Here is a 922746-nt window from a genome sequence, read left to right as displayed (position 1 = left end):
CGCGCTTAACGCCAGCACGCTGCCAATTAATAACCCTACCAACGGATAAGCGCGAATTGCCCAGCGACGGGTGGCAGGTGTCCATGGACAGGCAATAGGAAGCGGAATTCGGGTTAGAAACTGCAGCGCGAGTATTAGGCCGAACAGCGCATTTTTCATCGTTTCCACTCCATGGCACAACCAGCGATGACTTCAAGCACTGAGTCAGCTTCCGCCGCTAACCAGCGGTGTAAGCACTGGATAAACTCAACGTAGCGCCAGGTAGCCGGCTGATCAGGAATCAGCTCTTCGTTAAGATCGTTCGATACAATCACCAGTGTTAGCCCCCGTGCTTGTGCATCACGCAGGCAGCGAGCCAACAGCGCTAGGCCTTGCTCATCACTGAATTCTTCATTTGGCTCAGCGCCAAACAGCACTTGTCCTGCCCATAGGGTTAAACAATCGAGTAGCGCCGCGTGGTGATCAGGCACTTGGGCAATGGCTTGGTCGATCGCCAGGGGCGCCTCTAGCGTCACCCATTGGCCCTCCCGGCGTGCCTGGTGGCGCGATACCCGGTCGGCCATTTCGGCGTCGTAAACTTTGGCGGTGGCAATGTAATAGCAGTTGGCGTCACCCGCCGCGCTGAGCACACGCTGCTCCGCTACTTGGCTTTTTCCAGAGCGAGCGCCCCCACTAACAAAGACAATCATGCAACACCTTTAGCAACCGGTTATTTGCCGACTCATCACGCAGCGCCAAGCGTAACCAACTGCCCTCAAGCCCTTTAAAGCTGTGGGTATGCCTCGCCAGTAGTCCTTTATAAAGCATGCGTTCAAACAGGTCTGCGCTGGTCACGCCGCGTTCACGCTGTAAAACACCTGGCCGCACAAGGAAAAAGCAGCTGTGACTGGGCACCACCTCAAGCCCTAGCGCCTGCAACGCCTTGCCCAGGCGTGGCTGCTCTCTGGCCAGCCACTGCTGGGTGAGCCGTGCAAACTCGCTATCCGCTAACAGCGGTGCCACCAGTTCAGCAGCAAGATGGTTCACACTCCAGGGCGGTTGGTGGTGACTCATGGTGTCTACTATGTTTTTCGAAGCCAGCACGTAGCCTAGGCGCAACCCAGGCAAGGTATAAAACTTGGTCATTGAGCGTAGCAGTACTAAATGACAGTAACGCTTAAGCAGCGGCGTCAACGACTCAACGTCTATCGATAGGTCGATAAACGCTTCATCAACTACCACCTGGGTACCGGTAGCCTGCGTATGCGCTAGCAGTCTCTCTACTGCATCGATGGGTATCAGCGTGCCAGTTGGGTTATTCGGACGACACAGAAACACCACGTCGGCGTTTACTGCCTTCTCTAGCAGGTCGGCCATATCACAAGCGAAATGCGGCTCGCGCAATACATGCTCGGTCATTTCAATACGGTGGGCAGAACAGGCTCTGGCATATTCGCCAAAGCTGGGGGCCAGTAATAAGGCACGCCCACTGGCATGCAGCGCAGCGGCAAGAAAAATGGCCTCTGCCCCACCATTGGTCAGCAGCACTTGTGCTGGTTGAACACCGTTGTGCGCCGCAATGGCCTGCCGGGCTGAGGCGTAGTCCGGCGAGGGATAGCGGCTAAGCCCACCAAGCCGTGTTACCAACCAGCTTGCCAGCCACTCGGGCGGCCCAAGCGGGTTAAGGTTAGCGCTTACATCGTCAATCATATGATCGGCAGGTAGCCCAAAACGCTTCAGCAGCGCTGCGGCCTGGCCACCATGGCTTGGCCAATCAGCCGCCTCGTGAACAGTGGTTTGACAACTCATAGCCATGAAATCCCCGCGCCTGCCGAGCCCATTAATACGCCCGTTAATACACTCATCAACACGGCCATTAACAAGAAAAACAGCAGCCAAGCGCCGTGCATTAATTTAATGGTGGCGTTGATATGCGAATACCTCAGCGTTTCCAGTGGCGAGCCAAGAGTTGCTCGATGAGAAACCGCGCCCTGATAAACATTGGTGCCGCCCAATTGCACACCCAACAGGTTCGCGACCATGGCTTCTGGCCACCCCGCATTAGGGCTTGGGTGGCGAGGCGCTTCGCGGCAGGTGGCCAACATGGCCCGACGCCAATAGAGCGCCGATGATTGCCAACTGATCAGAACACCGGCGGCCCACAAACAGAGTGCGGTCAGCCTGGCGGGCAGCCAGTTAGCTATATCATCAAGCTTCGCCGAGGCATAACCAAAGTCGCTATAGCGTTCGTTTTGATAGCCCACCATGGAGTCCAGCGTGTTGATCGCTTTATAAGCCAGCGCCAGCGGCGCACCGCCGATAAACGCGAAGAATAGCGGCGAGGTGATGCCATCCACCGTATTTTCTGCAATGGTTTCCACCGCTCCTCGGGTAATTTCCGCTTCATCCAGTTGCTCGGTATCACGCCCCACCACCATAGAAAGTGCCTTTCGCGCCGATACTAAATCACCGTTAGCCAGCGGCACGGCAATGGCGCGCCCCGCTTCCGCCAAGCCTTTTATGGCCAGCGTTGTCGCCAGCAACCAAAGCTCAGCAGCTAGCCCAAGCCAAGGGTGCACCCAAGTCAGTAGCTCCAAACTCAGCCAAGCGAGACTAAACGTGCCCAGCACAATGGTGGCGGTGAGTAAGAAACCCAGGAGTCGACGGCGCTTGTCACTTCCCTGGTTCCAGCGCTGCTCAAGTGCGCTGATGACACGCCCAATGATGACCACTGGGTGCGGCAACGAACGCGGGTCACCCACGACTAAGTCTATGACAATCGCCAGTGCAACAATAACGACTCCGCCATACATGAAGTCCCCAGTCATGGCGCACTATTATCGTGAATACCCGCATCGGCAAAAGTGGCCATCTCACTGAGCATCGCGGCGGCGGCCTGCAATAACGGAAACGCCAATGCCGCGCCACTGCCTTCTCCCAGGCGCATTCCCAAGGCTAACAGCGGCGATGCATCAAGTGCCTCAAGGGCTGTGGCATGGCCGGGCTCTTCAGAGCGATGTCCAAAAATCAAATAACCACGCACCGCCGGACATAAACGGCAGGCCGTCAGAGCGGCTACTGTAGCAATAAAGCCATCCACAATGGCCGGCAGTCGGTTTGCCGCCGCAGCCAAATAAGCCCCTGTCATGGCGGCGATCTCTAACCCGCCGAGCTTGGTTAGCACCTCCATGGGGTCTTCGGCATTGGCTTGGCGTGCCTTTAGCGCCCGCTCGATCACCGCTACTTTATGGGCCTGCTGAGCGCTGTTAATACCGGTGCCAGCGCCCACCAGCTGGGCCACTGGCTTACCGGTTAGCGCCGCCAGCATGGCGCTGCTTGCCGTGGTATTAGCAATACCCATTTCACCAGCAATAATACATTTCGCGCCCGCCTGAACGGCTCGCTCAACGGCTTCGCAGCCTACCTGTAACGCAGCCAGCGCTTCGTCACGGCTCATGGCATCTTCAAGCACCATATTGGCGGTGCCCGCGCGCACTTTGGCGTCAATCACGCAAGGCATTGCCAGCGGTGCCGCAACACCAACATCCACAACCTCAATCTGGGCACCAATTTGTCTGGCAAAGACATTGATCGCCGCCCCGCCATGGGCAAAGTTAGCCACCATTTGCGCCGTCACTTCTTGTGGAAAGGCCGACACGCCCTCTTCAGCAACCCCGTGATCAGCAGCAAAGACAATGATCGCCGGTGGCGTGATGCTTGGCTGACATTCACCAGTGATCTCACTAAGCGTAACGGCCAATGCCTCTAACTGGCCGAGGCTGCCCGGCGGCTTGGTGAGCGTATCAATATAGCGAAGCGTTAATGCGCCAGTGTGGCTATCAAGTGGCGTGACTTGGTTAACGATGGGATGCATAGCAGCTCCAGGGCAGCAATCGAATTCATTTTGCGCCAGATGGTAGCAAAAGCGCGGCTGCTATACTTGCGCTTTAAGCTGCTTCAACACGCAACAGCTCCTTCCGGGGATGGATTGCCCTGTTAGCTGTAATGTTCATAAAAGCATCATCATTTACGACGATAGTTGCTATTAATCAGGGGTAATAAAACTACAAATATGGTTTTTATTGCCGTAAAGTCTCTTATATCGACACAAAAAGATGTAAAATAACTACAAACTTGACTCAACGTCTCTATCATGCAGAGGTCTCTATGCCGAGCTCAACACCCGCTACTTTAAATCCTACCGTTGCTGAGGTTACCCAACGCATTCGTGAGCGCTCTGCTGAGCGGCGTGCTCTCTATGAGCAACGCATGGCGGACCAGCATAAGCGTGGTGTGCACCGTGCAGAGCTATCCTGCGGTAACCTGGCCCACGGCTTTGCCGCGTGTAGCCCCCAAGAGAAAGACTCCCTGAAGCTAATGAACAGCGCCAACTTGGGGATCATTTCTTCTTACAACGATATGCTGTCGGCCCACCAGCCGTTTGAAACCTTTCCGGAAACCATCAAAGCCGCTGCTAGCGCCATGGGGTCAACCGCCCAGTTTGCCGGTGGTGTTCCTGCCATGTGTGATGGGGTTACCCAAGGGCAACCGGGCATGGAACTGTCGCTGTTTTCCCGCGACGTGATTGCGATGGCTGCTGCAGTTGGGCTTTCACACAACATGTTTGATGCTGCCCTTTATCTGGGCGTGTGCGACAAGATTATCCCTGGTCTGTTTATCGCAGCGGCACGCTTTGGTCACCTGCCTGCTATGTTCGTACCCGCCGGCCCAATGCCCAGCGGCCTACCGAACAAAGAGAAAGCGCGCATCCGCCAGCTATACGCAGAAGGCAAAGTGGGCCGCGAAGAGCTGCTGCAAGCGGAGTCTGACTCCTATCACAGCCCTGGTACCTGCACCTTCTACGGCACTGCCAACTCAAACCAGCTGATGATGGAAGTGATGGGTCTTCACCTGCCAGGCACCTCGTTTGTGAACCCAGGCACGGAAATGCGCGAAGCCCTGACCCGCTACGCGACCGAACAGGCTATTCGCAACACTGAACCTGGCGGCGACTACCGCCCTTTCTATAAGCAGATCGACGAACGCGCCATCGTCAACGCGGTGGTAGGTTTATTGGCATCTGGCGGTTCAACCAACCATACGATGCATTTGATTGCCATGGCCGCTGCGTCGGGCATTACGCTGAACTGGGACGACTTCACAGATCTCTCCGCCGTAACGCCTAGCCTGATGCAGGTATACCCTAACGGCCAAGCAGACATTAACCACTTCCAGGCGGCAGGCGGCATGAGTTACCTGTTCCGCGAACTGCTGGGCGCTGGCTTACTGCACGGCGATATCCCGACGGTGTTCGGCACCGACCTGACGGCCTACACACAAGAGCCCTTCCTGGAAAATGGCAAAGTGGTTTGGCGCGAAGGCCCAGAAAGCAGCTTAGATGAAAACGTTTTACGCCCAGTCGCTACCCCCTTCGCAGCGACTGGCGGCCTAACAGTAATGAAAGGCAACCTGGGACGCGGCGTGATCAAAGTATCCGCCGTTGCCGACGAACATCGTGTAGTAGAAGCACCGGTGAAAATCTTCGCCGACCAGAACGAAATGAAGGCTGCGTTTGAATCCGGCGACTTAGATCGCGATGTCATCGTTGTGGTGCGCTTCCAGGGGCCAAAAGCCAATGGCATGCCGGAACTTCACAAACTGACGCCGTTCCTGGGCGTACTGCAGGACCGTGGCTTCAAAGTGGCACTGGTGACTGATGGCCGTATGTCTGGCGCGTCGGGTAAAGTACCCGCTGCGATCCATATCAGCCCAGAAGCACTGGACGGTGGCCCGCTATCGAAACTGCGCGACGGCGACATTGTGCGCCTGGACGCCAACGCAGGTACGCTGGAAGCCAAAGTAGAGGCGGCTACCTGGGCCGATCGCGAGCGCGTAGTGGCGAATTTGGACCACTACCACGTTGGCCTAGGCCGCGAACTGTTTAGCGGCTTCCGCCACCTGGCCATGCGTGGCGAAGAAGGCGCAGGCTCGCTGGGCGGCTTTGAAGCCGATGATCTCGCTCGCCAACAGGGCCAGATTCTTCAAGAGGATGCCTAATGCGACCGGCCTTAATTGGTGATATTGGCGGTACCAATGCCCGCCTGGCGCTCGTCACGCCAGGTGAGGTGACGCCCCACGATATTATTAATCTTCCCTGCGCGGACTACCCTGGGGTTATCGACGCGATTCAGGACTACCTGGAGCGCGTGGGCGCCACGGGGGAAAATGCACCGGTGGAAGCCTGTTTGGCGTTTGCCTGCCCGGTTCACGCCGAGCGGGTCAAGATGACCAATAATCACTGGGATTTTATGAAAAGCGATGTTCAGCAGGCGCTGAACCTATCGCTGTTTAAAGTGATTAATGACTTTACCGCACAGGCTCTGGGCGTACCCCATGTAGACGCCGACAACCTGGTGGAAGTGCAAGCAGGTGTGGCTCAGTCTCACTCTACCCGCTTGGTGATTGGCCCCGGCACAGGCCTGGGCGTTGCTGGCGTTTTTCCCGGCCAACACGCCTGGATACCGCTTCCCACCGAGGGCGGCCACGTCACGTTCGCCCCCACTGACAGCATCGAGCGGGCGCTGCTGGATGTTTTTCTACAACGCTACCAACGGGTCAGCGTAGAACGTATTTTATGCGGCCAGGGCTTGCTGGAGCTGTACCAGGCCCATTGTGCTCTGAACGAGCAAACGCCTAGCTGCACGACGCCAGCCGAAGTTACCCAAGCCGCCAACCAGGGTGACTCTATCGCCACCGCCAGCCTGCTGCGCTTTTTAAAAATCCTCGGCGATGTATGCGGCGACGCGACCCTAACAATGGGAGCTAGAGGCGGCGTTTATCTATGCGGCGGGATTTTACCGCGCCTACTGGAGTGGCTACCCAAATCCGAACTGCGTGATAGCTTTGTGAACAAAGGTCGGATGAGCGCGTATAACGCCGATATTCCCGTGTGGATTGTGACTCACCCGTGGACAGGGCTGCTCGGCGCCGCCGAAGCGCTGCATAACGAAGAAGTCTTTTAACTTATTAGGAATGTCCATGCCTGCTCACACCTTCGATGTGCCTTTTGTTCTCGGCATGATGCGCCTGCATGAAGCACCAGAGATGCACCAGGCGAGCTATCTCGCCGACTGGATCGAAGCCCGTATCGAGCAGGGGTTGCACTGGTTCGACCATGCCGACATTTACGGGAACGGTGCGTGTGAGACGCTGTTTGGTCACGCGCTAAACACGCGCCCCGGACTATCAAAACGGCTTAAGGTGGTGACAAAAGCGAGCATCGCCAACGATAACCCAACCCACGGCTCTGGCAAGGTGAAACACTACAACGCCAGCCCGGATTATCTAAGCCGCGCCATTGACAATGCACTTAACCGCCTTAGCGTCGAGCGGCTAGATCACTTTTTAATTCATCGCCCTGACTTATTAATGAACGCAGAAGCAACTGGCCGTGCCCTTGATGACGCTATCGATGCAGGCAAAATTGGCGCTGCGGGCATTTCTAACCATTTGCCAAGTCAGTGGCGTAGGCTGCAAAACGCCATGCACCACCCTTTACGTGCCAACCAAATCGAACTTTCCATTAGCCATAACGCCCCCCTGTTTGATGGTAGCTTTGATGATCTATGCGCCGACGGCCATTGGCCGATGGCGTGGTCACCGCTAGCGGGCGGCACACTAATGCAAGGCGACGTCGGTAACGTTCTTAACCGCGTAGCTCGAGAGCAAAACGGCACCTCTAACGCGTTAGCGCTGGCTTGGCTGCGGTCACTGCCTGGTCGGCCGATTCCCGTTGTCGGCAGTGTGAAGCCTGAACGTATTGGTGACATGCTCGACGGGCCTGAGACGCTCTCAAGAGAGACATGGTACGAGCTGTTAGAGGCCGCGCGAGGCCACTGCGTCGCGTAACCCCTTCATCAATTAATAATATAATGACAAGGAATGACTTATGACGCCGGTGATTGCTTTCGGTGAAGCCTTGGTTGATATGTTGTCCAGCCGCTTAGGCGATGACACTGGCCAAGAAACCTTCACGCCTTACGCGGGCGGCGCGCCTGCTAACGTCGCGGTTGCCTGTGCCCGACTTAACGTACCCAGCCAGTTTTTAGGCATGGTGGGTGACGATACGTTTGGCCACTTCCTGATTCGTGAGCTAAAAAGCCATGGTGTGGATACTCAGGGTGTGGTGCTGACCAAAGAAGCACGCACTGCGCTGGCGTTTGTTTCTCGGGACAGCAGCGGCGAGCGCACGTTTGATTTTTATCGCCCACCGGCGGCCGACCTGCTTTATCGCTTAGAGCACCTGCCCCACGGCGTGTTTGAACAACCGGCGATTGTTCACTTATGCAGCAACAGTTTGACTGACCCTGAGATTGCCGATACCACCTTAGCGATTGCCGCTATGGCAAAGCGCGCGGGCTGTTTAGTCAGCGTGGATGCCAACCTCCGCCACAATCTGTGGACCGAAGGGTCAGCCGACCTCTGGCTAGTAACCGAGCTATTGGATAGCGCCGAGCTCGTTAAAGTCTCACTGGAGGAGCTTGATTATCTTCGTGGCGGGCATTCTCAGGAAGCGTGGCTATCTCAGCGGCTAGCCGCTGGGGTAAAAGTAATTTTAATCACAGACGGCCCTAACAAGGTGGTGCTGAAAGGTGTTGGCCTTGACCACACCATCACACCACCCCAGGTAACCGCGGTTGACACCACGGCTGGCGGTGATGCGTTTATTGGCGGCCTGCTGGCTGAGCTTTCACGGCACGGCATTGATGAGAACTGGTACCAGGACAGTGCCTTTCTAACCCGCGCGGTGGATATTGCCTGCCGCTGTGGTGCTCACGCAGTGACACGCCCAGGCGCCTACGCCGCACTGCCGACCCATAGTGATATTGAAGCGCTAAGAAATACGTAACGTCTGTAGCAAAAAAGGGCGTGCAACAGCACGCCCTTAACTATGTAATTACACGCTAAATCCTACTAACGCGCTACCGCACCTTTACTCGATACCACACTGCCACCGAGCAACCCTGCGCTTCCTTCCAGTACGTTGACCTCAATCGAGCCTGTTGTTTGAGTTGTAAAGCTAACCTGAGTAATCGCTCGTTGTTGCGTATCACCGTTCACCAGGATCTCCAGCGAGCCATGATCACACCACCACTCTAGCGTGATCGTTAAACCATCAACGCTGCCCGCTGCATGGTCACAGGCGAAATGGTCATCGAAAGCTGCTTGTCCGTTCACGCCGTTACGCGTGTAGCGAAGTGCAACGCCCTCTTCTCCCGCTTCAAGAGTAAGCTGTTGATGACCTCCCTGCTGAAGCGACAGCGCCACTCGGCTGCCAGCCGTTAAGGTCAGTTCAAGCACACCACGGCTTACCGGTGGCAACGAGGTTAAGACGCTATATTGCCCAACACCCAGCATCGCCTGTGGCGGGATAGTATGCGGTACGGCTGTCAGCGCCTCATGGCACTCGCTGGCGATACGTTGGCAAAGCTGAATGCCGCTCGATGTCGCACGCAGGGTTAACTCTCTGGGCAGACTCATCATTCCCCGCCAGCCAGCTTCAGGCGCATGATTGGCATACTGCCAATTATTCAGCCAAGCCACGGCTAAACGGCGCCCCGAAGTATTCGACCAGCTCTGCACGGCGTAAAAGTCACGCCCTTCATCCATCATCATGACGTCATCAGGCGAGTGGTCGTTAGTAAAACGCTGGCCGTCGAACTCGCCCACAAAATATTGCGTGAACGAGCCAAAGGCATTATCTGGCGTAGCCCCAATGCCAACGATTAATACCCAGCGGCTAGATAGCTGCCCATTGCTAGCGCCGTCCACTGGCAGCTCGAACAAATCGGGGCATTCCCAGGGGTGCTGAGTATGCGCGCCGTGGCCCTCGCCAAACGCACTGGCAAACTGCCAGTCCAATAGGTTTTCCGAGGTATAAAAATGAATTTCCTGACCACAAGCCAGCGCCATTACCCAACGCTGGGTAGCGGCATGCCACAACACTTTTGGGTCGCGAAAATCTTTAAATCCTGGCGCGGGTAGCACGGGGTTATTGGCGTATTGATGCCAAGTGCGCCCCTTGTCGCGGCTATAAGCCAAACACTGTGACTGCTCATAATCTTCAGGGTCATCGGAAAGCACTCGGTGGCAGGTATAAAACGCCAGCAGCCCCGGCTGGCCATCAAACAGACCCGTCACATCATGCTCATCCACGATGGCACTACCTGAAAAACATGCCCCTTGGGCGTCTGGCGCCAGCGCAATAGGCAAGTGCTCCCAACGGCAAAGATCGGTGCTTACCGCATGCCCCCAGTGCATGGGCCCCCATACCGTGCCGTGGGGATGGTATTGATAAAAGAGATGATACTCCCCTTCGAAATATACAAGCCCGTTGGGGTCATTCATCCAGCCAGTAGGCGGCGTAAAATGCAGCGTTGGCCTAAGAGGAGTAAATTTGACGAGATTCAATGTAAAAAACCCTAACTTAATCGATTAAGTTGAGGCTATCACGCTTTTTCCCTCTCTGCCCTACGCCGTTAGGTGGAGCGCATAAAAAAGCCCGAGCATGGCAATATGCTCGGGCAAATGACTTACCCACACGACCCGATATCAGTGAGGCAAGTAACGAGAGTGCTCGTGTCGATTTACATCGTATTCGTTAGTGGTGAAAACGCTCAGCGGCCTGACGGGCCAGCTCGCGAATACCGTCCCAATCCTCTGCTTCAACCATGGCTTTCGGCGTTAGCCAAGAACCGCCTACACACATAACATTGGGTAGTGACAGGTAGGTTTCAGCGTTATCAACCGTGATACCGCCGGTTGGGCAAAAACGTGCTTCGGGAATCGGCGCGCCAAAGGCTTTAATGGCTTTGGCACCACCACTGGACTCAGCTGGGAAAAACTTGAAGCGGCGATAGCCGTACTGCCAGCCTGTCATCAGCTCAGAGATCGTTGATACGCCGGGCAACATCGGCACCGGGCTCTCTACGCCATAGCGATAAAGCGCTTCTGTCGCGCCGGGTGTCACTACAAAATCCGCACCTACCTGTTCAGCTTGGCGGTATTGCGCGGGCGTTAACACGGTACCTACACCGATGCTGGCTCCCGGCAGCGCTTCTTTCATGCGTTTAATTGCTTCCAGCGCGCAGTCGGTACGCAAGGTAATTTCCAACACGCTTAAGCCACCTTCAACCAAGGCGCGACCTAGCGGTACCGCATCTTCAAGACGCTCAACGGTAATCACCGGAATGACCTCAGCCTTTAAGCAAATGCTGTCAAGCTCGGCAGTGCGCGTTGAGGGTAGCTGTTTATCGATTGTCATCAGTGAGTCTCCAAGCAGGTGTTACTGGCAAACGTTTATTGGCGAAAGCCCAGGCGTTACGGCGCCCAGTAGATCGCTAACGGGCAAGATAAAAACGCGCGAATAGGTAGCTTACGGACATCATCACCATTCATGGCGTTTGCCAATACGCTGCGCTTATCATCGCCAGTAATATGTAAAATATGTCGATGCGCCTGATGTAGGCGATCTGCCGAGAAGGTAATACGCGGCTGCGGCTGACTAGGCGTACGTACCGCGACAAGCGGCTCATCGGTAGAGAGCGCTAAACCTAGTTCTAGGCTGTCGGGGAACAGCGACGCTGTATGGCCATCGCCGCCCATTCCCAAGATCACAACGCTGGCGGGCCAAGGCAGAGATGCCGTGCGTTTGACAACCTCATCAATCCCTTCTTCCGGCGTCGAGGCATCTGAGGTTAGCGGTACGAAGTTGGCGTTCGCAGCCGCTCCTTGAAGCAGGTTTTCGCGCACCAGCTTGGCATTGCTATCGCTACTTTCCTCACCCACCCAGCGTTCGTCGGCCAACGTGATATCAATGCGCTCCCAAGGCAGCGGTTTGGCTGCCAGCGCTTTAAAAAATGGCACCGGCGTAGAGCCACCCGAGACGACTAGTAGCGCGCGCTCTTGGCGACTCAAGTCTTCGGCCAATGCCTGGAAGACCGCTTCAGCCAGCTGTTGTGCTAGCGCTTGACGTGCTTCGCTCATATTAATAATCCTCGTACCAACTGCGGCCATCTTGGGTAATCATGGCGATGGAGGCGACCGGCCCCCAAGAGCCTGCCGGATAACGGCGCGGCGGTGTTTCGCGGGCTTTCCAACCGTCGATGAGCTGGTCGCACCAACGCCAAGCGTGCTCAACTTCGTCGCGGCGCACGAACAGATACTGTTGGCCTTTCATGACTTCCAGTAGCAAGCGCTCATAGGCATCTGGGATACGTGATTTGGGGAACGCGCTGTTAAAGTCCAGGTGCAACGGGCCAGGGCGCAGGCGCATGCCTTTATGCAAACCGCTGTCTTTGGTGAGCACCTGAAGCGCGATCCCTTCATCCGGCTGCAGGCGAATGATCAGCTTGTTAGACGCAATCCCCCGCTGATCAGGATCAAAAATGTAGTGCGGCTGCTGGCGGAAGTGGATCACGATTTGGGACAGTTTTTCAGGCATGCGCTTACCGGTACGCAGGTAGAACGGCACACCCGCCCAGCGCCAATTTGAAACCTCGGTTTTCATTGCCACAAAGGTTTCGGTCTGGCTCTGGGTATTCGCCCCTTCTTCTTCCAGGTAGCCGGGTACCGGCTGACCATCGTTGGTGCCCGCGGTATATTGCCCACGTACTACATCACGTCCCAGAGCCTCACCGGTAAACGGCTTTAGGGCTTTCAGCACTTTTACTTTCTCATCACGAATCGCGTCGGCATCCAGGTTGGAAGGCGGGTCCATGGCAATCAAACATAGCAATTGGAGCAAGTGGTTTTGCACCATATCGCGAAGCTGCCCGGCATCATCGAAGTAGCCCCAGCGCCCTTCAATGCCGACCTTTTCTGCAACGGTAATTTCTACATGGGAAATATGGTTCTGATTCCATTGCGTCCCGAACAACGGGTTAGCAAAGCGCAGCGCAATCAGGTTCTGTACCGTTTCTTTACCTAAATAGTGGTCAATACGGTAAATACGCGACTCAGGAAAAACGGCTCCAATAGCGTCGTTAACTTCTTCTGATGACACTAGATCGTAGCCGATGGGCTTCTCAACGATGACCCGCGTTTGCTCATCCAGGCTGCCACTCGCCTCAAGGTTGCGGCAAATATCGCCGTAGATCATTGCGCCAACGGATAAATAAACCACCATGGGGCGATCAGAGCCTTCGCGCCATTCACGTATTTGCTCAAAACCCTCAGCTTTTTTGAAATCCAGCTGGCAATAGTCAAGCCGATTTAGAAAACGCTCGAGACTCTCTTTATCCTGCTCATCTTTTTTTAGCCGCTTTTGCAGCGCGCCGCTGACCAATTGGCGGAATGCAGCGGTGTCATGCGCTTGACGTGCCAGCCCCATAATCCGCGTGCTTGCGGGCATTAAGCCCTCACGGTCAAGGTGATAAAGCGCAGGAAACAGCTTGCGCATCGCAAGATCGCCCAGCGCCCCAAACAGCGCTAAATCGATAGCGTGTTTCTGATCGCCCAGCGGGGAATGTGACTGGCTCATCTCAGCTCCTATTTATAATTAGATGATCTAATGTAGTTAGATTACCTAAAATCTATCTGATATCGGGCATTATACGCAACATTACATGTAATTTTACTACAAAAAAATAGCGTTGCCTCCCCAATTACGTCTTTTAACGTTATTTACGTCTCTCTTTAAGTAGTGCCGTCTCTGAGCAGTACCGATGCCGACACCTAACGTTATACCGCTTTATTGTTACCTTTCATTCCACTCTACGCCCCTTGGATACGCCATCGCTACGCCCCTTGAGGATGAGGTGACGTTGCGCGTAATTGGCGACGCTGGCACTGACTAAAGCGCTGCTCATCAAAATATTCGCAGCACTCTACGACAACAACAATGAGGTATTTACATTATGGCAACGTCTCGCCCCATTATGATGCCACTATTAGCCGCCACGCTGGCTGCCAGTGCCGCTCTTCCCGCCGTTGCGTTTGAGGACGATCGCCTGACTATCTGGATGGGTGATAATAAAGGTCAAGAAGGCATTCGTGAGGTTGCCGAGCAGTTTCGTGAAGAAACAGGCATCGAAGTTGAGGTGGTATTTCCCGATAACCTTACCGACCGCTTTCAGCAGGCGGCAGGAAGTGGCCAGGGGCCGGACATCGTCATCTGGGCTCACGACCGCATGGGCGAGTGGGCACAAAGCGGCTTATTGAAACAAGTCGCCCCAAGTGACAGCTTCCGCGAGGCGTTTTACGACTTCACCTGGGAAGCTGCGCTGTGGAATGGTGAAACCTACGGCTACCCGATATCGGTAGAGTCACTGGGCCTCATTTACAACAAAGCCCTGGTAGAAACACCGCCAGAAAGTTTTGCCGAGCTGATGGAGCTTGACGAAACGCTCTCTCAAGACGGAAAAAAGGCCATCTTATTTGATTACAGCGAGCCGTATTACGGCTGGACCTTACTAGCGGCCAACGGCGGCTACCCTTTCAAGCAGACTGACAGCGGCTATGACGTCAGCGATATAGGCGTTAACAACGAAGGTGCCTTACAAGGGGCAGAACTGCTGGTTGAGTTGATCGAAAGCGATGTACTCCCCCGCGGCACTGATTACAACCTGATGGACACCCGCTTTAACCAGGGCGAAGTGGCTACCATGATTAGCGGCCCATGGGCTTGGCCGAACCTGGAGCGTAGCGGAATTGACTACGGCGTCGCGTTACTGCCGAAAGTGGGCAATGAGCGTGCTAAACCCATGTTTGGCGTGATGACGGCAATGATTAACTCCGCCACACCTAATGATTTTCTCGCCGTGGAGTTTTTAGAAAACTACCTGCTTAGCGAAGAGGGCATGCACACATTCAACAGCGACGGCTCACTGGGAGCGGTTGCTCATATCGATTATCAGGCTGAGCTTGCTGATAATCCTAACATTGCCGCGACGCTTGAAAATGCCGAAGTCGGTATGCCCATGCCAAATATTCCTGAAATGGGTGCTTTCTGGGCAGCCATGGAGCCCGCCCTGCAAAACATCGGCAGTGGACGCCAATCGCCCCAAGAAGCGCTGGATGCCGCTGCACGGCGTATGCGCCAGTAAGCTTTTTCTGCCCTTCTGCCCGGTAGCCAATAACACCGGGCAGCTTTCAGGATGTCACTATGTATACCACTAACGCCTCTCGTGGCCTTCCCCGCCACCGCTCTCGCCATCTCACCGAACGCTACACCCGCTGGGCACTTCGCTGCGTCATTGCCACCTTGGTAATCGCGCTGTTATGGCTGGTAGTCGCCTTTCACCTTAACGGCCAGTGGATGTTCGCGCTGCTCTTTCTAGTGCTGGGCGCCTCGCTAGGCGTGGTGTTTACCAAACGCACGTTAATGAGCCACCGGTATATTTTTCCTGCCGTGGCGGGGCTGGGCGTATTTGTTATTTTCCCGCTGCTTTACACCATCGGCATTAGCTTTAGTAATTACAGCTCAAGCAACCTGTTATCGGAAGAGCGCGTGCGCGGCCAGTTGATGAGCCAAACCTATCAACAGGAAGGCAACGCGTTTGAGCTAACGCTTTACCAAGCAGGTGAGCTTGTCCGCTTATACCTGGAAAACAGTGAGGCAGACACGCCCCAGCGTTTCGTTTCTTCACCGCTCAACTTCGCCAACCATGAAACCCGCCAAATAGGCATTCAGGCAGTAGACGCTTCGCCTGCCCAAGAGCCACTGGGAATGCGCGCTATTATCCAGGCACGTGATTCTCTGCAAGGGCTTAGGCTGCTGACACCGGATGGCGCGGAGCTGCGTATGGCAGGGTTACGCCAGTTTGCCCCTATGGTAGATCGCTATGAAGCTCGTGAAGACGGCTCGCTTTATGATCGCCGCGATGACCGCGTTCTTACCCCCGACCCCGCTAGCGGATTTTTTATCGCTGATAACGGTGAAAGCATCACGCCGGGATGGCCAGTCAATGTAGGGTTTACCAACTATACGAAGATATTCACCGACCCCGACATTCGCGGCCCGTTCATGCAAATTTTTGTGTGGACCTTTGTGTTTGCCGCACTGACGGTGGTCTTCACCCTAGCCGTTGGCTTTGTGCTGGCGTCACTGTTGCAGTGGGACCAACTCAAGGGCAAAGCCGTTTATCGCACGCTGTTAATTCTGCCTTACGCCGTGCCCGCCTTTATCTCCATCCTGATTTTTAAAGGCATGTTTAACCAACACTTCGGTGAAGTGAATATGATTCTGGACACGCTGTTTGGTGTTCGTCCAGAGTGGTTCACCGACCCGTGGCTGGCGCGCTCCATGCTGCTGATTGTTAATACGTGGTTGGGCTACCCCTATATGTTGCTGCTGTGCATGGGGCTAATCCAAGCTATCCCCCAAGATCTCTACGAAGCCTCGGCGGTAGATGGCGGCGGCCCTATTACCAACTTGTTCAAGATTACCCTGCCACTGATTATTAAACCGCTAACACCACTGTTAATTGCCGCCTTTGCATTTAACTTCAATAACTTTGTGCTAATTGCACTATTAACCGGCGGCAACCCTGACATTTTGGGCGCCAGCACCCCAGCAGGCACCACCGATCTATTGGTCAGCTACACCTACCGCATTGCCTTCCAGGATGCCGGACAGAACTTTGGGCTGGCAGCCGCCATCGCAACGCTCATTTTCCTCTTGGTCGCGGGTATGTCGTTGCTTAATTTGCGCCTTTCCAAGGTTAAGGTTTAGGAGGTTACTCATGGCCATGGTTCAACCCCGTTCTGTGGGCGCGCGCCGCTTGGGCGCTCACCTTGCACTGATCTGCTTTGTTTCGCTGATTGTCTTCCCACTACTGTTGGTGATTTCAATCTCATTCCGCGAGGGTAACTTTGCCTCTGGCAGCTTGATTCCCGAGAATTTCTCGTTGGAACACTGGTCTCTGGCACTGGGAATTCCCTGGGAGCGCCCGGATGGCAGTATTGTTCAACCGCCCTTTCCCGTGCTGTTGTGGCTGTGGAACTCGATAAAAGTGGCGGTAGTTTCTTCGGTGTTGATTCTAATGTTAGCGACGACGAGCGCTTACGCCTTCGCACGCATGCGCTTTAAAGGCAAAGAACCGCTTTTGAAAGGTATGCTGATTTTCCAGATGTTCCCAGCCGTACTGTCGCTTGTGGCGCTCTACGCCCTGTTTGATCGACTGGGACAGTTTGTTGGCTGGTTAGGCATCAACACCCACGGCGCGTTGATCGTGGCATCACTGGGCGCAGTCGCGCTGCATATCTGGACCATTAAAGGCTACTTTGAGTCGATTGATGGCTCGCTGGAAGAAGCGGCTATGGTCGATGGTGCCAGCACTTGGCAAGCGTTCCGCTACATTCTGCTGCCGCTGTCGATTCCCATTTTGATGGTGGTTTTTATTCTGGCTTTCGTGATGAGCATCATGGAATATCCCATGGCCTCAGTACTGCTGGTGGATGAGCACAAACTCACCCTGGCGGTAGGTGCCCAACAATACCTTGCCGACCACAACCAGCGCTGGGGCAACTTTGCCGCTGCTGCTGTGCTTTCCGGCCTGCCCATTACCGTTGCGTTCTTGATCTGTCAGCGCTGGATTATTGGCGGATTAACCGCTGGGGGCGTCAAAGGCTAACTTCCTGGATTTAACTACTCAGTACACCACTCCCGATTCCTCGCTTGAGCACCTTGCTCGTCACCGGCTCTATTGATAGGGCCGGTTTTTTCATCACTGAGTTCATCACTTGAGTATTTTTTTAGAGAATTTTTACGGACTTTTTGTAGTTGCCATGGTGTTATATCGCGATCAACATTAGGGCAATTTAAGAGCGGATATATGACCATCTTTCCCAGCGGGATTTACTATCGAGACGCTTACCGCAATTGGGCACAAATATTTAAAATCATGGCAGTGTTATGGTTAGTGCTTGCCATGTTTATGACACTGCCTTGGATTGTTCTGGTTATTGAAAAAGATCCTGACGCTCCCGCGTTCGGGATGTCGCTTCTCATTATTCTGAGCGCCACGCTGATCACTTGGTTGCTAACCCGCCGAGTATCGCTGGAGCTGAAGCCCTGGCAAATGTTTATATTGACGGCGGGCAGCTGGACCAGTATCAGCTGTTTTGCCAGCCTCCCGCTTATTTTAGGTGCGCCCCAACTTAGCGTCACAAATGCAGTCTTTGAGTCGGTCTCCGCGATTACCACCACCGGGTCAACCATATTATCTGGGATCGAAGATTTATCCGACGGCCTAAAGCTGTGGCGGGGCTTAATGCAGTGGATGGGTGGTATCGGCATTATCGTCATGGGCATCGCTATTCTGCCGTTTCTTAAAGTAGGCGGCATGCGGCTATTCCATACTGAATCTTCGGATTGGTCCGATAAAGTAATGCCCCGTACGGGAGGTATTGCAAAAGCGACGCTAACTATCTACGTGGGGCTGACACTACTGGCCATGCTGAGCTATTGGGTCGGTGGAATGCTGCCGTTAGATGCCGTGGTTCACGGAATGACATCACTAGCGACCGGTGGCTTTGCGAACTCTGACGCCTCGTTTGGTGCCTACTCTGAGCAGCCGTGGTTGGTATGGATGGGTAGCTTTTTTATGCTGAGTGGTGCGCTACCCTTTGTCTTATATATTCGCTTTATTCGTACCTCCCGCAGCGCACTGTGGAAAGACCAACAGGTGCGTGGTTTGTTAAAACTGCTGCTAACGGCGATTTTAATTCTTAGCGCATGGCGCGTTTTACAAGGCGATGATTGGTTTGTCTCGCTCACCCACGTCACGTTTAACGTCGTTTCGGTTGTGACCACCACTGGCTATGCATCCGACGACTATACGCTGTGGGGTTCATTACCTATCGCTGCGTTCTTCTATCTTACGTTTATGGGTGGCTGTAGCGGCTCTACTAGCGGTGGTATGAAAATTTTCCGGTTCCAAATCGCTATGCTGATGCTGCGTAACCAATTGCGCTACCTGATTCACGCTAATGGTGTTTTTACAACGCGCTATAATCAGCAGCCGGTGACCAATGATATTTCCCGCAGCGTAGTGGCCTTCTCTTTCTTCTTCTTTATTACGATTGCAGTGCTTGCCTTGAGCCTTTCAGCATTGGGATTGGACTTAGTCACTGCCCTTTCCGGTGCGGCCACTGCAGTGGCGAATGTAGGCCCGGGTCTCGGTGACACCATTGGCCCGGCAGGTAACTTTGCAACACTACCCGATGCCGCTAAATGGCTACTGTGCCTCGGCATGTTAATGGGGCGCCTGGAGATTTTAACGGTCGTGGTGCTGCTCACGCCGATGTTCTGGCGACGCTAACCTTGTTAGAGCGGCGCTACGCTCAAGGGCGCAGTGCGGCTTCTACCAATAATCGATACCCGATGCCTGCTTCTGTTTGAAGCAGGGTTGGTGTTTGTGGGTCATCCCCCAGTTTCTGCCTTAGCCGGCTGATCACGATGCGCAAATAGTGCGTATCATCAACATGCGTTGGCCCCCAAATTTCTTTTAACAACTGGGTCTGGGTAACGACTCGCCCGGCGTAGCGGCACAGGCGCGCTAACACAGCGAACTCTTTGCGCGTTAAATGCACATCGTCTTGCTGTAGTGTGACCCGCCTTAGCTCCAGATCAATCGCTAAACCCTGACTGACATAGTAACTCGATGTTTGCTCTCCCCGAACTTTCTGGGCCAAGCGCAATACCGCTCTTATACGCGCGAGTAACTCTTGAATGCCAAAGGGCTTAGTAACGTAATCGTTGGCACCGTTATCCAACGAAAAGACTTTCTCTTCTTCTCGATCACGAACAGATACCACAATGACCGGTACGGTACTGTGCTCACGTATACCCTGCAGTACTTCGTGGCCGTCCATATCAGGCAAGCCTAAATCGAGCAGCACGACGTCAGGGGCTTGGGTATACACCATGGCTAACGCCTGCTCGCCATTCTCTGCTTCCAATACTGCGTAGCCCTGAGAGGCTAAACTGATACGCAGAAATCGCCGAATCTGCTGCTCATCATCAACAATTAGAATGCGACCGCTGCCTTCACTCTTCATCACCCCTCCTAATATCTGCACCTAACAGTGGCAGCGTTATAATAATCGCGGTACCTCGCCCACTTTCGCCCGTACCGGCCATAATAGTGCCGCCATGGGCACCAATCATGCCACGACATATGGCCAAACCAAGGCCGCTGCCATGAGCACTTCTATCGCCGTCGCCACCGCTGTAAAACATATCGAATACCTGCTCGCGTAGCTCGGGGGAAATACCAGGGCCTTGATCTTCAACAGTAATCACCAACGTTGCGGGATCACCTTCAGTGAAGTGCGCCTTTATGCTCAATTCACCCCCTGGTGGTGAAAAACGTTGAGCGTTATCCAAGACATTCACCAACGCTTGTTCTACCAGCGCAGGGTGGACATAAAGTAGCGGTAACGAAGGAGGCCAGGACTTGCGGACAACGACATGCTTAAGTGACTGACCCAAGCGTTTGAGCGCTGAATTAATAACGTCGTCAAACGCTACCCAGTCTCGCTCAATTTTTAACGTGCCGTGACCTAGCCGGGTCATATCCAACAAGTTTTGTATGTATCGATTGAGGCGCTCACTTTCGGACAAAATGCCATCAAGCAGCTCACGTTGATCGCTATCGCTTAGCTGCGGTTTGAGTTCAATCAACGAACTGGCTGAGCCAATAATAGAAGAGAGTGGTGTACGTAGGTCATGAGACACCGATGAGAGTAACGCAGAGCGCAGGCGTTCGTTCTCTTCGGAGACACGGGTTGTGTTCAGCTCTGCCACTAGTCGGGTGCGCTCTAGCGCCATACTAAGCTGACGCACCAGCGTATCCATTAACGACTCACGCTCGTAGGTGAGCGCTTTTAGGCTTTCCGACAGTTTAAGCGCCAGCATCCCTACTTTTTCTCCCTGCACTGTCAGGGGTATCAAGCGCCAAGCCTGTTGACTCAGGGTGTCTGTGCCTTGACCACTGGGCTTTTGATGCTGCCAACTCCACACCGCCGCTTGCTTAGCGGCCATGTCCAAACGGACCGAATCCGGCAGCGCATGCACAACTCGAACTTCATTCGCGCTTTCGGCGCTTTCAATAAATACCGTAGGCACCGCAAAGCACTGCACCAATGTATCAACGCCAATTTTTGCTGCACTGGCGCTGTCTGTCGCGGTTGATAGCTGTTCGGCATAACGCAACAAAAGCTGGGTCTGATCGCGGCTAGCACGCAGTGCAATTAAACGCCGCCGCCCCCTACCCGCAAGCTGCCCAACCACCACGGCCACGAGCAAGAAGAACACTGCAGTCAGCAGTTGCCCACGCTCCACCATGGCAAAGGTTAGACGTGGCTCGGTAAAGAAAAAGTTAAATACTAAAAAGCTCGCGATGGCACTAAACATCGCCATGGCGGTACCCGCCCATACGGCACTAAACAGTACGGCCACTAAAAACACTAATGATAAGTTGGCCAGCTCAAGCCAGGGCTCTAGCATGACAGCCACCCCTAGGGATGCCGTCACCGCCAAGCTAGTGGCCAGTAATTGGGGAGGACGCAGTTTCCAGCCATGCCGCCATCTATTGGCGCGTTGTTTCACAGCCCCTTTAGCCACTACAACAATATCGAACGCTTCGGCATGCGCCATCAAGCGTTGGGCCAGTGGCCGTGACCATTTCCACCAGCGACGCTTCGCTTCGCGGCCTACCACAATGGTGGTCGCGTTAATTGAACGTGCATAGTTGAGAACTTCGCTTAGCTGACTATGCCCTTGTAAACGTATTGAATCGCCACCCAGCCGAGTAACCAGGCTGAAAACTTGTTCAATGGCCAGCTGCTGCTCTGGGGAGGCAATTCCTTTATCAACATAGACCGCTCGCCATACCGCCAAACGCCGCTCTGCCATCCGATGAGCCGCGCGAACCAGCGATACGTCGTCTTCACTGCCATTAATCACCACCAGCAGGTGCGGCCTTACCGGCCAGGGGCCTGCCCTACCACCAGCATCCATTGCCACTTTAACATCAGCATCCACTCGCTCGGCCATGGTTTGAATTGCCAGCTCACGCAGCGCGTTGAGATTGGATTCATTAAAGTAACCTTCCATGGCAGCACGGGCTTGTTCGGGTATATAGACTTTGCCACGCCTTAAGCGCTCAAGGAGCTCGTCAGGCGTTAAGTCAACAAGCGATACGTCTCGGGCGCGCTCTAACAGCGCATCAGGCACCGTTTCGCGCATGCGAATCCCAGTAATCCGCGCGACATCATCATTCAAACTTTCGAGATGCTGGACGTTAACGGTTGTCCACACGTCAATACCTGCATCCAGCAGCTCTTCAATATCCTGGTAACGACGCGGGTGCCGACTGCCGGGGATATTACGGTGGGCAAGTTCGTCCACCAGCAAAATAGTGGGACGCCGCGCCAGGGCGGCATCAATATCAAATTCATAGAAGGTTCGGCCATAGTGCTTTAAAGGCGCTAACGGAAGCCGTGCCACCCCATCACACAAGGCTTCGGTATCAGCGCGACCGTGTGACTCCACCACGCCAATGACAATATCTTCACCTTCCTCTGCCCGTTCACGGGCGGTGCGAAGCATGGTGTATGTTTTACCAACACCGGGTGCGGCTCCCAGAAATACACGCAAACAGCCGCGCGCCTCTCGGCGCGCGGCTTTTAGCAATGTATTGGGATCGGGTCGCTGATCCGCTGAATACATTGGTTTACTCCATGGTGTCTGAAGCCGTCGGGGTGACGGGTGCTGGGGTTAATGGCGCTGCGGTGGTTGATGATACTGGAAAACGATCATCCAAACTGACATTCAGCCGCAACACATTCACCACCGGTGAGCCCAGCCAGCCTGTGTTTTCAAGTGCTTGATCAATTAGCGCCGTCACAGTAGCTTCATCGATGCCGCGTGCTTGCGCTACTCTGGCAACCTGTAGCTCAGCCGCCTCGGGGGAGATATGCGGGTCGATACCGGAGCCGGACGCGGTAATCAGATCAACAGGGATTTGATCGACACTTACGTTTTCACGTTGAGCAATGGCATTTGCATCTGCCTGGGCACGCTCGCGCAGCGATACGTTGCTCGGCGCCAAGTTAGATCCTGAGACATCACCTGCGTCATTGCCCGCTGCTGATGGGCGGCCAATAAAATACTCATCGCTGACAAACGTTTGGGACACCAGGCTTGACCCGACCACCCGACCAGAGGCGTCTCGAACCAAACTCCCTTGCGCCTGCTCGGGGAATAACCAGCCACCCAGTGTTGTGGTAACCAACGGGTAAATCAGCCCCAGAAGAACTGCCATTACCACCATAAAGCGAAGTGCATTGCCCCAGGAAGCCTTTGCCTGCAGCACATCGTCATTCGCAGCGATCTGGCGTTTCATATCTACATTCATCACGTTTCTCCTAGATAAATAACGCAATCAGCATGTCGAGAAGCTTGATGGCGGGGAATGGCAGTAGCAGCCCACCCAGGCCATAAATCAGCAGATTTCGACGCAACAACTCCGTCGCCGATGCCGCCTTCACAGACACACCGCGCAAGGCAAAGGGAATCAATGCCGGAATGATTAACGCGTTGAATAGCACCGCTGCTAGCACCGCCGTGGTCGGCGAGTGCAAATTCATAACGTCGAGCACGCCAAGCGCAGGGAAGCTGGCGGCAAACAGCGCTGGCAAAATAACAAAGTATTTAGCCACATCATTAGCCAGCGAGAACGTCGTCAGCGCGCCACGGGTAACCAGCAACTGCTTGCCAATTTCCACCGCACTAATCAGCTTACCGGGGTCAGAGTCCAGATCCACCATATTGGCCGCTTCACGGGCTGCCTGGGTGCCTGAGTTCATTGCCAACCCTAGATCAGCTTGAGCAAGAGCGGGAGCATCGTTAGTACCGTCACCCACCATGGCAACCAAGCGACCACTGGCCTGCTCTTCGCGAATCAACGCTAGCTTGCGCTCTGGCGTGGCTTCGGCAATGTAGTCGTCCACGCCTGCCGTCGCGGCAATAGCCGACGCCGTAATCGGGTTGTCACCCGTAATCATTACGGTTTTGATACCCATGGCACGCAGTTCAGCAAACTTCTCCGCGATACCGCTTTTAATCACATCAGACAGCGCCACCACGCCCAAAATCTGACTACCTTCAGCCACCGCAATGGGGGTTGCGCCATCCCGTGAAATACGCGCAATGACCTGCTCGTAATCGCTGGGTATGTCACCGCCCTGGGCTTTTACCCATTCCGCAATCGCGTTCGGTGCTCCCTTACGCAGCTTTTTACCGCTGGTCAGATCAACGCCTGACAGGCGTGTTTCAGCACTGAACGCTTCAAAGGTTGCACCATCGGCTTCTTGTCTAAGCTGGACATCGACGCCCTGCTCAGTGGCTAGCTCCACAATTGAACGCCCTTCTGGCGTAGGGTCTTCCAGGGACGTTAAAAACGCCACGTCACGGACTCGCTGACGCGGAATTTGTTGGCAAGCAGCAAACTCCGTCGCACGGCGGTCGCCAAGCGTTATCGTGCCGGTTTTATCCAGCAGCAAGGTGTCGATGCTGCCAGCAATCTCGACGGCTTTACCTGATTTAGCCACCAGGTTAGCCCGCATAGCGCGCTCCATACCCGCAATACCGATAGCAGGCAAGAGGCCACCAATAGTGGTTGGAATTAAACAGACCAGCAATGCCACGAGCATTACCGTGGAGGTTTCAACGCCCACGAAAGCCGCCATGGGTACCAAGGTGACGACCACGATCAAAAACACCAGCGTTAGCATGGCCAAGAGTACCGATAGCGCCAGCTCGGAAGGTGTCTTCTGACGGTTGGCGCCTTCAACCAAGGCAATCATGCGATCTAACAACGATTCGCCAGGGTTAGCGCTAACTTCAATAATCAGATGATCTGACAGCACTTTGGTCCCGGCACTGACACCGCTGTTATCAGTGCCCGCTTCACGCAGTACGGGCGCAGATTCACCGGTGACAGCCGACTCATTGATCGAGGCAGCCCCTTCAACGATATCGCCATCGGCGGGAATCAGCTCCCCCGCGACAACTTTCACACGATCGCCTTTGCGGAGAGAGTCGGCCGTAACATTACTCGTCGTACCATCAGCGTTCAGCTTAACTGCCTTCAGCTCTCCCTTGGTTTTACGCAGCGCCCCAGCATGGGCTTTACCACGTGACTCTGCCAGCGACTCGGCACCCGTGGCGAACAGAACGGTGGCCAGCAACAACAACGCGATAGCCAACGCAAAACCGCCATTTTCTCCCTGGGCGAAAGCAATGGGCGTCAGCCCAAAGCACACTACGGTACCAATGGCGACCACGGCCATCACGGGGTTTCGCGCAAGTTGTTGAGGCGCAAGTCCTTTCACAGCCCCAGCGACGACCTGGCCAATGGGTAGCGGACGACGCGGCTGTTTAGCAAGCTCAGTATGTGACATCTCGTTTCTCCTAGAAGCCTTGCGTCACGGCTTCAGCAATCGGGCCAAGCACTAACGCCGGTAAGAAGCCCAGCAGGTTAACAATCACAATGACACCGGCGGTCAATCCCATAAATGCCGGGCTATCCATCGGCAAGGTGCCGCGTCCCGCGGGTGCAGTGCGCTTCGCTGCCAGCCATCCGGCCACCGCTAATGGCACCAGCATGGGAAGGAATCGACCGACCATCAGGGTGATAACACAGGCAAGGTTCCACCACGGCGTATCATCGCCAAGCCCTTCAAAACCAGAGCCGTTATTGGCAAATGCAGAGGCAAATTCGTAAAGCACTTGGGTTAGGCCGTGGAAACCAGGATTTGAGGTTCCAGCAGCGTTAGGCATCGCTACGGTAAGCGCGGAGAGGCCAAGAATGACTAACGGCTGTACCAGGATCGCTAGAGAGATCCAGCGCATTTCACGGGTTTCTAACGGTTTGCCAAACAGCTCAGGCGCTCGACCGACCATCAATGAACCAACAAAAGCCGCCAACATCAGATAGAGAAAGAAACCGATAAGCCCAACACCGATGCCGCCAAAGGTGACGTTCACAAACATATCCATCAACACCATCATGCCGCCCATGGGGTTGAAGCTGTCATGCATGGCATTAACGGAGCCGTTCGATGTTTGTGTCGTCCAACTGCCCCACAAAGCGGAAAGATCGGTACCAAAACGCAGTTCTTTGCCTTCCAGATTAGCGCCGGGCTGGGAAAGCTCGACAAGCGCAGCATTCGGCATACGTTCCGAAGAAACCACAACCGAGGTGGAAATCAGCGAAAACGTCAGCATCACAGCACCAATACCCATCATTAATCGGCGTCGGCCACTAATAAGTGCGATGGCAATCAGTAATGCGAAGGGAATGATCGTCAGCGAAGCGGTTTCAATCACGTTGGCCAACGGCGTTGGATTTTCAAGCGGAACGCTAGAGTTTGGTCCATACCAGCCACCACCATTGGTGCCTAGCTGTTTGATCGCAACCATTGACGCAACCGGCCCTAAGGGAATCGACTGCACCTCTTCCACTTGCGAATCCAGCATCTCCACCTGATGCGCCGCTTGGTAGCTAGAAGGTACTCCTTGCGAGGTCAGTAACAACGCCACCACTGCTGCCAGCGGCAACATAACGCGCACTAACGTGCGGGTCATATCATGATAGTAATTGCCAACCCCTTTTACCGTTCCCGCAGGCCGAGCCACTAGCAAAGTACGCGCTATGGCGACTAGCACAGCGAGCCCCGTAGCGGGGGTTAAAAACTGCAGCGTTACAATGGCAAAGGTTTGGCTTAGGTGGGAAAGCTGCGCCTGGCCCGAGTAGTGTTGCTGGTTAGTGTTGGTGGCAAACGATACCGCCGTATGCAGCGCTGTATCCCACTTCATACCAGGTATGCCGTCAGGATTCAGGGGCAATAAGCCCTGACACATAAACACCAGCCATGCCAGCAGTATCAAGCCTACATGCAGTTTCAGAATAGCTAGCGCATATACTTGCCACGTCATTACGCTTTGACTATTAACGCCTGCTAATCGATAGATAGGCGTTTCTATCACTCTGAATAGCGTGTCGATTCGACTGGGCTGAGTACTTAGCGCGCGGGCAATGTATATCCCTAGTGGCACACCAAGTAATGCCACGATGGCATAAATGGCGATCATGTCGTTCATAGCAATCTCCTAAAAACGCTCGGGGCAAAATAGCGCGTAAAATAAGTACGCCGCTGTGCCGGTCGCGATTATCAACAGTGCAATATTCATCGATGTGCCTCCTTTGATTGGCACCTTGAGCTTAGAGATTACCTGCGTAAAAAATCGATGGCGTTTAAGGCGTTAGCCGTCAAAAAGGTGTAAAAAAATGAGCTTTTGGCTCATTAATAGTGCTCCCTGCCACTGCTGCACTCGACAGCTTCCCTATAGATAGGTGACTATCTTCAGTGACATGTCGCCAGAGTGATCTAACCACCGATGAAGATTATTATTTTGGGTGCCGGCCAAGTCGGTGCCACCCTGGCGGAGCACCTTGCCCGCGAAGAGAATGACATCACCGTTGTCGATACCGACGGCGCGAAACTGCGCGAACTGCACACCAAACTGGATATTCGCACCGTGACGGGTGCAGCTTCGTATCCCATTGTGCTGCGTCAGGCGGGCTGCGAAGACGCCGATATGTTGATTGCGGTAACCAACACCGATGAAGTCAATATGATCGCCTGCCAAGTCGCCCATACGCTGTTTCGCACGCCTACCAAAATTGCCCGCGTACGCTCAACCGCCTACCTCACCCGTAAGGGATTGTTTGCCCACGAAGCGATTCCTATTGATGTACTGATCAGCCCTGAACAAGTGGTCACGGATCATGTTCGCCGCCTGATTGAGCACCCCGGTGCGTTGCAGGTGTTGGAGTTTGCCGGTGGTTTAGTGCAGCTGGTGGCGGTCAAGGCGTTCTACGGTGGCCCGTTGGTGGGACAGGATTTAGCCTTTTTAGCCAAGCACATGCCCAATGTGGAAACACGCGTGGCGGCCATTTACCGCCGCAATCGGCCGATTATTCCCCGTGGTGATACGGTGATTGAAGCCGACGACGAGGTGTTTTTCCTGGCCGCACGGCGCGATATTCGCGCGGTAATGAGCGAACTACGCCGCGTTGAACGGGATTTCCGACGGGTGGTGATTGCCGGTGGCGGCAATATCGGTGAACGCTTGGCCGAACACTTGGAGCACAGCCATCAGGTCAAAATTATCGAGCACAGTTTAGAGCGCTGTACTGCGCTTTCCGAGCGGCTTGACCGAACGGTGGTGCTACACGGCAGCGCCACCAGTAAGCGGCTGCTGGAAGAAGAGAACATCGAAGACTGCGATATCTTTTGCGCCCTGACAAATGACGACGAGGTCAATATTATGTCGTCGCTGCTGGCCAAACGCTTGGGCGCCAAGAAGGTACTGACGCTGATTAACAACGCAGCCTACGTGGACTTAGTTCAGGGGGGCGAAATCGATATCGCCATTTCCCCCCAGCAAGCGACCATCGGTAGCCTGCTTACCCACGTCCGCCGCGGCGATATTGTCAACGTGCACTCACTGCGCCGTGGCGCTGCGGAAGCCATCGAGGCGATCGCCCACGGTGACAAGCAGTCGTCCAAAGTGGTGGGCCGGACCATTGCTGAGATCAATCTGCCTGAAGGCACCACCATTGGTGCAATTGTGCGAGGCAAAGAGGTCATCATTGGCCATGGGGATGTGATGGTAGAGAGCGGCGACCACGTCATTCTATTCGTGATTGATAAGCGACGCATTCGTGACGTGGAGCGGCTATTCCAAGTGGGATTAACGTTCTTTTAAGCCACCCGGAACTCGCCTCACGTTAATCAGAGGCTCCTTAGCATCGTTAACAACACTATGCGTTAAATCTCCACCGCGCGGCCAATAAACTCTATCGGGCCAGTTGGTAAACCGGTGGGCGAACCGGTGTCATCTTCTAGAGTGAGCTCAAAGAGCTGATTATCCTCAAGCGGCGGTAGCTGGTCTAAACGCAGGCGCAACGGTTGCCCTGGTTCTACTAGGCCAAGTGAAACCGGCGCTTGCCAATCATCTGCTTTGGTCCAGAACTCCAGTGCTTTTCCTTCGGGCACTTCAAAAGTGCCCAACGGGATCAGTTGAATTTCCTGGCGGTTGGCGGCCTGTACGACCCACCCGGCTGATTGAGTTTGCGGCGCTAACAGCACCACCATATATTCCGGCGTTGTTGGTGCAGTAGAGACATTGGTCAATATCACGCCCATGGTCACCGCGGCAGCCAAACCAAGGCCGGTAGCGGCGCGCCAAAATGGTAGGCTGTGCACCAAGCGGCGTGGCGTTGGTGCCGCCCTAGGAACACGTGCTGATCTTTTCGATGCGGCGTGCATGCTGCGCTCTATACGCGGCCATAAATAATCTGATGGGGTAACAGGATCAACGATCGCGGTGTAGGGGAAAAACTGCTCTTCCCAGTCAGCCACGATGGTCTGTAATTCTGGATCATTGGCTAAGCGTGCCTCAAAGGCTTCTCGCTCAGCAATGGGTAACGAACCTAGCACGTACTCCCCTGCAAGCGCATAAAGGTCATCGTTTTCGTTTGAACGTGTCATGACATACACTCCCGCAGGCGAAGCAAACTTCGCTTAATCCAGGCTTTAACAGTGCCTAGCGGCGCGCCGGTGTGTGCAGAAATTTCAGCATGACTTAACCCATCCACGTAGGCATGTAGCACACAGTTGCGGCGCTCGGTTTCCAATTGCTGCAGGCACTCATCCATCTGTTGGCCAGTCTGCCAGTCAAAAGCTTCCGCAGTTGTCGATAATGACTGTTGGTAGGTGTCATCATCGGCTAGCTCGCCTGGGTCGTTGATATCCACCCTGATTTCTCGGTCGCGCTGGCGAATAGCGTTTAGTGCTAAGTGGCGGGCAATACTGAATATCCAGGTGCGGGCAGAGCCCCGTTCGGGGTCGAAACTATCGGCACGCTGCCAGATGTTCAGGCAAGCATCGTGGACAATGTCCTCAGCCATACCGCGGTCTTTCACAATGCGCATGACAACGCCAAGCAGTCTGGCACCCTCTTGACGATAAAGCTGATGTAGCGCCGCTTGCTCACCACGCGCGCAGCGGGCAAGCGCATCAGCATAATCGAAGTCGTTAGCTATCGTAGACACGCCTATCTCAGACACAGGCTAGCTCCCTGGTGATGCGCCGAGCCTGTCGCCGCATTTTCCCAGCAAGCATAGCCGCTAGACACCCGCGAAGCGAGTGTCTAGCGGCACTGCAACGTGCGTTCTTCAAATTCGTTCTTGGAATCAGTTAGCAGTCCAGAAAATATAATCTGCTTGATAGGTGACGACTGCGGTGGCACCGTCGTGGCCATCATCGCAAGCCACATCTGGTGCGACACCACCCTGAGTATTCAGGCGTTGAATATAGCTAACGCCAGTCATTGCGCCCTCACCTGCCGCAGGATTCGCTTCAACGAGCTGCAACGGGATATTGCCATCACCATTCGCGGCAGTTGCCAGCTGAGTGCCGGTAACTTTGGAGCCATCCAACGCTTCCCAAGTAGCAGGCGGGCCGTAGTAGCTGCCAACTTGAGCACCATCACTGTCGTTCAGCGCCGCGTGGGGACCTTTGAATACCCAGCCCATAGTACCGTCACCTTTAGCTTCGCACATGTAGGTAATCGCACCCACACCCACTGTTTCTAGAGCGATGGTATTGCCATCGGGCACTTGAACGTCGGCAGGCGTCATATCGGCCAGCGCAACGTGACTGAAGGATGCAATCAAGGTAGCGGCGAGTGCTGCACGCGTAAGAGGTTGGATAGTCATTTCAGTCTCCTTGGGTTTTGTATCAACCACTGCAAAGTGTGGCTGTATAGGGGATACACACGAGAAGACGTTTTGGATGCACTCTTTTTAGAAAATAATTAATAAAAAAGCGCCTAAAAAATTTGAGGCGCTTTTTATGTATATAAATCAGCTGATTAATTATTGGCTAACGCCATCTACTGCAACCTGCCGGGGGCAGGCATTGCCACTGTGATCAAACAGGTGGCAATGCTGGCCTGCAAGCCCCAAACGCACTGTTTGGCCCTCTTCTAAGTGGGTCAAACCGTCTAAACGCTGGGTAAGCGGAACGCTAATACCTGCTACCTGCCAGTGCGCCAGCGTTTCGTAACCCAGCTTTTCCGCCACCATTAAGGTCGCATCCAGCGTGGCTTCTGCCTGCTCTGCGGCGACAAAATCTTCTGCCCGCAGCCCAAGCGTTGCGCTATCCCCTGACTGAAGGTGCTTGCCATTGACCGCCACTGTCAGCGTATCACCGCTATGCAGACGCACGACTGTTTGACGCTCGCCTGGATCTACCACCGTGACGGGAAAGGTATTAATCCGCGGCGAGCCGATGAACTCGGCCACTTCAAGGGTTTTAGGGAAGTGATAGAGCGAAAGCGGCGCGCCGACCTGGGCGATACGGCCACGGGAAAGCAGCACAATACGGTCAGCCAGCGTCATCGCTTCCACTTGATCGTGGGTCACGTAGATCATGGTGGCGTTCAGGCGCTTATGCAGCGCCGCAATTTGCACCCGCATATCCACCCGCAGCGCGGCATCCAGATTAGAAAGCGGCTCATCGAACAAAAAAACCGCGGGCTCTTTTACCAAGGTACGGCCAATCGCTACCCGCTGACGCTGGCCACCTGAAAGATCTTTAGGTTTGCGTTCCAGCAGTTCAGTCAAGTGCAACATGTCAGCGGCATGCTGAACGCGACGGCGAATCTCGGCTTTATCAGTGCGCGCCAGCTTTAAGCCAAAGGCCATGTTTTCCGCCACACTCATGTGCGGGTAAAGCGCATAGGATTGGAAGACCATGCCGATATCCCGCTCCTGGGGCGGAATCTCATTGATCCGCTGACCATCAAGCTGCATATCACCTTCGGTGATATCTTCCAGGCCTGCGATCATACGCAGCAAGGTGGATTTTCCGCAGCCAGAGGGTCCAACGAAGACCACAAACTCGCCATCTTCGATCGTAAGATCGATATCCCGGGAGATTTCCACACCGTCAAAGGATTTACCAATACCGCTAAGCGTTAAACGTCCCATGGTGCATCCTCCTCGGACTGTGGGCAGCAGGCAATCGCCACGCCGTAAGGTGGTAGCCGTAGTTGCCCCTCCTGCCACTCGCCGTTTAGCCAAGCAGGCGAACCCTTCAGTGATTCAGCGCTTTTAGGCGCCACGCGAGTGACGGTTTGGTCGCTAAAATTCAGTGCAATCAGCAGACGTGAGTGTTGATAGGTACGCTCTAAACAGAGCACCTCATCATGCACGGCGTGATAGCGCACCTGGCCTTTTACTAACGCTGGCAAGGTGCGGCGAAACGCTAAAAACTCACGGTAGGCATTGAGCAACGAACCGGCATCGTTATCTTGTTGATCAACGGCGAGACTGGCGTGCGAATCGGGCACTGGCAGCCAGGGCGTGACATCGCTAAAGCCAGCGTGTCGCGCATCGGCTTGCCAAGGGTGTGGCGTTCGGCAACCATCGCGACCTTTATAGGCAGGCCAAAAGGTGATGCCCGCCGGGTCAACCAACTGCTCAAACGTCAGTTCGGCTTCTGGCAAGCCAAGTTCTTCACCTTGGTAAAGGCACACACTGCCCCGCTGGGTAAGCAAAAACACCATATAAAGCCGTAGCTTATCCAGTTGTCCTTCAGCCTGCCAGCGGGTGGCAAGGCGGGTGACATCGTGATTTCCTAGTGCCCAACAGGGCCAGCCGTCGCCAATCCGCGCCTCCATTTCGGTGAGCGTTTTATGCAAATAACCAGGGTCGGCTTTGTCAGTCAGCAGGTTAAAGGAGTAGCACATGTGCAGGCGATTGCCGCCTTGGGAGTATTCCGCCATCACGCCCAGGGCGTCGTCGTCACCAACTTCTCCTACGCTCGTCGAGCCGGGATACTCATCGAGCAGGCCGCGCAGGCGTTCTAAAAACACCACATTTTCCGGCTGGGTTTTATCGTGCTGATGCAGCTGGTAGCCATAGGGATTGTCCGGACGAACACCTAAAAAGCTTTCGGTTACTTCTACGCGCGGAGGATTATCCTTGAGCTCGCCGTGGGTGCAGAAGTTCACTGCATCAAGACGGAATCCGTCGACGCCCCGCTCCAGCCAAAAGCGCGCTTCTTCCAGAATGGCATCCACCACGGCGGGAGTACGGAAATTGAGATCCGGCTGACTGGCCAGGAAGTTATGCAGATAGTACTGGCAACGGCGCGTATCCCACTGCCAGGCGCTACCACCAAACACCGACTGCCAGTTGGTCGGTGGCGCACCATCAGGTTTGGGGTCGGCCCAGACATACCAGTCTGCTTTCGGGTTATCACGACTTTTGCGGCTCTCTTCAAACCAGGCGTGTTGGTCAGAGGTGTGCGACATTACCTGATCAATCGTCACCTTTAGCCCTCTGGCATGGGCGCCCTCTACTAGGCGATCAAAATCTTCCAAGGTGCCAAACATCGGGTCAACACCACGGTAATCGCTAATATCGTAGCCGAAGTCTTTCATGGGCGAGGTGAAAAACGGCGACAGCCAGATGGCATCGACGTTTAGCGAGGCAATGTAATCAAGCTTATCAATCAGCCCTTTTAAGTCACCAATCCCATCGCTCTGGCCGCCCTTTCCGTCGCTATCCATAAAGCTGCGCGGATAAATTTGGTAAATCACTGCGCCGCGCCACCAGTCAGCGCCTTGGCTGCCAACGTAGCGGGAAGTAGAAGATGCCTGCATCATTATATTGTCCTTATCATTACCTGTTGATTGGCATGATGCAGCGTTGATCGAAAGATAAAATCCTCCCCTAGAGGTAGCAGTGGGCGTAGGTGTTAGGAGTAGCCGCTACCGCCGCCCTTAAGCACTGTTTACTCTCCTCTTATTCTCCTTGAATATGCGCCAGTAATTGCCCCGCCAGCGCAATGGCTTCATCCCGCCGCCGAATATTCTGTTTTTGATAAAGGCTGCGGATATGCGTTTTGATGGTGGTCGGCGCCACCGATAGCTGTTCAGCGATCTGCTCATTAGAGAGCCCAGCATGAATCAGCCCCAAGATTTGCCACTCTCGGCGAGTGAGTGGCGACGTACGGATAAGTTCAGGCACATCGGGCCGTGCCACAATGTTGGCAATGACTGTCTCGTCCAGCATCAAGCGGCGAGCACTGCCAAAATCTTTTTGGCGGCCAGCTAAGGTCAACAACCGCTCCGCACGAGCCTGTTCAAGGGGGTCTAAGCTGTTACTTGCTAATAGCGTCGACAGCAGCTCCCCCAGTGGTTTGCCTATCCGTAAAAAGCTGCCTACCAATGCGGTGCGGGAAGCTAAACTGAGTGCCTGCTGTATATGGTTGCTTGCCTGGGTGGTTTGCCCCTGATGCCAAGCCACCGCCGCTAAGCACAGCTGGTTGCGATTCGCGTCAGTCACTAATCCTAGCCGCCGGGTGTGGTCTTCAAGGGCATCCAGCAGTTCTCGGGCCTCTTCGTAGCGCCCCAATAGTGTTAATGCACGGGCATGGTTACGTACGTTGCACTGGGAAAAGTGATTAGTGGCATGCTCGGTAAGTGGTTCTGGCGCTTCTTGGCGCCAACGCTCGACCGCATCCATATCGTGTGTCGATTGCCACCACGCCAACAGCGTTGCATGGGCATTGGCTACCCAATCAATGTGGTAATCCCCTTCTGAGAGAATTTTACGCAGCCTACGAATGTGGTCGGCACACTGCGCTTGGTCTCCCCGGCTCTGGGCGACTTTAGCGAGCTGAATATGGCACTGCAGCGTCCAGCGCTCGCCTTGATTGTCTAACACCGCAATACCTTTCAACGCAGCCTGCTCGGCTTCGTCTAACCGATGCCACTCCCAAAGCACCTGGCTGCGAATGCGGTACAAAAACTCCGCGACCGGTAAATGTTCAAGTTCGGCGCGCTCTAGATGAGCAAAGGCGCGCTCTTGAATATCATAGGCGGCCTGCAAGCGTCCCTGAGCCACCAGGGTTTCAGACTGATGACAGTATGACCACAGCAGCAGTTGATGATCGTTGCGCTGACGAGCTTGGCGCTCTACTTCTCTAACGCGCTGAAGCGACTCTTCCAGATAGCCCAGAACAAAGCGTGCTTCACTAAGAATAGCGGTGGCGGTTAGTGGTGTTGACGCCAGATAGCGAGCAGGCGACGCGAGCGCTTGCTCAGCCAGTGGCGCTGCGCGCTCAGCATCACCCTGGTTAATTGCCAATTGGGCACGCAATGTGGCAAATTCAGCACTCAATGCCTGCCATTCGGGCTCATCCAGCTGCGCCTCTATCCATCCGATCACTCGTGCCGTGATATCAAACTGAAATTGCCCATGGGATACCCAACCATAGAGCAGCGTATGCTCCGGACGTTTTGAAAGTCGCGGTTCGCCCAACAGTGCAAAGCCTTGCGCTAATAACGCATAAGCTCCACTGGCTAGTAATGCAGGGCCCTGCGCGGTCAATAAGCTGGCAACATCCTCTGGCTCCTCGGCTAAGATTGCCTGGCGTAGCGCCATGACCGGATCATTTAGCGCTAACCACGCCTGGCTTGCACGCTGGTGTAACCTTCGCTGAGTGGCTAAATCAAGCTCGTGTCGGCGGTGACGAAGATACTCGCCAAACAGTCGCTGAAAGCGGAACCACTGGCTATGCGGGTCGGGGCGTTCAATGAATAGCCCCGCTTGCTCAAACGCTTCCAAGCGCTGAGTTAACCGCTCTCCTTCCAAAAGGCGCGCCATTAGCTCGGGCGAAAAACGCTCTAACACCCCCAACTGAAGCATTAACTCGCGCTCTTCAGAGGGAAGCGCGGCAGCGAGCAGCTCATCAAACCAAGCGACAAAATCAGGGTGCGCACCGCTTAAGCGCTCTACCAGCGCATCAAATCCCGCGCGCGTGGTGGTTCGCTCAACCAGCCAGTTAAGCGCTACAATCCAGCCACCGCTTCTACGCAAGGCACGTTCAAGGCTTACTCGGGTGGGCGGAAAACTTAGCTGTTCGGCACACAAGGTGTGTGCTTCTTCGCTGTCAAAGGCCAAGCCATGAAGGTCGATCTCTTCAAGCTCCCCTCTCAATCGCAAACTCGCCAAACCAAGCACGGGTCGCGAGCGGCTCGCCAGTGTCAAGGTCAACCAAGGCGGCTGATGACGCAGCCAGTGAGCGACGCCCGCCAAAATATCGGGATGGGTCACGTATTCAAATTCATCGACGACGAAACGACACGGGGAACGTTGCTCGGGTAACTCTCCCAACCAGCGCTCTAGCTGCTCGATGCAGTCAGCATTGTCAGCCATGGATGAAAGCACACAGGTGCCATTGAGCAGTTTATTCAGCGCTGCCCGCCAGTAGGTTAGAAAGCGTGCTGGCTGGTTATCACGCTGATCCAACCGAAGCCAAGTGGACTCCTGCTCCAGCGCGGGTAACCGTTCGGCCAGCAGTGTCGTTTTGCCATAACCCGAGGGCGCTGCCAGCACCAGCAGGCGGGTGCGCTCGTTTAAGGCGAAATGATCATTTAGACGTGGCCGGGCCACCACACTAAGCGGCAGCGGCGGAGCCTTTAGCTTTTCTTGGAGTAACGACATCAGCGCCTCCCGATATCAGTGCTTTTACATAACAAAAAGCCCGCGACACGTCGCGGGCAATCAGCATTGGAGAAACAGTTTTCACTAGCGAGCAGCGGCTTACGCTTAGAACCTCTGCTTAGAACCTCTGCTCAGAACCATACCTCGGTTTGTACGCCAAAGGTAAATTCACCGCCAGTAAATCCATCGCTACCTAGAGAACTTGCACCGTAGCTATTAAGGCTATCGTCCCAGTCGCTGTAAGTCGTGAATAGACGGATCTCAGGACGCTTCCAGAAACCACCTACTTCCGGCTTGAAAGTCGGTGCGATAGTGAACTTCATATAGTCACCATCAACCGCGTTACGGTCACTGTAACCCTGTGGATCTAAATCCATCCACTGATAGCTAGCTTCGTACTGCATTTCAAAATTCTGATTGATTTCATTGGCCAGACGTACGTTTAGCGTAGCCCAATCATAACTGTCACCATTGGCGAAACGATCTTCACTGGTTTCAGCCAGTATAGACGGTGCAATACGCCACTTCGGTGCAATATAGGTCGTTCCGTATAACGCCAGCCGCGTTGCGGTAGCATCATCCGTCAGGTCGCCGTTGCTACCCAACCCTTTAACTTCGGCCCCTAAGCCTTGGCCGTGCAGTACAGCGGCCTTAAAGTTACCTTCGCCCATGCCGAAGAAGCTGTCGCCGTGGTAAGCCACCATGGTATGCCAGCCGGTATCAGCCGCGGTTTGGCCCACGCCAATATCACGCTCATCGTTATCAGCAGCAGACATGCCGTTGACCATGACCTGCCAGTTACCGAAGTAATTATTAGAGGTCAGCACGAGGTTATCCGTATCGCTATCTTCCCCATCTAAGCCAGGGTTTTCACGGTTGACGACCGGATAGTCGCTGAAGCTGCGGCCATAGACTGAAAGGTTACTCTTCCAGTTATCGGCTAGCTGCATGTCGTATATACCGCCACCGGTACCGGCGAGGAAGACAACATCGCTATCTAGCCAATGGATATCAAAGTTATCACGGTCAAAACGCTTACCGGCCCAAATGGAAGCGTTTTCAAACGCGCCGGTAAAGCTTGGTAAGTCACTAAATTCGGCATACACCTGGCGCACGTTTAGGTTGGTATCGTCACCTACCCAATCGTTACTGGAATTAGTACCGGCAGCCAACATCGTGGTGTAACGAGCTTTTGCACCGTTATCAAACTGCATGCGGTAGTTCAGAATGGCTTCAGAGTATGTATCCGGCTCGTTGCCCAAACGACCAACGGCACCGCCATTTCCACCCGCGGGTGTCAGATAAGGACCACCTGGTGCGCTTTTGCCATCTTCACCAATTAGCAGGCCGGAACGCGCATAGACATTAAAGGAGAATCCCTCTTCACCGCTGGATTGGCGCTCTACACGGGCAAGGCGTTCTTCAATATCAGCATTGGTAGCGGGCGCACTTGACGATGGTGCAGCATGTCCCTGCTCAGCTAACTCCGCGCGACGCTCTGCAGCCTCCGCCCGCTGTTCGGCAGCCGCAATTCTTGCTTCTAACTGAGCAAATCGCTCTTCCAATGTTGTGTCGGCGCTAGCAGTGCCACACAGCCCAAAACTGGCAGCGGCGATGGCAATGGCGAGAGGTGTTTTGAATGTCATTTTGTGCATTGTTTTAAACCCTAATTTATTAAGCCCTTGTTTTTAAAATCCATATCCTTAAAACCCATACTCTTAAAAGCGGTATTCCTAAGAGCTGCATTCCTAAGAGCTATGCTTTAAAAAAAGTGTTTTAAAAATCGCTTTAAAAACTTGGCTTTAAATCTTTTATTTTTGAGATTTTGTTGAAAATGTAAGTTTCTGATGCTTTTGCTTTAAGCCTTCCTTGCCTTCGATCCAAAGCCATCAGTCTGTCGTTTTACCGCACGGATAGCCCCGCTTATCAACACGCCCAACGACTCTCCCACTGAGTGGCGCTAAACGCTGTTCTGCGAACCGAATTCAGCAGATTATGTTGCAAAGCAACTACGTTTTATCCCGCTAGATAACGGTAGAAAGAACTTAATCGATTAAGAGGTAGTAAACCAACAAGAAATCACTAATTATCGACCAATGTCTAAACCGTTCATTAGGTTAGAAAAAAGTAATGCAACGGCATTAGACAAAAGTCGCTATTGAACTTGTCACGAGGAGACGGCTAACTGGCACCTTACTTAATCGTTTAAGTAGGCGCTAAAAGCGCTTTTAACACTCATTACCCATAACAACAAATGCCGAGGAACGCCCTATGAAAAAGACACTACTCACTTCTGCCATTGCTTTGGCTAGTCTCGCTAGCGCCACAGGTTCTGCCCAGGCGGCTGAGTTAACCATTTCTTGTGGAGCTGTTGGTGCGGAGCTTACCCTTTGCCAAGAAGGTGTGAGCGCCTGGGAAGAGAAGACCGGCCACAGTGTCGATGTGGTTTCAACGCCAAACTCATCTACTGAACGTTTGTCACTTTACCAACAAATTTTATCCGCCAACTCTAGCGACATCGATGTCATGCAGATCGATGTTGTCTGGCCCGGCCTACTCGCTAATCACCTGCTTGATTTAAGCGAAGTGCTTGGTGAAGACGCCGCGGCAGGCCACTTCGACACCATTGTCACCAACAACACTATCGATGGCCGCCTAGTTGCGATGCCCTGGTTTACCGACGCAGGTGTTCTGTATTACCGCGAAGACTTGCTGGAGAAACATGGCCATGACGTACCTACTACGTGGCAAGAACTGACCGACATCGCGCGTGATATCAAAGATGCCGAGCGCGCAGAAGGCAATGATCGGATGCAGGGTTTTGTCTTCCAGGGGCGTGCTTATGAAGGACTTACCGTCAATGCACTGGAGTGGGTATCAAGCTTCGGTGGCGGCACCGTGGTAGATCAGAATGGCGAAGTCACCATCAATAACGAAAAAGCTGCTGAAGCGCTGGATTTAGCAGCCTCATGGATTGGCGATATCTCTCCGGAAGGCGTGCTGAATTATACCGAAGAAGAAGCCCGTGGTGTTTTCCAGGGCGGCAATGCCGTATTTATGCGCAACTGGCCATACGCCTGGTCACTGGCTCAAAGCGAAGATAGCGATGTACGTGGCAGTGTCGGCGTCACCCAATTGCCCGCAGGTGGAGAAGACGGTCGAAGTGCAGCTGGCTTAGGCGGTTGGAACTTAGCAGTATCCCGCTATAGCGAACATCCCGAACTCGCCGCTGATCTGGTCGCTTTCTTAGCCGGTGAAGAAGAGCAAAAGCGTCGTGCCGTCCAAGCGTCCTACAACCCCACCATCGATGCGCTTTACCAAGATGAAGAGGTACTGGAAGCCGTGCCTTTCTTTGGCACTCTTTACGACACCTTCACCAACGCTGTTGCCCGTCCGTCAGCACCTACCGGGGATGCCTATGGCCGTGTTAGCAATGCCTTTTTCAGCACCTCACATGATGTGCTTTCGGGTACTAAAACTGGCGCTGACGCCGTCGCTGACCTCGAAGGCGATCTACTCCGCCTGAAGCGTCGCAACTGGTAACCGCGGAGATACCTATGTCGACCTCTTCTAACAACAGCGCGCCCCTGGAGGCGCGCTCAGCCGCAGCGCCAGCGCGTCGGCATCGCGGCACTAAAGTACGCCGTCAGCGGGTCAAAGCGGCTTGGCTGTTCTTGGCTCCCATGCTGATCGCATTAACGTTGGTGGCCGGCTGGCCGTTAATGCGAACATTTTTTCTAAGCTTTACCGATGCCTCACTGTCGGACCTGGGTGCGGCTAATCTAATCGGGTTTGAAAACTATCTGGTTTACGACAATGGTCGCTGGTTCGGGGTGCTTGCTGACCCAGTCTGGTGGCAATCTGTTTGGAACACCGTTTACTTTTCGGTGGTATCTGTCTCTTTAGAAGTCATTTTCGGTGTCATTGTGGCGCTGATTCTAAATGCGGAGTTTAAGGGCCGGACGATTGTTCGCGCAGCGGTGCTGATTCCGTGGGCAATCCCCACCATCGTTTCCGCGCAAATGTGGGCATGGATGCTCAACGATCAGTTCGGCATCATCAACCACCTGCTGATGACGGTTGGGATTATCGACAATCCTATCGCCTGGACGGCTAGCGCTACTTACTCAATGTGGGCAGTCATCATGGTCGATGTCTGGAAAACAATTCCGTTTGTCGCCCTGTTGGTGTTAGCCGCCCTACAGATGTTGCCAAAAGATTGCTACGAAGCAGCAGAAGTAGATGGCATTCATCCCGTGCGTGTGTTCTTCAAAGTGACCCTACCGCTAATTACGCCTGCCTTGATGGTGGCGGTGATTTTCCGCCTTCTAGATGCCCTGCGGGTGTTCGACGTGATCTACGTACTGACTTCTAACTCGACCAGCACGATGTCGATGTCAGTCTATGCGCGTCAGCAGTTGGTTGAGTTCCAGGATGTTGGTTACGGCAGTGCTGCCTCTACCCTGTTGTTCTTGATTATTGCCCTGGCCACCGTTGCTTACCTCTATTTAGGCCGTAACAAAATACAACTAGGAGGTGACTGATGAACCAACGTCAGTTAGCCAAAATTGCCAAGCGCGTCGGCTTTTGGGCCTTAATTGCGCTGATTATGGTATACGCCGTTTTCCCATTTTATTACGCGGTCATTACCTCACTTAAACCTTCTAGTGACTTATTCCAGGTTGAACTTTGGCCCTCAAATTGGAACCTGGACAATTATGCGCAGATTTTTAGCCAGTCGAGCTTTATCCGCGCGATTTTTAACTCGGTAGTCGTAGCATTTAGCGTTGTTTTCATCGCGCTGCTACTGGGTATTACCGCCTCCTACGCGCTGGGCCGAGTTCGCTTCCGTGGTCGCTCGACCGTCATGCTGGTCATTCTTGGGGTTTCCATGTTTCCTCAGGTCGCGGTGCTCTCAGGCTTGTTTGAGGTGATTCGCGCACTAAATCTCTACAACAATCCCGCTGGTCTCATTCTGAGCTACACCATTTTCACGCTGCCCTTCACCGTCTGGGTACTTACCACCTTCATGAAAGAACTGCCCATGGAGTTGGAAGAAGCCGCCATCATGGATGGCGCTACGCCCTGGATTACGATTACTAAAGTTTTCCTACCGCTAATGTGGCCCGCCATGGCCACCACTGGCCTGCTTGCCTTTATTGCTGCGTGGAATGAGTTCCTGTTCGCCTTAACCTTCACACTCACTGATGCCCAGCGCACCGTGCCTGTTGCCATTGCACTGTTGTCAGGTGGTAGCGCCTACGAGCTTCCCTGGGGGCCAATTATGGCCGCGTCGGTCGTCGTCACCGTGCCACTGGTTATCCTAGTCATCATTTTCCAACGTCGCATTGTTTCAGGCTTAACTGCAGGTGCAGTTAAAGGCTAAGCGTGGGTGTTATTTACGTTTTATTAAGGATTTATTCATGCAAGACAATCTGACCTGGTGGCGCGGCGGCGTTATCTATCAAATTTACCCGCGCAGCTTCCTAGACAGCCGTGGCGACGGCATTGGTGACTTGAAAGGTATTACCGAAAAGCTCGACTACGTGGCCTCTTTGAACGTTGATGGTGTCTGGCTTTCGCCCTTTTTCACCTCCCCCATGCTCGATTTCGGTTATGACGTCAGCGATTACCGCGACGTTGATCCGATGTTCGGCACCCTGGATGATTTCAAGGCGCTGCTCGACAAGGCCCATTCGCTAGGCCTGAAAGTAATGATTGACCAAGTCATCAGCCATACCTCTGAACAGCACGCTTGGTTTAAAGAGAGCCGCCAGAATCGTACAAACCCCAAAGCCGATTGGTTTGTATGGGCAGACCCTAAGCCCGATGGCACACCCCCTAATAACTGGCTATCTATTTTTGGCGGCCCTGCCTGGACCTTTGATTCACGCCGCCAGCAGTATTATCTACACAACTTTTTGACCAGCCAGCCGGATGTCAACTTCCACAATCCGGAAGCCCGTCAGGCGCAGCTGGATAACATGCGCTTTTGGCTGGATCTTGGCGTTGATGGTTTCCGCCTTGATACCGTCAACTTCTACTTTCACGACGCTGAGCTGCGTGACAACCCACCGGTGCCCAAAGGCGAATCCAAGACCCTGGGCGCTCCAGAGGCTAACCCCTACACGTGGCAACGTCATGTCTACGATATTAGCCGCCCTGAAAACGTAGATTTCTTAAAAGACTTACGCGCCTTGATGGACGAGTATCCCGGCACTACGACCGTGGGCGAAATCGGCGATGACAACCCACTTGAGCGCATGGCTGAGTACACCGCAGGCGGTGACAAACTGCATATGGCTTACACCTTTGACTTGCTCAATAAGCCACGCTCCGCTAGCTATATTCGTCATGTTATTGAGCGCTTTCAGCGCTTAGCGGGCGACGCTTGGCCCTGCTGGGCAACATCCAACCATGATGTTGAACGCAGCGCATCACGCTGGGGCGCTGAAGAAGATCCCATTGCTTATCCTAAAGTGATGCTCGCCATGCTGTTTTCCCTACGCGGCAGCGTCTGCCTTTATCAAGGGGAAGAGTTAGGGCTTCCGGAAGCTGACGTGCCCTTCGAGCGCATTCAAGACCCTTACGGCAAAGTGCTCTGGCCAGAGTTTAAAGGCCGAGACGGGTGCCGCACGCCGATGCCCTGGACCGATGGCACCCAGGCAGGTTTCTCGGCCATTGAGCCATGGCTCCCCGTAGAAAAACGCCACCTGCCATTGGCGGTTAGCCAACAGCAAACGAACCCAGACTCAACGCTTAACGGTGTGCGCCGGATGCTGGCTTTCCGCCAAGCGCACTCCGCGCTGTTTGACGGTGATTTACAGCTGATTGAGGTTGGCGAGGAGTTACTGGGCTTTATTCGTCAAAATGGCCAAGACAAAGTGCTGTGTGTCTTTAACCTGACGGGGAATGAGCTGCAAACAGCACTCCCCTTAGACATTATTGGTGACCTGGAAGGACACGGCTTCACTACGGCACGTCAAGATAATGTGCTGACGCTGCCCGCCTATCAAGCCGCCTTCATGCACGTTGCTTAGTCAAATCAATGGCAATAATCAATAACAACATTCAATAACGATAGTCGGCCCGATACGAGGAATGCAGCATTGAGGCCGACAAGGAGCTAACCATGGCAAGTGTTACGCTTGAAAAGATCAACAAAGTATTTGGTCGCGATCACATTATTAAAGACGTTGACCTGACCATTGGCGATGGTGAATTTGTCGTCTTTGTTGGCCCATCCGGCTGTGGCAAATCTACGCTGCTGCGCCTTATCGCGGGTCTTGAGTCAATCACCGACGGTGACTTAAACATTGGTGACACGCTGGTCAATGACCTTCCCCCACGAGAACGTGGTGTGGGCATGGTGTTTCAGTCGTATGCTCTTTACCCGCATATGACCGTTTATGACAACATGGCTTTTGGTTTGAAGCTTGCCAAAACAGACAAAGAGACGGTCCATGAACGGGTAATGAGTACCGCTAAAATTTTGCAGCTTGAAGACCTGTTACACCGCAAGCCGAAAGCACTGTCGGGCGGTCAGCGCCAGCGTGTTGCAATGGGCCGTGCGATGGCTCGGGAACCTCGCATTCTGCTTTTTGATGAGCCACTTTCTAACCTGGATGCGTCGCTGCGAGTACAAATGCGCAACGAGATCGCCAGGCTGCACAATCGCCTGGGCTCTACGATGATTTATGTGACCCACGACCAAGTCGAAGCCATGACCCTGGCAGATAAAATCGTGGTGCTAAAAGGCGGCCATATCGAGCAAGTTGGCAGCCCACATGAACTTTATCAACGCCCAGCCACCAAGTTTGTCGCCGGTTTTATCGGTTCACCGACGATGAATTTTATGCCTGCGGAGCTTGCCAGCGGTTCAAAAGATGGTTGCCGGGTGACGGCAAAAGGCTTGGGAGAGGTCGCACTTCCCCAAGCCGCTGATAGCTATCGCACGGGCAGCTCACTTACCTTAGGCATACGCCCCGAGCACCTACGCTTAGAGGCACCCAAGGGCGATAACTGCTTTGAAATTTTCAATGTCGAGTATCTAGGTAATGAGGTCTATGTCTACCTAGAACCCAAAGAGGGCGATACACTGCTTATCCACCGCAGCGAAGCCCCAAGCAAGTGGGAAGAAGGCCAAAAAGTATCCCTGGTGCCTGACATTGAGCATGTGCATCTATTTGATGAAAGTGGTGCGGCGTTGATGCTTTCTGAGACACGCTCTGCGGCTTAACGAACGCTATCAACTACGCTGTTGCTGAGCGAACAACGGCCTTTGATGCTACTACCTCTATAGCAACGGTAGTGGAAACAACGTCAAGGCCGTATTTTTGTGCGCCAGATTCAATTCATTAGCCTGCGATGTAAAATAACGCCCAAATAATTAAACAGGATAGGAAACCCGTGACTGCCCATCGTCGAATGACTCTCAAGGATCTTGCCACAGAACTCGGCGTTTCCACTGCGACAATATCAAACGCCTTCAACCGCCCTGACCAGCTTTCGCCACTTCTGCGCGATCGTATTTTAAGTGAGGCAAAACGCCTTGGGTATAACGGCCCAGATGCCAAGGCCCGCAGTCTGCGTACTGGGCGCTCCAGCATTGTTGCGGTTATTCTTGCCGAAAGCCTGACCTACAGCCTCAATGATGCTGTCGCCAGTGAATTTTTATCCGGTGTCGCTGAAGTACTCGATGCACATGGGCATACCATGCTGCTACTGCCTGGCCGGGGTCATGCCTCCCAGCCACCAGGGTCTGCAAACATTGCCGATGGCTTTATCGTTTACGGCCTGATGCCTAATAACAAGCTGCTAAGCGAGCTGCCTGCGCAGCGCCCACTGGTGTCCGTGGATTTCGACATTGATGGCAGTCCGACTGTGCATATCGATGACCAAGACGCGAGCTACCACCTTGCCCTGCACGCATTAAAAACGCGGCCACAGCGGCCTGCGGTGATTAACCTTCGTCTGACAAAAGAGCATTGCAACGGCCGAATCACCAAAGCGCACACCCTACTGCCGGGCAGCAGCACCATCAGTCGTGCACGCCTGGCCGGATTTCATGCAGCACTCACCGAACATGGCTTTGATGCTGAACAGATCCCACTATGGAATATCGAAGAGAACGTGTTTGATGTGTGCTCACCGGTGATCAAAGAAATCCTCGACCTGCCTGCCAATCAGCGCCCGGATCTGCTGCTATGCATGTCAGACCGCATTGCGCTTACCGCGCTGACGCTGGCCGAACAGCGTGGCATTCACGTACCGGGGGAGCTAAGAATTACCGGCTTTGATGGCATTGCTGAAGGGCAATATAGAGCACCGCGTTTAACGACCGTGCGCCAGGACAGCGCGGGCAAAGGCCGCGTGGCAGCAAAAATGATTCTAGGTCGGATACCAAAAACCCAGCAGCTACTCAAAACAGAGTTGCTGCTGGGCGACACTTGCCCATAAGGGTCAGTCAGGTGTTATTTGGCCGTTTTCTGCATGGCAAGGGCGGTATCTAACATACGGTTGGAGAAGCCCCACTCGTTGTCGTACCACGCCATAATTTTCACCAGGCGGCCATTCACACGGGTGTGATTAGCATCAAAAGTAGACGAGTGTGCATCATGATTGAAATCAATAGACACCAGCGGCTGTGCGTTAACCGCTAGCACAGACGAATTCGCCGCTGCTTTTTCAACAATTGCGTTGATCTCTTCTTTGCTGGTATCGCGGCTTGCCGTAAATGTTAAATCTACCAGGGAAACGTTGATCACCGGTACGCGTACGGCTAACCCATCAAACTTACCTGCCAGCTCCGGCAAGACCAAACCAACGGCCGCTGCTGCGCCTGTTTTGGTCGGAATCATCGAATGCGTCGCACTACGCGCGCGGTAAGGGTCGGAGTGATAAACATCCGATAGGTTCTGGTCGTTGGTGTAGGCATGGACCGTGGTCATCAAGCCATTTTCAATGCCTACAGCATCGTTTAACGCTTTGGCGACAGGCGCCAAGCAGTTAGTCGTGCACGACGCATTGGAGACCACCGTGTGTTCAGCCGTCAAAATATCGTCATTAACGCCATATACGATAGTAGCGTCAGCATCGGGGCTGGGTGCAGAGATCAACACACGCTTAGCACCCGCTTCTATATGCTTGGCAGCGGCTTCTCGCTTAGTGAACAAGCCTGTGCACTCCATGACAAGATCAATGTTCATGGATGCCCAAGGAAGCTGGCTAGGGTCACGCTCAGAAGAGATCGCGATGCGATCGCCATCCACACGAATACTTTCGGCATCATGCTCAACGGCAAAAGGAAAGTGGCCGTGAACCGTATCGTGACGCAGCAGGTGCGAGTTTAGGGAAGGATCACCCAAATCATTAATCGCAACCACTCGGACACGATCCCGGTAGCCATTTTCGTACAGCGCACGTAGTACGTTACGACCAATCCGTCCAAATCCGTTAATAGCAACTCTTATTGTCATGATGGCACCTCAATCAAGCAGTGGTATTCGATGGCGTATCCAGTAAAAAAATTACTAAAAATACGTATTTATTCACCTTCAAGTCAATTTTTGCCTATCCAAACTGCCCTTAAAGGCTAATAACATCCCAATATGTAGTAAAATTACTATATAAAGGCTATCGTAGTCCAATAATTAATCACCGCCAAGATGGTCAATAGGAGTAACTTTTATGACTCGCTCAACATCTCCCACTCCCCTTCGCCGCACCAAGATTGTCGCGACGCTTGGTCCAGCAAGCGATCGCCCTGGCGTGCTGGAAGCCATGCTAAAAGCGGGCGTTGATGTCGTGCGGCTAAATTTCTCCCATGGCGCCGCAGACGACCATCGCCGCCGCTTAAAAGAGGTACGCGAGATCGCCCAGCGACTAAATCGCAGCGTTGCCGCCTTGGGTGACCTGCAAGGGCCAAAAATCCGTATATCGCGCTTTGCTGAAGGTGCCGTTCACTTGGACATTGGCCAGGCCTTTGTGCTCGACATGGCGCTAGATGCCAACAGCGGCACGGCCGAGCGCGTCGGCTGTGATTACAAGTCGCTGATTGACGATGTCGCCCCTGGTGACCGGCTACTGCTGGATGACGGGCGTGTCGTGCTGGACGTCACCTCGATTATTGGTCAAGAAGTCCACACACGCGTTCACGTAGGTGGCAAGCTTTCCAATAACAAAGGCATCAACAAGCAAGGGGGTGGACTATCCGCCCCAGCGCTTACCGAAAAAGATAAAGAAGACCTAAAAACCGCGATCGATATCGGGGTGGATTACCTGGCGGTATCGTTCCCACGCAGCGCTGCTGATATGCAAGAAGCGCGCGACCTGCTCGGCGAAGCAGGCAAGGAAATAGGTTTGGTTGCCAAGCTTGAGCGCGCCGAAGCGGTTGCCGATGATGAGACACTGGATGGCATTATCGAAGCCTCTGAAGCCGTAATGGTCGCCCGAGGCGACTTAGGCGTAGAAATTGGCGATGCCGCACTGATCGGCACTCAAAAACGCATCATCAAACATGCTCGCACGCTTAACCGCGCGGTAATTACCGCCACACAAATGATGGAGTCAATGATTGAGTCGCCACTGCCCACCCGCGCGGAAGTATTCGACGTGGCTAACGCAGTGCTTGATGCCACAGACGCCGTCATGCTTTCTGCGGAAACCGCCGCGGGTGACTATCCGGTAGAAACCATTCAAGCGATGGATAGGGTATGCCTCGGCGCTGAGCGCGAACGTATTGCTCAGTCATCAGGCCACCGTATTCATGAAGGCTTCGAGCGCATTGATGAAACCATTGCCCTCTCTGCCATGTATGCCGCTAACCACCTAACGGGCGTACGCGCCATAGCCTGCATGACCTCAACAGGTTATACGCCACTGATTGCCTCACGCATTCGCTCTGGCCTGCCGATTGTTGGCCTTGCACATAGCCCGATTGCCCAACGGCGCATGGCGCTTTATCGCGGCGTCGTGTCGATTCCCTTCGACACAACTCACATGGACCCTAAAGAACTCAATCAAGAAGCCGTCAAGCTACTGCAAGCTCATGGTTTGGCACACCCTGGTGATCATGTCATTCTTACCCGCGGCGACCACATGAACGCCCACGGCGGCACCAACACCATGAAAGTGCTGGCCGTTGAAGAAGCGTAAATCTAACTGTGACCTGAAATAGCCGGAATGTTAACTGGAGAGCCATGCCATGAGCGACGCACGTCCCCCCCGCCAAGCCGTTCGTACGCTGCAACCGCGTAAACGCATTGCGCTAATTGCCCACGACGGCAAAAAAACCGAAATGCTGGAGTGGGCAACACGCTGGCAGGAAACGCTCAGCCAGCACACTCTTATTGGTACGGGGACTACCGCTGGGCGGCTCAAAAATGCGCTTGGCCTAGAGGTCGAGGGGTTGATGAGCGGGCCGCTGGGTGGTGATCAGCAAATTGGCGCGCGGATTGCCGAACAACAGCTAGACGTGCTGATTTTCTTCTGGGATCCGTTTGCCCCTCAGCCCCACGATCCTGATGTCAAAGCGCTGCTGCGTTTAGCCGCGCTATGGAACGTGCCGGTAGCATGCAATGCGGCGAGCGCCGACTTTTTACTGTCGTCGCCCTATCTCAGTGAACGCTACGATATGTCTATTCCGGATGCACAGGCCTGGGCTCAAGCCCGCACGGTATAGCTCTTAACAACTTAAGTACTGAACAACTCAAGGTCTGAACAACTCAAGCTCTGAACGAATCAATGGGGCTTATCGGGTACGCAGGTGACGCGCCACAACCTGCTGCCCGCACTGATAGTCGCCGTTCATGGCATTCAGGGCACAGCGCAGGGTGAGTTCAGCGATGCGATCATAATCTTGCAAGGCTGAATTCACCGGTTGCGGCAGAAAATCCAACAAACGGTGGTCGCCAAAGGTGGCCAACCGCATATTCTCTGGTAGCCCACCGCGCTCCAGAAACACGTCAAACACCCCTTCCATCAGCACATAAGACGCGGTGATCAACGCATCAGCGCCCCCCTTCTCATCCAGCAGTTGAGCGGCAAGACGGGCGCCTTCGCTACGCTCGTAGTGCGTACCGCTAAGTAAAACCGGCTCGATAGAGCTGTCTTGTAGTGCTGACTGAAAACCCACCCTCCGCTCGCGACTGATCGACAAGCTTGGCATCGCTTCTAACCACGCGACCCGCCGCGTGCTACCTGTAATGACCGAGCGCGTTAGCGCATATGCTGCGTTTTGATCGTTGCTGACGACACTGGCAAAACGCGTCGGCGCAAGCCCACGGTCCATTCCCACAACGCACCAACCTTCATCCACCAACTCAGAATAGAAGGTGTCCTCTTCGGCAAGGCAACTGGCGGTAATAAGCACCTCACAGCGCTGCGCGCGAAGCGCCAATGCCAAAGCGCGCTCGCTATCGGCACAGTCATCTGAGCTAGCCACCAACAGCTGATAACCCTTCTCTCTCGCGCCACGCTCTAAGCGTTTCGCGAGCCGCGCATAGCTGATATTTTCAAGGTCCGGCACGATCAATCCAATCAGCCGACTTGCCCCACGACGCAGCGCCGCTGCCTGCGGGTCAATGTGATAGCGGTGCTGCCGCACGACCGCCATTACTTTCTCAATGGTGGCATTACTAATACGCCGTTGCTCGGCCTGGCCATTAATTACATAGCTCGCCGTGGTGCGCGATACGCCCGCAAGCCGGGCAATGTCGGCAAGTGTCATGCAATTCTCCCTCTGGTTGCCGGTGTAGTTTATCAGCCGTTTCTCCCCACCCAGACTAAAGTCTAGAAAGACAACTCTTGTGTCTTTAAGTGAATCGATTCAGCATAGCCAACTAACCACAGATGACACGATTCATCCAGCGAAGCTAAACGCTCTACGACCAACGTTTAAGCATGATCACGCTGCAGACATTACCCTTGGCTGACAGCGTTTACAGGAGAACCCTATGTTAACTCTCGGCCCAGATGACATCTTGCTCGACCGCCATGCGGACGACTGGCAAGCTGCACTCGACATCGCCGCAAAGGCGCTAACGGATGCGGGCTTAGTTGAGGCCGAGTACCGTGATGGCCTCCATGCCCGTGAAGCGCAGTCGTCAACCTATCTTGGTAACGCGATTGCCATTCCACACGGCACGCCGGAAAGCCGTCAGCACGTAAAACATACCGGCGTGAGGGTGCTGCAGTTCCCCAAAGGCGTTCCGTGGCATGACGGCCAGACGGTCTATGTACTGGTGACGATAGCCGCGCAAAATGACGAACATTTAGACATCCTGCGTCAATTAACCCACGTCTTAGACCGCGAAGGCGTCGCCAACCAGCTCGCCAGCGCTAGCTCGGCTGTCGAGGTAGCGCGTTTACTTTCCAAACCAGCGCTTGAGCCACGCCTGGATGCCGATACGCTGTGCATTAACTTTCCTGCTCGCGACCCTCAAGAACTCGCCTTGGCCGCTGCCGCACGGCTGCGCCAAAGTGGCTGTGTTGATAACGCTTTTATTAGCGCCATCGCCAGTGCTTCCCCTCAATGGCTGGGCAAAGGATTTTGGTTGGCAAGCCACGCCCAAGGAGTGACACAACCCGCACTAGGCGTTGCCACGCCAGCCGATCCTAAACTTGAGCATAGCGGCCATCCCGTCCATGCGCTGTTCTGTTTAGCGGCCAGTGGCGATGCCCACCGCCCACTGCTGGAACAGCTATTAGCCATGTTGGAGAACGGCGAAAGTGACAGCTTGGTGGGCAAAAGCAGCGCACAGCTGCTGGCCACGCTGGCGGGCGAAACCGCCAGCACTCAGACTCGCCGAGTGCGCGTCTTGAACCCCCATGGCCTGCACGCCCGCCCGGCAAAACAGCTGGTACAGGTCGCCCGCGCGCAATCAATGCCGATTAACGTACGCCTTGAAGAAGGCAGTGCTTCCACGGTTTCTGCCGCCAGCCTGACCAAAGTGATTGGCTTGGGAGCACGGCGTGGTCAGTGGCTTATCCTTTCTGCCGAAGGTGACCAGGCAAGTGCTGCGCTAGGCGCAGTAGCCGCCGCCGTTGAAGACGGTCTAGGTGAGAAAGTAACGCCGTTCGACGGCGGTTTTGATACCAAGTCGGTGACTAACACGAGCAAGCCCGTTGAGCCGTTAGTCGTTGATGCGCCCCACACCGGCGTTGCCGCCTCGCCGGGCTTAGCCATTGCGCCGGTGTTTGTGATTCGCCCGATGCAGTTCGACTATGCTGAACACGCCAGCGACCCCGAACATGAAATTAGTCGCCTGGAAGTGGCACTCAAAGAAGGCGCCGCTCAACTACAGGCACTGGTGCACAACGCCCCTGGCGGCGAAGTGGCCGACATTCTCTCGATGCACGAGGAGATGCTCGACGACCCCGAGCTGCATCACGCTGCGATTGATGCGATTCGTGAAGGTCGTTCAGCAGAAGCCGGTTGGTGGAATGCTATTGAAACCGCCGCCCACGCCCAGGAAATGCTCGCCGATCGTCTATTGGCCGAGCGCGCCGCTGACCTGCGCGACGTAGGCCGCCGCGTACTGGGGGTATTGTGCGATGTCCAACTGCCCGAGCCGCCTGACCACCCGTATATTCTGGTGATGGATGACATCGGCCCTTCCGACGTTGCCCGCCTGGATACCTCACGGGTACGCGGCCTGCTTACCGTGCGCGGCGGCGCCACCGCTCACAGTGCCATTCTGGCTCGTGCGCTGGGTATTCCCGCTGTTGTCGGCGCCGGTGAAGCCGTCATGGCGTTGCATAACGGCAGCATGATGATTCTGGATGGTGAACGTGGGCGGGTTACCTCCCAGCCTTCCGAAGAGCGCCTGCAGCGCGCGGAACAACAGCTTCTCGACCAGCAACAGCGCGAAGCCGATGCCTGGAAGCTACGCTTTGAGCAAGCCCAAACCCGCGATGGGCATCGGGTAGAAGTGGCAGCCAATCTTGGTAACACCGCCCACGCCGCCGATGCGGTTGAACGCGGTGCCGAAGGCGTTGGCCTGCTGCGCACCGAATTCCTGTTTATGGCCTACTCAAGCGCACCGGACCTAGCCACCCAAATTGCCGAGTACCGCGAAGCCACCGATGCCTTGGATGGCCGTCCGCTGGTCGCGCGTACATTGGATGTGGGTGGCGACAAGCCATTGCCCTACTGGCCGGTTCCCCAGGAAGACAACCCATTTCTTGGCCTACGCGGCATTCGCCTGGCGCTGACGCAACCTGAGGTGCTGGAGACTCAAATCCGCGCGCTGCTGATGGCAGCTGTCGGCCGTCCGCTACGCATCATGCTGCCGATGGTTAAGGATGTCGCAGAATTCCGCGCCGCCAACGTCATCTATGACCGCCTACTTAGCGAAATCCCGCCACAGCAGCGCGCCACTGATGTGCAACTGGGCGTGATGATCGAAGTACCCTCCAGCGCACTGCTAGCACCTACGCTGGCGGCCGAGGTGGACTTCTTCTCCGTCGGCACTAACGATTTAACTCAGTACACGCTGGCCATCGACCGCGGCCACCCAGAGCTTTCTGCCCAGGCCGATGGCTTGCACCCCGCCGTGCTGCGTTTGATTCAAATGACCGTCGATGCCGCCCATGCCCACGGCAAATGGGTCGGCGTATGCGGCGAGCTTGCCTCGGATGCCATGGCCGTGCCAGTACTGGTAGGGCTAGGCGTTGATGAGCTTTCCGTCAGTGCGCGACAAATTCCGCTAGTCAAAGCTCGCCTGCGTGAATTTGATCTTGCCGATGCAAAAGCCACTGCCCAATTAGCACTGAGTAAAGCCACCAGCGATGAGGTGCGTGACGCCCTGGAGGCCGGCTAATGGCCCAGGTAGTGTGCATTACACTCAACCCCGCGCTGGATTTAGCATTCAACCTTGAAACGCTGACACTCGGTCATGTAAACCGCCCCCACAGCGCCCAGTTAGAAGCCGCGGGCAAAGGCGTTAACGTAGCACGCGTGCTGGCCAGCTTAGGCCATCAAGTGATTGTTAGCGGCTTTCTCGGCCAGGATAACGACGCCCCGTTCAGCTTGGCATTCCCCCACTACGGCGTGGAAGATGCCTTTGTACGAGTACCCGGAAGCACGCGCATTAACGCCAAGCTGGCGGAACAGAGTGGCCGCGTCACTGATATTAACGGCCCCGGCATGCCGATTGAGGCTGCCCATCTAGATGCCTTACGAACTACCCTAGACGATTTGTTTCAGCGCCTCGCTCCGCCCCAAGCGGTCGTCGTTGCCGGTAGCCTTCCACCGGGTATTGATCAGCCGCTGTTTGCTGAACTACTAACCATCCTAAAAAGCTATGGCGTACCACTTTGGATAGACACCAGTGGCCCGGCACTGCTAACCGCCATTGCTGCTCAGCCTGCGGCTGTAAAACCTAACGAAACGGAACTCGCTGACTGGGCTGGCAGCGCGCTAAATTCAAATCAACAGCGCCAGCTCGCCGCCGAGCGACTGCACGCCAGCGGCATCGAGCACGCGCTGATTTCCGCAGGCTCAGAGGGCGTTTTATGGGTTAGCTCACAGGGCACTTGGCAATCTACCCCACCTAGCGTAAACGCCACCAATACCGTTTGTGCGGGCGATACCTTTGTGGCTGGCATGCTCCATGGGCTGCTCAGCGACTTCGCCCCACAAGACACCCTTCGCTTCGCAACGGCACTCTCTGCCGAAGCGGTTCGCCACGTCGGCGTGGGCACCCCCCACGCCGACGACTTTGACTTACTCCAACAACAGACTTTGGTACGGCGTCTTGACGACACCATCACCGAGGGAGCCACGCGATGAACCTGATTCTAATTACCGCCTGCCCCAGCGGCATGGCGACCACCTTTCTGGCCGCCAAGCGCCTTGAACAAGCGGCCACACGGATGGGCTGGAGCGCCCATGTGGAAATGCACGGCGAGATTGCGCCGCTGCAGGCTGCCACCGCCGAGCAAATTGCTAATGCCGATTTAATTGTGGTGGCCGCCGATCACGTTCCGGCCCCAGAACGTTTTGAAGGCAAACGACTTTTCCAGGCGCCGATTGCCAGCGCCCTGCCCGACCCCAGCGCCTTTTTAACTCAAGCCAAACGTGAAGCACCGATTTACACTGCTCCTGCAACCCCTACAGCCGCCGCAACTCCGGCGAGCAACACGGGTGGCAAGAAGATTGTCGCTGTTACCGCTTGCCCCACTGGTGTTGCCCATACCTTTATGGCCGCTGAAGCGCTAGCCGAAGCAGGCAAAGCCATGGGACATGCCATTCGCGTGGAAACTCAAGGCTCAGTAGGCGCTCAAGATCATTTAAGCGAAGAAGAGATTGCCGATGCCGACGTGGTCGTACTAGCTTGCGATATCGACGTTGACCCAGCGCGGTTTGCAGGCAAGCGCATCTACCGCACCTCAACCGGCAATGCACTAAAAAAGCCACGTCCCACGCTGGAAGCCGCCCTTGTTGATGCTAGCGTAGAAAACGCCAACAGCGGTTCGGGCAACGCCAATAAGAGCGTTAAAGAGAAAGGCGTTTATAAGCACCTACTCACCGGCGTGTCGTTTATGTTGCCTATGGTGGTAGCAGGCGGCTTGCTGATTGCGCTCTCGTTTGTCTTCGGCATTGAAGCCTTTGAACAGGAAGGCACGCTGGCCGCTGCGCTTATGCAAATTGGCGGCGGCACCGCCTTCGCGCTAATGATTCCTGTGCTGGCGGGTTACATTGCCTACTCCATCGCCGACCGCCCCGGTATTGCTCCAGGTATGATTGGCGGTATGTTGGCGGCTGACATTGGCTCCGGGTTTATCGGCGGCATTTTGGCAGGCTTCCTGGCAGGCTACGTGGCCCTAGCGGTTACCCGCTACGTTAAGCTGCCCTCCAGCGTTGAATCGCTCAAGCCTATTCTGATTATCCCACTGGTGGCCAGTCTGGTCACCGGCCTGACGATGATCTATGTGATTGGCGAGCCTGTCGCTGCATTACTGAATGCGCTGACCAGCTTCCTGGCCTCGATGGGTTCTACTAACGCAGTGCTGCTGGGCATTCTATTGGGCGCCATGATGTGCTTCGATTTGGGCGGCCCCGTCAACAAAGCAGCCTATACCTTCGGCGTGGGCTTGTTGGCTTCAGAAACCTACGGCCCAATGGCAGCCATTATGGCGGCAGGCATGGTGCCAGCGATTGGCATGGGTATTGCCAGTTTCATAGCGCGCAATAAATTTTCCGAACCAGAACGGGAGGCAGGCAAAGCTTCGTTTGTACTCGGCTTTTGCTTTATTAGTGAAGGCGCCATTCCCTTCGCGGCGAAAGACCCGTTGCGGGTTATCCCCGCGTGCATGGTGGGCGGTGCGATCACCGGTGCGCTTTCCATGCTGGTAGGCGCGAAACTAATGGCACCTCACGGAGGTATCTTTGTGCTGCTGATTCCCAACGCCATCACTCCTGCACTACTCTACCTTGGCGCGATTATCATCGGCTCGCTGGTAACCGGTTTAGGCTATGCCTTTATCAAACGCGGCGCCGCTCACGTCGCCGTCACCAGCTAAACGCTTGAACCTCAGCGCTGGGCAGGCTGCCACCTGCCCAGCGCCTCTTTGGCGATGCCCCCCCTCCTCACCCCACGCCAGCAACGGTTTATTACTAATTTTTTAACCATAAATCGCTTAACAGTTGCTTAAATCGGGGTTTTATGTAGTATTTTTACCTAAATAAAGTCATAAATAGTACAAAGCACGAGCCAGCAATAGAGCGCTCGTCACTTAATAATGATCTAAAACAACAGGACCGCCTTCTATGTTTCAACTCACTCGCAGCGTTACTTGGCAGGCACTTGAACGCCTGCGCGACAAAACCGCCAACGACCGCATTCGTGATTACTTCACCAATGACCCGCAGCGCTTTGAAAAAATGAGCCTACGGGTGGGCGGCCTGTTCCTGGATTACTCCAAACATCACGTGTCTGATGAGGTACTCGCCAAACTAATTGAGTTGGCCGACCACTCTGCCCTGGTTCAACGTCGTGCACAGATGTTCTCTGGCGATATTATCAATGTCACCGAAAATCGCCCGGTACTCCACACCGCACTGCGCAATTTAAGCGATGAACCGGTACATGTAGATGGCAATGACGTGATGCCGGAAATCAACCGCACCCGGGAACAAATCAAGCAGTTCTCAGAAGCGGTGAGAAACGGTGAGTGGAAAGGCTATAACGGCCAGCGCATCAAAGACGTGGTCAATATTGGCATTGGTGGCTCAGACCTCGGCCCCAATATGGCCGTACGCGCGCTACTCAAATACCGCCACCCGGAACTGCACTTCCACTTCGTGTCCAACGTCGATGGCACCCATATTCAGAAGGTGCTTTCACGACTAGACCCGGCGACCACGCTATTTATCGTTTCCACCAAAACCTTCTCTACCCAGGAAACCCTGCTTAACGCAAAAACCGCACGGCGCTGGTTCGTGGAAAATGCCGGTGAAGATGCCGACGTAGGCGCCCACTTTATTGCCGCTTCCACTAACCGCAAAGCGGCGATGGAATTCGGCATTCGTGAAGAGAACGTGTTCGAGTTTTGGGCCTGGGTGGGCGGTCGCTACTCCATGTGGTCGTCTATCGGGCTTCCGATTGCGCTTTCAATTGGTTTTGAAGGCTTTATCGAGCTGCTGGAAGGCGCCCATGAGATGGATCGCCACTTTATAGAAGCGCCCTTCGCGCAGAATATGCCCGTTCTGATGGCCTTGATTGGTATCTGGTACATCAACTTTATTGGCGCCGAAACCCAGGCCATCGTGCCCTACGATCAAGCCTTGAACCAACTACCTTCGTTCCTGCAGCAGTTGGATATGGAGTCTAACGGCAAGTCAGTCGATATTTTCGGCCATCCGGTTAACTACAAAACCGGCCCGATTGTTTGGGGGCAAACCGGCTCTAACGGTCAGCACGCTTTCTTCCAACTACTGCACCAGGGCACCCGCTACGTGCCGATTGATTTTATTGCCTCGCTGAAACCCGAACCCGGCGTGGAAGACCATCACTTCGCCCTGCTGACCAACATGCTCGCCCAGGCCAACGCCTTTATGGAAGGCAGCCAAGGGGACAGCAAAGAGCTTAGCCAGCACGATCCCTACAGCTGCCCCGGCAACCGCCCTTCCAGCACGCTGCTACTGGATGAGCTAACGCCAAAAAATCTGGGCGCGCTGATTGCCCTCTACGAACACAAGGTGTTTGTGCAAGGCGTTATCTGGAACATCAACTCGTTTGATCAGTGGGGCGTGCAGCTTGGCAAACGCATTGCCGGTGAAATCAGCGAGCGCATCGATACCAACGCCGCCGACTTCGACACCTCAACACAAGGCTTGTTGGAGCTGGTACGCGCCCACTTTCCCGGCGACAGCAGCGCAAAGCAAAGCGCGCCAGCCAGCGCTGATAAGAAGCCTGCTAGGAAGAAGCGTTAAGCGGAGAGTTAGGTAACCGTTAGATAAACAAACGCCTTGGCTGAAAAGAGCCAAGGCGTTTTTGGTTTGATCTTTGATGCCAGTATCGACACTGGTTGAAGGCAACCAGAAATCCCAAGCCGCCTAAATTAATCTGGTGAAAATTGCTCGAAGACCTGCTGTCCGGTCATTTTCTCTGTTTGGTTGTTAAACTCGTAATAGTCGGGCTTCTCATCAATAAATATTTCGCTGGTGAGTTGGAACGTCTGATCCTGGAACAGGCCTGCTGGGAGAATATACTCATTGCTGGGTAGCAGGTGATAGAACAGATGCGTCCCGCAGGTTGCACAGAAGCCCCGCTCCGCCCAATCAGATGAGCGGTAAGCGGCAGGCTCAGCACCAAAGAACTCTACCGGGCCACCGCAATGCACGGCGAACATAGGCCCACCCGACCAACGCCGACATAGTGAGCAATGACAAACACTGACCTGCTCGTGGTTAGGCGCAGTCACTTCGATGGAACCGCAAAGACATGTGCCTTTCATCGCAAACTCCTTTACCGTTAGCCTCCATGGCAGCCGCTATCGTGATGCCTAACCAATTTTAGGCTGCTGTAGGCTCATTGAACAATATTCTGTTGGAAAACGGATCGACCACTTCAAACACCCTATCGCCCCACGGAGCTGTGGTTATTTCCGGGCGGCTAAACTTGTAACCACGGGATAGGATCTCGCGGTACAAGCCTTCAAGATCATCAGTATTCACAAACGTTTTAGCGCCGGGGGAGCAATCCCCAGAATGTTCGCTAAGGTGAAAAACCAGATCGCCTCGGGATACCTGCATATAGACAGGAAAGTCTGCTTCGAAGCGATGCTCCCAATCAAGCGACATCCCCAAAAACTCAAGATAGAACGCCTTGGCTTTAGATTCATCAAAAATTCGTATAATCGGAATGGCTTGAAAATGCACTTATGCTCTCCTGACAAACAGCGCTTTAACGAATAGCTAGCCAGCTCTGGTTAGAAAGCCTAAAGCCCCCTTTACCCTTAGGCGTTCGATTTAAACAGGCGCAGAGTTGCTCTCTACGCCATAGCCATGGCGTATATACTCAACGGCTTCAGCCATGCCACTAAGCACCGCTGTCGCTGAATGAAAGTTTTGCTGTTGAGACATTTCCGTGGGTAGTGCCAAGCAGCTTATGCCAGCTCGAAAGGCGGCTTCAAGACCATGTTGTGTATCTTCAATGGCGAGACATTCATCCGCAGCAACGCCAAGCCGTTGCAGAGCCAGGAGATAGCATTCAGGTGCGGGCTTGCTGTTTCGGACATCATCGTTAGAAACAATCGTAGAGAACTTATCTTCAAACCCATTGGCCTGCAGTGTTTTTTGAACACCATTTGCACTAGCGCCTGTCACCACTGCCAGCTTCAAACCCGCACTGTGGAAGTAAGCAATCGCCTCTCGTACGCTAGGCATTAACGGGAATGCCTGGCTAGCAAGGTAGTCCTGCGTCGCGGCGTTCTTCGCTTCTATAAGTTGATCAGGGGACGCATCAATCCCAAACCTCTGCACCATATCCAGGGCATTGGCGCGCGTTGGCAGGCCTGCATAGTGGGTTCTGTACTGCAGCTCAGACAATTCCAAGCCATATTGACTCAGAATGTGTACCCACATTTGAAAATGGATGTGTTCAGAACTGACGATTGTCCCATCGTGATCTAGCAAAATTGCGCGAAGTGCCACAAGACCTCCTAGAAATAGCGTGTTTAAAACCCAAGGCAAAGCCAACCGAAAGATCGACAGTAGAGACTTCTAGCTAGATGCCCAGCACACGCTCGATAACGCTTGGGTAGAATGGTCGAATCATAGCAGTAGGCATGGTTACGCTTTTGTTTGATCTTATACTCTACAGCGCAGTGGTTACCTATATTTAGCACTTACAAACCACTGCCTGCATACTTTATCTTCTTATATAGCTCACCGATAAAATTGACTCCCACTATCAAGCCCACACCAAGAGCAATGACGACGAGAGAACCATAGGCAATACTACCTGACCAGATCCACTGACTAATCGCTGTGCCAATATGTTGCAAAGTGAGATAAACACCTATCAGAAAACCACCTGCACGGACTAGGCCTAGTTCGTGCAGTGATAACTGAGAGTCAGCGTTATTAGCTGGATGAATTTTATTAGCCAGCGGTTCTGCCACTAGCCAAAGTATAGCGCCGACAATAAGAGGCATAACAATCATTGCTATCAGGGTGGCTAACCACTCGTCATATGATTCTGTCGAGCCTGGGCCAAACAGCATCGGCGCTAGGGCAAGTAGCGGATTAAGCGCAATATACAGCGCTAAAATGCGTAACAAGATAATAGAGATAGCTTTCATAGAATATGTTCACACTCCCTGTGATTTGCATCGATATAAACGCCACATGATGAATATCGGCGGCTGACGATATTATCCTAGTTATTTATCACCACCATTTCACTTAAAACAGTGACCTCTCTTCAAGCGCATTTAACCAAAGTGCACCTGAGACATAACAAAATACCCCTTGGCACTTTCGAGCCAAGGGGTATCGGTTACGTCAGCAACATCGCCTCGTTTTTCAGTTCGACGCGCAGGCCTACTACCCGGTCGATGGCTTACAGACTGTAAGAATGCTAGCGTTTGAACATATCGTCCAGGCGATTGGCGAACAGTACATCACGCATCCAGCCTTTCAGTTGGTCATGATCGGCTTGCACAAGTTGCGCTTCTACCCAGTCAGGCACCTCACCAAATTTGAACGTGAGCTGAGTGCGCACCACCTCGCGCGCTTCAGCCAAGCGCCCTTCTTGCCGTCCTTCTTGCCGCCCTTCCAGGCGTTCTTTCTTGACCAGGTTCTCTAAGTTCTCTGCCAACATGTCTTTATCCTCCATCAGGCTGTCGAGCCGATCCAGGTTGACCTCTGTGCCCAGCCGGTACAAATGTCGCTTGAGCCAGCGGGTGATAATCCGGTCGATGCGTTCCTTATTGGGGTCAGCCTGAATAATGGCGACGACCCTATCCACAGCGTTCTGTAGGGTTTCCCAACTTTCACCGGCATTTTCCACACCGAATACACCGCTGAGCGGTGTCTGGCGTAAGCCCAATTCTTCGTTAGTATAACGCCCTTCATCAACCAGAAAATAGCGCAGGCGCGGTTGATAGACCTGCAGAAAGCTCGGCGGTTCCGGCTGCACCATCTCGTAGATATCCAGCGGGGCTGTCCAGGGTTTGGAGCCATTGTACAGTATCACCGGAAACACCGGTGGCAGGCCTTGGCTGGGGGTGATGACCTTCTGTTTGAGTAGTTCACTGTAAAAGCAGGCGACGTAGTGCATCAGCCGAATCGGCATGCTGCGATCAACCGCTGACTGGAACTCTAGGAGGATGTACAAAAATACCTCCTGCGTCATGCCCTGCCAGGTGACTTCCACCGACCACACCACATCTTCGATCTTCTCTTCGAACAGCGGTGTGATGTAATGACCACTGTGCTTCTTGAGCGTCGAGAAGTTCATTAATCCGGCAATTTCGGCAGGCGCAAATCCTTCAATCAGTTGCTCAACGAACTCGGGGTGGCTAAATAGCTCTTTATAGCCCGTATCATGGTGATGAGTCGCCATAACGTGTCCCTGTTAATCGTAATAACGTCAGAATACCATGGAGAGCGATAGTCAACGTACCGCATGATTGATATGTAGTGATTCAATAAAATCAGAAATAAATGCGATATTTGCCGCAAAAGCTGATCAGCTTTTACAGTTTGATAGTGCCTATTGATTGACACAGCGCGTACCTGCTCACCTAAAAAATACCCCTTGGCACTTTCGAGCCAAGGGGTATCGGTTACGTCAGCAGCGCTGGCGGGCTTTAGAAGTGCCATTCCAGATTAAAGGTCATGGCATCGGTATCGACACCCGGTTGGCTGTGGTTTCCGAATTTGTTGCGCCAATACTCATAACCGACGCCCATCCATAAGGAGTTTTCCGCCCCCCATGCAACTTGCCCGACGTCTAGCATCAGCGAGGTGCGCATTAACTGCTCAGGCTCGGTCGCTTCCCCAAAGTAATCATCTCCTTTTTCGCTGTTGTAGTTATAGAACCCTTGGAATTTTAGCGGTAACGCCGCCGCTTCAAACGGCAGCCCCCAGGCCAAGTTAATTTGGTAATAGGGATCAAACGAAATGCTGTTCTGATTTTCTGGCAGCCCACAAGGTGGCAAGCCGCAGTGGTTCCATTCACGGCTATAGAAGAGACTTAGATCCACAAAGCCTCTCGGCACATCAAATTTAAACGTTGGCCCCACTACTAGCTGACGTTTACGTGGTGCAAAGCCAGTATTTTTGGTGTTTAGGTCAAACCCAAATGTCAGCGCCATGTCTTTAACGGGCCCGAAAGCGATGGGCTCATTGAATATGCCGCCCCCATGGAGTTGATGACGGTATGTCAGATAGGCTTCCGTTGCCCCTGAATCACTGTTACTGGCGGGGTCTTGGCTGCTGGACTGAAGCACGTCCAGATTTAAAAAGTTTTGGCCCAGTGAGTAACCACTAACATGGGTAAACTGGAGAATGTGCTTCTCTATGTTCTCTGGGTTATTCGGCTCAGTAAACTGCGTTCCATAGCGATACCCCACGAACGTATCGCTCCATGTCGCTGCCTGGGCACCTGCCGAGATAGTGCCAAGAGAAGCGCCTATCGCCAGATACGTTGCCACTGCTCGATTGCTCTTCAACATGCAAAACCCTTTGTTGTTTGATTTTGTTTTTAGACATCTTTCTAAGAGCCCCACTATCAAGGCCCTTCTATAAAGACCTTTCTATAAGGACCTTCCTAACGCCGTTATGCCCGCTTTTCGCGGGTGCGATAGCGATTTTTTTGCGGAAACGGCACTTCTTAGAGTACATTTAGCAATATTTATTGTATACAATAAAACAGATAAACAAATACAAATGGAGAATACAATGTCGCGTATTTTAGAAGCAGCTCGCCCCAGCCGCCTTGGCTTAGACGCCTTTCTTGAGCATTACGGGGACGTTTTTGAACATTCACCCTGGGTAGCTGAAACCGCCTGGAAACAGGGGTTTACCGACCAACACGATGACCCGGATGTACTAGCTGACTGCATGGGCAATGTGCTTAAGGGTGCTGATATTGATCAGCAAATTGCTGTCATTCGCGCTCACCCAGACCTTGCCGGGAAAGCAGCTCTCGCGGGTGAGCTAACCCAGGACTCCACTCGCGAACAGGCTGGTGCGGGGCTAGATCAGTGCTCAACCGAAGAGTTTGAACGCTTTCAACGCCTGAATCAGGCCTATCAAGATAAGTTCGGTTTCCCCTTTGTGATTGCTGTTAAAGGGCTTGATCGACACGCCATCCTTTACGCGTTCGAAAAGCGCCTTGAAAACGACGCCGCTACCGAGCGTCAAACCGCTATTGAGCAAATCATCCAGATAGCGCGCTTTCGCCTGCACATGCGTGCGGCCGAGGCAGCGTAATTCTCACGCGCTTAGCGCTTGTATTTTCCTTTCAGCCTGACCTGTGGTGCTCGGCCCTTCAGGCTGTGAGGCTTACCTTTTATCGTCATTCGGAGAGACCTCTATGAGTCTGGAGACAAGAGAAGATCTCGATCCGCTCGAAACCACGGAGTGGCTGGAATCCCTGGAATCAGTACTGGATCGTGAGGGCGAAGATCGTGCCCGCTACCTGATGACCCGCTTGGCGGATCGCCTGCGCCGGGACGGTATGAAGGTACCCTTCTCGGTGACAACCCCGCACCGGAATACGATCCCTGTGCATCGCGAAGCACCGATGCCGGGCGATCTGTTTATGGAGCGCCGCATTCGGTCGTTGATTCGTTACAACGCCATTGCCCAGGTCATCCGTAATAACCGCGCTAACCCCGGGCTGGGCGGCCACATTGCCAGCTTTATGTCGTCGGCCACGCTGTACGATGTCGGCTTTAACCACTTCTTCCGCGCCCCCAAAGGCGATTTTGAAGGCGACCTGATTTACATCCAGGGCCACGTTGCCCCGGGGATTTACGCGCGCTCCTACCTGGAAGGCCGTTTATCAGAAGAGCAGATGGACAAATTCCGTCGCGAAGTCGACGGCGATGGCCTCTCTTCCTACCCGCACCCGTGGCTGATGCCGGACTACTGGCAGTTCCCCACGGTGTCCATGGGCCTTGGCCCGATTCAGGCCATCTATCAAGCCCACGTGATGAAGTACCTGCATCACCGTGAGCTGAAAGACATGTACGACCGTAAGATCTGGTGCTTCATGGGTGACGGCGAGTGTGATGAGCCGGAGTCACTGGGCGCGATTTCCCTGGCGGGGCGTGAAAACCTCGATAACCTGATCTTCGTTATCAACTGCAACCTGCAGCGCTTGGACGGTCCGGTTCGCGGCAACTCCCGCGTCATGGATGAGTTCGAAGGCGTATTCCGCGGTGCCGGTTGGAACGTCATCAAGGTGGTCTGGGGACGTCACTGGGATCCGCTGTTCGAGAAGGACAAGAAAGGCATCCTGCAAAAGCGCATGGATGAAGCGGTCGACGGTGAGTACCAGAACTACAAGGCCAACGGCGGTTCATACACCCGCGAGCACTTCTTCGGTAAGTACCCCGAAACCGAAGCGATGGTCAACGACCTGTCTGATGAAGACATCTGGAAGCTCAACCGCGGTGGTCACGATCCGTTCAAGGTCTACGCGGCCTACCACGAAGCGGTCAACCAAACCAACGGTAAGCCCACGGTCATTCTGGCGCACACCGTCAAAGGCTACGGCATGGGCAGCGGCGATGGCGAAGCCGCCAACGAGTCCCACCAGGTCAAGAGCATGGAGTACGAGGCGTTGCGTAAATTCCGCGACCGCTTCGGTATTCCGCTCACCGACGAGCAGCTCAAAGATGTGCCCTATTACAAGCCGGAAGAAGACTCCCCCGAGCTGAAATACATGCACCTGCAGCGGGAACGCTTAAACGGCTACCTGCCGAGCCGCCGCAGTGACTTTGAGGCGCTAGAGATCCCCAGCCTGGACGACAAAACCTTTGCCTCGCAAATGGTCGGTTCCAAAGGGCGCGAAGTCTCGACCACCATGGCGTTCGTGCGCGTGCTGAACGGTCTGGTGAAGGATAAGAAGCTCGGCAAACATGTCGTCCCGATTATTCCTGACGAAGCACGTACCTTCGGCATGGAAGGCATGTTCCGTCAGCTTGGCATCTACACCTCGGAAGGTCAGAAGTATGAGCCGGTCGATAAAGGCCAGATCATGTTCTACCGCGAGGATCAGAAAGGCCAGATTCTCGAAGAAGGGATTAGTGAGGCCGGTGCCATGTCCGCATGGATTGCCGCCGCGACCTCCTACAGCAACAACAACGTCACCCTGCTGCCGTTCTACGTCTACTACTCGATGTTCGGCTTCCAGCGCATTGGTGACTTGGCCTGGGCCGCCGGTGACCTGCAAGCCCGCGGCTTTATGGTCGGCGGCACCGCCGGGCGTACCACGCTCAATGGTGAAGGTCTGCAGCACCAGGATGGCCACAGCTTGATTCAAGCCTCCACCATCCCCAACTGCCGCAGCTACGACCCGACCTACGCCCACGAAGTGGCGGTCATCCTCCAGGATGGTCTGAAGCGCATGTTCTCCGACAAAGAGAACTGCTTCTATTACCTGACGGTGATGAACGAAAACTACGAGCAGCCCGCGCTTGAGAACGTGCCTACCGACGATATCGTCAAAGGCATGTACCTGCTCAACGAAACCCAGGGCGACAAAGGCCGCGTACAACTGCTGGGCTCCGGCACCATCCTGCGCGAAGTTGAAGCCGCCGCTGAGCTGCTGGCCAACGACTGGGGCATTGGCGCGGATATCTGGAGCGTGACCAGCTTTAACGAGCTGCGCCGTGAAGCGCTGCTGCTGGAGCGTGAAGGCTTCCTAAACCCGGATGCCGAGGCCAACAAGCCCCACGTGACGAAGTGCCTGGAAGGCCGTGACGGCCCGGTGATTGCCTCCACCGACTACATGAAGCTCTACGCCGACCAGGTGCGTGCCTGGGTACCCAGCGAGTACACCGTGCTGGGCACGGACGGCTTTGGCCGTTCCGACACCCGCGAGAAGCTGCGCTACTTCTTTGAAGTAGACCGCTACTTCGTCACCGTGGCGGCGCTACGTGCGCTGGCAGACCGCGGTGAGCTTGATCGTAAGCACGTCGGCGAGGCGCTGAAGAAGTATGGCATTGACGCCAACAAGCCGAACCCGCTGACCAGCTAAACCGCTGCCCGGCGGGCAGATGCCCGCCGGCTCGATCCGATTTGGAAGGAGCGCGACCTTGAGTAGCGAAATCATCAAAGTTCCCGATATCGGTGGCGATACCGATGTCGAAATCATCGAGATTGCGGTGTCAGAAGGCGACGTCATTGAAGCGGAAGACACCCTAATCACCCTGGAATCTGACAAAGCCAGCATGGATGTTCCGGCCCCGAAAGGCGGCAAGGTCATCAAAGTGCTGGTCAAAGAAGGCGATACTGTCTCCGAAGGCGACGACATCGTTGAGCTGGAAGTAGAAGGTGGCGGCGAAGAGACGTCAGCCCCCGCATCTGACAGCCAGTCCAACGACGCGCCAGCGAAACAAGACAAACCAAAAGAACCGACTAAAGAGCAGGCCCCAGCAGCTAAAAAAGCCGGTGGCAGCAAGCAGACCGTTGACATCAAGGTGCCTGACCTGGGCGGTTCCGACAGCGTTGAAATCATCGAAGTCGCGGTTAGCGCTGGTGATGAGGTCAACGCCGAAGATACCCTGATCACCCTGGAGTCGGATAAAGCCTCCATGGACGTGCCCAGCCCGCACGGCGGTAAGATCGTTGCGCTGACCGTCAAGGAAGGCGACACCGTCTCGGAAGGCGACTTGATCGGCCAGATGGAAATCGCTGGCGAAGACGGTGATGCATCGGCTGAAGAAGCTGCATCGCAAGCGCAGGCTGCTGCTGAAGAGCCGGTAGTTGAAAAACCTGTCGCTGAAGCACCAGTAAAACAAGCGCCTTCTCTTGAAGGCACCCCGAGTCCGGAAGCACAAATCGCTGCTTACCAACCGAGGGATAGTAAGCTGGTGCATGCAGGCCCAGCAGTACGCATGCTGGCACGTGAACTAAATGTTGATCTTAGTCTTGTTAAGCCTAGTGGCCCGAAAGACCGGGTGCTGAAAGAAGATGTACAGGCCTACGTGAAACAGGCCATAGCCAACCAAGGTAAAGCACAAACAGCGACTGCCCCAGCAGCAAGTGGTGGTGCTGGCATTCCCGCGATACCGGACGTCGACTTCAGTCAGTTTGGCGACGTAGAAGAGAAGCCGATGGGGCGCCTGCTCAAGATGGGCGCGACCAATCTGCACCGCAGCTGGCTCAATGTGCCTCACGTGACGCAGTTCGACGAGGCCGACATTACCGAGCTCGAAAGCTTCCGTAAGGCCATGAAAGCCGAGGCCGAAGCCCAAGGCGCCAAGCTGACGCCGTTGCCGTTTATGGTTAAAGCCTGTGCCTTTGCACTGCGTAAGTTCCCCCAGTTCAACGTCAGCCTGAAAGGTGATGGCGAAACGCTGGTATGGAAAAACTACGTGCATATTGGGATTGCCGTGGATACACCTGATGGCCTGATGGTGCCGGTAGTGCGCAACGCCGATAAAAAATCCTTGATTGAGATTGCCAAGGAGATGGTGGAGCTCGGCAAGAAAGCGCAAACCAAGAAGCTTAAGCGCGACGAGATGACCGGTGGCTGCTTCACCATTTCGAGCCTTGGCTCTATTGGTGGAACCGCGTTCACACCGATCGTTAATGCACCGGAAGTGGCGATCCTGGGGGTATCGAAAGCGCAGATGAAACCGGTGTGGGATGGCAGTGCCTTCCAGCCGCGCTTAATGATGCCGCTATCGCTTTCCTACGATCACCGGGCGATTAACGGTGCGGATGCCGCCCGCTTTACGGCCTTCCTGGCCGATGTGCTGACGGATATACGCCGATTACTGCTGTAATCGTCTCACAGTAAGCCAAAAGCGGCGCCCAATGGGCGCCGCTTTTTTGAGACATCAGTTTGGAGCATTGAAACCTATTGTTCGCGAAAACCCAGGGTTATCGAAAACCTAGGGTTAGCGAATCACGCCCTAACAGATTTACCGCCTAGAATAGTCATCAAATCGTCGTTTTCTGGCTCTTGAGACGACAGTACCAGCAAAGACTCTAAGCTATTAAGGTGCGTGTATATCGCCTGCTTAGCCGCCTGAGCATCACCACTCGCCAAGTGCCCAAGCAAGTTCGCATGATCGCCTTCCAAGTAGCAAGAAGACAAGCCCGGACGCTTATAGAGAGCGATGACAATTGACGTTCTCAAGACGAGATCGGTCAACATCGCACCCAAGATACGATTAGGGGCATGCTGCGCAAGGAGGTGATGAATATTGAGGGAATGCTCAATGCGTGACGGTTCGTCACTGTTTTCAAACGCCTGCTTTTCAAGGGCGACCTGCTTCTCTAACGCCTTGTAAGTCGCCACATCCAGCTTACCCGCCAACAGTGAGACAATCTCACCTTCCACTAACCTACGCGCAGAAAACGTCTCTCGCGTTTCGTCAATCGAAGGTGCTCTGACGCGGGCGACCTGATTCGGTCGTTGGTCGATAACATGTTCAGCATCAAGCCGTGTTAACGCTTTACGCACCACTGAACGGCTGACGCCAAATACATCGCCTATGGTGACTTCAGGCAGTTTTGTATTTGGTGCCAGTCGCTGCATCAGTACCGCAGACCGGATGTGTTCAACAATATCTTGATCGCTAACGCGACCTTCTTTCGTTTTGGTAAAACCTTTCTTGTGCCAGCCGAGGGTCATGGCCTAACTCTCTAATGAACCTCGACGAAACTTATCATGTTTACCCCTCGGACAACCACTCAGAACCACGCAAAACAATGCCTTAACGGGTAATTGGATAGTTAAGCGGGAACAACGACAACCTTACGACGGGTTGGGTAGAATAAGAATCGCTCGGAAATCGTTAACATTGGTTCGGGTTGGCCCTGTTACCACGAGGTCATCTAAAGCATCAAAGAAACTGTACGCATCGTTACGGGCAAGGTAATCCTGGGCAGAAAGCGTTAATGCCTTAGCCCGCTGCCAGCACTCAGGCCCAATTAACGCGCCTGCATTATCTTCAGAGCCATCGATTCCATCGGTATCAATGGCAATCGCATAAATGCCATCACATCCTTTTAGCGTATCAAAAAGCCCCAGCAGGTACTCAACGTTACGCCCTCCTCGACCATTACCGCGCACGGTAACGCTCGTTTCGCCGCCTGACAGTACCAGCAGCGGACGAGTAATTTCAGACTGCAACTTGCACGCCATACGCCCTTGGGCAATGCCTAAATCTCTTGCTTCCCCCTCAAGATCATCACCTAACACTCTTACCTCTAGGCCACTCTCTTCGGCACTCAGCTGGGCGGCCTTCAATGCGTCGCGCGCGCGGGCCAGGATAGTCGATTTGTCCCGTGCAAATCCTTGGTTCCAGGTCTGAGGCGCACGATGATCGGCCATTAAATGGCGTTTCACATGCTCAGGCACCTCAATCTCATGGCGGTTTAGAATTGCCAAGGCATCTAACGACGTTGTGTTATCCGGCAGCGTCGGGCCTGAGGCAATTAATGAAGGCACATCACCAGGAACATCCGAAATAAGTAGCGTCACCACTTGCGCGGGGTGCGCAGCAGTGGCCAACCGCCCGCCTTTAATTGCAGACAAATGGCGCCTTACGGTGTTGATTTCACGGATCGGTGCACCGCAGCGAAGCAGCGCCTTATTCAGAGCCTGCTTGTCTTCTAGCGAAATGCCGTCCGCCGGCAGGGTCATTAACGCGGAGCCGCCGCCGGAGATGAGTGCGATCACTTGATCGTCTTCACCCAGGCCTTTTACTTCATCAAGCATGCGCTTAGCGGCTTGCTCACCCAGCGCATCAGGCATCGGGTGGGAGGCTTCCAGTACATCGATATAGCGACAGGCTGCCCCATGCTGATAACGGGTCACCACCACGCCTGTTAAGTCGACCTCTTCGCCTGACTCTCGAGCGCGTTTTTCCCACGCCAACTCTAATGCACGCGCCATGGCGGCAGCAGCCTTACCCGCGCCCACGACGACAGTTCGGCCTGGCGGTTTTTCAGGCAACTGGGCAGTTAATAAGCTATCGGGATGTACCGCAGCAATGGCCGTTTCGGCCAGTTGATTCAGCCACTGGCGGGTTGCCTCTTCACTGGTAAAAGGCGCCAAGCGAACAAGGGAATTCATCAAAAGACTCCTCGGGCAGGGATCAGGAAAAAGGCTCAGAAAGGAGCTTAGAAAAGAACGTAAACAAAGAGCTTGGAAAGCTTAGTAAAAAGAACTTAAAACTTAGTAAAAAGAACTTAATGGCAGGCCAACAGACGCTGGCCTGCCTGACAAAGGCGCGTTATTGGCCAACCTCATGGTCTGCCAGCTTTTCTAAAGCGCGCACAATACCTGCGTGATCCCAATCCTGGCCCCCGTTGGCAACACACGCTTGGAACAACTGCTGTGCATTGGCGGTGCCTGGCAATGACAGGTTTAACGTCCTAGCACCCTCTAACGCCAAGTTGAGATCTTTCTGGTGCAGACGAACGCGGAACCCAGGCTCAAAGGTGCGCTTGATCATGCGCTCGCCATGAACATCGAGGATTTTCGATTGAGCTAAACCGCCCATCAGTGATTCACGTACTTTAGCGACATCAGCACCGGCTTTAGAGGCAAACAGCAACCCTTCTGCCACTGCTTCAATCGTTAGCGCAACCACAATCTGGTTAGCCACTTTGCACGTCTGACCTGCACCATGGCCGCCGATGTGGGTAATCGTCTTCCCAACAACGTCCAGGTATGGCTTGGCTCGCTCAAAGCCTTCCGTTGTTGCGCCCACCATGATGGTAAGTACAGCGTTAATTGCACCACCTTCACCACCAGAAACCGGCGCATCGACAAACTCTCCGCCCGCATCGGTAATCCGCTTGGCAAATGCCTGGGTCTGCATTGGGGCAATGGAGCTCATATCAATCACCAGGGTGCCGGGCTTCAGGCCTTCAATCACGCCTTCCTCACCAAATAACACACTTTCGACATCGGGCGTGTCGGGCACCATGGTGATAATGACATCAGACGCTTCAGCCACCGCTTTGGGAGAAGCGACTTCACTCATGCCTTTTTCGGCAAGCGCAGCATCCAAAGTGCCGCGTTTAACAGTCACTAAAGAGTGACCAGCGTCGAGCAGGTGCCCCGCCATAGGACGCCCCATAATGCCTAAACCAATAAAACCAATCTTACTCATAATTGTTCTCCATTCGCATCTTTTAGAAACCAACCTATTGTTTCTAAATGATTTAGATTTCCTGAGTTAACGACTATCTACTCACTTGCCTGTTTTAAGTCATACAGGGTTAACGCGCCTTATCTAACCAACCTAAACCTTCTACCGTCGTGGTCTTGGGCTTGTACTCGCAGCCGATCCAGCCGTCATAGCCAAGCTGCTGCAGGTGGCTAAATAAGAAGGGATAATTGATCTCACCCGTTCCTGGCTCATGGCGCCCTGGGTTATCCGCCAACTGCACGTGAGCGATACGTGCAAAATGCTTTTCAATAGTGGGTGCAAGATCACCCTCCATGATTTGCATGTGGTAGATGTCATACTGCAGCTTTAAGTTATCGCTACCGACTTCGTCAAAAAGTGCCAACGCCTGCTCGGTGCGATTAAGGAAAAAGCCTGGAATGTCACGGGTATTGATAGGCTCTGCAAGCAGCAAAATGCCGGCTGCTTTGAGTTTTTCGGCAGCGTAGCGAAGGTTTTCAACCAGGGTACGGTGAGCTTCAGCATCACTAACGCCCTCAGGCTGAATACCCGCTAGGCAGTTCACCTGCTTGCACTCAAGCGTAGTGGCATAGTCGATCGCTTTATCCACACCGGCACGAAACTCTTCTACCCGGTCGGGATGGCAAGCAATGCCTCGCTCGCCTGCTCCCCAATCTCCCGCAGGTAAGTTGTGCAACACTTGGGTTAGGCCATTCGCATCCAAGCGCTGCTTGATGTCAGCTGCCGCATAGTCATAGGGAAAAAGGTACTCAACCCCTTTAAAGCCCGCCTTTGCGGCGGCCTCAAAGCGATCAAGAAAATCGACTTCAGTGAACAGCATACTGAGATTCGCGGCAAACTTAGCCATAGTGTTCTCCTAACGTTTTAGCGTCTTAATAACGACTTCAGCGACTTGCCTGAAAGCACCTCGGTGCCTTACGTCAGGCTGGCAATAGAACTCGGTGCATCGGTAAGGTTTTCAGCTAACGCTTCGAACTCATTAACCCCATCAAGGTCAGTGCCCATCGAGATATTGGTAACGCGCTCGAGAATGATTTCCACCACTACCGGCACACGGTATTGGCGCATTAGCTCACGCGCTTTCTCTAACGCAGGTGCAATCTCATCGGGTGTAGTGACACGCAGCGCTTTACAGCCAAGGCCTTCAGCAACCGACACGTGATCTACGCCGTACTCAGCGAGCGCCGCTTCTTCGTCGGTGTAGTTAATGTTCTTGAACGAGAGCTGGACACAGTAGTCCATGTCGAAGCCACGCTGGGCCTGACGAATCAAACCGAGGTAGGAGTTATTCACCAGCACGTGGATATACGGCAAGTTAAACTGTGCCCCAACCGCTAGCTCTTCTACCATGAACTGGAAGTCGTAATCGCCAGACAGCGCAACCACTTCGGCATCAGGGTCGGCACGGCAAACACCCAGTGCTGCAGGCACTGTCCAGCCTAGTGGCCCAGCTTGGCCACAGTTAATCCAGTGACGAGGCTTGTACACATGCAGGAACTGAGCGCCGGCAATCTGCGACAAACCGATCGTGCTGATATAGCGTGCATTTTTACCAAAAACCTTGTTCATCTCTTCGTAAACACGCTGCGGTTTCACCGGCACGTTATCGAAGTGCGTTTTGCGCAGTAGCGTGCGCTTACGCTCCTGACACTCTTGTGCCCAGGCACTACGGTTTTTAAGCTGTCCGCTGGCCTTCATTTCACGAGCGACGTCGATAAACAGGTCTAGGGCAAGCTTAGCGTCAGAAACGATGCCGTAGTCAGGCCCAAAAATACGGCCTATTTGCGTAGGCTCGATATCAACGTGAACAAAATTTCTATCTTTTGTATACGTTTCAACATTGCCAGTGTGTCGGTTAGCCCACCGATTACCAATCCCCATGACAAAGTCAGAGGCCAACATGGTCGCATTGCCGTATCGGTGCGACGTTTGCAGCCCTACCATGCCTGCCATTAACGGGTGGTCATCCGGGATCGTTCCCCACCCCATCAGCGTCGGGATCACCGGCACCCCGGTTAGCTCAGCAAATTCAACTAATTGCTCGGCAGCATCGGCATTGATGATGCCACCACCAGCCACGATCAGCGGCTTATCGGCTTCGTTGAGCATCGTCAATGCTTTTTCAATTTGGGCACGAGATGCTGAGGGTTTATAAGCCGGAAGTGACTCGTAGGTGTCCGGATCAAACTCGATTTCGCTCATCTGTACATCGATGGGAAGATCGATCAGTACCGGTCCAGGACGGCTAGAACGCATAAGCTGGAAGGCTTTCTGGAATGCGCGCGGTACCTGGGCAGGTTCCATCACCGTAACGGACCATTTGGTTACCGGGCCAGCAATCGTCTGAATATCGACGGCCTGGAAGTCTTCTTTATGCATCTTGGCGCGGGGAGCTTGGCCAGTGATACATAGAATCGGAATTGAATCAGCACTGGCAGAATACAGGCCCGTAATCATATCCGTGCCCGCGGGACCAGAAGTACCGATACACACACCAATGTTGCCAGCGGTTGTGCGGGTATACCCTTCCGCCATGTGTGAGGCGCCTTCCACGTGGCGTGCTAACACGTGATCTACGCCGCCCACTTTACGCATCGCAGCGTAGAAAGGATTGATAGCAGCACCTGGCACACCAAAGGCAACTTCAACACCTTCTTTTTTCAGGACGTGAATGGCGGCTTCTGCAGCTGTCATTTTAGCCATCACAACTTCTCCTCGAAGAGTGAATACATTTAGTATTCATTTTTGTATTTAATTTTGTATACGAAACAATATTCAAAGTATGCGCCATCCGAAGCACTGTCAATATTTAATGGAAAATATTTCCACTAAATTCAGCAGACGCAATAAAAATCATTTTAAATCAAATATTTAATATGGATTATATTGAGTATAAACACGTACAAGGGAGCGCAAGTGTTACTAACGAAACGCTCTGGGTATTGGTAAAAACAGGCATGCCAATCGGACCGGTGCTTTTGCATCCAGTCCATACAGGGGGAAAATGGTGTAGATTTAATCCCGCACGCAGTGCCGTCTGCAATACCTAGCCATCGCGTTTCGCAAGGGCTTGATCGTGCCCTAGCATATCGGAGATTGTTCTCGCGGCCTCTTGCACCAGCGCTTGCAGCTTGGTTCGCTCATCCTCGGCAAATTCATGCACAGGCACCATGATACTAACAACGCCCTCCACTACCCCATCATGGTTGTAGAGCGGGTAGGCAATCGATGAAATACCAAAGTGATAGTAAGAATCGGCAATGACATAACCACGCTGACGGTCTTCCTGAACTAAGTCCCATAGAACATCACGCCGGATGGGGGCACCGAGTTCTTTATTAAGTAGTTGGTCGTCAGGATAAAGCGATTCAAATTCCTCTTTTGAGAGATCTGTCAGAAGCAGTCGCCCTAGTGACGTGCAGTGCAGTGGAATTCGTGTTCCTACACTAACGCGACGAATTGTGGCGTTAGTGGCACCCACACGGGCCACATAAACGGCATCCCTTCCGTCGCGAACGGCAATATGACTTGAGCAGCCGGTCTGCTCGCATAGCGACTCAATAACAGGATGGCCTACCTGCACAACATCCAATGAGGCCACATATTCAAAGCCCAGTTTTAGCACGTTCACACCCAGCGAATACAATCCAGTGACCGGGTGATGGCGTAGAAACCCCATATGCTCCAAGGTCTGGACTGCGCGATACGACGTCGACTGGGGATAACCAACGCGTTTGACGATCTCAGCAAAACTCATTTCGCGATGATGACGATTGAGCTCCATTAAAATCGTCAGCCCGCGTTCAAGCGCGGGAATTAAATGTTTTTTTCCCTTATCACTCATGGCGGGTTAACTCACTTCGTTATTTGTATTATCGAGATAACGTAAAACCCCCAACGCCTGCGCAAATCTACCACTGACCGATTGCCATTAATGATTTAAAGCAACATTGAGCATGCGTTAAGGAACTCAGCTAATACAGCAGCTATCACCACTAGAGCGCTAGAAGGTGTTAGCTGCTGACGTCACAACGAGCGAGCTAGTTACTCAGACCACTCTCCAATCAACCCGCGCTCTTCATCTGTCATATTGGTCATGTTGCCAAGGGGCATGTATCCACTGGCCACGACTTGCTGAATGCTCTCTTTGTGATGCAAAATTTGCTCAAGGTTATCGTAGGCAAAGCCCGCAGGAGGAGCAGAAAAACCGGGCTGTGTTGGCGATTGGGCATGGCACGCAACGCAGCGCTGCTCAATAACCGCCTGCACATCAGCAATATCTGTCCCACTCTCTGCACCAGCATTAGCTTGTTGGTTAGCTGGCATCCCTATCCAAAACGCCACCATAATCAAGAGGACACCTGCCGCAGGATAACCAGGCCGTATTTTCCCAGCATGCATCAACACGAAGTACTGACGAATTAATGCACCCGCAAAAATCAGCAATGCCATGATGACCCATGCATAGGCGTGAGAGTATGCAAAGGAGTAGTGATTACTGATCATTAATAAGACAACGGGTAACGTAAAGTACGTATTGTGTACCGAGCGTTGCTTACCACGTTTGCCGTCTAACGGATTTGGCGTTTCGCCAGCTTTCATCGCCTTAACAATGCGGCGCTGCCCTGGAATGATCCAGAAGAACACGTTGGCAGACATCGCCGTTGCCATAACAGCCCCGGTCAATAGAAATGCGGCACGACCTGAGAACATTTGAGTGCTCAGGTACGCCACCACCACCATCATGATCGCAACACCAATACTTAATAGGCCATCGCGCTCCATGTTGGGGCTGATGCGCTTACACATTTCGTTGTAAACCACCCAACCCAATAACAAAAAGGTCAGCGCCAAAACGTTGGCCTGCCAGCCGGTCATATTGGCAGCCCACTCCCAACTACTATTGGGATTAACCAAATAAAAGCCAGGATTAAACATGTACAAAATAATGAATAAAGCGAAGCCAGATAACCAAGTGGTATAAGCCTTCCAGAAGGACCAGTGGAGGTCATCAGGCAGCTTTTCCGGGCTGGTGGCATATTTCTGATTGTGATAGAAGCCGCCACCGTGCACGGCCCACATCTCACCAAACACGCCTTTTTTGCGGCAGTTTTCATCTTTGGGGGATTTTAAGCCATTATCTAGCATGACAAAGTAGATAGACTCACCAATCCAGGCAATCGCGGCAATAACGTGTAGCCAGCGAAGCATAAAATTAGAAAAATCAATTAAGTAGGACAGCATGTCGGCTTCCTCGCCTCATTTGTTTGTTGTTAGTCGGCAGCATTAGGTTTTTTATCAGGGCTATTTTTATCGGGACTATTGATTAAGTCTCTTTAGCTGCCGCGATACGTAGAGTAGGCATAGGGCGATAGCAGCAATGGCACGTGATAGTGCTGTGTGGCGTCATTGACCCCGAAGCGAAGCGGTATCACGTTTAAGAAGGCAGGCCCGTTATCCGCAACTCGGCCAGCCTGACTGGCGAAGTAATCGCCTGCATGAAACGCCAACTCGTACTCCCCTTCTTGTAGCTCGTCGCCATCTAATATGGGATGGTCACAGCGGCCATCATCATTGGTGGTTACCGTTTTGAGGAAGCTGCGTTCGCCGTTAACGACACGATACAGATCAATTTTGACTCCCTCGCCTGGGCAGCCTTGCGCAGTATCCAGAACATGAGTTGTCACGTAACCCATTGGTTTCTCCAATATTTTATTAATGTAATTAGAGCTATTACCCTGTTTTTTCCCAATGCCTTACTTACAATAAGTAGCTCAACAGTGGGTAAGACACGGCATAGCCCAAAACCCAATGACTACATTTCTATATAAAAAATCGACACATTTCAAAGAATTTTTGTATACATTTTTATTAGGAAGCGTTGTTCACCCTGTCCAGCGCCAAAATTTTGACGCTACCTTAGCTACTCAGATTTTCTTTCCTAGGCGACGACCAGGCATCTATACACAAGCCCCTCCCTGGCAGAGATATTTAAAAATAAATTAAAAATCAAAAGCTTGAGCAAAAAATATGGTAGACGTAGCTGAGAAACCAGCATGCTATTTTTCGTATCAAGAAGCGCTATTAGCCAAATAGATGAGCATAAACAGGGCGAAATTATTTATTTTCAGCAGATTTTTTGTGTACAGTATTAACTTCAAAAATGAACAATAATTTCAAATCATTGAATACAACAACAATGGAGAGTCCCTCATGAGTGACGCAATTGCCTCGTCGGAAGAGCGAGCGCGAATAGATGGAAAGAGCACCTCCCTCTTTGATTTTTATGGAAAACCCAAATTCTTAAAGGTGCTGCCGCTTTCTCTTCAGCACCTACTGGCCATGATTGCTGGCGTGATAACACCGCCTATTATCGTTGCCGGAGTCGTTGGCGCGAGCGTCGAAGAAAAGCTCCTGCTTATCCAGATAGCGGTACTGGCATCAGGTGTCTGTACCGTGTTCCATCTATACGGTGTGTGGAAATTCGGTGCACGCTTACCTGCTATCTTTGGTGTCGGCTTTGCCTACGTACCGACGCTTGTGGCAGTTGGCGCTCAGTACGGGATTGAAGGAATACTCGGCGCCCAGTTGATTGGCGGTATGACCATGGTCGTGGTGGGCTACTTCATCCAATATATACGCCACCTGTTCCCCCCTGTCGTGGCAGGAACAGTGGTATTGGTAATCGGTCTGTCGCTATATGACATCGCTATTCGCTATATGGCGGGCAGTGGAAACGTTAATGCTGCCAATTTTGGTGACCCCATTAATTGGATCGTCGCTGTCGTTACGTTGCTCACTGTCTTAATTGCAGCTCAATTTGGTAAAGGGGTGATTAAGCTCTCTGCCATTATTGTGGGCATTGTGGTGGGCTATTTACTTTCCCTATCGCTAGGCTTGGTTAATTTCGACAACGTAGCCAATGCATCCTGGGTAGCCGTTCCCAAAGTAATGCCATTTGAAATGGAGTTTCACACTGCGGCCATTGCTTCGATGGTCGTCATTTGTGTTATCAACTCCGTACAAACTATTGGGGATTTATCTGCCACAACCGTTGGCGGTATGAACCGTGAGCTAAAAACAAAAGAGCTTACCGGCGGCCTACTCGGCAATGGTTTAACCACTACCGTCAGCTCTTTCTTCGGCGCCCTGCCCACCTCTACATTCAGCCAGAATGTTGGCATCGTAGCCATGACCAAGGTAATTAGCCGATACGTACTGGCGCTGGCAGGTATTTTTATGATTCTGGCGGGTCTCAGTCCGAAATTCGGCGCAATGATTACGACGATTCCTTACCCCGTTCTAGGTGGTGCAACAATTACCGTGTTTGGCATGATTACCATGACCGGCATCCAGTTGCTGGTTAAAGATGAGATGTCTGCGCGCAATATGACCATCGTCGGCCTTTCCCTAGCACTAAGCTTAGGCATCGCTGCAGAGCCATCAGCTATTGAGCAGTTTCCTGCGGTATTAAGAGACTTGATTGGCGGAGCGCCTATCGTTGTGGCCGCTATTACGGCTTTCACTCTGAACATCGTCCTACCCAAAAAATCTCTTTCAGATGAGGCTAAAGAAAGGGAAAAGATTGCTAACGAAGATAAAGACACTAAGGACGAAACCAATAACCAAGGTAATAACCTTAGCCAACGTAGCGTTCATGCCGAATAATGATGTGTTAATTAGCAACCAGACCATCATTTAAAACATGTACGACGCTTTAGAACTGCCGCTAGCCCGGCAGTTCTATTGCGTTATTGCAGAATACAATAATGATATTAATGGAGTGACACATGCACCGCTTAAACAATCTAACAATGAGAATGAGCTGGTCACTCGTTTTATTCTCTTTTCTGACATTACTGCTACTACTGAGTGGCACCGGACTCTACGCGGTCAATCATAGTCAGGAAAGCATCGAGCAATTTACCAACGTCAATGTCAATCAACAATCGACACTGAACAGAACCAATTCATCGATACAAAATGTACGTTTACAAATGGGCCGCCTGTACCAAGAGCTGAATCGCCCCAGGTTTCATAGACACCTCCAGGCCCTATACTAAAGGTATCTAGGAGGAACCATGAGCCATCCCCGCTACACTGAAGAATTCAAAATCGAAGCCGTCAAACAAGTGGTAGAGCGCGGCCATCGCGTGGCCGAGGTCGCTGAGCGGCTAGGCGTGTCAGGTCACAGCCTGTACAACTGGATTAAGCGATACGATAAGCCGGTAGAACAACGGCAAGAGGATGATGATCTCCAAGCTGAAAACCGTCGTTTGAAGGCCGAACTCAAACGCGTATTAGAAGAGCGAGACATATTAAAAAAGGCCACCGCGTACTTCGCCAGGGAGTCCGACTGAGGTACGCGTTTATTCAAAATTATTCGAGCCAATATTCGGTACGTCGCTTGTGTCAGATGATGGCAGTGCACCCCAGCGGTTACTACGCATGGTGTAAAAAAGCGCTCTCTAATCGAGCGCGGGAAGATGAGCGCTTGCTGGGATTGATCAAGCACTCCTGGCTTGAAAGCGGCGGTGTATATGGCTATCGCAAGGTCTACCAGGACTTGCGTGAAGCTGGCGAAGCTTGTGGGAAGCACCGTGTGGCGCGTCTTATGAATAGGGAAGGTTTACGCTCTCAGACGGGCTATCGACGACGCCCTGGCGGCTATGGCGATGGGAAACCGGCTGCCGTATCCCCTAACCATTTAGACCGTCAGTTTGAAGTAACAGCGCCAAATATTGCTTGGGTGACGGACATCACGTACATCCGCACTTACGAAGGCTGGCTTTACCTATCGGTAGTTATCGACCTGTTTTCCCGTCAAGTGATTGGCTGGTCGATGAAGTCTCGCATGACTACGGAGTTGGCACTGGATGCTTTGTTATCAGCAGTCTGGCGACGCAAGCCACAAGGAACGGTGATGGTGCATTCGGATCAAGGGAGCCAGTTTAGCAGTGGAGACTGGCAAAGCTTTCTGAAAGCGAATTGCTTGGTAGGCAGTATGAGCCGACGTGGTAACTGTCATGACAACGCCGTTGCTGAAAGCTTCTTTCAACTTCTCAAGCGGGAGCGAATCAAGCGACAGATTTATTCAACACGCGAAGCGGCTAGACGTGACGTGTTCAATTACATTGAAATGTTTTACAACCCAAAGCGCCGACACGGCACAAGTGATAACTTGTCACCGGTTGATTATGAAAGGCGTTACTTTAAGAGCCTAACGGGTGTCTAAAATATCCGGGGCGATTCAAACTCAACGCCAGCAGTGAAAACACCCAATCACATGCTCAGCTGACTTCGCTACCTCACCAAGCCGTACCTTGCACATAGAGCCAAACGCCATATACTGTATATATATACATATATGGCAACTCTAGTCCGTGCAGAGGTGGCAACTAATGGCTTCTTCCCCTTCCAGCGCTACCGTGTATAAAGGACGTGGTGCGACCTACGACCCGCATAACCGCTTTTCGCCAACTTGCAGCGTGGTAGAGGATGATGGCTGGTGGCATGAGGGGGCCACTACTTCGCTTGCAACGGAGATACGCGAGGAACCCAGCAAGAGCGCGCTTTCCTGGAACCGTTCACCGGATTTACCTTTTGACCGCTCACTCAACCCTTTTCGCGGCTGCGAGCATGGCTGCATTTACTGCTACGCTCGCCCTTCCCACGCCTACTGGGATTTGTCACCGGGGCTCGATTTTGAAACTAAATTAATCGCCCGCACAGGATTAGTTGAGCACTTAATAGACGAGCTTAGCCACCCCCATTATGTATGTCGTCCTATCAACCTTTCCGGTAACACTGACTGTTATCAGCCGCTGGAAGCGAAATACCAAACAACTCGTCGTTTATTAGAGCTGCTACTGGCATGTAGGCATCCGGTCACCTTGGTTACTAAAAGCACGCTAATACTGCGGGATTTAGACCTGCTAGCAGAAATGGCCGAGCATCGGTTAGTGCGGGTGTTTGTTAGCCTGACAAGCCTGGATGCCAACCTAAAACGTACCTTGGAACCCCGGGCGGCCTCGCCTCAGACGCGCTTAAAAGTGATCCGCGAGCTCAACACCGCAGGCATTCCAGTGGGTACGCTGGTCTCACCGATTATTCCTGGCCTTACTGATCACGAAATTGAACGCATTCTAGAAGCGGCCAGTCGAGCTGGCGCGCGCACAGCAACGTGGATGCTGCTGCGCCTGCCCCATGAAGTCGCACCAATGTTTGAAGCCTGGCTACAAGCCCACTACCCTGAGCGAGCCGCTAAGGTAATGAGCCTGATTCGCCAATGCCGAAGCGGCAAAAACTACGATGCACAATTTGGTAAACGCTTCCGTGGTGAAGGTGTCTTTGCCGACTTGATCGCCCAGCGCTTTAATCGCGCCAGCCGCCAGTGGAACATGCAGCCACGCACCGAACAGGGCCTGAACACCCACGACTTTCGACCACCCCGGGCGCAAGGGGATTTATTCATTTAAGCTAAGCCTTTTGATGTAGTAGCTTCCCGCAAAAGGAAACCCAATGACCTCGCTTAGCAAGACCAAATCAAGTTTTTACCGCCGCTTATATGTCGCGCATTTAATTGAGCAAGGCGTCGCAAGCGTACCAGCGTTAATTGAGGCCACCGGTATGCCTCGTCGTACCGCGCAGGATACTATCGCCTCACTTGCGGAGCTGGATATCGAGTGCGTATTCGAGAAAGGTGAAGGTGAACGCCATAATATTGGCCACTACCAGATACGTGACTGGGGGGCGATAGATCCTCACTGGGTTGCTGCTCATGCGGAACGGCTAAAGGTGGCACTTGGCTATTGCTGACGCACAAGTACTTAGCGAAAGGGTCGTGACATCAGGTCTACGGCCAACAGCGACAACGTTAGCAAAAACCAGCAACGAAACTGCACTGTCGATATACGGTTTCTAATTAAGCTCCCCAACCACATACCGGCTAATGCAGGGAGTACCGCGTACAGCGAAAGCGTCAGGTGCACGGTTTCCAAAGAGTGTTGCACCGCTAGGCTGCTGAGTAGCGCCAGGGTAGAAACCGTAAACGAGAGTCCCAATGCTTGGATCAGTTCGTTCCTTTCTATCCCAAGTGCCTGCAAATAAGGCACTGCTGGAAGTACAAACACACCCGTTGCCCCTGTAATCCATCCAGTTAAAAGACCGATAATGGATGACAACCAGGACTCATACTTGGGCAGAATATTAATCACAGGCGCCCAAAAAGAGCATATGGAATAAAGCATTAAGGCGCTTCCCAGACTAAACGCTGCCCAATCTGCGTCAAGCTGGCTCAATAGCGGCGCACCCAAAAAAGCGCCGACGGGAATACCAAGCATCATGCTAAAAAAGCGGCTTAGAACGTGCCAGTGATAACCGCCCTTCAAAAACTGCCAAATATTGGTAATTAACGAGGGCACTATCAATAATGCAGCGGCAACAACGGGTGAGTAAAGCGCCCCCAGAAGAGCCATAGCAACGGTAGGCAGCCCCATTCCGGTTACTCCTTTCACCAAGCCTGCTAGCAGGAATGTGCCCAACAACCAAATTAGCGTAGCAATATCGTTTGTCATGACGACATTGAAGCGTGACAGGAACCCCGCCACAATCAGGTATTTTCCTCTTAGGCTTCGGCTCAGCCTTAGGGTGGGATAGGAGCTTTTTATGCGTTTGGATTTATCAGATCTTCATCTTTTTCTGTGTATTGTCGAAGCAGGTAGCATCACTCAAGGAGCCATCAATGCTCACCTAGCCTTGGGTTCTGCCAGTGAACGCCTGCGCCGTATTGAGGCCGATGTTGAAGTCAAACTGCTTGAACGCCACCCCCGCGGTGTTATGCCAACAGAAGCCGGAGAAGCCCTAGCTCACCACGCTCGGCAAATGTTGCTGCAGCATAAAAAAATGCGCGGTGAACTTGAAGCGTTTGCCAAGGGGCTGTCAGGAACGCTTAGACTGCATGCAAATACTGCCGCACTTGCCTCTTTTTTGCCTCGCAAGCTTGCGCCCTGGTTACAAGCCCACCCTTCGCTGCATATGGACGTTAAGGAGCGAACCAGCCTAGCAATCATTCAGTCGATCCAAGCCGGCATTGTTGAGGGGGGAATCATCACCGATGCGGCTAACGCAGAGGGCTTAAAACGCGACGCTCTGGTGCCTGACCATTTAGTCGTTGTGGTGGCCAAGGGGCATCCACTATCTAGCCAATCATGGATTAGCTTTCACGAAGTTGTCGGACTGCCAATGGTTGGATTGAGCGAGGAAAGTGCGCTGCAAGCTCAAATCGAAGAGCAGGCTCGCCAGCTTGGGGCTTCATTAACACTACGGATACGCATGAAAGGATTTGGTGAGCTGTGCAATTTGGTAGCCCACCAAGTAGGCATCGCCATTATTCCTAAAGGCATTGCGCAACAATGGCTACAGCGTTACGACCTTAGCGTTGTGAATCTAAACGACCCGTGGGCCAAACGGCAACTGTGCTTGTGCTATCGCGATGAAGCATCACTGTCACCGGCTATGCAAAGCCTGTTTACTCATTTACGGCTTCCCTAAGCACTGAACGAGAACTACCCGCCGTTTAACTATCCGGCTCTGACCATGCTAATCGTGCGGCGTTAAGCGTCACGCTGAGCGAGCTTATTGCCATGGCGAGCACTGCGATCAACGGTGGTATAGCCATGACGACGACTACGCCAAGTGCCAGGGTGTTATAGAGTGCCGAAAAGAAAAGATTTTGCTCCATAACGCGCCGCGTACGCTTAGCGATGCTAAGCAATTTTACTATCCCACCGATCCCTGGTGTCATTAGCTGGGCGGATGCTCCCTCGCGGGCAGCTTCGCTGGCACTCAGTGGGGCAATGCCAGCGTCTGCTGCCGCCAAGCTTAGCGTATCGTTTAGGCCATCTCCCACAAACAGTGTTGGCGATGGTAACCCGCGTAATAGCCGTGCCTTGGCTTCCGGAGAGCGCTGGGCATAGCAAGCCTCGCGCACCAGACCAACACGCTCGCCTACCCAACTAACCGCGCCCTGTCGATCACCACTGATCATTGCAACCAGATAACCTGACCCTAGCAGGTGCTTCACGCTTAGCTCCGCATCGTCGACGGGTTGATCGGTCAGGTAGAACGTCGCCAGCCAGCCTGACTCATCCGCCAGCATTACTTGGGAAGCAAAAGCCAGCGCGGCCTCTTCCGCCTGGGAAGGAACATCAACCTGCTGTCGTGTCAGCCAACCGGCGCTACCTATCATCAGACATTCACCGTTTACAAGGCGAACACGGCGTCCTTGCCCGGGGAATTCATCAACGTCTTCTATGGAAGGCTGAAAGCTTTGTTGATCTTGGCCACCCGACCAGCGCGCCAATGCTTGCGCCAATGGGTGTTCGCTCCCGGCAACAGCGCTGGTGAGCTTGTGCTGCAACGTGTGTTCATCAATGCCATCCCGCGCTTGCCAGTGCAGTACCGCATGGCATCCTGTCGTTAAGGTTCCGGTTTTATCCAGCGCTACTGAACGAATACGCGCCAAGATTTCTAGCGCGGCGGGGTCACGCAGCGCAATACCTTGCTGCATAGCCTGACCGCTACCGGCAAGACTAGCCAACGGCACCGCCAGCCCAACGGCACAGGGGCATGCCACCACGAGCACTGAGAGCGCACGCACCAATGCATCCTCCCAGCCCAATCCAACGAGTAGCGCACCAAGCAGCGTCACTAGCGAGAGCACAAGTGCCAAAGGACTTAACCAGGCGGCAAAACGGTCGGCTAGTTTCTGCAGTTGCCCTTTTTGGGCCTGATAGCGGCGCATTTCATGACGCAGTCGATCCAATCGGCGTTTACCAACCCCCGCAGTGACCTGCATTATCAGTGGCGTCGTGCCTAGGTAGCGACAGCCGGCATACACTCTCTGCCCTGCACTGAAGTGACGTGGCAAGCTTTCACCGGTCAGAGAGGCGGTATCAATCCAACCAGGAGCATCAAGAATGCCATCTAGCGTCACTAACTCCCCCGGCGCTAACTTAACGTGCGTACCCGCGGCCACATCATTAATAGGAAGTAAGACCCAGGCCCCCTTTTGCCAAGCGCTTATAGCCGCATCTGGCAACGCCAGTGCATCCAGCGCTTTCAGCCCACGGTGGCGGCACAGCGTTTCTACCAGTCGCCCAACGAGCAACAGCACAATCAGCATAACCGCCGTATCGAAATACACCTCCGCCGAGCCGCGCCACAACAACCCAATCGACACACTCATTGCACCGATCGCGCCAAGACTAACCAGCACATCCATCCCTGGGCGTTTAGCAAGTAACGTGCGCCAGCCTGCTCGGTAAAACGGCAAGCCCGAATACACCACTACGGGTAGCGCAAAGGCTCCCGATATCCACGCCACCACTTGCTCTATCGATGCGCTCGGTAGCGCTCCCACATAAATAAGCAGTGATGCCAACATGGTCCACATACCGAATACGGCGCCTACTAACAACCGCAAGGTAAGGTAACGGCTCTCCTGCTCAAGACAATCATGGGCATCATCAACGGCTTCTAATTCAGTTAGCCGATAGCCCAACCGTTTGACTACCGGCGCAAGCTCCGTCAGATCGACTGCCTCTTGCGCACCTTTCACCCACACGGTTGCCGTGGGGTAGTGGACGCTAACGCCGATGACCCCAGGCAGACGTGCTAGCGCCCCCTCTACTGCCAGAGCACAGCTGGTACACCACATACCATGCAGGGTATAGAGGGGTGTGTTATGGCTAGATGTTTTATCGTCTTCTGGCATCGAGCTAACGTGGGCGTTATGACTTATAGGCAAGGCGGCACACTGATAATCGGCATACCCGCAAACACCACACCGAAAGCGGAAAACAAATATAGCCACGCCGAGACAGTGGCATGAAAGCGCTGGCGACCTTGATGCTGCTTCGCCACTTGGCAACTCCCCCAGGCAAGCGCCGCAAGCCCTACGGCAGCAATAAGACTAACACCACCTAGCGCGGCATTAAGACCTGTAAGCGCTCCCGCTTCTGGCGATGGTGGCGCTGCGGCACAGGCTACTGAAAGGCCGCTATAAACCGCCACAAACCATAGGCTCCATAGCGTTAGTCCGATAATTAAGTGGATGGGATGAGTAAAATGTAGTCGTACCATCACCATTATCCTCCTATCACCCGAGGCAGTATCGCCAACGCCCCGACTAACAACCAGAATGTGACCACGTTATAGCGCCAAAGTAGTGCCACTACGGCGGGTTCAAACGGCGCATGCGCACCCACGTAGCCATAACCAACGCGCATGCCTTGCAACACCGTTAAAATAACCGCTAGGCCACCATGAAAAAGCACGTAAACAAGCCCCACCAGCATCACCGCATCGTGGGTGGTTTGGGTTGGTGAAAGATCGGCTCGCCACAGCGCCCAGCCAGCGAGCCCCACTTGAAGCGCGCCTAACGCAGCGGCTAAATAGAGACTTGCTCTTAACCCTGCATCACGCTGCTGACGCAGCCCGCGCACCAGCTTCTCTACCACCACGCACCCAGCTAAAACCGCCCCGCCAGCTATGCCCGTTATCAGCAGAGACAGCGGCGGTGTATCTGGCATTTGCCACTCAGGCGAAACAGTCCATAGATAAAACCAGCCAAACAGGTAGGAAAGAAAGAACGAACCGTTGGCAATTAAAAACACCGCCATTGCCCAAAGCCCAGGGCCATCCATCGTGCGCGAATGGAGCGGCGGATCGCCTGGTTTTACCCCTGCATCAGGGGCTGCATTGGGGTGTGCACCGTTCTCCCACGACCAGCGCAGTAGAAACACTCCGGCAATCACTACAAAGATGCCCGCTAGCGCATAGACACGGGTTAATAAACTAATGCACACCACTGCCAGCGCCGCTGCGGCAAACAGCGGCCACCAAGAGTTACCAGGCAGGTGAATGATTTCGCGCACTTTGCCAGTAATTGGGTCGGTGCCCCACATTTCACGCCGGCCGTGGGAAGCCACCGCTAAGCCGTGCATACCCTTCGCCATGGTATGTGGCAAATTCGGGTCATCCCACAACGGATGCCGTGTTTCTACAGTAGGTAAGCTGACAAAGTTATAAGCGCTTGGGGGCATCGAGTTAGCCCATTCCAGCGTATCGGCATTCCATGGGTTCTGTTTGGCGGGTTTACCAAACCGGAAGTGCAGCGCGATATCCAGCAACACCATGGCAATACCCGCCGATAGCACAAAGCTGCTGACGGATGAGAGCAGGTTATAAATCTCCCACCCGGAGCCAGCCTCATAGGTATAAACACGCCTGGGCATACCTAAAAGGCCCGTCCAATGCATAATCAGAAACGTACCGTTAAAGCCTAAAAAGGTTAGCCAGAACCCCCAACGCCCGAGGCTTTCAGATGGCATACGCCCGGAAAATAGCGGCAACCAGTAATAAAGCCCGGCAATGAGTGGGAAGAACATGCCTCCCACCAATACATAGTGCATGTGGGCCACCACAAAGTGGGTATCGTGCACCTGCCAGTTAAATGGCACTAGCGCCAACATCACCCCGGTTAAGCCACCGCAAACGAAAATAATCAAAAAGCCCATCACCCAAAGCATGGGCAGTTTCATTTTAGGTTTACCTAGCCAAAGGGTAGCCAGCCAAACGAACACCTGAATCGCCGTTGGTACCGCCACCAGCATGCTAGCCGCCGAGAAAAATGCCTGAGCCAGCTGAGGGATTCCCACTGTAAACATGTGGTGTACCCAAAGCCCAAAACTGATAAAGCCCATAATAGCGATGGCAGCTACCACCCACTCATAACCGACAATAGGCCGCCCGGCAAAAACCGGTATTAGCGTGGAAACAATGCCCGCGGCAGGTAGAAAGATGATGTAGACCTCAGGGTGACCAAACAGCCAAAACAGATGCTGCCACAGGATAGGGTCGCCGCCTCCCGCAATCTGGAAAAATGGCATACCAACAGCGCGCTCAAGTTCCAGTAAAACGCTGCCAAGTATCAACGGTGGAAACCCCACCACGATCATCAGCGCCATGGCCAAGATATACCAAGCGAACAACGGCATTTTATGCAGCGCCATGCCCTGAGTGCGAGTACGCAATATCGACACTACCAACTCGACACCCGCAGACACTGCGGAAATTTCCACAAACGTGATGCCTAACAGCCAAAAATCCGAGCCCAGATCAGGCGCGAACTCTTTGCTACTAAGCGGGGTGTACATAAACCAGCCGCTGGAAGGCGCCATTTCAATAATCAGGCTGGAAGTAAGAATAATCCCGCCAAATAAATAGCAGAAATAGCCAAGTGATGTTAGCCGAGGGCAGACCAGGTCGCGGGCACCAATCATCTTTGGGATCAGGTAAATCGCCAGCCCTTCCAGCATAGGAATAGCGAACAGAAACATCATCACCGTGCCATGCATGGTGGTGACCTGGTTATAAATGTCTGGCGACATAAAGTTTTGGTCGGGCATCGCTAACTGGGTTCGCACCAGCATTGCTAAAATGCCGCCAATCAGGAAAAACACCATCCCCGTGACCATAAAACGCAGGCCAAGCGTGGTGTGGTTGACGATAGTTAAGGACCTTAGACCTTTGGGGTTCCCCCAAATGGTGTGCAAGTCTTCGTGCAATTGCTGCGGGTCATGCTCAATGGCTTCTTGATTGACACTCTTCATGGTGACAAGGCCTCCAGCCAAGCACCCAGGGCATCCAAGGTGTCCGTTTCAATTTCACTGTGGGTAGGCATCTTATTGCCTGGCTTTAGCGTTTGGTGATGCTGCAACCAGCGACTCACCGCCCCCTCTTCCATGGCAATCACCCCCGCGCCTAGCGTGGCGCGACCGCCCACATCTGAAAGCGTTGGCCCAATGCCCCCTTGGCTAACGCCCTCTACCTGGTGGCAGCGGGCACAATGCGCCATAAAAGCATCTCGCGCGTCGTCGTAAGTAGCATCGGCAACGGCCAGTTCGCTAAGCGTCGCCTCTTGTCTTGCAGTTAACCATGCCTCGAACTCGCTGCGTGGCAAGGCCTCCACATGCAATTGCATATGGGCATGGCCCACGCCGCAAAGTTCGGCACACTGCGCACCAAACACCGCGGGTTCATCGGCTTGTAAACGAATTTTATTTACGCGGCCCGGCAACATATCTATTTTCCCCCCCAGCCGGGGCACCCAAAACGCATGAATCACATCGGCACCACTGACATGAAAATCTACTGGCTCTCCAGCAGGCATCACCAGTTGATTAGCGGTAACAACCTCACCGCCTTCAGCATCGGGATAGCGCACTTCCCACCACCACTGATGGCCAATCACCTCGATAACTTCTGGCGGTTCGCTCATGGGTAGCGTTAGCATCCGCTGGCCGGCGGGAACGCCAAACAGTAGCAGCGCGGTAATGCTGGCCACAGGCAACATAATGCCGCCGCCAATAATCCACCGGCGAGCGATACGGCGCTCCTGGGCAGGTGTGCGTTCCACATTTCTTGGTTTAAAGGCGTAAAGCCAAAGAGCTGTCACCCCAATCAGTACAAGGGTGGCAAATCCGAGCATTACCCACCAAATTAACCGCACGTCTCGCGCAGCAGGCCCAGCAGGGTCTAAGATAGATCTATCACCTGTGCAGCCCGCTAAGCTCACCAGTAAGAAAGTCCCAAGCAAGCACGCTGTTCGACGAACCCATCGTGACGATAAATATGAAATGATGGTGGACGTTACGCCATTACGTTCCCTCATTTGCAATTTTCCTGGCATGCCGTTGGTCTGAATGACTTTTTCGCTTTGTCTAACCACAGGAAGTGACCATGACACTTACTCCCCAACGCTCGATAAAAAGCCGTGCCGCGCTGGCTGGCCATCCGCTTCACCCAGTGATGATTCACTTTCCTGTGGCCGCACTGATGGCGCTGGTCGCCAGCGACCTGGCTTACTGGTATACCCAAGACCCATTCTGGCTGCGCAGCGGTTTGTGGTTGGCGGGGGTAGGCGCGTTTGGCGGCTGGATTGCTTCGGTAGCGGGCATTATTGACCTGGTCACCGTGGCGCGGATCCGCCGCCTGATCACCGGCTGGAGCCACGCGATTGTGGCCGTTGTCATGCTTTCCCTGGCGTCGCTTAATTGGCTTCTGCGCTTTAATGAACCTGGCGCGGTACTGCCCTGGGGGCTGGCCATTTCGCTGGTCACTGCCTGCCTGATCGCGCTGGCAGGCTGGCTGGGCGGCCAGTTGGTATACGAGCATGCTGTCGGCGTCGACGTTGAGAAGTCGCCTTAACAGTGCAATGTCGGCAATAGTAGTGTTGGCACTTAAGGGAATAATCTTCATCGCGTTAACTCCAAGCCAGCGGTTTGGAGAGCACAAACCCAAGCACACCCAATATCCCCGTTAACGCGAGGATTAAGGCGCATAGACTGGCAACTTTTACGCCTTTGAAAATCCCCATTTCCAGCCGCAAAATCAGCCAGCCGAAACAGCCGTGAGCAGCCACCATTAGCACCACGGCACCTAGTTTAAGAATTAACCACCCCCCGAGAAGGCCATGCAGCAGAAACAGCAGCGTGCCCGACGCGATGGCGACCAAGGCAGCAGGTGTTGCAATGGAGTTATAGAAGAAACGTGGTATGGGAGGCGTGCCTTGCGCGAATCCAGCGTCTTTACGCAGCTGGAGCGCATGCAAAAGCAGAGCGGGTAAATAGAGAAGCGCGCCGCACCAGGTAACTAGCGCGGCGATGTGCAGCAGTTTTAGCCATGGCATTGAGGCTTCCTTGCGTTGCGTAAGGCGATAACGGGATTCACCCCAGATAACCTTAGTTAACAAAAGCGACTCTAGCTAGGCAGGATAGCGAAGATAGGCAGTTATAATCAGTTAAAAGCCCGCGTTAGGAGATATAGCGAGGGCTACTCCACAGCGATTTCGTAACCGGTGAATTTACGCAGATTAATAACCCCGGTATCAAAGATCAGGTACTGCCCTTTTACACCTTGAAGAGTACCTTCAATCAGCGGCTGCTTATCAAAATTATGGGACGTCACCTTACTTGGGAAAGTCGCCACAGGATAATGAAAGTCCAGCGGCGTTTCATCCAGCGTACGAATGGCATCCGCACCGTGCACGTCACGTAACTGCCCTAACCCATCGGCTAACAGGTTAAAAAGACGGTCACGCTCTGCGCACAAATCCAATGGTTTCACCTCGCCTTTAAGCATGGCACGCCAGTTAGTTCGGTCGGCCACCTGCTCTTTAAAGAGCATTTCGACAAAACCAGACTGTTGCCGGGTATTTACCTCAAGAATGGGCAATGCCTGAATGGCCCCTTGGTCCAGCCAGCGGGTTGGCATTTGCGTTTTGCGGGTGATACCTACCTTCAAACCGGATGAGTTCGCTAAGTAGACAATGTGTGGCTGGAAGCAGTGTTTTTCACCCCACTCGGGGTCCCGGCAGGTGCCCTGATGATAGTGGCACGTCTCGGGTTTCATAATGCATGTATCACACTGGGCTAAACGCTTAAAGCAGGGGTAACAGTAGCCTTGAGCAAAACTTTTTTTGGTTGCCCGCCCGCAGTGGGTACAAGCAATAGCGCCGCTCCAGGCAAGTCGCATCGGTGAGCCGATACGCTCATTCAGTGGTATTCGATGGTCGCCCGCGCGAAGGTGATACACCACCCGATCATCTTGGCGGCTAGGTAAGTCAGCAGCCATTTTTTGCAAACATCCTTGCACCGGGGATGCTACCGAGGCAAACAGATCATCAGTCACGCGTAGCATCCCGGGCAAGGCCTGCCATTTCAGGGGAAACACCGGCACCGGTCGCGCCAGCACCACAGGTACGCTGCTCCAGATAGCCGACACGGCTCTCTTCAGGAACGTTATTCTCCACCTCAAAACGCATCACCGCCTCCAGGCACAACTCGGTCTGTTCTGGCGTTAAATACCGGCCATCGGGCCATTTGCGCAACGCCACTGCCTGCTTAAGGCTTTCATAAATGGCGGGCGTCATTTGGTTAATCATTTTATCGAAGGTCATGTCACTCATCGTAGGCACCTTTAATGTTTGCTTCGTTTGGATGAATAATACCAGCCTGTGACCAGCCCCACGAGCAGCCCGCCCAAGTGCGCTTCATTCGCTACGTTGCCAAAGCCCACGCTACCGGCAATATCGGTCATGGTGAACACCATCCAGCCCAGCATGAAGACGACTAGCATCTGGGGGACGAAAAATCCGCTTTGCGGGGCACGATAGGACATCAGCCACACATGGGCCAGCAAGGCGTAAACCACACCCGACATACCGCCAAACAGCACTGTGCCAGTGACATATTGCGCAATGTTAGCGCCAATACCGGCAACCAGAAGCAGTAGCAGCATGGTACGACTACCCTGAAGCTGCTCGATTTGACGCCCGAAGTACCATACCCACATCAGGTTGAAGATCAAATGCATCCAGCCAAAGTGTAAAAACGCAGGCGACAGTAAGCGCCATACTTGGCCAGACGTTATTGTGTCACTAAGGTTGCCATATACGAGCTGCCCACCTGAAACGCCCACTGGCACGATGGTGAGCCCTACAATTAGTAAGTCGCCAAATACCCCTGTTAGGGCAAAAACAAATAGGCTAATACCAATCATCAGCGCTGTAACCGGCACTTGGCGCAACATCGGCACCAAACGATTCATCCCGCTTCGGTGGGTGGGTCGAACAGTCGTCGTAATCAGAGGCTCACCTCGCTCCCAGCGACTCACCAACGATCTCATTTCATCATGCTGGCGCGGGTCGGCAACCCATAGCAACTGGCCATCTGCTTCATCGGTAATGCGGTGACCAATGCGGTAGTGCCATAGCGCTTTACGCAGCTCTTTTGTGTCCGCGCCCGTGGGTAAAAGCATTACTGGATGCATGGCAGGTTCCTTTCAACCAATAAGAATCGGCGTAACGTTACGCCGCGTCACCAACGGATAGACGAAAAAAATCCGGCGGAGGGGGCCGCCGGATCAAAAAGCAAGGGATCATTCAAGGGAACACTTACTCTGATAACCGACAACACCGTTAGTTCAGCTATTTTGAAAAAAATATGTAACCGTGTGTAAAGCTGAAAAATATCGCTATTAATCAAAATCTATTTCCCACGGTTTAGGCAGTGCACGCTCCTCTTTCGGCACCTGTATCCACACAAAATGATCGGCATTGAGCCGCGCTTCTCCGCTCCAGCGATAAGCCACTAAACGGCCAAATTTCACCGCACTATAATCCAAGCAGGCAATGTTGTGTGCTGGTAAGGCGGGAATACCCTCGCACCAGTAATGGCCAATAAATAAAGGTGGCTGTTCAGGGCCGTAATAACTAAGGCGCTGACGTTCAGTATCGGTCAGCGCTCTGGTCTCTAAGTCACCAGGAAGGTTATCTGGCTGAAATACCACGTCCCCCCACTGCTGGGGGTTCGCTGACCAAAAGTGCGCACGAAAACTCTGCCTAGTAAAGCCATCGCCTGAGTGTATCGCAATGCCTTTTGGTAACGGTATATGAGGCCCACGGGTTAGGCGATCAAGTATACGAAAGGCTTGTGTAGAGGGGTCAGTGGACTCAACCAGAAAGTGGTTGTCCATGCAGGCGTTGGGCGCACGCTGTTTGAGCTGTCGAATCAACTCGTCATCCCAGCAGGCATGCACCACACGAATCCCATCCAGCTCCAGACATAGCGGAATAGTCTTAAACCACGCCAGGGTGTCTTCCCACTCGTTTGTATAATCGCGGTACTGAGCCAGCGTGTCTTCAATAATACGATTATGGCGCGGCGTATGTTCGCGCAGCCAGCGCTTGTTGCTACCAGGGGGCGCAGGGTGCGTATAGGCCAGGGCATTATATTCATGATTACCCATGACAATATATGCTTCGCCCTCTTCAACCATTCTGCGCGCGATGGTAACCGCTAGACGAATACGGGGGCCACGATCAATTAAATCACCTAAAAAGATCACTTTTCGTCGTGGGTGACGATACACCCCACCCCGTTGATGATAGCCAAGCCGCTCTAATAACGCTGCCAGTGTTGCACCACAGCCATGTACATCCCCGATTAAATCGTAGCCCTCCATATTAATCCCCTAGCCGATGGCTCCAGCCGAGTTTACTGCGCAACACTTCATAGAAGTTATGCCCAATAGGATGCACGAGCTGAACGCGCTCTGGTTTTCGTTGAATAACGAGCACATCGTCAGGTTTAGCCACGGCACGAGTTTGTCCGTCGCAGCTGATATGGGGATAGGTCTGATTGGTTTCACCAATGTGAACACGGATTTCACTGGCAGCGTCAATCACAATAGGACGACTCGACAGCGTATGGGGGAACATGGGCACCAACGTCACTACATCCAGCTTGGGGTGCATGATTGGCCCGCCGCCAGAAAGTGCATAGGCAGTTGAGCCAGTGGGCGTGGCAATAATTAAGCCGTCACTACGTTGGCTATACACAAACTGCCCATCAATAAACAGTTCGAACTCAATCATACGCACCGCTTTACCTGGATGAACCACCACTTCATTGAGCGCAGCACCGCTACCCACCGCTTTACCGTTTCGGTACAACACGGCATCTAGCAAGAAACGTTCTTCAACTTCAAACTCTCCCGCCAGCACTTCGCCAACCCGACTTTCTAGTTCATCAGGAGAAATATCCGTTAAAAAGCCTAACCGCCCCCGGTTCACGCCTAACATCAACGTACCGCTAAGACATAGCGTGCGGGCAGCCCCGAGAAGGCTACCATCCCCCCCTACAACGATGACCAAATCGCACAGCTCCCCCAGCATGCGGCGGCTGGCTTCAGGCAGTCCATGGTTCGGTAACACCGTTGCGGTCCGGTCTTCAATCAGAACTTTATAATCGTGGGCAACTAGATAGCTGACCAACCGCTTAAGCGAATCGACCACTTTGTCACTGCCTAAACGGCCGATTAAGCCGATTGTTTTAAAGGACGTCGCTTTAGAGGACGTCGCTTTTTTAAGGGGCGCTTCTTCTAAAGGCTGCGTGCGTTCGGCCTGGCTCAAGGGTGCTAAACCTGACGATGGGGTGTTAGACATGGACAACTCTCGCTGGCATCAGCCCACATTATGGAGAGTATGAGGGTGTCGAGCAAATTGCCCAGCGCAACGCGAAACCGCTGGCTACTCTGGGCAAAAACAATAGCTTGAATTAGTTAGACAGATATAGCGCGACGACGCTGCAACCACCAGTGATTTAACCACAGAGAAGCGGCCATGATAGCGGCGCCCAATAGTAGCTTGCCTATATCTGCATCCCGGTTCCAAATCACCAGATTAACCACCAAACCAGCGGGCACCAGCGCATTGTTCATTATTGCCAGCGTTCCTGCATCGACCTTAGTGGCTCCTTGGTTCCAAGCGAAATAACCCACGCCAGAAGCGACTAGCCCAAGCCATGCCAATACACTCCACTGCACCGGTGTACTGGGCAGCGCTGCCGCATTACCAAACAGCAAAAAGGCAGGGAGTGCCACTAGCATTGCGCCGATAAAGAACCAGCCAAAAACGTTATGCCACGCCAAGGTGGGCGGCAAATCGGCTGCGAGACGACGATAGCCAACCTGACCTAACGCAAAACAGAGATTAGCCCCCTGCACTACCAAAAAGCCCATCCAGAACCCACTATCAATACCATCGTAACGAATGACGCCTGCTCCGATCACCGCCAATAGTGCGGTTACTAAATAAATAGGCGTGAAGCGCTTAAACATTAGGTCATCTAGAAGTGCAATATAAACTGGCGTGAAAATCGTGAATAACAGAACCTCAGGAACCGATAGCAGTAAAAACGAGTGATAGAAGAAGGTGTACATGACACCTAACTGCACCGCACCCAGCGCCATTAACGCTAAACGCTGTTTTCCACGCAGCAAGCTGGGCCGTAAAAATGGCAGGAACACCAGCATGGCGAGCGTTACCCGTACAAGCACCGCAAAGTAGCTGTCTACTTGGCCTGCCAGATATACACCAATCAACGAGAATGAGAACGCCCACAGCGCCGTCACGCCAACAAGGTAGCCCATAGTAAACCCCACCAAAAAGAAAAGTTGACAGGGATTATACGCGCTTCACAACAACTGCCAATGGGCTAGACGAAGAATCGCTAGCTTAGTGCTTTTTTAACCATATAAACGCATGCACTACGCCAGGAAGCCAGCCCAACAACGTCAATACAACACTAAGAGCAACACGTTTTGCCCCGCCCTCTGTTAACCCAACGGCCAAAGGCGGTAGCAAAACAGCTAGCGCGCGGTAGGCAAACAGAACCGATGACGGTTGAGACGATGCTGGCGCTGCTTCAGAAGCAATGGGTGATGGGGCTTGATGCTTAAGCGCACTATCAGCCTCATTTGTTTGCGCGGTAGGCGTAAAGTGCTCTACCGCCGCTTGCGCTTGCTTAGCTTGCTGCTTCTCTTTAGCTAGTGCTTTTTGGTGAGCCTCTTTATCAATTTTCTGCTCTAACGTTTCCGCGCCGTCTGCCAAATCATCGTGATGGCGCTCCCAGTCTTCCCAATCATGTGGTGTACCGGATTTTGGTCGCTGGCTTCCTGCCCCACGAGCTCTCTCCCACGCTTTTTCTTCTAATGTGTTGGGCCGTTCAGGGTCTCTTTCTATGCCAACGCCTTTGCGATTGAGGTATTCACGTGCGTCCATACTGACTCCTTGCAGCTTCTGAAATGAAGCAAAGCGTTGAATGTATCAATAATAAGGACAACGCAGGGTGAGTTAAATCTTCTACATTAATAGAATTATAGGTCTCGTGGCTCATGGCTCTTGTGACTCATAGCTCTTGTGATTCATGGCTTTCATGCCACAAGCGGTTATTGCTCTACTCTCTTTAAGAGTGAAACTGCGCGTATTACGTCAAGGAGTGTCAAGATGAATAATAGAACCCCCGATACCGTACGCGATGTCATGTCACGGGACTGCTACCGCGTCACTGGCCAAACCTCTATCACCAACTTAGCCCAAGGTTTGGCATTGCATCGCTTACCAGGCGCTCCAGTGGTAGATGCGTCTGATCGGCTGATTGGTTTTATATCCGAACAGGATGTGATGGGTCGCGTATTGGACAGCATCTACCACGATGATGAAGCGCCGCTGGTACGTGAGTTAATGCGCCAAGACGTGCTCACCACAACGCCCAATAAAAGTATCACCGACTTAGCACAGGAAATGCTCGGAGCAAAACCAAAGGTTTATCCCGTTGTGGAGCAGCAACGCCTAGTGGGGATTGTCACGCGCCGCGACATCTTAATGGCGCTGCTAACGATTCGTCGACACTAACTATCACCGTACTACCTATCGCCGTACTACCTATCGCCGTACTATCTATTGCCGTACTACGTCAGAAAACGACCGATTGATAAGCAAAAAAAAACCGCTGCTTGATAAGCAGCGGAAGCAAGGGATCGAAAACAATAGCCAGAACAACACTATTAACGACTGCTATCGCGATGTTGCCTGTACACACTCTGACACCTTGCAGGGGAAAAGTTCGCAAAACTGCAAAATTTTCGTCTTAACGAGCAGCAGGCGTATACTGTCGTGCATTGTTAAACGAATGCTGATACTGATTTTGCAGGGAGTGTAGTATGGCGCTGTACCTATTAGTGTTTGGCGTCTGTTTGCTGGTAATAGGTGGCGTGCTGGTAATATTAATGACCGTAGGTACGCCACGCTACCGCACTGAGCCTAACGACCTGATCAATTTGTTCGACAAAGCGCTGGAAAGCAGCATCAGCGAAACGGAGTGGAATGCCATCATTGGCTACCCCATTCGCCACGATGAGTACCTGGATAATGTCCGCCGTCGTGCATCACATTTAATGGACATCCACGGGCGCCATTGGCAAATTGCTCGAAGCAAACCGTTACTTAACCAAGAGGGTTACGCGGAACTGAAAGCATTACGTGATCATTTAGCGGCACACACAGCGCTGCGCCAGCGGTAAACAGGCCAGTAGTGCCGAGGAGACCTCATGCCGAGTACTATTCGTCAAATCCCTTTAGAAAGTGCCACAAAGCATCACTCCCACGATTTTCACCAAATAGTCATTACGCTGTGCGGCTCTTCAGAATTTGAGATTGAAGGCCTAGGTGGCCGGGTAAACGCATTTTCAGGCTGCATTGTTCCCGCGAATCATGAACACTTCTATTCAGGTAACGGCTACAATCGTCAACTGATACTGGACCTGCCTGAAGATGCACCTGCCTTAACGGGCGAACACCGCGAATTAGTAGCACTGTTTGATGCGCCGCGTTTTTTTGCACTCGACAATCCATTGCGCCACTACCTTGCTTTCGTAGAAAGCGAGCTCGCCCAAGGATTTGACACGTCGGCAATGTCTTTCCAGCAAGATCGTCTTGCTGCCACGTTGTTAGGTTCATTAAAGGCTCGTCTGGGCGCATCAGAAAGCGCATCACAACGGCGGCTCAACCTTGATCAAATCGATCGATTTATTCGCCACCACTTGGCCGATGAGCTGAGAGTAGCTGATTTAGCAAAATTGGCCTGCCTCAGTGAGGCACATTTCTCTGAACGCTTTCGCGTCCAAACGGGCCTATCGCCCTGGCAGTATGTACGACGCCAACGCTTACACGCAGCCCGGCAGCTTGTATTACAAAGCCGTCTACCACTCACTGACATAGCCATTCAAACAGGCTTTGCAAATCAAAGCGCTCTTTCGCATGCTTTTCGGCGTAGTTACGGCTTGTCTCCCCGCCAGCTACGCCAAGGAGTAGGCGCAACCAATACACCGCTCGATTCGGCTACCCACTTAGCGCCGTCTTCAACATCCGGTGCAACCTCGTTAGCATCTTCCGCGCCCTCTTCAGGAGCAAGCGTTAAGACTGGCGCACTCTCATTTCGCTAGTGATGGAGCAGTTAGCTTAGGCACATGACTCGCTATTTTGCGTGTTGGCAGCCGTTTAGAGACTAAACTAAAGTCTTAAAAAGCGTTTCTTACCGAGAATTTGACACGTTTTGCCATGAAAACGACATACACCTAATGGCAGCTCGCTCTACATTCGACCGTTATCTTGGGCACAGCGCCCTACCATCGCTTTATTTCGGTTATTTGATTCAGCTTTTCGCTTTCTGTTTAGACTTATGGGGGCCTCAATGCTCAATGCCAAGAAAATGCGTGACCCTGTCATCTGGCAAACTGATCTTGATACGCTTATGGAGCGTATCAGTGATCACTATCTTGTCGATGAGGATGCCTTCGTCAGTGAGCTAATCAAGGTTCTCAACGCTGACAGTGACGATTTTGCACGAATTGAATCGAATACAGCGGCGCTGGTGCGTGATGTCCGCAAAATGGACACTGCTGTCGATACGATTGACGAACTACTGCAGCAATACAGTTTGGATACCCATGAAGGCTTAATGCTGATGTGTTTAGCCGAAGCCATGCTACGCATCCCAGATACAGCCACCGCCGATGCGCTAATTGAAGACCGACTTGGCCCTGCCGATTGGAAGTCCCACTTAGGTAAAAGCGAATCATGGATGGTAAATGCTTCAACCTGGGGCCTATTGATGACCGGGCATGTGTTAAAGCTCGATCACCCAAAAGAGGGCCAACCTGCTCACTTCATCAACCGCATGGTTAATAAAGTGGGTGAACCCGTTATTCGTCGCGCCATGATGGAAGCGATGAAAATCATGGGCAAACAGTTCGTGTTAGGGCGCGATATTAATGAAGCACTAAAACGCTCTAAACCGCTCTTCAATAAAGGCTATACCTACTCCTATGATATGTTGGGTGAGGCAGCGCGCACCCGTGCCGACGCCAAGCGCTACTATGATGACTATGCTCGCGCAATCGAGCAGGTAGGCAAAGCCTGCAAAACACTGGGTGATAAAACCCCTGCACCATCAGTATCTATTAAGTTGTCTGCTCTCCACCCCCGCTATGAGTTTGGTCGCCGCGAGCAGGTACTTACCGAACTAGTCGATACGGTTATTAAGCTAGTCACTAAGGCTCGTGAACTCGACGTAGCAGTGACAATCGATGCTGAAGAAGTGGATCGCCTAGAGCTTTCTCTCGACGTTTTCCGCGCGATATATGAAAGTGATGCAGTGAAGGGATGGGGGCACTTTGGCCTTGTCGTTCAGGCATATTCGAAACGTGCGTTGCCGGTACTTCACTTCATTAACCGTCTGGCTGAACAACAAGGCGACGAAATTCCGCTACGTTTGGTTAAAGGCGCTTATTGGGATAGCGAAATCAAGGAGTCCCAACAGCTGGGGGTAGATGGTTATCCTGTATTTACCCGTAAAGCATGTACAGACGTAGCTTACTTGGCCTGCGCACAGTTCCTGCTATCCAATGATACGCGTGGGCGTATTTTCCCTCAGTTCGCAACGCACAACGCCCACACCGTCACGACGATTCTTGAACTCGCCAATCAAGATAGCCGCCCGTTTGAATTCCAGCGCTTACATGGCATGGGCGAAGCCCTTTATGACGCAGCCCTAGCACGCGCGCCAAAAGGCACTTACTGCCGAATTTATGCCCCAGTTGGTGCCCATAAAGACCTACTGCCCTACCTGGTACGTCGCCTGCTTGAAAATGGCGCGAACTCCTCTTTCGTTCACCAAATTGTCGATCCAGAAGTCCCTGTAGAGTCATTGTGCCAACACCCAATTGAAACGCTTCGTCAGCATAAAACGTTTGCCAATAAGCGCATTCCGCTGCCGAAAGATATCTATGGGCCAAAACGCCGCAACTCTCGCGGGGTCAATCTTAATATTCGCAGCCACTTCTATCCGTTAATGGACAAGATGGGCTCGTTTATGGATAAGCAGTACCTGGCAAAACCTTTGCTGGCCTTTGATGTTGCCGACGATGCCATGAATATCCACCCAGTCACCTCGCCTTTTGACCGTCGCAAAACCGTGGGCAGCATTCAGTGGACTAGCAAGGAGCAGGCCGCCAAAGCACTCGATGCAGCCTGGCAAGCGTTCCCACGCTGGGAAACGACTCCGGTAACCGAGCGCGCTGATATTCTCCGCCGCTTAGCCGACTTGATGGAAGAGCACATGGCAGAGCTGATGACGCTCTGTTCACGAGAAGGCGGTAAGTTACTCACCGATGGTGTCGACGAGATCAAGGAAGCTGTCGATTTCTGCCGCTACTATGCCATGCGCGCTGAAGAAGCCTTTGGTCAGCCGATTGAACTGCCAGGCCCTACCGGTGAATCCAACCGCTTGATGATGAGTGGTAAGGGGGTATTCGCGGCAATCAGCCCTTGGAACTTCCCAGTAGCAATCTTCTGCGGTCAGGTTGTCGCCGCCGCCGTTGCTGGCAACACCGTACTCGCCAAGCCAGCAGAGCAAACCTCGATCGTTGCTCACCGCGTTATTGAGTTGCTTTACGAAGCGGGCATGCCGCGTGATGTGGTTCAGTTACTGCCTGGCGACGGCCCCACAGTAGGTAGCGTCTTAACCTCTGACCCACGCATTACGGGTGTTGTATTCACCGGCGGCACTGATACAGCGCAGATAATCAACCGCGCTCTTGCAGTCCGCGAAAATGCACCGCTGCCAACGCTAATTGCCGAAACGGGCGGCATGAACGCCATGATTGTCGACTCTACTGCGTTGCCTGAACAGGTCGTTGTCGATGTGATTCAATCTGCGTTCCAAAGTGCCGGTCAGCGTTGTTCCGCGCTCCGAATTCTTTACTTACAAGACGATATTGCCGACCGCGTCATTGAAATTCTAAAAGGCGCTATGAACGAGCTACGTATTGGTGATCCACGAGATTTAGGCACCGATGTGGGCCCGGTGATTGATGACGACGCACGTAAAGGTCTAATGGCGCATATAGAAAAGCTGAGGAGTGAAAATCGCTTAGTCGCGGAAACACCGATGGCGGCAGAACAAACCCAACATGGCACCTTCGTCGCGCCCACCGCCTTTGTCATCGACAGCATTGACTCGCTTACCCGGGAGCAGTTTGGCCCCATTCTGCACATTGTCCGTTATAAGTCTCGCGACATTGACCGCGTAATCAATGACATTAATGGTCGCGGATATGGCCTAACCTTTGGGGTGCACAGCCGCAATGAGTCATTTGCCGCTGAAATAGCGCAGAAAATACGAGTGGGCAACGTGTATATCAACCGCAACATTATCGGCGCGGTGGTTGGTGTTCAACCCTTTGGTGGACAGGGCCTCTCTGGCACTGGCCCCAAAGCGGGTGGCCCGCATTATCTACAACGCTTTGTGACTGAAAAAACGATCACCAACAACACCGCCGCACTGGGTGGCAACGCGTCGCTTCTGGCACTAGGCGATGAGTGAATGGGGCAAATAGCGTCTGACGAAAAGTCTCAGGTATTGATCGCTAGTGAGCCATTAAAAGTAAAAGATCTAAGTCGATACATCTACGCTATGTGTCGGCTTGCAAGGAGAGACCCATCATGAACAAAGCTAATCTTAATTTGCATAGCGACGTGAGCGATCTTCGCTCACGCATCCGCAGCAACTATGACGCCGATGAAGCAGCGGTGCTGCATGAGCTGATCGAACGCATCAAGCTATCAGAGGATGACCGACGCAAAGTTGCTGCCGCCGGTGCCAACTACGTGGAGCGTGTGCGCAAAGAAAGGTCTCCCTCGATGATGGAGGCGTTCCTCGCTGAGTACGGCCTCTCAACCACCGAGGGCGTCGGCCTGATGTGCCTGGCAGAAGCCCTGCTGCGCGTGCCTGATGCGGAAACCATCGACGACCTGATCCACGATAAAATCGAGCCGTCCGACTGGGGCGCGCACCTGGGAAAATCGTCCTCATCGATGGTTAATGCCTCGACCTGGGCGCTGTTGCTAACCGGTAAAGTACTGGAAGAGGATCCCAAGGGCCCAACCCGGGCGCTACGTGGCCTAGTACGCCGCATGGGCGAGCCGGTAGTGCGAAAGGCGGTTGGTCAGTCGATGAAGATTCTCGGCCGCCAGTTCGTACTCGGCCAGACCATCGAAGAAGGCATGAAGAATGCCCGCGAGCTTGAGAAACAGGGCTACACCTACTCTTACGACATGCTTGGCGAGGCGGCTCGCACAGATGAGGATGCCGTCCGCTATCATGAGGCTTATGCCAAGGCGATCACTGCAATCGCCAAACAAGCCAAGGGCGATGTACGTGGGAGTCCTGGTATCTCGGTGAAACTATCAGCCCTACATCCGCGTTATGAGTACACCCACCGTGACACGGTAATGGCAGAGCTCGTACCCCGTGCGTTGGAACTGGTAAAACAAGCGGCCAAAGCCAATATCGGTTTCAATATCGATGCAGAAGAACAGGATCGACTGGATCTGTCACTCGACGTGATCGAGGCACTGATGTCCGACCCCAGCCTCAATGGATGGGACGGCTTCGGGGTCGTTGTACAAGCCTACGGGCGCCGCGCCGCGCCGGTGATAGAGACACTTTACGAACTTGCCGAGCGGTTCGGCCGCAAGATCATGGTGCGTTTGGTCAAGGGCGCCTACTGGGATTCCGAAATCAAGCTCTCCCAGGAGATGGGCGTTAAAACCTTCCCGGTCTTCACCCGCAAGGTCAATACCGATGTCAGCTACATGGCCTGCGCTCAGATGCTGCTCGACCGGCGCGACCGCATCTATCCACAGTTCGCCACACACAATGCCCATACCTGCGCCGCCGTCGTGGCCATGGCAGGCGATGACAAGGACAGCTACGAATTTCAGCGCCTGCATGGCATGGGCGAATCGCTGCACCACATCGTTAAAGAGGCTGAGGGCACGCACTGCCGCATCTACGCCCCGGTCGGCGCTCACCGCGACCTGCTGGCCTACCTGGTGCGTCGCCTACTAGAGAATGGCGCTAACTCCTCGTTCGTCAACCAGGTGGTGGATAGCTCGATTCCCCCGAGCGAAGTATCAAGGGATCCAGTTGAAGGGTTTAAACAGCTTGGCGACGCCATCTCAAGCCCGTTAATCCGTCAGCCCGGCGAGCTGTTTGCGCCAGATCGCAAGAACTCCAAGGGTTATCGTATCAACGAACCCGCCTCGATCCTGCCTCTGCTTAATGCGCGGGAAACCTTTGCTGACAGGACCTGGACAGCAGGCCCCATGCTAGTGGGAAATCCTGCTCCCCAAGGCCCAGCTCGCGATGCAGTCTCTCCCGCCGACAGCTCGCGTATTATCGGCAAGGTGCATGAGGCCACCCCTGAGGAGGTAGCGGCCGCTCTCGACGCTGCAGAGGAAGGTTTTCGTGAGTGGTCAGCACGTCCTGTGGCCGAGCGTGCCGAAGTGCTCCGTCGTACCGCGGATCTCTATGAAGAACATATCGCTGAGCTGACCGTGATCACCACCCGCGAAGCCGGTAAGATGATGTTTGATGGCATCGCTGAAGTGCGCGAAGCGGTGGATTTCCTACGCTACTACGCCAATGAGGGTGAGCGGCTGGAAGCGGAAGAACCCGGTAGCGCCCGCGGTATCTTCGTCTGCATCAGCCCTTGGAACTTCCCACTGGCCATCACCACCGGGCAGATCGCCGCAGCCTTGGTGGCTGGCAACGCGGTACTTGCCAAACCCGCCGAGCAAACGCCGCTGATCGCCGCCCGCGCCGTCGAGTTGATGCGTGAGGCTGGCCTTCCAGAAGCAGCACTTCAACTGCTGCCTGGCGATGGGCCCACGGTGGGTGGCCCGCTGACTAGCGATCCACGTATCGCTGGTGTCTGCTTCACTGGCTCGACCCCCGTGGCACAGATTATCCACAAAGCCCTGGCGCAGAACGCAGGACCCGATGCGATACTGGTTGCTGAAACCGGCGGCCTCAACTCGATGATTGTGGACTCTACGGCGCTGACCGAGCAGGCAGTCCGCGATATCTTAATCTCCTCCTTCCAATCGGCTGGGCAGCGTTGTTCAGCGCTACGCATGCTGTATGTGCAGGAAGAGGCGCGCGACCGGTTGCTCAACATGCTTTATGGCGCCATGGACTCGCTCACCATCGGCGATCCTTGGAATACTGACACTGACGTCTCACCAGTGATCGACGCCGACGCCCAAGCCGAGATAAGCGACTACGTAGCAGCGCACGAGAAGACAGGTAAGGTGTTGAAGAAACTGTCCGCACCAGAAACCGGCACTTTCGTCACCCCCGCGGTCATTGAGGTTGGGGGCATTGCAGATCTCGAACGCGAGATATTCGGCCCGGTTCTACACGTGGCTACTTTCAAGGCGCGAGACATCGACAACGTGGTCGACGACATCAATGGCAAAGGCTACGGACTGACCTTCGGCCTGCATACCCGCATCGATGATCGTGTGCAGCAAATCGTCGAGCGCATCCATGTCGGCAACGTTTATGTTAATCGTAACCAAATCGGCGCCATTGTCGGCTCCCAACCATTCGGGGGCGAAGGCCTTTCGGGCACCGGGCCCAAGGCCGGTGGCCCGCTCTATGTCACTCGCTTCCGCCGCACTGCCACCGCCGAGCACCACAAGGCTCCTGAGGGGAAAACCATCTCACTCAGCGACCTTCAATCGGCTTTAGATAGGCTAGATGCGCGGAACTGGGCGGTACGACCTAATCGAATCGAGGTACTCCGCAAGGCACTCTCCGGCAAAGGCGGTGTGATCCGCAAGGCCCTTAACGAGACAGCGGCCCTCGACATGACACCGCAGACGCTTCCAGGACCCACAGGGGAAAGCAACCGCTTGGCGATGTATCCAAAAGGCGCTGTTCTGTGCCTTGGGCCAACGCTGGATATCGCCGCTGCCCAAGCAGTACAGGCGCTTGGCGCGGGCTGTACGGCAGTAGTGATCGCACCAGGCGCAGCTCAAGCCGTCCAGCCGCTGGTCGACGCTGGCGCGCCCGTGATTGGGCTCGACGGTAGCATCACAGCAGATACACTAAGCGAGGTTCAAGGGATCGCCGCCGTCGCCGCGGCTGGCAAAAGTAATTGGACGCATGAACTGCGGATAGCACTCGCTAAGCGCGACGGTGCCATCGTGCCGCTCGAGACTCAGACCATTTCACCAGATCGCTACGTGGTGGAACGTCATCTGTGCATCGATACGACCGCAGCGGGTGGCAACGCCAGCTTGCTGGCAACGGCCGAATAGGCCCGCTGGCTTTGTCGACGTCATGCTTCTCAACTAAACTTAGACGACAATAACATCGTGTTGCCGGGAGGCGGCCAGTGCAGGCGCTTCCCTAGCAAGGAATATCGAGGACCAAGCGGTAGCGCCTTGCTACACGAATAAGAAGCGGAGTTAAACATGCGTGCTACTAGCGGTTCTGCACGGCAAGCGCGCTAACCTGTCGGAGCTAGCTCCGTCCTGACAAATTGGAGAACTTTCATGGCTATCGGTGTTTGGATTAGTCTTTTTGCCTACTTTGCGCTCATGATCGCCATCGGCATTTATGCCATGCGCAAAGCGACATCTTCATCAGAAGATTACATGCTGGGGGGACGTGGCCTCAGTCCACAAGTAGCAGCTCTGTCGGCTGGCGCTTCGGACATGAGCGGCTGGCTGCTGCTTGGGTTGCCCGGCGCAATGTTTGTTTCCGGCTTGGGATCCGCCTGGATCGGCATTGGCCTTCTGGTGGGTGCGTTCTTCAATTGGACTCTGGTCGCCCCCCGACTGCGTGAACAGACGGTTCACTACGGTAATGCGATTACCATTCCAGCCTTTTTGGCAAACCGCTTTCCGACACGTGCGCTTTCACTGCGCACGGTGTCTGCTATCGTTATCGTCATCTTTTTCGCGGTTTACACGGCATCGGGCCTAGTCGCTGGGGGCAAACTGTTTGAAAGCGCGTTTGCCGGTATTTTTAACATCGGCGGCATGAGCGACTATGCTGTAGGCATCCTCATTACACTTGGTGTGGTACTTGTCTATACCGTTGTTGGCGGCTTTCTGGCCGTGAGTATGACCGACTTCGTGCAAGGCTGTATCATGATGCTGGCGCTAGTAATCATGCCTGCAGTGGTGCTATTTGGCGAAGGCGGTGGCGGGTTCTCCCAAGCATCACAGACGCTAAATGAAGTCGACCCCACCCTGCTATCCTGGACGTCAGGGCTGACCTTTATTGGCTGGCTCTCTGCGGTTACCTGGGGACTGGGATATTTCGGTCAACCACATATCATTGTGCGCTTTATGGCCATCCGGACGCTGAAAGATGTGCCTACTGCCCGTAATATCGGCATGAGCTGGATGCTTATTTCCCTGATTGGCGCGGTCTCTCTAGGTCTGTTTGGCCGGGCTTATGCAGTCCGCAACGGCATGGATATCGAGGATCCAGAAACGATCTTCATCATTCTGGCGAACCTGCTATTCCACCCGCTGGTCACCGGCTTCCTCTATGCGGCACTGCTTGCTGCGATTATGAGCACCATTTCCAGCCAATTGTTAGTATCGTCGTCTTCATTGACCGAAGACTTCTATCGCCTGTTCCTCAGAAAGGAAGCAACCGATAAAGAGTGCGTAAAGGTGGGTCGAATCTGTGTCGTACTGGTTGGTCTGGTGGCCGCTGTGATTGCGTCAAATCCAGACTCCCAAGTTCTTGGGCTAGTAAGTAACGCCTGGGCTGGCTTTGGCGCAGCATTTGGCCCGCTGATCATTCTGTCGCTAATGTGGTCTCGCACGAACGGAGCTGGCGCCATTGCAGGCATGGTAGTGGGCGCGGCTACCGTCATGATTTGGATTGCATTAGGCTGGAACGGAGAATTTATGGGTGGCCCCGGCGTGTACGAGATCATCCCAGGCTTCATCGCTGCCTTTATTGCCATCTTGGTGGTTAGTAGCATAACTGCCGATGCGGGTGAATATCAGCATATTGATCGCTAGACGAGCGTCAATTACACACTCAGCTTAATTAAACAATTAGTTGATCATTGAGGCCTTCCCATGCCACGGGAAGGCCTCTTTCACTTCTGATGGCCTCTTTTATAAGCCCATTATTTAGCGGCGGAGCTCCACTCTTTGCCCCAGGTCAATAACCTGCCCTCCTCTACCCGATACACTCTTTACATGGTTCGCGATCATGTCGAACAACGGTTCACGTTAACCACTCACTGCAAAGACTCACATTAATGGTCAGGAGCGACGCTATGCGCCATAACTCTCTTTCAACACTGCTCACCACTGGACTTGCAGCAGCCACATTGATGGCAAGCGGCCAAGTTTTAGCTTACGGCGCTGGCGATTTCTTTACTCGCGTGGGTGTTGCCAAAGTGGAGCCAAAAAGCGACAACGGTTCATTAGCCGGAGGCGCGTTCACGGTTGATGTTCAGGACAAAACCGATTTCGCATTTACCCTGGGCTACCGCTTCCACGACAAAATGGGCATCGAGTTACTGGCAGCTCTGCCGTTTGAGCACGATATTGCCCTGAACGGTGATAACCTTGCCTCTACCAAACACCTTCCGCCAACTCTAACGCTCCAGTACTACCCACTAGGTGGCACTGATGCGCGCGTACAGCCTTATGTCGGCGCAGGTATTAACTACACCTTTTTCTCTGATGAAGAGCTAGCCATTGGCGAACTGGAGCTGGACGACTCCTGGGGGGCCGCAGCTCAAGTGGGTATCGATTTACTTATCGATGAGAACTGGGCACTTAACGCAGCAGCGTGGTATATCGACATCGATACTGACGCGACCATTAACGGTGCCGCTGCAGGCACGGTAGAGATTGATCCCTTAGTGGTTATGGCAGGCTTAAGCTATCGGTTCTAACACCGCTACGGCTGTGCTAGCCGTATAATCGCATGAAAAATGCCCAGTCCCGATGCTTGCGGTGCTGGGCATTGTCTTTGCTGACACCCTCATCACACTAGGCTTCAGCTCCTCGTATTAGCGCGACCTAGCTTTCGGTAACTAGCCGATCTATCTTTTCAACGGCTCGAACAACCAGTAGCTGGTCACTGGCACGAACTTTTTCCTGCATTAGGTAAGCAGCCACTGCCGGCGCTACATCGCACTTGGCAGGCATGGTGGCCTGGGCATCAATCAGTGCATTTAATCGAGCGATAAAGACAAATCGAATCCACTGAGGCAGCGACATCGTGTCGATACAGAAGGGTTGCTGGCTATTAAATGCTGAAATATCAGGCGTTGTCATACGCCATAAGTTAGCGGCCTTCATAGTGGCTTCAAGCTCAAGAAGCGCGGTTTGAAGCTGTTGATGGACGCTCATAAGCACCTTTTCCATTTGAATCAGTAAAGCTCTATTATCCCAGCACTGTGGGTAAGTTGCCAACCGTCTGACAGAGTTTGTGTCTTATTCACAGATTCACAGAAAACCTGCAAGAGGCTGTGGATAAACTATGGAAAGATGTCGCTACTGTTACTCTCATGCGGGTTACGCCACGTTGTGCAATTTTTAACCATTTTGATAATAAAGCACGGATTAATCAGCGTTTGCGGCTGACAGTGACACATCAGCAAGGTAGAGTGCAGGCTTGAAATGCGGAAGGATGTCATGCAACCAATCCAGACACTTGATGAGTTTTTTACACGTAGCGGCGCGGACGTTTCCCTCTATCATATGGGACGACGAGTAACGGACTGCCCACGAGAAACACTGCGTGCATTCGAAAATGGCGAGATAGCCTGGCCGGAACCCTGGCAACAGCAGGCACGCCTTGGCGTAGTATTTCGCATGGGTGACATGCCTGAACCAGCCATCTGGTTTTTGGCGCTGCCGCTAGACGAACAAGGCAAGCTCTCCCCCGCCCAACGAGACGGTTTTATTAATCGCTTGCTCGAAACCCTTGGGAGAAATGCGGCGCAGCTAGAAAATAAACCGCTAGGCCAGGCAGAAACTGCTGACGTGGATCACCTAATGAAGGATAATCCGCTCGCTTTTTCGCCTGATATTACTTTTCAAGCAATGCTTAATGCTCAGGCCACTTATGCATTAGAGCTTGCCGCTAGCCAACACTTAGAGCCTGTCGAGGCCTATCTTAGTGGCCAGCAGACTATTGACTGGCAAGCACTGGGATTACAAGGCATCGCTGATTATGTGGTACGCCTCGACTTACCCACATCAGAAGCGCTAGCGCTGCGCCTTCCCCAGTTGCCCACTAGTGTCGCTCACTCGCTGTGCTATTGCCTGGAGCATAGGCCTCTTGCAGAGCCGCTGGTAAGTGCATTACGGGCGCGTGGAGAGCAAGCAGCCATTGATGGTGACGTAGAAACCCTGTGCGCCTGCGTGCGCGCCGTGGGCTGCACTCCATCAGCAGATGTCGGCCAATGGTACTCAAGCCTGTTAAATGACCCTGTTGCTTGCGGCCCAGATATTATCGCAGCCATTGCTGGCCGCGGGTGGTTATTGTTAGAAGACGCTGAACGTTTACCACTGCTTTTACAGCGTTTAGCAGAAGACAAACGCACTAACTTTAATGCAGTCGTACGTGACCTTGCACTGATTCCCAGACTTCGCCTATTGGTTATGCTGACACTACGCGACGCGCCGCCTGATTCCGCGATTCAGCTAAGGCTAAGTGCGTTGATTAACCAAGCTAGAAGCTAGCTATTTATTTATGAGACGCTAGATCGACTCATTTCTTGATGACAAACCTTCATTTGCCAGGAGTATGCCGTGAAGGAATTACCCTATCAGGCCAAAGCAGTCATCGGCCGCCGTGAAATGGTGACGTTACCTGAATTAGGGCTTCACCTTTGCTGCAAAGCCGATACTGGCGCGCGCACCTCTGCTTTGCATGCCGAAGAGATTGACACTCATGAAGATGAGGATGGGCAGCTGTGGGTAAGTTTTATTACCCATAGTGGCGGCCCGCAAACGCCTGCCCACCGCTACCAGCTCCACCTGCACGACAGGCGGCGCGTTACCAGTTCTAATGGGCACAGCGAGTGGCGTTATGTTATTCGCACCCCGATGCAATTGGGTGAACTAAATTTTCCGGTTGAACTAACCCTGACTGACCGTAGCAATATGCGCCATCCCATGCTGCTTGGGCGCCGCGCTATGCGACGCTTGCTTATAGCCCCTGGGGCTGCATTTTTGCACGGCGAGCCTTAAACTAACTTATTAGCCATACTTTTTGGCCCCGGAGCCCTGCATGCATATTGCCCTGCTTTCGCGCAATCGCAATCTATATTCTACTCGCCGCCTTATTGAGGCCGCCGAGCAGCGTGGGCACACCGCTCGCGTGGTAGACACGCTGCGCTGCTATATGAGCATCGCCTCCCACCATCCGTCGATTCATTATAAAGGCGCCGAAATCGAGCCCTTTGATGCCGTCATTCCTCGTATAGGGGCATCGGTTACCTTTTATGGCTGCGCCGTACTGCGTCAATTTGAAATGATGGGCACCTACGTAATAAACGACTCTGTTGCCATCACTCGTTCACGGGATAAGTTACGCTCGCTACAGCTTCTCTCAAGGAAGGGGCTGGGCTTGCCCATCACGGGTTTCGCCCACTCTCCTGATGACATTCCTGACCTTATTACCATGGTCAAGGGTGCTCCGCTGGTCATCAAGCTGCTGGAAGGAACGCAAGGTATCGGCGTTGTACTTGCTGAAACAAACCAAGCAGCTGAGTCGGTTATTCAAGCGTTTATGGGCATGAAAACCAACATCATGGTTCAGGAGTACATTAAAGAGGCGCGCGGCGCCGATATTCGCTGTCTGGTGATTGGCGATAAAGTGGTTGCTTCGATGAAGCGCCAGGCAGCCGAAGGCGAGTTCCGTTCAAACCTGCATCGTGGGGGCACCGCCAGCGTCATCCGCATTACCCCCGAAGAGCGCTCAACGGCCATTCGAGCGGCAAAAGCCATGGGACTGCGCGTTGCAGGTGTCGACTTACTGCGCTCTAACCATGGACCGGTGATTATGGAGGTCAACTCATCACCTGGACTACAAGGTATTGAGAATGCAACAGGTAAAGATATCGCCAGCATGATCATCGAACACATCGAAAAAAATGCCATGCCAGTGCGTAAAGCGCCACCCAAGCCTAAAGGCTAAGGCTTAATGCAAAAATAATCCGCATTAGGGGTGGCAAATTAGCGCTGCCACCCCCACAATCTGCGTCACCGAAGGAGGTAGACGCTCATGTTTCTCGACAATCGCCAAGTGGCGATGGACAGCGTGCTGGAAGCGCTGGCCGATAGCATTGATTATTTCCAGGATAATATTGAACGCCTGAGACCCACGCTGCGTGATGCACTGAAACCGCACTATACTGAGCGGTTAAATCAGATGCGTAAACTTCAGGAACTGGCCCGTGCGCACTTAAAAATGCTGCCTCGAGATGCTGACGTTGAGCGTGACGACTTTTTATGGCTATGGAGCCGTTTAAAAAGCTTTGTGGGCAACGATAGCCAGGTATTAATCAATGAGCTGTTGGAACAAGAGCGCGTACTGATGCAAGCCCTTTCAACGCTATTCACTCACCCCCTGCCCGATCCCATTGAGCCGGTAGTGGAAGAGTGTATGCAAGGTTGCCGTAAGTTAATACGCGAATTGTATAACTTACAAAAGCGCAAAACGCATCGCTAACCTATTGATCACCCCTATTGATCACCGCCGCTTGCTCATGTGACGTCTGCGCCGATCTCACAGTGTAGTGGTAAATATCAAGGCCAATAGGGAGGCGAGACACTTCGCCGACGTTGCTACTAGCGTTTAATTCGATAGGTTCTGGAGAGCCTAGAAAGTGAGGCTCTCTTCCCCAAATATATAGATCACCTAAAGTAGCGACCCGCGCCACCCATTCGCGCATTTTCAACCGCCACTCCCCAGCAGCAGATTTCTCTTCCGCCACACAGCCAGTTACATCCATTCCTAATGCGCGACCAATAAAAACTGCACGGGGAAGATGCCAGCTCTGAGTAACCAGCAACGCCTTATCTAACTGAAAGACATCTCTAGCGCGCGCAAGCGTGTCATAGGTACTGAACCCAGCAAAATCCATGGTGAGCTGGTCTGCTGGCACACCGCGACGATAAAGATCACGCCACATGGCGCGCGGCTCGTTATAGGCTTGAGTACGATTATCCCCAGAGATTAATAAATGGCTGACCCGCTGATCGGCAATCAGACGCGCAGAGGTTCGCATACGGGCTTGAAAGTGAGGGTTGCGAAAGCCGCTGCGTGTCCAATTAGAGGTACCAAACACGATCGCCACATCGGCTGGGCGACACTCCGCAAAGCTGTCATCAATATAGCGTGCCGTACTGGCAACCACCCAAAAATTACCAACTATAAACAGCAATGTCGCCAGCAGCATAAGTGCTCCTAGCGACATCAAAAAACGTTTTATGTAACGTAATAGCAGGCTGTGCATCCAGCTCCCCATCAGGGGTTAAAACATGCCGAGCTCAAGCTTGGCTTCGTCGCTCATCATGTCACGGCTCCAGGGCGGGCTGAAGACAATTTCAGTATGTACCTTGTTAATCTGAGGTGCGCCTAGGATTTTATTCCGCGCATCCGCCGCAATGACATCGCCCATTCCACAACCTGGTGCGGTCAGCGTCATACGAATAGTGACCATCCGCTCGCCACTGATCAAGCGCTCAAGACGGCAACCATAGACCAACCCTAGATCAACAATATTAACCGGTATTTCGGGATCGAAGCAGGTGCGCAGCTGCTCCCAGACAAACTGTTCAATTTCTTCATCGCTGGCACTTTCAGGCAGTGTTGGACGCGGCAGTGGCTCGAGCCCTAACGCATCCAAATTACGCCCTTCAATAAGATAAAGCCGTCCTTCAAAGCCAACACTTACCGAGCTGCCCTTCGCTTGCATCACGCTGACAACGCTGTCCTCGGCCAGTGTCTCCGTTTTGCCAAACGGAATAGCAATGGCGTCAACATCACGCTGAAGCGGCAGTTTTTGACCACGTTCAAGGCTGGCCACTTGCTCAATATCCATAACGGTCCTTAAATGACGGCCTTTAACGTACCATTCCAATCACACGCTTTAGCGCTGCAACAAACGTATCTATCTCTTGAATCGTATTATACGCTGCAAATGATGCACGACACGTGGCATCTACGCCAAAATGATGTAGCAGTGGTTGCGCACAGTGATGCCCGGTACGAATAGCGACGCCTAGCTGATCAATCAGCAGCCCAATATCCTGGGAATGGGCGCCTTCGACCACAAATGAAAGCACGCCAGCTTTATGCGGTGCGGTGCCAAGAATGCGCAGGCCCTCTATTTGGCTCACCTCTGCAGTGGCATGTTCCAGCAGTACGGCTTCCCAAGCACCAATCGCCTCCACGCCAACGCCTTCCAACCACTCAATAGCGCGCCCCAAAGCGATCACTTCCGCAATGGCGGGAGTGCCAGCTTCGAATTTATGCGGAAGTTCCGCAAAGGTGGTGCCGACGTCAAAAGAGACCGTTTTAATCATCTCGCCACCACCCTGCCAAGGCGGCATCGCTTCTAATAAGGTCTGCTTACCGTACAGCACGCCAACGCCAGTAGGGCCATAAATTTTATGCCCAGAGAACGCATAGAAATCAGCATCAATATCCTGAACATCAACCTGCTGGTGCGGTGTTGCCTGAGCACCATCGACCAGAATAAGCGCACCGTGCTGGTGGGCAAGCGTTGCCATCTCTTTCACTGGGTTAATGGTGCCCAACGCATTAGAGACATGATTAACTGCCACTAGTGTAGTGCGCTCATTGAGCAGCGCGCGGTACGCCGCCATGTCTAGCGCCCCATTAGCCTCAACGGGAATGACTTTAATGGTAAAGCCGATTTCAGCCGCTAATAGCTGCCAAGGGACAATATTGGAGTGATGCTCCAACATTGAAATTAGCACTTCATCGCCCGCAGCAAGCTGGGAGCGCCCCCAACTTTGAACCACTAGATTAATTGCTTCAGTCGTGCCCCGCGTAAAGATAATCTGGCGTGCATCTTCCGCATTGAGAAACGCCTTAACGCGATGCCGTGTGGCTTCAAACGCTGCTGTCGCCTCATCTGCCAAGGTGTGCAGCCCCCGGTGGATATTGGCGTTATAACGCGAGTAATAGTCGCTGAATACGTCAATAACCTGCTGGGGCGTTTGGCTGGTCGCGGCATTATCTAGATATACCAACGGCTTTCCGTGCACTTCCCGTTTTAGTATCGGGAAGTCGTTGCGCAACGCTTCAACATCAAACGCTGCAGGGGCGAGCACGGAGGGTTTCTCAATCACGCTATGGGGCATCGATGACTCCTTGGCTAGTCGTTGAGTGCGTTAGTCGTTGAGCGCAGCCGCTGCTTCTACCAAGCCAGCGAGATTGAAGCGTTCCGGCAGCTTGCCCGCTACCGCTAGCTCTACCCGCTCAGCAATCACATCTAGCGCAACCTGTTCAAGCACCTCGCCAGCAAATGCAAGCGTTAACAAGCCTCGCGCTGTCGCTTTGTCGATACCGCGGGTACGCAACGCGTAGATCGCGTCTTCATCCAACTGCCCCGTGGTGGTGCCATGAGAACACTTCACGTCATCAGCATAAATCTCAAGCTCAGGCTTGGCGTCGATATGCGCGCGATCGGAAAGCAATAAGTTTTGGTTACTTTGGAAACCTTCGATCTTCTGGCTATCGCGCTTAACGTACACTTTACCGTTAAAGACGCCATGGGCACGGTCATCCAAAATGCCTTTGTAGTTCTCGTTCGAGAACGTTAGCGGCGCATTGTGATTAACCTTGGTGTGGTTATCCACGTGCTGGCGACCCTGACCAAAGAACAGGCCATAGAAGTTGGTTTCTGCGCCTTGGCCGTTTAAATCACTAATAAGATCGTTACGTACCAGCGCACCGCCCAAATTCAGATTGTAGGAGCTGTAGCGGCTGTCTCGGCCCTGTTCAACATGAATACTGGCGACATGCAGGTCACCCAAGGGCGCTTCTTGCAATTTGTAGTGATTCAGAATCGCACCGCGATCAAGCATCAGCTCTGCAACCACGTTGGTGAAGTTGGCCGCATCGGCTTCACCGATATAGTGCTCAATTAACGTTGCTTCACTGCGCCCTGCTGCTTCAACCAAAATACGCGGATGGCTCATTACTGGCGTGCCCGCACGGGACAGAAACTGCAGTAGGATGGGTTTTTCCACCACGGTACCCGGCGCAATGCGCACCACAGCACCCTCTTCCATAAATGCGGTGTTCAACGCTGCGAACGGGGAGAAATCTACTCCCGTTAAGCGACCCAGCGGCCCACCCACGGCTTCATGGTTATCAGCCAGAGCCTTAGAGAGCGGCATTACCTGAACGCTACTCGGCAGTGCTTCTAAGTCCGACAATGCGGCTGAGAAAACACCATCCACGAAGGTCAGTCGGTACGCATCCAGCGGCAGCGTAAGCGCGGCTGCTTGTGCCTGGGAAAAGTCTGCAGTCTCAGCCAGCGCAAAGTTGCCCTGGGCAATCGTGCGTACGTCAGTATATTTCCACTCTTCATCGCGGCGAGTAGGAAACCCCATGGCTTCAAAGCGGGCAGCTCCCGCTTGGCGGCGAGCCGCGATCCAGGTTGGCTCAACTCCGCGCTGTTGGCTACGCGCTTTCAGCGTGTCCAAAAACGTTTGCGTATCGCTCATGCCACAGACTCCTCAATGCCTTCATAGCCGTTGGCTTCCAGCTCTTTAGCAAGCTCAGCGTCGCCGCTCTTCACAATACGACCGTCGACTAAGACGTGCACTTTATCCGGTACGATATAGTCAAGCAGACGCTGGTAGTGAGTGACCAGCAGAATGGCTCGCTCTTCAGCCCGCAGGCTGTTAACGCCATCAGCAACGACTTTCATCGCGTCGATATCGAGACCAGAGTCAATTTCATCAAGCATGGCAAGCTTTGGCTGAAGCACCAGCATCTGAAGAATTTCGTTGCGCTTTTTCTCACCGCCAGAGAAACCTTCATTGACGGCACGCTGCAGGAAACTGGCATCCATCTTCATAAAGCCCAGCTTCTCTTTGACGAGCTTCATAAACTCAGGAGCGGGCATTTCTGCTTCACCACGTGCGACACGCTGTGCATTAAGCGCAGATTTGAGCAGATAGATATTTTTTACCCCTGGAATTTCCACTGGGTATTGGAAACCTAGTAACAAGCCCGCTTGAGCGCGCTCTTCAATTTCCATTTCCAGCACATCCTGCCCCTCAAAGGTAACGCTACCCTGGGTCACTTCGTAGCCATCTTTACCGGCAATAACTGCCGACAATGTGGATTTACCCGCGCCGTTCGGGCCCATAATGGCATGCACTTCACCTGCATTGATGGTGAGCGTTAAACCTTTCAAAATTTCTTTGCCGTCGACGGTGACGTGTAAATCTTTAACTTGCAACATAGTCATAACCTTTTAAATTCTTGCGGGACGCTTGCGCGTCTCCCGTAAAATAAGTCGGGGCCGAAGTGGTTAACCCACTGCACCTTCAAGCGTCACATTTAGCAGCGCTTCTGCCTCTACCGCGAATTCCATCGGCAGCTCTTGGAAAACGTCTTTACAGAAGCCGTTCACAATCATGCTGACCGCATCTTCTTCAGAAATCCCACGGCTTTGGCAGTAGAACAGCTGATCTTCGCCGATCTTAGACGTGGTGGCTTCGTGCTCAATCGTGGCGGTACTGTTGCCAATTTCTTGATAAGGGAAGGTATGGGCACCGCACTTGTCGCCAATTAACAACGAATCACACTGAGTGAAATTACGTGCCCCTTTGGCACGAGGGCCAATTTTGACCAGGCCACGGTAAGATTGATCGCTCTTACCTGCCGAAATGCCTTTGGCAACAATATAGGAACGGGTGCCTTCGCCAATGTGAATCATTTTGGTGCCAGTATCCGCTTGCTGACGGCCGTTAGTCACCGCCACAGAGTAGAACTCGCCGATACTGTCTTTGCCACGCAAAACACAAGAAGGATATTTCCAGGTGATCGCCGAACCGGTTTCTACCTGTGTCCAACTGATGCGCGAACGCTCACCGCGGCAATCGCCACGCTTGGTAACGAAGTTGTAAATCCCGCCCTTGCCGTTCTCATCACCGGGATACCAGTTCTGAACGGTGGAATACTTAATGTAGGCATCATCCAGCGCAACGAGCTCTACCACAGCCGCATGAAGCTGGTTTTCATCACGCATTGGCGCCGTACAACCTTCCAAGTAAGACACCTGAGCCCGGCTCTCGCAGATAATCAGAGTGCGCTCGAACTGGCCAGTGTTGGCCGCGTTAATCCGGAAGTAGGTCGACAGTTCCATAGGGCAAGTCACGCCTTCAGGAACAAACACAAACGACCCATCGGTAAATACAGCCGAGTTTAGTGCGGCAAAATAGTTATCAGCCACCGGAACGACCGTACCGAGATACTGTTTGATGAGGTCTGGGTAATCGCGAATTGCTTCAGAAATCGAGCAGAAAATAACGCCCGCTTCGCCTAGCTGTTTTTTAAACGTGGTTGCCACGGAAACAGAATCGAATACGGCGTCGACGGCCACACCGGCAAGCGCCGCACGCTCATGCAAAGGAATACCAAGCTTCTCATATGTTTCGAGAAGCTTAGGATCGACTTCATCCAGGCTCTGAGGGCGATCTTCAGGGCGCTTTGGCGCACTGAAATAAGAGATCGATTGATAATCAATGGGTGGATAATCAAGATGCGCCCAGGACGGCTCTTTCATTTTCAACCACTGACGGTATGCATCTAGGCGCCACTCCAGCATCCATTCCGGCTCGCCTTTCTTATTAGAGATAAAGGCAATGGTGTTTTCATCAAGGCCAGGTGGCAGGGTGTCGCTTTCAATATCGGTTATAAAACCATCTTTGTATTCGCGACGAACCAACTGTTCCATTTCTTCGCTTGCCATGGTGATACCCTCCGGGCAGTTGGGTGGCGAGCCTAGCTCGCCGTCAATAGGGTTAGTCTATGTTGCACTGCCTAAGCAGATGCCAGGCTAATGCTTTGAATCGGTAACTGTACGGGTAGCTTGATTGGCGTCGTATCGGCCAGGTGCGCCAGCGTAACGCTTTCCAGTAACGTGCGAATCGCCAGTGAGACTCGCTGCCAGTTATCAGCGACACCGCAGGTAGCAGCCAGGTCGCACTCACCCTCAGCTTGGCTACACTCGGTCATTGCCACGGGCCCTTCAATAGCGGCAATAATATCGGCAGCAGTAATGTGTGATGCTGGTCGCGCCAGACGATAACCACCCTGGACACCGCGTTGTGACTCCAGAAGGCCAGCTTTCACCAGCATCTTTAGCGTCTTACTAACAGTGGGATGTGGTAACTGCACTGCATCTGCTAAATCAGCCGCCGCATGCGACACCTGTGGATGGCGAGCAATTTGTGCCATCACGACAGCGGCATAGTCTGTCAGCCGAGAAAGCTTGAGCATGTTGACTCCCATTCGCCGTTACAGTTGGCTTACCCGTTAATGGGTACCATTTTAGTCCTGTATAAATTTGATGTGAAGCCCTAGAGCAAAATCGTTATCAATTTGTGCAAAATAACAGCACGTTCGGCTCTGATAGCATCAAAAACAACAATCATTATCATTTGAAAAAACTATCGACGCGCTAAACGAAAAAAACCTGCGAGGATTTCGCAGGTTTTTTTAAAGAGCAGCACCTTGTGGCGAAGGCGCTATGCCTTTGAGTACTATATCTTTGAGTACTATATCTTTGAGTACTATGTCTTTAAGTACTATGTCTTTGAGTACTATGTCTTTAAGTACTATGCTTTTTTGACGAACTCTGACTTAAGCTTCATGGGCCCAATGCCGTCGACCTTACAATCAATATCGTGATCACCATCGACTAAACGGATATTTTTAACTTTAGTGCCTACCTTAACCACTAGTGAACTGCCTTTGACCTTGAGGTCTTTTATGACAGTGACGCTGTCACCATCTGCCAGCATATTGCCGTTAGCATCACGAATACCAGAGCTAGCTTCTTCAGCGCCCTCTTCTGCTACTTTTGACCATTCATTGCCGCATTCCGGGCAGACATACTGGATACCATCATCGTAGGTAAACTCAGAGGCACAGGCAGGACAATTGGGTAGATCACTCATGATAGGCTCCAACGCATCAGGCTAATACACAGGACTTAGTCATACACAGAACTTAGAAAGCGATGGAGCCTACACGGCTTGAGCACAATACTCCAGTTGGATACGTCAATTTGCGCTATCAACACAGCGCATTACTACTCACCTAACTGTGCTGAATGCTGCTGCCACCACTGACGCGCGATGCGCACATTTTCAGCATTTGCCGTCGCATCTAACACGGTGGGCAACTGTATATAGTCACCTCGAGTTTTTGCCATCAATAGCGGATCTTGGGTGGCAAGCTGAAGCGCATACAGGGCTAACATCAACTCATAGTCATCGGTTGTATTGAGGCGCGTAAACAGCAAAGGCACAGCGGGCAAGCCGATTTCTCCTAACCGCTCTGCCGCAATATACCAAGTACGGGGATTGTCTTGTCCGCCGTACTGCGAGACAAACCGCCTGTCTGCCAATCGGCTAACATAGTAGGCCGCCTTCTCTTCAGGGCTCGTTAACAGCGGCGGCACCCAGTCGGTTACTTGGCGGTTAGTTACGTAACCTGGCTGTGCTGCTCCTGAAGATACCTGAGCTACGTCAGGCGACACTTCCTGAGCAACAGCATCAGGTGCTTGAGAGGAGGTTGGCTGACCAGCGCACCCCACTAACATAGTAAACATTGCGCATGCTGGCGCTAACCATTGAAGACGCTGCTTCATGATAAATTCCCTATATCAATATCCATACTTATTCAGACCAACGCCCTTCCCGCTTTAGGCGCTTTCTCACCCAGCGATCATAATACCAGCGTAACGCTTTTTTGATCCCTGGCAGGCCAATCAGCCATGCGATTGGCACAAATAGAGGAATACGCATCATCAGCAAACGGTAGGCATCAATACCTTCGATAAGCGTGCCATCAGCTTTTTCGATATGCAGCGAGCGTAAAGCAGCTTCTGGTGTTACCCCTTTTTCACGCAATTGTTGCTGATGCTCAGTCACATCACACCAGTTAATCCAGTTACCATGCTTGCCAGCCCAACGCTCAAAAAGACGTCGATCCTTCCGACAAATAGGGCAAACAGCATCGTAGAAAACATTGATAGAGGCATTATCAGGCATATAGGCTCTCATCGTAGTCGTACTTAGCAGTGTGACACTTTGCGCTTACTACGCAAATTTCCAGCTAACAGGGGCACTACAATGAAACAGCTATTAATCGTTGCCCATGCTCCATCAGTTAATACACGCACTCTGCGTGATGCCGCCCAGCGGGGCGCGAGCCAAAAAGTTGTTGAGCAGGTTGCCTGCATAGTAAAAACGCCTTTCGAGGCTGGCCCTGATGATATTCGCGCCTGCGATGGCATCTTGCTGGGCACAACAGAAAACCTGGGCTACATGAGCGGTGCACTTAAGGATTTTTTTGATCGCAGTTACTACAGCATATTGGAAGAGAAACAAGGGCTTCCATGCGCGCTCTATATTCGCGCTGGACACGACGGCACCGGCACCCGGCGGGCAGTAGAAAGTATTGTGACAGGACTACGTTGGCGCTGGGTTCAGGAACCACTAACGTTACGTGGTCAATGGCAGGACACTTTTGCCGACCAAGTAGAAGAGCTAGGCCTTTACATGGCAGCGGGACTGGATAACGGTTTATTTTAATGCCGCTCTGAACGCAAAAACGGCACCGCATGGGTGCCGTTTTGTGGGTAAACGCTGTGTTTATTTGAGTCGTTCAAACACGGTCGCAACCCCTTGCCCCATGCCGATACACATAGTGGCAAGGCCGAGAGTAGTATCGCGCTGCTGCATAACGTTAAGCAGCGTCGTACAGATCCGCGAGCCCGAACAGCCTAGCGGGTGGCCTAGCGCAATGGCACCACCATTGAGGTTTACTTTTTCATCCATGGCATCTAGGAAGCCCAGATCTTTCAAAACGGGCAGACCTTGTGCAGCGAACGCTTCGTTAAGCTCAACCGTTTGAATATCGGCTGCCGACAAGCCAGCGGCTTTCAGCGCTTTTTTAGACGCAGGCACTGGGCCGTAACCCATGATAGAGGCATCACAGCCTGCAACACCTGTTGAAAGCACTTTTGCAATCGGCTCAAGCCCCAGCGCCTGAGCGCGCTCGTAGCTCATAACAGCCATTGCCGAAGCCCCTACCGACAATGCAGATGACGTGCCCGCAGTAACGGTACCGTTGCGAGGATCAAATACCGGCTTGAGGCTGGCCATTGACTCGATACTGGCCTCAGGACGAATCACTTCATCGTTCTTGAACAGAATTTTAAAACCGCGCTGATCGTGGCCTTCAACACCAATGATTTCGTTATCGAAGTAGCCTTTTTCCATCGCAGCCTGGGCACGCTGGTGGGAACGCACGCCAAACTTATCCTGGTCTTCACGAGAAATACCGTGCATTTTGCCCAGCAGCTCAGCGGTCAACCCCATCATCATGGCGGCTTTTGCGGCGTACTTGCTAGCAGCGGGGTTAACATCAACACCGTGAGCCATGGGCACGTGCTCCATGTGCTCAACCCCACCAATCACGTAAAAGTCGCCCATGCCTGCTTTAATGTTGGCCGCCGCAATATGTAGTGCCGTCATCGAGGAACCACACAGACGGTTAACAGTTTGCGCAGGCACCGAGCGCGGAATACCGGTCATGATTGCCGCATTACGCGCAATGTTCATGGACTGCTCAAGCGTCTGGTTAACACAGCCCCAGATAACATCATCAACTTCGGACGGGTCTAAATTCGCGTTACGATCAAACAGCGCCTGCATGACGGCTGCTGACAGGTTCTCAGCGCGCACATTGCGGAATGCACCATTTTTAGCTTTCGCCATGGCGGTACGTACACCGTCAACCACCACGATATCTCTTGGGTTCAAACTCATCTTATATCTCCTTTGCGTGGTGGTTAGGCCTGAGAGCCAGAATAAAATTGCTCGTTATTTTGAGCCATCTGACGCAGCTTCTCAGTGGGCGCGTAAAGCGGGCCTAACTCTTCCGCAAGGTTTTCGGCTAGCTTCACGAATTCGGCAACACCCATCGCGTCAATGTAGCGCAGTGCGCCACCGCGGAAGGGAGGGAAACCGATGCCGTAGATTAATGCCATATCGGCTTCAGCGGGAGTTTCCACGATGCCATCTTCAAGGCAACGAACAGTTTCCAGACAAAGCGGTACCATCATGCGAGCGATAATGTCTTCATCAGAAAACTCTTTCTGCTCTTTCACGACGTCTTTCACCAGTGCGTAGGCTTGTTCGTCGATAACTTTCTTAGGTTTGCCTTTCTTATCTTCTTCATAGGCATAGAAGCCTTTATCGTTCTTCTGGCCCAGACGCTTATTGTCGTACATCACCTGAATAGCGGTTTTGCCGTCACGCGCCATGCGATCCGGGAAGCCTTCCGCCATCACTTCGTTAGCGTGTACCGCTGTATCTAGACCCACTACGTCCAACAGGTAAGCAGGACCCATGGGCCAGCCAAATTTTTCCATCACTTTGTCAACGCGTTGGAAATCAGCGCCCTGCTCTACCAGGAAGCTAAAGCCACCGAAATATGGGAACAGTACGCGGTTGACCAAAAAGCCGGGGCAGTCATTCACAACAATCGGGGTTTTGCCCATTGCACGAGCGTAGGCAACTGTTGCAGCCACCGCTGCATCTGACGTCTTCTCGCCACGAATAACTTCCACCAGCGGCATACGATGCACAGGGTTAAAAAAGTGCATACCGCAGAAGTTTTCTGGACGCTTAAGGTTCTTGGCCAGACGGTTGATAGAAATCGTCGAGGTGTTAGAGGTAAGGATGGTGTTTTCGCTCACCATGCCTTCCACTTCGGTCAGCACGGCATCTTTGACCTTGGGATTTTCAACGACAGCTTCGACCACTAGATCAACATTGCCGAAATCACCGTAGGAAAGCGTTGGGCGAATGTTGGTCAGTTTTTCAGCCATCTGCTCAGTCGTCAGCTTTTTACGCTCTACCTGCTTAGCAAATAGCTTACGCGCCTCTTTCAGACCCAGCTCAATCGCCTCATCGTTAATATCTTTCATTATGATGGGCGTGCCTTTGCTGGCGCTCTGATAGGCGATACCACCGCCCATAATGCCAGCACCCAGCACAGCGGTCTGCTTAACGGGCTGCGACTGCTTCTCGTATTTGCTACCTTTTTTCTTCACAACTTGATCGTTAAGGAACAAGCCAACCAAGTTAAAGGCAACGCTACTGAGTGCTAGCTTGGCAAATGCTTTTGCTTCAATCGCCTGGGCGCGGGCACGGGTCTCGCCAGCGCCTTTCTGAATCACTTTAATCGACGCTACTGGCGCAGGATAGTGAGGGCCAGCCTTGCCAGCGACAAACCCTTTGGCAGTTTCAAACGCCATCATTTGCTCAATGGCATTAAGATTAAGCGGTGCTTTCTTCTCTTCACGGCGCGCCTGGTAATCTAAATCACCGGCATTGGCACGATCCAGAATGTCCAGCGCGGCCTCTTCAAGCAGCTCGTGAGTAACGACAGCATCGACTGCGCCGACTTTAAGTGCTGCGTTAGCACGATTTTCAGTGCCGCCAGCAATCCACTCAATGGCGTTATCCGCACCAATCAAGCGGGGTAAACGTACACATCCCCCCCAACCTGGCAGAATGCCTAGCTTGGTTTCAGGCAAGCCAATTTTGGCTTTCTCGCTCATTACTCGGAAATCGGTCGTCAACAGTACTTCGCAGCCGCCACCCAGTGCCAAGCCATTAATGGCCGTCACGGTTGGAAAAGGCAGGTCTTCAATCGCATTAAAGATGTCGTGAACCTTAAGGTTCATCTCAACGAGATACTCTTCGCCTTTGTCAAAAAGGCTGTGAAATTCGGTGATGTCAGCGCCGACAATAAACGCGTCTTTGCCGCTGCTAATCATCAACCCCTGTAGGCCGCTTTCAGCTTGAAGCGCTTTTACTGCCTCGCCCAACTCTGCCACAACAGCACTGGACAGCTTATTAACGGACTCATCTTTCAGATCGAAAGTGAGCTTAGCGATGTCATTGCCACCTTGGGTGTCACGACGCTCCACCGTGATGGCATTGCCTTGATAGATCATCCGCGCTCTCTCCACAAGTTCGGGCTGGCACCATTAATCGGACCGGCCACGCATTTCATACGGTCGTTTGATTGCGTAAGCTTGGTTGAGATAATGAGGAACGTCAAGCCCTGACTTTTGGCTAATGCGCTTATCTCTCAAGTGCACTTACACAAATCAACTTACAGCAGGCCCACATTTTTTGCGCTTTTTATAGACAGGATAGGGAACGCATCGACTTTACCGACGAATCCAACGATCATGCTGTTTTCATTTATGAGCCAACAACGCCATGGGTAGTTTCTTTACTCCCGCCCGTATAACGGCACTACAAGCACGGGTTGAACGTACCGTCGAACGCTTAAAACCCTGGAGCTGGCTGTGGCCTCCTATCGCGTTTGGCGCCGGGCTAGGTAGTTTTTTTCTGGTGGACCGCCAACAGTGGCTAGGAGCGGTATTAGCGCTGGGACTTCTTTTTGCCTGGCTGCTATTGCTTTCTGAGAGCCTCATCGGGCGCTGGCTTGCTAAACGCGGCCACCCCACCTTGCCACGCGGTGTTACTACCTTTATCGCCCAAATGATTCACCAGGAAACACTTTTCTTTACGTTACCGTTTATCCTGGTTACAACCGTGTGGAATAGCGGGCAGACACTATTTGCGCTGTTAGTGATCGCAATGGCAATACTGTCGATTATAGATCCGCTCTATTACAAACTCGCTGGGCGCTGGCGAAGCCTCTATTTTATCTTTCATGCCCAATGTGTCTTTTTAGTGGTACTGGTTATTCTGCCTATCATGCTGCAGCTGACGACTGGCCAAAGCTTGATCCTTGCGCTGGTGATCACCATACTTGTAGCGTTGCCCAGTTTTTGGCACTTACTTAAAAAACGCTCGTTAACGCGCTGGTGCGGGTTCTTTGCGCTCACTATCGTGTTGGCCTATGCGGCCTGGTTCGGCAAAATATGGGTCCCTCCCGCCAGCTTATGGATGACAAACAGTGCACTTTCTCCAGCGCTGGATATTCAGAGCCGCGAGCCGCAGGGAACCATGGCGCTTACGCCAGACGCAATTCGCTCTACCGGCCTTTACGTTTACACCGCCATTCGGGCGCCGCGTGGATTAAGCGAGACAATTCATCATGCATGGCACCACAACGGCGAATTGTTAGATGAAGTAGAACTTGCTATCAACGGTGGACGGGAAAGGGGCTATCGTGCGTGGAGCCATAAGCAAAATTTCCCAGAAGCGCCGTCGGGAGAGTGGCGTATCGACATTATGACAGCTAGCGGACAACGGCTGGGGCTGATCCGGTTTACTGTTTCGGAAGACTTGGAAAAAGCCACGATAGCGGATAGCAAAATCCAACCTAGCGGCTTGAGTGCGCTAAATTTGCGGCGCTTTATACCCGGAAACAACAATTCTGAAAACGATCTATCAACGGACGAATAACATAACGCCTTGCATTCAGCGGCGCAGCTTATGACAATTCGCCTACTTACATTTTTCGGTAGCTGTTTACTATGGCTTCAACAATTGGTTTTCGCATTGCACGTCTGCCCCACTTGTGGCGCTCTATTCTTGATCGAAGGCTTGCACCCTTGGGGTTAACACAAACACGCTGGGTGACGCTTTACCATTTATGGAAGTTAGGTGAAGGCAACCCACAGTGTGATTTAGCAAGGGTGATTGGCGTAGAAGCGCCCTCATTAGTTAGAACCCTTGGACAACTCGAAGCACAAGGGCTGGTTGAGCGACGGGCCTGCGATAATGATCGCCGAAGCAAACGACTCTATCTGACGCCAGCGGCAATGCCGCTACTTGAACAAATCGACAGCGTCGTCCAGGAGGCACGCAAAGAGATGCTGGCGGGCCTAAGTGAGAGTGACCTAGATCAGTTAGACAAGTGGCTAGCGCTAATAGAGTCCAATGGTATGGCGATTCAGTTAAGAGACCAAGACGGTCCCTCGGCGTAAGACGTCCATCAGTGCCCTGCTGTTTCACCAGCCCCGTTTAGCGGCTTTGCAGCAGGGCGGTCTGACAATCCGCTAAGCGCCTTTCTTAGCGTCTGAAAATCTTCTCCATAGATAGCAAAACGCTCCGCAGTTTGTGACTCCCACCACCATAGCGTTAACGCTGTCGCGTTTGACTCGACCACCAAAGCATCTTGTGGAAGGCGCTCTAGCAGGGCTTTCAAAGTAGCGCTTGCCATTTCTGGCAATGGCCGTAATGGTGCAATGCGCCAGCGCCACCCAGCATGATAAAGCTCCAGCGCTTCACTTGCGTTCGATTCACGCACTAACACAAAATCAGGCCCTGGCTGCTGTTGGGAAAAATACCACCGATAAGCGGGCATCGTGCCTCGAAAATTGTGCAACGGGGGCTTCTCCATCTTGATCACTACCCCGTGCTTCTTGGCGGCATTCAAACGCAGCGCCATATGGCGCTTCTGCCGCGGGCTGGGCTTAAGCCACATTACTGGTGCAATAACAAACAGCGATATAAAAATAATAATAAGCCACTCCATCTAGCCACTTCTCCTCGTCGCAAATACTAGCCATAAGCATTGATGTTAAAATTAGTCATACTATCGGGTTAACTTAAAAAAGCATGACATAGATCGTTGTTAAGATGGCACTTGAAGCCTAAAGTAAAGGTCATCTAACAAAGCGTTCTCTTTGTTAATTATCACGAAGGAGATAAGCCATGAGCTATCACCACATTTTAGTAGCCGTTGATTTAACTAAAGACTCCCATAAAATCTTAGAACGTGCAGTTGCGATTGCTGCTCGCAATGACGACGCCAAGATTTCGATCATGCATACCCTTGAGCCATTGGGCTTCGCTTACGGTGGTGACATCCCGATGGATCTCACCAGCATTCAAGACCAGCTGGATGACCACGCGAAGAAGCGGCTGACTGAAATTGCCGCCCCTCACGTCGAGCCCGCTGATCAACATGTCGTTGTCGGCATGCCGGACACGGAAATTCATCGTTTTGCAGAAGAGCACAACGTCGACCTGATCGTTGTTGGTTCGCATGGGCGCCATGGCTTTGCCCTGCTGCTAGGCTCCACTTCTACCGGCGTACTTCACGGCGCACAGTGCGACGTTTTGGCCGTTCGGGTCGGCAAAAAAGGTGAAGAGAGCGACGAGTAACCAATGTAGAAAGGCACCCATTGGGTGCCTTTACTCATTCGATACTGATGTCAGTCACCGCTAGCCATCGCCTCAAGCTCCATCCAACGCTCCATTGCCGTTTCAAGTGTTTGCTGTACGTTTTCTAACGCTTGCAATTTCGCTGTAACGGCACTGGCTTCTTGCTGGTAGAAAGCGGGGTCGCCAATCTCTTGCTCTAACGCCTCTACTTCATTCTCAAGGCGCTCTATCTCCGCAGGTAACGCATCTAACTCTCGCTGCACTTTGTAAGAGAGCTTAACGGTTTTCTTAACGGGCTCAGCAACCGGCTTCTCTGGCGTTTTTTCAACTGCAATGCTGGTCGGTTCAGTGTTCTGGCGGGCAGCGCCTTCCCACGGAGCAGGCGGCAGTTTACCCCCTTGGCGAATCCAATCCGTGTAGCCACCCACGTATTCACGCACATAACCCTCGCCCTCAAAGGCCAGCATGCTGGTCACGACGTTATCCATAAATGTTCGGTCGTGAGAGACCAGTAGCAGCGTGCCATCAAAGTCCAGCAGCAGCTCTTCAAGCAGCTCCAGGGTTTCCATGTCCAAGTCGTTGGTAGGCTCATCCAACACCAATACGTTGGCTGGTTGAGTAAACAGCTTGGCTAACAACAGACGGTTGGACTCACCGCCGGAAAGGGCTTTCACCGGCTGTCGAACACGGTCAGGTGTGAATAGAAAATCCTGAAGGTAGCTCATTACGTGGCGATCTTTTCCACCAACGGTTACCCGATCGCTGCCTTGTGCGACGTTGTCGTAGACGGTTTTTTCCAGCTCTAAACCTGCACGCAATTGATCGAAATAAGCGACCTTTAAATTGGTCCCCAACTGAACACTACCTTCTGTTGGAGCAAGCTCGCCGAGCAAGATTTTCAGCAGCGTTGTTTTACCTGCACCGTTGCGACCAAGAAAACCAATGCGGTCGCCGCGCATCACTTCAAGATTCACATCACGCAGAATGACATCATTACCAAAGCGCTGTGTTACGCCTTTCAGCTCGACTACCCGCTTACCAGTACGCTCGCCGCTGTCGACAGTGAGGTTGGCAGTCCCCTGACGTTCACGTCGCTGGCTACGCTCCAAACGCATCTGCTCAAGCTCACGCACACGCCCTTCGTTGCGGGTACGCCGCGCTTTGACGCCTTGACGAATCCAGACTTCTTCTTGGGCTAGTTTTTTATCGAAAAGCGCATTTTCTCGCGCTTCTACTTCAAGCTCGTGCTGCTTACGCTCTTGATACTCTGCATAGTTACCGGGATAACGGCCAAGCTTGCCTCGGTCTAGCTCAAGGATCGTGGTGGCCAGCTTAGATAAAAAGGCACGGTCGTGGGTAATCAGTAATACCGCGCCGTTGAAGGCCAGCAGTTGCTCTTCCAACCAAGCAATCGTGTCTAGATCGAGATGGTTGGTAGGCTCGTCAAGAAGCAGTAAATCCGGCTCAGAAACCAATGCTCGCGCCAACGCAACACGGCGGCGCCAGCCACCGGAAAGCGCGCTCATTTCAGCTTCAGGGGGTAACCCTAAACGGGTGAGTACAACGTCAATGCTCTGATGGAAAGACCAGCCGTCGATAGCCTCAATGCGGGTTTGCAGCTTGGCCATGCGGTTCATGTCGGGGTCTGGATCATTGATCAAATGCTGGTATTCAGAAAGCAATTCCCCCGCTTCCGGCAGCCCCTGAGCGACCATGTCAAAAATCGTCATGCCTGAGGATTCAGGCAGCTCCTGGGACAATACGCCAATCTTCAAGCCCGGTGCACGCCAAATGGAACCATCATCGGCATGAATATCGCCCGCGACTAGTTTTAATAGCGTTGATTTACCGGTGCCGTTGCGCCCGACCAGCGCCAGCCGCTCGCCTTTTTCAACCGTTAGGTCGGCGCGGTTAAGTAGTACTTGGGTGCCGTAAGCGAGTTGCAGCTGTTCGAGTCGTAACAAGGTCACGCAGTGTCCTCCTTCATCATGAGGCGCACAGTGTAACGCATGCGCTCGCGTTAAGGAGAGCCCTTATAGAGCCAAACGACACATCGTGCTAACGTCCCACCATCACGTGATAATAACAAGGTAGCGCCAAGCTACTCGTTTAGGGCTGACATCGTGACCGTTACCGTCTCAATGCACTTTGTGAACGAACTACTGTGTGGCTTACCCGCCACTGAGCATTCCCCTGTCCGCTACCTAGAGCTTGCTGGAATTTCCCCCTTTCTACTCAGCGCACCGAACGGCCGAGTCACTGTTGAGCAGTTTGCCGAGCTTTACCGCCTCCTCGCCCTTGAGCTGGATGATGAGACGCCATGCTTTTTCTCCAGGCCGCTACGCTGTGGAACACTAAAGCTGCTGTGCTTGAGCTTGCTAGATGCACCAACGCTGCATGTTGCGCTTCATCGCTATACGCAGTTTTTTCGCATTCTATTAGATGATTTCGGCTACGACTTTACTATTGAAGGCGACTTTGCTCGGATGGCGCTTGAAGAACGCGCCCCGCTTCGCGGCAGTCGAATATTGATTCATGAATTGATGTTGAAACTGTTTCACGGTATCGCCTCCTGGATGATCGCACGCAAAATTCCACCTATCTTGATGGAGTGCGGCTACGCCCAACCTGCTCACAGTGCTGACTATCTCTACTTCTATCCCGGCAAGCTAAAATTTGATCAACCGCAAACAGCTGTTTACTTTGATAAGGTGTTTCTCAACCACCCCATACGCCAAACGAAACAGCATCTTGGCGCATTTCTACAACGCGCACCGGCTGACTGGTTCTACGTCTCTTTTGAAGATCGCTTGATTACGCACCGCGTTCGCGAACATCTTAGCCGCCACTTACCCACCTCATGCACTGTTCAGCATGTGGCAGATGCGCTACATATGTCCGTGCGGACACTCTCAAGACACTTGAAACTTGAAGGTACTCATTTCCAGGCGGTTAAAGACGAATACCGTCGCGACTATGCCATTCAAGCACTCACTCGCAGCACACAACCACTGACAACCATCGCAGAAAAACTAGGATTTGAAGACCTTGCTTGTCTTAGCCGAGCGTTTAAACAGTGGACAGGAGATTCACCCGCCGCTTACCGCAAGGCACAAACGGCGGGCATAAAACGCTAGCGTTTATATCTCAGTGCGAATGCGCTTTTTATCCAGCTTACCGACACTGGTTTTAGGAATTTCATCTACGAAACGAATCAACGATGGAATACCCCAGCGATTAATGCTGCCCTGCTCGACGAACTGCTCCATAAACGCCTGTACTTCCTCTGCCGTGGGTGGGTTATTGACATCGCTAGGGACAACGAGCGCTGCTGGCCGCTCACCCCATTTATCATCTGTAACGCCAATTACCGCCACTTCCGCCACACCCGGGCATTGGCTAATATAGCTTTCCAGCTCAAGTGAGGAGAGCCACTCTCCACCGGTTTTGATGACATCTTTAATACGGTCGCTAATGGCCAAGAAACCATGCTCATCAATCGAGCCAACATCACCGGTATGCAGCCATCCATCCCGCCAAAGCTCTTCACTGCGTTTCTCTTCTTTGTAGTACGCCTGGGTTAACCAGGGTGCCTGGGCACGCACTTCACCAACACTGACGCCATCATGGGGTAGCGGTTCTCCATTGGCATCAACCACCTGTAATTTCACTAGGGGCACGGGTAAACCAGCCTTACACCGCCAGGGAAGCTGCACTTCAAAATCGGCTTCGGCAACATCCTGAGGCAAAATATCAGCGGTTAGCAGCGGACAGGTTTCTGACATGCCGTAGGCACTTCGCGTATCAATGCCGAGTGACCAAGCACGGCTAGCCAGGGCTTGAGTTAGCGCACTGCCGCCCACAAGCACCTTCCAACCGGTTAAATCAATTTTTTTCGATGCGATAGCGTCAGCGCTAACCACCATATTTAACAGCGTTGGCACGCAGTGGGAGAAATCGACCTTTTCGTTCATCAGCAGTTTGACCAACATTTCCGGCTCATAGCGGCCAGGGTATACCTGAGTCGCCCCCATCAACGTGGCAGTGTAAGGCACGCCCCAGGCATGCACATGGAACATCGGCGTGATGGGCATGTATACCTTGTCACGGTTGAGCAATTCACAACCCGGTGCTTGGAAGGTACTGGCTTCACCTAGTGTGTGCAGGACTAATTGGCGGTGGGTAAAAAACACCCCTTTCGGGTTGCCGGTGGTGCCCGTGGTGTAGAACAGCGTAGCCACTGCATTTTCATCAAAAATAGGAAACTCGTAATGAGTTGGCTGCTCACTTAACAACGCCTCAAACTCACCCACTAATGGCAGCGACGTGCTGACTGTGCTTTGTGTTTCTTGGCTCGCCGCTTCTTGGCAAAGTAGGTAACCGCGTATGTTGGGCAGTTGATCAGCAAGTGGCTCCAGTAGCGGTACGAAATCCTCATGCACCAGCACAAAGACGTCTTCAGCGTGCTCCATCGTGTAGTGAATTTGCTCAGGCGCCAAACGTACGTTGACGGTGTGTAGCACGGCACCAATCATTGGAATGGCAAAAAAGCACTCTAAATAACGATGGCTGTCCCAGTCCAGCACCGCCACCACATCACCCGCCTGAACGCCCTGTGCTGTTAGCGTATGGGCAAGCTGGTGTACCCGATCACGAAAACGTTGATAGTCATGACGGCTCTGGTCTCGATAAACAATCTGGTTATTCCCCGCCATTCGAACACCAGACTCCAGCAAGTCGCTAATTAACAGCGGCGAGCTAGTCGCAGACGGCGTAGAAGGAAGTATTTTTGGCGTTATCGTAGACATAAAACACACCTGTCGATTGTTATTGGAAAACCGTTTGTTATTCGCGCTCTATTAATAGTGCAATGCCCTGCCCACCGCCGATACATAGCGTGATCAAACCATAGCGGCCCTGACATCGCTCCAATTCGTGTAAGGTTTTTAAGATCAAGATGGCACCAGTCGCGCCTACTGGATGACCGAGCGCCACCGCACCACCATTCGGGTTGAGTTTTTCCAATGGGAAACCCAGCGTATCGGCAACCGCCATTGCTTGCGCCGCGAACGCTTCATTGGACTCAATCACATCAATATCATTGATCGTCAGCCCTGCCTGTTGGAGGCAGCGTTTCACCGCAGGGATTGGCCCTAACCCCATTACCGAAGGCTCCACACCGGCGGTGGTTGCCACGCGCAGTCGCGCCCTAACCGTTAAATTGCGCTGCTGTGCTTCATCAGCATGCGCCAGCACCAAGGTCGCTGCGCCATCGTTGATTCCAGAGGCATTGCCTGCCGTAACCACTCCCTCTTTCTTAAAGGCCGGTTTAAGCCGTGCTAAATCACTTAACTCAACGCCTTCTCGCACATGCTCATCACGGGCAAAGGAAACCGTCTGTTTTCCTTTTGTCACCTCAACAGGCACGATTTGCGCGTCAAAACGCCCTTCTGCAATGGCTTTTGCCGCCTTACGATGGCTATCCACCGCAAACTGATCGAGCTGCTCACGGCTTAAGCCATACTGCTTAGCGATATTTTCAGCGGTCATGCCCATATGTCCGCTGCCAAATGGGTCACTAAGAATACCGAGGGTAAGATCCTGGATATTGGCATCGCCTAGGCGTATGCCATTGCGTGCTTGGGGCGGCAGTAGATAAGCACCTCGCGACATGGATTCAGCCCCACCTGCCAATGCTAAGCGGCTGTCGCCCAGAGCGATTTGCTGCGCAGCGGATACCACTGCCTGCACGCCGGAACCACATAGCCGGTTAACATTAAAGGCACCGGCTTCTTTTGGCACACCCGCACTCAACGCAATATGGCGGGCAAGGTAGGCATCTTCTGGGCTAGTGGTAATAATATGGCCATACACAGAGTGGTCGATATCAGCGCCAGCAATGCCCGCACGGCGTAGTGCTTCCTGGGCAGTGATAGTGCCTAACTCATGGGGCGCGAAAGATGAGAGCGACCCACCAAACCCGCCAATAGCGGTGCGAGCACCGCTTACAATAACAACGCTATCCAGTTGCATAATCTCTCCTTAGTAATGACGCACAGCGGAAAAGGACTTAAGAAAAGCGCTTAAGCCACTTTGCCCAACAGCGAGCGTGCGACCACCTCTTTCATAATCTCAGAACTGCCGGCGTAAATAGTTTGCACACGGGCGTCTAAATAGAAGCGTGAAATCGGATATTCATGGGTGTAACCATAACCACCAAACAGCTGAAGGCACCGATCAACAGCACGACACTGCAGCTCGCTAAGCTGTAATTTGAGTATCGCGGCCTCGGTACTTGTCATCGTGCCGTGGCGGTACTTATTAACGCACTGATCGAAGTAAGCTCGCGCGACATCCAGCTGTGCCTTGATCTCAGCCAGCGTAAAGCGGGTATTTTGAAAGTCGGCCACGCGCTGACCAAACGCGTGACGCTGGGTGACGTAATCAAGCGTTAATGCCAACGCGCCCTCTACCGCGCCAAGCGCTTGCGCGCCTACGCCTAAGCGCTCCCGGGGCAGCTCTTGCATTAGGTAGCGAAACCCAGCGCCCTCTTCCCCTAATAAGGCACTGTTAGGCAGTTGCAGTTGGTCAAATGCCAGTTCTGCCGTATCGCTGGCGTGCTGGCCAATTTTCTTAATGGGCTTGCCACGGGAAAAACCAGGAAGTGACGTATCGACCAAAAACAGCGAGACCCCTTTTGCACCTGCACTGGGGTCTGTTTTTGCACAGACAATAACGAGATCGGCCACTTGGCCATTGGTTATAAACAGTTTGCTGCCGTTGAGTAGCCACCCATCGGCTGTTTTGGTGGCGCGGGTTTTCATCGCTGCCAAGTCACTGCCAGCATGCGGCTCGCTCATGGCAATCGCCCCCAACCACTCCCCGCTTGCCATGCGGGGCAGCCAGGTTTCGCGCTGTTCATCAGTGGCTAAATTTTGCAGGTAAGGCATCACGATATTGGCGTGAATATTGTAAGCGCTGGCTAGCCCACCAAACCCTTGCCGAGACATCTCCTCCAGTGCCCGTTGGGTGATGGCAATATCGGCACCTGAGCCACCATAGGTCTCATCAAGATCAATCCCCAATAGACCAGCGGCACCCAGCGCTAGCCATAAAGAGCGCGGTATTTCACCGTCCGCTTCCCACTGGTCATAGAAAGGCGCCACTTCCTGCGCTAAGCAGCGGCTGATCATGTCATGAAACAGCGCCTGTGTTTGCTCGTCCATGCTCACTCCTTTAGGTCTTTGCGCAGGTGACGTTTAAGAATTTTACCTGCGGTGCTTTTTGGCAGAGCCTCTGCAAACACCACACGCTTAGGAACTTTGTAGGGTGCAATCAAGCTTTTGACATGTTGGATGAGCTCATCCTCGCTAGCCACTTGCCCCTCTTTCACCACAACGACGGCGGTAATCGCTTCAATCCACTTTTCGTCAGGCAGCCCCACCACCGCTACTTCCGAAATAGCCGAGTGCTTAAACAGCGCCTCTTCCACCTCACGGCTGGCAACCAACACGCCCCCCGTATTGATAACGTCTTTAATCCGGTCCACGACATATAAGTAGCCTGCTTCATCGAAGTAGCCCACATCACCAGAGTGAAACCAGCCGCCTTGGAAGGACTCAGCGGTCATCTCCGGCTTATCCCAGTAGCCCATCATTAACTGCGGCGAACGATGGACAATCTCGCCATGCTCGCCCGAGTCAACATCGTTCATTTCCAAATCAACAATGCGTGTTTCCACCGTAAGTATCGGCCGCCCCGCCGACGCAGGACGCTCAGCATGCTCATCTGGACGTAATACCGTTGCCAAGGGGGCAATTTCACTCTGCCCATAGCAGTTATATAAACCAACGCTGGAGAAGCGCTGCTGTATCTCTTCCAAAACAGGCACCGGCATGATCGAGGCGCCGTAGTACGCCTTCTTGAGCGAGGTTAAATCAAACTGATCAACGTCAGCATGACGTAGCAAGCTGATCCACACCGTGGGCGGCGCAAAGAACGATACGATTTTTTGTTCGGCAATCGCCGTCAGACAGCTATCCGGAAGCGGTGCTTCAAGCAAATGAATGGGGGCGCCAAGTAGTAAAGCCGGCATCAAAAAAACATGCATTTGTGCCGAGTGGTAAAGCGGAAGAGCGGCCAACATGGCGTCACTTCCCTTGATATCCAGCTCCACCATGCAGGCCATATATTCCGCCATCAGCGCTTGGTGGGTCATCATTGCCGCTTTAGGCGCTGCCGTTGTGCCAGAGGTATAGAGCAGCTGTGCCAGACTACTTCCCTCTACGGCGACCGCTGGCTCCCTTGTTGATGGCGAGGAATGCACATAAGCCAAGACATCAAAACGACCCAACTGGATATCTTGTTGATCAGCATGCAGTGTTCCATTGACCGTTAATGCTAAACCTTGGGTTGCCTCCTGAACTTTGTCAGCTAACGAACTATCGCTTAGCACTCCTTTCGCCCCGGACTGCTCAAGGATATAGCGCAGTTCATCACTACTTAGCGCAAAGTTAATAGGCACATGTACTAAGCCCGCTTTAGTGGCAGCAAGCCAGGCAATGACATAGGCATCTGAGTTTTTACCATATACCGCCAACCGATCCCCAGGAGAAAGACCGGCCGCTAACAAACCACTAGCTACGCTGTTAGCGGCATCGTTAAGCGATTGATAGCTCCAGGTTCGCTCACCAAACGTTAGTGCGAGTTGTTGAGAATATTTGCGAGCGCTGCGGTTTAGCGCAGCGCCAATCGTATTACGATGAATTAAGTATGTCTGTTCCATGCCAAGTCCTTATTGTTATGTGTTGTTAGGGCTTCAGCGTTTTACGAATTGTTGACGAGTGGGCAAACGCTTTCAGAAAGTGGCCGGAATGCTTCCTCGGCGGGAATAGTGCGCACAATTCTGAAGAGGTCATCCTCATCTGCTGACTCTTCCGGTGTTTTCACTTCAACGAGATACATGTCATGCACCATACGGCCGTCCTCACGAATGTAGCCGTTCGTTGCAAAAATATCGTTAATGGGGGTATCGGCCATCTGCTGACGAACGGTTTGCGTGTCGTCTGTTCCCGCTGCCTCTATGGCTTCTAAATAGTGGCGGGTACTGGAATAGAGCCCTGCATGCACCATGGTCGGCATGCTGCCGGTGCGCTCACGGAAACGCTCTGCCCAGGCACGCGTTTCATCATTTAAGTCGTAATACCATGCTTTAGTGAACTGCAGTCCTTGAGCGTTCTCCAACCCAATGCTGCGTATATCAGTACTGAACAGCACCATGCCTGCTAGAATCTGCCCGGCTTGAGTAATGCCAAATTCGCCTGCCGTTTGAACGGCATTGATGGTGTCCCCACCGGCATTATTGAGCGCAATAACATCAGCGCCCGATGCCTGGGCTTGCAGCATGAAAGAAGAAAAGTCATTGTTCGGAAAGGGGTGGCGCGCGCTACCTACTATCGTTCCACCGTTTTCGGTGACCACCCGCTCGACATCCGCTTCAAGTGCATGGCCAAACGAATAGTCGGCACTGAGCAAATACCAGTTTTTATAGCCTTCCTGAGTAATTGCCTTTGCCGTGCCATTGGACATCGCCCAGGTATCGTAAACCCAGTGAATATGGTTAGGAGAGCAGTGCTCGTTAGTGACACTGGAAGAAACAGCGCCGTTCACTAAGCCAAGTTTATCCGCCTCTTCTAACAAGCCTACTGCTGCTAATGTAACCGATGAAGCCACTAGACCAGTGACCATGTCGACATTACGTTCATCAATCCATTCGCGCACCACGCTTGAGCCAACATCAGGGCTATTGCGATCATCAGCACTAAAGACGACAACTTGAGCACCGTGTACGCTGCCACCAATATCTTCAATTGCCATCTCAATGGCGTCTTGCCCTAATGGGCCTATGGGATCACGATAAACACCTGACATATCAGCTAGATAACCAATACGGATTTCATTATCTGAAATACCTTCATTGGCGGCCACGCTGGGCGCATAGCTAGCCGTAATGACCGCAGCCGATAGCACAGAAATAGCGAAATGACGTGATAAATGCATGCTTTTCACCTGTCTATTGTTGTTATTAAATGAGCCTTAAGCCCGATTTATTTCATGCTTCACCCTCATGTTAAAAGTAAAAACTGCTTTACTGTTTACCTATCGAGCCAGTTTTTTTGCAATTCGTGCCATTCGAATGAGATATCCATCCGGGATAGACCATTAGTCGTTGTTACTCTCCAGCGTTACAATGGCGTTTTACAGCTGGCTAAATAATTAACGAGAGCTGGCTGCTATCGAATATTTAACTAACACTGGGAGTGTGACGCTTGGCGACAAGTGCTGTGGATAGTTTTTTACCCGAGGCGCTGCAATTTCGTTCTGGTGCCCCCTTGGTGGATATCGGCGCTAACCTGACTCACGAGAGTTTTCAGCGTGATTTAGCTGATGTCATTGCGCGGGCGAAAGCGGCCAATGTAGCTACCTTAATAGTGACGGGTACTGATATTGAACACGCTGAGCAAGCCGTAGAGCTGGCTAAACAGACCCCAGGCATATATGCGACTGCCGGGGTTCACCCACACGATGCTAGCGGGTGGAGTAGTGATGTGGCGCACCAGTTGAAAGCGCTTCATCAAAAACCTGAAGTGGTTGCCGTGGGCGAGTGTGGGCTGGACTTTAATCGCAATTTTTCAACGCCTCACGAGCAAGAGCGAGCGTTTGAGGCTCAGTTGGCGCTCGCTGCTGAAAGTGGCTTACCGCTATTTTTGCACGAACGTGACGCGGGGCAACGAATGCGTGAAATGCTGCATAGCTGGCGAGATGATATCAGCCAAGCCGTTATTCACTGTTTCACCGCTGACCGAGATACGCTGCACGGCTATCTCGATTTAGATCTTCATATTGGATTAACCGGCTGGATTTGTGATGAGCGCAGAGGTCATCACCTTCGTTCAATAGTGAAAGATATTCCGTTAGAAAGGTTAATGGTAGAGACTGACTGTCCTTACCTGCTGCCTCGCAACCTTCCAGCCAAACTAAAAGGACGCCGTCACGAGCCAGCCTTGCTACCATGGATTGTAAGAGAGATTGCCCAGTGGCATGACGTGACTGAAACCGAGCTGGGGAACGCAACAACCCGCACTGCCCAGCATTTTTTCCGCCTTGATGCGGAAGCTTAAAAGGAGCGAAGCGTGGCTGATTACCCAGGATTTATTGCCATTGAGACGGGCGAAGATGACGGCTTGCCGCTGGCTATTGCCTGGTCTCTACCTGATGGACGCATTAAACAGACACTCATTCAGCCTGACGATAGCTGGATCAGTGAAGACACGAACGTGATGGGTTCTTATAGCATTGAAGAGCTAGAAAGCCTCGGCGTCAGCCCGTTGGATGTCATACGTGAACTAGAGACCGATCACTTCTCGGCTACGCTGTACACTAGCGATAACGGTGAGGATGAAGCAGCGCTGGCTCGGCTCTTTGACACCTACGGCTTGGATCCTTTTGTTGAATTAGCGCCTGCACAGGTGCTTTATGAAGCGATTAGTGCGAGAGATTGGCACCGCTTACGCAGCGAAATTTTTAACGACATGGGGCTCGAACCGATGCGGCCCGAGCACGAAATTGAAGTAATGCTAACGCTTCACAAGCAGCTTACCGAGAAAGACTAAGCCGACGCGACCAGCGCCACGTCAAGTTCTCGCTGCCCCTGTTTAATGGCCTGCACCAAGGTATCTTGATGCTGATAATAGCGTGTCAATGCGATAAAGAAAGCGTTGGCACGCAATGGCAGCCCCTCTTCTAAATAACGTGCTGCTCTGGCATCTACTTTGTTGGCAAACGCCTCACGATCCACCTCAACATCCCCACCCAAGTTATCTACACTAACGTGGAATATGCGTCCGCAGGCACGAGTAAACAGCTTTTCCAGCGCCTGCGGGGCAATCTCCGCTTGTTCGAAGGCGTGCTGCTGCTGGGCGTCGCGCCCATCAGGCAAGTACCAGTACCCGTAATCTTCCAACTGCCGACGCTTCTCTCCTGCGATACACCAGTGGCTAATCTCGTGCAGTGCACTAGCAAAAAAGCCGCGCGCAAAAATCACCTGATGATAAGGTGTTTCAGATGTAGCTGGGCGATATAGGGGTTCATCGCCACCTTTGATTAATCGCGTCTGATAACGTGCTAAAAACACACCATCAAACAGCGCCGTTATGTCGTGAAGCGTCCAACGCTCCTGCTCTTGAGTCACTATATACCTACGTCGTCGTTCATTTCGTAAAGTATACCCGCGCCTTGTCCCGATGATAAAGAGATGGCAAATCATTAGACAGCTACCGAGATCCTAGTAACTCCTGCTACTCTATCGGCTTTTGTTGGGTCACTTTGCTAAACAGGAAACATACCGTGGGCGGCTTCACTAGCAATATAAAATCCATCTATTGGCCAGAAACACGCACGTTGGTAGCGTTAGCACTACCCATCTGCGGCGCCCAACTCGCACAAGCGGGCATGAGCGTGGTCGACGTCATCATGACCGGCAGGCATAACGCCACCGACTTAGCTGCCGTTTCGGTTGGCTCAAGCCTGTGGATGCCACTGATGCTATTTATGACCGGTACGTTGATGGGCCTCACACCTATCGTGGCGCACCTTTTGGGCGGCAAGAGAAATGCTGAGATTCGCCCTGCGGTTCATCAGGCATTGTGGGTCGCATTAGTACTCGGGTTCACTGCCGCTGCATTGCTGTGGACAGTCGTAACGCCGATATTCGAACTTATGAAGGTTCCCCCTGCGGTTGCAAGAGAGTCTGCTGCCTACCTTTCCGCTGTTGCCTTCGGCATGCCCGGAATCGCTTTGTTTCAGGCGCTTAGAGCCTTTTCAGATGGCATGAATCACACCCGCCCCGCGTTATGGATTAGCTTGGTGGGGCTAACCGTTAATATTCCCAGTAACTATTTACTTATCTATGGCGGTGATGGCCTAGTTAATATATTTGGTGATGGATTACCCAGCGCTCTGCAACAGCTACCGGCACTAGGCGCATTCGGCTGCGGCATCGCTACAGCACTCTCGATGTGGACAATGGCCGTTGCAATGGCGCTCTATACCCGTAAAGGACGTACCTACCAAAGCGTCTCGATTTGGCAAACGCTGACGCCACCAACACTGTCCGGCATCCGCGAGCTTGTAGTAGTGGGTGTGCCCATCGGTGTGGCTATTTTCGTGGAAGTGACGTTATTCACACTGATAGCCCTGTTTATTGCCAGCTTTGGAGAGGTCACTGTAGGGGCTCACCAAATTGCTCTAAGCTTCACGTCTATTCTCTTTATGCTGCCGATGTCCTTGAGCATGGCACTTACCGTACGCGTGGGTAATACATTGGGCCAACAACGTTCTGCTATGGCGCGCACTGTTGCTTGGAACGGTATCGTGATCAGTGTCATTGTGGCCGTCATCAACAGTACATTACTTTGGTTTACAGCGGTGCCGGTGATTTCGTTGTATACCTCCAATGCCGACATCCAGGCTTTGGCGCTCACCATCATATCCCTGGCAGTAATTTTCCAGCTATCAGATTCACTTCAAGTCAACCTAGCAGGTGCATTACGAGGTTATAAAGACACCCGAATCGTGATGGTCATTACCGTACTTTCTTACTGGATTGTCGGTTTAGGCGGTGGTCACTGGCTAGGAACTCACGGTATAGGTGACATGTCTGACCCGTTGGGGGTGCATGGTTACTGGATAGGCCTGATTGCGGGGCTCAGCACAGCCGCACTATTACTTGCTTGGCGATTAAAGTGGATTAGTCAACAGGAGTAAGCAATGGCACTCTACCCTCAAGCTATATTATGGCTGACTACCAGTGCCAGCTTGGTACTAGTGGGCTGCGGAAACAATGGTGCCGAACAGCCCTGGGTAGAGTATCACCAACAGCTCACTAGCGATCTTTCAATTGCCAATATTGAGCGTCATCCGCCACCTAATATTGGTGAATTTCCTGAACGTCGAGAGCGACTATTCAATATTCCTGAAACTCGAGAGGGTATGCTGAATATCTATGCGTTACGTGAGTGCCAGATAACATCACTCATTGCAGCACGGAACAATCAGTTGGGCCGCGTTGCTCCCCCTAGCCAGCACTGGCTTTACGAACGCGCGCTATGGCAACGCCTAAGTGCCTGCTGGAACAGTGATATTCCTGACAGCTTAAGTGATGACAATAAAGCGCGATTGGCTGAACTAACTGAACTCAAGACAGAACAGCTACCAGCGGTCAGCTGGAATGCCATTTTTGATTCTGAAGAGTGGGAAAAAAGCTTTTCCCGAGCAAGTGCCCCTTTAAATAGCTCTGAACTACCTAATATTGACAATCAACTGGTTGCAGTTGATTACCTTGAGCGAATGGTCACACACCAATTTAGCCAAGCATGGCAACAGGACTCTTCAGCACTTGAAAACCACCTTAAAGCGCTGCAAGAGAGGCCTTTAACAGCAGAAATTTTACGCACACTGTTGCTCGCCCACCAACGCTTAACGGAGGCAAACCTAGTACTTGAGTCAACGCGCTTAACCACTAGTGAATGCCTGCAAGATGATTTTCCAGCAGGATTTAATCAAGTTGAGCAGATTTCTCTCAAGTGGCTTACAGCAATTAACCGACTAATTAATGCCCACCAAATAACGCCACCTGAAGCGGTTAAAAACTATCAGAACACTTGGTTATCATTGAACAACCCACAGGCGCCCTGGCAGCAACTTCAACAAGTAAAAGCACAACACCAAGCGTTGCGAGATCAATTTACTAGCTGCTCCGATAATTAAAAATCACAACCCCCCTTAACCTTCTGGGCAACCTGTGCTATTGGTGAACTAAGTGGTAGGCAGCATACGCTGTTTACCGATGTCGTGACCACGCAGCACAAGGAGGGACATTATGGGCGCATCCCTGTCACCCCGCTCTGCCCAGGTCATCGACCTGGAAACCGTGCGTCAGCGTCAGCAGGCGCAAAAATGTTTGATCCGCCTAGCCCCTGAGCTAGATGGGTTAGAGATGGTCTACCAGCTCGCTGCGAGTCCCGACACGTATTACGGCCTACCTGTTTTGGCCTGGGGGCTACAAGAGAACGGTAACGTCATTGGCCTTGTGCCATGGATGGAGAAGCTCGCTGCTTGTCATGAACTCGACAGCCATGAAAATGGCCAGTTTATTGGCTACCGCGATCCAGAAACCGAAGAAATTTTCGCCCTTCCTCCTGATCATAAATACGACGAGCTAATGGCTTCAGCCAGTTACTTCGAGTATGAAGCTTCAGGAGATATTACGCTGATTCAACAGCTTCCAGACACCCTTGGCACTCATGCTTTATGCATGAATCATCCCGATGCACCCTGGAATATGAAGCAAGTCTATGGATGGCGTCTCTATAGCGATGGAAGCGTTGAAGCAGTTCTTGCCGATGAACAGCAAGCCACGATGTCTCCCATCCTACTGGGTGACAAGTGCCTTTACGATGCCCACTCCCGCCATCGCACGGTTTACTTTTTTCAACGCCATATCGCTAGCCGCATTATGGATGAAGACCCTGCGACACTGGAAGCTTTGGCGATGATGGTTGTTCCAAATAAAGAGGGGTGATCTTAAATAAGCACTTGCGAGGCTACCCAATCAAAGCCAGAGCCTAAAACCAATATTAATGGCTAGCCTCGCATAGCTGCAGAAGCCTTACGCTAGGCGAATAAAGTACACGTAGTGGTCATCAGACTCCTCTTGCAGCAGTAGCTGGTGTCCCAAAAATTGACAAAATTTTGGCACATCACGAGTCGTTGCGGGGTCTGTTGCTATTACCTTCAACACCTGCCCTGGCGTCATATCACGCACCTTGTTATGCATTAACATGATAGGTTCAGGGCAATACAAACCCGTTGTGTCTAACGATGCATCAAAGGCACTTGGGTCATACGTATTATCAGTCATCTACAATCTCGTTTAGGAAACAGACAGCATGATCAAAGTAATCATTGAACGGCGTATTATGCCTGGCCTGGAAGAAGAATATGAACTAGCTGCCCGCGAAGCAATGCGCGTTTCACTTGGCGTACGAGGATTTGTCGGTGGAGAAACGCTCGTCGAACTTGGCCATACAGATCGCCGCCTGATGATTACCAAATGGCGCGATCTTCGCGCTTGGAAAGAGTGGCATTCAAGTGAAGCACGTGCAGCGGCCATGCAGAGCATCCTACCTCTATTAACAGAAGACGAAACTATCCGCGTGTACGAACCAGGCTGTTGACACCCTTACGCTACTCTGCCGACCTTTAAATTAGTGAGCGAGCCTTACATGAACCGTCACTTCTTCCCTATCATGGTAGAGGTGGCGACATGTAATCGTAGCGCGCACTCCCGCCGCTTCCAACGCATCTTCCAAAGTGCTAATGCAGCGATCAACCTCGTCCCAGCGTTTCTTCATGGGCAGTTTTAAATTAAAAATTGCCTCTCGACACCATTTCCGAGTTAACCATCTTTCCACCATTGCCAACACGCGCACAGGCTTATCGACGATATCACAAACTAGCCAATCCATTCGTTGCGGCGGTTCCCAAGTAAATCCATCTTCTTTAAGATGATCTATCTGTCCCGTAGCCATTAGCTGCTTGTCCATTGGCCCATTATCAATGGCATAAACATACATGCCACGCTGGACTAACTGCCAAGTCCAACCACCTGGGGCGGCCCCTAAATCCGCTGCCTGCATATGATCCGCAAGCCGTGCATCCCACTCTTCTCGGGGAATAAACTCATGCCATGCCTCTTCTAACTTCAGCGTTGATCGGCTTGGCGCACGGGATGGGAAACGTAGGCGACGTATACCATTAATCAGCTCACTTCGATTGTCAGGAAAGCTCATACCCAACTGAACACGATCACCATCCGTCCAGAAAATATGTAAACGACGTGCACCGGCTTTACCACGCAAGGCGCCCCGTTTTTTTAGCATACTCTGCAATGGCTTAGTCAGCGCTTTAATTAAGCCTGCCAATGCTTTGCCATCATTGGTATCTGGCGTTTCGTGCCAAATTTCTTCAAAACTCCAACGACTCGACTTTACCTGATCGAGAATAGCCGTAAGCCTATCATCTCGGGACAGCGTGAGCGCAGGCAGTGCAGCTAGACTTTGGCGAGCAAAAATAAGTTGCTTAAACGCCGCTTTACGATGCAAATCATTAATCGGCTCTTTATCTAAGCGCGTTAAACTCACCCAACCTTCGCCTTTCGCAGGTTCGCAACTTACCTCGTGCTGTTTGGCGTGGTGTTGCATTTCAGCCAGTGCGTCGCTTTCAAACCCTGGGCGGCAATAGACAAGCCACGATGTGGGTACTGTTTCACTCACCCTTTCACCTCGAAAGTAATTTCATGTCATAGGTGAACATCTATTCAGAATAAAATGCCCCCGCTAATCGCCGCATCATAGCATTTTCTTTCAATTGCTTTCTAAGTAGTGAGATTAGTAGCGATGATTTATCTGCTTGATGAACTTAAAACATTATCGCGATCAAAAAAAACCCCAGCTTCAGTTGAAGCTGGGGTTTTTGTTAATAATTGCCTGACGATGACGGCACCCAGCTCTCCGAGCCGCTCTCGTCATTCCCGCAGGCCCTTAGCGGGAATCCATGTTGGCTGAAGTTTCGGGCCGCTGCAGGCCAAGGTCAAGGTGGATTCCCGATAACCCCACTCGGGAATGACGGTGCAGTGACTTGGGAACGTCCCTAATTGATTTTCTTCCACGCAAACAAAAAACCCAGCTGATGGGCTGGGTTCTTTGTTAAATAAGTGCCTGACGATGATCCGGGCGGCGTTCCGCTACTCTCCAGGGGAGACCCCTAAAAAGCAAAACCCCGACCAAATGGCCGGGGTTTCTCAATAAGTGCCTGACGATGACCTACTCTCGCATGGGGAGACCCCACACTACCATCGGCGCTAAGCGGTTTCACTTCTGAGTTCGGCATGGGATCAGGTGGTTCACGCGTGCTATGGTCGTCAGGCGTAACTTTTAATGCATATCATGCTGAACATGTCACTGATGTTTTGTGTCGTCTCTCGTCTCCTGTTACTGACAGGAAGCGCGTATCCGGTTTTCATTATCACTACGACCAGACCCCTTGGGTGTTATAGGGTCAAGCCTCACGGGCCATTAGTACACGTTAGCTCAACGCCTTGCAGCGCTTCCACACCGTGCCTATCAACCAGCTGGTCTCGCTGGGCCCTTCAGGAGGCTCTAGGCCTCAGGGATGTCTCATCTTGAAGGGGGCTTCCCGCTTAGATGCTTTCAGCGGTTATCCCGTCCGCACATAGCTACCCGGCAATGCCACTGGCGTGACAACCGGAACACCAGAGGTGCGTCCACTCCGGTCCTCTCGTACTAGGAGCAGCCCTTCTCAAACATCCAACGCCCACGGCAGATAGGGACCGAACTGTCTCACGACGTTCTAAACCCAGCTCGCGTACCACTTTAAATGGCGAACAGCCATACCCTTGGGACCGACTTCAGCCCCAGGATGTGATGAGCCGACATCGAGGTGCCAAACACCGCCGTCGATGTGAACTCTTGGGCGGTATCAGCCTGTTATCCCCGGAGTACCTTTTATCCGTTGAGCGATGGCCCTTCCATACAGAACCACCGGATCACTAGAACCTGCTTTCGCACCTGCTCGACGTGTCTGTCTCGCAGTCAAGCACCCTTATGCTCTTGCACTCACTGCACGATGTCCGACCGTGCTGAGGGTACCTTCGTGCTCCTCCGTTACTCTTTGGGAGGAGACCGCCCCAGTCAAACTACCCACCACACACTGTCCTCGATCCGGATAACGGACCTGAGTGAGAACGCCAATGATGCCAGGCTGGTATTTCAAGGTTGGCTCCCCTCGAACTGGCGTCCGAGATTCAAAGCCTCCCAGCTATCCTACACAGGCAACATCAGCGTCCAGTGTGAAGCTATAGTAAAGGTTCACGGGGTCTTTCCGTCTAGCCGCGGGTACACCGCATCTTCACGGCGATTTCAATTTCACTGAGTCTCGGGTGGAGACAGCGTGGCCATCATTACGCCATTCGTGCAGGTCGGAACTTACCCGACAAGGAATTTCGCTACCTTAGGACCGTTATAGTTACGGCCGCCGTTTACCGGGGCTTCAATCAAGAGCTTCGGACGAATCCTAACACCATCATTTAACCTTCCGGCACCGGGCAGGCGTCACACCCTATACGTCCGCTTGCGCGTTAGCAGAGTGCTGTGTTTTTACTAAACAGTTGCAGCCACCTGGTATCTTCGACCGGTTCGGGCTTAGAGAGCAAGTCTCGTCACCCTACGCCGGCGTGCCTTCTCCCGAAGTTACGGCACCATTTTGCCTAGTTCCTTCACCCGAGTTCTCTCAAGCGCCTTGGGATTCTCACCCTGACCACCTGTGTCGGTTTGGGGTACGGTCGCACATGATCTGAAGCTTAGAGGCTTTTCCTGGAAGCGTGGCATCAATGACTTCCTGACCGTAGTCAGTTCGTTTCGTGTCTCGGCCTTAAGGCATCCCGGATTTACCTAAGATACCAGCCTACTCACTTTCACCAGGACAACCAACGCCTGGCTCACCTAGCCTTCTCCGTCCCCCCATCGCAATCATGTCCGGTACAGGAATATTGACCTGTTTCCCATCGACTACGCCTTTCGGCCTCGCCTTAGGGGCCGACTCACTCTGCTCCGATTAGCGTCGAACAGAAACCCTTGGTCTTCCGGCGAGGGAGTTTTTCACTCCCTTTATCGTTACTCATGTCAGCATTCGCACTCGTGATACCTCCAGCGAACTTCTCAATTCACCTTCATCGGCTTACACGACGCTCCTCTACCGCTCATCCTAAAGGATGAACCCGTAGCTTCGGTACCTGGTTTAGCCCCGTTACATCTTCCGCGCAGGCCGACTCGACTAGTGAGCTATTACGCTTTCTTTAAAGGATGGCTGCTTCTAAGCCAACCTCCTAGCTGTCTGAGCCTTCCCACATCGTTTCCCACTTAACCAGGATTTCGGGACCTTAGCTGACGGTCTGGGTTGTTTCCCTTTTCACGACGGACGTTAGCACCCGCCGTGTGTCTCCCACGCTTGCACTCACCGGTATTCGGAGTTTGCCTCGGGTTGGTAAGTCGGGATGACCCCCTAGCCGAAACAGTGCTCTACCCCCGGCGGTGATACGTGAGGCGCTACCTAAATAGCTTTCGAGGAGAACCAGCTATCTCCGAGCTTGATTAGCCTTTCACTCCGATCCACAAGTCATCCAAATCTTTTTCAACAGATCCTGGTTCGGGCCTCCAGTTGATGTTACTCAACCTTCACCCTGCTCATGGATAGATCGCTCGGTTTCGGGTCTATATCCAGCGACTGTGTCGCCCAGTTAAGACTCGGTTTCCCTACGGCTCCCCTAAACGGTTAACCTCGCCACTGAATATAAGTCGCTGACCCATTATACAAAAGGTACGCAGTCACAGAACAAGTCTGCTCCTACTGCTTGTACGCACACGGTTTCAGGATCTATTTCACTCCCCTCTCCGGGGTTCTTTTCGCCTTTCCCTCACGGTACTGGTTCACTATCGGTCAGCCAGGAGTATTTAGCCTTGGAGGATGGTCCCCCCGTCTTCAGTCAAGGTTTCTCGTGCCCCGACCTACTCGATTTCACATGATCAGATTTTCGACTACGGGGCTATCACCCACTATGGCCGCGCTTCCCAGCGCATTCGCCTAATCAGTCACATGCTTAAGGGCTGGTCCCCGTTCGCTCGCCGCTACTAGGGGAATCTCGGTTGATTTCTTTTCCTCAGGGTACTTAGATGTTTCAGTTCCCCTGGTTCGCCTCTTACGCCTATATATTCAGCGCAAGATACTCATCTTATGATGAGTGGGTTTCCCCATTCAGAGATGCCCGGGTCACAGGTTGTTTGCCACCTCGCCGAGCCTTATCGCAGGCTTCCACGTCTTTCATCGCCTCTGGCTGCCTAGGCATCCACCGTGTGCGCTTCATTGCTTGACCCTATAACCCGAAGGAGTCTGGTGTCTCGCAATGATAACGATTGCCGGATACGCTTGAGACGTATCACAAAACAATTACGTATAAACGTTTTAAAAACGTTTATGTCAGCATGATATACATTGTTAAAGAGCGACTGCTATGCGCAGTGATAAGCGAGTGCTTTTTTCACGTTAAAAGAAAAAGAAAGGTCTTTAAAGAAGAGCTTAAAAAAGCTCTTTTCTCTTCTTTCAATATGAAGAAAACGCTTATCACTGCGTATCAACAGCATTCTGATCAGGTAATTCATTGTGAGCGCTTACCGCGAGGATGATGCATCGTTTAAGGAGGTGATCCAGCCGCAGGTTCCCCTACGGCTACCTTGTTACGACTTCACCCCAGTCATGAACCACACCGTGGTGATCGCTTTCCCGAAGGTTAAGCTAACCACTTCTGGTGCAGTCCACTCCCATGGTGTGACGGGCGGTGTGTACAAGGCCCGGGAACGTATTCACCGTGACATTCTGATTCACGATTACTAGCGATTCCGACTTCACGGAGTCGAGTTGCAGACTCCGATCCGGACTGAGACCGGCTTTTCGGGATTAGCTGACTCTCGCGAGCTCGCAACCCTTTGTACCGGCCATTGTAGCACGTGTGTAGCCCTACTCGTAAGGGCCATGATGACTTGACGTCGTCCCCACCTTCCTCCGGTTTGTCACCGGCAGTCTCCTTAGAGTTCCCGGCATTACCCGCTGGCAAATAAGGACAAGGGTTGCGCTCGTTACGGGACTTAACCCAACATTTCACAACACGAGCTGACGACAGCCATGCAGCACCTGTCTCTGCGTTCCCGAAGGCACCAAGTGATCTCTCACAAGTTCGCAGGATGTCAAGAGTAGGTAAGGTTCTTCGCGTTGCATCGAATTAAACCACATGCTCCACCGCTTGTGCGGGCCCCCGTCAATTCATTTGAGTTTTAACCTTGCGGCCGTACTCCCCAGGCGGTCGACTTATCGCGTTAACTTCGCCACAAAGTGCGCTAGGCACCCAACGGCTGGTCGACATCGTTTACGGCGTGGACTACCAGGGTATCTAATCCTGTTTGCTACCCACGCTTTCGCACCTCAGTGTCAGTGTCAGTCCAGAAGGCCGCCTTCGCCACTGGTATTCCTCCCGATCTCTACGCATTTCACCGCTACACCGGGAATTCTACCTTCCTCTCCTGCACTCTAGCTTGACAGTTCCGGATGCCGTTCCCAGGTTGAGCCCGGGGCTTTCACAACCGGCTTATCAAGCCACCTACGCGCGCTTTACGCCCAGTAATTCCGATTAACGCTTGCACCCTCCGTATTACCGCGGCTGCTGGCACGGAGTTAGCCGGTGCTTCTTCTGCGAGTGATGTCTTTCCTAATGGGTATTAACCACTAGGCGTTCTTCCTCGCTGAAAGTGCTTTACAACCCGAAGGCCTTCTTCACACACGCGGCATGGCTGGATCAGGCTTTCGCCCATTGTCCAATATTCCCCACTGCTGCCTCCCGTAGGAGTTCGGGCCGTGTCTCAGTCCCGATGTGGCTGATCATCCTCTCAGACCAGCTACGGATCGTTGCCTTGGTGAGCCATTACCTCACCAACTAGCTAATCCGACATAGGCTCATCCAATAGCGGGAGCCGGAGCCCCCTTTCTCCCGTAGGACGTATGCGGTATTAGCCTGGGTTTCCCCAGGTTATCCCCCACTATCGGGCAGATTCCTATGCATTACTCACCCGTCCGCCGCTCGTCAGCGGGTAGCAAGCTACCCCTGTTACCGCTCGACTTGCATGTGTTAGGCCTGCCGCCAGCGTTCAATCTGAGCCATGATCAAACTCTTCAGTTTAAAATCATTGTGATGCTTACTCGTCACCCGAAAACGTAATGTTTACGAACAACAAAAGCGCATCAAACTTGGCTCAAGGTTCAAACGAATTCATTTCAATTTACATTGTCATGACCGCTTGCCTTGATATTTGGTGATTTATCACCCTCATCGGCAAACGCCCACATGAATTACCTGATCAAATTGTTAAAGAGCTGTTTTCGCTGCTGAACTTCCGGAGAAGTAACTGGCTAGCCGATGAACTGGCTTACCTCAGCGAGGAAGGCGTATTCTACGCATTTCCTGGTGTTTGTCAATCACTGTTTTGAGTGAGTGAAGCGAGTGAACGAAGAAAGCGAGATAACGATGCTTTCTGGCGTGGCTCGTTTCAAAAAGCGTTGGAAGGCATCGCAGTGTATTGCTGCTGAGTTCTTCTAACTCTCTGACAAACCGAAGGTTTTCACCTTCATTCACCGCTGGTAACGCTGTGCGTCCCCGGCAGCGGATGCGTACTTTACGGATTCGCTGCCGATTTGGCAAGGGCTATTGAAAAATAAATTGAAATAAAAAAGCGGCAGGTGTTGTTCTAAGAACAAGCCTGCCGCAAACCACCGATCAGTCCCCTGACCAGAGAGTGCTCAGTTAAACCTAATGCTTAAATCTCAAAGCCCAAGCCAAAATCTTCGCTCGACATCGCCATAAGGCTTCCCGCACCCGCTTGAATCATCTGAGCATGTGCTTTAGTACGCGGCAGCAGGCGCTGGTAATAGAAACGAGCAGTATTCAACTTGGCCGCATAAAACGCCTTATCGTCACCTTCTAATTCCACCAACGACTGCTTAGCTGCGCGGGCAAAAAGGTACGCCAAGGTGACATAGCCGGAGTACATGAGGTAGTCGACGCTAGCCGCCCCCACTTCTTCACGGTCTTGCATGGCTTTCATACCCACGCCCATCGTTAGCTCGCCCCACTCAGCATTTAGCTTCGCTAGCGGCTCAACAAACTCTTTTAGAGCTGGGTTATCAGCTTCCGTCTTACAGAACTTATGGATCTCTTTGGTGAATACTTTTAGCGATTCACCCTGGCTCATCAACACCTTTCGGCCAAGCAGGTCTAACGCCTGAATGCCGGTAGTACCTTCATAGAGACGGGTAATACGCGCATCACGCACCAGCTGTTCCATCCCCCACTCTTTAATGAAGCCGTGCCCACCAAAAATCTGCACGCCTTCATTGGTGCACTCAAAACCAACTTCAGTGAGAAACGCTTTCACGATAGGCGTTAATAGACCAAGTAGAGTTTCAGCCCGCTCTTTCTCTTCGCCAGGCTTACCGTGTTCAACGATATCTAGCATTTGAGCGGTGTATAGCACCAGCATGCGACCACCCTCGGCGAACGCCTTCTGGGTTAGTAGCATACGGCGCACATCCGGATGAACAATAATCGGGTCTGCTACTTTCTCAGGCGCTTGAGCACCAGAAAGGGCACGCATTTGTAACCGGTCACGAGCGTAACTAAGCGAGTTTTGGAAACTGGCTTCAATTAAGCCTAAACCTTGAATGCCCACCCCAAGACGTGCGGCATTCATCATAGTGAACATGCACGCCAAGCCTTTGTTAGGCGCTCCAACTAAATAGCCCGTCGCACCATCAAAGTTCATCACACAAGTCGCATTACCGTGGATGCCCATTTTGTGCTCGAGCGAGCCACAGGAAACGCCATTACGATCGCCGGGATTGCCTTGAGCATCTGGCATAAACTTAGGCACAACAAATAGAGAAATACCCTTCGAGCCCTCTGGAGCGCCAGGCAATTTGGCTAATACGAGGTGTACGATGTTTTCTGCCAGATTATGGTCGCCAGCAGAAATAAAGATCTTAGTACCCGTAATGGCGTAGGCACCACTTTCATTAGGCACCGCACGCGTCTTAATTAGCCCGAGGTCAGTACCACAGTGCGGCTCGGTGAGACACATTGTGCCTGTCCAAACACCCTCGACCAGTTTAGTAAGGTAGGTTTCCTTTTGTTCATCAGTGCCATGGTGCCGAAGCGCATCGGCCGCACCATGGGAAAGCCCTGGATACATACCCCACGCCAAGTTAGTTGCGCAGATCATTTCAGACAGCATCATCGCCAATGATGGCGGAAGACCTTGGCCGCCCTGTTCAGGATCTGCTGCTAGGCTTGGCCAGCCACCTTCAACATATTGCTGATACGCTTCTTTAAAACCTTGCGGCGCTTTAACTTCGCCACCTTCTAACAAGCACCCCTCTTCATCGCCACTTTGATTGAGCGGAAGTAGCACATCACGGGCAAAGCGCGCGCCCTCTTCAAGAATCGCATTCACGACGTCTGGAGACGCTTCATCACCACAGGGTAGCGCTGCATAGTGGCTGGGGTAGTCAAACATTTCGTCCATAACGAAACGCATATCACGTAAGGGGGCTTGATAGCTGGGCATGTCACTTCTCCTGAACTGGGGGCTGAAAGCGGCTTACATTTTTAGTACGGCCTGGATTTCAAAAAAAGCCGCTTTCAAACACATGTTTGAAAACTAGCGCGCAGCCGCATCATAGTCAAGCGGTCGTTTGAATATAACACTCAAAACCGCTACAACTTTGGTCGACCAACCGGTAAAAAATTGATCTATAAACAAAAAAACCTGCCAGCAAAAGTGCTGGCAGGTTATCAGCCGCTACTAATTTTCCAGCCTATTTACTGCATTCGAATGCCTCCATCCAGCCGAATCACTTCACCATTCAACATTGGGTTAGTGATAATCTGCTCGGCCAACTGAGCAAATTCATCTGGCTTACCCAACCGCTTGGGGAAAGGCACCGCAGCGGCTAAGGCTTGAGCCGCCTCGTCAGGAATCTCACTCATCATGGGCGTTTCAAAAACGCCAGGCGCAATCGCCATAACGCGAATAGCATGACGCGATAGCTCTCTAGCAGCCGGCAAACTCATTCCCACAACACCGGCTTTCGAAGCACTGTAAGCACACTGCCCCACCTGCCCATCGAATGCCGCGATAGAAGCCGTATTAATAATTACGCCCCGCTCACCGCTCTCATTGGGCGTATTTTTGGCCATGGCGGCTGCCGCCAAACGCATCACATTAAACGTACCCACTAAATTAATGTTGATCGTTTTTGCATAGCTTTCCAGGTCTGCGGGATTGCCATTACGGTCAACCAGTTTGGCCACGCTTACTACGCCGGCACAGTGAATAACACCCGAAAGGCCGCTGCCACCTCCCAGTGCAATCGCTTCGTCAATCGCCTGCTGCATTTGCTCGGCAGAGGTGATATCAGCTATGCAGGCCACTGTACGACCACCTAAGCGTTTAGCATGGTCCGACACGCTATTATTCATGTCACACAATACAACGCTCCCACCGGCAGCTATTAGGCGCTCTGCTGTTGCCGCACCTAGCCCTGAAGCAGCACCAGTAATTAAAAACGTACAATCCTTCACCTGCATTTCAACTTTCCTTTGATTATTTGTCGTTGCGTGCTTGCTCAGTCGCTTGGGCACGAAGTTTGAAGCGCTGAATCTTGCCGCTAGGCGTTTTGGGCAGCTCATCGACGAATTCGATAACCCTGGGGAACGCATGAGTAGAAAGACGCTCACGCACTTGCTGGCGGATCTCATCAGCAAGCGCCTCACTAGCCTCATACCCATCACGCAGTACGATATAAGATTTAATGACCTCGCCACGAATCTCGTCTGGCTGGCCAACCGCTGCAGATTCGGCAACCGCAGGGTGGGTCATGACACTGTTTTCAACATCCGTAGGGCCAACTCGGTAGCCTGCAGTGGTAATAATGTCGTCATCACGTCCGGCAAATTGAAACGAGCCGTCTTCATTGCGGATAACTACATCACCAGTCAGGTAGTAACCGTTCACAAAGGGATCTTTTTCTTGCCAGGTATACCCTTGGAAAAAGTGGGCGGGTGAGTTTTTGATATCAACTGCAAGCACACCCGGCTCACCGGGCGGCAGCTCGTTATACTCGGCATCCAAGATAGCCAAGCGGTAGCCCGGCATTGGCACACCCATCGCTCCAACGTGTTTGGGGTGATCAAGGGAGTGATGGTTATTACAGGTCATGCCGGTTTCTGTTTGACCATAGTGATCCATGACCGGACAACCTAACGACTTCTCCACCCAGGTCACTACTTCTGTATTCAGTGGCTCGCCTGCCGAACTCGCCGCGCGAAGCTCTAAGGTTTGGTGGGCGTCATCGAACAGTCCTGACGCTTTCATTAAGCGGTATGCCGTGGGCGCCGCGGCGAAGTTAGTAATATGGTGACGCTTCATGAACGCCAAGGCACCTTCTGCACTGAAACCCGCCTCGCAGAAGTGCGTGGTAACACCGAGCAGCAGCGGCCCAGCAATCGCGTAATAAAGCCCGTATGCCCAACCAGGGTCAGCCATATTCCAAAAGCGATCATCGTCACGAAGATCGACTGCCAGCTCCATATAGAGAGCAAACGCTGTCATACCGGAAAGCGGCACAGCCACTCCCTTTGGCTTACCTACCGTGCCTGAAGTAAACATCTGAAGAAAAGGTTTTTCAGGGGCAAGACGAGGTGGCTTTTCGCTCATTGACGTATGCGTCAACGCAGCCTGCCAATCATGATCATTAGGATGCTCGCTAGTGGCCCCGCCTACTGCCAAAACAGGCGGGCACTGGCTTAGCCCATCAAACTTAAAGCGATTAGCATGATCGGTAATAACCAGCTTGGTGTCAGCGCGCCCCAGGCGATAATCCACCGCATCAGGACCGAACGCGGTAAATAACGGCTGATAAACCGCACCAATTCGCCAAGTGGCAAGAACCGCCACTAACAGCGCTGTTGAGCGCGGCAGCATGCAGGCAATACGGTCCCCTTCACCAAGCCCTTGGGCCTTAAACCAGCCAGCAAGCTTGCCACTCTGCTCGTCTAGTTCTGCATACGTCAGCGTATGGGTTTGTCCATTGATATCTTCCTGCACGAGCGCAAGCACATCACCTCGCCCCTGGCGCACATGACGACCGCAGCATGCCTCAAAGGCATTAAGGCAACCATCCTGATGGTCATCCAGCCTGGCAATCATGGTGTCAACCGTAAAGCCTTCCAGGAAGGTGGAATATGTGGGTAGTGACGCTGATGTTGCTGTCATGATGGCTCTCTTATGTTGTTAGTCGTGAGCAGTTGTACGCAAACAGACAGGCCAGGTTTCGATCTTACACTTTATTATTGTCCGTTTACGTTAACGGAAACCTTGCAATTAAACTAACGCTAAAAGCATTTGCGCGGGAGCGCAAGCAATCAGCGTCGTAAACGGGTTAGACGTTGGTCGAGAGGGGTGTTAACGGGCCATAATCATTGCGACCAGTTCATCGGCTAGATCATCGGGGGTGCGCGGCCCACTGGGGTCGTACCAGCGTACTGTCCAATTCAGCGCACCCAATATAAACCGCGATACAAGAAAGCGGTCACCGTGAATAAGCTCTGCTGCCAGCGCATCATCGATAACCTCTACCCATAGTGCTTCGTAAGCATCCCGCAGGTGGCTTAAATGGGCACTCGCATCTGGATCTAACCGTCGCCATTCAAATAACGCGACCACATGGGCATTGCGATCAGCGAAAAGCGTCTCTAAGTGCGCTCGGGCCATAGCATGCAGACGCGCCTCAGGATCATTGTCGCACTCTTGAAGCGCTGCTTTAGCAATACTAAGAGCATTTTGGGTACCCTCTTCTATTACCGCAGCTAAGATTTCCTGCTTATCTTTGAAGTGATGGAACAAGCTGCCAGACTTGATACCCATTTCTTGCGCCAGCATACGCACCGTGGTGCGATCAAAGCCTTCTTGGACGAATAGCTGAGCCGCTAAACGTGTCAATTCCTTGCGGCGAGGGGAAGCATTCATTACATTCATGTCATTTACACTAGCGCTTGCTTGGTTACTTAGGAGAAGACCACAGCCCCGCCAACGGGTCAACGCATCACTAAGCTTACAGCAAGATAATCACAAGAAATCCGACAGGAGACGCACAAATGAGTAATGCCACCGAGGTTGTATTTTTATCTGCCACCCGCACGCCAATGGGCGGCATGATGGGTAGTCTTTCCAGCATGACGGCTCCCGAACTTGCGGCCGTTGCAATCCGCGCTGCCATAGAGCGAGCGGGTATCGAAGCATCCGTTATTGAAGAAGGCATCATGGGTTGTGTACTACCCGCCGGCGTAAAACAAGGGCCAGCCCGCCAGGCCATGCGTCAGGCTGGCATTCCCGATGCCAATGGTGCTACTACGATCAATAAACTGTGTGGTTCTGGCATGAAAGCCACCATGCTAGCCCACGACTTGATCAAAGCCGGGACGGGGGAAGTGCTTCTCGCTGGCGGCATGGAATCGATGTCTAATGCCCCACACGTACTCACTAAAGCGCGTGGCGGTTATCGTCTAGGTCATGGCGAGCTAAAGGACCACATGTTCCTTGACGGCTTAGAAGATGCCGAAACCGGCAAATTGATGGGGGTTTTCGCTCAGGATGTTGCCTCAGAGCGTGGCTACACGCGCGAGCGCCTGGATGATTTTGCCATTGCATCCTTAGAGCGCGCTATGGACGCTACCAATAACGGCCACTTAGCGGCAGAAATGGCGCCGGTAACAGTAACCACACGCCAAGGTGAAACGCTGGTCGAGCATGATGAACAGCCCTTCCAAGCGAAGCTAGATAAAATTCGCCAGTTGCGCCCGGCGTTTGCCAAAGACGGTACTATTACGGCTGCCAACGCTAGCTCAATTTCCGACGGTGCATCCGCACTTATTTTGGCCAGCCATGAAGCCGCACAGCGCCATGGTGTGAAGCCACTAGCCAAAATGCTTGGCCATACCACCCACTCTCGCCATCCAAGCGAATTCACCATTGCGCCAGTCGGTGCCATTGAAAAGCTGATGAAAAAGCTTGGCTGGGGTGTTAACGATGTTGATCTGTTTGAGATTAACGAAGCGTTCGCTGTCGTTACGTTAATGGCGATGGATGACTTGGGGCTACCCCACGAGAAAGTCAACGTGTTTGGCGGCGCTTGTGCCCAAGGGCACCCAATTGGCTCAACAGGTTCACGCGTCATTGCGACGCTTATTCACGCCCTACGCACCAAAGGCGGCAAACGTGGTATTGCCAGCCTGTGCATTGGTGGTGGCGAAGCCACCGCTGTGGCCGTTGAGCTAATCGACTAATATAATCAACCCTCCCGCGCCTTGCCATACTGATCATGCCAAGGCGCGTTTATCCTCCCTATCGCCATACTTTTCTGAAGTGGCCAATGTCTGCCAGTCCAACGACCTGGGCGCCTCTGTAACTTCACTGATATCATCATGATTATTGCTAAGCTGATCCTCAACCATGCGAAATTGACCAGCATATTCACGCATTTTCAGAGCTTCTTGAGTTAGTCCTTCAGCACTTTGTGCCGCGTGATTGACCAGCTTCAGCGTATCTTGAGTTGTCATATCAATTTGCGTGACCGCCCTGTTCACTTCCTCAATACCACGTCGCTGCTCTTCCGACGCGCTGGCTATCCTTGCCATCAACTGCTCTACCTGAGTGGCCGACTGCATAATATCGCGCGTATGCTCACCCGCTTGCTGAGATAACTCACTCCCCTCCTCAACACTCTGGCGAGATGCTTCAATACGCGACCGAATTTCATGTGCCGCATCAGCACTGCGCGTTGCTAACGCTCGTACTTCGCTGGCCACCACAGCAAAGCCACGCCCGTGCTCACCCGCACGCGCTGCCTCAACAGAAGCATTCAAAGCCAGAATATTCGTTTGGAAGGCAATGCTTTCAATCATGGAAATAATGCTTTGTATTTCTTCGGAGTGCTTGTTAATGGCCTGCATAGTCGCTATGAACTGGGCAATCACTTGATCACCTTGCTGCGCTTTATGAGCGACACCCGTCGTCGCTTGACTCACATGCGCCGCACTTTCTGCATTCTGATTTACGGTTGCGGTTAACTGCTTGAGGCTTGCCGCCATTTGCACGAGTGCGGATACTTGCGAGTCAGTTTGCCCCGCCAATTGTTGGCTTTGAGCTGCCATGACTTGGCTATCGGTGTAAACCTGTTGGCTGCTGTTGTTAAGATGGTTCACCGTCGACGTCAGCGAATGCTGCATGTTTGCCAATTCGCTAAACAACAGACCAATTTCATTCGCGGCATGGGCTTCGACTGGCGTTGATAAATCGCCCTTGGCAATGCGTTTAAAGTGCTGCGTTATTGCACGCAAAGGCTGCAAAACATTGTTACGCACGCCCCATACCACTAACGCTATGACCAGCATTGCCACAACAACAACGCCAAGCACCCCCCAAAATAGTAGCGACGATACTTTTTGAAAGCGATCAAGCAGCCCAGCGCCACGGGCGACCGAATAACCGTAGAAGGCTTCCGCAGCAGTCACAAACTGCTGACTACTCTCATCCACGCGAGACTCGCCAGATAGGAAGCCTCGAACATCGCGCTCTTCCAGCATCATCATTTGCAAACTTAAATTATTATTAACTAGTGAGTGGAAATTATTCGCCAACTGATCCACAAGCTCAAGCCGCTCATCCTCAGCAAAACTCGAGTAGAAAGCGTTAAAGCGGGCTGAAGCCGTATTCAACAAGCTCCCTGCTTCCTCTAACAAAGGTTCTGGACGCTCAAAAGAGGGAGTACGAATTAGCTCAGCAGCTCGGTTCATTTGTATACGAGCACGCAGCAGCTGGGTATAGGCCCCGTTAAGCTCACGTACCTGATTCATGTCTCGTTGCTGCAGCGACGTAAACGCCTCACGGCCAAAGTGATTGGCAAATAACCCCAACCCACCAATTGCCAATATGAGACAGGTGAAGGTCACTAACACCAGCGCCCAGCTTGCTTTAACGCTTAAACTATTCACCATACGCATAAATTCTTTCAACCACGTGGCTGATCATGAGCATGCAGGGACAGCCATAGCTGCAGACGCCGACGGATTTCTAATAGCGCTTGCTCGTATGCATCTAGTTTACTAATTAGCCTCGGATCACGAATATCCCAGAAAAGCACTTCTCTGGCGCGCCCTTGCCAGTCTCTGCAAACCTGTTGCGCCTTGTCGCAAAGTACAATGACAAAGTCGAAGTACTCGTCCTCAAACTCATCCAGTGACTTACTACGCAATCCTTCCGTATCAAGGCCCTGTTTATGCAGTGCCTCTAACGTTAGCGCATGGGGTTCATCTGGCTCGGAACCTGCGCTAAAAGCATCAAAACGATCACTTGCCATCTGGCGAAGCAGCGCTTCTCCCATCAAAGACCGTGCAGAATTGGCATTACAAAGGAACAGCACGCGACGCTTTGGCATAAATAAATGACCTCTTGATGGGTGTAATTTAAGCAATTTACGCCTTCAAGATGACGTCATTATTGCAGCCTGCTAGTTACCGGTACAAATATACGAAAAAACATATATCATAACGATCAATAACCACTTCTTCGACATAAAAGGAGCACCGCCAATGGCATTGCTTGATGATTTACCCAACGTGGACAGCCGTCTGTTTAAAGCTCCCAATCATGAAACATTGAGGCTTCCCTTGAGTGACCAGCCTGCCCCCAAAATCCTGCTGCTTTACGGTTCACTGCGGGAACGCTCATTCAGTCGATTAGCCGTTGAAGAAGCCGCTCGGCTACTCAATGCAATGGGGGCAAGTACAAAGATTTTTGATCCGCGGGGCTTACCCCTGCCGGATGCGGAAGATTCAAGTCACCCTAAAGTGGATGAGCTGCGTACACTGGCACAGTGGGCCGATGGCATGGTGTGGTGCTCACCTGAACGCCACGGTGCAATGACTGGCATTATGAAAGCACAAATTGACTGGATTCCTCTTGCCTTAGGCGGCGTTCGCCCCACCCAGGGTAAAACACTTGCAGTAATGCAGGTGTGCGGTGGCTCCCAGTCGTTTAACACGGTAAATCAATTGCGTATTTTAGGGCGCTGGATGCGCATGGTGACGATTCCAAACCAGTCATCGGTACCTAAGGCTTTTATGGAGTTTGATGACAACGGTCGCATGAAGCCCTCTCCATTTTATGACCGCATTGTTGATGTTATGGAAGAACTGGTGAAGTTTACACTGCTGGTTCGTGAGCGCAGCGATCTACTAACCGACCGCTATTCTGAACGCAAAGAGAGCGCTGAAGAAGTCTCCAAGCGCGTCAACCAACGCGCCATTTGATCAGGGAGTGGTTTTATGACAACCCAGAGCAATTCATCACCCACCAGTGCCGATATGGGGCTGTTTGAACGCTACCTTTCCGTATGGGTAGCAATTGCCATTGTTACCGGGATTGCACTTGGGCAGTTCGCCCCTGCCGTGCCAGAGGTGTTATCACGGTTTGAGTATGCCCAGGTCTCCATTCCGATTGCCGTATTAATCTGGGCGATGATTTTTCCCATGATGGCGCAGATTGATTTCAGTGCGATTGCAGGAGTGCGCCGCCAGCCAAAGGGCCTAACCATTACCACCACTGTCAATTGGCTGATTAAACCCTTCACAATGTTCGCCTTGGCCTGGCTGTTTTTCATGGTGATTTTTCAGCCATTTATTGCTGAGGAACTGGCCAGTCAATATCTAGCGGGCGCCATATTATTGGGGGCAGCTCCCTGCACCGCGATGGTATTTGTATGGAGCTACCTGACTCGAGGTGATGCGGCTTACACGCTGGTTCAAGTAGCTTTGAATGACTTGATTATGCTGTTTGCCTTTGCGCCGCTTGTGGTGCTGTTACTAGGAATCTCAAATATCCAAGTGCCCTGGGACACGGTTATTTTGTCGGTGGTGCTGTACATCGTGATTCCACTTACAGCGGGCTATTTCACCCGTAAAACACTGATCGCCAAGCGCGGCACCGAGTGGTACGACAGCGTGTTTATGAAGCGCGTTGGCCCAATCACGCCCATCGGGTTAATCATTACGCTAGTGCTTCTATTCGCCTTCCAAGGCGACGTTATTCTGAACAATCCGCTGCATATCGTATTGATCGCTATTCCTCTGATTATCCAAACGTTTTTGATCTTCTTTATCGCGTATGGCTGGGCCAAAGCGTGGCGTGTGCCGCACAACATCGCTGCTCCTGGCGCAATGATCGGCGCCAGCAACTTTTTTGAACTGGCGGTCGCGGCTGCCATTGCACTGTTTGGCTTACAGTCAGGCGCCGCGCTAGCCACAGTAGTTGGTGTTTTAGTTGAAGTGCCGCTTATGCTCGCACTGGTACGCATTGCCAACAAAACGCGTCAGCATTTTCCTGAAAACGCATAACAAAGAGATACTCGGATGGCACATTACTTAGTTTTTCTCGGTTCAACTCGAACCTCTACGCCGCCCGCCCCTGCTCGTTTAGGCGAGCGGGTATCCCAGGCGTGCAAACGCCTACTTAGCTCGCTACCCGATACAACGGCAGAGGTTATAGACCCGCTAACGTTAGACCTTAACGGCCCTTTTAAGCCACATTTTGCTTACGCAAAAACAGCGGTTCCCGATGATCTTGAAGCTCTTGCAGGCAAGATTGAACAAGCCGATGGCTACGTGATGGTCAGCCCCGAATATAACCACTCCATGAGCCCGGCGCTGAGCCATTTGCTGAATCATTTCGGTGCATCACTGTTTGCATTCAAACCCAGCGCTATCGTGACTTACTCCATGGGGCAATGGGGAGGCGTGCGTGCCGCCGTTAGCATGCGCGCATTTCTATCTGAGCTTGGCTGCCTGCCAGTGTCCGCCATGATCCATATACCTAAAGCGCAGGAAGCGCTGAACGATGACGGGGAGTTTGCCCAGGAGCAAGAACGCTGGGAAAACTATTTTGGGCGCGCGCTAGGGCAATTAACGTGGTGGGCAGAAGCGGCTAAGTCGCACAAAACCGAGCAAGACCCCACAACGCTATCACCTGCGTTTACTAAATCGCCAGCTCAGCGCAATGCACCTACAACCGATCTTTCCACCTAACCAAGAGATAACTCACCATGTCAGTCACCATCTACCACAACCCTAACTGCGGTACTTCGCGCAATACGCTGACAATGATCAAGGCATCGGGCGAAGATCCCGAGGTAATTCACTACTTGGAAACACCTCCCAGCCGAGACCACCTAGTAGCGCTACTCGCGATGATGAAGATATCACCGCGAGAACTGCTGCGCCAAAAGGGCACCCCTTATGATGAGCTCAAATTGGATGACTCTTCGCTAGACGATGATCAGCTGATTGACGCCATGATAGCGCACCCGATTCTGATCAATCGTCCTATCGTCATTAGCCAAAAAGGCGCGCGCTTATGTCGCCCATCCGAACTAGTATTGGAACTGCTTGAGCAGCCCGTTGCACACTTTACCAAAGAGGATGGCGAAACCGTCTACTATCCCGCGAGCTAATACAGGAACCAAATGCCAGAACAATAGTACGGGGTGAACAATGAACCATGTCATTGATATCGACAGCAACGCCGTCGACTTCATCAAACAACAAGGCGGCGTTGTGACCGTCCGCCTCTCCCCACGGTACGGCTGCTGCGGAGGCCTCGCCAATCTTGCGGTAGCTGAAGCGCACCATCCAGAAGATACCCAACACTATCAGCACCATATTCAAGATAGTGTTTCGATCTATATTGATCCCGACCTTGCTAACCAAGGGCTGCGCATTGGCGTTGAAGGTTGGTGGAAATTGCGCCACCTTTATGTGGATGGCGCGGCGTTATCAACAGACTAAACAATGGCCTTTAGGCAACCTGCTTTGGCAACGCCAGTGCCATCACTGAACTGGCTATCACTAAGGCCGCCGATACCCAAAGACAGGCGCTCAGCCCGTAAGCCATATACAACCAGCCTGACAGCAACGTTCCCACCAAACGCCCCATGGCGTTGGCCATATAGTAGAAGCCAACATCCATCGAGACGCCATCGGCACGGGCATAATGAACAATCAGGTAACTATGCCAGCTGGAATTAATCGCAAACAGCACACCAAACGCTAAAAGCCCGACCACCAGCCAACCTACCTGCGCCAGCGGTAGTAACGCCAACAAAATCGCTAGTACCGCTAAAGCGGCTGCCCAGCCTGCGGTTAGCGCGCGGGCATCCCCTTTAATCAATCGGGTAAGTTTAGGTGCCTGAGTTTGTACCCCACCGTAGCCAATAATCCATGCTGCCAGTAATCCCCCCACTGTCCAATGAGTCCAGCCGTGCTGGTCATATAAAAACACCGGCAACGCCACGACAAACCAGACATCCCTAGAAGCAAACAGGCAAAAGCGCGCCGCTGAAAGCACGTTGATGGCACGAGACTTGGAGAAAATCTCCGAAAACTTGGGTTTTACTTTTTGGCGCCCTAAGTCTGCTTTTAAGCGCCATAAAGAGACCAGTAATACCGCGCTAAGCATCACCGCCATGGCAATCACCGCGCCTCGGAAACCAATCAGCGTCAGTAACAACCCGCCGATAAAAAAGCCTAGGCCTTTCAATGCATTTTTAGAACCGGTCAGCATCGCTACCCAGCGGTAGAGAGAGCTATTAGCGTTGGCACTCTCTTTAGGCACCAATACTTTGACCGCACTTTTAGCACTCATTTTATTTAAGTCTTTGGCAATGCCAGACAGCGCCTGCGCCGCCATCACCCAAACAACAGTGAGCATCCCTGCGGGCACCATCAGCATGGCAAGCGCAACAATTTGTAGCCCCAACCCCACATTCATCGTGCGGTTCAAGCCTAGCCTCGCGCCAAGCCAGCCGCCGACCAAGTTGGTCACTACGCCAAACGCTTCATAGAACAGAAACAGCATGGCAATTTGCAGCGGCGAGTAACCTAGCTGGTGGAAATACATCACCACCAGCATGCGCAGCGCGCCGTCGGTAATGGTAAACGCCCAGTAGTTGCCAGTGATCAACATATATTGGCGAACTTCAAACGGCAGCGCTATGACTCGGGCGCGCATTTTGAGAAACGGCGAATTAGCCACGGTCAATCTGCTCTTTAACTGTCTTCTCACCAGCTACCATTAGCGCCAACTCGGCCGTGCGGTTGGCATAGCCCCACTCGTTGTCATACCAGGCGTAAAGCTTAAGCTGGGTGCCGTTGACCACCATGGTAGAAAGCGCATCAATAATGGAGCTGCGCGGGTCAGTGCGATAATCAATCGATACCAGCGGGCGCTCTTCATAACCCAAAATACCGGCGAGCCCTCCCTCCGCGGCCGCTTTCAGCGCTTGATTGACCTCTTCCACCGTGACCTCGCGCTCAAGCTCAAACACCATATCGGTGAGCGATGCATTGGCCAGCGGCACACGAATGGCATGACCATTCAGCTTTCCTTCCAGTTCGGGAAAGATGGCTGTAATTGCTTTTGCAGAGCCCGTTGTCGTTGGAATCAAACTCATACCACAGGCGCGAGCGCGACGTAGGTCTTTGTGCGGCGCATCTAGAATCGTCTGAGTGTTGGTAATGTCATGTACCGTCGTCATCGAACCATGGCGAATACCAAAGGTTTCCTGAATCACTTTAACTACTGGGGCTAGGCAGTTTGTGGTGCAGCTAGCGGCAGTCACGATTCGATGCTGAGCGGGGTCATAAAGATGATCGTTGACACCTACCACTACGTTCAGCACGCCCTCTTCTTTAATCGGTGCACTAACCACTACGCGCGCAACGCCTTGATCAAGATATGCCTGGAGCTTGGCGGTTTCTTTCATTTTACCCGAGCACTCGATGACCACGTCACAGGCAGACCAGTCACTATCGGCAATCGCCTTATTGGCGCTAAACGCAACAGTTTTACTATCTAAAACAATCGCATCGTCGCAAGCTGCAATCCCTTCGCCAGGAGACCAGTGGCCATGCACCGAATCAAACTCAAGCAGGTGGGCAAACGTTGCTGAATCACCGCCTGGGTCGTTAATACGCACAAGCTCTACTGCCCCAGCTTCGACTTCAGTCCATAAGCTTCGCAGTGCTAATCGACCAATACGACCAAACCCGTTAATACCGATACGTAATACCATGGGGCCTCCTATTTAGATAAACGTATACATGAACGTCTAAATAAATGAATAGGTGAACAGTGCGAAAATCGTAATTCTAATATACGAAAAAACATATATGAGAAATTAAAAAAATGCCTGCAGGCTAGCTTGGCGCTGGCCTGCAGGCAGTCTTAGTTAACCGTAACGACCGGAGATATAGTCTTCGGTCTTTTTCTGTGCCGGGGTTGAGAACATCACTTTGGTATCGTTGTACTCGATGATTTCTCCCAGGTGGAAAAATGCCGTGTAGTCGGCTACCCGTGCGGCCTGCTGCATATTATGCGTCACGGTAACAATGGTGAACTGCTCTTTCAGCTTGTCCATCAGATCTTCGATCGTTGCTGTAGAGATCGGGTCCAACGCAGAGGTAGGTTCATCCATTAAAATTACATCTGGTTGTACTGCAATCGCTCGGGCAATACACAAACGCTGCTGCTGGCCGCCAGATAATGAGGTGCCTGGCTCCTGCAGTTTATCTTTCACTTCATTCCACAGGCCTGCATCACGTAACGCTTTCTCAACAAGCTCATCCTGATCTGCCTTACGACTTACTAAGTCATGCATACGCGGTGCGTAGGCAATATTTTCGTAGATCGACTTAGGAAAAGGGTTTGGCTTCTGAAAAACCATGCCAACACGACGGCGCAAAGCTACTTCATCCATCTTAGAAGCATTGACGTCCTGCCCATCCATTTCGACCAACCCTTCGGTGTGCACACTAGGAATTAGGTCATTCATGCGGTTTAGACAGCGCAAAAAGGTCGATTTACCGCACCCCGAAGGGCCAATCAGTGCGGTCACATTCTTCTGAAACAGATCAATATTTAGCCCTTTTAACGCTTGGGTTTTGCCGTACCACAGGTTCAAATCACGAACGCGGATACTTAAATCATGGCAAGCCTTTTCATTACGCGTATAAGGCTGCCCTACGTCGGGCAGGTTCTGCTGGTTCATGACAGGTACATGGCTGTTCATAGTAATGTCCTCTATGACGTGCTGGCCTACCAGCGACGCTCAAATTTCTTACGTAGTACAACGGCAAAGGCGTTGAGTGAGATAAGTATGGTGAGCAGCACTAAAATACCGCCAGCAGTTTTTTCTACAAACGCCTGCTCTGGCTCACCTGACCAGGTAAATATTTGAGCTGGCATTACCGTTGCGGCATTAGTAAATGAAGCCCCTACATCAGGGATAAATGCCACCATTCCAACAATAATTAGCGGTGCTGTTTCCCCCATCGCCTGTGCCAAACCGATGATAGAACCGGTCATGATTCCCGGCATCGCCAAGGGGAGAACATGATCACGGACTACCTGCCAGCGTGAGCACCCTACTCCAAACGCCGCATGGCGAATGGAATCCGGCACGCTACGAAGCGCCGTACGCGTAGAGATAATAATCACCGGCAGCGTCATCAGCGCTAAGGTCATACCACCTGCCAGTGGCGAAGAACGCGGCACCCCAAAGAAGTTAATAAAAATCGCTAAGCCCAGCAAACCGAACAGAATCGAAGGTATGGCAGCTAGATTGTTGATATTAATTTCAATTGCTTGGGTAAAGCGGTTATCTGGCGCAAATTCTTCTAAATAAATCGCTGTCATTACACCAATGGGAAACGCAATCAGCAGGGTAACGATCATCGTCATCACTGTGCCAACAACCGCCGACAAAATGCCTGCATTCTCAGCAATTTTTGAATCACCAGAACCAAAAAACGTTTTATTGAAGCGTAGATCCACTTGGCCGGCTGCTACACGCTCCTCAATTTCTGCCTTTTCTTGATCGCTGAGGCGATTGCGATGCCCTTTTAGATATTGATCTACTTCACTGTTCGCTAACATCCAACGTTGCTCTGACGTACCGATTAGCTCAGGGTTGTTACGCAGTTGGAGCGGAATTACCCTCACCTCAGTGCGGCTAATCAGCGGTATCAAGTCTTCATCAAATGCTTGTCGGCCATCGCGGCTAGCTTCTTCTGAATAACGAATTTCCGTATTGATGTACGCCTGCTGGAAAGCTGGCAACCCTTTGCTCAACATATCAGCAAAGAACAGCACCAAAAACAGACCAGCCAAACCCAGCGCCCCCATGGATACCCACTTCAAGCGTGCCGACTTACGGTGACGCCGCTTAAGCTGCTGGCTGATCTCGTCAAAAGTATGGCTCATCGAATCAGTTCCTCGGCGTTACAGGTTATTTACGCGGTATTTTTCACGGAAGCGGCGAATCATTAAGACTGAGACTAGGTTGAGTGTCAGCGTCACCGCGAATAGCACCAAGCCCAAAGCAAACGCTGAAAGCGTTTCTGCGCTTTCAAACTCCTGATCGCCAGTAAGAGCCGCCACAATGCGCACCGTCACTGTCGTCATGTCCTCTAATGGATTCGCTGTTAGATTAGGTCGCATCCCCGCAGCCATTACCACAATCATTGTTTCGCCTAGCGCTCGCGACATACCAAGCAATGACGCAGAAATAATCCCAGGTAAAGCAGCAGGTATGACCACATCACGAATGGTCTCGCCTTTCGTCATCCCCAGTGCGAGCGAACCTTGGCGCATGCTGTCTGGCACAGAGTTAATGACGTCGTCGGAAAGCGATGAAATAAACGGGATAATCATAATTCCCATCACTACACCGGGTGCGACGGCATTGTTATAAGAGGCATCTAAACCAAAGAACCCTGCAATGTTTACAATAATTGGGGCAACGGTAATGGCAGCAAAGAAGCCATACACCACGGTTGGAATGCCCGCTAACACTTCAAGTACAGGCTTAGCGACAGTACGAACCCTAGCAGGCGCATATTCCGACATATAAATAGCTGAGAGCAGCCCTACCGGCACTGCCACCAACATCGCAATAGCAGTGATCATAAAGGTGCCCGCAAATAGCGGCACTGAACCAAATTCTGCACCGCTGCCGTCACCACGCCCTGCCGATGCTAAAAAGCTCGCACCTGGATTCCATGTTGTGCCGGTAATGAACTCCCAGAAGCTATGCATCTGAAAAAAGCGTAAAGCTTCTGAAATAATTGAGAATAGTATTCCGAAGGTTGTGAAAATCGAGATCAAAGCCGCGCCCGCTAAAATCCACCGGATAACGCGTTCAATGGCTTGGCGCGCGTGGAACTGAGGTTTTACCTGAGCAACACCTACGGCGAGACCAGCGGCGGCCACCACAAGACTAGCGGCAAACAAATAAAGCGGGGGTATCTCAGCGCCTAGCAGCAACAAAAGCAAAGAGCCGACTGCACCCACTAGCACTGCTGGCCCTGCGGTTGAGAGAACAGCAAACCATGCATACTGATCTGGCTGCGCATACATCGCAGCCCCTGACGCGCGTACACGGGAAGCCTTTGCGCGGCCAATAAAGTAGGCCGCTAGCCCAAGCAGCAAGAGCACAGTGCAAAAGAGTAGAAGTAGCTGGTTAGTTTGCATCGAATTTCTCTCGCATCACCTAATGAAATCGTGTTGGCGACCACTTTGGAGTAAAAACATGACAGCAATGTGACAAACACCAAGATATAGCCAACTCAAACTAAAAGGCCGGTAGCTTATGCTACCGGCCTTTTGTATCTAGCGTTCTAACTTACTTCAGGTCTTCAACAGTTAACTGAGCACGGTCAGCAACACGCTGACGAGCTTGCTCACGCTCAGCTTCGGGCAGCGGAATCAAGCCAATATCAACCAAGTAGCCATCACTGCCAATCATCAGCTCTTCCATAAACATGTTGGCATAGTCATACATTGGCGGTACTTCATCAGCGTGCTGGTTCTTGAGGTAGAACCACAGCGAGCGAGCAACTGGATATTCACCAGAACTAATTGCTTCTACTTCTGGCTCAACACCATTAATAGACGCGCCCTGGATAGTATCCGGGTTTTCAGTCAAGAAAGAGTATCCAAAGATACCGAACGCTTTAGTATCTTCAGACAAACGCTGAACGATCAAGTTATCGTTTTCGCCTGCATCGATATAAACGCCGTCTGAGCGGATTTCGGTGTAACCTTCGTCACCGTAAGCTCCCAACTCTTCTGAAGCTACTTCCATCACCAGCTCTTCAAAAGCATCGCGGGTTCCAGAGGTCGTGGGCGGCCCATAGATAGAAATCTCACGATCCGGTAGAGAATCGTCGATTTCGCTCCAGTTAGTGTAAGGGTTATCAACCAGCTCACCATCAACGGGGACCTGAGCGGCAACGGCTAGGAAAATATGTTCTAGGGTAAAGTCTGCTGCGTCGTTATTAGTTGATTGGCCAAGAACGATACCGTCAGAACCGATTTTAGCTTCAGTAATATCGGTAACGCCGTTCTCTTCACAGCGCTCAAATTCAGATGGCTTCATACGACGTGAAGCATTGGTGATATCGGGCGTGCCTTCACCTACACCATTACAGAACAAGCGCAAACCGCCACCCGAACCTGTTGACTCAATCACAGGCGTAGGGTTACCGGTAGTCGCACCGAACTCTTCAGTAACGTAGCTGGCAAACGGATAAACGGTACTGGAACCTACGATGCGGATCTGATCACGTGCCTGGGCAACACCGGCAACGCTCATTACGGCAGCCGCTATCACGGTCGTTTTTAGAATACGGTTCATGCGAAATACTCCTGTCGATGTAAGGTTTTGGCCTTCGCAAGACGTACTTTGCACCGTTTCAATGACAACTTTGTGACAGGACGTAACATCACAAAAATTTTTAATCCGAGGTACCGCATAACACTGGTACTAAATTAACAGCCCCAACGCAGCCAACGTACATAGCCCAAGCGAGACACCTTGTAGTAACCGCCTATCCAAGCGATGGGCAATCACATCTGCCAGCGCATTACCGATTAGCACTGCAGGTAGAAACGTGAGCGCTAATTTAAAATGCCAAGCGGATACCTGGCCCGCAAGCGCTAGCGTCATGAGCGTTAGAAGAGATGTCAGAATAAAGAAAGCGGCCAAATTGCCGCGCAGGCGATCAGGTGGAAAGCCATGCATTAGCAGGACGACTGGAGGACCACCGATGGCAGCCACCGTGCCAAAAACGCCTGACAGTATACCTGCCAGGAACAGCGTCACACGGTTTACCGGGGGATGAAAACGAAACAGCGTTACTATCACAGCAAACAACACGATAGCGGCGATCAGTTTTTCGAGCACCACCAACGGAGCAGTTAACAATAACCAAATGCCCAGCGCATTCCCTGGCAAGCGGCCAATCAAGGCAATGCCTATCGCGTCCAGGCGTATTTCTTGCCAGTAGTGGCGCACCATCAGCAATGAAACAGTAAACCCAAACAACACGAGCACTACCGGCACCAAACGTGGTTCTAGCATCAACAGTAGTGGTGCCCCTACCACTGCCAAACCGAAACCTGTCGCACGCTGTACGAAAGCACCCAGCATTAATACGGCAGAACAGGCTAGCCACACGCCAAGTGGCATGTCTATCCATGGCAACGAGTTATTCATTAAAATCAATCATCACACCTTTTCGCTAACATCAATCAGCAGCACAAAGCATCAGTACGAATCACCGTAAGCGGGCTTTCTTGTCAGCTTTTGGACGCCGATATTACCCAGCAACGCGGCCCCCAACATAGTGAGCACCATCGGCCATAGGTGCTCTACCTGGAACAAGCCCACCAGCACCCCAGCAATTGCGCCACAACTAAACTGGATGCCACCTAGCAGTGCAGTTGCCGTGGCACTGATATGTCCAAAATGGTCCAGTAACGCAGAAATGGCATTAGGTGTGATCAGACCAATCATACCGGTAAACAACATGACTAGAGGCACCACCACATATAGCGAAGCCAAATTAAGCGCTGTCGCGATAACAAGCCCCAGTGCCGCAATTAACTGAATCGTTAACCCTAGTCGTAAATTCTGTTGTGGCGAGCGCTTACGCAGTAAATGAATATTGACGCGATTAGACAGCGCAATCACAAGCACATTGACGCCAAACACCATTGGGTAAACGCTAGGCGATAGTGAGAAGTAGTCTAAGTATAAAAATGGAGAGGCGGTTACAAAAGCAAACAGCCCAGCGAATGAAGCTGCGACAGCGCAAATATAGCCCATCCCCTCTTTATGACATAGCACACTGGCGTAATTGCGTATAACTTGGCGGGGCGAAGCTGCGGGTAAGTTAGTATCTCGTGTTTCGGGTAAACGCGTACCTAGCAGCCAAAGCAAAAAACCTGCGTAAGCGGCCAAAAATACAAATATCAGCCACCACCCCGCAATGTGCAGCAAGATACTACCCACGGCAGGTGCCACCAACGGCGCAAGCATCATGATCATAGCCATCGTTGACATGACTTTAGCGGCTTCACGTCCGCTGAAACAGTCGCGCACAATCGCCGCTGAGTTCACCACACAAGCGCCGCCGCCCAGTGCTTGAATAAATCGCCACACCAGCAAAGAGGTCAAACTATCGACGGTGGTGATCATTAAGCTCGCGAGCATAAACACCACCAAGCCACTGAGCAAAACAGGCTTACGCCCCACCCTATCCGACAGCGGTCCAAAGCACAGCTGACCGATTGCGAAGCCAAATAAAAACATACTGATTGAGAGTTCAGTATGATGAATACTCGCATTGATGTTTTCTGCCAGTACCCCAATGGCTGGTAAGTAAGCATCAATCGCAAACGGCGCAAGCGCTGTGTTGGCCGCCACCAACAGCGCCACTCGACGAGGATTAAGTTCCATAAACATCCTTGAAGTTGGCATTATTCAGCAGAGAATGCCGCTGAATTGATAGGCCGCTAATCATAATCGATTTCAATTCATTTGTCGGTCACTGTTCGCCACGCAATGCCCTTGCTAAAGTATCCAACGACAACTATCTCAACGACGACAAGGAACGATGCATGGCCACTAGCCTACTAACTCAATTAAAAGAGATGACCACGGTTGTCGCTGACACCGGCGACCTTGAGGCTATCCGCCGCTTTCAGCCGCAAGATGCCACAACCAACCCCTCGCTTATCTTGCAAGCTGCCCAGCAAGAAGACCGACGCGCACGACTTGCCAGCATTGCCAAAGAAAGCACCGACCTTGAAGACGCGGTAGATCGCGTGGCTGTCGATATTGGTAGCGAAATCAGTGAACTGGTACCTGGCTACGTGTCGACTGAAGTCAGTGCCCGACTATCGTTTGACCGTGATGCCACCATTGCCAAGGCGCACTCATTGATTGAGCGATACGCCCAGCATGGAGTAGGCCCAGAGCGTATTTTGATCAAAATGGCGTCGACATGGGAAGGCATCCAAGCCGCTCGCCAACTTGAACGTGACGGCATTCGCACTAACTTAACCCTATTATTTGGCTTTGCCCAGGCACAGGCCTGTGCAGATGCTGGTGCAACGCTTATTTCACCGTTCGTAGGCCGTATTCTCGATTGGCATAAAGCTAAAGCCCCTGACACAGATTTTAGCGGTGCCAACGACCCAGGCGTGCAGTCTGTTAAGCGCATTTACGACTACTACAAAGGCCATGGCTACTCCACCATCGTCATGGGCGCAAGTTTCAGAAACGTGGGTGAAATTCAGGCGCTAGCTGGCTGTGATCGTTTGACGATTTCCCCTGCACTACTTAACGAACTAGACGAACTTCAAGGAGAGTTGCCGCAACAACTCATTCCCAAAGCAGCTAGCAGCGCACCGAGTGAAGCGTTAGCGCAGGCAGATTTCCGCTGGGCAATGAACGAAGATGAAATGGCGACGGACAAACTAGCAGAAGGTATTCGCAAATTTATGGCTGACCAGCGCAAGCTCGAAGAACTGCTTAGTAAGCTTCGCAGCAGCTAATTCGATTGCTGACTCCGCTGGATCGCTAACATAGATAGGCGACAAAAAAAGCCAAAAGGCCCTCTAGGATGTTTATCTTAGGGGGCCTTGTCTAGTAGACGCGTTGTTTTTGAAACCTAGTTCTTGAAACCTAGTTCTTGAAACCTAGTTCTTGAAACCTAGTTCTTGAAACCTATATATAGATAAAGTGCGTTAGTGGGCCGTTGTGTTTTGCGCTTCGAGCATTTCCACAAGCGGTTGAAACTGTTCGCGGTTGTGCTCGTTCATATGCATTAGAATTCGATGGGCCTCTAAAATACGTTCACGCAGCCCCTCTTCGTCAGCTGGCTCAGCAGGCAAGTCTTCTAGGGCCGATGTTAGTTTCGACGCTTGCTGCAATGGCGCTTCCATCAGCGTAAAAAAACGAGCAAAGCCCATCACATCCAGCATTTGTCGTACATCTGGATTATCAGCAATGATGGTGGGTGGATGCTCTAAACGTCCTTTTACCGCCATAGCAACTTTGGCAAGAAAGCCCAGCGCGGTCGAATCAACATTCGTTGCTTCGCGCAGGTCGATCATTACCGCCGTTAGCCCAGGCGTTTCAGCAAGGCGCTGAGCTTGGGTATCAAGCGTGGCGCACAGCGTTAGGCGCACGTCACCACATAATTTTAAAACAAAAACACCGGAGTCGAACGCCGCTTTAATGCGGCCTTCTTCAATCAGCATGACCAAATCCGCTCACCATCATGATTGTTAGGTCATCGGGTAAAGCATCGCGGTCCTGGTTCGCCTCATTATCCGCATCGCCTTCTATAAGAAGGGAGTTGGTGTTGGCTAGCCGATCGCGCAACTGCTCAAGCGTGACACTTTCACTTACTAATTGCTCAAGTTCCTTGAGCCGCGTGTCGAGTGTCTTACCCGGCAAGCATTCCAATACACCGTCTGAACACAGCCATAAATGAAAATCGGCCGGTAAAGCACAGCTGAGCGAAGGATACTCTACATCTGGAAAAAGACCTACTGGCATTCCCTCTCCTGCCAGACGCATTAGCTTACCACCAGACACTAGCAGTGGCATAGGAAGCTGCGCACCGAGCGAATAGTGAAGCGTTCGCTCCTGGTGGTCAATGACACCAACAAACAAGGTCGCGTGTTTGCCAATATCAGTGTCCTGCAACTCTCTGTTTAATGCCGCCAACCAGTTAGGTGCCAACTGTTCTGGCGATTGGCCATCCCACTCATTAAGCCATCGATTGCATAGATACTTGAGCAGTACGGTAACAAACGCAGAGGATGCCCCATGCCCAGACACATCGGCAAAATAGAATGCGCTGTAGCGATCGTTATAGCGCTGATAGTCAAGGAAGTCTCCCGACAAATACAGCGAAGGTGCAAACCAGTAATCGTAGTACACACCGTTGATGATTTTGGGATGAATAGGCAATAAGCGGCGCTGAATATGACCACCGCTCTGTTGATCCATACGCAGCAAGGCTAGATGCGTTTCCAGGCTTTCGTTTAATTCGGCCAGACGCTCTCGGTCTCGATCTCGCTCCTGAGCCAATGTGTGAAGCTCAATGGCTTTACGAATCATCCGGCGCAACAGTTCTGCGTGGCGTAGCGGATGAACAATATAGTCAACTAAACCAACATCAACTGCCTTAATTAGGTCCGCGTCCTGACGAGAATCACTGACAACTAAGGTAGGCAAACGATGTGTCAGTTGCGACCACTGCTGGCGCGGCACTGCCCTTGCATGAGCAACGATGAGCGCTGTGTCGGCAGGCAAATTGTCAATATTATCTGCTGCAAATACCCACAAGCCATCGCACGTAATCGCTTCTGCTAGCGCGTCACGCTCTTGCCCTGGCTCATCGATCACCGCGATCAACTGCTTGGAATGATCCATATTAAGCCTCAATCGGCGAAATCGTCGTCACCAAAATCGGTATCGTCGAATTCAAAATCGTCCATAGCAAACGGGTCATCCCCAAGCTCACCATCACTAATCTCAAACTGACGGCGCTGTAAGAAGGCATCACGAACAAAGCGATAACGATCGCCACTAATTAACGCTTCCTGATCCAGTAGCCTTGCGCGAATTTGGACAATATCCAGTGCCGTCAAACCAGCCCTAAGTGTATGGTCATCCAGATAGGTAATAGGGTGAGCAGCAATATCAAAGGGCAACCCAGCGGTATCTCGTAGCGTTCCAGGACCGAGCAATGGTAACACCAAATAGCGCGAGTCATCCCATCCCCATACCGCCAACGTTTGGCCGAAATCTTCCCTATCAGCATTGATTTCCATCAACGTGGCGTAATCCAATAGCCCGCCTATGCCAACGGTCGAGTTAATTAAAAAGCGCGACGTCGCAAGCCCTGCATTAGCGGGCTTGCCTTGGAGCAAACTGTTTAATGCGGTTCGCACGTCACGCAGGTTAGAGAAAAAATTACCTACCCCAGTTTGTACGGGGTCGGGGGTAACCGTCTGGTAACCTTTAGCTATTGGTTTTAACGTATAGCGATCTAACACGTCATTAAAAGCAAACACGCGACGGTTAAACCCTTCCCAAGGATCTTCAGGGTGGACTTGCTCGCCAACATTCCCCCCTGAACTAGCACACCCACTCATGCTTAATACGGCTAGCAGCAAGACAGGCAATCCCTTGTAGCGCCAGCTAAACGCGCTTTTGTGCTTTGCTAACAACCCAAGCATGGTAGCTCCTCTTTCAACATGTGTGGCGTGCAGTTCGTCGCATTTCACGCCTAAAAAAATTAACCCAAAGCCCTGTTATTGACGACGTATAACAACACTACCGGCACTGTAACCTGCGCCAAACGAACAAATCACACCAATATCACCACCTTCTAACTGTTCACGATGCAAGTGAAAGGCAATTATCGATCCTGCCGAACTGGTATTAGCATAGCGATCAAGAATAATGGGCGCTTGCGCTTTACTAGGTTCCACACCTAGCACTTTCCGCGCAATCAGGTCATTCATGTGCTGATTAGCCTGATGCAGCCACATGCGCTTCAAATCGCTTCCAGAAAGTTCTAGAGAAGCTAAATGGCTCGAAATCAGTTGAGCAACCATAGGGCACACTTCTCGGAACACCCGCCGCCCTTCTTGTACAAATAACTTATCCAGCGCCAGCGGGTCACTGTCGGTAACGCGATTAAGGAAACCTGCGTTATTACGAATCGCATTAGAGAACTTCGTCACTAGACGCGTACCTAATATTTCATACTGCTCATCAGACACAGCGCAATCACTGCTTTCCAGTACCATTGCTGTACAAGCATCGCCAAAAATAAAGTGGCTATCGCGATCTGTAAAGTTGAGATGTGCCGAACAGATCTCTGGGTTTACAATGAGAGCCCGCTTTACGCTACCAGATGCAATCGCATTGGCCGCTGTTTCAAGCGCAAATGTGGCTGAACTACAGGCTACATTCATATCGAAACCGTAACCGCTGGTGCCTAACGCCCGCTGAACTTCGACAGCCACAGCTGGGTAGGCACGTTCTAGGTTCGAACACGCTACGATGACAAGCTCGATGTCAGCGGCATCGACGTTAGCTGCTGCCAATGCCTGTTGTGCCGCCTGGGTAGCCATATCACACTGAATAGACGGTTCATCATTGCTACGCTGTGGCAGTTTAGGCCGCATTCGCGCTGGGTCAAGAATTCCTGAGGCATCCAACACATAACGACTTTTAATGCCAGATGCCTTTTCAATAAACTCGCTACTGGAGTGTGACAACGGCTCTCGTTCACCACGTGAGATTGCATCAGCATGCCGAGCATTTTGGCTGTCTACCCACGCGTTAAATGCTTTCACCAACGACGCGTTATCAATGGCGTGTTCCGGCGTGTAAAGTCCTGTACCGGTAATCACCACATGTGTCATGCCTTTCTCCTTTTAGCGGCTTACTGAGAGTCGCTGGCTGTCAATCGATGTTGTCATCTTGGTGCATTGGCTTAACTACGTAAGCCTATTATCGTATTACGACAAGCGTTAAACGCTAATAAGCTCTTCCCAACGCTTTTCTAGGCGCTTCACAGAAACGGGCATTTTAGTACCCAACTGCTGGGCAAACAGAGACACTCGGAGCTCCTGAATCCACCAACCAAATGCCACCAACTCTGGGTCTTCTGCGTCGCCCCTGCGTTCGCTTTTTCGGCGCGCGTCGAAACGCGTTTCTAATGCTTGGACATCGTGCATCAGCATTTGGTCGCGCCCTCGCTCGCGCGCGGCTTTTTCCAGCCGGATTAATGCAGCCTCTGTATAACGAGGATACTCCGTTAACCACTCACCTGCATCGCGAATAAAACCGGGGTAAACCAATCGCTTCATCTGCGCGCTGACATCGCTGTAAACAAGCGCCAATGCAAAATTGAGCTTCCCTTTTAAAATTTTGGTTACTGCCAAGTGCCCCTTAAGCGCCGCCTCAACATGCGTTAACAGTGTTTGGGCATGCGCTAACAAGCTTTCTTCAGAAGTTTGCAAGCGCTGCTTAAGGGCTTGCTCCGAACGTGGCAGAGGATGCGTAGCCACTACTTGAGTAAACACCGCCAGCAAAAGATCATCAACCAACTCATTTTTGTTTCCTACCTTCGCAAACAACAATGCGCATTTTTCCACGTCAGGCAAACGCTTAATAGCTTTCACCTGACCCGGCTGTTGTGAGATCGCCAAACGGGCCACACCCATTTGATGCGCTGCCGCTGCCTTGGCGGGATGGTCGAAAAGTGCCACTTTGAAGCGTGAATCTTCTGCCACCAGTGCCGGGTAAGCTTCGACACGGATCCCCGCCTGGGTCGTCACCCGAGATTCAGGGAGCGGCTCACTAGGCAGACTTTCAAGCGCCGGGGCCTGATTAGCCTGTTCTGCTAATGCCTGGGCTCCCCTACTGGCGGCTTCTTCAAAGCGCCTTTCCAGGGCACGTACGTCACGCCCCTGGCCCAGCGTTTTACCAGCGTGATCAACAACGCGCACGTTCATAATTAAATGTGGTGCTAGCAGGTCAAGCCGCCAGTCATCAGGATGTACCCGCGTACCCGTTCGCCGCCGAATAAACTCGCCAAGCGCCTCGGTCAGTGGGCGCTGATCAGGCACAAGCATTTCCAGTGCCGCATCGACCCAGTCGGGAATGGGGACCACTTGACGACGAATGCTTTTCGGCAGGGATTTAAGTAGCGCAATACACTTTTCGCGCAGCAACCCCGGTACTAACCACTCAAGGGCATGCACGGGCAACTGAGGCAGCATAGCGGCAGGTACGGTCAGCGTAACGCCATCATCTTCTGCATCAGGATCGAAGTGATAGCTAACCGGATAGGCAACCCCTGCCAACGTTAGGTGATCAGGGTACTGCGCCTGAGTCACGTCGTTGGCATCCCGCGCTTTAAGTGCCTCAATATCGAATTTTAATAAGTCAGGAGACTCACGCTCCACCTGCTTGCGCCAATGCTCAAACCCTTTGCCATTAACGATATCGTGAGGGAGTCGTTCATCATAAAAAGCAAACAACGCCTCTTCATCGACCAGAATATCGCGCCGACGCGCACGATCTTCGAGTGCCTCGACTTCTTCAATCAGCGCTCGGTTATGAGCAAAAAATGCACCCTTAGTCTGAAATTCGCCTTCCACTAACGCACGACGAATAAACAGCTCCCGGGACTCTTGGGGAGCAATAGGGCCATAATGCACACGGCGACGGGCAACGATCGGCAGACCAAACAGCGTTACTTGCTCGAACGCGACTACCTGGGCACGTTTCATTTCCCAGTGCGGCTCGCTGTAGCTGCTTTTTATCAAGTGCTGCGCTTGAGGCTCAATCCACTGGGGGTCAATTTTCGCCACTGTACGGGCAAATAGTTTAGTGGTTTCAATCAGTTCAAACGCCATTACCCACTTCGGCGTTTTTTTCGCCAGCCCTGAACCGGGGTGAATCATAAACTTACGATTACGCGCGCCCAGGTATTCACGGTTTTCCAGTAGTGTTCCCAGGTTAGAAAGCAGCCCAGATAACAGCGCTTGGTGCAGTTTTCCTGACGTTTTACGACGCGCTTGCTTGGCTTGCTCTTCGCTTTCGTCTTCATCTCTGGGCAGCGGTGCGGGCACGTCGATGTCCATATCGCGCAGCAGCTGACGCAATTGACGGAACGTGTCATGCCATTCGCGCATGCGTAGATAGTTAATATAGTGCTCGCGGCACCAGCGACGCAGTTGGTTGCCTGAGAGAGCCTCGCGGGCATTTTCGATGCCATGCCATAAGTTTAGCAACGCAACGAAATCAGAATCGGGATCATGCCAGCACTGGTGCGCTTGATCCGCCGCTTGGCGTTTGTCAGCAGGCCGATCTCTAGGGTCTTGTATCGCCAGAGCCGATACCACAATCAATACATCCCTCAGGCTGCCTCGTTCGGCACCTGCCAGCACCATGCGCGCTAGGCGTGGGTCGATGGGTAGCTTAGCGAGCTTGCGGCCCAGCGGGGTCAGGCGCTGCTGGTCGTCTACCGCCCCCAGCTCAAACAGCAAACGAAAGCCATCTTTTACGAATCGGCTATCGGGCGGGTCGACAAAGGGAAATGCCTCAATGCTGCCAAGTTTCAGCGCTAGCATGGAAAGGATGACTGATGCTAAATTGGTGCGCTGGATTTCTGGGTCGGTAAACGCTGGCCGCGATAGGAAATCCTCTTCATCATAAAGACGAATACATACCCCTTCCGCAACACGGCCACAGCGGCCTTTACGCTGATTGGCGCTGGCCTGGCTAATCGGCTCAATCGGTAGTCGCTGTATTTTCGCCCGATAGCTGTAGCGGCTGATACGCACCAAACCAGGATCAATAACGTAGCGAATTCCCGGTACCGTGAGCGAGGTTTCAGCAACGTTAGTAGCCAGCACAATTCGCCGCCCTTTGTGGGAAGCGAAGACACGATTTTGCTCTTCGTTGGAAAGCCGAGCATAGAGTGGCAATATTTCGGTGCCGGTTAAGTCGGCCCGTCGCAGCGAATCGGCTGTCTCACGAATCTCACGCTCCCCGGGTAAAAACACCAGCACGTCGCGTGGACCATGCAGCCAGCCTTTCTCACGCTCGATGGTTTCGATTTCGCGCACTGCGTGCAAAATGCCTTCTTGCAGTGTCCGGTCATCCTCATCCTCTTCGCTACGCGCCAGCGGGCGGTAATGTACATCGACGGGAAAAGTGCGGCCAGAGACTTCAACCACCGGCGCAGGCGCGTTGGCACTGCCGAAATGGGCAGCAAAACGATCTACATCAATGGTGGCTGAGGTAATAATGACTTTTAGATCAGGACGTTTCGGCAGCAGGCGCTTTAAATACCCCAGCAAAAAGTCGATGTTAAGACTGCGCTCGTGCGCCTCATCAATAATCAGCGTGTCGTAACGCAGCAGCAAAGGATCGTGCTGCGTTTCTGCCAGCAGGATACCGTCCGTCATCAGCTTTACGAGCGTATTCGGGGAGCTTTGATCATTGAAGCGCACTTGGTAGCCCACCTGCTCACCCAGCGGCACGCTCATTTCTTCCGCTAACCGCCCGGCAACGCTACGCGCTGCCAGTCGACGTGGCTGGGTATGCCCAATCACCCCTTTACGCCCACGGCCAAGCTCTAGACAAATTTTAGGCAACTGAGTGGTTTTACCCGACCCTGTCTCCCCCGCCACGACTACTACCTGATGGTCGCGGATAGCGTTTAGGATATCCTCTCGTCGTTCTACTACAGGCAACTCGGCAGGATAGTCCAGTGCCACCTTCAGTGCTTCACGGTTAGCAAGCAGCCGCTTAGCTTTTTCAAGGTCGCGCTGAACCTGCTGGACACCGTGGTCGATCGGCTTTCTGTCTCGTTGACGCCGCTTAAGGCCTGCCACACGACGCGCTAGCTGCTGTGCATCACGCAGCATAACGTGCCTTATCTCCTCATCTAATGCGGTGAGTGGATAAGCGTTCTGGGCGTCAGCATGGGAAGTTTGCGTGTCGGTGGTCACGTTAGGCTCGGTTTCCATCTCAGAATAAAATCGGCCCACTGCATGAGTGGGCCGACTATTGTAACGCCTTCGATAACAGGACGCCTAACAGCCACCTATTAGTGAACTCATTAAGCGCTTAAGCGTTGCTTGTTTCCTGATCGCGGAGCTGTCGACGCAGCACCTTACCAACGTTGGTTTTGGGAAGCTCATCACGGAACTCTACGTACTTCGGAACTTTGTAGCCAGTTAGCTCTTTTTTGCACCACTTGCGCAGCGTCTCAGCGTCTAACTCACTGTTTTTGGAAACAACGAATAGCTTGATCGCTTCTCCAGCACCTTCATCTGGCACACCCACTGCTGCAGACTCCAACACATCTGGATGCGCAGCCACTACATCTTCTATTTCATTTGGGTAGACATTAAAGCCAGATACTAAAATCATATCTTTTTTACGATCAACGATCTTGATGTAGCCATCATCTTGCAAAACAGCAATATCGCCCGTATGGAACCAGCCGTTTTCATCAATAGAATTGCGGGTTTCATCATCGCGCTGCCAGTAGCCTTTCATTACCTGAGGCCCTTGCACGCAAAGCTCACCAGGCTCCCCCATTGCAACATCATTGCCGTCAGCATCAATTACCTTCACTGAGGTACCAGCCACTGGTTTACCAATGGTGCCCAGCTGTATAGCGTTTGTGGGGTTAAAGCTAACAATGGGCGATGTTTCCGTTAGCCCATAGCCCTCTGCAATCGGGCACCCCGTTGTCTCTTCCCAACGCTGAGCCGCCGCTTTAGTCAGTGCCATACCGCCGGAAATGGTCAGTTTCAGCTTGGAAAAATCGAGCTGCTTAAAGTCATCTCGGTTACACAGCGCATTAAACAGTGTGTTCAGACCAATAAACCCGGTAAACGGCAAGCCTTTAAGCTCTTTGACAAAGCTAGGTAAGTCACGAGGATTAGTAATCAATAGTGAGTGGTTGCCTGTTTCCATCAGGAATAAACAGTTAACGGTAAACGTATAGATGTGATAGACCGGCAGTGGCGCAATTACCAGCTCTTCGCCATCGGTCAAGTGTTCACCGATAGCGGCACGCGCCTGAAGCATATTGGCCACTAGGTTCCGGTGGGTCAGCATCGCGCCTTTAGGCATACCGGTGGTGCCACCGGTGTATTGCAGTGCAGCCACATCATCCATGGTGCGTTGCACCTCGGTATGATGTAACGACGCGCCTTTTTTCAGTGCATCACGGAAGCCAACAGCGTTGGGTAGCGAGTAGGCAGGCACCATCTTTTTAACGTGCTTAACAACGGCGTTAATTAGCCAGCGCTTCGGCACATCGTGCATATCGGCAAGCTGGGTAACCAAGACGTGCTGGATATCCGTTTTACCCAGCACTTTCTCAAGCTTATCCGCCATATTGGCCAAAATCACAATGGCTTTAGCATTTGAGTCTTTGAACTGGTGCGCCATCTCCCGCTCGGTGTAAAGCGGGTTGGTATTAACGACCACGAGCCCCGCTCTTAGTGCACCAAACACCGCCACAGGAAACTGCAGCACGTTAGGCAACTGAATGGCGATCCGGTCTCCAGGAACTAAGTCGGTTTCATGCTGCAACCAAGCTGCAAAATTGGCAGACAGGCGATCAAGATCGGCAAACGTTAGGGTTTTACCCATGCAGCTAAATGCCGGCTTGTTGGCAAAACGTTTAACCGCTGAATGAAAGACATCCGTGACTGAGTTGTACTGATCCAAGCCTTCAAGCGCTGGGCCACGTAGTACGTGGGCATTGGCGTGTTCGCTCATGGGCAATCTCCGCTATCCGTGTCGATATTTGACCGACCTTGTTATTGTGCGTGACTAACTAGCAAGCCTAAAAGAGCCAACCATATACGACAGGCAGCACGCTGTAAAACGATCGATTGAAACTGGCGTTTCAACTTTAGCTTAAAGCACTGCCCTGTTGCTGTCGCTCACGCTATGTCGTCATCCTGTTTACTATGACCGTAGCTCGCTTTGATTTCTCCCTCGCGCCATACCAATAATTCGCCTGGAACCATTCGCTGCCACGCTTCATTTTGGGTAAGTGGTTCGGTGGCAATCACAGAGACAATATCGTTAGGCGTCGTATGCTCGATAAAATTAACCGTCAACTCTGCATCGGACAGCTCCGCCTCGCCAAAGGGCGCGCGTCGTGTGATATGAGCCAATTTGGTCGAGCAGTAGCTGTATAAGTAAACGCCATCAGATAACAGTAGGTTAAAAACGCCTAGTCCGCGCAACTCTTCACATAGCCCGTGCAAACGCTCCCACAATGATTCAGGAGACGCAGGCGGCGTGGGAAAACAACGACGCAGTTCGCCCATTAGCCAGCAGAAAGCGTGTTCGCTATCTGTGTTACCTACCGGGGTGTACGTACCTAATGGCAACTTTTGCCAATCGCTCAATTGGCCATTATGGGCGTAGCACCAGGGCCGCCCCCACATTTCACGGGTAAATGGGTGTGTATTTGCCAGCCGTACGCCGCCTACATTTGCTTGGCGAATATGGCTAATCACTACATTGGACTTGATAGGATATTCACAGATTAAGCGGGCTATCGGGGAATTAACCGAGGGGTGGGGGTCACGAAATTCACGGTAACCGCCCTCCTCGTAAAATGCGATGCCCCACCCATCGCGGTGAGGGCCGGTGCCCCCGCCGCGGTGTAAAAAGCCGGAAAAGCTGAAACAAATATCGGTAGGAACATTGGCGCTCATGCCTAGTAACTCACACATCGGCTAGCTCCATCATCGCGCCTTGTACTCGCATTAGTTAATCACTGGTTCCCGGCGTCGGGTTGGCTGAGGATCTTCTTCCTGGGACTGATGCTGAGACACATCATCATAAGGTTCTGGCCTACGCCACCACCACAGGGCAATGCCAACACATGCGCCTAAGGCAATGCCTAAAATCAACCACAGTAAACCACCACGTAGTGCACTGGTGCTATGCTCAAGAAAAGCAACCGCAGACACCATGGCAGCCGGTGCCCAGCCGGTATAGAACTCACCCTCTTCTATCAACGGTAACTGATATCCTGCAGGCATCCACATCGCTCCCGCCACACACCAAGTAATCATCAAACGCGGTAGGCGAGGCAAAAATGCTAGCGCAAAGTAGACAGCGACCAGCACGATCAGTGAAAGAACGTAATAACTTAACCACAGCAGTGACATTGAGTCTTCAAACAGCATAATACCCCTCATGTGGGTGGAGACACCCGACGTTGATTTCCCGTTATGGTACCTATCAATTTATGAAAGCACAGCCTGATAAGCACGAAGGCTCGCCTGTCACACATTATTATCGCGCTAATTCTCCAGAATGGCACTGGTTAGAAGAGCGTGATGCGCCTGACGTATCGCTTTTTTTAGAAGCCGCCAACCATCAGCATGATGAATGGTTTGCTCCTTTACGGCCGCTTGCTGAAACACTTTATCAAAACCACTTAGCGCGTCGTGAATTGGCAATAACCAGCCTTAAGACAGCTCTTGACCACTTTACGTTCTGGAGCAATACCGCCGCCGAGGATGATTACCCTTGCTGGTGGCGCCACCCTAACAGCCAACCCGGTGCTGACGAGTGCTTTCTTGACGTACGTGAACGTGCCGCCGATCAGCCTTTTTATGACATGGGCGACATGGCACTGTCCCCGAATGAACAGTGGCTCGCCTGGACGGAAGATACCCAGGGCGACGAGCGCTTCACACTGTGGTTAAAAGCACTCCCCAACGGCAAACCTCAGCAACTACTAAGCGATATTGGCGCTAGCGTATGCTGGGCAGAGGATGAGACAACCAACGGCGCAACGCTGCTATTTACACGCTTTGATGACACTCAGCGCCCGGACTCCATCTGGCGTGTATGGATACCGTTTTCAACGCCAGAGCGCCTTGCTGAACCAACCTTAGTAATGCGTGAGAACGATCCGGAGTTCTGGATTGGGATTGGCAAAACGCGCTCGAAAGCATGGCTTTTGATTGAAAGCGGTTCGAAAGATACAACAGAAATCCATGCCGTGCCGGCAGATCAGCCCCATGCTTCCCCGATGTGCCTACATGCCCGCCAGGCAGGGGTTGAAGTGAGCATTGATCATCGCCCTGGTACGTTTTATCGCTTACAAAATCTCGCAGGCCCGCATTTTCAGCTCGACTTCACACGCGCTGATCAACAAAGCAACCCTGCTCCCGAGTGGAAGTCGCTGATAGCTCACCGTGAAGACACTACCCTAGAAGGGATCGATGCGTTTGAATGGGGGCTAATCATCGCCGAGCGAAGCCATCGCGATGCCCAGGTTATGTTACGCCGCTTAGTGCTAGATAAAGATCACAACCTCACACTAGATAAGCATATCGAACTACCTGGAACGCCCTGCTCGCAGCTGCTAGAAGATTCGCCACACTTCGATGCAAATACCGTACATCTACGCGAAGAGTCGTTCACTCGCCCTCCCAGCTGGTACGCGCTAAACCTGGATAGCGGTGAACGTACGTTGCTAAAGCAAGTCCCCGTTTACGGCCAACTGCTGCCTGATCAACTAGTCAGCCAGCGCATATGGGCAACCAGCGCTGACGGCGAACGCGTGCCAGTATCCATTGTCATGCGCGCTGACTTAGCCGGCCAACCACTGCCCACGTTGCTGTATGGTTACGGCGCCTATGGTGAAGCGCTTGACCCCTGGTTCTCAATTGCTCGGCTCGAACTACTGGAGCGTGGCGCAGCATTTGCAGTCGCCCACGTACGCGGCGGCGGTGAGCGAGGCGAGCCATGGTATCTAAATGGCAAAATGGCTCATAAAGAGAATAGCTTTAACGACTTCTTAGCTGCCCGAGAGGCGCTAGTAAACGAGGGGCTTAGCCAGCCAGAACGGATCGTGGCTTGCGGGGCAAGCGCAGGCGGTTTGCTAGTCGGCACCTGCGTCAATCGTAAACCTGAGGCATTTTGCGCAGCGGTATTGGAGGTGCCGTTTCTGGATGTGCTCCGTACCATGCAGAACCCAGAGTTACCGCTTACCACCGCCGAATATAGTGAGTGGGGCAATCCTGAAGACCCAGAAGTCGCCGAGCGTATCGCTGGCTACTCACCTATCGACAACATACGCGCCCAGCACTACCCAGCGCTATGGATAGAGGGCAACTGGTTTGATACTCGTGTTAGTTACTGGGAGCCTGCCAAATTTTATGCCCGCGTTACCGAGGCACAGCAAGGCAATGCTCCTGTACTGCTTCACACCGACATGACCAGCGGCCACGGCGGCGCATCCGGCAGGTTCAAAGCTTGGCGAGATACGGCTCGCCAAGACGCATTTATCCTGTGGGCACTCGGGCTAGCCCCTATGGACGCGGCAAAGCAAGCGCAATAGTTGCTTATCAAGAAATAGCCGACAGCTCGAAAATAACATTCAAGCAGCGCCCAGGCGCTGCTTTTTTTGTGAAAAAACACTTTATGGAAATGTTTTCCATGAAGTGTTTTTTACGTCATACTACCTATAAGTTTTATAGACAAACGCCTAGTTCACAAAATCAGGAGCAGACCATGAGCTATCAGGAACAGTTTCCAACAATTTGGGATACCCCGCCAAAGACAACAGCGCCAACCGATCAAGCGGCGACGCGAGAAGCCACAGCGAAGCCACAGCCCTCACCGTTTAAAGAAGCGTTTTTAACCATTTGGGATAGTACAAAAAGCAAAACCGCCAGCTAACGTTATTACCGTTAGCCAGCGGTTAGTGAGCATGCCAGGGAGGGCGACTGTTAGGTTTAAGACATCGGCAATACAGCGATAATATGCTCTTCCAAAAGGCGCTCGGGCACGTCATCTTGGGAAACCGCAAAGCTTCTTACGCTGACGCCCTTCCGGTGAACGCGCTCAGCATCGTTACTCAGCAGCGGATGCCATCCTGCTAGCTTGCGCCCTTCAGCAACACGCCGATAGCCACATGTGTGCGGCAGCCAGGTAAACTCTTTGACGAGCTCAGGCGTCAGTTGTGTACAGTCGGGTACGCTATCGAAGCGATTTTCATAGTCACTGCACTGGCAACTGTGAATATCCAGCAACCGACAGGCAACGTTAAGCACCGCTAATTCTTGCGTTTCATCGTCGTGGAGCTTCAACAAGCAACACTGGCCGCAGCCATCGCATAACGCCTCCCACTCTTGGGGCGTTAATTCTTCTAGCGAGTATCTTTCCCAGAAGCGCTCACGCATGGCCGCCACCATCATTGATTCCCTTTACTTTCAACATGTCTGAATAACTCCCACTCTCCGCAGCACCACCGCTGCTGGTTAGTGTGGCACGACACTCTTGCCATAACACTGCGAAGTCGGCCGCTAAGCATGGATAGTCTTCGTAAAGCCAAGGCACTAACTCTGCTAAGCGGTTCGGCCCCGATAGCCGCTGACCAATGCCAGCTACTGCACGGCAGGTAAAGTCAAAATCAGCGTAACGGTGCAGCCAGTCATGCTTAATCATCAACGGCATCATGGTAGACAACCGTTGCGGCGCAGGCCAAGCCTGTAACAACTGATAGCAGCGCTCGATTAACTGGTGCTGCTGCTCTCCCGCCTGCTGACGAGCAAGAAAATGATCCCACACGATATCTAACGCGATACCGACATAACGCCGCTGAGCGTGCGGCGCGCGCCGCTTTGCTTCTAAAACGTTTGGGTGCCGATCAATCCAGGCATCCACGCGGCGATGATGACGTATGCCGCTAGCAACATCTGGCGACCAAGCCGTTAAGTCTTGCCCCTTCACGCCGTCAGCAATCAGATTTCCGTACAGAAACTCATCACTACCAGGATGAGCAAGCCAAGCATGGGCAAGAAAGTTCATGGCAAAACGCTCATGGCAGAACGTTCATGGTAAGAAGCTCATAACGCTCATTCGCGGTTAGCCGCCTGAGCGCGGTGAACATCCAGCAAATAGGCTTCTTTCGCAGGCGGCATTTGCAGGTAAAAGCCTTGCTCTTGGATTGCATCCATCACATCAGCAGCGTTCACTCGAGCCAGCTTTTTATCGGCAGTCAGTATCATTGTAAGCACCGGCACTGGCTTACCGAAGGTATCCATCAATGCGTCGGGCACGGATGACAACCCTTTCTGTTTGTCTATGTAGAGATACATCTCGTCTTTGCGTGAGCTTTTTAAAATCTCACAAAGCAGTTTCTCGCTCATTACGACAACTCCTCAAGCGCCTGATGAATTTCTTGAGTTAAATAGGCATCACGCCAGCCGCCAGGAGTGGTTAATGGCTGGTTAGCAAGCCGCTGCATCACAAGCGCCTCAATATCTCGCCGCCGCAGCAACATCTCGGGCGCTATTTGTAGCTCAGCAGCCTTCTCCGTCACTACTTTTTTAAGTGCTTTAAAGCGCCGCTTAAACACAGGATGCATCGGGTCTGGCCAGCGCGCCGGTAAATCACCTTCGGGGCAATGCTGAGCCTGTTTCACCAGCGACAGCAGCGTATCGCCTTCTTTTTTAACCAGGGGCGGCTTAACCCCTTCAATTTCTGCTAGCTCATAACGATTTTTAGGCATTTTTTCAGCCACCGCGAACAACAACTTATCGCTAACCAACCAATTACGCGGCAAATCCCGACGGCGGGTTTCGCCTTCCCGCCAGATGGTCATTAAGCGGTAGGCTTCAAGCTGGCGAGGATCAAGGCGCCACAACTGCCGCTGGCGCGTATACCATTGGCCATCGCTCTCTACGCTGCGACCTGCCTGCTCGATAAGACTGGCACACTCATCGTCAAGCCATTCGCGCCGCCCCAGTTGTTCAAGCTTCTCCGCTTGAAGCCCCCAAACCTTCAGCAAATAGATAACATCTAACGCCGCATATTCGCACTGGGAGGGCGTTAAGGGGCGCTCTAACCAGTTGGAACGCGTCTCCTCTTTAGGCAGCGTTTCCCCCATCCAGTGCTCTACCAATTTTTGATAGCCCATGCCGGGAGTTTCTCCCAAAAAAGCCTGAGCGACTTGCGTATCGATAAGCGGTGCTGGCAATACGCCGGCCCAGTGCTGGAACACCTCGAGGTCTTCGCTACAGGCATGCAGTAATTTGATGGCACTATTCTTCTGCAACAAATCACGAAAAGCAGCGGTGCAAGGCGTGCTCAACGGGTCCACTAAATACGCCATGTCACCGGTGGTGAACTGAATAAGCGCTGGCACCGGAAAAAACGTGTTTTCACGGAAAAATTCAGTATCTAAGGCAATCACACTGGCACCGGCAACTTGCTCGCATGCAGCATCTAAGGCGTCGGCACTATCAATCCATTGATACAACGAGGGGGCTAAAGAGGACAAAGCAAACTTCCGGGTTGGCACAATCGCAAAAGCGCTTGCGTTTTTTTATAAGGTCAATCGCTGGCGAAAGGCTGGCGACCATTAAAGGCGCGGCTTAGCGTACCACCGTCTACATACTCAAGCTCCCCTCCCATAGGAACACCATAGGCGAGTCGCGAAAAAGAGACACCGTAGTGAGCAAGTTGGGCGGCAATGAAGTGCGCTGTCGCTTCGCCTTCTACGGTGGGATTGGTGGCAAGCACTACTTCGCGAATGTTGCCTTCTGCGACGCGGCTTTCCAATAGATCCAATCCAATGGCATCTGGGCCGACGCCGTCCAGCGGAGAAAGGTGACCATGCAATACAAAGTAACGCCCTTGAAAGCCACCCGCCTCTTCAATAGCAAGCTGATCAGCAGGCGACTCGACTACACACAGCAGCGCATCATCACGACGGGGGCTTTCGCACAGCGCGCAGATATCTGCTTCGGTCAACGTACGGCAGCGCTGACAATAACCGACCTCTTCAATGGCCTGCTGAATTACCGCTGCCAACCGCTGCCCTCCTGGGCGCTCGCGTTCTAACAGGTGCATGGCCATGCGTTGGGCCGTTTTTGGCCCAACGCCCGGCAACACGCGAAAAGCGTCCATCAGTTGCTCAACAAGCGGGGAGAAGCGCATGTTTAGAACGGCATCTTAAAGCCGGGCGGCAAGTTCAAGCCTGCCGTCGCTTCTTCCATTTTCGCTTTGGAGTTTGCTTCCACTTTTCGAACAGCATCATTCACGGCAGCGGCGAGCAAATCTTCCAGCAGCTCTTTGTCTTCTTCAAGAACGCTGGGATCAATAGTGACATTGGTAACATCGTGGCGGCCGTTCATGGTGATTTTCACCATACCGGCGCCCGCTTCGCCATGGACTTCCGCTTTAGCAGCTTCTTCTTGAATCTGCTGCATCTTTTCCTGCATCTCTTGGGCTTGCTTCATTATGTTGCCCATTCCACCTTTAAACATGCGGTTATCTCCTGAAGGAATAAAAAATAAGCATCGCGAGTCAATCGTCAGCGGCTAAGAACGCTTGTCAGACGTGGGTTTAACGGTTGACTCAATGAGAGTAGCCCCAAATGCCTGCTGTAGCTTCTGTATATTGGGGTCGCGGTGTAATAGATCAACAGCCAACGAGTGGCGCTCTTTCTGCTGACGCTCTTCCTGCTGGCGGGGAGTTTCAAGATCAGGCGCTAAATCAGCCACCGTAAACTCGATTCGCCGAGGCAGCCCATAACTACTTAGCGCGCGCTCAATACGACCATTGTGAACATCGGCCTGCATAGCGGATTGCCCAGGGTCAAGCCGCAGCACCACAGTGTGGCCATCATCGCTTTCAAGCTGACAGTGCGCTGCCAAATTACGGGTAAGGCCGCCTAACCCAAGGGCACTGAAGCATGCCAGCCACCCAGCATGGTCTAGACGATCGTCAGCAGCGACCTGGCTGCTAGCAGCATTGGCAGGCACCTCACTGGAAACTGGCTCTGGCTCTGGCTCTGGCTCTGGCTCTGGCTCTGGCTCTGGCTCTGGCTCTGGCTCTGGCTCTGGCTCTGAAGAAAGCATGGCGGCACTCTCCACCTCGTCAAGCGACCAGGGTGGCGCTTGCTCTGATGAAACAGCGTCAGGCGCGCTTAACTCGTCAGTTGCACCCGGGGCAGCACTCGCCTGCACCGCGGCTGAGTCAGGCGTTTTGGCCTGATTGCTCGGCAGCGCAGGCTCAGGCTTTTTTACCGCTGGCTCATGGGCAGAGACTGGTTCAGGTGCGTAGCTATCCTCAGATGCAGCTACCTGAGCAGCAGGTTCAGGAGAGACAGGCTCATGCGACACCGCTGTTTGGGAAACAGTGTCACTGGAAGGTTCTCGGCGCAGCGGAAGCGGCGTGGCAGCAGGCTTTGGCACCCCCTGGGGGCGAAACGCCAGCATTCGCAATAGCGTCATTTCTAGCGCACTGCGCAGATCAGGTGCATGCACCATGTCGCCGCGCCCTTGAATGCCGATCTGGTAATAGAGTTGAATATCCTCGGCAGTAAAGCGGCTCGCCAGTTGTTGAATAAGCGCTCGATCACCGTGACTATTATCAACGGCATCAGGCACCATCTGCGCCACGGCCAAGCGATGCAAAACCGCACTTAATTCATCCAATACTGCTGCAAAATCAGGCCCCTGCTCCGATAACTGAGCAACCTCGGCTAGCAGTCGCTGAACATCAACATCAGCCAGCGCTTTTACCAGCGCCAACACATGGCGATGATCCAAGGTACCCAGCATGGCAGCGACATCCGCATGGCGAATCGCACCCTGGCCAAAGGCAATGGCTTGATCGGTCAGGCTCATTGCATCGCGCATAGAACCTTCCGCGGCCTTACCTAACAGCCACAGAGCGCTCTCATCATACTCGACCCCTTCCTCCCCCAGCACATAGGTTAGGTGCTCTACCACCCGTTCAGGGGGCATATGCTTAAGCGTGAACTGTAAACAGCGGGATAGGACGGTGGCGGGCAGCTTTTGCGGATCTGTGGTGGCCAGCAGAAACTTCACGTGGGGTGGCGGCTCTTCCAGCGTTTTAAGCAGCGCATTGAAACTGCTGGTCGACAGCATGTGTACCTCGTCAATCAGGTACACCTTATAGCGTCCTTGCGTTGGCGCATACTGCACGTTATCAAGCAGCTCTCGGGTATCTTCAACCTTTGTCCGCGAAGCAGCATCGACCTCGATCAAGTCAACGAATCGGCCTTCATCAATCGCGCGACAGCTGTCGCACTGACCGCAAGGCGTCGAGGTAATGCCTTCATTACCGCGGCCATTTGCGGTGCAGTTAAGGCATTTAGCCAGGATACGCGCAAGGGTGGTCTTGCCCACCCCGCGAGTACCCGTAAATAGGTAGGCATGGTGAAGACGGCCTTGGTCGAGTGCATTGACCAAGGCGCGCTGAACATGGGCCTGGCCCACGAGCTCGTGGAATGTACGCGGCCGCCATTTGCGGGCCAGAACCTGATAGCTCATTGAGCATTACTTCCTTTGGCGGGCTAACTGTCGATGCGAAAAGGACACCATTCTAGCGGCTGCGCTGCAGCCCGCCAACCGCTCAGCCCAATAGACTAGCAGTCCACTAGACCAAGCGGCATTGGGCAATAAACGTTAAGCGTTGTTGTCACTTTCAGCAGCGCCAGCACGCTGGGCAGCTTCTTTGATCAGCTTTTCGAGCTCACCACTTTGATGCATCTCGATCACGATATCGCAGCCGCCAACCAATTCGCCTTCCACCCAAAGCTGCGGGAAGGTCGGCCAGTTAGCAATTTTTGGCAGCTCAGCGCGAATATCTGGATTATCCAGCACGTTAACAAAGGCAAAACGCTCACCGCAGCCCATCAGCGCCTGCACTGTTTGTGCAGAAAAACCACACTGCGGCAGCTGGGGGGTACCTTTCATGTAGATAAGAATGGGGTTTTCACTAATTTGGCGCTGAATATTTTCGGCAGTCGTACTCATGATGTGCTCCTAAAACAAGTGATGTTATCTCGCCAGTTTACGCAATTCGTTAACTAGCTTTAACCCTTAAAGCCGAAGATTACCTTTTGTTGCCGTGCAACCTAATACTTGAGCAAACTACTCGGCCTTACCATGTGGGTCGTCATTCTACGCATGCCAAGCGCGTTGCGCATCCCCTGCCGCATCGCTAGGATAGTGTTTTTGCGCGGAGAGATATCATCATGGCGACACGCCATTTCTTAACCTTGCTGGATTTAACCCCAGATGAGCTGGCGTACCTGATTCAGCGTGCGATTAAGATCAAAACCGAGCTCAAGGCTAACGGCCCCATCTATACGCCGCTACCTAACCGCACGCTGGCGATGATTTTTGAAAAATCATCGACTCGCACCCGTGTGTCGTTTGAAACCGGCATGGCGCAGTTCGGCGGTCACGCCCTCTTCCTCTCTCCCCGCGACACCCAACTAGGGCGTGGAGAGCCGATTGAAGACACCGCCCGCGTACTGTCCGAAATGGTTGATGCGGTAATGATTCGGACCTTTTCACACGCAGGCTTAGAAGCCTATGCCAACGCTAGCAGCGTGCCTGTGATTAACGCGTTAAGTGACGATTATCATCCTTGCCAATTGCTAGCAGACGTGATGACCTGGACCGAGCTGCGTGGCAGTGTAGAAGGACGCACGGCTGTTTGGGTAGGTGATGGCAATAACATGTGCCACTCCTGGATTAATGCCGCCCGTCAGTTTGGTTTCAAACTGCGCGTTTGTTGCCCTAAAGGCTATGAACCGCGCGCTGACATTATGGAAGCCGCCGGGGACTGTGTAACGTTGCATCACACCCCCCACGAGGCTGCCAAAGACGCCGACTTGATCACGACAGATGTGTGGGCATCCATGGGGCAGGAAGAAGAACAAGCTAAGCGCGAAGCAGACTTTGCAGGCTTCCAGGTCACTGAGGCAATGCTTGATAGCGCACAACCTGATGTGCTTTTCCTACACTGCCTACCTGCCCACCGCGGTGAAGAGATCAGCACTACCTTATTGGACGATCCGCGCGCTGTCGTGTGGCAAGAAGCGGGGAATCGCCTGCATGCACAAAAGGCGTTAATCGAATTTTTGCTGCTTGGCAGAATTGCCAACGAGTAACACCTGAGGGTACGTGCTTTTTAACACAGGCTTTCAGTTACGCGAATGCCCAACAGCACGCACTCTCACACGCACTCTCACACGTACTCTCGCATGTATCCCCGCACGAACCATCAATTGAAAATGATAAGCAAAAAAAAACGCCTCGTTACTGGTAACGAGGCGTTTTTTTGGATTCTGTGGGTCTGTAAAATGGTGGAGCCTAGCGGGATCGAACCGCTGACCTCAACACTGCCAGTGTTGCGCTCTCCCAGCTGAGCTAAGGCCCCACATAGTTTTACATGCCGCTTTTTCAAACCACTCATTGAGCAGCGGCGAGATACTACGCCAGTAATTTGCTCAGCGTCAAGCTAATCATGAACAACTATCAACTAAATTCTCCTTTGGTTAGAGCTGTGGCACTCTATATCATGCAACGCGGCTTACGCCCACCACTACGATGATTTCATGCAGGAGCCTGCACCTTGATCAAAGTTTTAATCGCCGATGATCATCACCTAGTGAGAACCAGCATTGCTCATCTGCTAAACGAAGAGTGCGATATTAAAGTCGTAGGTGAGGTCGACGATGGCGAAAGCGCAGTGGCTCAATGCCGTCGCTTAAAGCCTGACATTGTCGTGATGGATATTCGCATGCCGGGCATTGGCGGACTCGAAGCTACTCGCCGCATCCATAGAACAATGGAAGACGTCAAAGTACTCATATTAACCGCTCACATTGAAGATAGTGCGTTACGGCTCATGCTGGAAGCGGGTGCGATTGGCTTCCTCAGCAAAGGGGCTGACACGTCAGAAATGACCGACGCTATCCGCCAAGTCTTTCACGGAAAGCGCTATGTCAGCCAAGAAATCGCCCAGCGGTTGGCGCTTTCCCATTTTACTGACGAAGACAATCCGTTTAGACACCTGTCGCATCGTGAGCTACAAATCGCCCTTATGATTGTAAATTGCCAGCGCGTCCAGGATATTTCAGACCGCTTGCACCTTAGCCCCAAAACAGTGAACACCTATCGCTATCGGCTATTTGACAAACTAGAGGTCGCTACTGATGTAGAGCTTACCCACCTGGCACTACGCCACGGTTTAGTTGAGGGCTTTGACGCCATGCTGGGATAGACCTACCATCGCAGCTTCCGTTGCCTAGAAGCGCCGATTTCCAGCCATGACTTTTGATGCCAAGCAATTTTTAAGCTCTGTCAGTGCCTCGCCCGGTGTTTATAGGATGCTGGACGAGCACAGCAACACTCTCTATGTCGGCAAAGCCAAGCGCCTAAAAGCTCGGCTTGCTAGCTATTTCCGTGGCCAGCTTAATACCAAAACCCAGGCGATGGTGGCACGAATTGCAGATATCCAAATTACCGTCACCCGTAGCGAAACAGAGGCCCTGCTGCTAGAGCAGACGCTCATAAAAGAACTGCGTCCGCCCTATAACATTCTGCTAAGAGACGACAAGTCTTACCCTTTCGTATTTGTGACCGATCGGCACGCTTACCCTGCGCTTGAATATAAACGTGCGCGACAGCGTCGAGGAGATGGCCGCTATTTAGGTCCTTATCCAAGTAGCGGAGCGGTGAAAGAAAGCCTAGCGCTGATGCAGAAAATTTTTCGCATACGTAATTGTGAAGACAGCGTGTTTGCCCACCGCTCTCGACCATGCCTGCAATACCAAATTCAGCGCTGTAGCGCGCCTTGCGTTGACTTCATTTCGGAAGCAGATTATCGACGCGACGTTGAGCATGCAGTAATGTGCCTTGAAGGTAAAAGCGAACACGTCACCCAACTTCTTAGCGAGGAGATGGAAACGGCCAGCCGCGCTTTGAATTTTGAAGAAGCAGCAAGATTGCGTGACCAAATACAGCAGCTACGCCAGTTACAGCAACGCCAGTTTGTCGATAACGAAAGTGGTGATGCCGACGTCTTTGCGCTGGCCCAACGCCCTGGGGCGCTAGGTATATCAATACTTAGCGTTCGCGATGGCCGCTTACTGGGCGCTCGCCATCACACGCCTAAAAACGATCTCGACCTGCCACTGGGCATGCTGCTGACGGAAGTCGTTAGCCAGTACTACTTTGGCCAACCCCACAACGTACCCAGTGAAGTAATTACCAGCCACCCACTTGAAGATAGTCCACTGATTGCCGACGCACTTTCACAACAAGCGGGTAAACGCGTTCGCGTCACTAGCCAAGTTCGGGGGCATCGCGCACAGTGGCAGCATCTGGCTATGACAAATGCCGAGCAACAGCTTGCTTCGCAGTTGGCTAACAAAACCCAGCTTACTCAGCGATTTGAAGCCCTCCAGAAAGCACTCGCATTGGACAAAATACCCCAGCGCCTTGAGTGCTTTGACATTAGCCACAGCCATGGGGAAGCAACCGTTGCTTCCTGTGTAGTATTTGACCATCAGGGCCCACGCAAGAGCGATTACCGCCACTTCCGCATCGAAGGCGTCGCCGCAGGCGATGATTATGCAGCCATGCAACAAGCACTAACACGCCGCCTTAAACGGGTAAAAAGTGGCGAGGCAGTGGCGCCTGACATTTTGATTGTCGATGGCGGTAAAGGTCAGTTGAACATGGCTCGCGGCGTGTTAAACGAGCTAGCGGTTACCGATATCATTTTGCTCGGCGTTGCTAAAGGCACCACTCGTAAAGCAGGCCTGGAAACGCTCTTTCTAGAAACCACTGACAATCCCTTACCCCTTGACCCCGCGTCGCCAGCATTACACTTAATTCAGCATATTCGCGATGAATCTCACCGCTTTGCCATTGCCGGCCACCGCGCTCAACGTGACAAAGCACGCCGCACCTCTACGCTTCAAGACATTCCCGGCATAGGCCCTAAAAGACGGCGCGAATTATTACGCTTCTTCGGCGGTTTGCAGGGCGTTCAGAAAGCTAGCCGCGATGAGTTGGCGCGCGTACCTGGCATTAATGCCTCGCTCGCTGAGACAATTTACCAATCCCTAAATGGATAAACCTACTGTTAACATGGATGCTAAGCACCAAGGGGGATAGAATATCCCCCACTACACTCCGTCTTCCATGACTCTCCGGCAAGGATCGCGCCCCGCGATGAATATACCCAACATACTTACTCTGGCAAGAATCGTTTTTATTCCACTGTTAGTAGTGCTTTTTTATCTACCTTTCAGTTGGAGTATGCCAGTTGCTGCAGGCTTATTTGCGCTAGCATCAATCACCGATTGGCTAGATGGCTACTTAGCCCGCCGCTGGAATCAATCAACGCCGTTTGGCGCGTTTCTCGACCCTGTGGCTGATAAATTGATGGTCGCGGTTGCACTGGCGCTACTCATTGAGCGCTTTGACACACTGGTATTAACACTGCCCGCATTGGTCATTATCGGCCGCGAAATCGTCATTTCGGCACTACGTGAGTGGATGGCCGAAATGGGCAAGCGAGGTATGGTTGCGGTGTCCTGGATCGGTAAGCTTAAAACAACACTGCAGATGGTTGCCTTGCTCATACTTCTGGCCTTCCCTCCAGGACATGAGTTTGCGCTAATGGGTGTGGTTGTTCTTTACGCTGCAGCCATTCTTACGCTGTGGTCCATGGCGCAGTACCTTAAAGCAGCCTGGCCTCACTTGAGTCGTTCCATGTGATCGACTCTCTAGGCGACTGAACCTCCAGACAAATTCATTAATTGACAAGCGCGTAGCGATGCGTATAATTCGCCCTCGAGTCGAGCGGGAATAGCTCAGTGGTAGAGCATCGCCTTGCCAAGGCGAGGGTCGGGAGTTCGAATCTCCTTTCCCGCTCCAACTTGGATAGCGTGGTAAAGCAAGAGAGGGTCGTGAGCTGGAACGCCAGTCCGATCGAATCTACTTTCTCGCTCCAACGACTTGTTAGGCTGGATGGCAGAGTGGTTATGCAGCGGACTGCAACTCCGTGTACGCCGGTTCGATTCCGACTCCAGCCTCCATTTTAGTGTGGCGATGAATAGCAATATTCCTGCGATGCACTGCCCGGATGGCGAAATTGGTAGACGCAAGAGACTTAAAATCTCTCGGAGGCAACTCCGTGCCGGTTCAAGTCCGGCTCCGGGCACCATATTTAATTAGCACCTCCCCTTCTTTCAGCGGTAAACGTTTCCCATATTGTTTTAAGAGCGCTAGAGAAGCGTTTTTTGTGCTTCTTACAAGGCTCTGCAATTTTTTGATTACCCCTCTTTTTTGCCCCTCCTGTTTTATCCAATCGCCAAATAGCTTACCCCCTCTTAAATATCGCATCAGAGCGTTTAGCGCTATCTATATGCGCTGAAAGCAATTTTTCACAGCCCCTCATCGCCAAGTGACAACAGTCACGCTATGATGCCTTCCTCTGCTGTCTACAGCACGCGAAGCATTTAGCACCCACTGCGTTTGAATGTAAAAAGAGGATCCGGCCCCATGAGCTCGCCAATATCCGACGTACTTGTCATCGGCGGCGGCGTCGCCGGCCTAACTTTAGCCCTTGAAGTTGCTGACCATCTTTCGGTAACCCTGGTTAGGCCTGCTCTGGATGACCAGGGAGCCAGCCGCTGGGCGCAGGGCGGAATAGCAGCCGTACTCTCACCAGACGACGACCTAGATGCCCATGTGCGAGATACGCTCATTGCTGGCGATGGCCTATGTGATGAAGAGGCTGTTCGATTTACCGTGACACACGGCCCAGATGCCATTCAGTGGCTAATCGACAACGGCGTCCCCTTTACACCGGATCCAGACCCGAGCGCCCGCTACCCTTATCACTTAACACGGGAAGGCGGCCACAACGCACGCCGCATTATTCATGCTGACGATGCAACTGGACGCGCGGTAGTCGATACGCTGTACGAAAAAGTCACTTCTCACCCCAATATTACTCAGCGCAGTGACTTAACCATCCTGCACTTAATCAGCGATGCCACAGGCCGCTGTATTGGCGCGGAAGGCGTAGATCAACAACAGCATCAACAAACACTGCTTGCCAAGCACATCGTACTAGCAACAGGCGGTGCAAGCGGCCTTTATCGGCACACCACCACCCCATCACCAAGCAGCGGGGAAGGCATGGTGATGGCCGCTGAACTGGGCGCAAAACTGATGAATCTTGAGTTTCAGCAGTTTCATCCTACCTGTCTGTTTGACCCAGAAGGACCTGCTTTTTTAATTAGCGAAGCCGTACGAGGAGAAGGCGGACACCTGCTAAATGAGGCCGGTCATCGATTTATGCCCGATATTGATTCTCGCGCTGAGCTGGCTCCCAGAGACGTCGTTGCTCGAGCAATCGATTCGCAAATCCAACAAAGCAGCCAAGGGCATGTGTGGCTAGATATCAGCCACCTTGGAGCAGCCGCTATTCGCCACCATTTCCCTACTATTTTGGCACACTGCGCCTCCCGGGGAATTGATATAACCCGCCAACCCATTCCAGTAGTGCCTGCCGCTCATTACAGCTGTGGCGGTGTTGCCACAGACCACCGCGGTGCAACTCACGTCACTAATCTCTATGCGGTTGGAGAGCTTGCTTACACAGGCCTACATGGCGCAAATCGCATGGCTAGCAACTCACTATTGGAGTGTCTGGTATACGCCAGAAGCTGCGCAAAGCACTTACGCACGCAGGAAAAACGCGCACAAACACGCCCAGTTGCACCTAAAGAGATTCTTAGCGATACCCGCGATACAATGCCGCTGCAGGGTCAGCAGTGGTCATCCACGCCCCTGGAAGCCCTGGCGACTATACGTAGCGAACTGCGGGCAACAATGAGCCAGCATGTTTCGATTGTTCGCAGCAATCAGGGGCTAAATATCGCTCACCATAAGCTGAACGAACTTGAGACGCAGCTTAACGACATTCTAAACGGCAGTCTTGACGGTGTTGCTGACAGCTCAAAGAAAGGCTCTAACAACGCTTCTGAAGGCACTGCTGGCAAGCGCAGCCACCCTGAAAGCGTGCGTTTACAGCAAGCACTGTGGCTTGCAAAGTTGACGGTATTAGCGGCACTTCAAAGACATGAATCACGAGGACTGCATTACTCTATCGACTGGCCTAAGCACCAGGAAAATACAGCGGCTTCGGAGATGTCACTTGATCAGCTAGCGCCCGGGACGATGGCATAAACGCCGCAGCGAACGCTGACTGTGTGCTGGCAAGCTATCTGGCCACAACCAAAGCCATTGCGGCCCGACATGGAGCCCGATTAACCAAGGGCCCACGTAATCAGCGTTAACAGGCTGTTCGCTTTCAAGTTCACCCTCTTCCGATAACCACTGCGCACTTAATCGATTGCCGCTTTTCGAAACTCTTAACTCCCCTATGGGTTGATAGCGATACTCACGGCCCAGCAACAGTATCGCGATTACTGCCGCAAGTAACGCTATCCATGGGCCAATAAGCCACGCCGTCACCGCACACAACCCGAATGCCAAGAATGCGTGAAAAGCGCACTGGATTTTAGAGCGTGCGATAAGCAGAGTTATCGGTATTTTCTGCATGCTCTACGATCATCTGCACGATGCGCTTTAATGATGGCTCCTCGGGCCATTCACGACGCATCAACCATCCAAAGAGATCTTGATCCTCTTCCTCAATTAAGCGCTGATAGGCCAACTGCTCATCTTCACTCAGTTCATCAAAGCGGTGTTCAAGAAACGGTATCAGCAGCAGGTCAAGCTCCCACATGCCACGGCGAGAGTGCCAATAAAGCCGTTTACGCAATATGGCTGCAGGGGAAGTATCGTCGTTCAACGTCAGCCTCTCCGGTTACAAAATGAGTCGCCAGTATACCTAAGCCACAGGGTCGCGCCAGCGCCTCACTTCGCCTATGCTGATATTCATTCTAGTACCTTGTTTTATCTGAATTGTTTTATCCTGTTATGCGCAGTATGCTGACTCTGTTGTTATCGAGGTCGCAAGCGCGTCACGGCCATTAAAGTTCGCAGGGAGCCAACCGATGACCAAATCTGAACTAATCGAACAAATTGCGATGCGTCAACCGGAGCTATCCGCCAAAGAAGTAGAAACGGCGGTGCGTATTATTTTAGACGATATGACCGACGCTCTTGCTAGCGGGGGACGGGTTGAGATCCGGGGGTTCGGCAGCTTTTCGCTTCACTACCGAGAGCCTCGTGTCGGGCGCAACCCTAAAACAGGAGACCCGGTCGACTTGGACGGCAAGTACGTGCCGCACTTCAAACCGGGCAAAGAGTTGCGCGAACAGGTAGATGCAAGCCGCGCACTTGGCTATTAATGAGCTAACCGAGGCTACACAACCTCGGCGTTGCCAATAGCAAGGCTCTTTTGATCTTGTTATCCGACTTTATGTGGGATGACGCCGCGCCACGACTCATACACAATAGAGCCATTATGAATGTCACTGACTAGGAAACTCTCATGCGTTGGATCAAAGGGCTGATTCTGGCCGTCATATTGCTGGTTGTTCTACTGGTGGGCATTTTATTTGCCGTCAACAACCAACAAACCATTGCCTTAAACCTAATTTGGGCAGAACTGCCGCCTGTGTCACTCTCTGTCTGGCTGCTTGCTACGTTAACTTTCGGCGTTATCTTAGGCATGCTTGCCATGCTAGGTGTTTACGTACGCCTTAAAGCGCAGCTAGCACGAAGTGAACGACACAATAAGCAACAGCGCAAAGAGCTAGACCGCCTACGCACTCAGGAGCTTAAGGAACTGGCTTAAATGTATGATGCCGTGCTGCTAGGCGTTCTACTGGCAGCCATTGCCATCGGCTTTGGCCTGGGTGTTCGTCACGCTTCCCGCCGCCGCCAGCGCACTCATGACTCTCGCCCATCAGGCTTATCGAGAGAGTACTTTGTCGGGCTGAATTACCTGCTCAATGAGCAGCCCGACGAAGCTATCAATACGTTTGTCAATGCACTGGATGTTAATAGCGATACTGTGGAAACCCACATAGCGCTAGGCAAGCTGTTTCGCGCACGCGGTGAAGCAGACAAAGCCGTTAGCATTCATCAAAACCTACTTGCTCGCCCTGCCCTTTCCACCAGCACTAACGAACATGTGCAGCTTGAGCTAGCACGTGACTTTATGGCGTTAGGCGTTCACGATCGAGCTCAGCGAATGCTGAGAGCGCTGCTGGATAAATCAGACAATGACACCTATCGCCAGGAAGCCAAGCGGCTACTGATCGATTTACTTGAGCGCGAAAAGGACTGGCAAGAAGCACTCGACGTGGCTCAATCACTGTTTAAGCAACAGCCCGGCATGCAACGACCTGCTGCTCACTGGCTATGTGAACTCGCCCAGGAGGAGATACATCAAGCAAGTCGCGCGATCGCCCGCAAGCACTTAAAAAAAGCGCTTCAGTTGGATGAGCGATGCGTCCGTGCGACGTTACTACTTGCTGAACTGGAGATGGATAATGGGCATTACACACGTGCCATTGAGCGCCTAAACCATATTCCCCAGCAGGATATTGCTCACATCCCCACCATGCTGCCCACCCTCCAGCATGCCTATGAGCGTAATAACGACATTCAAGGGTTTGAAACGCATCTTTATCGACTGCTGGGACAAGCACCGTACACCAGCATTATTATCGCCCTCGGAGAGCTCGTTCATCAAAGAGATGGCGTAGATAGTGCTATTGAGCAAACGGGCGAGTGGCTAAGGGAGGCACCCAGCCTGGGTGGGCTTGATTACCTAATCGACCTTTATCATGAAAGCCAACGTTTGAGTGGAAAAACTCCGCCAGACACGCGTTTGCTGTTACTTAAGCACCATACCAATGCCCTTTTAGAGGGCAAAGCCCGCCATCGCTGCCGCCGCTGCGGCTTTGCCAGCGACAGCCTGGCATGGCAGTGTCCTAGCTGCCGCCGCTGGGGCACCATTAAACCTATTACCGGGGTTGATGGCGAATAAGCGATGATTACCGTCAGTCAGCCAGCTCAGCTTCTATGGCTGCTAGCGCCATCATTGGCTCTTCCGCCTGTGTTACCGGTCGCCCAACTACTAAGTGCGTACTACCAACACGCATCGCATCACTTGGTGTCATAATACGCTGTTGGTCATTAGCCGCAGCAAAGCTAGGGCGTATTCCAGGAGTTACCTTCAAAAAGTCGTCGCCACAGAGCGCCTTGATTTGCGCCGCCTCTTGGGCTGAACAGACAACACCGCCTAATCCGCTCTGCTGAGTTAATGCGGCTAAACGCAATACATGCTCTTCCGGCGTCGCAGCTATGCCTACCTCATGCAGATCTTCACTTTGCATGCTGGTTAGCACCGTAACGGCAATAAGATGTGTACTTAGCCCATGATCATCTAAACGCTTAGCGGCCGCTTCCATCATCTTGCGCCCGCCAGAAGCATGCACGTTAACCATCCATACACCTTGCTCCGCTGCCGCCTGCACCGCGCCTGCCACCGTATTGGGAATGTCATGAAATTTTAAGTCTAGAAAAATTTCAAAACCACGACCATGTAAGGCTTCCAGTACCGCAGGGCCACTGCGCGTAAACAACTCTTTACCCACCTTTACCCGGCAGCGCTTAGGGTCAAGCTGATCTGCCATACATAAAGCCGCATCAAGAGAGGAATAATCCAACGCGATAATCAACGGGGTATCAGTAGACACTGTGCTTAACTCCATTTTTCATTTGACAGCATTATAACAGCCATCCCGACCCTGCTGTGTAAGTGATTAACCATTATCAGAGAGCAAAAATCTTACAAACACCGTCGTTAATGTCTTACAGCTCACCTCCTATAAACGTATTAGTTTAGTTAAGGCAAAAGGGTATTGAAGAAACAGTAAACCTTTTTGCATGCGCAAACCGCCACAACCTATCACTCCCAAGTACAACAACCGATGGGAAAGGCGGCTTTAAGGAAATCTATGAGGATATTAACAATGCAAACAACGCTAAAAGGACTATTGGCTGCACTGCTATTGAGCCTAAGCTTAGGGGTTTCGGGCCTTGCATTGGCACAAGACATCGCGCCTATTAATGTGAATACAGCGGATGCTGAGCTGCTTGCTGAGTTGCCTGGCATCGGCCCCAGCCGTGCAGCCGCGATTATAGAAGAGCGCGAAAATAATGGCGCATTTGCTAATGTAGATGATCTCACCCGCGTTAGCGGCATTGGCCCCGCCACTGTTGATCGTATGCGCGAGCAAGTAGCGATTGAAGAGTAAACCGCTAAAGCAAAGATAGTATAAAACTTACATCACTCTAGGTTGAAGCCGCCGTTTAGGGCATTCCCAAAACGGCGGCAAGGCGTCACCTAGTATTCACGCGCGAATAACTCTTTAAAAGCTATCTCCGGGTATGCGTACAGAACCTTCCATTAATACCCGTGCGCTACGGCTCATAACAGCTTGATCAATCTGCCAGCGCCCATCGGCCAGGCTTGCTTTTGCACCTACACGTAGCGAGCCAGAAGGATGCCCAAAGGTCACCGCTTCACGCTCCTCACCACCTGCGGCTAAATTTACTAACGTGCCTTGAATGGCTGCTGCTGCGCCGATGGCAACCGCTGCGGTGCCCATCATTGCGTGGTGCAGTTTACCCATGGAAAGCGCTCTTACCACAAGATCGATGTTTTCCGCACTCACCGCTTTACCACTGGACGCCGTATAGCTAGCCGGCGGGGCAACGAAAGCCACCTTCGGCGTGTGCTGTCGGCTGGCCGCTTCATCAACATGCTTAATCAATCCCATACGCACCGCAGCATGGGCACGAATGGTCTCGAACATGGCGAGTGCTTTGGCATCGCTGTTAATTGCTTCCTGCAGTTCACAACCGGTATAGCCTATGTCCTGGGCGTTAACAAACACGGTGGGAATACCTGCATTAATCAGCGTCGCTTTTAAAACACCAACCCCGGGCACTTCCAAGTCATCGACCAAGCTCCCGGTTGGGAAAATTGCCCCCTCACCATCCGCAGGATCCATAAAGGCCACAGGAATCTCAGCAGCAGGAAAGGTCACACCATCTAGCTCAAAATCGCCGGTCTCCTGCACCTGTCCATTAACAATAGGCACTTTAGAGACAATGGTTTTACTGATATTGACCTGCCAAATACGTACTTCAGCGACACCATTTTGCGGTATTTTGGCGGGGTCAACTAACCCATTAGCAATCGCATAAGGACCTACTGCTGCCGATAAGTTGCCGCAGTTGCCGCTCCAATCCACAAACGGCTTATCAATTGAAACCTGGCCAAACAGGTAGTCCACATCGTGATCTGACGACTCACTCTTGGAAAGAATCACCGTTTTACTGGTGCTTGAGGTTGCTCCGCCCATCCCATCGATCTGCTTTTCATAGGGGTCTGGGCTACCAATCACCCTCATCAGCAGCTTATCTCGTGCCTCTCCCGGCACTCTCGCCGCCTCGGGCAAGTTGCCCAAGGTGAAAAACACCCCCTTACTGGTGCCACCGCGCATATACGTCGCAGGAATACTAATCTGTCCAACATGAGACATAAATAACGCTCCCTAACCATTCTCAATGACGATGCCTGAACATTCTCAATGACGATTATCAATGACTATGTTCACTAATCGAATGCCGAAAAAAGAGCCCGGCGCTTAGCGACGGGCTCTTTCATTAATCGCTTTGGCGCTGCGTTACACGCCAATTTGGCTACGCCGTGGTGGACTCAAGAAAGTCCTGGGCGAAACGCTGCAAGACCCCACCGGCAGAGTAAATCGTGACCTCTTCGGCGGTATCAATACGGCAGATCACCGGCACACGTTCAGTGGTACCACTTTGACGATGAATAACCAGCGTCAGCTTGGCGCGGGGCTGAGGAGTGCCTTCTACGTCGAAGACTTCCGTACCGTCCAGCGCCAAGGTTTTACGTGTGGTGCCCTCTTCAAACTGCAGCGGCATCACGCCCATACCAATTAAATTGGTACGGTGAATACGCTCAAAGCCTTCAGCCACAATGGCTTCAACACCTGCTAGCGCAACACCTTTCGCCGCCCAGTCACGCGAGGAACCCTGACCATAATCCGCACCGGCAATAATAATCAGCGGCTGTTTACGTGCCATATACGTTTCAATGGCTTCCCACATCCGCGTCACGGTGCCTTCTGGCTCAACACGTGCCAACGACCCCTGCAGCACTTTGCCCTGCTCGTCGTGCACCATTTCATTAAACAGCTTCGGGTTCGCCAATGTCGCCCGTTGGGCAGTTAAATGATCGCCGCGGTGGGTCGCGTAGGAGTTAAAGTCCTCCTCAGGCAGGCCCATCTTGTGCAGATACTCACCTGCTGCACTGTCCAGCATAATCGCGTTAGAAGGCGACAAATGGTCGGTGGTGATATTGTCCGGCAAAATCGCCAACGGACGCATACCTTTCAAACCACGTTCGGCAGCCATATTGCCCTCCCAGTAGGGAGGTCGACGAATATAGGTGCTCTGGGGCCGCCATTCGTAAAGCGGGCTGACCTGAACGCGCGCGCTCTTGTCGAGGTCGAACATCGGGATATAGGTCTGACGGAACTGCTCCGGCTTCACGGAAGCCTTCACAATCGCATCGATTTCGCTATCGTCGGGCCAGATATCTTTTAGCGTGACTGGGTTTCCATCATGGTCGGTGCCCAATACGTCTTTCTCAATATCAAAGCGAATCGTGCCAGCAATTGCGTAGGCAACCACTAAGGGCGGCGATGCCAGAAATGCCTGCTTCGCATAGGGGTGAATGCGCCCGTCAAAGTTTCGGTTACCGGAAAGTACCGCTGTGGCGTATAGATCACGGTCGATAATTTCTTTCTGGATGACCGGATCTAACGCACCGGACATGCCGTTACAGGTTGTACAGGCGTACGCCACGACACCAAAGCCAAGTGTTTCCAGCTCATCCATCAGCTTGGCTTCTTCCAGATACATCTTGACGGTTTTCGACCCCGGCGCCAGCGACGACTTAACCCACGGTTTGCGGGTTAACCCTAAGCGGTTAGCATTGCGAGCAATTAAGCCAGCTGCCACCATATTGCGCGGGTTAGAGGTATTCGTGCAGCTGGTAATCGCGGCGATAATCACCGCACCATCTGGCATTCTACCTGCTTGCTCGTCGGCCCTTGCTTTATCCAGGTCGATCGCGATACCGCGCTGGGCCAGCTCCGAGGTGGGCAAATGAGCATGAGGGTTGGAAGGCCCTGCCAAGGTGCGATTAACGCTTGAAAGATCAAAGCGCAGTATCCGCTCATACTCAGCAGTTTTTAGACTATCGGCCCATAGCCCTGTGTGCTTGGCATAGGCTTCAACCAGAGCAACCTGCTCATCCTCACGCCCCGTGAGCTTGAGGTAATCAATGGTTTGGTTGTCGATGTAGAACATCGCCGCCGTGGCGCCGTACTCTGGCGTCATGTTGGAAATGGTCGCCCGGTCGCCTACGGTTAACGCGTCGGCACCTTCTCCGTAAAACTCCAGGTAGGCACCGACGACGCGCTCTTTACGTAGAAACTCGGTAATCGCCAACACCATATCGGTGCTGGTAATGCCTGGCTGCAGTTTGCCAGAGAGCTCTACGCCAACGATATCCGGCAGGCGCATCATCGAGGCACGGCCCAGCATCACGCTTTCGGCTTCAAGACCACCCACACCAACGGAAATAACACCCAGCGCATCAACCATCGGCGTGTGACTATCGGTGCCCACACAGGTGTCTGGATAAGCAATACGCACGCCTTGCTCATCAGGGCGGCACTGCACCACCGGCGACATTTTCTCCAGATTGATCTGGTGCATAATGCCGTTGCCCGGAGGAATAACATCAACGTTCTCAAATGCCACTTTGGTCCAGTTAATGAAATGGAAGCGGTCATCGTTACGGCGATCTTCTACCTGGCGGTTTTTTTCGAACGCGTCTTTCTCAAACCCAGCGTGCTCAACGGCCAATGAGTGATCAACAATCAGCTGTGTAGGTACCACAGGATTCACTTTAGCCGGATCACCGCCCTTCTCAGCGATGGCATCCCTTAGGCCAGCAAGGTCGACTAACGCGGTCTGTCCCAGGATGTCATGGCACACAACGCGTGCCGGGTACCAAGGAAAATCTAAATCTTGCTTGCGCTCGATGAGCTGCTTCAGTGCGTCGGTTAACAGCGTTGGATCGCAGCGGCGTACCAACTGCTCAGCCAACACTCTGGACGTGTAGGGCAGCGTCGCGTAGGCGCCGGGCTTGATATCTTCAACGGCTTGATGCGCGTCGAAGTAATCTACCGGAGCACCCTCTGCCGTCACGCCTGGCAGCGGCTTACGATAATTCGTGTTCATAATGCCTCTCATTAATCACGGCCCGTTAAGGGTTAGTCACGCGCTTCGATGGGCACCCACTCGCTCTTCTCAGGACCAGTGTAGTCGGCGCTGGGGCGAATAATGCGGTTATTGGCGCGCTGCTCAAACACATGCGCTGCCCATCCCGTTAAACGGGACATGACGAAGATTGGCGTGAACAGTTTGGTCGGAATATCCATGAAGTGGTAAGCACTGGCATGGAAGAAGTCCGCATTGCAGAAAAGCTTCTTCTCGCGCCACATAACTTCTTCACAGCGCACAGAAACGGGATAAAGCACACTATCGCCAACGTCTTCAGAAAGCTTCTTCGACCACTCTTTGATAATTTCATTACGCGGGTCAGACTCGCGATAAATTGCATGACCAAAGCCCATGATTTTCTCTTTGCGCTCAAGCATACCGAGCATTTCACGCTCGGCTTCTTCCGGCGAAGCCCAGTTCTCGATCATCGCCATGGCCGCTTCGTTAGCACCGCCATGCAGCGGGCCACGCAACGAACCAATCGCGCCGGTAACACAGGAGTGCATATCGGAAAGCGTCGAGGCACACACCCGCGCCGTAAACGTTGAAGCATTGAACTCATGCTCGGCGTATAGAATCAGCGATACGTTCATAACCCGCGCATGCAGCTCAGAAGCAGGCTCACCACGCAGCATATGCAAGAAGTGACCGCCTACCGAGGCATCGTCAGTTTCAGTATCAATACGAACGCCGTCATGGCTAAAGCGGTACCAGTAACAAATAATCGAGGGCAGTACCGCTAGCAGTCGATCAGAAACATCCTGCTGCTGGTCAAAACTCTCTTCTGTCTCCAGGTTACCCAGCATGGAGGTACCGGTGCGCATAACATCCATCGGGTGCGCATCTTTGGGAATTTGCTCCAGTACGGTTTTCAAAGCATCGGGTAAGCCACGCAGCCCCTTCAGCTTGGTAATGTAGCTATCAAGCTCGGCTTGATTGGGCAGCTTGCCTTTCAGTAATAAATACGCGACTTCTTCAAACTTCGCCTTTTCGGCCAGCTCTTTGATATCAAAACCACGGTAGGTTAATCCGGAACCCGTTTTACCCACCGTACACAGCGCTGTAGTACCGGCGCTTTGCCCACGGAGTCCTGCGCTGTTTTGCGGTTTGTCAGCCATGTCGTGTCTCCTGTTAGCTCTTTTTATATGTTTTAGTATTGATAGTATTAACGGCTATTAAGCGTCTTTTTGCTCAGCAAATAGCGCGTCGAGCTTTTGCTCGAAATCGTGATAATTTAAAAAGTCGTACAGCTCATCGCGAGTCTGCATGGTATCGACCACCTCTTTTTGATGACCGTTATCTAAAATGCTCTGATACACCTTCAATGCGGCAGCATTCATAGCGCGGAAGGCAGACAGCGGATATAGCACCATGCGACACCCCACCTCACCCAGCTCCTGCTGAGAGAACAGCGGCGTTGCGCCAAACTCAGTGATGTTGGCCAGTATTGGCGCATTCACGCGCGAACAGAACGCACGATAATCATCCAGGGTGTGCACGGCTTCGGCGAAGATTGCATCCGCACCCGCCTCCACACAGGCATTAGCACGCTCGATGGCGGCGTCTAAGCCCTCTTTCTGGAATGCATCGGTACGCGCAATCAGATAGAAATCGGGATCAAGTTTGGCATCTGCCGCGGCTTTGATGCGGTCAACCATTTCCTGCTGGGACACAATGGCTTTGTTCGGGCGGTGGCCGCAGCGCTTTTGAGCCACTTGGTCTTCCAGGTGAACGGCAGCAACGCCTGCGCGCTGCATCTCTTTAACGGTACGCGAAATATTAAAAGCACCGCCCCAGCCCGTATCGATATCTACCAGCAGCGGAAGGTCGGTCGCGCCGCAGATACGATGTGCATCTTCTACCACGTCGTTCATGCTGGTCATACCCAAGTCCGGCAAGCCAAAAGACGCGTTAGCCACGCCGCCGCCCGACAGATAAATCGCTTGGTGGCCTACTCGCTCGGCCATCATCGCGGTATACGCGTTAATCGTGCCTAGAATCGGTAAAGGGCGGTTCGCATCTAGCGCAGCACGAAAGCGAGCACCTGGCGTGAGAGTAGATAAAGTGGACATTGGCATTGCTCCTTTAAAAGGCTTGGCGGATAGGCGTAACGAACTAATCCGCTGATGACGTTGATTGTTGTTCAAGAACAGCAGCGTAACGGTCGGCGACGTTGGCTCGGGAAGCGCTAACGTGGCGGCGCATCAGCAACTCCGCCAACTCGGCATCTCCGGCTTCAATGGCATCTACAATACGATGGTGCTCGACAAAGGCGAGCTGGGGCCGCTTACCGCTGGCGCTGAACTGGGTACGGTAAAGACGCACTAAGTAGTAGAGATCATCGCAAAGCAGGTTCATCAGCATTTTGTTATGGCTGCCTTGAACAATGCGATAGTGGAAGTCGAGATCGCCTTCGCGCTGATAGTAAGCTTCGCCACGCTTGAGATCTGCCTGGCCTTCGTGAAGGGCCAACACCTCGCGCAGCCCTTTAATCTCCTCGGCAGACATATGCTCAGCGGCCAAGCGGGCTGCCATGCTCTCAAGCGCTTCGCGCACATCAAACAACTCAAGCAGCTCTTTCATTGAGAGTTTGACAACGCGAGCGCCAACGTGAGGAACACGCTCAATTAGACGGTGCGCTTCTAAACGCCGCATGGCTTCACGCAACGGACCGCGAGAGATACCGTACGTTTTAGAAAGCCCCGGCTCGGTAATTTTGCTGCCCGGCGCCAGCTCTCCACGTACAATAGCGTCTTGAAGCTGGTGAAAGACCCGCTCAGCCAGCGTTCGGACTTCTGGCGAGGTCTGATCACTGGACGAATCAGCTGTAGAACGAGAAAGAGTAGCAAGTGAGGTCATGGCTAATTGTCGACAATTATGGGGTAGGAGAACTTTAGCCCGCCACATTTGTGCCGTCAACTAGTCAAAATGGTCGATTTTATTCACCTTTCGTGTAACCCAGCCATTTATTCTTGGGTTAATGTCAACAATCATGCTCTTTCCGTTAACTGTGTTTAACCTACCGTGAGAAAGACGTCAGTGGTTAACACTGGTGTCATCAATTAACGACCTCTAGAATGCGTTGCCTTCCATCGGCCTGGCGTTTGCTTCATGACATCGGCGTTGACCATTAAAGCCCTGCCCTACTCTCCTACTCCACTGGAGATCTTTGCTCACCTGCGAAAGCGTCATGGTGCGGTATTACTTGATAGCGGCCGCCCATCAGCAAACGGGCGCTACGACATTATCAGCAGTGATCCGTTAGCTACGCTAGAAGTCATGCCTGATGGACAAACTCACTTCATTTCAACGCAGCTGGACCTTCCTTCGGCACTCGCTGGGGATATGACCGCCCAGCAGCAATGGATGCTTGAACAGCTACCCAGCACAGATTTCCCCAGCGAGCTGCCTTTTTTAGGCGGCCTGATGGGTTATTGGAGTTATGACCTAGGACGTAATAACCTCGCGATTCCCAGCCGCCACCCCAATGTTACCAATCTGCCATTGGCACGTTTGGGGCTTTACGACTGGTGCATTACCTTTGATCACGAAAAGCAGGCAACTTGGCTCATTGCAACAGCAACTCGTCAACAGCAGGTCATGAAATGGCTAGCTCAGCCACCTGCCAGTGTTGATAAAGACTTTCACTTAACCAGCCCCTTTCAGGGCGAGCTAAGCCAAGCGGATTACACCGAACGTTTTAACTCTGTTCAACACTACATTAGTGCAGGTGACTGCTATCAAATTAACCTTGCTCAGCGGTTTACAGCGAGCTATGAAGGCGATGAATGGCAGGCTTATCTACGCCTTCGTAAGGCAACGCCGACGCCCTTCTCAGGCTTTATGGCCTGGGAAAACCAGGCGGTACTCTCACTTTCCCCTGAACGCTTTATCCAGTGTAAAGACGGGCGAGTGGAAACGCGCCCAATTAAAGGCACACGACCACGCGGGAAGTCGCCGGAGGAGGATATCGCCCTAGCCGAACAGTTATTAAGCAGCACGAAAGACCGCGCGGAAAATGTCATGATTGTTGATTTGCTGCGCAATGACTTGGGAAGAGTATGCACTCCTGGGTCTATTCGTGTACCGCAGCTATGTCAGTTAGAGAGCTACCCCAACGTGCATCACCTGGTAAGCGTGGTTCAAGGTCAGCTCGCCAAACATCGCTCACCGCTATCTCTGCTGACAGCAGCGTTTCCTGGCGGCTCTATTACTGGCGCGCCTAAAATACGCGCCATGCAAATTATCGACGAGCTGGAGCCTTGCCAACGCAGTGTCTATTGCGGAAGCCTGGGGTACATCGATAAACGGGGCAGCATGGACACATCAATTGCGATACGCACCATGGTGGCAGATGCAGGCAAGCTAAATGTTTGGGGCGGCGGCGGATTAGTAGCCGACTCTAGAGCAGACGAGGAGTATACAGAAACGCTGGATAAAATCCGCCATCTAATCGGCGCTTTGGAATAAATAACAAAATTCTTAAATCAAAAAGGAATATAAAAGCCAAACCAAACGGTATTGGGGCTAAGCCCCTCCTCTTTGATAGCCTAGTGTCATACTCGAACTTATGACAGGAGGCAGCATGTCTTCAGCGCTTGACAGCATTAACCGTGATTTTGCCAATAATCCCCAAGATCTTATCAAGTGGGCGCTTAGCCAAGGCGAGCGGCCTATTTGCACGACCAATTTTCGGCCGTTTGAGGCGGTGATTCTGCATATGGTCACTCAGGCACGTCCAGACATACCCATCGTATGGATGGATAGTGGCTATAACACTGAGGCCACTTACCAATTCGCCGATGCCTTAATCCAGCGGCTGAACCTAAACATGGTCAGCTTTATTCCGCAGCGAACCCGTGCTCACCGTGAAGCGCTAGAGGGGGCAATGCCCAGCATTGACGACCCACGTCACGCAGCCTTCACTCAAGAAGTAAAGATTGAGCCGTTTGAGCGTGCCCTACGGGAAATGCAGCCGGATGTCTGGTTCACCGCACTGCGGGCAGAGGACACCCCAGAGCGGGCCAAAATGCAGCCTGCCAGCCGTAACAGCGATGGCTTATTAAAAATTGCCCCGCTGCTGCAGTGGACAGCAAAAGATATGTACTACTACCTTGAGGCACACGACCTGCCCAACAACTTCGACTACTTCGACCCCACCAAGGTAGAAGACAAGCGTGAGTGTGGCCTGCATTTACAGCACTGAGATAGAACGCCCAGCGCTGATTAATACAGAACTGTGATAGAAATGGTGAATAGCGCCCAGACACCCACGTCAAGCGCTATTCACCCACTACTCGATGCTCCTAATGCTCAGGAAGCTCTACTCCCTCAAACAAGTCATGCTCAAAACGTGGGCCAGCCAACAAGGCTTCATCTACCAAGTCTCGGGTGAGATGAGGTGCAAAGCGTACTAGGAAATCGTACATGTAGCCGCGCATAAAGGTACCACGACGAATCCCAATCTTAGTCGTAGAACTCGCAAATAAATGGCTTGCATCCAACGCGACCAAGTCTTCATCTAATACCGGATCAACCGCCATATGGGCAACGATACCAACGCCCATTCCCAGTCGCACATAGGTTTTAATCACATCAGCATCGGCGGCCGTTAACACCACATTAGGTGTAAGTCCCTGCGCTTTAAACGCATCATCTAACTGCGAGCGGCCGGTAAACCCAAACACGTAAGTCACTAATGGATGTTCGGCCAACGCTTGAAGGGACAGCGGCTTGTCTATCGATGCCAGTGGGTGGTCTTTAGGCACTAAAACGCAGCGATTCCAGCGATAGCAAGGTAACAACACTAAGTCGGTGAATAGCTCTAGCGATTCGGTGGCAATTGCAAAGTCGGCCTGACCTTCACTAACCATCTGAGCGATTTGCTTGGGTGTGCCCTGCTGCATATGTAGGGCAACATCAGGATACTTGAGAGTAAACTCGCTGATGATAGGAGGCAGTGCATAGCGCGCCTGAGTGTGAGTGGTAGCAATCGACAAACTACCCCGACGCTCGTCGCTGTGCTCTTGGGCAACTTGTTTGATGTTTTCGGTCAGCTTCAACACCTGACCTGCCAGCTCAATGATTGACAGCCCAGCAGGTGTTACGCGAGTAAGGTGCTTTCCGCTGCGTGCAAAAATCTCCACACCTAGCTCATCTTCAAGCAAGCGTATCTGCTTGGAAATACCCGGCTGCGAGGTAAATAAACTCTGCGCGGTGGCTGACACATTCAGGTTGTGTCGATTGACTTCCCAGATATAGCGAAGTTGCTGTAGCTTCATATCCTCACCTTATTATCTATGCAGGAAGCACGTTGAAGCGCATCCTCGCGCCGCTGCTGTCTTGCCTTCCCGCGAAGCACTTAGAGGTGAAGTACTTGGTGGGCGGCACGCCTCATACATACAATTTTGAATAAAAAAATATCTTATAATTCACTTATAGTATAAAAAATAGCCGTTACGAACACCCCTTAATTTTTCATAATGGCTGTCAAAACGTCATAGGAAATTTGCCAGCACCTTCTCCGCCCGCTAACATCTGCCAACTTGGCGCGGTGAAAGTGCGCTAGTAGAACGCGTAATGACCGTTGCTCCATTTGAGGCAACGAAACAGCAAGAGCAACGCAAACGGGAGAAACAGATGGCTAACAATGTTGATGTCACCAACGCCAATTTTGAGCAAGAAGTCCTCAACGCCGAACAGCCAGTCCTACTGAAGTTTTGGGCCCCCTGGTGCGGTCCCTGTAAAGTAATGGCACCTGTGGTTGATGAAGTTGCTGCCGAACGTGGTGATAATCTGAAAGTGGTTAGCGTGAACGTTGACGATGCGCCTGAAATTGCTGCAGAACAAGGTGTACGCGGCGTTCCAACAGTGATGCTATTTAAGTCCGGCACGAAAGTAGCGTCGCTGGTAGGTGCACAGTCTAAATCCCAGCTGACCCAATTTATCGATCAAAATGCCTAACTCGCGCTAACGTTACCGCTGGCACTGCCAGCGGTAACTTCCTGCACTTCCCATCTCAAACGCTTCCTTCTATTCTCGACGCTTCCAAGGTGGACGGCGTGAATCACCAATACGCGTTCGACGCTGCCCTCCCGGCCCCAGTAAATGAGCAATCCAGCGAGTCTGAGGATGACTATCCAAGGCGATTTTTAATGTCATCGTCAATACTACCGACAACAACATCCCCGCAGCACCAAAGATCCACCCCCACACAACCAACGACAGAAACGCCACAAACGTCGATAGCCCCAAGGCTTGCCCCATCACTCGTGGCTCAATCAAGTTACCCAAAACGAAATTAATCACCAAATAGGCAGATGCGAGTAAAAACGCCTGCAGTACTCCGCCATCTTGGGATACCAGCAATAGCAGCACAGGAGGAATCGCCGCCAAGGCCGAGCCGATATTAGGAATAAAGTTAAGGGCAAAAGCCAATACCCCCCACAGCAACGGAAACTCCACTCCCACTATCAAGCAGGAGAGCCAGACTAATACCCCGGTAGCCAAGCTAATGACGGTCTTCACTGCCAGGTAGCGCTTCAGCGTTAAACTAAACTCGCTAAACCGCTTTAGGCTTGGCGCTGGGTTCTCAAGTGCGCGGGACACTTTATCTCGGAAGTTAAGCGTTTCAAACAGCATGAAAATAACTAACAGCCCGATAATACTGCCTTGCATAAAGAGATTGCCGAGTTCGCCTAGCAACGCTGTCACCCACGACCCATCGTCTTCCATAGCAAGCATATTGCTGAGCTGATCAGGATTAATGGCTAGCCCACGGCTAGAGAGCGCATTCAGCAAATCCCAATAGTGCTCATACAAACGCGACTCGATATCCGGCAGCACTTGAACAAAGGTGCTAAAGCTGTTCACCACCAGCAAGCCAATTAAGGAAATAAAACCCAGCAGCACCATCAATGTTAAAAAAGCAGAGGCTCCCCTGCTGAGCCCACAGCGGTGCAGCCACTGCACAGGCGACGTACATACAACAGCAATAAATACTGACAGTAACAGAGGAACCAGAAGATCCGCCCCTGCCTTCATACCCGCAACAATAACAACGAGTGCGGCAAGCGCCAGGGTCGCATTTAAAGGGATACTACGATAATCCTCATCCGATAATTTCGACATTGCCCTTTCCTTAGCATGTTATCCACATATCATGGCTGCTCGCGCGATATTGCACAAACCATGACAACATTAAGCAATTGCTTTGCATCGACTCTTAGCCAGTGAACTTTATTGCGCTTTGCCCTTCCAAGCAGCGTCACAGTATAAATTAGTTAACATTAATCATTGGCTCGATCAGTAAGGAAGTGACCTATGAATCCAGCAACACCACATCTAAGACGCTTGCGCTACGGCGTGCTTGGCAGCGCACTTCTCGCCCTTCTGGTAACGTCTACGGCTCACGCCGCGCGCCCCACCCCGCCTAGCCTACATGTCCAAGCCCAATCATGGGTGGAAGTAGAGCCCGACAAAGCCACACTATCTGCACGGCTATGGGAAAATACCCCAGCGGTTTCCACGCTGGAAGATACTGACAGTGGCGAGCTGAGCGATGCACGCGAACGGCTTGAAAATCGTGCCAGTGAGCTAATTAAAGCCATGGAAGAGATCGGCATTGAACAACGCGCCATCAATGCAGGGTCACTTAATGTCTATCCTGAGCACGTCGCAGGGCCGCGCAACGATGATGGTGAACAAGAAACGTTAATGCGCACCCGCCTAGAGCGCCCCTTCAGTATTGAGCTTACCGATATAGGCCAATTGGGCGAGGTGTTTGACGCAATGATAAGTGCTGGCGTGAACACGCTGGACGGCGTTCAGTTTGATCTTCAAGACCGCGACGCTGCTACCGATGAAGCACTTACTAAAGCGCTAGAAAAAGCCCGCCATAAAGCGGACCTAATGGCCAGCACACTAGGCGTAAGGCTTGGCCAAGTACAGCGCATTGAAGAAGCCCAAGCCCCCATCTTCCAGCCCCGCATGATGGCCATGCGCGCTGAGAGCGATGCCATGGGCAGTGGTTCCGCTAGCGACTATCGCCCCGGCACCATTCGTATCGATGCCGAGGTCAACGTCGAGTGGGCAATTAGAGGGCAAGACGCTCAAGGCCGCCCAGGTAGGGTTGCAGAGGCGCAGGAATAGCAATAGAGCCATCCGCCTGCTGGTGGTTTTCAAGCACCGCCAGCAGGCAACGCCCCACCGCCAGACCTGAACCATTCAGCGTATGCAGCAACTGTGGCTTTTTCGCGTCCGGATGGCGGAAGCGGGCCTGCATGCGCCGCGCCTGGAAATCTTCGCAGTTAGAGACTGAAGAAATTTCCCGATACGTTTCTTGGCTAGGCAACCAAACTTCCAAATCGTAGGTCTTCGCCGCCCCAAAGCCCATATCGCCGGTACACAGCGTCACTACGCGGTAAGGCAACTCCAGCGCCTGCAGAATTGCTTCAGCATGGCCACGCATCTCTTCTAGTGCTTCATAACTCTTATCTGGCTCGACAATCTGCACCATTTCGACTTTATCGAACTGATGCTGACGAATCATGCCGCGGGTATCGCGCCCATGAGAACCTGCTTCGCTGCGGAAACAAGGCGTGTGGGCAGTCAACTTCATTGGCAACGCCGCCTGATCGACAATCTCATCACGCACAAAGTTAGTTAGTGGCACTTCCGACGTCGGAATTAGGTGGTATTCCCGCTCGTCGTTAAGTTTAAACAGATCTTCGCCAAATTTTGGCAGCTGGCCGGTGCCCATTAGCGAATCGCGATTGACCATGTACGGCACATAGCACTCTTCGTAACCATGCTGCTGAGTTTGCGTATCCAGCATAAATTGCGCCAGTGCCCGATGCAGACGCGCAATCGGCCCACGCATTACCGCAAAGCGAGCGCCAGTCAGCTTAGCCGCCAGTTCAAAATCGAGATAACCCGACTTCTTACCAAGATCCACGTGATCCAGCACCTCAAAATCAAACTCACGCGGCGTACCCCAGCGGTGAAGCTCAACATTATCGTCTTCGCTTTTGCCTTCCGGCACGCTTTCATGAGGAAGGTTGGGAATACCACTAATAGCGTCATCCCACTCTTCCTGCACCTCGGCCAGTTCTTTCTTGGCTTTATCCAGGCGCTCGCCTAAATCGCTCACTTCATCCAGCAACGGCTGAATATCTTCACCGCTAGCCTTCGCCTTACCAATCGCTTTTGAACGTATATTGCGTTCGTTTTGTAGCTGCTCGGTCTGGGTTTGCAACTCACGACGGCGCGATTCCAGCGCTTGCAGTGCCGCTTTATCAAGTTCGAAGCCCCGCCGGGCCAGTTGTTGCGCAGCCGCATCAAGATCACCGCGCAGCAGTTTCGGATCGAGCATGAGTTATCCCTTGGCCTGAAATCAGTGGAACACGGCGTACATCGCCCGTGATGAAAGAGGCCTATTGTAGGCAAAAGCACGGCGGGGAGCTATGGGGGGGAGCGCCAGCGAGTTATTACCTAATACAGCAAGTTATGAAAAGCAGGTTGGAAAACGAAAATTAGGGGTTCACACCTCCAAGAAAGATTCCTTCCGAACGTTTACTGCACAAAACTCCCGCTCCCCTGCATACGCTATTACCAATCGGCATAAAAACCTTGGCTCACTAGCCCAAAGTGATAGAGTGCCCGCCGATTTGCAGCGCGAATCACTAATAATGGATGTTAAACAGGAGAAACGTAGTGCAGGAAACAGCAAAAAAGGGAAAGTTTTCTTGGTGGAGTAGAATCGCGCTGTGGAAAAAAATTTTGGCGGGGTTGGCACTGGGGATATTAGCCGGTGCGTTACTAGGTGAAACCGCCAGTGTCTTTAAGCCGCTCGGCGATATTTTCATTAATGCCATAATGATGCTGATTGTACCGCTAGTGTTCTCGACGCTAGTGGTCGGTATTACCTCAATGCGTGACCCGCAAAAAATGGGTCGCATTGGTGCGCGTACTATTACCTTGTATTTGGTGACGACGGCCTTTGCGATCAGCATTGGTCTACTGCTTTCCACCCTGTTACAGCCAGGGGTAGGCGTCGATTTAAGCTTCGATACAGAAGTGACTGCAAACGAAGCCCCCTCACTGATTTCTATTCTGGTTAACTTGGTGCCGCGCAACCCTCTCGATGCCCTGGCTAATGGCAACATTATGCAGATCATTGTATTTGCCATTGGCTTAGGTATTTCGCTAACGCTGATTGGCGAAAAAGGCGAGCCGGTTATGAAGGTTTTCGATAGCTTTGCTGAAGCTATGTACAAGCTCACCGGCATTGTGATGGCCTTTGCGCCCTTTGGTGTATTTGGCTTAATCGCTCACGTTTCGGGCCAGTACGGCTTAGAAATCCTGCTGCCGCTGGCCAAGCTGATTGGCGTGGTATATCTCGCCTGCATTCTGCATGTGTTGGTAGTTTACTCTGGGTTTATTTCACTACTTGGCCGCTTGAACCCTGTGCGCTACCTCCAAGGCAGCTTGGATGCCATTGTGGTGGCGTTCTCCTCTGCCTCGTCTGCTGGCACGCTACCGGTGTCGATTCGCTGTGCGCAAAAAAACCTAGGGGTTTCGGAGGGCGTATCTGGCTTTGTTCTCCCCGTGGGTGCGACGATTAACATGGACGGCACGGCGCTTTACCAAGGCGTAGTCGTGCTGTTTATTGCCCAAATGACCGGCACCGATCTAACCATGATGGATTACGGCATGATTGTGGCCACCGGCACGCTAGCCTCAATTGGCACCGCAGGCGTTCCCGGCGCGGGTCTCATAATGCTGTCGATTGTAATGGCACAAATTGGCCTGCCGCTGGAAGCCATTGCAGTGGTTGCCGGTATCGATCGTATTCTGGATATGGCCCGCACCAGCGTAAACGTGGCGGGTGATTTGATGGTCACGACCCTGGTGGGTAAAAGCGAAGGCGAACTAAACGAAGAGGTTTATAACAACAACCGCGCATAGACTTCTTTATGAATGTTACTTTAGCGCTTGCTGCCTTTGTGCAGCGGGCGCTTTTTTTATGGCCTGGCGCTAACCTGCTAGCATGTCGTTAATCTTCCCTAATCATGCGAGCTCTTATGCCCTCTGCGTTTGAACAAACTCTAACGGCCATTGATGCGCTTCACGCCCAAGATCCGCGCCAAACCACCCTTGCCGATGGCACACCCCTGCCCCAGGAGCTTGCCTACGCCCAGCGTATGAGTCATTGGTTAGCGCAGTTGCAATCTGCCCCTGCCGAACTGCTGCGTTTGGCGGTGCGCGCCCAACATCTCCAGCGCTGGCTTGTGCCGCGCAGCGATTACCCTGGAGGACGCATAGGCTATTTAACCTGGCGTCGCGATCAGGGTGAGCGCGCGGGCGATACCACTGCCCAGCTGATGCGTGACGCTGGCTATAGCGCTGCAGACGCCGAACGAACCGCAACTATTATCCGTAAGAAAGGTCTTGGCCGCGACTCCGATGTGCAAGCGCTGGAAGATTGCGCCTGCCTGGTGTTCTTGGAAAATTACTTCGCGGATTTCTCCCGCAAGGTCGAGCACGACCATATGGTGCGTATTGTGCAAAAAACCTGGGGCAAGATGTCCCCCCAAGCACATGCACTTGCTCTGGCACTGCCCATGAACGCGACCAGCGTAGCGCTGGTGAAAGAGGCGCTTGGCAGCGCATAAGACGCGCCATCAAGATGCAGAGCCGCGGTAGCTGCGGTAAAGTAGCGTATCCCCTATCCGCTCCCAGCAGTGACGGCTTGATCAACTATGATTGCATCTTTGGATTCTCGTACGGCCCCGTTTAAACGCCTAAGCACTCATTACGTGCGTTTCCTCGACGCCTTGCGCGCCCGTGGCTTCGAAGGCGAGATTGCCCCTGACTATGCCAACCGCACGGTGCTGGCAACGGATAACTCGATTTACCAGCGCCTGCCCCAGGCGGCGGTGTTTCCTAAGCATGCGGAAGACCTTGAGCGCCTTGCCAAGCTGGCTGCTGAGCTGCCCCACCGCGATATCGTGCTCACGCCTCGTGGCGGCGGTACCGGCACTAACGGCCAGTCGTTGACCGACGGTATCGTGGTGGACGTTTCCCGCCATATGAACCAGATCCTCGAGATCGATGTAGAGGCACGGCGGGTACGCGTTCAGGCCGGCGTGGTGAAGGATCAACTCAACGCGGCGCTGAAGCCTCATGGGCTGTTTTTTGCCCCAGAACTCTCCACCTCTAACCGCGCCACCATCGGCGGCATGATCTCCACCGATGCCAGTGGCCAGGGCAGCTGCGAATACGGCAAAACTCGTGACCACGTGCTGGAACTGGATACGGTTCTGCTGGGAGGTCAACACCTGCATAGCCGCTCGCTTAGCGCTGACGAAGAGCAGGCTGAGTGCCAGCACGAAGGTATTTTAGGTCGCGTGCATACCACCGCGGCTGAGATTATCGACCAGCAGCGGGGGCTGATTGAGGCGAAATTTCCGCCGCTCAACCGCTGCTTAACCGGCTACGATCTGGCGCACCTACGGGAAGCAGAAGGCCAGTTGAACCTGAACAGTCTGCTGTGCGGCTCGGAAGGCTCATTAGGCTTTTTGAATGAAGCGGTACTCAATGTGCTGCCGATTCCCAAGCACGCTACCTTGGTCAATGTGCGCTATGCCAGCTTTATGGACGCGCTGCGCGATGCCAAGGCACTGATGACTTCAAGCGCGCGCCCTACCTCGATTGAAACTATTGATGACACCGTGCTGCAGCTGGCCATGGAGGACTTTGTCTGGGACAGCGTGGCCGCGTTTTTCCCCGCCACCGGCAGCACGCCGATTCGTGGTATTAACCTGATCGAGTTTAATGACGATGACCCTGAGCGCTTGTCTGAGCGTGTGCGGGCGTTCACGGAACACTTGAGCCAAGACCCCACGGTAGAGCGTTTAGGCTACACCCTGGCTGAAGGCCGTTCGCAGATTCAAAAAGTCTACGCCATGCGCAAACGCTCGGTGGGTTTGCTGGGCAATGTACAGGGCGAAAAGCGCCCGATTGCGTTTGTCGAAGATACCGCCGTACCACCGGAGCACTTGGCTGACTTTATTACTGAGTTTCGCGCCGCGCTGGATGCCCGGCAGCTCTCCTACGGCATGTTTGGCCATGTCGATGCGGGGGTGCTGCACGTGCGCCCGGCGCTGGATATGAAAGATCCCGAACAGGAAAAACTGATTCGTGAAATTTCTGATGAAGTGGCGGCCCTGACCCAGAAGTACGGCGGGCTGTTATGGGGGGAACATGGCAAAGGCGTACGTTCGGAGTACGGCCCCAAATTCTTTGGTGAGTTATACCCCAGCCTGCAGCGCGTTAAAGCTGCGTTTGACCCGCATAACCAGCTAAACCCAGGCAAAATTGCGTCGCCCGCTGAAGGCAGCGAACTAATCGCCAAAGACAGTGACCCAGAGCTATTAACGGTTGATGGCGTCACTATGCGCGGCCAGTTGGATCGCACCATTGATGAACGGGCGTGGCAGGCCTATGACGCGGCGGTGTACTGCAACGGCAATGGTGCCTGCTATAACTATGATGTTGATGACCCCATGTGCCCTTCCTGGAAGGCCACCCGTGACCGTATGCATTCGCCCAAAGGCCGTGCCAGCTTGATGCGCGAGTGGCTACGCCTGCAGTCCCAGGCAGGGATTGATGTGGTGGAGGAGTCGCGCAAAAAGAAAGCCGAAAACGGCTGGGGCTTTATCAAAAGCTTTCCGTTACGCGTCGCCAATACGCTCAGTCGCAAGCAACACCACGACTATTCTCACCAAGTTTACGATGCCATGGCGGGCTGTTTGGCGTGTAAATCCTGTGCGGGCCAGTGCCCGATTAAGGTCAACGTGCCGCAGTTCCGTTCGCAGTTTTTAGAGGTCTACCACGGCCGCTATTTACGTCCGCTGCGCGATTATCTGATCGGTGGCACCGAATTTATGCTGCCAACCCTTACCAAGGTCGCGCCGCTGTATAACGCCCTACTCAACCAGCGCTGGGTCGATAGCCTGATGCGTAAAGGGCTGGGAATGAGCGACTCCCCGCAGCTTTCCCGCGCCAGCGTAAAGAAACAGATAAGGGCTTGGGGCGTTGCCGAAGCCACGCCCACCTCGCTTGCGCTGCTGACCGAGCAGCAGCGCGCCAACAGCGTGATAATTGTCCAGGACGCGTTCACCAGCCACTTTGAAGCCAAGTTGGTGATAGACGTGGTGGAACTGCTGTCGCGGCTCAACCTGCGGGTGTTTGTGATGCCGTTTTCTGCCAACGGAAAACCGCTGCAGGTGCAGGGCTTTTTAGGCGCCTTTGAGCGCACAGCGGCAAAACAGGCCAAGCGCCTGCGGGCGTTGGCAGAGTTCGACGTGCCCATGGTGGGTATCGACCCGGCGATGACGCTGACCTATCGCCAAGAGTACGTCAAAGCCCTGGGCCGTGAACAAGTACCCAACGTGCTGATGCTGCAAGAGTGGCTGGCTACCCGTATGAACACGCTAGCGCCTCGCCAACTGAACCTAACCGATCCTGGCTTTAAGCTGCTTTCCCACTGCACCGAAAAGACCAACGCCCCAGGCAGCCCAAAAGCCTGGCAGCAGGTGTTTGCGGCATTTGGTTTAGAGCTTGAGCTGATGGCGACCGGCTGCTGCGGTATGTCCGGCACCTACGGCCATGAAACCCGTAATGTCGCAACCTCCAAAACCATTTATGCCCAATCCTGGCAGCCCCAGGTGGAAGCCGAGCAAAACACAGGCAAGCTGCTCGCCACCGGCTACTCCTGCCGCAGCCAGGTGAAACGCTACTCAGCGCAAACGTTACACCACCCGCTTCAGGCACTACTTACATGCCTCAAGCGGGAAAGTTAATAAGCGTTTAACACCATCGATTAAAAAAACAGCTGCTTGAGGGCTTGGCCAGGGTCCTCTTCACGCATAAAGGCTTCACCAACCAAGAAACCGTTCACCTCATGGTCGCGCATTAGCTCCACGTCATCGCGGGTATGGATTCCGGATTCAGTGATGACCGTGACGCCTTCAGGAATGCGCGGCAGGAGGTCTAATGTGGTGTTCAGACTGGTCTCGAAGGTATGCAAATTACGGTTGTTGATGCCCACCAGCTTTAGATCCAGCGCTAGGGCACGCTCTAACTCAACAGCGTCATGCACTTCTACCAGTACATCCATGCCTAACGCATTGGCTTGCTGATGCAGATCGCGCAGCTGGGTGTCGTCTAGGGCAGCAACAATCAGCAGGATGCAGTCTGCACCGATGGCACGCGCCTCGGTCACCTGATAGCGATGGGTAATAAAATCTTTACGAATAACGGGAAGGTCACAGGCATCGCGGGCAGCGATCAGAAAGTCTTCATGCCCCTGGAAAAAATCGGCATCCGTCAATACTGACAAGCAGGCTGCGCCGCCCTCAGCATAACGCTTAGCGATATCATCAGGATGAAAATCCTCACATATCACGCCTTTGGAAGGCGAAGCTTTTTTAACCTCAGCGATAACCGCTGCGTCACCAGCGGCAATACGCGCATTCAGTGCAGCAATAAAGCCACGGGGGGCGCTTTGCTTGTCAGCCAACGCCAGCAGATCTGCTTCAGAAACCGCCTGTCGGCGCTCGGCTACCTCTTCGTCTTTACGAGCCAAAATACGCGTTAAAATTGTTGGCGTTGCCTGATCAGTCATTAGATTTTTTACCTTTTAAAGACGCTAGTGAAGTGTGAAAGCTCTCGAAGCTTCTCTAGCGGTAACTTTGAGGCCTGCGCATCCTGGGCCACCATCACCCCTTCTTTTAAGCTGTCGGCCACACCAGAGCAGTAAAGTGCGGCACCCGCATTAAGGGCCACTATATCTGCCGCCGCACCCTCGCCACTCAATGCGGCTTTTACCAGTCGTAAGCTGTCTTCAGCGCTGGCTGCTTTAAGCGTAGCTAAGCTTTGTCGCTCAATACCCAACTCTTCTGGAGTGATGGTGTACTCAGTAATTTCGCCATCTTTTAGTTCAGCCACGCGCGTGGGTGCTGCCAAGGAAATTTCATCCAAGCCATCTTCAGAGCACACCACTAACACGTGGCGACTGCCGAGCTTGCGGAGCACTTCAGCCATCAACGGCACTAGCTCCGGCGAGTAAACCCCCAGCACCTGGTTAAGTGCACTTGCGGGGTTAGTCAACGGGCCAAGGATGTTAAACAGCGTGCGCACGCCCATCTCCCGACGCGGCCCAATAGCGTAGCGCATAGCCGGGTGATGATTGGGGGCAAACATAAAGCCCACGCCAACCTGTTCGATACAGCGTGCTACCTGTTCAGGCTTAAGATCAAGGTAAATGCCAGCGATATCAAAAAGGTCTGCACTGCCCGACGAAGAAGAGACGCTGCGGTTACCATGCTTGGCGACATGAGCGCCCCCAGCAGCCGCTACAAAGCTAGCCGCCGTAGAAACATTAAACAGGTTCGCACCATCACCACCGGTGCCGACAATATCCACTACGTTATCGGTGTGCAGTTCAACACGCTTCATGAGTTCGCGCATAACCTGTGCCGCCGCGCTAATTTCCTCGGCGCTCTCGCCTTTCATGGCAAGTCCCACTAGCAGGCCACCAATTTGCGCATCGGAGGCTTCGCCGGTCATGATCTGGCGCATTAGCGCGTGCATCGCATTGAAAGAGAGGTCTTCGCGGCGCATCACCGCGTTAATTGCATCTCGCATTTGCATGAACAGAAAAGCCCCTAAAGCGTATAAATTTGGCAATCAGCCGCGTTTTAAAAAGTTAGCCAATAACGCATGGCCTTGGCGCGTGAGTATTGACTCAGGGTGAAACTGTACCCCTTCAACATCCAGGCTGCGATGACGAAAGCCCATTATCAGCCCTGGCGTAACGTCATCGTCTGCGGTCCAGGCAGTGATTTCAAAACACTCCGGTAAGCTTGTTTTGTCTACCACGAGTGAATGATAACGGGTCACTTCTAACGGGTTTTCAAGCCCGCTAAAAACACCCTGCCCACTATGTACAACGGCAGATGTTTTACCATGCATCACCTGGGGCGCTCGCACCACTTTACCACCGTAGACTTGTCCAATCGCCTGATGCCCAAGACAAACCCCCAAAATAGGCAGTTTACCCGCAAAGTGGTCAATCGCCGCCAACGATATGCCCGCCTCATTAGGGGTACACGGCCCCGGTGAAATGACTAGATGAGTAGGCGCTAAGGCGTCAATCTGTTCAAGGGTAAGCTCATCGTTGCGATAGGTCATGACCTCGGCACCCAGCTCACCCAGGTACTGGACGATATTGAATGTGAAGCTGTCGTAGTTATCGATCATCAATACACGTTGCACTACCTGCACTTGCGCCATCGCCGCAGCTACTCCATCACATTAATCAAACCCCTTGGTAGGGATGATACCCCAACCCAAGCACCACTTGCAGGGCCTAGGGTCGGCTAAAACATTCGCACTTCTAATACTCGGGTAATTTTCAGTGAGGAACAAACACTGAGTTTATCAGTAAATTATGAAGAGCTTTTCAAGGTAATCAAAAATCCTGAAAGCGACTGGTTAGCCCTTCCTGCTAGGTTTAAACAACTTGGCAGCATGACGAAACTGGCAACAGGCCATGACTGTCTTTATCATCTGCCGACTTTTTAATGCGTTAGGAGCGTGACATGGACAATCGAGCACCCTGGATAATAACGCTCGTATTGATGACGACTGTCAGCAGCCCTCACGCGCTGGGAGACACCTCGTTTAACGTCATCGCTTCGTTTTCAGTCATTAAAGATTTAGTGAAGCGTGTCGCAGGCGACAGCATCGGCATTACAACCATTGTGCCCACAGGTGAAGATGTTCACCGCTGGGAGCTTCAACCGCCAAATGCCCTGGCTGTCGAGGAAGCTGACATTGTTTTCTACAACGGGTATGGGCTAGAGCCATGGATACGGCATATTGAAGCCATGGCAGACGATTCACTAACGCTGACAGCACTTGCAGAAAGTGCCGACTATGAGCCGCTAGCGATTCCGGTTGGCCAATATAGAGACAGCGCTGATCCGCACATGTGGATGGACCCAAAAGGGGCAGCCGCTTATGTTGATGTGATAGAAGAAACGCTTATCGAACGCTATCCCGAGCAGGCTGAGGCGTTTGCCACGCGCGCCGCTGAAACTCGTGAAGCACTGGCGCTGTTAGATCATCAACTTAGGGAGCGCTTGGAAGGCATTCCGCAAACGAATCGCATGCTCACTACCAGCGAAGCCTCCATGGCTTACTTTGCCCGTGCCTACGGTTTTGAGTACGCCGCCATTTGGGGGATTGGCAGTGAGACAATTGGTAGCGCGCAGGCGATGGAAGCAATGAGCATGCACCTTTCACAAAAACGCCCGCCTGCACTGTTCTATGAAAGCACCTCACCCTATATCCACATGGATGCGCATGCCCGAGAAACGGAGCTTTCGCTGGCAGGGCCTTTATACGTAGATACCTTGAGCGATGCCGACGGCTCCGCCTATAACTACCCTGCTATGCTGCGCCATAACGCTGAATTAATGCATGAACACCTAGGCGGCGCACGGGCAGAGAAGTAGCCCTAGCACAACAACATCGGCTGTTTTACTCCATCAACGCCAGCAATGAGCTAATGATCAAATCAGGCTGGCTATGCTCAATTGGCTCGCCGTGGTTATAGCCGTATGGTAACGCCACGGTAGTAAAGCCAGCAGCTTTGCCTGCGGCGATATCGTGGCGTGAATCGCCTACCATGACACTTGCCGAAGGAGGGATATCCAGCTGCTGAGCCACATAAAGTAGCGGCAGCGGGCTGGGTTTTTTCTCGGCAAGCGTGTCGCCGCCAATGCAATGTGTAAAGAGCGTTAGCAGATCAAAGTGGCTCAGAATTGGCGCAATAAAGCGCTCAGGCTTGTTGGTAATCAGCACCAGCGGATAGCCCGCCTTATGCAAATCATGCAGCGCTGTTCGCACGCCTGGGTAGAGCCGGGTTAGCGCATTGGGGGCAGCACCGTAATGGCGCATAAAAGCTTCATAGGCGGTGGTTTGTAATACCTGCCCCGGCGCCTCCGATAACGCCCAAGTTAGCGCCCTTTCGACAAGTACCTGTGCACCATTACCCACCCAGTCACGCACAAACTCTTCGCTGGGCGCAGGTAGCCCAACATCGCTGAGCGAGCGCTGAACCGCTATCGCTAGGTCTGGGACCGAATCAATCAAAGTGCCATCTAAATCAAATGCAATTAACCGTTTACCCTGCAAAATGGCATGCACGCTTTTTCTCCCTACTCTACGCAAAAATATTTTTCAAAAAATGGCCGTTAGTAACTGTAATCGCAGCTTATTCTTTTATCCTACCGACTTAGCACGTCGCCAACCACGCCCGAAAGCTCTATGCTGTGACCATATTAGCCGAGGAGAAAGTAATGACCATCCCCCGAATTGTGATTGTCGGCGGTGGCGCTGGCGGGCTTGCTCTAGCAACACGCTTAGGACGTACGCTAGGCAAAAAAAAGCGCGCCGAGATTGTCCTGCTAGATCGCAATGCCACCCATGTATGGAAACCGCTTTTACACGAACTCGCGACCGGAGTATTGAACTCCAGCATGGATGAAGTGGATTACCGCGGCCACTCTTCCGCGCACCATTACCGCTACCAACGCGGCTCTTTAAATGGCCTTGATCGCGAACAAAAAGTCATTCACCTAGCACCAATCAAAGATGAAGACGGCGTCGAAGTCCTTCCCTCTCGAAAACTAACTTACGATTATTTAGTAATAGCGCTCGGCAGTATTTCCAATGATTTTGGAACAGCGGGCGTTGCAGAACACTGCCACTTTATTGATTCGCCTCAGCAGGCCAAAGCGTTTCAGCGCGATATGATCAATACCTTTTTGCGTTATACCGATCCAACGCTGCGCCAAAACGCTGAACTGACCATTGGCATTGTAGGCGGTGGCGCAACGGGCGTAGAGCTTTCTGCCGAGCTTCTAGATGCTTCGCGCTTGCTTAACGCCTACGGCGTAACCGCTGTTGACCACCAAACGATTAGCGTACACCTCATCGAAGCTGCCCCCCGCCTGCTGCCCGGTTTGTCAGAGCGTATTAGCGAAACAGTGCAGCAAGAACTGGAAAGTATGGGCGTCACCGTTCACGTCGGTACCGCTATTCAAGAAGCTCAGCAGTATCAACTGGTAACAGGCGACGGCGAGGTTATCAAAACAGACCTGAACGTGTGGGCAGCAGGCATCAAAGCACCACCATTTTTGGCTGAATTAGACCTAACCACTAATAAGAAAAATCAAATTAGCGTCCACCAAACGTTGCAGAGCGTGGATGATCCTTATATTTTTGCCATCGGTGACTGCGCCGACTGCCCTCAGGGCGAAGGCAGCTCCGTGCCGCCCCGGGCACAGGCTGCTCATCAACAGGCAAAGTTACTCGCCAAAAACCTGATGCACTGCCTGGATAGCAAACCACTGCAAAGCTTTACTTATCGTGACCACGGTTCGCTGGTGTCGCTCGCCCGCTACGATGCTGTAGGAAACTTGATGCGCAGCTCCGCCTCTCGTGGGCTATTTCTAGAGGGCTGGTTAGCGCGCCAAGCCTACGCTTCACTTTATCGAATGCATCAGCTATCTATTCATGGCGCGCCCAAAACGGGACTCGCATGGCTGGTTGATAAGTTAAACCGCTACTTAAAGCCCCGCATGAAATTGCATTGAGCTTTTCGCTTAGCCGTTACTCTTTGCCAACTCGGTGCGCATTTGCTGGATAACGCTATCGTAACCGTGCGGGTCGCTTGACTGGTGAGCGTTAAAAATAGCTGAACCAGCGACGAAGGTGTCAGCACCCGCAGCGGCGATATCAGCAATGTTATCTACCTTAACGCCGCCGTCGATTTCTAAGCGGATCGGGCGACCTGAGGCATCGATACGTGCCCGGGCCTCACGCAATTTATCCAGCGTGCCAGGAATGAATGACTGACCGCCAAAGCCTGGGTTAACGCTCATCAACAGCACCATATCAATTTTGTCCATGACATAATCGAGATACGAAAGCGGTGTTGCCGGATTAAATACCAGCCCTGCTTTGCAGCCGCTATCGCGTATTAGCTGTAACGAGCGATCAACATGCTCAGAAGCTTCCGGGTGAAACGTAATGTAACTCGCCCCGGCCTCACTAAAATCGCCGATCATACGATCCACGGGTTTAACCATTAGATGGACGTCTATAGGCGCCGTCACGCCGTGCTGGCGCAGAGCTTTGCAGACCATCGGCCCAATCGTCAGGTTCGGCACATAGTGATTATCCATGACATCGAAATGGACAATATCGGCTCCGGAGGCCAACACATTGTCGACCTCTTCACCAAGACGCGCGAAATTAGCGGAAAGAATCGAAGGGGCAATCAGGAAGTCCTGCTCAGCGCTCATAGTGCATTCCTAGGTTAACAGGGGAAAAGGAAGGCCCCTATCTTACCAGAGCCACCTAAGAAGCCCCATCTCCATGCCGTTAAAGCTCAGCCAGCAATGAATGCGTATCTTTAAATACATATTCCCAAATAGAATATAAAACATAATTGTAATTCCACAATCACAGGTTTAACCTTATCCTCATTGCGATTAAATCGCCCCCAGATGTAAGGAGCCTGTAATGACGCGATCCACTTTTTTCCGTACTGGCCTGCGCCGCAGCCTGATAGCCACCGCTGTTGGCGCTACTATGGCTGCCACAGCTGTTTCAAACACGGCGATGGCGCAAGAACGCGAGTTACTGAACTCCTCTTACGATATTGCCCGTGAACTGTTTTCGGCTATCAACCCGGAATTCCAAGCGTGGTGGCAAGAAGAGCACGGTGAAGAGATTGCCATTAGCCAATCCCACGGCGGCTCTTCAGCGCAAGCGCGCGCGATTATGCAAGGTATGCGTGCGGATGTCGTCACCTTTAACCAAGTAACGGATGTTCAAGTACTTGCGGATGCAGGCCTAGTGGCCGAAGACTGGCAAGACGCATTCGACAATAATGCATCCCCTTACTACTCCACTACGGCGTTTTTGGTGCGTAAAGGCAACCCGAAAGGTATTGAGAGCTGGGATGACCTGGTGAAAGAAGACGTGCAAATGGTCTTCCCTAACCCCAAAACATCCGGCAACGGCCGCTATACCTACCTAGCCGCCTGGGGATTTGCCGAGAACGAATTTGAGGGTGATGAAGAGCAAATCCAGGACTTCATGCGTACTTTCTTGCGCAATGTTGCAGTGTTCGATACCGGCGGCCGTGGCGCCACCACTAGCTTTATCGAACGCGGCATTGGCGACGTATTGATCAGCTTTGAATCAGAAGTAAACAACATCCGTAGCGAATACGGCAGCGACGACTACGAAGTCATCGTGCCGCCGGTCAGTATTCTGGCAGAGTTCCCCGTTGCAGTGGTGGGTGAAAATGCTGAGCGCAATGGCAACAGCGACCTTGCCCAGAGCTACCTTGAGTATCTCTACCGAGAAGACACCCAGCGCTTGCTGGCAGGTTTTAACTATCGCGTTCACGACGAAACGGTTGTGGCCGAATTTGCCGATCAATTCCCTGATACCGAACTGTTTGAAGTTGAAGATGTGTTTGGCAGTTGGGAAGAAGCAATGGAAAACCACTTTGAAGGCGGCGCCCTACTTGATCAACTGCAACGTCGTTAACGGAACCCCATGAGCCAGCTAGCATTATGGCGGTCCGGCAGCGCACGCGTGCTGCCGGGCTTTGGCCTATCTATGGGGATCAGCGTCCTGTTTATTTCGCTGGTCCTTCTTCTCCCGATCACCGGGCTGTTTGGCCAGTTGGCAGGGCTTACCCTTGCCGAATACTGGGCCATTATTACCGAAGGCCGTGTGGTGGCCAGTTACATGGTCACCATAGGAGCAGCGGCTGTCGCGGCGCTGGTTAATGCGGTATTTGGCTTACTACTTGCCTGGGTACTGGTTCGCTATGAGTTTCCCGGCAAGCGTTTGCTAGATGCCTTAATGGATCTGCCCTTTGCACTCCCCACAGCGGTAGCAGGTATTACCCTCGCTACGCTATATGCGGGTAACGGCTGGATGGGCAGCTTATTAGAGCCGCTAGGATTCCAAGTAGCTTACACCTGGGTAGGTATTGCACTAGCCATGGCGTTTACCAGTATTCCGTTTGTGGTACGCACCGTACAGCCGGTGCTGGAGGATTTACCTGCAGAAGTTGATGAAGCAGCGATGTCTCTTGGCGCAACCGATGGCGTGGCGTTTCGGCGTGTGATTATGCCGCATCTGTGGCCAGCTCTCGTTACTGGCACTGGGCTAGCCTTTGTGCGCTCGTTAGGTGAGTTCGGGGCGATTATTTTTATCGCGGGCAATATGCCCTACGAAACCGAAATCACTGCTCTGATGATTTTCGTCAAACTGCAGGAGTATGACTACGCTGGTGCCTCCGCAATTGCCTCCGTCGTGCTCTTTGTGTCACTGGCACTGCTGTTGGTGATCAATATTTGGCAAGGCCGCTTTGTGCGCCGCTTGCATGGAGGAACAGGCTAATGCGCCGGATAGGTGATGCAGCCGCTGTGCGGCGTTTACTCATTGGCGCCGCTCTGTTGCTGTCAGCGCTATTTTTGCTGCTACCTTTGGTGGCAATTTTTGCCCAAGCCTTCTCCCAAGGCGTGATGGTCTTTTGGGCCAACGTTAGCAATACGTTCACCCTGCACGCGATTGGCCTGACGCTCGTCATTGCGTTTTTAACCATACCGATTTGCCTAGTATTTGGTGTCGCCTTGGCGTGGCTGGTTACCCGCTTCAGTTTCCCAGGCCGGCGTATTTTACAAACGCTGATCGATATTCCATTTGCCGTTTCCCCCGTAGTGGCTGGGCTTATCTATCTGTTGCTATATGGCCGTAACGGTTGGATTGGCAGTTGGCTAGATGCCCACGATATTCAACTGATGTTCGCTTGGCCCGGCATTTTAATGGTAACTATTTTCGTGACCTGCCCGTTTGTGGCCCGCGAACTCATTCCGCTTATGCAGGCCCAAGGTTCCCGAGAAGAAGAAGCCGCCGTGACCCTCGGCGCTGGCGGCTGGACCACCTTCCGGCGTGTCACGCTACCTAACATTCGCTGGGCACTGCTCTACGGGATCATCCTCACCAACGCGCGTGCCGTGGGTGAATTTGGTGCCGTTTCGGTGGTCGCCGGGGCTATTCGCGGAAAGACCAACACCTTACCGCTGCATCTAGAGCAGCTTTATCAGGATTACAACGCGGTGGGCGCGTTTGCTAGCGCCGCGCTGCTGGCCCTTATTGCCCTGTTAACCCTTGCGGCCAAGGCAGGCCTGGAATGGCGCGCAGCGCGCCAGGAGGCATTTTTATGAGTATTCGCCTACAGAACATCGCCAAGCACTTTGCCAATACCCAAGCGCTTGAGCCGATCAATCTGGACATTCATGAAGGCGAACTAGTCGGCCTGCTTGGCCCGTCTGGCTCAGGAAAAACCACACTTCTACGTATTATTGCCGGCTTGGAGAGCGCTGACCGCTCTCCTCAACCCGGTAAAATACTGTTCGGCGACCGCGATGTGACCAATGTTCACGTTCGCGATCGCCGCATTGGATTTGTTTTCCAGCACTACGCTCTCTTCCGCCATATGAGCGTGTACGACAATGTAGCCTTTGGGTTAACCGTGATGCCCAAAAAGCGCCGCCCATCCAACGGCGAGATTCGTGCCCGTGTCTTTAGGCTGCTGGAAATGGTTCAGCTGCAGCATCTAGCTAACCGTTTGCCTGCCCAGCTCTCTGGCGGCCAGCAGCAACGTGTTTCACTTGCACGCGCCCTGGCCGTTGAGCCTGACGTATTGCTTTTGGATGAGCCATTTGGTGCGCTGGATGCCAAGGTGCGCCAGGACCTACGACGCTGGTTACGCCGCCTGCATGAAGAACTTAACTTTACCAGTGTGTTTGTTACCCACGACCAAGAAGAAGCGCTGGAGCTTTCTGATCGTGTAGTGGTGATGAGTAACGGACGTATCGAGCAAATTGATACGCCTGAAACGCTCTATCGTTCGCCCAAAAATCGTTTTGTATTTGAATTCCTTGGCGACGTTAACCACTTAGAAGGCAAAGTACACCAAGGTGTGCTCACCTGCGGTGACGCTCATCTCACTGTTGACTTGCCTGACGGTGACGAAGAGCTATTGCTACGCCCTCATGAAGTGCGCCTTGCCCAGCAGCCTAGTGCAGAGAGTCATCTGCCGGTGACCGTTACGGCCATTTCACCGGTAGGTGCTGAAGTGCGTGTTGAGCTGGAAGCCGACTGGCTGGCTAAGCCGTGGCTTGCAACAGTGCGCCATGCTGATTTTGAGCAGCTTCAGATGCGCCGTGGGCAACGCCTCTTCGTCCATCCACGGCAATGGCACCGTTTCCCCGCAACAGAGCCAAAAGTGACGGAGCAAAGTCGCGCCGCTTAGGGCATACCAAACAACGGTACAAGCAGAGGGCAGCTTTAGTTCGCGACCGATTTAGAGCTGCCACCTCCTACCTTTCTTTCACTCGCGACAGATAAGCCATCAGCCTGTATCAACAGCTGGTTAGCGCATTTGCCTAAACGTTAGGCTCACCCGCGGCTCACTATCTTTCTTGGTTTTAGGCAGGCTATGTAGCCAGTTTTGCTGCGTGGTACCTTTCATCACCAACAGACTACCGTGCTCTAGATTAAGCGATACACTCTCCCCTGTTTTTTTATGTTTAAACGAAAATCTCCTTTCGCCACCTAGGCTCAACGCTCCAATCACACCATTCTCAACCAGGTCTTTTTCAGCATCACTGTGCCAACTCATACCTTCCGCGCCTGAACTATAGAAGTTACACAAGCACGAATTAAATACTTCACCGCAGCTACTCTCCACTACCTGCTTAATCTCTTGTAAAAAACCAGGCCATACTGACGCCATCTTCGTATATCCAGAGTAGGTATAAGAGATAGGCTCATCCGCATACCAGGCTATTTTCCTCTTAGTAACGATCTCTTTTCCATAAATAAACGCTCGATCATGCTCCCAGCTTAGTTCGCCCCGACATTTAGCTAGATATATATCGGCAGTGGCCGTCTCTAGAATTTTACCGTGATAATAGACCGCTCCATCTTGTGGAAGCAGGTTAATCAACTTCATGTCGTCGTTTTCAAACAGATCTGTGAACGTCATCGCTATGCCTATGTTGTACTCACTATGAAGACAGCAAAAAACAGCCTAACGCATTTGTTCGATATCGCTGACGGCGCTTCTCCCGACACGGCGTTGAAAGCGATGGCACAACCCACGCCACCAGAACATACCGCCAGCACACTACCCGCGTTATACTGACGTTTTAGCCATAGCGGAGGAAGACCATGCGTCGGCGCCATTTTTTACACCTCTCTGGTGCGCTGCTTACCAGCGTTTTGCTAGCAGCCTGCGCTAGCCCTCAGTACCTACAGCTAAGCCCAGAGCGCAGCGCCAGCGTGCCGCAGACAGGCTCTGGCCAGCAAGTCACAGTGATAGCTGCTGATGCCAGGGAAAGTGAAGTGATTGGAACACGCTCAGGTGGCAGTATGTCTACCGCGCAGATTACCGTGAGTAGTCATGAGCTCATTCCGCAGTTGCAAGCCGAAGCAGAACGCGCTGTACGCGATATGGGGTTCACTCCTACTCGCGATGCTGCCCAAGGCCGCCCGAGCATTACTCTTGAACTTGCAAGCCTTAACTATGCCAGAGGTAACAGCGGACAGCCGCTAGTCGGCGAAGCGCGTATTGAAGGGGTTTTTCGGGCAATCGCCCAGAATAAAGGCACGACGTATACCGGCACTTACACCTCGCGACGCACCCAAGGGTATGCCATCAAGCCCGGCGAAGATGCCAATACACGCATGCTAAACGATTTGTTAAGTGATGGTTTAAATCGTGCGTTTAGTGACCCAGAGCTGGGCCGCTTACTCGCTCGCTAAACAGTTTTATCCTGATAGCTTATTCTGAGAACATCTGCCCGCTTTACGGGCAGATTTATAGGTGCGGGCCACGACGCTCCAGAACCCAAACGCTTTCTCTGCGTCCCCGCTCATCAACCTCTCTATTCTCAACCAGTTCAACACGGAAGTTGGGCATAAACAAATGCTCAATTTCACTGTTGGGCACACTGTAAGGCGGGCCTGCATTGTCTTCATCGTGAGTTAACCCCACTAATAACCCTTTAGCACCAGGCGGCACTAATTGGGCAAGGTGGAAGGCATAGCGCTCTCGAGTAGCCGGAGGCAGTGCAATTAATGAAGCTCGGTCATAAAATGCGCCCACTTCTGCTGCCTGCTTGATATGCAAGTGAAAAAAATCACCGCACCACAATTCAACGCTACCCTGGCGTGAGACATTAAAACCTGCCTGGGTATAGCGCGATACACTCGCATTGCGCTGGGCCAGAAACTGCTCTATTGCTTCAGGAGCCAACTCGATCCCCAACACGGGGTGCCCTTCATCTGCTAGCCAACGCATATCCAGGCTTTTTCCGCATAACGGCACAAGTACTTTGGCCCCAGGCGTCACATTAAGCGTAGGCCAGTACTGGACAAGCGCCGGGTGTGTATCGGACAAATGAAAGCCAATACGTCCCTCTTGCCAACGTTGGCGCCAGGGGTTTTCCATTGCGGCCACCTCGTGCTCGAAATTTACACAAAACGTTTGTTTTTTACGTCGCTTTAAAACCAGCGGTCTCTCTTTTTACGACGACGCGGCAGATGGGGGACAATCAGACCCACTAATAACCCAGCGCCGGCAACCCCACCGCCGTACATGAAATAGCGCATCAGCAGATCTTCTTCCTGGGTGTCTAGACGCGCCTGTAAGGCACGCACCTGCTGGCGAGACTGCTCTGCTTCACTATCAAGCTCGTGGTTACGCGCTTCTAACTCGACGATCCGCTTTTCACGAATATCAAGTGTTTCCGTCATAGAAGAAACACGCTGATCCCAAGTATCGTTAATACCATCTAGTTCTTGGGTAAGCTCATCGACTTGGGCTTGTAGTACGGGTAACTGTTCACGGGCGCTCGGGTCTTGCTGTAGCTCGCTACTGAGTACCCACACCGTATCGCCGCTATTACTACGTACGCGAGTATAATCGCCGCTTGTTTCAAGCGTCTCGACCTGCTCACCCGCATTTAACGTTCCCACAATGCGATAACCATCGGTGGGGCCACTACGCACATACGTGCTTAACTCATCGCTTACCCAAGCTTGGTTATCAGACTGGGCAAATGCAGGAGCTCCTCCGATACTCAACAACACGCCAACGGCAGTGGCGTAACAACTACTACGAAGTTTATTTACTTGCATGACGTCATGTCCTGATTGTAAAAACGCGCGGGGCAGACGAAGCCGTCGCGCGTATCGCTCAAAGCGGTGCGCTTGTCTAGGCGCTTACCCTTCTCCACGAGGCGGCAATGGAAAGGGACGAGGAAACTCTGCGACGCGAGCATCGCTTTTAACTGCTTTCAAAGGGCCTTCACGTTCTACTTCATCAATACGCACAATGGCGTTAAGCGGCAGATAGCTGCGCTTAACACCTTCAAAGGTACGCTGTAGCTTTTCCGCCCCTGGATCAACAACAACCCGCGACGCATCGTCAAAGACAAACTCCTCGACTTCAATAAAGCCCCAGAGTTCGCTTTGAAAGATTTCTCTGACGTATAAATCCCATATTTCACCCTGCTGGTGAACCACCACACGGTAGATCGGCTTGGCCGCCATCTTGGCCTATTCCTCTTGCCACTTGAACATAATGTTAAGGAGCCTAGCCTAACATACTCAGGGGTTTGCTCTTTAGTATGCCACCCTCAAAAGCGCTTATTTTTGGCTACTTTCACCTTCAGAGGCTGCTAATTAGCCGACGGAAGGCCCTATCGTGTATGGTGAAGTAAGTGGTATGGCAACTTTATTCACTCACCCACAGGAGTCACCGTCATGCAAAAGGATCCCAATAAGGGCTATATCGCCCTACTAGGTTGGAGCCTCAATGCGATCGAAGCGGCTGAGAATTTTGACCGCCGCTACATCGTGGTTGCACCCGATTGGGCCGAGGAGTACTGCCAGAAACATGACATCCCCTACGTTCCCTGGAATTTTGAGCGTCTCAATGATCGCTCCATCGAAATTGCTGAAACGCTGAAAGAAAAAGGCGTCGACGTCGCTATCCCGCTCTATGAGGAAACCGTTGAGTGGGCAGGCGCTATTAATTCAGTGCTACTCGACAATCCACGTATTTACGGGCAATCGCTGTTGCTTCGCGACAAAGCATTGATGAAGCGCCGCGCCCAGCTTGGTGGCATTCGCGTGGGTATTTTCGAAGAAGCCCACGATAAAGATGACGTAGTGCGCTTTCTTAAACGCGTTAATCAGACGCTACTCAAGTTGGATGGCGACCCCAACGACCCTATCCACCTGAAGGCGTTCGATAAGGCTGGCTGTCTTGGCCACCGCGTTATTCGCACACCGGATGAAGTCGATACTATTCCGGACGAAGAATTCCCTGTGCTGATGGAGTCTCACTTAGACGGCTGGGAATTCGCCGTAGAAGCGTGGATTCACGATGGCAAAATCGCTTTCCTGAATATTTCAGAGTACGTCACACTTGGCTACTCAGTATTTGTGCCCGCGTCTCCAGAGCTTGAAAAATACCGCGAACAGATTACGGCACAAATCGAAAAGCTGATCAAAGCGTTTGATATTGAATTCGGTCTCATTCATCCCGAGTACTTTGTCACCAGCGACGGTGAAATGTACTTTGGCGAAGTCGCTTACCGCCCACCCGGCTTTAAAGTCTTCGAACTTCTCGAGCGGGTTTACGGATTTAACGCCTATCAGGCGTCTATGCTGGTATTCGATCCTAAAAGCACAAAAGAAGAAGTCGCTGCTTTCTTTCCCAAAGAAGTGGTGGATGCAGATGGGTTTGCGGGCTGCTTTGGCGTTTATCCCCGCCGCCGGGTTGTTAGCCGCCTGGAGATTCCTGAAGAAACAGAGGATCACCCCTATTTTGAATCCCACGAGCTGACATCACCGGTTGAAGAAACCGTCACTAAACGTACGGCGTTTGGTACCCACTGGGGCTTGGTCTACTTTAAAGGCGAAGACGCACACACACTGCGTGATCTGCTTAAACGCCAAGAAGACCTCGACTTCTATGTATAATCTCTGCCTCGGCTGGGATAAGGAGTCAATGTGACGATCAATCAAGAGGCATCTTCAACTGAAGATGGCAAGCTCAATGGATTGCTGAGCAAATTTGATGATGCAGTGCGCCTGCTTTCGCAGGCGCCTGCTTTTTCTAAACCGGCGAAACTGCCCCGCGTAATGGATACTGCGCGCCGAATCTTGATGCAGGAGGGCGGCTGCGCTGCCCTCGAAGCACGCGCGGCGGATTTTGAATCCGCCGGTGTGTTTGCAGGCTCAGACTGGGAAACCCCACAGTTCCTAGTACCTACCCTCACAACGTTCTCTCTGAAAAGCCCTGACGCCAATGTGGTCGTTATTGAGGCGCTGAGTGAGCTGCGACTTTTAGCAGTCGCCAAAGGTGATTACTTACATGCTCTGGTATCCCAAGAGCATGCACACCACTATTTAACCCAAGTAATGGCCATCAATCTGTGGCTGTTATTTAACGCACCTAGCGAAGCCGAACGGGAAACCCAGGGTCGATTAGCGACTATTCCCAGGCAACTGTTTCAACACCTAGCCGACCGAATTGGCTACGAACACGTTATTGATCAACTGATTGATGAAATATGGCGCATTTTAAAACAGCGCCCTATTCAGGTTGACGCCATAAAACAGATGATCACCCAAATTGCGCTGTGCCAAGTTAATCCAGCAATTGATTTGGGGGCAAGTGGTCAAGGGGCTGACAGGCTGGTTAGCTCGCTTTTCGGACCAACCCAAGCTTGTCGTGAAGACCCCGGCGTTGAGCTGTACCGTGAACGACTGGAACGTATGGATAACGCGGCTTTGCAAGCGGAATCCACTGGCTTCGCTCGTGCGATGCATGACACAGGGCTGGTATCGCCCTATCACACGATACTGATGCGCTATCTACTCGAAGAGGGCGACCACCTTCTATCAGAGGCATTAGGTCTCTCTTCGACGGGGCGCGACTGTCTACTCTGCTATCGCGAGCTGGTGCATGCACTGATTCGCGGGGGTGTTTATCCCGCCACCGCCCAAGCAGTGTATGGCTTGGCACTGCTACTTGAACGGGGCATTCTCTATCAGCCCCCGGTTGCTCCAGCGATGTGGCGGCAGCTAAATCTAAAGCTTTCAGAGTGGTCAGAAGCACGCTTGAATCTTGCCTATGGTGAAGATGCATCACCCCGCGCACGTTTAATTGAAGGTGTGCTTTGCATGTTAGGACTGCCGCTGGGTGTAGGACAGGGCAACAACCCTACCTGCCAGTCAGCGAGAGCGCTTTCTATGTGGGCTTATAACGACCCTGACTATCTACTGCAAATGGTGGCTTGGGCTGCGCGTGATGATGAAATCATTATGCATTTCGAGGGTCAGCCAATCTCTTCAATGGAGAGCGCCTCAGGCGTTGCCTCCGAGCTTCCGATGGATCTTGACCCAGCCTCGTTGATCGTTGTCCCCCATCTTGACCGTATTTACGCGGAGATGGGCAGGCGCTGCATTGGCCGCGAAGGCGACCCCCATCGCTGGGTTAACCCAGAATTTCACGGGTGGTGGTCAGGTCGGGGCTTTAGCATCAACGTTGATGTTGCCTCCGGCCAACTTCGCGGTGTGGATAGCTTTATTCGTCACTTCTACGCCAGCTATCACCCTTACTACAATGGCAACCAACCGCTAATTCATCCTCAGCCTGCTGGCATTGCCGTCACTGACAGTGCTGCCCGGTTTATTGGTTGGCATGCAATTACCATTTTGCGCGCCTCGTTAGATCCCAACGATGTGATGAGGATCTATTTTTACAACCCCAATAACGACAGCGGCCAAGATTGGGGAGACGGCGTTAAAGTTAGCACCTCAGGTAACGGAGAACGCTTTGGCGAAGCCTCGCTCCCCTTCGCACAGTTCACGTCTCGATTATATATTTACCACTTTGATCCGTTGGAGCGTGGCGAGCTGGCCACAGTAACGGAAGAAGAACTTGAATCTGTAAAAGGCTATCTGCATCGCAGCTGGGGAGCTAGCCGCTTACCCCCTACCGAACTGCAGGCAGACAAAGGGCCACATACTCCGTAGCGAGACTCGCTAGCAGCGTTTAATAACCGCCATATTGACGACGATGACTCAACTAACACGATTAGACCAATTATTGGTCAGCCAAGGGCTGGCCAGTTCACGTACACGCGCGCAGCGATTAATTCGCAACGGTCGCGTGTTTCTTCAAGATGGCACGCCACTCGTAAAACCATCTGAAAAATGGCCGCTGGATACTCCGCTTCATATTGATGAAGACCCGGAGGAGCGTTACGTTTCCCGGGCAGGATTAAAATTAGAGGGCGTTCTTAACGCTCTAAACATGCGCCTGGAAGGGTGCAACGTGTTAGACGTTGGCCAATCAACGGGAGGCTTTACCGATTGCTCACTTCAATTTGGCGCCCGACATGTTATCGGTGTTGAAGTCGGGCATACCCAGCTAGCCGAGTGCTTACGTGATGACCCGAGAGTCACGTGTCTTGAAGGCTTAAATGCTCGTCACATGGCATCATCGACAGTCCTTCAACACGCCGTGGCTAAACACCCTATCGATATAGCCGTGATGGACGTTTCGTTCATCTCGCAAACCCTGATTTTGCCTGAGATCGCCTCCCTTCTCTCCTCTGGAGGGCAACTACTCTCATTGGTAAAGCCACAGTTTGAGTTAGCACCAGGCTCACTGGATAAGCGTGGCATCGTGCGTAACGCTAGCCACTATGCAGACGTAGAACAAAAGATACGTGATGCTTGTACAGAGTGCGGCTTAGTCATTAGTCACTGGCAGGAAAGCCCGATTACCGGTGGTGACGGTAATCGGGAGTTTTTACTGTTCGCCACCAAACATGGAGAACCAAGCGTTTAAAAACCAGTACTTAAACACAAGCCCCCCCGATGCTAACCTAGTTATTAGCTTAGGTTAGCAGGAGGCAGTCGGTTAGCTGACTGCACTTTAACCGACTCGCCTCGGTCGCGGTGCAGCCACACGTCCATCTGCTCGAAGGCCACCTTAACGCCCGCTTCACGGAACAGCTCGTCGACCCGGCAGTTAACTTCGTCAGCCGCAAACAGGCGGTCAAGCAAATCGTTAACGAAAATGCGCAGCTCAAAATTCAGGCTGTGCGGCCCGTAGTTAAGGCAGAAAACCTGAGGTTCGGGGTCTTCTAACACTCGTTCATTTTCGTCGGCAGCCTGGCGCAGCAATTTATGCACTAAAGGCAGATCAGACCCATGAGCAACACCGTAGGTCAGCACCACGCGGGTCACGTTATCCGACAACGACCAGTTAATGAGCTGGTCCGTCACAAACGTTTTATTCGGTATGATAATTTCTTTTCGGTCAAAGTCGGTCACGGTAGTCGCTCGGATGCGAATCCTGCTTACCGTGCCATGAAGATTACCCAGCGTGATAGTGTCACCAATCCGAATTGGTCGCTCAAACAGAATGATCAAGCCAGAAATAAAGTTGGCGAATATTTCCTGAAGACCAAAACCTAACCCCACACTCAGCGCCGCCACCAACCACTGCAATTTATTCCAGGAAACACCCAGAGTGGCCAACGCCATCACTACGCCAGTACCAACAATGGTATAAGAAAGCAGAGAACTAATGGCATAAGCACTACCCTGCTTTAATGACAAGCGTGAAAGCACCATTACTTCCAACAAGCCAGGCAAGTTACGCGCCATAATAAACGTGATGGCAATCACAAGTAGCGAGGTAAACACATCGGAAATCGATAGTGCGTCTCCAACCAGGTTACCCTCTTGTGCATCCCATATTGAAACTTGGTCTAAATAACTCAGTACCGCCAGCAGGTCTGCCCACACCAGATACAGCAGGGCGCTGAAGCCAATCAACAAAATCAACTTTGATAAGCGTAGCGACTGAGAGTTAATTTTCTCCATATCCAAAGGTGGCTCTTCAACGACCTCCGCCCCACCTTCTGCGCCTTCTTGTACTTGAGCACGACGTCTAGCGAGCGCTCGTCGATAAGCTAGCCGCCGTGCTGCAACGGCTAAACTACGCACGACAGTGGCCTCAACGACGACCCACAAGCCCAACAGGTAAAGGGTGATTGCAAAGCGAGCAACCAGCCGCAACGCCGTATACTCATATCCCCACACCACAAGCCCAAGGAGTACTAGCGGCACTGAAGCCATTGCTAGACCTAACACCAACCGAAAGAGTCGTACACCGAAAAATGGCACATGGGCCAGGATTAATAGTGCCAACCACCAGCTCATTGCCACCAAGCCCGCGGCAAAAAGCCCTATCGCTACTGGGCGCAACGCCAGCGGTGTTTCCATTTGTCCAGAGAGCGCGGCAATAACGACCACTGGCGCTAACGCTAGTCCGAAACCACCCAGCAGCTTACGCAGCCGCGCTGTATAAGCAGGAGCCCAGGTGAAATGGCGCTCAGCAACCCCATCATGAACGAGGAGCCGACGGCCCCAGGCCACGACAACCCAACTAAGCGCCAGTTGCAGAAGCGCTGGCGAAACACTGCTTGCCAGTGCACCTTCAGCCTCACTTAGGCCTATGCCAATACCTGCCAATCCCAACGGCCCAGGCAACGCAAGAAGAGCATTTAGCAGCACCGCCTTGGTGGTATGCAACTGAGTATCACTTTTCAGTCGACCAATTTGTGAGTGAATGAGCGCAAGCTGTGCTTTAATTCGCCGGCGCAGCCCAACCAGAACCACGCCAAGCAAAATAAGCGGCGTGCCAATCAGCATTCTCCAAGAAAAACCTTTCCACTGAGAGGGCAAAACCGCCCGCCACTCGCCTTCTCGCCACTCCAGTTGAAGGCTGTGGGGAATTTGTCGTAACCAATTGAAATCTAGAGGACGACTATTAGCTACCCAGAATAGCTGTTCATCAATGGTCGCCCGTAAATCTCGCGTCGTCTCTAATAGCTGTTGTTGATTAAGTTTAAGCTCAATAGCGGCACTCAGCAGACTGCTGTAAGACTGTTCAAGCTGCTCTACCAATTCACGGCGTGACTGGTAAAGTCGCGTCAGTGAGTCCACCAATCCAGGCGTGACATCAACCCCAGCTTCCTGCAAACGCTGGGCTGCCAAGCGATCACTTTGACGCAATTGATCACGCTGCCGAATCAAATCAAACTGCTTGAGACGCAAATCGGCAATTTCATCTTGCAAATCACGCCTTGGCGCGACTAAAGGTAACGACTGGCGCTGTTCTCTAAGAATACGCGACAACAATTGGCTACCACGAATAGCATCAATTTGTTCGTTCAGGCTTCGCTGAAGTTGCCGCACATGATCCAACTGGCGCTGGGCCTCAATATTTTCACGTATAATGCCATTCGCTCTATCCGTCGTTCGCAACAGTTCAAGGCTCAGCGCTTGGTTCGTTTGCTGAGCATTGAGCACCACAGGGTGTCCTTCAGCGATCAGTGGATCATTCTTTGCTGCGTCGGCAATAGCCTGTTCGGATTGAAGCCGCCGCTGGCGATCAATGACGCCTTGCAATAAATTAAGCTGCTGCTCCTGCTGGTCTATTTGAAGCTCAATGAGTTCCCGGCGCTCCTGAGCCAACTCTCGCAGCCGACTGTTGGCGCTTAGTTCACGCTGATTCAGGTTTACTTCCTGTTCTGCAAGGGCTCGCTCAATGCGCCACTGAATTAATTGCGCATCGTGGCGTGCCGATAGCTGACGATCACCCAGCAAGGCTTCTCGCTCATCAGACTGGCGTCGTAAATTTTCAGCTCGCTGCAAAGCATCTGAAATTGCTTGCTGAGCACGCTCAGGCAGTGTTTGCGCGGCCAATAGCTGAGAGTTAGCTTCGGCTAATTGGCTTTGAAGCTGCTGGAGCTCTACCACCGCTTCTGCCTGCTGCATTTCCAGCTCATTCAGCGGCATATCACTAAGATTATCCACTGATAACTGTCGGCTTTGTTCTTCCGCCTCGTTTAGCTCACGCTCTAGGCGAAGCAATATGTCGGGCGCTTGGACAACCCGTTGCTCTAACGCCTCAATGCGCTCTTCAACCGCGCGAAGGCGTTCATAGCTTTGCAACGCAGCCGATAAAGCTTCCTTCACCTGACTTTGCTCGGTGGTTAGCTCGCTTTCCTGAGACTCAAGTTCCGCTAATCGCTCAGATAGCTGCTCCTCAGAAGGGACTTGATCAAGCAACGCAGCCTGAGCGTATACGGCACCAGGAATGGTTAACAATAGATAAATAAGGAAGAGCCATGGAAGTGCTTTCAGTGCATTTTTGACCACGTTAGATATGCCTCATCGACATGTATACTACTCCAATCAGGAAGATTGCCATTGTCAGGCGTTCTGGCTTCTTACGCAATCTAACGCGTTTGACGCACAGGGGGAGTTGACTTACGCGAGTGGCGTGTATAGAAGAGACTCTGATAACTGCCTTTTATTTATTTGCGAGCCATTTTGATGGTCATTCGAAAACTGCTGTTAACAAGTTTAATTGTTTTGCTAGGCACTGAAAGCGCCGTTGCAGAGACACGCGAGGAAATTGAAGCTCGTATCCGCGCGCTCAACACCGAACTTTATCAGTTGCGCCAACAGCTGCAACATGTTGAAGATCCGGCAGGAAACGAGCCCACAGTCCGTTCGCAGCTGCTTCCAGAAGAAATGGCGCTTGAGGATCTCAGTGAGCGACGCCAATTTGAGCATGAGTCAACTCGTAATCCGTTCGCCATTACGACTCACCGAACTAATTATCTTTTCCCGATTAGTTATAGCACCAACCAGAACGCTGAAAACTTTAGTAGCATTTCTGAAGACTCTTCACCTAACGACGTCGAAGTGAAATTTCAGTTTAGCGCCAAATTCAACCTTGCAGAGGATGTGTTTGGCGACATTGGCGATGTCTATTTCGCCTACACACAGCGAAGCTGGTGGCAAGCCTATAATACCGATGCTTCTTCCCCCTTCCGGGAAACTAACTACGAGCCTGAAATTTTTATTGATTTTGATAACGCCTGGAACGCATTAGGCTGGGTAAATACGCGCAATCGTCTCTCCTTCATTCATCAGTCTAACGGCCGCTCGGATCCACTCTCACGCAGTTGGAACAGAGTTTATTTAGAAAGCACGTTCCAACGCGGTGACTGGGCACTTTCACTCGCTCCTCACTGGCGCGTACCTGAGTCCAAAGGCGACGATGACAACCCAGACATTGAACGCTTTGTCGGGTATGGCGATATCCGCCTGGCAAAACGACTCAATGGTAACCACGAGGTCGCGGGGCAACTGCGCGGCAACCCAAGTGCGGGTAACTATGGCACTCAAATAGACTACAGCTGGCCTGCTTTTAACAATGTGCGTGCCCATCTACAGTACTACTACGGCTACGGAGAGAGCATGATTGACTACAATAATCGTGTGCATCGTCTCAGCATAGGCTTTAGCTTAAATCCCCTGTTCAGTGCTACTGGGCTGAACCGTTAGCGCTCGAGGTTGTCTTATAGTTGACGGCTGCTATGCTGGAGTTGTCACTTATTCATATTCACTCGTCAAAGGATGACATCATGGCTAAACGTAATACTGATACCTCTGCTCGTGCTGACCAGTTGAAGGAAGATCTCCGCCACCTGAGTGAAACCGTAGAAGAGTTAATGAATGCCACGTCAAAAGATGCAAGTGGCGAGATGCGTGACCTTCGTGAGCGCGCAGAAAAACGACTGAAAGACACCCGAGCGCGCTTAGAAGCTCGCGGCGAGCGACTTTACGAAGACACTCGTGAAACGCTGTCTCAGCAAGTTGATTGCTGTGATCGTTACGTGCACGAAAACCCCTGGGCTAGTATTGGTATTGGTGCCGCAGCTGGCCTAGTGGTGGGTATGCTTCTCGGTCGTCGCTAATGGCTTTAGGGCCAACACAACGCGTCTTCTCTGCCGCCAAACGTCTGCTGAAATCATTAATTGCTAATGGTGAAACTCGGCTTCGTTTGGCGGTTTTAGAACTAGAAGAGGAGCGCGCTCGTTTATTGACCCTGCTTTTGTTAGCAGGGGCTAGCCTTTTGTTGCTGTTGTTAGGCGTCGCGACACTTACCGCGCTGGTAGTCGTACTGTTTTGGGACACTTATCGGCTTACTGCGATTGGCGTGAGTGCAGGCGTTCTTATTGCCTTAAGTTTTTTACTAGCGGTTATTGCTATTCGTCAAGCCAAGCAACATACGCTGTTAAAAGAAACACTTAAGCAACTCTCCGCTGACCGAGCCTTGTTGGAGGTAAATGAGGATGACTCAACCCAACACCGTCAATAAGCCTCCCAGCCGAGCAGAACGCAAAGCCGCCTTGTTAGCGGAGCTAGAGCAACAGCGTATCGATATATTGATTGATAGCGATACACTGACAAAGGCAGCCTCACCGCTAGACAAGAACTGGCGCAGCCTTAAAATACCTTTGTATGTGATTGGTGGCGTCGCTGCTTTGCGTATTTTACGCCATCCAGGTGGCGCAATGGCGGTTGGCAGAAAAGCATTGGCTAGCTACATGTTGATACGAAAACTGAAGTTGCTAGCGAAAGTGGCTAGTTAACAAGCTACAAATGATATTTTTTTGAGAACGTCGCTGGGCCGTTTTTATAAACGCTAATCTTGAATGCTCTACGTGTTTACGGCCCAGCTCTTTACACTCATCAGCACGCCTGCCCGCAAGCGACACCACTTGCCCAAGCCCACTGAAAGTTGTACCCCCCCAATTCCCCCGTCACATCTAGCACTTCACCGATAAGCCTAAGCTGCGGTAGGTCTTTCACTGCAAATGTTTTTGATGAAATCGCTTCCGTACTTACCCCGCCCATTGTTACCTCCGCTGTTCGCCACCCTTCTGTACCTGACGGTTTTAACTGCCACTGGTTTAGCCGCTGAGCCCAATGATCAAGCGCATCATTACTGTACTCTGCCAGAGGGCTGGTAAGATTGGCGTCTGGGTACCACTCTAGCAACGCTTGGGCAAAGCGCTTTGGAAAACGCTCTCCCAGCCAAGTGGACAGCTGACGCTTAGGGGCCGCATGACGTGCATGACGTAAAACGTCAGCAGCATGTTCACTGGGTAGTAAATTAATAGTGATAGTGTCACCAGGTTGCCAAACGCTGGAAATTTGCAGCATCGATGGGCCTGACAGGCCACGATGAGTAAATAGCATTGGCTCTTTAAAGCGCCTCCCATTGCAGCTAACCTCGCATGGCACACTGACCCCAGAAAGTGCTGCTGCGCGCTCTTTCCAACTATCGCTCAAGGTAAACGGCACCAAACCTGGACGGGTAGGCAGAACATCTAAGCCAAACTGACGGGCAATATCATAACCAAATCCTGTCGCCCCCATCGTGGGTATCGAAAGCCCCCCCGTAGCAATCACTACCGTACCCGCGTCGATGCTTCCCAACGACGTGGCTAAGCGCATGCTATCCCCCATTCGCTCCAGCCTAGAAATTGACGTGCTGAGCGACACCTCGACGCCGGCCCATTCACACTCGGTGAGTAAGACGCTAACAATGTCTTTAGCGGAGCTCGCACAAAAGAGCTGGCCTGGGGCTTTCTCCACATACTCAACGCCATGCCGCTCTATCAACGACACAAAATGCTCAGGACGGTAACGCTTTAGCGCAGAAATGCAAAAATACGGATTTTCCGAGTAAAAGTTCTGAGGCGTAGTCGCAAGATTGGTAAAATTGCAGCGCCCTCCTCCAGACATCAATATTTTCTTGCCCGCTTTGTTGGCATGGTCCACCAACAGTACACGACGCCCCGCGTAACCCGCTTGAGCCGCACACATTAAACCAGCGGCTCCTGCACCAATGACGACGACGTCGTAGACCATAAAATCAGGCTCCCAGGATGAAAAAATGAGAGGCATTTTAACAGGTAAATAGCTCAAAATTACTGTACATTAAAAATATACCGTACAAATAACGTATATCTTTTTAACAGAATATCACTGTATACACTTCGCCCTCTAACACGGTGATCCCCTAAGTGGTATTACTAAGCATTTTGATAACACTGAGACGCTCATGCTTGTTTGTAAACGTATTTTGCTCTTCTGGTTGTTTACCCTGATATGGGCTAGTCCGTCGTTGGCACAGTCTCCCCCTCCGGTTATTGGGCACTACGCCGCTATAACAACTTGGTCTGATCCGCTTGAAGCGCTAGGGACACTGAGTGCAGATGAAAGCGTGACACTTTCCGCCACGGTGACCGATACGATTGCCGAGATTAACTTTGAAGATGGCGAACAAGTAGAGCGCGGAAGGCTATTAATTCGTTTAGAAGATGCTGAAGAACAGGCTCAGCTAAGGGCTGCGCAAGCCCTCAATGATGAACGTCGCAATGCGCTAGGTCGAGCCACCCAGTTGCAACAACGCAACCTCGCTCCGCGGGCTGATGTAGAAGATACCCAGGCGCGTTTACGCCAATCACAAGCTGACGCACAAGCGTTAGAGGCCAGGCTGTCAAATTATCGCTTACATGCCCCTTTTAGCGGGCGAGTTGGCTTTCGTAACGTCAGTATCGGTGCATTAGTAACGCCCGGCATGGAGCTTGTCACACTTGATAAGCTAGATGTCATGAAGCTCGACTTTACCGTACCTGAAGTATTTTTAGGGCGTTTGTCCAACGGTCTAAAGCTGAGTGCTACTACAGCGGCATTCCCAGACGAGCTCTTCAGCGGTGAGATCTCTAGCATTGGCACCCGCATAGACCCTATCACCCGCAGTGTTAACGTTCGCGCTGCCATGGTAAACCCTGGGCTGCGTCTGCGGCCTGGGATGTTAATGGAGGTCGTAGTTCAGCAACGAGTCCGCGATACGCTTGTGCTTCCTGAAGCAGCGATCGAACCCAGTGGCAACCGCCACTTTGTGATGCTGATCAACCAGCAGGACGACACCTCTCGATTAGAACGGCGAGAAGTCATTATTGGCGAACGACGAAGCGGTGAAGTAGAGGTGCTGGAGGGTATCAGTGCAGGTGACCTAATCGTGATTCACGGATTACAGCTCGCTCGAGATGGCCAGCAAGTCAGGTTGCTAGGTATCGCTGATGAAGAGACGGATATTCGCACGCTACTGGAGGCTGATCGCTAATGCGCTTATCCGACATTTCAGTTCAGCGGCCAGTGCTGGCGATGGTGATTGCCACACTGATTATCGCGTTTGGTTTACTGGCACTCAACCGGCTGCCCCTGCAAGAATACCCAACGGTTGATCCACCTATCGTTAGTATTGATACCCGCTACCCTGGCGCATCTGCAAGCGTTGTAGAGACACGCATTACCCAAGTGCTCGAAGACCGTATCGCCGGCGTGGAAGGCATTGAGTTAATTACCTCGCAAAGCGAGGATGGTCGTTCACGAATTGAAATCGAGTTCGCCATCAGCATGGATATCAATGCTGCCGCCAACGATATCCGCGATCGTATTTCAGGAGCACTGCGCAACCTTCCAGATGATGCAGATAATCCTGAGGTCACTAAAGCCGACAGTAGTGAGACTATTGTCGTGTGGCTCAGTCTCTCTGGTGCGGATTACTCCATTACCGAACTGACCGATTATGCCAATCGCTTTCTGGTGGACAGCCTTTCGGTACAACCCGGCGTGGCAAGGGTGCGCGTGGGTGGTGGACGTGATTACGCGATGCGAGTTTGGCTGGACCGCAATGCACTCGCAGCACGGGGGCTAACTGTCGGTGATATTGAGAATGCTCTACGTGCTGAAAATGTTGAGTTGCCAGCGGGTTCAATTGAATCTGAAGATCGCCAATTTATTGTTCGTTTGCCGCGCAGCTTCGCGACCGCTGATGATTTTAAGCAGATTGCTTTAATTGAAGGCAGTAACGGTTATCTAGTACGCCTGGGCGATGTAGCGCGTGTCGAGATAGGCTCGGTAGAGGACCGATCTGTGTTTCGTGCCAATGGCGTCCCGATGGTGGGACTAGGCATGATCATGCAATCAACGGCTAACGTAGTGGAGCTATCGGAAGCCGTTCGACAAGAACTTGACCGGCTTCAAGGCACCTTGCCGGAGGGGATGTCACTCAGCCTTAACTATGATGCATCAGTATTCGTTTCAGGCGCTATCGAACAAGTAGTGATGACGCTGTTTATCGCCATGGGGCTAGTCGTCGTGGTGATGTTTATGTTCTTAGGTAATCTGCGCACTACACTAGTGCCTGCAGTGACGGTGCCGATTGCTGTCATTGGGGCATTTACCGCCCTAGCCGCCATGAACTTTTCGATTAATCTACTCACGCTATTGGCGCTGGTGCTGGCGATTGGGCTGATTGTTGATGACGCGATTGTAGTGCTTGAAAATATCAATCGACGTATGCACGACTACGGAGAAACACCACTGGTCGCAGCATTTCGAGGCACACGGCAAATCGCTTTTGCGGTGATTGCTACCACGCTGGTGCTAGTGGCAGTCTTCGTTCCCCTCAGCATGCTGCAGGGGGATATTGGTCGGCTATTTTCAGAGTTCGCACTTACCATGGCGGCGGCGGTTGTTGTCTCAACTCTACTAGCCCTTACCCTCACCCCGATGATGGCTTCTAAGATTCTCAAGCCAGGTATGCATGATAGCCGACTTAGCCAAGCCGTTCAGTGGCTGCTAACGGGCACCCAACGTCGTTACCAGCGTGCATTAGAAATCGTACTTACATTAAAGTGGCTGGTCGTTGCCCTGTTTTTCTTGTTGATAGCCGCTACCGCCTGGCTGGCAACCGAGCTGCCCAATGAATACACCCCGCAAGAAGATCGAGGCAATTTCATTATCCTTGTCAACGGCCCTGAAGGCGCAACGTTTGACTATATGATGGACTATATGGATGAGATAGAGGCCAGATTAACGCCTTTTGTGGAAAATGGTGAGCTTGAACGAATTGTGGTTCGCGCACCACGCGGCTTTGGTAATATCGAAAATTTCAACAGCGGTTTTATTATCGTCAACATGGCTGACTGGGGAAGCCGTCGTAGCGCTTGGGAAATCATGGCCGAGATTCGTCAGCAGCTACGAACACTTCCAGGTGTGCAGGCCTTTCCAGTGATGAGACAAGGTTTTGGACAGCGCACTCAAAAGCCTGTGCAGTTCGTACTTGGGGGCGGCACTTACGAGGATTTAGCGCGTTGGCGGGATAGGTTGATTACTCATGTTCGTGAAAACAACCCACGTATTACCGCTATTGAAAGTAATTATGATGAGACACAGCCCCAGTTACGCGTGGATATCAATTATGAACGCGCTGCAGCGTTGGGCGTCACGGTTTCAGAGATAGGCCGGACGCTGGAAGTGCTACTCGGTGGACGCAACGTCACTCGTTATGTGGATGATGGGGAAGAGTACGATGTCATCCTTGAAGGTGACCGCAGCGGTCAAAACAGCCCTGCTGCGCTAAACAATATTCAAGTGCGCTCAGTACGCTCAGGAGAGCTGATTCCTCTAGCCAGCCTAGTAACGCTCTCTGACTTCGCGGGTGCTAGCACGTTGAACCGCTTTGATCGCGTTCGCGCCATTACGATTGAAGCCAATCTAGCCGATGGTTATCCCCTTGGTGAAGCATTGGAATATTTGCAACAAGCCTCTGACAATATATTGCCGGAAGAGGTACAAACGAACCTTGCTGGGCCTTCTCGCGATTTTCAACAGGCCAGTGGCGCTACCATGTTCTTATTAGTGCTCGGTGCCGTGGTGGTTTACTTAGTACTTGCGGCCCAGTTTGAAAGCTTAATTCACCCATTTGTTATCATGCTGACCGTCCCGCTAGCCATGATCGGCGCCCTGCTTGCCTTGCTGCTTAGCGGGCAGTCACTCAATATCTATAGCCAAGTAGGCTTAGTACTACTTATTGGCCTTGCCGCTAAAAATGGCATTCTGATTGTTGAGTTTGCCAACCAGCTACGCGATGAGGGCCAGGCGTTTCGCTCTGCCTTAATTGAAGCTTCGGTAACACGCTTACGGCCAATTCTAATGACAGCAGTCACGACGATGGCGGGTGCGATACCGCTGATACTATCAAGCGGCCCGGGTGCGGAATCACGGCTGGTTATTGGTACTGTCATTATGGCGGGTGTTGGCTCTGCGACCGTATTTACACTGTTTGTCGTCCCGGTAGCCTACGACCTGCTTGCGCGTTACTCAGGCTCGCCAGGGGCAGTTAAACGCCAATTAGAAGAAGAGATAGCCAGCGCTCCTATCGCTCATCATACGCCGCTTAATACCCCTGAGCGCTAACATGAGCCATTGCGAAACGTCATAAAGTGGCCTTCGCACTAAGCAAAAGGCGCCACACAGGCGCCTTTTGTTTTAGGTCATGAAGATGCTAACTGCCGTGTTATTCGCAGTTACCAATACGCTCGCCTTCAATCACTGTATTCATGGTCAGCTCACCCATCGGCGATTGGGTGAATATATCCACGTTACCTTCGATCTGCTCACCCATAAAACGCATTTCGCCATCGATAGTCGCTTCACCGCCATCGGCACGGCAAACCATGCTGTAGGAAAGGCCATCGGCATTCATATCCTGGCTGAGCAGCTCGCAACCCTCTTCCTCTTCAATGAAGCCAAACTCAGCGCTATCCAGCTCTTCTTGAGTGATGCACTGACGTTCGGTTTCCGTTTGATCCGGAATTTGCATGTCACCACTCATGCTAGTCACGCTGACAAACTCCCACTCGCCAGGCTTGACGTTAGGGGTTTCTGCCTGGGCGACCATCGGGAAGGCCAAAAAGGCCGCTACTGCCATGTGTCGTATCATCATCGCACTCATCTCTAGGTGGCTTTAAGGAATACGTCATTATCCTACCTGATTCATTACTTACATGTCCTACCGGACAAGGTCACTGCTACACTATTATCTTCAGACTTACTCATTTTCAGGGCTTTTCGATAAAAGGGCGCTAGCGATTACATTAAGGGGAAATAGCCATGCAGGATGACGCGCTAGTAAATCATGATTTTTACTGCCCCTACTGCGATACACCACTCACGTTTCTTATCGACACCTCTCAAGGTAGCCACGATACCTGGGAGGATTGCCACCAGTGCTGTGCGCCGATTCAATTACACATCATTGTCTCGCTAATAACCGGTGAGCTAGAAGCAGTGCTCACCGGGCGAGACGACGATGTGCTTTAACACCCTAGTCGCTAAGCACTCTCGGCTTGTCGCAATAGTGCTTTTCGTTTTGCTTCACCCCGACGCATGAAGAACCACGCCAATAGCGTCGTGAGCGATACGGCCAGAATAATCAGCGTAGCCAGCGCATTGATCTTAGGCGACACCCCCATCCGCACTGACGAAAACACCACCATTGGCAGCGTGTTGGCACCAGGGCCAGAGACAAAGCTGGCAATAACCAAGTCATCTAGTGAAAGCGTGAATGCCAGCAACCACCCCGCTGCTAATGCAGGCGAAATAACAGGCAGCGTAATAAAGAAGAAGGTCTTCACCGGTGGCGAGCCTAAATCCATGGCAGCTTCTTCAATAGAGCGATCAATTTCACGTAAGCGGGCTGCCACGACCACCGCAACATACGCACTACAAAACGTTGTGTGAGCAATCCATATAGTCGCCATGCCACGATCAGCCGGCCAGCCAATCAGTTGAGCCATCTGCACAAATAGCAATAATAGCGACAGCCCCGTAATAACTTCCGGCATTACCAGCGGCGCGGTAACCATACTCGACAGTGCCGTCTTGCCGCGAAAATGGCCATAGCGCGTCATTACAAAAGCGGCCACTGTACCCAAGCATACCGCCATGCTGGCGGCAAAAAAGGCAATTTTCAGACTTGTCCAAACCGCAGACAGGATCTGTTGATCACGAAAAAGTTCGCCATACCATTGTGTGGAGAATCCTGCCCACACTGTCACCAGCCGTGAGGCATTGAAGGAGTAGACCACCAACACCACCATGGGCAAATAAAGAAACAACAGACCCAACACTAACATCACTGTGGTAAAGCCTGGGCGTCTACGCAGTCTCATCATGATTCAAGCTCCCGTGACTGGTAGCGATGGAACCACACAATGGGAATTAACAGCAGCAATAGCATTACCATGGCTAACGCCGAGGCCACAGGCCAGTCGCGGTTTAAGAAGAACTCTTCCCATAGCACTTTACCAATCATCAGCGTATCCGGGCCCCCGAGCAGCTCAGGGATCACAAACTCACCCACGGCGGGAATAAATACCAGCATAGAGCCCGCGATGATTCCGCCCATAGAGAGCGGCAGCGTGACTTTGATAAAGGTATTAAGCTTGCGCGAACCCAAATCAGACGCCGCTTCTAGCAGCGAGTTATCCAACCGCGTTAGATGGGCATAAAGTGGTAGTACCATAAACGGCAGATAGGCATAAACAATGCCGATAATGACAGCAAACTGGGTGTTCATCATGCGTAGTGGTGAGTCGATCAGCCCCATTCCCAACAATACGTTATTGATTAACCCGCTATTACTTAAAATACCCATCCATGCATAGACGCGAATCAAAAACGACGTCCACGACGGCAGCATTACCAACAGCAGCAAAATAAGTTGCCAGCGCCCCGGAGCACGGGCCATCGCATACGCCATCGGATAGCCAATCAACAGACATACTGCTGTCGCTACAAACGCGGTTTTTATCGAGCCCCAGTAGGCCGCCACATAGAGAGAATCTGACAACAAAAACAAATAGTTGCCTAGATTCAAAAAGATATTGAGCGTTTGATCAGCATACTCAACCAGCGGCCCATAGGGGGGAATAGCAATTGCTGCTTCCGAAAGGCTAATCTTTAGGACCAGCGCGAACGGCAACAAAAAGAATAGCGTAAGCCACAAAAGCGGAAGCGCGATAACTGCGCGACGACCTAACTGCAACCGCTTTACGAAGCCTGCAATGCGAGATGGCATCACGATAGACGATCTCCTGTCAGCCACTGAGGCATTAGCGGTTCAGCACGATAGCGCTATGGTCTTCCCAATAGACATAAACACTATCCTCCCAGGTTGGGCGATCACCACGCCGCTCAGTATTGGCCATACTCACTTTGATCATTTGCCCAGAGGCAGTACGCACGTAGTAAAGCGAGTAGCCCCCCAAGTAAGCGATATCATCAACCTTACCTGCTTCCCAGTTGTACTCTGCGGATGGCTGCTCACGGGTTAGCCAGATTTTTTCAGGGCGCAGCGCAGCCCACACGCGGCGATCTACCGCCTGGGTCGTAATGCCATGATCAATATAGATCGGCCGAGATAATGCGGGTGATGCAATGCGACAGTGGTCCGCAGCGTCTTCGACGATTTCACCTTCGAACAGATTCACCGTACCGACAAATTCCGCCACCATTCGGCTGGCCGGACTTTCATAAATATCGACCGGTGAACCCACCTGCTCTATCCAGCCATCGGCCATAATCGCAACGCGGTCGGCCATGGTCATGGCTTCTTCTTGATCATGAGTCACCATGATGCAGGTCACTCCTACCTGCTCAATGATCTCGACAACCTCAAGCTGCATTTCAGTGCGCAGTTTTTTATCCAACGCCCCCATCGGCTCATCCAGCAACAGCAGCTTGGGACGTTTGGCCAGTGAACGCGCAAGCGCTACCCTCTGGCGCTGTCCGCCGGAAAGCTGATGCGGTTTACGCTTAGCAAAACGTTCCATATGCACTAGTTTGAGCATTTGTGCGACACGCGCATCGACATCTGCCTTAGCTAGCTTGTCCTGCTTGAGCCCAAAAGCGATGTTTTGCGCTACCGTCATGTGGGGAAATAACGCGTAGGATTGAAACATCATATTGATTTGACGCTTATGTGGCGGCATAGAGGTGATATCTTCGCCGCCAAGCAGAATCCGCCCTTCGCTGGGCGTCTCAAACCCTGCCAACATACGCAACAACGTCGACTTGCCTGATCCTGACCCACCTAGCAAGGCGAAAATTTCGCCGCGCTTTACCTGTAAATTAACATCATCGACCGCAAGCGCATCGTCGAAGCGCTTACTTAAGCGCTTTACCTCAAGCACAATATCTTCTGCAAACCTTGGCGTTTTTCCCTGAGCGCGCTGAGCGGCGGGAGGGGTTACCGCAGGAGAGGATGACGGCTCGTTCGACAGGGGCGTAGTGACCATTCGCCACTCCCATCAAAAGGCCCGGAAACCGGGCGTTAAAAAAGTAACAGCGAGCCCAGCATTCGCTTGGCTCGCTGTTAGGCGATGACTAAATTAACGACCTGATTTGACGCGATTCCAGATACGCGTACGTGCGCGCAGAACGTCTTGAGGTTTTTCAGCCTGCAAATAGAGGTTTTCCATCACTTCGGCTTCAGGGTAAATAGCCGGGTCATTGATAATTTCATCAGAGAGATATTCATTAGCCGCCGCATTAGGGTTGGCATAACGCACGTACTCGGTAATTTCAGCGGCGATTTCCGGATCAAGAATAAAGTTAATGAAGGCGTGGGCATTTTCAGAATTCGGCGCATCAGCAGGTACTGCCATCATATCAAACCACAGCGCGGCCCCCTCTTTAGGAATGCTGTAGCCAATAGTGAAGTCACGACCGGCTTCTTCGGCACGATCAGCCGCCTGGAAAACATCACCGGAATAGCCTGCGGCCACACAAACATCACCATTCGCCAAGTCGGAAACATAACGAGAAGAGTGGAAATAAGTCATGTCATCGCGAACACTGGCAATGAGTTCACCAGCAGCTTCCAGGTCTTCGATATTTTCGCTACGCGGATCAAACCCTAGATATGCCATGGCGGGAGACAGCATTTCATCAGCAGAATCCAGCATCGACAGCCCACAACCGGCCTCGCTCAACGCGGCGGTAATTTCAGGATCAAAGAGCAGCGCCCAGCTATTCATTGGCGCGTCATCGCCTAAAATGTCTGTCACACGATCAACATTATAACCAATGCCGTTGGTACCCCACATATAGGGCACCGAGTATTCGCTACCCGAATCGATCTCTTCCAGGCTGGCCATCAATTCAGGATTGAGGTTATCTAAATTAGGCAATAGCTCATGATTGAGGGGCTGGAAAACACCGGCCTTTACCTGGCGGGTAAAATAATAAGTAGAAGGAACCACGACATCGTAGCCAGAACGGCCAGACAAAAGCGCAGCGTCTAATATTTCATTGCTGTCATAAACATCATAGGTCACTTCAATACCGGTGCGCTCGGTAAACTTTTCTAGCGTTTCAGGGGCGATATAGTCGGACCAGTTGTAAACTCGCACTTCATTCGCTTGGGCATTAGCAGCCGCTACGGCAAAAGATAGGGCCGTAACGGCCACTGAAAGTTTGTGAATATTGCCCATCTCACTACTCCTTATTAAAACCAATATCGCTAAGAATATTTCGTTAACTGCCGAGTCATTCAAACGTCAAGCTTACGCTAAAACATTAAAAACAGCTGTGGCTACTATGCCAGATAAGCGAATTTTGCGGTGCAGCGACATCTATCGCAAGCCCATGGGGAAAATTCTTGTATTCTGCTTCATGCGACCCCACTTGTAGGGTAGCCAACTCAGAAAAACACACATTGATAGCCTAAAGCTATTGCTTAAATTCATTTTTACAATTTTAGCTATTGGTCGTAGTTGGTTACCATGAGCAATAACTTTTTTCACTGCCACTCACTTATTCTGGAGACGTTCTGAATGTCCTTGATCAATACTGAAGTAAAACCGTTTAAAGCGACTGCCTACCTGAACGGCGAATTTATCGACGTCACTGAAGCAGACTTGCAAGGTAAGTGGTCTATTTTCTTCTTTTACCCTGCTGATTTCACCTTTGTCTGCCCGACTGAGCTGGGTGACTTGGCTGACAACTACGCTGAATTTAAAAAGCTAGGTGTTGAAATCTACAGCGTGTCTACTGACACCCACTTTACTCACAAAGCTTGGCACGACAGCTCTGAAACCATCGGCAAGCTGCAGTACCCGATGATTGCTGATCCGACCCTACAGATCTCTCGCAACTTCGAGGTATTGATTGAAGAAGCAGGTCTTGCAGAGCGTGGCACCTTCGTTGTTGACCCCGACGGCAAAATTCAGATCGTCGAAATCAACGCTGGCAACATCGGCCGTAACGCTGAAGAGCTACTGCGCAAAGTGAAGGCTGCCCAGTACGTTCGCGAGAACCCAAATGAAGTATGCCCGGCTAAATGGAAAGAAGGCGAAGAGACACTTGCCCCGTCTCTGGACCTCGTAGGCAAAATCTAAACGGCCTACCGCTGCCGTTCAGGGTTGCCCCTTAAGGCAGCACGACACCCGGGCATACCCCGGGTGTCCTGTTTTTAAGTACCCGTTTTTGAGTACCCGTGTTAACGCAACCATCGTTTTCCCTATCGCTCTTACTCATGCTGCGGTCTTTCAACAGCAGCGAGCGTTTTAGGTTGAGAACTCATTACTGCTGACTGCGAGGAAGCCACTGTCATGCTGGACGCCAATTTAAAAAATCAGTTGAAAGCTTATTTAGAAAAAGTGACTCAACCGTTCGAGATCGTTGCGTCCCTCGATGACGGTGCCAAGTCACGTGAATTGCTAGGTTTGCTCGAAGACATCAGCGGCCTATGCGACAAGATTACACTACAAACTGACGGTCAAGATAATCGCACGCCGTCATTTGCCATTAACCGCCCCGGCGAAGAAACCGGCGTGGTATTTGCTGGCATCCCGATGGGGCACGAGTTCACCTCGCTGGTGCTGGCACTGCTACAAGTGGGTGGACACCCTCCAAAAACGTCCGAAGAACTGCTAAATCAAATCAAGGCGCTTGACGGCGAAATGCTGTTCGAGACTTATTACTCGCTCTCCTGCCAAAACTGCCCAGACGTTGTTCAAGCGCTCAATTTGATGGCGATTTTCAATCCGAATATTCGCCACGTAGCCATTGATGGCGCACTGTTCCAAGATGAAGTCGAAGCTCGGGAAATCATGTCGGTTCCCAGCATCTATTTAAACGGTAAACCGTTTGACCAGGGACGTATGACCTTAGAGCAGATTCTAGCCAAGGTTGATACAGGTGCTGCCGAACGAGAAGCGAAAAAACTTAGCGAAAAAGCCGCCTTTGATACGCTGGTAATTGGTGGTGGCCCTGCAGGTGCCTCAGCAGCAATCTACTCTGCCCGTAAAGGGATCAACACAGGCGTTGCTGCTGAGCGTTTCGGTGGACAGGTGGCAGACACCATGGGCATTGAAAACTTCATCTCCGTCAGCCATACCGAAGGCCCTAAACTGGTTAGCGCTCTGGAAGAGCATGTTAAAGAGTATGACGTTGACGTTATGAACCTTCAGCGCGCCACGTCGTTTAAAGCAGCTGAAAACGAAGGTGATTTGCACGAAATAACCTTCGAGTCGGGCGCTAAGCTGAAGAGTAAAACCCTCGTCCTGGCAACCGGTGCGCGTTGGCGCGAGATGAATGTGCCTGGTGAACAACAGTACCGCAACAAAGGCGTTGCTTACTGCCCCCACTGCGATGGCCCGCTATTTAAAGGCAAGCGCGTAGCAGTGATTGGCGGCGGCAACTCTGGCGTTGAGGCCGCTATCGATCTGGCCGGTATTGTAGGCCACGTCACCCTAGTCGAGTTTATGGGTGAGATGCGTGCAGACGCCGTACTACAGAAAAAGCTTAAGAGCCTGCCTAACGTCGACATTATTTTAAACGCTGAAACCACGGAAGTGACAGGCGACGGAAGCCGGGTTAACGGCTTAGCCTATAAAGATCGCAATACCGATGAGCTGAAAACCATCGCACTAGAAGGCATCTTTGTTCAAATTGGCTTAGTGCCTAATACCGAATGGCTGAAAGGCTCACCGATTGAAATGACGCCACGCGGTGAAATCATTGTCGATGCCCATGGCATGACGTCGGTTCCAGGCGTATTTGCCGCAGGCGACGTGACTACCGTGCCATACAAGCAAATTATTATCGCCATGGGTGAAGGTGCAAAAGCATCACTGGGTGCGTTTGACTATTTGATTCGCCACTAATCTGATCGACATTAGCTAGCCTGAGGGGTGGACCCCCTGCCGCCCTTTAGGCTGTTTCCTTTGACGTAAAAGACCGTGACGTCACGCCCGCTGCCCTGCGGGCGTTTTTTTGCTCGTAGGGTTAATCAGTGTGCCCACACACTGAGCAAGCAGGATCACGCGGCACCTGAAAATGACGCCACTGCCCGCTCAAACCCTCAAAAGTGGCGAGTCCTTGATGCGGTTTTCCTGCACCGCTCAACAGCTTAAAAGCTTCTATCGCTTGAAAACAGCCAATCAACCCAACCAGTGGCGCCATGACACCGCTTTCTGCACAACTCAAGGCTTCATCTTCACTATCACCAGGAGGATACAGGCACGCATAACAGGGGCATGCCGGGTTGCGAGGATCAAAGACGGCTAACTGCCCAGAAAAACGAATTGCCGCTCCTGAGACAAGTGGCACACCTGCCTGCTGAGCAGCAGCGTTAATCGCATAACGGCTTGAAAAACGATCGGTGCAATCTAGCACCACATCTGCCGACGCTACCAGTGCCTCAAGCGCCTTGCCATCTGCATGTTGCTCCAAGGCGATTACATGGCACTCAGGGTTAAGTGCCTGCATGCTCGCTTTTGCTGAACGTGCCTTGTTGGTGCCGATATTCGCCTGCTGGTGAGCAATCTGGCGCTGCAGGTTTGACAACTCTACCGTGTCAGCGTCGGCAATAGTGATTTTGCCCACGCCAGCGGCCGCTAAGTAAAGCGCCACGGGAGACCCAAGCCCACCTGCACCGACAATCAGAGCATGAGCATTTCTCAAGCGCTCCTGCCCCTCAATATCAACCTCGGGTAGCATAATTTGGCGGCTATAGCGCAGCAGCGCCTGATCATCCATCATGGGATTACTTATCCTCAAATTCCTCGAAATCGGGTATGTGTAAGTTGAAGCTCTCTTTCACTTCTTCCATTACCACATAGCTTTTGGACTCTTTTACCCCAGGCAGTGTCAGTACGACATCGCCTAGCAGTTGCCGGTAAGCGGACATCTCAGGAATTCGGCATTTTAAAATATAATCAAACTGGCCAGACACCAAGTGACACTCCTGGATTTGCGGTAGTTTCTCGACCGCCCGACGAAACTCATCAAACACAGCAGGGGATTGAGTTTCCAGGCTAATCTCCACAAAGACCAACAAATTCGCTTTCAGTGCCTGCGGATCAAGAATAGCTTGATAGCCGCGAATGATACCCGCACGCTCAAGGCGCTTAACACGCTCTAAACACGGGGTTGTGGATAAGCCGACTTCAGCGGCAAGGTCGACATAGGAAATTCGCGCATTTTCCTGCAGACAGCGCAGAATTTTAAGATCGATCCGGTCCAGCGTTCTATTTTTTGGTTTCATGGCAGGATCCAATACTGATGAATCAGGCAGTTATTAAAGGTGCCCCAGGGTAACCCGTTCATGACCTCCAACGTCTTGCACACTTTCAACGTTTTGGAAGCCAGCACGCACTAACGCAGTGCGTACGTTGGTCGCTTGCGTATAACCATGCTCTAGGGCAAGCCAGCCGCCATCGGAAAGGTAGCCACAAGCAGTGCTAATCAAATGCAGCAAATCCGCCATCCCGTCAGCATCGGCCACTAGTGCCGATAATGGCTCAAAACGCACATCACCCAGCCGCAAATGTGGGTCGTCGGCAGCTATATAGGGCGGGTTACTAACAATAATATCGAATGCAACCGCTTGAGGGGGCTGAGCGAACGCGCTAAACCAATCGCTAATTACGAACCGAGCATTATCGATCTTCAGCGCTTGTGCATTGCGCGTTGCGAGCGCCACTGCTTCTGGGCGAATATCCGCCCCTATTACTTGCCAGTTAGGTTTCTCGCTGGCAAACGCAAGTGCAATAGCGCCAGTGCCAGTGCCAAGATCCAGCAACCTCCCCGCCCTCGCCTTGGCACGCATTAGGACAGCCTCAACCAGGGTTTCGGTATCAGGGCGTGGAATCAGCGTTTCTGGCGATGTTGCCAGCCGCAGCCCCCAAAATTCTCGTTCACCGGTCAGATAGGCAATTGGCATTCCCTGGGCACGTGCCGCCACCAACGCATCAAATCGTGCTTGCTCCCAAAGGGGGCACTCACAATCTCCCCAGGTATACAGCCAAGTACGGTCATGCCCTGTTGCGTGGCTGAGCAGTACCTCGGCATCAATTCTAGGGGAAGGCGAACCTACCGTTTGCAGACGAGTCGCCGCTCGTCGTAAAAGCGCATCGAAAGTCACAACATCAAAGCTCATTAGGCGTCCTGAAGGGCCGAAAGCTGCTCTGCTTGATATTCGTGAATGAGCGGTTCAATGACATCATCAAGCTGCTCACCCGTAATGACTTCCGTTAGTTTATAGAGTGTCAGGTTAATACGGTGGTCGGTAATCCGACCCTGGGGAAAATTGTAAGTCCGGATTCGTTCACTACGATCCCCTGAACCGACCAATGAACGGCGAGCGTCTGCTTGCTCTTGGCGCTGCGAGTCAACCGCATTGCGTTTGAGCTTGGCTGCCAGCAACGACATCGCCTTTGCACGGTTTTTATGCTGACTGCGCTCTTCCTGGCACTCCACCACGACGCCTGTAGGCAAGTGAGTAATACGAATAGCGGAGTCTGTGGTGTTGACGTGCTGACCGCCCGCGCCACTGGAGCGATAGGTATCAACGCGTAAATCAGAGGGATTAATATCGATATCGCCCACGTCGTCCACTTCAGGCATGACCGCCACCGTGCAGGCGGACGTATGTATCCGGCCTTGCGATTCCGTCGCGGGCACGCGCTGTACGCGGTGCGCGCCAGATTCAAATTTCAAGCGCGCATAGACACCATCGCCTTTCACACGAGAAATAACTTCTTTGTAACCGCCCTGCTCGCCGTGACTTGCACTGACAACTTCAACGCGCCAGCCACGCTTTTCCGCATAACGTGAGTACATGCGAAACAGATCACCCGCAAAAATAGCGGCTTCATCGCCGCCCGTACCAGCACGCACTTCCAAGAAAACACCGCGACCATCATCGGGATCTTTAGGCACTAGCAGGCGTTTCAGCTCACTATCCAGGGCTTCAAGTTTCTCACGCCCCTCACTGATTTCCATTTCCGCCAGCTCGCGCATATCGGGGTCGCTGTCGCGACTTAACTGCACGGCTTCTTCGATGCTTTTTTCTACCTCGCCGTAGCGCTGCCAGGCGGCGACCAGCTCTTCTAATTCCGCGTACTCACGGGAGTAGTCGCGAAAACGCTGCTGATTATTAATCACTTCAGGGTCAGACAGCAGCATTGCCAGCTCTTCAAAACGGTCGGAAAAGCTATCTAGACGTTGGCGCAAAGTCTCTTTCATGCGGGTGTATCATCCTTCTGGCATTTTACCGCGGCCACTGGTTGCTCAAAGGCAGGCTTAGCAGGCAGTAGTATATTGGGCGCGGCATTCAGCAACTCGTTATTTTCTTGGGATGCAGCGTCGCGCAAGGCAAGCGTGGGCTGGTGCATTAACCGATTCGCCAATTGGTGAGCTAGACGTTCAATCACCTTGGCAGGATCTTCACCCTTGGCTAATCGCTCAAGAGCTTGCTCACGAGAATGATCTCGAATGGCCTCTCCGTGACGTCGATAGTCGCGAATAATTTCGCCGCCATTGCGGATTCGACGCTCATGCTGCCAACTACCCACCCCGTGCTCGATGAGTGATTCAGCCTGATCAGCGGCAACTTGACGGTGACGACGATTCTCTTCAATGACCTCTTGCAAATCATCAACGGTATAAAGGAAGACATCTGCAAGCTCACCTACTTCTGGCTCGATATCACGGGGCACAGCGATATCCACCATAAACACCGGTCGATGGCGGCGCTTTTTCAGCGCACGCTCTACCATCCCCTTCCCTAGGATCGGCAGCGGAGAAGCCGTGGAGGATATAACGATATCAGCCTGCTCTAATGCCTCCGGTATTTCTGGCAGTGTAATAGCAGAACCACCCAGAGGAGCAGACACTTGCTCAGCGCGTTCCCGGGTACGATTGGCTACCGTAAGATGCCGCACACCGGCTTCATGAAGATGGCGCGCTACCAGTTCAATGGTTTCTCCCGCCCCGATCAAAAGCGCTCTGGCACGGCTAAAATCATCAAAAATACGGCTAGCCATACTGACAGCAGCATACGCGACCGACACTGGATTTTTGCCAATGCCCGTTTCCGTGCGCACTTGTTTGGCTACCGCGAAGGTGTGTTGGAATAACCGCTCCAATTCACCCCCCAACCCATTGGCTTGGCGGGCCTGCTGATAAGCATCTTTTAACTGACCGAGTATTTGTGGTTCGCCCAGCACCATAGAGTCCAGGCCAACGGCGACACGCATCAGATGACGCGCAGCATCGTTGTCAAGATAATGATAAGCACAGCGGGAAAGCTCTTCGACGCGCAAATTATGAAAGCGCCCAAGCCAATCCAGCACGGCATGCTCACCGGCGGCATCCGTCACGCAATAAAGCTCGGTACGGTTACACGTCGAAAGCACAGCCGCTTCGCTGATTTGTGGCAGGTTACGCAGTTCCGTCAACGCGCTTTCCAGCTGCGTTGGCGTAAATGCAACCTGCTCACGTACGGCCACGCTGGCGGTACGATGATTTATTCCCAGGGCAAGAAGCGTCATGCGTTATGCGTCTTCGCTAGTGGATCGGTCGTCACGTCACTTGTCGATCTGAATGTCTGGAGCTTGCTATAGCAAGTCTAAAGAGTGGGTAGGTAGATACGATGAACTATGAGTAGATACTATGAACTATAAGTAGATACTATGAGTAGACACCATGGATTGCACCACCTCACCCCGTTTTCAAGGTGTAATATTCTATCACAGCACAGCATGTTCTGGCGCACACCACTTTGCCGCAGGCAACCAAGCCGCTATGCTGAGCACTCGGCCACCTGATCGAGAGACGCATGCCCCTTCGCGCGACACTACTGGGTCACCCCCTATCGTTACTGGGTTTACCCTTACTGCCCTTGGCCGCAACGCTACTACTGGGCGGCTGCCAGCTTTCCCCGTCTTCCTTTGATAACGGGGTTCAAAATGATGCTTACGATCCCATGCAATCAGCACCGCCGATTACTCGCGGGCTGGATGCTGAGGGTCTTCGCTCGCTGCTGACAGCAGAACTTGCTGGCCAACGGGGCGATTATCGCTACGCCAGCCAAGGCTATCTGGAAGCGTCCCGGCGCTATCGCAACCCTGCGTTAGCCGAGCGCGCCACCTTTGCAGCGCGCTTTGGCAATGATGTCGCATTAATGGAAGCCTCCGCGATACGTTGGCGTGAATTAGCCCCTCAAGCAGAGCTGCCGAACAGATTGCTGGCAACCCTCTCATTGCAACGCGGAGACTGGCTGGACAGCTTAGAGCAGCGTCTGGCGATCACTGAAGCAGGGGGCAATGGCGAAATAGCCGCTTTTTCTGAGGCAGCTGTGGCCGAAGAGGCGCCACTGAACCTATTAATCCAGCCATTGCGCGATTATCTTGCCCAGCCTGGCGCTCAGCAAAATGAATTCCACAGCGATGTTTTACTTGGCGCCGCACTGATCGAGTCAGCACTAGGGCAAACACGTCAAGCGCAACAGCATCTGGATCAAGTAACGCAGCTGTCACCTGAATCTGCCGCTTTGTGGCTTGCTAAGGCGCGCCTAGCATTAGAGACTGGAGATCATCGTGGTGCTCAGAACGCCGCTCAAAGGGGGCTAGATTTAGCGCCCGATGATGTCCGTTTTATATTAATGTTAGCCCAAGCTGAAATTCGCCTGAACAACATTACCGCTGCGGAAGCACACACCACTACGTTGTTAGAAACGCATGGTGGTAACGAAGAATTACGTATTGCTCTCGCCCAACTCTATTTGGAAGAAGGCCATAGCGAGCCAGCGTATCGATTACTGCAACCTCTGATTGGTCAGGAACGCGTACCTAACACTGCCTACTTCTTATTGGGGGCCATTGCCCAATCCCAAGGAGAAGTCGATAACGCGCTGCTTTATTATCGGCAAGTACAAGACGGCAACGAGTTTCTTCCGGCCCGAGCCGCCGCTGCACGTATGCTGATTGAAAATGATCGCCTGCTAGATGCTCGCGCTATGCTGCGTGTTGAGCGAATGCGCCATGACGACTACTTCGGCGAGCTGGTAATGCTAGAAATACAGCTACTGGATGAATTTAATCTGCAAGAAGATGCCATGGCACTACTTGATAGAGAGCTGGCTCGTACGCCAGATGACACCAGCCTGCTTTATTTAAGGGCAATGCGCGCGTGGGAAACGGGCGATATTGAAGCGATGGAGCGCGATCTGCGCCAAATACTGCATACCGAACCTGATAATGCAGATGCATTAAACGCATTAGGCTACACGCTTGCCGACCTGAACCTCCAGGGTCGTCTTGAAGAAGCACGTGATTTGATTGAGCGTGCCTATGAAGCAGATCCCAACAACCCTGCAATACTCGACAGCATGGGCTGGGTCTATTTCCGGCTCGGCCAGCCTGACAATGCACTTGCGTGGTTAGAGAGCGCCTACGCACAAGTGCCTGATCAAGAAATTGCCGCTCATTTAGCCGAAGTTCTTCATGCCCTAGGGCGCAGTGAAGAAGCACGCCAGCTTATTGAGCGCATTCTTCAACGGGCAAGCTATCACCCGCAAATTGATGACTTACTTGAGCGCCATCCTGAACTAACACCGTTAAGCACGCCCTAATACGGCATGCCCTTATAAAAGCATGCCCTTATGAAAGCATGCCCTTATGAAAGATAGTTTACGCAGTACTGACATGGAGCCAGTTTATGTTGACCAATTCCCTGCCCGCGAGCCGTTTATCAATCTGCAGGCGCTCAACTCGCTTGTTACTGGCCGGTATTGCCCTGTTAACGCTGGCCGGATGCGCCACCCAAGCGCCTGTAGACGATGGCGGACGTCAGGCTGGACAATGGGAGCGCCAGCAAGCCGACGTTGAAGCCTTCGATACCTGGACACTCGTGGGCAAAGCAGGGCTGCGCACCCCCCAGGAAAATACCAGCGCCAACCTAGACTGGAATCAACACCCCCACTACTTCCGCATGCTAATCAGTGGCCCCTTTGGCGGCGGACGCAGTGTGCTAGAAGGTCGCGAAGGGCGCTTTTCGCTAACCACTAGCGATGGTCGCTTTGAAGCCGAAACACCGGAAGCATTAATGGAAGAGCAACTTGGCTGGTCATTGCCGGTTCGCGCCATGCCTAACTGGGTACGAGGCCTACCGGGCGAGCACGCCAGCTACCAGTTGGAATCAGACGAACTCGGCTTCCCTAACCACTTACAGCAAGATGGTTGGGAGATCGACTACCGCGATTGGGAGCAAGTAGAGGGCATGTGGCTGCCTCGCCGACTAGTGATGAACTACGGCGACCTGCGCATCACCCTGGTCGTCAATCAGTGGCAATCCACTAACTCGGACTCCTAGATCAGTAGAGAGATCACATGCCTGCAACACCCTCGGCGTTGACACTGCCTGCTCCCGCTAAGCTAAACCGCATGTTGCATATCGTAGGCCGTCGTCAAGACAGCTATCACGAGCTGCAAACGCTTTTTCAGTTTATCGATTTGTGTGATTACCTTACCTTCACGCCACGCACTGACAGCGCCATTACGCTTTCCAACACCCTTAGTGGCGTTGCCCATAACGACAATTTAATTGTACGTGCAGCACAATTGTTGCAACAGGCAAGCGGCATTCAGCAAGGCGTCTCAGTCACCATCGAAAAAAATCTGCCGATGGGAGGCGGTCTTGGCGGTGGAAGCTCTAATGCAGCGACCACCCTGGTCGGGTTGAATCACCTATGGCAACTAGGACTAAGTAGAGAAGCGCTTGCAAAACTAGGGTTGGCACTAGGTGCCGATGTCCCGGTATTCGTTCACGGTCACAGCGCTTGGGCGGAAGGCGTTGGCGAAAAGCTTACGTCTGTCACGCTAGATACGCCCTGGTTCGTGGTCATCCATCCAGGTGTTAGCGTCTCAACACCAGCAATCTTCCAAGACCCGGAATTGACACGCGACAGCCTCCCCATTACTATGGCGCGCGCACTGCAGGGGGGAGCGCCGGAGTGGCGTAACGACTGCGAAGCTATCGTCAAAAAACGCTATCCGCCAATTGCGGAAGCATTAGACTGGCTCACGCAGCATGCACCTAGTCGGTTGACCGGTACCGGCGCCTGCTTGTTTGCGGCTTTCGATTCACAGCAAGCCGCGCAAGCCGTCGCACATATGGCAGGTCAATATTGGCATTCATGGGTAGCGCGCGGACTCAACACCTCTCCCCTACAAGATGCTCTGGGCCGCTGAAAGCGCCCGGTCATCGCATTAGGTTTATTGCTGGGGTATCGCCAAGTGGTAAGGCACCGGTTTTTGGTATCGGCATTCCCAGGTTCGAATCCTGGTACCCCAGCCAACCTAATTATGATCTGCGTTTTCTCCCCTGATCCCCAACACTGCAAAGGTGGCTGCGCGTGTCAAAATTGATGGTTTTCACCGGGAATGCCAATCCCGAACTCGCTCAAAAGATTGCCGAGAGCTTAGACAGCCGTATGGGTAATGCTACGGTCGGTCAATTTAGCGACGGCGAAATCGCGGTCGAGATCAATGAGAACGTGCGTGGTAAGGATGTGTTCATCCTGCAATCCACCTGTGCCCCCACGAACGATAACCTGATGGAACTGATTTTGATGGTGGACGCCCTGCGTCGCGCCTCAGCTGCCCGTATTACGGCAGTCGTTCCCTATTTTGGCTATGCACGCCAGGATCGTCGCGTCCGTTCAGCTCGCGTTCCCATCTCAGCAAAAGTTGTTGCTGATATGATGGTAAAAGCTGGCGTTGATCGCGTTATGACGATGGATCTGCACGCTGACCAAATTCAAGGTTTCTTCGACGTACCGGTTGACAACGTTTACGGCTCGCCCATTTTGCTGGACGACATCGAGCGCCAGAACTATGACGACCTTGTTGTGGTTTCTCCCGATGTCGGTGGCGTTGTGCGCGCTCGCGCTATCGCCAAACAGCTTAACGCTGATCTTGCCATTATTGATAAGCGTCGCCCCCAGGCCAATCAGGCCCAGGTAATGCACATCATCGGTGAAATCGAAGGCCGCACCTGTGTGGTTGTCGATGACATGATTGATACCGCTGGCACGCTCTGCAAAGCTGGCGAAGCGCTAAAAGATCACGGCGCAGCACGCGTTGTCGCTTATGCAACACACCCGATATTGTCTGGCCCTGCCGTCGACAATATTACCAACTCGGTGCTGGACGAGGTTGTCGTGACCGACACCATTCCGCTTTCCGACACTGCCCGTCGCAGCGGAAAAATTCGCCAGCTGAGCGTTGCCGGACTCATCGCGGAAGCCATCCGTCGAGTCAGCAACGAAGAATCCGTTAGCGCGATGTTCCACTAATCGCCTGACGTAGTAGCCCCCTATTGGGGCCCTGGAAGCGTCGTCGTCTGGTCGCGGTCGGCGGCGTTTCCTTACTTAAACCAAGAGGCAAATTAAATGTCTGATTTTATCCTGAAAGCCAGCGTTCGTAACGACCTGGGGAAAGGTGCGAGCCGCCGCCTGCGTCGTGCGAACCAACAAGTACCGGCCGTTGTTTATGGCGGTGAAAAAGGCGCTCAGTCTATCTCTGTAGAAAAAACTGCTTTCTACAAAGCGATTGAAGACGAGTCCTTCTTCTCTTCGGTGATCAAACTGGTCATCGACGGTACTGAAGAGCAAGTGGTTGTTCGTGACCTACAGCGTCACCCATTCAAGCCGCTGTTAACCCACGCTGACTTCCTGCGTGTTGACGCTACTCACGAAATCACCATGAACGTGCCGCTGCACGTCGTTGGCGAAGAGAAGTGTGTCGGCATCAAAGATCAAGGCGGCGAACTGCACGTCCTGGCCAATGAAGTAGCCATTAGCTGCTTGCCGAAAGATCTTCCGGACTTCCTGGAAGTTGACATCAGCAACGTCGAGCTGGGCACCACCCTTCACCTGTCTGACCTGACCTTGCCTGCAGGCGTTACGTCTGTTGACCTATCTCACGGTGAAGAGCATGACAACGCCGTTCTAAGCATCACCAAAGTAAAAGTACGTGGCGGTGATGATGAAGAGAGCGAAGGTGAAGGCGAAGAAGAGTCCAGCGCTGAGTAAAGCGCTAGCTCTCGGCGCTGCCAACTGATGCTTTTCAGTGCCACCTGGGTCATGCCTGCATGGCTCAGGAATGATAAAATCAAGCGCTTCGGCGCTTGATTTTTTTTTGCGGCCTGACATGACGTCGAAAATTTCGTCTAGAAATTTTTATGAGGTGGGACAATGAGCCAGGTAACGGCCATTATTGGCCTGGGAAACCCCGGTGCAGATTACGATGCAACTCGCCATAATGCGGGCTTTTGGCTGGTAGACGCCATTGCACGCAGTGCGCACACAGAGCTTCGCCCGGAAAAGAAATTTTTGGGCCTGTACGCCAAAGCACGTGTTGGCGACCATGAACTGCACCTTCTCAACCCCACTACTTTTATGAATCGTAGCGGTGCTGCCGTCGCAGCGCTTGCACAGTTTTTCAAACTAACGCCTGACAATTTACTGGTTGCTCATGATGAGCTAGACCTTCCGCCAGGACAGGCACGCTATAAGACCGGCGGTGGCCATGGCGGTCATAACGGCTTGCGAGACATTATTAGCGCCTTAGGCAACCAGAAGCAGTTTCATCGGGCAAGAATTGGCATTGGCCACCCAGGAGAAGCACGTCAGGTCGTTAACTATGTGCTAGGCCGACCCGGCAAAGCCGAACGGGAAGCCATTGAAAGCGCTTTGGATGAGTGCCTAGCTACGCTACCACTTGCACTCTCTGGCGACTGGGCTAAAGCCATGAACCGCCTTCATAGCGTAAAATAGCAGCACACTTAATAAGCACCTTTATAATCAGGCGTTCTAGCACGCCCTTTTTTCAATATTGGCAGACGCTTCCCTTGTTGCGCTGCCCTAGCGGCCAGGAAGTAATTTATGGGCTTTAACTGCGGTATCGTCGGCCTACCTAATGTAGGCAAATCCACGCTTTTTAATGCGCTGACCAAATCAGGTATTGATGCAGAAAACTTCCCATTCTGCACCATTGAGCCGAACGTAGGCATCGTACCAATGCCTGACCCGCGACTTGATAAGCTTGCGGAGATCGTCAAGCCACAAAAAGTGCTGCCGACAACAATGGAATTTGTCGATATCGCAGGCTTAGTCGCCGGGGCATCCAAAGGCGAAGGCTTGGGCAACAAGTTCTTGGCCAATATTCGCGAAACCCAGGCGATCGCCCATGTCGTACGCTGCTTTGATAATGACAACGTAATCCACGTTGCCAACCAAGTGGACCCACGGGCAGATATTGAAACCATCAACTTGGAACTGGCACTTGCCGACCTGGATACCGTCGAAAAAGCCAGCCAACGCCTCGTTCGTGCAGTGAAAGGCGGCGACAAAGATGCCACTGCCACCAAGGCCATTCTTGACCGCATTCAGCCACATCTCGCTGAAGGTATGCCGCTGCGTAGCTTTGGTCTTGATGAAGATGAGAAGCGCCAGATTAAGAGCTTCGGTTTCTTAACGCTCAAGCCCACCATGTACATTGCCAACGTTAACGAGGATGGCTTCGAGAACAATCCCTACCTGGATATCGTTAATGAGATTGCGGCAGAAGAAGGCGCTGCAGTGGTGCCGGTATGTAACCAGTTAGAAGCTGAGATTGCCGAGCTGGATGACGAAGAACGTAGCATGTTCCTATCAGAAATGGGCATGGAAGAGCCAGGGCTTGATCGCGTCATTCGCGCAGGCTATGCCCTGCTTGGCCTACAAACATATTTCACCGCTGGCGTTAAAGAAGTCCGCGCCTGGACAGTGAAAGAAGGCGCCAGCGCCCCAGAAGCCGCTGGCGTGATTCACACCGATTTCCAGAAAGGTTTTATCCGCGCGGAAGTGGTTGCTTACGAAGACTTTGTCGCCCTCAATGGCGAGCAAGGGGCTAAAGATGCTGGCAAATGGCGCTTAGAAGGTAAGGATTACATCGTTAAAGATGGCGATGTTATTCATTTCCGTTTTAACGTCTGATCAGCTGCCGCTTGATAAACAAAAAAAGAAACACTTGACGAACGACGGGCTACTGAGTAATATTCGCCCCCGTTGAATGGCTACGTAGCTCAGCTGGTTAGAGCACATCACTCATAATGATGGGGTCCCCTGTTCAAATCAGGGCGTAGCCACCACACGAATATTGAAAGCCCGCTGACTCAGTCAGCGGGCTTTTTTCGTTATTGATCAGCAATGTACTCAGCACAAATCAGAACGATTCAAAAACACCGTCAACGCCTGGGTCAAATAATCAACATCTCGGGTACCTGCTGTTTCGCGAACTGAATGCATTGCCCACTGAGGAAGCCCTACATCAATCGTCGGCACGCCCACCTCAGTAGCCGTAATCGGCCCGATAGTGCTACCACAACCCATATCTGAACGAGTAACAAACGACTGTACGGGCACATCTGCCTCACGACACACATCCCGAAACAGCGCCCCCGTTACACTGTTAGTGGCATAACGCTGATTAGCATTTACCTTAATAACTGGGCCACCATTAATTGCAGGGCCATGACGTTCATCGTGCTTGTCTTGGAAATTCGGGTGTAAAGCATGAGCGTTATCGCATGAAATCATAAGCGATGACTGAATCAGCTGAATCAGCGACTCTTCAGTCGCACCACCTACCTGGGCATTTAAACGCTTCAGCACATCACCTAAGAAAGGCCCCTGAGCACCGCAGGCACTGGCACTACCCACCTCTTCATGGTCATTAGCAACCAATAAGGCCCCCTGGCTAGCATCACACGCCAGCATCGCCTCGAGCCCCACAAAACACGACAGTAAGTTATCTAGCCGCGCACTGGCGACCAACTCCTGACGCAACCCTACCAACGATGGCGGTTGTACGTCATAAAACCCTAACTCAAAGTCAACGACTTCCACAGCGCGCAGGCCATGCTGCTCTTCCAACCAATCAGCCAATAAGTCGCTAAGCTGCGCGCTATCACTCTGCATCACAACAGGCGACATTTGCGTTTGTGGGTTAATAACACGCCCAGCGTTTACATCGCGGTCTAAATGAATCGCCAAACTAGGCACCATGGCAATCGGCCGGTCCACATTTAGCAGCACACTTTCTAAATGACCATCGGCGTGACGTACATGCACACGCCCTGCCAACCCCAAGTCGCGATCAAACCACGGGGCTAACAACACACCACCATATACTTGCACCCCCAACTGCATCCATCCCGCGGCATACTGGGTGGCATTGGGCTTTAAACGCAGCCCCGGGCTGTCCGTGTGCGCACCCAACATGCGTAGGCTGGTTAACTTCTCAGCAGGCAGTTGAAATGCAATCACTGACGAATCATTGCGCGTCACGTAATAGCGCTTGCCCGGCTCAAGCTGCCAGTTAGCCGTCTCCTCAAGACGCACAAAGCCCGCCTGCTCCAAACGCTCCGCCATACAGCGAGTCGCATGCCAGGGCGTAGGCGATTGATGCAGAAAATCACATAGCCGCGTTACACGGTCCGCGTTGAAAGCTTCGGACATAGAAATCCTCATAACAGTAATGATTGAGTATCACAGGCTAAATGACCTGCTACAATGCTCCCTCGGCCTACGCAACTCATAGGCTATCTGCGGGTCTAGGGAAGAATAAGTGTACACAAATCCGGGAGAGCTTGACTGATGAGCTTGTTTGCAACGTTTTCGCGCTCGGTCGCCCTTGCTGTGATGCTGGTCATTGCCAGCCCAGCAGCGCTGGCGCAACTTGAGCCGACCGACGAACAACGCCAAGCGGCAGAGGAAATAGCGGATTCACTTCGCTATGGGCATTATGCCGATATTAACTTCGACGAGCAGTGGTCAGCGGAAGCTTTCCAACGCTATCTAGACATTCTGGACGGCCAGCGCTCCTACCTATTGAGCCGCGATATAGAGCCTTATCGCCACTTAGAGCGCGACATGGCAGAAGCACTTTTCGACGGTGACCTTGACGATGCATTTGCACTTTATAATCGCCTCAGCGAACGCCACACCGCTCGCCTAGAGTGGTTGCTAGAACGTCTTGATGAAGGGCTTTCATTCGAATTCGATAGCGACGAGCGCTTAGAGGTTGATCGCAAAGATGCCCCATGGGCAACCCGCGAAAGTGAATTAGACGAACTATGGCGCAAACGGCTCAAAAACGATGCACTGACGCTTGCTCTAACCGACCAAGATGACGAGCAGATAGAAAACAATCTGCGCCAGCGCTATGAAGGGCAACTATCCCGCTTGCGTCAGTCAGAGTCTGAAGACGTCTTTGGGTTAATCATGGCGGCAGCCTCCAGCACTATCGACCCTCACACCAGTTACCTCTCCCCTCGTCAAAGCGAATCGTTTGATATTCAAATGAGCCTTTCACTTGAGGGTATCGGCGCACTACTTCAAGCTGATGGCGAATACGTTAAGGTCTCCAGCCTGGTTCCCGGTGGCCCTGCCGACCGAGCGGGCGTGCTTGAACCCGCCGACCGAATTATTGCCGTGGGCCAAGAAGAAGGCGACATGGTCAATGTGGTAGGCATGCGCCTGGACAACGTCGTCGACCTGATTCGCGGTCCTAAAGGCTCCGTTGTACGTCTGGACGTGGTGCCTGCCCAAGCAGTGGACATGACCCGTTCACAAATTGTTGAAATTACTCGCGACACAGTCAGCCTGGAAGATCAGGCAGCGCATAGCGAAGTGATAAACATTGAGCGAGACGGCAAACCTCATCGCATTGGCGTGATTAACATTCCGACGTTCTACGTCGACTTCGATGCCTGGCAAGCCGGTGAGGATGAGTATCGCAGCACCACCCGCGACGTCGCTCGAGAAATTGAAAGCCTCAAGAAAGAAGGCATTGAAGGTATTGTCCTAGATCTTCGCAATAATGGCGGTGGCGCACTTCAAGAAGCCAACTCCTTGATAGGCCTGTTTATTGACCGAGGCCCAACCGTACAGGTTCGTGATGCCCAAGGTCGCATTCAGCTCTACGGCGACACCGACGCAGGCACGACTTACGACGGGCCACTAACCGTACTGGTTAACCGTCTTTCCGCTTCAGCATCAGAGATTTTTGCTGGCGCTATTCAAGATTATGGCCGCGGCATTGTGGTAGGCGCCCCCACCTTTGGCAAAGGCACCGTACAAACGCTCAATGATCTTAGCCATGGTCAAATCAAGCTTACCCGTGCCAAGTTTTACCGTATTTCAGGTGATAGCACCCAAAACCGCGGTGTTGAACCCGACATTATATTCCCCAGCCTGATTGACCCAGAACGCATTGGTGAAAGCAGTCTAGATAATGCTCTTGCTTGGGACACCGTGCAGAACGTTCAATACCGCCGCTATGGCGACCCAGAAAACACCCTCGCCGCACTGACTTCTCAACACCAAGAACGTGCCAACGAGAATCCTAACTTCCGCTATCTAGAGCGCCAGTCCACCTTGGCTCGCCAGCTACGCGAACAGCACACCAGCGTCAGCCTGAACCGCGAACAGCGCCAACGAGAGCTAGAAGCTCAAGAAGCTGAACAGCTTTCACTTGAAAACCAACGCCGTCGCGCTTTGAACCTGCCAGAGCTGGATGAATGGATGGATGCGCGCAGCGATAATTCGCAGTCCGAAGGTAGTGAAGCAGACGCTGCTAACGAGGAGGATAAGGATAAAGACATGCCGGTTGATCGCGCCCATGTACTAGAAGCCGCCGAAATCTTACTCGACTACGCCCATCTTCAGGGCGCACAACGCATGGCTAAGCGTTAAACGAATTACTAAGCGCTAACTAACGAACGCCGACCTAAAGCAAAGGTCGGCGTTTTTTTTATTGGCTAGTTATTAGCATAGTGCTGCCCGCCGTGCCGGTCGGTCGCCCATTTTCGCTAGCCGCAGGACTAGCGCCTGGAGACGTACTGCGCTACCTTCGGCGCCAGCGTCAATAGTAGCCCGCACCCAGTCTGGCAGATCAGGCGACAAGCGATAGTATACCCACTGCCCCTCCCTCTGATCGATTAGCAATCCACACTGACGCAACTGGGCTAAATGACGCGACACTTTAGGCTGCGACTCCTCTAGCGCATAGGTCATTTCACACACACACAACGATTGCTCTTTGGCGATCAAGAGCACCAGCATTAACCGCGTTTCGTCACTTAGACACTTAAATACCTGTAGCGCATGCAAACCGGCAGCTTTTCCCACGAGCACCTTCCCAAATAATGAGTATCCAAAACAGTCTATACGTCCGCCAACCGAGAGGCACAAAAAATCACCCAAATGCCAGAGGGCACTGAGTGTTATCATAAATAAAGCATTGAGATGTCAATCGCTCGATATAAGCTGGCGGCAACGTAGGTAATGCTTACGAGAAAAGCAAAGCTGGAAGATAAAAAACAGAGTGGCTCCCCGAGCAGGACTCGAACCTGCGACCCAATGATTAACAGTCATTTGCTCTACCAACTGAGCTATCGGGGAACATTTACCGTAGGCGGTAATTAAAGCAGAACAGCAATTTGGCTCCTCGAGCAGGACTCGAACCTGCGACCCAATGATTAACAGTCATTTGCTCTACCAACTGAGCTATCGAGGAACATTACATTTTGCTGCTGTGTTTTGAGCGAAGCCACTGAAAGCATTCATATAACTTACTTCAGTATGTTGGCTCCTCGAGCAGGACTCGAACCTGCGACCCAATGATTAACAGTCATTTGCTCTACCAACTGAGCTATCGAGGAACTGCTCAAACACGGTGCGTAGTATACTGATAGAAACGCTCGGGTCAAGTATCGATTATAGGTGAACGGCTAGCCCCGGGTTTCTTGTGTCCGTATAATGACGCCATTCAATGGCTGTACGTTACACTGCCCATTACGATTGCATTCATGTTTTCATTCATCCCTCGTCCCCCGACGACTCATAGATGACAGGTACCGATGGCGAAGAAGCTCTTTATCAAAACGCACGGCTGCCAAATGAACGAGTACGACTCCTCGCGGATGGCAGATCTGCTCGGCGAATCTCACCAGCTGGAATTGACCGATAACGAAAAAGAAGCTGACGTTATCTTGTTGAACACCTGCTCTATTCGCGAAAAAGCGCAGGACAAGGTGTTTCATCAATTGGGTCGCTGGAAAAAGCTAAAAGACGCCAATCCAGACCTCGTGATTGGTGTCGGCGGCTGTGTGGCAAGCCAAGAAGGTGAAGCGCTGCGTAAGCGCGCGCCTTTTGTCGATATGATTTTTGGCCCACAAACGCTTCACCGCGTGCCAAAAATGCTGGACGCGCGCAATAACAATCAGATTGCTGCGGTCGATGTCACTTTTCCAGAAATTGAAAAGTTTGATCACCTGCCGCAGCCAAAATCTGATGGCGCAACCGCTTTTGTTTCTGTCATGGAAGGCTGCTCGAAATACTGCACATTCTGTGTCGTGCCTTATACCCGCGGTGAGGAAGTCTCTCGCCCCTTTGAATCGGTTATTGATGAAGTCATTCACTTAGCCGATCAAGGGGTGCGAGAAATTAACCTGCTTGGCCAGAACGTGAACGCTTATCGCGGTGAAAATGACGAGGGCGACGAGATCGACCTTGCCGAGCTAATCGCCTGCGTCGCTGCAGTAGATGGCATTGATCGCGTGCGCTTTACGACCTCTCACCCGGTGGAATTTACGGATAGCCTGGTAGATGCGTTTGCCGACATCCCGGAACTGGTGAGTCACCTACATTTACCGGTACAGTCAGGTTCTGACCGTATCTTAAGTGCGATGAAGCGCGGCCATACCGCAGAAGAGTACATCGAGAAGATGGAGCGTATTCGCGCCAACCGCCCGGATATTAGCTTCTCTTCTGACTTTATCATCGGCTTCCCTGGCGAAACCGAAGAGGATTTCGAAGCAACGATGGACCTGATTCATCGCATCGGCTTTGATCACTCATTTAGCTTTGTTTACTCGGCACGCCCGGGCACACCAGCCTCCGGCCTGCCGGACGAAACGCCGGAAAGTGTCAAAAAACAGCGTCTCGCCATTTTGCAGGAGCGAATTCTACAGCAGGCAGCGCAGATCAGCCGACGCATGGTGGGCACGACCCAGCGAGTTCTGGTATCCGGTTTCTCACCGCGAGACCCGGGCCAGCTCTCTGGGCGCACCGAAAATAACCGCGTGGTTAACTTCCGGGCAGCCAACCCAACAGAACTGATCGGCTACTTTGTAGACGTGGAGATTACCGAAGCGCTGCCCAACTCGTTGCGCGGCGATCTCGCCTCTCCAGAGCGTTATTAACTGCTCACTTATCCTAGGTAATTGCCCCGGCATCGCCGGGGCAGTAAGCTGAGTCTCACATACATCAACTAATGGGTTTCTTACTCTTGAGCCAGCCATCACCTCAGGCCAATCGCATTATCACCCTAAGCCTTGAACCCAATGATCCGCAGCGCCTTGCTAGCCTCTGCGGCCAACAGGACGAGCATCTAAAGCTGATTGAGAGCCGCCTGGACGTGACGTTGCGCAACCGTGGCAACGTGTTTCAGCTGGCCGGCGCCGCTAACCGGATCAAAGCCGCTGCTAACGTGCTTGAGCACCTTTACCGTGAAACTGCGGCAGAAGAACTAGAAGCAGACACAGTTCACCTCTTCCTTCAGGAATCTGGCTTAGAAGCGCTAGAAGAAGAGGATGATAGCGACATCAACAGCGATGACGTGATTATGCGTACGCCGCGCACCATGATTAAGCCTCGCGGCCTTAATCAGCAGCGCTACGTACAAAGCATTCGCGAGCACGATATCAATTTCGGTATTGGGCCTGCCGGTACGGGAAAAACGTACTTGGCGGTTGCCGCGGCGGTAGAAGCACTAAATCAGCAGGAAGTGCGGCGCATTCTGTTAGTTCGCCCAGCGGTAGAAGCAGGCGAAAAGCTTGGCTTTCTACCTGGCGACCTTGCCCAGAAAATCGACCCTTACCTCCGCCCGCTCTACGATGCACTGTACGAGATGATCGGCTTCGAACAGGTCGCTAAGCTCATTGAGCGTCAAGTGATCGAGATTGCCCCGCTGGCCTATATGCGTGGGCGTACGCTGAATAACTCCTACATCATTCTGGACGAAAGCCAAAACACCACGCCGGAACAGATGAAGATGTTCCTGACACGGATTGGTTTTGGCTCAACGGCGGTGATTACCGGCGATATTACCCAGGTAGACCTTCCTCGCGGACAGCGTTCTGGTCTTTCACAGGTGCTGGATGTTCTGAAGGAAACCCCTGGCATCGGCGTGACCCACTTTGCTGCGAAAGACGTTGTGCGTCACCCGTTGGTTCAGCGGATCATCGAAGCCTATGACGAGTTTGAGTCGCAGCAGGAAGTGCAAGAGCGCGCTCGCCGTGAAGCTCGCCAACAGGAGCGCGAAGCCCGCATGCAAGCACTTGAACGCGCAGGAGAGGCACCTCGATGAGTAACATCGTGATTGACCGCCAGGCGGCCATCAATGAGCCGTTGCTTCCCACCCTTGAGCAGCTCACCCACTGGGTGGGCTGTGTCTTCTCACGCCACCCCGATGATGAGCGCTTAGAGCTGACGATTCGCTTTGTGGATGAAGCAGAAAGCCAAGCACTCAATCGAGATTATCGGGGTAACGATAAATCAACCAACGTGCTCTCATTTCCTTTTGAGAACCCTCCCGGCGTTTGTTTACCGTTACTTGGCGACCTGATTATTTGCCATGCCGTCGTTGCCCATGAGGCCCGTGAACAGCAGAAGCCTCTTGAGCATCATTACGCGCACATGGTGGTGCATGGCACACTGCACTTAATGGGCTATGACCACATTGAAGAGCAGGAAGCGGAAGAGATGGAGCAGTTAGAGCGCGAGCTTCTTGCCACTCTCGATATTCCTGATCCGTATCACGAGTAAGCTGTTAACCTGGCCGATAATTGCTTTTCGGGTGGTGTATCCCCCGACTCAGTGATAAAACGACAGACTGTTTACCCGTAGTCATCTTCACATAGCTGTTTTTAAGTAGTGCTTTGACGTACTGTTTGCACACAACTATTTGCAAGTCACTATTTGCACGTAATAGAGAGATTAGACGCAATGAGCGAAGACCGATCGAGCAACTCAAATCAAAAATCCTGGCTCGAGAAACTCTTTGGCGCCCTTTCCGGAGACAATGACGAACCTAGCTCGCGCGATGAGCTAATGACGTTTTTACGCCACACCGCAGGGAAACTAAAGCTAGATCAAGACGCTATTATGATTATTGAAGGAGCTCTTGAAATCAGCGATCAGCAAGTGCGTGAAATATTGATTCCGCGCTCTCAAGTGTCGGCAATTACCCTTGATCAAACCAGCGATGGCTACTTGCCATTGATTCAGGAAACAGGGCACTCCCGCTATCCGGTTATTGGCGAGAATCTTGACGATGTAAAAGGCATTTTACTGGTTAAAGATTTGCTCCCCCTGCTCTCTCAAACGCAAGAAAGCCGTGATGCCTTTAAGCTGGAAGACGTGCTGCGCCCGGCAATGTTTATTCCCGAGTCCAAACGCCTAAACAGCTTGCTGAAAGAATTCCGTGATACCCACAATCACATGGCAATCGTGGTAGATGAGTACGGCGGCACGGCTGGTATTATTACTATCGAAGATATTCTGGAGCAGATCGTCGGGGATATCGAAGATGAGCATGATACCGATGAAGAGGACGATATCCGCACGCTGGACAATGGCCACTTCGCCATTCGTGCTCTCACACCGATTGAAGACTTCAACGAACGCTTTGGCAGCGAATTTTCTGATGACGAATTCGATACCGTGGGCGGCCTTGTGATGCAACAATTTGGCCACTTACCAGGCCGTGGCGAACATACTAGCCTGGGCGGCTGGCGGTTCGTCATTCTTAATGCCGATAATCGGCGCATTCGGTTGCTGGAAGCTTATCGCGATGACGCCAGTGAAAATACTACCGATGGCGACGACAGCGACGGCTAGTCAACCGACCACTTCAACCTGCCGATAGGATATCACCATGGGGTTGACGCCCACCTTTGCACTTCAGCTGCTGGCTGCCCTCGTGGCCGGTGGTTTCACGACGCTTACCGCTTCACCGTTTGAATTATGGTGGCTAGGACCCATCGCCATCGGCCTGCTTTATGTTGGCCTGCATACCTTAAGTCCCGCTCAGGCAGCACTAAAAGGCTGGCTATACGGCGTAGCGCTCTTTGCCAGCGGCACTTCTTGGGTGTATGTATCCATTCACGATTACGGCTATACCGGCGTTCCCCTGGCGGTATTTCTGACCGCTCTATTTGTGTCTGTATTAGCACTCTTTTTTGCAGGCACGTTTTGGCTTTATCGACGTTTTTGCAGCCCGCACTGGGCACTGGCTAGCTTTGCAGGGGCATGGGTGCTGGGGGAAGTACTACGTACTTATCTGTTTACCGGCTTTCCGTGGCTACTGGTTGGCTCCAGCTACGTGGATTCACCGCTGGCCAACTGGGCACCAGTAGGCGGCGTTTACTTACTTTCCCTGCTGGTAGTGCTCACAGGCACCTTAGGCGCTGAACTGCTGCGACGCCAATGGTGGGCAGCGCTGCCATTAGCCGCTATTTGGCTCGTTCCGTTGGCCCTACCCTCACTCTGGACGACGCCAGCAAGCGAGCCCACGCGCGTTGCGCTACTTCAGGGTAATCTACCCCAGCTATTAAAGTGGACCCCCGAAGGCCAGCGCGTAGCAGCCAATACATATAGTGATTTAACCCGCCGTGTCGCGGATGATGCCGATCTCATTCTGTGGCCCGAAACCGCCCTGCCAATGATCGACAACCAAGCTCGCCCGGTGTTAGAGCGCGTACAAGCCAACTTACCGCCAAGCACCGCGCTATTAACCGGCATTGTTCAACTCGACAAGGACAACCGTTATTTCAATAGTGTGATTGGTGTTGGCAACGTAGAGGGCAGCTACCAAAAAGAGCACCTCGTGCCGTTTGGCGAATACTTGCCGCTTGAAAGTGTGTTACGGGGTGCTATCGACTTCTTTGATCTACCAATGTCGAGTTTTTCTAAAGGCGCCTCAGAACAAACGCCCATGCAGGCCGCCGGTGTAACAATTGGCAACGCTATTTGCTATGAGATTATCTACCCACAGTTGGTGGCACGCCGCGCAGCAGACAGCGACGTGATTGTGACGGTATCCAATGACACTTGGTTTGGCGCTTCCATTGGCCCACACCAACACTTGCAAATGGCCCGTCTGCGCGCGCTAGAGAATGGTCGTTATGTCGTGCGCGCTACCAGCAACGGCATTACCGCGATTATTAATCCCCATGGCGAGTTGGTAGATAGCGCAGCGCAATTTGAAACCACCTACCTTATTAGCGAATTTTACGCCATGGAAGGAACAACACCGTTTACCCGCACGGGGAGTTGGCCTGCATGGCTATTCGCTGGCCTGCTACTGTTACCGGGCTTGATACGCAAGCGTTAAGGCCGTTTCCAGCGGGCAGGGGCGGCGTAGCCGCCCTTGCGAAGCCATGCAAATCAGTTGAATCATCGTCGAAGTGTCTAACCAAAGCTAAAGCTCCCTCCGACAACATCCGAGCAGCCAAGTGCTTATGCATACGTTGCAAGAATGTAGATACTATCGAACCAGTGGTTACCGATGATAAGTGCCCGCTTAATTTTATTCAGGCACTTATCACCAAGTAATAAAATATCGCTTTGAAAGAAAATTTTTAAAAATTATATTCAGCGTTTTTATAGCTGCTCTTTATAAATTCGCCCACCTTTCATAATCATTCGAAGATTGCTCTCTGGATCGTTTAGAAAATCTAGATCGCGACCTGGATCGCCATCTACGACTAGGAGATCAGCTAGTGCACCTGGTTCAATGCGTCCAAGTACACCAGGATAAGGATTACGAGGACCTGAAAGTGACAACAAATCACCGTTATGCCCTGTTGCCATTGCCAACACTGTTAGCGGATCATAAAAGCGCGTTAACTTTGCCAAATGCCGAAGTTGATTCGGGGTGTTTTTAGGGCTAAAGAGAATGTCTGTACCCCAGGCAGTTTTCACATTAAACCGCTGCGCCATTTCATAAGCGCGAACGGTACCTTCAGCCACTTGGCGCTGAGACTCTCGGCGCGCGGCATCAGGATACACGTTGGCATCTTCATCTTGCAGGAAAGGCTGAAGGCTCCACCACGCCCCCTCTCCAGCCATCATTCTTACCGATTCTTCATCTGCTAATTGGCCATGCTCGATCGACTTAACACCAGCCCGCAGAGCGCGCTGGATACCACGTGATGTATACACATGCACCATCACATAGGTGCCCCAATCATCGGCAGCCTCAACCGCTGCGCGTAGTTCTCGTTCCGTAAATTGAGTACTGTCTAAAGGGTCATAGAGTGACGCTACTCCACCGCCAGCCATCAACTTGATCTGAGACGCCCCTAGCATCAGCTGCTCACGCGTGCGCCTGAGTACCTCAGCCTCACCATCCGCAATTACTGCGACTCCCTGACGTTCTGCTTCACTTAGCGGTGTTGTGCTTCCACGAGGTATATCATGGCGCATTCTAAAATCACCATGTCCCGACGTCTGGGAAATCATCGCCCCTGCAGGAAATACCCTAGGGCCATTCACAATACCTTCATCAATAGCACGCTTTAGCGCAAACGCCGGTCCCCCAACATCCCTCACCGAAGTAACGCCGCGCATCAGGGTTCGCTCTGCTTCTCTTGCTGCCACCAAGTGCACATAGCCAATATCAGCGGTCATGGCTTCCATTTGGGAGATGGCCGCTAAAGTGGTGTGCCAATGGGCATCAATCAAACCTGGCATCAATACACGACCGCCACAATCAATGACATCAATACCTTCCACTTCACCACTGCCGTCTAGAATCGCATCAATACGGCCGTCCACCACCCTGATTGATACGCCATCACGCAGCGGACCACCGCTGCCATCAAACAGCCTTAAATTAGTTAATAGTAGCGGCCCATCGTGGGATTTTGGCTGCTGCCCAACAGCAAAAGGTACATGCAATCCTGCGAAAAGCGCCATCACCGCAGCCGTTCCCCCAATCATTTGGCGCCGGGTTATTTCTGCCATCACACGTTCATGGAAACGCTGCAGCAATGGTGAACCACAACAGCAAGCTCCATGGCTGTGTTGAGTGTGGGTCTCAGGAAAAGCCGGCGACAATGAAAAACGTGCAGTTGGCTGCATGAGTAGCGTCTCGGTTAGTAATTTTAGCGTCAAACTGCGCGGCTTAGTCCAAGTTTAGCCGCGCCACTATTGGAGAAATAGACTAATTAACAGCCTGTTTAACCATCCCAGCATGACTCGCTGATTATTAGATGGTTATTACGATGCGGGAAGCTCACCTAACACTTCAGGTATCGTCATTTTTACATAGCGCCCAGGAGCGCTTTCAATGACGTTTAGCTCACCTTCTCCAGGCTGACGCGCGGGCACCATTTTTTCCGGATCAGGATCTGCATAGCCATTCTCTGTTACCCAGGCCTGCCAATGCGGCCACCAGGAGCCTTCATTAAAGGTCGAACCTTCTTGCCACGCATCATGGGTTTCGGGCAGCGCATCGTTAGTCCAGTAACCATACTTATTCTTATGGGGTGGGTTCACAATGCCTGCGATATGGCCAGAGCCACCCAACACAAACGTCACCGGCCCTTTGGGCAGCAGCGCGCCATAATACGTACTGTTCCACTTAGCGATGTGATCTTCTTTCGTCGATACGAAATAGCAGGGGGCCGATATTTTACGAAGGTCAATCTTCACCTCGTCTAACTCAATGCCACCCGGCTCGACCAAGCGATTTTCCAAGTACATATGGCGCAGATACCAGGCATGCGTACCTGCTGGCAGGTTTGTACCATCGGTATTCCAATACAGTAGGTCAAACGCTGCGGGAACTTCGCCCTTCAGGTAATTATTGATGTAGAACGACCAGAAGAGATCATTCTCACGCAATAAATTAAAGGTGTAGGCCATTGAGCGGCCATCTAAATAGCCTTTCATTTCTAGCGTGTTTTCAATTCCCTCAACCACCCGTTCGTTAAGGAATACGCCAATATCACCAGGATCGCGGAAATCTTGCAGCGTCGCCATATAGGTAACAGACTTCACTTTTCGACCACGCCGCGTGCTTGTTAGATAAGCGACTGTAGAGGCGGTTAGTGTGCCGCCCACACAGTAACTCAACAGGTTGACTGACTTCTCGCCACACGCCTGCTCAATGGCCTCCATCGCGCTAATGGGGCCCATTTGCATGTAATCAGCCCACGTGATGTCACGCTGTTCTGGTCCAGGGTTACGCCAGGAGATTAAGAATACGGTATGCCCTTGATCCACCATCCACTTAACCAGCGAATTGTCTTCTCGCAGATCGAGAATGTAGTACTTATTGATCCATGGGGGCACGATCAACAGTGGCGTTTTAAAGGTTTTTTCAGTGGTAGGGGTGTATTGGATCAGCTGAATCAGCTCATTTTCATACACCACGGCACCCGGGGTAACCGCAATGTTATCGCCAACACCAAAGGCACTTCGATCAGTCATGCGTACATTGATACCTTCGGCAGAGTTCGCCAAGTCTTCCCGTAGACGTGTCAAACCATCCACCAAGTTCTGCCCGCGAGTTTCCAACGTACAGCGCATCACTTCCGGGTTAGTCGCTACGAAGTTAGTCGGCGACATGGCGTTTACCAACTGCCGAGCATAAAACGCCAGATTGCGCTTTTGCGTCGGGTCTAGGCCATCCAGGTCTTCTATGAGTTCTTCTACCATCTGCGAAAACAGCAGATACTGCTGCATAATCGCCAGGTAGTAAGGCTCTTGCGTCCAGGCTTCGTCTTTAAAGCGGCGATCGCCTTTAGCAGGCGTTATCAATGGCGTCACCTGCTCACCAGACATAGTGCGCACACCCTGTTGCCAAAGCAGCCACTGATCTTGCATAAGGCGCGATTGGGTTTGCCACAACAGGTTAGGGTTACTCATGAGCGATTGCGCGGCGGCTTCAAAGCTTTCGCGCATATCACTGTAGACGGAGTCAGCAGCTTCGCTGGGTGCTATCCGTGACAGTAAATCCTCAAGCAGTCCTTTGTACTGTTCACCAACATCGCTTAGCTGCACTTTCCATGCTTCAAGCTCTTCTTGAGAAACACCTTGAGACGGCATTTTCCACCCTGACAGCATACTCACTCTCCCCTCACCTGCTTGGCATTCTCTGCCCAGGCACATCATCCAAAAGAACGCGGCGCCTTGAAGGCGCCGCGAACATAGTTGCGTTTAGCTTTTACGTGAAGACTGGCTAGTCGCTTTCGCAGGCTGTTCACTTTTCGTGGCAGAGGTGGCTTGCTCGCTCATTTTCTGCCCAGCTTCACTGAACAGCTTTTCCATTTCGGATTTGAACTGCAAGCTCATCTCACCCATGACACGGGCATCTTCCTGCATTTGCTGAGAAAGCTCGTTCATCATTTCGGCTTGTTTGGTGCCAAAATCACGCAGGCTTTCTGCATCATCAATTTCCGTCGCGCTACGAATGCGCTCGGTACCCATTTGGCTGTAGCGTTTCATTGCTTCCAACTGATACTGTGTCATTTTTTCCATGTTGTTGAGCATCAGCGAGTTCATCTTACGCATTGGCTCAAACATTTGGCGGGTTTGGGTACTAAAGGCGTCCATCATTTTATCTTGCATAGTGTCTGCTCCTGTCTCTCGTTCCTTGGCATGAGCCTGGAGTGGCTCATCACATGGCAAAATTGCTGCACTGCAAAAAGAGTAAACGCTGCAATGCTGCTTTGCAACATTCCTAGCAGCACGCTCAACAACGCTACACATTTCACATGACAGTTCTACCCTTTAGCGCGAGAACGCGAAGAAGCCGTCGCTTTCGCTTTAGAGCTTCTCGCACTTGATGCGCTTTTACCTGACGCTGCTGACTTAGCAGCCTCTTGAGACTCGCCTTGATCTGTGCCGTCATCCTGTTCGGCACCGCTGCCGGAGGAGCCCGCTTTACGCAACATGTCCAACATCATCTGTTGATATGTGCCAAAGTTAGCTAACCCTTGGGAGAGACCTTGTTGCATCATCGGCTGCTGCAGGAAAGGACGCATTAGACTCATAGGGTCATAGCCATCCACCCCTGACTCCATTTGCCGCTGAATATTTTCCAGCAGGCTTTGCTGAAACGCCTCAACATCCGGCAGCCCTAGTGATTGGCGAAACTCATCCGGTGTCAGGTCAAATTCAACGTTGATCTTCATAGGCGACTCCTTAACCATCTTCCTAGAGTGTAGCAGCGTTACGCCAAGCGCACCGTGCTGTTATTGTTGTTCTAAACGTGGCGTGTCAACGCTAACATCTCCATTTTGTCCACGATGACGTAGCCAATGGTCTAGCAGCGTTATTGCCATCATCGCCTCGGCGATAGGCGTCGCGCGAATACCGACACAGGGATCGTGGCGGCCTTTCGTTATTACCTCAACTGGCTGACCATGTATATCAATTGATCGCCCAGGCGTGGTAATACTTGACGTTGGCTTCAACGCTAATCGCGCGACGATCGGTTGGCCACTGGAGATTCCGCCCAACACCCCGCCCGCGTGATTAGATAGAAACCCTTCAGGCGTCATCTCGTCGCGGTGCTCGCTGCCACACTGAGCAATGCAACCAAATCCGGCCCCGATTTCTATCCCTTTTACCGCATTGATGCTCATCAAACCATGCGCCAGATCAGCATCTAAACGGTCGAAGACTGGCTCGCCTAACCCGACCGGCACACCGTCGGCAATCACGGTAATTTCAGCGCCTACGGAATCCTGATCCCGACGCAGCTGATCCATATAGGCTTCAAGTTCGGCCACTTTGTCCGGGTCAGGGCAGAAAAAGGCATTTTCGCCTACCGCGTCCCAGGTTTTGAATTCGATTTTAATGGGCCCCAACTGGCTCATATAACCGCGAATCTGAATCCCTTGCGCGGCCAGTACCTGCTTGGCAATAGCGCCAGCAGCAACACGCATGGCTGTTTCTCGCGCGCTAGAACGACCGCCGCCCCGGTAATCGCGATGGCCATACTTATGATGGTAAGTGTAGTCAGCGTGGGCAGGACGGAATTGATCTTTGATTTTAGAGTAGTCTTTGGAGCGCTGGTCGGTGTTCTCGATCAATAAACCAATCGACGTCCCCGTGGTTTTGCCTTCAAACACGCCTGAAAGAATCCGCACCTGATCCGGCTCTTTGCGCTGTGTGGTGTGTCGAGAGCTACCTGGACGGCGGCGATCTAGATCAAGCTGCAAGTCTGCTTCACTGATCGGTATGCCCGGCGGACAGCCGTCAACAATAGCGCCTAAAGCAGGGCCGTGGCTCTCACCAAACGTGGTAACGGTAAATAGCTTGCCAAAGGTATTGCCAGACATGGGCGTTAGTTCCTCACGCAAAAGACGCCGCATGGGCGTCGAGTTCAGCGGCGCTCAAGGCAAACACACCCTGGCCGCCACGCTCGAATTCAAGCCAAATAAAGGGTACTTCAGGGAAAGCAGCCTCCACATGGCGGTCGGAATTACCAACTTCAACAATCAGCCAGCCTCCGTCGGTTAAGTGCTGGCGTGCCTCTCGCAGAATGCGTCGCACGATATCCAACCCGTCGTTACCAGCGCCTAACGCCAGGGCAGGTTCATGGCGGAACTCGGCAGGCATGGTGGCCAGATCACGCGCATCAACATAAGGTGGGTTAGATACGATCAGGTCAAAACGCTGCCCTTCCAGGCCATCAAACACATCGGATTCGACAGCCCGCACGCGATCACCAACGTCGTGACGCGTAATGTTTTGACGAGCAACCGCCAAGGCATCCTGGCTAATATCCGCCAACGCCACCTCGCAGGTAGGCAACACCAATGCAGTGGCAATGCCGATGCAGCCAGAACCGGTACATAAGTCTAATACTCGGGCAGGCGGCTCTTCCGGGAACCATGCAGCAAAGCCGTCTTCAATCAGCTCGGCAATGGGCGAGCGCGGAATTAACACGCGTTCGTCAACGCTGAACGGGAATCCTGCAAAAAAAGCTTCGCCCAGTAAGTAAGGCAGCGGGCGGCGAGTTGTCACCCGCTCTCGCGCCAAGCGAATGATGCGTTCGCGCTCTATTGGCAGCAAGCGGGCATCCAGCACAGCTGGGTCGACATTCCACGGTAGGTGCAGTGCGCCTAAGCAAAGCGCAACGGCTTCGTCCCAGGGCGATTCCGTGCCATGCCCATAGTGCAGCCCCGCCAGATAAAACTCGCTGGACACCCAGCGTAAGTAATCGCGCAGTGTAAAAAGCTCGCTCACCAATGCCGATTCCGGCAACGAAAGCATTGAGTGGGAGGTCTCATCATTGAGATGCGTGGTCACAGCGACTCCTGGCGTGTAAAAAGTTCATGGAAGGATTGTACCTTTGACGCCGTCTGGTTCACAGCGCGTGGTTCACAGTGAACGGTTCACAGCAACGACAAGCTCGCTATACTGTGCTCTTCTCAATTATGCTTATTTGTTAACACTTCATTTCTCTATTTGAGCCGACCATGACGCGACACCTGCCCAACGATGACGATATCAGTGCCTTTCGCCAAGCGCTGCAGGCAGCAGGCGTGCGCCGTATTGCCAGTAATCAAGCTGATCCCGGCAAGCCTAAGCGCAACGACGAAGCTGCCCAGCAAGCACGTCGACAAGCGGCGGTAGAGAGCAACACGCTGCAAACTAGCGGTCGCACGTCCGACGGTCGAGTAGAGGCGGTACGCCCCTCAGAGTATCTGGAATTCAGCGTGCCCGACCTGCCCTGGCGCACCTTAAGCCAGTTAAAGCGTGGCCAAACCGCTTGGCAAGCGGGGCTAGATTTACACGGCTATACCCTAGAAGAAGCGAGGATTGAGCTTGAAAGTTTTTTGCGCGACGCCGCTGCACAAGGCATGCGCTGTGTTCTAGTCGTGCATGGTAAGGCCTGGGGCACTACCTCAGACTTTCCGGTGCTTAAAAGCCATACCAATGCGTGGTTAAGAGAGTGGCCCGGCGTCTTGGCGTTCTGTTCCGCCACCGATATCGATGGCGGTACAGGCGCGGTGTATATTCTGCTGCGCAAGCGCGGGCAGTAGGCGGCTATGTCACTCGGTCGCATCCGAAGCAATGCTAGGCATGCGGCGCTCTAACGCTTCATCAGCAAGATGCCGACCCAGCCGAATTAATTCGTTGGCCCGGTGAAACTCGTAAGTGCTGCAAACAGTTTTGGGAATTTCGATCAATACATCCGGCGGATAGCCTGCGATTTTATACTTCGCGAGCGCCGCCTGGGTGATATCAAACGACTCTAAAATCATATCGAGCTTACCCCACTCACGCCGACCACGCAGGTCAACGGTTTCATCAACATCGCTCTCTTCACCATTGCTGCCCCCCAGCCCATCCCACAGGCGGCGCGTGGTAGCACGCACATCATCCATCCAACCGCCAATATTGGCATCGCGGTCGCGCTCTAACGCGGTACGGCTGTCGCTTGTATCTTCGCTGGGTAACAGCTCCTCTAAGGTGACCGGTTGTGGGCTGTGCGCCGTCACGTTAACCGCCACGACAAAATCCGCTTCGTGGGCGGCTAATATCGGCATCATCGGCAGTGGATTCAGCAAGCCGCCATCAACGAGTACCTGGCCACCCACATGTACTGGGGTAATGACACCCGGCACGGCAATAGAGGCACGGATTGCCTGGAGTAAAGGGCCATTTTGAAACCATACCTCACGCTGGCGAATCAGATCCGTCGCGACGGTCGTCACCGGAATAGGCAGGTCTTCGATCAGCATATCGCCGACCAGCTCTTCAAGTTTGCTCATGACTTTATTCGCTCGCATGGCGCCCATCGGACTCCAGGTCACATCGACCAGCTTGAGCACATCTAAATAATCCAGGTTACACACCCACTCCCGGTATTCAGGCAGCTTTCCAGCGGCATAAATACCAGCAATTAGCGCGCCCATAGAGCAACCCGCAATCGAAATTATCTCGAAGCCGCGTGCTTCCAATGCTTCAATAACACCGATATGGGCATACCCCCTAGCTCCCCCACTCCCCAATACCAGTGCAACCTTATTACCGCCATTCAAGCAGCTGCTTGCCACAGGTGTTTTAACAACATGCGCTACTTTTTTCATCGTCATCTTCCTAACGTGAGCAATCAGGTACCCGCTACGCTTGATGACTGATTGTGCTGGCCACGTGATGAACCGCCTGGGGTTCAAGGTGCAGATGATGGCCACCCGCTAGTACATGGCGCGTTAACTGTGGTACTGCTTGGCGCGCTTTTTCTGCCCAGTCCCGCTCGCCTAAAATACCCCGCTCCCCTTCTATCAATAGCACTGGGGCTTGAATCTCCGCCAGTAGCGCCAACACTTGCTGGGGCGTAAAGCGCACCAAAGAAGGCTTTAACAAACGGCTATCAGTACGCATTTGCACATGCCCATCGGCAGTGGCCTGGGTGTTGCGCTCGACAAGTGGCGTGGCGGTGATGCTGTCCAGCGGCGTGACACCTCCGGCTACCCGCGCGGCAACTGCACTCTCAACATCGGGATAACGAGGAGGACGGGAAAGCGGCCGCCTATAGGCCACTAGCCCTTTGCGTAGTTGGCTGGCAGTCTCTTCGGCAGGTGTGTTTAGCGCTCCTAAGCCATCTAACAGAATTAGCTTATCTACCCGCTCAGGCAGCGCTGCCGATACTAGACAAGCTACGGCTGCCCCCATCGAGTGAGCAAGTAGCGTCGCCTTTTCGATCTCTAATGATTCCATGGTATCCAGCACGTCGTGGGTATAGTCCCATAGTGCATAGTCGTTTCCTGCAGGCGCATGAGCTGAGTGGCCGTGACCACGGAAGTCGATCGCCACAATGCGAATATCCAGTGCTTTCACCAATAGCGGCGCCAGCCGACTGAAGCTCGCCGCGTTGTCTAGCCAACCATGCAGCGCCACCCAAGTAGGCGCAGTGCTACGCCCCCAGCTAAGCGCCGCCAGCCGACCATTCGCCAGGGAAAGCGGCTGCGCAGCGGTACCGACGTGGGTCGATTCATTCATAAGCAGGATCTCTTAAAAGCCGGATAACCAAGCAATGTCATATACGTCAGATGACGCTCTAGGGCGTAAACGTTACCATGCTAAGCGCAGCGCATCTGCCGCTTTATGCGGATAACGCTTGCGTGCTGCGACTACTGCGAAATGCTCTTAACGATGATGACCAACAGGAAAATGACCATGAAACCACGTCGTGACACCCGTGCTCGCAACCTTGTGTTCTTGATTACCGTGATAAGTGCGTTGGTGGTTGGCCTGTGGCTTGCTCGCTGAGCCAATAGCCCCCAGGCCCCCAGCGTTGAGCGTCGCTTGCAATTTTCTCCCCATGAATAAATACTGCTTACAAATACTGTATATAAACACACTATTTATTCATGAGGATGCCGACGATGCCGTCCCACTCCGCCGCTTTAAAAACAACCACGTTTGCAACAAGTACGTTTACAACGAGTACATTTCCGACAACGATGGTTGCGACAGCCCTGCCGTTAACCTCTCAGCCGTTGCCATTTCCAACGTTATACGGCCGCGCTGGGTTTAGCGGCTTCCCTTCACCTGCTCAAGATTACGAACCACGTACGCTAGATCTCAATGAGCGACTGATTAAACACCCCAACCACACGTTTTACCTCACCGCCGCGGGCGACAGCATGGAAGGCTGGGGGATATTCGAAGGTGATTTGCTGGTGGTAGATCGCAGCATACCGCCCCGTTTAGGGCATATCCTGGTCGCCATGTTTGAAGAGGAAGTACTGATAAAGCGTTATGCACTCTATCAAGGCACGCCACACCTCTGCTCGGCTCATCCTCACTATCCACCGCTACCGTTAGAAGAGACAAACTGCCAGCTATGGGGTGTGGTACGCGCCGTGGTGCATGAGTATTTGCCATGATTGGCCTTGTTGATGCCAACAACTTCTACGTGTCATGCGAGCGGGTGTTTAATCCTGCGCTTGAAGGCAAGCCCGTTGGCGTGATGTCGAATAACGATGGCTGTGTGATCGCCCGTTCGGCCGAAATGAAAGCATTGGAAATCCCCATGGGCACTCCCGCTTTCCAACTGGAAGGTTTGCGCCGACGGGGAGAGATTCACTTATTGTCATCTAACTACGAGCTGTATGGTGACATGTCCGCACGACTCGCCCAGCTACTGCGGGATGCCTGTCCAGACGTCGCGCCTTACTCTATTGATGAAATGTTTATCTACCTGGATGGCTTCAGCGACACTCAATGCCAAACACTCGGGGAAGTTGTGCGCCGCCGTGTTCGCCGCTATTTAGGGCTACCTGTATGCGTAGGGCTGGCACCTACCCATACGCTAGCCAAGCTCGCTAATCACGTTGCCAAACAGCAGTCTCACTACCAAGGCGTCTGCCTACTCACTGCCAACAGCCCGACCACTACGGCGCTGCTTAAACAGCTGCCGGTGAATGACGTATGGGGCGTCGGCAGACGCCTAGCAGAACGGCTTGCGGTGAGTGGTATTCGCACGGCGTGGCAGTTGCGGGAGTGCGATCCAAAGCAACTTCGCAAACGATTTTCAGTGGTGCTTGCGCGTACAGCGCTAGAGCTACGTGGCACCTCATGCTTGGAAATGAACGCATTAGAAGAGCCGCGTCAGCGTATTATGACGTCACGCTCTTTTGGCCAAGCAACCGGCGTAAAAGCGGAATTGCACGCAGCGCTGCGCCGCCATGCTCAGCGCAGTGCCGAAAAATTGCGCCAGCAGAAAAGCCTTACTCGCGCCGTATTGCTATTTCTAAACACCAACCGCCATCGTAAAGACCAGCCTCAGCATTCACCTAGCGCGATGATTCCCCTAGCCTCGCCAAGTGACGATACCCGCATCATTTTAGAAGCCGTCCGCGAAGGGTTGGAACAGATGTATCGGCCGGGTTTTCAGTTTATGAAGGCCGGTGTCATGCTATTGGACTTAGTCGATGCACAGCAGTATCAGCTTTCGCTGTTGCAGCCTTCACATAAAGCGCACCCGCACTTGATGAACGCCGTTGACGCTATTAATCAGCGCATGGGGCAAGGCACGATTCGCTTTGGAATGACAGAGGCGGAAGCACCGTGGCAGTTGCGCTGTGCGCACCGCTCTAACCGTTACACCACCTGCTGGGACGAACTCATGGAGGCAGGCACTCACCCTGGCGCCATTGCAGCTGCCAGGGTGAAGCGTGAACAACAGCGGCTAGCGCGAGCGCAGCGCTTGGCGCAGCCGAGGGCTTAGGGTCTCCCCCACTGCAACCATGACCACCAAAACCGCTAGCAGCCACGGCCAATGCACCGCGAACGAAACTTGGTAAAGCCCCAAGGCATCAGCAAAGATAACCAAAATACCCAACGGACTAACGTAACGCACCATGGTCAGCCATAGCGCATAAGGCAACGGTGCAAGGCCCAGCTCATCGCGGAATGTCTCACTTTTCAGCACAAACCCCGCCAACACGACCGTACCCAATCCACCCAGCGGCATCATCCAGCGCGAGGTCAAATAATCCAGCCAGTCAAAGAAGTTTTTACCCGCCAGGGTCCAGTCAGCGCCCAGGTTAAACGACAGCATCGCCAGCGTGCTGACCAGCCATAGCACGATGCCCGTCGCCCAAGAGGCAGACTTACGGGTCATGCCTTTGTTATCGCATAACCACGACACCGTGGCTTCCACCATCGAAATAGACGAGGTCAGCGCCGCCATCGAGAGCATCAAGAAGAACAGAATGCCAAATAGCGTGCCCATTGGCATCGCCTGGAAGGCCAGCGGCAAGCTCATAAAGATAAGCCCCGGCCCTTCACCAGGATTCATACCGTTAGCAAAAATGACCGGGAAGATCGCCAACCCCGCCATTAACGCAACCACGGTATCGGCAATGGCCACGCTTACCGTGGTACGCCCAATTGACGCACCTTTGGGCAAGTAGCTACCGTAGGTAAGAATTGCACCGGATGCCAACGACAACGTGAAAAAGGCGTGGCCCAACGCCGCCAGCATGCCTTCACTAGAGAGGCTTCCCGCGTTAAACGAGAACAAGAAGCTCACAGCCTCACCAAACCCACCGGAAAACACCCCGAAAATAATCAGTAGAATGAGCATGAGCACCAGCCCGGGCATCATCCAACTGACATTTTTCTCAATACCTTCCTGAACGCCTTTGCCCACAATCACCATGGTCAGCACTGCCACCAGGGTGCTCCAACCGCCCAGAATGAACGGGTTGGCATTATTGGCCCCAAAGACCGCCGCCATATCATCAACGCTACTGCCCGCGAGGCCGCCGGTGAGCATTTTCCATAAATAGGAGAACGACCAGCCAGCTACCACGACATAAAACGACAGAATCATAAAGCCGCAGAGCATGGCCATCCAACCAATCAACGACCAGGCAGAGGAGCGGCCAGACTCATTGACGACGCGCCGTATCGCATCAATCGGGCTGCCGCGCCCACGGCGACCAAAGGCAATCTCGGTCATCATCACCGGTACGCCGACGGCTAAAATGCACGCCAGATACACCAGCACAAAGGCTCCACCACCATACTCCCCGGTGATGTAGGGAAATTTCCAAATATTGCCCAGCCCCACCGCCGAACCGGTGGCTGCCAGCATAAAGCCCCAGCGGCCCAGCCACTGAGTGCGAGGTTGCCCAGAAGACGCCATGACCTTCCACCTTGTCAGAAAAAAGCGCCTATCCTAGAGGATTTTATAACCAAAGCCCAAAACTCTTGTCTCACTAGGCGAACCAGCCATGCGCATCTGAAGCAAGAATCTGGCAGACTAGTTAGTGATAAACACCCCCCAATGGAGAGAGCTTAATATGAGCGACAGCGCCAAACCCTGGACGCAACCCATGCCCGACGCGCAATTCAACATCATGCGCGACATTCTTGCCGCCCCTAGCCCAGTAGGCCTGGAAGGCGCCATGACCTACGGCGTACTGAAGCCTTACTTCGAAAGCTTCGCGCCCAGCGGCTGGCATCTGCATCAGTTTAAAGGCAATGCTGGCGTGGTACTGGATACCCATCCTGGCCGCGATGACATGTTCAAAGTGATGATCATCGGCCATGCAGACAAAATCCGCATGCAGGTTCGCTCGATTGGCGAAGACGGCAAGATCTGGATCAACACTGACTCCTTCTTGCCTACCGTACTTATCGGCCACGAAGTGAAGCTATTCAGCGAGGATCCTGACGCCCCCGGCAGCTACCGCTGCATCCAAGGCGGTACAGTAGAAGCCCTGGGCGCTATTCACTTTTCTGATCCTGCACAGCGCGATGGCAGCAAAGGTATCAAAAAAGAGCAGATCTACCTGGACCTGCAAATCCATGGCGAAAATAAAAAGCAGCAAGTGCTGAATTTAGGCGTTCGCCCGGGTGATTCGATTATTTTCGACCGCCCCATTCGCCCTGGTTTTAGCCCGAACACCTTCTACGGCGCTTACCTGGATAATGGCCTGGGCTGCTTTGTTACCGCAGAAGTGGCAAAGTTAATCGCAGAAGCTGGCGGCACCGAAAACGTACGCGTGCTGTTTGCCATTGCCAGCTACGAAGAAATTGGCCGTTTTGGCAGCCGCGTATTGGCTGGCGAACTAAAGCCAGACGCGCTGATTGGCGTAGACGTTAACCACGACTACGTAGCTGCTCCTGGTATTGGCGACAAACGCATGCAGCCGCTAGAGATGGGCAAAGGCTTCACCATGGCGGTAGGTTCTATTGCCAGCGAACAGCTCAACCGCATTATCGCCAGCGCCGCCAAAGAGCAGGATATCCCCCTGCAGCGTGACATCGTGGGCGTGGATACGGGTACTGACGGCATGGCAGGCGTGCTGGCCTCTATTGATAGCGCAGCTACCTCAATCGGCTTCCCGATCCGCAACATGCACACTATTTCCGAAACCGGCAACACCCAGGATGTACTCGCAGCAATTCACGCGCTGACCCACACCTTAAAAGCACTGGATGCCCTACCCGATCTTCAGCGGGAATTCCTGGACAACCACCCACGGCTTGACCAAGCCAGCCCGCTTAGCCATCAGGGTAGCGACAAGCCTGACAGTGACAAGTCTGATAATGATGAAGATAAAAAAGCCTCAAAGCCCAAAAAAGCGAAAAAGTAGCAAAGAGCTACTGAAGAACGAGTGTAGTTAGGCACTCGCATAAAAAAACCCCGGCCATTCCTGGCCGGGGTAGTGGTATTTCCTCCGTAATCCTTCTTCACGAACATCCTGTCCATGCATCCATGGTTTAACAAGCTTTCCTGCTTGGTCGTTATCCCTAACACCTTTCCCTGTGTTGTTACTCACCTTGAACCTCATATATGTCAAAAACATTAACCTGGGATATCAAAACATGAATTTTTTACTACCCGCTCATAAATAGATAGCTGCTTACATAAATGGCGAACTAGCCGTTTGCTGTTTATACTTTTTAAGCATCGTCACGGATGCATTTCTACACGGACGTTACCACGACTGAGCCCATTAACTCCCTTGCGGTAGGAGGTCAGCGTGAGACATATTATGATCAGCCCGACTGTATACGGCGTGGATATTATTTGCCGTCATTGCGGCAACGCGGAATCCTCGACAACGTCGTACCTAAAACGATTTCGCCTTGAGGGCACCGGCAAAGACAGCGCGACACTACGCTGCATGAATTGCCAAACGGCGGTATCCACACCAATGAGCAAACTCAGCGCACTGTTTTATCATCACGCTTGTTAGTCAGCAGTGCCGTTTGCCCATAAAAAAACCCCGACCATCGCACTGGCCGGGGTTTTATCAGGTCCTCCTTGAGCTTCCTTCACGAACCTCCTGTTCATGCGTCCTTGTGCACCACAAGCACTCCCTGCTTGCACTTCCCTGTAGCGCCATCCCTGCGCTATGTGCACACAGTGCGACCTATAGCTGTTGAATTATCTAACCTAAGCTATGAAACAAGAAATAGTTTCAATTCATGAACCACACAGGCCTCTAGAGAGCTTGCAGTCGCTTGAATCAAAAACATACAATCACGCACGTTTGAATAATTAAAAGGACACCCCGTGACGACTTTCGTTTCTCGCGCGACTCAAAGCGCTTCTAAATATAAGTGTTTTACCCCCTGGTTAGCGGCTGCTTTTAGCATCGCATTAACCGCTCCCGCATTGGGAGACAGCTGGGAAGGCAGTATCGGCGCAGGCGTGACCTACTCACCTGACTACCTAGGCAGCGACGACTATGACACACGAGCGTGGCCTGTCCTTAACCTGACATACGGCGATCAGCTCTCAATCAACGTGCGCAACGGTATTGAGTGGCACGCTGTCCGTAACGGTAACTGGACCGCTTCGCCGTTCATTGGCTACACCTTTGGGCGAGACAATAAGGGCGATATCAGCCAGTTTGAAAAAGTCGATGCCGGGGCCACGTTAGGTTTGCGGGTTAGCTATCAACAAGGGTTCTGGCGTTATAGCGTTGCAGGCAGCACGCCGGTAAGCGGCGACGTTGAAGGCGCAAAGTTTTCAGCCAATGCTGCTTTGCGTATGCCGGTTAGTGAACGGACACTTTTCACGCTAACGCCCAGCGTTACCTATTCAAACGAGAAATGGACCGAGTCGCTGTTTGGCGTATCAATGCAAGACAGCGCACGTAGCGGCGTGGCTGCCTATGCCCCAGACGGCGGTTACTGGCGAATGGGGGTGAATGCTAGCCTCAGCTACTTCCTGACGCCTGAATGGACAGCCACTGGCTTCGTCGGCACAACCCACCTAACTGGCAGTGCTGCCGACAGCCCAATCGTTAATGAGCTAGGCAGCAACTGGCAAGCCCTCACCGGAGTATCGCTAAGTTATCGTTTTTAAAGCTATCACTTCTAAAGTCGGCGGTTTTTAAAATCGGTCGTTATTGATACTGGCAGTTGACACTATCTTTATTATATAAGACTTTAATGCATCGTTTCATAACTCGAGAGCAAGCAATGGATAATAGCGCCAAGCGACTAGGGAAGGTCTTAAGCCTTAACCGCCTTTCGGGAACAGGGTTAGTACTAGCAACGTTATTTTTTGCCCTCTCGTTAACTCCAAGCTTAGTTCCTCGTCCGCTGGTGGCCCAAGGGATTGTTTCCGGGCTTAGCTTTACAGCAGGTTATGCCCTTGGCGTGATTAGTCATATGCTTTGGCGCTACCTGCACTTGCCAGAGCCAAATCCCACATTAAAACGCTACCTGAAATGGCTAGCGGCGCTAGTCTGTTTAAGCATCTCAATTATTTTTCTTTGGCGTGCTGCTGAGTGGCAGGACAGTATTCGCGAGCTAATGGGCATGACTCCTGCTGAAGGCACTCGCCCGCTCTCTATTGCACTCATTGCACTGGGCATCTTCGCGTTTCTGAGTATTATTGGTTTGCTGTTCAAGCGCACCTTCAAACTGCTTTCTCACAAACTCGCCCATATACTCCCCCGCCGCACTGCCTATGTATTGGGAACGGTCGCTTCTTTCGCACTATTTTGGATGGTCATTGAAGGCGTACTTTTTACCTATGCATTGAAAGTGGCTGACCGTTCCTATCAAGAAATGGATGAAATATTCCAGGATGACCTCGACCCACCTGACGACCCTATGAAACCAGGTAGCGCCGATTCATTGATTAGCTGGGAAGCGCTAGGTAGCCGAGGCAGGCGTTTTGTGACTAATGGCCCAACCGGTGCTGAAATCAGTGAGTTTCTAGGCGAACAAGCCCTAGAACCGGTCCGCGTCTATGTAGGCCTCAATGCTGCCGACACGCCTATTGAGCGAGCCCAACTTGCCCTTGAAGAACTGATTCGCGTAGGTGGTTTTGAACGCTCTACGCTGGTGCTAGCCACGCCCACCGGCCGCGGCTGGATAGATCCCGGCTCTCAAGACCCCGTGGAATACCTTCACCGAGGTGACATTGCAACAGTAGCAGCACAATACTCCTACCTCCCCAGCCATCTATCGCTAATTTCCGAAGCGGAGTACGGCGTCGAAAATGCTCGCGCACTGTTCACTACCATCTACGAGTACTGGTCTGCGATGCCCCGCGATCAACGCCCCAAACTATACCTATTCGGGCTAAGTTTAGGCGCACTTAATTCAGATCTCTCCTTTGATTTATACGACATCATCAATGACCCCTTCCACGGCGCACTGTGGGCCGGCCCTCCCTTTCGCAGCGATACATGGCGCAATGTTACCGCCGACCGCGATCCAGGTAGCCCTGCATGGCTACCCACGTTCCATAATGGCAACGTGGTCCGCTTCATGAACCAATACCAAGGGTTGGATGAAGCCACAGGCAAGTGGGGAAATTTTCGTATTGCTTATCTACAATACGGCAGCGACCCCATTACTTTTTTTGAACCAGAAGCTTTCTGGCGCGAACCCGATTGGATGCGTGATCCGCGTGCCCCCGATGTTTCACCGCAATTACGCTGGTACCCAGTCGTGACCATGCTGCAGTTGCTAGCCGACTTAGCCACCAGCAGCGCTCCATCAGGCTTTGGGCATGAAATTGCAGCTAAACACTATATTGATGCCTGGGTAGCACTATCCGAACCACCCGGCTGGAATGAACAAGCGCTCCAACGCCTGCGTGAGCGCTTTGCTCAACGCCACTAAACACAAAGGCATGCACTCCTACTTGTTAACTGCGCACGCCCATATTGACGTATAGCTTTTCATAGTTGCACATAAAAACGGCGGGCATTATGCCCGCCGTCATAGTTTCTGATGCTAAAAAAGAACTACTTAACGAGCCAGCCATGCCATTAGTGCTTCGGCGGTAGCCGCAGAAGAAGGCGGATTTTGGCCAGTAATTAGCTGGCCGTCTTCACGCACGTAAACCGTAAAGTCGTCTGCTTTGCTGTAAATACCGCCGCACTGTTGCAACGCATCTTCCACCAAGTGCGGGACGATATCCGTCAGGCCGACCGCCTCTTCTTCGCCGTTAGTAAAGCCTGTGACTTGGCGCCCTTTTACCAGCGGTTCACCACTGCTGTTTTTTGCATTAATCAACACGATAGGCGCATGGCATACCGATGCCACTGGTTTGCCCTGGGCAATAAAGTTTTCGATCAGTTTGATGGAATCTTGATCGTTGACTAGGTCCCACAGCGGGCCATGACCGCCGGGATAAAACACTGCGTCGAAGTCACCCGCGTACATATCGTTTAGGCGATGCGTTGCCGCTAGCGCCGCGTTCGCTTCATTATCTTGCTTAAAGCGTCGCGTTTCATCGGTTTGGCTATCGTCTGCGTCACTTTTCGGGTCAAGTGGCGGCTGCCCACCGTTTGGCGAAGCCAGCGTTACGTCTGCACCTGCATCTTTAAAGACATAGTACGGCGCTGCTAGCTCTTCTAACCAAAAGCCAGTTTTTTCGCCGGTGTCTCCTAACTGATCATGTGATGTCAGCACCACCAAAATACGCTTGCTCATCTAATGACTCCTAAGTGTGAAGAGTGCGATAGCGTCTTGCGTTACTTACTCTACCTTGGGGCGTGTTTTCAGGGTTGCAAGGCGCATGACCTTTTCTACTCACTTGCGTTACAGCAGACTCTTCAGCGGCATCCATAGCCCCATGGCGATCATGACAAGGTTTTCCGTCAGCGAAATAAAGCCCAGCGGCACATTGCTATTACCGCCCGCACAGGCACATTTCAGCTCCCGCTTATCGATATACACCGCCTTAATCACCGACACAGCACCCACCGTACCAATGAACAGTGCCAGCGGTGCTGCCAGCCATATCAATGCCCCCGCCAGCATCAAGATACCCGCAAAGGTTTCCGCATAGGGGTAAACATACCCATAGGGCACATAGCGCTTGGCCAGCAGATCGTAATTCAGAAACATGGTGCTAAAGTTTTCCACGTCTTGAAGCTTCTGCAACCCAAGCAACACCATGGCGCTAGCTACTGCATATTCAGGTAATCGCGCAGTCAATAGCGCCCCATGGGCCAGCCAGCTAATCGCCAAACCAATCAACAGCGCCGTGATAAAAATGGCGATCACTGGCCGATAAGACGTTTCCTGAGCACTCGGCACGCTTAAGCCCAAATACTCGCGCACCTCTTCATAGCCACCGATGCGCTTATCATCAATATAGGTTTGCGGCGTCGTATCGACCTGCTCTTTCGCTTTAAATGCATCGATTTCGTCGCGGGATGTTAACGGGTGGTCATGCACCTCGTAGCCCTTACGCTGCAGCAATGAAATAGTTTTCAAACCAAAGGGGCACTGGTGCGCATCCGTTTTCATGCGATAAACATGTGCCGTTGCCATACTCCCTCCCTGATGTGGAACACAGTGCAGCCAACCATTCGCTGCCTAGGTATAAGGGTAGACACCTTAGCCGGTCTTGCCGAACAGCCTTTGGCGCTGACTCGCTACCTTCGATAAGATAGCTCAGTGAACTTCTTTTTTAGGTTAGCGAGCACGCCGTGAGCATTGAAGCACGAGAGTTTTACCGCCAAGGGCCAATGCACCGCCCGGAACGTGCCAGCAGCTTTGCGCTGATCCGTCGCCAGTTCGATTTTCGCTCAATTGAAATAGGCCGCTGGGTGACCACCGCCGAGCGCGACCGCGCCGCCGAGCTTTTCCACGATGCGCTGTGCGATTTAATGCTGATACTGCACGGCAATGAAGCGCTGATTTCGCTACGTGGCTCGTTAGCCCTACAGTACGGCAGCGGTGGTAGACCCGGCGTTTCTGCCCATTACGACCCCAGCCAGCGCAGCTTTTCGCTCGCTAAGAATGCGGGGCCTGGCAGCATTGCCCACGAATGGTTTCACGCCTTCGATCACTACATTGCCCAGAAGTGTTTTGACAATGTGCCGACTAGCACCTTCGCTTCGGCAGCATGGCTAGCGGATGCAGCCCCGATTAACCACCCGCTCAACCAGCGCCTACTCGCCTGCTTCCACGCTATTCTGCTTCACCCCGACGGCCAGCAGCCCAGCGCGCTTTTCACCCACTCCGTCGCCATGGACAAAGCTCACGGCCAGCTCTATTACAGTAAGCCAGAAGAGCTATGCGCCCGAGCCTTTGAAGCCTTCGTGCAAGACGCCAGTATCAAAAACCACTTCCTGGTGAAAGGCACCAAAACCTCTCCCGAAGCAGAACGCGGCCTGTACCCACAAGGCGAACAGCGCGAACGCATCAACGCGCTGTTCAGCGCGTATTTTGCCAGTTTGGGGAAAGCACTCAGCAAAGAGAGCCGTTCATAAAACGCGGGATGTGCGAAACACGCCAATGACGGCTACGCTTCAATGACACTCATTTCTCAAAGGAAGAGAAAAATGCCATCTACCACCACCATTGTCGTTATCGTTGTTGTAATCGTCGCCGTCGCAGGGATAGGCTTCAGCGGCATATTTCCCTTTTAGAGGGAAGTGATACTCAGCTAACTATGGCCACCTCATCGCCAAGTGCGGGGTGATTGAGGAACTGCGGTGGGTGGATTGCTAAAGCATGTAACTGACACGAACGTGCGTTAGATAACTGTGGTATAACGCCATTACTTAGCGATAGTCTTTTAAGCGGCGAAGCGGAGAAAAAGCTGTCCAGAGGAGCCCCGTCAGGACCGGAGCAAACTGGAATGATTTGTTAAGCATTGTCGCGGATGTACTGGAGCAGAGCTTGACACTCATCTCGAACCGTCTCCATGGCTATCAGATTGCCAAGCATGTAGCCATTTTCGTTCTGAACTGACGAGGACATGTCACATTGGACGCCTTGCCCACTACCCTTGAAGAACTCTTCTTTCTTACGCCCCCTGCCTAAAAAATATTCATCTGAGTGTTCACGCATGTCACGAACATCAACCGCATCTTGGGTTGCGATAATAAATGATTCCAGGCTCTCCTTTAATTCTTTTGGAGTGTGATGGACTAGCTGCTTTGCAAAGCGAACACCCATGACAGTAGCCGTGAGAGCGTAGTGTTCTTCAAACATTCGTCGCCGATGAAAATCATCATCAAATGAAAATGGCTTATTAGCGCTATGCAAAAAAGAGCTACACCGATGAACTGCTTCTGCAAGCCAACTATCTAAGAAAAACTGTGTTGTATCCTTCTGTTCGGCATCCATGAGACTTCCCTTTTTGAGTGTTTAAAACTGTCAAAACGCACAGCTTTTTAGTAAAGATGAAGCCAAAACGAAAAAGCTATTACCTATCGCCGTGATTGGCCTTATTAAAAGACCTATTGATTCATATTTTCTTTTCAGCACGATAGGGCTCAACATATAAAGCTAAAGGCCACGTAAATATATAATCTCAGCGCATATATCTACTCCGGATAAAAAGCCGCCCAAACTGCTCACCACTCTTAAGATGACAATAGCGAAGCACACCACACTTGTCACCTTGTATGGGAAAAAACAGGACTAACGCAGCGCAAACTGCATGTGGATAACTTAAAAGACAGGCACGAAAAAGCCCGCTGATTGCTCAGCGGGCTTTTTCTATATTCTTTGGCGGAGAGGGAGTCCGCGCCCCATATAACAAAAACAATAGCTTGCATACCGTTTTTAAATTGTACCAACATCCTACCCAACATAGATATAGTGCTTGGTTGCGCTTAGGTGCAACGCAAAATGCCAATTTGGTCACTTTTAACACTGGCACGCCCCTTATACCAGCGATTAAGCCAGCAATCGCCCTCCCCTGGCAGCCACACGTTAATAACCCCCTGTTTGGCAATAAGGGGCTGTGGTGCTTTGAGCTTAGAGTGAGACGGCTGGCCAACAAGCCGCTGCGGCTTTGGTGCCCGGTCTGTTACCGCTTCGCTTCATGGGGCTTCGCCCCATCCCCCAGGTAGTGAAGTGCGCCAGCCGCCTAATTGCCTGCATTAAACCGTGACAAAATCACAGCAACGCCAGCAGCGCACCGGGCATGGCCAGATTGCGCCGTTTGGTTGTGTTGGGTTGTTGTATCGCGTGCCTATGGCCGGGGTGATTTAGTGGCCACCTTGGCGGATGACGGGCACCTTTTCAGCTTCGCGCCAGCCTGACCAAAGGCCAGTTAAATCAGCATGATAGCGTATTGAATCGGGCATTTATGAGGCGGTGGCCACGGTATGCCGGGCATAGTGCCAGCGGCGGCATGATGGTGTGATAAAGAAACAACAACCAACCCCCAGAAATTTCTCGTACATAGGCAAATTCCGCGACTGATTGCCCCCGTACTGGCGGGGGTGGGTGGGGGAGTACCTTTTAATTTTCTGGCGGGTGCGAGCGCATGAAAAAGCCGCGAAGGGTTAGCCCCTCACGGCTTTGTTTGGCTACCTAGGTGATGATGCCCCTAAGGGTTATGCCTTACTGCCGCGAACCATGCCGCGATAATCCAAGGGTGCAACGCCTGCATCAATGCGGCACTTGTAGCTTACGCCGTCCACGCTCCACCCCTCTTGCTGCTCAAGGTAAGGGGTATCAACGCCATCTAGGTACGCTACCTCTACCGTGTCGCTTCCTAGCTCAGCCGCCACGTACCAGCTATCCGGGGAGTGAGCATCAAGGCGGCTTTCAACTACCAGCTCACCCAGGCTATTGACCGGATTCATGATGCCGCTGTTGGTTTCAGCGCCCGGCACTGAGGTGCTACGCAGCACCTGCATGGCGATAGACTCAAGGGCGGCGGGCACGATCACAAAGCCGGGGGCGATGTTCAGCGTGTTGCCGTGCCTATCCTGCTGCATACGCATTTGCTTACGAGCTTCACCCAGCGCGGCGGGTACAAAGCCCTCAGCGTTGGTAACGATGTTCCCATGGTCATTGTGAAACAGTGGCTTGCCGTCTGTGAAGTTGTTGTTGCTCATCAAGATGGCGTAAACCAAGTCACCAATGGTACGGCTTGCCGCCCGCCCCATGTTGGCCGGGATCGACTGAAAGACACTCATATCATCGTTGATGATAGCTTGCCGGGTGATGCTGAACAGCCCGCCATAAGTAGCCAGCGCGATAGGTGCGGCGCGGTCGTCTGCCGTCACATACTGGTACTCTGCCCCTTCCTTCACCTTAGGCAGTGAGGGGAAGCCACCCAGGCCCGCACGGTGCGCGGTGTGGAAGTTGGAGAGCGTGCCCTTCTTGGCCCAGCGGTTGAAGGTTTCCCCGCTAGTCTCCCAGCCCCTGAGCATGGCCTTCTCACTCACGTTCATTAGCACATGGCCAAAGTCACTAGAGGTGTGGGTGAAGGCAGCGCCCACCATCTGCATCTTGGTACCGAAAGCGCTAACGCTCACGCCCTTCTCAGTAAGGGATGCCCGCGCCATCTCAGCCAAGCTCATGGTGCGGAAGTGGTTACTCTTGTCCTGAGACTTGGCAACGCCTGCACGATCCAGCAGCGCTTCAACCATGCCATCCTTAACGGCGTTGCCATTATCAGCATATGCGCCAGCATCTTGGCGGGGTGGTGCTGTGGGTGTGGTGCCTTGGCCTAAGGCGTTAAGGGCAGCGGCGCGGATTTGTTCAACTGACATAGCGTTAATGTCCTGACTGTTTTTAAGTTGGGCAACGGCGGGCAGGTCTGGCAAGCCTTGCCACATGGCGGCTATCTGTGCCTCCCGGCGCTGGGCGGCTGCCTCGGGGCGGGTAGTGATGTTGGCTAGGTAAGCCATCGCCACCGCAGACATACGGGGCTTATCTTGCTCGCTGGCTTCAACCCGTTGAGCAAACCCAGCCGCCACCGCTTCTTCTGCGTTGTACCAAGTCTCAGCTTCCATAATGGCCGTGATGGCCTCAGCACTTTGCCCGGTACGTTCCGCATAGAGCGTGATCATTTCGCCGGCTGCTTTATCCAGTGTTTCAGCGTTGCGGCGCATTTCGCTAGCGTCGCCCATCGCTACCGTCCACGGGTTGTGAACCATGATGAGACTATGCGAAGCCATTACCACTTCATCAGCGGCCAGCATGACCAGGGTGGCAGAGCTTGCCGCAAGGCCATCCACAAACGCGGTCACGGTGCCAGCATAGGCGCGTAGGTTGTTGAAGATCGCTAGGGCATCGGTGACGTTACCGCCGGGGCTATTGATATGCAGCGTGATAGGTTCGTTGCTACCGCTGGCTAACAGCCGCTTAACGGTGGCAGCGGTCACGCCGTCGATCACGTCATAAATTTGGATATCCACGTTTACCCCTCCCCGCCTTCTTTACCCAACCATGGATGTGGTACCGGGGCGGCTTGGTGGTCACACCATTTGCGGATCGCCAACCGCGCCAGCTCAGCCATGGAATAAGGCGGCGCGGATGGGTGACGCTCTGCGTCAATTTGGCGCTTTAGCTGCGCCAGCATGGATACCGTGTGTTCATCAAGGTGAACGGTTAGGTGCTTGCTTTGAGTCTGTGATGTAGGCATTGCTTCAACTCCAACGGGTTTAATTACTGTATGTACATACAGCATATAATAATTATTAGGATAAATACAGCAAGGCAAGTTGCTGATAATTAAGGGTTGTTTTTTAAATGGCATTCAAGCCAGCGGTTAGCCGCTTGACGGCCTGCGTTGTTCTTAACGTGGGTGCGCTGTTCCTGCATGGCGGCTTGCTCCCATGCAGCGCTATACCCTTCGGCTAGTTGCATGGCGTCGCCGTGTTGTCGGGTGGCCAGCCTCAGGCGAATAAAGCGACGATCCTCAGCCAGCAGGCCGCAACGCTTCTCTATTAGCGCTAGCCATGGCTCGATGCGGGTGGTCACGGTTGCACGCTGTGGGCGTTGCTTGGCTCGGGTGCCGGGCTGGCCTTGGGGCCGGGAAGCGCCAGCGGTGGCTTGCATCTGAGCAATACGGGCAAGTAAGGCATCACCGTTCATGCCAGTACCCCCGGTGGAATATCAGCGGGTGACATATCCCCACGCGCCAGCATGGCTATCAGCAGTTCGCGGCCTTCATCAAGGGAGGCCCGAAAGCGCTCGCGTTCTTCATGCTCAAGGCGCTGTTTAACGGATATAGCGCGGTAAGCTTTCAGCGGTATCACGTTTTCTTGCCTGATACGGTCGTTCCGCTTTTGCCTCTCTCTGTTCATGTATCGGTCATGTTCAATTACAGGCCCGATTGATAGCTGTTCACTGGTATCTAACGGGGCGGCTGAATCGCCACCCGTACAGTTATTGATAAAAATCCGAGGCGCTGCGGCTTCGCCTACGCGCTGAAAATCCACCCCAACCCCAACCCCAACCAAATTCAGAGGCGTGGCCGTTTCCGTGACGCGCTTAAAGTCCACGGCGTCAGCTTCACCTTTGCGCTCAATCGTCCAGCGGTAATACTGGGTAAGGTATTCCGCTTGGCCTACTTGGCTATTCACGACCAAGCCCCAGGTATTAGCCATCGGCTCCCCATAGTGGCCTAGCGTGTCGCTTGTCCACTCCCCGGTAATCCGGTCACAGTTCGCTATATCGGTGGTTTGGCGTACTACGCGCCATGGGCGAATAGGTGCAGCATCGCGGGGCTGCATTGGCCCACCCATTAGGCATAGGTACTTGTAGTAGTCACCAGCAATAGCCACCTTGCGGGCGTCATGCAGAATAGCGGCGGCCTCTGGCTCTGGGCGTGTGGCCGCTTCCCAATCAGCTAAACGTTCCTCGTCGGTGCGGCGCAGTTGCCGCCATACGTCTATGGTGGGCTCGCCAAAGAATTGAAACTGGCGAATACCCCAGCAGCGCGACCATGCCTCAACACGAGGAACACTGGTGGCTAACGGCTCGCCGTATAAGTCGAGGTCATCGCCATCAACGTTCTTCCTTGTGTGCTGCTCACCGTTGACGTTCTTGCACACGTACTTGACCACGTAACCCGTGGCGCTGCCTTTGCTGGGGTCGATCCTGACCGACTTGAAGCGAATGCTTGGGTTGTGGGCGACTTCTTCCGGGCAATGCTCAAGGGCATAGCGGCGCATGATGGCCGTTACTTGCGCTTCATCTTCCGGGCGCATCCATACCAGAATGTGCCAATGGGGCGTGCCATCGTGGTGGGGTTCTACGATACGAAGGCCATACACGCGAAGGCCCGCACGATCCCAAGCGGCGCGGGTTTTCGACCACTGCTTTTGCAAACAGGCCTGACCTTCACGCGGGGTTGCGCCATCATATTTAGGGTTGGGGCTGCCGTTATGGCGCATAGGGTGCTTAGCTGAATGAAGCGTGATCGTCCACATGGCAGACGTTAAGCCCTGCTTTACTCCCCAGTGTTCAAGGCCGCTGATGCGCACCATCAACTCTGTATAACGGTTCTTTGGGTTAGCCAGGCCAAGCTCTGCTAGTTCAGCCAGCGTGTATTCATCGCCGTCTTGGTTAATCGCTACAAGCCCTTCAAGCAAGCGAGCGTTCTTGGTGGCTTGGTCGGTGTGGCGGCGATAGCCTTCATTGCTAATGTAAATGCCCGCCTTCTTATGAGTTCGGCCTAGCAGTCGCTGGCGTTGCTCAAGGCGGCGGTTCGTTAGACGACGAAGCCGACGACGCCACCAGTAAGGGCAAGCAACGCGGGCAAGCATTCCGCTATGGGTAAAGCCCATCGGTGGGTTTACTTGGTGAGCCTTCACCCGGTGCAGAGCCAGCGCCAGCGCTTTCTCTGGGCCAAGCTGCGCGGCGTCTATTTCAACGGCGCGGGCTTGGGCGTTGGCGTGGTCGATCAGCGCCTGTTCATCGTTGCTGCATTTCCACGGCCCGCAATCTAGTTGAGCCTCAGCTAGGGCATTACGGGCTTTGATGATATCGGGCATGGACGCGCCAGCAGCAGCCGCTAACAGCGGGCGCTTTTCTACTACGGGGCTGCACTCGCCACCGCCTTGACGCCTAAACGGGCTACTCACGCGGCCCCCTTGCCACTTACCGGGCGTGGCTTCTCAGCGCCAGCGCCAACCCCAACGGGTTGGCATGGATCGGCAAGGCGTAGGCGCGCCCCGTACCGTGTGCTATTCTCAGGTTTAGCGTGTGCTTTGGTCGGCAGCGCGGAGAAGGCCCAGCCATTGTGCTGGGCTTTTTCATGGGTGCTAGTCAGCATCGCGGCCCCCTTCCTGCTCATCGTCGTCACCTTCTGTACTTTGCTCTAACAGGTCTTGGGCCATATCAGACGCCCGCTTACCCATACAGCGGAACGCCACTGACCAAGCCTCTCCCTGCTGTTCTGTCATGCCTTGCCCCAGGTAATTCACATCCCCCATGATTTCGGCTAGGCGCTCATGGGCTTGGGCAATGTCGCGAATCTCAGCCAGTTGCTTTTCAAACTCTGCGCTTGGGTAGGTCATGACACGGTTCTCCATTCATTGATGCTGAGTATTTCCAGGGACATATCTGCAAGGGGGATCGCGGCGGGAACAGCAAACCATTGCTTGGGGTCGCCACCTCGCTTGCGGGCGGCGGCTTCCAGCTTGCGACGATCGACACGGGATAGGCCCGCTTGCTGGCAAACTTCACGCCATGTCATTAGGCGGCTATCGTCGGCAGGTAAGGCAAAGCGGATGCAGCCAAACAGGTCGCGGTATTCCCAGAATTTGAGGCTTACCAAGGCGTTGTTAGTACGGAAGGGCTTAGTAGCGGTAGGCTCCCAAAAGGACACCGACGAAAACCACACCAAGGGCGTTTCAAAGCAGCCATCCATGTGGGGTAGCAGGTGGCCGCTATTCAGCATTTGGGGGAGTCGCGTTAAGGCTGAGTAGTGGACAACGTGACTCATGCAGCCACCACCCCAGGAAGCAGCGCTTCCAGATCGCGGGCAATGGCTTGAAGCTGCTCAAGCGCGTCATGCGGTGCGCGCTGGCAAGGGGGCAAGTACACGCTGTAGGTCTGAGAAACGGCGGTAGGGTTGTGCAGGTCACTACGACGTCCCACGGTGACATTCAGTTGAAGCAGCATTCCCGAAAAATCGACGCTAACCCAATGGCCACCTTGGCTGTGGGTGCTAACAGGCAGCGCCAGCGCTTGAATATGGGCGATAGCGTCCCGGTAGTCTTGGGGGATTTGGTAGTTGCTCATGCTGCTGCCACCTCACTACGCACGCGGCGCAAGGCCAGTTCAATGGTGGGCTTGGTGATGGGGTCAGTGCGGAAAGGCGCTAGTAGTTCAAGTAAGCGCGTTAGCTGGGGAGTGGTTAATTTCATGACACCGCTCCTACGCTGCGCTTGGCAGCCTCAAGGGCGCGGGCTTCAAGTTGCTGTGCTTTTTCAATGTGGTGGTTGTAACGCTTAAGGCGGGTGCGCGTGCTGGAATCTGCAAACAAAGCGGCCTTGGCCATTTGTCTATGCGCTTCGGCACGGCTGGATAAACTGCGGGTAATTAGATTGGATAGGCGTAATTGTGCCATGGGTGAAGCTCCTATTTGATTGGAGCCGTCCCCAACTGTCGCCAAACAGTATTGGAGGCGGCTGTACGCAGGTTGGCGAACCGGACAAATAGGAACCCGGCAGACCTTGCGGTCTCCCACGCACAGACGCCATTGACGCACAGCAGACATAAAAAAAGCGCCTGCTATGTGATGGGCGCTGTTGCGCCTATTTAGTTCCGAGTCGCCAAACCCGGCTGACGATTTTGCGCCAGCTCCTTTTAGATTAATTGCATAGCGTCGCATTAGCAAGCCTCCTGCTGGGATTTCTCCCAAGCCTCAAGGTCGCTCAGCTTCCAGCGAGTGCAATTAGGGCCAAGTTTAATTGGTTTAGGAAAGTTACCTTCTTTTACCCAGCGGTGAATTGTGGCCTTGTGAACACCGTAACGGTCTGCGCTTTGTTTATCGGTTACAAACTCGCAGCCTTGGCGTGGTGTTGTCTGGGGTTTAGTGGTTGCAGCCATGCTTATAGCCTCGCTTGTGTGTACAAGGAGTAGCATGGGTGCTTTAGCTTGAGGTTTGGCCCTAAACAAAAGGGCTTAATTTAGGGTTACTCTTTTTGGCTTGACCGATGCATAAGCAAAGTTGAGGGATAGGTACTCTCCCTCCATTCTTTCTCAAGTGTCGCCTGACCTACGTTAAACATCTTTTCAGCACGCTCAAACACATTACCGTGCTTAGCTTTACGGCTGAGCTTATTATTTTCTGGGTCTTCTACACACCATTGATAAATCATAAATAGCGCCGCACGAGTTTTATCAAGGTTAGGCTTAACCTCACCTCGCCCTTTATGGATAGCGAGGTCTTTTGATCCAAATTCGCCTAAGTAGCGGTCTATTTTGCGAACATACCTATCTGAGGCACTCGCCAATGTCTCAATGGCCCATCGGCTTAAAGGCACATTCATAGAGTAAGCCCGAGTTACTTCATTTAGTGCCGCGACAATGCGACCTTTTAATCCTTCTTTTTCATTTCTATACTGGCTACTTTGTTGGGCACGATACACCGTATCGTTTAGCAATATGGAACCGCCCAACTGTCGAGAGCCTTCGTTAGCCCTACCGCCTATGACATAGCTATACAACACAACGGCCATTTCTTCGTTACTATCATCATGCCCAACAAGATGGTTTTCTAAACGATCTAAGACAGCTTCTAAGTCGGCCTGAATTTTGTCTAAGCTATCATCCATCGCTGGTCACCTCTCCCCGGATCGGGGCGACATTGCCAGCGCCAGCAGGTGCAGGCGTAGTAACAAAATCAGCCCACTGATTCATAACGCGGGCGCGCTTGGCCAACATATCGCCGCGACGGTAAGCCGCCTCTGCACCGTTTTTGATGGTATGCGCCAGCGCCATTTCAGCTATGTCGTGGGGTGTACTGGTGCGCTCTGCTATCCAATCACGGAAGGTAGAACGGAAACCGTGAACAGTAGCCCGGTGGCTCTCCCCCATGCGTTTCAGCAAGGCAGACATTGCCGCGTCTGAAAGCGGTTTCCCCCGTGGGCTTACAAATACCCGGTCATGCCCTTTTGGCTGCGCTTTTAATAGCTTAATCACCGCAGGGGCTAACGGTACCCGATGCTCTTTACCTGCTTTCATGCGCTCAGCGGGTATTGTCCAGGTGGCGGCTTCGAAGTCGATTTCCTGCCAAGTAGCGCCACGCGCTTCACCAGATCGGCAGCCCGTTAATATGGTGAAGGCTAAACAGGTAGCCGCGTCGCCCGTTCGCTTAGAAAGCGTTTGCCAAAAGGCGGGCATATTGTCGATGGGTAAAGCGCGGTGGTGTTCTACTTTCGCCACCCGGTTGGGTGAGGGTAGGATGTTATCTAGGTTGCCTTTCCAGCGTGCCGGGTTGGCGCCGCTGCGGTGGCCGTTCACCGTGGCCCAATTCAACACCGCTTCAATGCGCTGCCTTACACGGGTAGCGGTTTCCGTTTTTGCTTCCCAGATCGGTTGCAGCACTTGCTTAACGTGCACCAGTTCAATATCTGAAACGGCCATTTTTCCCAGAATAGGGTAGGCATAGGCGGCTAACGTGCTTTCCCACTGTTTGCCGTGTTTGATATTACGCGCTTCGGCTTGTTTGATTTTAATAACAGCGCTAGCGGCATCTTCAAAGGTTAAGCGGGCTAGCTCAGCAGCTTGGCGGGCTTGGCTGGCGGCTTTACGCTCAGTTACCGGGTCAACGCCTGCATCTAGCTTTTCACGCACTAGGCGGGCTTTGTCTCGGGCCATAGCCAACGTAACAGAGGGATAACTGCCAAGCCCCATATCACGACGCACCTTGTAGGGTTTTCCGCTTTTAGCGTACCGCGTTTCCCCGGTGGTGTAGCGCAGTATCCAAGACCGTGCACCAGCAGGCGTAACCCGTAAGTGTAGGCCGTCCACTTCACCCACTGAGTGAAGCCCAGCCGCATTTATTCGCTTCACTTCAAGTGCAGAAAGCACCTTTGATTTTTTCGGCATTGCCTCCCCCAAAACACTGTCCCAACATCCTACCCAACATAGATTATGTGATTGGGTGCGATTCGATGCAAGCGCATAAAATGCCATGCAATCGTAAGATATTGTTTTCTGGGAAGCAGACACAAAAAAGCCCGCTCATGGCGGGCTTTTTCGGGATGTTCTGGCGGAGAGGGAGGGATTCGAACCCTCGAAGCCTTTCGACTTACACACTTTCCAGGCGTGCTCCTTCGACCACTCGGACACCTCTCCACTTTTTCGCTCGGTTGTTAAGGCGTTGCCTTTCCCAACAGAACGGCGCATATTCTATGGTCTAAGACCTAAAATAGCAAGCCTTTTAAAGATTTAAGCAACAGGCAGTACGGCGTAGCGCCCGCTGGCTTCCAGGCAGAGCGTGTCGCCACAGTAGAGCTGCTGAGTGAGCGCAATACTGCCCCTGCCCCGCGCATTAAGCTTTTCCGCTAGCTGCTCAGGGCCTTGGGAGTCGCTGGGAGTGCAAATGATGCGGTAGTCGCTAGTGACTGGCGCAAGAAAGCGCTGGCTGGCTTCGGCTACCACAACATCTTGCGCCCGCCCTTGGGCACGCAGCCATAGCGTTACCCAACACCAGCCCTGCAGCGTGGTTTGCGCCGTTAACGCACCACCGAAGCCTGTACCTTTGTCGTTTAGATTGGGGCTAAGCGCTAGCTCCCACGTCAAGGCCCCGCCCTCTCGGGCGGCGCTTTGGGTCATGCCCTGAATTCCCAGTGCGCCCACCATGGGAATTGCTTCCCCTAGCCACCGCTGAAAGGCGACAAGGTCTTCCTGGGTTTCAGGGAGTGGCAAACGGGGGTAAGGCACTCCTGGTTGACGTGGCTGGCTCATTACCGTTAATCCCAACGCTCTACAAAGTCTTCCACATTGTGCTGAGGTAGCGGTTTATGGCGACCTGCCAGACTACCCAGATAGATAAACGCGACCACTTCGTCATTTTCGTCTAGCGATAGGCCTTTACGCACCACGGGGTCAAAGGCGTACTTACCGCTGCGCCACATGGCACCTAATCCTAGCGCGTGGGCGGCCAGCAAAATACCGTGGGCGGCGCAGCCGGCGGAAATCACCTGCTCCATTTTCGGCACGCCCGGAATATCCGGGGTGACCTTGGCAATCACGGCAATGATCATCGGCGCACGCAGCGGTTTTTTACGTGCGGAATTTAGTGTGTCGTCGCTGGCACTGGGGTCTTCTTGAAACTCTGCTTCTGCAAACAGCTCACCAAGGCGCTCGCGCCCTTCGCCGACAAATTCGATAAACCGCCAGGGGCGCAGCTCTTTATGGTCTGGGGCGCGCAGCGCAGCTTGGTAGATAGCGCTGAGCTGGTCGGTACTGGGCGCAGGCTCGGTGAGTTTCCCCATAGAACTACGTTCGTGAAGCAGCGTGAGTGCGTCCATTATGACTCCCCTTTTATTGATCGTTGAGCGCTAGGTTAGCGCCGTTGTTACTGCCTTGCTAGGCGCAATGGGCTGGGCGGCGTTAATCCTGGAGTTGCTCGCCATGGGCTGATATCAAGCCCGCCGCGGCGAACATAGCGGGCCAGCACCAGTAGCTCTTCAGGCTTAGCCAGTTGCATCAGGTCAGTAAAAATATGCTCGACACAGTGCTCGTGAAAGTCCTGGTGCTGACGATAACCGATTAGGTAGCGTAGCAGCCCTTCACGGTCGATTTTAGGGCCTTTATAGCGAATTAATACGCTACCCCAATCGGGTTGGCCAGTCACAGGGCAGTTAGATTTAAGTAGATGGGAATGCAGTGTCTCTTCAACAATCTCTTCGCTGACTGCCAAATGCGCTGCACTGGGCGTGTAATCGCTGATGTCGATATCCAGGTCATCCAGGCATTCGCCCGGCAAGCGCTGGGGGGCAAGCTCAGCGTCGTCTACCGCTAATAGCTCTACGCTAACGGCAGCACCCGCCGCCGCGGCTAGGTCGCGAACAAGCACACGTTGCACCGCGTCTCGGCTTTCAAAGTGCGTTTGATTTAGGCTATTGAGATAGAGCTTCCAGGATTTGGATTCGATCAGGTTGGGTGAATCCGCAGGCAGGCGAAAACGGGCAACCGCCACGATGGGTTTACCACGGTTATTCAACCAGGAAACTTCAAACGCGTGCCACTCATCTTCCCCCACAAACGGCAGCTTATTGTCTTCAATGCCCAATGGGGCACGGTTAGCAGCACGGGGAATAGGATACAACAGCCCAGCGTCATACTGTTCTGGGTAGGCGGAATCGCGCCCTAAGGGCGCGTGTTCTAAGGTATCGGGGCGATGTGCCATGACGGGTTGCTCTCTTGATTAGTAGCGTGCTTTTTCCTGCTGGGCGTTATCACACGTTTAACTGCGAATACCTTTGCCGCGCTCTAGCATGGTGAGTGCCACCATAAACAGCACAACGATAAAGGCAAAGATAGCGGCCAGCGCCCAGACGACCGGAATGTCAGAAACGCCTAAAAAGCCGTAGCGGAAAACGTTCACCATATACAGTATTGGGTTGAGCATGGAGACGCCCTGCCAGAAATCGGGCAGCATCGAAATCGAGTAAAACACGCCGCCTAAATACGTCAGCGGGGTCAAAATAAACGTCGGCACGATGGAGATATCATCGAATTTATTGGCCAACAGCGCGTTAATAAAACCGCCGATGGAAAACAGCGCCGAGGTCAGCACAACGACCAGCACCGTGAGCAGTGGATGCTCGACAGTTAAACGGGTAAAGAACAGCGACACCAACGTAACAATTAATCCCACCCCCAAGCCACGGGCCATACCACCCAAAATAAAGCCGGATAAGATCACCCAGTTAGGCATGGGAGAGACCATCATCTCTTCAATAGAGCGCTGAAACTTATTGGAAAAGAAGCTAGAGGCCACGTTGGAGTAGCTGTTGGTGATCACCGACATCATAATCAGCCCTGGCACAATGAAGTCCATGTAGCTGAAGCCATCCATATCGCCAATGCGCGAACCAATTAAGTTACCGAAGATGATGAAGTACATCGCCATGGTGATTGATGGCGGCAGCAAGGTTTGCGGCCAAATCCGCGTAAAGCGTTTGATCTCTTTAAGCACTAAGGTCCACAGCGCAATGAGAGTCTGCGTTGCATTCATGCCCGCGCCTCCTGTTGCTTGCGTTGATCAATCGCTTGCTGGCTGCTTTCCACCATGGAAACAAACATCTCCTCTAAGCGGTTGGCGCGGTTGCGCATGGAAACCACGTTTAGTCCCTGTTCGCTTAAGGCACTGAACACATCGTTAAGCTGCTGACCACGATGAATCACTAACGCCAGTTGGGAAGGCTCGATCTGCTGAATTTCAAATCCTTCAATGACGGGCGCTTGCTCAACTGGTGCGGACAAGTCGAGCAGGAAGGTTTCAGTGTTCAGCTCGGTCAGTAGTTCACGTACACTGGTGTTACGCACGATTTCGCCTTGATTGATAATGGCGATATTGCGGCACAGGCTCTCGGCCTCTTCGAGATAGTGTGTCGTGAGAATAATGGTAGTGCCCTCATCGCGGTTAATACGCCGCATGTATTCCCACATACTGCGGCGCAGCTCGATGTCGACACCCGCTGTTGGCTCATCAAGAATCAGTAGCTTTGGGCGATGCATCAGCGCACGGGCAATCATCAAACGACGCTTCATACCGCCAGAAAGCATACGCGCACTGCCGTTGCGTTTGTCCCATAGCCCAAGGTCAGTGAGCAGTTGCTTAGCACGGGGCAACGCCTCTTTACGGGTCATTCCGTAATAACCCGCCTGGGCCAAAATGATATCAATGACCTTTTCAAACTGATTGAAATTGAACTCCTGGGGCACCACGCCAAGCTGGTACTTGGCTTTCGCGAAGTCTTTATCAATATCGATACCAAAAATCGACACCTTACCGGCGGACTTCTGCACCAGCGAGCAGACCACCCCCAGGGTGGTCGACTTACCCGCGCCGTTGGGTCCTAACAAAGCAAAAAAATCACCCTGCTGGACGTCTAAATCAATACCTTTTAACGCTTGAAAGCCGTTGCCATACACTTTTGTGAGGCCACGGATAGACAATGCCGGTTCGGCCATGAATATGTCCTGTCAGCAAATGGGGAGCACAAGAAAAACAAGTTAGACGGGAGGATATCGGGGCATCCGTATGTTTTTTCAAGTCGCTCGAAAGACAGCCACGCAAAAATATCGCCAATTGATGTGCGATACGGTGTTCAAAAAACACAGGAAAACAAACAATAAAGGGGGATAAAAAGAGAGTGTTTGCTTGGAGCGGGAAAAGAGATTCGACCGGGCTGGCGCTCCAGCTCTCGACCCTTGGCACCTATGTAGAACCGTTGTATGGAGCGGGAAAAGAGATTCGAACTCTCGACCCTCGCCTTGGCAAGGCGATGCTCTACCACTGAGCTATTCCCGCGTACAACAAACAGTGCTACGAAAAGTGCGAGATGGCGTCCCATAGGGGGTTCGAACCCCTGTTACCGCCGTGAAAGGGCGGTGTCCTAGACCACTAGACGAATGGGACGTTTTGGAGCGGGAAAAGAGATTCGAACTCTCGACCCTCGCCTTGGCAAGGCGATGCTCTACCACTGAGCTATTCCCGCTTAACCTGCATTACTCGCAAATCGGATTGGCGTCCCATAGGGGGTTCGAACCCCTGTTACCGCCGTGAAAGGGCGGTGTCCTAGACCACTAGACGAATGGGACACTGTAAGCATATGAAATGCTTGGAGCGGGAAAAGAGATTCGAACTCTCGACCCTCGCCTTGGCAAGGCGATGCTCTACCACTGAGCTATTCCCGCAATTCCGATACCTTGACGACCTCTTACTTTATACCACTAACTCTATAAGAGTAAGTGGCGTCCCATAGGGGGTTCGAACCCCTGTTACCGCCGTGAAAGGGCGGTGTCCTAGACCACTAGACGAATGGGACGTTTCATTGCCTCGTCGAGGTGGCGCGTATATTACTCAGCCCTTAATGTGCTGTCAAGCACTCTGAAATCGAAACGTTTTATCCTGCCACGAGCCGCGCCTGCCAAATGGGGTGCTTTGATCCCCCCAGCACTTTATATAAGAGCACCCGCTTATTTCTCATATACTTGCTACACCGTCACGGTAATGTCGCTAGCGTGTAAACGCCACACTGGCGGTTTTCTTACCTTTCACACATGCTGAACCTGAACAGGCTATCTACTGTCACTGTGCGTAGTGATACGCTAGCCTGCTTAGTAAGCCTCTGTTTAACGATAACCAGAGGGAGAGGAGATCCCCATGGCGAAAATAGAAAAATCCCCTGATGAATGGCGCAAGCAACTCACCCCGGAACAGTACCATGTGGCACGTGAGAAAGGCACTGAACGCCCCTTCACCGGAGATTATCAGGTCAGTGATGCCCAAGGTATTTACCACTGTGTGTGCTGCCATGCGCCGCTGTTTGAAAACGAACATAAGTTTGATGCGGGTTGCGGCTGGCCAAGCTTTGATCGCCCACTGGGAACACGCTGCATTGAAGAGCACAGTGATACCTCCCACGGCATGCGGCGCACTGAAGTTGTTTGCTCCCACTGCGATGCCCATCTGGGTCACGTATTTCCTGACGGTCCGCCAGACACGACGGGGTTGCGCTACTGCATCAATTCGGTGTCACTAGAGTTTCATCCTGACGAGTAATCGTCACTAAATCCTCGTTCAACGTCAGAAAGGCGGGCGCCATCTGCTAGAATGGCAGCCCGCTTTTTTTGTGCCCGTTTTTCGTGCTTGTATTTGCTTTGCGCTAATTAGGAGAAACTCATGCTCGGCTGGTTCCCCGGACATATGAACAAGGCCCGCCGCCAGATTAAGGACGCGCTGCCCGAAATTGATGTCGTGATTGAAGTACTTGATGCGCGTCTGCCCTACTCCAGCGCCAACCCGATGCTGGCCGAGCTGACTCGCCATAAGCCGGTATTGAAGATTTTGTCGCGGGCGGATCTTGCCGACCCTGAACGTACTGCTGAGTGGGTAGCTTTTTTCGATGCCCAAGAAGATACCCGCGCCCTGGCAATTACCACTACCAATATTCGCGAGCTTAAAAAAATCCCTAAGCTATGCCACGAGCTGGCAGGCGCGGTACGCGCTGATAGAGATGTCCGCGTGATGGTGATGGGCATTCCCAACGTCGGAAAATCGACGCTGATCAACGGGCTCGCTGGCCGCAAAATTGCTAAAACTGGCAATGAGCCCGCGGTCACCAAGCGCCAGCAAAAGGTGCGTATTGACGGCCGCGTCGCGCTAATCGACACCCCTGGGGTGCTATGGCCAAAAATCGAAGACCAGGCTAGCGCCTATCGCTTGGCTGCTAGCGGTGCAATTCGTGATACTGCGATTGAGTATACCGATGTAGCCATCGTCACCAGTGCCGAGCTTGCCAAGCGCTATCCTGCAGAGTTGACCACCCGCTATAAGTTAAAGGCGCTGCCGACTTATGAAGCGCCCGTAGCACAAGAGGTGGATGCTGATGGCCCACAAAAGCCGGACTTCTTAGCCATTGCCGGTTTTGACGGCCACGCCATTTTGAAAGAAATTGCGAGTAAGCGCGGCGGCTTACGCCCAGGTGGCGAGGTCGACATACACCGCGGTGCCGAAGTACTGCTTCACGAACTACGCGATGGCAAGCTCGGTAGGCTTACATTAGAAACCCCAGGTGATATTCCACCGCCGCCGATACAAAACGACGAAGACAGCCACCTACAATCCGACGCATAATGAGCTGATCATCAGTAACACCCTCGGCCACAGGACATTTTGGATAATAAACCCCATGGACACCCCGCAGCCTACAGAATCACACACACTGAAAAAATCGCACAAACTGCATAACGTCTGTTACGACATTCGCGGCCCAGTGCTCGACCATGCCAAGCGCCTGGAAGAAGAAGGCCAGCGAGTTTTAAAGCTTAACATTGGCAACCCGGCGCCATTTGGCTTTGAGGCACCGGAAGAGATTCTTCAAGACGTGATGCGCAACCTGCCCACTGCCCAGGGCTACTGTGATTCTAAAGGCCTTTACTCGGCGCGTAAGGCAATTATGCAAGAGTGCCAACGTAAACGGATTCCTGGGGTTGGCATTGAAGATATTTACATCGGCAACGGCGTTTCCGAGCTGATCGTGATGTCCATGCAAGCGCTGTTAAACGACGGTGATGAAGTACTGATCCCCGCTCCCGACTACCCGCTATGGACCGCCGCAGCGAATTTATCTGGCGGTCACGGCGTGCACTACTTATGCGATGAACAAGCCGATTGGGCACCGGACATAGCAGACATCCGCGCCAAAGTTACCAGCCGCACCCGGGCTATTGTGATTATCAACCCAAACAACCCTACCGGCGCAGTTTACCCGCCTGAAGTGGTACGGGAAGTACTGGATATTGCCCAAGAGCACAATTTGGTGGTGTTCTCCGATGAGATCTACGACAAAATTCTTTATGACGGCGTAGAGCACACTGCCACGGGTGCATTGGCGGATGATGACCAACTGGTCATTACCATGAATGGGCTATCGAAAAGCTACCGCTGCGCGGGCTTTCGTTCCGGCTGGATGACCATTTCCGGCACGCTAGCCAAACAGCGTGCCAGTGATTTCATTCAGGGCTTAACCATGCTGGCCTCAATGCGCCTGTGCGCTAACGTCCCAGCCCAGCATGCTATCCAGACCGCACTGGGTGGCTACCAGTCAATTAATGATTTGATTCTGCCGGGCGGCCGACTATTGGCTCAGCGAGATATTACGATAGAAAAGCTTAACGCCATTCCAGGGGTCTCTTGCGTGACACCTAAAGGTGCGCTGTATGCCTTTCCCCGCTTAGACCCTAAGGTGTTTAACATTAAGGATGACCAACAGCTGGTGCTGGACTTATTGCTCCAGGAAAAAATCCTGCTGGTGCAAGGCACTGCGTTCAACTGGCCAGAACCGGATCACGTGCGCATTGTTACTCTGCCATGGGCCGATCAGTTGGGTGATGCGCTTGATCGCTTTGCTAATTTCTTGTCTCGTTATCGTCAATAAAAATAGCCATCAATAAAACGGCGACTTGAAACTGACATTAACAGCACGTATCTAAACTGTCATTCCACTAACGCTTTTTAATGACCTTTGAGGGAGAACCTGCACCATGATGCGAATTGTGCTGTTTTTAGCCACTAACTTAGCGGTGTTGCTGGTTGCCAGCTTAACGCTGCGACTGTTTGGGGTGGAAAGTTACCTAAGCAGTCAGGGTATCAACTTTACTAGCCTGCTGATTTTCTGCTTTATCTTCGGCATGGTCGGCTCGCTAATATCGCTGTTTATTTCCAAGTGGATGGCAAAGCGTTCGACTGGCACCGTGATTATCGAAACACCCTCTAATTCAACGGAGCAGTGGCTGCTGGATACGGTGGCTGAACTTTCCCGCGAAGCGGGTATTAAAACGCCAGAAGTGGGCATTTTCCCTGCTCAGCAGTCCAACGCGTTTGCCACCGGCTGGAATAAAAACGATGCATTAGTTGCCGTTTCAGCGGGCCTATTAAACCGTATGCGCCCTGAAGAAGTGCGCGCGGTGCTGGCCCACGAAATCGGCCACGTGGCCAACGGTGATATGGTCACGCTGGCGCTGATTCAAGGCGTCGTGAATACCTTTGTTATGTTCTTTGCTCGGGTCGTGGCTCAGTTAGTCGACAACTTCTTAAGAAGCCGTAGCGACGGCGAAGGTGGCCTTGGTTTTATCGGCTATTTTGCCGTGGTGATCGTGGCAGAAATCGTCTTTGGTCTTGTCGCTTCTGCAATCGTTGCCTGGTTCTCACGCTATCGTGAATACCGTGCTGATGAGGCAGGCGCACGCCTAGCGGGCACCGGCGCGATGGTGAATGCGCTGGCACGTCTGAAAGCGGAAACTGAAATGCCTGACCAGATGCCGGACACCCTGCGCGCGATGGCTATTACTAAAGGCCAAACCCGCTCTTTGCTAGAGCAGCTGTTCGCCAGCCACCCGCCGCTGGACGATCGCATTCGCGCTTTGAAAGAAGCGGCTTACCGTCAGTAAACGCATGTTCGCTAGCTGCATAACACACAAGGCCCGCAAATGCGGGCCTTGTGCTTTCTAAACACCACCTCACAATCAACACACCGTCACCACACAGCTATACGCAGCGCACTTGAAAACCAGCCGCCAGCAATGGTGCTTCCAACACCGTTGCGTCGTTCTCTAACAACACGCGCAGCGTGGCAAACTCTCGACGCAGTGGGTAATTTGACCGGCAGTCATCAAAGCCCTTTTTGACTCCCTGGTGAAACACGTGCCGCTGCAACGCATCGTGGTCGCGGCGCACATCGTAAACCGCGCGCGTGCATAGCCGGAGTGCTTCTTCTATCGGCATCGCTTGCTGCAGCGTTAATGCTGACAGCGCAGGCCGTGGGCAGAGTTCGCTAAACGTAACGCCACTTGGCCGCTCGACATGCTGAGCCAGCGCCTGCTGAATCATCCACGTACCACGCAACTTACCATCAAGGCTATGCCCGGCAATATGTGGTGTCGCCAGCGCTACCAAATCACGCAACCCGGCATCGATCTCCGGCTCATCTTCCCAAACATCGAGAATCGCCGTGATATCGCCTTTACCCGCTAAACGACTACGTAGTGCCAGACCATCAATACAGTCGCCCCGCCCGGCGTTTAGCAACACAGTCCCAGGGGCTAGGTCATTAATACGCTCAGCATTAAGCAGTTGATACGTGGCATGGGGGCCCTCTTTCACCAGCGGAGTATGCAGGCACACTACGTCGCAGTGTTCGATGACGCTATCCAGCGAGCAAAACAGGCCCGCCTCCTCTACTGCTGCGGGCCCTTTTCCAGGATGTTCTTTTTCTGCGCGAGGCGGATCACACACCATGGTTTCCACACCCAATGCTTGCAAACGCTGCTGCAAACGGCTGCCAACGTTGCCAGCCCCCACAATACCCACCCTACGTGCCAGCAACGACCAACCTTGTCGCTCACTCATCAGCAGCAAGCTGCTAAGCACGTAGTCCACCACGGCGTCAGCATTACAGCCAGGCGCACTAGCAAAGCCAATGCCGCGATCACTTAATAACGCGCGATCAATATGGTCAGTGCCAATGGTACAGGTACCCACAAAACGGACAGGGCTTTGTGCCAACAGCGCGTGGTTGACCTGAGTAATCGAGCGCACTATCAGTGCGCCGGCATCAGCCACATCGGCAGGACGGATCTCACGCCCAGGCAAGCGATGCAGCGTGCCAAACGATTCAAAACAGAGGTCTGCGGCGGGGATATTAGCGTCGATAACAAGTTTCATAGGCGTTTTCGTATCCGGGCTTTACAATATGCCCGCAACGGCTTGCTGTGCAGGCATGATCAAGAAGCAGTTAAGGAGATGGGTGTGATCGTACGCTGGGAAACCGACCATGACTATGTGTTGGTGCATATTCACCAGGATATGTTTGGCGACTGGATTTTCAGCCGCGCCTGGGGGCAAATCGGCACCCAGTTTGGCGGGCTAAAGCATCAGTTGGCAGATACCCTGGAGCAAGCACAAATGTGGATGGAAGATGAGGCCACTATCCAGGCCTCGCGAGGGTTTCGCAAGGTACTGGAAGCAGCCGATCATACGCCCGAAGGACAGGAAGCCATGCGGCAGTTGTCGCTACTTGATGCACTTTAGGTGTATCTAACTCCATGTTAGCGACAATGATTCAAACCTTAAAGGCTGTTTTAAGAGCGGTTTCAATGACTGTCTCAAGGACTGTCTCAAGGGCTATCTCAACCCAAGTAGCGCCGTCCATTGCGCTGATGCGCGCCAATTGGCGGCGCATTTTCGGGCGGTGTGGTAAGTGCCGCCAGCGCAGCCTCATCCAACCAGCCGCGCGCTTGTAACCAAGCGCTCAGCTTATCAAGATCAAAGCCTCGATCCAGCTCTTCCCCATTAGCATCCATCAAAACCGGAATACGTACGCCATAACGCTCCGCTAGCGTATCGTCGTCGCTGATTTCAATGTGATGCAGCGATACCTCTTGGTTCGCCAACGTTACCACCAGCGCTTCTAACTGAGCGCACAAGTGGCAGCCTAACGTTGTATAAATCGACAGCTGAATCATATCCGATCTCTTTGTGCCCTTACGCTTTATGGCGTAGCAAAAACACGTGATGCAGGTTGGTTCGGCGTTGAAAATCCGGATCAAACGTACGCGATGTAATATCTTCCACTGCGTAGCGCTCGCTGAGCCCCTCGTCTAACTTGAAGCGCCGCTGATTGTTCGAGAACACCAGGGTACCACCGGGCGCAAGACGCGCCATGGCCAGTTCCACCAGCCGCGGATGGTCACGCTGAACATCAAGGGTATCGCGCATTTTCTTGGAGTTAGAAAATGTCGGCGGGTCCATAAAGATCAGGTCAAACTCGGCGTTCGCGGTTTCAAGCCAACGGAAACAATCATCCCGCACCACACGATGTAGTCTTGGATCCAGCTTGTTCAGCGCAAAGTTGTCTCTCGCCCACTCAAGGTAGGTATTCGACATATCGACGCTGACGCTGTCGCTTGCACCGCCCAAGGCTGCTTGCACGGTTGCCGTGGCAGTGTAGCAAAACAGGTTTAAGAAGCGCTTCCCGCTAGCCATCTCGTTAAGCAGGCGGCGCACTGGCCGATGATCCAAAAACAAGCCGGTATCCAAGTAGTCACGCAGGTTAACCCACAACCGAGCGTCACCTTCCTGCACTTCAAAGCGTTCACCACTGGCATCCCGTTTCTGGTACTGGGCACTGCCAGTTTGCCGCTCACGACGCTTTATATACACCTTGCCTGGGTCGACGCCGAGGGCATCTGGCAGCACTTCCAAGGCATCAAACAAGCGCTTTTGCGCCTGAGCGGGGTTAATTGAGCTGGGTGCGGCGTACTCTTGAACGTGCACTCGGTCACAGTAACGATCGACTGCCAACGCATACTCCGGCATATCAGCATCGTAAACACGATAGCAAGTCTCAGCGCTTTTCTTGAGCCACTTTTTCAGACGTTTTTGGTTTTTCGCCAGTCGGTTGGCAAACATTTGGGCATTTTCCGACACAGCAGGCTTGGCACTGGTACTTGTTTGCTGCGCCTCTCCACCATTTTCTGAGACAGAAGAAACGCTGTCACTGCCTGGCATGCTGGCCGTGTGAGTGGCAATTTCCATCAGCAGCAACTTCGCATCCAGAGCACCGTTCTTCAGCGCATACTGCTTGTGAGCACGTAGCCCAAGGCGATGCCCCAAATCGGGGTTACCGGTAAACAGCGCCAGTGTCCAACTGGGAAACAGCGCTTTCGCCTTTTCTCCCAGCTGGGCATACAAACGCACCAACTCAGGCAATTCGCCTAAGCGCTCGCCATAAGGCGGGTTAGTTATCAATAGCCCACGTTCGGCAGTAATAATCTCTGGCCTGCTTAGCTGACTTAGGCTCTGCCCATGCAAGGTAATTAGCGCAGGAATGCCCGCACGCATGGCGTTAGCTTTCGCTGCTGTCAATGCCGCCGGACTCTGATCAAAGCCCACCAGCGCCGTTTTACAGCGTTTACGGCCTATCGACGCCCGTGCCTCAGCTTCGCGCTTTAACTCTTTCCACAGCGGCTCGTCGTGGCCTGCCCAGCCCTGAAAGCCAAAGCGCTCCCGATTGAGATTGGGCGCTTGATCGGCAGCCATTAGCGCCGCTTCAATCAGCAACGTGCCTGCACCGCATAGCGGATCTAACAGCGGCTCACCGGCTTTTGCTCGTTCAGGCCAGCCAGCACGCACTAGCAATGCGGCTGCCAAGTTCTCTTTCAGCGGTGCATGTCCAACATCACGGCGGTAGCCACGGCGGTGCAAACTTTCGCCTGAAAGATCAATTCCCAGACTTAAGTTAGCACGGTGTAGATGGGCGTAGATGCGCAGATCAGGCGTTTTGGTATCCACATTTGGACGCTCCTGACCTGCTAGCTGCAGCGAATCAACAACGCCATCTTTCACCGTCTGGGCACCAAACCGAGTATGGCGAATGTGGTCGCTGCGACCATGAAAATCTACCGCCAGCGTTTTGCCTGGCGTTAAATGCTGTGTCCAGGGAAGCCGGGCAACCACGTCACGCACTTGCTCAGCGGTATCAATCATCGGCTCCCGAGCCAACAGCAAAATAATGCGGTTAGCTAGCCGTGACCATAGGCATATGCGATAGGCGGTTGCTAGATTGGCGGAAAAATAAACGCCCGCCACGGTCGTTTTACCTGGCTCGGCTCCTAGCGCTGAAAGCTCATCAGCTAAAAGGCCTTCAATGCCTTTGGGGCAGGTAGCAAGGAGGTTTAGAGGGGCAGTTTGGCTCGACTCAGTCATGTTTATCGCCGCGCGTAAGAGCGCGATATTCCTATATATGGCAAATGAGTTTACGTCTTATGACAATTTGATGGTCGACAAGTGACCCCATAATGAGCTAACAATAAGAGTGTAGCTACTGAAAAACGCATGCGTTGTTTGTCAGGGTTTTATTAGCAACTTGCTTTCAAGACCCTAATTTGTCGAGTCTGCCGCTTTGCCCGTTCAGCACGTGAGTGCTAGGCACTAGCGTTGAGTGGCGGCTTGCCAAAGTTATCTATCGAAATAGCACTGATGCAAATATAGCATTTTTGCCCAGCGTGCTTTTCTTATCAAAGGCTTTCGTGAAAAGAGGTTAGCCAATGAAACGACAAAAACGTGATCGCTTCCAACGGGCTTATGTTCACGGCTATAAAGCGGGCATTACGGGTCGCTCCCGAGATGACTGCCCCAGTCAAGATGTCAATTTACGCGAATATTGGATGAGTGGTTGGCGTGAAGGTCGCGGTGATCAGTGGGACGGGATGACCGGCGTCTCCGGTATCCATAAAAATCCCATGGTGATGACCTAGTTTTTTTACCTTTTTAAACATGACATTTGGAGTACGGAGCCCGCTGACAAGCGGGCTTTTTTATTGCTCAATTATGGCTGTTTCAATGCCTCGGCGCACGCTTTCACTAACCCAGGCCCTTGGTAGATCAACCCTGAATAGAGCTGCACCAAGTCTGCGCCAGCGGCAATTTTAGCAGCAGCAGCCTCACCGCTATCAATCCCGCCCACACCTATAATAGGCAGCGTTGGCAGTTGCGCGCGTAACAGGCGAATCACCCTATTCGATGCTTCAAAAACGGGTTTTCCAGAAAGCCCACCCGCCTCTTCTGACTGAGGGTCACTCTTAACGGCATCGCGAGCTATCGTAGTATTTGTCGCAATAACACCATCCAGCGCATTACGAGCAATACTGCCAGCCACCAGGGCGACCTCTTCTTCACTCATATCTGGGGCGATTTTAACCAGTAGCGGTACCTTGCGGCCTAACGCGCTGTCCAGCGCTTGGCTGCGCGAACGAATAGGCCCAAGCAATGCATCCAGCTGCTCGCCGAACTGTAATGTCCGCAGCCCGGGCGTATTAGGCGAGGAAATATTGACCGCAATATAATCAGCCACGCTGTGCACCGCCTCTAAACAAAGCAGGTAATCATCGAGCGCATTTTCCACAGAGGTGGTTAAGTTTTTGCCAATATTGATACCCACAACGCCTCTGTAGTGGCGCTTTTTCACCTGGGCGACAAGGTGCTCAACCCCTTTGTTATTAAATCCAAAGCGGTTAATGATCGCCTCGTGGCCTGCAAGCCGAAACAGGCGTGGCTTCGGGTTGCCAGGCTGCGCTTTGGGCGTCACGGTGCCTACTTCTACAAACCCAAAGCCCAGCGCGCCCAGCGCATCCAAGTGATCGGCATTTTTATCCAGCCCTGCGGCAAGCCCTACCCGATTACTAAAACGCAGCCCCATCAGTTCGACAGGGTCGCTCACAGGCTCACCATATACCCGCTGCACACCACCCACCCGATGCAGAGTATCTAACGCACCCAGCGCCAACCCATGAGACGTTTCTGGATCGAGTCGAAACAACAGCGAACGGGCGAAGTTATACATCAGCGAGGCTCTCCAGAGCAGTGGGCATAAAGCAGACGAGCGGACACGCTACATGTGGGCAAATAGACGACATAGCGCGCGGCGCGCAGAGTATAGCGTAAATCAAGTTATCTTCGCAGCGCTGAGCGGCGAGAAAGGCGATGCCGTGAAAAAGCGCTCACAAGAGCGGTATCAAGAGCAGTCTCAAGAACGGTCTCAAGAACCGTCATAAAAAAACCGCGCCCTGATTCAGGACGCGGTTAGGTGGTGTTACTTATCGAGCAAGTCGATAGCTAACTTGTGACTTACGCTTCGCTATCACTTTCAGCAAGGTCGACCAGTTCACGTACGGCGACGGCAAACAGTGCAAAGCCACCTTCACTGCCACCGCGCACTTCGTCAATCAGATGACACCAGCGGCGGTGTAGCTCGGCGTGCTGCTCAAGCCACTGAGCCACACGTTCTTGAGTGTCACGACTACCCGCCTCCAGCTTCAGAACACTGGTCGTTAGTGCCAGTTGCTGGCGATCAATATCGTCACGGAAGGTTTCTCGCGCTTGCGCTTGCCACGCATCACGCACTTCCAGCTGGGTCACCTGCTGGATAATCCAGGGTAACTCTAGACGGCTGCCAATTTCATAGAACACTTCGGCCACACGCTGAGGCTTCTCATTGGTGACCCGCGCTGCGTGAATAATGCCCAAACCTGCATAGAGACTAGGCGATGCAGCCACCGTAGAGGCTAGCGCTTCTGGCACACCTGCTTCTAGCAGCTCGTCGCAACGCTTACGCCATGTAGCCTTCTCTTCTCCGCTGAGCAGCTCACCAATCCCTTCTTGCAGTTGAGCAAGGCGAGGTCCGAAGTACTCAATTGTATCTTGGGTCGACAACCCCAAATGCTGACGCAGGAACCAGCGCGTCGCGCGGCGAATCATGCGCATCAGGTCGAGCATCATTGAGTACTGCACACGGTTCGGCACTTGGTTGTCCAGCGCCTCAATCTGTTCCCACAGTGCCGTCAGGTTAAACGCGTCTCGAGCGACCACGTAAGCACGAGCAATATCAGCTCGACCTGCGCCGGTAGAGTCCATTAGACGACGAACGAAGACGATACCCATGTGGTCAACTAGATCGTTGGCCACTTGGGTGGCAACAATTTCACGCTTCAGACGGTGGTCGTACATCTCGGTCTGGTAGCGTTCCGTCAACACCTCAGGGAACAAGCGTTCTAAATGACGATGAATGTAGGGATCATCAGGCACATCAGAGTTGATCAAATCGCCTTTCAGGGTGCTCTTAGCGTAAGAAATCAGCACCGACAGCTCAGGTAACCGCATGCCCTGATCATGACTGGCGCGCTCTTTAAGCACATCATCGCCAGGCAAGAACTCTAATTCACGATCAATTTGACCGGCTGACTCAAGCTCACTGATAAAGCGACGGTATGGCCCCATGCCTTGGTGAGACAGAATTTCTGACAGATCCAGCGCTTGGGTTTGACGATAGTTATCGAGAATGACTAGGTTAGCAACTTCCTCGGTCATATCTGATAGCAGCTGGTTACGCTGTTTGTCGGTCATGTCACCACGCTTAACCACTTCATCAATCAATATCTTGATATTGACCTCATGGTCAGAGCAGTTAACACCCCCGGCATTATCGATAAAGTCTGTATAAACGCGCACACCTTTAGCGGCCGCTTCCATCCGACCACGCTGGGTCAAGCCCAAGTTTCCGCCCTCACCAACAACGCGGCAATTCAACTCAGCGCCGTTAATACGCAGCGCGTCGTTGGCTTTGTCGCCCACGTCGGCGTCGGTTTCATCGGAGCTCTTCACATAGGTGCCGATACCACCGTTCCACAACAGATCAATCTTGGCCTTCAGCATGGCGCGGATCAGATCATTGGGTGAAAGGCGCGTTTCTTCGATACCAAACACCTGCTGCATTTCCGGAGTAATCGGAATCGATTTCGCACTGCGGCTAAAGACACCGCCCCCCTGTGAAATCAGTTCAGCATTGTAGTCTTCCCAACTGGAGCGCGGCAGATTGAACATGCGCTTACGCTCGGCGAAAGCCGCTTCTGCGTCGGGGTTCGGATCGACAAAAATATGCAGGTGGTTAAATGCGCCTACCAGCTGGATTTTATCCGACAGCAGCATGCCGTTGCCGAAAACATCGCCGGCCATATCGCCAATGCCCACTACCGTGAACAAATCTTGTTGGGTATTCACGTCGAGGTTTTTGAAGTGACGCTTGACGGATTCCCAGGCACCACGCGCGGTAATTGCCATTTTCTTATGGTCGTAACCGTTAGCACCGCCAGAAGCAAAGGCATCCCCAAGCCAGTGGCCATACTCTATGGATATCTCATTTGCGATATCCGAGAAAGTTGCGGTCCCTTTATCAGCGGCAACAACAAGGTAGCTATCGTCACCATCATGGCGTACCACATTTTGCGGTGGCACAACTTCACCACCCACTAGGTTGTCAGTGACATCCAGCAGTGCGCGAATAAAGATTTTGTAGCAGGCGATACCTTCTTTCTGCTGGGTTTCACGATCAGCATTTTCTGGCATGCGTTTGCATACGAAACCGCCTTTAGCTCCCACAGGCACGATAACCGCATTTTTCACCTGCTGGGCTTTTACCAGGCCTAACACTTCCGTACGGAAATCTTCGTGGCGATCTGACCAGCGCAAGCCACCGCGAGCGACTTTACCGCCACGCAGGTGGACACCTTCTACGCGGGGTGAACAGACAAAAATCTCAAATGCCGGACGGGGCTTGGGCATGCCCGTAACTTTCGAGGGCTCCAGTTTATAGGAGATGTAATCTTTAAAACGGCCATCATCCGCTTTCTGGTAGTAGTTAGTGCGCAGAGTCGCTTGAATAAGCTCCATAAAGCGACGCAGCAACTGGTCATCATTGAGGCTGGCGACACTTTCCAGGTTCTCATTTAAACGAGCAATACAGTCATCTAAGCTGCTTGGCTGATGCTTGGGATCAAAGCGCAACCGGAATAGCTCAACGAGCGCCTGGGTGATTACCGGGTAATTAGCTAGAGTAGCTGCGATGTAATCCTGCGACATACCAAAGCGAATCTGCTTAAGGTAACGGGCATAACCGCGCAGCATGGCGACTTCACGCCAATCAAGGCCAGCACCAATTATCAGACGGTTAAAAGCGTCGTTATCCGCCTCACCGGCCCATATACGCTTAAACGCTTCGCTAAAGGTGTCACGCATTTCGCTTAAATTAACGCCTTCGCGACTATGTTCCAGTTCGAAGTCATGAATCCAGTAACGCTGCTGCGGAGCATTAATGTCATAAGGGCGCTCGCCGATAACGCGCAACCCCAGGTTTTCCATCATCGGTAGCACATCAGACAGCGGGATCTGCGTTTCACGATGGAAAAGCTTTAAGTTCATACCGCCCGCTTGCTCTTCCAGGGGGCGATAAAGTGACAACGAGAGATCGTCACCGCTATCCAGGGTCAGTAGATGCTGAACATCAAACACCGCTGTGCGCGCGTTGAAATCTTCTCGGTAACTGGCCGAGAATGCGTCATGGAAGTCATCCATTTGGTGATTGGCACGCTCTTCACCAAAGCCTTCAATCATCGCTTCCTGAAGCTCATCACGCCAGCTACGTGCCAAACGTGCCACTTTGCTTTCTAAGCGCTTAAGATCGTATTGACTTGGTCCTTCACCATTAAAGCGCAGAATAAGCTGAATACGGGCTAAAACCGACTCTGATAAATAGGTGTTAAAGTCGCCAAAATGAGCGTCTAGTTCATCGCATAGCATCGTTTGTATGCGCTGGCGCAGGTCGGTAGAGAACACATCTCTTGGAACAAAGACTAAGCAAGAGTAGAACTTACCGCTGACGTCCGCGCGAATAAACAAGCGCACTTGGCGGCGTTCACGGATATTAAGAATACCGAGCGACGTGCTGGCCAGGGATTCGGTGCTGATCTGGAATAGGTCATCACGCGGATACACTTCCAACACTTGCAACAGCTGTTTGCCGTTATGACCCTGGGGATTAAATCCAGCAATATCCATTACAGCTTTCAACTTGCGACGCAGCAACGGAATATTGCGTGGCGATTCGTTATAAACCGTGGCAGTGAACAGGCCAAAGAAGCGCCGTTCGCCAATCACATTGCCGTCGTCATCATAACGGTCAACGGTAATGTAGTCTGGATATGTAGGCCGATGCACCCGGGAGTGATGAGCGCTTTTAGCAAACGACAGTAGCTGAGGTACCAGCACGTAGTCGCCATTCTCATCAATACCTTCTTCAGTGCGGATACGCTCGCGGTAACGAGGCTGATCAAGGCGGAAAACCCCCAGAACACTATTGGGGTCACGTTGTAGCTCTTTACCTTCCAGCAGGTACTCGTCGTAACCCAGGAAAGTAAAGTTATCTTTGAGCAGCCACTCTAAAAACGCGATGGCTTCTTCATGATCGTCAGGATCAATTTGCGGCGGGCAGTTTTTCTCTAGCTCATGAATAGCCGACGTGATTTGACCGCACATCTCGTCAAAGTCGCTGACTGCTGTTCTGACATCACGCAGCACTTCATGCAGCTTATTCTCAATTTTGGTCAGCGACTCAGGATCCGAATGGCGATCCACTTCAATGACCATCAACGATTCACGCGCTTCAGGCGCGTTTTCATCTCTTGGCGAAACGAGCTCTTTGAGCTGGTGCTGACCGTCACGAGCTACGGCAAATACAGCGTTCTGAATAGCGTGTACCGTTAGTCCGCGACGATTAAGTTCAATTCGTACCGAATCAACCAAAAATGGCATGTCTTCGTGCAAAACGGCAACGAAGGTATGAGTTGACTGCCAGCCGTGCTCTTCAAAGTCGGGGTTGAAGATGCGCACCTTGGGGCTTTTAGGATCGTGATGCTGTAAAAACTGCCAAATCGACAGCGTGGCCCCATACAAGTCGTCTAGGCGTCGGTCGACCAAGTCTTCCACGGGTACAGTGGCGTAGAAGTGGCGAGCAAAGGCTTCAACATCTGCCGCTCGCTCCGGCTCCAGTCGCGCATCCAATCGCTCTTGTAGCTGCTTCAAAAGATCCCGCCGACTCTCTTCAATCGCAACGTAATGCATCCATCACCTCGACTGCCTGGGGCCACTTTAGGCCAAAAAACGAAGGACAATAGGCCTTTAGGCCTTACTGTCTACTAGCTTACGCTACCGATGCTCGTCTCCCTAGCCATCTGACAGGTTATTCATGGTGTATGCCGCTTATGCATCATAAGCACTATTGACAAGACCTCTTAAGCACTATTGACAATACCTCTATAGCCCAGAGTTCTTTCGTGTGAGTAAGACACCGCATTCACAATGCTTGGTAAATGGAAACTGATCAAAAAGCGCGAACCGCTCAATATGATGCGTTTGAGTCAGTATGGTTAAGTTTTCAGCAAGCGTTGCCGGGTTGCATGAAATATAGACGATTTGAGCGTATTCGCTGATTTGATGACAGCTTTGAACGTCCAGACCTGATCTTGGCGGGTCTACCAACACGGTGGAAAACTCGTATGTGTCTAAGCCCATCTCCGTCACTCGACGACCTGTTTTCTCGCCTTTTAACGCCAGTGCGAACTCTTCAGCGGACATTCTTGCCACCTGAGCATTGGTCACGCCGTTAGCGTCCAGGTTGACGTTAGCGCTAGCAACCGAGGTACGGGAAATCTCAGTCGCCAATACACGGCGAAAGTTATCCGCTAACGCAATGGTAAAGTTACCGTTACCACAGTAAAGCTCCACCAAGTCTTCATACTGCCGTCCAGCGGTGGCCTCCCTGGCCCAGCTAAGCATGGTCTGGCAGATATGCGCATTCGGCTGCGTAAAACTGTTTTCGACCTGTTGATACACCAGTTCACGGCCATCAACTGTTAAGCGCTCCCACACATGATCTCGGGTTAGCACCAAGCGCTGCTTGCGCGAACGGCCAATAATCATGATGCCAAGCGCCTCCTCCAGTGCGCGCGCTTCGGCTTCCCAGGCCTCGCCTAACGGGCGGTGGTAGATCAGCGTTACCAAGGCTTCGCCAGACAACGTGGTTAAAAACTCAACTTGAAATAAGCGCCGACGAAGTTCATCGCTGGCAAGAAACGCTTCTCGCAGACGCGGCATCAGCGCATTGATATGCTCACTGGCAACGGGGAACTGATCCAAACGCACGACACGCTTGTTTTTAGGATTATCCGAATCGACCTCAAACATGGCGTAGAAGAGGTCATCATCTTCATGCCAAATACGAAATTCGCAGCGTTGCCGATAGTGGCTTGGCGGTGAGGGGTAGACTTCTAGCGTGGGCGTGGTGAACGCTGCAAAGGTCTTCTCCACGTAGGCTTGCTTTTCAGCGAGCTGTTCGGCGTAGCGTTCTGGTTCTACAGTGGGGATCGCCAAGGTAGTTCCTCATTTAAGTAAATAACATCAATAAAAACAAATAACCTAACAGAGGGACTACACCGCGTTAGGAATCGATAATTGTTGTGGCGCGTGAAAACCAAAACGTGCTAACCCTTTAGTGAGTTGCGACGCTGATGCTGTCGTGAAACAACGCCCATCTTGGGCGCTGCTGGCTATAGTAGGTGCCACTTGCCCTACCCGACGAGCAATTGCATCGCCAGAATCTACCCACACCAAGGGTACCGGCGATAGCCGGATTAGCTCAGTTTTCAGCAGTGGAAAATGGGTACAGCCCAGCACAACCGTATCGAGTGCTGGGTTGGTCTGGGTAGCCTGCCATAAAGGTGTTAGCGCTAGATTTATGCGCTGCTGGTTAATCGGTATGCCGGATAGCCACGCTTCCGCCTCTGTAACAAGCTCACCTGCTGCCACCCTGGTGATCACACAGTCACTCGCGAAACTATTAATTAACGTCTGCGTATACGGCCTGTTGATGGTCGCCGCTGTGGCGAGCAAGCCAATGTGACGTGTCTGACTACTCAACGCAGCAGGTTTGATAGCAGGCACCGTTCCAACAACCGGAATATCTAACGCTGCACGCAATCCCTCTAACGCTAGAGTGCTAGCGGTATTACAGGCAACTACCAAGACACTCGCCTGACAGGCATCTACTGCCGCTTTGCATACCGAGACAATACGCTGGGAGAGCGTCACATCATCACGTAGACCATAGGGTAGCCACGCATTATCACAGGCATAACACATTGCCAGATGCGGATAATGCTGGCGAAGCGCATGGGCAACAGAAAGGCCGCCCACACCTGAATCAAACAGTAGTACAGGCCCTGACATCACTGCTTAACCATCCAATACGCGTTGTACATGCCACCCTCCTCAAGCCGCCAATAAAAAAACGGGGCGTTAGTCTAACACGCCCCGTTACACCTTGAGTGATCAGCTTACGCGCTACATTGATGGCACTTCGGCACCACGCAATTCAGCGTAAAGTTCGGGGTACGCTTGCTGTAGGCGCTCTAGTTCTTTTTCAGCCCCCTCAGGTAACGCTTGACGAAGCTCCTCCATATCCTCTTCACTGAAATGCTTATCTATCAACGGGAACAGACCCTCTCTCTCATGACGGAGATAGGCTCGGTGTGCATCAAGGTACGCTTTCAACGCCTCTGCAAAGCGATCCATGGGGAGCACGTTATCCATTAGAATCATGTCGATATCATTGGATAAACGGGACAGGCGCGGCTTTAATTTTCGATAGTCACTGGCCATTTGCTCCATCAATGGAAGGTGCTCAGGAGCCTGCTCTTGCAGACGTTCCACGCAAATCTTTTCCAGCGGAGAAGCAAAACCATCCATATAAGACAAAATGTAGTCCACCACCTCACGCATCAACTGGAAGTCGGGCCGCTCACCGCTCACGAGTGTTTTTTGTTTTAGCTGCAACACATGGAGCATTCGCGCCATGTTGGCATGATCTAGACGCAGTTGGTTTAACATCTTGCCGTCTCCTTTGTAAGTGCCTTACCTTTCGCCCATTGCCTACTAGCGCTTAAGCGCATGGCATGAGCTGGGTTCAACTACACTGGTGTTAATCGTTACCATGCGCCTTTGGCATTACCTAGGCAAGCAGGCGCTTATCCGTCGGTTATGCCCAAAGGTAGCCCGACGTAACATTATTTACCACAGACACTTGTTAATCGTTGATTGTTCAACGGCAAGATTTACGATGGAAATTTATAGGGAACGTTTATATGGATCTTTTTGACCGCGCGTCCGTTACCACGAGTGAAGACGCGCCCCTTGCCTACCGTATGCGCCCTCTAACCCTTAACGATTACGTCGGCCAGCAAGCATTAGTGGGGCCTGAAAAACCCCTACGTCGTATGGCAGAGTCCGGTGCCGTGCGTTCAATGATTTTATGGGGGCCACCTGGTGTAGGGAAAACCACGCTAGCAGAGTTATTGGCACGTGCTTCTGGCGCTCATCTTGAGCATTTAAGTGCCGTCATGGCCGGTGTAAAAGAAATTCGTTCAGCAGTAGAGCGAGCACAGCAACGCACATCGCCCACACTTCTATTCTTAGATGAAATCCACCGATTGAACAAGAGTCAACAGGATGCGCTGCTACCCCATGTAGAATCGGGTCTGCTAACGCTGATCGGCGCAACGACAGAAAACCCCTCTTTTGAGGTTAACTCGGCGCTACTTTCCCGCGCTCGGGTTTATGTACTAAAACCACTGAGCCATGAAGAACTTATCCAGGTGTTAACTCAGGCGTTAAACGACGCAGAGCACGGCTTGGGAAAGCGCTGCATTGAGATGGAAGAGGGCGTGTTAGAGGCACTTGCCCATGCCAGCGCAGGCGACGCACGTCGCGCGCTAGGACTGCTAGAAACGGCCTGCGACTTTACTGAGCGACACAGTGATAGAGAAGTGCTGCACAAAGCGGTGTTAGCCGATGTCGTTGGGCATCAATCAAGCGCCTTTGATAAGCAGGGTGACGCTTATTACGATTTATTATCAGCCGTTCATAAATCAATTCGCTCATCACGCCCTGATTCAGCCCTGCTGTATATGGCACGCTTTTTACAGGGCGGCGGCGACCCGCTTGATATTGTGCGCCGCTTAACGGCGATTGCCTCAGAAGATGTAGGAAATGCTGATCCACGAGCACTACCCCTAGTCATTGCTGCCTGGGATGCCTATTTACGTTTAGGCGATTATGAGGGCCAGCGGGCGATTGCCCACGCCGCCATTCATTTAGCGGTTGCTCCAAAAAGTAATCGTATCGATCGTGCCTGGAAGGCTGCACAGCAGTTTGTGCAACAGCAACCACAGCTGGAAGTTCCCAGCTATCTTCGTAACGCCCCCACCAAATTGATGGAGCAGTTAGGACATGGCCAAGGTTATCGCTACGCGCATAACGAAACCTATGGCTACCCTGCTGGCAGCGCTCATGACTGTTGGCCTGATGACGTACCTAAAACACGATTTTATGAACCGAGCGTCTTTGGTCAGGAGAAACGCTTTGGTGAGATAATGGCGTGGCGGGAACAGCAGGACCTAGAAGCAGATCAGGCACCTTAAGGTGCCTGATCTAGTCATCGTGCGACATTATTACGAGAGTGTATTGCTCTTCTCACAACATTTTTTACAGCTCTTCGCGGATAACATCAGTGCCTTCAGGAATATCAAAATTGAATAAGCTGCGGTCAATACTACCGTTACGGGTAATGTCGCTAAACGTAATCGCAGTACGCTGACCAGTACTGTCCATCATCCACAGTTCCGTTAAGGTCTGATTGTCAAAGACCATGCTCAGCTCTTCGAATAACGTATCCGCTGAGATAGGAATCAGCGTAAATACGTCATCACCGTCCTGCTGCTCATGAAATACGTCATAGCTAGCAGTTAAATCGCTTGCACTGCCTGAAAGCAACAGCGCGGGTGTATGAGTGACCCGGTCATCCATTGCCTGAATGGTGACTTGCTCAAGATCAGGGTCATAGAGATAAACATCATCACCATCCGAGACGACGACTTGCGTATAAGGCGCATCTACTTCCCAACGTAGCATGCCAGGGCGCGAGAGCCACATTTCCCCACGCGCGCTTTGTAAACGCTCACCACCACCGTCCAAAATTTGCTGTTCAAACGTCGCTTGATAGTTCTCAAGCGGGTCAAGCCGCTCAGTAAGGCGCTCTGCAGCCTCGTTTGCCCACGCAATAGGCGATGCAAAGGCTAACCCTAGTGCACTGGCTGCTAACGCCAACGCTGATGAGCGTCGAGTATGTGTATCGCGCATTATATTCTCCCTAGGCAGTCATTGCCGAATAGCGGACGAGGCAAGGAGCGTTAAGACGATCCGTGTAGCCTCTCAGACGCAAAACGCGCCGCAGGGTTTCACCTACGGCGCGACTTTCACGCTTATTGCATTATTGAACCAAGCGCCGGGCACTCATTAACAGATAAGTCAGTGGCCTATCGGTGGCGGTGCCAACACTTCACGGGCACCGTTAGAACCCATAGAGGTAACCACACCGGCACCTTCCATTGCTTCTACCAAACGTGCAGCGCGGTTATAGCCGATTTTGAAGCGACGCTGAACGGCAGATATAGAAGCTTTGCGTGTTTCGGTAACGAACTGAACCGCCTCATCGTAAAGCGCATCCTGCTCAGCATCATCGCCATCTACGCCCTCAGCCTCAAGCCCCGTCAGCGCATCGGCAGTTACACCGCCTGACAAAATCTCTTCAATATACTCAGGCGCGCCACGTCGCTTCCAATCATCCACGACCCGGTGCACTTCGTCATCGTCTACAAAAGCACCATGAATCCGGTTAGGCGGCCCTGAACCAGCGGGTAAGTAAAGCATATCACCATGGCCGAGCAGGCTCTCGGCGCCCCCCTGGTCCAGAATGGTACGCGAATCAATCCGAGACGATACCTGGAAGGCCATTCGCGATGGAATATTCGCCTTAATCAGCCCCGTCACCACATCAACAGAGGGGCGCTGAGTAGCCAAAATCAGGTGGATACCCGCTGCACGCGCCTTTTGTGCCAAGCGAGCAATGAGTTCTTCAACTTTCTTCCCGACGATCATAAACATGTCGGCGAATTCGTCGATCACCACCACGATGTAGGGCAGTTTTTCAAGGATTGGCGGCGTTTGATGCATTTCCCATGGCTGTGGCTCCCAAAGCGGGTCGGCAACTTGTGCGCCGGCACTCTCAGCCTCATCTAAACGACCATTAAAGCCTGCAATGTTACGCACCCCCATTGCCGCCATTAATTTGTAGCGGCGCTCCATCTCCGCAACACACCAGCGCAGACTATTTGCAGCTTCTTTCATATCCGTGACCACGGGAGCCAAAAGGTGTGGAATGCCATCGTAAACTGACAGCTCCAGCATTTTTGGGTCAACCATGATCAGCTTCAGCTCATCTGGGGTCGCTTTTAGCAGCATGGAAATCAGCATGGCATTAACACCCACTGACTTACCAGACCCCGTCGTACCCGCAACCAGAAGATGGGGCATCTTACCTAGATTAGCGACAACGGGCCCGCCGCCAATGTCCTGACCCAACGCCATGGTCAGTGGCGAGCTTTCTTGTTGATAACGGTCAGAGTCAATTACTTCACGCAGACGAATCATTGCTCGATGGGGATTAGGTATTTCAATGCCGACCGTTGGACGTCCAGGAATTACCTCAACCACACGTACACTCTTGACCATTAACGAGCGTGCTAGGTCTTTAGCAAGGTTACTGATTTTGGAAACCTTCACCCCAGCCGCTGGCTTAATTTCAAATCGGGTGATCACAGGGCCAGGCCATGTATCAACGACTTCCGCCTTAACACCATACTCACGCAGCCGCACTTCCAAGAGCTCCGCCATATCAGCAAGCTGCTCGTCCGTGTAATTTGGCTCATGCGGCTCTGGAGGCGTCAGCAGCTGGAGACTGGGCACATCCCCTTCTGGCTCATCAAATGTTTCAAACGCTGGACGCTGGCTCTGCAGATGCTCAACGGTCCACAGAGTAGGCCCATTGTCAGATTCTTTTTCCTCAGAAGACGCCTCGTCGGCAGACATGTCATTTGAATCCACCGTCTCAGAAGACTCACCTTGGGGAACCCCAACCCTGGGTGCCTCCGCCCTGGATACCTCAGTCCTGGATACATCAGTCCTGGATACATCAGTCCTGGATACATCAGAATCATGTAGCGTTGGCTCTTGGCGCGTAGCAGTAACGGCTGGTCGTGCGACAGGGAGATCATCTTCCTCATCATCCCATACTGGCTCTGGCACGACTTCAGGTACTCGTTCGGAACGAGGCTCAGGGGGCGTCGCATGTACAGGGCGAGAGTCACCAGCATCTCGCAGCGTGATTGCGGGCGTATGCTCGGGTTCAGGCATGCTGGTAGAAACAGGCGCCATCTCGCGTTCAACGTCGTCGCCTTGCTTAGCTGCATCATGCTGTTTTATTTCATGCGCTGCATAAGACATCGCCTGAGACGTAGCTTGATGCTCTGTTTCATCGCGTGATACGTCTGCCGATGAAGTAAATGGCTGCGTTTCTGCTGGCTGAAAACTAGGTGCAGGATGAGAAGCCGATTTTTCACCGGCTAGCTCATCACGCGCTGGCCGATCGAACGTTGGCTCTGCCTCTCTCGCGGAGAGCGGTACTGAAAGTGTTGGCTCGCTGCTTTCGTCCTTGATGCGCACCGCAAAAGCATCCTCGCGAGGCGCGCTGGGCAATTTTTCCTCGGCGTCTTCTACAGCGTCTTCCGCAACCTTTTCCACATCGTTGTTCACAACAGGCTCTATTTTAGGCTCTGTTTTAACCTCTGTTTTAACCTCTGTTTTAACTTCTGCTTTAGCTTCACGCCGCTCTTCAGCCGTGGTTTCAAGCGGCTGGTCATTAGGCTCAACCGACGGAACATCCTGAGGGGCGTCCATCTCAGAAGCAGGCTGTTCAGCCGCAGTTGAGGATGCACGCTTGGGCATCTCTTCCTCAGGCAACGCCCCTGAAAATGCAGCCGCTGCCCATGGAATTGAGGTATCTGTCGTAGTGGTTGAAAAACTAGGCTCACGACGTACGCGGCTGCTTTCTTGGGCGGGTGCTTGCTGGTGACTACTCTCTTTTGGACTTGGGCGTTGCGAGTCACTCTCTGGCTTAGCCGCTTTAAATTCAGCTAGTGGTTTCTCTTTTACTTTCTGAGACGCCGCTTTCGCGGCGGCACGCACAGCAGCACGCTGGGAGCGCCTCTCACGCCCTTTAGCACGCCGAGCGCTGAACCAGCCCCCTACTTTACACAGACGACGACCAAGCTCATCAGCCACCTGTAACCACGACATGCCGCTAAACAGTGGAAAACCGATCAAGATTAGCGCAGCAGAAATAAGACCAACACCACCATTGCTGACAAGTGGTTTTAGAGTGCTGACTAACCCTTCGCCCAATATACCGCCAGAGGCGTAAGGCAAAATGCTGTCAGGATGATAAAAATGCAGCGCACCCAACATCGTCGTGCCGAAGATAAGCAGCACTAATCCTCCGGTGTGGACAGCAATCGCTACCGGATCGATATCAAACCGCACTTGGCGTGACCTCATTAGCCACCAGGCTGCATAACCAAACATTCCCGGCCACCACAAGGCACTTGCTCCCAGCAGCGAATAAAGCACGTCCGCAAGCCAAGCACCAACAGGTCCCATCCAGTTATGAACATCCGTTTCCGGCCCTTGATAAGACCAACCTGGGTCGGCAGGGTCATAACTAAACAGTGCCAATAACAAAAATACGCACAGCGCAAGCAGCACCACGACCACGCCTTCGCGCGCCGAGCCCTGCAAGCGCAGGCCAAATCGACGAGCTTTATCCTTTGCGGCTTTAACTCGCCCAGTTGAGGCCGTTGATGATGGTTGACGCGAGTTACGTTGCGTTCGCTTGTCTACCGCCTTATTTACTTTCAAGCGATTCTCCCTTTACACCTCAATGGTGTCTTTAATCCACTTGCGAGTTTGCATCATACCGAGCATCCTTTCGCCGTCACAGCGCTTCTATCGAAGTGTTCAGTAACAGGAGCAAACAATGCTACCTTGGCTTTCATCGCCACAGCCTATCTTTCCGTCTACCGACCTTGCCCTCGAGTCACCGAACGGCCTTCTTGCCGCAGGCGGAGAGCTCTCCCCCCACTGGTTAATCCACGCTTACCGAAAAGGTATTTTTCCATGGTATAGCGATGATGAACCTATTTTGTGGTGGAGCCCCAACCCACGTATGGTATTGCAACCACCACAGTTTAAACGACGTCGTAGCCTTGTTAAGCGATTGCGTCATGGTGGCTTTATCGTCACTGTGGATCAACAGTTTGAAAACATTGTTAAAGCATGCGCTGCGCCACGCTCTGGGGAGCCAGGCACTTGGATCAATCAAGATATGCGTCACGCTTACCAACGTCTACATGAGCTAGGCATCGCGCATAGCATTGAAGTACATCTTGAAGGCCAACTGGTTGGCGGGCTTTATGGATTAGCAATGGGGCCAATCTTCTTTGGTGAATCAATGTTCTCGAAAGTGCCCGATGCCTCTAAAATTGCCCTCGCCCACTTAGCCCATGCTATGCAACACCACGAGGGTAAGCTGATCGACTGCCAGATGCACACACCTCACTTGGCGAGCCTTGGTGCGACAACAGTCGCTCGTAAGACGTTCATCAACTATCTTGAAAAGTGGTTGCCTAACGAGGCATTTAACTTAACGAATATGACCAATGAAGCGCCTATTATACCTGGATCACCGTGGCTTGGTGCCATTGCCTCAGGCCACTCTTCAGAATGGTAAGCGTATTCAAACTAGTCCATATTCAAGCTAGTCCATGTTCAAACTAAGCAAGGAGGCAAGCCGTGAGTAGTAACGCTCCTCGCCGCCCTGTGCGGGATTTGCGCTTCTTCCTAACCGTTCCCCACGCCTGCAGCTATCTTCCTGGCAAAGAGGCAACCACTCTGTTTCTGGATCCCCAGGAATCTCCCGTTCCCGGCGTTTATGACTCACTTTCGTTACTCGGCTTTCGTCGCAGCGGTCGCCATCTATACCGCCCTCACTGCGAGGGTTGCAATGCCTGTCGCTCAGTACGCATTCCTATCAGTGACTTTAGCGCTAATCGCACCCAACGCAAACTCCGGCGCCTTAATGCCGATATTGCTACACGTGTAGTGCCTGCACGCTATGAGGCAGAGCATTATGCACTCTATGCAGATTATATCCGCTTACGCCACGCCGATGGTGACATGTATCCGCCTAGCCGGGAGCAGTATCGTACCTTTTTAACGCTTGAAGAACCCTATGCACACCTTTTAGAGATGCACCTGGATGGGAAGCTCGTCGCGGTCGCGGCATTTGACCAACTTGAACATGGGCTATCGGCTATTTACACGTTTTTCAGTGTCGATAAGGCCTTGGAAAAGCGATCACTGGGAACGTTTGCTATTCTCAAACTTATTGAGCTGTGTGGTGAAAAGTCTCTCCCCCACTTGTATCTTGGGTATTGGATTGAAGAGTGCCGTAAGATGCGTTACAAGCGCGCGTTCACCCCAATAGAGGTGCTCGACGGGAGACATTGGCGGCCTTTAATTTGCTAAACTTGCCAGCTTTTTTGCCTTGATGGCAGGCTTACGGCACAATATAGCGCTGCTTGCTGGGTAACCGTCACCTGACGACACCCATTGAAGTGACTAATTAGACCAAACCATTACGTTAAATAAGTGAGGATCTGCCTATATGGCACGCGAAGATCATATTGAAATGGAAGGCGTTATTGTTGATACCCTTCCCAACACCATGTTCCGTGTTGAGCTGGAAAACGGCCACGTCGTCACCGCTCATATTTCAGGCAAGATGCGCAAAAACTACATCCGCATCCTGACAGGTGACAAGGTAAAAGTAGAGCTGACGCCCTACGATCTGTCAAAAGGCCGTATTGTTTATCGCTCGCGCTAAGCCTTGGTAACGCCTACAAGCAAATACTGCCCGCGCATGCACGCATCTTGACTGAAAATATAGCGTAAGTACGGCGCCGCTCTCTGGAAACGACAACGCCCCGTCGGATGACAGGGCGCTGTGCTTTAGTGAGGCATGAGATAAGGGCTTAATGTAGACTTAGCGCCCTTTTCAGGGCGCATCCGCCATCTCCGACTCCGTTGACAAATGCAGCTCACCTTCTTCAAGACTAACGTGCACAATGCCGCCTTGATCAGCCAGCTCGCCAAATAGAATCATCTCAGCCAACGGCTTCTTCAGTTTCTCCTGGATCAAGCGAGCCATTGGGCGCGCTCCCATATCGGGATCGTAACCCTTCTCTGCCAACCAGTCTCTCGCGGTATCATCCACTTCAAGCTGTACACGCTTTTCGTCCAGCTGTGCCTGTAGCTCGATCAGGAACTTATCGACTACGTTACGCACAACAGACGTTTGCAGCGCATGGAACTGGATAATACCATCCAAGCGGTTGCGAAACTCAGGCGAGAAGGTGCGACGAATCACTTCCATCGCGTCGGTTGAGTGGTCTTGGCTTTGGAAACCGATAGAGCGCCGTGATGCCTGCTCTGCCCCTGCGTTCGAGGTCATGATCAGGATCACGTGACGGAAATCCGCCTCGCGGCCATTGTTGTCTGTCAAACGACCGTGATCCATAACCTGCAGCAGCAGGTTAAACACTTCAGGGTGCGCCTTCTCAATTTCATCTAGCAGCAATACACAATGCGGCTGCTTAGTGACGGCTTCCGTTAACAGGCCCCCTTGGTCATAGCCAACATAGCCTGGAGGGGCACCAATCAAGCGTGAAACAGTATGACGCTCCATGTACTCCGACATATCAAAGCGTACTAGTTCGATACCCATGATATGCGCCAACTGCTTAGCCACTTCGGTTTTACCAACACCGGTTGGGCCAGCAAACAAGAAACTACCTACTGGCTTATCTGGCGATTTCAAACCGGCACGGGAAAGCTTAATGGCAGCGGAGAGAGTATCGATGGCCTCATCTTGACCGAACACCAACATTTTCAAGTCGCGGTCGAGCTTCTCTAGCAACTTACGATCAGAACTTGAAACACTCTTTGGCGGAATGCGCGCAATAGACGCCACTACCGCTTCTACCTGTTCAACATCAATAGTGTTAGTCCGCACTTCTGGCGGTAGCATACGCTGGTGCGCGCCTGCCTCATCAATCACATCGATGGCTTTATCGGGTAGGTAACGGTCATTGATATAGCGATCAGCCAAACGAGCGGCACTCTCTAGCGCGCCATCGGTGTACTTAAGCTCATGGTGTTCTTCAAAGCGCGAACGTAACCCTTTGAGGATCTTAATGGTGTCATCCACAGAGGGTGCTAGCACATCCACTTTTTGGAACCGACGAGCCAGGGCGCGATCTTTCTCAAAAATACCGCGGAACTCTTGGAACGTTGTCGAACCGATACACCGCAACTCACCGGAGGAAAGCAAGGGCTTCAGCAAGTTAGACGCATCCATTACGCCACCCGAGGCAGCACCCGCGCCTATTACGGTATGAATCTCGTCAATAAAGAGCACGGCGTTAGGCTGCTTGCGTAATTCACTAAGCAAGCTTTTTAGGCGCTTCTCGAAATCACCGCGGTATTTAGTACCCGCTAACAACGCTCCCATATCAAGCGAGTAAACCACTGCATCGGCAATCACATCCGGCACATCTTCTTCAACAATGCGCTTTGCTAAGCCTTCTGCGATAGCGGTTTTACCAACACCAGCCTCGCCGACCAATAGCGGGTTATTCTTGCGCCGGCGGGCAAGGATTTGCACCACGCGCTCAAGTTCATGATCGCGACCAATCAATGGATCTATTTTGCCTTGACGCGCCTGCTCATTCAGGTTGGTAGCATAACCGGTTAACGGATGCGCAGCCCCTTCAGAACTACCCTCTTCAGCATCTTCACTCTCTTGAGAAGACGGCGATGGAGCAGCCCCATGGCCAGCCACCTTAGAAATACCGTGAGCGATATAGTTAACAGCGTCTACGCGCGCAACGCTTTGTTGCTTGAGGAAGTAAACGGCTTGGCTTTCCTGCTCAGAGAAAATAGCGACCAGCACATTAGCGCCAGTCACTTCACTCTTTCCAGATGACTGCACATGAAATACAGCACGTTGCAATACGCGCTGAAACCCAAGGGTAGGCTGGGTTTCGCGATCCGCCTGACTCTCAGGAATCAATGGTGTGGTCGAATTAATAAAATCCTGCAGATCGGACCGCAGCTTATCGAGATTCGCCCCACACGCCTTTAACACGTCAACTGCTGACGCATTATCCAACAACGCCAGGAGCAGGTGCTCAACGGTCATAAACTCGTGGCGCTTTGAGCGAGCCACGGTGAAGGCCGTGTTCAGGGTAAGTTCAAGTTCTTTGCTCAGCATGGCAGTCCCCTTTTCGCTACTACCTAGGGCGTGTCGCCACCTAGGGCTTGCGTCGGATCAGTTTAGTCGACCGGCACTTTCAACATCGGGTACAAATGGCGCACTTGCAAGGCCCATCGCTAATTTTTTTCAACGCTTTCAGTCAGCAGCTTCGATATCACACATTAAAGGATGCTCGCATTCGCGGGCATATTCATTGACTTGGTAACTTTTCGTTTCTGCAATATCCCGTGTAAAGATACCGCACGTCGCTTTACCTTGGGTATGCACCGCAAGCATGACCTGAACCGCCTGCTCACTATCCATATTAAAAAATTCCTGTAATACCTCAACAACAAACTCCATCGGTGTGAAATCATCATTGTGAAGTATCACTTTGTACAACGGCGGCCGAGCAAGCTCTGGCTCAGCTGGCTGAACGGCTAGATCATCATCATATTCAGGCGCATCTGGCCGAGTCATTCCTGCGTGCAGGATAGCCATGACGTATGGGCTGTCTGTAGTAGGCATAAGCAGCAAGGGTTATCGTCTCTTAGCTGGCAAGTGGTGTCTTACGGCGCTTGAATCATCCATCCTAGCTTGAAACTCACTAACTTTAACTAAGCTAGATTTAATCACTCTGATTTTGCTCTCCAAAGTAAGACGCCCGTTACCAGCAAGGGTTCATGGAAAATACAAAATTAGCATACTAAATAAGACAAAAAACCCTCGCCCACCAAAGCGGGCGAGGGATATCACAGCGTTTTCATGCGTATTGCCCAGCGGCAACGCAGACTGCTGGTGATTTAAGTCTTAACCGTTTGCGACCATTGCAAGGGCTTCATTGAGCGTCTTACTTGGGCGCATGACTTGACTAGCCACTTCCCCATTCGGGTGGTAATAGCCTTTAAGGTCAACAGGCTGGCCTTGCACGCCATTCAGTTCGTCAATGATCTTAGCTTCATTGGCTTTCAGCGTTTCTACCAAACGGGCAAAGCGTGTTTTCAGCTCAGCGTCTTGATCCTGAGCGGCTAGTGCTTCTGCCCAATAGAGCGCTAGATAGAAGTGGCTTCCTCGGTTATCAAGCTCACCCACTTTGCGCGAAGGTGATTTATTGCTCTCAAGGAACTTGCCGTTAGCTTCATCCAACGCTTTCGCCAGCAACTTAGCACGGTCATTGCCAAAACGTTTAGCGAGGTGTTCCAAAGAAGCAACCAGCGCCAGGAACTCGCCAAGGCTGTCCCAACGTAGGTGGTTCTCTTCAAGCAGTTGCTGAACGTGCTTAGGTGCGGAACCACCGGCACCCGTTTCAAACAGACCACCGCCATCCATCAACGGCACGATAGAAAGCATTTTGGCACTAGTGCCCAACTCAAGAATCGGGAATAGGTCTGTCAGGTAATCACGGAGAATATTGCCCGTCACCGAGATCGTATCGAGACCACGAATCACGCGCTCAAGGGTGTAACGCATCGCCCGAACTTGAGACATGATATGGATTTCGAGGCCATCTGTATCGTGATCTTTAAGGTACGTTTTGACCTTTTTGATCAGCTCATTCTCGTGCGGACGGTAAGGATCAAGCCAGAACACCGTCGGCATACCAGAATCACGGCAGCGCTCAACCGCCAACTTCACCCAGTCGCGAATCGGCGCATCTTTGACCTGACACATGCGCCAGATATCGCCCTGCTCCACCGTCTGTGATAGCAGTACTTCACCCGTGTCCAGATCAGTGATGTTGGCAACACCATCCGCTGGCACCTCGAAGGTCTTATCGTGAGAACCATACTCTTCAGCTTTTTGCGCCATCAAACCAACATTGGGAACGGTACCCATTGTGGCCGGATCAAACGCGCCGTGCCATTTACAGAAGTTGATCATTTCCTGATAAATACGCGCGAACGTCGACTCAGGCATAACGGCTTTGACGTCCTTGAGACGACCATCAGCACCGTACATCTTACCGCCAGCGCGAATCATCGCCGGCATCGAAGCATCAACAATCACATCACTGGGTGAGTGGAAGTTGGTAATGCCGCGAGCCGAATCAACCATCGCCAGCTCTGGGCGCTTGTCATGGCACGCATGCAGGTCACTAATGACTTCATCACGCTGGGATTCTGGCAAGGTCGCAATCTTATCGTAGAGATTAGCGATGCCATTGTTAACATCGACACCCAACTCTTTGAAGAGCTCACCGTGCTTCTCAAAGGCGTCCTTGTAGAAAATTTTGACGCAGTGCCCGAACACGATGGGGTGCGAGACCTTCATCATCGTCGCTTTTACGTGCAATGAGAACATCACACCGGTCTTACGCGCATCCTCGATTTCACGCTCGTAAAACTCCAGCAGCGCTTTCTTGCTCATAAACATGCTGTCAATGATTTCGCCGTCCAGCAGCTCGACCCGAGGCTTGAGCACCTTGGTTTCACCGCTGGCAGTGATCAGCTCCATCTTGACGTTGCGAGCGCGATCCAAGGTCATCGACTTCTCGCCGTGGTAGAAGTCGCCACTATGCATGTGTGAAACATGGGTACGCGACGCCTGGCTCCACTCCCCCATAGAATGCGGGTACTTGCGGGCGTACTCTTTCACGGCCTTCGGTGCGCGACGATCAGAGTTACCTTCACGCAATACGGGGTTAACTGCGCTGCCTTTCACTTTGTCATAGCGCGCCTTGATATCTTTCTCTTCATCGCTGCTTGGGTCATCCGGATACTCGGGCAGCTTGTAACCTTGTTCTTGCAGCTCTTTGATCACCGCCCGCAGCTGCGGCATAGAGGCGCTGATATTCGGTAATTTGATGATATTGGCTTCGGGAACCTTAGCCAGCGCACCTAATTCGGCCAGGTGGTCTTCGATACGCTGCTCTTCGGTCAAGTAGTCGGGAAATAAAGAGAGAACGCGAGCCGCCAGGGAAATATCCCGGGTTTCCACCTCGATACCCGCAGCGTCGGTGAAAGCGTCAATAATCGGTAGCAAAGAGTATGTCGCGAGCGCAGGCGCTTCGTCGGTGAGCGTGTAAATGATCTTCGGCGTTTTAGACATTTTGCGTTAACCTCTTTTTTCTATCGCTGTGATTATAGAGATCCTGAGCGACGCGACTTCTTCAACGAGAGACCATGCCGCGAAGCAGGCGGGGCCATTTAATTTGGCTTTCCCGGTTATCAATCGGTGGTTTTTACGGTGGTTATTTCAGTGGAAATTACGACAACTCCGGCACGACATAAACGCTATTCAAAGGCGGCTTTTCAAGAACTGCCTTTGAAATATTAGCCTCAAAGTATACCAGCGCTGCATTTTAATCGCATGAGAGATTGTCGACAAATCAAGGGCACCCTTCTAAAGAGATCATGAGCACTTTATATTTACTGCATAAACCCTATCGTATGCTCTCTCAGTTTACCGACAAACAAGGCCGCGCCACATTAGCCGATGTTATAGATGTGCCTGGCGTGTACGCCGCAGGGCGGCTTGATTATGACTCTGAGGGCCTGCTGTTATTAAGTGATGACGGCAGCCTCATTCACCGTATCGCCCACCCACGTCACAAGCAGCCCAAAACTTACTGGGTGCAGCTCGAAGGGCAGATTAATGATGAGGCAATTAGTGCTCTGAAAAACGGTGTCACCTTAAAAGATGGCCCAACCCAGCCAGCAAAAGCCCGGCGCATTGAGCCACCGGTCATCGCACAACGCGACCCAAGGATTGACCCTAAGCGCCACCCCTCCACCAGTTGGTTAGAGTTAACAATCAGCGAAGGCCGCAACCGCCAAGTACGGCGCATGACCGCCCATGTAGGGTTTCCGACGTTGAGATTGATACGCGCGGCGATTGGCACATGGCAACTTGGCGACTTGGCCCCAGGCGAGTGGCGCAAACAAACACTGCACGCTCCACGCCCCACTAAAGCGCCAAAGCGCAGCGGCGCACCTCGGCACAGGCACTCCAAATGAGCAGTGAGATGATAAAAAATGCCATCATCAGAAGTACCGTTGCCTGCGTGATTCAGCGCAATGACCACTTTTTGATGGTGGAAGAAGCCCGCGGCGGTAGGCAAACCGTGTTTAACCAACCGGCTGGACATGTAGAGCCAGGCGAAGGTCCTATGGTAGCCATCTTGCGTGAAGTGCAAGAAGAAACTGCTTGGCAGGTGACGCTAACCGACTACTTAGGTCTTTATGTCTTCCACACGCCAGAAGGCCTTACCTTTCATAGCCATGGTTTTATAGCCACACCAGACGTCATGCTCTCGTCCCCCATTGATAGCGACATCACCGCCACTCACTGGCTCACATTAAATGACATCAAAGCCCTCGGCAATGCCGGTAGGCTGCGCAGCCCCCTGGTGCTTAAACGTATCGAAAACGCCATTAACGGCCAATGTTATCCCCTGGCCGTGATTCATGAGTGAAGCACTCGAAGCACCAAGCCTCCATCGTGTATAATCAGCACCCAATTGCACACCACTTCAACTGAGGATGCCAATGACATCCACCCATGGCACGTCTATTCCTGAAGCGCCCGAGGCCCAAAAAGTAATTGTTGGCATGTCGGGCGGCGTTGATTCATCGGTTTCTGCTCTCCTTCTACTCCAACAAGGGTATGAGGTTGAGGGCCTGTTTATGAAGAATTGGGATGAAGACGACGGCACCGAATACTGCACGGCAAAAGAAGATCTTGCCGATGCAGAAGCTGTGTGTGAGAAGCTGGGCATCAAATTGCATACGGCCAATTTCGCATCCGAGTATTGGGATAACGTCTTCGAGCATTTTTTAGCCGAATATAAAGCGGGCAGAACGCCCAATCCCGATATCCTGTGCAACCGAGAGATCAAGTTTAAGGTCTTTCTAGACTACGCTGAAATGTTAGGCGCAGATAAAATCGCAACCGGGCATTATGTTCGCCAAGGAGTTCGCGGAGGACGCCCGCGCCTGCTAAAAGGTGTGGATAGCAATAAAGATCAAAGCTATTTCCTGCACGCGGTGCCTGAAGCAGCGATTGCGCGCACCCTGTTTCCGGTTGGTGAGCTTGAAAAACCTGCCGTTAGAGCCTTGGCTGAACAGCACGATCTTATTACCGCCAAGAAAAAAGACTCTACTGGTATTTGCTTTATCGGCGAGCGCCGCTTCCGCGACTTTTTGCAGCAATACCTGCCCGCACAACCCGGCAATATTGAAACGCCCGAAGGCGATGTCATTGGTAAGCATATGGGACTGATGTACTACACCCTCGGGCAGCGCCAAGGGTTAGGCATTGGTGGTCTCGCCAACTATTCGGAAGACCCATGGTACGTAGCGGCCAAAGACCTTGAGCGTAATGTATTGATTGTCGTCCAAGGCAAGCATCACCACCTGCTGTTCACCAATGCGTTGGCCACTGAAGCCATGGATTGGGTAGCAGGTGAACCGCCTGCCGCACAGGGCCGTTACACCGCCAAAACCCGCTATCGTCAAAGTGATTGCCCATGTGAAATCCATGCGCTGCCCGACGGCACTGTTGAGGTGGTGTTTGATGATCCTCAGTGGGCGGTCACACCAGGCCAGTCATTGGTACTTTATGATGGTGAAATTTGCTTAGGCGGCGGCGTTATTCGCGCCACTTGGAATACCACGGAGGCCGCTGCATGAGCGCTACCCCTATTCATCGCGCGCCGGATTCTCAAGCCGCTCGCCAAGCACTGGCACTGGCCGGCGTCTTCCAATCCGCTAGTTTGGTAGATGAACTCGCGCGTACTGGGCAAGTAGATCCTCGCGCCTGGGAAACACTCATCAATGCAACCGTGGACACCAACCCGGAAAGCTTTGAAGCTATTTATGGCGGCCACCCCAATAATTTACGCCGCGGGTTAGAAACACTCGAAGCCCTTGTTGGCCGCAAACAAGCCAATCCTGTGGTTCTCCGCTACGGTTTTTCGCTGCTACTGTTAATGAATAAACTGCGCACTGACCGCCATATGATGGATTTACTTGGTCAAAAGCTATCCCACGTACAGGGACAGGCAGAGCACTTCGGCAGCACTCATGAAAATGTGATTGCAAGCCTGGGCGATGCCTACCAAGAAACCATTTCGACGTTCAAAACCCGCATCGTGGTTCAGGGCGACCCCTCTTTACTGCAGACTCGCATGATGCCCGAGCGGGTGCGCGCTTGTTTGATGGCGGGCATACGTTTTGCGCTGCTATGGCACCAGCAAGGCGGCCGTCGCTGGAAGCTTGTTTTCCAGCGTAAAGCGTTGAGGCGCGCGCTTGATAGCCTTGGCTAAAGCGCCCAAAGATCATCGAGGCACTTCGAGCGATTTCTTTTCGACATATTGCTGTTCGAACCATTGACTTCAGACCACCTTGGAAACTAAGCCATGCAACTCTCTGCTTTGACCGCCCTCTCCCCCGTTGACGGACGCTACGGCGCAAAAGCCGCCGCACTACGGGAGCACTTCAGCGAATTCGGTCTTATCCGTGCTCGCGTGATTGTGGAAGTGCGCTGGCTGCAGCGCCTTGCGGACCACAGCCAAATTGTCGAAGTACCGCCGCTGTCAGTGGAAGCGACGGCTTTTCTTGAGCAGCTGATTCGTGACTTTTCTGTCGAAGATGCCGAACGCATTAAAGAAATAGAGCGCACCACCAACCACGATGTCAAAGCGGTTGAGTATTTCTTGAAAGAGAAGATTGCGGGGCAGCCCGAGCTCAACGCGGTCACTGAATTTATTCACTTCGCTTGCACCAGCGAAGACATCAACAACCTTTCCTACGGCGTTATGCTGGCAGATGGGCTAAAAGCCACTCTACCTACCCTGCATGAAGTCGCTGATGAGATTGCCAAATTGGCCATTGCGCATGCGGCTCAACCGATGCTATCGCGCACCCATGGACAAACCGCCAGCCCTACAACGCTAGGCAAGGAAATGGCCAACGTGGCCTACCGGCTTAAGCGCCAGCTCAAACAAATCGAACGCGTTGAGATTCTGGGTAAAATTAACGGTGCTGTAGGCAATTACAACGCCCACCTGACGACCTACCCAGACATTGACTGGGAAGCCAACGCACGCACCTTTGTCGAAGGTTTAGGACTAAGCTTCAACCCCTATACCACACAGATTGAGCCCCACGACTACATTGCCGAGCTTTTCGATGCAGTTTGCCGCTTCAACACTATTTTGATCGACTTTGATCGGGACGTATGGGGCTATATTTCACTGGGCTACTTTAAGCAGCGCACCGTCGAAGGCGAAATTGGCTCATCGACCATGCCGCATAAAGTTAACCCAATTGACTTTGAAAACTCGGAAGGCAACCTTGGGCTGGCCAATGCCGTGCTTAATCACTTGGCCCAGAAACTACCGATTTCACGCTGGCAGCGCGACCTAACGGATTCCACTGTGTTGCGCAACTTAGGCGTTGGCTTGGCTTACGGCCTGATTGGCTATCACGCCAGTCTCAAGGGCATCAGCAAACTGGAAGCAAATCCTGAGCGTCTAGCTGAAGACCTGGATAACAGCTGGGAAGTACTGGCTGAGCCAATTCAAACGGTCATGCGTCGCTATGGCATCGAAAAACCCTACGAAAAGCTTAAAGAATTAACCCGCGGCAAGCGTATTGACCAAGCAGGCTTTGCTGCTTTTATTGATACGCTTGAACTACCCGAGCCGGTTAAAAATGAGCTGAAAGCCCTCTCTCCTGCCAGCTATATTGGTAATGCGAAGGCTCAAGCCGAAGCACTTAACCAGCGGCTTGCTGCACTCTAAACGACGCACTGCGTCCTTAGTAAGACGCAGCGCTCATTTGAACTAGGATAACGCCATGAGCCAACACGATAAGCCACTCACATTGCTGGGCGATTTAACGCCCGAAGACTTCTTGGCCAATTACTGGCAGCAGAAGCCGCTGCTGATTCGTGGCGCTATCCCCGACTTTATTAGCCCCATCGACCCCGATGAGCTAGCCGGGCTTGCCTGCGAACCCGGTGTAGAAGCGCGCCTTGTGGAAGAAAATGGGCCTGATGGCCCCTGGCAGGTTTCCCACGGCCCGTTTGACGACGCTACCTTTGAGCGGTTACCGGAAGGCAACTGGAGCCTCCTGGTTCAAGCCGTCGATCACTATGTACCGTCTATCGCTGCACTAATGGATGAATTTGATTTCCTTCCCCGTTGGCGGTTAGACGACATCATGGTCAGCTATGCGCCGCCCGGTGGTAGCGTCGGCCCACATATCGACCAATACGATGTTTTCCTGTTACAGGCTAGCGGCCACCGGCGTTGGCAACTAGGCGGTAAGCAGCCAGACAACGCGCCCATTATCCAAGGTATCGATCTACGTATTCTTGAAACCTTTGAGATTGAAGCTGACTCTGACTGGACGCTATCACCGGGCGATATGCTGTATCTCCCCCCTGGCTGGGCGCACCACGGCGTTAGCCAAACCGACGACTGCATGACTGTTTCGGTGGGGTTTAGGGCACCATCAGCGGATGAAGCCATCACATCCTACGCCGACTATCTAGGAGAGCAGCTTTCTGACTCCCACCGCTATAGCGATGCAGGCATGTCTCCTGCAAGCCAAGTTGGTGAACTAGATGATGCGGCCGTTGAACGTATGCGCCAGTTCGTACTTTCCACCTTGGACAATCCTGAGCAAATAGCCCAGTGGTTTGGTCGCGTCATGACCCAACCGAAATACATTGACCAAGTAGCGCCCCTTGAAGAGCCAATGACGGAAGCTGACCTTGTTGCGCAACTACAAGACGGTGAACCACTGTTTCATATGCCGGGTTCCCGCGTTGCTTGGCGAAGCGATGCCAACGGCACCACGCTCTTTGTCGACGGCGACGGACACTCCTGCTCAACCGAGTTAGCCAAGCGGCTTGCCGATCCATCACCCATGTATGAGGACGTACTTGCCATTGATGGGGCAGCAGCGCTGATAACACAGTTAGTAAACACTGGAAGCTTAGGCTTTATGGGCGAAGAGGATGATGAGGAGTAGCTAGCGGTGTCGACGACAACCATTATTAACGGTGATTGGAGTACGCTAAAGGATACAGCTTCCGAGATCCGCCGCGTGGTGTTTATCGAAGAGCAGTGCGTGCCTCAAGAGGAGGAGTGGGATGGCCGTGACGAGGAGTGCAGCCACTTCATTGCCTATCTTGAGGATCAGCCAGTGGGGACTGCGCGACTGCTGCCCGACGGCCATATTGGGCGCGTCGCAGTACTCGATAGCGCGCGTGGCGCTGGCATTGGCTATCAACTCATGGAAGCTGCCATTCAGGCTGCTCGAGAAGCAGGCCATACCCATGTAGCGCTGAGCGCTCAATTGCACGCTCTCGCCTTTTACCAGCGCTTAGGATTTGTGGCGCATGGTGGCACCTTTATGGATGCCGGAATACCTCACCGGGAAATGCTGCTAACGCTGTAGTTGCTTTTTTTTCACTACGATTGTGATCAATCAATGAGAGCGCCACTGATATGTGGCGCTTTTTTTTGCTCCATTTTCAGCTCACCTGACGAAAAACGACTACACAAACAGAGCGTTTCAGCACGCTTCTGTAGTTGAACTACAACCCCTTCTGCCCCCAAGTGACAATTGTTGAACCTGCCGTTCTCGTTGATAGTTATTGCACCGCAGCGTTATGGCGCAACATCGAAGGTAGCCAAGCTGGAAACGCTGTAACCGACGTTTAAATAAGCGTCTCAACAATGATGACTCTCCGATGCGACGTTTGACTAAGAGACGTTTTGCTCAGAGACAATTGGCGTAGAGACAGCGCGTTAAATTTCGATAATGCTGAACACATCTTCGCAGGTGCAGCATAAGAATAAGCTAATCTTGCGAAATAGCTATCATGACCCCGGAGGAAACAGCTTATGTCAGGACTGCTCGACGATATCAAAGCAATGGCCCAACTGCGCGAAGCTCAAGGCGGCAAATGGGAAGCGATCAAACCTGAATACGCTGCACGCATGCGTGCTCAGAACCGTTTTCATACCGGTTTGGATATTGCACGCTACACTGCAAAAATTATGCGTGACGATATGGCGGCCTACGACGCCGACACGTCTAAGTACACGCAGTCTCTGGGGTGCTGGCACGGTTTTATTGGCCAACAAAAACTGATTTCCATTAAAAAGCACTTTGGCACGACGAAGCGCAGTTACCTCTACCTGTCAGGCTGGATGGTAGCCGCCTTACGCTCCGAGTTCGGCCCACTGCCCGATCAGTCCATGCATGAAAAAACATCCGTCGCTGATCTGATCGAAGAGCTGTACACCTTCCTGAAGCAGGCAGATGCTTGGGAGCTTAACCACCTGTTCCGTGCCCTGGATGAGGCCAAAGAAGCAGGCGACAGCGCTCAAGAGCAAGAGCTAATCAGCAAAATCGATAACTACGAGACACATATCGTACCGATCATTGCTGATATCGATGCCGGTTTTGGTAACGCTGAAGCGACTTACCTGCTGGCCAAGAAATTCATCCAAGCGGGCGCTTGCTGTATCCAGCTTGAAAACCAAGTTTCCGATGAGAAGCAGTGTGGCCACCAAGATGGTAAAGTCACCGTTCCCCACGAAGACTTCCTGGCAAAAATCAATGCAGTGCGTTATGCCTTCCTTGAGCTCGGCATCGAAGATGGCGTTATCGTGGCGCGTACTGACTCGCTAGGCGCAGGCTTAACTCAGAAAATTGCAGTGACTAACGAACCTGGCGATCTAGGTGACCAATACAACAGCTTCTTAGATGGCGATGTCATCGAAAATGCTAGCGACATCAATAATGGTGACGTGGTTATCAAACAAAACGGTAAGCTGGTTAAGCCGAAGCGTTTAGCGTCAGGCCTCTACCAGTTCAAACCGGGCACTGGCGAAGACCGCGTTGTGCTTGACTGTATCACCAGCCTGCAAAACGGTGCTGACCTGCTATGGATTGAGACCGAGAAGCCACACGTCGGCCAAATTGCCAGCATGGTTAACCGCATCCGCGCCGTCGTGCCCGATGCCAAGTTGGTTTACAACAACTCACCGTCATTTAACTGGACGCTGAACTTCCGCCAGCAAGTATTTGATGCCTGGGAAAAAGAAGGCAAAGATGTTTCCGCTTACCAGCGTGACAAGCTAATGGGTGTTGAATACGACAACACTGAACTTGGCCAACTAGCGGATGAGTGGACACGTAACTTCCAACGCGATGGCGCTCGTGAAGCCGGTATTTTCCACCACCTAATCACTCTGCCGACGTACCACACAGCGGCACTATCAACTGATAACCTGGCTAAAGGCTACTTCGGTGATGAAGGCATGCTGGCCTACGTCGCAGGGGTACAGCGTCAGGAGATTCGTCAAGGCATCGCTACCGTAAGACACCAGGACATGGCTGGCTCTAATATTGGCGACGACCATAAAGAGTTTTTCCACGGAGATGCGGCACTTAAAGCTGGTGGTAAAGACAACACCATGAACCAGTTCGGCTAATCACTTAATTAGCACGACACAACAGGGGGCTTAGGCTCCCTGTATTTTTTATAGCACTCCCTCCCCCCTCCTTCTCAAACACTGTGCACGCTTTTACACATTGCTTTCTTAATACTTGTCTACACTTAAGTTCGTGATCTTTCTTGCTGATGGCTAGTCAAAACTAGCCGCTTAGGTTATCTTTGGCGAACGCTGTTCTATAACTAGCTTACGTATTACCACCGCTACGGCTTAGCAGCCATGCGGGTCAAGACACACTGGAGGTTTGAATGAAACGTTTACTACCTATTGCAGCATTGAGCATTCTCACGCTGGCAGGCTGTGCCAACACTGCGCCTTATTCAGGTGATGTGTACCGTGGTAATCAAGCGCAAACAGGCCAAAGCGTGACCTATGGCACCATCGTGGCGGTCCGTCCTGTACAAATCCAGGCAGACAGCCGTACAGGCAACCTGTTGGGCGGCGGTGGCGGTGCGGTCATCGGCGGCCTGCTGGGCAGTCAAGTTGGCGGTGGTTCTGGTCGTCAGCTAGCAACCGTTGCAGGCGCATTAGGTGGCGCAATTGCCGGTACCGCAGCAGAAGATCGCGCTAACCGCATTAATGCGCTGGAAATGGAAATTCGTCGCGACGACGGCACAGATGTGATCGTGGTTCAAAGCGCAGACCGTCAATATCAAGCAGGCCAGCGTGTTCGCCTGATCGGTAGCGGCGCTAACTTAAGCGTAGCTCCATACTAAGTTCGTATTACCAAACGCTTCCTAGCCAGTAACACAGGTAGCGCCGTAATAGAAAAATGCCCGACCAAGCCTACTTGGTCGGGCATTTTTGTCGCCTTCGTTAATGGCTAACAAGGCATAATTTAGTGAGCTACTTTATTGCTCGCCCAGCTTGCCAGCTTTGCGATTACTAAACCAATAATGGTCAACAGGATAACGACCAGAAGGATATCGACTGGACGAATCAGCGTTGTAGCCCCCAATACGGCTAATGCTGCCACCCATAAATAGCGATTTTCACCATGTGTTTTTAATACCTCAGGCAGCATTTTATCCAGCCCCTGACTGACACTGCTATCCCAGCGTTTGTTCGCAAAGTAGGCAATTAGCACAAAGGCGATAACCCAAATCAAGAAGATCGTCATAACCAGCTCCAGTGAATGTTGTCTAAAGGGGGAAAAGAAGTTGTCGTAGGGTATCCCCGGTTACCCCGTGGCGCAATAGCGCCAAAGGAGTGAGAGGAGGAAAAAGCCTGCTTACCCCCTGACAAGCAGGCTCTCACGCGTTACCATGTTGGGACATGCACTCACCGAAAGGTTATTAAATGCAAATTGCGCAAAACTCGGTTGTCGCGTTCCACTACACCCTGACCAATGATGCAGGTGAAGTGCTAGACAGTTCCGAAGGCCGTGAGCCGCTGACGTATCTACACGGCGCTGGCAACATTATTCCGGGTCTGGAAAAAGAGCTCGAAGGCCGTGCCGAAGGCGATAAGCTGAACGTAAAAGTAACCCCAGAAGAGGGCTACGGTGAAGTTCAAGAACAGCTGATGCAAGAAGTACCTCGCGATGCGTTCCAAGGTGTTGAAAGCATTGAGCCGGGCATGCAGTTCCAAGCCCAGACTCAAGGCGGCCCGCTGATGGTTACCGTCAAGAAAGTTGAAGGCGACACAGTTGTAGTTGATGGCAACCACCCGCTGGCTGGCCAACATCTTAACTTCGATGTTGAGATTGCAACCGTTCGTGAAGCGAGCCAGGAAGAAGTCGAGCACGGTCATGTGCACGGCGAAGGCGGCGTAGAGCACTAAGTTGCTTAACGCGTGCTTATAGGGCGGCCTAGAGCCGCCCTTTTTAATGGGCGCTCCCCCGCTTTACTCCTCAGGGATAATCACCAACTGTCCATAGCGCACGCTACGTGACGATGTCACTTCATCAGAAAACTGCTTCAACGCGCTGCCCTGCCCCTTTAATAACGCCACTTCCAGACAGCTGTCATGATTAATATGCACATGAAGCGTCGATAGCGTTAGATCATGATGATCATGAGAGTGTCGGGTTAAGCGTTTCGATAAATCTCGCGCCGCATGATCGTACACATAGACGAGCGCGCCCATACACGGCGCTTCGGGCGCAACCTCCTCTTTGGCCTGCTTTAACCCACTGCGTGTTAAATCGCGTATCGCTTCTGAGCGGTTTTGGTAGCCGCGCGCATGCATCAATGCATCGACCTCGCTCAGTAGTTCCTCATCCAGCGTTACCGTTACCCGTTGCATATTCTCTCCTAAACTAACGCCGCAAGCGCGGTGCTGCCGTGACTTCCAGCCCTTAGAGTATGATGTTATTGTAAAAACATCATACGGTTGGTTTCTGGGGTGTCTCATGCGTCGTACTATCTTACTGGGTCTGGCGGCTACGTGCGTCGCGTTTAGTTCCCCTGCCTTCAGCAAAGAGCAATTGGTTCTGGCAATCGGCGGAGAGCCCGAGCAGGGATTCGACCCACTGTTTGGCTGGGGCCAGTACGGTAGTCCGCTTTTTCAATCGACGTTGCTAACCCGCGGACGTGACCTTACACCTGAAGCCGGTTTGGCTACCGCGTGGACACTGTCAGAAGACCGACTCACCTGGATACTCACTCTGCGCGATGATGCCCGCTTTGGCGACGGCACACCGTTGACTGCCAAGGATGTTGCCTACACCTTTAATGCCGCAAAGCAAGCCGGTGGCCGGGCCGATTTAAGCGCACTGAACAACGCCAGCGCCATCGATAACACTACCGTTGAGCTCTCTTTAAACGCGCCGCGTATTACCTTCATCGATCAGTTAATGACGCTTGGTATCGTTCCTGACGCTAACAGAGAAAACGGTTATCGCGAAGGGTACGGTAGACAACCGCTGGGCTCAGGCCCTTATCGGCTAGTCGAATGGCAAGAGGGCGAGCAACTAATTGTTGAGCGGAATCCCTATTTCCATGGCCCCATACCGGCCTTTGAACGACTGGTGTTTGTATTTACTGGCGAAGAGGCTACGTTAAGCGCGGCCCATGCTGGGCAGCTCGACCTTGCCGCTGTGCCACCAGCACTCGCCACCAATCTGCCAAGCGATATGCAGCGCATCATCATGGAAAGCGTCGATAATCGAGGTATTTTGTTTCCTATGCAGCCTGCCACGGGCGAGCAGGCCGCGTCTGGTGCGCCTATCGGTAACGATGTTACTGCCGATAGTGCGATACGCCAGGCGGTTAATCTTGCCCTTGATCGAAACACCCTCGTTGACGTCGCCTTAAATGGTTTTGGACGCCCCGCATTTGGCCCTGCCGATGGGCTACCCTGGAGCCTGGATGACGAAGCCTTTACAGCGCCCGACAGCGACCGTGCCAATGCGCTACTCGATGCAGCAGGCTGGGAGCGCCATGCCGACGGGCTACGCTATAAAAACGACCAGCCCGCCCGTTTTCGCTTGACCTACCCTGCCAGCGACACCACTCGCCAACTGCTCGCTCAGGTAAGCGCCGAGATGGTACGCCCGCTGGGCATTGAGATGCAGCCAACAGGCCGTCACTGGGACGAAATACAGCGTGAAGCACTGCACCAAGACGCCATCGTCTTCGGCTTTGGCAGCCACAGCCCACAAGAGGTGTACTACCTGTTTCATAGCCAGCACGCGGGGTTTGGCTTCTATAACAGTGGCTACTACTCAAACGCGACGGTGAATAGCCACCTAGAAGCCGCTCAAGCGGCCGCAGGGGCAGAAGAAGCGAACCGCCACTGGCAAGCCGCCCAATGGGATGGCAATACGGGCTATGGCTTTAGGGGCGATACTAGCTGGGCATGGATGGTTAACCTAGCCCATGTATATGCAGCCAACACCTGCCTGGACCTTGGGGAATTAGGCATTGCTCCTCACGGCCACGGCTGGCCGATTACCGCCAACCTGCTTGAATGGCGCTGGACGTGCGATTGATTAAGACACTGGCCAGCCGCTTAGTACGGCTAGCATTGGTATTGCTGTGCGTCGCGATGGTGACGTTTGGGTTAGTCATGCTCTCGCCTATTGACCCTGTGGATGCCTATCTTGGCCCTCAAATAGCACAGGTAAGCCCAGAACAACGCGCCCTGATCGCTGAAAGGTGGGGCTTTGATGCCTCGCCTGCCGTTCAGTTTGGTCATTGGCTAAGCCAATTGCTAAGTGGCGAGTTAGGCTGGAGCCATGTCTACAATCAACCGGCTAGCGAGGTTATCAGTCAGCGTTTCCAACGCTCTTTTATCTTGCTGGGTAGCGCTTGGCTAATATCGTTGCTTGTTGGTTTTGCGCTGGGCGTCATCGCCGGTGCTAAAGAAGGCTCACCACTCGACCGGCTGATTAGTGGCTACGCCTATGTCACCGCCTCAACACCTGCTTTTTGGCTTGGCATGCTGGCAGTGCTGCTGTTCTCCGTTTATCTCGGCTGGACCCCGACCTGCTGCGCCGGGCCGGTGGGCGTACTCAACCAAGACGTTAGCATGCTGACTCGATTGCACCACTTAGTACTACCAATGACGACACTGGCCCTGCTAGGCATCGCCACAATCACCCTTCACACCCGCGCACGCATGATAGCGCTGATGAACTCCGACATCGCCCTTCACGCTTTTGCCCAAGGAGCCAGCCGATCAGATATCGCCTGGCGTCATGGCCTACGTCATGCCAGCCTACCGGCACTAACGCTCGCTTTTGCTTCGCTGGGAGAGTTGTTTGGCGGCTCAATACTAATTGAGCAGGTATTTGCCTACCCCGGCCTTGGACAAGCCACTGTTGAAGCAGGACTACGTAGTGACGTCCCCCTACTTCTTGGGATAGCGCTGTTTACCGCGCTGTTTGTCAGTGTCGGTAATCTGATCGCAGATAGCCTGTACCCACTTATCGACCCACGCATGGCACAGGAACAGCCATGAGCATGATCCAACCACGCTTAGCCGCCGCTGGCTATATTGGCCTTCTACTCATAGTGTTGGTTTTGCTGATAAGTAGCCCATGGTGGGCAGGTCATAGCGCGGCACAAATGCAGTTTGATGCGCGCCTTATGCCACCGAGCACCAGCCATTGGCTGGGCACCGACGCTTTGGGACGCGAGCTATGGTCGCGAACACTGGCTGGGTTAAGGCTCAGCTTTTGGGTAGGGCTAAGCGCTGCGCTACTCGGCACACTCATTGCGTTGACACTAGCGACGCTAGCCACACTTTCAACCACGTTAGATGCGCTCGTTAGCCTGCTGATTGACACACTGCTAAGCGTACCGCATCTGATATTGCTACTACTGTTAGCCTTTGCTTTAGGTGGTGGTACACAGGCAGTGATTATTGCCGTGGCGCTTACCCATTGGCCAAGTTTAGCTAGGATACTGCGGGCGGAACTCTTTTCATTACGCCATGCTCCCTATGTCGCTATTTCCCAGGCACTAGGAAAAAGCCGCCGTTTTATTTTAGTACACCACTTACTCCCCCATTTAATTCCCCAGTGCATTGTTGGCGCACTGTTGTTGTTTCCTCACGCCATTCTGCATGAAGCCGCACTGACTTTTCTGGGCGTAGGTTTAGACCCAACCCAACCCGCTATCGGGGTATTACTCGCCGATGCCATGCGCTACTTAACTGGGGGATTTTGGTGGTTAGGGGTATTCCCAGGCCTAGGGCTACTGCTGATGGTGCTATCGATTGATCGTTTAGCGGTGCAATTGCGTCGCGCTCTATAACGGGAGGAAGCTAGCATGCTGAATATAGAGAACCTGACGCTGCAATTGCCCTACTACAAGCACTGGTGGCAGCGAGAGTGGACCACCTGCGTTGATAACCTGTCGTTAAGCATACAACCTGGTGAAGTACATGCCGTAATTGGTGCATCTGGCGCCGGAAAAAGCCTGCTAGCCTACACGATTATGGGATTACTGCCGGAAGCGGCAAAAACCAGTGGTCAGCTATTTTTTGAAGATGCGCCATTGACCACTGAGCGCCAGCGCCAGCTAAGAGGCCGCCAGTTGGCCCTCATTCCGCAATCGCTCAATGCCCTAGACCCGCTCGCTAGTAGTCAACGCCAAGTCAGTTGGGCGGCTCGCCGGGCAGGGCAAAGCAAAACCGTCGCTTGGCGCAGCGCAGAGCGCGCACTAAATCATTATCAGCTCAATCATCACGCCCAGCGGGCATACCCCCACCAGCTTTCAGGCGGCATGGCGCGGCGTGTTTTAGCCGCCATGGCCCAAATAGGTAACGCTAGCCTGATTATTGCCGACGAACCAAGCGTAGGTTTGGACCCTCAACAGCGCGATCGTGTATTGGCCTCTCTAAAGGCGCTCGCGCTTGAGGGGAAGGCCGTCATGCTAATTACCCACGATTTGCGCCATGCGTTACCCATAGCCGACCATGTAACGATACTGCGCCAGGGAAAGTGCATTGAAGCCACCCCTGCCATTGCCTTTCAAGGCAATGGGGAACAACTTAAAAGCACCTATGCCTGCGCGCTATGGAATGCGCTACCCGACAACACCTTTAGTACTCAGGTGCGTACTAACGAAAGCGCCACCCATGCTGATGCCATCGACCCGCCTAAGGAGCCAACCATTGCTTGATGCGCAAAAAATAATCTTTGGCTTCCGTTCTCAAGCACCTCTATTAACGCAACTTTCGCTATCACTGGAACGGGGTGAATGGCTGGGGCTAAGCGGTGACTCAGGGGCAGGCAAATCTACGCTGGGAAAACTCTTGGCTGGCTTACTGCGGCCACAACAGGGTGAGATTTATGCCGACGATAAGCCATTCCCCTCTCGTGGACTGCGGCCGGTACAGTGGCTGCCGCAATCACCGGAGCTTGCCATCAACCCACGCTGGCGAGTAAAGAAAGTACTCTGCGAAGCATGGTGCCCTTCCGAATCATTAATGCAGGACTTTGGCATCCAACCTGATTGGCTATCGCGTTTTCCAAGTACCTTATCTGGTGGAGAATTACAGCGGGTATGCGTATTGCGGGCGTTAGCCCCAGGTGTGCGCTATCTGATCGCTGATGAAATATCGACTATGCTCGATCCCATCACCCAAGTGGAGCTATGGCAGGCAATAAAAAAGGTTGCCGACCGCCACCAGCTTGGCGTGCTAGTGATCAGCCATGACGCGGCACTGCTAGCGCGATTGTGTACTCGACGCCTCCATTTACAAGGCACGCTTAATGCAGTTCACGACGCTCGAAGCGCCATAAACCAATGCTAATGATTAGCGTGACGCAAAGCAGTAGCCAAGACCCCACCGCTACGCCCTGCCACTGCGCCCAGCGCCAAAATGGCTCTAGCCAGAATCCACCAATACTTGCCCCGAGGTAGTAAAACACCAAGTAAAGCGCGGAGGCACTGCCCCTAGCACCTTGTGCATAGCGCCCTACCCAACTAGAGGCCAGAGAGTGTGCTAAGAAAAACCCAAACGCGTTAATAGTGAGGCCAACAATAATCAGCGGCAGAGAATTGGCCAGCGTTACCGCCGTACCTAGCATCAAAATTAAGATGCCCACGCTCATGCAGCTCGCGGGTGAAAAACGTCCGGCTAATCGGCCTGATACCGTAGAGCCAAGCGTCCCTCCCAGATACGTCAGGAAAATCAGCCCCAAGCTGCTAGCCGCCAATTGATAAGGCTCATCAGCCAAACGGAACGTGATATAGCTGTACTGATTGATAAAAATAAGAAAGTTAATTCCGCCCAGGCAATAAGCCGCCAACAGCACCGGCGTGCGCAGATGCCCGAGCAGATCATCGGCCGCTTGGCGAAATTTAAAACGCTTGGGTGTAAAGGCTCGACTATTGGGTAGCAGTCGCCAAAAAACCGCGCACCCGGCTACCGTCATGATTCCTACCGCTAAAAATGCCGCCGAGGGGCCACCTAAGGTCGCCGCTCCACCGCCTACAATTCGGCCGCTAATACCGCCCAGCGAATTGGCACCAATATACAGACCAACTGCACTGAGCAAAGCGGGCTTTTCAAACTCATCCCCCATCCATGCAATCGCAACGGCTGGCAACCCGCCCAGCACAAAACCCTGCAGTAAACGCAGCAATAATAAGCTTTCGAACGTAGGTGCAAAAGCCAATGCGAGGGAGAGACCGCCTGCTAATAGCAACGTGATGCGCATAATAGCCTCACGACCAATCGCATCAGACAGCGGGCCAAATACGAGTAGCGCGAAAGCAAGGGAAAGCGTGGAGGCGGACATTAAAAAACTAACACCTAAGGTAGATACCCCATAGGTGTCCTTCAGCCCGGGTAGCAGCGGTTGCGGGACATATAAGTTGATAAAAACAAGGAACGACCCCAGACAAAGAGCCGCAGTCGCGCGCCACCAGGCGCGCGTTCTAGCCTCAATCATGTGATGTCCACACTATACAAAGCTGATAGCAGACATTTACGGCATATAGCGGTTACTAAGCTGGGCTAAGTTGGTCGGCTCTAGCGCGCGCCGAGCCTGCCAATAGTAGCGCTGCCAATAGCTGTTATCCAAACGAGAGATCATGACTCCTTTGGAAGAGGACGCGTGTAAAAAACGGCCATCCCCTACATAAATGCCTACATGGTTATATTGACCTGGAGGGCGGAAGAAGACCAGATCGCCCGCCTGCAGCTCTTGGCGGTCGATCGGGCGTCCCTCATGCACTTGATCACCCGTCGTGCGTGGAAGCTCTAAATTAAACGTATCCAGAAATACATTTTGTACCAGTGCCGAACAGTCGATTCCACTGTCTGAGCTACCACCGATGCGGTACGGCGTCCCAGCCCATCGCTGATGCTGTTCTAATAGTGCCTGACGAATGATTGTAGGTGGCGGCGTCTGAAGGCTACGCAGTTGGCCAGTGGCGTTACTGACCGGGGACATTGCAAGGTTTTCACCTTCTGCCAATCCCGGCAGCGCCATTGAGAAATAATTCTCGGGTGGCTCCATGCCCTGGCGTGAGGCGGAGCCCGCACAGCCAGTTAAAACAGCGACAACAGCACAAACACTTACAACACGGACAGCGGTCACAGCGGGGTGTGGCGACGCAACCATGTGCTTAACCTCGTAACAATAAAAATATTTAATGGGAATGAGGTATGAAAAAACTCATTTTTTTCAAACCCTGGACTATAAGCTAATTACCCTGTGCTTGGCGAGCTTCAATGTAATATTCGCTGATCGCCCGGTAACGTATCGATATGTAGCGGCGCAAAGTGGCGAGGTTTATTACCAGGAAAATCAAGGCTCGCCCAAGGGCCAGCCAGTATAGGGGCACCACACAACCATGCGACTAGCGCCTGCCGAAACCCAGCCAGAAAGCTTTCTCGCTCAGGTGTTTCGCCCATAAAAAACGAAAAACCGGCGTACATTCCCGCGGAGTACTCTTGCCAGCCAGAATAGTGATTAGCTGCCAGCTTATAAGCACGATCCAACACGTCGGCAAACGCTTGCCGGTCTAACCAGCCAAGCTGGCGCGCCGCAATGGCGAGGTCGACTAATTGAGCAATGTCCCAGGCAGCCATATCTACATCGTTACAACCATCTTCATTACTTTGCACCCGACGCAAGCGAAGCAGATGATGGCGCTCCTCCTCGGCACAATCACCCGACTCTAAAATAGCGATTTCGGCATCTAAGCGATCAGGATTAAGTGTGTAGGGCGCATAGTTAATCTGGTACTCCTGGCGATCCCCAGACTCGAGCATGAAGGTCAAAAATTCCTGCATGTCATCAGCACTGGTCAGATGATAATGGCTTTCCACCCATTCGCGGATATCAGCGCACTCTCTAGGGCTTTCCACTTGAGGCTCACTCCACACAGCGCTATTAAGCGGCCCAACCAGCGACATGGCCGTAAAATGACTTAGCGTTGGCCGCTCGCCAGGTTCACACCACGCATCAGGACGCCAATTTAACCAATGGAAAAGGCTGCCGGGATCCTCTAAGTGCCAGGCAATTTCATTAATCAGTGAGTCGTGTTCCGGCTCTGGTAAGCAGCTTTCCCAAGCAAACCATGCTTCAAGCAAACGCTTAGGTGTGGCATAAAAGCGACACAGGCAACTACGCAAAGCGTTGGCATGCGTCATCAGTGGTTCACGCTCAAATAGGCTGCTATCCAGCGCCATATGTAAGTAGAACGCGAACTTCTCTGCCATATGAATAGTGGCAGCATGACGGCTAACCCCTTTTACTGCATTACGTTGCTTTAGCTCGTCAGGCGTAGGCTGACCAAACGGCGTCTGCGATGGCGGCATAACGCCATGAACGGCGTCTGCGGCAAGCTGATTAAGATGGTGCGCCTGGGCCGGTAGCCAATAGCGCACTAACGCTTGGTGTCCCTCATCAGCATGCAGATCTAAAGAATCCTGAAGATAGACCGCCGCCTCGGCACGGCGCTGCTCTGAAATAGGCGCTGATGGATTCAACTGACGCAGCATTACATCAGGTTCTCGCACGCTGGCCAGGGCCAGTAACCAATGATGGGAAGTATTTCTCCACTGTTTAACGCGTTCACGAGACGCACTCAACGTTGGCTCATCCAGCAGCGAGCTTAGTGGACATTTCCATGGACTATGAGGCGCCTGCGTCAGTAGCTTATGGCGTGTACTCGGCGTCATACCACGCCGATCGACCCCTTCAAACAAGCTTTGGCCTCGCATATAGGCTTTCAGCACCGCGTACCAATCATGGTAACGACGGCTTATTAAGTCAGCCGCATGCGCTGCGAGATCATCAGCCTCCGCTTGGCTTAACCAGCCGCAGCAAGCGCCCGCCCACGCCAACTCAACCAGTCGTAGCCAATCCCAAGCGGCCCACTCCAGTGGCTCACCTTGGCTGACGAATGTAGTTAACACCGGTGCATAAGGGGCATCTGCAACAGCACCCCGCTGCCACTCTTGGCGCTGAGCATGGTCCATAGAGAGCAGTTCACGGGCTTCGATATCCCAGCTCTGCCGCTCCCCCTGGGCACTTAACCACAGCATCACTTCAAGCAACTGATCGCGATCATGAACCTGCCAGATACGTGCTAGCCATTCGGGGGCGTCTGGCCAGTCAGCAGCACTTGCCGGGTAACTGAGCACAGAGCGAAAAAGCGCACATAGACGCCACGGCTGAGCTGATTGGCTCTCTGGCCATAGTGCCTGGGGGTCAGGTAATCGTGCCAGTGCGGCGTCAAGAACTTGCCAAGTGATACCTTCGCCTTCATTTTCTAAATCCGCTAGCGCCTGACAAGCGTCAATAAAGCGATCATCCGCGCCGGTTTCCCACCCTTTCACGCCAAGCGCTCGGCGCAGGTCGGATAGCCAAGCGCGCAGATCGCTGTAATCAGACGTAATACGAAGGGTAATATGATGCGCCCACGTTTGCGCCTGAGATTGTGTCAGCCAGCCTGCCGCGCCTGCTAGTGCTGCCCACTCTAGCGCCCCCAATAGTCGATCAGCTTCACCGGCTGGGGCATCCAGTGCAAAAAAGAGCTGATCAGCCAACTCGCCACGGTGTGCAATACCCAGCTGTAGCAGACGTTGTTCGGCCGCTCCCGCATCCACCGTCAGCGGATGCGGCGTAAAGGCCCAATCACACAGCACAAGCTGTTGAGCCCACCAGGCATTCAGTGCATCGGCCAAAAGACACCTCTAAGAAACAGGAAGCTATTAATGAAAATAAAAAAGAGTGAGCAGCCTACACAATAAGGCCGCTTAAAATAAAAAGAGACGTCATTATAACGACATCGTCAAAATGGCATTGCTAAGAGGGCATAGTGTAACGGAAAGTGGCGCGAAGGCCGATAGCGATGAAACGTTAAAACGAGGCAAAAAACGAGCGCCTAAAACAGCACTGCCCGGCGCAGGGCCGGGCAGTAAATAATGCACTAGGTTGGCTATGCTAAGCGCTTTTAACTTTACTGATTATCCATAGCAACACTACTGCACCGACAGTTGCGGTCACCAACGAACCGATAAAACCGCCCGCTTGCAGACCTAACAGGCTAAATAAAAACCCGCCAAGCACTGCGCCAACAACACCGACACCAATATTACCCAAAATACCAAAACCACCGCCACGCATGATGTTGCCAGCGATCCAGCCAGCCAAACCACCAATAATCAACCACGCAATAAAGCCCATAGTGCCTCCTTGATGTTCACTTTCGCCAGGGGTTTACCTATAACATCATAACTGCAACGTTTTATCCGCAGTGTTTTACGTATAACTGTTGCTTGTCCTACCATAGCATACGGCCCTACGGTCCTGCCCATTTGATACCCTTCCTTACAAGGAAACCCTATGATTCCCGATTCTCTCAAGCAATTACTGTTCGATGTAGACGGCCACCAGCAGGTAACCTGGCAAGGGCGCGACATAGCGCTGTTCAAGATGGCTTGGGGAGAAATGGCAATTAGCCTACAGGGTGCACAAGTGCTGCATTTTGCACCCGCTGACGACACTGGCTGGCTTTGGGTTACCCCCACACCGCAGGCGCTTCCTGGTGCAGTCCGTGGTGGCATCCCCCTATGCTGGCCCTGGTTTGGCGACGAACGCTATGCCGATGAAAGCCCTGACCGTAACGGCCCTTTTCACGGGCTTGCTCGTCACGCTCAGTGGCGTTTAGACGCGATTGATGATCACGCTGAAGGTATTGAAGTGCATCTCTCTCCTATCGAGCGTCTACATAGTCAGCTAACCGCTCGCGTCGTCATTCAAGCGAACGCCCAACGCTTGAACGTCGAATTAATTAGCGAAAATATTGGCGAAGCACCGGTCAAAATCAGCGGTGCGCTACATACCTATTTGGCTGTTAGTGATGTGCACCAGTGCCGGCTGGAAGGGTTGGCCGGCGCACGTTATTTAGACAAACTGCGCGGTTTTAGCGAAGACCAACAACAGGGTACGCTGGCTATTCGCGGAGCCGTCGACCGTATTTATCACACCAATGAAGCCGTACTGTTGAACGATGGGCAGCGTACGCTTCGTATTGCCAAACAATCCAGCGACTCCACCGTGGTGTGGCACCCAGACAGCGATTTGCCCAGCGATACGCCTGCCGATGCGGCACGTCACTTTTTTTGCGTTGAAGCTGCTAACACCCGCCTTGATCCAGTATGGCTAGTCCCCGGTGCACAACACCTATTAGGTACGACATTAAGCCGCGGTTAATCCTCGGTTCATCAAGGCTTTGTTATCATCAAAGCCATTAATGCTTTTAAGGGAAACATAATGGATCCACAGCAATGGCTGGAGGCTGCCACCTTTGCCTTTAACCTGATCGGCATGGTGGTATGCTTAGTTGGCTTAACACTTGCGCAAAAAATGCAGCGCCGCTGGCCAGGGTATAGCGTCGCTGTGGTTGGGTTTATCATCGCCACCCTACCCATGCTTTCCCAGGTTGTACTAATAAGGAATTGATAGGATGCGCCAGCCGTTAAGTCGCGAACTGAGCAATTTATTAGAGCGAGGCCGTGACCGGCAATTAAGGCTGGCGGTAACGGGGCTGTCTCAGGCAGGGAAAACCGCGTTTCTAACGTCTTTGGTTAACCAACTGCGCCACGCTGGGGTAGAGGCTCAACTAGACTTGTTACCCGCCGCCCGTGAAGGGCGTTTGCTGGGTGCGCAGCGGTTGAACCAGCCTGACCTTGGCGTGCCGCGTTTCCCCTATGATCCTGGCATGGCGGCGCTACGTGCTACGCCGCCGCGCTGGCCCGAACCCACCCGTGGCATCAGTGAACTGCGCTTACAGTTACGCTACCGCCCTGCCCAACAAGGCTGGTTCACCCCAGACATTGCCCACTTAACCCTCGACTTGTTCGACTACCCAGGCGAGTGGCTGCTGGATTTACCCCTGCTACAGCACGATTTTTACAGCTGGTGCCAGGCGCAGTCACTGCATGAAGGGCCACACCGGAAGGTGTTATTCAGCGAATGGCTAGTGGAGGCTGAACAACTAGACCCTGCCGCCGAGGCTGATGAAGCTAAACTGGCAGCCCTCGCAGATGCCTATGCCCAAGGTCTTCGCCGGGCTAAACAGGCAGGCTTTTCCGATCTTCAGCCAGGACGTTTTTTGCTCCCTGGCGAGCTAGATGGCGCGCCAGTACTGCAATTTTTTCCGCTACCTGAATTAAATGCACCAAAAGAAACCCTGGAAGCACTACCTGATACTAGTATTTACGCCACCTTGGCCGCGCGCTTTCGCTACTATCAGCAGCAAGTGGTACGACCCTTTTATCGTGACCATTTCCGTCGTTTCGACCGTCAGATTGTGCTGGTCGATGTGCTTGGTGCGCTTAATGCCGGGCCGGAACGCTTTGAAGACCTCTCCCATGCGCTGCGCCAACTGATGCAAAGCTTCGATTACGGCAAGCGCAGCCTGTTGACGCGTCTATTTGCGCCGAAAATAGACCGTCTGGCCATTGCTGCAACTAAAGCTGACCACGTGACGCCCGACCAACACGGCAATGTTGTGCAACTGCTGGAGGCGTTACTTGCTGAGCCACTTAAAGACCTGCGTTTTGCCGACATTCCGGTGAAGGCATTGTCACTGGCTGCCATACGCGCCACTGAAGCCCGTGAAGTGCTCCACGAAGGCAAGCGCACCCCCGCGCTAAAAGGCACTACCCTTGAAGGCGAAGATGTACTGGTCTACCCAGGTGACGTGCCAAACCGTCTTCCGAAACCCGATTTTTGGCTGCAGCAGGGCTTCGACTTTCCCAGCTTTCGCCCAATGTCTGTTGACAGCGAAGCGCTTTCACACATCCGCATGGACACCGCTATCGACTGGCTGATTGGAGATAAATTGATATGAGTAATCCTCAGCCGCGCCGGGATTTCCAGACAGAAGAAGCACCCGCCCCCAGCCCCGAACAGTTGCGGCAGCGTGAAAGCTTTGCCGCGACTGAATCGCATCAGCCGCTAACTCCCCAGACAGACATCAAAGCACTTCCGGAAGCGAGCCTGAGCACACCCCGAAAGCGCCGTTGGGGGTTGATGTTTGCCCTGGTAGGCGGTGCCACTTTGGGCAGCGTAGAACTTGCCACCGGCATTCCAGACGCCTTTTCCCAGTCACAGTGGATGACCATGGCCTGGCAGCTGTTTGGCATTAGCTTGATTGGTTTAGGCGGTCTGTCGTTGTTGAAAGAGCTTGGCCGCCTGCGCCGCTTAAAGCGCCATGACCGATTACGCCATGACCTGGCCGAGCTGCCACAACGCTCTACCAAGCAAGCCCAATCCATGGCAGAGCAGCTCAAGCGCCAGCTAAAACTGAGCGACGATGATCCTCATTGGCAGGCGTTTCAACGCGCCTGCCAGCCCCACCATAGCGGTGAAGAGATACAAACACTGCTGCGCTACCACCTACTGGCACCCCGCGACCGCGAAGCCCAACGCCTGATTACCCGCATGTCTGGCGAAACGGCCATTATGGTGGCTATCAGCCCGCTTACATTGGTGGATATGGCACTGGTGGCCTGGCGCAGCCTTGCCATGGTCGACAGACTCTGCCGACTTTATGGATTGGAACTAGGCTATGCCAGTCGCTTGCGGCTTTTCCGTAATGTGCTGCATAACATGGCCTTTGCTGGGGCCAGTGAACTGGCCACTGACGCCAGCATGGATATGCTTTCGCTTGATTTGGCAGGCAGGCTTTCCGCCCGTGCGGGCCAAGGTTTGGCCACAGGCCTACTGAGCGCCCGTTTAGGGCTACGCGCCCAGCGTCTATGCCGCCCGGTGGCCTTTACGGATGAAGAGCAACCCAAGCTGGCCGATCTACGCCAAGACCTATGGAGGCAAATCAAACGGCTCGATAAAGAGCCTACCCCCGCCACGCGTCATCAAAAGTAAGCGCATTTTGTAAGCTAGCGCTCCCTCCCACAAAGTGCGCTGAATGCCTTTGTAGGAGGCCGATCTATTTACGCCAAGCGCTGTTCAGTCTCGGCATCAAACAGCACAGCGCGGGCCATATCGACGCGTAGCGACAAGCGTTCGCCGGGGGCAATTGCGCACTTGGGCCCTACCCTTGCGGTGATTTCCTGCTCTCCCAGCGGCAGTCGTAGCAGAATATCAGCGCCGGTCGGCTCAACGACGCTTACCTTGGCCTCCATTAGTGTCCCTTCCGCCTGCTCGCTCAGCCGAACATCCTCCTCGCTGAAGTGTTCTGGTCGCAGCCCAAGAATAATTGGCTTATTCAGCTGTTCCACAAGCCCCGCTGCGTTGCGTTCAGAGGGCCATGGCAGCAAGAGATCGTCTTCATCAGGGGTGGCAATACGTAGTGCATAGCCATCGCCCGCCGCCTCTAGCGTCGCGCGAATAAAGTTCATTGATGGTGACCCCATAAAGCCTGCGACGAACATATCGACCGGGTTGTTATACACCTCATCGGGGCTACCAAGCTGCAGGATATTGCCATCACGCATCACCGCAATGCAGTCGGCCAGGGTCATTGCTTCGACTTGGTCATGGGTGACGTAAACAATTGTGGTGCCTAAGCGCTGGTGGAGCTTTTTAATCTCGGTACGCATATCCACCCGCAGCTTTGCGTCCAGATTTGATAGCGGCTCGTCAAATAGATACACCTTGGGCTCACGTGCCAGCGCCCGCCCCATGGCCACCCGTTGACGCTGGCCACCCGAAAGCTGGGCAGGCTTACGTTCAAGCAGGTGGGAGATTTGCAACAGGTCGGCCACGCGCTCTACGGCACCGACCCGCTCGACTTTGGGCACCTTGCGCATTTCCAGCCCAAAGCTGATGTTTTGCCGTACGGTCATGCTGGGATAGAGCGCGTAGGACTGAAACACCATGGCAATATCCCGTTCAGCGGGGGTGCGCCAAGTGACGTCTTCGCCGTCGATATAGATATTGCCGCTAGTCACCGGCTCCAGCCCGGCGATGGCGTTCATCAGCGTGGATTTACCGCAGCCAGATGGCCCCACCAAAATCAGGAACTCACCGGAGTCAATCGAAATACTGACATCTTTCAGCACCCGCTCGCTGCCGAACTCTTTGCGCACGTTGTGAATTTCTAACGCTGCCATAATGAAAATCCCATTGTAAGACTGCTGACAAAGTTGTTATTCCGGTCTGAACAACCCTTGGCGGGGGCGCTGTAAATCCTTCCCTGGACGCTACTTTCGCCATCCATGGTGAAAGACCCCCGCTACGGGTTGATTCTGACCTTGCTAAAGAAACCTTTAGAAAGTTGTCACCAATCTGATTGTTATTAGCCTTTCACGGAGCCTGCCGTCAGCCCGCGCACGAAATACTTTCCGGCCAGCACATACACCACCAGCGTTGGCAGTGCTGCAATCATCGCGGCAGCCATATCGACGTTGTACTCACGCACACCGGTGGACGTATTGACCAAATTGTTGAGCGCCACCGTCACCGGTTGGGTGTTATGAGCCGAAAACGCTACGCCAAACAGAAAGTCATTCCATATCTGGGTGAATTGCCAGATGACTGACACCACAATAATCGGCGCGGAAACCGGTAATAAAATGCGCCAGAAAATACGGAAGAATCCCGCGCCATCCAGCTTCGCCGCAGAGACCAGCTCGTTAGGAATTCCGACATAAAAGTTGCGGAAAAACAGCGTGGTGAAGGCAATGCCAAAAACCACATGCACCAGAATCAGCCCCGCACGTGAACTGGAAAGTCCTAACCAGCCCAAGGTTTGTGCCATTGGTAACAGCACCACCTGAAACGGGATAAAGCAGCCAAATAGCATCAATGCAAAGACCAATTCAGAGCCTTTAAAGCGCCATTTGGTCAGCGCATAGCCGTTTAGCGCCCCAACCGTGGTGGAGATCAGCACGGCAGGAATCACCATCGCAAAGGAGTTCCAAAAATAGCCACCTACCCCTTCACAGCGCATACCGGTACACGCTTCTCCCCAGGCCTTCGTCCAGGGTTCAAGGGTTGGATTTTGCGGCAGTGACAGCAGCGTACCCGCGCTAATTTCACTCAACGGCTTGATAGAGGTCATCAGCATGACCACCAGCGGCAGGATATAAAACAGCCCCGCCACGATAAGTACGCCATAAAGCACGGCACGCAAAAGCCGCGCGGCGGGCGTTTGCCGACGAATCACGTTAGCCATGTTTACGGCTCCTTAATTCGGAATAGAGGTAAGGAATCAAAATAGCCAGAACGCCGCCGAGCATTAACATGGCGCTGGCGGAGCCAAGCCCGATCTGGGCACGGTTAAAGGCATGGGTGTACATAAAGGTGGCCGGCAGATCGGTGGCATAACCAGGCCCGCCGCCGGTGAGTGCTACCACTAAATCAAAGCTCTTAATCGCAATATGGGCCAGAATCATCACCGCGCTGAACACCACCGGACGCAGGCACGGCATCACCACCCGCCAGTAAATGCGCGGCAGGCTAGCACCGTCTAACTGAGCAGCTTTGACGATGCTGTCATCAATGCCCCGCAGCCCTGCCAAAAAGAGCGCCATCACAAATCCGGATGCCTGCCAAACCGCTGCAATCACCAGGGTATAAATCGCCATATCAGGATCAACGATCCAGTCGAAGCGAAACGACTCAAACCCCCAGCTTTGCACCATTGCCTGAATGCCCAGCTGGGGATTCAGCAGCCACTTCCATACCACGCCCGTAACAATAAACGACAGTGCCATGGGGTAGAGATAAATCGTGCGCAGCGCGCCCTCTTGGCGAATTTTCTGATCCAGTAGAATTGCCAACAGCGCGCCAATCACCAAACAAATCACAATAAACAGCACGCCAAACAGCATCAGGTTGGTAGAGGCTATCCACCAACGCTCGTTGGCCATTAGCCGCGTATATTGGCCAAAACCAACAAAATCGTAGCTAGGCAACATGCGCGAGCTGGTTAGCGACAACACAAAGGTCCACAGCATAAAGCCGTAAACAAAAAACAGAGACACCGCAACAGAGGGAGCAAGCACCAAACGGGGCAGCCAGGCTTGCAGCCAGCCAGACGCCGTTGGCCGCGCTGCAGTGCGCGTTGTGGATTCACTCATAAGATAGTTCCTCGCCAGTCAGCCGCTCGCGCCGCCGTTGCAGCGGCGCGAATTACGTCACTTATACAAAAGCACGCGGTGGCTTAAAAAGAGGCGGTTTTGGCCGCATTGACCATGCGTTGGGCGGCCTGCTCAGCAGGCATAGTGGTATCGTTGAAGTAGTTGGTCACAACATCAAAAATTGCTCCCTGAACATCCGCGCGTACCGCCATCCCGTGAGCCATGCTGGGGACTAAACCGCCTTCATCAGCGGTGCGTTGGAAATCAGCAAGCGACTGCTGAGCACAGCTATCAAACTCACTTATATCTAGGTCGGATCGCGCAGGAATAGAGCCTTTGGCAAGGTTAAAAGCTTCCTGGAAAGTCGGCTCTAAGACTAAGCGTGCCAGGGTCTGCTGAGCATCACGCCCAGCGTCGTCGGTCATACGAAACATCGTTAGGCTATCGATATTCAACGTAAAGGCGTCTTCAGTGCCGGGCGCAGCCGCGCACAGATAGTCTTCACCGGCAGTAAGGCCAGCGGCGGTGAACTCCCCTTTGGCCCAGTCACCCATTATCTGGAAGCCTGCAGCGCCCTCAATTACCATGGCGGTGGCAATGTTCCAATCGCGGCCAGACATGCCCTCATCCATCAGCTCACGTAGACGCTTAAAGTCTTCTAGCGCAGCGATCATCTGTTCCCCACCAAGCGCCTCTGGGTCTAGCTCCACCAGCGCTTGCTGATAAAACTCGGCTCCCTGGCTACCCAGCACGACACTTTCAAACACCGTCGCGTCTTGCCACGCTTGACCACCATGGGCTAGCGGTACAAAACCCGCCTCACGAATGGCTTCACCTGCGGTAAAAAGCTCATCCAGCGTGGTAGGCATTTCAACGCCTGCCGCTTCTAGAACGTCAGGGTTCGCCCATAGCCAATTAACTCGGTGAACGTTCGCGGGGACGGAAACATAGTGGCCGTCGTAGCGCATAATGTCGGCAACTATCTCGGGCAGTAGGTCATTCCAGCCTTCAGCGGCAGCGACCTCGTCTAAATTACCCAGAAGGCCGAGCTTGCCCCACTCTTGAATTTCAGGGCCATTAATGAGCGCAGCGGAAGGCGGGTTGCCCGACATTGCGCGAGACTTAAGTACCGTCATGGCGGTTTCACCACCACCCCCGGCCACAGCGAAATCCTGCCAGCCATAGCCTTCGGCTTCCATTAACTCTTTGAGGACGTTTGCGGCACGGGCCTCACCGCCGGATGTCCACCAGTGCAGCACTTCCACTTCGTTGGCTTGGGTGGTGCTGGCCGCCATGCTGGTGCCAGCCGCCACGGCTAATGCAAATACAGATTTTTTAAACGTAGGCATGTTAAATACGGGCATATTGATACTCGGCATGAACAGCTCCTGCTGTTGTTATTGTGCTGTTGTTTTTGTGCTAATGAGATGTCGTTGCTGATGATGCTCGACCGAACGACTCACAGCAGAGTACGCCACCCTGGCACACAACGGGAGTTACCGAGTCCTGCATAGTCTTGGCAATTTATTAATAGTGTTAGGGTTTTATTACAAGTCAGTAACACTCGTTTGGCGCGGTAGCGTTAACGTGGCCACTAACCCACCTGCCGAGTGATTCGATAAGACGATATCGCCTCCATGGGCACGGGCAATATGTCTGGCAATGCCAAGTCCCAGGCCACTGCCACCGGTGTAACGGCTTCGGGAGGCTTCCAGGCGTACAAAAGGTGAAAATACTCGGGAAAGCTGCTCATCAGGAATACCTGGCCCATTATCATGAATGCGCAATGTTACGATGCCCGCCTGCTCTTCCAGCGTTACGGTTGCTCGCTGACCGTAAAACACCGCGTTTTCAAGCAGGTTTGCTAAGCAACGTTTTAGCGCCAGAGGCTTAACGGTTAGTGGTAACACAGCGCCATGAGGTGACACCTCGCCGCCGTACAGACGTAACCCTTCGGCAATCTCCAACAGCAACGCGTTAAGATCCGTGGGCTGGGGTTCTTCATGCAGGTCCAACCCTTTGACCGAGGCCAGTGCGCCTTTGACCAGCTCACTCAACTCATCAAGCGAGGCGCAAAAACGTTCACGCTGAGCCGCATCATCGAGCATTTCGGCACGCAGCCGCATGCGTGTAATGGGCGTCTTAAGATCATGAGAAATCGCCGAAAACAGCCGCTCGCGCTCATCAATCTGTTCTTGAATACGCCGCTGCATACGATTAAAGGCCGCTGCGGTGGCGGCCACTTCTTTAGGGCCGCCCTCTTTAAGTGGTGGGCTATCCAAGTCATCACCCAACTGGCGTGCTGCTCGGGAAAGCCGCGCCAACGGCCGAGTCACACTGGTAATACCAAGTAACGAAAGCGCCAGCACGCTTAACAGCACCAACACGCCGACTAATAAACGCTCTTCAGACAGCCAACGGTAGCCGCTAAAAATATCCGGCACGCCCAGCAGTGTGGCCACGTAAAGCCAGGTATCCGGAGCCAGCTCCAACTGCACCACTAAGATAGGGGGCGAAAGCGGCTCCATTAACAGACTGTGCTGCCCCCAACGGGGTGGTAAATCGTAAAGCAGCACTTCGTTATTGAAGACACGCAAGCTTTCCGGGCGGGAAAATTCCACCACCACATCGTCAATGGAGAGCTGCTGGGTCAAAATAGAGCGCACGTTGTCTACCACGACCTCTTTTTCCGGGCCGCTGCCAATATCTTCGACATGAATGCGTCGCTCATTCACGCTGACAAAAAAACGCGTGCCGCCCATGCTTCGCAGCTGATCCAACACAATGTGCCGATAATCTACCGGCAGCGAACGGAAAAACCGCATGGTCGAGGCAATACTGAAGGCCATGTTGCTGGAAAGCTCATCTAACTGTTCAAGCTGGCTGGCCCGCACCTGAGAAGTCCATAGCGCATAGCTAGCCGCTTGAGCAACCAGCACACCCGTAATCATAATGACCACAAAGCGCCCACGTAGACTGCTTGGCAACCAACCCGCGAGGATGCGCTTTACGCCCTTCACGAAGCAGCTTCAACCCTAGCGGTTAACACATAGCCAGCCCCACGCACAGTTCGAATCAGTTGGGAGTGCTGTGCATCTTCCCCCAGCCGCTGGCGCAAGCGGCACACATGTACGTCAATCGAGCGGTCTAGCGGTGGGGCTTCACGGCCGCGAGTCAATATGTAGAGATCATCGCGAGTAATGACGGTGGCAGGCCGCTCCAGAAACACCTGCAGTAATTGAAAGTCTGCGCCGGAAAGTGCGGTGCGAATACCTTCCTGGTCAATCAGTTCGCGGGTCATACGGTCCAGTTGCCAGTCGCCAAAACGTACCCAGCGAGCCTCTTGGGTCGGCGCGCCAGTTGCTGCCGGGCGGGCTCGACGCAACACCGCTTTAATCCGCGCCAGCAACTCACGAGGATTGAAGGGCTTAGCGATATAGTCATCAGCGCCTAACTCAAGCCCCAAAATGCGGTCGGTATCATCGGCACTGGCGGTGAGCATAATAATCGGCGTATCGCTGGTTTTGCGCAGTTCCCGGCAGATGGTAAAACCGTCATCCCCCGGCATCATGATGTCAACGACCAACAAGTCTGGCGCTTGATCAAACAGTTGCTGATACAGCGAATCTGCCCCGTCGGCGGTCAACACGTGATAGCCGTGACGCCCTAAATAGTCTGCCAACAGTTCGCGAATTTCCGAGTCGTCATCAACGACCATCAAGGTAGCGGGCGTGGTTGTCATGGTAGCAATATGCCCTAGGTTATTATTACTCGTTATTATCATTTTAGGGGCTAGATGATGGTGGAGTGGCCACCCTATCGCAAGCGGCCATCGACCAAGATTGCAGCGCGAAGCGGTTATTACAGCGCGAAGCGTTTTGCTAGCCACTGAGCCACAGCCGCTTCGCCATGATGGCCGATACGCTCAGCGCTGGAAACACGATCGAAAAGCGCAGGGTGGGCGTTGTTCATTACCTGGGCTTCCCCTGCCAGATTAAGCATTTCAGTATCGTTTAGGTTATCGCCAAATGCTAAGCACTCTGCCGGCGTCAGCTTTAGCTTTTCCAGCAGCGCCGTTAAGGCCACGCCTTTATTAACACCACCCGCCATAATTTCTAAAGAGTCGATCGTTGAGTATGTGATATGTAGGCTGCGACCATGCGCCTCCTGGGCCTGACATTCCAGTTGCGCTAACGCAGCCGGATCGCCTATGTAGAGCACTTTACCAACCCCATCAGCATCCATCGCTGCCTGCGGCACAACCTCGTAACGAAAGCCCGTCGAGGCATGCAATGACAACAGATGCGGTGCGTCGGCATCGATATACCAGCCGCTTTCACGGTAAAGGTTGAGCCTTACCTGGGGCGGGCGCGGCAACTGAATAAGCGTTTCGACATAGGCTGGTTCAAGATGGGTCGCGCTCAAAAGTGTGCCGTCTGGAGCATGGATATATGCCCCGTTGGTACTGATTAAATAGGCAGGGATATCCAACTGATCGCGAAACACGCGCATATCGTTATAGTGGCGACCAGACGCCAGCGCGACATGATGGCCCTGCGATACAAGCGCTCTCAGCACCTCAATAGTGTTGTCGTGCAGCTGGTGGTTGCTGCCTAACAGCGTACCGTCAAGGTCGGAAACGATAAGGCGTGATGTCATGGTGCACTCCTGATGATAGAACTTCTCAGCTTATCCGATTACGCTCGTCGCTCCCAGCCGGATCAGAGCCCTCTAAGGCAACGCCGCCTGAAGAGGGCTCTTCGCTATCTTAACGCTGGTTAATTTAGCGTCACGACACGGCTATGCCGCTGACCATTGGCACTGGCACTGCGTAATAGCACCGTATTTTCCACCTCGGGGGGCACGTTGTCCTGATAGACCTGCCAGCTCGCCCCGTCGTCCAAAGAGTACTCAATACTTACTCCTGGTAGCGCGACATTGGCCACTAGCCTACCCGCTTCAACCCGGGCTCCTGGCAACGGCAGACGATAAGCGATTCCATCGCGCTCCAGCCGTGGCAGAACACGTTGACCAAGCAGGTTGGCAAAACGCTGCCAGTCCTCGATCAACGACTCATCGTCGACAAAGGACGTCTCGCCACCGATGAACGCCTGACCAGGTTGATAATCGAGTTCCCACTCGGCTTGGTGCCAGGCTCGCTCGGCCAACGCTAGCAGACGCGGGAAGATCATGTACTCCATCTGCGTCTCGCTACGTACCGTTTCACCCCAGGCTTGCGCGGAAATCCCCCGAGCACCTTGCCACCCCTGGGCGCTCTCGGAACGAAAGGTATTGCCGTCTCGGTCAACTGAGGTTTCCGCATTTTGCGCTAGATTATCGGGGGCAAAGGAGAACACTTTGCGAGTATCGGTGAAACGTGTCGCCCAGTAGTAGCCTCGTTCGTGTGGATTGACCTCGTAGGGCATATCGAAGTAGAGATAATCTGGGCTCGAAAGAATCACCTCATAGCCCCGCGCCTGCCACTCGGCCACTGACTGGCTACCGCCCCAAAACAGCGGATCCCAGAAATTGACAGCAACCTGCGGCGTCGCAAACTCGGCGGCGGACTCAACATGCTTAAGGCCGTCTTGCCAGGCTGACATCCGCGCTATTCCGTAGCTATCAGCGAGTTGATTGACCTGTAGGGCAAAACGGCTCGGCAGTTCCTCTACAGAGGCGACCTCTCCATCGGCAACGCTCTGTTGGCAAATTGGCGACGCCTCCCAGGGATGGTGCTGATCACTCTGGTCGATAGTTCCTCGCCAGTCGACCGGTTCTTCGGCATCGATATCCTGAAAACCATGACCCAGCAGGATATTCTTGGCTTCATCACCACCAAAGTGCCAGTTGTCCAGCGCCTGGCCCGCCTCTTGGTGCATCAATACCACTTCGCCCATCACTTTATCGACAAAGCGGTTCGTCGACTCAAGACAGGGATTGAGGTAGCTGCGACGATCATAGAGCTGAACCGACAGCGTATTGGACGTATCTTCGGGGTCGATTAATCGATACTCGTTGGCTGCCGCACTATCGCCCTCCTCCATCAGCCGACGATGTCGCGCTTCCATAGCCACCACAGCGGCGCGAGCATGGGCCGGCATATCAATCTCAGGCACCACCTGAATATGGCGAGCCTCGGCATAGCGAACGATATCGATATAATCCTCACGGGTGTAGAAACCGCTACCGGCAGTATCGTCCTCTGGCCCAGAGCCCAGCTGAGGTAAAAGGCAGTTCGTTTCTGCCAGATCATGACAGCGCTTGCTGCCTACTTCAGTTAATTCCGCCAACCCCGGAATTTCCAGCCGCCAGCCCTCATCATCGGTGAGATGGAAATGGAAACGGTTGAGCTTGTACGCAGCCATCTGATCAAGCAAGCGCAACACTGAGGCCTTATCTTTGAAATTCCGTGCAACATCCAGCATGACACCGCGATAGTCGTAACGTGGAGCGTCATCAATGTCCATCGCTGGCACCAATCCCGCCTCATCCATGGCCGCTATTAGCGACTGGACAGCGTAGAAAGCCCCAGTGGCGTCAAAGGCCAGAATATCGGCACCGGACTCATTGAGCTGCAGGCGATAGCCCCCCTCCCGTGCCAATGCTTCATCGAGAACGTCTGACTCAGAGGCCAAGCGGGCACGAATCACCAAGCCTTCGCCACCTTCGTTAACGGGAATGCCGAGCCGTTCGAAGCGCTCTCCCAGTACCGCTAGGCTAGCCTCGCTCAGCATTGGCATCACTAGGCTGATCCCTTCAGATAAATCGAGGGTAGCCTCTCCAAGGCGAAATGATCGCGGTGTTGGCAAAATAGCTCCCCGCAATGCATCGGCGGGCATTGCAGTGGCCTCAGCGTTGCGCTCGAAGCGTGTCTCGGCCGTCATCACCACGTTGTTATCGTCCGGTGTACGCATAAGCTGCTCACCGAAAGGAGCACGGACAAAATCGGTCAGCACTTCGTCACGGGTATTATCGATCACCGCTGTTTCATCGCCCACTGCCAGGTACCAGTTGGGCATCACATCGGTCATGAATAGCTGCCAGTACTCACCCACGATGGGAATTTCCAGGCTCTCTCCGGCGTCCAGTCCAGTAAAGGTGCCATTGGGCTCAAGGCGATGGAGATCCCCTGTGATACGAGTCAGCGACAGTTCAGGGTGATCCATCTGCAGCAGACGACGAATACTCGAGAAATACAGCCCCCAGTCGCTCGCCTCAATGGCCTTATCGGAGGTATTGGTCAAAAGGATCGTCGCAGTGAAACAGGCGGCGTAATCCGCCCCCAATCTCTGGCAGTCGTTATCATGCGCCTGTGGCTGATTGGCGGTTACCTTGTACTGCACGTCTAGCCGCTGCGCCAAGTCACGGGCAGACGACGCGTCAAGCTGAGTGGTTTCGCTGGCCTGGGTTGCCGCCGAGTTGATTGCAACCCCGATAGCCAGTGTCGTTAGGGCCTTCGTCAATGTTGTCATTGTTTTCACCTCAAGCATTACAGAATCGAGAAAGGAGCCACGACCGTGAACTTGATGTCGTGCTCATCCTGAAAGGCGTTTTTAAAGCCGCCATCTCCCCAGGAGGCGTAGTCGGTGCGGTTGTCGTAGCGGGTATAGTGCAGTTGAAAACGCGTGCCCTCGGCCCAGCCATTCTGAACTTTGTAATGCACGTCAAAGTTCCAGGCGGACTCACTAAAGCGGCGGCCGGGGTCCTCAAAACCTGAGTAGGGACGAGCATCCCAGCCATAAGCATGAGCCACGCCCAACGACCAACCAGGCAAACTCCAGCCTTCCAGGTCATAGGTAACACCGGCGTAGAGGGACTTCTCGCCATCGTGATTCCAATCGGACCGGGCATCCCACCAGACGTCCATGCGGCCGTTAGACGATGCATAAGGGGTGGTCATTCGCGGCAGGAAGTAGCCCTGAGACCCAGGGGCATGCACCCAGCTAAACTCAAGCCGCCAATCGAAGGCACCTTGATCATAGTGAGCGGTAAGCACCTGTTGCCAGGCAGTGCCGTCATAGACGTCGTTGGCCGAACCATCGTCATGACGGTCACTGGCGGCGTAGGCCTGGTAACTCAAACGCAGCGGGGAATCGTTCAGCTGGGTGGCATAAGAAACCTTACCGAACCCTTGATCCATATAGCCCTGGGCTTGCCCAAAAGCCGCCTCGAGCACCAGGTCTTCGGTGATTTCGTAGCGTGCTCCCAGCGAGTGCAGATAGTCGATCGTCTCTCCATCGGCTTGGCGGAACTCGTAGAAGCTCTGATACCAAGGGGCCTTGTAACGATCAGCATGAAAATAGCTCAGCGATAGGTCACCTATCCTGGCTCCGAGTTCTCCACCGCGATAAGTGCCTGGTAGGAAGGACCAGTTAGGGGCGATGACACTGGTGCCTTGGGGCTGCAGATACCCTAACCGCCCCCACATATCGCCAAACTTGAACTTGAGTGCGGCCCGGTAGAGGCTGGCACCATTCGTCTCCTTGCCGTCCCAGCGTTCTTCCCACAGAGTGCTCGCTGGGCGGAAATTAAATTCCGTACCCTGGTGGCGGTTCTGAAAGTCATAGGCGGCAAAGGCAGCTAGATCCAGCCCCACAATGCCCCCCGCATGACCACTCGAGAAGTCGACAGCTAGATTGGCGGTAGAGTGCTGTAGATTGGAAGCGTAAGCCCCTGGGCTGCCCTCGCCATCCGGCCCCATACCTCCCGAACGACGATCACGGTCGCGATAGATATAAAACAGAGTGGTCTCAAGGCTGGCCTCTTCCATAAAGTCCTGAGGCTCGTCGGCAGAAGACGTCAAAGGAACCAACGATAAAGTACCGATCAGGGCTAGTTGACCAAAGCGACCTAACGGCTGCCCTTTTTGGGGCGTAGGTATGCTTGATATCAGCATGGCGTCGTATCCGATTGTTGTTGATTTTGTATTAGCGTTGCAGTGATGTGCACGTTTTAAAGACGCGCGGGGTCTGTAGGGCAGCGCAACGCTGCCCCATAAACATGGGTCTATGACGTAGAAGTCTTGGCTAAATCGCCACGGCTCCCCGTTACTCAGTCGTTGCCAAGTAACGGGTGCCGATTACGAGCGTTAGGCTCTTAGTGAATGCGCGATAGCAGCGGCTTGATCGCCGACGATCAGATGCCATGTATTGCCGTTCAACGCTTGGATGCCTCTACATCCCAGTTGGTCAAGCGCTGCGCTGTCTAGACCAGCGCCATCGACTAGCTCCACGCGCAGGCGTGTCTGGGCTTGGACGTCCAGCCGTTGCACGTTGGCATTACCACCTAAGGCAGCCATCCAGCGTTGGGCCACCTCGGCGGGCAATACCGTCGGTTGAGATGAGTTTGCGGGGGTACCAGGGCTATGTTCAGAAGGACTATGTGCAGAAGGGCTATGAGAAGAGGTATTGGCATCCATCGCCGCTCCACTCTGCTTGAGCGCTTGTCGAATCTCATCTGCGATACCATCCGCAATGGGCCCCATCACTACCTGAAGACCACCGCCCTGGAGACGCATGATCCCCCGAGAGCCCAACGATTTCAGAGCCGGCTCATCAATTGCCTCAGGGTTCTCCAGCACCAAGCGCAACCGAGTCGTACAGGCACCTACGCTTTGCAGGTTGCTCGCGCCACCTAACGCCGTGACAAACGCTGGGCCACGTTCACCGAGTGGTGTTGGGGCTGCTGCGGAGGAAGTGCTTTCCGGCTCGCGCCCTGGGGTAGGTAGATTAAAGCGGACGATGGCCCAGCGAAATACCATGTAGTACAGAACAAAATAGGCGAGGCCGACAGGCAGCATCAGCCAACCATTGGTGGAAAGCCCGTAAGAGAGTGCAAAGTCAAAGGCTCCAGCGGAGAAGGTGAAGCCAAGCTTCACGTCCAGCCAGTGCAGCAGCGCCATGGAAATGCCCGTTAACACTGCGTGCATGCCATAAAGCAGCGGTGCCAGGAACATAAAGGTGAATTCGATGGGTTCGGTGACACCGGTCAGGAAAGCCGTCAATGCCAGCGAAAGTAACAAGCCACCCACCTGGGCACGGCGTCCTTTTGGTGCGGCATGGTACATGGCCAGCGCCGCGGCTGGCAGGCCGAACATCATCACCGGGAAAAAGCCCGCCATAAAGCGCCCTGCTTCAGGGTCACCAGCAAAGAAACGATTAAGGTCGCCATTGGCTACTACCCCAGAGGCTGTCTCAAAATTGCCGAAGACGAACCACACCAGGCTATTCAGCACGTGGTGCAACCCCGTCACAATCAACAAACGATTAATCGTTCCGTACACGAAAAGTCCCAGCTCACCGGCGCCAATCAGCCAGTGACCAAGTGCATCAATACCATGTTGGATGGGCGGCCAAATCACCCCAAAAACAACCCCCATTGCTACTGCAGCTAGGCCAGTGGCAATAGGTACAAAGCGTCGCCCACCAAAAAAGGCCAGATAATCAGGGAGCTGAATCGACTTATAGCGATTATAAAGCAGGCCTGCCACGCTGCCGGCAATAATCCCTGCCAGCACCCCCATATCGATCTCAGGGTTAAGCGCAGTCAGCACCGCATCTAGTACCAGGTAACCAATCACCCCGGCTAGACCAGCGGCACCGTTACTATCATCCGCGAAGCCTACGGCTAGGCCGATAGCAAAAATCAGCGCCAGGTTGGCGAAAATGGCCTCGCCAGCGCCAGCAATAAAGGCAATATCCAGCAGATCAGGCTGCCCAAGTCGCAGCAATAGACCTGCAATGGGCAATACTGCGATAGGTAGCATCAGAGAGCGGCCAAGCCGCTGTAGTCCGCCCATTAGGCGGGAACCGAAGGTCGTAGAAGACATTTCAGCACCTCTCAAGGGTCGTTGTTGTTATGTCGGTTTGGTTGGCCTGAGCAAGCCACGCGCTTAAGTGCTGGCGTACAGCGGTCGCATCGTCCAAGGCCAGTAGTGCGGGAAGTTCATCTGCCAGTGCGGCAGCATTCAGGCAACGCAGGGCAGCTTTCACCGCAGGCACACGTGCTGGTTCTACAGAGAGTTCATCGACACCCAGCGCGACGAGCAGAAGCGCGACCCGTTCATCACCCGCGGCGGCACCGCAGACTCCCACCGGGCAGTGCCCTTTCGCGCCGTCTACCGTCGCTTGAATCAGCCGCAGCACCGCAGGATGCAATACATCCGCTCGTGCGGTGAGCGCCGGGTCCTCACGGTCCATCGCCAGGGTGTACTGGGTTAGATCGTTGGTGCCGATTGACAGAAAGTCGGCTTCAACGGCGAGGCTTCTGGCGCACAGAGCAGCACTAGGCACCTCGATCATGGCACCAAGGCGCGGCCGCGCATCGAGCCCCATTTCGCTGGCCAACGTCTCTAAGCGCTTGCGCACTTCGCGCAGCTCGCCAACCTCAGTCACCATCGGCAGCATGATATGTAACGTTTCCAACGGCGTAACGCCGAGTAGCGCTCGCAGCTGGGTCTCCAGCAGTTCAGGCTGGCTGGCCCACAAACGAGCGCCCCGCACGCCCAGCGCTGGGTTAGGTACTGACGGCAATCGCAGATAAGGAAGCTGCTTGTCTGCACCAATATCCAGGGTGCGAATAATCACAGGCTTGCCATCTAAGGCCTTCACCGCAGCCTGATATTCATCACGCTGAGTCGCTTCACTGGGGGCACTATCTCGCTCAAGAAAAAGAAACTCACTGCGCAGTAGGCCTACACCATCAGCCCCCGAATCTGCCGCCAAACGCGCCTCTTCGGCGCCACCGATATTGGCGCATACCTCAATTTCTCGCCCGTCCAGAGTCATCGCTGGCTCATGCGCTAACGCTTGCGCTTGCTCAGCTTCATAACGGCGAGCATCAATGCGCTCTGCCACTTCCGCCCGTTGAGTAGCGCTGGGGCTCAGCGCCAAGCGTCCATTTTCCGCATCTAGAATGACGCTCTCGCTTGTGGCGCTATTAGCAGCGTCGATTAGGCTTGCCCCCATGGCCACGAGGCAGGGAATACCTCGGGCGCGTGCCAAAATGGCCACATGGGAAGTGGTGCCGCCGCCCGCGAGACACAGCCCAGCAGGGTGCTGGGCGGCAACGGCCACCAGCTCTGAGGGTGTCAGTTCATCAGCAACAACGACGGCTCCCTTCGGCAGCTCAGGAAGTGCCGCTTGATGGTCGTCGCTGAGTTCCACCATCACACGGCGCTGCAAGTCGCGCAGATCAGCAACCCTGGCGGCAAGCAGCGTATTTCCACTCGCCGCAAGCCTTGCGGCCTCGCCATCAAGCGCCTCACGCCAAGCTTGGCCAGCGCTGCGACCTTCACTAATGTGCTGACCTGCCGCTGCCGCCAAATCGGGATCATCGAGCCAGGCGCCATGGGCAGCAAAGATTTCCGCCTCGGCGCTCTGCCCCTGGCGCGTCGCTTGCGCTTCAGCTTTAGCTAGCGCTTCGCCAACGCTTAGCAGAGCCTTTTTCAAGCAAGCTGTCTCAACGGCTTCGCCCTCGCCCATCAAGGGCACGGCGGGTAGCGGCAATTGATAAGAGACAAGCGGACCGATGGCTAAACCAGGGCTAGCCACCAAGCCAGCCAGTTCGCCCTCTTTAAGTGCCACTGCGGTTAATGTAGACGACGCAGGTGCGCTATGTTCGTCGGCTTCAGGAGTAGTCAACAGACGCTCGGCGGCATCCAGCGCAGCCTCAGCAGCCTCTCCCTGGGCAGTCAGTTTTAACGTTGCGCCTTCGGTCAGGCCCAAGTTCATTAATGCGCTAAGACTAGCGGCGCTAGCACTGGCAGCGTTGTCGCTTGAACCCTCATGTTGCACCGTCAGATTAACGTTATGCTCGCGAGCAATAGCACGCAGTCGAGCAGCCGGTCGCGCATGCAGCCCCGATGCCAAGGCTAGGGTCACGCGGCGCTCAGCTAACGGCCCATCGGCACGTGTATCGGATTGCTCAATAGCCGTGCGGGTTAGCACCAGTAAAGGCTCACCAAGGGAAACACGCTCACCCTCACGGTGCTTCGACGGCAGTAATTGCCAACCAGCCGCTTCGGTGATCACTAATGGGGTAATCAGCGCACTTGCGCCCAGCGCTAACGCATCGGCATCGAAACGGCACAGCGGGTCACCAGCGCGCACTTGATCACCTACGGCGACCAAAGGCTCAATACCTTTTCCGTTTAACTCAACCGTATCCAGGCCAAGGTGAAGCAGTAATTCAACACCCGCCGCGGTTCTCAAGGTGAACGCATGATGGGTTCGCGCGCACTGCACCACTTCACCATCACAGGGAGCATGCAGGCATTCGCCCAGTGGATCGAGAGCAATGCCCTCTCCCAGGGTTAGGCTGGCGAAAACCGGATCGGGCACTGCTGCTAGGGGTACCACAACCCCCGTTACGGGGGCCTGCAGCGTTAATGATTGACTTGAATCTGACATGGGAGGACTCCCAAGATTGTTGTTATACGTTACAGGGTGCAGGTAACTTTATTGAGGTGCCGAGGGCGATCTGGATCGCTTCCCCGAGCCTCTGCAAGGCCAGCCACCATTTGATAAAAGCTCTGAATCACCGACAGTGGCTGCAGAGCCTCATGACCAGCATCTACCAAGGTCAAATTGCGCTGTACCACGCTCTTGTCGGCAGCAAGGACTACCCGGGCACCAACACTCTTGAGCCACTCGGTTAACTCCAGCAAGCCAGCCTGTTCGGGCCCTGGTGGTGCGAATACCAGCACCGGATAATCAGGGCCAATTAGCGCCATCGGACCATGGCGAACTTCGGCACCGCTAAAGGATTCCGCTTGAATCGCACAGGTTTCTTTAAACTTGAGCGCCGCTTCCTGAGCGACTGCAAGACCTGCTCCACGACCAATCACCATCATCTTGTCAGCATTTAGTAATGCCTCGATGGCCGGGGACCAATCCATCGCCAGGGCCTGGGTCAGTCGTTCTGGAAGTTGTTCCAAAGCAGTGAGTAGCAGGCGGTCTTCCTGCCAGTGGCCGATGAGCTGCGCCATGGCAGAAAGCGTGGCCAAGTAGCTTTTGGTGGCAGCGACACTTTTTTCTTCTCCCGCGTAGAGCGGAATTTCACTATCGCTGGCCGCGCCCAGAGGCGACTGCGGCGTATTGACTAACGCTACCGTTCGAGCCCCAGCGGCAGCGAGGGACTGCTGCATCGCCACTAGGTCAGGGCTTTGTCCAGATTGGGAAACCGCCAAGGACAATTGCCCTGTTAGTCGCCAAGGTGCCTTCGCCAGGGTGGTCAGCGAGGGAGGCAGCGAGGCCACAGGAATGCCTTTACGCTGCATGCATTGGTAGGCGAAGTAGCTGGCGGCATGATCGGAACTACCCCGCGCCACGGTGACTGCGGCAGTCGGCTCGGCAAGGCGCAAGCGTTCACCTAGTGCAGCAAGCAACGCGTGATTACGCTGCAGCTGACCGCGAACACGTTCAGGGGCGTTGCGAGTTTCTTCAAGCATCAAAGACATTTAAGAGGCTCCTTGGGCGTTTCCACAGATATGACGGCCTTCGACATAGACCGCTTGGAGTTGAAGTTGGGGGTCAAGGATGACCAGGTCCGCCAATGCGCCCTCTTGCAGGCGGCCAATGTCGTCGATCTCTAGGAAGTCGGCAGGGAAACGTGACAGGCGATCCGAGGCGTCCGCCAGGGTAAGACCGAGACTAACGAAGTTACGTAACGCCTGATCCATGGTCAGCGTACTGCCTGCCAAGGTGCCGTCAGCCAAACGCACACCTCCCAGACATTTGGTGACGGTCTGCTCACCTAGACGGTAATCACCGTCTGGCATGCCTGCCGCTGCCGTGGAGTCGGTAACCGCATAGAGATTAGGGATGCAACGTAAGGCGGCACGGATGGCACCAGGATGTACATGCAGCAGATCAGGAATCACTTCGGCGTACTGCGCATGGGCGAGCGCTGCGCCGACCATTCCCGGCTTGCGGTGATGCAGTCCGGTCATGGCATTGAACAGATGAGTAAACCCGCAGGCACCATGAGCCAATGCCTCAACGCCCTCTTCATAGCTGCCAAGCGTATGCCCTATCTGAACCCGCACGCCGCGTTCGCTGAGATGGCGAATTAATGCATAGTGGCCAGCTAACTCAGGGGCAAGTGTCAGTAAGCGGATGGGGGCCAAAGCACACAGCTCATCCACCTCCTCAATCACGCCATTACGCGCATGGGCAGGTTGAGCACCCAGCTTGCCGGGATTGATATAGGGACCTTCCAAATGAACGCCCAATACCTTAGCGGCGTCCGGCTCCTGCGCTTCCATATAGCGGGCGATATCGCCTAACACCTGACGGATCCGTTCATCTGGCGCCGTCATGGTGGTAGCAAGCAAACGGGTGGTGCCAAAACGCACGTGTGTGCGCGCTAGGGTGGCAAGAGCTGTGCCGCCCTCCATGGTGTCGGCACCACCACCACCATGCACATGCAAATCTATAAAGCCGGGAATAATGCGTGGATGGTCATTGGTATCAGGATCTACCGGATCGCCGTCAATGCGCCTAATACGCCCGTCTTCCCAGTGGATCTCTCCCAGGCGCCAGCCCTCAGAGGTGAGAATATTGCCAAACTGCATAAAACCTCCTAGCGGGTCATCTCGACCATAAAGTCGTAATAATCAGTGCGGCAGTAGGTAACGGTAAGCTCCGCCGGAGAGCCATCTGAGAGATAGCCTAGACGCGTCACTTTGAGCAGTGCCTGGCCCTCAGGCACCTCAGCAAGCGCCGCCAACTCCTCGCTGGCATTGATAGCCGTCACATGCTGCAAAGCACGTGCTATGCCTTTGCCGCTGGCTTCCAGCACCGCATAAAGGGATGTATCGACCCGGAGAGGATCGGGCAGCACCGAGATGGGGAGGCAACTCTCTTCGACCGCCATTACCACCCCATCGGCTAAACGCAAACGCTTGAGACGCGCGACTTGGGCATCAGCCCCCAGGCCAAGGCGCATGCTCTCTTCTGCACTGGGGTTGGCCAGCTTGCGTTCCAACCAAAGAGAACTCGGCGTAAACCCACGCTGGGTCAGCAGCTCGGTAAAACTGGCGAGCCGTGACAAGGATTGATTGAGGCGAGGGGTAATAAACGTGCCCGAGCCACGGCTTCGGCGAATCAGCCCAAGTTCTGCTAGGCGATCTAACGCCTTCCGCGCAGTAATGCGCGAAACCGCTAAGCTTTCGGCCAAGTTGCGCTCAGAAGGCAACGCCTCGCCGGCTTGCCAGGCGCCCGTATCAATTGCTTGTTCTAGCTGACGCGCTAACTGCTGATAAAGCGGTGTTGCGCCCTGAGGATCAAGATGTAGCTGAGTAAAGCGTGGGTCCATGAGTGTCTCCCAGTAGCGGCCATACCAATTAGATACCACTATAGACCCAATGAGATACCAATCAAATACCAATTAGCTACAACTATGGTTGAATAGTGACGTTCGAGCTGGCCAATAAGGCAATAAAGCACGCACAAGATTGAACGCAGATCGTTGATAGTTTGGGGCCAAAGCGAACTTCAGGGTAACCACGATTGGCGCGGCCTTTGGGAATCCGTATAGTGGCAGGCTACTCTCGCCAACTGATTGAACACATGCTGCAAAACAACTCATTGCTTGCCCAGCTCAAGCAACAGATCCGTGATACCACCCCACGCGCTGAAGGGGTGATCAAAGCCACCGAAAAAGGCTTCGGTTTCCTTGAAACCGACAGCGGTGAATCTTATTTCGTGCCGCCCCCCGCCATGAAGCAAGTACTCCATGGCGATCGCGTCGAGGCGGTGATCCATGAAAACGGCGACAAAAAGTCCGTAGAGCCTGAAAAGCTGATCGAAGCTGGGCTTGACCGCTTTGTTGCCCGTGTTCAGAAGCGCGAAGACCGTTTAGCCGTTGTGCCCGACCATCCGTCGATTCGCAATGTGCTAAAGGCGCGCATAAAGAACAGCCTGGATGAAGCCACCATTGCTGATGGCGACTGGGTTGTCGCGCGGCTGGTACGCCACCCGCTGAAAGAGAACGATCGCGGCTTCTTTACGCAAATTGATGAGCTAGTGGCTAAGGCCGACGATCCCGCCGTTCCGTGGCGTGTCACCCTTGCCCGCCATGCGCTGGAACAGGAATGCCCGGACGCAGGTACCGAGTGGCCACTGCATGATGAAGGGTTAACCCGTGAAGACCTCACGGCACAGCCCTTCTTTACTATCGATGGCGAAAAAACCCGCGATATGGACGACGCGCTTCACGTGGAAGCGCTGGAAAGCGGCGGCTGGCGACTAAGCGTTGCGATCGCTGACCCAACAGCCTACGTTGAAGAAGGCCACGCGGCCGACCTTGAAGCGCGCACCCGTGCTTTTACGGTCTACTTACCCGGCCAGAACGTGACCATGCTGCCTGAACAGCTGGCGGATGACCTCTGTTCGTTGTGGGAAGGCCAGGATCGCCCTGCCCTTGCCTGCTCGCTGGACATTAATGCCGACGGCAGCCTAGGTGATTACCGCTTTTTTGCGGCTAACGTAAAATCCCACGCCAAACTAGTCTATGACCGCGTTTCCGACTGGATTGACGGTCAAGGTGAGTGGGCCCCCGCTGACAATATCGCTGAACAGCTGAAAGCACTGCGCGATTTGACCGAAGCGCGCACCGCTTGGCGCAACGAACATGCGCTGGTGTTTAAAGATCGTCCTGATTACGTTTTCGACCTGGACGACGCGGGCAACGTCTTAGGCATTCGCACCGAAGATCGCCGCATTGCCAACCGTATGATTGAAGAGTCGATGATTGCCGCTAACGCTTGCTGCGCGGACTTCCTCGCCAAGCATATCGGTCACGGTATCTTTAATGTGCACCGCGCTTTTGAGCCTGAAAAAGCCGAATCTGCTCAAGAGTTCTTAGCAACTCAGGAGATTGAAGTTGCCCAGGAAGCGCTGACTGAGCTGGCTCACTACAAAGAGCTAAAGCGCGCTCTGGAAAGCCGTGATGATGCCTGGCTGGACGCGCGCCTGCGCCGCTTCCAAGGCTTCACCAGCATGTCAGCTCAACCTGGCCCGCACTTTGGTCTTGGACTACCGGCTTATGCCACTTGGACGTCGCCAATTCGTAAGTACGGCGATATGGTCAACCATCGTTTGATCAAGCGTGTGCTTAAAGGTGAACAGGCTCCGGCAGAAGCCAGCCAGCAGCTCACCGAGCAACTCACCGAGCGGCGCCGCCTGAACCGTATGGCAGAACGCGACGTAAAAGATTGGCTCTACGTTCGCTACTTAACGCCAGCGGCTCAAAACCAAGACGCCTTCGACGCAGAGATCATGGCGATCAACCGCGGTGGTATGCGAGTACGCCTGTTGGAAAATGGTGCTACCGCCTTCGTACCCGCCCCGCTAATGCACAGCGATCGCGATAAAGTGGTCATTGATGATAAAGAGGGTCGCATTCAGATTGAAGGCGAAGAGCGCTACAAGCTGGGCGACAGCCTGCGCATTGCGCTAACAGAAGCCCGTGAGGAAACCCGCTCGCTGGTCGCCAAACCCACAGAATAACGTTACCTTGCCCCGCCCACGCCACGGCATTGCCGTGGCGTTTTATTTTCCCGCCGCCCATTAACTGTCGCAGAACTGACTTATTTCTTCCTTATGGTAATCCGATGACACCCTTGTAGTTCGGAGGTTACCTTGCACATCGCTGATGTGACCATGTTTCACGCCCCAGCAAGCGGCGGCGTTCGTACTTATCTGCAAGCTAAACACCGGGTGCTAGCGCACACGGCAAACCTACGCACTAGCCTGTTAGTGCCGGGAGCTGAGCGCGATAGCCTGGGTGACCACCACACCTTGCCAGCGCTACACCTCCCCTTGGGCCAGGGCTACCGCTTTCCGCTGAGGGGGGCACGCTGGCGCGATGCGCTGATTGATCTTAAACCTGATCTTATCGAGGCTGGCGACCCTTATGTAACGGCGTGGGCAGCCCTCGCCGCAGGCCAAAAGCTTGGGGTACCGGTGGTAGGCTTTTATCACTCAGACCTTCCGCGCTTAATGGGGGATCGCTTTGGCCGCTACGTTGAGAAACGCTTAACGCGCTATGTCAAAGACCTCTACTGCCAATTTGATAGCGTGCTGGCACCCTGTAACGCTATGGCTAATCGATTAAGGGAATGGGGAGTCGATAACGTTCGCGTACAGCCATTAGGGGTCGATTTAAACCATTTTCACCCCCAGCAGCGAGATCCCGCCTTCCGCCAAGGCATGGGTATTCCCAGCGATAAAAAGCTGCTGATCTTTGTCGGTCGCAATTCCCGCGAGAAAAATATTGATGTACTGCTGGCGACGATGCGCCAGCTCGGCAGTGATTACCATTTATTACTGATGGGTCCCGGCATGCCCCATCAGGTACCCAACAATGTCACTGTCGTGGATCGCTGCTGCGGCGCACATGAAGTGGCCAAAGCACTTGCCAGTAGCGATGCCCTTTTGCATGCGGGCACTCGGGAAACGTTTGGCTTGATCGCTCAAGAAGCGATGGCCTGCGGTATCCCTGTCGTGGGTGCCAGGGCCGGCGCACTGGCCGAAAATGTGCCGTTAGGCGCTGGCATTCTGTGTCAGCCACTCAACCCGGATGCCATGGCCGAGGCATGCACAGCCTTGTTCAGTAATGACATCGCTGCCAGCGGGCGTTATGCCCGTCATTTTGTCGAACGACAGTTCAGTTGGGATAGCGTTATCCAGTCTCTTCTCGAGCACTACATCGACCTTTGCAAAATTGAACGGCCCAATGCCCTCGTCCACCACCACTAAGCCCCAACGACTACTGCGTTTTCGCCCGCTGCATGGTTTGCTACTGGCGGGGGCGCTCTTGGCCCCGCTAGTGCTTACCACTTGGCTGGGCGGTGCTGAGGCGCTGCAGCGTATTAAACATTTTCCATTCGCGTTATTGCTGTTGATGCTGGTATTAGCGTTTCTGTGTTGGAACCTGAATGCAACAAGGCTGCGGCTAATGTTAGGTGGCCGTGCAGGGCAACTTGGTCAACGTGGTGCACTGGGCATCGAACTGGCATCAAAGTTTGCGTTGTGCGCTACGCCTGGAGGGAGTGGAGGACCAGCCACTCTACTTATCCTGCTTGCACGACGAGGCTTTCCTCCCGCCAAAGGGGCAGCGGTGTTTTTGATTGACCAAGGCTGTGATTTGCTGTTCTTCCTTACCATGCTGAGCGGTTTGGTGCTCTTTTCGCTGGCCAGCGATACCCAGTGGCCGCATCAGTCACTAGTACAGTGGTCACTGGTCGGTTTAGCATTTATGGCGACGCTGGTCAGTGGTGTGATGTGTTATTTACCCAGCCTGCTGCGTGCAGGTGGCGTTATAACGACATGGCCAAGCCGTTACCGACGGCGCTGGTTAGTAAGGCGCTTATTACGATGCCGATATGCGCTCAAGGTCACACTCGCGCTTCCTTTTACGACGCTGCTCGCGATGATGATGCTTACCGCAGCGCATTGGCTAATGCGCTATAGCTTACTCTATGTCGCGGTGCTGGGCGTGGGCGGCCATGCCGATTGGATGTGGACGTTTTTAACCCAAATGCTGGCCATGGCGGCCAGCCAGCTGAGCTTTCTTCCTGGCGGCGCAGGTGCCGCCGAAGTGGGCGTTGGCAGTTTGTTGCTGCCCTTGATGGAACGCGAGCAGGCCGCAGCAGCCGTCTTAGTGTGGCGACTGGTGAGCTACCACCTCTATTTAGCGGTGGGGGCGCCACTATTTATTCTGTACAGCTACCGAATGCTACGCAGAAAACCCGACCATAAAACGCCGGAAGGATAACCATGCACCAACGAATAAGGGCGCCCCGAGGGGCGCCCTTATCGCGTGCGACTAGAGGTCGATAGCTTACCAGCCAGTGACTTCTTTCAGTGCATCGCCGATTTCAGCCAGAGAACGCACGGTTTTAACACCAGCATCTTCCAGGGCAGCAAACTTCTCATCCGCAGTACCTTTACCGCCAGAGATGATTGCGCCCGCATGGCCCATACGCTTGCCAGGAGGTGCAGTGACACCGGCAATGTAGGAAACCACAGGCTTAGAAACGTTGGCTTTGATGTAAGCCGCTGCTTCTTCTTCAGCCGTACCACCGATTTCACCGATCATCACGATCGCTTCGGTTTTCGGGTCTTTCTCGAACATTTCAAGAATGTCGATAAAGTTAGAACCTGGAATCGGGTCACCACCGATGCCTACACAGGTAGACTGACCGAAACCATGGTCAGTTGTCTGCTTAACGGCTTCGTAAGTCAGGGTGCCTGAACGCGACACGATACCGACTTTACCCGGCTGGTGAATGTGGCCCGGCATGATGCCAATTTTACATTCGCCAGGCGTGATAACACCTGGGCAGTTCGGGCCGATCAGACGTACGCCCAGCTCGTCACATTTTACTTTTGCTTCGAGCATGTCTAGCGTCGCGATACCTTCGGTGATGCACACGATCAGCTTGATGCCAGCGTTAGCAGCTTCAAGAATCGAGTCTTTACAGAACGGTGCCGGAACGTAGATCACGCTGGCTTCCGCGCCGGTTTTCTCGACCGCTTCTTTCACGGTGTTGAAAACGGGCAGGCCCAGGTGCGTCTGGCCGCCTTTGCCCGGCGTAACACCACCGACCATTTGCGTGCCATAGGCAATCGCCTGTTCGGAGTGGAACGTGCCCTGGCCACCCGTGAAACCTTGGCAGATGACCTTGGTGTTCTTATCGATCAGGATGCTCATTACTTGCCCTCCGCTGCTTTTACAACCTGCTGAGCCGCGTCGGTCAGACTGGTAGCAGCGATGATGTTCAGACCGCTAGACGCCAGTTTTTCAGCGCCCAATTCAGCGTTGTTACCTTCCAGACGCACAACCACTGGAACGTTAACACCAACTTGTTCAACAGCACCGATGATGCCTTCAGCAATCATGTCGCAACGAACGATACCGCCGAAGATGTTCACCAGAACCGCTTTGACGTTGTCATCAGACAGAATGATCTTGAACGCTTCTGCAACGCGCTCTTTGGTCGCACCGCCGCCAACGTCCAGGAAGTTAGCAGGCTTGCCGCCACTCAGGTTGACGATGTCCATGGTGCCCATGGCCAGGCCAGCACCGTTAACCATGCAGCCGATGTTGCCATCAAGCGCTACGTAGTTCAGTTCCCACTTCGCTGCATCAGCTTCACGCTGATCTTCCTGGGAAGGATCGCGCATCGCTTGAAGGTCCGGATGACGGTACAGCGCGTTGCTGTCGAGTCCCAGTTTCGCGTCGAGGCAGTGCAGATTGCCTTCGTCGGTAATAACCAGCGGGTTAATTTCTAACAGTGCCAGATCTTTGTCATGGAACAGCTTAGAAAGGCCCAGGAAGATCTTGGTGAACTGCTTGACCTGGTCGCCTTTAAGGCCCAGAGCAAATGCCAGCTCACGCGCTTGGTAGGGCTGTGCACCAACCAACGGATCGATTTCGGCTTTCAGAATTTTTTCTGGCGTTTCTTCTGCAACGGTCTCGATTTCAACACCGCCTTCAGTAGAGGCCATGAAGACCACGCGACGAGTGGTGCGATCAACGACGGCGCCGAGATACAGCTCGTCAGCGATATCGGTGCAAGTCTCAACCAAAATTTTAGCAACCGGCTGACCTTTTTCGTCAGTCTGGAAGGTTACCAGGTTCTTGCCTAACCACTGCTCGGCGAAAGCTTTTGCTTCAGCCGGATCTTTAATCAGCTTAACGCCGCCCGCTTTACCGCGGCCGCCAGCGTGAACCTGGGCTTTAACCACCCACATGTCACCGCCGATCTTTTTACACGCTTCTTCAGCTTCTTCGGGAGTGTCCACGGCAAAGCCTTTAGACACTGGTAGACCATAATCAGCAAACAGCTGTTTGCCTTGATACTCGTGAAGGTTCATCGATTCATGCCATTGGTTGCATGTGACTCGAACGATGACCCGCTGCTTTAAAAGAGCGGGGCATCCCCGTACCTTCGTCCCCGCTGATTTCTCACAGAGCCGAAAGTGTTGCGCCACCTGACGGTGGCGCTTGGTTGTTGCTTAGCGAATTACTTGCGCTTCTTACGGTTAGCCATATGAATGGCATGGCCATCTACCGCAAGAGCTGCTTCGTGCACAGCTTCCGACATAGTCGGGTGTGCATAGCAGGTCAGAGCCAGGTCTTCGGCGCTGGAGCCGAATTCCATTGCAATCACGCCCTGGGCAATCATCTCACCCGCGTGCTGACCAACGATATGCATGCCGAGAATACGGTCGGTTTCCGCATCGGCGATAATCTTGGCGCTACCTTCGGTGGCGTTGTTCGCCATCGCACGACCACTTGCCGCGAACGGGAAGCTACCGGTCTTAACTTCAATGCCTTTCGCTTTGGCATCTTGCTCAGTCATACCGACCCAAGCTACTTCTGGGAACGTGTAAATCACGTTCGGAATCGTGTCGTAGTTCATCTCGGCTTTGTGACCAGCGATGATATCAGCGACCATGATACCTTCTTCAGATGCCTTGTGCGCCAGCATGGGGCCACGCACACAGTCACCAATGGCATAAACACCGGGTACGTTAGTGCGGCACTGGTCATCAACAAAGATAAAACCGCGTTCGTCCAGCTCAACGCTCACACCATCGGCAATCACACCCTTGGTGTACGGACGGCGACCAACGCAAACAATCAGCTTGTCGAAGGTCATTTCCTGTTCGCCATTGGCATCGGCGTACTTAACGATGACTTCGTCGCCGTTGGTTTCCGAACCAGTCACACGGGCGCCCAGTTTAATATCCAGCCCCTGCTTTTTGAGCAGTTTCTGCGTTTCTTTCGCGATCGCCGTATCGACCATCGGCAAGAAGCTATCCATCGCTTCCAGAACAGTAACTTCAGAACCTAAGCGGTTCCAAACACTACCCAGTTCTAGGCCGATAACGCCAGCACCAATAACGCCTAAACGCTTCGGCGTTTCCTGGAATTCTAGCGCGCCGGTAGAGTCAACAATCAAACCTTCGGTTAGCGGCGTCGGTGGAATTTCAACCGGCACAGAACCTGCAGCAATAACGATGTTATCAGCGTCGTAAGTGGTCGTATTGCCGTCTAGATCGGTAACTTCGACTTGCTTACCGGAAACCACTTTACCGGTACCTTCAATAGCCGTAACGCCATTGGCTTTAAATAAGCCAGAGATGCCGCCGGTCAAGTTCTTAACGATCTTGTCCTTGCGAGCCATCATTTTTTTGACGTCCATCGTGACGTCACCGGCATTAATACCCATGTCGTCGAAATCGTGCTTGGCTTCGACGAACTTATGCGAGGCTTCAAGCAACGCTTTAGACGGGATACAGCCGACGTTCAAACACGTACCGCCGTGAACGACATTGCCTTCTTTACCAATCCATTTTTCAACACAGGCGGCTTTCAGGCCCAGCTGCGCAGCGCGGATAGCCGCTACGTAGCCACCGGGACCTGCACCGATAACGATCACATCAAACTTGTCAGCCATGTTGGCTCCTTTAGCTTGGTTGCCTCCCCCCATTTGAACCTAAAACGGGCAGGAGGCAAGGTGCGATTGCATTAGAACGCTAATACAGCAGAGGAGGCGGATCAGCGCGCTCCGTTATACGTCCAGCAGCAAGCGAGCCGGGTCTTCCAGCAGCTCTTTAATAGTAACCAAGAATCGTACCGCATCTTTACCATCAATCATGCGGTGGTCGTAGGACAGCGCCAGATACATCATCGGGCGAATCTCGACCTTACCATTCACAGCCATTGGACGATCCTGGATTTTATGCATACCCAGGATAGCGGTTTGAGGTGGATTGATAATCGGGGTCGACATCAAAGAACCAAATGTACCGCCGTTAGTGATAGTGAAGGTGCCGCCGATCATGTCATCCATGCCCAGCTTTCCGTCACGACCACGCTTACCGAAATCAACAATGGTGCGCTCAACGTCGGCAATTTTCATGCTATCGGTATCACGCAGCACCGGTACAACCAAGCCACGATCCGTTGATACCGCAACGCCGATATCTTGATAACCGTGATAAACGATATCGGTACCATCAATAGAGGCGTTAACATCCGGGAAGCGCTTGAGTGCTTCAGAAGCCGCTTTCACAAAGAAGCCCATAAAGCCCAGCTTAATATCGTGGGTTTTCTGGAACGTATCTTTGTACTGCGCACGAAGCGCCATGATTTCAGTCATGTCCACTTCGTTATAAGTGGTCAGCATGGCAGCTGTTTGCTGTGCCTGAACCAGACGCTTAGCAATAGTTTGACGCAGACGCGTCATCGGAACGCGCTTCTCGACGCGATCACCTTCCACTGCCGGTGCGGCGGCGGCTGCTTTCGCCGGCGCTGAAGATTTCGCTGCTTTTTTGGCAGAACCATCTTTCACGGCTTTTTGCACGTCTTCTTTCAAGATGCGGCCACCTTTGCCGGTGCCCTCAATCTTGGCAACATCCAGATCATGCTCAGCAACCATCTTACGTGCCGCCGGCGCTAGGATCTTATCGCCGATTTTCTCATCAGAACCTTCATCATCGCTACCCGCAGCGCTTGAAGAAGAGGCACTGCTGCTCTCTTCACCAGCGCCACCAGCACCTTCGGTAAAGATGGCCAGAACCGCTTCGGATTCAACCTGGCTGCCTTCTTCGGCTTTAATTTCTGCCAGTGCGCCGTCGGCAGGTGCGACAACTTCTAGCACCACCTTGTCGGTTTCGATGTCGGCTAACACTTCATCGCGCTTAACCGCTTCACCTACTTTCTTGTGCCATGTTGCCACGGTGCCTTCCTGGATAGACTCAGGGAAGCTTGGGGCTTTTACGTCATGTTGCTTACCACCGCCGTTACCGCCGCTGGCTTTTTTCTCTTCGCTTTTCTCAACAGACTTTTTAGCACTAGCATCGTCAGAAGATTTTTCTTCTTTACTGCTAGACGCGCTGCCTTCACCGATTTTGCCTAACACTTGCTCTGACTCGACGGTCTCGCCCTCTTCGGCCATCACGTCAGTCAGGGTACCCGCTTCCGGTGCGACGACTTCTAGCACCACTTTGTCGGTTTCGATTTCAACAATCAGCTCGTCACGTTCGACGCTGTCACCCGGCTTTTTATGCCACGCAGCCACAGTGCCTTCGGCAACGGATTCCGGAAAGGTTGGCGCTTTGATATCAGTAGCCATGTCGTTTCCCTTATATGTTCTCTAAACCCGATGGGCGCTTATAGGTTAAAAGCGTCTTCCACCAGCTGGCGCTGCTGTTCAGTGTGGACGGACATATAGCCCGCTGCCGGTGCGGCAGAGGCAGGACGTCCTGCAAATTTCAAATCACGTCCGAGGCCATCTTTCAGCATATCGGCGACGGCGCGCATGTGGTGCTGACTTGAGTACCAAGCGCCCTGGTTTAGGGGCTCTTCCTGGCACCACACGATGTCTTCCACATTGGCATACGCCTGGAGCACTTCCAAAAGTTCTTCTTTCGGGAAGGGGTAGAGTTGCTCAAGACGAATAATCGCCGTGTCATCACGCTCGTTTTCTGCACGCCAGTTGGCTAGGTCGTAGTACACCTTACCGGCACACATGATAACGCGAGTCACCTTTTCTGCTTCAAGATTCGCCTGATCCGGTAGCACCATGTAGAACTTGCCGTGAGCAAGATCCTCTAGGCTAGATACCGCTTCTTTGTGGCGCAGTAGCGACTTCGGCGACATGATCACCAGCGGCTTACGCAACGGACGAATGACTTGACGTCGCATCAGATGATAAATCTGTGCGGGAGTCGTCGGCACACACACCTGCATGTTGTGCTCAGCGCACAGCTGCAAGAAGCGCTCTAACCGCGCGGAGGAGTGCTCTGGCCCCTGACCTTCATAGCCATGTGGCAACAGCATGGTCAATCCACACAGTCGTCCCCATTTGGTCTCACCAGAAGAGATAAACTGGTCAACCACTACTTGGGCACCGTTGAAGAAGTCACCAAACTGGGCTTCCCAAATGACTAAGTCACCCGGCGCTGTCGTGGAGTAGCCGTACTCAAACGCCAGCACAGCCTCTTCCGATAGGAAAGAGTCGTGAATGGTAAAGCGCGGTTGACCGTCTGACATATTCTGCAGCGGTACGTACGTAGAACCATCTTTCTGGTTATGGATAACCGCATGCCGGTGAGAGAACGTCCCACGACCAACATCCTGACCGGTAATACGAATCGGATGCCCCTGATCAAGCAGCGTGGCATACGCTAGCGTTTCAGCGAAGCCCCAGTTAAGCCCCATGCCGCCCGCCTGCATTTTGCGACGGTCTTCATAGATTTTAGCGACTTGACGCTGAACTTCGACGCCATCAGGAACCTCGCACATTCTCGCGGCCAACTGCTGCAGACGCTTCATATCGAAGGTAGTGTCTGCATCACCGGTCCACTCATGCCCCAGGTAGGGAGCCCAATCCACAAAGAGTGATGTATTAGGCTCTTGCACCAAGGCATTGGCTACGTGGTTGCCCGCCACAAGATCATCGCGGTAGGTTTCAACCATTGCCTTAGCGTCTTCTTCTGACAATACGCCCTGCTCGACCAGACGTTTTGCATAGAGTGAACGCGAAGAAGGGTGATCTTTAATCTTGGCGTACATCATCGGTTGGGTGCCCGATGGCTCGTCGGCCTCGTTGTGGCCGCGGCGGCGGTAGCACACCAGATCAATAACAACGTCTTTCTTAAACTGTTGACGGTAATCCAACGCCACTTGGGTCGCATGGATAACCGCATCTGGATCATCGCCGTTAACATGGAAAATCGGCGCCTGAACCATCTTAGCAATATCAGTACAGTATTCGGTGGAGCGCGCATCCAAGGGGTTCGACGTTGTAAAGCCCACTTGGTTGTTAATCACGATGTGTACTGTGCCACCGGTTTTGTAGGCACGGGTTTGAGACATCTGGAATGTCTCCATGACCACGCCCTGACCAGCAAACGCTGCATCGCCATGAACGTTGATTGGCAGTACTTTGCTGCCCTCTTCATCATTACGGCGATCTTGACGTGCGCGTACCGAGCCTTCTACTACCGGCGCAACAATTTCCAAATGCGACGGGTTAAACGACATTGCCAAGTGAACTTCGCCACCAGGCGACATGACGTTAGAGCTGAAGCCTTGGTGATATTTCACATCACCAGAACCACGCTCAATCACCTTTTTACCGTCGAACTCGTCGATCAATTCAGCGGGATTTTTCCCCAGAATATTAACCAACAGGTTCAAACGGCCACGGTGAGCCATGCCAATAACAACTTCTTTAGTGCCATAGCCGCCGGAGCGCTGAATCAACTCGTCCATCATCGGAACAAATGATTCACCACCTTCAAGACCGAAGCGTTTGGTACCTGGATATTTAGACGCTAGGTAATTTTCCAAACCTTCGGCAGCGGTAAGGCGCTCAAGCACATGCTTACGCACATCGTCGCTGAATTTCGGCGCACTGCGCACCGATTCAAAACGCCGTTGCAACCAACGTTTCTCTTCGGTATCGACAATGTGCATGATCTCGCAACCGATAGAGCGACAATAGGTCTGCTCCAGCGCATCAACAATCTCACGCAGCGGTGCTTTATCAATACCTAAAAAAAACGAACCGGTCTGGAACTCGGTATCAAGATCAGCTTTGGAAAGCTGATGAAATGACAGATCGAGGTCTGGGACGGGGGTGGGATTACGCAGTCCTAGCGGGTCGATATTGGCCTTCTGATGACCACGAAAGCGGTATGCGTTAATCAGCTGCAGGACCTTCACCTGCTTTTTATTCTCACCGCTATCGGAGGCGGCGGCTACCCGGCCTGGGCGACTTTCACGACCCAGTTGGTAGAACTGATCACGAGTGGGGCTTAGTGGAACATCGTGGGAGGCACTGCCCTCAGAACGAGGCAACTGATCAAAATAGCTGCGCCATTCATCTGAGACAGAATCAGGATCGGCGAGGTACTGCTCATAAAGCGCTTCCACGTAGTGGACATTGCCACCACTAACGTGAGAGGAACGCCACATCAACTCCATTATGCCTTGTTGCATCTCTCGGTCACCCTGCACTGATGGGGTGGTATCGGTATCGCTGCAATCGCGCAACGACATCGCTATTGCCCTGCCGGCGGGGCGGGACATATGCCGGCGGCGCCGACCGAAGGCCGGAAGCCCTATTCATACTAGCTGTAAGTACTACATTTTCACTACGTACCACTTCAGTACGCTCTATTTCATACGTACTATTATACCTTCGTCTACTTACTACGTTAATACGAAGGCTTCTTTTATCTAGTCGTGCTCAATCAGTTCATGCTCAAAAGCCGGTACTTGCGGCACCGGCTTTTAAACTTGACTGGCTAGGTAGTGCGACGTGTCGCCGCACCACCTAACGCCCCTATGATAACAAGCGAAGCGCCACGATTTAAGTGGCTTTGTGCAGCAACTTACGTAGCGATCGCATTTTTTTCATAGGATTAGGCGTTTACGTCGCATCAGCCAACAACATTTCACGAATTTTACCAATTGCACGGGTCGGATTTAGCCCTTTTGGACAAACCGCAACGCAATTCATGATGCCGCGGCAACGGAACACGGAGAACGGATCTTCCAGGCTGGTAAGACGTTCGCGGGTAGCCGTGTCACGTGTATCCGCAAGAAAGCGATAAGACTGTAGCAAACCAGCCGGACCGACAAACTTGTCTGGATTCCACCAGAAAGACGGGCAGGACGTGGAACAGCAGGCACACAGAATACACTCATACAGGCCATCGAGCTTGTCGCGCTCTTCTGGTGATTGCAGACGCTCAATCGCTGGTGCAGGCTCATCGTTCTGCAAGTATGGCTGAATGCGCTCGTACTGCTTATAGAACAGCCCCATATCCACAACCATATCGCGGATAACCGGCAGACCCGGCAACGGGCGCAAGGTCAGCTTATTGCCTTTCACAACATCTGACAGCGGCGTAATACATGCCAAGCCGTTTTTACCGTTCATGTTCATGCCATCGGAACCGCATACGCCCTCACGGCAGCTGCGACGGAACGCAAGTCCGCTATCCTGCTCTTTCATCAGATGCAGAACATCCAGCACCATCAGATCGCGGCCTTTAGTATCGACCTGGAACTCCTGCATATAGGGCGCGGAGTCGGTTTCCGGATTGTAGCGGTATACGGATACCTGAAGGTTAGACATGGTGACTCCCTCTCGTCAGTGCAGAGATTAGTAGGTGCGAACCTTAGGCTCGAATGTATCAACAGTTTTCGGCTTGAAGTTAACGTCGCGCTTCTTCAGCTCTTTCGTGGCCGGGAAGTAAAGCGAGTGCTTCAGCCAGTTGACATCATCACGGTCAGGATAGTCGTAGCGCGAGTGCGCACCACGGCTCTCATTACGCTCAAGGGCAGCAATCGCCGTTGCTTCTGCCACTTCCATTAGGTTATCAAGTTCTAAAGCTTCAACACGCGCCGTGTTGAACGCATTGGACTTGTCAGGCAGGTGCGCATTGGCAATTCGGCTGCGCAGATCCGCCAGTTTCTTGACACCTTCCTGCATATTCTTCTCTTCACGGAATACACCGAAAGAGGTCTGCATGATGTCTTGGAGCTCTGCTTTAAGCTCAGGAATGCTCTCGCCACCTTCCGATTCATTCCAGCGCGTAATACGTTTCATCGCTGATTCGATATCAGATTCAGAAGCATCCAGGTAATCAATACCTTCGTTCAGCGCGCCTTCAATAAACATCCCCGCCGCACGACCGAAGACCACCAGATCCAGCAACGAATTACCGCCCAAGCGGTTAGCGCCGTGAACCGATACACACGCCGCTTCACCACAAGCAAACAAACCGTTAACGATATGATCGTTGCCGCTTTCGTCCTGGGTAATTGCCTGACCATGAATATTGGTCGGAATACCGCCCATCATGTAGTGGCAAGTAGGCACGACAGGAATCGGATCTTTAGCAGGGTCAACGTGAGCAAACGTTTTCGACAGCTCAACGATACCCGGCAGGCGCTTACCAAGAACTTCTTCACCCAGGTGATCAAGCTTCAAGAAGACGTGATCGCCCTTCTCGCCACAACCACGACCTTCCAGAATTTCCATGACCATTGAGCGTGCAACAACGTCACGGCCTGCCAAGTCTTTGGCGTTCGGCGCATAACGTTCCATGAAGCGTTCGCCATCTTTATTGATCAGGTAACCACCCTCACCACGGCAACCTTCAGTGACCAGCGTACCCGCACCATAAATACCGGTCGGGTGGAACTGCCACATTTCCATGTCCTGCATCGGGAAGCCAGCACGTAACGCCATGCCGATACCATCGCCAGTATTGATCAAGGCATTAGTAGTAGAGGCGTAGATACGACCTGCACCACCCGTGGCCAGAACAGTGGCTTTCGATTTAACGTGGACAACTTCGCCAGTTTCGATGCACATGGCGATACAACCAACCACATCACCGTTGCTGTTTTTCACCAGATCTACCGCGTACCACTCATTCAAGAACGTGGTGTTGTTCTTGAGGTTGTTTTGGTAGAGCGTGTGAAGCAGTGCGTGGCCAGTACGGTCAGCGGCTGCGCAGGTACGTGCCGCCTGACCGCCTTCGCCGAAGTTTTTCGACTGGCCACCAAACGGACGCTGATAAATACGGCCATTATCAAAGCGCGAGAACGGCAGCCCCATGTGCTCAAGTTCAAACACCGCTTTCGGGCCTTCTGAACACATGTACTCAGCTGCGTCTTGGTCGGCAATGTAGTCGCCGCCTTTAACAGTGTCGTACATGTGCCAGCGCCAGTCATCGTTCGGATCTGACGATGCGATGGCGCAAGTAATACCACCCTGGGCAGAAACCGTGTGAGAGCGTGTCGGGAACACTTTGGACAGTACGGCTGTCTTTTTGCCAGATTTGGCAAGCTCTAAAGCAGCACGCAAGCCAGAGCCACCGCCACCGATGATAATGGCGTCAAATGTCAGGCTACGAAGGTTAGACATGTATCAAGCTCCCCACAGAATTTGAATGCCCCACACCAGATATACGAAGATGGCCAGAATAATCAGAGTCTGGGCACCCACGCGCAGGCGAGTGGACTTGAGATAATCGGTGGTGACCGTCCACAAACCGATCCAGGCGTGCGCTGCAATGGAAACAAATGCGAGCAGCGAGAAAATACGCATCCAAGTTTGATCGAACAGTCCACTCCAAGCGTAGTAATCCAGATTAGGATTGAGCAGCAGGTAGGCGACGATAAAGACGGTATATACAGCCAGGATTACCGCTGAAACGCGCTGCATTAGCCAATCGGATAACCCGCTACGGCCAAAACTTGTGATGTTAGTTACCATACCCAAACTCCTGCCAGGATGATCAGAACGACACTGACGACAACAGTGATTTGTGCTTTTTTCACGCCACCTTCTAGGGTCACGCCGATATCCGCATCCATCAACAGGTGTTTGATACCTGCTACAAAATGGAATGCCAATGCGGATAACAATCCCCAGGCAATGAACTTGGCGAAAAAGTTATTGGCCAATGCGTTGCTGACGGCATCAAAGCCAGCCGGAGACGATAGCGATTTACCCAGCGCCCAAAAAGCGAAAATCAGGCCAACGAAGAGGATGACACCCGTAATACGGTGTGTAATCGACGTTAGCGCCGGTAGTGGGAAATGTATCGTAGTAAGGTCTAAGTTTACGGGTCGTTTGCTATTCACGGCGTTATACACACTCTCTTGGCCCGCTCTGCGACAGGTCGGGCATGGCCCGAGCGGGCAGTGGTTGCTGGAAGGGGCTCGGCCGTTGCCAAGTCGAGCACGACCTCCTACCTGCCGGTCGCGCGCCGTGGATTATAAGAACCTTCGCCCCTGCTGACAAACCGAACTCAAGCTTAACTCGACTATGGTGCAAGAAAAATGAGGTCAACCTGAGTCGATTTTGCGTTGCAGCATGGTTATAGTGACAGGAGATTGATGGTTTGATAAGTCCGTTAACGTGTCGTCAACCCCCTGACGCCTCTACCACGAACTCCACGCTTATCATATACAAAGATTATCCAACACAACAACAGCTGTACAAGGATACCTAGCGCTTAGGCTAATTGACAAAATGTCGCACACTTCTATAGTAGGCGAGCCTTTTCGCCGGCGCGGTATGCGAAACAACGACATTACGTCCCAAACCGAATTCGAAAGGAGGCCAGCATGGCTGACAGGAAAGCGACATTGACGGTAGACGGTCTAGAAAAATCGATCGAACTACCCATGTATTCCGGCACACTTGGCCCCGACGTCATCGACGTACGCGGCTTAGGTGCTGAAGGCCTGTTTACCTACGATCCCGGCTTCATGGCCACCTCTTCCTGCCAGTCCGCTATCACTTATATTGATGGCGGCAAGGGCGTGCTGCTTCACCGCGGCTACCCTATCGACCAACTGGCCAAAGAGTCTAATTTTGTCGAGGTATGCTACACCCTACTATTCGGTGAACTGCCTAACGATGAACAGTATGCAGATTTCGAGTCGCGCATTCGTAACCACACCATGGTGCACGACCAAATCAACAATTTCTTCAAAGGGTTTCGCCGCGATGCGCACCCAATGTCTATTCTTTGTGGCGTCGTTGGCGGCCTAGCTGCCTTCTACCATGACCACATGGACATTACCCAAGAAGAAGATCGCGTGATCAGCGCTATTCGCCTCATTGCAAAAATGCCGACCCTGGCCGCAATGTCGCACAAATATAATGTTGGCCAGCCGTTCAACTACCCCCGCAACGACCTGAGCTATGCAGAAAACTTCCTCTACATGATGTTCAGCAATCCGTGCGAAGAGTACAAAATCAACCCAGTGTACGCGAAAGCCATGGACCGCATCTTTATGTTACACGCGGATCATGAGCAAAACGCCTCGACCTCTACAGTACGCTTAGCAGGCTCAACCGGCGCCAATCCCTTTGCCTGTATCAGCGCCGGTATTGCAGCACTTTGGGGCCCAGCACACGGCGGTGCCAACGAAGCCGTACTGAATATGCTTGATGAAATTGGCGACGACTCTGAAGAAAACATTCAGAGGTTTGTCGACAAAGCAAAAGATAAAGACGACCCCTTCAAGCTGATGGGCTTTGGTCACCGCGTATATCGCAACTTTGACCCGCGCGCCAAAGTAATGAAAGAGACCTGTGATGAAGTCCTTGCCGAGCTTGGCTTAGCTGACGACCCGCAGCTCAAAATCGCCAAGCGCCTAGAGCAAATCGCCCTTGAAGATGAGTACTTCATTGAGCGTAAGCTGTATCCAAACGTCGACTTCTACTCTGGCATCATTCTCAAAGCCATGGGCATACCGACCAATATGTTTACCGTTATTTTCGCGGTATCTCGCACCATTGGCTGGATCTCTCACTGGCATGAAATGCTCAGCGAAAGCTACAAAATTGGCCGCCCACGTCAGCTGTATATCGGCCACGATATGCGCGACTATCCTAAAAAATAACGCCACGGTAACAACGTAGCGTGACTAGGATAATAAAAGGCCACCCACGGGTGGCCTTTTGCTTGTCGTAAATTCTCTTTTCTTTATTACTCTACACATAACATTCCAGCCCCCTAATACTCATCACACACCCACAAGGTGCTCTATGCGAACCATCACTACTGTTGCTTTTATTGGCCTGGGCGTTATGGGCTACCCCATGGCAGGCCATCTTGCCAAACAAGGCCTTACAACGCGTGTTTACAACCGCACAAGCAGTAAAGCAGATACCTGGGCAAACGAGTATGGCGGCACCGCACATGCCACCCCCAAAGAAGCCGCTGACGGCGCTGACCTTGTTTTGATATGCGTAGGCAATGACGACGACGTCAGGCAAGTAACTATCGGCACCGATGGCGTGCTGAGCAGCATGACAGCCGGCACCTATCTCATCGACCACACGACTGCCTCTGCAGACCTTGCTCTGGAATTAGACACCACCTGCCGCGAGCAAGGTGTAGCCTTTTTAGACGCCCCCGTCTCCGGCGGGCAGCAAGGGGCTGAAAATGGCGCGCTGACGATTATGTGTGGTGGTGAACAGACACACTTTGACGCTGTCCACCCCATCCTTAATCACTACGCCCGTGCCGTCACACTGATGGGCAGCGCTAGCAGTGGCCAACTTACTAAAATGGTTAACCAGATATGTATTGCTGGCTTAGTGCAAGGTCTTGCCGAAGGTCTTCACTTTGCTGAACAAGCAGGACTGGATCAACAACAAGTAATTGATGTGGTATCCAAGGGTGCTGCTGGCTCATGGCAGATGGAAAACCGCCACAAAACGATGATTGCCAATGAGTACAATCATGGATTTGCAGTGGACTGGATGCGCAAAGATTTAGGGATTTGTTTAGAGCAAGCTCGTCGACTGAGCGCCACGCTACCCATCACCGCCCTTGTTGACCAATTTTATGCTGATGTGCAACGCATGGATGGAGGACGCTGGGACACTTCGTCGCTTTTGAAACGCCTCCAAAAGCCAGAATAATGCTTGACTTTTAAGCGTCTCGATCTTGAAAAGGGTTTTCCACACTATCTGTGGATAACCCTGTTCACAACCACTACAAAACGTCCCACAATCGCCATGAACAGTGACCCAGCCTTAAATTGATCATTTTTTAACCTAATATAACTTATTGATTTAAAAGGAATAATTCTAAATCACTGATTTTTTGAGACAACAGCCCGAGGTTGTGCACAACCCCTTCCGCAAACTTGCAAAAGTGGACAAGTCAAGCACAAAATCGTCCAAAAACGCTTGAAATGAGAATGATTTCAGCCAACAGCCATAATAACGGGAACGCAAAAACCGACAGATGAGTTGCCTCATTGCCTTTAATTAAAATGCGTATTTTGAGAAATGTTTGCCGACAATAAATCTGCAAATAAATTTCGGGGAAGTAGGAGATGGCGTCCCATAGGGGGTTCGAACCCCTGTTACCGCCGTGAAAGGGCGGTGTCCTAGACCACTAGACGAATGGGACGTTATTAACCTAAATAAATACGGCCTTGAGACACTATATTGAAAACTTTGAATTGAAAATTGACAACCAGAGTTTTCAATATTGGTGGAGCCTAGCGGGATCGAACCGCTGACCTCAACACTGCCAGTGTTGCGCTCTCCCAGCTGAGCTAAGGCCCCACATGTCTCGAAGACGGAGCGTATGTTACTGATTACGCCCGCCTTCGTCAAGCCTTTCAAGCACCCTTTTCAAGCACCCGTATCACAGGCACCTCTGGAAAGCCCGCTAGTGCCGAGCCCTAAACATCAACTAGGCATTAGAGATCACGAAACTCCTTTTCAAAGCGTTTGGCTTGCTTCTTAGAAACACCGCCTAGTACTTCAATGGCATTACGTAGCCGTGCTCGCGTCACGTCAGAACCTAAGATTGCCATGGCATCCATTACAGAGGTACTCGACGCACTGCCAGTAATGGCAATAAAGACAGGGGCTAGGAAAGCCTTCATCTTAATATCGAAATGCTCAGCAAGCACTTTAACCTCAGCTAAGAGCACCTCTTTCGTCCATGCAGGCACGGCTTCAAAACGCCACACCAAGAACTGCAGCAGCTTAACCAGCTCTTCTTTCTCAAGCTTCACGCTAGCAAAGTCGTTTTCCGTTAGCGCAGGCAACCCAGAGAAGAAGTGCCCCGCCAGCGGGATTACTTGGGAAAGGGTTTCCACACGTGGACGCACCTGAGGAAGTATTTGCTTCACGTACTCTTCATTGAATGCCCATTCCCGAAGCGCCTGAAGTAGCGCGTCGTCATCTAAGTCTTCACGAATATAAACGCCGTTCAACCAGGTCAGTTTTTCCAAATCAAACACTGGCCCACCTAACGATACTCGCTGAATATCAAACTCAGCCATCATATCTGACAGGCTAAACTTCTCGCGTTCGTCAGGCATCGACCAACCCATACGGCCTAAGTAATTAGTGACGGCCTGAGGCAAGAATCCCATACGACGATAATAGTTAATCGACGTCGGATTTTTGCGCTTGGATAGCTTGGACTTATCGGGATTGCGCAGCAGCGGCATATGGCACAGCTGCGGCATTTCCCAGCCGAAGTATTCATAAAGTAACTGATGCTTAGGCGCTGAATTAATCCACTCTTCACCGCGCAGCACATGGGTAATGTTCATTAGGTGATCATCAACCACGTTTGCCAGATGATAGGTAGGCATGCCATCTGACTTCAGCAGAATTTGCGCGTCAACTTGCGCCCATTCAACTTCGATTGTGCCGCGCAACATATCGTTCACCACACAAACGCCGGTACTCGGCACCTTCATACGAACGACATAAGGCCAACCTTCCTGTTCACGACGAGCCTGCTCATCCGCAGCCAACGCTAAATCAACGGGCTTCAAAGCCAAGTGCATACCAGCCGCTTTGCGAGCTTCCCGCAGTTCATCCAACTCTTCACTGGTGCGGTAACACTTAAAGGCATGCCCCGCATCCATAAGCTGCTGGGCGTACTGAGCGTAGATATCACCACGCTCGCTTTGCCGATACGGGCCGTGAGGGCCGCCCACATCAGGGCCCTCATCCCACTCCAGCCCCAGCCAACGTAACGAATCTAAAATCATCTGTTCTGATTCAGCGGTAGACCGAACCCGATCGGTGTCTTCAATGCGCAGAATGAACTGGCCACCGTGCTGGCGCGCAAAACAGAGATTAAACAGCGCGATATAGGCAGTACCTACATGCGGATCACCCGTTGGAGAAGGCGCGATACGAGTACGAACGGTCATCAAAATGTCCTTTTGGCAATAAAGCGTCTCGCCATTATACGCACCCTTACGGCAACCAGCAGTACCTTGCAGGGAACGAGTTTGACTTAAAAGCGTCTGATCAAAAGTTGGAAGCTCACTGATAGGAAGATGCGCGTTAAAGCACAATCGCTTAGTATGGCGCAGCCCCTATGATTCGTGTCCATACTTGAGAGCGCCTCGCGATTTTTAGTATGCACAGAGCGCCGCCGAATAGGGTGGAAGTACACTCAACGAGCTTGTTTAGCTCATCGATAGGAAAATGAAATGGAATCGCTAGGCTCACGTATAAAGCAACTGCGGCTTCGGGCCAAGCTCAACAAAGCTGCCCTCGCACGTAAAGTAGGCGTATCAGATGTCACCATTTCTTACTGGGAATCCGGTGCGATCAAACAAATCGGCCACGAACGCCTTGTTGCGCTCGCTGATGCCCTTGATTGCTCTTTGGCAACCCTGCTAGAAGGTGACAGCGCCGCCCCTCTGTTGACCCTGACACATACTGGCCCCCTCCCCTGGGAACAGGTTCAGGCAACTATGATGACGGTGCCGCATCATCTGCCGCTAAAGATTGACTGGAAAGCTCCCTGCATAATGGCAACTCCCGGCCAAGAAACGGATTTCTCACCGGTGTCAGCAGGCGACTTAGTGCTATTAGGCCCTACCCATGTGTTTCACAAAGCTGGTCATTATCTGATCCAGCAAGAACAAGGTTATGTTATTGAGCATTTTGCTAAAGCGCCCAGTGACACCACCATACATGCGGTACTGCTAGCACACTGGTCTCCTGCCTAAAGCATTTTTATCTCCCCCACGTCCTACATTTCTTCAACTACGTCCACCTGGTCGCGCGTACGTCTTGGTTCACTGCCCACTAAGAAACTGCGCGAGTAGGTGGCAACCTGCCCTAATCCATGGCGAGTTTGACTAACCAGCTCGCCAGCCAAGTGCTCCCCTTCACTACCAATGCGCGCCTGAACCACTTCTGGCTGCACAGATGCTACTGAAAGCTGGACCTGCACAATATATCGTCCATCCGGTAAGCCACTGCCAGAACCAAAGGGGCCAGCATTAAACCGCCCTTGTAAAACACTGGTACGCTCCTGCCAACGCACGCGGCTTATCTCACGCTCAATAGTTACCTGAATAAGAGCGCCATCCGGCAGGTTGGTTTCGCCTTCTACCATTAAACGACGATCAGAGCGCAGAGAGGCCCTAGCCGAAATGGCTACAACGAGAGGATCGACCACCTCTTGTGGTTCGGCGCTTTGCTGTGGGCTAGGCATTTCAACGACCGACTCAGGCGGATCTGAGGGTGACTCCTCCTCCTGACCGCCACAGCCAGCCAGCAGCAGCACGATCACCAACACTAAACTGATACCACCTAGTGTCTTATGCATAGAGACTCCTCAACAACGAAATATCAGCTTACCACTGCCTAGCCCTCATCACATTGAATTAGACCGCAAAAGAAGCAAAGTGCTGCAGGGCTCACAGGGGTTATTTCATTGACAAACGAAACTAATTTCGTTTTGTAGATTCAATACCTACGCGCCGGACTTTGAACAAGCGACATCTTCCACCTTTGCCGGCCTCTACCTTCACAATTAAGCAGCGCCTACTTTGTACTCAAACCCGCTTTTTGCGTACAATCGCTCGCCAATGACTCCCCCGCTGTTAAGCAACCACGACTGGCTTATACCGCATCGAATGATGCAAGTGATTGATATGACTAAAGCAAGCCCAGCAGACGCTGCTCGTCTGTTTTCTGTGGCCCCCATGATGGATTGGACAACCCGCGATTACCGCGCGTTTGCACGCACGTTAACCAAGCGGACATTGCTGTACACCGAGATGGTGACCACTGGTGCCATTTTGCATGGAACGCCCCGTGAGCGCTTTTTAGGCTATAGCGATGTTGAGCATCCGATAGCGTTGCAACTGGGTGGCAGCGATGCGGGAGAGCTGGCCGAGTGTGTAGCCATTGCCGAGGCGTGGGGGTACGACGAGGTCAATCTGAATGTCGGCTGCCCCAGCGACCGAGTGCAGAACAATATGATTGGCGCTTGCTTGATGGGCTACCCTGAAAAAGTGGCAGAGGCGGTGAAAGCTATGCAGGCGGCAGTGTCGATTCCGGTCACGGTGAAGTGCCGTATCGGGATTGACGATCAGGATGAAGATGCTGACTTGGCGCGGTTTATTGAGATCGTAGCGAATGTCGGTTGCGACGTCTTTACCATTCATGCGCGCAAGGCATGGCTGCAGGGTTTGTCGCCTAAGCAAAACCGGGATGTACCGCCCCTTAACTACCCCCGCGTGTATCGTCTGAAACAGAGCCACCCAGAGCTGCATATTGGCATTAATGGGGGGATTAAAACCCTTGCCGAGTGCAAAGCCCAGCTTGAGCACGTAGACAGTGTGATGGTGGGCCGCGAGGCGTATCAGAACCCGTGGCTACTCGCCGGGGTCGATGAGCAGCTGTTTGGTGAAGTGGGGCCAGCGCGCACGCGCTTGGAAGCGGCTAACGCATTTCGCCCGTATATTCAGCAGCGGTTAGATGAAGGGGCCAAGCTGAATCACATAACCCGCCATTTGCTGGGGTTATTTCAGGGCTGTCCCGGTGGCAGACGCTTCCGTCGCCACCTGTCTGAGCACGCGCACAAAGAGGACGCGGGCCTGCGGCTTTTCGATGAAGCGCTTAGCTTAGTTCGCGAACCCGAAACAGAGACCCAGGAAGCACTACAACCCGCGACCTAATTCGGCTTACATGTTAATACGTCGCCTAGCGACTTGGGCGCGCTAGGCGTAAAACGCCGCTATGGATTGCGGCCGGGCGACAGCTTACCAACGTCGATTGATGGGTAATCTTTATGGGACCAGACCTTGGTTAAATCGAAGGGGTTGATGCGGTATTTTTTGGCATCATCACGCATATTAATCGTGCTAACCCAATAAATATAAAATTATTACTGTTCCAACCCCAGCAGCTCCTAATGCACCGAGAGCATCTATTAAATCATTTCCAACAATTTTCAATACATTTACATAATAATAGCGTCTAATTAACTGAGATATACCGTTCGACGTTACACTGAATATGGCAATGGTGGTCTCGATTTTTTCTATTCCCATTAACCACAGTAGCGTCGCTAGCAAAGTAATTAAAACAACGCTAGCTCTAAAGGAAAGCCATTTAGCAGAATTAATAGATGTATTGCCACCGTCTACCAAGCCCTCCGCTGTTGCCATTTTCTTGGGTAGAAGCCGTCTCCAAAAACCTTGGTTAGAGTCCAATAGATGCGATAAAACCATGTGCATACACCAGAATAGTTGAGCGGAGTGAAAAACAGCTTGCCATGTAATACTTAACGATCACTTAAACATTCATTAATTGGTGCGGCTCTGGCACAGTTGGCTAATATCTTCTGCCTGCTGGTAAACGTCCGTTGCTATGTCTAGCAAACCCAGTACGCTGTGAAATAAGTTATCGTGCGAGGCGGCTTGATCAGAGATTTGTCGTAGGCAGTCCGTATCAAGCCCTTGCTGCTGTGAAAATGAGCTGGACAGCCACCAAACCATAGGCACATGCGTCTGTTCGTCAGGGGCAATGGCGTAGGGAATACCGTGCAAATAAAGCCCTTTTTCGCCCAGTGACTCACCATGATCAGAGAGATAGACCATTGCTGTTGCGTATTCATCCTGATGCTTTAGCGTCTCAATCACCTGATCCAACACAGTGTCGGTATATAGAATGGCATTGTCGTAGCTGTTGGTAATGGCATCTCTTGAGCACTTGGATAAATCAGCGGTAGTACAAGCGGGAACAAAACGTTCGTAGTCATCAGGGTAGCGTTGGTAATAGCTGGGGCCATGGTTGCCTAGCTGGTGCAGCACGACCACCTGATCAGCTGAGGTACCGCTAATTTGCGTGGTTAAAGCTTGAACCAGTGCCTCATCCAAGCATCGCCCATCTTGACACAAAGACGCATAGCCCTCTGGCGCAAGCGCTTTTGTCGTCACTCCCTCGCAGACGCCTTTACAGCCTGACTGGTTATCAAGCCAGGTGACCTCTAAACCGGCGTGGGCTAATACGTCCAGCAACGATTCATGTTGCTGTGCATAAGATTTAGCGTAATCGGCACGCCCCGGTAATGAAAACATGCAGGGTAATGAGACTGCTGTGCTTGTACCACATGAGGAAACATCTGAAAAATTGATAACGTCAGGCTGCTGGGCAAGCTTAGGTGTGGTTTGGCGTTCATAACCATTTAACCCCCAGTTCGACGCCCGTACCGTTTCGCCCACCACAATGACGAGTAGTGTAGGTTTGTCGCCCACTTGCGAACTGATACGGGCGTCCTCCCCCACAGGAGAACGCACCGTATTCGCGGTAGCGTGTTGGCTGGAAAGAGCCTGCGCCATCGAAACAATATAATTACCAGGGGTCACCAAGTAGCGAAGCTCTTTATTGTTGCGCATGAGTGACGACAACTCTTGATAAGATAAGAAGATCGCCAACAGCAATATAGCAGTGCTGGCAAGACAATAAGCCGAGCGACGTAATATTGCTTTCTTCCAGGTTGAAGGTGTTACTTTAACTCGCCAAATCATGACGGTAGGCAAACCAAAAAAGATCGCCAAATGAATCAGCAAACCAACTGTGAGCAGTTCCTGTGCTTCGTTAGTGTCCGTTTGAAGCACATTTTCTAGCATGGAGGTATCAAAATAGGTGCCGTAGTAACTGGTAAAGTAACTAACGAAGGCGGCAATTAGAAACAGCAAGATTAATAAGGGTTTTACCAGCATTCGAAAAGCAAGGCTAACGAAGACCAAATAGTTAAGACAGGTCATCACCAAAAACATATTGACAAAGGTTAGCCACGTTTTGGCGGCAAAAGGGTCATAGCCAGCAAAGGCTTGTTGCCAAAAAGGGACATTGTAAAAAACACTGAAGATGACAACGGCCCATAAGACAAGCTGCTCCGTGCTTAATGCGGGACGATAATGCCAAACGGTGTCAAAGGTTTTTGAAGGCAATGATAGCAAAGAGGACATCGAAAGGATCTCTGTATGAAAAGATTAATGAACGCTTGGGCGTAATAAAAATCTTGAAAGAACAAAACTTACGGTCCAACAAATCATGACGGTCCAGAGGTCATGGGAGAGAAAGTGCGCCCCGCGAAACTGTTGAGTGATTCCAAACGTAAGGCCAAGCCCTAAACCCAGTGCGAGCCCTGCCCATCGCCATTGGGGCCGTATGGCGGCAAAAAAGAAGTAGCAGGCTATCCACGTATATCCTGCGCTGGCATGCCCGGCGGGAAAGCAGGCGGACGCTGGCATTGAGGAAGGCCGCATGTTGAACAAGCCAATAAAGTCACGTGCTCCACCATAGCGAACTAAATCCCAAGGGCATTCCATGCTCACCAGGTGTTTAATAGTTGCTACAAGTAACGCTGAAAGAAGCGTTGTGGAAAAAAGATAAAAAAGTGGCGTGCGATACGCTTTAAGACAAGTAACCGTGGTGCTTAGTATCAATAGTAGGAGTGTGGCTAACCCCATAGCCAAGCTTAGCCATTTACCGCCTTTATGAAGGATATCTTGGGTAAGATAGATATCTTTCCATGCCCAAGCATTACCCTGAAGGCGATAGATAAAATCAGTTATCGTGAAGTCTATATTTAAAGCACTAAAAACCGACATGACGATTAGAAACAAAATCCATGCGCATGCTACTGGTTTGATAACATTTAGTTGATCAGTACGCATAGCCATACACCCATCATCATAAAAATGGTCATCATGACGGCGGCAGCTCCCATGTCTTTAGCACGCCCGCTAAGTTCGTTATTTTCTAGTCCGATACGGTCAATCGTGTTTTCTATGGCGGAGTTAATGAGTTCCACTATCACTACAAGGGTGAGTGAAGAAAACAACAACGCTTTTTCTGCAGAAGTGGCATTAACAAAAAATATAACAGGGTAGAGAATGAGACAGAGCATCACCTCTTGTCTAAAGGCAGATTCATTTACCCAGCAAGCTTTTATACCCGACACTGCATTTATAGAGGCGCGAAAGATGCGTTTAACACCCGTGCCATTGCGTTTTGGTGTAGTTGAGATAGGCAAGACAGTACACTCGATAACGTAATAGTAGCGTCACTATAAAGTGCAAAACTTAACGAACAGTTATGCCGTTAATTCAGTCGCTAGAACATAAGTGGTCATCACTGTGTGGTGGTGCTACCCACTGCATTGGCTGGCTTACTGGTTGAATTCAGATGAGTGTGCTATTTGGAATAGTAAGTTACCGTATTTAAGAAAAGCTTAAGTTTTGGTAGCGAAGATAGCAGCTTGTCGATTGAGGGGATCAGCATGCGCGCACTGCTAATAGAAGATGACCCCTTGCTTGGGGATGGCATTAAGACGGCCCTAGAGCGTGAGGGCTACACGGTCGATTGGTTTATGCTTGGCCGCGAGGCAATCAGCGCTATCGACAGCGAGACCTTCAGCGTGATTATTTTGGATCTTGGCCTGCCCGATATGGACGGTATGCAGGTACTGCGTTTACTCCGACAGCAATCTACTCTACCTATTCTGATTTTGACGGCTCGTGATGCGATGGAAGACCGTATTGGCGGTTTAGATGCGGGAGCGGATGACTATGTGCTCAAGCCGTTTAATTTGCAGGAGCTACTCGCCCGTTTGCGGGTCGTAATGCGGCGCGCTGAGGGGCGTGCCTCGCAAATATTAACGCTGGGTGCACTGAGCATTGATGAAGCTCGTCATACAGTGAGTTGGCGGGGCAAAGACGTAAAATTGGGTCGACGCGAGTATGCCTTATTGCTAGAGCTAGCTAGACACCCGGACAGGGTGCTATCTCGCCCTCGTTTAGAAAGTTTGCTGTACGGCTGGGGCGAAGAAGTAGAGTCCAATACGGTGGAGGTTCACATTCATCATCTGCGTAAAAAGCTTGAAAAGCATTTGATTATTAACGTGCGCGGGATTGGCTACCGGCTGGATAGCCAGGCGCAATGAGATCGATACGGCATTATCTGCTTCGCACGCTAGCCATTACCATGGTTGTCGCCGGGGGTGTTGCGGTTACCGCGGCTTATTTAATTACCGATCACGAGCTAGAGGAAATTCTCGATACACAGCTCAGTCTGCATAGCCGGATTGTGGCTAGCCAGCTCGATCCCAACGCGACCATTGACGACTATGCTCGCCTGGCTTCGCGTATGGGCCTTCCTGAACATCCAGCTCAACTATATCGCGACGGTAACCCAGTGCCCGTGAGTAGCTCTGAATCAGATCCCAAGCTTTATCATGAGGAAGAGCTTAAATTAGTCCTGGGTTTTTGGAATGCCGATGGCTCACCCAAGCTGCTAGGAGGCAAATGGAGTGATGCAGGCCCCTTCCCTGCGCCTTTAAAAGAGGGTTTTCGCTGGGAAAGCTACGACGGGCATCGTTGGCGAGTTTTCAGCATGTTCGATGTTGCCAGCGATACCTGGATTAGCATGGGGCTGCGAGGTTCGTTTCATGATGCAGTGGTGGAGCGCATTACCTGGAACAATTTGTTGCCGATGCTCCTGTTGCTGCCACTCCTGCTTTGGCTGATGAGTCGTATTATCCAGCGGGGTATTGCCCCCATCCAAGCGCTTTCCAGGCAGGTACAAGGCCGCTCCGCGCACGACCTGCGTAAAATTGATCATTCGGTTCCTCAAGAGCTTAAAGGGTTACGCCAATCGCTAAACGACTTTATCACTCGGTTGAAAGAAACCTTAGAACGCGAGCGGCGCTTTACTGCAGATGCAGCCCATGAGTTACGCACACCCTTGGCGGCGCTGAGAATCCACTTAGATAATGCGCAGGCAGGCGGAGAGCAATCATTACAAAAGGCTTATGTCGGGGTTGAACGGCTTCAGCGGGTGGTAGAACAACTGCTTATTTTGGCTCGATTGGACCAAGTTGCCATAACCTCAACGGCCACTATCGACCTCTATCCGATTATTGCTGAATTGGTAGCCGAGCTGTGGCCACTCGCTGAAGAGCGTCATCAGCACTTGAGGCTAATAGGCTTAACCCAGCTGGAGGTTCGTGCCGACGAAATTGAGGTAGGAATTCTCTTTCGCAACCTACTGGATAACGCCCTACGCTATACGCCGAAAGGCGGTCAAGTGGAGGTAGAATTAGCGCTTTGGGAGGGGTTGCCTCAACTCACAGTGAGAGACACGGGCCCCGGACTCCCCGAAGCACTTTTGGATAAAGTCACTGAGCGCTTTAGGCGCGCTGCTGGCCAGGGTACCACCGGTAGCGGATTGGGTTTATCGATTGTCTCGGAGTTGGCTCAGCGCCAAAAAGCACGCCTTACGCTTAGTAATCGCACGCCCAACGGGCTAGCGGCAAGTGTGACGTGGGAGCAAAACCAACATCAAGATAGTTAATTAGCTTCAACATAGAGATCGCCACAGCAATTACTGTTTAGTCGCAACAATTGTTGAAAATGACAATCACTGCTCATCAGCAATACCAAGCGGTAAGTAATACGTACCACGCACCAAAGCCGAGTATCAATACATCGCATCAGGCTGAGGCGTCAGGCTTGATTGAAAATTTTCAATCGCCGTCTCAGCTTCTTCAATCTCATCAAAGCGGGCAATGTGATAAAGCGCTTCACCTTCGTTCGCTAGTGGCAGACGGCTCATACCAATAACAATGCCGTCGGCCATAGAAAGCACCTCACCTTCATCATTGCCGAAGGGATCTGCCACTTTACCGAGCACCTCGCCTTTTGCTACCCGAGCGCCCAGGCGCACCTTGGGGCGCAAAATGCCGTCGATAGGCGCCCTCGCCCAGCTGGAACCATTGGCAAGTTCAGCAGGCATTGGCGAGCGGCGACGCTGCTCGCCCGCCAGCATGCCTAAACGGCGCATCACGCGTAAAACGCCACGTACGCCGGGGGCAATTGCCCACTCATCAAAACGTAGCGCCTCACCGGCTTCATAAGTAAGCACCGGAATGCCACGATTTTGAGCATAGTGGCGCAAGCTACCTTCGCGAAGCTCTGCATTGAGTACCACGGGGGCACCAAACGCATCGGCCATGCGCTCAGTTTCACTGCCAGGCTGCAACTGAGCACGAATTTGCGGAAGATTGGTGCGATGAATAGCACCGGTATGCAAGTCGATAATATGCGTGGCGTGATCGACAATTTCATCACGAAATAGCGCCGCAATGCGCCCACCTAGCGAGCCCTTTTCACTGCCCGGAAAACAGCGATTCAAATCGCGTCGATCTGGCAAATAGCGCGTTTGCTGTAAAAAACCGAAGACATTGACGACGGGCACAGCAATTAACGTGCCACGCAAGCTATTGATTGCCTTGGAACGCAGCAAGCGACGAACAATCTCGACCCCATTAATTTCATCGCCATGAATCCCACCGCACACCAGCATGACCGGACCATCTTTACGCCCATGCACGACTTCAACCGGAATATGCAGCTGCGTGTGGGTATATAGGCGTGCCACAGGCACATCAATTTGTAAGCGTTGGCCAGGCATTACAGTGCGCCCAGCCAGGGTAAAAGGTGCTCGCGCCATGCTGAAAATCCTATAGCGTGCCTAATAACGGTTTCGTTTCGAAACGGCGTTTCCAAATAAATCTTATACGCTTTTTACTGACAAATGACGAATTTGTTAATCCACGTTATGAGCTAAAGTAATTAACCATACAGTTTTGAATGTAAAAAGTGGTGCACATAAGATAAAATGGGCTTATCACGTGTCAATTACTGAGGTTACGTTTTTATATGGCAAGAAAAACCAAAGCGGAGGCTACTGCAACTCGCGAAGCGCTGTTGGATGCGGCTGAAGAGGTGTTTTTCGCAAAAGGCGTAGCTCGCACATCGCTGGAGCAAATTGCTCGTCACGCCAACCTGACGCGCGGTGCTGTTTATTGGCATTTTAAAAATAAAGGCGACCTTTTTATGGCGCTAGTGGAGCGTGTGCGTATGCCCTTCCAGTCGCTAATGGAAGAGGTAAACAACGCCGACCCGACTATCTCACCACTAACTGCCATACAACTTGCCTGCCATGCCGGCTTAAACCGCATGGAGCAGCCGTCCCACCAACGCATTTTATCGATTCTGCTGCATCGCTGTGAATTCTTTAGCGATATCAACCCGATTCAGATGCAGGACGATATCGCAGACGAGTGTTTTGATGAAATGCTGTCGGTATTTCAACTGGCCCAACAGCAGCAGTTGCTACGCGATGATTTAACCCCCGAGGTGGCAACGCGGCTTATGCAGGCGGCACTGGGTGGCTTGTTTCATGATTGGTTACGAAACCCAGAATCGTTTTCATTGCGCGAACGCGGCGGTGAGATCATCGATACATTGATCACCATGATGAAGCGCTAACCATCTCGCTGCGATGCAGCAATACACCTATACTGAGCGGATTGTCAGCATAGGATAATTTTATGGATGCATTGGAATTTGTTCGTATCCGCGAACTTGATATCGCTGTGCGCATTTGGAATCCCGACGCACCCCGCACGCTGATAGCATGGCATGGCCTTGCGCGCCACGGCGGTGATTTCGAAGCCCTAGCCCATCAGCTGGGCAGCGAATGGCGTATTCTTGCACCAGACACGCCTGGTCGCGGCCTTTCCAGCTGGTCACTGTTCCCTGCCCACGATTATCTCTACAGCCACTACATGACCGTGGCGATAGGCGTGCTAGATCATTTTCAATTAAAGCAGGTCGACTGGCTGGGCACTTCCATGGGCGGGCTATTGGGCATGCTGCTGGCTGCTGACAAAACACATCAACATCGGATTTCTAGGCTTATCCTGAACGATGTTGGGCCTGAGTTGAATAAAGACGGCCTAATCGCGCTCTCCAGTTATTTCAGCCTAACCCACCGCTTTACGAGCTTTGTAGACCTACAAAAAGAGCTGACACAGCACTATGCAAGCTTTGGAATTACCACTGATGATGAATGGCGAGCGCTGGCATTGGGAAGCGCTCGGCGACTACCTGATGGTAGCTGGACCTATCACTTCGACCCCCGTATTGGCGAGCAATTCATCCATGACACACCGCGAGACACATGGGCAGATTGGGCGAACGTTCACTGCCCTGTGATGGTGATTCGGGGTGCCGAATCAACGTTACTGGATGCCGAAACGCTGCCACGTATGAAAGAGGTGCAACCCGGTTTAGTTACTTTCACCGCCTCAGGGTGTGGCCATGCTCCTATGCTGAATCAACCCGAGCAAGTAACACCACTCCGTCAATTTCTCGACACGCCACTAAGCGCCTTCCCCCGCAGTAAACCAACAAGCGCCACCGCTACATTGAACCCTATTGGCCAGTGGCTCGTTAAGCAATGGCGGCGCCTATTTGGCTAGACAACACTCGCTAGGTGGAATAGCCGTTTGAATGGTGCTTGCGGTGCAAGCGCAGCTTATTCACGCGAACGCGCGTATCGAGATATTGTTGCTCAAGCACACTGCGGTACGCGCCTTCGTTGGCAAGATATTTCACAAGCACCCGGCGCTCGCCAGCTTGCGGGCAGTCTCCCGCTTTGCAATGCAATTTAACGGCGCTGCTGGGTTCGTTTTCCAGCTGAGCAGATGCGTATTCATCATTTTGACGTTCTGAGACAACGACCGTAGCGCCCAATAAACAGCGGCGATTGAATGGCTGATAGCGATGAAGCGCACGCTGTAATGAATGGCACACCGCTGCCGCAACTGGCGACGCAACTGCAAATGAGACCCACAGCACAAGCACGCCAACAGGCACCCTCAACATACCCAGCGATAACCAGCGGAGAGCTAGTAGCTCAATAGCCAGCGAAATAGCACCCGCAAAAAGTACTAAGAGGCTTAATGCAAGCGTAGCAGGCACACCTGCAAAGCCCAGTGATACCAGCGTGCTGGCCATATGATCGTCGCGTAGGCTATCGCGCTCAAATAGCTCCAACGGTGCAAGCCTGATTAACACTAGCAGCCAGTAGAGCGCTATCAAAGCCAACAAGAAGGTAAAGACAATCGTTGGAAATTGCAGTAAGGCGGAAACAAGTGATTGCATCATGGCGTGTTCTCCTCCAGACGAAGCCTGGTGATGTTTTCGCTTGACGTTATATTTATTAGCACAAGCTAAAAACAGGGTCTCTTTTAGCGTAGACCACCTTACGCATTTATGTGTTTAGCTACCTTGACTGCCATCACTTATCGACCAAAAGCTAAGCCCTGCGTTTTGTACGAAAACTGCCTCAACTCACCGCACAAAGGCAGCGAGCTGAGACAACTAATCAACTAAGATAAATTACCTTAAATCAGCGACGCCCCCGCAGCTTATCCCTTAACGTTTGCAACCGGCTTTTAACTTCATCTAGGGTATGGCTTTCGCCCATCAAACCACGAATAGCCTGAAGCTGATGTTCAAACAGCCCATGATGGTGAAGATCCTCAGGGGTTTCTTCCCGACCAAGCGGCAGGATATTTTCGAAGTAGGTTCCCCCCAGAATACGCCGTAAAACGCCTTCTCCCAGAAATGCTTCATCACTGTTCAGAGTGCGAGTTGCCCGCAGCAAGCGACGCACATCGTATTGACCAGGATAGATGTCCGGCACCTGCTTCTTGAGCCCAAGCAAGCTATAAACACCAATACGGGCAGTTCTTACCGAGCTTTCCAGTGTGAACACGACATCGTTATGGGTTTCTACAAACTGCCCCATGCAGGCTAGGTTGGTACAGCCTTCAGGAACAACGCTGGGGCGATCTCCCTTGGCTCTTGGCATGAATTGAGCGGTGATATAAGGCATTAGCGCGATACGTGTTTTGGTGGCAGCCAGTATGGCGTCGAGCTGATCAATCAGGCCAAGGTGATAACACATCTCAGTCAGCACTTCTTTCCCAGTACACTCAGGCATTGGCTTTTTGACATAATCGCCGGGCTTGTCCATCAACAATGCGTATGTCCATAGCACAATCACATCATCGGGCTGGTCGGGAAAATGCGGTTGGCGATTACAGGTAAAGCTCATTAACCAGGAGGAGTCGGTAAAGGTGATAATCCCACCTGTAGCAGTGAATCCTGAATAGGGATCATTAACCGACAGTTCTTTAAGTTTATCCATCAGAGGCGAAGGTTTACAGGTAAGCGTTACTGACTCCCAGGTAGAGCGTGGAACGTCCCCGCAGAACTTTTCTGGCTTCCCGAAGATATCTGATTTTTCTGCGAGATTCTTCCACAGTTGCCAGCCTGATCCCTTGCCAGCCTGAACCCGATCCTTCAGGTGTGGAATGGTGTCGTCGTCGCCATAAGCAGTGTCTTCGGTCATCGAGCCCGTAGTAACAAACACCAGGTCGCGGGGGTCGATAGCAATGGTTTTGTTGCCATCACTACCACGGCACTGAAGAGCGGTGACGGTTCTGCAGCCGTCCTGGATATCCATGTCCAGGTTCTCGACAACCGTGCCGTACTGGATATTCACGCCCTGATCTTGCAGCCAGTTCATCAGCGGTCGAACAAAACTGTCGTACTGGTTGTACTTTGGAAACACCAGTGACGTCATGTCGTTAAGCCCATCCATCAAGTGCAGAAAGCGATGCATGTACAGCTTCATTTCAAGTGCTGAATGCCAGTTCTGGAAGGCAAACATAGTGCGCCAGAAGGTATAGAAATTGGTTTCCAGAAATCCTTCACTGAACCACTGCTCTACTGTGACATCATCCAGATCCTCTTTGCGTGCTAGCAGTAGCTTAACAACCTCTAACTGCTGGCGTTTGGTAAGATTCATGGTGGAAAAGTCTTTGATCTGGCCCTGCTTTTCCAACAGACGCGCTTTTGACCAGTTTTTGTCGGCGTCATTCACGATGCGGTACTCATCTAGCACCGTAAATGGTGGCGGTAACTCCAGAGCCGGTATTTCCGAGAAGACGTCCCAGAAATTCTGGTAGGTCATCTCCATTTCACGACCTCCACGCACGATATAGCCTTCTTCCGCGTTGCCAGCACCATCCAGCGAGCCACCTTCTATGCCCTGCTCCTCTAGGAAGGTGATATTGCCAGCCGGCATGTGGCCATCACGAATCAGAAAGAAGGCAGCAGACAACCCTGCAATGCCGCCGCCAACGATCCAGGCACGGCGCCCCTCAATCCCCTCGGTCGGAAGCGGACGGTGATTGGTGTAGCTTCCATGCAGATCGGCAGGTGGGAATGACGTATCGACACCGTTGTGTAAGTGTCTTGATGAAGCATCTGGCGCAATATCGAGAGGCTGTCTCTCGAGTGCTTCAATATGGGTTTTCAGCGTTGAACCAGATGTTGTTGAGGCGTTAGATTTACTCATTGATAGATATCCTTTTCTGGGTAGCCACTATCAATTAAGTGTAGTTTAAAAAACTCACTAAACGCCTAAAACCATAAATAATTAACACAGAAAGCCGCTTAAGCAGCAGCATTTATTACAAGCATCGGCAATAACAGAGATAACGCATTCAAAAAAAACGGGCACCATGAAAACAGGGTGCCCGCTAGCAAGTCGCTAAACAGCGTTACGCTTGGTCGTGACCTAGCGCTGCCTGCTCGTTGTTACCATCCCGGTCAGGGTGGCGTTTCCGATAGAGCCAATCAGACACCGTGGCAATCATTGCGTAGAAACTTGGAATAAACAGGCTTCCCAGCACGGCAACAGACGCCATACCGACCGCAACGGTGGTACCTATGTGGTGGCTGCTCACATCGCTCGCGCCAGAAGCCAGTGCCAATGGCAAGGTACCGAAGATAAAGGCCAGTGAGGTCATAACGATAGGACGGAAACGAAGCTCCGCGGCGGTAATCGCTGCTTCACGAATCGATTTACCATGCTCTTTGCGCTGCAACTCCGCAAACTCAACGATAAGGATCGCGTTCTTAGCGGCCAAGCCAACGACCACCAGCATCCCAATCTGGACATAGACACTGGTATCCAGGCCTCGCAACGCAATACCACCCACGCCGCCCAAGAAAGCAAACGGCGTGGCAGTAAGTACCGCTAGTGGTAGCGACCAACTCTCATACTGTGCCGCCAGTATCAAGAACACCATCAAAATACCAAACACAATGGCGAGCAAAGCGGTATTACCAAGGTTAGACTCTTGGTAGGCAGTCCCCGTCCAGCCCATTCCCCAGTTTTGGCCCAATGTTTCCTGAACCACTTCCTCCATCGCCTCGATAGCCTGTGTAGAGCTATAGCCTGGCGCTGGATTACCCTGGAACTGAGCCCCCGCATAAACACCGAAGCGAGAAACAACAGATGGACCCGTTTGGCGTTCGAGCGTTACAAACTCAGAAAGAGGAATGCGCTCACCATTGCCACCACGTACATAAACGCTGCTCACATCATCGGGCGTTTTACGGAATTTATCTTCATTCTGTAAATAGACCTGGAAGTTACGGTTTTGGTAGCTAAAGAAGTTAACAAAACCATTACCGAAGGTGTTGGCTAGCGCCGAGTTGATATTCTCAAGGGCGACACCATAGCTCAGCGCTTTTTGCTGATCTATTTCCGCACGGTAAGAAGGCACATTGACATTAAACGTTGTAAAAACGCGGCTTAATGCCGGGTGCTGGTTAGCCGCCTGCATAATTTGCAATGACGCTTGATACAGCTCGCGAGGTGACGCGCCTTCAAAAGATTGCAAATAACCGGTGAAACCACCCGTTGTTGAAAGCCCCATGATCGGCGGTACGTTAAACGCCATCGCCGAACCACCATCAATGCTCGCCCCCAACTGCATAATACGGCCAACCAACTCATTAGCCGTTAAATCACGTTCTGCCCAGGTTTTCATGTTGATAAACATAATGCCCCGTGCAGTATTGACCGCACTCGACAAAATGTCGTATCCAGCGACAGCAGAGGAGTACTCAACGCCCGGAATGGCTTCTATCTGTGAGCTAAGCTCATTCATATAGGCTTGAGTTCGGCTAAGCGATGCAGCATCGGGCAATGAAACGCTAACCAGCACGATACCTTGGTCAGTTTCCGGCACAAGAGTGGAAGGCGTATTTGCATAGAGCCAGTAAGAACCGGCCCCCACCGCCACAGTCAGCGCAAGCGCTAACACCCAGAAACGCACCAGCTTTTTCACAAACCACATATAAGCGGCGGTAAAGCCAGCGAAGAGGCGGTCAAACAGACGCAGCGGTGTGGTAATTGCACGCTTAAACGCGGACTGTTTGCTTATGTGCAGGTTATGCTTAATGAAGATGGCAGACAGCGCAGGGGTGAACGTCAGTGCCATCAGCGCCGATAGCGCCACCGATATCGCCACGGTAATCGCAAACTGCTGATAAATCTGGCCGGTAAAACCACCCAGGAACGCCACGGGTACAAACACCGCAGCCATAATCAGCGATGTGGCAATAACCGGGCCACCCACCTCTTTCATCGCGCGGATAGTGGCGTCACGAACCGTAATATCATCCTCTTCGCTCAATACCCGCTCAACGTTCTCCACCACTAGAATCGCATCATCCACCACGATGCCTATCGAAAGCACCAAGGCAAACAGCGTTAACAGGTTAATAGAGAAACCAAACAAGTAAAAACCAGCAAAGGTGCCGATAACCGAGACCGGCACGACCGACATGGCAATGACCGTGAAGCGCCAGTTCTGCAAGAAGATGAACAGAATCACGATAACGATCAGAAACGCTTCGACGAAGGTTTTTAATACGGTTTCTACCGAGGCATCAATAAACAGCGTGGTGTCGTAAGGCGTTACATACTCAAGCCCTGGCGGAAAACGTCCCGATAGTTCTTCCATCGTGGCACGCACTGCTTCAGCGGTTTCCAGTGCGTTGGCACCCGGCTGCTGGTTAATAATAATGGGCGTCATGGTGGCGCCGTTTAAACGAGCATCCACGCCATAAAACGAAGCACCCAGCTCAATACGCGCCACATCCTCTAAACGAAGCGAGGAACCGTCCGGATTGGTGCGCAGAAAGATATTGCGAAAATCATCGGTTCCCGATAAACGCCCACCGGCAGTAATCGTATAGGTATAAGCACGCGGTTCACTTTGCGGTGTTGCCGCTAAGTTACCTGCGGGAATTTCGGTATTCTGCGCGCGAATCGCACTGGCCACTTCACTGGGCGTGAGGTCATACTGAGCCAGCTTGTCAGGGTTCATCCACACCCGCATCGCAAACTCACCGCCGCCTAACACTTCGGCATTACCTACACCGGGCACTTGGCGTAGCTCATCCAAGATATTAAGCGTGGCGTAGTTTTGCATGTAGATTTTGTTGTAGTCACCGCTAGGAGACGTCAAGGCAACAAGCATCAGAATAGAGTCAGAGCGTAACTCAACCGTCACCCCTTGAGACTGAACCGCCTCAGGTAACTGCGAAAGCGCGCCCTGCACTCGGTTATTGACATTGATGGTGTTGATATCTCCATCAGTGCCAATGTTAAACGCAACACTCAGGCTCATAAGACCGTTATCAGCGCTGTTTGAGGTCATATATAGCATGTCCTCAACACCATTGATGGCCTCAGCAAGCGGTGCCGCGACGGTTTGCGCAACCGTCTCAGCATCTGCCCCGGGGAACTGAGCCTGAACTGACACAGTGGGAGGTACAACGCTGGGATACTGCTCTATCGGCAGTATTCGCATCGCCATCGTACCTACCAGCGTCAAGATAATCGCCAAAACGGTGGCGAAAATCGGTCGGCTGATAAAGAAGTTGGAAAAGTTCATTATTGCGCGCCCTCTTCCCCTTCAGCGGGCTGTGCGTCAGCCGCCTCATCCTGCATTGCCTCTGCCTGCCCGGTTTCTTGCTGGGCGTCTTCCTGCTCAGCTTCAGCGACGATGTCGGCAGCGTTACCTTCAAATGGCAGGGGGTCAATTAGCATTCCCGGCTCCAGACCAGCGGGGTCGCCTACGATGACACGCTCGCCAGCAGTAAGGCCATCATGAATGATTTGCCATGGACCAGCCACTTCACCGAGTTGAACCGTGCGCTCGCGCGCTTTATTTTCATCATCGACAATAAAGACTCGCGGCCCCATCAACCCCTGAGTAACGGCAATTTCTGGTACGGCCAGTACATCAAAACGCTTCAAGCCTTCAATACGAACCCGTACAAACTGACCAGGCAACACAGCACCATCAGGATTCACAAACGTTGCTGACGCTTGAACCGTGCTAGTGCCGGTATCAACACGAGAACCCAGGAAGTCCAAACGACCTTCAAGCTCAGTGCTGTCGCCGCCATGTTGTCCTGGCACGCTCAAGCGCGCGGTAATGTCTGATGCGTTACCGCTCTCACCCAGTTGTCGACGCAACTCAAAGGCATCGCGCTGAGGTAGTTGAAAACGAACTTCAAGAGGATCAAGCGGCGTAATAGTGGCTAACTCAGTTCCTGGCGTTACCAAATTACCAACGTTTATCTGGCTTAAGCTGATCATGCCAGACACAGGTGCGGTAACGTTTGAATAGCCTAAATCAAGGTTAGCGCTGGATAACGCAGCGTCTGCTTGGGCAACATTAGCTTGGGCAACACGCTGGTCAGCCAGTGCTTGGTCATACTGCTGACGACTCACCGAGTTTTGGCTTAACAACTGCTCAAAACGCTGCGCATCGCGCTGGGCTCGGGCCAGTTCAGCGCGCGCACTTTGCAAGTCAGCCTCACGCTGATTGACCGTTGCTTGGTAGAGATCTGGCTCGATGGTGTAGAGGCGATCGCCCTGCTCTACCAGTTGACCTGGCTCAAAATGGCGCTCTTCAAGAAACCCGTTTACCCTTGCCACAAGCGTAACTTCGCTGTCGCTTCGTAGCAGTGATGGGTAGGATTTATCCAGAGGAATATCCTGGCGGGCTATTTCAGCTACTTCTACCGCATGGGGCGGAGCTTCCTGCTGCCCAGCCTGCTGTTGCTGAGGCTGCTCCTGGCCACATGCGGCTAGCGCCAATGCGGCTATCAGCGTCACTAGACTCGCTCGACCTGAGTGAATCGTCTTCTTCATACGTCGGTTTCCCATTAATCTTTTCAACATTGACGGATAGCAGCACAGCGCGTGTTTTGTTTAATATGTTAGAAAACTAACAACTCGCTAGCTTATGCGCCCGGCGTGGGTGGAGCGCCAATATCCATAGCCCGCTGGTAGGCGTCGGGGTCGCCGCTTTCGGGCAGCGTAAAGTTCACCTCATCCCCCGTTAGCCACGCATTGACTTCTTCAATCGCGGCAACGTCTAGCAAACCAGCCTGCTGCCGCAGTGACAGTAGATTCACCACATAGTCATAACGCGCTTCAGCATAGCTAGCGATGGCGCTGTAAAGGTTTTGCTCAGCGTTCAACACGTCCACGATATTACGCGTGCCTACTTCATAACCGGCGCGCGTAGCTTCCAAAGCACTGCGGTTAGAGACGATTGCCTGCTGACGAGCCTCAACGGTATCGACGTTGTTGCTGACCTGGGTATAGAGTGAACGCACTTGCTGGATAGTAGTACGGCGCTGGGACTCGAAATCGTATTGGCTACTTTCTAACTGGAAGGTACCTTGGCGAATACGAGCACTGGTGCTGCCACCGGTATAAATAGGCAAGTTCGCTGAGACACCCACTTGGCTTGATGTGTTGTAGCCACTCACCAAATCACTATCGCTGTCCGAGTACTGGTAGTTAGCAAATGCTTGAACCGTCGGCATACGTCCGGCACGCGCTAGCTCGACGCCCACGCGAGAAAGCTCAATACCCGCCTGCTGCGCTAATACCTGCGGATTACGCTCTATTGCTTGCTCTACCCAATAGTTACGATCCGTGGGGCTCGGCAGGGCGATAGGCATGCTGTCGCCAAGTGCATCGATATTGGCATAACGTTGCCCAGTTAGTTGTTCAAGTACCTCAAATGCCACCTGAAGATTGCTTTCTCCAGCAATGCGGTCAGCGCGGGATTGATCAAAACTCGCCCGCGCTTCCTCTACTTCAGTGATGGCAATGAGGCCAACTTCAAACTGTTCCTGGGCCTGTTCTAACTGGCGGCCAATCGCACGCTCTTGAGCTAAGCGCGCTTCGAGCACTTCATGGGCACGTAAAATATCAAAATAAGCGGTAGCAACATCAATCAACAATTGCTGTTCAGTAGCGGCCAATAGGTACACTTGTTGATCAATCTGACGCTCAGCCTGATTCACTTCCTCACGCGTGACGGCATTAAATAGTGCCTGGGTCGCTTCAAGCTTTAACGACGCCGTATTATAACGATCATCGCCAACACCCCCACCATCTACATTAGAAGCAGCACCAGCACTCTGCTCCCCTCTTGATGAGGACTGGCTTTCGTACTTCTGGTTATGAATGACATTGCCAGAGGCATTTACCTGAGGCAACAGAGCACCACTTGCCACATCGCTTGCCGCTTCAACACTTGAAAACTCAGCGCGTGCTGAGGCCAAGGCAGCGTTATTGTTAAGCGCATCGCGGGTGATATTGACTAAATCTGCCGCTTGAGCAGGCAGGATGAAAGAAGATGTCAGCACTGCTAATAGCAGGGGACGAAAAGGGGCATTGACTGCCCAGTGTGCCAGTCGCATGGGATTGCCTCTAGGTGTCAACGTAGGGTGGCGATAATGATAGCCATTCTGAAAGGTGGCATTATAGTTACATTCATGTATGTATGCTAGGCTTGAACTTAGCCTAAATATATGAACAGCGTCACGTATAGATAACCGCACAACACAAGACTCTTTATTACCTTAGTCCAAAGCCCCATGAGCTTGCAGCTTTTTAGCACTCCTTTTGCTCACTCGAATATTAAGTGAACTGTGTTACAGCTAATGTAAATAACACGCTAACTCAAGTGAGCGTTTGAGTCTCTCAACAACATGCGAGAGTAATTGGCAATCCAAACAGATAGCTAATAAAGCGAGAAAAACAGCACCATCACCACTATTGCTCCGTCAAACGCTGACCCATTAACTCTCAACAGCTTCCAACACTGCTACACAGCGTTCAACGGCACTGCGATACTCTGAACCAAATAACAGTAGATGGTTAAGCAATGGATAAAGCTGAAACAGCGCTTCGCGTCTTGGCCAGTCGGTTGGCTTATCGCCGTTCCAGTAAGCATCAAAAAAAGGTGCACCAGGCGACCCAAACAGGGTCAGCATAGCCAAATCAACGTCGGGATAATGGCGATAAACAGCAGGATCAATCAGTGCTGGCCCTCTAGTGGTCGTCAGCACATTACCCGACCATAGGTCACCGTGAATAAGGCTGGCAGGCGAATCTGGCAGCCATGTTTCTAGTTTCTCTGCTTGGTGTTCAACACGGCGGCACAACGCGCCATTCAGTAGGCCCTGCTGATAACAAGCTTGAGTAAGAGGCAGTAGACGCCGTTCGCGCTGAAACGCACGACCATCTGCCAGTGGGGAGTTGGGTTGGGGCGTACGCCCACACGCATTGTCCTGATGCCAGCCATGGGCATCACCTATCACACCATGCAACTCACGCAGCCCTTCGCCTAAAGCGACGCTACTTTGGGTATTTGCGGGTTGGGTATCGAGTGACTCTATCACCAGCCACCCCATCGTCTCTCCCAGCACCTCAGGTATCACTAATGAAGTGCCCGCCCCCTTGAGCGCGCGGAGCCCTTCTGCTTCACCAAGCAATCGCGCGGAATCGTCGTGTTTGATAACGACTTGCCCTTGGCGGGTAGTTAAGGCGTAAACAGCGGCTATGTCACCACCACTGAGTGGCTGAAGCTTATCAGTGGGGATTAATCCCAGCGTATCTAGTAAATCGCGCAAAGTGGCATCCATGACTTCCTCCGCGCAAGGTGCATGTACTCTTGCTCCTCTCATTGAGGCCAAGTCCACATCGAAATCTAGCAGCGCTTGGTTATAGATCAAATAGGCTAGATTAATGGTCGCAAGTCCCCAGCGGTATGCTGGCCCAACCATTCGCATCACCGCAAGTTTATCCATCGACACACTCACTTGCCCTATAATTTGAAATATTGCCTTACAACGCCTCCACTAGGGCTCTTACGCAATCGTTTATTAATTAGGATACTGGTGACTATGTACAAGCTTGCTTTTTTTGTTCCCGTTGAAGATGCCGAGAGTGTTAAAGAAGCGGTCTTTGAGACAGGAGCTGGCCGACTTGGTGATTATGAGGCCTGCTGTTTTCAAACCCACGGTACCGGCCAGTTCCGCCCGCTAGAGGGCGCACACCCCCATATTGGACACGTAGGGTCACTTGAAACTGTCGAAGAAGTGAAGGTTGAACTTGTTTGCCGCGATGAGTATATACGGGCAGCGATTGCGGCATTGAAGTTAGCCCACCCCTATGAAGAGGTGGCCTATGATGTTTGGCAATTGGCCGAGCTGTAATTCAGTAATACAAGGCTTTAATAGATGATGTTGCTAGCAACGCCTAAACAGCAATAAAGCTTAGGCACTGCCAAAATATCGCTCCCTATCTTCAGGGGTAATCGAGCTGATGTGCAGCGGGTAGTGCGCATTTTTACGGTCTTCATAGAAGTGCTTTAACGTGCGCTCAATCGTTGGAAAAGCAAGCTCATCCCAAGGAATTTCATGCTCTTCGAACAGCGCTACTTCCAAGCTTTCGGGGCCTGCGCTAAAGCCACCGAGAAGCTCTGCACGGAAAATCATATACACTTGATTGATATGAGGCAGATCAATGAGCGTGTATAACCCCTCCAGTTTGACCTCTGCAACGGCCTCCTCCCAGGTCTCGCGTGCGGCGGCCTGCTGAGTGGTTTCGGCGTTTTCCATATAGCCCGCGGGGAGTGTCCAATACCCTTTACGCGGAGAAATCGCCCGTTTACACAGCAATATTTTATCGTCAATCACCGGCAGCGTCCCCGCCACAATACGCGGGTTATGGTAATGAATAGTGCCACAGGCATCGCATAAATAGCGCGAACGGTCATCGCCTTCAGGAACAGCAAAACGGACTTTTTCACCACACTGACTACAAAAATTCATCGCGTTTTCTCTATGGCTGATGGGGCAAGGCTTCAACGTACTTGACGTCAATAACCGCTGCTGGGTAAAAGAGAACAAAGTAAATGGAAGCCCTATGTTAGAGAAACTGCGCAAACAACTGCAACAGCACTCCCCCCAACGGCTAGACCACGTTGTAATGCCTGAGGCTGCCGTGCTCATGCCTATTGTTGAGCGTCCATCGCCCACGCTGCTGTTTACACGGCGAGCAAGCCATCTCAGCACTCACAGTGGCCAAGTGGCATTTCCTGGTGGCAAACGCGAGGCCTGTGATGCCGACCTCTATGCGACGGCTCTTCGCGAGGCACAAGAAGAGATTGCGCTAGCGCCTTCCTTTGTACAACCCTTGGGAAGGTTATCAGACGTTATTTCACTACATGGCATCCGAGTTACGCCCTGGGTCGGCATTATTCCGCCAGATTTACCATTGGTAGCAGACCCCTCAGAATTAGACACCATTTTTGAAGTGCCACTCAGCCATTTTCTAGACGACAAGCGCACCCACACCGATGTAATAACGGTAGATGGCGTTGCTCACTACGTACCTAGCTACCATGTCGACGGCCACGTGATTTGGGGGCTTTCTGCCATGATGCTGGTAGAACTACTGGCGGAAGGGTTTGGCATGCCAATTGACCTTTACCAGCGCCCACCAGGGGCGTTACGTCACTACCCTGAGAGAAGCAGTCGCCTACCAAAAGCAGCTCGCATGCCGACTAAGAGAACCATGAAATGATTGCCTCTGCAGCGCCAAACTCTTTACCCAGTAGCAATAGCCCCCCAGCGATCAACCCTATCGCCCATATTGCAATGGTCGATGCGCTCGTTGAGCAAGGCTGGTACGTGGGTAACAACGTGATAGACCTTGATCTTTGCCAAGCGCTGCACCGAGAGCTGAACCATATGGCCGAACACGATGTGCTTGATGAGGCTGGCATTGGCCGCGGCAAAGAACATCACCTTCGCAAAGATATTCGTGGCGATGCCATTCACTGGTTGGATAGAGAAAGCGTAGCCCAGCGCCGCTACCTTGACGCCATGGCAGAACTCCAGCTATCCCTCAATCAAGCGCTTTTCCTGGGGTTGTTTGAGTATGAGGCCCACTTTGCCCACTACCCGCCCGGCGCGTTTTATCAACGCCACTTAGACAGTTTTCGCGGGAGAGCTAACCGGGTTATTTCAACCGTCGGTTACTTAAACCCTCAGTGGCCCTTAGATGGCGGTGGAGAAATGGTCATTTATCACCCCGACACCCCTTCTCTGGAAGTCGCCCGCGTAGTGCCTGAGGCAGGTACGTTCGCCTGTTTTTTATCCGAAACCATTCCCCACGAGGTGCTGCCAACCCAGCACCCGCGTGCCAGCATCGCTGGCTGGTTTAGGCGCAACGCCTCACTGGGTGGCGTGCTCGACCCGGCGCGCTGAAACACTATGGACACCAGTAACGAAGCCAGATTAGTCGCCAGGATCAAAGCCCTAGAAGCGCAAAATGCGGTGCTGGAAGAAGAGAAACGTCATTATCAGTGGCTGGCAGAAAGTACCACTGACTTGATATCTCGCCATGCCCGCGACGGTACTTTTTTATATGCTTCCCAGGCGGCGCGAGACTTACTAGGATACGAACCAGAAGAGCTGATTGGCGTATCGGCCTATCAGCTGTTTCATCCTGCCGATCTAAGTGATCTGCTGAATAAATCACCCCGGGTCTACTATCACGACGGTTTTTATCAGCAAACGTATCGGTTTCGGGCTAAAGCAGGTCACTACATCTGGTTTGAAACCACCAGCCGAACCCGCCGAGATGATGCCACAGGCGAGCTAATTGATATTTTATGCGTCTCTCGGGATGTGAGCCGCCGAGTTCATGCCGAAGCCACAAGAGAGCGTTTAGCACAGGTGGTCGAATCCACTACCGACTACGTACTTTTTTTAGGGCCTAATCAACATATTTTTAGTGCTAACGAGGCGGCTAGGCGCTGTTTTTCACTCCCACGAGATGCCATGCAAGTTGCTCTGTCAGCACTTTACCCTAGTGACTCGTTGGCACTATTGGAGCAGGTGGTATTCCCCGCCGTTGAACGCTATGGTTCCTGGAGCGGCGAGCTGGAAATGCTCAGCACGCACGGCTTAGTTCCCGTGCTTAGTGTCGTGCTTACCCACCGCAGCCGAGGGGCAGAACCAGGGCACTTTGCATTAATTAATCGCGATATTAGCGTGCGTAAAGCTGCCGAAGCCCAGGCACGTCGGCACCAAGAACAAATTGCCCATGCCAATCGGTTAGCTGCCGCCGGAGAGCTTGCGTCTAATATTGCCCATGAACTCAATCAGCCCCTTGGTGCAATCGCCAACTACACCAGTGGCGCCCTTTTGAAAACAACGCACACGCCCAACTTACCCGCCAGTGAGCTACGACTGCCACTGGCCCGCATTGATGAGCAAGTACAGCGTCTTGCCGAACGACTCCGCCATATGCGCAGCTTTGTGCGTAAACGCAGCCACTGTGTCAGACCCCTGGTGCTTGAACACGTCATTGCCGCCGCCTTTCAACTGTGCGACTGGCAGTATAAACAGGCCTCAGTTCAACTTACCCAACAATTGCCCCACGGGTTGCCACGTATTTATGCGGACCCTATTGCCCTTGAGCAAGTAATCGTTAACCTATTGCTCAACGCGTTAACCGCGAGCCGTGATACCCCTGGTGCCGATCAGGTCATCGTTTCAGCGCATAAAAGCGGCAATCGACAGCTGACCCTTAGCGTTGAAGACCTTGGTCCAGGTGTAGCGCTAGACCATCAAGACACCATTTTTGATGCCTTTTTCACCACCCGCGATGAAGGGTTGGGAATGGGTTTGGCAATTAGCCGTTCGCTAATCGAGAGCATGGGTGGGGCGCTTACTCTTCGCCCCCAACAAAGCGCGAAAGGCGCATGCTTTGACATCACACTTCGCACAGAAACAATATGAATGCGCAATCAGTGCATTAACAGGGGCCAGTAATGACCAGCAGTGTTGAACGACAGTCTACCGCCACTATCGCGGTTGTTGATGATGATCAAGCATTGCGTGAATCGCTGGTTTGGCTGCTTGAATCCGTCGGATTAACCGCTCAAGCGTTTCATGACGGCGAGCAATTCTTAGCGAGTCAGCACGATAAGTTGGGCGCGCTGCTGCTTGATGTTCGCATGCCAGGAATGAGTGGACTGCAAGTGCAGCAGCAGTTGGTTGATCAAGGCAATACCCTGCCGGTCATTATGATGACAGGGCATGGTGATGTCCCCATGGCAGTGGCTGCACTAAAGAACGGCGCATTTGATTTTATTGAAAAGCCATTTAATCACCAGCAGTTGATTGACAGCGTGCAACAGGCGTTGGGCGATGCTCATCAACAGCAACGCGCTAAGCAGCAGTTGGCAATGCTGCGAACACGTTACCAATCGCTACGCCCGAAAGAGCAGCGCATTGTGATTCATGTAGCAGAAGGAATGACCAGTCGTGAAATTGCCGAGCACATGGAGATTAGCGGTAAAACCGTCGAGGTCTATCGGTTAAGAGCCATGAAGGCCATGCACGCTGCAAATTTGGCAGAGCTGGTGCGACAAGCGGTGGCGCTGGAGCTCGTTTCCTCGCTCAGCGCCCCCCATGTTCATAGCGAACGGCCTAGCTAAGTGGAACAACCTGGCCATTGGCTTTTTCCAGCACATTACGCACCTGCTCGTAATCAATGCCGTGCTCATTACCTTCATGAGCCTCAATTAGGCTGACCACTTCTAACAGCGTTTCCATACCAAAACTCTGTTCATCCGTGGGCGTAAAAGCTTGAACATAGGCATTTCCGTTACTTTCCCAGCCCACCTTAACGGGGCTGTCGATAATGTTTACCTGCGTACCTACTGGAACACGCCAGAATACAGACTCAATGTCTTCTGGGTGCATCCGAATACAGCCCCGGCTAGCACGCATGCCAATACCGTCTGGCTGATTAGTGCCATGAATTAAGTAGCCTGGGATATCCAGCAAAATAGCGTATTGCCCTAACGGATTATCTTCACCTGGTGGAACAACCGCGGGCGCAGGATCACCGCGCTCAGCAGCTTCTTGGCGAATAGACTCAGGTGGATACCATGCAGGGTTCTCAAGACGCATAGTGGTCTTAGTAATGCCCAGCGGCGTATTGTACGCATCGCGACCAATGCCAATAGGATACGTCTCTACTCGCGGCGCCTTGCCCTCTTCCACCTCTGGATAATAATAGAGTCTAAGCTCAGCAACATTAATCACAATGCCAGTGCGCGGCTCATCTGGCAGAATATATTGGCCGGGTATTTTCACCTCAGTACCTTCGCCAGGTATCCAAATACTGGTATCTGGATTGGCCATACGAATCTCTTCGTAACCCACATTATGCTCACGGGCAATGTCGAGCAGGGTATCCTCTTTTTTCGCCGTAACGGTATACACCTCGCCCACCATATTACCTTCATCAGGGAGCAAAAAGTGGCCTTTGGGTAATTCACTTTCACTAGCAACGGCACTGGATGCAAACAACCAAGCTCCCAGAGCTACGCTGCTAGCCCACAATTTTTTAACCTGTCGAAGCGTTTGATACCGCGCGGCAACTGTCATGGGGTCTCCTTTATTATATGGTCCCAAGGCGCTACCTGCTGTTGAGCAGGCTGCAGTGGGGACAATTTGCGTACGAATATGAACAAGCGGTCTGAATGGGTCAATTCGATAAACTGTCGCAGCAATCTCAACGGCCAACGTGGGTGAGACGTCTCATTGAGAGTGATTTTAACGTTTATTAATAAATCTAACACGTCCTGGTTTAACGCTGATGTGCATTTGAATTGATCTTAGTTAAGAGTTCTTCATTAGCGTTGCAATACAGCTCATAGCACCTACCTTTAGAAGTGCCTGTGCACAGCAACGTGTCGGGCTTCACTCATCACCAACAGGAACAGTAGCGCCACCCATCAAAAGGAACCTACTGGGTAGCGTTGGCTAGCAAGGAGCACGAAAAACGCCAACCAGTTTATCGCTACTACGTTACTTAGGGATTAACAGACAGTTGTTAACCCCTTCATAAAAATGCAAGGAGCAACATGATGAAAACGACTTTTCTCAGCACGCTGGTTATTCCTACCTTTATTACCATCGCTGGTGTTGCTGGCGTTGCCCACGCGAGTAATGACAACCAGCCCCCCATGGAAGCTTCTTACTTGACCCAAGCGCCGCAAGGAACTTTCCACTCAGACTCTCTGACGGGCAATCAAGTAAAAAGCAGCGTTGAAAACGATGAAGACATCGGCACCATCAATGATTTAATCATTGATGAGGATGGGCAAATTAATGCTGTTGTTGTCGGCGTTGGTGGTTTCCTTGGTATGGGCGAAAAAGATGTCGCTATCGAATGGGATTCGCTTGAACTTACCAAGGATGAAGATGGCGAAGATTACATTATATCGGTAAACGCCTCTCAAGAAGCGTTGGAAAGTGCCGAAGAGTATGAGCGTGGCAATGACCTTCATACAGAACGCGATACTGAGATGAATAACAGCGAAAATGACGACGAGTAACGCGTGTTTTAACAAGCGGCTTTCGCAAACATAAATCCTGTTAAACTCGACTGCTATAGGGCCTTGCTTAGATGCAAAGCCCTCTTCACAAGTGCCTTTTCATAAGCGCTTTTTCATAAGTGCTTGAAGCGGCTATTGTGCTTCCCCGAAAAAGAGATAATAAAAAAGCGCTGCATGTCTGCAGCGCTTTTCGGCGTTATCTGGCGTTCGAATCACCCCTTTAAGGTTGCGTCCATAGTAATGTCAGCATTTAATACTTTGGAAACAGGGCAGTTCGCTTTAGCTGTTTCAGCAGCTTCTTGAAAGGCTGCGTCATCGGCACCGCTTACGCTGGCTACAACGTCCAAATGAATACTGGAAATATCGAAACCATCTGCACTTTGTGAAAGCGTTACACGCGCATTGGTATCAATAGCATCAGCGGTAAAGCCTTTCTCTCCAAGAATCATGGAAAGCGCCATTGAGAAACAGCTTGCATGGGCAGCGCCAATTAACTCTTCCGGTGTGGTGCCGGGTGCTCCTTCAAAGCGCTGTTTGAACGAATAGCCAGCATCCAATGCTCCACTTTCCGTCGCCACATTGCCTTGACCATCTTTGAGTCCACCTTCCCAACGTGCGCTTGCTTTACTATCCATTCCGTTCTCCTTTCCTTTGATAGTTAGCGTAAACTCGTTTTAAGGACGCAAACACTACGTCCGCCAACTCAATCAGCGTAGCTGATTCTATCGCCGCTGCCGAATTTACTCGGCAGACAGACTGTCTAATTGTGCAGCTACATCACGTTCTGTACTGCTTTGCTCTGTAATGCCCTGCAGTGATCGAATGGAACGCTCTCCACGCTCTTCAAAAGAGTCGTTAAGGTCGATCCTTAACTCAACGCGGCGATTGTCCGCCCGCCCTTCAGGCGTGTCATTGGAAGCCAACGGCCTAGTATCAGCGAAGCCTTGTATCATCAGTCGCTCTGCCGTTAGCTCTTCAGTGGCAACAAGCACGTTTGCAACAGAAGACGCACGCAACGCGGACAAATCCCAGTTACTTCGAAAACGGGACGTGCGGATAGGCACGTTGTCCGTATGCCCCTCAATTGAAACCGTTCCGGTGACAGCGGCTAATACCGTTGCCAGCTCTTCCAGCAGATCAGCAAACGCGGGCATGACATCGGCGTTACCAGAGCCAAATGTGCCCTGCTCAGAAATCCTGACGACCACTCGAAACTGATCGACCTCAATGTCGGCAACACCTTCTAACGACGATGCTTTAAGCAAATCTTCGAGACTAGCGGCCACTTGAAGGGTTCGCTGCTGTCGTTGTACATCCAGCATGCTACGCATGGATTCCAACTGTGGTTGCTGCTGGGTAGTTCGTTGTCGCACTTCGTCTAACAAGGTGCGGTCAGGTACTGCTGGAGAAAACTGCTGGAATACCGCACTGGTCCCCATAGGGATTTGGGTAGCCTCAACATCGCGCTGCACGCCGAAGGCTTTTGATAGCTCCTCCGCCACACGGCGAAACTTTTCAGCATCAATTTCTGCAAACGACAATAGCAACACAAAAAAGCATAACAATAGCGACATTAAATCTGCGTATGTCACCATCCAAGCAGGAATATTGGTCTGTTTTTGCGCCATGGATTACGTTCGCTCGCCAGCAGGGCCGGTTTCACCTGAACCTGGCAAGCCACGGTGCTCAGGGGGCAAATAGATGGTCAGCATTTGCTCAAGCACTCGTGGATTTTTATCGCTCTTAATGGCAATCAGCGCGTCGATCCACAGCTCCTGCATTTTGGCTTCCTGGTTCATCCGCACCCATAGTTTTTGAGCGATCGGGTTGGCGATCATCGTTGCAATCATTGCACCATATAAGGTAGTTAACAGAGCAACCGCCATAGCAGGCCCAATTAAAGAAGGGTCGCCCATATTGGAAAGCATTTGTACCAAACCTACCAGGGTGCCAATCATTCCCATCGCGGGAGACACTTCACCTAACGCCGAAAATACTTGGCCGCCTGCTTCGTTTCGTTCCAGCGTCAACAGGCGCTCTTTTTCCATCATATCTTTAATCATTTCGGCGCTGTAGCCGTCGGCCAACATTTGTAGGCCTTTCTTAAGAAACGGAGAATTCACCTCTCGGCTTTCTAACGCAATCATCCCCTCACGGCGGGCAACTTTCGCCAGCTCGACTAATTCATCGATACTTGCTTGAACGCTAGGCAACTGGAATTTAAACGCCCGCGCCGCCGCTTTTAAGGCAAATTTAAATTGGGTGATACTAAACTTCGCCAACACAACAAACAGGCTTCCCCCGACCACTAGCAGCAACCCCGTCGGGTTCATAAACACCTCAGGCGAAGTGCCCATGATTACAGAGACCCCCACTAACACAGCAGCCCCTACCAAACCTATTAGCGTTGCGAGATCCACGGCCTTCCCTCAAGAATGTAAAAAAATGCTAACTAGCGATTTGCCGAGACAGTAGAGTTTCCTTGCAACAGCGTCAACGCCAAATCGATAACGTTACACAGGTTGACAAACGCACTAACTCTTTTTTAGCAAACGCTGATGCACGGGCAGTCTTGGGTATTCGCTTTCCAACGCTTTATCGTTAAGCTGAGCAGCACTATGGCACTCACCACACCTATGGTCGCCGCAATGAACCTAAGGACACATCATGTCATCGGCTGATGCGCTGCGTTTGGTTTTGCTCTCCTCCCTATGGGGACTGTCGTTTATTTTTATGCGCGTCGCAGTACCGGAGTTTGGCCCAGTCCCGCTCGTGCTAATAAGGATGGGCATAGGCGCACTGCTTTTAGTGCCATTGCTAATGAGCCTGCGCTATCTAACGCTCATTTGGCAGCATAAAGGTTCGCTATTGATACTGGGTATCATTAACCATGTGCTGCCTTTTTCATTACTGGCCTTAGCAACGACGCGCTTAGAAGCAGGTTTTACATCGCTTATTAACGCCACTACGCCAATCTTTACCGCGTTATTGGGCGCTGCTTTTTTTGCCACACCCATTCAGCGCCAACAATATCTAGGGTTAGCGTTGGCGTTGTTTGGTGTGTATGTGCTTTCTGCTGATCGGCTAGACTTCGCCCTAGGCGGCGACGGCTGGTTTATTGTTGCCGTACTCGGCGCGACGTTTTGTTATGGGCTTGCCGGTAACTACTCGAAAACGCGCTTGAGTCATCTACCCAGCCGCGTGCTGGCGGCCGGTAGCAGCGCGATGTCAGCATTGATATTACTCGTACCTGGTCTGCTGCTCTGGCCTAGCGAGCCTGTCAGCATGCTCGCCTGGAGCAACGCCCTGGCGCTAGCGATGCTAAGCACCACACTAGCCTTCCTGCTTTATTTCGGACTTTTAGCCAGCGCAGGCGCTACCGCCACGTCAACCGTTACCTTTTTGATTCCTGTCAGCGCGCTACTGTGGGGATATTTACTGCTTGATGAAACGCTTAGCCTTCAAGTGGTGACTGGGATGGTGATTACCCTGTCAGGCACCGCCATTGCCACCCGGCTATTAAAGTTTAGGTCTCGCGGTGCGTTGACACCACCTCGTCCCCCACACGAATAGTGCCTCCTTGCCCTGTGGTCAGCGTGGCATTTTGGCCAAAGTGAGCACCCTTCAGGTGAGGCTGAGTGTTCAGAGAAAGCAGTGTTTTCAGTGGTTCTGCCTGCGCCGGTATGGTGCCAGTATGCTGATCAACCGTGGTGATTTTGCAGCGCTGACAGGGCTTACGAAGCGTCAGCTCATAGCCGCCTTCACCCGCGAGTGTTGCCCACTGGTCTTCCGCCCAGGCATCATCACAGTCGACCACAATATTCGGCCGAAAACGGTTCATCGGTACAGGGGATTGCCCATTGGCAACAAGTGCTTGATTCAAAGCATCCAGAGAGCCGGTGGTGGTTATCAGGAAAGGGTAGCCATCAGAAAAGTAGGTATGAGCCTCGCCTCCCGCCAGAAAATCCTCTTCAACAGAACGCGTAAACTCTGTAGCAAAGCGCACCAAACTGATGCCTTGTGCTTGCTCACCTAACGCCGCCATCAGCCAGTGCGATACATCTTCGCTTTCTGGCAGTGCTTTGCAGTGGTCGTTCCACACTTTTACAAGACGCAAATTGCCTTGGGGGTCTTCAAGGGGAATCGCGATCGGATCTACCTTGGGGTGAGAGAGCACCAGTGCTTGATCGGTTAATTCAACCGCGATGGTCGCAAGCTCTGGTAGCTGGCGCTGGGTGACAAAACGCTGCTGAGCATCCACTAACATCCACCGGCGATCCCAGGCCAACCCATGGCCATGGAGTTCACTTTGGGTAACGTTAATTCCCTTTAAGGATTTAACCGGATAGACAATGAGTTGGGTAATATTCACGGCGGTCTCATGCTCTCTATAGCGATTTTTTTAATGGCTTTTTTAATGACCAATCTTTAATTAACAGCCTATCGAGTTTACTGGCTCGCCGCTAGCTATCTAGAAACTAAAGTGTTTTACCCGCCTCAATTCGATAGCCCAAATCCATGACTTGGTGTTCAGGTGCTTCGCCACGAATGCGCGACAATAGCGCTTTCGCAGCGACTTCCCCAATGGCTTGCCGAGGTGTAATGACACTGGCAAGGCGCGGGCTCATCGCCTGGCCGACATCGTGGCCATGAAACCCAGCAATCGCCATCTGTTCGGGGACATTAATGCCATGGCGCAAACACTCAAAGTAAGCCCCCACCGCAACATCGTCGTTGGTGCAGAAAACACCATCGGCACTAGGGTGATCTCGTTGAATTTCCTGCATAAGCGCCGCCCCGACGCTATAGGAAGAACGCTGACTGCTCTGCAGCGTTATCGGCTTTAAGCCATGCTCTTCCATAGCTTGGCGATAGCCTTGCTCGCGCTGGCGTGTCCGCTCATCCAGACGCACAGCTAGATAAATCACCTGACGCCTGCCACGGCGAATCATCTCACTGACCATATCGTAAGCGGCCTGCACGTTATCGTAACCCACCGCCTGCTGGAGTGGTGGGCGACGGGTATCCATAATTTCCACAATAGGAATACCGGCTGTCTCCAACATTCGCAGGCTACGCGGCGTGTGATCGCGGTCAGACAAGATGACGCCATCCACATTATAAGAGAGCAGCGAGGCCAAACTGCGCTCTTCAAGCTCAGGGCTGTAACCGTAGTGAGAGAGCATCAAGTGATAGCCGGCAGGCTCGGTGTACGCTTCGATACCGACAATGACATCAGCAAATACCTGGTTGGTCAGCGATGGTACCAACACGCCGATAGAGTGGCTGGTAGCCCGAGAAAGCAGGTCTGGTGCCCGATTGGGAATATAGCCAATCTGTTCAGCAACGCTGAAAATACGTTCGCGAAGTCCTTCTGATACCGTATCAGGGTCCCGCAAGCAGCGACTGACGGTCATTTTTGTCGCGTCAACGCGATCAGCAATATCTTGTAATGTCGGGCGTTTTTTCTTCAATGGCGTCACTGACTGGTCTGTTAAGTGCGTAAGCCTGTTAACTACGTAAACCTGCTAAATACAGGACTGTTGAAGGCGCAGGGGCCATACCATAGCGAATAGTACGGCCCCTCGCCTATCCCATCCTTTAGCCTAATGAACGCGTAGCGTAGGCGCTAGCGCCGCCGTAAAGTGCTCGACAATCTCGCTAGGCGATAGCGCAATGGAGACCGTCATCGCTTCATCACTGCTTGGCGGCTCTAAATCGGCGAGCTGGCTTGCCAGCATATTATCACCTTTAAAGAAGTGCCCTGCCCTGGTTGCTAACCGTTCACGCAGAAGCGCATGGCTTCCTTCTAGATATAAAACATGCAGCGCAGGGTCACCTTCGCGCAGGCGATCCCGATAGCGTTTTTTAAGGCCGGAACAGGCGATGACCACGGACGCATTGCGCGCTTTATGAGCCGCGAACAAGTCAGCAAGCGTTGCCAGCCAGTCCCGACGATCGTTGTCATTGAGTGGCGTGCCGCTGGCCATTTTCGCCACATTAGCCGGTGAATGATGGTCGTCACCGTCAATAAACGTTGCGCCCAGCTCTGCTGCTAACTGTTGTCCGATATGCGACTTCCCTGATCCAGAAACGCCCATGACAAGAATACGATGTGATGGCTTATTCACTCGATGCTCCTATCAATTGCCGCGCACGGCGGTGAGGTCAGGCAGCCAAGTAACGATGCCAGGGAACGCAATCAGCACCACCAGAACAACGATCAAGGCGGCGTAGTAAGGCAGCATGGCTTTTACCAGAGACTCCATAGACACCTTGCCGACACCACACCCAACGTACAGACAGGTACCAACTGGCGGGGTTAACAACCCAATGCCTAAAATAAAGGCCATTAGAACGCCAAAATAAGCGGCATCGACGCCTACCGATGTCACAATCGGCGCAAGCATCGGTGCCATAATCACCATGGCCGGCGTTAGGTCCATCACGAACCCCACCAACAACAGTAGCCCCGCCACAATCAGCAGCAGCAAAAACGGCTCCTGGGTAATCGCCTGTACTTGGCGCACTAAGGTTTGTGGAACCATGTTAATGGTTAAAAACCAGGCAATAACGGTGGCAAAAGCCAATAACATCATCACCATGCCAGTAAGCCTTGCGGTGCGAATTAACATACCGCCCAACTCGCTGAGCTTAAATTCACGGTATACCAGCAGGGAAATCGCCAACGAATAGAGCAGCGCAGCAACGGCGGCCTCTGTAGCGGTAAATACGCCGCCAATAATGCCACCTATAACGATCACAGGAAGCACCAGGGCTAGCCAGGCATCCTTAAACGCTTTCCACAGCCGGTCCCAGCGGAATTGGCGAACGCCGCCACCCTGCTTGCTCGCTAGAATAAAGGTGGTCACCATTAGCGCCGCGCCAATTAACAGGCCAGGCACAATCCCCGCGATAAACAGGCGACTGATCGACGTCTCGGTAACAATGCCATATAAAATAAGCGGTATAGACGGTGGAATAATAATGCCGATCACCGACGATACGGTGTTAATCGCCGTGGCATTTGCGGCGGTGTAACCTTGCTGTTTCATTGAGGGGATCATCATCGCGCCGGTCGCTGCGGTATCCGCAACCGCCGAACCGCTGATCCCGCCAAAAAACATCGAACCGGTAATGGCTACCTGGCCAAGCCCGCCGCGCATAAAGCCAACTAACGCGCCAGCAAGCTCCATCAAGCGTCGTGCAATGCCACCATTACTCATCACTTCGCCGACGAGAATAAAGAAGGGAATCGCCAGTAGCGGGAAGCTATTCACGCCACGAATTGACTGCTCAATCATAATCGATAGCGGGATATCAGACAGCACCGCCATGACTAAGGCTGCTACCCCTAGGCCAAACGCAATCGGCAAACCAATCACAATAGACGCCAATAATATGGCTAGAAAAATCCACAGCATGATTAACGCTCCCCTGGCAAGTCAGCCGATTGGCGATGTGGTTGACGGATAACTCCCACGCTGATCCACATACGCCAGAGCGATACCGCCGCGATAAAAATGACGCACAACACCAACGACAGGCTGACCAAACTTAGCGGTACGCCCATGATCGCGGAGCGTCCGCTTGAGCGCGTGAGCACTTGATAACCACCCCAAATCATCACTAGCATCAATCCAGTAATAATCAGGTGTTGTAAGAAATAGAGCATGTGCGCAACACGCAATGGCAAACGTCTCACCAGCGCATCGACAGCAATATGCTCATAGCGTGCAAACGCCGCCGCTGCGCCGATAAAGACCAGCCAAATAAACAGCATGCGCGCTAGCTCATCGACCCAAGGCAGTGAATGATTGAACACAGAGCGGCCAACGACATTACTGGAAACCGCGACAATCAGCGCCGCCAAAATAGCGCCAATCAAATACTCCATAGCGAGTGTTAACCAGCGGAACAGCGCAGGACCCTGACGCGTCTCAGTATCAATTTCAAGCAGCTTGCGATTAGGGTCGTTCAAATAAACCGACGGATCTTCCAACGTTGGTGCTGTAGAGGTCACCACGTTTGGGGGAGTAGAGGAGGTAGTCATAAGAACTCCGAGGGGCACTGACAAGTCGGGCAGGCGTGTGGGCCTGCCCGATGGTGCGCTATACGCAGCAGATTAGTGGCTGCTGTCTTCGACGATTTGTTGAATTTCAGCGATCAGATCTTCACCGATACGCGGCGCCCACTCTTCATAAACAGGCTGCACGGCGTCTTGGAAAGCGGCTAACTGCTCATCATCTAAGCGGGTAATTTGCATACCGCGTGCTTCTAACTGATCACGCGACCAGTCGTCATACTCGGCAGAAAGTTGGATTTCGTACTCAGCCGACTGTCGGGCGGCTTCCTGCACCAGCGCTTGATACTCAGGCGCCATGCGGTTCCAGGTACGCTCGGAAAGCATCATGATAAATGGCGTATAAACGTGACGCGTTTCAGTGCCGTAATCCTGCACTTCATTGAAGTTAGAAGTAAGGATGGTGCTCCACGGGTTTTCCTGGCCGTCTACAACGCCTTGCTCAAGCGCCGAAAATAGCTCGCCGAAGGCCATTGGTGTTGGGTTGGCACCTAACGCTTCCCAAATTGCCAGGTGAACCGGGTTTTGCATCGTACGAACACTGAGGCCGCGAACGTCCAGGCCCGCCACATCTTCTGGTGATTCGACAGGGCGTGCACTGTTAGACAACTGACGATAGCCGTTTTCAGAGAACGTCAGCGCTTTTAAGCCTGTACCCTCGAACGCATCCAGCATTCCCTGAGCCACGTCACTCTGCATAACAGCCACTGCGGCTTCTCGGCTCGGTAGTAGGAACGGCAAATCAAATGCTGACAGTGCCTCCACGTACCCAGTCGTTGCAGAGCTTGAAGGATAGGTCATATCCAACGTGCCGGTTTGCAGCATTTCCATCATTTGGACATCGTCGCCCAATTGGCTGTTGGGAAAAACATTGACCGTAATACGACCATCGGTACGCTGCTCAAGAATTTCACCGAAGTACTGGCTAGAGAGAAACTGCGGCGATGTTTCGGACAAGCCAATGCCCATACGCAGAGTGTGGCTTCCGTGGTCAGCCACTACGTCGCCTTCAATCGCGGGCGGATCAGAAAGTTCAGGGCCTTGCGCATGTGCCATGCCAAAAGTCAGAGTGGTCGCGCCGACCAGAGTAAGCGTGCTGCGCCAAATCGTTGTCATGACGTTATCTCCAGAATAGTCGTTGTTGTTGGTTGGCTATTTACCGAAAGGCTATCGAATCGTATCGGCCATTAGGTTTGCGGTTTATGTTCCAACAAATTGTTACCGGTAACATTCGATACGTGAAGGCTAGCCATCGCAGCACTCGGTGTCAAAACAAAACGTCCAACTTACGACCAACGTCTAGGGATAGCTACTCACTTCCCCGCGCGCTACATTACGCGTTATGCACCCTGTCCTGGAGTCGAGATGCCAGCGCTAGACCCTTGTAGCGAATTAGAGCTAGATCACCAGCTCTGCTTTGCGCTGTATTCAACATCACTGATGATGACCAAAGTTTATAAACCTCTGCTCAAAGAGCTGGGGCTCACTTACCCGCAATACCTCGCCATGCTGGTACTGTGGCAAGAAGATGGCCTAACAGTAGGTGCCCTAAGCAAACGCTTACTTACAGATCCTGGCTCATTAACGCCACTACTAAAACGGCTTGAAAGTGACCAGCTACTTATCCGGCAACGTAGCCTGCAAGATGAACGTGTCGTCGAGTTATTCCTGACCGATAAAGGCCGCTCGCTTCGTGAACAGGCGCGCCATATCCCTGGCTGTGTCGTCAACGCCAGCAAAACGTCGGTTGAAGCACTCAACCAACTGAAAGAGGATTTAGTCCAACTGCGCGAAAACTTACTTAAGGTCAAGTAACCCGCTGAACGTTGTGACCGGGTAGGTAATTTCTTCAGCTATTTACTTGCGCGCAAAATAAAGCTGCACTAAATTAAAATCCCAAACGCACGCCATGGCTCATAATAACTATGTCCATAACAACCATGTCCATAACAACCATGTCCATAACAACCACGTCCATAACAACCAAGTTTAGGAAATAATCTATGTCTATTGAAACTGTTGCTTACCGCGCACATGCTCACGCCACTGGCGGCCGCGAGGGCCATGCTAAGTCCTCTGACGGCGCGCTGGATGTTCAGCTCAGCACACCCAAAGAGCTAGGTGGCGCCGGCGGTGAAGGCACCAACCCCGAACAGCTGTTTGCTGCGGGCTACTCTGCTTGCTTTTTAGGTGCTCTTAAGCACGTCGCCAGCCAGGAAAAAGTTAAACTGTCCGACGATACTCAGATCGATGGCAGTGTGGGTATTGGCGCCATTCCCACTGGCTTCGGTATTGAAGTTGAGCTAAAAATCAGCTTGCCTGGTCTTGAAAAAGACGTTGCCCAAACTCTGGTCGACAAAGCCCATATTGTTTGCCCCTACTCCAACGCTACCCGCGGAAATATCGATGTCACACTGACGCTGGTTTAATTACCTAGCGCCCACTCCACCGCTTTGCTTGCGTGCAGAGCGGTGGTGTCATAAAGCGGTATCTGGGTGTGTTTCTGCTCGACCAATAGCGCTATCTCAGTACAACCTAGAATGATCGCCTCAGCACCTTGCTGGTGTAGCGACGTCATAATATCCAGATAACGCTCACGCGATGAAGCGCGGATATGACCATGGCATAGCTCGTCGAAAATGACTTGATGAATCTCAGCACGCTCTTGTTCATTCGGAATGACGACATCAATCCCAAAGCGCTCTTTTAAGCGCGCCTTATAAAACTCCTGCTCCATCGTAAAACGGGTGCCTATCAATCCAACCCGAGCCACGCCATCAATCTGACATTTTTCCCCGGTAGCATCGGCGATGTGCAAAAAGGGAATCTGAATAGCGGACTCAATCGCAGGCGCGACGTTGTGCATGGTATTGGTGGCCAACAGCAAACATTCTGCTCCAGCCTTTTCAATGCGTTTGGAGGCGCTTGCGAGTAACTGGCCAGCAGTCTGCCAATCGCCCTGTTTTTGCAGAGTTTCTATTTCAGCAAAATCGACACTTACCATCACAATCTGCGCCGAGTGGAAACCGCCGAGTGCCTGATTAACGCCTTGGTTCAGCGCCTGATAATAGCTTTGTGTCGACTCCCAGCTCATACCGCCTAATACGCCAATAGTCCGCATAACATTTCTCCATGGTAAATAACTATTTATTATCAGGCTAACAACACACTATCCTTGTACCCACGTTTTAAGGCCCCATAACGCCTTAGTAGCCGCAACATTTCGGGTGAGTCGCTGCACCGCCCTTTTTTATTGTAGGAATAGCGAGGACATCATGAGCGACAACACGACCTATACGCCACCGCGAGTTTGGAAATGGGAACCTGGTAACGGTGGAAAATTCGCTAACATCAATCGCCCCGTTGCTGGTGCGACCCACGAGAAAGTATTACCCGTGGGTAAGCATCCACTGCAGCTTTACTCTCTTGCAACCCCAAACGGCGTAAAAGTCACCGTAATGCTTGAAGAGCTGCTGGAACAGGGTATTAAACAAGCGGAATACGATGCTCACCTGATACAAATTGGCGAAGGTGATCAGTTTGGCAGTGGCTTTGTTGAGGTAAACCCCAACTCTAAGATTCCAGCGCTAATGGATTACAGCACCACCCCGCCCCAGCGGGTCTTTGAGTCAGGTGCGATTCTGCTTTATTTGGCTGAGAAATTTGGTGCGTTCTTACCCAATGACCCGGCGAAGCGGACCGAGTGCCTATCCTGGTTATTTTGGCAAATGGGCAGCGCGCCCATGCTTGGTGGCGGCTTTGGTCACTTTTATGCTTACGCACCAGAAAAATACCAGTACCCGATTGATCGCTATACCATGGAAGTGAAACGTCAGTTGGATGTACTGGATCGCCACTTAGCGGATAACCGCTTTATGGCGGGTGATGAGTACACCATCGCGGATATGGCAATTCACCCATGGTACGGCGCACTAGTAAAAAACCGCGTGTATGAAGCCGCTGAGTTTTTAGAAGCTCATACCTATCAGAACGTCTTACGCTGGACCGATGAGATTGACGCACGCCCTGCCGTTCAACGTGGCCGAATGGTTAACCGCACCTGGGGAGAGCCTGGCGAACAGCTCCACGAGCGCCATGATGCTAGTGATTTTGATCACAAGACCGAAGATAAACGTTAAACCCAAGACAACTGTGAACCGGTAAGGCGACCGCATTGGCTAGCAATCGCTAAGGATGGCGATTTACCGTGTTCCACTATCGCTCTTTACTGCATTATCGATCCTAATTTAGTTAGCAATTTTTACTTCATTATTCATAGTGTGTCTGACAGAGGCAGTCCATGTTTGATCCAAAATACGCCCAACTGATATTTTCTTTCTTAATGGCACTGTTTATGTCGTGCATTATGTCGCTGGTGATTACGCTCTACAATGTCGGCTTCATCGAGGGCATTGCCTTTGTTTGGTTGAAGGCATGGCTATTTGCTTTTGCGGTTGCTCTACCGGTCATTAACCTAGTATCGCCTATTGTACGGCGATTGGTTAAGGTGCTTATTAAGCAAACACACTGACCGCCTAAACTAACCGCTCACACTAATCTTCTATACTAAACACCTAAGCTGAGCACCTGCTTGTTTTTGACTTGACCAACAGCATTGGTGGAGCCGACAATTTTACGAGTGGTGCCGCACCACCAGTCGCGTGGACTGGTCGTCATATTTGATGGGAGATCAATGTTTTGAAAAGACACAATTCAGTTTGGCGCAGCCTGGCCTATGCGGCGTTGCTGTCGGTTGCAATCGCTTCAATCGCCGAAGCTTGTACACGCGTCGTCTATCACGGCCCAGAGGAGCGCATTCTGACCGCACGCTCGATGGATTGGAGCATGCCGATGCTCTCCAATCTGTGGGTGTTCCCACGAGGCATGACCCGTAATGGCGAAGCGGGACCGCGTTCTTTGGAATGGACATCAAAATACGGCAGCATGATTGTGTCGGGCTATGACTTCTCGACCGTGGATGGCATGAATGAAGCCGGTCTGGTCGCTAACATGCTGTGGTTAGTCGCGTCAGAATACCCCGAAGATGACGGCACCACCCCGCAAATGTCCCTTTCAATTTGGGCGCAGTATTTTCTTGATAGCTACGGCAGCGTCGCCGAGGCGGTGGCCGATATGGAAAATAATCCCTTCAACGTGGTGACGGCGGATGTGCCCGATCAGCCAGGCCGTCTGGCCAAGGTGCACCTGTCTCTGTCGGATGCCACCGGCGACAGCGCCATCCTGGAATGGCTGGACGGCAAGCTGGTCATCCACCACGGTCCCGAATACCGCACCATGACCAACGATCCGCCCTATGATCAACAACTGGCGCTTGTCAGCTATTGGCAGGATGTCAACCCGCGCGAGGTTCTGCCCGGCACGACACGTTCGCCCGACCGTTTTGTGCGCGCCGACACATATATCAACATGGTAGAGCAATCGGCCGATCCACGGATCGCCGTAGCCGCCGCGATGAGTGTGATCCGCAACGCCTCGGTCCCCTTTGGAATCAGCACTCCTGATGCTCCGAACCTGTCTACGACGCGGTGGCGGGTAGTGGCCGATCACAGAGATCAGGTGTTCTACGTCGAATCCGCGATTTCACCGAACCTTTTCTGGGTGGAACTGAAAAATCTGGACTTTTCGCCCGAAGCCGGCGTACGGATGCTTGATCTCGGCGTGGACATGACGTCCCTGCAAGAGGGCGAAGTTTCAGGAAGTTTTACCCCCGCCGCCCCCTTCCAGTTCGAACCAGTCAACTGATCTCTCTCCGACTGCGGCATAACCATGTGGCGCAGTCGGATCAATTTCTTCCACTTGTACAACTCAACAATAGATATCTTCCTTGACTTGGCTAAACGTGAGCCAAGACGTAGTAACTCGGCTGCCAAGAAAGGCAGACCACATGAGGCGGTCGGAAAATGACCGCCGATACGGTGATTGAGTCACTCTGAGCCCCTCAGCCGCTCAGAACCGAATTGATCAGTGGTTCCTTAAAAACACCTTCTACTTACTGAATACGAGAGTTATTCAGTGCGTAATTCCAAACACGATAGAAGTAAAAAATATATCCAAGACCAAACGTTAAAATTGAGATAATCATCCACAAAATAATATGACCAATATTGCTAAAAATATTGATATCACACACCATCTTACGCTCTGCGCCTGTTGTAATATCCACGACTGAAGTACGGTTAATCACAAAGCGTGAAAACGAATAGGGGAAGAAAAACAGTGCAATCCCGAAGGTAATAATCGTTAGCACCACCCAAATCAACAAGTGGCCAATAATATCTAGAATAGAGAGATTCGCTTTAATGTTCATGGTGCGCCCTTAAGTGTTAAGAAATAAAGTGGCGCAGATTACCATCCACTTGTGTAAGCGTGAATGGAAAATTTCCGTTATAGCTATAAATTTATGATTTTTAATCATTTAGTAAGAGACACTAACACCGTTCAAGCTTGAACCCGTGCCATTTAGGAGTGCGACGCCCACCACTCTGCATAAGAACTATTGTGAGGGGCAAGACCACCTTCATCGGGGGCGCCGTCTTGCCACCATACCGGACCGCGCTCCCCCAGCAGTTCCTTGGCAGACTGCACCGCCTCGCGTGCTTGGCGTAGCGCTATTTCATCGTTTTGTTGCTGAGCATTGCGCACCGCTCGACGGGCTTTCATCAGTGCCTTTATGTGGGTACGTTTCTCGTCATCGCTCAATCGGGGGTCGGTACAGCGCCATAGCTGGTTTTTAGCTATAAAATAGCGGCCATCCGGCGTATGTGGATACTTATTGGCCATACCGCTCCCCTTCGCTTGTAGTTTTCTTAAAAGCGTTTCGTTAACGTAATCGCCCCGAATTTGTCCTGCTCATCTTGTCCGTCAAATTCACGAGTACGCTGAACAGCAGCATACGTTACTTGCCAGTCCTCCCAGGCCATGGCAAGCCCTGCGGAGGCTTCTGCTACCCATTCTTCACGGTCAACAGAGTGGCTATCTCTGAACGTATTACCATCCAGCGTTAAGTTCTGCGCCATGTAATAGCCTTCTACATTCGCAAACAAATACCACTGCCAACCATGATGGCCACTCATTAGATGACGGCTACCCGGGTTGGGTGTGAGCGTAGGAATACCTTCGGCATCGTCTCCCCAGCGTACGCTATAGCCAGCACTTACATAGGTATACAAGTTGCCTAACGCTGCGCCCACACTGGGGCCGTGGGAGAACCGTTTACTGGCTAGCGGTATGTCATTCCACCATTGGCGACGAACGGTTACATTCACCAACGCCTCATCGCCCAGCTGATTTTTCCAGCCTCGAGGACGATCGCTATCGGTGACACGGTGTACTTCACGCTGAATACTGTCAGCAAGGGAGGATGGCCCCACGAGCCCAATATCGAGATGTAAATCGGTAGCTTGCGTCCATTGCCCCATCGGCACGTCTTCATAGAGCGACACTCCGCCGTAGACAAGACCTGCATAGGGGCGATCACCCTCGATCAACGCGCGGCGCTCGATATTGTTCGGCGTATAAATCTGGTGAATCAAACGATAAGACGCTCTATCCGATCTGCCGATAAGGCTATCGGGCAGCGCTGTCGCAAGGCGCTGTAGCCAATTTGTTTCTTGCGGCGTAAAGGTCCAGTTAAGCTCGAAACCACTGGTAAAGTGGCCGTCATCGCTACTGGCAAAACCATCATTTTCAAACTTTACCGACAGAGAGCTGTCGCTAGCCACGGTCAATGTGGGTATTAGGCTTAACGGTAAAATAAGCAGCAGCACCTTTCTGCCTAGAGCAGAGGTATTATTCATGGCTCAATCCTTGAGTATTGGGGAAAGCAAGAGCGATCAATTATTAACAAACATGAATGATTGTATGTAATGGCACGAATAGATAGCAAGCGTACTTTCTTGCTATCTACATCGCTAACTCAATGCCTATCACGACATCCTGTCGTGAAAAAAACGTCGCCACACCATGCATGGCCACTCGCTAGCTTTGAACTTTCTAACGATCCCGGAGAAGCCACTGAGGAGTTACTTCATGCTGGCCATTCTCATCGGTAATGAACAACGAGCCGTCGCTGATCATAACTGCCCAGTTAATGGACCGTGGCAGACCCTCTGCGATAGTAGCAAGTGCCTCTTGCGGTAGACCCGCTACATGTACATTCTTAAGCGACGCCACCGCCGGTAACACTTTATTTTCCCAAAGATCTACTCGCCCATAAGCTAATAGTGACACCCGCTCCGCACGGCGTGAACACCAAGTAAGACGCTCGGCATCCGGCAAACCTACTTCTATCCAATGCAGCACGCGGCCATCCAAGCTTTTTTCCCACAAGGCGGGTTCGTCCACATCGGAAAGGCCACGACCAAAAGCGAGCGCTTCGTTATACCACAATAGGTAGGCGATTAAGCGTGCGCACATCCGGTCTTCGGTTTCAGAAGGGTGCCGAGCCACGGTAAAACGCAGCGTCTCATAGACATTGCGATCAAGGTCGGTCAGGTTGACATCAACTTTGTAAGGGGTAGCACTCAACGCCATTGGAAATATCCATCTAAAATTTGCGTCAGTGTAGCGGATTTATCGAAACACAGGGCATATCCGAAGCGCTGCAAATAAGTAAAGCACAGGATGGGAAATTAAATCTGTCGATATAAAGCCATCCTTAATGCGCCGCCTGAGCTAGGGCATTGCCTCCTAATCCCATTAATACGCCGCCGCCAATGCGTTGAATCAATCTGGAGGAGCCATGGGACTTTTGTAGCCACTCCCGCAACGGGCTAGCCAGCAGCACCACCATGACATCTGCAGAAGAGAACAACACATTGGTGGCGATACCCAGCCAAAGCAGTTGCCATGCCACCGGTATGGCGCTGTCGGGCTGAACAAATTGAGGTAGAAACGCTACGAAGAAGAGCGCCGTCTTAGGGTTGAGCACTTCCACCAGAAAGCTGTCACGCAGTACGCGCTTAGTGGTTGCCAGTGGAACTTCATCGCCATGGGAGCGGATGCCCTGCTTCCAGAGGCGCAGCCCCATCCAGAGCAGGTAAAGCCCACCGATAACCTTCATCGCAATGTAAGCTGGCGGAATAGCTGCAAACAGTAGCGCCAAGCCTAGCGCGGCAGCAATAACGTGAACGTAGCAACCGATATGCACACCGATAACCGCTAACCATCCTGCCCGTCGGCCTCGCCCCAGCGTTTGCGCTGCGGTGTACAACATCGCAGGTCCGGGTAGGTAAGCAAAACCAAGCGCGGCGAGGATAAACGCGGCCCATTGCATCGTGGCAACTCCAAAGAGAGCTAAGGTAGTAAGCCTGAGAATAAAACGGGGGTAGCGCAAGCGCTACCCCCTAAAGAAGTAAAATTGAATGAGTTAACGCTTAGAAGTTGGGTTTACGCTTCTCAACGAAAGCGCCCATACCCTCTTTCTGCTCTTCGCCAGCAAAACAGAGCGCAAACAGGCTGGTTTCCAGCGCCAAGGCGCTATCAAGATCTTGATCTAACCCATCGTGAACGGCTTGCTTCGCGCCGCGTACTGACAGCGGGCCGTTGCCTTTAAGTTGCTTGGTGAGCTCTTCTACATAGCTTTCAAGCTCAGCCTGGGGCATGACACGGTTGACTAGCCCAATGCGCAGCGCTTCCTGAGCATCGATTTTGCGGCCAGTGGTTACTAAATCAATCGCCATGGCGGGGCCAACACGACGCGGCAACCGCTGAGTGCCGCCAAAGCCGGGAATCACACCTAGCAACACTTCAGGCTGGCCGAAGACAGCGTTGTCGCTAGCTACCGCCCAGTCGCAGGCCAACGCCAATTCGCAGCCGCCGCCAAGGCAAAACCCGTTCACTAGCGCGACCACCGGCACGGGCAACGTTTCTAAGCGCTTAATAGTACGCAGTGCCTGGGTAGCAAAAGCACGCGCCTCTTCTGGCGTTTTATCGCGCATTTCGGTGATATCAGCACCAGCAACAAACGACTTTTCACCAGCACCGGTAATGATGACAGCGCGTAAACGTGGATGCGTTTCAAGCTCCACAAGATAAGCTTCTAAGGCACTCAGCACATCACTGTTCAGTGCATTCAATGCCTTAGGGCGATTAATCGTTAGGCGTACCACACCGTCGTTATCAACTTTTTCAATCACTGCATCGCTCATACAGGCTCCTTAATTGTTATTACGCATTTAAAGTGAACACCTACCAACCCTAGCGAACGCTTGGTTGGTAGGCAATCACTTCTTTTGTCGCGCTTGACTGACCTGATACGCTTACGCGTGCTCACTCGTATATATGGAAACCGCGACCGCTCTTACGTCCCAGATACCCCGCATCCACCATGCGCTTTAGCAGCGGGCAGGGGCGATATTTAGGATCGCCAAAGCCTTCCTGCAACACGTTCATGATCGCCAGACAAACATCAAGGCCAATCAAATCCGCCAGCGCCAACGGCCCCATTGGATGGGCAGCGCCAAGCTTCATCGCTTCATCAATGGCCTCTGGCGTTGCGGTTCCTTCTTGAACAATAAAAGCGGCTTCGTTAATCATCGGTACCAACAAGCGATTAACCGCAAAGCCTGGCGAATCACCAATCGGTACTGCCGTTTTACCCAGCGCTTTTGCCAACGCTTCTATGCGCTCAACGGTGGTATCAGAGGTCTGCTCGGCACGAATCACTTCCACTAGCTTGAGCACTGGCACGGGGTTGAAAAAGTGCATACCCACTACCCGCTCGGGTCGCTCACACACAGCAGCCAGCCGAGTTAGCGAGAGTGACGAGGTGTTAGAGGCAAGAATAGCATCGCTGCTTAAATGACTCAGATCACGAAACAGCTTTTCTTTCAGCGCGGGTTGTTCTGGTGCAGCTTCAATAATAATACCGCAGTCACTCAATGCTTCGAGATCAGTGGTCGTGGAAAGCCGCGCCAGCGCTTCCTGCTTAGCTGGCTCACTCATTTTTTGTTTTGCGACCAGCTTGCCAAGGCCTTTATCAATATTGGCTTGGGCGCGGGTAAGCTGCTCATCGGCGACATCAAAGAGACGAACCGTAAAACCACTGGCAGCGACGACCTGAGCGATCCCCTGCCCCATGGTGCCTGCTCCCACTACACCGATTGGTTGTTCACTCATCGTTATTTATCCCCTGAATCAGTGCTGTTTCGCTTCTTCGCGCAAAACAAATTTTTGAATTTTGCCCGTTGACGTTTTTGGCAATTCGCTAAAAATGATTGTCTTCGGTACTTTGAAGCTCGCTAAATGCTCTCGACAATGAGCAATAATGTCGGCTTCGGTAATTTCACCATAACCGATTTTTAATTTAACAAACGCGCATGGAGTCTCGCCCCACTTTTCATCAGGCTTGGCCACAACGGCGGCTTCCTCTACCGCTGGGTGGCTATAAATGGCATCTTCTACTTCAATAGTGGAGATATTCTCACCGCCAGAAATGATGATGTCTTTAGAGCGGTCTTTAATTTCGATGTAGCCATCCGCGTGCCAAACTGCGAGATCGCCGGTGTGATACCACCCCCCTTCCAAGGCTTCCTCAGTAGCTTCGGCATTCTTCAGATAGCCCTTCATTACGTTGTTGCCGCGCATCAAAATTTCACCAATGGTCTCGCCATCTTTCGCGACGGGTTCAAGGGTCAACGGGTCGGCGACACAAAGCGCTTCAAGCATGTGGTAACGCACCCCTTGGCGCGCCTTGATTTTGGCACGGGCTTCCAGCGGCAACTCATTCCACGATTCACGCCAAGCGCAAACCGTCACTGGGCCATAAACCTCGGTTAACCCGTACACATGGGTCACTTCAATACCAAGTTTCTCTACACCAGCAATCACTGATGCAGGCGGCGCGGCACCGGCAGTGGTCACTTTAACGGGATGATCAAATTCACGCTTCTGATCAGCAGGCAGGTTGACAAGGCCATTCAGTATAATCGGCGCACCACTGAAGTGCGTGACCTTCTCATCCACAATCAGGTCGTTAATCCGCTTTGGATCAACTTTGCGCAGGCACACGCTAACACCGGCGTTGGCGGCAATTGTCCAGGGGAAACACCAGCCGTTGCAGTGGAACATCGGTAAGGTCCAGAGGTAGACCGGATGATGCGGCATGGCCCACTCTAAGATATTGCTGACCGCGTTTAGGTAGGCGCCACGGTGATGGTAAACCACCCCTTTGGGCTTACCCGTGGTGCCCGAGGTGTAGTTCAGTGAAATAGCTTGCCACTCATTTTCAGGCAGTTTGTAGGCATAGTCAGCATCACCTTCAGCGAGCAATGCTTCGTACTCAACCTCACCGATGCCTTGAGTTTCGCCTAAAAACTCTAGATCGAAAACGTCAATAATCAGCGGCTTATCGTCTAATAAGGCAACGGCTTCGTTGATGACCTGTGCAAATTCAGGGTCAACAAGAACAGCTTTCGCTTCACCATGGGCCAACATGTAGCTGATTGCTTCGGCATCCAGGCGAATATTCAAGGTATTGAGCACGCAGCCAGCCAGAGGCACCCCAAAATGGGCTTCAAACATTGCCGGAATGTTAGGCAACATCGCCGCTACCGTTTGGCCGGGCTGAAGGCCGCGTTTTTCAAGCGCCGACGCCAATTGCCGGCAGCGGGTCCAGGTTTCTGCCCAGGTGCGGCGTGTTGTGCCATGCACAACCGCCGGGTAATCGGGATACACCGCCGCCGAACGCTCAATAAACGTCAACGGAGAGAGCGGTACATGATTAGCAACGGTGGGCGGCATGCCCTGCTCAAAAATGGATGCGTTCATAAATCACCTTTGTTTTATTGGTTAGCACTCACATTAAAACGGTCGTTTTACTGCGTATTAACGTAAGCCGCCGACCCAATGGCCGGCGGAAATGAGTGGTTAAAGCACTTGGCATTACAGTGTTTTATGGCGTTAATTCAAATTCACTCAAACACTGCATACCCGCTTCGATAACCGCGCGTTGCGCGCGACCAGCAGGCAGCCACTGGGTGATAACAAAGTTGGCGCTGGACAACTTGACGCGATAAAACGGCTCATCGCTGCCTTTTTGCAGCGCTCTGGTCGCGTGAAGTGCGGCGTTGCCCATTTGCCAGGCACATAGCACATGGCCAGCTAGATTGAGCAACGGCGTTGCATAGGCCTGCACTGCATCTTGGCCAGTTTCCGGGTCACTGCCTTGCTCAAGCACAAGCTGCATGGCAGCACGCAGATCATCGGCACCGACCGCTAGCGCACTGCCCATACCCGCAAGGCTAGGCTCTGAACGCATTGTCTCAGCGGTTTTTTGCACTTCATCAATTAACGCAGATAACGCGGCTCCACCATCACGCTGTAACTTACGCCCCGCCAAATCGAGGGCCTGAATGCCATTCGTGCCTTCATAAATAGGCGCGATGCGTGCATCCCTAAGTAGCTGGGCAGCACCCGTTTCTTCCACATAGCCCATACCGCCATGTACCTGAATCCCCATTGAAGCGATATCCACGGCTTGGTCGGTCGAAAAGCTTTTGACGATAGGAATCAGTACATCGGCGCATGCCTGAGCAGTTTGGCGCTCGCTGTCGCTTTCACTGTGTCGGGAAAGGTCAAGCTGGCCAGCGCAGTAAAGCGCCAGAGCACGAAGGGCATCGGTGCGGGCGCGCATTGAGAGCAGCATCCGGCGCACATCTAAGTGGTCGCTGATCGTACATTCGTTACCACCACGAGATTTAGGCGCTCGCCCCTGAGTGCGATCCAAGGCGTAAGCAAACGCATGCTGGCAGGCTCGCTCAGCCACCCCAATACCTTGAATACCCACTTTGTGACGCGCTTCGTTCATCATGGTGAACATGTGGTTAAGACCACGCCCCTCTTCACCCACCAGATACCCAATAGCGCCGTCGTTTTCGCCAAAGCTTAAGGTGCAGGTAGGCGAACCATGAATGCCCAGTTTATGCTCGATAGAGGCACAGGTGACGTCGTTGCGCTCGCCCAACGAGCCGTCTGCGTTAACCATGAACTTCGGCACTAGGAACAGCGAAATGCCCTTGTTGCCTTCGGGCGCATCGGGTTTTCGCGCCAACACAAGGTGAATGATATTTTCGGCGGCGTCGTGTTCGCCCCAGGTGATATAGATTTTTTGGCCGCTAATGCGGTAATGGTCGCCTTCAGGGATGGCTTTGGTCCGTACTTTAGAAAGGTCGGAGCCTGCCTGAGGCTCTGTCAGGTTCATGGTACCTGTCCAGGTACCTTCAACGAGCTTGGGGAGATAGGTCGTTTTTAGCGTTTCACTGCCATGATGCGCCAGTGCTTCGATTGCACCTGCCGTCAACATGGGGCAAAGACCCAAGGCCATATTGGCACCGTGAAGCATTTCTTGAACAGCGCTGGCGACCACCTCAGGTAGGTTTTGTCCGCCTAACGCTTCAGAAACACCAATGCCGTTCCAGCCGCCTTCTACATATGCCTGATAGGCCGCTGCGAAACCCTCTGAGGTGGTGACACTGCCATCGGTGTGGCGCTTAGCACCTTGTCGATCACCGACACTATTTAGCGGCCCCCACACATCGCCTGCAAGCTTTGCTGCCTCTTCCAGCACCGCCTCGACCAAGTCGGGCGTGGCTTCTTCGAAGCCAGGCAGTGCAAGCGAGCGGTGCGCGAGTAGCTCTTCGAGTACAAAACGTAAATCGCGTACCGGCGCGGCATAATAATTCATGGCGAAACCTCAGAGAAAATCGATGATAAATAGCAATTAGTAAAAACACTATCAAGAATAGTAGTTTCACTACTTTCATCACACCATTAGCCCAAGGTCTCACCTGCTGAATTAACGTCAGTCCGCTAGCTGCGTTTTTGGCTACGTTTTTAGCTACGTTTCACTCACTCCCAGCACTGGCTATCGACGCGCCTCAGTTTCCACATCATCGTAATAAACAATATGGGTTTGATCTTCTGAGGGTGGGCCAACGATGGGTTCGACAGCATCCACGTCAGGTACAACATCAGAAAGGTCTTCAAGGTGCTCGTGCTCGAGCGCGCCTTGCATCAGTTCCTCAGTAACCACTAGCTCGGCACCTGCTGCGGTCATCGGCGTTGTCGGTGTAAAGGGAGCCACAGGAACTGGCGCTGGCCGCACACTGCGTCGCCAGCTGAAAAATACAACAAAAAACAGGCTCAGCGAGCCAAACGCCCAGAACAACCCAGCATCGCCCATCGCGGTCATTACTGGAGAAATCATTAGCGGGCTGATGGTAGCCCCAATAGAGTTGATCAATAGTAGGCCCTGGCTCATACGTACCAGCGCTCCCGCCGGAGCACGGTCGGCGGCATGGCTAACCGCCACCGGGTAAAGCGCAAAGACACCGCCACCGAGTAAAAACAGCAGCGCCGCCAGTAAGGGGGTCGACATCGGAAGCCATATCATGGCTGCAGAAATCACCACACAGAAAGTGCTGATGGCGATCAATACGATTTGGCGGTCGTGACGGTCAGACCAGCGTCCAATCGGATACTGAAGCAGCATGGCGCCAAGAATCACGACGGCCATCATTTGCCCCACCTGGTTGACGCTCATACCAATGCGCTGCAAATACAATGGCAGCAAGGTGTAGGCAGCAGCCACCACCATGCCAGACCCTAAACTCCCCATTACCCCTGTTGGCGTCATTGTAATCAAGCGGTGCGGCGGTAGCGGCTCAGCGTGTTCCATGATGGGTGACACCCGCGGAATCATGGCCATGGGCAACACCGATAACGATGCCAATAGGCCAATCACCATAAAGGGCGCTGTCACCCCCATGGCACTGGTGACGCCTAATAGCAACTGTCCAATCACGCCCGCGGCATATAGCGAGATCATATACATCGCTAGCAATCGGCCACGTACTTTCTGCTCGCCTGATGTCAGCAACCAACTCTCAATCACTAAATAAACGCCCACGGTGGCCCAGCCGCCAATTAAACGCAGCACAAACCACGCCCAAGGATCGAAAAACAGCCCTTGCAATAGCACCGTGACAGCGACCAACGAGGCGAAGCTACCGTATGCACGAATGTGCCCTATGCGCAGCAGCAGGCGGTCATTGAATAGCGCGCCAAGTGCTAAGCCAATAAAGTAAGCCGAGGAGACAATACCTATCACCGTTGCCGACTCACCCGCAGCGTCTAGCCGCACAGAGATCAGCGTGGCGAGAAAGCCATTGCCAATCCCAAGAATAAACAGCCCTAATAAGGGCGCTAACGCCATGGCTAGCAGTTGCCGCGACATATCGCTATCTTGCCTCGCAGAATAAAAGCCCCCTACAGGGCTAACACATGGCTGGAGAAAACTCCAACCGCAGAATCGGGCGGCGAATCTACACTCGTTCCGTGGGTTTCACCAGTTTTTTTCGCTATCCATTGCCAGTGTAATCGGCAATAGTGAGAAGCGCATTTGCAACTCACCAGAAAGCATCCGATATTGAAAGCGGTGGCTCTGTCATGAGCCCTCTTGCCCTACATCAACAAATGCTAGAACAAACAGTGCCATACTTACGCTTCCCAGGCTGAGACACTCGCATTGTATCGACACCCTTGACACGGAGAGGTCTCCTTTCTATTTGCTATGGCCAATCAGATGCCCAATATGTTCGCCCCCTTACCTGCGGTCATTCGCATGAAATATCGGCTCGCCCCTAAGAAAAAAGACAAGGTGGCATATTTAGCGATCATGCTGCTAGTCCTGGGCCTATCTGGCTGTACCTCGCTGGCACCACCTCACTCGGTGCCAGAAGCAACATTACCCGATGTTTACCCAGATGAGGGCATGCCAACAACGGCTGCTGATGCTGATATTGCTTGGCGCAGCTACTTTACCGACATCAAGCTACAAGCGCTGATAGAACAGGCACTCGCCACCAATTATGACTTGCGTGGTGCTTTATTGCGTGTTGAGCAGGCACGTGCTGCCTACGGCATTCAACGTGCTGAGTTGCTACCTACCCTTGGTGTGGAAGCCGCCGGTGAGCGTTCACGCACCCCTTCTGACCTGAGCCCTAGCGGCCATACGCTGATTGGCAATCGGTTCCAGGCGGGTATTGGTTTTAGCACCTGGGAACTAGATTTCTGGGGGAGAGTACGCAGCCTTAATGAGGCTGCCCTCGAGCAGTATCTAGCCACCGACGAGGCGCGGCGTGCCACCGAAATCAGCCTAATCGCTCAGGTTGCCGATAGCTATTTCCGCCTTCAGGAGCTAGATGAACGCTTGGATCTAGCCCGCCGCACCATCGACAGTCGGCAGGAATCACTGCGGATATTTACCCGGCGCGTAGAAGTGGGCGCCACTTCACCACTGGAACTCACCCAGGTTGAAATGTTGCTGCAGCAGGCCAAGGCACTAGGCGCTCAGCTGGAACAAGCCCATGCTCAGCAGGCAAATGCCCTGGTACTACTGGTTGGCTCACCCATCGAAACAGTAACAAGTGATGAGCATAAAATAGCGGAGGATACTCTAGCCCCTCTCGCGCCGGGGCTGCCATCAGATTTACTGATCCGCCGACCTGATATTCGCGCAGCCGAGCACCTGCTGCGCTCTGCCAACGCCAATATTGGCGCAGCGCGGGCAGCTTTCTTCCCGCGTATCGCGCTGACCGGGAGCTTGGGCACGGCAAGTGCCGACTTGAACGGCCTGCTAGGAGCCGATAGCCAAGCATGGAATTTCTCGCCCACCCTGTCACTGCCCATTTTTGATAGCGGTCGCCGACGGGCCAACCTGACTCTGACAGAGTTGCGCCGAGAACAAGCGGTAGTCGAATACGAACAAGCCATCCAGCAAGCTTTCCGTGATGTTGCTGACGCGCTGGCCGCAAACCGCTGGCTAGCTGAACAAGTGGAAACTGCCAATGACATGTTAGCAGTGCAGCGTGAACGCGCTCGCTTAGCCATGCTGCGCTATGAAAGCGGTGCGGTGCCCTACCTAGAAGTTTTGGATGCCCAGCGCGACCTGCTATCGGCGGAACAACAGCGGGTAGAGGTTCGCCGCCAACTGCTGTCAGCCAGAGTGGCTTTATATACCGCCCTGGGCGGCGGATCAGTTGCTGTGGTAAGCAACTCTGCCCTTATTCCACCTCATGCTGAATGACACTGGGGCCTCGTAATATGCATTTTCCACTTAAGAAACTGATCCTTGCCGCTGGGGTAGCCCTTATTGCTGCCGGAGGCTACTACTATTGGACTGAGTTACGCGACGAAGGCCTAGGGGAAGACTTCGCTAGCGGCAATGGGCGTATCGAGGCCACTGAAATCGATATCGCCACCAAGCTTCCTGGACGTGTTGACGCAGTACTGGTCGATGAAGGCGAGTTTGTCACCGTTGGCCAACCCCTGGCGCGCATGCAGATCCAGGTACTGGAAGCTCAGCGCGACGAGGCAATAGCTCAGCATCAACAGGCACTCAATGCTGTACTCAGCGCAGAAGCGCAAGTTGCTCTGCGCCAAAGCGACCATCTCGCCGCCCAGGCCGTAGTGACTCAGCGTGAAAGTGAACTTGATGCGGCTCAGCGCCGCTTGGCTCGCTCAGAAACCTTATCGCGGGAAGGAGCCGCTTCAGCACAAGAACTCGATGATGATCGCGCTCGGGTCAATAGTGCACGAGCAGCTGTTGCCGCCGCTAACGCCCAGGTAGATGCTGCACAGTCGGCCATCACGGCGGCTCGCGCCCAGGTGACAGGAGCCCGCTCTGCAGTCACTGCCGCCGAAGCCACTATCACGCGTATCGACGCAGACATCACCGATAGTCAATTGGTTGCGCCTCGTGCAGGGCGTGTGCAATTTCGCATTGCCCAACCCGGCGAGGTGCTTCCAAGCGGGGGGCGAGTGCTGAACCTAGTCGATCTTAGCGACGTACACATGACGTTTTTCCTTCCTGCCGAGCAAGCAGGTCGTGTGGCCCTGGGCAGCGAGGCACGTATTATTCTAGATGCGGCACCTGAGCTAGTCATACCGGCACGTATCTCGTTTGTTGCCAGCACTGCACAATTTACGCCTAAGACGGTAGAGACAGCTTCGGAACGACAAAAATTGATGTTCCGAGTGAAAGCACAGATTGATCGAGACCTTCTACAACGTCATCTTGAGCAAGTTAAGACCGGTGTCCCTGGAGAAACCTGGGTCAAGCTCGACCCCGACGCAGAGTGGCCTGCTGAGCTGGCTATTCGGGTACCGCAATGATAGTGACACCGCCCTCATCGCCAGCGGTAGTAACACTAGCTGGCATTCAACTGCGCTACGGTAAGCAGGTTGCCCTGGCGGGCATCGACCTGAAAATTCCTGCGGGCAGTATGATTGGGCTGATAGGGCCTGATGGCGTTGGAAAATCTAGCCTGTTAGCGCTTATTGCTGGAGCGCGCGCTGTCCAAGAAGGGCAAGTTGAAGTGCTCGGTGGCGATATGTCCAGTAAGCGTCATCGCGATAGCATTTGCCCACGCATTGCCTATATGCCCCAGGGATTGGGCAAGAACCTCTACCCAACTCTTTCAGTAGAAGAAAACCTGCAGTTCTTCGCTCGCCTTTTTGGCCATGGGAATATCGAACGACGTCGCCGAATCGACGATTTGACCCGTAGTACAGGGCTGTACGGATTCCTAAACCGTCCAGCAGGCAAACTTTCCGGCGGTATGAAACAGAAGCTGGGGCTGTGCTGTGCGCTGATACATGACCCCGACTTATTGATCCTCGACGAACCAACCACTGGCGTCGATCCACTGGCCCGCGCCCAGTTTTGGGAATTGATCGCGCGTATTCGTCGCCAACGACCGCAGATGAGTGTAGTGGTAGCAACCGCTTACATGGATGAAGCCCAGCGCTTCGACTGGCTAGTGGCCATGGATGACGGCAAAATTCTTGCTACCGGAACGCCGGCGGCGTTGCTAGAGCGAACTGACAGCAGTTCCCTGGAAGCTGCCTTTATCGCCTTGCTACCGGAAGAGAAAAAACGCGACTATGCACCAGTGCATATTCCGCCGTTGGCGCAAGATGACGATGAAATCGCCATCGAGGCTAAGGACCTCACCATGCGCTTTGGCGATTTTGTCGCCGTCGACCACGTCAGCTTTCGGATCCGGCGTGGCGAGATTTTCGGCTTTCTTGGCTCCAATGGTTGTGGCAAATCAACCACCATGAAGATGCTTACTGGTTTGTTGCCGGCCAGTGAAGGCCAGGCGTGGCTGTTCGGCAAACAGGTGGATACCCGCGATATCGACACCCGCCGCCGCGTGGGCTACATGTCCCAGGCGTTCTCACTGTATGGCGAACTAACCGTTGAGCAGAACCTAATCTTGCACGCCCGCCTTTTCCAGGTCCCTGAAGCGGAGATAGCCACCCGCGTGGATGAGATGGTGAAACGCTTCGGCCTACAAGAGGTACGCGGCAGCCTGCCGGAAAGTTTGCCACTAGGCATCCGTCAGCGTCTGTCCCTGGCGGTGGCAATGGTCCACAAGCCCGAGCTACTCATCCTGGATGAACCGACCTCCGGGGTTGATCCCATTGCCCGCGACAACTTCTGGCGACTCATGATTGAGCTAGCTCGCCGTGACCGGGTAACCATTTTCATTTCTACCCACTTCATGAATGAAGCCGAGCGCTGTGATCGCATGTCGATGATGCACGCTGGTCAAGTACTCGATAGCGACACGCCAGCGGCACTGGTGGAAAAACGTGGGGCAGCGACTCTGGAAGAGGCGTTCATCGGCTACTTGACCGAAGCTGGCGCCGGCGAGCAGGACCAAGAAGCCCCCGAGACAACGTCCACTCCAGAGGCCGCATTACCGCCCTCCATGCCTCATAACGCGGTAAAACACAGCGCTTTTAGTCTCCAGCGTCTACTTAGCTACACTTGGCGAGAATCGTTGGAGCTTCGCCGCGACCCGGTCCGCGGCACCCTCGCCCTGCTTGGCTCGCTAATTCTGATGTTGGTCATTGGCTATGGCATCAGCCTGGACGTGGAGGATCTCAGCTATGCCATCCTCGACCGCGACCAGACGACCTTGAGCAATAGCTATGCTCTGAATCTATCCGGCTCCCGCTACTTTATCGAACAGCCGCCATTGATTGATTACGCAGATATGGACAAGCGCATGCGCAGTGGCAAACTCACCCTAGCCATTGAAATCCCTCCCGGCTTTGGCCGTGATGTGAAGCGAGGAAGCCAGGTTGAAATCGGCGCCTGGATTGACGGTGCGATGCCCCAGCGTGCTGAAACCGCACGCGGCTACGTGCAGGGTATCCATCGACAGTGGCTACTCGAGCAAGCAGGGCAAGCCGCGACTAATTTCAGTGCCCCCGCTGCTAATGTCGAAACCCGTTTTCGCTACAACCCTGATGTTCAAAGCCTGCCAGCCATGGTGCCAGCAGTCATCCCACTACTGTTAATGATGCTACCGGCGATGCTGACCGCTCTGGCCGTAGTGCGGGAAAAAGAGCTGGGATCGATCATCAACCTCTATGTAACACCCGTCACCCGTAGCGAATTTCTAGTCGGCAAGCAGTTGCCTTATATCGCTCTCGCTATCATCAATTTTCTACTGATGGCATTACTCGCGGTCACGCTATTTGGTGTGCCCATCAAAGGCAGCTTCCTGACGCTGCTGCTAGCAGTAGTGATCTACAGCATTATCGCAACGGGCATGGGACTACTCGCTTCGACGTTGACGCGCAGCCAGATCGCAGCGATGTTCTTCGCCATCATCGGGACGTTGATTCCCGCCGTGCAGTTCTCAGGGATGATCGACCCGGTCAGTTCACTAGAAGGCGTGGGGCGTTTCATTGGCACCATCTACCCCACCTCCTACATGTTAACCATCACTCGCGGTGTATTTAGCAAAGCGCTGGGGCTTAGTGACCTCTATACCCTGTTTGTACCACTGTTGATCGCAGTTCCAACAATCATGGGGCTTTCTATTTTCCTGTTAAAAAACCAGGAGCGCTGAGATGCATAGTGTCTTGACTATCTACCGGCTGGGCGTCAAGGAACTATGGAGCCTTATCCGCGACCCGATTATGCTAATACTGATCGCCTACGTGTGCAGCATCTCGGTTTACACCAAAGCGACCGCCTTGCCCGAAAGTCTGCACATGGCTCCCATCGCTATCGTCGATGAAGATAACTCGCCGCTGTCATCTCGTATTGTCACGGCGTTCTATCCCCCCCAATTCGCCACCCCAGACAAGATATCACTTCATGAGGTTGACCCTGGACTCGATGCAGGCCACTACACTTTCGTCCTCAATATACCTCCCGATTTTCAGCGCAACGTGCTGGCTGGCCACGCTCCTCAGATTCAACTCAATATTGATGCCACACGCATGAGCCAAGCCTTTACTGGCAATGGCTATATACAGCAAATCGTCATGGACGAGATCAACGAGTTTACTCAACGTTACCGCAATCATAGTGCCCCACCCGTCGACCTAGTACTGCGAGCGCGCTTTAATCCAGGGCTCGAAAAAGCTTGGTTCGGGTCGCTGATGTCAATCATTGATAACATTACCATGCTCTCTATCATTCTCACGGGCGCAGCGTTGATACGCGAACGCGAGCACGGCACCATTGAGCATCTATTGGCAATGCCAGTCACCCCGACAGAAATTATGCTGGCCAAGGTCTGGTCAATGGGTCTAGTGGTTCTAATCTCTGCGCTGCTTTCGCTCTATTTGGTCGTTAGCTGGGCCTTACAGGTACCGATAGCAGGCTCGGTGGCACTGTTCACCGTGGGGGCAGCACTTCACCTCTTCGCTACCACGTCTATGGGTATCTTTCTCGCCACCCTAGCACGCAACATGCCACAGTTTGGCATGTTGATGGTACTGGTACTGTTACCGCTGCAGCTGCTATCCGGGGGTACGACACCACGCGAAAGCATGCCGGAAATTGTCCAGCACATCATGCTGCTCGCCCCAACCACTCACTTCGTCGAACTGGGTCAGGCAATCCTCTATCGCGGTGCGGGAATAAACGTAGTGTGGCCGCAGTTTCTGCTTCTACTGTTGATCGGTAGCGCTCTATTCGCTTTTTCTTTGTCTCGTTTTCGCAAGGCCATCGGCCAGATGGCATAAGTGATGTGTTATGGCACCTGGTCATCAAGATAATGTCAGCGGCGAAGCAACACCACATCCGCCGCTGGAAACTCCGCTGCCATATCCCAACGTTCGGCTATCCAACAAAACGTCGCTTCGCTGAAAAAGCACACATGCGTCGGGTCGTTTATATAGTGCCAGCGGGCAAATGCCTCTGGAGTACTGACACGCTTTGTCATTACCCCAAGATAGCCCCCAGGGACTAATTTCTCGACCAATTGACTAAGCTCTTCGCCTGGCCTTGCAAGATGCTCTAACACCTCGGTGGCAGTAATAAAGTCATACTGGCGGTTGAGTACTTCAACGTCAGGGGCGTAAAAAATATCGTAAACCGCCATCACGAACCCCGCCTCCTCAAACATCACCGACAGCGTAGGCCCTGGGCCGCAGCCAAAGTCCAGCCCATGGGCATCTTGTGGCAGCTTAGCCACTAGCGGGGCAAATAAACGCCCCAAAAAACGCCGATATCCCGTATCATGCGGCGAATTCTGGTGCTGGTCGTACTCTGCTTTTTCTTGACGTGCATCTAAGTGCTGTTCGGCAGGCACAAACACCAAGGCGCACGTGGCACACTGGTAGTAATCGCGGCGACGGTCTTGGTGATAAAGGGCCGGTTTAGGCGTATTGCATAGCGGACAGCGTCGCATCATCGTATTCTCATGTTTTACGTTTGTTTTAAGGAAAGTGGCATGCTCTCAGGTTTTGACCATCTTGTTGTTACGGTGACTGATATGGGTCGCGCCGTGGATTTTTATTCCCGTGTGCTGGGGTTAGACGTGCGCTACCGAGACGCGCAGCGGGTGGATCTTATGCTAGGCGACACGGCACTACGCCTGCATCAAACCGACACTGATATTGCGCCTGTTTCTGCCACCCCTACCCCAGGCAGCCTGGATTTATGCCTGCGCTGCCAATTGCCACTGGATGAGTTCAAACAGCACTTGGATGCACTTGCTATTGACGTAGAACTTGGCCCGGTTGCTCGCCAAGGCGCTAATGGTCCAATTGAGTCGATTTACTTACGCGACCCAGACGGTAATTTGCTGGAAATCTGCCGACCTGCTACCCGCTAATGATAAGCCGCGCCAGCCGCGCTATCATAGTGAGCTTTAACGGCGTCCTCGGGGACGCCTCATAGCGAATAGCAAAAAGGATCGGTTATGCACGACGATGCCAACAAAGCACCTTTAGAAGGTGAAGTAATTAACGAAAGTACGTCTTCAGAACAGCCGGATACCACCATGGCGATGGTGATTTACGCGCTTTATTTGGCAAGCTTTTTGGTAGGGTTCACCTCGTTGGTCGGCATCGTTATCGCCTATGTCTATCGTGGTAAAGGCCCTGAATGGCTAGATGAGCACTACCGTTACCAGATCCGTACGTTTTGGATTGGGCTGCTCTACGGCAGCATCGCCACGTTGCTAACGTTTATTCTGATTGGCATCCCCATGCTATTGGCGTTGGCCGTATGGTTTATCGTTCGCTGTGTGAAAGGCTTTAAGGGGCTGCAGGAGAAGCGTGCGCCAACCAACGTTGATAGCTGGTTCCTGTAACTTATGACAGAGCAGTCACCTTCTAACAAATCACGTTTCCAAGCACGTGCCATCACATCAATTTGGAAACTACTGGCGCGCTGGCCGCTTGGCGCGCTTTGGCGTATCGCCGTGCTGTTGGGTCCGCTGGTCTATCGCTTTAGCAAACGAGAGCGCCAGGTGACGGAAATCAATTTGGAAGTGGTCAACCCAGAAGCCACTGCCAGTCAGCGCAAAGCCCTTGCCATACAAAGCCTGCGCCACTCGGCAGCGACTATGCTGGAACTTGGCCATGCCTGGATGGCTGCGCCCGAAAAAGTAGAGGCCAGCATTTTATCGGTTCATGGCCGAGATAAACTAGACAGCGCCCGCGCCGATGGCCGCGGCGTCATTGTGCTTGCTCCGCACTTTGGTAACTGGGAGGTGCTTAATTTTTGGCTCTCCAGCCACTTCCCTTTTACCGCCATGTACGAACCACCCAAAATTGCCGACCTTGAGCCTATTATTCGCCATGGTCGTGAGCGCATGGGAGCCAGCTTGGTACCCACCAACGCCAGAGGCGTCGCTGCCCTTCTCAAAGCGCTTAAGCGTAGCGAAGCTATTGGCATCTTGCCGGATCAAGAACCGAACTGGGGCAGCGGTGTATTTGCCCCTTTTTATGGGCGCGATGCCTACACGGCAACGCTGCTACCGAAACTGGTCGCCCGCACTCAGGCAAGAGTAGTCACTGGCGTTGCCTTACGAGTGCCTGGAAAGGGGTTTGAAATTCATTTCCTTGACGCCGATGAGCAGGTTTACAGCGCCGATGATGTGGTTTCAGCAACCGGTGTTAATGCCAGCGTCGAAGCGTCAATTGCGCTTGATCCAACGCAGTATCAGTGGGAGTACAAGCGCTATCGCAAAGTCATAGAGCAACAGCAAGGGCTGGCAAACGCCAAAGAATTTCGGATTTACTAACGGGTAACGAGGTAATTTATGACCCAGCGTTATAGTCCCACTGAGGAAACGCGCCCCCCCCAGATCATTTACGCGCTCTACTTAGCGGGTCTAGTAACAGCCAATATTACACTGTTGATTGGCGTTATAGTCGCTTACGTGTATCGCAAAGAGGCAGCGCCGTGGTTGCAAGCGCACTACCGCTATTTGATCCGGACTTTTTGGATAGGCTGCCTCTACTTTATCGCCACCTTTACCCTTAGCTTAATGTTAGTGGGCACGCTGCTATGGCCACTATTAGCCGTGTGGCTTGGTGTCCGCTGTATTATTGGCTGGATCGCAGTGCGCAAGGGAGAGCCACCGGCTCGTCCTGGCAGTTGGCTCTGGTAACAACTAAGCTCCCCTACTCATCAATGTGTCGAGCGTATACATCATCTAATCGCTCGATATCATCTTCTCCTAAATAGCTGCCCGACTGGACTTCGATCAACTCCAAAGGGATTTTCCCAGGGTTCTCCAGCCGGTGTAGTGCGCCAATTGGGATATAGGTGGACTGGTTCTCACTGACAAGATAGGTCCGCTCGTCGACAGTGACTTGGGCGGTGCCACTCACGACGACCCAGTGTTCAGCACGGTGGTGATGACGCTGCAGCGAAAGCCGCCCTCCAGGTTTCACCGTGATGTGCTTCACTTGATAGCGCTCGCCACTATCCATAGCCTGAAAGCTTCCCCAAGGGCGATGAACTAACGGCGCAGCGTGGGGTTCACGTCGCCCCGCTTGAGTGAGTGATGCCACCAGTTGTTTAACCTGCTGAGCCTGATCGCGGTGGGCAACCAGCACGCTATCGGATGTTTCCACCACGATCAGATCTTCAACACCGAGCGTTGCCACCAGGCGGTGCTTAGCAATAACAAGCGAGCGTTGTGTATTGGTCAGGATCCCATCACCGTTAACCACATTGCCTGCTTTGTCGGGCGTTTGCGCTGCCCATAATGCATCAAAGCTACCAATATCGCTCCATTGGGCATCCAACGGGACGACTGCCGCTCGGTCGCAGTGCTCCATGACAGCGTAGTCGATCGACTCCGCTGGAGATGAGCAAAATGCATTTTCACCCAAGCGTAAAAAATCCAAGTCACGCTGAGCGTCGTTAACAGCTTGTTGGCAGGCTGCCAGCATGGCTGGCTGCAGCCGTTCAAGTTGAGACAGGTAAGTGGAGGCTTGCAGTAAAAACATACCGCTATTCCACAGAGTATTGCCTGCCTCTAAAAGATGCTGGGCACGCTCTGCGCTAGGTTTCTCGATAAATGATGAGATCTGGTGGCCATCGCCCAAAGGGCGGCCACAAGCAATGTAGCCATAGCCTGTTTCTGGATAGGTAGGCACTACGCCAAACGTAACGAGATACCCTTGGGCAGCAAGCGGTTCCGCGCAAGCGACGCTGTGAGTAAACGCTGCTAAATTGCCAATAACGTGATCTGCTGGAAGCACCAGCAGCAGTGGATCGTCACCCGCTTGGCGGGCTAGTAGCGCAGCGCAGGCAATTGCCGGTGCCGTGTTACGCCCTTCTGGCTCTAACACCAACGTTCCCGGTAGACCGCTCTCCCGTAACTGCTCCGCCATTAAGAACCGATGAGCATGGTGCCCCATCAATATAGGCGGCTGAGCATCTAACCCTGCCAAACGCGCAAGCGTTTGCTGCAGCAGGCTTTGGGAAGACGTTAACTTCAAGAACTGCTTTGGCATCTGCTCTCGTGAAAGTGGCCAAAGCCGCGTGCCACTACCACCGCTAAGAATGACGGGCTGGATCATGGTGTCGTCCCTGTCGTTGACCAAGAAGAGGTTAATGCTGGTGTGCCAAAGTCTTGCTGTAACCAATGACGCAGCTGGCTCATTTTCGCGGCTTCCTCAGGGCTTTCCAGTGACGGCAGCATGCCATCAATAAAACCACGTGCCTTGAAAGGTGCTAAGAGCTGGGGGTCACCGCTAATCACATGGACAGGCACCGCTGCACTGGCGTTGTCGCCGGTAATCAGCGGTGCCGCCTGATGATCTCCCAGTACAATCAATAGAGTATTGTCATCAACCACTCGCTCGGCCCAGCGCCCAGTGACCTTCACAGCGTAGTCTATCGACCAAGCGTAATGATCGCGAATGCGTTCAATATCCTGCCAGAGCACTTCTGGCGGATCGCCGGCCTCCTCCCAAGGGGCGAAAATACGCCCATCGCCAATCATCGACCAGTCTTCGAAAACGGGTAAAATTGGCGTCCATGGTGCGTGGCTAGAGATAAGTGCGAGTTGCGCGAATACCGGCGCCTCACCTAATAAGTGTCGTTGGGTGTAATCCAGCGTGAACTGATCGGGCATCGTGACCCAGTTCAGCGGTGGGCCTGCATAGGGTAAGTCTTTCGCTGCTGCAATCTCATCAAATCCGTAGGCCAGCCCTTCTGGCCAAGCCAATGTAATGGCAGGCATGACACTGAGCGTCCGCTGCCCAGTGCTACTAAAATCATTAATAAGCGTTGAATGATCGCTTTCCAGCATCAGCCGATACCATAGCTGATTATCAATCCAGCGTCCGCTTAGTGCCGTGGCATGGGCAAGCCAAGACTGACCTCCTCGAATAGGCGCTTCTAGCAACCCCGAAACAGCGTGTAGATCGCGCTGTCCCAAACGTTGCTGTATGTCATCTAGCGTAGGCAGTACGACATTGCTGTAGCGAGCATCATTAATGGCCGACACACCATAAGATTCAATAAACGTTAATAAGACGTTGCGCCCTAACAAACCAGGCAATGGTCTAGGCTCCAACGGTGTATCCTGTAACTGCTCGGTAAACGCCACTCTTGCCTGATGAGTCGCCACTACCTGTTCCCACTGAAAACGCGTGGTGTTAACAGCAGGCAGCGTTGATTTAGCAACTAAGCGCTTGCCATTAGCCTCGGAAACCGCGAAACCTGCTGCAGTGATCATGACGAAGATGGCTAAAGCACCTGGAGCACTCCTCACCGATAAAGGCTTAGCAGGCAGCAGCAACCGCAGCATCACCCATAAACTACCTAGCAGGGCCACAGTGCCCAACAACATCAGGAAAGTTGCGGCGAGTTGACCTACATTACCTACTAGCAAATGGTAGATAGAGCGCACCAAGGGCACGTCCAGATAGAGGTTAAGTGATCGCCCAAACGCAGTGTGTGTGGCGGCATCACCTAGGTTGGCTGCCGATACCAAAGCAAGCCAGCCCACCAACAAAATAGCCAACCAGCGACGTAAGCTACCAGGGCGAATAAGCAGCATTACGAGGGCTATAAGCCATGCCTCCCAAGCAATTAGAGGAGAGCCAACCTCGCCGAAACGCCACCAAAGCGGCAATACCAGTAGAAAGTTGAGCGTTATACATGTGAGTAGAAGACGAATCATCAGCGCTTCAACAGCATAGCAATCACCTAAACATTACACGCTTAATGGAGTTTAAAGCTTGCACACGACCATAAAAATCATATACCAATAGGCTTAATGGTATAACTTTTGTTGAAATATTTCATATACTGATTTTATGGTTACCACGTTGGCATGCAATCGAAAGGAACTCGCCCATGAGTGTTCGTACTGCAGCAAAATGGATGTTGTCATTTAACTGCCTGATCGCCTTTTCTGCGATTGCCAACGATGATGGTGTTTTTGACCACGTTATTGAGCGTGCCCAAACCCTGGCCGATGCGCCTTATCAACCCCCAAATGAGACGCTTCCCAGCGCTTTGAAGTCGTTAGATTACGACCTGTATCGACAAATCCGCTTTAATCCCGAACGCGCCTACTGGCGCGATGAAAGCCCTTTTAGTATGCAGCTATTTCATAGCGGATTTATATTTCAAACCCCCGTCACAATTAATGTGGTCGAAAATGGTGACGTTGAACCACTCTCTTTCTCGGCAGATGACTTTCAGTACGATGGTGATTCCAACCGCTTGTTGGAGAATGACTTAACGGGCAGCGGACATGCAGGTTTTAGGCTGCACTACCCTATCAATAATGAGGATTATGCCGATGAATTTGCTGTTTTTCTTGGCGCAAGCTACTTCCGTCTAGTAGGACGCGACCAAGCCTACGGCCTTTCTACCCGCGGTCTTGCCATTGATACCGCACTAGCCAGTGGTGAAGAGTTCCCTGAATTTCGTGAATTCTGGCTTTATAAGCCTGATGAAGATTCTGACAGCATTACGCTACTCGCCCTCATGGATAGCCCATCACTAAGCGGTGCCTACCGCATTACGCTAACGCCGGGCGAGAGCACTGAGGCAGCTGTAGAAGCAACACTGTTTGCACGTTCTGATATAGCAAAGCTAGGGGTTGCCCCGCTCACCAGCATGTTCACCTTTGGGGAAGCCAGCACCGAACGAGCTGACGACTTTCGTCCTCAGGTACATGATTCTGATGGCTTGCTAATACACACGGGGTCCGACGAGTGGATTTGGCGGCCGTTGCAAAATCCCTCATCCGTACGCGTATCAACGTTTATAGATGATGCGCCCAATGGGTTTGGTTTAATGCAACGGGAGCGGGACTTTAGCCGCTACCTGGACCTTGAAGCCCACTACCATCGCCGCCCTAGCCAATGGGTCGAACCCCTTGCTGACTGGGGGCCAGGGCATGTAGAGCTCGTCGAAATCCCCACGCCAGATGAGACTCACGACAATATAGTGGCTTATTGGGTGGCCGAGGAGGCGCTCACTGCTGGCGAATCACGCCACCTTCACTATCGAACGTTTACGCTCAATGAACAGCCCGAGGCTAATTCACTGGGCAAGGTTGTGCGCACCCGCCATGGCAGCGCAGCGGTTCCAGGTGAGGCCGACTCCCCCTCTGCTGATCAGCGCCAATTCATCGTCGATTTCCAGGGCGGCAAACTGGATGACCTGACCTCAAGCGAGCCAATCGAGCTGGACATCAGCGTGCTCAATGGCGAGGTATTACTACCTCAAGTCAAAACACTGCCCAACAACGGACAACGGGCCACTTTCCGATTGCCCCCCAGCAGCGAGCCCAGCGATATCCGGCTACGGCTGACGGTTGAAGGAGAGCCAATTACTGAAACCTGGAATTACGTGTGGTATCCCGATGCCTGATCTCCACGCGTTGCGGCCTGTGATGCCCTGGCTTAACGGTCGCCGAGTCTTCCTTGCTTTCACAGTGTTAGCCACCAGCATCGGTGGCTGTATCGCAATGGCGAAAGTCGTTGCCAACCTTGCCATTGGTTGGCAGCTCACCATGTTGATCCTATTTGCATTAACGTTTACTTGGATAGCGCTGGCTTTCTGGGGAGCACTGTGTGGCTTTGTGCTTTGTGCGCTACGTCGCGATCCACTCAGCTTACGTCGCCAAGCCATTGTGAACCCCAATGCCAGCCTGCTAGTCAGCCGCACCGCGCTAATAATGCCTATTTATGCAGAACCTCCCATCCCGACCATTGCAGGGCTAGAAGCAACGTGTCGTTCACTTCTCCAGCAAGCAGAAGCGTATGGTGCAGGAACACCCAGTGCTATCAACAAATACTTTGAAGTGTTCGTGTTGAGCGATACCCAAGAGTCGGCCATGGCAGACATCGAAGCGGCCCATGTGGCTGCCTTGCAACAGCGCCTTGCCGGACAGATAGCCGTGCATTATCGGCGACGCCCTAATAATGACGGCCGAAAAGCTGGCAATATTGCAGAGTTTTGCCGCCGCTGGGGCCGCCGCTATGACTACTTGGTGGTGCTAGATGCCGACAGCCTAATGAGTGGCGCTACACTGCTGCACTTAGTCCACCGGATGCAGCGCCAACCCAGCGTAGGACTTATTCAAACGGTGCCTATTCCCGTTGGCCAACGCACGCTATTTGGCCGTTTTACCCAGCTAGCCTCAGCACTTTACAGCCCGATGTTGGCAGCGGGCCAAAGCTTCTGGCAGGGTGATGCGGCAAATTACTGGGGCCACAATGCAATTATTCGCACACGCGCCTTTATGGCCCATGCAGGGTTACCTATCCTTTCAGGTAAGCCACCGCTGGGAGGGGAGCTATTAAGTCACGATTTCGTCGAAGCAGCTCTCCTGAAACGGGGCGGCTGGCAGGTGTTACTGGATACCTCTGCGACCACCGCCGTATCTCGCCATAACCCTTACGCTAGCGCGTCACACAACAGCTTTGAAGCCATGCCAAGCAACATGCTCGACTTTGCCAAGCGTGATCGCCGCTGGCTACAGGGCAATCTGCAGCACTTACGCTTACTCACCGGCGCGGGGTTTCACCCGATTAGTCGGCTACACTTTTTATTTGGCGCGTTTGCCTACCTTTCTTCGCTTGTTTGGCTTGGACTGCTACTCTGCACCAGCCTGATGGTGGGTTATCAAGCCATTGAGACCACCTCAAACCCGCCTCTGCCTGAAACCCTCTCTCTGGGGCTGTTAAGCGTAACGCTGGGTATGTTGATTGCGCCCAAGCTGCTGGGTCTATTATTGACGTTCTGGCAATGTCCCCATGCGTATGGTGGGCGACTCAAGCTTGTCACCAGCACGCTATTGGAAATTCTGTTTGCTGCATTGATTGCACCACTGATGATGGCGTGGCACAGCTTATTTATCGTTAACGTGCTGATTGGCCGGGCCATTGACTGGCAAACTCAACACCGGGGAGAGCGTTCGCTAAGCTGGCGAGAGGCATGGCACCACACTGGGTGGATGACGCTGTGTGGTATTGCTTGGGCAGGCACGATGATGCTTTTTTCACCCTCTGCGTTTGGTTGGTTAACCCCCGCATGGCTGGGGCTGATTGGAGCCGCTCCACTGGTGAAATATTCCAGCAGTGCCACTTGGGGAGGCCTCGTTAGCCGCAAGTTCGGCTTACTGCAAACGCCGAGTTCAGCACAACAACCACCTCTTTTGGAGGACTTTGCCGCGTTAGAAAGCCACAGTCATCACTCCAGTACCACCTTATCTAACCCGTCGCTAACACTTTCTCTAGCGCTTCCCCAGGAACAGCCAGGCGATATGCCCTGCCAATCATTTCGCTATCACGTTCAAACAGCAACCAAACATGCCCCACCCGTTAAGGAGCCTTACTAATGCCTTCTGCTTTTTTCCATCGGCTCCGCAGTACCAGCGGTATGGCGCGTTCACTGTTTATTTACTGGCGGCCAGGAAGGCAAAGGGGTCTGAAGCAGTTATATCGTCCGTTTATTCAACCGGGCGATATCGCTTTTGATATTGGCGCTCACTTAGGCGACCGTAGTGCCGCCTTCCACGCGCTAGGTGCTAAGGTAGTGGCATTAGAGCCACAGCCAGCACTGGCCAAATGGTTTAAACGGATACTTAATCAGCCTAACATCACGCTCTTACCACTGGCCGCTGGACCGCAGCCCGGCTATGCGGATATCGCTATCAGTGTTAGCAACCCGACCCTCTCTACCCTAGCGACCGAATGGCGACATCAGGTGGGCGAACGCAACCCTGGCTTTCAGCACGTGCAGTGGGAACAGCAGTTAAGAGTGGAAGTCACTACACTGGATCAACTGATCGCCACTTACGGCGAACCAAGCTTTATAAAAATTGATGTTGAAGGGTTTGAAGCAGAAGTACTGATGGGGCTTAACCACCCGGTAGCAGCGCTTTCGGTAGAGTTTGTTGCGGGCGTGTTAGAGGTCAGCCATTCCTGCGTTGACCAGCTGTGCCGCCTTGGTGACTACCGTTTCAATGCAATTGCCGGTGAGCAGCGCCACTTCCGCTGGTCAACCTGGCAATCCCCTGAAACCATTACCCAGTGGCTCAACGATGGCGTTGACGGCTTAGCCTCTGGGGATCTCTACGCCTGCCGCGCCGACCATCCGCTGTTAAACGCATCCGCATAAGTCTTTAAAACACGGGCTTTAAAACAAGAGAACCTACATGATTTATCACTGGCAAACCCTCACCGCTCCCCAGCTCGCCTCGATTGCCGAAGGTGATCCAGTCGCAGTGATCACCTTGGGGGCCATTGAGCAGCACGGTACGCACCTGCCATTGGGCACCGACCTGATCATTGGAGAAGGGTTACAAGCCGCCATGTTAGACATGATTGACCCAGCACTCGACGTGCTGTGTCTGCCAGCAATTGCCGTCGGTGCGAGCGACGAACACGCCAACTTTGCTGGAACGCTTAGCCTACCCGCTCCACTAGCCATCGCGACATTAGAGGCTTACGGCGAAAGCATTGCCCAGGCAGGTATAAAAAAGCTGGTGTTGATTAATAGCCACGGCGGCAATAAAGCCGTGATGGATCTTGCCGCGCTGACACTACGCAAGCAATTTGCAATGCGCGTAGTGAAAGCCACTTATACACGCCTTCCGCCACTGGAAGGTGCTATCAATGCCGATGAGCTGCGCTACGGGTTGCATGGCGGGCTGCTGGAAACCGCCATCATGCTGCATTTAGCACCTGAATTTGTGCAGCTCGACAGCTATCAGCCCACACCACCGGCAATGCCTAAAGGTGGCGCACTAGTGAGCCCAGAGGGTAGCGCAGCATTTGCCTGGCTTGCCGAGGACTTAAGTAGGTTCGGCGTTGCCGGTGATGCAACGGAGGCTAATCAAGCATTAGGTGAACGGTTAGTCAGGCACTACGCCTCTCAGCTAGCGCAGGTGGTGGCCGAAACCGCCCACCTGCCACCGCTTATCACTGGTAAAACGCCAGATTAACGCCCACGACCTTCAAGCACTTCGTCTAAGAAATGCCCTGCTCGGTTGGCTTTGGCGCTTAGGTAGCGGTGATTGTGATCAGTCACACTGCCGTAGAGCGCCTGACGTGAGACGACCTCAATCCCCCCTTCACGCAGCGCTGCCATTTTTAGCGGGTTGTTGGTCAACAGCTGAACTTTATCGATCCCTAGCGCATTGAGCATATCCACCGCGACCGCGTACTGCCGCTCGTCGTCGCCAAACCCTAGCACTTGGTCGGCATCGACGGTGTCTAAACCGCCATCTTGCAAGGTGTAGGCACGCAGCTTATTGGCTAAGCCAATTCCCCGCCCCTCTTGTGCCAAATAAAGCAGCACGCCGCCCCCCATCGCTTGAATATCGGCCACTGCATTACGCAACTGTTCGCCACAGTCACAGCGCAGGCTGCCGAACAGGTCACCGGTGAGGCAAGCCGAGTGCATACGCAAAGGAACCGCCCCAGGGATAGAAGCCAAATCGCCAATCATCACGGCCACATGCTCTCGCAGGCCATCAGGTTCACGAAACAGCACGAAGCGACTCTCAGGCGCATCTTCAAGAGGAATACGCGCTTCACTGACACGCTTTAGCATCCCCGGCGCACCGGCTAAACACTTCTCTGCATCGCGGGCATTAACTTCTAACAGCTCGCCTTTTGATAACTGCTGAGCAATATGCTCGGCTGATGTCGTACTTACCTCTGCGCACAGCGCCGCCGGTATCAATAGCGCACGACGCATAAGTGCCACAGCGCCTCTCTCTCCCACGCCAGCAGGCTTCAGGCCGCTTAACAGCGAATGAGCCTTCGACGCTTCATTGGACACAGCAAGGTGATGCAAATCACGCTCACTGATTTGCTCGGTGAGCGGTAAGCAGGCCGCATCCGCCTTAAGCGACATGCCCATTGCCTGCAAGCGATGACGCGTTAATACTAGTGCTGGCCGAGAGCCGGAGAGTTTCGCCAGTGAATCGACCGACACACTGCCTTCAAGAGCCTGTACCAACAGACGTTGCTCTCCGGTATTAATTACCACGGGCAGTCCACGGCGAATATCGAAAATAGCGCGTTCAATGTGATACATGTAGGCCTCCAAGTTGCCGGTTGGGGCGGACAACGTTTGCTTGCGTCGGGCAACATGGCCCCGCATGATGAGTTGCTGTTTTTTGAGTGGAGATACCATGCCTAGCACCAATGAAGTGACGATCGATACCGACCAAGCGTGGGCATGGTTGTTGGACACTAAGCAGGGCATCAGAAGTGACGTCACAATGACGCTTGATACCCATGGTTGGCACTCTTCTGCCCCTGTTACAAGCGCCGCGCAGGAGCTGTTGACGTGTTTGCTGCCACTGGTGCGTCATTCGAGCTGGGTGGTTGCCCAACTGGGGCAGAGCCTGGATGGGCGCATCGCTACGGAAAGCGGTCACTCCCACTACATCAATGGCGTTGAAAGCTTGGTGCACCTGCACCGACTGCGTGCGCTGGCCGATGCCGTGGTGATCGGCGCAGGCACGGCGAGTGCTGATAATCCTCAGCTCACCGTGCGCCGCGTAACGGGGAAGCACCCTACCCGAGTGGTGATTGACCCACGAGGACGCGTGCCCGTTGATTTGGCACTGTTTACCACGCCTACCGCACCCACTCTGCACCTCACCGGGCCAGAGGTAACGGTGGCGCCAACGGCCGCCGAACACTGCGTGCTGCCGCTGGATATCAACGGTCAGTTCCGCCCTGCCGACGTTATTACCTGGCTGGCAGATCGTGGACTTACGCGGGTATTGGTAGAAGGCGGCGGCGTCACTGTTTCGCAGTTCATTGAAGCAAATGCGGTTGACCGCCTGCATTTGCTGGTTGCGCCACTGATTATCGGTTCCGGCAGGCCTGGGCTGCAGATGACGCCCATCGACACCCTTGAGAGTGCGTTGCGCCCGACGATGCGCTCTTTCCGGTGCGGGGACGACACACTCTTCGACGTAGTGCTGAGCGGGCGCACTGCCTGACGCAGCACTGGATGGCGGAGAACTGGATGGCGGAGAACTGGATTGCATAGCACGTGTTCGCGAGGCCAGCGCCACCCAAATGCCTGGCAGGCTAGAAATCAGCACTAACACACCATAAGCCAGTGATATCGCCACACCTTGCGCCGAAGGCAAGCCAACAAACATCCAAATGCCTGCGGCGGCGCCTTCCCGCAACCCCCACCCGGCAATCGAAAGGGGCACCAGCATGGCAAGCAGCAACACTGGAGCCAACGCTAAAATATCTAAGGTCGCCAGCTCCACGCCGATTGCCCGAGCCGCACAGACCATTACCAGGCCATAGCTAAGCACAATAGCAAGAGAAGAGATCAGTTGCCGTGGCCATACGTCACGCTGCAGTAGCCCGCGGCGCATATCCTGTCCTAATGCAGCACACCAAGCGGGTAGCGTTACCGCCGAGCGCCGCAACCAGACCATCAGCGTCACACCGGCCACCATCACGATAACCGCTACGCTCGCCACTACCATCAAACCACTTAAGCCCAGCGCTGTTAGCCAGAGTGGTGACGTGAACAAGGCGATTAGTGTGTAAAGTGCAATCGCCAATTGCCCAGAAGCACGCTCAATCACCACCGCACGCCAAGCACTACCCTTTGAAGAAGACTGACGGGCATGGCGATGGGCACGACCTGCATCACCCAGCACGCCACCAGGCAGCAACTGGTTAACCAACAACGCTAAGTAGTACTCCCGCAGTGCATAACGGTAGCACAGCGGCACGTCGATTAAGCCTGCCGTCAATTGCCATCGCCACGCGCTCAGCATCACTTGCAGCACACTGATAAGTAGTGCGAGGGCCATCCAGCCCGGCGCAAAACGCTGCACTTCTGCCATTACCGCGTCTGGCTCTACCCACAGGGCAACAGCGGCCAGCAGCCCTAAGCTCACTAACCCTTTTTGCACCCACGGGGTTCTCAGCCAGCGCCAGCGTCGCATGGGGTTAGCCCTCGTCCGCTGGCAGCGCCAGCAAGTCGCGGTGGCCCACCCAAATACCGATCTCGCCTTTGGCTACCTGACCTAAGCGCTCATCACGCCACCGAGCAATACGTGACGCCGCTTCTGGAGCCTGTTCGGTAGCAGCGCTCGCCCATCCTTCAATCAACGCGCACATTAAGGGGTACTGCGCTGGCTTACCCGCCGCCAATCGCCACGGCGTTTCAGCCTCGTTAACACGATAACCGTAGTCAGCCATCGCTTTAACTAGCGCGCTGTGAGCATCGCCGCCTAATGCATCGCCTAAGCCCTTATCCCGACGCTGGTGCGCGTTGAACAGTTCACTGATCCAGCGATCATCAAGGCCGTTCAGAGGTTGCTGCTGGGCATTGGTAAAGTACCATTCGCCAGTAATGCTTAGAGTGATAAGAAGCGCTTGGCGATGTTTAGCACACTGTGCAGCCAAGGCATCAATCCACTCTTGAGATACTAAATCGATCAGCGCAGATGCCGTCACTACGTCGCAGTGCGTAAGTGCTGGGTGGTCAAACTGCTTAAGGGAAACACAGTGGGTTTCGACCTGGAGCGGCTCACCTTTACCCGTGTTCAATTGCCCGGTTCGCGAGTAGGCTTGATTAAGTAAGGCAGAGTCATGGTCAATCAGCATCCAGCGCTGGGCATGGTGCAAGCGAGGCGCAAGAAACTGGCTATTACTTCCCCGTCCACAGCCTAAATCCGCCAGTATCACTGGCGAGGAAGCTTCTGTCAGCAGCGAAGCTTCTGCTCTCCGCTGATGTTCTGATAACCAGCTCGCTAACGCCTCCACCAACGCTTGGCTGCGCGAACTGGCATCGACGCTTTCACGCAGCGATAACCAATCCGCTGCAAATTGGCTTCCCGCCGACAATGTCGAAGAGTGCTGCAGCGCCTCGGCAAACGCCTTTCCTGCAGCCTGCCAGTCACCCAAGCGGGCACGTGCAGCGGCGGCGCCTGCGCGTAGTTCAGTACGTAGTGTCTGATCGTGGCAGAAAGCCGCCAGAGCACTCGACAGCGCCTCAACATCCCCCGGTGCTACGCTGATGCCAGCCCCTTTGGGTAAGGTATCCTGCAGCGCACCGCCGGTGGTGGTGATAACGGGCAAGCCATGGGCTAGCGCTTCAGTCACCACCATGCCGTAACCTTCATACCAAGAAGGCAACACCAGTGCATGAGCGTTCTGATAAGCGGCTTCCAGGGTTGCGGCATCACATTCGCCGTGAAGCGTTACCCCATCGCCAAGCTGATGGTTGTCGATCAATGTTTGAACGCGATCCGTAAACGCAGCATCACGAGCACCGCCAAAGCAGTCGCATCGCCAGTGTCCACGCTCAACACCTGCCAAGGCTTGAACCAAAATATCCTGCCCTTTACGCGGGGTCAGCGTTGCCACGCATAGCAGGCGGATAGGTTCGTTGGGTTGCGCCGCGGGGCTGACCGGGGCACGTTCAACCCCAGGTTCCACCACGCTGATAGAGGCACTAAATGGCAACGCGTACTGTTCCGCCAATGCCCTTACGCGACGCTCAGTAAAACGGCTGGTCACAATCACTCTATTCACGTGCGCCAGCCCACGTAATTCACTACGGTGAAAACGCTGCTGTTCTGTGTCACTCAAGCCCTGCTCATCGCCCAACGGATGATGCAGCAGCGCTGTGATATCCAGGCGCTCAGCGTGGACAGCCACTACCTCTGGCAGCGCCCCCATGGCCAGGCCGTCGATAATGACCCGCGCATGGTCCTGCAACGCGGAAAGCGTATCGGAGAGCGACTGGGCGGCCTCATCATCGGCATCAGGAAAACGCCCAGACAACCCCACCACATTGATAACCAGCCCACGCTCGCGCAGTGCAGCGACAATATGGGCGTCGTAAATATACCCACCGGTACGCTGGTCTGGATCGCCAGCCACTATCAAGGTCAATGGCGGGCTCATAGCGCCCCTTCATAGCTTGCCCACGCCACATGAGATTCATGCAGCTTGATCTCCATGTGCGTCAGCCCCTGAGCGGTGGTGCCCATTTTTCCTGCTTTAATGGCAGCCGCCAGCTGGTCAAAAATCACCTTGGCCATAAATTCCGTGGTGGTGTTTTTACCGCTAAACTCGCTCACCTCATCAAGGTTGCGATAGTTGTAATCCGCCAGCACCTCTTTAACCGTCTCACTAGCCAAACCGATATCAATCACTAGACCATCCTGGTCAAGTTCAGGGCGCTGAAACACCACGTCTACTACATAGGTGGCACCGTGAGTGCGCTGGGCAGGGCCGAATATTTCCCCATTAAAACTGTGGGCAATCATGAAATGGTCACGAACGCATAAACGATACATAGACACTCCTGTCGTATTAACCAGACCTTTTTAGCGAGGTCGTTCTAACTAATTCGCACTTAATTAAGCCGCATTAATTAAGCGGGTAATGGATAACGAATTCGATGGCAAAGCGCTGTGCTACCTGGCCCAAACAGAGCAGGCGCTAGCGTTGGAAAATCGGCAAAATCGCTTTCACCGCTGATCAGTGCATCTAACCGCTGGTCGGTGAGTAAGCGTAAAGCGAGCGCTAAACGGCGGCGATAATTCCAGCGCGGCTGCAACTTGGCAGGCAATTGCCCAACCTGGCTGGCACGAAGCGTTAAACGCTGGGAGTGAAAATCGCCACCGAGCGGCAGCGACACATCGCCTTCACCAAACCAGCTCATTTCAATCACGCGGCCTTCATTGCCCAACAAGCCCATAGCCAGCCTCAGACCATCCGGCTGACCACTAGCGTGAATCACGCAATCTTGGTCGGTGGGTGCCTGTTCTGGCGTACAGAAAGAAATGCCTAAATGCGTTGCCAGGGTTTCTCTCTGAGGATTAATGTCGATCAGGCGTACTTCTACACCTGGGATTTGCGCACACAGATACGCCACCAGTACACCGACGACGCCAGCGCCCACCACACACACACGCTCGCCAAGCATGGGGTTAGCATCCCACACACCGTTAATGGCAGTTTCCATATTGGCGGTTAGCACGGCACGGTAAGCGGGCACATCGTCGGGGAGTGCTAAAACAGCGTCGACAGGCACGACGTAGTAGTCCTGGTGCGGAAAAAGGCAAAAAACGGTTTTATTAAATAAATGATCAGGCCCCTGCTCCACATAACCAATGTTGCAGTAGCCATATTTCACAGGAGTAGGAAACTCCCCCGCTTGAAAGGGGGCGCGCATACGCGAATATTCACTTTCCGGCACCCGCGCGTTAAACACGAGCGATTCAGTGCCGCGGCTAACACCGCTGTATAGGGCACGAATCAGAACCTCATTTTCAGCGGGTGACGCTAGTGGCTCCTGCTTGAGCTCACCATGCGTAGGGCGGGTCACCCAAAAAGCCGTAGCGGTATCAGGCAGCAACATGACATTTCCTTATGGTTTAAGCGCTTCATCCATCCTTACAGCGTAGCCTAGAAAGCGAAGCGGTTGCTTAACCCATGTAAGCGTGAAGATGATTTAAAACAAATGTATCCACATCATGGACAACCATACCTTCTTATACAAGAATGGTACATAGGAAATAATTTGCACACTTTAATTCAACCGCGGACCAGTAAGCCGCTCTGCGAGTAAGCATGCCCTCTTTCTCCAACACCTCCAGCATCTCTTTACCCAAGCGGCTTTACACCTTGGCTGAGATAGCCCTGGCTAGCCTGTTACTCGCAGGCTTGGGCGCGATGCTGCCGGGATTAGTCGCCAGCGCTGCAAACTGGTGGTTGGCAGCTGGCTTCTACGTCGTGATGGGCGCACTGGTGGTAAGTTTTTGGCCCCATGGCCCGCTCGGTTGGGCAAACCGAGTAACGCTTGGGCGCGGCGTACTCGTCGCCATCGTGGCAGGGGCACTGGCAGCGAATGCCTTTACTGACGCAATTTGGCTATGGCTAGCGGTCGCTGTTATCGCGCTATTACTGGACGGTGTGGATGGCTGGATTGCCAGGCGCACTAAAACCCATACCACGTTTGGCGCACGCTTTGATATGGAACTGGATGCAGTATTAATCCTGATACTCTGCATCGGATTATTGCAGAGCGAACATCTAGGCGCTTGGGTGCTACTGATTGGCGGCATGCGTTATTTATTTATCGCCGCTAGCTGGCCATTTGCGTGGTTAAAAGCACCGTTATTCGAAAGTTTCCGGCGTAAAGCAGTGTGCGTGTGGCAAGTCGTTGCATTGCTGCTGGCGTTAACGCCACTCACCTCTCCTCTTGCTGCCAGCCTGCTCGCACTGAGTGCGTTAGTCACACTCAGCTACTCATTTGGCTTCGATGTGTGGTGGCTGTTTAAGCAGCACAAATGCCAAACCTCCTCTGCCGCTGATTGAAGAAAAACGATAATGACATCTAAAAATATAATCGTGAAATAAAAGTCGTATTTAATTTTCTTTTTAAGAATATTAAATACGACATAGGATTAGACACAGCTCGCTATGCACTGCCGCCGATTACTGCACGCTTTAAACAGACATTCCCCAAGGTGCATCTAGAGCTTCATTAGTGTAACCCTGAGAAGATCTTCTCACTGTTAAAGGAGGAGTGATCAACCTACCGACCTTCCTTATAAAGACTATTTTTATATCTGAACATCATCAATATAAAAAAATAAATCAACAAACTATTTAAGCTCAAAAAGCCAACAAAATCAGCTAACAGACACATTGTTAGCCAAGGCTATATTTATTCGTTATAACTAACTTTATTTTTCATTGACTAACTTGTTATCAAAGTAAAACCTGATAGGATTCAGCGCTATTCAAACCCTACTTTTATCACTCGAGCATCTTGTTTCACACCTTTAGTCTCATTAAACGAGCCCTTCTATCATGACACCTGTTGCCCTGCTTTTTTTAGCAGTTTCCATGTCAGCGGATGCGTTTGCGGCATCCATCAGCAAAGGGGCAGAGCTGCGCAAGCCCCGCTTCCGACACGCGGTAGGCATTGGTTTAATATTCGGCATTGTCGAGGCCATCACCCCGGTACTCGGCTGGGTGGCTGGCAAGGCTTCTCAGCAGTACGTAGAAACCTGGGACCACTGGGTCGCGTTTACACTACTGACCATTATCGGCCTGCACATGATAGTCGAAGGGCTGAAGAAAGAAGAAAAAGTAGAGCATCGCAAACAAACCCTGTGGCTGCTGGTACTAACCGCCACTGCCACCAGTCTAGACGCCATGGCCGTGGGCGCCAGCCTTGCGTTTATTGATGTGAACATCATTACCACCAGTCTCGCCATTGGCCTTGCTACTACGGTGATGGCTTCCATGGGAACGCTGCTAGGCCATAAATTTGGCAAATACGTAGGCCACTGGGCAGAACTCGCAGGTGGCATTGTATTGATTGGGATTGGCGTGATGGTGGTGGTAGAGCATACGGTGTTGATGTGACCTCCCCATCGATAATATAAATACTCCCTCGACGACTTAAACACTAACTTAACAGTGGTCGGTGGCGATGGTCTTACATGCCTCCTGGCCCGACGCCCCCCAATTTGAGTAGCGCTACACTTTATAGTCCGACCCTATGCTAAGGAGATAGACATGCAGACGATTGAGCTAGGCGGAGACAGCGTACCCCGTATCGGCCAGGGCACCTGGCATATGGGCGAGGATGCCGGGCAGCGCCAAGCTGAAATCAGGGCGCTGCGTGAAGGCCTGGAACTGGGCATGACACTGATTGATACCGCTGAGATGTATGCCGAGGGCGGCGCTGAAGAAATTGTTGGCCAAGCGATTCGTGACCGGCGCGATCAGGTGTATCTAGTCAGCAAGGTTTACCCGCACAACGCCAGCACCCAGGGTGTTCAAGCTGCCTGCGAGCGCAGCCTACGCCGATTGGGCACCGATACAATTGATCTCTACCTGCTGCACTGGCGCGGCCAGTACCCATTGAGCGAAACCGTAGAAGCGTTCGAGCGGCTGCGCGAGCAAGGCAAGATTCTGCGTTGGGGCGTATCAAACTTTGACGTTGACGACCTAGCGGAGCTAAACGCGCCCGCGTGCGTCACTAATCAGGTGCTCTACAACCCCGAAGCACGCGGCATTGAATACGACCTGCTGCCCTGGCAGGCGCAACATAACATGCCGCTAATGGCTTACTGTCCCATTGGGCAAGGTGGCGCGCTGCTGCGTAACGCCACCATACAACGCATCGCTGACAAACACAGCGCCACCCCCGCGCAAATCGCCCTTGCCTGGGCACTGCGCCACCCCGGTGTGATTGCCATCCCGAAAGCCGTGAGCCTGGATCACCTCAAACAGAACGCCTACGCAGATAGCATCAGGCTCGACGAAGATGATCTGGCACAGGTAGACGCCGCTTACGCGCCACCAGTACGTAAACAGGGTTTAATGATGGTGTGAACAAGCGCGGCCCTTTCGAAGGTGTTAAACCAGCGCCCCAAAGACAGACTCGCGGGTTAATACAGAGCGTTGCGGCAATTTTGGAGCCGCGAGGCGGTGGAAAAACGGTCCGGCAACAGCGGCCAGTTATGCATTATTCGTAGTAGCTCCATAGCCTGAGGACTTTCACTACTTGCTCGTCTTCTAGCACTTGGTAGACCAAACGATGCTGAATATTGATGCGGCGTGAATAGGCGCCCGCAATATCACCTATGGGCTTCTCAAACGGGGGCGGCTTGCGGTACGGAGCTTCTGCAATTAGGGCCAACAACTCTTGGGCTTTTGGCTTGAGGCCGCTTGAAGCCAGCTTCTTTGCGTCCTTCTGGGCTTGTTTGGTGTAAACCAACGTCCATGTCACCAGTCCAGCTCCTCATCGCACTCATCCACGGAGGTATCCATTCCCTCACGAATAGACTCCCGCATACCCGGTACGGAGAGCAGGTAAAGCGTTTCCTGAATGGCAGACCAGTCTTCCTCGGAAACCAAGACGGCTTTGTTCCGCTTACCCATGATGACGATCGGTTGGTGGGACTCGGCGGTCTCGTCAATCAACCGATAAAGGTTGCTGCGCGCCTCCGTTGCTGTGATTCCGGTCATGACGCACCTCTTGCGTGTTTAACTTTTTATCAATTGTACGCTTTGGTACGTACGTCAAAACGAACGTTCCGAATAACGCCGCATTAAGGTGTGAGCAGCGCTTTCCTATACTTTGAGCGAAGCGAAAGCGGCAAGCGTTGCGAATCACTCTTAAATGCTTTGTTAAGTTTCAGGATACATCTCACGAATTAGATTCAGTGATAAAGTCCCTTCGTTAACAAGTGGGGAAATTGTGTCTGTCATTTTTATTTGCTGCCAAGCTTTTGCGTTGGTTTTAAAATCAGAAAAATACTTCACGTTGTCTACTCTTCGAAAATGTCGGAACCATACACCCAACTCTGGCACTGGAGTTTTTATATAGTTGTAGTCACCGGATACATTACAAACAGCAAATGGAAAGTGATGAGAGATAATTAGAACTTTATCACCGATCTTCATTTGGTTTTCAAACGCAACATAATCTTTTTGGTGTTGAGGAATCTTCTCCAAATCTTCAAACTCTAAATCGCCTACACGCTCAGCAAAATCTAAACCAATAAATCCTGCGGATAAACTCTGTGCAGAATGAAAAGCTGAATTCCCAGAATCATCTGGGTGTAACTGCATACGCCAAAACGCCATATCTACCTCATTTTACGAAAATTGAACCTGAAACATAACGAGGCTGTAGAAAAACCCGATTTCGAGCCGTTTCCACCGCCTGCTGTCCTTATTCATTTACCCAGCCAATCATCTGGCTGAGTAATCTTAATATCGGTATTTAGCCACTTAGGCACCCAGCTTAAGCCCGCTGAAGACGGCTTGGTGGGTTCACAAAGCAATTTGCCCCGCTCTAGGCCCTTCATGATGCGGCCAAATGACCATAATTCGCTAACTTCTCAATATTGTGCACCAAGCAGTAGAGCTGCCACTGACCTTGCACTTTTTTCTTACTCCGAAGGCTGAATCGGTTCCGTCGTTTCGTCGTGCCAATATTGCCGAACACCGGTTCCACTACTGACATACGATGGCTGTAGATCTGTTTGCCTTTAGGGCTATCGACTCGGTGCTTCATCCAGTCGGTGTAATTGGGTAAGCGTTTGTTCTCGATAATAAAAGATACCTATCGACTGGCAAAGTTGCGATGGCGCTTGCCGTATTTGTCTTATGGAAAACTGACAGATCGAGTTTATGCTCGCTCAGGTAATGCGCTGCGTGCTCAAAGGTGCCGGGCTGAAGTTGATCGTAGTAGTTGATTACCACCATGGCGTTCTGATCGTAGTTATAAGCCTTGAAGCGCGGCATGCTGACCACTCCTCGTATGTCTCCTCGATCCTACCAAAACTTAGCCGTCAGCGGAGTTTTTCTACAGGCTCAACGCTCCAATAACCGGCAGCTGAAACGCAGCGAAGCGTAGTGTAAGCTGTCCGGCGCCGCAGGCGCGAAGTTGATTGGTTTGTTATACGATTTCTGCAACATTAGCCTCATCCACTTGTATGTCGGGATTGAGTTTGCTGACTAGATTTCTCACTAAGCTTTTAGTGCGAGTATCCATTTTTGAACCTAGAAATATTCGACTGATAGTTACATCAATGTAGTTAGAGTCTGTTACAAATACTCGCTCCTCTTCTTCATAGGCCCACGGTTCCAGCTTGCAAGTTAAGACATTTTTCGCAGTCTCGTGACTGCCATGCTTTGTGGCATTTTGCACATAAGACAACCCCTCATAAGTTACAGACCTGATCTCATGCTTTGGATGTACGATTACGCCTATTGCTACACCTCTATGGCTATCCGCATAGTGTGACCACATTAGGGTGCTATCAAATCGACGTGAAAGGGAGCATATTCTGATTTTGGTTTTTTCGCCTTTTATTTTTCTTACCAACTCACTATTTATAGCGCCACTATCGTATGTATATAGCCCTTCCATAGGATCATTGAGCTCGAAATATGGCGCTGCATAAATTCTATTATTGAGAACAATGTCGACAAAGTTCTTGAAATTTTCCAATGACCTATATTTGTAATGCATAGACAATTTTTCGTATAACGCCAAGTTAACCCGCCGGAGCGTAGTTGTTTGTTTTTATGGTAGCGTAGCGAGAAGCCATAAAAAAAAACGGCGCAGTGGAGGTCAGGTTGCACTTTTTATTAGGCATTTTTGCAGTACGCTCTTAGACATTTAAGTAAATCAAGCTCATCTCCAGCACAGCCACCACCTGAGAAATCTAAAGGTCCTATACCGACAAGGCGGCCAACTTTATCGCAGTACTCTTGCAAGTTGTTTAAAAACCCCTCCAATTCAGATTCAGTTGTTCCACCCAAATCCGAACCGTTTATTTGAGATAGCCTATCATAATGAGCAATTCGCTTGTTACGTGCAGGTTTAACCTTGGCGCCAAAAGCTTTCAAAGCCAACGATAACGAGTTGACCTCCGAATCCATTAATCCCTCATCGGCTAACTGCTTATTGATCAGATCGATAGTAATATTTACTTTACCATACATTTCAGCGGCATCCATTATTTTACACACTTGAAGCTTCCAATCTCTATGCATAATCGATGCAATTTCAGTAAAAAAAGTAGCAGCGACCTTGGATAATACAGGCTCAGAATCCTCATTAAAAAGATTCACGTAGACGTTGTACTGGTGCCGAATTTCGATGCAATGATTCCTGAATAATTCAAAGTCACCGTTTAATTTTTCATGGCTCATGATTAGTGCTTAACAGTGATTATACGCCTCGCTACAACCCCCCAATAAACGCGACGGCACATTCATTGGGGTTTTGCAGCCATCCAATTTGACTCTACCCCATTGATTCCCAAGAGAGCAAAGCCAATTTTGACTGCATATTCAAAATTCGCGTGCTTGCGCGTGCCCCTTGCATCTCTTCTCTCCTCCTCCTAGACTGCTTGGCACTAACTGCTTGACGGGGTGCCGGTGAATCCGGCTGAGATGGCGCAGGGCGTATCTTCTTGATACTGCCAAAGCGCTGGTCCCGCTGAACCTGATCCGGCTAATGCGCTGCTCCTATAACGAGCGCGCGGGTACCGGCGTAGGGATCAAGCGATGGCCTCGGCTTAGTTTCACGCCACCTTCTGCGCCATTTCCTCGATCTCAACCGCCCACCTTCCGGATCATTACTACCGGAGGCACCATGGGCTACCGCTTTGCTGATCTTACTAATGCCTGCCATGACGACTGGCGCGCCTATATTGAGCACGATTTTGTCCGCCAGCTGGGTTCCGCTGCGCTACCAGAAGCATCGTTTCGCCACTATTTGAAACAGGATTACCTGTTTTTGATTCACTTCGCCCGCGCCTACGCGTTGGCCGCCTATAAAAGCCCTACGCTGGCTGATCTGCGCCAAGCCCATGAAGGTTTAAAAGCCATTGTGGATGTGGAGCTGGGCCTGCACGTGGGCTTTTGCCAGGAGTGGGGGATTTCCGAACAAGAGCTGGCGGAGCTTCCGGAAGCCAGAGCCACTTTGGCGTATACCCGCTACGTATTAGACACCGGCAATCGCGGCGACCTGCTCGATTTACATGTAGCGCTGGCTCCTTGCTTAGTGGGCTACGGCGAAATCGCCAACTGGCTGAACGCTCAGACTTCTACCCTACGCGGCAGCCAAAACCCTTTTGATGCTTGGATAGCGATGTACGAAAGCGAGGAGTTTCAGGCCGCCATGCAGGCTGAGCTTGAATGGCTCAACGCCCGCCTGGCCGATGTTACCCCCGCCCGCTTTGCCGAGCTGAGCAAGATCTTCCGCGACGCCACGCGTCTGGAAATCGATTTCTGGCAGATGGGTCTGGATCTGATAGACAGCGATCTAACAGACAAAAGTCGCACCCATTAAGCCAACACAATAACCATAATCAACAACGAAGGAAGACGACCGTCATGACGAAGACTTTAGAAACTAAAACTTTAAAAACTGAGACCTCAAAAAGTAACACCAGCCACTTTTTAGCGGAAACTGCCCAGGTCGATGCCGCTGCCATTCAGCCGCTGCCCGCCTCGCGCAAGGTGTACGTTGAAGGCTCACGACCCGATATCCGCGTGCCGTTTCGGGAAATCACTCTGTCGCCGACTAAAACCAGCAGCATTGATGAAGAGAACCCGCCGCTGCTGGTGTACGACACCTCTGGCCCTTACACCGACCCAGCCGCCAACAACGATTTACGCAAAGGCCTACCCGCCCTGCGCCGCGCCTGGATTGAAGAGCGCAACGATACCGAGTTCCTTGACGGCCCCACCAGTGAGTACGGCAATCGCCGCGCTAACGACCCAACGCTCGCCCAGTTGCGTTTTGATTTAACGCGCACCCCGCGCCGGGCAAAACTAGGTAAGAATGTCACCCAACTGCACTATGCGCGCCAGGGCATTATTACCCCTGAAATGGAATTTATTGCCATTCGCGAGAACCAGCGCCGCCAAACATTAGGCACCGCTGAAGTTGAGCGTATTCTTGGTCACCAACATCCTGGCCAGAGCTTTGGTGCAAAATTGCCGGAAGAGATCACGCCGGAATTTGTGCGCGACGAAGTTGCCCGGGGGCGCGCAATTATCCCCAACAATATCAACCACCCAGAATCCGAGCCGATGATTATTGGCCGTAATTTCCTGGTAAAGATTAACGGCAACCTGGGTAACTCGGCAGTTACCTCGTCGATTGAAGAAGAAGTCGACAAAATGACCTGGGGTATCCGCTGGGGATCGGACACCATTATGGATCTTTCCACCGGCCAGAATATCCACGAAACACGTGAGTGGATCATCCGCAACTCGCCGGTGCCGATTGGCACAGTGCCGATCTATCAAGCGCTTGAGAAGGTCAACGGCATTGCCGAAAACCTGACCTGGGAAGTGTTCCGCGACACCTTGATTGAACAAGCTGAACAGGGCGTGGATTACTTCACCATTCACGCGGGTGTGCTGCTGCGCTATGTGCCACTAACCGCCAACCGGGTGACCGGCATTGTCAGCCGTGGCGGTTCCATTATGGCCAAATGGTGCTTGTATCATCACCAGGAAAGTTTCCTGTATACCCACTTCGAAGAGATCTGTGAGATCTGCAAGCAGTACGACGTAGCGTTTTCGTTGGGCGACGGTCTGCGCCCCGGCTCAGTCGCCGATGCCAACGACGAAGCACAGTTCGCTGAGCTGGAGACCCTGGGTGAGCTGACGAAGATTGCCTGGAAACACGACGTTCAGGTGATGATCGAGGGCCCTGGCCATGTGCCCATGCACCTGATTAAAGAGAACATGGATAAGCAGCTTGAGGCGTGCCATGAGGCACCTTTCTATACCCTCGGCCCACTGACCACCGATATCGCCCCCGGCTATGACCACATTACCTCGGGCATCGGTGCAGCCATGATCGGCTGGTTTGGCTGTGCAATGCTCTGCTATGTGACGCCGAAAGAGCATTTGGGCCTGCCGAATAAAGATGACGTCAAAACCGGCATCATCACCTACAAGATTGCTGCCCACGCAGCGGACTTGGCCAAGGGTCACCCGGCGGCACAACGTCGCGATAACGCGCTTTCCAAGGCACGCTTTGAATTCCGCTGGGAAGACCAATTCAATCTGGGGCTAGACCCGGACACCGCCCGTGAATTCCACGACGAAACCCTGCCGAAGGACTCTGCCAAAGTGGCGCACTTCTGCTCCATGTGCGGACCGAAGTTCTGCTCTATGAAGATCAGCCAGGAAGTACGCGATACCTATCGTGACCGCGCGCCGGAAAATGCCGCTGAAAGCGATTCTGAGGCAGTCAAGCGTGGCATGCAGGAGCAAGCGGAGAAGTTCCGCCGCGAAGGCAGCGAGCTATATCAAGAAGTTTAAAATAGCAGCCTGCAAGTTTCGCTAATAACGAGTGGCTCTTGGGTCTTACACGACTTCAAGAGCCATTTTTTTAATCAAGGAGAGGTTAGTTTAATTTAAGTTGTGTATGATTATCATTCACAGTGAGTTTTATTCTAAATATTCAATTTAAAGCCAACATTTTTCAAAGGACTGACTCTAGATGAGAACGAAACTATCCTTGGCTGTTTCTCTTGCCCTTCTCAGCACGGGCGTACTGAGTGGCTGCAGCGATGATAGCGCGCCAACAGCATCAGGCACCCAGCAGGAAGCACCAAAAAACCTCTCAGCTTCCCTGTTGAAATATATCCCCGCCGACTCTCCCTATTTTGTGGCAACACGGGAGTCAATGCCTGAACAAGATGCCTTTGCTCTTTACCAGCGCATGCAGCCAAAGGATAGCCTTGAAGCTGACTTGGATGAACTGCGCGACATGCTACACGAGATAGACGATGACGTGTTGCATTCGCTGATGTCACTGTTGATCGCGATGGGGGAAGAGTTTGTCGGGGTTGAAACACTCGATGATATTCATGCGCTGGGCTTTAAAATGAGCCCCCAGGTCGCTTTATACGGACTGGGTATCTTGCCCACTCTGCGTATGGAATTGCAGGATGAAGACGCTTTCCGCGAAACGCTGCAGCGCATCCTCACCAATGCAGATATCAATCCGAGTACGGCCACAACAGATGAAAAAGAGTACTGGGTGCTAACACAAGATGGTCCGATCAAAGCCATCATGGCCATTATCGATAAGCAACTGCTGATGTCGGTGGTGCCAGAAAATGTCAGTGATGAGTTGCTATCACAGGTGCTGGGTAGCACCCTGCCTGACAGCAGCATTGGTGATACCGGCGCCCTAGAGGAAATTGAACAGCGTCATGGCTTCACGCCCTATGGTGCTGGGGAAATCGACTCATCACGCCTGCTTAGTGAGCTGAGTACCCCCACACACTTAGGTACTCAAGCACTATTGGACGCAGCTGATGCAGAGCGGCTGGATCTCTCCGCCTGCCAAGCAGATATTGACCGCATCACCAATCGCTTCCCTGGTCTTGTAATGGGCATGCGTGAGTATAACCTCGACCGTATGGAGATGAATCTTATACTGGAAACCGATGAGGCTATTGTCAGCGATCTTCGTGCAATGACCGCTCAGGTTCCGGGCCTTGGTAGCACAGAGGGCATGGCCAGCTTTGGGCTAGGCCTGAATCTACCGGTGCTGATGCAAACTGTTCAGAAGTATGCTCAGGAAGTGCGTCAAAACCCGTTTAGCTGTGATGAGCTTCAGGAATTAAACAGCACCTGGAATGAGATCAATAAAGCGATCAACAATCCAGTCGCCATGATGATTGGCCCATCCCTGTCTGGTTTCAGAGCACGCCTTAACAACCTGACAATGAAAGATGGCGAGCCCACTGGCACTGGTCTCCTGACCCTCGCTTCGCAAAACCCGCTTGCACTGCTGTCTACAGCAAGCGCGTTCGCGCCTGATTTAGGGACACTTGGACTTGAACCCGGTGGAGAAGCCAAAAAAATTGACAGCATGATGCTGCCACCAGACTCACCAGAGCTCTACGCGGCCATGTCTGAAAGCGCCATTACCTTGGGCGTTGGCATCAGCGATTCCGAAACACTACAGGAAGAACTGCAAGCCCCTGTTTCCGAGCGTGACCTACTGGTTCATGGCCATCTGACGGGTGAGTTCTACCATTCACTGGCCGATGTCATAGCGCAAATGCCCTCCGATGAATTGGCAGAGCTTGATATTGATTTGCTCAAGCAATATAGCGATATCTACAAGAACATGGAGTACTGGTTCAGAGTGGATGATGCAGGCGTTGAAATGAGCTTCTCGCTGGAATTGAACTAAGCACTGGCTATTCCTAACATCCGAAAAACTCGCCATTGGATGCAGCTCTCATCGTGTCACTGTGATCGTTAGCGAGTTTTTCGTCGGCAGCCATACTGATACAGGTGGCGTATGTATGGCTCTTGAACTTACTTAAGCGCTACGAGACCTCAAGGGCCACTTTCAACACGCCATCACGTTGGTGGGAGAACAGATCATAAGCATCAACAATGTTCTCCAACGCATAGCGGTGCGTGACCATGGGGCCAAGATCTAGTCGCCCTGCAGCAATGATGCTCATCAGCCTGCGCATTCGCTCTTTGCCGCCAGGGCAAAGTGACGTAATGATCTTGTGGTCACCTAGCCCAGCACAGAAAGCGCCCAGCGGAATCGTCAGGTCTTCAGAGTAAACGCCCAGGCTTGAGAGCGTGCCGCCAGGTTTTAGCACCCGCAAGGCCGATTCAAAGGTTTGCTGCAGGCCGAGTGCTTCAATGGCCACATCCACACCGCGCCCGCCGGTCAGCTTTAGAATTTCCTCTACGACATCAACTTTGCGGAAATCCAGCGTCACGTCAGCGCCCATCTGCTTGGCCATTGCCAAACGTTCATCAACACCGTCGACAGCAATAATCATCCCCGCCCCACGTAACCGCGCACCTGCTGTCGCACACAGCCCAATCGGGCCTTGCGCGAACACCACCACAGTGTCGCCAATATTGATACCCGCTTTTTCGGCACCCGCAAAGCCGGTCGACATGATATCGGGGCACATCAGCACTTGTTCGTCGGTTAGGCCGTCTGGCACGGGCGAGAGATTGGCCTGGGCATCAGGCACCAATAAGTACTCCGCCTGGGCACCGTCGATGGTATTGCCAAAGCGCCAGCCGCCCATTGGTTTATAACCGTGGCTGTGGTGGCCACCATCTTGCGAGGAGCAACCATCTTGGCAGGCATAAGAGGTGAAGCTCGGGCAAATCGCTCCGGCGATGACGCGCTGGCCTTCCTGGTAGCCCTTTACGTTGGCGCCCAGCTTTTCAATCACGCCCACCGGCTCATGGCCGATGGTTAAGCCTCGCTCAACGGGATATTCACCCTTGAGGATATGAATGTCGGTGCCGCAGATTGTGGTAGTGGTGACACGCATCAGCGCATCATTGGGGCCGATCTCGGGAATGGGCTTGTCGTCAATCTCAATGCGGCCAGGCTCAACAAAAATAGCCGCTTTCATCATGGTAGGCATGGGACGATTCCTCTGTGCAGGGAGTCATAGCGCTTCACCACTCAGCTTAGGCGATTAATCGATGGCTGACGGCGGCTAAAATTGCGCCATATCAAGCTTTAGGCTACTAGGTGGGCAGCTTATTATTTGTCATAAGAAGCCACCACAGGAATACTTTTAAAAACAAAAGCTAATGCGAGGTTGCCAAACAAAGCTCTCTAACAAAGCTTCCTAGTAAAAGCACCTAACGGAAGTTAATGCCCTGTGTGTTGGTGCTAACACGGGTGCCGGCGGCTCCCTGAAGAATTTCTTCGATATCAGCCAATGCACCAATAACCGCTTCTTTACCGGTATTCCTGCTGTAGCTGCATGCTGCCTCTATTTTTGGCCCCATGGAGCCCGCCGCAAACTGCATGTCATCCAGCACATCCGGATGAGCACTCGCGATCGCCTTGTGGTTTGGCCCATTCCAGTCGACATACGCGGCATCAACATCCGTCGCAATGATCAGTAAATCAGCCTGCAACTGCTCAGCGAGTAGGGCCGAACAGAGATCCTTATCGATCACTGCCTCTACACCATTGAGTTTATTATTTTCGTCGTAGGCAGTAGGAATCCCCCCCCCGCCAGCACAAATGACGATCGTACCTTTTTCGAGAAGCCACTTTACCGGGAGAATCTCGAAAATCCTGTTGGGACGCGGACTGGCAACCACACGACGGAATTTGTCCCCGTCGGGTGCAATGCTCCAACCTTTCTCCTTAGCCAAGCGTTCGGCCTCGTCCGCTGTATAAACCGGACCTATCGGCTTGCTGGGGTGCTGAAACGCAGGGTCATCAAGGTCAACTTCCACTTGTGTTAATAAGGTAGCCAGCGGAACCTCAACAGGCAGCAGGTTGCCGAGTTCCTGCTCAATCATATAACCGATCATGCCTTCCGTTTCTGCACCTAGAACATCCAGTGGGTAGGCACTAACATCCGTGTAAGCAGCCCCCTGCAGTGCCAGCAACCCAACTTGCGGGCCGTTGCCGTGGGCGATTACCAATTCATTACCTGGTGCGATCCTGGCAATTTGTTCACAGGCAATTCTAATATTTCCACGCTGAGCCTCTGCTGTCATCGGCTCTCCACGACGTAGTAAGGCATTTCCACCCAGTGCAACGACAATTCGCATCGACATTTCTCCTCAGACCCCACCCAAGGTGGCAACAAGCACCGCCTTGATGGTGTGCATGCGGTTTTCCGCCTGTTCAAATGCAATACAGGCCGGCGACTCGAAGACCTCCTCGGTCACCTCAATGCCATTTGCCAAGTGCGGGTATTGATCAGCCACCTGCTTGCCGATTTTAGTTTCCGTATTGTGGAAGGCTGGTAAACAGTGCATGAATTTGACGCGCGGATTACCTGCACACTGCATCAGGCTGCTGTTTACCTGATAAGGCAGGAGCTGCTCAATCCGCTCCCCCCAGGCTTCTACTGGCTCACCCATCGAGACCCACACGTCCGTGTGGATAAAGTCGACACCTTTAACCGCCGCTTCTGGGTCCTCGGTCAACGTAATAGTGGCACCACTTTCCTCCGCAAAACGCTGGCAAGCATCGATGTGTTCTTGAGAAGGCCACAACGCTTTGGGGGCAGCAATGCGCACATCCATGCCAAGCTTGGCACCAATTAAGAGTAGCGATTTGCCCATGTTGTTATGGGCATCTCCCACATAGGCATAGCTGATCTGGTGTAACGGCTTTTGTGTATGCTCCCGCATGGTCATCACGTCAGCGAGCATTTGTGTCGGGTGATACTCCTCGGTTAAACCGTTGTAAACCGGCACGCCCGCATAGCTGGCCAGCTCTTCGACAACTTCCTGTTTAAAGCCGCGATACTCAATAGCGTCGTACATGCGGCCCAACACACGAGCGGTATCCTTCATGCTCTCTTTATGGCCAATTTGCGAGGAGCCTGGGTCAATGAAGGTAATATTGGCGCCTTGGTCGTATGCGGCCACTTCGAAGGCACACCGTGTACGGGTTGATGTCTTCTCGAAGATCAGCGCAATATTCTGCCCCTTGAGAAGTTGCTGCTCCGTACCGGAGTACTTGGCGCGCTTGAGGTCGCGGGCAAGGTCAAGCAGATAGCAAAGCTCACGCTCGCTATGATGCATGAGGCTAAGCAGGCTACGGTGATGAATATTAAATGCCATGATGAACGCTCTCAGTAGTCAATGGGGTCACGAATGATCGGGCAAGTCATGCAGTGGCCACCGCCACGACCGCGACCAAGCTCACTGGCGCTAATGGTGATGACCTCTACGCCTGCCTTGCGTAGCAGCGTGTTCGTCGATGTATTGCGGTCGTAGCCAATCACCACGCCGGGCTCGAGTGCCACAACGTTGTTACCGTCATCCCACTGCTCACGCTCTGATTCGAAACTGTCACCGCCCGTTTCCACCACACGCAAGGCGGGCAAACCGAGCGACTCAGCGACCACCTCAAGGAAGCTATTTTCTTCTCGGCGTACATCGATCCCCCCTGGGCGACTCTCATCTGGCCGGAGGCTGAAGGCGACGATATTGCGTACGACTTCAGGAAAAATGGTTACCAGATCGTGGTCACAAAAGCTGAATACGGTATCCAGATGCATCGCCGAGCGCGATTTTGGCAGGCCTGCGACAACGATTCGCTTGGCCGCACCGGCAGAGAATAGCGCTTGTGCCACTTGGCCAATGGCCTGACGAGAGCTGCGTTCGCCCATTCCAATCAGCACAACGCCGTTGCCTATCGGCATCACGTCTCCACCTTCCAGAGTCGCTAGGCCATGATCCACATCAGGGTCGCCGTACCAGACCTGAAAGTCGGCTTTTTCAAACTCAGGATGGAATTTGTAGATCGCCGTGGTAAGTAGCGTTTCTTGGCGCCGAGCCTGCCAATGCATCGGGTTCAATGTCACACCGCCATAGATCCAGCACGTTGTGTCACGGGTGAACTGAGTATTCGGTAGTGGCGGCAGAATAAAGCTTGAATGGCCCAGGTAATCGCGAAACATTTTGAGGATTTCACCTCCCTGGGACCCCGCCATATCATTGCCTGATATCCCGCCGATAAGAAACTCAGCAAGTCGGCGCGGCTCCATCTCATCAAGCCAGGCACGCACTTCATCCTGTAGCCCTAACCCCACTTGATTCGCAGTAATCTTACGATCCAGGAGCCAACTGCGCGCCTCAGGAATGTTGAGGGTGTCCGTCAGCAGGTTGTGCATTTCCAGCACTTCCACGCCACGTTCACGCATTTTGGTCACAAAATCGAAGTGATCACGCTTGGCTTGGCTTACCCACAGTACGTCGTCGAACAACAAATCATCACAATTACTCGGCGTTAGGCGCTGATGGGCCAACCCTGGCGAGCAGACCATTACCTTACGTAATTTGCCTGCTTCGGAATGAACGCCAAGCGTTGAGGCATTGGTAGACATTGCGTTTCTCCTTGTCGCATGCCAGTAGGCACGTATCGTTTCATCATTGGCTTAGCGGCTTGTGGCCACGACCAATACAAAGTTGAAGTACTGCCGACGAACCTCAGCCTATAAGAGCTGCCAGACTCAGGCAGGTAAGAATGATCACCGTCAGAATCAACAGCAGCGGCCACATGAATCGCAGCCAGCGTTCATAGGGCACACGCCCAATCGCCAACGCCCCCATGACCACGGCAAAGGTCGGGTTGATCAGGTTCACTAATCCGTTCGCCGATTGATAAGCGGTCACCACCAAATCTCGCCCCACTCCAGCGAAGTCCGCCATCGGAGCTAGAACAGGCATACTCATCACCGCCAACCCTGATGAAGAGGGGACAAAAAACGACATCATCACCTGTAACCAATACATCACGTTTATAAAGGCGATGCTGGAAAGACCACTCACCCGCTCTTCAGACCAATGCAGTAGCGTATCGGTAACAAGGCCGGCATCCATAATGACGACGATCCCTCTGGCCAAGCCGATAATCAGCGCGACACCTAATAGCTCCTTGGCGCCGCCTACAAAGGAGTCGACAAAGCGCACCTCACCCAACCGGGAAACAACACCGACCACCAGGCTGGATGCCAGAAATAGCGCCGTCATTTCGCCCATCCACCAATCGGCCGCCAGCACGCCCCACACCATAATGATGAAGGTGCATGCAAACAGCATGAGCACTAGCTTACGAGTACGGGTAAACGGCAGCGTTTCCTCATCGCGCTGGCTCAGAAAATACTTGCGATCCGCCTCATACTGATCACTGATAATGGAAGCATCATGACTGCGGCGAACACGAGCTGCATAGCGCATCACATACAGAACCGTCGCCACGAAACACAGCGCAAGAATCACCAGCCTCAGGACAAGACCTTCGGTGAAAGGGATACCGGCAGCATCAGAAGCAATGACCGTCGCGAAAGCATTGACTGTTGAACCCAGCACCCCCACCCCTGCTCCTAGCAGGATAATGGCAACGGCCGTTACCGAGTCATAGCCAGCGGCAATGATGATGGGAATTAGCAGCATGTAGAAGGCCAGCGTTTCCTCGGCCATTCCATAGGTAGAGCCACCGAGGGCGAATAGCCCCATTAGCAGTGGGATTATCCATTTCTCATGCCCTACCATGCGTTTCATGGCTCGCCCAATACCGGCATCAATCGCTCCGGTCGCCGTCACAACACCAATAAAACCGCCAATAATCAGTACAAAAAGCGCCACATCAATTGCATTGGCCACATTGGTCGCAGGGTCATAAAGCCCTGCTATTGGGGCCATCAACACATCCCAGGCATTTTGTGGATTAGGCGCTACCTCTTGATAGCTGCCCACCACGGTAACTTCTCGCCCCAGAGATTCGTCAAACTCCCGCTCATACTGCCCCGCCGGAACGAACCACGTCATCACCGCAGCGAGGATAGTCAGACTAAATAAAATGGTAAAAGCCGTGGGAAAACGAAAGCGTTTTACTTCTTTATTATCATTCGTTTGTGCGTTATCCATTGCTCTCCACCTCTAATAAATCACCATGCTATGCATTTTTTCAGGCTAAATAGCAGGCACTTATTACGGCATATAACCACCAGTACTTAACCTTCCATGACGCTAACTATAGGCCAACATTTAAATAAAAAACTGACAAGCATCAAAAAAATAAAAAATAATTAAAACAGACCTAAATAAACCATTAGCTATTCATTTTTAAAAATACATCTGCAGCAGCAATCCGATTATAGAAAAACAAAAATAAAGCTTTTAAATTAGATGACTTACAGATCGTCACATAAAAAACAACTACACTATAAAATCATCTCTATTGAGCCAACAATTGACGTAGCGCAAGTTATCTAGCGTCAAAAAATATAAACTAAATCAAGAGTTAAAGAGCTTTTTTTTAATCTATAGGTACCCATTATGTCGACACTACCTTTCAAACCCTGGTCGACCGCAATCGCTGTGGCCACCACTCTATTGATTTGGCTGGTGATTCCTTTGCCAGAAGGGCTGACGCCAAACGCTTGGCTCATGCTGGCAATATTTGTCGGCACTATTGTCGCTATCATCGGCAAAGCCATGCCCATTGGCGCGATCTCTGTGATTGCGATTTCTATTGTCGCGGCAAGTGGTGTTACCGGCGACACGCCAGGCGAGGCCATCAATGTCGCCTTAAGCAGTTATGCCAACCCACTTATTTGGTTAATTGCCATTGCGATTATGATTTCACGCGGGTTGATTAAAACTGGCCTAGGCGCACGTATTGGCTACTACTTCATCTCGATTTTTGGCAAACGCACGCTGGGGATCGGCTATGGCCTTGCCTTTTCAGAGCTAACAATTGCGCCAGTTACCCCAAGCAATACGGCGCGAGGTGGCGGTATCATTCACCCTATTATGCGCTCTATCGCTCACAGCTTTGACTCACATCCTGAAGACAATACGTCTGGTAAAATCGGCAAATATCTAGCGCTGGTTAATTACCACAGCAACCCCATCACCTCGGCTATGTTCATCACCGCCACCGCCCCTAACCCATTAACCGTTCAACTTATCTCGTCCGCCACTGGAGCAGAAATACAGCTGAGCTGGTTAACCTGGGCGGTCGCCATGCTGCTGCCGGGCTTAGTCGCCATCCTGGCGATGCCGTACATTCTGTACTTGCTTTACCCACCGGAAATTAAAGAAACCCCGAATGCCACCCAGTTGGCGAGAGACAAACTTGCCGAACTAGGAAAGCTAAGCCGAAACGAAGGCATCATGTTGCTCGTTTTCTTAGTGCTGCTTTTGCTTTGGGCGGATATCCCAGCGATTTTCCTGGGGGATGCGGTCACGCTTAACACCACCACGTCTGCGTTTATTGGCTTATCGCTACTCCTGCTAACAGGGGTTTTAACCTGGGAAGATGTGCTGAAAGAAAAAAATGCCTGGGATACGCTGCTATGGTTTGGTGCTCTTATTATGATGGCTAGCCAACTTAACGAAACAGGCCTTATTAGTTGGTTTTCAGCGAATATGCAGAGCTGGATTACCACGATGGGGATTGGTTGGGCGGGAGCCTCTGCACTCTTAGTACTCACCTTTCTTTATACCCACTACTTTTTTGCCAGCACGACTGCACACATCACCGCGATGATGGCAGCATTTCTCACCGTTGGCTTAAGCCTCGGCGCCCCACCTATGCCTTTTGTGCTGATTATGGCGGCCACATCTTCGATTATGATGACCTTAACCCATTACGCCACAGGCACCTCACCAGTCATCTTTGGCTCAGGCTACCTGACGCTGGGAGAGTGGTGGAAAGCAGGTTTCATTATGAGCGTGGTGAACCTGCTCATTTGGGTAGTCGTTGGTGGTTTATGGTGGAAGCTGCTTGGTCACTACTGAGTTACCACCTGAAAGCCAACAGAGGTTATTGACCTCTGTTGGCATTGAAATGCCCTGGCTAGACGCTATTTCTTAGCCTTCTCTTTGGCCTTACCTTTACCTTTCTGCAGTTCGCCCTTTACTTGTTGGGCTTTACCCTTAGCTTCTGTTTTACTACTTCCGGTTACTTTGCCAGTTGCTTCCTTCACTTTTCCGGCGGCCTTATTGACAGTACCTTTCACTCTATCTTCTTTGCCACTTGCCATGACGAACACCTCTAATCCGTTAGTGGGGATGATGCCGCTCACTAAGTGAATACTCACTTCGAATGGCGACACCTTCCTTAGCGTAGCCTTTGTTAGAAAAGTTACCTCAATTACTTTTAGGCAGGCGCGTTGGCTGCCAACTATTTAGCAAACAGTGTAAACAAGCCATTACCAACAAGGTGCCCACGAGCGCAACGCTCATCGAAGAGAACCGATAAAGCGCGCTATAAACAAGGTCTTGCTGCGGGCCTAACGATTGTCCAAAGAGAATACCCAACGTTGTCAGCCCTCCAAAGCCAATGCCTGAGCCGCCACCTTCTAAAATATGTTCTCTAGCAAACAGCATTAGTCCAAGCCAATAGAGCAAAATCACCAGCAAAAAATGATGGCTTTGGGTGTAAAGCAATAGCTGCATTGCCAGCGCCAGATTACAGCCCAGTAGCGTGCCGATTGCTCGCTTACCTGCCGACACGCGAGCACCGGAATAACCTAAAGCAAACAGAATCAGAATGGTGGCCATTTGCGCTGACAGCGAATCGCGGAGGTCAAACATTTGGAACACTACGAACGAGAGCGTGGCCGTAATGCCGCCCATCAATGTTTCATGGCGAATTTGAGCTGCGGGCTTTGCACCACGCGGTGGTAGCTGGCGGGGTTCAACATCGGGAAATAGCGTATGCATCAACATAGCAATAAATACCGCCAGCAGGCTGGCCATAATATTACTCGCCAAGAGATCGCTTAAATCAACACCAGGGTAGCTAGCAAAGTGCAGCAATATGCTTAGCGTCAACACACCATTCGCGCCAAACAGAAATAGCGGGCCTTTTGCCATTAGATTGAAGCGCAGCAAAAACAGACCTAGTACGACCAGCGTCATCACTACCGGCATGTGCTTTAGAAGCCCCACCACCATGCTGACTTCCAAAGCATTCAAGCTAACGTTCGCCAAAAACTGGCGAATGATGCTGCCATTTAAAATGGGCACCATACCCAACAAGAACATCGGGAAAACGGTAAAAAAAACGCCATAATTCCAGCCCATCAATTGGCTAATAATAAACCCCAGCGAACCGCCTCCCGCTACCCGCAGGCACTGGCGCAGGCCGTTTTGAGAGAGCGCTGGCTTATTAACAGCCTCTATGGGTGTTTTTTTAATAACCGTTTTAATAGCCGCTTTAGTAAACATAGTGCAGCCAACTAATCAGGTGCGCCTGTAACCATGCAAACGGTTTAGCCATTGCATGTTCGCCCGGCACTAGTTGCACTGTTGCCCGCGCACCACTGGGGGGTAGTTCAGTCAACGGCGTATCTAACGCCACATGAATACGCGCACGTTGCGCATCTCGTATCCAACGATCTGAAGCAGGAATATCCACAAGTTGACCATCCACTGCCTGCTGGCCTGCGCGGGTGCCGGCGTCAAAGGCACTGACATGCCCTTCAAAAATTCGTCCAGGCAACGCATCGAATACCACTTTTGCTTCATCGCCAAGCGCCACATGGCGCAGGCTCTTTTCACGAAAATCAGCCACGACCTCTACCGTGCTCGCGACCAGCGCCACCGCAGGCTGCCCCGCCTGCACATAATGGCCAGGCTGTAGCTGAAGATTAGCGACCACACCGGACTCTGGCGCTTTTACCACCGTATGGGCTAAATCCAGTTCAGCTTTTTCAAGGGCATTATTCGCTTGGCGAAGGCGTAAGTTATCGTCGCCCTCTTCTCCCAACTGTACCTCTAAGCTTTCAATCTGTGCCTGGGCAGATGCCACAGCCGCCTGTGCGGTATGTTCGGCCGCGACCTGCTGTTCGTACTGCTGGCGAGAAATCCCCTGACGCCCAAGCAGCGCTTCAGCACGACGGCGCTCACCGCTGCGCTCATCGAAAGTAGCCTGTGCCGAGGCAAGTGATGCCCTGGCAGCCGCTAGCTCTGCATTTAAGCGGGCGTTTTCTTGCTCCGCTTGCTCCCGTTTTAATTGGGCTTGGGAGTGAGCGATTTGAAAGGGCGATGGGTCTAAGCGAAACAGCACATCACCCTGGGTTACCGACTGATGGTCTCTCACCACAACTTCTTGCACAGGGCCGCTTAGCTCAGGAGCAATGCTGGTGACGGGGCGCATTGCCCGCGCCTCAGGCGTCATGGGCATAAAGCTATCGGCCATTAAGAAGTAAACGAACAGCAATAAAAATACGGTCAGGGCTATTTTCACCCAGCGAGTAAATTTTTGATCAGGGGACATTGGGATTTCTCATTGACGAGCACCAAAGCGACGATGTCACCGCTTGGAGATATTATTAGGTGGAATACTTTAGTCTAACAAACCATTAGCACGCTAACAATATTTTCATTATGAACAAGCGCCCAATAAAGTCACTCCAATGACTTTCCCTCGATACATCAACTTATTATGCGAACCAGATACCCTTACCATTCGCTAGCAAGCCCCTTTTGCTTAGCGCAAAAAAAAAAAAGCCCTATCGCTAGGGTTAGCAATAGGGCTTTGTTTCTGCTGGCAGGTTAATCAAGTGTTAGGCGATTGCCTTAAAAACGGTACTTTAGGCCTACACTGGCAGCATCAAAATCATAGGCAGATTTATCCAGATAGCGCATGTAGTCAGCGCCTACTGATACATTGGAACTGATATCCATTTCCGCACCGGCACCGTAGGAGAAACCGGTTTCACGGTCGTTGTTAATATCAACCTCAGTGAAGCCCGCTAAGCCATACAAACGCACTTCCGGTGCAATGGGTACGATGCCTTTCGCATAAGCACCCGCAACGTGATCTAGCTCGGCGCCACCATCTGAACCACCGGTGCCCAAATGACCTTCTAAGGCGAAATAGTCATTGAACTGTGCCCCACCACGGAGACGCAAACCAACGTCATCGCGTGAAGAACCTCTTTCTGGGTTCAGGCTCCAAAACATGGCATCGCCGCCCACATATCCTTGTGGGTACTGGAAGGATTGTTGCGCTTGAGCCGATGCCGCGAACGTACCCGCACCAACTAAAAGAGCGGCAGAGGTGAGTGATAATACGGTCATCTTCATAAGTTAAACCTCAGTTAAAAAACAGTGTTTCCTTACACTTTTTAATTGTGGCTCATACTTAAGGAGAACGCAATCTGCCGACCCAACTTGCATATAGTTTCCTTTTTCCTCTCCTGTTTACCTACCTTTAGAAAGGCTGAGCACAACAATGCCACCAACGACCACTGCTCCACCTACGAGTTGGCTTGGGCTTAGCATCTGACCTAGAACGATATAACCAAGCAGTAACGACGCTACTGGCTCGAAGTTCATAACCGGGGCATTGCGCGCCATGTCCAGGCGTGGCACAAAAATAAACAGTAGGGAAAAAGCACTACCGTATAGCAAGGCTAATAACGCTAGTCCTGTCCAGCCTGCGCTGTTATCCGGCAAGCTCATTCCCCCAGGAACCACCCCTAGCAACCCGCCAACGATCATGACAATAAACACCGTTTGCATGGTCAGCAGGCTACGTAAGGTGCTGCCAACCCTTGCTAATCGATGCTCGGTGACCCAAAGCGCGCAAGCAAACGCAAAAGCGGCACTTAGCCCGAACCCAATACCGACCAACCACTCGGGCCCCATGGCATTGGCATCCGCGAACCAACTCGGTATATCGAGCACCACTAGCAGCCCAATCAAAATAGTGCCCATAATCAGACAACTGCGCAGCGAAGGCCGAGGTCCGCCCAGCGCCCAACTCAATAGCGCCAATTGGATAGGAAAGGTGTTAACGAGCAACAATGCAATGACCACTGGCAAACGTGCAACCGCTGAATAAAGGCTCACACTTTGGATGGCAATCAGAAGCCCTACTGCCAACTGCCATGGCCATGTGCCGGGCGGTAGCCAAAGCCGCTTTTTTTGAACCACGACCAGTGTCAGCAAAATCAAACACGCCACGCCAGAACGCATCAATACCGCAAGAAGTAAGCCAGTACCATTATCAAACGCAAGCCGCGCGGAAACGTGGTTAGCTGCGAACATAGTAGCCACCGACATCATCAAAAAAATGGCTAGGTGGCGAGGCAGTAGCGTTGGTAACGACGTAGAAGGCATAGGAACAAAACGGCTCACGTTAAGTAGATTAAACAGCAGGATGACGACATTTTATGGTGAAGGCTAACGCAATACCGCGCTAATATCATGCAGCGCAGCATGTTATACTAAGGTCTACCCCTCTTTTACGCTAACTACTTTACAAAGGTTGTTATGAACACACCGGTGCTGGTCATTAACTGTGGCTCTTCTTCTATCAAATATGCATTGATTGATTCTGACCCTCAGGCACCGCGCTTAGCTGGCATAGCAGAGCGTTTAGGGAGTAGCGAAGCCCGCTTAAAAGGCAAGAACGGCGCAGGTGAAAGCTTTACCCAAGCCCTGCCCAATGCTGATCACGCTGAAGCACTAAGCGCTATCCTTAAGCGCCTGGAGGGTCGAGTACCCAGCGCAGTTGGACACCGCATTGTTCACGGCGGCGAACACTTCACCCAGGCAGCTATGATTGACGATAGCGTTATAGCCGCAATAGAAACCACAGCAGCGCTCGCCCCACTGCATAACCCTGCTAACTTGGCTGGCATTGCCGCCACCCGGCACGTCTTTCCAGACTTGCCTCAGGTAGCCGTGTTTGATACGGCCTTTCACCAGACACTACCGCCCCGCGCCTACCGTTATGCCCTACCGGAAGCCTTGTACACCGAGCACGGCATCCGTCGCTACGGCTTCCATGGCACTAGCCATGCGTATGTCAGTCAGCGCGCGGGCGAACTAAGTAGCCGCGGTGCAGGAGGTTGGTTAACCGCTCACTTGGGGAACGGCTGCTCTACTAGTGCTATATGGAACAATCAAAGCCTGGATACCAGCATGGGACTTACGCCGTTAGAGGGCTTGGTGATGGGAACCCGCAGCGGCGATGTTGACCCTGGCTTGCACGCTCACCTTCACCGCCAGCTTGGTTGGTCAATGGATGAGATCGATAACGTACTCAACAAGCAGAGTGGTTTGCTGGGCCTCTCCGGCCTAACCAATGATATGCGTGAAGTAGAAGACCAAGCGCTGGCTGGCCATAAAGGTGCCAAACTGGCGCTAGAGGTATTCTGTTACCGCATTGCTAAATCGTTAGCCGCCCTCTCTTGCGCCTTACCTCGACTCGATGGCGTTATTTTTACCGGCGGCATTGGCGAAAACTCACCGATCGTTCGCCGTGACGTACTGGCGCTACTGCCCCACTTCCATTTCAGTTTAGATGAAGTGGCTAACGAAGCCACTATTCGGGGCAAAGAAGGCAAGCTGGACAACACCGACCACGATGGCCCCGAAGTGTGGGTAATTCCTACGGATGAAGAGGGTCGTATCGCCATGGAAACCCGCCACTGCGTGGAGACGACTAAATGAACAACACCGTCGAGCAACCCCAAGCTATCTTACTGGTACCCACCAGCATGGGCGCTGGGCTAACCTCCGCATGCCTTGGGTTAATTCAAGCACTGGATACCATCGGCTTGAAAGCCGGTTTTTTAAAGCCATTTATGCAAAATGAGCTGAACGGCCCAGGGCTTGACCGTTCAACGGCCCTGGTGTCTCGCACGCTCAATCAACGCCCGCCGTCGCCTATTTCCCAGGCAAGGCTAGAACGCTTATTGCGTGATGATCAAACCGATGAGCTAATGGAGAACGTCATTGAGCTCTTTGAGCAGGTCACCCAGCAAGCCTATAAAGATGGCAGCGCACTAGATTTGGTCGTGGTAGAAGGCGTTGTTCCAACCCAACATACTACTTACGCCACCCAAACCAACGCTCAGTTGGCAGATGCGCTTAATGCGCGAATCATTTTGGTCGGCTCTGGCGATTTAAATGAGCCGCAACAGCTTGCCGAAGAGCTGGACATGCATGCCAGAAGCTTTGGTGGCGTTAGCTCCAGCCGCACGCTTGGCGGCATTTTAATGCGCATGAAAAACCTGCCTTATGGTCAGGAAGACGACCTTTCTGCAGCACCCGGCACGATTAAGCCCCACCTTGAAGAGCCGATACTGAATGAACTGCGTCGCTATTCGCCAGCGCTAGCAACAGACAGCTTTCACCTGATTGGCGTAGTGCCTTACAGCAATACGTTAAGCGCACCGCGCACCTTAGATGTAGCGCGAGCGCTGAATGCCAAGATGCTCAATGAAGGGGAAGCCGCCAGTCGTCGCGTGCTTTCTACTAGCCTGTGCGCACGAAGTGCCGCCAATGCACTGCATATTTTCAAACCGGGCAGTTTAGTTGTCGCCTCTGGTGACCGTGACGACGTAATGCTGGCGTCTGCCTTAGCAACCATGAATGGCACTCAGCTAGCGGGCGTGCTGCTCACGAATGGTTTCATGCCTAACGACAATATGATTGAAATGTGCCGCCCGGCACTAAAAACCGGCTTACCAGTACTGGCAGTGGAAACCGACAGCTTGACCACGGCGCAAAATCTGAGCCAGTTGAGCAGCGAAATCCCCATGGACGATTTCGAACGAGCCGAGCAGGTAGCACGTTATGTGGCTGCCCACATGGATTTAGAGTGGCTTAAGGCCAAGCTCAGCCGTGGCTATATCCATCGTTTGTCCCCATCAGCGTTTCGCCATCAGCTTGTCAAACTTGCCCAGCAAGCCAAGAAGCGCATTGTGTTGCCTGAGGGCGATGAGCCGCGCACCATTGAAGCTGCGATTGTGTGTCAGCGGCGTGGCATTGCCGACTGTGTATTGCTCGGTAAGCGTGAAGATATCGAAAGCGTCGCCCGTCATCGCGGCCTGACGCTGCCGGATGCGCTAACGATTATTGATCCTGAGAGCACCCGGGCCAGTTATATCAGCCCGATGGTAGAGCGTCGCCGCGGCAAACTGAACGAGCTAACCGCTGAAGCCCAACTCCAGGACAATGTAGTGCTGGGTACCATGATGCTGCAGTTAGATGAAGTTGATGGCCTCGTATCAGGTGCAGTACACACCACCGCCAACACGGTGCGCCCAGCATTTCAGTTGATCAAAACGGCACCGGAATATAATCAGGTGTCATCGATCTTCTTTATGCTGCTGCCTGAGCAGGTAGTGGTATATGGCGATTGCGCGGTTAATCCTGACCCAGACGCCGAAACCCTAGCGGAAATCGCTATTCAAAGCGCTCGTTCAGCAGAAGCGTTTGGCATTGAACCGCGAGTCGCCATGATCAGCTACTCCACTGGCGACTCTGGCACCGGTGCCGATGTTGATAAAGTGCGCGAAGCTACCCGCATCGCCAAAGAGCGCGCCCCACACCTCGCAATCGATGGCCCGCTACAGTACGACGCGGCCGCCATTGATAGCGTTGGCAAGCAGAAAGCACCGGACTCCCCTGTCGCGGGCAAGGCGACGGTGTTTGTTTTCCCGGACCTGAACACCGGCAACACGACGTACAAAGCCGTACAGCGTAGTGCCCGTGTGGTCAGCGTTGGCCCAATGCTGCAGGGCTTGAACAAACCAGTGAACGATCTTTCCCGTGGCGCGCTGGTAGACGATATCGTTTACACCATCGCACTCACCGCGATTCAGGCGAGCCAGCGGGAAAGCTAGGCCACTAGCCACTCTTTGTACCCACTAATAAAAACGCCCCGAACAGTGAATAAACTGCTCGGGGCGTTTTAGGTTGAAGCCGCTATCAATGGTAAAGGGCTGAATCAACCCGAAGCGGGGGGCTTTCGCCAGGGATGGGTTTACAGCGCCCCCGCCAAGGGTTTTCAGTCCGTTCTCTTCACGCCCACATCGGCACCATGGCTTCCAGTACCATCACTAAGCTCATTGCGGTAATCGTCAGAATCGATACACCGAACACCTTTTTGGCCCAGCGCACGTCATCACCTAGTCGAAAACCACACAGCGCTAAGTACAGCCAGTAGCCTCCCATTGCTAATGCAACACAGAGGTAGCCCGTACCCGCTTGACTGGCTAGCACCAAGGCAAGCGACGCGGGAATAAACGCGACGATGTAGCCCAGGATGTGGTGTTTTGCCCGTTTGATACCATGCACCACCGGCAGCACTGGAATCGATGCCCGGCGATAATCCGCATAGCGAAAAATCGCAATGGCATACGAATGCGGCATCTGCCAAAGGCAGAAGATGACCAGTAGCATGAAAGCACCGCTATCAAACTGCCCCGTCACCGCACAGTAACCAACAACCGGCGGCATCGCTCCAGAAAGGCTGCCCACCAACGTGCCGTATTCAGAGTGCCGCTTCATATAAAGGCTGTACACCCCAACGTAAACGCCCCAGCCGATCACCGCTAATGCCACGGTTAAGCCGTTGGTGCCCAGCGCCAAACACACCACGCCCGCTACCCCAAGCAGCGCCGAAACGCCTAATGCTTGAGTAATAGAGATACGTCCTTTGGCCAGAGGGCGATGGCGCGTACGCGCCATCAAAGCATCAATATCACGGTCAATAACGTTATTACAGGCGCAGCCAGACGCAATGACCAGTGCAATACCCAACATGACCGTACTAAATGTGACCCAATCAAAAGTACCGTGGGCGGCTAAAAAATAACCGCCTAAGGTCGCAATGAGATTGCCGCCAATAATGCCTGGCTTTGTTAGCGCGAGCAGGTCACGCCAACGGCTAGGCACCACCGTTAACCGATCATCATGTTGAGATGCAGATGCTGCATGATCCATAAAGAGCCCCCTACCACCAAGACAAGTATCGTCAGCGTGAAAACGAAAGACATCACGTTCCACCCTTCGTCGGCGTTGGTGTTCATATGCATAAACATGACCAGCTGAACCAAAATCTGCAGCACGGCTGTTACTGCGATAACGACCACCGTCGTGGCGATGCTTAGCGCACCGCTCATAACGACCGCGAATGGAATCACGGTTAGCACTAAAGATAGCAGAAGCCCAGTCACATACGATTTAACGCTGCCATGGGAAGAAGTTGAATTAGATGAAGAATGGCTCATCTCACAGCACTCCCATTAAATAAACGAACGAGAAAACACAGATCCAGACGATATCCAAAAAGTGCCAGAATAGGCTTAGGCACAGAATTCTGGGGCGAGTCATCGGTGTTAGCCCTTTGGTAGAAAGCTGCACCAACATGACGAGAATCCATACCAAACCAACGGTCACGTGCAGCCCGTGAGTGCCCACCAGGGTGAAAAACGACGAGAGAAACGCACTCTGATCGGGTCCATACCCTTGATGAATCAAGTGCTGGAACTCATAAACTTCCATGCCAACAAACGCCGCGCCCAGCAGGAAAGTTATCGCTAACCACGCCTTTATCTGGCCAATGCGCTCAGCATTCATAGCCAACACGCCCATGCCGAAAGTAAAGCTACTAAATAGCAGCAAGAAGGTTTCGACTAGTACGAAAGGCAGCTCGAAAATATCTGCCGCCGTCGGGCCGCCCGCCGTGCCCTTCATGAGCACGGCGTAGGTAGCAAACAGTGACCCGAAGATCACCAGATCGCTCATTAGATAGACCCAAAAGCCAAATACTTTGGTGCCGCTGGCATCATGGTGTTCATGGGGCTCAGACGTTGCGCCATGATGTAGAGTATCGGTAGCCATTACGCTCGCGCCTCCGCATAGTTTGTCTGCTTACTATCAGTTGAGTCACTGGCGGGCGGTGCGGTTTTGCGCTGCTGGTGCTCACGCTCAATCCGCGCCACTTCTGCGGCGGGTACGTAGTAGTCGATATCATCGTTGAAAACACGCGCTAGGAAGCTGATGACTACGCCAAGCGCACCCACCGCGGCTAGCCACCAGATATGCCATACCAGTGCAAAACCAAGTACCAGGGCAAACAAACTAATGATCGGCCCTGCCACGGTATTACGAGGCATGTGGATATCGGTATAAGGCGCTTCATCCAACTGCTCATTGCTACGCTGTTTTTGCGACCAGAAACTGTCGATATCGCCAACCTCAGGCAAACGGGCAAAGTTGTAGAACGGTGCAGGTGATGAAGTTGACCACTCCAATGTACGGCCATCCCATGGGTCGCCAGTCACATCGGCATTCAGCTTGCGATCACGAATGCTCACCCAGAACTGAATAATGGTGCAGGCAATGCCCATCATGATGATGACGGCACCTACCCAGGCCAGGATCATCCACGACTGCCACTCTGGGTTGGCATAGGACTGCATGCGGCGCACCGCACCAAAGAAGCTCAACACATAGAGCGGCATAAAGGCGACATAGAAGCCAATAAACCAGCACCAGAATGAACGCTTGCCCCACTTCTCGCTAAGCGTGAAACCGAATGCTTTGGGGAACCAGTACGTTAAGCCCGCCATCATGCCAAACACCACGCCACCAATAATCACGTTGTGGAAGTGGGCAATCACGAACAGGCTGTTATGCAGTACAAAGTTGGCAGCGGGTAGCGCCAGCATCACGCCGGTCATACCGCCTAAGGTGAAAGTAATAATAAAGCCTAAGGTCCATAGCACCGGCGAGGTCAGTTCCAGGCTGCCGCGGAAGATAGTGAACAGCCAGTTGAATACTTTCACCCCGGTAGGAATGGCAATAATCATCGTCATAATGCCGAAGAAGGCGTTGACGTTAGCGCCAGCCCCCATGGTGAAGAAGTGGTGCAACCAGACAATAAACGACAGCAGCGTGATCGCCACTGTGGCCCATACCATGGTGGTGTAACCAAACAAACGCTTGCGGGCGAAGGTCGCGATCACTTCAGAGAACACGCCAAAGGCTGGCAGGATCAGGATGTACACTTCCGGATGGCCCCAGGCCCAGATGAGGTTGACGTACATCATCATATTGCCGCCAAAATCATTGGTGAAGAAGTGCATGCCGAAGTAGCGGTCTAGGGTTAACAGCGCGATAGTCGCGGTAAGAATCGGGAAAGAGGCAATAATCAGGACGTTGGCACAAAGCGATGTCCAGGTAAAAATAGGCATGCGGAACATGGTCATGCCTTTGGTGCGCATTTTCAGGATCGTGACAAAGAAATTAATCCCGGTGAGCGTCGTACCTATGCCGGATATTTGTAACGCCCATATCCAATAATCGACCCCCACACCAGGGCTAAACTCTATCCCCGAAAGCGGCGCATAAGCGAGCCAACCCGTTTTGGCGAACTCTCCTACTACTAGTGAAATATTAACCAGAATCGCGGACACCGCGAACAGCCAAAAACTCAGGTTATTCAGGAAAGGAAAAGCAACGTCGCGGGCGCCAATTTGCAGCGGCACCACCAGATTCATCAAGCCGATGACCATGGGCATCGCAACGAAAAAGATCATAATCACGCCATGGGCGGTAAAGATCTGATCATAGTGTTCAGGAGGGAGGTAACCCGCGGCCCCGCCAGCAGCCATAGCCAACTGGGTACGCATCATAATGGCATCGGCAAAGCCGCGTAGCAGCATCACCAAGGCAACCACAAAATACATAATACCGAGCTTTTTGTGGTCAACGGAGGTAAACCACTCGCTCCACAGCCAGCCCCACTTTCGGTAATAAGTTAATGCGCCGATAAGCGCAGCACCGCCAATCGCCATTATGGCGGCAACGATCATGATGATCGGTTCGTGATACGGAATCGACTCTAACGTCAGTTTTCCAAACATGCTTAACCCCCCGCTTCAACGCTTGTGGGATGGCCGCTCATCGCGTGATCCTCACTAGCATGCTGATTGGTAACGTGGCCAAACGCGGCCTGATGATGGGTAGCGCCTGCGCTTTCTAGCTCGCCAGACTCGCCGTGGCTATCGTCAGTATCACTGACGTCTTCGATGTGATTAGCATGGTCGCCATGACCACCGTGCCCGCTGCCACCGGTATGAAAGCTGGTCAGAATCGACGTATAAAGCGCCGGAGACACCTCAGAGAAGTACTCGACCGGGTGGTATTCACTCGGTTTGGCTAAATCGCTATAGCGTTCGGGATAGGACAGGGTTTCATTGGCAGCCCGCACGTTTTCAACCCACGTCTCAAAGTCTTCAGGGGTGGTAACGTGAGCATCGAAAGTCATTCCTGAGAAGCCCGCACCGCTGTAATTAGTGGAACGGCCTGGATAAACGCCGACGTCGTCTGCAATTAGATGAACATCGTTATCCATACCGGCCATGGCATAAATTTGGCTGCCTAAGCGCGGAATAAAGAACGCATTCATCACCGAGCCAGAGCTGACTCGAAAACGCACCGGCGTATCCACAGGAAAGGCAAGCTCGTTGACACTGGCAATGCCTTGCTCGGGGTAGATGAACAGCCATTTCCAGTCCAGCGCTACCACTTGAATTTCCATTGCAGCGGTATCGCTTTCGATGGGCTTATGGGGATCTAAACTATGAGAGGTTTTCCAGGTAAGAAACGCTAAGACAGCGATGATTAAACAGGGCACTGTCCATACCGCGACTTCAATCGCATTAGAGTGCGCCCAGTCGGGTAGGTATTTAGCAACATTGCGATTGCTGCGCCGATAACGCCAACCAAACAGCAGCGTCATCACTATCACCGGAATAACTACAATTAGCATCAGCCCAAATGAGGTCAGTATTAGCGAGCGTTGCTCAACGCCAATCTGCCCTTTGGGATCCAACAATGCAGAACTGCAGCCCGTTAACAACAGGCACAACATGACGAGCACGAATGTGCCTCGCCTGCGCCAGAGGGTATGTCGTTGCATGGTGTGATCTCGTCAGAGAGTTGTCCAAAACAGCGCGCTATTTGACCAGCTGAATAGCCAGCTAAATAGCTCGCTAACTAACACCCCATACTTTTCCCAGAACAGTGAGGTACGTATGCGTTGCTCCGGGAAAAATATGCGCTACCGAAGGGATTGGCAGCGAGTCATAGCCAGCACACGCCAAGCGCGCATAAACTAAGACTAAAGTATTTTCTATTGATCTGGATCAATCAGAAAGAGGCGCTTTGCCGCACCCTGAATGCTCAAAAATATGTTAAGCGACTGTCACACTGGGTGATGCATGAGGAAGGCAATCTTGTACTTTCGGTGCATGCTCATCGTCGGTCACGACAATATCGAAATCGGATAACGCGGCAAAATAGGCTGGGCGCACTAGACCAAATTTGCTGGCATCAACAATCAACAGGCGCTGCATAGCCGTCGCAATGGCAGCCTGTTTTGGCGCCACCTCATGAAAATGGAAACAACTAACCCCACGTTCGCAGTCCACTCCTGCGGCAGAGATCAGTGCTTTATTAATGCCTAAACGCTCAATCGCAGCACGCATACCATCACTACCAAACGATTGTGACGAGGCATAAAACAGCCCCCCTAGCAGCACTAACCGCACATTAGGCAACGCGGCCACTGAGTTAGCCACGTTAAGGGCATACGTCACCACAGTGAGCTCGCGGAAATGGCTTAACTGACTAAGTAAAGGAATCAGTGTTGAACCGCAGTCAATGAATAGCGTATCGCCGTCTTCGATAAAGCTGGCAACTCGCTGACAGAGGCGGTGCTTAATCTGATAATGGCTCGCCTGTTGCTCAGTCAAGTCATAAACCGGCGTTACACCAGGATAGTTTGCCATGACCAACCGACCGCCCAACAAGCTAATCACCGAAGGCTGCGTAGTAACGTCCCGACGGATCGTCATTTCAGAAACACCGCACAGCTCAGCAGCATCGCGCAAATGCAATGTCCCCCCGCTGGCAAGCGCTTCTTGCAACATTGCCAAACGCTGAGCGCTTCGGTCATTCATGGCAAACCTCTCCTTTAATCCCAAGTTCAGGCGTTATTTGTTATCAGCGGTTAGTGGGTATCCAAAGCCTATGCTGAGCCAGCCCTCATTATATTTCCACTGTCAGACGCTGCTCTTCGACTATTTGAGAGTCATATCACATATACAGAGCGTTGATGGGGTAATACTTGCAAATCAACGTTAAAAAAATAACACTCAATGTTATAATTTTAACATCAACGCCAGCCCACACGACTCATAACAACCCTGTTGAGGCTTCCATGACTGCTCAAAACCCTTCTCGCTCTTCTTTCGTCACGCTTGGCGCTGGCGTTTTATTGGCTAGCTCTGCGCTGGTTACGCCTGCGTTAGCCAACGACCCCCCCGCGTCACCAACGACGCCCCTTTGGTCGTTTGCCAACGTTTCGGTGAACTACTTGGATTGGTCTAACGGTACTGAAGCGCGTACCGCTAGTAACGCAGCAAAAAGCGACTTCACGTTTGTCGAAATCGAAGGCGGCGTAGGTTACAGCTGGGGCGAATTCTACGGTTTCTTCGATTTCGAGAACCCAACCAACGATCAGTTTGACAAATCAAGCGGTGGTAAAGACAACTTTCGTACCGCAGGCAAAATCACCTCGCATATTTATTTAGGCGACAGCCCGCTATCGATCTACGCGCACCTGTACGACTTCCGCGATTATGGTTTCAACGCTCGCGAGCAGGATCAAATTCTCGGCCTTGGCTACCGCACGACGTTCGACAACGGCCTATGGTTCAAACCGTTTATTGGCGCAGCACGTGTACAGAGCGACGGCTACACTGGCATGAACGGCTTTATGGCGGGTTGGGTAGCAGGTTATGACTTCTCAGCACTCAACCAGAACTTCAGTGTCACCAACTGGCATGAACAAACCTTTGGCCGTGACGATGAGTACCTGGAACAAAACTACGTAGGTGATAAAGCGGGGAGCGTAGGCACCAACGGCGCGCTTAGCTTGTGGTGGCATCCTTCTGAGCTAATTACCACTGGCGTGCAGTATCGCTACTCAGACAATAAGCTGGGTACCCCGAACGCTTACCAAAATGCGATGATTTACTCAGTAAAATTAAACTTACTGTAATCGCTCCACCTCACACGCTCGGAAGGTACCCACATGACTCTCATCATGAGCTTGGTAGGCATGGTTACGCTGGTAACCATCGCACTTATCTTCTCTTACGACCGTAAATCAATTCGGCTGCGCACCGTGCTTGGCGCGTTTGCCATCCAGGCGGGTATTGGTGCATTTGTCCTTTATGTGCCCTTTGGCCAAGCAGTCCTGCAAGCCATTTCGTCCGGCGTTAGCCAAATATTGGTCTACGCCAATGACGGCATCGGCTTTCTGTTTGGCGGCTTAGCCGATGTCGATAACGTCGGCTTTGTTTTTGCCATAAAAGTACTGCCAGTGATTATCTTTTTCTCATCACTCATTGCAGTGCTTTATTACATAGGCATTATGCAGTGGGTCATTCGGATTTTAGGCGGCGCGCTGCAAAAAGCACTCGGCACTTCTCGCACCGAATCGCTTTCTGCCACGGCAAATATCTTTGTTGGCCAAACCGAAGCGCCGCTGGTGGTACGTCCATTTATCGCCCGCATGACGCCTTCGCAGCTATTTGCAGTGATGTGCGGTGGCCTGGCATCGGTGGCTGGTTCGGTACTGGCGGGCTACGCCGCCTTGGGTATTCCCATGGAATACTTGGTCGCCGCTTCGTTTATGGCGGCACCTGGCGGCCTCCTGTTCGCCAAACTCATCATGCCTGAAACTCAAGACGCGACCGATAGCGACAGCGTTTCTAAAGTAGAAGAAGAGCTTAAAGAGCAGGAAGACAAACCCGCCAACGTCTTGGATGCAGCCGCGGCGGGCGCTACGTCAGGCATGAAACTTGCCGCCAACGTCGGTGCCATGCTGCTCGCGTTTATTGCGCTTATTGCCCTGATTAACGGTATTCTAGGCGGCGTTGGCGGTTGGTTTGGCTTTGAATCACTCAGCCTTGAACTGATTCTTGGCTGGCTGTTTGCGCCGCTTGCCTTCTTGCTTGGCGTCCCTTGGGAAGAAGCCACCCTGGCGGGTTCGTTTATCGGTCAAAAACTGGTGGTGAATGAGTTTGTCGCCTTTATCAACTTGGCTCCCTACATTGATGGGGAACAGGTGGTGGCCGCCACGGGTCAAATGATGACTCCGCACACCATGGCGATTCTTTCCTTTGCGCTATGTGGCTTTGCCAACCTGTCATCCATTGCCATTTTGTTGGGCGGCTTAGGCAGCATTGCCCCTACACGCCGCAAAGAGATTGCCCGTTTTGGCGTGAAGGCCGTATTGGCCGGTACACTCTCTAACCTAATGTCGGCCTCAATTGCAGGCTTCTTTATTGCGTTGAGTAGCGCCACGGCTTAACGCAGCAAGCACGACACTTTGCAACGGGCGCTGCTGTTTTCACGCAGGGCCCGTTTTGTCTTTTATTAATTTGCGAGAATTCCATGACTGCGACTGCCTCCTCTCAGCACACTCAAGCCCAACTTACCCAAGCTGCCCGTCAAGCACTCACCCTCATGGATCTAACGAGCCTGAACGACAGCGACACCGATAGCACGATTGAAGCGCTCTGCCAGCAACTTAAAACACCCTTTGGCAACCCAGCAGCGGTATGCGTTTATCCGCAATTTGTAGTTACCGCGCAGCGTGCACTAACCGCTCACAAGCTCAATGACCACGTTAAAATTGCCACGGTTACCAACTTCCCAGATGGTGGTGACGACATCATGGGTGCCGCCCGTGAAACCCGCGACGCTGTCGCTTCCGGTGCCGATGAAGTCGATGTGGTCTTCCCCTACCGCGCATTGATGGCAGGCGATGAAGCAATCGGCCTAGAGCTGGTCGAAATGTGTAAAGCCGCCTGCGCCGGTCAAGCACGCTTAAAAGTCATCATTGAATCGGGCGAACTCAAAGATCCCGCGCTTATCAAGCGTGCCAGTGAACTGGCCATTGAAGGCGGCGCTGACTTTATTAAAACATCGACAGGCAAGGTCGAAACAAACGCCACCCTGGAAGCCGCTGAGATCATGCTTAACGCGATTAAAGCCAGCGGTGAAGATGTCGGGTTTAAAGCCGCCGGTGGCGTGCGCACCACTGAAGAAGCCGCCGAGTATCTAGCACTTGCTACGAACATTATGGGCGCGCAGTGGGTAACGCCTGAGCACTTCCGGTTTGGTGCCTCCAGCCTGCTGGGTAATTTATTGAATACGCTAAGCGGCGCCCCACAAACCGCATCGCTCGCCACTACTAACGGAGGCTACTAAATGTCATCTACCGCTTCTCATCACGCTCTCCTGCCCCAGGAACTGATTCGCCTCAAGCGCGATAGTCAGCCGCTACCCGCGGAAGAGATCAAAGCCTTCGTACAGGGCATTGCCGATGATCGCATCAGCGACGCCCAGATTGGCGCCTTCACCATGGCGGTGTTCTTAAACGGCATGAGCCGTGAAGAAGTCGTCGCCCTGACCACGGCGACCCGCGACTCTGGCCATGTCATGCAGTGGGACTCCCTCAACCTGCCCGGCCCGATTGTCGATAAACACTCTACCGGCGGCGTTGGTGATTTAGTGTCGTTGGTGCTCGGCCCCTGGGTCGCCGCTTGCGGCGCCTTTGTGCCGATGATTTCAGGTCGTGGCCTTGGCCACACCGGCGGCACGCTGGACAAGCTGGAATCGATCCCCGGTTACGACCCCTACCCAGCGCCGGAACGCTTTAGCAGTGTGGTGAAATCCACCGGTGTAGCGATTATCGGCCAAACCGGCAATCTGGCCCCCGCCGATAAACGCATTTACGGCGTGCGTGATGTGACCGCCACCGTAGAGTCCATTCCACTGATTACCGCCTCTATTCTGGGTAAAAAACTGGCCTCTGGTTTAGATGCCTTAGTGATGGACGTTAAGGTTGGCAGCGGCGCCTTTATGCCCACGCCGGAAAAATCCCGCGAGCTAGCCAAAAGCATCGCCAATGTGGCAACCCAAGCCGGCACCCCAACCACGGCTCTGCTCACCGACATGAGCCAGCCGTTGGCCCCCTGCGCAGGTAATGCGGTCGAAATCGTCGAGACCCTAGCCCTGCTGCGCGGCGAACGTGCCGACAGCCGCGTAATGCAGGTCACCCGCGAACTGGCGGTGGAAATGCTGATCGCTGGCAAACTGGTCAACAACCGTGAAGAAGCCCTAACTAAGCTGAAAAAAGCGCTCACCTCGGGTGCAGCAGCCGAAGTCTTCGCCCGCATGGTGCGCGAGCTGGGCGGTCCCGCCGACTTTATGGAACGCTCAGATAGCTACTTGGCCACCGCACCGGTCATTCAGCCGGTGTACCCCGAGCAGAGTGGCATCGTACAGCGCATCGACACCCGAGCCGTCGGTATGAGCGTGGTCGAGCTAGGCGGTGGCCGCCTGCGCAACGACGCTAGCGTCGATCACAGCGTCGGTTTTAGCGATATTGTCGAGATTGGCGACCGCGTCGATAGCCAGCGTCCGTTAGCCATCGTTCACGCCCGCAGTGAAGATGCGGCCAAGCGTGCCGCTGCTCAGCTGCGTGCCGCCATGACCCTTAGCGAAGAGCCTGCCGCAGCGGACACACTGCTTCAAGACACCTTCCGAGGAGAAGCCTAATGCGTCGTGCGATTGTATTAGTCCTTGATTCGTTTGGGATCGGTAGCGCCCCCGATGCTGATAAATTCGGCGACCAGGGTGCTGACACTCTGGGCCATATCGCTGCCGCCTGCGCCCGCGGTAACGCCGATACCGCTGAGCGCTCAGGCCCCCTAAAACTGCCCAACATGGCGGCGCTAGGCCTGTTCCACGCCCACCGCGATGCAACGGGAAGCGTCGCCGAAGGCGTTAACTTGCCAGCTCAGCTAACAGGTGCGTACGCCCACGCCAAAGAGATCTCCAGCGGCAAGGACACTCCCTCCGGCCACTGGGAAATTGCTGGCGTACCGGTGCGTTTTGACTGGGGTTATTTTCTTGATAAAACCAACAGCTTCCCCCTTGAACTGCTCGACGCCATCGTGCAAGAAGCCGGCCTCACTGGGGTGATTGGCAACTGCCACGCTTCGGGCACCGAGATCATCGCCCGCCTGGGTGAAGAGCACATAGCCACCGGCAAGCCCATCGTTTATACCTCGGCAGATTCGGTGTTTCAGATTGCCGCCCACGAGGAGCACTTTGGCCTAGAGCGCCTCTACGCGCTGTGCGAAACCGTGCGCGAGCTTCTCGAGCCCTACAACATTGGCCGTGTGATTGCCCGCCCGTTTAACGGCGATGACAGCACCAGTTTTGCCCGCACCGGCAACCGCCGCGACTACAGCGTTGAGCCACCCAGCCCCACCGTATTGCAGAAACTGGCCGATGCAGGTGGCGAAGTGGTCTCGATTGGCAAGATCGCGGATATTTACGCGCATTGCGGCATTACCCATAAGGTCAAAGCCAGCGGCCACGACGCCCTGATGGAAGCCACGCTCGCCGAAGTAGCCCGCACCGCGAAAGAAACCAGCGACCGCCCAACCATGATCATGACCAACTTTGTTGATTTTGATTCGGTTTACGGCCACCGCCGTGACGTGCCGGGCTACGCCGCCGCGCTTGAGCATTTCGATGCCCGTCTGCCGGAACTGCTTGCCGCACTCAACGATGATGACCTGTTGCTGCTCACCGCCGACCACGGTTGCGACCCCAGCTGGGAAGGCACCGAACACACCCGCGAATACGTGCCGGTGATGGTGCATGGCGCAGGGTTTGCCCCCGGCCCACTAGGCGAGCGCGGCACCTTTGCCGATATCGGCCAGACATTAGCCGCCTTCTTCGCCGTTGAAGCGATGGAAGACGGCAAGAGCTTTTTACCTAACGCTGCCTGAACCGCAGCGTTGAGCGAATTAATCTGATTAAAAAACGATCAATAGGAGCGTTTTATGGCAACACCACATATCAATGCTGAAATGGGCGATTTCGCGGATACCGTTCTGATGCCCGGCGACCCGCTGCGCGCCAAGTACATCGCCGATACCTACCTGGAAAATGTTCGCCAGGTCAACGATGTACGCAGCATGTTCGGCTACACCGGCACTTACCAGGGCCGCGAAATTTCGGTCATGGGCCACGGCATGGGCATTCCGTCGGTGTCGATTTATGCCAAAGAGCTGATTACCGACTACGGCGTTAAGTCGATTATTCGTGTGGGTTCCTGCGGCGCAGTACGCGACGACGTCAATGTACGTGACGTGGTTATTGGCATGGGTGCCTGCACAGATTCCAAAGTGAACCGCATGCGCTTTAATGACCATGACTTCTCGGCCATCGCTGACTTTGAGCTAACAAGCCACGCTGTTGCTGCCGCCAAGGCGCAGAATGTGCCGGTAAAAGTCGGCAATATCTTCTCAGCGGATCTGTTCTACAACCCGCAGACCGACATGGCCGAACTGCTCAAGCGCTACGGCATCGTGGGTGTGGAAATGGAAGCGGCAGGCCTTTACGGCGTTGCAGCAGAGTTTGGTGCTCGCGCACTAACCATCTGCACGGTGTCCGACCATATCCTGAAAGGCGAGTCGCTCTCCAGCGCCGACCGTCAGACCACCTTCAACGACATGATGACGATTGCGCTAGACACCGTATTGCGTGACGACGCTGCCAAGGCCTAATAGCCATTGATGAGGATAACGCCATGAGCCAAGCGGATCAGGCACTGGTTGACACGCTGCTGACCACCTTGGGCAACGCTTATGCGCCCTACTCCAACCACCCAGTCGCCGCGGTAATGGAGTGCCCGGATGGCCAGCAGTTTGCAGGCGCTAACGTGGAAGTGGCGCACTACAAAGGGCTGTGTGCGGAAGCCTCGGCGATTTCCGCCATGATCACCGCTGGCCAGCGTGAGCTTGCCAAGGTGTACGTGATGGGACCAGGCGAGCACCTGTGTACACCCTGTGGCGACTGCCGTCAGCGCATTCGTGAATTCGCCACCCCAGAAACGCAAATTATGGTGCTTTCACACCAGGGCGACGTGCTAAAAACCTATACCATGGAAACGCTGCTTCCCGATGCCTTCGGCCCCGAGCAACTGCCGCCGCGTTAAGTGTTCAGGCTGTTTCCCGCATGACGAGCGTCACCGGCAGCGATACATGCCGGGGCGCTTTGCTTGCTAGCGCTTCGCCCAGCAGCTCCACGCTCATTGCCGCAATCGCTGCAATATCTTGACGAATGGTTGTTAACCCAGAGGCAAGCGCTGGCAGGTCATCAAAACCGGTCACTGCGACTTGGCCAGGCACGTCTATTTCTCGGTCTTCCAGCGCAGCGATACACCCTAGCGCCAGCTCGTCGGTGGCGCAGACTAGCGCATCAAACGGCAGCGCTTGCCCAGTTGTGATCTGCGCCAACGCGCGATTTAAATAACGATAACTGGTCAGTGAGTCTGAGCTGAATCGATGTGGCAGGCTAATTAGTTGCTCAGCGAGCCCGGCTTCATCCAGCGCCCGTCGGTAACCCTCTAAACGGCTATGAGGCCCTGGCACTTCCAGCTCACCACCGACAAAAGCAAGCTGCCGACGCCCCTGAGCGATAAGGTGGTGCGTCATTTCATAAAACCCTTGGGCATCATCCGGTGCGACCGAAAAACCTCGCCCTGGGTTGCCAATGCGCACAAAAGGCACGCCAGCGCCTTCTAGCAAGCTGGGGCGCGCATCCTCAGAGGTTTCCCCCAGTAGAATAGCCGCGCCCGCCCGTTCTGGAAGCTCGGCAGTTTGATCGTGGTGGAAAAAGATCGGCACCATGCCCTGCTGGTGTAGAGCGACGGTTAAGTGTTGGTAGAGCAGAATATAGTAAGGACGCAGCTCGATATCCTGGCGCCCCAGGGAAATTCCTACCACTGCAGCCTTGCCACTAATCAGTTGCCTGGCCGCTGCGCTGGGCTGGTACGCCACATCGCGGCTGATGGTAAGAATTTTTTCCCGCAACGCGTCGCTTAGCCCTGGCTTACCATTAAGTGCCCGACTGACCGAAGCAATAGAGACATCGGCCCGCCGGGCTATTTCGCGTATGGTCGCCGTTTGAGCGCTCTGTTTGGTCTGTTTCATGCCATGCCTCAGCAATTCGGCTTATGATTGTGCCAAAAATTGTGCCGAAAATCGCTGAGCATTGCGGTAAATCCAGCTACCAACCACGCCTCCCTATACGGGCAAGCTCGCTATCGAGCTGCTGAATTGCTTGTTCGGGGGAAATATCACCAGATAGGGCGTCATGCACACGGTTGAACACGGCGTTAGACACCCGCGGATACGCTTCTCCAGTAACGCTCGCAGGACGTGGCACACCATTCATAACGGTTTCATAAAGTTCGCCAATAAACGGGTGGGCTTCCAGCACCTCGGCATTTTCATAGAGCATGGGACGCGTCGGATTTCGACCAAACTCAACGGCGTGAGCTTTCTGTTGCTCTTCAGCGGCGAGATAAGCCACTAGGTCAGCGGCGATATCAGGATGCTCTGAGTAGCGTGAAACCGCCCAGTTCCAGCCACCAAGCGTCGCGACAGACTGCCCTTCGGGCCCGCGAGGTAACGGCGCGACGCCAAACTTGCCTTGAATGGGTGTGCCATCGGCCTGCCCCAGCGACCAGGCATAGGGCCAGTTACGCATAAACACGGCGTTACCCGATTGGAACACCCCGCGAGCTTCTTCTTCCATATAGTTGCGCACGCCCTCAGGGCTGATGTCCCCCACCCAAGAGGCTGCTAGCGCGATGGCCTCTACTGCTTGGGGATTATTGATGGTGACTTGCCCATCGGCATCCACAAAAGAGCCGCCATCGTGGCTGGCTATCCACTCCAATGCATTGGTGGTCAGCCCTTCATAGGCCCGTCCCTGGAACACAAACCCATGCATGCGTGCATTACCTGCGTCGCGTTCAGACTGCTGGATATGCCGCGCAGTGTCAGTCAATGCCTGCCAAGTTGCTGGTACGTCGGCATCGTATTTGTCCAGCAAGTCCTGGCGGTAATAGAGCAACCCTGCATCCGTAAACCACGGCAATGCCACCAGCTTGCCCTGCACGGTATTGTTATCCATCAGCGAGGGAATAAAGCCGTCCGCCGCACCTTCCGGCAGGTAGTCGTTTAGGTCAACCAAATGGTCGGCAAGTAGCCCTGGCCACACAATATCCACCATCAGCACATCCACATCTTGCGATTGGCTGCCTAATAGTTGCTGATAAAGCGACAACTTCTCAGTAGGTGATGCCGGGGTGGTGACGATATTCACTTGGTGACCATTAGCATCGGCCCACCGTTCTGCCAGGGTTGGGCAAAAATCTGCCGCCCCACCATCGCCACAGGCAATGGTAATTTCAGCCGCCATGGCAGGCAGCGTTGTGGGCAGCAGGGCAAACAGTACCGCTGACGAGCGCAGGTAGTGACGCATAGCATTCACCTCTATTGTTATTGGTAGTTAGGGAGCTAGTTAAAGGGTCGAGCCATCCACCTAGCTGGCAATCGCTAGGCTGCGGTCTTCCTGGCTTGATACGAAACAGGCATCGAGCACGGTTTGAATCGCCGCGCCGCGCGCAAAATCCGGTTGATCGTTATTCCCACTGCGAATGCTCTCGACGAAGCGTTGGTAAATACTCGGCGTGGGCGGTGCTTTCACAGTGCTCCAGTGGGCAGGATGTACGTCATCATCGAGACATACCTGCACGTCATCTTTTGAGGCGTCCAGGTCTATACGGAGCGCGCCTTTATCGCCGTGCACACTCAGCGCCAGCGAGTTGTGATGCCCTGTTGCCCAGCGAGTGGCCTGAATAGTGCCCCTCGCACCATTGGCAAATGTCACCCTCATCAGCGCGGTATCATTGGCATCCAGCACATACTCACCAATGCGGTTGTCTGGGGCTTTTTCAAAGCAGGTTAACTCGCAGTTAACGCGGGTAATGTCGCCAACGGGGAAGCTGGCAAAGTCGACAATATGTACACCAACATCGCCTAATACGCCTTTGCTGCCGTGGGCTTCAGAAAGCCGCCATAGCCACTGGCTATCTTCATTCCAGCGCCCCCAGGCGTTACTCACTAGCCAGCTTTGCCGGTAACTGGCATCGACATGACGAACTTGACCAATCGCCCCTCCCGCAACGAGTGCACGCGCGTGCTGAATCGCTGGGGCATCGCGGTAGCTTAGATTGACCATGTTGATCACGTTAGCGGCCTGAGCAGCGGCCGCCATTTCATGGGCATCTTGTGCATTTGTCGCCAGCGGTTTTTCACACAGGATATGCTTACCTGCGGCAATAGCGGCCAGCGACGTGGCTTTGTGAACACCATCAGGGGTGACGTTACTTACCGCGTGGATATCATCACGAGCCAGCATGGCTTCCAGGTCTTGATACACGTCGGCAATGCCATGATGCTCGGCAAACGCCTGGGCTTTGGCAAGGTCTCGGTCGCACACAGCAACCACTTCGATGCCTTCAAGACGGCCAAAATGCTTGGCGTGCTCGCCAGCCATGCTGCCTGCACCAATTATCGCTAAACGGATCATTTAAAGCCCTCCTCGCCGGGTTTATGCAGGCTTTCGCCTTTAATCTCGACCGGATTAGGCGCTTGGTCAGCGGGCACATTAGGGCAACTGTCGATCCATCGCGAGCCTTCCGGGCGTGCCCATTTCACGGCGTTTTTCAACACGGTTTTCACCTGGGCATCGTAATAAATCGGATAGGTTTCATGGCCAGGGCGGAAGTAGAAAATCTTGCCGTTGCCACGTTTGTAGGTCAGGCCGGAGCGGAACACCTCTCCCCCCTCAAAGGCACTGATAAAGATCACTTCATCGGGGTTGGGCACCGCAAACGGTTCGCCGTACATTTCGGTATGGGGCAGCTCAATGTAGTCCCCCAGGCCCTGAACAATCGGGTGACCTGGGTTCACTACCCATAGCCGTTCCCGCTCGCCCGCTTCACGCCACTTGAGTGAACACGTAGTTCCCATTAAGCGCTTAAAAATTTTCGAGTAGTGCCCCGAGTGCAGCACAATCAAACCCATGCCCTGGAGTACGCGTTTTTGAACGCGATCAACCGTCTCCTCCAACACATCGCCATGGGCGGCGTGGCCCCACCATAGCAGTACATCGGTGCTTTCAAGCGTTGCTTCGCTCAAGCCCTGCTCTGGATCTTGTAATGTGACAGCAGTGGCATTGATACCTTCTGCTTCGTTTAAACCTTCGGCGATGCACTGGTGCATACCCTTAGGGTAAATACGCGCCACGATGTCATTGGTCTGCTCGTGGACGTTCTCCCCCCATACGGTCACGTTAATGCTCATAAGATTCTCCTTGCGAAATAAAACATCTTCAAAAATGACGCACAATGCTTAAAGTAAACGTTTACTCAAAAAGAGTAAACGTTTACTTAAATGCAACTTTAGTCGCTTTTTGCTCGTAAAAAGAGTGCGTATTAGCGCCCACAAAAAAGCCCGCTGCATAAAGCAACGGGCTGTTTAGCTAAGAAACACAACGTGTTAGAAGTAGCCCGTCCCGCGGGGCATCATGCCAAGATGATTTTCAACACGCTTGACGCCCTGGGTATTTTCAGCTGCTACGGTCACTGCCTGCTTCTGTTCTACAGACTCTACTAGCCCCCAAATCTCTACGTTTCCACCATCAACAATCACACTAAAGCTTTCGGTTCGCACACCGGTGTTATTGTCGATCTCTTTGAGAATGGCTTCTCGGATAGAACGATCATCCTCCGGCGACTGAGTGGGCGCTACAACCGCGTTAGCAATCCCTTGAAGTAAGTTTGCGCGACTGACAATACCGACGAGCTTACCGTCTCGCACCACTGGCACCCGCTTGATGTGATGCTTTTCCAGCAAACGAGCAATGCTATGCAGCGGTGCATTTTCTTCGACAGTTAGTGGTTTGGAGGTCATTACCTCATGCGCCTTACGTCCATGGGATTTAATATATGTCCCCGCGTCTTTACCGCCACTGAAGAGCGAGAGCCACCAAGAGCGGTTATCGTCCGCTTCATCTTTCACTCGACGCATCAAATCGCCTTCACTCACGATACCCAACACTCTACGCTCATCATCGACGACCGGCACGGCACTGATGCGGTTTTCGAGTAGCAACTGCGCTATATCGCGCACGTTTGCGTCGGGCCCTACACACACCACGTTGGGTGTCATAATGTCGATAGCTTGCACAGTATCCTCCAGGCGACAGGGTCGCAGTCGCAAATTATATTGCTCACCTTTTGAGACTAGTGTGCTACTGGTGATTTCGCTATGCAGGCCCAGCCTCAGTGCCAGTCTATTGATCCAACGCAGTTTATTTGCTGGTTTTCTCTACACTTTCCTCAGCGACTTTCTCGACATCGACAATGCCAGAACGGCTCACAACCACTTTCCAGCGAGCTAGGTAGGTTGTGTCCTCACTACCCGTCTCACGAATGACCAAGTTAAACAGGTGACGTCTCTCGACACTTTCTCTAACGGCCTGACCTTCCTTCAGACGGTAAATGAAGTGCTTCTCTTTGCTCATTAAGCGCGTCAGCATGGAAAGATCGATATGCAGCGTTTCACGGGTATGCTCATAACCGCTTAAAAAGCGGGTGGGCGACATACGCGAGCTGGAACGATAATGAAGTACTTCTTCTTCACGCTGAGCGACCGTGCGACGGCGCATTTGCTGAATATCAGCATCTAGTGCGGCATAGCGCTTATAGTCGAACCACTCTAACTGCCGGCCCACCGATTGATTGCGCGTGGGGTCGATATATTGCCGTCGCCACTTTGGCCTTCCACGCCGCAGCCAGCGCCATAGCGTGTTACGCAGGTCGTCTTTAAACACTTCCCGCATCGCATAAAGCAGCGCCAACGCCAATACAAACAGCGCAGTGACATCGCCCAGCACACTTCGCAAGTGGAGCACACCAAGCGATACAAAGGTCATTACCACTGCCGTCGCCAACGCTTTTACTGCCTTCTGCTCGCCGCTCCCAAGCTCTAGAGCACGCTGTTTGAGCGTAATGGGATGCTCAATAAGCCGCCTTAGCAAGCGCATTTTATTCGACATCCGAGTAGGGTCTTCCATCACCCGTTCAGCGTTATACTCTTGCTCTTTTCGATAGTCGCTCTCACGCTGGCAGACGATGATAAAGCGACGCTTTATCTCACTAAACTCGCCGCCACGAGGCATATGCGCTACCAATGCCAACAGTTGCTGCTCGGTAAACCAGGAAAGGTAATTATCGATGTTGGCAAAGTATTTATAGAGCCGCTCGTCGGTGGGTGAATTGCGCCGTAAGCGTTTTAGAATGCCTTCGCTCAAATCGCTCATTTCATACAGTTGATCCCGGAGTCCATCGGCAAGCTCTTGAAGCTCGCCGCTCTCCTGGCGCTGATCGCTAGTTGCATGGCGTAGTTTTCGGGCGCTGACCAACATTGCCTGGGTCGTTCGTTCTAACGCCCCAACGTATTGGTAAGCGTACAAACTTAAACTCAACCGATAGGAATCACTGCCTAACTGATTACGGCTCGCTAAACGGCTATGGACCAGCGGTAAATGGTACTCGTCACTGTAGTAAGTGCGTGAAACGCTGATCGCGCCGTGATAAAACGCCTCTTCTGAAATGACATGAGTGCTAAGCCCAAGCTCTTTGGGCACAAATAGGTAAACATCGAGCGTGTGCGACGTTTCTTCCTTGAGCCGCCGAGTGAGCCTCAGCTGGAAGCTATTTTTACGCTCAACATTGATCACCTAACGAATCTCCTACTTCATTGCGTAACGCGATGATATACCATGGCCAATCATTATCAGGATGGCCGTTAAAGCACTTCTGCGGTTAACCTCTTTGCCTTGGAGCCAGGGAATGTCCATTGCCCGTTTTTCACCCTTTGAGCTGTTGCTGCTAAAGAGCCGCAGCCAAGTGGATACGGCAACACTACTACTGTTAGCTTGGGTGCTTGTACATCGCCAGCAGGTGTCTGAAGGCCAGCGGCGACGCCGCCTGGCTCAAGTCACCGCGCAATTTCGTCACGGGCACGAACTTGGGCCGGTGATGAGCATTGCCCATAGCCAAGACCTTCAAGCCATTCAGTTAGCGGCCGAGGTTGTGCGCAAAGAGTGCTCCAACGAGCGCAGTCTCAGCATACTTTACCAAGCGATCACTGTAGCCACCGACGATGGCGAGCTATCTCTGAATAACCATTACATTCTGGGCTTTCTCGCTGATTTGCTAAATATCACACCTGCCACATTCAGCACTCTCTTTCATGAGTTAACGGGCAAACCACTGCAATCAGCAGAGGACCCCAGTCGAGATGCTTACTGGCAGGTGCACGATCCAGAATATCACGCGCGCAAGGCACGTGATGCACACGCGGCTGAGCAGAAAGCAAAAGAGGCCGAAGAGCGCCAGCGTGCTAATAAAGAACAACAGCAACAAAAGCAACAAAAGCAACAAAAGCAACAAAAGCAACAAAAGCAGCAGAATAAACAACGCCAACAGGAAGAAGCACACCGTGAGAAGGCAAAACAGGAGCAGGCCAAGCGGGAACAGAACAAACAACAAGAGCGCCGCAAACGACAAGAACAGACCCAACAGCAAGAGCGTCAGCGCTGGCAACAAGAGCAGAAGCGTCAGGAAGAAGCCCGTCGCCAACAGCGGGAGCGCCCCTCTTCACCACCTGATCGCAACACACGGGCGCTGGCAGTATTAGGACTAACACCAGGGGCTAATCGTGCCGATATCCGCCGTGCCTATCGCCGCATGGCGCAGCTACACCACCCTGACCGTTTCTATTCGGGTAGTGAACATCAAATAGCGCTGGCATCAACGCGTTTTCAGCGCATCAAAAGTGCCTACGATTATTTGATGCAAAATACCTGATCAGCCTACTGTTAACGATTAAGGGCTAAGCGCCCAAACCGACAGTGAGTATCAACTCGAACATTATGCGCGATTTGTATCAACGACTGACACTGACACCCGACGCGAGTGATCACGAAATCAAAAGCGCGGTGGCACGCTGCCCAAACAGTGCATTGCGCCAAGACGCTGAAACCGTGCTGGGCGCTGCAGAGCACCGTGACGCTTATAACAAGCTCCACAAAACGGTCAGTGACATAGGCCAATTGCGGGCAAGGCTGGGACTAACACACGGCGCTCATTGGCAGGGAGATGTGGCCAATGACTTTTCCCTGCCACCCGATAATGCTATTTCGCGCCATGACGAGTTAATTGATCGCGTTAGCCTAGCGGTATCACTTTATAACCGCTGGAGGTGCTTCAAAGGCCCGTGGTTACTTGTCGCCCTGTTCACCATTGGTGCTGGCATGGGTCTCGCCTTTGGGCTCACCCTGGGCTTGGGGCTTGGCATGGGATGATGCCCCTGCCCGCTCGCGGTCATCTTGGCGCGTTTCAGCCTTTGTTGGGCGCGGAGCAGGTTTTGGCGGCGTAGGCCGCTTCCGCGAGCTACCGTCGTCATCGCTGGCCTTATCCCCTCGGGCATTGTCACTCGGCTCGTCTAGCGTGAAATCCGTGCCAGCACTCTCTTTTCTCGTGCTCTCTTTTCTCGTGCTCTCGTCGGGCATACGATCTTGCCTGCTATCTTCTGAGCGCGCTTCCATGCTGACGCTGAGACGCGGTACGCCCAGGTCGATTTCCTGAGTTTCCATGCGTTGCTTCAATAGCAGGTTAAAGGCACGCGATACGTCCCATTGCATTTCTGGTGCTGTGCGAAAACGCATGCGCAAAATAGGGCAACCATCTTCAAAGCCCTGTACACCCTGCATTTCTAAAGGTGACCAAATATAGTGACGCATCATAGGGTCTTTGCGTAACTCTTGTGCTGTCTCTTGCATCAGCGTAATTGCATCATCGATTTTCATCGCATAAGGGATACGAATCCGCATTAGCGCAATACCGAATTGGCGCGACATGTTATGAATCGACTCAATACGGCTAAAGGTAATGATATGGACAACCCCATCTAAATCACGCAGCTTCACAGTACGTAGCGTTAAGCCCTCAACAGTCCCCATATGGCCATTAATCTGAACAAAATCATCCACCGCCAGGGAGTCTTCAATTAGAATAAAAATCCCAGTGATTAAATCTTGCACCAACGTTTGGGCACCAAAACTAATCGCCAGACCGATGACACCCGCACCCGCGAGTAGTGGTGTGACGTTAACGCCAAGATTTGCTAGCCCGGCAATCACCGCAATAATCAAAATCGTCACAAAAATAACATTGCGAATCATCGGCGTAATGGTTTGCGCCCGGGCTTGATTCACTCGCCTACCGCGAGAACGCGCGGGTGACGTTAGCGCCCGCTGAATAGCCGTATCAGCAAAGATCCATACCAGCCAAGCCAGCAGAATAGTTGACCCCAGACTTACCAATGCTTGACCAATGCGGGCACTGGCTACCGCTTGCTGACCAAGGCCAAACAGCGAACCACCCCAAACCTGCATAAACAGTTCAGCGAACACCATCCAGGCGCACAGGTGGGCAAGTACAAAGCCGAAGCGTTCTAAACGCTTACGATATTGGCTGTAACGACGGCGATGACGGCGTTTACTCAAGCGCTCTGACTGACGTCTCAACAAGCCCGTCACCACTAACGTCAACACTAATAAGCTTGCCGAGATAATCGAGCGCGCAAGCGCTGTACCCACATCGCCCACGGTGATAAAGATCGCCAATAATGAGCCACCCACCATCAGCAGCGCAGGAATATGCCAGAGGCCGCCCAGCGCACGGACCATCTCAACGGCGGCACTGGCATCACGGCGCTGCTTGTAAGGGCGGTTACAGATCAAATGGCGAACAGGTCGTTTAAACTTAAAGATAAAGCGCGCCGACAGCAGCGCAGCCAACATATTTGCAAGCACAGACACTAAGCTGGAAAGCTCACTACCCAGCAGCTCAACCAAGCGGGTGGAGTTCACCGCATCGCCCAAAGCGATTAATGCGCCAATGACAAACAGACCACGCAAGGCTTTTTGTTGCAGCACCTGTACCGCTGTAAAACGATGGCCGCGGCTGAAAAACGCAATGACCGTTTCAATCACCACCGACAACGCGCGACCACACACACAAACGTAAGCCACAACCAACACAACCGCTCGGCCTGGGCTGTAAGGTAATATCTGCCCAATCCCTAGCGTAATCGCGAATGACAGTGCCCAAGGCAGCATGCGACGTAAAAAGTGGACCGCCAATAACCAGGCTTTCGGGTCTCGAGGCAAATCAAGCGGCCATTTTCGTCGTGTGGCGATCAAACGCCCAAACGCAATCATAACGACCAGCAGCGTCCCCCAAATAACACCAAGGACGGCGCCTTCAGCCACTGCGCGTAACGCCTCCCCCTGGTCAGCACCATCATTTAATGCGCGTAAATCGGCAGCCCCTTGAACCAACTGTCGTGACCATTCATCAACCGGCGAATCGCCAGCCTGAGCCTGCTCGCCAATATTGGTCAGCGTATCGGCTAATGCGCCCAGCAGGCCTTGATCAACGGTTTTGTCCTCTTCGCTAGCCTCGGTGGCAAGCTGCAATTCACGCAGGGAGTCGAGCAGCACTCTACGCTGCTCTTCATTTTCCAGCATTGCGATCACATCGTTAAGCGAGCTTTGGAAGCGTTCACTACTGACACTCTGCTCTTCTGATGCATCACTGCCTCCCCCCAGGCTTGGCAGAGAAACGCTCTGCGCCTGTGCGAAGGTCATCACACCTAGGAGTAGCGTCAAAAAAACGCCTAACACGATATTGATTGTCCAGTGCTGTCGCACGCTTGACTCCCGAAAATGAACCGACATAACACGTCGATTAGTTAGCGTTTACTTAACTTTATACTCTCAGCCTTAATGCGTGACTATGATAGGCTGTTGGCTTAAACGTTCACCTCAAGGATACCGAGATGACGCTGCAAGCTCCTCCTAACCGTACCAATAGTGATGGAAAAACAAGACGTGTCGGTGTGGAAATCGAATTCGCAGGACTTCCACCGCGTGATACCGCTGAGCTGGTACGCGAGCTATTTGGGGGTGAGCTTAACGTGGTAAGTCCCCATCGGCTACTCGTTGAAGCGACTCGATGGGGCGAGTTCGGTATTGAGCTGGATACTCAGTATGCTCATCCCGATAAGACGCTACTGGAAGAACACCATGAAAGCGACAGTGAATGGGCGCGCCAGCAGCGCCATCGGCGACTAGAGTTCCATCAAAAAACCCGTGAACTGATTGGCGACATGGTGACAGGCCTAGTGCCTACTGAAATTGTCTGTCCGCCGATTCCCTGGAATGAGCTAGAGGAACTAGACCAGTTATTTGGTGCCCTGCGTGACAAAGGCGCGAAAGGCACCGATGCCAGTTTACTCTACGGATTTGGCTTGCATCTAAATCCTGAAGTAGAACGGTTTGACGTTGGTTACCTTCTGGCCATGATGCAAGCGTATTTGCTTCTCGCCAGCTGGCTGCGCGATGAGATCAAAGTCGACATTACCCGTGAAGTACTGCCTCACGCCAATCCATTTCATAAAGAGTACGCCCTAAAAGTCCTGGACTCTGGTTATCAGCCTGATTTAGATACGTTTATCAATGACTATCTGCACTACAACCCAACGCGTAATCGAGAGTTAGACCTACTGCCGCTGTTTGCGCACCTGCGTCCTGACCATCCCCATGAGCTGCTTCATAGCCAGCTCACTAAACCACGCCCAACGTTTCATTACCGGCTACCCAATGCGCAGCTTTCTCAGCCCAGTTGGGGGTCAGTTGTGGAGTGGAATCGCTGGGTTGAGGTAGAAAAGCTAGCCGCAAACAGTGACGTGCTGCGTGCTCGCTGCGATGAGTATATTGCTGAACACAGCCAACCGTGGTGGAAACGCTGTAAAGCGAAGCTGCTTGGCCTATTGAAGTCATCCTAAACACACTGCCTTAGTGAGAACGTGCCAGCATGTCTCGACCGCTTATTGGGATTACAACCTCTGATCAAAAAAGCCATCTAGCGTGGTGGTTTGACTGGTTCGCCGTATGGCGACATGGCGGCCAACCGCTTCGCTTGTCCCCTTCACGCCCCTTACCTGCCCACCTTGACGGGCTAATTATTGGTGGCGGCGATGATATTCAAGCACATCTTTACGGCGGCGAAGTACAGCTGGATGTGCGGCTAGACCCAGCCCGCGATGAACTGGAGCTCAATCTACTCGGCCGATTTATTCCGCAAAATACTCCTGTATTGGGAATTTGCCGGGGGGCGCAGCTAATCAACGTCCATTTAGGTGGCACCCTCGACCCTGATATTTACACCACCCATGAAGGTCTGAAACGACGGCGTACTGTGCTACCGCGTAAGACAGTAGATATTGTCGGAGGTAGCAAGCTTTATCAGCTATTAGGCGTCACATGGTGTCGCGTGAATAGCCTGCACCATCAGGCGGTCAATCAAGCAGGTGACGGCATCAATATTGTCGCCCGCGACCGGGACGGGCTAGTACAGGGAATTGAGTCGACAAAACATGATTTTTTAATTGGTGTGCAGTGGCATCCCGAGTGGCTCATTTTCAACCGCCCCCAGCAGCGTTTAATTAGTGCACTGGTGGCGGCAGCGAAGCAAGGTGCAGGCTAGAAACCTGCGTACCGCCTCTGGCTAGCCTTTTAGGGCTGCCAGCGCGGCCTCATAATCAGGCTCATTTTTCAGCTCGCTTACCAGCTCACTGTGCAACACGCGGTTGTCTGGATCGAGCACTACCACGGCACGGGCGCACAATCCTTCCATTGCACTATTAGCCAATGCGACACCCCAAGCTTCTTGGAACTCTCGATGGCGGAAGGTAGACAAGGTTTCAACGTTATCTAACCCTTCTGCGCCGCAAAAGCGCTTGGCTGCAAATGGCAGGTCAGCAGACACGACCAGTACAACGGTATTATCCAATTGCGAGGCCAGTTCATTGAACCGTCGAGTAGACACCGCACAAGTGGGCGTATCCACACTGGGGATAATATTCAGTACTTTGCGCTTGCCCGAATAAGTATCGAGGGTAACATCTTCTAAATTGGCATTGGTGAGCGTCATCAGCGGAGCAGTTTGACCTGGAGCAGGTAGCATCCCTGCCACATCCATGGGCTCGCCAGCACGCGTTATCTGTTGCATATTAGGCTCCTAATATAAAGCTAAAAAGGTGTATGGTGAGGGCTACCACCTTACAGGGCAATGCCCTGATTGGGCTAACCTTTCCTCTCTAACCTTTCTTCGCTAACCTTACCTCTGACAGGACAACGAGAACGCCATGACCTCTTTAGTCATTATCAAAACCGGTGACGCCTTCCCTGAAGTGGTCGACCAATACGGTGATTTCGAGCAACTCTTTATCAATCAGCTTTCGACGGCACTGCCGACACATCTGTCACTCAAGGTTTGGGATGCACGCAAACAAGGTGTTCCTCCTTCACCCACCTCATTCGCCGGCATTATGCTCACGGGTTCCCACAGCATGGTGAGCGAACAGGAGCCGTGGAGCGAGGCGCTAAAACCTTGGCTTGAGCAAGCGTTAGCCGAGAACGTCCCTATGCTTGGCGTGTGCTATGGTCACCAGTTGATGGCGTCAGCATTCGGGGGCATTAGCGATTACCACCCTGCTGGAAGAGAATCAGGAACGCGCAATGTTCGGCTTACCCAAGCAGGCCATCAAGACCCCCTGTTTAGCAAACTGCCCACACACTTCTCGGCTCACCTGACCCACGCCCAGTCCGTCATGCAGTTGCCACCCAACGCCACGGTGTTGGCGCATAACAACCACGATGCTCATCAAGCATTACGTTATGGCCCCCGCCAATGGAGCGTGCAGTTTCACCCAGAGTTCACCCGACCAGTGATGCATGCTTATATAGAGCGCCAGAAAGCCGCATTGCGCGACCAAGGTGAAAATCCTGACGCTCTCATTGACGCGATCACCGACACTCAAGCGGCCTCTAGCCTACTGCGCCATTTCCTACGCTTTACGTAAGCCGCTTTTGGTCGCGTCTTGATGCAAGCCGATCCGCTAATCGCGTGGGTTCTGGTAACTTGGTGCGTCCTAAACAGCGCACCACCCAGTCAAGCGATGTTTCAAGGGATAATCGATGCCCTGGCGACACGAATACCGGTTTCACATTTTCCCGCGAGCGTAGAACGACACCAATAACGTCGTTACCTGATGTTAGAGGCACCCAATCCCCCCGCGTGTTTCCCACCTCTGCATGCTGCCCCGTTAAGCGGGACTTAGCGATGCCGATCGTCGGTAAATTTAGCCACAGCCCCAGGTGGGCAGCGACACCAAGCCGCCGAGGATGTGCAATTCCCTGCCCATCGACCATTACCAGCTCTGGTGTGATCGCAAGTTTTGCGAACGCTTCCAGAGCGGCTGGGATCTCGCGAAAAGAGAGCAGACCAGGAATATAAGGCATCCGCGTTGGCTCACGATGAACCACCTGCTCTACCACAGCCAAATGCTGTGTGCTGTCAGGCTGCCACGCTAAAACGACGACCGCCGCCCGAGTGATATCACCACCCGCTTCAAACCCAATATCGACCCCAGCAATGTGGTGCACAGAGCCGATACGATCAGTGAATTCAAGTCGTTTCGCCAGCTCTGTTTGCAGCGCTACGGCCTCTTTTGGAGCTAAATTCCAGTCATGTAGCGGTGCGTCCATGCAGCCTCCTTTTACTGAACCATCATCATACTAACGTAGCTCAACTTCCCAGCTGCAATTACAGGCAAAAAAAATCCCCTTAAGCCGCAGGGCGTAAGGGGATAGAACGATCGTTAAACGTCGTTTTAAAGCACCATTATAATATGGCGCTATACATTAACTTAAGCGCGTTCGCGGCGACGAACTGGTGCATCACCGTCATCACGACGACGACGTGGAGCACGCTCAGGTGCACTGTCTTCACTAATTTCTAACGGGCGACCAGCAACGCGGGCTCGCGCCATTTTCGCCAGAATAGTGGAAGGCAGGCCACTGGGTAGCTCAACTACCGAGAAAGCGTTGCGGATATCAATACGACCGATACGCGCGCCCTCGATGCCACCTTCGTTCGCCAGTGCACCAACCAGTTGACCAGGCTTAACGCCATCTTTATGGCCAACAGAAACACGGTAACGAATCATACCTTCGCTAGGTGCGCTTGAGCGCTCGCGACGGCCACCGGGCTTGCCACCAGGCGCGCTATCACGCGTAGTACGCTCTTTACGCGGTGCTTGCAAGCGTCCAATCGGCGCTTCGTCAGCACGTGCCATCGCGGCAAAAGCACAAGCTAGCTCAACGGCATCATGGCCTTCTTCTACCAGGCGCTCAACCAGTGCGCGCTGCTCTTCAGCACCTTTGGTCAGGGCTGCTACAACGCGATGATGGAACACGTCATCACGGTGAGCGCGAATAGCGGCTTCGTCTGGCAGCGGCATTTCAGTCATTTTCTGACCGGTAGCCTGCTCCATCCAGCCCACTTTACGGCCTTCACGGAAACCAGCGAACGTAATCGCGATACCGCTACGGCCCGCACGACCGGTACGACCGATACGGTGGGTATAGGCTTCTGCGTCTTGCGGCAGATCGTAGTTGATAACGTGCGTAATACGCGGAACGTCAAGACCACGAGCAGCGACGTCGGTCGCAATCAGCACATCAACCTTGCCACGCTTGAGACGTGTAATGGTGCGCTCACGCAGGCTTTGGTCTAGATCGCCAGACAAGCCAGCGGCATTAACGCCACGGGCTGTCAGCTGTTCAACCAGCGTGGTACAAGCAGCACGAGTACGCACGAAGACAATAGCGGCATCAACCGGCTCAACCTCAAGGATGCGTGCCACTGCTTCAAGCTTAGCGCCACCATCGACGCGTACAATACGCTGTTCAATGTTTTCACCGGTCGTCGTGCGCGACTCAATCGCGACTTTTACCGGATTAACCAGATAGCGGTTAACAATGCGTTCAATTTCAGTCGGCAGCGTTGCCGAGAAGAACACACGCTGAGCATCTTTAGGGGTATCGGCAACCACGCGTTTTACGTCGTCGATAAAGCCCATGCGCAGCATTTCGTCAGCTTCATCCAGCACGAGTGCCGAAAGACCGTCGAGTTTCAGACTACCGCGATCAAGGTGATCGATAATACGGCCAGGGGTGCCAACAATAACCTGGGCACCGCGCTTTAGCGCGCCTAACTGTTCGCGGTATTCTTGGCCACCACAAAGGATAGCGACTTCAAGACCCTTGAGATTTTGGCCATACTTACTGAATGAAGCCGCAACCTGCTGAGCAAGTTCACGGGTCGGAGCCATAACCAGTACTTGAGGCTCGCGACGGGTAAGTTCTAAACGCGATAACAATGGCAATGCAAATGCAGCGGTTTTGCCGGTGCCGGTTTGTGCTTGGCCCAGCATATCGCGGCCTTCCAGCAACGCAGGAATCGTCTGCGCTTGGATCGGCGAGGGAATTTCGTAGCCTTGTGCTTCAACAGCAGAGAGAACGGCAGGCAACAGAGCAAGATCGCCGAAGCTCGGCGAAGCGACAGAAGTCGAGGTCATTAATCACACCTTGGTAGGCCGGTTTTTCCGGCAAAAAACATCGTAAGCGTCTCTGACTCTGCTCGTTAATACGCGTGACAATGCATATTAATAAACAAGGATCCGCAAGGCGGATATCATCATCAATGGAGTCGGAGACGCCGGTCGCACCTAGCATTCGGTTAGCAAACACCGCATAAGCGGGCTAACCGCTGTGGCGACCTTCTGCGCCGATTTCACCCGTTTGGTGAAATGCTGGAGGCGCGCCATCTTCACAGCAATGAACATCTGCAGTTGGCAAGATGTTCCAGCAAGCATTTCACTTCGTAGTCAAAGCTACATAGGAAATTGCTTATCGTCGTGATGGAGGGGTCAACACATGCGAGGAGGGCGCATCCTAACACCGCCAGTTGCTTATGACCAGTCTTTTTGCTTTAACCGTTCTTAATACTCAGGCTTGCACATATTCACTGTTCGTCTAACCTGAGAAGTGTCTAACGATGTTCACTAACTTCAAGGAGTGATGCTATGAACTGGGATCAAATTGAAGGCAGCTGGAAAGAAATGAAGGGAAAAGCTCGCGCAAGCTGGGGCGAATTAACTGACGATGAGCTTACCCAGATTGGCGGCAAGAAGGATCAACTTGTTGGCAAGCTACAGCAGAAATATGGCTTAGAGCGGGAAGAAGCCGAACGCCGTGCTGATGAATGGGCGAACGATCTTTAACGTTTGTCGTCTGATTAGACCGCACATTTTAATAGCTACATGGAGAGATGCTATGCGCAAGACAATGCTTACCACTGCTATCAGTACCGTCCTTTTAGGCAGCTTGGCCTTCGGTGTTCAGGCCTCAACTGAACCCCAGGGTATGTATTCTGCAGATGATATTATGGATGCAGAAGTGTTTTTTGCTGGTGGCTCTGGTGAAGAAATCGGTGAAGTCGAAGACATTCTTTTTGATGAAGAAATGCGCATTTCAGCGCTAGTCATTGAAAGCGGTGCAATTCTTGGCCTGGGTGGTCGCGAAATTGTTATTAATACCGATCAGTTTACCCTGGAAACTCATACTGAGAGTGATGGTGATACCGAACACCGTATTATGCTTGAGGCCTCCCAGGAGGAAGTTGAATCCTTCCCTACCTATGATCGTGACTGGTGGGAGCAGACTAAAAACAGTGCCCGCGATGCATGGCAAACGACCAAAGAAGGTGCTCAAAGCGCCTGGCAGTCTACCCGCGAAGCCGTTAATGATAACGAGTAAGCTGCCAGCTTAAATCGCTTAAGCTAGCGGTTAACTAGCCAAATGGGCCACCCAGCAATTGGGTGGCCCATTTGTTAGTAACAAGGTTTGAGATGCAACTTCTGAGAAGCTCTCTGTTTATAAATTATGAAGCGCGACGACGGATGCCCTGCCCTGGCAAGCGTTCACGATTATGAGGGCGCTCTAAATCCAATAGCGGTCCGGCAGGCACAATACGCGTTGGATTAATCGTGTCATGGCTGTAGTAGTAGTGGCGTTTTATTTGGTTCATATTGACGGTCTCTGCAATACCCGGCCACTGATACAGCTCGCGAACGTAATTCGCCAGATTTGGGTAATCTTCAATACGTTTTAGATTGCATTTAAAATGGCCATAGTAGACAGCATCAAAACGGATCAGCGTGGTGAAAAGCCGAATATCTGCCTCTGTTAACCACTCCCCCGCCAGATAACGATGCTCGCTCAAGCGTTTTTCCATTCGATCTAAGGCATCGAACAGAGCCAGCACATGTTTTTCATACACGTGCTGATCCGTCGCAAAACCTGACTTATAAACACCGTTATTAATGTGCTCGTACACATCGTCGCTGATGTCATCAATAGTGCGACGCAGGTCATCAGGGTAAAAATCTAAATCGTTACCGGTCAACTCATCAAACGCGTGATTAAAAATGCGCATCAAATCAGCCGACTCATTATTGACTATTGCGCTACGTTGCTTATCCCAAAGCACCGGTACCGTGACCCGCCCCGTATAGGCAGAATCAGTCATCGTATAGAGCTGATGATGATAGTCGACGTGGTTAACAGGATCCCCACTGGAGCCCTCACTTTGGTCATACGTCCAGCCCTTATCCTGCATAAATGGGCTAACATGAGAAGTGCCAATGAGTGATTCCAGCCCTTTTAACTTGCGCATAATAAGAATTCGATGCGCCCAAGGACAGGCTAGAGATACATAAAGATGGTAACGGTCTGCTTGCGCAGGGTAGCTCTGCCCTTGCCACTGTTTGCCTGACGACGCACCGCCTGACAGTACCTCCATCATGGCATCGTCACCCACCCAGTCGCGTAGCTGGGCAGACTCGCGGATAAATTCTCCACCATGCTTCTTAGTGTCGTACCACTGATCAACCCATTCGCCGTTAACAAGCAGTCCCATCGGGCGGCCTCCTATTGTAATAATCGTATGTAGTAAACGTATTAATAGTGCTGATGACGTTTAGCATACGCCCGCCCTCCCGATGCTCAAGCGGATGTTTTACGGCGATTCATTCGATGAAATCGAATCCTTAGGACAGAGCTCGCTCACCCCCTGTTTCAATGCCTGTGCCATGGCATGGGCTGCAGGGCCAGCGCGATCTCGGTCTCTGAATATCAACTGCATAGGCACCATTCGCACCCCACCAGCACTGAGCGGCAAAGGTTTGAGCTGCCCACTTGAAAGTTCATCAGCAATACGGGTTTCAGGCATCCAGGCAAACCCTAACCCACGCTTCAGCATATCTAATGACGTGTTTAAGTGACTCACTGTCCATCGTTGCTCCGCTTTCAACCAGCCGGAATTAGTCGACTGGCGTAGCGCCGAATCACGCACTACCAGTTGACGGTGTTGGGTCAGATCCCGAAGGTCTAGCGAGCGACTAAGCTGGTGTAACTCATGACTTGGGTGTGCAACGGCTATAAACCGCACGTTCACCAGCGGTTCACCTAAATACCCTTGAGCCGCAATCCCTGAGACCACAAGGTCGGCACGACCATCGTGGAGCATTTCTGTACCACCATTTAGCACACTTTCATGCAGCTGCACTCTGACCTGAGGATACGTTTCCGAGAAACGCTCAAGTGCTTTCGCTTGAGCAGCCGCTGGAAAAATCTGGTCAATAGCGACCACGATTTCAGCTTCCAGGCCTGCAGCCAAACGGGTAGCAACATCTTCTAAAGAGGCGGCACTTTCAATTAACTGGCGAGCTCGGCGCAATAAGAGTTCGCCCGCCTCAGTTAGGCGTACCTGCCTGCCCACCGGCTCCAGCACCTGAACACCCAACTGCTCTTCTAGCTTGTGCACGGCATGGTTAAGCGTAGATGGACTTTTGTGAATAGCCTCGGCCGCCCGCGCAAACCCACCATGGTCAACAACGGCTGCCAGCATCTGCCACTGTGCAAGAGTTACTCGAGACATTTCGATTCCCTCGACGCTAAACAGCGAAATAATCCGCTTTATGTTCGAAAAACCCTTATAGAATGCCAGGAAAAACCGCTGAGTACTTGCCTGTAAACAATTATTCCTAAGCACTAGGCTACCTAAGGGAGTTCACCTGACACTTTTCCCTTAATGACAGCCAGTTGACGCCAAGCCCACCAGATACACAAAAAGACAATTTATTACAAAAAAACAATATTCGACGCACAGCAATTATTAAGTATATCTAAGCATGCTGCCTCAAGACCGTTTCATGATGCCTGTTTTTGCTTTCCGGGCGCCAAAAGATATACAAAAATGATACAAAAATATCACAAAAGCATTGCATAATTAATTTAACTTCTAAAATTGGCGGAAAATATTGATTAACGCCGCCTCCCTATGATTAATTATTGTGCCTGCTTAGTTTTAAGGCGGTTTGCGTTAAGTTACTTTTTTTAGCGAACGGCGTTCACAAATAGGTTTCCTTGCTTATTACCTCCGTATTTCAATGAAGTACATTTAGTGTACAGGCATACAGTCTGTTCACCCTTACCCTCATGGGGTATGGTTCCTGGGTTTACTTTCTTTCATGTTACTCATTTACCACGAACTCGGCGGCCCATTTACCCATGTTGCGAATTCTTCATTCGCTGCCCCGCACACATAAATTGTTACTGTTACCCGTGGCTACAATGGTCACTGTGCTGGGCACACAAAAGTTAATTACGACCTACCACGACTTAAATCAATCTCATACACCACTGGAAAGCGTGCTTGTACCGCTTCCCAGCGACTCTGCTCCAGGGGTTCCTTCATTGCGTCAAGAACGCACCCCCGTTGCTGAAGCCATTGATCGCGCTTCTCGCGCTATCGATGCAACGCGAGATAATATTCCGCTGAACGACCTCGCGGCTACAGAAATTGTCGATCTAGATGTCATCACTAGCGCCGAAGCCTCGATGGCTAGCGTCACGACGCAACCTCACATTAATGCCCGGTTAGATGACGGCGCGCTTCACATGGCCGTGGTATTAGGGACCCTCTCAAGCGGTATGCTCGATGCTGATAAAACGGCTTCCGTCGAAGTGGATAACACCGCTTCCGTCGAAATTGCCGATGCCACTTCATATGAAGATTATGGCAATGAGCTGTTTGGTGATATTTCGTTTCTCGAGCTGGAACTTGCTGCGGACGAGCCCTACGTCCCTAAGTGGAAAACACATATTGTCGAATCGGGTGAGACCTTCGCGTTGCTGGCACAGAACAAGCTAGGCCTGGGCTACAGCGAAGTAATGGCGTTGCTAGAAGACCTACCGGATCCACGCATGCTTACTCATTGGCGTGCTGGCCACAGTTTCGATTACCAGTTAGATGAAAATGGTCGTTTACTGTCGTTGCGTATGATGAAAAACACCCGCGACGGTATCTTGCTAGAGCGTGATGAAGAGCACTATGCCGCAACCGTTATTGAGCGCCAGGGTGAAGCGGTACAGCGTCTTTACGCGGGTAGCGTAAGCGGTAGTTTTGCACGCTCAGCCCAGGCAACGGGGCTAAGTAGCAGCGCCGTTACTGAACTCACTCACCTACTTGAGCAAAAACTCGATTTTCGACGCGACAGCCGTCGTGGAGATCGCTTTCAAGTGCTAGTTGAGTCAGACATGATTGATGGAGAAGCGTTTGACTCTCGCGTACTTGCTGTTAAGTACGATGGCGAACGCATGGATTTAACGCTTCTTCGCAATGCTACTGATAGCAATTTCTATACGCCCGAAGGGAGTAGCTTAGACCCTGCTTTCTCGCGCTATCCGTTTGAAGGCAATTACCGTCTAAGTTCCAATTTTAATCCGCGCCGCAAACACCCAGTGACTGGCCGGATAAGCCCGCATAATGGAACCGATTTTGCGATGCCTATTGGCACACCTGTCGTTGCTCCAGCCAATGGTCGCGTGGAAAAAGTGGGCAACCATCATGCCGCAGGGCGTTACATTGTCGTTCGTCATGATAATGGCTATCAAACCCGTTATCTTCACCTTTCTCGTCCGCTGGTCACCGAAGGTGCGCGTATTGAAATGGGTGAGCGCATTGCGCTTTCAGGCAATACAGGGCGGAGTACGGGGCCTCATCTGCACTATGAAGTCATCGTCAACAACACGCCTGTCAACGCAATGAACGTAGAGCTGCCTGAAAATACCAGCCTAAGCGGCGACACGTTGATTGCTTTCCAGCGCCAAGCTGAGCCCATGATGGCAGCATTGGATAGCGGAGAGACAGGTACTATCAGCGTTGCAAACTACGAGCGCCAAGAGGAGCAGTAACTTTCTTACTCTCTTTACATTGAACAATAACGCCGCCATTCAGGGCGGCGTTATTGCTTTGAAGCAAGTCTACGTTTACAAACCTTGCTTATAAACCATTCTTATAGAAAACCTAGCAATCAATCCGCCCTTCACGTTATACCGCTCGTGACAATGCAGCCAACAGGTCAGCGTCACGACGGTAAATATCATCACGAAATTCTACTTCCCCTTGAGCATTTGGCCAGGCCGTCAAATAGTGCAGCGCGACGGGAATACGCTGTGGCAGATTAACATTACGATCACTTCCGCTACTGTTAAGCAACGAAGATAGTTGGTGACGACTGCCACTATCTTGAAGCAGTAACTGCGCAAATTCCGTTACGCCTTCAACGCGCACACAACCAGAGCTGAGCGCTCGCTGATCGCGCTGAAACAACCCTCTGGCGGGTGTATCGTGAAGATAGATCATTTCGCTATTGGGAAAACGTACCACCACGCGGCCTAGCGGATTACCGCCACCTGATACTTGGCGCAACATCACTGCACCTGGCCGTTGCCAGTCAATAGCATCAGCGTTTAACCGCTCGCCGGAGGGACTTAACACTTGGATATTTCGCCGGGCTAAATAGCCAGGGTCTCGTCTGACCTGAGGTAAAACGTCCTCGCGCATAATGGTCGGTGGAATCGTCCATGACGGGTTGATGGTTAAGTGGCTAATCGCCGAATGAATAATAGGCGTTTCGCGCCGCGGTGTGCCGACTACCACTCTGGCATCCCAGTGCTCACCATTGGGCCGAGTGTAGTGCAATCGATATCCCGCAATGTCAACCCACACTCGCGGTTCATTGGTTTGAGTGGGCTTGATCCAACGCGCCCGCTCTAAGTTGACACGCAGTTGATCGATACGCGAAGTGACCGGTGTATTCAATGCAAGCCGCGTGCGCTGCCCCACAACACCATCTTCTTGTAACTGATGACGACGTTGAAATTGCTTAACTGCCCTTTCTAACTCAGCATCATAGGTGCTCTGGTTGCTAACCGCAGATTGAACCTCAATCATTGGGTAGGCATTGCTATCCGCCGCCAGCAAGTTGGTTTCTCCCCAATAGGCCAAGCGCTGTCGCAATACCAGCACATCCTCATTAGTATCACCTGGGCGTAATGCCTCATCTCGACCGGCCAGGTAGGGAACATTGCCTTTTTCAGCCAGCGTACGGTATTGACGTAGCGCATCACGTAGCTGAGCGTACTCCGTTGATGAGGGCCTCACATAGTCAAGCGCGCCCTGAATATCGTCATTTTCCACCGCATGGGCAATGCGCAGCAAAGAGTAGCGGCGCTCAGGCCTAGGGATATCCCATTTCGGCTCGACCTCGTTTGGATTCACCTTGCCCCGCGAAAGGTGCTCAAGTGCGAGTAAAAGTGCTGTCGTGGCCTGAATATCAAAGTCAGCTTGCGCCAACGCCCCTGCTTGCTGGCTAACTTGGAATGCGTTTAGCAGGCTGCCCGCGTCGTAATCACTAGGAGCCAAACCATCATCTTCAAGACTATTTAACGCCTGCACCAGTGCTTCAACCCGGTTGATATCTTGCCAGACGGGCCGTTGGTTTAGCTGCTGGTAAAAGTCCTCAACAGGCAGTAACGCACTGGATTGAGTATCCAAACGCTGAGCTAACGACTGCTCAAGAGCACCTGTATCAGCTTGCGCGCTGGTAACTAACTGAGGCGCTTGGATCAGCGTCAGACATAGAGCCACCCCTATCGCCCATCGTCTAATTAACGTTGTCTCGTTCATCGCTCCTCCTTGCGTTACTATTCATCGTCGCTATTTATCATTGCGATTCATCATTATTACGCTACATCTATTTATCATAGCCGTTTACATGTCTCCTTCATCGATATCTATTGCAGGATTGCACTCTATGCCTTTTTACCTACGTGCTTTTACCGCCATTTTTTCGCTTCCACTGTTGTTATTGAGCCTTCCCTTACAAGCCGCTAGCTTTTTCTCACAGGTCTCTTCTACAGCGCCTCCCGGCGTTTCGCCCTTGCATCATCAACTGCTCCAACTAGCCCCATCAGCAACGCCAGAGGCGCTGCGACTCGCCGCTCAATCACTTAGCTGTGCTGACCCAACCGCTGAACGCTTAGCCGTCATTGATTACTCGCTTCCGTCTACCGAGCCACGGCTTTGGGTCTTCGACCTACATCGACATAAGCTGCTATTTGAAGAGCTGGTTTCTCATGGGCAAGGTTCTGGCGATGCGTTGGCAGAGGTCTTCTCCAATACCCCCGAGAGCCACCAGTCCAGCATCGGGCTCTTTCGCACAATGAATAGTTATTATGGTCGTAATGGCTATTCATTGCGCCTGGATGGCTTAGAACCAGAGGTTAATGACCTCGCGTTTGAGCGAGCGATTGTGATCCATGGCGCTGACTATGTTAGCGACGACTTTATTACCCAGACCGGCAGGCTCGGACGTAGCCACGGCTGTCCTGCCGTACGCGAAGACATCACGTATCCTCTTATCGACAGTTTGAAAGAGAACCAGTATATCTTCGCCTACTACCCCGATGAAGAGTGGTTAGCAACGTCGCAGTTTCTGCGCTGCCCAAACGACAATGCTCCCCACTTAGCCCAACGCTGATAATTTTCCCATCAAAATTGGTGAGCGGCGAAGCTGCCCACTTTGTGAGACCAGCCTTAAGGCTGGTCTTTAAAATTCGCCTTTGAGACTAATCTTTGAGACTGACCCGGATACATTAAGAAACATAGTCCTCAAAAACGCAATAGACTGGTTTTCATCATTAATACCAGGTAACTCCGGCACGCACGGCAACCACCTGCAATACTTTGTGACAAAACATCACAAAGCTATTTACTATTTTGCAGGTACTGGCCATGTTTGCTTTTATGCATCCGTATCAAACTATCCATCGCCTAGAGCAAGAAGTGGCAGCGTTGAATGCCCAATTAGAGGCTGAAAAAAAGCGCCACCGCTGTCGCGCGATCAGCTTGATGACGCCAGTTGAGTCGCTCAGCATGCTTCAGGCCAGGGGCGCGGACATGCTTTGCTCATTGAGCAAAGGCGTAGAAGTGCACGCTCAGCACCTTGCTGCCGAGCAATCGACACTTACTGACACCTTCAGCCGACTCCATAAAGCCGAGCAAAGCGCACAAACGTTGCAGCAACACCGCCAACGCTGCCAGCAAACAGACGCTTATTTATCGTCCCCTTTAGTGACTGAGCAAGCCTTCCACGATATACGTCAGTTGAGTGTCGAATTAGGGCACAGCGCAGGCCATACACAAGCGTTAGCCATTACTGCGGCCTTGGAAGTCGCTCACTTTCATGAACAACCGGCAGGCATGCCAGCAATTGTCCAGGACCTGCAAGAGTTATCAAAACACTCTCGGCAATTAGCGCATCAGCTAGCGCAGTGGATCGAGCGCACCGCATTGCAAGTAAATGAAGATGCAAAGATCCGTGATTATCAGCAGCAGGAAATAAAGGCCTTAACCAGCGCCGCCCAAGCAGCAGAACATGTCATTGAGCAGTTGATAGACCAGTCACGCCATATGTATAAGGTCATACACCACAGTACAACCACGGCTTATTTGCACGCCGCCAAACTCGAGCATGCGGTATGGAAAAGCCGCCTTTATAGGCAACTACTCTCTGCTCATCTGGAAGAGAATTTAGAAGATCACCAGCACTGCACGCTTGGGCATTGGTACTTTATGGGGGACGGTCATCGCTATAAGCATACGGAGGCTTACAAAGCGCTGGCGGCACCGCATAAGCGTTTTCATGAAAGCGGTTTAGAAGCACTTAAGTTTGCCCGCCAAGGTGATCATAATGGCCAGCTTGCGGCACTGGCTATGATGGAAGAAGCCAGCAGCCAGCTAGCGCTCCAGCTTGATAAACTGATGGAGCATGCTGTTTATGAGGTTCCCCTTTCAAATGGGCGCCCTTCACCATTAGCAGATTCACCTTGATGACGTGCTGTACGCCTGCCTAGCAGACGTACACATATCACACTCTTTTATGCCATGCTGGGTGCGTTACCGCGCTTTTAATCACTCACTCAGCAGGGAAAGCAATGTCGCAGATCAAAAAGCTAGATCTCGCTTTACAGGGCGGTGGAGCCCACGGTGCTTATACATGGGGTGTCATCGACCGCTTACTTGAAGATGACCGTATCGAAATAGAGGGCATCAGTGGCACAAGCGCTGGCGCAATGAATGGTGTGGTCATGGCAGACGCCCTCACCCGCGGTAACAAAGATACGGCTCGCCAAGCGTTACACCAGTTTTGGAAAGCGGTTAGTCGAGCGGGTATGGCGAGCCCAATTCGCCGCTCACCACTAGATGTACTTACCGGAAACTGGTCCCTCGATCACTCACCGGGTTATATGGCTATGGACCTTTTAAGCCGCTTGGTATCCCCCTACCAACTGAACCCTCTGAATATTAATCCATTGCGTGACATTGTCGCCGAACATATTGATTTCGAACGTGTAAGACGTTGTGAGCAGCTTAAGCTATTTGTGACGGCCACTAACGTTCGCACTGGAAAACAGCGCGTCTTTCGCCGCGAAGAGATGAGTGTAGATGCAGTCATGGCCTCTGCTTGCCTGCCATTTGTATTTCAAGCGGTTGAGATAGAGGGCGAAGCGTACTGGGATGGCGGTTATATGGGTAACCCAGCGCTGTTCCCTTTAATGGAGGAGTGCAGCGCACGCGACATTCTGTTGGTGCAGATTAACCCCATCATCAGAGAAGAAGTCCCCACGTCTGCCTCAGCCATAATGAATCGACTAAATGAAATTACCTTTAATTCAGCCCTGATTAAAGAAATACGCATGATTGCGCTGCTTAAGCGCACACTGGATGAACAGGGAATCGAAAACTGCTATCAGCAAGCGCTCTTCCACCGTATCAGTGGCGAACAGGCGCTAGAGGATCTCTCGGTATCCAGCAAAATGAACTCAGAATGGGCGTTTCTATGCCATCTGTTTGAGCAAGGGCGCGATGCCGCCGAACGCTGGCTAGAAACTCACTTTGAAGCGATAGGTGAACGTTCAACACTGGATATTGACGCTGTTTATTTGCACGAATAACCAGCACTCAGGTGTCGCACGTCTTCACCGCAGATGCGCCACCTTGGTGCATTACCAGCCTACTGAAACTCTCCACCTATTAAACAAACACACATAAGAAACTGATTTTAAAATTAAAATAATCTTATGGCGAACTAATTGCTTCACTCTTACTGAATGATGGTAGGCGTGGACCAGGCCCAACGGGTACGAGTGCGTCGAACCTGCCCTTCAATGGCGAAGGCATGTTCTCGTTAACAACATAGCGCCTTTCCAAGCGCCATGTTTTGACCCACTCGTATCGTGCTCTGTGAGGCCATCCATGGACATTCGCAATAAAGCTAACCGCATTCGGCTATTAAACTTCTCTACCCCTCAAATGCGTGCGTTCCACTTCTCCTGGTTCGCGTTCCATATCTGTTTTTTTGGTTGGTTTGGCATCGCTCCACTGATGGCAGTGGTCCGTGAAGATCTATCACTCACCCAAACGCAGATCGGCAATACCATTATTGCCTCCGTTGCTATTACCGTTATTGTCCGCCTGCTCATTGGCGTGCTGTGCGATAAAATTGGGCCTCGTAAAACCTATACCGGTTTGTTGATGCTGGGCGCTGTGCCCGTTATGTGCATAGGTTTTGCCAATAGCTTTGAGACCTTCTTACTCGCTCGGCTGGCCATCGGAGCCATCGGTGCATCCTTTGTGATCACCCAATATCACACCACGATGATGTTTGCGCCGAATGTCGTTGGCACCGCCAATGCGACCAGTGCTGGCTGGGGGAACTTGGGCGGCGGTACGACGCAAATCCTGATGCCGTTGATTTTCTCAGGTCTACTAATGCTTGGCGTTAGTGAAACGCTAGGGTGGCGTTTAGCAATGGTGGTGCCTGGCGTCGTACTGTTTTTTACTGGGATTGGCTATTGGCTGTTTACCCAAGACGCTCCCGATGGCAACTTTAGCGACCTGCGCGCCCGCGGTGAGCTACCTGAAGCCACAGGTGAAAATAGCGCAGTACAAAGCTTTCTGACCGCAGCAAAAGATATTCGCGTATGGGCGCTGTTTATTGTTTACGGGCTCTGCTTTGGCGTCGAACTAACCATCAATAATATTGCCGCTATCTACTTCTTCGACAAGTTTGACCTGACTCTGGCGACCGCTGGTTTAATCGCTGGCTTATTTGGCCTAATGAATATTTTTGCCCGTACCCTTGGCGGCGTTTTTTCAGACCTGTTCGCAAAACAAGGCGGTTTAAAAGGGCGAGTTCGCTGGCTGTTTATCGCCTTGGTATGTGAAGGAATAGCACTCATTGCCTTCTCACAAATGCATGTCTTAAGCCTCGCAATTGGCATCATGCTGGTCTTTAGCCTGTTTGTTCAAATGGCCGAAGGAGCAACATTTGGCGTGGTGCCCTTTATCAATAAAAAAGCACTGGGGGCTGTTGCCGGTATTGTGGGGGCGGGTGGAAACGTCGGTGCCGTATCCGCCGCCTTTCTGTTCCGTAGTGAAAGTCTTGGTTATCAACAAGGGCTTTTTTACCTTGGCATTACCGTATTAGTGCTCGCTTCCTGTGTACTGGTAGTACGCTTCAGCGATGCCACAGAAGCCGAAGAAGCCACCGCCTACCGTGATGCGGTTGGCGGCGACACGAGCGCAGGCGCACTCTCGCTGCGTTAGTATTCACTTACCCCTCTGTACGCTTTATCCGCGACGATTTTTTACGACACGTTTTCGCGACACTTATCGCAACAGAGGGGATTTCATCTCAGGCGGGGAGTAAAAGGAAATCACTATGTCTTCAGCCCAACAGCTACTCTTAACCGCCCTTCGATGCGATATCGATAGCCTGCACCACTTAGCCACTACCTCAGAGATCGTTGGCGACATTAGCGGTTTTATCCATGCGCTCCAACGTGAACGAGGTGCCTCGACGATTTACCTTGTCTCGAAAGGTAAACGGTTTGCTACTCGGCGAAAGGAATTTTTACAGCATAGCCATGAAGCCGAGACCGTTATGCGCCAGCGGCTAGAAGCGCTTACCGAAGAAGCACGGCCGCAGGCAGCGGCACGCTTACTCAGGCGGATCGCAGCGGTGTGGCTTGCCCTGGATGACCTAAACACGTTGCGGCAAGCCATTCTTTCGTTTGCGATCTCTCCTGATGTGGCAACCCAAGCCTTTAACCACTTAATTAGTGGGCTCCTCGCCATTGTATTTGAAGCAGCAGATACCTCGGTAGACCCGGATATCACTCGCGCACTAGTGGCTATTTTTCACCTTATGCAAGGCAAAGAACTCGCTGGGCAAGAACGTGCCTGTGGTGCCTTTGGCTTTACCCATGGGCATTTCGACGATGCCCATCGCGAATTGATTCACCAATTAGTACGCGATCAGCAACGCTGCTTCGACACCTTTGAAGAGTTTGCCTCATCCGAGGCTGATCTTGTTTGGCAGCAGACTCTCTCGCCGCGAACACTCGCGGGGATTCAGCAGCTTCGTAACATTGCTTACCAACATGTTTGTCAACACTCTCATCAAGAAGGCCGCGTAGACAAAACGCTTAGCGAAACATGGTACGACCTAACCACATTACGCATTGATAGCATCAAAGCCGTTGAGGACATCCTAAACCGCCAATTAACGGCGCTATGTCATCAAAAAATCGCTCAGGTGCATTCGACGTTAGAGCAGGCTAAAACACCTCCTAACCAGCCAACTCTTGCTCCCTGTGAGCAGCTTCTTGCCTTGAGCGATACACAACCATTAGGAGAGCTGACAGCTAGCGCTTTAACCTCTCCATTAGGACGTTCACTGATTGAGCTTGCCCATGCACAGTCGAGCCACCTTCAAGGTCTTAGCGATGAGCTGGAAAATACCCGTAAAGCCCTGCGTGAACGTAAGCTCATCGAACGCGCCAAAGGCCTTATCATGGCCCACCAGGAGATGACCGAAGAAGAGGCTTATCGTTTTTTACGTAAAACCTCGATGGATCACAGTAAAAGCATGGCCGATATGGCGCAATCGATACTCGACCTTTCATCTATGCTCAAACGCAAAGACGAAAACACGCACACAAGCTGAAACAGCTCATTTGCAACACGGTGGGCAATTAGCCATTCTTATATCTCCCCTTTCTGAATGAGCTAGGAGCACACGCTATGCAGCACCGTGTCCTAATGATTACAGGCGCCTCAAGCGGAATTGGTGCCGCCACCGCGCGAGCAGCCTCACGTGAAGGTTATAAGCTGATACTTGCCGCCCGCTCTACCGACAAACTTACTGCACTATCCCAGGAGCTTGGCCCAGAAAACGTGCTGACATGTGCGTTGGATGTCACCGACATGGCGCAACAGCAAGCAATGGTCGATCAAGCGATTGAAACATTTGGGCGTATTGATGCAGTCTTTGCAAATGCTGGGCGCGGTGGTTCTCCCGGCGGTTTTAGCGGTGCAGATCACGACGCTTGGCGTGAGATGATCCTGACCAATATTTACGGTGTGGGGCTAACGCTTCAGGCATGCCTTCCCGCGCTAAAGCGGAGCAAAGGGCATGTACTATTAACCGGCTCAGCTGCTGGACGAACGACGATTCCAGGCTCGATGTATAGCGCCACAAAATGGGCAGTGACCGGTATAGGCTATAACTTGCGTGAAGAGCTACGCGGAACGGGCATGCGCGTTACCTTGATTGAACCGGGCATGGTGGATACCCCTTTCTTTGATAAGCCACCAGAGCATGCGCTTGAAGATCGCGATATTGCCAACGCCGTGATTTATGCACTTTCTCAACCATCACATGTCGATGTGAACGAGATTTTAATTCGGCCAACGCCACCCACTGATTAATCGACGCTGCGAACGGACAACAATGGCACCTTGCATTTCTTCTTACCTGCCCACATAACACTGGAATACCTAGCGTGCTAATAAATCACGCCGTAAATTTAGCCGCCCATACGCTTTTTAATGCAGGTGCCCCATGAGCCAACTCGCCAATACCGCCCTTTCCGTGCTCGATCTAGCACCGATTCGTCAAGGTGGTAGCGCTGAAGAAACATTTCGCAACAGCGTGTCCCTAGCGCAACGGACAGAACAGCTCGGCTATACGCGTTATTGGCTGGCTGAACATCACAACATTGCAGGCATCGCCAGCGCAGCAACTGCCGTATTAATTGGTCATGTTGCTGGGCAAACCTCCACTATACGCGTGGGCAGCGGTGGCATCATGCTACCTAACCATCCGCCCCTGGTGATTGCCGAGCAGTTCGGCACCTTAGAAACACTTTACCCAGGCCGGATTGATTTAGGACTGGGCCGTGCGCCCGGCTCAGATGGCGCCACCATGCAGGCGATGCGCCGCAATGCTCAGGCGGGCGTCGATGACTTTCCACAGCTGCTAAATGAGTTACAAAGCTACTTAGCGGATGCGGATCCACAGCAGCGTGTGAAAGCCGTCCCTGGACAAGGCACCCACGTACCTATCTGGCTACTCGGCTCTAGCGGCTATAGTGCGCAATTAGCCGCAAAACTCGGGCTACCCTTTGCATTTGCGGCCCAGTTTGCGCCGGGTTACTTATTTGAAGCATTGCGGCTTTATCGTGATAACTTCCGGCCGTCGGAGCACTTAGACAAACCCCATGCCATGGTAGGGCTACCCGTTATCGCCGCAGAAAGCGATGCCATGGCCCATTACTTGGCAACGACCTCTCAACAGAAATTTCTTAGCCTTATTCGAGGCAAGCCGACCCAGTCGCTGCCCCCAGTTGAACAGATGGACTGGACCCCGATGGAGCGCTCCCAAGTAAGCCAGTTCCTAGGTGCCGCCATCATTGGTGGGCCCGATACGGTCAAAGCTGAGCTAGAGGCCTTTCAGGCGCGTACTGGCGCTGACGAGTTAATGATCAATAGCGACTTTTATGATCATGCCGACCGCTTGCGTAGCTATGAAATTGTGGCAGATGTCGCTCGATAACCCATTAACTAAACGCTAAAACCATGACCACACTTAGCTTTACACCCATGACGCAAGAGGACTTCACGGTCTTCTGGCCTACTTTTCAGTCCATCGTTAGCGCTCAAGAAACGTACGCTATCGATCCTGATATTACCTTTGCAGCAGCTTATGCATTGTGGTGTCAGCAGCCCAAAGCGTCATTTGCGGTAAAAGATAGCCAAGGCGAGTTACTGGGCACTTACTATCTAAAAGCCAATGCAGCAGGCCCTGGCCAACACATTTGTAACTGCGGCTATATGGTAACGCCTGCTGCTAGGGGGAAAGGTGTCGCCCGCCAGATGTGCGAACACTCGCAGCATGTAGCGCGTCAGCATGGCTTTGAAGCGATGCAATTTAATGCCGTGGTGGCCACAAACCAAGTGGCCGTCGCCCTGTGGCAACGGCTGGGGTTCGCAATTGTCGGCACGATTCCTAACGCCTACCGGCACGCATCCCAGGGGTTAGTCGATAGCTACGTAATGTATAAAGCGCTTTAGTGGCCACTTGATAAAATGGCACGCTTTATTGGTAGGGCGTCATAGGTCACCGGGTTACTTAAGGCAGCGTTGTAGAAGCTCTTCAGCGGCGTCGCTGCCTAACTCGGTTAAGTGGGCTATATTTCGCTCTGGGATTTGTTCCGTATCACCGTAAAAAGCAATCGCTTTTTCGACGCTGGCCTCGCGCAATAGATGAACCATCGCGTAGGGCGAGCGGTTAGTGTAATTCGCTGCGTCTTCAGGCTCAGCATCGGCAAAACAGTAATCAGGATGGAAGGTTGCTAGCTGATAAACACCTTCATACCCCAACTCTGCCAACAGACTTTCGGCCAGTTCGACATAATCCAGGTAATGATCAAAGCTTTTAAACAGCGTAGGAAATATCAGCAACGTGGTTTCCGTTTCCGGATGCTCGTTCAACCATTCTACTTCGGCTATTAGTTCCTCCAATGCCACGTCGATTTTTTTCGAGCGCACCACCTCGACCCGAACGTTACCGCCGTCAAGCTCGCGCTTAGCAAACGGGCATATATTGTGTTCCACAATAAAAGTGCGCACCCACGCTAACGTCTGCTCTGCTATCTGATTATCCGCCTCTTGCATCACGCCTACTACCTTACATTAGAGTGGCTACTACCACGGCTAGGACCTGCCCGTGTACCGGTAAGAAATAGTGTACCTGCAAGAACAAGCAAATGCTTCAGGTGTGCGCCTGGTACCGTGCCAACGCTACTTCATAAGACTTATGAATATGATCATCCATTAGGGCCCGAGCCGCTTTTCCATCTCTGTTTAACGCCAGTTCCACCAATTGATGGTGTTGCTCGTCCAACTCTTGGCGAATAGAGGGCATTTTGGGCCCCAAGCGGCGATAGCGATCAAACTGATCGTGCAGCTGCTCTATAAATCGAAGCAACCACACCGACCCACAAGGCGCCACCAGAGTGCGATGGAACTGAGTATGTAGACGTTCCCACTCCTCCCCTTTATCGAGTGATACATCCGCACGTTTTAAACGATGAGCCGCCGCTAAAAGATCGGCTTCCCATACCGCATCGCCGTGGGCAATGGCACGCTCAAGCGCCATGCCTTCTAGTTCAGTGCGCAAGCGCGCAATGTCATCCAGCTCCTCCCTCGACAGCTTCGGAACCCTGAAGCCACGTTGATTTTCTTGGATTAATAAGCCGTACGCCGCCAGTTTATTTAATGCTTCACGCAGCGGGCTTAGCCCTACTTGGTAATGCTCTTTCAGCGCATTAATGGCTAATTTTTCTCCAGCCGCAAAGCGGCCACCGACTAAATCTCTGCGCAACGCATCATAAATAGGACTAGAGGCAGTATCAGCAGGAGGTGGGATGTGCTTGTTCATTCCATGATCCTTTTGCGCATCTTCGCGAACGCGTCTGTTAACGGAGATTCTAGAGCTAGGTGTTGACGTCTCACAATAGCCTAACCTATATTCTATTTTATTCAGAAAAATCGATTTTAAATAAAATAAACGATGAAGAGGCAAAATTGATGCTTTTAATTGAGATGCCGCTGCTAATGGCACTGGGCATATGAAACAGTCGGCACTCTTTTGGGCTTTCTTGCGTGTTGGCATCCTCGGCTTCGGCGGGGGGCCTGCCATGATACCGCTAGTACGTGCTGAAGTTGTGACGCGGCACAAGTGGCTAACCGATGAGGAGTTTGCCGATGTACTTGCCATCGGCAACACGCTGCCCGGTCCTATCGCGACCAAGATGCCCGGCTACATCGGCTACCGGGTGGGCGGCGTCAGTGGCTGCATTGCGGCTGTTGTTGCCGTCATTGTGCCCATGATTGCGGCGATGATTGTCATGTTAGGCATTTTTAGTCGCTATCGTGACGTTGCCTGGATACGTGGCATGGGGCAGGCAGTTATTCCTGTCGTTATGATCATGATGGGGCAATTAACTTGGGATTTTTTCGACAAATCTCAAGCTGCTCTTGGTTGGCTAGCAAGCGCGCTAATGGCCGTTATTGCAGGTGGATTAATTTATTGGCTGGGGGTGCATCCTGGCTGGGTCATTGGTGCCATCTTGCTAACAGCCATGCTGCGCCCAACGGGTAAAAAACGCGTGGAGGGCTCGGCATGATCTACTGGGAGCTTTTCTTAGCGTTTTTCATTCCTAACATTATTGGCTATGGCGGCGGTCCCGCCATTATTCCTCTCATCGAGGCCGAAGTGGTTAGCCGTTATGGCTGGATGACCTCTCAGGAGTTTGCCGAGACCCTCGCCTTGGGCAACGCCCTCCCCAGCCCTATCGCGACTAAAATGGCGGGCTACATTGGCTATGACATCGCCGGCATTGGCGGCGCATTTGTAGCTGTTTCCGCGACGGTTATTCCTTCTTTACTGCTGATGCTGGGGGCACTGGGGCTACTTTATCGTCATCGTGACTCTCCCCGTGTCAAGCGTATGAGCCAGTGGGTACGCCCGGTAATCGCCATCATGATGGCGTGGTTAACCTTAGGCTTTCTACTCGAAAGCCTTAACACCAGCGGGGCTATCCATACGCTGATTATCGGCATAGCGGCTGCTATCGCCTTGTTGCGCTTCAACATGCACCCCGCCTTTGTGGTTATCAGTGCAGTAATTTACGGCGCTCTTTTTATTAGCTAACAAAAAATGCGAGGACTGGCATGCACACTGATCCACACTATTACCCTTCCGCTTCACGTCGCATGGTTACCTTTGGCAAACGCGGGATGGTCGCGACATCTCAATCGCTTGCTGCGCAGGTAGGTATTGATATTTTACGCAAAGGCGGCAATGCCATTGATGCTGCCATTGCGACAGCAGCTGCTTTAACCGTTGTTGAGCCGACCTCGAACGGCATTGGTAGCGATGCCTTTGCTTTGGTATGGGTAAAAGGTGAGCTACATGGCCTCAATGCTAGCGGCCCTGCTCCCAAGGGTATTTCATGTGATGCCGTCAAGGCCCTGGGCCATGAGAAAATGCCTGCCCATGGGTTAGTGCCGGTCACCGTGCCTGGTGCGCTTGGCGCTTGGGCTGCTCTTTCAGAGCGTTTTGGTAAACTGCCGTTTGAGCAGTTGTTAGCACCAGCAATAGAATTAGCCGAAGAAGGTTTTGCTGTATCTCCAGTAGCGAGTCAACTATGGGAAAGCGCCGTAGAGCGCTATGGTCAATACAAAGCAGCAGAGTTTATCCCCTGGTTTACGCACTTTACTTCCAATGGCCAGGCTCCCAAAGCAGGTGATGTTTGGCGTTCTCCAGATATGGCAAAAACGCTGCGTGAAATTGCCAACAGCCATGCGGATGCGTTTTATCAAGGAAGTCTAGCAGATGCGATGGATGCCTTTTCACGTCAGCATGGCGGCTTCTTACGCAAAGAAGATTTACAAGCGTTCAAGCCAGAATGGGTCAAACCCATCAGCGTCCGGTATCGGGGCCATGATATTTGGGAAATCCCCCCCAACGGCAGTGGGTTAATTGTGCTTCAAGCGCTGGGGATTCTTGAGTCACTAGATGACCAATCGACAGATCCGGTGGAAACCCTTCACCGCCGTATCGAAGCAACAAAACTGGGTTATGTAGATGGCTTACGCTACATCACTGAACGCTGCGCAATGCAACCCAGCGTTGAGCAAATGCTATCGAGTGATTACCTCTCGCAACGCGCAGGTCTTATTGGCCAAGACGCCATTAACCCGGTCCATGGCAACCCGCTAAAAGGCGGCACCGTCTATCTAGCAACAGCAGATGATGACGGTAATATGGTGTCATTTATTCAAAGCAATTTTGAAGGCTTTGGCTCTGGAATGGTCGTGCCTGGCACCGGTATCAGCCTGCAAAACCGTGGTTGGTCATTCTCCCTTGATCCACAACATCCCAACGCGTTAGCCCCCGGCAAACGCACTTACCACACTATTATCCCCGGCTTTATCACCAAAGATAACCAAGCCGTTGGGCCCTTCGGTGTGATGGGTGGCTACATGCAGCCCCAAGGTCATGTGCAGGTAGTAACAGCGATGCTAGAAGATCACTTAAACCCACAGGCAGCACTGGATATGCCGCGCTGGAAGTGGACCAACGGCACAACAATTGAAGTCGAAGCCGATTTCCCCAACCACTTAGCACTTGCCCTAGCCCGCCGCGGGCATCACATCGTTAAAGTGGCCGACTCCATTACTTTTGGCCGGGGTCAAATCATTCTACGCGACCCTGACAGCGGTGTGCTCCAAGGCGGTACCGAGCCGCGCACCGATGGCGCGGTACTGCCTCTTTAAATTTTAGTTCACCCAACGTTAACCACGACCTTTCAATATCCGCTTTGCAATATGGTTTGATCTCCACCTACTGCTGTGCAGTTTACGCACTGCACAGCAGTAGGCTAGCTATCAACGCCAAAGCATCGCATCATGGCAACCACTTTTATCGGTTATGTTGCTAATCAATGACGCCACCCCCTTCTGTACCCGCTCACTCCCCTTTCAGCGGATTTTTTAGCGTGTTCCGCTATAGCCGACGTGCACTTGCACTAGTGTGGGAAACCTCGCGCTGGATGATGCTGGGCTTAGCGTTATGCACCTTAGTCGCTGGGGTTCTACCTGCCGTGGCCGCTTGGGTCGGCCAACTGATTGTGGATGGCGTCGTGGCGGCGATGGAAAGCTATCAGGCGGCGAGTTCGCCCAACCTCTGGGAAACACTAACGCCTGTATTAGGCTTAGTCGCCTTGGAAGGGCTGATTATTGCGTTTATTGCCCTAGCACAACGCGGCCTTTCGGCCCAGCAATCGCTACTGCGTGCGCTGCTGGGCCAGAAAGTTAATGTGATGATTCTAGAGAAAGCGGGCACGCTGTCACTCAGCCAGTTTGAAGATTCAGAATTGTACGACCAGCTCACTCGGGCACGGCGGGAAGCGTCTACGCGCCCGCTCGCGCTGGTGAATAAAACCTTTGGCTTGCTACAAAATGCTATTTCACTGGCTAGCTTTGGGTTTCTACTGGTGCAATTCTCCCCCTGGGCGTTACTCATTTTAGTGGTGGGGGCATTGCCCGTGTTTCTCTCAGAAGCGAAGTTTTCCGGCGATGCCTTTCGGCTATTTCGCTGGCGCTCACCGCAAACCCGTATGCAAATATACCTAGAAACGGTGCTTGCTCGGGAGGACAGTATCAAAGAGGTAAAGCTCTTCGGCTTAGAAGGTCTGTTTCTCCAGCGTTACCGGGATATCTTTACCAAACTATTTGCCGAAGACCGCCGCCTAACGTTACGTCGGGAAGGCTGGGGATTTATTCTTGGCTTACTGGGCACGCTGACATTTTACGCTGCCTACGCCTGGGTAGTGATTGAAACTGTCGCGGGCGCGCTTACCCTTGGCCAAATGACCATGTATTTGATGGTATTTAAACAAGGCCAAAGCGCCCTTTCAGCAAGTTTGACTGCTATTAGCGGTATGTACGAAGACAACCTCTATCTTTCCAATCTTTACGAATACCTCGAGCAACCCACCGAAGGTGAAGAAGGCCACCTCACCAAGGGTATAGCACCAGGTGATGGGTTACGCTTCGAACACGTCAGCTTTGCCTACCCCGGTGGCAGCGACGTACTGCACAATATTTCGCTACATTTAGCGCCGGGCAAAAGTATTGCATTAGTCGGGGAAAACGGCTCGGGCAAAACCACGCTGATTAAGCTATTAACGCGGCTCTACCACCCGACCAAAGGACGCATTTTGCTGGACGGTAGTGACCTCAAGCACTGGGATACCCAGGCATTACGGATGCGGGTTGGGGTTATTTTCCAGGATTTTGTGCGTTACCAACTCTCTGTTGGCGAAAACCTTGGGGTTGGCGACACTCAAGCCTTTGATGACCAAGAACGCTGGCAGCAAGCCGCTCACGATGGCATGGCGGATAGCTTTATCGACCGCATGCCACATGGCTACCAAACCCAGCTAGGGCGTTGGTTTAAAAATGGCCAGGAGCTATCGGGCGGTCAGTGGCAGAAAGTAGCGCTTTCACGCGCTTATATGCGTCACAATGCCGATATTTTAGTATTGGATGAGCCTACCGCAGCGATGGATGCCGCAGCAGAAGCCGAAGTATTCGCCCGCTTTCGCGAACATAGCCACGATAAAATGACGATTTTAATCTCCCACCGCTTTTCGACAGTGCGCAGCGCCGACCAGATAATTGTGATTGACCAAGGGAGCATTATTGAACGCGGCACCCATGAAGAACTACTTACTTATAATGGCCGGTATGCAAAACTGTTTCGGCTTCAAGCCAAGGGTTATCGTTAACTAAAGGAGCCTCTGATTAATGTGATGAGCGCAGGCCAGACAAGGCAAAAATTAACGAAAAAAGGACCGGGCTCGCGTTCGAGTTTACGAGTTGTAAATGAGCATTTTGATCGGACTCGCGCACGAGGCGATTTTTAACGCAGTATGGCCAAGCGTAATAGTTAATCAGAGGTTTCTTAACTGTTGACGCTCCTATAAGCATCGGTTAAAAGATAAAGGCTGCTTTTAAAAAGTAGCTTTATTTTTATTAAAGAGACTTTCTCAGAGACCTTCTCATGCGCTGGCAAATCCCCGCGACCCGAATGAATAAGCTGCACCGAGTTATTAATAATTCGGTATCGGCTTATTGTTGTCGCGCGCCAGAAATGTAGTGAGAAAATTGGCCGCGGCAGGTGTCGCGGCCATGTATTTTATCGTTACCTTTGATACTCCCTGATCGCGATGTTGCCCGGCCTCCTAACCCAGGAGACCGACCCCATGGCAGTAGCAACAATTACCCGCAAACTACTCAACGCTGTTAAGCACTATCGTACCCAGCGGCGTCTTTACGAAGACCCACGTCTCCACAACTCGCACCTGTTAAAAGATATTGGCTTACGCTGGGAGCAGGGCCAACTAGTATCTATTCACGGGGTAGAGGAACCAAGTCAGCGCAACCAACGCCACCAGGCCGAAACCCGCGATGCCTATGAAACGTGTCCACACTGCGGGAGCAGCCTGACATAGCTAACGCCCCGGTCACAGGAAGTGGCCGGGGCGTTTTAATACGCGCCCATCAAATTCCATTAAAAAAGCCGACCCAATAGGTCGGCGAAGCTGATGAGAGTTGCTCGGTAAAAAGGCCGAGCAATAAGATGCCTGGGGAAGGCATCGCCAAAACGCCTGCTCAAGCGGCTTGGCGATACCCTCGCCCGTCACTCTTACCTTTACGGGAGTAACTACCCTTACCTTTTTTCGGTGTTTGCTGCTGCATTTTGAACATGGGCGTTCGCAGCTGCGCTTTCAGTGCGTTATCGCGTATCTTGCCTTTTTTCACGGTGTACTCCTCAGTCTTTGAAAAAAACAGTCTTTGAAAAAACAGACATTAACAAACGCTTGTCTGGCAGCGCAGTAGTTTGTCCTGCCCCTACTGTTGCCGCCATTCCTATTGGTTTCGCCGCTTCTATGACCCAATGAGATTGATCAAGTTCCCAATGCCTTACGATGACGCTTGATCACCATAAGTGGCTAACGTGCTCGCGGCAGGGCTTTCCGCCACCATGCTCACCACGCTGCCCACCATAATCAAACACGGTGAGGGTAACGGTTGAGCAGCGAGTCGCGCGGGCATATCCGCCAACGTGCCCACCAACGATTGCTGTTCGGGCTGGCTAGCATTGGCCACCAACATAATGGGCCACGTATCGGGCAGACCCGCTTGGCGTAGGCCGTGGCAGATGGCGTCTACTTTGGAAAGCCCCATATAGAACACTAGGGTTTCATCCTGACGGGCAAGGGTTGTCCAGTCCGGCGTGCCACCTTCCCGGCACAGTTGCGCCGTAATAAAGCGCAGCTGCTGGGCATGGCCACGATCTGTTAGTGGAATCCCCATCCCCGCAGCGGCCGCCGAGGCAGCGGTAATGCCTGGCACTATTTCAGCAGATATTGAGGCATTCGCTAGCGCCCCCAGTTCTTCACCCATACGCCCAAATACGCCTGGGTCGCCACCTTTCAAACGCACAACCGACTTACCCGCCTGGGCAAGCGAGACGATCAGCGCGCCTATCTCATCTTGAGGCACGCTATGATGCCCGCTTGCTTTTCCCACGTAATAGCGTTCGGTGCCTGACGGTATCAGCCCCAGCACATCGTCACCCACTAAGCGGTCATAGACTACCGCATCGGCCTGCATTAACAGACGCGCTGCTTTCAAGGTGAGCAGTTCCATATCTCCACTGCCTGCACCGACTAAATACACTGTCCCAGAACGGCATTCGCCGCTAAGCGGAAGGCTTAAGCGCGTGGCTGATTCGCGGCCAAAGGGCGCTAACACCCGCTGGCTGAGGCGCATAAAGACCTCAAGCCATTTCTGGGTGAGTTGTTTGCTTAGCGCACGCATTTGGACGCTCCTCTTCAAGTAATGATTTTAATTCTGGAATACAGCTGCCGCACTGAGTGCCGCAAGCCAGTCGGGCGCCGAGGGCTTCAACACTGATATCGCCCCCACGAATTGCCTTAATGATAGTGGTTTGTCCTACTTGATGACAGCTACACACAACGGGGCCCGCATCTACCGCACCATCATCGCAACCTGCCAGTAGCCGTTGGCGATGGTGAAGGTCTAGCGTCGCGTCGTTAAAGCGCGCCTCAAGCCAAGCAAACCCCGGTAATTCTTGCGGTGGCCCTACCATTAGCCACCAGCGTAACTGGCCATTCACTATTCCTGCTGCGCGCAGTCTGCCGCTACCACTATCTTCGCACCACAGCGACGCGGGTACATCGAGCCAAGCCTCCACCGTTGCCAACCAATCGCTGACCGGTGCCCTATCAGCGAGCTGCCAGCGCTCGCAGTTACCCATAGGAATACGCGACCAATAAGTGTTTTCACACCAACTGGGGGGATCCGTACTGGTTTGGTCGTTGGCCACCAGTAGCGTTGCTTGCCAATCAATGGGCAAATTCGTTAATGCTACCGCCCCTTGCTTGGTTTCTGGCTGGCCAGACACAGGGTCGGTATAGCCAGTGATCAGTGCGCCGCTTCGGCCCTGCTTTGTAAAGCAGTCGGTCCAGTGCATAGGCACAAACACTTCCCCTTGCCGCTGGGCGTTTGAAATACGTACTCGCCCACGGTACTCACCTTCAGCTGCCGTCAGCATCGCAAGCCCTTGGTCAGCTACGCCCGCGTTGGCCGCATCCACAGGGTGCAGTTCAATAAACGGCTCTGCCCGATGATTCATTAACCGCGGCGCTCTGGCGGTGCGGGTCATGGTGTGCCATTGATCGCGCACGCGCCCAGTATTCAGTCGCAGCGGATAGGTCGAACTGAGCGCCTGTTCTGGCAGCCGCGGCGTAATCGGCAATAGTTTGGCTCGGCCATTGGCCGTGGCAAACACACCCTCTTCAAACAGCCTTGACGTGCCCCGCGGCGCAGATTGATTAACCGGCCACTGAATCGGCGAGAGCGCATCATAAGCGGCCTGCCCTTTGCCTGCCAGTCCCGAAATATCAAACAACCGCTTGCTCGTGCCACAGTTTTCAAAACCGGAGAGCCGTGCGTGCTCGTCGAAAATTTCCCATGGATGGGAGTAACTAAACGCTTCAGCAAACCCCAAGCGTTTAGCAACTTCGCAGATAATCCACCAATCGTGCTGGGCTTCACCAGGCGGTGTCAGCATGCCGCGCTGGCGGGAGATTCGTCGTTCAGAATTGGTGACCGTCCCATCCTTTTCCGACCAACCTGACGCGGGTAGCACAATATCGGCATAGGGCAGCAGATCAGTGTTAGCAACGCATTCCGAGACAATTACCAGCGGACACGCTGCTAACGCGCGGCGTACCTTTGCGCCATCCGGCAGGCTAACGGCGGGGTTGGTTGCCATTACCCACAGCGCCGTAATCTCCCCACGGTCAATGGCATCAAACAGTTCAATCGCTTTATGGCCGGGAGCATCTGGCAGCGTAGGAATTAAATGTTCAGTGGCCCAAAAGCGGCTGACCAGATCAAGCGCACCGGGGGTATGGTAGTCCATATGCGCCGCCAGTTGATTGGCAAGCCCACCCACTTCTCGCCCGCCCATCGCATTAGGCTGGCCAGTGATTGAAAATGGCCCAGCACCCGGCAGGCCAAGTTTACCGCCTGCCAAGTGGCAATTAATGATGGCATTGCACTTATCGGTGCCGCTGGTGGATTGATTAACCCCTTGAGAATAGAGCGTGACAACATGCAGCTGGCTGGCAAACCAGTAGTAAAAGGTTTCTAAGCGCTCGGGGTCGACGTCACAGGCTATTGCGACATCATTCACGCTGCTGGCACTCTGCTGAGCAGCGTTTAATGCCTCGCTAAACCCTTCGGTATGCCGTTCAAGGTAGAGGCTGTCTAGTCGACGGTGTGCTGACATCCACGCCAGCAGCCCGTTGAACAGATAAGCATCGCTGCCCGGTCGAATACCAAGATAAAGATCGGCAATTTCACAGCTATCGGTCACCCTAGGGTCGATGACCACCACACGCATCAATGGGTTGCGCTCTTTGGCAACTTTCAGGCGCTGATAAAGCACCGGATGATTCCAGGCCAGATTAGAGCCGACCAACACTACCAATTCCGCTTCTTCCAAATCTTCATAGCTACAGGGCACCGCGTCGGCGCCAAAAGCGCGCTTGTAGCCCGCCACCGCTGACGCCATACACAGCCGCGAATTGGTATCCAGATGCGGCGTGCCTAAAAAGCCCTTAAACAGCTTATTTGCCACATAGTAATCTTCCGTTAACAGCTGTCCCGAAAGATACGCGGCAACCGTATGATTGCCATGCGCGTTACGCTGCGCCTGTAAACGCCGTGCCGTTTCGGCTAACGCCTGCTCCCAGGAAACGTCTTTTCCATCCACCCTAGGGTGTTGCAAGCGGTCATTCGCGCCCAGTGTTTCATGCAGCGCCGTGCCTTTAACACACAAGCGCCCGTAGTTAGCAGGATGTTCACGATCTCCTTCCACAGCGATGACGTTGCCACTGTCTATCGTTGCTTTCACTCCGCAGCCAACGCCGCAGTAGGGACACGTGGTGCGGATATCGCCTTCAGCGAGCCGATTAGGCTTTGGCATTGCGTTTTCCTCCGGCGTTAAAAAGCAAAAAGCGCCCAAGCGAGCTTCTCAAAAGAAGCCTGCCTGGACGCCGTTGTCACAGGGGCACCCACTTTGGTGCCATACTCATCAGTGGTTTGCTGCAGTTAGTGTTGTTCGTTGCTATTTGTCATTGTGTTTTATTTGGCTAATACACTGCAATGAGCCGTTATTACTTGTTATCAACATTACTGCAATCAATAAGCCCAACTCCCTACAAAAAACAAAATAACATTCAAAAACAAAATCTTATAAAAATAACCAAATCATTTGATAGCACATTCAACCCCCGCTGTTTGCCCACTAGCGTTCTATGACCGTGCGCAGCACTCGCCAAACGCACCAATAGTGTGCGCTTACTTATTTACTCAGGCGAGAGCTTGTGGGCACATCAAAAAACCAAGCAACTGATTAGAAAGAATTAATTCATATCAAGGGAGTAGCTGGCTAATTTTTTGCTGCGTATTAAACATATGAGACAACTCGGCAGCCAACGGCGGTTGCACAGCGTGCTCATCGACGTGACTTAACGACGCTAACGGGCAACGACGCCCCTGACACACCTTTCTTAACGAAGGGCAGTGTCAGGGGCGTTTTTTTATTGCTCGACACACATGCTGAATTCAAGGAGCCACCTATGGAAACCGCTTCCCGGTGCGCATCTATCGACCACCTAATTATCATTGGCAATGGCATGGCCAGCCATCGCCTAATTGAAGCGCTGGTGCGCCATCCACGGCGCCCAACGTGTATCACCGTTATTGGTGAAGAGCCTGTACCTGCCTATAACCGAATACTGCTTTCCCCCTTATTGGCGGGTGAGCTCGCCACCGATGCGCTTACTTTCCGTGACCAAGCATGGTACGCCGAACAGGGCATTACCCTGCTTCTCGACGAAAAAGTAGTAACGATTGATCGCGACAACTGCCGTATTACTACGGAGAGCGACCGCTGCCTGGATTACGATCACTTAGTGATCGCGACGGGTTCACGACCAACGATACCCAACGTTTCCGGCATTGAGCTAGCCGGCGTCCATAGCTTTCGCGACTTGAAAGACGCCACCGCCCTAGAAGCCATCGCCCAACGTGGCGGCAATGCGGTTGTTATCGGCGGCGGCCTGCTGGGTCTTGAAGCGGCTGAAGGACTGCGTAAACGCGGCAGTGACATCAAGGTGAGCGTGCTCCAGCGCAGCGAGCGGCTGATGAACCGCCAGTTGGATGAAACCGCCGCCTGCCTGCTCGAAAACACCCTGCGCCAGCGCGGCATCCATATCGCAACAAACGCTTCGCTTGCTGTGCTGGAAGATAACGGCCACGGACACGTCCAGGCGGTCATGCTGAGCGATGGCCGCCGTTTACCCGCCGATAGTGTGATTGTCGCGGCGGGCATTACGCCCAATGTGGAGCTGGGGCAGCAGGCGGGGCTTCGCTGCGAACGTGCCATTGTGGTTGACGCGCACCTGACCACGTCTGACCCGCATATCGCAGCCCTGGGCGAATGCTGCCAATTTGATCAGCACACCTATGGGCTAGTGGAGCCGATTTGGCGTCAGGTTGACGTGTTGGCAGCCGTGCTGTGCGGCGAAACAACCGATGGTTATCAAGAAGTCACCACTGCTACCAAATTGAAAGTCAGCGGCGTAGCGCTCTTCGCATTTGGCCCTACCGAAGCAGGCCACGAACACGACGTATTGCGCTACCGCGACCCAGAAAGCGGCGACTACCGTCGCCTGCTGCTGCGCGATGGCCAACTTGAAGGGGCGGTGCTCTACGGCGATACCCGCCACGGTCCTTGGTATTTCGAACAGGCATTGGCAAGTGCTGACCTTACGGCTTGCCGCCAAACACTACTGTTTGGCCCTTCCGATGCCGAGGTACTGCAAACCGAGCACGCTGATAACGCGAACAGTCCTGCTTCCTCATCATCGGCTTCTCCATCCTCTTCTCATCTACCGACCTCAGAGGTGGCATAATGTCTACCCAAAAACTGGCAACTCCCGAACAGCTTATTATTATTGGTAACGGCATGGTCGGCCACCACCTAGTCGAACAGCTCGTCGATAACGCTGCCCTTGAGCGCTATCAGGTCACCGTGTTTGGCGAAGAGCGCCACCGCGCCTACGACCGTGTACACCTGTCTGAATACTTCAGCGGCCGCGATGCCGATTCGCTCGCGCTTTGCGAAGCGGATTACTACGCCACCAGCGGCGTGGAGCTGCGCACAAGCGAAGCCGTCATTGAGATCGACCGCAACTCACAAGAGGTGGTCACCGAACAAGGCCGTTACCCTTACGACCGCCTGGTGCTGGCTACCGGCTCTTTCCCCTTTGTGCCGCCGATTCCCGGTAACGACCGCGATGGTTGTTTGGTGTACCGCACCTTGGACGACCTAGACGCCATTCAGGCGGCGGCCGAAAACGCCACCACCGGTGTTGTGGTTGGCGGCGGTTTGCTGGGCTTGGAAGCGGCTAACGCTCTGCGCGGCCTGAACCTGGATACGGCCGTGGTGGAGTTCGCCTCACGCCTAATGCCTATGCAGGTAGATAACGAAGGCGGTGAGCTACTGCGGGAAAAAATTGCAGCCCTGGGCGTCCAGGTGCTTACCGAGCGAGCTACCCAGCGTATCGAACCTGGCGAGACCAGCCGCCTGCGCATGGTGTTCCAGGATGACAAAGTGCTGGAAACCGACCTGATTGTGTTTTCAGCAGGCATTCGTCCACAAGATACCTTGGCACGCGAATGCGGTTTAGACATTGGCGAGCGCGGCGGCGTGGTTATTGATGACCAATGCTGCACCAGCGACCCCGCCATTCTCGCCATTGGCGAAGTCGCGCTGTGGAACCAGAGTATTTTTGGTTTAGTCGCCCCTGGCTACCAAATGGCCAAAGCGGCGCTCTCCACCCTCACTGGCGGCGATACACACTTTAGCGGTGCCGACATGAGCACCAAGCTGAAGTTACTGGGCGTAGATGTGGGCTCTATCGGCGATGCCCATGGCACCCAAAACCCCGGTGCGCGAATGTTTCGCTATCTCGACCCGATCACCCAGGTGTATCGCAAGATGGTGGTAACCAGTGATGGTAAAAAGCTGCTGGGCGCAATGTTAGTCGGCGACAACGGCGCGTACGACACCCTCTTACAGTACTACGCCAACGGCATTGAGCTGCCCAAAGAGCCAGCCTCGTTGATTCTTCCCCAGCAGAGCGGAGCCGCCCCAGCGCTAGGCCCAGACGCGCTGCCGGAAACCGCGATGATTTGTTCATGCCATAACGTCACTAAAGGTAATATCTGCACCGCCATTGATGGCGGTGCCACTGACCTTGCCAACGTCAAAGGGGCGACCAAAGCCAGCACAGGCTGTGGTGGTTGCACCGCATTGCTCAAAAGCGTGGTCGACCACGAGCTAGAAGCCCGCGGCGTAGAAGTTGATAAATCGATTTGCGAGCACTTCGCCCATACCCGCCAGGAGCTTTACGATATTGTGCGCGTGGAAGGCATCAAAACCTTCAGCGAATTGATCGAAAAACACGGCAATCAAGACACCCACTGCCTGGGCTGCGATATCTGCAAGCCCGCTGTGGCGTCTATTCTGGCCTCCTGCTTCAATGAGCCGATCACCGACGCGGCGCATATTCCTCTGCAGGACACCAACGACACCTTTATGGCCAACATGCAGAAAAATGGCACTTACTCGGTGGTGCCGCGTGTGGCCGGTGGCGAGATCACCCCAGACAAACTCATCGTGCTGGGCGAAGTGGCCAAAAAATACAGCCTCTACTCGAAGGTTACTGGCGGCCAGCGCATCGACCTGTTCGGCGCCCGTCTGGAAGACCTGCCAGATATCTGGGGCGAGTTGATTGCTGCAGGTTTCGAGACGGGGCACGCCTACGGCAAATCGCTGCGCACGGTGAAATCCTGCGTCGGCAGCACCTGGTGCCGCTACGGCGTGCAGGATAGCGTCGGCATGGCGATTCAACTGGAGAATCGCTACAAGGGCCTGCGTTCGCCCCACAAGATCAAGTTCGGCGTTTCCGGCTGCACCCGCGAGTGCGCCGAAGCCCAGAGTAAAGACATTGGCATTATTGCCACCGAAAACGGCTGGAACCTCTACGTATGCGGTAACGGCGGCATGCGCCCCCGCCACGCCGAATTGTTTGCTACCGACCTAGACGACGAACAGCTCTACCGCACCATTGACCGCTTCTTGATGTTTTACGTGCGCACTGCCGACCGTTTGCAGCGCACCTCGGTGTGGCGCGAAAACCTCGACGGCGGCCTGGAGTATCTAAAAGAGGTGATTCTGGAAGACAGCTTAGGCATTAATAGCGAGCTAGAGCGCCAGATGCAAAGTGTGGTGGATACCTACCAGTGCGAGTGGGCCGACGCCATCAGCGACCCGGAGAAGCTCAAACGCTTCCGCAGCTTCGTCAACGACGACCGCCCTGATCCATCAATCATTATGACCTCCGAGCGTGGCCAGCTACGTCCCGCTTAAACACTAATGCCCTGCTTAAACACTACATAATCGCAAACCAGACAACGTTAATGAGGTAACTGATGACCGCGACCGCCCTCAAACACACCGTGAGCACCGACACCTGGCAGCCGCTCTGCGCTAAAGCTGACTTAGTGGCATTTTCCGGCGTCGCTGCTTGGTTGAACACGTCAGAAGGCCCAGCCCAAGTCGCCATTTTCTACTTACCGAGGCAGCGCTCCCAAGGACAGGAGAAAGAACTCTACGCCATTGACCACTTTGATCCGTTTTCTAACGCTAATGTCATTGCCCGCGGCATTATCGGTGATATAAAAGGCAGCTCGGTGGTTGCCTCGCCACTCTATAAGCAGCATTTTCGCCTTGAAGATGGCCAATGCTTAGAGGATGAGAACATCAAGCTGCGTACCTGGAAAGTCGCGTTTAGGGGCGAGGAGGTATGGGTACAGGGGTAACTGACAGCTGCTTTACGATGGCGTTACTCCCGTCGAGGAATAGCGCTCGCATAGGTATTCAGACTCAAAAAATGCTCATCTGCCCGCTGCAACGCATCGAGTGCCTGTGGCCGATCATCTTCTGCCAATAAGGTGCACAGTACTTCGGAGATGGCTAAGGCGGGCGTTAACGTGTGGAAGAAGCTGTCGCTTTCCGTGGGGCAAAAAGTCGTCTGATCTGACAGCCCTACCAGTGGCGATACTTCACTATCGGTGATCGACAGAATCGTCAGCCCCTTGTCTTTTGCCAACTGCGTCAGTTCCAGTGTCGCTACTGCGTAAGGTTTGACGGAAACAACCAGCAAGGCATCTTCGGGCGTGGCGCGAATTAGCGCATCACCGCCGGTCCCTGCCGGTCCATCCAGGTGAATCGAGCGGTCCCCCAACAGTGACATAACGTAATGGAAATGCCACGCCACGGAATGGCATGAACGCAAGCCTAGCACATACACTTTTCTCGCTGATTTCAGCGTATTAGCGATGGCTTCCAACCGTTGCAGCGAGTCAGGCTCACAGAGCCGGGAAATCTGAGCACTCAGCCCATGCAGCATATGCGCGGCGATATTGCCGTTGGCCGAGGCTCTAGCACCCTCGTTTCGCTGGCGAGCCTTGGCGGCAAAGCCATCACTTCCCCGCCGCAGCGCTGCCACATAGTGCTCGCGGATATCATCATATCCTTGCTTGCCCAGGAACTTTGCAAGCCGTGTCATGGTGGCAGGCTGCACCCCCGCATGGCGCGCCAGCTCGCGCATAGAAACCAGTGCCACCTCATCCGGGTGTTCCAGCACGTAGCGGGCAGCCTGCTGAAGCTGCGGCGACATAGCATCATACTGGGCGATAACCTGTTCCCTTAAAGGGTCGCGCTGCGGCATACGTGTTGCCTCTTATACGGCTTGTTAAAACGGCAGCCGATTTAAACGTTACTGTTGTAAAAAAACAATGATCTACATGTTTTAACATCAAACATAATGATTCAATTGTTGCATTTGTTAATGAGATTGTGCCAATCTCCTCATCATGGCGTGCTCACATCGCTTGGTGACCATAAGGAACAGCTTCCATGACTCGTATTCTTCATCGCAGTATCGGCCCAACACTCCCTCATGCCGCGTCGGCTCAAGGCGTCTACATTACAGACACCACTGGGCGCCAATACTTAGATGCCTCAGGAGGCGCTGCGGTCACCAGTGTGGGACACGCCCATCCAGAAGTACTGGCGGCGATGCGCGCTCAAATTGATAACCTCTGCTACGCACACACCTCGTTTTTCACCACCGACGCTGCTGAAGCGCTTGCTGAAAAACTCGTCAATTTGGCACCTGAAGGATTGAATTACGTCTATCTCGTGTCAGGTGGATCAGAGGCCGTTGAAGCGGCGCTGAAGATGGCACGGCAATACTTCGTGGAAATTGGCGCCCCCCAGCGTAGACACATCATTGCTAGGCGTCAGAGTTACCACGGCAACACAATTGGTGCGTTGGCAACCGGTGGCAATGCGATGCGGCGTAAGCAGTTTCAGCCCATCCTGCCTGAAACTCATCATGTCTCCCCCTGCTATGCCTATCGCGAGAAAGGCGCCGATGAGTCGCCTGAGGCTTACGCTATTCGGCTTGCCGACGAACTCGAAGCAAAAATTTTGGAACTTGGCCCTGAAGAAGTGATGGCGTTCGTTGCCGAACCCGTCGTAGGCGCCACCCTTGGAGCTGTCGCCTCTGTCGCGGATTATTTTAAACGTGTTCGTGCGATTTGCGACAAATATGGCGTGCTACTGATCCTCGACGAAGTGATGTGCGGCATGGGGCGGACCGGCACGGTCTTCGCCTGCGAGCAAGACGACGTCATACCGGATATCGTCACCATAGCCAAAGGCTTGGGCGGGGGGTATCAGCCGATCGGCGCAGTGATGCTGTCCGGCAAAATTTACGACAGCTTCGCCAACGGTTCTGGCCTGTTCCAGCACGGGCATACTTACATCGGCCACCCTGTTGCCGCGGCAACCGCTAACAAAGTGGTTGAAATCATTGCGCGCCCCGAGACACTTGCCAATGTAAACGCCATGGGCGCGAGATTACAAAGCGGTTTGGAAGCCGTTCTCGGTGCATCCCCTTATGTCGGCGACATCCGGGGAAGAGGGCTGTTTCGCGGTATCGAACTGGTGGCGGACCGGGACACGAAAACACCTTTCGACCCGAGCCGAAAAATTCACGCCAAGATTAAGCGACAAGCCATGGCTCGTGGGCTTATCAGCTACCCTATGGGCGGCACGATTGATGGTATTCACGGTGATCATATCCTGCTGGCACCGCCCTATATTATTGAAGCCGATGATGTCGACCTAATCATTGAGCGCATTGCCGACGCCATCAACGCCGCCATCGCCGAGTGATGTCACGTACCCTATCTGAATGGAGCTCACCCATGACGCCCTCTCCCTGCCCGCCTATTGCTGATGCCGACTGGCCAAACGAAATCGCTGAATTGCGCGAAGACTTTGCTGGCGCGCTTAATGTCTATCGCACCATGGCCCACCACCCGGCCTTGCTTAACGCCTGGGCACCATTGCGCCAGCATGTTGTTAAGGAAAATGCCTTAGGGCCAGAATTAACCGAGGTGGTGATTCTACGCGCGGGCCTACGCATGGGGTCACGTTACGAGTGGGCTCATCACGTTAGCCGGGCACTCGCTCTAGGATTCTCCACTGCACGAATAGACGCCATTAGAACTCGCCCCGAAGGCGTTGATGGTCTTATCGTCGACGCTGTGGATGCATTGTTTGACCAGCGAATGCTGTCCCCCGAGCAAGAAGCAGAACTTGCAGATGCTATCGGACGCAAGGCCGTTATCGATCTAATTGCTATGGTGGGGTTTTATTCGGTATTGGGCTATCTGCTCAAGACTTACGACACGCCGGTCGACGACAACATTCAACAAGAAGCGCAAAAAATGCCAACGCTATTTTCATTAACTTCGTAGACATGCCTGTCCCTGGTGCAGGCTTCAACCTATTCCAGGGCAGACCATTAAGTACTTATGCATACGTTTGCGAGGATTCAGGTCTCATTAAATCAGTGACTGCCCATGATCAGTGCCCGCTTAATTTTATTCAGGCACTTAAGGCTCATCATCTAATGTAGGAGGCCGCTTTTAGCGGGCGATGGCGGCGTAGCCGCCCTTGCTATAACTAGGTAAATCAGTTGAATCATCGTCGAAGTGTCGAACCAAAGCTAAAGTCCTATCTCACAACAATACATTTGTTTCTAAACACTACACATCTGTTTTTTGCATCACCACACAGTCAAGCTTCCGCCCCGCTACTACCGAATACTCAGGTAGCTTTTCCATTACTTCGAACCCTGCTTTTTTCAGTACCCGCTGTGAAGCGTGATTGTCTAAAGAAACAGTCGCCGTGAGCGTATTAATTTGGTAAACGCAACGAGCTTCGCTAATAAGATGGTTCAGCGCCTTTTGCGCCAACCCATTACCACAAGCATGTTGGGCTATCCGATACCCCACCTTTGCGTAACCATTCTCTATCTCACGTAGGTTGGCGCGCCCAACTATCGCACCTCGATGTTGGATAATAAGCGGCCTCATGCGTCCTTGGGCATTTAACGCCAAGTACTCATGAATATGCTGGCTAATACCTTCAGGCGTGTAGAAGTGCTCCGCTCTGGCCTCTATATGCTGCTCAAACCAGTCACGTTCAGTGGCTTCGAACAACAATAGTTCAGCGGCATCTTCCAGAGCAATTTGTCTAAAGGAAAAAGCATCAGCATGGCGCATAAGCACATCTCTCCTTGGGTGCTAAATCAGTGCATCAAAGACTATCTCCATAGCCTTAGAATAAACAAATCACTGACATTGCGACCACTGATATTGCTATGCTTGCCAGCCTCTTGGGTAGGTAATATTGGAGCAAACGTTCGTGAAAACAGAATCCAGCACCTTAGCGTTTTCTGCCTTTATGGCGCTGCTGATTGGGTGTGCAGGTATCACTGCGACACTGGCATCTAACTCCCAGGCTATTTTGCTGGATGGGTTATTTAACCTTATCTACTTTAGCGTAGCGCTGGTCACCATCAAGGTCAGTAAGCTAGCCAGCCGACCCGATAGCGAGTCCTACCCATTTGGCTACAGCTACTTCGAGTCGTTAGTAAATCTATGCAAAGGTTTATTGATATTAGGCGTTTCCATCTTTGCATTGGTGGACGCCATCGCTGCGTTACTGACAGGTGGACGGGAGATCTCAGCGGGGCTTGCGGTTATCTACGCACTGTTTGCCACCGCCGCTTGCTCACTCACCGCTTGGGTAATGCACCGCAGTCAGCGCCATGTTAGTAGCCCGCTGGTGGCTGCAGACAAGCTTAACTGGCTGGTGAACAGCATTATTTCGGCTGCTGTGTTAGCGGCGTTCTGCTTGGTGATGCTGTTTGAGCGCTTAGACTGGCGGGGAATCGTACCTTATGTCGATTCACTTCTAGTGATGGCCGTGGTGCTGCTATGCCTTGGCGTACCGGTGCGTATGGCCTCCCAGGCATTGCGAGAACTGCTCAATAAAACGCCCGATGAAACAATCGCCGAGCCAGTTCGCCAGGCGGTTGCTCGTGGTCTTGCAGATATCGATACCCAGGAAGTGCGGGTGCGCATGGTACGCCCTGGCCGCCTGCTGTATATCATGGTCCATGTGGTGCTACCCAAAGCATTTCATGCGTCTACGCTTGCCCATCAAGATGTCCTACGCCAGCAAATTGATGAAGAAGTGCGCCGTATTTACTCGACGGTCGTCTGCGATGTGGTCTTCACCGAAGATGATCGTTGGGCAGCGCCTTCCTGCGGGCAGTTAGTGAAGAAACACGCTTAATCGCGCCATGCTAAAAAGCGATCCATAGCCCAGTGCCTTATCTGAGTGGGAACGTTGATCTCTGGGTGGACATAGATATAGCGCGGCCAGCACGGCAGTCAGACACACAACCACCCTAATCAATCAGCGTGGGTCGATACTCTCGTTGATTCTGAATAACTAACCAGAGTGTTGTGACAACTCCCCCAAGTAAGGCAACTCCAAACAGCGTTAATGCCGCGCTATGCCCTAGGGAATCTATAAGCACTCCCGTTGTGACCACAGGAATACTGAAACCAATGTAGGCCATTAGAAAATATCCAGCGCTCGCTTGGGTAGAAGATGGGCCAGCCACGGATAACACGCCACTTAATCCACCCAGATAAATAAAGCCGTAACAGGCGCTGCTAGCCATGATCGTGCCTAGTAGTAATATGGGTAAGTGGCCCGCGATAGCTCCCCAAGCAATCAGTCCATAAGCCGGTGGCAGAATCGCAAGCCCCAATAACGTAGACCGATATGACGACAACTTTCTGGCCCAGGGTTGAAATAACACGCCACAGCTGCAAATACCGAAAACAGCGAAACCACTCCAAACGCTTAAACCATGCTGCTCTAATGCGGAAGGCAATATGGCAATTACCAACCCCACCGTGGCCCAGGCAATTAGAATTGCAAAGCCAAATCGAATAGCCCCTTTTGGGAAGCTAGGCAAACGTAACATGCTGCCTTTCGGCCCACTAGGCATACCTTTTCGCAGCGTCAACACGCCTATTAATGCGAAAGAGCTAATACATAGATATAACCCCAAACTGGGGGGCGTTAAGCTTGGCGTAGTAACAATAAAAACGCTGGTCACCGCTGCCCCTAAACCGAACCCAAGTGCGCTGCTAATCGTGACGTAACTAGTAGAAGCTTGCTTATCATCGCCTTGCCATAATTGTTGCATATAGGCTGGCGCTACCGCAGATGCCAGCGCGGTCCCCACCCCAAGTAGAAAACGCGCCACGCCAAGCATTACGATGCCAGGCGCTATTAGCATAAGGCAAGTGGCCAGCATATTAAGCAGTAACGCAGTGACAATGATGGCTTTATAACCTACCCGCTCGGCCAAGCCATTAAGCCCCAGCAATACAGGCATCACCCCTGCTACGTAACAGGCAAAAGCAATTGTCGTGGCACCAACACCAACCCCGCCTTGCGCTGCCAACGCACCATATAGCGGTGCCTGCAAATTAACGGCCGTGGTGATCATACATAGCCCGAAAGCAAGGCGGGCTGCGCTGAACTGGTTCATGCATTAACTCACTTGAGATTGCTAAAAGAACCATAAAGCTCGCACGCTTATTCAAGCGGGGTAAGATACACTGGGCCGCTATTTTTGAGGCACTGTTCCGATTTTTTAATGAACAGTTGATTCAGCAGGACTATATATGAAGTTAAAAGTTGATCGGCATGCCAATACGCCTATTGCACAGCAACTTGAAGAGGCGATCAGCACTTGGATTAAACAAAACAAACCTGGTAATGGCAGCCGCCTCCCCTCAATTCGCTATTTAGCTGCGACACACCACGTTAGCCGCAATGCGGCCATTGAGGCTTATGAGCGTTTAATCGCGGCAGGGTTGGTCCGCTCAAAACCGGGGGCAGGATTTTTTGTTGCCGATAGTCCACCAAGTGAGCACCAAACAGTTTCCAGCCCACTGCAGGAAGTGACCAACGGGCTTTGGGGGCTTTTTAGTGCTGATGAGACGGCCCTGCCCCTTGGATGTGGTTGGTTACCCAGTCATTGGCGGGAGAGCGATGATTTAACCTATGCGATCCGCCAAGTTGCGCGCATGAATCGCGCGGACATTTTTGAATACAGTACCCCCCAAGGCCCCACGGCGTTACGGCACTTAATACAAGAGCGACTTCGGCTTTTAGCGATCTCGACAAATCATCAGCAAATTGTCACCACCAGCGGCAGCAGTCATTCGCTAGATTTATTGGTGCGCTTGCTTCTCGAACCCGGAGACGTTGTCTTCGTGGAATCACCAGGCTATTACAACTTATTTGGCCTGCTACATCTGCAACGTGTTCGTGTTATCGGCGTGCCTCGCTTAGCCGACGGTCCTGACCTTGAACGCTTAGAAGAATTACTTGCAGAGCATCGGCCGACACTTTTTTATACCAACAGCGTTTTTCAAAACCCCACAGGGGGAACGCTAACGCCCACCATTGCGCATCGCTTATTACAATTAGCCGAGCAGTACGACTTCAAACTGATAGAAGATGATATATACGCAGACTTTCAACATACGCCAAGTGCTCGCTTAGCTGCGTTAGATGGCCTTAGCCGGGTTATTTACTTGGGCAGTTTTTCAAAAAGCCTATCCTCTTCGCTGCGCGTTGGTTATATCGCGGCGCCTTCGTCAATGGTGCAACGCATTGTCGATATCAAAATGCTAACCAGCATTTCTTCTTCACGCTTTGCAGAGCAAGTCATTACCACCATGCTTCAAAACGGTAGCTACCGAAAGCTGACGGAGCGGTTAAGTGCTAGGCTTTCCAACCACATGTCTCTGGCGCTTGCGATGCTCAAACATGCCAATTGGGATGTTTATACCGAGCCTACCGGCGGGATGTTTGTGTGGGCAAAGCCACCGGCAGCGATAACATCTGAAAGATTGAGTGAACTGGCTGATGACTGGAAAGTTACCCTGTCGCCTGGACATTTATTCTTTGCCGATCATCAGCCAACTCCCTGGCGGCGACTCAACGTTGCTTATATGCAGGATCCAAGAGCGAAAGGGTTTATTGATTCAATGACCTATCAATCAACTTCAACCACCAAGCTCGGCTCAAATAACGCTGGAGTGAACTCATAGGGATAACCACCTGGATTAGCGATGACACGCGTGCCGTTATATGAAGTATCGACAGGCTCATGGACATGGCCATGCACCCATAGGTCCATCTTGCCCATCAATTGAGGTAGGTGGGAGGCAAAGGCTGGGGACAATGCATCGCCAAGATACTGTTCAGGAATGCAGCTGTGTAAAGGTGCGTGATGGCTAATAACAACGCGTGGCCCGTCAAAGGGTTGCTCAAGCTCGTTACTAAGCCAAGCAAGTGCTTCAACGTGTAATGCTTGGCTAGCTTGAGGGGTAAAGACCTGACCTGGAGCTGTTGTCACTATGCTAAAATCGGGCATATAGCGCAGTGCTTTAGCGCCGGTCTCTGCTGGGTTGTGCGTTGGGTCATCAGCATAGAGGTTAAAATCAGTCCATAACGTGGTGCCATAAAAACGCACTCCCCCGATAGTCACCGCTCGATTATCCAGCAACTCAATATTGTAGCGCTTGGCTTCGATGGCGAGCTCTTCACGAAGTAGCGGCATGCAGGTACCGTAAAACTCATGGTTTCCCGGCACATATAAAATAGGCATTTCTGGAAACCGCTGTCTGGCCCAGGCAAGGCCTTCCGTTTTCTGATGAATATCGCCCGCCAAAATGATGAGATCGGCCTCTACCTCTGGCAATTCGCGGTCTCCATCAAAAAACTCTAAATGAAGGTCGGATAAAATTCGCAAGCGCATAGTATTCCTCACTTTTCCCTGTGTAACGGTCGTTTTATGGCGTAAGCCGCTCAATAAATTCTCTAACATAGTGAACAACCACGGCTTCCACTTCACGGTGTGGCACATGCCCAACGCCCGGCAGTATTTCACTGTGTGCAGAACCTCGGGTATAGCGAGCGATGCATTCAGGTTGGCGGTGCGAACCATATTCATCGTTTTCACCATGAAGCACTAGCGCGGGACAGTGAACGCGGTTAAGGGCGGGAATAAGCGACCAGTGTTCAAATGCTGGATGTAACCACGTGTCTATCCAGCCATTCAGTACCCAACGAGCTTTATCACCGTGATACTTTTCTAATTTGGCAAATTGTTCCGGCATTTGAAAGGCGGCCCGTGCCTCTTCAATACCTTGTCGCGTACGCGGCTCATTTAACGCCTGCGCTGCAATGGTAATCACTCCTTGGCACTGCTCTACATACTGCCCTGCACAGTGCACCGCCATACAACCGCCGACGCTATGTCCCAGCACAATAAAATGCGTCAACTGAAACGCGTTCTGAAGTGCCGCAAAGCTAGTAGAGGGTTCATCGTCGATAAAGCTCAGCAGTGGCGGCGCCAGGCACGCATCGGAGCGCCCAAACCCGAGACGGTCATAAGCAATCACTCGTCGTTGGGTCGCCGCACATAGCGCTGCGGGAAAGCTACGCCATAAATCCACACAACCTAACGAGTCATGGAGCAGGACAATAGGCACGTCCGAGCAAAAATGAGACGTTTCCCAAGCACGAGTAAACAGGCGACCACGTGGAGTTGCTACCCAGCGGTCTTGGAAGATAGGTTCAGGATTGAGGGTGTCAGAATCGGGAGTTGTTGGCGCCATGATATAACTCGTTGTTTTATTGATTAGTTATAGGTATGTCATCAGCATACCATTCTAGGTACATAAGATTGTGCACCGCTTATTTTGTTAACAATGGTTAAAATGCTGCACCGCAACAAAAATAACCTATACTCTAGGTGTGTCCCAATAGGAGGACCACCTTATGATCTCTACATTCGGATTATCGACACAAGATGACGAGGTACTTACTTTTTGGCACCGTCAAGCCCATTGGCAGCATGCTGCTAATGAAGCATTAGCGGCCTATTTCGGCTAAAAGAAGTATTTTTTATCGCCATCTCTCCCCTATAGACGAAAAGATAACGACACAAGCCGACTTTTTTAGTCGGCTTTTTTATATTATGAAAATCTTTTCCATTCAAGGATGTAGGTGATCAGCTATTGATTTTGTAAGCCATTTCTTACACGTCATGGCAATTTTCCTACATCTTTAGGACTAGCTTTAAGGGCTGAAATGCGCATAGACTTTAACCCGCAGCTAACTTGCTGCGTCGCACAAAGCAAACTATGTATAACTAAACTAGGGTCACTAGAGCCCAGGATGGCTGAACCGTCCCTCAACCTCTGAATTAGGAGTACTCGCCATGTCATCTTTCGCTGCTCAAGGTCAGACAGTAGAAGTGGATGTGATGCAGGTTTGGGCTAACCGTGCCCAACAGCAACGCGCAGCCTTTGACGCCATCGCTGCTTATATGAGCCAGCAGTAAGTAACAACGCCTCAGCCCTTGGATAGTTTTCAGCCTGAGGCGTTGTCGTTCTGATCAATATTTCATCACAACACCTTTATGCAGCATTGGATTTGGCGACCATTCACGGCTTATTTATTAAGCCAACTGCGCTAAATAAGTGTCCTGCAAGATATACATTCGCTTCACATCGCGGTATTTGCCGTTGATGAAAAACTCTTCAACCAAATGCCCCTCCTCTATGAAGCCGCTCTCCTCGTAGAGATGAATCGCTTTGACGTTTTCCACCGCCACAATCAGGTATATTTTGTGTAGGTTTAAAATCGTGAACGAGTAATGCAGTGCTTGACGGATTAATGACCGGGCAAATCCTTTACCCTGGTGATCTGGCGTGATAATAATCTGAAATTCACCGCTGCGATGAATGTAGTCGATTTCAATCAGCTCGACTAAACCAATGGCATGCCCGTCGCTATCCTCCGCTACGAAGCGCCGTTCGGCGTTGTCATGAATATGCTTGTTATAAAGCTCCTCCAGCTCGTCAAATGATTCGTAAGGCTCTTCAAACCAATACGACATAATGCTCTGGTTGTTATTTAACTCGTGGACAAAGCGCAAATCATTCCGCTCTAACGCACGTAAATAAAGTTGATTCTCCATCACTTGCTACTCTTATGCGTCGTCATTCAAATTAATCGTTAATCATTGAGGTGTCATCACATTTCACGGTCTATCGCATTTTAAGGTCTATCTCGTCAGTCGCTGGAACGAAAAAAGCGCGGCTAAGGGATGCTGTTTGCCTTCAATAAGCGACAGCAGCAGTTTGGCCCCAACCATGCTATAGCTGATTCCATTGCCACCATAAGCCATTGCAAAATGCACCCTTGGACCGTGTGCCTCATGGGGACCAAAAAACGGCAGGCCGTCGTCGGTTTCAGCAAAGGTGCCGCCCCAGGAGAACGTCGGGTTAATATCAAGCTTAGGCCATAGCGCCTCTATCTTGCGTGCCAACCCTTCGGCTTTCTTCTCTACCCGTGCGTCACGACGCTTGGGAATATCTTCATCGTCATCATCGCCGCCCACAAGAAGCCGTCCGTCCCGGGTAGTACGCATGTAGAGGTAAGGTCGTGCAGATTCCCACACCATGGTGTGGCGTAACTTACCTAACGCCTCAGGCGGTAGAGGGTCGGTGATAAGTGCATAGCTGCTGCGGTTGACGGCCACCGGTTCGGGCAACCAAGCTTGCGATTCATACCCTGCAGCCATCACCACGTACTGGCAACGCAGCTTGGCACCATTAACTAGCGTCAGCGTGACGCCCTGTTCATCAGGTGTCATCGTCTTCATTTGTGTGCGGTCGTATACTTCTCCACCGCGCTCAACAACCCTGGAAAACAGCTGGTACGCCATGCGGTATGGGTCAATAGCGGCAGCTAACTGGGTAAGAATAGCCCCAGGTGCCACAAAGCCATACTCGGCCAACACTGCCTTGCTTTCAAGCCAGTCAGCGTCAAAGCCGTGCTTTTGACGCAACGTTAACTCTTCTTTTAATAGTGCTACGTCTTCTTCATTACTGGCGTAATAAAGGCTTTTCTGGCGCTCAAAATCTACATCCCCCAACCCAGCTGCCAAGGTTTCAAGCTCACCAATGGCCTCGGCACAGGCACGATAAGCAAGCAACGCATCGGCTTCCCCATAGCGCTTGGCTAACTCGTTCATATGGGTATCAATTTCGTACTGCAGTAACGCCGTGCTAGCAGCCGAACTCCCCCACCCCACGTCACGACGTTCAAGCACCACCACATAATGGCCATTGCGGCTAAGCTCATCGGCGATTAGTGCGCCAGTAATGCCACCACCGATTATAGCAATCTCGCATTGGTGGTCGCGGGTAAGCTGCGGGAAAGTTTTCAATAGGCCATTTTTGACTGCCCAAAAGGGATAACCGCTTTTCAGATCCATCTGCTTGCCTATGCTAGGTTGCCCTAGAGTATTCTATGGATGATAGAAGTATGCTGTTAACCATAGATGGTTCCTGACAACTTGCTCGGTAAAGCGTCTCAACGTGGCTAACCCAAAAAAGGAGTTCCGCATGATTGACCTACGCAGTGACACGGTGACTCGGCCTTCCCCCGCCATGAAAGAGGCCATGATGGCTGCTCCAGTGGGCGATGATGTATGGGGTGATGACCCAACGGTCAATACGTTTCAGGAAAAGCTAGCTGAGCAGGCAGGCAAGGAAGCGGCGCTGCTATTTCCAAGCGGCACACAAAGCAACCTAGTGGCACTAATGGCCCACTGCGAACGCGGCGATGAATACATTGTGGGGCAGTCAGCCCATACTTATCGCTATGAAGGCGGTGGCGCAGCGGTGTTAGGCAGCATTCAACCGCAGCCAATTGAAAATGCCGCCGATGGCAGCCTGCCGTTAGAGAAAATAAGCGCAGCTATCAAAGCCGACGACTTCCACTTTGCGCGCACTAAGCTGCTAGCGCTAGAAAACACTATTGGCGGCAAAGTGCTAAGCGCAGACTACGTAATCAAAGCCACCAACCTGGCCCGCGAACGGGGATTGGCAACGCACTTAGACGGTGCGCGGCTGTTTAATGCCGCGGTAGCTACGGACACCTCACTGAAGCAACTCTGCTTGCCGTTTGATAGCGTGTCGCTGTGCTTTTCGAAAGGCCTGGGCGCTCCCATTGGCTCTGCCTTAGTAGGCTCGCAAGCCTTGATCGATCGCGCACGGCGCTGGCGTAAAATGGTTGGTGGTGGCATGCGCCAATCAGGCATTATCGCCGCCGCCTGCCAGTATGCTCTGGAGCATCATGTCGCTGACTTAGCCGACGACCACCGTCGTGCAGCACGCTTGGCGGAAGGCTTAGCGAAACTGCCTGGCGTTGAGATTACCGCTCAGGCAACCAATATGGTGTTCGCGCACTTTCCCGACGAACACGTAAAGCCGCTCTCTGCTTGGCTGAAAGAGCATGACATTTTGATTGAGCTACTTTATGCCACGCGTTTTGTTGTCCACCGTGATATTGATGATGCCGATATAGATAAAGTAATCGCCGTTATGCAGAGCTACTTCAGCCGTCTCTAGTCAGCCTTGAGACCTGTCAGAGCAACGTAGACCCCAGCGCTAAGTGTATGGCGATGACCGCCATCATCAGGCCAATTAGCCCATCAATGGTACGCCACGCTACCGGGCGGGAAAGCCAAGGCGAAAGCGCGGCACCGCCCCACGCCAGCAGGCTGAACCAAAGAACAGAGGCAGTCGATGCACCTGCAACGAACACACCAGCACTCTCCTGCTGAGCACCAATGGCAGGAATTAACAATAGAGTGTCCAGATACACTTGAGGGTTCAATACCGTAACGGCCAAGGTCGCCAACAGTACTCCACGCAAGCTGCGCGCTTTTACGCTACCGGCCTCCAATCCTGCGCGCCCACTAACAGCCCGCAGTAATGCCTGAGCAGCCAACCAGCTTAAAAACGCTACGCCTACCCAGCGCATGGCTTCCATCGCGTTAGGCATTGTCAGTAAAAACGCGCTAGCACCAAACATACCAGCGGTTAGCAAGATAATATCCGCGCTCATACACAGCCCCGCCGACCACCAGTGATGTTCACGACGCACCGCCAACCCCAGCACATAGGCATTTTGCGCCCCGATAGCCATGATGATACCGCCAGATACTACCAAGCCCGTTAAGTAACTTTCCCACATTGCCCTGCCCCCAGTACCAGAATTAGCATCGCTTTAAAGAATCGTGGCACTAAGATAGCGGGCAACCTTAATAACTAAAAATCATCCTGCTAATGGGGCATTATTTTTGCTTATATAAAATTCCCTACACGCAGCCTATCTATTTTAATTCTATGGCTATGATTTATTGGTGCGTTTGAACTGAAGTGCACGCTCAACACCACGAATTTCCGCCATGCCGCGTAAACGCCCGATGGCCGGGTAGCCAGGCTTAAAGTCACTGCGCAAATCACTCAACATCGCATGACCATGGTCTGGGCGGAAGGGAAGTTGTTCCCCCCTTTTTGCTTCAATGTCCAGAATGATATCGACTAGGCGAACCATATCGGTATCACCCTCTAAATGGGCATCTTCGTGGAAACTGGCCCCATCTGCTTCCAAGGTAGTATTTCGTAAGTGTAAGAAGTGCACTCTATCCGCCTGTTCTTGCAATATGGCAGGTACATCATTATCGCTGCGTACGCCCAGTGATCCGCTACAGAGCGTGAAACCATTTACCGGGGACACAACCATATTCGCAATATCTCTTAAGTCCTGAGCGGTTGAGACCACTCTCGGCAACCCGAACAGAGAATACGGTGGATCGTCTGGATGAATCGCTAATCGAACGCCTGTATGCGCTATCTTTGGAATGATTCTTGAGAGAAACGAAGCGAGATTTTCTCTCAAAACCTCGGCAGTGATATCTTTGTAGGCTGCGAGCCGCTCGCTGAAGCTATCGAGACTGTAGCTTTCTTCAGCGCCTGGTAGGCCAGCAATAATAGTATTCGTTAGCTCCTCAACCTGATCTGCGTTCATTTCAGATAGGCGAGCTCGGGCTGATTCCTGCGTTTTCTCGTCATAATCTGACGCTGCGCCGGGGCGCTGCAGTATAAACAAATCAAAAACGACGACGCTAAGCGCGTCATACCTTAAGCATAAGGCCCCATCAGGTAACTCATGGCGCAAGGACGTCCTGGTCCAATCAAGGACGGGCATAAAGTTGTAACAGATGGTTTTTATGCCAGCCTCGGCAAGATTAATGGCACTTTCTGCCCAGGTATCAGCCAGTGTTTCCCAACCATGGGCGTGAGTCTTTATATCTTCATGTATTGGAATGCTTTCTACCACTGTCCACTCAAGTCCAGCAGCTTCGATAATAGCTTTACGCTCCATGATTTCATCCAAGGGCCACACACAACCGTTCGGTAAGTGATGCAGAGCCGTCACAACACCAGTCGAGCCAGCTTGTCGTACATCCGACAAGCTGATTGGATCGTCCGGCCCAAACCAGCGCCATGTATGTTTCATCAACCTTCTCCCCCGTATTATTAGTGTTAAATAATGCTCTTATTAAATCGTGCTCTTGTTAAACAGATAACCGTCAAAATTCGGGTCTTCCACGTCGGAAAGCTCCATTAGGGTGTCTCGGACGTTATCTAAATGAACCCACATCGCCTTACGCGCCCCTTCGGCATCTTTTAGCTGTAGTGCAGAGAGAATATCATGATGATCCTTTAGCCATTTTTCTCGGTAGTTGGTATCAAATATCCGCTCATGTAGCCTGGCCCACATCAAGCTCTGAGCTCTTTTGGCCCAGAGTTCAGAGACCATATCTACCAGCACACTATTTTGCGTCGCCTCCGCTATCAAGCGATGGAATAGCTCATCACTTGAGTAGTCGTTATTCTTTTCTTCTATGCCTTTACGCTCCATATCAAGCGCTTCCCGCATGCGTACAATATCGTTTTTGGTAACTGACACCGCGGCAAAGCCGGCGATGCTGCTTTCCAAAAGCTGCCTTGCCTGTAACAGTTCAAACGGTCCTATATCATCCTCAACAGGCCGTGCTACTGAGCGACTGTCGGAAAGCAAATAGATGCCAGACCCTTTTCTCACTTCAACCAGCTCTTCAATTTCAAGCATGAGTATGGCTTCGCGCGCTGCGGATCTGCCCACGTTCAAAGCCTCTGAAATCTGACGCTCAGTCATAATACGATCGCCGACTTTATACCCTTTCTGCTGAATCAAAATCTTTAAGTCGCGAGCCAGCTCTTGGTAACGCCGTAAACCTTTATGCATTAGATTTCATTTCCATTTTTAATCTTTTATAGAGTGGTAAAAAGAAGCTAGAACATTAAATGCTTCTTTTTTTGTAAATTTATCAGCAGCAATCAACCCTTTTCGGTTGAATCCTCTCTGGAATATATTTTGTCTTCGCTCAACTCTAAAATCGTATAAAAGCCAAGGCGACATGCCTTTGATATACGCTAATTTTTGCAACGTATTGATCTGCCGCCGGTAAACATCCGCCATATACTTTTCGCTGAACAGGCCTTCAGACGGGCCTTGAGATGAGTTATCGCCATCCGCCCCCGTTTCAGAAATGACGACGGGGCGATCAGGGTCGGAATTTTTTCCGATGGCGTACAGGTCGTCGAAATTTTCATCGTACCAACCGTAATACTCATTAATGCCTATAACGTCTAAATGGTCGACTAACCGATCCTCAATTTTCAATTTTGCATGATTAATCAGGCACGCTGCGGCGACTAAGCGCGTGGGGTCATATAGGCGTGCAGTTTCAGCCAGGTCACGCATAAAAGAGAGACGACTATCCGTATCTGGATTCTCGTTGCCAATCGACCAAATAATGACGCTAGCTCTATTGCGATCACGCTTTATTAACTCAATGAGTTGGTTTTTAGCATCTTTAAGCGTGTTGTGATTATCAAAGTCAATGGCCCAGTAAACGGGAATTTCTTGCCACAGTAAAAAGCCCATCTCATCGGCTAGTTCAGCTGCGCGTTCATGATGGGGGTAGTGCGCGAGGCGAAGAAAATTACACCCAAGCTCTTTCGCATGTGCTAGCCGCCTACGAATGTCTTCATCGGACGTCACTTTCCCGAGAATGTCATCGTCTTCATGGACAGAAATGCCGCGTAGCCAGATAGGCTCTCCGTTTAGGAGGATATCGACCCCTTGGCGAACGATGGATCGGAATCCGACATTGTCAGTGATACGGTCTTCACCAGCAGTCAGCACCACTTTATATAGGCGTGGGTTTTCAGGCGACCATCGCTCTGGCTCTGCTGCTATTCGGCAAGTGCCTTTGCCATGTTCAATGCTAATCTCTTGAGCAATGCCTAATTCAGGTATCTCAAGGTGAGCATGGTGAATGCTGGGGCCATCAACAGCGCTATCAACAACTACATCCACCTCTATCGCCATTCCATCCTGAGAAAGGCGAATGAACATATCGCGAATGAACTCTCTGGGTAAGCTAAATAGCTCTACCTCGCGGTAAACACCACCGTAATTAAACCAGTCTGTATTGCGCATCGGGACGCGATCCAGCGTGCGGGTATTATTGACACAGAGCATCAGCCAATTGGTTTCTTCGGCAAGGTCATCCGTCAACTCAACGTAGAAGGGAGTCGAGCCGCCATAGTGATTGCCTAGGAATTTTCCGTTAAGAAATACTTTACAGTCGTACTGGGCCGCACCGACCCTAAGGATGTAGCGTTGGCCTGATTCAGTGACACTATCCCGTTTGTTAGCCAGCTTTTTGGTGTACCAAGCACTGCCCTCAAAGAAGTACCATTTTTCCTTTAACATGGCCCAGTTTGAGGGCACCGGAATGGACTCACCCATAAATGGGTCGTAGTCCCAGGGTTCAACTCGATCGACAGGGTCGGCCGGCTGCATTGCATACCATTTTTGACGCAGACCTGTATCAAGCAAATCCACGCAAAAATTCCAACTGCCGTTAAGCGACGTCGACGTGCGACCTTTCGTGAACACCATGGTGGAGTGGTTCAGATTTTGCAGATTGAACGGCACGTCATATTTTTCGTCATGTAAAGACGTTAGGGCATTCTCAGCCAAGGATGATCGCTCTAGCATCTCCCACCTCCCCTGCAGCGGTTTTAGTTAGCCTCTGCCTTGATTCGGCTGATCAGGTCGGCCAACTCAGCAGATTGGTTGGCCACTTCATCGTGCATAGGCATGACCGCTTCAATAAAGGGCGCTTTATCTACTTCATTAATCTCAACCCCCATCTCAGTCTCAGCGGTTTCCAATGCCGCCATTGCCGCTTTATTCCAGGAATCGGAATGGAACGCCTGAGTTTCAGATGCTGCTTGCTGTAATGCCTGCTGTTGATCTTCTGTCATTTCATTCCAGGCACACTCGGAGATAACGACCACAGAGGGAATGATGGTGTGCTCGTTAAGAGAAAAATGACCAACCACTTCACCATGCCGAGCATTGGTCAGGGCTGTCGGGTTGTTTTCTGCCATTTCGACTACGCCCTGCTGAAGAGCACTGTAGAGCTCACCCCAGTCAATGGGGGTCGGTCTACCGCCCAGCAGTTCTACCATTCGTATTGCTGAAGGGCTAGGTTGCACTCGTACATTGATTCCGCTCAGATCTTCCGGTGTGTATACCGCACGGTCACCATAGAACGAACGTGCCCCTTCCGTCAGGAAGGCTACACCTAAGAACCCTTTTCCATTCGAGGCCGCTAATATTCTTTGACCAATATCTCCGTTGATAACCCGTTCAAAATGCTCTTCGCTTTCAAAAATGAAAGGTAAATTCATGGCGCTGTACATTGGCTCGAACGCCTCCAGTTCGGCCGTATTGCTGCGCGCCATATCCAATGTACAGTTTTGTACTAACTCCATGGATTCACGCTGCGAGCCAAGCTGTCCGTTAGCATAAATGCGGATATCCAGTTCACCATCGGTGAGTTCTGAAAGACGTTCACTCATGTACTGCATGCTGACATGAGTAGGATGGTCTTCAGGATTATTGTGGTTCAGCCGCAGTGTTTGGGCTTGAGCTGAGGCCGCTGACACGAACAGCGCCGCACTGATTAGAGCCGTATGTCGCAAGGCTTTTGTTGTCATCAGCTGTTTCTCCTGCTTGTTATGCTTGTTGTTGTGATTGTTGTCGTGAAAGCCGACTGTCATCGAGGCACTCACTTTCTAGGTTACAGATGCAAGATGGCCTACCGACCATATCATGTCAACCAATAAAACAAATTGGTTGACATCTTTTAGAGTAGAAGCGACTCTCTGCATAATGACTAGGGAGTAAGAAGCTAGTCACCAATACACAAAAATAAAACCAGAGGTCTTACGTATGAAACGCACAATGGACTATGTGCTTGGCACGTCTGTGTTTTTAATACTGTTGATCATCGTCGTCAGTGTGACGTGGCAAGTATTATCCCGGTACGTACTAGGCACCCCAAGCACAGCGACAAGTGAAATCGCACGTTTGTTGTTCATGTGGTTAGCGCTACTTGGAGGTGCTTACACCTTTGGCCAAGCTCGACATCTCGCCATCGATATATTGCCCCTTGCCTTAAACGGCCGCTCACGTCAGCTACTTAATACACTCATATTGTTAATCGTGGCTGGCTTTGCCTTCTTTGTAATGGTTTGGGGCGGTTGGCAAATGGTTTCCCGGACGCTGGCATCGGGCCAAATAACCCCCACGTTGAGGCTCCCCATGGGCTATGTATATGGCCCCATTCCGGTCTCCGGAATAATCATCATTTTTTACTGTTTGATCTTTTTAGGACGGGTCTGGCTTAACCCTAAGTCGGAGGGCGGCTTCACTATCGATCCGCAACAAGCACCTGCGCCACAAGAGAGAGATTAATATGAATATAACTGTCCTGGTGCTTTTTGGGTCGTTCGCTCTTTTAATGGTCTTAGGCATCCCCATTGCGTTCGCGATTGGCGTATCTGCGACACTCACCTTCCTGTTGTTCATGAGCGTCGACCAATCCCTCAGCATTGTTGCCCAGCAAATAGCGTCGGGGCTTGATAGCTTTACGTTAATCGCCATCCCCTTCTTCATTTTGGCTGGCAACATCATGAATCGAGGCGGCATCGCACTTCGCCTTATCGATTTAGCGAAAGTGCTTGCCGGAAGGCTCCCTGGCTCGCTTGCCCACGTTAATATCATTTCCAATATGCTGTTCGGTGCTTTATCCGGCTCAGCCGTTGCGTCGGCGGCGGCCGTTGGGGGCGTGATGGCTCCTATCCAGAAGCGGGAGGGTTATGATCCTGCTTTTTCGACAGCCGTTAACGTCACCTCTTGTCCTACGGGTCTGTTGATTCCTCCCAGCACAACACTCATTGTTTACTCGCTGATTACTGGCGGCACGTCGATAGCCGCGCTTTTTTTGGCGGGTTATCTCCCCGGCATCATCATGGGCTTATCCCTGATGGTGGTGGCAGGGATCATATCTAAAAGAAAGGGCTACCCCGTCGAGGAGAAACCCTCCCTTGCTGAAGTTAAATCAGCAGTACGCCGGGCGATACTACCTTTAGGCCTTATTGTTGTGGTGATTGGCGGGATTATTAGTGGCGTATTTACGGCGACCGAAGCCTCAGCGATCGCAGTTGCTTATTCACTGTTCCTGTCTTTATGTTGGTACAGAGAAATAGGGGTAACAGATCTCCCCAAGATCTTTATCGACTCGGTCATCACAACGTCTATCGTATTATTTTTAATCGGCTGTTCCATTGCCATGTCCCGCGCTATGGCATTCGGCGACATACCTTTAACGATCTCTTCTTTTATGATCGGTATATCTGATAATCCGATCATCATTCTACTATGCATTACCGCCGTCCTGCTGGTGATTGGTACTTTTATGGATATGACACCGGCACTGCTTATCTTCACCCCTATCCTTATGCCAGTGATGCAGGATATCGGTATAGACCCGGTTCACTTCGGCATCATCATGACGATCAATCTCTGCGTCGGTATCTGTACCCCGCCAGTGGGCTCAGCACTGTTTGTCGGCTGCTCCATCAGTGGCGTGAGTATTGGTCAAGTGATGAAACCCATCCTGCCATTCTATTTAGTCTTGATAGCCATTGTTCTACTGGTGACCTTCGTTCCACAAATCAGCTTATTTTTGCCCCAGCTTATTTTAGGTTATTAACGAGTTGGTTCCAGGTGATGACCACCGTTAAATCCTGAATTCAGGGATCAAAGGATAAACAATGAAAACCTTAAAAAACTGGCGCTTGGAGCACCACGACGACACGACAGTGCAACTGAGAGTGCACGATAGACATTTAATCTGCATCAACATTCTCGACAACCAATTGTTCCGAGTGCGGCTGCTAAAAGATGGCGCATGGCGCCTTAACCGCTCATGGACGGTAAACCCGGATGGCCACACCTTACCAAAGGGCCGCTCTCGTGATTCGGTGACGGGGTTTAGTTGTCCCCAGTACAAGCTTGGGTGGTCGGATGGGCAGTTGCAGATCGAGACCGATGCCTTACGGCTCATCGTCTCTCAGCCACTGCATTTTAGGTGGGAAGCCTTCGTGGGTGAGGGCTGGAAGTATTTAACTGAAGACAGACCCACCGGCGCTTATATGCTGGGCGTTAAGAACCATGCCCACGCCCACTATTTACGCCGACACCCCAATGAGCGGGTTTATGGCTTGGGCGAAAAAGCCGGGCTGTTGGAGCGGACGGGGCGGCGTTTCGAAATGCGCAGTTTAGACGCCATGGGGTATGACGCAGAGCGCACCGACCCACTGTATAAACACCTGCCGTTCACCCTTACCCAAACCGCGTCCACCGGTAGTTTTAGTATCTTCTACGACACCTTGAACACCTGTGTGTTGGACATAGGGCAGGAGCTTGATAACTACCACGCCCCTTATCGCTCCTTTACGGCCGATGATGGCGACCTGGATTACTATTTCCGCTGGTCTCCACAGCTTCTAGACCTGGTGAAGAGCCAGTTGGAATTAACCGGGGGGATGGCATTTCCGCCGCGCTGGTCACTGGGCTATTCCGGGTCAACCATGGCCTATACCGATGCACCCGACGCTCAGGATCAGCTCACTGGCTTTTTGCGAAAGCTGGAGAATGAGGCTATCCCCTGCGATAGCTTTCATCTTTCTTCGGGTTACACCTCCATTGAAGATAAGCGTTATGTGTTTACGTGGAATAACGACAAGGTGCCCAATCCAACCACGTTGACGAAAGCCTTTAATGACGCCGGGGTGCGATTGATCGCCAACATCAAACCCTGCTTGTTAAGGAACCACCCGCGCTACGCAGAAGTGGCAAACAATAAATTATTTATCCAAGACAGTGAATCTGATACACCGGAGCTTTCAAGCTTCTGGGACGATGAAGGCTCTCATCTCGACTTCACCAATCCTGATACGCTCAGTTGGTGGAAAGAGAACGTCACTCAACAACTGCTGAACCTCGGCATCACTTCCACCTGGAATGATAACAACGAATTTGAAGTGTGGGATCATGGCGCTCGCTGCGTTGGTTTTGGTGAAGAGATCGAAGTGGGGTTGATACGGCCCTTGCACTCGCTGTTGATGGTTCATGCTTCATGGGAGGCGCAGTCACAACATGTGCCTCAACATCGCCCCTACGTGGTGACCCGGTCAGGCTGTGCGGGCCTTCAGCAGTTTGCCCAAACCTGGACGGGAGACAACAAAACCAGTTGGGAGAGCCTGCGTTGGAATATCCGCATGGGGCTGGGCCTGTCGCTTTCGGGTATCTACAACATTGGGCATGATGTCGGTGGGTTTGCTGGCCCCCAGCCTGGCCCCGAGCTTTTACTCCGTTGGGTTCAGAACGGCATCTTTCATCCCCGGTTCTCCATTCACAGTTGGAACAACGATGGCTCTGTGACCGAGCCTTGGACGCACCCCAGCGCTGCCGAAGGCATCCGAGCCGCTATCCGATTCCGCTACCGCTTGCTGCCTTATTTTTATACCTGCCTTTGGCAGGCAGTAAACAACCACGAACCCATGCTAAGGCCCACCTTTCTCGACCATGAGAATGACGCGCAAACCTATGCAGACACCGACGATTTCCTTCTGGGGCGGGATCTACTCGTGGCCTCTGTGGTTGAACAAGGTGCAGATAAGCGGCGCATCTATCTGCCCGACAACCATGCAGGGTGGTGGGACTACTGGACAGGCCAACTGCATGCCCCTGGAACGTGGTTCGAGAAGCCGGTTTCATTGGCGGATATGCCACTGTTTGTTAAGGCTGGATCAATACTGCCGCTTGCTAATGAAGCCGTGAAAGCAACGCCGGAGGCGCAAGTTGGCCGAACGTTGGCACTGTTTCCCCAGCCTGGATCGTTTTCCTGCACCTCACTGATTTACGATGATGACGGCGAGTCCAAAGATGGCCCGCACTGCATCACCACTCTGCTGCTTACCGGCGATGAGCATAGTTTGGGACTGCAAATCAGCCATGCTGGGGATATGCCTTTTCCTTTTTCACAACTCAATATCGTGCTACCAGCAGGTGAAAATCGCCCCTTGAACTACGGTGGCCGCATCATAGAGCATGGCGGGCTAATCACCGTGGGAGAAGCGTCATGAGCATTGATAATACCCCGCTTCGGCCCCGGTGGTTGCATATTGGTTTTGGCGCTTTTGCACGTGCCCATACCATCGCCGCACTTGATCGAAGCCAAAAGGAAGGCCTCTCAGACTGGGGAGTCGTGGTGGCGCGCCTTAATTCCGGTGCGGAGGAACTGGATGCACTGGCTCAGTCCGGGTATGAATACCACGTGGCCGAAGTGGATGACGCTGGTGCTACTGTCCAGACAGTGGAAGCGGTCATCGGTACCTGCCACCCTCTGCGCGATGGCGCTGACGCACTGCATAGCTTAATCGCCTCCCCGACCCTTTCGCTGATTACGTTGACGATCACCGAGAAAGGGTACCGGGATGGCCATGCAATGACGGCATTGTGCGATGGGTTGGCGCAGCGAAAACAATCAGGTAACAACGGCTTAACCATCCTATCCTGTGACAATCTATCGGAAAACGGCGCTTTAACTCGGCAGTCGTTATTAACCGTTGCCGCCCAAACTGACGCTAGTCTCGCTACCTGGATAGATCGAGAGTGCCGATTCCCCTCCTCCATGGTTGACCGGATCGTCCCCGCGATGACCCGCGAGAGCCACGCCAAGCTGGACGCTTTGCTCGGAAAAAGCGACCCGCATGGCGTGATCTGTGAGCCGTTCTTCCAATGGGTTATTGAGGACGATTTTCTAGGCTCAAAGCCCCCGCTGGATTTAGCCGGTGTGCAGTGGGTTGACGACATACGCCCATGGGAAGCGATGAAGCTAAGAATGCTCAACGGCAGCCACACCTTCCTGGCTCTACTCGGGAGAATCGCTGGCCATAAAACGATTGATGCGTGTATGGCCGACGCTGTGTTTTCAGATGCTGTTTCTCGTCTTATGCTGCTTGAATCCGCGCCAACCCTGCCCGCGTTGCCGGGGGCAGATTTACCTGCCTATGCTCAGCGCTTGGTAGAGCGGTTCCGCAACGCCGAACTCAAACATCGCACTGAACAAATTGCCACGGATACCAGCCAGAAGCTTCCTCAACGCTTACTGGAATCCATAGCGGTCAATATGCATGATGACCGGGACTGGGCATTGTCCGCGCTGGCTATTGGCGCTTGGGGCGTTTGGCTGCTGGGGCAGGATGACAACCACGAAGCACTGCCGCTATCGGATCCTCTCGAAAGTGAGTTGACGGCGCTGGTGGCGAACTCGAACGAGGCTGAATTCATCGACAACCTGCTGAATTTAGCCCCTGTCTTTCCAGTGTCTCTGGCACAAAATGCCGCCTTTCGAGAACAGGTCAAAGGTGCCTACGCCACTATCCGCTCACTGGGCGCACGAGCCGCTATCGCTGAAACGTTAAACCAGAAGGCTTTTCTATGAATAACTACCTACACACTGATTTCTTGCTGGATACAGAAACAGCACGTCGCCTCTACCATGATTTGGCCGCGGACTTGCCGATTATTGACTACCACAACCATCTTCCGCCCGAAGAAGTGGCTCACAACCGCAGCTGGGACAACCTGGGCGACCTATGGCTGAGCCATGACCACTACAAGTGGCGTGTCATGCGCTGGGCGGGCGTCCCAGAATCTCACATTACCGGTAGCGCAACAGACAAAGAGAAGTTTCTAGCGTTTGCCCAGATTCTGCCTAAGGCAATTGGCAACCCTCTGCACCACTGGAGCCATCTCGAACTGTGGCGCTACTTTGGTGATGAGGGCAAATTGATCAACGGCGACAGCGCAGAGGAGATTTGGCAAAGCACACAATCAATGCTGAGCCAGCCTGAGTTCCGCGCCCAGGGCTTGCTAAAGAAACTGAAGGTCGAACTCATTGGCACCACCGATGACCCGCTCGATAGCCTTGAGCACCACCAAGCGTTTGCTGCCTCGCCACAGAAAGGCGGGCTTACCATGGTGCCTACTTTTCGCCCGGATCGCGCGCTGGCCATCGAAGGTTCGGGATTCAGTGCCTACATTGAAAAACTGGAGACCCTGACCGGACAAGCCATCAATACCTTCGAGCATCTGGTAAGCGCACTTATGGATCGCCTGGAGTACTTCATTGCCAACGGCTGTCGTGCCGCCGACCACGGTATTGGCCAGCTAGAACAGGCCGATGAGCTAAGCGCAAGTCAGCTTGATACCATTCTGGAAAAAGGCCGCCAGGGCAAAACCTTAGCGCCAAAAGAAGCAGAGAGCTTCCGTATGGCCGTATTAGTAGAGCTTGGCCGTGGGTACGCGCGAGCTGACCTGGTGATGCAACTTCACATAGGGCCACTGCGTAATAACAGTACGCAAATATTCACGGCGGCGGGCAGCGATTCAGGTGCTGATTCCATTCAAGATAAGCCCATTGCCGAGCCGTTGAACAAATTGCTGGATCGCATGGATAGCACCAATGAGCTGCCGCGAACCATTCTTTATGCGCTGGATCCCAGTAAAAACCCCATCATCGTTACCACGGCGGGTAACTTTCAAAGCGGTGGCATAGCAGGCAAGGTACAGGCGGGGACTGCATGGTGGTTCAATGACCAACTTGACGGCATGGAAAACCAGATGAACCATCTAGCGCAAATGGGGCTGTTGTCCACCTTCACCGGCATGCTAACGGACAGTCGCTCCTTTTTATCCTTTCCCCGGCATGAGTATTTCAGAAGGCTGCTTTGCCGCATCGTCGGGCGCTGGGTTACTGATGGACTTGCACCGAATGATCACAAGCTGCTTGATGAGATCATTGCGGATATCTGTTACCACAACGCCCGCCGCTGGTTCATTGAATGAATTAAATACATGATGATTTAGTAGTGCGATTAGCCAGCAGCATTAGAGGGTGACGTCGCAAAATACTACCCCCCCCCCCCCAACTGCGCCAGCGCCAGCACCGCCGCCATGCCTAGCGCCAGCGCAGTGAACATAGCCGGGTAGCCCAACCGGTCGAGCACAGTACCGGCTAGCATGGGCACCGCCAAACGCGACAGAGTAAACAGGCTCGCCTGTAGGCCGTAATCCAACGCCTGATACCCTGACCGGGCAAAGTGCATCATCAGGCCGAACATTACGCCCGAAAGCGCGCCCATGACACAGGCCAACAGTCATGCGCCCACCAGCCACAGACCATGCCCCGCGGCCATAAAACCCACTCCCCCTAGAGTCGCCAGGGCTAGCGTTGCCAAAGCGGCTAACAGCGGCAAGGCTCGGCCAAGCCCAACACTCCGTGCCAGGCGTTGCCCCGCTAGACTCGCCAGGGCGCCCGCTATACCACCGCCAACCCCCACCCACCAGGCGACTTGCTCCACCGGCATCCCCAGGTCGAGCAATAGCGGTTTTAGATAGACCCAACCGGCGCCAACGAAGGGAAAGAGTAGCATCAGCAGGACTACCCAAAGGCCAGAGGCTGGCTGACGGATAAAGCCCATTGTCCCCTTATGGCTCACAGGTTGAACCGCTTCCGCTGCCGAGACATACCGTTGCCTGCCAGCCTCTGGAGGTACCGATATCCAGCGTAATAGGAATCCTCCCACGCCCATGCGCTGCTGGAGAGTGGCCAGCAAGTCGCTCAGGCTGCCTATGCCGCGGGCTATCGGCACCCAAGCAACTTCAGCTCAGCTTTCACGCGCTTCTTCGGTTATGCCCCTAAAGCCATCAAGCGTCGCAAAACCTGAGAACAACGATGCCACTTCAATTTTATCCCGCCACGGCATTGTCAACTCACCCTTGCCACTGCGTCACGGCTGGCCGCTTCGCGCTGTTCGCCGGTGAGTTCGACCAACCGCCCTTGGCGCATTTCCAGCAGCCGGTCGGCTTGGTCGAAGTAGTGATCATCATGGCTAATCACCACCAGCGTCTTACCCAGCGCTCGTAGCTGGGGCAGTAGCTCGCGGTAAAACACCCGCCGGAACTGCGGGTCTTGATCGGCGGCCCACTCGTCCAGCAGCAATAGGTCGCGCTGTTCAGCGACCGCCAACAGCATCGCCAGACGTTTGCGCTGCCCCTGGGAGAGGTTGATGTTGGTTACCCGATCGCCATCGAAGTCGAGCTTGTTATGCATGCCGAGGGCTAACAGCCACTGCTCCACCAACATCGTATCGGGTGACTCCCCTTCAGGCCCCATCAAGCGGTCAAATAGATGCAGGTCGGTGTAAATAGCTGAGAAGTGCTGGCGATAGGTCGTCCAGTCCCCCTCCTGCAGCGGCCTGCCATCGACCCGAACACAGCCGCCTTGGGGTTGGTAAAGCCCAGTCAGCAGCCTCGCCAAGGTCGATTTCCCGCTGCCGTTACCGCCGATCAGAAACACCACCTCACCACGTTTCAAGGTTAGGTCGATAGGGCCGATGGCAAAGCCCGGCCGGGCTTCCTCATCCGGGTAGCGATAGCTGACCTGCTCCAGGGTTAGCTCTTGCCAGTCGTGGCGCAGCGCAGAGTGGCCGAACGCCTCGCGGTGCTCGGCCAGGTCTAAACTGCTGATTTTTTCAAACGCCACTCGGGCGTTAATCAAGGTCGGAAAGGCGCCAATGGCCTGCATAAGCGGCGCACGTAAAAACAGCAGCGTGAGTGAAAAAGTAGTGGCTACCTGCACCGATGCCCAACCCAGGCCGTTAGCCAAAAAGAACGCCAGACCAATGGCGCCCAGCATCATAATGTTGAACCAGTTCACCGCGCTGAGATGGTAGGTATCACCAAGAATAAAATGACGCCGACAATCCTGTGCGTTAGGCGTATAGATATCGCGATACAGCCATTCGGCACGGTCACGGTTGAGCGCCAGCTCTTTGCGCCCCTCGATCACCGACTGGTAATCCGCGTAAAGACGATCCTGTATTTCGCGCAGTTTGGCCATATGCCCATAGACCCGGGCTACCAAACGCATGCCAATCAAAACCGTCACGATCACCCAGAGCGCGGTGACACCCAGCATGGCAGGCGAAAGCCACGCCAAGTAAAGCGTGGCACCTATCGTCAGCACCCCACCCTGCACCAGTTCCGGCAAGCGTATAAAAGCAACGGTCACTGAACTCACATCGGTTGAGAGACTCGCAAGCAGTCGCGCACTACCAATCTGCTCGACCCGCTCGATATTGGTATCCAGAATCCGCTTAATCAATTGCCCCCGCAGCCGATAGACGAAATAGTGCCCCAGTGTGGTCAGCGCCAATTGCGAGGCCAATGTTATTGCTAATAGCAACGCGATCAGCCCAAGGAATTCGGGCAGAATGCGCCAGGGATCGGTAAAGGTGCCCAATAGCCGCTGATTGATAAAGGCGATAACACCGATACCCAAACCTGCACTGGCCAAACTAAGTAGTACCACGGCCACAAATGGCCAGCGATAATCACGCCATACAATCCTCAGTAGCTCCATGAACAGGGCCTCCTGGCAGTTCGAAAAGTTAGCCGATATTTGAAAGCTAGCGTTGACGTTTGGCCGGCTTATTCTCGGGTTTCAGCGGGCAACCGCCACACAGCGGCTCGCCGGGTAGCCGATATTTGATACAGCATAACCGCCGCACTCGAGCAGGCGTTTCACCGCCCAGCTCCAGATAACGCACCGGTTGATAAAGCGGGTTACGACGCCCATCGGGGAGCGTCTTGGTGGCGAGATAATCCAGCAGAGGGGCGCCCGCGCCAGCAAATTCCGGGTGCTTCGAGCAGGTCTTGCCCACGAACTCCACGTAGTGACCAAGGTTGCTCCAGAACACTTTGGCAGAAAGCCCGGAGACCTCGACCAGCGCTTCGATAAGCGGCGCACAGTGGTCATCGAATAGGCTGCTAAAGCGTGCCTGGAGCGCTTTAGAGGCCAACGGCGCGCCACCATGCGGCAGCCAGATGCGCGCCGTCTGACCGTGATCACCTAACGCCAGTCGCAGCTCACCCCCGCCGACCGGCAGCTCATAGCCCAACAGCAGGTTGGCCACCAGCGTCGGAATCGCGACACTGCTGAAGTGAAATTTCGACCAGATTGAAGCGACCGCCAGAAAGTCGGCGTCGTCACCGTGGTATCGGCGGTAACGCGAAAGCTGAGCGCCTAGCACCTTATGATCCAGCAGTTCAGAAGCTGCCAGCGTCGGTATATTAGGCTGACCAAACGCAGGTGCCTTTAAGTTATCCAACGGCGGCTGGCGGTAGAGCGCCAACAAAGCATCTGCTGGATTCGTCGCCACCGGTAGCACGCTCGCCGCTTCGCTCATAACCGCCGCAGCCCCCACATAAAGTAGGCACCGCCAATCAAAGAGGCGACCAAGCCCGCGGGCATCTCATAGGGGAAGATAATCTGACGACCTACCCAATCCGCCAACACCATTAATAGCATGCCGATCAACGCAGCACCCAGCAGGTGCTGTCCTGCCCGAGAGAAGCCGACCAAGCGCGCCATATGTGGCGCCAGCAGACCAATAAACGACAGCGGCCCCACCACCAGGGTGGCGCAGGCGGTTAGCAGTGCCACCAGTAACAGCAATGCCAAACGGGCACGGTTGAGGGTTACCCCAAGGGCCTTAGCTGTCGGTGCGCCTAAGGGCAAGATATCCAGCCAGCGAGTAAAGGGCAGCGTGACCAGTGCCAATACCGCGGCAATGCCGCCGACAACAATGGCATTGGTGACATCCACGTAATAGGTAGAGCCCGCCAGCCAAGCGATCACCTGCTGGCCCCGAGGATCGCCACCCGCCAGCATAACGCTACGCACCGCATCAAACAGGGCGCTGACGGCTACCCCGGTAAGCAGCAAGCGCTCGGGGAGATAGCCGCTCTTGCGGTTGATGCCCACCAGCACAAGCAGCGTTGCAAAAGCCCCCAGGGTCCCCACACCAATCAGCATCATATTGGTGGGCGCGGGCAGTAAGAAGATCCCCAAAATTAGCGCAATGGCACAGCCACCGCTGATACCCAATACCTCGGGGCTAGCCATAGGGTTGGCGGAAAGGCGCTGAAGAATCGTCCCGGCAATTGCCAGCATTAGCCCACTCGCCGCTGCCGCCATTACCCGCGGTATGCGCCACTGCATCACGTTCCAGTTATCCGGCGACAGTAAGTACCAGCCATCGACACCCTGCCCCACCAGCAAGCCAAGCAATGTGGCGCCCAGTAGTGCGAGGAGTAAACCAGTCGCCAAACGGGCAGGCGAAGGATGGCGATGAGCAAAAACACCCGCCCCTTTCGGCGGCTGATCGCCCTGTAGTTTCAGGCGCGGAATCAGCCACATTAACAGCGGTGCCCCCAGGGCACCGGTAATCGCCCCAGTAGGAATAAAGGCTGCCACCATGCCACCGAAATGCTGTAGCAGCAGGTCTGTGGTGGCCAACAACACAGCCCCTAGTAACGTCGACCAAAGCAGCCGTGGCCCTAAGCGCCGCGCACCGGCCATACGCACAATATTGGGCGCTGCCAAACCGATAAAACCGATGATCCCCACCACGCTGACAATGCTACCGGTAATAAATACCGCCAGCCCCATCCCCGCAAAACGCAGATAGGTCAGCGAGACCCCCAGACTTTTGGCGCTGGCATCGTCCAGTTCCAGCACTGCCAAAGGGCGTAGTAGAAACCAGGCTGCCACGCAGCTAATCGCCAGCCGTGGCCAGAGAACCGCCACGCCATCCCAACCGTTTTGCGCCAGCGAACCCGCACCCCAAATCAGCAGTCCTGAAAGCGCCTCGTGGTTAAACAGCAGCAGCGCTGTAGAAAGCGCCCCTAAGTACAGATTAACCACCAAGCCCGCCAGCACCACCACGATCGGCGCCAGCCCGCGCCGCCACGAGAGCAGGAAAACTAACCCAACCGCCAGCGCTCCACCCGCTAAGGCAACCCATTCACGGCCCACTACCAATAGCCCTGGGGCCATAAGAGTGGCGGTCATCAACGCCAGGTTAGCGCCCGATGCCACCCCTAGGGTGGTGGGCGAGGCCAACGGGTTGCGCAGCACTTGCTGCATCAGTACACCCGCCAACCCCAAGCCGCCCCCAGCTAGCAGCGCGATCGAGAGACGCGGCCACCACGCATAGTGAAGCAACAACTCGTCGACGTTCTCAAAGGAGGGCGCCACTAACGCCTGCACCCCCAGCATAAAACCGCCCTGTCCCTGCAGACCTACCCAAAACAGCACCACCATCGGCAAGCTAAGCAGCAGGCAAGCTTTTGCAGGCGACATCCCCCCCATTCGCTGGGTCAATTGCGCAGCGCTTAGCATAGCGAACAACCTCTTGTCATAGCCGGGCAGATCGCTACACAGGGCCTGATAGGCAGCAGAGTCATTTCTTAGCCTTACTCTTTTCTGGAGTTGGTGGTTGAATTATCCGTAACGATTCTAAATGATAATAATTAGCACTACAATTAACACCATTTATTAATGGAGACAGCTACGATGGCGGCTAAACAGACCTACCAGCTTTTCGATATCACTCTCGCTCGGCGGACCCAAGTCAGCGCCTCATTAGTCAGGTTCACCTTTACTGGCCCTGCCGTCAGCCAAATGGCGACCTACGCTCCGGATCAGCGCGTCAAACTGTTCTTCCCTGAAGGCGGTGGTAGCCTCGATCCACTGTTTGAGATTGCCAAGCTGGCAGAACACGATTGGTACAGCGCCTATCGCGCACTGCCAGATGCCCAGCGTCCCTCTGGGCGCACCTACACCATTCGTGACCTGCGCCCAGAGCAGGCTGAGGTGGATGTAGAGTTTGTGCTCCACGGAGACAATGGCCCTGCCTCACGCTGGGCAATGCGCGCCCGCCCAGGTGATCGGCTAGCCATGACAGCCCCCGACGCTAAAGCGGAAGGCCCCAAGCAGGGCTACGAATGGAAGCCGCCCCAAGGCGTGCGCCGTATTCTGATTATCGCCGATGAAACCGCTCTCCCCGCTGCGGCCGGTATTCTAGAAACCCTTGATGACCTGCCTCTCAAACCCAAGGTCGAAGCACTACTCGAAGTGCCTCGCCGCGACGATGTTCAACCGCTACCCCAGTCCGCAAAGCTGCGCTGGCTGGCACGTGACGCTGAGCCCGGCTGTCAGCATGGTGAGCTGATGATGAGAGCCCTGCGCGATATTGATTTACATAAGGAAATTCAAGCGCTAGGCGGCACGCCTACTAACGTCACTACCAGTGCCACGACCAACGATGAAAGCGACGATGAAGACGCCCCGCTCTGGGAACCCGCCACTCTGGATGACAGCGCGCCCTTCTACGCTTGGATTGCCGCTGAAACCAAAGTCGCTATGAAGCTGCGCCGCTACTTAGTCAACGAGTGCGGGTTACCCAAGCAGTACGTTACCAGCATGGGCTACTGGCGACTGGGCAAGGCCAATGGTTAAAGGAACGGCAAATAACAAGGTGTTAAACAGTGACTCCATAAGCAAGCCAGCTCTCGTGACTGCCCCAGTTTGATAGGGACGACACTCATACACCAAGAGCAAGCCACCAAACCAAGACTGCCCACTGTCATCGCCACGTCATGGATGGTTCGTTACCTTTATCAACTGATTTGATAACAGCCATATAAGCCCCAAGGAGAAACGACATGCTTGAGAGCGAAAACAGCTTACTGGAAACAGTTAAACAAGCAGCCTATGAGGCGGGCGTGCTGTTGCGCGAGGGGTATTCGCAAAAGGGGCGGATTGCCTTCGAACAAAAGGGGGCGTCAGACTTTGTGAGCTACTACGATAAGGCCGCCGAGAGTATCATTATCGACTGCATCAGCAGCGCCTTTCCCGATATCGCTTTCCTCGGTGAAGAGAGCGGCCTGACGCCCACCGATAGCGACTATACCGTGATCATCGACCCTCTTGATGGCACCAGCAATTTTCTGCATGGCGTGCCTCACTTCTCGGTGTCTATTGCGGTCACCAAAGGTGATGCGCTAATTATCGGTGTTGTCTATCAACCACTCCTTGATGAGATGCTTTGGGCAGGCCAAGGCGCGGGTGCCTTTCTCAATGACCGCCCGTTAACAACACCAGTCCCTCGCCCGCTGACCGAGATGCTGGTGAGCACTTGCCTGCCTTACCATGCCAAAGGCGACTGCACGACAGCGCTAAATCAACTCGCGACATTAATGCCTCAAGTGGCGGGTATCCGCAGCCCTGGTTCAGCAGCACTTGAGATCGCTTATCTCAGCCTAAGCCGGTTCGATGCTTTTTGGTCGCAAGGCGCCGCGCTCGACTTCTGGGATATCGCTGCCGGTATTGTGATAGCTCGGGAAGCGGGATACACCGTCACGGATATCTCTGGTGAGGCAAATCCTGTTCAATGGAACAGCCTAATTGCTGCGCACCCCGAACAGCATAGCCAACTGCTAACATGTTTAAGCTCTTGCTAACAAAAGATCCGCCCTTCAGAGTTCAAACACCGTATTGTGCGTTGATAAAAAATAAGCCGCTGGACCCAGGAGATTCCCTGCTTATTTTTTGTGCTTTCCTCCCTGGCGCGCTTTGAAGCGCGGATTCGTTTTACAAATGACATACAGCCGTCCGCGACGTTTGACCACTTGGCAATCAGGATGGCGGTTTTTGGCGGACTTGAGCGAGCTAAGCACTTGCACTCTATATATCCTCTACTTAGCGCCAGAAGAGCGGCGCGAAACCAAACCGAAGCGCTGCTGAAAACGCGCCACCCGACCTTCAGCAGAAACTCTGCGCTGCTCGCCGGTATAGAAAGGGTGAGAAGCGCTAGAGACATCCAGGTCAATCAATGGGTAGGTATTGCCATCATCCCAGACAATTGTCTGCGTTGAGGTACAGGTAGAACGGATCCGAAACGTGGCACCACAGCTGGTATCGCGGAACACTACGTAGCCATAAGCGGGATGTATGCCCTTTTTCATACTCAACTCCTTCAACCCAAAAGATACAAGATAACATAACAATTACACATGATTCTCATTAACATGTAAAGATTATCTTGCAGGCCTATCCCCGTTAACTCACAACTCAACGCTTGCCCCGTAGCACTGCGTTAGCCGCCAATACTCAAGCCCTCGTAGGGCTTATCTAAGCCCAACAACAGAAATCTTTTAATTTTTTTGTTAAAAATGAGAACCATTAGCACTAGAATAGAGCCATTATTATTAACCCTATCGCCAGGAGTCATTCATGTTCGAGGTCAAAGGCGCTACCTTTGAAATCAATGGTAAGCAGATTCTAAATCCCATTGACCACAGCTTTCATGAGGGCAAGGTTTACGGCTTGATTGGCCACAATGGCTCGGGAAAGTCGACGCTGATTAAGCTGATGGCCCAGCAGCAACCCACCAGCCAAGGCGAGATTCACTTTGACCAGCGTCCACTGCGTGACTGGGGAAATCGCGAGTTCGCTCGTCAGGTAGCTTATCTGCCCCAGCATTTACCCAGTGCTGAAAGCCTGACTGGGCGCGAGCTGGTGGCTTTTGGTCGCTACCCTTGGCACGGCCTGCTCGGTCGCCATAACCAGAAAGACAAAGACGCCATTGATCGCGCCATCGCCCTTACCCACACAGAGGCCTTTGCCGACCGCTTAGTCGATACACTCTCCGGCGGCGAGCGTCAGCGAGTATGGTTGGCTATGCTACTCGCCCAGGGAAGTCGTTTCTTGCTGCTCGATGAGCCACTAGCAGCACTGGATATTGCTCACCAAATTGAAGTGCTAGCGCTGGTTCGCAAGCTATGCGATGAGCTGAACCTTGGCGTCATTATTGTATTGCACGATATCAATATGGCATCACGCTACTGTGATGAACTGATGGCACTGCATAGCGGTCGCTTGCTGGCCCATGGCAGCCCGGATGATTTGATGAGTTGCAGCACCTTAGAAGCGATTTATGGCCTACCCATGCAGGTGATGAAACACCCCAATGGGGAGCACAATATTGCTGTAGCCCAATGAGTGAAGACATACCGACGCGCTAATGCCAGACGAGATCACTGTCCACATTAGCGCGCCTATTTAATTACTCCTTCTTGATACCGGCTTTCCAGACTGACTCACATCGTGTCGGTACAGTGTTGTATTTCATCAGCCATTTGGTTAAGTAGTGCGTCGTAAAGCCCTGCACCTAGTGTTAAGCCAACGCCTAGAGGATCCATTACACCAATATAAACATCCGTATCGCCAAAGACAGTATCAACGATTTGCGGATTAAATTGCGGTTCGCTGAATACACACGTAACGCCTTCTGCATCAACTAACTGCTGGATAGTTTCAATACGTCTCGGGCTGGGCGAGGATGCGTCGCCGATAGAAATAGCACCAGCCGCAGTGACACCCAACGCTTTTTCAAAGTACTGATAGGCATCGTGAAATACGATAAAGCGAGTCTGCTCGCTATTGGCTAAGCGTTCCTTTAAATCTTGCTCAAGTGCTTCAAGTTCTTGCTGGCCTTGTGCCGCATTAGCACGATAGTGGGCGGCATTGTCAGGATCGATTTCGCTAAGTTGCTGGGCAATGGCATCGAGCCAGCGCCGCGCATTACCAGGATCCAGCCAACCATGTGGATCTTGCCCATCGTGATGATGGTCGTGGTCGTGGTCGTGGTCGTGGTCGTGGTCGTGGTCGTGGTCGTGGTCGTGGTCGTGGTCGTGGTCGTGGTCGTGGTCGTGGTCGTGGTCGTGGTCGTGGTCGTGGTCGTGGTCGTGGTCGTGGTCGTGGTCGTGGTCGTGGTCGTGGTCGTGGTCGTGGTCGTGGTCGTGGTCACCCAGATCAAACGTCGCGCCTTCACGATATGCAAACGTATTAATGCCGGGTACGCCCATTAGTTCCAGATGCTCGGCGTCGTTTGCCAAATTGGCGATCGGAGCCGATAACCAAGGCGTTAGATCATTACTTACCCATATGACCACATCAGCATCATTTAACACTTTGGCTTCCGAAGGCCTCAGTGAGTAGCCGTGGGGTGATGCACCAGGCTGAATGAAAAGGTCGGGAGTCCCGAGATCCCCCATAACTTTGGCCACTAGCGAATGGACCGGCGGAATGTCTACCGCCACACTAGGAACGGCTGCCAAGGCTGACAATGGAAAGCTCGCTAATACCGGCAGGGTGTAACGTAAAAGTCTGTACTTCATGATGTTCTCCAAATTATCAAAACCATAATGCCCCCTCTTTCATAAGTTCTATTTAGGAAGCCATACGACCTAGTTAGAAAGCGTTGATAGCCACAGAAGCATTAGTCCTTATTTTTAATATATGATATAACATAACAAATTGAATCAGAATAGCAATTAACCGAGAGGCTGCAAGCTGATGTCTCAATTCACACCCGGTAATGCCCCTCTCCTGCGCGCCAAACAAATCAATGTTCTGATCAGTGGCCAGCATATTTTGAGAGATATTAATCTGACATTGCACCGTGAAGAGATTGTCACGCTGATTGGCCCAAATGGCTCAGGAAAATCAACGTTAGTTAAAACATTAGTTGGGGCCATTAAGCCAACATCAGGCTATGTCGCCATTGATGAGAAGTTGTCTATCGGTTATGTGCCCCAGCGACTCCATTTAGACTCAACGCTACCGATGACGGTCTCACGCTTTATTAACCTTCCTCACCGCCATGCCCGCCGCGATGTGCAGCAAACATTAGCAAACGCGGGGGTCGAGGCATTGGAAAATTCCGCCATGAGCCACCTGTCAGGCGGCCAACTCCAACGGGTACTGCTGGCCCGGGCGCTTATCACAAAGCCAGACATCTTAATTCTCGACGAGGCAACACAAGGGTTGGACTATCGAGGCATTGCGGATTTTTATAAAAAAATTGAAGAGGTTCGCCAGCACTACCGCTGTGCCGTATTGATGGTCAGCCATGACCTTCATGTCGTCATGCGTACCGCCGACCATGTGCTGTGCTTAAACGGCCACATCTGTTGCGAGGGCAAACCAGAACGTGTTGCGTCCTCCCCAGACTATCAAGCGTTATTCGGTGAACAGACAGCACAGATGCTTGCTTTTTATCGTCATCACCATCAGGAGGCAGCCCATGCTGGATGACTTCATGTGGCGCGCGACTATTGCTGGGATATTCGTTGCCCTTGCTGCGGCACCGCTTGGCTGCTTTGTGGTTTGGCGACGCATGGCTTACTTTGGTGATGCGACATCTCACGCCGCTATCCTTGGCGTTGCGCTGGCTTTAATGTTCAATCTCTCTATTTTTGCAGGCGTATTAACCGTTGCCCTCACTATGGCCGCTTGCGTAACGCTACTCAGCGGGCGCGGTTATGCCATGGATACGCTACTCGGCGTTATGGCTCACTCGGCCTTGGCGATCGGCCTGGTCGCTGTTTCATTTATTTCGGGAGTCCGGATTGACCTGACGGCATATTTATTCGGCGATATCCTGGCCGTTGGCCAGGATGACCTGTGGATCATCGGTGGCGGCGCATTACTGATATTGGCGTTACTCTTCTGGCGTTGGTCGGCACTTCTGACTGCCACACTGAGCGATGAACTTGCCTACGCCAATGGCATTCAGCCCCGCCGCGAGCAATTGGTCTTAACTCTTTCTCTTGCCCTGGTCGTGGCTGTAGCACTCAAGGTGGTCGGTGCATTGCTAATTGCAGCCTTACTGATTATTCCTGCTGCAACGGCAAGGCCTTTCTCCAGAACGCCTGAAATTATGGCACTAGTAGCTATGTGTATTGCGACATTGGCGGTCACGTTGGGACTCAGGGCCGCTTACTATTTTGATACCCCCACGGGGCCGACGATTGTTACCTTGGCCGCTGGCTTTTTCGCGCTTTCGACTCTAGGGATAAATGCTTTTCGCTATTTAAGTCAACGTTAAGTACCTATCAGGTCAGATGGTTATCCCAGCGGAATTCCTGGGTGACGAGCAACTCGGGCACTGCCGTGTCAGGCGTTACACGGTAGAGCCCGCCCTGGCCGGAGGAGACCAGAAAGCCGCCGTTACCATCACAACGGGCCCCCGCAGCGTCGGGTAACTCCAAGTTAGCGTTCAAGCGGCCTTGTTCAGCATCCAGCAGCAGCACCCGATTGCCGCGAGGTGCGGTCACCAGAACAGTTGCCGAAACACGGCTAAACGCGACACTAGCGGTGTAGTGCCGCAGGCTGGCGGTGACCTCATCGGGCAGCGCCAGCTCAGAGAAGTCTCCGGCAGCATCCAGACGACAAATCAGCGGATAGGATTCCCACTCAGGGCCTTCAAATTGGTATCCGGCGATCACCGTGCCGTCCGCTGCCACGTCCAGATGGCGGCAGCTAAGCTGGTGGTGCGAAGGAGCGTGGCGGGCTACTACTTCGCCGCTGTGGCGGTTCATAAGCATCAGTGCTGGGGCCATGGTGTCCAGATTGAGCTTTACCCGGCCGTAGTCTGGATGAGTCTGGATGCCGCCCAAACCAATAACTAGAGTGTCGCCATCCGGCATCAGCCGAAGCTCATGGGGCCCGATACCACCCAGCGGCATATCACGGACATGGGTGTAGTCGTTGGCAGCATCGTAAACGCGCACTAGCCCGGCGCTGTCCTCCAAACGATTAGCGGTGACATACAGGTAGCGCCCGTTCAAGTCGAAAACGCCATGCCCGTAGAAGTGATAGCCCTCCCCGGCCGCAATGGTGTGGGCTAATTGGCGGCTGTCCCCATCGATCACATGCATCCGTGTACCGGGACGGCGAGCGAACAATACTGCCTGGCGGGAATCAGGCCGTAAACAGCCGCCGTGACAGCGCTCGGGCACTTCGATCATAAAGCGGTTTTTACCATCCAGTGCTACCCCAGCGATGTAATGCTTCCCATCAAGACCATCAACCGCGCTAAACAGCCAGTCAGCATTTTCGCGCCCTGGCATCGCCCAGCTCAGCGGTGTTAGTGCCATTACGACACTTCCCAGGCCAGCTTTCAGCACCTGCCGTCGCTGCATAGCTCAATCTCCATCGCTAGAATTAAAGCCACGCACCAGGCCAAGCTCGGCCGCAATTTCGGTCCCCAGCAGATAGTTCAACTGACCAATATTGAGGTAAAGCGATTGCTGGCCACGAAATGCCTCGTCGTCAAGTGACGTTGTCAGCCCCGGTGGCAGATCACCCGTCTTGGCTAACGTCTTATCCAGTTGATCACGAAATGCCTCGGCGAGTGGCAGTGCATCGGCTTCACGCAGCAACGCCGAGAGCCCTGGAAGAAACCCCGTCCGCAGCCCTTCAAGCGTACTTTCCACCAAACGAATGGAGTTACCGCTACGCCAGGCTTCCGCTAAATAGCGGTTAGCGGGCGATCCTTGCAGGCCCATTGGCTCACCAAGACGTTTCTGTTCGAGGGTTTCGAGCGCTTGAATAGCGTTAGCCAACGTGGTTTCGGTGTAACGCGGGGTATCACGATAGTGCACGCCAAAGGCCTGCCAGTCGCGTTCCAGCGCGTTACTAGTGTCTGCGAGATGGGTAGAGATAGCCTGCAACAAACCACACATCGCCGGCTCACCAAGTGGCCGGTCACTCATGGCGTCGTCATAAAGCAAGTACTCAATAGCCGGAAATCCCTGAATCGCGACGCTATCGCTAGCGATGTCTTCAACCGTTGGCGTGGTGCCAGCTTGCAACCACCCTTCTACCTTGCTACCTACTAGGTTCTTGCGGTCTGGCCAAAACTGAAGTTGCCAGCCACGGCTGTTCTGCTCAATGGGTCCAAACTGGACAAAGCGCACCGCCTGCCAAGCTTGATAAGCACCCAGCCAGTCGCTTTCAAGCCGCTGTTTAAGCGATTCATCGGGAGCTTGGCAAAAACGCGTTGCGCTAGCCTCCAGGCGCTCAGAGGCATTACTGAGTTCGGCATACTGCTGCGCTATCGCGCTATGCCAGATATCACGCGGTGTATTGGTGTCCGCATCAGCAGAAACCAATGCAGAAAGGGGGGCCGCTAAAAACGCAACCGCCACCCCCAAACGACGAAGAGAAGCAATCACATAAACTCCTTACCAATAGTCGATAGCAGTAACAGAGGCGTCGCAAAGCTCACAGAGACTCAAGAAAGCGAATAAGTTCCGCGCGCTGGTCAGTCGGTAGATGTCGATAGGCTTTGGTGGCCGCCTCTGCTTCGCCACCATGCCAGAGAATCGCCTCTTCGAGCGTGCGGGCACGGCCATCGTGGAGAAAGCCAGCTCGAGGATTCACCGTTTGTGTCAGGCCAATACCCCACAACGGTGGGGTGCGCCATTCGCGCCCATCCGCTTGGAATTCACTACGATGATCGGCCAAGGCTTCGCCCATATCGTGGAGCAGTAGATCGCTATAAGGCCATATTTCTTGATTCGCCAACGCCGCTCGGGGGGCATCCGAGGCGGTACGATGTCGAGGGGTATGGCAGCTTGCGCAGCCCAGTGCGTTAAATGTCTCGGCACCCTGTATTACCTCAGGATCATCCATGTTGCGGCGCATCGGTACTGCTAGGCTAGAGGCATAGAAGGTGATGAAGTCTGCAATTTCATCGCTGACTTCAGGCGTTCCACCCTCAGGAAAGGCATCGCACCCCTGACTATCCATACAATCAGTTTGTGGCACTAAGCGAGAAGTTAGCCCCATATCGCCGGCGAAGGCGTGCATGCTCTGCTGCTCAATGCTGGGTTCACCCGCTTTCCAACCAAAGCGCCCCATCACCGTGGTGCCACTGCGTACATCCCAGACTTGGTTATAACGCCCGGAAATACCATCGCCATCGGCATCGTTGGGGTCGGCTGCAGCCATCAGGTCTGCTTCAGGAATCGCCTCCAGTAGGCCCAGACCAATCATTGGTGGCGCCAACCGCGGCGACGTCAGCAGCGTATTTGGTAACTCACCGTAGGCAGGTTCGGCAATTGAGTAAAGCGGCTCCTGCAAGGTAACGCTATGGCCGTCGGCAAAGCCTACTTCCCGCGGACGGTACTCAATGATTAGTTTGCCCTCCGGCTGCACGCCAGGAATCGCAGAGGTTTGTAGCTGCAAGCCGTAGTTGGGTACCGGCAGCGCGCCCCGTTGCTCTAGAGTTTCCGGCTCCGCCTGATCGGAAGGCAGCGAAAGACGCAGGAACAACGCGATGGGGGTTTCATCTCCCATCGGCGGATGGCCACGCCCATCCTTGAGATGGCAGCCTTGACAGCTATTGGTATTAAACAACGGGCCCAGGCCATCACGGGCCTCAGTGCTGGCAGGTGCGACCACCCAGGGGTTGCGGAAAAAGCTATTGCCGACGCTGAAATCAAGCCGCTTGGTCATCGACATATTACGTAGCGGTAATGAATAAGCGTTGTGATCAAATTGCTCCACTGCCCCATCGCCACCGCTCATCGGCGACGATTGAATGGCGGGAGATTCAGCCGCCTGTAAAGAGACCACAAACACAGAGGCCGCCAACAGTGCTAAGAAAAGGCAGCATTGAGCGAGTCGCCTGAAGGCAAAAAAGCGAGATAGGTGGCACATAAATATACCTTGAGACAAACGACAAAAGCCGTCCGACAGCCAAGCTGCCGGACGGCTCATAAAATCACATGAATGATTTAGAAGCGATGGCCTGCATCATCCGGCTGTAAAGAGGTAACTCCCAGCTCACCGGCTGCTTCTTCAAGGGATGCCGTTTGCGCCACCAGGGCGAAAATGGCGTCGTTGATCAACTTACTCCCTTGCTCGTTGCCGGGTGCAATCATCATATCAAACGCCATCGGCGAGCTTTCCGCTTCAGCCGCTTGCTTGATAGCATCGAGCTTGGCCATGGTTGCTTCAAGTTGGTCACTCAGGCTATCAGCAAGTGCTTCATTTTGCTGCGACAGCAAGTTTTCCAATGATGGGCCTTCTAGGATACTGCCATCCAATCGCTGATAGGTGCCCGTGTAAATATTCTGAATCCCCTGGCCGTTGTAGTAGTGAGAGTTGTGGGTATTATCGCTGAAGCAGTCATGCTCATCTTCAAAAGAGTTAGCTTCAAGCGCGACTTTTAAGCGCTCCCCCGCTAGCTCACCCAACGATAGCGACCCCATACCAAATAGCATACGGCGCAGGCCTTCCTGATCACTTTCAGCTAGCAGTTCCTGACGATAGTTGCCTTCAACTTCCGGCGACCACTGGGCAACCATCCACTCAAGATCACTGACCAGCAGGTCCGACACTGCATCCAAGTACGTCCGGCGACGATCGCAGTTACCATGGGTGCAGTCATCGCCAGTTTGGAAGTCACTCACCGGACGCTCACCACTGCCTGCTTCGAAGCCATTAAGATCCTGCCCCCAGAGCAGAAATTCGATGGCGTGGTAGCCGCTGGCGACGTTGGCTTCTGAGCCCCCCACTTCGTTAAGGTCAGCTAAGAGCTCTGACGTAATATCACTGACATCCAGGACTTCTCCCCCTATCGTGATACGTTCGTTGGCAATGATATTAGCAGTGGCCCCTTCATTACCCAGCTCATGTTGATAGCCATCGCTTTCGACATAATCAATCATGCCCTCATCCAGAGGCCAGGCGTTCAGCTGCCCTTCCCAGTCATCCACCACAACATTGCCAAAACGAAATACTTCGCTTTGCTGATACGATACCCGTGCTTGCAGCCAGGCTTGCTTCGCTGCGTTAAGAGCCTCTGCTGTGGGGTTGGCCAGCAATTCGTCGATACGCTCGTTCAACACCTCGGCGGCATTGAGCGCATCGGCGTAATTAGCATGTGCCAAGTCGGCATAGTGATGGACCACAGCGTCGGCGCTAACAGCATCGTCAGCGGAAACGGCTAAAGGCATCAGCGCGCTAAGCGCAACGATACCTGCAAGAGGGCGACGGAGCATGATGACAGGCATTACAGTGTCCTTTAAGCGATGGCATTGAGAGTTTAGTGTCGTTTCCCTGCAGATTAATGTAAGTCATTTACTTATGACATTCAATCTCACTTACATAAAGATATGGCGCTTTTATTTGTTAAATACGCGTCTTTTGCATAACGTCATTACTTTCTTATCCTGGGAAGACGGCCATGTTGGATTACAAACTTCTCCATGCCCTGGCCACAGTGGTGGAGAGCGGCGGTTTTGAACGAGCAGGCGATATATTAGGGCTTTCTCAATCAGCCATTTCCCAACGTATAAAAGCACTGGAAGTACGCCTAGGCCAGCCAGTGCTAATGCGCCACCCTAAGCTTTCACCCACACCTGCTGGTCAGCGGCTACTCACCCATTACCAGCAAGTACAGCTGTTAGAACACGACCTACAGCAGACGCTACCTACGCTAGATAACGCAACGACCCGACTAAGAATCGCCATCAACGCTGACAGCGTGGTGACGTGGTGGGCAAACGCAGTGGCAGATATCTGTCAAACCGAGGGCGTATTGCTCGATTTAGTTATTGAGGATCAGGACGTTGGGCTTAACCGTCTGCGAGATGGCGATGTCGCAGCCTGTCTTTGTTCTACGCCAACACCCATCGCGGGCGCTCGCTGTATTAAAGTAGGCGAGATGCGTTATCTCCCGCTAGCATCACCTGCCTACGTGCAACGCTACTTTCCTGAAGGCCTTTCTCCAGAAGCTTTTCAGCAAGCCCCGGTAATTGTGTTCGGCCCTCATGACCAGCTTCAGCATCAGTTTCTTGCTCAGTGCGGTTATCACGGCCATTTCCCCTACCACCTGTGCCCTTCATCAGAAGGATTTGTGCGTCTCGCCACCGCAGGCATTGGCTACGGAATGGTTCCACAACTACAGGCACTAGACCAACTGCAAAAAGGCCACCTTGTCAGCATCGCCCCCGGTCACTCGCTGACAGTGCCACTTTATTGGCATTTTTGGCGCCACAGTGGACAACTAGTCCAGCGCCTAACTAAAAGTCTGATCTACATCATGCTTTAGACCCAATGTCGGCCACTCGCTTTGAAAGAGGTCTACACTTCGCCTAGGAGCAAAACCCGCCCAAGGCAGGCAAGGGATCCTAGGCACTAAGACCTAGAAGCGATAAAGCCCAACGCAAAAATAACCAAAATAGCGATATTTATGGATGCTTACTGTTGGTTAAAGCGCCTTCCGGCTGGCTTGTTAGTGCTTATTATTAGCTGGCATTCCCAAACAAGTGCAGCGGCTACCATCGTCGTCTCTTCCGAGCAGGCGCGTTACGATTTAAATGAAGTAAGCGGTTACTGGCATACGTCAAAATCGCTAAACCTGCGTGATATTGTAGCGTTATCCCCCTCATTTCACCCGGTCCGTCACGCCTCTGATTTGCATTTCGGCTATACACAAAGCGATGTCTGGCTAAAAACGCAAATTCATAATGCATCGCCCCTCCCGGCTACCTGGATGGTTAAATTCGAATACCCATTTTTAGACCATGTCACTCTGTATACGCTGAGAGAACACGCTAGTGACGTTCAGCACAGCGGGATCGCCGTGCCAATTGACGAGCGATCAATCGCCCACCGACAGGCTGTTTTTCCGGTGATGCTGCTCGGCGGGGAAACCGTGACGCTTTATACCCAGGTAAAAGCCACGGGCAGTAAATTTCTGAGCTATAGCTTAATGACGCCAGAGGCTTTTTATACTCAGAATGACCAGCATAATTTCTGGCTGGCGACTTACTTCGGCATGCTGCTAACATTAAGCGTTTACAACCTGCTGCTATTTTTTGTGCTTAAAGAGCACGTATTTCTCTACTACGCTCTATTTGCCTTTGGGTTTACACTGGCAAGTTTGACGTTCAATGGTCTTGGCACGCTGATGTTTTGGAGCTTCCTAGGCGATAACACCGCGCGCCTAGTAGCGATTGGCTTTACGTTTGCTTCTGCGATGGGAGCCCTATTCACTCAAAGTTTTCTTAATACAGCCATCTACTGCCCACGCTGGCATCAAATCATTACGCTATTTCGCGGCTACTGCTATATAGCGCTGGTAGCAATGATATTTTTGCCAATTCAACCCGCCCTACGCTTAATGGATATAACAGGGTTTGCTGCCTCACTATTAATGCTCGTGTGCGGTATTTATTGCAGTTTGCGCCGCGTGCCTAGCGCCCGTATTTTTGTGCTCGCCTGGTCAATATTTCTACTAGGGGCTAGCGTATTCGCACTTCGAAATCTTAGTATTCTACCCGCCAACTTCCTAACCCTTCATGGGATACAAATCGGCTCAGCCATTGAGATGTTGCTGCTATCTTTCGCACTGGCCGCACGTTTTAATAAATTAAAATGGCAGAAGGAGCGCGCCCAGGCAGAAACCGTCGCAATGCTCAAAAAGCAGGAAGCTGTTCTAGAAGCAAAAGTAGCTGCTCGTACTCAGGCACTAGAGAAACTAGCCAACCACGATATGCTCACCGGCTTGCTTAACCGCAATGGGCTGACGCGCTGTGCAGAAGCGGCTCTTGAACATTGCAAACAAACGCATACATCTTTAGCGCTAGTCATGTGTGACCTTGACTGCTTCAAACCAATTAACGACCAGTATGGCCATGAGATAGGCGACTTCGTGCTTCAGCAAGTTGCCAAACGTCTCGTGCACGTCGCACGTGGGAGTGATCATTGCGCGCGCTTTGGCGGCGACGAGTTTATTCTCTTACTAGAGGGGATAACTGATCAGACTGCGTTAGAGGAGATGCGTAACCGTATCGAACAGACCGTTCGCTCACCTATCAAGCTACCTGATGGCACGTTAGTTAGCGTAGGCGTCAGCATCGGTATTTGTATTAGCCATGACGGTAACGATACGTTAGCCAGCCTGCTTCGTGAAGCGGATAGCCAGATGTATGCCGTCAAGTCACGCCAAACCACCCGTTACTATGGCTATGGTTCAGCGTGATCATGATGGATAGAAAACTATATCAGTCAAACAAGCTCATACGTTTCATAACGTTATCGCGCTTGATTCGCCAGTGAAATAGAGCACCCGCAATATGCAGCGTAATAAGCACAACTAACGCCCACCCTAAACGCTCATGCCAAACAAACAGCGTTTGCGAAAGCGCTTCGTTTTTGCCCAACAACCCCGGCAAATGCCATTGAAAAAACTCAACAGGAAAGCCGCCGGTAGCAGTGGCTGTCCAACCAATCAGTGGCATAACCACTAGTCCCGCATAAAGCAAGTGATGCACGCTAGTACTGATAATTCGCTCGAAGGCATTGAGCGGCGGCTCGTGGTCGGGCACAACAAAAGCTAGCCGCGTAATAATCCTCAGCGTCATTAGCAACAGTATCGTCACGCCTAAGGTTTTATGGCTAGTGTAGAGCACGTTGGTAAGCGCATTCCCCAGCAAAGCAACGGCGCGTTCATACCCCAGGAAGCCAAGCGTCAGGCCACTTAACAATGACAGCAACACGGCGACTGCCACTAGCCAATGCAACACTCGGTGAGGATAAATATAGTGATCTAGCTCGTGCATTCAGAACTCCTGGCTCATTCGCGTCATGGTAATTAGCTTAGTTCAGTCAGGTTACGTTAGAAAAACTAATTATCGAGTTCCTCACTGAGCAGTATCACGATCAACCCCCATTTGGCCGCCTTTGGACCAATTTTCCCGCGTTACTTCTTGAAAAAACACCTGCACGCTCACCGGGTCGGTACCATACACATCGCAGAACGCGTCAGTAATACGCTTTGCCAATTCTCGCTATTGCGCAAGATCACGGGGGAATTGCTGGATAGTGACTATAGGCATCTTAACTTCCTATCAAAGAACACGTTAAAGCAACACCTTATAACGCTTCACTAGGTGCCGCTAGCTGTTCGCGAATCAATTCCCCTAAACGCCGCGCAGGTTCAGAAGGACGGTGTGGAGCACGATGGAGCGCTAGCTCAATCATTGGCAAGGCCGGAAGACCACTGCTGTCATCCAGCGGGCGCAGCGATGGGGTTAACATACTACGCGTTACCACAACAACGGCTAACCCCGCTGTTACGATAGGAGCAAGACCCGCCATTGACTGGCTGGTATACGCAACGCGCCAATCACGCCCAGCCCCTTGTAACGCCTGCTCGGCAACCTCGCGAAAAACATCAGCGCCGGGTGAATAAAGCGCTAGCGGAATAGGGTCACTTAGCGAAGGCTGCTGATTTACCCCTACCGCCCATATCAGCGGCTCACGACGAATCACATCGCCTCCTGGCGAGTTTCGTTGGCGAGTCACCAGCGCTAAGTCCAACTCCGCTGCTTTGACCTGTTCGACCAAGTGAGCACTGGTGCCACACTTTACGGTTAGCCCCACCGCAGGATACAGCTGGTGAAAGTACGCAAATACTGACGGCAATAGCGACGCATAGTCTTCAGGAATACCCAACGTTAAATCGCCCGTTATCTGGCGCGCCTGCATATCGCTCCACGCGTCGTCATTAAGTGCCAATAGGCGGCGCGCGTGAGCCAGTAAGCGATCTCCTTCTGGGGTGAAACGCAGCCGTCGCCCAGCTCGCTCATGCAAACTCACATCAAGCTGCGTCTCTAAACGCTGTAACTGCATGCTCACTGTTGACTGGGTATACGCTAGCCGCTTTGCCGCTGCCGTGACGCTCCCGGTATCGGCAATCGCGACCAGCGTACGCAACAGAGTTAAGTCAAACGTCGGCGCGCGCATACATCACCATTATTGATAATAATGATCATAAAAGATCGATATTGTGATGAGTGTTTACTGAGTATGCTGCGCGTCTCAGGTTTAACGCAAGGAGAGATGCCATGCATCCCGTTCATTCCCCGGTTGTCATATCACCCAGGTACAGTGTATGCGCAGCACTTGTGGCGGTGATGTTATGGAGCATAGCGCCACTATTAGCAGAGTTGGCGCGGGATACCTCTCCGCTTCAGCTCACCGCACTTACGCTGCTGGCAGGTGCACTAGCGACACTGCCACTCAGCCGTCGCGTTAACGTCGCGGCTTGCCGTCTGCGCTGGCAAATTAGCGTATGGCTTGGTCTACCACTGTTGATCGTCGGTGCTGTTAGCAGTTACTACATTGGCATGCGTCTAGCACCTGCCGCAGAAGCCGCGTTGATCACTTACACCTGGCCAGTGCTGTTTGTGCTATTAAGCCAATGGAGCCGGTTTGGTCGTCTGCATATCGCAAGCGTAACAGGCGCGCTAATTGCTTTTTCGGGTGCCACTATTTTGTTACTGCCGCAAGCCTTAAGTGGCGGCTTTGGTGGGGCTGCTTCAGGATATGGGTTAGCGCTACTGGCGGCTTGTTGCTGGGCGCTCTACTCCTGGCTCGGGCAAGTAGCTCCTGTATCGCTGACGCCATTGCTCCCGCGGTTATTAATGGTCGCCTGCGCTGTTACAACCTGCGCCAGCTTGATAGTGGAAGGAACCTTCATCATGCCGCAGGGCGAAGCTCTGTTGGCGGGCATCGCGCTGGGGCTTGGGCCGTACGGCATCGCCATGGTGGCCTGGGATAAAGCACTACGATTTGGCCAAGCCAGCCTAGTCGGCAGCCTTGCCTATGGTGTACCGATCCTAGCGGCACTGCTACTGGTACTGGCAGGCGTCAGCGTGTTCGACTGGCGGCTACCAACGGCCGCCTTGTTGGTCGTTATAGGCTGCTTAAAAGCGAGCCGCTGAAGCACTACTTACCTAAATAGCGAGGCTTTGCGATACCTTCCAGCGCATCAAGGGATAACGTCAAGACAGGTTGGCCGGCTGCATAAGGGGCAATTTCATAGACGTTATATTTAACTTCCCAGGCAGTTGCTAACGGGGCTATGTTGCGGCTCTCGCTGAGCGGCCAACTTAGGGCAAACTGCTCATCATGGCCCATCTCCTCTATCCAGCGCTGGTGGGCCTGATCGAGCAGTGCTTGAAAAGCGCCCTGCTGGTCTTCCAACAGCATATCGTCTGGATCAACCACACGCTGCTGACGCTCGTCTATCACCATAAACTCAGTCATTGGCAAACCATGCGCTTGCCCCGCGTGATAAACGTAGCTACTTAGTTCAAGTATCAATAAGTCGTTGTGCTGCCCATAAACCTTAGCTTCTAACATCGCCTCGCTAGTCATTGCTCCAGGTGAGGTGCGATTATCTTCCTCAGCTAGCTCAAAAAAGTTTTGTGCAAAGGCATCCCAGCTATCAGCTGGCAATGCATCCTCCTCAGTAATGCCCATTGCAAGCGTTAACAGCCGCTTTCGTAGCTGCTCCGTTAGCTCTGCAGACTGCGGAAACGCAAGCGCAGACACGGTAACGGTAGAGCACTGTTCAGCTTGACACTCAGGTGCTATGTACTCTTTTTCAACCGTTTTTGAAACAAGCGCAAGTGACTCTTCAGAAGCATTATCCGACGACTGACAACCACTTAATAACAATAAACCAATCACCGTTAAGCCGAATGAATAGCGCAGCATAAAACCTCCTTGTGAATAACGTAGCCACCTTCAAGCCACGTAAATAGTAATACAAAAGCAAACGCCCCTGCTGTCACCAGCAAGGGCGTAGTTAATCATACAACGTGCGCTAAATTACGCGTCAGGCTGCATTTCTGTTGGCTCTGCATTGACTTGCAGCTCAAACATACCACTGCCGCTAACAGCGAAACCACGTGCAATAACGGTGTAGGTGCCCGGCAAAAGCGCCTGCTCTAAACGCGAGTTAGTGCCACTACCGCCGTCATCATCACTGTAAGAGTCGCTTTCTCCATGAATCTCTAAATACGTATCAAAGTCACTTGAACGCATATTAAGCCTGACCAAAGAGCTTTCTTCTAAGGTGAGTTCATAGGTCAACGGCTCACCGCTATACCAGCCATTGAGCGTTTCATTGGGTGTTAACTCACCTTCATTACGCAGCTCTACACCATCCGGTAATTCACGCGGCTCTACTGACAGCGTAAACAAACCACTGTCGGAGCCATACGCCGTGCGTGCTGTTAACTGATAACTACCCGGCGCCAAGAAATCGGCAATACTGGCGTCCAGATTGCCAGCACTGTCGTCATCTTCGCGGAAATATCCATTAGGCCCCTCCAGCACAAGATATGAATCGATATCGCTTGAACGCATATCGATTTGATACATACCCGCTTCTTCGATCTCTAGCTGATAACTCAGCTCCTGACCACTCAACCAACCACTAAGCGTATCACTAGGCATAACGCTACCATCGTTGCGTAGCTCACCATCGCCCGGCAACTCACGCGGTTCAGCACTCAACGTGAAAAGGCCACTCCCTTCGCCGAAGGCAGACCGTGCGGTGACGGTATAATCACCAGGAGCAAGGAAATCTGAAATACGTGCATTTAAGTTGCCCGCACCATCATCATCTTCACGGTAGTAGCCGTTCGGGCCAGATAGCTCTAGATACGCATCAAACTCATCAGCGCGCATCTCGATTTGATACATGCCTGCTTCTTCGACGGTTAACGATACCTCCCGAGAGGTTCCATCTAACCAGCTATCCATCGGCTCGCCAATGGCCAGCGTGTCAGAGTCGCTCAGCTCAACCGTGCGGCTATTAAGGGTGAATGGGCCATAGCCACTTGCATCCGCCCCACTGACAATCACCAGATAGTCTCCAGTTTCTTCGACATGGTGACGAACTGTCTCAGCACTCTCTAACAGCTGTAGCTGATCGTCATAGAGCGCTACCAACCCCTGCAAGGCGCCGCTAAGAGAAAGTTCTACTAACGAACCTTCTTCAAGGCTGATCGCATAACGCAAATAGCGACTACCGTCATTACCGTTTAACTCACCTGCCGAGGTAATTTCACCTCTAGCACGCTCGCCAAGCGTGACGCTATCAAGCCCTGCTAATGCCGAGGAAGCCTGCCCCTGTTCTGAGCTGGCAGACTCTTCAACGGGGGCCGGTGTCGTAAAGCTCGGCACGGCCTGAGCAGCTAAAAAACCAACAGCAACCCCGCCGACAGCAACCAAAATCAGCGTTAGAGAAGAAGACTTAGCCATAGGTGCATCCTTGTTTATTGGCAAACATTTAAAACCTAGCGAGCGTTAATTATATGATGCTTACCTGATTAAAGTGAGCCTTTATCTAAAATTTATAATAGACACGATACATTGCTTAGTTACATCGACCACACTTCTTTAACTTGCTGAATTACAAAGGCACTGAAGAAAGTTGCAAAAAATCTTAATTTAGAAGCCAATTGCATCGATCTTCTTAAAGCTTGCCGTATCAAAATAGCCACGTTACTATCGGCAGATATGTCGGTAACATACCGATACGTATAGAATCAGCACTATGCAAACTGAGGCACTCCAATGGGAGCATCTAAACGTTTTATCCGAACGAGTTGTGCAGCGGCATTACTCATTTTTTTTACAGCTAGTCATGCGTTTGCCATCGATATTGAAATTCGTGAAGGGGTTGCATCCTTCTACAGCGACCGTTTTCAAGGATCACCCACTGCCAGTGGTGAACCATTTGACCAACAAGCACTGACGGCAGCTCATCCAACGCTTCCTTTTGGTACCAAGGTGCTAGTTACCCGCCCAGATACCGGACAGGAGGTTGAAGTACTGATCAATGATCGCGGTCCCTTTGTTAAGGGACGTATTATTGATCTATCAAAACGGGCAGCTCGCCAACTCGGCATGATTCGACGTGGCGTCGCACCCGTCATGATCACCCTGGTCGATTAACGGATAGCACACCCGCAAGCGTGTGATACCCCTTAAAAAAACAGCGTTGAAGAAGATTCAGCTTAATTGAAAGCGGCTCACCAGGGCCGCTTTTTTATTGCACTACAAATTAATTCTTTGACGAACTTGAAAGCACGCTAATGGTCTCTATGCTGCAAGGAGATTTGTTTAAATCACACATGCAGGAGGCACCCATGCAATCTCGCTTTTTTACCTTAACTAATTACCCCACAGGCTTACCAAAGCGCGAATTATTTTCACTGGAAAGCCAGGAACTCCCCGACCTTGACGAAGGTGAAGTCAGGGTTCGCAACCATTGGCTGTCCGTTGACCCATATATGCGTGGACGAATGACAGGAGTGCGCACCTATGTCGCCCCTTTTGAGCTGGGCAAGCCGATGGAAGGTGGCGCAATTGGCGAGGTCATTGCGTCTAACCACCCTACCATTAAGGAAGGCGATAAAGTCAGCCACATGGGCGGTTGGCGAGATATCGCTCAAGTGCCAGGCGACAGTGTTACTGCACTACCAGACAGCGACATACCAGAACAAGCTTATCTAGGTGTATTGGGCATGCCAGGCATGACGGCATGGACAGGCTTGAACCTTATTGCTGAGTGTAAGCCTAGCGACAATGTACTGGTAAGCGCTGCCAGTGGTGCTGTTGGTTCGCTTGCTGTACAGCTGGCGAAAGCCAAAGGTTGCCACGTGGTTGGCATTGCTGGGGCTGCCCACAAGCTTGCGTGGCTTGAGTCATTGGGCGTTGAGCCGGTTAGCTACCAAGGCCGTAGTGCACAGGAGCTCAGCGACGCTATTAAGCTTGCTAGTCCTAATGGCATTGACGTGTATTTTGAGAACGTTGGTGGTACCTGCTTAGAAGCAGCGCTAAGTCAACTCAATGACGGTGCACGCATTGCCGTATGTGGCATGATTAACAGCTATAACGTCGAAGCACCAACACCAGGGCCGAGCAACCTTTCCCAGCTGGTGGTACGCAAAGCTAAGATGCAGGGATTTATTGTCGCCGATCACTGGTCTAGCTATCGCTACTTCCTCAACGAAGTCTCTCCTCAGGTAGCGAAAGGCAATATAGCCTATAAAGAAACCGTCAAAGAGGGTCTTGAAAGCACACCGGATGCCTTTTTAGCGCTTTTTGAAGGGGGCAACACCGGCAAAATGCTGGTGAAGCTCACTGACTAAGCCATGCTTACGTCAAGTTAACCCCACATTGCCTACCTCACTATTTCCTACCCCAATAACAAGCCGCGCTACGGTAACAGGCGCGGCTTTTTGGTTTATAGCACTACTTAGCAAGCAAATGATTAGACCAAAAGTGAATTGATTATTAAAATTACCCATAATCAATGTGTGTTTTAACCCATCATCACTGCCAATGGGTTAGGGCACGTTGCAGATCTGTCGCTTTTCTAATTTTACCAAGCGGCTTCAATTCGTTGTTAATAGGGGTTTTCTCATGGATGGACACACGCGTGCCCACGGCAAATGGCCAGCGCTACTGCTTGGCCTGCTACTCGCGGTAGCTGGTGTTGCACTGACCATTGGCGGCGCTAAGCTGCTTAGTTTAGGTGGTAGCGCCTACTACTTAATCGCTGGGGTCAGTATTTTTGTTGTCGGTGTACTGCTGGCAATGCGCAAAGGCATAGCCTTATGGCTTTATGCAGCGGTACTTTTTGCAACGCTGCTATGGGCACTCTGGGAAGTTGGCTTAGACTGGTGGCAGCTGGTCCCCAGGGTTGCCATTGTCTGTTTAATTGGCATCATTTTACTGCTTCCCTGGTGGCGAAAACCGCTACACTCACGCGGCGGCAGCCTAGCGCTAGTGGCAAGCATTGTCGCAGCGATTATTGTGGCAATTGCTAGTCAATTCACCTATCCAGGTACTGTGGCAGGCACGATGGAGTCTGCCAATAATAAAGAGGTTAACCCAGCCCAGGCTGCAGGCGATGACTGGCCTGCCTACGGCGGCACTAATGCAGGGACGCACTACTCCTCGCTTAGTCAGATTACTCCTGAAAATATAGGCGAACTGGAAGAGGTGTGGCGTATTCAAACCGGTGATGAACCCGGCCCCAATGCACCGCCTGAAATCACCAACCAAAACACGCCGTTAAAGGTCAACGATAGCCTTTATATTTGCACATCGCACAGCCGTGCGATGGCACTGTCGCCCGAAACCGGCGAGACTCTGTGGGCGTTTGATCCCAACATTAGCACCATGGGCGCAGAGGACTTTTCCGGCTGGGCGCATATGACCTGCCGTGGCTTGGCGTATTACGATGCAGCTAACTATTTCAGCAGTTCTGAAGATTCCACCATCGATAAACCAACACTGTATGCCGATGGCAGCCAGTTTGAACTCGACCTATCCTTCTCGCTCACCTCTGAAGAAGACTCCACTTCTGAGTTGTTAAGCGCCACCGATGTCATGTGCCCACGCAGACTTTACCTACCCACCGCCGATGCCCGCCTGATTGCACTCAACGCCGATACCGGAGAGCGCTGTGAAAGTTTCGGTGAAAACGGTGAGATCGATCTGACGAACAATATTGGCGAGTTCAGACCAGGGGGCTATTACTCAACATCGCCCGCTACTGTTACTGAAGACTTGGTGATTTTGGGTGGCCACGTTACCGACAACAGCTCAACCGACGAACCTTCTGGCGTAATACGCGCTTTTGATGTGCACACTGGCGAGCTGGTGTGGAACTGGGACAGCGGTAATCCCGAAGACACCACACCATTAGAAGAGGGCGAGACTTACACACGTAACTCACCCAATGTGTGGGCGCCGATTAGCGTCGATGAAGAGCTTGGCCTCGTTTACCTGCCCATGGGTAACGCTACGCCGGACCAGTACGGCGCTAACCGCTCTGAAAATGATGAGACCTATAGTGCAGGGCTAGTAGCGCTTAATTTGGACGACGGCCAAGTGGCCTGGGTGTACCAGTTTGTGCACCACGACTTATGGGACATGGACACACCCGCACAACCCGTATTAATTGACTTGGCGACGACAGATGGCAGCCAGCCAGCTGTCATTCAGCCCACTAAACAAGGCAGCTTGTATGTATTAAACCGTGAGACTGGCGAGCCGATTGTGCCCATTGAAGAAGTGCCCGCTCCTCAAGGTGCTATTGAAGGCGACTGGACGGCAGAAACTCAACCTCGCTCAGCGCTGAATTTGCTGCCACCGCCGCTGACTGAGCGCGACATGTGGGGCGCATCACCCTTTGATCAGATGATGTGCCGCATCCAGTTCCGCTCGCTGCGTTATGAAGGCCAGTACACACCGCCTTCGCTGGAAGGCAGCATTATCTACCCCGGCAACGTTGGAGTGATGAACTGGGGGGGTGTTGCGGTAGACCCCGAACGCCAAGCACTGTTTACCGGCGCGAAGTACTTAGCGTTTGTTTCCAAGCTGATTCCACGTGATGAAGTTGAGGATGGCCAAGGATCCGCTAGCGAGCAAGGTTTGCAGCCCAACACAGGTGCCCCTTACGCAGTCAAACTCGGCCCGCTGCTATCAGTACTCGGCCTTCCCTGCCAAGCACCCTCTTGGGGGGATGTGGCAGGAATCGACCTACAAAGTAACGAGATTGTGTGGAAGCACCGCAATGGCACCACCCGCGACAGCATGCCCTTTGATCTGCCGATTGGTCTGAACGTCGGCGTTCCTGCGCTAGGTGGCCCGCTAACGACTGCGGGTGGCGTTTCATTCCTAAGCGGCACTCTGGATCAATACCTGCGCGGCTACGGCATCACCACTGGCGAAGAGCTGTATAAAGCTCGCTTGCCTGCAGGTGGCCAAGCAACGCCGATGACCTACACCGGTGCAGATGGCCGTCAGTATGTAGTCGTTACCGCCGGTGGTCACGGCACCTTCGGCACCAAAATGGGTGACTACGTGATTGGTTACGCGTTACCGGAATAGCCATCACTCAGCGTAGTAATAAATGAGAACGGGCGCCCCGATGGGTCGCCCGTTTTTTGCTAAGGAGCCTCTGATTAAAAACTCAGCTCCACGCCGCCATAAACACTTCGCCCTGGGGCTGGCTCATAAAAGCGGCCAAAGGTGCCGTTTAAGCGCACATTGGCATAGTGCTCTTCATCAAGCAGGTTGCGCAGACCAAGATAAGCGCTTAGTCGCGTACCTTCACTTAACTGCCAACCATCACCCACTCGGAGGTTGAGCAGCCAATAGCTATCTACCTCCGTCGCATTAGCGTTATCCGCTACTAAATCACCGATGTATTCGGTTTCCAACGTGGCGAAACGCTGATCAAGGTTTTCCCAGGTTAATTGATTGACCCACGTCTGCTCTGGCAACCCAGGAATCCGGTTGCCATCAAAGCGTTCACTAGGTGTTGCAAACTTATCGAATTCATAACGCGCGAGGGTTAAAGCGCTATCCAGACGCCACTGGTCGGCAAGCTGCCAGCCCAGCGCCAGTTCTAGGCCATCGCGATTTGTGTCGCCTGCATTCTGATAGAAGGTACGGCCACCCTCATCATACGGCACCAGCTCATCGCGAACGCGGACCGAAAATAGTGCGAGATCGTAATCCATCGCCAACGGCTCAATGTAGCCACGCAACCCGATTTCGCGATCCCATGCTTTTTGCGGCTCAACAGCGGGGTTGAAACCACCGCCGGTCGGGTTGGCAAACTCAGAAAACGTAGGCGTCTCAAACGCGGTGCCGGTATTAATATACGCTTGGTGCTGCGGACGATAGCGATAACTTAGCCCCGCCGAGCCACTCCACTCGTTAAAGGTACGCTTCCCGCTTTGATCTCCATCATCAAGAAACGTATCGTCGACGTCTAGCGCCACCCGGTCAAATCGCGCGCCCAACGAGAGCGTGACCTGTTCCGAGAGCGCTAAATCCCCTTGGGCAAATACGCCAGCGGCAGTCGCCGTTTGGGTTTCATCCGCTAACTGCTCGCCGACAGCCCCTTGGGCATCGACATCGTTACGAAAACGCTCATCCTCTTGGCGCGCCACATCCACCCCAACGATATAACTCAGCGGCAGGCTCCCTAACGCCACCTCGTGATGATATTCAGCGTTTGCGCCCATATAGTCACGCTGATAGCCCAAACGACTACTACCTACAAAAGGCAGTTGCTGTTCAAAATCACGCTGAGCAATAAAGCCCTTGAGATACAGCTCGCCATCACCCGCCGCTAAGTCCTCGTACTGCAAACCCAACAGCTGCTGATCGACGTTTTGCCCAGCATCTAGCGCTAGCGAATTGGGCGCGGCCTGATCGCGCCCAGCGGCAACTTCACGGGCATTAAGTGCACCGGGATCTTCCGAACGGGGGTTATCCAACAGATTAATAATCGCGGTAACCGCCTGCCCACTACCGAGTTCTCGACGCAACTTTGCATTCAGCAAATACTTCTCGGTTGAGCTTTGTTCACGATAACCATCAACGTTAAGCGCCGTCAGACTGATATGGTGAGACCAATTGCCCTGAACACCGCCATTTTGCAGTGCAACTTTTTGATAGCCATCACTACCTGCGCCCAACCGCAGCCGAGTACCAGGATTATCACGTCCATCGGCAGTGGTCACATCAATCACCCCGCCAGCCGCATTACCGTAAAGCACTGAAGACGGCCCGCGGATCACCTCAATGCGCTCGGCGCTGTCTAAATCAATGACATCCAACTGCGCTTGACCATCCGGAAGTGTGTAAGGAATGCCATCTACCACAACGGTAATCCCACGCACACCAAATGGAGCACGTGCGCCAAAGCCGCGAATAGCGATTCGTTGCCCTTGGGCGAAGTTATCGCGGTTTTGTAAAAACACCCCCGGCACTCGGTTAAGCGCTTCATCCAACCTCACCCGCTGCTGACCTTGGGCAATTTCTTCACGCTCCAAGGTAGAAACGGCCGCTGGCGTGGCATACAGCTCGCGGGCTAAGCGCGGAGCGCTCACCTCTACTGTAGGCAGTACCGCGTCCTCACTGCTGGGTGCCTGCGCCCACGCAGAGCTGGCTAAAACGACACTCGCAAGTAGCAGTGATGGCGGCAAGGTGTGAGTCATGGCATCCTTTCCTATTCAGTATTCGGCGGGATTTTGTAGACACATTTACTTAGGCATGTGAACGATAAAGAAGAAACAGCATCATACCTAAGTCGTATTGGTTCGCTAAGCGTAACTGTTGTGACTACACTCGCAGTAGTACCAGCAACGCATTGTTATCAAAGCAGCAATCAGAACACAGACTATGTAAGCAAAGGAGGCTTCATGGCGTTTACCGCAACTGACCCAATCAAGATGATCTTTGCCGTTATTCTGCCACCGTTAGGGGTGTTTTTTGAGGTCGGTTTCAAAGGACATTTCTGGCTGAATATCATTCTCACGCTGTTTGGCTTTATCCCAGGCATCATTCACGCCTTCTATGTCATATTGAAACACTAGGCATAGTGAAGCACTGATGCTCTTTTTTGCATCGATTTAACAAACGCCACCTTGTCGAGCACAAGGCGGCGTTTGTCTTTATGGGCCATGCATTGCTTACCGAGCCTTGCCAGACAATTAATACCCAGCCCTTCAAAACCCGGCCCTGACGTTATGCATGCAAGCGGCGATGCAAGGCATGGACTTGCTCGTCCAGCCCAGGCACTGGGCCATCAACAGTCAAACCAGGCACCACCTCATTAATCGATAGCGGAGCGACAGGCGGTGGCGCTACGCCAAGTGCAGCCAACCATGCTCCTAACTGCTCAGAAGAACTGACGTAAACGATACGACCTAGCCCTACCCACCCATGAGCCGCTGCACACATTGGGCAGTGCTCTCCAGAGGTATAGACGGTCGCTTTCGAGCGCTCTTCAGGCGTCATATGATTCGCTGCCCAGCGGGCCAGCGAAAACTCTGGATGCTGAGTAGAATCCCCACCGGCAATGCGATTTCGATCCTCGGCTAATACCTTACCTTCAGCATTTACCAGCACACTACCAAATGGCTCATCCCCTGCATTTAAAGCCTCCTCTGCTAAAGCCACAGCGCGCTTTAGATATGCCAATTCATGTTCGGCAATCATTGGACTCTCCTCGTTTTGATAACGTGCCTTACCGACCGGGTTGTCGTTTCAAAAGTGCTGTGCCAAAGATACCATTTTTAACATTGAAGGTCTGACTCACCGTAAAGCCCCAAGCACCTGAAAAGTGGGGTGGAAGTAACCGCGGCCCTGACACCACCCCCAGAAAATATTCATAAAAAAGCTTTGACCCGAAGAAAAAATCATGTCACTGTAGCGTCAGTTGGTTAGCAAGCAGCATGGTTTCAGAAGTGTACGATCTATTTCGGCAGCCTGATATTGTATTCCTTGTTTCACCCGCTACTATTCATCTGGGTAATACCAGGAACTTTATTACGGCGCATTAGCGCGAAAGGATCTACATCATGGCAACTGGCACAGTTAAATGGTTTAACGACACTAAAGGTTTTGGTTTCATCGCTCCTTCTGACGGCGGCGACGACCTTTTTGCTCATTTCTCTGAAATTCAGTCTGACGGTTTCAAAACCCTTCAAGAAGGTGCTAACGTTTCTTTTGACGTTACCCAGGGTAAGAAAGGCCTTCAGGCTTCTAACATCAAGCAAATGTCCTAAGCCTTAACGGTTTAAGAGTTTGCTCGAACCTTAACGGGTTCGGATAACAAGGCCCGCTTATGCGGGCCTTGTTGCGTTTGCATGTTGAAAATGAAAGACAAAGTGAAAGGCAGTTGTAATAAAGATGAAGAAAGAGAGTATGGTCGGATTTTTACCCCCTATTTACGCTCATACACCATTAGTTTGGCATCCACCGTCAGGGTAAGCTCATCAAGTGCCGCTGCACGTGCCCGCCCCTCCTGACTGGCACGGTAAAGATGGGGCGTCATCGTTAATAGATCACCAATTAATGCCTGCCCTTCCAGCGTTATTTGATAGTTAAGTGACTCGGTGTGCAACTGGGTAAAGCCCTCAGGCACTTCCCGTTCACTTGTCGTGTCTGGCTTAAGCGTGGGATAAATCACCTCCCTCAGCTCACGCAAGTGCCCCACTCCTGCCTCAACCTGCACCAACAGGCCACCCGGTTTTAATACCCGCGCAAATTCGTGATGCACCGGAAAGCCAAACATACACAGCACGCTGTCGAGCGTCTTCGTTTGAACTGGCAAGTGCGCATTGCTCCCGACGACCCAACGACAAAGCGGAGATTTTTTATCATCTTGCCTGGCCGCCGACAGCACTGCCCATTTGGAAATATCTAATCCCAGCAGTGAAAGTGGCCGCGAATTCGATACAGCACGAGATAGCTCACGCAAGTAATAGCCTTCACCGCAGCCAGCATCCAGGCAGCTAAATAGCGAACTAGCAGGTTGAGCCTCAGCATGGCTTATCAGATGTTTGCTTACCGCCTGGGCAATGGGCTGATAGTAACCAGCCTCAAGAAAACGCTGCCGCGCCGCCACCATCAGTTTACTGTCACCAGGGTCAGCGGAACGCTTTTGCTGTACCGGAAGCAAGTTGACGTAACCTTGCTTAGCAACATCGAAGCTATGCCCAGCAGAGCAGCGCCAAGTACTGCCTGCAAGATTAAGCGGCTCGCCATCTAACGGACAGGCTAGTAATTGAAAAGGAGTGCTATTCATAACAATGTGAACTCATAAAATATATGCCCATAAAACGTTGGTTTATAAAATTTTCTTTTGCCTATACGACCCGCGGGCGACATCTTTAAACAGCGTTGACTGCCACTGACGCACAGCCAGTACCGAGGTGGTGCCAAAGCGCTGATGAATGGGCAGCCCACTTTCTCGTTCACACAGGGCGTGAAACTCTTTTGCCAGCCGCTGCATCGTTTGTTGCCATTCAGCATTACCTGCATGAGAAAGCAGGCCATTCAGTACCATCAGCTTTTCGCTGTCGCTATCGAAACGGGACTGAAAAAACTCTGTGGCAATATATTGCTGGAAAAAACGCTGAATGGGGCCGCCAGGCCGCCAACGAAAATTCGCGGCCACACGCCGCCGGATTCGATTACCCGGCAATAGGTCAATCAGCTTTAGCCGTTCTAGCGCCAGCAGTTGCCGAGTGCACTGCGCCTCGCTGAGCTGGTACTGGTGATGAATTTCATCAAATCGATAGCCGTTAATCACACACACAGCGACCAAAAACAGCTCACGATCATCGACAATGCTCTGCTCCTGCGCCTGGGTCAGCTCCTGCAAACGGTGCTCTTCCTCTTGCATGGATTGCACCAACTCAGCAAATTCCAGGTTAAGCTGATCGCAAATACGCTCTAGCCGCTCTAGGGTGATGTGCTGCTCAGCGAACAATCGCTTGACCGAGGCCTCGCTCAACCCAAGCCATAACGCCACATCAGCGTAGGTTTTCCCCTGGGAGCGCAGCTGGCGTTTTAAGGTATCAATAAGCGCTCTTGTCTGAGACACACAACCTCCAGACATATAAAGTAGCGTATAACGATACCGTAAAGCCCAAATAACACAACTTGAACCACCAGAGTTGCAACATTAACCCCATTTACCGAAAGTGCCCTAACTTCTGGTTTATAAGGCGTCATTTCATGCAACCTTTACTACGCATCACGGGTGTTTGGCCCTATCTGATTGCCATTTTCTTGAATGCCTTTGTGGATTTAGGACATAAAATCGTCATTCAAAACACGATTTTTAAAAGCTACGACGGCGAAACCCAGGTGGTACTGACGGCGTTGGTCAATGGGCTTATCCTTTTGCCGTTTATTTTGCTGTTTAGCCCCGCAGGTCATGTGGCAGATAGCTACCCCAAAGTTCGCATTCTCCGGGGTTCCGCCTGGGCCGCTGTCGCTGTTTCACTGGGCATCACCGCCGCTTATTACCAAGGCTGGTTTTGGCTGGCGTTTGCCATGACGCTAGTGCTGGCAATTCAGTCAGCCTTTTACTCCCCCGCAAAGTATGGCTTGGTGAAAGGGCTATTTGGCAAACCCCGCTTGGCAGAAGCTAACGGACTTATCCAGGCCGTCACCATTGGTGCCATTTTGGCAGGCACCGTGGCCTTTACCGCGCTGTTTGAAAGCTGGATTTTACCCAGCGCCCAAACACCCGACGAGCTATTGCGCAGCATTGCGCCGCTGGGTTGGCTGCTGGTGTTGAACAGCGTTATACAAGTGATGGCACTGTATCGCTTGAAACCGGATAACGCACAGCCCTCGACGACCCCGCTCACCTGGCAGCGCTATATCAAAGGCAGCGCCCTTAAAGACAACCTGAGCATTCTGGGCCGTCAACCGGTGCTGCGGCTGTCAATTATCGGTCTTGCGACTTTCTGGTCGGTGGGCCAGGTGCTGCTCGCCGCTTTTCCCGCCTATGCCAAAGATGCACTCAGCATTGATAACACCTTAGTGCTGCAAGGAATTCTTGCCGCTAGCGGTATTGGGATTGCATTAGGGTCCTTGCTTGCCAGCAAACTGTCGCGTAACCGTATTGAAACCGGCTTGATTCCATTAGGCGCTGTCGGCGTTGCGGTGGGTCTGTGGTGCTTGCCACTGCTCACCACCCCCATTAGCCAAGCGCTGAACTTTGTATTTATTGGCATGATGGGCGGGTTATTCATTGTACCGCTCAATGCACTGATTCAATTTCATGCGGCAGACCATGAACTAGGCACTGTGCTGGCTGCCAACAACTGGATTCAGAACCTGTCTATGCTGGGCTTTCTGGCGCTTACCGCACTGTTTGCCCTGGCAGGTGTAGATAGCCACTACCTGTTGTTGCTCGTGGCGACCGTTGCCATGGTGGGCGGTGGCTACACTATCTTCAAATTGCCCCAAAGCTTGGTGCGCTTTCTACTCAGTTTTCTGCTCACTCGCCGTTATCGTGTTGATGTTCATGGATTAGAGCACCTGCCTGCCCAAGGCGGCGTGCTGCTGCTTGGCAACCATATTAGCTGGGTAGACTGGGCAATGGTGCAAATCGCCTGCCCTCGCCCCGTGCGTTTTGTCATGTTGAAGGATATTTATCAGCGTTGGTATTTGCGCTGGTTTTTTAAGGCGCTGGGCTGTATTCCTATCGAACGGGGCGCAGGAGCCGATAACGCCCTAGCCGCCGTTGCCGAACAGCTGAATAACGGTGAAGTGGTATGCCTGTTCCCCGAAGGCGCGATCAGCCGCAACGGCCAGCTAGGCGAGCTGCGCCGAGGCTATGAACGCGCCTGCAAGCTGGCCAACCCAGAGGTACGTATTGTGCCGTTTTACTTGCGCGGCCTGTGGGGTAGCCAGTTTTCTCGCTCATCCAGCAAACTCAAAGAGCTGCGTAACGCGCCTCTCCATCGCTCAATCGTCGTTGCGTTTGGCAAGCCGCTGCCCAAAGACACCCCTGCCGACGTGCTCAAACGGCGCATCTTCGAACAAGCAACTAACTCGTGGCAACATGCTATCGATGAACTGCCCTCGCTGCCGGACGCCTGGATTCGTAGCGTGAAGCGTAACCTTGGCGCACAAGCACTCACTGATACCCTTAGCCACCCGCTGTCGGCAGGCCAAGCACTTACCGCCAGTCTGCTTATTGCAAAGCGCATCCACACGCTAACCCCTGGGCAAAACGTGGGCCTACTGCTGCCTAATAGCAGCGTGGGTGCACTAGCCAATATGGCAACACTTCTGGCTGGAAAAACACTGGTTAACCTCAACTATCATTTTGACGACAGTCCCAATGGCACCGCGAAAGAAGACACGTTTTCTGCGGCACTCGCCCAAGCCAACATCGACACGGTGTTTACCTCGCGCCACTTCGTCGAAAAACTCCAGCAACAAGGGTTAAACATCAGCCAGCGGCTAGCAAATACTCGGACGATTTACCTGGAAGATCTGCAAGCCAGCATCCGCCGTCATGAACGCGTCAGCACTTGGCTTGCCGTTCGCCTGCTGCCTACGTGGCTGCTTCAACGCCTTTACTGCCGCAGTAGAGATGCCAATGCCACCGCCGCCATTGTGTTTCCAAGCACAAGCGAAGGACAGCCTAAAGGCGTCATGCTTAGCCACCGCAACCTGATGGCCAATATTAAGCAGACCTCCGATGTGCTTAATACCCAATATGACGATGTGGTGATCGGCTCGCTGCCTCTGTTTCATGCCTTTGGTCTCACCGTTACCCAACTGCTGCCACTTATCGAAGGCCTGCCGTTGGTCTGCCACGCGGACCCCAACGACACTGCTGGTATTGCCAGCTCTGTCGCCAAGCACAAAGCCACCCTGATGTTCGGCACATCAGACTTTCTACAGCACCTAAACCACAGCCCCAAAGTGCACCCACTCATGCTAGAAAGCCTACGGGCAGTCGTTGTCAGTGCCGAAACATTGGATGAGCAGGTATGCAGCGACTTCGTCCTAAAATTCCATAAGCCTATTTATAAAGGTTACGGGGCAACCGAAACCGCTCCTGTGGCATCGGTCAATCTACCGGATTCGTTGGGCGCTCATTACCAAACAATACAGCAAGGCAGTAAAGCGGGTACCGTCGGCATGCCGCTCCCCGGCACCAGCTTTAAAATCGTTGAGCCGGAAAGCTTTGCGGAACAGCCTAGCGGAGAAGCAGGCATGATTTTAATCAGCGGTCCTCAGGTGATGCAGGGCTACCTAAACGACCCGAAACGTACAGCCGCCGCCATTAAAGAACTCGATGGCCAACACTGGTTTGTCACCGGCGATAAAGGGTTTATCGATGAAGATGGCTTTTTGACACTTTGTAAATAAACACTGAGCGATAGAACTGATAAAAGCAGCGGCGCTTGCCGCTGCTTAGTTGCCTTCTATTCAGACGGTTTACCCGCAGAACTATCCGCGTCCTGCGAACGCTTGCCTTGCCCTTCTCCGCGTGCAATATCCTCATGGCTAATAACCATGATTTCCCTTGGCCACCACTCTGGATGGTTATCGCGGATAAAGGCCAGCAGCTTCTCGCGCAAGTTCATCTCGGCGGTCCAGCCAGCCATGGGGTCAGATGTCATTAGATAGCAGGTGATAGTTTGGGCCGTTCCCGTTTGTGCCGTCACGTAACAGAGCAGCTTATGGTGTTCGACAACGTTCTCCTCCTCTTTGGCAAATTCGAGGAATTTATCTCTTAGCAGCCCTATATCGGCACTGAGGTGAAGCGTCAGCACCAAGGATCGGTACATCTTGGTACTCTTCACCGACAAATTATCGAAAGGCTTGGAGGTGAAGTAGGTGACGGGCACTATCAAGCGTCGTTCGTCCCATGATCTCAGTCGAATATAGGTATAAAAGATCCCTTCGACATAACACCACTCCCCTTCAAAGATCACCAAGTCGCCGATACGGATAGGCTTGGCCAGCGATAACTGAAACGAGGAGAGAATATTGCCAAGAACCGTTTGCCCCGCCACACCCACTAATACTGCCAATACGCTGGCAGACGCCAAAATAGACAAGCCAAGGGTTTCGAAAAGCTGAACTTGACCTAGGATGTAGATAGATACACCGGTCACGGTGATCAGAATAATGGCCCGGCGCAATGCGTATAGCGAGGTTAGCAGCCGTCGCTGATCTTTAGGCTTGGTGTCATCAATTTCCCCTACCAAGCGTCGCGTTAAACGCAGCATAATCGTGTCAACAAAACGCAGCGCAATAGTACCTGCGCCCCAGGCCATGATAGAGATCAACAGCACGCGGAACGTCGTCGTCGCAATAGCGGAAAACGATACAACGTAGTCCAGTAACATCTGTGTTACCAGCGACATAACAATCATCGCCATGGGCACGCCAATTTGATCGGCAAAAATAGTAGACACGCCAGAGGGCAGGATGCGTGCCACTAGCCCAACAACGTAGTAAGTAACCACCCCCACCGTGCCAATGGCGATTAAAAAAATCGGAATCGCTAACCATTCCCAGATTTTTAGCATGCCAAACGACGCCTTTAACCGCTCAGGGATATAGCGTTCCAGCATTGAAGGCCCGTACTCTTCGTAGAGAGCCGGAATAAACGACACGCTTTCTGGCATCACTAACCACACAGGGTCTTCTTCACCTACGCGGTAGCGCCCCAGTCGAACATCGTAGGCTTGGCCCTCTACCTTTAGGGCAGCCAGCTCAATATTGCGCTGTGGCTCTCCTGCCAGGGGGTTCTGTCCGGAAGGATCTTCTATCACAGCATCTTGACGGCCAGACATATTAGACGCATTCAACCATTCACCACGTTTTAGTACCTCCGCTAACTGCCTAGCGAGCTCGGCGCCCTGAGACTGCTGCTCGCCTGGGTCAATATCGTTGAGGTTCAGCATATGCGCCGCTGTGGCGTAATCTTCGCTTTCGGTGAACGCTAAAAAACTGCGAACCATTTCCCGTGGCGACATCCGCCCAACCTCTTCGGGCACATCGCCTAGCCCTGTGTTAAGCGAGTCAATAGCGAACCACCGCTCATTTTCGCTCTCATCTCCTTGAGTTTGCGCTATGCATGCGCTGGAAAACACCAGAGTGACAACCAGCGCAACCCGCACAAGCCACGAGCTGTTCTTTTTCATACCAACCTTGTCATTTAAAGTAAGTGAGCCAAACAACCAGTCACCAACTGGCGAAAAAAGCCGCCAGCCCAGCGCTGAACACTGAGCTTCCATGTCAGTGATTGACCAAAGTACAGTCTACGTTCTTCAATCAAGCAAGCACCTAGCGTTCCAGCACTGCAACACTGAGTCTCAGCTGCACTATCTATTACTTGCCTCACCTAACACGTACCCTTCTTAACCAGCAACGTACTCTTTAAGGAGAAACGATGAAAAAGTTAGTAGGTGTTACCAGCGCTCCACGCCCTCACTGGGTGGGTGACGGCTTTCCGGCGCGTTCGCTGTTCTCCTATGGCCCACGCTCCGAGCAGTTGAGTCCCTTTTTGTTACTGGACTATGCTGGGCCCGCCGACTTTACTCCCACCACGCGGCCACGCGGTGTCGGGCAACACCCGCACCGAGGGTTTGAAACCGTCACGATTGTCTACCAAGGAGAAGTGGCGCACCGCGACTCAACGGGCAAAGGCGGCGTAATTGGCCCAGGCGACGTGCAGTGGATGACGGCGGGTGCGGGTATCCTGCACGATGAGTTTCATTCGCCCGCATTTACAGAGCAAGGCGGCACACTTGAGATGGTGCAGCTGTGGGTAAACTTACCCGCCAAAGACAAAATGGCCACACCAGGCTATCAGGCAATTTTTAATGCCCAGATTCCTGTGACAGCACTACCTGATCAAGCTGGGAGCGTCCGCGTGATCGCCGGCAGCTATATAGATGACAACCGTAAGGCTCACTCGGGCCCAGCACAGACGTTCTCACCGATGAACGTATGGGATGTGCGGCTAAACGGTGGTAAGACAACCACGCTGACGCAGCCGGATGGATGGACAACCCTGCTGGTCGTGCTAAAAGGTACGGTTCAAGTCAATGGCGAAGAGGTACTGCGTGACGCGCAAGTAGCCGAGCTTTCTAGAGCAGGTGACGCACTGACGCTTGAAGCCAATAATGACGCAACCCTGTTGCTGCTAAGTGGCGAGCCGCTCAATGAGCCAGTGGTAGGTCATGGGCCGTTTGTGATGAATAGCGAACGTGACATCATTGAAGCGATAGAAGACTTTAACAACGGCCGCTTTGGCCACATGCCAAGCTAATGACATCGCTATTTAAGTAACAACTTTTCAAGCAACTACTGTTGAAGTAACAATAGGGCTGGCTTAATAGCCAGCCCTTCCACTACGAATTAATTACGCTGCTGGCCTGGAAAGGGAATGAATTCTTCATCGTCCCCCGGCGGCAATTTAAATCGCCCATGCTCGAAGTCACCTTCCATCCACGCCTGCTTAGCAGCCGCTAATTTTTCCCGGGAAGATGCCACGAAGTTCCAAGAGATATAGCGTGGCCCATTGAGCGTTTCGCCGCCGAGCAGCATTAGCCGAGCTCCGCTTTCGCCCGCGGTTACGGTGATGGGATCACCCGGACGGAAAACCATCATTTGTCCCGCATCGAATGTATCCCCTGCAATACTAACGCTACCCGACGTTACATAGAGGCCACGATCTTCGTGACCATCGGGCAAAGGAAGCTTAGCGCCGGGTTGGAGTACCGCATCCGCATAGAACATCTCCGAAAAGGTCTGTACAGGCGCCTGTTCACCCCATGCCGTACCAAGAATCAAGCGAATCTCTTTACCCTCACCTTTAAGCAGCGGCAATGTCTCCTGCCCATGATGCGCAAAGCTGGCGGGTTTATCTTCGTATGCTTCAGGCAGTGCCACCCACGTCTGAATACCAAACAGGGAGTGCTTATTCTGACGTGTAGCGGGGCTAGTACGCTCGGAATGGGTCACGCCATTACCAGCAACCATCCAATTAACCGCCCCAGGATGAATCATCTGATTAGTCCCCAGACTGTCACGATGCTGGAACTCTCCCTGGTACAAGTAAGTGACCGTTGCAAGTCCAATATGGGGATGAGGACGAACATCGATACCATCCTCTCTAAGAAATTCAGCGGGCCCCATCTGATCGAAAAAAATAAACGGGCCAACCATCTGGCGCTTAGGCGCGGGAAGCGCACGTCGTACCTCAAAGCCACCTAGGTCGTGTGCACGAGGTACGATCAGTGTTTCAATATCGTGTAGGTTGCCTGCGGAAGGACATTTAGGCTCAATATCGGGCATCCAGCTCATAGGAATTTCCTCCATATACAATGGACAACGGAGCAATGGCATCATCGATAGTTTCTATTTCACAAAGCTATTTATTTTTACAAAGCTACCGTCTAGCCAATCACTTACCTTTAATAAATAGCTCAAAAGTATTAAAAAAACCGGAAGCTCACTCACTTCCGGTCAAAACACGGTTTACTTCTTGTCAGAGTTCTTTGTCAGAGTTCTTTGTCAGAGTCCTTAGTCAGAGCCCTTTGTCAAAGTACTGTAGCTATTCATTAAGTTGCGATAGTCGGGGATATGATTAGAGAAGAGCGCCCCTAGGCCTTCAATATCATTTCTCCAATCACGATGAAGTTCGCAGACAGCACCAAACCAGGTCATTAACTGGGCACCAGCGCCGGACATACGGTCCCAAGCAGCATCGCGGGTAAGTTCGTTAAAGGTACCCGATGCATCGGTGATCACGAACACATCAAACTCTTCTTCAAGTGCGGAAAGTGCCGGGAAAGCCACACACACTTCTGTCACCACGCCTGCAATAATCAGCTGTTTCTTACCAGTCGCCTTAACCGCCTTTACAAAATCTTCGTTATCCCAGGCATTAATTTGTCCAGGGCGTGCTATGTAAGGCGCCTCTGGAAACATCTCTTTTAATTCAGGCACCAGCGGCCCATTAGGCCCATCTTCGAAGCTTGTGGTAAGAATCGTTGGCAGACCAAAGTATTTCGCCAAGTCCGCAAGCGCCAGTACGTTATTTTTGAACCGATCAGGGTCAATATCACGAACTAAGGACAACAGCCCAGTTTGATGATCTACTAAAAGAACGGCGGCGTTATCTTTATCGAGACGAACATAGGGGTTAGCCATGACATACTCCTTTATCTATTAGCTTGAGTGGGCTTTTGGAAAACAAAGATCCAACAGCTGTTGCGCATGCCATAAAGAGTTTAGTAGTTCGCTTACTTGATGATTAGATGGGAAATTAAGACACAGCGTTGCATAGGGAGAACAGAGGGAGAACACATGACGCCCCCTAATCTGAATGATCTTTATTATTTTGTGAAGGTAGTCGACCATGGAGGTTTTTCTCCGGCGGGCCGTGCCTTGGGTATTGCTAAATCAAAATTAAGCAGACGGGTGGGAGAATTAGAAAATCAGCTTAACGTGCGCTTGATGCACCGTTCGACCCGCCACTTAACTCTCACTGATATTGGCCAACGCTACTACCAGCACTGCAAAGCCATGTTAGTGGAAGCTGAAGCGGCCCAGCAGTTCATCGAAGAAACCCAACAAGTGCCCTGCGGTACTATCCGTATCAGTTGCCCTACGGGGCTATTGAGCTTTCACGTGAGTGCAATATTGGCGGATTTCATGGTGCTCTATCCAGAGGTCCAGGTACACCTGGAAGGAACTAACCGCCGTATAGACCCTTTTGTTGAAGGCTTTGATATTGCGCTCCGAGCCCGCCCTCTTCCATTGGAAGATAGCGAGCTTATTCTGAAGGTACTATCGGATCGCGGGCAATGCTTGGTAGCAAGCCCAACACTGATTGAACAGCACGGCATGCCATCAACACCTGACGACCTTTGCAAACTGCCCAGTTTAAGCAGGACAAGGCCGGAGGAAGCTCACGTTTGGCACCTTCAGCGCGACGGTGAAGAGCGCCGAATTGAACATTCTCCACGGTTTATTACCACTGATATGACCGCACTTTATAGAGCCGCATTGGCGGGTGTTGGCATCGTTCAATTACCAAGACTAATGCTGGAGGATTCACTAACATCAAAGGCACTTATATCGGTATTGCCCGAGTGGGAGCCTCGACGGGAAGTCATCCACGCTGTTTACCCCTCTCGCCGCGGTTTACTTCCCTCAGTAAGGGCGCTGCTTGATTTCTTAGCCGAGCGCTATGCGGCAATGGGTATTGAACACTGATGCAACGCATCACCTTTCCATCTCTCCCAAGCGGTTTAGCGATTCATCGTATAGCGCCACTAGCAGTAGCTCGCCGTGCTCGTTGACTCGGAACTGGCCGTAGCGGGCGGGCTCAAAACGCTCGGCGTGTCCTTCCTGAAAGAAAAACGCATCCGTAGCAAAGCGCACGTCCCCATTGCGCAGCCGATAACGTAAACGCCTTTCGTCGTCACCTAGCGGCGTGCCATCATCCAAGCGCTGGAAGTGTGCGATTGATGCGTCATCCAAACGAACCACCACGCTGTCATTGGCTGCCGTTTGCATGGCATTTCCACCCGCCTCTTCGTGGCGATCCATTGCGCGCTGCATGCGAATACGGTTAGCCAACGCAAAGTTTAGCGCCATGTAGTCGCCCTGCATTAACGAGCGCGGATCAACCGGGGCAAGCTCCAAATAAACAATCTCACCTTCGGCCAGATGATGCTCTTTCTGCCAAATAGTCCAGTTAACCACCGCTAGCACAACGACAGTGGCGGCAATCACTATCCAGCGGTGTCGCTTCACGTTACTGCTCATTGGCATCTCCTAGCGGCGCGGGCTTATGCACTGTTAGCCACTGGTTTAGCCACCAACGCTTCAATAACCAGCGAATGGATAACAGTAACGCCCCCATTGCCAGCAACATGAGTGATTTCATCAACAGCGTCACGTCCAGCCAGTAGTAGTAACTGCTAGCCGCCATCAGTAGTAACAAAATACCGCTTCCCATCAGCACCCGATGGCCAATCGTAAATCCGAGCAGTAGTAAGGTAACCCCGGCGCCAAGCCCCGGCATATAAACTGATACCACCGCCACTAGCGCGACTGCGCCGTAAATCGCCAAGCGTTGCGCAATGGCAGGCTGAGAATGCTGACGAAATGCCTGAAGGATAACGCACACTAAGGCCAACGCCACCAAAGCAGTGCTCAGCCAACTGGCGAGCCATGGGCCAAACCACTGAGCCCCTGAATCGTAAAGCCAAGCAAGCTGGTTAGAGTATGCCTGCCCTTGAAGCACCAATAACCCTACTAACAGGCCAGCTCCCCATGCCTGAACCGCCCCTATGCGCCCTGGCCAACGACATTCATTCAACCAGAGCAGTGTAAGCACCAGCACCACCAAACCAATCGCCACCGGTGCCAGTCCATTGACTGCCAGCGCCATCGTTAACGCTAGGCTTGCTAAAAACGCCGACATACTACGGTGAACCTGGCTCGGCATGATCAGCGCCAGCGCGCACTGTAGCGCCAGCAGTACCCACCATAGGCTTGCGGAAATACCCCACATTTCGACCGCTGGCCAGGCCACTAATAATTGCCCAGCTAAACTAAACGCCAGCGCCATGTGCTCCAACACATCGCTTCGCGCTGCGCGTAGTAGTGCAAATGCCCCGCCAATCAACAGGCTGCCTACAACAAGAGAAGCCACTGAGCTTTCCAGTACAAATACCACTGCCGTGGCAATAAAGCCCAACAAAAACAGCGCAGCTAACCAGCCGGAAAACGCCTGCAGAACCCGCACGAACCAAGGTGATTCCAGCGGCGCTGTTGATGAAGGCTCATTTAGCGCAATGCCCGCCTGAGTTAATCGCTGCTTTAACGTATTCATCGGCTGGTTCATGGTGCGCCCTCAGCGTTTAAGCGTTTCAACCACGTCACCGCTGCCGCCCCCATGGCAAAGACAGCGCCTGCCAGCAACAGCAAGCTGCCTTCATTCCACTGACCTTCCCATAGTACATAGCGTGCAAGCAGCAATGTGACCACCGCAATCATCGAGACGCAGCCCCCTGCCAACATAAATAGCTCAAGCCGCCACTGACGATAAACGCCATACAGCACTGCCAACCACACGGGGTAAACCGCCACAATCGGTGTCAACGCATGCGTTTCCCCACTCACCCACGCCATCATTAGTAGTGTTAGCGGCACGCCGCTACCCAGCGCCAACAAACAAATTGCCCAACGCCCCGGCCAACCTCGGCGCTGCGCGCCCCACTCCCAGACGACTTGAGCCGCTAAGTTGATAAGCACCAGCCACCATAAACCGGCGTTATCAGTAAAGAACACGCTGCCTAAAATACCGCCCCAGGTGCTGCTATACAGCCACACGGATAGGTTCAAAAGCCCTATCCACGCTACCCAAAGTGCATCAAAGCGTGCTACCCATACCAACGGCAAAGTGAGCAGAGACCAGAGGAAAAACAGCTGCCATGGGTCTGCGCCAGTTTGGTAAACCTGTCCCACCAGCGCCAGTAGTACGCCTATCAACAGAAACGCCGCAGTTAACGCTACGCGAAAAAGCATCACGCTCGCGCTACCCCATACCGCAATGCCTGCCGACAACACCAGCGCGGCCTGCACTAACGCAAAGCGCGGCAGGCGGCCCATGTCCGACCAATTGAAAGCCACGAAGAACAGCACCGCGCAGGCCAGTGCCAGGCCACCCAGCCACAGCAGCAGCCGGTCAATCAACAGCGCCCAGGCGTGGGGCGACGGGTGTAGTCCCGCCACTTTAAACGCTAACGGCACTTGTTCAGGAGGTATCACTCCCTGCTCGATTAACGACATGAGTTTACGGCGTGTAGTAGCCATGGGCGCTCTCCTTGCTGAAACACACTTATTGAAATAAGGGGAGGCGTTAATGCAGACATCGCCCTATCGTTAGAGTCCCCGTGACACATTTGTGAACTTTGCGCGATACACTCTATATCACCCCGTGACACCCCCGTAATGGTGTACATCGAAGATAGTCTCGAATCTTCCGACCAATGAGTAGGAAAATATCACGAGCATCCAAGCGCCTAGAGCCATAAGGCAAAAGCACAAAAGAAGATAATGCGACGACCTATGACACGAAACGTACTGATTATTGAGGATAACCCGGGTATCGGTGAGCTCGTCCGCATGCATGTGGCCGAGCTTGGCATGAACCCTATTCTTTGTGAGCGGGGTGATACCGGGCTTGAACGTTTTCGTGAAGGGGGCATCGACCTTGTAGTTCTCGACCTGATGCTGCCCGGCTTAGACGGGCTGTCAATTTGCCGCGAAATCCGCTCCGGCCCAGGTTACGTTCCGGTACTGATGCTTACCGCTAAAAGCACTGAGCTGGATCGAGTGCTGGGCCTGGAAATGGGGGCGGATGATTACCTCACTAAGCCCTTCAGTGTGGCTGAACTATCGGCAAGGGTGAAAGCCTTATTCCGACGCGTAGATGCCATGGCATCTGCCACCGTCACGCAACCCAGCCAGCAAGAATTAATCACGGACGGGCTGCGCATCGACCCGCTACGTCGGCGCGTATTTATAAAAGATCAGCCTGTCGAACTCACCGCTAGGGAATTTGACCTGCTTTGGCATTTTGCCACGCATCCCGGGCGAGTATTTAGCCGTGCCCAACTGCTTGATACCGTGTGGGGCTACAGCCACGAAGGTTATGAGCATACCGTCAATACCCATATCAACCGCTTACGGGGCAAGATCGAAGCAGATCCCGCTGACCCGGCCTTTATCCAAACCGTTTGGGGGGTGGGCTATCGCTTCCGCGAATAAGTTATGCTGAAAACACTCTATACTCGGCTAGCCTTTGGCTTGTTTCTGTTATTGCTCGCCGTCGGCCTGCTATATACCTTCATCAGCCTCTATTCGCTGCGTGAATACAACGCTTCGGTCAATCAGGCGTTACACCAGAATCTGGCCAAAAATCTAGTATCAGACAGAAATCTGGTCAGCAACGGACAACTGGATAGTAGCGCTCTAGAAGAACTGTTCGCACTCTACATGGCCATTAATCCCAGCATCGAGATCTACCTGCTAGGACTGGATGGCACCATTCTGTCTTATTCAGCAGACCCAGCGAAGATTAAACGCAAGCAAGTCTCGATGGCTCCTATACGCAGGCTGATGGATGACATGAGCCTTTATCCGATACTTGGCGATGACCCCCGCAGTCACGATCGGCAGAAAGTCTTTTCCGTTACCCCGGTGCCAACAGCAGACAACCCCGAAGGGTACCTTTATGTGGTATTGCGGGGTGAAGAGTACGACGCAGCGGAAACCATGGCCCGTGGTGGCAAACTACTGGAAATGAGCGCCTGGGCGTTGCTGGTCAGCCTAACCGTGGCGATGCTCGCAGGGCTAACCATTTTTCGCCTGCTTACCCGCCGCCTGAGATCATTAACACGCCGAGTAGAAGCGTTCGAGAACAGCGACATGAGCCAGCCCCAACTCGACAACAGATGGCACGACAAACAGTCTGTGGTGCGCGATGAGATCGATTATCTGGACGCTACCTTTGACGACATGGCCCATCGAATTGCCACCCAGATCGAACAACTGACAGAAAAAGATGCCCAGCGCCGTCGTTTGATCGCCCAGGTATCCCACGATCTGCGTACTCCACTAGCCTCCATGCAAGGCTATATCGAAAGCCTGAAATTAAGGCGTGATCGTCTCAGCCCCCAAGAACAGGATCGCTTTCTCGACATTGCACTCAAAGAGGGCCGTCGGTTAAGCCGCTTAGTGGATGAGCTCTTCGAGCTTGCTGCACTTGAGGCAAGAGAGAAACAGCCCGTGCCAGAACCCTTCCCGCTAGCGGAGCTGGTCCATGACGTGGTGCAGAAACACGACCAAGCTGCACGCGACAGCCACTTGGCGCTAACGTTAAGTGGCAACCCAGCATTACCAACCGCGTATGCCGACCTAGCGATGACCGAACGCGTGCTGGACAACCTAATCAGCAACGCCATTGCCTACAGTCCCGCTGGCGGCCACATCAACGTTGTGCTTAGTCAAACGAATGGAGAACCACAGGTTTGCATACAAGACAGCGGCCCAGGTATTGCGGAACAGGACCTGCCGCATATATTTGACCCGTTTTATCGTGGCGAAACCTCTAGTGGCGCTGGCCATGCTGGGCTAGGGCTGGCTATTGCGCGCAGAATCATGACGCTTCAGGGCGGTGATATCGGTGTCGAAAACCTAACCAGTGGCGGAGCATCGTTCTGCATACGGTTACCCACCGCCCCCTCGCCCTCCAACGTTATAAATACGTAATAACCTAGGGAGTTGGTTGTGATAACTCTCATGCAAACTGGTCACAGTATTTATCACCCTTTCCCCGTAGCGAGTGGAGACACCACATGCTTATAAAGATTGCCAAACCGAGTGATTTACACGAATCCGATGTAACACCGGAATCTATTTACCTCTCCCGACGGCGCTTTATGGGCGGCATGGCGGGCCTAGGCGCGGGGCTTGCCCTCTCCGGCCACGTCCGCGCCAACGAAGATTATTCTGATGTGCCGGAAGGCGATGCCCCAGCCTGGCTGAAGGAAAAAATCAGCGACACCCAATGGCGAGCCATCACCCCCAGCGACCCTGATAAAGATAAAATCGCCCCCTTTGACGATGCCAGCGGCTACAACAACTTTTTTGAGTTTGGCACCGATAAACGCGACCCCGCCCGCCATGCAGGCAGCCTGGAAACCCAGCCCTGGAGCGTGGTGGTCGATGGTGAAGTAAATAACGGCGGGCGCTTTGCCCTAGAAGACTTCGCCAAGCCCTCGCAGTTTGAAGAGCGCATTTACCGACTGCGCTGCGTAGAGGCGTGGTCGATGGTCATTCCCTGGCTTGGCATCCCCCTTGCGGAGGTGATTCGACGTGCCGACCCCACTAGCAAAGCCAAGTACGTGCGCTTTGAAACCCTGGTGGACCCAGAACAAATGCGTGGCCAGCGCTCTTCGTTCTCAATAATCGACTGGCCTTACGTGGAAGGTTTACGCCTAGACGAGGCTATGAACCCGCTAACACTGCTCGCCATGGGCATGTATGGCCGTGAACTGCCCAACCAAAACGGCGCACCCTTGCGGCTGGTGGTGCCCTGGAAGTATGGCTTCAAAAGCATTAAATCGATTGTGCGTATCTCACTGGTGGAAGAGCAGCCGGTCAACTCCTGGCAACGAATCGCCGCCGATGAGTATGGTTTCTACGCCAACGTTAACCCACAAGTTGACCACCCACGCTGGAGCCAAGCCACCGAGCGGCGGCTTCCCAACAGCCTGTTCAACGCTAATACCATTGATACCCAGATGTTCAACGGCTATGCCGACGAGGTTGCCGAGCTATATGCTGGTATGGATTTAAGGAAGCACTACTAATGGCTGCGCCACGGGTATGGTTACTGTGGCGGATAGGCGTTTTCCTGGCGGCGCTCGCGCCGCTGGTGTTCTGGGGCTGGCAGGTAGCGATTAACGCCGCAGGCCCCGAACCAGGCAATTACCTGCTGCTGAACATCGGCATTGGCGGGCTATGGATGCTACTCCTCACGCTAAGCCTTACGCCGCTCACCAAGCTCACCCGCTGGAAAGGCTTTGCATTGATCCGTCGTCAGCTTGGTCTATGGACACTCGCCTACGCCACCCTGCACATGCTCAGCTACGCGCTGTTTATTCTAGGGCTTAACTGGGCACTGTTGGGTAGCGAGCTGGTCAAACGGCCCTACATCATTGTCGGCATGATCGCACTGATCGGCCTTGCCGTATTGGGTGCTACCTCTAACCGCTGGTCAATGCGCCGTTTAGGCAAACGCTGGAAGCCGTTACACAAATTTGCCTACGTTATTTTAGGGCTAGTACTGCTGCACTTCTTTTGGGTGGTGCGCGCCGACATGCAAGAGTGGGCCATGTATGCCGCCATTGCCACGTTAGTCATGGCAACCCGTTTGCCGCCCGTCGCTCGCACACTGCCAAAGTTGCGCTACCGCTTGAGTCGGTGAACATATGTCGGTAAAAGTTAAACGGCACGGCTAACATAAAGACACCCTCATTAGGACACTCTCATAAGGACAATGATGATGCCCAACGCCCGCTTACTTATTGCCTCAGTTGGCTTTTTGGCTGCTGGCTTCGCTGCCAATACCCACGCACAAGATGACTCTTGGCGTTTCCAGCTAACCCCCTATGTGTGGATGGTAGGGCTGGCTGGCGACGTGCGGCCACTCTCCAACGCCCCGACTATCAGCACCTCACGCTCTTTTAGTGATGTATTGAGTGACCTAGAAGGTGCTTTTTTTATGGCCGGCAGCGCCCGTAAAGACCGCTGGGTATTGTTTGGAGATGTTACCTGGGCATCACTGAGCCATGAGAGCACGCTGCTACCCGGCGTTGCGATAGAAGGCAACCTACGTCAGCGTTCGATAACTGCAGCAGCAGGCTATCAAGTGCTCAACACCCCGACCCAATACCTAGATCTATTAGCGGGTGCACGGGCTTGGCGAATAGAAGCTGACGTGAGCGTGCCCGCCTTAGGCGTTAGTGCCAGTCACACTGAACGCTGGGTCGATCCGCTTTTAGCTGCCCGACTGCGTTCAACGTGGACACCTAAGTGGTCAACGTTAGTACATGTTGATGGGGGCGGCTTCGGCATAGGTGCCAGTAGCACATGGCAAGCGGTCGCCACCGCGAATTACCAGGTAAATGATGCTTTTCACCTTTCAGCAGGCTTTCGGCACTTGGCAGTAGACCGCGATGAAAACGGCACCCGCGTTGATGTGTCGATGAGTGGCCCATTACTAGGCGCGACCTGGATGTTTTAGTAACACGTCTCCCACGACATAACGCCCCTCTAGTCGTGGGAATAACACCCAACAGGCCTCAGCGGTTGACTTCCCACCTGAGACTAGCGATTTTTCTGAAACGCATCACTTAATGCCGCCGCTAAAATCCCCGTGGGCATCGCGATAATCCCGATGCCCGCCACCGCCGTCAATCCCGCAAAAAACTTACCTAACCCAGTGATAGGAACCATATCGCCATACCCTACCGTCGTCAGCGTAGTAACACTCCACCACAGCACACGGGGCACGCTGCCAAAAGCACCCGGTTGGGCTGAGGCTTCCGCCAAATAAAGACAGAAAGAGGAAAGTAGCAGCAATAGCATCGCCAAACCCGCACTCAGCCACAGCTCATGAGAACGAGACTTCAGCGCCTCTGCCAGTGCAGCCCAAGCCTGGCTGAATCTACCTAAACGGGTTAGCCGCAGCATTAACCCCAAACGCAACATGCGTAGTAAGAAGCCGTTGTTTTGAACCATAAACCCCAGGAAGTAAGGCAAAATCGCCAGTAAATCCACCATGGCCCAAAACGAAAACACATAGCGCAACCGGCCTTTTATCCCGCGGTAACGAGGATCTTCACCGACAACATACAGACGCAATAAATACTCACCGATAAAGATCACCACAAACACAGTTTCTAAGGTAGGAAAAAGGCGTGGTGAAAGCGCCCGCAGCATTGGCTCCGTTTCCAAAATAGCCACCAGCGATGCCAGCAAAATCAGCACGCAGATGACTCTATTAATGGTCGACAACCCCTGCCGCAGGTGCGTTTCTAAGGCTAACTGCCGGTAAAGCTCAGCTCTATTTATGATCATTTCTTCAAAAAACTTATTAGTGAATGCAGCGATCTAAAACCCCAACAACCGCTTACGTATAGGACGAATAGAGAACAGGACTAATGCGCCTAAAGCCAACCACTCGACAGATGCAGGTAGCAGCTCCTGAACTTGGCTGGCCTGCTGAACCGGATCCCATCCCGTCATTGCTAGCCCTTTATCAAACACCCAGCCGATCAACACCGTCACCAGCAGAATGCTGACGAGATAAACCGCTAACGCTTGGTTTCCAAACTCACGCCGCAGAATAGCCAGGGTGGCTAGGCTCGTTACAGGACCAGCAAGCAGAAAGACTAACGCCATTCCCGGTGAAATGCCCGCCAATAGTAAACCAGCAGCAACGGGGGTGGCTGCAGTAGCACAGATATACAAGGGAATGCCGATGACCGCCATAAGGATTAGCGCCAACAAACCACCCGAAAAACCTACCAGAGTTTCTGGCGGCACAAAGGTAACCAGCACCCCCGCCAACAATAAACCGGCAAACATCCAGCTACTGATGTCATCCAATAAATCACTGAAGGCATACTTCAATCCTGCAATTACCCCCGTCAACTCAGTGGCATGTGCGTTAGCGCTGTCAGCGTCACAGCCTTTTGATGCACAGCAACTGCTAACAGGGGTGCTTTTCGGCAGCGCTGCTTGGCCGGTAAAGCCCACTAAAATGCCCGTCACTATCGCAGTTACCAAGGCTCCCAACACTCGCGCCAGCGCCATTAAGGGGCCTAACAGCACACTGGTGATGAGCATTGAATCCACCCCAACGCCAGGTGTGCTAATCAGGAAAGACGTGGTTGGCCCACGGCCCGCCCCACCCCGATGCAACGCCAGCGCGGTGGGAATCGCCCCACACGAACACAGCGGCAACGGCATACCAATCACCGCCGCCCGGGTAATGCTACCCAGCCCGCGGCCACCCATCCAACGCTGTAATAAGTGTTCCGGCATTAAAGCCTTAATTAATCCCGCAATCACCAACCCCAGCAGCAGCCAAGGTGCGGCGCTTAACGCAATACTCAACAGCTCATTGATCAAACTCATCGTCGGTTACCTGCTTGTTAGTCAAGAGAATAACGACTAGCCTAAACCCTGTAATCGTTACAGGGTCAAGCCAATGAAACGCTACTATCGTATCGGGGAAGTTGCCAGCCGAACCGGATGCTCGCCGGAAAGCATTCGCCATTATGAAAAGCTGGGATTACTGGCACCGCCACAGCGGGGAGAGCAAGGCTACCGGTCTTATGATCAAGCGGCATTAGAACGCATTGGCTTTATTCGCCATGGCCGTAGCCTGGGGTTAGATCTGCACAGTATCCAGGAGTTGTTAGCACTTTCCGACAACCCCGACACCGACTGCACCGCCGCCGATGACATCGCCAGCCGCCATCTACAACACCTGGAAGAACGCATCGCTGCCTTACAAGCACTGGCAGGCGAACTGCGCCAAGTGGTTCACCAATGCCGAGGCGGCAAGGCGGCTAACTGTCAGATCATTCAAACGCTGTATGACCACCAACCCACCTGCACCGAGCGGGGATGCGGAGAAGTGACGGCGTAAAGACTGCCCCCTGCAATATCGCAGTTCAGTATCGTAAAAAAGGAACACCGCATGATTGAGACAAGGGAACAACTCGATGCCATTAAAAAGTCATGCTATTCGATGGTGACCAAAAGCGCAGGGATTTCGGCGGGCACCGCTATCATTCCCATACCTGGGCTGGATATCGGCTCTGACGTTGCTATCTTGATGCGCATAATTCCCAAAATTAACGCTCAGTTTGGGTTGTCGCCTGAACAAATCGAAAGCCTAGATACCGAAACCAAACTCTTTGTGATGACCGCCATTTCCAATACGGGAAGCAAGTTAGCCGGAAAATACATCACCAAGAAGTTAATCATAATGCTGCTGAATAAGATGGGCGTTAAAGTCGCCGCCAAAGGGGTTACTAAGTTTGTTCCCTTTATTGGCAGCGCCGTGGCAGGCACTATTAGCTTTACCGCCATGAAGTACATGGGCAACAGCCATATTGAGGATTGCTACAAGATTGCCTTGGCAACTCTGGAAAACAAGCAGCTACCTCCAGTGGCAGAGCCTGCGACCTTTATCCCTACCGACAATCCTGCTAATTCCCATTAGCGGGTAGCAATACGGCCTGACAGAGTAGTTTTCACCTTGAGACAGCGATTAACACGCCTAGAAGAAGTTACAATGTCATCTATGGACTGGAACTAGGGCTATATCGTTGGCCTGCATGAATATTACCCATGAGCAGCAAGCTTAGTACGCCAAAACAGGCGAGCCCTGCCAACAACATTGCCAAATGAAAGCCACTTTCCATCGCGCGGGTAAAAAGGTCTTGAAGAGCGATTGAGGTGTTGGGGAATACGTGCTGAGTAATAGCCTCACGCGCAATCTGCTCCACACTACCCACTCCTTGCTCAACTCCTCTCTCAGCTACGGCAGAGGCAAAAACATCAATCGCCCGCTCACTCATTAATGTACCAAGCAGCGCAATACCAATTGTCATACCAGCTTGGCGGAGTGCATTCATTGTTGCAGAGGCGGCTCCCGATAGTTCGGCCGATGCCAGGCTCATCACGGCAATGCTCGTGGCAGGAACTGCCAGCCCCACCCCGATACCGAGTAACGCAAACCATACACCTACAATCCAGTAAGGTGTTTGTGCCGTGGCCGTTGCCATTAATAGCAAAGCAAGCCCAGCGAAGCCGTATCCTACTGCCGTTAACCGCCGTAGAGGAATCAGCTTATTTAATCTTCCGAATAGCAGAGAAACACACAGCGTCATGACAAATTGCGGCATCATGCGCCAGCCAGCCTCAACAGGCGACCAATGCTGAATCTGCTGGAGAAAAATCGAGAAAAAGAACAGGCTGCTGTAGTAAGAGAATCCCAATATGAACGAGGCAAAATTCGCCACTAAAAAAGCGCGCCCCTGCAGTAGTGCTATCGGCAGTAAAGGCCGCTCTACTCGACTTTCTACCACCGAGAACAGTACAAAGCTGATCGCGGCGACCATCAATGCAATGCCCCCCATTTTGATATTTTCGCCTGCCTCAATCATGCCAAAAGCCAATGCGCCCAGGGCTACCACACTGAGAACTTGGCCCAACGGATCACGTGCAGCGTGTTCGGGATACTTACGCTCGGTAATGCCGTACATGCCTAGCACCACGACCAATATACCCAGAGGAAGATTAATCAAAAAAATGCTCTGCCAGCCAAAATGATGCAGCAATAGCCCCCCGCATAACGGCCCCAGGATTAGCGCCAAGGCGTTGGAGGCTGACCAAGCACCGATTACGTGCGAACGCTCCTTTGGATTGGGAAAGGCAGAGGTAAGAATAGGCATAGCACCACAGATCAGGAAAGCGCCTGCAGTTCCCTGGATGGCCCTACCCACCAGCAACACGGGCAATGACGGCGCCCAGCCGCACAGTACCGAGCCCAGCGTGAACAGGATGACACCACTGAGCCAAGCGCGCTTTTGACCATACCTATCCGCTATTGGACCCGCAGACAGCATGAACCCAGATAGGCAGATCGCATACGCGTTGACTACCCACTGCAGCCCTACGATATCGGTGCGTAATGCCGTCTGCATGGTAGGGAGTGCCACGTTGACGATGCTGATATCAAGTGTGGCAATAAAGCTTCCAAGACAAACAGCGCACAATGCGCCGTAGCGGCGAGAAGGCTGCATGACAGTTCCTTACGGTGAGATAGAAAATTGCGTGCTCTTTGCTTAAGCATACAAATCGACCGACCGTCGGTCAATATATTATACTGTATCGATCGCCTATGCTCTGAGCCTTAGCTCGCCTAAACTAGGTCGTATTTTCTGAGGGATGTTGAAGCCAACCAAGAGTTAAAAATCGACATAATGGATCATAAGACAACGAAGCCAACGCCGCAGGCCGCTAAAGTGCCAAGAACCAAACCGGCTGAAATTCGCCTAAATGAGTTGATGACTGCCGCCGAAAAGCTCTTCCTGGCCAAAGGCGTTGAAGCCACAACAATCAACGAAATTGTTAAGGAAGCCCAAGTTGCCAAAGGCACGTTCTATCACTACTTCTCATCCAAGAACGACATGCTGGTTGCGTTGGGTGAACGGTACACGGCTGACTTTCTAGCGCGCCTCCAGAAAGCCCTGGATGCCTGCCCAGACCACGATTGGCTGCAGCGATTGAGAACATGGATTGAAGTCAGCGTCGAAGTGTATGCACAAACATACCGAACGCACGACATCGTCTACACCAATCATCACCATCATGATCGTTCCAACCAAGCCAGGAACGCCCTTCTTGATCAACTGCTAGACATCATTGAAGGTGGACAATTGGCGGGCACCTGGCGAGTGGAGCAACCAAGGGTAGTGGCCCTGCTTATTTATTCAGGGGTGCATGGCGCCACAGACGATATCATTGCAGCCAAGGCTAACGACCGTGCACGCTTTGCACACCAAGTGGCAGATGCTTGTGTGCGTATGCTGCCCCCTCCGGAAAAGACAGCCAGATAAACTTTTTTATCGCGGATCTCAGAGCCTATGATTAACGCCTTTGCCGTATCCAACTATCGCAGTCTGAAAAACGTTGTCTCCCCCCTAACAGGCCTTAATGTGGTTACCGGGCCCAATGGGTGTGGAAAATCCAACCTGTATAAATCGCTGCGGCTACTGGCAGAGACGGCTAAAGGCAATCTGATCTCATCGATTGCCCAGGAAGGCGGGCTTGATTACACCTTCTGGGCTGGCCCGGAAAAACTCACCAAAAGCATGAAAGATGGCACTGCGCCCATTGAAGGCTCCGCCAAGAGAAACAATCCCCGCCTTAGGCTGGGTTTTGTGGGTGAAGACTTTGGTTACGCCATTTCACTGGGAATGCCCGCGCCGCAGGGGTTTGCTGGCTACGGGGACCCTTCCATGTTCCAGTTCGACCCCGAGATAAAGCGCGAGTGTATCTGGGCTGGCGACGTCTGCCGCCCCAGCAGTTGCCTGATCGACCGAGTCGGATCAGTGGTTAAAGTGCGTGTTGGCAGCAAATGGCAGGTTTACGACGCCCATCTCAATAGCTACGAAAGTATTTTGAACGAAATCAGTGACCCGATCGCCGTGCCTGAGGTTCATGCGGTCCGGCAAGCCATTCGTAGTTGGCGCTTCTATGATCAGTTCCGAACCGATTCGCAATCTATTATCCGCACACCACAGATTGGTACTCACACCCCGGTGCTGGATCACGATGGCCACAGCCTAGTGGCCGCATTACGAACCATCCACGAGACTGGCGACAGAGAAGCGCTGTACGAGGCGATTGAAGATGCCTTTCCCGGTGCAACCATCAATTTTGCAGCCGACGCCGGTAACCGCTTCCTATTACAATTCCTTCAGGAAGGGCTGCTACGCCCGTTAAACCAGTCGGAATTATCCGACGGAACGCTTCGCTATCTACTGCTGGTGGCGGCGCTGCTCACCCCTCGTCCGCCCTCCCTATTAGTGTTAAACGAGCCGGAAACCAGCTTGCATCCGGATCTGCTGCCTGCCCTAGGGCGTCTGATCATCCGCGCATCGCAGGCAACCCAAGTGTGGGTGGTTTCCCACGCGCCACGCTTGGTGGCCACTTTGGAAAAAGAGGCTGCCTGTAACGCGATTGCTCTGAATAAAGAGTTTGGCGAGACTGTTATCCTCGGCCAGGGATGGTTGGACGAACCGCCCTGGCATTGGATGGATTAAATAGAACGCTAACGAACCGTGTGCACTAGCGTTTTGTCTTTTCAACCTAGATTGCCTAGAAGCCCTTTTCGCTAACTAAAGCGTAGCTGCTGGGGCGCTTTAGATTGATCAAAACGTAGGCTCATCACTATCAGTCCAATAAAAATCACCCCAAACATCAGCCATGCCTGCTCAAACCCTCCCAGCAAGTCTTTTATCAACCCCGCCGCGATAGGTGCTAAAGAGGCAATCAGATAGCCGATGCCCTGTACCCAAGCAGTAAGCTGACCAGCCAGCACGGGATCGTCTGAGTGATCCATAGTGATGATCAAGCTTAAGGGAAAAAGGCCACCGATTCCTAACCCCAGAAGTGCGGTTGCTAACCAAGCCATTGTTTTAGGCATTAGCCCAAGAAGCAAAAAGCCCGCCACCGACAACAGAAGTACCAGCAATAACACCGGGCGACGGTCTTTCATTTGTTGAGCCAGTATCGGAAACGTTAGGCCAGCCATCACTTCGATGGCCGTTAGCCAACTAAGCGCCAGCCCCGCTTGCGTTTCAGACCAACCTAAATGGATAAAGGTGGGCGGAATCCAAGCAAGAAGGCAGGTGTAACCCGCCGTGCCTAAACCAAAGAAAATCGCCAACGACCAAAACCGAGGCTGCCGCGCCATCGCTGAAAAAGCGATGCTAACGCTGTTGTTTTGACTAGGGGCTGGCAGTACTTGCCTGCGCATCACCCAGCCAACGAGCCCTGCAAGTGCTAAAAGCCCCCATAACGCCAAGGCGTTCTGCCAGCCAATATAATCACTCACTACAGGGGTAATGGCAGAGGCGAGAGCCGCGCCCCCCATAATGGAGGCAATGTAGAACCCCATCACCATTGGGGTTTTCTCGCCTGCCGCCTGTTTTATCACCGCAGGAAGTGCGGCCTGGATAAACGCTATGCCAATGCCGGCACCCAGCGCGGCTACCCATAAGCCTGTATACCCGAAGCCAAACCAATGCAACGCGTCCGATAAAGCAATCGACACAAGCGCCAGAGTAATCACGCTGTTAAAGCCGATCCGCTTTGCGAGCAATGCGCTAGCAAAACACCCCAGCCCCATCGCTAGTACCGGCAACGTGGTTAAAAGCGACAACTGTGTAAATGAAAGGCTTACATCGTGACGGATTGCCTCAACCAGCGGCCCAATAGCCGCCATGGATGGCCGCAGGTTGAGCCCAATCAGAATGATCAGCAGGATCGTTCTTACCAACGGTATTGATCTCGAATTGCTATTGTGCATACCCACTGCCCACCCTTTATCGGCCATTGCTAAATAAGAATCGGCGCTTACTGTAAAACCTCAGGTTAACTTGAGGTCAAGAGAAATAGTGGATCAGCGCATAGACTCTAGGGAAAGAGCATTAAGTGTGGGCGAGGTGGCGAAAAGGAGCGGACTTAAAGTATTAACGATTCATGTCTACGGCGCTGCTAAACGCCGCCGCTAAAATAGAAACATCCGCAGCGTTGGTTCCGTCTCCAGAATTGCTGTCAGCGCTGCCAATAGAATCAGTACACAGATGACTTTATTGGTTACCGACAGCCTTGCAACGTCACTGCGATGGCAGCGTAATTACCCCTTTCAAGTAAGGCGCAACGCGGCCTTTGATAATCACGCGGTCGCCTTCTATCTCGCAGCTCAGCGCACCTTTGCGGGCACCACCCTGGCGTGCAGTAAGCTGCTGTTTACCCAGTTTTTTCGCCCAGTAAGGCGCAAGCGAGGTATGCGCCGAGCCAGTAACGGGATCTTCTTCCACACCGACTTTGGGGCCGAACCAACGGGAGACAAAGTCTACATCGCTGCCTTTCGCAGTAACGACAATGCCGCGCCCAGGAAGGCGCTTCAATTGCTGCATGTCCGGTGCTAGAGATTCAATCAACTGCACATCGTTAACTACCACCACGATATCGTCCGATATCAGCAGCGCTTCGATCTCATTAATCCCTAACCCTGCCTTTACCTCAGCTTCCATCGCCAAGGGTTCGACTACCTTTGCGGGAAAATCCATCGCCAGCTCGTTACCGTCACGCTGTACTAAAAGCTGCCCACTGCGGGTCTCGAACTGCAGTGTTTCAGCGCTATCGCCCAGCACATTAAAAATCACCCACGCCGCCGCCAGCGTGGCATGACCACACAAATCCACTTCCACTGAAGGGGTAAACCAGCGCAGGTGATAGCCAGACTCAGTCGGCACAAAAAAGGCGGTTTCAGAGAGGTTGTTCTCCGTGGCTATCGCCTGCAACAACGCATCATCCAACCATGTTTCCAGCGGGCAAACCGCCGCAGGGTTACCTTCAAACGGTTTAGAGGCAAACGCATCTACCTGGTAAAGATCAATATTCATTACAGCCAGCCTTTTCTAACGTCATGGATCATTATGTTTTGGATAACACGTGGCTTTTGGCAAGTGCGTACCGTCTGGCTCAGTTCGTCTCAACAGCGGCCCGCCCTTTGATGATAGAACGGGCAAGCATCAGGTATGCCACCGAGCCACAGGCGGCCATGGCCAGGATGACCGCTTCAAGCGTATGCGGCAACATGGCAGACAGTGCGCTCAGCAGCCCGGCAACACCGAACTGAGCGGCGCCCAAAAGCGCTGCGGCCGTTCCGCCACTGGTGGGAAAGTACTCCAAAAAGCAGGCCTGAATATTCGGCGAGATCGCCCCTACCGCACCGATGGTCAGCATCATGGCGGGCAGGAAGGCGTACAGCGGCCACTCCATAAAGGCAGCCACCACCAATAACAGTATTCCAACACCCTGACAGCCCGTTGCCAGCTGCAGGATACGCAGTGACGATAGCCTGGAAAGCAACACTCGATTGAGAATATTGAAGATAAGCATCGCGACGATATTCGCCGCAAACAGCATTGAAAAGGCTGATGGAGATTTACCGAAATGCCCCTGATAGATAAATGATGCATAGGTGATAAACATCATCAGAGTAGAAAATGAGGCAGCCTGCCAAACGATGAACGGAAGGGCCGGCTTTGTCGACAGTACCATTTTGTAACGCGCCATCAGGCTCATCTTAGGGCTTTTCGCTCGAGACACCTTGCCCGTACCGGTAAAAAGCACCCGCGCCAACAACGGCACTAGAAGCACCGCGTATACCGCCAAAGCGAAAAAGATATAGTGCCAGGAACCCAGCGCCAGAATCGCGCTACCCACGCTCGGCGCAATGCCAGGCGCCAGCACCATGATAAAGCCCATCATCGAAAACAGTTTCGCGGCGTCGCGGCCCGCCACCCGGTCGCGCACCAGCGCCGGCACAGATACCAGAGTAAAACCGGCGCCAAGAGCCTGAACTGCCCGCCCGACGAGCAGCGTGTTCAGAGAATCCGCCATACCAATGACAATGCTTGAAAGCGCAAAAATCGCCAGGCCGCTCATCAACACCCGCTGGCGCCCGAAGCGGTCTGAAAGCGCACCGCCGATTAACTGACCAAACGCCATCGCGAAGACATACACTGAAACGCTCAGCGACACCGCCTGCTGAGAAACTCCCAGCGATTCGCCAATAACCGGAAAAGCTGGCAGGTACGTATCCATGGAAAACGGGCCCAGCATCATGGTCAATGCCAAGCTCAGCACCACAATGAACGGCGTTTTAGATTGGGTCATAGAAGCTCGCGGTAAAGGGGCGTAATGATGGACAACACCCACAATATGATACCGACAGTTGCTATCAAGGCAATCGAATAGGTTGGTGGCTTGCTAATGGGGCTTTAGGAGCTGGGGTTCGAGAGTAAGGTTATGAGAGCAGGGGTTTGAGAGTAAGTGGACAGCGCCCAACCAACAACAGGTATGATTGCATAGCGCATTTAATACCAACGAGGAGAGCCGAATGCCCGCCTACATCGTACTAACCCGTGAACACACTCACGACAACGAAGAAATGAAGCGCTACAGCGAAAAGGCCAAAGCTGCCCGCGAAGGCCACGACCCACAGCCGCTGGCCTTTTATGGTGATTTTGAGGTACTAGAAGGAAGCGCCATGGAAGGTGCGGTGATTCTACGCTTCCCCGACATGACCGCCGCCCGCGCCTGGTACGAAAGCCCCGCCTATCAGGAAGCCCGCAAACACCGTTTCCAGGGTGCTGACTATCGCGTTTTTCTAGTGGATGGAATAGAAGAGGCTTAATGGGCAAAGCCCCTGCGGTCGCCAGCGAGGGGTACAGCTATCGCAACAAGATGAAATGTTCGATCAGCCGAATCATCAACGTTTTCTGATCCGGTAGGCTTTCCGCCACCAATAGAGCCAGGGCCACTAGGGTATTGTCATTAATCAGTTGCTCTACTGGCTTTGCCAGCAACGCGGCGTTGCGGCGCAGGTACCACAAGAATAGAAACGAGCCGCAGCGTTTGTTGCCATCGGCCAGAGGGTGATTCTTGATCACAAAGTAAAGCAGGTGCGCGGCGCGAGTGGCGACGTTAGGGTAAAAAAGCTCATCCCCAAAGCCTTGCTCAATGGTGGCCAGGGCGGACGTCAGACCGTCACCCCGCAACTGACCGAATAGCTCGGTGGCCTCCCCCTTGCCAATCAGGGTCTGTTTCAACTCACCGATGGCCTGAAGTGCCTCTTCCACCCCTAAAGGCTGCATACCTGGCTGTTTGATGCCCACTTCCGCCAACTGCTGCTCATCGTAGCCCTGTAGCAAACTCCAGGAGCGGGCGTAATCGCTAATCACACGGGCAACCGCTTCGCCTTCGGTTGAAACCAAGCCTTGATTGGTCAGGGTTCGGCTGAGCAAACTCACCGCCTGCTCAAACTCTATGCCACGCTCGGTTAGGCGGCGTTGGTTTAAGGTATAGCCTTGTACCAAATGTTCTTTTAATACTTGAGTTGCCCACTTTCGGAAATGAGTGGCACGCTTCGAACTAACCCGATAACCAACAGAAATAATGGCATCAAGGTTGTAGTGTTTGGTGCGGTATCGCTGCCCATGCTCAGCCACATGTTCCAAAATGGAACATGTGCTGTCTTCACTCAGCTCTCCACTCTTATAAATATTACTTAAATGTTTGGTGATTGCAGGGCGCTTGGTGTTAAACAGTTCAGCCATCTGCGCCTGGCTTAACCAAACGGTATCTTGTTCCAGCGTTACCTCGAGGTGTGATTGCCCATCTTCGCTGGTGAATATCTGTATTTGCTGATCATTCATGAGTGCTGCCTCCCTGGTTTACATCAAACGCTTTATGTCTTTAAAACAAACACCTCCCAAGCAAGCAGCACTCAATACGGCAGTAGTCACCTTTCCATACTAAAAGAGAGATTCAAGCGCGCCCGCAATCAGAGATTAAGTAAACCCTATCACAAAAACTGTTCATTTATACAGTAAAATATCGCCATGATTCTGCCAAGCAAAATTAGACGCTTCAACGCACAAAAACCATCACCACCAGCACCATGGTTAGCAGTAGCAGGTATACCCTGGCATGAATACGGTCAGGGATACTCCCGATCCAGGTCGACGCCAAGCGGATGCCGAGCCATGAGCCCACTGCGAGTACCAGCAAGGCGCGCAGATCCACATAACCGGCATACCAGTCCCCCAGCGCTGGGTGATTTGACGACAGCAACACATACGTCGCGGTGCCACTTACCGCCATGGGCAACGATAGCGGATTGGCCATGGCGGTGGCTGCCGTCATGCTCGCGCCTCTCCGGCGCATAAACGGAACGGTCATCACACTGCCACCAACGCCCAGCAAGGCGGCCACCGCACCAATCAGTGTCCCCGTCATCGCCGTTACCCCACGACCCATAGGACGCACATCACTCTCCGCCTGATGCAGAAAACCGGGCCGCAGAACGGCATCCGCAATCGTGAGACCCAAATAGCCGATAAATGCCCAGCGCACCCATTCGCCACTTAACGACACGGCTGCCGCCGCGCCCAGCACAGCCCCCATGGCGATATAGCCCACCAGCGGACGCACCAGCTGCCACTGCACGGTCTGCCGTTGATGGTGACGCCATGTGGACAGCGAAGCAGCAAATACCATCAACGCCGTCGAGGTAGCCACCGCGATATGCATGGCCGCCTGACCGATGCCACTATTCAGCCCATGGACGGCCATCAGCAGGGTATACAGCAAAGGAACCACCACAAACCCACCGCCGAAACCGAACAACACGGTGGTTACTCCAGCCAACCCGCCACAAAGAAGCAATACGCTATACACCGGCACTCTCCTGATGAAACGAAACAGCAGGCACTATATGCTGGCGAGGATTGGCCGACATTCGTCATTCGGACAACCATCAACGCGTTTCAGCCAGGTTCACGCTAATGCTCAATACGCCTCTTTCAGATGTGGATCATGTGGCACGGCCCATCGTGGCCATCGGCACTGACTACCGCCCCGGCACGCTCCTCGATTTTCATACCCATCGGCGTGCCCAGTTTCTCTATGGCATGAGCGGCGTGATGGAAGTCAATACGGATGACGGCACCTGGATGGTGCCGCCTTATAGCGGCGTCTGGCTGCCTGCGGGCAAGCGCCATCAGGTGCGCATGAACGGAGTGAGCACCCGAAGCCTGTATATCGAGCCCCTCGTTGCGCCACGCGCTTCGCCCAACTGCGAGGTGCTGGTCGTGACGCCTCTCCTGCACCACCTACTGCTGGCTTCCGCCCACATCCCCGCGCGCTATGACGAAAACGGCCGCGACGGCGCCCTGGCGCAACTACTCCTATACGAACTGGAACAGGCTCAGGCCCTGCCGCTGTTTGCGCCCCTGCCCCACGATCCTCCACTCGCCAACCTGTGCAGAGCGTTTCTCAGCCAGCCAAACATTCACACGCTGCCTGATGAATGGGCCCGACAGTTGCATTGCAGTCAGCGCACCTTCAACCGCCTGTTCCGTCAGCAGACCGGGCTCTCCTTTGGCGTATGGCGACAACAGGCCTGCCTGATGGCGGCTATTCCCAAGCTACTGTCCGGCAGTTCCGTTACCCAAACAGCGCTGGAGCTCGGCTACGACAGCCCAGCCGCTTTCTCCAGCATGTTTCGCAAGGTGCTCGGCCAATCGCCCAGCGCTTTCGTTCGGGAGGCGTTAAAAGAGGACGGTGCCTTAAAATGATATATTCGGATCACAAATTGAGCCGAATAGGCTTTTTATTCGGCTCAAGGATCATTTTGGAAGGGGATATGATTTACGCCGTGCTGCCTTTGAACGCGAAGACGCCCTTCTTGGCGACAAGCACTCTCTTGAGTAGAGCTTTTTATGTGCACTCATAGTTTAAAAATTAGCACTTTACTAAAGAGTCAGCCCTGCGCTCTTTGAAAAATTTAAATAGGGTGTACTTTGAGTTAACAAAATATCTAATCCTTAAGGATTTCAGGCATTTTGCACCTTCTTACCGGGAAGTAGGTGCAACGCCCCCACCACCACCGAGCCCACCAGCAAGCCAATCACCGCAGAACACAGCGTATTGAAACTCCAGCCCAGCAAACCGCCCAAGGCACCGGTTGCCTCGGCAATGCCGTGCTCGACATGGTGTACCCACGCATAGGGCGCGTTGAACCAACCCGTTCCATCGGCACTCAGATTGGCCATCAAAATATGCCCACCCACCCAGAGCATGGCGACGGTGCCCACTACCGAGATGGTCGCTAGCACCTTGGGCATGGCAGTCACCAGACTGCGGCCCAGAGCCTGAATTCCCGGATTATTCCGCTGGGCGAGCTTCAGGCCGATATCATCCATCTTGACCAACAGCGCCACCACGCCATACACCAGAAGTGTGATGACAAACGCAACCACTACTAGGCTCGCCATCTGTGACCAGAATCCCTGATGGGAGACCGTGGCCAGCGCGATCACCATGATTTCAGCAGACAGAATCAGGTCGGTGCGAACGGCACCACTCACGATCTTTTTCTCGGCTTCCGGCCCCTTCTCTACCGCTGGCTTTTCGTCGTCATGCTGACCGGATAGCTTATGCCAGATCTTCTCCGCACCCTCAAAGGCCAGATAGGTGCCGCCCACCATCAGGATGATCGGCAGTAGCGCGGGCAAAAAGTGATTCAGCAGCAGCGCCACCGGCAGGATAAAAATCAGCTTATTGCGGATCGACCCCAGCGCGATCTGCTTCACAATCGCCAGTTCCCGCTCCGCTGTCACTCCCTGCAAATATTGCGGCGTCACCGCCGTATCATCGACCACTACCCCGGCCGCCTTCGCCGTCGCACGCCCAGCGGCGGCACTCACATCGTCCAGTGATGCTGCGGACAACTTCGCCAATGCGGCAATGTCATCCAGTAATCCTATCAAGCCGCCTATGGCCATGGGTGCTTCCTCCGTGAATAACAGGTGCAGATAGTAAAGCATACAGCGGGTTGGGCGGGTTGCCTCTTTTGGATCAAGAGCTGTGTTTTTCAGTCTTCTGTTCAATTGCCTGAATAGCCTCAGGTTTAGTAGCCACACGCGTCTTAACTAGCTGGCACTGCCGTCTACTAATACGCCTGCCGTTGTTGAGGGGAAGGAAAAATGGAAATCTGTGTGAAAGCTAATTTCATATTGAAGAAGCTAGAGCAATTCGCGCATGGTGTTATTAATTGAGATCGTTTCTTCAGTAAAGAAGAGTGCACAACCGCCATTAAATTTAATTTTTATTTATCATAACAATATTAAAACACTTGAATAAAATTTAATTCATGAAGCTATAAAAAAGAATAATAAAATATAAAACTTCACACTCCCCCAAAAAGAACAAACATAATCGCTGTGCGGTATTCTGACTTTACAATATTCTCCTTGAGAACATTGACTTCACATCTAAGAAAATCATCATCAGCACCTAAAGACAAAAGATATTCTAACTCTCTCTTAAAAATATCTATCTTATTCCTCCTCGGGTCGTTAAGAGAATTTAAATTCAAAACCCTCAATGTTTCATTTGCCCTCTTTTTATCATTACAACTCAAAGATTCTTTTACACTTATGATTCCTGTAGGTAAATATTCAAAAAAATCCTCAGGATTATCTAAATCAGGTTTTATAATATCGCACGGATTATAATCTCCTGGACCAGACTGACCTTTTTTATCTTTATAATGCCCACATCTATCACCTCCATCAAGTCCACAGCTGCCAAACAAGTTTTCCCAGTTAAAAGTTAAATGCTTATATGGTGAATAACCATTCCGATCTTCCCCTTTATGAAAAAAATGTTCAATATGACCATTACCTTTATACGCAAATGATTCACAGTAGCAGCAAAAACCATCTTGCATTTCTTCCAATTTTTCCCAAACTTGTTTCTTATTTTTCATTGAAGACCAGACATGAATATTATGATCAAAAGTATTTAAGCAAGCTGGTCCAATTTCAGGCCTGTAAAGCTTTTTCATCTACCAAACTCGCAAAAAATTATTAATAAATAAAAAAAGAAAAAAACCTTAATACTATATTTCACAGAAACCACCATATTTTAATTTTTATAAAACCTCTCTCTGGCCTCTTTTATACGAATATGGCTTCTACAATTGAGCACCACCGGGTGCTGCTCACCAAAATGCGATACGATTTTATACAAATAATCTTCTGCAACTTCTCTTTCATTTGAAGATAGTGCTTTATAGAAATCATTAACTAGCACAGCCTCAGGTAGTTTTTCAGGCACTGAATTCGTACCCATTATATTTCCTAATATATCTGCACTTGTGACTCCTTTTGTTTGAAACTCCGGAGTAACTATTATAGGATGACCGTTCTCATCGGTGGTTATTTGACGAATGCACTTATTATCAATAGTAGAGAGCACTTGCGGACTGTGGGTAGTAACTATAAATTGAATATTAGGAAACGTATCCTGAAGACCGATTAATATTTCTTGCTGCCACTTAGGGTGTAAGTGTAACTCAACTTCATCAATAACCACTATCCCATGAGTATTCAAAGGCTTATCTGCTTCAGGGTTTAGAATTACCAAACGGCGAGCCAGATCACCTGTCAAAGCGACCAATAATTTTTGCCCCTGAGAAAGCTGAGTAATATTAACGCTAACTCCTAGGTTATCAACCAATATTCTAGGTCGACCTATACTTCTATCAACCCTAATATTCTTCACAGAAGGAACTAAACTTTCAATCGCCTCATTTACAAAGCTCAAATGCCTACGGTATTTATTTGAAGATGACGAGTTAAGAAATCTCGACAACTGTTCTTTTTTATCTTTCAACTTCGCGACAAAAGGATCATCACCAGGAGGAGTTTTATCTTCGTAAACCCCACAGATTGATTGTTCAAGCACCGATATCTGCCCTTTTAACTCTTTTATTTCTTTTGTTTCCTCTCCTGAAGCCAAATTAACCAACTCAATATATAGCTCAGAAAAATGATCTAGCTTACCACTACCATCTAAAGCATCTTTTAAAGCGTAAAACCTATTCCTTTTTGTGTCGTCGGCTGCTTTTTCATGCGCATTTTTTTTAAGCGAAAGATAAGATCGCTCCACTGAATAGAAGGCTAAAAGTGGAATAGTTATTCTTTTATCAACTGCTGCCTTTCGATACATTGAACCGATTTTTTTAATGACACTTACGTCATTTGATTTACTTCCACTGAAGCCACTCACTGGGCGTGCAAGAGAGATTTCAAACTTATCATCTTTCCCAAGACTAAAAAAACCAGTTACCTCTGAATAGTTATCAGAACTATTATTAATATCATCTTCGACTATCAAACGCCCGTTCACATCTTCTTTTTCTACATTATTATTAAACCAAGAAAATGTTTTTGATATTGCCTCAGCAAAACTAGTCTTCCCAGCCCCATTATCGCCTATAATAACAGTCATTTTTTTATCAAAAGTAATTTCAAGGGAATGAAAGCGACGAAACATCCAAATACTTAAAGACTCCAAGCATATTTTTTTATCAACCAAAGATTCAATATACATATTAAAATATTTATCAGCTAGCTCTTCATCTTTATCCACATATTTACCTAAATTAAAGTATTCATAGAGCTGAAACTGGGCCTCCAAACCTCCTTTCTCAGCATTATTAATAAGATTTTTAATACCCTTAGCATTTTCATTTCTATAACCACTCATTATATTAACCCTCAATTATTCTAACTAACAAATCTTGAGAATACTTTTCAGCCAACGACTTTACAAATAGAGGTTCAATATGTTGAGCAAAGGAAAGCAAGCCTCTAAGGTGCCCTAAAGTATCATCATCAAGCTTTACTAAATCATACTGATGAATCAAGTGCTTTATATATCTCTTTCTTTCCCTACCAAGCGAAATCTCCCCTACATTATTAATAGTAACACCTGTAACATGTCTATTATGAGCCATAGATGAAAACCGTGTTTTTTTATTATTAATTCTGATCGCATCACCAAACATAGAGGATAAATTATTTTTTATAAAGTCAGGGACGGAGAAAAGAATTTTTTTTTGGTTAGTCGAAAACGTTAAATCGTCAGCATATCGAGTATATACAATTTTATTACTAAGGCACCATTCATGAATTACACAATCAAATTTATACATAAAAAAATTAGAAACAAGAGGGGAACTAGGCGCACCAACACTTAGCACTAAACGGCCCCCACTCCTTTTACTCGGACACCAAAAAAGTAATTTTTCTAGAGCTACCCTGTCATTCTTCGAGGGTAATTCAATTATTGATGACCAAACATTCCAAAACAAATCACTTGTGATTGAGTTAAAAAAACTCTCCAAATCTAAATTAAGAAAATAGCGGTTTTTCTTATGAAGAATTGCATTATCTTTAATACTAAAACCTTTTCGATAAGCCATTGCTGCTTTGTGTATAGGCAAATCTTGAAATTCAAGAAATATACGCTGATACCTCTTTAACTCTTTTGAGGGCTGGGCGATAACTCTATGACCTGAGGTTCGCTTAGGTATCGTAAATACTTTATATTTCTTAGGAGCATCACTTAAAAAAAGAATGACTTCATTCTCAGGCTTTTCTAGTTCAGTTGAGAGCCGCTCGATCACACTCATTGTAGCGTCCATAAAAAAGCCCAAGAGCATTGCTCTTGGGCTGAGCTCTTTACCGAAGGAAGCGATAGGCTCGCAACCTGATTGAGGAACGAAATCAGGTTGCGAGCCTATCGCAACCACGATGTCGTTCAATAACTTAGAGTCTGGCTAAGCACCCGACTAGACGTATCCGTCTAAAGCTAAAGAGTAATATGAGTCTACACCAAGAAAACATATGGTACCAATCCGATCTAACCCAAACCACCTATCATTTAGCGGATTATTCACTTGCTGCACTTGCTACGAGGGGCTATACGTCACAACCCTAATTTATACTACTCAAATGAGTATTTAGTAAAAGCTAAAATTTATCTAAAAAATTCTCGACGGAGCAACGAAAAGCCCGCAGTAACGCGGGCTTTAGGTGTGTTCCTATCAATTGCTACCAATAATTAAAACTATATATCATTCCCACTCAATCGTAGCAGGCGGCTTACTGCTCACATCATAAGTCACCCGAGAAACGCCTTCCAACTCATTGATAATCCGGTTGGAAACCTTCTCCAGCAGCTCGTAGGGCAGGTGCGCCCAGCGGGCGGTCATGAAGTCGATGGTTTCGACCGCGCGTAGCGCGATGACCCATTCGTAGCGGCGGCCGTCGCCTACTACACCTACCGATTTCACCGGCAGGAACACGGCGAAGGCTTGGCTGGTTTTTTCGTACCAACCGGCGGCGCGCAGTTCTTCGATGTAGATGGCGTCGGCATCACGCAGGATGTCGGCGTACTCTTTCTTCACTTCACCGAGGATGCGCACGCCCAGGCCGGGGCCAGGGAACGGATGGCGGTAGACCATATCGTAGGGCAAGCCGAGTTCGAGGCCGAGTTTGCGCACTTCGTCTTTAAACAGTTCGCGCAGCGGCTCAACCAGCTTGAGCTTCATGGTTTCCGGCAGGCCACCAACGTTGTGGTGGGATTTGATCACGTGGGCTTTGCCGGTTTTAGAGGCGGCGGATTCGATCACGTCCGGGTAAATAGTGCCCTGGGCCAGGAAGTCGACGCCTTCAATTTTGCTGGCTTCTTCATCGAACACGTCGATAAAGGTGTTGCCGATAATCTTGCGCTTGGCTTCCGGGTCGTTTTCTCCCTTCAGCTTGCCGAGGAACAGCTCTTCGGCGTCGACACGGATCACCTTCACGCCCATGTGCTTGGCGAAGGTTTCCATGACTTGGTCGCCTTCGTTTTTGCGCAGCAGGCCGTTATCGACGAATACGCAGGTCAGTTGATCGCCAATGGCTTTGTGCAGCAGCGCCGCCACAACCGAGGAGTCGACACCACCGGAAAGACCAAGCAGTACATGGCGGTCGCCCACTTGCTCGCGTACGCGCTGTACTTGGTCTTCGATGATTTGTGCAGGCGTCCAGAGTTTTTCGGCACCGCAAATATCCAGTACGAAGTGCTCAAGAATGCGCTGGCCTTGCAGGGTGTGGGTCACTTCCGGGTGGAACTGTACGCCGTAGAACTGCTTCTCTTCCCAGGCCATGGCGGCAATCGGGCAGCTCGGCGTGGAAGCGGTCACGGTGAAGGTGTCAGGCACCTGGGAGACCTTGTCACCGTGGCTCATCCATACGTCTAGCAGGCCTTTGCCGCTGTCGGTATCGATGTGGTCTTTGATGTCTTTGAACAGCGGGGTGTCGCCGTCGATTTGAATCTGGGCGTAGCCAAATTCGCGCTGGTTAGAGCCTTCCACTTTGCCGCCAAGCTGCTCGGCCATGGTCTGCATGCCGTAGCAGATACCAAACACCGGCAGGCCCATTTCGAACACGCACGCCGGTGCTCGCGGGGAATCCAACTCGGTCACGGATTCCGGGCCACCAGCCAGGATGATGCCATTAGGGTTGTATTCGCGAATTTCTTCTTCGGTGATGTCGAAGGCGCGGATTTCGGAGAACACACCGATCTCACGTACACGGCGGGCGATCAGTTGGGTGTACTGGGAGCCGAAGTCGAGAATCAGGATCTTATGGGCGTGAATGTCACTCATGGCGGGGTCTCGGTTAAGCGGTGTGGGTGCCGCTGTTAAGGCCAAAAAGCAAGCGGCGGGGCAATGCCCGCCGCGCCATTTAACTAAACGTGCTGGTTAGCTCACCCGGTAGTTGGGAGCTTCTTTGGTGATCTGCACGTTGTGAACGTGGGATTCGTTAAAGCCAGCGCTGGTAATTTGTACAAATTCCGGCTTGGTGCGCATTTCTTCAATACTGCGGCAGCCGGTGTAACCCATGGAGGCGCGCAGGCCACCCATCATCTGGTGAACGATAGCGCCCATCATGCCTTTATAGGGTACGCGGCCTTCAATGCCTTCCGGCACCAGCTTCTCGGCACCTTCGCTCTTGTCTTGGAAGTAGCGGTCGGCGCTGCCCTGGCTCTGAGACATGGCACCCATGGAGCCCATGCCGCGGTAGGCTTTGTAGGTCCGGCCTTGGTAAAGCTCAACTTCACCCGGCGCTTCTTCGGTACCGGCCAGCAGGCCACCGACCATCACGGCGCTTGCGCCAGCGGCGATGGCTTTGGCTAAGTCACCCGAGAAGCGAATGCCGCCGTCGGCGATCAGCGGAATATCAAACTCTTTCAGCGCTTCCGCCACGTTAGACACCGCGGTGATTTGCGGAACGCCAACGCCTGCCACAATACGTGTGGTGCAGATAGAACCGGGGCCAATGCCGACTTTAACGGCGTCTGCGCCCGCTTCAGCCAACGCTTTGGCGGCAGCGCCGGTGGCGATGTTGCCGCCAATCACTTGAATGTTGGGGAAGTTCTCTTTAATCCAGCGCACGCGGTCGATAACGCCTTTAGAGTGACCGTGGGCAGTATCAACAATGATCACATCGACACCGGCTTCGGCCAGGGCAGCAACGCGATCCGGCGTTTCCGGGCCAGTGCCCACGGCAGCACCTACCAACAAGCGGCCATCGCTATCTTTGGCAGCCATCGGATACGTGCGGGCTTTTTCGATGTCTTGGAAAGTTACCAAACCGCGCAGATGAAACTCGTCATCGACGATCAGCATTTTCTCGATGCGGTGTTCGCGCATTTTGGCTTTGCTGGTTTCAAGGTCGGTGCCTTCCTTGACGGTAACCAACCGCTCGCGGGGGGTCATAATGTCCGCTACGCTGTCGCCGTGGTTGGGCTGGAAGCGCATGTCACGCTCAGTCACAATACCCACCAGGGTTTCGCCTTCTACGACGGGGAAGCCAGAAAATCCGTTCTCACGCGCCATCGCCAGCAGGTCATCCAGCTTCGCCTTAGGGCTAACGGTGACTGGATCTTTTACAATCACGCTTTCGTGCTTTTTAACCTTACGCACTTCAGCGGCTTGCTGACTCATGGTCATGCTCTTATGGATAATGCCAATGCCGCCTTCCTGAGCCATCGCAATTGCTAGACGCGCTTCGGTAACGGTGTCCATTGCAGCGGAAAGCAGCGGGATATTGAGTGAAATATTGCGGGTCAGGCGGGTTTTGAGGCTGACATCCTTGGGCAGAATATCGGAGAAGCCGGGAACGAGGAGTACGTCATCGAACGTAAGTGCTTCTTGGGCCATACGTAGCATAGCGGCAACACCCTGATAGAAGAGGAAGTGGGGCGTGGAAAGTTAATCCCCTATTATAGCGTTTTGAGGGCCTTTCCAGCAATGTGAAGAAGGTTTTCAATCCAGACCAATGGCTAATAAGCTAGGATTCTTGCGAAAGCTACCCGCTCGCTCACTCTCTTTGTAAGGTTGCTCTATGCCCGATACACCACAAGCGCTTTCTGTTAGTCAGTTGAATCAGCGCGCCAAACAGACCCTTGAGCGCGATGTGGGCGAAGTGTGGGTAGAAGGCGAGCTTTCCAATGTTTCCCGCCCGGCGTCTGGGCATATTTACTTCACCTTGAAGGATGACCGCGCGCAGATTCGCTGTGCGCTGTTTCGCCAGCGGGCGCGTTTTGTGGCGGCACCAATGCGTGATGGCGATCAGGTAAAACTGCGCGGTAGGGTCTCGCTGTTCGAACCGCGCGGCGACTATCAGTTGATTGCCGACGCCGTACAGGCGGCGGGCCTGGGGGAACTGCTGGCAGCGTTTGAGCGCCTAAAAGCGCAGCTGGAAGGAGAAGGCGTGTTTGCCAATACGCGCCCCCTGCCCTTTCCTCCCCGCAAAATTCTGATTTTAAGCTCCGCCAGCGGCGCAGCCATTCGCGATGTGTTGGCGGTACTGGCGGCGCGCTGGCCACTGGCAGATGTCACGCTGATTCCGGTGCCTGTACAAGGCACCGAGGCCGCCCCTGCAATGATTTCGGCGCTGGGGTTACTGAACCGACAGGCGCGCTTAGACCCTGACCAGGATGTGGTGCTGATCACCCGCGGCGGTGGTAGCTTAGAAGACCTGTGGGCGTTTAATAACGAGCATCTGGCACGGGCGATTTTTCACTCCCGCTTGCCAGTGATGTCGGCGGTGGGTCACGAAGTGGATGTCACCCTGGCGGATTTCGCCGCCGATATGCGCGCCCCTACCCCATCAGCAGCGGCCGAGCGTTTAGTGCCTGACCAGCATGCGCTTAAACAGCAATTAACCCAGGCAGAAAACCGTTTACAGCGTGCCATGCAGGCACGCTTAGAGCGGGATAGCCAACGGTTGGATACTTTGCGCGCCCGCCTTCGCCACCCAGGCGAGCAGCTTGAGCATCAACGCCAGCACGTTACCGCCCTTTGCCAACGGCTGCAGCGCGCCATGCAGCAAACCGTTCAGCAGCAGCAAGTGCGGGTCACCCAGTTAAGCAAACGCTTAGCCAGCCAAGACATGGTGCGCCTGCACCGCGTAGAGCAAGAGCGTGTTAGTCAGCTCCAGCGCCGTTTAGCCAGCGCTATGCAGCGGGCGCTGGAAGTGCGTCAGGCACGCTTGAGTAGCGCCGCCCGTGAACTAAATGCCATCAGCCCGCTTGCGGTGTTGGGGCGCGGCTATGCCATTGCCCAGGATGAAAAGGGCCATGTCATTCGCCGGGCAGAGGACACCGCGCCAGGCCAGAAGCTCTCGCTACGGCTGGGTGAAGGCAGGCTAAACGTGGAAGTAAAACGGCGCTACAAACAGTAGCGCCGCAGGAATAATGTATTGTTGAAGGGCGGTTACTCTTTCTTAGAAGGCGAGCTTTTGGAAGACGAGTCGCCGTCGCTATCGGGGTTGACGTGATGCGTGTCGGGCATCGGATTGGCGTCGTCTTGGTCGTCGTCGCGTTGATCTTTCTTCTGCTCTTTCTTTGCGTCGTCTTTATCGGGCTGCTGCATAGTGCCTCCTAATCCTTGGTGGTCGCCGTAGGAATCACGTCAGCTGCTAACGTGAACAGGCCTCACTCACTATAGTCGCTAGCCGATGACTTACCATGGTGTAAAACTGCTAACACCAGCGCTATCTCACCACTTTGATGCAGATAAAAAACAAAACAATCACTTGGAGGCTTTAGCTCTTAACGCATTTCAATATCTAGCTCGGTGATAAAGCGGTCCCGTCGCGAAATTGCCTTGCCTGCTTCATCTCCTGACAGCGTGGCACAGGCATTAATCAGGCACTCCATGGCGGCAAAATAAGCCACCATGCTGTTGGAAATAAAGCTGCTTTCATGGGGCACCAGGATAGATACCTGGGCATACTCGACCAATGCGGAGCTGGCGTAGTCGGTTACGGCCAAGGTTTGAATGCCATGAGCCTGCGCCATCCGGCACACATCCACCACTTGGCGCGTATAGGGCTGGCAACTGGCGGCAATCAGCACGTCACCTTCCGATAACGACGCCAGCCCTTCCGCAACCCCATTGGTGGCGTCGCTAAGCAGCGCTACATCAGGGCGCAGCATGCCTAACCCGTAGGCTGAGAAACTGCATAGCGCATGAAACTGACGTACTCCGTACAACCGAACCCTGGGCGCACTGATCACTGTTTGGGCGAAAGTTTCAATATCATCATGCTTCACCCCTTGCAGAAAGCGGTCGATATTGTGCTTATTTTCAGCGCATAACTGCTCCGCCTGGACATGCAAACTGTGCTTGTCTGCTGCCAACGCGCTGGCAGCATGGTCGCGGTAAAAAGAGGCAGAAGAGGTAAAGTTCGCGCTCAACAGAACTCTTTGTAGATCGCTGAAACGGGCATAACCGAGAGAGCGTGCCAAACGAGAAATACTCGATGGGTTGACCTCTAGCCGACGAGCTGCCGAAGAAATAGACAGCAGCACCTGATCCCCCTGAAGGTCGATCAGGCGTGCCAGCACTTCCCGCGACTTGGGGCCAAGACGTAGCTCGCTCTCGCCCCGGGCAATGCTAAGCGCCAGTTCACGTAGGCCATCAACGGTTTCCGGGGGCTGGCACTCAGCTATCGAGTGTTTAGAGGGCGAAGAGTCAACTTGCGAAGAAGAGTTTTCCGTCATAAGCCGGTGGCGCTCCAGGGCGATCATAAAGTTGCCATGCTACACCATCCACTTCAAGACGCATGACCGCCGTGACCAGAGTATTCTCGTGATCAGGGTCGTCAGCGCTCAGTCGCAGAATGGGCAGACCGCTGGCTTGTTGATCATGCAAGATGGCCAACGGCGCAGTCTCTCCTTCCGCTAGCAGCTGATCTCCACGCTGCTGTCGGTCTCGTGAGGAGTCAGTAATCCATTGAGATGCCAGACCACTGGGGTGATACAGCGCATGATTAGCATGCACGCTGGGGGCATTGAGTACTAGCTGGGCAGCTTCCCCACCACCAAACTCAATACTCATCACCTCTCGCTGCCCGCATTCGGCCAGCGAAAAATGAAAGCCGCCGCACTCATTGTAACGCTGCAACAGTGCCACGACGCCGGCCACATTGGGTTGGCTTAATGCCGCCCGTCCTAACACCATTCTTGGCACCCTGGGCGTAACATTAAGCAAACGCAAATTATTGACCGCCTGCACCCAGCCCTGGCGGGTAAACGCCAGCGTGTGGCCCGGTATCGAGCCGGGGTAGCAGAAAGCGGTAAACCCCTCTCCCATTGCTGATGTCACTTCAGCCATAAAACAGTGGCCACGGAAGAATGGCAGGCCATCCTCATTATGCGCCACCAGCGGTGTTTCTCCGGGGAGAACCAAGGTCGTGCAGCCGTCCGGTGCATGGGCCAACAGGTCACCCCGGCAGTTCCAGGCAAATACCGCTTCAATGGGCAGGTTAAGTCCTTCCGCAAGTCCCTCTAGCTCTTCCCACACTTGAGGGAAATCACGCTGCGTATTGGCGGCCATGGTAGCAACAGCGTTCTGGTGAATTGGGTCGTTAATTTCAGCCCAGATAGCGCTTGGCAGCAAAAAGCGATGCACCGCATCGCGGCCTGCGCGCCCAAGGGCAACGCCGATGTCGCGTGGCTGCCCATTGATAATCTGCCAGCCAATAGAGCTCGTTTGTTTAGACATGGCGCAGAAAATCCTTCATCCGGTCATTAGGCGGGTTATCAATGACATCAACAGGGTTGGCATCAACCGCAATTTTGCCGTGCTCCATAAAAATCAAGCGCGTGCCAACCTGCTTGGCGAAGGACATCTCATGGGTCACCACCACCATGGTCATCTGCTCTTCTGCCAGTTTCTGCATAACATTCAGTACTTCCTGCTTGAGTTCAGGATCAAGCGCTGAGGTAGGCTCATCAAACAGCATTACTTTGGGTTTGATCGCCAACGCCCGAGCAATAGCGACCCGCTGCTGCTGCCCACCAGAAAGCTCATGAGGATAGTGTTTCGATTTATCCCCCAGGCCGACTTTTTCCAATAGTTCCTGGGCACTATTATCAGCCGCCTTACGTCCCATTTTGCGCACATGGCGTTGGCCAAAGGCCACATTTTCCAGCGCTGTCATTTGTGGAAATAGGTTGAACTGCTGGAAGACCATGCCCGCTTCCTGGCGAATTTCGCGTAGCGTTTTGTTGCCACCCTTAACGCTCATGCCGTCAACGAGAAGGTCACCCGAAGTGATCATTTCCAGCCCGTTAATACAGCGCAGCAAGGTGGATTTTCCAGAACCGGACGGTCCTATTAGCACGACCACTTCGCCACGATTGATATCCAGGTCAACCTTATCAAGTACCTTAAGCTGGCCAAAGTGCTTGGACACATTCTTGAACTCTATGATGGCGCTCATAAGATCCTCATCCGCTTCTCAATGATACGCAGCAGCAGCGACAACGTGCCGGTCATAATCAGGTAGAACACGGCAACTGCCGTCCATATTTCGACCGCGCGGAAGTTAGCCGCCATGATTTCCTGGCCGGTGCGCGTCAGTTCGCCAACACCGATCACAATAAACAAGGAGGTATCTTTCAGGCTGACAATGCACTGGTTACCCAGCGGCGGAATTAAGCGGCGAAAGGCGAGTGGACCAACGATATAGACCACCACTTTCCAGCGTGGCAAACCAATGGCGCGTCCTGCCTCGGTTAATCCTTTTGAAATTGATAGCACTGCGCCACGTACAATCTCAGCAACGTACGCCCCAGCATTAATGACAATCGCAAGGATTGCTGTCGTCATCGGGTCAATGCGGATATCCACCAGCACCGGCAAGGCGAAGTACAGAAACATCACCTGTACAACAATCGGCGTGCCTCGAATGATTTCGACGTAGATAAACGCCAGTGTATTGAGAATATATCCACCGTAGGCGCGCATCAGGCCAATAACAGCCCCCAGTGCAATACCACCGATCAACCCCGTTACGGTGATATACAGCGTGATTTTTGCGCCATTGAGTAACGCGGGCAAAAATCCTATAACAATCGACCAATCGATATTCATCTAGACTCTCCTGACAATGCAACGTCAGCGGAGGAAGCCCTCCGCTAGTAAATAAAATTTCAGGAGATTATTCGCTGGGCGCTTCGCCGAACCACTTCGCGTAAATTTCGTCGTAGCGGCCATCTTCCCGCATAGCAGCCAATGCCTGGTTAACTGGCTCGACTAGCTCGCTCCCCTTGGGAAACGCAATGCCATACTCGTGCGCCATCATCTGTTCACCCACGGCTTTTACCTGGCCGTCACCAGCGGTGGCAATGTAGTAGAGAACATTGGGCGTATCATGCATCGCGGCATCAACGCGGCCGGTGCGTAACTCCAGGTAGGCATTGTCGATATTGGGGAACTGGCGTAGCTCGGTGTCGGTGAAGTTTTCCCGTGCATAGTCAGCAGCAGAGGTGCCGGTGCGAACGGCCAGCATTTTACCTGCTAAGTCTTCTGCACTTTCGATATCACTATCAATTGGCACCATGATGCGGAAGCCGCTTTCGTAGTAGCCATCCGAAAAATCAATCACCTCAGCACGGTCTTCACGGATAGTAATCCCCGCCAGGGCAACATCTAACTGGCCAGTCTGCAGGCCGGGAATAATGCCATTGAAATCCATTGGCCTTAGTTCGAAATCCAGCTCAAGCTCTTCGGCAATCATTGTCCACATATCGATATCAAAACCGACATATTCACCGTCTTGAGCAAACTCAAAGGGCACAAAGGCAGTATCAGTGGCAACCACTAGCTTGTCTGCGGCGGCAGTCGCTGCAGTGAGAGAAAATGCAGTAGCAGCCATTAACGTGGTTAGTGTTTTCATGGAGAAATCCTCGTGACGTCGATGTTATTGGTTATGTGTGAGTGACGTAGCGTGTAGATAACGGTGTTGTTATTGGTTTGGTTTAGATGGGCTTGGATTGGCTTTGCCGAGTTTATCTACAAGCGCATCTGCAAATATAATTGCACAAATTAATAAAATGACCAAATATTTGCATTTATTTTTTTACACGCATGCGAAACCGGGTGTCGCAAAGACACCCGGCTCATCTAGATATTTCTCTTTAAGTAAGCGTTTTTAGGCTAGATTTTTCACCAACACCTTGGATTTTCGGGCGTGGTTGTAGGCTTCGCGTTTTAACGGCGGCAGGTCATCTAGGCTAGCGGGACGGAAGCCGTGTTCGACAAACCAATGGGCCGTGTGGGTAGTTAACACAAACATTTCGGAAAGCCCACGCTGCCGGGCGCGGCGTTCTAATGCTTCCACTAAGCGCTCGCCGCGCTCACCGCCGCGATAGTTACCGTGCACCGCGACACAGGCCATTTCCCCCACCGTGGTGTCTGGAAAAACATGCAATGCTGCACAGCCAATCACCATGCCGTCACGTTCGATGACCATGTAGTCGTCGATTTCGTGCTCTAGTCGTTCCCGCGAACGAGCTACCAACATGCCACGTCGCTCAAGCGGTTCCAGCAGCTCTAACAGGCCAGCAACGTCGTTCAACGTGGCTGGGCGCAGTTGCTCGTAGCGGTGTTGGGTGATCATCGTGCCAACGCCGTCACGGGTGAATAACTCCCCTAGTAACGCATCGTGGTTACGCCAGGAAAGCAGGTGGGTGCGCGCCACCCCTTCCCTGGCGGCGGTGCAGGCGGCGTTCAAGTGGCGTGCCAACTCACTGCCCGGTAACGCCTGTTGCAGGCGCGGCTCGGCCTCTGCCGGGGAAAGCTGGCGCAATAGCGCGCCCTGCTCGTCTTCAAGCCCTTCCGATTCGCCTAATAGAATCAGCTTATCCGCTTTCAGCGCGACGGCAGCATGTTGTGCGACTTCCGAGGCATCTAAATCAAACACTTCACCTGTGCTGGAGAAACCCAGCGGCGGCAGCAGCACTAGCGAGCCTTTTTCCAACAGCCCTTCAATGGCGCTCGAGCGCACTCGGCGTACTTCACCACTGTGATCAAAATCGACGCCTTCGCGCACTCCTAATGGCTTAGCGGTCACCAAGTTGCCGGAAATCACGCTAAGCTCTACACCGTGTAGTGGCGTGCTAGGCAGCCCCAAGGAAAGACGAGCTTCTAGCCATAAGCGCTGGTGCGCGGCCACCTGTTCCACGTGGGTCATCACCGCTCGGTCAGCTACCCAACGGCCATCCACCCGTGTTGGCTCGACACCGGCAGCCGTCAATGCGTCATGCACTTGTGGGCGAATACCAAACACCACAACTAGCCGCACCCCCAGAGTGTGTAGCAGCGCTAAATCTTGAATCAGCTGCTCTCCTCGGCCAGACGCCATGGCTTCGCCCTCAATTAAGATGACAAAGGTTCGTCCCCGGTGCGCGTTAATGTAAGGGGAAGCATTACGAAACCAATCAACAAAAGGGAAGCGTGTGTCCAAGGGCCGCTCTCCGGCAGCAGGTGAATGAAAGTATCAGCGTTTACTTTAACAGAGCATAAAAAACAGCGGCACCTTCTTGTGAAAAAGAAGATGCCGCTGTGCGTTTGGCCAATCAGTAACGTATTGGGCGGGGTTACCCCTTGCTGTTAACCAAACATGCCTTTGAACATAAAGAAGAACAGAATAGCCAAACCAGCCCCGGCAGGTAGCGTAATCAGCCATGACATGGCGATGGTGCCAATGACACGCAGGTTAAGTGCCGCCATACCCCGAGCAAGCCCTACACCTAATACCGCCCCTACCAGTGTATGGGTGGTTGAAATCGGCAGACCCGTACCGGAAGCTAATACCACCGTGGTCGCTGCTGCCAGCGTGGCGGCAAAACCACGACTGGGAGTGAGTTCAGTAATACCGGTTCCCACAGTGGCAATGACTTTGTGGCCGTAAGTTACTAAGCCCACCACGATGCCACCACCGCCCAGCACCAATACCCACCAGGGCACTAGCGCAGAGCCTTCAATTTGGCCGCCAGTTTGTACCACGCTAATGACCGCCGCAAGCGGACCAACCGCGTTCGCAACGTCGTTAGAGCCGTGAGCAAACGCCATGGCACATGCAGTAAAGATCATTAATACGCCGAAGACGCGCTCAACGTTGGCGTATCCAAAGTGGTCGTTGGCATTTTTCTCGAACTTGATACGACGCTGCATCAACAGGCCAATACCCATGATCACAAGCCCTAACAAAATCGATAGCAGCAGGCTTTGACTAAAGGTCAGGTCCAGCCCAACGTGAGATAGGCCTTTGGTTAGCGTGACCATCGCCACAATAAAACCAACCAAAAATACGTAGCCCGGTACATAGCGTTTGGCAGCAGCAAATGGATTATCATTTTCAAAAATCAGGTGATGCACTGATTTAAACAGCACAAAACCGATAGTACCTGCCAACAGAGGAGAAACGACCCAGCTTGCCGCAATGGTGCCAACAGCGCCCCAATCCACCGTAGAAGCACCCAATCCCGCTACGGCAAAGCCCACAATGGCACCTACAATGGAATGCGTCGTGGAAACCGGCCAACCTTTCATCGATGCTGCCAGTAGCCAAGTACCCGCTGCCAGCAACGCTGCCAGCATACCGTACACCAGTAACTGCGGGTCTTCCTGGAGCAACTCTGGGTCGATAATGCCTTTACGAATGGTGTTGGTCACTTCACCACCCGCCAGCCAAGCACCTAAAAACTCAAAGACAACCGCAATTATAATGGCTTGTTTGATGGTGATCGCTTTTGACCCCACCGAGGTTCCCATCGCATTGGCAACATCATTCGCACCAACGCCCCAAGCCATAAAAAAGCCAAACAAACAGGCCAGAATGATAAAAATTTCACCGTGCTGGGCAATAATCTGCATAGGTATCCCTTAGCGTGCGGTCAAAATCTGTAGGCGGCTGCCCACGCGTTCAGCGCGATCAGAAACTTCACCGACCCACTCAATGATTTTGTAAAGGAAAATCACATCAACAGGAGGAAGTTGGCTTTCAAGCTCAAACAGCTGGCGACGTATCGCGATCTGCTGGCTGTCAGCTTGGTGCTCAAGTGTGTGCAGCTCACGGATCATATTCTGCATAACATCGGAAACATTGCGTCCAAAACCGGACTCAAGCAGCTCTTTCAGCTCTTCAAGCGCTTGGCGAGCCTGGGCCACACACGCCACGCTGGTACGCATATAATCGCGCATGGGATCGGCCAGCTCATCGGGTACACGCATTTTACGCCCCAGCATAATGCCGGTAATGTCGCGCACCTTGTTGGCGATCTTATCCTGCACGCTGATAAGGTCGAGCAAGTCGGACCGCGAGACGGGAAGAAACATCGTATTGGGCAGGTTAAGCCGAAGCTCTGTTTTCAACGTGTCGGCGTCATGCTCTAAGCGGGTAACGTTTTCACGCAGTACAGCTGCGGTATCCCAATCACCGGCAAGCGATGCCTCGAAGAACGGCAACAGTTGGTCGGCACATTCATTGGCCTTGACGATGTGGGCCAGCAGCGGCTGGAATGGCGAGCGGCCAAACATCGCGGAAAAAGGGTTGGAGGTAACCATATAGCCTTTAGCCTGTTTTCGGGGAGCCTGGAAATGGCGGCGCCAGTATAAAGAGTGCGCTCGCCGCCGTCATGAAAAGTTCACAATGTCATGTAAAATTAATTGAAATGTCACAATACAAAGGTGGCTAATGTCATGAAAAATTCAACATCTACTGCTGATTCTGTTTCAGCGCCTACCGAAATAGAGCTTAAACTCGCCCTTGCGCCAGCTCAACTAAACACGCTGCTGTGCCACGCGGCACTAGCCGAAACACCCCAACGGCAACATTTGTCGAACAACTATTTCGATACCCCTGCGGGCGATATGGCGAATGCACGGATTGCCGTGCGCTTACGCCAAGTTGATGATCGCGTGCTACAAACGGTGAAAACTGCCGGTCATGGTGGTGGCGGCCTCTCTACCCGACAAGAGTGGGAGTGGCAAGTTCCTAGCCCACAGCTTGACCAGCATGGCTTAGCTACCCTACCGCCATTCAAAGGTTCACTAGGCACCGTCATTTCCGCGCTACGCCCTGCGCTGCGCACCGACTTTACCCGGCGCAGCTGGCAAATCAACTGGCAGGGAAGCCGTATAGAGCTAGTGTTGGACGAAGGAGAGATTGTCAGCGGTGGTGCTCAAGCGGCAATTTGCGAGGTCGAGCTGGAACTCAAAGCGGGTGAACCAGAGGCGCTTTGGGCGCTAGCATTAACGCTCGCGGAAAGCGTACCGCTGCGCCCTTCTGATACCAGCAAAGCCGCTCGCGGCAATGCATTAGGCGTGCAGCAGTGGGCACTACCTGAAGCTGACGCACCGGCTGAGTGGCTACACAGAGCCACAGTGGCGCTGGACGCCTACCACGATAGTGGTCTTGCGGAACACTTAACTATCGCACAGCAAGCGTTAGCCACACTGGCGACCCATCCCCAGTTAGATGAAAGCTCCCGCCGCGATGCTCAAACACTGACCACAGCACTGAATAAAAATGGCCATCCAACGTCCGCTTATGGCGCTGCTGCGTTAACCCTGGCGCATCGCTTCGCCTATCAAACCACGCTACGCTAGAAACATTCAGCCCACTTCAGGATGTCGCGATGAGTTTTCAATTAACTCCCGGTGCGGAAGGACTGCGCACACGGCTTTTCCATATTATCTTCGAGTCTGATACGCCGGGAGCCAAAGGGTTTGATATTGCGCTGATTATCGCCATTCTAATCAGCGTGGCGGTCATTTTGCTGGACAGCGTAGATAGTTATTCCGAACGCTACGGGCACATTTTCTACTATGCAGAATGGCTATTTACGCTACTTTTCAGCATTGAACTGGCGGTGCGGATTTACTGTTTAGAGCGCCCAACGATTTACCTCAAAAGCTTCTACGGCATTGTCGATGTGATCGCGATTATCCCAGCTTGGTTAGTACTGTTGATGCCTGGTGCGCACGGACTCGTCATCGTAAGGATACTGCGAGTGCTACGCATCTTCCGGATTCTGAGGTTGATGGAGTTTATCGGCGAGGGGCGTTTACTGCTCGATGCGCTTAAACGCAGCCTTCGTCAAATCCTGCTGTTTTTTAGCAGCATCATGATGGTCGTCATACTGTTTGCTGCGCTGATGTACACCATCGAGTCGCCAGAAGCCGGCTTTACCAGTATTCCTATGTCGATGTATTGGGCGATCGTCAGTATGACCACGGTGGGCTACGGCGATATTGTCCCAGCCACGTCGTTAGGCAAAGCGATCACGATGATCCTGATGCTGTTGGGGTATTCGATTATCGCTGTGCCTACCGGGGTATTTTCCGCCCAGGTTATCCGCTCTATTCGTGAAGACCGTTATTCAGAAGAAGCCTGCCCCGGCTGTGGCCATGACCGCCACGAAAAGCGCGCTCGTTACTGCCTGCGCTGTGGCACCTGGCTGGATGAAGACAGCGAAGACCCACGTAAGAAAGAAGCAAACAAAAAAGATAGTCACGAGGGAGACGAAGACACAAACACGCCCCAGGACAGCTAAACAAAATAGCCAAACCTAGGGCGCGCAGCGTTCATTTAGAAGGGAGTTGCGTGGTTAGCTAGGCCGCTACGTTGATCAATCGGTGCTCAGGTCGGCCTCGATAATAAACAGGCGGCCGCCATCCACAGTGTTGGCGTCCAGCATTTTCTGCTCGAGTTGACCCTCAGTGGACCAGGTGGCGAAGTCATCGTCGTTCAGCACCCCCAAGCGTTGGTCATCAATCACCCATAGACCTTCCATTTTATCATGGGGATAGTTGACTTCCGCCACCATATCCACCACCAGAGACTTGCTCACTGGCTCAATTCCAGCGCTGGCCAGAGCACCCCATCCCTGCTCTAGAACCACTTCTTCCAAGGTTTTGCCTGCCAAAGTTAGACCCAGTTCGGCATCCTGTTTCAGGTCACCGTTGGTTGAGACCGTTTCAAGATTGGTGCCCGAGGTAAGGTCAATGCGATAAACCTGCTTCTGAGCATCGGGTGTCGCTGCCTCAGTGCCATCAGGACCACCGTTCATAAAACGGCCATCTCGTTCAAGCACCAAAAACTCAGTGGCGCTCAGGGCAACAAGCTCTGAGTTGGAATTCTGGTTTTGCTCTTGGCGGTAGAGATACTGTCCAGTCTCGCCCGAGTCCAGGTCCACTGTGACGATGCGGGTGATATCCAGGTCTTTCACCGTGCTGCCCGGGTTGTACAGAGTGGACTGCATAATACCTACCAGCGTTTCCTCATCCGGCGTGATAGCCAGCCCTTCCATACCTCGGTTGGCACGCCGGTTGGCAAACTCTGCCGGCAGGTTCATCTCGACCCGGTCGTCGTCGGCAAAGGGGTTGATACGGCCGATTTCACGACCTTCAGCATCGAAGTGGACCATGTGCGGGCCATACTCATCGCTAACCCAGAAGGTGCCGTCCGAGAGTGCCACTAGCCCCTCGCCATCCAGACCATAATCATCCAAGCGGATCGGATTAGTAACTTCATTATAGGGCTGGCTATCGTCCACCAAGATCGGTTGACCATTGGCATGGTAAGGAGTTTCACCCGTTCCGCCGAGTGCCAAACTGTTAGGCAGGCCACTGATCTCGGTTCCATCGGGGCGCTTGAGCAGAATGGTAGTAACCTGTTCGATCACACCGTTCGCTTGAAGCTCAAACAAGCCGATACGGGGCGTATAGTCCGGTGTCGGAAATACTTTCCCCTTGCCATAGTCACCAACAAAATTGGCATTGGGGCCGCGGTCAGTCAATGCATAGAAGCGCGTTGAATCCGTGGGATGAGCCGTCATTGCCGACCCAAAGCCGCCATTACGGATCTCAAAAGCCTGCTGAGATTTGCCATCTAGTAGATCATCCCGTAATACGCTGTGGGGAAGAAACACACCAGCGGCGGGGAAGCTGTCGAACACGGAGGCATTGGTATCATCAGCGTTAGCGTTATCACCGCAGCCCACCAGCAGAGAGGACGTCAGTAAGGATGCCATAAAAAGCTTATGACGGTTCATTGGTTGATTTCCTTATTGAATACAGGTTGACGCCCGCTGGCGTCTCAGCCGCCTCAATAGGCACAATTTCCACCGTGACCCAGGGCAAGTTAAGAAAAGTCTAGTGGCAGGAATATCCAATGGGGGTGGAGCCGTCACGGTTGTCTTAATGAAACGCGCTCACACCGACAAGGTTCGATTTGTTATGGCATATCGCTATGTTCACGGCCACCAAGATAATTTAGTGACAACCAATGACAGGTGAATGACATGTTAGTGACTAGCGGCACGGGGACAACTTGCGGGGCTAATAAGGAAAACGCCCTGGCTATTAACCAGGGCGTCTCCTTTATAGTAACGGCACGATGGAAGTGGTTACATTTTATTCGCTTTCAAACGGAGCTTCCCACGCGTTAAGCTCCGCGTCGCTCCAGCTTCCGTAACTGGCATTGGGGAAAACAATCCAGTCTTGACCAAAACGCTCAGCGTGGTCGTTAACCAAGTCGCGCTGCTCTTCAAGGCTTGCGCCGACAAAATCACCCGAGAAGTCATGCAGCGTATCGCCCAACTGCATCACTAACGTATGATTGTCTTCGACGATAGCACGACGCTCGGTCTTGGGTGGGCCAAGTAGCATGACGCGTTCGTCAGATACCTGGGGAAGCTCTAATGCTTCCATAGTGGCCAGCGTGTCCGCTTTATTTTCTTGGTAGCGATCCGACACATAGTAGATCGACACACCTTGCTCATCGGCAAATTCGAGAAAGTCTTTCGCCCCTGGGATCAAACGTGGCTCGCCTTCGCGTTCCCAATGCAACCAAGTATCCCAAGTAGTGAAGTCGTGGCAGGCCTGCATATCGCGCACTAGCAAAGCGCTGTTATCGATGAGCGTCTCATCCACATCGGTAATGATGGCCAAATCGGCACCCTCACCATGCGCCTCAATCTGTTTTTCCAAGCGATAGGTCGCCAGTTCAAAGCCTTGGCGCTGTAAAGCAGTTATTTCTGCGGATTGCTGTTGGTAACGAAGCCCCATGGCGTACTCAACTTGATCACAAGCGCTAGCGTCGTCGGCTACTGCGTTCCCTGATAAAGGAAGTAGCGCCAAGCTTGCAAATGCGGTTGCAGTAGCAGCGTTGCGGTATCGAGATATCATCATTAAGCAATCTCCTGTCAGTGATGGTTATTAGGTTAAGAGGGGAATCCCACACCATCCATCATTATTAATTATCAATAGTAAGCATAATCATCATAATTTATTTTTATTGATCATTCAAATAAGAAAGATAGCGCGCTAAATGAATAAGTTGATACGCATATCATGTTTAATGATTTTTGTGGATTTTGGGTGATGGAGAGACAGGCGGGACGACAGCAACCCCCTCGAGACTTTTCACCAAGGGGGTTACCAATACCAACTAGAGAATGGTGTTAACTCGTAAACGGCGTAATATCGCCGCGGCCTTCCCGCACAATTTTGGGCGGCAGCTCGCGTAGGTCAATCACACTCGTGGGGTCAAGATGGCAGGCACCGCCGTCGATAATGGCATCAAGGTGTGCCCCGAAGCGGTCGCGAATCTCCTCAGGATCGCTCATTGGCAGGGTCTCTCCTACCGGAATTAACGTGACGCTCATCAACGGCTCACCTAACGCATCAAGCAGCGCGTGGGTAATGTGGTGATCAGGCACACGCACGCCAATGGAGCGGCGCTTCGGATGCAGCAACAGGCGCGGCACCTCTGTGGTAGCATCCAAAATAAAGGTGTATGGGCCAGGGGTATGAGCCTTCAGCAGCCGAAACACTGCGTTATCCACTTTCGCGTAAGTGCCAATCTCGGAAAGATCCGAACACATCAGCGTGAAATTGTGTTTATCGTCTAACGAGCGCAGCCATTTGATCTTCTCAATGGCTTTCTTTTCACCTAAGTGACAACCCAGTGCATAGCCCGAGTCCGTCGGATACGCGACCACACCACCTTTGCGGATAATATCTATCGCTTGATCAATCAAGCGTTTCTGCGGGTTTTCGGGGTGAATCTGAAAATATTGACTCATCGCTTGCTCCTGCCCTTGGGCATATCGTTGTCCATTTAGTTTCTAGGTTAGCCGATATGCGGTTTAAGACCCAGGACCTAACATACCACTGGGCGCATCGCGCAAATGAACTAAGCGCGGATGCTGCCAAATCGGCGGCGCAGCAGTGCGCGGTATTAAGCTCATACTGCCGGGGGCGGCGTGGCTGCCAGGAAAATGAAAATCGCTGCCCATGGAGGCGTATAAGTCACGCTCCACTAATTGCCGAGCGAGATCGCGAGTGCTGTCTGGATTCTGCTGACCACTCACCAGCTCAACGCTCTGCCCACCGGCGGCTTGAAAGGTATCCATCAGCAAACCTCGCTTGCGCCGGGTAAGCCCATAGCGCAGCGGGTGCGCCAGCACTGCCACACCGCCTGAGGCTACTACCCAGGCCACTGCATCACTGATTTCCGGCCAATGAGCTTTTACATCGCCTTTTTTACCACTGCCTAAATAGCGCTTAAACGCGCCTGCCCAGTCATCAACTACTCCTTCAGCGACCAGCGCGCGGGCAAAGTCAGGCCTGCCTAAGGGGCGGTCGCTGCCTGCCTGGGCGCGTGCCTTTTCGAGCGCGTCAGGTAAGCCCATTTTTTCCAACCGCTCGGCGATCACTTCAGCGCGCTTGATCCGTGCTTCACGCTGCAGTGCAAGCCCTTCTACCAGAGGCCCTTGCAAACCGCCGGGCATAAGCGCCACTACGTGAATATTGATTCCTTGCCAGCGCGTGGATAACTCACAGCCAGGCACCAGGCAAAGCCCAGCTTGCTGAGCCGCGATGCCCGCTTCTTCAATACCTTCCATGGTGTCGTGGTCTGTCAGCGACATGTGGGTAAGACCACGTGCAGCGCACAGTTTTACCAACTCGGTAGGGGTCAGCGCGCCATCTGACGCGGTAGAGTGCATGTGTAAATCCACCGTATAACGCTGGTCGGCATCAAACACGCTGGGCAGATGATTTGCAGGAAGATAGTTCGCAGGAAGTAGGGGCATAAGCATGACGCCGTGTGGCGAGTTTGTCAGAATAGGGTGGTGTGAATAAAACAGGCACCCTGTTTTCCCTTAACGGTATACAGGCGCTCACCATGGTGCGCGCTTACAGGGGCGCGGTCAATTCAGTACGGAACAACCGCCCTAGCATTCAAGGAGTTATCCCCATGCTTTACGCTATTATCAGTGAAGATGTATCCAACAGCTTGGAGCGCCGTCTAGCGGCACGCCCGGATCACCTTGGTCGCCTGGAAAAGCTGCGTGATGAAGGCCGTTTGGTTCTGGCTGGCCCCCACCCCGCTATTGATACCGATAACCCAGGCGATGCAGGCTTTAGCGGCAGCTTAGTCGTTGCCGAATTTGACAGCCTTGAGGACGCGCAAGCCTGGGCTGACGCCGACCCATACATCATTGCTGGGGTCTATGCCAAGGTAATTGTTAAGCCATTTAAAAAAGTAATGCCTTGACCGATAGAGGCGAGTGTGAAGAGTCCGCCTTCTTTTTCACAGAGCCTGTGGAAAACTCTGTGAAAACTCGGCGGACGCTTTCCCCAAAGCTAGAGCTGATGCCCTTATCAACAAGTTGATCAATTTTTAACCTATCTTTAACACAAACTTCATCAGTACGGGGATACCCGCGTGACTCAACGCTCTACTGCCCTGCCCCCGCTCGCGGCGTTAACGGCTCCTTTACTCACTTGGAACGAGGCATCCCCCCATTCAGAGGCCTTCGACGATGTGTATTTTTCCAGGGAAGATGGCCGGGCTGAAACCGAGCACGTTTTCCTGGGGGCGAATCACCTTCCTAAGCGCTTTGCGGACTGGAGACACAGCCGCGCTTTTGTGATTGGCGAAACAGGCTTTGGCACCGGGCTTAATATGCTGTGCGCGTGGGACTGTTTTGAACAACACGCACCGAGTACTGCACGTCTTCATCTGTTATCCACCGAGAAATTTCCGCTTGACCGAGTATCTCTTGAGCGCGCGCTAAGCGCCTGGCCTTCATTAGCACACTATGCACAAGTGCTATGCGCCCAATGGCCTGAAGCCGTCAGCGGCATTCACCGCCTTCATCTCAACGAGCGAGTGACTCTCGATCTGCACTTTGGCGACACCACCGAACGACTGAACCTACTCGACGGTCAAGTCGATGCATGGTTCCTAGATGGCTTTGCTCCTGCTAAAAACCCCGAAATGTGGCAGCCTGAGCTGTTCGAAGCCATGGCAGCACGCTCTCGCCCTGGGGCAACATTTGCCACGTTTACCTGTGCCGGCGTCGTTAAACGAGGGTTAAAAGCAGCAGGGTTTAACTGGCAGAAGGTGCCTGGGTTTGGGCGCAAGCGGGAAATGTTAGCGGGCTATATCGACGCACCGCCCAAAGACAATCGCCGCCAGTCAACACCATGGTTCACGCCGCCTGCGGCAAGGCCAGCTAACCATGTGGCCGTCATTGGAGCAGGCATGGCCGGTTGCAGCGTGGCCGCAGCGTTAGCCAAGCGTGGGGTTCAGGTAACGGTCATTGAACGCGATACCCCTGGTGCCGGTGGCTCCGGTAATCGTCAGGGAGCGCTGTATGTAAAATTAGCTGCGGAAACGAACAACCAGAGCCGGTTCTATTTATCAGGCCTTCTCTACAGCCAGCGCTGGCTTAGCCAGCGGGCTTCAGCAACACCACGGGAAGCGCCGCTGTGGCAACCATGTGGCGTGGTACAACTGGCGTTAAGCGACAAGGAGGCCGTTCGCCAACAGCGCTTTATGGCACGCCACCCGCTGCCAGAAGCGGTGGTGTCCGCTCAAACCGAGACGCTTGGCGAGCTGGTGGGTGTTCCGATCACAGCGAGTCACGGACTGTTTTATCCCCAGGCAGGCTGGGTGCGCCCCAAATTACTCTGCGAACAGCTACTACAGCACGCGAATATCACCTTGCACCAGGGGGAAGTAACAACCCTTCAGCCCGACGGTAAAGCTTGGCAGATCGTGTTGGCCAACGGAGAAACGCTGACCGCTGATCACGCTGTGGTAGCCAATGCGTCTCTGGCTAACCGCTTTGAACAAACTGCAGCGCTACCGCTACAGCAGGTTCGCGGCCAGGTGAGTGAAGTGAAGCTGCCCGAGGGAGTTCAAGGCCCGCAACGTGTGGTATGCGCTGGTGGCTATGTGTCGCCGCCAGTGGAGGGCGTACTGACGTTTGGAGCCAGCTTTGTGCCTAATAACGCCACGAACGACGTTACGACAGCAGACCATCAGCGCAATATTGATGAACTACGCCAAACACTGCCTGAATGGGTCGCCACCCTTGAAACGGCGGGCGTAACGCTAAGCCCCGACACGCTAGCAGGTCGTGCTGCGGTAAGGGCAGCCAGCCCTGACAAAAGCCCCTACGCGGGGCCTGTGCCCAATGCCGACGCATGGCAGCAGGATTACGCGGTGCTGCAAAAAGATGCTTCGAACGTGCCAGATACCCTAGGAGAGCACCATGCAGGGCTGTGGATATCTAGCGCGCACGGCTCTAGGGGCCTTTCCAGCGCTCCGCTCTGCGCCGAAATCATTGCCTCGCGAATGTGTGATGAGCCGATGCCGCTAGAGCTATCGTTAGTGGATCATTTACACCCTGGGCGACGGATTATTAGTGCGCTAGTACGCGCTCAGTAATCGCCCTCTTCCTCATCATCGGCAAGATCTCGCCCAAAGGAACGCCATTGGGCGAGCGTCATCACCTCGGTCATTTCTAACTCAAGATCGTGGGCAATAATCAGCTCGTGACGCTCAAGCTGCTGTTTAAGCTCGACTACCCAGCCGCTCATACCTGCGCCGGTATCGGTTGTATCGTATCCTTGGCGTGTCACAAATGCTTCAAGCAAAGCATCCAGCGTTTCCGGCGGCAGCATGCGTGCTGGCACTTCAATAAAACGGCTCATTCACTCTGCTCCCAGGCAGCTAGACGCTCAATAAAGGTGGCTTCATCGATCACTTCAACGCCCAGTTGCTCTGCTTTGGTTAATTTACTGCCTGCGGCCTCGCCCGCTACCAAGCAGGTGGTTTTCTTGGAAACACTACCCGCCACTTTAGCGCCTAGCGCTTGCAGCCGCGCCTTACCTTCATCGCGGGTCATGGTGTCCATCGTGCCGGTAAGCACCCAGGTCTGTCCCTCTAAGGGCGTCGGGCCTTGCGTCACTTCACTCTCTTGCCACGTGATGCCAGCATCAAGCAGTGCTTTCAGCGTTGCCAGATTATGGGGTTGACGGAAAAAAGTGTGAACATGGGCGGCGACAATCGGACCAACATCATTCACCGCTTCCAGCGCCGCTTGATCAGCTTCTTGCAAGGCCTGAAGTGTACCGAAGTAGCTGGCTAAATTTGCCGCTGTGGCTTCGCCTACTTCGCGAATACCCAAGGCGTAAATAAAACGAGCCAACGTGGTGTGCTTAGCCTTATCCAGGGCATTTACCAAGTTGGTCGAGGACTTTTCCCCCATGCGTGGCAGCGTCTGAAGCTGCTCAGCTGTGAGATGAAATAAGTCTGCTGGCGTTTTCACCCAGTCCAGGTCCACCAACTGCTCAATCAGCTTCTCACCCAGCCCATCGACATCTAGCGCTTTACGGCTGGCGAAATGCTTCAGCGCCTCTTTACGCTGCGCGGCACAATAAAGCCCGCCTGAGCAACGAGCGACCGCCTCGCCTTCCAGCCGTTCAATATCCGAACCACACACCGGGCAGTGCTCGGGAAAGGTAATCACGCGCGCCTGGGCAGGACGCTTGTCGATATCGACTCGTACCACTTGGGGAATCACGTCGCCTGCCCGACGAATGGCCACCGTATCACCAATCATGACACCTAAGCGGGTGATCTCATCTGCGTTATGCAGCGTAGCATTTGATACCGTCACACCAGCAACGGTGACAGGCTCTAGCCTAGCAACCGGGGTAATCGCGCCAGTACGGCCTACCTGAAACTCCACATCGTTAAGGGTCGTGACTTCTTCCTGAGCAGGAAATTTAAATGCTACCGCCCAGCGTGGCGCCCGTGCCACAAAGCCAAGCTCTCGCTGGTGGCGCAGATCGTTTACTTTAATCACGACGCCATCGATGTCATAACCCAATTGGTCTCGCTTTTCTCCCAGTTGCTCGCAGTAATCAGCCACCAGCTCAGGACCATTGACAGTGCGGAGCTCCGTGCTGGAGCGAAAGCCCCATGCCTTTAGCCTTGCCATTTGCTGACTATGAGTTGTCATTGGGCTACTGCTCAGCTCACCATCGCCAAGGTTCGTCATATCGAGCCGAGCAACTTGATAAGCATGAAACTCTAATGGGCGCGTTGCGGTAATCCGCGGATCGAGCTGTCGCAGGCTGCCAGCCGCCGCATTACGCGGGTTAGCAAATACCTTGCTGCTTTCTTCTCTGGCTCGATCATTCAGCGCTTCAAAGCCCGCATGGCGCATAATAACTTCGCCGCGTACTTCTAATAATGAAGGAATGTTGTCGCCCATTAGCTTTAACGGAACAGACCGCAAGGTGCGCAAATTCGATGTAATGCCTTCTCCGGTACGGCCATCGCCACGGGTTGCGCCACTAACCAATACGCCCTGCTCGTACACTAAAGAGACTGCAGCACCGTCGAGCTTTGGCTCACAGCTAAACTCAACGCTACTCGCCTGACACTCCAAACGTTCAGCGACACGCTCAGCAAAGGCGGTAATATCATCACGGCTAAATGCGTTATCCAAGGAGAGCATGGGAATCGCATGAGCAACTTCAGGGAACCCTTCCGCTGGCGCGGCCCCTACCCGCTGGGTAGGGGAATCCGGTGAGACTAAATCGGGGTATTCGGACTCCAATTGCTTCAACCGCTGCAGTTTGCGGTCGTAATCTGCGTCGGTCAGCTTAGGCTCATCTAATATATAGTAGCGGTAGTTTGCATCATCAAGATCGGCGCGCAGTTGGCTAATCTCTTCCAGAAGTTTTTTCTCAGGCTGACTCATTCAGATGTTCCGGCATACAAAAAAACAGGTGTTTAGTAACAAAAACACCCGCCTTCTTTGGGAAGGCGGGTGTTAACGAAACGCGACGCTTAACGCGCTTGCAGTTGGCGATGCAAGCGATGGCGACGTTCAAAGTCATGAACGCGCTGCCTTGCAAACTCAATGGTTTGCGCCGTCATTACGCTACGGTTTTCATCTTTAAGCTCACCGCCCATATGGCGTACGACAACCATCGCCGTTTCGACCATCGCTTCAAACGCTGCTGAACTATCTTCAGCGCCGGGCAGCGGCATCAGGAACGTAATACCAGGGGTCACAAACTCATCCATTTCTTCAATGGGGAACGTACCAGGCTTAAGTACATTCACCATTGAAAATTGCAGTTCGCTATCGAAGCTTTCTGTTTCAAAACGGTGAAAGACACCCATTTCACGGCTATATCGAAGACCGCAGGCCATGATTAGCTCAAGCAATTTACCGCCATCAAAACCTTCAGGCTCCCGCGAAAGCACACTGATCACGACCATTTCAGAAGCGTCGGTGAGCGCATCTCTAGCCCGCTCACTATTAACATCGTGGCGTAACGCTTTTTCTAACGTGGGGTGTGTACGTACAACGTTATCCCTATGTCCCGTTTCAGGCACATAATCATCGTAGTCATCAACATCGTGATAACTCTCATCGTGCGCAGAAATCGTCGGCTCATTATATTGCGCAGCCTCTCGCTCCGCGGCAGCGGTCATTGCAGCGGCCTCACGCGCTTCGGCTTGCTCTTGAGCAATACGCGCTTTTTCAGCGTCGGCTGCCTCTTTTGCTTCACGGCGCTGCTGCGCCTCAAGCGCTTTACGCTCGGCTTCAAGTGCTTTACGTTCTGCTTTTTGCTTGGCTAGTGCTTCCGCACGTTTCGCCTTCTCTGCTTTCTTACGCTCTTTCTCTTTACGACGCTCAATCAAGCGACGTTTAAAGGAACGCCCAATGCCTTCGAAGTCGACCAAGCGGTATTCATCAACCTCATCGTCATCTAGCTCTCTGTCTCCACCGGCGGTATCAGAACGCAATTGACGCCGCCTGGGCGTGTCAGCTGCATGTTGTACTGCATCTTCAGGTTCAACTCTTAGCGTCGGCTCTGCTTCTGCAGTCGGCTCAGCTGCAGCACTGGGTTCTTCTGACGCTTTTTCGATTGAAGCCTTTACGGTTGATGCAATTTGTTCATCAGTTCCAACTGATACCGCCTCTAGGCGGCTGTTAGCTTCAAGATTAGCAGCTTCTTCGTGTTGAGCCGTTGGCTGTTCTTTCTCAACATCAACTTGCTGACCGCTAACGCCTGACTCGTAATGCTCGGTGGGTTCAGGTACTGACTGTGAATCGTGGCTGCCAGGGCGACGGGCTTCAGTTGTAGAGGCAGGCTTGCTACTCGTCATTTGGTGAGTAGCGTCTGTGTGCTGAGTTTCATTGCTAACTGTATTGCTGGGATTCTCATCAGCCATAAATATGCTAGGCTCCCGGCGCTCGGGTTCAGGAATTGCAGACATGCCTAACGTGTGCTCGGCTGAAGCAGTATCTGGCTGAACGGATGTATAGCTCGTCGACGTGGGATGCCCGACAGCAGAAGACTGTTCATGTTTTCGAGGCTCATTTTTACGAGACCACGAAAAATGTGCATTGGCTTTTGACTTGGCCGAACTGGCAGAGTTGGAAAAAGAACGGCGAAAATCAGACAGTACTTTGGAAGGCCCTGGGTGCTCTTGGCGTTCCAACTTAGGTTTTTGACCAAGGTTGCTGTAGTCAGCAGGCTTGACGACCCGGGCACCACCGTTAGGCAGTTCCCAGTTTATTTCCGCTTCTTTGACTTCATCATTAAATTCTTCGAATTTAGCGGCTGGCAAGTCTTTAACTGCTTGATCCAGACGGGGCACACGGCGTTGGCGCTGAAGCCTTCGCACACCGTCAACTACGATGAGCGAAACCAGTGCCAGTCCTAGAATGATTAACCACTCTCTTAATTCCATGTCGAGCATTCCATGGGTCAATATACCGGTTGCAAAGGCGCAATGCCTAATGACGTAACATATCCGAAATTAGCTAATTATCATCAAGCATAGCGCGGTTGCTACGAAAAGGGCCACTTTTTGCAGATTTTCAAGCTTTAACACTCCTACAAGGTGGTTTTAGGCCAAATCTTTGACTATATCAACCAAGAAAAGTGCCATTTTAGCGCTAATTTATCCCGACAGGACACATCGTCACATCATCGTCTGCTTTCTATAGGGAGAAATTTCGCTCCCTTGGCTCGCCTTCTCACACCGTAACATGACAAGCCCACATTCAAACTTACGTAACGAAACGCCACTGCTCTTCTGCCAAATTGCCCAGCCAACTGCTGTTCGATCAAAAGCTATTCTGTTACAAACCTATCTGTTACAAACCTATCTATTACAAACCTACGTCACCAAAAATTCCGTCGTAACGAATAGTATTTAATAGCTAATGAAATCATAGCATATATGTTTTAAACCCTTAACTAACGCTATACAAAGGTAATGAAAGTTCACATTTCAGATTTGTCAATTTTAGATAGATGAACATGCTTAACTGCACGATACGCTTTGGCAGGAGCAGCCCTCAGCGCCCATGATCAAAGCAGTTAATCAGAAACCTAGAATAAATATAAATCATTGATAAAAAAGGAATTTTATAATAAAAAAATGAAGAAATAAACGCTATCAATAGCCACTAATGAACCTAATCTGGGATAGCTAAGCAAAAGCAGAAGCACTCACTATCGGTTCAGCACACAACCCGTCACAGGCTTGCTCTACCGCAATTTTTGCATATTTCATAAGGCTTTTAATGGGTGAAAACTCGTTTAGTTTGCCACCATTGAAGGCACCGCATTTGCCGATAAAGCACTTAATCGACCAGTGCTGCAGCCTCATCAATACCTACCGAAACAAGCCTAGACACACCAGGCTCCTGCATGGTGACACCCATCAAGCGCTCAGCAGCCTCCATAGCAATTTTGTTATGGGTGATATAGATAAACTGAACGCTTTCCGACATTTCTTTAACAAGTTTGGCGTAGCGGCCTACGTTGGCATCATCCAGCGGGGCATCGACTTCGTCCAACATACAGAAAGGCGCAGGGTTCAACTGGAAAATTGCGAAAACCAACGACAGTGCAGTTAACGCCTTTTCTCCCCCTGAGAGTAGGTGAATAGTACTGTTTTTCTTACCTGGCGGCCGCGCCATAATTGCCACACCAGTTTCCAGCAAATCATCCCCGGTAAGGGTTAGCCAAGCAGCTCCCCCACCGAAAACCCGTGGAAATAGCGTTTGTAGACCCGTATTAACCTGGTCAAATGTTTCTCGAAAGCGAACGCGCGTTTCCTGATCGATACGTTTAATCGCACGCTCTAACGTTTCCAATGCTTCCGTAAGCTCTGCATGCTGAGCTTCCAAGTAGTTACGCCGTTCGGCTTGCTGATCGTACTCTTCGATCGCGGCAAGGTTAATGGCGCCTAAACGGCGAATCTTATCTGTGGTGTTTTCCAACCGCTCCTGCCAAGCAGCTTCACTGGCGTCGCTAGGCAAGTGCTCTGCTAAAGCATCGGGATCATGGCCTAGTTCTGCTAATTGCTCATCTTGGGTTGCCGCTTTCAGCGCCAGTGCTTGTACATCCATACGGCGCTGTTGTAACTGTTCACGGCTTTGCTCCAAGTTGCGCTCGTGCTGCTGGCGAGCCAGCTCGTCGTTGCGCAGCTGCTCTGCCAATGCCTGAGCCTGCTGACGGGTATCATTCAGGCGCCGCTCCTGCTGCTCGCGCTGGTGTAGCAACTCCTCTAATTCTTCAGCAGCCAGTTCGTCTGGCTCTACCAGCATTTCCCTGGACTCTTCTAACTCAGCAATACGTAGCGAAAGGCGCTCTTCACTATCGCTACTACGGCTTTGTTGGGCTTGCAGGCTATTCCGCTCAGCATTCAATCGCTCTCGCTCTAGCGCCAACGCCTGCTGACGCGCCTTCATGGGAGCATGCTGTTGATTTAACTGGTCACGCTGCTCACGTTGGCGACTGCGATGTTCAGCGCTGGTTTCACGGGCTTCGGCAGCAGCTTCTAGCTGTTCCATAGCAGCATGCCATCGAGCACGCTGCTCTTCTAAAGTGAGCGTTAACTCCGCCTCATCCTGTTGTAGTTGGGCGAGCTCATCATCCAACTCGGTGGCGCGGCTCTCTAAATGTTCCAGGCGTTGAGCTAGTCGCTGCTCTTTCACCGCAAGCTGTTGGAGCGAAGCAGCGTGGGCACGCTCTTGCTCGGCCTGCTGCTCACGGGTTTGCTCTAGCACTTCAATGGCTTCGCTAGCGGCTTCGCACTGCTCATTCAGCAACGCTAACGCGTCTTCATCCTGGGTAAGACGGGCGTCTAATTCGTCAAACCGACGGCGTGTCACCAACAGTGCATCAACACCTTCACCATTGGCCTGTTGGTGCAGCCAGCCGCGTCCACGCCATACGCCTTCCCGGCTGACAACACTCTCTCCAGGCGCCAAATTACCTAGTAGCGTCTCAGCATCTTCGTTCGTTTCTGCGAAGTGAATACTTGCTAACCATTCGCCTAACGCACCTGCCCCAGACACCAGCGAATCCAAGCGCTGCGCGGATGTCGCTGGCCGCTCAGCTTGGTCAATTAAGCACCAATCAGTGGCTAGGGCATTAGGTAGCGCGTTTAGCTGGTTCGCTGACACTAAACGGGCGTTTAACCACGGCGCAAGCAGCCAGGAAATCACTCGCTCCCAGCCAGATGCAACACTAATCGCTTCACCAAGACGTAGCGCATCGGCTAAGCCGTGAGCCGCTAATGCATCGCTCAGATCTGGGTCGTGATCAGCCAAGGCGGCATCAATTAACGCCTTCAATGACGCGAGTTCGCCTTGATGTTGACTTAGTTCAGCACGCTGCTGATCACGCGCCTGGGTGGCCTGCTGATAAGCGGCTTTGGCATCGCTATAGCGCTGCTGCCAAAGGTCACGTTCGGTTTGAAAGGCTTCAGCACGCTGCTCAGCCTCTTCCCGCTGGGCTTGGCATTCGGCGTGTTCATTGCGCAGTTCAGTGACATCGGCAAGTTCGCCACGCTGCTGACGGCGGCGCTGGTTCTCCGCCTGCATGCGCGCAATACGCTGCTCTAAATCGCGTAATTGGTCTTGGCTACGGTCCGCTTCCCGACTAGCATCGCGCCAGTGATTTTCTGCATCGGCCCACTGCTGTTCGGCAGCTTCAAGAGCGGGGGTCGCATCCGCTAAGGTTTGCTCAAGCGTCTCTAGCTGCTCTTCAAGGGCTTCATGCTCTGGAAGCAAGTCCTCTAAACGAGTCTCTATCGCGACAAGTCGCTCTTGATCGCCTTCGCTGACTCGGCGCTGCTCATCAAGGTCGCGGCGCGCCGTTGCTATATCGCTCGCCAATTGAGCTTCACGACTGCGGCGGTGCGCTTGATCCTGCTCCAGGCGGGCAATACGGGTGGTGGTTTCAAAGAACTGTTGCTGGTGGCGTTCTAGCACATCGGCAAGTTCATCGTGCTGTTCACGCGCTTGTTCCAGGCGCGTTTCACACTGACGTACGCCAAATACGTCTTTCTCAACCGCAATTTCCAGCTCGCGCACTCGGCTTTCTTGGTGAGATTGCTCAGCACGCAATGCGCGTCCGCGTACTAACGCCAGCTCACCTTTTAGCCGGTACTCCTGCTGCTTTAACTCTTGGTAGCGCTTGGCTGCTTCTGCCTGACGCTTAAGGCGTTCGAGCTGTTTGTCCAACTCTTCACGGATATCATCCAGGCGTTCCAAATTCTCCTGGGTGCGGCGCATACGGTTTTCGGTTTCTCGGCGGCGCTCTTTATATTTTGAAATACCCGCGGCCTCTTCCAGCGTGGCACGCAGGTCATCGGGGCGTGCTTCGATTAGCCGTGAAATCATCCCCTGGCCGATAATGGCGTAAGAACGCGGGCCTAAACCAGTGCCCATAAACAGATCAGCGATATCTCGCCGACGGCACTTTTGACCATTAAAGAAGTAATTGGATTGGCCGTCGCGGGTGACTAAGCGCTTTACCGCAATTTCTGAGTACTGCGCGTAAACGCCCCCCATGCCTCCATCGCGGTTATCGAACTTGAGCTCGATAGAGGCTTGGCTGATCGGCTTACGACCGGTGGAGCCGTTGAAGATAACATCGGCCATCGATTCACCGCGCAGGGTTTTAGCTGAGGATTCCCCCATTACCCAGCGCACCGCATCGATGATATTAGATTTGCCACAACCGTTTGGCCCAACGATGGCGGTCATATTGCCATCGAAGGGCACCGTTACTGGATCGACAAAAGACTTGAACCCAACAAGACGAATAGAGGTTAAGCGCATTACGACCCTTAGCTGCGGTTGTTTGCGTGGACGTTATTCAAAAACGCGGTCAATAACAACATTTGCCGCATCATCCTCACTAATAGGTCCAACGCTTACGCTCTCTAGATCGCCAAACAGATCACCAGGCTGAGGGGTTGCCTGACCAGATTGCGAAACGCGAACAACTAAGCGTGCTTCACGCACCTGGGATATTTGCGCTTGGGGCGACATAGCCGCGTTGTCATCAAGCACAACAGTCATGGGAAGCTCTGACACTTGGGCACGAATAACAGCCAACGGCGGCAGCTCGCCTTGCATGTCTCGAGCAGTGATAAACACGCTAGCATCGTCACTTACGTTATCCATCAGTGCTTCGTCTAATGAGACAGTCACACGCACGCCCTGGCTTTGGGCGGCCTCAACCGCCGCTGTTTCAGGCTCTACCCCTAAACGCTCTTGAGCAACGCGAATACCTTCGCGCAAGGAAGATGCCGTTTCGGGATCTTCTATGTTTGCGACAGCACGACGCCAGCGGTCAATCGCTGTTTCATAGTCCCCATTATCAAACGCATGGATACCAAGCAAACCGAGCACTGTGGGCTGGCGTGGGTCTTGCGCTAGCGTCTCATCCACTAGCGACTGTACTTCGGGAGTCAGTTCGCGTTCCGCCATAAAAAAGCGCAGTTGAGCAAGTTGCGCTAACAGCGGAGGAATCCGCCCTTCAATAGCAATCAACCGCTCTAACGCATCGACAGCCTTGTCGGACTGACCAGTTTCACGGTAAAGCGGAAACAGTGAACTCCACACATTGGGGTTATTCGGCTGACGCTCGGCTTCTGCTTCCATGCGTTCTAAATACATGGCCAGTGAGCCATCGGGATCGTTTTGCACTTCTTGCTGAATTGCGTAAAGCGTTAAATCGCCTTCCGCGCCGTTTTGCTGATACCAAAACGTACTCGCCCCCACCACGGCCACCATAACCAAGGGAATAGCAAGCCTGCCCGCCGTCGCCGTTTTTAAGGGACGCTTAGTACGGCTGGCAGTGTCTTCCAACAGGCTACGCTCTAGCTCCAGACGGTCTTCTTTAAACCGCTCCTCATCCATATCGCCACGTTCGTGAGCAGCTTCCAACGAGGCCAAACGACGCTTAAAAATCGCCACGTTTTGCTCATCAGCGGTATCGTTAGCTTCGAAGTGATCTAGCTTGTCGCGTAGCGTGCGGGCATCGCGCATCGGCGCTATCAATAACCAAAGCGCGGGGAGTAATAGTAAAGCAATCGCAATCCACAGCGGTGTCATGAAGACCTCTCGCGGTTAATCAGGGCATCCAGGCGGGCACGTTCTTCGGCGCTAAGCGCTTTCGCTGAGGCATTACGACGAGCGCGAACCATCATCACGACGACCACTACACCGAGCAGCACTAACCCTATCGGTAATCCCCACAACAGGTAAGTACGGTTTTCTAAACGCGGGTTATAGAGAATGTACTCTCCAAACCGCTGCACCATATGGTTAACAATCTCGATATCCGATTGACCATCCTGGAGCAATTGATAGACACGCTCACGCATATCAGCGGAAATTGGCGCATCAGAATCATCGATTGCTTGGTTCTCACATAAAGGGCAGCGCATCGAGGCAGTGAGATCATGGTAACGCTGCTCCATAACAGGATCGTCGAACTCACGTATCTCAATACCGCCGGCCAACGCGCCGCTAGTCAGTGTCAGCAGCGCGACGGTAAGCATTAAGCGTATTAGCGCCATTTTTCCACCTCCGGCAGAATGCGTTCACGAACGTCTTCCGGCGACACGTAACCTTTGTGGTGGTAGCGAATGACACCGTCAGCATCAACCAAGAAGGTTTCCGGTGCACCGTAAACCCCCAGATCAAAGCCAAGGCTACCGTCTGGATCAAACACATTAACTTCGAAGGGATCACCAAACTCGCTCAAGAACTCCAGCCCTTTTTCGCGAGTATCTCGATAGTTAATGCCGACCATGCGAATGCCCTGATCAGCCAACTCCAGCAACTGCGGCATTTCCTGCTTACAAGCGGGGCACCATTCGCCCCATACATTTACCAGGGTGACATCGCCAGTTAACAGGGTTTGATCAACTTGGCGATTTTCATCGCGCAGTGTCGTGGCTTCAAACGTAGGAAACTGCCTGGCCATTAGCGCCGAGTCGCGGTGCGAAGGGTCGCGCCCTAGCCCTTGATAAAGGAATAAGGCAATCCCCAGAAAGCCAATCGGTAGTAGTAAAAGCAATAGACGACGTGTCATACCATAGCTTCCTTCGACGTTGCAGACTCAGACGTTGCAGAAGCCGGGCTAGCAGGCGCTTTGCGCGATACGACACGACGGTACCGCTTATCAACTATCGCCAGAATGCCACCGAAAGCCATCAACAACCCACCGAGCCATAACCAGCGTACAAACGGTTTGTATTGAACACGCATCGCGTAGCTACCATCGCCAAGGTCTTCCCCCATGGCGACATAGAGGTCGCGGAAAAGCCCGGGACGAAGCGCCACCTGGGTCATGGGCATTCTGGTAGCGAGATAGAGGCGCTTTTCTGGGCGCATCACAAAACTGCGTCCGGAGTCGCCGCGCTGCACTTGAATGATGGACGTGTCCGCCAGGAAGTTCGGGCCGCGGCGATTGGTCAGTTCCGTCATGGTGAATTGATACCCCGCCACTTCAACAGTCGTGCCCGGTGACATCCGCACGTTGCGTTCGATGTTGTAATTGGAAACAACCGCCACGCCAACAATGGTAACCGCAATGCCCACATGACCAAGCACCATGCCCCAATACGCTAACGACAGCTTGCGCAGCCCAGCCAAAAAGGAGCTGGCATGGCGGACTTTATCGAGCACGTCACGCACGATAGGCAGTACGATCCAGAGCGCCGAAATAATGCCTAAAGAGACCCACAGATTCCATTCGCCGCCATATAGCAACGGCATAGCACTTCCCAGGACCAGCGCAGCAGCGCCTGACAGCCAAAGCTTACGCCACAGTTCACTGGCATTCATGCTTTTCCAGCGAGCGATCGGACCAAGTCCCATAAACATGCACATCACCACCGTTAGCGGTACAAAAAGTGCATTAAAGTACGGAGGCCCTACGCTGATTTTACCTAACCCAAGGGAGTCCAAAATTAGCGGGTAGACCGTCCCTAACAGTACGGTGACCGTCATAATGACCAGTAGAATATTATTGACCAGCAACAACGAATCACGGGATAACCAATTAAAGCCGACTTTGTGGCTCACACGGGGCGCGCGCAGCGCAAATACCAGCAGCGAAAGCGTTACGGTAATCGCCAACAGCATTAAGATAAAGAAGCCGCGGGAAGGGTCGTTAGCAAACGCGTGCACTGAGGTCAGGACGCCTGAGCGCACCAGAAACGTGCCCATTAATGACAGCGAGAAGGTTGAAATAGCCAGCAGTACTGTCCAGCTTTTAAACGAACCGCGCTTTTCAGTGACCGCCAACGAGTGCACCAGCGCCGTTCCTGTTAGCCAGGGCAGCAGTGAGGCGTTTTCAACCGGATCCCAGAACCACCAGCCGCCCCAGCCCAGCTCGTAATAAGCCCACCAACTACCTAGCGCGATGCCTACGGTTAGAAATGCCCAGGCCACATTAGTCCAGGGACGTGCCCAACGGGTCCAGGCAGCGTCTAAACGCCCACCTAGCAACGCAGCAATGGCAAATGCAAATACCACCGAGAAACCGACATACCCCATATACAGCATCGGGGGATGCACAACCAACCCGAAGTCCTGCAGCAGTGGATTAAGATCAGCCCCGTCTTGAGGCATATTCGGCAGTAGCCGCTCAAATGGATTGGAGGTCATCAAGATAAATAGTAGGAAGCCAACGCAGACCATCCCCATGACGCCTTGCACTCGCGCTACCATATCGCGAGGCAAATCACCGGAAAATACCGAAGCGGCATACCCCCAACCAGCCAGCATTAAGCTCCACAATAAGACCGAGCCTTCATGATTTCCCCACACGGCACTAAACTTGTAGTACCAGGGCAGTAGCGAGTTAGAATTGTTGGCGACGTTAGCAACGCTGAAGTCATCCAGCAGGTAACTGGCCGTTAGGCACAAATAGGCAATGGCAATAAAGAAGAACTGCCCTGTTGCCATGGGCTTGCCATAAGCCATCCATAGTGGACGCCGAGTAGCTGCCCCCGCCAGCGGCATCACAGCTTGTATCACGGCCATTAAAAGGGCAATGACCAGAGCAAAGTGGCCGATTTCAGGAATCATTTTGATGAACATGCGCGCTCCGAATTAGCAGTGGGCATAACCGCCTGCTTGACACGATAAGACATTAATAATCGCTTGCTTGGGGGGTGCCTTCCTGCTCCAAACGCTTACCCACCTCAGCCGCTTTTGCCTGATAATCTGCCGGGGAGTAACCTGCCTCTTCTAATGCTTGCGCCACTTCGGGCGGCATATAATTTTCATCGTGGCGGGCTAGGACTTTATCGGCATATAAGCGCCCATCTGTCTGAAGTTCTCCTACCACGACCACCCCCTGCCCTTCACGGAAAAGATCCGGCAGAATCCCGCTGTAGTAGACCTCCAAATCATCGACGTAATCCGTCACGGTAAACTCAACATCAAGGCTTTCAGGATCACGCGACACTGACCCCTCTTTAACCATTCCGCCCGCGCGAATCTGGCGTTCCATGGGTGCGTCGCCCTGAGCAATTTGCACCGGGCTAAAAAATAAATTGATGTTGGAGCGCAGCGCATAAAGTGTCAGCCCCACCGCTATCGCGGTTAATGAAACCAACCCTAAAATAACGAACAGCTTCTGTTTACGTTTAGGCGTCATTACGAACGTCCCTTTGAGCAGAGTTAACCGGTGCTTGCGCGGCCTGGGGATGGGCATTTTGGCGGCGCACACGGCGCTTCACGCCTTTCAGCAGTTGGCTGCGCTCGAGGCGCGCATGCCAAACTATCACCAGCATCAACAACGCAGTAATGCCCCAAGCAGCCCACACATAAAGCCCGTGGCCACCCATGGCAAAAAATTCATTAAGTGAGGAAAAAGCCATTATCTCACCTCCTCTACTAGCTCTTGCACCCAGCGCTTATTGGTTTCACGGCGCAGTATTTCACTGCGCGTACGCATCAGGGTTAACGCTATAAAAAAGCAGTAGAAACCGAGAACCATAATGAGCAGCGGTGCCCACATTTCCATGGGCATTGCCGAACGTCCGGTAATCGTAAACGAGGCAGGCTGGTGCAGGGTGTACCACCAGTCCACCGAATATTTGATGATCGGAATATTAATCACGCCCACCATCGCCAGCACTGAGGCTGCACGAGATCCGCTATCGCGACTACTGAAAGCGCCGCGCAGTGCAATGACACCTAAATACAAAAACAGCAAAATCAGCATGGACGTTAAACGCGCGTCCCACATCCACCAGGTTCCCCAGGTAGGCACGCCCCATACTGCGCCTGAAAAAAGTGCTACAAAGGTCATCGCCGCACCTAATGGCGCCATCACGGTGGCAGCCATATCGGCTACTTTGATTTTCCAGACCATAAATACCAAGCCTGAAATTGCCATTGAGACAAAAATGGATTGTGCTAGGAAAGCGGCAGGAACGTGGACATAGATAATCCGAAAGCTATTGCCCTGCTGATAATCCGCGGGAGCAAATACCAGCCCCCAAACGCTTCCCAGCAGTAACAGGAGCACCGCCGCTGCCCAGAACCAGGGCTGAAGCTTGGCGCTAATCGCGTAGAACCACTTGGGTGATCTCAGTTTATTTATAAAGGCCCACATGGTGTTTTCGTCCTTTAACCGTTGATGCTGATGCGTAGCGAGGCGGCAATAGCCCAAGGTGCTAGCATTAACGAAATCGCTAAAAGTGCGCCCAAAATAGCCAGATGCGCCGCGATACCATCGCCTAAAATAGCGGCCTGCACGGCGCCAGCACCAAAAATAAGCACTGGAATATAGAGCGGCAGCACCAGCAGTGACAGCAATACACCGCCGCGAGCTAATCCGACGGTCAGCGCGGCGCCAATCGCACCAATCAAGCTGAGGCTTGCGGTTCCTAATGCCAGCGATAGCGCTAAAACCATGTAACTACCGGCAGGAAGTGCCAACATGATACCTAAAATCGGCGCCATAAGTGCCAAAGGCAGTCCTGTCAGCAGCCAGTGAACAGCAACTTTGGCAAGGCTAAGCGCCGCCAGCGGCTGAGGGGCTAACAGTAGCTGCTCCAAACTGCCGTCGTCGTAGTCGCTCCGGAACAGACTATCCAGAGAAAGCAATGCCGCTAGCAATGCCGCCACCCACAGCAACCCAGGCGCTATTTCTGCCAGTAACTGGGGATCAGGTGAAATGCCGATCGGAAAGAGCGTAATCACTAAGGCAAAGAACACCAATGGGTTAAGCACTTCACCACGACGACGTAGCAACAGCGTTAGATCTCGCTTAAAGGTGGCACTAATGGCAACCATGAGCCCACCGGAAGGCGCATGCATCGACATTTCTGGGATGCCTGTCGTGGCGTGTGAGCTTGGCAACACTGTCTCCTTCTACCCCAGTTGAACGCGCCTAAGCACGGATGATGCGGTTAACTCATGATGTGTCGTCACTAACACACAGCCTCCCGCGTTGGCATGCGCAACAAGCTGCGCTTCTAGTGCTGCCACTCCGTGGCGATCAATTGCTGTAAAAGGTTCATCCAGGACCCACAATGCCCGCTTAGTAAGCGTCAGTCTCGCAAGGGCAATTCGCCGCTGCTGTCCAGCAGAAAGCTGCCCTGCGGGTACATCCTCAAAGCCACTCAGCCCAACCTGTTCCAGCGCTTTTTCACGCTGACAATCGTCGCCTTTTTCGCCGCTAAGCGCTTGGTACCACGCTAAGTTTTCCAGCGGAGAAAGACCCGCTTTTATGCCAGGGGCATGTCCTAAATAGAGTAGATTGGCGAGAAAATGTTCACGCACCTTGCGCATTGAGTCGCCATTCCAATAAATGTCGCCATGGTAGTCGCTCAACTGGCCTGAGAGAATTTTCAACAGTGTCGTTTTTCCGCTCCCGTTAGGGCCTTCGATGCGTACTATTTCGCCACGTTGAATATCAAGATCTAGCCCCTCAAACAGCCAACGATCATCGCGTTCACAGGCTAGCTGTCGGGCTTGTAGGCAGAGGCTCAAGGATATCTCCAGGCACGTAGATTTTGCGTCGAACTCTACACGGAAAGCCCCTTTCTCGCCAGTCGCTCTCTGCGGTCTGGGGTCGCATCACATTTCAACCAATCTTCGCTTAAGAACAATAGACAATGCAGAGCACTAGCACTGTATGCAAAAACAGGTCTATACTACAAACACTGTATGAAAAAACACTACCGATTATAAACACAGCAATCTGCTCAATTACACGCCTAGGGAGCGGGCGCTGCATTGGAGAAAACTGCATGACGATGACAATGCCAACACCCTTGAACATAACTCAACATGCGCTATCTCAAACAGCGTCGAATACAGGTCGCCCTATTTATTCGGCACCTCGTGTAACGCGGCGCAACACGTATGCGCTTCGCGTGCGTGGCAACAGAATGCGTGAATGCAATCTATTCGACGGCGATGTCATCATTATTCGCCGTTATCAGCACGGTAGCCATCAAGAAACCGCTATCGCGACGATTAACCAGCGAGAAGTTGCCCTAAAGCAACTTTCAATTAGTCGACTTGGCGTTCACTTATGGCCCGAAGATGCAGCCATGCCTGCCGTCTTCCTGCATAATTGTGATATTCAAGTGCTGGGAATGGTGATGGGCGTCGAGCATGGCGCTAACAACACTCGGCACCACTAATTCGCCACCCGCTTTAGGGAGCATCGATTGCGTTACCGAGTTCCAGACCTAGCACCCGCCACATGGCATACCGCTGAAATTGAGGTTGAAAAAAGTCGTTTCCTCACGTGGATATGCCATGCACCCAGCACAGCTGACTATTATGCAATGCTGCAGGCAGCAAAAACCGCTCACCCCAACGCAAGTCATCACTGCACGGCCTTTATTGCGGGCCCGCCAGGAGAGCAAACGCACATAGGGTTCTCTGATGATGGTGAACCCGGCGGCACAGCAGGCAGACCCATGTATCAAGCCTTGCTCGGTAGCCAGATGGGTGAAATAGGCTGCGTGGTGATTCGTTACTTTGGCGGCACTAAGTTGGGCACTGGTGGTCTTGCCCGGGCTTACGCACAGTCGGTTAACGCTGGGATTGAAACATTACCTACACGCGAAGTCGTCGAACGGGATAACTACCAACTGCGTGTCAACTTTGCCCATGAAGCAGTCGCGCGCGCTTGGTGTGACGAGCAGAAAATCCCCATCCAACAGGCAGAGTACGATGGCAGCGGCGTATGCCTCACGATTGGCTGGCCAAGAGATGAGGCCTTAAATTTCGCTACGCTTGAAAATCGCCTAAAGACAGCACTCGATATTCAAAAAGTGCCGCCACAATAAGATCATTGGTATCTCTGACAAAAAAACGCGACTTACGCGAGCAATTGCTCGGTAAGCCGCGTTTTAGTCGCTAACCATCACGTAACAATAACTGCGCAATGGCACTGCTAGCGGGTTCTAACCTAAATATTTAATCATCACACCCGCCGCAACGGCAGAACCGATAACACCTGCCACATTAGGGCCCATGGCATGCATCAGCAGGAAGTTATGCGGGTTCGACTCCAAGCCAACCTTATTAGCCACTCGCGCGGCCATCGGCACTGCCGAAACACCTGCGGCACCAATCAGCGGATTAATCGGCATTTTGCTGACCAGGTTCATCAACTTCGCCATCAACACGCCTGCGGCCGTGCCAATACCAAACGCCACAATACCCAAGCCCAAGATACCCAGCGTTTCGAATGCCAGAAAGCTATCTGCCATCAGCTTGGAACCAACCGATAGTCCTAAGATAATCGTCACGATATTGATCAGAGCGTTTTGCGCTGTATCCGATAAGCGCTCAACCACACCGCACTCTCGCATCAAATTACCAAAGCAGAACATCCCTAATAGCGGCGCTGCATCAGGCAGGAAAAGCGCGACGGCAATCAATAACATCAGCGGGAAAACGATCTTTTCCAGCTTGGATACCGGACGCAGTTGCGTCATCTTAATTTGACGCTCTTTCTGGGTGGTCAGCAGACGCATAATCGGGGGTTGAATCAGCGGCACCAACGCCATGTAGGCGTACGCCGCCACTGCGATAGCACCCAGCAACTCAGGAGCCAATACGCTTGATACATAAATAGACGTTGGACCATCAGCACCGCCGATAATACCAATGGCAGCCGCTTGATTAAGCGAAAAGTCCATCACCCCCAGCGAGGTCAGCATCACAGCACCAAACAGTGTGGCAAAAATGCCAAACTGAGCAGCCGCTCCTAAAAAGAGCGTCCGCGGGTTAGCCAACAACGGGCCGAAGTCGGTCATGGCCCCCACGCCCATAAAGATAATCAGTGGCGCAATACCAGAGGCAATCGCTACTTTGTAGAAGTTATAGAGCATCCCATCGCTATAACCTACGCCAACCGCAATATCCTTTGCCGCACGTAATTGATCGGGAGCCGCTGCGTCGTGGGCAATCGCTTTAAGCGACTCTCGCCAAGCTTCCACACCACTTAATGGATCAAGGGTAGCGCCCAGTACGGAAGCTATCTGCTGCAGCACAGCAGGTTTTGCCACCTCAATCGCTTGGTCGAGCGCTGAGATTGCCAAGCCCGCCTCAGGGATATTGGCAAGAATGCCGCCAAACCCAATTGGCACCAGCAGCAACGGCTCAAACTTCTTGTGAATGGCAAGATAGAGCAGCCCAAGCCCTACCAAAATCATGGCCGCCTGACCAAGCTCAAGGTTATAAAGCCCCGAGCCCTCCCATAAGGTAATTAGTTTTTCCATTGCCAAATGCCCTTAAAGCTCGATCAGCGAATCGCCAACGGCGACGCTGTCACCCTCGCTGACGTTAACTTTCGATACGGTACCGGCACTACTGGCGCGCACTTCGGTTTCCATTTTCATGGCTTCCAAAATAATCACCACATCGCCATCCGCTACTTGGTCACCAGGGCGTACATTGACCTTGAAGATATTGCCAGCAAGCGGTGCATCAATGCTTTCTCCACTAGGTGCAGACGTTTCCTCTTTGGGTGCGTTAGTACTCACTGCCGCCTGTTCCTGCACCGCGCCTATCTCGCCACCTTCAGACACTTCCACTACAAACGCTTTGCCATTGAGCTTAACGGTGTACGTTTCCGGGCCACTCGAGACCACTGGCGCTTTGCTTTCGGCTTTTGCTGGTACGTTAGTGCTTTTCGCTTCAGCCACTTGGGGGGCAGGTTCGAAGGCATCCGGGTTGTCACGGTTTTTAAGGAATTTCAGACCAATTTGCGGGAACAGTGCGTAGGTCAGCACGTCGTCTACTGTCTGCTCGCCGCTGGCAATACGAATGCTGTCTGCGCTCGCCTTCTCTTTAAGCTCGGTCGCTAGTCGGTCCATTTCTGGTGACAGGTTATCTGCCGGGCGACAGGTGATCGGTTCACCACCTTCGAGCACGCGTTTTTGCAGCTCTGCATTAAACGGCGCGGGCGCGGAGCCGTACTCACCTTTTAGCAGCGCCTGAACTTCTTTGGAGATGGACTTGTAACGCTCACCCATCATCACGTTCATCACTGCTTGGGTACCCACAATCTGGGAAGTTGGCGTCACCAGCGGAATAAAGCCAAGGTCTTCGCGTACGCGGGGGATTTCATTCAACACATCGTCAAGCTTATCGCCGGCGCCCTGCTCTTTAAGCTGGCCTTCCATGTTGGTGAGCATGCCGCCAGGCACCTGGGCAATCAAAATGCGTGAGTCAATACCGCGCAACGAACCTTCAAACGCCGCATACTTTTTGCGCACTTCACGGAAATAGCTGGCGATATCTTCCAACAACTCCAGGTCAAGACCGGTATCGCGATCGGTATCTTTGAGCATGGCCACGACAGATTCAGTCGGACTATGGCCATACGTCATGGACATGGAAGAGATCGCAGTATCGACATTATCGATCCCCGCCTCGACGGCTTTCAAAATTGTCGAGGTCGACAACCCAGTAGTAGCATGACAATGCAAGTGAACGGGAATAGACAGCTCTTTTTTCAACCGCGTGACAAGGTCATAGGCAATATAAGGCGTCAGAAGCCCCGCCATATCCTTGATAGCCAGCGAGTCAGCACCCATTGCGGCAATGGTTTTAGCAAGCTCTACCCAGCTATCCAGGGTATGTACCGGGCTAACCGTATAAGAGATAGTGCCTTGCGCATGTCCACCTACTTGGCGAACCGCTTTGATGGCACGCTCAAGATTGCGCGGGTCATTCATCGCGTCAAATACGCGGAACACATCAACCCCGTTGGTCTTGGCGCGCTCGACAAACTTATCAACCACGTCATCGGCGTAGTGGCGATAGCCTAATAAGTTTTGGCCACGCAACAACATCGCTTGAGGTGTATTCGGCATCGCCTCTTTCAGTGCCCGAATACGCTCCCAAGGGTCTTCACCCAAATAGCGAATGCATGAATCAAACGTTGCTCCACCCCAAGTCTCTAATGACCAATAGCCAACATTGTCGAGTTTTTCGGCAATCGGCAGCATGTCATCAAGACGCAAACGGGTGGCAAACAGCGATTGATGGGCATCGCGAAGAACAACATCAGTGATCCCCAGAGGACGTTTTGTTTCATTCATGGTCGTGGCTCACAATTTTCACGTTATGGATTTGTAGTAAATTTAACAAAATAAATAGTAATTGAGCGGTAGGATAGCTACAAAACTAGGGCCTTACTTACGGCGCGAAGAACGATAACGGTGCACTGCAGCACTAATCACTGCCCTGACTTCATCATCCTGGCCTTTCGGTGCAGATGGTTTTGCATTATTTCGGCCGCTTGGCGCTGCTATAGGAGCAGGCTGAAAACGGCTAATCAACTTCGACATTAGCGTAACGCTAATTACCAAAACCGTAAGAAAAACAAATACAAAACCCATACCCAACCCCATAAGGGCAAGCCCTTCCTGGAGCAACTCTGACTCTTGCATACCGCATTCCCCCTCTTTCAAATGCTTTTCGGCACACCAATAGCCTCTAAAGGCGCTTGGCGCAGTGAGGCTAATACACTAACCTGCCACATCCAGGATAGATTGCAATCGCGCCATAGTGGAAGTCATGGTTGTTAATTTACTACATAAAGGCAGGATAGGCCTAGCGCCTATGGAAGGTGTCATCGACGCCTTAACGCGTGATTTACTGACTCAGCAGGCAGGTTTTGACTGGGCAGTGACTGAGTTTGTCAGGGTGGTCGACGCACGACTCCCACCTCGCGTGTTCTATAAACATTGCCCCGAACTGTCAGCAGGCAGCGTCGCCACCCCTAGCGGCGTTCCTGTGCATTTACAGCTTTTGGGATCAGACCCTGTGGCACTAGCCAGCAATGCGCAACAGGCACTCTCGCTGGGCGCTATCAGCATTGACCTTAACTTTGGCTGCCCCGCCAAACTGGTCAATCGTCATGATGGTGGTGCATCACTACTTCGCCAGCCAGATCGCGTTTATCGCGCCGTAAAAGCGGTCGCTGAAGCATTAGACGGCGAAATTCCAGTGACGGCTAAAATCCGCCTTGGCTTTTCTGATCGTCGCTTAGCAGTCGCTTGTGCCCAGGCCACAGAAGCTGGCGGCGCTGCACAGCTTGTTGTCCACGGCCGCACACGAGATGAAGGCTATCGCCCGCCTGCGCACTGGGAGTGGATTGGCAAAGTTCGCCATCAAGTATCGATCCCTGTCGTTGCGAACGGCGATATTTGGACATTAGAGGACTACTGGAAGGCTCGCACTCTATCAGGTTGCGAGGATGTTATGCTTGGCCGTAGCGCCCTCTCGGACCCATGGCTTGCAGCTCGCATACGCCACTGGCAGCGCACAGGAGAGCGCCTCCCTGACACTACCTGGACAATGCGCGCCAACGTTCTAAAGCGATACGCCGACTTACAGCGGCGACAACTGCCAGATCGAGTAGTCGTGTCACTCGTCAAGCAGTGGCTAGCACAAATGCGCCAAGGCAATAGCGAAGCGAACCAACACTTTCATCGCCTGAAACGCCTTACGGATCTCGACACGCTGCTTAACAACCTGATTCCCAGCACATCACTTTGCTGCGAGCCCGCATAAGTCGTTTTCGGCATTAGGTTAGTAGCACAAAAAAAAAGCGCCCGGCCGCTGTGCGGGGACGCTTTAAACGATCTCAAGACCAAAGCACGAGCTACTATGGTCAGGCTAGAAATAAGAAAACCCGCTTTCTGTTGAAAGCGGGTTTTTCGAATTTGGCGCGCCCGGGAGGATTCGAACCTCCGACCCCCTGATTCGTAGTCAGGTACTCTATCCAGCTGAGCTACGGGCGCTTAACAGTTTTTAACATCACTTACGTGAGCAAAAACATAGTAACATCAATAACTTCTAAATTCAAGCTGGCGCGCCCGGGAGGATTCGAACCTCCGACCCCCTGATTCGTAGTCAGGTACTCTATCCAGCTGAGCTACGGGCGCTTATCCAAATTGATGTTGCTTTATGCAGTTGGCGGAGAGAGAGGGATTCGAACCCTCGATAGGGCTATAAACCCTATACTCCCTTAGCAGGGGAGCGCCTTCAGCCACTCGGCCACCTCTCCTCAACGGCACGGCGCGAATATTACCGATTTTGATGACTGCTGTCCAGTCTTATGCCGATTTTTTTTCGCACCGCCCCGCAGTTACCGCTTAAGCGCCCTGTAATGAGCGCAGCACAAACGGCCATTTACTCAGATTCGCTTTCGCTGTTGCGTTCACGCTGAATGCGCTGGTAAATCTCTTCGCGGTGAACCGCCACGTCTTTTGGTGCGTTAACACCAATGCGCACTTGATTACCTTTCACACCTAGCACTGTAACGGTGATTTCATCACCTATCATCAGTGTTTCGCCGACACGGCGGGTTAGGATGAGCATGGCTGATCTCCTTCTCAGACGTTTTATACAACGGGATGTGTCCGCTCAAAGCGGCACCACGCTATTATGCGGCATGGTGCCGCCACCACCAATGGCTCAAGCCCCTATGACACCTTAACCTCCCGTTGAAAGGAAGCTCACCACCACACGGCAGCAAGTCCTCTTCAGCGTAGAAGGTTTAGCGCATAATTGTTATTCAGATTCGATATCAGACTTATCTAAACCGAATGCTTTGTGCAAGGCGTTAACCGCAAGCTCCATATGCTTTTCATCAATGACAACGGAAATTTTAATTTCCGAGGTTGAAACCATACGGATATTGACGTTTTCATCTGCCAAAACACGAAACATTTTAGAAGCAACACCGGCATGAGAGCGCATACCAACCCCTACAAGCGATACTTTTGCAATGTTGTCATCGCCACGTAGTTCGCCGCCGCCCAAGTCAGGAATTACTGTCTCTTCAAGCAATTTCTTCGTTGCTTTGTAATCGCCTTTGGCTACCGTAAAGGTGAAGTCAGTGTAATCACCAGCAGGTGCTACGTTTTGCACAATCATATCGACTTCGATATTGGCATCGGCGATAGGACCAAGAATACGCGACGCTACACCTGGCACATCAGGCGTATTCAACAGGGTTAATTTAGCTTCATTTTTAGTAAAAGCGATACCGGAGATTAGCGGTTCTTCCATAGAGTCCTCGTCTTGGTCTGCGTCTGCAACAATTAGAGTGCCGGGGCCATCTTCAAAGCTCGACAGCACGCGAAGTGGTACGTTGTACTTACCAGCAAATTCGACGGCGCGAATCTGTAGAACTTTGGAGCCTAGGCTTGCGAGCTCAAGCATTTCTTCGACGGTAATGCTCTCAAGGCGCTGAGCCTTGGAACACACGCGAGGGTCAGTGGTGTAAACACCATCAACATCGGTGTATATCTGGCACTCATCAGCACCAAGCGCTGCAGCAAGCGCAACACCCGTGGTATCTGAACCACCACGTCCAAGCGTCGTAATGTTGCCGTCTTCATCAACACCTTGGAAACCAGCCACCACAACTACTTTCCCGTCATCAAGATCAGATTTCAGGTCATCAGTTTCAATGCGCTGAATACGCGCTTTGGTGTAGGCGCTATCGGTATGAATGCCGACTTGGGCACCCGTATGGGAAGTGGCAGAAACTCCAATTTGCTGAAGCGCCATTGCCAACAGCGAAATAGTTACCTGCTCACCGGTAGAGAGCAGCATATCCATTTCGCGTGGTGCTGGGTCTTCATTGATTGCGTTTGCCATATCGGTCAGGCGATTGGTCTCTCCGCTCATCGCGGACACCACCACTACAACTTGGTGGCCTTGGTCGCGAAAGCCTTTAACCTTTTCCGCCACGGCCTTGATACGGTCGACAGAGCCCACCGAGGTGCCGCCGAACTTCTGTACGTATAATGCCATATGCCGTTTTTTCCTATAGGTTCGGGAATGGAGAGTGAGTATTGTTATTACTATTTAACAAAAAGCCGGTAGCAAATAGTGCCACCGGCCTTTGTAATTAGCTAAGCGTATTTTCCAACCAAGCCGGTACGCTGCTTAATGCCGCAGGCAAGGCATCAGGTAAACTTCCACCCGCTTGAGCCATATCTGGGCGGCCACCACCTTTACCGCCTACTTGCGAAGCGACATGATTAACTAGCTCACCTGCCTTAACGCGACCCACTAAGTCTTGGGTAACCCCGGCAATCAAGCTCACTTTACCTGCCGCAGTATCCGCAACCCCAAGCAAGATGACGCCAGAGCCAAGCTTGTTTTTCAGCTGATCAAGTACGCCACGCAACTCTTTACCGGAAACACCCTCAAGTTGGGTGACTAGTAAATTAATACCGTTAATTTCTTGCACCTGGCTAAGCATGTCACTGCCCGCAGCGCTTGCCAGCTTCGCTTTCAGTTGCTCAAGTTCTTTTTCCAGCGCACGGTTACGCTCAACCAGTGATTCAACCCGAGCTTCCACTTGCTCGGGTTTGGTTTTCAGTCGCTCACCTAACCGCTGAACACGCGCCTCCTGCTCACGGAAATAAGCCAGCGCATTTTCACCGGTAATCGCCTCAATACGACGCACGCCAGAAGCGATACCTACTTCGCTCACCACATGGCAACAACCAATATCGCCGCTTCGGTTCACGTGAGTACCACCGCACAGCTCGATAGAGAAGTCGTCAGCACCAATGGTCAATACCCGCACGTTATCAGCATACTTTGCTTCAAACAGCGCGGCAGCCCCTTTGGCTTTTGCTTCTGCGAGGCTCATCTGCTCTGTCTTGGTCGGTGCATTCGCTAAGATCTGCTCATTTACCAGACGCTCAACTTCCGCTAATTGCTCTACGGTCATCGGCTCGAAGTGGCTAAAGTCAAAGCGCAGGCGCTCTGCGTTTACCAGTGAGCCTTTTTGCTGAACATGGTCACCCAGCACCATACGCAGTGCTTTATGCAGCAAGTGAGTCGCCGAGTGATTACGGATGGTCGCGCTACGCAAGCTGGCATCCACCTCGCCTCGCACGTTAGCGCCGACGCTCAGCGCGCCATCGACCATAATCCCCTGGTGAAGGTGGTGGCCACTCTGTTTCTGCGTGTCGGTTACCTGGAAGCGACCGCCATCAACATATAAGTAACCGGTGTCGCCCACCTGGCCGCCCGATTCACCATAGAATGGCGTACGGTCCAGTACAACGGTGCCTTTCTGGCCAGCTTCCAGAGCCGCTAACGCATTACCTTCGCTATCCACGATGGCAGTAACTGTCGCTTGGTCGGCCAGGTGTTCGTAACCGGTAAACTGGGTTTCCCCCTCCAGGTCAATAGCAGCGCTGTAGTCAGCGCCAAACTGGCTGGCCGCCCGCGCACGTTCACGTTGCGCTTCTAACTCGCGCTGAAAACCGGCTTCATCCAGTGTGACTTCACGCTCACGGCATACATCCGCCGTCAGGTCGAAGGGGAAACCGTAAGTATCGTAAAGCTTGAAGACGGTTTCGCCAGGTAGCACGTCACCCTGTAGCTCTTCAAGCGCCGCATTCAATAGCCCCATGCCGTGGTCCAGCGTGCGAGCAAACTGCTCTTCTTCTTTAAGCAGCACGCGGGTAATTTGTTCACTCGCTTCACGCAATTCAGGATAGGCGTCGCCCATCTCAGCATCTAGTGCGGTTACCAGCTTGTGGAAAAACGGCTCGGAAGCACCCAGTTTATGCCCATGGCGAATCGCCCGGCGAATAATCCGACGTAGCACATAGCCGCGCCCTTCGTTGGAAGGCAGAACGCCGTCTGTAATCAAGAAGGCACAAGAGCGAATATGGTCGGCAATCACGCGTAACGAAGGCGTCGTGGTGTCACCATGGCCTGTCGCTTCAGCAGCAGCTTTCAGCAGGTTTTGGAACAGGTCGATCTCGTAGTTGGAGTGAACGCCCTGCATTACAGCAGCCACCCGCTCCAAGCCCATTCCCGTATCGATGGAAGGCTTAGGCAGCGGATTCAATGTTCCAGCGGCATCACGATCGAACTGCATGAACACTAGGTTCCAGATTTCGATGTAGCGATCGCCATCTTCTTCAGGGCTGCCAGGCGGGCCGCCCCATACTTCCGGACCATGATCAAAAAAGATTTCAGAGCTGGGGCCACAAGGACCGGTGTCGCCCATTTGCCAGAAATTATCTTCATCAAGCTTTGAGAAACGCTCAGGGTCAATGCCGATATCATCTTTCCAGATACGCTCTGCTTCGTCGTCACTGATATGCACCGTTACCCAGAGCTTCTCTTTGGGCAGGCCCAGCGTTTCCGTCAGAAATGTCCAGGCAAAGCGAATGGCATCACGCTTAAAGTAGTCACCAAAGCTGAAGTTACCCAACATTTCAAAAAACGTGTGGTGACGCGCCGTGTAGCCAACGTTATCTAGATCGTTGTGCTTACCGCCAGCACGCACGCAGCGCTGGGCTGACGTGGCGCGTACATAGGGTCGCGGGTCACGGCCAAGAAAAACGTCTTTGAAGGGCACCATGCCTGCATTGGTGAAGAGCAGCGTCGGGTCATTGCCCGGCACTAGAGAGCTGGTGGGCACAATAGTATGCCCCTGCTTTTCAAAAAAAGATAAAAAGGCCTGTCTGATCTCTGCGCTTTTCATAGGGTATCCGTGACAAGAAAGCATGATGCCCCAGGGCGCTATCGCCGCCACCCGCTGGGGTCGCAAAAGGGACATTATAACGCAGTTGTCAAACGACTAAAGCCGCAGTTAGTGGCAGAACTAAAACAGTGGGTGAAAAAACACCCGGAGAAGGCTTATATAAGGGGAGCTACAAGCAAGACAACGCGTAGCGGATTTGCTCAAAATTAAAGCCGCGTGTGGCGAGAAAACGTTCGCGTTTAGCACGCTCTTTGGGAGTATCACCTGGCGAGGAAAAGCGCCGAGCCAAGGTATCACGGGCTAGCTCAAACCAATCTACGGCTTCGCGCTCTTCTACTGCGGCAAAAGCCATCGTTGACGTTTCTTGATCTACGCCCCGCTGGCGCAGTTCACCCTTAATGCGAATAACCCCTTGCCCACGAAGAATCCGCGAACGTATAAAGCTTTCAGCAAAACGTTCATCGGACTGTAAATTCTGCTCTTCTAAGCTATTCAGACAGACATCAATCTCATCAGGCTGAAATGATTTTTGCTGCAACTTGCGCGCTAGCTCAGCGCGAGAGTACTCGCGCCGAGACAGCATTTGAATCGCCACTTCACGCGGCGTTAACTCACTACTGGGGGGGAACATACTGTTCTCTCAACGGTTAGAAGAGTGCGTCAATTCGCTCACTGATCAATGGCCAATTGGCGTCCTTTTCGGACACGACTGTGGGCGGGATAGGCCATTCGATCGCGAGACGCTCATCATTATAGCGCAAACCGCTTTCAGCCTCGGGATGATAGGCAGCCGACACCAGATAGCTAACTTCAACATCATCGGTCAGCGTCTGAAAGGAGTGCGCAAAGCCTGGCGGCACATAAAGCTGATACCGATTGGCCTCGGTCAGCTCGAACAGCTGATAGTGCAGGTAGGTTTCTGAGTCTTCACGAATATCCACAATGACGTCAACAATGCTCCCCCGGAGGCAGCGCACCAGCTTGGCTTCAGCGTGCGGCTCTCGCTGGTAATGCAGCCCCCTCAGAGTGCCTCTCTTGGCTGAGAACGAAGTATTCTGCTGTACAAAATCGCCCAGCAAACCATGGCGCTCAAACTCCGCACGGCACATAGTCCGAGCAAAAAAACCCCGCTCATCACCATGAGCCTCAAGCTCTATCAGCTTGGCATCCTTGAGTTTCGTTTGATGAAATAGCATGGCTTACTCCACAAAAGTAGCGGCGGTGCCAGATAGGGGTTCCAAGGCAAACATGGCTTCTTGTTCAGCATACAGACGATCGATCAAGCGCAATGGTGGAATAACCACATCATCGAAGGTCAGTGCCTTGTCCTTTTCCACACGACCAGCCACCTGACACCCTAGTGCTAGACCGATAGGTAGTAGCCGTTCACGCCTTATCACCTCTATATTTTCAGCCATGCCGTAGACCTCGAATCCGCCGAGCTCTTCGATTTTATCGCCCTCATGCAAGGTCTTCTTGGCCATAGCGATCACACCCACCCTTGAGCCGCCTAAAGGAGATAAAACCGGATCACGGAACAACACTGCTCGCGCAACGGACGTAGGCACTTCAAAATGACAAAGGTGATAAGGCGTTGAAAAGCAGTAATACGGCCCTTCTCCCATTTTATAGAGCTCGAGATAATGCCGCTGACGGGGATTATCGATGGTACCCAGCACGAACACACCCGGCCCAGGCCGTGCTCCCACAACGTAATCCACCAGCCCCGGCCCTGCCGGATCAAGATAGGGCTCAAACGCTGACATCGTCTCCTCGATAGGTACTAAGGGTCCACCAGGCACACCACCGGAAAAATCAGGACCAAGCATGCCGCGTTGAGCGACTCGCATGCCGGTACCATTGGCGACAATCGCCTGTTCAAACGAAATCTTGGTGCCATCGGCAAAAGACGCCACCATCGCCGCCTTCTGTCCCCAGCGTTTAGCAAAACTTTCCTGGGTAGCCGGATTGCGATAAGGGTCATGCAGTCCCTTGATGTTGCCACACAGCACAGGCTTGACACCCAGCCCGGCGACAAAGCGATAGAGATTCATCTGTACGCCTGGTTGGTCACCATCGGCAAAACTATAGATAACGCCTGCAGCATCAGCCTTCACTTTTAAAATAGGGCCGATCGTGCCGTCGAGTTCCGCATTCATTTGAATGACGTCTTTACCACTTTCAAGTGCCGCCAGCACGACATGTGCGGCGAACTCCAACGAACCGGTTACCTCGATGATCGCATCCAATCCTTCCGCGCGAGCCAGAGCCACAGCATTCTCAGTAACTGCCGCTCGCCCCGCTGCAATCGCCATTTCAAGCTCCTGCTGAGTGTCACAGGCGATTGGTTCAATATCGGCTTGTTGATAGACCTTGACCGCAGCATCCAGGTGACGATTGGCAATAGCGCAAAGACGCATTCCCGCTGTTGCCGTCATAATCTGTAGGCCGATCCCCCTCGCTTGGAACCCGGCGCCTATCATTCCTACTCGAATGGGATTGCCTTGAGCTTCTCGCTTGGCAAGTGCTGTATCAACGATAATCATCGGAGATTCATTCCTTCCAAAGCTTCCAGGGAGCGCTTTCCGCCCAAGCGGCCTCAAGCACCATCTTGTCCCGCAGAGTATCCATGCTTTGCCAGTATCCGTTGTGATGGAAGTATCCCAACCTGCCCATTTCAATCATTCGCTGCATGGGCTCATTTTCCCATACGGTCTGGCTATCGTTAATCGTCTCGAATACTTCCGGTTCACAGACGAAAAAGCCGCCGTTGATCAGGCCACCATCTATTTCTCCCTTTTCGCGAAAGCCTTCCACCTGATTATTGCCTTCTTGCAAGCGCAGCGCACCATAGCGGCCCGGCTGCGTTACTGCCGTCAGGGTGCACCAATTTTTTGAGGCCAGATGAGAATCGATCAATGCTGTAATATTCAGGTCGCTCAGCCCATCGCCATAGGTCAAGCAGAAAGGCTCATCCGCCAGTAAATGCATGGCCTTCTTAAGCCGTCCACCTGTCATGGCATCGGCGCCGGTATCCAGCACGGTGACTTTCCAGTCATCGTTCACGCTTTGAAGCCAGGCGACTTTGCCTGTTTTCAGATCAATGGTGTAGTCGGTTCGATTACCGCGATAATTGAGAAAGTAGTCGCGAATATACTCAACCTTATAGCCACCCAGCACGACGAATTCCTTCAAGCCGTGATGGGCATACATTTTCATGATATGCCAAAGAATCGGTCGCCCTCCTACTTCCACCATAGGCTTTGGACGAATCGCCGTTTCTTCACTCAAACGCGTGCCAAACCCTCCCGCAAAAATTGCAACTTTCATGGCTTAGCCTCCATTTCAGGCATCGAAGTAACCGAGGAAGAGCCCAGCGAAGCAGTGGGAGTCACTCCATTACGAATTTGCCAACTCAGGTTCTCGGACAGGCGCCCCTCGTCGATATGCGCTTGTAGCGCATGCAGACGCACATAGCGTGAGGTTCGGAATTGGGCATCAGTAAACTTCATGCCTTTTAGCCCATTAACCACCCCCATTATCGAATCCAAAAGTGTCATTTTTGGCTGATGTTCAGGTGCTAACTTAGCGAATAGGCTGAAATCTACTTGGTAGGAACGGCTGTCCGCCGGTGCTTGGGTATTGATACTCAGAGTGGTACCAGGAATTGCCTGGGCAACCGCCGTCGCTAGATCCCGCACCTGATGGTTGCGTTCGTTAGAGCCGGTATTGATATTGAGGATGCGCCCCCCATTTTCGGGCTTACGCTGTATCGCCCAACTAATGGCCCTTGCCATGTCGGAGACATCGATCAAGGGTCGCCAGGGTGACCCATCGCTAAGCACGGTAATATGCTGCTGGCTAAGCGCGCAGGCAACAAAATCATTGAGCACTAAATCCAGGCGTAGACGTTCCGACATTCCACAAGCAGTCGCAAAGCGTAAACTAGTAATCACCATGTCCCCCTCGATGCCCGCCAAGGCTTCTTCTGCGGCAATTTTCGAACAGGCGTAGGCGGTAACCGGAGCCACAGCATCTGCTTCACAACGCGGCGCACCGAGAGCAATGCCATAAATACTGCAACTCGAAGCAAACACGAAGTTTTCTACTCCCGCTTGAGCCGCTGCTTTGGCCATGGCCACCGTAGCGTATTGATTGACTTCAGCCGTTACGGCAGCGAAACGGTCTCCCATAGGATCATTGGAGATAGCAGCCAGTTGCACCACGGCCGTGTAGCCTTCAAAAAAACCAGCAGGAATATCCCTAACGTCGCCCAAAAACTGTTGGGCGAGATAACGCTCAGGAAGGAAATCTGCTCCCGTGAGGCAGTGCGCGAAATAGGCATTGTCGTAACCATGAAGAGTGGCAGATGGATAGCGTGCGGCTAACTCTCTTACCAGTACGGAGCCGACGTACCCCATATTGCCCACGATCAAGATTTTCAAAATATCACCCCATCATTTAGCGCCTGAGCGTCATTAAACCAAGTGTTTTTATGACCCTGTCTTAAAGCTGCTTTTATTTTTTATCCTGGTTTTTTTCTTCACGTCAGCTTGCTCTTGGCATAGCTGGTCTAACCTCCACGTGGAAGTTTGCATTTTTTCGATAGGTGTATCTGCAGCTTCAGGCTCAGGATAAAACCACAAACTTTCTAACATTCCATGCAGAACTATCTTGGCCTTACGGATTTCACCTCTAAATAAAAGTATAAAAAACAACCGAGAAACTCGATAAACCTCTGAAATCATAAGGTAGCGATAATTAGGGAAATGGCGATACTTACGAGCGATATAAATTTTATTTCGAATAAAGTACCGGTATAACCTAAAACGCGCTGGATTAGTTTCATTAAGAATACTGATAGGACCATTTTCTTGGCGTAAATGTTGTACTTTACTCATACCAACAACATAACCGGGGCTGTCTTGAGTGACTCTTAAGGTAAATTCACTATCTTCCCCCCAGATGAACATCGCGGTTATTGGCAGGCCATGTTGCGCCAAGGTAGTCCGCGGCAGCAGTATTGAAACGAAAGTAGCGCGATGCACAGCCACTACACCCAGTTCAAGCAACTCGTGCCAGTCTCGATAACCAATGGCATTTTTCAAAGGACTAATAATAGGAGTATTAGTAACCAGCCCATTTTCAGTGAAGGCCTGAGAAAGAAGAAAAGCTGGTTTTTTTCCTTTATCTTTAAGCGCTTCATCGGCTAATAACAAGAAGTGAAGTGCGTCTGAATCAGGTATGACATCATCGTCCATTGTCCAAATAAAATCGGCACCCTCTTGATAGGCGAGATGCATACCTGCATTAAATCCCCCAGAGGCGCCAATATTATCCTTAAGCACATGTACCATAAGACCAGGGTAACTGCTTTCGGACAACATCTTTTGGGTACCATCACTGCTTGCATTATCAATGACGATGACACGATCGCAAGAGCGGCACTGGGAATACACTGCATCGAGACATCGCTTCAGTAGTTCCTTTCGATTATAAGTAAGGATTACCGCGAATACTTTATGCATAGCACACTTCCCCAAAGATGAGCTTTTTCTTTTCGCGATAAAGGTTAGCCTTTAAACTTAACCACCAGGCTCTCCATCATATGAAAAGTTATATTTCATTCTTTTATAATTATATAAGCAGCCCCTAACCTACAATCACCGAACGCTCCGTCATAGAAACGTAGTAGCAACGGCAAAAGTTACAATCTGAAACCTAACGACATTAAAAGTTACATTTAAAAATAAGCGACATGTTTTTTTCTGTCAAGCGCATGGCCAGATCAAAAATCTAGTTTGCAGTACCATTTTTCTCATGCAGAAAAGCAAAAGGGGCACCTTTTTAGGTACCCCTTTTTTCATGCTAAAAACACAGGCTAGGCTTTCGCCAAATTTAGCTTGCTACTGCAGGCAGCAAGCTCATCAGGCTGAAATGTTTTTTTTGGTGTAACTTGCACACTAGCTCAGCGCGAGAGTACTCGCGCCGAGACAGTATTTGAATCGCCACTTCACACGGCGTTAACTCAACAGCTTAAAAAAACAGCATCATAAAGAGGCTTACAGCAAATCATCATCGCTCTCAGCTGCAACATCTGCCTCTGGGGCTTCTTCTTTTTTTGCATCCGGCGGAGCAAGCAGCTGAGCTCGGATTTGCGCTTCAATCTCTTCCATGGTCTCAGGATGCTCTTCTAAATACTGAGCTGCATTGGCTTTGCCCTGACCAATCTTTTTGCCTTTGTAGCTGTACCACGCGCCCGCCTTGTCTACCAAGCTGCACTGCACGCCCAGGTCGATCACCTCGCCCGCATGGTAGATACCCTTACCGTAGAGAATTTGGAACTCTGCCTGACGGAATGGCGGCGCCACTTTGTTTTTAACTACCTTCACACGGGTTTCGTTACCAGTAACTTCATCACCCGATTTTACTGAGCCTGTACGCCGGATATCCAGGCGCACGCTGGCGTAGAATTTAAGCGCGTTACCGCCGGTCGTGGTTTCGGGCGAACCGAACATTACGCCGATCTTCATGCGGATCTGGTTGATAAACACCACTAAACAATTGGCGTTTTTGATATTACCGGTAATTTTACGCAATGCCTGAGACATTAAGCGTGCTTGAAGACCAACGTGGGAGTCGCCCATTTCGCCTTCGATTTCAGCACGCGGCGTTAATGCAGCCACGGAGTCGATCACGATCACATCTACCCCGCCAGACCGTACCAACATGTCGGTAATTTCCAGCGCTTGCTCACCGGTATCAGGCTGGGAAACCAGCAAGTCGTCTAGATTAACCCCTAGTTTTTCTGCATAGCTTGGGTCCAGAGCGTGCTCTGCATCGACGAACGCACATACTTTGCCCTGTTTTTGCGCCTGCGCAATGACTGACAGAGTCAGAGTCGTTTTACCCGATGACTCTGGGCCATAAATTTCACATACGCGCCCAAACGGCAACCCGCCGATACCAAGCGCGATATCAAGCCCCAGTGAACCGGTGGAGACAGACGGCATTATCACGCGCGGTGCATCGCCAAGGCGCATAACAGTCCCTTTACCAAACTGGCGATCAATCTGGCTAAGTGCAGCATTTAGCGCTTTGGTGCGGTTGTCATCCTGAGCCATGCAGAAATTCCTCATTACAAACTGTATAATTAGCCAGTAGTATGCCAAAGATTAGCGGCTAAACAAATCCTCAGCACCATATTTAATGTTTATTTCTTTTCACTGCCTTGGGCCTGGGCCATCAAGCGCGCAACTAGGCCTGCCAATGCTTCACGTACGGCTTGTTCGCGTACCGCCTGTCGGTCGCCGTGAAAGTGGAAACACGCTGCCTGTTGGCTTTCTGCACTGCCCCAGGAAAGCCATACGGTACCAACAGGCTTCTCTTGACTGCCACCATCAGGACCAGCCACTCCACTGACGGCAACCGCTAAATCAGCACCACTTGCTAAGCAAGCACCTTTAACCATTGCATTAACTACTTGCTCGCTGACCGCGCCATGGGCTTCGATAAGCGCCTCGGGCACATCCAACATACGCGCTTTAGCAGCATTGGAGTAGGTCACATAGCCTGCTGTAAAATACGCAGAGCTACCTGCCACAGAAGTAATTGCGCTGGCGATACCACCGCCTGTACAGGACTCTGCTGTGGAAACTTCAACCCCAAGCTGCTGACACAGCCTTCCCAAGCGTTGAGCGAGCAGTGATAGGTCAAGATTCTTCAGGCTTGAAACGCTAGGTGCCATGGTGACTCCTTCATGTGAGACCTCAGTTCAGCGTAGAATACCGTGTTTAACTTTCTCAAAGAAATTGCTCAAAGAAATTGCCCAAAGAAGTCGTTTAAAGTAACTGCCAAAGAACATGCCGCAAGCTGAGACTGCTTGCGCAACGCTCAACCAGGACGCCCATGTCACAGGCCAGCCCCGCTCATACGCCAATGATGGCGCAATATCTTAAGATCAAACGCGATCACCCCGAGGTACTTCTGTTTTACCGGATGGGGGATTTTTACGAGCTATTTTTCGATGACGCCAAGCGCGCCGCAATGCTGCTGGATATCACCCTTACCCAGCGCGGCCAGTCAGGTGGCAAACCTATTCCTATGGCAGGCGTGCCCTACCATAGCGCTGAAGGCTATTTAGCCCGCTTGGTGTCAGCCGGTGAATCCGTCGCTATCTGCGAGCAAATCGGCGACCCTGCCACCAGTAAAGGCCCCGTTGATCGACAAGTAGTACGCATTGTCACCCCTGGCACGCTTCACGATGAAGCCTTACTGGATGCTCGCCGAGATAACGTGCTGGTCGCCGTTGCACCCGGCAAAGACGGCTGGGGCCTTGCATGGCTGGAGCTTTCCAGTGGGCGCTTCAATGTTTTGGAAGTAGAAAGTGAAGCCGAGATGCAGGCAGAGCTAACCCGCCTGTCGCCCGCCGAACTGTTAGTGCCCGAAAGCTTAACACTGCCCGACGCATGGTCACAAAAGCGCAGCCTGCGGCGCCAAGGGGAGTGGCTGTTTGACTTAGACAGCGCCACGCGCAGCCTATGCGATCAATTTGAAGTCCAGGATTTACGCGGCTTTGGTTGCGCGCACTTAACCACCGCACTCATCGCGGCGGGTGTACTAATCGATTACGCCCGAGACACCCAACGTTCACGACTGCCCCACGTAACGGCCATTAGCGTCGAAAACCGTGATGATGCCGTAGTGATTGACGCGGCCAGTCGGCGTAATCTGGAAATTGATATTAATCTCGGCGGCAACAGCGATAACACCCTGGCCAGCGTGTTAGACACCTGCACCACCGCGATGGGTTCGCGATTACTAAAGCGCTGGCTTAACCGCCCGCTGCGCCAGCGTAACGTCGTGGAAGATCGTCACGCGGGCGTGGCGTTGCTCTCTATTGAAGCAGCCTACCTGCCGCTACGCGATACGTTGAGTGATGTAGGCGACGTCGAGCGCATCCTGGCTCGCGTCGCACTGTATAGCGCACGTCCCCGGGATTTGGCGCGCCTGCGCGACGCGCTGGTAACGCTACCCGCGCTTGAGCAATTGCTAAGCGAAATTGATAGCGGTAGCGCTATCGATAGTCTTAAACCTCACATTCGCCCCTACCCAGAAATAGCCGATACCTTAACTCGCGCATTGGTTGAGAATCCGCCCGTGGTGATTCGCGATGGCGGCGTGATTGCGAACGGCTTTGACGCCGAGCTAGATGAACACCGTGGCATGGCTGAAAACGCCGGTGAGTACTTAGTGCAGTTGGAGCTGCGCGAGCGCGAACGCACTGGCCTGGCCAATTTGAAAGTCGGCTATAACCGGGTTCATGGCTACTTTATTGAACTGCCTCGCTCTCAGGCTCAGCAGGCACCCGCCGACTACATCCGTCGTCAAACGCTAAAAAATGCTGAACGCTTTATTATTCCAGAACTTAAAGAGTTCGAAGACAAAGCACTCTCGGCCAAGTCCAGGGCCCTCACGCGTGAGAAATGGCTCTACGAGCGCCTGATGGGCGAGCTCAACGCGGCGCTTCACGCACTGCAAAACACCTCGCGGGCATTGGCTGAACTTGACGTGCTCTGCGCCTTTGCCGATCGTGCAGAGGCACTCAATTGGGTAAGGCCTCAGCTACGAGATGCCACTGGCCTTAGAATTACCGCTGGACGGCACCCTGTTGTCGAACATGTCAGCGACACACCCTTTGTACCCAACGATGTCACGCTAACACCTGATCAGCACATGTTGATTATCACCGGCCCCAACATGGGCGGTAAATCAACCTATATGCGCCAAACCGCGCTCATCGCACTGTTGGCTCATAGTGGCAGCTTCGTACCTGCTGATAGCGCTGAAATAGGCCCTGTAGATCGTATCTTTACCCGCATAGGCTCGTCAGATGATCTAGCGGGTGGTCGCTCTACATTTATGGTGGAAATGACCGAAACCGCTAATATTTTGCACAATGCTACTGAGCATAGCTTGGTATTAATGGACGAGATTGGTCGTGGTACCAGTACTTTTGACGGCCTTTCACTGGCCTGGGCAAGTGCTGAGTACCTAGCCGAAGCAAAGGCACTCACCCTATTTGCCACGCACTATTTTGAAATGACCGCGCTGCCGGAACAAGCAGAGGGTGTGGCAAACATTCACCTAACCGCCACTGAGCACGGCGACAGCATCGTGTTTATGCACCGCATCGAAGCTGGTCCTGCGAGCCAGAGCTATGGCTTACAGGTAGCCCAGTTGGCAGGTGTTCCCAACCATGTGATACGCAGAGCCCGTGAAAAGCTGATGGCCCTCGAGCAGCGCGATGTGGATGAGTTGCAGCGCCCAAGCGGCATTTCTACAGCACCGCAACAAAACGACTTGTTCGCCAGCGCACCGCACCCCGTGGTGGAAGCGTTAGGCAAAGCCGATGTAGACGATTTAACACCCCGCGAAGCGCTAGCGCTGCTATATCAGTGGCGAGAGCTACTGTAATGGTATGAAAGGAAAGCCATGAGCGCTTGCCGCCGCGTAAGGGCACCACTAGAATGTCGCCCATACTGTTTTATCTTATAAGAAACGGCCGATTTATAACCATTAACTATTGACCACGACCGGGAAGCTCCCGGTCCCGCAAGAGGGATAGCAAGATGACGTTTGTCGTTACCGAGAACTGCATCCAGTGTAAATACACCGACTGTGTTGAAGTCTGCCCGGTCGACTGCTTCTACGAAGGCCCCAACTTCCTGGTCATTCACCCAGACGAGTGTATTGACTGCGCCCTGTGTGAACCGGAGTGCCCCGCAGAAGCTATCTTCTCAGAAGATGAGCTACCTGATGGCCAAGAGCAGTTTATAGAAATTAATGCTGAATTAGCCGATGTATGGCCGAATATTGCCGAGAAAAAAGATCCGCTGCCCGATGCAGAAGAGTGGGACGGCAAAACAGGTAAGCTGGAAAAGCTCGAACGCTAATCTTAGAAGCTACGCATTTTCAGACCAGCGTTCGCGCTGGTTTTTTTTGTGTGCCACGGGCTGTGCACACAAAAAAAGGCGGCCCGTAGGCCGCCCGCTCCAAGCACTTCCTCTGACCACTCCCTGTGTCAAACTCCTCAGATACCATCCTTGCCAGAGCCCACATCACTGTGTCACCTAGCGTATCTGACCTGCATCCCGTTGCATCCTGCCTGAAGCATCCTTGCCTCCCCTGTCCTGAATGCATTGTGGCACAAAGCCATCACAACTCAAGCGACCAAAACGGCAACGGGCGAGCCACTGCGGCTCGCCCGTTATAAAAAACCCATAAAAATCAAAAATATAAGATAAAATAAAAAAGCATTTGAGCGATTAGCGCCGGCATTTGTAAGATATCTCTTACAAAATCTTGAGACATCTCTTACACGCCGACGCTCATTTTCGCTTACTGCCCTTTGATGGCTTTCAAGCCAGGGTAAGCCACATCACCCAATTCCGCTTCGATGACGAGCAGGCGGTTATATTTCGCGACGCGGTCAGAACGACACAGAGAGCCCGTTTTAATTTGGCCTGCACAGGTGCCCACGGCCAAATCGGCAATCGTCGTATCTTCAGTTTCACCACTACGGTGTGAAATAACCGCTGTAAAACCAGCGTCCTGGGCCATTTTGATCGCATCCAGCGTTTCTGACAGCGAGCCAATCTGGTTGAATTTGATCAGAATTGAATTACCAATTTGCTCGTCTATACCACGCTTAAGAATCTTGGTATTGGTAACAAACAAATCGTCGCCAACCAGCTGTACTTTGTCGCCCAGCTTGTCAGTCAGTGCTTTCCAGCCCGCCCAGTCTGATTCATCCATACCATCTTCGATGGAAACGATCGGATAGTCCGCACAAAGGCCTGCCAGGTAATCGGCAAACCCTTCGGCATCGTAGCTTTTACCTTCACCGGAAAGATTGTACTGGCCATCTTTGTAGAACTCGGAAGAGGCACAGTCTAGCGCCAAGGTAACGTCTTTACCCAGTGCGTAACCGGCATCAGCAACAGCTTGCTTAATGACCGCCAGGGCATCTGCGTTAGATGCCAAGTTAGGGGCAAAGCCGCCTTCGTCACCCACGGACGTAGAAAGGCCTTTAGCAGACAGTACTTTTTTTAGCGCGTGGAAAATTTCCGCACCCATGCGTAGGCCTTCACGGAAGTTTGCCGCGCCTACTGGCTGTACCATGAATTCCTGGATATCAACGTTATTATCGGCGTGCTCACCACCGTTAAGAATGTTCATCATCGGTACCGGCATGCTGTACTGCCCCGGCTGGCCATAAAGCTCGGCAATGTGCGCATATAACGGCACACCTTTAGCATTGGCAGCGGCTTTAGCCGCAGCCAGCGACACCGCCAGAATGGCATTCGCACCCAGATTCGCCTTATTTTCAGTGCCATCCAGGGCTAACATTGCGTCGTCCAGCCCACGCTGATCACGCGCATCCATTCCTAACAACGCAGCACTGATTTTGCCATTCACGGCCTCAACGGCTTTTAAAACGCCTTTGCCAAGGTAGCGTGTCTTGTCGCCATCGCGCAGCTCGAGCGCTTCGCGGGAGCCTGTAGAAGCGCCGCTTGGCGCACATGCTTCACCTACGGCGCCACTCTCCAGGCGAACCATGGCCTGAACGGTAGGGTTGCCGCGGGAATCGAGCACTTCTAGTGCGCTGATTTCAACAATTTTGGTCATAACAGTGTCCTTTGGTTGTCAGTCTAATGGATGATTGTGGGTCCAATGTATACCATATTTGCCGTCGCGGTTAACGGATGGTCAAAGGCGTAAACCCCTTCACCAAGGCATCTAGCTGCGAAAGCTGAGTCAAAAATGGCTCTAATTGATCTAATGGCAGTGCGCAGGGTCCATCGCACTTAGCATTATCTGGGTCAGGGTGAGCTTCTAGGAAGATACCCGCCAAACCAACGGCCACACCCGCACGGGCCAACTCTGCCACTTGGGCACGACGGCCATCGGCACTGTCCGCACGGCCACCCGGGCGCTGTAAGGCATGGGTGACATCGAAAAACACCGGGTAACCGGTCTGTTTCATATCGCCAACGCCTAGCATATCCACCACCAGGTTGTTGTAGCCGAAGCTAGTACCACGCTCGCATAGCATCAGACGGTCGTTACCGGCTTCCTGAAACTTAGTGAGGATATGGCGCATTTCGTGAGGTGCTAGAAACTGCGGTTTTTTGATATTAATCGCCGCACCGGTGTTAGCCATCGCCACCACTAGATCGGTCTGGCGGGCAAGAAACGCTGGCAGCTGAATTATGTCAGCGACTTCAGCCGCAGGCTCTGCCTGCCAAGGCTCATGAACGTCGGTAATGATGGGCACGCCATAGCGCGCTTTAATATCCGCTAGAATCTGCAAACCTTTTTCTAGCCCAGGTCCACGATAAGAGTGGATAGAACTACGGTTCGCTTTATCAAAGCTTGCCTTAAAGACATAAGGCATTCCGAGCTTTTGCGTCACATTAACGTAGGCCTGCGCCACTTCATCAGCAAGCGTCGCTGACTCCAGCACATTCATGCCGCCCAATAACATTAGCGGCAAAGAATTGCCGGCGGTTAGGCCGGCAACGTTAATATGACGCTCTGGAAAGGATGATTGAGAAGTCGAAGACATGTTATTCGCTCTCCCTCTTATTCCTGAGTCGTTGTATGAGCGCGCGTACGTGCCGTTTTGTGCTCTAAGGCAGCATTAACAAACCCAGAGAACAGCGGGTGTCCGTCACGTGGTGTCGATGTAAACTCCGGATGGAACTGACACGCCACGTACCAAGGGTGGTCAGCCAGCTCGACGACTTCTACCAAGGACTGATCGACGCTCTTGCCAGAAATGACCAGACCTGCCTGCTCTAACTCATCAATAAACTGGTTATTGACTTCAAAGCGGTGGCGATGACGCTCGACAATCTCATCAGCACCGTAGGCTTCGCGAGCTTTGCTACCGGATTTCAAGTGACAGACCTGACCGCCTAGACGCATGGTGCCACCTAAATCAGACGCGGCGTCACGCAGCTCGATCTTACCTTCAGCGTTAATCCACTCGGTAATCAGGCCCACTACGGGGTGCTTGGTGTCGTGGGTAAACTCGGTAGAGTTAGCATCTTCCCAGCCAGCCACATTGCGGGCAAATTCGATGACCGCGACCTGCATGCCCAAACAAATACCCAGGTAGGGAATGTTGTTTTCACGCGCGAACTGAGCGGTAAGAATTTTGCCTTCCACACCGCGCTCGCCAAAGCCACCAGGTACTAAGATGGCATCTTTGCCAGCTAGCCGCTCGGTGCCGTGATGCTCGATATCTTCGGAGTCGATATAGTCAACATTGACCTTAATACGCCCTTGAATGCCTGCGTGAATAAGCGCTTCGTTGAGCGACTTATAGGCATCCAGCAGCTCCATGTATTTACCGACCATGGCAATGCTTACCGACTTCAGCGGATTCAACTTGGAATCCAGCACCTTGACCCATTCGGAAAGGTCAGCAGGCTCTGCTTCCAGGCGCAGCTTATCGCAAACAATGTCGTCCAGGCCGTGCTCATGAAGCATCAACGGAATCCGATAAATAGTATCGGCATCCTGTAACGGTACAACGGCACGCTCTTCCACGTTAGTGAACAGGGCGATTTTACGGCGCTCGCTCTCTTCAAGCTCTACTTCGCTACGGCAAATCAAAATATCCGGCTGGATACCAATCGAGCGTAGCTCTTTGACGCTGTGCTGAGTCGGTTTGGTCTTGGTTTCGCCTGCCGTCTTGATATACGGCACCAGCGTAAGGTGCATGTAAATCGCCCGACTAGCGCCAAGCTCACTACGAATCTGACGAATAGACTCTAAGAACGGCAGTGATTCGATATCACCCACCGTGCCACCGATTTCTACCAGCGCCACATCAAAGCCTTCACCGCCAGCATAGACGCGCTGTTTGATTTCATCGGTAATATGAGGGATGACCTGAACAGTACCCCCCAAGTAATCACCACGGCGCTCTTTGCGCAGTACATTTTCGTACACGCGCCCCGTCGTGAAGTTATTCCCTTGGGTCATTTTGGTGCGAATAAAACGCTCATAGTGCCCTAAGTCCAAGTCCGTCTCGGCGCCATCTTCGGTGACGAACACCTCGCCGTGCTGGAAAGGACTCATGGTGCCCGGGTCCACGTTGATGTAGGGGTCGAGCTTGAGCATGGTGACCTTAAGGCCGCGGGCCTCTAGAATCGCCGCCAGCGAGGCCGACGCGATGCCCTTGCCAAGAGAGGACACAACGCCGCCGGTCACGAAGATATATCGTGTCATGGAAAACCTGTCGAAACGTGATCAAAAGGCGTAACAGAAAGCCACACCAGGATGGGATGACAGAATAGCAGAGTACGCCTAAAGGCTCAATTTGAACTGCAGGTGGCAGAGGGGCGAAGACGCCCCTCACTATCAAAACTAAACGCCTAGGTAATCCAAAATCCCCTCAGCAGCTTGGCGGCCTTCGTAAATCGCGGTGACCACCAGGTCAGAGCCGCGCACCATATCGCCACCGGCAAAAATTTTCGCATTGCTGGTTTGGTAGGCGTACTGGCCATGCTCTGGCGCTTTTACGCGATCACGCTCATCGACCTGGATATTGGCGCTATCGAACCACGGCGCAGGGCTTGCCTGGAAACCAAACGCTACTACGACTGCGTCGGCGGCAATAATCTCTTCAGACCCAGGCACCACCTCAGGACGTCGACGGCCGTTTTCATCGGGCTCACCCAAACGGGTACGCACGACCTTAACCCCTTCGACCTGCTCTTCACCTACCACCGCAACCGGCTGGCGGTTGAACAGAAACTCAACGCCCTCTTCTCGCGCATTAGCAACTTCACGGCGGGAACCGGGCATGTTTTCTTCATCACGGCGATAAGCGCAGATCACGCTGTCGGCGTGCTGGCGAATCGAGGTCCGATTACAATCCATCGCCGTATCACCACCGCCAAGCACCACCACACGTTTACCTTCCATCGAGATAAAGTCGTTAGGATCTTTTTCAAAGCCTAAGCGACGATTAACGTTGGCGATCAGGAAATCGAGCGCTTTATACACGCCAGGTAAATCTTCGCCGGGGAAGCCACCTTCCATGTACTTGTAAGTCCCCATACCCAGGAAAACAGCATCGTACTCCTGCAGCAGCGTATCGAATTCGATGTCGGTACCAATTTCGGTATTCAGACGAAACTCGACGCCCATCTCTTCAAAGACGGCGCGGCGACGCTCCATCACGTTCTTTTCCAGTTTAAATTCTGGAATACCGAAGGTAAGCAGACCGCCAATCTCGGGATACTTATCAAATACGACGGGTTTGACGCCATTACGTGCCAGGATATCAGCGCAACCAAGACCCGCAGGCCCGGCACCTACGATGGCGACCTTCTTATCGGTCCACTCCACCTTAGACATATCCGGACGCCAACCCATCGCAAACGCGGTGTCGGTAATGTACTTCTCTATCGACCCAATGGTAACCGCACCAAAGCCATCGTTCAGCGTACAGTCGCCTTCACACAAACGATCTTGCGGGCACACGCGGCCACACACTTCCGGCAGCGAGTTGGTTTTGTGTGAAAGCTCGGCTGCTTCAATAATATTGCCTTCCACCACTAGCTGAAGCCAGTTGGGAATGTAGTTATGTACCGGGCACTTCCACTCGCAGTACGGATTGCCGCAGTGCAGGCAACGGTGCGCCTGACTCGCCGCATCGGTGGGCTTAAAGGGCTCGTAAATTTCAGCGAACTCTTTTGACCGTGTGTGTGCGGCTTTTTTCTGTGGGTCTTGACGACCCACATCTACAAACTGGAAATCGTTATTTAAACGGTTAGCCATGATCTCTCTCCTCGAAGCGTAGGCTCTGGCGGGTTATTCCGGCTGACGCCGAGATTGATTCAGCAAACTACCCAAGCTCGCCGCTTTTGGCTTCACTAGCCAGAAGTGGCGCGCGTAGTCGCCGAAGTCTTCCAGAATCGCCGCGCCCCGAGCGGAGCCTGTCGCTGCAACGTAGGCTTCGATCATTTCACGCAAATGACGACGATACGCTTCCATCGCTTCGGTATTGACCCGGTGAATCTCGACCAGCTCGTGGTTGTACTTGTCCACAAAGGTACGGTCTTCATCTAAGACGTAAGCAAAACCACCGGTCATACCCGCGCCAAAGTTAACGCCCGTTTCACCCAATACGCAGACCAAGCCCCCGGTCATGTATTCACAACAGTGGTCACCTGCGCCTTCAATAACAGCAGTAGCTCCAGAGTTACGCACGGCAAAACGCTCCCCCGCAGTACCTGCGGCAAACAGCGTGCCGCCCGTCGCACCATACAGACAGGTGTTACCAATAATGGCGGTTTTGTGGCTTTCAAACTGACTAACCTTGGGCGGCACAATCACAATGCTGCCACCGTTCATGCCTTTGCCCACGTAGTCGTTGGCATCGCCTTCGAGATAGAGGTTTAAGCCACGGGCATTCCACACCCCGAAGCTTTGACCAGCCACCCCGGTAAAGCGCGCAGTGACCGGGGCTGATTCCAAGCCATCTTCACCGTAGCGCTTGGCAATCGCGCCAGAGCTCAATGCACCTACGCTGCGGTCGCAGTTAGTGATGGTGAAGTCAAACTCTCCGCCAGACTGGCTTTCAATGGCCTCTTTTAGTGCTGCCAGCACTTCCTGGTTCTTAGCGCCTGGGTCGTGGGGCACATTACGACTCACCTTACAGAACTGCGGTGCATCTGCAGTCACAAAATCATTCGAAAGCAGCGGGGTTAGATCCAATTTACGCTGAGCGGCCGTATTGCCTTCCAACACTTCAAGCAGATCGGTGCGGCCAATCAGGTCCGTCAACTGGCACACCCCTAGCATCGCCATCAGTTCACGCACTTCTTCAGCAATAAAGCGGAAGTAGTTTTTCACCATATCGACAGTGCCGCGGAAGTGCTCGCCACGCAGGAAATCATCTTGCGTCGCTACGCCGGTGGCGCAGTTATTCAGGTGGCAAATACGCAGGTACTTGCAGCCCAGCGCCACCATCGGCGCCGTACCAAAGCCAAAGCTTTCAGCCCCCAGAATCGCCGCCTTAACGACATCAAGACCCGTTTTGAGACCACCATCGGTCTGCAGGCGAATCTTGTCGCGCAGGCCGTTAATACGCAGTGCTTGGTGCACCTCAGGTAACCCAAGCTCCCAAGGAGAGCCCGCGTGCTTAATAGAGGTCAATGGACTTGCCGCAGTACCACCGTCGTAACCAGAAACGGTAATCAGATCCGCATAGGCCTTCGCCACACCAGTGGCAATAGTGCCAATACCTGGCTCAGAGACCAATTTTACGGAAACCTGGGCATCTGGATTGACTTGCTTAAGGTCGAAAATCAGCTGCGCCAAGTCTTCAATCGAGTAGATATCGTGGTGTGGCGGCGGTGAAATCAGCGTCACACCAGGCACCGCGTAGCGCAACCGGGCAATCAACTGGTTCACTTTGCCGCCCGGCAGCTGACCACCTTCACCGGGTTTGGCACCCTGGGCAACTTTGATCTGCAGTACTTCCGCATTGACCAAATAGGCCGGGGTAACGCCAAAGCGGCCAGAAGCAATCTGCTTGATTTTCGAACTACGGATGGTGCCGTAGCGAGCAGGGTCTTCCCCACCCTCGCCGGAGTTGGAGCGCCCGCCCGACTCATTCATTGCTTGGGCCAACGCCTCATGGGCTTCCGGAGAAAGCGCACCTAGCGACATACCGGCGCTATCAAAGCGCGGAATCAGTGCCTCAATCGGTTCAACATCCTCTAACGGAATGGGCGTTGCAGCAGGTTTGAGCTTAAGCAAGTCACGAATAGTGGCAACCGGACGCTCGTTGACCAACTGAGCAAACTTTTTCCACTTTGCGTAGCTGCCTTCTTGCACCGCCGCCTGGAGCGACTTCACGACATCGGGGTTGTAGGCGTGATATTCGTAGCCATGAACATACTTCAGCATACCGCCTTGGGAGATGCCTTTGCGGGCAATCCAGGCATCCTTCGCCAGCAGCTCTTGCTGCATTTGCAGCTCAGCAAAGCCAGTGCCCTGAATGCGTGATGCCATGCCGACAAAGCAGGTATCCATGATCTCATCGGATAGCCCCACCGCTTCGAACAGCATAGAGCCGCGGTATGAAGCTAACGTTGAAATACCCATCTTCGAAAGAATTTTGAACAACCCTTTCTGCAGACCTTTGCGGTAATTCTCACGAGCATCAGCAGGGTTGCCTGTTAGCTCACCGGTGCGATGCATATCCGCCATCACTTGGTAAGCAAGCCATGGGTACACAGCCGTTGCGCCCACGCCAAACAGCACTGCCATTTGGTGGGCATCCCTTGCATAGCCGGTTTCCACCACAATGTTGGCGTTCGGCCGCAGCGCCAAACGACCAAGATGAGAGTGAACGGCTCCCACTGCTAAAGCCGCCTGGATGGGCAACTGTCCTTTGGGAAGGTCAGCATCGGTCAACACCAGAATCACTTTGCCCGCTTTTACCTGCGCTTCAGCTTCTTGGCAAAGTAAGGTGACTGCCCGCTGCAAACTGGTGTGCTCCGGGTCGTACCCGAGTGACAGCGTGTGGCTAGCAAAGGCAGGATCATCCTGGCTGACCAGCGCAGTAAATTTACGTGGTGACAGCACCGGCGTTGTCAAAATCAAGCGGTGAGCATGCTCAGGCGTTGCCTTAAAGACGTTCAGCTCCGCACCACAGCAAGTCTCCAACGACATAACAATCGCTTCACGCAGGGGGTCAATCGGCGGATTGGTCACCTGGGCAAACTTTTGACGGAAGAAATCAGTTAGCAGACGCGGACGGCTAGACAACACCGCCATGGGGGTATCATCACCCATCGAGCCAACCGCCTCCTGGCCACTTTCTGCCAACGGGCGCAGCACCTGATCACGCTCTTCAAAGCTCACCTGAAACATTTTCTGTTGAACATTAAGCGCGTCAGTGTCCATTGTCTGGAAACGCGCAAGCTCAGTCAGCGCTGACTCTAGGTAATGGGCTTCCTGCTTGAGCCAGCGCTTATAGGGATAAGCTGACTTCAGGCGGTTATCGATATCCTGGGTGTGCAGTACTTCGCCAGTCTGAGTGTCTACCGCCAGCATCTGGCCTGGGCCAACGCGCCCCTTAGCGACGACATCCTCAGGGCGATAACCATAAGTGCCAATTTCAGACGCTAGCGTGATGTAGCCATTCTTGGTAATCACCCAGCGCGCGGGGCGAAGGCCGTTGCGATCCAGCATACAAACAGCTTGACGACCGTCGGTCATTACCACACCGGCCGGGCCATCCCAAGGCTCCATGTGCATGGAGTTGTATTCATAGAACGCGCGTAACTCGGCGTCCATGGTCTCAACGTTTTGCCAAGCAGGCGGCACCATCATGCGCACCGCACGATGTAGCTCCATACCGCCAGTCAGCAGCACTTCCAGCATGTTATCCATGCTTGAGGAGTCTGACCCAGTGGTATTGACGATTTCGTCAAGCTCAGCAATATCAGGCAAGCGCTCGTTAACAAAATTGGCTTTACGAGAGTTCGCCCAGCCGCGGTTGGCTTCAATCGTATTGATCTCGCCATTATGAGCCAGCAGGCGGAATGGCTGGGCTAGCGGCCAGCGCGGTGCAGTGTTAGTAGAGAAACGCTGGTGGAACACGCAAATGGCGGTTTCCAGACTTGGATCATTCAGGTCTTTGTAGAATGCCGGCAAATCTTCCGGCATGACTAAGCCTTTATAGGAAACAACTTCTGATGAGAGTGAAGCAACATAAAAGTCTTCATCGCTACGTAGCGCTTGCTCTGCATAACGGCGCGCCATAAACAGATCAACATCGAAGCGATCACTGCCTGAATTTCCACTGCTAGCTGGCTGAACAAACAGCTGCTCAATGCGCGGCAGACAGTCCAGCGCCATTGGGCCACATACACTAGAGTCGGTGGGCACTTCGCGCCAGCCCAATACATCTAAACCACGGCTGCTTAGTTCGCGCTCAAGGGTTTCTTTAGCATGAGCGGCACGCGCATCGTCATCTGGCAAAAAGATGACGCCTACAGCAAAGCGCTCGCCCAGCTCCGCATCAAGCGCTTGCTTCGCGGCAGCGCGCATGAATTGCACCGGCATTTTCAGCAGTAAGCCGCAACCGTCACCGGTTTTGCCGTCTGCCGCAATACCGCCGCGATGGGTCATGCAGGTAAGTGATTCAATAGCAGTTTTCAGCAAGTCGTGGCTGGCCTGCCCTTCCATATGGGCAATAAGGCCAAAGCCACAGTTATCGCGAAACTCGCCAGGCTGGTGAAGACCTCTATTCATGGGCGCGCCTCTAGTCAGCGTATTTATTTAGCAGTGTTTTCATGTTATCTTATTGGGTTTTTCTTATTTTTGACCTCTTACTACCCATTAAAAACAGGGCATTTCCCGCTTCCACCGCTTCAAGAAAAGGTGGCTCAGCATAGCGATTTGCCTGCGTGTAGCGCAATCACCCAGAACTCGCCAATCCCTAAAAAACCTTGTCAAATCTTGCATTTGCATTAACGATTAATAAAAAAATATATTAACTTCAACCACTTGCAAAGCAGCTAAACGATATTTAAACGATTGAAATACATAACTAGACTTTAGTATCAATTGGCTCAAAAAACCCATGCCGATAGCGCATAAGGCATACGGATTACATACAGAACGATCATCACTTAACGACCAGACAACAAAAAACCCACGCGATGGTGGGTTTTCTGTGCAGCTTTGTTTGTAAAACTGTTTAGCAATACGGTCTATCAGTACTATTTATTATAAGCACTGTTTATCAGTACCGCTTATCAGTACTGATTCCCCATACTGGCTTTTGATTGTTTATAGCCAATACGCCTAGGCATTTAGTCGCGCGGATAGTGATGAAGTAGCTCACGCAGCATATCAGGCGGCGTGGCGTCACTTACGCAGGCGTCACCCAGGGCATTGAGCAGCACCAAACGTAGACGAGTATCAATATTCTTCTTATCTAGCTTCATGCGGGCTAAAAAGTCATCTACAGACATTCCGGCAGGTGCGGCTAGCGGTAGTCCAGCGCTTTCAACAACCGCCTTAGCACGCGCGAGTGCATTGCTATCTATCCAGCCAAGCTGATGCGAGAGCGTTGCTGCCATCGCCATGCCTGCACCCACGGCCTCACCGTGCAACCAGTTGCCATAACCTTGATGAGCTTCAATAGCATGACCGAACGTGTGCCCCAGGTTCAGCAACGCGCGAACGCCCTGCTCAGTTTCGTCATCCGCCACAATGTCGGCTTTAATTTGACAACTTTGAGCAATCGCTTCAGCAATCACTGCAGGCTCAACACTACGTAGCGCCTGCATATGCTCTTCTAACCAGCTTAGGAAGCGCTCATCACGGATTAACCCGTACTTGATCACTTCTGCCAAGCCTGCGGAAAGCTCCCGGCTAGGCAGAGTGGTCAAAGTATCGATATCCACGATGACGGCTTTTGGTTGCCAAAAAGCACCAATCATATTTTTACCCAGCGGGTGGTTAACACCGGTCTTCCCACCCACCGAAGAGTCTACCTGGGATAATAACGTAGTAGGCACCTGAATAAAGGCAACGCCACGTTGATAAGCTGCCGCCGCATAACCGACCATATCGCCAATCACACCTCCCCCTAAGGCAATCAGCGTACAGCGACGATTGAAGCCGGCCTCTAACAGCGCGTCCCAAATCCGGCTTACCTGCTCGATGGTTTTATACTGCTCCCCGTCAGGCAGCACTACCGTGCGAATGTCTAAATGACCAGGCAGACCGCCGCAAAGCGTTTCTAAATAAAGCGGTGCGATAGTCTCATTGGTGACTACCATCACCTGCTGACCCGCGAGATACGGCTCCAGCACATTGGCGCGCTTTAGCAGCCCAACACCAATATGGATCGGGTAGCTACGCTCACCCAATGCGACAGTTAGCGTACGCTGGGCACTTGTCATTTCAGTCATTGTGATACCTTTTTACTTTGAGCCCGCGCAATTTCTAAAGGGTCCACCATGCGATGGACACGACGCAGAATTTCGTTGACCACCGCACGTGGGCTGCGCCGATCCGTGCGCACCGTAATATCAGATGTTGCTCGATACAGCGGATCTCGTGTGGCGAACATGTCGTTCAGCACCTGTTCGCGATTATCACACTGTAATAGCGGTCGATTTCGATCTTTGGCAGTGCGCTTCAGTTGCTGGTCAACGGTGGTCAGCAAATAAACCACGGCGCCTCGCTCACGCAGAGCACGTCGATTCTCTTCGCGCAGCACTGCGCCACCGCCGGTAGCCACTACCACACCAGATAACTGAGTGAGCTCGTCAATCATCTGGCTTTCGCGCTGACGAAAGCCGGGTTCACCTTCAACGTCAAAAATCCAGGGGATATCCGCACCACAGCGGTCTTGTATGGCGTGATCGCTGTCAAAGAACGAGCGCGACAACTCAGCCGCGAGTAAGCGGCCTATCGTGCTCTTGCCAGCCCCCATGGGGCCAATTAAAAAAATATTGGGTAACTCTTGCATCAGCGAACCGCCAAACCATCATCAAGTAGTCGTGGAGTAATAAAGACCAATAACTCTACCTTTTCATTGCTCTCTTCGGTATAGCGGAATAGCCGCCCAAGCCAAGGAATATCTCCTAGCAGCGGTGTTTTCGCTATTTGGCTCAACTGCTCTGTTGTCAAAATACCGCCTAACACTACCGTTTGCCCATTATCGACCAACACTTGAGTCTCTATCTGGTTGGTATCAATCGGCGGCTCACCACCAAACTCACTTTCCCGGAAGCTATCGTTTTTAATCACCAAATCCATAATGATGCGGTTATCCGGAGTAATTTGTGGCGTTACCTCCAAGGAGAGTTCAGCCTCCTTGAACTCTGTATCTGGATTCCCTTCTGTATCTACGCTCTGAAAAGCCCGCTCTTCGCCTTGGCGAATAATAGCTGTTCGTTGGTTAGCTGTGATCACTCGGGGCTGAGAAATCGTCTGGCTTTTGCCCTCACTTTCCAGCGCTCGCAGCTCAAGATCTAGCAGCACGTCCCCTGATAGATAACCAAAACTAAACCCTGTGTTGGCAGCAGCCACTGAACCTAGATCTACTGCGAGGCCACCCTGAGCACGGTTAATGTTGTTGGGATTAATATTACGCCGAGAAAACGTGCCATCATCGTTTTCTAAAAAGCCGCGAGTACTCGACGCGCCCCAGTTAATCCCTAACTCCCGAGATGCAGTATCTCGGGCAATGACAATTCTTGCCTCAATTTGCACCTGACGGACGGCGACATCCAAGCGATCTAAAGTGCCGATAATAGCGCGCACCTGCTCTGCAGTATCTTGTACCAGTAACATATTAGTACGCTGATCAATACTGACTCGCCCTCGGTCAGTTAACAGCCCAAAGCCATCGCCACCACGTAACAGCTGGGCAAGGTCTTCGGCGCGGGCGTACTTTATCTCAATGAACTCAGTGACTAATGGCGCAAGCGTTTGGCGTTGATTGCGTGTTTCTATCTCTTGCCGTTCAAGAGCCGCTAGCTCGCTGGCAGGCGCCACTACGATCACATTCCCCTGCTCCCGACTTGCCAGCCCCTGGCTTTGTAAGATCAGCGCTAGCGCTTGATCCCAGGGAACATCGTTCAAGTTAAGTGTAATGCGTCCAGCAACGCTATCACTGGCCACTAGGTTTAGGCCAGTAAACTCTGCCAGAATAGCCAGCACTGCACGCACTTCAATATCTTGAAAGTTCAGGCTTAACCGCTCTCCGGTAAAAGATATTCCCTGCTGTTCTCGCTGCTGTTGTGTAGCTTGACTCACCGGCTGCACTTCAATCGTCAGCGTACGCCCGCGTTGCGATGAAGCCATCGCGATGGGGCCGTTCGTTTGTAGCTCCAGCCGCATATCACGCTGTCCAAGATGAGGGATAATACGGGTAACCGGCGTCGCAAAATCAGTAACATCGTAAACCTGATTAAGCGCATCAGGCAGTGCCACATTACGCAACTCCGCTATAATGCTGCCCTCGCTACCTTCACGCACATTAGCGACCACACCAGCACGATCAAATGTCACCACGACACGCCCTGCACCATCACCTTCACGCCGGAAATCAATATTTTCAACACGCGGCCCCGGGATGGACGGGGAAGTCTGGATAGCTTTAGCAGCTTGAGGTGCCGGCATAGACACAGAACCACCTGATGCTAAGGTGACTCTTAACTGCTCACCGACGACTCGAGCGGTATAATCAAGGGATTCATTCGAATCAACCACGAGACGCGTCCGTCCACTGCCCTCTAACACCGTCACTTGTTCAACAACACTACTACTGACACCAATACGGCGTTGAGCAAGCGCACTTTGTGTATCTGCCAAATCCAGCGCTAGACGAGGAGGTGCATCTAATCGATAGCCACTTAGCTGGGCAACGCCGCCACTGAACTGCAACACTAGCTCAACGTCACCACTATGAGTTTGGCGCACATCGACATTAGTAAGCACTGATGCCATGCAGACCGATGGCACTACCGCGATTAATAACAGCAACGTTCGATAACATTTAGCAGCCATAAGCGATATCCATATCTGATAGCGAGTGAAGAAGCTATTCCTCAAGGGTGAGCGTTACCTGGCGTTGTTGCCACCCTTGCTGAGGGCTAAAAACACGTTCAATAATAGTGATTCCTTGTGATTCAATCTGGTTAATAAGGCCATGATTGGTGCCTAAATAATCACCTTCTCGAACGCTAACAACCTCCCCCTCGGGAGGCTCAATCAATGCAACTTGCTGCTCCCCCATACGTAGCGTACCAACCAAGCGCAACGTCTGGAGTTGAAAACGCTCTAAAGGCTCTTGAGCGCGCTGCTGTTCGGGGGCAAACTCGCTCACTGCCTGCTCCACTTGCAATACGTTTTCGCGCACATCCTCCGGTGCTAAGAAGGGACTGCGCGCATCGCTAAAGCGATAATCAAGCGACTGATACGTTGACAATTCTTCCACTACCTCGGGCGCTTTCCCATCAGCAGTACGGCGTATTTCTGCAAGGGTTTGATCTAGCTGCCCCAGCTGAGGGTCACTGCAGCCAGCTAAGCCAGCAATACACAGCAGGCCTACCAAACGCTTCATGGTTCAGCCTTTTCGCTGTAAGTGCGTGCAAGCAGCGACATGCGTAGCGTGTCGCCATTCTGATCAACAGGCGCTAGTGTTAAATCGTGCTGAGTAATAATTCGCGCCAAATCGCTAATATCCGAAACAAACTGTGCCAATGCATGGTAATCACCGCGCACCTGTATATCTAAGGGGTGCTCTATATAGTGCGTGTTACTCACCGTAGGTCGCAAACGGATAGTTTCAATGGTCAGTCGATTTTCGATAGCGGCATCATTGATGCTATCTAATAAAGAAGGAATTTCTGCACTGGTAGGCAGCATCGCCTGCATCTGCACCATTTGATCTTCAAGAGCAGTCAACTGACTGCGAATATCCGGCAGAAAAGCGGCTTCAGACGCCTTGCGTCGATACTCGACCAGCAGACGCTCCTCTTGACGCTGCTCTGCTGCAAGCGAATCGCGAGCCTCCCCCACCAGCCACCCGTTGATACCTAATAGAGCAACTAAAAAAACAAGTACCGCTATCACGGCTTTAAGCAGCCAGGGCCATTCACCTGCCTCTTTGATATCCAACGATTGCCATTCAACGTTTCGCAGGCGCTGCCAGTCACTTTTAACGCGTTCACGGATAGGCGTCATGGTGCCACCTCCATGGAAACGGCTTCTTCAGGAGACAGTTGCCTTACTTCAAACTGGAAAACACGCCGACTGTCATCTTGGCCACTAGCAACCTCGGAAAACAGCGGTACGCCTAACCCTGGTATATCTGCAATTTGGCGAAGTTGCTCAGAGACCTGACGTTCATTACTGGCAACCGCTGAAAGACTGATTTGCTGTCCGCTACGTGACAGACGCTGATAGACAACCCCATCTGCGACGCTAGCGGCAATATCGTTAAACAGCCTCACTGTACTCATGCGTTCGTTATTAAGCGTGTGGAACAGCGCCAATTGCTCTTCCAGCCGCCCGATGTCGCCCTGATAGCGTTGTACATCAGCGATTTCATTGTCTAACTGCTCAATACGAGTAGAGATATGGGCATTGCGCTGCTGCTGGGCAGCTAACTGCTGTTGATATACGTGCAATACCACAACGCCACACGCCACGCCCAGAAGCAACATAAACAACATAACACCGTAAAATTGCCGCGTCCGTCTCTCTCGCCACGCCTCACGCCAGGGTAAAAGATTAATATTAATGCTCATTGGCTAACTCGCATCGCCAACCCACCCGCCGTTAGCATCGCTGGGGCAGCGTTTCTTAACGCTTCTTCACTTAGCCGTTTGTTAATGCGCAAACGTTGCAATGGGTTGGCGATACTCACCGACATACCACTATCATCAGCAATACGCTCAGCGAGGCCTGGAATGACACTAGAACCACCCGCGAGTACAGTATGTTGCACCTCATGCTGACGACCCGCGGTGTAATAAAGCTGCAGCGAGCGTCTCCCCTGCTGTACCACCGTTTCTAGAAAAGGCGTGAGCACTTTCTCTTGGTAGTCGCTAGGTAGACCACCACGCTTTTTAGCAACGTCAGCCTCTTCTATGCTCATGTGGTAATACTGGCGGATGGCATCTGTTAGCTGGCGTCCGCCAAACGCCGTATCACGGCTATAAACAATATGCCCACCCCGCACGACATGGAAGGCGCTCATATTGGTCCCGATGTCGAATAGCCCCACACAAGCAGTTGAGTCGTTTGCCATGCTGGATTGCCTACGTAGCTCGGCCAATACGCGCTCTAAAGCGAACGTCTCTACATCGACAGCGGCAGGTTCCAGCCCCGCACGCTCTAGCGTTTCGGTAAGCAGAGTCACGTCTTGCTGACGACACGCTACTAAAACAACTTCTTGCTGGCTCTCATCGAAAGGAGCAGGACCTAGGCACTGAAAATCAAACGCCACCTCACTGAACGGAAAGGGAATATAGCGGTCAGATTCGGCGGTTATTCGCTCTTCGATCTCCTCTTCGCTTAACGAAGCAGGAAAAGTAAGCGTTTTAGTAATGGCAGCGCTCGCTGGGACGGCCACTGCCGCTTTACGAGTAAAGGGCTTTGCATGCTCGACAGTACGCCGAAGCACACTCGCCACTTCATTAATGTCGCGGATGCGGCGCTCAACAACTGCACCTTCGCGCAGCGGTTGAACAGCGTAGCTGTCTACTTGGTAGCTATCGTTAGACTGTTTGAGCTCTAACAGCTTGACGGTCGCCGATGTAATATCGACACCAATCAACCCTTTACCGGGCTTGAGTAAACGCATCCTGGGTTCGGCTCCGCCTGCCTATCGTGCGAATTTTGAGGTTACATGATTTTTAGTTAAGTCACACGCGAATGGCATTACGGCATATCAACACTGGTGACTGCTGCCTCGCCTTCCTATAATGGCAGCCAATTGCGTGATACGGTCGTTTAGTTACCGTGTCTATTCTCCTTTTCACGGGTGCACTCTGTTCATGACGTTTTTTCGAACCCTCATCCTGTCACTTTTTTCGCTAATCGTTGCGCTCATTGGCGCCACCGTGTTGGCAGTGGTGGGCGCCGCTATCTATTTTTCACCTGGCCTGCCTGATGTACGCCAGTTGCAAGATTTCGAGCTACATACACCACTTCGCATCTTCACCAATGATGGCAAACTCATTGGTGAATTTGGCGAAGAGCGCCGTATGCCCGTCGACTTCGCTGATATTCCAGAGGACATGATCAACGCGCTGATCGCAGCGGAAGATGCCAGTTACTTTGATCATGCAGGCGTTGATCCTCGTGGTATCGCCAGGGCGGCGGTTGAACTGGTCCAGAGTGGCGGCTCCATTCAGTCTGGCGGCTCGACCATTACCATGCAGGTTGCGCGTAACTATATGTTGACGCTCGACCAGACATTCACGCGGAAAATTCGCGAGATTCTGCTTGCCCTGCAAATGGAGCAGATTCTTGATAAAGATGAAATCTTCGAGCTCTACGTCAACAAGATATTTCTCGGCCATCGCGCCTATGGCATCGCAGCCGCATCAGAAACTTATTATGACAAGCCATTGGCTGAATTAACGCTGGCTCAAACAGCAATGATTGCGGGACTGCCTAAAGCACCCTCAGCCTTTAACCCACTGGCTAATTCAGAACGCTCGCTTATTCGTCGCAACTGGATTCTGTTCCGCATGCGCGAGCTAGGACATATTGATAATGATGCTTATCTAGCGGCTGTGCAGGAGCCGGTGACAGCCCGCCGGCACTACACCCAAACCGAAGTAGACGCGGCTTATGTTTCAGAAATGGCTCGCCAATATGCCATCGAACGATTTGGAGATAAGGCGTATACCGGTGGCTACCGAATTTACACCACGATTGATAGCGAAATGCAGCCCTATGCCCACCAAGCATTAGCAAATGGCCTGCTGGCTTACGACCTTCGCCATGGCTGGCGCGGTTCAGAACAGCAAGATATCGCAGCCAGCTTAGTAGAGGCACAAGAGCAAACCGCTACTCAAGGGCTTGAAGAGGAACTTTCAGAATCACCGGAAATTCGTCAAACCGCCCGCCAAGCAGCTGAGCGTAGCCAAACACAAGTTGAGGGTGTCGATGGTGACGTCAGCAACTGGTTGCAGGTATTAGAGCGCACGCCCAACTATGGCCTGCTTCAGCCAGCGATTGTGGTTAAGAGCAGCGGCCGTGAAATGCAGGTACTTACTCGCGGTGGCGAACTGCAAACAATTGCCTGGAGCGGCCTAAACTGGGCACGCCCCTATTTGAGCCCACGCAGTCGTGGTGCCGAACCAAGTAGCGCGGATCAAATTGCTGTTCGCGGCGACTTAGTCCGCGTGATTGAAAACGAAGACGGAACTCTACGCTTGTCGCAGCGCCCCGATGCCGAAGGCTCTTTGGTTGCCCAAGATCCACGCACTGGCGCTATTTTGGCCTTACAAGGCGGGTTTGATTTTAATGCCAGTAAGTTCAACCGTGCCATCCAGGCTCAGCGTCAATCCGGCTCCATCTTTAAACCGTTCATCTATCTTGCAGCCCTAGAAGACGGCGGCATGAACGCAGCAAGCGTGGTCAATGATTCCCCCGTCGTACTAGATGACGGTAGTAATTCATTATGGCGCCCAGTCAATTCAAGCCGTGACTTCCTAGGCCCGATGCGCTTGCGCCCAGCGCTTGCTCGTTCGCGTAACTTGGTCACCATTCGTGTACTTCAAACCACGGGGTTAGACCATACTATTCGCTATCTAGAAGGATTTGGCTTCTCTCCCGATCGCCTACCACGCGGGCTATCTCTCGCCTTGGGCAGCGCCAGTTTAACGCCCATGGAAATGACCAACGCGTATTCCGTTCTTGCCAACGGTGGCTTTCAGGTCGCACCATGGTTTATCGAACGCGTCACGCGTAACGATGATGAGGAGCTTGTGGATGAGGCAACGCCTCAGGTTGCTTGCCCTAGCTGCGCTGAAGGGCAGGAAACAGTTGAAATCGACGGCAAAGAGTACCCAGTGGCTACTCGGGTAGCTGACCCAGCTGCAGTCTATATTCTGCGCGACATGCTTCGCGACGTCATCACGTCTGGCACCGGCCGTGGTGCTCTTAGCCTGAACCGCGACGATATCGTCGGCAAAACGGGTACCACCAATAGCCAGCGTGATGCCTGGTTTGCAGGCTTTAACAGCGACTTAGTGACCACAGTATGGGTAGGCAAAGATAGCAACGACTCCATCGCTGAATATGGCTCTAACGCAGCACTACCTATCTGGGTTGACTTTATGGGCGATGCACTAGAAGGCACCCCCTCAGCACTCCCCGAACGCCCGGATACTGTTGTTAGCGCACGGGTAGACCCCACCACCGGATACCGCTTGGCGGATGGTCAGTCAGGGGGTATTTCTGAGCTCTTCCACCGTGACCATCTTCCCGGCTACCAGCAACGTCGCATTAGTCGTGAACTGGAAGAAGCTAGTGGCTCGCAAGGGTCTGGTACCGCAGAGTCCATTTTCTAAGCCGTACCTGCACAAAGCAAAAGCCCGGAGACCTAATGGTCTCCGGGCTTTTTTTATGGCGCACATTAACGCCCTACGATTAGCCGCCCATAGGCAGACGTTCTCGCTTGCTGGCAAACCAGTTAGCACCAATCGCGGCAATCATCACCACCACGCCAGCCATTTCCGTTAGTAGATTTGGGTAGAAAACCCCGAAAATGGCAGCGCCAATCGCCAAGCGCGGTAACCAAGACATCTTGGTAAACAGATAACCTTCAAGCGCGGCAGCAAATGCACACAGCGCCAAAATAGCAATCAGCGCATTCCAAACCACCACGGGCACAGGGCCACCGACAATGATTTCTGGATTAAACACCATAAATAGCGGAATTAAATAGAGACCTTTGGCAAATTTCCAAGCTTGGAAGCCAGTCTCCATGGGTTTACTGCCTGCAATTGCTGCCCCCGCAAAACCGGCCAGGGCGATAGGCGGTGTCACATTGGAATCCTGGGAATACCAGAACACCACTAAGTGAGCAATCAGTAGCGGCACTCCAAATTCAGCGGTCAACGCTGGTCCCACAAGTACAATCAAGACAATATAGCTCGCGGTAACCGGCAGCCCCATCCCCAAAATCAAGCTTGCCAGCAGCACCATCACCAACGCCAACACTAGGTTGCCGCCAGAAAAAGCCAGCATCATTGAGGAAAACTTCAATCCTAGCCCTGTCAGGCCCACAACGCCGACAATAATCCCAGCCACGGCACAAGCCATAGAAACTGCAACGGCATTCCGCGCACCCAGCTCCAACCCCTGAACCAACTTAACGAGCCCCGCCCACACCACACCTTTGGTGCGGCTCATGGTTACCGGCTGACCTTGCTTAGGAGCAATAAAGAAGTACCAAAGCGCATAGCGAAGAACCGCCACAGCGATGATGGTGACCACGGCGTAATACCCCACGCGCATTGGCGACATACTCATCGCTAGCAGCCACACTAGCACCGCTAGAGGAAGCAGGAAGTGCCAGCCATCTTTCATGACTTGGCGCATTTGCGGCAACTCGCTTTTCGCCAACCCCTGCATTCCCTGCTTCAATGCAATGATATGGACAAATAGATACACCGTTGCAAAGTACATAATCGCCGGCAGAATGCTGATTTTAACGATTTCCAAATAGGGCGTATTGGTATATTCCGCAATTAAAAATGCCCCCGCCCCCATTAAAGGCGGCATAATTTGCCCACCGGTAGAGGCGGCTGCTTCTATTCCTCCCGCCTGCTTTGGCTGATAGCCCAGCTTTTTCATCAGCGGAATGGTAAATGCCCCGGTGGTCACCACGTTGGCAATCGCACTACCCGAAATAGAGCCCATACCGGCTGAAGCCAGCACGGCAGCTTTCGCAGGGCCGCCACGCTGGCGGCCAGTGGCCGCATAGGCCATATCAATAAAGAACTTGCCAGCGCCAGTGCTTTCCAAAAAGGCACCAAAGAGTACAAATATAAAGATGTAGGTCGCCGCAACACCCAAAGGCAAACCAAAGATGCCTTCTTGTCCTAAATAGAGCTGCCCTGCGACGCGTTCCAAGGTATAGCCACGATGCTCTAAAATGCCTGGCATCCATTCGCCTAGCCATGGCAGTTCACCCCGAGGCCCTGCAAATGCGTAGATAATGGCAAGCAGGCCGATCACCGTCATGCCAAACCCAACGGCTCGACGACTTGCTTCCAACACGGTAACCGTCGCAATACAGGCCACTAAAATATCGGTGTCACTCCAGAAGCCGGCTCGATTGATAATCTCATCTAAAAAGAGCACCAGATAGCCACCGGTAGTCAGAGCCCCAGCAAAGAAAATTAGATCAATGCCCCATCCCAGCACTCCACGTTTGCGCGTTGGCCCAAACACAGGAAACATCAAAAATGCCAGCAACATAATCAACGCTAAGTGAATACTACGCTGATAGAAAAGCCCAAGGGGCTGGATACCAGCAGAATAGAGCTGGAAGAGTGAAAGCCCCACCGCAACCACGGTGATACACCACAGAACCATGCGGGGCTGCATCGCATTCGCGCCGGGCATCACAACCGGCGGTGGAGTGGATTCGTTCATGAACGTCCTCGGAAGCGTTAACTACTATCGTTTTTATTCACGCGGAGCGGTGCTAGGTGATAATAATTGGATAATCACACGTTGCCCGGCTGCGTACTCACTTAAACTCACCGGTGAATGCTCACCATTCGGCCACACCACTTGGTGATTGACGGCAGAAGAACCGACCCTTAATGCATAACGGTTATTTGCTACGGGCTCATCAATAGCATTAATCCAATAACCGCCCTCACCATCTGAGACTTGTTCCCCACGGCCAAAGATATGACCAAGCCCTGCGGCAAAGTCTGGTTGATGACTACGCTCAAGTTGCATAACGCCTGCCGCATTGCGATAACAATCCAGTACCGTAAAGTGCTCAACAGAGTGTTGCCACTGGATACACCAGCGCCCTTCTGAAGGCACCAGCGCATCCACTAAAACATCGCCTTGTTCAGTCACCACAGCTAAACGCATAGACGCATTCACCGAAGCGGGGGAAGCCCCCACTTCGGTGAGCGGTAGACATGCAAAAAGTAGCGCCATCAGTCGTTGTTGCCACTGCATGGCAATATCCTTATGGCAATGTCTATGGCAAGACCCTTTAACCGTTAAGGGCGCAGACGATCAGGAATATCCGCTCCTACTTCTTCAAAGTAGCGAATCGCCCCCGGGTGCAACGGCACAGGCGTAGAGTTCATGGTGAACTCAATGGTGGTGTCGTTGGCGGCAGGGTGAACAGCAATTAACTCATCGGTGTTTTCAAACAGTAGCTGAGTCAGCTGGTAAGCGAGCTCTTCGTCCATATCAGAATTCACCACCAAGACGTTAGGAACACCGATAGTCTGAACGGACTCGTCCATACCGTCATACATACCCGCTGCCAGCTCGTAGGGCGCAAACACTGCCTCCGCTTCCTGTGCATTGGCAACTTCTTCATCGGAGAGGCCAATTAAGCGGATATCACGGGTAGCGGCAAGGTTAAGAATAGAACTGGTGGGGGGCCCAACGCTCCAGAAACCGGCGTCGATATCACCATCACGAATGGCATCTGCGGTTTCGTTAAAATTGAGTCGCTGGGGGGTAAAATCTTCATAACTAATGCCGTTGGCTTCCAAAACGGCGCGTGCATTTAGCTCGGTGCCACTGCCTGGTGCACCCACGGAAACACGCTTCCCAGCCAGGTCAGCGATGGTCTCGATATCCGACTCAGCCAGCGTTACCAACTGCACCGCATTCGGGTAAACAGAGGCCAGAGCACGGGTATTTTCAATCTGACGACCGTCAAAGTCGCCGCTGCCGTTATAAGCCTGATAAACCGTGTCGGCCAGCGCTAACGCCAAATCGGCGTCGCCACGCATAATCAGCCCCATATTTTCGACTGAGGCACCAGTAACCTCAGCAGTCGCCTGAGCGCCTTCAATATGGTTATTAATCATTTCAGCGAAGCCACCGCCGATCGGATAATAAACCCCGCCGGTACCGCCGGTCGCGATTGAAAGCTGTTGCGCACTGGCTGGAAGTGCAACAGCCAACATGGATGCTGCCACTGTATATTTTAGAGTTCGCATAAGCGGTTCCTCCGTCCTGTTTGGACTTATAAGTATGGTTGACGATAAGGAGGTGTGAAGTCCCAGCCTCTGGTTACCGTAAACGGCAAGCAAACGCGGTGCAATGACGTTAGCACGGCTTTAGCGTGAGATGGTAATGCAACGCTATTCGCCGATAACCCCCGTATAAATGTCGTTACCTGTGCTAAATGTCTAGAATTTATTGATAATAGCGATTAGTTAATGCAGATCGCCACGTCCAACGTTGGCCTAAGGAGATATCATGGAGCACGATGCGCCGCGCCCGAACCTAGCCATCAGTGCCTATCGCGCCCTGAAGCACGACATCATTCGCGGCCGTTATGCGCCTGAAGAGAAGCTTTTAATGAGCCGCCTCAAGGAGTATTACGGCGCCAGTACCGGTCCTCTACGCGAAGCGCTTTCCCAATTAGTTGCCGACCGCTTGGTGATTGCGATTAGCCAACGTGGCTATCGCGTTGCCCCCATGTCGCTGGCCGAGCTGAACGATATTTACGACGCACGCGCTCAGTTAGAGGGCCTGATTTTGCGCCTGGCCATTGAGCGCGGCGACGACGACTGGGAAGCCAACGTACTCGCCACCGCTCATCGGCTAGCTAAAGTGACCGAGGTAAGCTCCCCCGATGAGCTGCTTGATGGCTGGGATTTGCGCCATAAGGCATTTCATACCGCCATTGCTAGCGGCTGCAACTCGCCACACCTGTTGCAGATGCGCGACACGCTGTTTGATCAGGTAGAACGCTACCGCCACCTGTGGCTGCAGGAAACGGTGATGTCCCCCCAGGCACTTGAAATCAAAAGACAAGAGCATGCCGCCTTGGTAGACGTCATCCTGGCTCGTGATACAGAGCAAGCGGCCAACCTCATGCGTGATCACTTAATGACCCCTGTCCCGATTATTACCCGTGTTCTCAAGGAACGTGGGATCAATTAAATTCTTTATTTTAAAATGTAGATATTTTAATAAAACGACGATACATTGAATCGTATCAAAATGACTATGTAGGAGTTCACGCCATGACCCGTTTCAACTGGGACGACCCGCTGCTGCTCGAACACCAACTCACCGATGAAGAGCGCCAAATTCGTGATGCCGCTCGCGACTACTGCCAGGAAAACCTGCAGCCACGTGTGTTGAGTGCTTTTCGTGAAGAGCGCTTCGATCGTGAGATCATGAACGAGATGGGTGAGCTTGGCCTGCTGGGTGCAACTGTCGCCCCTGAATATGGCGGCTCAGGCGTGAACCATGTGGCCTACGGACTCATTGCCCGCGAAGTAGAGCGCGTTGATTCAGGCTACCGCTCAGCCATGAGCGTGCAGTCATCACTGGTGATGTATCCGATTGAAGCCTATGGCTCTGAAGAGCAGAAGCATAAATATTTACCTAAGCTCGCCAGCGGAGAAATGGTCGGCTGTTTTGGTTTAACCGAACCTGACCATGGCTCAGACCCTGGCTCAATGATCACTCGGGCAGAAAAAGTTGACGGTGGCTACCGCTTAACCGGTGCCAAAATGTGGATTACCAACAGCCCGATTGCCGATATTGCGGTGGTTTGGGCAAAGTCTGCTGCCCACGACAATCAAATCAAAGGCTTTATTGTTGAGCGCGGTACCGAAGGCTTCAGCACACCCAAAATTGAAGGCAAGGTGTCGCTTCGCGCTTCCATCACCGGTGAAATCGTACTGGACAATGCCTTTGTCCCTGAAGAAAACCTATTGCCTAACGTTAGCGGTTTAAAAGGTCCCTTCGGTTGCTTGAATAAAGCTCGTTATGGCATTGCCTGGGGCGTTATGGGCACCGCTGAGTTCTGTTGGCATGCCGCACGCCAATACACCTTAGACCGCAAACAGTTTGGCCGCCCACTGGCTGCAAATCAGTTGATCCAGAAGAAACTCGCAGATATGCAAACCGAGATCACCCTGGGCTTACAGGCAGCGCTACAGGTAGGTCGCCTAATGGATAGCGGCAATTGGGCACCGGAAATGGTCTCACTAATCAAACGCAATAACTGCGGTAAAGCGCTGGATATCGCTCGCCAGTCTCGCGACATGCACGGCGGCAACGGTGTTTCCGATGAGTACGGTGTTATTCGCCATATGGTGAACTTGGAATCGGTAAACACCTACGAAGGCACTCACGATGTACACGCCTTAATCTTGGGTCGTGCCCAGACCGGTATTCAGGCATTTTTCTAAATAGCGACAAGTGAGGCACCTAATGAGCACAGCAGCCAAGCCACTAGCAGGCATCAAAGTACTCGATATTTCACGTGTACTGGCTGGCCCGTGGTGCGGGCAAATGCTCGCAGACATGGGGGCTGATGTGATCAAGGTAGAGCGCCCCGTCAGCGGCGATGATACTCGCCACTGGGGCCCTCCATGGCTCTCTGGCAGTTCAGAGTCGGCCTACTACCTATGCGCCAACCGAGGCAAGCGCTCGGTCACCGTCGATATGGCCAAGCCTGAAGGCCAGGCATTGATTAAGCAGCTCGTCGCCACCTCCGATGTATTACTTGAAAACTTCAAAGTGGGCGGTTTGAAAAAGTACGGTCTGGACTATGAGAGCCTGAAGACACTGAATCCTCGGCTTATCTACTGTTCAATCACCGGCTTTGGCCAAGAAAGCCCTTACGCACACCGCGCCGGTTACGACTTCATGATTCAGGCAATGGGCGGCATTATGAGCCTAACCGGCAAGCCTGATCATGAGCCCGGCGGTGGCCCCGTCAAAATCGGCGTTGCCTTTACCGATATTTTCACCGGCCTGTATGCCGCCAATGCCGTGCTGGCAGCGCTTTACCAGCGCCGCGATAGCAACGTTGGATGTCATATTGATATGGCATTGATGGACGTTCAGGTGGGCGTACTGGCGAACCAGGCGCTCAACTACTTAACCTCCGGTCAAGTACCTCAGCGGCTGGGGAATGCACATCCCAATATCGTTCCATACCAAGCGTTTGCCACTGCTGATGGCCATATGATTGTTGCCGTCGGTAATGACGAGCAGTTTAAGCGTTTCTGCCAAGTGATCGACCAGCCAACGTTGCCGCTGGACCCAAGGTTCGCCACCAACGGCGCACGGGTGCAGCACCGCACTGTATTGGCTCCTCTACTGGAAGCCGTATTACTAACGCAGAAAACTGATGGATGGCTGGCTGCCTTTGAAGCCGCCGGTGTGCCTAGTGGACCCATCAACACCTTGGATCGCGTCTTCGACGACCCCCATGTCAAAGCACGTGGCTTGAAGCAAACGCTTCCCCACAGCCAAGCCGGTCACGTCGACTTAGTCGCGAACCCTATCCGTATCAACGGCGAGTCAATCAGCGCCCAGACTCCCCCTCCCTCATTGGGTGAGCACACGCAACAGGTGCTTGATGAGCTTGGCATTACCAGCGAACAGCGCCACGCTCTGCAACAAGCAGGCATTATTTAACGCTCGTTATCCTCCCTCTTTTCATATCTCTACTAACGATTCATCTTAGCGCCCAGTTGGGCGCTTTTTTTGTCGGCTCAGCGCACCCAATAATTTCTATACAAAACCTATACGAAAAGTTAACAAGCGACTAAACTGTTTTCGTCTATGATTAGATAGTTAAAAAAAATTTAAATTAACCGGCAATGGCTAACGTAAATCGGCCAGCGGGTAACTTGGCGCACTGCTATAGGGGGATTTCATGGGTCACTGCGCACGGGTAGACGGTAGCTGTAAACGATGCGAGGGGGACCTTCCTTTTGATTTCACGATGGCCTTTCAACCTATTGTGGACGTGTCACTTGCTCGCGTGGTGACACATGAGGCGCTTGTCCGAGGGATTAATGGCGAATCTGCCTGGAGTGTTATTTCTCAGGTGACTGACGACCTACTGTATCGGTTTGATCAAGCTTGTCGTGTTAAAGCGATTGAGATGGCAAGCGCTCTGAATATGCCAACGGCATTATCAATCAATTTTTTACCCAATGCTGTCTACGAACCGGAAGCGTGCATTCAAGCAACGCTTGATATTTCTCGACGCGTTGGATGGCCAATGGAGCGGCTAATTTTTGAAATCACTGAAACCGAACGCGTACGAGACCGCCAGCACCTGCGCAATATCATCGAAGCCTATCGCGAGATGGGCTTTAAAACGGCCATTGATGACTTTGGCAATGGCTATGCCAACCTGGATCTGTTGACTGGTCTAACACCGGATAAGCTCAAAATCGACCGCGAGCTGGTGATGAACTGTGACCATGATACGCGTCGCCAAGCGCTGCTCAGCTCCATCATTTTGCTAGCTAAAGAGTTGAACATGACGCTCATTGCTGAAGGGGTAGAAACACGCAAAGAAGCATTATGGCTAGCGCGGGCGGGCATTGCTCGCCAACAGGGCTTTTTCTACGCCAAGCCAGCTATTAATTCCCTAGGCCCAGACCTAACCTCTCGATTATTAGACTTAAGAGAAGAGGTATATGTAGGCTTAGAAGCATTAAGCTACTGATGCAAACCTATTACCTGCTGCCTATTGCCGATTGTCTTTTAACTACTCTCCATTAACTACTATCTTTTAACCACCGTCTTTTAACTACTGTCTGTCGCCTACTGTCCATTACCCCCGTTTTATCGTCTATATAACGAATTTGAAACAATGACGACCGAACCTGTCACATAAGCAGTGACACTGCACATTTCTCACAGGCAACATCCAACATCCAAAGGAGTTGAGCCATGAGCAACGCCGAGCTAAACGAACTGAAGCAGAAGTATGTCGCAGCGGGCGCCGCTAGCCCCGCCACTGCTTTTGCGGATCGCGCTGAGAATGCTGAGATCTGGGACGCCGACGGCAACCGCTTTATCGACTTCGCAGGCGGTATTGGCGTTTTGAACGTAGGCCACCGTCATCCTAAAGTGGTTGCTGCGGTGAAAGCCCAGTTGGATAAGGTCATGCACACCTGCCAAACAGTGATGCCTTATGAAGGCTATGTAAAAGTTGCTGAAAAACTTAGCCACCTCGTACCGGTTCGCGGCCACGCCAAAGTAATGCTGGCTAACTCCGGTGCAGAAGCGTTGGAAAATGCCGTTAAAATTGCCCGCGCTGCCACCGGCCGCTCTAACGTCATTTGTTTTGACGGCGGTTATCACGGCCGAACGTTCTACACCATGGCCATGAACGGCAAAGTAGCCCCGTATCAAACCGATTTTGGCCCGATGCCTGGCACGGTATTCCGCGCGCCTTATCCGGTGCCCTACCACGGTGTCAGCGAAGACGAAGCCCTTCGTGGTCTGAAAATGACCCTGAAAACCGACGCCAACCCAAAAGACACTGCCGCGATTGTCTTGGAGCCGGTGCTTGGCGAAGGCGGTTTCTATCCTGCATCGAAAAGCTTCCTGGAGAAAATCCGCGAAATTTGCGATGAGCATGGCATGCTGATGATCATCGACGAAGTGCAGTCTGGCTTTGGCCGAACCGGCAAAATGTTCGCCATTGAGCACAGCGGCGTTGAGCCGGACATCATGACCATGGCGAAAAGCATGGCTGACGGTATGCCGATCTCTGCGGTTGTCGGCACCGACAAGGTTATGGATGCCTCTGGCCCCAACTCTTTGGGCGGCACCTATACCGGCAGCCCCACCGCCTGCGCCGCAGCACTGGCCGTGATGGAAGTATTCGAAGAGGAAAACATTCTTGAGAAAAGCCGAACGCTGGGTGAAAAGCTAGCGGCTCGTTTTGGCGAGTGGCAAACCAAGTTCGACTGCATTGATAATGTGCGCAACATGGGCGCTATGGCGGCATTTGAACTGGTCTCGAATAAAACGGATCGCACGCCCAATCCAGAACTTGCCGCAGCGCTGTGTAAGAAAGCCCGTGAGGAAGGGTTGATCCTGCTCTCCTGCGGCATGTACGGCAATACGATTCGCTTCTTGATGCCCGTCACGATTGAAGACAGCGTCCTCAACGAAGGGCTGGATATTATTGAATCCTGCCTGGAATCGCTGGTTTAAGGGGCTCTGATTCAAAAGGCCTATAACAGCTCGTAGCGGGGGTCTTTTGCCATGGCCGGAAAACAGTTCCCGACTTTTCCGGCATTCCCACCATCCTTGGTGGTCAGATGGCAAAAGTAGCGCCCAGGGATGGGGTTACAGCGCCCCCGCCTAGGGCTGTTTCGGCCATGCCAGCTCTCTACTTACCGAGGGCGTCGATCGCCTTCGAGGAAATTAGCTGTAAAAACCGCTTTTCCATGAGTCTCAAACGACCACTTCATCACATCGCTTAAAGCGGCCATCACCGCATCGAATTCCCCGAACACCTGGGTACTCATTCGATTAGGGTGAACTTCTAACCCTGTGGCTTCCAAACGTTTTACTACGTCTTTTACTACTGGCTTAAAATCATCGGCCAGCGGGTAATAACTTAGCTGTACGGAAAGATACATCCTGCCTCCTTATGCGCTTTATGCGCGCTTACTGGCTCCCTGTGAAAAGCGCTGCCATGCCGCCAATATGGCCGCCCGCGTTTCATCAGGATGCTCCATAGGGAACATGTGAGTACCGGGAACCTCGCTGATAGCTAACCCACGACGCTGAAGCCGCTTGACCCGTGTGGGAGTGAGTAAATGCGACTCCTTCCCTGCCACCAAGTGGATCGGCACACCGACTCGACGTGGCAATCCCGACAGATGATCCGGCAGGTGGCGAAATATCTCTACCTCAATACCTGGGTCGAAGGTTAGCTCAGCGCTACCGTCATCCAGCAAGCGCGTGCCTGCTTCAATGTAGTCGTTCAATGCCTCTGGGGTAAAGCGTCGAAATAACCCACGGCGGCGCAGCGAGTCAGCCATGGCTTCTCGGCTAGGCCACACACTGCGCCGCCCCTGGGTTTTACCAGCAGGGGTGATGCGATCCATAAAACCAAATCGCTTCGCCGCTTTCATCACCCAGGCATCCGGCCCCAGCATCAACGGCGGGTCAAGCATAATGACGCCGCAGAAGCGTTCTGGCTGTTTATCCGCCGCCATAGCCATCAGCGTACCGCCTAGCGAGTGACCAACGCCCAGTAACGGTGCGTCTGTAACCGGCAAGTAGCTCAACAGTTCATCGACTAAATTGCCCCAGTTATGGTTCACCGGGTAATCCGGGTGATGCCCCAATCGATCAAGCGGATGGAGGTCAAACGACTCTGCCAGTGGTTCCAGCAGCGTGCGATAGCTTAAGCCAGGAAAGCCATTCGCATGGGCAAACACTAAACGAGGGCGTTGGGTGGCATGGGCAGACATGGTTAGCTCGCAGGGTAAGAAGACAGGAAAGCAGCGTGGCAGCAGCACCCACGCTAGCTAGCAAGTAGACAAACTATCATACGTCTGTTTTAACGCGCCTTTGTATGAGCGTCAATCGACATAAGTATTAACAGGCTAATTAAAACAGCGAGAGCTGCTGAGCGGTAGCTTCTTCTGCCAAGCGGTAGCCCACGCCTAATAGCCGAACGGGCCTCTCCCCTCGCGCCCAACCAATAGTTAACAGGGATTCGAATTGATCCAGGTTAGGCGCAGGGTCAGCGTGTTCAACCGTGGTTTGAGTAAAGTCGTTGAATTTTACTTTCACCATCAGCCCGCGCACGGCGGGCGCGGGGTCTAGTCTGGCATAGCGCTGCTCTAAGTCGTTGAGTAGATCCGGTAATTGTTGGCGACAGGCTTCCAGGGTGGGTAAGTCCTGGGAGTAGGTTTGCTCAGTGCTGATCGATTTCCGCTCACGGTGGGTTTTCACTGGCCTCTCGTCGCGCCCAAAGCTAAGCTCAAACAGTCGATGACCGAAGCGGCCAAACTGTTCGACCAGCTCAGTGAGCGGACGAGCCCGCAAATCCGCACAGGTTTGAATACCCAACCCCGCCAGTTTTTCAGCCGTGCGCGGCCCTACGCCGTGGATTTTCTTGACCGGCAGTTGCTGCACAAAGCCATCGATATCGTTCGGCGTGATCACAAACAGACCATCGGGCTTACGCCAGTCACTGGCAATTTTGGCAAGAAACTTATTGGGTGCGACACCTGCCGAGACGGTAATGCCTACTTCCTGCTTAACTCGTTGGCGAATCGCTTCGGCCATGCGGGTGGCGCTGCCGCTGCACAGGGAAATATCAGTAACGTCTAAAAAGGCTTCATCTAGCGAGAGCGGTTCAATCAGTTCAGTCACATCGCGATAAATCGCAAATACTTGACGCGCCACCGCTTTGTATTTGGCCATATCACCACGGATCACGGTCAAATGTGGGCAGCGTTTGAGTGCCTGCGCCATGGGCATGGCCGAGTGGATGCCAAATTCGCGGGCGGGGTAGTTACAGGTAGCGACAACCCCGCGCTGCTCAACGCTGCCGCCTATCGCAATAGGCACATCGTTAAGCGCTGGGTTGTCGCGCATTTCAACCGCTGCGTAGAAGCAGTCACAGTCGCAATGAATAATTTTGCGCACAGGTTGCCCTTGCCTCCGCCCTTACCTGTAAATAATCACAGTTTACCACAGGAAAAGCCGAGGTTACGTACCGCAAAACGTTCTTAGTACCTGCTCGTTTTCCGTCGCGGGGGCTGCAAGGCGGCGTGCTTCTGCGGATTCATCAAAGGGCTGGGTGACCACAGCAAGTAAGCTGTGAAACGGCGCAAAGTCGCCCTCGTAAGCCGCATCGATAACTTCCTGAATTCGGTGGTTGCGGGGAATAACAACTGGATTAGCACGCCGCATGGCAGCTAAGCGCTCGCTGTCTTGGCTGGCAACCTGTGCTGCTTGCCACTTATCTAACCATGCCGCCAACTCATTGGGTTGGGTCGTCAGCGCCAGCAGTGCTTCTTTATGCGTTTCACTTGAAGTGCTGGCGTAATGTGTCAGCGCATCAAAGGTAGCGGTCATATCCATCCGCCCCTGGTGCATCTGACTTTCCAGCATCTCCATTAACGGTACCGCTTGGTCGCTGTCTGCTGCAAGGCCGAGCTTATCCGCATGCAAGCGGCGCTGCTCGGCATCAAACAGTGGCCCAAAACGGCGGATGATATCGGTGGCCTGCTCGACGACGGTATCGCCCTCTTCGCGCATCAGCGGCAGCAGCGTTTCGGCAAAGCGGGCTAGGTTCCATTGAGCAATGGCGGGCTGGTTATCAAAGGCATAGCGCTTGCCTTGATCAATCGAGCTGTAGACTTTTTGCGGGTCAAACTGCTCCATAAAGGCACAGGGGCCGTAATCAATGGTTTCTCCGGCAATGCTGCAGTTGTCGGTATTCATCACGCCATGAATAAACCCAAGGCTCATCCACCGCGCCACTAGCGCCGCTTGGCGAGCAACCACCGCCTCTAACAAGGCTAAATAAGGATCATCTGCACTAGCGGCTTCGGGATAGTGGCGCTCAATCACATGGTCGGCCAGCGCTTTCAGAGCAGCTTCATCTCTGCGTACCGCAGCAAATTGAAAGGTGCCCACACGAATATGACTGCTTGCCACGCGAGTAAATACTGCGCCGGGCTCAGGTAATTGGCGCACGACTCGCTCGCCGGTAGAAACGGCGGCTAACGCACGGGTGGTAGGTACGCCCATTGCGGCCATAAACTCACTGACCAGATACTCCCGTAGCACCGGACCCAGCGGCGACCGACCATCACCACCACGGGAAAATGGCGTGCGGCCGCTGCCCTTGAGCTGAACATCGCGCCGTATCCCGTTCTGGTCGACGACCTCCCCCAGTAACAATGCGCGGCCATCGCCCAACTGCGGTACAAAGTTACCAAACTGATGCCCAGCGTAGCCCAGCGCCCGTGGCTCTGCGCCGGGTGGCAACTGGTTGCCACTAAACCATTGGGCAAGGGTGGCATCATCAGACTTACTCTTCAGCCCTGTCTTAAACCCCAGCGTTTCTGCCAGGCGCTCATTAAATACAATCAGCGCGGGCTGGCTCACTGGCGTGGGCTGACAGGCCATCCACAGTGGCTCGGGAAGCGTTGCAAACTGGTGTTCAAATGACAGCACGGGCGACTCCGCTGTTGGTAACAATCGTTGCCTAATACCCTAGCACTTTAGTCAAGTAAACGCTGCTGCAAACAGCCAACAGCGTGCTCTAGCACCGGTGTTAACGGCGCACGCCACTGATGGGTTAATAGCGCATCGGCGCGGGTGACGCCCAACGACAGCGAGGCCACCGGCAAACCCATGGCGTGGGCATCACGGCAGAACCGGTAGCCGGAATACACCATCAACGAGGTACCCACAGCCAACACGGCATCGGCGTTTTGCAGCCCTGCTTGGGCAGCCAAGCGCCGCGCTGGCGGCACCACATCGCCGTAATAGACAACCTGGGGCTTTAAGATGCCTTGGCAGCGCGGGCAATCCAGCACCTTAAACGTCGAAAAATCGGTTTCTAAATCCGCATCGCCGTCGGGCGCATGGTGGGCATCTAACGCTGCAAAGCGCGGGTTCATCCTGGCCATTTCGCTGTGCATGGCGTGACGCATGAGTTGATAACCGCATGTCATGCACGCCACCACGTCTGCTCGTCCATGCAGATCAATGACCTTGCTGGAACCCGCCCGCTGATGCAGACGGTCTACGTTCTGTGTCACCAGCAGCTCCACGCGGCCCATGTTTTCAAGCGCCGCTAACGCCCGATGCGCACCGCTCACTTGAGCTTCACGCATAGCTTTGAAGCCGATCAACGCCCGCGCCCAATAGCGCTGGCGCACGGCAAGTGAGGCCATAAAATCGCCATGCTGTACCGGCGGCGGTCGCTTCCACTGCCCGTCGGCATCGCGGTAATCAGGAATGCCGCTGTCGGTGCTTACTCCCGCGCCAGTAATCACCCACAGTTTAGGGTGGCGCTCAATAAACTCCGCCAGCGCTTCCCCCGCCTGTGCGATGCTATTTGTCATTTCCACGGCCTGCGTCAATGGATCACCCTATGCAACACTGCGACAAGTAACCGATACTGTATGACAATAAAGGGTCATGCAATATGCCCTCGTTATTCAACGTAAGGAGTGTCTCATGCAGTGGGATCACGAGATTATCATTGTCGGCGGTGGCATGGTGGGTGCCGCGCTAGCGGCCCGTTTAGGCCATACCGGCATGTCGGTTGGGCTGGTAGAACGCGGCAGCGCCCCCACCCCGCTTAGCGGCGATTATGACCTGCGTATCTCCTCACTTAATGCCCGTTCGCTGGCGTTTGTAAAAGCGAGCGGCACCGTGCTGCCCGAAGAGCGCTGCTGCCCGTTTCGCCATATTGATGTCGCCAACCAGGATGGCTCCGGCCATTCGCTGTTTTCTGCCCAGGACAGCGGCATGGACGACTTCGGCATTTTTATCGAAAACCGCACCCTGCAATATGCGTTGTGGCAGCGCTTAGAGAATCTTCCCAGCGTGACCTGCTATACCCAGTGCGCACCGCTCAGTACCATGGCGGCCAGCACCGGCCGCATGCTGGAGCTAGATAATGGCAAAACCTTAAGCGCCCGTTTGATTGTTGGCGCAGATGGCGCGCATTCGACGCTACGAGAACTTGCTGGCATTACCGTTAGTAGCTACGACTACCATCAGCGGGCGATGATTATTAACGTGGAAACCGAGCTCCCCCAACAGGATATTAGCTGGCAGTGCTTCACCCCCACTGGCCCGATTGCCATGCTTCCCTTACCAGGCCATCGTGCATCGCTGGTGTGGTATGACAGCGACGAAGCCACCAAAGCCCGTGAACAGCTCTCCAACGACGCCCTAAAAACGGCCATTGAAACAGCCTTTCCCAAGCGGCTAGGCAAGCTAACCCGTGTGGTAGCAAAGGCGAGCTTTCCAATTAGACGCCAGCACGCCAAACGCTATATCGGCAAGCGCTTAGCCCTGATTGGCGATGCCGCCCACGTGGTGCACCCGCTGGCAGGACAAGGGCTGAATATTGGCCTGCACGATGCCGATACCCTGGCAGAGCTGATCATCAAAGGCCGCGACCCAGGTGACTCTATCAGCCTGCACCGCTTCGAATGCCAGCGCCGCTTGGCCAACCAAGCCATGATTGCCGCCACCGATAGCTTCCATCACTTGTTTACCGGTGCAAAACCGCTACGCCAGTTGGGTGATCTCAGCCTGCATCTTGCCGAACGCGTACCGCTCGCCAAGCGCATGATGATGCAACAAGCTAACGGGCTAAACCCATTTAAAATGCGCTAAAGCCGACTACGCTATGAGGGTGGCAACGCAGCCGTTGCCCACAATAATCATAACAATCCCTCATTTAAGGAAGGCATATGGTTCTCAAGCAACGACACTCTTTATTGACCGTGGTGACAGTTACCAGCCTCGGATTACTTGCAGCATCACCGCTACTGGCCTGGGATGGTGTCGTCGAAAAACAAACCTTCGAGATGCAAGACTTCACTACCCAAGGCGGCGAAACAATTCCCGAACTTGCGGTGGGTTGGGAAGCCTACGGTGAATTAAACGACGCCCGTGACAATGCCATCTTAATCACCCATTTCTTCTCTGGTACCAGCAACGCAGCAGGCCGTTATGATCCAGATGGCGAGCCAACCGGCTACTGGGATGCCATCATTGGGCCCGGCAAACCACTGGATACCGACGAGTACTACATTATTGCGTCCGATACGCTGGTGAACCTCAACGCCCACGACCCCAATGTCACCACCACTGGCCCCGCCTCTATCAATCCAGACACCGGCGAACCGTGGGGAATGGATTTTCCTGTGGTAACGATTCGTGACTTTGTCGAGGTACAGCGGGCGTTGTTAGAGAGCCAGGGCATTGAATCGCTACACGCGGTCATGGGTGCCTCGATGGGGGCGCTTCAAGCGTTTGAATGGGCCAGTGCTTACCCTGAAAAAGTGGATAGGTTGATTCCTGTTATTGGCGGCGGCGTTGCCGACCCCTGGTTACTGGCAACGCTTAGCGCCTGGGCAGCGCCCATTCGCTTAGACGCCAACTGGAATGAAGGCAACTACTACGATGGCGAGCCACCCACCGATGGCCTAAAAGAAGCGCTCAAGCTCGTCACCCTCAATGCCAATCACTGGCAGTGGGCCAACGAAACATTCAACCGCGACTGGGCCGATGACGAGCGCGACCCCGCTCAAGATATCAACGCCCGCTACGCCATTGAGCAAACGCTGGATGACATCGCCGCCGCCCGCGCCGAGCTTTCCGATGCCAACCACCTGTTGTATTTGGTTCGTGCCAATCAACTCTTTATGGCGGGCCACGGTGACTCGTTAGAAGAAGGATTGGCCGCCATCGACGCCCCAACGCTGATGCTGTATAGCGAAAACGACCTCGTCTTTGCCCCCGAAGGCGTGCGCCGCACTGCCGAGCTGATTGAAGCGGACGGTACCGAGGTGACGCTTGAAACCCTGGAAGGCAACCGCGGCCATTTAGATGGTGTTGTCGCTATCGACCAAGCCAGCGAAACGCTGCGAGCGTTTTTAAAATAACGAAGTAAGCACTGGCTTCCCTGGAAGCCAGTGCTACTAAGCGGCTTCAACGTCAAACAAGTGGCATCTTCAAAACGCAGCCGATTGTCAAAACCAAAGGCGTACACTATCCTGTACATGAACAACATCATGAGCAGAAATTACCTATGGATGCCATTAGCTACACCGCGGCTAGAACCAATCTAGCGAAAACAATGCAACAGGTCTGCGAAGATCACGCGCCCATGATTATTACCCGTAACAAGGCACAGTCTGTGGTCATGATCTCTTTAGAGGATTATGAGGCGTTGCAAGAGACCGCCTATCTGCTGCGCGTCCCCAAGAATGCTCAACGCTTGCTTGAGTCGATTGCCGAGCTAGAGCAAGGTGGCGGCCAAGAGCGGGAACTCTTGGAATGAAACTCATCTTCGCTGAGCATGCCTGGGAAGATTACTTATACTGGCAGAAAACGGACAAAAAAGTGCTCAGCCGTATCAATAAGCTAATCAAAGAAACCCAACGAGAACCCTTTGGCGGCGTTGGTAAACCAGAGCCTCTTAAACACGGCTTGGCCGGTTACTGGTCTCGACGCATCAACGAAGAGCACCGAATGATTTACAAGGTGACTGACGATGCGTTGCTGATCGCCCAGCTTCAGTATCACTACTGATACACGCGCGGAAAAACTACTCGCCCACCACCTCAGAAAAGTAACCCGTTTTTTCCAAGGTGTATTCGCCAAAATCCCGCGCCAAGAAAAGCGAGCCTGAATAGGCACCCTCAGCTTCTTTGCGGATATCCTCAATGGACGGCGACGCATTGGGGCTAAACTGATAACGAGGGCTGAAGTGCGTCAGCACCAAATTAGGTAGCTTTATCGATTCGGCAAAAGCAGCAACAAGCTTGGCGTAGCTATGCCCCACATCGCCAGCCTTCTCAGCCATCTCTTCGGTATAGGTGGCCTCATGTACCAGCACCTGCGCCTCTGCACACGCCTCGCTCAATAAGTCAGGCTGATCATTATCCCCAGCGATCACTACTTTCCTAGGCGTGTTCTTGAAGATTAGGTAGTCCTGGCTTCTTAACGGCTCACCTGCAAACTCAATATCAATCCCTTGCTTCAACTGCCCCCACAGCGGCCCTCTTGGAATCCCCTTTTGCGCTAGCTTATCCACGTCCAGGGCAGCATCAACCTTTCGCTCCGTAAACGCATAGGCATAAGACGCCACCCGATGTGAAAGGCTGAATGTCTCAACTGCGATGTTCTCAAACTCAACGCTTGGCAGGTCGTCTGAGGCGATAAACTCCAAGGCAAAAGGTAAGCATAGTTGCGTCACCTCACAGGTTGCCGCCAACCAAGTTTTGATACCTGCGGGCGCAACAATGGTCAGCGGCGCTTTCCTGCCACCCATAGCCGCACTCGCCAGAATGCCCGGCAGCCCGTAGCAGTGGTCACCGTGCACATGGGTGATCAAGATGGCTTTCAATGAATGGAACGATAGCTTGGTATGCAAGACCTGATGCTGAGTGCCCTCACCACAATCAACCAGATACCAGCCCTTCCCTTTGCTTTCACGCAAAGCGATCCCGGTGACATTTCTTGTTTTGGTGGGTACACCGGCGGAGGTACCGAGGAAGAATAGGTTCATCGCTTATTCTGAATGGTCTCTGAGATAGTCTGTGGAAGGCCCGAATCTAATAGTGATAACGACACAAAATAATCGTAATCGCATTATCATCAACTGCGTAGACGAATCGATTCGTATCATCTATACGTCGCGACCAAAAACCAGCTAAGTTTTCCTTTAACGGCGCTGGTTTGCCAGTGAAGGGAATCGCTCCAGGATTCGTCAGTCCATGACAGTAATCGGCGACTCATCCATCAAGTCTCTGCGGGTTACCTTACCTGCTTTGAATTGTTCAATTGAGCGATTCAAATGCTCAGCATTCGCCGATGAGCGCAGAGCGCCGATAGTTTTTACGCAGCAAAGCAGATACAAAGGCATCCGAGTGCCACGCCTGGTTTAATGACTACCGTTCACCTTCAAGACCATGCCATACCCGGAGAACAATGATGGCAGTGGCATGGACTGAATATCGAACGACGTATTTTCCGAAAACCATATCTCGAACAGAGTCAGGCACCGGTGCCATTTCAACCGGTGCGCCCATATTGGGGAAGCCTGGAAGTAATTCGATTTTGCCAACAAGCTCGGCGGCAATCCTGGCCGCCGCAGACGGGTTGTGATCCGCAATGAACTCTCGGAGGCGTTTCAAATCGTCAATGGCTTCGGCCGTGTAAACCAGTTTCACTTACCTGACCCTGGCGCATCCTGCTCGTTTTCGGTTCCCCAGCTATTAAGCCAGCTGTGAACCTCGCTGGCATCAACAACCTTGCCTTGGGCAGCAGACTCCATTGCCTCTAACGTTTGTTTCCACCGCTCTTGCTCAAGCTGCTGCTTTGCTATGTATTCCGACAATGCCTGGTTGATCACCCAGCCTTTGCTCCGGTGTAACCTGCTAGCGATTGCTTCCAGGTGTTGTTCAACGTCTGCTTGAAGGCGGACTGTGGTGACGCTCATGACGATACCCTCAAATTTGGCGACTACAACGTATTACATCATAGTCTGCGAGGATGGAGCAAAAAACTTAACGCTGCGCTAATTCGCGCCGTTTTGCGGCGACGAATTGAGCGATTTGTTAGACGACTTGCCCGGTATGACTTCAACTTTTAATTCCTGAATCATAGGCCGGACCTTCGTCATTCGAGATTCTAGCTCTAGGGCATGAGACCGATACTCCTCAAGCTTTACCGGGTCATCGGGGCTATCATCGCTCAGCCACTTTAGCCTGCCAGGGATAACTGCCGCATACCGCGCCAACTCCTGCTCTATTTTGTCTAAACCATCAGGGAATCGGTACTCTTCACCTTCGTAATTGATGGCCATTGCTACAACTTGGTGAAGCTCACGCACCTCAAAAAGAACGCCGGAAAGAATAGTCCTGACATGCGTCCTTTTCTCTGCAGCAGCAGTTCTCCTGGCCAGTCGGGCTGAGTCAAAGCTGACCCAGAAGCTTCCCAACGATATTAGGAGTGCAAAAGCGGAAATGATGAGTGACATATACCTACTCGTCTAACAGTTTATTAATGCGCATGCGTATTTTCCTAACAACCAGCAGCCAAACCATCTACCTGCCATACATTGAAATTTATAAAAAAGCTCGCCTACGCGATACGCTTTGCTTAAAAATGGTTGTTGTCGCCCTCACCTGAATCTACCCCATTAATTCCCTTTAGGGAAAAGCCAATGTTGGCAAACTATCCAAACGTCGCGTATTTGCGAACTCGTTAACGGCCAAGTAAGGGAAAGCGTAAAATAGCGGGGTTGAGTGGCAGCCCTAAGGCAGTTTTTAACTGAGTGATATACACACCAGCTCCCCTCCGAACCATTGCTGTTTTAGCCCGCGCTGCTTTTCCAGCAGGGCTAAGTACGGGCGTAGGGGGTGGTGGCTGGGCAGCGTAACGTTCCGTTGGCGTAGGCGGCGTTGGAATGGCAGCTGTTCAGCGGGTTGGTGCAGGGGCGTGACGTGCTGGGTGAGCCATTCGATGTCAGGTAGTAGCAGGTGCGTGGCGCCGCTGTCTAGGGCTAGGGTCACGCCTTTGGCGTCGAAGTCACCGGCGTAGAGGTGTGGCCGATTGGTTTTGCGCCATGCTTTTGTCAGTTCGGCAAAGCCGCCGCCGTAGTGGCTGTCGCCACGATAGACCACCAGCGGGTTAGCGTAGCCGCTAAGCGCTGCTATCTCTGGCGAAAACGCGTAGAAGCTATCCAGGTTTTCCACCTGAACGAGCGCGCCAAACACCGCCAGCTTCAAGCCGCTTACATCAACATCGCGTATGCTGCGCGGCTCTGGCGCAAGCCATGCAGAGGGCTGCGGCGGCAAGTTGATCAGCACGCGTTTTGCACGTGGGCCTTCGCGGCGGCTTTTATCCTCCTCAACGCCTTCAGCTGCTTGGGCGGCACTGCTTAAGCCACTTAACGAGCGTCCTAGCGGTGCCAAACGGTCACTCTCCAACATGCTGTTGATTTGCGCCATGAGAGTGGCGTCAAAGCGCAGCGCTTGGTTGGAAATCCGCATGGTTAGATCAATATCTTGCTGATGGCACCATGCCACTACATCTTCGACCCACTTGCCACGGGATTTTTCTACCACGGGCTGGCGGTTAAGCTCTCGAACAACACTGTTAAGCCCGGCACGGGCGCGGCCTGATAACGTCATACTGCCACCGCCAGTGCAACGTCATGAATCAGGCGCAGATCGTTAAATGGGCTGGCCGGTGATTCGTCTTGGTGTAGGCGAAACGCCTGCTGCTCGCTACGCGGCAAGCCCTGGTATTCGGAGATAACCTGAAACAGCCAAATTTCATCGGGCCAATCGAGCTGGCTGTCATACAGATAAGCAAGCGCGCTAATCGGCTCGGCGGGGGGCTGATCTAACACCGCAAGATAAAAGCGTTCCACATCTTGTTTAAGCGCCTGCTGGCGTGCAGCGGCAAGGTTATCTTCCGGCGTGAGCGCAGGCACTGCCGACTCAACGGTTTGCGTGGCATGGCGTGGGGTTGGCAATTCATGCAACAGTTCTGCCAGCACGCGGCTTTCCAGCGCGCGATCTAACGCTGGCGCAGCGGCGGCATTTAACGGCGCAGCATGGTTGAACAACGCTGGTACATCGCTGCGTTTGGCGTAATTACTCGGCACAAAGCCTGGGTGTTCGCGCATAAACGCGACCATGCCGCTGATCAGGCGGCTGCGTGCCTGCTGTTTGCGAAAGCGTGCCATTAGCTCAATTAACCGCCGCTGCACTTCCCGCAGACTGGTGTAATGGTGGCTTAAGCGCTGCTGCAGCTGGCTGATGAGTAGCTTGCGCAGGCTGCCATCGCTGCCTACTAACGCAATTAGCTCGTCGAAGTCGATCAGTGCCAGGCCATCCAACAACCTAACAATCTGCTTCTGGGCGCGGTCGTTCTCGCGGATCTTATCGCTCAACTGGCTCACAAAGCCGAAATCGCTATTGAGCCGTTGCCAAAGGCTATCAATAGCATCGGCAAAGCGGCCGTTTAGATCGTCAACTTCCTGACGCAGGCGCAGCAGTTGCTGCTCCTGTCGCCAATGCTCACCTCGGCTGCGGGCTTCACGGTAGCTGTGCACCAACGAACGCACCAGCTCAAGGGTTTCCGCAACATCGGCATTTACATGGCGGCGGGTTTCATCGGCCAGCATTTCAGCGATCAGTTCGCGCACTTTAGGAGAGAGCTTTACGCCGCTCTGTTCATCTGGCCGCCATAACACCCGAGCGGCCAACAGCTTGCGCAGCGCACTGTCGTTGAGTCCGTCTAGCGGCACGTCATCACGAGTGTAGCCCTGCATCAGCCGTTCGGCATGCTTGCCCAACAGCGCCAGCCGTTCAGCGCCGGTTTTGAGCAGGCGACTTTCCAGTTCGCTCACAGCAGCGCCTCCTGGGCACCCTCTTCCCGCTCCGCATCGATGGGCAAGTTTTCCTCATCGCGGATAAAGCGCACCACCTCGATTAGGTAATCAATTTTACCGGTGACCACAAACACCTGACGCTCAGTGTGGGGCTGAAGCAAGTAACCATGCTCTTTCAAGCGTTTAAATAACTGCTTTACTTGGGCATCCAACTGGTCGCTCTGGGAACCAAAGAAGCTGTCTGTGGCTAGCCGTTCCAAACGCTCACGAAGGCTTTGGTTGTCTTCGCACTTAGCGCTGAACTCAGCGGGCTTGAGCACATCGCCTGGGGCCGCCAAGGTGTCGCGGCCTAGCGCCTCTTGAACCAGCTGCAGCCATTCCAGCAGTGGTAACAGACTGTTGATCGTGTCACTCAGCTGGCGCGATAGCTGCTCCCGAGCAGCTTCATTAAGCTGTCGCCAAGCTAAAAAGTAGACACTGCCTTCATCATTGCTCGCCAGCCTGCGGTTGAGCGGGCGCAGGTAGTCATCAATCGCGTCGCGGGTCTCGTCATTTGTCAGGTGGCGGAAGGCATTGTCATCACTGACGGCGCAGACAAACTCGCCAGCAAGCAAGCGTTCCAGTAGCGGGCCGTGTTCGATCATGCGGTCACCTCTTGCTGACGCTCCTTAATCCGCTGTGCAAGCGGGCTAAGGCGCGGCTCAATACGTTTTAGCAGGCGCTGGTTGGGCTGGTTAGGGTCCCGCTCAATCAGGTAGCGATTAGCAAACAGCAGCAGCACATCCGATTCCGGGTTGGGGAAGGCACCGACAATGTGGATACGGTTGCTGTCACAAGCGTCGAACAACTTTTCGACATTGTGATAGGCCAGCGTGCCAATTTCATCAATCGGCCAATGGATAGCAATTTGCGCATCCCCCCGTAGCAGCCGCGTAAACGCCAGCAGAAACTTACACAAAATCAGGTAGGCCATGCCATGGCTGGAAGACTCCAACAACTGGCGGTCGTTTTTGATCACCAGGTCAGTGCCGCCTTCGTTTAGGTGCAGTTCAAGGCGCAGCAGGCTTTCAAAGCTGTACTGCTGGTCACTGCGCAGCAAATCGACCACATCGGCCAGCGCATTAAGGTAATCGTCGCTGGGCAGCATCTGGCCAGATTCCCGCCACGCTTTGTAGCGCTGGGCAAACAGCTTTAAAGGCTCCCAGAAACCCAGCTCATCGATCGTCGATTGAATGCGTACTTCCGCTTTGCTGATGCCTTCTAAACGCAGGTCATCCGCCACTTCGTCGGAAAGCCGACGGCTTTGCGCACTGATACGGCGATTTAAGTCGCGGAAGACAATAAAGAATTTATCCAGGTCATCGCTTAAATTGCGCCCTTCCTGAATCAACTGCTGCTGTTGATCTTCCAATAGTTTTAGCATGTCGCGCAGCAGCGGCAACACCAATCGTGGGCTGTCGTTTGGTAGCTTCTCGCGTTCACTTTGCAGTGCATCGGCAAAGCCGCTACTGGCATCTTTAATCAGTTGGCTTTCTACCTCCAGGCAGCCCCGGCGCAGCTGCTCAAGCTGCTGATGGCGGCTGGTTAACGCTTGGCGAGCACGCTCAATGCGCTCCTCCATGTCACCTACGGCATCCGCTAAGGGGGCCCCCTCTGAAACGATGTCCAAACTTTCTAACTGGGTCAGCAGCGGCTTAAGGGCTTCTACGCTGCCGTGGGCATTTGCGCGCTGAATTTTTAGCTCATTAACCGCTGATTGATGCGCTTCACGTGCGCAATGGAAGTCATTTTTGAGGCGCGCTTTTTCGCGCTTCAACTGTTGATCAAGCTGAACCAGTTCGGCTTCCTGAGCCACTAGCTGGGGCTTGTGCTGGCTCCACTCCACGCGCATAAAGCGTTGATACTCGGTGAGTTCTTCCTGGCGAGCGGCGATTTTACGAATGCGTTCACTCTGCTGTTCCAAGCGTTTTTTCGTTTCCTGAAGCTGCGCGGGGTCCACGCCCTGCTCGGCAAGCTCCTGACTGAAGGCGGCTTCCAGCTCACTACGCTGGCGCTGATGTTCCTTGTTGGCGTCGTTGAGCTGCTGTTTGTACTGGCGTAACTGCGCATCTAGGCTATCCAGCTGGCTTTGCGCGTCGGCTTTTAACTCCAACAACTGGCCCTGATGGGTTTCGGCAAGCTCGGCAAGCGCCTGGCGTTTCTCTTCGCGCAGTTCGGCCTGGGCCTGCTCCTGACGAGCCAACGCCGCTTGGTGCTCCGCTCGGCGTACCTGCTGGCGCTTGGTATGGCGCTCTTGCTGCTGGCGGCGAGCCTCAAGGGCATACTCCACTTCCTGTTCGGCCCGCTGATACCCCATACGCGCCTGATCTTGGGCCTCGTCGGCCTGTTGCACCCGTTCGTTGTTCTGCTTTAGGGCTTTTTCGGCAGCGACACACTCAGCCTGGGCGCGCTGTTTAGCGCCATCCGCCTCTTCAATCGCCGCCAGCAAACTGGCTTCGTCCTGGGCGTAATCCGGCAGTGCAATGGCACTTAGGTCCAGCGCTAACCCGAACAGGTCGTCGCTGGCTCCTTCAGCAAGCTGCGGGGCGAGGTCTCGGCGTTCAAGCAGTTCTGGGGCAATAACCTTGCCGAGTTGCTGCTCCCAGCCAGGGCGGTGGTAGCGCAAGAAGTGGCGCAGGCTGCCTTGTTCGGGGTCGCGCTGTTGATAGAGCGCATAGCAGTGCTGTTCGGCTCGCTCACGCTGCTGACGACACTGCACCAACTGCTGCTCGGCGGCATCGCGTTCACGTTTGTGGCTTTCAAGCTCGCGGCGCAGTGCTTCCAACGTGGCGGCGGCAGCGCTGCGTTCCTGCTGTGTTTGGTCTAAACGCGCTTGGGCAAGCTCGGCTTCCTGGGCTTCTTCAGCAGTTTGGGTGGGCATTGCCAGCTGCGCTTTTAATTCGGCAAGCTGCTCAACACCCAGCTCTAACTGCGCTTGATACTCCCCCTCTAGCCGTTGGCGCTCTTGCTGATAGCGCTCGTTATGCTGCTGTTCGGCTTGCCACTGCTGCTCTCGGCGCTGCGCTTTTTCCTCGACCAGGGCATCTATCAATTCCTGGTTTTCTTGGGTTTGGCGGGCAAGTGCTTCGGAAAGCTCGCGTAACCGGCCATCTAAGCGCGCCTGGCTCTCTTTTACCGCGTCTTGCATGACCTGCAGATGCTGCTGAAGCTGATCACGCTGTTCACGCCACTGGGGCAAGGCGTTGATGTCTCGCTCCAGGCCAGTCATGTCGGCATCGGCGTAGTGCTCAAACTGGGTTTGCAGATCATTTAGGCGGCGCTGCGTGTGCTGCAAGTCGCTTGCGACTTCACTGTGGCGGTCGTTCAGCTCATCGCGCTGCTGGGTGTAGGCATTTTCACGCTGTTGGAACTCGCGCTGGTGGCGGTTTAACTCACCATCTAGGTCCGCAATGCGCTGTTCTGCCTGTTGATGATCGGCGCTTAGCTGGGGTTTCAACTGCCAAAGCGTGGTCTCTAACTGGGCCAATTCGCGATCGATGCCACCAAGCTTAGTCAGCGAGGCTTGCAGCGGCTCCAGGCGCATGGACTGGCGCATCTGGGCAATCCACTCCCGCGCTTTGGCACTGCGAATACGGGTGACCGGCAGCTCGACGCCATCCTCTTCGAAAATTGCCGCCAGCATGGTTTTGAGGGTATCCATCTTGCCCTCTTTCGCATGCACAGCAGAGACCAGTTTTTCGATATGACGGATACGCCGTTCAGGGTTAACCAGGCTAAACTGCGCCGCGATTTGGCGCAGCTTTAGGCCATCGCGACTATTACCGTGCAGCTGGGTAAAGTCGTTTTGGATCACCGAGCGGAACTCGGAGGTAGCTCCCAACTTAGAAGAGACAGGAATCCCGCTGCGGCGCAATCCGCTAGACCACTGTGGGTACTCCAGTGCCAAGGGGCCTTTTTCAGTTTCGATCAGATAGTCTTCTGGCCGATAAGGGGCACCGACAAAACGGTACTCCACGCCGCCTTCTTGCTTGCGCGTCAGCACTACTTGGCAAACATTGCCTGCTTCGCGGCGATATTCGTAAACGAGATAGCTTTGACGAGTGGGCAAATAGAAGGCATCAAACTTCATGCGGGTTTTCGGCACCACCTTATTGGGCAGCTCGCCGTAAAACACCGGCACTAACCGCTGAAGCGTGGTTTTGCCTGACGCGTTGGTGCCGCAAATATTGGTGTGGCCATCCACATTGAGTTCAACCACCCCTGACAAGTGGCCGTGAATCATAACGATGCGTAGCAAATGCGCCATGCCGTGTCCTTGATCGTCAAACGTCCGAAAACGCTATCTTGCCAGACCTAGAGCAAGGCGACATCTGTTCAGGTGTGAACTATTGATTTATCTAATGACAATGCACATTGTGATCGACTGCTAACACCATTTGTATTCCTACCTCTCACTCCTTCATGCGCTCTCTTAGTCACTCTCCCACGCTGCTCACCACAAAATCCCTAGCAACGCCTATATGGTAATCAATGGCCTCACGGCAAGCCTCGGAACTGCTGCTACCCAATGCATCTAGCAGCTTAAAGTGGCTGGTGGCAATGGTATCGGGGGCTTCGTGGGTTTTGGTAATCAGCGTAATGCACAGACGAAGTTCGTGAGTTAAGCCATCAAATGCCCGCAGCAACCGCTCATTGCCCGCGTAATGAATCATCAAGCGGTGAAATTGCAGGTCTTCTTCAATGCGGCGTGTTCCATCATTGCTGGCGGTCGCTTCGCATAAAACCTCTACCTGCTGTTTTAGCGCGCGCTCAGCGTCGCTGCTGTAGCGCTCCGATAAGCGCTGGATAGCATGGCGTTCAAGACATAGTCGCAAATCGAAGACATCCTCTAATTCAACGGCATTCAACGCCCTAACAAAAAAGCCGCGTCTTGGTTTTGAGATTAAAAGCCCACGACTTTCCAGTAAGCGAGCAGCTTCGCGAACCGGCGCGCGGCTGACGCCTAAATCTCGGGAAAGCTGCACTTCTGAAAGCCGCTCACCGGGCAAAAAGTGTTGCTGGATAATCGCTTGCGTCAAATAGTCGGCCACCTGTTCAACAAGGTTTTGCTGTTGAATAAAGCCGCCAGGAGCCACTGGGGAAGAGGCCATAGAGTTTACTCTTATTAGGTATTACGTACTTTTAGTATGACGCAAAAAAACATTCTGTCGACGGCCGATTGACGACTGTCGACAGTTTTACAAACCAATGCTATGTTCAAAAAGGCCTCATATAACGATCTATAACCACAATTCATAACAACAACTGGGCTGTTTTGTATCACGCCTCGCTCGCCTAACGACAACGTAAATCTATTACGTGCTAATAACCAAGGAGCAGGAAACATGAAGACACCACTGGCTTTGGCAATTTCCGCTGCAGCACTCGCTTTTTCGTCGGCCGCCCTGGCAGACGACCCGAAACAGGGCGGCACTGTTAACACCATTATCCAACCAGAACCGCCAGGCTTAGTGCTGGGGATGGTGCAAAACGCGCCTACGCGCACCGTGGCAGGCAATATCTATGAAGGGCTGCTGCGCTACACCACAGATCTGGAACCCATGCCGCAGCTCGCTGAGTCATGGGAAGTCAGTGACGACGGCCGCACCTACACCTTCCACTTACGAGAAGATGTTACCTGGCACGACGGCGAACCCTTCACTGCTGACGACGTGGTATTTTCTGCCGATGTTTTCCACCGCGAACTGAACCCCAGTGCGCGGGCCGTTTTACAACATGTGGAAAGCATCGAAGCAACGGATGACTACACCGTTGTATTTACCTTAACCGACCCCTTCGGCCCGTTCCTGATCTCCTTTGAGGCAGGCACCTTCACCATGGTGCCTGAACACCTGTACGCGGACACCGACTTCCGCAACAACGAACACAATGATCACCCGATTGGCACAGGCCCTTTCAAGTTTGCTAACTGGGAACGCGGCACCGTTATCGAGCTGGTTAAAAACGATGACTACTACGAAGACGGGCTCCCCTATCTGGATGGCGTCAACTGGCACATCATCCCAGACGGTGGCTCCCGTGCAGTTGCCTTTGAGAATGGCACCATCGATGTACTACCAAGCGGTACCGTTGAGAACTTCGATATCCCGCGTTTATCCGCGATGGATAACGTCTGTATGACAGAAGAAGGCCACGAATATTTCAGCCCCTTCGCCATGCTGTGGATGAACAACCGTGAAGGCCCCACCGCCGACAAACGATTCCGCCAAGCGGTGATGTATGCCATGGATCGTGAGTTTGCCAAAGACGTGCTGTGGAATGGCTTAGGCAATGTGCCGCTCTCGGCCTTTGGTTCCAACGCCCGTTTCCAACATGACGATTTAGAGCCCTACGATCACAATCCAGACCGTGCTCGTGAGCTGTTAGCAGAAATGGATTACGACGGCGAAGAGATTACTATCCTGCCTCTTCCTTACGGCGAAACGTGGACCCGTTGGGCTGAAGCCGTACAACAGAATCTGCGTGAAGTGGGTATTAACGTAAGAACCCAAGCCACCGACGTGGGCGGCTGGAACCAGCGCCTTGGCGACTGGGATTACGATCTCGCCTTTACCTACTTGTTCCAGTACGGCGACCCGGCGCTGGGTATTTCACGCACCTACCTTTCCGACAATATTGCCAAGGGTTCACCCTGGAATAACGTGGAAGGCTACGAAAACGAGCGTGTTGACGAGCTATTTAATGCCGCGGCCACGGCCTTCCCTGATGAAGAGCGAGAAGCGTTATACCGTGAAGTGCAGGAAATTCTGCATGAAGATGTGCCCGTTGGCTGGCTGATGGAGCTGGGCTTTCCTACCCTTTACCGCTGTGACGTAAAAGACCTCGTGACTTCCGGTGTGGGCGTCAACGATGGCTTCAAAGATGCTTGGTTAGACCGCTAATCCAAAGCGACACCCAGGCCGCGCAAGCTGCCTGGGTGCTTCAGCCATGTCATGAAGGTATCGGTCAGGAAGGTGTCTATGGTTTACGCTCGTTTGATAGTGATGCGGTTATTGAAGGCCGTTATCGTATTGTTTCTAATCGTTATTTTTAACTTCTTCCTTATTCAGATGGCTCCCGGTGACCCCGCGGCGATTTTAGCCGGTGAGGCGGGCGCTGCTGACCAGGAGTTTCTCAACCAATTGCGTGAACGCTTCGGCCTTGATCAGCCGATGTATGTGCAACTGTGGCGTTACGTATCAGGCATTGCCATGCTCGATTTTGGTTACTCCTATCGGCTTGGTGTGCCTGTTTTTGATCTCATCATGTCTCGACTGCCCGCCACACTGTTACTAACCGGCACGGCGTTTGTGCTCTCGCTGGTGCTCGGCATTGTGGCAGGTTCCATGGCCGCGGCGCGGGTTAAAAAGCCCTCTGGTTCACTGATTATGGCGCTAGCCCTGGTGTTTTATGCCACGCCTCTGTTTTGGGTAGCGCTGATGTCGGTAGTGGTGTTTTCCGTTTACCTCGGCTGGCTGCCCGCTTACGGTCTTTACACCGTTGGTGCGGGGCACACTGGCTTTGCGCTTGTGCTGGATGTCGCCACGCATTTAATACTGCCTGCCACTACGCTGGCGCTATTTTTTATGGCGATTTATACCCGCATGACGCGCACCTCTATGCTCGATGCAGCCCAGCAGGACTTCGTTAAAACCGCTCGCGCGAAAGGGTTAAAGCCTAGCGTCATTCAGCGCCGACACATTCTTCGCAATGCCCTACTGCCGATCATCACCCTGGCAGGCTTACAGGCTGGGCAGATGGTTGGCGGCGCTATTTTGACGGAAACCGTGTTTGCTTGGCCGGGTATCGGGCGACTGATGTTTGAAGCTCTACAACAGCGTGACTACAACCTGCTGCTGGGTATTTTCTTCTTCTCGGCGGCTTTAGTGATTGTCTTCAATATTCTTACCGACTTGGTTTACCGCTTGGCTGATCCGCGCATCAAGGGGGCCTCATGAGCTTTTTCGCACGCTTTGCGCAAAACCGTGGTGCCCTGATAGGGCTGATTATTCTGCTGCTAATTATCGTCATGGCGATTCTGGCGCCTTTGCTATTTCCTGAGTCGCCCTGGCGCATGGTTCAACGGCCCTTTTTGCCGCCGCTATCCCAGGAAGGTTTCCTGCTGGGCACCGATACCATGGGACGCAACGTCGCTGCTGGGTTAATGCATGGTGCCTGGGTGTCGTTGCTGATTGGCTTGGTATCCACCAGCGTCGCCCTGCTGATTGGCGTGCCGCTGGGAGCGATTGCGGGCTACTACGGGGGACTGATTGACGACGTACTCATGCGCTTTACCGAGTTCTTTCAAACCATTCCCAACTTTGCCCTGGCGATTGTGTTGGTGGCGATTATGCAACCCAGCATCACCTCCATTGTGCTGGCGATTGCGCTGGTCAGTTGGCCCCCCGTTGCCCGTTTGGTAAGGGCAGAGTTTATGTCGTTACGGCACCGTGAATACGTTGAAGCGGCTCGCTTGGTTGGCCAAACCAATAGCACCATTATCTTGCGTCAGATTCTGCCTAACACGCTGTCGCCGATTATTGTGCTGGCCTCATTAATGGTCGCCACCGCTATTTTGCTGGAATCGGCGCTGTCGTTTTTAGGCTTGGGCGATCCTAACGTGATGTCTTGGGGCTACATGATTGGCGCGGCACGTACGGTTATTCGCCAAGCCTGGTGGCTAAGCTTTTTCCCTGGTGTGGCGATTCTACTCACCGTTCTGGCGTTGAACTTAGTCGGTGAAGGGCTAGACGATGCGCTTAACCCCAAACTTTCCCGCGAGCGCTAGGAGCCCTTCATGACGGTCACTATTGATTCTAAAAAAGAGAATCCATCAGTTGAAACAGTGCTTAGCATTCGTGACTTAAGCGTGGCACTACCCAAAGGCGCCGACCGTGCCTTGGCGGTGGAAAACGTTAGCTACGACGTTAATCGCGGCGAAATCATGTGCGTAGTCGGGGAATCCGGCTCGGGTAAATCAATGGCCGCTAACACCGTGATGGGCCTACTCCCTAAAGGCGTACGCCCCGTTCAAGGTGAGGTCAACTTTCTCGGCCAAGACGTCATCACCCTAACCGAGAAACAGCATCGCGCCCTGCGCGGCCTTAAAATCGGCATGATTTTTCAGGAACCCATGACCGCGCTTAATCCGTTAATGCGGGTCGGTGCCCAAATTGCTGAGGTGTTCGAAGCGCACGGTCAACTGACCCCAAAACAGCGCCAGGAACGTGCCTTGGAGCTGTTGATTGAAGTGGGTATCCCACAGCCAGAAAAAGCTATCAGCGCCTACCCTTTTGAGCTATCCGGCGGTCAGCGGCAACGCGTCATGATCGCCATGGCATTAGCCCTTGAGCCCGTGCTGTTGATCGCCGACGAGCCCACCACCGCGCTGGATGTGACTACCCAGGCGCAGATCCTTGAGCTTATTCGTGATTTACAGCGCCGCCGTGGTATGGCGGTGATGTTTATCACTCATGATTTTGGGGTCGTGGCTGAAATCGCCAACCGCGTCTGTGTCATGCGCCATGGTAAAATTGTCGAAATCGGAGAAGCCAAAGAGGTGCTGGAAAATCCGCAGAACGCTTACACAAAAGCACTGATTGCCGCCATTCCCAGCAATGCAGTGCCGCCCCACCGTGAAACAAGCCAGGTGGCTCCGCTACTCGAGATCAAACAGCTTAATAAAGTCTTTCGTTCACGCGGGGGCTGGTTTAAGCCAGCCCGAGAAGTCCGCGCACTGGATGATATCTCGCTAACTCTGGCCCGTGGCGAGACCATGGGTATTGTTGGTGAATCGGGATCGGGGAAATCCACCCTTGGCCGCTGTGTGGTGCGCCTTGAACACCCAGACAGCGGTGAACTGTTGCTGGATGGCGTTAATCTTTCACAGCTAAAAGGTGACGCGTTGCGTCGTGAACGCCACCGCGTGCAGATGATTTTTCAGGACCCCTACGCCTCGCTTAACCCACGCACTCGGGTCGGCATGGCGATTGCTCAAGGGCCTATGGCCAATGGCACACCCAAAAACGTGGCGCTCAAACAGGCAGGTGATCTGCTTGACCTTGTGGGCCTTGGCGCAAGCGCCGTGGAGCGCTTCCCCCATGAGTTTTCCGGCGGACAGCGCCAGCGCATTGGCATTGCTCGTGCGTTGGCGCTAAACCCTGAACTGATTGTCGCTGATGAAGCTGTTTCAGCGTTGGATGTGTCTATTCAAGCCCAGGTACTGGAACTGCTTGAAGAGTTGAAGCAACGGCTTTCGCTTTCACTGCTGTTTATTACCCACGATTTACGGGTAGCCGCGCAAATTTGCGACCGCATCGTGGTGATGCAGCATGGCCGTATTGTTGAACAAGGCAGCGCTGAACAAATATTCCTTCAGCCAAAAGAAGCCTATACCCAATCGCTGCTTGATGCGATTCCTGGTCGTCAAGCGCCGGTGGCGGCTACCGCCTAATCATTGAATCGTTAACCTCTTTACCAAGGAACACCCATGCAGATAACCCTGGAGGCGCTGAGCGCACTTGTTGGTTCAGCCCATGTGCTCACGGGTGATGATGTCACTAGTCGCCGCGTTGACTGGATGACCGGCGCGCCCTGCCAAGCAGGCGCTATCGTGCGCCCGGCAGACACCGAACAGTTAGCGGCTGTCATGCAGGCCTGCCACGCGCTTAAACAGCCAGTAGTGACCCACGGCGGCTTAACCGGTTTAGTGCATGGCGCGGAGGCGGGCTCGGAAGAGTTGGTAATTTCCCTGGAGCGCATGACCGCTATCGAAGAGATTGACCAGGTCGGCGGCACGATAACGGTACAAGCAGGCGCCCCCCTTCAGCGGGTACAAGAAGCCGCTAACGAGGTTGGTCTGCAGTTCCCGCTGGATTTAGGCGCACGCGGAAGCTGTACGATTGGCGGCAATATCGCGACTAATGCTGGCGGTGTCAGGGTGATTCGCTACGGCATGATGCGCCAGCAAGTACTAGGGCTTGAAGCAGTAATGGCCGACGGGCGTGTTGTCAGCTCCATGAATCGCATGCTGAAAAATAATGCAGGGTTTGATTTAAAGCAGCTGTTTATTGGCAGTGAAGGCACCCTGGGGATTATTACCCGCGCCGTGCTGCGGCTTCAGCCGCCTACCCCTAGCGAGCAAACGGCACTGGTGGCGTGCCACTCGTTTGACGCGCTAACCGGGCTATTAAGCCATATGGGCAAAGCGCTTGGGGGTGGCCTGGGTGCGTTTGAGGTAATGTGGCAAAACCACTATCGCCTGCTCACTGAAACGTTGGCGAGGCACACGCCCCCGATTCCACCAGAGCACCCCTTTTATGTGATTATCGAGTCGCTCGGCAACGATGAAACTCACCATGCAGAGCAGTTCCGCGAAACGCTTGAACAGGCATTTGAACACGACTTAATCGTCGATGCTGTGATTGCTCAATCAAGCACTCAACGCGATGGTCTCTGGGCGATACGAGAAGATATTGAAGGGCTCATCAAGGGGCTGGCACCCGTATTGACCTTTGATGTCAGCCTCCCTATTGCCGATATGCAGCGCTATACCGATGCATTAGAGAAGCAACTGGTACAACGCTGGCCAGATGGCCGCCTGGTGGTGTTTGGCCATCTTGGCGACGGCAACCTGCATATTTCTGTTAGCGTTGGCAGCGATGCGCCAGAAGAGCGCCACGCGGTAGAAACACTGGTTTACGAGCCACTTAAAGCGCTGGGAGGCTCTGTTTCAGCAGAGCATGGCATTGGTTTGGAAAAACGCCCCTGGCTTAGCACCTGCCGCTCTCAGGCGGAAATCGAATTAATGCACACATTGAAGCAGGCGTTTGACCCACACCAGTTGCTTAATCGCGGTAAAATTTTGAGCTGAAAATTTTCACTATTAGGATATCGATATGCCCTCCTACCCCCATCATCTTACTGGTGAAGGTCCCCTTAATCCGTTTCCTGGGATTAAAGTTCTGGAGCGCCGCATTGGCCGCGAAATCCCTCATCGATTGGGCTCTAATGAAGGCTTGGACATGCCCCATCGTGCGCTACGTGAACATTTTGGCGATGCTGTCGCCGAGCATGTGTATTGTTACGGCGATGCGGAAGCTCTCGGCGTTCGTCAGCGACTAAGCGCCCAGCAGGGTATACCACTCGATCACTTGCTGGTGGATGCCGGCGCCGATAGCCTAATCGCGTTAGCGCTACGCACCACTTGCACACCGGGCGACACCGTGGTTAGTACGGCGGGCACTTACCCAACCTTTGGTTACTTTGCGAAAGGCCAGGGTTGCCACTTAGTAGAACCTAGCTATGTTGAAGCCCCTGGCCTACTGGCCCCTGATTTGGAAGCGTTAGCGGCGGCAGCACACCAGGAAAATGCCCAGCTGGTTTATTTAGCCAACCCCGATAACCCTAGCGGCCATCTGCATAGCGACAGTGCCATTCTCAAGCTGCGCGACGCACTGCCGGACACCTGCTGGCTGCTGCTGGATGAGGCGTATGGCGATTTTCGTGATGACGCCAACAGTGACTTCGCTGCCAAGGCACTTCCGGGAGTCATTCGCCTACGCACGCTGTCAAAAGCCCACGGTTTAGCAGGCTTACGCATTGGCTATGCGATTGCTGACCCTGACGTGCTCGCCTTGATGATGAAGGTGCGCATTCACTACGCGGTATCCACCTTTACCCAGGCAGCCGCAGAAATCGTGCTCGATCACCCAGCTGAAGTCCACCAACATATTGCGGAAGTAAAAGCACGCAGGGAACAGTTAGCGGCTCATTTCCAAGCACTGGGTGCCGACGTACTGCCTAGCGCCACCAACTTTATCGGCATTCGCTTACCAACTGCCGAACTGGCTGATCGGGTAAACCGTGAGCTACTGGAAGCAGGCCGTTTAATCGCCCGCCCCGCTCACCCAGCGCTTGGTCATGTCTTACGCATTACCGCCGTCGCGGATGCTTTGGAACCAGGGCAGCTGGCGATTCTTGAGCAGGCCATTAAAGAGAATGCCTGACGACTGTCAGGCATTCTTCAAACGCTAGCGAATAGCGGGCAATGAACCTAAGCGGGCGTTAACCAGTGCTTGAACGCGGCCAGCTCGCCACGCACCGCTTGGCGATACAGGCGCTGCAAGCGCGCGGTCACACTGTCGTCCGGTATCGGCGCGTCGACTGCCGGCGCACCCGCCCTTACCCCGATGCGGCGGCCATCCAGTTCACGCAGAGGAAGAATTTCCGCAGCGGTACCGGTTAAGAACGCTTCATCAGCGGTATACAGCTCATCGCGAGTGATGCGCCGTTCGCGCACTTCAATGCCCAGCGCCTCGCGGGCTAACTGGATCACGCTGTCGCGGGTGATGCCCTGCAAGCAGGACGTCACTTCAGGCGTGTGTAGCACGCCATCGCGCAATAAGAAAACATTAGCGGCGGACGCTTCGGCTACATAGCCTTCCGGGTCGAGCATGATGGTTTCATCAAACCCTGCTTTCACGGCGGTATTCAGCGCCAGCATCGAATTCACATAATGACCGCTGGTCTTGGCACGGCACAGGCTGATATTGACGTGGTGGCGCGCCCAGGAAGACGTCAGCGCACGTAACCCACAGCGGGTTGCCTGCGGCGACAGATACGGCCCAAGGTCCCAGGCAGCAATCATCACATGGGTGCTTAACCCTTTAGCCCGTAGGCCAAGGCCTTCCGCGCCAAGAAACACCGTTGGCTTAAGATAAGCGTTAGTCAGCTGATTTTTACGCAAGCACTCCTGCTGAGCCTCAATCAGCGCCTCTTCGCTAAAAGCGATCGGAATATCTAAGGAGTGGGCGCTTTCTGCTAAGCGGCGGGTATGCTCGGCAACCCGAAACAGTGCCGCTCCTTGCCCCCCTTCATAGGCGCGCACGCCCTCAAAGCAGCCCATTCCATAGTGCAGCGTATGGGTAAACACATGAACCTTAGCCTCTCGCCAAGCCAGCCATTCACCATCCTGCCAAATCCAACCATCGCGATCATAAAGCGGTGTCATTGCGTAAATTGCTCCCACTGTTGGCGCCAGCCGTCGATTAGCGCTTGCTGGTGCGGTTGTAAGGCTTGATATCCCCAGGCAGCAATTTCATCGTTTTGCGGGTCGGGGACACTAATGGTGCTACCTGCCAAGGTTTGAATAACGCTATGTCCACATAGCGGTACATAACCTTCTGAGTAACCACCTTCATGGACGAAGACCAGCTTCCCCTGACAGCAACGGGCAGCAAGTGCTTTTAGCTGTGCGGTCATTTCGGCAAACGCGGCACTGTTGAGCAGCATCTTGCCTAGCGGGTCTTTGGCACAGGCATCATAGCCACAGGCCACTACGATTAAGTCTGGGTTAAACGCTTCCAGTGCTGGCAACACCAGCGACTCCATCGCATAGCGATAAGCGCCCAAACCACAGCCCGGCGGCAGCGGTAGGTTAAGATTCGCCCCTAGCCCTTCGCCTTCTCCCTGCTCTTCAAAACTGCCTGTATCAAGGGGATAGTTCGCGGCTTGGTGAACGGAAACGGTGAACACCTCAGGCTCGGCGTAAAACGCCGACTGCTGGCTATTACCGTGGTGCACGTCCCAATCAAGAATCGCTACCCGCTTCACTTGCCCCAAGGCTCGGGCACGCATCACCGCTACCGGGATATTACCCAGCAAACAGAAACCACGCCCCTGATCTGCCTCGGCGTGATGCCCCGGAGGGCGGCAAAGTGCATAAGCGTTATTAACATGCCCAAGCGCCACGTCCTCTACCGCTGCGACGGCAAGCCCCGCGGAGTGCCTTGCGGCGGCCCAGCTACCAGGTGTAAAGGGCGCGCAGTCACCGCCATTGCCACCGCCACTCGCATCGGCTTCCGCAAGCATTTGCAGATAACGTGGGGTGTGAAAGCGCAGCAGGTCTTCCTGCGCGACAACGGGTGGTTTGACCACCCTCAGTTCATCTATCAGACCGCTGACTTCAAGAATATTCTTCAGTCGCCGCTTGCTTTCGGGGCTTTCCGAAGCAGGCTGCGGCTGCAGAAATTCACCGGGAGCAGAAAAAACACCAATTGCCCCCTGGTCGTGCCAAAAGCAGCGTTCGTGCCAGTAAAACCCTGTCTTACTCATTGAGCGTCTCTCAACTTCTCTGATAACCGCGCATAAAGGCGGCAAGGTTAGCGCTTAGCTGCTCAGTCGGATAGCCGCCCTCTTGAATCACCACGGTGGGCTGCGACAAACCGCTCAACAGCTCACCCAATGCCACAAAGGCTTCGGTTTCCACGCTTAACCCGGCAAGCGGATCATCCTTGTGGACATCCAGCCCCAAAGACACCACGACCGCCTCTGGCTGGTAACGGTTGAGTTGCTCAATCAGCGTGGCCACCGCGTTAAGATAGGTCTCGCCATCACTGCCCAATGGCAAAGGCAAGTTGACGTTGGCACCTTCACCCTCTTCGCACCCTATCTCGTCCACGCCCCCCCAGAAGAAGGGATAAAAAACGCTTGGGTCGACGTGTACAGAGCCAGTCCAGACATCCCCGCGGGAGTAGAAAATATCCTGAGTACCGTTACCGTGATGCAAATCCACGTCAATGATCGCTACTTTGGCAAATTTCTCACGCAGCACGCTGGCAGCCAGAGCAGCGTTATTCAACAAACAGAAGCCCCCCGCGTTATCCGGCCCCGCGTGATGACCCGGTGGGCGGCATAAGGCATAAGCGCGAGGGGGATAGGCGAGCGATGCACCACTCATCACTTCCTCCGCTGCAGCCACGGCTGTCGCAGCCGAGGCTAATGCCCCTTGGAAGCTTGTTTCGCTTAATGGGCAGGCCATATCGTGCAAATGCCAGCCCGCCTGGCCAACTGGGTGGCTCGGGTAGTGGCTCGCACCACCGCAGGGGTGAACGTTCGGTGCCACCAGCGCCGCTGCATTAGGCAGTGCTTGCCAACGCTCATAAATCGTTTCCAAAAAGCGTAAATAGCGCGGCGTATGAATCTGCTCAAGACGTTTACGCAGCATCGGCGAGTCAGTTTCACTAGGTGCCGTCAGGCTCAAACCAGCCGCGGCCAACCCTTTGCTTAGCAGCTCAGCGCGCACCGGCCCTTCCGGTGATGGTGCTGGCTGTCCACGCAGCAGAAAGGTCGGCGGCGCATGGTAGTCCTGGTCAGGGTGGTAGAAGCACTTCATGTGTTGCACATCCGCCTTTTAAAGTAGTGAGGGAATCCAGGTTGAAAGCGCTGGAAATGCCGCTAACAGCACAATAATGCCAATAAAAGCCACATAAAATGGTAGTGATGCCACAATGGCCCGCTCATAAGGCACTTCGGCTATTCGGGCCGCCGTCATCAGCGTCATCCCCACTGGGGGAGTCACATTGGAAACGTTAAGCACCACAATCATCAATATGGCGAAATGCAGCGGGTCAAAACCCAGCTGAATCATGGCTGGCACAAGTACGGGCGCAACCACTACGAGCGCAGGTAACACGTCCATTACCGTACCAATCACCAACAGTAGTAAGCACACCAGCATTAACTGTAGGAAGGCGGCATCACTGAAGGTGGTAATAAGCCCGGCAGCGTCTCTGGCAATCCCTGAGCGTGTTACAAACCAGCCCAGTACCGCCGAGGTGGCAAGCAAGAAAAACACCACCCCAGAGAAGCGTACGGTCACGACCAGCGCATCCCAAATTTTTCGCCAAGTGAGATTCCGATAAAATACGACGCCAATCACGATGGCATACACCGCCGCAAACCCAGAGGCTTCAGTGATGGTGGTTAAGCCCGACAGAATGCCACCCAGAATAATCAGCGGCACCACCATGGCAGGCAGCGCAACCACAAACGACATCAGCGCTACTTTAAACGGCGTGGGCGCCTGTTTGGGATAACCCCGTTTCCAGGCTAGGAAAAAGCTCACGCCGAGCAGCGCTAAAGCCATCAACAGCCCAGGTACAATGCCACCCGCGAAAAGGTCGATCACCGAAATATCACGCAGCAACGTTGCATACACCACCATCACCACACTGGGTGGAATAATCGGCCCAATAATCGATGAACACGCCGTAACGGCGGCCGCGTACTCGGCGTCGTAGCCCTGCTTTTTCATTTCGGGAATCATGATTTTGCCGATTGCCACGGTGTCAGTAACAGCGGCACCGGTTAACCCGGCAAAAAACACCGATACCGAAATATTGACGTGGGAAAGTGCACCACGAACACGGCCAAATAACGAATTATTAAACGCAATCAGCTTATGGGTTAGTCCGCCCTGATTCATTAGTTCGGCGGTAAAAATAAAATAAGGCACCGCAATTAACAGAAACCCAGAGACCCCTGAAAACATTCGGTCAGCAATGATGCCGAGCATGCGTTCTCCACCCAGGGAGAAACCACCAGCCAGCCCGGACATGGCCATGACGACCGCCACGGGAGCCCCAATAAACAGCAACAGCACAAATACAATAATCGTAGGCGTCATGGTCGGGTCTCCCCTTCAGAACTCTCAAGAAGCTCATCGATCACCTCATGCTCGCTTGTAAAGTGCTCAAGCAGTGCAAAGCCATGAACGAGATGCAGCAACATAATCAGGCCACTGATAGGAACAACAATGGCCGTCACTTTGCTAGGAATGCGGATTTGATCCGACACCATGTAGACCTGAGTCGCGTTGGTGAAGTAGCCCCAGCCATACCAAGTAAGCATGAGTGCAAATAAGCCGAGGACTGCCAGACACATCACCGCCGCTATTTTCACCATGATTTTGGGCAGGCTACGCACTAGCAGCGTCATCGCTACATGCTCGCCATAGCGCAGTGAAATGGTCATGGAGAGAAAGCCTATCCATGGCAAAAAAAGCCGAGCCAGTGAATACGTCCAGCTCAGCGTGCTGCCGGTAAACAGCTTGTAGAGAAAGGCGGTAAAAGAAATACCCAGCATCGATAAAATACAGCCAACGCACAACACAATCGCCGCCTGATTGATGTGATCGCTTAGGCGGCGTAACGGGGGTAAAACGCTCATGGTGATTCCTCACGCTGAGGCAGCCTTTCTACCCCAGCGTTTGTCCGTCGCTAAGTCTTACTGGCCGTAAATGCGCAGATCGTCATCTGCAAGCTGCTGACCAACCCGCTCGACTTCGTCAAGTAGCCCCTGCACACGGGCTTCATCCATACCGAAGTCATCGACAATCCACTCTTTCCAAGCGGGTCGGGCAACCTCTGCCATGCGTTCCCGCTCGGCATCAGGCATCAGGTAGCAAGCTTCGAAACGTTCGCAGGACTCTACCCAACTGGCGGTGGCAAGCGCACCAGACATACCGTGGCTCAGTTGAATCGCTTCGCGGGCAGAGCTGATTAACGCCTGTTGATGCGTTTCCGGTAGCGACTGATACCAGGATTCACTGACGACCCAAGGGGCACTGTTGTACACATGCCCTGTCAGGGTGGTGTAGTCCGTTACCGCATCAAAGTTGAACGTGGTATTCAGCACAGGAGCGTTGAACTGGCCATCCGCTAGCCCCGTTTCAAGGGCAGTAATCAGCTCACCCCAAGGGAGGGGCGTGGCAGAAGCACCAAGTGAGCGCATGATAGCCACGTGAGCGGGGTTCTCTTCGGTACGGATATTGAGCCCTTCGAGATCCTCCATGGTCTCAATCAAGCGCACGTTGTTAGTGAAGGCCACAAAACCACCGCCATCATCGAACGTACCTAAGTAGCGCATATTGGCATCTTCAACGGTGCCGGACATGAAGTCAGCAAACCATTCGCTGTCAAAGAAGCTCCACGCTTGGCGCCAGCTGGTAAACAAGAAGGGTGCCGTTACCGCTTGGTAGTCGCCATAAAACGACGACATTGCACCCGCTGACATAATGGTCGATTGCAGGGTACGACCACCCTGCACTTCTGAGCCGTTTTCTACTTCAGAACCTAACTGACCACCACCAAAAATAGAGACCTCAAGGTCTCCATCGGTGCGCGCTTCCACAAGGTTTTTGAAATGCACCAGGGCAGGATAGATTTCGTTATTCTTCATATCCTCTGGAAGCTGTGTGGCGATGACCATTTCATAGGACTGCGCCTGGGCGGTGGCACTGGCAATAGCCAGTGGCAGAGCCGCCATGGCAGCGAATAAAAAAGACTGTGTAGGTTTCATAACTTACCTCGTTTTGGTTATTAGCTGGTTTGCGTTATGACTGGCGTTTCCACTCGTAAGCGATCGTTTTATTATCGTTATTGTTAAAGCCGTAGAAGGCGAACGTGACGGCTCCCTGTTAGCTACTCGGCTCCCTGTTAGCTACTCGGCTCTCTGTTAGTTACTGGCTGTTAGCTACTGGTTAATGGCCTCCCACACTTCAATGGCCGCGGCTAAGTCTTCAAGCGATGCGCCAACTGACTTAAACAGCGTGATGGCCTCTGCAGAGCGCCGACCTGGCTTAGTTCCCGCAAGCACCTCAGCAAGCTCTGCCTTGATATCCTCGAAACGGAACGCGCCTTCATCGATTGCCTGAAGAATATCGCCGGCTTCGCCCTTAGCCCCTGCATAGGTGTCCACAAATACGACAGATCGACGCAGGCACTCAGCATCGGTTTCGCGCATTTGGGGGCGGAAGGCGCCGATAAGGTCAACATGCGTGCCCGGTGTTAACCACTCACCTTTAATTAGCGGCTCTGTGGAGAGCGTGACGCAGCTGACAATATCAGCCTGTACAACCGCGTCTTGCAGATCACTAACGACCTGGGTGTCAAATCGGTCGGCATAGGCCTCGGCGATAGCAGAAGCCTTTTCAGGGTTCCTGCCCCACACCAACACACGTTTGATTGGTCGAATGCTGGCATGGGCTTCAATGACCATAGGGGCCAACTTGCCAGTTCCCACCACCAATAGCGTTTCCGCCGCCTCGTTGGCTAGTGCTTGTGCCGCCAAGGCAGAGGCAGCAGCTGTGCGGCGGCGCGTTAGTTCGCTACCATCAATGCACGCTAGTGGTTGGCCGTGTTTACCTTCACTAAGCAAATACAGCCCTGAAATAGCAGGAATATTGTGCTGGGCGTTCTGAGGAAAGACGTTGACCATTTTGACGCCGATATAGCCTGCTGGCTCCCAGGCAGGCATCAGCAGCATGGTGGCTTCACCGTCGGGGCGATGCATCGCGTGATGATGGCGTGGCGGAGATTCAACGCCGTTCACAAAGGTGGTATGTAGCCGCTTAATCAAACCTTCCCAGGTTAGATAGCGTTCCACTTCCGCCGCAGACACAACCCGCATATCAAGCCTCCGGCAGCGCAGCAACAACCATGATTTCTACTTTCCACTCCGGCTTGGCAAGCTTGGCTTCAATCGCTGCACGTACAGGCGGGCGTCCAGGCACTACCCAGGCATCCCAAGCAGCATTCATTTGGTCAAACTCGGCCATGCTGGTGACCCAAATTTGCGCCGAGATAAGCTGCTCTTTCGAGGTGCCTGCCTGGGCTAACAGTTGGTCAATGCGCGCGAGCACTTGCTCGGTCTGGCCACGCATATCAGCCGTTGCATCGCTGGGCACTTGGCCAGCGAGATAAACGGTGCCGTTGTGAATCGCGACTTGGCTCATGCGGGCATTGCTGTCTTGATAGGTAACGCTCATGGTGTCTCTCCAAGGAAAATGAGGTTCCTCTTGAGACTACGATGATGATGAGCGGCGTGCTTGCCCGAAACTCTGGCAAATTTGCCCGTAAGTGTTGTAACTCATCGAGCAATGATTTCTGTTTGCCAAGCTAACGGTCTGAGGAGGGGGCAATCTCAAAGTAACGCCGATAGGCGCGAGAAAAGCTTCCTTGGTCGCGGAAGCCAACCAGCATGGCAATATGGCCAAGGCTTAGTGCGCTGTGCCGAACCAGCGTACGAGCGTGTTCAAGCCGTCTGCGCTGAACATATGCTAATGGCGTCACACCGGTTAGGTCACGAAAACAGGCATGAAAATGCCCAGGGCTTAGCGCACATAATGCGGCTAATTGCTCAACCCGAATATCGTCCGCCAAGTGCTGATCCAGCCACGCATCCAGCCTTTCCAGGTCAAGCCGTTCGCTGATACAGCGAACACCGATCTGGTCAGCAACTTGCTTCGGCTCATCTTGAAGGTACATATACAGCGCTCGAAGCAGCAGCACGGCAATTTCATTTTGCAGCGCGGGGCACTGCTCCAACTGGTTCGTTAAGGCATGGGTCAGCTGATTAAGCGCCGGAGGTACGGTAAAAAAACGTGGTTTGTCGAATAGCCGCTCGATTTCACTGCCTTTTTCCAACACCGCCAAGTGCTTAACAGGAATGTCCAACACCAGCGTGCGGTTACTGCCATCGCCTTGGTACTCATGGTGTCGAGAAGACGGGATCAAGCAGCCACGGCGTGCCGTGACACGCTCGCTCTGCCCTTCCATAGCAAGCTCAGTCACGCCACACGTTGCCAGAATTAACTGGTGAAAATCGTGTGAGTGGGATACCTGTTCGGGGGCTAAATTACGGTTATGCAGCTCAAACTGGACCATGGACGTACCGTTTGGTTCTACGTTGACGATTGCACTATAAAACGGCTGACCATAGAAAAGCGAGAGAACGCTAACGCTTGGCTAACGCTCTCTTTTTGCGTAAAGCAATTTAACTAATGGCTAGTTACAGATAACTACGCTGATCTGTAAAAAGCGGTAGCTGCTAAGCTAGTCCAGTACCGCTTTGGCAATGTCATTAGGTCATCGTGTTGTAATTGGTATTCCAGTTAACGTTGTCAAAGTCGCCAAGATTAATAGCCTCGAACGACGCTAGCGTGTCTGTATCAAACGCACTGTTTGAGAGTGCTTCCACACGCTGCAGCAGCGCATCATCGGCGATGTCTGGCGTATTGCCATCTCCGGCTAAGAGATACACCACGTCACCGGTTTCCAGGCCAAGTTGATCAAGCCAATCAACACCGCTTTCAAATTCAGCGGTCGTGAACACGGCGAAGGCGTCATTAACGTCTAGCGCTTGCACCTCTTCGCTGATCACAAGCCCAGTCCCCTCGCCGCGCAGTGCTGCGAACTCATCGGCGGTCAGGTCAACGCGTAACTCGTCAGCACCTGGCACATCACCGACGCGGAAGTCGGTGATGCTCATCACCTCGCCACCAGGCTGACCATCCACCGTAAAGGTTTGGGCAAGTTGATCAATGCTTCCTCCGACTTCAGCACCCGGCTGATGCTCGTAGCCATTGACCGTAAAGGCAATATTCAGATCCTGCTCATCGTCACTGTTAAGCGGGTCATCAATGACGACAATGCTTGCGGCATCATCGACTAGAAAATCAGCAGGAACCCCACCATTGCCTGCGACATTAAGGGTGTAGATATTGCTGTAGGTATCCTGCACTACCCATGAGGTTAGCGAGGAGAGAGGCACGTCGTTATTTACCGCGCCGTCCAGCAGTGTACTGGCGGTATCAAATAGCTCCTTCGCCGCGCGAACATCCAACAATCCAGCATCAAAAAATGCGCTTTGATCGGTCTCTAACGCGTAATTTTCAGGGATGCTTCCCCCGCTGATAGAGCGCTGTACCAGATCCGCTAGGGGGTAAGACACCGTTAGCCCTGTTTGGTCAAAGTTCTTTAGCTCGCTGAGCACTTCAAAATCTTGATAACCGATCTCATCAGTATTGACGCGTACACTGCTCGCCGCTAATAGTACGTCACTATCGATAGCGTCCATGAGCTGCTGGACACTATCTTCCACCACCCAGTTCAGCAACGTTTCGCGGTCCAGCTCAGCGGCATTGTTGGCACCTGCCATAATGGAGGCGACGGTGGCTAGCAGTTGCTCACCTTCCGCGACGGTTAACGAGGAGGCATCAAAAAGCTGGTCAGCCAGCACTTGGTAGCTACCCGGGCGCTCATCGGTGCTGGCAGGCAATACCTCTCCGGCATTTATTACGGCAACCGCTTCTTGTAAGGAGTAACCCACTTCCACGCTATCGAGCGTCACATTGCCTAGCGCGACAAACGCCTCGTACTGCTCGGCGCTCAGGAGCTCATCAGTTCCCAACTCCAAGCTGATAGTAGTAGCGCCCGTTACCCACGCTTCATCACTCGCCGCTAATAAATCATCCGCCTGAGCCCTGGTAATACTCCACGTTTGCAGCACTTCCACACTGACATCACGGCTGTTTAGCGCACCATCGACAATTGCCTGAACCGACTGATATCGGGCTTGTGCATCAGCAACCGTAGCAAGTGAGAAATTGGGTAGCTCACCACTGTTTGGGGAGATTTCATAGCTATTGGCAATGCTTTCAATCTGATTCAGCGTTAAGTTACTGGTTAAGATAAATCGCACGGGCGTATCGCCAAGCTCAAAATTATCTAACCGTTGTAAACGCTGTAAATCAGCAATCGCTAGAATGTCGTTATTAACTGATACCTGCTCTGCGCCAGTGATATGCAACGGGAATTCAGTGCCAGCCTGAGCCTCTAGCAAGGCAGCTGCCGTATCAACAACCGTCCATTTCAGTAGTGCATTTACTGCTGGCGTGGGCCCATTGGCATTTGCCAGTGCAGATAGCGCTTTATCCACCAACGGTTTAACGTCAGCAGCGGTGAAGGTACCCACGGACAGCTCTTCATCAGCAATGCGATAACCCACACTGTTATCGCTTGGATCTTTATTGAGACTTTCAACACCCTCTTCGTCAATGATCTCTAATGCTTCTTCTAGGGTATACAGCACTTCAATGGGGTCATCGGCATACTGATAGTTACCTAGGGTCGTCAACGACTGATATTGCGCGTAGGTGATTTGATCATCCGTAATCGTGACATTGCCAGCCAACGTTACGTGGCCCTGATTGATCGCACGAATAACGTTGTCAGCTGTGTCGCTTACCGTCCAGTCAAACAGGGTTTGAACGGTTTCATTGTTATTTTCAAGACCGTTAGCCGCTTCCAATACCGTGCGGATATTTGCCAAGGTGTCGGCGGAGTCTACGACAGTTAAGGTTTCCACCCTGGCTGTCGTGTCATCTAGCAGACTAAAACGCCCTGCTGGTGCGAGCAGATCGGCCTCTTCGGCACGCAGCGCATCGCTAATATCGGCATAGGTTACTGCGGTCGTATCACCTAAGCTAAAGTTGTTCAGCGTCGTATCCAAACGCTCATATTGTGCTGCGGTTAAGGTGGGGTTAGTGACTTGAATGGTATCCGCAAGCTGCAACCCTTCAGGGAGATTAGCCCTTAACTGCGCCTGAATATTAGTGTAGCTATCAAGCACGCTCCAGGTATAAACGCTGCCGAGGTTCGGCGCGTTTTCGGCGTTATCTAGCAGTTGGCGCACAGCGGCCAGATCATTAATAGCAGACTGTGCAGTCAATGGCTGCGGGGCAAATAACGCGCCAGTACTGATGATGTAATTAGCCACGACATCGTCGATATCGACGCTAAACGCCTGTGCTAGCGTGTACTCCACCTGCTCGTCGCCGCGCTGATACCCAGCGTTATCGCTTTCAATCGCTAACAGCGCATTGTATTCGCCGATGCTAATCGTTGGGTCGGTGACACGAAGTTCGTCAGCAAGGGCGATATGCAATGCACCTTGCTCAACGGCTAAAATCGCCTCAGCAGTATCATTAATCACCCAGTTGAATAGCTCGTCAGCGTCTAGCCCATCGGCGTTATTGGCGCCGCTTATTATGTCTTCAACACGAGCAAGCTCAGAACTAGCACCAGCAACGCTGAGCTCTCCTGGGCTGTAAACATCTGGTGCAATTTGATAGTTGTCCGCCAGTTCAATGTCGGTACTGATAGCCCCTTCTAAGGTATAGCGAACAACCGTGGCGGCCAGTTCAAAGTTTTCTAACATGGCCAAGCGTTCGTACTGGGATTGATTAATTCCTACATTGGCGACACGCACCTGATCCGCCAACATCACGTGATCTTCAGCAATATCACCAATGATAGTATTGGCGTTATCGACCACTTCCCAGCTAAACGGCAGATTTTCGCTCAGTTCAGCACTATTTTCAGCATTTTCCGCCAACTCGACGACCTGGGCATACGCGTCACGTGCGTCTTCCACGGTGACTTCGCCAGCCTCACGAATCGCCTCTAGATTGATCGCATAATTATTGAGCAGCGAATCACTATCGTCAGCAGCAATGGCGCTTGAAAGGGTGTACTCAACGGTTTCTCCGCTGCGTACGTAATTGCTCTGAAGCCCTGTTAGAGCCTCATACTGCGCCAGGGTAATCGCACCATCGCTAACGTTGACGGCATTGGCACGCAGTAAATGGGCAACATCACCTGCCTCCAAAATAGCGTCAACCGTATCAAGCACTGTCCAGTTGAAGAGTTGATCGACATTGGGCGTTTCTGGGTTCAGCGCATTCGCCAGAATGTTTTCTACGGTCGCGAGCGTATCTTCTGCTTCCAACACACTAACACTGCCCGCATTAAAGGGCGGCTGTTGGGCGATTTCGTAGTTATCGGCAAGCACGTCAGCAGCGATTGCTTGTGCCAGGGTGTAGCCTACAACGGTGTCGCCTAGCTGGAAGTTATCCAGCGTATTAAGCTGGTCAAACTCATCAACGGTTATCGCACGATCACTAATCGTGACGGGGTTAGCGCCAGCGACGTGGCCATCGTTGATATCCGCAATAATGGCACTAGCACTATCACTGACGGCCCATTGAAATAGCGTCAGTGGCGGTTGATTGTTGGCACCTTCCAAAACACGCGAAACATCGGCAAAGGCTGAAGCGGCTTGTGCGACGGTCACGGTACCGACATTAAGAGGAGCATCGAGATCAATGATGTAGTTGCTGGCCAGCGGTGCTGCATCAAGAGCTTGTGCAAGCGTATAGCCTACTTCTGTGGCACCTAGCTCGAAATTGCTCAGCGCATCGAGCTGCTTAAATTGCTCTGGCGTAATGACGGCTTCTGTGACACTGACACGGCGGGCCTCATTAAGCTGCGGGTCAGCACTGGAAGCGTTTATCACGTTGTCAAAACTATCGAGGATGGTCCAGTTCAACAACATCTCACGTGTTAAACCATCATCCCCAGTGTTCAGCGCGCGATCCGTTAACAGCCGTGTTTCATCAATAAGCTCTGCCGCTTCACGCAGGCTTAATTCATTATTAACAAACGGCGTTTCTGGATCTAACGTGTAGTTTGCGGGCATTTCTGCCGTTTTCAGCGCCTCTTCAAGCGTGTAAGGCACCACCGTGCTGCCAAGTACAAAGTTATCCAGCGTATTCAAATCTGCAAACTGGTCCGGCCGGATCGTTTCATCCGTTAGCGTAACGCGCTCAGCACCTAAAACGGCGGGGCGCTCCAAACCGCCAGTCACCAACACATCTTCGACGCTAGCGCGAATTGACCAAGTGTAAATGTCGGAAAGCTCGATAGGCGCCGTTCCAACATCGTAATCACCTGCTAAGATCTTCTCCACCAGCGCCAAGCGGTCGGCGGCAACGGTCAATCCCAACGTACCCGCAGAGAACCCCTGATCAGGGTTGATCAAGTACTGAGAGGGCAAGTCTCCTTTTTGCGCAAGATTAACCGCGGTTTGAAGCGTGAGATAAGGAAGATCAGCGCGAACATCAATCGTATTAGAAAGATCGCTGTTGGGGTTTTGAACCGCTTGTTGAGCATCGCGAAGTGGATTGCTGTCGCCGTCCCGATAAGCATCAAGATTAACGTCTGCCCCGGCGTTATCAATAGCGTCTAGCGCTTGTTTTACCTGACCGGCAATAGAAGGCAGCCCTAATGCATCAGCCATTTGCTGATTGGTCAGCTCACGCCCCGCTTCATTGGCTTGATTGAGTGCGTTGGCAAGTAGTGAAAGCGCGTCGCTACTGCTAATGCCCGCACTGTCGGCCATCGCTAGCAAGCCAGCAACCTTAACACCCGCGACAAGCAACTCAACGCTAGCGGATTGATCGCCCAGTGGATCGGTAGTCAGCAAATCAATGCGTTCATCTAATCCCAATGCAGTTTTAATGACACTTTGTGATGTGGCGTCGTTAATATCGAACTGCGCCGATAACTGAACCATCATGGTGGTCAACGGCGTGATCACCGTGGCATCTTCTGGCGCTCGCAACACCCCGTTGAACGGCAGCCCAGTGGCAATATCAACGCCACCTGTGGCCGTCAAGATACCGCTGCCCTGCAGGCCACTGAAGAAACCGCTATTGTCGGTTTCCACTTGATTAGCGTTAACGGCACGAGTAACGGTGGCACCAGCAATATAGCCATCAATCACATAGCCGCTGGTCGTAGTTGGTTCTGGTGCAGGCGGTGTTGAGGAATCACCACCTCCCCCGCCGCCGCCGCCACCTGCTGCGGCCGCACCTAACGCCAACGCCCCACCACCGAGGTAAAGCCAGGGTGGAATATCACCAAAAGAGCTAACTGGGGTGCTGCTACCGCTTGTGGCATTTGCATTACTTGGCGTGGTTTCGCTGCCGCTAACGCTAGGTGAAAAAGACGCACTAGGCACAAAGAGCAGCGTGCCAAAGTCAGTGCTTTCTGCCACACCTTGCTGCAACGCACTGCTCGGGCTGATTAACAAAAGATCACCCTGTTGAACCACGGCGCCACGCTCCACGAGTAACAGCGAGCCATCTGCGCGGGTAATCATTACATTACCATCGGGCAACAGCTCCCAGGTCTGCACATTGGGCAACTGGCTTAATGGCACAAGCAGACCGCTGTCGGCATCTAACTTTTCCATAAGCGCTGTGATGTCGACCACCACACGGCCACCTTCAAGCTCAACATCCGCAGCCGCTAGATAAATACGTTGGCCGTTATCCATTACCAATGTCAGGCTGCCATTAGGCTGGCGAATAACCTCATCAACCCCTTGCAGGTCATTAACAGCGACCATGTCATCAGCCATCGCCTGCTGAGCCATCAGCGGCAGTACTAGCGTTGCCGCCATTCCACCACGCTTCAACACTTTTTGGTTTTTCGCCATCCAACGGCGAACGAAAGCAAGGCGTGCCTGCGGATCAGTCGGTATTTCTATGCGCGCCACACCCTCTTGGGTGTCAGCGAACGCTTGCCAGTCGCCCTGGGAGCCCACTGAACTCACCCTGACGCCATTGAGCAAGTGGCCGTTCATCACACCAGGCTGGGTCGACTTAAGAATATCGACTGATGATATCGCCATTGAGCACTTCTCCACTAAAAGTTCGCAGGCGCTTGGCGCCTAATCGTTTTTATATCCAGTTGGCGTTCATCGCCCACGCGCCTGATGCACACACCGTGTGCATCAGGCGCATTAGAAAAATAGGCCTAAGTATTCCACAAAGAAGTGTTAGCCAAACCCTGAAAAAGGCTGGTTATATAGCGGTAACAGAGCATTAGACGCATCGCCACCACTGAAACGCGGTAGCACGCAATGGAATCAGCCGAAAAGAACGGCCAGATGAAAAAAGATCGTAAAAAGCAGACTTGCCCCCCTCATTAGCACTCAGCCCGCTGCGATATGCTTTTGGGGAAGCTAATGTCGGCTTTTCAATGGGAGCTGTATTCAGGAATTACTATGCACCACTGGCCAATTACCCCCGCGAGATATCATCAATCACTAACCTGATTTGATCTCGCAACCAACTCAGTCCGACATCCTTATCCGTCCATATCGCCCAATTCATAGTTACCGGTGGGAAATTAAGCGAAATCGGCATTTCACAAAATGCCAGCCCGAATAACGGTGCATACTGCACGGCAATCCTTCTAGGCACTGTTGCCACGACAGGTGCATTGCGTGCTGCAGCAAGCAGCGGCATAAAATCAGGCGCCGCTAAAATGACATTGAGCTCCATTCCCAATGCCTCCAAAGCATCACCAACACAGCCCGCGACATTTGCCGTCTGGGACAGAACAGCATGCCGTGCGCCAAGATAATCGTCACGCGATAATGGCGGAACCAATCGACAGAGATCGGCATTAAAGCAGCATGCTACGTTGGATTCGAACAGGACCTCTCCTAGATGACGAGACTGTTTACAGCCAATAGCCAAATCAATTTCGCCCGAATCCATCATCATATCCACTGTTTCGACCGTAATCGCGCGACTTAGCAGTCGAACTCCCGGTGCCGTTGATTGCAACCGATCCATCAAGGCAGGCAGCAGAACCATCTCCATTTCACCGGCAATGCCCACCCGAAAAATCCGGTCTGCTGTTTGCGGCTCAAAACTATCCGATGACTGAAGCGCATTTTGCGCCTGCGTCAAAGCTACTCGCACCGGCCCAGCCAGCGCTCGAGCTTTGGCCGTTGGCTGCATTTTCTGCCCGACACGAACGAAAAGATCGTCCTGCAATAACATCCGCAGTGTCGATAAATTATGGCTCATTGCCGACTGACCAATACGGAGTTTCTCGGCAGATTTGGTGACACTCAGCTCTTGCATCATTGCGTCAAACGCGACCATAAGATTGAGGTCGAAGGAGCGTAAATTGAAATGATCAATATTACCCATGATTGGCATCGATTTGATTGCTGACCAATGGGAATATACCTTTTCCTCATGGCGTTACAAACCGCCGGTTGAATTCTGGCCTGTTGATTGATTGAGAGAGGGTGTTTTTATGCTGTCACGCAGAGATATGCTTAAAGGTTCGCTTGCTGCTATGGCCGTTGGTGCAGCCGCCAGCACCGTTTTCATCCCATTACACGCTGCAGCCAGTGCACCGCTAGTTGGCACGCAGGCGCCAGGCTATTACCGCTTAATGGTGGGTGATGTCGAAGTCACCGCACTCTCGGATGGTACGGGCCTGTTTCCGATCGCCGACCTTTACCTGAATATCCCCCCCGAACAGGCTCGCACAGCACTTGCCAATGCGTTTCAAGGCACGCCAACCCATCTGTCAGTTAATGCCTATCTGCTGAATTTCGGTGATCGGCTGATTCTTCTGGATGCAGGGACCGGTGATCTGATGGGCCCAGCCTTGGGCAAACTGACAAACAATATCATCGCATCGGGCTATCATCCCGATCAGATCGATGATGTGGTGATTACCCACATTCACCCCGACCATGTCGGTGGACTTGTCCTGAATGGCAACAAAGTGTTTGCCAACGCGATGGTCCATGTACCAAAACTGGATGCGGAGTATTGGCTTAGTGCCGAAAATCGTGACAAGGCCCCAGACGACGCCAAGCAGTTCTTTGATCAGGCGGTCTCGTCAACCAAGCCCTATATCGACAGCGACACGCTTAGAACCTACGACACGGATATGCCAGCCATTCCAGGCGTGATTACTTCAACCCATCGTCCAGGCCATACCCCTGGTCACAGTGCCTTATGGTTTGAAAGCAAAGGCGAAAAATTCGTCTATTGGGGCGATATCACGCATGGCGATGTCATTCAATTCGACGAACCAGGCGTGGCGATTGCCTTTGATGTTGACCCGGACCAGGCTGTCATCACTCGCGAAGCGGCCTTTGCCGAAGCGGTAGCGGAGAGGTACATGGTAGCTGGTTGCCATATCGCATTCCCAGGCATCGGATACGTGGTCGAAGACAGCACGATGTTTGACTGGGTGCCCGTCAATTATCGCGCAGACGTCTGATCTATAGCCATTATTTGCCCATGCACGACAAACGATTGGACGGCGCTGGGCAATGCGGTCACTGCTAAATAATTGCGATCATGCCCTAACCACAACGGTAAACAGACACAAAAAAGAGCTTAGCGATAAATCGCTAAGCCCTTGAATTTGGTGCCGGTGGCCAGACTCGAACTGGCACACCCGTAAAGGCGGCGGATTTTGAATCCGCTGCGTCTACCAATTCCGCCACACCGGCAATGGCTGCGCATTATACGTAGATAATCTCACAGGTCAATCACATTGACTGACTTTATCTATCTAAAGCGCTATCCTATGCCGCCTGTTTGACCACTGATAAGAGCCATTTCCATGCAGCGCGCGGATTTTCATTTCGAGCTACCCGACGAGCTAATTGCTCGCTACCCTTCTGAGCAGCGCAGCGACTGCCGTTTGCTATGCGTGGATGGCCAGAGCGGCGCGCTTGAGCATCGCCGGTTTCCTGATTTACTTGAACTACTCGAACCCGGCGACTTGCTGGTATTCAATGACACGCGCGTCATTCCAGCACGCCTGCACGGCCACAAAGCTAGCGGCGGTAAAGTAGAAATGCTGCTGGAGCGCCCGTTGGATAGCCACCGTGGTTTGGCGCATATTCGTTCGAGCAAATCGCCCAAGCCAGGCACCGAGCTGATCTTTGAAGGCGACATTCATGCGGTGGTTGAAGGCCGCCGCGATGCACTGTTTGAGCTGCGCTTTTTAGGCGACACACCAATGATTGCGCTGCTTGAAAAGCACGGCCATATGCCACTGCCGCCCTATATCACCCGTGACGATGAGCTGAGTGATCGGGAACGCTATCAAACCGTGTATGCCCGCCGCGACGGTGCAGTAGCAGCGCCTACCGCGGGGCTTCACTTTGACCAACCGTTGCTGGATGCCCTGGCCGAGAAAGGCGTTAACAGTGCCTTTGTGACCTTGCACGTCGGCGCTGGCACCTTTCAGCCAGTACGCGTCGACAACATCCTTGAACACCATATGCATAGCGAGTGGATTGAGGTGTCTGAGACCGCCTGTCAACAAGTGCGTGACACTCAGGCTGCGGGGAAACGGGTCATTGCCGTCGGCACTACCAGCGTGCGCTGCTTAGAAAGCGCTTGCCTGAAAAGTAGCGACGGCCAGATCGCCCCCTACAGCGGCGACACCGATATCTTTATCTACCCTGGCTACGAATGGCGCTGTGTGGATGCTCTGATAACTAATTTCCACCTGCCCGAGTCGACCCTGTTGATGCTGGTCTCTGCATTTGCCGGCTATGACCACATGATGCGGGCATACCGCACGGCAGTTGACGAGCGCTACGCGTTCTTTAGTTATGGCGATGCCATGCTGCTGACCCGCTAAACACGATACGTCCAGCGCCTTAACCGATTATTGACGAGTTATTTAGATGCGAAACGAATGTTTTATGCGCTTTGAGCGCCTAGCCGACGATGGCCGTGCGCGCCGGGGGCGCCTGCACTTCCCCCGCGGCACTGTCGAAACCCCGGCCTTTATGCCGGTGGGTACCTACGGCACGGTGAAGGGCATGACACCAGACTCCGTGAAAGAGATTGGCGCAGAAATCATTCTCGGCAACACCTTTCACCTATGGCTGCGCCCAGGCACCGACGTAATTGAAGCCCATGGCGACTTGCATGATTTTGCCCAATGGGACAAACCTATCCTGACCGATTCCGGCGGTTTTCAGGTTTTTTCCTTAGGCGAAATGCGCAAAATTACCGAGCAAGGCGTTCACTTCCGTTCACCGGTTGATGGCAGCAAGGTGTTCATGGGGCCGGAAGAATCCATGGCCGTGCAGCGCTCACTGGGCTCTGACGTGGTGATGATCTTCGACGAGTGCACACCGTACCCAGCCACCTTTGAAGAAGCCGAAAAATCCATGGAGCTTTCGCTACGTTGGGCGAAACGCTCACGCGATGCTCATGGTAACTCACCTTCAGCGCTGTTCGGCATTATTCAAGGCGGCATGCACCCTGAACTTCGCGAACGCTCACTAAAAGGGCTGCTCGAGATTGGCTTTGATGGCTTGGCCATTGGCGGTCTGTCGGTAGGCGAACCCAAAGAAGAGATGATCAAGGTGCTTGATTATCTACCGACGTGGATGCCGGACGACACCCCTCGCTACCTGATGGGCGTTGGCAAACCAGAAGACTTGGTAGAGGGCGTACGTCGCGGTGTCGACATGTTCGATTGCGTGATGCCTACCCGTAATGCGCGCAACGGCCACCTGTTTACCTCAGAGGGTACGGTCAAGATCCGTAACGCCAAGCACCGCTTCGATACCCAACCGCTTGATGCCGAGTGTGACTGCTATACCTGTAAGAATTTCTCACGGGGCTACTTGCACCACCTGGATCGTTGTAACGAAATGCTGGGTTCCATGCTCAATACCATCCATAACTTACGCTACTACCAGCGGGTAATGGCTGATTTGCGCGCGGCAATCGAAGCGGGTACATTGACGACCTTTGTGGAAGGCTTTTATGCCCAGCGCGGCCTGCCAGTGCCTCCCCTAGCGAATTAATCGCCATCCGCCATTGGCGGGTGGTTTAATCGGTTCACCCATTGAGTTTTCTAACCCAGGAGTTCTCTGCAATGCTGGATTTCTTCATCTCACCAGCCCATGCCCAAGAAGCCGCTGCCGGCGGTGGCATCGCGCAAATTGTCATGCTGGTTGGTTTTGTGCTGATTTTTTACTTCCTGCTGTGGCGCCCCCAGGCAAAGCGCGCTAAGCAGCACAAACAGCTGGTTACTGGCTTGGCCAAAGGCGATGAAGTCGTCATCGGTGGCGGTCTTGTTGGTCGTGTTACCAAAGTTAGTGATGAGTTCCTAACGCTGGAAGTTTCTGAAGGCACCGAAGTTAACGTGCAGAAAAATGCCGTTGCTGCCGTACTTCCTAAAGGCACTATTAAGTCCATCTAACGCCTGCATCTCCCCCCTGCCGATCCAGTGCCAGCCACCCCGGCAGGGGTGACATGGTAGCCACGATGGTGAACTTTGCTGTGCGCGGTCTGTCCGTGCACAGCAATTCCGTTTGTAATTGAAGGCAGGGCTTGCATGCTCAACCGTTACCCCCTGTGGAAGTATCTGCTGATACTGGTCGTCCTGGTGGTTGGCCTTATCTATTCGCTTCCCAATTTATTCCCCGCAGATCCCGCCATCCAGGTTAGCGATGCCCAGGGCGATTCGCTGGATGAACGGCAAATATCCCGCGTTGAAGAAGCGCTCATTGATAGCGATATCGGCATTAAAGCCATTGAAGAAACGAATGGCCAATGGCTGATTCGCCTTCAGAGTGATGATGATCAGCTAGACGCCCGCGATATTGCCGCAGATGTATTGGGTAGTGACGCGACTGTCGCACTCAACCTCGCTGACGCCACCCCTGGTTGGCTGCAAGCCTTTTCCGCATCTCCCATGACACTGGGCCTCGATTTACGTGGAGGCGTGCACTTCTTACTCGAAGTAGATATGGATGCCGCCCTTACCCAGCGCTTGGAAGTGAATGCCAGCGCCATGCGTGAACTGCTACGTGGGGAGCGCATTCGCTATCGCAATACCACCATCGACGAGCGTTCACTTTCAATCGGCTTTGGCAGTGCAGAAGACCGCGATACTGCCCGGCGCTTGATTAGCCGCGACTTCCCTAATTTTGAATACAGCAATGAAGGCGATGGTCGTGCTTCCAACCTAGTCATGACGCTCAGCGACCAAACGGTCAACGAGATTCAGGACTATGCGATCAATCAAAACTTAACCACGCTACGCAACCGCGTAAACGAGCTGGGCGTCGCTGAGCCGATGGTTCAACGCCAAGGACCTAGTCAAATCGTGGTTGAACTGCCCGGCGTTCAAGATACCGTGGCTGCAAAGCGCATTGTGGGTGCAACGGCAAACCTAGAGTTTCGCCTGGAAGCTCGCAACGACACGCCTGAAACAGAAACCGAACGTCTAGAATTCCGTAACGACCCAGCACGCTCGGCAGAGCTGATGCGCGATGTCATTATTACCGGTGATAGCGTATCCAGTGCCAGCAATAGCTTTGATGAAAATGGTCGCCCACAGGTCAATATTAACTTGGACGGCACCGGCGGCACGTTAATGAACCGCGCCACGCGAACCAACATCGGTCGCAATATGGCGGTATTGTTCATTGAACATAAAAGCGAAGATCGCGTAGAAATCGACCCCGAAACGGGCGAAGAAACGATTATTCGCGAGCCCTACGTCGAACGCGGCTTGATCAGCCTTGCCACCATCCAAAGCGCACTGGGCAATAGCTTCCGCATTACCGGCTTAGACTCACCGACTGAAGCTGCTGAGCTTGCCCTTCTGCTCCGCTCTGGTTCACTGGCCGCCCCTATCTACTTTGTCCAGGAACGTACTATTGGACCAAGCCTGGGTGCCGAAAACATTGAGCGTGGCCTGCTATCGGTACAAATCGGCTTGTTACTGGTCGTGCTGTTTATGCTGGTGCGCTACAAAGTGTTTGGGGTATTTGCCAACATCGCCCTAGCGCTAAACCTAACGCTGCTCGTCGCGGTTATGTCGATGCTGGGCGCTACGTTAACACTACCAGGCATTGCCGGGATTGTGCTGACGCTGGGCATGGCAGTTGATGCCAACGTGCTGATATTCGAGCGCATACGCGAAGAATTACGCAACGGTTTGTCGATTCAGCAAGCAATCCATGCGGGCTACGAGCGCGCTTTCACTTCTATCGTGGATGCCAACATCACCACGCTGCTGGTAGCGGTGATTCTGTTCTCGATCGGTACCGGCCCAGTGAAAGGATTTGCCGTTACGCTCTCCATTGGCATTTTGACATCCATGTTCACGGCACTACTGGTAACGCGCGCCATGGTCAACCTGACCTATGGCAGCAAGCCCGTCAAAAAGCTGTGGATTTAAACACATGGATCTAAATGGCATAGATTTGAAAAGCATGGATCTGAACCACGTGCTTAGCCCAGAATTTAAGAGGTGGTAATGAAACCCCTATCACAACTGCGAATCGACTTTATGGGGCGGCGCAACCTTGCGTTTATCGTCTCTGCCTTGATGCTAATCATCTCGATTGGCGCGATTATTTTTCAGCAGCTAAATCTCGGACTGGACTTCACCGGCGGCACCCTGGTGGAAGTGCGCTACGGCGCAGTCCCTTCCTTAGACGCGATTCGCCAATTGCTCGAAGACAGTGGTTTCCAAGACGTGTCGGTGCAAACGTTTGGCGCATCAACAGAAATACTTATCCGCATTCAACAGGCGTTCGATGCGGATGTCGGTAACGACGTTGTCAGTCTGCTACGTGCCAATGGCGATAGCGTTAATCTTGTGCGGGCCGAGTTTGTCGGTGCACAGGTAGGCGACCAACTTCGCGACCAAAGCGGCTTAGGCCTTCTAGTGGCATTGGGCGTGGTGATGCTTTACGTTGCCTTCCGCTTTCAATACAAGTTTGCTCTTGGTGCCCTGCTAGCCTTGCTGCACGATGTCATCATTGTTGTTGGCGTCTTCGCGCTGTTCAAGTTGGAGTTCGATCTAACGGTTCTGGCAGCGATTTTGGCCGTTATCGGCTACTCGCTAAACGATACGATTGTTGTCTATGACCGTATCCGCGAGACTATTCGAACATCGCGTATTGATGATATGCCGCAAATCTTCAACGAAGCGATCAATGCCACCCTGTCCCGCACGCTCGCCACCTCTGGTACTACGGTGCTGGTATTGCTGGCGCTGCTGCTATTAGGCGGCGACATGATCGAGAACTTCGCTATTGCGCTGTTAATTGGCATCGTGGTGGGTACGTTCTCATCAATTTATATCTCAGGTGCGTTACTGATTCCGCTCAAGCTTTCACGGGAAGACCTTATCCCCACCAAGAAAGAGACGGATGAAGAGGAAGAAGAGCTACCGTAAACCAGCAAAAGTAATCCGCAACAAAAAGGCTCTGCCGATAAAATCGACAGAGCCTTTTTAATGCGTGGTCATCGAGCAGACTGTATCAATCGCTTTTGCCACTTACCACTTTTACGAACTTAAAAATGCGGTGCCAATTGTTTAATCAAGGCTTTGTACAGACGCGGGCCAGCGGCCATCAGTTGACCTTCAGCGTTCACTGTCGGCTTGCCGTCAGGCGTGCCCATCAACGCACCGGCCTCTTTCAGCAATAGCGTTCCCACCTGCATATCCTGCTCTTCAAGGCCCAGTACAAAAACACTGTCCACACGCCCACAGGCAAGCTCGCAAATATCCAGCAGGCCGCTGCCAGATGCCAACATGGCTTCCACTTGGGGGGCTAATTGCTGAGTAATGGTCAGGTAAGCGGGCAAATGACTTGGGCGCAACCAGGTTTCTGGCAGGCTCATCGCTATCCGCGTACCGCTAATGGCGGTAGGTTTGCTTACACGCATGCGCTTATCGTTGTGCTGAGCACCGCGGCCGCGGCTGGCGATATACTCATCGTCAGAAAACGGACAGATAATTACCGCGTGTTCGGGGCGATCTTTGACGAGACACACCACTGAGAGAGCAAAGCCCTTACCTGCCACCGCTAAATTGGAATAGCCGTGCATTGGTTCAATTTTCCAGACGATATCAGCGCCTTCGCCTTCACCCGCTTTATGAGGCGTATAGCGGCCACTGAAGCCGTGCAGGGGATACCCACGCTGCAGCTGCTGAACAATGGTGGCCTCTGCTTTGCGAGCGGTGTCTTCTAGCAAGCGGTCGAGGTTAAATTCATCGTGAGCATTTTCAATGCGTTCACGAACACGTAAAAAGTGTTCAACAGCGCCACGCGCAGCGCGCAGCGTAAATTGGACCATAGGATTCATGATCGGGCCTTGTCACAGTGATGTTAAAGAACGGAGGCAGTGGCAGGACTGCTTTGGCGTGCAATTCTAACAGAGCCCCCTCGGGCATGCTATCGACTCATGCTAAACTGCGCGTTTTCCGTACTTGATTACCGAGCCCATTATGCTTGAGCGCATCCGTATTGTTCTTATTGGCACTAGCCATCCTGGTAATATTGGCGGCGTCGCCCGCGCCATGCACAACATGGGCTTAGCAGATTTAGCCCTGGTGGCGCCGCGCTGTGAAGTGATTACCCAAGACAGCATTTCCCGCGCCTCGGGAGCCGACCACCTGCTTCATCAGGCAAAAGTCCACGCCTCTCTTGAAGACGCCGTTGCTGACTGCACGCTTGCCGTGGGCGCTAGCGCTCGTTCGCGCACGCTGCCCTGGCCAATGATTTCCCCACGCGAGCTAGCAGAGCGCTTGCCCAGCGAATGCCAGCCCGACAATGCACGTGTCGCGCTGGTGTTTGGCCGCGAGGACAGCGGCTTAACCAATGCCGAGCTGCAGCGTTGCCATGCCCACGTGCATATTCCCACCAATGCAGATTTCAGCTCGCTAAATCTGGCCGCTGCCGTTCAGGTGATTGCCTATGAGTGCCGTATGGCATGGCTAACCCAACAGGATAGCGCCACCGCTGAAGAGACGGATGATGCGCTGGCTACCCATGCCGAACTAGAGCGCTACTTTGAGCACTTGGAGCGCACGCTGATAGCCATTGAGTTTCATGACCCCGCACAGCCGCGCCAACTGATGGCGAGATTGCGTCGCCTGTACCTACGTGCTCGTCCTGAAAAAATGGAGATGAATATTCTGCGTGGCATTCTTTCGGCAACGGAAAAAGCAGCGGACCAACGGCAGCCATAGCTTGGCATGCCGGTTGAGCGGCAATGGCCTAAACTTGAAGTCACGCTCATGCGCCCCAACATCGCCTTCTTAACAACCGCTTCGCACTAACGATATTCCATAGCATTCGATACCCAGAGCATCCATGACTGCCGCCCTTTAACGCCCAAGGATCACCCATGTTTCAACGCCTGCGTGAAGACATTAATAGCGTATTCGACCGCGACCCTGCGGCACGTAACTTTCTTGAGGTGCTGACCAACTACCCTGGCCTGCACGCCCTGCTGCTGCATCGCTGCGGACACTGGCTATGGAAGAAAAACCTCAAGTGGCTAGCGCGAACGCTATCGACGTTTTCCCGCTGGCTGACCGGCATTGAGATTCACCCAGGCGCCACTATTGGCCGCCGTTTCTTTATTGATCACGGCATGGGCGTGGTGATTGGTGAAACAGCGCTAGTCGGCGATAACGTGACCCTTTATCAAGGCGTTACCTTAGGCGGCACCAGTTGGAATAAGGGTAAGCGTCACCCTACGTTAGAAGATGGCGTTATTGTTGGCGCTGGCGCTAAGATTCTTGGCCCGTTCACGGTTGGTGCGGGGGCTAAAATTGGCTCTAATGCCGTGGTAACCAAAGAAGTGCCATCCGGCGCTACGGTGGTGGGCATTCCTGGCAAAATCGTTAAACGCGCCGACCCCGATGTCGAGGAAGCGTTAGATGTCGACCCGGCTCGTCGCGAAGCGATTTGCCAAAAATTTGGCTTCGATGCTTACGGTGTTAGCCAGGACATGCCCGACCCTGTGGCACGTTCGATGCAGGCGATGCTTGATCACATGCACGCCGTGGATGAGCGCATTGAGCGTATGTGCTCGACACTGCGTCAATTGGATGCCAGCTATCGCGACGGCCAACTCCCGGCTCTGCGCGATGAAGATTTCGCCGACATTCTTGATGAAAATGACACAGGCTGCCCAGGTGTTGGCAAACACAGTTCCGAGCCAAAAGCCAACGCCGAGGCGACCGAGACAGCAGCCGCCAGTACGCAGCAAACCGCTCCTGATTCAACGGCTAACTCGCCATCTGATGCAGCGGCTGATTCAACCTCTGACTCAACGACATCGCGCAATAGTTGACCAAAGCACTCAGGATTTCCATAATGGCGTTACATTTGCCGTAAGTGCGCTGAGGTTCAGCGTCGAGGTGCCTGTCATGCGCTTGACCACTAAAGGCCGTTACGCCGTTACCGCCATGCTCGATTTGGCGATAAATACTCCCCAAGGCCCGACCAGCTTGGGGGATATTTCTCAGCGTCAGGAAATTTCGCTCTCTTATCTCGAGCAGCTATTTGCACGCCTGCGCCGAGCGGGTCTAGTTAGCAGCGTGCGTGGTCCTGGTGGCGGCTATTTGCTGGCTAAACCAGCCGAAGACATCAGCGTTTCCCAAGTGATTGATGCTGTTAATGAGACCGTGGATGCAACACGCTGCCAAGGGCTTTCAGACTGCCAACAAGGCGACACCTGCCTAACCCATCACCTGTGGTGTGATCTATCAGGGCAGATTCGCAATTTCCTTGATGACACTAGCCTTGCACAACTGATGCAGCGCCCCGATGTTATACGCATTGCCTCTCGGCAAAAGCAGCGCGTAGAAGCTGGCATTCTCGCCTCATCCCCTTAACGGCTTTCACTGCACGTTGGACTCTATGACGATGACCTCCTCCCCTTCGCTGCCGATTTATTTGGACTATGCCGCGACCACGCCGGTAGACACCCGTGTGGCCGACGTCATGCAGCGCTATTTAACCGTTGATCAGCTGTTCGCCAACCCAGCCTCGCGCAGCCACATGTTAGGCTGGCAGGCGGAACAGGTGGTAGAGCAGGCTCGCCGTCAAGTCGCCGATACGATTAACGCAGACCCACGTGAGGTGGTTTGGACCAGCGGTGCCACTGAGGCCAACAATCTAGCGCTGATCGGCTACATGCGCGCCAATCGTGAGCGCGGCATGCATCTGGTAACGTCCACCATTGAGCACAAAGCGATAGTGGATACTGCCAACGCCCTGGAAAGCGAAGGTTTTGAAGTGACGTGGCTCACGCCTGGGCGAGACGGGCGTACCACGCCAGAACAGCTGCGCGCTGCCATGCGAGACGACACGGCACTCGTGTCATTAATGGCGGTCAATAACGAATTGGGTAGCATTAATGATATTGCCGCGCTGGCAGAGATTGCCCATGAATTCGGGGCTGTTTTTCACACCGATGCAGCCCAAGCTGTAGGACGCATTCCGTTAGATGTGGTGGCGCAACAAATTGATCTAATGTCGCTGTCTGGGCATAAAGTTTATGGCCCCAAAGGCGTTGGTGCGCTTTACGTCAAACGCCATCCAGATATACGCATAGAAGCACTTATCCATGGTGGCGGCCACGAGCGGGGCATGCGCTCTGGCACACTTCCGACCCATCAAATTGCCGGCATGGGTGAAGCGTTTGCGCTAATGCAACACCATCACCAGGAAGATCAAGCCCATATCGCCCAGCTACACGCGCGCTTCCTAAAAGGGCTAGAAGATGTTGATGACGTCTTCGCCAACTCTCCGCTGGAAAATGCCGTTCCCAATATTTTAAACCTAGCATTTAAAGGGGTAGACGGTGAATCTCTATTGATGGCGCTGCGCGATGTTGCTGTGTCAACTGGGTCTGCTTGTAACTCTGCTAGCGTTGATCCTTCCTACGTTTTATTGGGAATCGGCACACCGCGCGCCCTTGCACTCTCATCGCTACGTTTTAGTTTTGGGCGTTTCACCACTGACGCCGACATTGATCATGCGCTGACACTACTGCGCCACGCGTTGAGCGGACTACGCTCAACGCGTTAAACGGCTGATGCCACTGTTGGCAATCAGCCTACCGACTTCTTGAAGGAGGACGCCCGATGGCAACTCTCAACATTACCCCCGCTGCTGCTCAGCAAATCCGTCACGTTCTCGATGAGCGTGGCCAGGGGCTTGGGCTGCGCGTTTCTGTAAAACCTAGCGGCTGCTCAGGCTATAGTTACGTACTCGACTTTGCCGATGACGTAAGCGATGACGAAATTCGCTTTGAAGAGCACGGCGCCAGCGTGTATATCGCGCCAGACGCGCTAGAAATACTCAACGGCAGTGAAGTGGACTATGTAAGCGAAGGGCTGAATCGCTTTTTCCGCTTCAACAATCCCAACGTTAAAGATGAGTGTGGCTGTGGCGAAAGCTTCACGGTCTAAACGTTTAGCGCTGCATCACCGGTATTCATCACCCCCTTGAGGCGCTATAATCGCGGCCACTCGGCAATCGGTAATGCACAGCAGCCCTGCCGACTCTTTTTTCCTGCGCCGCCTCGGCTTTCCGGGGCGGCACTTCTGCTTTATGCCTCTTAAGGAGATTCCACCATGGCAATTGAACGTACTCTTTCTATTATCAAGCCTGATGCCGTTGCTAAAAACGCGATTGGCGACATCATTTCTCGCTTTGAAAAAGCAGGCTTGAAAGTTGTTGCTGCGAAGATGGTTCATCTTTCTGAAGAAAAAGCAGGCGGTTTCTACGCCGAACATAAAGAGCGTCCTTTCTTTAAAGACCTGGTTGGCTTCATGACCTCTGGTCCGGTTGTTGTGCAGGTACTGGAAGGCGAAGGCGCTATCGCTAAAAACCGTGACCTGATGGGTGCTACTAACCCGAAAGAAGCGGCACCCGGCACTATCCGCGCTGACTTTGCGGAAACAATCGACGCAAACGCTGTCCATGGTTCTGATTCTCCGGAAAGCGCTGAGCGCGAAATTAGCTACTTCTTCGGTAACGACGAAATTTGCCCGCGCTAAACCAAGCGTGCCGCCGATTCAACATCCGTTGCCGGCCATTTTCGCGGGGGCTATGCCCCCGCCTTTTCTCTGAACGCTGACCGCCATGACCACTACCGTAGCTCAACATACGCCTACCTCTATCTCCTCGACCGAAAGCGAACCTGCCGCCACTAACGCGCCAGAGCGCCAGAACCTGCTGGGCATGTCTCGCGAGCAGATGGAGGACTTCTTTTTGTCGATTGGCGAAAAGAAGTTTCGCGCTGCCCAGCTAATGAAGTGGATTCACCAGGAAGGTAGCGATGATTTTGCTGCCATGACGAATCTATCCAAACCGCTGCGAGAAAAACTGGCTCGGCTGGCTGAGATTCGTGGCCCTGGCGTCGTCTATGAAGGCACTTCCAGCGACGGCACACGCAAGTGGGTCCTGGAAGTAGAAGATGGCAGCTATGTAGAAACGGTGCTGATTCCTGCGGAAAACGGCAAACGCCGAACGCTATGCGTCTCTTCACAGGTAGGCTGCTCGTTAGACTGCAGTTTTTGCTCAACGGGCAAACAAGGCTTCCAGCGCAACCTGACCGCTGCCGAAATCATCGGCCAGGTTTGGGTCGCCCAGCGTAGCGTAGGCCCGCGCCGCGATACCGCTAATCGTCCGGTGACTAACGTAGTCATGATGGGCATGGGTGAGCCGCTGCTCAACTTTGATAACGTCGTGCCAGCAATGAAGCTGATGCTCGACGACAATGGCTATGGACTTTCCAAACGCCGCGTCACGCTTTCCACATCCGGCGTTGTGCCGATGATAGATAAGCTTGGCGATGAGATCGACGTAAGCTTAGCCATTTCGTTGCACGCTTCTACTGATGAGCTACGCAACGAGCTGGTACCGATTAACCGTAAATATAATATCCGCGCGCTTCTGGATGCCTGCCACCGTTATCTATCCAAATGCCCGGATAACCGTCAGGTGACTATCGAATATACGCTCATTAGAGATGTGAATGATCAGCAGGAGCATGCTGAGCAACTGGCGGCGCTGTTAAAAGAGCTACCCTGTAAAATCAACCTGATACCGTTCAACCCGTTCCCTAATTCAGGCTACGAAAAGCCCTCACGTAACCAAGTGATGCGCTTTCAGCAATGGCTATACGACCTGGGTTATAACGCCACCGTACGCATCACGCGGGGCGATGATATCGACGCTGCTTGTGGCCAACTGGTAGGAAAGGTGAAAGACCGCACTAAGCGAAGTGCACGCTATATTCAGTCCGTACAGCTTGACGCAGACTAAACCGTTGTTATCTTGACTTCCATCGAGCGCGGCGCTTTGATGGACACATTTTCAAACCGCCACACACGCAAATGTTGTCACATAACAACGCGTCAAATCACTGCAAAATGGTTGTTATAAGAGGGTGTACATGATCAGTCACCGCTGGCGCTTTTACCCACCCCGGGTTCACATGCTGTGCGTGCTAGTAAGCAGCATGTTGTTAGCTGGCTGTGCCACGTCAGGCAGCACGTCTTCTCAGGCTGACGATGACGCTGCAGACGCTTACACCCAACTAGGAGTTGCTTACCTAGAACGCGACAACCTAACCCGTGCGCTCAGCGCGCTTGATCGTGCGCTTGAAATTAATCCACGCAATGCCGAGGCACTTCAGGCGCTTGCGCTGGTCTATCAACAGCAGAGTGAAAATGAGCTTGCAAATCACTATTTTCAGCAAGCGATTAACACAGCACCTTCTTTGACACGTGCGCGTAATAATTACGCGGCGTTTTTATATCAGCAGGGGCAGTTCAACGCCGCTTGCGAACAGTTAGAAATAGCATCTCACGATGCCCAATATGCCAATCGTGCCCAGCTATTTACTAACCTAGGGCAGTGCTATTTGGCAGCCGATGACATTGATGAAGCGCGCAAACGCTTATTGCGCGCAGTGAGCATTGATCCACGTAGCCTGCGTGGATATTTATTATTAGCCGAACTTGAAGTTTCACAGGGCAATTATGGTCAAGCCTGGGAGCCGCTGCAGCGCTACTTGCAGCTGGCCGGGCAAAATCCAGTCGCGTTGGAAATGGCGATCGATATCGCCCACGCCCGTGGTGATCACGCTGCGGCTGCGAACTACCAGCGCTTATTGAATATTGACTAACGGTGCCCTGACCACCTAATTATTGAAGGATGCTCAGCTATGAGCGATACACAATCACACGATAATGTTACGACCTCTAGCCCAACTGCAACACCTGGCGAGCTTCTCTCACGCCAACGCGAAGCACTCGGCGTACCGCTTACCGATGCCGCACGGGCGCTTAATTTACGCCCAGCGGTCGTTGATGGTTTAGAACAAGATAACTACGAAGAAATCCCTGTTGCCGCTTATCGCCGAGGCTATTTACGTGCTTATGCAAAATACCTGGGCATGGATGATCGTCTAGTACTTGAGGCCTACCAAGCTAACCATGGGGGTACAGAGACAGATCGTCGGGTGGCTCCAGTGTCAGTCACCCGGCCACCATCCCGTATTGGCGCTTGGTTATTTAAGCTAGTCACCCTGCTAGTGATTGTTGCCTTGATTGCCGTCACGGTCATGTGGTGGCAAAGCCGTGGCGGCAGCGAACCCCCCAGCATGGGAAGTAACCCTTCTGTAGAAGATGAGGGTGGTTCCATGGGTACGCCAGCCGACAATGCAACACCGACTGAACAAACGCTGGTTGCCACACCTCAGCTTCCTAGCACCGCAACGGCACAACAAACCGGCACAGCCGAGGGAGTCGATGAGGGAGCGGCTAACGCCGCAACGGCTGCCATTGAGTCGGCATCTGAGCCGTCTACGTCTTCCGAAGGGGCAGAAGCTGCTGAGCTCACCTCTGCAGATACAGCTGAACAAGCGGACGCCGCCACTGACAGTGAAGACAACACAGCTGAAACAGCGCCCGCAACAAACCCGAACCTGCTTGAACTTACGTTTAACGAGCAGTCGTGGACTGAAATTTTTGATGCCAATAACCAACGGGTGTTCGTTGGTCTGCAAACGCCTGGCACCACAGCAAGTGTTGAGGGCGAACCGCCTTTTCGTTTAACTATCGGCAATGCCACCGGCGTAGAGCTGCGCTATGAAGGCGAGGCCGTTAACCTTGTCCAACGCGCCGGTGCCAATAATGTTGCCCGCTTTACCCTGGGAGAGTGACCCGTCTTATGCACGCACCTTCTCCGATTAAACGCCGCTTCTCGCGTCAAATTCACGTTGGCAATGTGGCCGTAGGTGGTGATGCACCTATTGCTGTTCAGAGCATGACCAACACAAATACGCTGGATGTCGATGCCACCGTGGCACAAATTCAGCAGTTGGAAAAAGCGGGAGCCGATATTGTCCGCGTTTCAGTACCCGATATGGACGCCGCTGAAAGTTTTGGCAAAATTAAGCAGCGTGTCGATGTCCCACTGGTGGCAGACATTCATTTTGACTACAAAATTGCCCTGCGTGTCGCCGAACTAGGTGTCGACTGCTTGCGTATTAACCCAGGTAACATTGGCCGCGAAGATCGCGTACGCGCGGTTGTTAATGCTGCCCGCGATAACGGCATACCGATTCGTATTGGCGTCAATGCCGGGTCGCTGGAAAAAGACCTACAGAAAAAGTATGGCGAGCCTACTCCCGCAGCGTTAGTGGAGTCGGCCATGCGCCATATTGATTACCTGGATCGTCTTGATTTCCAGGAATTTAAAGTCAGCGTCAAAGCCTCAGATGTGTTTATGGCGGTAGCAGCGTACCGCGACCTGGCTACCCGTATCGAGCAGCCACTCCATCTAGGCATTACCGAAGCCGGCGGCCTGCGCTCTGGTACGGTGAAGTCATCGATTGGCCTTGGCATGCTGCTAATGGATGGCATTGGCGACACGATTCGCGTATCGCTCGCCGCCGACCCGGTAGAAGAAATTAAAGTCGGCTTTGACATGCTTAAAAGCCTGCGACTGCGGGCCAAAGGCATTAATTTTATTGCCTGCCCCAGCTGCTCACGGCAGAATTTTGATGTTATCAGCACCATGAACCAGCTAGAAGAGCGGCTTGAAGACGTCATGACCCCGCTGGACGTATCGGTGATTGGTTGCGTCGTTAATGGCCCAGGTGAAGCGAAAGAAACCGATATTGGCCTAACCGGCGGCTCTCCTGCCAACTTGGTGTACATCGATGGCAAACCTGCTAGCAAGCTGCGTAATGACCACTTGGTAGATGACCTTGAAAAGCTGATCCGTGAGAAAGTACGCCAAAAACAGCAGCAAGAAGACGACATGATTGCGCGCAGCGTTTAAAAAAGCCGAGCAAGTGATACCCAACCTGGAGGCGGGCATAACCTTTTCCCCGTCCCCAGCGTTGTCTCCCATACAAGGAGTTTTCATTGAGCAAGTCCGCCGCAAAAAAAATTCAAGCTATCCGTGGTATGAATGATTTATTGCCCAGCGAAAGCCCCCGCTGGCAATTTTTTGAAGCCAAGGTGCGTCAGTTGATGCATCGCTATGGCTTTGATGAAATCCGTACGCCCATTGTTGAACAAACGGCGCTATTTGCTCGCTCTATTGGTGAAGTCACCGATATTGTCGAAAAAGAGATGTACACGTTCGACGACCGCAACGGCGACAGCCTGACGCTGCGGCCCGAAGGTACAGCTAGCTGTGTACGGGCAGCGATGGAACATGGCTTGCTGCATAACCAAACGCAACGGTTGTGGTATCAGGGCCCGATGTTCCGCCACGAGCGTCCGCAAAAAGGCCGCTATCGTCAATTTCATCAGGTAGGCGTAGAAACGTACGGCTTTGATGGACCGGATATCGATGCGGAAGTCATTCTGCTTTCAGCGCGTCTATGGCAAGAGCTAGGCTTACTGGAGCATGTGACGCTAGAGCTTAACTCTCTAGGCTCCACAGAGGCGCGCGCGGCCTATCGCGATAAACTCGTCGCTTATTTTGATCAGCATCACGACATCCTTGATGATGACTCTAAGCGTCGCCTCACCAGCAACCCTCTGCGCATTTTGGATTCCAAGAATCCAGCGATGGCGGAAATGCTCAACGGTGCGCCGCAGTTGATGGATCATTTGGACGATGAGTCGCGGACACATTTTGAACAACTCAAAGCAATGCTGGATGCAGCAGGCATCGACTACGTTGTTAACCCGCGCTTGGTACGCGGTCTTGATTACTACTGCCGTACGGTATTTGAGTGGACGACCACGGCCCTAGGCAGCCAAGGCACGGTATGTGCAGGCGGTCGCTACGATGGCCTGGTCGAACAACTAGGCGGAAAGCCCACGCCAGCCGTTGGTTTTGCCATGGGTATCGAGCGCTTAATATTGCTGCTGGAAACATTAGACCTGATTCCAGAAGAAGCGCTAGGTGGCTGCGATGTGTATCTGCTCCCCATGGATGACAACGCTACTATTGTCGCCCTCACCCTGGCTGAAAAACTACGTAGTGAGCTGCCAACCCTTAGGCTGCAGTTGCACTGTGGTGGCGGTAGTTTTAAAAGCCGTATGAAAAAAGCGGACAAAAGCAACGCACCTGTTGCAGTCTTATTGGGCGAAGATGAGCTAGCAGAGCAAGCCGTAACGCTTAAGTTCCTGCGTGATGATCGCGAGCAGTTGCGTGTGTCTCAGGCTGAGCTCACCGCGACACTGCAAAACCTAGTGCCCCACTAACCTTACTGCCTACTCTATTGGCAGACGAACACTCGCCAGCCGCCCTTGCGGCTGAGCTAAAGAACAGGAGGCCGCCCGTGGCGGAGCTGAGAAGCGAAGAAGAACAGCTAGAGGTAATTAAACGCTGGTGGAAAGAGAACGGAACCTCTCTCATAGCAGGGGCTGTTCTTGCTGCAGCGGGTGTGCTTGGCTGGAATGCATGGCAAAACTATCAAGAAGGCCAAGCAGAAGCCGCCTCCGTGCGCTATCAGCAACTCGTCAACATGACCGCTGGTAACACCTTGGCAGATGATCAGTTAGCCAATGCCCGTGAGCTCATTGATGAAATCACCAGTGACCATGGCAAGACCCTCTACGCAGAGTTAGCACAGTTGCTGGAAGCACGTTTAGCCGTTCAACAGGGTGACCTTGATGCAGCAAAAAGTGCGCTTGAGAACGTGGCTAGCAACTCCTCTCGCCGCTATGTGCAAAGTCTTGCATGGCTGAGATTAGCGCGCATTGAGATTGCAAACGACAATCCACAAGCAGCCCTGAGTTTGTTAGATGAGTCAATTACCGATGCTCTGGCAGCTCAACAGGCCAACGTGCGCGGCGACGCTTACGCTGCGCTAGACCAAACAGAACAAGCGAGAGACGCTTGGCAAACTGCGCTAGAACTGGCTCAAACCCAGAATCAGCCGCTTTACGGCGTACAGTTCAAGCTTGACGATCTCGGCGTCGAAGAGGTGACACAATGATCATGACCAGTCTTCCCAAATCGCTATTTTCAAAGCCGTCTGTGCGCATTACCGTCGGAGCCGTGGCACTCGCCTTGCTAGCAGGCTGTGCTAGTAAAGGCGAACCGGCTTATACGCCTAAAGAGCTGCGTAGTTTTACAGAAACCTCTACGCTTGATGGCGTATGGAGCAGGAACGTAGGCGACGGCCTTGGTCGTGCCCGCTACCCCATTGCCCCGGCTCGCGAAGGTGACACCGTATTTGCTGCGGATGCCAATGGATTGGTCGCCGCCTTTAACGCCAATAACGGCAATCGCGAGTGGGAAATCGAGCTGGATACGCCTATTTCAAGCGCGCTTAACGCTATTGCAGGTCAGGTTTATTTAGGCACTCGTAACGGAGAAGTTATTTCCCTGGATCAGCGCGACGGTAGTGTCAATTGGCGCTCACGGGTTTCCAGTGAAGTGCTGGCAGCACCTCAAGCGAATCAACAGCTACTACTTGTGCAGAGCGTTGACGGCCAAATCACCGCACTCGACCGCGTCACTGGCGAGGAGCGTTGGGTATATGCCAGTTCACAACCTTCGCTCACCCTTCGTGGTACCGGCACGCCAATGGTCATTGATCCTGTAAGCTTTGTTGGCTTTGCTAACGGACGACTAGCAACATTAGACAACCGCAATGGTCAACCACTGTGGGAGTTACAAATTGCTACTCCCCGCGGACGTAGCGACGTCGACAGGTTGGTTGATCTTGCCGGTCAGCCGGTAGTAACGCCTGATGGCCGACTTTTCGTTACTAGCTATAACGGTAGCGTCGTAGCGTTGGAAGCAACCCGCGGTGGCGTTCTATGGGAAAGCAACTTATCTAGCCGCCATACCCCTATTTTGGTAGGTAACATTCTGCTAGTGGTCACTGATGATAGCCACGTCGTTGGCCTGAATGCCGACAACGGACAGGAATTGTGGCGTAACGATGACTTGGAAGACCGCCGGTTAACAGCACCTGCGTTTGCAGATGGCCGCGTGGTCGTCGGTGACTTCGAAGGCTACGTTCATCTACTTGATGCCCGCGAAGGCACGTTAGTAGGCCGTACGCGCGTGCACAAATCTGGCATCAGCGTGCGTCCTGCCACTGAAGGCAGCACCATTCATGTCCAGGCCAATAATGGTCGCCTGGAAACCCTGGAAGTAACTCCATGACACCCGTCATTGCTTTAGTCGGTCGGCCCAATGTGGGCAAATCGACGTTGTTTAACCGCCTAACCCGCTCACGCGATGCGCTCGTAGCGGACTTTCCTGGCCTTACCCGAGACCGTAAATACGGGAACGGAATGCTAGGCGGCAAAGCGTATACGGTGATTGATACCGGCGGCATCAGCGGTGACGAAGAAGGGATTGATGCGGCAATGGCCGAGCAGTCCCTGGCAGCCATTGATGAAGCCGATATTGTACTGTTTCTAGTAGACGCGCGCGCAGGGCTTAACGTGGCTGATGAAGCCATTGCGAACCATCTGCGCGTTAATCAGAAAAAAACCTGGCTAGTGGTCAACAAAACCGATGGTTTGGAAGAGCATTCGGCCATGGCCGACTTCTGGACCTTAGGTCTTGGCGACCCATGGCCGATTGCTGCCGCCCATGGCCGCAATGTCTCACTGCTCATTGACACAGTGCTGGAGCCGTTTCCCGAGCGCGATCCCAGCATTCCTGGGGATACCGGCACCAAAGGCATTCGTATCGGTGTTATTGGCCGTCCCAACGTGGGCAAATCCACATTGGTTAATCGGCTGTTGGGCGAAGAGCGCGTTGTTGTATTCGATGAGGCGGGCACTACCCGCGATGCGATTGAAATTCCGTTCGAGCGTCGTGGTAAGCCCTACGTATTGGTTGATACTGCGGGTATTCGGCGGCGTAAGAACGTTCGCGAGATTGCTGAAAAGTTTTCTATTATCAAAACCCTGGATGCTATCAAAGAGTGTCACGTCGCCGTGATGGTACTCGATGCACGCAGCGGTTTAGTTGAGCAAGATCTCCACCTGCTAGATTACGTGCTAACCACTGGCCGCGCGTTAGTACTGGCCATCAATAAGTGGGACGGACTGGAAAGCGAAGCGAAAGAGAAAATGCGCGCAGAAATTAAGCGCCGCCTGGGCTTTGCTGAGTATGCCGAGATGCATTTTATCTCCGCCCTACACGGCACCGCTGTGGGTGATCTTTATCCTTCGATCGAACGAGCTTTCAATGCCGCGAACGCTCACTGGTCGACCAACCGATTGACCACGCTGCTTCAAGATGCGGTCAGCCAGCACCCGCCGCCCATGGTTAACGGCCGGCGTATCAAACTGCGCATGGCACACCAAGGTGGTAGCAACCCACCTATCATCGTAGTGCATGGCAATCAGACTGAATCACTGCCGGAAGCCTATCGCCGCTATCTAACCAACACCTTCCGCAAAGTGTTGAAGGTTCGCGGTACGCCAATGCGCTTTGAGTTCCGTTCGGGTAGCAATCCGTTTGACCACATGGCAGGGGCAAGCGATAAAGAGAAAGCCAAAAAACGCGAGCTCAACCGTACTAAAGAAGCACGTAAAAGCCGCCGCTAATGCTAGCTCATTAATCTACCAAACGCCTGCTGACCCTCATCAGCAGGCGTTTTGGTTGATGGCCCCCATTATCGAGTAAATCTGCTTGACAGCTACCCGCACGAGCCCTCAAATAGCCGCGTTTTTCGGCAATCGCCACTCTGACATTTTGCACCTCTGAACCTTTGCCCTTCTTAGGAGGGATATTAATGCACTACGCAATTAAACGCGGGCGCGGTTTGCTCTTGCTGCTGATGACAAGCTTGCTAGCAGGTTGCCTTGCCCTGCCCCAAACAGGCTTATTTGCCTTTCGCTTGGCGGTAACATCGCTGGGCATTGAAGAGGTGCGTATTGGCCCTTATAACGTGCAAGCAGGGCTTGATACTAGCGACCTGACAAGCTTGCTTGCGTCTAGTCTTGGCGCTGGCAGCTTGCCCGTTCAGGCCACCTTAGCGATGGGCCTTGGTTTACCTACCGGTATGCCCGCTGTTGAGATGTCAGGTTTCCGTTGGATGCTCGATATGCCGGGGGTCGATCCAGTGCAAGGCCAATATCAAGAGGATGTAACGCTAACATCAGGGGAAGACTCAACGTTACGTCTACCGGTAGCGTTTGACATCCTGACTACCGACACTCAGCGTATGATGCCAATGCTAGAACTCGCCAGTCAGTTAGCCACCCAGGGCTCACTACCGCCTGGCAGTGAGCTTGCTATCACGCCAGGAGACCTGCGTGGACTGGGTATGACATTACCTGCAGGGCTTTTAACGCCGACCATTCGCCTGAACGTAGGCGCCGACGGCCAGTTAACGCCTGTGCGTTAAGCCTGACGACTTCCTTCATGAAGCCGTTTGCGGCCCACCCACTGGGCTGCAAACTGCCAAGCCGTTCGGCCACTGCGCCCTCCTCTTAGCGTTGCAAAGCGAACCGCTTCTGCCCGTGCGGCATCACTCCAATCCTGCTTATCACCAATACGAGCTACCCAATGCTCACAGACCTCTAAGTAAGTCGCTTGGCTGAAAGGATGAAAACCTAACCATAAGCCGAAGCGATCTGACAATGAGATCTTTTCCTCAACAGCGTCACCGTGATGTAGCTCTTCACCCACAAGACGCGTACCGCTATTGTCGTCCATGGATTCCGGCAATAAATGGCGGCGGTTAGAAGTGGCATACAACAAGACGTTTTCCGGCGGCCCTGTTAATGCGCCGTCTAAGACGCTTTTGAGTGCCTTGTAAGCATCATCATTACCTTCAAATGAAAGATCGTCGCAATACACCACGAAACGATGCGGCGTATCGCGCAGCTGTTCTACCAATATCGGCAGACTACCCAAATCGTGGCGATCCACTTGGATCAATCGCAGCCCATCATTCGCCAACGAGTTAAGCAGCGCACGAATCACCGATGACTTCCCGCTGCCACGTGATCCCCATAGCAAACCATGGTTGGCGGGTAGCCCCTGCAAAAATGCACGGGTGTTATCAACTAAGGCTAATTTTTGACGCTCGATACCTAACAGGTCATCCAGTGTCATCGTGTCGCGCGGTGGCACGGGAACTAAGCGACCACCTAACGGGTGGCGCTGCCAAATAGCCGCCACATGCTTGTCCCAATCCACCTGGATCGGTGCAGGCGGCAACCAATGTTCTACGTGGTCCAGCAACCGCGTTAAGCGTTGGCTCAATTCAGCATCCATGATTGTCCTCAGAGTGCGTTATGATATGAGTTGATTTACCACTGACAGTGGTTATCTTGTGTGCAAAGATCCCTACTCGTCTATAAGGAAACCGCTTATGCGCTGGCTTCGCCCCCTGGCTGTTACTGCACTGTGTGCTTCTGTTGCAGCATGCTCCACGTCACCTACCGGCCGCTCTCAGTTGCTGCTGCTTTCAGATGATCAGCTCAATCAAATGGGCCAGCAAGCCTTTGCGCAGTATCAACAAGATATTCCAACCGCAGGTCAGGCAAGCCATCGCTATGTACAGTGCATTACGGATGCCATTGTAGAGGTATTGCCAGCCGAGCAGCGTAATCTCGATTGGCAAATCCGTGTCTTTGAATCTGAACAGCCCAACGCCTTTGCCCTGCCCGGTGGCTACATGGGCGTGAACACGGGAATGCTCGATATCGCCACCAATCAAAACCAGCTAGCCTCGGTTGTCGGCCACGAAATTGGTCACGTCATTGCGAATCATGCCAACGAACGCGCCTCAACAAAAAGCGCAACGTCACTTGGTTTATCGGTGCTTGCCAGCACCTCAGGCATGCAAACCCCTGGAGGCCAACAATTGATGGGGGTGCTGGGGATGGGAGCGGAATACGGTATTGCGTTGCCGTTCTCCCGTAGTCATGAAAGTGAAGCCGACGTTATCGGCCTCCAGTTGATGGCCCAGGCAGGTTTTGACCCACGGGAAAGCGTTACCGTTTGGGAAAATATGCAGGCGGCCTCCGGCGGTGGCGCCCCACCCGCCTGGATGTCGACGCACCCAAGTGAAGGCCAGCGTATCGAAGGGCTTCAAGCCAGCATGAATAACGCCATGGCAAGCTACGAACAGGCGCGTAATAGCGGCCGCACTCCCAACTGCCCACGCCCCTAGGCACCTTAATATTGAGGTTTGAATGATTCGACTTGGTTTATTGCTGCTTGTCTTGCCGATTTTAGTGTTGCTCGGCGTCTATTTCTGGGAACTTGGTGACGTACGCGCTTGCCAGCTCGACGGGGGGCATTGGGACTACCTGACAAATGCGTGCCGTGACACGCCGCAGCCCTTTGTATCGTGGCTTGAGCGCTCACCGCTGTTAGTCAACGGTGGCATGCTGGTCTCTGTGGTTGGTCTCGTTATGTGCATGATTGGCTTTTACACCAAATCTCGCTAAACACGAGAGAACACAACCAGCATTAACCGAAAAAGGCAGCCGCAGTGGCTGCCTTTTGATATCGAAGCACAATTATTATGACGATCGCTACTTCCTCAGCCATTCTGCCATAGCCCTTCACTTAGAAGCGATCTGTTTTCTCATAGCTTCCACCATAAGAAAAACTGACAAACCAAAACGAACTAGATTGACTACTCATGACTCTTCTAGAACTCCACTAAATATATCCACTACATCATTTAAGTGATCATCTGCCTGAGCAAAAATAAACTGCTTTAGAAATTTATCGATGCGAATATTGAGCTTAAAAGGTGGAATACTTAGGCCATCTATTTTTTCAAAATAAAATTTTGCTTTTTCCTTATCAACGGTGTCTTTAAGCGCATCAAAGCGACCGAAATTGTTAAGATTTTTCTCATTAACACTATCTTTTAATAAGCTTACAAGCATGCTTTTATCTAAACCTAACGCATTAACAATGGCATTAATCTGGGCATTTTCAGCATTGTCTTTGTAGGTGTTGATGTAATCTCTGAAAGTATGGCCTTCTATTAATTTTGCATCACCACGCTGTAAATCATGCAAGAAAAGCTTGGCGTATTTTTGTTCAGCTTGCGTCAGTGAAGAGAACGACTTATGCAGTTCGTTTAGCGTAATTTCAATGCTGGCTTGATCATTATGCTGATTTAGCTCTTTTAAATATTTATCAAAGCGACTATTCATATAGTCGGCATCAATCTTTCCAGTGTCAATTTCCGTCAAATAGCCACTAATATCAAAAGGCACATCGCCACCACCCGCACCGCCACCATTATCTTTTGATGCAAGCTCTTTATAACGCAGCGCAAGGCTAAGGTAAGTTTTCTCATCAATGGCCAGAGTAACCACATGCTCAGTGCCACTTTCGTCTACTGAAACGTCCTTAGAAAATGTATAAACTGACTGCTCCCAACGGAAACCTTGTACCTTCGCGGCTTCTAGATGCTGGTTAAATACGTTAAATAGTTCAGCGAATTTTGCGCACGCCTCAACTTCTTCTGGCAGTTTTTCAAAATTTTCCACACCGGCACTGATGAACAATTCGGTAATATCACCGAATAGTTCATTCATTGCTTCTAAGTTGCTTTCTAGTCTATCTACAAACAACCCTATGGGTCTGTCGCCAGAATATAGCTTTACCGCATCGTTGATATGCTGCTCCATCGTGTGCGGATAACGATAATAGCGGATGATACCGTGAGGCTTGTCGGGACCAAACAAGCGATTCGTGCGCGAGAAAGCTTGAATAATGTTTTGGTATTTAATGACTTTATCTAAATACAGGGTATTGAGCCACTTGGAATCAAACCCCGTAAGCATTTGGTCGACGACAATCAATAAATCCAACTGTTTGGCGGGTTCGGTATGAATCCGCTCATAAGGTTTTTTGTGAGCAAGGCGTGCGGCCAAATCTTTTTTAAAGGCCGCGTGGCGAGCGAAATCAAAATCTTGACCGTACCGAGCGTTATAGTCCGCCATTATTTCTTCTAAACCATCACCTTTAAAGGTTGGGCCTCGATCACCACTGCCGCCATCGTTATCAATATTTGGGTCAAACAAGGCAGAGATTTTAAGTTCCGGCTTGGAGACCTTTAGACGGCGGTAATAGTCAATGGCCTCTGCGATGCTATTGGTGGCTAAAATGGCGTGGAATTTATGACCTTGGCTGAGCACATCCCATTTATCTAAGATGTCACTGACGACTTTTTCTTGGTGAGTATCCGTTAAATATTGGCTTTTAGGTACGTAGTCTTCGTTGCCTTTATGATATTTCCCTGTGGCATCTTTGTAGCCCGCCATCGGCACATCATTCATAAAGTGATTAAATTTTTTCTTCTTGACTGGATCTGACATTGCATCAGCCACCGACTCAGCCTTAGCTTGCTCTAGCGCTACAGCTTGTCTTACATCACTGTCTCGAAAGGTGGGAACTTTATAAGGGTCAAATCCCAACACGTTTCCATCGCGAATGCCATCGGCGATGCTATAACGGTGCAGCTCGTTGCCAAACACATCAGTAGTAGTATTGTTATTGACCTGATTTTCTTCATGAATCGGCGTACCGGTAAAACCAAAGAAAAGGGCTTTAGGGAAGGTTTTTTTCACCCTTACCAACATGCCTTCTTTGTTTTCTTTGCCGCCACTCATTGTCGAGCGGTGTGCCTCATCAATAATAAATACCAAGCGTTTAGCGCGGATTTTTTCAATATCTGCCGAGTTAGTTGCTGTGCCTTCATCATCCACTTCTTCAAAAATATTACTCATTTTTTGAATGGAGCTAACAATTAGCGTATCGGCTGGGGAGGTGCTTTTTAGCTTGGTTACCAATACATGGGTATTTTCGGTGGCTTGTACATTTTCAGCATCGCTCGCAAAATTACGGTATTCGGCCAGAGACTGGGTGCCTAGCTCGATGCGATCCATCAAAAAAATGACTTTATCGGCATCTTTAGATTGGGCAATGAGCTGCGCTGACTTAAAGCTGGTCATGGTTTTGCCTGAACCTGTGGTATGCCAAACATAACCACCCAGTCTGTCTTTATTATTTTCACTGCCCAGCTGTTGCCAGTTGGTTTTGGCTACCTTATCCGATATCGCATTGGCGGCGTAATACTGATAACTACGCATCACTTTCAACACGCCATCGCTCTCGTCAGCGACGGTATAAAAGCCAATCAATTGATGCGCCATAGGGATGGACAATAGATCGGCGGCGATATCTTTCCAGTGGTTCACAGGTTCATTATTGTAATTACCCCAATGGAATTGATAGTCGGGGTTAAACTTACCGTCCATACCGGGATTAGCAAAGTATTTGGCCTCATTAGGCTCCATGGCGACAAAGACTTGGATCAGTGAGAATAAGCCGCTAAAAATGCCTTCTTTGGAATACTTTTCGATTTGGTTAACCGCTTGGCTTACTGGCACACCACTGCGTTTAAGCTCCACATGAATGACCGGCATACCGTTAATCAATAGCAGCACATCACCACGTCGGTCATTACGCAGCGTGCTACCGCGTTCAAATTTGGGTTGCTGGACAATTTGATAGCGGCTTTGGCCTGCCGCGATTTCTTGGCGGTCATAGATTTTTAGACTGACTTCCTTGCCAAGATGCAACTTATCGGCGGGATTATCACGCTTAATGGCTACAGTTTTACCGTTGATCAAACCATTGAGCTTAAGCGGTGTTTTTAGCTCTTTTATCTGTTCAATAATCTGCTGCATTTCCGTTGCTATCAGCGGCACATCGTTTAAGCGATCTTGCTGGCGATTGTTCTCAAATAAAATATTCGCCCAGTTTTGCAGCAAATCCGCTTCGGTTTTGTTTTTGAGTATCTCAGGCTCCCAGCCCTTGTGGGTAAGCACCTCGATAAAGGCCTGCTCAAATTGTGCTTCGGTTTTAAACGTCGTCATGGTTCTGCTCCCTGCTAAACAAACATTTTTCTCAAGCAGGCCTGCTTGATGTTATTAAGTTTGGTGATTTGTTGTTGGTGTTGGTTGATCAGCGCATCGATTTTTTGGAAGTAATTTCCGATTTTTTCTTGTTCCTCTTTTTTAGGAGCAAGAATTCTTACATTAGAAATATCGCCAAGCGATAAGTTCGGCTGTGCACCTTGTGAAGCTGATGCATCTACAAAATCTTTAAAATCTTTAGTTTTAGTAAAGTGATATATAAATTCAACTTTAACAGGGGAATCATTTTTTAATCTAACAATAGCTAGTGCCTGATTGGTATTTGCTGGCAGTATTTCTTTTTTTACTATTGCAGCTCGCCCTAATGCGCCCGCAATCGATATCAGCAAATCATTTTCTTTAATTCTTGATCTTGCCAAAATTTGGTCTGTCTCAGCATCGATATATGCAAACTTTGATTGACTTATATTGCCTATTTCATCTACAGATTCTACTTTTACAAAGGAAATGCCACTACCAACGAAACTCCGGCCTATGGTCATTGGAGTAGTACCCTTAGTTATCAAACTAGAGCAGTATTCAATAGTGAAATGCTCCCACTCCCCACTAAACCCTTTAAAGCGGATTTCTGGGATATTTTCGCCTTGTTTGGGGAACATTTTTTCCAGCATGGCTTTTTTGATGTTACAGAGCTTGTCATGCTTTTGCTGGTATTGCTTGATTAGGTTGTCGAGTTTTTGGAAGGTGTTACCGATTCGGGTTTGTTCTGTTTCGCTAGTTACTCGAACTAGAATATTATTAATCGCAACCTTAGATAAACTAGGTACACCGGTAGATTCGTCATGTTTTTTCCAATCTATTTTTTGGAAAAGACAATACAAATAATCCAACTTAATTTTTTTTCGAGGAACTGCATAAAAAAGAGTATCCACTGTCCAAAAAGGTGCTCGTAATAAATACGGTTTATCAATAGTTCCTTTTCGTCCAATTCCTATTGCATCTTCATTATTTGACAATGCACTATCCACGCTAAGCATGTAGCCACCTGTTCCATAAACAGGAATGTCACCTTTACCTAAATGCTTATAGTCTTTTCCGCTTCGCACATCTATCACATCTAATAAGACCGCATCTTCCCAATCCCCAACAAACCCTTTAAACCTAATCTCAGGCACCTTCTTTTCCACACTCATCTTATGCGCCCTTCAATAAGTTGGCGAGCTCATTCAAGCCTTGCTGATCAAACTCATTACCTGTCAGCTCACCCATCATTTGTGCCAATTCTTGCTCGGTGCTTTTAATCTCACTGGCGACTTGTGAATAAGTGATGGCGTATTTATCGGCAAGAGCTTGAACTTGGCTGGTCAGCTGTGTGATCACGGCACTTGGCATGGCGGCAAGTTCCGTGCTTAACGGTGTGACCCATTTTAGGTGCAGTAACTCATTGACTTGCTCGTCGGTTAAACCTTCGATAGTTGTTTTAGTTTTTAAGTGTAGAGCCTGAGTTTTATCTTTTATATCAGCCTTAAGCTTCGTTTGTTTGGTTAATAACTTATCTGCCAAGATCACTTTCCCTTCGAAAGAATCTTGATCAAATTCGAACTGTGCCCTTAAGGTTTGTAGATAGATGTTTACTTTCCCTTTACCGTAAGTACCATCTTTATTCGCTTCAATATGGAGCCAACCTACACTAGGGTGCTCCTGAATAAATACCAGCTTTTCTGGTTTTTTTGCTTTATTATCGAGTAAAGCAAGATATTTATTGAGTGCTCGAATTTCTGGGGAATCAACATCAGCGTATATATCCATTACTTTTTTAGCCAACTCACCCTTAACAAAGGCATCGTTCTTATCATTCAGCATTGGCGAATCTTTTTCTTCTTCGGTAAATGACTCAATGATCTCTTCTATTTTAGAGGCAACTCCTGCCAGTATTAACTCTTGGCTTTTTAATTCGTTTAGCTCTTCTCTTAAATACGTTTTCTGAACAAGCTCAAATGGCATGATGCGACCTTTCCAGCCGTCTTGTAGCTCAATATCTTTGCCATCTTTTTTCCTGATAACAATATTGGGTTCAACTTGTTTCGTGGCAGCAAAACCTTCTGTTTGCATCATTTCTAAGTCAGCACTGATCACTTGCCATTGGCTGTTTAAATATTGATAGGCTTGGTATTTGTCGATAAGGGCAATGGGGGCTAAGCGGCTAAATAGCTCGGCGCTTAATTCAGGCTCTTGCTGATTGCGGTTAATGGCTTGCCAGCCTTGAATAAGCGTAGCGTTTAAATAGTCATCAAAACCTGCAAAGGCTTGGTTGTAAGTACTGATAAACTCAACCACTTGTTGGTGCTGGGTAATGGTGGCGTTTACCGCATCTTTAGCGATAGCTAACTCACTATAAGCCGTGGATTTTGGCGAAAATAGTGCATTGTGTAATTGCGGCAAGGCTTGCCAATATTGGTGTAATTCAGTAATTTCGCTATTGGGTATACCGCCTAGCATAGTGGCGTGTAAATCCCAGCTTTCGGCTGCCGGTGAAGAGTCCACATAACGCGAAATATTTAAGTTATATCCATTGTCGCGCAAGGTTTTCTTGCTGACTAATTGCGAGAATTTATCGATACTTTCGCGGTTAATGACCGCATCCACAATACGTTTGATATCACTGGCTTGCAGTTTGTTATTTTTTCCTTCTTTAATAAAGTGCTTAGAGGCATCAATAATTAACACATCGCTCTCAGGTTTATCAACAGAGCCGCGTTTTTGCTTCAGTACTAAAATGACAGTTTCAATACTGGTGCCAAAGAATATATTTTTAGGTAAACCTATTATGGCATCTATATGATTCTGCTCAATCAGTTGCTTGCGAATTTCACCTTCTTCACCGCCACGGAACAATACCCCATGGGGCAATACAATAGTCATAATACCATCGGGTTTTAGATGGTAAAGGTCATGCAGCAAAAAGGCAAAATCGGCTTTGGTTTTGGGCGCTAAGCCAAAACGCGAATAACGTGGGTCACTGTCTTTAAAACTTGGGTCCCACGCTTGCGAGTAAGGCGGGTTAGAGACGACTGCATCCACATACAATGCTTGATAAGTACCTTGTGGATCGTTCTCATCAAAGTATGGCCAATCGTCTTCTAAGGTATCACCGTTACGGGTTTTGATATTGCTGGCTTTTATCCCGCGCATGATAAGGTTCATACGGGTTAAGTTGTAGGTATTGGCTTTTAGTTCTTGGGCATAATAGGTAATGCTGTCTTTGTTTTTGGCGTATTTTTCAACCGCTTCACCAATATTGATCAGTAACGAACCCGAGCCCGACGTTGGGTCGTAAATCTCGATGGTGTCTTTGTGTTTTAACTCATGGGCAATGATGTGCGACATCAGTACCGAGACTTCATGGGGCGTGTAAAACTCACCGGCTTTTTTCCCGGCATTAGCGGCAAATTTTTCAATCAGGTATTCGTAGATATAACCCAGTACGTCATAGCCTTGCTTACCGTTCATTGGGATACTTTTGATCAAATGCAGTAAGTCACTAATGGCTGTAGTGCGCTTACCCGCGCTTTCACCGAGTTTGCTCAGTCCCGTTTCTAGGGTAGTGAAAATACCTTCAAACAATTTTTTGTAGGTGGGAGAAATCAAGCGGCTAAACGCTGAAAGCGCATCGCGCACGTTAGACTCGTCAAAGTCATGCGCTGGATCAATCCAGGTTGAAAATAGGTTATCATAAGCGATGAAATAGCCTAGATTGTCTTGAATGTATTTCACTGTGTCGGCGTCTGCTTCGGTTAGGGCTTTAATGTCTTCAGGTGTCATGCCCTCTTTGGTGACAAACTGAACTAATTGGTCGCTCAGGTACTTATAAAAAATGAAACCTAAGATGTAATCTTTGTATTCGTTGGCTTCGATTTTTGAACGCATCTGGTTGGCTGATTCCCAGATTTTTGCGGCCAGTTGTTGCTTGTTCATGCTATTTCCTATTCTGTGACCATGTCGAAACCAGACGCAATTGCTAGGTTACCGACACCGCATAAAGTTTGATAATTTTTTAACCATAAATAGAATTCGGGTGTTTTTAACACAGCAGCTTTGGAGCAATCGACATTCCATAGTCTCAGCAAATACCTGGCGGTTGCAGCCCTGATCTCAACCTTCATCACGCCACTCGCTATGTCATTGTCCACTAGCGTATGCGGCACCATTTCACGCGTTTTTTCACTGCGCGATAGCCACACATAGGTGATACTCAAGGCTTTGCCTTTGTGTATGGCCTCGGTAACTTTCGCCACTATCGATAAGATCGGCTTGTTAAGATGATAAGGCGCTTCGCACTCCAGTGGCGGTTTTACCTTGCCAGTAAAACCTTCTCCGTCACCTTGGCTAAGGGTCACCGTCTTCATTGGCGGAAGCAATAGCTGGCCCTTTCTCTATGACTCACATCAAAATTCGGCACACTGGGCACACAGCTACAATTACTCTTAGCAAAGACAGCCGTAATGGCCGCCTTTTCTTTGTTGAGCACTCGAAAGCTAGCTAGTCACTGGCGACGTTCAACGATTGCCTTAATAGTGTACGCACCGGGGCTGTTGCGGGCCGCAGGTTACGCCATAAAAAGAAAGATTCAGCGGCTTGCTCGACCAGCATACCCAAGCCATCGAGCAACTTGGCACCGCGTGGCCCTGCCCACTGCAAAAACACCGTGGGTTCTGAGCCATACATCATGTCGTAGGCCCAAGCACCCTGGTTAAATAGGTTATCCGGCAACGGCGGCAAATCCCCAGAAAGACTGGCACTGGTACCATTGATCACCAAATCAAACTGGCCTTCTAACGTCTCAAACCCACCGCCATGAAGGGTGCCTAAGTCGGCAAAGGCATCTGCTAATTGGGCGGCTTTTGCCGCCGTTCGATTGACGATAACAACGTCACGAGGTTGCTCTGCAAGCAGCGGTTCAAGCACGCCACGCACTGCACCACCGGCACCGATCACCAGCACGCGTTTATCCTTAATGGGTACGTGATGGTATCCAAGGTCACGCACCAGCCCAATGCCATCCGTGGTGTCACCGTAAGTGCGGCCATTGCCGCCAACAATCAGCGTATTCACCGCCTGAGCACGCTTGGCACGGTAGCTCAGGGTATCGCACAGCGCAAAGGCATCGCCTTTGAACGGTACAGTCACGTTCGCCCCTCGACCACCCGCTGCCACAAACTCTCGCCAGGCACTGACAAAACTTTCCACCGGTGCAAGTTCGGCGGTATAGGTCATAGGTTGCTGAGTTTGGTTAGCAAACTCTTCGTGAATTAATGGCGACTTAGAGTGCTTAATCGGGTTTCCAAAGACACAGTAACGGTCGGTCATACAGGCTCCTTACACTTTACCCAACTGGGTGGCTTCGGCTAGCCAATCGCGTGGCACCAAGTACTCGTACAATCTAGCCTCTCGACTGCCCTCGGGCGGTGTAAATGCGTACTCCCAACGGGCCAGCGGCGGCATCGACATCAAGATGGATTCGGTGCGCCCACCGCTTTGCAAGCCAAACAGAGTGCCCCTATCCCACACTAAGTTAAATTCTACATAGCGGCCGCGGCGATAAAGCTGAAAATCACGCTCTTTTTCACCCCAAGCATCACCCTTACGGCGCTCTACAATCGGTACATAGGCGTCCAGAAAGCTATCGCCCACCGCACGCTGAAAAGCAAAACAGTCGTCGAAACTGCCTTCATTTAAATCATCGAAAAACAGTCCACCAACACCACGCGTCTCGTCGCGATGCTTAAGATAGAAGTACTCATCGCACCACGCTTTGTAGCGCGGATACACCTCTTCGCCAAATGGCACGCAGGCAGCCTGGGCAACCCGATGCCAGTGCACAACATCTTCAAACACCGGGTAGTAAGGCGTTAGATCAAAGCCGCCACCAAACCACCATACCGGCGCTTCACCCGTTTTTTCAGCAATAAAGAAACGGACATTTCCGTGGCTTGTCGGCACATTAGGGTTTTCAGGATGGAGCACCCAGGAAACACCCACCGCATGAAAGCTGCGTCCGGCTAGCTCTGGTCGTGCCGCCGTCGCCGAGGGGGGCAACTGAGCCCCGTAAACATGCGAGAAATTAACACCACCTTTCTCGAAAACAGCGCCTTCTTCGATGACCCTTGAACGTCCGCCGCCGCCTTCTTCACGCTGCCAGCTATCTTCTTTAAATGTCGCTTTTCCATCAGCAGCGGCAAGCCCTGCACACAACCGCTCCTGCAGATCCAGAAGGTAATGTTTAACGTCGTCTAGGTGCTCGTGAGCCACAGTAACTCCAAAGAGGTCGAGGATAAGTGTGATTGGTAAGTAGTCAATGACAGAGACAGCTCAAGGCGCCTCGCTATGAACGCATTACTTTGCCCGTCACCAAGTCTTTGATGGTGCTGGGTTTTGCGTTACCCCCAAGCTCACCTGCTACAATCGCGGCGACCTCCTCACCGAAAATGGACGCGACTTCGTCAGCGTTCATGGCGGGTGGGTCGCCCGCGCGATTAGCGGAGGTAGAGACTAGCGGGCCACCAAAGGCCTCACAGAGCGCCTTCATCAGCGGATGGTCGGTTACCCGCAGAGCCACACTCTGATGGGCACCACGCACTAAACCATGACTACGGCCATTGTCAGGCACTAGCCAAGTATTAGGGCCAGGCCAGCTGGCCGCTAAGGGCGCATGCAGTGCAACTGGCAGTTGGTTTAGCCAAGGCTGAAATTGCTGAATATTCGCAGCAACAAGAATCACCCCTTTGGCGGGATCACGCTCTTTCATACGCATCAAATGCGCCAGCGCTTCATCGTTATCTGGGTCACAGCTCAGCCCCCAGACTGCTTCGGTGGGGCAGGCGATAACGCCCCCCTCTTTTAATGCTCGTACCGCTTCTTTAACCTCAACAGCCGATTTCATAGATGCTCCTCGTTACAAACGCGGCCCCTCATCACCTGAGATTGATACATCTTCAGTAGATGAAAAACGGTTACTTACATCCTACCATGGCCGCGTCAAACGCACCCAGCCGCCCGCTTGCTGCGCTACTTTGCCATCAAGTTCCAGCATCAATAACCGTTGTTGGCATTCACTGACCGTAAGGCCCGCGCTCTGAACCAATATATCAATTGGCGTTGGCGTTGCGCCCAGCGCGCTTAGTACATTGTCCTTGGGCTCATCGTCCTCGATTGGCAAATCAAGGCTTGCATTGTCAGTGATAGCACGTGGACCGGTTGGCATATAGCGTTCAGCCCAGTGCTGCAACTCTTCTAAAATATCGTCCACATGACGCACCAGCGTCGCACCGCTACGTAATAACTGCAGGCAACCACGAGCCTGCACGTTATGTAGCGACCCGGGCAGTGCAAACAGCTCACGGTCTTGCTCAAGGGCTAATCGTGCGCTTACCAATGAGCCGCTCTTCTCAGTCGCTTCGACCACTAACGTGCCTAATGAAAGACCGGTCACAATTCGGTTCCGTCGAGGAAAGAAGGCTGGCCGAGCAACGGTTCCCGGCGGATGCTCGGATAATAACAAGCCTCCTGGCACGCTACTTAGCTGTTCATGTAAATCACGGTGACGGGGCGGATAAATAACATCAACGCCACAGCCAAGCACCGCAATCGACTGCCCTCCTGCCGCTAACGCTGCGCGCTGTGCAATCCCATCAACCCCGAGAGCCATGCCGCTGACAATGCACCAGCCGTGATTAGCAAGCTCTCTGGCAAACGCCTGAGCATTACCGCTTCCCTCAGAAGTGGGACGCCGAGTGCCCACCATGGCCAGTTTTGGGCCATCTAGTGCGCTAAGATCACCTTGTGCCCACAGCACCACAGGTGGGTCCGGCAATTGATCGAGCAACTCAGGCCATGCGGGATGATTGCGATGGAGCAAATGGCGATTAGGCGCGGCCTCTAGCCATGCGAAGGTATGGTCGACTGCCTGCTGCAACGGGCTTCGCTCTGGCTGCGCTAGCCAAAGTCGCAGCGCACTCGCGGCATTACTGGGTAGCCCAGCAAGCCAGCCATGGGGCCATTGCGGCTGTTTGGCGGCCAGCGCTGCGGTGCGAAGCGCCCCCATGCTCGGTAGCTCATTCACCACTAGCCACTCCTTGGCATCCATACCTATCCCCTGTTAGTTGTGTGGTGTTTAGCGTATCGGCGTGTGTACCCGGTCTCCAACCGCTAAAACGTTCGATGCCTGCATCACCAACGCATAGCTCATCAGGCTATACGGCTTTACCACCATGACTCTTCCCGCCTCAGTGGCGGGTAGTTGCAGAAGCTCCTGGCTACGCGGGTCATTAACAAGTTCGCCCTGCTGGCCAACATGTAATACATGACCGGGCTGCAAGCCATCCTGAGTACCAATATCCAGTGCCACTATTTGTAAGCGTCCAATAAAGCGCACTCCGCCAGGTACCGCAATAATCTGGCCAGCGACATCGTTCAACGGTAAACGAGGCTGAAAGCTATTTTCTGACGACTGAGATTCAAACAACGGGGCGTCAAGCGGCAGCAAAATATCGTTATTACGCACTTCCTGGTAAGCACTGAGGACTTCTAAGCGGGCAATATCTCCCTCTCTGCTGAGCTGGCGCGCTTCGCCAATATTGATTAACTCCGTACCCAACGGGATACCCTCAGCGGAAACATAACGCTCGCCCGGACGATAAATACCTAAACGCACTCTGGGCGGCAGTACGCCGCGCGCATACAACGTATCGCCTGCGCCACTCATCAAGCGTTGATTCTCACCGCCGACAACGTAGGCCAGTTCCCGGGTAGGCGCGTCCGGCTCTGCAACTCGGTGCGCTCGCAAAAACGCCCGGATCGTTTCCATCGGAAGCGGCGCCATTGCCTGTTGCTGAGGAACGGCGCGCATTTGGGGAGAAAGCTTTACCACCCGCTGCGGAGATTCCCACGCCAATGCGGCGGTCGTCATAAGCGTCAAACATACCAACGACACGCTATAATAAAGAAACCTTTTCGCCACTGCCCTTTTCACCACCATCCTGTTCTCTCTTGTCAGTTATGGGTGAAGCCGTTGAGGGGAGCTGCATGGCGTTGTACGTGCCCAGGAACGCTTACAGCATGATATAGTGGCCGATAGTAAAGCACTTAGGCCTGCCAACACAGGTGGCAAGGCCTGCTCATATTAAAGACTCAGCATAACGGTGATTGTAACGCCATGGCCAAACTTCCTATTCTCGAATTCCCCGACGAGCGCCTGCGCACCAAGGCTGCACCGGTGGAAACCGTTGACGATGAGGTCCGCCAGCTCGTCGACGATATGTTGGAGACCATGTACGACGCGCGCGGCATCGGCCTTGCAGCGACGCAAATCGATGTTCATCGGCGTGTCGTAGTAATGGATGTCAGCGACGATAACTCACAGCCGCTAGTACTTATTAATCCGCGCTACGAGCCGATTGGTGACGAAAAAGAGCCGCTTTCTGAAGGCTGTCTATCGATTCCGGAATACTACGCTGAAGTCCCGCGCTATTTAAAAGTAAAGCTGAACGCGCTAGATCGTAGTGGTGAGCCCTACGAGTTAGAAGCCGATGGCTTATTAGCCCACTGCATTCAGCATGAGTATGACCATTTGGAAGGCGTGCTTTTTGTTGACTACTTATCACCCCTAAAGCGTGACCGAGTGATGAAAAAGATGCAGAAACGCCACAAGCTATTACACGACGCATAAACCGACCTACGCCGTGTTATTGCTGGCCGAGCTGACACGCTGCAAACGCACAGAATGTTATTCCTGGTGCGTTGTAGCGTTGCTTCTCGGCCTTTATTTGTTTCCCCCACGGCACACGATTACTTTCCCCCTTCAATGCTAGGTAGTCATCACCATGTCACAGTTGCGCGTTGTTTTTGCTGGCACGCCGGATTTCGCCGCTTCAAGCCTTGCTGCCGTGCTCGAAAGTCAGCATCAGGTGGTAGCGGTATATACTCAACCTGACCGCCCAGCTGGCCGCGGGCGCAAGCTCACCCCAAGCCCCGTCAAGCAGCTTGCTGTTGAGCATGGGCTACCTGTCTACCAGCCCGTCAGCTTAAAAAGCACTGATGCCCAAGCGGAACTGGCTGCATTGAACGCCGACGTAATGGTTGTCGTTGCTTATGGGCTACTACTGCCACAGGCCGTGCTCGATATTCCCCGCTTAGGCTGCATCAACGTGCACGCATCGCTGCTACCACGCTGGCGAGGTGCCGCCCCCATCCAACGCGCTATTGAAGCCGGTGATAGCGCATCAGGCGTAACCATTATGCAAATGGATGCGGGTCTGGATACCGGTGAGATGCTGTATGAAGTGCGTACGCCGATCACCTCGCGCACCACGGGCGGGGACTTGCATGATCGGCTGGCCATTCAAGGGGCGAATGCACTGATTAACGTGCTGGATGCGCTGGACAGCAACAATTTAAAAGCAACACCGCAGCCTGACGAGGGCGTCACCTACGCCGCCAAGCTCAGCAAAGCGGAAGCCGAGCTGGACTTCCATCAACCTGCCGAGCCGCTAGCGCGCAAAATACGTGCGTTCAACCCGTGGCCAGTGGCTTGGTGCACGTTAGGCAATGATCGCTTACGTTTGTTGATGGCCAGTGTTGAACCAGGTGAACAGCCTTCCACTACGCCCGGCACACTACTCGAACATGGCGAGGATCACCTACGCATTGCCTGTGGCGAGCAAGGCCAAGAAGTACTGTGCATTAGCCATGCCCAGTTACCTGGTGGGAAAGCGATGGCCGTGCGCGACCTGCTTAACGCCCGACAAACCCCTCTTATCGTCGGCGCACGCCTTGGGCACGCCGCCGCTCATCAAGGAGTTAGTGAATGAGCCAGAATCGCCCACCCAAAGGCGGCAGCGGCCAGGAAGTTCGCGCCGCGGCCGCCCGCGCGCTAGTACCTGTTTTGACTGACCAAGGCTCACTAGCCGGGCTAGATGAGCACAGTGTGATTGCCCGCGACCGCAGCCTGTTAAAAGAGCTGTGTTACGGTACTTGCCGACGCTTGCCGCGCCTGGAAGCGTTGGCTGGCGCACTGCTCAAGCAGCCTTTTAAAAAGCGCGATAGTGATGTTCACGCCTTGTTACTGGTGGGAATCTACCAGCTGCTTTATATGCGTATTCCAGCACACGCAGCGGTTGGCGAAACCGCTGGCGCCGCTCGCCTGCTAGGCAAAGAGTGGGCTACCCGAGTGCTTAACGGCTGCCTGCGCCGCCTACAGCGTGAATCCGAAGCGCTTCAAGCCGCCGTTGACCTAGATGAGAGCGTTGCCCTGGAGCACCCGCCCTGGCTGCTTAATGCGTTGCGCAGCGCTTGGCCTGAACAGTGGCGCGCCATTGCCGCAGCGAACAATGAACCAGGCCCCATGACGCTGAGAGTCAATCAGCACCACAACGACCGTGAAGCCTATTTACAACAGCTGACTGAGCAGGGACTAAGTGGGCACCTATGCCTACATGCGCCGGATGGCATTACCTTGGATGCACCCTGTGATGTCTCCATACTTCCCGGCTTTGAAGAAGGTCATGTCAGCGTCCAAGACGAAGCGGCTCAGCTTTCTGCCGCGCTGTTAGGGCCTGCATTAGCCCCCCGCCCAGGCGCCCACGTTCTCGATGCTTGCTGTGCGCCTGGCGGTAAAACTGCCCACCTATTAGAGCAGTTTGATATTGCTCTGACGGCCATTGATAGCGACAACCAGCGCCTAGGCCGTGTAGACGATACACTGAACCGCCTAGGCTTAACGGCAGAACTGCAGCACGCTGATGCTACCCAGCAAGACTGGTGGGACGGCGCGCCTTTCGACGCGATTTTGCTTGATGCGCCCTGTTCTGGCACGGGCGTTATTCGTCGTCACCCCGACATTAAAAAACTGCGCCGTAAAGAGGATATTCGCCAGCTCGCTAAGCTACAGCGCCAACTGCTGGATAACCTTTGGCCACTACTCCGCCCAGGCGGCACCTTGCTATACGCCACCTGTTCAGTGCTGCCCGAGGAAAACGCTGAGCAAATCAAGGCATTTCTTGACCGCACGCCCGATGCAGAAGTCACCACGCCAAATGACGTAGCCTGGGGCGAACCGAGTGGCCAAGGACGCCAACTGTTTCCCGCGCAAAGCAGTCATGATGGCTTTTTTTATGCCAGACTAGAGAAGCGTACTGCTTAACATACCGCCCCTACCGGGGCGGTAAACCGATGACAAGGATGGAGACACTATGAGTACCCACACTTATAAGCATATCGAGCTAACCGGTTCTTCTGAAAAGGGAATTGAAGAAGCTGTGCAAAGTGCCCTCGCCAAAGCATCAGAAACCATTCATAACTTGCGCTGGTTCGAAGTCACCGACACTCGTGGCCATATCGAGGACGGCCGTGTCGCTCACTGGCAGGTCACGATAAAAGTTGGCTTCACACTCGAGTAATCCCGACCTGCTTTTCGACGGCGGCTGGTTTACACTGGCCGCCGTCTTTATTGCAGCGCACATATCTCTTGCCGAGAACGCGCTGGCGCTTACAACGGAACCGATGCTTAGCAATGAAAATCATCATTCTCGGCGCCGGCCAGGTCGGCGGCACCCTAGCGGAGCACCTTGCCCGCGAAGAAAACGATATTACCGTCGTCGATACCGACGCCGCGAAACTGCGCGAACTGCACACCAAACTGGATATTCGCACCGTGACGGGCGCGGCTTCGTATCCTATTGTGCTGCGTCAGGCGGGCTGTGAAGACGCCGATATGTTGATTGCGGTGACCAACACCGATGAAATCAACATGATCGCCTGCCAAGTCGCCCATACGCTGTTTCGCACGCCTACCAAAATTGCCCGCGTACGCTCAACCGCCTACCTCACCCGTAAGGGGTTGTTCGCCCACGAAGCGATTCCTATTGATGTACTGATCAGCCCTGAACAAGTGGTCACGGATCATGTTCGCCGCCTGATTGAGCATCCCGGTGCGTTGCAGGTGTTGGAGTTTGCCGGTGGTTTAGTGCAGCTGGTGGCGGTCAAGGCGTTCTACGGTGGCCCGTTGGTGGGACAGGATTTAGCCTTTTTAGCCAAGCACATGCCCAATGTGGAAACACGCGTCGCGGCCATTTACCGCCGCAATCGGCCGATTATTCCCCGTGGTGATACGGTGATTGAAGCCGACGACGAAGTGTTTTTCCTGGCTGCACGGCGTGATATTCGCGCGGTAATGAGCGAACTACGCCGCGTTGAACGGGGTTTCCGGCGGGTGGTGATTGCCGGTGGGGGCAATATAGGTGAACGCTTAGCCGAACACCTGGAGCACAGCCACCAAGTTAAGATTATCGAGCACAGTTTAGAGCGCTGTACTGCGCTTTCCGAGCGGCTTGACCGAACGGTGGTGCTCCACGGCAGCGCCACCAGCAAGCGGCTGTTGGAAGAAGAGAACATCGAAGACTGCGATATCTTTTGTGCCCTGACCAACGACGACGAGGTCAATATTATGTCGTCGCTGCTGGCCAAACGTTTGGGCGCCAAGAAAGTACTGACGCTGATTAACAACGCTGCCTACGTAGACTTGGTTCAGGGGGGCGAAATCGATATCGCCATTTCCCCCCAGCAAGCGACCATCGGCAGCCTGCTTACCCACGTCCGCCGCGGCGATATTGTCAACGTGCACTCACTGCGCCGTGGCGCTGCGGAAGCCATCGAGGCGATCGCCCACGGTGACAAGCAGTCGTCCAAAGTAGTGGGCCGTACCATTGCTGAGATCAATCTACCTGAAGGCACCACCATTGGTGCCATTGTGCGAGGCAAAGAGGTCATCATTGGCCATGGGGATGTGATGGTAGAGAGCGGCGACCACGTCATTCTATTCGTGATTGATAAGCGACGCATTCGTGACGTGGAGCGGCTATTCCAAGTGGGATTAACGTTCTTCTAGGCAATGGCCTTCTAGGCAACGCTCTTCAAGAAAACAGGCCACCGCTATGAGGCAACCACTGCTATGAGTTTGCGGGTCATACTACGCATTTTAGGGCTACTGTTGATGCTATTTAGCCTCACCATGTTGCCACCCATGCTGATATCACTTTGGTTTCGCGACGGTGTTTGGCACGCTTTCATGAGCGGCATCGCCATTTCAGTGATAACGGGCTTACTGCTTTTCCTACCCAATCGCCGCGCCCACAAAGAGCTACGAATTCGCGACGGTTTCATTATTGCGGCGATGTTTTGGACCGTACTGGCCCTCTTCGGCTCGCTACCACTGATGCTGTTTGGTGAAGGCTCGCTCGGTATCACAGATGCGGTATTTGAATCGTTTTCCGGGCTAACCACGACCGGTGCAACCGTCATTACTGGCATCGATTTTCTGCCAGAATCCATCCTTTACTATCGCCAGCAGTTGCAGTGGTTAGGCGGCATGGGGATTGTAGTGTTAGCGGTGGCCATTTTGCCCACCTTGGGTGTTGGGGGAATGGCCCTGTACCGCACAGAAATTCCTGGCCCACTCAAGGATTCAAAGCTAACACCGCGAATTACCGAAACCGCCAAAGCGCTTTGGTACATCTACGCAACGCTAACGCTGGCCTGTATGGTCGCTTACATGTTGGCGGGGATGAGCTGGTTCGATGCCTTGGGACACAGCTTTTCGACCGTCGCTATTGGCGGATTTTCGACCTATGACGCCAGCATCGGCTACTTTGACAGTGCCGCCATTGAGCTGATTTGCGTTGGCTTTATGCTGATCTCAGCATTCAGCTTTAGCCTGCATTTTATTGCTTGGCGTGAAAAGCGCTTGCTGCACTACTTTCAGGACCCCGAAGCGCGCTTTTTAATGATCTTTCTTGCTGGGTTAACCACGATCACCGTGATTACTTTGTGGCTCACGGACACCTACGACGATGTTGAAGGTCTGAGACACGCGCTGTTTGAAGTCGTCTCTGTCGCCACCACTGCGGGCTTTGCAGTTGCCGACTTTTCAGGCTGGCCGGGTGCGTTACCGTTTCTGTTATTTGTCGCCGCGTTTGTAGGTGGTTGTTCCGGATCGACGGCGGGCGGCATGAAAGTAATCCGCATCATTCTGATCTTGAAGCAGGGCATGCGTGAAGTCATGCGCCTTATTCACCCCAACGCAGTCATTGCCGTTAAAGTGGGCAAAGTTAGTGTTCCCGACAGCATCGCCCAGGCGGTATGGGGCTTTTTCTCAGCCTACGTCATGCTATTTTTCTTGATGCTAGTAGGCGTTATGGCAACAGGTGTTGACCAAGTTACCGCCTGGTCCACGGTTGGTTCTGCACTGAACAATTTAGGCCCAGCATTGGGCGAAGCTAGCAGCCATTACGGCGACTTGCCCAGCCTAGCCAAGTGGATTTTGGTGCTAGCGATGCTGCTGGGCCGCTTGGAAATTTTCACGGTACTCGTGCTATTTACACCCGCCTTCTGGCGTCGTTAAACACGTATCAATGCTTTCTATTCAAATTGAGACACATTAATGATCCATGACGATGCAACACCGCTGGCGCAAGAACCCAACGCGCAGCCTAAGACCAGCGGCCCGTTAAAAACCGTCACCGTTGGCGGCACCCGTTACACCCTGCTCGGCACCGCTCACGTCTCTGCCGAAAGTGCCGATGACGTTCGCCAATTAATCAACAGTGGCACTTTCGACGCCGTTGCCATTGAGCTATGCGACGCACGTCATCACAGCATGGACAACCCCGATGCCATGGGGGAACAGGATCTTTTTCAGGTATTTAAACAGGGCAAAGCGGGCATGGTAGCGGCAAGCCTGGCGCTTGGTGCGTTTCAGCAACGGATTGCTGAGCAGTCAGGCATTCAGCCAGGCGCTGAAATGCGTGCAGCAGTAGAAGAGTGCCGTACCCGCAAGCTGCCCTTAATGTTGGTCGATCGTGATGTTGGTATTACGCTAAAACGCATTTACCGCAATGTTCCCTGGTGGCAACGCTTCTCGCTATTTTCGGGGCTAATTGGCAGCGTAATGTCGCGCCAAGATGTTTCCAAAGAGGATATCGAAAAGCTCAAAGAAGGCGATATGCTGGAAGCCACTTTCAGCGAATTTGCTGCCGAATCAGAAGCACTCTATACCCCGCTTATTCGCGAACGCGACCGCTATATGGCACTGCGCTTAGCTGAAGAAGCACCACCTGGGCGCTACCAAAACGTGTTAGTGGTACTGGGTGCCGGGCATTTAAAAGGCACCGGTGAACACCTGGAAGCACCGCTTCCTGAAAACCCTACCACGGAGCGTGAATCGCTGGAGGCAACGCCGCCACCGTCTAAACTCTGGAAAGCTGCCCCTTGGCTGATTACCGCGCTGGTTATCACCGGCTTTGTGATCGGCTTTTCGCGCAATACTGAGCTTGGCTGGCAGTTGGTCATTGAGTGGTTTTTAATCAATGGAATTTTATCCGGCGGCGCGACAATAGCGGCCCTTGCACACCCAGTGACGGTGATTGCCACTTTCTTTGCCGCCCCACTGACCTCGCTTAACCCCACCATTGGTGCAGGCTTTGTCGCCGCGGGGGTCGAACTCTATATGCGCAAACCGAAGGTGCGCGACTTTTCGACACTGCGCCATGATGTCACCGAGCTCAAAGGTTGGTGGAAAAACCGTGTCTCCCGTACGTTGCTGGTGTTTATTTTGGCAACATTAGGGTCTGCGGTGGGTACCTGGGTAGCAGGCTTTAGAATTGCCGGTGCACTGTTTGGTAGTGGCACTAGTTAGTTAAGCATTTGCCTCAGTTTGTCGATCTAACAGCCGCTGCATGGCAGCGGTTGGTTCAGCAATTTTGCGATAGTAACGGCTCTCGGCATAGCTATCGTTAAATACATCAAAGTAATCGTCTAGCACATCAGCGGCATTTTCATCACCACTTTGGCGCAGCAGTTCAATGGCAACCTCTGCCGTACACAGGTGCGCTTTTGAGGCGGGTTTGCGTAGCCGGTAGCGTGTTTCCCGCTCAGTGCGCAGCGGCAGTACCGGCAGCGTATCCAGATAAGGGCTCTTGCGGAACATTCGTCGCGCTTGGCGCCAAGTGCCATCTAAAATCACAAATACCGGAATACGCGCCTGCTGCTTCATAGCGTGCACGGCATTAATATCCACCACACGGTCTGCGTAGTCGGGCTGGTCATCTGGGAAGATCACAAAAGGCGCGTAGCGCGGATCTTCAAGCAGCGCGGCTAACTCTTCGTCCGGCGCGGTGCGATACCAGGTAAACACTTTGGTTTGCGTCAGCACATCACCAATTAACCGCCCGGTATTGGTCGGCTTGTAGTGTTCTATAGAGTGGGTCAACAGCCATACCTGGGCGGTGCTATCTGCTTTCACCTGATAAGGGCACAGACAGTTGAGCTCAGGAAGATTGCACCCTTCGCAGCGAGTGACAAAACTGCCCCGTGCTTTAAATTCACGCCGAGGTGGGCGCGGATGCCCCGTAGCAGGGTCGAAGTCAGTCAATGAAGAAGACTCAGGGGGCTGTGACGTAGCGTCAGACATCCGCGCTCCAATTTATAAAGGGCGATTAATAAAGGGCGATTAACAAAAGACGGTTAACAAAGGGCGCCGAGTATAAAGCAGCCCGGCCACCATGACGAACCCCTGCTCTCTAAAACCGCTCGTAGTAAACCAGAACACTCTGAACAGTTGACACCAAAAGCGTAACGCCGCTAGAGTCTCGTCAACTTTCAAAAGAAAAAAGGTTTACCCGTGACCGCCACCGCTTTCAATGCCGCCGCCCCGCGCCACGACTGGACGCTGGACGAAATTAATGCGCTGTTCGCGCTGCCCTTCAACGACCTGTTATTTAAAGCTCAGCAAGTGCATCGCGCCCACTTTGATGCTAACGCGGTGCAGGTCTCGACCCTTCTGTCGATTAAAACGGGGGCTTGCCCAGAAGACTGCAAATATTGCCCGCAGTCCGGTCACTACAATACCCAGCTCGAAAAAGAGAAGCTGCTGGAAATCGAAAAAGTCGTTGCCCAGGCCAAGGCCGCCAAGGAGGCCGGCGCTAGCCGTTTCTGTATGGGCGCGGCATGGCGCAGCCCGCGGGACAAAGATTTACTGCTGGTCGAAGAGATGGTTCGCCAAGTAAAAGCGCTGGGACTGGAAACCTGCATGACGCTAGGTATGGTCGACGGTGATCAAGCCAACCGCTTGGCAGCTGCGGGGTTGGATTACTACAACCATAACCTGGATACCTCCCCCGACTTTTACGCTGAAATCATCACTACCCGTACCTTCAGCGACCGCCTAGACACCCTGGCCACCGTGCGTGAAGCGGGCATGAAAGTATGCTCCGGCGGCATTTTAGGCATGGGCGAAGGCGCGCAAGACCGCAGCGCGCTGTTACAGCAGTTGGCGAAGCTGTCACCGCACCCAGAATCCGTGCCTATCAATATGCTGGTTAAGGTACCGGGCACTCCGCTGGAGAACGTCGAAGACTTGGACCCACTTGAGTTTATCCGCGCCGTAGCGGTGGCGCGGATTATGATGCCGCAAAGCCATGTGCGGCTTTCCGCTGGCCGCGAGCAGATGAGTGAGTCGACTCAAGCACTGGCATTTCTGGCGGGGGCCAACTCGATCTTCTACGGCGACAAACTGCTCACCACCGGCAATCCTCAGGCAGACCGCGACCGCGCGCTATTTGCAAAATTAGGCCTGCACCCTGAACGCCGTAATACCTGCGAAGATGAAGCCACTCACACCGAGCGACTCACCCAACAAGCTCAGCAGCGCGCCCAGGCAGAGCGGGCAGCAGCACTGGCGGTAGATGCCAGTGTCTGAAGCGTGGCTGCAGCGCCTAGCCAGTGCCCGTCAGCAGCGTGTCGATCACCAGCGCTGGCGACACCGCCAGGTGAATACCCTTGGCACGCTGGACTTTGCCGGCAATGACTATCTCGGGTTGGCTCATAATCCACGTGTACAAGCTGCCCAGGCAGAGGGTGCGCGCCGCTTTGGCGCAGGCTCGGGCGCGCCGCACTTGGTCAGCGGCCACTTGGAAGTCCACGACGCACTGGAAGATGCCTTGGCCGAGTGGACCGGACGGCAGCGTGCACTGCTGTTTTCCACCGGCTATATGGCTAACCTTGGCGTGTTGCAGGCGCTCGCCGACTCAAATACCGCTATTTTTCAAGACCGTTTAAATCATGCCTCGCTGTTAGATGGCGCAGTGTTAAGCGGCGCTCGCTCGCGACGATTTCATCACCGCGATAGCGCTGATCTTGAACGTCTGTTGGCGCGCAGTTCCGCCCCCCATAAGCTGGTGGTCAGCGACGGCGTGTTCAGCATGGATGGCGACGTTGCCGATATTGCCACCCTTGCCCACGTCAGCCAGCAACACAATGCCTGGCTAATGGTTGACGACGCTCACGGTCTGGGCGTTTTAGGCGCTAACGGCAGCGGCTGTGTGGAAGGTTTTGATAGCCAAGCGGTGCCTATTTTGGTGGGTACACTGGGCAAAGCACTGGGCACCGCTGGCGCGTTTGTGGCCGGTGACGCGGCGCTGATTGAGCACCTCACCCAGTTTGCTCGCAGCTATATCTATACCACGGCCCAGCCCCCCAGCATTGCCGCAGCGACCCTGGAAGCGCTGGCTATCGTGCAGCGCGAACCCGAACATCGCCAGCGGCTCCAGCGCCATATCAGCTACTTCCGCCAGCAGGCCCAGGCGCTAGGGCTGCCCCTTGCCGACTCTCATACGCCTATTCAACCGCTGCTACTCGGCAACGAGCCACGCACCATGGCTTGGGCGGCTAAGCTCGCCCAACGGGGCATTCACGTCGGGGCGATTCGTCCACCCACGGTACCCAATGGTGCTGCACGACTGCGCATTACGCTGAGTGCCCGCCACAAACCAGAGGATATTGATCGGCTTATTGAAGGGCTGAGTGCCTGTCAGCGAGAGGAAGCAGCATGTCCCGCCTAGACGCCCCTCAACGTCTGGTGCTGCTGTCGGGCTGGGGGATCGATCAGCGCATCTGGCAGCCGCTGGACACCTACTGGCCTGCCCATACTGAGGTACACACGGTGGACTGGCCGGGCTATGGCGATACCCCTGCCCTGGCTGAACCGGCCACCCTTGATACCCTTGCCAGCGCCATGGCCGACAAACTCCCCAGTAACGCTGTGTGGGTTGGCTGGTCACTGGGCGGGCTGTTAGCCAGCGCACTGCTCGATAAGCTGCCTGCGCCACGCGGCATGGTACTGATTGGCACAGGCGGGCAATTTTGTAGCGATGACGGCGTGAGCAAAGCCGAGCTTGCCAGCTTTCAGCGCGCCTTTAGCCGCGACCCCGACGCCACCTGGCGGCATTTCTTACGCTGGCAAACCCAAGGCGAACCTAACGCTCGCCACGCCCACCAGCAGCTACGTGCCATGTTGGGTGACACCCCCAGCGCCACGGCAAGCACGCTGTCCCAAGGGCTCCACTGGCTTGCCACTCTGGATAACACCCAGCGTTTGCAAGAGGCGCCCTGTCCGGTCATTCAACTCGTTGGCGAGCACGATCCGTTAGTAGCTTCAAGCACCCGCGCTCAGGCAATCAACCTTGCCCACGCGGGGCACTGTCCGATGCTTTCCCAACCTGCTCAACTAGTCGCGACCATCGCTTCCCAGGCCGCACTGGTCGCCAAGGAGCACGTATGTACCTAACGGCAACGCCAAACTGGCAGGCAAAAGTCGCCCACGCTTTTTCTCGCGCGGCACCCCGCTACGATGCGCTGGCCAGCGCTCAGCGACAGATAGGGGAAACGCTCTGGTCATCGCTTCCGCCTAGTGCCGACAACATACTCGACCTTGGCTGTGGTACCGGCGTCTGGACACAGCGACTAGCCACTCAATTTCCCCATGCCAACGTCACTGGGCTGGATATTGCCCCAGGCATGCTCGCCCATGCCCAGGCGCGCTATGGCCATCATATTCGTTGGCAGCAAGGCGATGCCGCTGCACTGCCTTTTGAGCGCGGAACTTTTGATCTGATATTTTCCAACCTTGCCATCCAGTGGTGCCGCGATATCGATGCGGTTATGCGCGAGCTTCAACGAGTGCTGTCCCCTGGCGGCCAAGTGCATCTCACGACACTCTTACCCGGCACGTTGGCAGAAGTCGCCTCTGCTTGGCAGCGCCCGGAGGCATTACTGCAAACGCCGAATGCCCAAGCGCTTGAACGCGCCGTTGCCTTAAGCGGCTTAACGCTGGTTGATCGCATTACCGAGTGGCGGCGGTTTTACTACCCCGATCTCACTGCCGTCATGGACTCAATTAAGGGAGTAGGCGCCCAGGTGGCGCGGCCCAAGGCACGTCTTACTCGCCGAGACCTGGTCGCCGCCCGCCAGCGTTTTGAAACGCTACGTGAACCCCAAGGGCTCCCCGTTAGCTACCACTGCATCACCCTGCACCTGGAAAAATCACCATGACCGTCTATTTCGTGACCGGCACCGATACCGATGCAGGTAAGACCCTGGCCACCAGCGCACTGCTATGCGCTGCCAAACAGCAGCAGCTCAGCACGCTGGGGCTTAAGCCGATTGCCTCTGGCAGCCACATCACGGCGGATGGGCTGCGCAATAGCGACGCCTTGGCGCTACAACAACAGAGCGCTCCCCCCGTCGATTACACCACCGTTAACCCGTGGGCGTTTGCGCCCGCTATTGCGCCGCACCTGGCCGCCAGCGAGGCGGGGTGCGCTCTTAACGTCAATAGTGTAGTGGCCTCGCTTACCGCCACCCTAAACGACATGCCGCGCGATTTAACGCTCATCGAAGGCGCTGGCGGCTGGCGTGTGCCACTCAATGAGCACAACGACTTTTCCGATATACCGCGGATGATGCAGCTGCCCGTTATTCTGGTCGTGGGACTAAAGCTTGGCTGTCTTAATCATGCGCGGCTTACCGCGGAGGTCATCGCTGCCGATGGCCTAACCCTTGCGGGTTGGGTCGGCAGTGTGGTGGACCCTGAGTTCGCCGCTGATACAGCGCGCTTTGAGTCCAATATCGCGCTTCTTAAAAACGCCCTTAACGTGCCATGTCTAGGCATTATTCCTCATTTAGCCACCGCCGATGCCACCCATGCGCGCCACGCGCTTTCACTATCTGCACTGCTCAACACTTCAGTTTTGAATCAGGAAGCCGCTTTATGAGTTCTCCCGTTTGGCACCCTTACGCCCACCTCAAAACACAAGCACCCGCCCCTAAAGTGGTCGGCGGCAGCGGTAGCCATTTCACCCTGGAAAGCGGCGAGCAACTGCTCGACGCGACCTGCTCCTGGTGGTGCATGATTCATGGCTATGGCCATCCACGTTTAGTCGCGGCCATTCGTGAACAGGCAGGCGAGCTATGCCATGTAATGCTAGGTGGCCTCACCCATGATCCCGCCGACCAGCTTGCTCGGGAGCTCGTGCGCATCACCCCTGACGGCCTTAATCACGTGTTTTACTCCGACAGCGGTTCAGTCGGGATGGAAGTGGCGATGAAAATGGCCCTGCAGTACCAGGTGCTCATCGGCCACCCCGAAAAGTGCAAGATGCTTTCGTTAATGAAGGCCTACCATGGCGACACCACCGGCTGTATGGCGGTATGCGACCCTGAAGAAGGCATGCATAGCCTGTTCGCCAGCCTGCTGCCCCAACACCACTTCGCCCCCGCGCCCACCGCACCATTTAACGCCACACCGGAGCAGGTAGCCGACGATTTAGCGGAGCTGCGCGACGTATTGGCGAGCCATCACCATGAGATTGCTGCCCTGCTGATGGAGCCGTTGTTACAGGCAGCAGGCGGGCTGAATATGACCTCGCCTGACTACCTGCGCGGCGCACGGGCGCTATGCGATGAGTTTGGCGTGCTGCTAATTTTTGATGAAGTAGCCACCGGCTTTGGCCGCACTGGCAAGCTGTTTGCCACCAATCACGCTGACGTAACACCGGATATTATGGTGCTCTCAAAAGGATTAACCGGCGGCTATCTAGGCCATGCAGCGACCCTGGCCAGCGACCGTGTTCACGATGCGTTTGTTGGCGACAGCGCCCACCATGCCTTTATGCACGGCCCGACATTTATGGGCAACCCGCTGGCCTGCCGTGTCGCGCTGGAAAGCCTGCGCGTGTTTGAAGAGGAGCACTACCTGGACAAGATTGCGGCACTCAGCCAACAGCTTAGCCGAGCGTTAATTGACGACTCCGCGCTGAACGCCCACCCAGACGTGGCCGATGTGCGAGTGCTGGGTGCCACCGCAGTGATTGAAGCGCACTCCGCCGAGACGCTGAAAGGTGTCGGGCAGTTCGCCCGCGAGCGAGGTGTGTGGCTGCGCCCAATCGGCCGCTGGCTTTACACCATGCCCGCTTATATCGCTACCGACGCCGACATCACTCAGATTACCGACGTAATGAAAGCATGGTTTTTGAAGCGATAGACAGTTCAAGGCAGCATCAAATTGCCCTGTTTGCGCCACTGGTTTACCAACGCTGGAACGCCCTCTCCTGCGGTGGTATTAATCGCTAGAACGCCAGGCGGTGTTAAGGCATCCGCGTCGGGGTCGACCAGCGCACACGGGGTATCCAAGTCAATATACGACAGCAGCGACGCCGCGGGCATTACCGCTAGGGACGTGCCTACCACCAGCAAGAAATCCGCCTGGCTAACAAGTTCACAGGCGTCTTCAAATAGCGGCACCGACTCACCGAACCACACCACGTCCGGGCGCAGCTGGCTGCCTTTGTCACAAATATCGCCCAGCGCAATGCCACCTTTCGGCAGCGGATAGCGCAGCCGCACATCCACTGTAGAGCGCGCCTTCAAAATCTCGCCATGAAGATGCAGCACATCTCGCGACCCTGCACGCTCATGCAAATCATCAATATTTTGCGTGACAACACTGACTCGAAAGCCATCTTTTTCAAGCGCCGCCAGGGCTTTATGGGCAGCATTGGGCTTGGCCTTACGAATTTGCTCTCGGCGCAGGTTATAAAACTCCAGTACGCGCTGTGGGTCTCGGCGCCAGCCCGCGGGCGTGGCCACCTCCTCGACTGGGTGGTCTTCCCAGAGACCATCACTGGCACGGAACGTTTTAATACCGCTTTCGGCGCTAATCCCTGAACCGGTAAAAACCACTAAGTGCGGTGGTGCTGTCATGTTTTCCTCGACTAAATAACTGCTTACTGTTTCCTAATATACCAGCTGCCCTATGGTCCCCGCGAAGCGCTGCTTATTACGATATGGGTAAACATCAATCACCCGACCATCGACAATGGCCTGCTGTAGCTCCAACCAGTAATCGGGATCAAATAACTCCGGATGCTGTTGCATAAAAATCGCGCGCAGCTCCGGGTTGGCAAACATAAAGGGGCCGAACTCCTCGGGGAAGATATCATTGGGGCCAACGTAAAAACTCTCCCCACCACCTCCTTGAAAGTCATTGCCATACGATTTAGGCATGTGCCGAAAGCGACACTCCGTGAGATAACATACCTCGTCATAATCGTAAAAAATCACTCGGCCATGGCGGGTAACACCAAAGTTTTTTAACAGCATATCGCCCGGGAAGATGTTCGCCGCTGCCATCTGTTTAATGGCGTTACCATAGTCTTTGAGCACCATTACGCGCTCGTCCGCACTGCACTGCTCCAGATAGATATTCAGCGGTGTCATCATGCGCTCGGTATAGCAGTGCTTGATTATTACCTTGTCATCTTTCAATGACACAGTAGACGGTGCTACTTCTAGCAAGTGCTCTAGACACTCTGGCGCAAAGTGATCCTGACGCACGATAAAATTCGAGAACTCCTGGGTATCAGCCATACGCCCAACACGGTCATGGCGTTTCACCAGGCGGTATTTCTCGCGCACTATTGCGTGGGTGACCTCTTTTGCCGGGTCGAATTTATCTTTAATGATCTTAAACACGGTGCGAAAACTAGGCAGCACGAACACCGCCATCACCATGCCGCGCACACCAGGTGCAATGACAAACTGATCCTCACGCTTGGCCACTTGCAGGTTTAGGGCACGGAAAAATTCGGTTTTGCCATGCTTAAAAAAGCCAATCGCGGCATACAGTTCGCCTTCAGGCTTATGGGGCATGAGCTGTTTTAAGTAGTGGACAAACTCCCCAGGCACCGGCACATCGACTTGGAAGTAGGCACGGGTAAACGAGAAAATAATCGAGACTTCATCGGTCTCGGTTAGCACGGTATCCAAGTGCAGGCAGGGGTCGCCGCCCTGCTGCTCGCCAAACCCTTCACCATGTAGAATAGGTAACACTAGTGGCACCTGCTCACCGCCACCCAAAATGCGGCCGACTAAGTAGGCCCCTTTATTACGGTAAAAGACACTTTTCAACAGCTCTAATTGCGCGTCTTCTGACTGCAAAATAGCGGCGGGAAGCAGGGTTTCTAATAGGCCTGCAGCTAGTTCAATATCGCGCTCCAGATCAGCAAAGGCGTTATCAAACGGTGCCTCTTCAAGCGCCCAGGCAAGCGCTTGAGACCAATCACCATTGACGGAATACTGTCGACAAAGCTCAATTCCAGAATGGTGCGCAGCATCTTCTCGGGAGCTGTACACAAACATCCAGTCATTGCGAATATGGCGGTGGTGGAAAATCGAGCAGAATAGTGAGTTAAAAAACGTCTCGGCCAACTCGTAATCCAACCGCTGGCTAATCAGCTGCGCATAGTGCTCACGCGCCTCCCGCCAGGTCTCACAGTACGTAAGCGCCTCATGATCAAAGGTACGCTGCAAACGTGTCAGCGTATCGCCCACTCTCTCTTCATAAAGGTTAATCCGCGCCGCTGAGGCTTGCTGGGCATCACGCCACGCCGCATCACGAAAACGCCGACTGGCGTCAAAGGTAATCTGCTTGAAGCGTGCTCGGTAGCCATCAAATCCATGCAGAATAGTGGCCGCTAAACGATACGCGGGAGAGTGCTTCATGGCGGTGCTCCTGACTATTTCCCCCAGCTTCGCGTAACGGAGCACTACATGCGAGAAGACCTTGGTGGGTAATCCGCATGTTTAAGAAAGCAACAGTCTGTTTTAGCACTCATCATAAAAAGCCTCTGGGCCATTGGGCACAGAGGCTTAAACTGCCTAGTCAGCCTAGGCGATTAGGATCAAACATTACAGCTTGGCAGCGGCTGGCACCGGCTCGTCAATGTCTAGCTCTTCTGGGGCAGCAGTCACTAGCGCAAACTCCTCTTCAGCGGTTTTCGCCACCAGCTTATTCTTGCTGTAAAGGAAGTAGTACGCCGCACCAGCAATGAATAGAACAATGGTGTAATTAAACGCGCGGGGGTCAAAAGCATAGACACCGGTAAGCGCGACGAGGGACAAAACTAACGCAACGCCAGAGGTCACCACACCACCGGGTGTTTTATAAGGGCGCGGCAAGTCAGGCTGTTTCACTCGTAATAGAATGTGGCTGAGCGCCATCAATGCATAAGAGAGCGTCGCGCCGACAACGGCCATCCCTAGAATCAGATCACCCTCGCCGCTAAGCGAGACCAAAAAGCCAAATACACCAGGCACAATCAGCGCCAGATAAGGCACTTTACGCTCGCTGGTCAGTGACAGCGGTTTTGGTAAGTAGCCCGCACGAGAAAGCGCAAACACCAAACGGCTGTAGCCATAGATAATCGAGAAAAATGACGCCACCAACCCCGCAAGGCCCAACACATTAACCAGCGTGGCAAGCGTTGGGTTGCCCGCAACGTTAAGCGCATCGACCAGCGGCACACCACTTTGACCAATCATTTCAGCACCCGCTGCGCCTGCCAGTAACACCACGACTAATAAGGCGGTAAATAGCAGGAACAGCATCGCAGCAATAATCCCTTTAGGCATATCCCGCGCGGGATCTTTGGCTTCCTCTGCCGCTAGCGGCACGCCTTCAACCGCCAAAAACAGCCACATCCCAAACGGCAGCGCTGCCCAAATACCGTACCAACCATAGGGCATAAAGGTGCTCGCACCGGCTGCATCGGTGGGCGCAATATCAAACAGATTCGCTGAATCGAAATTGCCAATCAGCGCCACTGCCGTTGCCAAAATCGCAAACACCGCTAGGCCGCTAATCACCATCATCACTTTTAGCGCTTCACCTACGCCGGCTAAGTGAATGCCGATAAACACTGCGTAAAACAGCAGGTAAACCAACGGCCCATTAATGCCCAGCAGCGATTCGACTGCCGAGCCAATGAAAATCACGATCGCAGCAGGCGCAAGCGCGTACTCAATCAACACCGCAAGCCCGGTTAAATAGCCACCGGCTGGCCCCATCGCTTGGCGGGCAAAGCTATAGCCTCCCCCCGCGGCTGGAATCGCTGCGGACATTTCCGCCAATGCTAATACGAGTGCCAGGTACATCATCGCCATTAAGCAGGCGGCAATGGCAAAACCACCCCAACCCGCTTCAGCAATACCGAAGTTCCAGCCGGCAAAATCACCGGAAATAACATAAGACACCCCAAGCCCTGCTAGTAATAGCCAGCCCGCGGTACCTTTGCGCAGCTGGCGCTTGGCCAAATACGCTTGATCGACAGAAGGTTGTGTCATTGTCATGCCCTTTTCAGTGTGGAACGCAATCGTTGTCAGCGGCGTGCTGAGTCGGGGTGTTGGTTCCATATTGTTGTTAGGAGTGTTGTTAGGAGCGTTTCTATAAGTGTTTGTTATTTATGTATTGTTATTACTCTTTTTAATTACTATTTTAATTACTCTGTTATCTATATGGCGCTGCTTATACATAACGCTTCGCTTCCTGTGCCGCTTATTAATCGGCCACCAGGAAGTTTTGAGTTGTCCCCCCTGTTGCACCGTCTAATACGCTGTCCTCGCTACGATCTTTCAGTTGCACGCCAGACAGTTTCCGCTGACGGGCTTCGGTTAATAGCAACAACAACCGCCGTGCGGCCTCTTCCGGTTTGAGCCCTGCTGGGCGCACGTTTGAAATGCAGTTGCGGCGGTCATCCTTTAGACCTACTTCTGGTTCCCAGGTCATATACAGCCCGAGGCTATCTGGAGAGCTTAAGCCTGGGCGCTCACCAATCATCACCAGCACGGCATCGGCATTAAGCAGCGCGCCAACCTCATCACCAATCGCCACGCGGCCCTGCTCTACGATGGTTAATGGCGCGAGCTGCCACTCCCGCTGATCACTCTCTAAGGCGCGATACAGCGCAGTAAGAAACGGCGCACTGTTCTGCTGTACTGCCAGTGCGGAAAGCCCATCGACAATCACCACCGCTAAATCGAAGCGCTGGCCACTTTGCGCCGCTTGTTGCAGTTGCTCTCGCGAAGCGTCGTCAAGACGACGGCCATAATCCGGACGCTGCAGGTACATGGCGCGGTCTACTGCGTGGCTATGCACATGAATAGGTGTCTGGTGCAAGCTCAGCGCTGTCGTTAACTCATCGGCCAGCGCGTGACACTCAAGAGGGCAGTGAACGGCATCCTGGGCTTGGGCATGAGCCAGTTGAAACGCCAATAGCTGATGCGTGGGCAGACTAATGCCCGCTCGTCCCAGCCCAATGCGAGCATCGGTAAATGCCCTCAGCCGCTCCCATGGGTTAGCGATCACAATCGGTGGGGCTTTTTTCGATTCATTATCAGACATCGCGAGCAGCCTCCGTTGGCAGGTGGCGCAGGCTATTAGCGAAAGCGGCAGGTAGTTGATCATTTAACCGATAGGAGGAAACATCTTGGAAGATTTGCATCTTCGCCAGCCACTGCTCGAACTCCGGGGCGGCCTTCAACCCAAGTACGCGCCGTGCGTAAAGGGCATCGTGAAAGGACGTGGTTTGATAGTTGAGCATGATGTCGTCAGAGCCTGGGATGCCCATCACAAAGCTACAGCCCGCCACGCCTAATAGCGTCAGCAGGTTGTCCATATCATTTTGATCGGCTTCAGCGTGATTGGTGTAGCAAACATCACAGCCCATGGGCACGCCTAGCAACTTGCCGCAAAAGTGGTCTTCCAGCCCCGCTCGGGTGATCTCTTTGCCATCGTACAAATACTCAGGGCCGATAAATCCCACCACCGTATTCACCAGCAGCGGATTAAACTTGCGCGCCACCGCATAGGCGCGGGCTTCACAGGTTTGCTGGTCCAAACCATGATGAGCATCAGCGGAAAGCGAGCTGCCTTGCCCAGTTTCGAAATACATCACGTTGCGCCCAACCGTACCGCGATTCAGCGTTTGAGCAGCCGCCTCAGCCTCTGCCAACGTACTTAAATCAAAGCCAAAGCTGCGGTTGGTGGCTTCGGTACCGCCAATGGATTGAAAAACCAGATCTACAGGCGCGCCCTGCTCGATCGCTTCGAGCGTGTTGGTCACATGAGTGAGCACGCAGGATTGGGTGGGTATTTCGTATTTCTGAATGACATCGTCCATCAGGCGCATTAGCTTGATGCTTTGGGCGACATTATCAGTAGCAGGATTGATTCCAATGACCGCGTCGCCACTGCCATACAGCAAGCCATCCAGAATACTGGCGGCAATCCCTGTCACGTCATCAGTAGGATGGTTGGGCTGCAAACGCGTGGATAACCGCCCCGGCAAACCAATCGTATTACGAAATGCAGTCGTCACATGGCACTTCTTGGCGACCAGCATCAAGTCTTGATTGCGCATCAACTTGCTAACAGCGGCGGCCATTTCAGGGGTAATGCCAGGGCGAGCCGCGGCTAACACATCGCTGGTGGCATAGTCAGACAGCAGCCAGTTACGAAAGTCACCCACGGTTAAATGCTTCAGCGACGCAAACGCAGCAGCATCGTGCTCATCGATGATTAAACGAGTAATTTCGTCTTGCTCATAGGGGACCAGCACATCATTCAAAAACGTGGTAAGCGGGAGCTCTGCCAGCACCATTTGCGCCACTACCCGCTCTTCTGCTGATTCTGCAATGACACCTGCCAAGCGGTCGCCAGAGCGTGGCGGCGTGGCCTTGGCCATTAATTCCGCCAAGCCATTAAAGCGATAGCGGCGGCTTCCAACAGTTGTGTGATAGGTCTGCGCCATGGGACCTTCCTTTTTTATATTTAAAAGCGACGATTTCTATAGCTAAGGTTTCTATAACTAAGGTTTCTAAAACTACGGTTTCTAAAACTACGGTTTCTAAAACAATGGCGCCGAATGCGCGTTGAGGAACAGAATTTACTTGTTTCCACAATAGCGCTATCACTTAATGGGGAGTATCGAGTTTTGGCAAACCTGTCATACTTATAAAAACATTATTAAATACAATAAATTAGAGGCAAGCATGCAACGTGATGGCACTTTAATCACGTTCACAGGAGTTTTTCATGACGCTGACAAGCCAAGACATTGCACCAAAAAAATGCATTCAAGAGGCGTTTGATGCCGACGAACATGCCCAAAATCTGACCCGCTGGCAGCAGCAATACGACCAACTAAGTCCTGGCCGCTTTTATGGGCGACTAGATGAAATTGAGTTACCCGCCATGCAGGTGTTTAAAGAACATACCGGGCAAGCGCTGCGACAAGACTGCCGAGTGTGGGCTGACTCTCTCTGGCTGGGCATCCCCACTCAGGCACCAGGGTCACGAATTAATGGGCAGGCGCTGGAAGAACATGAGGTGATGTGTCACCCCGGCGGTCGTGATTTTGAGCTGGTAACCCCCGAGGCGTTTGATATCTATGGACTAGTGATACGTATGCCGTTATTACAGGCTGCCGCCCAGCGACAGGGGGTGATACTTGATCATGAGTGGCAAGATTCACCCCGCCGCCGGGTAGCGCCTGAAACTCTGCATGCGGTGTCTTTTTTACTTGAACGCTTACTCTCAAATCAACAAGGCCCCATCGCTGAAAACGTTCATCAAGATATTTTGCTAACAGGCCTAATGGAAGTATTAAAAGCCAACCAAACAAGCCATGAATTGCCTCCCAGCTATCCTCATCGAAAAGCAGTGGTTGACCGGGTGAAGCGCTATGTTGATGAGCACCTGGAAGGTCCAGTCACCATGGAAACGTTATGCGAGCTAACTCATGTCAGTAGGCGTACGCTGCAATACAGTTTTACGTCTATCCTTGGTATTAGTCCGCTGCAATTTTTACGTTTAACGCGGCTGAATAGAGTGCGTCGTGCTCTGCGCAGCGCAGAGCCCCACCAAACAGTGACTGAAATTGCCACCTACTGGGGCTTTTGGCATTTGGGGCAATTTGCTCATGACTATAAGCAACAGTTTGGCGAAAGCCCTTCGCAGACGTTAAACGCGATTCACTGAGCGTGCGCGGCATCCCTTTCGAGGTAAAGATCTTATGTCGAGGCAACGATCCTATATCGAGGTAGAGACCCTATGGTAAATACCACCGCCTGGAATCGCTTGCGCTATAGCATTTACGCACCAATCTATGATCTGGTGGCAACTAAAGCGTTTCGTAAACCCCGAAGGAATGCACTTAACCAAGTTGACTGGGAACCCGGCATGCGAGTGCTGCTGGTGGGTGCAGGCACCGGCTTAGACCTGCCTTATTTACCGCGTGAATTAGAAATCCATTTAACCGACCTAACCCCCGCGATGGTGACGCGAGCCCGTGAGCGAGCGGAACATGCGCAACGTGACGTGGTATGTCGTGTAATGGATGCCGCTGCACTGGACTACCCAGATGAGCATTTTGACGTCGTTGTGATGCATCTTATTTTGGCGGTGATGCCCAATCCTGAACAGGGACTAGCCGAAGCGCACCGGGTACTGAAAAACGACGGGCAGCTCTGTGTTATGGATAAATTTCAACCCGACACCCACATTGCTGGTCCAAGTCGGCGAGCACTGAACGTCATTACTTCATTGATCGCGACCGACATCACCCGCCAGGCGACACCACTGCTTCAACAAGCAGGCTTCAACATCCGCCGCGACGAACCCGTATTGATGAATGGCCTTTTTCGCGCACTTCTAGCAATAAAGTAAACTGTCCTCACAACTGCACATCCCCTAAAAATACCAGTACATCTGAAACAACAACGTCCAATACTGGTACAATTAATAGCAACCCGTTACTTGCAAGCTTCATCAATATGTAAGGTGACCAATGCCTAAAGCAGCTGTGAAACGCTTCCGTCGTTTACCCGAAGAAGAGCAGTCCCGCGTGATTGAAATGGCTTGGGAAGATCGCACTCCGTTTGAAGCGATCGACACTCTGTTTGGCCTAGGCGAGCCGGACGTCATAGAAGTAATGCGCCACCAGCTTAAGCCGGCCTCGTTTCGACTGTGGCGCAAGCGTGTTACTGGTCGCGCGACGAAGCATACGGCTTTGCGATCGCCGGATATTTTACGGGGCTACTGCCCAACGCAATATAAGCGCTAATCACCATTTGCAACGAAAAATCAGAGGATGCCATTTTCTAGTAGGCCTTTTTAATCGCCGAATAAGTGTTATATTATCACATAACACAACGCCGTTTATAAAAACCCGCTTAGAGGTGCATTCACAATGACCGTGTTTTCTCCCCTGCCCGTCACCGTGCTTTCAGGATTTCTAGGTGCAGGTAAAACCACCGTACTCAATCATATTTTGGCTAACCGCGAAGGTCGTCGCGTCGCGGTGATTGTCAACGATATGAGCGAGGTCAATATCGACGGTGCATTAGTGCGTGGCGGCCCTGGCGAGTCCACGTTAGATGGCGAGGTAGCGCTGAACCGTTCTGAAGAGCGTTTGGTAGAAATGAGCAACGGCTGCATTTGCTGCACGCTGCGTGAAGATTTGCTAGAAGAAGTTAGCCAACTGGCCAGAGAAGGTAAATTTGATTACTTGGTGATTGAGTCCACTGGGATTTCCGAACCGCTACCAGTGGCGGAAACCTTCACCTTTGAAGATGAAAGCGGCCAGAGCCTTTCCCACGTTGCACGCCTTGATACGCTGGTCACTGTCGTCGATGGTGCCAACTTTCTTGAGCAGTACCGCGAAGCGCAGAGCCTCGCTGAAGCGGGCGAAAGCTTGGGTGACGATGACGAGCGCAACGTCGCGGACCTGCTGGTCGACCAGATCGAGTTTTGTGATGTATTACTGATCAGTAAAACGGATCTGATCAATAAAAAAGAGCTTGATGCACTAACGGCGATTCTGCGCTCACTCAACCCTGATGCAGAGCTGGTGCCCATCACTCAAGGTGGCGTGCCGCTAGAGAAGGTGCTTGATACTGGCAAGTTCAATTTTGAGCGCGCCCAGCAAGCGCCTGGTTGGCTAAAAGAGATGCGTGGCGAGCATGTGCCAGAAACCGAAGAGTACGGTATTGGCAGCTTTGCCTACCACGCTCGCCGCCCTTTCCACCCGCAGAAATTCCACGCTTTACTCAATGAAGAGTGGTTTGGTAAAGGACTGCTACGCTCGAAAGGCTTTTTCTGGCTTGCTACTCGGCCACGCTTCGCAGGCCAATGGAGCCAAGCAGGTGGTATTGCTCATCACGGCCCAGCGGGCGTGTTCTGGAAAGCTATCCCCGAAGCTAACTGGCCGGAAGATCCTGAAACTCGCCAATTCATTATGGAAAAGTGGCAGGAGCCGTTTGGTGATATGCGCCAAGAGCTGGTGTTTATCGGCCAGAACTTGGACCAAGCCAAGATGCGTGACGCACTAGACACCTGCCTGCTAAGCGAAGCTGAGCTATTACAAGGTATGGAAGCGTGGAAGCAGCTACCCGATCCGTTCCCCGCTTGGGAGTAATGCTTTAACTGCAGGAGCTAGCTAAACAGCGCTCTGCCCACTGCCGCACTTCAGGGTAGGCACGCTGCTCAAAGACCGCGAAGCCGTTAAGGCCGCGGGCTTTGAGTGGGGTGAAAATCGGCATGGTTAAACCACATAAGAAGTGCGCCAGCCGCTGGACATTGGGCGGCTGGCCGAACTGCTCGGTGTGGCGTTCAATCAGCGGTGAGGCATAGCGGATAAAATCATTCTCAGACAGCGCGGGTAATGGCGTCGCATCCGGCAGCCGAACCGGGTTGCCGTAGCATACCGAACAGTGGCCACAGCGGCCCTGCTCGGTACCAAGTGGCCCATCGAAGGTGGTGTCCCCAAAATGCTCAGCTAACCGCCGAGTCAGGCAGCTTTCCGACTCAAACAGTGCCAGCATGGAGTGCAACCGTTCAATTTCGATTCGCTCCCGATCTAGACACTCATTAAATAACTGGCTTGCCATCGCCTCGACCGAAAATTCCGGCTGACAAATTTCATACACATCGGTCATACGCTTACCTTCCAGGGTCAGCCAGCCTTTATCCTGGAAGTATTCAAGCGCGGTAATGACGCGGGCACGGGAAGCATCGATTTGCTGTGCCTGCCCAGCCTGATGCAGTCGCTCAAAATCCACCGTCCCCCAAGTACGAGCGATAGCAATATTGTCGATTAACAAACGTACAAAGGCCGCCCGCTCTCCTGCAAAACGCCCCTCCAAGGCAGTAGGCTCAATGTGGTAGCGCAACCGATACTCGGCTAAGAACGCAAAGCGCGGCGCAATAATGCCGTGCATTTCCAGCCGTACCAGTAGCGTTTTAAGTGGCAGCAGGCGAATATTGGTATCTCGGGAAAGCGTATTGAGCAGTACTTCCCACTGACGATCTGGCGCTTGACCGGCTGATGAAATTTCTTCCAGTAAGCGCAAAATACCCGCGTACTCAGGCGTGTCGCCGTAAACGAAGTTCTCCAGCACCCGTAGACCATCGCGTCCGGCAATGGTTAAACAGGTGGAAGGCAGTCCATCGCGCCCTGCCCGACCAATTTCCTGGCTGTAATTCTCAATCGATTTAGGTAGATCAAAGTGCATAACGTTGCGGATATTGCCTTTATCAATGCCCATGCCAAAGGCAATGGTAGCGACAATACAGGGCGATTCGCCGCTCATAAACTGGCGCTGAATCTCATCGCGGCGGGCTGAATCCAGCCCCGCATGGTACGCCTGGGCAGCAATCCCCTGAACGGTCAGCGCACTTGCCACCTGCTCGGCAGTTTGCTGCAAGGTGACGTAAATAATCGTGGGCTCTTCGTTGCCAGGCGGCATTTTCGGCATAAGCCAATCAATCAGCTGTTGCTGACGATTTTCCATGGTGGGCACCACCAGAAGCTCTAAGTTAGTGCGATAAAAGCCCGTGGTAATGACATTTTCCGGTACGATTGAAAACTTCTCACGCATATCAGCGATAACCGCTGGCGTGGCCGTGGCAGTCAGTAGCAACACCTGGGGAATAGCAAAATCACGCTGATAATCGGGCAGTTTAAGGTAATCGGGGCGGAAGTTATGTCCCCACTCAGAGAGACAGTGTGCTTCATCAACCACTAGCAGCGATATTTGAACCTGGCGTAGAAAGTGCCGAAAACGCTCGTTCTTAAGCCGCTCCACCGACACCATGAGGATTTTCAGCTCACCGTTTTTGGCGCGCTCCATCACATCACGGGTCGTATCGCGATCTTGGGTAGAATCAATACTGGCAGCTGCAACACCATGGCGCGCTAAGAAAGCGAGCTGATCCTGCATCAGTGCCAGCAGCGGCGATACCACAAGGGTCAGATGCGGAAGATGAAGCGCAGGCAACTGATAACAGAGTGACTTCCCCGCCCCGGTGGCAAAAATCGCTGCGGTAGAGTGTCCATCCAACACTCTGGACACCACCGCCTGCTGGCCACCACGAAAATCATCAAATCCGAATACTGCCTTCAGCGTCTGCTGCGGTGATAGCGAGGTCATGGCCGTTCCCTGGAGTGTCGTCAATACGTTAGGGCTAAGCTAACGCGTTCACGTCGTTTTCTCCAATCAACGGTGACCATTAATAAGTAAGGGTTGCGGCTCTTCATTCTGTGTGGGAAGAGCCAGTGTCTGCCAAGCCTCATAGGTGGTAAAAAACACTTGCCCTGTTAGCTCGCGGTAAAGCGCTGTGTTTGTTAAGCGATCCATCACTGGGCCTTTCACTTCCGCCAAGTGCAGCGTTGCGCCAGCATCTTTTAACCGTCCGTTAATCGCTTCTAAGCTTTCAAGCGCGGACGCATCAATCACATTCACCGCCTGGCAGGTCAATACAATATGTTTTAACGTAGGGGAACGAGCAGCCAGCGCCATCACGGTATCTTCTAAGTAGCGAGCGTTAGCAAAGTAAAGGCTTTCGTCAATGCGCAGCATGGCCACATGTTGATCGGTTTCGACCTCATGGCGCTTCACATTGCGAAAATGCTCGGTGCCCGGCACCCGCCCTACCACGGCACTATGGGGCTGGCTGGTGCGGTACAGGTGCAGCCCTAGTGACAGCACCACACCGCTGATAATGCCGACCTCGACACTGTGCAACAGGGTCAGAAGCAAGGTCGCCACCATTGCCACGCCGTCGCTGCGGGAGTATTGCCAAGTGCGCTTTACTGCTGGCAGATCAATCAATGTGCCCACGGCGACGATAATGGTAGCGGCCAATGTCGCCGTCGGCAGAAATGCCAGCAGCCCCGTGAGCAACAGCGTAGAAAGCACAATACCTAAGGCGGTAAATGCCCCGGCCAACGGTGTTGCCGCGCCCGCTTCAAAGTTCACTACCGAGCGTGAAAACCCACCTGAAACCGGCGAACCACCGCTGACGCCAGCGCCCAAATTGGCCATCCCAAGAGCGATGAGTTCTTGATTAGGATCGATACGCTGGCGGCGCTTAGCCGCCAGGGTTTGCGCCACGGATACCGATTCTACAAAGCCCACTAAACTGATCAATAAAGCGGCAGGCAACAGGCCAAGCCATAGCGACTGATCGAGGCTAGGCAGCGTAATGGCAGGCAAGCCGCTAGGCACAAAGCCCACTAGATCCACACCGTACTGCCCCAAGTTAAAGTGCCAGGCCAGTAGCGTAGTCACCATCACCGCTGAAATCGGTGCGGCTTTGACCATCAAGCCAGAAGCGCTAGCCGAGATACCTATAGCCATCAGCCAGGTATTCAAGCGCTTGCGGCAAACCAGCAGATAGCCCCACACCCCTAAACCAATCAGTAGCGTGATGAGATTGATCTGTTGCCACTGGCTGAACAGTGCGCCCAGCAGCTCAATGACATTATGCCCCGCAGCCTCAACACCTAGAATATGCTTGAGCTGACTAATGGCGATCAAAATACCCGACGCAGTGATAAACCCAGAAATAACCGGATGGCTTAAGAAGTTGACCAAAAAGCCCAGCCGCAGCACGCCCATGGCAATCAACATCAATCCTGAAAGCGCCGCCAACACCAGTGCAGCGCCAATATATTCAGGACTGCCTGGAGTAGCAAAGCTGCTTAAAGCCGACGCCGTCATTAACGCTGCCACGGCTACCGGCCCTACCGCCAAGCTGGCACTGGTACCAAAGATGGCGTAAAGCACCAGCGGTAGCATACTGGCATACAGGCCCATCTCTGGCGGCAACCCAGCCAGTAAGGCATAGGCCAACGCCTGGGGCACCAGCATTAGCGTGACGATAACGGCTGCCAGCGAATCTTTAAATAACAAAGCCCGGTTATAGCGCCGCAGCCAGCCAACCACAGGCACCCAACGCTCTATGTTCATGAGGAGTACTCGCTCAGGTAATAGCACTGACTAAGGCAAATCACACCACACGCCTACGCTGTCTGATTTTCAAGCCCTTGGCGGTGTTCTTCCAAATCAAAACCGGCTGCTTTGGCAGCGGAAAATAGTTCCGCTAGATCGCATTTTTCGGTATGGCGCTTTGCGTAAGCCCAAAGATGGGTAGCACGCTTACCTGACCGACAAAACGCCAAAATAGGCCGAGGTAGCTGCTGCAGCGCCTTAGCAAAAGCGGCGACATCCGCTTGGCTATACTCGCCGGGGGTCACAGGAATGTGCACCCAATGAAGCCCAAGTTCTTCTGCTTTAAAGCGGTAAGCATCCTCTCCAGAAAATTCAGCGCTTTCACCCGGCTTGCAGTTACAGATCACCGTTTTAAAGCCCTGAGCTTTTACGTGCTCAAGCTCCTCGACCGTGAGCTGTGAAGTAATAGCAACGCCCTTCTCTAACGGTTGTGTTTGCATGCATCTCTCCTAGCGTTTCTCACTGCCGCTTTAAGCAGCAGCGCAAGGCATAACATACCATTACAACAATGTTATAAGCATAGCTTATTTTGGAATATAAGCAATAGCGCACTACAAAAACACCCGGGACTTTTTTTGAGAAAAGATCCGGGTGGCGCATAAATATCGAAGGGGGGAACGTTACGCTATTGGGTGTTGTTGCTGTTAGGGAACGCCGGATTAATTAAACACTTTCTCTAACGCAAAGCGCGGCTGTTGTTGGCCGTCTTTGTTAACGCTCTCAGTGAACATTGTAAGCGGACGCACCCACAGGCCGTAGTCGCCGTAAAGCGCACGGTAGACTACTAGCACCTCTTCATTTTCACTGTGCTGAGCGGTGCCCAGCACTTCGTAAAGGCTGCCTTTATAGTGGCGATATATACCGGGAACAGGCGTAGTCATTCACTTTCCTCTTGTTGGGTCGTTGATGGCATGGGCTTAGCGGCTTTTTTAGCCAGCCGTTCGAGCACTTTTGAGGCAGCGACAAAACCAAACGTACCAGTGACAAAGGTGGCGGCGCCAAAGCCTGAGGCGCAGTCTAGGCGGGTAGCATCACCGTTGCCGGGCTTTTGCAGACAGACTTCGCCATCAGCGCCAGGGTACACCAGCTGCTCATCAGAATAGACACACTCGACGGAAAAGCGCCGCTTGGGATTACGCGAAAAACCGTAATCACGGCGCAGCCGCGAGCGCACCTTGGAAAGTAGCGGGTCGTGCTCAGTACGTGTTAAATCTGCCACCTGAATGCGGGTAGGATCCGTCTGACCGCCTGCAGCTCCCGTCACGGTAATCGGCAGTTTACGTCGTTTGCACCAAGCGATTAGCGCTGCCTTGGCGATCACACTATCAATGGCGTCCACCACATGATCGGCATCCTCGGGGATACGCTCGGCAAGGTTAGTGGGTGTCACAAAAGCACTGTCAGCTACGACGTTTATCTCAGGGGCAATCAAGCGACAACGCTCGGCCAACACGTCCACCTTTGGCTGGCCAATAGTGCCGTCTAACGCATGGAGCTGACGATTGACGTTGGACACGCATACGTCATCCAAATCAATCAGCGTCAGCTTGCCAATGCCAGAACGCGCCAACGCTTCTACCGTCCAGCTCCCCACGCCACCTACACCCACTACCACAACATGAGCATGGCGAAACGCTGTGGCAGCACGTTGGCCATACAAGCGGCGAATGCCGCCAAAGCGAAAGTCATAATCCGAAGACATGGTTGGCTCTCTATTTTACAACATGCTATTTGACAGCACGGGGCGATTCGTCACGACTACCGTTGAAGTGCTGCAGGCGTTGAAATGGCTGGGGTGCGCATGCTATCTAGCGGCAGATGCCCAGCCCAGCCGAATTGCTCAAATAGGCTTCTCATGGTCGCATCGAGTGCGCAGCTTAGTTGGATACGCTTATCGGTTAAGGGGTGATCAAACGCTAAATAGGTGGCAGCCAACAGCAAACGGGGAGCATTCAGCTGATCCGCAAAAAAGCGGTTGTGGACACTTTTGCCGTGCTTGGCATCTCCAATAATTGGATAACCACGTCGAGAAAGATGGCGACGGATCTGATGTCGACGCCCGGTCATAGGCCGCGCTTCCACTAGCGAATAGCGCGCCACTGGATAGCGGTCTACCTGCACAGGCAGTTCAACGCTATCCAGGCGACGAATATCGGTCATCGCGGGCATAGCAGGCATCTCGGCTTTGGGGCGCGTGCCATCTTCTTCCCGTAGAGGGTAATCAAGGCGCTCTTGCTCCGGCGCTTTTCCCCTCACTACCGCCAGATAGCGCTTTTCTACCTGCCGCTCGCTAAAGCCTTCACTCAACACGGCTGCCGCTTCAGATGATAAACCAAACACCATCACGCCAGAGGTGGGTCTATCTAACCGATGCACCGGATACACTCGTTTGCCAATTTGGTCACGCAGGCGTTGAAGTAAAAACTCTGTTTCTCCACGCGCCAGCGCCGAGCGGTGCACTAATAACCCAGACGGCTTATGCACTGCAACAAGATGCTCATCCTGATAAAGGATGTTCAATGGCAACATGGTACTCCCCGGTAACGGCAATTGAGATAACAAATCGCGGTGATTTGAAGCAGCGCGCTATTGTCGCGGCTTGACGGCTCAATGTCATCTGCTACTAGCAGCATCAGGAAAGCAAATATCCCCAACGCCCAATCCATTGGCAGAGTTGCTTCGAGGAAGCTACCTTGAAATGGCAACTCGTCTTACGAGCTTCCATGGATAAGGAAAGGAGAATTGCACTATGCGTTATTCACTACCGCTAACAGGTATTGCCGCGGGGCTATTGCTGGCAACCACCGCTCAGGCCAATGAGACGCTCGACGTTGAAATGCACAAGGTCAGCGCTGAAGGAATTGAACAGTCTATTGGGACTGTCGCTATTGAGCATACTGAGCACGGCGTGTTGCTTACGCCGTCGTTAACTGACCTAGAGCCCGGCGTATACGGTTTTCATGTCCACCAAAATGCCAGCTGCGAGCCTGCTGAAAACGATAGCGGCGAAATGACAGCAGCGCTGTCTGCAGGTGGTCATTACGATCCTGAAGAGGCTGGCACCCACCAAGGTCCCTACGGCGATGGCCATCTGGGTGACCTACCGGTTCTCACGGTGAATGAAGATGGCGAAGCTAACCTTCCCGTGCTGGCACCGCGCTTGAGTATGGAAGATATGCCGGGGCGCAGCCTGATGATCCATGCCGGCGGCGATACGTATTCAGATGATCCCCACTTAGGCGGCGGCGGTGCGCGCATGGCCTGCGGCGTCGTTGAATCGTAACGGTTAAAACCCCATCACTATAACGACATACCGGGCAGCACAGCGCTGCCCTTTTTTGTGATGATGATTTCTTGTGTTAATGAAGCCTTATGTTGTTGGTTGCTCTCGCTAGCACCATAGGCCACTAAAGTCTTAAAGCGATTATCCTGATGAGTCGGTACATTCAGCCCGGCCAAATAAGCGTGCTAACAAGTAATTCACTAGCATGCACGACCATCTTAATTCCCCTGAGACTGAGTGCCTAAATGATCACCTTCATTGTATCGATACTGCTTCTAGTCGTGGGCTACTTCACCTACGGCAAGTTCGTTGAGCGCGTGTTTGTTACTGACCGCAAGCGTCAAACACCGGCGTTTAGTATGCGTGACAATATTGACTATGTGCCGATGAACACCACGCGCAACTCGCTTATTCAATTGCTTAACATTGCCGGTGTCGGCCCGATTTTCGGCCCCATTTTAGGGGCGCTTTACGGTCCTGTGGCTTTTATATGGATTGTGGTTGGCTGCATCTTTGCAGGTGCCGTACACGACTACCTCACCGGTATGATCTCGATTCGCAATCACGGGGCTCATTTGCCTCAGTTGGCGGGTAAATTTCTCGGTAAAACCATGAAGCATGTGGTTAACGGCTTTGCTATTTTGCTGTTATTACTGGTGGGCACGGTCTTTGTAACCTCGCCCGCAGCGCTGCTTTCTAATATGACATCACTCTCTTTAACGCTCATTATTCTGGCGATTTTTGCCTACTATCTGGTTGCTACTCTGCTACCGATTGATAAAGTCATTGGGCGTATCTACCCCTACTTCGGCGCTTTGCTGCTATTCAGTGCCGCAGGCATCGGTATTGGTTTGGTTGTTACCGGCGCACCGATTCCAGAACTCTCTTTCCAGAATATGCATCCGGAAGGAGCGCCCATTTTCCCACTGCTGTTCTTAACAATCTCCTGCGGTGCTCTTTCAGGCTTCCATGCCACACAAACCCCCATCATTTCGCGTACGACGCAAAACGAAACCAATGGCCGTAAAATCTTTTACGGCATGATGATTGCCGAAGGCGTGATTGCGATGATCTGGGCCGCCGCCGCCATGAGTTTATTCCAGGGTGAACAGTCGCTGTCCGCTGTGTTGGCCGCCGGTGGCCCCGCAGCAGTGGTCAGCGAAGTATCTATTAGTATGCTTGGCGCTGTTGGCGGCACGCTGGCAGTGCTGGGGGTTATTGTGCTGCCGATTACCTCGGGCGATACCGCCTTCCGCAGTGCACGAATGATTATTGCTGACTATCTCAAGGTTGAGCAGAAGCCAATTATTAAGCGTATTTTGATCGCCCTGCCGCTGTTTGTTGCTTCTTACGCGCTTACCCACATGGACTTTACCCTGCTATGGCGCTACTTCTCCTGGGCCAACCAAACCACCGCGGTTATCGCACTGTGGGTCGGCACCATGTACCTAGTGCTATCACGTAAGCCTTATCTGATTACCTCGATCCCAGCTGTCTTTATGACCATGGCCACCTTTACCTATTTAGCCTACGCACCGATTGGTTTTGGTTTGCCACTCCAAACAAGCTGTATCGTCGCGGCGCTGGGAACGCTGGTATGTATCGCACTGTTTATGAAGCGTGTACGCCGCTTAAGCCGCGCGACCTTTGCTGTTGATGAGCATGCTGATGCCTTTGATGCAGGCCAAGAGGGACAGACCCAAACACTATCTACTGCTACCAAGTAAGTTACTGTTTTACTGCCCATTAAGAGAAAAAGCGCTGATTAGCTCAGCGCTTTTTTATGGGCGTCTCTTAACTTAATTTCGACCACTTTTAGACTAGCTGTTTTGACTAGTTGTTTTAACCACTGAAACACGCTTTTTAGACGCAGACTTAACGCATAGATTGATGCCCATCCAGCCAATGTTATATCATAACTAAAATATTTTATTGAGCGGCATAGCAAACGATGGTGTCAATGTGCAGCGACCCAGTGTTATCCGTGCGTGATCTGCGCATCAAAATCGGCCAGCTACAGGTTGTTGATGGACTCTCGTTTGATGTCATGCCCGGCGAGCGTGTTTGCCTCTTGGGCGCTTCTGGCTCAGGCAAATCGTTCACAGCTAAAGCAGTGCTCGGCTTGCTGCCACCCAATGCTAGAACTCAGGGAAGCATACGTATTCAAGGCCAAGAGGCGATTGCAACACCTGCCACACAGCGGCCGAAAAACTCACGGGTGTCGATGGTGTTTCAGGATTCGCTCTCGGCACTTAATCCCTTAGTTTCTATCGGTTCCCAGCTGCGAGAACCCTTTTTGCGCCACCATGGCCTATCGCGCTCTGCCGCGAATGACGCCACAGTGGCACTACTCGCGTCACTGGACCTTCCAGACCCTCAACTGTTAATCAAGCGTACCCCAGCAGAGCTTTCTGGTGGACAGCGTCAGCGGGTATGCATTGCGTTAGCAATGGCTTGTAAAACGTCGCTAATGGTTGCCGATGAACCTACGACTGCGTTGGACGTCGTCACTCAAGCCCAGGTACTGCGCGCCTTGCATCAACATACCGACAGCTCAGCATCTGCGCTGCTATTCATTACTCATGATCTACACGCGGCAGCACAGCTATGCCAGCGGGCAGTCATTATTGAACGAGGCATGATGATCGAAAGCGGTGAGTTAGACACCCTAATCACCTCCCCGCAGCACCCATTCACTCAAGCGCTCGTAGCGGCGGCGCATAATGTGCAACCGCCTGAAGTAGTCCCAACTGACTATTTGAAGAGTGCCTAAATGCAGAGCCATCCACTTTTCAAGTGCCAGGAAGCCTTCCTCTCAGCAAACGGGCTCTATAAAAGCGTCTCGTTACCCCGCACTGTTTTTTGGCGGGCGGGTGAACGCAAACAAGTCATGAATAACATCAACCTGAGGCTTTATCCGGGTGAACGTGTCGGACTAGTCGGCTTGTCAGGGTCGGGGAAAACGACATTACTGCGCTCGCTGTTAGCGATTGAAGCGCCCGATACTGGTTCGATTACTTGTCTGCATAAAATGGTACGTCCCGCCTCCACGGCCAAGCTTAGATGGTACCGTCGGGCTGTTCAGTATATTCCCCAAGACCCCGGCGCCTCCCTTGATCCTCGCATGAGTGTTCGAGCGCTAGTGGCCGAGCCATTAATAAGGCTGAACGTTGATTGCGCCCCTGGAGAGCGCGCCCGAGAAGCACTGGAGCAAGTCGGCTTGGATACCCAGTTTTTGGAGCGCCTGCCTCATGAACTCTCCGGCGGCCAAGCCCAACGGGTCGCCATTGCTCGCGCGATAGCCACACGCCCGCGCTTTTTATTGGCCGATGAGCCACTTAGCGGCCTGGATCTACCGGTTCGCGCGCAGGTGATTAGCGTGCTCAAGCAGCTTTGTGATGAAAGTGGCACCGGACTGCTGATGGTGTCCCATGATTTATCGGTGGTCACCCAGTTGTGCCAACGCACGCTGGTCATGGATGACGGCAAAATAGTTGAAGACCGTTCAACGGCAGCGCTTTGGCGCACACCCCATCACCCGACTACGCGCTCGCTAATCAATGCCGTTGCGCAACTACCTACTTGTGCGCATCCAAACTGCAATGCAGCTGAGTTAGAAGCACTCTAATAACGTATCTGTGACTTTTTATTTTTTCTACGCATTTTTCCTGCCCGTCACTTCAACCGGAGTTGTTACGATGTTACCCCGTCCGCTGCGCCTTTCCCTGCCCATTGCCCTTGCCGCCCCGTTACTGCTTGCCGGTTGTTTTGATGAACAGCGTGACACCACACCTTCAGAGGCTGGTGAACGAATCAGCCTAGCGATGCTGCAGCCACCTCGCTCGGGATTAACGCCACTTTCCGATGATGCTTTCAAACTGTCGCGCTGGAGCACGGCGGAAACGCTCATTCGGTTGGATGCCAGCAGCGACCCACTGCCCTTTCTAGCCACCGAGTGGGAGCAACTCGATGGCCATACATGGCGGTTTGTGATTCGCGATGGAGTCAGCTTTCATGATGGCACGACACTGACAGTTAGCGACGTAGTGAACGCTCTCACTGCGGCCACCCAGGCCGCCCCGAAACCACGCATTTTAGATGGCGTGAACATGACCATCGAAGCCGATGGTGATAATGCGGTGATTGTGCGCACAGAAACCAATGACCCGCTGATTCCCAATCGCCTTTCAAGCCCCCAGCTAGCGATTTTAGCCGCCAGCGCCTATGGCGAGGATGGCCGGGTTAACCCCATCAAAGCAGGTACCGGCCCGTTCGTATTAACAGAGATCAACAGTACTAGCAGCGCACATCTAGACCGCTTTGCTGACTACTGGGGCGAGCCCGCCAAAGTGGCCGGTATTGATGCTGATTATGTCCCCGACGGCACCGCTCGGGCGGCAGCCTTAAGAACCGGTGTGGCCGATGTGGTTGAAGCGATTCCGGTGTCTCAGGTGGCGCTGCTTGACCCTGAGTTAGTCCACGAAGTGCCCATGCCACGCACCAATACGCTTTACCTGAATACCGAATCAGGCCCAATGACCGACCCCGGGCTGCGCGCAGCCGTTCGTGAAGCAATAAACCGCTCCGCTATTGTAAATACCGTTTACGAAGGGCGCGCGGATATCGCTGAAGGGTTACTCGGCCCGGCACTAGCGTGGGCAAGCGACTACCGCACCCCGCTTGAAGATCGCACTGCACCCACCGAGCCAAACGGCACTGACATCACCCTGGCGACTTTTACTGACCGCGCCGAGTTGCCCGAAGTGGCTGTACTGCTTGAACAGCAGCTGACCCGTGCGGGCTTTAACGTGAACCAAGAAGTACGTGAGTACGCGCATATAGAAGCAGACGCCTTAGCCGGTGAGTTTGACGCCTTTATTCTTTCGCGTGCCACCGTCCTCGATTCAGGCGACCCGGTGGCCTATATGTTCAGCGACTTCGCTTGTGCGGGCTCTTTCAACATCGCCCAGCTATGTGACCCCGCCGTCGATGAAGCGTTAGCCAATGCCGCCATGCTGCCCACAGGAGACGAGCGTCGTCAGGCAATTAGCGAGGCGGAAGCAGCTATTTTACGCACCGATGCGGCTATTCCGATGCTCCACGAACGCGTTATTCAGGGCGAGTCGGCGCGGGTCTCTAACGCCGAGCGCGACCCCCGCGAGCGCATGCTAATTACTGAAGAGACCACCATTGTCGCCGACAGTGACTCCTAAGGGTACGCCACGCATGACAACCGCAATACCGCTGCGCCTATGGCGCAGCTTGCGCATCACGGCCTTTATTCCGCTGCTCTCACGTTTGCTAACGTTAGCCGGTGTGGTGGTGCTGGTAGGGCTACTGCCATGGTTATCCGGCAGAGATCCAGCGCTGAGCATTTTGCGAGCGCGCTCTGCTGAGCAGGAAGCCACGCCCGAAGCCTTAGCAGCCATTCGTGCTCAGTTAGGCCTTGATCTTGGCCCCTTCGAAAAGCTACAGAGCTGGCTGATGGGCCTGCTGCATGGCGATGCAGGCAATTCCTGGATCTCCGGCGCACCCGTGCTACCAGGTATGTTAAAAAGCGCCCAGGTATCACTTACACTAATGACCTTTGGCATGCTGGTAGCGATAATTACCGCTACGCTTATCTGCCTACCCGTAGTACGGCGTGGTTTGAGAGGTCAGGTCAGCCGCTCTTCCGGCGCGATTGGCGCAGCATTGACGGCCCTGCCTGAGTTCCTACTCGCCTCAATACTGCTAGTCGTGTTTGCGGCATGGCTTAATTGGCTGCCGCCTTACGGCTGGCGAGGTTTTAGCTATGCCATATTGCCCGCCTTTGCGCTGGGCCTTCCGGCGGGCGGATTATTGGGGCGCTTGTTTAGCGATGGCCTTGCGGCCACCTTCAGCGAGCGCTGGGTCGCTACCTGGAACGTAGCGGGCTTCTCAAGCAGCCGCATTATCATAGCCGCACTGCGACGCACCTTACCGAGCCTTATGCCTCAGGTCGGCATGGTGATGGTGGGCCTGACGGGAGGAGCCATTGCCGTCGAACAGGTGTTCTCCATTCCAGGTCTGGGCCGAGCAACGCTTGGTGCAGCATCTGCCCAGGACCTACCGGCCCTGCAAACTGGCATTCTGATTCTGCTGATTATCGCCATTATATTAGGCAGCTTGGCCAATATTGGTCGCGTACTGTTACTAGGCCGTGCCTTTCAGCTCGGGGCTCTACCCGTAGCGCATAGCGAACAGCGTATTCAACGCAGGGCATGGATCGTACCCGTCATCGCGATGTTGCTGCTATTTGTGCTAATCGCTGCAGGGATTGGTCGCGACCCGTTTAGCTCTGCGTTTATGCGTCTAGAGTCACCAAGCCTTGCGCTACCACTAGGTGCCGACGGCACTGGGCGCGATATTTTGGCACGGGTGGCTCACGGTGCGCTGTCCACCATGGGCATGGCAACGGTCGTCGTATTCTTTTCGCTAGTCATAGGGCTACTGATTGGACTAGCTCCCAAGCTAGCCACTGGCCCTATTGAAATCACCAAGGCAACGCCACCCACCATTGCGGGGTTGATTGTCGCGGGGCTAATAGGGCCAAGTGCTAGCGGCGCGATCATTGCGGTAACAGCCGTAGCTTGGGCTCCGCTTGCAGCGCACACAGCGGCACTGGTGGCGGAAGTGAAAGCCCAGCCCCACGTTCGCATTACGCCGATGCTAGGCGTGGGGCATTTCCGCTTAATGAGCCGCTACATCTTGCCGGCGGTGCTTGGCCCCGTGTTTCGCCACGCCATGCTGCGCCTACCCGGCGTGGCGCTGGCCTTGGCGGCACTTGGCTTTCTCGGCCTGGGCCCCCGCCCGCCTTCGCCGGAATGGGGGCTGATCCTTGCCGAAGGCATGCCCTATATTGAGCGAGCCCCCTGGGCAGTGCTGATTCCGGCGCTAGCACTGATTTTGCTATCGGTACTGGCGGTGTCACTTTCAAGTATTGTGGGCTTGCGCAAGCTACCTCGCTAAGATCATCAAGCGCAAAAATAGAAGACGTAAACAGCCCCAAACAAAACGGGCAGCCATTTGGCTGCCCGTTTTGCTTTAATCCAGTTAAGCGGTGTTACTCTTCGTCAGTCGCCAACTGCATATGTTTTTGCAGGTAGTTCTGGATACCCACTTTATCGATCAGACCAAGCTGCGTTTCGATATGGTCGATATGGCTTTCTTCATCGGCAAGCAGGTCGCGCAGTAGATCACGAGTCACGTAATCTTTAACGCTTTCACAATAGGTAATCGCTTCGATGTAGTCGTTGCGGCCGTCATGCTCGATTTTCAAATCACTTTCGAGCATTTCTTTTACATTTTCGCCGATATGCAGCTTACCTAGATCTTGAAGATTAGGAATGCCTTCAAGGAACAAAATACGCTCAATTAGCTTATCGGCGTGCTGCATCTCCTCAATGGACTCATCGTATTCCCACTTGGCAAGCTCTTTAAAGCCCCAGTCTTTGTACATTTTGGCATGCAAAAAATACTGGTTGATGGCTACCAGTTCATTGCCGAGGGCGATATTGAGATGCTGAATAACCTTGGGATCACCTTTCATGACGTCACCTTTCTTAGTGTGCGATTACGCTAACTAGAGAGTATAGGCCATAAATAGGCTTACTCCCAACGATGCTGGGAGTATATAGAAAATGACTAAAAACTCAAAAAAATCATATATTTGCTAACGATAAATTTAACAATAGTGATTCGCGTCACACAGCGTAAGCGAGACTCATATCCGCTTCGCAACGAGCCTCCTGAACCGCTTCGCGGGTTAGCGATTTAGCAAAACAAGCGCATTTTCCGCACTGGGTTCCGCAACCTGTGGCCTCGCGTACTTCTCGCCAGCTGCGCGCTCCATCGCTAACGTGCTGGCGAATCTGATGGTCGGTTACTCCCTTGCACACGCAAACGTACATGGCAACACCTCATAAAGATCATGAGATGAATGTAAATGATTCGCATACATCTTTTCAAGTAGAAATGGATGCTTTTTGGTGTCCATTCGTCTTAATAAAAATGAGCCATATGATAACGCCTTGTCATAGCAATATTTTTAGCAAAACAGGCGGTAAAATTATTTTTTCGGTAGCACCACGGTTTGCGTATTCGAGGCGATATCTGGCCAACTTCTGCGCTGCCGATCAAACAAAACCCACCAGTAACCAATGCCAAACGCGGCCAGGGACAGCCAGGCAGTCACACAGCGAATTAGGCTTTGCTTAAGAGTAATCGCATGACCATCGGTGGTTTGCACCCGCAGCCGCCACGCCTGCATCCCTAACGTCATGCCACCACGCCGCCACGAGTAGATAAAGAATAGCGTGACAAAGAACAGCAACATCAGCCTAAGGCTCCAGATATCAAACGGAGTTGAGCCTATCTCGTCAGCCTGCTGCCCCAACACAAAGCGAAAAAAAGCCAGATGAGCTACTGTCACCATGATCCAAATGGCTGTGACCAAAAATCCGTCGTACAGCATCGCGCCTAAACGGCGGCTTAACCCAGCAGGCCAGACGCTATCTAATTGGGTAAAGCGCCGGGGGCTCGTCACCTTGCTCGTCACCTTGCTCGTCACCTTGCTCATCCTCATTCACGTGTCGCCGCCGCAACTAGCCGTTGCGGTGTAAGAAATAAATACCTACCGCCGCACAGGCAAGAGTTGGCACCAACACCGCCCACACAGGCGAAAAACCAAAAATGGTTGATGCAGGTGCCAGCAGGTCTTGTACATACTTAAATACAAGGCCGGTCACCACACCATAAAACACTCGCGTACCTGCGGCCACCGTGCGCAATGGGCCAAACACAAAGGAAGCGGCGATTAATACCAGTGACCCCATCGTTAGCGGCATCAGCACCTTTTGCCAGAAATAGAGCAGCGGTTGGTCAGCTTGGAGGTTTTGGCTTTGCAAAAAGTTGGCGTACGCCCACAGCTCACTAGGCGCTTGGCTCTCGATATCACGCAGCAAACGTTCCAATTGGGTGGGCGTTAACGCTGTATCCCAACCCGCGTGTTGCTGATACTCCGACTCTGTATGGTCATCAAAAATACGCGTAGTGGTAACATCTTCCAGCTGCCATGCCCCCTCTTCCCAATGCGCACGATTCGCATGGGTAGCCTCAATTAGCCGACGCTCATCAAAACGATAGCGTGTTAAATCCAGCACCACGTTATCCGCACGAATAGCGCCAAAGCGATACACGCTTTCTCCTTCAAACTGCCAACCACTTCGGCTAGTTAGCAGTGCCCCTTCCCCCTGGCGCTGCTCTAAACGCCATGCCTCGGCAAATTGCTCCGTACGGGGAGATACAAATTCGGCGACCAGCAGTACCACCACGACCACTAATAGCACCGGCTTCATGACACCCCAGACAATCCGCGCAAGCGATCGGCCAGCGGCACGCATGACGGTTAACTCGTTGCTGGATGCCATGCTCCCCATGCCAATCAGAGCGCCAATCAACACCGCCACCGGAGCGTATTGATAAAATCGCCAAGGCAGACGCATGCCCAGATAAATCAACACATCTAACGCGGTATAGTTACCTTGGGTGTCGCCTAAATCACCGATATAGGCGATGGTGATGTCCAAGCCAAGCAGGACGAACTGGACGACAATGATGGCCGCCAACACATTGCGGGCAATATAACGATCAAGACGATCAGCAAGCATGAATTAGCCCCTTCATTAGCGCATTCCTTTACGTTGCGAGTGCCATAGCAGCAGGCAGCCAAGCGCCAAGAACAGCCCGTGTACCGGCCAAACCCCCAGCGCAACTTCCAGCACGCCCTTACCGACCGCATCCACCGCGGCCAATAGCAGGCTTAAATAAGCGACGTAAAGAAAAACGGCAGGCAGTAGTTTGGCAAACCGCCCCTGACGAGGGTTTACTCTGGAAAGCGGCTGGGCTAGTAATGCCAAGACAAACACCATTAGCGGCAACCCCGCTCGCCACTGAAATTGCGCTTGGGCACGAGGACTGGGGTCGTTCCAAAGCTCAGTCGTGGTCGCGTACTCTAATGAATCCAGCTCTTGTCGATTCTGGCTCAAGCCCAGGCGCAATGTGTAGCGCTCAAACGTTAACCGTTCAGCAGCTTGTTTACCTGGCGTTACACCATAGCGCTCGCCATCCTCCAGTACTAGAAAACGGCTGCCGGTTTCCATACTGGTTTCTTGATAACCAGAACCTGCCCGGGTCACGTAGCTATGAGTCTTTTCCGCCCCAGCTACGGGCTGCTCATGAACCAGCACCTCCTGCATTTCAGTGCCATCGCTGCTGAAATCGCTGATGTAAGCGGTACGTCCTCCACCGAAATCTTGGAAACGCCCAGGTGCCAGTACTGACACATCCAGTCGACTGCGCTGCTCTTCAAGCGCAGCCTCAGTTTGTAACGCGCCCGCAGGTGTTAGCCACAAACTACAAAGCCCCACCAGCACCGCCACAACCGAAGCAGGCAACAGCGTTACTCGCAATAGCCGCATAGGGCTCATACCACAAGCCACCATCACGGTAATTTCACTGTTCATATAAAGCTGACCATAGGCCAGCAATATCCCCAGGAAAAAAGATAGCGGTAGAATCAGTTCCATAAATCCAGGCAGGTGAAAAACCATCAGGCTGCCTAAAATAGTGACCGGAATGTCGCCCTCTGCCGCATCAGAGAAATAGCGAATAAAACGGCTGCCCATGATGACCAGCAGCAAAATTCCAGCCACCGCTGACATCGTCAGTAATACTTCGCGAGTTAAGTACCGAAATAAAATCAACGCACTCTCCGGCTAGTAGCGCAGGTTGCAATGCAATGCGCCCATGGCTTGGGTACACTAATCAAACTGCTATCAAAAATTTGTTATCAAAAACCGATTATCAAAACCTAAGTAACGGGGCATTATCCCGAATCACTCGATGCTTGTCTTGTTGGAGACGTCATGGAATTTTCCGTTCAGACCGCGAACCCAGCCAAAGCCGAAACGGCTTGCCTCGTTTTGCCTGTCTTTAAAGGTAGCGACTTATTGCCCGCCGTCGCCAAATTAGATGACGCGAGCGAGAGGCTAATTGGCCAGTTGCTTGACCGTGGCGACTTTGATGCCTCGCTGGGCAATGTGCAGCTTGTCCCCTTTGCGCCGGGCTTAGGCGCCGAACGTTTATTGCTCGTTGGCCTGGGCGAACGTGCCAAATGCCAGGAAGCGGCGTTTATTAAAGCCTTAGACGCCGCCATGGCAGCGTTGACCAAACTGCCCATTGATGAAGCTAGTGCTACGTTTACAGACGTTCCTCTAGAAGATCGCGACACTGCTTGGAAAGCTCGTAAAACACTCGAAGCAGCTCAACGCGCTATTTATCGCTTTGACCAGTTCAAATCATCTCCCGCAAAAGCCCCCAGCCTGGCCAAGCTGAACCTGATTGTCAGCGATGCCGACGAAGCACCAATGGCCAAACAAGGGGCAACACTGGGCACTGCCATTGGCCAGGGTATCAACCTCACCCGCACCTTGAGTAACTTGCCGGGCAACGTCTGTACACCGCGCTATTTAGCCGAACAAGCCGAGCAGTTGGGCCGCGATTCCCAAGGCGCCCTCGAGGTTGAAATTTTAGATGAAGAGGCGCTGGAAGCGCTGGGTGCTAGTTCACTGCTTTCTGTTGGGCGCGGTAGTCAAGAACCAACACGCCTGATCGTGATGAAATACCAGGGGGCGGAAAATTCTGAAGAAGCGCCCCATGTGCTAGTGGGCAAAGGCATTACCTTCGATACCGGCGGTATTTCGTTGAAGCCCGGCGAAGGCATGGATGAAATGAAGTTCGACATGGGCGGTGCGGCGAGCGTATTCGGCACCGTAAAAGCAGTGCTCGCCATTAAGCCCAAGCTAAATGTGGTGTTTATTGTTGCCGCTGCTGAAAACATGCCTGACGGTGCGGCCACCAAACCCGGCGACATTATCAAAACTCTGAAAGGATTGACGGTTGAAGTGCTCAACACCGATGCCGAAGGCCGCTTGGTGCTGTGCGATGCGCTTACCTACGCAGAGCGTTTCACCCCGGCCAGCGTGGTTGATATTGCCACCCTGACCGGTGCTGTCATTATTGGCCTTGGCCACCACGCAACGGGCCTGCTTTCCAACGATGATGACCTGGCACTTGACCTGCTGGACGCTGGCGAAGCGGCTTGGGATCGTGCTTGGCATCTGCCGCTATGGGATGAATATCAGGAACAGCTAGATTCCAATTTTGCCGACTTGGCCAATATCGGTGGCCGCCCGGCAGGCACCATTACGGCAGCCTGTTTCCTATCGCGCTTTGCCGATCACTTCCCCTGGGCGCACCTGGATATTGCAGGTACCGCCTGGCACTCCGGCAAACAAAAAGGCGCTACCGGCCGCCCGGTTGGGCTGCTAACCCAGTACTTGCTTGATCGTGAGGCCGATGCACAAGTAGAAAATAGCGATGGTTAACATCACAATCAGACGATCAACGGTTGCCTTTCGTTGACGTAAACGTTACATCTAAGGGCATTAGCGTGCGTGCTGCTTTCAGGGCGCACGCTACACCATATAAACACCAACACTTGCCCTTCGGGGCCAGGCTATAGCGGAGAGAATACGCCGTGCCCACAGCTTCAGATACCCAACATGGGTCACATTTTGAAATACTGCCGTCCAACCAACCGATGGCCGATGAGATTCGTGACAACATTCTGCAGAATCCAGGTTTTGGCAAGCATTTCACTGACCATATGGCCCACGTCCGCTGGACAGTCGACGCTGACTGGCACGGCCATCAAGTGCGTCCCTATGGTCCGTTAACCCTCGATCCAGCGGCCTCGGTGCTGCACTACGGTCAGGAGATTTTCGAAGGCATTAAAGCGTATCGCCATGCCGATGGCTCTATCTGGACGTTCCGCCCAGAGAAAAACGCCGAGCGTTTTCGCCGCAGCGCCCGCCGATTAGCGTTGCCGGAGCTTTCCGATGAAGATTTCATCGGTTCACTGAAAGCGCTGCTGTCCCAAGACCACACCTGGGTACCTACACCTTCCAGCGATGCCGACGAATGCAGCCTCTACCTGCGTCCATTCATGATCGCTTCCGAAGCCTTCCTAGGCGTACGTCCTGCCCATGAAGTGGATTACTACGTGATCGCCTCACCGGCGGCGGCTTACTTCAAAGGCGGCATTGAGCCGGTGTCTATCTGGCTCTCTTCCCACTACAAGCGCGCAGCCCCTGGCGGCACCGGCTTTGCCAAGTGCGGCGGTAACTACGCAGCCTCTCTGGCAGCCCAGAAAGAAGCCGCCGCAAACGGCTGTAGCCAGGTAGCGTTCTTAGACGCCGCTGAAAACAAGTGGATTGAAGAACTAGGTGGTATGAACCTGTTCTTCGTTTATAAAGATGGTCGTTTAGTGACGCCCCGCCTCACCGACACCATCCTTGAAGGCGTTACCCGCAACTCAGTGCTTACCCTGGCAAAAGATGCGGGCCTAACACCGGAAGAGCGCGCCATCAGCATCGATGAATGGCGCGAAGGCGCTGCGTCTGGCGAGATTACCGAAGTGTTCGCCTGCGGCACAGCAGCGGTAATTACCCCGGTCGGCGAACTGGTCACCGAAAACGAGCGTATTCGTTTACAAGGCGATGGCAACAATGAAATTGCCAAACGCATCCGTAAATCGCTGCTTGATCTGCAATATGGCCGCAGTGAAGACAAATACGGTTGGCTTACCCGATTGGTATAAATCAGTTGGTATAAATCAACGGATATAAACCGGCACCCTACCGCCACTAGCCGCGGTGGTAGGGACGGGTTTTGAAAAAAGCGGGAACCGCTGGAGCCTTTGATGGCACGTATCGATTTTTATATTCTTCCTGACACTACCCTGGAAGCGCGCCTACAGTTTGCTTGCAAGCTAGCAGAAACCATCTACCGCAAAGGCTATCGGTTGCACCTGCACTGCGAAGATAAAGCCCTGGCCGAACAGGCCGACGAGGCCCTTTGGCAGTTCCGTGAAGATGCCTACCTCCCCCACGCATTGGAAGACAGCGATATGGCCGCCAGCGTGCCGATAACGCTAGGCTGGCAGCAACTCCCGGTGCCAACGCAAGAAACCGCTCTACTGAACTTGCACCCCGACATTCCCGACGGCGTGGAGCGCTACGCCCGCATTGCCGAAATCATCAATCAGCACCAACAAGTACTGGTCGCCAAACGTGCCTGCTGGCAACGCTATAAAGAAATGGGTCATGAAGTGGTGCCGCATAAGTTGGGGTAATCTTTCTACCATCTGGCCACTGATGCATAGCCACTTACACTAGCGCCATACATAACAACAACTCAGCGGAAGAGTCACCCAATGCGCTTTCCCACTCGGCTTGCATCCACCCAATCTTCCCATGCTTTTTTAGCGCGCGCCCCGTTGGCGGTGATTGTCATTGCCCAGCTGTTTGGAACATCGCTCTGGTTCAGTGTTAACGGCGTTGGGCTGGCGCTTCAACAGGCTGTTGGCTTGAGTGAAAGCGACCTGGGGCTGCTCACCATTGCAGTGCAAGCAGGTTTTATTATCGGCACGCTGTTAATTGCCACCACCGGCCTTGCCGACCGCGTACGCGCCAGCCACTTGTTCGCTATCTCTGCGGTAGCAGGCGCGCTGATTAACGCCGCGTTTATTGGTGTCGCCGAGAGCATCAGCTTAGCGGTAGCAGCACGCTTTTTGGTCGGGCTGTGTCTTGCCGGTATTTATCCGCTCGGTATGAAATTGGTGGTGAGCTGGACACCCAACAACGCAGGCTCGGCGCTGGGCTGGTTGGTCGGCATGCTGACACTGGGCATTGCCTCGCCCCACTTATTGCGCGGGCTAACGCTGCACTTGCCATGGCAATGGCCACTGTTGCTGTCCTCTGCCCTGGCACTGCTCGCCGCACTGATGATTTTTAAACTAGGCGTGGGTTCACACCTGCCTGCCACAGCCAGCGGCGGACGCCCCTGGGCAGGACTGGCTGCCTTCAGGCAAAAGAACTTTCGCGCCGCGGCGCTGGGCTACTTTGGTCACTGCTGGGAGCTATACGCCCTATGGGCGCTGGTGCCTTTTTTAGTTGCTAGAGAGCTGGAACGCCTAAGCGCAGCGCCGGGCCTTCAGCCATGGCTCAGCTTTGCGGTGATTGCGTTGGGCTTACCTGGCTGCGTTTGGGCTGGCCGCTGGAGCCGCCGAGTGGGCAGTGCGCGAGTGGCCGTTGTGGCGCTAGCGACCTCCGGCACGCTTTGTTTGCTCTATCCACTCTTAGGTGGCACTTCACCCTGGCTACTGCTAACCCTGTTAGGGATTTGGGGTATTAGCGTAATTGCCGATTCCGCGCAGTTTTCCGCGCTGGCGTCAGCCGCCGCCCCACCTGAGCGCCTCGGTGCAGCACTTGCCATGATGAATGCTATTGGCTTTGGCCTAACGATTCCTTCTATCGCTCTAGTCACTGCCCTATGGGCCAGCCAAGGTCCCTGGGTGATCTGGTGGCTCCTGCCTGGCCCAGTGCTTGGATTAATCGCCATGCGTGGGCTCTCTTCAAGTAAATGATTAACGCGTGTTCTTGGTAAGGTGGCCGCCCTAACACCGACACCACAAAGGTTTTCCTATGGCCCACACTGCCCACTGGGTGCCGCTTAACGTTAAGCACCACGGCGGTTTGATGTGGCAACGTTTTACTGCCTACCACTTTGCTCAGCACATTACCCAGGCAAGCCTAGCAGAGGGTGAATTACGTCATGCGGCCGCCAGCTTTCCTATTGGGTTTACCCAAACAGCATCAGGCTGGCAGGCCGTCGCACTACTGGGGCTGCGCGATGAGCAAAATCTCATCGTCGATAGCCAAGGGCGCTGGCGCGCGGCGTATGTGCCCGCCGCCCTGCGAAGCCACCCCTTCGGGCTGCATGCTGAATATCCTGAAAAGCTATGCATCGACCAACATTCACCCTTTGTGGTGGCGCGCCTGGATGCCGAGCCTTTCTTTAACCAACACGGCGAGCTAGCCAGCTTCCCCCAACAAGTACTGGCTTTTCTCCAGCAGCGGGAAGCAGGTTGCCAGCGAGTTGCACAGCAGCTTGATGCATTGGCCAATGCCAAGCTGCTCACGCCTTGGCAGCCAGAAAGCTATCAAGGCAGCGCGCCGCTATATCAAATTGATGAGCCCGCTTGGAAGGCGCTATCCGCTGAACAAATGGGGCTTTTCTGGCAATTGGGTGCCGTTCCTTTAGTGTACGCTCAGCTCATATCCCAACGGCAGCTTGGCGTACTTCGCAGCCTCCTTCAGCGGCCGACAACATCGCCGCCAGAAGCAAACGCTTCCCGCCCCCTTTCCGAGTGGCAAGAAGCGTTTAGCAGCGAAGAACGCTATCAATGGCCGGATCCCTCTTAATTGGGTGCCAAGCACCGACGTTATTCAGGAACGTGAATGTCTTTTAATGTTGATACGCGGCCACGCAAACGGCTATTACTAAGCAGCGTGGCCGCTGCGTTTTTGCTGGCAAGTCCATTACTGGCCGCTCAAACGGCGCTTGATGAACCGCTTCCTGAGGCTGCGCCACTGCCCGCCTCATCGCTGGAAGGCCCGGCATTTTCGCCGGAACTAACGCAACTATTAACGCGCTTTCGCTGGCAAACGGGTCAGCCAATGGAAGCCACCCCTGCGCTAGGTGCGCTACGCCAAAAAATCCAACAGGCGCTAGAGCAACAGCCTCGAATTCTGGCACAACGCTCGCGTGAGCGTGAGTCGGTGCTGCAAATTGACGAAGTGCGCGCCGTACGCCGCCCTCAGGTAAACGCTGGGCTTGAGTACCGTAACGACTTGCAGCGCACTGAATCACTGCCCGACCGCGGCTCACGTGTTGACGCGGTCATTACGCTCAGCCAGCTGTTGGTAGATTTTGGCGCCAGCGGCGAACGCATCCGCGCGGCCGACCTTAGCGCTGAAGCGGCTTACTGGCAGTCCCACGCCAGTGTCGAAGAAGAAGTCCTCTACGCCTTGAATGCCTACTTGGATGTTGCCCGTGTTAGCGCTCAGCGCCAGCTAGCTGAGCACAATCTGCAGCAGCATCAGCGCATTTTTGAAGACGTTCAACTTCGCCGCGAGGCAGGCGCCGGTTCGCGAGCCGATGTACTGCGTGCCCAGAGCCGCTTAAGCGACGCCAACTCGCGGCTAATCTCTTTAGAAGGTGAGTTAGCCAGGGCGATTAACGTCTACCAAGAAGCGTTCTTTACCCAGCCCGACGAGCTGGCCTTGCCCCAAGGCGGGGCGCTACTAAGCGAGACCAGCGCCGACCAACTGCTGGATAACGCCCTTGCACGTAACGCCTCGCTGCGTAGCCAAACCCTGGCCAGCGAGGCCAGCGAAGCCGACGCTCAAGCTACCCGTAACGCCCGCTTGCCTAGCCTGAGCGTAGCCGTGGAAGGTCGTCAATTCGATGTGAATGAGTTCAACGAATCGGATAATGACGTGGCGCTGCTATTTAATCTTGATTACACGCCCTATAGCGGCGGCGCGACCTCATCGCGCATTGCCCAAGCGGTTGAACGTCAGCAGCAGAGCCAATTTGAACGCCAAGCCTTGCATCGCGAGCTGGAGCGGGAAGTGCGCTCTGCCTATACCGACACGCGCACCCGCCTAGCGGAGCTTGAAGCGCAAACCGCCACGCTTGCCGCTGAAGAAGAAGCGCTACTGGCCTACCGCGATCAGTTCGCCGTAGGAAGAAGCAGCATTAACGATTTGTTGGACGCCCAGCGGGATCTGCTCCAAACCGCGCTAGAGCTGATTAATCGCCGTGTGCGCTGGGAGCAAGCTAGCTTTCAACAGCTCGCGGTAACCGGGCAGCTACTCGATGTGATGGAGATTTACCTTGAACGCCGCTAATCCCCACACGGATGCCCTTGAGCAATGCCTGACCTTTGTGGCGGCTCGGCTTGAGCTGCCGGTCTCAGAAGCTGCTATACGCGCCCAACGGGTAGGCGCAAACACCCCGCTCACCCCCGACGGCTTTATTGATGCTGCCGAGCGTCACGGCATGGTCGCGGCGCTGGGTGAACATGCGCTGGCAACGCTAGGTAACTCGCTGCTGCCAGCGGTCGCGCTGCTAAAAAACGGGCGCGCCGTGGTGATCATTGAGCGCATTGATGATAAGCGTTTTGCGCTGTTCGATCCGGCATTAGGCAAACAGCCGGTCGAAACCGCGTTAAGTGCCCTTCAAGCAGAGTACATCGGCCATCTGATTGCAGTGCGTGCCCGCTACCGGCCGGTAACGCTGAATAGCGAGCCAGCCATACAAGGCGGCCACTGGTTTTGGAGCGCACTCTCGTCTAATCGTTGGGTGTACACCCAAGTGGTGATTGCCGCTGCGCTAACCAACTTCCTTGGGCTAGCCACCTCACTGTTTATTATGGTGGTTTACGACCGCGTATTGCCCAACGAGGCCATTGAATCGCTCGTCGCGCTAACCGTGGGTGTGAGCATCGCATTGCTGTTTGATTTTGCGGTAAAAACGTTGCGCCAACTGTTTATTGAACGGGCGGGACAAGAAGCTGACCTGCGCATGGGCAGGCGCATTTTTGACCATGTGCTCAACCTACAAATGAGTGCCAAGCGGGGCTCTACCGGTGGGTTTGCCAATACCCTGCGAGAATTTGAGTCGCTGCGCGATTTCTTCGCCTCAGCATCGCTGGTAGCCCTCGTCGATTTGCCGTTTATTTTCCTGTTTATCGGCGTGATTTATCTGATTGGGGGCCCACTCTTTATGGTGCCGCTGATTGCCGTGCCGTTGGTACTGCTGATTGGCCTGGCGGTGCAGCCATTTCTTAAACGCCTTTCCGGCCAAGCCTTTGAAGAGAGCCGTTCCAAGCAGGGCGTGCTGATTGAAGCGGTAGCCGGGCTGGAAACCATTAAAGCCAGTGGCGCTGCGCCAATGATTCGTCAGCGCTGGGAAGAGAGCGTTCAGCAGCAATCTAACGTGGGTCGTAAAGGCCGTGCTATTCAACAGTTTGCTCTTAATGCCACCGCGTTCGCCCAGCAGGCCGCTCAGGTGAGTATTGTGGTGTATGGGGTGTTTTTAGTCGGCGACGGAGTGATTTCCATGGGCGCAATGATTGCCTGTGTGATTCTCACCGGACGAGCACTCGCGCCGCTGGCGCAGCTGGCTCAAACCATGACCCGCATTAACCAAGCCCGCACCTCTTACCGTGCGCTCGACCAACTAATGAATATGCCTTCCGAGCGCCCCGCTGGCCGTCACTACTTAAGCCGCTCTTCTCTGGAAGGCAAAATCAGCCTGCAAGATGTGAGCTTCCGCTACCCAGAGCAAACCACTGCGGCACTGGCCAATATCAACCTGACCATCGAGCCTGGAGAAAAAGTTGCGCTGTTGGGCCGTGTGGGCTCTGGGAAAAGCACCCTAGCGCGGCTACTGCTCGGCATTTACCCGCCCGAAAAAGGCGCGGTACTGGTAGACGACACCGATATTCGCCAAATTGACCCTGCGGATTTACGTCACAATATTGGTAGCGTGTTGCAGGAAGCGTGGCTGTTTTCTGGCACCGTTCGCCAGAATATTGCGATTGGTGCCCACCACCCTACCGATGAACAAATTCTCCAGGCCGCCAAACTGGCCGGTGCCCACGACTTTATCGCCCGCCACCCCCAGGGCTACGACATGCCTATTGGTGAGCGCGGCGAAGGGCTTTCCGGTGGCCAGCGACAACTTATCTGCCTTGCCCGCGCGCTGCTGGGTGCCCCGCCGATGCTACTGATGGATGAGCCGACCAGCGCAATGGATATTCAAACCGAAAAAGAGGTGATCTCACGGCTCAAAGCCGCTAGCCAGTCGCAAACTCTGGTCGTCGTAACGCACCGTACCAGCCTACTAGCACTGGTTGATCGGGTGATTATTGTTGATCAAGGGAAGATTATTGCCGATGGCCCCAAGACCCAGGTGATGCGCCCCGTTGAAGCAGCACCTCACCGCGCGCGTGAAGGAGCAGCATTGTGAGCAGCCCGACGTCCCAGCTTGATTTTGAACACTTTGTTCGCCACGGCCGCGCCAAGCGCCCGATTGGCAGCAGCTTACTCCTGCTCACCATTATTGGCTTTTTACTGATTGGCTTCTTGTGGGCTTATCTCACGGAGGTGGACGAAGTGACCCGAGGGCAAGGCAAAGTCGTGCCCTCGCGCAGCCTGCAAGTAGTAGAAAGCCTGGAAGGCGGCGTGGTGACCGAGATTAACGTACGCCGTGGGGATACGGTCGAACAAGGCGACACGCTGATGGTGCTTAGTGGCGGCACGCTGGAAGGTGACTACGAAGAGAGTTTACAGCGCCTGCGTTCGTTACAACTGCGCTTGCAACGCCTGGAAGCCGAAATCAACCAAACGCCGCTGGCACTCGATGATGCACTCAGCCAAGGCGCACCTAGTGTGGCTGCGAGCGAAACCCGTCTGTTTCATGGGCGGCAGTTAGAGCTAAGCGCCGAACTTCAAGTATTAGAACAGCAGGGCTATCAGCGCAGTCAGGAGAAAGCTGAGCTCGAAGCCGCGTTAAGCACCGCCCGTTCCGGCGTACAGCTGGCCGAACGAGAGCTGGCCATCATTCAGCCACTGGCTCAGCGCGGTATTGAACCAGAAACCTCGCTGCTGCGAGTGCGTCAATCACTCAACGAGCTGCGCGGCGAGGTAGCCCGTCAACAAAGTGCCGTTGCCCGCGCTGAATCTTCCATCGCTGAAATTGAAGACCGCAAAGCAGCCGCTCGCAATGCCTTTGAAGCCGATGCACTCACTCAGTTGGCCGAAGCGACCTCACAGGTCGCAGAGCTACAAAAGACGCTTCCCGGCCGAGCAGACCAGGTGGCACGCACCACCATCCGCTCGCCAGTCGCGGGGGTCGTGAATCAAGTGCATATTAGCACCGTAGGTGGCGTAGCAGGCTCCGGTGAGCCGCTGGTAGAAGTCGTTCCTGCCGATGACGCCTTGGTCGTAGAGGCGCATATTCGCCCCTCGGATATCGCCTTCCTCTACCCCGGCCAGCCAGTAAAGGTAAAACTAACGGCCTACGACTTTGCCCGTTACGGCGGCCTGGATGGCGAGCTGGTCACTATTGCCGCCGACGCTGTTCAGATGCCCGAAAGCGGTGAGTTGATGTACCCCGTTGAGGTGCGCACCGACGGCTATCTCTTCGACGCTGACAATGAACCGCTGACCATAATTCCTGGTATGGTGGCGGAAATCGATATTCTCAGCGGTAAGCGCAGCGTATTGGACTATCTCATGGAGCCCGTGGTGAAAGTACGCGACCGCGCCCTACGCGATTAACCGCTGTGCGGTTTCATCAACGCCCCTGACGCCAGGGGGTCGTTCGCGGTATACTTGCCACCATTTTTTTGCAAGCCGTGAGCCGACTCCCCATGGAAAAGACCTACCAACCCGAACAGATCGAAACCCGCTGGTACGAACGCTGGGAAGCCGACAACCGCTTCGCCCCAACAGGCCGCGGTAAACCGTTTTCGATCATGATTCCACCGCCTAACGTGACCGGCAGCCTGCACATGGGCCACGCGTTCCAGGACACCATTATGGATACCCTGACGCGCTGGAAGCGGATGCAGGGCAACAACACCCTGTGGCAGGTAGGCACCGACCACGCCGGAATCGCCACGCAAATGCTGGTTGAGCGTAAAATTGCCGCGGAAGAAGGCAAAACCCGCCACGACCTGGGCCGCGATGCGTTTATCGACAAGGTATGGGAGTGGAAAGAGGAGTCCGGCGGCCACATTACCCGCCAGTTGCGCCGCATGGGCGCCAGCGTTGATTGGTCCCGCGAGCGCTTCACCATGGATGACGGCTTCTATAAAGCCGTGCAAGAAGTGTTCGTGCGCTTGCACGAAGAAAAGTTGATCTACCGTGGCAAACGCCTGGTGAACTGGGACCCTACCCTGCACACCGCCATTTCCGACCTAGAAGTGGAAAACAAAGATCAGCAGGGCAGCTTCTGGCACTTCCGCTACCCACTAGCCGATGGCGTCAAAACCACCGATGGTAAAGATTATCTGGTCGTGGCAACCACTCGCCCCGAAACCTTACTAGGCGATACGGGTGTCGCGGTTAACCCAGACGATGCTCGCTATGCCTCGTTGGTCGGCAAATTTATCGAATTGCCGCTAGTCGGCCGCCGCATTCCTATCGTTGCCGATGAACACGCCGATATGGAAAAAGGCTCCGGCTGCGTGAAGATCACCCCGGCCCACGACTTCAATGACTACGAAGTCGGCAAGCGCCAGAACCACTTGTTGATCAATGTGTTCACCAAGGATGCCACCATCCTTGAGCGCGCTGAAATCTTCGACCTAAAAGGCACTCCCCAGCCCGACGAAGACGCCAGCCTACCCGCCAAGTACGCAGGGTTGGACCGTTTTGAAGCGCGTAAGCAGATTGTTGCCGATATGGACGCCCTGGGCCTTTTGGAACAAGTGGAAGCAGTCAACAACACCCTGCCCTATGGCGACCGTTCTGGCGATGTGATCGAACCGTTGCTCACTGATCAATGGTTCGTTGCGGTAGAAACGCTAGCCAAACCCGCCATTGAAGCGGTAGAAAACGGCGATATCCAGTTCGTGCCGAAGAACTACGAAAATATGTACTTCGCCTGGATGCGCGACCTGCAAGACTGGTGTATTTCTCGCCAGCTGTGGTGGGGCCACCGCATTCCCGCTTGGTACGACGCCGAAGGCAATGTGTACGTTGCCCGCAGCGAAGAGGAAGCCCGCGAAAAGCACGGCCTTGCAGCAGACGTCACCCTGACCCAGGACGAAGACGTCCTCGACACCTGGTTCAGCTCGGGCCTATGGACGTTCGGCACGCTAGGCTGGCCGGAAAAAACCCCAGAACTGGAAACCTTCCACCCCTCCAGCGTGCTGGTGACCGGTTTTGACATTATCTTCTTCTGGGTCGCTCGGATGATCATGATGACCCTCAAGTTCACTGGCGAAGTACCGTTCAAAACCGTTTATGTACACGGTTTGGTACGCGACGGTCAGGGTCAGAAAATGTCCAAATCCAAGGGCAATGTGCTGGATCCCATCGACCTGATTGACGGCATCAGCCTGGATGCGCTGCTGGAAAAGCGCACCGGCAATATGATGCAGCCGAAACAGGCCAAAGCCATTGCCAAAGCGACCAAGGACGAGTTTAAAGACGGCATTGAAGCCCACGGCACCGATGCCCTGCGCTTTACGTTCCTTTCCCAGGCAACCACTGGGCGCGATATCAAGTTTGATATGAACCGTCTGGATGGCTACCGCAACTTCTGCAACAAGCTGTGGAACGCTTCACGCTACGTGCTAATGAATGCCGAAGGTGAAGACTGCGGCACAGAGGGTGGCGACGTTGAGCTTTCACTGGCCGACCGCTGGATTATTTCCCAGCTGCAGAAAACCGAAGCCCAGGTCACCAAAGCGATGGACGAGTACCGCTTCGACCACGCCTCCCAAGCGCTGTATGAGTTTGTCTGGAACGAGTACTGTGACTGGTACCTGGAGCTTTCAAAGCCTGTTTTATGGGACGAAAGCGCCAGTACGGAAGCCAAACGTGGTACGCGGCGAACCCTGGTGCGCGTACTGGAAGTGATTCTGCGCCTCGCCCACCCGATGATGCCCTACATCTCAGAAGAGATCTGGCAGCGCGTTGCGCCGCTGGCAGGCACCTTCGTCGGTGATGGCGCGTCGATCATGCTCCAAGCTTGGCCGGAAGCCGACGAAAGCAAAATCGACGAACAGGCCACTCGCGATATCGAATGGCTAAAAGGCGTGATTATCGCGGTGCGTAACATCCGCGCCGAGATGAACATCGCCCCTGGCAAACCGCTGGACGTACTGCTCACCAAAGGCAAGCCGGAAGATGCCCAGCGTCTGGAAAGCAATCGCCACTTCCTCGCCAAGCTGGCCAAGTTGGAAAGCGCCACCTGGCTATCCAACCCAGACGACGCACCGCTCTGCGCAACACAGCTAGTGGGCGATATGGAAGTGCTGGTACCGATGGCGGATCTAATCGACAAAGACGCCGAACTCAAACGCCTGGCCAAAGAAATTGACAAGCAGGATAAGTTGATCGGCGGTATCGAGAAGAAACTCGGCAACGAAGGCTTTATCGCCAAAGCCCCCGAAGCCGTGGTGGAAAAAGAGCGTGGCAAACTCGCTGAATTCCAAGCTGCCAAAAAGCTGCTGGAAGAGCAACAAGTGAAGATCGCGGCGATGTAAGTCAGCGCTGACGGCAGTATCTCAACGGCACCTATTGGGTGCCGTTGTCGTTCATACACCTCTCTACTGACCGCCGCGGCCCCCATCGTCATCGTTTTTTATGACGAACCGTGTAAGGTTGGTCATGATTCTGCCACTGAGTACCAACACTGAACGCTCAGCCCCCGTTTCTCACACTACGGAATGCTCTATGCCCACACTCTCTGAGGCTCGACTGCAGGCATTAGACAACACTCTGCAACAGGCGGAGATCGCTTACCAATCGCTTTCACCGATGGCGGACACTGGGCTTGCCCACGATCATGTGTGGGTGCATCGCGATGGCGATGATTGGGTCGCACGGCTGCCCAAGCAGAGCCAAATGAACTTGGCCCCGGCCGATAACTTGGCATATGAAGCTGCGTGCTACGAACGCGCCAGCGAGAGTGGCCACGTGCCCCGTTTGCATGGCATCTTACCTGTGAGCGACGCCTTGCCCCGTGGCGGGCTGCTGGTCGATGCCATTGAGGGACGTTTGGCGCAGCTGCCGGACGATTTACCACGTATCGCAGAGACCCTAGCAAGCCTACATCGCTTACCGCTACCTGAGCATCCCGAACCACTACTAGCGCCTGCCGACTCATGGCAGGCCATGTGTGAGGAAGTTAGCCGCCAGGCTGAGTGGCTGGAAAAAGCCGACTTGGCGCCCAATGTCATTGCCCGTGTTCGCGATGAGCTAGAGGCACTGCCCACCACGCTGCCCGATGCCGAGCGCTGCTTGATCAGCTTTGATACCCACCCTGGAAATTTCCTGATCACTGCAGAAGGTAGCGCGATGCTGGTGGACTTAGAGAAGTGCCGCTACGGTCTGCCAGGGATCGATTTAGCCCACACCACGCTTTACACCTCGACCACCTGGGACGTTAACAGCCAGGCAGTGCTTACTCTGGAAGAGGTCGTCGCTTTTTATCAGCGTTGGCAAGCGCATGCGGGTAAATCACCCAGCGCGGAAACCCTGGTTGCCTGCCGACGTGCCACTTGGCTGTGGTCATTAACATGGTGCGCCAAGTGGCATGCCCAGCATTTGCAAAGTAAAGATGCCGAGCACCGTGGCCAGGACTGGTCAGCAGAACTCACCGATGCTGACGTCATTGCCCATGTCCGTGACCGGGTCGAGCACTATTTGTCACTGCCGATAATTGAGCATGTTCATAATGAACTTCTCCACCTAAAAGAATCTCTATAACCAACTGATTTTAAAAGGTGTACGATGAAACCACGCACCACCCTAACGACCGCTGTCGCCACTGCCATGTTGTCACTGGCGTTGCCCGCCATAGCGGCTCCAGATCCCAATGATTGGGATGCCGTACTGCAAGCCGCCGAGGGTCAAACCGTTTACTGGAACGCCTGGGGCGGTGACAGTCGCACCAACCGATATATCGCTTGGGTGTCCGAGCAAATGCAGTCCACGTATGGCGTCGATGTAGAGCATGTGAAGTTAGACGACACAGGTAGTGCCGTTGCTCGAGTACTGGGTGAAAAGCAGGCTGGTAACATTGATGATGGCCGCATCGACCTGATCTGGATTAACGGCGAAAACTTCGCCGCCATGCGCGAACAGCACCTCTTATTTGGCCCCTTTGCCGAATCTCTGCCTAACTTCGCCTTGACTCACTCAGATGAAAACCCAGAAGTGGTTACCGACTTTACGTTGCCTACTGAAGGCTATGAGTCTCCATGGGGAAAAGCACAAATCACTTTCTACTACGACAGCGCTCAAACTGAAACGCCGCCGCAAAATATTGCGGATTTACTGGAGTGGGCCAAAGACAATCCTGGCCAATTCAGCTATCCACGTATTCCCGATTTCACCGGTAGCACCTTTTTAAAACAGGCGTTAATTGAATTATCTAATCAAGATGACGCCCTTTATGCGCCAGTGGTTGAAGCGGAGTTTGCGGAGATCACCGCGCCATTGTGGGATTATCTGGATGAGTTACACCCTTACCTGTGGCGCAGCGGCCGCAGTTTCCCGGAATCGGGCCCTAACCTGCGCGCATTGATGAGCGATGGCGAGCTCAGTTTAGCCTTCTCCTTCTACCCGACAGATGCCGCCGTCGCGGTGATGGAGTATGAACTTCCCGAGAGTGTGCGCAGCTATGTGCTGGAAGGCGGCACTCTAGGAAACGTTCACTTTGTCGCTATTCCCTATAATTCTCCCCATAAAGCAGGCGCAATGGCACTAGCCAACTTTCTGCTCTCACCTGAAGCCCAAGCCCAAAAGCAGTCGCTTAGTATGTGGGGCGATCGCACCGTATTGGCAGTCAGTCGGTTAGATGAAAACGACAAGGCGCTCTTCGAACAAGGTGAAAGCCATCCATCTGCGCTGCCTGCCGATGCACTTTCCAATACCCTGGCCGAACCTCACCCCAGTTGGATGACGGCGCTACAGGATGCGTGGCTTAAGCGTTATGGCGTTAATTAATTGATCCTGCGGCTAGCCTCTATACTGCTTATTGCACTTTTGGTTATTCCAGTAAGTGCGGGGCTTGGCATGGTGTTGTTGCCTGCCTTTGGCTATTTACCGGTGCTCGGAGGGGACACGTTCCATCTGGAAGCATGGCAAGCCCTATGGGCGCACGCTGGTCTCCACCGCTCCGTACTGCTGAGCTATTTTAGCGGTCTGATCACCGCCTTGGTGGCACTGTTTATCGTGGTGCTGTTTCTGGCGGCTAGCCAAGGCACCTGGATTGACCGTGCCATTCGGCGAATGGTCTCACCGCTACTGGCCATTCCCCATGCAGCCGTGGCCTTTGGCTTAGCCTTTCTGATTGCGCCCTCTGGGTTGCTGGTGCGCTGGGCGTCTCCTGGGCTCACTGGGTGGGAGCGCCCACCTGATCTGCTGATCGTCAACGACCCGCTAGGGCTGGCACTAATGGCGGGCCTGATACTCAAAGAAGTGCCCTTTTTGCTGTTGATGAGTTTAGCTGCGCTACCTCAGTTACGTCCTGAACAACGTGTCACCCTGGCCCGCTCGCTGGGCTACGCGCCCGGCATTGCTTGGCTGAAGTGCGTTTTCCCAGCGCTTTACCCACTGATTCGCTTGCCGGTTTATGCCGTCATTGCCTACGCCACCTCAGTGGTGGATATGGCGTTGATTCTTGGCCCCACTCTACCGCCAACGCTGAGTGTTTCGATTCTCACCTGGTTTAACGACCCCGACTTAAGCCGCCGCTTTATGGCCTCTGCCGGTGCTGTGCTGCAGTTCGGCGTTACCCTGGCGGCACTACTGACTTGGTGGCTTGGCGAACAAGGAATCAAACGTCTCTGCCAACGCTGGTTGGCCAACGGCTCGCGGGCATCAGGGGCAACGGCGATTGCGTTTGGCGGCCGTGCTTTGCTGCTAGCTGTCACTTTGTTAGCGATCAGTGCGCTGGCCGGGTTGGCACTGTTTTCAGTAGCGGGCTTTTGGCGCTTTCCGGATGCGCTACCGGGTACATTCACACTGGATCATTGGCAGCGCATTCTGCCCAGCGTGGCAACACCGCTGATCAATACGCTGAGTGTAGGGCTAACCGCGACGCTTATCGCCGCGGTACTAGTAGTGGCAACATTGGAGCATGCAGCGCGCCATCACTTACCTGCACTGCGTGCCCAATGGCTGCTTTACCTACCGCTAATTGTGCCTCAAGTGGCCTTTCTGTTTGGCTTAGTGGTCGCCGTTGAAAGCATTGCCATCCGCCCTCAGCACGCCTTGGTAGTGGCCGTTCATTTGTTGTTTGTGGTGCCGTATCTCTATTTATCGCTGTCAGAGTCCTACCGGCGGCTGGACCCACGCTGGGTACAGGTGGCACTGTCACTGGGTGTTCCCCCCTGGCGAGCTTTCTGGCAAGTGCGTCTGCCACTGTTATTGGCCCCGCTACTCACCGCCTGCGCAGTTAGCTTAGCCGTCAGTATTGGCCAGTATTTGCCAACACTGCTGCTGGGTGGTGGTCGCGTACCCACCATCACTACCGAAGCCGTTGCCATGGCGTCTGGCGGCAATCGCAGGCTAGTGGCGGTATTAGCGCTGTTGCAGGCGCTGCTGCCGTTTATTGGCTTTAGTCTGGCACTCATGATTCCCCGCCTTGTATGGGCAAAACGCCGCCAAATGCGAGGAGCTGCATGATCCCAAACCTTCAATCGTTGCACATCAAACAGATGACGATCACGCTGGCAGGCGAAGCACTGCTGGCAATGCACTGTGACATAGCGCCAGGCGAAGTATTAACTGTCATGGGCCCTTCCGGCTCGGGAAAGTCAACGCTACTGGCCTATCTAGCGGGCTTTTTGTCGCCTGCCTTTCAGGCTCAAGGTGAACTCTATCTGGGTGATAAACGTCTAGATACGCTGCCCGCCGAACAGCGTGGCATTGGCCTGCTGTTTCAGGACCCGATGCTATTTCCCCATTTAAGTGTGGCGGGGAATTGTCGCTTTGGCCTGCCACACCGTGCCAACGACAAACGCCAGCAAGTTGCCCAAGCGTTGAATCAAGTGGGGCTGGCGGGCTTTGAAAACCGCGATCCGGCGACTCTTTCCGGCGGCCAGCAAGCTAGGGTGGCGCTGATGCGCCTGCTGCTTTCACAGCCCCGTGCCGTGCTGCTGGATGAGCCGTTTTCCAAACTGGACACCGCACTGCGCCAGGAGATGCGTACGCTAGTGTTCGGCCAGCTTCGCGAAGCGGGCTTACCCACCCTGCTGGTCACCCATGATGAAGCCGATGCCAATGCCGCAGGAGGGCCGATCATTGCCCTTGGCTAGCCCAGATGCTGAATTGCCTAAGCTTAGCGTTGTGATCCCCATGCTGAATGAGGCCGCAGGGATTGAGACGGCGCTATCTGCGCTGCAGCCACTGCGGGAGAGTGGCGTGGAAATCATTGTAGTCGATGGAGGTAGTACCGATGAAAGCGTGGCGCTAGCCACCCCGCTAGCGGATACACTACTGACGAGTGCCCCTTGCCGAGCACGGCAGATGAACCTCGGCGCAGAACGCGCGCGCTCAGCGGCGCTGCTATTTTTACATGCTGATACCCGGCTTCCCGAAGGGGCCTGCAAGCTGATCTCCCAATCGCTGAGCACAAATTGCTGGGGGCGGTTTGATATTCACCTTGAGGGAAAAAGCCGCTGGCTGCCGCTCGTTAGCATTCTTATGAACCTACGCTCACGGCTAAGCGGTATCGCCACTGGCGATCAGGGCATGTTCTTACGCCGAGCGTCTTTTGAAGCGGTCGGCGGCTTTCCCGAACAACCGTTAATGGAAGATATTGAGTTAAGCAAGCGGCTGAAGGCACTTTCTCCCCCCGCCTGCCTACGCACCAAAGTGATAAGCTCAGGCAGGCGCTGGGATCAGTTCGGCGCCTGGAAAACTATTTGCCTGATGTGGCGGCTGCGTTATCGCTACTGGCGCGGTGTCAGCGCCACCCAACTGGCCAAGGAGTATCGCAATGCCCGTTAAGTCACCGGTGCTGCCCCATTTACATCTACTGGCCAAAGCGCCACTGCCTGGGCAGGCGAAAACGCGCTTAATTCCTTGCCTAGGGCCAGAAGGTGCGGCGCAAGCCCATGCCACCATGGTTCGCCACTGCGTTGCCACCGCCTGCCAAGCACTGGGATCGCAAAACGTCACACTATGGACTTCCTTAGAGCATCAGCATCCTTTGTTTGTGGAGCTGCAGTCCCACTACGGCATTTCGCTCGCCGCTCAACTTCAGGGCGATGTGGGAATGCGCGTACGTCATGCACTGAATAGCACTCAAGGTCCGTCGATGGTGATGGGCACTGATTGCCCTAGTATCACCGTTGCCATGCTTAGGCAGTGCAGTTCAGCGCTTAAAGACGTGCCAGTGGTGATTTTACCTGCCGAAGACGGCGGCTATGGGTTGATCGGCACTCATGACGATCATCCTAGCCTCTTTAAGAACATTCCTTGGGGAACCGAGCAAGTGCTCCAAGTCACTCGACAGCGGCTTGAAGCGCTGTCCTTGGAAGCCATCTTTCCCGACACCATGTGGGATATTGACCGCCCAGAAGACTGGCAGCGCTGGCAACAAACACTGAAGCACGCAAACAGCCTGTAAGGATTCCGCTCTTTACGTCACTGTTACTGAACGAATGTTCTGTTTCTACCACCACCTTGCCCCAACGGAGCCTGCCATGAACCGTCAGCGCCTGCTGATTATCACCCTGCTGCTACTGGCCGTGCTTGGCTTTTACGTAAGCGGTGCCCATACGTTCTTCACCTTGGAAACCCTGCAAACCTATCGCAGCGATTTCCAGGCTGCATTCCAGCAATCCCCTTGGCAGGTTGCGGGCATTTTCTTTGCGGTATATGTGGTTATGACGACACTATCGCTACCCGGCGCGACACTCCTCACACTGCTAGGTGGCGCACTGTTTGGCCTCGGTTGGGGGCTGTTAATTATCTCCTTTGCCAGCACCATCGGCGCAACGCTGGCCTTTTTACTTTCTCGATTCCTGTTTCGACAGCCGATTGAAAAGCGTTTTCCTCGCCAGTTCGATACGGTCAATCGTGGCGTTGATAAAGACGGCGCTTTTTATCTTTTCACCCTTCGCTTAGTACCGATATTTCCCTTCTTTATGATCAATCTGGTGATGGGCCTAACGCGGCTTAAAACAGTCACCTTTTATTGGGTAAGCCAGCTAGGCATGCTGCCCGGCACCGTGGTTTACGTGAATGCGGGCGGTCAATTGGGTGAACTTGAAAGCCTGGGCGGTATTATTTCTCCTGGGCTTTTGGCCTCGTTTGCGCTGCTGGCAGTGTTTCCTTGGATAGCTCGCCGTATTGCGCTACTAGTACAAAAGCGCAATGCCTATCGTGGTTTTAAGCGCCCATCCCGGTTTGATTACGACATTGTGGTCATCGGCGGCGGCTCGGCGGGTCTCGTCACTAGCTATATCGGCAGCGCGGTAAAAGCAAAAGTGGCGTTGGTGGAAAAACACAAAATGGGCGGCGACTGCCTGAATACCGGTTGCGTACCTTCAAAGGCGCTAATCCGCGCCGCCCGTGCTGCTCACGACGTGCGTACAGCAGATCGCTTTGGCGTTAACGCTGGCGAGCCGGAGATTGATTTTGCCAAGGTGATGGGGCACGTACACCAAGCCATTACTGATATTGAACCCCACGATAGTGTCGAGCGTTACACTAAACTGGGCGTTGAGGTGTATCAGGAACACGCCACCCTGACGTCTCCTTGGGAAATCAACATCGGTGATAAAACCCTGACCGCCCGCCATATTGTGCTAGCCACTGGCGCGCGCCCCCGAATACCACCGCTTCCCGGCATCGAGCATGCACCACTGCTCACCTCAGAAAACCTGTGGTCACTCACGGAGTTGCCTAAACGCTTGATCGTACTGGGCGGCGGAGCAATTGGCTGCGAGCTCAGCCAGAGTTTTGCCCGCCTGGGCAGTCAGGTCACGTTGGTGGAGGGTATTCCGCAGTTGCTAGGCCGAGAAGACCAAGACGTAGGCGAACACGTGGAGCGCACGCTCACCCAGGAAGGCGTTAACGTAATGACCGGCGCCAACGCCTTGGAAGTAAGCCAAGATGGCTCCGGCCATCAACTGGTGGTAGAGCACAATGGCCAGCGTACCACCATCGAATTTGATTATTTGCTCGTCAGCGTTGGCCGCCAAGCCAATCTTGAAGGGCTGGGTTTGGAAGCCCAGGGAATCACCACCACCAACACTGGCACGCTGGAACTCAACGAGCGTCTCCAAACTCGACTGCCCAACATTTGGGCCTGCGGCGACCTAGCAGGCCCCTACCAGCTCACACATGCCGCTGCCCATCAGGCGTGGCACGCAGCCGTCAATGCACTGTTTGGTGAATTAAAAAGCTTCGCTGTAGATTATCGTTTTATGCCTGCTGTCACCTATATTCAGCCGGAAGTAGCACGGGTCGGGCTCAACGAAAAAGAGGCCATCGCTAAAGGCGTGGCGTTTGAAGTCACCCGCTATGCCATGAGTGAAAGCGACCGCGCTATTGCAGAAGGCGCGACCGAAGGATTTATCAAGGTGCTTACCGTGCCCGGTAAAGACAAAATCCTTGGCGCGACCATCGTGGCTGAAAACGCCGGAGAATGGCTAGGAGAGTTCACCATCGCCATGAAGCATGGCCTGGGGCTTAACAAGCTATTGGGTACCATTCATCCCTATCCCACCCTTGGTGAAGCTGCCAAGGCCACCGCTGGCGTGTGGAAAAATGCCCACAAGCCCGAGCGTATTCTCACCCTATTGGAGCATTATTTCCGCTGGCGGCGTGGTGCGGAAAAATGATGTCCCCATGAAAAATCTCGTGCTGATTGGCGCGGGCCATGCCCATGCCTTCGTGCTGGAAGCCTTTGCTCAGCACCCAGATCCGTCAATCGCTATCACCGTGGTTAGCGACAGTGCCCTGTCAGCCTATTCTGGCAGCGTGCCAGCGTGGCTGGCAGGGGAATGCACGCTACGCGAAACACAGATTGATGTAGCGGCGCTATCTCAACGGGCAGGCGCTCACTTAATCACCTCGCCTGCGATGGCTATCGACCCCACTAAGCGCCTGCTAACGCTAGCAAACGGCGAGGCAATCCATTTTGATGTGGCCTCATTTAACGTGGGCTCTACGTTAAGGCTGCCTGAACAGCCGTTTCTCGACAAGCATGACGAACAAAGCCCCTACTTGTTGGCGATGCGCCCGCTTAGTTCACTGCATTACCGCTGGCAAGCGCTAAGAGAGAAAGTCGACCAGCTTCCCCGGGGGTCTACACAGCGGGTGGTAAGCGTAGGCGGAGGCGCGGCAGGCTGTGAAACCTTAATGAGTGTGCTGGCGCAGCTTCGTCAACAACGTTCAGATATTACTTGGCAAGGCGCGCTTGTCAGCGCATCAACAACACTGCTACCCGACGTAGGTTGGCTGCCCCGCTGGCTAACCCAACGCGCTCTGCGTCGAGCAGGCGTTACGGTGTTGCACGGTGTCCGCGGCCAGGCGCTAATAGCAGGTGGCGTCCAAACCTCTAAAGGCGAACTGATTGACGCGGATATCGTACTGTGGGCTACCGGCGCCATAGGCCAGCCTTGGCTGCAAGACACCGCTCTGCCGCTGAATCAGCGGGGATTCATCCAGGTGAATAAGACACTTGAGGTAGTGGGCCAGCCGGGGCTTTTTGCCGCGGGTGACTGTGCAGCGTTCAATCAACCACGGCACTCTTCTCCACTGTCCTCTTCTCCACTGCTCTCTTCTCCACTACCCAAGGCCGGAGTTTACGCCGTGCGCCAGGGGCCAGTGCTGGCGGAGAACCTGCGCGCCGCCTGCCACAATGAATCGCTGGTCAACTGGAAGCCACCAAAACGTGTCCTGGCCCTAATTGGTACTGGCGACAGCCATGCGATTGCCAGCAGAGGCGCCATCGGTTTCTCAGGCCGCTGGGTATGGGAATGGAAAAAGCGGATTGATGCGCGCTTTATTGCCCGCTTCAACCCGCCTTTTAAGCACTAGATAACTGCGATCAGATGCTAACTGAAGGCTTAGTTAGCTTCACGCCAGCCGCCTAGTACGCGGCTATCTGGTCCAAAAAACACCAGTCGATCATGATCGATGAGGTAGCGGTAGGCCGTATCGAGCATATCGGTTACCCGCTTGGCGTCTTCCATATTGGGGCAAGCCATGCGTGTCGAGGCGAGCTGGCTAAACTCGATACGTTGGTTCTCACCCAGTTCCACACTGCCGGTAAATCGGTTACAACCATCCGAGCCGCTCACGCTGCCGTCGCGTCCAATTTGAAAGAATGGCGTATCGGGTAAAGATACCCGCTCATCGGTACCTACTAATAATAAATTCCAACGCTGATCGACTATCGCGCCTGACAGCGACGCGCTTTCCGGCGCTGCCGTGCTCTCTTGCTCTGGTGTACTGCTACAGGCACTGATTAATAGTGCGGTAGCCACACCGGCTAGCATTGCTCCAAATTTGACCGTCACTGTCTCATGCTCCTTATTGACAAATTACCAGCTTCCGCTGTTATCCATTGACGCCCATGGCTCCTGAGGGGGCAACGCATCGCCTTTTTGCAGTAGCTCGACAGAAATACCGTCAGGCGACTTCACGAACGCCATATGCCCATCCCGCGGCGGGCGGTTAATGGTAACGCCGTTATCTTGAAGCTTTTTGCATAGCGCGTAAATATCGTCAACGCGATAGGCCAAATGCCCAAAGTTGCGCCCGCCGGTGAGCTCTTCTGGATCCCAGTTATAGGTTAGCTCAAGCTCTGGTGCCGTTAAGCGTTCTGAGCGCGCTTCATCTTCCGGCGCGGCGAGAAAGACCAGCGTAAAACGGCCCTTTTCATTTTCTTTGCGACGCACTTCTTTCAACCCTAAAAGATCGCAGTAAAAATTCAGCGATGCACCTAAGTCGCTTACCCTTACCATAGTGTGCAAAAACTGCATGTCATTCTCCCTCCATCATTACTGGGTATATTCGCTAAAGATAGCGGGGGTGCTGTCGTTGCGGGTCCAGCTGAGAACAGCGTAATCATCAACTCGGCCGGTTTCCATGCCCGGAGAACCATGCGGCATACCTGGCACAGTTAACCCGATAACGTTTGGCTGTTCTTCTAGCAGTCGCTTAATATCTGCAGCGGGTACATGACCTTCTATCACGTAACCATCAACGATGGCTGTGTGGCAAGATGCTAGTTCTGAGGGAACGTTATTGGCTACTTTGACTGACCGAAGGTCGCCGTCACGATGATGGTTTACAGCAAACCCGGCTTCCTCAAGATGGCTTACCCATGTACTACAGCAGCCACAGTTAGGATCGCTATGCACATCAATCGTAGGCGCTGCCAAAGCGCTTAGCGAATAGGCAGCAAGAAGGCTGCCCACCAGACCTTTAACTAGACGATTTCGTGACATTTAAAAACCCTCTTCACCGACATGTACAATAATACCTAGCTTACTTGGAATACGGGGCCACCCCAAGGAGACCTACGTGGATTCAGTCACACAAGCAGCCCTTGGGGCCGCCATAGGTGGTGCAATATTAGGTAAACGACTGGGTCGCAAAGCCATATTGATGGGTGCACTGCTCGGCACGCTGCCCGATCTAGACGTGATGCTTGATTATGGCGATGCAGTGGCTAATGTGACTGAGCACCGCGGTTTTAGCCACTCCCTATTTGTGCTGACTGGCTTAGCTACGATATTGGCACTGCTGTGCCAGCGTTTCATACCTGCTCGTGATATCAGCCTAGGGAGATGGTGGTGTTTTTTCGTTCTCTGTCTGACAACCCACCCGCTGCTGGATTCATTGACCACCTATGGCACTCAGCTGTTCTGGCCACTGGATATGCCACCCGTAGCGTGGCCTATCGTGTTTATTATCGATCCTTTTTACACCCTACCGCTGCTGGTTGCGTTAACCATCGCCATTGCCGCCAAAAAAGTGCGCAGAGCTTGTACAGTTGGCTTAGTGGTCTCCAGTGTATATTTGTTGCTGGCGGCAGGCGCGAAATGGAGCGTTGAACAACGCTTAACCCCAGCACTAGCGGACGCTGGCTTACAGGCAGCGCCGATATTAATTCAACCAACGCCGTTTAATATTGCACTGTGGCGCGCAACGGTTATTGACGGAGATCGCTATTTTGAGAGTTTGATCAGCGTATTTGATAGTCAGGACGCACCAACGCTTGAAGCTATAAAGCGCAACGTCGTACTTGAGGAGAGCGTGCTAGCCAGCCCACTTGGCCAACGGCTGACATGGTTTACTGGCCCCTTTCTACGCTATGACACGCTGTTGATCGATGGTCAGGAAACGCTAATCGCCACCGATATTCGCCTTGGCTTTCCAGGCTTTCATCCGTTCAGTTTCACCCTGGCAACGTGGAGAGATGGTTCTTGGCACCCTGCCGACATAAGCGAGCAACTAGAAACCTCCCAAGAGCCCAGACTGGAAATACTTTCAAGGCTCGCTGCCAGGGCTATCGGTGATAACACCGCACTGTGTGCCAGCGACTTTATTGAAGCACAATGGCGTGCCGAGCCTTTCCTTTACCGTTGCTGACACACCAATGGATTCAAAAGACCGTGCCAACTAGGGAGCGATGCCCTGACCACAGCCTTTGTACTGTTCCCCGCCGATGGTCAATGTGACTCGAGCGGGATACGGCTGGCCTTTCATGTCATCAAAACAGGCTCCCGACTCAATGCGTACGCGGAAAAACTCCTCTGCGTAGGCATTTTCAATCACCACTCTGCCCGCCTCATTGTCCATGACGCTTACCATATAGGGCATCGTTTGCGTCTCGCTGCCGTAGTTCGTTGTCCAGGTCATCACCGGCGCGTCATGAGCAAGCTCAATCGACCAGCCCGGCTCATTGCCACGCCCTAGAAACATCACGCCAGGATGATCCGCGCGGGTTGCTGCGACTCGACGCTGCCCCTGTTGGCATTGCAACTGACCACGCGGTGTTTCAACCTGCGCTTGATCGCCACGATTCCAGAAGCTGATCTCACCATCTTGATAGCGCGCACCGCTTGCCACAATCGCTTCCGGTAAACGCCAGACACCATGTAGTGACCAAAGGCGCAGGTTATCGTCGTTCACCGCGGTGACCAAGTTCTGGTTTGCGGGCTGGCACTCCCAAGCGTCAAAATGGGCCGCGCTGCCTGGAAATAGCGTAGCAGGCAGTAGCGGTGCACTGCTGTGTACGGTTGTTTTGGACACTCCAGCAGCAGAATTAGCAGGCGTTGTCCCAGTACTTGCACAGCCCGTCAATGCAAACGTGGCCGTTAACGCAATCAAACCGGTTAACCGATTAGGTGAGTAAGTCATGCATTCTGCTCCCTGTTGTCATCACTGTTGTTACCGTTACCGCTATCATTACCGCTATCGATGTTATGCCTTTGATCATCATAGGCACTGTCAATGGCGTCTAGTTAACGTTCGGCGTCGTTCTTTTTAATTAATAAATTTCACTTCAGTTAGCGACGCTTAAATGCTTTTAAGTCCTGCGGGTCAAAACTGTCAACCTGGGCTGGCAGCCCCAGCTCTTCACGCTTTAACTTTATCTGCATTTTTTCAGCTAGGCGTTCAGAATCATCATCGGTAGTACGACCGTTAAGTTCCGCGAGCTGCGTCATGCCTTGATGGTAAAACGTCACAATATCCAACGCTATACGATTATCTTCCTCCACGCCGCGGCGCAGTGGTTGCAGGTAGCCACTAATCTGAGAAAGGTGGTGTTTGAGCTGCCATACGTAGCGCATTTCAGCCATCCATGGGCGATCTTTGAGCACCGCAAACAATACGCTGGTGGCCAACAAACCAAGGAAGACCCCCAGCCCATTGAGCCATAAGGTGCTGCCAAAAGCGGAAGTTAAAAGCATTGAGAACAGTAACCCGAAGACAATTAATTGCCCTGCCATGGCAATACTGATCATTCGTGCCTTGCGCTGGTAACTACTGGGATTATGCTGCTCAAGGGTGAAAACCATGGCCAACCTCATCATAAAAAGTAGTCTCTTATGATACGGGGCTGGCCAGGGCAAACAAGAGATTATCCAACTGCTGGAAGATGGCTGGGTTAACTCATTCGCTCAGCAGCGGTTTTTAGCAATCGTTCCGTGGTTTCCCAACTCACACAGGCATCGGTCACCGATACGCCGTAGCGCATCGCGTTAGGCGACAGCGCTTGCTTACCTTCAAACAAGTGACTTTCGAGCATTAGCGCCACCAAGTTGACATCGCCTGCCTTGCGCTGTGCCAACACGTCGAGCAGCACTTCGCTTTGGCGTCGGTGATCTTTGCGCGCATTGGCGTGACTGCAGTCCACCATTAAGCGAGGGTTCTGCCCAGCATCTCGTAAGATATTCACCGCCGCTCGCACATGATGCGCCTGGTAGTTTGGCTCGCCATGACCACCTCGTAACACCACATGCGTATTGGGGTTACCAGCCGTTTCCTGCATGATCGGGCGCCCTTCATTATCCATGGCGAAACGCTGGTGGGAATGAGCCGCTGCCTGCATAGCATCAATGGCAACCTGAACGTCGCCGCTCGTCGCATTTTTGAACCCCACTGCTGCCGCAAGATCACTTGCCAGCTCTCGGTGTAACTGCGACTCAGTGGTACGAGCACCAATGGCGACCCAGCTCAGCAGATCATCTAAGTAGGGGGCTAGCATTGGCTGTAAAAGCTCTGTGGCCACCGGTAAGCCGCGCGAGGCAACCGCGTGCATAAGCTCACGAGAGAGGGTGATGCCTTTTGACATATCACCACTGCCATCTAGCCCAGGGTCGTATGCCAAACCTTTCCAACCCACGGTGGTACGCGGCTTTTCTACGTAAACACGCATTACCGGTAATAGTTGCTCGCTAACTTCTTCGCTTAGCGCAGCCAACCGATCGGCATACTCTAACGCTGCCTCTGGATCGTGGACGGAACAGGGGCCGACAACCACTAATAAGCGCTTATCTTGACCATTCAGGATGCGCTGAACCGCTTGGCGCTGATGGGCAATTTGCTCACCCAGTTGGCTATTGATAGCGACACTGCGGCGTAGCTCTGCTGGCAAAGGCAATGGCTGCGATGAGCTTGAGGAGCCGTTCGTTAATGACGCTAGGTTTGACAAGGTTGTGCAAGCAGGGCTGACATGGGCATTCATAACTTAACTCTCCGGAAGCGTGTGACATCGTGATAACAACAACTTGCCACCCTGGCTTGCACGGTCGGAGGTGGCAGCTTGCACCGACCGCGCGTCGCTAAATCGCCAGCCATAGCCATAACCGATATAGTTGGCAATATTGGCGAGCAGATTAGCGAGAGAGTTTGCGCGGTACATCATGATGCAGCTCCTTGATGAAATGTCTGTGAAACCCGAATAGTTAAACCAAATAAACCGTTAAAACGAAAGAAGCCTCGGTTGGGCTACCAACCGAGGCTTCTTTGCATGCGGCAGGCAACCTAGTCGGTGTGCCTGATGACGCGACGCT

812 protein-coding genes, 22 tRNA genes, 3 rRNA genes, 4 pseudogenes and 1 riboswitch (1 of these 842 running past the window's edge) are annotated in these 922746 nt (G+C 52.9%); of the genes and pseudogenes, 357 read left to right on the top strand and 484 right to left on the bottom strand.

What is annotated here, in order from left to right:
• The 5 genes in view from cobS to cobT are tightly spaced (each overlapping or abutting the next) and all read right to left on the bottom strand, a layout consistent with a single transcriptional unit that may run on beyond the window.
• A protein-coding gene (cobS, locus tag ACN06F_RS06890; RefSeq protein WP_095604268.1) for an adenosylcobinamide-GDP ribazoletransferase crosses the window boundary here: on the bottom strand, positions 1-159 show its 5' portion. The gene continues 618 nt to the left of window position 1, outside the view; the window shows 159 of its 777 coding nt (coding positions 1-159); the start codon lies at positions 157-159; its stop codon lies beyond the left edge, outside the window.
• Positions 156-689, bottom strand: a complete 534-nt coding sequence (locus ACN06F_RS06885) for a bifunctional adenosylcobinamide kinase/adenosylcobinamide-phosphate guanylyltransferase (RefSeq protein ID WP_433924901.1) — start codon at positions 687-689, stop codon at positions 156-158. Before ACN06F_RS06885 ends, cobS begins: the two co-directional genes overlap by 4 nt.
• Positions 673-1788 (bottom strand): threonine-phosphate decarboxylase CobD, encoded by a 1116-nt coding sequence (gene cobD / locus ACN06F_RS06880; RefSeq protein ID WP_433925106.1) that lies wholly within the window; start codon positions 1786-1788, stop codon positions 673-675. The genes ACN06F_RS06885 and cobD overlap by 17 nt, the downstream gene beginning before the upstream one ends.
• Positions 1785-2807 (bottom strand): adenosylcobinamide-phosphate synthase CbiB, encoded by a 1023-nt coding sequence (gene cbiB / locus ACN06F_RS06875; protein WP_433924900.1) that lies wholly within the window; start codon positions 2805-2807, stop codon positions 1785-1787. The genes cobD and cbiB overlap by 4 nt, the downstream gene beginning before the upstream one ends.
• Positions 2804-3853 carry a nicotinate-nucleotide--dimethylbenzimidazole phosphoribosyltransferase gene (cobT, locus tag ACN06F_RS06870; protein WP_433924899.1) on the bottom strand — a complete coding sequence of 350 codons (1050 nt, stop codon included), beginning with the start codon at positions 3851-3853 and terminating at the stop codon, positions 2804-2806. Before cobT ends, cbiB begins: the two co-directional genes overlap by 4 nt.
• Positions 3854-4146: 293 nt before the next feature.
• On the opposite strand from cobT, the gene edd reads away from it, so the two are divergent.
• Genes edd through ACN06F_RS06850 form a run of 4 tightly spaced genes read left to right on the top strand, consistent with a single transcriptional unit; the run spans position 4147 to position 8887 of the window.
• Positions 4147-6036: a phosphogluconate dehydratase gene (gene edd, locus ACN06F_RS06865; RefSeq protein WP_089037972.1), complete on the top strand. Its 1890-nt coding sequence runs from the start codon at positions 4147-4149 to the stop codon at positions 6034-6036.
• Positions 6036-7001, top strand: coding sequence for a glucokinase (glk, locus tag ACN06F_RS06860; RefSeq protein WP_433924898.1), 966 nt, complete (start codon positions 6036-6038; stop codon positions 6999-7001). The genes edd and glk overlap by 1 nt, the downstream gene beginning before the upstream one ends.
• Before the next feature lie 16 nt (positions 7002-7017).
• Entirely contained in the window at positions 7018-7887 is an 870-nt protein-coding gene (locus ACN06F_RS06855; protein WP_433924897.1) for an aldo/keto reductase, read from the top strand.
• Positions 7888-7927: 40 nt separating this feature from the next.
• Positions 7928-8887: a carbohydrate kinase family protein gene (locus tag ACN06F_RS06850; protein WP_433924896.1), complete on the top strand. Its 960-nt coding sequence runs from the start codon at positions 7928-7930 to the stop codon at positions 8885-8887.
• A gap of 65 nt (positions 8888-8952) precedes the next feature.
• On the opposite strand, the gene ACN06F_RS06845 is transcribed toward ACN06F_RS06850, so the two are convergent.
• The 4 genes from ACN06F_RS06845 to zwf form a co-directional block, all read right to left on the bottom strand.
• A complete protein-coding gene (locus ACN06F_RS06845) occupies positions 8953-10449 on the bottom strand; it encodes a glycoside hydrolase family 32 protein (protein ID WP_433924895.1) in 1497 nt (498 codons plus the stop codon).
• Positions 10450-10639: 190 nt separating this feature from the next.
• On the bottom strand, positions 10640-11302 hold the full coding sequence (locus ACN06F_RS06840; protein ID WP_038483316.1) for a bifunctional 4-hydroxy-2-oxoglutarate aldolase/2-dehydro-3-deoxy-phosphogluconate aldolase: 663 nt from the start codon (positions 11300-11302) through the stop codon (positions 10640-10642).
• 56 nt (positions 11303-11358) lie between these two features.
• Positions 11359-12024 (bottom strand): 6-phosphogluconolactonase, encoded by a 666-nt coding sequence (gene pgl, locus ACN06F_RS06835; RefSeq protein WP_433924894.1) that lies wholly within the window; start codon positions 12022-12024, stop codon positions 11359-11361.
• Between the two features lies 1 nt (position 12025).
• The gene (zwf, locus tag ACN06F_RS06830; RefSeq protein WP_089037965.1) at positions 12026-13519 is read right to left on the bottom strand and encodes a glucose-6-phosphate dehydrogenase; all 1494 of its coding nucleotides are present in this window, start codon (positions 13517-13519) and stop codon (positions 12026-12028) included.
• 376 nt (positions 13520-13895) lie between these two features.
• Here zwf and malE point away from each other — a divergent pair, with 376 nt between their 5' ends.
• The 4 genes from malE to ACN06F_RS06810 all read left to right on the top strand — a co-directional run bounded on the left by malE (position 13896) and on the right by ACN06F_RS06810 (position 19301).
• Positions 13896-15083, top strand: a complete 1188-nt coding sequence (malE, locus tag ACN06F_RS06825) for a maltose/maltodextrin ABC transporter substrate-binding protein MalE (RefSeq protein ID WP_433924893.1) — start codon at positions 13896-13898, stop codon at positions 15081-15083.
• Between the two features lie 59 nt (positions 15084-15142).
• Positions 15143-16711 carry a maltose ABC transporter permease MalF gene (malF, locus tag ACN06F_RS06820; RefSeq protein WP_038483304.1) on the top strand — a complete coding sequence of 523 codons (1569 nt, stop codon included), beginning with the start codon at positions 15143-15145 and terminating at the stop codon, positions 16709-16711.
• A 10-nt stretch (positions 16712-16721) separates the two neighbouring features.
• Positions 16722-17612 carry a maltose ABC transporter permease MalG gene (malG, locus tag ACN06F_RS06815; RefSeq protein WP_089037962.1) on the top strand — a complete coding sequence of 297 codons (891 nt, stop codon included), beginning with the start codon at positions 16722-16724 and terminating at the stop codon, positions 17610-17612.
• Between the two features lie 201 nt (positions 17613-17813).
• Complete coding sequence (locus ACN06F_RS06810) at positions 17814-19301, top strand: TrkH family potassium uptake protein (RefSeq protein WP_253487560.1); 1488 nt, start codon at positions 17814-17816, stop codon at positions 19299-19301.
• A gap of 22 nt (positions 19302-19323) precedes the next feature.
• Here ACN06F_RS06810 and ACN06F_RS06805 read toward each other — a convergent pair whose 3' ends face one another.
• Genes ACN06F_RS06805 through kdpF form a run of 6 tightly spaced genes read right to left on the bottom strand, consistent with a single transcriptional unit; the run spans position 19324 to position 27241 of the window.
• Positions 19324-20040: a response regulator gene (locus ACN06F_RS06805; protein WP_433924892.1), complete on the bottom strand. Its 717-nt coding sequence runs from the start codon at positions 20038-20040 to the stop codon at positions 19324-19326.
• Entirely contained in the window at positions 20030-22714 is a 2685-nt protein-coding gene (locus tag ACN06F_RS06800; protein ID WP_433924891.1) for an ATP-binding protein, read from the bottom strand. The genes ACN06F_RS06805 and ACN06F_RS06800 overlap by 11 nt, the downstream gene beginning before the upstream one ends.
• Before the next feature lie 4 nt (positions 22715-22718).
• Complete coding sequence (gene kdpC / locus ACN06F_RS06795; RefSeq protein WP_433924890.1) at positions 22719-23402, bottom strand: potassium-transporting ATPase subunit KdpC; 684 nt, start codon at positions 23400-23402, stop codon at positions 22719-22721.
• A 10-nt stretch (positions 23403-23412) separates the two neighbouring features.
• Positions 23413-25449 (bottom strand): potassium-transporting ATPase subunit KdpB, encoded by a 2037-nt coding sequence (gene kdpB, locus ACN06F_RS06790; protein WP_433924889.1) that lies wholly within the window; start codon positions 25447-25449, stop codon positions 23413-23415.
• A 10-nt stretch (positions 25450-25459) separates the two neighbouring features.
• Positions 25460-27151 (bottom strand): potassium-transporting ATPase subunit KdpA, encoded by a 1692-nt coding sequence (kdpA, locus tag ACN06F_RS06785; protein ID WP_198349914.1) that lies wholly within the window; start codon positions 27149-27151, stop codon positions 25460-25462.
• A gap of 9 nt (positions 27152-27160) precedes the next feature.
• Positions 27161-27241, bottom strand: coding sequence for a K(+)-transporting ATPase subunit F (gene kdpF, locus ACN06F_RS06780; protein ID WP_084183678.1), 81 nt, complete (start codon positions 27239-27241; stop codon positions 27161-27163).
• A 207-nt stretch (positions 27242-27448) separates the two neighbouring features.
• Here kdpF and trkA (ACN06F_RS06775) point away from each other — a divergent pair, with 207 nt between their 5' ends.
• Complete coding sequence (gene trkA / locus ACN06F_RS06775) at positions 27449-28822, top strand: Trk system potassium transporter TrkA (protein ID WP_083003014.1); 1374 nt, start codon at positions 27449-27451, stop codon at positions 28820-28822.
• Between the two features lie 62 nt (positions 28823-28884).
• Here the strand turns inward: trkA (ACN06F_RS06775) and ACN06F_RS06770 are convergent, their stop codons facing one another.
• The 7 genes from ACN06F_RS06770 to ACN06F_RS06740 form a co-directional block, all read right to left on the bottom strand.
• Positions 28885-29607: an anti-sigma factor gene (locus ACN06F_RS06770; RefSeq protein WP_038483282.1), complete on the bottom strand. Its 723-nt coding sequence runs from the start codon at positions 29605-29607 to the stop codon at positions 28885-28887.
• A complete protein-coding gene (locus tag ACN06F_RS06765; RefSeq protein WP_095604287.1) occupies positions 29604-30185 on the bottom strand; it encodes a sigma-70 family RNA polymerase sigma factor in 582 nt (193 codons plus the stop codon). The genes ACN06F_RS06770 and ACN06F_RS06765 overlap by 4 nt, the downstream gene beginning before the upstream one ends.
• Before the next feature lie 126 nt (positions 30186-30311).
• Positions 30312-30836 (bottom strand): DUF3455 domain-containing protein, encoded by a 525-nt coding sequence (locus tag ACN06F_RS06760; RefSeq protein WP_433924888.1) that lies wholly within the window; start codon positions 30834-30836, stop codon positions 30312-30314.
• A gap of 159 nt (positions 30837-30995) precedes the next feature.
• Positions 30996-32111, bottom strand: a complete 1116-nt coding sequence (gene ugpC, locus ACN06F_RS06755; RefSeq protein ID WP_038483276.1) for a sn-glycerol-3-phosphate ABC transporter ATP-binding protein UgpC — start codon at positions 32109-32111, stop codon at positions 30996-30998.
• Positions 32099-33793, bottom strand: coding sequence for an alpha-amylase family glycosyl hydrolase (locus ACN06F_RS06750; RefSeq protein ID WP_433924887.1), 1695 nt, complete (start codon positions 33791-33793; stop codon positions 32099-32101). The genes ugpC and ACN06F_RS06750 overlap by 13 nt, the downstream gene beginning before the upstream one ends.
• A gap of 139 nt (positions 33794-33932) precedes the next feature.
• Positions 33933-36638 carry an HTH-type transcriptional regulator MalT gene (gene malT / locus ACN06F_RS06745; RefSeq protein WP_433924886.1) on the bottom strand — a complete coding sequence of 902 codons (2706 nt, stop codon included), beginning with the start codon at positions 36636-36638 and terminating at the stop codon, positions 33933-33935.
• Between the two features lie 131 nt (positions 36639-36769).
• Positions 36770-38293 carry a carbohydrate porin gene (locus ACN06F_RS06740; protein ID WP_095604291.1) on the bottom strand — a complete coding sequence of 508 codons (1524 nt, stop codon included), beginning with the start codon at positions 38291-38293 and terminating at the stop codon, positions 36770-36772.
• Positions 38294-38909: 616 nt separating this feature from the next.
• On the opposite strand from ACN06F_RS06740, the gene ACN06F_RS06735 reads away from it, so the two are divergent.
• The 6 genes from ACN06F_RS06735 to ACN06F_RS06710 all read left to right on the top strand — a co-directional run bounded on the left by ACN06F_RS06735 (position 38910) and on the right by ACN06F_RS06710 (position 46097).
• Positions 38910-40181 carry an ABC transporter substrate-binding protein gene (locus ACN06F_RS06735; protein WP_433924885.1) on the top strand — a complete coding sequence of 424 codons (1272 nt, stop codon included), beginning with the start codon at positions 38910-38912 and terminating at the stop codon, positions 40179-40181.
• A 14-nt stretch (positions 40182-40195) separates the two neighbouring features.
• Positions 40196-41182: a carbohydrate ABC transporter permease gene (locus tag ACN06F_RS06730; protein ID WP_038483262.1), complete on the top strand. Its 987-nt coding sequence runs from the start codon at positions 40196-40198 to the stop codon at positions 41180-41182.
• The gene (locus ACN06F_RS06725; RefSeq protein WP_009723678.1) at positions 41182-42024 is read left to right on the top strand and encodes a carbohydrate ABC transporter permease; all 843 of its coding nucleotides are present in this window, start codon (positions 41182-41184) and stop codon (positions 42022-42024) included. The genes ACN06F_RS06730 and ACN06F_RS06725 overlap by 1 nt, the downstream gene beginning before the upstream one ends.
• Positions 42025-42061: 37 nt before the next feature.
• Positions 42062-43678, top strand: coding sequence for an alpha-glucosidase (locus tag ACN06F_RS06720; protein WP_253487510.1), 1617 nt, complete (start codon positions 42062-42064; stop codon positions 43676-43678).
• A gap of 92 nt (positions 43679-43770) precedes the next feature.
• Positions 43771-44877, top strand: a complete 1107-nt coding sequence (locus tag ACN06F_RS06715; protein ID WP_038483253.1) for an ABC transporter ATP-binding protein — start codon at positions 43771-43773, stop codon at positions 44875-44877.
• Positions 44878-45065: 188 nt separating this feature from the next.
• Positions 45066-46097: a LacI family DNA-binding transcriptional regulator gene (locus ACN06F_RS06710; RefSeq protein ID WP_095604294.1), complete on the top strand. Its 1032-nt coding sequence runs from the start codon at positions 45066-45068 to the stop codon at positions 46095-46097.
• A gap of 14 nt (positions 46098-46111) precedes the next feature.
• Here the strand turns inward: ACN06F_RS06710 and gap are convergent, their stop codons facing one another.
• Complete coding sequence (gap, locus tag ACN06F_RS06705) at positions 46112-47116, bottom strand: type I glyceraldehyde-3-phosphate dehydrogenase (protein ID WP_193067667.1); 1005 nt, start codon at positions 47114-47116, stop codon at positions 46112-46114.
• Positions 47117-47327: 211 nt separating this feature from the next.
• On the opposite strand from gap, the gene pyk reads away from it, so the two are divergent.
• On the top strand, positions 47328-48794 hold the full coding sequence (gene pyk / locus ACN06F_RS06700) for a pyruvate kinase (RefSeq protein WP_038483243.1): 1467 nt from the start codon (positions 47328-47330) through the stop codon (positions 48792-48794).
• A 49-nt stretch (positions 48795-48843) separates the two neighbouring features.
• Positions 48844-49320: a methylglyoxal synthase gene (locus tag ACN06F_RS06695; RefSeq protein WP_038483239.1), complete on the top strand. Its 477-nt coding sequence runs from the start codon at positions 48844-48846 to the stop codon at positions 49318-49320.
• 69 nt (positions 49321-49389) lie between these two features.
• On the opposite strand, the gene cra is transcribed toward ACN06F_RS06695, so the two are convergent.
• Positions 49390-50367, bottom strand: a complete 978-nt coding sequence (gene cra / locus ACN06F_RS06690) for a catabolite repressor/activator (RefSeq protein ID WP_038483236.1) — start codon at positions 50365-50367, stop codon at positions 49390-49392.
• Positions 50368-50593: 226 nt separating this feature from the next.
• On the opposite strand from cra, the gene ptsP (ACN06F_RS06685) reads away from it, so the two are divergent.
• The 4 genes from ptsP (ACN06F_RS06685) to pgi all read left to right on the top strand — a co-directional run bounded on the left by ptsP (ACN06F_RS06685) (position 50594) and on the right by pgi (position 58077).
• Entirely contained in the window at positions 50594-53461 is a 2868-nt protein-coding gene (gene ptsP / locus ACN06F_RS06685) for a phosphoenolpyruvate--protein phosphotransferase (protein WP_433924884.1), read from the top strand.
• Entirely contained in the window at positions 53461-54432 is a 972-nt protein-coding gene (pfkB, locus tag ACN06F_RS06680) for a 1-phosphofructokinase (RefSeq protein ID WP_433924883.1), read from the top strand. The genes ptsP (ACN06F_RS06685) and pfkB overlap by 1 nt, the downstream gene beginning before the upstream one ends.
• A complete protein-coding gene (locus ACN06F_RS06675; protein ID WP_433924882.1) occupies positions 54429-56165 on the top strand; it encodes a PTS fructose-like transporter subunit IIB in 1737 nt (578 codons plus the stop codon). Before pfkB ends, ACN06F_RS06675 begins: the two co-directional genes overlap by 4 nt.
• A gap of 247 nt (positions 56166-56412) precedes the next feature.
• Complete coding sequence (gene pgi, locus ACN06F_RS06670) at positions 56413-58077, top strand: glucose-6-phosphate isomerase (RefSeq protein WP_433924881.1); 1665 nt, start codon at positions 56413-56415, stop codon at positions 58075-58077.
• Between the two features lie 128 nt (positions 58078-58205).
• Here pgi and ACN06F_RS06665 read toward each other — a convergent pair whose 3' ends face one another.
• From ACN06F_RS06665 to ACN06F_RS06640, 6 genes are all read right to left on the bottom strand, one after another.
• Positions 58206-58601: a GFA family protein gene (locus tag ACN06F_RS06665; protein WP_433924880.1), complete on the bottom strand. Its 396-nt coding sequence runs from the start codon at positions 58599-58601 to the stop codon at positions 58206-58208.
• 58 nt (positions 58602-58659) lie between these two features.
• A complete protein-coding gene (locus ACN06F_RS06660) occupies positions 58660-59025 on the bottom strand; it encodes a glyoxalase superfamily protein (RefSeq protein ID WP_231658344.1) in 366 nt (121 codons plus the stop codon).
• Positions 59026-59115: 90 nt separating this feature from the next.
• Positions 59116-59799 carry an HAD family hydrolase gene (locus ACN06F_RS06655; protein WP_231658343.1) on the bottom strand — a complete coding sequence of 228 codons (684 nt, stop codon included), beginning with the start codon at positions 59797-59799 and terminating at the stop codon, positions 59116-59118.
• A 194-nt stretch (positions 59800-59993) separates the two neighbouring features.
• A complete protein-coding gene (locus ACN06F_RS06650) occupies positions 59994-60449 on the bottom strand; it encodes a hypothetical protein (protein WP_433924879.1) in 456 nt (151 codons plus the stop codon).
• Between the two features lie 278 nt (positions 60450-60727).
• Positions 60728-61714 (bottom strand): Rpn family recombination-promoting nuclease/putative transposase, encoded by a 987-nt coding sequence (locus ACN06F_RS06645; RefSeq protein WP_433924878.1) that lies wholly within the window; start codon positions 61712-61714, stop codon positions 60728-60730.
• Positions 61715-61961: 247 nt separating this feature from the next.
• The gene (locus tag ACN06F_RS06640; RefSeq protein WP_433924877.1) at positions 61962-62828 is read right to left on the bottom strand and encodes a hypothetical protein; all 867 of its coding nucleotides are present in this window, start codon (positions 62826-62828) and stop codon (positions 61962-61964) included.
• Between the two features lie 226 nt (positions 62829-63054).
• On the opposite strand from ACN06F_RS06640, the gene uraD reads away from it, so the two are divergent.
• The 3 genes from uraD (at position 63055) to aceF (ending at position 68117) form a co-directional block, all read left to right on the top strand.
• Positions 63055-63588 carry a 2-oxo-4-hydroxy-4-carboxy-5-ureidoimidazoline decarboxylase gene (gene uraD, locus ACN06F_RS06635; protein ID WP_433924876.1) on the top strand — a complete coding sequence of 178 codons (534 nt, stop codon included), beginning with the start codon at positions 63055-63057 and terminating at the stop codon, positions 63586-63588.
• Between the two features lie 103 nt (positions 63589-63691).
• Positions 63692-66364: a pyruvate dehydrogenase (acetyl-transferring), homodimeric type gene (gene aceE / locus ACN06F_RS06630; RefSeq protein WP_433924875.1), complete on the top strand. Its 2673-nt coding sequence runs from the start codon at positions 63692-63694 to the stop codon at positions 66362-66364.
• Between the two features lie 58 nt (positions 66365-66422).
• A complete protein-coding gene (aceF, locus tag ACN06F_RS06625; RefSeq protein WP_433924874.1) occupies positions 66423-68117 on the top strand; it encodes a dihydrolipoyllysine-residue acetyltransferase in 1695 nt (564 codons plus the stop codon).
• Positions 68118-68239: 122 nt separating this feature from the next.
• On the opposite strand, the gene ACN06F_RS06620 is transcribed toward aceF, so the two are convergent.
• The 8 genes from ACN06F_RS06620 to uraH all read right to left on the bottom strand — a co-directional run bounded on the left by ACN06F_RS06620 (position 68240) and on the right by uraH (position 77197).
• The gene (locus tag ACN06F_RS06620) at positions 68240-68971 is read right to left on the bottom strand and encodes a GntR family transcriptional regulator (protein WP_009724992.1); all 732 of its coding nucleotides are present in this window, start codon (positions 68969-68971) and stop codon (positions 68240-68242) included.
• Positions 68972-69094: 123 nt separating this feature from the next.
• Positions 69095-70417, bottom strand: a complete 1323-nt coding sequence (locus ACN06F_RS06615; protein WP_433924873.1) for a glycerate kinase type-2 family protein — start codon at positions 70415-70417, stop codon at positions 69095-69097.
• A gap of 160 nt (positions 70418-70577) precedes the next feature.
• Positions 70578-71462 (bottom strand): 2-hydroxy-3-oxopropionate reductase, encoded by an 885-nt coding sequence (locus ACN06F_RS06610; protein WP_433924872.1) that lies wholly within the window; start codon positions 71460-71462, stop codon positions 70578-70580.
• Between the two features lie 109 nt (positions 71463-71571).
• Positions 71572-72348 (bottom strand): hydroxypyruvate isomerase, encoded by a 777-nt coding sequence (gene hyi, locus ACN06F_RS06605; protein ID WP_193068403.1) that lies wholly within the window; start codon positions 72346-72348, stop codon positions 71572-71574.
• A 68-nt stretch (positions 72349-72416) separates the two neighbouring features.
• Positions 72417-74204 (bottom strand): glyoxylate carboligase, encoded by a 1788-nt coding sequence (gene gcl / locus ACN06F_RS06600; protein WP_433924871.1) that lies wholly within the window; start codon positions 74202-74204, stop codon positions 72417-72419.
• A 343-nt stretch (positions 74205-74547) separates the two neighbouring features.
• The gene (locus tag ACN06F_RS06595; RefSeq protein WP_433924870.1) at positions 74548-75345 is read right to left on the bottom strand and encodes an IclR family transcriptional regulator; all 798 of its coding nucleotides are present in this window, start codon (positions 75343-75345) and stop codon (positions 74548-74550) included.
• Between the two features lie 200 nt (positions 75346-75545).
• Positions 75546-76745 carry a urate hydroxylase PuuD gene (locus ACN06F_RS06590; protein ID WP_038483181.1) on the bottom strand — a complete coding sequence of 400 codons (1200 nt, stop codon included), beginning with the start codon at positions 76743-76745 and terminating at the stop codon, positions 75546-75548.
• Positions 76746-76837: 92 nt separating this feature from the next.
• Positions 76838-77197 carry a hydroxyisourate hydrolase gene (gene uraH, locus ACN06F_RS06585; protein WP_038483178.1) on the bottom strand — a complete coding sequence of 120 codons (360 nt, stop codon included), beginning with the start codon at positions 77195-77197 and terminating at the stop codon, positions 76838-76840.
• Between the two features lie 517 nt (positions 77198-77714).
• Between uraH and ACN06F_RS06580 the strand changes: the two genes are divergently transcribed.
• From ACN06F_RS06580 to ACN06F_RS06560, 5 genes are all read left to right on the top strand, one after another.
• On the top strand, positions 77715-79169 hold the full coding sequence (locus ACN06F_RS06580) for a uracil-xanthine permease family protein (protein WP_433924869.1): 1455 nt from the start codon (positions 77715-77717) through the stop codon (positions 79167-79169).
• Positions 79170-79291: 122 nt separating this feature from the next.
• A complete protein-coding gene (locus ACN06F_RS06575; protein ID WP_433924868.1) occupies positions 79292-79564 on the top strand; it encodes a Tar ligand binding domain-containing protein in 273 nt (90 codons plus the stop codon).
• Between the two features lie 18 nt (positions 79565-79582).
• Positions 79583-80736, top strand: a protein-coding gene (locus ACN06F_RS06570) for an IS3 family transposase (protein WP_319618591.1) whose coding sequence is annotated in 2 segments (ribosomal slippage) — positions 79583-79826 and positions 79826-80736 — 1155 coding nt in all. Because the reading frame shifts where the segments join, the coding sequence is not laid out codon by codon here.
• A 166-nt stretch (positions 80737-80902) separates the two neighbouring features.
• Positions 80903-81979, top strand: coding sequence for a PA0069 family radical SAM protein (locus ACN06F_RS06565; protein ID WP_231658543.1), 1077 nt, complete (start codon positions 80903-80905; stop codon positions 81977-81979).
• 43 nt (positions 81980-82022) lie between these two features.
• Complete coding sequence (locus ACN06F_RS06560) at positions 82023-82319, top strand: winged helix-turn-helix domain-containing protein (RefSeq protein ID WP_198350122.1); 297 nt, start codon at positions 82023-82025, stop codon at positions 82317-82319.
• 11 nt (positions 82320-82330) lie between these two features.
• On the opposite strand, the gene ACN06F_RS06555 is transcribed toward ACN06F_RS06560, so the two are convergent.
• The gene (locus ACN06F_RS06555) at positions 82331-83110 is read right to left on the bottom strand and encodes a sulfite exporter TauE/SafE family protein (protein ID WP_433924867.1); all 780 of its coding nucleotides are present in this window, start codon (positions 83108-83110) and stop codon (positions 82331-82333) included.
• A 58-nt stretch (positions 83111-83168) separates the two neighbouring features.
• Here ACN06F_RS06555 and ACN06F_RS06550 point away from each other — a divergent pair, with 58 nt between their 5' ends.
• Complete coding sequence (locus tag ACN06F_RS06550) at positions 83169-84053, top strand: LysR family transcriptional regulator (protein WP_433924866.1); 885 nt, start codon at positions 83169-83171, stop codon at positions 84051-84053.
• A 25-nt stretch (positions 84054-84078) separates the two neighbouring features.
• Here ACN06F_RS06550 and ACN06F_RS06545 read toward each other — a convergent pair whose 3' ends face one another.
• Genes ACN06F_RS06545 through coxB form a run of 4 tightly spaced genes read right to left on the bottom strand, consistent with a single transcriptional unit; the run spans position 84079 to position 90237 of the window.
• On the bottom strand, positions 84079-86277 hold the full coding sequence (locus ACN06F_RS06545; protein ID WP_433924865.1) for a heavy metal translocating P-type ATPase: 2199 nt from the start codon (positions 86275-86277) through the stop codon (positions 84079-84081).
• A gap of 23 nt (positions 86278-86300) precedes the next feature.
• Positions 86301-86645, bottom strand: a complete 345-nt coding sequence (locus ACN06F_RS06540; protein ID WP_051626562.1) for a hypothetical protein — start codon at positions 86643-86645, stop codon at positions 86301-86303.
• A gap of 5 nt (positions 86646-86650) precedes the next feature.
• Positions 86651-89176, bottom strand: coding sequence for a cytochrome c oxidase subunit I (ctaD, locus tag ACN06F_RS06535; RefSeq protein WP_433924864.1), 2526 nt, complete (start codon positions 89174-89176; stop codon positions 86651-86653).
• Positions 89173-90237 carry a cytochrome c oxidase subunit II gene (coxB, locus tag ACN06F_RS06530; protein WP_433924863.1) on the bottom strand — a complete coding sequence of 355 codons (1065 nt, stop codon included), beginning with the start codon at positions 90235-90237 and terminating at the stop codon, positions 89173-89175. The genes ctaD and coxB overlap by 4 nt, the downstream gene beginning before the upstream one ends.
• 68 nt (positions 90238-90305) lie before the next feature.
• Here coxB and ACN06F_RS06525 point away from each other — a divergent pair, with 68 nt between their 5' ends.
• Positions 90306-90773 carry a DUF2231 domain-containing protein gene (locus ACN06F_RS06525; RefSeq protein ID WP_038483151.1) on the top strand — a complete coding sequence of 156 codons (468 nt, stop codon included), beginning with the start codon at positions 90306-90308 and terminating at the stop codon, positions 90771-90773.
• Between the two features lie 55 nt (positions 90774-90828).
• On the opposite strand, the gene ACN06F_RS06520 is transcribed toward ACN06F_RS06525, so the two are convergent.
• The 8 genes from ACN06F_RS06520 to ACN06F_RS06485 all read right to left on the bottom strand — a co-directional run bounded on the left by ACN06F_RS06520 (position 90829) and on the right by ACN06F_RS06485 (position 97188).
• Positions 90829-91254 carry a CopD family protein gene (locus ACN06F_RS06520; protein ID WP_038483148.1) on the bottom strand — a complete coding sequence of 142 codons (426 nt, stop codon included), beginning with the start codon at positions 91252-91254 and terminating at the stop codon, positions 90829-90831.
• A 143-nt stretch (positions 91255-91397) separates the two neighbouring features.
• On the bottom strand, positions 91398-92264 hold the full coding sequence (locus ACN06F_RS06515; protein WP_433924862.1) for a DUF2797 domain-containing protein: 867 nt from the start codon (positions 92262-92264) through the stop codon (positions 91398-91400).
• Positions 92248-92532 carry a YeaC family protein gene (locus ACN06F_RS06510; RefSeq protein WP_038483142.1) on the bottom strand — a complete coding sequence of 95 codons (285 nt, stop codon included), beginning with the start codon at positions 92530-92532 and terminating at the stop codon, positions 92248-92250. The genes ACN06F_RS06515 and ACN06F_RS06510 overlap by 17 nt, the downstream gene beginning before the upstream one ends.
• 11 nt (positions 92533-92543) lie before the next feature.
• Positions 92544-93395 carry a rhomboid family intramembrane serine protease gene (locus tag ACN06F_RS06505; RefSeq protein ID WP_038483139.1) on the bottom strand — a complete coding sequence of 284 codons (852 nt, stop codon included), beginning with the start codon at positions 93393-93395 and terminating at the stop codon, positions 92544-92546.
• 207 nt (positions 93396-93602) lie between these two features.
• On the bottom strand, positions 93603-94589 hold the full coding sequence (locus tag ACN06F_RS06500; protein WP_038483136.1) for a metallophosphoesterase: 987 nt from the start codon (positions 94587-94589) through the stop codon (positions 93603-93605).
• A 1-nt stretch (position 94590) separates the two neighbouring features.
• On the bottom strand, positions 94591-95571 hold the full coding sequence (locus ACN06F_RS06495; protein WP_038483133.1) for an NAD(+) kinase: 981 nt from the start codon (positions 95569-95571) through the stop codon (positions 94591-94593).
• Positions 95572-95687: 116 nt separating this feature from the next.
• A complete protein-coding gene (locus ACN06F_RS06490; RefSeq protein ID WP_038483130.1) occupies positions 95688-96557 on the bottom strand; it encodes a carboxylate/amino acid/amine transporter in 870 nt (289 codons plus the stop codon).
• Positions 96558-96642: 85 nt separating this feature from the next.
• The gene (locus ACN06F_RS06485; protein ID WP_038483127.1) at positions 96643-97188 is read right to left on the bottom strand and encodes a YqaE/Pmp3 family membrane protein; all 546 of its coding nucleotides are present in this window, start codon (positions 97186-97188) and stop codon (positions 96643-96645) included.
• Between the two features lie 225 nt (positions 97189-97413).
• Here ACN06F_RS06485 and ACN06F_RS06480 point away from each other — a divergent pair, with 225 nt between their 5' ends.
• The 7 genes from ACN06F_RS06480 to ACN06F_RS06450 all read left to right on the top strand — a co-directional run bounded on the left by ACN06F_RS06480 (position 97414) and on the right by ACN06F_RS06450 (position 109253).
• On the top strand, positions 97414-97821 hold the full coding sequence (locus ACN06F_RS06480; RefSeq protein WP_038483124.1) for a CBS domain-containing protein: 408 nt from the start codon (positions 97414-97416) through the stop codon (positions 97819-97821).
• 308 nt (positions 97822-98129) lie between these two features.
• Positions 98130-98489, top strand: a complete 360-nt coding sequence (locus tag ACN06F_RS06475; RefSeq protein WP_038483121.1) for a hypothetical protein — start codon at positions 98130-98132, stop codon at positions 98487-98489.
• A gap of 27 nt (positions 98490-98516) precedes the next feature.
• A complete protein-coding gene (locus tag ACN06F_RS06470) occupies positions 98517-99410 on the top strand; it encodes an AraC family transcriptional regulator (RefSeq protein WP_038483117.1) in 894 nt (297 codons plus the stop codon).
• Between the two features lie 248 nt (positions 99411-99658).
• A complete protein-coding gene (gene putA, locus ACN06F_RS06465; protein WP_433924861.1) occupies positions 99659-102850 on the top strand; it encodes a bifunctional proline dehydrogenase/L-glutamate gamma-semialdehyde dehydrogenase PutA in 3192 nt (1063 codons plus the stop codon).
• A gap of 119 nt (positions 102851-102969) precedes the next feature.
• The gene (gene putA / locus ACN06F_RS06460) at positions 102970-106635 is read left to right on the top strand and encodes a bifunctional proline dehydrogenase/L-glutamate gamma-semialdehyde dehydrogenase PutA (protein ID WP_433924860.1); all 3666 of its coding nucleotides are present in this window, start codon (positions 102970-102972) and stop codon (positions 106633-106635) included.
• A 237-nt stretch (positions 106636-106872) separates the two neighbouring features.
• Positions 106873-108363, top strand: coding sequence for a sodium/proline symporter PutP (gene putP, locus ACN06F_RS06455; RefSeq protein ID WP_433924859.1), 1491 nt, complete (start codon positions 106873-106875; stop codon positions 108361-108363).
• A gap of 263 nt (positions 108364-108626) precedes the next feature.
• Entirely contained in the window at positions 108627-109253 is a 627-nt protein-coding gene (locus tag ACN06F_RS06450) for an OmpW/AlkL family protein (protein ID WP_038483108.1), read from the top strand.
• A gap of 127 nt (positions 109254-109380) precedes the next feature.
• On the opposite strand, the gene ACN06F_RS06445 is transcribed toward ACN06F_RS06450, so the two are convergent.
• Positions 109381-109713 carry a YqcC family protein gene (locus tag ACN06F_RS06445; RefSeq protein WP_038483105.1) on the bottom strand — a complete coding sequence of 111 codons (333 nt, stop codon included), beginning with the start codon at positions 109711-109713 and terminating at the stop codon, positions 109381-109383.
• 285 nt (positions 109714-109998) lie between these two features.
• Here ACN06F_RS06445 and ACN06F_RS06440 point away from each other — a divergent pair, with 285 nt between their 5' ends.
• From ACN06F_RS06440 to ACN06F_RS06425, 4 genes are all read left to right on the top strand, one after another.
• Positions 109999-111051 (top strand): DUF3549 family protein, encoded by a 1053-nt coding sequence (locus ACN06F_RS06440; protein WP_433924858.1) that lies wholly within the window; start codon positions 109999-110001, stop codon positions 111049-111051.
• A 69-nt stretch (positions 111052-111120) separates the two neighbouring features.
• A complete protein-coding gene (locus ACN06F_RS06435) occupies positions 111121-111561 on the top strand; it encodes an ATP-dependent zinc protease family protein (protein ID WP_009724956.1) in 441 nt (146 codons plus the stop codon).
• Positions 111562-111601: 40 nt separating this feature from the next.
• Complete coding sequence (gene rimK, locus ACN06F_RS06430; RefSeq protein WP_038483098.1) at positions 111602-112510, top strand: 30S ribosomal protein S6--L-glutamate ligase; 909 nt, start codon at positions 111602-111604, stop codon at positions 112508-112510.
• An 87-nt stretch (positions 112511-112597) separates the two neighbouring features.
• Positions 112598-113044, top strand: a complete 447-nt coding sequence (locus ACN06F_RS06425; RefSeq protein WP_038483095.1) for a hypothetical protein — start codon at positions 112598-112600, stop codon at positions 113042-113044.
• 1 nt (position 113045) lies between these two features.
• Here ACN06F_RS06425 and ACN06F_RS06420 read toward each other — a convergent pair whose 3' ends face one another.
• From ACN06F_RS06420 to ACN06F_RS06375, 10 genes are all read right to left on the bottom strand, one after another.
• On the bottom strand, positions 113046-113831 hold the full coding sequence (locus ACN06F_RS06420; RefSeq protein ID WP_253487448.1) for a SanA/YdcF family protein: 786 nt from the start codon (positions 113829-113831) through the stop codon (positions 113046-113048).
• 18 nt (positions 113832-113849) lie between these two features.
• A complete protein-coding gene (gene sufT / locus ACN06F_RS06415; RefSeq protein WP_038483092.1) occupies positions 113850-114419 on the bottom strand; it encodes a putative Fe-S cluster assembly protein SufT in 570 nt (189 codons plus the stop codon).
• Between the two features lie 22 nt (positions 114420-114441).
• Positions 114442-115707 carry a cysteine desulfurase gene (locus ACN06F_RS06410; RefSeq protein ID WP_433924857.1) on the bottom strand — a complete coding sequence of 422 codons (1266 nt, stop codon included), beginning with the start codon at positions 115705-115707 and terminating at the stop codon, positions 114442-114444.
• 30 nt (positions 115708-115737) lie between these two features.
• Positions 115738-117078, bottom strand: coding sequence for a Fe-S cluster assembly protein SufD (gene sufD / locus ACN06F_RS06405; protein ID WP_095604619.1), 1341 nt, complete (start codon positions 117076-117078; stop codon positions 115738-115740).
• Entirely contained in the window at positions 117075-117824 is a 750-nt protein-coding gene (gene sufC / locus ACN06F_RS06400) for a Fe-S cluster assembly ATPase SufC (protein WP_095604620.1), read from the bottom strand. Before sufC ends, sufD begins: the two co-directional genes overlap by 4 nt.
• 69 nt (positions 117825-117893) lie before the next feature.
• A complete protein-coding gene (sufB, locus tag ACN06F_RS06395; RefSeq protein WP_038483079.1) occupies positions 117894-119336 on the bottom strand; it encodes a Fe-S cluster assembly protein SufB in 1443 nt (480 codons plus the stop codon).
• Between the two features lie 71 nt (positions 119337-119407).
• A complete protein-coding gene (locus ACN06F_RS06390; protein WP_038483075.1) occupies positions 119408-119866 on the bottom strand; it encodes an SUF system Fe-S cluster assembly regulator in 459 nt (152 codons plus the stop codon).
• A 338-nt stretch (positions 119867-120204) separates the two neighbouring features.
• Positions 120205-120546, bottom strand: a complete 342-nt coding sequence (locus ACN06F_RS06385) for a zinc ribbon domain-containing protein YjdM (protein ID WP_038483071.1) — start codon at positions 120544-120546, stop codon at positions 120205-120207.
• A 134-nt stretch (positions 120547-120680) separates the two neighbouring features.
• Positions 120681-121241 (bottom strand): hypothetical protein, encoded by a 561-nt coding sequence (locus ACN06F_RS06380; RefSeq protein ID WP_433924856.1) that lies wholly within the window; start codon positions 121239-121241, stop codon positions 120681-120683.
• Between the two features lie 28 nt (positions 121242-121269).
• Positions 121270-121644, bottom strand: a complete 375-nt coding sequence (locus ACN06F_RS06375) for a thiol-disulfide oxidoreductase DCC family protein (RefSeq protein ID WP_433924855.1) — start codon at positions 121642-121644, stop codon at positions 121270-121272.
• Positions 121645-121725: 81 nt separating this feature from the next.
• Here ACN06F_RS06375 and ACN06F_RS06370 point away from each other — a divergent pair, with 81 nt between their 5' ends.
• Positions 121726-122187 (top strand): flavodoxin family protein, encoded by a 462-nt coding sequence (locus ACN06F_RS06370; RefSeq protein WP_038483062.1) that lies wholly within the window; start codon positions 121726-121728, stop codon positions 122185-122187.
• 60 nt (positions 122188-122247) lie between these two features.
• Here the strand turns inward: ACN06F_RS06370 and fadA are convergent, their stop codons facing one another.
• Both fadA and fadB read right to left on the bottom strand, forming a co-directional pair.
• On the bottom strand, positions 122248-123426 hold the full coding sequence (gene fadA / locus ACN06F_RS06365; RefSeq protein ID WP_038483059.1) for an acetyl-CoA C-acyltransferase FadA: 1179 nt from the start codon (positions 123424-123426) through the stop codon (positions 122248-122250).
• Positions 123427-123449: 23 nt separating this feature from the next.
• Positions 123450-125624 (bottom strand): fatty acid oxidation complex subunit alpha FadB, encoded by a 2175-nt coding sequence (gene fadB, locus ACN06F_RS06360; protein WP_433924854.1) that lies wholly within the window; start codon positions 125622-125624, stop codon positions 123450-123452.
• A gap of 271 nt (positions 125625-125895) precedes the next feature.
• Between fadB and ACN06F_RS06355 the strand changes: the two genes are divergently transcribed.
• Positions 125896-127053 (top strand): DUF5924 family protein, encoded by a 1158-nt coding sequence (locus tag ACN06F_RS06355; RefSeq protein ID WP_433924853.1) that lies wholly within the window; start codon positions 125896-125898, stop codon positions 127051-127053.
• A gap of 71 nt (positions 127054-127124) precedes the next feature.
• Positions 127125-127577 (top strand): transcriptional regulator SlyA, encoded by a 453-nt coding sequence (slyA, locus tag ACN06F_RS06350; protein WP_038483050.1) that lies wholly within the window; start codon positions 127125-127127, stop codon positions 127575-127577.
• Between the two features lie 8 nt (positions 127578-127585).
• Here slyA and ACN06F_RS06345 read toward each other — a convergent pair whose 3' ends face one another.
• On the bottom strand, positions 127586-128128 hold the full coding sequence (locus tag ACN06F_RS06345) for a preprotein translocase subunit YajC (RefSeq protein ID WP_231658562.1): 543 nt from the start codon (positions 128126-128128) through the stop codon (positions 127586-127588).
• Positions 128129-128307: 179 nt separating this feature from the next.
• Between ACN06F_RS06345 and ACN06F_RS06340 the strand changes: the two genes are divergently transcribed.
• Positions 128308-128760 (top strand): universal stress protein, encoded by a 453-nt coding sequence (locus tag ACN06F_RS06340; protein WP_038483043.1) that lies wholly within the window; start codon positions 128308-128310, stop codon positions 128758-128760.
• A gap of 50 nt (positions 128761-128810) precedes the next feature.
• Here the strand turns inward: ACN06F_RS06340 and ACN06F_RS06335 are convergent, their stop codons facing one another.
• Positions 128811-130730, bottom strand: a complete 1920-nt coding sequence (locus ACN06F_RS06335; protein ID WP_038483040.1) for an ATP-binding cassette domain-containing protein — start codon at positions 130728-130730, stop codon at positions 128811-128813.
• Positions 130731-130883: 153 nt separating this feature from the next.
• Between ACN06F_RS06335 and ACN06F_RS06330 the strand changes: the two genes are divergently transcribed.
• Positions 130884-131897: an AraC family transcriptional regulator gene (locus ACN06F_RS06330; RefSeq protein WP_038483037.1), complete on the top strand. Its 1014-nt coding sequence runs from the start codon at positions 130884-130886 to the stop codon at positions 131895-131897.
• Positions 131898-131900: 3 nt separating this feature from the next.
• Here ACN06F_RS06330 and ACN06F_RS06325 read toward each other — a convergent pair whose 3' ends face one another.
• Genes ACN06F_RS06325 through ACN06F_RS06305 form a run of 5 tightly spaced genes read right to left on the bottom strand, consistent with a single transcriptional unit; the run spans position 131901 to position 138819 of the window.
• Positions 131901-133568, bottom strand: coding sequence for a fatty acid--CoA ligase (locus ACN06F_RS06325; RefSeq protein ID WP_433924852.1), 1668 nt, complete (start codon positions 133566-133568; stop codon positions 131901-131903).
• Positions 133569-133605: 37 nt separating this feature from the next.
• On the bottom strand, positions 133606-134793 hold the full coding sequence (gene bktB / locus ACN06F_RS06320) for a beta-ketothiolase BktB (RefSeq protein WP_433924851.1): 1188 nt from the start codon (positions 134791-134793) through the stop codon (positions 133606-133608).
• 50 nt (positions 134794-134843) lie between these two features.
• On the bottom strand, positions 134844-135986 hold the full coding sequence (locus ACN06F_RS06315) for an acyl-CoA dehydrogenase family protein (RefSeq protein WP_198350102.1): 1143 nt from the start codon (positions 135984-135986) through the stop codon (positions 134844-134846).
• A 2-nt stretch (positions 135987-135988) separates the two neighbouring features.
• Positions 135989-137545 (bottom strand): fatty acyl-CoA synthetase, encoded by a 1557-nt coding sequence (locus ACN06F_RS06310; RefSeq protein ID WP_433924850.1) that lies wholly within the window; start codon positions 137543-137545, stop codon positions 135989-135991.
• 41 nt (positions 137546-137586) lie between these two features.
• Positions 137587-138819, bottom strand: coding sequence for an ABC transporter substrate-binding protein (locus tag ACN06F_RS06305; protein ID WP_433924849.1), 1233 nt, complete (start codon positions 138817-138819; stop codon positions 137587-137589).
• 269 nt (positions 138820-139088) lie between these two features.
• Here ACN06F_RS06305 and ACN06F_RS06300 point away from each other — a divergent pair, with 269 nt between their 5' ends.
• Both ACN06F_RS06300 and ACN06F_RS06295 read left to right on the top strand, forming a co-directional pair.
• Positions 139089-139940: a TatD family hydrolase gene (locus ACN06F_RS06300; protein ID WP_433924848.1), complete on the top strand. Its 852-nt coding sequence runs from the start codon at positions 139089-139091 to the stop codon at positions 139938-139940.
• 12 nt (positions 139941-139952) lie between these two features.
• Positions 139953-140432 (top strand): hypothetical protein, encoded by a 480-nt coding sequence (locus ACN06F_RS06295; protein WP_038483013.1) that lies wholly within the window; start codon positions 139953-139955, stop codon positions 140430-140432.
• Here the strand turns inward: ACN06F_RS06295 and ACN06F_RS06290 are convergent.
• Positions 140429-141010 carry an elongation factor P hydroxylase gene (locus ACN06F_RS06290; RefSeq protein WP_099049300.1) on the bottom strand — a complete coding sequence of 194 codons (582 nt, stop codon included), beginning with the start codon at positions 141008-141010 and terminating at the stop codon, positions 140429-140431. The two genes, ACN06F_RS06295 and ACN06F_RS06290, sit on opposite strands and share 4 nt — an antisense overlap.
• A 155-nt stretch (positions 141011-141165) precedes the next feature.
• Between ACN06F_RS06290 and ACN06F_RS06285 the strand changes: the two genes are divergently transcribed.
• The 3 genes from ACN06F_RS06285 to ACN06F_RS06275 all read left to right on the top strand — a co-directional run bounded on the left by ACN06F_RS06285 (position 141166) and on the right by ACN06F_RS06275 (position 144400).
• Positions 141166-142584, top strand: a complete 1419-nt coding sequence (locus tag ACN06F_RS06285; RefSeq protein WP_038483010.1) for an MATE family efflux transporter — start codon at positions 141166-141168, stop codon at positions 142582-142584.
• Positions 142585-142587: 3 nt separating this feature from the next.
• Positions 142588-143586 (top strand): DUF3080 family protein, encoded by a 999-nt coding sequence (locus ACN06F_RS06280; RefSeq protein WP_038483007.1) that lies wholly within the window; start codon positions 142588-142590, stop codon positions 143584-143586.
• Positions 143587-143698: 112 nt separating this feature from the next.
• Positions 143699-144400: a hypothetical protein gene (locus ACN06F_RS06275; protein ID WP_038483004.1), complete on the top strand. Its 702-nt coding sequence runs from the start codon at positions 143699-143701 to the stop codon at positions 144398-144400.
• 87 nt (positions 144401-144487) lie between these two features.
• Here the strand turns inward: ACN06F_RS06275 and tusA are convergent, their stop codons facing one another.
• Positions 144488-144739: a sulfurtransferase TusA gene (gene tusA, locus ACN06F_RS06270; protein WP_038483001.1), complete on the bottom strand. Its 252-nt coding sequence runs from the start codon at positions 144737-144739 to the stop codon at positions 144488-144490.
• A gap of 28 nt (positions 144740-144767) precedes the next feature.
• Between tusA and ACN06F_RS06265 the strand changes: the two genes are divergently transcribed.
• A complete protein-coding gene (locus ACN06F_RS06265) occupies positions 144768-145055 on the top strand; it encodes an antibiotic biosynthesis monooxygenase family protein (protein ID WP_038482998.1) in 288 nt (95 codons plus the stop codon).
• 30 nt (positions 145056-145085) lie between these two features.
• Here the strand turns inward: ACN06F_RS06265 and rlmM are convergent, their stop codons facing one another.
• The 8 genes from rlmM to ACN06F_RS06225 all read right to left on the bottom strand — a co-directional run bounded on the left by rlmM (position 145086) and on the right by ACN06F_RS06225 (position 157583).
• Positions 145086-146153 (bottom strand): 23S rRNA (cytidine(2498)-2'-O)-methyltransferase RlmM, encoded by a 1068-nt coding sequence (rlmM, locus tag ACN06F_RS06260; protein ID WP_198350099.1) that lies wholly within the window; start codon positions 146151-146153, stop codon positions 145086-145088.
• 536 nt (positions 146154-146689) lie between these two features.
• Positions 146690-146805, bottom strand: a 5S ribosomal RNA gene (gene rrf / locus ACN06F_RS06255).
• Between the two features lie 128 nt (positions 146806-146933).
• Positions 146934-149827 (bottom strand): 23S ribosomal RNA (locus ACN06F_RS06250).
• A gap of 319 nt (positions 149828-150146) precedes the next feature.
• A 16S ribosomal RNA gene (locus ACN06F_RS06245) occupies positions 150147-151681 on the bottom strand.
• Together the 16S, 23S and 5S rRNA genes form the textbook arrangement of a ribosomal RNA operon.
• 634 nt (positions 151682-152315) lie before the next feature.
• Positions 152316-154121 carry an acyl-CoA dehydrogenase C-terminal domain-containing protein gene (locus ACN06F_RS06240; RefSeq protein ID WP_120387201.1) on the bottom strand — a complete coding sequence of 602 codons (1806 nt, stop codon included), beginning with the start codon at positions 154119-154121 and terminating at the stop codon, positions 152316-152318.
• Positions 154122-154375: 254 nt separating this feature from the next.
• The gene (locus tag ACN06F_RS06235; RefSeq protein ID WP_433924847.1) at positions 154376-155143 is read right to left on the bottom strand and encodes an SDR family NAD(P)-dependent oxidoreductase; all 768 of its coding nucleotides are present in this window, start codon (positions 155141-155143) and stop codon (positions 154376-154378) included.
• Positions 155144-155159: 16 nt separating this feature from the next.
• Complete coding sequence (locus tag ACN06F_RS06230; protein ID WP_095602238.1) at positions 155160-156830, bottom strand: AMP-binding protein; 1671 nt, start codon at positions 156828-156830, stop codon at positions 155160-155162.
• A gap of 189 nt (positions 156831-157019) precedes the next feature.
• Positions 157020-157583, bottom strand: a complete 564-nt coding sequence (locus ACN06F_RS06225; RefSeq protein WP_089037912.1) for a TetR/AcrR family transcriptional regulator — start codon at positions 157581-157583, stop codon at positions 157020-157022.
• A 128-nt stretch (positions 157584-157711) separates the two neighbouring features.
• Between ACN06F_RS06225 and ACN06F_RS06220 the strand changes: the two genes are divergently transcribed.
• Positions 157712-158899, top strand: coding sequence for an acetyl-CoA C-acyltransferase (locus ACN06F_RS06220; RefSeq protein ID WP_231658638.1), 1188 nt, complete (start codon positions 157712-157714; stop codon positions 158897-158899).
• A gap of 33 nt (positions 158900-158932) precedes the next feature.
• On the opposite strand, the gene ACN06F_RS06215 is transcribed toward ACN06F_RS06220, so the two are convergent.
• Together ACN06F_RS06215 and ACN06F_RS06210 are read right to left on the bottom strand one after the other, a co-directional pair.
• Entirely contained in the window at positions 158933-160609 is a 1677-nt protein-coding gene (locus ACN06F_RS06215) for a methyl-accepting chemotaxis protein (RefSeq protein ID WP_231658637.1), read from the bottom strand.
• Between the two features lie 14 nt (positions 160610-160623).
• Positions 160624-161049 (bottom strand): arsenate reductase ArsC, encoded by a 426-nt coding sequence (locus ACN06F_RS06210; protein ID WP_038482976.1) that lies wholly within the window; start codon positions 161047-161049, stop codon positions 160624-160626.
• 154 nt (positions 161050-161203) lie between these two features.
• Between ACN06F_RS06210 and arsH the strand changes: the two genes are divergently transcribed.
• From arsH to ACN06F_RS06185, 5 genes are read left to right on the top strand one after another with little or no spacing between them, the layout of a single operon-like run.
• Positions 161204-161923: an arsenical resistance protein ArsH gene (gene arsH, locus ACN06F_RS06205; RefSeq protein WP_433924846.1), complete on the top strand. Its 720-nt coding sequence runs from the start codon at positions 161204-161206 to the stop codon at positions 161921-161923.
• Positions 161924-161938: 15 nt separating this feature from the next.
• Positions 161939-163006 carry an ACR3 family arsenite efflux transporter gene (gene arsB, locus ACN06F_RS06200; RefSeq protein ID WP_433924845.1) on the top strand — a complete coding sequence of 356 codons (1068 nt, stop codon included), beginning with the start codon at positions 161939-161941 and terminating at the stop codon, positions 163004-163006.
• Positions 163007-163021: 15 nt separating this feature from the next.
• Positions 163022-163693: an NADPH-dependent FMN reductase gene (locus ACN06F_RS06195; RefSeq protein ID WP_038482967.1), complete on the top strand. Its 672-nt coding sequence runs from the start codon at positions 163022-163024 to the stop codon at positions 163691-163693.
• 17 nt (positions 163694-163710) lie between these two features.
• A complete protein-coding gene (gene arsC, locus ACN06F_RS06190; protein ID WP_433924844.1) occupies positions 163711-164118 on the top strand; it encodes an arsenate reductase (glutaredoxin) in 408 nt (135 codons plus the stop codon).
• Between the two features lie 40 nt (positions 164119-164158).
• The gene (locus ACN06F_RS06185) at positions 164159-164452 is read left to right on the top strand and encodes a CC/Se motif family (seleno)protein (protein WP_038482962.1); all 294 of its coding nucleotides are present in this window, start codon (positions 164159-164161) and stop codon (positions 164450-164452) included.
• 10 nt (positions 164453-164462) lie between these two features.
• Here ACN06F_RS06185 and arsJ read toward each other — a convergent pair whose 3' ends face one another.
• The 8 genes from arsJ to ACN06F_RS06145 all read right to left on the bottom strand — a co-directional run bounded on the left by arsJ (position 164463) and on the right by ACN06F_RS06145 (position 173466).
• Positions 164463-165674, bottom strand: coding sequence for an organoarsenical effux MFS transporter ArsJ (gene arsJ, locus ACN06F_RS06180; RefSeq protein WP_038486616.1), 1212 nt, complete (start codon positions 165672-165674; stop codon positions 164463-164465).
• Between the two features lie 16 nt (positions 165675-165690).
• The gene (locus ACN06F_RS06175) at positions 165691-166737 is read right to left on the bottom strand and encodes an ArsJ-associated glyceraldehyde-3-phosphate dehydrogenase (protein ID WP_198350135.1); all 1047 of its coding nucleotides are present in this window, start codon (positions 166735-166737) and stop codon (positions 165691-165693) included.
• 156 nt (positions 166738-166893) lie between these two features.
• The gene (gene pstB / locus ACN06F_RS06170) at positions 166894-167733 is read right to left on the bottom strand and encodes a phosphate ABC transporter ATP-binding protein PstB (RefSeq protein ID WP_038482956.1); all 840 of its coding nucleotides are present in this window, start codon (positions 167731-167733) and stop codon (positions 166894-166896) included.
• Positions 167734-167759: 26 nt separating this feature from the next.
• Positions 167760-168926, bottom strand: a complete 1167-nt coding sequence (gene pstA, locus ACN06F_RS06165; RefSeq protein WP_038482953.1) for a phosphate ABC transporter permease PstA — start codon at positions 168924-168926, stop codon at positions 167760-167762.
• Positions 168927-168944: 18 nt separating this feature from the next.
• Positions 168945-170195 carry a phosphate ABC transporter permease subunit PstC gene (pstC, locus tag ACN06F_RS06160; protein WP_038482950.1) on the bottom strand — a complete coding sequence of 417 codons (1251 nt, stop codon included), beginning with the start codon at positions 170193-170195 and terminating at the stop codon, positions 168945-168947.
• A gap of 151 nt (positions 170196-170346) precedes the next feature.
• A complete protein-coding gene (locus ACN06F_RS06155) occupies positions 170347-171360 on the bottom strand; it encodes a substrate-binding domain-containing protein (protein ID WP_038482947.1) in 1014 nt (337 codons plus the stop codon).
• 129 nt (positions 171361-171489) lie between these two features.
• The gene (locus ACN06F_RS06150; RefSeq protein ID WP_038486613.1) at positions 171490-172221 is read right to left on the bottom strand and encodes a sulfite exporter TauE/SafE family protein; all 732 of its coding nucleotides are present in this window, start codon (positions 172219-172221) and stop codon (positions 171490-171492) included.
• Between the two features lie 51 nt (positions 172222-172272).
• Positions 172273-173466 (bottom strand): multidrug effflux MFS transporter, encoded by a 1194-nt coding sequence (locus tag ACN06F_RS06145; protein ID WP_038482944.1) that lies wholly within the window; start codon positions 173464-173466, stop codon positions 172273-172275.
• Between the two features lie 161 nt (positions 173467-173627).
• Between ACN06F_RS06145 and tal the strand changes: the two genes are divergently transcribed.
• Positions 173628-174566, top strand: coding sequence for a transaldolase (tal, locus tag ACN06F_RS06140; protein WP_038482941.1), 939 nt, complete (start codon positions 173628-173630; stop codon positions 174564-174566).
• Between the two features lie 192 nt (positions 174567-174758).
• Here tal and ACN06F_RS06135 read toward each other — a convergent pair whose 3' ends face one another.
• From ACN06F_RS06135 to ACN06F_RS06100, 8 genes are all read right to left on the bottom strand, one after another.
• Positions 174759-175274: an STAS domain-containing protein gene (locus ACN06F_RS06135; protein WP_038482938.1), complete on the bottom strand. Its 516-nt coding sequence runs from the start codon at positions 175272-175274 to the stop codon at positions 174759-174761.
• Entirely contained in the window at positions 175264-176457 is a 1194-nt protein-coding gene (locus tag ACN06F_RS06130; protein ID WP_095602252.1) for a PP2C family protein-serine/threonine phosphatase, read from the bottom strand. The genes ACN06F_RS06135 and ACN06F_RS06130 overlap by 11 nt, the downstream gene beginning before the upstream one ends.
• An 8-nt stretch (positions 176458-176465) precedes the next feature.
• Positions 176466-177266, bottom strand: a complete 801-nt coding sequence (locus ACN06F_RS06125) for an MlaA family lipoprotein (RefSeq protein ID WP_038482932.1) — start codon at positions 177264-177266, stop codon at positions 176466-176468.
• Between the two features lie 75 nt (positions 177267-177341).
• The gene (locus ACN06F_RS06120; protein ID WP_095602253.1) at positions 177342-178463 is read right to left on the bottom strand and encodes a beta-ketoacyl-ACP synthase III; all 1122 of its coding nucleotides are present in this window, start codon (positions 178461-178463) and stop codon (positions 177342-177344) included.
• Positions 178464-178571: 108 nt separating this feature from the next.
• Positions 178572-182585 carry an ATP-dependent RNA helicase HrpA gene (gene hrpA, locus ACN06F_RS06115; protein WP_433924843.1) on the bottom strand — a complete coding sequence of 1338 codons (4014 nt, stop codon included), beginning with the start codon at positions 182583-182585 and terminating at the stop codon, positions 178572-178574.
• A 100-nt stretch (positions 182586-182685) separates the two neighbouring features.
• A complete protein-coding gene (locus ACN06F_RS06110; RefSeq protein ID WP_433924842.1) occupies positions 182686-184356 on the bottom strand; it encodes an AMP-binding protein in 1671 nt (556 codons plus the stop codon).
• 167 nt (positions 184357-184523) lie between these two features.
• Positions 184524-185327 carry a class II glutamine amidotransferase gene (locus ACN06F_RS06105; RefSeq protein ID WP_231658633.1) on the bottom strand — a complete coding sequence of 268 codons (804 nt, stop codon included), beginning with the start codon at positions 185325-185327 and terminating at the stop codon, positions 184524-184526.
• A 33-nt stretch (positions 185328-185360) separates the two neighbouring features.
• The gene (locus ACN06F_RS06100) at positions 185361-185786 is read right to left on the bottom strand and encodes a hypothetical protein (RefSeq protein ID WP_433924841.1); all 426 of its coding nucleotides are present in this window, start codon (positions 185784-185786) and stop codon (positions 185361-185363) included.
• A 62-nt stretch (positions 185787-185848) separates the two neighbouring features.
• Between ACN06F_RS06100 and ACN06F_RS06095 the strand changes: the two genes are divergently transcribed.
• Entirely contained in the window at positions 185849-187954 is a 2106-nt protein-coding gene (locus ACN06F_RS06095) for a S9 family peptidase (RefSeq protein ID WP_120387380.1), read from the top strand.
• 173 nt (positions 187955-188127) lie between these two features.
• A complete protein-coding gene (locus ACN06F_RS06090; protein WP_167457126.1) occupies positions 188128-188295 on the top strand; it encodes a hypothetical protein in 168 nt (55 codons plus the stop codon).
• A 56-nt stretch (positions 188296-188351) separates the two neighbouring features.
• On the opposite strand, the gene ACN06F_RS06085 is transcribed toward ACN06F_RS06090, so the two are convergent.
• The 8 genes from ACN06F_RS06085 to grxD form a co-directional block, all read right to left on the bottom strand.
• Positions 188352-188810 carry a YcgN family cysteine cluster protein gene (locus ACN06F_RS06085; protein WP_038482916.1) on the bottom strand — a complete coding sequence of 153 codons (459 nt, stop codon included), beginning with the start codon at positions 188808-188810 and terminating at the stop codon, positions 188352-188354.
• A complete protein-coding gene (locus ACN06F_RS06080; protein WP_231658630.1) occupies positions 188791-189426 on the bottom strand; it encodes an ACP phosphodiesterase in 636 nt (211 codons plus the stop codon). Before ACN06F_RS06080 ends, ACN06F_RS06085 begins: the two co-directional genes overlap by 20 nt.
• A gap of 47 nt (positions 189427-189473) precedes the next feature.
• Entirely contained in the window at positions 189474-189767 is a 294-nt protein-coding gene (locus tag ACN06F_RS06075; RefSeq protein WP_038482913.1) for a YcgL domain-containing protein, read from the bottom strand.
• The gene (rnd, locus tag ACN06F_RS06070; protein ID WP_038482911.1) at positions 189767-190900 is read right to left on the bottom strand and encodes a ribonuclease D; all 1134 of its coding nucleotides are present in this window, start codon (positions 190898-190900) and stop codon (positions 189767-189769) included. The genes ACN06F_RS06075 and rnd overlap by 1 nt, the downstream gene beginning before the upstream one ends.
• Positions 190901-190953: 53 nt before the next feature.
• The gene (gene recR, locus ACN06F_RS06065; protein WP_198350141.1) at positions 190954-191559 is read right to left on the bottom strand and encodes a recombination mediator RecR; all 606 of its coding nucleotides are present in this window, start codon (positions 191557-191559) and stop codon (positions 190954-190956) included.
• 2 nt (positions 191560-191561) lie between these two features.
• On the bottom strand, positions 191562-191888 hold the full coding sequence (locus tag ACN06F_RS06060) for a YbaB/EbfC family nucleoid-associated protein (protein WP_038482905.1): 327 nt from the start codon (positions 191886-191888) through the stop codon (positions 191562-191564).
• A gap of 54 nt (positions 191889-191942) precedes the next feature.
• Positions 191943-193922, bottom strand: coding sequence for a DNA polymerase III subunit gamma/tau (dnaX, locus tag ACN06F_RS06055; protein ID WP_433924840.1), 1980 nt, complete (start codon positions 193920-193922; stop codon positions 191943-191945).
• A gap of 135 nt (positions 193923-194057) precedes the next feature.
• Complete coding sequence (gene grxD, locus ACN06F_RS06050) at positions 194058-194408, bottom strand: Grx4 family monothiol glutaredoxin (protein ID WP_038482899.1); 351 nt, start codon at positions 194406-194408, stop codon at positions 194058-194060.
• A 221-nt stretch (positions 194409-194629) separates the two neighbouring features.
• On the opposite strand from grxD, the gene argF reads away from it, so the two are divergent.
• Positions 194630-195553 carry an ornithine carbamoyltransferase gene (argF, locus tag ACN06F_RS06045; RefSeq protein WP_198350143.1) on the top strand — a complete coding sequence of 308 codons (924 nt, stop codon included), beginning with the start codon at positions 194630-194632 and terminating at the stop codon, positions 195551-195553.
• 193 nt (positions 195554-195746) lie between these two features.
• Here argF and ACN06F_RS06040 read toward each other — a convergent pair.
• Positions 195747-195822, bottom strand: a tRNA-Ala gene (locus ACN06F_RS06040).
• 195 nt (positions 195823-196017) lie between these two features.
• On the opposite strand from ACN06F_RS06040, the gene uvrY reads away from it, so the two are divergent.
• The 7 genes from uvrY to nadB all read left to right on the top strand — a co-directional run bounded on the left by uvrY (position 196018) and on the right by nadB (position 201656).
• A complete protein-coding gene (gene uvrY, locus ACN06F_RS06035; RefSeq protein ID WP_038482893.1) occupies positions 196018-196668 on the top strand; it encodes a UvrY/SirA/GacA family response regulator transcription factor in 651 nt (216 codons plus the stop codon).
• A gap of 46 nt (positions 196669-196714) precedes the next feature.
• A complete protein-coding gene (gene uvrC / locus ACN06F_RS06030) occupies positions 196715-198529 on the top strand; it encodes an excinuclease ABC subunit UvrC (protein WP_038482889.1) in 1815 nt (604 codons plus the stop codon).
• Between the two features lie 97 nt (positions 198530-198626).
• Entirely contained in the window at positions 198627-199175 is a 549-nt protein-coding gene (gene pgsA, locus ACN06F_RS06025; RefSeq protein ID WP_038482886.1) for a CDP-diacylglycerol--glycerol-3-phosphate 3-phosphatidyltransferase, read from the top strand.
• An 84-nt stretch (positions 199176-199259) separates the two neighbouring features.
• Positions 199260-199334, top strand: a tRNA-Gly gene (locus tag ACN06F_RS06020).
• A gap of 87 nt (positions 199335-199421) precedes the next feature.
• Positions 199422-199495: transfer RNA gene (locus ACN06F_RS06015), tRNA-Cys, on the top strand.
• Between the two features lie 41 nt (positions 199496-199536).
• A tRNA-Leu gene (locus ACN06F_RS06010) sits at positions 199537-199623 on the top strand.
• Between the two features lie 338 nt (positions 199624-199961).
• On the top strand, positions 199962-201656 hold the full coding sequence (gene nadB, locus ACN06F_RS06005) for an L-aspartate oxidase (RefSeq protein ID WP_433924839.1): 1695 nt from the start codon (positions 199962-199964) through the stop codon (positions 201654-201656).
• On the opposite strand, the gene ACN06F_RS06000 is transcribed toward nadB, so the two are convergent.
• Together ACN06F_RS06000 and ACN06F_RS05995 are read right to left on the bottom strand one after the other, a co-directional pair.
• Positions 201633-201944, bottom strand: coding sequence for a hypothetical protein (locus ACN06F_RS06000; protein WP_433924838.1), 312 nt, complete (start codon positions 201942-201944; stop codon positions 201633-201635). The two genes, nadB and ACN06F_RS06000, sit on opposite strands and share 24 nt — an antisense overlap.
• A gap of 46 nt (positions 201945-201990) precedes the next feature.
• A complete protein-coding gene (locus tag ACN06F_RS05995; protein ID WP_009722716.1) occupies positions 201991-202284 on the bottom strand; it encodes a succinate dehydrogenase assembly factor 2 in 294 nt (97 codons plus the stop codon).
• A gap of 205 nt (positions 202285-202489) precedes the next feature.
• Between ACN06F_RS05995 and ACN06F_RS05990 the strand changes: the two genes are divergently transcribed.
• From ACN06F_RS05990 to lapB, 3 genes are all read left to right on the top strand, one after another.
• Complete coding sequence (locus ACN06F_RS05990) at positions 202490-202786, top strand: integration host factor subunit beta (protein ID WP_009722715.1); 297 nt, start codon at positions 202490-202492, stop codon at positions 202784-202786.
• A gap of 143 nt (positions 202787-202929) precedes the next feature.
• Positions 202930-203235, top strand: coding sequence for a lipopolysaccharide assembly protein LapA domain-containing protein (locus ACN06F_RS05985; RefSeq protein ID WP_038482879.1), 306 nt, complete (start codon positions 202930-202932; stop codon positions 203233-203235).
• The gene (gene lapB, locus ACN06F_RS05980) at positions 203236-204435 is read left to right on the top strand and encodes a lipopolysaccharide assembly protein LapB (protein WP_433924837.1); all 1200 of its coding nucleotides are present in this window, start codon (positions 203236-203238) and stop codon (positions 204433-204435) included.
• A 13-nt stretch (positions 204436-204448) separates the two neighbouring features.
• On the opposite strand, the gene pyrF is transcribed toward lapB, so the two are convergent.
• A complete protein-coding gene (gene pyrF / locus ACN06F_RS05975; RefSeq protein WP_038482872.1) occupies positions 204449-205147 on the bottom strand; it encodes an orotidine-5'-phosphate decarboxylase in 699 nt (232 codons plus the stop codon).
• 276 nt (positions 205148-205423) lie between these two features.
• On the opposite strand from pyrF, the gene ACN06F_RS05970 reads away from it, so the two are divergent.
• The gene (locus tag ACN06F_RS05970) at positions 205424-205708 is read left to right on the top strand and encodes a ComEA family DNA-binding protein (RefSeq protein ID WP_038482869.1); all 285 of its coding nucleotides are present in this window, start codon (positions 205424-205426) and stop codon (positions 205706-205708) included.
• Positions 205709-205822: 114 nt separating this feature from the next.
• On the opposite strand, the gene prpF is transcribed toward ACN06F_RS05970, so the two are convergent.
• The 5 genes from prpF to ACN06F_RS05945 all read right to left on the bottom strand — a co-directional run bounded on the left by prpF (position 205823) and on the right by ACN06F_RS05945 (position 212702).
• Entirely contained in the window at positions 205823-207001 is a 1179-nt protein-coding gene (prpF, locus tag ACN06F_RS05965; RefSeq protein WP_433924836.1) for a 2-methylaconitate cis-trans isomerase PrpF, read from the bottom strand.
• Positions 207002-207161: 160 nt separating this feature from the next.
• Positions 207162-209801, bottom strand: coding sequence for a Fe/S-dependent 2-methylisocitrate dehydratase AcnD (gene acnD / locus ACN06F_RS05960; protein WP_038482864.1), 2640 nt, complete (start codon positions 209799-209801; stop codon positions 207162-207164).
• Between the two features lie 32 nt (positions 209802-209833).
• Positions 209834-210961, bottom strand: coding sequence for a bifunctional 2-methylcitrate synthase/citrate synthase (gene prpC / locus ACN06F_RS05955; protein ID WP_038482861.1), 1128 nt, complete (start codon positions 210959-210961; stop codon positions 209834-209836).
• A gap of 57 nt (positions 210962-211018) precedes the next feature.
• On the bottom strand, positions 211019-211915 hold the full coding sequence (gene prpB, locus ACN06F_RS05950) for a methylisocitrate lyase (protein ID WP_038482858.1): 897 nt from the start codon (positions 211913-211915) through the stop codon (positions 211019-211021).
• A gap of 43 nt (positions 211916-211958) precedes the next feature.
• Positions 211959-212702, bottom strand: a complete 744-nt coding sequence (locus ACN06F_RS05945) for a GntR family transcriptional regulator (RefSeq protein ID WP_433924835.1) — start codon at positions 212700-212702, stop codon at positions 211959-211961.
• A gap of 252 nt (positions 212703-212954) precedes the next feature.
• On the opposite strand from ACN06F_RS05945, the gene pabB reads away from it, so the two are divergent.
• A complete protein-coding gene (gene pabB, locus ACN06F_RS05940) occupies positions 212955-214313 on the top strand; it encodes an aminodeoxychorismate synthase component I (RefSeq protein ID WP_433924834.1) in 1359 nt (452 codons plus the stop codon).
• A 115-nt stretch (positions 214314-214428) separates the two neighbouring features.
• Positions 214429-215049: a phosphoadenosine phosphosulfate reductase family protein gene (locus ACN06F_RS05935; protein WP_038482849.1), complete on the top strand. Its 621-nt coding sequence runs from the start codon at positions 214429-214431 to the stop codon at positions 215047-215049.
• 100 nt (positions 215050-215149) lie between these two features.
• Here ACN06F_RS05935 and cysB read toward each other — a convergent pair whose 3' ends face one another.
• Positions 215150-216124 carry an HTH-type transcriptional regulator CysB gene (gene cysB / locus ACN06F_RS05930; protein WP_038482846.1) on the bottom strand — a complete coding sequence of 325 codons (975 nt, stop codon included), beginning with the start codon at positions 216122-216124 and terminating at the stop codon, positions 215150-215152.
• Between the two features lie 298 nt (positions 216125-216422).
• Between cysB and trxA the strand changes: the two genes are divergently transcribed.
• Positions 216423-216806: a thioredoxin gene (trxA, locus tag ACN06F_RS05925; RefSeq protein WP_009722702.1), complete on the top strand. Its 384-nt coding sequence runs from the start codon at positions 216423-216425 to the stop codon at positions 216804-216806.
• Positions 216807-216875: 69 nt separating this feature from the next.
• On the opposite strand, the gene ACN06F_RS05920 is transcribed toward trxA, so the two are convergent.
• Entirely contained in the window at positions 216876-217973 is a 1098-nt protein-coding gene (locus ACN06F_RS05920; RefSeq protein ID WP_433924833.1) for an AI-2E family transporter, read from the bottom strand.
• A gap of 192 nt (positions 217974-218165) precedes the next feature.
• Between ACN06F_RS05920 and ACN06F_RS05915 the strand changes: the two genes are divergently transcribed.
• On the top strand, positions 218166-218993 hold the full coding sequence (locus ACN06F_RS05915) for an SIMPL domain-containing protein (protein WP_231658622.1): 828 nt from the start codon (positions 218166-218168) through the stop codon (positions 218991-218993).
• Here ACN06F_RS05915 and serS read toward each other — a convergent pair.
• On the bottom strand, positions 218938-220215 hold the full coding sequence (gene serS / locus ACN06F_RS05910; RefSeq protein WP_253487394.1) for a serine--tRNA ligase: 1278 nt from the start codon (positions 220213-220215) through the stop codon (positions 218938-218940). The genes ACN06F_RS05915 and serS overlap by 56 nt on opposite strands.
• 341 nt (positions 220216-220556) lie before the next feature.
• Here serS and ACN06F_RS05905 point away from each other — a divergent pair, with 341 nt between their 5' ends.
• The 3 genes from ACN06F_RS05905 (at position 220557) to ydiJ (ending at position 225709) form a co-directional block, all read left to right on the top strand.
• On the top strand, positions 220557-221810 hold the full coding sequence (locus tag ACN06F_RS05905; RefSeq protein WP_095602274.1) for a dicarboxylate/amino acid:cation symporter: 1254 nt from the start codon (positions 220557-220559) through the stop codon (positions 221808-221810).
• Positions 221811-221926: 116 nt separating this feature from the next.
• Entirely contained in the window at positions 221927-222517 is a 591-nt protein-coding gene (locus tag ACN06F_RS05900) for a DUF4202 domain-containing protein (RefSeq protein ID WP_038482828.1), read from the top strand.
• Positions 222518-222604: 87 nt separating this feature from the next.
• Positions 222605-225709, top strand: coding sequence for a D-2-hydroxyglutarate dehydrogenase YdiJ (ydiJ, locus tag ACN06F_RS05895; protein ID WP_038482825.1), 3105 nt, complete (start codon positions 222605-222607; stop codon positions 225707-225709).
• A gap of 20 nt (positions 225710-225729) precedes the next feature.
• Here the strand turns inward: ydiJ and trpC are convergent, their stop codons facing one another.
• The 3 genes from trpC to ACN06F_RS05880 are packed head-to-tail and all read right to left on the bottom strand — an operon-like array spanning position 225730 to position 228203.
• Positions 225730-226533: an indole-3-glycerol phosphate synthase TrpC gene (gene trpC, locus ACN06F_RS05890; RefSeq protein ID WP_038482822.1), complete on the bottom strand. Its 804-nt coding sequence runs from the start codon at positions 226531-226533 to the stop codon at positions 225730-225732.
• Between the two features lie 8 nt (positions 226534-226541).
• The gene (gene trpD, locus ACN06F_RS05885) at positions 226542-227561 is read right to left on the bottom strand and encodes an anthranilate phosphoribosyltransferase (protein ID WP_038482819.1); all 1020 of its coding nucleotides are present in this window, start codon (positions 227559-227561) and stop codon (positions 226542-226544) included.
• A gap of 36 nt (positions 227562-227597) precedes the next feature.
• Positions 227598-228203: an anthranilate synthase component II gene (locus ACN06F_RS05880; RefSeq protein WP_038482817.1), complete on the bottom strand. Its 606-nt coding sequence runs from the start codon at positions 228201-228203 to the stop codon at positions 227598-227600.
• 308 nt (positions 228204-228511) lie between these two features.
• On the opposite strand from ACN06F_RS05880, the gene ACN06F_RS05875 reads away from it, so the two are divergent.
• A complete protein-coding gene (locus tag ACN06F_RS05875; protein ID WP_038482814.1) occupies positions 228512-229429 on the top strand; it encodes a metal ABC transporter solute-binding protein, Zn/Mn family in 918 nt (305 codons plus the stop codon).
• 25 nt (positions 229430-229454) lie between these two features.
• On the opposite strand, the gene ACN06F_RS05870 is transcribed toward ACN06F_RS05875, so the two are convergent.
• Complete coding sequence (locus ACN06F_RS05870) at positions 229455-230123, bottom strand: phosphoglycolate phosphatase (RefSeq protein WP_433924832.1); 669 nt, start codon at positions 230121-230123, stop codon at positions 229455-229457.
• A 152-nt stretch (positions 230124-230275) separates the two neighbouring features.
• On the opposite strand from ACN06F_RS05870, the gene ACN06F_RS05865 reads away from it, so the two are divergent.
• Positions 230276-231574, top strand: coding sequence for an NAD(P)/FAD-dependent oxidoreductase (locus ACN06F_RS05865; protein ID WP_038482808.1), 1299 nt, complete (start codon positions 230276-230278; stop codon positions 231572-231574).
• A 9-nt stretch (positions 231575-231583) separates the two neighbouring features.
• Here the strand turns inward: ACN06F_RS05865 and rpe are convergent, their stop codons facing one another.
• Positions 231584-232285: a ribulose-phosphate 3-epimerase gene (gene rpe, locus ACN06F_RS05860; protein WP_038482805.1), complete on the bottom strand. Its 702-nt coding sequence runs from the start codon at positions 232283-232285 to the stop codon at positions 231584-231586.
• A gap of 220 nt (positions 232286-232505) precedes the next feature.
• Between rpe and cysP the strand changes: the two genes are divergently transcribed.
• Genes cysP through ACN06F_RS05840 form a run of 4 tightly spaced genes read left to right on the top strand, consistent with a single transcriptional unit; the run spans position 232506 to position 236325 of the window.
• Positions 232506-233543 (top strand): thiosulfate ABC transporter substrate-binding protein CysP, encoded by a 1038-nt coding sequence (cysP, locus tag ACN06F_RS05855; RefSeq protein WP_038482802.1) that lies wholly within the window; start codon positions 232506-232508, stop codon positions 233541-233543.
• A gap of 9 nt (positions 233544-233552) precedes the next feature.
• Positions 233553-234407 (top strand): sulfate ABC transporter permease subunit CysT, encoded by an 855-nt coding sequence (cysT, locus tag ACN06F_RS05850; RefSeq protein ID WP_253487377.1) that lies wholly within the window; start codon positions 233553-233555, stop codon positions 234405-234407.
• A complete protein-coding gene (gene cysW, locus ACN06F_RS05845; RefSeq protein ID WP_095602287.1) occupies positions 234407-235234 on the top strand; it encodes a sulfate ABC transporter permease subunit CysW in 828 nt (275 codons plus the stop codon). The genes cysT and cysW overlap by 1 nt, the downstream gene beginning before the upstream one ends.
• Positions 235231-236325: a sulfate/molybdate ABC transporter ATP-binding protein gene (locus tag ACN06F_RS05840; RefSeq protein ID WP_095602288.1), complete on the top strand. Its 1095-nt coding sequence runs from the start codon at positions 235231-235233 to the stop codon at positions 236323-236325. The genes cysW and ACN06F_RS05840 overlap by 4 nt, the downstream gene beginning before the upstream one ends.
• Positions 236326-236445: 120 nt before the next feature.
• Here the strand turns inward: ACN06F_RS05840 and ACN06F_RS05835 are convergent, their stop codons facing one another.
• Complete coding sequence (locus tag ACN06F_RS05835) at positions 236446-237060, bottom strand: alpha-ketoglutarate-dependent dioxygenase AlkB family protein (protein ID WP_095602289.1); 615 nt, start codon at positions 237058-237060, stop codon at positions 236446-236448.
• A 24-nt stretch (positions 237061-237084) separates the two neighbouring features.
• On the opposite strand from ACN06F_RS05835, the gene ACN06F_RS05830 reads away from it, so the two are divergent.
• Together ACN06F_RS05830 and ACN06F_RS05825 are read left to right on the top strand one after the other, a co-directional pair.
• The gene (locus ACN06F_RS05830) at positions 237085-237219 is read left to right on the top strand and encodes a hypothetical protein (protein ID WP_281251898.1); all 135 of its coding nucleotides are present in this window, start codon (positions 237085-237087) and stop codon (positions 237217-237219) included.
• Between the two features lie 26 nt (positions 237220-237245).
• Entirely contained in the window at positions 237246-237839 is a 594-nt protein-coding gene (locus ACN06F_RS05825) for a YajG family lipoprotein (RefSeq protein WP_095602290.1), read from the top strand.
• 55 nt (positions 237840-237894) lie between these two features.
• Here ACN06F_RS05825 and tmpT read toward each other — a convergent pair whose 3' ends face one another.
• The 3 genes from tmpT to ACN06F_RS05810 form a co-directional block, all read right to left on the bottom strand.
• Positions 237895-238527, bottom strand: coding sequence for a thiopurine S-methyltransferase (tmpT, locus tag ACN06F_RS05820; protein WP_433924831.1), 633 nt, complete (start codon positions 238525-238527; stop codon positions 237895-237897).
• 53 nt (positions 238528-238580) lie between these two features.
• Complete coding sequence (locus ACN06F_RS05815) at positions 238581-239216, bottom strand: TIGR04211 family SH3 domain-containing protein (protein ID WP_095602292.1); 636 nt, start codon at positions 239214-239216, stop codon at positions 238581-238583.
• A gap of 84 nt (positions 239217-239300) precedes the next feature.
• Positions 239301-239630 carry a DUF1820 family protein gene (locus tag ACN06F_RS05810; RefSeq protein ID WP_009100748.1) on the bottom strand — a complete coding sequence of 110 codons (330 nt, stop codon included), beginning with the start codon at positions 239628-239630 and terminating at the stop codon, positions 239301-239303.
• Between the two features lie 213 nt (positions 239631-239843).
• Here ACN06F_RS05810 and ACN06F_RS05805 point away from each other — a divergent pair, with 213 nt between their 5' ends.
• The 3 genes from ACN06F_RS05805 to ACN06F_RS05795 are packed head-to-tail and all read left to right on the top strand — an operon-like array spanning position 239844 to position 243948.
• Positions 239844-241067: an ATP-grasp domain-containing protein gene (locus ACN06F_RS05805; protein WP_038482777.1), complete on the top strand. Its 1224-nt coding sequence runs from the start codon at positions 239844-239846 to the stop codon at positions 241065-241067.
• A 30-nt stretch (positions 241068-241097) separates the two neighbouring features.
• Entirely contained in the window at positions 241098-243128 is a 2031-nt protein-coding gene (locus ACN06F_RS05800) for a hypothetical protein (RefSeq protein WP_120385451.1), read from the top strand.
• Between the two features lie 43 nt (positions 243129-243171).
• A complete protein-coding gene (locus tag ACN06F_RS05795) occupies positions 243172-243948 on the top strand; it encodes a TlyA family RNA methyltransferase (protein ID WP_433924830.1) in 777 nt (258 codons plus the stop codon).
• Positions 243949-243992: 44 nt separating this feature from the next.
• Here ACN06F_RS05795 and mscK read toward each other — a convergent pair whose 3' ends face one another.
• Positions 243993-247334, bottom strand: a complete 3342-nt coding sequence (gene mscK, locus ACN06F_RS05790; protein ID WP_198350178.1) for a mechanosensitive channel MscK — start codon at positions 247332-247334, stop codon at positions 243993-243995.
• A gap of 177 nt (positions 247335-247511) precedes the next feature.
• On the opposite strand from mscK, the gene ACN06F_RS05785 reads away from it, so the two are divergent.
• From ACN06F_RS05785 to ACN06F_RS05770, 4 genes are all read left to right on the top strand, one after another.
• The gene (locus ACN06F_RS05785) at positions 247512-248531 is read left to right on the top strand and encodes a phospholipase A (RefSeq protein ID WP_433924829.1); all 1020 of its coding nucleotides are present in this window, start codon (positions 247512-247514) and stop codon (positions 248529-248531) included.
• Between the two features lie 80 nt (positions 248532-248611).
• A complete protein-coding gene (locus ACN06F_RS05780; RefSeq protein ID WP_030070257.1) occupies positions 248612-248944 on the top strand; it encodes a DUF883 family protein in 333 nt (110 codons plus the stop codon).
• On the top strand, positions 248944-249348 hold the full coding sequence (locus ACN06F_RS05775) for a phage holin family protein (RefSeq protein WP_095602296.1): 405 nt from the start codon (positions 248944-248946) through the stop codon (positions 249346-249348). Before ACN06F_RS05780 ends, ACN06F_RS05775 begins: the two co-directional genes overlap by 1 nt.
• A complete protein-coding gene (locus ACN06F_RS05770) occupies positions 249323-249622 on the top strand; it encodes a YqjK family protein (protein WP_038482757.1) in 300 nt (99 codons plus the stop codon). The genes ACN06F_RS05775 and ACN06F_RS05770 overlap by 26 nt, the downstream gene beginning before the upstream one ends.
• Before the next feature lie 100 nt (positions 249623-249722).
• On the opposite strand, the gene ACN06F_RS05765 is transcribed toward ACN06F_RS05770, so the two are convergent.
• Positions 249723-250907, bottom strand: coding sequence for an NAD(P)/FAD-dependent oxidoreductase (locus ACN06F_RS05765; protein ID WP_433924828.1), 1185 nt, complete (start codon positions 250905-250907; stop codon positions 249723-249725).
• A 193-nt stretch (positions 250908-251100) separates the two neighbouring features.
• Between ACN06F_RS05765 and ACN06F_RS05760 the strand changes: the two genes are divergently transcribed.
• Together ACN06F_RS05760 and ACN06F_RS05755 are read left to right on the top strand one after the other, a co-directional pair.
• Entirely contained in the window at positions 251101-252168 is a 1068-nt protein-coding gene (locus ACN06F_RS05760; RefSeq protein ID WP_038482751.1) for an efflux RND transporter periplasmic adaptor subunit, read from the top strand.
• On the top strand, positions 252168-255308 hold the full coding sequence (locus ACN06F_RS05755; RefSeq protein WP_433924827.1) for an efflux RND transporter permease subunit: 3141 nt from the start codon (positions 252168-252170) through the stop codon (positions 255306-255308). Before ACN06F_RS05760 ends, ACN06F_RS05755 begins: the two co-directional genes overlap by 1 nt.
• Before the next feature lie 100 nt (positions 255309-255408).
• On the opposite strand, the gene ACN06F_RS05750 is transcribed toward ACN06F_RS05755, so the two are convergent.
• On the bottom strand, positions 255409-255822 hold the full coding sequence (locus ACN06F_RS05750) for a DUF3617 domain-containing protein (protein ID WP_232482965.1): 414 nt from the start codon (positions 255820-255822) through the stop codon (positions 255409-255411).
• Between the two features lie 182 nt (positions 255823-256004).
• Between ACN06F_RS05750 and ACN06F_RS05745 the strand changes: the two genes are divergently transcribed.
• Positions 256005-256214, top strand: a complete 210-nt coding sequence (locus ACN06F_RS05745) for a CPXCG motif-containing cysteine-rich protein (protein ID WP_038482745.1) — start codon at positions 256005-256007, stop codon at positions 256212-256214.
• An 11-nt stretch (positions 256215-256225) separates the two neighbouring features.
• Here ACN06F_RS05745 and ACN06F_RS05740 read toward each other — a convergent pair whose 3' ends face one another.
• The 4 genes from ACN06F_RS05740 to ACN06F_RS05725 form a co-directional block, all read right to left on the bottom strand.
• On the bottom strand, positions 256226-257068 hold the full coding sequence (locus ACN06F_RS05740) for an ABC transporter permease subunit (protein ID WP_198350181.1): 843 nt from the start codon (positions 257066-257068) through the stop codon (positions 256226-256228).
• Positions 257065-257973, bottom strand: a complete 909-nt coding sequence (locus ACN06F_RS05735; protein WP_232482968.1) for an ABC transporter permease subunit — start codon at positions 257971-257973, stop codon at positions 257065-257067. The genes ACN06F_RS05740 and ACN06F_RS05735 overlap by 4 nt, the downstream gene beginning before the upstream one ends.
• Positions 257974-258007: 34 nt before the next feature.
• Positions 258008-259192 carry an ABC transporter ATP-binding protein gene (locus ACN06F_RS05730; RefSeq protein ID WP_038482739.1) on the bottom strand — a complete coding sequence of 395 codons (1185 nt, stop codon included), beginning with the start codon at positions 259190-259192 and terminating at the stop codon, positions 258008-258010.
• A 93-nt stretch (positions 259193-259285) separates the two neighbouring features.
• Positions 259286-260389, bottom strand: a complete 1104-nt coding sequence (locus tag ACN06F_RS05725; RefSeq protein ID WP_038482736.1) for a polyamine ABC transporter substrate-binding protein — start codon at positions 260387-260389, stop codon at positions 259286-259288.
• Between the two features lie 342 nt (positions 260390-260731).
• Here ACN06F_RS05725 and ahpC point away from each other — a divergent pair, with 342 nt between their 5' ends.
• Together ahpC and ahpF are read left to right on the top strand one after the other, a co-directional pair.
• Positions 260732-261295, top strand: coding sequence for an alkyl hydroperoxide reductase subunit C (gene ahpC / locus ACN06F_RS05720; protein WP_038482734.1), 564 nt, complete (start codon positions 260732-260734; stop codon positions 261293-261295).
• A 213-nt stretch (positions 261296-261508) separates the two neighbouring features.
• Positions 261509-263065 carry an alkyl hydroperoxide reductase subunit F gene (gene ahpF / locus ACN06F_RS05715; protein WP_095602302.1) on the top strand — a complete coding sequence of 519 codons (1557 nt, stop codon included), beginning with the start codon at positions 261509-261511 and terminating at the stop codon, positions 263063-263065.
• Positions 263066-263186: 121 nt separating this feature from the next.
• On the opposite strand, the gene ACN06F_RS05710 is transcribed toward ahpF, so the two are convergent.
• From ACN06F_RS05710 to hemA, 5 genes are read right to left on the bottom strand one after another with little or no spacing between them, the layout of a single operon-like run.
• The gene (locus ACN06F_RS05710) at positions 263187-263942 is read right to left on the bottom strand and encodes a HesA/MoeB/ThiF family protein (RefSeq protein WP_038482728.1); all 756 of its coding nucleotides are present in this window, start codon (positions 263940-263942) and stop codon (positions 263187-263189) included.
• Positions 263943-263946: 4 nt separating this feature from the next.
• Entirely contained in the window at positions 263947-264447 is a 501-nt protein-coding gene (locus ACN06F_RS05705; protein ID WP_038482725.1) for an Lrp/AsnC ligand binding domain-containing protein, read from the bottom strand.
• Between the two features lie 33 nt (positions 264448-264480).
• Positions 264481-265326, bottom strand: a complete 846-nt coding sequence (gene prmC / locus ACN06F_RS05700) for a peptide chain release factor N(5)-glutamine methyltransferase (RefSeq protein ID WP_433925105.1) — start codon at positions 265324-265326, stop codon at positions 264481-264483.
• A gap of 14 nt (positions 265327-265340) precedes the next feature.
• Positions 265341-266429, bottom strand: coding sequence for a peptide chain release factor 1 (prfA, locus tag ACN06F_RS05695; protein WP_083002389.1), 1089 nt, complete (start codon positions 266427-266429; stop codon positions 265341-265343).
• The gene (gene hemA / locus ACN06F_RS05690; protein WP_231658576.1) at positions 266426-267736 is read right to left on the bottom strand and encodes a glutamyl-tRNA reductase; all 1311 of its coding nucleotides are present in this window, start codon (positions 267734-267736) and stop codon (positions 266426-266428) included. The genes prfA and hemA overlap by 4 nt, the downstream gene beginning before the upstream one ends.
• A 287-nt stretch (positions 267737-268023) precedes the next feature.
• Here hemA and ACN06F_RS05685 point away from each other — a divergent pair, with 287 nt between their 5' ends.
• From ACN06F_RS05685 to ACN06F_RS05645, 9 genes are all read left to right on the top strand, one after another.
• Positions 268024-269817, top strand: a complete 1794-nt coding sequence (locus ACN06F_RS05685; protein ID WP_433924826.1) for a tetratricopeptide repeat protein — start codon at positions 268024-268026, stop codon at positions 269815-269817.
• An 86-nt stretch (positions 269818-269903) separates the two neighbouring features.
• Positions 269904-270557 carry a lipoprotein insertase outer membrane protein LolB gene (gene lolB / locus ACN06F_RS05680; protein WP_038482713.1) on the top strand — a complete coding sequence of 218 codons (654 nt, stop codon included), beginning with the start codon at positions 269904-269906 and terminating at the stop codon, positions 270555-270557.
• Between the two features lie 17 nt (positions 270558-270574).
• Positions 270575-271435: a 4-(cytidine 5'-diphospho)-2-C-methyl-D-erythritol kinase gene (gene ispE / locus ACN06F_RS05675; protein WP_433924825.1), complete on the top strand. Its 861-nt coding sequence runs from the start codon at positions 270575-270577 to the stop codon at positions 271433-271435.
• Between the two features lie 31 nt (positions 271436-271466).
• A tRNA-Gln gene (locus ACN06F_RS05670) sits at positions 271467-271541 on the top strand.
• A gap of 58 nt (positions 271542-271599) precedes the next feature.
• Complete coding sequence (locus ACN06F_RS05665; protein WP_009722639.1) at positions 271600-272541, top strand: ribose-phosphate pyrophosphokinase; 942 nt, start codon at positions 271600-271602, stop codon at positions 272539-272541.
• A 96-nt stretch (positions 272542-272637) separates the two neighbouring features.
• On the top strand, positions 272638-273279 hold the full coding sequence (locus tag ACN06F_RS05660) for a 50S ribosomal protein L25/general stress protein Ctc (protein WP_095602305.1): 642 nt from the start codon (positions 272638-272640) through the stop codon (positions 273277-273279).
• A 162-nt stretch (positions 273280-273441) separates the two neighbouring features.
• Positions 273442-274023, top strand: a complete 582-nt coding sequence (pth, locus tag ACN06F_RS05655; protein ID WP_433924824.1) for an aminoacyl-tRNA hydrolase — start codon at positions 273442-273444, stop codon at positions 274021-274023.
• A gap of 108 nt (positions 274024-274131) precedes the next feature.
• A complete protein-coding gene (gene ychF / locus ACN06F_RS05650; RefSeq protein WP_038482699.1) occupies positions 274132-275223 on the top strand; it encodes a redox-regulated ATPase YchF in 1092 nt (363 codons plus the stop codon).
• Between the two features lie 78 nt (positions 275224-275301).
• A tRNA-Met gene (locus ACN06F_RS05645) sits at positions 275302-275378 on the top strand.
• A 64-nt stretch (positions 275379-275442) separates the two neighbouring features.
• Here ACN06F_RS05645 and ACN06F_RS05640 read toward each other — a convergent pair.
• Entirely contained in the window at positions 275443-276747 is a 1305-nt protein-coding gene (locus tag ACN06F_RS05640; RefSeq protein ID WP_038482696.1) for a M18 family aminopeptidase, read from the bottom strand.
• Between the two features lie 138 nt (positions 276748-276885).
• On the opposite strand from ACN06F_RS05640, the gene ACN06F_RS05635 reads away from it, so the two are divergent.
• Positions 276886-278985, top strand: a complete 2100-nt coding sequence (locus ACN06F_RS05635; RefSeq protein WP_198350187.1) for a carboxy terminal-processing peptidase — start codon at positions 276886-276888, stop codon at positions 278983-278985.
• Between the two features lie 72 nt (positions 278986-279057).
• On the opposite strand, the gene ACN06F_RS05630 is transcribed toward ACN06F_RS05635, so the two are convergent.
• From ACN06F_RS05630 to ACN06F_RS05615, 4 genes are all read right to left on the bottom strand, one after another.
• On the bottom strand, positions 279058-279420 hold the full coding sequence (locus ACN06F_RS05630) for a metalloregulator ArsR/SmtB family transcription factor (protein WP_038482690.1): 363 nt from the start codon (positions 279418-279420) through the stop codon (positions 279058-279060).
• A gap of 197 nt (positions 279421-279617) precedes the next feature.
• Positions 279618-279693, bottom strand: a tRNA-Asn gene (locus ACN06F_RS05625).
• 39 nt (positions 279694-279732) lie between these two features.
• A tRNA-Asn gene (locus ACN06F_RS05620) sits at positions 279733-279808 on the bottom strand.
• 69 nt (positions 279809-279877) lie between these two features.
• Positions 279878-279953 (bottom strand) — tRNA-Asn (locus ACN06F_RS05615).
• A gap of 198 nt (positions 279954-280151) precedes the next feature.
• Between ACN06F_RS05615 and miaB the strand changes: the two genes are divergently transcribed.
• The 5 genes from miaB to lnt all read left to right on the top strand — a co-directional run bounded on the left by miaB (position 280152) and on the right by lnt (position 285688).
• Positions 280152-281495, top strand: coding sequence for a tRNA (N6-isopentenyl adenosine(37)-C2)-methylthiotransferase MiaB (gene miaB, locus ACN06F_RS05610; RefSeq protein ID WP_038482686.1), 1344 nt, complete (start codon positions 280152-280154; stop codon positions 281493-281495).
• An 86-nt stretch (positions 281496-281581) separates the two neighbouring features.
• On the top strand, positions 281582-282661 hold the full coding sequence (locus tag ACN06F_RS05605) for a PhoH family protein (protein WP_095602826.1): 1080 nt from the start codon (positions 281582-281584) through the stop codon (positions 282659-282661).
• Positions 282658-283119: an rRNA maturation RNase YbeY gene (ybeY, locus tag ACN06F_RS05600; RefSeq protein ID WP_038482683.1), complete on the top strand. Its 462-nt coding sequence runs from the start codon at positions 282658-282660 to the stop codon at positions 283117-283119. Before ACN06F_RS05605 ends, ybeY begins: the two co-directional genes overlap by 4 nt.
• Before the next feature lie 180 nt (positions 283120-283299).
• The gene (locus ACN06F_RS05595; protein ID WP_038482680.1) at positions 283300-284193 is read left to right on the top strand and encodes an HlyC/CorC family transporter; all 894 of its coding nucleotides are present in this window, start codon (positions 283300-283302) and stop codon (positions 284191-284193) included.
• Positions 284194-284230: 37 nt separating this feature from the next.
• Entirely contained in the window at positions 284231-285688 is a 1458-nt protein-coding gene (gene lnt / locus ACN06F_RS05590) for an apolipoprotein N-acyltransferase (protein ID WP_433924823.1), read from the top strand.
• 269 nt (positions 285689-285957) lie between these two features.
• Here lnt and ACN06F_RS05585 read toward each other — a convergent pair whose 3' ends face one another.
• The 6 genes from ACN06F_RS05585 to prmB all read right to left on the bottom strand — a co-directional run bounded on the left by ACN06F_RS05585 (position 285958) and on the right by prmB (position 292623).
• Positions 285958-287322 (bottom strand): amidohydrolase family protein, encoded by a 1365-nt coding sequence (locus ACN06F_RS05585; protein ID WP_433924822.1) that lies wholly within the window; start codon positions 287320-287322, stop codon positions 285958-285960.
• A 255-nt stretch (positions 287323-287577) separates the two neighbouring features.
• Positions 287578-289428 carry a class I poly(R)-hydroxyalkanoic acid synthase gene (gene phaC / locus ACN06F_RS05580; protein WP_120385474.1) on the bottom strand — a complete coding sequence of 617 codons (1851 nt, stop codon included), beginning with the start codon at positions 289426-289428 and terminating at the stop codon, positions 287578-287580.
• Between the two features lie 93 nt (positions 289429-289521).
• Entirely contained in the window at positions 289522-289932 is a 411-nt protein-coding gene (locus ACN06F_RS05575; protein ID WP_038482660.1) for a phasin family protein, read from the bottom strand.
• 155 nt (positions 289933-290087) lie between these two features.
• Positions 290088-290498, bottom strand: a complete 411-nt coding sequence (locus tag ACN06F_RS05570; protein WP_038482657.1) for a hypothetical protein — start codon at positions 290496-290498, stop codon at positions 290088-290090.
• A 60-nt stretch (positions 290499-290558) separates the two neighbouring features.
• Entirely contained in the window at positions 290559-291650 is a 1092-nt protein-coding gene (gene aroC / locus ACN06F_RS05565) for a chorismate synthase (RefSeq protein WP_433924821.1), read from the bottom strand.
• Positions 291651-291663: 13 nt separating this feature from the next.
• Positions 291664-292623 carry a 50S ribosomal protein L3 N(5)-glutamine methyltransferase gene (prmB, locus tag ACN06F_RS05560; RefSeq protein ID WP_038482651.1) on the bottom strand — a complete coding sequence of 320 codons (960 nt, stop codon included), beginning with the start codon at positions 292621-292623 and terminating at the stop codon, positions 291664-291666.
• Positions 292624-292793: 170 nt separating this feature from the next.
• On the opposite strand from prmB, the gene ACN06F_RS05555 reads away from it, so the two are divergent.
• Entirely contained in the window at positions 292794-293360 is a 567-nt protein-coding gene (locus tag ACN06F_RS05555; protein WP_038482648.1) for a Smr/MutS family protein, read from the top strand.
• A 9-nt stretch (positions 293361-293369) separates the two neighbouring features.
• On the opposite strand, the gene ACN06F_RS05550 is transcribed toward ACN06F_RS05555, so the two are convergent.
• Both ACN06F_RS05550 and ACN06F_RS05545 read right to left on the bottom strand, forming a co-directional pair.
• Positions 293370-294410 (bottom strand): patatin-like phospholipase family protein, encoded by a 1041-nt coding sequence (locus tag ACN06F_RS05550; RefSeq protein WP_038482645.1) that lies wholly within the window; start codon positions 294408-294410, stop codon positions 293370-293372.
• A 34-nt stretch (positions 294411-294444) separates the two neighbouring features.
• Positions 294445-295323, bottom strand: coding sequence for an alpha/beta fold hydrolase (locus ACN06F_RS05545; RefSeq protein WP_433924820.1), 879 nt, complete (start codon positions 295321-295323; stop codon positions 294445-294447).
• A gap of 464 nt (positions 295324-295787) precedes the next feature.
• Here ACN06F_RS05545 and ACN06F_RS05540 point away from each other — a divergent pair, with 464 nt between their 5' ends.
• Complete coding sequence (locus ACN06F_RS05540) at positions 295788-296213, top strand: LexA family protein (protein ID WP_038482639.1); 426 nt, start codon at positions 295788-295790, stop codon at positions 296211-296213.
• Positions 296210-297556, top strand: coding sequence for a Y-family DNA polymerase (locus ACN06F_RS05535; RefSeq protein ID WP_120385479.1), 1347 nt, complete (start codon positions 296210-296212; stop codon positions 297554-297556). The genes ACN06F_RS05540 and ACN06F_RS05535 overlap by 4 nt, the downstream gene beginning before the upstream one ends.
• Here the strand turns inward: ACN06F_RS05535 and ACN06F_RS05530 are convergent.
• A complete protein-coding gene (locus ACN06F_RS05530; RefSeq protein ID WP_253487325.1) occupies positions 297518-298981 on the bottom strand; it encodes a sodium-dependent transporter in 1464 nt (487 codons plus the stop codon). The two genes, ACN06F_RS05535 and ACN06F_RS05530, sit on opposite strands and share 39 nt — an antisense overlap.
• Positions 298982-299138: 157 nt before the next feature.
• Here ACN06F_RS05530 and ACN06F_RS05525 point away from each other — a divergent pair, with 157 nt between their 5' ends.
• From ACN06F_RS05525 to ACN06F_RS05515, 3 genes are all read left to right on the top strand, one after another.
• Entirely contained in the window at positions 299139-300437 is a 1299-nt protein-coding gene (locus tag ACN06F_RS05525) for a M20/M25/M40 family metallo-hydrolase (protein ID WP_038482630.1), read from the top strand.
• A gap of 926 nt (positions 300438-301363) precedes the next feature.
• The gene (locus ACN06F_RS05520) at positions 301364-302161 is read left to right on the top strand and encodes a MipA/OmpV family protein (protein WP_038482627.1); all 798 of its coding nucleotides are present in this window, start codon (positions 301364-301366) and stop codon (positions 302159-302161) included.
• A 116-nt stretch (positions 302162-302277) separates the two neighbouring features.
• Positions 302278-303936 (top strand): alpha/beta hydrolase, encoded by a 1659-nt coding sequence (locus ACN06F_RS05515; protein ID WP_433924819.1) that lies wholly within the window; start codon positions 302278-302280, stop codon positions 303934-303936.
• Positions 303937-304065: 129 nt separating this feature from the next.
• Here ACN06F_RS05515 and ACN06F_RS05510 read toward each other — a convergent pair whose 3' ends face one another.
• Both ACN06F_RS05510 and ACN06F_RS05505 read right to left on the bottom strand, forming a co-directional pair.
• Entirely contained in the window at positions 304066-304752 is a 687-nt protein-coding gene (locus ACN06F_RS05510; protein WP_433924818.1) for a type 1 glutamine amidotransferase domain-containing protein, read from the bottom strand.
• Between the two features lie 108 nt (positions 304753-304860).
• A complete protein-coding gene (locus ACN06F_RS05505; RefSeq protein ID WP_433924817.1) occupies positions 304861-305598 on the bottom strand; it encodes a MauE/DoxX family redox-associated membrane protein in 738 nt (245 codons plus the stop codon).
• Between the two features lie 158 nt (positions 305599-305756).
• Here ACN06F_RS05505 and ACN06F_RS05500 point away from each other — a divergent pair, with 158 nt between their 5' ends.
• On the top strand, positions 305757-306542 hold the full coding sequence (locus ACN06F_RS05500) for a CLCA_X family protein (protein ID WP_433924816.1): 786 nt from the start codon (positions 305757-305759) through the stop codon (positions 306540-306542).
• Between the two features lie 379 nt (positions 306543-306921).
• On the opposite strand, the gene ACN06F_RS05495 is transcribed toward ACN06F_RS05500, so the two are convergent.
• The 26 genes from ACN06F_RS05495 to ACN06F_RS05370 all read right to left on the bottom strand — a co-directional run bounded on the left by ACN06F_RS05495 (position 306922) and on the right by ACN06F_RS05370 (position 322043).
• Positions 306922-307404 (bottom strand): hypothetical protein, encoded by a 483-nt coding sequence (locus tag ACN06F_RS05495; RefSeq protein WP_120385484.1) that lies wholly within the window; start codon positions 307402-307404, stop codon positions 306922-306924.
• Between the two features lie 1220 nt (positions 307405-308624).
• Positions 308625-310439: a ClpP-like prohead protease/major capsid protein fusion protein gene (locus ACN06F_RS05490; RefSeq protein WP_433924815.1), complete on the bottom strand. Its 1815-nt coding sequence runs from the start codon at positions 310437-310439 to the stop codon at positions 308625-308627.
• Positions 310440-310441: 2 nt separating this feature from the next.
• Entirely contained in the window at positions 310442-310666 is a 225-nt protein-coding gene (locus tag ACN06F_RS05485; RefSeq protein WP_286701831.1) for a hypothetical protein, read from the bottom strand.
• 89 nt (positions 310667-310755) lie between these two features.
• A complete protein-coding gene (locus ACN06F_RS05480; RefSeq protein ID WP_433924814.1) occupies positions 310756-311118 on the bottom strand; it encodes a hypothetical protein in 363 nt (120 codons plus the stop codon).
• The gene (locus ACN06F_RS05475) at positions 311115-313112 is read right to left on the bottom strand and encodes a replication endonuclease (protein WP_433924813.1); all 1998 of its coding nucleotides are present in this window, start codon (positions 313110-313112) and stop codon (positions 311115-311117) included. Before ACN06F_RS05475 ends, ACN06F_RS05480 begins: the two co-directional genes overlap by 4 nt.
• On the bottom strand, positions 313109-313303 hold the full coding sequence (locus ACN06F_RS05470; protein ID WP_433924812.1) for a hypothetical protein: 195 nt from the start codon (positions 313301-313303) through the stop codon (positions 313109-313111). The genes ACN06F_RS05475 and ACN06F_RS05470 overlap by 4 nt, the downstream gene beginning before the upstream one ends.
• The gene (locus ACN06F_RS05465; protein ID WP_433924811.1) at positions 313293-313547 is read right to left on the bottom strand and encodes a hypothetical protein; all 255 of its coding nucleotides are present in this window, start codon (positions 313545-313547) and stop codon (positions 313293-313295) included. Before ACN06F_RS05465 ends, ACN06F_RS05470 begins: the two co-directional genes overlap by 11 nt.
• Entirely contained in the window at positions 313544-313975 is a 432-nt protein-coding gene (locus ACN06F_RS05460; RefSeq protein ID WP_433924810.1) for a hypothetical protein, read from the bottom strand. Before ACN06F_RS05460 ends, ACN06F_RS05465 begins: the two co-directional genes overlap by 4 nt.
• Entirely contained in the window at positions 313972-314274 is a 303-nt protein-coding gene (locus tag ACN06F_RS05455) for a hypothetical protein (RefSeq protein ID WP_433924809.1), read from the bottom strand. The genes ACN06F_RS05460 and ACN06F_RS05455 overlap by 4 nt, the downstream gene beginning before the upstream one ends.
• The gene (locus ACN06F_RS05450; protein ID WP_433924808.1) at positions 314271-314399 is read right to left on the bottom strand and encodes a hypothetical protein; all 129 of its coding nucleotides are present in this window, start codon (positions 314397-314399) and stop codon (positions 314271-314273) included. The genes ACN06F_RS05455 and ACN06F_RS05450 overlap by 4 nt, the downstream gene beginning before the upstream one ends.
• A complete protein-coding gene (locus ACN06F_RS05445; RefSeq protein WP_433924807.1) occupies positions 314396-314602 on the bottom strand; it encodes a hypothetical protein in 207 nt (68 codons plus the stop codon). The genes ACN06F_RS05450 and ACN06F_RS05445 overlap by 4 nt, the downstream gene beginning before the upstream one ends.
• Before the next feature lie 263 nt (positions 314603-314865).
• Positions 314866-315084, bottom strand: a complete 219-nt coding sequence (locus tag ACN06F_RS05440; RefSeq protein ID WP_433924806.1) for a helix-turn-helix transcriptional regulator — start codon at positions 315082-315084, stop codon at positions 314866-314868.
• A gap of 86 nt (positions 315085-315170) precedes the next feature.
• Positions 315171-315812, bottom strand: coding sequence for a hypothetical protein (locus ACN06F_RS05435; RefSeq protein WP_433924805.1), 642 nt, complete (start codon positions 315810-315812; stop codon positions 315171-315173).
• Positions 315805-317088 (bottom strand): tyrosine-type recombinase/integrase, encoded by a 1284-nt coding sequence (locus ACN06F_RS05430; protein WP_433924804.1) that lies wholly within the window; start codon positions 317086-317088, stop codon positions 315805-315807. The genes ACN06F_RS05435 and ACN06F_RS05430 overlap by 8 nt, the downstream gene beginning before the upstream one ends.
• A gap of 161 nt (positions 317089-317249) precedes the next feature.
• Positions 317250-317337: transfer RNA gene (locus tag ACN06F_RS05425), tRNA-Ser, on the bottom strand.
• 93 nt (positions 317338-317430) lie between these two features.
• Positions 317431-317949: a YiiD C-terminal domain-containing protein gene (locus ACN06F_RS05420; protein WP_038482601.1), complete on the bottom strand. Its 519-nt coding sequence runs from the start codon at positions 317947-317949 to the stop codon at positions 317431-317433.
• Between the two features lie 5 nt (positions 317950-317954).
• Positions 317955-318515, bottom strand: coding sequence for a nitroreductase family protein (locus ACN06F_RS05415; protein ID WP_120385486.1), 561 nt, complete (start codon positions 318513-318515; stop codon positions 317955-317957).
• A 47-nt stretch (positions 318516-318562) separates the two neighbouring features.
• Complete coding sequence (gene queF / locus ACN06F_RS05410) at positions 318563-319396, bottom strand: NADPH-dependent 7-cyano-7-deazaguanine reductase QueF (RefSeq protein ID WP_433924803.1); 834 nt, start codon at positions 319394-319396, stop codon at positions 318563-318565.
• Positions 319397-319453: 57 nt separating this feature from the next.
• Positions 319454-320227: an ABC transporter permease gene (locus ACN06F_RS05405; protein ID WP_038482594.1), complete on the bottom strand. Its 774-nt coding sequence runs from the start codon at positions 320225-320227 to the stop codon at positions 319454-319456.
• Positions 320224-321186 (bottom strand): ABC transporter ATP-binding protein, encoded by a 963-nt coding sequence (locus ACN06F_RS05400; protein WP_198350203.1) that lies wholly within the window; start codon positions 321184-321186, stop codon positions 320224-320226. The genes ACN06F_RS05405 and ACN06F_RS05400 overlap by 4 nt, the downstream gene beginning before the upstream one ends.
• A gap of 265 nt (positions 321187-321451) precedes the next feature.
• Positions 321452-321526 (bottom strand) — tRNA-Gly (locus tag ACN06F_RS05395).
• A 32-nt stretch (positions 321527-321558) separates the two neighbouring features.
• A tRNA-Glu gene (locus ACN06F_RS05390) sits at positions 321559-321634 on the bottom strand.
• A gap of 4 nt (positions 321635-321638) precedes the next feature.
• Positions 321639-321713: transfer RNA gene (locus tag ACN06F_RS05385), tRNA-Gly, on the bottom strand.
• A 27-nt stretch (positions 321714-321740) separates the two neighbouring features.
• Positions 321741-321816 (bottom strand) — tRNA-Glu (locus ACN06F_RS05380).
• A gap of 21 nt (positions 321817-321837) precedes the next feature.
• A tRNA-Gly gene (locus tag ACN06F_RS05375) sits at positions 321838-321912 on the bottom strand.
• Between the two features lie 55 nt (positions 321913-321967).
• Positions 321968-322043, bottom strand: a tRNA-Glu gene (locus ACN06F_RS05370).
• A gap of 338 nt (positions 322044-322381) precedes the next feature.
• On the opposite strand from ACN06F_RS05370, the gene msrB reads away from it, so the two are divergent.
• The 4 genes from msrB (at position 322382) to htpX (ending at position 326169) form a co-directional block, all read left to right on the top strand.
• On the top strand, positions 322382-322780 hold the full coding sequence (msrB, locus tag ACN06F_RS05365) for a peptide-methionine (R)-S-oxide reductase MsrB (protein ID WP_038482587.1): 399 nt from the start codon (positions 322382-322384) through the stop codon (positions 322778-322780).
• 120 nt (positions 322781-322900) lie between these two features.
• Positions 322901-323854 (top strand): ribosome biogenesis GTPase YlqF, encoded by a 954-nt coding sequence (gene ylqF, locus ACN06F_RS05360; RefSeq protein ID WP_095602343.1) that lies wholly within the window; start codon positions 322901-322903, stop codon positions 323852-323854.
• 55 nt (positions 323855-323909) lie between these two features.
• The gene (locus tag ACN06F_RS05355) at positions 323910-325157 is read left to right on the top strand and encodes a pyridoxal phosphate-dependent aminotransferase (protein ID WP_038482582.1); all 1248 of its coding nucleotides are present in this window, start codon (positions 323910-323912) and stop codon (positions 325155-325157) included.
• A 106-nt stretch (positions 325158-325263) separates the two neighbouring features.
• Positions 325264-326169 (top strand): protease HtpX, encoded by a 906-nt coding sequence (gene htpX, locus ACN06F_RS05350; protein ID WP_038482579.1) that lies wholly within the window; start codon positions 325264-325266, stop codon positions 326167-326169.
• 97 nt (positions 326170-326266) lie between these two features.
• On the opposite strand, the gene pdxB is transcribed toward htpX, so the two are convergent.
• On the bottom strand, positions 326267-327442 hold the full coding sequence (gene pdxB, locus ACN06F_RS05345) for a 4-phosphoerythronate dehydrogenase PdxB (protein ID WP_433924802.1): 1176 nt from the start codon (positions 327440-327442) through the stop codon (positions 326267-326269).
• 84 nt (positions 327443-327526) lie between these two features.
• On the opposite strand from pdxB, the gene ACN06F_RS05340 reads away from it, so the two are divergent.
• Positions 327527-327808 carry a hypothetical protein gene (locus tag ACN06F_RS05340; RefSeq protein ID WP_038486583.1) on the top strand — a complete coding sequence of 94 codons (282 nt, stop codon included), beginning with the start codon at positions 327527-327529 and terminating at the stop codon, positions 327806-327808.
• 98 nt (positions 327809-327906) lie between these two features.
• On the opposite strand, the gene ACN06F_RS05335 is transcribed toward ACN06F_RS05340, so the two are convergent.
• Both ACN06F_RS05335 and rlmKL read right to left on the bottom strand, forming a co-directional pair.
• Positions 327907-328242 (bottom strand): glutaredoxin family protein, encoded by a 336-nt coding sequence (locus tag ACN06F_RS05335; protein WP_095602345.1) that lies wholly within the window; start codon positions 328240-328242, stop codon positions 327907-327909.
• 19 nt (positions 328243-328261) lie between these two features.
• The gene (gene rlmKL, locus ACN06F_RS05330; protein WP_433924801.1) at positions 328262-330484 is read right to left on the bottom strand and encodes a bifunctional 23S rRNA (guanine(2069)-N(7))-methyltransferase RlmK/23S rRNA (guanine(2445)-N(2))-methyltransferase RlmL; all 2223 of its coding nucleotides are present in this window, start codon (positions 330482-330484) and stop codon (positions 328262-328264) included.
• 341 nt (positions 330485-330825) lie between these two features.
• On the opposite strand from rlmKL, the gene rmf reads away from it, so the two are divergent.
• Entirely contained in the window at positions 330826-331035 is a 210-nt protein-coding gene (gene rmf, locus ACN06F_RS05325) for a ribosome modulation factor (RefSeq protein WP_009722578.1), read from the top strand.
• 71 nt (positions 331036-331106) lie between these two features.
• Here the strand turns inward: rmf and ACN06F_RS05320 are convergent, their stop codons facing one another.
• From ACN06F_RS05320 to ACN06F_RS05300, 5 genes are all read right to left on the bottom strand, one after another.
• Complete coding sequence (locus ACN06F_RS05320; protein WP_415964185.1) at positions 331107-332120, bottom strand: quinone-dependent dihydroorotate dehydrogenase; 1014 nt, start codon at positions 332118-332120, stop codon at positions 331107-331109.
• A 284-nt stretch (positions 332121-332404) separates the two neighbouring features.
• Positions 332405-337228: an NAD-glutamate dehydrogenase gene (locus tag ACN06F_RS05315; RefSeq protein ID WP_433924800.1), complete on the bottom strand. Its 4824-nt coding sequence runs from the start codon at positions 337226-337228 to the stop codon at positions 332405-332407.
• Between the two features lie 192 nt (positions 337229-337420).
• Positions 337421-338536 carry a tRNA (uridine(54)-C5)-methyltransferase TrmA gene (trmA, locus tag ACN06F_RS05310; RefSeq protein ID WP_433924799.1) on the bottom strand — a complete coding sequence of 372 codons (1116 nt, stop codon included), beginning with the start codon at positions 338534-338536 and terminating at the stop codon, positions 337421-337423.
• A gap of 57 nt (positions 338537-338593) precedes the next feature.
• Complete coding sequence (murI, locus tag ACN06F_RS05305) at positions 338594-339391, bottom strand: glutamate racemase (protein WP_433924798.1); 798 nt, start codon at positions 339389-339391, stop codon at positions 338594-338596.
• 114 nt (positions 339392-339505) lie between these two features.
• The gene (locus tag ACN06F_RS05300) at positions 339506-340051 is read right to left on the bottom strand and encodes a hemerythrin domain-containing protein (RefSeq protein ID WP_038482554.1); all 546 of its coding nucleotides are present in this window, start codon (positions 340049-340051) and stop codon (positions 339506-339508) included.
• 254 nt (positions 340052-340305) lie between these two features.
• On the opposite strand from ACN06F_RS05300, the gene ACN06F_RS05295 reads away from it, so the two are divergent.
• Positions 340306-341640, top strand: coding sequence for a replication-associated recombination protein A (locus ACN06F_RS05295; protein ID WP_433924797.1), 1335 nt, complete (start codon positions 340306-340308; stop codon positions 341638-341640).
• Positions 341641-341704: 64 nt separating this feature from the next.
• Here ACN06F_RS05295 and lolA read toward each other — a convergent pair whose 3' ends face one another.
• Together lolA and ACN06F_RS05285 are read right to left on the bottom strand one after the other, a co-directional pair.
• Positions 341705-342358: an outer membrane lipoprotein chaperone LolA gene (lolA, locus tag ACN06F_RS05290; protein ID WP_095602352.1), complete on the bottom strand. Its 654-nt coding sequence runs from the start codon at positions 342356-342358 to the stop codon at positions 341705-341707.
• Positions 342359-342526: 168 nt separating this feature from the next.
• Positions 342527-346030: a DNA translocase FtsK 4TM domain-containing protein gene (locus ACN06F_RS05285; protein ID WP_433924796.1), complete on the bottom strand. Its 3504-nt coding sequence runs from the start codon at positions 346028-346030 to the stop codon at positions 342527-342529.
• Positions 346031-346148: 118 nt separating this feature from the next.
• Between ACN06F_RS05285 and aat the strand changes: the two genes are divergently transcribed.
• The 3 genes from aat (at position 346149) to infA (ending at position 348056) form a co-directional block, all read left to right on the top strand.
• Complete coding sequence (gene aat, locus ACN06F_RS05280; RefSeq protein ID WP_433924795.1) at positions 346149-346901, top strand: leucyl/phenylalanyl-tRNA--protein transferase; 753 nt, start codon at positions 346149-346151, stop codon at positions 346899-346901.
• Positions 346902-346963: 62 nt separating this feature from the next.
• On the top strand, positions 346964-347698 hold the full coding sequence (locus ACN06F_RS05275; RefSeq protein WP_038482539.1) for an arginyltransferase: 735 nt from the start codon (positions 346964-346966) through the stop codon (positions 347696-347698).
• Between the two features lie 139 nt (positions 347699-347837).
• Positions 347838-348056: a translation initiation factor IF-1 gene (gene infA, locus ACN06F_RS05270; RefSeq protein WP_007111068.1), complete on the top strand. Its 219-nt coding sequence runs from the start codon at positions 347838-347840 to the stop codon at positions 348054-348056.
• Positions 348057-348227: 171 nt separating this feature from the next.
• Here infA and clpA read toward each other — a convergent pair whose 3' ends face one another.
• The 3 genes from clpA to ACN06F_RS05255 form a co-directional block, all read right to left on the bottom strand.
• The gene (gene clpA, locus ACN06F_RS05265; RefSeq protein ID WP_095602355.1) at positions 348228-350504 is read right to left on the bottom strand and encodes an ATP-dependent Clp protease ATP-binding subunit ClpA; all 2277 of its coding nucleotides are present in this window, start codon (positions 350502-350504) and stop codon (positions 348228-348230) included.
• Between the two features lie 138 nt (positions 350505-350642).
• Positions 350643-350987, bottom strand: a complete 345-nt coding sequence (gene clpS, locus ACN06F_RS05260) for an ATP-dependent Clp protease adapter ClpS (RefSeq protein WP_174412716.1) — start codon at positions 350985-350987, stop codon at positions 350643-350645.
• A gap of 309 nt (positions 350988-351296) precedes the next feature.
• Complete coding sequence (locus ACN06F_RS05255; RefSeq protein WP_095602356.1) at positions 351297-353534, bottom strand: NADP-dependent isocitrate dehydrogenase; 2238 nt, start codon at positions 353532-353534, stop codon at positions 351297-351299.
• 305 nt (positions 353535-353839) lie between these two features.
• On the opposite strand from ACN06F_RS05255, the gene ACN06F_RS05250 reads away from it, so the two are divergent.
• From ACN06F_RS05250 to ACN06F_RS05210, 9 genes are all read left to right on the top strand, one after another.
• Complete coding sequence (locus ACN06F_RS05250) at positions 353840-354442, top strand: pseudouridine synthase (protein WP_198348429.1); 603 nt, start codon at positions 353840-353842, stop codon at positions 354440-354442.
• 8 nt (positions 354443-354450) lie between these two features.
• A complete protein-coding gene (locus ACN06F_RS05245; protein WP_198348430.1) occupies positions 354451-354900 on the top strand; it encodes an NUDIX domain-containing protein in 450 nt (149 codons plus the stop codon).
• A 73-nt stretch (positions 354901-354973) separates the two neighbouring features.
• Entirely contained in the window at positions 354974-356116 is a 1143-nt protein-coding gene (mnmA, locus tag ACN06F_RS05240; RefSeq protein WP_198348431.1) for a tRNA 2-thiouridine(34) synthase MnmA, read from the top strand.
• A complete protein-coding gene (hflD, locus tag ACN06F_RS05235; RefSeq protein WP_095602360.1) occupies positions 356113-356751 on the top strand; it encodes a high frequency lysogenization protein HflD in 639 nt (212 codons plus the stop codon). Before mnmA ends, hflD begins: the two co-directional genes overlap by 4 nt.
• Before the next feature lie 93 nt (positions 356752-356844).
• Complete coding sequence (purB, locus tag ACN06F_RS05230; RefSeq protein WP_095602361.1) at positions 356845-358230, top strand: adenylosuccinate lyase; 1386 nt, start codon at positions 356845-356847, stop codon at positions 358228-358230.
• A 55-nt stretch (positions 358231-358285) separates the two neighbouring features.
• On the top strand, positions 358286-359467 hold the full coding sequence (locus tag ACN06F_RS05225) for a cupin domain-containing protein (protein ID WP_095602362.1): 1182 nt from the start codon (positions 358286-358288) through the stop codon (positions 359465-359467).
• A 6-nt stretch (positions 359468-359473) separates the two neighbouring features.
• Entirely contained in the window at positions 359474-359896 is a 423-nt protein-coding gene (locus ACN06F_RS05220; RefSeq protein ID WP_095602363.1) for a GNAT family N-acetyltransferase, read from the top strand.
• Positions 359897-360345: 449 nt separating this feature from the next.
• Entirely contained in the window at positions 360346-361944 is a 1599-nt protein-coding gene (locus ACN06F_RS05215; RefSeq protein ID WP_120385504.1) for an isocitrate lyase, read from the top strand.
• Between the two features lie 269 nt (positions 361945-362213).
• Complete coding sequence (locus ACN06F_RS05210) at positions 362214-362681, top strand: glycine zipper 2TM domain-containing protein (RefSeq protein ID WP_030070161.1); 468 nt, start codon at positions 362214-362216, stop codon at positions 362679-362681.
• A gap of 122 nt (positions 362682-362803) precedes the next feature.
• Here the strand turns inward: ACN06F_RS05210 and ACN06F_RS05205 are convergent, their stop codons facing one another.
• A complete protein-coding gene (locus ACN06F_RS05205) occupies positions 362804-363085 on the bottom strand; it encodes a hypothetical protein (RefSeq protein ID WP_120385505.1) in 282 nt (93 codons plus the stop codon).
• Positions 363086-363264: 179 nt separating this feature from the next.
• On the opposite strand from ACN06F_RS05205, the gene ACN06F_RS05200 reads away from it, so the two are divergent.
• A complete protein-coding gene (locus ACN06F_RS05200; RefSeq protein WP_009722554.1) occupies positions 363265-363747 on the top strand; it encodes an FKBP-type peptidyl-prolyl cis-trans isomerase in 483 nt (160 codons plus the stop codon).
• Between the two features lie 63 nt (positions 363748-363810).
• Here ACN06F_RS05200 and nikR read toward each other — a convergent pair whose 3' ends face one another.
• On the bottom strand, positions 363811-364212 hold the full coding sequence (nikR, locus tag ACN06F_RS05195; RefSeq protein ID WP_038482498.1) for a nickel-responsive transcriptional regulator NikR: 402 nt from the start codon (positions 364210-364212) through the stop codon (positions 363811-363813).
• Between the two features lie 106 nt (positions 364213-364318).
• Between nikR and ACN06F_RS05190 the strand changes: the two genes are divergently transcribed.
• From ACN06F_RS05190 to ACN06F_RS05170, 5 genes are read left to right on the top strand one after another with little or no spacing between them, the layout of a single operon-like run.
• Positions 364319-365899, top strand: coding sequence for an ABC transporter substrate-binding protein (locus ACN06F_RS05190; protein WP_095602366.1), 1581 nt, complete (start codon positions 364319-364321; stop codon positions 365897-365899).
• A complete protein-coding gene (locus ACN06F_RS05185; RefSeq protein ID WP_095602367.1) occupies positions 365878-366870 on the top strand; it encodes an ABC transporter permease in 993 nt (330 codons plus the stop codon). Before ACN06F_RS05190 ends, ACN06F_RS05185 begins: the two co-directional genes overlap by 22 nt.
• A complete protein-coding gene (locus tag ACN06F_RS05180; protein WP_120385508.1) occupies positions 366867-367667 on the top strand; it encodes an ABC transporter permease in 801 nt (266 codons plus the stop codon). The genes ACN06F_RS05185 and ACN06F_RS05180 overlap by 4 nt, the downstream gene beginning before the upstream one ends.
• A gap of 15 nt (positions 367668-367682) precedes the next feature.
• The gene (locus ACN06F_RS05175; protein WP_433924794.1) at positions 367683-368537 is read left to right on the top strand and encodes an ATP-binding cassette domain-containing protein; all 855 of its coding nucleotides are present in this window, start codon (positions 367683-367685) and stop codon (positions 368535-368537) included.
• A complete protein-coding gene (locus ACN06F_RS05170) occupies positions 368530-369171 on the top strand; it encodes an ABC transporter ATP-binding protein (RefSeq protein WP_433924793.1) in 642 nt (213 codons plus the stop codon). Before ACN06F_RS05175 ends, ACN06F_RS05170 begins: the two co-directional genes overlap by 8 nt.
• Here ACN06F_RS05170 and ACN06F_RS05165 read toward each other — a convergent pair.
• The 4 genes from ACN06F_RS05165 to ACN06F_RS05150 form a co-directional block, all read right to left on the bottom strand.
• Positions 369128-370315 carry an MFS transporter gene (locus ACN06F_RS05165; protein WP_038482483.1) on the bottom strand — a complete coding sequence of 396 codons (1188 nt, stop codon included), beginning with the start codon at positions 370313-370315 and terminating at the stop codon, positions 369128-369130. The genes ACN06F_RS05170 and ACN06F_RS05165 overlap by 44 nt on opposite strands.
• A gap of 36 nt (positions 370316-370351) precedes the next feature.
• Complete coding sequence (locus ACN06F_RS05160) at positions 370352-370990, bottom strand: C40 family peptidase (RefSeq protein ID WP_038482480.1); 639 nt, start codon at positions 370988-370990, stop codon at positions 370352-370354.
• Between the two features lie 107 nt (positions 370991-371097).
• Positions 371098-373563: a YbeU/YbeR family protein gene (locus tag ACN06F_RS05155; RefSeq protein WP_038482477.1), complete on the bottom strand. Its 2466-nt coding sequence runs from the start codon at positions 373561-373563 to the stop codon at positions 371098-371100.
• 259 nt (positions 373564-373822) lie between these two features.
• Positions 373823-374065 (bottom strand): GlsB/YeaQ/YmgE family stress response membrane protein, encoded by a 243-nt coding sequence (locus tag ACN06F_RS05150; RefSeq protein WP_009722543.1) that lies wholly within the window; start codon positions 374063-374065, stop codon positions 373823-373825.
• A gap of 159 nt (positions 374066-374224) precedes the next feature.
• Here ACN06F_RS05150 and ACN06F_RS05145 point away from each other — a divergent pair, with 159 nt between their 5' ends.
• From ACN06F_RS05145 to ACN06F_RS05130, 4 genes are read left to right on the top strand one after another with little or no spacing between them, the layout of a single operon-like run.
• Positions 374225-375094, top strand: coding sequence for a D-hexose-6-phosphate mutarotase (locus tag ACN06F_RS05145; protein WP_433924792.1), 870 nt, complete (start codon positions 374225-374227; stop codon positions 375092-375094).
• A gap of 60 nt (positions 375095-375154) precedes the next feature.
• Entirely contained in the window at positions 375155-375343 is a 189-nt protein-coding gene (locus tag ACN06F_RS05140) for a hypothetical protein (RefSeq protein ID WP_038482470.1), read from the top strand.
• A 4-nt stretch (positions 375344-375347) separates the two neighbouring features.
• Positions 375348-376736 carry a YcjX family protein gene (locus ACN06F_RS05135; RefSeq protein WP_038482467.1) on the top strand — a complete coding sequence of 463 codons (1389 nt, stop codon included), beginning with the start codon at positions 375348-375350 and terminating at the stop codon, positions 376734-376736.
• Complete coding sequence (locus ACN06F_RS05130) at positions 376733-377770, top strand: YcjF family protein (protein ID WP_433924791.1); 1038 nt, start codon at positions 376733-376735, stop codon at positions 377768-377770. The genes ACN06F_RS05135 and ACN06F_RS05130 overlap by 4 nt, the downstream gene beginning before the upstream one ends.
• 68 nt (positions 377771-377838) lie before the next feature.
• Here the strand turns inward: ACN06F_RS05130 and ACN06F_RS05125 are convergent, their stop codons facing one another.
• From ACN06F_RS05125 to ACN06F_RS05060, 14 genes are all read right to left on the bottom strand, one after another.
• A complete protein-coding gene (locus tag ACN06F_RS05125; protein ID WP_433924790.1) occupies positions 377839-378960 on the bottom strand; it encodes an ABC transporter ATP-binding protein in 1122 nt (373 codons plus the stop codon).
• Between the two features lie 185 nt (positions 378961-379145).
• Positions 379146-380024 (bottom strand): carbohydrate ABC transporter permease, encoded by an 879-nt coding sequence (locus ACN06F_RS05120; RefSeq protein ID WP_433924789.1) that lies wholly within the window; start codon positions 380022-380024, stop codon positions 379146-379148.
• Positions 380017-380931 carry a carbohydrate ABC transporter permease gene (locus tag ACN06F_RS05115; protein WP_433924788.1) on the bottom strand — a complete coding sequence of 305 codons (915 nt, stop codon included), beginning with the start codon at positions 380929-380931 and terminating at the stop codon, positions 380017-380019. Before ACN06F_RS05115 ends, ACN06F_RS05120 begins: the two co-directional genes overlap by 8 nt.
• An 83-nt stretch (positions 380932-381014) precedes the next feature.
• Positions 381015-382310 carry an ABC transporter substrate-binding protein gene (locus ACN06F_RS05110; protein ID WP_433924787.1) on the bottom strand — a complete coding sequence of 432 codons (1296 nt, stop codon included), beginning with the start codon at positions 382308-382310 and terminating at the stop codon, positions 381015-381017.
• Positions 382311-382478: 168 nt separating this feature from the next.
• Positions 382479-383951, bottom strand: a complete 1473-nt coding sequence (locus ACN06F_RS05105) for an ATP-binding protein (protein WP_415964195.1) — start codon at positions 383949-383951, stop codon at positions 382479-382481.
• Positions 383948-384673: a response regulator gene (locus tag ACN06F_RS05100; RefSeq protein WP_415964196.1), complete on the bottom strand. Its 726-nt coding sequence runs from the start codon at positions 384671-384673 to the stop codon at positions 383948-383950. The genes ACN06F_RS05105 and ACN06F_RS05100 overlap by 4 nt, the downstream gene beginning before the upstream one ends.
• A 119-nt stretch (positions 384674-384792) precedes the next feature.
• Positions 384793-385590, bottom strand: a complete 798-nt coding sequence (locus ACN06F_RS05095) for a Cof-type HAD-IIB family hydrolase (RefSeq protein WP_433924786.1) — start codon at positions 385588-385590, stop codon at positions 384793-384795.
• A gap of 119 nt (positions 385591-385709) precedes the next feature.
• Positions 385710-388403 (bottom strand): beta-N-acetylhexosaminidase, encoded by a 2694-nt coding sequence (locus ACN06F_RS05090; RefSeq protein ID WP_433924785.1) that lies wholly within the window; start codon positions 388401-388403, stop codon positions 385710-385712.
• A gap of 17 nt (positions 388404-388420) precedes the next feature.
• Positions 388421-389827 (bottom strand): OprD family outer membrane porin, encoded by a 1407-nt coding sequence (locus tag ACN06F_RS05085; protein WP_433924784.1) that lies wholly within the window; start codon positions 389825-389827, stop codon positions 388421-388423.
• Between the two features lie 192 nt (positions 389828-390019).
• Positions 390020-391759 carry an N-acetylglucosamine-specific PTS transporter subunit IIBC gene (gene nagE / locus ACN06F_RS05080; protein ID WP_433924783.1) on the bottom strand — a complete coding sequence of 580 codons (1740 nt, stop codon included), beginning with the start codon at positions 391757-391759 and terminating at the stop codon, positions 390020-390022.
• 1 nt (position 391760) lies between these two features.
• Positions 391761-394340: a phosphoenolpyruvate--protein phosphotransferase gene (gene ptsP, locus ACN06F_RS05075; protein WP_038482436.1), complete on the bottom strand. Its 2580-nt coding sequence runs from the start codon at positions 394338-394340 to the stop codon at positions 391761-391763.
• Positions 394341-394369: 29 nt separating this feature from the next.
• Positions 394370-395389, bottom strand: coding sequence for an SIS domain-containing protein (locus ACN06F_RS05070; RefSeq protein ID WP_099049299.1), 1020 nt, complete (start codon positions 395387-395389; stop codon positions 394370-394372).
• Positions 395390-396505, bottom strand: coding sequence for an N-acetylglucosamine-6-phosphate deacetylase (gene nagA, locus ACN06F_RS05065; RefSeq protein ID WP_038482431.1), 1116 nt, complete (start codon positions 396503-396505; stop codon positions 395390-395392).
• Positions 396506-396513: 8 nt separating this feature from the next.
• Positions 396514-397248 carry a GntR family transcriptional regulator gene (locus ACN06F_RS05060; RefSeq protein ID WP_038482427.1) on the bottom strand — a complete coding sequence of 245 codons (735 nt, stop codon included), beginning with the start codon at positions 397246-397248 and terminating at the stop codon, positions 396514-396516.
• A gap of 254 nt (positions 397249-397502) precedes the next feature.
• Between ACN06F_RS05060 and ACN06F_RS05055 the strand changes: the two genes are divergently transcribed.
• From ACN06F_RS05055 to ACN06F_RS05045, 3 genes are all read left to right on the top strand, one after another.
• Positions 397503-399443, top strand: coding sequence for an exoribonuclease II (locus ACN06F_RS05055; RefSeq protein ID WP_089040889.1), 1941 nt, complete (start codon positions 397503-397505; stop codon positions 399441-399443).
• A 132-nt stretch (positions 399444-399575) separates the two neighbouring features.
• Positions 399576-400694 carry a glycosyltransferase family 4 protein gene (locus tag ACN06F_RS05050; protein ID WP_038482424.1) on the top strand — a complete coding sequence of 373 codons (1119 nt, stop codon included), beginning with the start codon at positions 399576-399578 and terminating at the stop codon, positions 400692-400694.
• Positions 400672-401712 (top strand): lysylphosphatidylglycerol synthase transmembrane domain-containing protein, encoded by a 1041-nt coding sequence (locus tag ACN06F_RS05045; RefSeq protein ID WP_198348450.1) that lies wholly within the window; start codon positions 400672-400674, stop codon positions 401710-401712. Before ACN06F_RS05050 ends, ACN06F_RS05045 begins: the two co-directional genes overlap by 23 nt.
• A 66-nt stretch (positions 401713-401778) precedes the next feature.
• On the opposite strand, the gene sucD is transcribed toward ACN06F_RS05045, so the two are convergent.
• From sucD to sdhC, 9 genes are all read right to left on the bottom strand, one after another.
• Positions 401779-402651: a succinate--CoA ligase subunit alpha gene (gene sucD, locus ACN06F_RS05040; RefSeq protein WP_009722518.1), complete on the bottom strand. Its 873-nt coding sequence runs from the start codon at positions 402649-402651 to the stop codon at positions 401779-401781.
• On the bottom strand, positions 402651-403817 hold the full coding sequence (gene sucC / locus ACN06F_RS05035; RefSeq protein WP_095602385.1) for an ADP-forming succinate--CoA ligase subunit beta: 1167 nt from the start codon (positions 403815-403817) through the stop codon (positions 402651-402653). The genes sucD and sucC overlap by 1 nt, the downstream gene beginning before the upstream one ends.
• A 149-nt stretch (positions 403818-403966) precedes the next feature.
• Entirely contained in the window at positions 403967-405406 is a 1440-nt protein-coding gene (gene lpdA / locus ACN06F_RS05030) for a dihydrolipoyl dehydrogenase (protein ID WP_433924782.1), read from the bottom strand.
• A gap of 114 nt (positions 405407-405520) precedes the next feature.
• Positions 405521-407086, bottom strand: coding sequence for a 2-oxoglutarate dehydrogenase complex dihydrolipoyllysine-residue succinyltransferase (odhB, locus tag ACN06F_RS05025; RefSeq protein WP_038482415.1), 1566 nt, complete (start codon positions 407084-407086; stop codon positions 405521-405523).
• A gap of 38 nt (positions 407087-407124) precedes the next feature.
• Complete coding sequence (locus ACN06F_RS05020; RefSeq protein ID WP_433925104.1) at positions 407125-409959, bottom strand: 2-oxoglutarate dehydrogenase E1 component; 2835 nt, start codon at positions 409957-409959, stop codon at positions 407125-407127.
• Positions 409960-410392: 433 nt separating this feature from the next.
• Positions 410393-411103, bottom strand: coding sequence for a succinate dehydrogenase iron-sulfur subunit (locus ACN06F_RS05015; protein ID WP_009722513.1), 711 nt, complete (start codon positions 411101-411103; stop codon positions 410393-410395).
• Positions 411104-411130: 27 nt separating this feature from the next.
• A complete protein-coding gene (gene sdhA / locus ACN06F_RS05010) occupies positions 411131-412903 on the bottom strand; it encodes a succinate dehydrogenase flavoprotein subunit (protein ID WP_009722512.1) in 1773 nt (590 codons plus the stop codon).
• A 3-nt stretch (positions 412904-412906) separates the two neighbouring features.
• The gene (gene sdhD / locus ACN06F_RS05005; RefSeq protein ID WP_038482412.1) at positions 412907-413254 is read right to left on the bottom strand and encodes a succinate dehydrogenase, hydrophobic membrane anchor protein; all 348 of its coding nucleotides are present in this window, start codon (positions 413252-413254) and stop codon (positions 412907-412909) included.
• Positions 413248-413625 carry a succinate dehydrogenase, cytochrome b556 subunit gene (gene sdhC, locus ACN06F_RS05000; protein ID WP_171880175.1) on the bottom strand — a complete coding sequence of 126 codons (378 nt, stop codon included), beginning with the start codon at positions 413623-413625 and terminating at the stop codon, positions 413248-413250. The genes sdhD and sdhC overlap by 7 nt, the downstream gene beginning before the upstream one ends.
• Before the next feature lie 486 nt (positions 413626-414111).
• Between sdhC and gltA the strand changes: the two genes are divergently transcribed.
• Together gltA and ACN06F_RS04990 are read left to right on the top strand one after the other, a co-directional pair.
• Entirely contained in the window at positions 414112-415398 is a 1287-nt protein-coding gene (gltA, locus tag ACN06F_RS04995) for a citrate synthase (protein ID WP_083002030.1), read from the top strand.
• Between the two features lie 145 nt (positions 415399-415543).
• Positions 415544-416425 carry an NAD(P)-dependent oxidoreductase gene (locus ACN06F_RS04990; protein WP_433924781.1) on the top strand — a complete coding sequence of 294 codons (882 nt, stop codon included), beginning with the start codon at positions 415544-415546 and terminating at the stop codon, positions 416423-416425.
• A gap of 420 nt (positions 416426-416845) precedes the next feature.
• On the opposite strand, the gene ACN06F_RS04985 is transcribed toward ACN06F_RS04990, so the two are convergent.
• The 3 genes from ACN06F_RS04985 to gltX form a co-directional block, all read right to left on the bottom strand.
• Positions 416846-416921 (bottom strand) — tRNA-Glu (locus ACN06F_RS04985).
• Between the two features lie 82 nt (positions 416922-417003).
• Positions 417004-417079: transfer RNA gene (locus ACN06F_RS04980), tRNA-Ala, on the bottom strand.
• A 137-nt stretch (positions 417080-417216) separates the two neighbouring features.
• Positions 417217-418695 carry a glutamate--tRNA ligase gene (gene gltX / locus ACN06F_RS04975; protein ID WP_038482400.1) on the bottom strand — a complete coding sequence of 493 codons (1479 nt, stop codon included), beginning with the start codon at positions 418693-418695 and terminating at the stop codon, positions 417217-417219.
• Positions 418696-418980: 285 nt separating this feature from the next.
• Here gltX and ACN06F_RS04970 point away from each other — a divergent pair, with 285 nt between their 5' ends.
• Positions 418981-419505 carry a helix-turn-helix domain-containing protein gene (locus ACN06F_RS04970; protein ID WP_038482396.1) on the top strand — a complete coding sequence of 175 codons (525 nt, stop codon included), beginning with the start codon at positions 418981-418983 and terminating at the stop codon, positions 419503-419505.
• A gap of 23 nt (positions 419506-419528) precedes the next feature.
• On the opposite strand, the gene ACN06F_RS04965 is transcribed toward ACN06F_RS04970, so the two are convergent.
• Positions 419529-420110, bottom strand: a complete 582-nt coding sequence (locus tag ACN06F_RS04965; protein WP_198348452.1) for a hypothetical protein — start codon at positions 420108-420110, stop codon at positions 419529-419531.
• 328 nt (positions 420111-420438) lie between these two features.
• On the opposite strand from ACN06F_RS04965, the gene dusA reads away from it, so the two are divergent.
• Positions 420439-421467: a tRNA dihydrouridine(20/20a) synthase DusA gene (gene dusA / locus ACN06F_RS04960; protein ID WP_433924780.1), complete on the top strand. Its 1029-nt coding sequence runs from the start codon at positions 420439-420441 to the stop codon at positions 421465-421467.
• Between the two features lie 62 nt (positions 421468-421529).
• On the opposite strand, the pseudogene ACN06F_RS04955 reads toward dusA, so the two are convergent.
• From ACN06F_RS04955 to ACN06F_RS04935, 5 genes and pseudogenes are all read right to left on the bottom strand, one after another.
• Positions 421530-421637 (bottom strand): annotated as a pseudogene (locus ACN06F_RS04955) (catalase); the annotation flags it as partial.
• 16 nt (positions 421638-421653) lie between these two features.
• Entirely contained in the window at positions 421654-422022 is a 369-nt protein-coding gene (locus ACN06F_RS04950; protein WP_038482390.1) for a hypothetical protein, read from the bottom strand.
• Positions 422023-422097: 75 nt separating this feature from the next.
• Positions 422098-423765: a phosphoethanolamine transferase gene (locus tag ACN06F_RS04945; RefSeq protein WP_433924779.1), complete on the bottom strand. Its 1668-nt coding sequence runs from the start codon at positions 423763-423765 to the stop codon at positions 422098-422100.
• A 24-nt stretch (positions 423766-423789) separates the two neighbouring features.
• The gene (locus ACN06F_RS04940) at positions 423790-424476 is read right to left on the bottom strand and encodes a phosphatase PAP2 family protein (protein ID WP_084183665.1); all 687 of its coding nucleotides are present in this window, start codon (positions 424474-424476) and stop codon (positions 423790-423792) included.
• Positions 424458-424835 carry a diacylglycerol kinase gene (locus ACN06F_RS04935; protein WP_433924778.1) on the bottom strand — a complete coding sequence of 126 codons (378 nt, stop codon included), beginning with the start codon at positions 424833-424835 and terminating at the stop codon, positions 424458-424460. The genes ACN06F_RS04940 and ACN06F_RS04935 overlap by 19 nt, the downstream gene beginning before the upstream one ends.
• A gap of 246 nt (positions 424836-425081) precedes the next feature.
• On the opposite strand from ACN06F_RS04935, the gene ACN06F_RS04930 reads away from it, so the two are divergent.
• Positions 425082-425744 carry a response regulator transcription factor gene (locus tag ACN06F_RS04930; RefSeq protein WP_287705940.1) on the top strand — a complete coding sequence of 221 codons (663 nt, stop codon included), beginning with the start codon at positions 425082-425084 and terminating at the stop codon, positions 425742-425744.
• Positions 425741-427153: an ATP-binding protein gene (locus ACN06F_RS04925; RefSeq protein WP_198348458.1), complete on the top strand. Its 1413-nt coding sequence runs from the start codon at positions 425741-425743 to the stop codon at positions 427151-427153. The genes ACN06F_RS04930 and ACN06F_RS04925 overlap by 4 nt, the downstream gene beginning before the upstream one ends.
• Before the next feature lie 126 nt (positions 427154-427279).
• On the opposite strand, the gene ACN06F_RS04920 is transcribed toward ACN06F_RS04925, so the two are convergent.
• Complete coding sequence (locus ACN06F_RS04920) at positions 427280-428311, bottom strand: succinylglutamate desuccinylase/aspartoacylase family protein (protein WP_038482376.1); 1032 nt, start codon at positions 428309-428311, stop codon at positions 427280-427282.
• A 209-nt stretch (positions 428312-428520) separates the two neighbouring features.
• Between ACN06F_RS04920 and ACN06F_RS04915 the strand changes: the two genes are divergently transcribed.
• Both ACN06F_RS04915 and ACN06F_RS04910 read left to right on the top strand, forming a co-directional pair.
• The gene (locus ACN06F_RS04915) at positions 428521-429132 is read left to right on the top strand and encodes a TetR family transcriptional regulator (RefSeq protein ID WP_433924777.1); all 612 of its coding nucleotides are present in this window, start codon (positions 428521-428523) and stop codon (positions 429130-429132) included.
• 62 nt (positions 429133-429194) lie between these two features.
• Complete coding sequence (locus tag ACN06F_RS04910; protein WP_198348459.1) at positions 429195-430127, top strand: alpha/beta fold hydrolase; 933 nt, start codon at positions 429195-429197, stop codon at positions 430125-430127.
• Positions 430128-430137: 10 nt separating this feature from the next.
• Here the strand turns inward: ACN06F_RS04910 and ACN06F_RS04905 are convergent, their stop codons facing one another.
• From ACN06F_RS04905 to ACN06F_RS04880, 6 genes are all read right to left on the bottom strand, one after another.
• A complete protein-coding gene (locus tag ACN06F_RS04905) occupies positions 430138-430812 on the bottom strand; it encodes a hypothetical protein (RefSeq protein WP_120387284.1) in 675 nt (224 codons plus the stop codon).
• 247 nt (positions 430813-431059) lie between these two features.
• The gene (locus ACN06F_RS04900; RefSeq protein ID WP_433924776.1) at positions 431060-433078 is read right to left on the bottom strand and encodes an oleate hydratase; all 2019 of its coding nucleotides are present in this window, start codon (positions 433076-433078) and stop codon (positions 431060-431062) included.
• Positions 433079-433283: 205 nt separating this feature from the next.
• Positions 433284-436475 (bottom strand): efflux RND transporter permease subunit, encoded by a 3192-nt coding sequence (locus tag ACN06F_RS04895; protein ID WP_433924775.1) that lies wholly within the window; start codon positions 436473-436475, stop codon positions 433284-433286.
• The gene (locus ACN06F_RS04890; RefSeq protein ID WP_433924774.1) at positions 436475-437743 is read right to left on the bottom strand and encodes an efflux RND transporter periplasmic adaptor subunit; all 1269 of its coding nucleotides are present in this window, start codon (positions 437741-437743) and stop codon (positions 436475-436477) included. Before ACN06F_RS04890 ends, ACN06F_RS04895 begins: the two co-directional genes overlap by 1 nt.
• Positions 437744-437835: 92 nt before the next feature.
• On the bottom strand, positions 437836-439311 hold the full coding sequence (locus ACN06F_RS04885; protein ID WP_433924773.1) for a TolC family outer membrane protein: 1476 nt from the start codon (positions 439309-439311) through the stop codon (positions 437836-437838).
• A gap of 381 nt (positions 439312-439692) precedes the next feature.
• Positions 439693-440538 carry a fructosamine kinase family protein gene (locus ACN06F_RS04880; RefSeq protein WP_433925103.1) on the bottom strand — a complete coding sequence of 282 codons (846 nt, stop codon included), beginning with the start codon at positions 440536-440538 and terminating at the stop codon, positions 439693-439695.
• Between the two features lie 261 nt (positions 440539-440799).
• Between ACN06F_RS04880 and ACN06F_RS04875 the strand changes: the two genes are divergently transcribed.
• A complete protein-coding gene (locus ACN06F_RS04875; RefSeq protein WP_038482352.1) occupies positions 440800-441111 on the top strand; it encodes an NGG1p interacting factor 3 protein, NIF3 in 312 nt (103 codons plus the stop codon).
• A 60-nt stretch (positions 441112-441171) separates the two neighbouring features.
• Here the strand turns inward: ACN06F_RS04875 and ACN06F_RS04870 are convergent, their stop codons facing one another.
• Positions 441172-441729: an NUDIX hydrolase gene (locus ACN06F_RS04870; protein WP_095602445.1), complete on the bottom strand. Its 558-nt coding sequence runs from the start codon at positions 441727-441729 to the stop codon at positions 441172-441174.
• Between the two features lie 94 nt (positions 441730-441823).
• Between ACN06F_RS04870 and ACN06F_RS04865 the strand changes: the two genes are divergently transcribed.
• From ACN06F_RS04865 to ACN06F_RS04850, 4 genes are read left to right on the top strand one after another with little or no spacing between them, the layout of a single operon-like run.
• Positions 441824-442483 carry a CoA pyrophosphatase gene (locus ACN06F_RS04865; protein WP_193068268.1) on the top strand — a complete coding sequence of 220 codons (660 nt, stop codon included), beginning with the start codon at positions 441824-441826 and terminating at the stop codon, positions 442481-442483.
• Positions 442480-443169: a 2OG-Fe(II) oxygenase gene (locus tag ACN06F_RS04860; RefSeq protein ID WP_433924772.1), complete on the top strand. Its 690-nt coding sequence runs from the start codon at positions 442480-442482 to the stop codon at positions 443167-443169. Before ACN06F_RS04865 ends, ACN06F_RS04860 begins: the two co-directional genes overlap by 4 nt.
• A 6-nt stretch (positions 443170-443175) precedes the next feature.
• Complete coding sequence (locus ACN06F_RS04855; RefSeq protein WP_433924771.1) at positions 443176-444708, top strand: PAS domain-containing sensor histidine kinase; 1533 nt, start codon at positions 443176-443178, stop codon at positions 444706-444708.
• A gap of 32 nt (positions 444709-444740) precedes the next feature.
• Complete coding sequence (locus ACN06F_RS04850) at positions 444741-445409, top strand: response regulator transcription factor (protein ID WP_038482337.1); 669 nt, start codon at positions 444741-444743, stop codon at positions 445407-445409.
• Here ACN06F_RS04850 and ACN06F_RS04845 read toward each other — a convergent pair.
• Positions 445402-446367, bottom strand: coding sequence for a L,D-transpeptidase family protein (locus ACN06F_RS04845; protein WP_038482333.1), 966 nt, complete (start codon positions 446365-446367; stop codon positions 445402-445404). The two genes, ACN06F_RS04850 and ACN06F_RS04845, sit on opposite strands and share 8 nt — an antisense overlap.
• Positions 446368-446846: 479 nt before the next feature.
• Here ACN06F_RS04845 and ACN06F_RS04840 point away from each other — a divergent pair, with 479 nt between their 5' ends.
• On the top strand, positions 446847-447320 hold the full coding sequence (locus tag ACN06F_RS04840) for a PRC-barrel domain-containing protein (protein WP_433924770.1): 474 nt from the start codon (positions 446847-446849) through the stop codon (positions 447318-447320).
• Between the two features lie 212 nt (positions 447321-447532).
• Here the strand turns inward: ACN06F_RS04840 and ACN06F_RS04835 are convergent, their stop codons facing one another.
• The 3 genes from ACN06F_RS04835 to ACN06F_RS04825 form a co-directional block, all read right to left on the bottom strand.
• Positions 447533-447955, bottom strand: coding sequence for an OsmC family protein (locus ACN06F_RS04835; protein ID WP_038482328.1), 423 nt, complete (start codon positions 447953-447955; stop codon positions 447533-447535).
• Positions 447956-448060: 105 nt separating this feature from the next.
• Entirely contained in the window at positions 448061-448948 is an 888-nt protein-coding gene (locus tag ACN06F_RS04830) for a flagellar motor protein MotB (RefSeq protein ID WP_038482325.1), read from the bottom strand.
• Positions 448949-448951: 3 nt separating this feature from the next.
• Positions 448952-449740 (bottom strand): MotA/TolQ/ExbB proton channel family protein, encoded by a 789-nt coding sequence (locus tag ACN06F_RS04825; protein WP_433924769.1) that lies wholly within the window; start codon positions 449738-449740, stop codon positions 448952-448954.
• Positions 449741-449987: 247 nt separating this feature from the next.
• Here ACN06F_RS04825 and ACN06F_RS04820 point away from each other — a divergent pair, with 247 nt between their 5' ends.
• Complete coding sequence (locus ACN06F_RS04820; protein WP_253487191.1) at positions 449988-450893, top strand: DMT family transporter; 906 nt, start codon at positions 449988-449990, stop codon at positions 450891-450893.
• Here the strand turns inward: ACN06F_RS04820 and ACN06F_RS04815 are convergent.
• From ACN06F_RS04815 to ACN06F_RS04790, 6 genes are all read right to left on the bottom strand, one after another.
• Entirely contained in the window at positions 450847-451692 is an 846-nt protein-coding gene (locus tag ACN06F_RS04815; RefSeq protein WP_095602454.1) for an MOSC domain-containing protein, read from the bottom strand. The genes ACN06F_RS04820 and ACN06F_RS04815 overlap by 47 nt on opposite strands.
• Before the next feature lie 106 nt (positions 451693-451798).
• Positions 451799-452794, bottom strand: coding sequence for a gluconate operon transcriptional repressor GntR (gene gntR, locus ACN06F_RS04810; protein WP_415965759.1), 996 nt, complete (start codon positions 452792-452794; stop codon positions 451799-451801).
• Positions 452795-452926: 132 nt separating this feature from the next.
• Positions 452927-453451 (bottom strand): gluconokinase, encoded by a 525-nt coding sequence (locus tag ACN06F_RS04805; RefSeq protein ID WP_084183663.1) that lies wholly within the window; start codon positions 453449-453451, stop codon positions 452927-452929.
• A gap of 12 nt (positions 453452-453463) precedes the next feature.
• Positions 453464-454744, bottom strand: a complete 1281-nt coding sequence (locus ACN06F_RS04800; RefSeq protein WP_009722466.1) for a TRAP transporter large permease — start codon at positions 454742-454744, stop codon at positions 453464-453466.
• 2 nt (positions 454745-454746) lie between these two features.
• Positions 454747-455373: a TRAP transporter small permease gene (locus ACN06F_RS04795; RefSeq protein ID WP_095602457.1), complete on the bottom strand. Its 627-nt coding sequence runs from the start codon at positions 455371-455373 to the stop codon at positions 454747-454749.
• 72 nt (positions 455374-455445) lie between these two features.
• Positions 455446-456519 carry a TRAP transporter substrate-binding protein gene (locus ACN06F_RS04790; RefSeq protein WP_038482312.1) on the bottom strand — a complete coding sequence of 358 codons (1074 nt, stop codon included), beginning with the start codon at positions 456517-456519 and terminating at the stop codon, positions 455446-455448.
• 249 nt (positions 456520-456768) lie between these two features.
• Here ACN06F_RS04790 and ACN06F_RS04785 point away from each other — a divergent pair, with 249 nt between their 5' ends.
• Both ACN06F_RS04785 and ACN06F_RS04780 read left to right on the top strand, forming a co-directional pair.
• Complete coding sequence (locus ACN06F_RS04785) at positions 456769-457218, top strand: MarR family winged helix-turn-helix transcriptional regulator (protein ID WP_038482309.1); 450 nt, start codon at positions 456769-456771, stop codon at positions 457216-457218.
• Positions 457219-457406: 188 nt separating this feature from the next.
• The gene (locus tag ACN06F_RS04780; protein WP_231657411.1) at positions 457407-457832 is read left to right on the top strand and encodes an organic hydroperoxide resistance protein; all 426 of its coding nucleotides are present in this window, start codon (positions 457407-457409) and stop codon (positions 457830-457832) included.
• Here the strand turns inward: ACN06F_RS04780 and ACN06F_RS04775 are convergent.
• Entirely contained in the window at positions 457829-458524 is a 696-nt protein-coding gene (locus tag ACN06F_RS04775; protein ID WP_253487189.1) for an aspartate/glutamate racemase family protein, read from the bottom strand. The two genes, ACN06F_RS04780 and ACN06F_RS04775, sit on opposite strands and share 4 nt — an antisense overlap.
• Before the next feature lie 154 nt (positions 458525-458678).
• Here ACN06F_RS04775 and yghU point away from each other — a divergent pair, with 154 nt between their 5' ends.
• The 3 genes from yghU (at position 458679) to ACN06F_RS04760 (ending at position 461166) form a co-directional block, all read left to right on the top strand.
• The gene (yghU, locus tag ACN06F_RS04770) at positions 458679-459542 is read left to right on the top strand and encodes a glutathione-dependent disulfide-bond oxidoreductase (protein ID WP_038482299.1); all 864 of its coding nucleotides are present in this window, start codon (positions 458679-458681) and stop codon (positions 459540-459542) included.
• A gap of 161 nt (positions 459543-459703) precedes the next feature.
• Positions 459704-459934 carry a DUF2798 domain-containing protein gene (locus ACN06F_RS04765; RefSeq protein WP_095602462.1) on the top strand — a complete coding sequence of 77 codons (231 nt, stop codon included), beginning with the start codon at positions 459704-459706 and terminating at the stop codon, positions 459932-459934.
• Positions 459935-460101: 167 nt separating this feature from the next.
• Positions 460102-461166: a linear amide C-N hydrolase gene (locus tag ACN06F_RS04760; protein WP_433924768.1), complete on the top strand. Its 1065-nt coding sequence runs from the start codon at positions 460102-460104 to the stop codon at positions 461164-461166.
• Positions 461167-461413: 247 nt separating this feature from the next.
• On the opposite strand, the gene ACN06F_RS04755 is transcribed toward ACN06F_RS04760, so the two are convergent.
• The 10 genes from ACN06F_RS04755 to ACN06F_RS04710 all read right to left on the bottom strand — a co-directional run bounded on the left by ACN06F_RS04755 (position 461414) and on the right by ACN06F_RS04710 (position 471658).
• Positions 461414-461731 (bottom strand): DUF6693 family protein, encoded by a 318-nt coding sequence (locus tag ACN06F_RS04755; protein ID WP_038482290.1) that lies wholly within the window; start codon positions 461729-461731, stop codon positions 461414-461416.
• Between the two features lie 152 nt (positions 461732-461883).
• A complete protein-coding gene (locus tag ACN06F_RS04750; RefSeq protein WP_120385541.1) occupies positions 461884-462204 on the bottom strand; it encodes a hypothetical protein in 321 nt (106 codons plus the stop codon).
• A gap of 26 nt (positions 462205-462230) precedes the next feature.
• On the bottom strand, positions 462231-463220 hold the full coding sequence (locus tag ACN06F_RS04745) for a lipid A deacylase LpxR family protein (RefSeq protein WP_433924767.1): 990 nt from the start codon (positions 463218-463220) through the stop codon (positions 462231-462233).
• Between the two features lie 196 nt (positions 463221-463416).
• Entirely contained in the window at positions 463417-463956 is a 540-nt protein-coding gene (locus ACN06F_RS04740) for a YaeQ family protein (protein ID WP_120385543.1), read from the bottom strand.
• 124 nt (positions 463957-464080) lie between these two features.
• Positions 464081-464698: a LysE family translocator gene (locus tag ACN06F_RS04735; protein WP_433924766.1), complete on the bottom strand. Its 618-nt coding sequence runs from the start codon at positions 464696-464698 to the stop codon at positions 464081-464083.
• Positions 464699-464798: 100 nt separating this feature from the next.
• Entirely contained in the window at positions 464799-465572 is a 774-nt protein-coding gene (locus tag ACN06F_RS04730) for an enoyl-CoA hydratase-related protein (protein ID WP_038482272.1), read from the bottom strand.
• A gap of 121 nt (positions 465573-465693) precedes the next feature.
• Positions 465694-466542 (bottom strand): 3-hydroxybutyryl-CoA dehydrogenase, encoded by an 849-nt coding sequence (locus ACN06F_RS04725; protein ID WP_095602469.1) that lies wholly within the window; start codon positions 466540-466542, stop codon positions 465694-465696.
• A gap of 18 nt (positions 466543-466560) precedes the next feature.
• Entirely contained in the window at positions 466561-468192 is a 1632-nt protein-coding gene (locus tag ACN06F_RS04720) for an acyl-CoA synthetase (protein WP_038482262.1), read from the bottom strand.
• A gap of 124 nt (positions 468193-468316) precedes the next feature.
• Positions 468317-470107, bottom strand: coding sequence for an acyl-CoA dehydrogenase (locus ACN06F_RS04715; protein ID WP_433924765.1), 1791 nt, complete (start codon positions 470105-470107; stop codon positions 468317-468319).
• Positions 470108-470287: 180 nt separating this feature from the next.
• Complete coding sequence (locus ACN06F_RS04710) at positions 470288-471658, bottom strand: MFS transporter (RefSeq protein ID WP_038482256.1); 1371 nt, start codon at positions 471656-471658, stop codon at positions 470288-470290.
• 348 nt (positions 471659-472006) lie between these two features.
• Here ACN06F_RS04710 and ACN06F_RS04705 point away from each other — a divergent pair, with 348 nt between their 5' ends.
• From ACN06F_RS04705 to ACN06F_RS04690, 4 genes are read left to right on the top strand one after another with little or no spacing between them, the layout of a single operon-like run.
• Positions 472007-473509, top strand: a complete 1503-nt coding sequence (locus tag ACN06F_RS04705; protein WP_433924764.1) for an efflux transporter outer membrane subunit — start codon at positions 472007-472009, stop codon at positions 473507-473509.
• 17 nt (positions 473510-473526) lie between these two features.
• Entirely contained in the window at positions 473527-474597 is a 1071-nt protein-coding gene (locus tag ACN06F_RS04700) for an HlyD family secretion protein (protein WP_038486553.1), read from the top strand.
• Entirely contained in the window at positions 474594-477353 is a 2760-nt protein-coding gene (gene rbbA, locus ACN06F_RS04695) for a ribosome-associated ATPase/putative transporter RbbA (protein WP_433924763.1), read from the top strand. The genes ACN06F_RS04700 and rbbA overlap by 4 nt, the downstream gene beginning before the upstream one ends.
• Before the next feature lies 1 nt (position 477354).
• Entirely contained in the window at positions 477355-478479 is a 1125-nt protein-coding gene (locus ACN06F_RS04690; RefSeq protein ID WP_095602474.1) for an ABC transporter permease, read from the top strand.
• Positions 478480-478514: 35 nt separating this feature from the next.
• Here the strand turns inward: ACN06F_RS04690 and ACN06F_RS04685 are convergent, their stop codons facing one another.
• A complete protein-coding gene (locus ACN06F_RS04685; RefSeq protein WP_433924762.1) occupies positions 478515-479150 on the bottom strand; it encodes a class I SAM-dependent methyltransferase in 636 nt (211 codons plus the stop codon).
• 39 nt (positions 479151-479189) lie between these two features.
• On the opposite strand from ACN06F_RS04685, the gene ACN06F_RS04680 reads away from it, so the two are divergent.
• The 4 genes from ACN06F_RS04680 to ACN06F_RS04665 all read left to right on the top strand — a co-directional run bounded on the left by ACN06F_RS04680 (position 479190) and on the right by ACN06F_RS04665 (position 481358).
• Entirely contained in the window at positions 479190-479573 is a 384-nt protein-coding gene (locus ACN06F_RS04680) for a VOC family protein (protein ID WP_038482244.1), read from the top strand.
• A gap of 87 nt (positions 479574-479660) precedes the next feature.
• Positions 479661-480053 carry a DUF4870 family protein gene (locus ACN06F_RS04675; RefSeq protein WP_038482241.1) on the top strand — a complete coding sequence of 131 codons (393 nt, stop codon included), beginning with the start codon at positions 479661-479663 and terminating at the stop codon, positions 480051-480053.
• A 3-nt stretch (positions 480054-480056) separates the two neighbouring features.
• Positions 480057-480989, top strand: a complete 933-nt coding sequence (locus ACN06F_RS04670) for a lysophospholipid acyltransferase family protein (RefSeq protein ID WP_433924761.1) — start codon at positions 480057-480059, stop codon at positions 480987-480989.
• 18 nt (positions 480990-481007) lie between these two features.
• A complete protein-coding gene (locus ACN06F_RS04665; protein ID WP_038482235.1) occupies positions 481008-481358 on the top strand; it encodes a DUF4870 family protein in 351 nt (116 codons plus the stop codon).
• Between the two features lie 13 nt (positions 481359-481371).
• Here ACN06F_RS04665 and ACN06F_RS04660 read toward each other — a convergent pair whose 3' ends face one another.
• Both ACN06F_RS04660 and ACN06F_RS04655 read right to left on the bottom strand, forming a co-directional pair.
• Complete coding sequence (locus ACN06F_RS04660) at positions 481372-482781, bottom strand: mannose-1-phosphate guanylyltransferase/mannose-6-phosphate isomerase (protein WP_038482232.1); 1410 nt, start codon at positions 482779-482781, stop codon at positions 481372-481374.
• A complete protein-coding gene (locus ACN06F_RS04655) occupies positions 482778-484391 on the bottom strand; it encodes an alkaline phosphatase (RefSeq protein ID WP_433924760.1) in 1614 nt (537 codons plus the stop codon). Before ACN06F_RS04655 ends, ACN06F_RS04660 begins: the two co-directional genes overlap by 4 nt.
• A 176-nt stretch (positions 484392-484567) precedes the next feature.
• Between ACN06F_RS04655 and ACN06F_RS04650 the strand changes: the two genes are divergently transcribed.
• Genes ACN06F_RS04650 through ACN06F_RS04635 form a run of 4 tightly spaced genes read left to right on the top strand, consistent with a single transcriptional unit; the run spans position 484568 to position 489677 of the window.
• Positions 484568-486097: a glucan biosynthesis protein gene (locus tag ACN06F_RS04650; RefSeq protein ID WP_433924759.1), complete on the top strand. Its 1530-nt coding sequence runs from the start codon at positions 484568-484570 to the stop codon at positions 486095-486097.
• Positions 486090-488069 (top strand): glucans biosynthesis glucosyltransferase MdoH, encoded by a 1980-nt coding sequence (mdoH, locus tag ACN06F_RS04645; RefSeq protein WP_433924758.1) that lies wholly within the window; start codon positions 486090-486092, stop codon positions 488067-488069. Before ACN06F_RS04650 ends, mdoH begins: the two co-directional genes overlap by 8 nt.
• A complete protein-coding gene (locus ACN06F_RS04640) occupies positions 488069-488851 on the top strand; it encodes an FkbM family methyltransferase (protein WP_198348475.1) in 783 nt (260 codons plus the stop codon). Before mdoH ends, ACN06F_RS04640 begins: the two co-directional genes overlap by 1 nt.
• A 37-nt stretch (positions 488852-488888) precedes the next feature.
• On the top strand, positions 488889-489677 hold the full coding sequence (locus ACN06F_RS04635; RefSeq protein ID WP_038482214.1) for a creatininase family protein: 789 nt from the start codon (positions 488889-488891) through the stop codon (positions 489675-489677).
• Here the strand turns inward: ACN06F_RS04635 and ribA are convergent.
• Positions 489674-490777 carry a GTP cyclohydrolase II RibA gene (ribA, locus tag ACN06F_RS04630; RefSeq protein ID WP_433924757.1) on the bottom strand — a complete coding sequence of 368 codons (1104 nt, stop codon included), beginning with the start codon at positions 490775-490777 and terminating at the stop codon, positions 489674-489676. The genes ACN06F_RS04635 and ribA overlap by 4 nt on opposite strands.
• A gap of 64 nt (positions 490778-490841) precedes the next feature.
• Here ribA and ACN06F_RS04625 point away from each other — a divergent pair, with 64 nt between their 5' ends.
• On the top strand, positions 490842-491696 hold the full coding sequence (locus tag ACN06F_RS04625) for a RibD family protein (RefSeq protein ID WP_319618844.1): 855 nt from the start codon (positions 490842-490844) through the stop codon (positions 491694-491696).
• Positions 491697-491801: 105 nt separating this feature from the next.
• Here the strand turns inward: ACN06F_RS04625 and ACN06F_RS04620 are convergent.
• The 4 genes and pseudogenes from ACN06F_RS04620 to ACN06F_RS04605 form a co-directional block, all read right to left on the bottom strand.
• A pseudogene (locus tag ACN06F_RS04620) lies at positions 491802-492671 on the bottom strand (lysylphosphatidylglycerol synthase transmembrane domain-containing protein); the annotation flags it as partial.
• Between the two features lie 4 nt (positions 492672-492675).
• Positions 492676-494640: a glycosyltransferase gene (locus ACN06F_RS04615; protein WP_433924756.1), complete on the bottom strand. Its 1965-nt coding sequence runs from the start codon at positions 494638-494640 to the stop codon at positions 492676-492678.
• A complete protein-coding gene (locus tag ACN06F_RS04610; protein WP_009722429.1) occupies positions 494637-495035 on the bottom strand; it encodes a 6-pyruvoyl trahydropterin synthase family protein in 399 nt (132 codons plus the stop codon). The genes ACN06F_RS04615 and ACN06F_RS04610 overlap by 4 nt, the downstream gene beginning before the upstream one ends.
• A 77-nt stretch (positions 495036-495112) precedes the next feature.
• On the bottom strand, positions 495113-496102 hold the full coding sequence (locus ACN06F_RS04605; protein WP_433924755.1) for a zinc-dependent alcohol dehydrogenase: 990 nt from the start codon (positions 496100-496102) through the stop codon (positions 495113-495115).
• A gap of 212 nt (positions 496103-496314) precedes the next feature.
• Here ACN06F_RS04605 and ACN06F_RS04600 point away from each other — a divergent pair, with 212 nt between their 5' ends.
• From ACN06F_RS04600 to ACN06F_RS04590, 3 genes are all read left to right on the top strand, one after another.
• Positions 496315-497061: a CDP-alcohol phosphatidyltransferase family protein gene (locus tag ACN06F_RS04600; RefSeq protein ID WP_433924754.1), complete on the top strand. Its 747-nt coding sequence runs from the start codon at positions 496315-496317 to the stop codon at positions 497059-497061.
• A 498-nt stretch (positions 497062-497559) separates the two neighbouring features.
• Positions 497560-498120, top strand: coding sequence for a manganese efflux pump MntP (locus tag ACN06F_RS04595; RefSeq protein ID WP_433924753.1), 561 nt, complete (start codon positions 497560-497562; stop codon positions 498118-498120).
• A 153-nt stretch (positions 498121-498273) separates the two neighbouring features.
• Positions 498274-499095, top strand: a complete 822-nt coding sequence (locus ACN06F_RS04590) for an aldo/keto reductase (RefSeq protein ID WP_433924752.1) — start codon at positions 498274-498276, stop codon at positions 499093-499095.
• A gap of 133 nt (positions 499096-499228) precedes the next feature.
• On the opposite strand, the gene ACN06F_RS04585 is transcribed toward ACN06F_RS04590, so the two are convergent.
• From ACN06F_RS04585 to ACN06F_RS04555, 7 genes and pseudogenes are all read right to left on the bottom strand, one after another.
• Entirely contained in the window at positions 499229-499492 is a 264-nt protein-coding gene (locus ACN06F_RS04585) for a Txe/YoeB family addiction module toxin (RefSeq protein ID WP_433924751.1), read from the bottom strand.
• Positions 499489-499731 (bottom strand): type II toxin-antitoxin system Phd/YefM family antitoxin, encoded by a 243-nt coding sequence (locus ACN06F_RS04580; RefSeq protein WP_009722422.1) that lies wholly within the window; start codon positions 499729-499731, stop codon positions 499489-499491. The genes ACN06F_RS04585 and ACN06F_RS04580 overlap by 4 nt, the downstream gene beginning before the upstream one ends.
• Before the next feature lie 162 nt (positions 499732-499893).
• Positions 499894-500352, bottom strand: coding sequence for a hypothetical protein (locus ACN06F_RS04575; RefSeq protein WP_120385563.1), 459 nt, complete (start codon positions 500350-500352; stop codon positions 499894-499896).
• Positions 500353-500572: 220 nt separating this feature from the next.
• Positions 500573-500812: pseudogene (locus ACN06F_RS04570) on the bottom strand (transposase); the annotation flags it as partial.
• The gene (locus tag ACN06F_RS04565; RefSeq protein ID WP_433924750.1) at positions 500782-501015 is read right to left on the bottom strand and encodes a hypothetical protein; all 234 of its coding nucleotides are present in this window, start codon (positions 501013-501015) and stop codon (positions 500782-500784) included. The pseudogene ACN06F_RS04570 and the gene ACN06F_RS04565, both read right to left, overlap by 31 nt.
• 154 nt (positions 501016-501169) lie before the next feature.
• Positions 501170-501745 carry a DUF2971 domain-containing protein gene (locus ACN06F_RS04560; protein WP_433924749.1) on the bottom strand — a complete coding sequence of 192 codons (576 nt, stop codon included), beginning with the start codon at positions 501743-501745 and terminating at the stop codon, positions 501170-501172.
• Between the two features lie 119 nt (positions 501746-501864).
• Positions 501865-502431, bottom strand: a complete 567-nt coding sequence (locus ACN06F_RS04555) for a hypothetical protein (protein WP_433924748.1) — start codon at positions 502429-502431, stop codon at positions 501865-501867.
• Between the two features lie 208 nt (positions 502432-502639).
• Positions 502640-502798, top strand: a riboswitch (TPP riboswitch).
• A gap of 78 nt (positions 502799-502876) precedes the next feature.
• Between ACN06F_RS04555 and tenA the strand changes: the two genes are divergently transcribed.
• The 3 genes from tenA (at position 502877) to ACN06F_RS04540 (ending at position 507457) form a co-directional block, all read left to right on the top strand.
• Complete coding sequence (gene tenA, locus ACN06F_RS04550) at positions 502877-503575, top strand: thiaminase II (protein ID WP_095602492.1); 699 nt, start codon at positions 502877-502879, stop codon at positions 503573-503575.
• Positions 503576-503619: 44 nt separating this feature from the next.
• On the top strand, positions 503620-505566 hold the full coding sequence (thiC, locus tag ACN06F_RS04545; protein ID WP_433924747.1) for a phosphomethylpyrimidine synthase ThiC: 1947 nt from the start codon (positions 503620-503622) through the stop codon (positions 505564-505566).
• A 181-nt stretch (positions 505567-505747) separates the two neighbouring features.
• Positions 505748-507457, top strand: coding sequence for a hypothetical protein (locus tag ACN06F_RS04540; RefSeq protein WP_433924746.1), 1710 nt, complete (start codon positions 505748-505750; stop codon positions 507455-507457).
• Positions 507458-507596: 139 nt separating this feature from the next.
• On the opposite strand, the gene ACN06F_RS04535 is transcribed toward ACN06F_RS04540, so the two are convergent.
• The 5 genes from ACN06F_RS04535 to ACN06F_RS04515 all read right to left on the bottom strand — a co-directional run bounded on the left by ACN06F_RS04535 (position 507597) and on the right by ACN06F_RS04515 (position 513663).
• On the bottom strand, positions 507597-508676 hold the full coding sequence (locus ACN06F_RS04535; protein WP_120385571.1) for an NAD(P)-dependent alcohol dehydrogenase: 1080 nt from the start codon (positions 508674-508676) through the stop codon (positions 507597-507599).
• 223 nt (positions 508677-508899) lie between these two features.
• Positions 508900-509829, bottom strand: a complete 930-nt coding sequence (gene arcC / locus ACN06F_RS04530) for a carbamate kinase (RefSeq protein WP_038482165.1) — start codon at positions 509827-509829, stop codon at positions 508900-508902.
• Positions 509830-509841: 12 nt separating this feature from the next.
• Positions 509842-510852, bottom strand: a complete 1011-nt coding sequence (locus ACN06F_RS04525; protein ID WP_038482161.1) for an ornithine carbamoyltransferase — start codon at positions 510850-510852, stop codon at positions 509842-509844.
• An 11-nt stretch (positions 510853-510863) separates the two neighbouring features.
• Positions 510864-512120, bottom strand: coding sequence for an arginine deiminase (gene arcA / locus ACN06F_RS04520; protein WP_095602497.1), 1257 nt, complete (start codon positions 512118-512120; stop codon positions 510864-510866).
• Between the two features lie 103 nt (positions 512121-512223).
• Positions 512224-513663, bottom strand: coding sequence for a YfcC family protein (locus ACN06F_RS04515; protein ID WP_433924745.1), 1440 nt, complete (start codon positions 513661-513663; stop codon positions 512224-512226).
• Positions 513664-514074: 411 nt separating this feature from the next.
• On the opposite strand from ACN06F_RS04515, the gene ACN06F_RS04510 reads away from it, so the two are divergent.
• Complete coding sequence (locus ACN06F_RS04510) at positions 514075-515541, top strand: DASS family sodium-coupled anion symporter (RefSeq protein ID WP_198348496.1); 1467 nt, start codon at positions 514075-514077, stop codon at positions 515539-515541.
• A 65-nt stretch (positions 515542-515606) separates the two neighbouring features.
• Here the strand turns inward: ACN06F_RS04510 and ACN06F_RS04505 are convergent, their stop codons facing one another.
• The 5 genes from ACN06F_RS04505 to ACN06F_RS04485 form a co-directional block, all read right to left on the bottom strand.
• A complete protein-coding gene (locus tag ACN06F_RS04505; RefSeq protein ID WP_253487094.1) occupies positions 515607-515786 on the bottom strand; it encodes a CsbD family protein in 180 nt (59 codons plus the stop codon).
• Positions 515787-515892: 106 nt separating this feature from the next.
• Positions 515893-516975, bottom strand: a complete 1083-nt coding sequence (locus ACN06F_RS04500; RefSeq protein ID WP_253487092.1) for a DUF2955 domain-containing protein — start codon at positions 516973-516975, stop codon at positions 515893-515895.
• Positions 516965-518026, bottom strand: coding sequence for an HlyD family secretion protein (locus ACN06F_RS04495; RefSeq protein ID WP_287705796.1), 1062 nt, complete (start codon positions 518024-518026; stop codon positions 516965-516967). The genes ACN06F_RS04500 and ACN06F_RS04495 overlap by 11 nt, the downstream gene beginning before the upstream one ends.
• A gap of 302 nt (positions 518027-518328) precedes the next feature.
• Entirely contained in the window at positions 518329-518838 is a 510-nt protein-coding gene (locus tag ACN06F_RS04490) for a porin family protein (RefSeq protein WP_038482147.1), read from the bottom strand.
• A gap of 117 nt (positions 518839-518955) precedes the next feature.
• On the bottom strand, positions 518956-519876 hold the full coding sequence (locus tag ACN06F_RS04485; protein WP_120385579.1) for an EamA family transporter: 921 nt from the start codon (positions 519874-519876) through the stop codon (positions 518956-518958).
• 153 nt (positions 519877-520029) lie between these two features.
• Between ACN06F_RS04485 and ACN06F_RS04480 the strand changes: the two genes are divergently transcribed.
• Together ACN06F_RS04480 and pta are read left to right on the top strand one after the other, a co-directional pair.
• Complete coding sequence (locus tag ACN06F_RS04480; RefSeq protein ID WP_433924744.1) at positions 520030-521214, top strand: acetate/propionate family kinase; 1185 nt, start codon at positions 520030-520032, stop codon at positions 521212-521214.
• Positions 521211-523394, top strand: coding sequence for a phosphate acetyltransferase (gene pta / locus ACN06F_RS04475; protein WP_433924743.1), 2184 nt, complete (start codon positions 521211-521213; stop codon positions 523392-523394). The genes ACN06F_RS04480 and pta overlap by 4 nt, the downstream gene beginning before the upstream one ends.
• A 178-nt stretch (positions 523395-523572) precedes the next feature.
• Here the strand turns inward: pta and cyoE are convergent, their stop codons facing one another.
• The 6 genes from cyoE to ACN06F_RS04445 form a co-directional block, all read right to left on the bottom strand.
• Positions 523573-524496, bottom strand: a complete 924-nt coding sequence (gene cyoE / locus ACN06F_RS04470; protein ID WP_038482136.1) for a heme o synthase — start codon at positions 524494-524496, stop codon at positions 523573-523575.
• A complete protein-coding gene (cyoD, locus tag ACN06F_RS04465; RefSeq protein WP_083001727.1) occupies positions 524454-524783 on the bottom strand; it encodes a cytochrome o ubiquinol oxidase subunit IV in 330 nt (109 codons plus the stop codon). The genes cyoE and cyoD overlap by 43 nt, the downstream gene beginning before the upstream one ends.
• 1 nt (position 524784) lies before the next feature.
• On the bottom strand, positions 524785-525396 hold the full coding sequence (cyoC, locus tag ACN06F_RS04460; protein ID WP_433924742.1) for a cytochrome o ubiquinol oxidase subunit III: 612 nt from the start codon (positions 525394-525396) through the stop codon (positions 524785-524787).
• Positions 525396-527423 (bottom strand): cytochrome o ubiquinol oxidase subunit I, encoded by a 2028-nt coding sequence (gene cyoB, locus ACN06F_RS04455; RefSeq protein ID WP_095602508.1) that lies wholly within the window; start codon positions 527421-527423, stop codon positions 525396-525398. The genes cyoC and cyoB overlap by 1 nt, the downstream gene beginning before the upstream one ends.
• 2 nt (positions 527424-527425) lie before the next feature.
• Entirely contained in the window at positions 527426-528481 is a 1056-nt protein-coding gene (gene cyoA, locus ACN06F_RS04450) for a ubiquinol oxidase subunit II (protein WP_038482127.1), read from the bottom strand.
• A 274-nt stretch (positions 528482-528755) separates the two neighbouring features.
• On the bottom strand, positions 528756-529523 hold the full coding sequence (locus ACN06F_RS04445) for a DeoR/GlpR family DNA-binding transcription regulator (RefSeq protein ID WP_120385583.1): 768 nt from the start codon (positions 529521-529523) through the stop codon (positions 528756-528758).
• A gap of 260 nt (positions 529524-529783) precedes the next feature.
• Here ACN06F_RS04445 and ACN06F_RS04440 point away from each other — a divergent pair, with 260 nt between their 5' ends.
• The 7 genes from ACN06F_RS04440 (at position 529784) to cdd (ending at position 536653) form a co-directional block, all read left to right on the top strand.
• Positions 529784-530626 (top strand): outer membrane protein OmpK, encoded by an 843-nt coding sequence (locus ACN06F_RS04440; RefSeq protein WP_433924741.1) that lies wholly within the window; start codon positions 529784-529786, stop codon positions 530624-530626.
• Positions 530627-530659: 33 nt separating this feature from the next.
• Positions 530660-531943: a NupC/NupG family nucleoside CNT transporter gene (locus ACN06F_RS04435; RefSeq protein WP_089038872.1), complete on the top strand. Its 1284-nt coding sequence runs from the start codon at positions 530660-530662 to the stop codon at positions 531941-531943.
• A gap of 83 nt (positions 531944-532026) precedes the next feature.
• The gene (gene deoC, locus ACN06F_RS04430) at positions 532027-532845 is read left to right on the top strand and encodes a deoxyribose-phosphate aldolase (RefSeq protein ID WP_193084775.1); all 819 of its coding nucleotides are present in this window, start codon (positions 532027-532029) and stop codon (positions 532843-532845) included.
• The gene (gene deoA / locus ACN06F_RS04425) at positions 532846-534198 is read left to right on the top strand and encodes a thymidine phosphorylase (RefSeq protein WP_433924740.1); all 1353 of its coding nucleotides are present in this window, start codon (positions 532846-532848) and stop codon (positions 534196-534198) included.
• On the top strand, positions 534198-535442 hold the full coding sequence (locus ACN06F_RS04420) for a phosphopentomutase (RefSeq protein WP_433924739.1): 1245 nt from the start codon (positions 534198-534200) through the stop codon (positions 535440-535442). Before deoA ends, ACN06F_RS04420 begins: the two co-directional genes overlap by 1 nt.
• Positions 535443-535496: 54 nt before the next feature.
• The gene (deoD, locus tag ACN06F_RS04415) at positions 535497-536222 is read left to right on the top strand and encodes a purine-nucleoside phosphorylase (RefSeq protein WP_083001709.1); all 726 of its coding nucleotides are present in this window, start codon (positions 535497-535499) and stop codon (positions 536220-536222) included.
• A gap of 23 nt (positions 536223-536245) precedes the next feature.
• A complete protein-coding gene (gene cdd, locus ACN06F_RS04410) occupies positions 536246-536653 on the top strand; it encodes a cytidine deaminase (RefSeq protein ID WP_089038876.1) in 408 nt (135 codons plus the stop codon).
• 4 nt (positions 536654-536657) lie between these two features.
• Here cdd and ACN06F_RS04405 read toward each other — a convergent pair whose 3' ends face one another.
• The 6 genes from ACN06F_RS04405 to ACN06F_RS04380 form a co-directional block, all read right to left on the bottom strand.
• Positions 536658-537650 (bottom strand): LacI family DNA-binding transcriptional regulator, encoded by a 993-nt coding sequence (locus tag ACN06F_RS04405; RefSeq protein ID WP_433924738.1) that lies wholly within the window; start codon positions 537648-537650, stop codon positions 536658-536660.
• Between the two features lie 76 nt (positions 537651-537726).
• On the bottom strand, positions 537727-538989 hold the full coding sequence (locus ACN06F_RS04400) for an ABC transporter substrate-binding protein (protein WP_433924737.1): 1263 nt from the start codon (positions 538987-538989) through the stop codon (positions 537727-537729).
• A gap of 60 nt (positions 538990-539049) precedes the next feature.
• Positions 539050-540099, bottom strand: coding sequence for a Gfo/Idh/MocA family protein (locus ACN06F_RS04395; protein ID WP_433924736.1), 1050 nt, complete (start codon positions 540097-540099; stop codon positions 539050-539052).
• On the bottom strand, positions 540096-540875 hold the full coding sequence (locus ACN06F_RS04390) for a ThuA domain-containing protein (protein WP_433924735.1): 780 nt from the start codon (positions 540873-540875) through the stop codon (positions 540096-540098). Before ACN06F_RS04390 ends, ACN06F_RS04395 begins: the two co-directional genes overlap by 4 nt.
• 195 nt (positions 540876-541070) lie before the next feature.
• Positions 541071-541760 (bottom strand): CBS domain-containing protein, encoded by a 690-nt coding sequence (locus ACN06F_RS04385; protein WP_193068160.1) that lies wholly within the window; start codon positions 541758-541760, stop codon positions 541071-541073.
• A 124-nt stretch (positions 541761-541884) separates the two neighbouring features.
• Positions 541885-543315 carry a hypothetical protein gene (locus ACN06F_RS04380; RefSeq protein WP_253920095.1) on the bottom strand — a complete coding sequence of 477 codons (1431 nt, stop codon included), beginning with the start codon at positions 543313-543315 and terminating at the stop codon, positions 541885-541887.
• A 112-nt stretch (positions 543316-543427) separates the two neighbouring features.
• Between ACN06F_RS04380 and ACN06F_RS04375 the strand changes: the two genes are divergently transcribed.
• Complete coding sequence (locus tag ACN06F_RS04375) at positions 543428-544447, top strand: J domain-containing protein (protein WP_433924734.1); 1020 nt, start codon at positions 543428-543430, stop codon at positions 544445-544447.
• 65 nt (positions 544448-544512) lie between these two features.
• Positions 544513-544944 (top strand): hypothetical protein, encoded by a 432-nt coding sequence (locus ACN06F_RS04370; RefSeq protein WP_433924733.1) that lies wholly within the window; start codon positions 544513-544515, stop codon positions 544942-544944.
• Here the strand turns inward: ACN06F_RS04370 and ACN06F_RS04365 are convergent.
• On the bottom strand, positions 544861-547356 hold the full coding sequence (locus tag ACN06F_RS04365) for a mechanosensitive ion channel domain-containing protein (RefSeq protein WP_433924732.1): 2496 nt from the start codon (positions 547354-547356) through the stop codon (positions 544861-544863). The two genes, ACN06F_RS04370 and ACN06F_RS04365, sit on opposite strands and share 84 nt — an antisense overlap.
• 128 nt (positions 547357-547484) lie before the next feature.
• On the opposite strand from ACN06F_RS04365, the gene ACN06F_RS04360 reads away from it, so the two are divergent.
• The gene (locus ACN06F_RS04360; RefSeq protein ID WP_095602522.1) at positions 547485-548492 is read left to right on the top strand and encodes an amidoligase family protein; all 1008 of its coding nucleotides are present in this window, start codon (positions 547485-547487) and stop codon (positions 548490-548492) included.
• Between the two features lie 29 nt (positions 548493-548521).
• Entirely contained in the window at positions 548522-549193 is a 672-nt protein-coding gene (locus ACN06F_RS04355) for a gamma-glutamyl-gamma-aminobutyrate hydrolase family protein (protein WP_095602523.1), read from the top strand.
• Positions 549194-549214: 21 nt separating this feature from the next.
• Here the strand turns inward: ACN06F_RS04355 and tpx are convergent, their stop codons facing one another.
• Positions 549215-549718 carry a thiol peroxidase gene (gene tpx, locus ACN06F_RS04350; RefSeq protein ID WP_231657347.1) on the bottom strand — a complete coding sequence of 168 codons (504 nt, stop codon included), beginning with the start codon at positions 549716-549718 and terminating at the stop codon, positions 549215-549217.
• 136 nt (positions 549719-549854) lie between these two features.
• Between tpx and ACN06F_RS04345 the strand changes: the two genes are divergently transcribed.
• Positions 549855-550571 carry a glutamine amidotransferase gene (locus tag ACN06F_RS04345; protein WP_038482067.1) on the top strand — a complete coding sequence of 239 codons (717 nt, stop codon included), beginning with the start codon at positions 549855-549857 and terminating at the stop codon, positions 550569-550571.
• Here ACN06F_RS04345 and nfi read toward each other — a convergent pair.
• Together nfi and ACN06F_RS04335 are read right to left on the bottom strand one after the other, a co-directional pair.
• The gene (nfi, locus tag ACN06F_RS04340; RefSeq protein ID WP_095602525.1) at positions 550564-551256 is read right to left on the bottom strand and encodes a deoxyribonuclease V; all 693 of its coding nucleotides are present in this window, start codon (positions 551254-551256) and stop codon (positions 550564-550566) included. The genes ACN06F_RS04345 and nfi overlap by 8 nt on opposite strands.
• A 161-nt stretch (positions 551257-551417) precedes the next feature.
• Positions 551418-553130: a DEAD/DEAH box helicase gene (locus ACN06F_RS04335; protein ID WP_038482062.1), complete on the bottom strand. Its 1713-nt coding sequence runs from the start codon at positions 553128-553130 to the stop codon at positions 551418-551420.
• Positions 553131-553637: 507 nt separating this feature from the next.
• On the opposite strand from ACN06F_RS04335, the gene ACN06F_RS04330 reads away from it, so the two are divergent.
• Positions 553638-553835 carry a CsbD family protein gene (locus ACN06F_RS04330; RefSeq protein ID WP_038482059.1) on the top strand — a complete coding sequence of 66 codons (198 nt, stop codon included), beginning with the start codon at positions 553638-553640 and terminating at the stop codon, positions 553833-553835.
• Positions 553836-553887: 52 nt separating this feature from the next.
• Positions 553888-554370: a PRC-barrel domain-containing protein gene (locus ACN06F_RS04325; protein ID WP_433924731.1), complete on the top strand. Its 483-nt coding sequence runs from the start codon at positions 553888-553890 to the stop codon at positions 554368-554370.
• Positions 554371-554494: 124 nt separating this feature from the next.
• On the opposite strand, the gene ACN06F_RS04320 is transcribed toward ACN06F_RS04325, so the two are convergent.
• Together ACN06F_RS04320 and ACN06F_RS04315 are read right to left on the bottom strand one after the other, a co-directional pair.
• A complete protein-coding gene (locus tag ACN06F_RS04320) occupies positions 554495-555532 on the bottom strand; it encodes a glutathione S-transferase family protein (protein ID WP_433924730.1) in 1038 nt (345 codons plus the stop codon).
• Between the two features lie 99 nt (positions 555533-555631).
• Complete coding sequence (locus ACN06F_RS04315) at positions 555632-556552, bottom strand: LysR family transcriptional regulator (protein ID WP_038482051.1); 921 nt, start codon at positions 556550-556552, stop codon at positions 555632-555634.
• Positions 556553-557184: 632 nt separating this feature from the next.
• Here ACN06F_RS04315 and ACN06F_RS04310 point away from each other — a divergent pair.
• Entirely contained in the window at positions 557185-558870 is a 1686-nt protein-coding gene (locus tag ACN06F_RS04310) for a peptidoglycan DD-metalloendopeptidase family protein (protein WP_433924729.1), read from the top strand.
• A gap of 136 nt (positions 558871-559006) precedes the next feature.
• Here the strand turns inward: ACN06F_RS04310 and ACN06F_RS04305 are convergent, their stop codons facing one another.
• Positions 559007-560647, bottom strand: a complete 1641-nt coding sequence (locus ACN06F_RS04305; protein ID WP_433924728.1) for a L,D-transpeptidase family protein — start codon at positions 560645-560647, stop codon at positions 559007-559009.
• A gap of 127 nt (positions 560648-560774) precedes the next feature.
• Here ACN06F_RS04305 and ACN06F_RS04300 point away from each other — a divergent pair, with 127 nt between their 5' ends.
• The 8 genes from ACN06F_RS04300 to ACN06F_RS04265 all read left to right on the top strand — a co-directional run bounded on the left by ACN06F_RS04300 (position 560775) and on the right by ACN06F_RS04265 (position 569440).
• Positions 560775-561500: a murein L,D-transpeptidase catalytic domain family protein gene (locus ACN06F_RS04300; RefSeq protein WP_433924727.1), complete on the top strand. Its 726-nt coding sequence runs from the start codon at positions 560775-560777 to the stop codon at positions 561498-561500.
• Between the two features lie 254 nt (positions 561501-561754).
• Positions 561755-562852, top strand: coding sequence for a CZB domain-containing protein (locus tag ACN06F_RS04295; RefSeq protein ID WP_038482038.1), 1098 nt, complete (start codon positions 561755-561757; stop codon positions 562850-562852).
• Positions 562853-562956: 104 nt separating this feature from the next.
• The gene (locus ACN06F_RS04290; RefSeq protein ID WP_433924726.1) at positions 562957-563976 is read left to right on the top strand and encodes a patatin-like phospholipase family protein; all 1020 of its coding nucleotides are present in this window, start codon (positions 562957-562959) and stop codon (positions 563974-563976) included.
• 301 nt (positions 563977-564277) lie between these two features.
• Positions 564278-565630: a NarK family nitrate/nitrite MFS transporter gene (locus tag ACN06F_RS04285; RefSeq protein ID WP_253487047.1), complete on the top strand. Its 1353-nt coding sequence runs from the start codon at positions 564278-564280 to the stop codon at positions 565628-565630.
• 115 nt (positions 565631-565745) lie between these two features.
• Positions 565746-567032, top strand: a complete 1287-nt coding sequence (locus ACN06F_RS04280) for a nitrate- and nitrite sensing domain-containing protein (protein ID WP_433924725.1) — start codon at positions 565746-565748, stop codon at positions 567030-567032.
• Positions 567033-567109: 77 nt separating this feature from the next.
• Positions 567110-567796, top strand: a complete 687-nt coding sequence (locus ACN06F_RS04275; protein ID WP_038482024.1) for an SDR family oxidoreductase — start codon at positions 567110-567112, stop codon at positions 567794-567796.
• 133 nt (positions 567797-567929) lie between these two features.
• Positions 567930-568922 carry an LLM class flavin-dependent oxidoreductase gene (locus ACN06F_RS04270; protein WP_038482020.1) on the top strand — a complete coding sequence of 331 codons (993 nt, stop codon included), beginning with the start codon at positions 567930-567932 and terminating at the stop codon, positions 568920-568922.
• 23 nt (positions 568923-568945) lie between these two features.
• The gene (locus ACN06F_RS04265) at positions 568946-569440 is read left to right on the top strand and encodes a GNAT family N-acetyltransferase (RefSeq protein ID WP_038482017.1); all 495 of its coding nucleotides are present in this window, start codon (positions 568946-568948) and stop codon (positions 569438-569440) included.
• 54 nt (positions 569441-569494) lie between these two features.
• Here ACN06F_RS04265 and ACN06F_RS04260 read toward each other — a convergent pair whose 3' ends face one another.
• Together ACN06F_RS04260 and ACN06F_RS04255 are read right to left on the bottom strand one after the other, a co-directional pair.
• Entirely contained in the window at positions 569495-570043 is a 549-nt protein-coding gene (locus ACN06F_RS04260; protein ID WP_038482014.1) for a DUF1415 domain-containing protein, read from the bottom strand.
• Positions 570044-570140: 97 nt separating this feature from the next.
• Complete coding sequence (locus ACN06F_RS04255) at positions 570141-570809, bottom strand: GntR family transcriptional regulator (RefSeq protein WP_120385599.1); 669 nt, start codon at positions 570807-570809, stop codon at positions 570141-570143.
• A 190-nt stretch (positions 570810-570999) separates the two neighbouring features.
• Here ACN06F_RS04255 and ACN06F_RS04250 point away from each other — a divergent pair, with 190 nt between their 5' ends.
• The 5 genes from ACN06F_RS04250 (at position 571000) to ACN06F_RS04230 (ending at position 576453) form a co-directional block, all read left to right on the top strand.
• Positions 571000-571557, top strand: a complete 558-nt coding sequence (locus ACN06F_RS04250) for a chromate transporter (protein WP_120385600.1) — start codon at positions 571000-571002, stop codon at positions 571555-571557.
• Positions 571554-572084 carry a chromate transporter gene (locus ACN06F_RS04245; RefSeq protein ID WP_095602539.1) on the top strand — a complete coding sequence of 177 codons (531 nt, stop codon included), beginning with the start codon at positions 571554-571556 and terminating at the stop codon, positions 572082-572084. The genes ACN06F_RS04250 and ACN06F_RS04245 overlap by 4 nt, the downstream gene beginning before the upstream one ends.
• Before the next feature lie 20 nt (positions 572085-572104).
• Positions 572105-573712 carry a gamma-glutamyltransferase family protein gene (locus ACN06F_RS04240; RefSeq protein WP_433924724.1) on the top strand — a complete coding sequence of 536 codons (1608 nt, stop codon included), beginning with the start codon at positions 572105-572107 and terminating at the stop codon, positions 573710-573712.
• Between the two features lie 167 nt (positions 573713-573879).
• Entirely contained in the window at positions 573880-575727 is a 1848-nt protein-coding gene (locus tag ACN06F_RS04235; RefSeq protein WP_433924723.1) for an ABC transporter ATP-binding protein, read from the top strand.
• Between the two features lie 477 nt (positions 575728-576204).
• Positions 576205-576453, top strand: coding sequence for a hypothetical protein (locus tag ACN06F_RS04230; RefSeq protein ID WP_095602542.1), 249 nt, complete (start codon positions 576205-576207; stop codon positions 576451-576453).
• Between the two features lie 160 nt (positions 576454-576613).
• On the opposite strand, the gene arfA is transcribed toward ACN06F_RS04230, so the two are convergent.
• The 3 genes from arfA to ACN06F_RS04215 all read right to left on the bottom strand — a co-directional run bounded on the left by arfA (position 576614) and on the right by ACN06F_RS04215 (position 580523).
• Entirely contained in the window at positions 576614-576763 is a 150-nt protein-coding gene (arfA, locus tag ACN06F_RS04225) for an alternative ribosome rescue factor ArfA (RefSeq protein WP_084183661.1), read from the bottom strand.
• A gap of 162 nt (positions 576764-576925) precedes the next feature.
• Positions 576926-577825, bottom strand: a complete 900-nt coding sequence (gene cobA / locus ACN06F_RS04220; protein WP_433924722.1) for a uroporphyrinogen-III C-methyltransferase — start codon at positions 577823-577825, stop codon at positions 576926-576928.
• Entirely contained in the window at positions 577785-580523 is a 2739-nt protein-coding gene (locus tag ACN06F_RS04215; RefSeq protein ID WP_433924721.1) for a nitrate reductase, read from the bottom strand. Before ACN06F_RS04215 ends, cobA begins: the two co-directional genes overlap by 41 nt.
• Positions 580524-581178: 655 nt before the next feature.
• On the opposite strand from ACN06F_RS04215, the gene ACN06F_RS04210 reads away from it, so the two are divergent.
• From ACN06F_RS04210 to nirD, 3 genes are all read left to right on the top strand, one after another.
• Positions 581179-582516, top strand: coding sequence for an NAD(P)/FAD-dependent oxidoreductase (locus ACN06F_RS04210; protein WP_433924720.1), 1338 nt, complete (start codon positions 581179-581181; stop codon positions 582514-582516).
• On the top strand, positions 582516-585038 hold the full coding sequence (nirB, locus tag ACN06F_RS04205; RefSeq protein ID WP_433924719.1) for a nitrite reductase large subunit NirB: 2523 nt from the start codon (positions 582516-582518) through the stop codon (positions 585036-585038). The genes ACN06F_RS04210 and nirB overlap by 1 nt, the downstream gene beginning before the upstream one ends.
• 62 nt (positions 585039-585100) lie before the next feature.
• Entirely contained in the window at positions 585101-585490 is a 390-nt protein-coding gene (nirD, locus tag ACN06F_RS04200) for a nitrite reductase small subunit NirD (protein WP_095602547.1), read from the top strand.
• A gap of 23 nt (positions 585491-585513) precedes the next feature.
• Here the strand turns inward: nirD and ACN06F_RS04195 are convergent, their stop codons facing one another.
• Positions 585514-586401 (bottom strand): MurR/RpiR family transcriptional regulator, encoded by an 888-nt coding sequence (locus tag ACN06F_RS04195; protein ID WP_433924718.1) that lies wholly within the window; start codon positions 586399-586401, stop codon positions 585514-585516.
• A gap of 188 nt (positions 586402-586589) precedes the next feature.
• Between ACN06F_RS04195 and ACN06F_RS04190 the strand changes: the two genes are divergently transcribed.
• On the top strand, positions 586590-587915 hold the full coding sequence (locus ACN06F_RS04190; RefSeq protein WP_433924717.1) for an aspartate aminotransferase family protein: 1326 nt from the start codon (positions 586590-586592) through the stop codon (positions 587913-587915).
• Positions 587916-587947: 32 nt separating this feature from the next.
• Positions 587948-588502 (top strand): carboxymuconolactone decarboxylase family protein, encoded by a 555-nt coding sequence (locus tag ACN06F_RS04185; RefSeq protein ID WP_253487018.1) that lies wholly within the window; start codon positions 587948-587950, stop codon positions 588500-588502.
• Positions 588503-588793: 291 nt separating this feature from the next.
• On the opposite strand, the gene ACN06F_RS04180 is transcribed toward ACN06F_RS04185, so the two are convergent.
• Positions 588794-589312 carry a GNAT family N-acetyltransferase gene (locus ACN06F_RS04180; protein WP_433924716.1) on the bottom strand — a complete coding sequence of 173 codons (519 nt, stop codon included), beginning with the start codon at positions 589310-589312 and terminating at the stop codon, positions 588794-588796.
• Between the two features lie 142 nt (positions 589313-589454).
• Here ACN06F_RS04180 and ACN06F_RS04175 point away from each other — a divergent pair, with 142 nt between their 5' ends.
• A complete protein-coding gene (locus ACN06F_RS04175; RefSeq protein WP_433924715.1) occupies positions 589455-590390 on the top strand; it encodes a cation diffusion facilitator family transporter in 936 nt (311 codons plus the stop codon).
• Positions 590391-590505: 115 nt separating this feature from the next.
• Here ACN06F_RS04175 and ACN06F_RS04170 read toward each other — a convergent pair whose 3' ends face one another.
• Positions 590506-591666, bottom strand: a complete 1161-nt coding sequence (locus ACN06F_RS04170; RefSeq protein ID WP_433924714.1) for an MFS transporter — start codon at positions 591664-591666, stop codon at positions 590506-590508.
• A 136-nt stretch (positions 591667-591802) separates the two neighbouring features.
• Here ACN06F_RS04170 and ACN06F_RS04165 point away from each other — a divergent pair, with 136 nt between their 5' ends.
• Positions 591803-593239, top strand: a complete 1437-nt coding sequence (locus ACN06F_RS04165; RefSeq protein ID WP_433924713.1) for a PLP-dependent aminotransferase family protein — start codon at positions 591803-591805, stop codon at positions 593237-593239.
• Here the strand turns inward: ACN06F_RS04165 and ACN06F_RS04160 are convergent.
• Together ACN06F_RS04160 and ACN06F_RS04155 are read right to left on the bottom strand one after the other, a co-directional pair.
• Positions 593185-593949, bottom strand: a complete 765-nt coding sequence (locus ACN06F_RS04160; RefSeq protein WP_433924712.1) for a metallophosphoesterase — start codon at positions 593947-593949, stop codon at positions 593185-593187. The two genes, ACN06F_RS04165 and ACN06F_RS04160, sit on opposite strands and share 55 nt — an antisense overlap.
• A gap of 34 nt (positions 593950-593983) precedes the next feature.
• Entirely contained in the window at positions 593984-594811 is an 828-nt protein-coding gene (locus tag ACN06F_RS04155; RefSeq protein ID WP_433924711.1) for an alpha/beta fold hydrolase, read from the bottom strand.
• Positions 594812-595416: 605 nt separating this feature from the next.
• Between ACN06F_RS04155 and ACN06F_RS04150 the strand changes: the two genes are divergently transcribed.
• On the top strand, positions 595417-595539 hold the full coding sequence (locus ACN06F_RS04150; RefSeq protein WP_267900575.1) for a hypothetical protein: 123 nt from the start codon (positions 595417-595419) through the stop codon (positions 595537-595539).
• A gap of 117 nt (positions 595540-595656) precedes the next feature.
• Here the strand turns inward: ACN06F_RS04150 and speG are convergent, their stop codons facing one another.
• Entirely contained in the window at positions 595657-596178 is a 522-nt protein-coding gene (speG, locus tag ACN06F_RS04145) for a spermidine N1-acetyltransferase (RefSeq protein WP_253486993.1), read from the bottom strand.
• An 87-nt stretch (positions 596179-596265) separates the two neighbouring features.
• Positions 596266-597480 (bottom strand): NAD(P)/FAD-dependent oxidoreductase, encoded by a 1215-nt coding sequence (locus ACN06F_RS04140; protein ID WP_253486991.1) that lies wholly within the window; start codon positions 597478-597480, stop codon positions 596266-596268.
• Between the two features lie 130 nt (positions 597481-597610).
• Between ACN06F_RS04140 and ltaE the strand changes: the two genes are divergently transcribed.
• Positions 597611-598618, top strand: coding sequence for a low-specificity L-threonine aldolase (gene ltaE / locus ACN06F_RS04135; protein ID WP_120385615.1), 1008 nt, complete (start codon positions 597611-597613; stop codon positions 598616-598618).
• Between the two features lie 16 nt (positions 598619-598634).
• Here ltaE and ACN06F_RS04130 read toward each other — a convergent pair whose 3' ends face one another.
• The 5 genes from ACN06F_RS04130 to ACN06F_RS04110 all read right to left on the bottom strand — a co-directional run bounded on the left by ACN06F_RS04130 (position 598635) and on the right by ACN06F_RS04110 (position 604177).
• Positions 598635-599246: a LysE/ArgO family amino acid transporter gene (locus ACN06F_RS04130; RefSeq protein ID WP_038481947.1), complete on the bottom strand. Its 612-nt coding sequence runs from the start codon at positions 599244-599246 to the stop codon at positions 598635-598637.
• Between the two features lie 156 nt (positions 599247-599402).
• On the bottom strand, positions 599403-600575 hold the full coding sequence (gene uxuA, locus ACN06F_RS04125; RefSeq protein WP_433924710.1) for a mannonate dehydratase: 1173 nt from the start codon (positions 600573-600575) through the stop codon (positions 599403-599405).
• Between the two features lie 42 nt (positions 600576-600617).
• On the bottom strand, positions 600618-601346 hold the full coding sequence (locus ACN06F_RS04120) for an FCD domain-containing protein (RefSeq protein WP_433924709.1): 729 nt from the start codon (positions 601344-601346) through the stop codon (positions 600618-600620).
• A gap of 18 nt (positions 601347-601364) precedes the next feature.
• Positions 601365-603170 carry a glycoside hydrolase family 2 protein gene (locus tag ACN06F_RS04115; protein ID WP_433924708.1) on the bottom strand — a complete coding sequence of 602 codons (1806 nt, stop codon included), beginning with the start codon at positions 603168-603170 and terminating at the stop codon, positions 601365-601367.
• 23 nt (positions 603171-603193) lie between these two features.
• Entirely contained in the window at positions 603194-604177 is a 984-nt protein-coding gene (locus tag ACN06F_RS04110; protein WP_433924707.1) for a TRAP transporter substrate-binding protein, read from the bottom strand.
• 235 nt (positions 604178-604412) lie between these two features.
• Here ACN06F_RS04110 and ACN06F_RS04105 point away from each other — a divergent pair, with 235 nt between their 5' ends.
• The 5 genes from ACN06F_RS04105 to uxaC all read left to right on the top strand — a co-directional run bounded on the left by ACN06F_RS04105 (position 604413) and on the right by uxaC (position 611441).
• Positions 604413-604937 carry a TRAP transporter small permease gene (locus ACN06F_RS04105; protein WP_433924706.1) on the top strand — a complete coding sequence of 175 codons (525 nt, stop codon included), beginning with the start codon at positions 604413-604415 and terminating at the stop codon, positions 604935-604937.
• A gap of 1 nt (position 604938) precedes the next feature.
• The gene (locus ACN06F_RS04100; protein ID WP_433924705.1) at positions 604939-606237 is read left to right on the top strand and encodes a TRAP transporter large permease; all 1299 of its coding nucleotides are present in this window, start codon (positions 604939-604941) and stop codon (positions 606235-606237) included.
• A gap of 61 nt (positions 606238-606298) precedes the next feature.
• Positions 606299-608674 (top strand): TIM-barrel domain-containing protein, encoded by a 2376-nt coding sequence (locus tag ACN06F_RS04095; RefSeq protein WP_433924704.1) that lies wholly within the window; start codon positions 606299-606301, stop codon positions 608672-608674.
• The gene (locus tag ACN06F_RS04090; RefSeq protein ID WP_433924703.1) at positions 608671-610035 is read left to right on the top strand and encodes a mannitol dehydrogenase family protein; all 1365 of its coding nucleotides are present in this window, start codon (positions 608671-608673) and stop codon (positions 610033-610035) included. The genes ACN06F_RS04095 and ACN06F_RS04090 overlap by 4 nt, the downstream gene beginning before the upstream one ends.
• Positions 610032-611441, top strand: a complete 1410-nt coding sequence (gene uxaC / locus ACN06F_RS04085) for a glucuronate isomerase (RefSeq protein WP_433924702.1) — start codon at positions 610032-610034, stop codon at positions 611439-611441. The genes ACN06F_RS04090 and uxaC overlap by 4 nt, the downstream gene beginning before the upstream one ends.
• A 65-nt stretch (positions 611442-611506) precedes the next feature.
• Here the strand turns inward: uxaC and ACN06F_RS04080 are convergent, their stop codons facing one another.
• Positions 611507-611737: a hypothetical protein gene (locus ACN06F_RS04080; RefSeq protein ID WP_433924701.1), complete on the bottom strand. Its 231-nt coding sequence runs from the start codon at positions 611735-611737 to the stop codon at positions 611507-611509.
• 15 nt (positions 611738-611752) lie between these two features.
• On the bottom strand, positions 611753-612247 hold the full coding sequence (locus ACN06F_RS04075; RefSeq protein WP_433924700.1) for a hypothetical protein: 495 nt from the start codon (positions 612245-612247) through the stop codon (positions 611753-611755).
• On the opposite strand from ACN06F_RS04075, the gene ACN06F_RS04070 reads away from it, so the two are divergent.
• A complete protein-coding gene (locus ACN06F_RS04070) occupies positions 612191-612322 on the top strand; it encodes a helix-turn-helix domain-containing protein (RefSeq protein ID WP_433925102.1) in 132 nt (43 codons plus the stop codon). The genes ACN06F_RS04075 and ACN06F_RS04070 overlap by 57 nt on opposite strands.
• A 41-nt stretch (positions 612323-612363) precedes the next feature.
• Here the strand turns inward: ACN06F_RS04070 and ACN06F_RS04065 are convergent, their stop codons facing one another.
• From ACN06F_RS04065 to fhuB, 3 genes are read right to left on the bottom strand one after another with little or no spacing between them, the layout of a single operon-like run.
• Positions 612364-614019, bottom strand: a complete 1656-nt coding sequence (locus tag ACN06F_RS04065) for a multidrug ABC transporter permease/ATP-binding protein (protein ID WP_433924699.1) — start codon at positions 614017-614019, stop codon at positions 612364-612366.
• Positions 614020-614065: 46 nt separating this feature from the next.
• On the bottom strand, positions 614066-614845 hold the full coding sequence (gene fhuF / locus ACN06F_RS04060; RefSeq protein ID WP_095602560.1) for a siderophore-iron reductase FhuF: 780 nt from the start codon (positions 614843-614845) through the stop codon (positions 614066-614068).
• Entirely contained in the window at positions 614842-616842 is a 2001-nt protein-coding gene (gene fhuB / locus ACN06F_RS04055; protein WP_271910193.1) for a Fe(3+)-hydroxamate ABC transporter permease FhuB, read from the bottom strand. The genes fhuF and fhuB overlap by 4 nt, the downstream gene beginning before the upstream one ends.
• A gap of 174 nt (positions 616843-617016) precedes the next feature.
• On the opposite strand from fhuB, the gene ACN06F_RS04050 reads away from it, so the two are divergent.
• Together ACN06F_RS04050 and ACN06F_RS04045 are read left to right on the top strand one after the other, a co-directional pair.
• Positions 617017-617961: a siderophore-interacting protein gene (locus ACN06F_RS04050; protein ID WP_038481936.1), complete on the top strand. Its 945-nt coding sequence runs from the start codon at positions 617017-617019 to the stop codon at positions 617959-617961.
• A gap of 206 nt (positions 617962-618167) precedes the next feature.
• Positions 618168-618965 (top strand): inositol monophosphatase family protein, encoded by a 798-nt coding sequence (locus tag ACN06F_RS04045; protein WP_433924698.1) that lies wholly within the window; start codon positions 618168-618170, stop codon positions 618963-618965.
• 81 nt (positions 618966-619046) lie between these two features.
• Here ACN06F_RS04045 and ykgO read toward each other — a convergent pair whose 3' ends face one another.
• Positions 619047-619187 (bottom strand): type B 50S ribosomal protein L36, encoded by a 141-nt coding sequence (ykgO, locus tag ACN06F_RS04040; protein ID WP_082072625.1) that lies wholly within the window; start codon positions 619185-619187, stop codon positions 619047-619049.
• 12 nt (positions 619188-619199) lie between these two features.
• On the bottom strand, positions 619200-619469 hold the full coding sequence (locus tag ACN06F_RS04035) for a type B 50S ribosomal protein L31 (protein ID WP_095602579.1): 270 nt from the start codon (positions 619467-619469) through the stop codon (positions 619200-619202).
• Between the two features lie 268 nt (positions 619470-619737).
• Here ACN06F_RS04035 and ACN06F_RS04030 point away from each other — a divergent pair, with 268 nt between their 5' ends.
• Positions 619738-620505, top strand: coding sequence for an ABC transporter ATP-binding protein (locus ACN06F_RS04030; protein WP_125745997.1), 768 nt, complete (start codon positions 619738-619740; stop codon positions 620503-620505).
• Between the two features lie 98 nt (positions 620506-620603).
• On the opposite strand, the gene ACN06F_RS04025 is transcribed toward ACN06F_RS04030, so the two are convergent.
• The gene (locus ACN06F_RS04025) at positions 620604-621683 is read right to left on the bottom strand and encodes a zinc ABC transporter substrate-binding protein (RefSeq protein WP_433924697.1); all 1080 of its coding nucleotides are present in this window, start codon (positions 621681-621683) and stop codon (positions 620604-620606) included.
• 178 nt (positions 621684-621861) lie between these two features.
• Between ACN06F_RS04025 and ACN06F_RS04020 the strand changes: the two genes are divergently transcribed.
• Positions 621862-622602 (top strand): metal ABC transporter ATP-binding protein, encoded by a 741-nt coding sequence (locus ACN06F_RS04020; RefSeq protein ID WP_095602582.1) that lies wholly within the window; start codon positions 621862-621864, stop codon positions 622600-622602.
• Positions 622592-623395 (top strand): metal ABC transporter permease, encoded by an 804-nt coding sequence (locus tag ACN06F_RS04015; RefSeq protein WP_433924696.1) that lies wholly within the window; start codon positions 622592-622594, stop codon positions 623393-623395. The genes ACN06F_RS04020 and ACN06F_RS04015 overlap by 11 nt, the downstream gene beginning before the upstream one ends.
• A gap of 7 nt (positions 623396-623402) precedes the next feature.
• On the opposite strand, the gene ACN06F_RS04010 is transcribed toward ACN06F_RS04015, so the two are convergent.
• The 4 genes from ACN06F_RS04010 to ACN06F_RS03995 all read right to left on the bottom strand — a co-directional run bounded on the left by ACN06F_RS04010 (position 623403) and on the right by ACN06F_RS03995 (position 628373).
• Positions 623403-624491, bottom strand: a complete 1089-nt coding sequence (locus ACN06F_RS04010) for a DUF1513 domain-containing protein (RefSeq protein ID WP_038481928.1) — start codon at positions 624489-624491, stop codon at positions 623403-623405.
• A gap of 3 nt (positions 624492-624494) precedes the next feature.
• A complete protein-coding gene (locus ACN06F_RS04005; RefSeq protein ID WP_038481925.1) occupies positions 624495-625526 on the bottom strand; it encodes an imelysin family protein in 1032 nt (343 codons plus the stop codon).
• A 49-nt stretch (positions 625527-625575) separates the two neighbouring features.
• Complete coding sequence (locus tag ACN06F_RS04000) at positions 625576-627015, bottom strand: di-heme oxidoredictase family protein (protein WP_198348542.1); 1440 nt, start codon at positions 627013-627015, stop codon at positions 625576-625578.
• Positions 627016-627092: 77 nt separating this feature from the next.
• The gene (locus ACN06F_RS03995) at positions 627093-628373 is read right to left on the bottom strand and encodes an imelysin family protein (RefSeq protein ID WP_253486967.1); all 1281 of its coding nucleotides are present in this window, start codon (positions 628371-628373) and stop codon (positions 627093-627095) included.
• Positions 628374-628546: 173 nt separating this feature from the next.
• On the opposite strand from ACN06F_RS03995, the gene ACN06F_RS03990 reads away from it, so the two are divergent.
• Both ACN06F_RS03990 and ACN06F_RS03985 read left to right on the top strand, forming a co-directional pair.
• Positions 628547-629413, top strand: coding sequence for a LysR family transcriptional regulator ArgP (locus tag ACN06F_RS03990; protein WP_231657313.1), 867 nt, complete (start codon positions 628547-628549; stop codon positions 629411-629413).
• A 141-nt stretch (positions 629414-629554) separates the two neighbouring features.
• Positions 629555-631348: a diguanylate cyclase gene (locus ACN06F_RS03985; protein ID WP_433924695.1), complete on the top strand. Its 1794-nt coding sequence runs from the start codon at positions 629555-629557 to the stop codon at positions 631346-631348.
• A gap of 22 nt (positions 631349-631370) precedes the next feature.
• Here ACN06F_RS03985 and ACN06F_RS03980 read toward each other — a convergent pair whose 3' ends face one another.
• The 3 genes from ACN06F_RS03980 to ACN06F_RS03970 all read right to left on the bottom strand — a co-directional run bounded on the left by ACN06F_RS03980 (position 631371) and on the right by ACN06F_RS03970 (position 633114).
• Complete coding sequence (locus ACN06F_RS03980) at positions 631371-631928, bottom strand: cytochrome b (RefSeq protein ID WP_038481916.1); 558 nt, start codon at positions 631926-631928, stop codon at positions 631371-631373.
• An 81-nt stretch (positions 631929-632009) separates the two neighbouring features.
• Positions 632010-632150, bottom strand: coding sequence for a tautomerase family protein (locus ACN06F_RS03975; protein ID WP_433924694.1), 141 nt, complete (start codon positions 632148-632150; stop codon positions 632010-632012).
• A gap of 91 nt (positions 632151-632241) precedes the next feature.
• Positions 632242-633114 (bottom strand): LysR substrate-binding domain-containing protein, encoded by an 873-nt coding sequence (locus tag ACN06F_RS03970; RefSeq protein WP_095602591.1) that lies wholly within the window; start codon positions 633112-633114, stop codon positions 632242-632244.
• 101 nt (positions 633115-633215) lie between these two features.
• Between ACN06F_RS03970 and ACN06F_RS03965 the strand changes: the two genes are divergently transcribed.
• Complete coding sequence (locus tag ACN06F_RS03965; protein WP_433924693.1) at positions 633216-634094, top strand: DMT family transporter; 879 nt, start codon at positions 633216-633218, stop codon at positions 634092-634094.
• A gap of 4 nt (positions 634095-634098) precedes the next feature.
• Here ACN06F_RS03965 and ACN06F_RS03960 read toward each other — a convergent pair whose 3' ends face one another.
• Both ACN06F_RS03960 and ACN06F_RS03955 read right to left on the bottom strand, forming a co-directional pair.
• Entirely contained in the window at positions 634099-634872 is a 774-nt protein-coding gene (locus tag ACN06F_RS03960; RefSeq protein WP_038481904.1) for an RsiV family protein, read from the bottom strand.
• A 114-nt stretch (positions 634873-634986) separates the two neighbouring features.
• Positions 634987-636426, bottom strand: a complete 1440-nt coding sequence (locus ACN06F_RS03955) for a hypothetical protein (RefSeq protein WP_038481901.1) — start codon at positions 636424-636426, stop codon at positions 634987-634989.
• Between the two features lie 315 nt (positions 636427-636741).
• On the opposite strand from ACN06F_RS03955, the gene ACN06F_RS03950 reads away from it, so the two are divergent.
• The 3 genes from ACN06F_RS03950 to ACN06F_RS03940 all read left to right on the top strand — a co-directional run bounded on the left by ACN06F_RS03950 (position 636742) and on the right by ACN06F_RS03940 (position 641073).
• Entirely contained in the window at positions 636742-637122 is a 381-nt protein-coding gene (locus ACN06F_RS03950) for a septal ring lytic transglycosylase RlpA family protein (protein WP_009722293.1), read from the top strand.
• Between the two features lie 194 nt (positions 637123-637316).
• The gene (locus tag ACN06F_RS03945) at positions 637317-638321 is read left to right on the top strand and encodes an NADP-dependent oxidoreductase (protein ID WP_433924692.1); all 1005 of its coding nucleotides are present in this window, start codon (positions 637317-637319) and stop codon (positions 638319-638321) included.
• Between the two features lie 274 nt (positions 638322-638595).
• On the top strand, positions 638596-641073 hold the full coding sequence (locus tag ACN06F_RS03940) for a glucose/quinate/shikimate family membrane-bound PQQ-dependent dehydrogenase (protein ID WP_433924691.1): 2478 nt from the start codon (positions 638596-638598) through the stop codon (positions 641071-641073).
• A gap of 74 nt (positions 641074-641147) precedes the next feature.
• On the opposite strand, the gene ACN06F_RS03935 is transcribed toward ACN06F_RS03940, so the two are convergent.
• A complete protein-coding gene (locus tag ACN06F_RS03935; RefSeq protein ID WP_433924690.1) occupies positions 641148-643196 on the bottom strand; it encodes a TonB-dependent receptor family protein in 2049 nt (682 codons plus the stop codon).
• A 204-nt stretch (positions 643197-643400) separates the two neighbouring features.
• Here ACN06F_RS03935 and ACN06F_RS03930 point away from each other — a divergent pair, with 204 nt between their 5' ends.
• The gene (locus ACN06F_RS03930) at positions 643401-643574 is read left to right on the top strand and encodes a YqaE/Pmp3 family membrane protein (protein WP_035538925.1); all 174 of its coding nucleotides are present in this window, start codon (positions 643401-643403) and stop codon (positions 643572-643574) included.
• 151 nt (positions 643575-643725) lie between these two features.
• On the opposite strand, the gene ACN06F_RS03925 is transcribed toward ACN06F_RS03930, so the two are convergent.
• Positions 643726-644199 (bottom strand): nucleoside deaminase, encoded by a 474-nt coding sequence (locus ACN06F_RS03925; protein ID WP_095602597.1) that lies wholly within the window; start codon positions 644197-644199, stop codon positions 643726-643728.
• Between the two features lie 362 nt (positions 644200-644561).
• Here ACN06F_RS03925 and ACN06F_RS03920 point away from each other — a divergent pair, with 362 nt between their 5' ends.
• Entirely contained in the window at positions 644562-644768 is a 207-nt protein-coding gene (locus tag ACN06F_RS03920) for a cold-shock protein (RefSeq protein WP_009722287.1), read from the top strand.
• Between the two features lie 158 nt (positions 644769-644926).
• Here ACN06F_RS03920 and ACN06F_RS03915 read toward each other — a convergent pair whose 3' ends face one another.
• Entirely contained in the window at positions 644927-645790 is an 864-nt protein-coding gene (locus tag ACN06F_RS03915) for a putative RNA methyltransferase (RefSeq protein WP_415964404.1), read from the bottom strand.
• A gap of 42 nt (positions 645791-645832) precedes the next feature.
• Positions 645833-646591 carry a helix-turn-helix domain-containing protein gene (locus tag ACN06F_RS03910; RefSeq protein ID WP_433924689.1) on the bottom strand — a complete coding sequence of 253 codons (759 nt, stop codon included), beginning with the start codon at positions 646589-646591 and terminating at the stop codon, positions 645833-645835.
• A gap of 134 nt (positions 646592-646725) precedes the next feature.
• Here ACN06F_RS03910 and ACN06F_RS03905 point away from each other — a divergent pair, with 134 nt between their 5' ends.
• Positions 646726-649890: an acyl-[ACP]--phospholipid O-acyltransferase gene (locus ACN06F_RS03905; RefSeq protein ID WP_433924688.1), complete on the top strand. Its 3165-nt coding sequence runs from the start codon at positions 646726-646728 to the stop codon at positions 649888-649890.
• A gap of 56 nt (positions 649891-649946) precedes the next feature.
• Here ACN06F_RS03905 and ACN06F_RS03900 read toward each other — a convergent pair whose 3' ends face one another.
• Complete coding sequence (locus ACN06F_RS03900) at positions 649947-651677, bottom strand: mechanosensitive ion channel family protein (RefSeq protein ID WP_433924687.1); 1731 nt, start codon at positions 651675-651677, stop codon at positions 649947-649949.
• A 248-nt stretch (positions 651678-651925) separates the two neighbouring features.
• Between ACN06F_RS03900 and ACN06F_RS03895 the strand changes: the two genes are divergently transcribed.
• Entirely contained in the window at positions 651926-652807 is an 882-nt protein-coding gene (locus ACN06F_RS03895; RefSeq protein WP_198348555.1) for a pirin family protein, read from the top strand.
• Between the two features lie 89 nt (positions 652808-652896).
• Here ACN06F_RS03895 and ACN06F_RS03890 read toward each other — a convergent pair whose 3' ends face one another.
• Together ACN06F_RS03890 and ycaC are read right to left on the bottom strand one after the other, a co-directional pair.
• Entirely contained in the window at positions 652897-653844 is a 948-nt protein-coding gene (locus ACN06F_RS03890) for a pirin family protein (RefSeq protein ID WP_198348556.1), read from the bottom strand.
• 219 nt (positions 653845-654063) lie between these two features.
• Positions 654064-654693, bottom strand: coding sequence for an isochorismate family cysteine hydrolase YcaC (ycaC, locus tag ACN06F_RS03885; RefSeq protein WP_433924686.1), 630 nt, complete (start codon positions 654691-654693; stop codon positions 654064-654066).
• 156 nt (positions 654694-654849) lie between these two features.
• Here ycaC and ACN06F_RS03880 point away from each other — a divergent pair, with 156 nt between their 5' ends.
• On the top strand, positions 654850-655761 hold the full coding sequence (locus tag ACN06F_RS03880; RefSeq protein ID WP_038481861.1) for a LysR family transcriptional regulator: 912 nt from the start codon (positions 654850-654852) through the stop codon (positions 655759-655761).
• A 9-nt stretch (positions 655762-655770) separates the two neighbouring features.
• On the opposite strand, the gene ACN06F_RS03875 is transcribed toward ACN06F_RS03880, so the two are convergent.
• The 3 genes from ACN06F_RS03875 to ACN06F_RS03865 are packed head-to-tail and all read right to left on the bottom strand — an operon-like array spanning position 655771 to position 658371.
• Positions 655771-656316, bottom strand: a complete 546-nt coding sequence (locus ACN06F_RS03875; protein WP_051626418.1) for a GDYXXLXY domain-containing protein — start codon at positions 656314-656316, stop codon at positions 655771-655773.
• On the bottom strand, positions 656306-657400 hold the full coding sequence (locus ACN06F_RS03870) for a DUF4401 domain-containing protein (RefSeq protein WP_253486935.1): 1095 nt from the start codon (positions 657398-657400) through the stop codon (positions 656306-656308). Before ACN06F_RS03870 ends, ACN06F_RS03875 begins: the two co-directional genes overlap by 11 nt.
• Positions 657397-658371 carry a DUF2157 domain-containing protein gene (locus tag ACN06F_RS03865; protein WP_433924685.1) on the bottom strand — a complete coding sequence of 325 codons (975 nt, stop codon included), beginning with the start codon at positions 658369-658371 and terminating at the stop codon, positions 657397-657399. Before ACN06F_RS03865 ends, ACN06F_RS03870 begins: the two co-directional genes overlap by 4 nt.
• Before the next feature lie 255 nt (positions 658372-658626).
• Between ACN06F_RS03865 and ACN06F_RS03860 the strand changes: the two genes are divergently transcribed.
• From ACN06F_RS03860 to ACN06F_RS03840, 5 genes are all read left to right on the top strand, one after another.
• Positions 658627-659328 (top strand): response regulator transcription factor, encoded by a 702-nt coding sequence (locus ACN06F_RS03860; RefSeq protein ID WP_198348561.1) that lies wholly within the window; start codon positions 658627-658629, stop codon positions 659326-659328.
• Positions 659329-659331: 3 nt separating this feature from the next.
• Entirely contained in the window at positions 659332-660831 is a 1500-nt protein-coding gene (locus tag ACN06F_RS03855; protein WP_198348562.1) for a sensor histidine kinase, read from the top strand.
• A gap of 86 nt (positions 660832-660917) precedes the next feature.
• Complete coding sequence (gene msrP / locus ACN06F_RS03850; RefSeq protein WP_095602608.1) at positions 660918-661934, top strand: protein-methionine-sulfoxide reductase catalytic subunit MsrP; 1017 nt, start codon at positions 660918-660920, stop codon at positions 661932-661934.
• The gene (msrQ, locus tag ACN06F_RS03845) at positions 661934-662551 is read left to right on the top strand and encodes a protein-methionine-sulfoxide reductase heme-binding subunit MsrQ (RefSeq protein WP_038481844.1); all 618 of its coding nucleotides are present in this window, start codon (positions 661934-661936) and stop codon (positions 662549-662551) included. Before msrP ends, msrQ begins: the two co-directional genes overlap by 1 nt.
• Positions 662552-662629: 78 nt before the next feature.
• Complete coding sequence (locus ACN06F_RS03840; RefSeq protein WP_198348563.1) at positions 662630-663370, top strand: hypothetical protein; 741 nt, start codon at positions 662630-662632, stop codon at positions 663368-663370.
• 83 nt (positions 663371-663453) lie between these two features.
• Here the strand turns inward: ACN06F_RS03840 and ACN06F_RS03835 are convergent, their stop codons facing one another.
• Both ACN06F_RS03835 and ACN06F_RS03830 read right to left on the bottom strand, forming a co-directional pair.
• Complete coding sequence (locus ACN06F_RS03835; RefSeq protein WP_120385648.1) at positions 663454-664206, bottom strand: potassium channel family protein; 753 nt, start codon at positions 664204-664206, stop codon at positions 663454-663456.
• 33 nt (positions 664207-664239) lie between these two features.
• Positions 664240-665268, bottom strand: coding sequence for an SO_0444 family Cu/Zn efflux transporter (locus tag ACN06F_RS03830; protein ID WP_433924684.1), 1029 nt, complete (start codon positions 665266-665268; stop codon positions 664240-664242).
• A gap of 73 nt (positions 665269-665341) precedes the next feature.
• On the opposite strand from ACN06F_RS03830, the gene ACN06F_RS03825 reads away from it, so the two are divergent.
• Entirely contained in the window at positions 665342-665785 is a 444-nt protein-coding gene (locus ACN06F_RS03825) for a MerR family transcriptional regulator (protein ID WP_433924683.1), read from the top strand.
• Positions 665786-665836: 51 nt separating this feature from the next.
• Entirely contained in the window at positions 665837-666364 is a 528-nt protein-coding gene (locus ACN06F_RS03820; RefSeq protein ID WP_433924682.1) for a hypothetical protein, read from the top strand.
• A 79-nt stretch (positions 666365-666443) separates the two neighbouring features.
• Here ACN06F_RS03820 and ACN06F_RS03815 read toward each other — a convergent pair whose 3' ends face one another.
• Positions 666444-667949, bottom strand: coding sequence for an MFS transporter (locus tag ACN06F_RS03815; RefSeq protein WP_433924681.1), 1506 nt, complete (start codon positions 667947-667949; stop codon positions 666444-666446).
• Positions 667950-668129: 180 nt separating this feature from the next.
• Between ACN06F_RS03815 and ACN06F_RS03810 the strand changes: the two genes are divergently transcribed.
• Together ACN06F_RS03810 and ACN06F_RS03805 are read left to right on the top strand one after the other, a co-directional pair.
• Positions 668130-668765 carry a TetR/AcrR family transcriptional regulator gene (locus tag ACN06F_RS03810; RefSeq protein WP_433924680.1) on the top strand — a complete coding sequence of 212 codons (636 nt, stop codon included), beginning with the start codon at positions 668130-668132 and terminating at the stop codon, positions 668763-668765.
• 27 nt (positions 668766-668792) lie between these two features.
• On the top strand, positions 668793-669974 hold the full coding sequence (locus tag ACN06F_RS03805; protein ID WP_433924679.1) for an AAA family ATPase: 1182 nt from the start codon (positions 668793-668795) through the stop codon (positions 669972-669974).
• A 71-nt stretch (positions 669975-670045) separates the two neighbouring features.
• On the opposite strand, the gene ACN06F_RS03800 is transcribed toward ACN06F_RS03805, so the two are convergent.
• The 3 genes from ACN06F_RS03800 to ACN06F_RS03790 form a co-directional block, all read right to left on the bottom strand.
• Positions 670046-671242, bottom strand: a complete 1197-nt coding sequence (locus ACN06F_RS03800) for an MFS transporter (RefSeq protein WP_433924678.1) — start codon at positions 671240-671242, stop codon at positions 670046-670048.
• Between the two features lie 310 nt (positions 671243-671552).
• Positions 671553-672344, bottom strand: a complete 792-nt coding sequence (locus ACN06F_RS03795; RefSeq protein WP_038481826.1) for a PhzF family phenazine biosynthesis protein — start codon at positions 672342-672344, stop codon at positions 671553-671555.
• Between the two features lie 79 nt (positions 672345-672423).
• Positions 672424-673623: a multidrug effflux MFS transporter gene (locus ACN06F_RS03790; RefSeq protein WP_433924677.1), complete on the bottom strand. Its 1200-nt coding sequence runs from the start codon at positions 673621-673623 to the stop codon at positions 672424-672426.
• Between the two features lie 223 nt (positions 673624-673846).
• Between ACN06F_RS03790 and ACN06F_RS03785 the strand changes: the two genes are divergently transcribed.
• Complete coding sequence (locus ACN06F_RS03785; RefSeq protein WP_038481820.1) at positions 673847-674143, top strand: DUF1330 domain-containing protein; 297 nt, start codon at positions 673847-673849, stop codon at positions 674141-674143.
• 37 nt (positions 674144-674180) lie between these two features.
• Here ACN06F_RS03785 and rhuM read toward each other — a convergent pair whose 3' ends face one another.
• Positions 674181-675164, bottom strand: coding sequence for a RhuM family protein (gene rhuM, locus ACN06F_RS03780; protein ID WP_433924676.1), 984 nt, complete (start codon positions 675162-675164; stop codon positions 674181-674183).
• Between the two features lie 214 nt (positions 675165-675378).
• Positions 675379-676188, bottom strand: coding sequence for a sulfite exporter TauE/SafE family protein (locus ACN06F_RS03775; protein ID WP_038481814.1), 810 nt, complete (start codon positions 676186-676188; stop codon positions 675379-675381).
• 107 nt (positions 676189-676295) lie between these two features.
• On the opposite strand from ACN06F_RS03775, the gene ACN06F_RS03770 reads away from it, so the two are divergent.
• Positions 676296-677087: an AraC family transcriptional regulator gene (locus ACN06F_RS03770; RefSeq protein ID WP_433924675.1), complete on the top strand. Its 792-nt coding sequence runs from the start codon at positions 676296-676298 to the stop codon at positions 677085-677087.
• A gap of 258 nt (positions 677088-677345) precedes the next feature.
• Here ACN06F_RS03770 and ACN06F_RS03765 read toward each other — a convergent pair whose 3' ends face one another.
• The 6 genes from ACN06F_RS03765 to guaB all read right to left on the bottom strand — a co-directional run bounded on the left by ACN06F_RS03765 (position 677346) and on the right by guaB (position 685582).
• Positions 677346-678296, bottom strand: a complete 951-nt coding sequence (locus ACN06F_RS03765) for a DUF808 domain-containing protein (RefSeq protein WP_433924674.1) — start codon at positions 678294-678296, stop codon at positions 677346-677348.
• A gap of 404 nt (positions 678297-678700) precedes the next feature.
• Positions 678701-679360 (bottom strand): retron Ec78 anti-phage system effector HNH endonuclease PtuB, encoded by a 660-nt coding sequence (ptuB, locus tag ACN06F_RS03760; RefSeq protein ID WP_433924673.1) that lies wholly within the window; start codon positions 679358-679360, stop codon positions 678701-678703.
• A gap of 80 nt (positions 679361-679440) precedes the next feature.
• On the bottom strand, positions 679441-681066 hold the full coding sequence (gene ptuA, locus ACN06F_RS03755) for a retron Ec78 anti-phage system effector ATPase PtuA (protein WP_433924672.1): 1626 nt from the start codon (positions 681064-681066) through the stop codon (positions 679441-679443).
• Between the two features lie 4 nt (positions 681067-681070).
• Entirely contained in the window at positions 681071-682114 is a 1044-nt protein-coding gene (locus ACN06F_RS03750; protein ID WP_433924671.1) for a retron St85 family RNA-directed DNA polymerase, read from the bottom strand.
• 324 nt (positions 682115-682438) lie between these two features.
• Positions 682439-684016 carry a glutamine-hydrolyzing GMP synthase gene (gene guaA / locus ACN06F_RS03745; protein ID WP_009722237.1) on the bottom strand — a complete coding sequence of 526 codons (1578 nt, stop codon included), beginning with the start codon at positions 684014-684016 and terminating at the stop codon, positions 682439-682441.
• Between the two features lie 96 nt (positions 684017-684112).
• On the bottom strand, positions 684113-685582 hold the full coding sequence (guaB, locus tag ACN06F_RS03740) for an IMP dehydrogenase (protein ID WP_433924670.1): 1470 nt from the start codon (positions 685580-685582) through the stop codon (positions 684113-684115).
• A 175-nt stretch (positions 685583-685757) separates the two neighbouring features.
• Here guaB and xseA point away from each other — a divergent pair, with 175 nt between their 5' ends.
• A complete protein-coding gene (gene xseA, locus ACN06F_RS03735; protein ID WP_433924669.1) occupies positions 685758-687098 on the top strand; it encodes an exodeoxyribonuclease VII large subunit in 1341 nt (446 codons plus the stop codon).
• A gap of 32 nt (positions 687099-687130) precedes the next feature.
• Here xseA and ACN06F_RS03730 read toward each other — a convergent pair whose 3' ends face one another.
• From ACN06F_RS03730 to ACN06F_RS03690, 9 genes are all read right to left on the bottom strand, one after another.
• Positions 687131-687289, bottom strand: coding sequence for a hypothetical protein (locus ACN06F_RS03730; protein WP_167457092.1), 159 nt, complete (start codon positions 687287-687289; stop codon positions 687131-687133).
• Between the two features lie 179 nt (positions 687290-687468).
• Positions 687469-688422: a MurR/RpiR family transcriptional regulator gene (locus ACN06F_RS03725; protein WP_253486880.1), complete on the bottom strand. Its 954-nt coding sequence runs from the start codon at positions 688420-688422 to the stop codon at positions 687469-687471.
• On the bottom strand, positions 688394-689425 hold the full coding sequence (locus ACN06F_RS03720) for a C45 family autoproteolytic acyltransferase/hydolase (RefSeq protein ID WP_198348577.1): 1032 nt from the start codon (positions 689423-689425) through the stop codon (positions 688394-688396). Before ACN06F_RS03720 ends, ACN06F_RS03725 begins: the two co-directional genes overlap by 29 nt.
• A complete protein-coding gene (glnQ, locus tag ACN06F_RS03715) occupies positions 689418-690146 on the bottom strand; it encodes a glutamine ABC transporter ATP-binding protein GlnQ (protein WP_038481777.1) in 729 nt (242 codons plus the stop codon). The genes ACN06F_RS03720 and glnQ overlap by 8 nt, the downstream gene beginning before the upstream one ends.
• Positions 690143-690799, bottom strand: coding sequence for a glutamine ABC transporter permease GlnP (glnP, locus tag ACN06F_RS03710; protein ID WP_095602626.1), 657 nt, complete (start codon positions 690797-690799; stop codon positions 690143-690145). Before glnP ends, glnQ begins: the two co-directional genes overlap by 4 nt.
• 67 nt (positions 690800-690866) lie before the next feature.
• Positions 690867-691604 carry a glutamine ABC transporter substrate-binding protein GlnH gene (glnH, locus tag ACN06F_RS03705; protein ID WP_038481771.1) on the bottom strand — a complete coding sequence of 246 codons (738 nt, stop codon included), beginning with the start codon at positions 691602-691604 and terminating at the stop codon, positions 690867-690869.
• 255 nt (positions 691605-691859) lie between these two features.
• Entirely contained in the window at positions 691860-693173 is a 1314-nt protein-coding gene (gene argA / locus ACN06F_RS03700) for an amino-acid N-acetyltransferase (protein ID WP_038481768.1), read from the bottom strand.
• Positions 693174-693319: 146 nt separating this feature from the next.
• A complete protein-coding gene (locus ACN06F_RS03695) occupies positions 693320-694585 on the bottom strand; it encodes an inorganic phosphate transporter (protein WP_038481765.1) in 1266 nt (421 codons plus the stop codon).
• Positions 694586-694594: 9 nt separating this feature from the next.
• The gene (locus tag ACN06F_RS03690; protein WP_038481762.1) at positions 694595-695275 is read right to left on the bottom strand and encodes a TIGR00153 family protein; all 681 of its coding nucleotides are present in this window, start codon (positions 695273-695275) and stop codon (positions 694595-694597) included.
• 135 nt (positions 695276-695410) lie between these two features.
• Here ACN06F_RS03690 and ACN06F_RS03685 point away from each other — a divergent pair, with 135 nt between their 5' ends.
• Together ACN06F_RS03685 and ACN06F_RS03680 are read left to right on the top strand one after the other, a co-directional pair.
• Positions 695411-696319, top strand: coding sequence for a CYTH domain-containing protein (locus tag ACN06F_RS03685; RefSeq protein ID WP_038481760.1), 909 nt, complete (start codon positions 695411-695413; stop codon positions 696317-696319).
• A gap of 29 nt (positions 696320-696348) precedes the next feature.
• Positions 696349-697266, top strand: coding sequence for an ion transporter (locus ACN06F_RS03680; protein WP_231657294.1), 918 nt, complete (start codon positions 696349-696351; stop codon positions 697264-697266).
• A 75-nt stretch (positions 697267-697341) separates the two neighbouring features.
• Here ACN06F_RS03680 and ACN06F_RS03675 read toward each other — a convergent pair whose 3' ends face one another.
• From ACN06F_RS03675 to ACN06F_RS03660, 4 genes are all read right to left on the bottom strand, one after another.
• The gene (locus tag ACN06F_RS03675; RefSeq protein ID WP_433924668.1) at positions 697342-698766 is read right to left on the bottom strand and encodes an esterase-like activity of phytase family protein; all 1425 of its coding nucleotides are present in this window, start codon (positions 698764-698766) and stop codon (positions 697342-697344) included.
• Positions 698767-699127: 361 nt separating this feature from the next.
• Positions 699128-699904, bottom strand: a complete 777-nt coding sequence (locus tag ACN06F_RS03670; protein ID WP_038481751.1) for a 5'-nucleotidase, lipoprotein e(P4) family — start codon at positions 699902-699904, stop codon at positions 699128-699130.
• Positions 699905-700176: 272 nt separating this feature from the next.
• Positions 700177-700800: an L-threonylcarbamoyladenylate synthase gene (locus ACN06F_RS03665; RefSeq protein WP_038481748.1), complete on the bottom strand. Its 624-nt coding sequence runs from the start codon at positions 700798-700800 to the stop codon at positions 700177-700179.
• A 63-nt stretch (positions 700801-700863) separates the two neighbouring features.
• Entirely contained in the window at positions 700864-701811 is a 948-nt protein-coding gene (locus ACN06F_RS03660) for a PHP domain-containing protein (RefSeq protein WP_120385680.1), read from the bottom strand.
• Between the two features lie 164 nt (positions 701812-701975).
• On the opposite strand from ACN06F_RS03660, the gene ACN06F_RS03655 reads away from it, so the two are divergent.
• Together ACN06F_RS03655 and mnmC are read left to right on the top strand one after the other, a co-directional pair.
• On the top strand, positions 701976-702275 hold the full coding sequence (locus ACN06F_RS03655) for a YciI family protein (protein ID WP_038481742.1): 300 nt from the start codon (positions 701976-701978) through the stop codon (positions 702273-702275).
• Positions 702276-702446: 171 nt separating this feature from the next.
• The gene (gene mnmC, locus ACN06F_RS03650; protein WP_433924667.1) at positions 702447-704459 is read left to right on the top strand and encodes a bifunctional tRNA (5-methylaminomethyl-2-thiouridine)(34)-methyltransferase MnmD/FAD-dependent 5-carboxymethylaminomethyl-2-thiouridine(34) oxidoreductase MnmC; all 2013 of its coding nucleotides are present in this window, start codon (positions 702447-702449) and stop codon (positions 704457-704459) included.
• Here mnmC and ACN06F_RS03645 read toward each other — a convergent pair.
• The 13 genes from ACN06F_RS03645 to ccmA all read right to left on the bottom strand — a co-directional run bounded on the left by ACN06F_RS03645 (position 704453) and on the right by ccmA (position 720375).
• On the bottom strand, positions 704453-704725 hold the full coding sequence (locus ACN06F_RS03645) for a YheU family protein (RefSeq protein WP_038481736.1): 273 nt from the start codon (positions 704723-704725) through the stop codon (positions 704453-704455). The two genes, mnmC and ACN06F_RS03645, sit on opposite strands and share 7 nt — an antisense overlap.
• Positions 704722-706785: an NAD-dependent DNA ligase LigA gene (gene ligA / locus ACN06F_RS03640; protein ID WP_433924666.1), complete on the bottom strand. Its 2064-nt coding sequence runs from the start codon at positions 706783-706785 to the stop codon at positions 704722-704724. The genes ACN06F_RS03645 and ligA overlap by 4 nt, the downstream gene beginning before the upstream one ends.
• A gap of 89 nt (positions 706786-706874) precedes the next feature.
• Positions 706875-708794 carry a cell division protein ZipA gene (gene zipA, locus ACN06F_RS03635; protein ID WP_095602639.1) on the bottom strand — a complete coding sequence of 640 codons (1920 nt, stop codon included), beginning with the start codon at positions 708792-708794 and terminating at the stop codon, positions 706875-706877.
• 901 nt (positions 708795-709695) lie between these two features.
• Positions 709696-713187, bottom strand: a complete 3492-nt coding sequence (smc, locus tag ACN06F_RS03630; RefSeq protein WP_038481727.1) for a chromosome segregation protein SMC — start codon at positions 713185-713187, stop codon at positions 709696-709698.
• A gap of 33 nt (positions 713188-713220) precedes the next feature.
• The gene (ccmI, locus tag ACN06F_RS03625; RefSeq protein WP_433924665.1) at positions 713221-714468 is read right to left on the bottom strand and encodes a c-type cytochrome biogenesis protein CcmI; all 1248 of its coding nucleotides are present in this window, start codon (positions 714466-714468) and stop codon (positions 713221-713223) included.
• On the bottom strand, positions 714465-714935 hold the full coding sequence (locus tag ACN06F_RS03620; RefSeq protein ID WP_038481721.1) for a cytochrome c-type biogenesis protein: 471 nt from the start codon (positions 714933-714935) through the stop codon (positions 714465-714467). Before ACN06F_RS03620 ends, ccmI begins: the two co-directional genes overlap by 4 nt.
• Positions 714926-715453, bottom strand: coding sequence for a DsbE family thiol:disulfide interchange protein (locus tag ACN06F_RS03615; protein ID WP_038481718.1), 528 nt, complete (start codon positions 715451-715453; stop codon positions 714926-714928). Before ACN06F_RS03615 ends, ACN06F_RS03620 begins: the two co-directional genes overlap by 10 nt.
• A complete protein-coding gene (locus tag ACN06F_RS03610) occupies positions 715450-717468 on the bottom strand; it encodes a heme lyase CcmF/NrfE family subunit (RefSeq protein WP_038481715.1) in 2019 nt (672 codons plus the stop codon). The genes ACN06F_RS03615 and ACN06F_RS03610 overlap by 4 nt, the downstream gene beginning before the upstream one ends.
• A 52-nt stretch (positions 717469-717520) precedes the next feature.
• Positions 717521-718030 carry a cytochrome c maturation protein CcmE gene (gene ccmE, locus ACN06F_RS03605; RefSeq protein WP_038481712.1) on the bottom strand — a complete coding sequence of 170 codons (510 nt, stop codon included), beginning with the start codon at positions 718028-718030 and terminating at the stop codon, positions 717521-717523.
• Positions 718020-718253, bottom strand: a complete 234-nt coding sequence (ccmD, locus tag ACN06F_RS03600; protein ID WP_198348585.1) for a heme exporter protein CcmD — start codon at positions 718251-718253, stop codon at positions 718020-718022. The genes ccmE and ccmD overlap by 11 nt, the downstream gene beginning before the upstream one ends.
• Positions 718253-718993: a heme ABC transporter permease gene (locus ACN06F_RS03595; RefSeq protein ID WP_038481706.1), complete on the bottom strand. Its 741-nt coding sequence runs from the start codon at positions 718991-718993 to the stop codon at positions 718253-718255. Before ACN06F_RS03595 ends, ccmD begins: the two co-directional genes overlap by 1 nt.
• A 14-nt stretch (positions 718994-719007) precedes the next feature.
• Positions 719008-719706 (bottom strand): heme exporter protein CcmB, encoded by a 699-nt coding sequence (gene ccmB, locus ACN06F_RS03590; protein ID WP_172422509.1) that lies wholly within the window; start codon positions 719704-719706, stop codon positions 719008-719010.
• Positions 719707-719754: 48 nt separating this feature from the next.
• Positions 719755-720375 carry a cytochrome c biogenesis heme-transporting ATPase CcmA gene (ccmA, locus tag ACN06F_RS03585; RefSeq protein ID WP_038481699.1) on the bottom strand — a complete coding sequence of 207 codons (621 nt, stop codon included), beginning with the start codon at positions 720373-720375 and terminating at the stop codon, positions 719755-719757.
• A 260-nt stretch (positions 720376-720635) separates the two neighbouring features.
• Between ccmA and ACN06F_RS03580 the strand changes: the two genes are divergently transcribed.
• Both ACN06F_RS03580 and ACN06F_RS03575 read left to right on the top strand, forming a co-directional pair.
• Complete coding sequence (locus ACN06F_RS03580; RefSeq protein WP_038481696.1) at positions 720636-721034, top strand: LexA family protein; 399 nt, start codon at positions 720636-720638, stop codon at positions 721032-721034.
• A gap of 27 nt (positions 721035-721061) precedes the next feature.
• Complete coding sequence (locus tag ACN06F_RS03575) at positions 721062-721688, top strand: IMPACT family protein (RefSeq protein ID WP_038481693.1); 627 nt, start codon at positions 721062-721064, stop codon at positions 721686-721688.
• A gap of 117 nt (positions 721689-721805) precedes the next feature.
• On the opposite strand, the gene ACN06F_RS03570 is transcribed toward ACN06F_RS03575, so the two are convergent.
• The 3 genes from ACN06F_RS03570 to ACN06F_RS03560 all read right to left on the bottom strand — a co-directional run bounded on the left by ACN06F_RS03570 (position 721806) and on the right by ACN06F_RS03560 (position 725306).
• Positions 721806-723128 carry a sodium ion-translocating decarboxylase subunit beta gene (locus ACN06F_RS03570; RefSeq protein ID WP_038481690.1) on the bottom strand — a complete coding sequence of 441 codons (1323 nt, stop codon included), beginning with the start codon at positions 723126-723128 and terminating at the stop codon, positions 721806-721808.
• Positions 723129-723140: 12 nt separating this feature from the next.
• Positions 723141-724955, bottom strand: coding sequence for a sodium-extruding oxaloacetate decarboxylase subunit alpha (gene oadA / locus ACN06F_RS03565; protein ID WP_038481687.1), 1815 nt, complete (start codon positions 724953-724955; stop codon positions 723141-723143).
• Positions 724956-725048: 93 nt separating this feature from the next.
• Entirely contained in the window at positions 725049-725306 is a 258-nt protein-coding gene (locus tag ACN06F_RS03560) for an OadG family protein (RefSeq protein ID WP_089039064.1), read from the bottom strand.
• Between the two features lie 127 nt (positions 725307-725433).
• Here ACN06F_RS03560 and ACN06F_RS03555 point away from each other — a divergent pair, with 127 nt between their 5' ends.
• Positions 725434-726432 (top strand): tRNA dihydrouridine synthase, encoded by a 999-nt coding sequence (locus tag ACN06F_RS03555; protein ID WP_231657289.1) that lies wholly within the window; start codon positions 725434-725436, stop codon positions 726430-726432.
• A gap of 153 nt (positions 726433-726585) precedes the next feature.
• Here the strand turns inward: ACN06F_RS03555 and ACN06F_RS03550 are convergent.
• From ACN06F_RS03550 to ACN06F_RS03485, 14 genes are all read right to left on the bottom strand, one after another.
• A tRNA-Arg gene (locus tag ACN06F_RS03550) sits at positions 726586-726662 on the bottom strand.
• A 67-nt stretch (positions 726663-726729) separates the two neighbouring features.
• A tRNA-Arg gene (locus ACN06F_RS03545) sits at positions 726730-726806 on the bottom strand.
• A gap of 29 nt (positions 726807-726835) precedes the next feature.
• Positions 726836-726928 (bottom strand) — tRNA-Ser (locus ACN06F_RS03540).
• A gap of 125 nt (positions 726929-727053) precedes the next feature.
• A complete protein-coding gene (csrA, locus tag ACN06F_RS03535; RefSeq protein ID WP_009722197.1) occupies positions 727054-727242 on the bottom strand; it encodes a carbon storage regulator CsrA in 189 nt (62 codons plus the stop codon).
• Positions 727243-727434: 192 nt separating this feature from the next.
• On the bottom strand, positions 727435-728685 hold the full coding sequence (locus ACN06F_RS03530; RefSeq protein WP_038481678.1) for an aspartate kinase: 1251 nt from the start codon (positions 728683-728685) through the stop codon (positions 727435-727437).
• A gap of 97 nt (positions 728686-728782) precedes the next feature.
• Entirely contained in the window at positions 728783-731392 is a 2610-nt protein-coding gene (alaS, locus tag ACN06F_RS03525; protein WP_038481675.1) for an alanine--tRNA ligase, read from the bottom strand.
• Positions 731393-731561: 169 nt separating this feature from the next.
• Positions 731562-732023, bottom strand: coding sequence for a regulatory protein RecX (locus ACN06F_RS03520; protein ID WP_038481672.1), 462 nt, complete (start codon positions 732021-732023; stop codon positions 731562-731564).
• A gap of 16 nt (positions 732024-732039) precedes the next feature.
• Entirely contained in the window at positions 732040-732588 is a 549-nt protein-coding gene (rfbC, locus tag ACN06F_RS03515) for a dTDP-4-dehydrorhamnose 3,5-epimerase (protein ID WP_038481670.1), read from the bottom strand.
• 3 nt (positions 732589-732591) lie between these two features.
• Entirely contained in the window at positions 732592-733938 is a 1347-nt protein-coding gene (locus ACN06F_RS03510; protein ID WP_038481667.1) for an NAD(P)H-dependent oxidoreductase, read from the bottom strand.
• A gap of 7 nt (positions 733939-733945) precedes the next feature.
• Positions 733946-734722: a glucose-1-phosphate cytidylyltransferase gene (rfbF, locus tag ACN06F_RS03505; protein ID WP_038481664.1), complete on the bottom strand. Its 777-nt coding sequence runs from the start codon at positions 734720-734722 to the stop codon at positions 733946-733948.
• A complete protein-coding gene (locus ACN06F_RS03500; RefSeq protein WP_120385693.1) occupies positions 734719-735837 on the bottom strand; it encodes an NAD-dependent epimerase/dehydratase family protein in 1119 nt (372 codons plus the stop codon). Before ACN06F_RS03500 ends, rfbF begins: the two co-directional genes overlap by 4 nt.
• A gap of 48 nt (positions 735838-735885) precedes the next feature.
• Complete coding sequence (locus tag ACN06F_RS03495; protein WP_084183659.1) at positions 735886-736920, bottom strand: glycosyltransferase family 2 protein; 1035 nt, start codon at positions 736918-736920, stop codon at positions 735886-735888.
• A gap of 534 nt (positions 736921-737454) precedes the next feature.
• Positions 737455-738516, bottom strand: coding sequence for a recombinase RecA (recA, locus tag ACN06F_RS03490; protein WP_038481661.1), 1062 nt, complete (start codon positions 738514-738516; stop codon positions 737455-737457).
• 89 nt (positions 738517-738605) lie between these two features.
• On the bottom strand, positions 738606-739139 hold the full coding sequence (locus tag ACN06F_RS03485) for a CinA family protein (protein WP_038481658.1): 534 nt from the start codon (positions 739137-739139) through the stop codon (positions 738606-738608).
• A 161-nt stretch (positions 739140-739300) separates the two neighbouring features.
• Here ACN06F_RS03485 and mutS point away from each other — a divergent pair, with 161 nt between their 5' ends.
• Complete coding sequence (mutS, locus tag ACN06F_RS03480) at positions 739301-741868, top strand: DNA mismatch repair protein MutS (RefSeq protein ID WP_120385695.1); 2568 nt, start codon at positions 739301-739303, stop codon at positions 741866-741868.
• 155 nt (positions 741869-742023) lie between these two features.
• Positions 742024-742347: a ferredoxin FdxA gene (gene fdxA, locus ACN06F_RS03475; protein ID WP_009722190.1), complete on the top strand. Its 324-nt coding sequence runs from the start codon at positions 742024-742026 to the stop codon at positions 742345-742347.
• Positions 742348-742792: 445 nt separating this feature from the next.
• Here the strand turns inward: fdxA and eno are convergent, their stop codons facing one another.
• From eno to pilM, 12 genes are all read right to left on the bottom strand, one after another.
• A complete protein-coding gene (gene eno / locus ACN06F_RS03470) occupies positions 742793-744082 on the bottom strand; it encodes a phosphopyruvate hydratase (protein WP_038481651.1) in 1290 nt (429 codons plus the stop codon).
• A 70-nt stretch (positions 744083-744152) separates the two neighbouring features.
• Complete coding sequence (kdsA, locus tag ACN06F_RS03465) at positions 744153-745022, bottom strand: 3-deoxy-8-phosphooctulonate synthase (RefSeq protein WP_038481648.1); 870 nt, start codon at positions 745020-745022, stop codon at positions 744153-744155.
• Positions 745023-745039: 17 nt separating this feature from the next.
• A complete protein-coding gene (locus ACN06F_RS03460) occupies positions 745040-746695 on the bottom strand; it encodes a CTP synthase (protein ID WP_038481645.1) in 1656 nt (551 codons plus the stop codon).
• Positions 746696-746833: 138 nt separating this feature from the next.
• The gene (locus ACN06F_RS03455; RefSeq protein ID WP_038481642.1) at positions 746834-748252 is read right to left on the bottom strand and encodes an FAD-dependent oxidoreductase; all 1419 of its coding nucleotides are present in this window, start codon (positions 748250-748252) and stop codon (positions 746834-746836) included.
• A 33-nt stretch (positions 748253-748285) separates the two neighbouring features.
• Complete coding sequence (gltB, locus tag ACN06F_RS03450; RefSeq protein ID WP_433924664.1) at positions 748286-752743, bottom strand: glutamate synthase large subunit; 4458 nt, start codon at positions 752741-752743, stop codon at positions 748286-748288.
• A gap of 563 nt (positions 752744-753306) precedes the next feature.
• Complete coding sequence (gene aroB, locus ACN06F_RS03445; RefSeq protein WP_433924663.1) at positions 753307-754413, bottom strand: 3-dehydroquinate synthase; 1107 nt, start codon at positions 754411-754413, stop codon at positions 753307-753309.
• Positions 754410-754976 carry a shikimate kinase AroK gene (aroK, locus tag ACN06F_RS03440; RefSeq protein WP_038481630.1) on the bottom strand — a complete coding sequence of 189 codons (567 nt, stop codon included), beginning with the start codon at positions 754974-754976 and terminating at the stop codon, positions 754410-754412. Before aroK ends, aroB begins: the two co-directional genes overlap by 4 nt.
• On the bottom strand, positions 754976-757021 hold the full coding sequence (gene pilQ / locus ACN06F_RS03435; RefSeq protein WP_433924662.1) for a type IV pilus secretin PilQ: 2046 nt from the start codon (positions 757019-757021) through the stop codon (positions 754976-754978). The genes aroK and pilQ overlap by 1 nt, the downstream gene beginning before the upstream one ends.
• Positions 757022-757055: 34 nt before the next feature.
• Positions 757056-757577, bottom strand: coding sequence for a pilus assembly protein PilP (locus tag ACN06F_RS03430; protein WP_433924661.1), 522 nt, complete (start codon positions 757575-757577; stop codon positions 757056-757058).
• Positions 757574-758200 (bottom strand): type 4a pilus biogenesis protein PilO, encoded by a 627-nt coding sequence (locus ACN06F_RS03425; protein WP_433924660.1) that lies wholly within the window; start codon positions 758198-758200, stop codon positions 757574-757576. Before ACN06F_RS03425 ends, ACN06F_RS03430 begins: the two co-directional genes overlap by 4 nt.
• A complete protein-coding gene (locus ACN06F_RS03420) occupies positions 758197-758766 on the bottom strand; it encodes a PilN domain-containing protein (RefSeq protein ID WP_433924659.1) in 570 nt (189 codons plus the stop codon). Before ACN06F_RS03420 ends, ACN06F_RS03425 begins: the two co-directional genes overlap by 4 nt.
• Entirely contained in the window at positions 758763-759824 is a 1062-nt protein-coding gene (gene pilM / locus ACN06F_RS03415; RefSeq protein ID WP_433924658.1) for a type IV pilus assembly protein PilM, read from the bottom strand. The genes ACN06F_RS03420 and pilM overlap by 4 nt, the downstream gene beginning before the upstream one ends.
• A gap of 193 nt (positions 759825-760017) precedes the next feature.
• On the opposite strand from pilM, the gene ACN06F_RS03410 reads away from it, so the two are divergent.
• The gene (locus ACN06F_RS03410) at positions 760018-762546 is read left to right on the top strand and encodes a penicillin-binding protein 1A (protein WP_433924657.1); all 2529 of its coding nucleotides are present in this window, start codon (positions 760018-760020) and stop codon (positions 762544-762546) included.
• A gap of 79 nt (positions 762547-762625) precedes the next feature.
• On the opposite strand, the gene ACN06F_RS03405 is transcribed toward ACN06F_RS03410, so the two are convergent.
• Genes ACN06F_RS03405 through ACN06F_RS03395 form a run of 3 tightly spaced genes read right to left on the bottom strand, consistent with a single transcriptional unit; the run spans position 762626 to position 766188 of the window.
• Positions 762626-764638, bottom strand: coding sequence for a TRAP transporter permease (locus tag ACN06F_RS03405; RefSeq protein WP_198348597.1), 2013 nt, complete (start codon positions 764636-764638; stop codon positions 762626-762628).
• A gap of 33 nt (positions 764639-764671) precedes the next feature.
• A complete protein-coding gene (locus ACN06F_RS03400) occupies positions 764672-765184 on the bottom strand; it encodes a DUF1850 domain-containing protein (RefSeq protein WP_433924656.1) in 513 nt (170 codons plus the stop codon).
• Positions 765185-765228: 44 nt separating this feature from the next.
• Positions 765229-766188, bottom strand: coding sequence for a TAXI family TRAP transporter solute-binding subunit (locus ACN06F_RS03395; RefSeq protein ID WP_038481605.1), 960 nt, complete (start codon positions 766186-766188; stop codon positions 765229-765231).
• Positions 766189-766450: 262 nt separating this feature from the next.
• Between ACN06F_RS03395 and csiR the strand changes: the two genes are divergently transcribed.
• The 5 genes from csiR (at position 766451) to gabT (ending at position 772186) form a co-directional block, all read left to right on the top strand.
• Positions 766451-767140 (top strand): DNA-binding transcriptional regulator CsiR, encoded by a 690-nt coding sequence (gene csiR / locus ACN06F_RS03390; RefSeq protein WP_038481603.1) that lies wholly within the window; start codon positions 766451-766453, stop codon positions 767138-767140.
• 83 nt (positions 767141-767223) lie between these two features.
• Complete coding sequence (locus ACN06F_RS03385) at positions 767224-768402, top strand: acyl-CoA dehydrogenase (protein WP_433924655.1); 1179 nt, start codon at positions 767224-767226, stop codon at positions 768400-768402.
• Positions 768403-768424: 22 nt separating this feature from the next.
• A complete protein-coding gene (locus ACN06F_RS03380) occupies positions 768425-769639 on the top strand; it encodes a CaiB/BaiF CoA transferase family protein (RefSeq protein WP_038481597.1) in 1215 nt (404 codons plus the stop codon).
• Between the two features lie 241 nt (positions 769640-769880).
• Positions 769881-770684, top strand: a complete 804-nt coding sequence (locus ACN06F_RS03375; RefSeq protein WP_038481594.1) for an EAL domain-containing protein — start codon at positions 769881-769883, stop codon at positions 770682-770684.
• 227 nt (positions 770685-770911) lie between these two features.
• Positions 770912-772186, top strand: coding sequence for a 4-aminobutyrate--2-oxoglutarate transaminase (gabT, locus tag ACN06F_RS03370; protein ID WP_038481593.1), 1275 nt, complete (start codon positions 770912-770914; stop codon positions 772184-772186).
• Positions 772187-772368: 182 nt separating this feature from the next.
• Here the strand turns inward: gabT and ACN06F_RS03365 are convergent, their stop codons facing one another.
• The 5 genes from ACN06F_RS03365 to ACN06F_RS03345 form a co-directional block, all read right to left on the bottom strand.
• Positions 772369-772617 carry a YkoF family thiamine/hydroxymethylpyrimidine-binding protein gene (locus ACN06F_RS03365; RefSeq protein ID WP_030069625.1) on the bottom strand — a complete coding sequence of 83 codons (249 nt, stop codon included), beginning with the start codon at positions 772615-772617 and terminating at the stop codon, positions 772369-772371.
• 18 nt (positions 772618-772635) lie between these two features.
• On the bottom strand, positions 772636-773457 hold the full coding sequence (locus tag ACN06F_RS03360; protein ID WP_095602668.1) for an alpha/beta fold hydrolase: 822 nt from the start codon (positions 773455-773457) through the stop codon (positions 772636-772638).
• 139 nt (positions 773458-773596) lie between these two features.
• Positions 773597-774643, bottom strand: coding sequence for a DNA polymerase IV (dinB, locus tag ACN06F_RS03355; RefSeq protein ID WP_433924654.1), 1047 nt, complete (start codon positions 774641-774643; stop codon positions 773597-773599).
• 63 nt (positions 774644-774706) lie between these two features.
• Positions 774707-776182 carry a protein adenylyltransferase SelO gene (locus ACN06F_RS03350; protein WP_433924653.1) on the bottom strand — a complete coding sequence of 492 codons (1476 nt, stop codon included), beginning with the start codon at positions 776180-776182 and terminating at the stop codon, positions 774707-774709.
• Between the two features lie 47 nt (positions 776183-776229).
• Complete coding sequence (locus tag ACN06F_RS03345) at positions 776230-777078, bottom strand: NAD-dependent protein deacetylase (RefSeq protein ID WP_198348602.1); 849 nt, start codon at positions 777076-777078, stop codon at positions 776230-776232.
• A gap of 115 nt (positions 777079-777193) precedes the next feature.
• Between ACN06F_RS03345 and ACN06F_RS03340 the strand changes: the two genes are divergently transcribed.
• The 4 genes from ACN06F_RS03340 (at position 777194) to ACN06F_RS03325 (ending at position 780289) form a co-directional block, all read left to right on the top strand.
• Positions 777194-778366: a UbiH/UbiF/VisC/COQ6 family ubiquinone biosynthesis hydroxylase gene (locus tag ACN06F_RS03340; protein ID WP_095602671.1), complete on the top strand. Its 1173-nt coding sequence runs from the start codon at positions 777194-777196 to the stop codon at positions 778364-778366.
• Positions 778367-778443: 77 nt separating this feature from the next.
• Entirely contained in the window at positions 778444-779640 is a 1197-nt protein-coding gene (locus ACN06F_RS03335; protein ID WP_038481577.1) for an E22 family MetX-like putative esterase, read from the top strand.
• A 146-nt stretch (positions 779641-779786) separates the two neighbouring features.
• On the top strand, positions 779787-780038 hold the full coding sequence (locus tag ACN06F_RS03330) for a type II toxin-antitoxin system Phd/YefM family antitoxin (RefSeq protein ID WP_038481574.1): 252 nt from the start codon (positions 779787-779789) through the stop codon (positions 780036-780038).
• On the top strand, positions 780035-780289 hold the full coding sequence (locus ACN06F_RS03325) for a Txe/YoeB family addiction module toxin (RefSeq protein WP_038481571.1): 255 nt from the start codon (positions 780035-780037) through the stop codon (positions 780287-780289). The genes ACN06F_RS03330 and ACN06F_RS03325 overlap by 4 nt, the downstream gene beginning before the upstream one ends.
• Positions 780290-780305: 16 nt before the next feature.
• Here the strand turns inward: ACN06F_RS03325 and ACN06F_RS03320 are convergent, their stop codons facing one another.
• From ACN06F_RS03320 to ACN06F_RS03275, 10 genes and pseudogenes are all read right to left on the bottom strand, one after another.
• Positions 780306-781268, bottom strand: a complete 963-nt coding sequence (locus ACN06F_RS03320; RefSeq protein ID WP_433924652.1) for a ribonuclease Z — start codon at positions 781266-781268, stop codon at positions 780306-780308.
• A gap of 46 nt (positions 781269-781314) precedes the next feature.
• A pseudogene (locus tag ACN06F_RS03315) lies at positions 781315-781498 on the bottom strand (type II toxin-antitoxin system YoeB family toxin).
• Between the two features lie 152 nt (positions 781499-781650).
• A complete protein-coding gene (locus ACN06F_RS03310; RefSeq protein ID WP_095602676.1) occupies positions 781651-781932 on the bottom strand; it encodes a type II toxin-antitoxin system RelE/ParE family toxin in 282 nt (93 codons plus the stop codon).
• Positions 781929-782201: a CopG family ribbon-helix-helix protein gene (locus ACN06F_RS03305; RefSeq protein WP_009722154.1), complete on the bottom strand. Its 273-nt coding sequence runs from the start codon at positions 782199-782201 to the stop codon at positions 781929-781931. Before ACN06F_RS03305 ends, ACN06F_RS03310 begins: the two co-directional genes overlap by 4 nt.
• A 78-nt stretch (positions 782202-782279) precedes the next feature.
• On the bottom strand, positions 782280-782741 hold the full coding sequence (locus ACN06F_RS03300; RefSeq protein ID WP_009722153.1) for a hypothetical protein: 462 nt from the start codon (positions 782739-782741) through the stop codon (positions 782280-782282).
• A gap of 289 nt (positions 782742-783030) precedes the next feature.
• Entirely contained in the window at positions 783031-783897 is an 867-nt protein-coding gene (locus ACN06F_RS03295; protein WP_433924651.1) for a DUF7281 domain-containing protein, read from the bottom strand.
• Positions 783894-785123, bottom strand: coding sequence for a hypothetical protein (locus ACN06F_RS03290; protein WP_433924650.1), 1230 nt, complete (start codon positions 785121-785123; stop codon positions 783894-783896). Before ACN06F_RS03290 ends, ACN06F_RS03295 begins: the two co-directional genes overlap by 4 nt.
• Positions 785120-785749: a condensin complex protein MksE gene (locus ACN06F_RS03285; RefSeq protein ID WP_433924649.1), complete on the bottom strand. Its 630-nt coding sequence runs from the start codon at positions 785747-785749 to the stop codon at positions 785120-785122. The genes ACN06F_RS03290 and ACN06F_RS03285 overlap by 4 nt, the downstream gene beginning before the upstream one ends.
• Positions 785746-789411 (bottom strand): ATP-binding protein, encoded by a 3666-nt coding sequence (locus ACN06F_RS03280; RefSeq protein WP_433924648.1) that lies wholly within the window; start codon positions 789409-789411, stop codon positions 785746-785748. The genes ACN06F_RS03285 and ACN06F_RS03280 overlap by 4 nt, the downstream gene beginning before the upstream one ends.
• A gap of 169 nt (positions 789412-789580) precedes the next feature.
• On the bottom strand, positions 789581-790255 hold the full coding sequence (locus ACN06F_RS03275) for a GntR family transcriptional regulator (protein WP_231657269.1): 675 nt from the start codon (positions 790253-790255) through the stop codon (positions 789581-789583).
• A gap of 234 nt (positions 790256-790489) precedes the next feature.
• Here ACN06F_RS03275 and ACN06F_RS03270 point away from each other — a divergent pair, with 234 nt between their 5' ends.
• From ACN06F_RS03270 to ACN06F_RS03245, 6 genes are all read left to right on the top strand, one after another.
• Positions 790490-792046, top strand: coding sequence for an ABC transporter substrate-binding protein (locus ACN06F_RS03270; RefSeq protein ID WP_095602685.1), 1557 nt, complete (start codon positions 790490-790492; stop codon positions 792044-792046).
• Between the two features lie 78 nt (positions 792047-792124).
• Positions 792125-793102, top strand: coding sequence for an ABC transporter permease (locus tag ACN06F_RS03265; RefSeq protein ID WP_083001291.1), 978 nt, complete (start codon positions 792125-792127; stop codon positions 793100-793102).
• Complete coding sequence (locus ACN06F_RS03260) at positions 793099-793932, top strand: ABC transporter permease (protein WP_083001289.1); 834 nt, start codon at positions 793099-793101, stop codon at positions 793930-793932. Before ACN06F_RS03265 ends, ACN06F_RS03260 begins: the two co-directional genes overlap by 4 nt.
• A 9-nt stretch (positions 793933-793941) precedes the next feature.
• A complete protein-coding gene (locus tag ACN06F_RS03255; RefSeq protein WP_095602687.1) occupies positions 793942-795597 on the top strand; it encodes an ABC transporter ATP-binding protein in 1656 nt (551 codons plus the stop codon).
• A 36-nt stretch (positions 795598-795633) separates the two neighbouring features.
• A complete protein-coding gene (locus tag ACN06F_RS03250) occupies positions 795634-797016 on the top strand; it encodes an FAD-binding oxidoreductase (RefSeq protein ID WP_095602688.1) in 1383 nt (460 codons plus the stop codon).
• Positions 797017-797041: 25 nt separating this feature from the next.
• Positions 797042-798151 (top strand): pyridoxal phosphate-dependent aminotransferase, encoded by a 1110-nt coding sequence (locus ACN06F_RS03245; RefSeq protein WP_433924647.1) that lies wholly within the window; start codon positions 797042-797044, stop codon positions 798149-798151.
• A gap of 47 nt (positions 798152-798198) precedes the next feature.
• On the opposite strand, the gene ACN06F_RS03240 is transcribed toward ACN06F_RS03245, so the two are convergent.
• The 11 genes from ACN06F_RS03240 to ACN06F_RS03190 form a co-directional block, all read right to left on the bottom strand.
• Positions 798199-799155, bottom strand: coding sequence for a branched-chain amino acid transaminase (locus ACN06F_RS03240; RefSeq protein ID WP_433924646.1), 957 nt, complete (start codon positions 799153-799155; stop codon positions 798199-798201).
• On the bottom strand, positions 799152-800258 hold the full coding sequence (locus tag ACN06F_RS03235) for a class II histone deacetylase (RefSeq protein ID WP_095602691.1): 1107 nt from the start codon (positions 800256-800258) through the stop codon (positions 799152-799154). The genes ACN06F_RS03240 and ACN06F_RS03235 overlap by 4 nt, the downstream gene beginning before the upstream one ends.
• A 10-nt stretch (positions 800259-800268) precedes the next feature.
• A complete protein-coding gene (locus tag ACN06F_RS03230; protein ID WP_433924645.1) occupies positions 800269-801318 on the bottom strand; it encodes a histone deacetylase family protein in 1050 nt (349 codons plus the stop codon).
• A gap of 18 nt (positions 801319-801336) precedes the next feature.
• Positions 801337-802611: a TRAP transporter large permease gene (locus ACN06F_RS03225; RefSeq protein WP_433924644.1), complete on the bottom strand. Its 1275-nt coding sequence runs from the start codon at positions 802609-802611 to the stop codon at positions 801337-801339.
• Positions 802608-803153 carry a TRAP transporter small permease gene (locus tag ACN06F_RS03220; protein ID WP_038481514.1) on the bottom strand — a complete coding sequence of 182 codons (546 nt, stop codon included), beginning with the start codon at positions 803151-803153 and terminating at the stop codon, positions 802608-802610. The genes ACN06F_RS03225 and ACN06F_RS03220 overlap by 4 nt, the downstream gene beginning before the upstream one ends.
• Before the next feature lie 57 nt (positions 803154-803210).
• Positions 803211-804284, bottom strand: coding sequence for a TRAP transporter substrate-binding protein DctP (gene dctP / locus ACN06F_RS03215; protein ID WP_038481511.1), 1074 nt, complete (start codon positions 804282-804284; stop codon positions 803211-803213).
• Positions 804285-804458: 174 nt separating this feature from the next.
• Entirely contained in the window at positions 804459-805394 is a 936-nt protein-coding gene (locus ACN06F_RS03210) for an ornithine cyclodeaminase family protein (RefSeq protein ID WP_095602694.1), read from the bottom strand.
• A 1-nt stretch (position 805395) separates the two neighbouring features.
• Positions 805396-805752 (bottom strand): RidA family protein, encoded by a 357-nt coding sequence (locus tag ACN06F_RS03205; protein WP_095602695.1) that lies wholly within the window; start codon positions 805750-805752, stop codon positions 805396-805398.
• Between the two features lie 130 nt (positions 805753-805882).
• Complete coding sequence (locus ACN06F_RS03200; RefSeq protein WP_038481501.1) at positions 805883-806650, bottom strand: helix-turn-helix transcriptional regulator; 768 nt, start codon at positions 806648-806650, stop codon at positions 805883-805885.
• A 196-nt stretch (positions 806651-806846) separates the two neighbouring features.
• Positions 806847-813302: a calcium-binding protein gene (locus ACN06F_RS03195; RefSeq protein WP_433924643.1), complete on the bottom strand. Its 6456-nt coding sequence runs from the start codon at positions 813300-813302 to the stop codon at positions 806847-806849.
• Between the two features lie 391 nt (positions 813303-813693).
• Positions 813694-814617, bottom strand: a complete 924-nt coding sequence (locus ACN06F_RS03190) for a LysR family transcriptional regulator (RefSeq protein ID WP_176472059.1) — start codon at positions 814615-814617, stop codon at positions 813694-813696.
• Positions 814618-814726: 109 nt separating this feature from the next.
• Here ACN06F_RS03190 and ACN06F_RS03185 point away from each other — a divergent pair, with 109 nt between their 5' ends.
• Positions 814727-815710 carry an MBL fold metallo-hydrolase gene (locus tag ACN06F_RS03185; protein WP_433924642.1) on the top strand — a complete coding sequence of 328 codons (984 nt, stop codon included), beginning with the start codon at positions 814727-814729 and terminating at the stop codon, positions 815708-815710.
• Positions 815711-815858: 148 nt separating this feature from the next.
• Here ACN06F_RS03185 and ACN06F_RS03180 read toward each other — a convergent pair.
• Positions 815859-815945: transfer RNA gene (locus ACN06F_RS03180), tRNA-Leu, on the bottom strand.
• A 113-nt stretch (positions 815946-816058) separates the two neighbouring features.
• Here ACN06F_RS03180 and queA point away from each other — a divergent pair.
• The 5 genes from queA (at position 816059) to secF (ending at position 821665) form a co-directional block, all read left to right on the top strand.
• Positions 816059-817090, top strand: coding sequence for a tRNA preQ1(34) S-adenosylmethionine ribosyltransferase-isomerase QueA (queA, locus tag ACN06F_RS03175; RefSeq protein WP_038481492.1), 1032 nt, complete (start codon positions 816059-816061; stop codon positions 817088-817090).
• Between the two features lie 64 nt (positions 817091-817154).
• On the top strand, positions 817155-818273 hold the full coding sequence (tgt, locus tag ACN06F_RS03170; RefSeq protein WP_038481489.1) for a tRNA guanosine(34) transglycosylase Tgt: 1119 nt from the start codon (positions 817155-817157) through the stop codon (positions 818271-818273).
• A gap of 71 nt (positions 818274-818344) precedes the next feature.
• A complete protein-coding gene (yajC, locus tag ACN06F_RS03165) occupies positions 818345-818671 on the top strand; it encodes a preprotein translocase subunit YajC (protein ID WP_038481485.1) in 327 nt (108 codons plus the stop codon).
• A 135-nt stretch (positions 818672-818806) separates the two neighbouring features.
• A complete protein-coding gene (secD, locus tag ACN06F_RS03160; protein ID WP_433924641.1) occupies positions 818807-820660 on the top strand; it encodes a protein translocase subunit SecD in 1854 nt (617 codons plus the stop codon).
• A 78-nt stretch (positions 820661-820738) separates the two neighbouring features.
• A complete protein-coding gene (secF, locus tag ACN06F_RS03155) occupies positions 820739-821665 on the top strand; it encodes a protein translocase subunit SecF (RefSeq protein ID WP_038481479.1) in 927 nt (308 codons plus the stop codon).
• 119 nt (positions 821666-821784) lie between these two features.
• Here secF and ACN06F_RS03150 read toward each other — a convergent pair whose 3' ends face one another.
• The gene (locus ACN06F_RS03150) at positions 821785-822579 is read right to left on the bottom strand and encodes an inositol monophosphatase family protein (protein ID WP_038481476.1); all 795 of its coding nucleotides are present in this window, start codon (positions 822577-822579) and stop codon (positions 821785-821787) included.
• 142 nt (positions 822580-822721) lie between these two features.
• Here ACN06F_RS03150 and trmJ point away from each other — a divergent pair, with 142 nt between their 5' ends.
• The 15 genes from trmJ (at position 822722) to ACN06F_RS03075 (ending at position 837093) form a co-directional block, all read left to right on the top strand.
• Positions 822722-823465, top strand: a complete 744-nt coding sequence (gene trmJ / locus ACN06F_RS03145) for a tRNA (cytosine(32)/uridine(32)-2'-O)-methyltransferase TrmJ (RefSeq protein ID WP_433924640.1) — start codon at positions 822722-822724, stop codon at positions 823463-823465.
• A gap of 158 nt (positions 823466-823623) precedes the next feature.
• The gene (cysE, locus tag ACN06F_RS03140; RefSeq protein ID WP_433924639.1) at positions 823624-824577 is read left to right on the top strand and encodes a serine O-acetyltransferase; all 954 of its coding nucleotides are present in this window, start codon (positions 823624-823626) and stop codon (positions 824575-824577) included.
• A 76-nt stretch (positions 824578-824653) separates the two neighbouring features.
• Positions 824654-825121, top strand: coding sequence for a Fe-S cluster assembly transcriptional regulator IscR (gene iscR / locus ACN06F_RS03135; RefSeq protein ID WP_038481467.1), 468 nt, complete (start codon positions 824654-824656; stop codon positions 825119-825121).
• A gap of 31 nt (positions 825122-825152) precedes the next feature.
• The gene (locus tag ACN06F_RS03130; protein ID WP_038481464.1) at positions 825153-826319 is read left to right on the top strand and encodes an aminotransferase class V-fold PLP-dependent enzyme; all 1167 of its coding nucleotides are present in this window, start codon (positions 825153-825155) and stop codon (positions 826317-826319) included.
• Positions 826320-826375: 56 nt separating this feature from the next.
• Positions 826376-826702: a HesB/IscA family protein gene (locus ACN06F_RS03125; RefSeq protein ID WP_038481461.1), complete on the top strand. Its 327-nt coding sequence runs from the start codon at positions 826376-826378 to the stop codon at positions 826700-826702.
• A 165-nt stretch (positions 826703-826867) separates the two neighbouring features.
• Positions 826868-827293: a nucleoside-diphosphate kinase gene (gene ndk, locus ACN06F_RS03120; protein ID WP_038481458.1), complete on the top strand. Its 426-nt coding sequence runs from the start codon at positions 826868-826870 to the stop codon at positions 827291-827293.
• Positions 827294-827378: 85 nt separating this feature from the next.
• Positions 827379-828563 carry a 23S rRNA (adenine(2503)-C(2))-methyltransferase RlmN gene (gene rlmN, locus ACN06F_RS03115; RefSeq protein ID WP_038481455.1) on the top strand — a complete coding sequence of 395 codons (1185 nt, stop codon included), beginning with the start codon at positions 827379-827381 and terminating at the stop codon, positions 828561-828563.
• A gap of 130 nt (positions 828564-828693) precedes the next feature.
• On the top strand, positions 828694-829428 hold the full coding sequence (pilW, locus tag ACN06F_RS03110) for a type IV pilus biogenesis/stability protein PilW (RefSeq protein WP_253486756.1): 735 nt from the start codon (positions 828694-828696) through the stop codon (positions 829426-829428).
• 39 nt (positions 829429-829467) lie between these two features.
• On the top strand, positions 829468-830466 hold the full coding sequence (locus ACN06F_RS03105; protein ID WP_253486748.1) for a RodZ domain-containing protein: 999 nt from the start codon (positions 829468-829470) through the stop codon (positions 830464-830466).
• A gap of 8 nt (positions 830467-830474) precedes the next feature.
• Positions 830475-831590 (top strand): flavodoxin-dependent (E)-4-hydroxy-3-methylbut-2-enyl-diphosphate synthase, encoded by a 1116-nt coding sequence (gene ispG, locus ACN06F_RS03100; RefSeq protein WP_030069523.1) that lies wholly within the window; start codon positions 830475-830477, stop codon positions 831588-831590.
• An 86-nt stretch (positions 831591-831676) separates the two neighbouring features.
• Positions 831677-832972, top strand: a complete 1296-nt coding sequence (hisS, locus tag ACN06F_RS03095) for a histidine--tRNA ligase (protein WP_231657255.1) — start codon at positions 831677-831679, stop codon at positions 832970-832972.
• Between the two features lie 77 nt (positions 832973-833049).
• Positions 833050-833709 carry a YfgM family protein gene (locus tag ACN06F_RS03090; RefSeq protein WP_433924638.1) on the top strand — a complete coding sequence of 220 codons (660 nt, stop codon included), beginning with the start codon at positions 833050-833052 and terminating at the stop codon, positions 833707-833709.
• Positions 833706-834890, top strand: coding sequence for an outer membrane protein assembly factor BamB (gene bamB, locus ACN06F_RS03085; RefSeq protein WP_038481435.1), 1185 nt, complete (start codon positions 833706-833708; stop codon positions 834888-834890). The genes ACN06F_RS03090 and bamB overlap by 4 nt, the downstream gene beginning before the upstream one ends.
• Positions 834887-836290 carry a ribosome biogenesis GTPase Der gene (gene der, locus ACN06F_RS03080; RefSeq protein WP_038481432.1) on the top strand — a complete coding sequence of 468 codons (1404 nt, stop codon included), beginning with the start codon at positions 834887-834889 and terminating at the stop codon, positions 836288-836290. Before bamB ends, der begins: the two co-directional genes overlap by 4 nt.
• 188 nt (positions 836291-836478) lie before the next feature.
• The gene (locus ACN06F_RS03075) at positions 836479-837093 is read left to right on the top strand and encodes a hypothetical protein (RefSeq protein WP_120385752.1); all 615 of its coding nucleotides are present in this window, start codon (positions 836479-836481) and stop codon (positions 837091-837093) included.
• On the opposite strand, the gene ACN06F_RS03070 is transcribed toward ACN06F_RS03075, so the two are convergent.
• Positions 837090-837968, bottom strand: a complete 879-nt coding sequence (locus tag ACN06F_RS03070) for an ATP-binding protein (RefSeq protein WP_038481426.1) — start codon at positions 837966-837968, stop codon at positions 837090-837092. The genes ACN06F_RS03075 and ACN06F_RS03070 overlap by 4 nt on opposite strands.
• 97 nt (positions 837969-838065) lie before the next feature.
• On the opposite strand from ACN06F_RS03070, the gene ACN06F_RS03065 reads away from it, so the two are divergent.
• Both ACN06F_RS03065 and ACN06F_RS03060 read left to right on the top strand, forming a co-directional pair.
• The gene (locus tag ACN06F_RS03065; RefSeq protein ID WP_433924637.1) at positions 838066-838869 is read left to right on the top strand and encodes a M48 family metallopeptidase; all 804 of its coding nucleotides are present in this window, start codon (positions 838066-838068) and stop codon (positions 838867-838869) included.
• A 22-nt stretch (positions 838870-838891) separates the two neighbouring features.
• Positions 838892-839149, top strand: a complete 258-nt coding sequence (locus ACN06F_RS03060; protein WP_038481419.1) for a hypothetical protein — start codon at positions 838892-838894, stop codon at positions 839147-839149.
• 195 nt (positions 839150-839344) lie between these two features.
• Here the strand turns inward: ACN06F_RS03060 and ACN06F_RS03055 are convergent, their stop codons facing one another.
• The 9 genes from ACN06F_RS03055 to ACN06F_RS03015 form a co-directional block, all read right to left on the bottom strand.
• Positions 839345-842605, bottom strand: a complete 3261-nt coding sequence (locus tag ACN06F_RS03055) for a type I restriction endonuclease subunit R, EcoR124 family (protein WP_433924636.1) — start codon at positions 842603-842605, stop codon at positions 839345-839347.
• Positions 842606-842619: 14 nt separating this feature from the next.
• Positions 842620-843798: a restriction endonuclease subunit S gene (locus ACN06F_RS03050; RefSeq protein WP_433924635.1), complete on the bottom strand. Its 1179-nt coding sequence runs from the start codon at positions 843796-843798 to the stop codon at positions 842620-842622.
• A gap of 1 nt (position 843799) precedes the next feature.
• The gene (locus ACN06F_RS03045; RefSeq protein ID WP_433924634.1) at positions 843800-846580 is read right to left on the bottom strand and encodes a type I restriction-modification system subunit M; all 2781 of its coding nucleotides are present in this window, start codon (positions 846578-846580) and stop codon (positions 843800-843802) included.
• A gap of 8 nt (positions 846581-846588) precedes the next feature.
• Entirely contained in the window at positions 846589-847011 is a 423-nt protein-coding gene (locus ACN06F_RS03040) for a hypothetical protein (RefSeq protein WP_433924633.1), read from the bottom strand.
• Positions 847012-847144: 133 nt separating this feature from the next.
• Positions 847145-847972: a shikimate dehydrogenase gene (gene aroE, locus ACN06F_RS03035; RefSeq protein ID WP_433924632.1), complete on the bottom strand. Its 828-nt coding sequence runs from the start codon at positions 847970-847972 to the stop codon at positions 847145-847147.
• A gap of 9 nt (positions 847973-847981) precedes the next feature.
• Positions 847982-848914 (bottom strand): oxygen-dependent coproporphyrinogen oxidase, encoded by a 933-nt coding sequence (gene hemF, locus ACN06F_RS03030; RefSeq protein WP_433924631.1) that lies wholly within the window; start codon positions 848912-848914, stop codon positions 847982-847984.
• Between the two features lie 73 nt (positions 848915-848987).
• Positions 848988-849545 carry an L-threonylcarbamoyladenylate synthase gene (locus ACN06F_RS03025; protein ID WP_433924630.1) on the bottom strand — a complete coding sequence of 186 codons (558 nt, stop codon included), beginning with the start codon at positions 849543-849545 and terminating at the stop codon, positions 848988-848990.
• Positions 849546-849626: 81 nt separating this feature from the next.
• Positions 849627-850748 carry a DNA-processing protein DprA gene (dprA, locus tag ACN06F_RS03020; protein WP_038481408.1) on the bottom strand — a complete coding sequence of 374 codons (1122 nt, stop codon included), beginning with the start codon at positions 850746-850748 and terminating at the stop codon, positions 849627-849629.
• 27 nt (positions 850749-850775) lie between these two features.
• Positions 850776-851639, bottom strand: coding sequence for a peptidoglycan-binding protein (locus tag ACN06F_RS03015; RefSeq protein WP_120385756.1), 864 nt, complete (start codon positions 851637-851639; stop codon positions 850776-850778).
• Positions 851640-851816: 177 nt separating this feature from the next.
• Between ACN06F_RS03015 and def the strand changes: the two genes are divergently transcribed.
• The 7 genes from def (at position 851817) to ACN06F_RS02980 (ending at position 859349) form a co-directional block, all read left to right on the top strand.
• Positions 851817-852329, top strand: coding sequence for a peptide deformylase (gene def, locus ACN06F_RS03010; RefSeq protein WP_038481402.1), 513 nt, complete (start codon positions 851817-851819; stop codon positions 852327-852329).
• Between the two features lie 154 nt (positions 852330-852483).
• Complete coding sequence (gene fmt, locus ACN06F_RS03005; protein ID WP_038481399.1) at positions 852484-853470, top strand: methionyl-tRNA formyltransferase; 987 nt, start codon at positions 852484-852486, stop codon at positions 853468-853470.
• Positions 853467-854801, top strand: a complete 1335-nt coding sequence (gene rsmB / locus ACN06F_RS03000) for a 16S rRNA (cytosine(967)-C(5))-methyltransferase RsmB (protein ID WP_038481396.1) — start codon at positions 853467-853469, stop codon at positions 854799-854801. The genes fmt and rsmB overlap by 4 nt, the downstream gene beginning before the upstream one ends.
• Positions 854802-854850: 49 nt before the next feature.
• Positions 854851-855057, top strand: coding sequence for a dodecin (locus ACN06F_RS02995; protein ID WP_038481393.1), 207 nt, complete (start codon positions 854851-854853; stop codon positions 855055-855057).
• Between the two features lie 113 nt (positions 855058-855170).
• Entirely contained in the window at positions 855171-856544 is a 1374-nt protein-coding gene (gene trkA / locus ACN06F_RS02990) for a Trk system potassium transporter TrkA (RefSeq protein ID WP_433924629.1), read from the top strand.
• A gap of 63 nt (positions 856545-856607) precedes the next feature.
• Positions 856608-858056 (top strand): TrkH family potassium uptake protein, encoded by a 1449-nt coding sequence (locus ACN06F_RS02985; RefSeq protein WP_120385760.1) that lies wholly within the window; start codon positions 856608-856610, stop codon positions 858054-858056.
• Between the two features lie 39 nt (positions 858057-858095).
• Positions 858096-859349, top strand: coding sequence for a TraB/GumN family protein (locus ACN06F_RS02980; protein WP_433924628.1), 1254 nt, complete (start codon positions 858096-858098; stop codon positions 859347-859349).
• Here ACN06F_RS02980 and ACN06F_RS02975 read toward each other — a convergent pair whose 3' ends face one another.
• Complete coding sequence (locus ACN06F_RS02975) at positions 859350-860123, bottom strand: tRNA-uridine aminocarboxypropyltransferase (RefSeq protein ID WP_038481381.1); 774 nt, start codon at positions 860121-860123, stop codon at positions 859350-859352.
• Between the two features lie 210 nt (positions 860124-860333).
• Between ACN06F_RS02975 and bioB the strand changes: the two genes are divergently transcribed.
• From bioB to bioA, 6 genes are read left to right on the top strand one after another with little or no spacing between them, the layout of a single operon-like run.
• The gene (bioB, locus tag ACN06F_RS02970) at positions 860334-861410 is read left to right on the top strand and encodes a biotin synthase BioB (RefSeq protein WP_038481378.1); all 1077 of its coding nucleotides are present in this window, start codon (positions 860334-860336) and stop codon (positions 861408-861410) included.
• Positions 861397-862551, top strand: coding sequence for an 8-amino-7-oxononanoate synthase (bioF, locus tag ACN06F_RS02965; RefSeq protein WP_433924627.1), 1155 nt, complete (start codon positions 861397-861399; stop codon positions 862549-862551). The genes bioB and bioF overlap by 14 nt, the downstream gene beginning before the upstream one ends.
• Positions 862539-863276, top strand: coding sequence for an alpha/beta fold hydrolase (locus tag ACN06F_RS02960; RefSeq protein WP_198348635.1), 738 nt, complete (start codon positions 862539-862541; stop codon positions 863274-863276). Before bioF ends, ACN06F_RS02960 begins: the two co-directional genes overlap by 13 nt.
• Positions 863267-864040 (top strand): malonyl-ACP O-methyltransferase BioC, encoded by a 774-nt coding sequence (gene bioC / locus ACN06F_RS02955; protein ID WP_198348636.1) that lies wholly within the window; start codon positions 863267-863269, stop codon positions 864038-864040. Before ACN06F_RS02960 ends, bioC begins: the two co-directional genes overlap by 10 nt.
• Entirely contained in the window at positions 864037-864762 is a 726-nt protein-coding gene (gene bioD, locus ACN06F_RS02950) for a dethiobiotin synthase (RefSeq protein ID WP_198348637.1), read from the top strand. Before bioC ends, bioD begins: the two co-directional genes overlap by 4 nt.
• Positions 864759-866030: an adenosylmethionine--8-amino-7-oxononanoate transaminase gene (gene bioA, locus ACN06F_RS02945; RefSeq protein ID WP_433924626.1), complete on the top strand. Its 1272-nt coding sequence runs from the start codon at positions 864759-864761 to the stop codon at positions 866028-866030. The genes bioD and bioA overlap by 4 nt, the downstream gene beginning before the upstream one ends.
• Positions 866031-866035: 5 nt before the next feature.
• Here the strand turns inward: bioA and ACN06F_RS02940 are convergent, their stop codons facing one another.
• The 5 genes from ACN06F_RS02940 to ACN06F_RS02920 all read right to left on the bottom strand — a co-directional run bounded on the left by ACN06F_RS02940 (position 866036) and on the right by ACN06F_RS02920 (position 872634).
• Positions 866036-866749 carry an SIR2 family NAD-dependent protein deacylase gene (locus ACN06F_RS02940; protein WP_038481359.1) on the bottom strand — a complete coding sequence of 238 codons (714 nt, stop codon included), beginning with the start codon at positions 866747-866749 and terminating at the stop codon, positions 866036-866038.
• Between the two features lie 33 nt (positions 866750-866782).
• Positions 866783-868549, bottom strand: a complete 1767-nt coding sequence (aceK, locus tag ACN06F_RS02935; RefSeq protein WP_038481356.1) for a bifunctional isocitrate dehydrogenase kinase/phosphatase — start codon at positions 868547-868549, stop codon at positions 866783-866785.
• A gap of 186 nt (positions 868550-868735) precedes the next feature.
• Positions 868736-870169, bottom strand: a complete 1434-nt coding sequence (gene eat, locus ACN06F_RS02930; RefSeq protein WP_038481353.1) for an ethanolamine permease — start codon at positions 870167-870169, stop codon at positions 868736-868738.
• 214 nt (positions 870170-870383) lie between these two features.
• Positions 870384-871226 carry an ethanolamine ammonia-lyase subunit EutC gene (eutC, locus tag ACN06F_RS02925; RefSeq protein ID WP_120385771.1) on the bottom strand — a complete coding sequence of 281 codons (843 nt, stop codon included), beginning with the start codon at positions 871224-871226 and terminating at the stop codon, positions 870384-870386.
• Entirely contained in the window at positions 871219-872634 is a 1416-nt protein-coding gene (locus ACN06F_RS02920; protein ID WP_038481347.1) for an ethanolamine ammonia-lyase subunit EutB, read from the bottom strand. The genes eutC and ACN06F_RS02920 overlap by 8 nt, the downstream gene beginning before the upstream one ends.
• Before the next feature lie 284 nt (positions 872635-872918).
• Between ACN06F_RS02920 and ACN06F_RS02915 the strand changes: the two genes are divergently transcribed.
• The 4 genes from ACN06F_RS02915 (at position 872919) to zigA (ending at position 876300) form a co-directional block, all read left to right on the top strand.
• Positions 872919-873863, top strand: coding sequence for a helix-turn-helix domain-containing protein (locus ACN06F_RS02915; protein ID WP_193085630.1), 945 nt, complete (start codon positions 872919-872921; stop codon positions 873861-873863).
• A 72-nt stretch (positions 873864-873935) separates the two neighbouring features.
• A complete protein-coding gene (locus tag ACN06F_RS02910) occupies positions 873936-874550 on the top strand; it encodes a class I SAM-dependent methyltransferase (RefSeq protein ID WP_198348639.1) in 615 nt (204 codons plus the stop codon).
• A 121-nt stretch (positions 874551-874671) separates the two neighbouring features.
• Positions 874672-874947, top strand: coding sequence for a TIGR03643 family protein (locus tag ACN06F_RS02905; protein WP_038481338.1), 276 nt, complete (start codon positions 874672-874674; stop codon positions 874945-874947).
• 126 nt (positions 874948-875073) lie between these two features.
• The gene (gene zigA / locus ACN06F_RS02900; RefSeq protein ID WP_038481335.1) at positions 875074-876300 is read left to right on the top strand and encodes a zinc metallochaperone GTPase ZigA; all 1227 of its coding nucleotides are present in this window, start codon (positions 875074-875076) and stop codon (positions 876298-876300) included.
• 4 nt (positions 876301-876304) lie between these two features.
• Here the strand turns inward: zigA and ACN06F_RS02895 are convergent, their stop codons facing one another.
• The 6 genes from ACN06F_RS02895 to ACN06F_RS02870 form a co-directional block, all read right to left on the bottom strand.
• Positions 876305-878314, bottom strand: a complete 2010-nt coding sequence (locus tag ACN06F_RS02895) for a RecQ family ATP-dependent DNA helicase (protein WP_433924625.1) — start codon at positions 878312-878314, stop codon at positions 876305-876307.
• Between the two features lie 66 nt (positions 878315-878380).
• Positions 878381-880135 carry a SulP family inorganic anion transporter gene (locus ACN06F_RS02890; protein WP_433924624.1) on the bottom strand — a complete coding sequence of 585 codons (1755 nt, stop codon included), beginning with the start codon at positions 880133-880135 and terminating at the stop codon, positions 878381-878383.
• Positions 880136-880188: 53 nt separating this feature from the next.
• The gene (locus ACN06F_RS02885) at positions 880189-880617 is read right to left on the bottom strand and encodes a TIGR01244 family sulfur transferase (RefSeq protein ID WP_038481326.1); all 429 of its coding nucleotides are present in this window, start codon (positions 880615-880617) and stop codon (positions 880189-880191) included.
• A gap of 219 nt (positions 880618-880836) precedes the next feature.
• Positions 880837-881058 (bottom strand): DUF1653 domain-containing protein, encoded by a 222-nt coding sequence (locus ACN06F_RS02880; protein WP_287706057.1) that lies wholly within the window; start codon positions 881056-881058, stop codon positions 880837-880839.
• Positions 881055-881879, bottom strand: a complete 825-nt coding sequence (tcdA, locus tag ACN06F_RS02875; RefSeq protein WP_433924623.1) for a tRNA cyclic N6-threonylcarbamoyladenosine(37) synthase TcdA — start codon at positions 881877-881879, stop codon at positions 881055-881057. Before tcdA ends, ACN06F_RS02880 begins: the two co-directional genes overlap by 4 nt.
• A 56-nt stretch (positions 881880-881935) precedes the next feature.
• A complete protein-coding gene (locus tag ACN06F_RS02870) occupies positions 881936-882706 on the bottom strand; it encodes a pseudouridine synthase (protein WP_433924622.1) in 771 nt (256 codons plus the stop codon).
• A gap of 220 nt (positions 882707-882926) precedes the next feature.
• On the opposite strand from ACN06F_RS02870, the gene sodC reads away from it, so the two are divergent.
• From sodC to ACN06F_RS02840, 6 genes are all read left to right on the top strand, one after another.
• Positions 882927-883460: a superoxide dismutase family protein gene (gene sodC / locus ACN06F_RS02865; RefSeq protein ID WP_038481314.1), complete on the top strand. Its 534-nt coding sequence runs from the start codon at positions 882927-882929 to the stop codon at positions 883458-883460.
• A 245-nt stretch (positions 883461-883705) separates the two neighbouring features.
• Entirely contained in the window at positions 883706-885187 is a 1482-nt protein-coding gene (locus ACN06F_RS02860) for a carbon starvation CstA family protein (RefSeq protein ID WP_038481311.1), read from the top strand.
• Positions 885188-885420: 233 nt separating this feature from the next.
• On the top strand, positions 885421-886233 hold the full coding sequence (locus ACN06F_RS02855; protein WP_433924621.1) for an ABC transporter ATP-binding protein: 813 nt from the start codon (positions 885421-885423) through the stop codon (positions 886231-886233).
• Positions 886234-887088 carry an ABC transporter ATP-binding protein gene (locus tag ACN06F_RS02850; RefSeq protein WP_433924620.1) on the top strand — a complete coding sequence of 285 codons (855 nt, stop codon included), beginning with the start codon at positions 886234-886236 and terminating at the stop codon, positions 887086-887088. It abuts the gene before it with no gap.
• A 70-nt stretch (positions 887089-887158) separates the two neighbouring features.
• A complete protein-coding gene (locus ACN06F_RS02845; protein WP_433924619.1) occupies positions 887159-888673 on the top strand; it encodes an ABC transporter substrate-binding protein in 1515 nt (504 codons plus the stop codon).
• Between the two features lie 13 nt (positions 888674-888686).
• Entirely contained in the window at positions 888687-890450 is a 1764-nt protein-coding gene (locus tag ACN06F_RS02840) for an ABC transporter permease subunit (protein WP_009724216.1), read from the top strand.
• 94 nt (positions 890451-890544) lie between these two features.
• Here the strand turns inward: ACN06F_RS02840 and bfr are convergent, their stop codons facing one another.
• From bfr to lptF, 5 genes are all read right to left on the bottom strand, one after another.
• Positions 890545-891030, bottom strand: coding sequence for a bacterioferritin (bfr, locus tag ACN06F_RS02835; RefSeq protein ID WP_009724215.1), 486 nt, complete (start codon positions 891028-891030; stop codon positions 890545-890547).
• A 154-nt stretch (positions 891031-891184) separates the two neighbouring features.
• Positions 891185-891391, bottom strand: coding sequence for a (2Fe-2S)-binding protein (locus tag ACN06F_RS02830; protein ID WP_083001105.1), 207 nt, complete (start codon positions 891389-891391; stop codon positions 891185-891187).
• A 158-nt stretch (positions 891392-891549) separates the two neighbouring features.
• Positions 891550-892059, bottom strand: coding sequence for an RDD family protein (locus ACN06F_RS02825; RefSeq protein WP_433924618.1), 510 nt, complete (start codon positions 892057-892059; stop codon positions 891550-891552).
• A gap of 25 nt (positions 892060-892084) precedes the next feature.
• Positions 892085-893149 (bottom strand): LPS export ABC transporter permease LptG, encoded by a 1065-nt coding sequence (gene lptG / locus ACN06F_RS02820; protein WP_038481292.1) that lies wholly within the window; start codon positions 893147-893149, stop codon positions 892085-892087.
• Between the two features lie 15 nt (positions 893150-893164).
• Complete coding sequence (lptF, locus tag ACN06F_RS02815; RefSeq protein ID WP_433924617.1) at positions 893165-894244, bottom strand: LPS export ABC transporter permease LptF; 1080 nt, start codon at positions 894242-894244, stop codon at positions 893165-893167.
• Between the two features lie 162 nt (positions 894245-894406).
• On the opposite strand from lptF, the gene ACN06F_RS02810 reads away from it, so the two are divergent.
• From ACN06F_RS02810 to ACN06F_RS02730, 17 genes are all read left to right on the top strand, one after another.
• Positions 894407-895927, top strand: a complete 1521-nt coding sequence (locus tag ACN06F_RS02810; RefSeq protein WP_433924616.1) for a leucyl aminopeptidase — start codon at positions 894407-894409, stop codon at positions 895925-895927.
• 152 nt (positions 895928-896079) lie between these two features.
• Positions 896080-897201: a branched-chain amino acid aminotransferase gene (locus tag ACN06F_RS02805; RefSeq protein ID WP_198348644.1), complete on the top strand. Its 1122-nt coding sequence runs from the start codon at positions 896080-896082 to the stop codon at positions 897199-897201.
• A 102-nt stretch (positions 897202-897303) separates the two neighbouring features.
• Positions 897304-897735, top strand: coding sequence for a DNA polymerase III subunit chi (locus ACN06F_RS02800; RefSeq protein ID WP_038481282.1), 432 nt, complete (start codon positions 897304-897306; stop codon positions 897733-897735).
• Between the two features lie 81 nt (positions 897736-897816).
• A complete protein-coding gene (locus ACN06F_RS02795) occupies positions 897817-899028 on the top strand; it encodes an MFS transporter (RefSeq protein WP_433924615.1) in 1212 nt (403 codons plus the stop codon).
• 58 nt (positions 899029-899086) lie between these two features.
• Complete coding sequence (locus ACN06F_RS02790) at positions 899087-899866, top strand: SapC family protein (RefSeq protein ID WP_231658246.1); 780 nt, start codon at positions 899087-899089, stop codon at positions 899864-899866.
• Positions 899867-899902: 36 nt separating this feature from the next.
• Positions 899903-901357 (top strand): TolC family protein, encoded by a 1455-nt coding sequence (locus ACN06F_RS02785; RefSeq protein WP_433924614.1) that lies wholly within the window; start codon positions 899903-899905, stop codon positions 901355-901357.
• Entirely contained in the window at positions 901344-903482 is a 2139-nt protein-coding gene (locus tag ACN06F_RS02780) for a type I secretion system permease/ATPase (RefSeq protein WP_433924613.1), read from the top strand. Before ACN06F_RS02785 ends, ACN06F_RS02780 begins: the two co-directional genes overlap by 14 nt.
• Positions 903479-904795 carry an HlyD family type I secretion periplasmic adaptor subunit gene (locus tag ACN06F_RS02775; protein ID WP_253486649.1) on the top strand — a complete coding sequence of 439 codons (1317 nt, stop codon included), beginning with the start codon at positions 903479-903481 and terminating at the stop codon, positions 904793-904795. The genes ACN06F_RS02780 and ACN06F_RS02775 overlap by 4 nt, the downstream gene beginning before the upstream one ends.
• A 92-nt stretch (positions 904796-904887) precedes the next feature.
• On the top strand, positions 904888-907734 hold the full coding sequence (locus ACN06F_RS02770) for a valine--tRNA ligase (protein ID WP_271910981.1): 2847 nt from the start codon (positions 904888-904890) through the stop codon (positions 907732-907734).
• Positions 907735-907924: 190 nt separating this feature from the next.
• A complete protein-coding gene (locus tag ACN06F_RS02765; RefSeq protein WP_433924612.1) occupies positions 907925-908959 on the top strand; it encodes a phosphotransferase family protein in 1035 nt (344 codons plus the stop codon).
• Between the two features lie 24 nt (positions 908960-908983).
• The gene (locus tag ACN06F_RS02760) at positions 908984-910201 is read left to right on the top strand and encodes an ABC transporter substrate-binding protein (protein ID WP_433924611.1); all 1218 of its coding nucleotides are present in this window, start codon (positions 908984-908986) and stop codon (positions 910199-910201) included.
• Positions 910202-911884, top strand: coding sequence for an ABC transporter permease (locus tag ACN06F_RS02755; RefSeq protein WP_433924610.1), 1683 nt, complete (start codon positions 910202-910204; stop codon positions 911882-911884). It begins immediately after the preceding gene.
• Positions 911881-912516: an ATP-binding cassette domain-containing protein gene (locus ACN06F_RS02750; RefSeq protein WP_038481258.1), complete on the top strand. Its 636-nt coding sequence runs from the start codon at positions 911881-911883 to the stop codon at positions 912514-912516. The genes ACN06F_RS02755 and ACN06F_RS02750 overlap by 4 nt, the downstream gene beginning before the upstream one ends.
• A complete protein-coding gene (locus ACN06F_RS02745; protein ID WP_084183772.1) occupies positions 912482-913210 on the top strand; it encodes a TIGR04283 family arsenosugar biosynthesis glycosyltransferase in 729 nt (242 codons plus the stop codon). The genes ACN06F_RS02750 and ACN06F_RS02745 overlap by 35 nt, the downstream gene beginning before the upstream one ends.
• On the top strand, positions 913200-913832 hold the full coding sequence (locus tag ACN06F_RS02740) for a TIGR04282 family arsenosugar biosynthesis glycosyltransferase (RefSeq protein ID WP_433924609.1): 633 nt from the start codon (positions 913200-913202) through the stop codon (positions 913830-913832). Before ACN06F_RS02745 ends, ACN06F_RS02740 begins: the two co-directional genes overlap by 11 nt.
• Positions 913833-913908: 76 nt before the next feature.
• Positions 913909-916053 carry an FAD-dependent oxidoreductase gene (locus ACN06F_RS02735; protein WP_433924608.1) on the top strand — a complete coding sequence of 715 codons (2145 nt, stop codon included), beginning with the start codon at positions 913909-913911 and terminating at the stop codon, positions 916051-916053.
• Positions 916054-916060: 7 nt separating this feature from the next.
• Positions 916061-917254, top strand: coding sequence for an FAD-dependent oxidoreductase (locus ACN06F_RS02730; protein WP_198348654.1), 1194 nt, complete (start codon positions 916061-916063; stop codon positions 917252-917254).
• Between the two features lie 29 nt (positions 917255-917283).
• Here ACN06F_RS02730 and ACN06F_RS02725 read toward each other — a convergent pair whose 3' ends face one another.
• Genes ACN06F_RS02725 through ACN06F_RS02715 form a run of 3 tightly spaced genes read right to left on the bottom strand, consistent with a single transcriptional unit; the run spans position 917284 to position 918669 of the window.
• Positions 917284-917715, bottom strand: coding sequence for an META domain-containing protein (locus tag ACN06F_RS02725; protein ID WP_198348703.1), 432 nt, complete (start codon positions 917713-917715; stop codon positions 917284-917286).
• Positions 917716-917760: 45 nt separating this feature from the next.
• Positions 917761-918201 carry a VOC family protein gene (locus ACN06F_RS02720; protein ID WP_120385794.1) on the bottom strand — a complete coding sequence of 147 codons (441 nt, stop codon included), beginning with the start codon at positions 918199-918201 and terminating at the stop codon, positions 917761-917763.
• An 18-nt stretch (positions 918202-918219) separates the two neighbouring features.
• Complete coding sequence (locus ACN06F_RS02715; protein WP_120385795.1) at positions 918220-918669, bottom strand: DUF411 domain-containing protein; 450 nt, start codon at positions 918667-918669, stop codon at positions 918220-918222.
• Between the two features lie 76 nt (positions 918670-918745).
• On the opposite strand from ACN06F_RS02715, the gene ACN06F_RS02710 reads away from it, so the two are divergent.
• Positions 918746-919816 (top strand): metal-dependent hydrolase, encoded by a 1071-nt coding sequence (locus tag ACN06F_RS02710; protein ID WP_433924607.1) that lies wholly within the window; start codon positions 918746-918748, stop codon positions 919814-919816.
• Positions 919817-919846: 30 nt separating this feature from the next.
• Here the strand turns inward: ACN06F_RS02710 and ACN06F_RS02705 are convergent, their stop codons facing one another.
• From ACN06F_RS02705 to ACN06F_RS02690, 4 genes are all read right to left on the bottom strand, one after another.
• Complete coding sequence (locus ACN06F_RS02705) at positions 919847-920587, bottom strand: MliC family protein (RefSeq protein ID WP_433924606.1); 741 nt, start codon at positions 920585-920587, stop codon at positions 919847-919849.
• Positions 920588-920736: 149 nt separating this feature from the next.
• On the bottom strand, positions 920737-921249 hold the full coding sequence (locus tag ACN06F_RS02700; protein ID WP_433924605.1) for a DUF3087 family protein: 513 nt from the start codon (positions 921247-921249) through the stop codon (positions 920737-920739).
• 89 nt (positions 921250-921338) lie between these two features.
• Positions 921339-922418 carry a 3-deoxy-7-phosphoheptulonate synthase gene (locus ACN06F_RS02695; RefSeq protein WP_232482732.1) on the bottom strand — a complete coding sequence of 360 codons (1080 nt, stop codon included), beginning with the start codon at positions 922416-922418 and terminating at the stop codon, positions 921339-921341.
• Between the two features lie 3 nt (positions 922419-922421).
• Positions 922422-922598, bottom strand: coding sequence for a hypothetical protein (locus ACN06F_RS02690; RefSeq protein ID WP_167457095.1), 177 nt, complete (start codon positions 922596-922598; stop codon positions 922422-922424).
• Positions 922599-922746 lie beyond the last annotated feature (148 nt).

The sequence above is a fragment of the Vreelandella sp. 21 genome (assembly GCF_050995515.1).
Taxonomy (GTDB): Bacteria; Pseudomonadota; Gammaproteobacteria; order Pseudomonadales; family Halomonadaceae; genus Vreelandella; species Vreelandella alkaliphila.
Note: the sequence above shows the minus strand (reverse complement) of the source record. Positions and strands in the feature narration are given on the sequence as shown.

Bases quoted from the DNA above. Each gene is read 5' to 3' on its own strand.
- edd (WP_089037972.1), top strand. From the start codon at position 4,147: ATGCCGAGCTCAACACCCGCTACTTTAAATCCTACCGTTGCTGAGGTT.
- ACN06F_RS03460 (WP_038481645.1), bottom strand. From the start codon at position 746,695: ATGACACGATATATCTTCGTGACCGGCGGCGTTGTGTCCTCTCTTGGC.
- ACN06F_RS03065 (WP_433924637.1), top strand. From the start codon at position 838,066: ATGCGCTGGCTTCGCCCCCTGGCTGTTACTGCACTGTGTGCTTCTGTT.
- ACN06F_RS05935 (WP_038482849.1), top strand. From the start codon at position 214,429: ATGTCTTCAGCGCTTGACAGCATTAACCGTGATTTTGCCAATAATCCC.
- ACN06F_RS06390 (WP_038483075.1), bottom strand. From the start codon at position 119,866: ATGCTCAAGCTTTCTCGGCTGACAGACTATGCCGCTGTCGTGATGGCA.
- ACN06F_RS05765 (WP_433924828.1), bottom strand. From the start codon at position 250,907: ATGGTCTACGACGTCGTCGTCATTGGTGCAGGAGCCGCTGGTTTAATG.
- ACN06F_RS03860 (WP_198348561.1), top strand. From the start codon at position 658,627: ATGACACGAAACGTACTGATTATTGAGGATAACCCGGGTATCGGTGAG.
- ACN06F_RS05660 (WP_095602305.1), top strand. From the start codon at position 272,638: ATGTCTGATTTTATCCTGAAAGCCAGCGTTCGTAACGACCTGGGGAAA.
- ACN06F_RS04685 (WP_433924762.1), bottom strand. From the start codon at position 479,150: ATGATGCGACGCTGTCCGCTATGCAATACGCCTAAACCGGCCCTTTAT.
- ACN06F_RS05595 (WP_038482680.1), top strand. From the start codon at position 283,300: ATGAGCGAAGACCGATCGAGCAACTCAAATCAAAAATCCTGGCTCGAG.
- odhB (WP_038482415.1), bottom strand. From the start codon at position 407,086: ATGGCTACTGATATCAAAGCGCCAACCTTTCCGGAATCCGTTGCCGAA.
- eno (WP_038481651.1), bottom strand. From the start codon at position 744,082: ATGACCAAAATTGTTGAAATCAGCGCACTAGAAGTGCTCGATTCCCGC.
- ACN06F_RS05140 (WP_038482470.1), top strand. From the start codon at position 375,155: ATGGATCCACAGCAATGGCTGGAGGCTGCCACCTTTGCCTTTAACCTG.
- ACN06F_RS06135 (WP_038482938.1), bottom strand. From the start codon at position 175,274: ATGCTGATTGAAGAAGGCCGCATTAAAGCGGCGTTCGACTCCGGTGTT.
- ACN06F_RS02750 (WP_038481258.1), top strand. From the start codon at position 911,881: ATGATCCCAAACCTTCAATCGTTGCACATCAAACAGATGACGATCACG.
- ACN06F_RS04250 (WP_120385600.1), top strand. From the start codon at position 571,000: ATGAAACAGTCGGCACTCTTTTGGGCTTTCTTGCGTGTTGGCATCCTC.
- ACN06F_RS06615 (WP_433924873.1), bottom strand. From the start codon at position 70,417: ATGAATTCCCTTGTTCGCTTGGCGCCTTTTACCAGTGAAGAGGCAACC.
- clpA (WP_095602355.1), bottom strand. From the start codon at position 350,504: ATGCTGAGCAAAGAACTTGAACTTACCCTGAACACGGCCTTCACCGTG.
- ACN06F_RS05525 (WP_038482630.1), top strand. From the start codon at position 299,139: ATGAGCGACAGCGCCAAACCCTGGACGCAACCCATGCCCGACGCGCAA.
- ACN06F_RS02870 (WP_433924622.1), bottom strand. From the start codon at position 882,706: ATGTTGCCATTGAACATCCTTTATCAGGATGAGCATCTTGTTGCAGTG.
- secF (WP_038481479.1), top strand. From the start codon at position 820,739: ATGAAACCCCTATCACAACTGCGAATCGACTTTATGGGGCGGCGCAAC.
- ACN06F_RS04190 (WP_433924717.1), top strand. From the start codon at position 586,590: ATGACTCGTATTCTTCATCGCAGTATCGGCCCAACACTCCCTCATGCC.
- ACN06F_RS02840 (WP_009724216.1), top strand. From the start codon at position 888,687: ATGACAACCGCAATACCGCTGCGCCTATGGCGCAGCTTGCGCATCACG.
- ACN06F_RS05585 (WP_433924822.1), bottom strand. From the start codon at position 287,322: ATGGCAGAAATAACCCGGCGCCAAATGATTGGGGGAACGGCTGCGGTG.
- prfA (WP_083002389.1), bottom strand. From the start codon at position 266,429: ATGAAAGAGACTTTGCGCCAACGTCTAGATAGCTTTTCCGACCGTTTT.
- ACN06F_RS04355 (WP_095602523.1), top strand. From the start codon at position 548,522: ATGTCTCGACCGCTTATTGGGATTACAACCTCTGATCAAAAAAGCCAT.
- ACN06F_RS06145 (WP_038482944.1), bottom strand. From the start codon at position 173,466: ATGGAACTTAATCCTCGTCGAGTGGCGCTGTTGGTGGCGGCCAACACA.
- cysB (WP_038482846.1), bottom strand. From the start codon at position 216,124: ATGAAGCTACAGCAACTTCGCTATATCTGGGAAGTCAATCGACACAAC.
- aceE (WP_433924875.1), top strand. From the start codon at position 63,692: ATGAGTCTGGAGACAAGAGAAGATCTCGATCCGCTCGAAACCACGGAG.
- ACN06F_RS06505 (WP_038483139.1), bottom strand. From the start codon at position 93,395: ATGCATCCAGTAATGCTTTTACCCACGGGCGCGGACACAAAAGAGCTG.
- ACN06F_RS03765 (WP_433924674.1), bottom strand. From the start codon at position 678,296: ATGGCCATAGGCGGCTTGATAGGATTACTGGATGACATTGCCGCATTG.
- recR (WP_198350141.1), bottom strand. From the start codon at position 191,559: ATGCGCTTCTCCCCGCTTGTTGAGCAACTGATGGACGCTTTTCGCGTG.
- aroK (WP_038481630.1), bottom strand. From the start codon at position 754,976: ATGCAAGAGTTACCCAATATTTTTTTAATTGGCCCCATGGGGGCTGGC.
- coxB (WP_433924863.1), bottom strand. From the start codon at position 90,237: ATGAGGGAACGTAATGGCGTAACGTCCACCATCATTTCATATTTATCG.
- ACN06F_RS05480 (WP_433924814.1), bottom strand. From the start codon at position 311,118: ATGAACGGTGATGCCTTACTTGCCCGTATTGCTCAGATGCAAGCCACC.
- ACN06F_RS06235 (WP_433924847.1), bottom strand. From the start codon at position 155,143: ATGCAGGTGAAGGATTGTACGTTTTTAATTACTGGTGCTGCTTCAGGG.
- ACN06F_RS05840 (WP_095602288.1), top strand. From the start codon at position 235,231: ATGAGTATTCGCCTACAGAACATCGCCAAGCACTTTGCCAATACCCAA.
- deoC (WP_193084775.1), top strand. From the start codon at position 532,027: ATGACTGCGACTGCCTCCTCTCAGCACACTCAAGCCCAACTTACCCAA.
- ACN06F_RS05880 (WP_038482817.1), bottom strand. From the start codon at position 228,203: ATGGCGCAAGTGCAGGTAGTGCAACGTGTATTGATGATCGATAACTAC.
- ACN06F_RS06730 (WP_038483262.1), top strand. From the start codon at position 40,196: ATGTCGACCTCTTCTAACAACAGCGCGCCCCTGGAGGCGCGCTCAGCC.
- ACN06F_RS06665 (WP_433924880.1), bottom strand. From the start codon at position 58,601: ATGAAAGGCACATGTCTTTGCGGTTCCATCGAAGTGACTGCGCCTAAC.
- ACN06F_RS04625 (WP_319618844.1), top strand. From the start codon at position 490,842: ATGATGAGTTGCTGTTTTTTGAGTGGAGATACCATGCCTAGCACCAAT.
- ACN06F_RS05465 (WP_433924811.1), bottom strand. From the start codon at position 313,547: ATGACCTACCCAAGCGCAGAGTTTGAAAAGCAACTGGCTGAGATTCGC.
- ACN06F_RS02735 (WP_433924608.1), top strand. From the start codon at position 913,909: ATGAACCGTCAGCGCCTGCTGATTATCACCCTGCTGCTACTGGCCGTG.
- ACN06F_RS06515 (WP_433924862.1), bottom strand. From the start codon at position 92,264: ATGCTACGCGTGACTGATGATCTGTTTGCCTCGGTAGCATCCCCGGTG.
- ACN06F_RS03210 (WP_095602694.1), bottom strand. From the start codon at position 805,394: ATGCGGGTTGTGTCTGCGGCGGAAGTGGAACGCTATCTAACCTGGGAA.
- glnP (WP_095602626.1), bottom strand. From the start codon at position 690,799: ATGAATATCGATTGGTCGATTGTTATAGGATTTTTGCCCGCGTTACTC.
- ACN06F_RS03955 (WP_038481901.1), bottom strand. From the start codon at position 636,426: ATGGCTAAGTCTTCTTCTCTAACGCTGATTTTGGTTGCTGTCGGCGGG.
- ACN06F_RS04765 (WP_095602462.1), top strand. From the start codon at position 459,704: ATGTTTGATCCAAAATACGCCCAACTGATATTTTCTTTCTTAATGGCA.
- ACN06F_RS05205 (WP_120385505.1), bottom strand. From the start codon at position 363,085: ATGACGATCTTCTTGATTTGGGTTATCGCCTTTGTGCTAATTGCCTAC.
- ACN06F_RS06760 (WP_433924888.1), bottom strand. From the start codon at position 30,836: ATGACTATCCAACCTCTTACGCGTGCAGCACTCGCCGCTACCTTGATT.
- ACN06F_RS04740 (WP_120385543.1), bottom strand. From the start codon at position 463,956: ATGGCGTTGAGTGCTACCCCTTACAAAGTTGATGTCAACCTGACCGAC.
- ACN06F_RS06120 (WP_095602253.1), bottom strand. From the start codon at position 178,463: ATGACACATGTGGTGATTACCGGTACAGGACTTTACACGCCGGAACAC.
- ribA (WP_433924757.1), bottom strand. From the start codon at position 490,777: ATGTATCACATTGAACGCGCTATTTTCGATATTCGCCGTGGACTGCCC.
- ACN06F_RS03330 (WP_038481574.1), top strand. From the start codon at position 779,787: ATGGATGCCATTAGCTACACCGCGGCTAGAACCAATCTAGCGAAAACA.
- ACN06F_RS06175 (WP_198350135.1), bottom strand. From the start codon at position 166,737: ATGGTATTACGTATCGGTATTAACGGGTTTGGTCGTATTGGTCGATTA.
- ACN06F_RS05570 (WP_038482657.1), bottom strand. From the start codon at position 290,498: ATGAAGATCAACGTTGAATTTGACCTGACACCGGATGAGTTTCGCCAA.
- ACN06F_RS03820 (WP_433924682.1), top strand. From the start codon at position 665,837: ATGATTGAGACAAGGGAACAACTCGATGCCATTAAAAAGTCATGCTAT.
- ctaD (WP_433924864.1), bottom strand. From the start codon at position 89,176: ATGAAGAGTGTCAATCAAGAAGCCATTGAGCATGACCCGCAGCAATTG.
- cobD (WP_433925106.1), bottom strand. From the start codon at position 1,788: ATGAGTTGTCAAACCACTGTTCACGAGGCGGCTGATTGGCCAAGCCAT.
- ACN06F_RS06275 (WP_038483004.1), top strand. From the start codon at position 143,699: ATGGGCGCATCCCTGTCACCCCGCTCTGCCCAGGTCATCGACCTGGAA.
- pabB (WP_433924834.1), top strand. From the start codon at position 212,955: ATGACATCGGCGTTGACCATTAAAGCCCTGCCCTACTCTCCTACTCCA.
- ACN06F_RS04215 (WP_433924721.1), bottom strand. From the start codon at position 580,523: ATGCCAAAGCCTAATCGGCTCGCTGAAGGCGATATCCGCACCACGTGT.
- ACN06F_RS03670 (WP_038481751.1), bottom strand. From the start codon at position 699,904: ATGATGATATCTCGATACCGCAACGCTGCTACTGCAACCGCATTTGCA.
- ACN06F_RS05450 (WP_433924808.1), bottom strand. From the start codon at position 314,399: ATGAAATTAACCACTCCCCAGCTAACGCGCTTACTTGAACTACTAGCG.
- ACN06F_RS04940 (WP_084183665.1), bottom strand. From the start codon at position 424,476: ATGCGTACTGATCAACTAAATGTTATCAAACCAGTAGCATGCGCATGG.
- ACN06F_RS04505 (WP_253487094.1), bottom strand. From the start codon at position 515,786: ATGGCAAGTGGCAAAGAAGATAGAGTGAAAGGTACTGTCAATAAGGCC.
- ACN06F_RS06650 (WP_433924879.1), bottom strand. From the start codon at position 60,449: ATGAAAGCTATCTCTATTATCTTGTTACGCATTTTAGCGCTGTATATT.
- ACN06F_RS04705 (WP_433924764.1), top strand. From the start codon at position 472,007: ATGCCCAATATGTTCGCCCCCTTACCTGCGGTCATTCGCATGAAATAT.
- ACN06F_RS06265 (WP_038482998.1), top strand. From the start codon at position 144,768: ATGATCAAAGTAATCATTGAACGGCGTATTATGCCTGGCCTGGAAGAA.
- ACN06F_RS05945 (WP_433924835.1), bottom strand. From the start codon at position 212,702: ATGACCTCACTTGCTACTCTTTCTCGTTCTACAGCTGATTCGTCCAGT.
- pilM (WP_433924658.1), bottom strand. From the start codon at position 759,824: ATGCGTTTACTCAAGCCCGGTAAAGGGTTGATTGGTGTCGATATTACA.
- ACN06F_RS06480 (WP_038483124.1), top strand. From the start codon at position 97,414: ATGAATAATAGAACCCCCGATACCGTACGCGATGTCATGTCACGGGAC.
- ACN06F_RS06540 (WP_051626562.1), bottom strand. From the start codon at position 86,645: ATGGTACGACTACATTTTACTCATCCCATCCACTTAATTATCGGACTA.
- bioA (WP_433924626.1), top strand. From the start codon at position 864,759: ATGAGTTCTCCCGTTTGGCACCCTTACGCCCACCTCAAAACACAAGCA.
- tmpT (WP_433924831.1), bottom strand. From the start codon at position 238,527: ATGGAAAACCCCTGGCGCCAACGTTGGCAAGAGGGACGTATTGGCTTT.
- ACN06F_RS04725 (WP_095602469.1), bottom strand. From the start codon at position 466,542: ATGAGTGAACAACCAATCGGTGTAGTGGGAGCAGGCACCATGGGGCAG.
- ACN06F_RS06155 (WP_038482947.1), bottom strand. From the start codon at position 171,360: ATGAACCGTATTCTAAAAACGACCGTGATAGCGGCTGCCGTAATGAGC.
- aroB (WP_433924663.1), bottom strand. From the start codon at position 754,413: ATGACTGAAATGACAAGTGCCCAGCGTACGCTAACTGTCGCATTGGGT.
- ACN06F_RS05320 (WP_415964185.1), bottom strand. From the start codon at position 332,120: ATGTATAACTTCGCCCGTTCGCTGTTGTTTCGACTCGATCCAGAAACG.
- ACN06F_RS06105 (WP_231658633.1), bottom strand. From the start codon at position 185,327: ATGTGTGAGTTACTAGGCATGAGCGCCAATGTTCCTACCGATATTTGT.
- htpX (WP_038482579.1), top strand. From the start codon at position 325,264: ATGATGCGAATTGTGCTGTTTTTAGCCACTAACTTAGCGGTGTTGCTG.
- ACN06F_RS04930 (WP_287705940.1), top strand. From the start codon at position 425,082: ATGCGCGCACTGCTAATAGAAGATGACCCCTTGCTTGGGGATGGCATT.
- ACN06F_RS03360 (WP_095602668.1), bottom strand. From the start codon at position 773,457: ATGTCTGCCCATGCCACCCAACGCCCTCGTTTAGTGTTTGCCCATGCG.
- ACN06F_RS03610 (WP_038481715.1), bottom strand. From the start codon at position 717,468: ATGTTCATCAAAATGATTCCTGAAATCGGCCACTTTGCTCTGGTCATT.
- sucC (WP_095602385.1), bottom strand. From the start codon at position 403,817: ATGAACCTTCACGAGTATCAAGGCAAACAGCTGTTTGCTGATTATGGT.
- ACN06F_RS06370 (WP_038483062.1), top strand. From the start codon at position 121,726: ATGAAACAGCTATTAATCGTTGCCCATGCTCCATCAGTTAATACACGC.
- mnmA (WP_198348431.1), top strand. From the start codon at position 354,974: ATGACATCCACCCATGGCACGTCTATTCCTGAAGCGCCCGAGGCCCAA.
- secD (WP_433924641.1), top strand. From the start codon at position 818,807: ATGCTCAACCGTTACCCCCTGTGGAAGTATCTGCTGATACTGGTCGTC.
- ACN06F_RS02690 (WP_167457095.1), bottom strand. From the start codon at position 922,598: ATGATGTACCGCGCAAACTCTCTCGCTAATCTGCTCGCCAATATTGCC.
- ACN06F_RS04290 (WP_433924726.1), top strand. From the start codon at position 562,957: ATGTCGCAGATCAAAAAGCTAGATCTCGCTTTACAGGGCGGTGGAGCC.
- ACN06F_RS05445 (WP_433924807.1), bottom strand. From the start codon at position 314,602: ATGGCACAATTACGCCTATCCAATCTAATTACCCGCAGTTTATCCAGC.
- ACN06F_RS05515 (WP_433924819.1), top strand. From the start codon at position 302,278: ATGGATAATAGCGCCAAGCGACTAGGGAAGGTCTTAAGCCTTAACCGC.
- ACN06F_RS06230 (WP_095602238.1), bottom strand. From the start codon at position 156,830: ATGACAGCAACATCAGCGTCACTACCCACATATTCCACCTTCCTGGAA.
- ACN06F_RS04970 (WP_038482396.1), top strand. From the start codon at position 418,981: ATGGAATCGCTAGGCTCACGTATAAAGCAACTGCGGCTTCGGGCCAAG.
- pstB (WP_038482956.1), bottom strand. From the start codon at position 167,733: ATGAACAGCCATGTACCTGTCATGAACCAGCAGAACCTGCCCGACGTA.
- ACN06F_RS06345 (WP_231658562.1), bottom strand. From the start codon at position 128,128: ATGGAGTGGCTTATTATTATTTTTATATCGCTGTTTGTTATTGCACCA.
- def (WP_038481402.1), top strand. From the start codon at position 851,817: ATGGCCAAACTTCCTATTCTCGAATTCCCCGACGAGCGCCTGCGCACC.
- ACN06F_RS04650 (WP_433924759.1), top strand. From the start codon at position 484,568: ATGAGTGTTCGTACTGCAGCAAAATGGATGTTGTCATTTAACTGCCTG.
- ACN06F_RS03915 (WP_415964404.1), bottom strand. From the start codon at position 645,790: ATGAATAGCACTCCTTTTCAATTACTAGCCTGTCCGTTAGATGGCGAG.
- ACN06F_RS03555 (WP_231657289.1), top strand. From the start codon at position 725,434: ATGGTTGTTAATTTACTACATAAAGGCAGGATAGGCCTAGCGCCTATG.
- ACN06F_RS05060 (WP_038482427.1), bottom strand. From the start codon at position 397,248: ATGGACCCACGCTTTACTCAGCTACATCTTGATCCTCAGGGCGCAACA.
- ycaC (WP_433924686.1), bottom strand. From the start codon at position 654,693: ATGGCTAACCCCTATGTTCGTCTCGATAAAGATAACGCCGCCGTTCTT.
- ACN06F_RS04780 (WP_231657411.1), top strand. From the start codon at position 457,407: ATGTCTATTGAAACTGTTGCTTACCGCGCACATGCTCACGCCACTGGC.
- lnt (WP_433924823.1), top strand. From the start codon at position 284,231: ATGGGGTTGACGCCCACCTTTGCACTTCAGCTGCTGGCTGCCCTCGTG.
- ACN06F_RS02795 (WP_433924615.1), top strand. From the start codon at position 897,817: ATGCGCTTTCCCACTCGGCTTGCATCCACCCAATCTTCCCATGCTTTT.
- ACN06F_RS04965 (WP_198348452.1), bottom strand. From the start codon at position 420,110: ATGCATAAGACACTAGGTGGTATCAGTTTAGTGTTGGTGATCGTGCTG.
- ACN06F_RS04875 (WP_038482352.1), top strand. From the start codon at position 440,800: ATGTACAAGCTTGCTTTTTTTGTTCCCGTTGAAGATGCCGAGAGTGTT.
- ACN06F_RS04325 (WP_433924731.1), top strand. From the start codon at position 553,888: ATGCGCAAGACAATGCTTACCACTGCTATCAGTACCGTCCTTTTAGGC.
- ACN06F_RS04165 (WP_433924713.1), top strand. From the start codon at position 591,803: ATGAAGTTAAAAGTTGATCGGCATGCCAATACGCCTATTGCACAGCAA.
- ACN06F_RS06770 (WP_038483282.1), bottom strand. From the start codon at position 29,607: ATGACACGTTCAAACGAAAACGATGACCTTTATGCGCTTGCAGGGGAG.
- malF (WP_038483304.1), top strand. From the start codon at position 15,143: ATGTATACCACTAACGCCTCTCGTGGCCTTCCCCGCCACCGCTCTCGC.
- pyk (WP_038483243.1), top strand. From the start codon at position 47,328: ATGACTCGCTCAACATCTCCCACTCCCCTTCGCCGCACCAAGATTGTC.
- gap (WP_193067667.1), bottom strand. From the start codon at position 47,116: ATGACAATAAGAGTTGCTATTAACGGATTTGGACGGATTGGTCGTAAC.
- ACN06F_RS03455 (WP_038481642.1), bottom strand. From the start codon at position 748,252: ATGGCTAACCGTTTAAATAACGATTTCCAGTTTGTAGATGTGGGTCGT.
- ACN06F_RS03220 (WP_038481514.1), bottom strand. From the start codon at position 803,153: ATGAGCGTTTTACCCCCGTTACGCCGCCTAAGCGATCACATCAATCAG.
- ACN06F_RS05750 (WP_232482965.1), bottom strand. From the start codon at position 255,822: ATGGCAGTAGCGGCCTTTTTGGCCTTCCCGATGGTCGCCCAGGCAGAA.
- zwf (WP_089037965.1), bottom strand. From the start codon at position 13,519: ATGAGCCAGTCACATTCCCCGCTGGGCGATCAGAAACACGCTATCGAT.
- uxuA (WP_433924710.1), bottom strand. From the start codon at position 600,575: ATGAAACATACATGGCGCTGGTTTGGGCCGGACGATCCAATCAGCTTG.
- ACN06F_RS03520 (WP_038481672.1), bottom strand. From the start codon at position 732,023: ATGTTCCCCCCCAGTAGTGAGTTAACGCCGCGTGAAGTGGCGATTCAA.
- ACN06F_RS06420 (WP_253487448.1), bottom strand. From the start codon at position 113,831: ATGCACAGCCTGCTATTACGTTACATAAAACGTTTTTTGATGTCGCTA.
- ACN06F_RS05865 (WP_038482808.1), top strand. From the start codon at position 230,276: ATGACCATCCCCCGAATTGTGATTGTCGGCGGTGGCGCTGGCGGGCTT.
- ACN06F_RS06085 (WP_038482916.1), bottom strand. From the start codon at position 188,810: ATGGTGGCGGCCATGCGTGAGCGCTTCTGGGAAAGATACTCGCTAGAA.
- ACN06F_RS02985 (WP_120385760.1), top strand. From the start codon at position 856,608: ATGAGTTTGCGGGTCATACTACGCATTTTAGGGCTACTGTTGATGCTA.
- ACN06F_RS05555 (WP_038482648.1), top strand. From the start codon at position 292,794: ATGACGCGACACCTGCCCAACGATGACGATATCAGTGCCTTTCGCCAA.
- ACN06F_RS03695 (WP_038481765.1), bottom strand. From the start codon at position 694,585: ATGCAGATTATTGCCCAGCACGGTGAAATTTTTATCATTCTGGCCTGT.
- ACN06F_RS04885 (WP_433924773.1), bottom strand. From the start codon at position 439,311: ATGCGACTGGCACACTGGGCAGTCAATGCCCCTTTTCGTCCCCTGCTA.
- ACN06F_RS03405 (WP_198348597.1), bottom strand. From the start codon at position 764,638: ATGAACGAATCCACTCCACCGCCGGTTGTGATGCCCGGCGCGAATGCG.
- pfkB (WP_433924883.1), top strand. From the start codon at position 53,461: ATGGCCCAGGTAGTGTGCATTACACTCAACCCCGCGCTGGATTTAGCA.
- ACN06F_RS05130 (WP_433924791.1), top strand. From the start codon at position 376,733: ATGAGTAATCCTCAGCCGCGCCGGGATTTCCAGACAGAAGAAGCACCC.
- ACN06F_RS03340 (WP_095602671.1), top strand. From the start codon at position 777,194: ATGCAGTGGGATCACGAGATTATCATTGTCGGCGGTGGCATGGTGGGT.
- glnH (WP_038481771.1), bottom strand. From the start codon at position 691,604: ATGAAAACACTAACCACGTTAATGGCTGCTACTGCATTTTCTCTCACT.
- ACN06F_RS03835 (WP_120385648.1), bottom strand. From the start codon at position 664,206: ATGATCATAAATAGAGCTGAGCTTTACCGGCAGTTAGCCTTAGAAACG.
- xseA (WP_433924669.1), top strand. From the start codon at position 685,758: ATGCCCGATACACCACAAGCGCTTTCTGTTAGTCAGTTGAATCAGCGC.
- ACN06F_RS06130 (WP_095602252.1), bottom strand. From the start codon at position 176,457: ATGGATCATTCCAAGCAGTTGATCGCGGTGATCGATGAGCCAGGGCAA.
- ACN06F_RS04230 (WP_095602542.1), top strand. From the start codon at position 576,205: ATGGCAGTAGCAACAATTACCCGCAAACTACTCAACGCTGTTAAGCAC.
- ACN06F_RS05815 (WP_095602292.1), bottom strand. From the start codon at position 239,216: ATGCAAGTAAATAAACTTCGTAGTAGTTGTTACGCCACTGCCGTTGGC.
- ACN06F_RS03655 (WP_038481742.1), top strand. From the start codon at position 701,976: ATGCTTTACGCTATTATCAGTGAAGATGTATCCAACAGCTTGGAGCGC.
- ACN06F_RS05020 (WP_433925104.1), bottom strand. From the start codon at position 409,959: ATGCAACAAGGCATAATGGAGTTGATGTGGCGTTCCTCTCACGTTAGT.
- lpdA (WP_433924782.1), bottom strand. From the start codon at position 405,406: ATGGCTGACAAGTTTGATGTGATCGTTATCGGTGCAGGTCCCGGTGGC.
- sucD (WP_009722518.1), bottom strand. From the start codon at position 402,651: ATGAGCATCCTGATCGATAAGAACACCAAGGTCATCTGCCAAGGTTTC.
- ACN06F_RS02910 (WP_198348639.1), top strand. From the start codon at position 873,936: ATGGTAAATACCACCGCCTGGAATCGCTTGCGCTATAGCATTTACGCA.
- ACN06F_RS06410 (WP_433924857.1), bottom strand. From the start codon at position 115,707: ATGCCCCATAGCGTGATTGAGAAACCCTCCGTGCTCGCCCCTGCAGCG.
- ACN06F_RS05045 (WP_198348450.1), top strand. From the start codon at position 400,672: ATGCCCTCGTCCACCACCACTAAGCCCCAACGACTACTGCGTTTTCGC.
- tenA (WP_095602492.1), top strand. From the start codon at position 502,877: ATGGGCTACCGCTTTGCTGATCTTACTAATGCCTGCCATGACGACTGG.
- ACN06F_RS06355 (WP_433924853.1), top strand. From the start codon at position 125,896: ATGGGTAGTTTCTTTACTCCCGCCCGTATAACGGCACTACAAGCACGG.
- ACN06F_RS02785 (WP_433924614.1), top strand. From the start codon at position 899,903: ATGTCTTTTAATGTTGATACGCGGCCACGCAAACGGCTATTACTAAGC.
- ACN06F_RS04025 (WP_433924697.1), bottom strand. From the start codon at position 621,683: ATGAAGTACAGACTTTTACGTTACACCCTGCCGGTATTAGCGAGCTTT.
- ACN06F_RS05505 (WP_433924817.1), bottom strand. From the start codon at position 305,598: ATGGCAACGGCACATGTTTATCGCATGAAAACGGATGCGCACCAGTGC.
- ACN06F_RS02720 (WP_120385794.1), bottom strand. From the start codon at position 918,201: ATGCAGTTTTTGCACACTATGGTAAGGGTAAGCGACTTAGGTGCATCG.
- pstC (WP_038482950.1), bottom strand. From the start codon at position 170,195: ATGCAAACTAACCAGCTACTTCTACTCTTTTGCACTGTGCTCTTGCTG.
- ACN06F_RS02715 (WP_120385795.1), bottom strand. From the start codon at position 918,669: ATGTCACGAAATCGTCTAGTTAAAGGTCTGGTGGGCAGCCTTCTTGCT.
- hflD (WP_095602360.1), top strand. From the start codon at position 356,113: ATGAGCGCTACCCCTATTCATCGCGCGCCGGATTCTCAAGCCGCTCGC.
- malE (WP_433924893.1), top strand. From the start codon at position 13,896: ATGGCAACGTCTCGCCCCATTATGATGCCACTATTAGCCGCCACGCTG.
- ACN06F_RS05740 (WP_198350181.1), bottom strand. From the start codon at position 257,068: ATGATGAGACTGCGTAGACGCCCAGGCTTTACCACAGTGATGTTAGTG.
- fadB (WP_433924854.1), bottom strand. From the start codon at position 125,624: ATGATCTATCAAGGCAATGCCATCACGGTGGAGCGTCGTGACACCCAA.
- ACN06F_RS04030 (WP_125745997.1), top strand. From the start codon at position 619,738: ATGTTCGAGGTCAAAGGCGCTACCTTTGAAATCAATGGTAAGCAGATT.
- ACN06F_RS03890 (WP_198348556.1), bottom strand. From the start codon at position 653,844: ATGAGCTGGATGCCCGATATTGAGCCTAAATGTCCTTCCGCAGGCAAC.
- ACN06F_RS03150 (WP_038481476.1), bottom strand. From the start codon at position 822,579: ATGAATCCTATGGTCCAATTTACGCTGCGCGCTGCGCGTGGCGCTGTT.
- ACN06F_RS03685 (WP_038481760.1), top strand. From the start codon at position 695,411: ATGAAAAATTCAACATCTACTGCTGATTCTGTTTCAGCGCCTACCGAA.
- rlmN (WP_038481455.1), top strand. From the start codon at position 827,379: ATGACCACTACCGTAGCTCAACATACGCCTACCTCTATCTCCTCGACC.
- ACN06F_RS04305 (WP_433924728.1), bottom strand. From the start codon at position 560,647: ATGAACGAGACAACGTTAATTAGACGATGGGCGATAGGGGTGGCTCTA.
- hemA (WP_231658576.1), bottom strand. From the start codon at position 267,736: ATGACGCTTCTTGCCCTGGGAATAAATCATCGTACCGCCAGCGTGGCC.
- ACN06F_RS03895 (WP_198348555.1), top strand. From the start codon at position 651,926: ATGAAAAAGTTAGTAGGTGTTACCAGCGCTCCACGCCCTCACTGGGTG.
- ACN06F_RS05175 (WP_433924794.1), top strand. From the start codon at position 367,683: ATGCTGAATATAGAGAACCTGACGCTGCAATTGCCCTACTACAAGCAC.
- nagE (WP_433924783.1), bottom strand. From the start codon at position 391,759: ATGTCTTCTACGACCTTCGGTTCCCGCCTAATGGGCGGACTACAGCGG.
- ACN06F_RS03040 (WP_433924633.1), bottom strand. From the start codon at position 847,011: ATGAAGACGGTGACCCTTAGCCAAGGTGACGGAGAAGGTTTTACTGGC.
- ACN06F_RS03790 (WP_433924677.1), bottom strand. From the start codon at position 673,623: ATGACCCAATCTAAAACGCCGTTCATTGTGGTGCTGAGCTTGGCATTG.
- trkA (WP_083003014.1), top strand. From the start codon at position 27,449: ATGAAGATTATTATTTTGGGTGCCGGCCAAGTCGGTGCCACCCTGGCG.
- grxD (WP_038482899.1), bottom strand. From the start codon at position 194,408: ATGAGTACGACTGCCGAAAATATTCAGCGCCAAATTAGTGAAAACCCC.
- fadA (WP_038483059.1), bottom strand. From the start codon at position 123,426: ATGAGTTTGAACCCAAGAGATATCGTGGTGGTTGACGGTGTACGTACC.
- lolA (WP_095602352.1), bottom strand. From the start codon at position 342,358: ATGCGCGATACACATACTCGACGCTCATCAGCGTTGGCGTTAGCAGCC.
- ACN06F_RS06800 (WP_433924891.1), bottom strand. From the start codon at position 22,714: ATGTATTCAGCGGATCAGCGACCCGATCCCAATACATTGCTAAAAGCC.
- ACN06F_RS06185 (WP_038482962.1), top strand. From the start codon at position 164,159: ATGAACCATGTCATTGATATCGACAGCAACGCCGTCGACTTCATCAAA.
- ACN06F_RS06095 (WP_120387380.1), top strand. From the start codon at position 185,849: ATGAAAGCACAGCCTGATAAGCACGAAGGCTCGCCTGTCACACATTAT.
- ACN06F_RS03335 (WP_038481577.1), top strand. From the start codon at position 778,444: ATGGTTCTCAAGCAACGACACTCTTTATTGACCGTGGTGACAGTTACC.
- ACN06F_RS06695 (WP_038483239.1), top strand. From the start codon at position 48,844: ATGAGCGACGCACGTCCCCCCCGCCAAGCCGTTCGTACGCTGCAACCG.
- ACN06F_RS04295 (WP_038482038.1), top strand. From the start codon at position 561,755: ATGTTTGCTTTTATGCATCCGTATCAAACTATCCATCGCCTAGAGCAA.
- rimK (WP_038483098.1), top strand. From the start codon at position 111,602: ATGCATATTGCCCTGCTTTCGCGCAATCGCAATCTATATTCTACTCGC.
- ACN06F_RS03920 (WP_009722287.1), top strand. From the start codon at position 644,562: ATGGCAACTGGCACAGTTAAATGGTTTAACGACACTAAAGGTTTTGGT.
- ACN06F_RS04435 (WP_089038872.1), top strand. From the start codon at position 530,660: ATGACTCTCATCATGAGCTTGGTAGGCATGGTTACGCTGGTAACCATC.
- ACN06F_RS04235 (WP_433924723.1), top strand. From the start codon at position 573,880: ATGACGCCACCCCCTTCTGTACCCGCTCACTCCCCTTTCAGCGGATTT.
- ACN06F_RS04790 (WP_038482312.1), bottom strand. From the start codon at position 456,519: ATGACAACGATTTGGCGCAGCACGCTTACTCTGGTCGGCGCGACCACT.
- ACN06F_RS05530 (WP_253487325.1), bottom strand. From the start codon at position 298,981: ATGGCGTCTTCTGGGCAACCTCGCACTCAGTGGCTGGGCCGCTGGGGC.
- ACN06F_RS06750 (WP_433924887.1), bottom strand. From the start codon at position 33,793: ATGATGCAGGCATCTTCTACTTCCCGCTACGTTGGCAGCCAAGGCGCT.
- cyoE (WP_038482136.1), bottom strand. From the start codon at position 524,496: ATGGATCATGCAGCATCTGCATCTCAACATGATGATCGGTTAACGGTG.
- ACN06F_RS05760 (WP_038482751.1), top strand. From the start codon at position 251,101: ATGCTTGTTTGTAAACGTATTTTGCTCTTCTGGTTGTTTACCCTGATA.
- ACN06F_RS04445 (WP_120385583.1), bottom strand. From the start codon at position 529,523: ATGAATGACCGAAGCGCTCAGCGTTTGGCAATGTTGCAAGAAGCGCTT.
- ACN06F_RS06500 (WP_038483136.1), bottom strand. From the start codon at position 94,589: ATGGAGGGCTACGATTTAATCGGGGATGTACATGGCTGTGGTGCAACA.
- guaB (WP_433924670.1), bottom strand. From the start codon at position 685,582: ATGCTACGTATGGCCCAAGAAGCACTTACGTTCGATGACGTACTCCTC.
- ACN06F_RS04665 (WP_038482235.1), top strand. From the start codon at position 481,008: ATGACCCAGCGTTATAGTCCCACTGAGGAAACGCGCCCCCCCCAGATC.
- ACN06F_RS03570 (WP_038481690.1), bottom strand. From the start codon at position 723,128: ATGGAAAAACTAATTACCTTATGGGAGGGCTCGGGGCTTTATAACCTT.
- ACN06F_RS02905 (WP_038481338.1), top strand. From the start codon at position 874,672: ATGCCTAAAGCAGCTGTGAAACGCTTCCGTCGTTTACCCGAAGAAGAG.
- cobA (WP_433924722.1), bottom strand. From the start codon at position 577,825: ATGCGTGCGCTAAGCAAACAACTCACCCAGAAATGGCTTGAGGTCTTT.
- sufC (WP_095604620.1), bottom strand. From the start codon at position 117,824: ATGTTGCAAGTTAAAGATTTACACGTCACCGTCGACGGCAAAGAAATT.
- ACN06F_RS02695 (WP_232482732.1), bottom strand. From the start codon at position 922,418: ATGAATGCCCATGTCAGCCCTGCTTGCACAACCTTGTCAAACCTAGCG.
- ACN06F_RS04345 (WP_038482067.1), top strand. From the start codon at position 549,855: ATGACCTCTTTAGTCATTATCAAAACCGGTGACGCCTTCCCTGAAGTG.
- ACN06F_RS05100 (WP_415964196.1), bottom strand. From the start codon at position 384,673: ATGACAACCACGCCCGCTACCTTGATGGTCGTTGATGACGACTCGGAA.
- ACN06F_RS05115 (WP_433924788.1), bottom strand. From the start codon at position 380,931: ATGAGTGAATCCACAACGCGCACTGCAGCGCGGCCAACGGCGTCTGGC.
- csrA (WP_009722197.1), bottom strand. From the start codon at position 727,242: ATGCTCATCCTAACCCGCCGTGTCGGCGAAACACTGATGATAGGTGAT.
- lolB (WP_038482713.1), top strand. From the start codon at position 269,904: ATGTTGACCAATTCCCTGCCCGCGAGCCGTTTATCAATCTGCAGGCGC.
- ACN06F_RS03510 (WP_038481667.1), bottom strand. From the start codon at position 733,938: ATGATTATCGTTGATACAGCACTTGCCAAGCGAGAAGCTCAAGGCAAT.
- ACN06F_RS03495 (WP_084183659.1), bottom strand. From the start codon at position 736,920: ATGCATAAAGTATTCGCGGTAATCCTTACTTATAATCGAAAGGAACTA.
- acnD (WP_038482864.1), bottom strand. From the start codon at position 209,801: ATGAACACGAATTATCGTAAGCCGCTGCCAGGCGTGACGGCAGAGGGT.
- bioF (WP_433924627.1), top strand. From the start codon at position 861,397: ATGCCAGTGTCTGAAGCGTGGCTGCAGCGCCTAGCCAGTGCCCGTCAG.
- rfbF (WP_038481664.1), bottom strand. From the start codon at position 734,722: ATGAAAGTTGCAATTTTTGCGGGAGGGTTTGGCACGCGTTTGAGTGAA.
- rsmB (WP_038481396.1), top strand. From the start codon at position 853,467: ATGAGCCAGAATCGCCCACCCAAAGGCGGCAGCGGCCAGGAAGTTCGC.
- ACN06F_RS04755 (WP_038482290.1), bottom strand. From the start codon at position 461,731: ATGAACATTAAAGCGAATCTCTCTATTCTAGATATTATTGGCCACTTG.
- kdsA (WP_038481648.1), bottom strand. From the start codon at position 745,022: ATGTCTTCGACTTCTCAATCATCCTTTCCAGAGCGTCATATTAACGTT.
- ACN06F_RS04390 (WP_433924735.1), bottom strand. From the start codon at position 540,875: ATGAGCATTAACGTGACCGTATGGGGGGAGAACGTCCACGAGCAGACC.
- ACN06F_RS04860 (WP_433924772.1), top strand. From the start codon at position 442,480: ATGATTGCCTCTGCAGCGCCAAACTCTTTACCCAGTAGCAATAGCCCC.
- ACN06F_RS06490 (WP_038483130.1), bottom strand. From the start codon at position 96,557: ATGGGCTACCTTGTTGGCGTGACGGCGCTGTGGGCGTTCTCATTCTCG.
- putA (WP_433924861.1), top strand. From the start codon at position 99,659: ATGCTCAATGCCAAGAAAATGCGTGACCCTGTCATCTGGCAAACTGAT.
- ACN06F_RS05400 (WP_198350203.1), bottom strand. From the start codon at position 321,186: ATGGCCGAACCGGCATTGTCTATCCGTGGCCTCACAAAAGTGTATGGC.
- aroE (WP_433924632.1), bottom strand. From the start codon at position 847,972: ATGACCGACCGTTACTGTGTCTTTGGAAACCCGATTAAGCACTCTAAG.
- ACN06F_RS04180 (WP_433924716.1), bottom strand. From the start codon at position 589,312: ATGCGCCATGCTGATGCTTTTTCCTTTAGACAAATTGCTCTGGAAGAT.
- msrB (WP_038482587.1), top strand. From the start codon at position 322,382: ATGGCGAAAATAGAAAAATCCCCTGATGAATGGCGCAAGCAACTCACC.
- ychF (WP_038482699.1), top strand. From the start codon at position 274,132: ATGGGCTTTAACTGCGGTATCGTCGGCCTACCTAATGTAGGCAAATCC.
- aroC (WP_433924821.1), bottom strand. From the start codon at position 291,650: ATGTCTGGCAATACCTTTGGCAAGCTATTTACCGTTACCACGTTTGGT.
- ACN06F_RS04855 (WP_433924771.1), top strand. From the start codon at position 443,176: ATGGACACCAGTAACGAAGCCAGATTAGTCGCCAGGATCAAAGCCCTA.
- ACN06F_RS03980 (WP_038481916.1), bottom strand. From the start codon at position 631,928: ATGCACGAGCTAGATCACTATATTTATCCTCACCGAGTGTTGCATTGG.
- ACN06F_RS05510 (WP_433924818.1), bottom strand. From the start codon at position 304,752: ATGAGCAAGCGTATTTTGGTGGTGCTGACATCACATGATCAGTTAGGA.
- msrQ (WP_038481844.1), top strand. From the start codon at position 661,934: ATGGCTGCGCCACGGGTATGGTTACTGTGGCGGATAGGCGTTTTCCTG.
- ACN06F_RS04210 (WP_433924720.1), top strand. From the start codon at position 581,179: ATGGAAACCGCTTCCCGGTGCGCATCTATCGACCACCTAATTATCATT.
- ACN06F_RS06125 (WP_038482932.1), bottom strand. From the start codon at position 177,266: ATGCTTGGGTTGTTAGCAAAGCACAAAAGCGCGTTTAGCTGGCGCTAC.
- ACN06F_RS04560 (WP_433924749.1), bottom strand. From the start codon at position 501,745: ATGCATTACAAATATAGGTCATTGGAAAATTTCAAGAACTTTGTCGAC.
- ACN06F_RS04140 (WP_253486991.1), bottom strand. From the start codon at position 597,480: ATGGATCTGAAAAGCGGTTATCCCTTTTGGGCAGTCAAAAATGGCCTA.
- ACN06F_RS04640 (WP_198348475.1), top strand. From the start codon at position 488,069: ATGCCTTCTGCTTTTTTCCATCGGCTCCGCAGTACCAGCGGTATGGCG.
- ccmI (WP_433924665.1), bottom strand. From the start codon at position 714,468: ATGACACCGCTGTGGATTGCGATTGCTTTACTATTACTCCCCGCGCTT.
- ACN06F_RS04890 (WP_433924774.1), bottom strand. From the start codon at position 437,743: ATGAAGAAGACGATTCACTCAGGTCGAGCGAGTCTAGTGACGCTGATA.
- ACN06F_RS03770 (WP_433924675.1), top strand. From the start codon at position 676,296: ATGCTCAATACGCCTCTTTCAGATGTGGATCATGTGGCACGGCCCATC.
- ACN06F_RS05435 (WP_433924805.1), bottom strand. From the start codon at position 315,812: ATGGATGATAGCTTAGACAAAATTCAGGCCGACTTAGAAGCTGTCTTA.
- ptuB (WP_433924673.1), bottom strand. From the start codon at position 679,360: ATGAAAAAGCTTTACAGGCCTGAAATTGGACCAGCTTGCTTAAATACT.
- ACN06F_RS06720 (WP_253487510.1), top strand. From the start codon at position 42,062: ATGCAAGACAATCTGACCTGGTGGCGCGGCGGCGTTATCTATCAAATT.
- ACN06F_RS04830 (WP_038482325.1), bottom strand. From the start codon at position 448,948: ATGGCGCAAAAACAGACCAATATTCCTGCTTGGATGGTGACATACGCA.
- der (WP_038481432.1), top strand. From the start codon at position 834,887: ATGACACCCGTCATTGCTTTAGTCGGTCGGCCCAATGTGGGCAAATCG.
- ACN06F_RS04800 (WP_009722466.1), bottom strand. From the start codon at position 454,744: ATGCTGTGGATTTTTCTAGCCATATTATTGGCGTCTATTGTGATTGGT.
- gcl (WP_433924871.1), bottom strand. From the start codon at position 74,204: ATGGCTAAAATGACAGCTGCAGAAGCCGCCATTCACGTCCTGAAAAAA.
- nadB (WP_433924839.1), top strand. From the start codon at position 199,962: ATGAGCTCGCCAATATCCGACGTACTTGTCATCGGCGGCGGCGTCGCC.
- ACN06F_RS04730 (WP_038482272.1), bottom strand. From the start codon at position 465,572: ATGAGCGATGCAGTGATTGAAAAAGTTGATAACGACGGTGTGGTACGC.
- ACN06F_RS02790 (WP_231658246.1), top strand. From the start codon at position 899,087: ATGGCCCACACTGCCCACTGGGTGCCGCTTAACGTTAAGCACCACGGC.
- fmt (WP_038481399.1), top strand. From the start codon at position 852,484: ATGTCACAGTTGCGCGTTGTTTTTGCTGGCACGCCGGATTTCGCCGCT.
- ACN06F_RS04405 (WP_433924738.1), bottom strand. From the start codon at position 537,650: ATGAAACAGACCAAACAGAGCGCTCAAACGGCGACCATACGCGAAATA.
- ACN06F_RS05985 (WP_038482879.1), top strand. From the start codon at position 202,930: ATGCGTTGGATCAAAGGGCTGATTCTGGCCGTCATATTGCTGGTTGTT.
- ACN06F_RS02845 (WP_433924619.1), top strand. From the start codon at position 887,159: ATGTTACCCCGTCCGCTGCGCCTTTCCCTGCCCATTGCCCTTGCCGCC.
- thiC (WP_433924747.1), top strand. From the start codon at position 503,620: ATGACGAAGACTTTAGAAACTAAAACTTTAAAAACTGAGACCTCAAAA.
- ACN06F_RS04280 (WP_433924725.1), top strand. From the start codon at position 565,746: ATGTCTTCAGCCCAACAGCTACTCTTAACCGCCCTTCGATGCGATATC.
- ACN06F_RS05705 (WP_038482725.1), bottom strand. From the start codon at position 264,447: ATGAAACCAAAAAATAGAACGCTGGACCGGATCGATCTTAAAATTCTG.
- ACN06F_RS03690 (WP_038481762.1), bottom strand. From the start codon at position 695,275: ATGGTTACCTCCAACCCTTTTTCCGCGATGTTTGGCCGCTCGCCATTC.
- cysT (WP_253487377.1), top strand. From the start codon at position 233,553: ATGAGCCAGCTAGCATTATGGCGGTCCGGCAGCGCACGCGTGCTGCCG.
- aceK (WP_038481356.1), bottom strand. From the start codon at position 868,549: ATGAAGCACTCTCCCGCGTATCGTTTAGCGGCCACTATTCTGCATGGA.
- prpB (WP_038482858.1), bottom strand. From the start codon at position 211,915: ATGTCCACTTTATCTACTCTCACGCCAGGTGCTCGCTTTCGTGCTGCG.
- ACN06F_RS03105 (WP_253486748.1), top strand. From the start codon at position 829,468: ATGAGCGATACACAATCACACGATAATGTTACGACCTCTAGCCCAACT.
- ACN06F_RS04905 (WP_120387284.1), bottom strand. From the start codon at position 430,812: ATGCAATCACTTGTTTCCGCCTTACTGCAATTTCCAACGATTGTCTTT.
- ACN06F_RS05120 (WP_433924789.1), bottom strand. From the start codon at position 380,024: ATGGCTAACGTGATTCGTCGGCAAACGCCCGCCGCGCGGCTTTTGCGT.
- ACN06F_RS02885 (WP_038481326.1), bottom strand. From the start codon at position 880,617: ATGCAAACACAACCGTTAGAGAAGGGCGTTGCTATTACTTCACAGCTC.
- bioD (WP_198348637.1), top strand. From the start codon at position 864,037: ATGACCGTCTATTTCGTGACCGGCACCGATACCGATGCAGGTAAGACC.
- ACN06F_RS04615 (WP_433924756.1), bottom strand. From the start codon at position 494,640: ATGAGCCCGCCATTGACCTTGATAGTGGCTGGCGATCCAGACCAGCGT.
- glnQ (WP_038481777.1), bottom strand. From the start codon at position 690,146: ATGAGCGCCATCATAGAGTTCAAGAATGTGTCCAAGCACTTTGGCCAG.
- ACN06F_RS06545 (WP_433924865.1), bottom strand. From the start codon at position 86,277: ATGCCAGAAGACGATAAAACATCTAGCCATAACACACCCCTCTATACC.
- yghU (WP_038482299.1), top strand. From the start codon at position 458,679: ATGAGCGACAACACGACCTATACGCCACCGCGAGTTTGGAAATGGGAA.
- ACN06F_RS06550 (WP_433924866.1), top strand. From the start codon at position 83,169: ATGCGTTTGGATTTATCAGATCTTCATCTTTTTCTGTGTATTGTCGAA.
- ACN06F_RS03250 (WP_095602688.1), top strand. From the start codon at position 795,634: ATGCAGATAACCCTGGAGGCGCTGAGCGCACTTGTTGGTTCAGCCCAT.
- ACN06F_RS05300 (WP_038482554.1), bottom strand. From the start codon at position 340,051: ATGTTAAACCAACTGCGTCTAGATCATGCCAACATGGCGCGAATGCTC.
- ACN06F_RS06805 (WP_433924892.1), bottom strand. From the start codon at position 20,040: ATGAAGAGTGAAGGCAGCGGTCGCATTCTAATTGTTGATGATGAGCAG.
- ACN06F_RS04170 (WP_433924714.1), bottom strand. From the start codon at position 591,666: ATGAACCAGTTCAGCGCAGCCCGCCTTGCTTTCGGGCTATGTATGATC.
- ACN06F_RS04065 (WP_433924699.1), bottom strand. From the start codon at position 614,019: ATGGAGCTACTGAGGATTGTATGGCGTGATTATCGCTGGCCATTTGTG.
- ACN06F_RS04110 (WP_433924707.1), bottom strand. From the start codon at position 604,177: ATGACAACAAAAGCCTTGCGACATACGGCTCTAATCAGTGCGGCGCTG.
- ACN06F_RS03270 (WP_095602685.1), top strand. From the start codon at position 790,490: ATGAAGACACCACTGGCTTTGGCAATTTCCGCTGCAGCACTCGCTTTT.
- serS (WP_253487394.1), bottom strand. From the start codon at position 220,215: ATGCTCGATCCGAAACTGCTGCGCGGTGATCTTGATGCGGCTGCGCAA.
- ACN06F_RS02940 (WP_038481359.1), bottom strand. From the start codon at position 866,749: ATGACAGCACCACCGCACTTAGTGGTTTTTACCGGTTCAGGGATTAGC.
- ACN06F_RS05295 (WP_433924797.1), top strand. From the start codon at position 340,306: ATGGATCTTTTTGACCGCGCGTCCGTTACCACGAGTGAAGACGCGCCC.
- ACN06F_RS03485 (WP_038481658.1), bottom strand. From the start codon at position 739,139: ATGGCACCTAGCGTTTCAAGCCTGAAGAATCTTGACCTATCACTGCTC.
- sufT (WP_038483092.1), bottom strand. From the start codon at position 114,419: ATGGATATTGAGCAAGTGGCCAGCCTTGAACGTGGTCAAAAACTGCCG.
- ACN06F_RS03665 (WP_038481748.1), bottom strand. From the start codon at position 700,800: ATGAGTCAATATTTTCAGATTCACCCCGAAAACCCGCAGAAACGCTTG.
- ACN06F_RS04870 (WP_095602445.1), bottom strand. From the start codon at position 441,729: ATGAATTTTTGTAGTCAGTGTGGTGAAAAAGTCCGTTTTGCTGTTCCT.
- ACN06F_RS03400 (WP_433924656.1), bottom strand. From the start codon at position 765,184: ATGCAGTGGCAACAACGACTGATGGCGCTACTTTTTGCATGTCTACCG.
- ACN06F_RS04945 (WP_433924779.1), bottom strand. From the start codon at position 423,765: ATGTCCTCTTTGCTATCATTGCCTTCAAAAACCTTTGACACCGTTTGG.
- tpx (WP_231657347.1), bottom strand. From the start codon at position 549,718: ATGCAACAGATAACGCGTGCTGGCGAGCCCATGGATGTGGCAGGGATG.
- pgi (WP_433924881.1), top strand. From the start codon at position 56,413: ATGTTTCAACTCACTCGCAGCGTTACTTGGCAGGCACTTGAACGCCTG.
- ACN06F_RS05685 (WP_433924826.1), top strand. From the start codon at position 268,024: ATGCCCCTTCGCGCGACACTACTGGGTCACCCCCTATCGTTACTGGGT.
- dctP (WP_038481511.1), bottom strand. From the start codon at position 804,284: ATGAAACCTACACAGTCTTTTTTATTCGCTGCCATGGCGGCTCTGCCA.
- zipA (WP_095602639.1), bottom strand. From the start codon at position 708,794: ATGGAATTAAGAGAGTGGTTAATCATTCTAGGACTGGCACTGGTTTCG.
- ACN06F_RS06280 (WP_038483007.1), top strand. From the start codon at position 142,588: ATGGCACTCTACCCTCAAGCTATATTATGGCTGACTACCAGTGCCAGC.
- ACN06F_RS06715 (WP_038483253.1), top strand. From the start codon at position 43,771: ATGGCAAGTGTTACGCTTGAAAAGATCAACAAAGTATTTGGTCGCGAT.
- ACN06F_RS05180 (WP_120385508.1), top strand. From the start codon at position 366,867: ATGAGCATGATCCAACCACGCTTAGCCGCCGCTGGCTATATTGGCCTT.
- ACN06F_RS04275 (WP_038482024.1), top strand. From the start codon at position 567,110: ATGCAGCACCGTGTCCTAATGATTACAGGCGCCTCAAGCGGAATTGGT.
- ACN06F_RS04915 (WP_433924777.1), top strand. From the start codon at position 428,521: ATGGCAAGAAAAACCAAAGCGGAGGCTACTGCAACTCGCGAAGCGCTG.
- ACN06F_RS04315 (WP_038482051.1), bottom strand. From the start codon at position 556,552: ATGTCTCGAGTAACTCTTGCACAGTGGCAGATGCTGGCAGCCGTTGTT.
- kdpA (WP_198349914.1), bottom strand. From the start codon at position 27,151: ATGAACGACATGATCGCCATTTATGCCATCGTGGCATTACTTGGTGTG.
- ACN06F_RS04680 (WP_038482244.1), top strand. From the start codon at position 479,190: ATGCTCTCAGGTTTTGACCATCTTGTTGTTACGGTGACTGATATGGGT.
- deoA (WP_433924740.1), top strand. From the start codon at position 532,846: ATGTCATCTACCGCTTCTCATCACGCTCTCCTGCCCCAGGAACTGATT.
- ACN06F_RS05770 (WP_038482757.1), top strand. From the start codon at position 249,323: ATGACTCAACCCAACACCGTCAATAAGCCTCCCAGCCGAGCAGAACGC.
- sdhA (WP_009722512.1), bottom strand. From the start codon at position 412,903: ATGTCTAACCTTCGTAGCCTGACATTTGACGCCATTATCATCGGTGGC.
- ACN06F_RS06850 (WP_433924896.1), top strand. From the start codon at position 7,928: ATGACGCCGGTGATTGCTTTCGGTGAAGCCTTGGTTGATATGTTGTCC.
- ACN06F_RS03615 (WP_038481718.1), bottom strand. From the start codon at position 715,453: ATGACACGTCGTCTATTGCTTTTACTACTACCGATTGGCTTTCTGGGG.
- ispE (WP_433924825.1), top strand. From the start codon at position 270,575: ATGCCTGCAACACCCTCGGCGTTGACACTGCCTGCTCCCGCTAAGCTA.
- ACN06F_RS06240 (WP_120387201.1), bottom strand. From the start codon at position 154,121: ATGCCCAGCTATCAAGCCCCCTTACGTGATATGCGTTTCGTTATGGAC.
- hrpA (WP_433924843.1), bottom strand. From the start codon at position 182,585: ATGGAAACCGAGCCTAACGTGACCACCGACACGCAAACTTCCCATGCT.
- ACN06F_RS03225 (WP_433924644.1), bottom strand. From the start codon at position 802,611: ATGACGCCTACGATTATTGTATTTGTGCTGTTGCTGTTTATTGGGGCT.
- dusA (WP_433924780.1), top strand. From the start codon at position 420,439: ATGACTAAAGCAAGCCCAGCAGACGCTGCTCGTCTGTTTTCTGTGGCC.
- ACN06F_RS04515 (WP_433924745.1), bottom strand. From the start codon at position 513,663: ATGGATAACGCACAAACGAATGATAATAAAGAAGTAAAACGCTTTCGT.
- ACN06F_RS03025 (WP_433924630.1), bottom strand. From the start codon at position 849,545: ATGAAATCGGCTGTTGAGGTTAAAGAAGCGGTACGAGCATTAAAAGAG.
- bktB (WP_433924851.1), bottom strand. From the start codon at position 134,793: ATGCAACTGGATAGCGTTGTTATTGTAAGCGGTGCTCGCACCGCTATT.
- ACN06F_RS06075 (WP_038482913.1), bottom strand. From the start codon at position 189,767: ATGAGCGAGAAACTGCTTTGTGAGATTTTAAAAAGCTCACGCAAAGAC.
- ACN06F_RS02725 (WP_198348703.1), bottom strand. From the start codon at position 917,715: ATGCTAGCCGGTGTGGCTACCGCACTATTAATCAGTGCCTGTAGCAGT.
- ACN06F_RS03680 (WP_231657294.1), top strand. From the start codon at position 696,349: ATGAGTTTTCAATTAACTCCCGGTGCGGAAGGACTGCGCACACGGCTT.
- ACN06F_RS02890 (WP_433924624.1), bottom strand. From the start codon at position 880,135: ATGAACATAGAGCGTTGGGTGCCTGTGGTTGGCTGGCTGCGGCGCTAT.
- ACN06F_RS02880 (WP_287706057.1), bottom strand. From the start codon at position 881,058: ATGACTACGCCTGTTCCCGGTATATATCGCCACTATAAAGGCAGCCTT.
- ACN06F_RS05250 (WP_198348429.1), top strand. From the start codon at position 353,840: ATGAGCACTTTATATTTACTGCATAAACCCTATCGTATGCTCTCTCAG.
- ACN06F_RS04395 (WP_433924736.1), bottom strand. From the start codon at position 540,099: ATGATCCGTTTAGCGATAATTGGTGCAGGCAGCATGGCTGGCGAGCAC.
- ACN06F_RS06100 (WP_433924841.1), bottom strand. From the start codon at position 185,786: ATGCTGTTTGAAGACTCAATGTCACTGCTGTGGTTAAGTTATTACGTT.
- prpC (WP_038482861.1), bottom strand. From the start codon at position 210,961: ATGGCTGACAAACCGCAAAACAGCGCAGGACTCCGTGGGCAAAGCGCC.
- ACN06F_RS04115 (WP_433924708.1), bottom strand. From the start codon at position 603,170: ATGCTAGAGCGATCATCCTTGGCTGAGAATGCCCTAACGTCTTTACAT.
- ACN06F_RS06840 (WP_038483316.1), bottom strand. From the start codon at position 11,302: ATGACAATCGATAAACAGCTACCCTCAACGCGCACTGCCGAGCTTGAC.
- infA (WP_007111068.1), top strand. From the start codon at position 347,838: ATGGCACGCGAAGATCATATTGAAATGGAAGGCGTTATTGTTGATACC.
- pta (WP_433924743.1), top strand. From the start codon at position 521,211: ATGAACAACACCGTCGAGCAACCCCAAGCTATCTTACTGGTACCCACC.
- ACN06F_RS03190 (WP_176472059.1), bottom strand. From the start codon at position 814,617: ATGGGTAATATTGATCATTTCAATTTACGCTCCTTCGACCTCAATCTT.
- cbiB (WP_433924900.1), bottom strand. From the start codon at position 2,807: ATGACTGGGGACTTCATGTATGGCGGAGTCGTTATTGTTGCACTGGCG.
- ACN06F_RS06885 (WP_433924901.1), bottom strand. From the start codon at position 689: ATGATTGTCTTTGTTAGTGGGGGCGCTCGCTCTGGAAAAAGCCAAGTA.
- ACN06F_RS03195 (WP_433924643.1), bottom strand. From the start codon at position 813,302: ATGGCGATATCATCAGTCGATATTCTTAAGTCGACCCAGCCTGGTGTG.
- clpS (WP_174412716.1), bottom strand. From the start codon at position 350,987: ATGGCTATCCTGCACGCAGGAATGACTCGGCCAGATGCGCCTGAATAT.
- murI (WP_433924798.1), bottom strand. From the start codon at position 339,391: ATGTCAGGGCCTGTACTACTGTTTGATTCAGGTGTGGGCGGCCTTTCT.
- nfi (WP_095602525.1), bottom strand. From the start codon at position 551,256: ATGGACGCACCGCTACATGACTGGAATTTAGCTCCAAAAGAGGCCGTA.
- ACN06F_RS04095 (WP_433924704.1), top strand. From the start codon at position 606,299: ATGAAAACCTTAAAAAACTGGCGCTTGGAGCACCACGACGACACGACA.
- ACN06F_RS04840 (WP_433924770.1), top strand. From the start codon at position 446,847: ATGATGAAAACGACTTTTCTCAGCACGCTGGTTATTCCTACCTTTATT.
- gltA (WP_083002030.1), top strand. From the start codon at position 414,112: ATGGCTGACAGGAAAGCGACATTGACGGTAGACGGTCTAGAAAAATCG.
- ACN06F_RS04525 (WP_038482161.1), bottom strand. From the start codon at position 510,852: ATGGCATTTAATATTCATCACCGTAGCCTGCTTAGCCTCATGCATCAT.
- ACN06F_RS06725 (WP_009723678.1), top strand. From the start codon at position 41,182: ATGAACCAACGTCAGTTAGCCAAAATTGCCAAGCGCGTCGGCTTTTGG.
- ACN06F_RS05015 (WP_009722513.1), bottom strand. From the start codon at position 411,103: ATGTCTAACCTTCAGGTATCCGTATACCGCTACAATCCGGAAACCGAC.
- ACN06F_RS04285 (WP_253487047.1), top strand. From the start codon at position 564,278: ATGGACATTCGCAATAAAGCTAACCGCATTCGGCTATTAAACTTCTCT.
- ACN06F_RS02830 (WP_083001105.1), bottom strand. From the start codon at position 891,391: ATGTACGTTTGCGTGTGCAAGGGAGTAACCGACCATCAGATTCGCCAG.
- prpF (WP_433924836.1), bottom strand. From the start codon at position 207,001: ATGTCTCATGTTGGACAGATTAGTATTCCTGCGACGTATATGCGCGGT.
- ACN06F_RS06080 (WP_231658630.1), bottom strand. From the start codon at position 189,426: ATGAACTTTCTTGCCCATGCTTGGCTTGCTCATCCTGGTAGTGATGAG.
- ACN06F_RS04045 (WP_433924698.1), top strand. From the start codon at position 618,168: ATGCTTGAGAGCGAAAACAGCTTACTGGAAACAGTTAAACAAGCAGCC.
- cyoD (WP_083001727.1), bottom strand. From the start codon at position 524,783: ATGAGCCATTCTTCATCTAATTCAACTTCTTCCCATGGCAGCGTTAAA.
- ACN06F_RS03060 (WP_038481419.1), top strand. From the start codon at position 838,892: ATGATTCGACTTGGTTTATTGCTGCTTGTCTTGCCGATTTTAGTGTTG.
- pgsA (WP_038482886.1), top strand. From the start codon at position 198,627: ATGAATATACCCAACATACTTACTCTGGCAAGAATCGTTTTTATTCCA.
- ACN06F_RS04105 (WP_433924706.1), top strand. From the start codon at position 604,413: ATGAAACGCACAATGGACTATGTGCTTGGCACGTCTGTGTTTTTAATA.
- ACN06F_RS06110 (WP_433924842.1), bottom strand. From the start codon at position 184,356: ATGAGCGAACACGCCAATGCCCACGTACTACGTGGCCCAGCGCTTGAA.
- ACN06F_RS05405 (WP_038482594.1), bottom strand. From the start codon at position 320,227: ATGAATGCAACGCAGACTCTCATTGCGCTGTGGACCTTAGTGCTTAAA.
- nirD (WP_095602547.1), top strand. From the start codon at position 585,101: ATGACCGCGACCGCCCTCAAACACACCGTGAGCACCGACACCTGGCAG.
- ACN06F_RS03365 (WP_030069625.1), bottom strand. From the start codon at position 772,617: ATGTATCTTTCCGTACAGCTAAGTTATTACCCGCTGGCCGATGATTTT.
- ACN06F_RS06520 (WP_038483148.1), bottom strand. From the start codon at position 91,254: ATGCCATGGCTAAAACTGCTGCACATCGCCGCGCTAGTTACCTGGTGC.
- ccmB (WP_172422509.1), bottom strand. From the start codon at position 719,706: ATGTCGATGCATGCGCCTTCCGGTGGGCTCATGGTTGCCATTAGTGCC.
- ACN06F_RS03990 (WP_231657313.1), top strand. From the start codon at position 628,547: ATGTTGGATTACAAACTTCTCCATGCCCTGGCCACAGTGGTGGAGAGC.
- ACN06F_RS06735 (WP_433924885.1), top strand. From the start codon at position 38,910: ATGAAAAAGACACTACTCACTTCTGCCATTGCTTTGGCTAGTCTCGCT.
- ACN06F_RS04010 (WP_038481928.1), bottom strand. From the start codon at position 624,491: ATGCAGCGACGGCAGGTGCTGAAAGCTGGCCTGGGAAGTGTCGTAATG.
- ACN06F_RS03185 (WP_433924642.1), top strand. From the start codon at position 814,727: ATGCTGTCACGCAGAGATATGCTTAAAGGTTCGCTTGCTGCTATGGCC.
- ACN06F_RS04845 (WP_038482333.1), bottom strand. From the start codon at position 446,367: ATGACAGTTGCCGCGCGGTATCAAACGCTTCGACAGGTTAAAAAATTG.
- ACN06F_RS06060 (WP_038482905.1), bottom strand. From the start codon at position 191,888: ATGTTTAAAGGTGGAATGGGCAACATAATGAAGCAAGCCCAAGAGATG.
- ACN06F_RS05900 (WP_038482828.1), top strand. From the start codon at position 221,927: ATGCCCTCTGCGTTTGAACAAACTCTAACGGCCATTGATGCGCTTCAC.
- ACN06F_RS04490 (WP_038482147.1), bottom strand. From the start codon at position 518,838: ATGAAGATGACCGTATTATCACTCACCTCTGCCGCTCTTTTAGTTGGT.
- bioC (WP_198348636.1), top strand. From the start codon at position 863,267: ATGTACCTAACGGCAACGCCAAACTGGCAGGCAAAAGTCGCCCACGCT.
- gltX (WP_038482400.1), bottom strand. From the start codon at position 418,695: ATGACCGTTCGTACTCGTATCGCGCCTTCTCCAACGGGTGATCCGCAT.
- ACN06F_RS02810 (WP_433924616.1), top strand. From the start codon at position 894,407: ATGGAATTTTCCGTTCAGACCGCGAACCCAGCCAAAGCCGAAACGGCT.
- hyi (WP_193068403.1), bottom strand. From the start codon at position 72,348: ATGGCTAAGTTTGCCGCGAATCTCAGTATGCTGTTCACTGAAGTCGAT.
- ACN06F_RS02745 (WP_084183772.1), top strand. From the start codon at position 912,482: ATGCCGCAGGAGGGCCGATCATTGCCCTTGGCTAGCCCAGATGCTGAA.
- ACN06F_RS05455 (WP_433924809.1), bottom strand. From the start codon at position 314,274: ATGAGCAACTACCAAATCCCCCAAGACTACCGGGACGCTATCGCCCAT.
- ACN06F_RS04900 (WP_433924776.1), bottom strand. From the start codon at position 433,078: ATGAGTAAATCTAACGCCTCAACAACATCTGGTTCAACGCTGAAAACC.
- ACN06F_RS05185 (WP_095602367.1), top strand. From the start codon at position 365,878: ATGGCGCTGGACGTGCGATTGATTAAGACACTGGCCAGCCGCTTAGTA.
- ACN06F_RS04795 (WP_095602457.1), bottom strand. From the start codon at position 455,373: ATGACTACCTCCTCTACTCCCCCAAACGTGGTGACCTCTACAGCACCA.
- ptuA (WP_433924672.1), bottom strand. From the start codon at position 681,066: ATGAGTGGTTATAGAAATGAAAATGCTAAGGGTATTAAAAATCTTATT.
- arcA (WP_095602497.1), bottom strand. From the start codon at position 512,120: ATGTCTACCAATGCCTCAACGCTTGGCGTTCATTCCGAAGCAGGCAAA.
- ACN06F_RS04835 (WP_038482328.1), bottom strand. From the start codon at position 447,955: ATGGATAGTAAAGCAAGCGCACGTTGGGAAGGTGGACTCAAAGATGGT.
- miaB (WP_038482686.1), top strand. From the start codon at position 280,152: ATGGCGAAGAAGCTCTTTATCAAAACGCACGGCTGCCAAATGAACGAG.
- ACN06F_RS04335 (WP_038482062.1), bottom strand. From the start codon at position 553,130: ATGACCTCGACTTCTGTCGCTTCGCCGAGCTTCGGCGATCTTGCTCTG.
- gabT (WP_038481593.1), top strand. From the start codon at position 770,912: ATGAGCAACGCCGAGCTAAACGAACTGAAGCAGAAGTATGTCGCAGCG.
- smc (WP_038481727.1), bottom strand. From the start codon at position 713,187: ATGCGCTTAACCTCTATTCGTCTTGTTGGGTTCAAGTCTTTTGTCGAT.
- rhuM (WP_433924676.1), bottom strand. From the start codon at position 675,164: ATGAATGATCAGCAAATACAGATATTCACCAGCGAAGATGGGCAATCA.
- ccmE (WP_038481712.1), bottom strand. From the start codon at position 718,030: ATGACGCCTAAACGTAAACAGAAGCTGTTCGTTATTTTAGGGTTGGTT.
- ACN06F_RS06710 (WP_095604294.1), top strand. From the start codon at position 45,066: ATGACTCTCAAGGATCTTGCCACAGAACTCGGCGTTTCCACTGCGACA.
- ACN06F_RS04655 (WP_433924760.1), bottom strand. From the start codon at position 484,391: ATGATTCGTCTTCTACTCACATGTATAACGCTCAACTTTCTACTGGTA.
- queF (WP_433924803.1), bottom strand. From the start codon at position 319,396: ATGGCACATCGCCCCGATACCTTAGAACACGCGCCCTTAGGGCGCGAT.
- ACN06F_RS03530 (WP_038481678.1), bottom strand. From the start codon at position 728,685: ATGGCATTATACGTACAGAAGTTCGGCGGCACCTCGGTGGGCTCTGTC.
- ACN06F_RS04080 (WP_433924701.1), bottom strand. From the start codon at position 611,737: ATGGGCGCGCTTTCGGGCGTAATGTTCGGCCTGATGATGCACTTTGCC.
- ACN06F_RS04925 (WP_198348458.1), top strand. From the start codon at position 425,741: ATGAGATCGATACGGCATTATCTGCTTCGCACGCTAGCCATTACCATG.
- tcdA (WP_433924623.1), bottom strand. From the start codon at position 881,879: ATGTCTTCGGATTATGACTTTCGCTTTGGCGGCATTCGCCGCTTGTAT.
- ACN06F_RS06510 (WP_038483142.1), bottom strand. From the start codon at position 92,532: ATGAGTGACATGACCTTCGATAAAATGATTAACCAAATGACGCCCGCC.
- ACN06F_RS04715 (WP_433924765.1), bottom strand. From the start codon at position 470,107: ATGAATTATTATGCCGCGCCGGTACGCGATTTACGTTTTGTACTCGAA.
- malT (WP_433924886.1), bottom strand. From the start codon at position 36,638: ATGTCGTTACTCCAAGAAAAGCTAAAGGCTCCGCCGCTGCCGCTTAGT.
- ACN06F_RS03785 (WP_038481820.1), top strand. From the start codon at position 673,847: ATGCCCGCCTACATCGTACTAACCCGTGAACACACTCACGACAACGAA.
- ACN06F_RS04330 (WP_038482059.1), top strand. From the start codon at position 553,638: ATGAACTGGGATCAAATTGAAGGCAGCTGGAAAGAAATGAAGGGAAAA.
- arsJ (WP_038486616.1), bottom strand. From the start codon at position 165,674: ATGCGCGCCCGAGTCATAGCGCTGCCGTTTGAAGTTCGCCAATATATG.
- ACN06F_RS05145 (WP_433924792.1), top strand. From the start codon at position 374,225: ATGATTCCCGATTCTCTCAAGCAATTACTGTTCGATGTAGACGGCCAC.
- ACN06F_RS05215 (WP_120385504.1), top strand. From the start codon at position 360,346: ATGTCAGGACTGCTCGACGATATCAAAGCAATGGCCCAACTGCGCGAA.
- ACN06F_RS04400 (WP_433924737.1), bottom strand. From the start codon at position 538,989: ATGCGTCACTACCTGCGCTCGTCAGCGGTACTGTTTGCCCTGCTGCCC.
- ACN06F_RS04020 (WP_095602582.1), top strand. From the start codon at position 621,862: ATGTCTCAATTCACACCCGGTAATGCCCCTCTCCTGCGCGCCAAACAA.
- ACN06F_RS06810 (WP_253487560.1), top strand. From the start codon at position 17,814: ATGACCATCTTTCCCAGCGGGATTTACTATCGAGACGCTTACCGCAAT.
- cyoC (WP_433924742.1), bottom strand. From the start codon at position 525,396: ATGGCTACCGATACTCTACATCATGGCGCAACGTCTGAGCCCCATGAA.
- ACN06F_RS04120 (WP_433924709.1), bottom strand. From the start codon at position 601,346: ATGCATAAAGGTTTACGGCGTTACCAAGAGCTGGCTCGCGACTTAAAG.
- ACN06F_RS06090 (WP_167457126.1), top strand. From the start codon at position 188,128: ATGAGCTATCAGGAACAGTTTCCAACAATTTGGGATACCCCGCCAAAG.
- ACN06F_RS04480 (WP_433924744.1), top strand. From the start codon at position 520,030: ATGAACACACCGGTGCTGGTCATTAACTGTGGCTCTTCTTCTATCAAA.
- ACN06F_RS05070 (WP_099049299.1), bottom strand. From the start codon at position 395,389: ATGTCTTTGATGCTTGAAGAAACTCGCAACGCCCCTGAACGTGTTCGC.
- ACN06F_RS05710 (WP_038482728.1), bottom strand. From the start codon at position 263,942: ATGATGGATGATCAGGCGCTGCTGCGCTATAGCCGCCAAATTATGCTA.
- ACN06F_RS05470 (WP_433924812.1), bottom strand. From the start codon at position 313,303: ATGCTGACTAGCACCCATGAAAAAGCCCAGCACAATGGCTGGGCCTTC.
- ACN06F_RS03260 (WP_083001289.1), top strand. From the start codon at position 793,099: ATGAGCTTTTTCGCACGCTTTGCGCAAAACCGTGGTGCCCTGATAGGG.
- ACN06F_RS04375 (WP_433924734.1), top strand. From the start codon at position 543,428: ATGTCCATTGCCCGTTTTTCACCCTTTGAGCTGTTGCTGCTAAAGAGC.
- alaS (WP_038481675.1), bottom strand. From the start codon at position 731,392: ATGAAAAGCGCAGAGATCAGACAGGCCTTTTTATCTTTTTTTGAAAAG.
- ACN06F_RS02895 (WP_433924625.1), bottom strand. From the start codon at position 878,314: ATGACCTCGCTATCACCGCAGCAGACGCTGAAGGCAGTATTCGGATTT.
- arsB (WP_433924845.1), top strand. From the start codon at position 161,939: ATGACAACCCAGAGCAATTCATCACCCACCAGTGCCGATATGGGGCTG.
- ACN06F_RS03925 (WP_095602597.1), bottom strand. From the start codon at position 644,199: ATGATTGCCGAACATGAATTGGCATATCTAAAGCGCGCTGTGGCTTTA.
- ACN06F_RS03730 (WP_167457092.1), bottom strand. From the start codon at position 687,289: ATGCAGCAGCCCGATAAAGACGACGCAAAGAAAGAGCAGAAGAAAGAT.
- ACN06F_RS05420 (WP_038482601.1), bottom strand. From the start codon at position 317,949: ATGAGCCAGCCACGTCAACCAGGAGTGCCTTACCCCCGTTTGCCACTC.
- ACN06F_RS04565 (WP_433924750.1), bottom strand. From the start codon at position 501,015: ATGCCGCGCTTCAAGGCTTATAACTACGATCAGAACGCCATGGTGGTA.
- ACN06F_RS03970 (WP_095602591.1), bottom strand. From the start codon at position 633,114: ATGCGCGCGCCGACGTTTGACTTAACTCTGTTGCGTACGCTGGTCGCG.
- ACN06F_RS04820 (WP_253487191.1), top strand. From the start codon at position 449,988: ATGTCATCGGCTGATGCGCTGCGTTTGGTTTTGCTCTCCTCCCTATGG.
- ACN06F_RS04580 (WP_009722422.1), bottom strand. From the start codon at position 499,731: ATGACCGGAATCACAGCAACGGAGGCGCGCAGCAACCTTTATCGGTTG.
- ACN06F_RS06225 (WP_089037912.1), bottom strand. From the start codon at position 157,583: ATGAATGCTTCCCCTCGCCGCAAGGAATTGACACGTTTAGCGGCTCAG.
- ACN06F_RS03830 (WP_433924684.1), bottom strand. From the start codon at position 665,268: ATGAGTTTGATCAATGAGCTGTTGAGTATTGCGTTAAGCGCCGCACCT.
- ACN06F_RS02855 (WP_433924621.1), top strand. From the start codon at position 885,421: ATGTGCAGCGACCCAGTGTTATCCGTGCGTGATCTGCGCATCAAAATC.
- ACN06F_RS04100 (WP_433924705.1), top strand. From the start codon at position 604,939: ATGAATATAACTGTCCTGGTGCTTTTTGGGTCGTTCGCTCTTTTAATG.
- fhuF (WP_095602560.1), bottom strand. From the start codon at position 614,845: ATGAGCGAAGCGGCGAGCGTGCTACCGGTGGCGACGAATCCAGCAGAT.
- ACN06F_RS04595 (WP_433924753.1), top strand. From the start codon at position 497,560: ATGACACCTGTTGCCCTGCTTTTTTTAGCAGTTTCCATGTCAGCGGAT.
- slyA (WP_038483050.1), top strand. From the start codon at position 127,125: ATGGCTTCAACAATTGGTTTTCGCATTGCACGTCTGCCCCACTTGTGG.
- pdxB (WP_433924802.1), bottom strand. From the start codon at position 327,442: ATGAAACTTGTTATCGACGCTAATATCCCCGCCGCAGACCTCTGTTTT.
- ACN06F_RS04735 (WP_433924766.1), bottom strand. From the start codon at position 464,698: ATGCAATGGGCCGCGTTTATCCTCGCCGCGCTTGGTTTTGCTTACCTA.
- cysP (WP_038482802.1), top strand. From the start codon at position 232,506: ATGACGCGATCCACTTTTTTCCGTACTGGCCTGCGCCGCAGCCTGATA.
- ACN06F_RS04865 (WP_193068268.1), top strand. From the start codon at position 441,824: ATGTTAGAGAAACTGCGCAAACAACTGCAACAGCACTCCCCCCAACGG.
- ACN06F_RS02860 (WP_038481311.1), top strand. From the start codon at position 883,706: ATGATCACCTTCATTGTATCGATACTGCTTCTAGTCGTGGGCTACTTC.
- ACN06F_RS02705 (WP_433924606.1), bottom strand. From the start codon at position 920,587: ATGACTTACTCACCTAATCGGTTAACCGGTTTGATTGCGTTAACGGCC.
- ACN06F_RS04485 (WP_120385579.1), bottom strand. From the start codon at position 519,876: ATGCCTTCTACGTCGTTACCAACGCTACTGCCTCGCCACCTAGCCATT.
- ACN06F_RS05430 (WP_433924804.1), bottom strand. From the start codon at position 317,088: ATGCCGAAAAAATCAAAGGTGCTTTCTGCACTTGAAGTGAAGCGAATA.
- ACN06F_RS04950 (WP_038482390.1), bottom strand. From the start codon at position 422,022: ATGGTTTTATCGCATCTATTGGACTCTAACCAAGGTTTTTGGAGACGG.
- ACN06F_RS04670 (WP_433924761.1), top strand. From the start codon at position 480,057: ATGACAGAGCAGTCACCTTCTAACAAATCACGTTTCCAAGCACGTGCC.
- ACN06F_RS03285 (WP_433924649.1), bottom strand. From the start codon at position 785,749: ATGATCGAACACGGCCCGCTACTGGAACGCTTGCTTGCTGGCGAGTTT.
- ACN06F_RS05535 (WP_120385479.1), top strand. From the start codon at position 296,210: ATGATTGGCCTTGTTGATGCCAACAACTTCTACGTGTCATGCGAGCGG.
- oadA (WP_038481687.1), bottom strand. From the start codon at position 724,955: ATGAATGAAACAAAACGTCCTCTGGGGATCACTGATGTTGTTCTTCGC.
- ACN06F_RS03880 (WP_038481861.1), top strand. From the start codon at position 654,850: ATGACGCCCCCTAATCTGAATGATCTTTATTATTTTGTGAAGGTAGTC.
- ACN06F_RS04500 (WP_253487092.1), bottom strand. From the start codon at position 516,975: ATGTTTACTAAAGCGGCTATTAAAACGGTTATTAAAAAAACACCCATA.
- ACN06F_RS04240 (WP_433924724.1), top strand. From the start codon at position 572,105: ATGCACACTGATCCACACTATTACCCTTCCGCTTCACGTCGCATGGTT.
- pilQ (WP_433924662.1), bottom strand. From the start codon at position 757,021: ATGGCTGCTAAATGTTATCGAACGTTGCTGTTATTAATCGCGGTAGTG.
- ACN06F_RS04310 (WP_433924729.1), top strand. From the start codon at position 557,185: ATGTTGCGAATTCTTCATTCGCTGCCCCGCACACATAAATTGTTACTG.
- ACN06F_RS04155 (WP_433924711.1), bottom strand. From the start codon at position 594,811: ATGGCGCCAACAACTCCCGATTCTGACACCCTCAATCCTGAACCTATC.
- ACN06F_RS06610 (WP_433924872.1), bottom strand. From the start codon at position 71,462: ATGAGTAAGATTGGTTTTATTGGTTTAGGCATTATGGGGCGTCCTATG.
- ACN06F_RS04785 (WP_038482309.1), top strand. From the start codon at position 456,769: ATGCCAGCGCTAGACCCTTGTAGCGAATTAGAGCTAGATCACCAGCTC.
- ACN06F_RS02915 (WP_193085630.1), top strand. From the start codon at position 872,919: ATGACGCTGACAAGCCAAGACATTGCACCAAAAAAATGCATTCAAGAG.
- ACN06F_RS03385 (WP_433924655.1), top strand. From the start codon at position 767,224: ATGACCCGTTTCAACTGGGACGACCCGCTGCTGCTCGAACACCAACTC.
- ACN06F_RS03395 (WP_038481605.1), bottom strand. From the start codon at position 766,188: ATGCGAACTCTAAAATATACAGTGGCAGCATCCATGTTGGCTGTTGCA.
- ACN06F_RS03295 (WP_433924651.1), bottom strand. From the start codon at position 783,897: ATGACGTTATCAGGCCGCGCCCGTGCCGGGCTTAACAGTGTTGTTCGA.
- ACN06F_RS05785 (WP_433924829.1), top strand. From the start codon at position 247,512: ATGGTCATTCGAAAACTGCTGTTAACAAGTTTAATTGTTTTGCTAGGC.
- ACN06F_RS03905 (WP_433924688.1), top strand. From the start codon at position 646,726: ATGCAACCTTTACTACGCATCACGGGTGTTTGGCCCTATCTGATTGCC.
- ACN06F_RS06495 (WP_038483133.1), bottom strand. From the start codon at position 95,571: ATGTCTAACACCCCATCGTCAGGTTTAGCACCCTTGAGCCAGGCCGAA.
- ACN06F_RS03815 (WP_433924681.1), bottom strand. From the start codon at position 667,949: ATGCAGCCTTCTCGCCGCTACGGCGCATTGTGCGCTGTTTGTCTTGGA.
- nikR (WP_038482498.1), bottom strand. From the start codon at position 364,212: ATGCAACGGGTAACGGTAACGCTGGATGAGGAACTACTGAGCGAGGTC.
- ACN06F_RS05735 (WP_232482968.1), bottom strand. From the start codon at position 257,973: ATGCCATCTCGCATTGCAGGCTTCGTAAAGCGGTTGCAGTTAGGTCGT.
- speG (WP_253486993.1), bottom strand. From the start codon at position 596,178: ATGGAGAATCAACTTTATTTACGTGCGTTAGAGCGGAATGATTTGCGC.
- ACN06F_RS04255 (WP_120385599.1), bottom strand. From the start codon at position 570,809: ATGAACAAGCACATCCCACCTCCTGCTGATACTGCCTCTAGTCCTATT.
- uraH (WP_038483178.1), bottom strand. From the start codon at position 77,197: ATGGGTTACGTGACAACTCATGTTCTGGATACTGCGCAAGGCTGCCCA.
- glk (WP_433924898.1), top strand. From the start codon at position 6,036: ATGCGACCGGCCTTAATTGGTGATATTGGCGGTACCAATGCCCGCCTG.
- ACN06F_RS03825 (WP_433924683.1), top strand. From the start codon at position 665,342: ATGAAACGCTACTATCGTATCGGGGAAGTTGCCAGCCGAACCGGATGC.
- ACN06F_RS03280 (WP_433924648.1), bottom strand. From the start codon at position 789,411: ATGGCGCATTTGCTACGCATCGTTATGATTCACGGCCACTTGTCAGGG.
- ligA (WP_433924666.1), bottom strand. From the start codon at position 706,785: ATGAGTCAGCCTGAGAAAAAACTTCTGGAAGAGATTAGCCAACTGCGC.
- ACN06F_RS05795 (WP_433924830.1), top strand. From the start codon at position 243,172: ATGACTCAACTAACACGATTAGACCAATTATTGGTCAGCCAAGGGCTG.
- ACN06F_RS05090 (WP_433924785.1), bottom strand. From the start codon at position 388,403: ATGACAACATTGACGAAGGCCCTAACGACACTGGCTATCGGGGTTGCA.
- ACN06F_RS03660 (WP_120385680.1), bottom strand. From the start codon at position 701,811: ATGCCCCTACTTCCTGCGAACTATCTTCCTGCAAATCATCTGCCCAGC.
- ACN06F_RS02770 (WP_271910981.1), top strand. From the start codon at position 904,888: ATGGAAAAGACCTACCAACCCGAACAGATCGAAACCCGCTGGTACGAA.
- ACN06F_RS05225 (WP_095602362.1), top strand. From the start codon at position 358,286: ATGAGCCAACACGATAAGCCACTCACATTGCTGGGCGATTTAACGCCC.
- ACN06F_RS03995 (WP_253486967.1), bottom strand. From the start codon at position 628,373: ATGCCTGTCATCATGCTCCGTCGCCCTCTTGCAGGTATCGTTGCGCTT.
- ACN06F_RS03125 (WP_038481461.1), top strand. From the start codon at position 826,376: ATGGCAACTCTCAACATTACCCCCGCTGCTGCTCAGCAAATCCGTCAC.
- ACN06F_RS03320 (WP_433924652.1), bottom strand. From the start codon at position 781,268: ATGAACCTATTCTTCCTCGGTACCTCCGCCGGTGTACCCACCAAAACA.
- eat (WP_038481353.1), bottom strand. From the start codon at position 870,169: ATGACACAACCTTCTGTCGATCAAGCGTATTTGGCCAAGCGCCAGCTG.
- ACN06F_RS05725 (WP_038482736.1), bottom strand. From the start codon at position 260,389: ATGGGCAATATTCACAAACTTTCAGTGGCCGTTACGGCCCTATCTTTT.
- ACN06F_RS02760 (WP_433924611.1), top strand. From the start codon at position 908,984: ATGAAACCACGCACCACCCTAACGACCGCTGTCGCCACTGCCATGTTG.
- ahpF (WP_095602302.1), top strand. From the start codon at position 261,509: ATGCTGGACGCCAATTTAAAAAATCAGTTGAAAGCTTATTTAGAAAAA.
- tal (WP_038482941.1), top strand. From the start codon at position 173,628: ATGGCCACTAGCCTACTAACTCAATTAAAAGAGATGACCACGGTTGTC.
- sufB (WP_038483079.1), bottom strand. From the start codon at position 119,336: ATGGCAAGCGAAGAAATGGAACAGTTGGTTCGTCGCGAATACAAAGAT.
- nagA (WP_038482431.1), bottom strand. From the start codon at position 396,505: ATGCAGTTTGGCAATATTCTCACCTCTGAGGGCTGGCGCCTGGGAGAG.
- rbbA (WP_433924763.1), top strand. From the start codon at position 474,594: ATGATAGTGACACCGCCCTCATCGCCAGCGGTAGTAACACTAGCTGGC.
- ACN06F_RS02730 (WP_198348654.1), top strand. From the start codon at position 916,061: ATGAAAAATCTCGTGCTGATTGGCGCGGGCCATGCCCATGCCTTCGTG.
- ACN06F_RS05440 (WP_433924806.1), bottom strand. From the start codon at position 315,084: ATGGCTGCAACCACTAAACCCCAGACAACACCACGCCAAGGCTGCGAG.
- ACN06F_RS06310 (WP_433924850.1), bottom strand. From the start codon at position 137,545: ATGGAACAGACATACTTAATTCATCGTAATACGATTGGCGCTGCGCTA.
- cra (WP_038483236.1), bottom strand. From the start codon at position 50,367: ATGACACTTGCCGACATTGCCCGGCTTGCGGGCGTATCGCGCACCACG.
- ACN06F_RS05210 (WP_030070161.1), top strand. From the start codon at position 362,214: ATGAAACGTTTACTACCTATTGCAGCATTGAGCATTCTCACGCTGGCA.
- ACN06F_RS03840 (WP_198348563.1), top strand. From the start codon at position 662,630: ATGCCCAACGCCCGCTTACTTATTGCCTCAGTTGGCTTTTTGGCTGCT.
- ACN06F_RS04265 (WP_038482017.1), top strand. From the start codon at position 568,946: ATGACCACACTTAGCTTTACACCCATGACGCAAGAGGACTTCACGGTC.
- pstA (WP_038482953.1), bottom strand. From the start codon at position 168,926: ATGAGCCATACTTTTGACGAGATCAGCCAGCAGCTTAAGCGGCGTCAC.
- cysW (WP_095602287.1), top strand. From the start codon at position 234,407: ATGCGCCGGATAGGTGATGCAGCCGCTGTGCGGCGTTTACTCATTGGC.
- ACN06F_RS06620 (WP_009724992.1), bottom strand. From the start codon at position 68,971: ATGACCCTCGGCTGGCACAAGAAAGGTTTTACCAAAACGAAAGAAGGT.
- dprA (WP_038481408.1), bottom strand. From the start codon at position 850,748: ATGGATGCCAAGGAGTGGCTAGTGGTGAATGAGCTACCGAGCATGGGG.
- ACN06F_RS03875 (WP_051626418.1), bottom strand. From the start codon at position 656,316: ATGAGCAGTAACGTGAAGCGACACCGCTGGATAGTGATTGCCGCCACT.
- ACN06F_RS04130 (WP_038481947.1), bottom strand. From the start codon at position 599,246: ATGTGGGAAAGTTACTTAACGGGCTTGGTAGTATCTGGCGGTATCATC.
- uxaC (WP_433924702.1), top strand. From the start codon at position 610,032: ATGAATAACTACCTACACACTGATTTCTTGCTGGATACAGAAACAGCA.
- ACN06F_RS03725 (WP_253486880.1), bottom strand. From the start codon at position 688,422: ATGACGGAAAACTCTTCTTCGCAAGTTGACTCTTCGCCCTCTAAACAC.
- ACN06F_RS03945 (WP_433924692.1), top strand. From the start codon at position 637,317: ATGCAATCTCGCTTTTTTACCTTAACTAATTACCCCACAGGCTTACCA.
- ACN06F_RS06675 (WP_433924882.1), top strand. From the start codon at position 54,429: ATGAACCTGATTCTAATTACCGCCTGCCCCAGCGGCATGGCGACCACC.
- bamB (WP_038481435.1), top strand. From the start codon at position 833,706: ATGATCATGACCAGTCTTCCCAAATCGCTATTTTCAAAGCCGTCTGTG.
- ACN06F_RS04270 (WP_038482020.1), top strand. From the start codon at position 567,930: ATGAGCCAACTCGCCAATACCGCCCTTTCCGTGCTCGATCTAGCACCG.
- ACN06F_RS03805 (WP_433924679.1), top strand. From the start codon at position 668,793: ATGATTAACGCCTTTGCCGTATCCAACTATCGCAGTCTGAAAAACGTT.
- ACN06F_RS04050 (WP_038481936.1), top strand. From the start codon at position 617,017: ATGGCGGCTAAACAGACCTACCAGCTTTTCGATATCACTCTCGCTCGG.
- cyoB (WP_095602508.1), bottom strand. From the start codon at position 527,423: ATGTTTGGAAAACTGACGTTAGAGTCGATTCCGTATCACGAACCGATC.
- ACN06F_RS05875 (WP_038482814.1), top strand. From the start codon at position 228,512: ATGGACAATCGAGCACCCTGGATAATAACGCTCGTATTGATGACGACT.
- ACN06F_RS02825 (WP_433924618.1), bottom strand. From the start codon at position 892,059: ATGAGCAAGGTGACGAGCAAGGTGACGAGCAAGGTGACGAGCCCCCGG.
- ACN06F_RS02960 (WP_198348635.1), top strand. From the start codon at position 862,539: ATGTCCCGCCTAGACGCCCCTCAACGTCTGGTGCTGCTGTCGGGCTGG.
- ACN06F_RS05730 (WP_038482739.1), bottom strand. From the start codon at position 259,192: ATGGTCACTACGCCCCTGTCGAACGAGCCGTCATCCTCTCCTGCGGTA.
- ACN06F_RS04590 (WP_433924752.1), top strand. From the start codon at position 498,274: ATGCAGACGATTGAGCTAGGCGGAGACAGCGTACCCCGTATCGGCCAG.
- ACN06F_RS02850 (WP_433924620.1), top strand. From the start codon at position 886,234: ATGCAGAGCCATCCACTTTTCAAGTGCCAGGAAGCCTTCCTCTCAGCA.
- csiR (WP_038481603.1), top strand. From the start codon at position 766,451: ATGGAGCACGATGCGCCGCGCCCGAACCTAGCCATCAGTGCCTATCGC.
- ACN06F_RS06575 (WP_433924868.1), top strand. From the start codon at position 79,292: ATGCACCGCTTAAACAATCTAACAATGAGAATGAGCTGGTCACTCGTT.
- bfr (WP_009724215.1), bottom strand. From the start codon at position 891,030: ATGAAAGGTGATCCCAAGGTTATTCAGCATCTCAATATCGCCCTCGGC.
- ispG (WP_030069523.1), top strand. From the start codon at position 830,475: ATGCACGCACCTTCTCCGATTAAACGCCGCTTCTCGCGTCAAATTCAC.
- putA (WP_433924860.1), top strand. From the start codon at position 102,970: ATGAACAAAGCTAATCTTAATTTGCATAGCGACGTGAGCGATCTTCGC.
- arsC (WP_433924844.1), top strand. From the start codon at position 163,711: ATGTCAGTCACCATCTACCACAACCCTAACTGCGGTACTTCGCGCAAT.
- ACN06F_RS05745 (WP_038482745.1), top strand. From the start codon at position 256,005: ATGCAGGATGACGCGCTAGTAAATCATGATTTTTACTGCCCCTACTGC.
- ACN06F_RS03235 (WP_095602691.1), bottom strand. From the start codon at position 800,258: ATGAGTAAGACAGGGTTTTACTGGCACGAACGCTGCTTTTGGCACGAC.
- ACN06F_RS06485 (WP_038483127.1), bottom strand. From the start codon at position 97,188: ATGGACGCACGTGAATACCTCAATCGCAAAGGCGTTGGCATAGAAAGA.
- ACN06F_RS06470 (WP_038483117.1), top strand. From the start codon at position 98,517: ATGCCGAGTACTATTCGTCAAATCCCTTTAGAAAGTGCCACAAAGCAT.
- ACN06F_RS04635 (WP_038482214.1), top strand. From the start codon at position 488,889: ATGATTTATCACTGGCAAACCCTCACCGCTCCCCAGCTCGCCTCGATT.
- ACN06F_RS05495 (WP_120385484.1), bottom strand. From the start codon at position 307,404: ATGGATGCCGAACAGAAGGATACAACACAGTTTTTCTTAGATAGTTGG.
- ACN06F_RS02765 (WP_433924612.1), top strand. From the start codon at position 907,925: ATGCCCACACTCTCTGAGGCTCGACTGCAGGCATTAGACAACACTCTG.
- lapB (WP_433924837.1), top strand. From the start codon at position 203,236: ATGTATGATGCCGTGCTGCTAGGCGTTCTACTGGCAGCCATTGCCATC.
- ACN06F_RS03045 (WP_433924634.1), bottom strand. From the start codon at position 846,580: ATGAACAAGCAACAACTGGCCGCAAAAATCTGGGAATCAGCCAACCAG.
- ACN06F_RS04700 (WP_038486553.1), top strand. From the start codon at position 473,527: ATGCATTTTCCACTTAAGAAACTGATCCTTGCCGCTGGGGTAGCCCTT.
- ACN06F_RS05640 (WP_038482696.1), bottom strand. From the start codon at position 276,747: ATGTCCGAAGCTTTCAACGCGGACCGTGTAACGCGGCTATGTGATTTT.
- ACN06F_RS02800 (WP_038481282.1), top strand. From the start codon at position 897,304: ATGGCACGTATCGATTTTTATATTCTTCCTGACACTACCCTGGAAGCG.
- ACN06F_RS05825 (WP_095602290.1), top strand. From the start codon at position 237,246: ATGCGTCGGCGCCATTTTTTACACCTCTCTGGTGCGCTGCTTACCAGC.
- ACN06F_RS04690 (WP_095602474.1), top strand. From the start codon at position 477,355: ATGCATAGTGTCTTGACTATCTACCGGCTGGGCGTCAAGGAACTATGG.
- ACN06F_RS05545 (WP_433924820.1), bottom strand. From the start codon at position 295,323: ATGAATGAATCGACCCACGTCGGTACCGCTGCGCAGCCGCTTTCCCTG.
- ACN06F_RS05055 (WP_089040889.1), top strand. From the start codon at position 397,503: ATGCTGCAAAACAACTCATTGCTTGCCCAGCTCAAGCAACAGATCCGT.
- trpD (WP_038482819.1), bottom strand. From the start codon at position 227,561: ATGCAAATGCGAGATGCAATTAACGCGGTGATGCGCCGCGAAGACCTC.
- ACN06F_RS04660 (WP_038482232.1), bottom strand. From the start codon at position 482,781: ATGATCCAGCCCGTCATTCTTAGCGGTGGTAGTGGCACGCGGCTTTGG.
- ACN06F_RS05415 (WP_120385486.1), bottom strand. From the start codon at position 318,515: ATGGACGCACTCACGCTGCTTCACGAACGTAGTTCTATGGGGAAACTC.
- ACN06F_RS03375 (WP_038481594.1), top strand. From the start codon at position 769,881: ATGGGTCACTGCGCACGGGTAGACGGTAGCTGTAAACGATGCGAGGGG.
- ACN06F_RS05575 (WP_038482660.1), bottom strand. From the start codon at position 289,932: ATGCAAGATAAAATGATGGACGCCTTTAGTACCCAAACCCGCCAAATG.
- ACN06F_RS06590 (WP_038483181.1), bottom strand. From the start codon at position 76,745: ATGCTGTCCTACTTAATTGATTTTTCTAATTTTATGCTTCGCTGGCTA.
- ACN06F_RS05335 (WP_095602345.1), bottom strand. From the start codon at position 328,242: ATGATTCAGCTGTCGATTTATACAACGTTAGGCTGCCACTTGTGCGCT.
- ACN06F_RS04920 (WP_038482376.1), bottom strand. From the start codon at position 428,311: ATGGCGCGAGCACCTTTTACCCTGGCTGGGCGCACTGTAATGCCTGGC.
- ACN06F_RS04895 (WP_433924775.1), bottom strand. From the start codon at position 436,475: ATGAACTTTTCCAACTTCTTTATCAGCCGACCGATTTTCGCCACCGTT.
- ACN06F_RS04675 (WP_038482241.1), top strand. From the start codon at position 479,661: ATGCACGACGATGCCAACAAAGCACCTTTAGAAGGTGAAGTAATTAAC.
- ACN06F_RS05810 (WP_009100748.1), bottom strand. From the start codon at position 239,630: ATGGCGGCCAAGCCGATCTACCGTGTGGTGGTTCACCAGCAGGGTGAA.
- tgt (WP_038481489.1), top strand. From the start codon at position 817,155: ATGCGCTTTGAGCGCCTAGCCGACGATGGCCGTGCGCGCCGGGGGCGC.
- ACN06F_RS06425 (WP_038483095.1), top strand. From the start codon at position 112,598: ATGTTTCTCGACAATCGCCAAGTGGCGATGGACAGCGTGCTGGAAGCG.
- kdpC (WP_433924890.1), bottom strand. From the start codon at position 23,402: ATGAATGTAGATATGAAACGCCAGATCGCTGCGAATGACGATGTGCTG.
- ACN06F_RS03960 (WP_038481904.1), bottom strand. From the start codon at position 634,872: ATGCTGCGCTATTCATTCGGCTTAACGGTGATTGGTTTATTGTTATTA.
- ACN06F_RS03800 (WP_433924678.1), bottom strand. From the start codon at position 671,242: ATGCACAATAGCAATTCGAGATCAATACCGTTGGTAAGAACGATCCTG.
- trmJ (WP_433924640.1), top strand. From the start codon at position 822,722: ATGCTTGAGCGCATCCGTATTGTTCTTATTGGCACTAGCCATCCTGGT.
- cobT (WP_433924899.1), bottom strand. From the start codon at position 3,853: ATGCATCCCATCGTTAACCAAGTCACGCCACTTGATAGCCACACTGGC.
- ACN06F_RS03795 (WP_038481826.1), bottom strand. From the start codon at position 672,344: ATGAATATTGATCTTTACCAGGTAGATGCGTTTGCCTCTAAACCGTTT.
- ydiJ (WP_038482825.1), top strand. From the start codon at position 222,605: ATGATTGCATCTTTGGATTCTCGTACGGCCCCGTTTAAACGCCTAAGC.
- pgl (WP_433924894.1), bottom strand. From the start codon at position 12,024: ATGAGCGAAGCACGTCAAGCGCTAGCACAACAGCTGGCTGAAGCGGTC.
- ACN06F_RS03265 (WP_083001291.1), top strand. From the start codon at position 792,125: ATGGTTTACGCTCGTTTGATAGTGATGCGGTTATTGAAGGCCGTTATC.
- lptG (WP_038481292.1), bottom strand. From the start codon at position 893,149: ATGCTTGCTGATCGTCTTGATCGTTATATTGCCCGCAATGTGTTGGCG.
- ACN06F_RS02700 (WP_433924605.1), bottom strand. From the start codon at position 921,249: ATGGTTTTCACCCTTGAGCAGCATAATCCCAGTAGTTACCAGCGCAAG.
- ACN06F_RS06475 (WP_038483121.1), top strand. From the start codon at position 98,130: ATGGCGCTGTACCTATTAGTGTTTGGCGTCTGTTTGCTGGTAATAGGT.
- ACN06F_RS06380 (WP_433924856.1), bottom strand. From the start codon at position 121,241: ATGAAGCAGCGTCTTCAATGGTTAGCGCCAGCATGCGCAATGTTTACT.
- ACN06F_RS04245 (WP_095602539.1), top strand. From the start codon at position 571,554: ATGATCTACTGGGAGCTTTTCTTAGCGTTTTTCATTCCTAACATTATT.
- ACN06F_RS04090 (WP_433924703.1), top strand. From the start codon at position 608,671: ATGAGCATTGATAATACCCCGCTTCGGCCCCGGTGGTTGCATATTGGT.
- ACN06F_RS04710 (WP_038482256.1), bottom strand. From the start codon at position 471,658: ATGTCGCGGCAACTGCTAGCCATGGCGTTAGCGCCCTTATTAGGGCTG.
- sufD (WP_095604619.1), bottom strand. From the start codon at position 117,078: ATGAGCGATACGCAAACGTTTTTGGACACGCTGAAAGCGCGTAGCCAA.
- ACN06F_RS06580 (WP_433924869.1), top strand. From the start codon at position 77,715: ATGAGTGACGCAATTGCCTCGTCGGAAGAGCGAGCGCGAATAGATGGA.
- deoD (WP_083001709.1), top strand. From the start codon at position 535,497: ATGGCAACACCACATATCAATGCTGAAATGGGCGATTTCGCGGATACC.
- uvrC (WP_038482889.1), top strand. From the start codon at position 196,715: ATGACTTTTGATGCCAAGCAATTTTTAAGCTCTGTCAGTGCCTCGCCC.
- ACN06F_RS04195 (WP_433924718.1), bottom strand. From the start codon at position 586,401: ATGCCGCAGCGCGACCCTTTAAGGGAACAGGTTATCGCCCAGTATGAT.
- zigA (WP_038481335.1), top strand. From the start codon at position 875,074: ATGACCGTGTTTTCTCCCCTGCCCGTCACCGTGCTTTCAGGATTTCTA.
- trpC (WP_038482822.1), bottom strand. From the start codon at position 226,533: ATGACTGATCAGGCAACGCCAACAATTTTAACGCGTATTTTGGCTCGT.
- ACN06F_RS05095 (WP_433924786.1), bottom strand. From the start codon at position 385,590: ATGACATCACGCCTTATCGTTTCCGACCTTGACGGTACGCTGTTAGGC.
- ACN06F_RS04775 (WP_253487189.1), bottom strand. From the start codon at position 458,524: ATGCGGACTATTGGCGTATTAGGCGGTATGAGCTGGGAGTCGACACAA.
- ybeY (WP_038482683.1), top strand. From the start codon at position 282,658: ATGAGTAACATCGTGATTGACCGCCAGGCGGCCATCAATGAGCCGTTG.
- ACN06F_RS02980 (WP_433924628.1), top strand. From the start codon at position 858,096: ATGATCCATGACGATGCAACACCGCTGGCGCAAGAACCCAACGCGCAG.
- ACN06F_RS03900 (WP_433924687.1), bottom strand. From the start codon at position 651,677: ATGAAAAAGAACAGCTCGTGGCTTGTGCGGGTTGCGCTGGTTGTCACT.
- ACN06F_RS03300 (WP_009722153.1), bottom strand. From the start codon at position 782,741: ATGTCACTCATCATTTCCGCTTTTGCACTCCTAATATCGTTGGGAAGC.
- ACN06F_RS04910 (WP_198348459.1), top strand. From the start codon at position 429,195: ATGGATGCATTGGAATTTGTTCGTATCCGCGAACTTGATATCGCTGTG.
- ACN06F_RS04420 (WP_433924739.1), top strand. From the start codon at position 534,198: ATGCGTCGTGCGATTGTATTAGTCCTTGATTCGTTTGGGATCGGTAGC.
- ACN06F_RS03410 (WP_433924657.1), top strand. From the start codon at position 760,018: ATGACGTTTTTTCGAACCCTCATCCTGTCACTTTTTTCGCTAATCGTT.
- ACN06F_RS03015 (WP_120385756.1), bottom strand. From the start codon at position 851,639: ATGGTGGTGAAAAGGGCAGTGGCGAAAAGGTTTCTTTATTATAGCGTG.
- rmf (WP_009722578.1), top strand. From the start codon at position 330,826: ATGAAACGACAAAAACGTGATCGCTTCCAACGGGCTTATGTTCACGGC.
- trkA (WP_433924629.1), top strand. From the start codon at position 855,171: ATGAAAATCATCATTCTCGGCGCCGGCCAGGTCGGCGGCACCCTAGCG.
- ACN06F_RS04160 (WP_433924712.1), bottom strand. From the start codon at position 593,949: ATGCGCTTGCGAATTTTATCCGACCTTCATTTAGAGTTTTTTGATGGA.
- ACN06F_RS03560 (WP_089039064.1), bottom strand. From the start codon at position 725,306: ATGCAAGAGTCAGAGTTGCTCCAGGAAGGGCTTGCCCTTATGGGGTTG.
- ACN06F_RS04320 (WP_433924730.1), bottom strand. From the start codon at position 555,532: ATGGGACTGCTTGTTAACGGCGAATGGGTTGATCAGTGGTACGACACT.
- ACN06F_RS05150 (WP_009722543.1), bottom strand. From the start codon at position 374,065: ATGGGCTTTATTGCGTGGTTGATTATTGGTGGTTTGGCTGGCTGGATC.
- ACN06F_RS03255 (WP_095602687.1), top strand. From the start codon at position 793,942: ATGACGGTCACTATTGATTCTAAAAAAGAGAATCCATCAGTTGAAACA.
- ACN06F_RS04300 (WP_433924727.1), top strand. From the start codon at position 560,775: ATGCCTTTTTACCTACGTGCTTTTACCGCCATTTTTTCGCTTCCACTG.
- ACN06F_RS04535 (WP_120385571.1), bottom strand. From the start codon at position 508,676: ATGCCTACCATGATGAAAGCGGCTATTTTTGTTGAGCCTGGCCGCATT.
- ACN06F_RS04540 (WP_433924746.1), top strand. From the start codon at position 505,748: ATGAGAACGAAACTATCCTTGGCTGTTTCTCTTGCCCTTCTCAGCACG.
- ACN06F_RS03935 (WP_433924690.1), bottom strand. From the start codon at position 643,196: ATGACTCACACCTTGCCGCCATCACTGCTACTTGCGAGTGTCGTTTTA.
- ACN06F_RS06340 (WP_038483043.1), top strand. From the start codon at position 128,308: ATGAGCTATCACCACATTTTAGTAGCCGTTGATTTAACTAAAGACTCC.
- nirB (WP_433924719.1), top strand. From the start codon at position 582,516: ATGTCTACCCAAAAACTGGCAACTCCCGAACAGCTTATTATTATTGGT.
- ACN06F_RS05835 (WP_095602289.1), bottom strand. From the start codon at position 237,060: ATGACGTTCACAGATCTGTTTGAAAACGACGACATGAAGTTGATTAAC.
- pilW (WP_253486756.1), top strand. From the start codon at position 828,694: ATGATCAGTCACCGCTGGCGCTTTTACCCACCCCGGGTTCACATGCTG.
- ACN06F_RS05255 (WP_095602356.1), bottom strand. From the start codon at position 353,534: ATGTCTAAAACGCCGAAGATCATTTACACGCTCACCGACGAAGCGCCT.
- ACN06F_RS06525 (WP_038483151.1), top strand. From the start codon at position 90,306: ATGACACTTACTCCCCAACGCTCGATAAAAAGCCGTGCCGCGCTGGCT.
- ACN06F_RS06645 (WP_433924878.1), bottom strand. From the start codon at position 61,714: ATGGCGACTCATCACCATGATACGGGCTATAAAGAGCTATTTAGCCAC.
- cyoA (WP_038482127.1), bottom strand. From the start codon at position 528,481: ATGCAACGACATACCCTCTGGCGCAGGCGAGGCACATTCGTGCTCGTC.
- ACN06F_RS05190 (WP_095602366.1), top strand. From the start codon at position 364,319: ATGCGTCGTACTATCTTACTGGGTCTGGCGGCTACGTGCGTCGCGTTT.
- ACN06F_RS05315 (WP_433924800.1), bottom strand. From the start codon at position 337,228: ATGCATTACGTTGCGATTGAAGAGAGTCGGCGGGATCTTTTGAAGCAG.
- trxA (WP_009722702.1), top strand. From the start codon at position 216,423: ATGACCGTTGCTCCATTTGAGGCAACGAAACAGCAAGAGCAACGCAAA.
- fdxA (WP_009722190.1), top strand. From the start codon at position 742,024: ATGACGTTTGTCGTTACCGAGAACTGCATCCAGTGTAAATACACCGAC.
- ACN06F_RS04370 (WP_433924733.1), top strand. From the start codon at position 544,513: ATGCGCGATTTGTATCAACGACTGACACTGACACCCGACGCGAGTGAT.
- ACN06F_RS06640 (WP_433924877.1), bottom strand. From the start codon at position 62,828: ATGTTGAAGAGCAATCGAGCAGTGGCAACGTATCTGGCGATAGGCGCT.
- ACN06F_RS05755 (WP_433924827.1), top strand. From the start codon at position 252,168: ATGCGCTTATCCGACATTTCAGTTCAGCGGCCAGTGCTGGCGATGGTG.
- ACN06F_RS06215 (WP_231658637.1), bottom strand. From the start codon at position 160,609: ATGGTGAATAGTTTAAGCGTTAAAGCAAGCTGGGCGCTGGTGTTAGTG.
- pth (WP_433924824.1), top strand. From the start codon at position 273,442: ATGAGCCAGGTAACGGCCATTATTGGCCTGGGAAACCCCGGTGCAGAT.
- arsH (WP_433924846.1), top strand. From the start codon at position 161,204: ATGGCATTGCTTGATGATTTACCCAACGTGGACAGCCGTCTGTTTAAA.
- rpe (WP_038482805.1), bottom strand. From the start codon at position 232,285: ATGAGCGCTGAGCAGGACTTCCTGATTGCCCCTTCGATTCTTTCCGCT.
- ACN06F_RS05920 (WP_433924833.1), bottom strand. From the start codon at position 217,973: ATGTCGAAATTATCGGATGAGGATTATCGTAGTATCCCTTTAAATGCG.
- eutC (WP_120385771.1), bottom strand. From the start codon at position 871,226: ATGTCTGATAATGAATCGAAAAAAGCCCCACCGATTGTGATCGCTAAC.
- ACN06F_RS03325 (WP_038481571.1), top strand. From the start codon at position 780,035: ATGAAACTCATCTTCGCTGAGCATGCCTGGGAAGATTACTTATACTGG.
- ACN06F_RS05635 (WP_198350187.1), top strand. From the start codon at position 276,886: ATGAGCTTGTTTGCAACGTTTTCGCGCTCGGTCGCCCTTGCTGTGATG.
- putP (WP_433924859.1), top strand. From the start codon at position 106,873: ATGGCTATCGGTGTTTGGATTAGTCTTTTTGCCTACTTTGCGCTCATG.
- ACN06F_RS03985 (WP_433924695.1), top strand. From the start codon at position 629,555: ATGGATGCTTACTGTTGGTTAAAGCGCCTTCCGGCTGGCTTGTTAGTG.
- ACN06F_RS03075 (WP_120385752.1), top strand. From the start codon at position 836,479: ATGCACTACGCAATTAAACGCGGGCGCGGTTTGCTCTTGCTGCTGATG.
- ACN06F_RS04360 (WP_095602522.1), top strand. From the start codon at position 547,485: ATGACGCTGCAAGCTCCTCCTAACCGTACCAATAGTGATGGAAAAACA.
- ACN06F_RS04510 (WP_198348496.1), top strand. From the start codon at position 514,075: ATGTCGACACTACCTTTCAAACCCTGGTCGACCGCAATCGCTGTGGCC.
- arcC (WP_038482165.1), bottom strand. From the start codon at position 509,829: ATGCGAATTGTCGTTGCACTGGGTGGAAATGCCTTACTACGTCGTGGA.
- ACN06F_RS05775 (WP_095602296.1), top strand. From the start codon at position 248,944: ATGGCTTTAGGGCCAACACAACGCGTCTTCTCTGCCGCCAAACGTCTG.
- ACN06F_RS06565 (WP_231658543.1), top strand. From the start codon at position 80,903: ATGGCTTCTTCCCCTTCCAGCGCTACCGTGTATAAAGGACGTGGTGCG.
- yajC (WP_038481485.1), top strand. From the start codon at position 818,345: ATGCTGGATTTCTTCATCTCACCAGCCCATGCCCAAGAAGCCGCTGCC.
- ACN06F_RS04990 (WP_433924781.1), top strand. From the start codon at position 415,544: ATGCGAACCATCACTACTGTTGCTTTTATTGGCCTGGGCGTTATGGGC.
- ACN06F_RS05550 (WP_038482645.1), bottom strand. From the start codon at position 294,410: ATGAAAAAAGTAGCGCATGTTGTTAAAACACCTGTGGCAAGCAGCTGC.
- ACN06F_RS02995 (WP_038481393.1), top strand. From the start codon at position 854,851: ATGAGTACCCACACTTATAAGCATATCGAGCTAACCGGTTCTTCTGAA.
- ACN06F_RS06385 (WP_038483071.1), bottom strand. From the start codon at position 120,546: ATGAGTGATCTACCCAATTGTCCTGCCTGTGCCTCTGAGTTTACCTAC.
- ACN06F_RS03865 (WP_433924685.1), bottom strand. From the start codon at position 658,371: ATGGCTACTACACGCCGTAAACTCATGTCGTTAATCGAGCAGGGAGTG.
- ACN06F_RS05110 (WP_433924787.1), bottom strand. From the start codon at position 382,310: ATGCCGAGTATCAATATGCCCGTATTTAACATGCCTACGTTTAAAAAA.
- ACN06F_RS03430 (WP_433924661.1), bottom strand. From the start codon at position 757,577: ATGAAGCGTTTGGTAGGCCTGCTGTGTATTGCTGGCTTAGCTGGCTGC.
- ACN06F_RS03130 (WP_038481464.1), top strand. From the start codon at position 825,153: ATGACCTCCTCCCCTTCGCTGCCGATTTATTTGGACTATGCCGCGACC.
- ACN06F_RS04750 (WP_120385541.1), bottom strand. From the start codon at position 462,204: ATGGCCAATAAGTATCCACATACGCCGGATGGCCGCTATTTTATAGCT.
- ACN06F_RS05135 (WP_038482467.1), top strand. From the start codon at position 375,348: ATGCGCCAGCCGTTAAGTCGCGAACTGAGCAATTTATTAGAGCGAGGC.
- ACN06F_RS06325 (WP_433924852.1), bottom strand. From the start codon at position 133,568: ATGTCTACGATAACGCCAAAAATACTTCCTTCTACGCCGTCTGCGACT.
- ACN06F_RS04880 (WP_433925103.1), bottom strand. From the start codon at position 440,538: ATGGATGCCACTTTGCGCGATTTACTAGATACGCTGGGATTAATCCCC.
- ACN06F_RS03420 (WP_433924659.1), bottom strand. From the start codon at position 758,766: ATGAGCATTAATATTAATCTTTTACCCTGGCGTGAGGCGTGGCGAGAG.
- purB (WP_095602361.1), top strand. From the start codon at position 356,845: ATGCAACTCTCTGCTTTGACCGCCCTCTCCCCCGTTGACGGACGCTAC.
- ACN06F_RS03070 (WP_038481426.1), bottom strand. From the start codon at position 837,968: ATGGATGCTGAATTGAGCCAACGCTTAACGCGGTTGCTGGACCACGTA.
- fhuB (WP_271910193.1), bottom strand. From the start codon at position 616,842: ATGCTAAGCGCTGCGCAATTGACCCAGCGAATGGGGGGGATGTCGCCT.
- guaA (WP_009722237.1), bottom strand. From the start codon at position 684,016: ATGAGTGACATTCACGCCCATAAGATCCTGATTCTCGACTTCGGCTCC.
- ACN06F_RS03930 (WP_035538925.1), top strand. From the start codon at position 643,401: ATGGCGTTTACCGCAACTGACCCAATCAAGATGATCTTTGCCGTTATT.
- ACN06F_RS03620 (WP_038481721.1), bottom strand. From the start codon at position 714,935: ATGGCGCTAATACGCTTAATGCTTACCGTCGCGCTGCTGACACTGACT.
- ACN06F_RS05085 (WP_433924784.1), bottom strand. From the start codon at position 389,827: ATGCTGATATCAAGCATACCTACGCCCCAAAAAGGGCAGCCGTTAGGT.
- ACN06F_RS03380 (WP_038481597.1), top strand. From the start codon at position 768,425: ATGAGCACAGCAGCCAAGCCACTAGCAGGCATCAAAGTACTCGATATT.
- ACN06F_RS06740 (WP_095604291.1), bottom strand. From the start codon at position 38,293: ATGCACAAAATGACATTCAAAACACCTCTCGCCATTGCCATCGCCGCT.
- ACN06F_RS05915 (WP_231658622.1), top strand. From the start codon at position 218,166: ATGAATCCAGCAACACCACATCTAAGACGCTTGCGCTACGGCGTGCTT.
- ACN06F_RS03645 (WP_038481736.1), bottom strand. From the start codon at position 704,725: ATGAGCCGTTTTATTGAAGTGCCAGCACGCATGCTGCCGCCGGAAACG.
- ACN06F_RS04600 (WP_433924754.1), top strand. From the start codon at position 496,315: ATGCCCTCTTTCTCCAACACCTCCAGCATCTCTTTACCCAAGCGGCTT.
- ACN06F_RS04610 (WP_009722429.1), bottom strand. From the start codon at position 495,035: ATGTATCGTTTATGCGTTCGTGACCATTTCATGATTGCCCACAGTTTT.
- ACN06F_RS04035 (WP_095602579.1), bottom strand. From the start codon at position 619,469: ATGAAAAAGGGCATACATCCCGCTTATGGCTACGTAGTGTTCCGCGAT.
- ACN06F_RS06195 (WP_038482967.1), top strand. From the start codon at position 163,022: ATGGCACATTACTTAGTTTTTCTCGGTTCAACTCGAACCTCTACGCCG.
- ACN06F_RS03200 (WP_038481501.1), bottom strand. From the start codon at position 806,650: ATGGTCCAGTTTGAGCTGCATAACCGTAATTTAGCCCCCGAACAGGTA.
- ACN06F_RS02975 (WP_038481381.1), bottom strand. From the start codon at position 860,123: ATGTCTGACGCTACGTCACAGCCCCCTGAGTCTTCTTCATTGACTGAC.
- ACN06F_RS03675 (WP_433924668.1), bottom strand. From the start codon at position 698,766: ATGAACCGTCATAAGCTTTTTATGGCATCCTTACTGACGTCCTCTCTG.
- ACN06F_RS05160 (WP_038482480.1), bottom strand. From the start codon at position 370,990: ATGGTTGCGTCGCCACACCCCGCTGTGACCGCTGTCCGTGTTGTAAGT.
- ACN06F_RS05990 (WP_009722715.1), top strand. From the start codon at position 202,490: ATGACCAAATCTGAACTAATCGAACAAATTGCGATGCGTCAACCGGAG.
- ACN06F_RS05460 (WP_433924810.1), bottom strand. From the start codon at position 313,975: ATGAGTCACGTTGTCCACTACTCAGCCTTAACGCGACTCCCCCAAATG.
- ACN06F_RS03245 (WP_433924647.1), top strand. From the start codon at position 797,042: ATGCCCTCCTACCCCCATCATCTTACTGGTGAAGGTCCCCTTAATCCG.
- malG (WP_089037962.1), top strand. From the start codon at position 16,722: ATGGCCATGGTTCAACCCCGTTCTGTGGGCGCGCGCCGCTTGGGCGCT.
- ACN06F_RS05970 (WP_038482869.1), top strand. From the start codon at position 205,424: ATGCAAACAACGCTAAAAGGACTATTGGCTGCACTGCTATTGAGCCTA.
- ACN06F_RS02740 (WP_433924609.1), top strand. From the start codon at position 913,200: ATGCCCGTTAAGTCACCGGTGCTGCCCCATTTACATCTACTGGCCAAA.
- cdd (WP_089038876.1), top strand. From the start codon at position 536,246: ATGAGCCAAGCGGATCAGGCACTGGTTGACACGCTGCTGACCACCTTG.
- ACN06F_RS06305 (WP_433924849.1), bottom strand. From the start codon at position 138,819: ATGCATTTATCACGTCATTTCGCTATTTCTGTGCTATCGGCTGCGGTC.
- ACN06F_RS03950 (WP_009722293.1), top strand. From the start codon at position 636,742: ATGGGAGCATCTAAACGTTTTATCCGAACGAGTTGTGCAGCGGCATTA.
- ACN06F_RS05540 (WP_038482639.1), top strand. From the start codon at position 295,788: ATGGTTGCGACAGCCCTGCCGTTAACCTCTCAGCCGTTGCCATTTCCA.
- ACN06F_RS04555 (WP_433924748.1), bottom strand. From the start codon at position 502,431: ATGAGCCATGAAAAATTAAACGGTGACTTTGAATTATTCAGGAATCAT.
- ACN06F_RS06315 (WP_198350102.1), bottom strand. From the start codon at position 135,986: ATGGACGAGCAAACACAGGCGCTGTTTCATGACATGATCAGCCGCTGC.
- ACN06F_RS04575 (WP_120385563.1), bottom strand. From the start codon at position 500,352: ATGGCGTTTTGGCGTATGCAGTTACACCCAGATGATTCTGGGAATTCA.
- tusA (WP_038483001.1), bottom strand. From the start codon at position 144,739: ATGACTGATAATACGTATGACCCAAGTGCCTTTGATGCATCGTTAGAC.
- ACN06F_RS05245 (WP_198348430.1), top strand. From the start codon at position 354,451: ATGATAAAAAATGCCATCATCAGAAGTACCGTTGCCTGCGTGATTCAG.
- ACN06F_RS03055 (WP_433924636.1), bottom strand. From the start codon at position 842,605: ATGACGACGTTTAAAACCGAAGCACAATTTGAGCAGGCCTTTATCGAG.
- ndk (WP_038481458.1), top strand. From the start codon at position 826,868: ATGGCAATTGAACGTACTCTTTCTATTATCAAGCCTGATGCCGTTGCT.
- ACN06F_RS05830 (WP_281251898.1), top strand. From the start codon at position 237,085: ATGAAGACAGCAAAAAACAGCCTAACGCATTTGTTCGATATCGCTGAC.
- cysE (WP_433924639.1), top strand. From the start codon at position 823,624: ATGTTTCAACGCCTGCGTGAAGACATTAATAGCGTATTCGACCGCGAC.
- msrP (WP_095602608.1), top strand. From the start codon at position 660,918: ATGCTTATAAAGATTGCCAAACCGAGTGATTTACACGAATCCGATGTA.
- phaC (WP_120385474.1), bottom strand. From the start codon at position 289,428: ATGCTGTCAGGGTGGAAAATGCCGTCTCAAGGTGTTTCTCAAGAAGAG.
- ccmD (WP_198348585.1), bottom strand. From the start codon at position 718,253: ATGGCTTTTTCCTCACTTAATGAATTTTTTGCCATGGGTGGCCACGGG.
- ACN06F_RS04000 (WP_198348542.1), bottom strand. From the start codon at position 627,015: ATGTGCCACCTATCTCGCTTTTTTGCCTTCAGGCGACTCGCTCAATGC.
- ACN06F_RS06440 (WP_433924858.1), top strand. From the start codon at position 109,999: ATGCAACCAATCCAGACACTTGATGAGTTTTTTACACGTAGCGGCGCG.
- ACN06F_RS06210 (WP_038482976.1), bottom strand. From the start codon at position 161,049: ATGCCAAAGCGTCGCGTGCTGTTCCTTTGTAATGCCAATTCTGCACGG.
- ACN06F_RS04720 (WP_038482262.1), bottom strand. From the start codon at position 468,192: ATGAACGCATCCATTTTTGAGCAGGGCATGCCGCCCACCGTTGCTAAT.
- rfbC (WP_038481670.1), bottom strand. From the start codon at position 732,588: ATGCTATTTCATCAAACGAAACTCAAGGATGCCAAGCTGATAGAGCTT.
- iscR (WP_038481467.1), top strand. From the start codon at position 824,654: ATGCGCTTGACCACTAAAGGCCGTTACGCCGTTACCGCCATGCTCGAT.
- ACN06F_RS03855 (WP_198348562.1), top strand. From the start codon at position 659,332: ATGCTGAAAACACTCTATACTCGGCTAGCCTTTGGCTTGTTTCTGTTA.
- ptsP (WP_433924884.1), top strand. From the start codon at position 50,594: ATGTTAACTCTCGGCCCAGATGACATCTTGCTCGACCGCCATGCGGAC.
- sdhD (WP_038482412.1), bottom strand. From the start codon at position 413,254: ATGGTAACTAACATCACAAGTTTTGGCCGTAGCGGGTTATCCGATTGG.
- ACN06F_RS04440 (WP_433924741.1), top strand. From the start codon at position 529,784: ATGACTGCTCAAAACCCTTCTCGCTCTTCTTTCGTCACGCTTGGCGCT.
- ACN06F_RS03230 (WP_433924645.1), bottom strand. From the start codon at position 801,318: ATGAAGTGCTTCTACCACCCTGACCAGGACTACCATGCGCCGCCGACC.
- ACN06F_RS04185 (WP_253487018.1), top strand. From the start codon at position 587,948: ATGACGCCCTCTCCCTGCCCGCCTATTGCTGATGCCGACTGGCCAAAC.
- ugpC (WP_038483276.1), bottom strand. From the start codon at position 32,111: ATGGGACGTTTAACGCTTAGCGGTATTGGTAAATCCTTTGACGGTGTG.
- argF (WP_198350143.1), top strand. From the start codon at position 194,630: ATGGCGACACGCCATTTCTTAACCTTGCTGGATTTAACCCCAGATGAG.
- ACN06F_RS06150 (WP_038486613.1), bottom strand. From the start codon at position 172,221: ATGAATAACTCGTTGCCATGGATAGACATGCCACTTGGCGTGTGGCTA.
- ACN06F_RS04605 (WP_433924755.1), bottom strand. From the start codon at position 496,102: ATGTTGCTGCCTGATACCGCTACGGCTTTTTGGGTGACCCGCCCTACG.
- ACN06F_RS06445 (WP_038483105.1), bottom strand. From the start codon at position 109,713: ATGAGCGTCCATCAACAGCTTCAAACCGCGCTTCTTGAGCTTGAAGCC.
- kdpB (WP_433924889.1), bottom strand. From the start codon at position 25,449: ATGTCACATACTGAGCTTGCTAAACAGCCGCGTCGTCCGCTACCCATT.
- ltaE (WP_120385615.1), top strand. From the start codon at position 597,611: ATGATTGACCTACGCAGTGACACGGTGACTCGGCCTTCCCCCGCCATG.
- ACN06F_RS04850 (WP_038482337.1), top strand. From the start codon at position 444,741: ATGACCAGCAGTGTTGAACGACAGTCTACCGCCACTATCGCGGTTGTT.
- ACN06F_RS05485 (WP_286701831.1), bottom strand. From the start codon at position 310,666: ATGCCTACATCACAGACTCAAAGCAAGCACCTAACCGTTCACCTTGAT.
- ACN06F_RS05165 (WP_038482483.1), bottom strand. From the start codon at position 370,315: ATGATTGAGGCTAGAACGCGCGCCTGGTGGCGCGCGACTGCGGCTCTT.
- ACN06F_RS06220 (WP_231658638.1), top strand. From the start codon at position 157,712: ATGAGTAATGCCACCGAGGTTGTATTTTTATCTGCCACCCGCACGCCA.
- sodC (WP_038481314.1), top strand. From the start codon at position 882,927: ATGCGTTATTCACTACCGCTAACAGGTATTGCCGCGGGGCTATTGCTG.
- mutS (WP_120385695.1), top strand. From the start codon at position 739,301: ATGTCACAGGCCAGCCCCGCTCATACGCCAATGATGGCGCAATATCTT.
- queA (WP_038481492.1), top strand. From the start codon at position 816,059: ATGCAGCGCGCGGATTTTCATTTCGAGCTACCCGACGAGCTAATTGCT.
- ACN06F_RS06560 (WP_198350122.1), top strand. From the start codon at position 82,023: ATGACCTCGCTTAGCAAGACCAAATCAAGTTTTTACCGCCGCTTATAT.
- rlmKL (WP_433924801.1), bottom strand. From the start codon at position 330,484: ATGACTGAGTCGAGCCAAACTGCCCCTCTAAACCTCCTTGCTACCTGC.
- ACN06F_RS05780 (WP_030070257.1), top strand. From the start codon at position 248,612: ATGGCTAAACGTAATACTGATACCTCTGCTCGTGCTGACCAGTTGAAG.
- gltB (WP_433924664.1), bottom strand. From the start codon at position 752,743: ATGAATAGAGGTCTTCACCAGCCTGGCGAGTTTCGCGATAACTGTGGC.
- ACN06F_RS05125 (WP_433924790.1), bottom strand. From the start codon at position 378,960: ATGGCAGCGTTAGAAATTCACAACGTGCGCAAAGAGTTCGGCAGCGAG.
- ACN06F_RS04015 (WP_433924696.1), top strand. From the start codon at position 622,592: ATGCTGGATGACTTCATGTGGCGCGCGACTATTGCTGGGATATTCGTT.
- ACN06F_RS03720 (WP_198348577.1), bottom strand. From the start codon at position 689,425: ATGTCTAAACAAACGAGCTCTATTGGCTGGCAGATTATCAATGGGCAG.
- ACN06F_RS05200 (WP_009722554.1), top strand. From the start codon at position 363,265: ATGCAAATTGCGCAAAACTCGGTTGTCGCGTTCCACTACACCCTGACC.
- ACN06F_RS04260 (WP_038482014.1), bottom strand. From the start codon at position 570,043: ATGCAAGAGGCGGATAATCAGATAGCAGAGCAGACGTTAGCGTGGGTG.
- ACN06F_RS06855 (WP_433924897.1), top strand. From the start codon at position 7,018: ATGCCTGCTCACACCTTCGATGTGCCTTTTGTTCTCGGCATGATGCGC.
- ACN06F_RS03870 (WP_253486935.1), bottom strand. From the start codon at position 657,400: ATGAACCAGCCGATGAATACGTTAAAGCAGCGATTAACTCAGGCGGGC.
- ACN06F_RS03965 (WP_433924693.1), top strand. From the start codon at position 633,216: ATGCATCCCGTTCATTCCCCGGTTGTCATATCACCCAGGTACAGTGTA.
- ACN06F_RS03345 (WP_198348602.1), bottom strand. From the start codon at position 777,078: ATGACAAATAGCATCGCACAGGCGGGGGAAGCGCTGGCGGAGTTTATT.
- ACN06F_RS05355 (WP_038482582.1), top strand. From the start codon at position 323,910: ATGGACACCCCGCAGCCTACAGAATCACACACACTGAAAAAATCGCAC.
- ACN06F_RS06595 (WP_433924870.1), bottom strand. From the start codon at position 75,345: ATGAGTGATAAGGGAAAAAAACATTTAATTCCCGCGCTTGAACGCGGG.
- ACN06F_RS03425 (WP_433924660.1), bottom strand. From the start codon at position 758,200: ATGACGCCTATCCGTGAACGCGTTAAAAGTGACTGGCAGCGCCTGCGA.
- ACN06F_RS04495 (WP_287705796.1), bottom strand. From the start codon at position 518,026: ATGTCCCCTGATCAAAAATTTACTCGCTGGGTGAAAATAGCCCTGACC.
- ACN06F_RS03595 (WP_038481706.1), bottom strand. From the start codon at position 718,993: ATGTGGGCCTTTATAAATAAACTGAGATCACCCAAGTGGTTCTACGCG.
- ACN06F_RS03305 (WP_009722154.1), bottom strand. From the start codon at position 782,201: ATGAGCGTCACCACAGTCCGCCTTCAAGCAGACGTTGAACAACACCTG.
- ACN06F_RS03050 (WP_433924635.1), bottom strand. From the start codon at position 843,798: ATGAGTGTGGAAAAGAAGGTGCCTGAGATTAGGTTTAAAGGGTTTGTT.
- ACN06F_RS03240 (WP_433924646.1), bottom strand. From the start codon at position 799,155: ATGACACCGCTTTATGATCGCGATGGTTGGATTTGGCAGGATGGTGAA.
- ACN06F_RS03940 (WP_433924691.1), top strand. From the start codon at position 638,596: ATGGATGGACACACGCGTGCCCACGGCAAATGGCCAGCGCTACTGCTT.
- ACN06F_RS03810 (WP_433924680.1), top strand. From the start codon at position 668,130: ATGGATCATAAGACAACGAAGCCAACGCCGCAGGCCGCTAAAGTGCCA.
- ACN06F_RS04150 (WP_267900575.1), top strand. From the start codon at position 595,417: ATGTCATCTTTCGCTGCTCAAGGTCAGACAGTAGAAGTGGATGTGATG.
- mdoH (WP_433924758.1), top strand. From the start codon at position 486,090: ATGCCTGATCTCCACGCGTTGCGGCCTGTGATGCCCTGGCTTAACGGT.
- recA (WP_038481661.1), bottom strand. From the start codon at position 738,516: ATGGCTCAGGATGACAACCGCACCAAAGCGCTAAATGCTGCACTTAGC.
- ACN06F_RS03205 (WP_095602695.1), bottom strand. From the start codon at position 805,752: ATGAGCGTTACCTATCAAGACAGCAATGCCCGCATGAGCCAAGTCGCG.
- ACN06F_RS04745 (WP_433924767.1), bottom strand. From the start codon at position 463,220: ATGAATAATACCTCTGCTCTAGGCAGAAAGGTGCTGCTGCTTATTTTA.
- ahpC (WP_038482734.1), top strand. From the start codon at position 260,732: ATGTCCTTGATCAATACTGAAGTAAAACCGTTTAAAGCGACTGCCTAC.
- ACN06F_RS03580 (WP_038481696.1), top strand. From the start codon at position 720,636: ATGACGATGACAATGCCAACACCCTTGAACATAACTCAACATGCGCTA.
- dnaX (WP_433924840.1), bottom strand. From the start codon at position 193,922: ATGAGCTATCAGGTTCTGGCCCGCAAATGGCGGCCGCGTACATTCCAC.
- aat (WP_433924795.1), top strand. From the start codon at position 346,149: ATGCTACCTTGGCTTTCATCGCCACAGCCTATCTTTCCGTCTACCGAC.
- ACN06F_RS05805 (WP_038482777.1), top strand. From the start codon at position 239,844: ATGCAAAAGGATCCCAATAAGGGCTATATCGCCCTACTAGGTTGGAGC.
- ylqF (WP_095602343.1), top strand. From the start codon at position 322,901: ATGCTCGGCTGGTTCCCCGGACATATGAACAAGGCCCGCCGCCAGATT.
- ACN06F_RS03275 (WP_231657269.1), bottom strand. From the start codon at position 790,255: ATGGCCTCTTCCCCAGTGGCTCCTGGCGGCTTTATTCAACAGCAAAAC.
- kdpF (WP_084183678.1), bottom strand. From the start codon at position 27,241: ATGAATATTGCACTGTTGATAATCGCGACCGGCACAGCGGCGTACTTA.
- ACN06F_RS06450 (WP_038483108.1), top strand. From the start codon at position 108,627: ATGCGCCATAACTCTCTTTCAACACTGCTCACCACTGGACTTGCAGCA.
- ACN06F_RS02920 (WP_038481347.1), bottom strand. From the start codon at position 872,634: ATGGCGCAGACCTATCACACAACTGTTGGAAGCCGCCGCTATCGCTTT.
- uraD (WP_433924876.1), top strand. From the start codon at position 63,055: ATGTCGCGTATTTTAGAAGCAGCTCGCCCCAGCCGCCTTGGCTTAGAC.
- ptsP (WP_038482436.1), bottom strand. From the start codon at position 394,340: ATGTCAGATTCAAGTCAATCATTAACGCTGCAGGCCCCCGTAACGGGG.
- ACN06F_RS06375 (WP_433924855.1), bottom strand. From the start codon at position 121,644: ATGCCTGATAATGCCTCTATCAATGTTTTCTACGATGCTGTTTGCCCT.